The following is a 912,924-nucleotide window of genomic DNA, read 5'->3' as shown; positions in this document are numbered from 1 at the left end:
GGCGCTGGCCGATCTCGGAGGCGTAGCGGGCGTACGTCACGGCGGCGAGGTCGCTGTGGCGTGCAGTGACCTGGTAGCTGTAGCCGATCATGTCCGCGACGATCGGCGCTGGTGCTCGTTGGACCAGGGTGCGCAGGGAACTGGTGCGGCCCGCAAGCAGCGTGAGTCCCATACTCCGCAAGCTCTTCGTCACTGTCTGGGAATGCAGGTGTCGCCCTGCTCCGGTGCCGGGGAACAGGTAGTCATTGCCGCCGCCCGTACCGCTGGTCTGCAGGTTGGGGCGTTTCTCGAGGAGTACATAGATCCAGGTTGCAAACAATGCGGGCACAGGTACTGGGGTGGGACCGAACCGCAGGCGGAGCTCAGTCGGAGTCAGCTCGACGTCGCTGACGGTGAGAGCGACGATGCGGGTGAGCGGCTGCGCGTACAGCAGCATGAGCAGGCCAATGACGACGGCGGCGGATCATGCATCCGCTGCAATAATAACGCTTCGTAATGTCATAATGTAGATTATCGGTGAATCGAGGTGCGCGCGGGAAGGCCGTGGACGACGGCGTGTGCATGCTCGTCGTCTTCTGTGTCCGGAGTGTCGGTGCGCGCCTGTCGCTCGCCGGCAACGACGGCCGCGCTCGACGTCTCGCGTCAATCCTGTATCTGATGGCCGGCCTCCGTATTCTCGTGCTGCGGGCCCCGTTCCTTCTGTCTCTTGCGCCCTGTTCCTCGTATCCGACGGCGCTCGCAGCCCGTGTTCTGGCATCGGGATCCGTCCCCGATGGTTCCGGGCCGCGGCCACCGGCCGTCGTGGCATCCAGTGAGACCTGATCAATACGTCACAGTGACGTATTAATCAGGTCTCCGTGGCCCCTTGTTGCTCGGCGTGCGGACTCGTTGATGGATTGGGTGAATGCTCACGAGAGAGGCTATTGCAATAGCAATAGCCTCTCTCTTACTCTTGTGGCGCATGGTGAACCGCGGACGAATGAGGAATTCGTTCGTGTGCGCAAGGAGGAATTATGGGTAGGCATAGTCGTGAAGAAGTCGCGGCCGTTCCGATCGTCGACGGCTCGCTCGACGATACGGTGCAATTCAGTCTTCCCGGCCTCGATCTCGCGCGACCCACTTCCGCGCTGGCCAGTTCCGATACGCGCCAAATGGCCATAGATTCGATTTCACGCATGATCGATTTGATAGATATGATCGATAGTGCGCCGGATCCACGCGCCGCCCGTCGGGTGGCGCATCGTGGCGCGTTGGTCAACTTCCGTCAGATCGCCACGGCCGGAAATCGATTCGCCCACGCCGCTGCCACCCGGATGCGTCATCCCGTCGCCGGCCGGCATCGATTCACAGCGGAATCCGGCGGCGACGCGCGACCTCCTACGGGGAACATTAACCATCGGTGGTCGGATAACGCTATTGTTAACACCATGACCAATGAAGACCTCTCCGTCCTCAAGCGCGCGCAAGAACTCGTTCGCAAGCACGATGAGGAAGTCCGTGCCCAGCGAGTCGAGCGTGAAGGCCGGGTGCGCCAGACGGGATCGCTGATCGCCACCTACAGCGCCGACTGTGCGCTCCGCCTCGCGGAGCTGCTGGACTTCTCCACGAAGGACGGCCCCGTCGACAAGATCAAGTGGCAGCTGTCCGCCTCCGGCGAGAAGCTGATCTCGTTCAACCCCGAGGACAACGACCTCATGGTCGACATGCACCGCATGCCGATGCTGGTCACCAACGTCGAGGGCTACACCGTGGGCGTGCAGCACCTGCTGGGCACCGACGTGTACGCCTTCGGCCTCACCGACGGAGAGGACAACTGGAGCGGCTTCGAGGACCTCGAGGGCTTCGGTCGCGCCACCCTCACCCCGGGTAATCGGTACAAGTGGGGCGAGGTCTCGCTCTCCCAGTACAACGAGTGACAACTCCCCCGTCCACGTAGCCGGGCGCGCCCACGGGCGTGCCCGGCTTCTTTCATTTCGGTGCACGCCGGCGCCGGTACTCTGGTGCGGTTGCCGCACGAGGTCACCAGGAGCGTCCATGCCGCAGTCCGTCCCGCACGCCGCCGACAGTCACGAGAGGATCCGCGTCCACGGGGCGCGTGAGAACAACCTCAAGAACGTCAGCATCGAACTGCCCAAGCGCCGCCTGACGGTGTTCACGGGCGTCTCCGGGTCCGGGAAGAGCTCGCTCGTCTTCGGGACCATCGCCGCGGAGTCCCAGCGGCTGATCAACGAGACCTACAGCGCCTTCGTGCAGGGCTTCATGCCCACCCTCGCCCGCCCCGACGTCGACGTCCTCGACGGCCTCACGACCGCGATCATCGTCGGCCAGGAGCGCATGGGCTCCGACCCGCGGTCCACGGTCGGCACCGCCACCGATGCCAACGCCATGCTGCGCATCCTGTTCAGCCGGCTCGGCGACCCCCACATCGGCTCCCCGCAGGCGTACTCCTTCAACGTCGCCTCCGTGAGCGGCGCGGGCGCCGTCAAGCACGACAAGGGCGGCCGTGAGGTCAAGGAGAAGGTCAGCTTCAGCATCACGGGCGGCATGTGCCCGCGGTGCGAGGGCCGGGGCAGCGTCAACGACATCGATCTCACCGCCCTCTACGACGACAGCAAGTCGCTCGACGACGGCCCGTTCACCATCCCCGGCTACAGCATGGAAGGGTGGCAGGGCCGCATCTACCGTGGCAGCGGCTTCTTCGACACCGCCAAGCCCATCGCGAAGTACACCAAGCGCGAACTGAACGACCTGCTCTACAAGGAACCGACCAAGATCAAGGTCGAGGGGATCAACCTCACCTACGAGGGCATCATCCCCAAGATCCAGAAGTCGTTCCTGTCCAAGGACGTCGACGCGATGCAGCCGCACATCCGTGCCTTCGTCGAGCGCGCGGTCGCCTTCAGTGTCTGCCCGGAGTGCGACGGCACCCGCCTGTCGGAACTCGCCCGGTCCTCGACGATCAACGGCACGTCCATCGCCGACTGCTGCGCCATGCAGATCAACGAGCTCGCGGAGTGGATCCACACCGTCGACGATCCGTCGGTGGCGCCGCTCGTCGAGAACCTCCAGCAGACCCTGGACTCCTTCGTCGAGATCGGCCTCGGCTACCTCTCGCTGGATCGCCCCGCCGGGACGCTCTCGGGCGGCGAGGCGCAGCGCACCAAGATGATCCGGCACCTCAACAGCTCCCTCACCGACATCACGTACGTCTTCGACGAGCCGACCATCGGCCTGCATCCGCACGACATCGCCCGCATGAACGACCTGCTCCTGCGTCTGCGCGACAAGGGCAACACCGTCCTCGTCGTCGAGCACAAGCCCGAGGCCATCGCGATCGCCGATCACGTCGTCGACCTCGGTCCCAGGGCCGGCACCGCCGGCGGCGAGATCGTCTTCGAGGGCACCGTCGACGGCCTTCGCGGCGCCGACACGCTGACCGGGCGGCACCTCGACGACCGGGCCCGCCTCAAGGACGCGGTGCGGGCCCCGTCGGGCGTGCTCGAGGTGCGCGGCGCGACCGAGCACAACCTGCAGGAGGTCGACGTCGACGTGCCGCTCGGCGTGCTCGTCGTGGTCACCGGCGTGGCCGGCTCGGGTAAGAGCTCGCTCATCCACGGTTCGATCAGCCCCCGTGAGGGCGTGGTCACCGTCGATCAGACGCCGATCAAGGGCAGCCGGCGCAGCAACCCCGCCACCTACACGGGCCTGCTGGACCACATCCGGAAGGCCTTCGCGAAGGCGAACGGCGTCAAGCCCGCCCTGTTCAGCGCCAACTCCGAGGGCGCCTGCCCCGCCTGCAACGGCGCGGGCGTGATCTACACCGACCTCGGCATCATGGCCGGCGTCTCCACCACCTGCGAGGAGTGCGAGGGCCGGCGGTTCCAAGCGGCGGTGCTCGAGTACCGCTTCGGCGGGAAGAACATCAGCGAGGTCCTGACGATGCCCGTGGCGGAGGCCGTGGAGTTCTTCGGCGCGGGCGAGGCGAAGATCCCCGCCGCGCACAAGATCCTCGGTCACCTCAACGACGTCGGCCTGGGCTACGTCGGGCTGGGCCAGCCGCTGACCACCCTGTCCGGCGGCGAGCGTCAGCGGCTCAAGCTCGCCACCCACATGGGCGACAAGGGTGGAGTCCTCGTCCTCGACGAGCCCACGACCGGCCTGCACCTGGCAGACGTCGAGCAGCTCCTCGCGCTGCTCGACCGCCTCGTCGACGGGGGCAAGTCGGTCATCGTCATCGAGCACCACCAGGCGGTGATGGCGCACGGCGACTGGATCATCGACATCGGTCCCGGTGCCGGGCACGACGGTGGCCGGGTCGTCTTCGAGGGGACGCCGGCGGATCTGGTGGCGGGACGATCGTCCCTGACCGGCGAGCATCTCGCCGCGTACGTCGGGGCCTGACGTCCCGGTCGAGGGTCCGCTGACAGCGAGTCCACAGCACGTTCGCATACGATCGCTGCGTGTCCACCATCGAGACTGCCGCACCGGCCACCGAGAACCGTCGTACCACCGGAATCCTGCTCCTCGTCACCGGTGTGCTGGGGCTGCTGGCCTCGGCGATGCTGACGATCGACAAGATCAAACTGCTCGAGGACCCGAACTTCGTGCCCGGGTGCAGCCTCGACCCGACGATCTCCTGCGGCTCCGTCATGCAGTCCTGGCAGGGCTCGGTCTTCGGCTTCCCCAACCCGCTGATCGGCATCGCGTCGTTCTCGGTGGTGATCGTCGCCGGCGTGCTCGCGCTCGGCGGCGTCGACCTCCCCCGCTGGTTCTGGACCGGGCTCGCGATCGGCGCCGCCGCCGGGATCGCGCTCGTCATCTTCCTGATCTACTCGAGCCTGTTCGTGATCCATGCGCTGTGCCTGTGGTGCATGCTCGTCTGGACGATCATGCCGATCGTGCTCGCGACCGCCGTCGCCGCCGCGCTCGGCCCGAAGGCGACGCAGCCCGTCAAGCAGGGGCTCGCCGCCGTCGTGCTGCTCTGGTACATCGTCGTGCTCGCCCTGATCGGCGTGCAGTTCTGGGACTACTGGAGCAGCAAATTCTAGGTCAGTGCCAGGTGTCCTCCAGCATGCGCGGCTTGCACGCCTGGTAGGCGCCGAGGCCGAGGATCACGAGGCAGCCGAACAGCATCATGAACGGCGCCGTCCAGCCGTGCGTCGCCTCGTGCAGCAGGCCGAATCCCAGCGGACCCGCGCACGCCGCGAGGTAGCCCACGCCCTGCATGAAGCCCGACAGCGATGCCGAGCCGGCGCCCGTGCGGGTGCGCAGATTCACCAGGGTCAGCGCCATGGGGAAGGTCGTCGGGCCGAGGCCCAGCGCGATCACCCACACCCAGGTCAGTGTCATCGGCGCGAACAGCAGGCCCAGGAAACCCACGACGAAGCAGCCGAGGAACACGGTCACCAGCGGGAACGGGTTCACCATCCGGGTGCAGAGGCTCGGGACGATCAGCGTCGCCACGAAGCCGACGCCCGAGAACAGCGCGACCATGTTGCCGCCGAGAGCGGCGCTGCCGCCGGAGTCCGACAGGATCGTCGGGATCCAGGTGAACATCGCGTACGTGTTGAGCGAGGTCATGCCGAACATCGCGGCCGCGCCCCAGGCCAGTGGGGAGCGCCAGATCCGGCCCGTCGGCTCCGACGGTGCCTCCCCCGTCACGTCCTCCACGTCGTGACCGCGCCGGGCCAGGACGATGCCGAGCCACGGCAGGAATGCGGCGATCGGGATGATCGCCCAGATCGCGAGCGAGACGCGCCAGCCGTAGGCGTCCGCGACCGGGACCGCCGCGAGCGCGGGCACCATGGTGCCCAGCTGGACGCAGGTCAGGTAGGCGGTGCTGAGCACAGCGACGTTATCCGAGAAGTAGCGTTTGACCAGCGGCGGCAGCACGACGTTGCCGACGCCCATGCCGATCAGAGCGAGGCACGAGAAGGCCAGCAGGCCGAGCGTGCCGCCCATCAGGGAGCGCACGCCGATGCCGATCGCCGTCGCGGCGACGGCCACGAGGGTGGTGCGCTCGAGGCCGATCCGGCTCGTCAGGAACGGCGTCACGATGCCGGCCGCGGCGAACATCGCGGTCGGCAGCATGCCGAAGACGCCGATGATCGTCGCGCCGAAGCGCAGGTCCTCGCTGATCTGCGTGAGCAACGGCGTCAGCGACGTCACGGCGGTACGCAGGGTGAGCGCGAACAGCACGATCGCGAGCAGTACGAGCAGCCGGCCCTGCTTCACGGATCGCACCATGGTCTGATCGGCCTCCTGCGGCTCGGTCGCGATGCTGGTCATTCGCCCTCCTTACGGTCGACACAAATCATAGGATGAATGGATGTATGACGGCAAGACGGTTTCCGTCCGGATAGGATGACTGTGATGCAACCGGTACGTAGGCAGACCTTGATAGCGCAGGTCACAGAACAGCTCCGCGGCGAGATCGCCAGCGGACGATGGCCCGTGGGCGGCCGCATCCCCACCGAGACCGAGCTCCGTGAGCTCACCGGCACCGCGCGTAACACCGTCCGCGAGGCGGTGCAGGCGCTCGTGCACGCCGGAATGCTGGAGCGTCGCCAGGGCTCGGGCACGTACGTGCTCTCCGCGTGCGCCACCTCCACACTGGGCGACTACTTCTCCGCCGCGCGCGACACCGACCTGCTCGAGCTGCGCGAGGCGCTCGAGGTGACCGCGGCCGGCCTCGCCGCCGAACGGCGCGATGACGACGACGTCGCCGAACTGCGCCGCCTGCTCGAGGAGCGGAACCGGCTCTGGGCGCCCGAGCAGGTCGAGTCCGGTGCCGAGCGGGAGGCCATCGCGGCGGATCTCGCGATGCACCGCGGCGTGGTCGCCGCCAGTCACAACACCATCTACCTCGAGTTCTACGACTCGCTGGTGCCGGTCCTGCAGGAGCACCTCCAGGAGTTCCCGGTCGGCTTCGCCACGTCATACGAATGCGCGCATATCGCCGTCATCGACGCCGTGGCCGCCGGCGATGCGCCCGCCGCCCGTGCCGCCGCACGCGAGCTCCTCGCCGAGGTCCGGCTCCGCGAACGCTGAGCAATACCCCTCTGGGGTATGATTCGGCCGTGCGGACGATGCGGAGCGGATGGACGGCGGCCACCACGGCCGTCCTCCTCGCGCTCGCCGTCCTCCTCATGCACCTGGGTATGCCGCCCATGGCGATGCCCTCCGCGGCGGCTGCGCACCACGGCGCGCCCCGGGACGTGAAGGGCGCCGACCGTACCGCGATGGACGCCGCCGACCACGGCACGGCGGTGCAGAAGCAGACCGTCGACGCCGTCCATGACCACGAGTCGCACGACTGCGCCGGCACGGTCGTCGTGCACAAGACCGTCGGTGCGCCCCCACTCGTCGCGGTCCTCCCCCTCGCCGACGGTGCGCCCGATGTCACCCCGGCGTCGCGGGCCGCCCTCGCCCGCGGGCCGCCGCCCTGGGCGGTGTTCGACCTCGCGCAACTCTGCGTCCTCCGAGTCTGATCGACGCCCGCGCGCGGCCCTGACGGCCGCGGCGCGCTGAGCCGACCCATCAGACCGATACACGATCCCGCAGAGGAACAACCATGTCCGTTTCACGTATCCGCATCGCCACCACGCTGTCCGCCGTCGCCGCCGGCGCCGTCCTGCTCGGCGCCTGCACCTCCGGCACGTCGTCGGAGACCGCGACCTCGAGCGTCGCCGCCACGAGTGCCGCAGACCACGCCGGCCACGGCATGGGCGCGTCGTCGGGCGCACCGTCGAGCACGGGAGTCGGCGCGCAGTTCAACGACGCCGACGTCGACTTCGCCACGATGATGTACCCGCACCACGCCCAGGCCGTGGAGATGGCCAAGCTCGTGGACGGCAAGGGCGCCCGGCCCGAGGTCGTCGAGCTCGCGAGTGAGATCCAGGGTGCCCAGCAGCCCGAGATGGACGCCTTCACGCGCCTGCTCGCGCAGTGGGGCAAGCCCGCCCCGAGCGCGACCATGGAGCACGCCATGGACGGCATGATGACGCCCGCGCAGATGGAGAAGCTCCGCACGCTGCGGGGCCCCGACTTCGACCGCGAGTGGCTCACGATGATGATCGCCCATCACAAGGGCGCCATCACCATGGCCGACACCGAGCTGGCGAAGGGCGTCAACCCGGAGAACCGGAAGATCGCCGAGCAGATCAAGAGCGGCCAGCAGGCCGAGATCACCCGCATGGAGAAGCTCCTGTAGTCCGTTCGGAGGAATCGCCCGGCCGGTCAGGACGAATCGGCCCTGTGTCGCGCTTGCGCAGGGCATGATCATCGGACCGACGCGTACCGCGTCGGTCGCTCAACGGTGCCTGACCGGCCGGCCCACCAGCCGGCGTCGGCAGTCGAATCCGCTGTGCCCCATCACTTCATTGCTTCAAGAAAGAGAGCAACGATGACAGCGAGGCATGCGCTCCGCAAGCCCCGGCCGATCGCACTCGCGGCCGCCGGAACAGGACTCGCGGGCGTGGTCGCCCTCACCGGTGGTGGCGCGGAATTCCTGGCCCAGGTGGCGGCGAAGACGATCATCGTCGTCGGCGGGGCCAGCGACCCGACCGGCAAGGATCAGTGGGCAAGGATCGGCGGTGATCACACCGGACCCGCGCCGGTCTTCGTGCAGTACCCCGCTGTTTTCGGTGTCGGCTTCCCCGGCCTCGCGCTCAGCAGCGACTTCAAGCACACGTACGCCCAGTCCAACGACATCGGCGCCGCGGCCACCGTCGACGCGATCGAGGCGGCGAAGCAGAACCCGGACGAGGAGGTCGTGGTCTACACGATCTCCCAGGGTGCCGATGTCGTCGGCCTCGCGGTACTGCGGTACGGCAAGGACCATCCGCGGCCGTCCGACGGGTCGGCGAAACTCACCTTCATCGAACAGGGCAGTCCGAGCTTCGTGCGTTCCGGCGCGTGGAACGTCATTCCCGCGGGCATCCCCGGCCTGCATTCGGGGCCCGTGCGCAACGACGGTGCGTCCGGGGCGAAGGTGGTCAGCATCTGTTTCAAGGGCGACATCGCGTGCGGGATGGGATTCAACCCGGTGTCGGTCGCGGTCTACATGATCCCCGGTTTCCTGATGCACGGCACCGTCTACACCGCGGAGAACATCGGCCGCTACTCCCCGCTCAGCGGCGAACCCTTCACTCCGGGATCCACACCCGAGAGCCCGGTCGACACCCGCTCCGAGACCCGCAACGGCTCCACCGTGACGGTCGAGACCTACGCGGACGGCACCGTCAAGCGGACGTGGACGGAGGACAATACGACCTGGGTCTCGATCGACAAGGGGGAGAATCCCTGGGGCTGGATGCTGCGCCGCAACGGATTCGCCGTGCCGAAGGAGTTCGACCAGATCCTCTCCACGCTGGTGCCCGTGCCGGAACCCGGCGACGGTGGACTGCTCCCGGACGTGCCGGCCCCGGCTCCGTCGCCGTCGACGGCCCGTCATCGTGACGACCGGCCGGACGCCATTCCCGTGGCGGATCTGTTCACCCAGGAAGACGACGCCGATCAGGATCAGCCCCAGGCGGATCCGCCCACCCAGGATCAGCCCGCCGACTCCCCCACTGACGCTCAGACCGACGCGCCCGCCGATCCCCCGGCCGGCGAGACCGAGGTCGCGCCGGAGCCGACGACCGCCGAGGAGCCCGCCGTCGAGGCAGCCGCTCAGGAGCTCGCCGCGGACGACTCGGAGGCCGGCCCGGTGGAGGCGGACGAGCCCGCGGCGGACGCGGCCTAGCCGTAGACCTCGTCGTACAGGGCGACGATCTCGGCGGCGTCGGGCACGCGCGGGTTGTTGCCGGGCGAGCCGGACGCCAGCGCCTGCTCCGCCATCAGCGGCGCGAGCTCGTCCCAGCGCGCCTTGTCGATGCCGTACGCCCGCGGCGTGGGTACAGCGAGGTCGGCGCACAGCTGCTCGATCGCGCCCACGAGGGCCTGGGCGAGTGCCTCGTCCGAGTCCCCGGACAGCCCGTACGCGCGGGCGCAGTCCGCGTAGCGCGACGGTGCCGCGCCGACCGAGAAGCGCATGACCGCGGGCAGGAGCATCGCGTTCGAGAGGCCGTGCGCGACGTGGAAGTGCGCGCCGATCGGGCGGCTCATGCCGTGCACCAGGGCGACCGAGCTGTTGGAGAAGGCGACGCCGGCCTGCGTGGCGGCGAGCATCATCGCCTCCCGGGCGGGCCGGTCGGCACCGTCGGCGTACACGGCCCGGATGTTCTCGGCGATCGTGGAGATGGCGGTGAGCGCGAAGCCGTCGGCGAACGGGTTCGCCCGGCGGCTGACGTACGCCTCGATCGCGTGGGTGAGGGCGTCCACGCCGGTGTCGGCGGTGAGGCGCGCCGGCATCGACAGTGTGAGTTCGTAGTCGACGACGGCCGCCACGGGCAGGAACGCGGGTCCCGGACAGAGCATCTTCTCGTCGGTCGCGCTGTCGGTGATGATGCTGAACTGCGTCGCCTCGCTGCCGCTGCCCGCCGTCGTCGGGATCGCGATCACCGGGAGCGCGGGGCCGACGGTGACGGTGGGCGCCTTGTAGTCCCGCATGCTGCCGCCGCCCGCGGCGAGCACCGCGAGGGCCTTCGCCGTGTCCAGGGGGCTGCCGCCGCCGAGGCCGATCACGCAGTCGGCGCCGTGCGCGCGGACCACGGCGAGGCCGGGGCCGAGCGAGTCCGTCGTCGGGTCGGGCACGGTGCCGTCGAAGACCGACACCTCGCAGCCGGCGCCGGTCAGCGCCGCCACCAGCCGCGCGACGGTGCCCTGCGCGGAGAGGAAGGCGTCGGTCACGACCACCGGCCGGGAGAACCCGAGGTCCGTGACCAGGCGACCGGAGTCGGCGAGTGCGCCGCCTCCGACCGCGAGCCGGCGGGGAAGTCCGATCTGGGCTGCAGTCATGCCTCGAACGTACCTAGACTCCTTCCCATGGCTGAGCAGATCGGTGAAGGCACACACGAATTCGAGCCGCACCACGCCGCGATCGGGGACCGTCTCAACTGGCTGCGGGCGGGGGTGCTCGGCGCGAACGACGGGCTGATCTCGACCGCGGGCATCGTCATCGGCGTCGCCGCGGCGACGGGCGAGTCGTCGGCGATCCTCACCGCCGGGATCGCGGGCCTCACCGCGGGTGCCGTGTCGATGGCGCTCGGCGAGTACGTCTCCGTGAGCACGCAGCGCGACACCGAGGTCGCGCTCATCGCCAAGGAGAAGGCCGAACTGAAGGAGATGCCCGACGACGAGTTCGCCGAGCTGGAGCAGATCTACCGCCAGAAGGGCCTCTCCCCCACGACGGCGCGCCTCGTCGCCGAGGAACTCACCGCGAAGGATCCGCTGCAGGCGCACCTCGACGCCGAACTCGGGATCGACGAGGAGAACCTGACGAGCCCGGTCGCGGCGGCGCTGTCGTCGGCGGTGTCCTTCAGCGTCGGCGCGTCGATCCCCATCCTCGCCTCGCTCATCGAGGCGCAGCGGATCCTCGCGATCGTCGTCGCCGTCCTCCTCGGCCTCGCGCTCACCGGGTACGTCTCAGCGCGGCTCGGCGACGCGGACGTCCGGCGCGCGACGGCCCGCGTCGTGATCGGCGGCCTCATCGCGATGGCCGTGACCTACGCCGTGGGTAAGCTCCTCGGCACCACCGGAATCGCCTGAGGAGGCCGCGAGTGATCGCACGGTTCGCAGACAAGACGCCCCGCATCGCCGAGACGGCGTGGGTGGCGGAGACCGCCACCGTCGTGGGCGACGTGGAGCTCGGGCCGGGCGTCGGGGTGTTCTACAGCGCCGTGGTGCGCGGCGACACGACGCCGATCGTCATCGGTGAGAACAGCAACGTCCAGGACGGGGTGGCGATGCACGCGGACCCCGGCTTCCCGCTGACGGTCGGCGAGCGGGTGTCCATCGGCCACAACGCGGTCGTGCACGGGTGCACCGTCGGCGACGACGTGCTGATCGGCATGGGCGCGGTCGTCCTCAACGGCGCGGTGATCGGCGCCGGCAGCCTGATCGCGGCGAACGCGCTCGTTCCTCAGGGCATGGAGGTCCCGCCCGGGTCGATGGTCGCGGGCGTGCCCGCCAAGGTGCGGCGCGAGCTGTCCGACGAGGAGCGCGCCGGGATCACGGCGAACGCCGCGGGCTATCAGTTCCTCACGCAGGCCCACGCGACGCAGACCGGCCCGGCGTAGGCCTCCGAGCCCGGGGCACATGGCCCAGGCTCCGGAGCCCATGCACTCAGAGCCCGGACCACACCATCGTCGCGCCGGAATGCCCGGCGGCGATCACGCCCCAGATGCACGCGGCCGCGGCCACCGTCGACACCACGCCCAGCACGACAGTCCCCGCACGGCCGGACAGCACCGCCGCCCCGGACGCGCGGGAGGCGACCGCCGGGCTCGATCCGGCCCACACCAGGACCGCCACGACGAGCAGCCCCAGCGACCACAGGAAGGTCGCGGTCCCCTGGGTGGAGTGGCCCGCGATCTGCTCGCGCATGCCCTCCATCGACGGACGCTGTTCGAGCTTCTCCCCCGACTCCTTCGCGAGGTAGCACGCCGCCGCGGCGACCAGCGCGAACACCGGTAGCCCGGCGCCCACTCGGGTGCGGGCCGCGGGCCACCACGCGGCGAGCACGAGCGCCAGCGCTGCCAGCGGCAACAGCACCACGGCGGCGTGGACCAACAGCGGATGACTCGGAATTCCCGCGATCTCGGTGAGCACGCATCAATGCTGGCAGAGTGGACCCTGTGATGCAGACAACTCAGCCAAGCTTCTGCCCCACGCGGCGCGCGGTGCTCGCGGCCCTTCCCGGTATCGCGATCCTGCCCGTCGCGGTGGCCTGTGGAACGACCTCGAAGACCGACGACTCCTCGTCGGGCTCCACTCCTACGAACGACAGCTCCGCCGGAGGCGCGGCGCCGGGCGGCGGCGCCCGGATCCCCGTCGCGCAGGTACCCGTCGGCAGCGCGGTGGTGATCGCGGGCGCGAAGCCCTACGTCGTCGCCCAGCCCACCGACGGGAAGTTCGTCGCCTTCGACGCGGCGTGCACCCATCAGGGCACGGTCGTGGCGGCGCAGGACGGCCTCTCCCTGCAGTGCCCGGCGCACGGGAGCAGGTTCAACGGGGGCACCGGCGCCGTCGAACAGGGCCCCGCGAAGACAGCGCTCGCCTCGGCTCCGGTGCGGCGCGACGGGGAGGAACTCATCGTCGGCTGACGACGGGTGATAGTCGTGGACCCGGAAGCTACCGCGTTGTAGCATGGCAGCAACGTTATTGAACTGGTCTCAGTAGGCAGCCACCGCCGGGACCGTCACCACTTCGACGAGGAGGCTCCCGTGGCCAATCCCGAGGCTATCTACAAGGACGTGCTCATCGTGGGCGCCGGGCTCGCCGGTATCGACACCGCCTACCGCGTCTCGAACGAGGTGCCGCACTTCAGCTACGCCGTGCTCGAGCAGCGCGCGGAGATGGGCGGCACCTGGGATCTGTTCAAGTACCCGGGCATCCGGTCCGACTCCGACATCTTCAGCCTGAGCTACCCGTTCCTGCCCTGGACGGGTACGAACCGCCTCGCCAGCGGGCCCGAGATCAAGGCCTACATCGAGCAGGCCGCCGCGAAGTTCGGCATCGACAAGAACATCAGCTTCAACACCAAGGTCGGCACCGTCGACTTCGATTCGCGCACCGACCTGTGGACGGTCACGGCCGAGCGCGACGGTGAGCAGGTCGTCTACCAGGCGCGGTTCCTGGTGGCCTGCACCGGCTACTACAACTACGAGGCCGGCTACGAGCCGCCCTTCCCCGGCGTCGACCAGTTCCAGGGCCAGATCGTGCATCCGCAGCACTGGCCCGAGGACCTGGACTACCAGGGCAAGAAGGTCGTGGTCATCGGCTCCGGCGCGACCGCCATCACCCTGATCCCGTCGATGGCCGACGACGTCGAGCACATCACCATGCTGCAGCGCTCCCCCACGTACGTGCTGCCCGTGCCGAACGCCGACCCGCTCACCAAGTTCGGTGCGAAGGTGCTGCCCGCGACGGTCTCGCACAACATCACGCGCAACGTCAACGCCGTCATCAACGTCGGCCAGTACGTGCTCGCGCGTTCCTTCCCGAAGACCTCGCGGAAGTTCCTGCGCAAGCTGAACCAGGCGATGCTGCCCGAGGGCTACGACGTGGACGTCCACTTCAAGCCCAAGTACGAGCCCTGGGACCAGCGCCTGTGCGTCGTCCCCAACGGCGACCTGTTCAAGACCATCAAGGACGGCAAGGCCGAGGTGGTCACCGACACCATCGACACCTTCACCGAGAAGGGGATCCGCCTGAGCTCGGGCCGCGAGCTCGAGGCCGACATCATCATCACCGCGACGGGTCTGCAGCTGCTCGCCTTCGGCGGCGTCGAGGTCAACGTCGACGGTGCCCCGATCAAGCCCAACGACAAGTTCGCCTACAACGGGTACATGCTTGAGGGCGTCCCGAACTTCGCGTTCATCATCGGTTACACCAACAACTCGTGGACGCTGCGCGCCGACATCTCGGCCCGCGGCATCGCCCGCCTGCTCAACCACATGGTGGTCAAGGGCTACACCCACGTGGAGCCGCAGGTCGGCGGCAAGGTGCTCACCGAGCACCCCGCGCTCGACCTGAGCTCCGGCTACGTGCAGCGCTCCCCCGACGCGATGCCCAAGGCGGCCACCGAGCAGCCGTGGATGATCCGGCACAACTTCGTGCTCGACTCGCTGGACTACCAGCGCTCGCGCGTCGACGCGCCCGAGCTGAAGTTCGGCACCGTCGCGGCGCCGTCGAAGGCCGGCGTCTGATCGCCTGATCCGGGAACGGAAGAACCCGCCCCCTCGAAGGAGGGGGCGGGTTCTTCTTTCGTCGTGCGCCGGGCTCAGGAACCCTGGACGTAGGTCCCGCCGACGGTGTTGCGCACCACGATCGGCGAGCCGATCGGGAAGTTGTCGTAGAAGTACTTGCCGTTGGCGGTGCTCACGTTGAGGCAGCCGTGGCTCACGTTGGAGACGCCCTGCTGGTTCACCGACCACGGGGCGGCGTGCACGAAGATGCCGCTCCAGGACATGCGCGTGGCGTACTCGACGTACGTGCGGTAGCCCTCCGGGGAGTCGACCGGGACGCCGTACGTGGACGAATCCATGTACATGTCGCGCTTCTTCTCCATGGTGTAGTACGTGCCGTTCGGCGTCGGGTGCTTGTTGGTGCCGAAGGACGTCGGCATCGTCTTGACGACCTCGCCGTTGTGCCAGACGGTGATCTGCTTGGTGTTGTCGTCCGCGAGCGCGACCCAGCCGGTCTTGGTGGCGACGGGAGGCTCGGGCGAGGAGACGACGGTCTCGCTCGTCTCGGTGGCGCCGCCCGGCGTCGACGGACCCGTCGGGCGGGGCGTGGTCGGACGCGACGGGGTCGTGGGCGCTGCGCCCGCGACGGCCGCGGAGGCCGTGGCCGCGACGATCGCCGCTGCCGCGCCCGCGCCGAGGCGCGCGAAGCCGCGGCGGTTGACGCCGGTGGGACCGAGGTTCCGGTCAGTCATCGTTGTTCCTCCTGCGGTATCAAGCTTTGCGCACGATTCTACGGGTCAAGGGCGTCAGGTGAAGAAATCCCTGAACCTGAGCTGAGGATCACACCGGTCCCGTTAAGCATCCAGTGGACCAGGAAACAGGGCCACCACCTGCCGGTTCGCCGCGCTAGGGCGTCCATCAGCGCGCCGAACCCGGCGGTGACGCCGATTGTCGGAAATACGGGGTCGTGAGCGCTCCGGGCGGCACCGACGTGCCACAGTCCGAACGCCAGCGGGCCCGCCACCGCACCGACCCGCCGCCCGTACGCCGCCTCCAGCGACGGGGTGAGAGCGCCGCGGAAGAGCAGTTCCTCCGGCAGCGCGGTGCCGAGCGGGATGTCCACGAGTACCCACTTCGCCCGGTTCGACGGTGCCTCCCGCCGCACCGGGCGCACGAGGGCCAGGCCGGCCGCCGTGAGCGCTCCCCCGGCGGCGACGCCGGCCGCGGTCGGCACGCGGGTGCGGGCGAGCGCGGCGTCGGCGGCGCAGAAGGCCAGCGTCGCCGCTGAGCGGGCGTCCCGGTGCCAGCCGAACCGATCCGCGAGCCGCGGCAGCACCGCGTTGGACCACGCCACCGCGGCCCCGGCCGCGAGCGCGGGGGCGCCGCGTCCGGCCCGGCGCCGGCGCGTCACTGCATCGCCACCCAGGAGCCCAGCGAGCGGTACAGCGTGGCGGAGAAGGGCAGGTCGCTCCCGTAGCGCGCCGGGTCGCGCGACGTGTCCTCCTGCAGCGCGTGGCTCACGCCCCGCAGCCGCACGTAGTTGGCGTGGGTGCCGGTCATGACGTCGGCCAGGTCCTGCGTGACGGAGCAGTCGACGGCGACGTCGGCGTCCGAGCAGGTGACGATGTTGTGCTTCTGCGGCGGGAGGGTCATCGCGGTGCGCAGCACGTCGGGCGTCCCGTCGGGCAGGCCCTGCAGCACGGGCTCGACGAGCGCCATCGGCAGAGCGGCGCGGCCGGTGCCGCCGGTGCCGAGCGCGAGCGCCTGGGCGGCCGCCGTGCCGTGGCCGACGGCGAGCAGCCGATCGTCGCCCAGGCCCGCGCGCTCGGCGAGCGCCGTCAGGCCCTTCCCTGCCCGGTCGAGCAGGGCCGCGTACCCCGGGCTGCCCGACGGTGCGCCGTCGAACCGGAGCGAGGCCACGCCGTGCTGCGCGAGCATCACCGACAGCTCGCGCGCGGCGACCTGTCCCGCGCGGTCCGGCCCGGCGAGGATCAGCGCGGCGCGCAGCCGCTGCGGGTTGCTCGGCGAGACGTACGTCGCCGCGCCGGCGTCGACGGGCACCTGCACCGTCGACTCGTTCCAGTTCGCCGGCAGAGCGGCCGGCGCGGGCGGCGCTGGCTCCTGCGAGATCACGGGGGTGGGCTTGTCCGATGCGCAGGACGCGACGGCGAGCAGCATCGCGAGGAGCACCGCGGCGATCCGCGTCCGGGCGTGGGTCATCGACTCCCTCTCGTGGTTCGGCGCGTGGTCTCAGCGCAGGCGTTCGGCGGCGCGCGCGGTCTCGACGAGCCGGTCCGCGAGCTCGGCGAGTTCGTCGTGGCCGGCGCCCTCGGCGATCGCGGTGCGCACGTCCTCCGCCGCGCAGCGCACCTCGAACATACGCTCCCCCACCGACTCGGCCTCGTCCGCGGTGAGCACGACCGAATCCGGCGGAAGGGAGGTCCCGGCGAGCGCGTTGCGGGCCTCGTACGCGCGCTGTCGGCACGACCGGCGGCAGTACTTGCGCGTGCGGCCGGGGCCCTCGGAGACCACCTCGCGTCCGCACCACGCACATGCGGCGGACCTGCGACGGCGAGCGGTGGTCATGGGCCGCAGTCTAGTGAACCGGGTAGACTGGGAATGTTCGGCGTAGGCGAGAGGTTGGGAGAAGCATGGCAGATCGAGTTCTACGGGGCAGCCGCCTGGGCGCGGTGAGCTATGAGACGGATCGGGACCACGACCTCGCTCCGCGCCGGGTGGCGCGGTACCGCACGGACAACGGTGAGGAGTTCGACGTCCCGTTCGCGGACGACGCCGAGATCCCCGGCACCTGGCTGTGCAAGAACGGGCTCGAGGGCACCCTGATCGACGGGGTCGCACCCGAGGAGAAGAAGGCGAAGCCGCCGCGCACGCACTGGGACATGCTCCTGGAGCGGCGGTCCGAGGGCGAGCTCGAAGAGCTCCTCAAGGAGCGGCTGGACCTGCTCAAGGCGCGGCGCGGTAAGTAGGCGCGAGGTTCGTCCGACGAACACGAAGGGCCCCGGAGTGATCCGGGGCCCTTCGGCGTTCCTGCGGTCCTACTTGCCGCGCAGCTTCTGCAGCTTGCGCTTGCGGGCCTGGAAGCCCCACTTCGGCACGAGGGTGGCCGCCTCCTTGAAGATGGAGCCGCTCATCTTGGAATCGCCGATCACGCGCTCGGTGAAGGTGATGGGCACCTCGACCACCGTGAACCCCGCTTGGACGGCGCGCCAGGTCAGGTCGATCTGGAAGCTGTAGCCGAGCGACTCCACCTCGTCGAGGCCGAGGCCCTCGAGGGTCTCGCGCCGGAAGGCCTTGTAACCGCCCGTGATGTCACGGATGCGGGTGCCGAGCATGATCTGGCTGTAGACGTTGCCGCCGCGCGAGATGAGCTGGCGCGACAGCGGCCAGTTCACCGTCTTGCCGCCGAAGACGTAGCGCGAACCGATCACCAGGTCGGCGCCCGCGTCGATCGCTGCGAGGTGGCGCTCCAGCTGCTCCGGGGCGTGCGAGCCGTCGGCGTCCATCTCCACGACCACGCGGTAGTCGCGCTCGAGGGCCCACTTGAAGCCCGCGATGTAGGCGCCGCCGAGGCCGTTCTTCTCGGCCCGGTGGAGCACGTGGATCCGCGGATCCTCGGCGGCCATCGTGTCGGCGAGGTCGCCGGTGCCGTCGGGGCTGTTGTCGTCGACCACGAGCACGTCGACATCGGGCTGCGCGGTGTGCAGCCGGCCCACGATGAGCGGCAGGTTCTCCAGCTCGTTGTACGTGGGGATGATCACCAGCGTCTTCGACGACGGCGCTGACGTCTCACTCATGCAGGTTCCTCGGTCCGTGGGCGGGGCTGAAACAGACCTCCATCGTGCCTTATCGCGATCGCGATTCCGCAGAGGGTGGCCACGAGCAGTGCGACCTCGCCCCAATCCCCCAGGCGCGCCGCCGGGGTGAGGCCGTCGCGGAGCCGGATCGTCTCGACGAGGTGGTCGTTGGTCCAGATGCTCGTCTGCCGCGTCACCTCGCCGTCGGGGCGCACCAGGGCGCTCACACCGGTGGTGGCCGCGACGACGACGTCGCGGTCGAGCTCGACGGCCCGCACGCGGGACATGCCGAGCTGCTGGTAGGTCATCCCGGTCCGGCCGAAGGTCGCGTTGTTCGTGGGGACGGTGAGCACCTGGGCCCCGTTCTCGACGGACCCGCGGAGCGCCCGGTCGAAGGCGACCTCGTAGCAGGTCGCCACGCCCAGCGGAACGCCGTTCGGGTGCACGACGCCGGGCCCGGTCCCGGGCGTGAAGTCGTTCGCCAGGTCGACGTAGTCGCTGAACAGGCGGAAGAAGTCGCGCATCGGCATGGTCTCGCCGAAGGGCTGCAGGATGGCCTTGTCGTGCCGCTCCAGGGGCCCGTTCGCGTCGATGAGGATCATGCTGTTGTAGTAGCGGCCCGTGCCGTCGTAGTGCACCGTGCCGACCAGGATCGGCGCGCCCACGTCGGCGGCCGCGGCCCGGATCCGCGCCGCGACGTCCGGGTCGCGCTCGGGCGAGACGTCCGAGGAGTTCTCCGGCCAGATCACGACGTCGGGCTGCTTCTGTCGGCCCTCCCGCACCTCCGTCGCGAGCCGGTGCGTCTCGCTCAGGTGGTTGCTGAGCACGGCCTCCCGCTGCGTCGCGACGTCCCAGCGCTGCTCCGGCACGTTCCCCTGGATCGCGGCAATGGTCACCTCGCGCCCCGACGACGGTGCCCCCACGGCCGGCCAGGCCGCGGCCGCTCCGATCGCCGCGAGGGCCGCCGCGGCCGCGGGCAGCAGGTACGCACGACGGTCCGCCCGACGGTACGCCGAGACTCCCGCGGCGGCGAGACTCGCGCCGAGCAGGGCGACGACGAAGGACAGGCCGGGCGCCCCGACGTACCGGGCCAGGGCCAGCAGCGGACCGTCGGCCTGGCTGAAGGCGAGCCTCCCCCACGGGAAGCCGCCGAACGGGAAGGAGGCGCGCGCCCATTCCGTGACGGCGAACGCCGCCGCGACCCACACGGGGCCGCCGGGGGCACGGGCGACGCGCGTCGCGATCAGGCCGAACGCGCCGTAGTAGAGGGCGCAGGTGATGCCCAGGCCGATCCACGGGAGGGCGCCGACCATGGAGTCGATCCACTTGAGCAGGGGGATGAACAGGCCGAGCCCGGCGAGGAGGCCGTATCCGAAGCCGCCGCGCAGCGTCGGGCGTTCGCGGGTGGCGAGGACGGCGACCAGCGCCGCGACCCCGATCGGCGCGAGCCACCACAGGCCCGCCGGCGGGAAGGCGAAGAACAGCGCGACGCCGGCGAGCAGCGCGGCTCCCCCGCGGACCAGGAGCGTCACGCCGCGAACACCGTCCGGCCGTCGACCACGGTGCGCAGGCACCGCGGCAGGCGCGCGCCGGGCGCGAGGTCGGGCAGGGGCGCGACGCCCGCGCGGGGGTCGGTCGACCAGCGCTGCACGGCGTCCGACGGGGCCCGGACCACCAGCTCGTCGGCGTCCCAGACCGCGAAGGTCGCGGGCGCGCCGGGGACCAGTGTCCCGGCGACGCCGTCGCGGACTCCCCCGGCCCGCCACGCGCCACGGGTCGCGGCGGCGAAGGCGGCGCGCGGCGAGATCGCGCTGCCGGGCGTGTGGTGCTGGACCGCGGCGCGCAGTGTGGCCCACGGGTCGAGCGGGGTGACGGGCGAGTCCGACGAGAAGGCCAGCGGCACGGCGTTCTTCGCGAGCAGGGCGAAGTCGTTGAGGGCCGCGGCGCGCTCCGGGCCGAGGCGGCGGGCGTACATGCCGTCCGGTCCGCCCCACAGCGCGTCGAACTGCGGCTGCATCGAGGCGTTCACGCCCCAGTCGCCGAGCTTCGCGGCCTCGTCCGGCGTGACCATTTCCGCGTGTTCGACGCGGTGCCCGCAGGAGGCGACCCGGGGACCGCCGAAGGCGTCGACGGCCGCCGCGAAGGCCGCGACCACTCGCGCGACCGCGGCATCGCCGATGGCGTGGAAGCCGGCCTGGATCCGGGCCCGGGTGCACGCCAGGACGTGCGCGGTCACGGTCTCCTGGTCGAGGTACGCGACTCCGTTCGACGGTGCGTCCGCGTACGGCGCGCGCAGCAGCGCGGTGCGGCTGCCGAGCGAGCCGTCCACGAAGAGGTCGCCGGCCAGGCCGTCGGCCCCGGTGCGGTAGATGAGCGCGCGGGCGTGGTCGGCGTCGCGGGCCGCCTCGCCCCAGTAGCGGCGCACGCGCACCCCGTGGTCGAGGGCACCGAGCAGGGTGAAGTCGCGCTCGCCCGCGATGTCGGGCCCGCCACACTCGTGGACGGCGGCGATGCCCGCGGCCGCTGCCGCGTCGAGGGCGGCGGTCTGCGCGGTGGTGATCTGCGCGTTGCTGAGCGCCGCGAGGGCGGCGGCGCGGACGGCGTGGTGGGCGGCTGCGGTGAGCGGACCGTCGGGCGAGAAGCCGGCGAGCCCCTCCAGACCGGGGACGAGGGCGCGCAGTGCGGTGCTGGCCTGCGCGGAGTGCTCGTCGACCCGGGCCGCGTAGACGACGCGGTTCTCGTCGAGATCGGTGCGCCGGAGCGGGCCCTCCCACGTGGTGTCGTCCCAGCCGCGGGCGATCACGGTCTCGCCGGGGGTGGCGGCGAGCGCGGCCCGCACCGCCTCCGGACCGCCGGACAGGTCCGGCCCGGTCAGCGCGAGCCCCGTGGCGGTCAGGTGGACGTGGGTGTCGACGAAGGCGGGGGCGACGAACGCCCCGTCGAGGTCGGTGACCCGCGCGTCCGGGTGCAGTGCCCGCGCGGCGCGGTCCTCCCCGATCCAGCTGATCACCCCGTTCTCGACGGCGATCGCGGTGGCGGTGGTGGACGTGGGCGTGTAGATCCGCCCGCCGAGGAGCAGTTCGGTGGTCACGGAGGTCCAGTCTGCCAAACAGGACTTTCGGTTCGACGGTGCGCACATCTTTCGAAGCGTTCTGCGTCGGTTCGCGCCGACTGAGTCGCAGAACGCCTCGAGAGATGTAGCGCCGGTGACCGACGACCAGCCTGCCGACTACTGCGCGGGCGGCAACTCGCGGTATCCCGGGCGCGGGCCCGGGCCGCCGAAGTCGACCACGGGCTCAGCGGGGGTGCGCTGGTCGGCGACGACGTCACCGTCGACGACCGTGCCGAAGCCGCGCGGCTGCCCGGCGAGGACGGTGACCAGGCCGGACTCCTCCACGAAGGACGCCACGCGCTTGGCGCCGACGTAGGCGACCGCGGGACGGACCACGGCGCGGACCGGCTTGACCAGCAGGAGCAGGCCGAGCGCGGTACTCACCACGCCGGGCACGGCGAGCAGGAAGACGGCCGCCGCGAGGATCGCGGTGTCCATCAGCGCGGGGCCCGCGGACCGCTGCCCGTCGAGCGCCTGCCCGAGGTCGCGCAGCACGCCCGCGGCGGTGCGCCGCAGCATGAGCACGCCGAGGACGGTGGCGCCGATCATGGCGAGCACCGCCCAGCCGAAGCCGAGCCAGGACACCAGCCCGGCGAACGCCGCGATCTCCACGACGATGTAGGTCAGGAACGCGAAGAGCTTCATACCGGTACAACGGGCGAACCGGGCGAAAGGTTCCCGGCCCCCTCGCAATTGAACACCGTTTCTGTCAGAGAAAGCCCAGGTCGGGCTGAACAGAAACGGTGTTCAATTCGATCAGCGGTCCTCGAGGTCGCCTTCGGTGTCGAGGTAGGCCTGCTGGAGGGCGGCGAGGAGCTCGGGATCGGGCTCCTTCCACAGCTCGCGCTGCGAGGCCTCGAGGAGCCGCTCGGCGATGCCGTGGAGCGCCCACGGGTTCGACTCCTCCATGAACTTGCGGTTCTCGGGATCGAGGACGTAGTTCTCGGTGAGCTTCTCGTACATCCAGTCGGCCATCACGCCGGCGGTGGCGTCGAAGCCGAAGAGGTAGTCCACCGTCGCGGCCATCTCGAAGGCGCCCTTGTAGCCGTGCCGGCGCATGGCCGCCATCCACCGCGGGTTCACCACGCGGGCGCGGAAGACCCGGTTGGTCTCCTCGCTCAGCGTGCGGGTGCGCACGGAGTCCGGCCGCGTGGAGTCGCCGACGTAGGCCTCGGGGTCGGCGCCCGTGAGGTGGCGCACCGTCGCGACCATGCCGCCGTGGTACTGGAAGTAGTCGTCCGAGTCGGCGATGTCGTGCTCGCGGGTGTCGATGTTCTTCGCGGCGACGTTGATCCGCCGGTACGCCGCGCGCATGTCGTCGGCGGCGGGCGCACCGTCGAGCCCGCGGCCGTAGGCGTAGCCGCCCCAGGCCGTGTAGACCTCGGCGAGATCGGCGTCGCTGCGCCAGTTCTTCGAATCGATGAGCTGCAGCAGGCCGGCGCCGTAGGTGCCGGGCTTGGAGCCGAAGACGCGGGTCGTCGCGCGACGATCGTCGCCGTGCTCGGCCAGGGCCGCGCGGGTGTGCGCCGCGACGTAGTTGGACGCGTCGTCCTCGTCGAGACGGGCGACCAGCTGGACCGCGTCGTCGAGCATCGCCACGACGTGCGGGAAGGCGTCGCGGAAGAAGCCGGAGATGCGGACGGTGACGTCGATGCGCGGGCGGCCCAGCTCCTCGAGTCCGATGACCTCCAGACCGGAGACGCGGCGGGACTGCTCGTCCCACACCGGCGTGACGCCGAGCAGCGCCAGGACCTCGGCGATGTCGTCGCCGGCGGTGCGCATGGCCGAGGTGCCCCACACCGACAGGCCGACCGACTTCGGATACTCGCCGTGCTCCTCCCGGTACCGCGCGACCAGCGAGGCGGCCAGCTCCTGGCCCGTCGCCCAGGCGAGCCGCGAGGGCACGGCCTTGGGGTCCACGGAGTAGAAGTTGCGGCCCGTGGGGAGCACGTTGACCAGGCCGCGCAGCGGCGAGCCCGACGGCCCTGCGGGAACGAAGCCGCCCGCCAGCGCGCGCAGGACGTGGTCGATCTCGTCGCCGGTGCGGCGCAGGCGGGGCACGATCTCGGTGGCCGCGAAGTCCAGGATCTTCGCGACGGCCGGGTCGTCCGTGAGGCCGGCCATCGCCGACGGTGCCCAGTCGGCGGCCGCCGCGGCGACGACGAGCTCGCGGGCGCGGGCCTCGAACTCGTCCGTCTTCGCCTTCGATGCGGTGCCGTCCTCCTCCAGGCCCAGCGCCTCGCGCAGGCCCGGCGTGTGCACGGAGCCCGCCCACATCTGCTTGGCGCGCAGCATCGCGAGCACGAGGTCGGTCTCCGCGTCGCCCGACGGTGCCGCCCCCAGGATGTGCAGGCCGTCACGGATCTGCACGTCCTTGATCTCGCAGAGCCAGCCGTCGACGTGCAGGATCATGTCGTCGAAGGCGTCCTCGTCGGGCTGGTCGGTCAGCCCCAGGTCGTGGTCGAGTTTCGCGGCCTGCAGGAGCGTCCAGATCTGCTGGCGGATCATCGGCAGCTTCGCGGGGTCGAGGCTCTGCACGTTGGCGTACTCGTCGAGGTGCTGCTCGAGGCGGGCGATGTCGCCGTAGCTCTCGGCGCGCGCCATCGGCGGGATGAGATGGTCGACGAGCACCGCGTGCGCGCGCCGCTTCGCCTGGGTGCCCTCGCCCGGGTCGTTGACCAGGAACGGGTAGATCAGCGGCAGGTCGCCCAGCGCGGCGTCGGTGCCGCACGACGCGGACATGCCGAGCGTCTTGCCGGGCAGCCATTCCAGGTTGCCGTGCTTGCCGAGATGGATCACCGCGTCCGCGCCGAAGCCGTGCTCGCGGTCGGCGAGCCAGCGGTAGCTGGCCAGGTAGTGATGGCTCGGCGGCAGGTCCGGGTCGTGGTAGATCGCGACGGGATTCTCGCCGAAGCCGCGGGGCGGCTGCACCATCACCGTGAGGTTCCCGAACCGCAGCGCGGCGATCGCGATGTCGCCGGCCCCGGTGGTGAACAGCGAACCGGGCGCCTCGCCCCAGTGCTCCGTCACGGCGTCGCGCAGGTCCTGCGGGAGCGTCGCGAACCAGGCGCGGTAGGTCGCGGGGTCGACGGTGACCTCACTCCCGTCGAGTCGCTCGTCCGAGAGCCAGTCGGGGTCCTGGCCGCCGCGGGCGATGACGGCGTGGATGAAGGCGTCGGAGTCGTCCGCGTCCAGTCCGGGGATGTCCGACGGTGCGCCGACGTCGTAGCCCGCGTCCGCGAGCCGGCGGATCAGCTCCAGCGCCGACTGCGGGGTGTCCAGGCCGACGGCGTTGCCGATGCGGGCGTGCTTGGTGGGGTACGCCGACAGCATCAGCGCGATCTTCTTGTCCGCGTTCGGGATCGCCCGCAACCGCGCGTGCCGCAGCGCGAGGCCCGCGACCCGAGTGGCGCGCTCGGCGTCCGGGACGTACGAGGGCAGGCCGTCGTCGCCGATCTCCTTGAAGGAGAAGGGCACGGTGATGATCCGGCCGTCGAACTCCGGGATCGCGACCTGGGTGGCGACGTCGAGCGGGCTGAGGCCGTCGTCGCTCTCCTCCCACTGCTCGCGGGAGGTGGTGAGCGCGAGCGCCTGCAGGATCGGGATGTCGAGCGCCGCGAGGCGCCCGACGTCCCAGGACTCGTCGTCGCCCCCGGCGGCGGCACCGGCGGCGTTGACGCCGCCCGCGGCGAGCACTGTTACGACGAGGGCATCGAGGGTGCCGAGCTCGGCGAAGAGCGCGTCGTCGGCGGTGCGCAGCGAGGCGCAGAAGATCGGTACGGCCACCGCACCACGGTCCTCGATCGCCGTCGCGAGGGCGTCGATGTAGGCCGTGTTGCCCGCGAGGTGCTGGGCCCGGTAGTAGAGAACGCCGATCCGTGGGCCCTCGCCCGACGGGCGGTCGATGACGCCCCACTGCGGAGCGGCGACGGGCGCTGCGAAGCCGTCCCCGGTGAGCAGGATCGTGTCGGACAAGAAGTGGTACAGCTGCGCCAGATTGTCCGGTCCGCCCTCGGCGAGGTAGGCGTGCGCCTGCGTGGCGACGCCGGCGGCCACCGTCGAGGCCTCCATGAGGTCGGCGTCGGGCGCCTGCTCCCCCGAGACGACGACGACCGGTTTGCCGCTGGCCGCAAGCGCGTCGAGGCCGCTCTCCCAGTACCGGCGGCCGCCGAGGATGCGGACCACCACGACGTCGGCACCGTCGAGCAGGCCGGGCAGGTCGAGGTCGACGCTGATCCGGGCGGGATTGGCCCAGCGGTAGTCGGCGCCGCTGGCCTTCGCGCTGAGGAGGTCGGTGTCCGAGGTGGAGAGGAGAAGGATCACCTCACCAACCCTAGTGGGCGCCGATTCAGACGATCGTGCCCGAGTGCAGTCCGGGCAGGCGGCGGTAGGCGCCTCGGATGTGCGTCTCGGTCAGCTCTGCCGCGCGCTCGGCGTCGCCCGACTCGATCGCCGCGAAGATCGCCCGGTGCTCCTGCTGCAGGACCGCGGTCAGTGCCGGCCAGTCCTCGATCTCCTCGAAGGCGGCGAGGATCCCCGCGCGGAGGGCGCCCCGGATCGCGACCGTCACCGTGGTCACGAGGCGATTGCCGCACGCCTCGGCGATCGCGGTGTGGAAGTCGGTGTCGGCGTCGTTGAAGGCGGCGCGGTCCTCGCCGGCGGTGTCCATCGCCGCGAGCGCGGCACGGACGGGAGCCAGTGCCGCTGCGTCGGCATCCCGGGCCGCGAGCGAGACCGAGGACCGCTCCAGGAGGACGCGCGCCTCGACGATCTCGGGGAACTCGAAGTTGGTGAGCGCCATGTGCAGGCGCAGGAAGTGCGCGAGGGAGTCGGCGGGCATGGCGCTGACGAACGTGCCGGCGCGCGGCCCGCTTCCAGTGCCCGAGGTCACCACGCCCTGCGCCTCGAGCACGCGCAGCGCCTCCCGGACCGCGGGGCGGCTGACCTCCAGTCGTGCCGCGAGGTCGCGCTCGGGGGGCAGCGCGTCGCCCACGCGGAGCGAGCCGCTCAGGATCTGTTCCTCGATCGCGCTGATCACCAGCTGGTACGTGCGCGTGCGGGCGACGGGCCGCCACTCCGGTGGGTCGAGCGTCATGTCCCTCAGCCTCCCACGGGGTGAGCGCGGCGGTTGACATGTGGTCCCCATCACCCTACCTTCATTCGTGTGGTCAGACCACAGCCCTCCTGTTCCGACTCAGTCCTCGGAGACTCCCCATGCCCCCCACCGCGTCCCCTGTGCGCCCGGACGGCGCCGTCGTGAAGGTCGCCCTGTTCGCCACGTGCTTCAACGACACGATGTGGCCCGAGACACCGAAGGCCGTCGTCCGGCTGCTGGAGCGCCTCGGCGTCGACGTCGAGTTCCCGCAGGCGCAGACCTGCTGCGGGCAGATGTTCACCAACACCGGCTACGCCGATGAGGCGATCCCCGGCGTCCGCCGGTTCGTCGACGTCTTCGCCGGGTACGACGCCGTCGTCGCGCCGTCGGGCTCCTGCGTCGGTTCCGTGCGGCACCAGCACGCCGACCTCGCCGACCGCGCGGGCGATCGCGGCCTCCGGGCCGCCGTCGACGAGCTGACGCCCCGGGTCCACGAGCTCAGCGAGTTCCTCGTCGACGTGCTCGGCGTGACCGACGTCGGCGCCTTCTTCCCGCACCGCGTCACCTACCACCCGACCTGTCACTCGCTGCGGATGCTCCGGGTCGGCGACCGCCCGCTGCAGCTGCTCCGCGCGGTGCGCGGCATCGACCTCGTCGAGCTCCCGGATGCGGACCAGTGCTGCGGGTTCGGCGGCACCTTCGCCATGAAGAACGCCGACGTCTCCGTGGCGATGGGTCTCGACAAGACGGCGCACGTGCGCAGCACCGGCGCCGGGTACCTCGTCGCCGGCGACAACTCCTGCCTCGCGCACATCGGCGGCCTGCTCTCGCGCCACCGCGACGGCGTCCGCACCGTCCACCTCGCGGAGATCCTGGCATCCACCGAAGGAGACCTGCCATGACCACCGGGCATCCCCACGTCGGCGTGACCGCCACGTACGTCGGCATGCCGACGTTCCCCGCCGCCGCGCGCGATGCGCTCGGCGACACCACGCTGCGCCGCAACCTCGCCCACGCGACCTCCGTGATCCGCGGCAAGCGCGCCTCCGTCGTCGGCGAGCTCGACGACTGGGAACGGCTGCGCGACGCCGCGGAGGCGATCAAGAACCGCACCCTGCGGCACCTCGACCACTACCTCGAGCAGTTCGAGGCCAACGCGACCGCCGCGGGCGCCGTCGTGCACTGGGCCCGCGATGCTGAGGAGGCGAACCGGATCGTCATCGATCTGGTCCGGGCGGCCGGCGCCGAGGAGGTGGTCAAGGTGAAGTCGATGGCGACGCAGGAGATCGAACTCAACGAGGCGCTCGCCGACGCCGGCATCGACGCCTGGGAGACCGACCTCGCGGAGCTGATCGTGCAGCTCGGCGAGGACTGGCCGAGCCACATCCTGGTACCGGCGATCCACCGCAACCGCACCGAGGTGCGCGACATCTTCCTGCGGCGCATGAAGGAGGTCGGCCGCCCCGCCCCCGACGACCTCACCGACGAGCCCGCCCGGCTCGCCGAGGCCGCGCGCCTGCACCTGCGGGAGAAGTTCCTCCGCGCCGAAGTCGGCGTGAGCGGCGCCAACTTCGCGATCGCCGAGACCGGCGGCCTCGTGGTCGTCGAGTCCGAGGGCAACGGCCGCATGTGCCTGACCCTGCCGAAGACCCTCATCTCCGTGGTCGGCATCGAGAAGATCCTGCCCACGTTCGAGGATCTCGAGGTGTTCCTGCAGGTGCTCCCCCGCTCCAGCACGGGCGAGCGGGAGAACCCGTACACCTCGATCTGGACCGGCCCCTCCGGCGGCGGCGACGGCCCGGAGGCGGTGCACATCGTCCTCGTCGACAACCACCGCACCGACGTGCTCGCCGACGAGGTCGGCCGCTCCGCGCTGCGCTGCATCCGCTGCTCGGCGTGCCTCAACGTGTGCCCGGTGTACGAGCGGGTGGGCGGCCACAGCTACGGCTCCGTCTACCCCGGCCCGATCGGCGCGATCCTGACCCCGCAGCTGCGGGGCACCGCCTCCGACGTCGACGCCTCCCTGCCGTACGCCTCCACGCTGTGCGGGGCGTGCTTCGACGCCTGCCCGGTGAAGATCCCGATCCCGGACCTGCTGGTGCACCTGCGGACGCGGGTCGTCGACGAGGCGCGGGGCGGCGTCCCGAAGCCTGAGGCCGCGGCCATGAAGGGCGCGGCATGGATGTTCGGCAGCGCCTCCCGCCTTTCGGCCGCGCAGCGCGCCGCCACCCTCGGCGGCCGGATCTTCCGCAACCGGGAGACCTTCGGCAGGCTCCCGGGCCCGATGCGCGGCTGGAGCGCCGAACGCGACACCCCGGTGCCGCCGACGGAGACCTTCCGCCAGTGGTGGGCCCGCGAGCACGACGGACGGGGCGAACGATGACCGCGCGCGCCGAGATCCTCGGCCGGGTCCGAGCCGCACTCGCTGACGTCGGCGACCCCGACACCGCCGAGACGCCGATCCCGTGGACCTACGGCCGGCCCGTCGGGACCGGCGACCTGGGCGTCGTCGACCGGTTCGAGGAGCGCGTGGCCGACTACCGCGCCGAGGTCCGACGGTGCGCCGCCGCCGACCTCGGCGCGACGGTCCGCGCTGCCCTGGGGGCGATCGACGAGACCGGCGGCGTACTCGGCGACGACGTCGTACGCCGCCTCGTTCCCGGCCCGCTCCCCTGGCTCGACGACGACGGCCTGTCGCCGTACCAGCTCGAGGCCGCCGCCGCGGTGGTGACCACGGCCACCGTCGGGATCGCGAACACCGGGACGATCGTGCTCGACCACGGCCCCGGCCAAGGGCGGCGGGCGGTCACCCTGGTCCCCGACGTGCACGTCTGCGTGGTGCACGCCGACCGGATCGTCGACGACGTGCCCGCCGCGGTGGCGCGGCTGCGGGAGACGGGAGCCCACGTGCGGCCGCTCACCTGGATCAGCGGCCCCAGTGCGACCAGCGACATCGAGCTGGACCGCGTGGAGGGCGTGCACGGCCCCCGGAGCCTGCGGGTGATCGTCGTGGAGTGACCGGACTCAGAGCACGGCGCCGTGCATGACGATGCCGGGTGCGGCCGCGTCGACGAGGTCGGTGTTCGCGTCGTCGCCGCCCGCGTACGCGACGACGCTCGACGTCTCGATCCGGGTCTCGTCGTCCACGCGCACGACGCAGTCCACGGTGAACAGGTCGATCCCGGCGCGGGTGACCCGGTCGGAGATCCGGGCGCCCAGCGACGCGACGTCGCCGATGCGGATCGGCTCGACCTGCCGGACGGTCTGCGAGACGTGCAGGAGCCGGCCGACGTTGAAATCCTCGATCTGCTCGGCCAGCAGGCGCGCGGCGACCTTGAAGACGGGATCGGCGACGATGAGCGGCGGCACGGGCGTGTCCCGCGGGATGACGCGGCTGCTCGCGTACGGGACGTGCGGCGAGCGCGTGGCCCGGCCGTACGACCGCAGTCCCTCCGCATCGACGGAGTAGCAGTCGTCCAGCCAGTGGGTGTAGTCGCCGTCGGTCATTCGGCGACTGTAGCGCCCCGCACCACGTCGGGAGCCGCCATCGTCAGGTCGAGCAGGGCCATCATCGAGTGGTAGACGTCGGTGAGCGGGTAGATGTCGCGGGCGGCGCGCGCCCGCGCGACCGCGCCCTCGATCGAGCTCATGAAGACGGAGGCGAAGACGAGCGCGCCGCGCTCCTCCACCCCGTAATCGACCAGCGCCGAGGCGAACCGGCGCTCGCACTCGGTGTACGCGGCGGTGGCCGCGTCCTGCACGCGGGGCGCGCCGTCGGCCAGCGCCGCCGCGAGGAGCGGGCACCCGACCTGGAACTCGGACCGGACCAGCACCCGCTTCCACAGCTCGATGAACCGGCCGATCCACTCGTGGGGCTCGCCCTTGCTGGTGGCCGCGTCGATGTAGCGGAGGAGGCGGCGGCCCGCGAGCGAGGTGGACGCCTCCACGAGCTCGGCCTTGCCGCCGGGGAAGTACTGGTACAGCGAGTTCTTGGAGGCCTGCGACTGCGCGGTCAGCTCGGCCAGGCCGGCGTCGGCGAAGCCGTGGCGGCCGACGAGATTGAGCGCTGTGTTGACCAGCCGGACCCGGGGACGGGGACGCGGCTTGGGGGCGGCGGGCATCGGGGCCGAACCCTCCTCGATTCGTGAAGAACGACGAACCACCCTTCGGTGGAATTCGCCACGCGGCGTGGCGGCGCTTGTTTGAACCGCTCGGTTCATGTTACCAATGACGGGTCGATGAACCGAATGGTTCATCCCGCGCCCCTTCGAACGGAGTACTCCACGCATGACCGCCCCCGCCCGGATCGCCCCTCCCGCCCCCGCTGAGCAGTCCAACGTCAGCTACCTCGGGATCGGCGCCTACCGACCGCGGCGCGTGGTGCCCAACTCCGAGATCGTCGACAAGATCGACTCGAGCGACGAGTGGATCAAGACCCGCTCGGGCATCGAGTCGCGGCACTTCGCCGAGGACGACGAGACCATCCTCTCGATGTCGGTCAAGGCGGCCGAGCGCGCGATCACGGCCGCGGGCATCGATCCCCAGCTGGTCGACTGCGTCATCTCCGCGACCAACACGCGCCTGGAGCTCGGCCCGTCGCTGGCCCCGCAGATCGCCAAGGAGCTCGGCCGCGTCGGCATCCCCGCGTTCGACATCACCGCCGGCTGCTCCGGCTTCACCACCGCCGCCGCCGTCGGCACGGACCTGATCCGGGCCGGCACCGCGAAGTACGTCGTGGTCGTGGGCGTCGAGCGACTCTCCGACCTCATCTCCCCCGAGGACCGCACCTGCGCGTTCATCTTCGCCGACGGTGCCGGCGCCGCCGTGCTCGGACCGTCCGAGGAGGTGGGCGTCTCGCAGGTGTCGTGGGGCGCCGACGGCGACTTCACCACCGCGATCTTCCAGGACAAGGACTTCGGCACCTACTTCGACGAGGTCCACGCCTTCCGGGACGACACCACGACCGAGGCGCCCGTCCGTCCGTTCCTGCGCATGGAGGGCCGCAAGGTCTTCCGCTGGGCCGCGACCGCGCTGCTCCCCGCGTGCCAGGAGGCCCTCAAGCTCGCCGGCCTCACCTCGAAGGACATCGACGTCTTCGTGCCGCACCAGGCCAACCTGCGGATCACCCAGGTGCTCATCAAGGCGCTCGAGCTGCGCGACGACTGCGTGGTCGCCGAGGACATCGTGACCACCGGCAACACCTCCGCCGCGTCGATCCCGCTCGCCGTCGAGGAGCTGCTGCGCACCGGCAAGGCCAAGCCCGGCCAGACCGCGCTCGTCATGGCGTTCGGCTCGGGCCTCGCCTACGCCGGCCACGTCATCACCCTGCCGCCGGTCAACTTCGAGGACTGATCGCACTGCCGCCGAAGCAGCCCGACTCCTGCCCGGGTGTCCTGCGACCGCATCAGGCGGCCGACGGTGCCCTGGCCCGGGTCCGGCTGCCCGGTGGCGCCGTCCTGCCCGCGCAGCTGGAGGTCCTCGCGGAGCTCGCCGGTGACGAGCCGATCGAGCTGACCTCGCGCGGCAACGTGCAGCTGCGCGGCGTCGGCGACCTCGACGCCGCCCGCGAGCGCCTCGCCGCCGCGGGGCTGCTCCCGTCGGCGACGCACGAGCGGGTGCGCAACATCGTCGCCTCCCCGCAGTCCGGCGAGCTCCGCGCGACCGCGGCGGCGCTCGACCGGGCTCTCGTGGCACGCGCCGCCCTGGCCGCGCTCCCCGGGCGGTTCCTGTTCGCGCTCGACGACGGTGCCGGCGACGTCGCCGCGCTCGCCGCGGACGCCGAGATCCGCGCCGGTGTGCTCCACCTCGACGGGAGTCCGACCGATCTGCCCTGCACGGTCGACGTGCTGCTCGACGCCGCGCAGGCGTTCCTCGACCTGCGGCGCGACGAATGGCGGATCCGGGACCTGCACGACGGTGCCGAGCGCATCGCCGTCGCCCTCGGCGGGGCGCTGACCGGGCCCCGCGCGGTCCCGGCGCCGCCCAGTCCGCCCCCCGTCGGGTGGTTCGACCGGCCCGACGGCTCGGTCACCCTCGCCATGGGCGTCCCCCTCGGCCGGCTCGACCCCCGCACCGCGCAGTTCGTCGCCGCGGTCGACCAAGCGATCACGGTCACCCCGTGGCGCACGCTGCACCTGCACGGGCTCGACGAGGGCGCGGCGGAGGCCGTGGTGCGGGTGCTCGCGCCGATGGGCCTGATCTTCGACGCGACCGCGCCGCTGCTCCGGGTGAGCGCCTGCGTGGGCGACCACGGATGCGCCCGCGCGCAGGGCGATTCGCTCGCGCACGCGGCGGACCTCGCCGGCACGATCGCGGACGACGAGCGCGTGCACGTGGTCGCCTGCGGGCGCGGCTGCGGGGCGCCGCCCGGCGAACACCGACGGGTGGTCGTGACCGAGAAGCCCGGCGAATAGACTTCCCGGGTGCACGACTACCTCACCGACGGCGCCGAGATCTACCGGCGGTCGTTCGCCACCATCCGCGCGGAGGCCGACCTCAGCGCGCTGGCTGCGGACGCGGAGACGGTGGCGGTCCGCATGATCCACGCGGCGGGCCAGACCGACCTGGATCGCGACATCCGGATCTCGGCCGGCGCCGTCGCCGCCGGACGGTCCGCCCTCGCCGCCGGCGCCCCGATCCTCACCGACGCGAACATGGTGGCGCACGGCGTGACCCGTACACGCCTGCCCGCCGACAACGAGGTGCTGTGCCTGCTGCGCGACCCGCGCGTCCCGTCGTTGGCCGCCGAGCTCGGCACCACGCGCAGCGCCGCCGCCCTGCAGCTGTGGGGCGAGCGGCTGGACGGCGCGGTCGTCGCGATCGGTAACGCGCCGACGGCCCTGTTCCACCTGCTCGACCTTCTGGCGTCGGGCGCGCCGAAACCCGCGGTGATCGTCGGGATCCCGGTGGGCTTCATCGGCGCCGCGGAGTCGAAGGACGCGCTCGTCGCCGAGGCCGCCGGGCTGGGCGTCGAGTACATCACCGTGCTGGGCCGCCGCGGCGGCAGCGCGATCACGGCGGCGGCGCTCAACGCGCTGGCGCGGGAGGAGGAGCTGTGACGGGGATCCTGTACGGCGTGGGCGTCGGTCCGGGTGACCCGGAGCTGGTCACGGTCAAGGCGGCGCGGCTCATCGCCGAGGCCGACGTGGTGGCCTATCACAGTGCGCGCCACGGCCGTTCCAACGCGCGCGCCTGTGCGGCGCCGTACCTGCGCGAGGAGCAGACCGAGATCCGGCTGATGTATCCGGTGACCACCGAGACCACCGATCATCCCGGCGGCTACCGCGGCGCGCTCGAGGACTTCTACGCCGGCGCCGCCGAGGAGCTGGCAGAGCACCTGACGGCCGGGCGGAACGTCGCACTGCTCGCCGAGGGCGACCCGATGTTCTACAGCTCGTACATGCACATGCACAAGCGGCTCCGCGACCGCTTCGAGTGCGTCGTCGTCCCGGGCGTCACCTCGGTCAGCGCCGCGGCGGCCGCGACCGGCGTCCCGCTCGTGGAGGCCGACGAGGTGCTCACGGTGCTGCCCGGCACCCTCCCCGAGTCCGAGCTGCGGCGGCGCCTCGCCGACACCGATGCCGCCGCGATCATGAAGCTGGGCAGGACGTTCCCGACCGTGCGCGGTGCACTGGAGCGTGCGGACCGCGACGGCGCGGCCTGGTACGTCGAGCGCGCCAGCCGCGCGGACGAGCGGGTGCTGTCGGTGGGCGACGTGAGCGCCGAGGACGTGCCGTACTTCGCGACGGTGCTGGTGCCCGGCCGGATCAACGCGCCCACGCCGGCGGCGGCGGAGCGGGGCGAGGTCGTGGTCGTCGGCCTCGGTCCCGGCGACGAGGCGTGGACGACGCCGGAGGTCCGGCACGAGCTGTCCGAGGCCACGGACATCGTCGGCTACCAGACCTACACCGACCGCGTGCGTCCCCGCCCGGGGCAGCGCGTGCACGCCTCGGACAACCGCGTCGAGGCCGAGCGCGCCCGGCACGCACTGGAACTCGCGGCCGGCGGCGCCCGGGTCGCCGTGGTCAGCTCGGGCGACCCCGGCGTGTTCGCCATGGCCTCCGCCGTCGCGGAGGTCGCGGCCGACCCCGCCTTCCACGACGTCCCCGTGCGCGTCCTGCCGGGCATGACGGCGGCGAACGCCGTCGCGAGCCGGGTCGGCGCGCCGCTCGGCCACGACTACGCGGTGCTCTCGCTCTCGGACTACCTGAAGCCCTGGGAGGTCATCGAGGAGCGGCTGCGCGCCGTCGCCGCCGCCGATCTCGCGCTGGCCGTCTACAACCCGGCGTCGAAGACGCGCCGCGAGCAGCTCGTCCGGATGCGCGACGTGCTGCTCGAGGTGCGCTCCCCTGAGACCGTCGTCATCGTCGGGCGCGCCGTGGGGTCGCCCGAGGAGTCGCTGACGGTGACCACGCTCGGGGCGTTCGACCCGGAACAGGTGGACATGCGCTGCCTGCTCATCGTCGGGTCCTCGCGCACCGAGGTCACCGCGCGCGCCGGCGGCCGGATCGTGCACACTCCCCGTAGGTACTGACAGAAGGAGACGGATGATGGCGAAGGCGTACTGGATCGCGTTCTACCAGGAGATCAAGGACCCCGAGAAGATGGCGGCGTACGCGGCCATCGGCGGGCCGGCGATCACCGAGGGCGGCGGACGCTTCATCGTCCGCGGGCAGGCCGCCGTCGCCTACGAGGCGGGGAAGATCGAGCGCACCACGGTCATCGAGTTCGACAGCCTCGAGCAGGCCGTCGCCGTCCACGACTCCCCCGCGTACCAGGAGGCCCTCGCCGCCCTCGGCGACGGCGCGGTCCGCGAGATCCGCATCTGCGAAGGCTCCTGACCTGCGCTGACCCACCGCCGCGGAGCCTGCCCCTCGCAGGGGCAGGCAACCGCGCTCGCGGTGGACCAGACTCGGGGACATGATCGACGAGACCGCCCCGACCCTGGGCTCCTTCCTCCGCTCCCGCCGGGCGGCGGTGGACGCCGACGACCTCGGCCTCCCCAGCTACGGCCGCCGCCGCGTCCCGGGACTGCGCCGCGAGGAGCTCGCCGAGCTCGCCGGAGTGTCGGTCAACTACCTCACCCGCCTCGAACAGGGCGCCGCCGGCAATCCCTCCGACGAGGTCCTCAGCGCCCTCGCCCGCGCCCTGCGGCTGAGCGAGGTCGAGCGCCTGCACCTGTTGGAGCTGGCCCATCCGTCGGGCGAGGGCGCGGCGCCGATCGACCGGCACGGCGCCGGCTTCACCGGAGTGCGCCAGCTCGTCGACGCGATGGACACGCCCGCCGTGGTGCTCTCGCGCAACCAGGACATCCTGGCGTGGAACCGCCTCGGCAACGCGGTTCTGGCGCCCCACGTCCCGTATGAGGACCTGCACGCCGATCCGCCGCCGAACAAGGTGCGGCAGACCTTCCTCGATCCGGAGGTGCGGTCCCTCTTCGTCGACTGGGAGCTCGAGGCGGAGCTGGCCGTCGCCTCCCTCCGCTGGGTGGCGGCCCAGTTCCCGGACGACGCCGCGCTGCGCCGCCTCCTCGGTGAGCTGGTGCTCGACCGCGACTTCGCGCGGCTGTGGGCACTGCAGGCCGTCGAGCTGTGCACCAGTGGCGTCAAGCGGTTCCACCATCCGTGGGTGGGCCGGATCGACCTCTGCTACCAGATGCTCCACCTTCCCGAGTCCGACGGTGCGCGGATGATCGCGTTCAGCGCCGCGCCCGGCAGCCCGGACGACGACGCCCTGACGCTGCTGCGCCACCGCGTCGCCGACTGAGGTCCAGCGCCCCACCCCTTCCCTCCCACCAGGGTCGCCGAACCGGCGCGACCGCTGGCGATACCCGCTACCCGGAGAACGGATCCCGTCATGCCCCTGCACCCCCAGTCCGCCGCCCACCTCGCCGCGGCGGCGAGCGCCGCCCCGCTGCACACACTGGGCGTCCCCGACGTCCGTCGCGCCCTGCGGGGGTACCTCGATCTGCAGCGCCCCGCCGTGGAGATCGCCCACGTACGGCACACCTACGTCGTAGGACCGGGATCGTCACTGCCCGTGCGGATCTACCGAGACGGACCGCCCGGCGGGGCGGTCGTCCTGATGCTCCACGGCAGCGGCTTCGTGGCCGCCGACATCGAACTCAGCGACGAGCCCGCCAGGCTGCTCGCCCGCGCGACCGGCGCGACGGTGGTCACCGTCGACTACCGGAAGTCTCCGGAACACCCCTACCCCGCCGCCCTCGACGACGCCGCGGCGACGCTCGACTGGATCGCCTCCGGCGCGATCGATGTCGACGCCGACCGGATCGCCGTTGTCGGCGACAGCGCGGGAGGGACACTCACCGCGGCTCTCGTGCACCGTGTTCGGGACCGCGGCGGACCGCGGATCGCAGCGCACGCCGTCCTCTACCCGCCCCTGCGCCCCGGCGACTACGACGATCTCGCGCCCGGCGAGGTCAGTCTGTCGCCCGCCGACATGGACTGGTTCTGGCGCCAGTACCTGCCCGACGGCGCCGCGCCGGCGGGCGCCGCGCCCCTGGACGCGACCGACTTCGCCGGGCTTCCGCCGGCCTTCGTCGCGACGGCGGAGTACGACGTGCTGCGAGGCCACGGCCGGCAGTACGCGGATGCACTCCGGGTAGCGGGCGGCGCGGTCGAGTACCGGGACTACCCCGGAACGCTCCACGGCTTCTACTGGATGGACGCCGTGCTCGACGCCGCCACCGACCTCCAACGAGATCTGGCCGCCTGGCTGCGCGCGACCCTGAACGGAAACCGATGACCACCACCACGCACCGTCGTCTCCACCCCGGTCTGCTCGCGCTCGCCATGGGCGGCTTCGGGATCGGGCTCACGGAGTTCTCCATCACCGGCCTGCTCTCCGACGTCGCGGGCGACCTTCGGGTGAGCATCCCGCTCGCGGGCGGACTGGTCACCGGCTACGCGCTCGGCGTCGTGTTCGGCGCCTTCACCGTGACGCTCGCCCTCGTGTCGCGGCCGCCGAAGACCGCGCTCCTGATCCTCCTGGCCCTCTTCGTCGCGGGGAACGCGCTCTCCGCGGCCGGCCCCACCTACGAGCTGGTGATGGCGGGCCGGATCGTCGCGGCCCTGTGCCACGGCGGCTTCTTCGGGATCGGGGCCGTGCTCGCGGCGCGGCTGGTCACGCCCGACCGCCAGGCGTCGGCCATCGCACTCATGTTCGCCGGGCTCACGGTCGCCAACGTGCTCGGCGTTCCCGCCGGCACCGCCCTCGGCCATCGGTTCGGTTGGCGGGCCACGTTCGTGGCTGTCGCGGTGATCGGGCTCGTGGCCATGGCGGCCATCGCAGCCCTGGTGCCGAGCGTGCCCGCCGAAACGACCTCGGTGCGGGCTCAGCTGACGGTGCTGCTGCGCCCCTCCGTCTGGATCGCCTGCGCCGTCACGGCTCTGGTCTTCGGCGGCCTCTTCGGTGCCTTCACCTACATCGAGCCGCTACTGCGCTCCGTGACCGGCTTCGGCGCCGGGGCGATCCCCTGGCTGCTCGTGCTGTTCGGCCTGGGCCTCTTCGCCGGCAACCTCGTGGGCGGCCGCGCAGCCGACCGGGACGCGGACCGGGCGCTGCTCGCCTTCGCCGTGCTGCTGCCCCTTGCCGTCGCGACGGTCGCCCTGGTGGCGGGCTCGAAGCCCTTGGTCGCCGTCGCGCTCGCCGTCATGGGGCTCATCGGCTTCGCGACGGTGCCCGCCCTGCAGCTCCGGGTCCTGCGGAACGCCGGCACCGCGACGCTCATCGCCTCGTCCGCCAACATCGCGGCGTTCAACCTCGGCAACGCCGTGGGCGCACAGCTCGGCGGCACGGGGATCAGTCTCGGAGGCGGCCCCACGTCGCCCGTGTGGATCGGCGTCGCCCTCAGCGGCGCGGGCGCCCTGCTCGCCGCCGCGAGCATCGCCGTGGAGCGTCGACATCGTGCTCCGCGTCCCGGTGCGCCGGCCGACGGCGTACCGGTCTGACCTCGTTGCGCCGGCCCCGGAACAGCCGGGGCCGGCGACGCGTTGGACCGGGCATGGCATCGACCGAGTTCGACCCCCGCAGCCTGATCGCCTCCAGCCGTATCGGCGTCCTCGCGACGCTCCGGGCGAGCGGCATGCCGCAGCTCTCGCCGGTCACCACGGTGTACGACGCGGACGCCGACCGGATCCTGGTCTCCATGACGGCCGGCCGTGCGAAGGAGGCGAACCTGCGGCGCGATCCGCGCGCCGCGATCGAGTTCACCAGCGCCGACGGCTACACCTGGGCCACCGCCGAGGGCACGGCCACGCTCATCGGTCCGTCGACGGATCCGGACGGACCGGAGGTGGACGCCCTCGTCGACTACTACCGCAGCGGCGCCGGGGAGCATCCCGACTGGCGCGAGTACCGCGAGGTCATGGTCGCCGACCGCCGGGTCCTCCTCGTCCTGCAGATCACCCACGCCTACGGCGCCAAGCTGCGCTGAGGGTCAGGCGCCGAAGCGCGTGAGGGCTTCGACCGCGGTGACCCGGCCCGCGGTCGCGAGGCCCAGGTTCGCCGGCGAGGCGGCGTCACCGCCGGATCGGCCGCCGCCACGCAGTCCTCGACCGCGCGCACGACGAGGCCGAGGTCGGTACCGCGCCGTGCGGTCTGTTCGACCGTGAGTTGGTGAACCGGGTGAGGAGCCCCGGATCTCCCGGGCCGGAACGCCCTCCCGCTCGATCACGTTCACCTGCCGGTGCAGGGCGAGAACAGCTGCTGTCCTGCCTCGATCATGCCCGGCTGAGCAGGCGCGCCCCCACGAGGGCCACGACGGCACCGGGCAGGACGTTGACCAGCAGGATCGGGAGCTCCTCGGCCACGGTGTAGCCGTGCGAGACGCCGACGGCGAGGTTGGCGATCATCGCCAGCGTCCAGAGCACGACGAAGGCGATCGCCGCCCGCTGCGGGCCCACGGACCCGACCTTGCGCCCGACGGCGAGGAAGATCAGGGCCAGCACGACCCCGAGGGTGACGATGATGATCGTCCGCACGGTCGTCAGCCCTCGCGGATCGTCATGGACTTCAGACGATCCCCCGCGACGGCGAAGGTGAACTCGCTGAGTCCGTTGGCGTGGGTGCTGCGCCAATCGCCCACGACCGTCACGGTGTCGCCGTCGACGGTGACCTTCTCCGGCGTCAGCACGCCCTTCGCGCCGATGAACTCCTTCGCGCTCCAGCCCTGCATCGCTGCGCGGTCGCCGAAGACGCGGCCCCAGTCGTCGATGAAGCCGTCGGCGGTGAAGGCGTCGAGGAAGGCCGCCTCGTCGCCGGCGTTCACGGAATCGATGAACTCCGCGACCGGGCTGGGGATGTCGATGTTCGTCATGCGCGTCTCCTCGTCGTAGCGTCCGGGGCTTGCAGCCCCACAACCGCCATCGTAGGGGCGCTGCCGCGGCCCCGCCGCTCGAAAACTGAGCTGATCCACAACTTCTGGTTGTGGATCAGTGTCGGCTCAGGCCCGCGCGGCGAGCTCGGCGTACGCCGCCGCGGCGGTCGCGACCGCAGGGACGCCCGCCGGACGCGCCGGGCGATCGACCATCACGACCTCGACGCTGAGCTCCCGTGCCGCTGCGAGCTTCGCGGACACCAGGTCGCCGCCGCTGTTCTTCGTCACCAGGACGCCGATGGCGTTCCCGCGCAGCAGCTCCCGCTCGGAGCCGAGCGTGTACGGGCCGCGGTCGTGGAGCAGCTCGTGCCGCCGCGGCAGCGGGCCCGACGGCGCGTCGACCACCCGGATCAGGAACCACCAGTCGTCGAGCGCCGCGAACGCGTGCGCGTCCTGCCGCCCCGTCGTGAGCATCGCCCGCGCCCCGGGACGCCGCGCGAGCAGGGTCGCGGCGGCGGGCACCGTCGGCACCCGGGTCCAGCGGTCGCCCGCCGTCGGCGACCACTCCGGCCGGACCAGCGCCACGAGCGGTACCCCGGTCGCCTCCGCCGCGAGCGCGGCGTTGCGGGAGATCGTCGCCGCGAAGGGGTGCGTCGCGTCCACGAGCACGTCGACGCCGCCGTCCGCCACGAAGGTGGCCAGGCCCGACGGTCCGCCGAACCCGCCGATCCGCGTCTCCCCCACCGGCAGGCGAGGATTCGCGACCCGGCCGGCGAGCGAGCTGAGCACCGTGAACCTCGGATCGTCGTGCAGCATCCGCGCCAGCTCGCGGGCCTCGGCGGTGCCGCCCAGGACGAGCACGCGACGCATCAGTGGCTCGCCCCCGGAGGCCGCAGTCGCCGCGCCGAGTACAGGTAGCTCTCCTCGAAGGCCTCCGCGTCCAGCACCTTCCCGACGAAGATCACCGCGGTCCGGGTGATCCCCTCCGCGGCGAGCCGCTGCGGCAGGTCCGCGAGCCGGCAGCGCACGATCCGCTCGTCCTCGCGGCTGGCGAAGGCCACGACCGCCACGGGGCAGTCGGCGCCGTAGTGCGGCACGAGGTCGTCGGTGAGGGCCTGCGCGCGATGCGCGGCGAGGTGCAACGCCAGCGTCACCCCGGCCCGGGCGAGCGACGCGAGGTCCTCCCCCGCGGGCATGTCCGTCGACATCGTGGAGACGCGCGTGATGAGCAGCGACTGGCCGACACCGGGCACCGTCAGCTCCCGGCCGAGCGCTGCGGAGGCGGCGGCGAAGGCGGGCACGCCCGGGACGATCTCGTACGGCACCCCGGCGGCGTCGAGCCGCCGCGCCTGTTCCGTGAACGCGGAGTAGAGCGAGATGTCGCCGGAGTGCAGGCGCGCCACGTCGAGCCCCGCCTCGTGCGCGGCGATCAGCTCGTCGACGATGTCGGGCAGCGGCATCCGCGCCGTGTCCACGAGCCTCGCGCCCGGCGGGCACCGGTCCAGCATCTGCTGCGGCACCAACGATCCGGCGTACAGGCACACCGTGCAGCGGCCGAGGATCTCCGCCCCGCGCAGCGTCAGCAGATCCGGGGCGCCGGGACCGGCACCGATGAAATAGACGGTCACGCCTCACCTTTCACGAACACCCATTGCACGATCGGCCGGCGCGGCTGCCATGCGGTCCCGCCTCCCAGCGGCGCGAGATCGGCGACGGTGCAGCTGCGGAGCTCGCCGCCGTACCGGGCCCGCAGGGCCGCGGCCAGGCACTGCCCCTCGACGGTGACGGTGTTCGCCACGAGCCGGCCGCCCGACGGCAGCACGCCGACGCAGGCCGCGGCGAGTGCCTCGGTGAGGCCGCCGCCGATGAAGATCGCGTCGGGCACCGGCAGGTCGGCGGTGAGATCGGCGGTGTCGCCGACGACCACCTCCACCGGCACGCCGGCGCGGGCGGCGTTGCGCGCCACCCGCTCGGCCCGATCGGCGCGCCGCTCCACGGCGGCCACCGATCCGCCGCCCTGCAGCGCCCAGGTGATCCCGACCGACCCCGAGCCGGCGCCGAAGTCCCAGATCCACCCCGGCGTCGGCCGCAGCGCGGCCACCGTCATCGCCCGCACGTCGGCCTTCGTGATCTGGCCGTCGTGCTCGAAGTCGAACTCCCCGGCGGGCGCAGCCGATTCGAGCGCGACCACGTTCAGATCGTCGACCCGCAGGTTCCGCCGGAACGGGCGTACCTTCTCGCGGGCCCCGCCCAGCTGCTCGAGCACGGTGATCGTCGCGTGCAGGCCCGCCTCGCGCAGCATGTCGGCGAGGTGTGCGGGAGTGGCGCCGGACTCGCTGAGCACGATCGTGCGCCGGCCCGCCCGGACCGCCCGGACGACGGGCGACGGGTCGCGGGCCACCGCGGACACGACCGTGACCTCCTCCGCGGGCCAGCGCAGGCGCGCGCAGGCCAGCGCAAACGACGACAGGTGCGGGATCACGTGCAGGTCGAGGTCGGGCCGCCGCCGCGCGATCGTCGCGCCGACGCCGTAGAACATCGGGTCGCCGCTGGCGAGCACGTGCACCCCGTCGGCCAGCTCGTCGATCGCGGGCAGCAGGGGCGAGGGCCAGGGGCGCGCGGCTTCCTCGGCGAGTCCCGCCGGGAGGAACGCGAGATGGCGGGGCGCGCCGTGGATGACGGTCGCGTCGAGCAGGGTGCGGCGCGCACCGTCGGTGAGGCCGGCCCAGCCGTCGGCGCCGATGCCGACCACCGTCACCGTCATCGCGGCATCCGGCGCCAGACCGCCTGCGGGACGAAGCGCAGCCCGGCGTAGAGCGGGCGCAGGAGAGCCGGGATCCACACGACGCGGCGGCCGCGGCGCAGCGCGTGCACCGTCGCCTCCGCGACCTGCGGCGCGGTGCGGCTGAAGGGCGCCGGCGTCACTCCGGACGCCATGAGCTCACGCGTCATCGCGCCGACGATGAAGCCGGGCCGCGCGAGGAGGACCTGGATCCCGCTGCCGTGCAGCGAATCCGTGAAGCCCTGAACGAAACCGTCGAGGCCCGCCTTGGTGCTGCCGTAGACGTAGTTGGCCTTGCGCACGCGGACCCCGGCGACCGACGAGAACGCGACGATCGCGCCGCGGCCTCCGTCCCGCGGGTCCTGGGCGCGCAGCAGCTTCGCCAGCCCCAGCAGGATCGACACCTGCGCGACGTAGTCGGTCTGCGCGATCTGCACCGCGTGCGACGGATCCGCTTCGGCCCGGGCCTGATCGCCGAGGATGCCGAAGGCGACCACCGCGACGCCGATCCGGCCGAACCGGTCGGCCACCTCCCCGAGGAAGGCGGCGTGCAGGTCGGTGCGGTCGGCGTCGAACTCGATCGGGAAGACGCCGGTGGCGCCCACCTCCCGGAGCACCGCGATCTGCTCGTCCAGGAGCTCCGAACGGCGGGCGGCGAGGATCACGTCCCGGCCCGGCGCGATCCGCTTCGCCACTTCCAGACCGACCTCGCTCCGGCCGCCCAGGAGGAGCACCGCGCCGTCGGGAATCCTGTCCGCACTCACCGGACCAGACTAGACGCGCGTCGCCCGGCTACGGTGACGGTGTGCCCCACGACGACCGCCCCGTTCTCAATCCCGACGCCCTCGCCTTCGTGACCGACCGCCACCTCGCGACACTGAGCACCGTGCGCGCCGACGGCACGCCGCACACCGTCGCGATCGCGTTCACCTACGACCCTGCGACGGGACTCGCCCGCGTGATCACCTCCGGCGACAGCCAGAAGGCCCGCAACGCGGGTCGCGGCGGGTACGCCGCGCTGACCCAGGTCGACGGTGCGCGGTGGCTCACCCTGGAGGGGCCGGCGCGGGTCCTGGCCGACACGGACTCGGTGCGCGATGCCGAGGCCCGCTACGCCGTGCGGTACCGGCAACCGCGCGAGAACCCGAAGCGCGTGGTGATCGAGATCGACGTGACCCGGGTACTGGGATCGAGCACGCTCCGCGCGTAGCGAGCAGGAGCGTCTACCGGGCGGGGATGTTCCCGTCCATGTCCTCCAGGGTCTTGCCCTTGGTCTCCGGCACGAACCGGTAGACGAAGAAGAGCGAGAGCAGCGCGAAGGTCGCGTACAGCCCGTAGGCCAGCGTGAGGTTGCCCTCCATCTTGGGGAAGGTCACGGTGATGGCCCAGTTGGCCGCCCACTGCGCGGCCGCGGCCAGGGAGAGTGCCGCGCCGCGGATGCGATTGGGGAACATCTCGCCCAGCAGCACCCACACGACGGGCCCCCAGCTGACGCCGAAGAAGATCACGAAGAGGTTCGCGGCCACCAGCGCGAGGACCCCGACCACGCCCGTCAGGCTGGGCTTGCCGTCGATGATCTCGGCGGTGCTGAAGCAGACCGCCATCGTGGTGAGTGAGATCGCCATGCCGATCGAGCCGATGAGCAGCAGCGGGCGCCGCCCGATCCGGTCGACCAGCATGATCGCGACGATGGTGACGATGACGTTGACGATCGACGTGAACACGCTGATCAGGTTCGACTGCGACTCCTCGAATCCGACGGCCTGCCAGAGCATGTTCGAGTAGTAGAAGATCACGTTGATGCCCACGGCCTGCTGGAAGATCGACAGCAGCAGGCCCACCCAGACGATCGGGTAGATGCCGCCGCCGGGCTTGACCAGGTCGCGCCAGGAGTGCTTCTCCTCGCCCGCGAGGCTCTCCTCGATGCGGGTCACCGTGATGTCCATGTTCTTCTCGCCCAGCAGCATCGTGAGGACCCTGCGGGCCTCGGGGATGCGGTGCCGGGACACCAGGTACCGCGGCGACTCCGGGATCATCGTCGACGCCACGCCGTAGACGACGGCGGGGATGGCCATGACCAGGAACATCCAGCGCCAGGCCTCCATGCCCAGCCACAGATCGTTGGAGGCGCCGCCCGCGAGGGAGGCGAGGAGCCAGTCGACCAGCAGCGAGAGGAAGATGCCGAGCACGATGGCCATCTGCTGCAGCGAGCCGAGCCGGCCCCGGATCCGGGCGGGCGAGACCTCGGCGATGTAGGCGGGAGCGATGACCGACGCGACGCCGACGCCGATCCCGCCGACGACGCGGAAGACGATCAGCATCCACGTGTGCGTCGCGAAGGCGCACCCCAGCGCGCTGAGGAGGAACAGCACCGCGGCGATCTGCATGACGCGCAGGCGGCCGATCCGGTCGGCGATGCGGCCCGCCGTCATGGCGCCAGCGGCGGCACCGAGGAGCGCCGAGGCGACGGCGAAGCCCAGGGTGTAGCCGTGGATGTCGAAGCGGCCCTCGATGGCCTTGGTGGCGCCGTTGATGACGGCGCTGTCGTAGCCGAAGAGGAGGCCGCCCATCGCGGCGACGATCGCGATCTGGACGACGCGGCTGCTGTTCCCGTCGCCCTCCTCGAAGATCGAGGGGCCCTCGGCCGTGGTGCCGCCGCCGTGCGTCATGATGCCTCCGGTGTGTAGCTCCTAGAGGATCGTCAAACTGTGGGGCCTGGTGTTCACGGGCTCGCAGCCGTCCTCGGTGACGATGACGATATCCTCGATCCGCGCTCCCCATCGGCCACTGAAGTAGATTCCCGGCTCGATCGAGAAGGCCATGCCCGGTTCGACCGGAATGTCGTTGCCCGCAACGATGTAGGGCTCCTCGTGCACCGACAGCCCGATGCCGTGCCCGGTCCGGTGCAGGAAGAACTCCCCCAGTCCGGCGTCGGCGAGCAGGTCGCGGCCCGCGGCGTCGATCGCCTCGGCGCTCACGCCCGGCCGCACGGCGTCGACGGAGGCCCGCTGGGCCCGCTCGAGCAGCGCGTACTGCTCCAGGATCTCCTCCGACGGCTCGCCCATGGCGTAGGTGCGGGTGCAGTCCGAGTTGTACCCCGACGCCAGCGGGCCCCCGATGTCGACGACCACCACGTCGCCCGCCTCGACCACGCGGTCCGAGACCTCGTGGTGCGGGTCGGCGCCGTGCGGCCCCGATCCCACGATGATGAACGCGGCCTCGGTGTGGCCCTCCTCGACGATGGCGGCGGCGATGTCGTCGGCCACCTCGCGCTCCGTGCGCCCGACCTTGAGGAAGTCGCCGACGCGGGCGTGCACCCGGTCGATCGCGGCGCCCGCGGCCCGCAGCTCGTCGAGCTCGGCGGCGTCCTTGATCATCCGCAGGCGGCGCAGCACGTCGGTCGCCAGGCGCGCGCTCAGACCGCGGTCCAGGAGCGGCACGAGGTGCAGCGCGGGCACGGCGTCCGCGACGGCCACCGTCGTGGCACCGGCCAGCAGGCCGAGGACCAGGGCGTACGGGTCGTCACCGTCGACCCAGTCCAGTACCGAGAGTTCGACGCCCGCCTCGCCCAGGCCGGGGACCGACGAGTCCTTGAGGATGGCGAGCTCGAGCCGCGGGACCACCAGGCCGAAGCCTGCGTCGGTGATCACGAGCGCCGTCAGCCGCTCGAACGACTCGCTCACGATGCCGGTCAGGTACGCGAGGTCGGGCCCGGGGGTGATGACCAGCGGGGTCCCCGCCGAAGTCGCGAGCTGCTGGGCCCGGGTGAGACGGGTCGCGTACACCGAGGCGGGAAAGGACTGGGGGTTACTCATGATCCGATTGTGACACGATGATTCCCGTGACGAACGACGCGCGCCCACTGATGCTGCTCGACTCCGCCGGGCTCTGGTTCCGGGCCTACTACGCGATCCCCGACAAGGTCACGTCGGCCGACGGTCGCTCCGTCAACGCGCTGCGCGGCTTCCTCGACATGACGTCGCAGCTGATCGCAACGCACCGGCCCGGGCGGCTCGTGGCGTGCCTCGACCTGGACTGGCGCCCCGCGTTCCGGGTGGAGCTGCTGCCGACGTACAAGACCCACCGGGTCGCCGAGGACGGCGACGGCAGCGCGGAGGAGGTCCCGGACACGCTCTCGCCGCAGGTCGACATGATCCTCGAGGTGCTCGAGGCCGTCGGCATCGCGACCGGCGGCGCCGTCGGGCTGGAGGCGGACGACGTGCTCGGCACCCTGGCGGCGCGCGAGACGAGCGATCCCGTGATCGTGGTCTCGGGCGACCGCGACCTGCTGCAGGTCGCCGACGACACCCCGCCCGGCGTGCGGTGCCTGTACATCGGCCGCGGCATCGCCAAGGCCGAGATGTTCGGGCCGGCCGAAGTGGCGGAGAAGTACGGCCTGCCGCTGGACCGGGCCGGCGAGGCCTACGCCGAACTCGCCCTGCTGCGCGGCGACCCGTCCGACGGGCTGCCCGGCGTGCCCGGCATCGGCGAGAAGACCGCGTCGAAGCTGCTGCTGGAATACGGCTCGCTCGCGGAGATCCGCGCGGCCGCGGATCGGACCCCGTCGCCGTTGCCGGCGCGCGCCGCCACGTCGATCGCGGCCTCGGCGGCCTACCTGGACGCCGCGTGGGACGTGGTCTGGGTGCAGCGGAACGCGGACGTCGCCCTCTCGGGCTCGGATGAACTGCCCCGGAAAGCACGCGATCCGCAGCGCCTGGCCGAGCTGGCCGAGGAACTGCGGATCGGGGCGCAGGTGGAGCGCCTGCTCGCCGCCCTCGCGGGCTGACCGGCCGGCCCGCGAGGGGACTCGCGGGCCACCGGGATCAGGAGGGAGCGCCCACCTGGTACTTGCCGTTGTCGTCGAGCACCTTGACCTGGACCGTCTTCTCCTTGCCGCCGATGGTGGCGCTGCAGGTGAAGGTCTCGCCGGTCTTGACCTTGACGCCGTCGGTCTTGCAGTCGACGTCCTTGGTGTCGGTCTCGTTGTAGCTCTCGTTGAGGACCTTGGTGACGCCCTCGTTGACCTTGGCGTTGTCGAACTTCTTGCCGAAGAAGGCGCCGGTCAGCCAGCCCACCAGCACGACGATCGCCACGATCGCGATGATCGCCGCGGCGGCGATGCCGACGATGAGGCCGGTCTTCGACTTCTTGGGGCCGCCCAGGCCGGGCTGCCCCGGCTGGCCGAACTGCTGCCCGAACTGCTGGCCGGCGAACTGCGCGGGCTGGCCCGGCTGCTGGCCGAACTGGTCCTGCCCGAACTGCGGGGGCTGCTGCTGGTAGCCGCCGAACTGCTGGCCCTGCGGCTGCGGCTGCTGGCCCCACTGGCCCTGGTACTGCGGGGAGATCTGGGTCTGATCACCCGTCGGCGCGCCGAAGCCCTGCTGCCCGTACTGCGGTGCGATCTGGGTCTGATCCTGCGGGGGCTGCTGGCCCGGCTGCTGCCAGCCCTGCTGCGCCCACTGGTTCGGATCCTGCGGGTTGCTCATGTGTCCACTCCTCCCCTGTCGCCGGCCGACGGCCCGCGACGTACGCCTCTTCGGTCAAGATACCCGATCATCAGCCCGATTCCGCGACGACGCCGCGCCGCACGGCGGCGATCGCCGCGGTGGCGACGGTCGCCAGACCCGGGCGGGTCTCGAACGAGGTCTGCTTGATCTGATCGAGCAGATCGATCACCTGTCGGCACCAGCGGACGAAGTCGCCCGCCGGGAGCGGGCGGCCCCGCTCACCTGCTGCCATCAGTACGGCGGCGAGCGTCCCGCCGGCGGCCCACTGGTGCATCGGCGCGACGAAACCGATGTCCGGCTCGCGGCTCGGCTCCAGCCGGTGCGCGGCTTCCGCGGCGACGATGTCGGTCCACCGGTCCGCGACGTCCCGCACGGCCGAGCGCACTGCGCCGGGAACCTTCTCGCCGGTCAGGAGCATCCCGCCGCGTTCGCCGCGGGACTCGAAGACCAGCGCGCTCACCACCGCCGCGAGGCCGGCCGGGTCGAGGCCGTCGAAGACGCCGTCCTCGATGCACTCGCAGACGAGCAGGTCGGATTCGCTGTAGACGCGGGCCAGACGGTGCCCGGCCTCGGTGAGTTCGGACTCGCCGTCGACCGTCTCGATGTACCCGCGGTCGCCGAGCAGCGCCACGATCCGCTCGAACGTGACGGCCAGCGACGACGTGGTGGCGCGGACCGTCGCCGCCGACGCGGTGACCTCGCGCTCCAGCCGGGCGTAGCGTTCGGCGAGCCGGTCCAGCTCGGGGGCGCGCTGCCCGGTGTGCGCGGGGTGGGCCCGCATCCGGGCCCGGAGGTCGGCGAGCTGGGTGTCGGACGCGGCGGGCCGCTGCGCCTTCGCCTGCTGCCGCGGCGCGGAGATGGCGCTGTTGCGCAGCGTGGACGCGAGATCGCGCTTGCCGCGGCCGGAGCGGTAGTCGGCGTTCTTCGGTACCCGGAGCGTCCCGAGCACGGCGATGTCGCCCACGAAGTCGGCGGCGCCGACGCGGCCCGACCAGCTGCTCTCGGTGACCACGACGGGCTTGGGATCGCGGCGGTCGCCCGAGGGCTCCACCACCAGTGCCAAGCCCCGGCGGCGGCCGCCCGTCACGGCGATGACGTCGCCGCGGCGCAGCTCGGCGAGCGCGGTGGCGGCACCGTCGCGGCGGTCCGCGAGATGCTCGCGGCGCAGGGACCGCTCCCGGGCCCGGACCGCCTCGCGCAGCCGTACGTACTCGAGGTAGTCGGCGCCGCCCGCGGCCTCGGTGATCTGGGCGCTGAGCGTCGCGAGCTCCTTCTCGCCGCGCTCGACGCGCTTGGCCAGCCCGACGACGGACCGGTCGGCCTGGAACTGCGCGAAGCTGGCCTCGAGCAGTCGCTCGGCACCATGGCGGCCGAGACGGTCGAGCAGGTTGATCGACATGTTGTAGCCGGGCGAGAACGAGCTGATCAGCGGGAACGTGCGGGCGCCGGCGAGACCGGCGACCTCCTGCGGGCGCACGCCGGTCTGCCACAGCACCACGGCGTGGCCCTCGATGTCGATACCACGGCGGCCGGCCCGGCCGGTGAGCTGGGTGTACTCGCCCGGGGTCAGCTCGACGTGCGACTCGCCGTTGTACTTGACCAGGCGTTCCAGCACGACGGTGCGCGCGGGCATGTTGATGCCCAGCGCGAGGGTCTCCGTGGCGAAGACGGCCCGCACCAGGCCCTTCACGAACAGCTCCTCGACGGCGTGCCGGAACGCGGGCAGCATGCCGGCGTGGTGCGCGGCGAAGCCGCGGAGCAGCGCCGCGCGCCACTCCTCGTAGCCCAGCAGGTCGAGGTCGGCGGGCGAGAACTCCGCGACGTGCTTGTCGACGATGCGGCCGATCTCCTCGGCCTGCGCCTGATCCGTGAGCACCACCGGCGACCGCAGGCACTGGGTCAGCGCCTGTTCGCAACCGGACCGTGAGAAGACGAACGTGATCGCCGGCAGCAGGCCCTCGGCGTCGAGCAGCGCGATGACGTCGGGCCGCGGGATCGGGCGACGGGTCGCCTGGGGGCGGCCCCGGCCGCCGGTGCGGCGCCCCGTGCGGCTGTTGATACCGGGTTCGAAGCTGCGGTCCAGCGATTCGCGCTGCTTGACGTAGCGCACCAGGTCGGCGTCGAGGACGAGGTTCTTCTGGCCCGACTCCTGCGCCGTGCGCAGCGCCTTCGTGTCGAAGAGGTCGAACAGCCTGCGGCCGACGAGCATGTGCTGCCACAGCGGCACCGGGCGGTGCTCGTCGACGATCACCTCGGTGCTGCCGCGGACCTCCGTGATCCACGCGCCGAACTCCTCGGCGTTGGACACCGTCGCCGACAGGCTGACGAGGCGCACGTCCTGCGGGAGGTGCAGGATCACCTCCTCCCACACCGCGCCGCGGAACCGGTCCGCGAGGTAGTGCACCTCGTCCATCACGACGTGGCTCAGGCCGTCGAGGGTGGTCGAATTCGCGTAGAGCATGTTCCGCAGCACCTCGGTGGTCATCACGACCACGGGTGCGGAGGAGTTGATCGCGGTGTCCCCGGTCAGCAGCCCGACGTTCTGCGCGCCGTAGCGCGCCGTCAGTTCGGCGTGCTTCTGGTTGGAGAGCGCCTTGATCGGCGTGGTGTAGAAGCACTTGGTGCCGCCCGCGAGGGCCAGGTGCACGGCGAACTCGCCGACCACGGTCTTGCCGGCGCCGGTCGGGGCGCAGACGAGAACGCCGCGTCCCTGCTCCAGCGCGCGGCAGCCCTGGACCTGGAACGGGTCGAGGGTGAACTCGAGGGCGGCGGTGAAGCTGTCGAACTCAGAGGACGTCATCGAACCCCGAACGCGGGATCGAGGCGCGCGTGATCTTCTCGGGCTCGTCGAGCGGGGCGGGGGCGGCGAGGGTGCTTCCCGACGGGCCCGCCGAGGCGCCGATCGGCTGCGGGGACGACGGTGCCGGCGACGCCGTCTCGTCGTCGAGCTCGCCCGTCCAGGCGTCCGCGCCGACGCTGCGCTTGGCCTTGCGGCGGTCGTTCCACCGCGCGAACTGGATGGAGAGTTCGAGGAGCACCGCCAGCGCTGCTCCCAAGGTCAGCATCGTGAACGGGTCGCCGGTCGGGGTCAGGAAGGCCGCGAAGACGAACATCGAGAGCAGGAGTCCCCGCCGCCACTGCTTGAGCTTGGCGTACTTGAGGACACCGACCAAGTTGAGCGCGATGATGAACAGCGGCAGCTCGAAGCTGATGCCGAAGATCGCCATCACGTTCAGCACGAAGCTGAAATAGTCGGGACCCTGCAGGGCCGTCACCTGGGTCTCGTTGCCCACAGACAGGAAGAAGTTGAAGGCGCTCGTGATCATCAGGTAGCCGAGCACCGCGCCGCTGACGAACAGGGTGCCGCCGAGCGCGACGAAGGCCGCGGTGTACCGCTTCTCGTTGCGGTGCAGCGCGGGCACGATGAACGCCCAGATCTGGTACAGCCACACGGGGCAGGCCAGCAGCACACCGGTGGCGACGGCGACCTTCAGGCGCAGATTGAACTGGTCGAAGACGCCGGTCGCGAGCAGCCGGCACTCACCGTCGCGGGTGATCGATGCGCGCGAGGTGGGCGGGAGGTCGCAGTACGGGCCTGTGAGCAGGTGGCCCGTCGAGGGCAGCCCGAACGGGCCGTGGCTGTACCACCAGAAGCCGACGATCGAGGTCAGGACGATCGCCAGCAGCGACCACAGCAGCCGGGTCCGGAGCTCGTAAAGGTGCTCCACGATCGACATCGTGCCGTCGGGGTTGACGACGGCACGACGACGACGGGGATCGAACGGAATCTTCAAAGGGACAGGCGGCGACTACGCCGACTTGTGGTCGGCCTCGGACGGCTGCACCGTCTGGACGTCGATCGGCTGCTCGGTGACCTGCGCCTGCGGCTGCTCAGTAGCGGGCTTCTTCTCGCCCTCGGTCTTCATCTCGTCCATCTCGCTCTTGAAGATGCGCATCGAACGCCCCAGGCCGCGCGCCGCGTCGGGCAGCTTCTTGCCGCCGAACAGAATCAGCAGAACCACCGCGGCGATGATCCAGAACGTCGGGGTATGCCAGCCCATGATGATGCCTCACTCACTTCGCGAATATCTCTACTGAGACTACCGGACCGCGTCCACCCCGACCGACCGCTGACGGACCGCCGGACATGTCCACTTCATGAATAGTTGGCGAGACCGGCGGCCGCGCGGTCGGCGACGGCGTCGGCCAGCGACTGCGGGCCGCGTACCGTCAGCTCCCCGCCGAAGCTGAGCACGAACCGCACCATCCAGGCCTCCGTCGCGTACTGCATCGTCGCGGTGACCGGGCCGCCCGGCTCGTCGGTGAGCACCGTGAACGGGTGGTACTCGAGCGCCCACGCGGCCCCCGGCCCCACCTCGACCGTCGCGGTGGTCAGCTCGTCCGCGGCGGCACCGTCGAACAGGCCCGACGCGGGCTCGACGTGCTGCGGCACCGACGCGGCCTCGTCGAGCACGACGACCTCGTCGATCCGGTCGAGCCGGAACATCCGCAGGCCCTCGCTGGCGCGGCACCAGGCCTGCAGGTAGCTGTGGCCGTCGAAGGTGTCGAGGGCGATGGGGTCCACGTCGCGCTCGGTCGCGGCGTCCCGGGTCGCGGAGTAGTAGCGCAGGTGCAGGGCCCGGCCGTCGCGCAGCGCGCCGCGGACGGTGCCGGCGATCGCGGCCACGGGCCCCGTGTCCTGCGCGCCGTCGATCGACGCGACCGTGTCGCGGCCCGCTCCGGCGACGGCGGCCTCCAGCTTGGCGATGGCCCGCAGCACGGCCGCCGGGTCGGCGACGCCGGGCGAATCCGCCAGGGCCCGCAGCGCGAGCAGCAGCGACGCGGCTTCGGGGCCGGTCAGCTTGAGCGGTCGGTCCAGTTTGGCGCTGAACTCGATGTCGACGCCGTCCTCGTCGTAATCGATCTCGATGAGGTCGCCGGGGAACATGCCCGGCAGCCCGCACATCGTCAGGCCCGTGATGTCCTTGCGCAGCTGGGCGACGGTGACGCCGAGATCGGTGGCGGCCCGCTCCAGGTCGGCGTCCGGGTGGGTGCGGAAGTACGGGATCACGTTGAGCCAGCGCGCGAGGCGCTGCATCTGCCGGCTCGGCTGCTTCGACTGTGTGCTCATCGCTCCCCCGCCAGTGCCGTGAGTCGGTCGACGACGGCGTCGCGCAATTGCTGCGGCTCGAAGACCACCGCGTCGGGTCCGAGGCCGCTGACCTCGCGGGCCACGGCGTCGACCGAGCGCATCTCCACCGTCAACTCCGTGCCGGGCCGGCCCCGGAAGGCACCGTCGGCCTGAGCCGAGGCGAGCCGACGGAGACCGTCGCCCTTGCCCTGCGCGACCCACAGCCGGGCGATGCCGACGGGCTCGCGCTCGGCGACGGTGGCCACGACGTGCGCGTGCAGGTCGAATCCCTCCGGCGGCCGGACAGTGGCCGGGCTGCCGGTGACCGCGCCGCCGCGGACGCGACTGAGCTTGAACGTGCGGACCGCGTCGCGCGCGACGTCGTGACCGACGGCGTAGGCGCTGCCGCGGAAGGTGACCACGCCCCAGGGGTGCAGCGTGCGGTCGACGTAGGGCTGCGCCGGGTTCGCGCGGTGCTCGAAGGTGACCTGGCGACGACGGTCGACGCCCTCGAGCATGGCGAGCAGTGCCCCCTCCGCGCCGCGGTCCGGGGCGATGCCGGGGCTGACGCCCGCACCGGGGCCATCGACGTCCATGCCGCCGGCGCGCAGCTTCTGCACCGCGGACTGCGCCGCGGCGGACAGCTCGGGCGACTGCCACAGGGCCGAGGCGACGGCGACCGCAGTCGCCTCCTCGGGATCGAGGTCGATGTCGCCGAGGGCGTACTCGTCGAGCGCGATGCGGTAGCCGACGGCCGAGTTGATCCGGGAGACCGGGGCGACCTCGATGGGCACCCCGAGTTCCCGCAGGTCGGCCTTGTCGCGCTCGAACATGCGCTCGAACGCCTCGTCGTCGGACTCCGGGTCGTACCCGAAGACGTTCGCCCGGATGTAGTCCCGATCGAGCGGGCGTTGCGTGTACAGCAGGCATATCACCAGGTTGGTGAGACGCTCGATCCGCGAAGTTGCCACGTGTCGATCTTACGTTCTATGCGCGCGCTCGGCCCGCATCGACGCGATGTCGCGTCACATCGACGCGATGAGTCGCTCGACGCGCTCGTCGACGTTGCGGAACGGGTCCTTGCACAGCACGGTGCGCTGGGCCTGGTCGTTGAGCTTGAGGTGCACCCAGTCGACGGTGAAGTCGCGGCCCGCGGCCTGCGCGGCGGTGATGAAGTCGCCGCGGAGCTTCGCGCGGGTGGTCTCCGGCGGGTTCTTCACCGCGGCGTCGACGGCCTCGTCCGTGGTCACCCGCGTGGCCAGCCCGCGGCGCTGCAGGAGGTCGAACACGCCGCGGCCGCGCTTGATGTCGTGGTACGCGAGATCGAGCTGCGCGATCTTCGGGTCCGACAGGTCCATCGAGTACTTGTCCAGGTAGCGCTGGAAGAGCTTGCGCTTGATCACCCAGTCGATCTCGGTGTCGATGCCGGAGAAGTCCTGTGTCTCGACGGCGTCGAGGGTGCGGCCCCACAGGTCGACGACGCGACTGAGCTGCTCGTCGGGCTCGCGCGTGGCGAGGTAGTCGACGGCCTTGGCGTAGTACTCGCGCTGGATGTCCAGGGCGCCCGCCTGCCGGCCGCCGGCGAGGCGCACCTCGTGCCGCCCGGTGGTGTCGTGGCTGACCTCCCGGATCGCCCGGATCGGGTTGTCGAGCGAGAAGTCGCGGAACTGGACGCCGGCCTCGATCATCTCGAGCACCAGGTGGGCGGTGCCAACCTTGAGCATGGTGGTGGTCTCGGACATGTTCGAGTCGCCCACGATCACGTGCAGGCGGCGGTACTTCTCGGCGTCGGCGTGCGGCTCGTCGCGGGTGTTGATGATGGGCCGGCTGCGGGTGGTGGCGCTGGAGACGCCCTCCCAGATGTGCTCGGCGCGCTGGCTCAGGCAGTACGTCGCGTTCTTCGGCGTGAGCAGCACCTTCCCGGCGCCGCAGATCAGCTGCCGCGTGACCAGGAAGGGCAGCAGCACGTCGGCGATGCGCGAGAACTCCCCCACGCGGCCCACGAGGTAGTTCTCGTGGCAGCCGTACGAGTTGCCCGCCGAATCGGTGTTGTTCTTGAACAGGTAGATGTCGCCGCCGATGCCCTCGTCCTGCAGCCGCTGCTCGGCGTCGAGCAGCAGGTCCTCCAGGACCCGCTCGCCGGCCTTGTCGTGCGTGACCAGTTGGAGCACCGAATCGCACTCGGCGGTGGCGTATTCGGGATGGCTGCCCACGTCGAGGTACAGGCGCGAGCCGTTCTGCAGGAAGACGTTCGAGCTGCGGCCCCAGGAGACCACGCGCCGGAAGAGGTACCGGGCGATCTCGTCGGGGCTCAGTCGACGGTGCCCGTGAAAAGTACACGTGACACCGAACTCGGTCTCGATTCCCATGATTCGCCGCTGCACGTGACGAACACTACCTCTCGACGAGTCCGCCGTGGTCATGCCTCTGTTCGGTGCGGCGTGCGCCTGATCCCGTCGAGGACGAATCCGAGGTGCCGCCGCCAGGCCTCGTCGTCGTCGGGGTGCAGCGCGATGATGTTCGCGACCGCGACCATCAGGGTCCCCAGCTCGTCGAACCCGAAGTCGTCGCGGAGCACGCCGGCGACGTGGGCGCGTTCCAGGACCGCGAGCACCGCACTCCCCGCCCGGCCGCACTCGGCGACCAGGTCCACGGTGCCGATGGATCCGCGCGCGACGGCCTCGTTGACCGCGCGGTCGCGCGCCTGCGCGGAGATCAGCGCGTCGAGGAAGGTCGCGAAGGCGGTCCACGCGTCGGGTTCGGCCGCGGAGTCCGCGGCGATCGCGTCGATCCGTGCCATGCGGTCGGGCAGCACCGCGTCGACCAGTTCGCCACGGTCGGCGAAGTGGTTGTACAGGGTTCCGATACTCACGCCGGCCCGCTTGGCGATCCGTTCCAGCGGCACGTCGACGCCCTCTTCGGCGAACGACAGCCTCGCGGCGTCCACCAGTTTCTGCCGATTGCGCACCGCGTCCGCCCGAGGAGACATGACGCCAGCTTAGCAATCTTGAGGAACACCTCAACTTCTGATACTAAGTTGAGTATGACCTCAACTACTGCGCAACCCGTCCTTTTCGTCGTCGGCGCCGGTCCCGGTCTCGGCATGGCCGTCGCGCGTGCCTTCGGCCGGCGCGGACACCGCGTCGCGATCGCTTCCCGCTCGGCGGACCGTCACCCCGCGTACCTCGCCGAACTCCGCGCACTCGGCATCGACGCCGAGGCCTTCGTGGTCGACGCCGCACGCCCCGGATCCCTCGTCGACGCCGCTGCCGCCGTGGTGGAGCGGTTCGGCCGGATCGACGTGGCCTACTACGGCGCGGGCGCGCCCGTGGATCTCGCGCCGATCACCGAGCTGACGCCGGAGGCGGCGACCGGCGCGCTCGGCACCGTCGCCCCCGTGGTCGAGTTCGCGACCGCCGTCCTGCCCGAGCTGCGTGCGCACGACGGGGCCCTCGTCCTCGTCGGAGGCCTCAGCAGCGTGGTGCCGATGCCGCACCTCGGGGCGCTCACCCTGGTCGCCGCGGCGTACCGCGCGTACGCCCTCAACCTGCACGCGGCCCTCGCGCCGGAGGGCGTGTACGCCGGCACCCTCACCGTCGGCGGGATGATCGCGGGCGGCGATATCGCCGCCTCGGTCGCGGCGAGCTCCCCGGCGCAGGACTATTCCGCGATCACCCTGCAGCCCGGCGATCTCGCCGAGACCGTCGTCGCCCTCGTCAGCGAGCGGTCCGCTCCGGAGGCCGTCATCGACGTGATCAGCTGACCGCCGCGGCGACCGGCACGCTTGCGGGTAGCGTCCTGGTGCGTCGGCGGTGATCGACGCGGTAGGCCAGGAGCGCGAGCGGGACGAGCGCCGCGCTGGGCACGAGGAAGGCCGCGACGAGGGCCTCGGGCGGCAGGAACTCCCCCATCGTCATGGAGAAGACCAGGTTGAACCCGGCGTGCGCGACGGACGTCGGCCAAATACTGCCGGAGCCGTACCACAGTGTGCTCCACACGATCTCGAGCAACATCGACATCACGATCCACAGTGGGATGAGCAGCAAGACGTCGCGCAGGGGCGGCTGGAAGCCGAAGTAGCCGACCGAGGCGAGCGGCCAGTGCCACGCACCCCACACCGCGCCCGTCGCCCCGGAGGCCGCCGTCGGCCTCCCGCGCAGGATCGGCAGGTCCGCCAGCGCCCCGCGCAGGTAGGCGGTCCACCCGAACTCCTCGCCGAAGAACACCGGCGCCAGCACGATCATGATCAGCGGGCCGAAGGCCACAGCCTGCAGGTGCGCGGGGATCCCGTCCGCGGGCATGGTCATCACGCCGGTCGCAAAGCCCAGCGGCAGGGCGATCACGAGAAGCGCCGGTGGGATCGCGAGGGCGGCGAGGTACCACCGCCACTGCGCGCGGAGCTGCGGCCGCAGCCCCGCGCCCGCCAGGCCCTGCCGGGTGATCCACAGGCGCACCACGAGGGCGGCGATGGCCGGGAGGAACGCCGCGGTGATCAGCTGGATCGCCGGATCGTCGAGCGGGTGGCCCAGCCCGTACGCGGCGAACCACAGTCCCCAGGACGGCAGGAACGTGAGCGCGAGGAACCAGGTGATGCCACGCCGGTGCACGGAGGTGTCGTTCATGCCTCCAGCACACCGGATCGACGGTCCGCGGTCACGGGCGCGCACGCCCGATCCCGCGGTGGTGCCAGCGCTACCCCGCGCCGGCGCGACCCGACTCAGCTCAGCAGTTCCGCGACCCGCTCGTCGGAGAGCCGCTTGAAGGCGCGGCGCGGGCGGGTGTGGTCGAGGATCGCGACTTCGAGCTCGCCCGCACCGAACGTCTTGGCCTCCGCGGTCGCCGACGACGAGCCGTTCGACGGTGCCGGCGCTCCCAGCGCCTTCACCGCGAGCGACACGGCGGCCGCGAGATCGAGATCCTCGGCGTAGCCCTCGGTGAGCACGGGCGTGATCGTCTCGGTCTGCCCACCCATGACCACGAACTGCTTCTCGTCGCCGACGGAACCGTCGTAGCCCACGCGGTAGAGCCGCGAGCCGGTGTTCTCGGGGGTGCCCACCTCGGCCACGCACAGTTCGACCTCGTAGGGCTTGGCCTGCTCGGTGAAGACGGTGCCCAGTGTGGAGGCGTACGCGTTGGTCAGCGACCAGCCGGTCACGTCGCGCCGCGAGTACTGGTAGCCACGGGTGTCGGCGAACTGGATGCCCGCGCGGCGCAGCGACTCGAACTCGTTGTACTTGCCCACGGCGGCGAAGCCGATGCGATCGTAGATCTCGCTGATCTTGTTGAGCGAGCTCGGATTGTCGGCGACGAAGACGACGCCGTCGGCGTACTTGAGCACCACGACGCTGCGGCCGCGGGCGATACCCTTGCGCGCCAGCTCCGAGCGATCGCGCATGATCTGCTCGGCGGAGGCGTAGTACGGGAACGTCACTGCTCGCCTCCCCTCGCCGCGATCACCCGGTCCGTCGCGGCGGCAACGTCCTCCTCGGCGATCTCCACGGCACCGTCGGCGGTGATGACGATCGCCGTCGGGTAGAGCTTGCGGAGTACGTCGGGGCCGCCCGTGGCGGTGTCGTCGTCGGCGGCGTCGAACAGGGCCTCGGCCGCCACGTCGAGCGCACCGTCGGCGTCGAGGCCGGGCCGGAAGCGCTTCTTGATCGACGACTTCGCCCACGCCGAGCCCGAGCCGATCGAGTGGTAGCCCACCTCGTCGTGCCAGTCGCCGGTGACGTCGTAGGAGACGATCCGGCCGCGGGACTCGGCCTCGTCGAAGCCGACCAGCAGCGGCACCGCGGCCAGGCCCTGCAGGGCGGCGCCGAAGTTGCCGCGAACCATGCCGGCCAGACGATTCGCCTTGCCGTCGAAGGTGAGCGGCACGCCCTCGATCTTCTCGTAGTGCTCGAGCTCGACGGTGAACAGCTTCACGATCTGCTTCGCGATCCCGGCGGTGCCGGCGATGCCCACCGCGGTGAGCTCGTCGGTGACGAAGGTCTTGACGATGTCGCGCTGCGCGATGAGATTGCCCATGGTGGCGCGGCGATCACCCGCGAGCAGCACGCCGCCGTCGAAGGCCACGGCGACGATCGTCGTGCCGTGCGGGACGTCCGGCGCACCGTCGGACCCGGAACCCCGGCCGGGCAGCGCCTCGGGCGCCACAGCGGCGAGATGCTCCACGAACGACGATCCGCCGTGCAGCGGGGTCACTGGCCGCCCTTCTGCACGTACGCGCGCACGAAGTCCTCGGCGTTCTCCTCGAGCACGTCGTCGATCTCGTCGAGCAGATCGTCCGTCTCGTCGGTCAGCTTCTCGATGCGCTCGTGGCCGGCACCCGACGGGCCGCCCGCAGCATCCTCATCGTCCCCGCCGCCGCCACGCTTGACCTGCTCCTGCGCCATCTCGCTGCCTCCTTAGCGACCGAATCCGGGCCGCTCGACCCGATGTACCAACACTACCGGCCTACACTGCAGCCGTGGATCCGTACACGCCGCCGAGCATGCCCGATCCGGTGCTGGTGAGCATCGGCGACATCCACTGCACGCGCACCGAGATCATCACGCCGGTCGGGTCGTTCCCCGTCATGGGCTCCCAGTGGACCGTGACGAACCACAGCGTCACGACCCGCGCGATCCCCACCTGGGCCATCGTGATGGCGATCGTCGGAGCTTTCGCGGTCTGCGTGTTCTCGCTGTTCTTCCTGCTCGCCAAGGAGGACCGCACACAGGGATTCGTGCAGGTCACCGTGGTCGGTCCGGAGGGTCGATCGTTCACCACCAGCGTCCCGGTGTACTCGCCCTCGGCGGTGCAGGACGTCTACCAGCGCGTCGACTACGCCCGGAACCTCGCCATCGGCATGTAGCCCGACGGTCCGCCGTTCCTCCCGCGGGGGTTCTTCGCCGAGTAGTGGGTTGCAACCCGATGATCAGCGAGAAACACCCGCGTGAGCGAGCCGTGATCGCGGAACGTGGCGCGCCGCCTCAGGCGGGGCGGAGGCGGACCACCGGGATCGGGCGCGACGTCTTGCGCTGGTACGCGGCGTAGCGGCCGCCGTTGTTCGCGTCGGCCAGGTCCCAGAGCCGCTGGTAGTCGGCGTCGCCGGGCTTGAGCGCCTCCACCGTGGCCGGGAAGCGGTCGGTGCCGACCTGCACGTCGACGGTGCCGGCCGTGACCATGTTGTGGTACCAGGCCGGGTTCCGCGGAGCGCCGCCCTTCGAGGCGACCACGATGTAGTCGTCGCCGTCGCGCACGTAGGTCAGCACCGTGGTGCGGGGCTCGCCCGACTTCGCCCCGACGGTGCGCACGATCAGGCTGGGCACGCCGAAGAGCAGCTTGTGCCCCACACGGCCCCCGGATCGCACGTACAACTCGCCGTGCGCCTTGAGCACCTCGGGGAAGGCCTTCGCGTAGAGCTTCCCCACCTCACGACCGATGTCCATGGCCCTAGCCTCGCAGAGAATCCACGAGATCGCGCGCGGAGGCGGCGTCGTCGAGCAGCCGGCCGACGTGCTCCTTGGTGCCCCGCAGCGGCTCCAGCGTGGGGATCCGGACCAGCGACTCGGCGCCCACGTCGAAGATCACCGAATCCCAGCTGGCCGCGGCGATCTCGGTGCCGAAGCGGCGCATGCACTCGCCGCGGAAGTAGGCGCGGGTCGACTCGGGCGGCGTGCTGACGGCCTCCATCACCTGCTGCTCGGTGACCAGGCGCTTCATGGAGCCGCGGGCGACGAGCCGGTTGTACAGGCCCTTGTCGAGGCGCACGTCGGAGTACTGCAGGTCCACGAGCTGCAGCTTCGACGCCGCCCAGCCCAGGCCCTCGCGCTGCCGGATGCCCTCGAGCAGGCGCAGCTTGGCCGGCCAGTCGAGCTCGTCCGCGAGCCGCAGCGGGTCGTCGGCGAGGGTGTCGAGGACCCGCACCCAGGTGGCGTGGACGTCCAGCGCGCGGGCATCGTCGGAGCCGTCGAGGAAGGCGCCCACGCGGTCCGCGTAGGCGCGCTGGATGTCGAGCGCCGTCATCGTCCGGCCGTCGGCGAGTTCCAGCTGCGCGGTGAGCGAGAGGTCGCGCGAGACCTGGTGCACGGCGGTCACCGGTGTGGCGAGCTGCAGGTCGGAGAGGTCGATTCCCGCTTCGATCAGGTCGAGGACCAGCGCCGACGTGCCCACCTTGAGGTAGGTGGAGGTCTCCGCGAGGTTGGCGTCGCCGATGATCACGTGCAGCCGGCGGTACTTGTCCGGGTCGGCGTGCGGCTCGTCGCGGGTGTTGATGATGCCGCGCTTGAGGGTGGTCTCCAGCCCCACCTCGACCTCGATGTAGTCGGCGCGCTGCGAGAGCTGGAAGCCCGGCTCGTCGCCGTTGGCGCCGATACCCACGCGGCCGCTGCCGGTGAAGACCTGCCGGGTCACGAAGAAGGGCGTCAGACCGGTGACGATCGCCGCGAACGGCGTCTCGCGCCGGCACAGGTAGTTCTCGTGCGTGCCGTACGAGGCGCCCTTGCCGTCGATGTTGTTCTTGTACAGCTGCAGCGCCGGCGACCCGGGCACCGTCGACGCGTAGCGGGCCGCGGCGTCCATCACCCGCTCTCCCGCCTTGTCCCAGATCACCGCGTCGAGCGGATCGGTGACCTCGGGCGCCGAGTACTCCGGGTGCGCGTGGTCGACGTAGAGCCGGGCGCCGTTGGTGAGGATCATGTTCGCCGCGCCGATCTCGTCCGCGTCGATGATCGGCGCCGGGCCGCCGCGCCCGAGGTCGAAGCCGCGGGCGTCGCGCAGCGGCGACTCCAGGTCGTAGTCCCAGCGGGTGCGCTTGGCGCGCGGCACCGCGGCGGCGGCCGCGTAGGCGAGCACGGCCTGGGTGGACGTGAGGATCGGATTGGCGGTGGGATCCTTCGGCGCGGAGATCCCGTATTCCACCTCGGTCCCGATGATGCGCTGCATACCGCCCAGCCTATCGGTGCTGATCGCGCGCGCTCGCCCCGCTCCCGGCGGCGGCGGACCGCCGCCCGACCATCAGGCCGACTGCCGCCCGATCCGCCACCGCGTCGCGCCCCACAGGACGATCGCCATCACGGCCAGCACGCCGATCGCGATGCCCCACTGCGTGGGCGTCGAATCCCACAGCGGATCCACGCTCGACGGGGTCGGGCGCCCCGAGACCGGATCGGTCACCGCGGTCACCTTCTGCAGGTCGATGGTGGACGCGGACGCGGCGAAGCCCCAGCGGGACGGGAACAGCCACGACAGCTGTTCCAGGCCGGGCCGCCCGTGCAGCCCGAACAGGCCGCCGCTCATCACGAGCTGCGAGATCACCACCACCACGAGCAGCGGCATGACCTGCTCGGCCGACCGGGCGATCGCCGAGATCAGCAGGCCCACCAACGTCGAGACGCAGGCCAGTACGGCGATGTCGATGATCAGCTCCAGCGGCACGTTGGCCAGGATGGCGCCCTGCTCGGGCACCTCCGTGCCGATCAGCGTGATGCCGACCATGATCGCGGCCTGGACCGTGGCGGCGGCGAAGAAGACGATCGTCTTCGCAGACAGGTAGGCCCCCGGTCGCAGGCCGACGGCGCGCTCGCGCTGGAAGATCGCCCGCTCCCCGACCAGGTCGCGCGCCGTGAGCGCCGCGCCCATGAAGCACGCGCCGATCACCAGCAGCACCAGGATCATCTTGGGCGCCGCGACCTCGGCGTCGACGACGTCGGCGAGGCCCTTCTCCGCCGGCACCAGCAGGGTGACCGCGCCGAGGACGATGGGCATGAGGATCAGGAAGATGAGGTAGCCGCGGTCGGCGAGGATCAGCCGGAGCTGGCGCCGCGCGATCACCGAGAGCTGTTTGCGCACCGACGTCTTGGGCGCCTTCGTCGGCGAGGGCGGCGCACCCGTGGGAGCGGGCGGCGGCGGCGCCGGATGGGCGGACCGGTACCGCTGCCAGGCCACGTCGGGCTGCTTGGCGGCGAAGTCGAAGATCTCCGCCCAGTCGCTCGTCCCCATCGCGGCCTTGACGCCCTTCGGCGAGCCGCAGTACGCGGTCTTACCGCCGGGCGCGAGCAGGAGCACCTGGTCGCACATGTCGATGTGGGTCAGGGAGTGGGTGACGACGATGACGACGCGGCCCGCGTCGGCCAGGCGGCGCAGCGTCTGCATGACCTGCCGGTCCAGCGCGGGGTCCAGGCCGGACGTCGGCTCGTCGAGGATGAGCAGCGACGGGCCGGTGAGCAGCTCCATCGCGACCGACGCCCGCTTGCGCTGGCCGCCCGAGAGCTTGTCCACGCGGGTCTGCTTGTGCTCGGTGAGCTGCAGCTCCGCGAGAACACCGTCGATCACCTGGTCGCGGTCCGCCTTCGACATGTCGGGCGGGAGGCGCAGCTCGGCCGCGAACCGCAGCGCCTGCTGCAGCGTGAGCTGACGGTGCAGCACGTCGTCCTGCGGGACCATGCCGATGCGGGAGCGGAGCGCGTCGAAGTCGCGGTGCACGTCGCGGCCCTCGAACTCGACCCGGCCGGCCGTCGGGGTGACGGCGCCGGAGACGACGCGCGACACCGTCGACTTGCCGGCGCCCGAGGGACCAATCACGGCGGTCAGCGTGCCCGGGGCGGCACGGAAGTCCACGCCGTGCAGCAGCGTCTTGTTGCCGTCGACGGTGAGCGTGATGCCCTGCACCGCGAGCCCGGCGCCCGCGAACTCCTGGGCCTTCGGTCGCTCGAGGCGGCCCTGCTCGACGATGAGGTCGGAGTTGCCGACGGTGACCAGGTCACCGTCGCGCAGGGACGTGGGGCCGGCGATGCGGCGGCCGTTGACCTGTGTGCCGTTCGCCGAGCCCAGGTCCTCGATGACGAGGCCCTGCGGGCCGGTGAGCAGCCGGGCATGGCGCCGCGAGACCAGCATGTCGCCGATCGCGATGTCGTTGTCCGGGGTGCGGCCGATGGTCATCTGCCCGGTGCCGAGGGGCCGCGCCGGCATCTTCGCCACCTGGTACAGGCCCGTGTTGCCGGCCATGGCGCGCAGGTGCGGCGCCACATCGCCCGAGGGCCGCTGCGGCGGGACCGGGGCCTGCTGGGCCGGGATGGGCGCCGACGGGGCCTGCTGCCGCGGTGGCAGCGGCATCGGCCGCGACGGGGGCGCGGCGGCATGCGGCGCCGACCCGGCCACCTGGCCGGGGTTCGAGCCGGGGCCCGGGTTCGCCGCGGGTCCCGCGGACGGCGGAGGCCCCGGATTCGGCCGGGGTACGGGGTTCGACGGTGCGCGACGCGCCGCCGGGAGCTGCTGGACCGGCTGCTGTGCGGCCGCGGGCGGTGGCGTGCGCGCGGGCGGCGGGGGCGGCGTGTTCGACCGGGCGGCGGCCGCGAACGTGACCGCCGCACCGGTCCGCGGGTCGCCGAACATCAGCTGCTGCGTGCCGTTCAGCGCGATCGTGGGCCGGCGGACACCGCCCACGAAGACGCCGTTGGTGCTGCGGTCGGTGAGGATCCACCCCGTCGGGCCCGCGGACGCCACGGCGTGCGTCCGCGAGACCAGTGGGTGGTTGATCGTCACGTCCGATTCGAGCGTGCGCCCGAAGGTCACCGTCTTGCCGGGGGCGAAGGTCAGCGTCTGCCCGTCCACAGTGACGGTGAGAACCGCGGTATCCGTACTCATCACGGATCACTATATTCAGACGCCGCTTGCCCTGGGCTTATGCCGCGCTTGTTGTGCGTGCGGCACGAGCCCCGATGCCCCTAGAGGTACTGGCCGGTGTTGTTCTCCGTGTCGATCGCCCGGGAGGCGCTCGAGTTCTTGCCCGTCACCAGAGTCCGGATGTAGACGATGCGCTCGCCCTTCTTTCCGGAGATCCGTGCCCAGTCGTCCGGGTTCGTGGTGTTGGGCAGGTCCTCGTTCTCGGCGAACTCGTCGACGATGGACTCCAGCAGGTGCGTGATCCGCAGGCCGGGCTGCCCCGTGTCGAGGAAGCCCTTGATGGCGTGCTTCTTCGCGCGGTCCACGACGTTCTGGATCATCGCGCCGGAGTTGAAGTCCTTGAAGTACATGACCTCCTTGTCGCCGTTGGCGTAGGTCACCTCCAGGAACCGGTTGTCGTCGGTCTCGGCGTACATCCGCTCGACGACCCGCTCGATCATCGCCTTCACGCACGCCTCGCGATCGCCGCCGAACTCGGCGAGATCGTCCTCGTGGATCGGCAGCGCCGGGGTCAGGTACTTGGAGAAGATGTCGATCGCGCCCTCGGCGTCGGGCCGCTCGATCTTGATCTTCACGTCGAGGCGGCCGGGCCGCAGGATCGCGGGGTCGATCATGTCCTCGCGGTTGGACGCGCCGATCACGATGACGTTCTCGAGGCCCTCGACACCGTCGATCTCCGACAGCAGCTGCGGCACGACGGTGGTCTCCACGTCCGAGCTGACGCCCGAGCCGCGGGTGCGGAAGATCGAGTCCATCTCGTCGAAGAAGACGATGACGGGCGTGCCCTCGGAGGCCTTCTCGCGCGCCCGCTGGAAGATCAGGCGGATGTGCCGCTCGGTCTCGCCGACGAACTTGTTGAGCAGCTCGGGGCCCTTGATGTTGAGGAAGTAGGACTTGACCTCGCGCGAATCGTCGCCGCGGACCTCCGCGATCTTCTTGGCGAGGGAGTTCGCCACGGCCTTCGCGATGAGGGTCTTGCCGTTGCCGGGCGGACCGTACAGCAGCACGCCCTTGGGCGGGCGCAGCGAGTAGTCCTTGAACAGGTCCTTGTGCAGGAAGGGCAGCTCGACGGCGTCGCGGATGAGCTCGATCTGCCGGCCCAGGCCGCCGATGTCGGAGTAGTCGACGTCCGGCACCTCTTCGAGCACCAGGTCCTCGACCTCGGCCTTGGGGATGCGCTCGAAGGCGTAGCCGGCCTTGGTGTCGACCAGGAGCGAATCACCCACGCGCAGCTTGCGCACGGGCAGCCCGAACTCGTCGAGGCCGGGGTCGTCGGAGGCCTGCAGCGCCAGCGGGGCGGCCAGCCGCACCACGCGCTCCTCGTCGGCGTGGCCGACGACCAGGGCACGGGCCCCGTCGTCGAGGATCTCGCGCAGCGTGGAGATCTCGCCGACCGTCTCGTACTCGGTGGCCTCGACCACGGTGAGCGCCTCGTTGAGGCGCACCGTCTGGCCCGTGCGGAAGGTCGCGACGTCGAGATTCGGGGAGCACGTGAGCCGCATCTTGCGCCCGGAGGTGAAGACGTCCACGGTGTCGTCCTCGAAGGTGCCCAGGAGCACGCCGTAGCCCGACGGGGGCTGCCCCAGCCGCTCGACCTCCTCGCGGAGCGTGAGCAGCTGGTTACGGGCGTCGCGCAGCGTCTCGAGCAGCTTCGCGTTGCGGGTGGTGAGCGCGTCGACGCGCTCGCGCAGCACGGCCGCGGACGTGGCCTGCGGGGCGGACGAGTCCGCCGGCGCGGCCGAGGGACGGGTCGGATCCGGTTCCGTCACGAGTGAACTCCCTTTCCGTGGGGACTTCTCACGCTACCCCTTGTTGGACCGCCGCTGCGGACGCGGCGCGACCGTGCCGTCGGCCAGTCGCCGGCAGGTGATGAGGAAGGCGGTGTGGCCCTGCATGCGGTGCGAGGGGCGCACGGCGAGGCCGACGACGTGCCATTCGCGCACCAGCGCCTCCCAGGACCGCGGCTCCGTCCACATCCCCTGCTCGCGGATCGCCTCGACCACCTTCGACAGCTGGGTGGTGGTGGCGACGTAGACGGTGAGCACGCCGCCGGGCACGAGCGCCTTACCGACCGCGTCGAGCACGTCCCAGGGGGCGAGCATGTCCAGCACCACCCGGTCCACCTGGGGGCCGTCGTACTCCGCGAGGTCGCCGAGCTGCAGGTGCCAGTTGTCGGGGCGGCCGCCGAAGAACTCCTCGACGTTCTTCGCCGCGTACTCGGCGTGGTCCTCGCGGACCTCCCACGAGGTGACGGACCCCTCGTGGCCGACGGCACGCAGCAACGAGCAGGTGAGCGCGCCCGAGCCGGCCCCGGCCTCCAGCACCCGTGCGCCGGGGAAGATATCGCCCTCGGCCACGATCTGCGCGGCGTCCTTGGGGTAGATCACCTGCGCACCGCGCGGCATGGACAGCACGTAGTCCGTGAGCAGGGGGCGCAGCGCGAGGTACGGGGTGCCGTTGACGGCCTTGACGACGCTGCCCTCGGGGGCGCCGATCAGCTCGTCGTGCCGGATGCCGCCCTTGTGCGTGTGGAACTCCTTGCCCGCCTCGAGGTGGACGGTGAACTTCCGGCCCTTCGCGTCCGTCAGTTGTACTCGGTCGCCCACCACGAAGGGTCCACTGTTCGCCATAGCTGTACATCCTCCCAGGGAGCTCCGCCGATCCGGCCGCCGCGGTCGAGTCCGGGAGCGCCCAGCATCTTCCCAGCACCCCGCTCGCGGTGCGAATCCGACCTATCGGTAGGACTGGTACATGGCTGATAGCGCGTTCTTCCACCCCGCGGGCACCCTCGCCGCCGACGGGTTCGAGTACGAGGTCTTCGACCCGACGCCGTCCACCGCCAGCGTGTGGGCCGACACCATGCAGCACGGCGCCCCGCCTGCGGCGATCATGGTGCGCGCCATGGAGAAGCTGGTCGGCGAGGGCGCCCGGATCTCCCGCGTGACGATCGACCTGCTCGGCGTCGTGCCGATCACCCGGACCCGGGTGCGGGCGTGGGTCGCGCGGCCCGGACGCACCATCTCGCTCCTCACCGCGGAGATGGACTGCGTCGACGGGGCCGGGGAGTACCGCACCGTCGCCCGGGCGCAGGCCTGGGCGCTCGCCGCGTCGGACACCTCCGCGATCGCCCGCGACCTCTCCCCTGTGCTGCCGCCGGCGGGCGCCTCGCAGGGCGTCATGCCGGGCTTCTTCCAGCACCTCAAGGACCAGGGCTTCCTGGCGGCGTGCGACTGGAGGTTCGTGGACGGACCCGACGGTCCCGACGGCGTCAAACAGTGCTGGATCCGCGCGAAGATGCCGCTCGTCGCGGGCGAGGAGCCGTCGCCGCTGGTGCAGGTCTTCTCGGTGGTCGACGCCGCGAACGGCATCTCCGCCTACCTCGACCCCACTGCCGTGACCTGGATGAACATGGACATGACCGTGCACTTCCACCGGTCGCCGCAGCCCGTGGACGGTTGGGTCGGCCTGCTGGGTGACCAGCTCGTCGGGGACGAGGGCATCGGCACGACCGTCTCCCGACTCTACGACGGTGCCGGCGCGTTCGCCGTCGGCGCGCAGACGCTGCTCGTCGCCGCCCGCTGACGGTCGCGGCGCCCCGCAGTGGGGCGCGCCGGGCGACGTCAGAAGCGGCAGCTGCGGATGTCGGTCATGAGGATCGCCTTCGCGCCGAGCTCGGCGAGGTCGTCCATCACGTCGTTGGCCTCCTTGCGGAGCACCATGGCGCGCACGGCGACCCAGTCGTCATCGGCCATCGGCGCCACCGTCGGCGACTCCAGGCCGGGCGTGACGGCGATGGCCCCGTCGAGCAGCGTGCGCGGGCAGTCGTAGTCGAGCATCACGTACTGCCGGCCGAAGACGACGCCCTTGAGGCGCGCCGTGAGCTGGTCGCGGGCACGGTCGGACTCGACTCCGACACGCTCGATGAGCACGCCCTCCGAGTCGCACAGCGATTCGCCGAAGGCGATCAGGTTGTTCTGGCGCAGCGAGCGGCCGGACTCGACCACGTCGGCGATGAGGTCGGCGACGCCCAGCTGGATGGAGATCTCGACGGCCCCGTCGAGACGGATCACCTCGGCGTCGAGGCCGCGGCTCGCGAGGTCCCGCCGTACGAGATTCGGGTACGACGTGGCGACCCGCTTGCCGCCCAGGTCCGCGACGGTCCACTCCTGACCGGCCGGGCCGGCGTACCGGAAGGTCGAGCGGCCGAAGCCCAGAGCGAGGCGCTCGGTGAACTCGGCGCCCGAGTCCAGCGCGAGGTCGCGACCGGTGATGCCCATGTCGAGCTCGCCCGAGCCGACGTAGAGGGCGATGTCCTTGGGGCGGAGGAAGAAGAACTCCACCTCGTTGGCGTTGTCGAGGACCGTGAGGTCCTTCGCATCGGAGCGGCGGCGGTAGCCCGCCTCGCTGAGGATGGCGGCGGCGGCCTCGGAGAGCGCGCCCTTGTTCGGTACGGCGACCCGCAACATGTGAGTGGTTCCTTCGGGAGAAGTCAGAGGTAGGAGTAGACGTCGTCGAGCGTCAGGCCGCGCTTGACCAGCAGCACCTGCAGCCAGTACAGCAGCTGCGAGGCCTCCTCGGCGAGGTCCTCATCGCTCTGATGCTCGGCGGCGATCCACACCTCGCCCGCCTCCTCGAGCACCTTCTTGCCCAGGAAATGGATACCGCGGTCCAGCGCCTCGACGGTCCCGCTCCCGGCGGGCCGCTCCTCGGCCTTGGTGGCCAACTCCGCGAACAGCGTCTCCATGGTCTTCACGGAGGTCATTGTCCCACGCGAACTAGAGTGGTCCGTGTGGAGGGCAGTGCGACCGAGGCGACGGCACCGTCGGCCCCGGATACGGACGGGCCCGGCACCCCGCCCGCGAAGGGCGCCACCCAGTACCGGTACGCCCGCGCGCTGATCCGGGCGCGGCTGCGCGTGGTGCGCGCCGCGCGGGATCCGGACCGCTTCCTGCGCGAGAACTACGAGGACTTCGCGGCCCGGCATCCGGCGTGGGCGTGGGCGTGGAGCCTGCTGCATTTGGACTTCGCGGGCCTGTTCGTGGGCGGCCTGTTCCTGATGAGCAGCCTGACGGTGTCGCTGCTCCCGCGGTCGTGGTTCTTCCAGGGCATCGTCTCGGGGATCAACGCCGTGATCGGCTACGCGATCGGCGTCCTCCTCAAGTGGGTGATCGTCGACCTGCTGGTGCGCGCGCATCCGATCCGCGACGACCCGCGGCGCGCCCGGTTCGTGCCCGTGTGGCGGGCGTTGATCGTGCTGGGGGTCCTGCTCGGCGGCCTGGGAATGATGGTGGCCGCGAAGCGGTGGCAGGACGACGTCCGTGCGCTCATGGGCATGCCGCCCGGCTCGAACCTCTGGTACCTGCTCACGCCGATCGTGGCCTTCCTCGTGTCCGCCGCGCTCATCTCCGGCTTCCGCGTGCTCCGCGACCTGGGGCTGTTCCTCGCGCGGCGCGCCAACACGTACCTGCGGGTGCCGCAGCCCGCGGCGAAGGTGCTGGGCTTCGGCCTGGTCGTGATCCTCGTGGTCTTCACGGTCAACGACGTCGGCTTCCGGGCGTTCACCGCGACCGCGAACACCCTGGCCTCGTCGACCAACGATCAGGAGCTGCCCGAGTTCCCGCAACCCGCCGAGAGCTGGAGGTCGGGGTCGGAGGCCTCGGCCGCGCGGTGGTCGGGACTGGGGAACGAGGGCCGCAAGTTCGTCTCCGGCGGCTTGCGGGCGGCCGAGATCGCCCGGTTCACCACCCGCCCGGTGGCCGAGCCGGTGCGGGTCTACGTGGGCCTGGAGAACGCCGACACGCCCGAGGACCGGGTGGCGCTCCTGCACCGCGAGCTGGCGCGTACCGGCGCGCTGGATCGCCGGCACGTCGTGGTCGTGCCGACCACCGGCTCCGGCTGGGTGAATCCGACCGCCGCCCGCGCCGTGGAGCTCATGTACGACGGCGACGTCGCGCTCGTCGCGATGCAGTACTCGTACCTGCCCAGCTGGATCTCCTTCGTCACCGACGGCGAGGCCTCCCTCGCCTCCGGGAAGCGGCTCATCGACGCCGTCGTCACCGATGTCCGCGCCCGGCCCGCCGCGACGCGGCCGAAGCTCCTCCTCATGGGCGAGAGCCTCGGCACCCGTGCGGGCGAGGGCGCGTTCGCCGGGCTGCCCGACATCCGGGACAAGGTCGACGGTGTCGTCTGGCTCGGCCCGCCGCGCGCGAATCCGATCCATTCCGCGATCACCGACCGCCGCGACCTGGGCACGCCCGAAGTGTTGCCCACGTACACCGATGGGCTGATCGTCCGCTTCACCGACGGGCGGCGGCCGCTGACCGGCGAGGACGGCAGTGGCGGGGCCGAATGGCTGGCGCCGCACATCGTGTACGTCCAGCACCCGTCGGACCCGGTCGTCTGGTGGTCGACCGAGCTCATGCTGCGGCAGCCGGACTGGCTCCGCGAGGCACCGGGACGCGACCGCAGCCCGGCGATGGCCTGGTACCCGTTCGTCACCTTCTGGCAGGTCACCGCCGATCTCGCCAACGCCGCCGGGGTGCCGGACGGCCACGGCCACAACTACGGCACCGCGGTGGTCGACGCCTTCGCCGCCGTCCTCCCGCCCGCCGGCTGGACCCCCGCGGACACCGAACGGGTGCGGATGGCCGTCATGGCGAGCGCCGCGATCGACGGCGCCGAGAAGTAGCCGCTCGACACCGACGGGCCGCCGCAGCGTGGCGTCGCCCACCAGGGCGCGATGACCGTGATGCCCAACACCTTCAGGGCGTCTGAGCGAGCGCGACGGCGCGGTCGCCGCTAGTTTCCAGCAAATGAACCGACGTTGGTCAGCGATGTGCGCGCTGCTCCTGCTCCCCATCGCGGGATGCGCGGCGGCGAACGACGATCCGGCGGCGAGCGAGGTGAGCTTCTCCGCGATCGCGGGCACGTCCACACCGGCGTCGGCCACGCCGACCGAGGCCGTCGAGCTCGCCGGCCCGGGCACGATCTGCGGTTCCGTCGACACCGCACAGAGCGAGGCGCCCGTGGTGATCCGCGGCGGGTCCGCGAACTGCGTCCGGGTGCTCCGCGCGGCGCGCGCCTACACCGCCGCCGCGGCACACGCCGACGGTCAGGCGGTCACCCTCGAGACGGGCGGCTGGCGGTGCAGCGCGGCCGAACGCGGGCCGGCCACGTGCCGGGCCGGCGACGCCTCGTTCAGCGTCGGCTGAGCGGCGCGAAATCCACGAGCGCGGCCCCGGACAGCGTGCCGAGGTGGCGGGCACCGTCGAGCACCGGCTCGGGGCCGACCGTGAGGACGGTGCAGCCCGCCGCGAGGGCGGATCGCGAGCCCGTCGGCGAGTCCTCGACCGCGACGCAGTCACCCGCCGCGAAGCCCGCGAGTTCGGCGCCGCGCAGGTACGGGTCCGGCGCGGGCTTGGGGCTGGGCACCTCGTCGCCGCAGACGGTGGCGACGAACCGGTCGCGGCCGAGGGTGCCGAGGGCGTGCTCGGTGACCTCGCGGATCGTGTTGGTGACCAGGACCAGCGGGACATCGGCCGCGGCCAGGAGGTCCAGGGTCTCGCTTGCGCCGGGCTGCCACGGGATACCGCCGTCGAACAGTTCCACGACCCGGTTCGAGACCCACCGCTCCGCCCCGGCGTAGTCGCGGTCCGCCTCCGGGACCTGCGCGAAGTCGAAGAGCTTGCGCAGCGCGTCCGCGGTGGCGTTGCCCAGCGTCGACTCGCGCGCCTCCGGGGTGATCTCCATGCCCAGGTCACGCGTGAACTCGGCGACGGCGATGTCCCAGAGCTTCTCGGAGTCGAGGAGGGTGCCGTCCATGTCGAACAGGACCGCGGACGCAAGGTTCATGCCTTCCAGGCTAGGGCGCGTCGAACTCGACGGTAGCGCCGGGCCCACGGCTACGATTCGAGATGTGGATCAGGGGGAATCGCCGGAGATCGGCGGATATCGCATCATTCGGCAGCTGGGTTCGGGCGGTATGGGGGCCGTTTACCTGGTGCAGCACCCGACGCTGCCCAGACAGGAGGCCCTCAAGCTGCTCGACAATGCCATCAGTCGGGACGAGGACTTCAGGGCACGCTTCACGCGCGAGGCGGATCTCCTTGCCGGCCTGAGCCATCCCAATATCGTCACGCTGCACAATCGCGGTGAATCCGAGGATGGTCGTCTGTGGCTCACGATGGAGTACGTCGACGGGATCGACGCGGCTGCCCTGGTACGAACCGAAGGACCCATGCCACTCGATGTGGCCCTGCCCGTGTTGATCGGTGCCGCGTCCGCCCTGGACTACACATACCAGCGGAAAGCGATCACGCACCGCGACGTGAAGCCCGCTAACATCCTGGTGACTTTCCACGCGGGTCGGGTAGAACAGGTGAAGTTGGCCGACTTCGGGATCGCCAAAGCAATGGGCGAATCTACGAGCCTGACTTCAACGGGCATCACTGTTGGAACGATGGCGTTCATCAGTCCGGAGGCAATAACGGACTCAACGAATATCACCGGGGCTGCGGACCAGTACAGCCTTGCAGCAACCGCGTACGCGTTGCTCACGGGTGCTGGGCCGTTCGAGTCCGTTGGTGCACCCGCGCTGATGTACGACCACCTCAATACCCCCGTTCCATCCATTCTTGCGAGGCGACCAGATTTGCCAGCGGGAGTGGACCTCGTCTTCGAGCGAGCGCTGGCGAAGAATCCGAAGGATCGCTACGCTTCGTGCCGCGAGTTCACCTTGGCGCTGAAAAAGTCTTCTGTTGGTCAAATGCGGACGTCAGTGACCCCTATTCAATCGACAATACATCATGTTCAAGCGCTGCCCAAAGCTCTCGCTCAGCAACCGAAGGGAATTGACGAGGCAGAGACGGAAGTTGCGCGTCAGCCGAAGCGAAATGGGAGATCGCATACTCGGGCGGCGCTCGCCGGTGTTGTCATTATCGGCGCCGTAGCGTTATCCGCCACAGCATTGGCTGTGATGCGAGCCACTGGGAATTCTGAATCACCGCAGGAACTCGCCTTGGTGAAAACAATTACTGTCGATATGAACAGTAGCTCGTTGATGCGGACCAAGGGTGCTACGGGCGACGTGTACCTCTTAGGCGACGAAGACGGCAGTGTCTGGTCGCTGTCGCCTACCACTTACCGATCGACTGTCTTGCTTAAGGCGAACTGCGCGCGGGGGGCCGGACTAGCGGCGTCCGTGGACACTCAAACTGCGATGAGATTCTGCCCCGACAATAACTCGGTCGACGTTTTCGATCCCGGCTCGGGGGTGAATCGTGCTTCAGTTGCGGTGGCCGGACGTCCGACGAACGCAGTTGTGGCCTCTAGCGGAAATCTAGCATACGTTACCAGCTACGACGCGAAGACGTTTTCAAATGCAGTGACACGTGTGAATTTGACTGATGAGTCGACTGCGGTGTTGCCAAAACTTCGCACCCTAGTGCCGAAGCTCGCCACCAATAGTGACGGATCAGTTCTCTATGCGAACGCGGTTTCTGACAACTACTCGTACTCGAAACTTTCATCCGTCCTTCGCTCAGCGGGAGAAGTTTCCCTTTCTTTGGAAGGAACCGCGTCCTCGATTGCTACCGCAACGGACGGCGGTGCAGTGTTCGTGGCGATCGGCTACAATAGCCTCCAGTCAACAGGTTCGGACCAACGTCGGCGCGTCTCGGTCTTTGATTCGTCCAGGTCGAACGCTCTGGAGTATATCGATATTCAGGATGCGGAAGGCCTGGTGCTTAGCCCTGATGGAGGCCTTCTTGCGGTTGTCACGGAGTCGCGGGATCGCTCCTCGGTTGTCTACCTAGTAGATGTGAAGTCGCGTTCCATTGCGGGGCAGCGGTCCATCGCACGAGAGTCCAGCTCGAGAGCTACATTAGTCTTTGATGGTAGCGGTAGGAACATTGTCGTTGCATATGGCTCGCGTCCCGGAGAGAAAGTCCAGACCAAAATCAATGTGCTTGACGCTACTCGCCGGTGACGGCCCTGTTCACTTGTTCGTCACCCGAACGACGGGTCATTGTGCTTGAGTTCGAACCATGCGTACTCGCAGGCTGCACACCGCCCTGGCCCTCACCGCGACCGCCGCTCTCCTCGCGAGCTGTGGCACCTCCGGGAACGACGCCGCACCGTCGTCCTCCGCCGCCGGATCGTCGACCGCGAAGGCGAGCTTCTCCGTGCCCGGCGTCGACGACCTCCCGGCCGCGAACCCGGACCAGGTGCACCTGTTGGCGTTCAACGACTTCCACGGCAACCTGCAACCGCCCACCGGTTCGACGGGGAAGATCGGCGGCACGGAGGCCGGTGGCGCCGCGTACTTCGCCACCGCCCTGCAGCGGCTGAAGAAGCAGTACCCGAACAACCTCACCGTCGCGGCGGGCGACCTGGTGAGCGCCAGCCCGCTCGTGTCGGCCCTGTTCCGCGACGAGCCGACGATCAAGTTCCTCAACTCCGTCGGCCTGCAGGCCAGTTCGGTGGGCAACCACGAGTTCGACCACGGCACCATCGAGCTGGAGCGGCTGCAGAAGGGCGGCTGCGCACCGCAGGGCTGCGAGCCGGGCGAGCCCTTCACCGGTGCCGCCTACCAGTACCTCGCCGCCAACGTCACCAACGCGGACGGCCAGCTGCCGCCCGGCACCGTGCCGTGGAAGATGTTCGAGGCCGGCGGGAAGAAGATCGCCGTGATCGGCACCGTCACCCCGGAGACCGCGACCATCGTCGCGCCGGAGGGGGTGCGCGGGTACAGCTTCGGCGACGAGGCCGACGCCATCAACAAGTACGTTCCGGAGATCAAGGCCGCCGGCGCGCAGGCCATCGTCGCGACCATGCACGACGGCGGCTCCCAGAAGGGCTCGGGTGAGGCCGAGCCGAACGCGTGCCAGGACGTCTCGGCGCCGGTCCCCGACCTCGCGAAGCGGATCGACCCGGCCGTCACCTCCATCGTCACGGCGCATTCGCACCAGGCCTACAACTGCACCATCGACGGCCGCACCGTGACGCAGGCCGCGTCCTACGGCCGCCTCATCACCGACATCACGCTCGACTTCAGCGGGCCCGCGGCGAAGGCCACGGCGGTCAACCGCGTCGTGCGGCGCGACATCCCCGCCGACGCCGCGACGCAGCGGCTCGTCGAGTTCTACGAGAAGGAGGCCAAGCCCCGCGCCGACCGGGTGATCGGGAAGATCCCGACGGACCTGAAGCGAGAGGCCTTCCCCGGCGGTGACTCCCCCCTCGGCGACGTCATCGCCGACGCGATGCTCTTCACCACCCGCCCGCCGAACGAGGCCGCCGGGCAGATCGCGCTCATGAACCCGGGCGGCGTCCGCGCCGACCTCAAGGGCGGCGATGTGACCTACGGCGCCGCGTACACGGTGCAGCCCTTCGGCAACCAGGTCGTCACCGTCTCGCTCACCGGCCAGGAGATCATCGACCTGCTGGAGCAGCAGTGGCAGAACCCCGCCAAGACGACGATCCTGGCGCCGTCGGGCATCTCGTACACCTACGACCCGAACGGCGCGCCCAACCGAAAGGTGGTGCGCGAGAGCGTCAAGGTCGGCGACCAGCCGCTCAACCCCGTCGCGAAGTACCGGGTGACCACGAACAACTTCCTCGCCGCGGGCGGCGACGGCTTCAGCGTCTTCACCCGGTCCACCGATCTCACCGTCGGCGGCATCGACCTCGACGCCCTGGAGAAGTACCTGCAGGCCACCCCGGAACTGCAGGTACCCACCAGCCGGATCACGAAGCTGTAGCGATGATCTCGCGGGCGTCGGCGTGCACGGCCTCGCTCGCGGAGAGTCCCGTCGCTGCCAGGTAGGCGTCGACGAGGCGGTTGCCGACGGCGTAGCCGGCGCCCGTCGGGATCCCGATCGGGGGCGCGCCGAACCGCCCCGCGAGGGCGTCGCCGAGGACCCACGACGCGAAGTTCTGCATGCCGGTGATGCCGAGGTTCGCGGTGACCCGCGCGTACAGCGCATCGTCGTGACGGTGCGGCACCCCGATCCGCGCGCGGCCGAGCGCGTCGCCGTACAGCTCGCGCGCGAGGGCGTCCGCCAGGCCCTCGGAAACGATCTGCTCCCCGACGGTGACCGTCGCCGGGTCCCAGACGACGCCGCCGGGCGCGTACCGCACGTTGTGGTCGAACTCGTGGACCGCCATCGCCTCCACGCGGTCCAGGTTCTCGGGCGACGGCCAGACGTTCAGGTACAGGTAGCCGGTGACACTGCCGTTCGCGGTGAGGCCGAGCGCCTCGTCGAGGTAGATCCGATCACCGGGATCACCGACGACCAGCAGGACCGTCACCTCGGGGAGGTCGACGCGGCGCAGTGACTCCGCCAGCCGGTCCGCGGCGGTCCGCAGCGCCCGCTCGATCCGGCCCCAGGCGTCCGCGGCGCGGAGCAGCTCGATCGCGTCGAGGCAGGCCTCGGTGTCCCGGTCGAGCGGGAAGCCGGAGGACGCGGCGTGCATCGCCACCAGGTCGACGGGGCCCGGGAAGTACCGGTACATCCCCGCGACGGGCCGCCACATCTCCTCCAGCAGCGCGACGCGCTCCCCCGCCGGGGCGTGCAGGATCGTGTGCATCGCGGCGTACGTGTCCAGGACGGTGATCTTCATGTCCGCGACGGTAGGGCCTCCCCCGACGGGAGGGTCAAGCCGTTTCCCGCGTCGGATGTTCGCAGTAGCATCGGGCCATGACCGCCGCATCCGATCCCGCGTTGCTCACGCTGGAGGACTGGTTCGCCTTGGGGGAGGACGAATCGCTGCGGCGCGCCGAACTGTGCCGGGGGGTACTGGAGGTGTCACCGAGTCCACGTCGCGCGCACGCGCGGGCGATCCGCCGCCTCGCCAATGCGATCGAGGTGCACTTGCCTGCGGGCTTCGACGTCTACGACGAGGTCGACGTGGTCCTGCAACGCACGCCCGCGACGGTGCGCCAGCCCGACGTGATCGTTCTCGCGTCCAGTGTGCCGGATCCGCTCACCGCGGCCGACGTACTCCTTGCCGTCGAGATCCTGTCGCCCGGGTCCCGGCGCACCGACCGCGTGATCAAGCGCGCCGAGTACGCCGCCACCGGGATTCTGCACTACTGGATCGTCGACCTCGACGGCCCGTCCGCCGAGGTCCTCACACTGGTGGACGGCGCGTACGAGGGCCCGACCGTGGCCGACCGCATCGCTGTCGACGGACGCCTCCCCCTCGTCGTCGATCTGTCCGCGCTGCGCTGACCCAGACCCCTGGCCGTCAGGCGTCGTCCAGGCCGAGGTCTGTGGACACCCGCTTCACGGCGTCGAGGGCGTCCGCGAGCGATGCCGCCCAGGACGCCGCGATCTGCAGGCCGGCGGCGTCGTCGAGACGCCAGAACCAGGCGTCTTCGTCGCCCGGCTCGCCGGCCTGCAGGTGCAGGCGGTAGTCGTCCATCGCGGCCTAGGTGTTGAAGTACTTCGCCTCGGGGTGGGTGAGGACGAAGGCGTCGGTGGACTGCTCCGGGTGCAACTGCAGCTCCTCGGACAGCTCCACGCCGATCCGCTCGGGCTGCAGCAGGTCGACCATCTTCGCGCGGTCCTCGAGGTCCGGGCAGGCGCCGTAGCCGAAGCTGTAGCGCGCGCCGAGGTACTTGAGGTCGAAGAAGTCGGTGACCGCCGTCGGGTCCGTGTCGGCGACCTTACGACCGCCGGGCAGGATCAACTCCTGCCGCACCCGCTGGTGCCAGCGCTCCGCGAGCGCCTCCGTGAGCTGAACGCCGATGCCGTGCAGCTCCAGGTAGTCGCGGTAGCTGTTGGCCGCGAACAGCTCGTTCGCGGCGTCGGCGATCGGTTGCCCCATGGTGACCAGCTGGAAGGGCAGCACGTCGACCTCGCCGCGCGCGATAGCGGTCTCGCGGTCGCGGATGAAGTCCGAGATCGCGAGGAACCGGCCCCGCTGCTGCCGCGGGAACTCGAACGAGTACCGCACGGGCGCATCGGGTTCCGGTGACTCCAGCACGTCGATGACGTTGCCGTGGCTCACCGCCGGGAAGTAGCCGTAGACGACGGCGGCGTGGTCGAGGATCTTCTCCGCCTTGAGCTTGTCGAGCCAGTACCGCAGCCGGGGCCGGCCCTCGGTCTCCACGAGTTCCTCGTACGACGGGCCCTCGCCCTTCCGGGCGCCGCGCAGGCCCCACTGGCCGAAGAACAGTGCGCGCTCATCGAGCAGGGACGCGTACTCGCTGATCGCGATGCCCTTGACGACGCGGGTGCCCCAGAACGGCGGGGTGGCAACCTCGAAGTCCAGCGCCACGTCGGAGCGGTCCGGCACCACGACCGGCGCCGCCTCGGCCTTGCGCTTCTCGGCGATACGGCGGCTGCGGGCGTGCCGCTCCTTGCGCTCGCGGGCCTTCTCCGCAGCCGCCAGGGCCTCGGGGCTGTCGGGGTCTGGCCCGTCGCCGCGCTTGAGCGCCATGATGTCGTCCATCAGACGCAGGCCCTCGAAGGCGTCGCGGGCGTAGCTGACCTCGCCCGCGTACACCTCCGCCAGGTCGTTCTCGACGTAGGCGCGGGTCAGGGCAGCGCCGCCCAGCAGCACGGGGTACTTCTCCCCCAGGCCGCGGGTGTTGAGCTCCTCGAGGTTCTCCTTCATCACCACGGTCGACTTCACGAGCAGGCCGGACATGCCGATCACGTCGGCGTGCTTGTCCTCCGCGGCCTCGACGATGGCGGCAATCGGCTGCTTGATGCCGATGTTGACCACCTCGTAGCCGTTGTTGGACAGGATGATGTCGACGAGGTTCTTGCCGATGTCGTGCACATCGCCCTTGACAGTGGCGAGCACGATCCGGCCCTTACCCGCGTCGTCCTCCGACTTCTCCATGTGCGGCTCGAGGTAGGCGACGGCCGCCTTCATCACCTCGGCGGACTGCAGCACGAAGGGCAACTGCATCTGGCCGGAGCCGAACAGCTCACCGACGGTCTTCATGCCGGACAGCAGCGTCTCGTTGATGATCGCCAGCGCAGGCTTCTCCTGCAGCGCCGCGTCCAGATCGGCGTCCAGGCCCTCCCGCTCGCCGTCGACGATGCGCCGCTCCAGCCGCTCGAACAGCGGCAGCTTCGCGAGCTCCTGCGCGCGGGACTCACGCGCACCGGCCGCCGAGACGCCCTCGAACAGCTCCATCAGCTTCGACAGCGGGTTGTAGTCCGGGTCGCCCTGCGACTGCAGCCCGTCGAGGCCGCGGCGGTCGTAGACCAGGTCCAGCGCGGTCTCGCGCTGCACGTCCTCGATCCTGCTCATCGGCAGGATCTTCGACGCGTGCAGGATCGCGGAGTCGAGCCCGGCCTCCGTGAGCTCGTGCAGGAACACCGAGTTCAGCACCTGCCGCGCGGCGGGGTTCAACCCGAACGAGACGTTCGACAGGCCGACGGTGAAGTGCAGGCTCGGGTACTTCGCGTGCAGGATCTTCACGGCCTCGATGGTCTCGAGTGCGTCGCGCCGGACCTCCTCCTGGCCGGTGGAGATCGGGAAGACCAGTGGATCGATGATGACGTCGTCGAGCGACAGGCCCCAGTTGCCGGTGAGGTCGGCGATGAGCCGCTCGGCGATCCGCACCTTCCACTCGGCGGTGCGGGCCTGGCCCTCCTCGTCGATCGTGAGAGCCACGACCGCGGCGCCGTGCGCCACGACCTGCTCCATGATCTTGGTGAACCGCGACTCCGGGCCGTCGCCGTCCTCGTAGTTCACCGAGTTCACGGCGCACCGTCCGCCCAGGTGCTCCAGGCCGGCCCGGATCACCGCCGGCTCGGTCGAGTCGATCATCACCGGCAGTGTCGACGCGGTCGCGAACCGGGACGCCAGCGCCGCCATGTCCGCGGCGCCGTCGCGGCCGACGTAGTCGACGTTGAGGTCGAGCATGTGGGCGCCGTCGCGCACCTGGTCCTTGGCGATGTCGACGCACTTGTCGTGATCGCCGGCCAGCATCGCCTCGCGGAAGGCCTTGGAGCCGTTGGAGTTCGTGCGCTCGGCGATCATCAGGATCGAGCTGTCCTGCGCGAACGGCACCGAGGTGTACAGCGAGCTGACCGCGCTCTCGGTCTCGGGAACCCGCTGCAGGCGCTCGGTTCCGCGCACCGCCTCGGCGACCTGCCGGATGTGCTCCGGGGTGGTACCGCAGCAGCCGCCGACGAAGCTCAGCCCGAACTCGGCGACGAACCCGGACAGGGCCTCCGCCAGCTCCTCCGGAGTGAGCGGGTACTCGGCGCCGTTCTTGCCCAGCACGGGCAGGCCCGCGTTCGGCATGACCGAGACGGGGATCGTCGAATGCCGCGACAGGTGCCGCAGGTGCTCGCTCATCTCCGCCGGGCCGGTGGCGCAGTTGAGCCCGATCATGTCGATGCCCAGCGGCTCCAGCGCCGTGAGCGCGGCACCGATCTCCGAACCGAGCAGCATCGTGCCGGTGGTCTCCACCGTGACGTGCACGATGATCGGGATCCGCCGACCCAACTCCTCCATCGCGGCATGGCAGCCCAGCACCGCGGCCTTCGACTGCAGGATGTCCTGGCAGGTCTCGATGAGGAAGGCGTCGGCGCCACCGTCGAGCATGCCGCGCGCGGCCTCCGCGTACGCGTCGCGGATCACCGCGAACGACGTGTGGCCCAGCGTCGGCAGCTTGGTCCCGGGCCCGATCGAGCCCAGGACGAACCGGGGCGTGCCGTCCGCAGCGAACTCGTCGGCGACCTTCCGGGCGATCGCGACGCCCTTCTCCGACAGTTCCCGGATGCGATCGGCGATGTCGTAATCGCCGAGATTGCTCAGGTTGCAGCCGAAGGTGTTGGTCTCCACCGCGTCGGCGCCGGCGGCGAAGTACGCACGGTGGATCCCCTCCAGCACGTCCGGCCGGGTGTCGTTGAGGATCTCGTTGCAGCCCTCCAGCCCCAGGAAATCGTCCAGGGTCAGGTCCGCTGCCTGCAACATCGTGCCCATCGCACCGTCGCCTATGAGAACACGGCTCGAGGCCGCCTCCAGGAAACTCGACTGCAGCGGCTGCTGATGCGTACGGGTCATAGTCCCAGGGTAGTGGGTGCGGGCAAATCGAATCCGCACGACCGGCGCGTACTCTGATCGAAGTGACGTCCTTCCCGAAGCTCGACCGCCCGGTCCTCATCGCGGCGTTCGAGGGCTGGAACGACGCGGGTGACGCCGCGTCGGGCGCCGTCGAGCACCTCGAACTGACCTGGGACGCCCAGCTCATCACCGAGGTCGACTCCGACGACTTCTACGACTTCCAGGTCAACCGGCCCATCATCAAGCAGGTCGACGGGGTGACCCGGGCCGTCGAGTGGCCGTCGACCACGCTCTCCGTGTGCCGGCCGCCCAAGGCGGACCGCGACGTGGTGCTGCTCCGTGGCACCGAGCCGAACTTCCGTTGGCGCGCCTTCTGCGATCAGCTGCTGTCGATCTTCACCGAGCTGCACATCGACAGCGTGGTGATCCTGGGCTCGCTCCTCGCGGACACCCCGCACACCCGCCCCGTCCCGGTGACCGGCGCCGGCTACGACGCGGAGTCCGCGAAGCGCTTCGGCCTGGAGCAGAACCGGTACGAGGGTCCCACCGGGATCACCGGCGTGCTGCAGGACGCGTGCGTGCGGGCGGGATTCCCCGCCGTCTCGTTCTGGGCCGCGGTGCCGCACTACGTCTCCCAGCCCCCGAACCCGAAGGCCACCGTCGCGTTGCTCCAGCGGGTGGAGCAGGTTCTCGACCTCGCGGTGCCGCTCAACGATCTGCCGACCCGTGCCGAGGCGTGGGAGGCCTCGGTGACGGAGATGACGGAGGACGATGAGGATGTCGCCGACTACGTGCGGGGGCTCGAGGAGCGCGGCGACGCGGAGGCGAAGGACGTCGAGCAGCACATCGACGCCGACGCGATCGCGGAGGAGTTCGAGAAGTACCTGCGCCGGCGGGACCCGGGCACGGGCCCCTAGGCGGGACGGGCGGTTCTAGCCGATCCGCTCGATCGAGACGACCGGCGTGGTGATCCGCCACGTGCGCACGTCCGGATCGTCGGCGGCGCGGACCCAGAACTGGGCCGATTCACCCACCCGGCAGCTCTTGATACCCAGCAGCGGGATGTCCTCCGAGTCGCGGCGCAGCGAGCTGATGCTCCACTGCTCGTCCTCGGAATCACCGCCGATACCGGGAGCGCGCATCAGGGTCATCTCCCCCAGGTCGACCACGTAGGTGGACGTGCGGGTCTGAACGGTCCACACGCCCTCGGTCAGATCCGGGGCCAGCTCGCTGACGGTCCTCACAGGCGCAATATATCGTGTCGCGCTGTCAGGCCGCGGCAGGTACGCCGAGCAGCGCGTCGATCGCCGTCGCCACGGCGGCCGGCGCGCCGGTGTCGGGACCGCCGACGGTGACGGCCTTCTCGGCCCAGGCGTCGATCGCGGCGAGGGCGTGCGGGGTATCCAGATCGTCCGCCAGGTACCGGCGGACGCGGGCGATGACCTCGTCGCCGTCCGGTCCCGAGGACGCCCGGAAAGCGCGGCGCCACAGGTCGAGTCGCGCCAGAGCTCGCTGCAGCACCTCGTCGGACCACGGGCGGTCCTGGCGGTAGTGTCCCTCGAACAGCCCGAGCCGGATCGCGGCGGGGTCGACGCCGGAGCGGCGCAGCTTCGAGACGAAGACGAGGTTGCCGCGGCTCTTGGACATCTTCTCGCCGTCGAGGCCGATCATGGCCGCGTGCACGTAGTGCCGGGCGAACCGCCGCTCGCCGGTCGCGGCCTCGACGTGCGCCGCGGAGTACTCGTGGTGCGGGAAGATCAGGTCGCTGCCGCCGCCCTGGATGTCGAACGTCGCGCCCAGGCGGTTCGCGGCGATCGCGGCGCACTCGATGTGCCAGCCGGGGCGGCCCGGACCCTGCGGCGACGGCCACGACGGTTCGCCGGGCCGCTCGGCGCGCCACAGGATCGGGTCGATGCTGTCGCGCTTGCCGGGCCGCTCCGGGTCGCCGCCGCGCTCGGCGAAGAACGTCTCCATGGTCGCGCGGTCGTAGCCCGACTCGTAGCCGAACTGCTCCGTGGCGTCGGAACGGTAGTAGACGTCCGGGAACTCGGCATCGTCGACGACGTACGCCGATCCGTTGTCCAGCAGCTTGCCGACGTAGTCCACGACCTCGCCGACCGATTCGACGGCGCCGATGTAGTCGCGGGGAGGAATGACCCGGAGCGCCTCCATGTCCTCGCGGAACAGGTCCGTCTCCCGGGCGCCGAGGTCGCGCCAATCGATGCCGTCGCGCTCGGCCCGCTCGAAGAGGGGATCGTCGACGTCGGTCACGTTCTGCACGTAGTGCACCTCGTGGCCGTTATCCCGCAGCACTCGGTTGACCAGGTCGAACGCGAGGTACGTGGCGGCGTGACCGAGGTGTGTGGCGTCGTACGGGGTGATACCGCAGACGTACATGCCGGCCACCGCGCCGGGGTTGACGGGGCGGACCGCCGCGTCGGACGTGTCGTACAGGCGCAGCGGGACCGACGGTCCGGGCACGGTGGGGACGGTGGGGGTCGGCCAGGAACGCATACCCCCACCCTATGCGCACTCATCCGGGCGTGGATTCCGGCCCGGGCCCGGCCGGCGGAGGCCTTCGCGTCGGGCCGCGACGCGGACCGGCGGGGACGGAAGGTGAACGAACGGCCGTCCTACGAGGGACGATCCTGTGCCACACGAACTCTCAGCAAATTCTTGCCCTCGGTTACTAGCGGGTAGCCCGATCTGCCGCCATGCTTTACCCACCATTGAAGGTCCGCTCGTCTCAGGAGGTGAATGTCATGTCCCGCAATGATTTCGAGAACGTCCTCGACAATCTGTTCCCCACCGAGTCCCGCTGGTTCCTGTACTGCCTGCTCGGCGGCATCGCCTTCGCTCTGACCTGGCGTTTCCTGACCGCGGTCCGGCGCCCGGTCGTCGAGCACCCACCGCTCACCGTGGCGGAGATCGCCTGCCTGCGTTCCTGGCAGGCGCCGCTCGTCGCGGCGATGGGCCTGCTCAGGGCGGGTGGGCACCTCGACGCCGACGGTCGCGCCGACCCCGCCCGACCGCTGCCGCCCACCGCGGACGACTTCACCCGGCGCATGCTGCACCGGCTCGACGGCTCGCAGTTCTCCGTGACCCTGCTGCTCCACGACCAGCTGCAGCCCCTGCGAGACCTGGAGGACGGTCTCGCACGGCGGGGCTACCTGCGCACCAGCAGTGAGCGCTGGCGCACCCGGTTCGGTGCGATGCCGCTCGCCGCCGTCGTGGTCGCGGGGGTCCTGTGCACGCCCGTACTGGCCATCACCGGGCGTTATCCGGTAGAGGCGGCGGTCATGTCCTTCCTCGTCCCGTCCGTGCTCACGGCGGTCTTCCTCCTCCCCCCCGCTGGCATCGGCGCCGCGCACCACCCGCGCGGGAAAGCGGCTCCTCGCGGCCGAGCAGGCTCGCGCGAGCTACCTGCGGCCGTCGCTGCGGCCGGCTTTCGGCACCTACGGCGCCGCGGCGGTGGGCCTGTCCGTCGCCCTCTTCGGCACCGCCGCCCTGTGGCAGATCGACCCCCGGTACGCGGCGGCGATGGCCGTTGCGGGCGGGACCGGCAGCGGCGGCTCCGGATCGTCCTGCGGCAGCTCCTTCACCTGCGGCGGATCCTCCTGCAGCGGCGGCGGATCGTCGTGCGGCGGAGGAGGCGGCTGCGGCGGCGGGGGCGGCTGCGGAGGCTGAGCCGCCCCTCTCGGCTCCGACCTGTTCCACGCACCGGCCCTTCAGCAGCGAGGGCGCCGCGGTCTCGCCGATCCACTCACCAGGAGGTGAACGTCATGTCCCGCACCACGCTCGAGCGCGTCCTCGAAACACTCCTGCCCACCGACACCCGGTGGTTCCTGCTCCTGCTCCTCGGCGGCATCGCGTTCGCTCTGGCCTGGCGATTCGTGACCGCGCCCCGTCGGCGCCGCGTCGGCGAACCGCCGCTGACACCCGTCGAGTTGGCGTGCGTGCGGAGCCGGCAGGCCCCCGTCGTCGTGGCGCTGGCCGAGCTGCGCACGGGCGGACACGTGAGCTCGGTACGGCAGATGTCCGGGCCGCCGCTGCCGCGGGACGCCGACCCGTTCGTCCGTGCCGTTCACGCGTACTGCGACGACGTGTCGTCGTACACGGTCAACGAGGTCACCCTCGCGCTGTCGGACGAGCTCGACGCGCTCGAGGAGCGCGTCGCCGCCCGGGGCTACCTGCGCTCCGAGGCGGACCGCTGGCGGATGCGACTCGGCGCCGCCCCGGTGACCGCCGCCGCCGTGGGCGGCGTGATCACGGCCTTCGTGCGCCTCGTCGTGCTGGGGCACCACGAGGTTCCGCTCGTGACCGGGTTCCTGGTGCCGGGACTGATCACGACGATCGTCGTGGCTCCGCACCTGTGGTCCGTCGGACGTGACACCCGCGCCGGGAAGCGACTGCTCCGTGCCGAGAAGGACCGCCTGGAGTACCTCGCGCCCTCCCGGAAGCCCGCCTGGGCGACGTACGGCTCCGCCGCCGTCGGACCGTCCGTGGCCGTCTTCGGCACGGCCGCCCTGTGGCAGTTCGACGGGGCGTTCGCCGAGAACGTCGAGCTGGCCGGCAGCGCCGAGGCCTCCGGTGAGGGCGGCGGGTCGTGCGGGGGCGCCTCCTGCGGCGGCGACGGGGGCGGAGGCTGCGGGGGCTGCGGGGGTTGTGGCGGCTGCGGCGGGTGCGGAGGATGAGCGCCATGACCGGCACCGTCCCCGCCCTCGGACCGCTCGGCCTGGGCTGGCGGCGCGAGATCGCGGGCGTGATCGCCGACCTGCGACCGGGGTTCTGCGAGGTCATCGCCGAATCCGTCCGGATCCGACGGGGCCGCGCCGAGCCCGACCCGCTGCTCGTCGAGCTGCGCGACCGCGGGGTCCCCCTGGTGCCGCACGGCGTCGCGCTCTCGCTGGGCGGGGCCGACGAGCTCGAGCCGGAACGGATGCACCGTCTGACGGCCTGCGCCGAGGCCCTCGACGCTCCCCTGGTCAGCGAGCACATCGCCTTCGTCCGTGCGGGCGGCATCGAGGCCGGGCACCTCCTGCCCGTGCCGCGCACGCGAGAAGCACTCGACGTTCTGGTCCGCAACATCACGCGGATGCAGGACGCCCTGCCGGTACCGCTCGCGGTGGAGAACATCGCCGCGTTCCTGCGCTGGCCCGAGGAGGAGTACACCGAGGCGGAGTTCCTCGCCGCACTGCTGGAGCGCACCGGAGCCCTGCTCGTGCTCGACGTGGCCAACGTCTACGCCAATGCCCTCAACCGGGGCCGCGACCCGCAGGACGAGCTGTCCCGGTTGCCCGTCGACCGGATCGCCTACAGCCACGTCGCCGGCGGGTCCGAGGGCGGCGGCCGCTACCACGACACGCACACCGACCCGGTGAACGCGGGCGTGCTGGCGCTGGTCACGGCGCTGCGGGAACGCGTGGACGTGCCGTTCATGCTGGAGCGTGACGGGCGCTACCCGCCCGCCGCCGAGCTCTTCGACGAACTCGACGCGATCGCCGCGGCAGCGGGTTGCGCGCCGATCACGCAGCACGCGCGGAAAAAGTGAGCATGAGCCTGCGGGAGCGCCAGGAGGCGCTGGTCCGGGCCCTCGTCGCGGACGGTCCCGTGCCCGAGGGCTTCGACCCGGACGAGGTCGCGGCCGCCGGAGCGGTGTGCCGCCACAAGCGCGACGCGCACGCCGCTCATGCGGTGCCGGCGCACCGTCGGCGCTGGTGGCGCGCGCGGCGGGGCTGACCCGGCTCCGTCGTCATGTCCGGGGCGGGACGGCCGAGATCAGAACGGCGGCCACGGGATCGGCCGGCTCGGTGTCGGCAGCGGCATCGCGCCGAGCTCGAGCAGGACCGCCGCCCGCGCGACGAGGGCGTCCTGCTCCTCGTCGGTGATCAGTCCGGTCAGGTCCGGAGGGGCTGCCCGGAAGGACTCGACGTCGGCGAGCAGCTCGTCGCCGACGGGCCGCCCGGACCAGCCCCACAGCACCGTGCGGAGCTTCGGCGCGGCGTGCAGGCAGATGCCGTGGTCGACGCCCTGGACGCGGCCGTCCGGGCCGGTGAGCACGTGGCCGCCCTTGCGGTCGGCGTTGTTGATGAGCACGTCGAGCACGGCCAGGCGGCGCAGCCGCGGGTCGTCGGCGTGCGCGAGTGCGACCTCGGCGATCCCGTCCGGCGCGTCCGCATCCTCGACGTAGCCGGTGAAGACCTTGAGATAGCCGTCGGGCACCCCGTCGAGCGGGAACAGGTCGATGAGCTCCGGGCTGTCGTCCGGTTCGACGACCCACCGTTGCACCATCCCCGGGCCGAGCGGGCCGTCGCGCAGCACGGTCTCGGGGATGAGGCCCCAGCCGAGCGCCTCGGACACCCGGTACGAGGCGACCTCGCGGCCGGCGAGCGTCCCGTCGGGGAAGTCCCACAGCGGCACCTCGCCGCGGATCGGCTTGTAGACCGCGCGCTCCCCCGTGTCGCCGAGATCGCACAGGAGGGTGGCGTTGGAGGCGCTGGTGATCCGGCCGAGGATCGTCAGGTCTGCGCTCTCGAGGTCCACCGTGAGATCCACCTATTCGTCCTCGGCGCCGAAGGCGGAGCCACGGCGATAGCCGTTGAGGCGCACACACATGTGCCCGTCGGCATCGAGCGGTTCGCCGCACAGCGGGCACGCCGGACGACCGGCGCCGAGCACCTTCTCGGAGCGGTTCGCGAACTCGCGCGCCGCGACGGGCGTGAGGAAGACGCGGACCGCGTCGGGTCCCTCCTCGGCGTCGTCGGCCAGCACCACGGACTCGTCGAGCTCCTGCTCGGTGATCGCGAGCAGCTCGATGACCACCGCCTTCTCCTCGGAGTCCCAGCCGAGGCCCATGGTGCCGACACGGAACTCCGCGTCGACGGGCATCACGAGCGGCTGCAGGTCGGTGACCGGCGTGTCGGCGCCGGGCATCGCGGTGCCGAAGCGGCGGGCCACCTCGTCGAGCAGCGCGGCGATCCGCTCGGCGAGCACCTCGACCTGTTGCTTCTCCAGGAGCACCGAGACGATGCGGGATTCGTGCACGGCCTGCAGGTAGAAGGCACGATCGCCGGGCTGCCCGACGGTGCCCACGACGAACCTGTCGGGGGTGCGGAAAACATGGACGGAGCGGCTCATGCCTCGCCTCCCACCGTGGCCTCCTTGGCTGGACGTTTGGGCAGCGTGACGCTACCGGACGAGTTGACGCACTGCACGAGCGGGCGCGCCGGCCCGTAGGTCACGACGGACACCGACGCCGGCGCGACGAACAACCGCTGGAACTGGTCGAGGTGCGTGCCGAGCGCGTCGGCGACGACGGCCTTGATGACGTCGCCGTGGCTGCACGCGACCCACACGGCGCCGGGGCCGTGCTCCTCGGTGAACCGGCGGTCGGCCTCACGGATGGCCGCGACGGCGCGGGCCTGGACGTCGGCGAGGCCCTCCCCGTCCGGGAAGACCGCCGCGGACGGCTGCTGTTGCACGACCTTCCACAGCGGCTCCTGCAGGAGGTCCTTGATCGCCCTGCCGGTCCACGCGCCGTAGTCGACCTCGACGAGCCGGTCGTCGACCTCGGGCGTGAGGCCGTGCGCGGCGGCGAGCGGTGCGAGGGTCTGCTCGCAGCGCAGGAGCGGGGAGCGGACGGCCGCCACCAGGTCGACGTCGGCGAGGCGGCCGACGAGGTCGGCGGCTTGGGCGCGGCCGGCGTCGTCGAGCGCGACGCCCTCGGCCCGGCCCGCGAGCACCCCGGAGGTGTTCGCGGTCGAGCGGCCGTGGCGCAGCAGGATCACGGTCATGTTCCCGAGTCTATGCGTGCGCGCCACGTACACTATTTCAAAGTCTTGGCGCACCGTCGTGGATGGGACCCGGGGTGCGCATCGTCGAAGGAGGAGCGATGACACTTCCCCCGCCGTCGCACGGGCCGACCGGATCCTGGTCGCCCGCGCGGAACCCCGTCGACGGGCCGGTCCAGGCCCCGATTCCACCGTTGCGGCCGGGTGAGCCTGTCCGCGTGTACGGCCCGCCGTTGCCGCCCGAATCGGGCACCGACGTCCTCTTCGGCGCGTTCTGGCCCGACCGCGACGTGCCAGTGCGGCCGGCTCTGCTGGCGGGGGCGATCGTGGTCGGCGTGCTCGCGGCGGTGCTGCTCCCCGATCACGGCGTCACGTCCGTGGCCGGCCTCCTGGTGGCCGCGGCGCTGCTGCTCGCGCCGCTCACGTTCGCCAGGAACCGGCGCTCGCCCTTCACGTGGGCGGTGGGCGCGATCGCGGCCGGCCTGACGTCGCTTCTGGTCCTGCGGGCCGCGGGATGGCTGGCCGCCCTGGTGGTGCTGGCCCTAGTGCCGCTGGTGTTCTCGGCGCTCTCGGGGGCGCGGACGGTGCGCGACATCGCCGTCAGCGCCGCGCTCTGGCCGCTGTCGCTGCTCCGGGCCGCGCCCTGGGCAAAGCGCACCGTCGGCACGGTCCGCCGGCTGCCGATCGGCTGGCCGGTGCTGCGGACCCTCGCGCTGTGCGTCGCCGCGCTCGTGGTCTTCGGCGCGCTGTTCGCGACGGGCGACGCGGTCTTCGGGTCATGGGTGCAGGCGCTGCTCCCCCGGTTCGACGGCGACGAACTCTTCGGGCGGGCGGCGCTCGCGGCGGTCGTCACCGTGCTCGCCGTCGGCATCGGGTACACCGCGATCAACCCGCCCGGCCGCGTTCTCGGTCCCACACCGTTCGCGGACCGGCGCGCGCTCAAGCGGTTCGAGTGGCTCGCACCCCTCGTGGTCGTCATCGCCATGTTCGCCGGTTTCGTCGCGGCGCAGGCCACCACCTTGTGGGCCGGCCACGACTACGTCCAGCGCACCGCGGGCGTCACCTACGCCGAGTCGGTGCACAAGGGATTCGGCCAGCTCACCGTCGCGACGCTCCTCGCGCTCGTCGTCGTGGGGCTGACCTGGTGGGCGGCACCGCGGGAGACGCGCTCCGATCGGCTCGCGCTGTCCGTCGCGCTCGGGACGCTGTGCGCCCTCGCGCTCGTCGTGGTCGCCTCCGCGCTGTACCGGATGCACGTCTACCAGCAGGCCTACGGCTTCACGGTGCTGCGGCTCGTGGTCGACGCCTTCGAACTGTGGATGGGACTCCTGCTGATCCTCACCGCGCTCGCGGTCGCACTGCGCGCCGTGGCGCAGCTGCCCCGGGCCGCGGTGTGCTCAGCGGCGCTCGTCCTGTTCGGTCTCGGCGTGATGAATCCGGAGGCGTGGGTCGCCGAGCACAACGTCGAGCGGTTCCGGGAGTCCGGCAAGGTCGACGTCGACTACCTCGCCACCCTCGGCCCCGACGCCCGACCCGCGATCGCCCAGCTCCCGCCCGACCTCGCGCAGTGTGCCGTCCGGCCGCGGTTCTCCGACGACCGGTCCTGGCTCGACTGGAACCTCGGCCGCAGCCGCGCCGACGCCGTGACGATCGAATCCAAGCGCGACACGGACGCGTGCGGGGACGGGCGTTCGACGACGCGGTGACCCGTCAGGCCGCCACGGTGACGCGCACCAGCTCGACGGCGGCGGCGACGGCACCGTCGGAGGCGGGGAGCAGCGGGAGGCGCACGGCGGGCGTGGCGATCCGGCCCTGCGCGGCGAGGACGCCCTTGATCACCGTCGGGTTGGGCTCGGCGAACAGGGCGGCGGACAGGCCGGCGAGCGCGCCGCCGATGACGCGGGCCTCCTCGAGCCGGTGCTCGCGCCACGCCGCGAGCAGTGCCGCGAACTCCCCTGCCGCGACGTTCGCGCTGGCCGAGATGGCACCGTGCCCGCCGAGCGCGAGCACCGCGGCGGCGAACGGATCGTCGCCCGCCAGGACCGAGACGGCGCCCGGAGTCGACGTGTTGATCGCGGCCAGCAGCCGCACCGTCGTCTCCGTGACGGCGCCCGCGGCGTGCTTGAACCCGCCCACTCCATCGATGGCGGCGAGGTCGAGGAGCGTGTCGAGCGAGAGCGTGCGACCGGTGCGCTGCGGGATGTCGTAGACGATCAGGGGCACCGGGCTCGCGGCGGCGATCCGGCGGTAGTGCTCGACGACGCCCGCCTCGGACGGCCGCGTGTAGTACGGGACAACGACGAGCGCGAAGTCGGCCCGCGGGTCGATCCCGCCGAGGGCGTCGGCGGTGTCGGCGGTGGCGTTGCTGCCCGCGCCGACGGTGAAGACGGCGCGGTGCTCGGTGCAGACGCCGCCGATCCGGTCGATCACCGCGACCCGCTCCGCGGGGGTCAGGGTCGCGGGCTCGCCGGTGGTGCCGAGCGCGACCAGGCCGTCGGCACCGTCGGCGAGGGTGTCGTGGGCCAGGCGCTCGAGCGAGGCGAGGTCGACGGTGCCGTCGGCGGCGAAGGGAGTGACGAGCGGGACGTGGAGGCCGGTGAGCTGCATGGTCTCAGGTTCCGGCACGATGAGCGGAAGGTCCAGCGCGAGATCGCGATGTCGAGCGTAAGCTGAGCTGATGCTCGATGTGCACCGCCTGCGGCTCCTCCGCGAACTCTCCCTGCGCGGCACCATCGCGGCCGTCGCGCAGGCGCTCGACTACACGCCGTCGGCCGTCTCGCAGCAGCTCGCGACGCTGGAGAAGGAGGCCGGGCGGCCGTTGCTGGAGCGCACCGGGCGCAGCGTCCGGCTCACCGAGGCGGGCCGCATCCTTGTCGGCCACGCGGACGCGGTGCTCGAACGACTGGAGCGCGCCCAGGCGGAGCTCGACGCGCTCGGCACCGAGGTGGCCGGCGAGCTGCGGATCGGCGCGTTCAGCTCCGCGATGCGGACCGTCGTCACCCCGGCGCTCCTGCGGCTCTCGCGCGACCATCCGCTGCTCCGGGTGCGGGTCACGGAGATCGACCCCGCCACGGCACCCGAGGAACTGCGCTCACGGCGGCTGGACGTCGCGCTGATCCAGAGCTACGACTGCCTCCCCGCTCGTGACGAGCCCGCGCTCGATACCGAGCCGCTGTTCGACGAGGCCGTGCACCTCGCGACCCGCCGCGACCGGCCCCGCGCGCTCGCGGACTGCGCCGAGGAGCGGTGGATCTCCGGAACCGTCGGCACGCTGTGCGACGACGCCACCGTCCGGACCTGCGAGAACGCGGGCTTCACCCCGCGGGTGCGGCACCGCACCGACGACTTCGCCGCCGTGCTGGCGCTCGTCGAAGCCGGGCAGGGCGTGGCCGTGATCCCCGAGCTCGCGGCCGTCGACGTGCCCGAGAACGTGCTGCTCACCCCGCTCGACGTCGCGCGGCACACCGCGCTGGCCTATCGGCGCGGCGCGGCGCGCGACCCCCTCATCGGGGCGGCGCGGACGGCGCTCACGTCGCGCTGATGACCCCGCCCCAGAGCAGGCCGAGCACGAGGAAGCCGACCGCGATCCGGTAGCCCACGAACCAGTTCAGCGAGTGCTTCGCCACGAAGTTGAGCAGCCAGGCGATCGCCGCGTAGCCCACGATGAACGCGATCACCGTCGCGACCAGCAACTGCGGCCCCGAGGCGTGCAGCCCCTCCCCGGCGGGCTTGAAGGCGTCCGGGAGGCTGAACAGGCCCGACGCCGTGACCGCGGGGATCGCCAGCAGGAAGGACAGGCGCACCGCCGCCTCGCGCTGCAGACCGAGGAACAGGCCCGCGCTGGACGTCGCGCCCGAGCGGGAGACGCCGGGGATCAGCGCCAGGCACTGTGCCAGGCCCATGAGGATGCCGTCGCGGGCCGTGACCTGCTCCAGCGAGCGCTGCCGGTTCGCGTACACCTTCGAGCTCACGTACTCCGCGGCGAAGATCACGATCGAGAAGACGATGAGCATCGTCGCGACCAGGTACAGGTTCCGGGCGGCCGTGCGGATCTCGTCCTTGAACAGGTAGCCGAGCACCCCGATCGGGATCGTGCCGATGATCACGTACCAGCCGATCCGGTAGTCCACACCCCGCTCGCCCGCGTCGAACAACCCACGGAACCACGCCACCACGATGCGATAGATGTCGCGGGCGAAGTAGATCAGGACCGCCGCCTCGGTGCCCAGCTGCGTGACCGCGGTGAACGAGGCGCCGGCATCATCGCCGAACCAGAGCTCCGACACGATCCGCAGGTGCCCCGAGGACGAGACGGGGAGGAACTCCGTCAATCCCTGCACCAAGCCGAGCACGATCGCCTGCAACCACGTCATGTCCACCCGGGCAGGCTACCGGCCTGAGCCGGGACGGGCCCGGGGCGGTAGTTTCGAGGGATCATGACCCGCACCTTCGCCTCCCGGATCGCCGCCCTCACCGTCGTCGCAGCGGTCGCCCTCACCGGCTGTTCCACGACGCCCGCCCGCGAGGACCGGCCCACGATCGTCCCGGCGCAACCCGCTGTCGCGCCCGAGCCCACGGTGCCTCCCGCCGGCGTGGTGGCACCCGCCGCTGCGGGCGAGGGCCTCGCCTTCGACCCGGTCGGCCGGCGGCTCGCCGCGATCGAGGGGAACGAGGTGGTGCAGTACCGGGTCGACGGCGGCCTCGCGGTAGCAGCTCGGGCGACGCTGTCGGCGCGTCCGAGCCAGGTCGTCGCCAACCACGACGGCGGATTCCTCGTCGCGGCCGGGAAGCAGGTGGTCGTACTACCGCGCGACGGCGGAGCCGACGGCGCCGTCACGGTCGGACGCAAGACCTTCGACGTCGACGGTGAGGTCCTCACGGTGGCGCCGTACGGCGCGGACGGTGCCTCCGTGCTCGCAGGCACCTCCGACGGACGGATCGTCGCGCTCGGGGATTCGCCGAACCCGAAGACCATCACCGGGCCCGTCGAGGCGAGCAGGATCCTCGTGCACGGCTCCGACGTGGTGGTCGTGGACCGGCTGCAGTCGTCGATCACCGAGGTCGATGTGGCGGGCGGCAAGATCGGCAAGGGCCTGCGGGTGGGTCGCGGCATCACGAACGCGTCCATCGCGCCGGACGGCCGGGTCTTCGCCGTCGACACCGGCAAGAACCAGGTCATCGGCTACACCGCCGCGCCGCTGATGGAGCGCTTCCTGTACCCGGAGGCGGGTTCCCCGTGGGCGGTCGACTACGACGCGACCGACAAGCTGATGTGGGTCACGCGCACCGCGACGAACGAGGTGGTCGGCTACGCACTGAGCTCCGGCATCCCCGAACAGCGCAAGGTGTACCCCACCGTCCGGCAGCCCAACTCGATCGCGGTGGACGCGAAGACCGGCACGCTGTACGTGCAGTCGGCGACGGGCGCCGGCATCCAGGCGATCCCGACGCGTTAGGGAACGGACATTGACCAGCGGCACCCGGAGCGCCCCCGACGAGGACGAGTACGATTTCCTGCCGTTGCGATTGCCGCGGGAGGTCTCCCGGGTGACCGCGGCGATGCGGCTGACCATCGAGGCCGAGTTCGGCGGGTGGGAGCTGTCCCGCGTGCGGCTGTACACCGACGGTTCGCGGCGGGTCCTGCTGCGCCGCAAACGCACGAAAACGTCCGGCATGTTGCCGCCGGACGCCACGAAGGGGTTGTGAGCACCATGTCGGCGATGTCCCAGGCGATCTACCGTTCGCTCCTGAACGTGATGTTCCTCGTCTCGCCCGAGCGGATCCACCACTGGGTCTTCGGCCTGATCCGGGGCACCACCGCGGTCCCGCCCGTCCGTGCCGGGATCCGACGGGGCCTCGCGTACCGGGATCCGATCCTCGAGCAGACCGTCTTCGGCGTCCGCTTCCCCGCGCCCGTGGGCCTGGCCGCCGGCTTCGACAAGAACGCGCGCGCCGTGAACGGCTGGGGCGCGCTGGGCTTCGGCTTCGCCGAGATCGGCACCGTCACCGCCCACGCGCAGCCCGGCAACCCGACGCCCCGCCTGTTCCGGCTCCCCGCCGATCACGCCCTGATCAACCGGATGGGCTTCAACAACTACGGCGCGGGCGCCGCCGCGAACGAGCTGCGCAAGCGCGACGCCGGTCCGACCGCGGTGCCGATCGGCGCGAACATCGGCAAGACGAAGGTCACGCCGCTCGAGGGCGCCGCCGACGACTACCGCGTCAGCGCCATGCTGCTCGGCCCGCTGGCCGACTTCATGGTCGTCAACGTCTCCTCCCCCAACACCCCCGGCCTGCGCGACCTGCAGGCCACCGAGTCACTGCGCCCGCTCCTGCAGGCGGTGCTCGACACCGTGACCGTCCCCGTGCTCGTGAAGATCGCCCCGGACCTCGCCGACGAGGACGTCGACGCCGTCGCCGACCTGGCCCTGGAGCTGGGGCTCGCCGGCATCGTCGCCACCAACACCACGATCAGCCGCGCGGGCCTGGCCACGCCGGACGCCGAGGTCGAGGCCATCGGCGCGGGCGGCCTCTCCGGCCGCCCCGTCAAGGCGCGCTCGCTGGAGGTGCTGCGGCGCCTCGCCGCCCGCGTCGGCGACGATCTGGTGCTGATCTCCGTCGGCGGCATCGAGACCGTCGACGACGTCTACGAGCGCATCCGCGCCGGCGCCTCGCTGGTGCAGGTCTACACCCAGTTCATCTACGGCGGCCCCGCGTGGACCCGGACCGTGCACAAGGAGCTGGCCGCACGGCTGCGCGCCGACGGCTTCGCCTCGATCTCCGAGGCCGTCGGCGTCGACCGCTGACGCCCCATCGCACGACGAAGGCCGCGCCCGGGACTCCCGGACGCGGCCTTCGTCTACTTCGTTACGGCATCAGACCTGCGCGTACGTGGCCGTGATGGAGCCGCGGGCGATCGCGGCGCCGAACAGGTTGAAGCCCAGGTAGGCGGGCGTCGCCGTCGCCGGCAGGTCCAGCTTCTCCACGCCGAGCGCGTGCACGACGAAGATGTACCGGTGCGGGCCGTGGCCGGCGGGCGGCGCCGCGCCGACGTAGCGCGGCAGGCTCGCGTCGTTGTTGAGCGTCAGCGCGCCCTCCGGGAGCGAACCGGGCGCACCGTCGCCCGCGCCGGCGGCGAGCGAGGTGACGGAAGCGGGGATGTTCGCGACGGCCCAGTGCCAGAACCCGGAGGCCGTCGGGGCATCCGGGTCGTAGCACGTGACGGCGTAGGACTTGGTGCCTGCGGGCGCGCCGCTCCAGGACAGCTGGGGCGAGACGTCCTCGCCGCCCGCGCCCATGATCCCGCTGCGGTGCGCGACGGGCAGCTCGGCACCGTCGACGATGCTCTCGGAGGTGACGGTGAGCGCGGGCAGGGCCGGCAGCCCCGCGTACGGATCGAACGGAACGGTCATCTCGAATCCTCTCGTGTTGCGCGGTTCTCGGGGTTCTAGGAGTTCATCAGGAAGTGCTCGAAGACCTGCGTGCCGAATTTCAGCGCGTCGACGGGCACCCGCTCGTCGACGCCGTGGAACAGCGCCGCGAAGTCGAGTTCCTCGGGCAGCTGCAGCGGCGCGAAGCCGAAGCAGCGGATCCCGAGCTTGGCGAAGGCCTTCGCGTCGGTCCCGCCGGACAGCATGTACGGCACGGTGCGGCCGTGGGCGTCGAACGCGAGGATCGCGTCGTTCATCGCGTCCACGAGGTCACCGTCGAACTGGGTCTCGTAGGAGTCGAGCTTGGTGATCCACTCGCGCTCGATGTCGGGGCCCAGGATCTCGTCGAGTTCCTTCTCGAACGCGGCCTGCCGGCCGGGCAGGACGCGGCAGTCGATGACGGCCTCGGCGGTCTGCGGGATCACGTTCGCCTTGTAGCCGGCCTTGAGCATGGTGGGGTTCGCGGTGTCGCGGAGCGTCGCGCCGACGATGCGGGCCAGCCCGCCGATCTTGGCGAGCTGCCCCTCGAGGTCGGGCCCGTCCAGGTCGATGTCGATCGTCGACTCCCGGTCGAGGGCGCGCAGGAAGGCGATCACGCTGTCGGTCAGAACCAGCGGGAACGTGTGCCGGCCGAGACGGGCGACGGCCTCCGACAGGAGGGTGACCGCGTTGTCTTCGTGCACGAACGATCCGTGTCCGGCCCGCGCCTTCGCGGTCAGCCGCATCCAGCACATGCTCTTCTCGGCGGTCTCCACGAGGTACAGGCGCTTCTTGTCGCCCGACGGGGTGTCGACGGTCAGCGAGAAGCCGCCGACCTCGCCCACGGCCTCCGTGACGCCCGTGAACAGCTCCGGCCGGTGCTGCACCAGCCAGTGCGATCCCCACGTGCCTCCGGCCTCCTCATCGGCCAGGAACGCGAACATGATGTCGCGGGGCGGGACGGTGCCGGTCGATTTCAACTGCCGCGCCAGCGCCAGCATGATGCCGCACATGTCCTTCATGTCGACCGCGCCGCGGCCCCACACGTAGCCGTCCTCCACGGCGCCGGAGAACGGGTGCACGCTCCAGTCGGCGGGCTCCGCGGGCACCACGTCGAGGTGGCCGTGCACGAGCAGGGTGCCGCGCCGGGGGTCGGCGCCCTTGAGGGTGGCGAAGACGTTGCCGCGGCCGGGCTGCCCGGACTCGACGTACTCCGTCTCGTAGCCGACCTCCTCCAGCCGGGCCTGGACCCAGCGGGCGCATTCGGCCTCCCCCTTGGTCGTCTCGAGCTCACCGGTGTTGGAGGTGTCGAATCGGATGAGGGCGCTCACGGTCTCGACGACCTCGTCGAGCGCGTTCACTGCAGTAGCCACACCCATATGAGTACCACGGACCGCCGGACGGATCGTCGCGCCCGCGGGTGTCCCGACGTGGCGATTTGGTTTCGCGGGCGCGCGTGGATTACTGTGAACGAGCTTCCCAGCGCGGGTGGCGGAATGGCAGACGCGCTAGCTTGAGGTGCTAGTGTCCTATTAACGGACGTGGGGGTTCAAGTCCCCCTCCGCGCACAGAACGAGAACCCCGGCCCCGGCCGGGGTTCTCGTCTTTCTACTGCACGGGCTGCGGCGCCAGCACGATGCGGTGCGTCGGCTCCCACAGGACGTCGTCGTGCAGCGACAGGAAGCTGTACTCCAGCTTCTCGGTGCCGTCCGATTCGTCCAACCTGAGTCCTGAGAGCCGCCCCGCGGCCAGCAGGCGGCCCTCCGCGTCGAAGATCCGCGCGTCACGATCGGTGATGGCGTCGTAGTCCGCGTGGAAGGCCTCGTACAGTTCGCGTCCGGTGAACGTGTCCATACCCTCATGGTGCGCCCGTTCGCGCCGGGCCGCGACGGATTCCGCGGCGTACCGGACATTCGGAACAGTTCCTCCGAACCTGTCCCCGCGCCACCGGGAGCGGAGCACGACGGCGCACCGTCTGGCAGTCTGACGATGTGCCCCAGTCGATCGAGCCCGCCCGCCTCCGCAAGCTCCGCGACATCACGCCCGTCACCCGGTTCGGTGTCGGCGGTACCGATCTGGGCATCGCGTGCCGGGTCGACGACGAAGTGCTCTACGTCTTCGGCGACACCTTCGAGGGGCTGAGCATCGGCGCCGGCGAATGGCGCTCCCCCGTCGGCCTGTTCGGCGACCGCAACGGGGTCATGAGCCGGCCCGCCGGCCCCGACCCGGACCGCGCCCGGCAGTTGCTCGACTACTCGCACGACACGGGACTGTTCACCACGATCCTGCCGACGACGTGCATCCGGGTCGACGGGGTCCTCTTCCTGCACACGATGACCATGCAGAGCCTCGACACCGTCGTGCAGACCGGCCTGTGGCGCAGCGACGACGGTGCCGCCACCTGGCGCGAGGTGGCCCAGTACAACGCGGGGCACGCGGACGGCGCCTGGTGCATGTGGGCGCTGTGTCCGGCGCCGGACGGCTACACGTACAACGTCTCCACGGGCGGCCTCACGCGCGACAAGGGGCTGCGGCTGCACCGCATGCGCACCGAGACCCTCGGAACTCTCCGCAAGGGCGTCAACGTCGAGTGGGAGTCGTGGGGCTGGCGGCAGGACACGGGGTGGGCGTGGGGCAATCCACCGACGGATCTGGTGCTGGGCCAGGGCTACGGCGAGCTGAGCCTGTCGATCGTCGAGGGCACGTGGGTGCTGACGTACTTCGACGCCGCGGGGTACCGGATCGCCGCGCGCTTCGCCGACCGGATCGACGGCGTCTGGTCCGAGCCGGTGACCCTGCTGCAGGGATCCTCCTGGCAGGACGAGGACCACGCCGCGGGGCGGGTCGCACAGCTGTACGGCGGCTACCTCGTCCCCGGTTCGACGCTGGCATCGGCGCGGCTGGTCGTCTCGCAGTGGAACACCGCGGTCGGGCATCCGTACAAGTCGATGATGTTCACCGGCGCGCTGCGCCGGCCCTGATCCTCAGCCGTCCTCGGCGAGCCGTTCCTCGATGAACCGCACCGTCTGCTCGATCAGTGGGCGCAGCGACTCCTGCACCTCGTCGTCCGAGAGCGGCCGGCCCAGGATGACGGCGCCGAGCTGCGGAATCATGAAGGGAGCGGCCTGCAGGCCGATGGCGACGTAGAGCGCGATCGCCGCGCGGAGGTCGTCGGTCCCGCCGGTCACCGCGCGCAGCCGCTCCACCTTGCGGCGGTAGAACTCCCGCCGGCCGTCACTGAAGGGCGGCACCTCCCCCGCGTCGGCGTCGTAGTGCAGGGACTCCCACATGAGCAGGCGCACCAGCTCGGGGTCGCGGCGGTGGTGATCGTAGGCCGCCATGACGTGCTCGGTGAGGGTCTGGCCCTCGAGGAACGGGCTGTGCTCGACGTGCTCGGTGAGCGCCTTCGCCATGACGATCTCGAACAGCCCCTCCTTGCTCCCGAAGTAGCCGTAGATCCGCTCCTTGTTGACGCCGGCCTCGGCGGCGATCCGGGCGACGCGCGCACCGTCGAAGCCCCGCCGGGTGAACTCAGTGCGGGCGGCGGCGATGAGCGCCTCGCTGGTGGGCGTCGATTCGTATCCGGCGGCGTCGGTCACGGTCGACAGACTACCGCCAACCGTCCGGTTGACCCGCCAACCGTGCGGTTGGTACGTTCCCGGCATGACGACGACCACCCGCTCCGGCACCGCCCGCCCCGTCCTGATCCGCACCGGTGTCATCACCGCCCTCGGCGCGCTGCCGATCGTCGGGCAGCTCTACGTCGTCCTGCCGCTCGCAGCCGAGATCGGGGCGCTACCCGGCGCTTCCGGCTCCACGCCAGCGCTCGCCAGCACCGCCTTCGCCCTGGTCTACGCGGTGGGCATCCTCGCGCTCGGCCCCCTCGCCGACAGCCTCGGAGCCCGGCGCCTCATGGTGGCGAGCGCGGCCGCGACCGCGATCGTCACGGCCCTCACCGCGTTCGCTCCGTCGGCGTCGTGGTTCCTCCTCGGCCGCGCCGCTCAGGGACTCGCCGCCGCGGCGTTCACCCCGGCCACGCTCGCCTACATCGCGCGCACCGCACCCGTGTCGGCGCGCGTCCTGCTCAACACGGCCGCGATCGGCGCCGGCCTCGCGTCCGCCGTCGTCAGCCAGGTCGCGGCGCAATTGATCGCGCCGGCGGCCGGGATCACGGGAGTCCTCCTCACGTTCGCCGGTGCCGCCGCGGCCGCCGCCCTCGCGGTGCGGGCGTTGCTCCCCGGCGATGACGCCCCCGTGGGCGAACGACCGTCGCCCACCGCCGTGCACCGCGCGATCCCCGGCCTGCTCGCCCGGCCCCGGCTGGTCCTCCTCTACTGCACGGGCCTGACCTTCCTCAGCGTCCTCGTGGCGCTCTACGCCGCGCTCGCGGCGGACGGCCGGTGGACCGCCACGACGCTCCTCGCGCTGCGCGCCGGCTCGCTCCCGGCGGTGATCGTCGCGGGCGTCCTCACGCTGCGCCTGGGCGGCATCCCGCCGCGCACGCGGATCCTGTCCGCGGTCACCCTCGCCGTCGCCGGTGCGCTGCTCTGCGCCACGGGCGCGACGGTCGCGGTCGGCGCGGGCCTGTTCCTGCTCGTCGGCGCGATCGCGCTCGCCGCACCCTCCGTCGTCGCGGAGGTGACGCGGCTGGGCGCCCCCGCGATCGGTGCCGCCGCCTCGCTCTACACCGTGGCCATCTTCGGCGGCGCGAGCCTGGGCGCGCCCCTCGACGCCCTTCTCGGCGGCGGGCTCACGACCGTGGCGCTCGGTGGCGCGGCGGTCCTCGCCTTCGGCGGACTGACCGCGGCGATCGCCACCCGCGACTGACCAGAACATGTTCTAATCCGGGGATGGAGGACGCCTTCGCCCCCGCCCGGCTCGGCCCCGTCGACCTGCGCAACCGGATCGTCAAGGCCGCGACCTTCGAGGGCCGCACCCCCGAGGCCCTCGTGACCGACGATCTCATCGACTTCCACACCGAGTTCGCCCGCGGCGGCGTCGGCATGACGACGGTGGCGTACTGCGCCGTAGCACCGGAGGGTCGCACCGAACGCCGCCAACTGTGGATGCGCCCCGAGGCCGTTCCCGGCCTGCGCCGGCTCACCGACGCCGTCCACGCCGAGGGCGCCGCGATCTCCGCGCAGCTGGGACACGCGGGGCCCGTCGCCGACGGGGCCCAGCACCGGCGCCCGGTGACGCCGAGCCGGATGATCAGCCCGCTGGCGCTGCGCCCGACCCTCCGTCCGGACGTCACGCACATCCGCGCGCTGGTCCGGGCGCACGCCGACGCCGCACTGCTCGCCGAGGAGGCCGGGTTCGACGCCGTGGAGCTCCACTTCGGGCACAACTACTTGATCAGTGCCTTCCTCAGCCCGCTGCTCAACCGTCGCCGCGACGCGTACGGAGGCGATCTCGCGGGCCGCGCACGCCTCGCCCGCGAGGTCGCGGAGGCGGTACGCGGCGCGGTCGGCGGGCGCCTGGCCGTGACCGCCAAGCTCAACATGACCGACGGCGTACCCGGTGGGCTGAGCCCCGACGACGCCCTCCGTACCGCCCGCTGGCTCGAGTCCGACGGCACGCTCGACGCGCTCGAGCTCACCGCCGGCAGCTCGCTGCTGAACCCGATGTACCTGTTCCACGGCACGCCGCCGCGGCGCGAGTTCGCCGCCGCGTTCCCCAGCCCCGCGCTCCGGGTCGGGTTGCGCGCCGCCGGCCCCGTCTTCCTGCGGGAGTACCCGTACCGGCCCGCCTACCTGCTCGGTCTCGCGCGGCGCTTCCGGGCCGCACTGACGATGCCGCTGGTCCTGCTCGGCGGGATCGCCGAGCGCGCCGCGGTGGACCGGGCCATGGCCGAGGGCTTCGAGTTCGTGGCGATGGGCCGCGGCCTGCTCCGCACGCCCGATCTGGTGCGACGCATGCGGGAGAACCCCGTCGAGCCGGACCGCTGCACCCACTGCAACCTGTGCATGCCCACCATCTACACCCGCACCCACTGCCCCGTCGCCGAGGCGGGCTGAGCCTCAGGCGATGCCGGGCACCTCGGTCGCGGCGAAGTCGGCGAGGGCCTCGGTGACGATCTGCGGGACGTCGCCGGTGACGTTGACGGTGACGCCGAACTCGTCGTCGTCCAGCGGCTCGAGGATGCTCAGCTGCGACTCCAGCATCCCGGCCTTCATGAAGTGCCCGGCGCGGCTCTCCATGCGCTGCTGCAGCAGCTCCTCGTTGCCGGTGAGGAACACGAAGTAGACGCTGGCCCCCGCCGCGCGGATCCGGTCCCGGTACACCCGCTTGAGGGCCGAACAGGCCACCACCGTGGGCCGGTCCGCGATCATCTCGTCGCGCAGGTAGGCACCGATGGTGCCGAGCCAGGGCCACCGGTCCTCGTCGGTGAGCGGCTGACCGGCGGCCATCTTGGCGCGGTTCGCCTCGCTGTGGAAATCGTCGCCGTCGGCGAAGCCCCGGCCCAGGCGGGCGGCCAGTTCGGCCCCCACCGTCGACTTCCCCGAGCCGGACACGCCCATCACGCAGATCTGGATCGTCGCCATCGGTCGAGTAGATCACGCCCGCCCGGGCGGGCGCGGCGCAAGCGCGCACCCCGCCGCCGACGCGCCCGCCGGCGGGCACCGCATACTTGACCCGCACGAGGGAGGGAGACCGGATGCCGATGTCCGTCGCGGCCGTGATCGCGGTCGTCCTCCTGCTGGCGCTCGCGCTGCTCGCCGCCGAGGCGTGGGCCCGCGCCCGGGTGCGGTCGGAGATCGTCCGCGCCACCACCGACCCGCTCGGCGCCGCACCGACGGTGGCCCTCGGACCGCGCCCCGCCCTCGTCCCGCTCGCGCGGCACCGGCGGATCCCGCGGCTGCACGTCGAGACCCGGCACGCCGCGGCCGACCCGCGGGTCCTGGTTCTCACCGCCGACGCGACGGACGTGGTCCCAGGGAACGCAGCGGTCACCGTCGGGTCCCTAGACGCGACCGCCGAGCTGCGGCTGTCCTGGATGCGGCACCTCGTCGACACGGCCCGTGAGGAGGCCGACGACGCGGCGATCGTGGTGCGGACCCTCAGGCTGCTCCCGCGCCGCCGGTCGGTGGCGGTCACCGTCGGGCTGCCGGTCGCCTTCGGCCTCGGCGTGGACGTGCGGGTCGTGGTGGCCGTGTCGGTCCGGGACGGCCGGGTCGCACTGCGGGCCACGGACCTGTCGATGCCGGTCAGCGTCGTCCCGGTGCCGATCCCGATCGCCTGGGCGATCGACTCGTGGATCACCGCGCTGCGGGCCCGGATCGTGCCGCCGGCCGTCGACGCGCTCACGATCACCGACATCCGATGGTCCGAGGACGCGCTCGTGGTCGACCTCACGGCGCACGAGGCGACGGTGCCCCTCGGCGGATGAGGGACAATCGTCCCCATGCCCGAACCCACCGCCCCGATCTCCGCGGAGGATCTCGCCGCGTTCCACCGCGTGCTCGAGACCGCCGCGCTGCTCGATGACGGCGATCCGCAGTCCGTCGAGGTGCAGCGCGCCGTCGGGCACATGTTCAAGCTGCTCAAGCGTGAGCGCCGCAAGTCTGCCCGCGCGAAGGTCAAGGCCGCCGACCGCGACGTGCTCGAGCGCACCGCCACCGGCAACGCCGAGCGCATCGACGACGAGACCGCCGGCATCCTGCTGACCACGCCGACCGCCGGCGACAGCGCCGGCGAGCTGTCGCGCCCGCAGAGCTGCTACATCTGCAAGCAGCCGTACACGCGGATCGACGCGTTCTACCACCAGCTGTGCCCGGACTGCGCCGCGTTCAGCCACGCCAAGCGCGACGCGACGACCGACCTCACCGGACGCCGCGCGCTGCTCACCGGCGGCCGCGCCAAGATCGGCATGTACATCGCCCTGCGCCTGTTGCGCGACGGTGCCGACCTCACCATCACCACCCGCTTCCCGACCGACGCCGCGCGCCGCTTCGCCGAGCTCGCCGACAGCGCCGAGTGGCTCGATCGCCTGCACATCGTGGGCATCGACCTGCGCGACCCCTCGCAGGTCAGCGCACTGGCGGACGCCGTCGCCGCGCGCGGGCCGCTGGACATCATCATCAACAACGCCGCGCAGACGGTGCGCCGTTCCCCCGGTGCGTACTCCGCCCTCGTCGACGCCGAGGCCGGCGAGGTGCCGCCCGAGCTCGCGAGCCGGATCATCCGGTTCGGGCGCGCCAGCTCCGCGCATCCCGCCGCGCTGACCGAGGCCCTCGACGGGCACACCGGCGGCGTCTCCGGCGACCTCGCGGCCCTGGATCCGGCGGCGCTCACCGCGCTCGCGCTGCGAGGCGGCTCGTCGTCCGCCGCGCGCATCGAGGACGGCACCGCCATCGACGCGGGCGGCCTCCTGCCCGACCTCGTGCACACCAACTCCTGGGTGCAGACCGTCGAGGAGGTGCAGCCGCTGGAGCTGCTCGAGGTCCAGCTGTGCAACTCCGTGGCACCGTTCATCCTCATCTCGAAGCTGCGTCCGGCCCTGGCCGCCTCGCCCGCGCGCCGCAAGTACGTCGTCAACGTCTCCGCCATGGAGGGCCAGTTCGGCCGCGGGTACAAGGGACCCGGCCACCCGCACACCAACATGGCCAAGGCGGCGCTGAACATGCTCACCCGCACCTCGAGCGGGGAGATGCTGGAGCAGGACGGCATCCTCATGACCGCCGTCGACACCGGGTGGATCACCGACGAGCGGCCGCATCACACCAAGATGCGGCTCGCCGACGAGGGCTTCCGCGCCCCGCTCGACCTGGTCGACGGTGCCGCCCGCGTGTACGACCCGATCGTCCAGGGCGAGAACGGCGTCGACCTGTACGGCTGCTTCCTCAAGGACTACAAGCCGTCGCCGTGGTGAGGTGCGGTCCTCCGCCGCGGTGATCGCTGTCGGTGCCGGGCGCTAGGGTCGTCGATGTGGCGGAAACGAAGGTCCTGTTCGACTGCGACACCGGCGTCGACGACTCCCTGGCCCTGCTGTACCTGCTGAGCAAACCCGGTGTGGATCTCCTCGGCATCGTCTCGACGGCCGGCAACGTGCCCGCGCCGCAGGTCGTGGAGAACAACCTCGCCTGGCTGGAACTGCTGGGCCGCACCGACATCGAGGTCCACCCCGGCTCGGACGCGCCGCTGTCGACCCCGCTGATGACCACCGAGGAGACCCACGGACCGTTCGGTGTCGGCTACGCCGAGCTGCCGACGCCGGGCCGCGGACCGTCGGAGATCACGGGGCCGCAGGCCTGGTCCGATCTGACCCGTGCCCACCCCGGCGAGGTCGTCGCGCTGGTGACCGGTCCGTGCACGAACCTCGCGCTGGCCCTGCGCGACGACCCCGGGATCCTCGCCCGGCTGCGCCGCCTCGTGATCATGGGCGGCGTCTTCTGGCACCCCGGCAACACCACGCCCACGTCCGAGTGGAACGTCGCCGTCGACCCCGAGTCGCTGTGGGAGGTGCTGCGCGCGTACGGCGAGCTCGACGGCACCGGCACCCCGCTCCCGATCCTCTGCCCGCTCGACCTCACCGAGACCATCGAGCTGACGCCCGACCACCTGCTGCGGCTCGCGGACGCCGCGGGCAGCAGCCCGGCGGAGTGCCTCGATCCCGAGGACGCCGACGGTACGCGGTCGGCCGCGAGCAATCCCGTCGTCCGGGCCGCCTCCGACGCCGTGCGGTTCTACTTCGAGTTCCACCGCGACCACGACCTCGGCTACATCGCGCACATGCACGACCCGTTCGCCGCGGCCGTCGCCCTGGATCCGACGATCGCCGAGACCCGGGCCTACCCTGTGGACGTGGAGCTCACCGGATCACTCACCCGCGGAACGACGATCGCCGACGTGCACGGCAGCTGGAACCGGCCGGACACGGCGCAGGTCGCCGTCGCCACCGATCAGGCGGCCTTCTTCGACGATCTGATCGACTCGATCGCAGGACTCGCCCGTGCCCGCGGCTGACGGCCAGATCGCGGCCTTCCTCAACGTCGCCGCGGAGACCCTGGACACGATCGACCGCGTGCTCGACGACCTGGACGACACGACCGTCAACGCGGCGCCTCCGGTCCCCGGCGTGAACACCGTGTTCGCGCTCGTCACGCACGTCGGCGGGGCGCTCGGCTACTGGGGCGGCTCGCTGATGGCCGGGGAGGACATCCCCCGCGAGCGGTCCACGGAGTTCCGTGCGACCGGCACCGTCGCCGAGGCCCGGGCGATCGTCGCCCGGCTGCGCACGGACGTCCCGCGCTGGGCCGCGGTCGCGGCCACCGGGATCCGCAACCCCGGCGCCACCGGCACCACGCGGCGCAACGCCGCCACGGCGACGCCGGAATGGGTGCTCACCCACATGCTGCGCGAGCTGGCCCAGCACACCGGGCACATGGAGATCTGTCGCGACGTGGTCGCGCGGCGCGCAGACTGAAGCCATGCTGATTCCGAAGGCCGTGGCCGAGGGCGTCCGCGACGGCCGCATCACCACGCAGTACCGGCGCTGGGACACGCCGCGGGTCAAGGTCGGCGGCACCCAGCTCACCCCGGCCGGGCTGCTGCGCTTCACCCGCGTCACCCGCGTGCCGGACGTCGAGAGGATCAGCGACCGCGCCGCGCGCGCCGCGGGCGTCAAGGACGCGGCGGCGCTGCGCAAACTGCTCACGCCCCGCGACCCCGATGCGCCCCGCCGGGAGCGGTCCGCCCGCGGCGGCGAACACGTCTACCGCGTCCACCTGGAATGGGCCGGCGAGGACCCGCGGCTCGCGCTGCGGGAGGAACTCCCCGACGACGCCGAGCTCGCGGCGATCGCGCGACGCCTGGCGCGGCTCGATGCCCGCGAGACCGGCCCGTGGACCCGCGACATCCTCGCCTGGATCCGCGACCACCCGCACATCGTCTCGAAGGAGCTCGCCGCCGAGCGCGGCGTCGAGCTGCTGCCCATGAAGGCGGACATCCGCAAGCTCAAGGGCATGGGCCTAACGATCAGCCACGAGGTCGGCTACGAGCTCTCCCCCCGCGGCGCCGCGTACCTGGACTGGTTGGCGACCCAGTAGCGAGCGGGCTTCATCGAGCGTAGTTTGGTAGGCACTTACCTACCAGGAGGCGCGCGATGACTGACATGGTGAACAGGTCGATATCCGCCCGCGACTTCAACCGGGACGTCAGCGCGGCGAAGCGGGCCGCCGATGAGGCGCCGGTCCTCATCACCGACCGAGGCGAACCGGCGTACGTTCTCATGTCGATCGCGGCGTATCGCCGGCTCGAGAAGCCCCGGGTGAGCCTCGCCGATGCGCTCGCGATGAAGGAGCCGGTCGATCCCGATCTCGATCTGGAGTTCGATCGAGCGGTCGCTTCGATCGATTGGACCCCACGGGAGATCGATCTGTCGTGAGTTTCCTACTCGACACGAACGTGCTCAGCGAACTGCGCAAGGCATCTCGCGCGGATCCTCGAGTTCTCGCTTGGGCCGGCGATCAGGATTCGGATCGCTATTTCATCAGCGTGATCACGTTGCTGGAAGTAGAACGGGGTGTGCTCCGAATCGAGCGGCGGGATCCCGCGGGCGGCCGCACCTATCGGCGGTGGTTCGACGACGAGGTGCTCGGTGTGTTCGCGGACCGGACGATCCCCGTCGATCGTCCTGTCGCGCGCTTCGCTGCGCAATTGCACGTACCCGATCCGGCGCCTGAGAACGACACACTTCTCGCCGCCACCGCGATCTTTAACGGACTCACCGTCATCACCCGCAATACCAAGGATTTCGAGCGCGCCGGCGTGCCCGTCGTCAATCCCTGGGAGTTCACCGGCTGATCCACGGTGCGTTTCGGCCGGCCCTTCGCCGATCGCACCGAGGATCGGCCCGTCAGGCGGGCTGCCCCTCCGAGGCCTCCTGGGCGGCGTCCTCGGCCGTGGTCTTCGCCCACCGGTAGTCGGCCTTGCCCGCCGGGGTGCGCTTGACCTGGTCGACGAAGACGATGGTGCGCGGCACCTTGTAGCCGGCGAGCTCGCTGCGGGCGAAGGTCTGCACGTCCTCGATCGACGGGCGCTCCTGGCCCGCTGCGACGGAGATGACCGCGGCGACGCGCTGGCCGTAACGGGCGTCCGGCACCGGCACCACGAGCGCGTCGGCGATCGCGGGGTGCCCGTGCAGGGTGGCCTCGACCTCTTCCGCGTAGACCTTCTCGCCGCCGGTGTTGATGCACTGGCTCCCCCGGCCGAGGAAGACGATGCCGCCGTCCTCGGCGGGGTAGCCCATGTCGCCGAGCACCGAGATCCGCCGGCCATCGGGCAGGGTCGGGAAAGTGCGCGCCGACTTCTCCGGATCGTTGTAGTAGCCGAGCGGGACGTTGCCGACGCGGGCGATGTAGCCGACCTGGCCCGTCTCGGTGATCTGCTCGAAGGACTCGTCGACCACCATCATCTTGTCGGTGGGCGGCGCGTGCAGGTTGCCGTTCTCGTCGAGGGTCATGACACCGTCGTTGCCCGACTCGGACGCGCCGAAGTTGTCCCGCAGGATCAGCTCGGGCTTGATCGCGGCCATCCGGTCGCGCACGTGCTTGGACCAGATGGCGCCGCCCGACGTGATCGAGAACAGCGACGAGAAGTCCGCGGTGTCCTTCTGCTTCTCCATCTCCTCGACAAGCGGGATGCCCATGGCGTCGCCGACGATGAGGATCGTCTGCGTCTGGTCGCGCTTGATGTTCCGCACGATCTGCTCGGCCTTGAAGTCCCGCTCGAGGATGATCCGGGAACCGAGCACGAAGAACGTGAACAGCGAGTAGGCGGCGGCGCCGTGCATGAGCGGCGCGGCCACGAGGAAGGCGAGCGGCGGGAACTGCTTCGCGCCCTCCCCCACCTCGTCGAGGCTCTGGCGCGGCTCTCCGCCGTACGGCACGCCGGCGGACAAGGGCTTGCGGAAGAAGTCGTCGTGCTGCCACACCACGCCCTTCGGGTAGCCCGTGGTGCCGCCGGTGTAGATGATGTAGTGCTCCTCGCCGGTGCGCTCCTCGAAGTCGCGCTCGGTGGACTGGGCCGCCGCGTCGGCGAACGGCACCAGGGCGACGCCGTCGGCACCGTCGACCGCGGCCGCGAGGGCCGGATCGGTCTCGCCGATCACGAACACGGTCCGCAGCTCGGGGAGCTTGTCGACGAGCGTCGCGAGCGTGCGCTGATGCTCCGGCATCTCGACGATGATGCCGCGCGCATCGGAGTTGGTGAAGATGTACTCGAGCTCGGGTGCGGTGTACCGGTAGTTGACGTTGACCGGCACCGCGCGGATCTTGATGAGCCCCAGCAGCGACTGCACGTGCTCGACGCTGTTCTTGAGGAACAGTGCGACGTGGTCGAAGGCGCCGATCCCGTTCGCGGCGAACAGGTGCGCCACTTGGTTCGCCTGCCCGTCCATCTCCGCGTACGAGGTCTGATCCCCCTCGAAACTCAGTAGGATCCGTTCCGGCACCGCGTCGACGACCGCCTCGAAGACATCGGCGAGGTTGAACTTCATGCGCACTCCTGTTCCTGACCTGCGAACCCGTTCAGCTCGGCAGAACGTGTTCTAGTTGTAACAGGTTCTACCGCCGCGTGGGGCGGATTCGGGCGCGAAACGCGCGGAGATCGCGCTCAGCCGCGTTCGCCGCGCGCCACCACCGCCACCACGGACCGCGCCTGGGCGACGATCGCCGCCAGATTCGCCCGGTACTGCGCCGAGTCCACGACGCTCCGGTCCGCGGGCAGCCCGTCGAGCACGGGCGTGTGCAGATGACCGCCGGGCACGGGCGCGGCGAGCCGGTCGCGCACCAGCGTGACGCGGTAGCCGATCTCGTTGGAGAGGTAGTCCCCGCCCGCGCCCTGCCGCGCGAGCGCACCGGCCGGCGGCTCCCCCGTGGTCGCGGTGGCCGACATCGGGGGCAGACCGCACGCCGTCGACACCGGCGGGTTCGTCCCGGTGGCGTAGGCGATCTCGGGATTGCGGACCACGGGATAGCGGCCCCGGGCCGCCGCACCGATGGCGCCCATCGGCAGCGTGCTGCGGGTCCACTGCGGCGCGACCCCGGCCACCGGCGCCTCGCCCCGGAAGCAGGCGGCCTCGTTGTCCACCGCGCCGCCGCGCCACACCCCGTTGATCGCCTCCAGGTCGAACTTGTCGGGCCGGCCCTGGCTCACCGTCGTGAAGCCGACCGCGCGCGACGGTCCGGGCCGCAGGAACGGGGTCACCGCCCGCTCGACCATCCCGGCACCGAAGTCCCGCCAGCGCACCGGGAAGGTCATCGCGACCACGGTCACGGGCCCGGTCGGGGTGTCGACCCGGGTGCCGTCGAGGGCCAGCGCGATCGCCCCGGACGGGTTGCCCTGCCGGATGTCCCGGGTCAGGCGGAACGGGTCGAACCCGGTGACGAGCACCGTCCTGCCCGACGGTGCGCGCCGTTGGCCGCGCGAGATCTCGTCGATGGCGGTCACGATCCCGGAACGCCGCGCCTCCGGCACCGCGAACCCCGGCCGCCAGTCGCGCACGGCGCGGATCATGGCGAGCCGGGCCCAGTAGAGCGGTCGGTCGTCGGCCGCGAAACCGTCCGCGCCGCTCTGCACCCGCTGCACGGCCGCGCGCCACACGTCCCGCGACGACTGCTCGGCCGCGCGTTCCGCCTCGTCGACGGTCCTCGACCGCGCCAGCGCCCGGCGCAGCTCGCCGGGATACCGCTCGAGCCCCGCGGAGGCGACCAGGCGGGCGGGAATCTCCCCCGCGTCGTACAGACGCTCCTCGGCGGTGGGGACGGTCGACGGGCCCGCGGCCACGGATGGCGCCGCGACCAGCGTCCCGGCGAGAACGGCACCGGCGGCGGACAGGGAGATCGCGTGCGCGAGACGACGTACCATCCGTCGAACCTAGGCCACCGCGGCGCCCCGGTCCGGCCGGAATACGTTCACGGCGCGGCGAACCCTCGTCAGGTGATCGTTCGCAGACCACAGTTGTCGGCCATGACCACCTCGCTGACGCCATCGAAGTCCGACGCCGAGCTCGACGCGACCCTCGGCCCCGTCTACGCCCGGATCGCCGAGGGCGCCGTCGCCCGCGAGCGCGACCGCGAACTCGTGCACGAGCCGATCGCACAGCTCAAGGAAGCCGGCTTCACCGCGCTCCGCGTGCCCCGCGAGCTCGGCGGCGGCGGCGTGACGCTGCGGCAATTCTTCCGCCAGCTCATCAACCTGGCCGCCGCCGATTCCAACATCCCGCAGGCGCTGCGCGTGCACGTCAACTTCGTCGAGGATCAGCGGCTCGCGAACACCTCCGCGGGCGACGCGTGGCTCCGCGCGGTCGTCGACGGCACCGTCGTCGGCAACGCGATCACCGAGCCCGGCGCCGGCTCCGTGGGCGGCTACGCCACGACGCTGACCAAGCAGGACGACGGTGACTACCGGCTCAGCGGCACCAAGTTCTACTCCACCGGCACCCTGTACGCGGACCAGATCCTGGTCGCCGCCGACCTCGACGGCGAGCGGGTCGGCGTCCTGGTCGACGCGAACGCGGACGGCGTCGAGAAGGTCGACGACTGGAACGGCTTCGGACAGCGCCTCACCGCGAGCGGCACGACCGTCTTCACCGACGTCGCCGTCCCCGCCGACCGCCTTCTCGGCGCCGGCTACGGCGCGCCGGGTGCGACCTACGCCACCTCGTATCTGCAGCTGGTGCAGCTCGCGGGACTCGCCGGCATCGCGCAGCGCGCCACCGACGACGCCGTGGCCTGGGTGCAGGCCCGCACCCGGACGTTCTCGCACGCCGCCGCCGACCTGCAGCGCCACGACCCGCTGGTCCAGCAGGTGATCGGCCGGCTCTCCAGCGCGGCGTGGTCGGCGAAGCAGGCCGTGCTCGCCGTCGCGGACGTGCTCGACGACGCCCTCGCGGACCGTCGGGTCCACGAGGACCTGGTGCCGGAGGCCGAGCTGGCGGCCGCGCACGCGCAGCTCGCCGTCATCGACACGGTCCTGAGGGCCACCACCGACCTGTTCGAGGTCGGCGGCGCGTCCATCGTCGACGCCGACCTGCGGCTCGACCGACACTGGCGCAACGCCCGCACCCTCGCCGTGCACAACCCCGCGATCCAGAAGGCCCGCGCCATCGGCGACCTCCTGCTCAACGGCGCGGACCTGCCGTACGCCTGGAACGCGGGCGCCCGCACCGCGCCCACCGGAACCACCGCGCAGTAACCGATCGATCCGACCACCGAAAGGCACGACCATGACCCAGGCACGCATCGCCATCATCGGCGCCGGAGTGGTGGGAGCCACCGCCGCGCTCGTCCTCGCCCGCGCCGGGCACCCCGTCGACCTCTACAGCGACCGCACCGCGGAGCAACTGCGCGACGAGGTCCCGGCCACCGGCACCGCCGTCCTCTTCGGGCACTCCCGGGACGTCGACCACACCCTCGTCGAGGAGCTCTACCCCGACGCGCCGCTGTCCACCGGCATGAACACCCGCTTGAACACGGGCGAGCCGGGCGCGCTCGAGCAGGTGCTCGCCTTCGATCCCGACTTCACCTACACCGCGGCCGGGATCGACGTGCGGCTGCGCGCCCACGACCGGATCCGGCTGTTCGAGGAGGCGGGCGGCTCGTTCCACGTCGAGACCGTCACGCCCGAGGAGCTCGACGCCGTCGCGGCCGCGCACGACCTCACGCTGGTCTCCACCGGCAAGGGCGGACTGTCGGGCCTGTTCCCCGTCGACGAGGCACGCACGGTCTACCGCTCCCCACAGCGGCACCTGCTGGCCGCCGCCTTCACCGGGCTCGGCCACGGCGACGACGTCTTCACCGCCCGCGGCCACGGCGCCGGGAAGCACAACGTCTTCAACCTGCACACCGACCACGGCGAGATCTGGATCGGCCCGTACTGGCACAAGGATGTCGGCGCCACGTGGAGCGTGCTCGGGTTCGCGAAGCCCGACGGCGACTGGGTGCAGCGGTGGGGCGAGGTGACGGACGCGCAGAGCGCCCTCGAGGTGGTGGTGAGCATCTACCGCGACTACTTCCCCGACGACCTCGCGGACATCGAGAAGCTCCGCGTCATCGAGGAGGACCGGCACTCGTGGCTCCGCGGCGCCGTCACCCCGACGGTCCGCCAGGGTGTCGGCTACACCCGCAGCGGTCGCCCGGTGCTCGCGCTCGGCGACTCCGCGATCGCGTTCGACCCGATCGCCGGGCAGGGCGCGCAGACGGGGCTCATCCAGGTCGCGGCGCTGGTGAAGGCCATCGAGGCGCGGGGCTCGGACTTCACGGCCGAATGGATCACCGACCAGTTCGACCGGCACTGGGAGGAGCGCGGCCACGCCGCGGCGGAGGTCACCCGTCTGTTCCTCGGCGATCCGGACTACGCCTTCGCCGCCGGCCTGCTCTTCGCCGGCGCGGTCTCCGACGATGCGGTGGGTGCCGCGCTGTTCGGCCTGCTCTCCGAGCCCGCGCCGATCCTCGACTTCCACACGGAGGCGGACGTCGAGCGCTTCATCGAGGACGCGAAGACCACTGCGGAGGCGTACGAACGGGTGTAGCGTCCCGCGGAATGGACATCCTGCGGACGAAACCCCTCGCCAGGATCAAGGCCGACGGCGCTGCTGAGGGCGGCCTCCGGCGCGATCTGCGGCTGTTCGACCTCGTCGGCTTCGGCGTCGGCATCGTGATCGGGACCGGCATCTTCACCCTGACCGGCGTGCAGGCCAAGGTGAACGCCGGTCCCGGCATCGCGATCTCGTTCATCGTCGCCGGCGTGGTCAGCCTGTTCGCGGCCCTCTGCTACGCCGAGCTCGCGTCCGCGGTCCCCACGGCCGGCAGCGCCTACACGTACGCCTACGCCACGATCGGCGAGGTCTTCGCGTGGATCATCGGCTGGGACCTGCTCCTCGAATTCGGTTTGGGCGCCGCCGTGGTCTCCCGCAGCTGGTCCGGCTACCTGGCCGACCTGTTCGGACTGCCGCCGCAGTGGTTCACCGAGGAGGCGCCGGTCAACGTCGGCGCCATCCTGGTGATCGTCGTGCTCGGCGTGATCGCCACCGTGGGCATCCGCGAGTCGGCGCGGGTCACCAACCTGCTGGTGCTGGTCAAGGTCGCGATCTCGGTCTTCGTGGTGATCGTCGGCGCTTTCTTCATCACCCGCTCCAACCTCGTGCCGTTCATCCCGGAGTCCGTGCCGGCGGAGTCCGGCGGCGACGCGCTCGACCGGCCGCTGATCGAGACGATCCTGGGCGGTGCCCCCTCGCACTTCGGCGTCGCGGGCATCCTCACCGCGGCGGCGGTCGTCTTCTTCGCGTACACCGGATTCGAGGCGGTGGCGAACCTCGGCGAGGAGGCGCGGCGCCCCGAGCGCGACATGCCGCGGGCCCTGATCGGCACGCTCCTGGCCTGCACGCTGCTCTACGTGCTCGTCTCGGTGGTGCTGACCGGCATGGTCAAGTACACCGACATCGACTCCAGCGCACCGCTGTCGAAGGCCTTCGACGTGGTCGGTGCGTCCTGGGCGGGTGACCTCGTGGCGATCGCGGCCGTCGCCGGCCTGACCTCGGTCATCCTGGTCGAGCTGGTCACCATGGGCCGGATCGGCTACGCCATGGGGCGGGACGGCCTGATCCCGCCCGCGGTCGCCAAGGTCTCTCCGAGGTTCGGCACCCCGACGCGCCTGACCGTGATCATCGTGATCGTCTGCGCCCTCATGGGCGGCTTCATCCCGATCGAGGCGCTCTCGGAGATGGTGAGCATCGGCGCGCTCTTCGCCTTCCTCCTGGTCTCCCTCGCCGTGCCGATCCTGCGACGCACCAAGCCGGATCTCAAGCGACCGTTCAAGGTTCCGTTCTCGCCGGTGATTCCGGTGCTGTCCGGACTGGCCTGCGTCTACCTCATGCTCAACCTCGCCGTGGCGACGTGGCTGCGCTTCCTGGTCTGGTTCGCGCTCGGCGTCGCCATCTATCTCCTCTACGGTCGGCGCCACTCGGTGCTGGGCCGGGAGGCGGCCGTGGCAGACTCTGATGGGTGACAGTGCGCATCGGTCTGGTCGGAGCGGGTCCCTGGGCGCGGGAGACCCACGCACCTGCGCTCACGGCACATCCGGGCGTCGATTTCGTGGGCGGATGGGCCCGCGATCCCGCGGCCGCCGCCGAGCTCTTCCCCCGGTCCTTCGACTCCCCCGCTGAGCTGTTCGACGCCGTCGACGCCGTCGCCTTCGCCGTGCCGCCGAACGTCCAGGCCGAGCTCGCCGTCGAGGCGGCGCGCGCCGGCAAACACCTCGTCCTCGACAAGCCGATCGCGCTCGACGTCGACGGTGCCGTCGCGCTCACGGAGGCCGTCGAAGCGGCCGGTGTCCGCTCGATCGTCGCCTTCACCCGACGGTTCGCGCCCGAGACCCGGGAGTTCCTCGCCCGCGCCGCCGAGCTCGGGCCGGTCGCCGCGGAGGCGCAGTGGCTCTCCGGGGCGGCGCTGGCCGGGAAGTTCGCGGCGTCCGCGTGGCGCCAGGAGCAGGGCGCGCTGTTCGACGTGGGGCCGCACGTGCTGGACCTGCTCGACGCCGTCGCCGGTCCCCTCAGCGGCGTGGACGCCGCCCGGTACGACGCCGCCTCCGACACCTGGACGGCGCAGCTCGCCCACGACGGGGGCGCCACCTCCACACTCTCGCTGTCGCTGCGTACGCCGGTGCTGCCGACCGTGATGCGGGTGTCCGCGCACTCCGCGCAGGGCATGGCGGTCCTCGAGCGCCGGGAGACGCCGTCGACCGAGTGCTTCCGGGTGCTGCTCGACGAATTCCTCGCGGTGATCGCGACGGGCGCGGACCATCCGCTCGACGTGCGCCGCGGACTCGACCTGCAGCGCGCGATCGCCCAGGTCCAGGCAGCCCCGTCGGCGCCGTGATCGCGGAACGGCCGGACGCGACCGGCAGAACGTCGCTGGGCCCGGAGATCGCGCGCGCGTTCATCGATCGGTCGCTGGACGGCTTCTTCGTCCACGACGAGGACGGTCGCATCGTCGCCGTCAACGAGGCCGCGTGCACGAGTACCGGCTACACGCGCGCCGAACTGCTCCGCATGAACGCCCTCGACATCGTGCAGGTCACCGTCGGCGAGGCGCGCCACAACTGGGAGCTCGCGCTCGCCGGCACGATGCTCGTCATCCCCGCGATGCACCGGCGCAAGGACGGGAGCACCTTCCCCGTGGAGGCGCACCTCTTCTTCCACGAGATCGACGGCCGACGGTACATCGCCGGTCTCACCCGCGACATCTCGGAGCGCGTCGCCTCCGTCCGCGCGATGAGCGACGCGCAGCGCCGCCTCGAGGAACGGGCCGTCGAGTCGGCGCACCACTCCGAGCGCGTGGCGGGCCTGCTGCAGGCCGTCATCGACGCCGCACCCGACCTCGTCTACATCAAGGACCGCCAGGGCCGGTACCAGTACATCAACTCGGCGGTGGCCGAACTGGCCGGCATCCCACCCGCTCTCGCGATCGGCTCCGACGACACCGTCGTCTTCCCCGCCATCGCCGAGACGCTCATGGCGACGGACCGGGAGATCATGGAGACCGGCGTCGGCCACGAGGTCGAGGAGTACCCGGAGGTCGACGGCGAGCTGCGGACCTATCTGTCGAACAAGGCGCCGTACTGGGACGCCGACGGCACGGTGGTGGGCCTGATCGGCATCTCGCGCGACATCACGGCCGCCCGCCACGATCAGGACCTGCTCCGGCACGCCGAGGCGCGGTGGCAGTTCGCGATCGACGGCGCCGGCGACGGCATCTGGGACTGGGACGTCGCCTCGAGCACGGTGTTCCGCTCGCAGCAGTGGCTGGCGCTGCTCGGCTACGCGCCCGACGATCTGAGCGGGAGTCTCGATGACTGGGCCGCGCGCGTGCATCCGGACGACTACGAGCGCTCGTGGAAGGTCATCCAGGGCGTGGTCCGGGGCGACACCGCAGAGTTCTCGATCGAACACCGCATGCGGACCAAGGACGGAGGCTGGCGGTGGGTCCACGACCGGGGTCGCGCGATGGAGACCGGCCCCGACGGAGCGCCCACCCGACTGATCGGCACCATCACGGACATCACCGAACGGCGCCGGGCCGAGTCGGAGATCCGCGAGCTCAACCGCCGGCTGCGCTGGCGCGCCGACCACGACGACCTCACCGGTCTGCTCGGCCGGGCGGGCTTCATCGAGCGCGCCACCGACGTCGTCGAACAGCGGCGGGCCGACGGTGACGCCCTCGCGGTGCTCTGGATCGACCTCGACTCCTTCAAACGGATCAACGACTCCCTCGGGCACAAGATCGGCGACCAGGTGCTCCAGGTCGTGGCCAGGAGGCTGCAGTCCGCGAGCCTGCCCACCGACCTCGTGGCACGGCTCGGCGGCGACGAGTTCGTCGTCCTCCGTCCCCGGGTCGACGCGGCGCGCCGCACGTCGGACTGGGCCGAGCGGGTCCGCGGCGCCATGGCGCGGCCCGTGGAGGTCGACGGGCTGCAGCTGACGGTGACCTGTTCGATCGGTCTCGTCGAATCCGGGGCGGCGGACGACGGCATCACGCAGCTGCTGATCGACGGCGACCTGGCGCTGCTGCAGGCGAAGCGCGACGGACGGAACCGGATCGTGCAGCACTCCGCCGGGCTCCGCGCACCGCAGCAGGAACGGGTGGCGCTCGCCACCCACGTGCGCGCCCTCATCGATCGCGGGGAGGTGACGGTCCGCTATCAGCCGATCGTGGACCTCGCGACCGGCGCCATGGTGGGGGCGGAGGCGCTCGCCCGACTCACGCATCCCGACGGCGGCGAGCTGGCACCAGCCGACTTCCTCCCGCACCTGGAGGCTCTCGGGATGCTGCCCGACCTCGCCCGGGTCGTGCTCGACCGGGCCTGCACCGACTTCGCCGCAGCACCGGATCTGGGGTGGGTATCGGTGAACCTCGCCTCGGAGGACCTCGCGGACCCCCGCCTGCCGCACGTCGTGGAGAGTGCACTCGCGCGGACCGGACTGCCCTCCGAGCGGCTGATCCTGGAGATCAACGAGCGCGTGGTACCGGAGCGTCACGTCCTCGCCGCAGCGCAGCGGCTCGTCGAGATCGGCGTCAGGATCGCGTTGGACGACTTCGGCACCGGCTGGTCCAGCCTCGCGCAACTGCGGGACCTCGACCTCGCGCTGGTGAAGATCGACCGGTCCGTCGTGGTCGCCTCGACGGGCCACGACGACCCGCAGCTCGAGGCGATGCTGGACGCCGCCGTCGCCATGGCACGGGCGCTCGACCTCGATGTCATCGCCGAGGGCATCGAGTGCCCCGCGGAGTCGGCCGCACTCTCCGCAGCCGGCGCGCAGTACGCGCAGGGCTTCCTGTGGAGCCGTCCGGTCGACATCGAGCACCTGCCCCGCTGGGCGGATCCAGGGGGCGCCGACGGCTGACCGCGTCGACGGGATCGGACCCGCGCCGACCGGCGCTACCCTGGGATCATGACGAACCCCGGCGACGACGCGCAGCCTCTGGACTCCGATCCGACGACCGCTGCGGCGGAGCCGATCGACGCCGAGATCGTCGACCTCCCGCCGAGCGGCCCCGTCGCACCGTCCTACGAGGAGGTCACCGGGTACACGACTTCCGGCGTCCCCACCTTCGACCACGTGCGGGAGAAGATCGAGCGCCGCACCACCACCGCGCTGGGCGCAGAGGAACTCGCGCACGGCACCACCGCGGGGCAGGACGCCGCACGCGCCTTCGAGGAGCGGGAGAAGGCCGCGAAGGCGAAGCTCGACGAGATCCGACGGTCCCTCGGCTCGCCCGCTACGCCCCCGGACGCGCCGGGGAGGTAGCGGCGGCCCGTCAGGCCAGGTTGCCCGACAGGTACTCCGCGTAGGCCGGCAGGTCGAGCTGGCCGTGGCCGGAGAGGCCGATGACCAGTACCTCGTCGGCGTGCTCCCGTGCGTAGTCGGCGGCGGCCGCGATGGCGTGGGTCGACTCGGGCGCCGGCACGATGCCCTGCGAGCGCGCGAACAGCACGCCCGCCGCGAAGGCGTCGTTCTGCTCGATCGCGACACCCTCGACCAGGCCCAGCTCGACGGTGTGGCTCAGCGCCGGCGACATGCCGTGGTAGCGCAGGCCGCCCGCGTGGATCGGGTCCGGGACGAAGTCCATGCCGAGCGTGTGCATCTTCAGCAGCGGCGTGAGGCCGGCGACGTCGCCGTGGTCGTAGCGGTACTCGCCCTTCGTGATCGACGGGCACGCCACCGGCTCGGCCGCCACGATCCGCGGGTCCTGCCGGCCGTGGATCTTCTCCCGCAGGAACGGGAACGCGAGGCCGGCGAGGTTGGATCCGCCACCCGCGCAGCCGAACACGACGTCGGCGCCCTTCTCGTGCAGATTCAGCTGCTCGACGGCCTCGAGGCCGATCACGGACTGGTGCAGCACCACGTGGTTGAGCACGCTGCCCAGGGCGTAGCGCGCCTCCGGGTCCTGGGCGGCGACCTCGACGGCCTCCGAAACGGCCATGCCGAGGCTGCCCGTGGTGCCGGGGTCCTTCGCCAGCATCGCGCGACCCGCCTCGGTGAGCTCCGACGGGCTGGGGTGCACGGTGCCGCCGTAGGTGCGCATGAGATGGCCGCGGTAGGGCTTCGAGTCGTAGGAGGCCCGCACCTGCCACACCTCGACGTCGATGCCGAACTGGGCGCCTGCGAACGACAGCGCACTGCCCCACTGGCCGGCGCCGGTCTCGGTGGTGAGCTTCTTCACCCCGTCGACGGCGTTGTAGTAGGCCTGCGCGACGGCCGAATTCGTCTTGTGCGAGCCGACGGGGCTCACGCCCTCGTACTTGACGTAGATCCGGCAGGTGGTGCCGAGCGCGTCCTCGAACCTCCGCGCGCGGATGAGCGGCGACGGGCGCCACATCGACAGGATCTCGCGGACCGGCTCGGGGATCTCGTGGTAGGCCTCGGTCGACGCCTCCTGCGCGATGAGCCCGGACGCGAACAGCGGCGCAAGATCCTCCGGCTGCACCGGCTCCTTGGTGCCGGGGTGCAGGTGCGGCGGGATGGGAGTGTCGAGCTCCGCGGCCAGGTTGTACCAGTGGGTGGGGACCTCGACGGTCGTGATGTCCTGGTGCGCGGCGGCGTCCGAGAGTGTCATGGCTCACAGACTAGAACGCCGCGAATCCGGCACCTTCCCACAGGTCCGTCTTACCGAGTGCACCTATCCTGGGCACGTGCGAGGAAGGGAGTGCGGCCGGTGAACCCGCTGCGGAACCTGCAGCTCACGGCGGGTCCCGTGCCACTGCTCTTGCTCCTCGCGGGTGCCGCCGCGCTGGCCGGGTTGATGAGCGCGAGCCGGCGCACCGGATCGGCGCGCACCGTCCTCGCGTGCGCGGGCGCCGCCCTCGCGGTGACCGCGCTCGCCGACTACCTCGTCGAGTTCGTGTGGAAGCCCTTCCCGGACCGGCTCGACCCGCTGGTGCTGCTGTGGTTCGCCCTCGGGGTGCTGGCGCTGTTGCTGGCCGCGGTGGCCGTCGCCCGCACCCGCTCGTGGCGCTCCGCCGGGCTCAGCGGCGCGGCGGTCGCCGTCGTGGTGCTCATGGGCGCCGGCCAGGTGAACTCGCTGTACTCGGCGTACCCGTCGGTGGAGGACCTCCTACCGGTGGACTACCCGGCGACGGTGCCCCGGCCCTCGCCGGGCACGACCGCCGAGCGCGGCGTCGTCGTCCGGGCGACGGTGCCGTCCGTGCGGTCCCGGTTCGCCGCCCGGCAGGCGCTGGTCTACCTGCCGCCGGCCTACCTGTCGGGCGCCCGTGCGCGCCTGCCGGTCCTGATGCTGCTGCACGGGCAGCCGGGATCGCCACGGGACTGGTTCTCGGGCGGGAAGCTGGCCCGGACCATGGACGCGTACGCGCAGCGCCGGGGCGGGCTCGCCCCGGTCGTGGTGGTGCCGGACGCGACCGGTGGGCAGTTCGAGAACCCGCTCTGCGCCGACACCCGGCGCACGCGCGCCGCGACGTACCTCGCCGAGGACGTGCCCGCGTGGGTGCGGCAGAACCTGGCCGTCGAGACGGCGCCGCGCGCGTGGGCCGTCGGCGGCTACTCCTACGGCGGCACCTGCGCGCTCCAGCTGGCCACGCGCTTCCCCGACGTCTTCCGCACCTTCCTCGCCCTCTCCCCCGAGGCTGAACCCGACCTCGGCGGCGGGCGTGAGGCCACGATCCGCGAGGCGTTCGCGGGTGACCGCGCCGCGTACGCGCTCGCGGACCCGATGACGCACCTGTCGCTGCGCCGCTACCCCGACTCGGCCGGGGTACTGGTCGCGGGCACGGGCGACGCCGCCTCGTCCGCGGCGGCACAGAGGGTCTCCGCAGCCGCCGGCCGCGCGGGCATGGAGGTGCGCACCCTGCGCCTGCGGGGCGGACACGACTTCACGGTGTGGTCGGGCGGGCTCACGGCGGAGCTCGACTGGCTCGGCCGCCGACTCGGCCTGCAGGGCTAGGCGGAACCGCTAGGTCCGGATCAGGGCGCCGGCGGCGAAGTCTCCGGCGTGGGCGAAGGCGGCCAGCACCACGTCCTCCCCGGAGCCGATGCGGCCGTCGGCGCGGGCCGTGGCGAAGGTGTGCGGGACGCCGACGGCGAACAGGTTGCCGCACTCGTCGAAGGTGTCCGGGTGCCGCTCGGGCGGGAGCTCGAGGGCGTCGCGCCAGTTCCGGAGGAACGTGCGGTTGGGCTGATTGGTGACGAGGTGCCCGACCTCGGGTCCGCGCAGCCCGCCCGCCGCCGCGGCCGCGAGGGCGACCTCGGGGACGAGCCGGTTCCCTCGGGCCAGCACCTTGGCGATCTTGGCCTCGGTGAAGCCGACGTGCAGCTGCCCCTCGCCCGCCTCCCAGTACTTGCGCGGCGGCTCGACCGCCGCGGTCATGTCGCCGGCGTACTCGCTGTGCTGCGCGCACACCACCTCGCGGACCTCGAGCCCGCCGGCCTGCGGGTCGGCGACCACGAGGGCGGCGGCGGCTCCGTCGCCCGGGATGGCGGCCTGCGGCAGGTTCCGCACCCGGTCCTGCGTGAACACGTTCCCCGCCGCGTTGGTGGCGGTGAGCAGCAGCGCCGAGCGCGCGGTGCCCGCGGTGAACATGGTGCGGGCGAGGTGCAGCATCAGCAGGAACGCGGCGCAGCCGCCGTTGTGGATGTCGAGGACGAGCGACGGCCGGGTGCCGAGCCGGCGCACGACGTCGCCGCCGCAGCCGACGACCGGCAGGTCGGGCAGCTGGGAGTGGCTGAGGACCACGTCGGCCTGCAGTGCCTCGTCCCCGACCTGTTCCCGGAGCCGGTCGACCGCCGCGCACATGAGGTCGACGTTCGACTCCCCCGCCGCCGCGTGGTGCCGGTACGCGGGCGGCGCGAACATCGGGTTCGACGTGAGTGTGCGGCTGTCGGCGTCGGCGAACTGGCGGAAGTACGCGGCGGGAACCCGGTTCTCGGGGAGGTGCGAGGCGAGCCCCACGATCCGCGGTGTCGCGGCCGGGGCGGTCACGACGTCATCCATTCGGGCTTGACCGGCTCACCGTGCGCGTGCCGGTACTCGGCGATGGCCTTGAGGTTCTCGAGCTCCATCTGGTGCCCCGCTCCGAAGGTGTCCCACAGGTCGCCGACCCACACCGGGCGGCCGGGCGGCGCCGTCTCGGGGTACGGGTTTTCGTCGTAGAAGGGGTGGTGGCAGTTGACCCACAGCACCACGGAGCCGGGCCGGTTCAGGACGAGCTGCGCGTCGACCACCCGCATCAGGTAGATCATCCAGAGGTGCTTCCCCTGGTCCCAGGCGCAGTGGTAGTCGACGGTGCGCGCGTCGGGCTGTGCCACGGTCCGCGTGTAGATCTCGGTGTCGGCGCCGAGCATGTCGCGCGCGACCCACAGTCCGGCCTCGTCGGTCTCCCGGAAGCCGCGCAGGCTGTAGGTCCACTCCTCGAGCGAGCGGGTGTCGGAGAGCCAGTCGTAGAGCTCGTCCGGCGGGGCGTCGACGTAGGACTGCACGGGGCAGAAGTCGCCGTAGATCTGCTGGTGCGGGTACACCGAGCGCATGCGGTCGACGAGGATCGGCTGCGCCACGGGGCGGGGGTGGCTCTCGATCCGGATGGTTCCCTCGATATCGATCACGGGGATCATTGCCTCTCCTTCGCGGTGTCGGGCAGCAGCGCTGCGAATGGCGGTATCTCCGCGGGGTCGGTCGCGATCTCCAGGCACGACGGTCCGCGGCCCGCGCCGGCCAGCAGCTCGGCGGCGGCGGACCGCGCACCGTCGGGCGTGGTGGCCGAGCGGACGGGCAGGGACGGGAACATGGCGGCGAGGCCGTCGGCGATGCGGCTGGGCCGGAACCGGTTGATGCTGGGCAGGTCGGGGAAGAACGTGCCCTCGCGCACCACGCACATGCCGTGCGCGTCGTTGTTGAGGACCACCAGGAGGACCGGTGCCTGCGCCTCGATGGCGGTGTGGATCTCCATGCCGTGCATGAAGAAGGCGCCGTCGCCGGCGAGGATCACCGTGGGCCGGCCGGTGGCGATCGCCGCGCCGACGCCCGCCGCGATGCCGTGGCCCATACCGCCCATCCCCAGGGCGACCAGGAAGCGCTCGCCGGTGCCGAGGGGCAGGCGGTGCACCGCGGCGGCCCCGGCGTTGCCGGCGTCCGCGAAGACGAGGGCGTCGGCGGGGATGGCGGCGGCCAGCGCATCGACGGCGTCCGCGCAGGTCATCAGCCCGGAGTCGTTCCTCGGCACGGTGATCGGAACGGGGGCGGCCTCCGTCCAGGGCGCGCGGACGCGGGAGCCGAGGGCGGCCGTCAGGGACCGGGTGTACGCGGAGAGGTCGCGGGCGGGCTCGTGGATCGTGACTTCGCGCAGCGGCTGCTCGGCGGCGACGTGCACCGTGCAGGTGACGTCCATCGCCTCGTCGAGCCCGGTGCGGTCCATGAGATCGAGGTCGGTGCCGACGGCGAGGACGAGGTCGGCCTCGGCGGCGACCCGCGGGACGGACGGGTGTCCCATCACGCCCGCGACGCCCACGACGGCGGTCGGCGGCGCGGCGTCCCGGCCGTTGGGCCCGACGGCGATCACGGCGCCCGTGGCGGCGGCCAGTTCCCCGACCGGCTCGGCGAGCCGGGCGCGGGAAGCGGCCTCGCCGAGCAGGATCAGGGGTCTGCGGGCCGCGCGGACGAGGCGGATCACCTCGTCCGACGGTGCCGCCCGCCCGGGCGGGACGGGTGATCGGCCCACCGGTCCGGCGTGCTCGGCGAGTTGGACGTCCTTGGGCAGCAGGAGCGCCGCGGGCAGGCCCTGTTCCAAGGCGGCGAAGGCACCGTCGAGCGCGGGTTCCAGGTCCTCCGGGCCGGAGACCTTGGCGGCGAAACCGGTGACGCCGCGCAGGACTGCGAGGGCGTCGACGGTGCGCGGCGCGGCGCACATGTCCTGGAAGGCGCCGCGTCCCTCGGCCGCGGTCGACGGGCTGCCGATCAGGGCGAGGACGGGCGAGCGGGACTGGTGCGCCTCGGCGAGCGCGGGGACGCAGTTCATCGCGGCCCCGCCCGAGGTCGCGATGAGGCACCCCGGGCGGCCGGTCATGCGGGCCGAGCCGTCGGCCATGGCGCCGGCACCGAACTCGTGCTTGGCGATGGTCACCGTGAGGCGGCGGTCCGAGGGCGCGCGGAGCAGCGCGGCGAAGAGGTCCTCCGAATTGGCACCATGAATACCGTATGCGTGGCGAAAACCATAGGCATACAAAGCATTTGCAATCCGGTCGGCGACCCTTGAAGTCACAAACATCACAGTAGGCCCGTGTGACCCCCTTCACAACCGGGCAGGCGAACACCGTCCGCTTAGGGCTGTCGCTCCTGCAACCGGCGGGCGAAGTCCTCCGCTGCGGCGAGGTCCGTCGCGGCGGGGCGCCCCTTGTTCATCCCGCCGACCAGCGCGAACGGCCCCATCGTGTCGAGGCCGCGGCAGTGGAAGACCTCCGGCGCGACCCGGAATCCCGCCGTGGTGAGCTGATCGGCGAGCGTGCGGGTGTACCGGCGCAGCGGCGTCTCGGGCAGGCCGCTGGTGGCGTAGACGAAGGCCGTGCCGCGCGGCTTCGCGGCGAGGCCGCGCACGAGCCGGACCAGCTCGGGGTCGAAGGACATCCAGTACACGCCCGAGCCGAAGCCGACCAGGTCGGCGGCGTCGATCTGGTCCGCCGTGACCTCGCTCGGCGCCAGCACCGGCGCGCCCAGCACCCCGCCGATTCGATCGGCCACCTTCCGGGTGTTGCCGTGGTGGGAGGACGCGCAGATCACCAGTGCCGACATGGCCCCATCGTGACACGGATCCGCGGCCGCCGCTCCGGGCCACCGCGGCCCGCGCCGGGTGCGCACGGTATCCGGTCCGGACATCGGTCGGTATCGGGTGTTCGTCCGATACCCCCGCGGCGGGCCCCTGCCTAGCGTTCGAACCGGACCAGAGAGAAGGAGCCACCATGACCACCTCCGATGCCATCGACCTCGCGTGGACCAGCGCCACCGAACTCGCCGCCCGGGTCGCCGACGGCAGCGTCTCCGTCGGTGCGATCGCCGACGCCGCGATCGAGCGGGTCGAGCGGATCAATCCGGCGATCAACGCGATCGTCCATTTCGACGCCGAGCAGGTCCGCGCCGACGCCGCGGAACTCGACCGGCGCCGCGCCGCGGGCGAGGACCTCGGGCCGCTCGGCGGCGTGCCGTACACGATCAAGGACCTCACCGCGCAGAAGGGGCTTCCGCTCACCTTCGGAATGCTGCCGATGAAGGACCAGGTGGCCGAGGCGGACGCGCCGATCGTGGAGCGGCTCACCGCTGCGGGCGGGCTCTTCCTGGGGCGCACCAACACCCCCGAGTCCGGCTACTACGGCGGCACCGACAATCACCTGTTCGGCCCCACCCAGAACCCGTGGCGCACCGGCTACACGCCCGGCGGCTCGTCGGGCGGCGCGGCCGCGGCCGTGGCGGCGGGGCTCGGTCCCCTCGCCGAGGGGAGCGACGGGGCCGGCTCCGTCCGCATACCCGCGGCCCTGTGCGGCGTCGTCGGTCTCAAACCGACCGCTGGACTCATCCCCCAGACGATCCTCGCCGGACGCTACTACGAGTGGGCGTACCACGGCCCCATCACGCGGACCGTCGAGGACGCGGCCCTCATGCTCGATGTGATCTCGGGCGCCGACAGCCGCGATCCTATGTCCTTCCCCCGGACCGGCCCGTCGTTCGTCTCCGCCGTGCGGGAGGCGACGGCGGAGGGCCTTCGGATCGCATACTCCCCCGACCTGGGCTTCGGGCGGGTCGACCCCGAGGTCGCGCGGATCTGCGCCGCCGCCGTCGACCGGCTCGCGGCCGCCGGCGCCACGGTGACCGAGGCCACGCCCGCCTGGGGCGATCCCGAGGAGGCGATGTGGAACGGCGTCTGGGTGCCCGGCTTCGCCGCAGAGCACGACCTCCTCGACTGGGAGGCCGCCCGCGGCACCGTCGACGACGAGCTGATCGAGCTCTTGCGCGAGGGCGAGCGCCTCACCGGCGTCGATGTGGGGCGCGCCGACCTGTACCGCGGCGCGATGTGGGACACGTACGCCGCGTTCATGCAGGACTACGACGTGCTGATCTCGCCGACGCTCTCGACGGCGGCGTTCCCCAACGACCGATTCGCCCCCGAGTGGCTCGACGGCGAATCGCTCCGGCGCCGGCTCCTCGGATGGCTGCTCACCTACCCGTACAACATGCTCACCGCGCCCGCACTGACCGTGCCCGCGGGGTTCACGGCCGACGGGCTGCCGGTGGGACTGCAGATCGCGGGCGGCCACCACGCCGACGCGGTCGTCCTCGGCGTCGGGGCGGTCCTCGAACGGGTGAACCCGTGGGCCGATACCACCCCAGCGCTCGCCGAATGACGCCACAATGACGTGATGACCCTGTCCCCGGCGGCCCTGCAGGACCGCGTCGAGTGGCTCATCGAGCTCACCCGCGCGGCCCTACCCAGCGCCGCCGGGGCCCTGGGGTATCGGCCGTCCGCCCGGGCGGCGATGCTGCCCCTGATCACCTGGGGCTACCGCGCTCCGGTCGAGAGATTCCTCTTCACCGAGTTCGTGGAGACCGACCCCGGATTCGCGGCGGTGGTCGCGGCGCCCGAGCGCACGCTGTTCTGGGCGGACCTCCCCGGCTTCCGGAACGGGGCCACCGCCCGGTCGCTGCTCACGCCCGCCGGATTCCGCGAGGGAACATCGATGGCGCTCACACGAGGCGCCGAACTGATCGGCGCGATGCACCTCAGCTTCGACAGCCCCGACGTCCCGTCGCACGCCCGCGGATTCCTGGCGTGCCTGCGGCCGCAGCTGGTCGAGCTCGCGCGGAGCGCCACGGAACCGTCGAGCGCGGCCTTGACGCGGCGGGAACTCGACGTGCTGCGGCTCCTGGCCGACGGCGCGACCAACCGCCGCATCGCGGGAACGCTGGGGATCGCCCCGTCGACGGTCGGCACACACGTCGAGCACATCTTCGCCAAGCTCGGCGTCTCGAACCGCGCCGCCGCCGTGGCCACCGCGGCCCGCGATCGCCTCCTACCCTGACGCGCTCAGCGGCCGTCGAAGGCGTCGAGGATCCGCTGCGCGGCGAGGGCCGGCGTCAGCGAGCCGTCCTGCACCGACGCCTCGACGCCGAACCGGACGGACCGGACACCGTCGGAATGCTCGACCCGCCCGAGGATCGCGTCCCGGACCATCGTCCAGGTCCAGTCGACCTGCTGCTGCCGGCGGCGGCGGTCGAACTCCCCCGCCTCCTGCAGCGTGCTGCGGTGCCGGAGCACGGCGTCCCAGAACTCGGGGATGCCTGTGCCCTCGACGGCGCTCTGCGTGAGCACGGGCGGGCGCCAGAGGGAGCCGCGCGGGTGGATCAGGCGCAGCGCGCTCGACAGCTCGCGGGCGGCGACGCGCGCCTCGACGACGTGATCCCCGTCGGCCTTGTTGACCGCCACCACGTCGGCGAGCTCGAGCACGCCCTTCTTGATGCCCTGCAGCTGGTCGCCGGTGCGGGCCAGCGTGAGGAAGGTGAACGTGTCCACCATGTTCGCGACGGTGACCTCGGACTGCCCGACGCCGACGGTCTCGACCAGGATCACGTCGAAGCCGGCGGCCTCCATGAGCACCATCGTCTCGCGGGTGGCCTTCGCGACCCCGCCGAGCGTGCCCGAGGTGGGCGACGGCCGGATGTACGCGCGCGGGTTCACGGCGAGGGTGCCCATGCGCGTCTTGTCGCCCAGGATGGATCCGCCGCTCCGCGTGGACGACGGGTCCACGGCGAGCACGGCGACCTTGTGCCCCAACGAGATCAGGTGGTTGCCCAGGGCCTCGATGGTGGTCGACTTCCCCACCCCGGGCACGCCGGTGATCCCCACGCGGGTGGCGATCGGCGCGTCCGGTCCCGGCGTCACCGCGAGCAGCAGCTCCTGGGCGAGGGCCTGATGGTCGGGGCGCCGGGACTCGACGAGGGTGATGGCGCGCGCCAGCACGGCGCGCTTGTCGGCCCGGACCCCGTCCGCGAGTTCGGCGACGGTGATCACGCCAGCTGGTACCCCAGCTTGTTCCCCAGCTCGTGCAGCAGGTTCACCGCCGCGTCGGCGATGACGGTGCCGGGCGGGTAGATCGCCGAGGCGCCGGCCGCGTACAGCTCGTCGAAGTCGCCCGGCGGGATGACGCCGCCCACCACGATCGTGATGTCGGGACGGCCGACCTCCGCGAGCGCGTCGCGCAGCGCGGGCACCAGCGTGAGGTGCCCCGCGGCGAGCGACGAGACACCGACGACGTGCACGTCGTTGTCGGCGGCCTGCTGCGCGACCTCCTCCGGGGTGGAGAACAGCGGGCCCACGTCGACGTCGAAGCCGAGGTCGGCGAACGCGGTGGCGATCACCTTCTGGCCTCGGTCGTGGCCGTCCTGGCCCATCTTGGCGATGAGCACGCGGGGGCGGCGACCGTCGGCCTCCTCGAACTTCTCGACCAGCTCGGTGGCCGTCTGGATGTTGCCGGCCGCGCCGGCCTCGTCGCGGTACACGCCACTGAGCGTACGGATCTCGGCCTGGTGGCGGCCGTAGACCTGCTCGAGTGCGTCCGAGATCTCGCCGACGGTGGCCTTCGCCCGCGCCGCGTCGATCGCCAGCGCCAGGAGGTTGTTCTCCATGCCGCCCTCGGCGGAGCCCGCGGCGCGGGTGAGGTTCGCCAGGGCGGCCTTGACGGCCTCGGGGTCGCGCTCGGCGCGCAGCTGCTCGAGCTTCGCGAGCTGCTCGGTGCGGACCTTCGAGTTGTCGACCTTGAGGAGCTCGATCGCGGTGTCCTCGGCGACCTGGTACTTGTTCACGCCGATCACGGGCTGGCGGCCCGAGTCGATGCGGGCCTGGGTGCGGGCCGCGGCCTCCTCGATGCGCAGCTTCGGGATGCCCTCGCTGATGGCCTTGGCCATGCCACCGTGCTCGGCGACCTCGCGGATGTGGGCGCGGGCGCGCTCGGCGAGCTCGTGGGTGAGCGTCTCGACGTAGTAGGAGCCGCCCCACGGGTCGATCGGCCGGGTGGTGCCCGACTCCTGCTGCAGCACGAGCTGCGTGTTGCGGGCGATGCGGGCGGAGAAGTCCGTCGGCAGCGCGATCGCCTCGTCGAGCGCGTTGGTGTGCAGCGACTGGGTGTGCCCCTGCGTCGCCGCCATCGCCTCGACGCAGGTGCGGGCCACGTTGTTGAAGACGTCCTGCGCGGTGAGCGACCAGCCCGAGGTCTGCGAGTGCGTGCGCAGCGACAGCGACTTGGCGTTCTTCGCGTCGAACTCGGCGACGAGCTCGCTCCACAGCAGGCGCGCGGCGCGGAGCTTGGCGACCTCCATGAAGAAGTTCATGCCGATGCCCCAGAAGAAGGAGAGGCGCGGCGCGAACTTGTCGACGTCGAGGCCCGCGTCGATGCCGGCCTTGATGTACTCGACACCGTCGGCCAGCGTGTACGCGAGCTCCAGATCGGCCGTCGCCCCGGCCTCCTGGATGTGGTAGCCGGAGATGGAGATCGAGTTGAACTTCGGCATCATCTGCGAGGTGTACCCGAAGATGTCCGAGATGATCCGCATCGAGGGCGCGGGCGGATAGATGTAGGTGTTCCGCACCATGAACTCTTTGAGGATGTCGTTCTGGATGGTGCCCGCGAGCTTCTCCGGGCCCACGCCCTGCTCCTCGGCCGCCACCACGTAGAGCGCGAGGATCGGCAGCACCGCGCCGTTCATCGTCATCGAGACGGAGACGCCGCCCAGGTCGATGCCGTCGAACAGCTGCCGCATGTCGAGGATCGAGTCGATCGCCACGCCGGCCATGCCCACGTCGCCGGTGACGCGCGGGTGGTCGGAGTCGTACCCGCGGTGGGTCGCGAGGTCGAAGGCGACCGAGAGGCCCTTCTGGCCGGCGGCGAGGTTGCGCCGGTAGAAGGCGTTGGACTCGGCGGCGGTGGAGAAGCCGGCGTACTGCCGGATCGTCCACGGCTGGTTGACGTACATCGTCGGGTACGGGCCGCGGATGAACGGCACCGCGCCCGGGTACGAATCGACGGGGTAACCGGCCTCGGCGACGGCGTCGCGGTCCGCGCGGGTGTAGACCGGCTTGACGTCGATGCCCTCCGGGGTGGTCCAGGTGAGCTGGTCCGGGGTGTACGCGTAGGCCGCGGCCGAGGCGTCGACGAAGGCGTCCACGTCCGCGCTCGACGGCGCGGCGGCGGGCAGCTCCTCGAAGGGGACGTCGGCGAAACTGCCGATGGTGGTGTCAGTCATCTCATGCCCCCAGCCGGGTCAGCAGATCGTCGAGCGCTGCGGCGGCGTCGATCTTCGCGTGCAGGTAGATGTCGATGAGGCCGTCGTCGACGGTGCCCGGCGCGCCCGCGAGCAGCACGAGCGCACCCTCGTCGCGCAGGGAGCGGGCCAGGGCCTCGCCCTCGGCGGCGTACCCCGCGTCGGAGCCGGCCAGCGCGGCGATCGCCGCACCCGCCGTGCCGTCGAGCGTGGCGGCGCCGGCGGCCTGCTCGGCAGCGTCCAGCACCGTCTCGATGCCGCCGGAGGCGAGCAGGTTGGTCAGGAAGGTCGACCGGCCGTTGTGCTGCGCGACGGTGCCGATGGTCACCATCCGGATCCGCGGGCGGACGCCGTGCTCGCGCAGGAAGGCGTCGGAGCGGGCCCGCAGCGCCTCGAAGGGCGCGGCGTACGACCGCACGACGGGGCCGTTCGTCGCGGCCGACGGTGCCACGGGCGGCTCGGCCAGGTTGGGGAACTCGTTGACGCCGGTGAGCTTCTTGGCGCGCCGGGCGACGGCGGCGTCGCGACGGTCGGCGGACTCGCCGAGCTGCGCCGCGATCGTCTCCTCGGCGGCACCGCGGGCGAAGCCACCCGCGGCCTCGGTGGACTGGAAGACGCCCCACGCCGCGCGCGCGAGGTCGTCGGTGAGCGACTCGACGTGCCACGAGCCCGCGCCGGGATCGACGACGCGGCCGAGGTTCGATTCCTCGAGCAGCAGCAGCTGCGTGTTGCGGGCGATGCGTCGGGCGAAGGCGGGCGAGTAGCCCTCGACGCCACCGGGCAGGGCCTCGTCGTAGTCGAGGGTGGTGACGTAGTCGGCGCCGCCCAGGCCCGCGCCGAAGGCGGCGACGGTGGTGCGGAGCAGGTTCACCCACGGATCGCGCTGCGTCGTCGCGGCCAGCGAGGTGACGGCGTGCACGGGCGCGTTCCCGGCCTCGGGCGCGCCGAGATGCTGCGCGACGCGGGCCCAGACGGTGCGCCAGGCGCGGATCTTCGCGAGGGTGAGGAACTGGTCGTCGGTCGCGGCCAGGCGGATCGTGAGCTGGTTCAGGGCGGCGGCGGTGGTCAGGCCCGCCGCGGTGAGCGCGCGGACCTGGTCGAGCGCGGCGGCCGCCGTCAGGCCCAGCTCCTGCGCGGCCGTGGCGCCGGCGTTGTGGAGGTCGGCGCCGTCGACCAGGAGGGCGCGGACGTCCTCGGTGCGCGCGTCCGCCGCGCGGGCCAGGTCGAGCGCCTCGTCGACGGAGACGTCGGCGCGGCCGACGACCTGCGAGGTCAGCGGCGCGGCGCCGAGGCTGACCCGGACCAGGTCGGCGCGGTAGGCGTCGGACTCGGCGGCCCTGTCGAGCGCGGCGTAGACCTGCGCCGCCGCGTCCGCGGCGCGACCGCCCGCGGTGAGCAGGATCGGCGCCATGTCCGGGTAGACGCCCTCGAGGAGCGGCGCGGGATCGGGCCGGGTGAGCCACAGCGCGCTCGCACCGGACTCCAGCGCCCCCAGCACGTCCGCGGCGTCGGTGGTGCCGTCGAAGCGCTCCGCGACCTTCCAGCCCAGCCGCACGTCCGGGGTGGGGTTGCCGCCGCGCACGAACGGGAAGGCGCCGGGCAGCGGCGCCTCGGGCAGCTCGTCGCGCTGCGAGTACAGCGGCGCGACCTGCACGCCGTCGTCCTCGGTGGGAGTCGTCAGTGCGGCGATCGGATCCTCGGGCGGCGTGCCGCCGCGCGACTTCGCGAGCACGGCGCCGACGGACTCGCGCCATGCGTCGTAGGGACTGTCCACCACGTGGGCCTCCTCACCTGTGGCCGCGCACACGCACGGCCGCGCACCCGCCGTCGCGTCACAACGGCGTCCGAGAACCCACGTTAACCGATTGCTCTTGCTACGCCCCAGTAGGGTCGTCCCGTGGGTGCCAACGAATCTCGGATCCGGCCCGGCGACCGCGGGCTGCTGGTCCGAGCGGTCGTCGGTGGCGCCGTGATCCTCGGGCTCGTCGCGCTCGGCATGCTGCTGCCGCACCCCGGCGCGGCCACGATCCGGGCCTGGGCGGATTCGACGGGGCCCTGGTTCCTCGCCCTCTTCTTCCTCGCGCACGCGGTCGTCACGGTGTTCCCGATCCCGCGGACCGTCTTCACCGTCTCGGCGGGATTCCTGTTCGGGCCCGTCGTGGGGATCGCGGTGTGCATGGCGGCGTCGACGGTCGCGGCGTCGATCGCCTTCCTCGGCGTCCGCGAGATCGACCGGCGCCACCCGTCGCGGGTGATCGCGCGGGCCCGGGAGCACCGCGCCTACGCGCCGATCGCCGCCCGGCTCCGGGCCCGCGGGTGGCTTGCCGTCGGGTCGCTGCGGCTCATCGCGGCGGCGCCGTTCTCGCTCGTCAACTACGCGTCCGCGCTCTCGCCGGTGCGGTTCTGGCCGTACTTCGGTGCGACGGTCGCGGGGCTCGCGCCCGGCACCATCGCCGTCGTGCTGTTGGGCGACGCGCTGACCGGGGAATCCTCACCGTGGCTCGTGGTGATCAGCGGCGCCCTCATGGCGACGGGCATCGCAGGGCTGCTCCTCGACGCCCGCATGCCCGCAAGGCCTGAGACTTGATATCCGCGGAGGCAAGCCCGCGAGCTTGCCGCGAAGTGCACACACCGCTCAAGTCGGGTGCGGCACGCCGGACCGCGGTCCCCAGCCCGTTTCCGCCTCGTCATACCGTCGCAACGGAATGACGAGGTGGAAACGATCGCGGGAGCCGGTCGTGCACTCGCCGGCGATCACGATTCGGCTCCGCTGCTGAGGCCGATCCCTACGCGTCGAGCAGGGCCGGGATGTCGACGACGCCGCCGAGCACGTGGTCGGCGCCGGCGTCCGCGAGCACCTGCGGGTCGGCTTTGCCGGTGAGCACGCCGACGGAGACGGCGCCGGCATTGTTCGCCGCCTGCACGTCGACGGCGGTGTCCCCCGCGGCGAGCACGCGGCGGACGTCGCGGACGCCGGTGCGCTCCATCGCGCGGTGGATCATGTACGGCGCCGGGCGGCCCGCGGCCACGTCGGACGTGGTGACCACGGCGTCGACGACCGCGTCGGCGCCGTCGCCGATCTTCCAGCCGAGCGCGGCGAGGAGCGGGAGGGCGACGGCATCGTCGAACCCGGTGGTCAGGGCGATCTTGATCCCGCGCCCGCGGAGCTCGGCGAGCGCGGCGGGCACGCCCTCGATGGCGGTGGGCGGCGTCGCGGCGTAGGCCTCCTGCAGTCGCTCCCGGAAGCGGGCGAAGCCCGCGTCGACGCGCTCGGGGGTGGGCTCGACGCCGCCGAGGCGGAGCAGGTTGGTGATCGCCTCCACCTTGTCGGTACCCATCCACACCTGCAGGTCGGCCTGCGCGACGGTGGCCCCGCCGTCCTCGACGGCGCCGCGGAGCGCCTCGTAGACGGCGCCACCGTCGTCGATCGTCGTGCCGGCCATGTCCAGCGCGACGAGGTCGATGGTGCGGGCGGGTGCGGTCATGCGTCTCTCCTGACGGGTACGGATCGCAACGCCGGCGGGTTCGCCGTGGGCGCTGCGAAGAGTCGGTTCTCGACGATCACGGTGGTCACGCCGGGGACGTAGCGGTCCTCGCCGTATTCGACGACGTCGCCGGCGGCGTCGGTGGTGGTGCGGCGGACGCGCAGCAGTGGGGCGCCCTCCGTGAGGCCGAGCTGCGCCGCGTCCTCGGCGGTCGCGGCGACGGCATCGATCTGATGGGTGGAGGCGTAGAGGTCGGCGCCGGCGTCCAGGAGGAAGCGGTTCACGGAGCCGGCGTCGGGGTCGAACTCCATGAGCCGCTTGCCCAGCGACCAGACGAAGTACATGGTCTCGCAGAGCGCGGGGGCACCGTCGAGCGTGCGGACACGGCGGAGCTCCAGAACGGGCTCCCCCGGCTTCACCTGCAGGCGCTCGGCGATGTCCGGGGACGCGGGGACGCGGGCCTGGAGGGTGGTGCGCTGTCCGGGCTCGCGGCCCTGTTCGCGGGCCCACGCGGTGAACGAGCCGAGGGCGCTGGCGCTGTGGCTGGGGACGTTGCGGCGGACGATCGGGGAGCGGCCCTGACCGCCGACGATCAGGCCCTCCGCGCGCAGGGTGGCCAGCGCCTGGCGCACCGGCCCGCGCGAGGTGCCGAACTCCTCGCACAACAGCGCCTCGCTGGGCGCCTGCTCGCCCTCCGGCCAGCGGCCGGAGGCGATGCGCGCACGGAACTCCGCGGCGAGGCGTTGATGAAGGGGGTGAGCTGCAACCACGCCATTGAGTATACAAGTGAAAGCGTGCCCCACCTGCACGGTCGATGAACGGCAGATGAACGGCTGCATTACCTGGATGTACATCGAACCAACTTGTATAGACATCGAGCGATCTGTCTTGCCAAGGGCAGCGCCGGGACGCCACGCTGAGAGCCATGAACACCACAACGGACGTCCTCGTCGTCGGCGCCGGCATCGTGGGCCTGGCGCACGCCGTGGAGGCGCTCGACCGGGGCCTCACGGTCACCGTCGTCGAGCGGGACAGCCGCGCCGTGGGCGCCTCCATCCGCAACTTCGGGCACGCGTGCGTGACCGGGCAGTCGGGCGACCTCGCCGAGCTCGCGCACCTGGCGCGGGAGCGCTGGCTCGACCTGGACGGTCGCGCAGGCCTCGGTGCCCGCGCCACGGGCGGCCTCGCCGTCGCCCGCCACGCCACCGAGCTCGCCGTCCTCGAGGAGCTGGCCGCGGCCCGGCCCGGCGAGGTCGCCCTCCGCACCGCCGGCGAGGTCCGGGCCGAACTCCCGGGCGGCGGAGCGGACGACGTCATCGGCGGCGCCGCGCTCCTCGCGGACCTGCGGGTGGACCCGCGGGTCACCGTCGCGCGACTGGCCGCCTGGGTCGACGCGCAGCCCGGCGCCGAGGTCCGCTTCGGCACCGCCTACCTCGGCTTCGATGGCGCCCGTGCCCACACCAGCCGCGGCCCCATCGAGGCGCAGCGCGTGATCGTCTGCGTCGGGCACGACCTCGACCACCTGTACCCCGACCTCGCCGAGGAGCACCGCGTGCAGCGGTGCGCTCTGCAGATGGCCCGCGCCGCGGATCCCGGCGCCGTCGTCACGCCCGCCGTCCTCACCGCGACCTCGCTCCTGCGCTACCCCGCCTTCGCCGAGACCACGGCGGCCGCGGCGCTCCGGACCCGGATGGCGGCCGACCGGCCCGACCTGCTGGACATCGACGCGAACGTCATGTTCACCCAGCGTCCCGACGGCACATTGCTCATCGGCGACTCGCACCACACCGAGCGCACCGTCGCCCCGTTCCTCGACGAGACGGTCACCGAGACCCTCCGCGCAGAGGCCGCCCGCGTCCTGGGCGTCGACGGGCTGCGGATCATCGAGCGCTGGCAGGGCGTCTATGCCACGAGCCCCCTGCGCCCCTACCTCGTCGCCGAGCCGGAGGAGCGCCTCAGCGTGCGCATCGTGACCTCCGGCGTCGGTATGACCATCGCCCACGGCCTCGCCCGGCGGCACTTCCCGAGCTGACCGACCGAACACCTCCGTCACACCCCACTCCCCCCACCTCCGCAGCACTGAGAACGAAGGGCACTCCCCCATGCGCATCACCCGATCCCTCTCCGCGATCACGGCCGTGGCCGCGGTCTTCGCGGTCGCCGCGTGCGGCGGCACCGGCGGCGGCGCCGCCTCGTCGGACACCGTCACCGTCTACAGCGCCGACGGCCTCGGCGATTGGTACAAGGCCGAGTTCGAGGACTTCACCCAGCGCACCGGCGTCAAGGTCGCGCTCGTCGAGGCCGGCTCGGGCGAGGTCGTCTCCCGCGCCCAGAAGGAGAAGGCGAACCCGCAGGTCGACGTCCTCGTCACCCTGCCGCCGTTCATCCAGCAGGCCCAGCAGCAGGGATCCCTCGTGAAGTCCGAGGTCGACACGTCGGCGGTGCCGGCGGAGCTCAAGGCCGCCGACGGGACGTACGTCGCCGTGGTCAACAACTACTTCGCGATGATCCGGAACACCGCGGCCCAGCCGAAGCCCGCCGACTGGGCCGAGTTCACCGGCCCGGCCTTCGCGCAGAAGATCCAGTACTCGACGCCCGGCAAGGCCGGCGACGGCACCGCCCTGCTGCTCCTGTTGCAGCACGTCATGGGCAAGGAGGCCGCGCTGAAGTACCTCGCCGACCTCCAGCCGAACAACGTCGGCCCGTCGACGTCCACCGGCAAGCTCGGCCCGAAGACCTCCAAGGGCGAGCTGACCGTCGCCAACTCCGACGTCCAGATGGCGCTGGCCGCGATCGCCGCCGACAAGGTGGCCTACGAGGTCTTCTACCCGACCTGGGGCGGCAAGCGGACCACGCTGCCGCTGCCGTACTACATGGGCCTCGCCGACAAGGCTCCCCACGCCGCCAACGGCAAGAAGCTCATGGAGCACCTGCTGTCCAAGGACGTCCAGCAGAACGTTCCGGCTCGCGCCTGGGGCGCGCCGGTCCGCTCCGACGTGACCGCCTCCGGCCCCGAGGCCGACGCCTTCCGCAAGGCCCTCGACGGCGTCGAGATCTGGTACCCGAACTGGGACGAGGTCCTCGGCGGGCTGGACGCCGACGTCAAGGCGTACGAGAAGGCCACGGGTCAGTGACCGCGCCCAAGAACGCCCGCTCCACCGCGGTCCCGTCCGTGCCCAAGGGCCTCGACGACGAGGCCGTGGACCGGACGGTCCGCCGGACGGTGGCGGTCGGTGTCCAGAACGTGAGCGTCACCTACGGCGACACGGTCGCCCTGCAGGACTGCAGCTTCGAGGTTGCGCGCGGCGAGACCGTCGCCCTGCTCGGGCCGTCAGGGTCGGGAAAGTCCACCGCCCTCAAGGCGATCGCCGGCTTCGAGCGGGTCTCGTCCGGCACCGTGACCATCGACGGCCGCGACGTCACGCACCTCTCGCCCGCCCGGCGCGGCATCGGCATCGTCGTGCAGAGCTACGCCCTGTTCCCCCATATGACCGTCGCGAAGAACGTGGCCTTCGGCCTGCGCTCGCGCGGCGCCGACCGGTCGGCGATCGCGCCCCGCGTCGCGGAGGTGCTCGGCATGGTCGGCATGGCGGAGTACGCGGATCGCCTGCCGCGGCAGCTGTCCGGCGGCCAGCAGCAGCGCGTCGCGATCGCCCGCGCGCTGGCCACCCGGCCGAACGTCGTGCTGCTCGATGAGCCGCTCTCCGCGCTCGACGCGGGGATGCGCAAGGACATGCTCGGCGAGCTGCAGCGCCTGCGCGCCGAGCTGCCCGACGTCGCGATGGTCTACGTGACGCACGACCAGAGCGAAGCCCTCGCCCTGGCGGACCGGGTCGCGATCATGCGCGACGCCCGGCTCGAGGCGATCGGCACCACCGACGAGCTCTTCCACCGCCCGCCGACGCGATTCACCGCGACCTTCCTCGGCGGCGCGGACGTCCTGCCGGGCGGGGCGCTGCGCACCTCGCGGCCGCTGCCCGACGGCGACCACCTCCTCGCGGTCCGGCCGTGGGCCTGGCGGTTCACGCGGACGGCACCGTCGAACGGCCTGCGGGTGACCGTCGAGCAGGAGCAGTGGCGCGGCGCGGTCCGGCACGTGACGGCGCGCGTCGCCGACGCGGGCGCGACGATCGGCGTCGACGTGCCGGTGCTCACCGAGGCACCGCTCAAGGCGGAGACGCTGTGGGTCGAGGTCGACCCCGCGGACGTGATGGTGGTGCCGCAGTGACCGCGGTGCTCGACGCGCCGCCCGCTCCCCCGGCGCGGGCCGGCGGACCCTCGTTCGCGGTGCCGCGCTGGGTCTGGGTGCTGCCGCCGGTGGCGTTCATCCTCGTCGCGGTCGTGTATCCCCTGGTCGGGATCGTCGCGCGCACGTTCACCGACAAGGCGGAGCGCCCGGCGGGATTCACGACTTGGCGCGAGCCCCTCACCGACGGTGCCGTGCTCAGCGCCCTGGGCACGACGGTGAAGGTCGCGGCCCTGTCGACGGCGGGCTGCCTCGTCGCGGGCACGTTCCTCGCGCTGGTGCTGGCGTTCGTGCCCTTCCCCGGCGCCGCGACGGTCGGACGGCTGATCGAGGTCGTGGTCTCGTTCCCGAGCTTCCTCATCCCGCTGGCGCTGGGCGTCCTGCTGGGCCCGGTGGGCGTCGCGCAGTCGCTGGGCGTGCCGACGGGGTCGTTCACGACGTCGCTGTGGGGTGTCGTGCTCGCCGAGATCGCCTTCTACACGCCATTCGTGGTGCGGCCGATGCTCGCCGCGTTCGGCCAGTTCCCGACGGTGCAGATCGACGTGGCGTCGTCGCTGGGCGCCGGCCCGCTGCGGATCATCGCCCGCGTCATCCTGCCCGCCGTGCTCCCGGCGCTGGCCGCCGCGGGCTCGCTGACCTTCCTGCTCACGCTGAACGAGTTCGGGATCGTGCTGTTCACCGGCGCCAAGGACGTCATCACGGTGCCGATGCTCATCTACACCCGCTCGATCGTGGGCCAGGACTTCGCCTCGGCGGCGGTCCTCGCCACGGTGCAGCTGGTCATCTCCATCGGCGCGTACGTCGCGTACCGCCTGCTCATGAAGAAGGGGGTGCGCTGATGCTGGTGCGCAATCCGGCGGCCCGCGTGGCCGTGTGGGCGGTCTTCGCCGTCGTCCTGCTGACGCTGGTGGTCACGCCGGTCGCCGTCACCGTGATCACGGCGTTCAGCGCGAGCTGGACCTCGGTCCTTCCCGCCGCCCTGACGACGGACCACGTCGCCGACGTCTTCACGCCCGAGAACGCCGCGAGCATCGGGGTCTCGGTCCAGACCGCGCTCCTGGCGTCCGCGCTCGCGGTGGTGGCCGGCACCTGGGCGGCGCTGGCGGTACCGAGCCTGCCCGGCCGGCTCCGCGGCGCGGTCGACGCGTTCTTCCACCTGCCCGTGGCCGTGCCGTCGGTGGTGGTCGGTCTCGGTGTGCTCGTGGCCTTCTCGGCGCCGCCGCTGGTGCTGGGCGGCACCCCGTCGATCGTGATCCTGGTGCAGGCGATCCTCGTCTTCGCGTTCGCCTACTCGATGGTGTCGGCGGCGGTCTCGCAGCTCGATCCGATGCTGGACAAGGTCGGCGGCTCCCTCGGGGCGTCGTCGCTGCGCCTGCTGCTGACGGTGCGCCTGCCGCTGCTGCTGCCGTCGATCGCCGCGGCGGCCGGACTGTCGGTGGCGCTCTGCATGGGCGAGCTCGGCGCGACGATCATGGTCTACCCCGCCTCGTGGCGGACGCTGCCCGTCACGGTGTTCACCCAGTCCGACCGCGGCGACCTGTTCGGCGCGGCCGCGAACACCATGTTCCTCGTGCTGGTCACCGTGGCGATCCTCGGCGTGCTCTCGGCGTTCCGGCGGCGCGCCCGCTAGCGACCGCCAGCAAGGTATCGACCACCTCGCGCGGTGCGGCGTCCTTACGCCGCACCGCGCGCAGGCGTCGGTGCAGGTCGACGCCCTCGGTGGGGATCTCGACGAGCCGGCCGTCGCGCAGCTCCGCGGCGACCGCGAGCTCGCTGAGCACCGCGGCCCGCCCGCCCGCGGCGACCATGATCTTCACGGCGGCGTTCGTGCCGAGCGCGATGGATCGCGGATCCGGCTCGAACCCCGCCCGCCGCAGCGCCGCCTCGAGCGCGTCGCGGGTCCCGGCGCCCGGCTCGCGGGTCACCAACGGCAGCTCCGCGAGTTCCGCCGCGGTGAGCGGCCGGTCGTCACGCCGCCGGGCCAGACGGTCCCCGGGAGCTGCGACCAGCACCATCCGGTCGGTCCGGACGGTGCGTGAGGCGAGGTCGTCGGGCACCGTCGGGCCCTCGATGAAGCCCAGGTCGGCGACGTGGCCGCGCACGTCCGCGACGACGGCCGCAGAGTTTCCGACGGTGAGGTGCACCGGCTCGTCGGTGTGCTCGCGCAGCCGGGCCAACCACGCCGGCATGAGGTACTCGGCGATCGTCTGGCTGCACGCGATGCGCACGGTGTGGTCGAACCGGAGGGCCTCGGCACCGGTCTGCAGCGCGTCCATCGCGGCCGTCACCGAGCGGGCCCACTCGGTGACCGCGGCGCCCTCGGGCGTGAGCTCGGCGCCGCGGGTGCGCCGATCCAGCAGATCGAGCCGGAGCTGCCGTTCCAGGTGGCGCAGGCGCGAGCTGGCGCTCGGCTGGGAGATCGAGCACGCGCGCGCCGCCGCGGAGATCGAGCCGAGATCGGCGACGGCCACCAGGAGGCGGAGCGATTCCACGGACGGCGTTTCCATAGCGTGAGTCTATGGGTAGATAGGCGCCCTGTGGGTTCCGAACGCCGCTCGGCCCGAACAGAGTGGTCGGTATGCACGCGACGACCACCGAACCCCGCGCCGCCCGGGCCGGGCTCCTGCGCGATCTCCGCAGCCCGCGGGAGGCCGTCTCCAACCTGACGCCGAACTGGTTCGCGTCGGTCATGGGCACCGGCATCATCGCCAACGCGGCGGTCGGCCTGCCGGTGCACGTGCCCGGCCTGCGCACGGCGGCCGCCGCCGTGTGGGTGCTGGCCGCGGTGCTGCTCGCGGTGCTCACCGCGGGCACCGTCGCGCATTGGATCCGCTACCCCGCGTTCGCCCGACGCCACCATCGCGACCCGGTGATCGGGAACTTCTACGGCGCGATGGCGATGGCCTTCCTCACCGTCGGCATCGGCGCGGTGCTGGTCGGCCGGGATTGGATCGGCCTGACGGCAGCCCTGGCGCTGGGAACCACGCTCTGGGTGATCGGATCGGCACTGGGCCTGTTCTTCGCACTCGCCATCCCCGCCCTGATGGTCAGCGGCGGCCACTACCGCGAGGACGGCGCGTTCGCGGGCTGGTTGATGCCGGTCGTCTCCCCGATGGTGACGGCCTCCGGCGGCGCGGTGCTCCTGCCCTACGCGGCCGCCGGCACCGTGCGGACGTCGCTGCTGTGGTTCAGCTACGGCTGCTTCGCCTTCACGCTCCTGGCCTCCCTGATCGTGCTGCCCCCGGTCCTGCTGCGGCTCCTGCGTGGCCCGCTGTGGGCGCCCGCGATGATCCCGACGGCCTGGATCGCGCTCGGCCCGCTCGGGCAGTCGATCACCGCGGCGAACGGCCTCGGCGCCACCGCGCACCTGGCGGTCGGCGACGACCTCGCCGCCGGGCTGCACCGGTTCGGCGTCGATTACGGCTGGACCGTCACGGTGGCGGTCCTGATGTGGACCGCGGTGGCGCTGACCCTCACCCTCCGGACCGCCCTGGGCACCCCGGACGGCCTCCCGTATGCGCTGACCTGGTGGTCCTTCACCTTCCCGGTCGGCACCTGCGCCACCGGCTTCAGCGCGATGGCCGCCGCGACGGGCGCCACCGGATACGCGGCGCTCGCCGTCGTCTACTTCCTCGGCCTGGTGGCGGGCTGGATCGTCGCGGCCCGCGGGACCGTTCCCCGCGCCCTCGCGAGTGGGGCGCTGCTGCGGCACCCGGACCTGGCCGCCTGATCCCCGGCACCCGGTCCGCAAGGATCCTCCCTTGCATTAGCTGCCAGCAAGTCCTTAAACTTGCGTCATGATCGTTCTCACCGCCGACCAGAGGGCCAGTCGCTCCGACACCGACCGGGTCGAGTCGGCGCGCGCGCTGCTGTCGCCCCTCGCCTGGCTCCGCCCGCCCGACCGGACCGCGGGCGACGAGTTGCAGGCCGTCACCGACGATCCGGCGGTCGCCGTCGATGCGGCGCTCGCGCTGCTGGCCGACGGGCACTGGAGCGTCGGGCTCGGCGTCGGCTCCGTCGAGACGCCGCTCCCCGCCCAGACCCGCGCCGGCCGGGGCCGCGCCTTCGAGGCGGCGCGCGAGGCGGTCGAGGCCGCGAAGGGCACGGCCGTCCCCCTGCAGGTCCGCGGCGACGACGGGGCCGCCGCGGGCCGCGCCGAGGCGATCCTGTCGGTGCTCGGTCTTATCGTGGGCCGCAGATCACGGGAGGGACAGGAGGTGACGGCCTTGCTGAACACGGGAATGTCGATCACGGCGGCCGCGGCGGAGCTCGGCGTCTCGCGGCAGGCCGCGTCGCAGCGCGCGGCGGCGGCGGGCTGGTCCGTGGAGCCCGCGGGGCGCGCGCTCGCGGTGGAGCTGCTCGCCGAGGCCGACGGCGCGGAGGCCGGCCGATGATCGGCGTCGTCATCGCACTCCTGCTCGCAGCCACCGTGGCCGGCGTCCTCGCGGCGCGGCGGGGTTCGCTCGGCACGGCCGGTCTGGTGTGGGCCGCGGCGCCGGCCGTCCTGCTCGGGGCAGCGGCCGCGGTGGCCCTGGCCGCGCCCGCGGCGACCGGATTCGGCCTGGCCGCGGTGCGCGTGGCCGCGGTGCTGGCCGCGATGGCGGGCGGCAGCGCCCTGGTCACCGCCGCGTTCGCGCTGGCCGGCGCCACGGGCCAGGACGAGCCGGATGGCGAGCCCGACCGAGACGCCGCGCCCGCGGACGACGATCCCGCGAACGGTGCGCCGGCCGGCGGCGATCCGGCGGACGAGCCGGTGCCGGCGTCGCCGCTGCGCGGCGGGCTCGCGATCGGCGTGCTGGAGCGCGCGGCGATCGCGGTGTGCGTACTCGCGAACTTCGGCGGCGGCCTCGCGGTGATCGTCGCCGCGAAGGGCCTCGCCCGCTACCCCGAGCTGCGCCACCCCGGCGCGGCCGAGCAGTTCATCATCGGGACGTTCGTCTCCGTGCTGTGGGCAGTGGCGTGCGCCGGGGTCGCCGTCGCGGTGGGCCGCTGACCGCCCGTCCCCGGGGCCGTCAGCCCTCGTGCTGCGGCGGGGGCGCGTAGCCCGGCTGCTGCACCTCGTAGGGCGAGGGCTGCTGCCACTGCGCGGCGCCGTGCCCCAGCGGCAACTGGGCGGTGGAGTCCGACGGGTCCTGCTCGGGTTCCGATGCGCGCGCGGGCGCTGCGGAGGCACCCGCGGGCGCGACCGGCGCATCGGGCACCTCGTCCTTCGTGACGACGACGGGGGCGACCGGCTCCGGCGTGTCGAACCAGCCGTCGGTGTCGATGTCCGGGGCGGCCGCGGGCGCGTCCTCGGAGGGCTCGAACCGGAAGACACCGTCGGAGCCCGGCGTGCCGAGGTTGCGCATGAATCCCTGGAGCGCAGCGTTGAAGTCGCTGGGCACGACCCACACCTTGTTCGCGTCGCCCTGCGCCATCTCCGGGAGGGTCTGCAGGTACTGGTAGGCCAGCATCTCGGGCGTCGGGCGCCCGGACTTGATCGCGGAGAACGTGGTCTCGATGGCCTTCGCCTCGCCCTGGGCCTCGAGGTACGCGGCGGCACGGCGGCCCTCGGCGCGGAGGATCTCCGCCTGCCGGTCGGCCTCCGCGGAGAGGATCGCGGCCTGCCGCTCGCCCTCGGCCAGCAGGATCCGGCTGGCCTTGTCGCCCTCGGCGGACTTGATCGCGGCCTCGCGGTGACCCTCGGCGGAGAGGATGGTGGCGCGCTTCTCGCGGTCCGCCTTCATCTGCTTCTCCATCGACTCCTGGATCGACGGGGGCGGGAAGATCGACTTGAGCTCGACGCGGGCGACCCGCAGGCCCCAGCGCGACGTTGCCTCGTCGAGCACGCCGCGGAGTTGGCCGTTGATCTTCTCGCGCGAGGTCAGCGTCTCCTCGAGGGTCATGCCACCGACGACGTTGCGCAGCGTGGTGGTGGTGATCTGCTCGACGCCGACCACGTAGTTGCTGATCTCGTAGACCGCGGCCTCGGGCCGGGTGACCTGGAAGTAGACGACGGTGTCGATGTTCACGGTCAGGTTGTCCTGCGTGATCACCGGCTGGGGCGGGAAGGAGACCACCTGTTCCCGCAGGTCCACGCGGGCGCGGACCTTGTCGATGAACGGGATCAGCAGCGCCAGTTGGCCCGACACCGTCTTCGTGTACCGGCCGAGCCGCTCGATCACCGCGGCCTGCGCCTGCGGGACGAGCACCAGCGCCTTCACCAGCACGACCACCGCCGCGAGGATCAGTACGAGGAGTACGACCAGTCCGATTCCTATGCCCTCCATGGATCTTCCTCTCCGTTGACCTTCGGTCAGCTGTCGACCACGACGGCGACCGCGCCGTCGATCTCGACGATGGTCACCTCCACGCCCACGGCGATCGGCACGCCGTCGTACGGCGTCCGCGCGGACCATTCCTCCCCGCCGATCAGGATGCGTCCGGCGTCGCCCGAGACGGACTGCAGCACCGTCGCTTTCATGCCGGGGAGCGATTCCAGGTACGACGGTGCGTCGCCCCGTTTGCTCTCGGCGTACCGGCGCAGCGGCGGGCGCACTAGCACGAGCAGCAGTACCGACGAGACGGCGAACACGACGCCCTGCGCCCACAGCGGGAGGTCGAAGATCCCCGTGGCGCCGGCGGTGACCAGCGCCCCGCCGCCGAGCATGAGCAGGGTGAACTCGCCGGCCGCCGTCTCCGCCACGGCCAGCAGGATCGCGCCGATGAGCCAGAGCGCCGCTGCCATACCTCGATCCTGCCAGAATCGGACAGCACGGGCGAGAACCTGTCGGTGCGCGCCGCTACCCTGGGCCCATGACACACACCCAGGGGCGGAGTCGGTTCCTCACCACGCGGGACGGCCGGCACCTGCACGCCACGGAGCTGGACGGGCCGGGCGGCGCACCGGTCGTGGTCTTCGAGGCCGGCGCCGGGGGAACCCGGTCGTCCTGGGGCGGGGTGCAGCCGCCGGTGTCCGCGTTCGCGCGCGCGGTGGCCTACGACCGGTCGGGGCTCGTCCGCAGCGCGCCCGACGCGGCCGACCGCACCTTCGGGCGCATGGCCGACGACCTGAACGACCTCCTCCACGGCCTCGCCGACGGCGACGACACCCGGTTCGTGCTCGTCGGCCACAGCCTGGGCGGAGTGATCGTGCGCCTGGCCGCGTCGCGCCGCCCGGGCCGGATCGCCGGGCTTGTCCTGGTCGACCCGTCGGATGAGTCGGCGGAGGACATGTTCCGCGGGAACGTCGAACGGCGCGCAGCGATCTCGACGGCGATCATGCGGGTCCTCGCCCGCACCGGGATCCTCCGCGTCCTGGGCGGCATCCTGTTCCGCAGCGCCCCCGCGGACGTCCGCGCCGACCTCGCGCGGGAGGCGGCCACCCCGCGGGCGATCGAGACGATGGTGCAGGAGCTGAAGACGTTCTACCCGGAGCTGCAGTCGTGGCAGGGGTCCGCGCCCGACCTCGGCGACGTCCCCGTCACCGTGATCTCGGGGGCCAAGAGCGGGGGCCTCGGGAAGGCGGTCCGGGCGCGGGTCAACGAGGCGCACGCCGAGCGCGCCGCGGCATCGCCGACCGGACGGCACGTCGTCGCCGCGAACTCGGGACATCAGGTCCCGCTGACCGACCCGGACGTGATCGTCGAGGAGGTCCGTCGCCTCGTTTCCGGGTCGGCCACCGAGAAGGACTGAGTCAGAGCGGATACGGCGGCGCGCCGACGCCCACGAGGCGGTAGGTGCCCCAGACGGTCTTGTCGGTGACCATGGCGGGCGACGCTTCTCCCCCGCCGATGGACACCGTGACGCTGCCGCGGGGCATCTTCTTCAGCGCCGCACCGATCTCCATGTCGTCGACGGTGCCGTACCAGTGGTAGTTGCCGTCGAGCGGCTCGAGGTGCCCGGCGAGCCGCACGGGCGAGACGGCCTCGAACTCGCCGGAGCGGAGCACGGCCTCCCCGGCGTAGACGCCCTCGTCGCGGACGTGGTCGTTGGACAGGTCGATCGCGTCCCGGTCCGGCCGCGACGGCGCCCGCCGCCCCTTGAGGATCCAGCGGGCGGTCACCGGGGGCCGCGCCAGCAGGCGCGTCGCCGCCTCGGTGTACATCCACCGCAGCCAGGCGTCCAGCGTGTCCCGCTGGAGTGTCGAACCGTCCGTGAGGATCAGGTTCGGCACCCCGTCGACGAGCATGCCCAGGTAGGCGCGCTCGGCGTCCGCGGGCCCGACGGTGCCGGGCGGCGCGACGCGCGGATCGAGCACCGGCACCTCGATCGCGGCCGTGGTGCCGGCGAGCACGACGAGGTCGTAGTCCGTCACGCCCGCGGGTGTGGTCAGGGTCCAGGCGTCGCGCTCGGGGCGGAACCGCAGGTCCGCCACGTCCGACGGTGCCACGACGGTCCCGTCGATCCCGGGGACCCGCGCGCCGATGACGACGATGCGCGGCCGGCCGTCCGACGTCACGCGAGGAACCCCGCCTTCTTCCACGACCACCGCGCGAACGCCCGCATGAGGCCGACGGAGTCGAGGAACCGGCCGAGATCCCGGAAGCCGTCCTGCTTGGCCTTGATGTGGTGGGGGTTGGTGATGGCGGCGCGGTAGGCGGCCTTGGGGTCGAGGCCGGCACGGGCGTACATGCGCGGGTTGGCGAACAGCATGCGGAAGCCGAAGGCCGCGCCGGCGTGCAGGTTCCCGACGAGGAGCGTCTGCATGCGGCTGCGGTCGGCGACGCCGCGCCGGGCGCCGTCCCGGGCGTAGCCGATGTGCCGCGCCTCCTCGGTGACGTGGATCTGCATGAGGCGGGCGACGATCGGCTGCAGCTCCGGATCGTCCTTGATCTGCCGCTGCTGGGCGTCGAAGATCTCCTCACCGACGAGGGCGGCGATCCACACGGCCTGGCCGCGGATCACCGGGGCGAGAACGTACTTCACGACGCCCAGCTGCCAGCCGCGCAGGCGGAAGGGTCGCTCGCCGACACGGTCGATGACCTTGCCGAACATCACCATGTGGCGACACTCGTCGCCCATCTCGGTGAGCGAGTAGAAGGCGTCGCGCGAGGTGGGGTCCTTGGCGAGCAGGTCGCGCAGGAGCAGGCGGTTGAGCAGGTTCTCGAACCAGATGCCCATCGAGAGCAGGTTGACCATCTCCAGGCGGGAGAGGGCGATCTGCTCCTCGCGGGTCATGCCGTTCCAGATGTCGGTGCCGTACAGGGTGCACATGTGCGGCGGCAGGAAGTACTTGTCGGGGTCGATCGGGGCGTCCCAGTCGATGTCGACGACGGGCGCGTAGGAGCGCTTGACGGAGCCACCGAGGAGCCGGTCGGCGACCGCATCCCGGGTGCGTTCGGGCAGAGTCGTATCGGTCATGTGGCGAACGTAACACCACTGCCGGACAGTTGGCAATGAACTGTCTATTCGAGCTGTTGGGAGGCGTGTCAGGGAGCGATCGTCGCGCGCACCGGGAGGACGAAGGCCTGGGCGTACCGTCGCCCGGCCTCGACGTTCGCACTACTCGGGCCGCGGTGGTCGGGACCGTCGACGGTGCCCTCGACCGGTGGGAGCGGCGTCAGCAGCAGCGAGTGCAACTGGCGCACGAAGTAGTCGGCGAAGGCGTGGACGTCGGCGCCGTCGCGGTACTCGCCGCGCCGGATCTCCCCCAGGAAGAAGCGCCGACCCTGCTGGATCTGCGGCGAATCACCGGTGATGTACGGCAGCAGCAGCGCGGGGTTCGAGGCCAGCACGTGCTGCAGCGCGCGGTGCTCCCGCAGGTACGCGTAGGCGTAGCCGAAGCCGGACGCCAGCCGCTCGTCGTTGTCGGTGATCCCGTCGGCGAAGTCGTGGATCCGGCGGTAGAACTTGTCCAGTTCACTGGCGACGAGCGCCTCGACCAGCGCGTCCTTGCCGGTGAAGTGCTGGTAGAGCGTGGCCCGCGCGAGGCGGGCCCGCTTGGCGAGCGCGCCCATCGAGATGCGGGTCAGGCCCGCCTCGTCGACCCAGTCGAGTGCCGCGCGCAGGATCTGCTGCCGGGTGTCTGGTTTCGTCGTCGGGGTCGATGCCACCTGCGGATTCTACAACTGCGACCGCAAGCGACGGGGTCAGGAATCGGGATCGGTGACGAAGTCCACGAGGCGCTCGACAGCGCCGATGAGCGACGCGTCGAGGTCGCGGAACGAGGTGACGGCCCCCTGCACGCGGCGCCAGCCGTCCTGGGGCGAGCCCCAGCCGAGGCGCTCGCACGTCCCCGTCTTCCAGTCCTCGCCCCGCGGCACGTGCGGCCACGCCTCGATGCCCACGGACGCGGGCTTCACGGCGGCCCAGATGTCGATGAACGGGTGGCCGGTGACCATCACGTACTTCCCCAGGGACTGCGTCATCCGCGATTCCTTGGAGCCCTCGACGAGGTGGTCGGCGAGCACGCCCACCTTGCGGCCGGGCCCGGGCTGGAACTCGGCGAGCCGGGCGCCGAGGTGGTCGAGGCCCTCGAGCTGCTCGACGACGACGCCCTCGACCCGCAGGTCGTGGCCCCAGACGCGCTCCACGAGCGCGGCGTCGTGGATGCCCTCGACCCAGATGCGGCTGGGCAGCGCGACGCGGGCCTTCACGCCCTCCACGCGGGTCGAGCCCGAGGCGCTGCGCTGCGGTGCCGACGGTGCCTTCGCCCGCGGCTTGACCAGCGTGACGGGCTTCCCGTCGATGAGGAAAGCAGCCTTGCGCATCGCGAAGACGCGGACGGCACCGCGGCCGTCCTCGAGCTTGACGAAGTCCCCGTCGTAGCTCTTGTCGAAGCCGACGACGGCCCCGCAGAAGCCCGTGGCCGCGTCCTCGACGACGAGGTCGCGGTCCGCGGGCACCTCGGGAACCACGCGCGCCTTCCTACTCGCATGCCCGGCGTAGATGTCTCCATAGCTGTTCGCCACGGCGACGAATTCTACGGCGCGGGGTCCACGTACTGCGTGAAGCCGTAGCGCGTGTGTGGGCCGATCGCGCCGAATTCGAAGAGGCCCTCGCCCTCCTCGGTGCGCCCGTCGGGGTGCCGGACGGTGCACGTCGCGAGGTACTCGACCGGCACCAGCATGGTGAGGTTGACGTCGAGGTCAGGCACCCGGAACCGCCGGCCCTCGACCTTCTCCTCGCCCTGCCACATGCCGTGCCGCCAGTCCTGGTCGAGGCCGTAGCCGGTGCCGAAGCCGAAGTGGTTCGCGGTGGTGATGCGCACATCGACGGTGGTGGCGGCACCGTCGGACCCCGTGACAGTGAGCCGGGCCGCCCGAGCCTGGCGGGTGCCCGGGACGAAGTCGATGTCGTGCGCGACGTGGCCCAGCCAGCGCGGCGCGGAGCCGTCGTGCGGGATCCAGGTGGCGTCCTCGACGACGGGGCGGCCGTGGACGTCCTCCTGGAGAACCACGCAGATCGCGGCGTCGGCGAGGTCGAGCACGGAGTAGATCCAGAAGAAGTTGCCGGCCTCGGTGACCCGGCGGCCGGGCGGTTCGGCCTCGCCGACGGGGCGGACGCCCCAGGAGCGGTCGCGGTTGCCGCGCCAGGTGCTCGCGTCGAACCTCTCGCCGTCGACGGTCAGTGCGCCCGCCCAGGTACCGACCTGCACGAACCGCTGGGTGTCGAAGGTGACGCGCTCGATCTGGCGGTGGAAGTGCCGGGGCTCGAGGTGCGCGGGGCCGGTGCCGGTGAAGGTCAGGTCGAACGCGAGGTCGTAGTCCGCCCCCGGCGCGAGGACGACGCGCAGGCGCCGCAGCCCGTCGAGCACCTCGACGCGCATCGGGCCCACCGTCGTGTCGGCGCGGTCCGCGCCGAGCGCCTTGGACGCGCGGAAGACGATCTGGTCGTCGCCGTGACGCGCGACGGCGAAGCAGTCCACGACGCCGAGGTTCGGATAGACGCCGAGCCCCAGCACGAGGAAGGGCTCGTCGGCGGTGCCGTTGTGCGCGTTGAAGTAGTAGCGGTCGTAGAAGTTGCGGTCCGACGTGGCCGGGTGGCGGATCACCTCGGCCACCTGGTGGACGGGGAAGTCGTCGAACGGCGACAGCGTCATACGACGGACTCCCAGTAGGTGCCGGCGAGCATCTTCTCGATGCTCGCCCGGTGCAGGATCATGTCGTCGGGGTTCTCCGGCGCGACGGCGGCGCCGAAATCGATGGCGCGGGTCTGGATCCGGTACATGATGACGCCGTGCACGATCGCCGCGTAGGCGGTGTAGAAGTCCAGGTCGCGCGGCACGTGGCCGGTGCGGTCCGCGTACCGTCGCGCCACGTCCTCGCGGCGCAGGAACCCCGGCAGCCCGGGCAGACCCGCGAGCTCGGCGAGATCCTGGAAGAACCGGTGCAGGTAGACGAACCAGCCGAGATCCAGCTCGCACGGGCCGACGGTCGCCATCTCCCAGTCGAGGACGGCGACGGGCGTGTTACCCGCCGGGCCGCCGTACATGAGGTTGCCGATGCGGGCGTCGCCCCAGAGGAGCACCTGGTCGGCGTGCCCGGGCAGGTGCTGCTCGGCCCAGTCCAGCGCGCGGTCGAGCAGGGGCGCCCCGCCGTGCTTCTCCGCGGCCCAGTCGTAGAACGCGCGGAGCCGGCGCAGGTGCGCGGCCAGCGCCGTCTCCCCCGGTTCGGGCGTCGGGACGAGGCCGTCGGCGGGAGCCGGCACGGCGTGGATGGTGGCGAGGACGTCGACCGAGGCGTCGGCCAGTTCCCGCAGGTCCGCGTCGGTGGAGTCGGGCCGCCAGGCGCCGAAGGTGTAGGGCATGACGTCGGGCGGGACGTCGCCGTCGACCCGGTCCATGACCAGGAACGGCGCGCCGATCACCGCGGGGTCCTCCTCCACCCAGAGGCACGACGGCGCGGCGACCCCGTACGCCTCGACGTGCCGCATCACCGCGAACTGCGCGGGCAGGTCGTACGTCGGGAACACGGGGTCGGACTCCGGCCGGGGCGCGACACGGATGACGAGGCGCCGCTCGTCGTCGCCGAACCGGACGGTGGCGAGCAGCGTCTCGCTCGACATCCCGTTGCCCTCGGGCAGGTGGAGGTCGAGCACCTCGGCTCCCGGTTCGCGCGCGGCGAACCACTGCTGCAACTGGGCGCGCACCTCGTCCGGGGTGCGCTGCGAGGAGGCCGGGCGGGCCTGCTCGGCGAAGGTGTCCGATTCGGTCATGCAGGTCAGGGTAGATCCGCGCGGGCTTTGCTAGAACATGTTTCAGAATTCTCGCGTGGCTCTCGTGCGGGCCGTGTCCGCGCGGCGGGACTAGAGTGGATGCCCATGAGCTCCCCCGTGGCCACCCTCGCCCGTCGCGCCACCGCGGGGCCCGCCCAGGGCTTCGCGGTGTGGTCGGCGGCGTGGCTGGCGGGCTCGGCGGGCACCGACGAGCTGCTGGCGGCGCTCGGCGAGTGGGCGCCGGTGCAATCCGTCGTCGACGGCGATCTCCCGGACCTGCTGGCGGAGATCCGGGCTCTCGACCCGCACACCGTCCGGCTGCTGCTGCCCGCGCCGGGCGATGCGCGGGGCCTCCCCGCGGGCACCGACCTCGAGGAGGCCGCGATGGCTCGCGGCGAGGTCGTGCTCTTCGACGGCGCGGCGTCGACGATCGCGCTGGTGCCGACGCCCGAGGCCGGCGATGTGATGCGCTGGCAGGCTTTCCTGCACGAGCCCGCGCTCGTCGATCCGGATCCGGTGTCGCTGGGCGCGGCGGAGCACGCGCTGCGGGACGCGGTGCGCGAGGCGCCGTCGGCGCTGGCCAGCCTGCCGCCCGCGCCGGACGCCGCGTCGGACCCGCGGGGCGTGGTGATGGAGCTGACCCGCTATCTGGGCGCCCACCGATTGCCGCTGGGGGCCACCGAGCGCGCGCACCGCGTGCTCGACAGCGCGGGCATGGTGGAGGCCATCCTGCTGGTCGCGGGCGCCGAGAATCCCTACGCCGGGCTCACCCTCGCGTCTGCGCAGGGCGGCGACGCCGCCTACCGCGACCTGTGGCGCACCGTCCGCGCCGCCCGGGTGGCCGCGGTCAACGCCGTCTGCCGCGACGAACTGCGCGGAGAGTTCTGAAACCCGCGTTCAGCTGCGACACGATCGAAATACTGCGCCGCGACCCAGCTGAATGCCGGTTTCAGGAGCGGACCGGCCGACGCACCGCGGGGCAGCAGCCCTCGACACAGGCGGCGCCGTCGACGCTGACGCCGAGCCCGCTGGACCGGCCCGCATCGGCGTCCGCGACGAGGTCCGCGACCATCGCCGCGAACCGCGGATCGTGGATCGGGGTGGCGGCGCGGGCGAAGGGCATGCCCAACTCCCCCGCGAGATCGCGCGCCTCGGTGTCGAGGTCCCAGATCACCTCGAGGTGGTCGGAGATGAAGCCGATGGGCACGACGGCGACACCGGGAACCCGCTGGTCCCACAGTGCCTGGACGTGGTCGCAGATGTCGGGCTCGAGCCACGGCACCTGCGGCGGGCCGGAGCGGGACTGCCACACCACGTCGTGATCCACCCCCAGCCGGGCGGCGACGTTCGCGGCCGCGTCCCGGACCTGGCGCGAGTACAGATTCGACACCCCGGGCGGGCCCGCATTGACGTCCGCGGCCTCCGGGATCGAGTGCGCCGTGAACACCAGCCGGGACCCGGACGGCACCGACGCCAGGGCCGCGGCCGCGGAGTCCGCGAAACACTCCAGGAACAGCTCGTGGTCGTGGAACTGGGGAAGTTTGGTCAACCGGGGCGCCCCTGCGCCCACCGCGGCGAGCGCGCGGGCGATGTCCTCGTCGTACTGCCGGCAGCCGGAGAAGCCGCCCCACGCGGACGTGGCGAAGACCAGCGCGTCCCGCACGCCGTCGTCCTTCATGGTCTGCACGGTGTCCTCGACCATCGGGTGCCAGTTCCGGTTCCCGAAGTACACGGGAAGGTCCCGGCCCCGGCGGCCGAACTCCTCCGACACGGCCGCGATGAGCGAGCGGTTCTGCTCGTTGATCGGCGAGACGCCGCCGAACCGCAGGTAGTGCTGTTCGACGGCGTCCAGCCGCTCGGGTGGTACTCCCCGGCCACGCACGACGTTCTCGAGGAACGGCCGAACATGATCGGGGTGCTCGGGCCCTCCGAAGGAGAGCACGAGGAGTGCGTCGTGGGTCACGACTGGGCGTTGATCATGTCCTCGGGGAACCAGGTGTTGTGGCTGGCGCCGCCGTCGACGTAGACGATGGAGCCGGTGGTGCCGGGCAGCCAGTCCGAGAGCAGCGCACAGATGCTCTTGCCCACGACCTCCGGGTCGTCGACGTTCCAGCCGATGGGCGACGCGCCGTCCCAGTACTGGTTGAGCATGTTGAGCTTCTTGGCGTCGTCGGTCGCGGTGCCCGAGATCGCCTTGGCCGCGAGGGTCTTGATGGGGCCGGCGGCGACCAGGTTCGAGCGGATCTTCTTGGCGTAGCCGACCTCGCGGGCGACGTAGCGGTTGACCGACTCGAGGGCGGCCTTCTGCACGCCCATCCAGTTGTAGTCGGGCATCGCGGTGCGGGGATCGAAGTCCATGCCCACGATGGAGCCGCCCTCGTTCATGACGGGCAGCACGGCGCGGGCCAGCGAGGCGTAGCTCCAGGCGGAGATCTCGAAGGACTTCGCCACGTCGGGGCCGGGGCCCTCGAGGAAGGGCAGCGCGTCCGGGCCCATGAGGGTGCGGGGCGCGAAGGCGATCGAGTGCAGCACGCCGTCGATGCCCTCGGGCGCGAGCTCGCGCACCTTGTCGGCCAGGCCGCCGAGGTACTCCTCATCGGTGATGTCGAGCGGGATGGCGGGCGGCACCTCCTGCGGGAGACGCTTGGCGATCCGGTCGATGAGGCGGAGCCGCTCGGGGATGCCGGTGATGATCACCTTGGCACCCTGCTCCTGGGCCACCTTGGCGGCCGAGAAGGCGATGGAGGCATCGGTGATGATGCCGGTGATGAGGATGGTCTTGCCTGCGAGCAGTCCGGTCACGGACGTGCCTCCTTCTGGATTTGGCTGGTTCGACGGTGCGCCGTCGGGCGTGCGTTCGGACGGGCCGAGCGGCCCGATGTTCAGGGCCTAGTGGCCCATGCCCAGGCCACCGTCGACGTTGATGACGTTGCCGGAGACGTACGAGGAGTCGTCCGAGGCGAGGAACGAGACCACGGCCGCGACCTCCTCGGGCTGGCCCATCCGCTTGGCGGGGATGGCCTGCTTGACGGCGGTCTCGGTGTACTCGGCGGGGAGATCGCGGGTCATGTCGGTGTCGATGAGGCCGGGCGCGATCACGTTGGCGGTGACGTTGCGGGCGCCGAGCTCACGGGTGACCGAGCGGGCGAGGCCGATGACGCCGGCCTTCGAGGAGGCGTAGTTGGCCTGGCCGGGCGTGCCCATGAGGCCGACGACCGAGCCGAGGTAGATGAAGCGGCCCCAGCGGTTCTTGAGCATGTCGCGCGTCGCGGCCTTGGTCACGCGGAAGGCGCCGGTCAGGTTCGAGTTGATGACCTTCTCGAAGCTCTCGACGCTCATGCGCATGAGCAGGGTGTCCTCGGTGATGCCGGCGTTGGCGACGACCACCTCGACGGGGCCCTGGTGCTCGGCGACCGTCTTGAAGGCGGCGTCGACGGACTCGGTGTCGGTGACGTCGCACTGCACGCCGAACAGGCCCTCGGGGGCGCCGGAGCCGCGGTGCGTCACAGCGACCTTGTGGCCGTCGGCGGCGAGGCGCTGCGCGATCGCGAGGCCGATACCGCGGTTGCCGCCCGTGACGAGGACGGACCGGGGCGTGAATTCAGAAGTCGTCGACATGGGTGACAACGTATCAATCGCGCTCGCGACCCGGGAAATCTCCGGCCACGCGAGTCGTCATCGGACGCGCCGCGTGGGCACCGTCGTCACCGATCGCGACACTCGTCGCACCGGTCACGGCAGGCGACGGTTGAAGGCGACCGCGCCCGCGGCCCCGAGCACGAGCAGGCCGGTGGCCCATAGGACCCAGATCCGCGAGTTGTCGCCCTTCTGCATCTCCCAACCGATCTCGTCGCGCAGGGTGCCGTACGCCTCGTTGAGGTCGCTCAGCGAGGAGGCGGAGAAGAACTGGCCGCCGGAGAGATCGGCGATCTGCTTGAGGGACGCGTCGTCGACGGGGACGGGGATGTTCTGGCCCTCGATGTCGACGGTGCCGTTCGGCGTGCCGAAGGAGATCGTCGAGATGGGGATGCCCTCCTCCTTCGCCTTGCGGGCGGCGGTGAACCCGCCACGCGGATCGTCGAGATCGGTCGGCACCGTCTGCTTGCCGTCGGACTCGAGGATGATCCGGGCCGGCGGCGCGGCGTCCTTACCGCCCAGCACGTCCCGGATGTTCTTGATCGACTGGATCGCCGCGTAGATGCCCTCGCCCGTCGCGGTGCGCTGCGCCAGGTCGAGGTGATCGATCGCGTTCGTCGCGAGCGAGCGGTCCGGCGTCGGGGACACGAGCAGCTGCGCAGTGCCGGCGTAGGAGACGATGCCGAGGTTCATGCCCTGCGGCAGCTCGCCGACGAACTTCTTCGCGGCCTCCTTGGCGGCGTCGAGCCGGTTCGGGCTCACGTCGGTCGCCTTCATCGACAACGAGACGTCGACGACCAGCACGACGGTGGCCTTGCTCCGCGGCACCTTGCGCATCGCCTGCGGCCCGGACAGCGCGACCATGAGCAGGATCATGCCGATGCTCAGCAGCGCGATGGGGACGTGCCGCCACCGGTTGGGTCCGGGCGGCGCCACGGAGTCGAGCACCGACATGTTCGCGAACTTCAGCGCGCGCTTGCTGCGCCGCCGCTCGTTGTAGACGTACCCCGCCAGGATGGCGAGCACGACGAGGATGCCGAGCAGCCAGATCGGGGTGGCGAGCGAGGTCAGTCCGCCCATGTCAGGAAGCACCAGCCAATCCACGTCGACGCGCGGCGACGAACCGCACGATGTCGGCGAGCCAGTCGCGGTCGGTGCGCAGTTCGAGGACGGGCGCGCCGACGCCGCGCAGCGTGCGGGCCACCTGCTTGCGGTGCTCCTGCGCCGCGGCGGCGAACCGCTGCTGCAGCTCGGGGGTCACGGTCAGTTCGCGCACGGCGCCGGATTCGGCGTCGCGGAGCGCGATCTCGCCGACGGCGGGGAGCTCGACGTCGCGGGGGTCGAGCACCTCGACCGCGAGCACCTCGTGCCGCGCGGCGATGCCGCGGAGTTCGCGGACGTAGTCCACGTCACCGAGGAAGTCGCTGATCACCACGACGAGACCGCGGGGCTGTTCCGGCCGGCGCAAGGCGTCGAGCGCGACACGCAGGTCGCCGCGGGTGCCCTCGACGGCGCGAGGCGCGGTCGCGATGGCCTTGAGCACCTTCTGCCGCTGCGCACGCCCGGACTTGGGCTGCACCCGGACCAGCTGTGCGCCGTTGGTGACGAGGCAGCCGACGCGGTTCGCGGCGCCGCTCACCAGGTGCACCACGGCGGCCGACGCGGCCACGGCGAGGTCGCGCTTGGTGCCGCCCGTCGACCCGAAGTCCATCGAGGCGGACAGGTCGACGACGATCCAGGTCTGGAGTTCCCGGTCGGCGATCATCTGCCGCACGTGGGGGTGCGTCGTGCGGGCGGTCACGGACCAGTCCATGAGGCGCACGTCGTCACCGGGCGTGTACGGGCGCGACTCCCCCGGCTCGGAGCCGGGTCCGGGCAGCAGGCCCTGGTGATCGCCCTTGAGGACGCCGTCGAGCCGCCGCCGGACGAGCAGCTCCAGCATCTTCAGCGACGCCTGCATGCGGGTCTCATCGACCTCGCCGCCGGCGAAGCTCGGGAGCGGGCTCCGGCGCGGCTCGGGGCCGGTCGGGGTGCCGGGAGGCGGGCCGGAAGGGATGGCCGGCACCGTCAGCCCTGGGGCTGGTGCGCGGGCGTGAACTGCGGCGCGGCCGGCGCCTGCTGCGGGACGGGCTGCCCGACGACCTGCGGCAGGGCGACGGTCTGCAGCACGCGCGCTATCGCCTGATCGGCGGTGACCTCGTCGGCGAGCGCGTCGTAGCTCATGACGAGGCGGTGGCGCAGCACGTCCGGGATGATCTCGACGACGTCCTGCGGGACCACGTAGTCGCGGCCGCGGAGCAGCGCCAGGGCGCGGGCGGCGGCGACGATGCCGAGGGTGGCGCGGGGCGAGGCGCCGTAGGTGATCCAGGAGGCCACGTCGTCGAGGCCGAACTCGCGCGGGGTGCGGGTCGCGGCGATGACGCGGACCACGTAGTCGACGAGGGCGTGGTGCACGAAGACCTCGCTCGCGGCGCGCTGCAGGCGCTGCACCGTGGTCGGGTCGAGCACCTGCGAGGCCACGGGCGGGACCGTGCCCATGCGGTAGACGATCTCCCGCTCCTCCTCGATGGAGGGGTAGCCGACGACGACCTTGAACAGGAAGCGGTCGCGCTGCGCCTCGGGCAGCGGGTAGACGCCCTCGTTCTCGATGGGGTTCTGGGTCGCGAGCACGAGGAAGGGGTCTGGCATCGGGTAGGTCTGGCCGCCGATGGAGACCTTGCGCTCGGCCATGACCTCGAGCAGCGCGGACTGCACCTTCGCCGGCGCACGGTTGATCTCGTCGGCGAGCAGGAAGTTCGCGGAGACCGGGCCGATCTCTGTGTCGAACTGCTCCTTGCCCTGCCGGTAGATGCGGGTACCGACGAGGTCGGACGGCACCAGGTCGGGGGTGAACTGGATGCGGGAGAAGGAGCCGCCGACCACGGTGGCGAAGGTCTCGACGGCGAGGGTCTTAGCGACGCCGGGGACGCCCTCGAGGAGGACGTGGCCCTTGGCGAGCATCCCCACCAGGATCCGCTCGACGAGCTGATCCTGGCCCACGATGACGCGCTTGACCTCGTAGACCGCCCGCTCCAGCAGCTTGACCTCATCGCTCGAGGCGATGTCCTGCCCCTGTGAGTGCGTCACGCAATGACCCCTTCGTCGTTCGTTCCCCCGGCCCCGCGGGGCCCGTCCGATCCCGGACCGCGGCGGCCCGTTCCCCCGAGCGTACTGAATGAACCGCGGTCAGCTGTTGATCACGCGGACGCCCTGCGAGAGGAACGTCGAGGCGTCGAACGGGGCGATGCGCACTGCGCCGCCGGACTGCGGCGACTCCAGGATCTGGTTGTTCCCGAGGTACATCGCCACGTGCTGGGTGCCGCCGGGGCCGCGGAAGACCATGTCGCCGCGCTTGAGCTGGCTGATCGGGACCTTGTTGCCGGTCGTGTACTGGTAGCCCGAGTACTTGGGCAGCGCGATGCCGACGGCGGCGTACATGTAGGCCATCAGGCCGGAGCAGTCGAAGCCGACGCGGTTGAAGTCGCCGAAGCTGTCGGCGACGCCGCCGTCGCGGACGCCCTTCGTGGCGCCCCAGGCGTTGCCGCCACCCCAGGCGTATTGCACGCCGATGACCGACATGCCGCGCTGGATGACGGTCTCGATCATCTGCGCGCCGCTCATGCTCCCGACGCCGGGAACGGCCTGCGAGGCGGGGGCGGCCGGCTGCTGCGCGCCGCCGGACTGGCCCGTGATGGCGCCGAACGGATTGCTGAACAGCGAGGACGCCTGGCCGACGATGCCCTGGGCGAACGTCCGGGCCGCCGCCAGCGGATCCGCGGAGTCAACGGTGCCGGCCTGCGCGGCGGGGGCCGCCGGGGCCGCCGCCTGCGCTGCCGGGGCCGCGGGCGCCGCGGGCTGGGCCGCGGGCTGGGCCGCGGGCGCCGCCGGGGCGGCGATCTGCTGGGTCTGCTGCTCGTCCACGACGTACTGCGCGTAGATCTTCTGCTGCGCCGCACGGTCCTCGACGCGCTTGGCCTGGTCGAGGGCGCGCTGGGCCAGCTCGCGCTGCGCGCTCAGCGTGGTCTGCTCCTGCTGCTGCGTGGTCAGCGTCGCGACGGTCTGCGTGATGGAGTCCTCGGCCGTCGTCTTGCGCTCGGCCGCTGCGGCGGTGGCGGCGTCGGCCTGGACCTTGGCGGCGCGGGCGGCGGTGCGGGAGGCCTCGGCGCGCGTCTTGGCGGCCTGGAGGTCGCCGAGGGCGGCCTTCTGCTTATCCGCGACGATCCGCAGCGTCGTCGCGCGGTCCACCGCCTCGCCGGGGTCGTTGCCGCCGAGGGTGTTGACGAGCGCGCCGGCACTGTTGCCCTGCGCGTACGCGGCGCGCACCACCTTGTCGAAGGAGTCCTGCGCGGTCTTGATCTTGGCGTCGGAGTCGGCGACCGCGGTCTCGGAGACCTTGATCGCCCCGGCCGCGGCGGTCGCGGCGTCGCGGGCCGACTGCAGATCGACGACCGCGCGGTTGACGGACTGCCGCTTCGCCGCGACGTCGCCGCGGAGGTCCGCGATGCGCTGGTCGGCCTGGGCGATCCGGTCGACGAGCGCGGCGACGACGTTGGCGGGATTCGCGTCGGGGCCGTTGGGCTCGGCGAAGACCGAACCTGCGCTCGCGACGGAGCCCGCCACCAGCGAACCGGTGGCGACTGCCGCGAGCAACGACCGCGCAGCGAAATTCGTGGCGGGGTGTGCCGTACGCCTCAAGGTGTCTCCCTCATCTCAAGACTCGTTCATACCCGATGAGTACGCATGGGCCACACGCACAACATTGGCTTCAGTCGTACCGTACGGCACATCCACAACAATGGAAAACAGGAATCACAAATTACACAGGTGTGAGTCGACGATCATCCGTGCTGACCAGCACGGATCACCGTTCGATGAATTGCTTGCGAAACGGACAGCAGCCGGGAATTACACAGCTGGAATTTCGAATGAATGTGCGTTATTCGTTCGATCGAACAGCGGAGCCGCCATTCTCTTCGGACGCGACCGTCGCGTCCGAGGACTCCGCGGCGACCGCGGCGGAGACGGAGCCGGCTACGGCGGCCCTGCGGGCCGCATCCACCGCGCGGCTGCGGCGACGGGTCACCACGCGCGCCCACCCCGCGAGGGCCGCGACGACGAGCACCAGCCCGACGGTGAAGCCCGTCCAGGGGAAGGTCGCGTCGTTCGCGACGGTCGCGAAGTCCTCGGCGGCCTTGGGCGGGTTGTTGAGGGCGAGCCGGCCCGTGTAGCCGTCCTGACCCTTCTCGATCTGGAACCGCGACAGCTGGGTCGAGTATCCGGCGACCTGACTGGGCGACATCACCAGCACGGTCAGCGGATGGTCCGCGTCGGCCTTCATCTGCCGGCCGAGCTCGGTCCCGAGGTCGCGCAGCGAGGTGTCGGGGTTGTAGTCGTGCGCGAGGACGACCACCTGGAAGTTCTCGATGCCGTTGGCCCGCGCGTCCTTGACGACCTGCACCAGCTGGGGCACGGAATCGGAATGCGCGGGATTGAGCACCGCGACGCCGTCGGTCGCGAGGTCCGCCTGCAACGCGGACAGATCCACGTCGGTCGGAACTTCGGTGAGAATCGGCAGCGGACCCATGGGCCTCACAGTACGACACGCCCACGGCGCCGCCCGGAACGAGGCACAATGAGCTGCGTCCGGCGAGTTCCAGCCCCGTGAACTCTCACAGGACAAGCGTACTGTATTATGGACTCAGGCACCGACACAGCCCGTCGGTGCACACCACAAAACGTTGAGTGGAGCTGACGTGAGCAAGAGCATCGATTCCTTCTCGTCGCGCGGCACGCTCGAGGTGGGCGATCAGTCGTACGAGATCTTCCGCCTCAGCGCCGTGCCCGGCACCGAGAAGCTGCCCTACGCCTTGAAGGTCCTCGCAGAGAACCTGCTGCGGACCGAGGACGGCGCGAACATCACCACCGATCACATCAACGCCCTGGCGAACTGGGACCCCTCGGCCGAGCCGAGCGTCGAGATCCAGTTCACCCCGGCGCGCGTGATCATGCAGGACTTCACCGGAGTGCCCTGCATCGTGGACCTCGCCACCATGCGCGAGGCCGTCACGGCCCTGGGCGGCGACCCCAACAAGGTCAACCCGCTCTCCCCCGCCGACATGGTCATCGACCACTCGGTCATCCTCGACGTCTTCGGCACGGCCGACGCCCTCGAGCGCAACGTCGACCTGGAGTACCAGCGCAACGGCGAGCGCTACCAGTTCCTCCGCTGGGGCCAGGGCGCGTTCGACGACTTCAAGGTCGTCCCCCCGGGCATGGGCATCGTCCACCAGGTCAACATCGAGTACCTCGCGCCGGTCGTCATGACCCGCAACGGCCAGGCCTACCCGGACACCTGCGTCGGCACGGACTCGCACACCACCATGGAGAACGGCCTGGGCGTCCTGGGCTGGGGCGTCGGCGGCATCGAGGCCGAGGCGGCCATGCTGGGCCAGCCGGTCTCCATGCTCATCCCCCGCGTCGTCGGCTTCAAGCTCACCGGTGAGATCCAGCCGGGCGTCACCGCCACCGACGTGGTGCTCACCGTCACCGACATGCTGCGTCAGCACGGCGTCGTCGGTAAGTTCGTCGAGTTCTACGGCAAGGGCGTCGCCGAGGTGCCCCTGGCCAACCGCGCGACCCTGGGCAACATGAGCCCCGAGTTCGGCTCCACCGCGGCGATCTTCCCGATCGACGGCGAGACCATCAACTACCTGCGCCTGACCGGCCGCACCGACGAGCAGCTCGCGCTCGTCGAGGCGTACGCCAAGGAGCAGGGCATGTGGCACGACGCCGACCACGAGCCCGCGTACTCCGAGTACCTCGAGCTGGACCTCAGCACCGTCGTGCCGTCGATCGCCGGCCCGAAGCGCCCGCAGGACCGCATCCTCCTGTCGGAGTCGAAGGTGGCCTTCCGCAAGGACATCCACAACTACGTGGAGGAGCAGCACCCCGCCGCCCACACGCAGCTCGACGAGGCCGTCGAGGAGTCCTTCCCCGCGTCGGACCCCGCCGCCCTGTCCTTCGCGGACGACGGTGCCGTCAACGTCCAGTCCGCCGCCAACGGCGCCGAGGGCCGCCCTAGCAAGCCGGTGCGCGTCAAGGGTGAGCGCGGCGAGTTCATCCTCGACCACGGCGCCGTCGCGGTCGCGGGCATCACGTCCTGCACCAACACCTCGAACCCGTCGGTCATGCTCGGCGCGGCGCTGCTCGCCCGCAACGCGGTCGAGAAGGGCCTGACCACCAAGCCGTGGGTCAAGACCAACATGGCGCCGGGCTCGCAGGTCGTCAACGACTACTACGAGAAGGCCGGCCTGTGGCCGTACCTCGAGAAGCTCGGCTACTACCTCGGCGGCTACGGCTGCACCACCTGCATCGGCAACACCGGACCGCTGCCGGACGAGATCAGCAAGGCCGTCAACGACGAGGACCTGACCGTCGTGGCGGTGCTCTCGGGTAACCGCAACTTCGAGGGCCGCATCTCCCCCGACGTGAAGATGAACTACCTGGCGTCCCCGCCGCTGGTCATCGCCTACGGCCTCGCGGGCACGATGGACTTCGACTTCGAGACCGACTCGCTGGGCACGGACCACGACGGCAACGACGTCTTCCTCAAGGACATCTGGCCGTCCGCGCAGGAGATCGACGACACGATCAAGAACGCGATCAACCAGGACATGTTCCGCAAGTCCTACTCGACCGTGTTCGAGGGCGACCACCGCTGGCAGAACCTCGCCACTCCCGAGGGCGACACCTTCCAGTGGGACGAGAACTCGACGTACGTCCGCAAGGCCCCGTACTTCGACGGCATGACGATGGAGCCGGCGCCCGTCTCCGACATCTCCGGCGCCCGCGTCATGGCGCTGCTCGGCGACTCGGTCACCACCGACCACATCAGCCCCGCCGGCCCGATCAAGCCCGGCACCCCGGCGGCGCAGTACCTCGACGCGCACGGCGTGGCCCGCAAGGACTACAACTCGCTGGGTTCGCGGCGCGGTAACCACGAGGTGATGATCCGCGGCACGTTCGCGAACATCCGCCTGCAGAACCGTGTGCTCGACACCATCGGGCTCGAGGGCACGCAGGGTGGCTACACCCGTGACTTCACGCAGGAGGGCGGCCCGCAGTCGTTCATCTACGACGCGTGCATGAATTACCAGGCCGCCGGCACCCCGCTGGTCGTCCTGGGCGGCAAGGAGTACGGCTCCGGTTCGTCGCGCGACTGGGCGGCCAAGGGCACCAGCCTCCTGGGCGTCAAGGCCGTCATCGTCGAGTCCTTCGAGCGCATCCACCGGTCGAACCTGATCGGCATGGGCGTTGTCCCGCTGCAGTTCCCGAAGGGCGAGTCGTGGAAGTCCCTGGGCCTCGACGGCACCGAGACCTTCGACATCGCGGGTATCACGGAGCTGAACAACGGCGTGACGCCGAAGACGGTGCACGTGACCGCCACGAAGACGGACGGCACGAAGGTGGAGTTCGACGCGGACGTCCGCATCGACACCCCCGGTGAAGCCGACTACTACCGCAACGGCGGCATCCTGCAGTACGTGCTGCGGAACATGGTCAAGAGCTAGTAGCTGCAGTCTCGACCAGTGACGGCGGGTCCGGCCCCAGCGGCCGGGCCCGCCGTTCGCGTAGCCGACATCGAGTAACCGTCCCCGTTCGATCAGGAGCATCGACATGCCCAAGGTGAGCGACGATCACCTCGCCGCGCGGCGCCGCCAGATCCTCGACGGTGCCCGGACCTGTTTCGCCGAGTACGGCTACGACGGGGCCACCGTCCGGCGACTCGAGGCCGCGACCGACCTGTCCCGCGGGGCGATCTTCCACCACTTCCGCGACAAGGACGCGCTGTTCCTCGCGCTGGCCCGCGAGGACGCGGAGCGGATGGCCGACATCGCCGCCGAGCAGGGCCTCGTCCAGGTCATGCGCGACATGCTCAGCCACCCCGAGCGCTTCGACTGGCTCGGGACCCGCTTGGAGATCGCGCGGCGGCTCAAGAACGACGGCGACTTCCGCGCCGAATGGACCGAGCGCAGCGCCGAACTCACCGACGCCACGCTGCGCCGCCTCGAGCGGCAGAAGCAGCGCGGCCGGCTGCGCGACGACCTGCCGACCGACGTGATCCTCGGCTACCTCGACCTCGTGCTCGACGGCCTGGTCACGCACCTCGCCTCGGGTCGCCCGACCGCGGGCCTCGAAGCCGTCCTCGACCTCGTCGAGGAGAGCGTGCGCCGCCGCTAGCGCTTCGTCAGCGCGGAGACGAGCGCTGCGATCCCGAGGCCCAGCACCGCGATGCCGGCGAGCAGGGTCAGGTAGAGCCCGATCCCGGCGGAGACGTCGACCATCGACGAGTACGTCGACGTCAGCTTCACGACGTTGGCGAGGTCGTAGCCGGCGAGGCCGGTGATCACGAGGCCCGCGACGGTGGCCGTGATCCCGGAGATCAACCGCAGCGGCACGCCCGAGGCGGGGACGACCGCGGCGGCCACCGCGACGCCGGCGGCGATCAGCGCCACGACCAGCGTGATCCATCCGTCGCTGCCGTCGATGCCCGACGCCGAGTTGGTGATCGACGAACCGCCGATCGTCGCGGACGCCGTGGCCCACGGCAGGAACGCGCCGAGGATCACGAGGACACCGGCGCCGGCGATGAGGAACTGCAGGATCGCGCCGATCCCACCGCGCGGGCCCGACGGGGCCGAGCCGCCCGGCCCCGTCGGACCGGGCTGACCGTAGGGACCCTGCTGCCCGGCGTAGGGCCCCGGCCCGCCGAACTGCTGCTGACCGAACTGGGGGCGTCCCGGCTGGGCGTACTGCGGCACCGGCTGCCCGTAGCCGGGCTGCGGCGTGCCCCAGGGCCCGCCCTGGTGGGACGGTGCGGGGTGCTGCTGGGGCGCACCGCCGTACGGCGCGTTCTGCGGGGGCTGCCCCGGGTACGGCGAAGGCCGGCCGCCGCCCTGCGGGTAGGGGCCGCCCGGCTGGTATCCGCCCTGGTTGTACGTCATGCGGCGAGCGTAGCCCCGTCGACCTTGCGATCCGGTTGCGTTCGCCTGAACGTGCCCCGTGTGCGGACTACCGCCCCTCGGGCGGGGTGGCGTAGAGGAACACCGCGCCGCCGGGATCCTTCGCCGAGCCCATCGTGGCCCAGGGCGTCACCTCCGCGGCGCGCAGGATCTCCCCGCCCGCGGCGACGATGCGCTGCTCCGCCGCCGCCGTGTCTTCGACGGTGAGGTAGACCTGCCAGAACGAGGGGGTTCCCTCGCCGAACACCCCGGAGTCGAACAGCGGCGCGGCGTCCATGATCCCGGCGACGGCATCGCGCTGCGCGTCCGTGCCGGCGAGCACCTGGCTGTACCGGTCGGGGCCGAAGGAGCCGTCCTGTCCCCCGCTGCCGATCTCGTCGAGCTGCCAGTCGAAGACGGTGCGGTAGAAGGCCTTGGTCGCGTCGTAGCTGCGGCTCATGCAGTCGAACCAGTACGGGGTGCCGGGTACGCCGCGCTCGACGAAGCCCTCGTGCTTCCCCGGCTCCCAGAGTCCGATCGCGGCGCCGACCGGATCGATGACGAACGCGAAACGCCCCAGATCGCCGACCGGGACGACGGGAACCACGACCGAGGCGCCGGCGTCGGTGGCCGCGCGGAGCGACTCCTTCGCGTCGGCGACCCGCAGATAGGTCGACCAGACGTCGCCGGGGCCCCCGCCGCCGTCCGGCGGCGACATCACTCCGGCCACGAGATTCCCGTTCGCCCGGAAGTTCCGGTACCCGCCGAAGTCCTCGTTGGGCGGGTCGGCCTCCCACCCGAAGACGGCGCCGTAGAACGCCACCGCCGCATCGACATCGGCGGTCATCAGGTCGATCCACACGGGTGCGCCCAGCGGGGCGTCGTACGCGGTCATGGGAGATACGGTGGCACATCCGGCCGACAAGTTTCCAGGGTTCGCGCGACATCGGATTGCGACCGCATTCGTCCGGCCACGATCCGATTACCGTGGGCGGGTGACGAACCCGCCCACAGCACCGTCGACCTAGATCTTGGCGACGCCCCGCGCGTCCCGGTAGACGCCGGCCACGCCGCTGGCGGACATGGGTCCGGACTGGATCTTGGCGTCGGAGGCGACGACGGCCTGCAGGGTGATGCCGGCGACGAGGAAGTCGGCGACCGAGCGGCGGGTGTGGTCGGCGGAGGTGACGAGCACCGCGCCGTTGCCGAAGCCGTTCTGCTGCATGAGGACCGCGGTGTTGATGGCGTTGCCCTGGGTGGAGCCCGCCTTCTCCTCGGTGTAGATCCGCGTGCCGGAGACGCCCTGCGCCAGCAGCCACTCCTTCATCGCCGCGGCCTCGGTCTTGCCGGCCTTCGGTGCGCCACCGGTGACGACGATCGGGAATGCCGGGTACGCCTGCGCGACCGCGAGGCCCTTGGTCAGCCGCTCGACGAGGATCGGCCGCATGGCGCCGTTGTCCTCCAGTCCGAAGCCGAGGATGACGATCGCGGTGCCGGGCGCGACGCCGCCGGGCACCTGGTCGGTGAGCGGGAAGGTCAGCGCCTTGTTGACGTTCGTCATCAGCGCCACGACCTTCTGCGCCTGGTCGATCGGCATCTGATTGATGGCGGCCTGCGCGCCCGCGGTGTCGCCCGCGGCCTGGCGGTCGATCGCCTGGTTGGTCAGGGACGTCGTCGACGTCGTGGTCGACGGTGCCGCCCCCGCCGGCCCCGTCGCCAGGGTGGCGGCGACCGCGACAGCGGCCGTCAGCGAAACGATCGAGCGGAAGAAACCAGAGACACGCATGTTGCCCTCCGTGACAAATGAGTCTATCGGTGGAAAACTACACTACTGAGTCGTGTGTTGCACACGTGAATGTTGATTCATGCCGGAAGCCACCCGCGCCGGACCGGGCGGCCGCGCACGGCAGCCTCGGTGGAATCCTGCGGTCCATGAGCGGCGTGTCGTCGCCGACACGCACCGAAAGTGCTGGTCAGCCCTACGACGAGGCGGGCTGCGCGATCCCCAGCTCCCCGAACACCGCCCGCGCACGATCCGGGTAATCGGTGATGAGCCCGTCCACGCCGTCGCGCAGCAGCGCGCGCATCGTCGCGGGATCGTTGACGGTCCACGGGACGACCTTCAGTCGGAGGTCGTGCGCGTGCCGGATCAGCGCAGCCGTCGTGAACCGCACGAAGTCCACATCCCCGACACCGCCGTCCTGCGGGTCGCCCTGCACCGGCGAGATCGCGGTGAGTCCGGGGATGGTCGCCTTCGCCGCCCGCACCCAGTCGCCGCCGTAGGTGTCCACGTCGAGCCCGAGCCACGGCGAGGCGCCGGGTTTCCCGGTCTGCAGGAATTGCTCGCCGTTGGTGAGCGCGATCAGCCCGACGCCGGGGAGCAGCGGCCCGATCTCCCGGAGGGCCGTCCAGTCGAAGCTCTGGATCGTGACCTGCCGGGCGAGACCGGAGCGCGTGATCTCCCCCGCGACCGCGCGCACGAACTCGCCGCGCGGCGCCGTCTCCGACGGTGCCCCCGCCTCCACCTTGGTCTCGATGTTCATCCGCACGGGCGAGCGCCGCGCGCGGACGAGGTCGAAGAGCTCCCGCAGCTCGGGGATGCGGGCGCCGGCCACCACGCGCTGCGACGCGGTGACCTTCTCGTACCCGCAGTTCATGGTGCAGATCTGCGCGTAGGTGAGGTCGCGGACGTACTTGCCGACGTACGGGTACTGCGGGTCGCCGGGCGTCACGGGCGCGGTGTCCGCGCACTTCTTCGCGTCCACCTTCCGGTCGTGCGTGATCACGACCTTCCGGTCCTTCGTCACCTGCGTGTCCAGCTCCAGCGTGGTCACGCCGAGCCGCATGGCGGCGGAGAAGCCCTCCAGCGTGGACTCCGTCTGCAGGCCGAGCCCGCCCCGGTGCGCCTGCAGGTCGACGGTCCGCGGCGCCGCTCCGGCGGGAGCCGCCGGGAGGGCCCCGACCAGCAGCGCGAGACACACGGAGACGACGGCGACGCGGCGCGGAATCATGGACCGTACGCTAGGCCGCCACGGTGAACCCGACCTGTCCGCGACGTGAAGGACTCCCCGATACACTGGACCGTCGCATACGCAAGGGGAGGTACACGATGGCGCAGTCGGCCGCGCAGCTGTACGCCGCGTTCACGGACAACGCCGACAACGACGTCGCGCTCCGCCTGCTCCGCTCCCCCCACGCCGTCGCCTACCTGGCGCTGATGGCGGCGCGGCTGGGCACGGGCCCCGTCGACGCGGAGGAGCTGGGCGACGCGCTCACCGTCGACCTGCAGTCCCTGCAGAGCCACTTCACCGAGCGCGCGCGTCCGGTCCCCGCCGGCCCGGACGTCCTGGACAGCTGGGTGAAGGCCGGATACGTCTCGCGCACGCTCGACGACACGGACCGCGAAGTCATCCAGCTCACCCGCGGCGCCACGACGGCCCTCGGCCAGGTGCAGGCCGTCTCGCTGGACCGCAACGTCGCGACCGAGACCGCGCTGGAGCTGGTCACGGCGCGGCTGTCGGCGGTCGCGGTCACCGTGAGCGCCGATCCCGACGACCACCTCCGCGCCCTGGACCAGCAGATCGCCGAGCTCACCCAACGTCGCGAGGCCCTGCGCCAGGGCCTCATCCCCGAGTACGACCGCGACAAGGTGGTCGACGACCTCAAGATCGTCAGCTCCCTCGCCGAGCGCATGCCCGCCGACATCCTCGGCTACGGCGAGAAGCTCCGCGAACACACCCGCGCCCTCCTCACCCACGGCCTCGACGCCTCCGACTCCAGCGAGGCCGAGGCCTACGCCAAGACCCTGCAGCGCCTCTTCGACGGACACGACGAGCTCGCGAACACGCCCGAGGGCAAGGCCTTCGACGCCTTCTACACGCTGCTCTCGGACCACCGACTGCGCCGGCAGCTCGAGACCTCCGTCGCCTCCGTCGTGCACGAGGTCGAGCTCCCCGACGACCTGCGCGACTCCCTCACCGGCTTCCTCGACCGCATGTGGATGCAGGTCCAGCGCGTCGACGAGATCCGCGGCCAGGTCTATCGCCGCATCAACACGTTCGTCAAGGACGGCGACTTCCTGCAGTACCAGTCGCTGCGCGCCCGCATCACCGAGGCGCAGCGCGCCGCGGTCGACGCCTTCGACGCCGCCTCCGCGGGCCGCGACACCGGCCTCGCCGTCCCCATGTCGGCCGTCGACACCAGCTCCGTCGGCGCGCTGCGGTTCCACGACGGCGTCGTCACCCTGCCGCCCGAGGTGCGCGAGACCTCCGGCGAGTTCACCATCGACCCCGCCCGCCTCGTCGGCCGGGAGGCGATCGACTGGGACGCGCTCGCCGCCGCCGTCAACGAGGCCGTCGGCACATCCGACGGTGCGACCCTCACCGACGTTCTCGCCGCCATCGACGCGCCCCGCGCAGGCGACGTGGTCGGCGTCTGGTCGCTCGGCGCGCGGTACGGCACCGTCGATGAGGACCGCCTGGTCACCGTCGTCGCGCACACCCAGCGCGGGCCCCGCGAGATGACGGTGCCGCACGTCGCGTTCGCCGCCGCGCTCCCGCCCCTGACCCCCGCCTCGGCCGCGCCCGAGCCCACCACGCTCTTCGAGCAGGAGGCCTGACATGACCGACGAGACGCAGCTCGACGACACGCTGGACGTACCCGCCGACGAGGGCCTGCCAGAGATCGACCTCGCCGACTTCAGCATCGCCGACGACGAGGCCGTGAAGTCGCTCCGCGGCGCCGACACCGCGCCGCGGTTCGACGGCGACACCTCCGCCCTGCCGAACTCGGTCTGCTACGCGCTACAGGAACTGATCGCGGCGCCGCACGTCTCGTCGCGGTCGAAGAACTGGGCGGTGATCGAGGCCGAGGAGACGCTGCTGCGCAGCCGGCTCTCCGAACTGAACCTCCTGCTGGAGATCAACCGCGAGACCAAGCACGCCTTCACCCGCCAGGTCAGCGAGAACGACCCGCGGCAGCGGAATCTGCTGCGCGCGCAGAGCCTCTCGCTCGCCGGGTCGGTGCTGGCGCTGTTCCTGCGCCTCAAGCACCTGTCCAGCCCGGACGAGACCGCGGTCGTGGAGCGGCAGGAGATGATCGACCACCTGCTGACCTTCCGACCCGCGCGCGACACCGACGAGGCGGGCTTCGTGAAGAAGGCCGACGCGGCGATCAACCAGCTGGAGACCCGCCGCCTGATCCGCCGAGTCGGCACCAGCGACCGGTACGCCGTGCACTCGGTGATCGCCTCCCTGCTCACCCCCGAGCAGGTGGACCTGTACACCGCCGCGTACCGCGACCTGGCCAGCACCGATCAGGACCTGGGCGAGGCGGCGGCCCCCGTCGACGGAGCAGAAGAGCAGGACGGCGAGGACAGCACCGTCGAACCCGAGAACGAGACGCAGGAGCAGCAGTGACCCGCAAGCATCTCGGCCAGTACCGCCTGACCCGCCTGCAGGTGGTCAACTGGGGCACGTTCGACGGCTACAAGGACTTCCCCATCGACGAGCGGGGCGTGATCCTCACCGGCCCGTCGGGCTCGGGCAAGAGCTCGCTGATGGACGCGCATTCGGTGGTGCTGCTGCCCACGTACGACCAGTCCTTCAACGCCTCCGCCGACATGACTGCCAAGGGCGCCAAGCGCGCCGCCCGCTCCATGGCGGACTACGTCCGCGGCGCGTGGTCGGTCAACGACGACGAGCACCAGCAGTCCAAGGTGCAGTACCTGCGCGGCGATTCGGCCACGTGGTCGGCGGTCGCGGCGACCTACGACAACGGCGCGGGCAACGTCACGACGGCCGTCGCCGTGAAGTGGTTTCCGGGCAGCGGCACCGACGGCGCCTCGCTCAAGTCCTGGTACCAGATCCACTCCGGCGCTTTCGATCTCCTGGACCTGCAGGAGTGGGCGACCGCCGGCTTCGACACCCGGGGCTGGCGCGCGCGGCACAGTGGCGTCGAGTCCTTCGACACCCAGGCCGCCTACCAGGACGCGCTGCGCCGCCGGGTCGGCATCGGCACCTCCAGCGCCGCGCTGGCGCTGCTCGGCAAGGCCAAGGCGATGAAGAACGTCGGCGACCTCGACGCCTTCATCCGCACCTACATGCTGGACCGGCCGCAGACCTACGCCCGCGCCGAGCGCCTCGTGGAGAACTTCACCCAGCTCGACGAGGCCTACCGGGCCGCGGCCCGCGCCGAGGCGCAGGAGAAGGTGCTGCGGCCGATGCCGGAGGCCTACGAGACGTACCGCTCCGCCACCGTCGGCACGACCCGCGCCGCCGACCTGCTCGGCGCGCCCGTGCGGTCCTACCTGCGCGGGCACAAGCTGCGGCTGCTGCAGGAGCAGATGGACCGGATCGAGGGCGAGCGCGCCGGCATGGACGCGCAGATCGCCCGCTGGGAGGACAGGGCCGAGGAGCGCAAGATGCGCTACAACGACCTGCTGCACCGGCTCCGGCAGGAACAGGGCGAGGTCGGGGTGCTCGAGGCCGAGCTGCAGTCGCGCGAGCTGCAGACCCAAGCCCGCCAACGCGCGTACGAGCGGTTCGCCGCCGCCGTGGAGAAGCTGGGCGAGCGCGCGCCGGAGTCGGCGGAGGAGTTCGCCGCGCTGCGCGAGCAGGTCCCCGGCATCCGCGACCGCGCCACCGAGGCCGCCGAGGCCCTCGCCGGGCGCGTGCATTCCGCCTACACGGACGAGTCGGACGCGCGGCGCGCCGTCGAATCCGTCGACGACGAGCTGTCCGTGCTCGACCGCCGCGCCTCGCTGCTGCCGCCCGCCCTGCTCGACCAGCGCGACGTGATCGCCCGCGCCACCGGCGTTCCCGCCGAGGACCTGCCGTACGCGGCGGAGCTGATCGACGTCGAGCCCGACGAGCAGGCGACGTGGGCCGGCGCCGCCGAGCGCGTGCTGCGGCCGCTGGCCACGACGCTGCTCGTGCCCGCCGAGCACCAGCGCGCGGTCGCCGACTACGTCAACGCGAACCGGGTGCACGGCGTGCTCACCTACCAGGTGGTCGACGGTGCCGACCCCACGCGCCCGGAACCCGGCTCCCTGGCCACCAAGCTGACCGTGGACACCGCGAGCGCGGCCGGACGGTGGCTGGCCGGCGCGGTCGCGCGCGCCGCACGGCACACGTGCGTGGACTCCCCCGACGAGCTGGAGAAGCACGAGCAGGCCGTCACCGCCGAGGGCCTCGTCAAGAACGCGGGCGGCCGGTTCCGCAAGGACGACCGCCGCGCCGTCGCCGACCGCTCGCAGTGGGTGCTCGGCACCAACACCGGCAGCAAGCGCGAGGCGCTGCAGCGCCGCCGTGACGAGCTGGCCGCCGTCCACGCCAAGGCCGCCGAGGCGTCGGCGACCCTGCGCGACGACCTCGCCGAGCACAAGGCCGTCGCCGACAGCGCGGCCGGTGTGCTCGGGTACACGTCGTGGGCCGAGCTCGACCACTGGGCGGCGAAGGCCGAGGCCGAGGAGCTGGCCGACCGGATCTCCGACGCCCGCTCCGGCAACGCCGACCTCGGGGAGCTGGAGCTGCAGGCCGACAACGCCTACGGCGAGCTGGCCGAGGCGCAGACCCGCATCGGCGCGCTGACCGAGACCATGAACCGCGCCGGCACGGAGTTCGACGACCTGCTGGCCGAGTTCGAGAAGATCGACGCCGAGAGCGCGCCGAAGCTCGCGGAGCCCGACGAGGACTTCCTCGCCACCGCGCTGTGGCACCTGCTCACGGCCGACGAGGCGAAGCCGCGCCGGCTCACCCTCGACACCTTCGGCGAGGTCCGCGCCGACCTCCGCGCCGAGTTGGAGCGCCAGCAGGCGGCGGCCACCGCCGAACGGGACGCCGCCGAGGCCCGGATCGTCCGCACCGCGGAGCAGTTCCTGCGCGAGTGGCCGGACGCCTCGACCGAGCTGTCCGCCGATGTGGCGTCCGCCCCGGACTTCGTGGCCGTGCACGAGAACCTCGTCGCGCACGGGCTCGCGGCGGCCACGGAGAAGTTCCGGCGGCTCATCACGACCGACGTCAGCCACTCGGTGTCGAACCTGTTCAAGGAGGTCGACGACACGCACCGGGCCATCACCCGCGGCATCGCCGACGTCAACGCGGGCCTGCGCCGGGTGGAGTTCAACGAGGGCACCTACCTGCAGATCGCCTACGCCGCCCGCCCGACGCCGGAGGCCACGGAGTTCGCGAAACTCGTCGACGACATGGTCCGCGACGCCCCCGCCGCGAAGCGGGCGGAGCCGGCGGCGATGGCCGCGCAATTCAAGCGGATCCGAGGCCTGGTGCTGCGCCTGACCGGCGACGACCCCGAGTCGCGCCGGTGGACGGAGAACGTCCTCGACGTCCGCACGGGCTACTCCTTCTACGGCAAGGAGAACGCCGCCGGCGCTGAGCCGGACGCCCCCGCGGTGGTCACCTACCGCAACACCGCCACCAACTCCGGCGGCGAGCAGGAGAAGCTGGTCGCCTTCTGCCTCGCGGCGGCGCTGAGCTTCGCGCTCGGCTCACACGGGATCGACGGATCGAACGAGCCCGCCTTCGCGCCGCTCATGCTCGACGAGGCCTTCAGCAAGTCGGATGAGCGCTTCTCGGCGCAGTCGCTGCGGGCCTTCGAGCAGTTCGGCTTCCAGCTGCTCATCGCCGCCCCGATCCGCATGGTCGGCATCGTCGAGCCGTTCATCGGGCAGGTCATCCTCGTCGACAAGCAGGTCACGCCCGACGGTGCCCGCTCGGACGCCCGGTACGCGACGTTCGGCGAGCTCACCCCGTCGCGCTGATCCGGCCCCGGCCGTGCGTCAGTCGGCTGCGCCGGCGCGGTGTGCGCGCGGCGTGCGGCCGAACCGCCGGCTGAACGCCGTGCTGAAGGCGCTCGCGGAGCCGTAGCCGACGGAGTCGGCGATGAAGGAGATCCCGCGTGCGGCCCAGCGCGGATCGGTGAGCCGGTCCCGGGCGAGGTCGAGGCGCTCGCCGCGCACGGCGTCGGAGAAGGTCTCGCCCGTGCGGGAGAGCACCGCCTGGATGTGCCGGGCCGACCAGCCGACGGCCGCCGCGACCCCGGCCAGGCTGAGATCCGGCTCGGTGGCGTGCGCGCGCACGTGGCGGAGCACCGCGGCCCGGACGTCGTCGTCGGCGGTGCCGGCACCGTCGGCCTCACCGCTCGCCGCGAGGCAGAACAGGTCCACGGCCCGGTCGCAGGCGGCGTCGAACTCGGCGGCGGTGAGCTGCTCCCGCTCATCGATCAGCGCCGCCGCCAGGTCGCGCGTGACGCGGCCCAAGCCGCGGCCGCCGCGCAGCCGTACCCCCTCCTTGGCGACCGAACCGAGCGTCCGGGAGACCCGGTGCTCGGGGATGAGCAGGGCGAGCGCCGAGGCGTCGTCGTCGTGCGCGAGCACGAAGGGCGAGTCGATGGAGACGAGCACCATCTCCCCCGGCAGCAGGGCGCCCTCCGTGACGTCGCCGCCGACGTGCAGCGCACCCTTCAGGGGCATGAACAGCTCGTAGTGGCCGCGCGGGTCGTTGCGGATGCCGCGGGCGTCGCGCCGCACGTGCTCGCGCTGGCTGGTCCAGGAGACGAGCTGGTACTCCTCGGTGCGTTGGCGCAGCACGTCGCCGCGGTAGCCGTCGCCGTCGAAGGAGATGTCGAACTCGCCGTGGACGCCGCTGCACCAGTCGCGCCACGCGCCGTGCGCGCGGGAGCCGGTCAGGCGCCGCTCGGCCCCGGTGACCAGGCCGTCGATGGTGTACGGCACGCCCTGCTCCTCCCCTCCCGCGGCGCGTGCGCCTGCGCGAAAGAACCGTGCGCGCGGGCGAACCTCCCGCCGTCGCGCGCTTCCTACCTTCGATTGTGACACGCGTCACCGCCGGGTGGGCCCGGCGGACCATCCGTAGGAGGACCGATGACCGAACAGACCGTGACCGCGCCCGACCTCGGCGACCTGCTCGCCCAGGCACCGTCCAACTGGGGCAAGTGGGGCCCCGACGACGAGGTGGGCTCGCTCAACTACCTCGGCCCGGAGCAGGCGATCGCCGCCGCGGCGCTGGTCCGCAGCGGCAAGGTCTTCACCCTGCAGCGGCTCATCGGCGACCCGAAGGGCGACCCCGTCTGGCCCGGCCGCAGCCCCGCGGTCCGCACGCAGATCATGGACGAGGCCAGCTGGGACGGCGCGGAGGCGCCGCAGTTCCCCGGCGGCCTGCACTACGCCGACGACAAGATCGACGCCTTCCTGCAGGGCTCCACACAGTACGACGCCCTGGGCCACGTCTGGTACGACGGCAAACTGTGGAACGGCTACGACGCCCGCACCACCGTCGGCGGCATGGACGTCGCCAGTGTCGAGCCGATCGCGCAACGCGGCGTCGTGGGCCGCGGCGTGCTGCTCGACATGGCGCGCTTCCGCGGCAAGGAGCACCTCGACACCGCGGAGACCTTCGACCACACCGACCTCGAGGCGTGCGCCGCCGCGCAGGGTGTGGAGCTGCGCCCGCGCGACGTGCTGCTCATCCGCACCAACTACCTGCAGCTCTTCTTCGAGCTCGGCGACGCGTTCTACGAGGGCTTCTGCGAGCCCGGTCTCCAGTACAGCCCGGAGCTGGTGCAGTGGTTCGCCGACCGGGAGATCCCGAACCTGGTGACCGACACCATCGCCAACGAGGTCACCACCGACCAGAACAACGGCGTCGCGCTCACCCTGCACTGCGCGTTGATGCGCAACCTGGGCGTCGTCTTCACCGAGATCACCGACCTCGAGGCCCTGGCCGCGGACTGCGCCGCCGACGGCGTCTACGAGTTCATGTACACCGCCGCCCCGCTGAAGATCGCCCAGGGCAGCGGCGCGCCCGTCAACCCGGTCGTGGTGAAGTGACCGCGGTTCCGGGAGCCGCGCAGCGGCCGTGGGCCGGCCGGTACGAGACGCTGCCCGCCGAGGTGGACATCGCCTTCGACAGCGCCCTCGCCATGTTCCGCGCGGGCGTGGCGAGCCACCCCGACCAGGCGGCGATCCGCTACTTCGACGGGGCGATCACCCGCCGCGAGCTGGACGAGCTCACGGACGCTTTGGCCGCCGGCCTGCTCGCCGAGGGCTTCGCACCCGGGGACCGCCTGGCGCTCTACCTGCAGAACGTCCCGCAGTTCGTGATCGGCATGATCGCCGCCTGGAAGGCCGGCGGCTGCACCGTCTCGATCAACCCGATGAGCCGCGCCCGGGAGCTCGAGAACCTGCTCCTCGACTCGGGCGCGACCGCGCTGATCGCGCTCGACGACCTGTACGAGGAGATCGCGCGCGAGGTGGTCCCGGCCACCGCTGTCCGCACGGTCTTCACCACGAGCGGGCTCGACCTGCAGAGCCGCGCCGACCCGCGGCTGTTCCCCGCTCCCCGTCGCGCGACGCCCGACGGCGCGACGGACCTGCTGGAGTTCATCGCGGCGCACCGCGGCGAGGTCCCACCGCCGGTCGCTCCCGCGCCGGGCGACACCGCCTTCCTCACCTACACCTCGGGCACCACGGGCAAGCCGAAGGGCGCGATCAACACCCACCGCAACGTGGTCTTCACCGCGACGGTCTACCGGGACGCGGCGAAGTTCGCGCCCGGCCCCGACGCGGCGGTGCTCGCGATCGCGCCCCTGTTCCACATCACCGGCCTCATCGGGCACATCGCGCTGAGCATGCTCGCCCCGATGCCGATGATCCTGGCCTACCGCTTCGATCCCGCGGTGATGCTGGAGACGATGCGTGAGCACCGCCCCACCTGCACGATCGGCGCGGTGACCGCGTTCAACGCGCTCCTCAACCACGCGGACTACGACCGGGACGCGCTCGCCTCCCTGACGTCCGTGTACTCGGGCGGCGCGCCGATCTCCCCGACGGCCGCGCGACGCTTCGCCGAGGCGACCGGCCGGCCCCTGCACAACGCCTACGGGCTCACCGAGACCACGAGCCCCATGACGGTCTCGCCGTACGGCGTGGAGATCCCCGTCGATCCGGACTCCGGGGCGCTGTCGGTGGGGCTGCCGGCACCGTCGACGGTGGTGCGGATCGTCGGGGACGACGGTGCGGACCTCCCGCTCGGGGAGATCGGCGAGATCGTCGCCGAGGGGCCCCAGGTGGTCGCCGGCTACTGGAACAAGCCCGAGGAGACCGCGGCCGGGATCCCCGGGGGCGCGCTGCACAGCGGCGACGTGGGCTTCATGGACGATCGCGGCTGGGTGTTCATCGTCGACCGCAAGAAGGACATGATCAACGCCTCGGGCTACAAGGTGTGGCCGCGCGAGGTCGAGGACGTGCTCGCCGAGCACCCCGCGGTCCGGGAGGCGGCCGTCGTCGGCGTGCCGGACGAGGTGCGGGGCGAGACGGTGCGCGCCTTCGTCAGCCTGATGCCGGGCGCCGACGCCTCCCCGGAGGACCTGATCGCGCACTGCCGCGAGCGCATGGCCGCCTACAAGTACCCCCGCGACGTCCGGATCGTGGAGGAGCTTCCGAAGACGGTGACCGGGAAGATCCTGCGCCGCGAGCTGCGCGACGCCTGATCCCGCGCGGTCCGCCGCCCGGCGGCGGACCGGCGGCGGGCCCGGGGGCCGCGGAACTGCTATACAGAGCGCATGGCCTCGGTCGTCGCGCTCAACGCCCACCCGGACGACGAGACGCTGCTCGCGGGCGGCACGCTCGCGCGGTTCGCGACGGAGGGGCACCGCGTCGTGATCGTCGTCGCCACCGACGGGATGATGCGCGGCGACGACGAACCCGAGCCGCGCCTGCGGCTCGACGAATTGTCCGCGGCCGCGGCGGAACTGGGCGTCCACGAGGTGCGCTGGCTGGGTTACGCCGACAGCGGGCACGGTGGGGAGCTGTACCCGGACCCGCCGGGCCGGGTACGGCTCGTGCGTGCCGGGATCGAGGAGCCCGCCGAGCGGCTCGCGGCGATCCTGCACGAGGTCTCCGCCGACCTCCTGCTCGGCTCCGACGAGGCCGGCGGCTACCGGCACCGCGACCACCTCGCCGTGCACGACATCGCTCGCCGCGCCGCCGAGCTGACAGGCGTCCGGCTCGCGGAGGCCACGGCGCCGCGCGAAGCGATCCTGCGGATCCTCGCGATCGCCGTCCACCTGCGGTTCCTGCGGCCCGGGCACCTCGAGCAGGCACGCACCTGGTTCACGCCCGCGGCCGAGATCACGCACCGTGTCGACGTGCGCAGGCACGTCGCGGCCAAGCAGCGCGCGCTCGCGGCCCACCGCTCCGAGATCGCGAAAGCCGGGACCGTCGCGCGAATCCTCCGCCTGGTGCTCCGCGTCCCCGCGTGGTTGCTCGCGCCGCTGGTCGGCACCGAGTACTACCTGGAACCGGCGGGCGCCACGTCGCCGGCGGACCGCCTCCTGTGACCGTGTAGATCAAGTGATCTATAGTTAGATCATGCGATCTACGGAGACGTTCACCGAGCAGGCCCGCCGCGCCCAGATCACGGCGTGCGCCATCGACGCCATCGCGGAGCTCGGCTACGCGCAGGCCTCCGTCCGGAAGATCGCCGACCGCGCCGGCGTCGCGATGAGCGTGGTGCTCTACCACTTCGGCGACAAGGACAGCCTCATCGTCTCGGTCGTCTCCGAGTGCTACCGCACCCTGTTCGAGGCCATGGTCCCCGCCGTCGACGCGGCCCCGACGGCCGCCGGCAAGCTCGAGGCCCACATCCGCGCGCACCTCGGCTACCTGCGGACCCACCCCGCCCATCAGGTCGCGATCACCGAGATCGGCGACGGCTTCCGCGGCAAGGGCGGCGTGCGATTGTGGGATCTGCCGGTCGACCGCGAGCACGACGAGGCCCGGACACGCGTCGAGCTCGAGGCGATCCTCCGCGGCGGCGTGGAGAGCGGCGAATTCCGCCCGCTCACCCCCGCGTCGATCGCCTCCGCCGTCCGGGGCGCGATCGGCACCGCGATGTTCAACCTCCTCGTCGACCCCGCCTTCGACCTGGACGGCTACGCCGACGACCTCGTCGACGCCTTCCTCCGCGCCTGCGCACCCTGACCCACGAATCGAGGCACCCATGGCCCACGTCCTGATCGCCACCTACGGCTCCCGCGGCGATACCATGCCGCTGGCCGGGCTCGGCCTGCGCCTGCAGCGCGCCGGCCACGGGGTCACCATCACCACCAACACCGAGCTCGCCGCCGAGACCGCGGCCCTCGGCCTCGACGCGCGCGCCGTCGACATCGACCTCGGCGAACCGTCCGGGGAGCCCTCCCTCAAGGACGCGATGGCGCTGGTCAAGCCCGCCGGGATCCGGCAGCTGAGCCGCACCCTGCTCGGCGCCGTCGAGGACGTCCCCGCGGACGTCGTGCTCATGACGCCCTTCGCCGAACCCGCGGGCCAGGCACTCGCCGAGGCCCGTGGGGTCCCGGGGATCCCGCTGCGCCTGCAGCCGGTCTCCGCCACCCGCGCGTTCCCGCCGAGCCTCCTCGCCGCGCGGTCGGCGGGTGGCGCGCTCAACCTCACGGCGGGCCGGGCCGCCGAACGCGCCGTCGACACTCTGTACAACGGCGTCGTCGCCGACCTGCGCCGCGACCTCGGGCTCCCGCGACGCTCGGCCCGCCGACTCCGGCGCGACCGTGCGGCGGCGCGGCAGCCCGTCCTGGGTGGCTGGTCGCCCGCCGTGCTGCCCCGCCCCGCCGATTGGCGGCCCGGGATCGACGTCACCGGCTACTGGTGGTCCCCCGAACCGGAGGGCTGGGCACCGCCGGGCGAGCTCGAGTCCTTCCTCGCCGGCGGACCGCCGCCCGTGCTCATCGGCCTCGGATCGCTCATGGTCCCGGCCGCGGAGCGGGACCGCCTCTCCGCGGTGCTCGACGATGCGCTCCGCCGTGCCGGAGTCCGCGGCATCGTCCAGTCCGGCGGCGCGGGGCTGCGCGTCCCGGACCGCGCCGACGTCCTGAACATCGGAGCCGTCCCGTACTCGTGGCTGTTCCCGCGCGTCGCCGCCGTCGTGCACTCGTGCGGCGCGGGCACGACCGGGTCCGCCCTCCGCGCGGGCGTCCCGACGGTGCCGCTCCCCTCGCCCGGCGCGGACCAGTTCTTCTGGGCGAACCGGATCCACGCGCTGGGCGCGGCCACCGCCCCGATCCCGCGGACGAAGGTCACGGTTTCCGCCCTCGCCGACGCGATACGTGCCGCCGTGGACGACGCCGGCTACCGCGCCGCCGCCGGGGCCCTGAGCAGCGCGATCACCGCCGAGGACGGCGCATCGGCCGTGCTCGAGGCGGTGGAGCGGGCCATAACGATCTCGTAACACGGCTAACGGAATCCGCGTCGCGTCGCGATTCCCTCATGTCGGCGGACATCGCCGCAGGGGGAATCACAACGAGGAGGACGCGATGCGGAACCCGAACCGGAGGAACCGGATCCGAAGCGCGCTGGTGCTGCCGGCGGCGCTCATCCCGATGCTGGGCCTGGTGCCCGCGGTCGCGGGGGCCGAGCCGACCACACCGGCCCCGGCACCGGTCACGACGCAGGCTCCGGCCACTACGACGACCACGCCACCGGCGCCCACGCCGACGCAGAAGCCGACGACCACCACCCCGGCCCCCACGCCGAGCACCCCGGCGACCGTCACCCCGTCGCCGACGATCACGCTCCCGACCACGCCGCTGCCGACCACCACGACGCCGCCGCAGGGCCCGCCCGGCCGGCTCACCGTCGCCGCGGTGCAGATCATCGACGCGAAGACGCAGGGCGTCGGCGTGCCCGGCGCGACCGTCCGGGTCCAGGGCTGCTCCGGCGGCCCGGCGGCGACGCTCTCGCACGGCGGCGCCACGACGGTGACCGGCCCGTGCGTCCGCGCCACCGTGGTGAACGTGCCGACCAACTGGCACCTCGCCTCTCCGTCGGTGCAGACGAGGACGTCGACCTCGGGGCGTGTCGACTTCCTCTTCAGCCTGGAGCGCGGCGGGATCGTCCCGCCGACGTCGACGACGACGCCGCCGAACCGGCACGTCCGCTTCACCCTCGCCGCGCGCGATCAGGACGGCCGGGGCGTCGCCTCGGAGTACGCGGTCGCGGAGTGCGACACCTGGCGGCCGCTGGGCGGGGCGCGCACCGACAGCGCGGGCGACGGCGGGGGCGCCTTCCCCCGCGACTGCGTCAGCGTGGTGCCCACCGCGTGGCCGTCCTCGTGCGTGCTGCTGGGCCCGAACGCCTACTCCCGCGTCGAGGGCAACGGCGTGAACCGGCTCGCCTTCCGCTTCCGCTGCGGCGTCACGATCCCACCCGGCGAGGTCGAGACCAACGGCACGCTGGTCAAGACCGACCGCGTCACCGGGGCCCCGCTCGCGGGCGCGTCCTTCGTGATCGCGCGCTGCGGCTCCGACGAGGCCGTCCGCGCCGTGACCACCGGCGAGAACGGCGTCGCCGCCTTCTCGCTGCCGTCGGGCTGCTACCGGGCCATCGAGACGGCCGCCCCGGCGGGTTACGTCCGCGACGCCGCGGCCGTCGCCTTCGAGGTACGCCTGACACCACAGTTCCAGGTCCGGGTGACCAACTCGAAGATCGGCGCCGGCCCGGTGGTCCGCAACCCCGGAGTCCGCGTGCCGATCGCGTCCATCCCGTCCGGACGGACCGTCTGATGCTGCGCGGCGCACGGTCCCTCGTCGTCGCGGCCGCGGCGGTGCTCGCCCTCGCGGGGTGCGGGAGCACCGTCGAGGGGACGGCGGCGGCACCGTCGTCCAACCCGAGCGCGCAGAGCGATCTGCGGCCCCCGGTGAGCGCGACCGCGACGGAGCCGACGACGCCGGTCGCGGTCACCGTCGACGGGGCGCAGGCCCCGATCGACGCCGTCGCCACCGACTCCCAGGGCGCCCTGTACCCGCCCACCGACGTGAACCGGCTCGGCTGGTGGGTCGACTCCGCGCTCCCGGGGTCCGGCGCCGGGTCGGTCGTCGTCACCGGGCACGTGGACGACGCCCGGCAGGGCGCCGGCTACGCGAAGCGCTTCGCCGGCCTCGCCCGCGGCGACGAGGTCACCCTCACCGGCAAGGACGGGGCGGCGGTCCGGTACCGCGTCACACGCACCGCGTCCGTCGGCAAGGGCGTGCTGCCGACCGACGACCTGAACCGGCTCGACGGCCCGGAGACCCTGATCCTGGTCACCTGCGGCGGGAAGTTCATCGGCCCGCCGATGGGGTACGAGAACAACGATCTCGTCTACGCGGAGCGCGCCTGACCCGTTCGTCGCTAGGGTCGAAAGCATGCGCATCGACCTGAGCGGGCGGACCGCCCTCGTGACCGGATCCACCCAGGGCATCGGCCTGGCCATCGCCGTCGGCCTCGCGCGGGCGGGAGCGCGCGTCGGCATCAACGGGCGCTCGGAGGGCCGGGTCGACGGTGCCATCGCCGCGATCCGCGAGCAGGTCCCGGGCGCCGAGCTCGTGCCCGTGGTCGCCGATGTCACCGTCGAGATCGAGGCGGAGCACGCTGTCTCCGAGCTCGGCGGGGTCGACGTCCTGGTCAACAACCTGGGTGTCTTCGGCGCCGAGGACCCGCTGGAGGTCTCCGACGACGAGTGGCGGCGCTACTTCGACGTCAACGTGCTCGCCGCGGTGCGCCTGACCCGGCTCCTACTGCCCGGGATGATGGACCGCGGCTGGGGCCGCGTGCTCAACATCGCCAGCGACTCCGCGATCGTCATCCCCGCCGAGATGATCCATTACGGGGTCTCCAAGACCGCGTTGCTCGGCGCGTCCCGCGGCTTCGCGAAGGCGGCCGCGGGCACCGGAGTCACCGTGAATTCGGTGATCGCCGGCCCGACGCACACCGGCGGCGTGGAGGACTTCGTCTACCAGCTGGTGAGCCGCGACCTACCGTGGGACGAGGCGCAGCGCGAGTTCATGCGCCTGCATCGGCCGCAGTCCCTGATCCAGCGGCTCATCGAGCCGGAGGAGATCGCCAACATGGTGGTCTACCTCAGCTCGCCGCTCGCCTCCGCCACCACCGGCGGCGCCGTGCGCGTCGACGGCGGCTACGTGGACTCGATCCTGCCCTGACCGGCGGACGGCTCAGGCGAGCTCGATGAGCTCCTGGTACTCCTCGTTCCAGTGGTCCTCGGTACCGTCGGGCAGGAGGATCACGCGCTCCGGGTTCAGCGCCTCGGCGGCGCCCGGGTCGTGCGTCACCAGGACGACGGCGCCGTCGTACGAGCGCAGCGCCTCGAGCACCTGCTCGCGGCTGACGGGGTCCAGGTTGTTGGTCGGCTCGTCGAGCAGCAGCACGTTCGCGGCCGACGACACCAGCCCGGCCAGCGCGAGGCGCGTCTTCTCACCGCCGGAGAGGGTGCCGGCGGGCTGCTCGAGCTGCGGGCCGGTGAACATGAACGCGCCCAGCAGGCCACGCAGGTCCTGCTCCCCCGCGTCGGGCGAGGCGTGCCGGATGTTGTCCCACACGGACGCCTCGTCGTCGAGGGTGTCGTGCTCCTGCGCGAAGTACCCGATCTTCAGGCCGCGGCCCGGCTCGAGGCCGCCCGTGTCCGGCGTCTCGACGCCGGCGAGCAGCTTGAGCAGCGTCGTCTTGCCCGCGCCGTTGAGGCCGAGCACCACGACGCGGGAGCCCTTGTCGATGGCGAAGTCGACGCCGGTGAAGATCTCCAGCGAGCCGTAGGTCTTGGTGAGGTTCTTGACCATGAGCGGGGTCTTGCTGCACGGCGCCGGCGCGGGGAACTTGATCCGCGCCGTCTTGTCCTCGACGCGCACGTCGTCGAGCTCGCTCATCATCCGTTCGGCGCGGCGCAGCATGTTCTGCGCGGCGACGGCCTTGGTCGCCTTGGCGCCCATCTTCGCGGCCTGCACGCGCAGCGCGCCCGCCTTCTTCTCGGCGTTGGCGCGCTCGCGCCGCCGGCGCTGCTCGTCGGTGGCGCGGGCGTCGACGTACTTCTTCCAGCCCATGTTGTAGACGTCGGCCTCGCCGCGGACGGCGTCGAGGAACCACACGCGGTTCACGACGTCGGCGAGCAGGTCCACGTCGTGGCTGATCACGATGAGCCCGCCGTCGTGGTTCTGCAGGAAGGTGCGCAGCCACCCGATGGAGTCGGCGTCGAGGTGGTTGGTGGGCTCGTCGAGCAGCAGCGTGGTGTCCGACTTCCCGCCGGAGCCGTCGGAGGCCGCGAACAGGATGCGCGCCAGCTCGACACGGCGACGCTGGCCGCCGGACAGGGTGCGCAGCGGCTGCTCCAGCACCCGCTCGGGCAACGCCAGGCTGTTGCAGATCCGCGCCGCCTCGGACTCCGCGGCGTAGCCGCCGAGCGAGGAGAAGCGCTCCTCGAGGTTGCCGTACTTGCGGACCGCGGTGTCCAGCTCGTCCCCGACCAGCTCGGCCATGCGGACCTGCTGCTTGGCCATCTGCGCGACGATCTGGTCGAGGCCGCGGGCCGAGAGCACGCGATCTTTGGCGAGCACGTCGAGGTCGCCCTCGCGCGGATCCTGCGGCAGGTAGCCCACGTCGCCCGACGAGATGATGCGGCCCGCGTACGGTTCGCCCTCGCCCGCGAGGATGCGCATCGTGGTGGTCTTGCCGGCGCCGTTGCGGCCGACGAGGCCGATCCGGTCGCCCGCCTGCACGCGCAACTGGTCGCCCGGCGCGGTCAGCAGAGTGCGGACGCCGGCGCGCACTTCGAGGTCGGTCGCGGTGATCACAACGGTCCAGCCTACCGTTTCCGGGGTCCGATCCTCACTTCCCTTTCCCGCGCCGTGACGCTGCTCACCCGCTGCGCCAGGGCCGGGGGCAGCGGACGGCACTCAGGCCACGACCCCGCTCGGGTCGCGCACGACGATCCGCAACGAGCGGTCGGCCTTCGCCTCGTACAGCGCGGCGTCCGCGAGCGCGACCGCCTCCGGCAGCAGGCGCGGGTCGAGCCGGGGCACCAGGACCACTCCCACGCTCCCCGCGATGAGCGGCGCACCGTCGGACGGGGCGACCAAGCCCCGGAGATCGCCGACGATCGCGTCGACCTCGGCCCGGCTGGTGCCGGTGCCGATCACGAGGAACTCGTCGCCGCCCATCCGCGCGAGCACGGCGCTCCGCACCCCCGTGCGCAGCAGCTGCGCCGTCTGCACGAGCCGCCGGTCGCCGGCCTGGTGGCCGTGGGCGTCGTTGAACGCCTTGAAGCCGTCGAGGTCGAGCACGGCGACGGCGGACACCCGGTAGTCGTCTCCCCGGAGGCGGCGTCGCAGCTCGGTGTCCAGGCCGCGCCGGCCGTACAGCCCGGTGAGGGTGTCGTGATCGCGCTCGACGGTGACCTGGCCGAGCCCGCGGCGCCCCGCCTCGACCACGAACTGCACCACCATCGGCAGCGCGATCGCGATGGTCGCCGCGGGCGCGACGACCGGGTACAACTCGCTGAACCCGATCCCGTCGATGCGCATGGTCATGACGGTCGCCGCCACGATCACCGCCGCACTGAACAAGCAGTGCAGCAACAGGATCCGCCACCCCAGGAGAAAGGCGACGAGCATCGCCAGCATCCCGAAGAACATCGTCGCACCGATGCGACCGTAGCCGGACTGCGTGAGACCGCCGACCAGCAGAACGAGGTCCGCGCAGATCACGAAGACGATCGCGTCCCGCCACGACGGTCGGCGCCGGAACAACCACCACAGACCGAGCGTCGTACCGGCTGCAGCCGCGGCGAGGTACCCCGCGGTCGCCAGGGGCGTCGCCGGACGGATCGGCAGGAACAGGGTGACCGCGGCGAGCGGCAGGATCATGAGTGCCAGGCCCGAGACCACGAGGCGCAGGGCGAGGCCACCGCCCTGGCCGATGATGCCCGACGTGGCGAAGGCGTACTCCGCCCGGCCCGCCTCTCGCCATCCGACCCGGTCGGTGAGGGCGCGGACGATCCGACGAAGGCTGGCACCGAGCGATCGCTGGCGAGGGGTCACGATCGCAAAGCCTAGTCGGGGCCGACGACGTCCGGCACGGTGAGATCACGAACGACGATGCGGAGCGAGCGGTCGGCCTTGGCCATGTAGAGCGCCCGATCGGCCTCGCCGATCGCGGCGGGGAGATCGGACGTCTGGATCCGCGGGCGCACGACGAGGCCGACGCTGCCGGCGATCGGGCCGCCCTCGCCCACGAGGCGACGGAGGTCTCCGATCACGACGTCGGCCTCCGTGCGGCCGAGTCGCAGCGCGACGATCACGAACTCGTCGCCGCCCATCCGGCCGATCAGGGCGCTCGACAGGCCGCTCCGGAGCAGGCTCGCGGTGTCCGCGAGGTACTGGTCACCCGCGAGATGCCCGTAGGTGTCGTTGTAGCTCTTGAAGCTGTCGAGGTCGAGGACGGCCACGACCGCGGTGTCGTGCTCACGCCGGTGGACCAGGCCCCGCAGGGTCGCCTGCAGGCCGGCGCGGCTGAACAGCCCGGTGAGGGTGTCGCGGTTGCGCTCGACGGTCACCACGCCGATCCCGCGCCGCCCGAACTCGACGATGAACTGGACGAGCATCGGCAGTGCGAAGTCGATCGTCGCGGCCGGCGCGAGGATCGCGTACAACTCCCCCATCGGGACCCCGTCGACGTGCACCGCCGCAGCGGAGCACGCGGCGATGGCGGCGAGGGAGAAGACGCAGTGCACGACCAGGACTCGCCACCCGAGCAGGAACGCGGTGAGCATCGCCAGCATGCCGAGGTAGGTGGTGCCGGCGACCTTGGCGATCCCGAACTGCGCGAGACATCCGGTGAGCAGGCAGAGGTCGGCGAGCGCGACGAACGCCATCGCGTGCACGGCCCGGGGGTGACGCAGGCGGAGCCACCACACGCCCAGGACCGCACTGCCGCTCGCGGAGAGAGCGAACACGATCATCGCGCCGGTGGTCTGCGGGCGAGCGGCGGAGAACAGGACCCCGATGCACAGCGGCACCATCAGTAGTGCGAGGGATCCGACCACGAACCGCAGCGCGATACCGCCGCCCTGTCCCTTGATCCAGGACGTCGCCTGCTCGTACTCCGCGCGCCCCGCGTAACGCCAGCCGGAACGGCGGGTCAGGGCCCGGTATCCGGCGCGCAGCAGCAGCGGCAGATCGACCGGTCCCCACAGCTCGCCGGACGGTCGCCGCGCGTCAGCGGCCAACGCTGTTCCCGGTCGTCACGGGGGATGAGTCTACCGCGTCAGAACGTCCCCGGTGCCGGTGCCCGCGCGCCGTCGTGCGGCCGAGCCAGGTCCCGCACGACGACCGCCGATGTCGCCGACCGCTTGGCCTCGTAGAGGGCTTTGTCCGCCTCCAGGGCGAGCTCCGCGAGTCGGTCCGCGTCGCGGCCGGGGGCGAGCACGACGCCGAGGCTCGCCGCGATGCCCGCGTCCACCGGATCACCGCGTCCGTGCAGGAGCGCGCGCAGCTCGTCGACGGTCCGAGTCGCGTCGTCCGTGCCCACGCGCACCGCGAAGACGACGAACTCGTCGCCGCCGTTCCGGCCGACGAGAAGTCGCGGGACCGCGTGTAGCCGGGCGGCCACGTCCACGAGCATCTGATCTCCCGCCGCGTGCCCGTGGCCGTCGTTGTACCGCTTGAAGCCGTCGAGGTCGAGCACACCGGCGACCAGCACGTCATCACCCGACGTGCGGTGCACGGCACGCCGCATCGCGAGATCCATTCCGCGGCGGTTGTACACGCCGGTCAGGCTGTCGATGTACCACTCGCGGGAGACCCGGGTCAGTCCGAACCTTCCCGCCTCGACGACCACCTGGATGATCACCGGCAGGCCGACCACGGTGGTGATCGCGGGAGTCGTGTAGACGTACAGATCCATCGGCGTCCGCGCCTCCGCCAGGATCGCGTACCCGGTGAGCCCGCCGATGAGGACGAGCGAGTACACGCAGTGAACCAGCAGGATGCGCCACCCCAGGAAGAAGGCGGCGAACATCCCCAGCATGGCGAGGTGGATGGTCCCGCAGATCCGGGCCGTGGGATCGGACAGGATCGAGACGCCGACGCCGATCAGCACATCGGCCGCGAACAGGAACCGGGTCGCTTCACGTGCCCTGGGCCACGGGCCCATGAGCCAGCGGACGCCGAGAAGGAATCCGGCGACCGCGACGGTGAGGTGGATCGACCGGGCCGGAAGGCCGTGCGGCCCCATCGGGTTGAACTGCATCACGACCGCCAGCGGCAGCATCATCATCGCCAGCGTCGCGACGGTGATCCGCAGCGCGCGCTGACCGCGGATGAAGCGGAGCGATTCGGTGGTGAACGCGTACTCCTCCGCGCCGGCCGATCGCCAGCCCTGCGGATCGAGAAGCTCCCGCCGGGCGCGCCCGATCAGCCGACGCCACGACGTTCGGCGCCGCCCGCGCCCCGGCGGGGTCGACGGGTCAGGCTTCGCGGACACCGGCGGCGAGCTCAGCGGTCAGGGCGCGGACCGCGTCCAGCGACTCCCCCGCCGCACTGACCAGCGCGGAGCCCACGATCACCGCGTCGGCGTACGCGGCGATCTCCGCGGCCTGCGCCCGGGAGCGGACGCCGAGGCCGACGCCGACGGGAATGTCGGAGACCTCGCGAATGCGTGCGACCAACTCGGGCGCGACGTTGTCGACGGCATCGCGGGCGCCGGTGACGCCCATCGTCGAGGCGGCGTAGAGGAACCCGGACGAGGCCTTGGCGGTCATCGCCAGCCGCTCGGGCGTCGACGACGGCGCGGCCAGGAAGACCTTGTCCAGGCCGTGCCGATCGGCGGCCGCGATCCACTCGTCGGCCTCCTCGGGGATGAGGTTCGGCGTGATCATGCCCCGGCCGCCGGCTGCGGCGAGGTCGCGCGCGAAGGCCTCGACGCCGTACTTGAGCACGGGGTTCCAGTAGGCCATCACGACGGGCGCCGCACCCGCGGCGGCGACGGCCTCGGCGTAGGCGAAGATGTCGCGCACCCGGATGCCGCCGCGCAGGGCGTCGTCGGCGGCGCGCTGGATGACGGGGCCGTCCATGACGGGATCGCTGTAGGCCACACCCAGCTCCACGATGTCGGCGCCGGACTCGGCCATGGCGACGACGGTGTCGATGCCGCCTTGCTTGGACGGGTACCCGCAGGGCAGGTACGTGACGAGGGCCGCGCGGTTCTCCGCCCGGCACTGCTCGAAGACCGGTGCCAGTGCGCTCACTTGTTCTCCCCCGATCCGTTCGTCGCCGCGCCGTTCGCCTGCGCATCGCGCAGTGCGGTGTTGAGGTCGGCGCCGACCACCTTCTGCCCCACCACGTCCCCGTTCTCGTCGAGGAGGCCGAACCACTTCCCGGCGGTGTCGACGTCCTTGTCGCCGCGGCCGGAGAGGTTCACCACGATCACCGCGCCCGGGCCGAGCTCGCGCCCGAGCCGCAGCGCGCCGGCGACGGCGTGCGCCGACTCGATCGCGGGGATGATGCCCTCGGTGCGGCACAGCAGCGCGAAGGCGTCCATCGCCTCGGCGTCGGTGACCGGCACGTACTCGGCGCGGCCCGACTCCTTGAGCTGCGCGTGCTCCGGTCCCACGCCGGGGTAGTCCAGGCCGGCGGAGATGGAGTGCGATTCGACGGTCTGGCCGTCCTCGTCCTGCAGCAGGTACGAGTACGCGCCCTGGAAGGCGCCGGGACTGCCGCCGGTGAACGTCGCGGCGTGCCTGCCGGTCTCGACCCCGTCGCCCGCGGCCTCGCACCCGACGAGGCGGACGCCCTCGTCGGCGATGAACGGGTGGAAGATCCCGATGGCGTTGGAGCCGCCGCCCACGCAGGCGACGACGCCGTCGGGGAGACGGCCCTCCGCCGCGAGGACCTGCTCGCGCGCCTCCATGCCGACGATGCGCTGCAGGTCGCGCACCATGAGCGGGAACGGGTGCGGGCCGGCGGCCGTGCCGAAGCAGTAGTAGGTGGTGTCGGCGTTGCTGACCCAGTCGCGCAGTGCCTCGTTGATCGCGTCCTTGAGCGAGGCGGAGCCCGAGGCGACGGCGATGACCTCGGCGCCGAGGAGGCGCATCCGCGCGACGTTGAGCGCCTGCCGGTCGGTATCGACCTTGCCCATGTAGACGACGCACTCGATGCCGAGCAGCGCGCAGGCGGTCGCCGTGGCGACGCCGTGCTGCCCCGCCCCGGTCTCCGCGATCACGCGCGGCTTGCCCATCCGCTTGGCGAGCAGCACCTGCCCGAGCACGTTGTTGATCTTGTGGCTACCGGTGTGGTTGAGGTCCTCGCGCTTGAGGTAGACCTGCGCGCCGCCGGCATGCTCGTTCAGGCGCACGCACGGGTACAGCGGCGAGGGCCGCCCGGTGTACTGGCGCTGCAGGCGGTCCAGCTCGGCGAGGAACTCGCGGTCGGAGCGCACCTTCTCGAATTCTGCCGTGACCTCCTCGATCACCGCCATCAGCGCCTCGGGCACGTGCCGGCCGCCCCACGCACCCCAATGACCGGTCCCGTCGGGCTCGAAGGCCGATCGTTCGGACAGTCCGGTACTGGCTTCTGGGAGGCTCACAGGAACGATTATCCCCACTCCGTCAAAGTGAAATCACGCCGACGCCAAACATTCCGCGAATCCCGTGGCGCGACGAATGTTTCCGGGCATGACCACCACGCTCGGCCACGTGCTCGACGATCCCGTCCGGGCCTCGCTGTACGGCGCCCACGCCCGCTTCCGGCTCGGCGACGGGGCCGTCGTCCGCTACGCGCCCGACGTGGCGCGGTTCGTCGGCCACCCGCCGCGGCCGAGCGCGGAGGACTTCGCGGCCCTGGCGCGCCTCGCCGTGCCCGGCGCGCCGCTGTCCCTGCGGGGCGTGCGCGGCCCGCTCCCCGCGGGCTGGCGGGTCGTCGACGAGATCCGGCTCGTCCAGTACGACGGTGCCGCGCTCGCCACGGCGCCCGACCCGGAGGCCGAGGTCCTCGGGCCGCAGAACGCGGACGAGATCCTGGACCTCGTCGCGCGCACCCGCCCCGGTCCGTTCGAGCGGCGCACCGTCGAGCTCGGCCTCTACCTGGGCCTGCGCGACGATTCGGGGCGCCTCATCGCGCTCGCCGGGGAGCGGCTGCGCCCTCCCGGATGGACCGAGATCAGCGCCGTCTGCACCGACCCCGAGCACCGTGGCCGGGGCCTCGCGGCGCGGCTGGTCCGCGCCGTCGGACACCACATCCGCGCCCGGGGCGACGTCCCGTTCCTGCACACCTCCGCGGACAACACCGGCGCCCGCGGGGTCTACGAGCACCTCGGCTTCCGCCTGCGCTCCGCGCTCCCCCTGCTCCTCGTCCAGCCGCCCATCACCGATCCGACCGGAGCGTCATGACCCTCGCCCTCACTCGGCCGCAACCCGCCGACACCGATCCCGAGCTCGCCCGCCTCGCCGCACTCCCGGTCCGGCGCCGCGTCCAGTGGGGGCGCTGGCTCGCCGTCGCGGTCGCCGTCGTCCTCGTCGCGCAACTCGCGACGTCCCTGGTGACCAACCCCCGCTACGACTGGCCCACCTTCGGTGCCTACCTGTTCAGCCCGACGATCCTCGAGGCGCTGTGGTTCACGGTGCAGCTCACCGTCATCGGCGCCGTCGTCGGTTTCCTGCTGGGCGGCGTGCTCGCCCTGGCTCGGCTCTCCGGCAACCGGGTACTGGCGGCGTTCAGCTTCGGCTTCATCTGGCTGTTCCGGTCGGTGCCACTCATCGTGCAGATCCTGTTCTGGGGCTACCTCGGTGCGCTGTACCCGACGATCGGCCTCGGCATCCCCTTCGGGCCCACCTTCGTCGACGCGCCCACCAAGGACCTGCTGTCGCCCTACACCGCCGCGGTGATCGGCATCGTGCTGCACCAGGCCGCGTACGGCTCGGAGATCGTCCGGGCCGGGATCCTCGGCGTCTCGTCGGGCCAGCACGACGCCGCCCGCGCCCTCGGGATCCCGCCTGCCGCGCACCTGCTGCGGATCACGCTGCCGCAGGCCCTGCGCACCATCGTCCCGCCCGCCGCCAACGAGGTGATCGGACTGCTCAAGGGCACGACGGCGGTCTTCATCCTGGCGCTGCCGGACCTGTTCTACCAGGTCCAGGTGATCTACGGCCGCAATGGCCGGATCATCCCGCTGCTGCTCGTCGCCGTCGCCTGGTACGCCGCACTCACCACCGTCCTGTCGATCGGCCAGCACTACCTCGAGAAGCGCCTCGCGCGCGGCTACGGGGCCACGACGTCCGTACCGTCCACGACGAAGGAGACCGCATGACCGCGACCGATTCGCGCCCGCGCCTGGAGGCCGTGGGCCTGACCAAGCGCTTCGGCCACGACGACGTGCTGCGCGGGGTGGACCTCACCGTCGCGCCGGGCGAGGTGGTCTCGATCATCGGGCCGTCCGGCTCGGGCAAGTCGACGTTGCTGCGCCTGCTCAACCACCTGGAGGAGCCGAGCTCCGGGGTCGTCCGGGTCGACGGCGATCTCATCGGGGTGCGACGCCGCGGCGATCACCTCGTCGCGCTGCGGGAGCGGGAACTGCGCCGCCAGCGCGCGCGGATCGGCTTCGTCTTCCAGCAGTTCAACCTGTTCCCGCACCTCACCGCGGCGGAGAACGTCGCGCGGCCCCAACGCCTGACGCTCGGCCGGGGCCGCTCCGCGGCCGACGTGCGGGCGCGCGAACTCCTGGACCGGGTCGGACTCGGCGCGCACGCCGGGCACTACCCCGGGCAGCTCTCCGGCGGCCAGCAGCAGCGCGTCGCGATCGCCCGCACCCTCGCGCTCGACCCGGAGTTGATCCTGTTCGACGAACCGACGTCCGCGCTCGATCCCGAGCTGGTCGGCGAGGTGAACGCCGTGATCGCCGAACTCGCCGCCGAGGGCCGCACGCTCGTCGTGGTCACCCACGAGCTGGCGTTCGCCCGCCGCATCTCCGACCGGATCGTCTTCCTCGACCGCGGCCGCGTCGTCGCCGTCGGGTCGCCGTCCGCCGTGCTCGACCGCCCCGCCACCGACCGCACCCGCACCTTCCTCGCCCACTGGACAGCCAAGGAGACCGCATGACCATCCGGACGACCGCTCGACATCGCCTGCCCGCCCTCGCCGCGGCCCTCGCCCTCGCGGGTGCCGTCCTGGCGGGCTGCGGCGGGCAGACCACGGAGTCGACCACCGCGAGTGTCACCGGCGCGGCCGGGCAGCACCTCAACCTGACCAGTAAGCAGGACCGCATCGTCCCGGCGAAGAACGAGGCCGCGGCGGCGCTGCTCCCCCCGGCGATCCGCGACCGCGGCACGCTGCGCGTCGCCCACGGCTCGGGGGCGGGCAACGCGCCGTTCTACTTCCCCGCCACGGACGACGAGCGCGTCTTCATCGGCGACGAGTCGGACATCGCCCATCTCATCGCGGGCGCCCTCGGGCTGAAGCTCGAGGAGTCCAACACGTCGTGGGAGGGACTGTTCCTGGGCATCGACAGCGGCCAGTTCGACCTCGGCGTCTCGAACATCACCGTGACCGAGGCGCGCAAGCAGAAGTACGACTTCGCCACCTACCGCAAGGACGACCTCGCCGTCGAGGTGCAGGAGTCCTCGGGGCTGGCCTTCTCCGGCCCCGATTCGTTCTCGGGGAAGACGGTGGCCGTCAGCTCGGGCACCAACCAGGAGCGGATCCTGCAGCGCTACGACGCCGACCTGCGCGCGGCTGGGAAGCCCGGCATCGCCATCAAGAACTACCAGGACAACACCGGGACCTACGCCGCGCTCGCCTCGCGCCAGATCGACGCCTACTTCGGCCCGAACCCCGTTTCGGCCTTCCACGTCGCGCAGACCAAGGGCACCCCCAACGCGACGAAGATCGTCGGACGCGTCTCGGGTGCCGGCTCGACGCTGCAGGGCCTCATCGGCGCGACGACGAAGAAGGACAGCGGCATCATCCGCGCCGTGCAAGCCGCGCTCGAGTCGACGATCCGCAGCGGCGACTACACGAAAGTCCTGCAGCGGTGGGGGCTGGAGGCCGAGGCCGTGCCCACCTCGGAGATCAACCCGCCGGGGCTGCCGATCACCGACAAGTGACGCTCGGCGTCCTCAGAGTTCCGCCGGCCCGGCCGCGACGCCCTCCGTCGCGGCCGGGCTCGTCGCGCGCGCGACGAACTTGAACCGGTCGCCGCGGTAGATGCTGCGGGTCCACTCGAGCGCGAGGCCGTCGGCGTCGCGGCCGAGCCGGTGCACCATGAGCAGGGGGTGGCCCGCGGTGACCCCGAGCAGTTCCGCCTCGGACGGCGACGCCAGCGCCGTCTCGACGGTGTCCTCGACCGCCGTGATCGCCCGCGCGTACTGCTCGCGCAACACGCGGTACAGCGACGCCTGCTCCTCCAGTCGCGTCGCGAGACCCCGCAACGGGCCGCGCAGGTGTGCCTCCTCGATCGCGAGCGGCTCGTCGTCGACGATGCGCAGCCGGGTGACGCGGTAGACCCGCGCGCCGCGCGGCAGTTCGAGCGCGGCCTGCGTCTCCGCGTCCGCGGTGATGTGGTCGCACGAGAGCAGGCGCGAACTCACCTGCTTGCCGTCCACGCCGAAGTCCTCGCTCAGCGATGTCAGCTGCCGGACGCGCACGACCTTGGGCGGCGCCACGTACGTACCGCTGCCGTGCTCGCGGCGGAGCACCCCCTCGGCGGACAACTCCGCCAACGCTTTCCGCAACGTCGTGCGCGAGACGCCGAGCTGCTCGGCGAGGCGCCGCTCGGCGGGCAGGGTGTCCCCGTGCCCGAGGTCGCCGATGCGGCGCTGCAGCTCGAGTTTGGCGCGGAAGTAGCGCGGTGGCTCGGTGTGCGACGAACGAGGGAGCGTCATGTGTTCCACATTACCCCTTGACGCTCAAAGTGGTCTATGCCACTCTTAGCCTACTCCAACTGGTGTAGACCACTTGGAGCTGACCTCAAGGAGATGACATGAGCAGTACGCAGGCTGCGAAATCGAGCGCGGTCCTCGTCGGCGTCGCCGCGGCGAGTCTCGGCGTGATCTACGGGTACGACACGTCGAACATCGCCGCGGCGAAGGACTTCATCCGGGCGGACTTCGGCCTCGGCGACGGGATGACCCAGGCGCTCGCCACGGTCGTCGTCGTGGGCGAGATCCTCGGCGCGATCGCCGGCGGGTGGTTCGCCAACAAGGTCGGCCGCCGCAGGGCGATGATCTCCGTCGGCGCCGGCTACACGCTCTTCGCGCTGTTCGGCGCGCTCGCCCCCACCGTCCCGCTGCTCCTCGTCGCGCGGTTCCTGCTCGGCCTCACCGTCGGCGTCTCGGTCGTGGTGGTCCCGGTCTTCGTCGCGGAGTCCGCCCCGGCGAAACGCCGCGGCGCCATGCTCGTCGCGTACCAGTTCGCGACGATCGTCGGCATCATCCTCGGGTACATCCTGGGCTACCTGCTCGCCGGAATGGGCACCACCTCGTGGAAGTGGATGCTCGGCCTCGCCGCGGTGCCCGCGATCATCGTGACCCTGCTCCTCGTCCGGCTCCCCGACACCGCCCGCTGGTACATGACCCGCGGTCGCGAGCACGAGGCCCGCGCCGCCCTCATCTCCGTGGAACCCGATTCGACCGCCGCCGACATCGAGGCCGAGCTCGACGAGATGCGCGCCCAGCTCTCCGACGAGTCAGGCGGCAAGCTGAGCCAGCTCTTCCGCCAGCCCTACCTGCGGGCCACCTTCTTCGTCGTCGTTCTCGGTTTCTTCATCCAGATCACCGGCATCAACGCGATCATCTACTACAGCCCGGACATCTTCGCCTCGATGGGCTACGACGGGAACTTCGGCAAGTACATGCTGCCCGCCTTCGTGCAGCTCTTCGGCCTGCTCGCCGTGGTCATCTCGATCTTCACCGTCGACAAGTTCGGCCGCCGCCCCATCCTGCTCGGCGGCATCGGCACCATGATCCTCGCCTTCGCCGTGATGATCCTCGCCTACCAGATGGCCGACGGCGACTTCAAGAACCACGAGACCGCGGGCGTCGTCGGCTTCGCCGGCTTGGTGCTCGTCGTGATCGGCTTCTCGTTCGGCTTCGGCTCCCTGGTGTGGGTGTACGCCGGCGAGGCCTTCCCGGCCCGGCTCCGTGCCTACGGCTCGTCGGCGATGCTGACCTCGGACCTGGTGGCCAACGCCATCGTCGCCCAGGTCACGCTGACGATGCTCAACAGCAGCCTGCTGGGCGGGACCGGAACCTTCGCGGTCTTCGGCGCCCTGACGGTCCTCGCCTTCCTGTTCGTGCTCAAGTTCGCGCCGGAGACGAAGGGCCGCAAGCTCGAGGACATCCAGTACTACTGGCAGAACAACGGCACGTGGCCGACCGACGCCGACAAGGCGGGGGCCCCGACCGCATGAGCACCGCGGTGATCGGCCTCGACATCGGGGGCTCCAAGACGCAGGCGGTCCGCGCCGAGAACGGCGTGGTCGTGGCCGAGGCCCTCGCGGGCAGCGCGAACATCTCGTCGGTGGGTCGCGACGAGGCCGGTCGCCAGCTCGACATCGCGCTCGGCCGGCTCGGCGTCCACGACGTGGGGGCGGTGTGCGCGGGCGCGGCCGGGGTGGAGACCCCGGCGGGCGCGGCGACCCTCACCGCGCTCCTCGCGGAGCGCATTCCCGGGGCCCGGATCCGCGTGGTGCACGACAGCCAGTTGATCCTCGCGGCCGCCGGCGTGCGCGACGGGGTGGCGGTCATCTCCGGCACCGGCGCGGTCGCGTGGGGCCGCGCCGGCGACAAGCACGCCCGCGCGGGCGGCTGGGGTTACCTGCTGGGCGACGAGGGCAGCGGCTACTGGGTGGCCAAGGAGGCGGTACGCCGCACCCTGATCCGGCTGGACCGGGAGGAACCGGCCGACCACCTCGGGCAGCAGCTCGCCGCGGACTGCGGCCTGCAGGACCCCGACGAGCTGCTCGACCACTTCTACGCGCAGCAGGAGCGGCGGTACTGGGCCGGCCGGGCACGGGTCGTCTTCGAGCTCGCGCAGTCGGGCGACCCGGTGAGCACCGACATCGTCGACCAGGCCGCGATCGCGCTGACCGACATCGCCGCCTCGGTCGCGGAACGGATCGGCTCGACGGGCCCCGTCGTGCTCGCGGGCGGCCTCGCCGTGCACCAGCCCGCGCTGCAGCGGCGGGTGCGGCATCACCTCGGGATGCGCGGGATCTCCGACCTGCGCGTGCTCACCGTGGACCCGGTGCGCGGTGCGATCCAGATCGCCCTGCGGGAGCTGGAGCGCCGGGGCGCGAAGGACTAGCGCGCGGGGCGCGGGCAGCTGGGGTGCGAGCCGGCGGTCACGAGGTCGGCGACGGCCGTCCGCGGATCGCCGGCCGTGACCAGGCCCTCGCCGACGAGCACCCCGTCGGCGCCCTGGCCGGCGTAGGTCAGCAGGTCGCGGCTGTCGCGGACGCCCGACTCGGCGATCTTGATCACCGACGACGGCAGGCCCGGGGCGATCCGCGCGAAGGAGTCGCGGTCGACCTCGAGGGTCTTGAGGTTGCGGGCGTTCACGCCGATCACGGTGGCACCGGCCTCGAGCGCGCGGTCCGCCTCGTCCTCGGTGTGCACCTCGACCAGTGCGGTCATGCCCAGGGACTCGATGCGATCGAGGAGCGAGACCAGGACCGGCTGCTCCAGCGCCGCCACGATGAGGAGCACGATGTCGGCGCCGTGCGCGCGGGCCTCGTGGATCTGGTACGGCGTGACGATGAAGTCCTTGCGCAGCACGGGGATCCGCACCCGCTCGCGCACCGCGTCGAGATCCGCCAGCGAACCCTTGAAACGGCGCTGCTCGGTGAGCACACTGATCGCGCGGGCGCCGCCGGCCTCGTACTCGGAGGCGAGTTCGGCGGGATCGGCGATGCCGGCCAGGTCCCCCTTCGACGGGCTGGCACGCTTCACCTCGGCGATCACGGCGATGCCGGGCTCGCGGAGGGCGGCGGTCGCGTCGATCGCGGGCGGGGCGGCCTTGGCGGCGGCCTTGATCGTCGCCAGGTCGATGAGGGCCTCACGGGCCGCGAGGTCCGCGCGCACACCCTCGATGATCGAGTCGAGAGCAGTGGGTGAAGTCACGGCTGCGGGCCTTTCGTGGGTCGTGGAGCGTGCTCCAACATTAGCCCTCGGCCCGCGGGCGCTCGGGTCCGGCCCCCTCGCCCGCGCCGGGACGGGCACCGCCTGCTGCGGTGGGGTCGTCGCCGCCGTCGAGGGCGTCCCAGAGGTCGCGCTCGGAGGCGGGCTCCGCGGCGGTGTCGTCGAAGACGCGCTGCTCGAGCGCCGCGCGGCGCGCGGCGGGCGAGACGTACTTCGAGCCCATGCCCCCGCCCCGCAGGCCGCGCATGAGGAGCGCGGCCGCGAGCACCGCGAGGACCGCGCCGAGGATCGCCACGGACGGCCCCGCGGCGGTCGGGTCGACCTGCGAGATGTAGTCCTTGTTGCCCATCACCGCGGTGCCCGCATCGCCGTTCGCGGGGGCGTCGCGCAGGATCTTCTCGAGGTAGCCGATGTCGGGTTCCTGCGTCAGTACCGTGACCGCGGGATAGGCGGCGCCGATGGCGGCGACGGCCACGATCACCGCGACCACGCCGCGCGCCCAGTTCTTCAGGGCCAGCGCCGCCGCGATCGCGGCGAGGAAGACCAGCCACAGCGCCGAGAGGGCGGGCGCCCAGGTGGTGCCGGCGACGTCCATCGTCCGCTCGGGCGAGAGCCCGTCGGCGATGGTGACCCCCATCCACGACATCCGGCCCGAGCCCCAGACGGCGCCCGCCGCGGCGGCGAGCAGGACGGAGGCGATCGCGAGATTCCGCTTGGCGTTCATCGGGCCTCCTCGGCCACCGCGCGCATGGTGTTCGCGGCGGCCACGGCCTTGAGCGCCGCGAGCGCCTTGTTGCGCGATTCGTTGTACTCGTACTCCCCCACCGAATCGGCGACGACGCCGCCGCCGGCCTGGACGTACGCGGTGCCGTCCTTGAGCACCGCGGTGCGGATGGCGATGGCGGTGTCGGCGTCGCCCGCGAAGTCGAGGTAGCCCACGATGCCGCCGTACAGGCCTCGGCGGGTGATCTCGGCCTCGTCGATGAGTTCCATGGCTCGCACCTTCGGGGCGCCGGTGAGGGTGCCCGCGGGGAAGCATGCGGCGACGGCGTCGAGCGCCTGCTTGCCGTCCGCGAGGTCGCCGGAGACCGTCGACACGAGGTGCATGACGTGGCTGTAGCGCTCGATGCGCCGGTAGTCGGTGACGCGGACGGTGCCGGGCGTGCAGACCCGGCCGAGGTCGTTGCGGCCGAGGTCGACGAGCATGAGGTGCTCGCTGTTCTCCTTCTCGTCGGCCCGCAGGTCCTTCTCCAGCAGCAGGTCCTCTTCGGCGGTGGCGCCCCGCCACCGGGTGCCGGCGATCGGGTGCGTCGTGGCGGTGCCGTCGGAGACGGTGACCAGGGCCTCGGGGCTGGAACCGACGATCGAGAAGGCGACCGTTCCGTCGGGCGCGGGCACCTGCACGAGGTACATGTACGGGCTCGGGTTCGAGGCGCGCAGCACCCGGTACACGTCGATGGGGTCGGCGTCCGACGGCACGGAGAACCGCTGCGACGGGACCACCTGGAAGGCCTCGCCGGCCTCGATGTCGCCGACGAGTTTCTCGACGATCGCGCTGTACTCCTCGACCGTGCGCTGCGCCGTCACCTCCGGTTCGGGACGCGTGAACGACGCCACCGACGACGCGAGCGGCGCGGCGAGGGCGGCCTCCATCGCGTCGAGGCGCGCGACCGCGTCGGCGTACGCCTCGTCGACCCGGTCGGCGGAGCCGTCCCAGTTCACCGCGTTGGCGATGAGGGTGATCGTGCCCTCGTGGTGGTCGATCGCGGCGAGGTCCGTCGCGAGCAGCCACACCATCTCGGGCAGGTGCAGATCGTCGACGGTGGTGTCGGGCAGCCGCTCCAGGCGCCGCACCGCGTCGTAGGCGAGGTAGCCGACCATCCCGCCGTTGAGCGGCGGCAGCCCCTCGATCCGCTCCGAGCTCAGGAGGCGCAGCACCTCGCCGAGGGCCTCGATCGGGTCTCCGCCCGACGGTGCGCCGGCGGGCGCCTTCCCGATCCAGGTGGCGGCACCGTCGACGACGGTGAGCGCGGCGGGCGCGGGGGCCCCGACGAAGGACCACCGGCTCCAGGACTGGCCCGCGGCGGCGGACTCGAGGAGGAACGTGCCGGGTCGGCCGCCGGCGAGTTTGCGGTACGCCGACAGCGGGGTCTCGGCGTCGGCGAGCACCGTACGGATCACGGGCACCACGCGGTGCCGGTCCGCGAGCGCGCGGAACTCGTCCAGGCTGGTGGTCGCGCCGTCGGGCTGCAGGTTCGGCTGCTGTGCGGTACTCATCGCCTGCCAGTATCCCAGCGCCGGTAGGTTCGTGGCCATGCGCATAGGCCAGCAGGCCCCTGAGTTCGCACTCCCCGACCGCACCGGCACCGTCCGAACGCTCTCCGAGCTCCGCGGCGACGGCCGCGCGGCGGTCTTCTTCTACCTCACCGCGGGCCTGCCGGTATGCGTCGCCGAGGTCGGGCGGTTCCGGGACGCGGGTGAGGAATTCGACCGGCGCGGCACGGCGCGGATCGGGATCAGCATGGACCCGCTGGTACGGACACAAGCCTTCGCCGATGTGATGGAACCGGGCTTTCCCCTGCTCACCGACGCCGACGGCGCGGTCGCGGCCGAGTACGACGTCAAGCGCGGCAGGTTCGCGATGGCGCCGGTGCGCCGGCAGACCTTCCTCATCGACGCCGACGGGACGGTGCTGCACATCGTGGTCGGCGAGCTGCGGGCGGTCGCGCACGTCGAGGAGACGCTGGCCTTCCTCCGGACCCTCAGCGGCTAGCCACGGACCGGTCGGTCAGCGCGTGGCGACGAGCCCGGATTCGGCTGCTGCGGCCTGCGCCTGGCGATCCGCCGCCTCGAACGGCACCTGCGAGACGAAGTAGGTCTCGGGATTCGTGTCGACGACGGTGATCCGCAGCCGCTCTCCGCGAGTGGGCGCGTTCTGGAGAATGACGTTCGCGGTGGCGCGAGCGGCCCGGATACCGGAAACGCTGGCATCGGTGACCTGCAGGCCCTCGATGCGGGCACTGTGCCCGGTGTAACCGCCCCCATTGGTGATCTCGACCGCGAACGCCCTGGCGAGCCCCTTCACGTCGAGTCCGGACCGGCCGAAGTCGCCGATCCGGATCTGCGACACCCAGGTGCCCGAGTGGCCGAACGGAGCCCGCGCCAGGCCCACACCGCCGGCCTCGGCCGGACTGATGGACCACCCGGGCAGCGCAGAGGTCGGAAACGACAGTGCCGCCGCGCTCAGACGGTCCGGTGCGGCGGTAGCGGGGGCGGCGACGCCGACGGCGGTGACCGCCACGGCAGCGGAAGTGACGGCGAAACGGCGCAGGAGGGTCGCGGTAGTCATGAACAACATGAATACCCGATACACCATCTGAGATCTAGGTAAGGTCGGTCACGCTGCGCTGGGAGCGCTGCACGGTCACTCCCGGCCGAGCAGCAGGTCCCCGTCGAAGCAGGTGTGGGTGCCGGTGTGGCACGCGGGTCCGGTCTGGCGGACGGTGAGCAGGACGGTGTCGCCGTCGCAGTCGAGCCGCACGTCGACGACCTCCTGCACGTGCCCGGAGGTCTCGCCCTTGATCCACAGTTGCTGCCGCGACCGCGAGTAGTAGGTGCCCTTCCGGGTGGCGAGCGTGCGCGCGAGGGCCTCGTCGTTCATCCAGGCCAGCATGAGGACGTCGCCGGTGCCCTCCTCCTGGGCGATGGCGGCGACGAGGCCGTCGGCGTTGCGCTTGAGCCGATCGGCGATCGCCTCGTCGAGTCCGGTCATCGCCGCACCACCAGACCGTGCGTGGCCATCTCGTCCTTGACCTGACCGATGGTCATGTCCCCGAAGTGGAAGACGCTGGCGGCGAGCACGGCGTCGGCACCCGCCTCGACGGCCGGCGCGAAGTGCTCGACCGCGCCGGCGCCGCCCGAGGCGATGACGGGGATGTGCACGGCCGCGCGGGCGGCGGTGATCATCCGCAGGTCGAAGCCGGCCTTGGTGCCGTCGGCGTCCATGGAGTTGAGCAGGATCTCCCCCACGCCCAGTTCCTCACCTCGGCGGGCCCATTCGATCGCGTCGATCCCGGTGCCCTTGCGGCCGCCGTGCGTGGTGACCTCCCAGCCCGACGGTGTCGGCTCCTCACCGTCCGGCACGGAGCGGGCGTCGACGGAGAGCACGATGCACTGGCTGCCGAACCGGTTGGACAGCTCGCGGAGCAACTCCGGGCGGACGATCGCCGCGGTGTTCACGGAGACCTTGTCGGCACCGGCGCGGAGCAGGGTGTCGACGTCCTCGACCGAGCGGACGCCGCCACCGACGGTGAGCGGGATGAACACCTGCTCGGCGGTGCGGCGCACGACGTCGAGCATCGTGCCGCGCCCGGAGCTCGACGCGGTCACGTCGAGGAAGGTCAGCTCGTCGGCGCCCTGCGCGTCGTACGCGGCCGCGAGTTCGACGGGATCGCCCGCGTCGCGCAGGTTCTGGAAGTTGACGCCCTTGACGACGCGCCCGTCGTCGACGTCCAGGCACGGGATCACGCGCACGGCCACCGTCATCGGTCGAGGCCTCCTTCGAAAGTGTCTAGTAGCTCAGGGTTCCGGAATGCCCGGGGTCGCCGCGGTAGTCCGACGGTGCGCCCACCGACCGGACGATCGCGAGCAGCTCGTCGTAGACGCCGGGGGCGCCGGCCAGCACCGAGTCGGAACCGACGTGCCAGTCCTCGCCCGCGAGGTCGGTGACCCGGCCACCGGCGGCGAGGACCAGCGCCGCTCCCGCGGCGTTGTCCCAGGCGTGGTGCCCGAAGACGACGGCACCGCCCAGCGCGCCGGACGCGGTGTACGCGAGGTCGACGCCGGTCGACCCGAACTGCCGCACCCGGGCGACGCGCCGCGAGACCTCGCCGAGGATGGCGTACCGGAAGTCGCCGGGGAAGTGTCCGTTGCTGCCGCGGCTGAAGCTGCCGACGGCGATCATGGCGTCGTCGAGGCCGCCCTGCGCGAGTCGCGGGAGCACCTCGCCGCGGTTGCGGACGGGACCGGCGACGTGGCCGGCGAAGGCGTCTCCGACGAGCGGGAACCAGGCCAGCCCGGCCACGGGCTTGCCGTCGTGCAGCAGGCCGAGGAGCGTGCCGGTGGCCGGGTACCCGGCGGAGTAGTTGAAGGTGCCGTCGATGGGGTCGAGGACCCAGACGGTGCCCTCGTCGACCGCCGGGCCGCCGTACTCCTCGCCGTGTACCGGGACTCCCGTGGCCTCGGCGACGGCGGCCGTGATGCGCCGCTCCAGTTCGAGGTCGAGGTCGGTGGCGAAGTCGGCCGGGCCCTTCGCGACGGACGCGGGCGCGCCGACGCCCTCGATGAAGCGGGGCGCGACGGCGTCGAGCGCCTCGCCGGCGAGGGCGAGGAGCCGGTCGGGGTCGGCCGTGAAGCCGTCGGGCAGGGCGGTCACTAGCGCGACACCGCGTCGAGCGCCTCGGGGAGGGTGAACCGTCCGGCGTAGAGCGCCTTGCCGATGATCGCGGAATCCACGCCCTGGTCGACGAGGGTCGCGATCGCCGTCAGGTCCTCGAGCGCGGAAATGCCGCCGGAGGCGACGACGGGCGCGTCGGTGGCGGCCGCGACGGCGGCGAGCAGGTCGAGATTGGGGCCGGTCAGGGTGCCGTCCTTGGAGACGTCGGTGACCACGTAGCGGCTGCAGCCGTCGTTGTTGAGCCGCTCGAGGACCTCCCACAGGTCGCCGCCGTCGGTGACCCAGCCGCGGCCGCGCAGCCGCCACTGGCCGTCGAGCTGCTTGACGTCGAGGCCGACCGCGATCTTGTCGCCGTGGCGGGCGATGGCGCTGGCGCACCAGTCCGGGTTCTCGATGGCCGCGGTGCCGAGGTTCACGCGGGCGCAGCCGGTCGCGAGGGCCGCGGCCAGGGAGTCGTCGTCGCGGATGCCGCCCGACAGCTCGACCTTGACGTCCAGTTCGCCGATGACACCGGCGAGGAGCTCGCGGTTGCTGCCCTTGCCGAAGGCCGCGTCGAGGTCGACGAGGTGGACCCACTCCGCCCCGTCGTTCTGCCAGGCGAGGGCGGCGTCGCGCGGCGACCCGTAGGCCGTCTCGCTGCCGGCCTCCCCCTGCACGAGGCGCACGGCCCGGCCCTCGGCGACGTCGACTGCGGGAAGAAGTACCAGACTCACGCGACCAGCCTAGTGCGTCGTGTCATCCGACTTTCCGGGCTCCCGGTCCTCGGCGTTCCCGACGGCGCGCCCGACGATCCGGTTGGAGACGATCCCCATCGCCGCGACCGCGCCGACGAGCCCCACGGCGACGATGAGCAGCCCGACGGCCGGGCTCGGGCGCAGCACGTTGAGCAGGAGAACCGCCACGCCGAGCACCGCGACGGCCGCGCCGAGGGAGAACAGGGCGAGGCGGCCCAGGGAGAGCCCGCGCTTGCCGCTCACAGCGTGCCCACCCAGTTCTTCAGGAGCACCGCGCCGGCGTCGCCGCTCTTCTCGGGGTGGAACTGCGTGGCCCACAGCGGTCCGTTCTCGACCGCGGCCACGAACCGGCCGCCGTGATCGGCCCAGGTGACCTTCGGCGCGCGGATGTGGTCGGCGATGTCGAGCTCCCACTTCTGCGCGGCGTAGGAGTGCACGAAGTAGAAGCGGGTGTCGGCATCGGTGCCGGCGAAGAGCTTCGAGCCCTCGGCGGCCTCGACGGTGTTCCAGCCCATGTGCGGAACGACCTCGGCCTGCAGCCGTTCGACGGTGCCGGGCCACTCGCCGCAGCCCTCGGTCTCGACGCCGAACTCGATCCCCTTCTCGAAGAGGATCTGCATGCCCACGCAGATGCCCATCACGGGTCGGCCGCCGGCGAGCCGCTCGCCGATGATGCGGTCGCCCTGCACCGCCTTGAGCCCGGCCATGCACGCCTCGTAGGCGCCGACGCCGGGGACGAGGAGGCCGTCGGCGGCGAGCGCGGTCTTCGCGTCCGAGGTCACCGTGACCTCGGCGCCGGCCCGCTCCATCGCGCGATGCGCGGACCGGATGTTGCCGGAGCCGTAGTCGAGGATCGCCACCGTCTTCATGCCGTCCAGCCTAATCGGCCCGGAGAAGGCACCGCATCGCAGTATTACGCTGGGCTGGTGGGGGTGTTCGACCGGGCGGACGAGGGCAGCGAGGAGGCGAAGGCCTACCGCGCCGAGCTCGCGGCCGAGAACGACCGCCTCGCCGCGAAAGTGCTGCCGGTTCTGCTGATCGTGATCGGCGTCGTCGTCACCTGGCGCGCGATCACCCTTGGCACGGACCTCGTGCGGGAGCCCGGCGGAGCGGTGCGCTGTGAGGGACGCCCCATGGGGCCGGCCGACACCTGCTGGATGATCGTCTCGAAGGGGAACTCGACGTTCGACCTCTACGCGCCGGCCGCCGCGGCGCCCGTCTCGGAATTCGATGCCCACCGTGCCGCACTACAACGCGGGATCTCGGCCGCGCCGTCCCCGTACGACTACGCACGCACCAGGAGCGTTCGCAAGGTGGAGCACAAGAACGACGTCGCCGCCACCGTCCTCTGCTCCATCACCGCGGCCGGAGCCTTCCTCGCCGCCTACTGCGTCCGCCGGGGCACCCGAGCCGAGCCCGAGGACGCGGCGCCGGTCACGGGGCTGGAGCCGACGACATGACGGTCCACCCGGCGCCGTCGCCGGATGCGTTGCGGCACTGCATCGTCCACGAGGTCGAGCCACTCGCCGTGGCGACCGTGGCCACGCTGCAGTCTCTCGGCAGACCGCTCCTCACCGACGACCCCGACGACCCGACGCGGGTACGGGCGCTCTTCACGTGGCGCCCCGCTCCCGGGGACCCCGCCGGGGGCGCATACCTCTGGGTGAACCGCCTCACCGACAAGCGGCACGTGGCCCGCGGAATGATGCGGCGCCGGGCCGCGAGCGACCTGTGGTTCGTCGAGCTCGCCGTACCGCGCGACGTGCTGGCCACCTACCGCATGCTCCCGTTGCACGCCGCGGGCGATGCAGGGACCGAGGAGATCCCGCCCCCGCGCGAACTGCTCCGCCGCGCACGGATCGACCCGCACAACGCTGCCGCGCTGGCGAACTCGCCCTTCGGATCGGTCCTCGCCGGACCCGACGCACCCCGGATCGACGTCTGGACCGCATCGCCGGCCACGACGTCGACGGCGCTCGACCGCACCGTCGATCTGGCACCTGCGCCCCTCCGGTACCGGCTGTCCGTGCCGTCCGGCGCGGGCGCGATGGACCTGGTCATCGCCTTCGACGCCGACGTGTGGCTCGACCGGTTCCGCCTGCCCGACGTCCTCGCCGCCGCGGGCCGACGGTGCGCCGTGCTCGGCATCGACTCGCCCGCCGATCCCAGTGAGCGCCTCCGGTTTCTCGGTGCCCACGATGCCCTGTTCCCGGCGATCACCGAGGATGCGCTCCCTGCCGCTCGGATGGTGACGGGCCCCCTTGGCCGGGTGACCATCGCCGGTCAGAGCCTGGGCGGCCTCGCGGCACTCGCGTTCGCGGCGCGGAACCCCGATCTCGTCGACGAGGTTCTCGCCTACTCCCCCTCCGTGTGGTGGCGGCCCGGCCTCACCGGGCTGCCCTCCGACGTCACGGAACGGCATGGCTGGATCCACGATGTGGTCCGCGGGTGCCCGCCCGGCGGGTTCTCGATCCGCCTTGCCTCCGGGGCTTTCGAGGAGGAACTCACGCCGGGCGTGCGCGATCTGGCCGCCTCGGCGCGCGCCGCGGGTCACGACGTCGAGCACACCGTCTACTCCGGCGGCCACGATGAGGTTCAGTGGGCGACACTTCTCCTCACGGCCTCATTGCCTGAATGGCTCCAACCGAAGAGCAAGTGATGGGTAAGCACACCGTGCCACGATCAGACGGTGCACCAACGAGAAGCAACGCGGGCGTGGCGACTGGGGACCGTGGCAATGCTCCTGATGCTGGTGACCGCGTGCTCCGCAGCAATCCCTGGGAACCCCTCGGCGTCGACCGCAGGCACATCCATCAACCCCGGTTCGTACAACACCGCACCGCGTCCCGTGCTGCCACCGAATGACGCGCAACGCCTCGTACTCGCCGCGAACTATCTAGGTGAGAGGATTCTGTCAGCCCCCGACGTGGATCCGAGCCTCACCCGGTCTGCTGGATACCTCGGGCCGCTCATGTCCGCCGACAACGCGGCCCCCATCTCGAACAGCGCGCCGATCCTCCGCCGGAACGGATACCGGTACGGCTACAAGTCGGTTCGCCAGACCGGCGACTACAGCGAAATGATGTCGACGCAACTCTTCCAGACCGATACACCGGATCATGCGAAGTCTCTCGCCGACGACCTGAGGACCGCCGACAGCGGCGTCCGAGTCGGCGACTCGGCGGACCGCCGGGTTCCGATCACCGATACGACAATCCCGGGAGCGGGGAGTCGGTCGCTGGTGGCGATCTCATCTGTAGGTTCGACCGTCGCGTACATCACCGCCTTTGCGCGCACGACCGGGCGGGCCCAGGAGCTCGTGGGCAAGGCCATCGACCTGCAGGTGGACCGTCTAGGCGGGTACCACGCACCTGAAGGTGAACTCGCGACGATGTTGACCGCGGACCGCGATCAGATCGTGTCGTACACGGTCCAGAATCAGACTCCGAGCGAATACGGCTTCTACGCCGAGTACGGATATCGCAGCGCCCGCATCCAGGCCCTCGACGAACCCGACACCGTCGCCGCGAGCAGCACGTTCGACCGAACCGGCGTCGACCTCGTCGGGATGGGAATCAACACCGTCTACCGAGCGCGAACGACATCCGACGCCGACGCGCTCAGAGACTTCCTCGCCGGCCAGGTTCGACTGAATGGTGCCCTGATCCGGAAGCGATTCTCGGTAGATCAGGTACCCGGGTCGGTCTGTCATGTGTACCGCCTGGGCGAAACCGCATCAGCGATCCTGATGACGACCTGCTTCGTATCTCGCGGCCGCTACGTCTCCGCAGTGGAGGCTCCGCAAACCGACCAGGCTCACCAGATCACTGCAGCGGCGTATCTCATTCTCGGAGAAGCCCGCTGAGCGCTCATTGCCGTCCAAACGTCGGCGATTCCGCGAACAGCTCTAAGGGATCAGGATGAACTTCCCGATCGGATGGGCGGCCTTCAGTTCGGTGTGAGCGCGCGCAGCGTCGGCGAGCGGGAACGTCTTCGCGACCGCATTCACCAGCTTCCCCTCACCCGCGAGATCCAGCAACGGGCCGCGGGCCTCGTCGCGGATGCGGGCGCTGTCAGGGTCGGGCCCACCGATCGCGAGGAATCCGTCCTGGGCGGCGCGACCGAATCCCGCGATCGTCACGATCCTCTGCCGATCCGCCACCAGCTCGAGCGAGACGTCGGCGGCCTCGTCGGTGCCCACGGTGTCGATGGCGGCGGTCACCCCGTCCGGCGCGACGGCGCGGACCCGCTCGGCGAGCCCGTCGTCGTACGCGACGGGGATCGCGCCGATCCCGCGCAGGTACTCGTGGTTCGCGGTCCGTGCAGTGCCGATCACGGTGGCGCCGCGGAGCCGCGCGAGCTGCACCGCCAGCAGCCCGACCCCGCCGGCTGCGCCGTGGATGAGCACGGTGTCGCCGGCGGCGACTCCGATGCGCTCCACGGCGTCCCACGCCGTCGCGCCCGTGAGCAGCAGCCCGGCGGCGTCCTCCCAGCCCAGGCTCTCCGGCTTCGGGAGCACCGCCTGCGCCGACTGGATCGCCGAGGAGGCGTAAACACCGTCACCCCGGTAGACGACGACCTCGTCGCCGACGGCGATCGGGCCCCTCGGTCCGACGGCGTCGGGACCGACCGCGGTCACCACCCCCGCACCCTCGCTGCCGACGGTCTGCGGCAGCGTCGACGGATCGTCGCCGAACGCTCCGCTGTAGAGCTTGTAATCGATGGGGTTGACCCCGATCGCCTTGAATTCGACCACGACCTCACCGGGCCCGGGGGCCGGCAGCTCCCGCTCGACCACCGCGAGGACCTCGGGCCCTCCGAACGCCTGTGCCACTACTGCTTTCGCCATGACCGTTCCAACCGCCACCGGCGGCCGACAATTCCGCCTCGAATCACCCCGACCGAAATCCGGTACCGCACGGTGCGGACACGCATTACCGTGCGTCGACAGTGATCATTCGACGACCATCAGACGGAGGGACTGCACCATGGCTGTGACACAGCAGCTGGCGCGCGTGACAGGCGAACACCTCGCGACGTGCTCCCGCTCGGTCGACGTGCTCGATCGGCTGTGTTCATTCGACGGCCCCGACGAGGACTACCTCGGCCTGGACTGGGCGCCGCGGGCGATCGGACCCGACGATCTTCCCGTCGTCGCGAGGCAGCTCTTGTCGATCGACATCGATCACTCCGTACGCGCGATCTCGGCTGACCCCGCGCAGGCCGAGCGGGATCTCGGGTTCGAGGCACCGAGCGACCCGCGCGGATACATCGCCGATCACTTCCACGCGCTCCGCGACTTCTACGTGGAGGCCGCGCGGCGGCGACTCGCGGTGGTCGTCTGGTCGGACTGAAGCTCAGATCTCGCGGGCGCCGATCAGGGCGTCGGAGATGATGCCGGTGGCGCGCTCGAGGGCGGGGATCGCGCGGTCGACGAAGTCGTCGCTCAGGCGGGAGACGGGGCCGGAGATGCCGACCGCCATCGGGGTCGGGGCGCCCGGTACCGCCATCGCGTAGCAGCGCACGCCCACCTCCTGCTCCTCGTCGTCGATCGAGTAGCCGCGGGCGCGGACCTTCTCCACCTCGGCGAAGACCCCGGACAGGGTGCTCACACTATTGGGCGTGGGTGCCGGGATCCCGGCCTGCCCGACGAGCTTGACGATGCGGGCGTCGTCGAGTTCCGCGAGGACCGCCTTGCCGACGCCGCTGTTGTGCAGGTTCACCCGTCGGCCGGCCTCGTTGTTCGTGCGCATGCTGTGCTGCGAGGGCACCTGGCCGGTGTAGATCACCATGTCGCCGTCGAGGACCGCGAGGCTCGCCGTCTCCTCGAGTTCGTCGACGAGAGCCTGCAGCACGGGCACGGCGACGGCGCCGAGCTGGCGGTTGGCGACCTCCCCGAGCCGGATCAGCCGGGGCCCGAGCGCGTAGCGCCGGTTGGGCAGTTGCCGCACGTAGCCGATGCCCACGAGCGTGCGCAGCAACCGGTGGATCGTCGGCGGGGGCAGCGGCGTGCCCGCCGACAGCTCACTGAGCGAGCACTCGCCGCCGGCGCGCCCCATGAGCTCGAGCAGTTCGAACGCACGCTCCACCGACTGCACACCTGAGGTGGACTTCCCCGCCATGATCGCCTCCCCGGACGTCTGGTCGTTTGCTGTTCCAATCACGACGGTACGCGCACAATTCCATCCTGCGTTCCGTATTGCGGTATCGATGTCGATCCGCCGCCGACCACATGGCGCGACGGACGACTGCTGACCGAAAGTCATCCGCCACGATACGGAACACCGTCTGAAGCACTCGCCTCGACCGGCGACCGGTCAACACATAAGGCCGGACCGGCAAGTGTTGTCGCGCGGCGGAAGTCGCGGAGAACCATGCAGAACATGTGCTTGACAGGCCTGGGAGCGCATGCTTCACTCGACGTGATCGGAATCACATTTCCGATGGGCGGAACGCAAATCTGCGGAGCCCCACGCGATCGCCACCACGCGTCGCCTTCGATCAGCCCCACTTCGCCGTCGCTCCCCGGAGCGCCTGAACGCGACGGGCCCAGCCCGGCGTTCCGGACCGAGAGGACCACCATGACCAGCCAGCAAGAGCAGAACGGGGCCGACGAACACGTCGAACCCCCGGCGCCCACCGAACGCACCGACGGCCCGGCACGCGCCGGCGCGCCGTTCCTGGACCGCTTCTTCGAGATCACCCGCCGCGGCTCGACGATCCCCCGCGAGATCCGGGGCGGGCTCGTCACGTTCGTCGCGATGGCCTACATCGTCGTGCTCAACCCGCTCATCCTGAGCAGCTCCTCCGACGCGGCGCAGGGCACCCTCGGATTCGTGCAGGTCACGGCGGTCACCGGCCTGACGGCGGGCGTCATCACGATCCTGTTCGGCGTGGTCGCGCGACTTCCGTTCGCGCTCGCCGCGGGCCTCGGCATGAACTCCTTCCTCGCGGTCGCGGTGGTCAAGGACGTCACGTGGCCGGAGGCCATGGGCCTGGTCATCATCAACGGCGTGATCATCGTGCTCCTGGGGGCCACCGGCATCCGGACGGCGATCTTCCGCGCGGTCCCGGCCGAGCTGAAGACCGCGATCACGGTCGGCATCGGCCTGTTCATCGCCTTCATCGGCTTCGTGAACTCCGGCTTCGTGACGCGCACCCCGGCCGGCCCGCCGGTCCAGCTCGGCCACGACGGGTCGATCGACGCGATCCCGACCGCCGTCTTCATCTTCGCCCTGCTGCTCATCGCCGTCCTGGTCTCGCGCCGCGTCCCCGGCGCCATCCTCATCGGCATGATCGTCGCGACGATCGCCGCGATCGTCATCCAGCACTTCGCCAAGCTCGGCACCGTCGGCGACCCGAGCCACCCGGACCCCAAGGGCTGGAACCTCAGCGCCCCTGAGCTGCCCGGTCAGATCGTCGCGCTCCCCGACTTCAGCCTGATCGGCCAATTCGACCTGTTCGGAGCCTTCGAGCGGGTCGGCGCACTAGCGGCCACGATGTTGGTGTTCACCCTGGTGTTCACCAACTTCTTCGACGCGATGGGCTCCATGACGGGCCTGGCGCGCCAGGCGGGCGTCGGCCAGCCCGACGGGACGTTCCCGCGCATCCGCTCGGCCTTCGTCATCGAGGGCATGGGCGCGGTCGCCGGCGGCGCGACCTCCGGCTCGTCGAACACCGTCTTCGTCGACTCGGCGTCCGGGATCGCAGAGGGTGCGCGCACGGGTCTCGCAGCCTGCGTGACCGGCGTGCTGTTCCTGGGCTCGATGTTCTTCGCTCCCCTCATCGGCGTGATCCCGATGGAGGTCGGCGCGGCCGCCCTGGTGGTCGTCGGATCGATGATGGTGGCGCAGATCCGCGAGATCGACTTCACCCATTTCTCGGTGGCCCTCCCCGCCTTCCTCACGATCGTCACCATGCCGCTGACCTACTCGATCGCCAACGGCATCGGCGTGGGCTTCATCACCTGGGCGCTCCTGAGCGTCCTCAGCGGTCGCGGACAGAAGGCGCACTGGCTACTGTGGGCGGTCTCGATCGGATTCATCCTCTACTTCGTCCGAGGACCGATCACCGCGTTGATCGGCGGCTGACCTGCAACGACGCAGAGTCGAGCCGGAACGGCTCCCGCATCACACTCCGTGATGCGGAAAGAAGATTCCAAATACCCTTCCCGATGTGATCCCCGTCACCTATCATGAAATGCACTGGATCGTGTTCGCATGGAAAACCAGCGGTCCAGCTCAGCCTCGCAAACCATGCCTGTCCGAACCGCGTGCGGCGGTTCAGTAGGGATGCAGCGGTGACCGAAACGCTGACCGGATGTCATGTGACCGTGAACGGTCGATCCCGACCCTTCACCGGCCCGGCGCACACGAGTGCCCTCGATTGGCTGCGCGACCAGGGCCTCACCGGAGCCAAGGAGGGCTGCGCCGAGGGTGAGTGCGGCGCCTGCTCGATCCTCGTCGCCCGCCCAGGCGACCCCGATGCCCCCGACGACCGGACGCGGTGGACCGCCATCAACGCCTGCCTGACCCCCGCAGCAGCCTTGGCGGACCAGGAGGTGATCACCTCCGAAGGACTCGGCGGGCCCGACGACCTGCACCCGGTGCAGGCCGCGATGGCGCTCCGCGGCGGCTCGCAGTGCGGCTACTGCACGCCGGGCTTCATCTGCAGCATGGCGGCCGAGTTCTACCGACCCGATCGGGCCGCGTCGAACCCGCGGGCCGATGGCGACGCCGCATGCCCCGCTCACGACGAGGAGCACGGGCCCAACGGCTTCGACCTGCACTCCCTGTCCGGGAACCTGTGCCGCTGCACCGGCTACCGACCCATCCGTGACGCCGCCTACGGCCTCCCCGCGGCCCCCGCGCCCGACGACCCGCTCGCCGCCCGCCGTACCGCGCCGGCACCCGCCGCCGCCCACACCGAGGTCGCCGGCCCGCAGGGCCGCTTCGTCCGGCCCGCCGGACTCGACGAGGTCCTCGATCTCCTCGCCGACGGGGAATCCCCGGTCCTCGTCGCCGGGTCCACCGACTTCGGCGTCGACGTGAACCTCAAGGGGCGCCGCGAACCCCTCGTGGTGGCCATCGACCGCCTGCCCGAGCTCCGTGAGTTGCACTGGAACGACGACGAACTCGACATCGGAGCGGCGCTCACGCTGTCCGAGATCGAGCGCCGCCTCGACGGCCGCGTCCCCCTGCTCGCCCAGGTCTTTCCACAGTTCGCCTCGCGCCTGATCCGCAACGCCGCGACACTGGGCGGCAACCTCGGGACGGGCTCGCCGATCGGCGACACCCCGCCCGCGTTGCTCGCCCTGGACGCGCGCCTGGTACTGGCCTCGCGCGACGGCGAGCGCACCGTCCCGCTCGCGGAGTACTTCACCGGCTACCGCGCGACGGTGCGCCGGCCCGACGAACTCATCAAGGCGATACGGATCCCGCTGCCGCTGAGCCCGCTCACCGCGTTCCACAAGATCGCCAAGCGCCGTTTCGACGACATCTCCAGCGTCGCCGTCGCCTTCGCGGTCACCGTCGACGCGGGCACGATCACCCGGGCCGCGATCGGCCTCGGCGGCGTGGCCGCGACCCCGCTCCGCGCGACCGCCACCGAGCAGGCCCTCGTGGGCCGCCCGTGGTCGGAGGAGACCGTTCGTGCCGCGGCCGATGTGCTGCGGGCCGAGGGCACCCCGATGGACGATCACCGTGCGTCCGGCGCCTACCGCGTCGCGATGCTCGGCCGGTCGCTCGAGAAGCTGTTCGCCGAGACCACGGCCCGAGGGGAGCTGTCATGAGCCACCTGTCCGAACGCCCCGCGAATCCCATCGTGGGCCAGGAGATCCCGCACGAGAGCGCGACCCTGCACGTGACCGGCTCCGCCCTCTACACCGACGATCTGGTCGGTCGGACACCCGGCGCGCTGCACGCCCACCCCGTCCAGTCGGACCGCGCCCACGCGCGGATCGTCTCGATCGACACCGCGCCGGCGCTGCAGGTCCCCGGCGTCGTCCGGGTCCTCACGGCGGCCGACGTCCCGGGCGTGAACGACGCCGGCGTCAAGCACGACGAGCCCCTGTTCCCCGAGGACGAGGTCATGTTCTACGGGCACGCCGTGTGCTGGGTGCTCGGCGAGACGCTCGAAGCCGCCCGGCTCGGTGCCGCTGCCGTGCGACTCGAGCTCGAGCCGCTCCCCTCCCTCATCGCGGTCGGCGACGCCATCGCCGCGGAGAGCTTCCACGGCGCCCGCCCGACGGTGCGGCGCGGCGATCCCGACGCCGGATTCGCCGAAGCGACGCACGTCTACTCGGGTGAGTTCGAGTTCGCGGGTCAGGAGCACTTCTACCTCGAGACGCACGCCTCCCTCGCCCAGGTCGACGAGAGCGGCCAGATCTTCATCCAGTCCAGCACCCAGCACCCGTCGGAGACGCAGGACATCGTCGCGCACGTGCTCGGCCTGCCCAGCAACGCCGTCACGGTGCAGTGCCTGCGGATGGGCGGAGCGTTCGGCGGCAAGGAGATGCAGCCGCACGGCTTCGCCGCCATCGCCGCGCTGGGCGCGACGCTCACGGGCCGGCCGGTGCGGCTGCGGCTGGACCGGACGCAGGACATGACGATGTCCGGCAAACGCCACGGTTTCCATGCCACGTGGCGAGTCGGTTTCGACGCCGACGGGCTCATCACCGCTCTCGAGTCGACCCTCACCGCCGACGGCGGCTGGAGCCTCGACCTCTCCGAGCCGGTGCTCGCCCGCGCGCTGTGCCACATCGACAACGCCTACTGGATCCCGAACATCGCGGTCCACGGACGGATCGCAAAGTGCCACAAGACCTCGCAAACCGCGTTCCGCGGCTTCGGGGGCCCGCAGGGCATGCTCGTCATCGAGGACATCCTCGGCACGTGCGCCCCGCGGTTGGGACTGTCGGCGCGCGAACTGCGGCGACGCAACTTCTACGGGGACGGTCAGAGCACGCCGTACGGCCAGCCCGTGCGGCACGCCGACCGCGTCCGCACCGCCTGGGAGCAGGTCGTCGAATCCGGCGAGGTCGCGGCCCGCGAAGCCGAGATCGACGCCTTCAACGCGACGCACCCGAACGTCAAGCGCGCGCTCGCCCTGACCCCGGTGAAGTTCGGGATCTCGTTCAACCTCACCGCCTTCAACCAGGCCGGTGCCCTCGTCCTGGTCTACAAGGACGGATCCGTGCTGATCAACCACGGCGGCACCGAGATGGGCCAGGGCCTGCACACGAAGATGCTGCAGGTCGCCGCCACCACACTGGGCGTGCCCCTGTCCCGGGTGCGCCTCGCGCCGACCCGGACCGACAAGGTGCCCAACACCTCCGCCACTGCTGCGAGCTCCGGCGCCGACCTCAACGGCGGCGCTGTCAAGAACGCGTGCGAGCAGATCCGCGACCGCCTCGCGGCCGTCGCCGCGTCGCTCATCGGCACCAACCCGTCCGACGTGCGGTTCAGCGACGGCACGATCAGCGGGCTCGGGGCCGCGGCCCCGAAACTCTCCTGGGAGGAGGTGGTGCACGCCGCGTACTTCCAGCGGGTGCAGCTCTCCGCCTCCGGGTACTACCGGACCGAGGGCCTGCACTGGGACGCGAAGGCGATGCAGGGCGAGCCCTTCAAGTACTTCGCGTACGGCGTGGCCGCCAGCGAGGTCGAGGTCGACGGATTCACCGGCGCGTACCGCCTCCGGCGCGTGGACATCGTGCACGACGTGGGCGACTCGCTCTCCCCGATGATCGACATCGGCCAGATCGAGGGCGGGTTCGTGCAGGGCGCCGGCTGGCTCACTCTGGAGGACCTCCGCTGGGACGAGAGCGACCGGCCCACCCGCGGGCGACTTCTCACGCAGTCGGCCAGCACGTACAAGCTGCCCAGCTTCTCGGAGATGCCGCCGGACTTCCGCGTCGCGCTGCTGGACAAGGCACACGAGGACGGTGCCGTGTACGGCTCGAAGGCCGTCGGCGAGCCGCCGCTCATGCTGGCCTTCTCGGTGCGCGAGGCCCTACGCCAGGCGGCGGCGGCGTTCGGGCCGCCCGGGACGTCCGTGAACCTCGCGTCGCCCGCGACGCCGGAGGCCGTGTACTGGGCCGTCGAGGCCGCGCGCGCCGCGGCGCCGACGCGCCCCGCGGCTCCGGCCGATCCGCAGGGGAACGGGCACCGTCGGACATCCGTCCCGGCGGCCGGATCCGCCCCGGCGGCACCGGCTCCCGCTCCCCTCGGCTGAGCCCGCCATGACCTGGCTGGGCGACGCCGCCCGCCTCCGTCGGCAGCGCGTCCCCGCGGTCCTGATCACCCAGATCGGCGTCCGCGGGCACGCGCCCCGCGAGGCGGGCGCGAAGATGATCGCCACCGCCGACGGCGAATTCGGCACGATCGGCGGCGGCAACCTGGAGCTGACGGCGATCGACCGGGCCCGCGAACTACTGCGGGACGCGGTCACCACGCCCGAGACGCTCACCCTGCGATTGAACGACAAGGCCCGCAATCAACACGGGCGCCAATGCTGCGGAGGCGAGGTGGTCCTCTTGTTCGAGCCGCTGCCGGTGGTTCCGGCCGTCGCGATCTTCGGGGTCGGCCACGTCGGCCTGGAACTCGCCCGCATCCTCGCGCGCCACGACGTCGAGCTGTACCTCACCGACTCCCGCCCCGAGCAGCTCGAGGCCGCCCGCGGTCTGGAGCCCGGTGAGGCGACCGTGCACCTGCGCCATTCGATGCTGCCCGAGGAGGTCCTGGAGGAACTTCCTCCGGGCTGCCACGTGCTCATCATGACGCACGACCACGCGGAGGACTTCAGCCTCTGCGACCAGGTGCTGCGCACCCCCGGCCTCGGCAGCGTCGGACTGATCGGTTCCGCCGCGAAGTGGACCCGGTTCCGCGCCATGCTCGCCGACGCCGGTCACGACGCCGCGACCATCCGGACCATCCAATCCCCCATCGGGCTGAGCACCCTGGGCGGCAAGCACCCGGCGACCATCGCCGTGAGTGTGGCCGCGGACCTGCTCGCCCGCTTCCCCTCATCCGTGCAAGGAGACCCCTCATGACCATCTACCGCTGCCGCGTCCTGGACACGCCCGACGACCCCTTCAGCGGGGGTGAGCTGCGCTCGCACGACGACGCCGGCATCGCGGTCGAGGCGGGCGTGATCGTCGATCGCGGCGCCTTCCGCACGGTCACGGAACGCCACCCGGACGCCGAGGTCGTCGACCTGCGCGACGGCGTCCTCCTTCCCGGCATGGTCGACACCCACGTGCACTACCCGCAGATCCGGGCCATCGGCGGCCTCGGGATGCCGCTGCTGGACTGGCTCGATCAGTGCGCCCTGCCCGAGGAGTGCAAGCTCGCGGACGCCGAGTACGCGCGCACCGTCGCCCGCGAGTTCCTCACCGGCCTCACCGCCGCCGGCACGACGACCGCGCTCGTCTTCGGGTCGCACTTCACGGACGCGGTCGACGCGCTGTTCACCGAGGCCGACCGGGTGGGGGTGCGCGTCACAGCCGGTCTGGTGACCAGCGACCGCAACCTGCCGGAGCCGCTGCTCAGCACGCCGGCGCGGTCGTACGACGAGGGCCGCAAGCTCGCCGAGCGCTGGCACGGGCATCGTCGCCTCCGGTACGCGGTGACGCCGCGCTTCTCCTACTCGACGTCACCCGGCATGTTGGAGAGCGGGGCGGCGCTCGCGGCCGATGTGCCCGGCCTCTGGTTCACCTCCCACATCAACGAGAACCCCGCCGAGATCGCGGCGGTCATCGAGCAGTTCCCGGGATCGGCGAACTACCTCGACACCTACCACCGGCACGGGCTCATCCACGAGCGCGCGGTGCTCGCGCACAACGCGCACCCGACCGATTCCGAGCTCGCACTCATGGCCTCGACCGGCGCGTCGGTCGCCCACTGCCCCACCTCCAACTCCGCGCTCGCCAGCGGCTCCTTCCCGCTCCGCCGCCACCTCGACCACGGCGTCACCGTGGCCCTCGGCACCGATGTCGGTGCGGGCAGCGGCTTCTCGCTCTTCAAGGAAGGCCTGCAGGCCTACTTCATGCAGCAGTTGCTCCAGGGAGACGGCGTGCCGCTCACCGCGGCGCACCTGTTGCACCTCGCCACCCGCGCCGGCGCGACCGCTCTGGGGCTCGACGAGGTGGGCGACCTGTCCGTCGGGCGGCAGTTCGACGCGATCCTCCTGCGTCCGACGGCCGGCCACCCGCTCGACGTGGGCCTGCGCCACGCCGAATCGGCCGAGAACGCCCTCGCGAAGATCTTCTCGCTGGCCACGCCTGCCGACGTCGCGCGCGTCTGGATCGGCGGCGACGAGGTCGCCGCGTAGCTCTCCGCGGCCGGGACCACGCTGCGAAAATCCTTGTGCGGACCACAGGACCCGCGTAGACTCCACCATACGGAATTTCTTTTCCATTTAGATCAGACGGAGGTCCCATGCCCAGCCGCTCGCTCACCGACGACGCCCTGGCCGCGATCGAGCGTCGGCTGGCCGCCACCGACGAGCTCCTGGCCCGGAACTACCCGGGCGACGACGGCCGCCGCCAACCGGTGCACACCGTCTACCTCCCGGCGGACCGGTTCACCCCGGCGACCGCGCGGGAATGGGGCGAGCAGGCCCTCGCGGCCGCCGATGCCGCAGGCGGGCTCGCGGAGGTCGCGCGCACCGTCGGGCTGGACGATCCCGACCTCCCGGAGCTGGTGCGGCGCAAGCTCACCGAGGAACCCATCGAGGATCTGCGGCTCGACTTCGAGGACGGCTACGGCGACCGCGGCGACGAGGCGGAGGACGCCGACGTGGCGCGTGCCGTCGATGCCGTCACCGTCGCCGTCCGCGAGGGATCGGCGCCGCCGTTCGTCGGCATCCGGTTCAAGTGCTTCGAGGCACCGGTCCGGGCGCGAGGCCTGCGCACCCTCGACCTCTTCGTCAGCGGCCTCGCCGCCGGCGGCCCCTTGCCCGAGGGCCTGACCATCACGCTGCCGAAGGTCACCACGGTCGGCCAAGTCGAGGCCATGGTGGACGCGAGCCGCGCCCTGGAGGGCGCGCTCGGCCTGGACGAGCGGCGCCTGCGCTTCGAGGTGCAGGTCGAGACCCCGCAGGTGATCCTCGGGGCCGACGGCACCGCGCCCGTCGCCACCCTGTTGCACGCCGCGGACGGCCGCGTGACCTCTCTGCACTACGGCACCTACGACTACTCGGCCTCGCTCGGCATCGCCGCGCAGTACCAGTCGATGGAGCACCCGGCCGCCGACCACGCGAAGAACGTCATGCAGCTCGCCGTCGCCGGGACGGGCGTGCACATGTCCGACGGCTCGACCAACATCCTGCCGATCGGCGACCCGGCGCACGTCGCCGACGCGTGGCGGCTGCACGCGCGCCTCGTGCGCCGGCACCTCGAACGCGGCATCTACCAGGGCTGGGACCTGCACCCGGCCCAGCTCGTCACGCGATTCCTGGCGACCTACGCCTTCTACCGCGACGGCTTCCCCGCCGCCGCGACGCGACTGCGGAACTACGTGCACCGCATCGACTCCGCGATCCTCGACGAGCCCGCCACGGCCCGCGCGCTCGCGTCCTTCATCCATCGCGGCGTCACCTGCGGGGCGGTCACCGCCGCCGAGGTCGCGTCCGCCGCCGAGGTCACCGTCGAGACGGTCCGCGACCTCGCCCTGAACCGCCCCACCACCATCCAGCCCGAGGAGACCCGATGAGCTCGTCCGCACCCGTCTACTACTCGCCGCAGGGCGGCCACCCGCCGCAGACGGACCTCCTCACGGACCGTGCCATCGTGACCGAGGCCTACACCGTGATCCCGCGCGGCGTCATGCGCGACATCGTGACCTCCGTCTTCCCCGGCTGGACGAACACCCGCGCGTGGGTGCTCAACCGCCCCGTCGCGGGCGGCTCGACCACGTTCGCGCAGTCCATCGTCGAGGTCTCCCCCGGTGGTGGCTCCGAGGCCCCGGAGCCCCAGCCCGAGGTACAGAGCTTCCTGCTCATCACCCAGGGCGCCCTGCAGGTGACCATCGACGGCGAGGCGCACACGCTCACCGAGGGCGGCTACGCCTACATCCCCGCGGGCACGCCCTGGGCGGTCGCCAACACCGCCGACGGTGCCGCCGTCTTCCAGTGGATCCGCAAGCGCTACGAGCCGCTCGCCGGGCACACCCCACGCGTCGCCGTCGGCAACGAGCGCGACATCGAGCCGTCGCCGATGCCGGGCACCGACAACAAGTGGCGCACCACCCGCATCCTGGACCCGCAGGACCTCGCGTACGACATGCACTGCAACATCGTGACGTTCGAGCCGGGCGCGTCGATCCCCTTCGCGGAGACGCACGTCATGGAGCACGGCCTGTTCGTCCTCGAGGGCAAGGCCGTCTACCGCCTCAACGGCGACTGGGTCGAGGTCCAGGAGGGCGACTACATGTCGCTGCGCGCCTTCTGCCCGCAGGCCTGCTACGCCGGCGGACCGTCGAACTTCCGCTACCTGCTCTACAAGGACGTCAACCGCCAGATCGTCCTGTAGCCATTGCGATACGACGGTGCCCCTCCCGGATCCGGGAGGGGCACCGTCGTTTCCGTCGTGGAAAGACGCGTCAGGACAGCGTCGCGGCGGCGCGCACGAGCGCCTCGCGCAGCCGCAGGGTGTTCGCGTCCAGTTCCTCCTGCACGCGCTCCTGGCTGACGGGCCATGGGGTTTCGGCGATGACGTCGTGGTCGGTCACCAGCGCGACACAGGCGTAGCCCATGCCGAGCTCGCGGGCCAGCGCCGCCTCCGGGTAGGGCGTGGTCGACACGACGTCCCAGCCCTGCGCCGCGTACCAGCGGGATTCGGCCGCGGTCGAGAACCGCGGGCCGCGAATGGCCACGACGACGCCGCCGTCCGCGACCACCCAGCGCTGGTCGCGCAGCGCGGCGATCGCGGCGGCACGGGTCGGGTCGGAGAAGGGCTGCGCGAACGAGACGCGGACGTCCTCGTCGTCGTGGAAGGTGTCGTCGGTGCGCCCGGTGCGGTCGACGAGCTGGTCCGGGACCACGACGGTGCCGACGCCCACCGCGGGATCGAAGGCTCCGGCGGGCGTGGCCGCGAGGATGTGCCGCACCCCGAGGTGGTGCAGCGCCCAGACGTTGGCACGGTGATTGATCCGGTGCGGCGGGATGTTCCGCTCGCGGCCGGACCGGGTCAGGTAGGCGACCCGGCGTCCGTGCGCGGTCCCGATCACGACATCGTCCGACGGTGCGCCGTACGGCGTGTCCACGGGGTAGGAGCGGGCGTCGTCGAGGAGGCCGTAGTAGCCCCAACTCCCGAGGATCGCGACCGTGGCGTCGGCGCCGGACGGCGCGGTGGCGTCAGACATGCTTCGCTCCTTCGGCATCGGTGGCCGTCCCGTCGCCGGCCGCGACCGGCGACACGGCATCGGCGGGGGCGGGAACGCGGCCGCGCCGTGGCCCGGGTGCGCGCGCACGTCGTCGGGATCGTCGACGACGAGCGTGCCCTCCAGGACCGCCTTCATCTTCTCCGTGTCGAGCAGGCCCTCCCACCGGGCGATGACGAAGGTGGCGAGGCAGTTGCCGAGGAGGTTGGTCGCGACGCGCATGGAATCCATGAGCCGGTCCGCGCCGAGCAGCAGCGCGACCGCGGCGACGGGGAAGGCACCCACCGCGGCGGCCGTGGCGGACAGCGCGACGAACGCGGAGCCGGGGACGCCGGCCATGCCCTTGGAACTGAGGATCAGGATGCCCATGATCGTGATCTGCTGACCCACACTGAGGTCCACGCCGACGGCCTGCGCGAGGAACATCATCGAGAGCGACAGGTAGATCGCGGCACCGTCGAGGTTGAACGAGTAGCCGGTCGGGATGACGAGGCCCACGACGGAGCGATCGCACCCGGCGGCGTCGAGCTTCTTGATGACCGAGGGCATCACGGCCTCGGATGAGCCCGTACCCAGTGCGAGCATGAACTCCTCGCGGCAGTACTTGAGGAACTTCCACGTGCTCACGCCCGTGATGAGGCGCACCGCGACCGCGAGGATGAGGATGAACACGACCGCCGCGCCGTAGCACGCGAGCACCAGCATCCCGAAGGACTTGAGCGAGTCGGCACCGTAGTTGCCCACCGTGAACGCCATCGCTCCGAACGCGCCGATCGGCGCCAGATACATGATGTAGCTGACGATCCGGAAGATCACGTGCATCGCCTGGTCGATGACCTCGAGCAGGACGGGCTGGACCTTCTCACTGATCGCCGCGAGTGCGACACCGAAGAGCACGGCGAAGAGCAGCACCTGCAGCAGGTTGTTCTTGGCGAAGGCGTCGACGACCGACGTCGGGATGATGTTCATGACGAAGTCGACACCACCCGGCAGGTGCTCTCCGTGGGTCTTCTCGTCGAGCGCGCTCGCATCGAGGGTCGACGGGTCGATGTTCAAGCCGGCGCCGGGGCGGACGACGTTGCCGACGACGAGGCCGAGCGCGAGCGCGAACGTGGTGCACACCGTGAACCAGAGCAGGGCCTTCGCACCGATCTTGCCCAACGCCGCCATGCTGCCGACCTTGGCGATGCCGGTCACCACCACGAGGAAGATCAAGGGCGACACCAGCATCTTGATGAGCTTGATGAAGCCCTGCCCCAGTGGGGCGAGGTGATCGGAGAATCCCGGGAAGAAGATGCCCGTGGCGATGCCGGCGGCGATGCCGATCAGCACCTGCACGAACAGGGATCTGTACCAGGGCTTCTTCTTCGGCGCCTCAGTGGTGGTCATGGCCCGTCCCTTCGTTGCCCGACTATCGGTGCGGCCGTCTCAGTTCTCGAACGGCCAGCCCGTCACGACCTTGGGTCGCGGCGGGGCGTAAGTACGCACCTTGGAGGTCTTCAGCCCCATCCGGACGAGCCCCTCGGCGATCGTCACGGCGGCCCGGACACCGTCGACGATGGGGACGCCCGTCGCCGCGGAGACCTTCTCCTCCAGCTCCGCCATGCCGCCGCAGCCGAGGCAGATCACCTCGGCGTGGTCGCGCTCGACGGCGTCGCGCGCCTGGGCGACGATGGCCTCGACGGCCCGCTCGGGCGCGGACTCGAGCTCCAGGACGCCGAGGCCGGACGCGCGCACCGAGGCGCAGCGGGCGTCGAGTCCGGCCAGCTTGAGCCGATCCTCGATGAGGGGGACCGTCCGGTCGAGCGTGGTGACCACGGAGTACTTGTGGCCCAGATACATCGCGGTCGAGGCGGCGGCCTCGGTGATGTCCACGACGGGCACCTCGAGCAGCTCCTGCAGGCCCTCCCGCCCGTGCTCGCCGTAGCCGGCCTGGATCACTGCGTCGTAGGGGCCCTCGTACCGCGTGATCGCATCCATGACGGCGATCGCCGCGAGGTAGGACTCGAAGTTGCCCTCGCACGAGTCCGCGCCGAACCGCGGGGTGATTCCGACGATCTCGGTGCCGGGAGAGGCAGCGGAACGCGCCGATTCGGCGATCGCGGCCGTCATGGACTCGGTGGTGTTGACGTTGGCGACGAGAATGCGCATGCCGGACTCCTAGTGCTTGCTGGGGACGGCGATCGGCTCGCCGGAGACGTCGACGAACGGGCCCTTGCGGTCGGCCACCACGAGGTACACCAGAGCACCGAGACCGGCGCCGATGAACCACGAGTAGTTCGACACGACGTGGAAGGCGGGCACGAAGGCCATGAGCAGCGCCGCACCGGCGGTGGGTACGAGCGCGATGACGGCGCGCGGGTTCACACCGCTCTTGTAGAAGTACGGGGCGTCGGGCAGATCGCAGTACAGATCGGGCACGTTGACCCTGGTCTTGCGGATCAGCCAGTAGTCGGCCATGACGATGCCGAACAGCGGGCCGAGCAGCGCACCGAGGCCGCCCAGGAAGTAGGTGATCACGACGGGCGAGTTGTAGAGGTTCCAGGGCAGGATGACGAGCCCGATGACACCGGAGATGAGTCCGGCGCTGCGGAAGTTCAGGTGCTTCGGGAACAGGTTGTTGAGCGCGTAGATCGGCGCCACGAAGTTCGCCATCAGGTTCACGGCGACGGTGAGGACCAGCAGCGCGAGGCAGGCGAGCACGAGCAGAAGCGTGTTCGGCACCGTCTTGACGATGTCGGCGGGCGACTCGATGACCTGGCCGTTGATCCGGAACTGCGCGCCCGCCAGGGTGATCACGATGGCGCCGAAGAGGAGCATGTTGAGCGGGATGCCGAAGAAGTTGCCACGCACGATGGACTTCTTCGACGTCGCGTTGCGGGTGAAATCGCAGAAGTTGAGGACGAAGGTGCCGTAGATGGCCACCCACAGGCTGGCACCGCCGACGATCTGGAGCCACATGTCGAGCCCCGTCTTGGACTCCGGCGTGGTCCAGGCGATCGACCAGTCGGCCTTGCTGAGCATCCAGACCGCCAGGGCCGCCATCGTGACGAGGATGACCGGGCCCGCGAAGGCCTCGTACTTGCGGATCATCTCCATGCCGTAGCTGACGATGACGAGCTGGATCGCCCACAGCACGAGGAAGGAGATCCAGCCGAGGGTGGAGAGCCCGAGGAAGCGGTTCTCGTCGAGCGTCGCCGCGCCGGGCGCCACCGCGATGATGAGGATGCGCAGCACCACCGAGGCCAGGTAGGTCTGGATGCCGAACCAGGCGATCGCGACCACACCGCGGATCAGCGCGGGGATCTGCGCCCCGCGGATGCCGAAGGAGATACGGCTCATCACGGGGAACGGAACGCCCGTCTTCTCCCCCATGAAGCCGGAGAAGTTGAGCAGGACGAAGAGGAACACGCCGCCGAGTCCGAGGGCCAGCAGGATCTGCCAGCCGCCGAGGCCGAGCGCGAACAGGCCGATCGCGAACGCGTAGTTCCCGAGGCTGTGTACGTCGTTGGCCCACAGGGTGAAGATGTTGTAGCCGCCCCAGGTCCGGCCGGCCCGCTTCGTGGGCGCGAGGTCCTGGTTGTAGAGGCCGGCGCTGAGCCGGTTCAGGGCGTCCACGTCGGGGACGTCGGTGACGGCCGCGTCGCCGAGTCGGATCGGATTCGCCTCCGCCGCGACGCGGGGGGTGAGTTCTTCTGTCATGCTGGGCCTTCGTTCCTGCTGGCTGACCGCTCGAATCTTTTCCGTTGTGCGGAAATTCTGTTCCACTTGTAGCGATAAGTAAGACCTATCCCCGCCCACCTGTCAAGGCCCATGTCGCATCTCGGAATATGATCGTCACACGACGGAAACGACGTTCTTGACGGGTGGCGCAGGTCACACCTACTGTGGCCCCAGGATCGAGACGAAATTCCGCCACTCGGAATTTTCAGCCGAAGGAGACACCGCATGAGCACCGACACCGCCGAGTACGACCTGGTGGTCCGCGGCCGCCGCATCGTCACGACCGCCGGGACCGTGGCCCGGGAGGTCGGGATCCGCGACGGCCGGGTGGTCGCCATCGAGCCGCTCGGCAACGGCCTGGCGGGCCGCGAGGTCATCGAGCTGACGGACGACCAGGTGCTGATCCCCGGCCTCGTGGACACCCACGTGCACGTCAACGAGCCCGGGCGCACCGAATGGGAGGGTTTCGAGTCCGCGACCAAGGCCGCCGCCGCCGGCGGCGTCACGACGCTCGTCGACATGCCGCTCAACTCCATCCCGCCCACCGTCGACCGTGAGGCCCTGCGCATCAAGCGCGAGGTGGCGGGCCCCAAGGCCCACATCGACGTGGGCTTCTGGGGCGGCGCCGTCCCCGGCAACAAGGGCGAGCTGCGCGGCCTGCACGACGACGGCGTGTTCGGCTTCAAGTGCTTCCTGCTGCACTCCGGCGTCGACGAGTTCCCGCATCTCACGGCCGACGAGATGGAGGAGGACATGGCCGAGCTGGCCACGTTCGACTCGCTGATGATCGTGCACGCCGAGGACTCGCGCGCGATCGACCACGCCCCGGAGCCCGAGGGCGACAAGTACGCGAAGTTCCTGGCCTCGCGGCCCCGCGGCGCGGAGAACGTCGCCATCGCCGACGTCATCGAGCGCGCGCGCTGGACCGGGGCGCGCGCACACATCCTGCACCTCTCGTCGTCCGACGCGCTGCCGATGATCGCGACGGCCCGCCGCGACGGGGTCAAGCTCACCGTCGAGACCTGCCCGCACTACCTGACTCTGCTCGCCGAGGAGATCCCGAACGGCGGCACCGCCTACAAGTGCTGCCCGCCGATCCGCGAGGCGTCGAACCGCGAGTTGCTGTGGCAAGGGCTGCTGGACGGCACGATCGACTGCATCGTCTCCGACCACTCCCCCTCGACGATCGACCTCAAGGACGTCGAGAACGGCGATTTCGGCGTGGCCTGGGGTGGCGTCGCGTCGCTCCAGCTGGGCCTGCAACTGATCTGGACCGAGGCCAAGAAGCGCGGGATCTCCCTCGAGCAGGTCCTCGAGTGGATGTCGGCGAACCCGGCGAAGCTGGCCGGTATGACCCGCAAGGGCCGGATCGCCCTCGGCTTCGACGCCGACTTCGCCATCTTCGAGCCGGAGGCCGCACAGGTCGTCGACGTGCACCACCTCCACCACAAGAACGCGATCTCGCCGTACGACGGCCGCGCGCTCGCGGGCGTCATCAGCGGCACGTGGCTCCGCGGGGAGAAGGTCGACTTCGAGACCCCGCACGGGCGCCTGCTGCGCCGCGGCGAGGCCTAGGCCGCCCCGGGGCCCCCGGGCCCCTGGCTACGGGCGGCTCGCCAGGATCTGGCTGAGGTAGTCCGGGGTGCCTTCGATGCGCTGCAGGTGCGGGTACCGCAGGCCGCCGTGGTAGTCGATCTCGACGGTCCGCGTCTGGTCGAAGTCCTTCACCTGCAGGCGGATCGGAGCGGGATTCGTCCTGGCGGCTTCGATCGCGGTCTGCATCGTGGCCTGCGAGTAGGCCGCGTCGTTGACCGAGAGCACCGTCATGCCGGTCCCGACCTTCGCCTTGAACGCGGGGCCGTCCCAGCGGACGTCGGTCACCTTGCCCGTCGCGGACACGTTGAGGCCGATGGAGTAGGTGTAGTTGGCGGCGCCCTCCGCCGCCTTCATCTGCTCCGTGAGGAAGGCTCCCGGGTTGTTGTCGTACACCAGCTTCCACCCGGTCTTCTCGACGCTCGAGGCGAACGGCTCCCTGCCGTCGAGGCGATCGCGGAGGTACTTCGCCCAGTCGTCGGCGGCGACGCCGTTCAGGGTCGCGACCACCTTGTCGAAGTCGTACGTGTTCTGCGTCTTCCAGGTTCCCCCGTCGACACCGAAGAAGGCGCGGGCGAAGTCGTCGAGCGACTTGGTGTTGCCCGTCAGCTCCCGGATGCGCGCATCCACGCCCAGCCAGACGAGCTGACCGCCCTGGTAGTAGTCCTCGCTGAGCTGCCAGGAGCGGTACGGCTTGGTGCGGCGCTGCGCGATGATCGGGTCGTTCGTGGTGTCCTGCAGGCTGCGCCAGCTCAGGCCCGGCCTGCCGTCGGTGTAGGTGGCGACCGCGGACGCCAGCGCGTCGCGGGAGACCTCCGCCGGCCGCAGGCCCGCGCGACCGGTGAGCACGTTGCCCCAGTACTGGGTCTGCCCCTCGTAGACCCACATCAGGCTGTCCTGCATCGGGGTGTTGAAGTCCGGCGTCCACAGATCGGCCGGGCGCCGGAACTTGCCGTTCCACGAGTGCGTGTACTCGTGGCCGAGCAGGTCGTCGCTCCCGACCTCGGGATTCCACGCGGTGAAGTAGTCGGTCGGCTGGCCGTTCTCGCTGGATCGCTGGTGTTCCAGCCCGTTCGAGCTCAGCTGATCCGACAGCGAGAGCAGGAAGTCGTAGTGGTCGTAGTGCTGGGACCCGTACAGCTTGATCGCCTGCGCAACGAGGGCCCTGTGCTGCTCGATGTGCTCGGGCTTGGCCTCGAGCTGTTCCGGGGCATCGGCGAACACCTGCAGGCGCACCGGGACCTCGGCGCCGGGGGCGAGGTCGATCTCCTTGTGGAAGCGTCCCGCGTAGACGGGCGAGTCGGCGAGGACGTCGAGCGGAACGGTGCGGTAGTCGACGGTGTCCCCGCGCCGGCCGGAGACGTCCAGCGCGGTGCCGGCCTGGAATCCCGGCGGATAGGTCACACTCGCGGTGAACGGAATCTCGCTCGCGGGCTTCCCCTTCGGGTAGAGGAGCACGGCGTTCCACTGCAGGTTGAGCATGTTCGGCGTCATCACGACGCGCCCCTGCGCGCTGTCCGTCGGCGTGAGGTACGAGAACGCCGCGTCCAGGGTGTCGACGCCGTCGGGCACCGTGACCTTCAGCGCGTAGACGTTGAGCGGATCACGCTTCCACTCCAGCTTCTTCCCGCCGCCCGAGAAGGTGATGCCGGCGATCTTGTCGATCGGGCCGGACGGGGAATGGTTCCCCGGCAGCCACTGCGGGTAGAGCAGGGTCACCTCGCCCGCGCTGACGGGGATCGACTGCTTCACACCGATGATGCGCTGCGGCAGGTTGGTGACGTCCACGGACACCGCGATGGGCTTCTGCTCGCCTGCGCCCTCCCCCGCGCGGTCCGGCGACCCGCAGGCCAGCAGGCCCGCCAGGAGGACGATCACGATGCTGACGGCGCTCACGCCTCGAACCTTGGACATCGGCACTCCCGGCTTCCCGCGAACAATTTTGTTGATCCTACAAAATTGTTTGCGTCCCCGCCCTCCGAAAGGACGGGGTCCCCCGAGCGAGCCGGACGCCTACGCGCCGGCGCTCGGCGCGCGGGACCGTTAGAGCGTGCCCTTGGTCGACGGGACGCCGGTGACCCGGGGGTCCGGCTCGACGGCGGCGCGCAGGGCGCGGGCGACGGCCTTGAACTCCGCCTCCGTGATGTGGTGCGGGTCGCGGCCGTAGAGGACGCGCACGTGCAGCGCGATCCGTGCGTTCATCGCGAGGGACTCGAAGACGTGGCGGTTGATCACCGTCGAGTAGGGGACGCCCGGGTAGCCGCCGATCACGGAGTGCACCAGGTACTCCGGCTCACCGGTGTGCACGGCGTACGGCCGACCCGAGACGTCCACGGAGGCGTGCGCCAGGGTCTCGTCCATGGGGATGAAGCAGTCGCCGAAGCGGCGGATGCCCTTCTTGTCGCCCAGGGCCTCCGCGATGGCCTGGCCGAGCACGATCGCCGTGTCCTCGACGGTGTGGTGCGCGTCGATCTCGATGTCGCCCTTGGCCTGCACCGTCAGATCGAAGCTGCCGTGTTGGCCGAAGGCGGTGAGCATGTGGTCGAAGAAGGGGACGCCGGTGGCGATCTCGGTGGTGCCGGTGCCGTCGAGGTTGATCTCCACCACGATGGAGGACTCCCTCGTGGTGCGCTCGATGCGGGCGATGCGATCGGTCATGGAGTCACTCACTTCTTCTCGGGCGCCAGCTTCTCGCTGATCGCGAGGAAGGCGTCGTTCTCGTGGTCCAACCCCACCGACACGCGCAGGTGCCCCGGGATGTGCATGTCGCGCACCAGGACCCCGCCGTCGAGGTAGGTGCGCCAGGCGGCCGCCTCGTCGGCGAAGCCGCCGTACAGGATGAAGTTGGCGTGCGATTCGATCACGTCGTAGCCGAGCTGCCGCAGGCGCGCGGAGATCCGGTCGCGCTCGGCCGACAGGTGCGCGACCGACGCCAGGGTCTCCGCGCGATGGTCGATCGCGGCGATCGCCGCCGCCTGCGTGAACACCGAGAGGTGGTAGGGCAGGCGGACGAGCTGGATCGCGCCGACGATCGCGGGCGCCGCCACCAGATAGCCGACGCGCCCGCCCGCGAAGGCGAAGGCCTTGCTCATCGTGCGGCTCACGATCAGCTTCTCGCCGAAGCGGTCCAGCAGCCGCACCGCCGACGGCCCGGCGCTGAACTCCCCGTACGCCTCGTCGACGATGACGATGCCCGGCGCAGCCTCGATCAGCCGGATCAGGTCGTCCTCGGCGATGAGGTGCCCGGTCGGGTTGTTCGGGTTGGTGAGGAACAGGACGTCGGGGCGCAGCTCGTCGATCGCCCCGACCGCGTAGTCCACGTCGAGGCCGAAGTCGGCCGTCCGCTTCCCCGGGATCCAGTGCGTATCCGTGCCGTCCGAGATGATCGGGTGCATCGAGTAGCTGGGCACGAAGCCCATCGCGGTACGCCCCGGCCCGCCGAAGACCTGCAGCACCTGCTGCAGGATCTCGTTGGAGCCGTTGGCCGCCCACACGTTCTGCGGCCCGACGACGGTGCCGGTCCGCTCGGTCACATACTCCGCCAGCCGGTTCCGCAGCGCGGCGAGGTCGCGATCCGGGTACCGGTTCATCGCGGCCGCCGCCTCACCGACGGCCTTGGCGATGTCGGCGACGAGCGCCGGGCTCGGCGGGTGCGGGTTCTCGTTGGTGTTCATCGCGGCGGCGACGGGGAGCTGCGGCGCGCCGTAGGGCTGCTTGCCGCGCAAGGTGTCCCGGATGGGCAGCTGGTCGAGGCTCACGGCCTCACCGGGCAGCGGGTTCACGCGCGGCCGCCCTTCAGCGACTCGAACCGCAGCCGCACGGCCTCGCCGTGTGCGGGGAGGTCCTCCGAGTTCGCCAGGGTGATCACCGTGCCCGCGATGTCCTTGAGCGCGGCCTCGTCGTACTCGACCACGTGCACGCCGCGCAGGAAGGTCTGCACCGACAACCCCGAGCTGTGCCGCGCGCAGCCCGCGGTCGGCAGCACGTGATTGCTGCCGGCGGCGTAGTCGCCGAGGCTCACGGGCGAGTGCGGGCCGACGAAGATCGCTCCGGCGGCGCGAACCCGGCCCGCGACCTCCCGGGCGTCGGCGGTCTGGATCTCCAGGTGCTCCGCCGCGTAGGCGTTGACCACCGCGAGCCCCTCGTCGATGCCGTCCACGAGCACGGTGCCGGACTGCGGGCCGCGCAGCGCAGTGTCCACCCGCTCGCGGTGCCGGGTGATCTCGAGCTGGGCCGTGAGCGCCTCGTCGACGCGGTCTGCGAGCTCGGGCGACGTGGTGACCAGGACCGATGCCGCCATGACGTCGTGCTCGGCCTGGCTGATCAGATCTGCGGCGACGTGCACCGGGTCGGCGGTGTGGTCGGCGAGGATCGCGATCTCGGTGGGCCCGGCCTCCGCGTCGATGCCGACGAGGCCGCGGCACAGCCGCTTCGCGGCGGTGACGTAGATGTTGCCGGGACCGGTGATGAGGTCGACGGGAGCCAGCTCGGCACCGTCGAGATCCGTGCCGCCGTGTGCGGCGAGCGCGATGCCCTGCGCGCCTCCGGTGGCCCACACCTCGTCGACCCCGAGCAGCGCGCACGCCGCGAGGATCGTGGGATGGGGCAGCCCGTCGAAGTCCTTCTGCGCGGGCGAGAGGACCACGAGCGAACCGACACCCGCGATCTGCGCGGGAACCACGTTCATCACGACGGACGACGGGTAGACGGCGTTGCCGCCGGGCACGTAGAGGCCGACGCGGTCGACGGGGATCCACCGCTCCGTGACGGTGCCGCCGGGCACGACCTCGGTGACGGTATCCGTGCGCTTCTGGTCGGCGTGCACGGCGCGGACCCTGCCGATCGCGGTCTCCAGCGCCTCGCGGATCGCGGGCTCGAGCTCGGCCAGCGATCGCTCCAGCGCCGCAGCGGGAACCCGGACGGTGGCCGGGCGGACACCGTCGAACCTCTCGCCGAACTCGAGGGCGGCCTCCGCACCGCGCTCGGCGACCGCGTCGACGATGGGCCGCACCTGCGGCACCACCGCGTCCACGTCGACGCCGCCGCGCGGGAGCGCCGCACGCAGCTCGGCGAGCGACGGGCGACGACCGCGCAGGTCGAGACGGCTCAGCTGCAGATCAGACATGCCCCCATTCTATGGGTGCCGCGCCACCGGGTATCCGGCCGGGCACCGGCCGACCGGCGATGCCGTCGACCACCGGTGTGGGTGCCGTCACAGGCGGCCGCGCACCTCGGCTTCGGGCCCCGGGGGCACCTGACGGTCCGGTAAGTTGTCCGCCATGGCTGAGACCAACCACGGGGACCAGGGCCTCCTGTACTGGCTGATCAAGCACGTGTCGGTGGGACCGACGATCCGGCTGGTGAACCGGCCGACCGTCGAGGGCCTGGAGAACATCCCGGTCGACGGCCCGGCCCTCATCGCCGGCAATCATCTGTCGATCGCCGACTGGCTGTTCGTGCCCCTGGTCGTGCCGCGCCGCATCTCCTACCTGGCGAAGAGCGACTACTTCACCGCGCCCGGCGTCTCCGGCAAGCTGCAGAAGTTCTTCTACACGCAGACGGGGCAGGTGCCGATCGACCGCGCCGGCGGCGACGCGGCGACGGCCGCGCTGAACACCGCCAAGAAGCTGCTCGGCGAGGGCCGCCTGGTCGGCATGTATCCGGAGGGCACCCGCTCCCCCGACGGCCGGCTCTACCGCGGCCGCACCGGCCTGGTCCGGATCGCCTTCGAGGCGAATGTGCCGATCATCCCCGTCGGCGTCATCGGCACCGACAAGGTCTCGCCCCCCGGTCCGTTCAGCTGGCACGCCGAGCGGGTGCAGGTGAAGTTCGCCAAGCCCATCGAGCCGATCGAGTACGACATCCCGTCGGATCCCGACGAGCGTCACGCGCTGGAGCGCTCGGTGACCGACCGGCTCATGCAGGAGATCCAGTCGCTCACCGGGCAGGAGTACGTGGATGAGTACGCCAAGAAGTGGCGCCCGGAGTCCTGACCCGGCGCAGCGGGCGCGCGACCTGGCGGTGCTGCGCCGCGTGCGCGACCGCATCGACCGCGAGTTCGCGCAGCCGCTCGACGTCGAGGAACTGGCCCGCGGCGCCCACCTGTCCGCGGGGCACCTGAGCCGCGAGTTCAAGCGCGTCTACGGCGAATCGCCCTACTCGTACCTCATGACCCGCCGGATCGAGCGGGCGATGATGCTGCTGCGCCGCGGCGACGTCTCCGTGACCGACGCGTGCTTCGCGGTGGGAAGCTCGTCGCTGGGCACGTTCAGCACCCGGTTCACCGAACTCGTGGGCGTGCCGCCGAGCGTCTACAAGCGCGACCACAGCGCCGCCGCGGAGGGCATCCCGGCGTGCCTCGCCCGGCAGGTCATGCGACCGGTCAGGAACCGAGAAGCACCGCACGCCCCGCCGCAATAACCTGGGCCGCATGACCATCACGATCTCGCTCGCCTACCTCCCCCACACCGACGCCGAGGCCGCCCTCGGCTTCTACCGCGACCTGCTCGGTTTCGAGGTGCGCAAGGACGTCGGCTACCAGGACATGCGGTGGCTGACCGTCGGTCCCGTCGGCCAGCCGCAGACGTCGATCCTGCTGCACCCGCCGGCCATGGACCCCGGCGTCACCGCGGACGAGCGGCAGACGGTGCTCGACCTCATCGCCAAGGGCGCCTACACCGCGGTCACGCTCTCGACCGACGACCTGGACGGCCTGTTCGAACGCGTCGCCGGTGCGGGTGCCGACGTGGTGCAGGAGCCCATGGACCAGGATTACGGCGTGCGCGACTGCGCGTTCCGCGACCCGGCCGGCAACCTGATCCGGATCAACCAGCTCTGATCGACCGGCCCGGGGCCGCTCGCTCCGGGGCTCAGCCGGCGGCGGGCGCCTCGAGCGTCGCGGTGTCGATCACGAAGCGGTACCGCACGTCCGAGGCGATCACGCGCTCGTAGGCCTCGTTGATCTGATCGGCGGAGATCAGCTCGATCTCGGAGCCGATGCCGTGCTCGGCGCAGAAGTCGAGCATCTCCTGGGTCTGGGCGATGCCGCCGATCATCGAGCCGGCGAAGCTGCGGCGATTGCGGGTCAGGTCGAAGACGTTGACCGGCACCGGATGCTCCGGCAGGCCGACCTCGACGAGCGTGCCGTCGACGGCCAGCATCCCGAAGTACGGGTGCATGTCGAGGTTCGCCGAGACGGTGTTGATGATGACGTCGAAGCGATTGCGCAGCACCTTGAAGGTGTCGGGATCGGAGGTCGCGTAGTAGTGCTGCGCGCCCAGGCGCAGACCGTCCTCCATCTTCTTGAGCGACTGGCTGAGCACGGTCACCTCGGCGCCCATCGCCGCGGCCAGCTTCACGCCCATGTGGCCGAGGCCGCCGAGACCGATGATCGCGACCTTGCTACCGGGGCCGACGTTCCAGTGGCGCAGCGGGCTGAAGAGCGTGATCCCGGCGCACAGCAGCGGCGCGGCGGCCGCGTAGTCGATGCTCTCCGGGACCCGGAGCACGTAGTTCTCGTCGACGACGATGCCCGTCGAGTAGCCGCCCTGCGTGGGCTGCCCGTCGCGGCCCTTCGCGTTGTAGGTGCCGACCATGCCGCGCTCGCAGTACTGCTCCTCGCCGCGCAGGCACGCGGCGCACTCGCGGCAGGAGTCCACGAAGCAGCCGACGCCCACGCGGTCGCCGACCGCGAACCTCGTGACATCCGAGCCGACCGCGGTGACCTCGCCCGCGATCTCGTGGCCGGGCACCACCGGGTACCGGGCGGGCCCCCACTCGCTGCGCACGGTGTGGATGTCGCTGTGGCAGATGCCCGCATACCGAACGGCGATCTGCACGTCGTGCGGACCGGGATCGCGGCGCTCGATCGTCATCGGCTCGAGCGGCTCGGTTGCGGACACGGCTCCATATGCGTTCACGATCATGCTTTCCATTGTGCGCCCCGTCCGCACGCGCCGCCGCGCGACCCCGGGGCGCTCGCCGGATTCTCCGCGCGGGCTACGGAAGTCGCGATCGGGTGCTTAGATCGCCCCATGTCCAACGATGCGACTGCAACCGGTTCGGAGAACAGCCGGCCGGCCGTGGCGAGGCGACGGGCCGCCGTTGCCCGGGTCCGCGCGACCGTCATGGTCCTGGTGGGCGGCGGCGTCGCGGTGGCCGTGGGCCTGCTCGACTCGTGGCGGCACGCGCCCGCCGCCGGGTGGGCGGCCGCGGCGGGCATCTACGTGGTCTGGGTATGGCTCACCATCTCGCCGATGGACGCCGAGACCACCGCGGCGCACTCCACGGAGGAGGATCCGCAGCGCCGCCTCGGTAACTTCCTGACCATGACGTGCGCATTGGCGAGCCTCGTCGCCGTGGCGATCGTCATGGCGGACGCTCATACGGCGACGCCGAACGGACGGCTCGCACTGGGCGGCCTCGCGTTGAGCACGACCATCCTGTCCTGGCTGATGATGCACCTGCTGTTCACGCTGCGCTACGCCCAGACCTACTACGACACCCCGCCGCCCGGCGGCATCGACTTCAACCAGACCCAGCCGCCGCGCTACACCGACTTCGCCTACATCTCACTGTCCTTCGGGACCGCCTACTGCGTCTCCGACACCGCCATCACCTCGAGTGACGTCCGCGCCGAGACGCTGCGGCACACGCTGCTGTCCTTCGTCTTCGCCAACGGCATCCTCGCGACCACGATCAACCTGGTGGTGAGCCTCGCCAGCGGCAGCTGATCAGCGGTCCGCCACCGGCAGCGTCAGGTCCAGCCGGAAGCCCGCGTCGGTGCTGCGCGCGACGACGGTGCCGCCGTGCGCCTCGACGATGCCGCGCACGATCGCGAGGCCCAGGCCCGCGCCCGGCGGTGCACCGTCGGCCTCGGCCGACCGGGCCGTGTCGGCCCGCCACCCCACGTCGAACATCCGGCCCAGGTCCTCGGCGGCGACGCCGGGCCCCTGATCGATGACGCTGAGCACCAGGCGGCCGTCGAGCAGGTCGGCCCGAACGACGACCTCGCTGTTCTCGGGCGCGTGCCGCAGGCTGTTGGTGAGCAGGTTGCCGATCACGCGGGTCAGCTCCCGCGGATCGACGAGCACGAGGTGCCCGTCGATCCCGTCCTGCGCGATGGTGATCCCACGCCGTTCGGCGTCCGCCCGGCAGTCCGCGACGGCGTCGCTGATCAGATCGAGGAGGACCACCGGCTCGGGGTGGATGCGCAACGTACCGGTCTGGAGCTTGGACAGCTCGAAGAGGTCGGCGATCATCGCGTTGAGCGTCTCTACCTTGCCGCGGAGCGCGGCGAGGTAGGCGGCGCGATCGGGCGCAGTGCCCTCGTCGAGCGCCTCGGCGAGAGCGCGCACCCCGGCGAGCGGCGTCCGCAGATCGTGCGAGATCCATGCGAAGAACTGCCGCCGGGCCGCGTCGAGTTCGGCCACGCGCGCCCGTGACTCCTCCAACCGCCGCGAGGTGTCGGCGAGTTCGGCGGAGACCGCGTCGAGTTCGGCGAGGCCGGTGCGGGTGGGTTCGACCACGTCGCCGTCACCGACCCGGCGGGTCGCGGTGCGCAGCGCGGCGATCGACGAGCCGACGGCGCGGCCGACGACGAAGGGGGTCGCGACCACGCTGAACACCGCGGACGTGCCGATCACCCAGAGCAGTACCGTGAGGTCGTGCCGCGACAGGTACATCTGCACCGCGATCGCGAGCGTGGACGCCACGACGGAGATCAGCGCCCCGGCGATCGCGATCGCCGCCCGGATGCCGATGCTCGAGCGCCGGGTCAGCCGGAGGACCCCCAGCGTGAGAAGGGTGACGAGGATGGTCACCACCAGCGCGGTCGCCGCGATCTGCGCGAGTGCCGCGCCGTCGAGCATCATCGGCCCCACCCGAACCGGTACCCGGCGCCCCACTCCGTGCGCAGGTACGCGGGATTGCGCGGGTCGTCCTCGATCTTCTCGCGCAGGCGGCGCACGTGCACCGTCACCGTGGACGGGTCCCCGAAGCCCCAGCGCCACACCTCGCGCAGGATCTCGTCGCGGCTGATCACCCTGTCGGGGTTGCGCACGAGGTAGAGCAGCAGCTCGTACTCCCGCGTGGTCAGCGGCGTCTCACGGCCGGACACCCAGACGCGCCGGTGCGCGGCATCGATGCGGAACGGCCCCGCCTCGAGGACGAGCTCCGCCTCCGACGGTGCGCTGCGCCGCAGCTGGGCGTTGACGCGGAGTTGGAGCTCGCGGAGGGAGAAGGGCTTCGCGAGGTAGTCGTCGGCGCCGCTCTCGAGGCCGTCGATGCGATTGTCCACGCCGTCGAGCGCGGTGAGCATGATGATCGGCACCGCCGAGACCTCGCGGATCCGCCGGCACAGCTCGTCGCCGCTGAGGCCCGGGAGCATGCGGTCGAGCACCAGCAGGTCCGGGCGGTCGGCCTGGAAGGCCTCCCACGCCTGTGCGCCGTCGCGGTGCTGCGCGACGAGACATCCCGCGAGCCGCAGATGGTCGGCGACGACCGTGCGGACCGCTGGATCGTCCTCGACGACCATCACCCGTGACCCCTCGTGCATGGGTCCGAGACTAGGCGGGGCGGCGGCGCACGCGCCGTTCCTTACAGAACTGAAAGGAGCCCTTACGGCGCTGACACTCTCCTTCTCCCGGCCCCCGACCGGCGATTGACTCGATCCCGAGTCGGCGCCCGAGCCGCCGGCCACGTGATCGAGAAGGAGTACCCATCATGCGCGCTTCCCACCTCACCGGCGCTGTCGCCACCGTCGTCCTGGGCTTGGCCCTGACGGCGTGCGGCGGTTCGAAGGACATGGCCGCCGAGCCCATGACGAGCACCGGCGCCGCCTCCATGTCGATGTCCATGCCCATGTCGATGCCCATGTCCGCACCGTCGACCGCCGCCGTCACGGGGATGTTCGCCGGCCTCAACGGCAAGAACGTCGCCGGCACCGCGACGATCACCGGCGACGCGGTGGAACTCACGGGCTTCTCCTCCGACGAGGGCCCCGACCTGCACCTCTACCTGGCCAAGGGAACCACCGAGGCCGACGTGAAGGGCGGCGTCCGTCTGGGCGCGATCGCCTACGACAAGGCCGCGCAGCGGTTCACGATTCCCGCAGGCGTCTCGTCCGCGGAGTACACCCACCTGGTGGTGCACTGCGACAAGGCGCTCGCCGTGTTCGGCGCCGCGCAGCTCGGGCGATGACCCCGGCCGCGGCCCGGGCGGCGACGGTGGCCGTGGTCGCCGCCCGGCTCGGGCTCGGCGCGGCCTGGCTGCACGAGGGGTACGTCAAGTACCACGCGGGCTTCGGCCGGAGCGACATCCTCCTGGTCGTCGGGAGCGCGACCGGCAATCCCCGCGTGCCCGGTGCGTTCGCGTGGTTCGCCACCGAGGTCATGGGCCGCTTCGCCACGGTCTTCGGCGTCGTGGTGCCGCTGACCGAGGTCGCCCTCGGCGTCGCCGCGCTGCTCGGCCTCCTGCCGCGGGCGACGGCGTTCGTCGCGACCGGGCTGCTGGGCTTCTACTGGGCCGCGGACCAACTGGTCGTGCAGTACCCGGTCATGGTCGTGCTCGCGGCGACGGTCCTCGCCGGCGGCGAGCTCGCACGCCGCTGGTCGCCGGCCACGGCGCTGCGCGGTCGGCTCAGAGGTCGAGGCCGAGGTCGAGAGCCCGCACCGAGTGCGTGAGCGCACCGACGGCCAGGTAGTCGACGCCGGTCCGGGCGTAGTCCGCCGCGACGTCGAGCGAGAGCCCGCCCGACGACTCCAACTTGGTGCGCGGCGCGAGCTTCTTACGGCGCTGGACGGCGGACTGCGTCATCCACAGCGGCATGTTGTCGAGCAGAACGAGGTCGACGCCGAGCGCGAAGGCCTCCTCGAGCTGGTCGAGCGAGTCCACCTCCACTTCGAGGGGGACGCCGGGGGCCCGGCGCCGCACGGCCTCGATCGCGGCGGTCACGGAGCCGGCGGCGACGACGTGGTTGTCCTTGATGAGCGCCTCGTCGCCGAGGCCCATCCGGTGGTTCACTCCCCCGCCCGCGCGCACGGCGTACTTCTGCAGCGCGCGCATGCCGGGGAGCGTCTTGCGGCTGTCGCGGACCTTCGCGCCGGTGCCCTCGACCTCGGCGACCCAGGCGGCCGTCGCGGTCGCGATGCCGGAGAGGTGGGTGACGATGTTGAGCAGGGTGCGCTCGGCCGTGAGCAGGGCGAGCGTCGGCCCCTCGATCGCCATGGCAACATCGCCCGGGGCGATGACGGTGCCGTCGGCGATCTTCGCGGGCACGCGGTAGTTGCCGGGGCCGACCACCTCGTCGAGCACCCACTCCGCGACCGGGATGCCGGCCAGCACCCCGTGCTCGCGGCTGATCACCTTGGCGAGCGTGGTGGCACCGGCGGGCACGGTGGCCTCGCTGGTCACGTCCGGGCCGTAGCGGAGATCCTCGTCGAGCGCGGTCCGGATGAGACGGACCACCTCGGCGCGGTCGGGCTCCAGCGTCAGCTCGGTCACGGACGTACCTCCAGTACCTCGGTCACGGATTCCTGCCGGGCGAGGGCCTGCCCGGCCATGCGTCGGGCCACCGCGGTGAGCACGGCGTCCTCCCGGTCCCGGGAAGATACCGCGGGCGCGTCGGCGACGAAGCCGGGATCGGCCAGCAGTTCGGTCAGGCCGGTGAGGCCGTCGACGGTGCGCCGGACGCCGCAGTACCGGGTCATGGCGTCCTGCAGGGGTTCCCGCTGCGCGCGGGCGGGCGGGGGCGCGATCTCCCGGATCGCGCCGGTGGAGAACGTTCGGTCGTCGAGTGCAGGCGCGGATCGCGCGGCGGCCGCTACCCGCAGCCCCATCACGAGCGCCTCGAGCAGGCTGTTGGAGGCGAGCCGGTTCGCGCCGTGCAGGCCGGTGCGTGCCACCTCGCCCGCGGCGTAGAGGCCGGGAACGCCGGTCGCGCCGTGCAGGTCGGTGACCACGCCGCCGCACAGGTAGTGCGCGCCCGGGACCACCGGGATGAGGTCGGTCTGCGGGTCGAGGCCCGCAGCGCGGACCGCCTCGGTCACCGTCGGGAAACGGTGCGCGACATCGGGGATCATCGTCGCGTCGAGGTAGACGCACGGCGCGCCCGTGCGCTCCATCGCCTCGGTCACGGCGCGGGCGACCACGTCGCGCGGCGCGAGGTCGCCCATCGGGTGCACGCCGTCCATGACGGCGTCGCCGTTCGCGTCGACGAGGTGCGCGCCCTCGCCGCGCACCGCCTCGGAGATCAGCGGCCGACGGCCGCGCGCCCCCGGGGTGTAGAGCATCGTCGGGTGGAACTGGACGAACTCGAGCTCACGGACATCGGCGCCCGCCGCCTCCGCCAGGGCCATGCCGTCACCGGTGGCGCCCAGCGGATTGGTCGTGCTGGAGAACAGGTGTCCCGCACCGCCGGTGGCGAGCAGGACGGTGCGGCCGAAGGCATCGCCCTCGGCCGTGCGCACGCCGACGATGCGGTCACCGTCGGCGAGCAGCGCGTAGGCCTGGCCCGGGCGCGCGGTGAGGGTCGGCCGGGTCTTCGCGGCGGCGGTGAGGGCTCGCTGCACCTCGGCGCCGGTGGCGTCGCCGCCGGCGTGGATGATCCGCGAGACGGTGTGCCCGCCCTCGCGGGTGCGCCCCAGGCGGCCGTCGGGCCGCCGGTCGAACTCGGCGCCCCAGCTGATCAGGCGGTCCACGGCGGCGGGCCCGTCGGCCAGGATCGACCGCGTCGCCACGACGTCGACGAGCGGGCCGCCGGCCCCGACGGTGTCCGCGACGTGCCGGTCGATCGAGTCCTCGGGGTCGGACGGGTCGACCACGGCGATTCCGCCCTGCGCGTAGGCCGTGGACGTCGACGGTGCGCCCCCGGTCGAGGGCTTGAACAGCACCGTGACCGTCAGGCCGGCGTCCGCCGCGGCGACGGCGGCGGTCAGGCCGGCGACGCCCGCGCCGACGATCAGCAGGTCGGCGACGGCGGTGGTGGTCATTCCCCGCCGCCGGGCTGCCCGATCCCGATCATCCGCGTCACGGCCTTGCGGCCGGCGTCGGCCATCGCGGCGTCGACGAAGACCTCGTCCTTGCCCTCGACCAGGCAGCGGAGCAGGGCCGCAGGGGTGATCATCTTCATGTATTTGCAGGAGGCGCGGTCGTTGACGGCGCGGAACTCGACGCCGGGCGCGGCCATCCGCAGCTGGTGCAGCATGCCGACCTCGGTGGCCACGAGGACCTCCGTGGCACCGGTCTCGCGGGCCGCGTCGAGCATGCCGCCGGTGGAGAGGATCTTCACGCGGTCGTCCGGGACGGCCCCCTCGCCCGCGAGATACAGGGCGGAGGTGGCGCAGCCGCACTCCGGGTGCACGTACAGGTCGGCGTCCGGGTGGGCCTTGGCCTGCGCGGCGAGCTCGTCGCCGTTGATGCCGGCGTGCACGTGGCACTCGCCCGCCCAGATGTGCATGTTCTGCCGACCCGTGACGCGCTTGACGTGCGCACCGAGGAACTGGTCCGGCAGGAACAGGATCTCGGTGTCCTCGGGGATCGACTGCACCACCTCGACGGCGTTGCTCGAGGTGCAGCAGATGTCGGTGAGGGCCTTCACCTCGGCGGTCGTGTTCACGTAGGAGACGACGACGGCGCCGGGGTGCTCGTCCTTCCACTCCTGCAACTCGACGGCCTTGATGGAGTCGGCCAGGGAGCAGCCGGCCCGCTGGTCCGGGATGAGCACGGTCTTCTCGGGGCTGAGGATCTTCGCGGTCTCGGCCATGAAGTGGACGCCGCAGAAGACGATCGTCGACGTGGAGACGTCGGCCGCGATCCGGGAGAGGGCGAGCGAGTCGCCGACGAAGTCCGCGACGTCCTGGATCGCGGGCAGCTCGTAGTTGTGGGCGAGGATCGTGGCGTCGCGGAGCTTCGCGAGGCGCTTGACCTCGGCCGCCCACTCGCGGTCGCCGTCGACGCCGGTGTACATCCCACCGCCCTCGACGATCCGGTCGTAGAGCGGGGAGCTGAACTCGGTGGTGGCGGACGTGGCTGTGGTCATCTCGCCTCCCTTTCCTCGATCCGATGATTTATCGACCTATGATCGATATATGGCCGATGCTAGCACCGCTCCCGCGCACCACGTCGCACACGAAGTCCTTTCCGTCGTGTTCCGCGTGAGCGAGGGCACCGTCGAGGTGCTGCTGTGGCAGCGCGCCCTGGCCCCCGACCAGGGCGCATGGTCGCTCCCGGGTGGGCTGCTCGACGCCCGGGAGGACCTCCCGACCAGCGCCCGCCGGCTCCTCGCCGAGAAGGTCGACCTGACGGAAGTCGCGCACCTCGAGCAGTTCGCCGAGTTCTCCGACCCCCACCGCGTTCCCGCGAGTGCAGACGCCGACCGCACGCTGGCGTCCGCCTTCCTCGGCCTCGTCCGCTCCGGCACCGATCCGCGCCTGCCCGACGACACGACGTGGCACCCCGTCGAGGCGCTCCCGACGATGGCCTTCGACCACGCCGCGATGGTGCACCGCGCCCGCGCCCGGCTCGCGGCCCGGCTCTCCTACTCGAACATCGGTTTCGCTCTCGCCCCGCGCGCCTTCCCCGTCTCCCAGCTGCGCGACATCTACGTCGCCGTCCTGGGCTACCCGGTGGACTCGACCAACCTGCTGCGCATCCTGTCCCGTCGATCGGTGATCACCGCGACCGGCGAGACCGGGCAGGCGACCCGTGGCCGCCCGCCGGCGCTGTACCGGTTCACCGACTCCTACCTGCGGATCACCGACGAGTTCGCGACGCTGCGCCCGCCCGGCTGACGGGCAGGCGGCGCACCGTCGGACCGGTCGTCGTCAGGCCGACCTGCGCTCCGCCCGCGCCCGCTCGCGCTCGACGGCGCGCGCCCGGCTCTCCTCGAACCGCACGACGTCCGCCTCCAGCTTCTCCAGATAACGCCCGAGCTCATCGCGGTACTGCTCGCCGGCGGCCGATACGTCGTTCCGGTCGAACAGGCCCCAGACCTTGAAGATCGGCCGGAGCACGTCGTCGAGGTGCTGGCGCAGGTCGTAGATGCCGTGCTTGACCATGAGGACGCCGTTGCGCCGGAAGTCGGGCTTGCCCTCGCCCGGCATGACGAAGTTCGTGGTGACCTTGGCGATCGACTTCAGCACCTGGTCGGGCGCGATCTCCAGCGCCGCGGCGGTCAGGTTCCGGTAGAAGATCATGTGCAGGTTCTCGTCGGTGGCGATCCGCTTGAGCAGCGCGTCGGCGACCGGCTCGTCGCAGACCCGCGCCGTCTGCCGGTGACTGATGCGGGTCGCGAGCTCCTGGATGGTCACGTACACGACCTGGTCGAGCACGCCGCCGTACTCGTCCGGCGCCTCCACGCCGAGCTCGAGGTGCGTCATGCGGTCGCGCTCGAGCTTCACCGGATCGACGGAGCGCGTGACCAGCAGGTAGTCGCGCAGGGCGATGCTGTGCCGGTTCTCCTCCGCGGTCCACCGGCCCACCCACGTACCCCAGGCGCCGTCGAGGGAGAAGTTGTCGGCGATGGTGCGGTGGTAGGACGGGAGGTTGTCCTCGGTGAGCAGGTTGGTGATCATCGCGACGCGTGCCACCTCGGACAGCGGCGACTGCGCGAGCTCCCAGTCGGTGCCGCCCAACGCGGCGAAGTTCCTGCCGTCGTCCCACGGCACGTAGTCGTGGGGACTCCAGTCCTTCGCCACGCCCAGGTGGCGGTCGATGTTCTCGCCCACCACGGGTTCGAGTTCGGTCAGCAGTTGCAGGTCGGTGAGTGTCGACATGATCAGCGCCTCGGTCGGGTACGGACGAATCCGATGGTAGGACGCCGATCCCGGTTCCCGCAGGAAGAATTGCGGAACGAAAGCAAGGATCTCGGCGCGACTGGGCGGACCAGGAGCTCGCGATCGCAACCACGGACGGCCGTGCCGTGATTACGATCCGCGTGTGAGCGATGCGGAGACCGACGAAACCGCGCAGGACCGGGCGATCGCGAAGAAGCTGGCGGACGCCACCGACGCGCGGATCGTGCGCACCCTCGGCACCGGGGCGAGCGTGGCCGTGCTGTTCGTGGTGCTGCGGCTCCTCGTCGTCTCGGAGTGGGACTGGCGCGTCGCGTCGCGGATCATGGCCGTGACCGACGTGAACAGCGCCCTCACGATCGTGCTCGGCACCCTCATGAGCGACCCCGAGTTCACGAGCGTCCTCGTGATGATCCTGCTCCCGCTCTCGGCGGTGCGCCTCGTGTGGCGGATGCACACCGACTCGCCGACGAGCGTGTGGTCGGCGCTGCTCGTCGCGGTGCTCGCGACGGCCTGCATCGCCCTCACGGTCACCTACGGCTACGTCTGGGTACCGATCGGCGCCGCCGCGATCGCGCTGGCGATCCTCGCGGTGAAGCGCTGGTCCGCCGAGGGCGTCAGCGGCCGGACCGTCGACTTCGCGGTCCGTGAGGTCGGTTCCAACGCGGCCATCGCCGTGCTGCTGCTCGCCGCGGTCGAGCGCACGCCCTGGTCCCCGGCCGAGCGTCTGCATACCAGGACGGGAGTCGTCACGGCGCACGTGCTCAAGGTCGAGTCCGGCTTCCTCACCGCGCTCACGGAGTCCGACCGCGAGGTGATCATCCTCAATTCCTCCGACGTGCTGCGCCGGGAGCCCCTCTGACCCGGCACGACGCCGCGGACCCGCCCCGCGGAACATAATCGGACCGCAGTCCGTTACAGTTCTCGAAGGGCCCGGCAGGGGCCCGATCGGGAAGGATGGACATGCAGTTCGGAATCTTCAGCGTCGGCGACGTCACCACGGACCCGACCACCGGCACCACCGTCAGCGAGCACGAGCGCATCGAGGCGATGACGAAGATCGCGCTCAAGGCCGAGGAGGTGGGCCTCGACGTCTTCGCCACGGGCGAGCACCACAATCCGCCGTTCGTCCCCAGCTCCCCCACCACGCTGCTCGGCTGGATCGCCGCCAAGACGCAGCACCTCACGCTGAGCACCGCGACCACGCTCATCACCACGAACGACCCGGTGAAGATCGCCGAGGACTACGCGATGCTCCAGCACCTCGCCGAGGGCCGCGTCGACCTCACGCTGGGCCGCGGCAACACCGGTCCGGTGTACCCGTGGTTCGGCAAGGACATCCGCCAGGGCATCCCGCTGGCCATCGAGAACTACCACCTGCTGCGCCGCCTGTGGCGCGAGCCCGTCGTCGACTGGGAGGGCCAGTTCCGCACGCCCCTGCAGAGCTACACGTCGACGCCGGCGCCGCTCGACGGAACGCCGCCCTTCGTCTGGCACGGGTCGATCCGCTCGCCCGAGATCGCCGAGCAGGCGGCCTTCTACGGCGACGGCTTCTTCCACAACAACATCTTCTGGAACAAGGAGCACACCGAGCAGATGGTGCGCCTGTACCGGCAGCGCTACGAGCACTACGGCCACGGCTCCGCCGACCAGGCGATCGTCGGCCTGGGCGGCCAGGTCTTCATGGCCGGGACCGAGGCCGAGGCGAAGCGGCGCTTCCGGCCCTACTTCGACAACGCCCCCGTCTACGGCCACGGCCCGTCGCTGGAGGACTTCGAGCAGATGACCCCACTCACCGTCGGCACGCCCGAGCAGGTGATCGAGAAGACGCTCGGCTTCGCGGACTTCGCCGGCGACTACCAGCGCCAGCTCTTCCTGCTCGACCACGCCGGACTCCCGCTGGACCAGGTCCTCGAGCAGGTCGAGATACTCGGCACCCGAGTGGTCCCGGTGCTCCGCAAGGAGTTCGAGCTGCGCCGCCCGGCGCACGTCCCGTCGGACCCGCCGACCCACGCCTCGCTCGTCGCCGCCGGCCCGGACTCGCCGCACCACCTGGTCCTGCCGGCCCAGGACCTCGCCGCCGCGAAGGAGGCCTGACGATGACCGGAACCTTCCTCTCCATGCCGCTCCCCACTGCACGACAGGAGGTCTGACCGTGCCCCGCTCACTCGTCGTCGTCGCGGCCGGCGTCTCCGAGCCGTCGTCGACCCGCCTGCTGGCGGATCAGCTGGCCGACGCCACGCGCGCCGCGGTGTCGGCCCGCGGTGAGGCCGTGGACGTCACCGTGATCGAGGTGCGCGAGCTCGCCCGCGACCTCGCGACCGTCATGACCACCGGCGTCCCGACGCCCGCCCTCAGCGCGGCGAAGGACGCGATCGCCACCGCGGACGGCCTGATCGCCGTCTCGCCGGTGTTCACCGCCAGCTACAGCGGGCTGTTCAAGATGTTCTTCGACGCCCTCGACCCCGAGGCCCTCACCGGCGTCCCGGTGCTCGTCGCGGCCACCGCCGGCACGGCGCGGCATTCGCTGGTCCTCGACCACGCGCTCCGGCCGCTGTTCAGCTACCTGCGCGCGCAGATCCTCCCGACGGGCGTGTTCGCCGCGACCGAGGACTTCGGTTCCTCCGAGCTCGGAGCCAGGGTCTCACGGGCCGGGGCGGAGCTCGCCGGCGCGCTCGTCCAGTCCGACGGTGCCGTCGCCGGCTTCGGCGGACCGTCGGACCTCGGCGCCCCCCGGCGCTCCGGCAAGGCCCTCGACCTGGGGCCCGTCACCGATTTCGCGGACCTGCTCCGCGGGCACACCGGCGACTGACTCCGCCGGGAGCCGCCCGACCAGGGCGGCCAGCGTGCACCACAGGGCGGCGGACGCCGGCCACACGAGCACCAGCACCCACGACGCGAGATCGCCCAGGACTCCGCCGGAGTGGTCGGCGACGGCGAAGACGTTGGCACCGTCGAGCCGGATCGACGGTGCCGCGGTGAAGTCGAGGCCCGGCTCCCCCGGACCCGCGAACCGGGCATCGACCACGGCCTGACCGAGCACCGTCGCGATGAACACCGCGAAGACCGCGGCACCGAGGGTGATCGCGACGCCCCGCGGCGTACGCCGTCGACGGACGAAGACCGCAGCGCCGGTGAGCAGCCCGCCGACCGCGGCGACAGCGACGAACAGGACCGTGGCCTGGAAGATGTTGTCGAGCTGGCCCTCGCGCCAGACGATGCCGGACCGCGTGAGCACGCCGCGCACGCCGGGCACCGTCAGGCCCCAGAGCAGGCCTCCGGCGGCGCCAAGGACCGCGGCGATCACGGCCGGCACCACGACGTCCGACGCGGACCGGGGCGGGGCTGCAGTAGTCATCGGGACGCAGCCTAGCGAGAGGAGCTGTGAACGCCGATCAGCGTTCGCCGCTCGACGAATCGAACTCGCCGTGCCGGGAGCACCGTGCGGTCCAGCCGTGCGGGCTGACCTGCACGATCATCCGGCGCGCACAGTACGTGCAATAGCGCGGCGGCTCGAGCCCGAGCAGCGCCGCCGCGAAGACGGGCGCGCCCTCGGCGAGCGGCTTGCCGGTGTACACGTCGTACACCGGCTCCTTGTCGGCCACGAGGGTCACAGGGTGTCGTTGAGGGCCTTGATCGGCATCTTGAGCTCGCCGAGCAAGTCCAGGTCGGTCTCGGCCGGGCGGCCCAGAGTGGTGAGGTAGTTGCCCACGATCACGGCGTTGATGCCGCCGAGGATGCCCTTCTCGGCACCCAGGTCACCGAGCGTGATCTCGCGGCCGCCGGCGAACCGCAGGATGGTGCGCGGCAGCGCGAGCCGGAACGCGGCGACGGACTTGAGCGCCTCGTTCGGCTCGAGGACGTCGAGGTCGCCGAACGGTGTGCCCGGGCGCGGATTGAGGAAGTTGAGGGGCACCTCGTCGGGATCCAGCTCCGCGAGGTTCGCGGCGAACTCGGCCCGCTGCTCCAGCGTCTCCCCCATGCCCAGGATGCCGCCGCAGCAGACCTCCATGCCGGCCTCGCGCACCATCTGCAGGGTGCCCCAGCGCTCCTCCCAGGAGTGCGTGGTCACGACGTTCGGGAAGTGCGACTTCGAGGTCTCGAGATTGTGGTTGTAGCGGTGCACGCCCATGGCCTTGAGCTCGTCGACCTGCTCCTGGGTGAGCATGCCCAGGCTGCACGCGATCTGGATGTCGACCTCGTTGCGGATCGCCTCGATGCCGGCGGCGACCTGGCTCATGAGGCGCTTGTCCGGGCCGCGGACGGCGGCGACGATGCAGAACTCGGTGGCACCGGTCTTGGCGGTCTGCTTCGCGGCCTCGACCAGCGACGGGATGTCGATCCACGCCGAGCGCACGGGCGACTCGAACAAGCCGGACTGGCTGCAGAAGTGGCAGTCCTCGGGGCAGCCGCCGGTCTTGAGGCTGATGATGCCCTCGACCTCAACCTCGGGACCGCACCACTTCATGCGCACCTCGTGCGCGAGCTGCAGCACCTCGTCGAGCTTGTCGTCGGGGAGCTGGAGCACGGCGAGCACCTGCTCCTGACTCAGCCCCTCGCCGCGCTCGAGCACCTGCTCGCGCGCGACCTCGATGATGTCGGCCAGGACCCCGGTCATGTGATCTCCCTCGTCGGCTGTGGTCGTTCGGCTGTGGTCTGCGACACCGAGGCGTCGCGGTTACCGAGCACTGTACAGCGTTCAATTCATGAACAGTGTTCAAGGCTCGCCTCGCGACGGCGGGAAACGTTCACCGACTCGACCGAATTCGTTTCCTTCCCTTTTCTATCTATCGCCGCGACAGTGTTCCCATGACGTTGCGCTCGAAGAAGATACTGGTCACAGCGATCGCGATCGCCTCCCTGACCGGACCGCTCGGATCGACGGCGGGTACCGCCGCCGCGGCCCCGGGTGCCTCCTGCACGCTCACCCCGAAGCCGGCGCCGTCGGCGAGCCCGTTCTCCGCGGAGGCGAGCGGCTCGAAGGTCGCGCCCAACTCGTACATCGATCAGTTGGCGGCCTTCTCCGGCCTGCCGAAATCCGTCCTCGACGCGAACCTGGACACGGCGGTGGCCACCAACCGCGCCGCGACCCCCGCGGAGCAGCGCTACGCCGTCAACGACAATTACGGCATCCTCGACGACTCCGTCTTCAACGCCCTCGGCAGCCGCCTCACCCCCGCCTTCCGCGCCGCCGAGAAAGCCGGCGAGCTCCCGAAGACCACCGCCCTCCTGGTGGGCAAGAAGGCGCTGATCAACTCCTATGTCGACACCTCCGCCGCGAAGAAGCACTTCCAGTACCGGCGCCCGTTCGAGATCGCCCCGGATCGGATCACCCGCTACGGCGACGGCCGCGCCGACCTGTACGACTCGGTGCGCGGCTCGGGCTCGTACCCGTCGGGCCACACCGCCTGGGGGTACGCCGAGGCGATCGTCATCGCGACGCTGCTCCCCGAGCTCGGGCCGCAGCTCCTCGCGCGCGGCGCCGACTACGGCCGCCACCGCGTGGTCCTGGGGGTGCACTATCCGCTCGATGTGATCGGCGGGCGGATCCTCGCCCAGGCGGCGGTCTCGGACGCGCTCGCCGACCCGCGGTTCGCCGACCTGGTCGCCGGCGCCCGCACCGAGCTGCGCGCCGTCCTCTCGGCGCGCGCCGGCGCCGGCATCGCCGAGGTCGTCGCGTGCCAGCAGAACTACGTCGAGACGGGAGCCGGGGCCGCGGCGTACCGGCGCGACCTGAGCTGGGGCCTGCCGCGCGTCGGCGGCGACGCCCCCGTCCAGGTGCCCGCGGGCGCCGTCCGGCTGCTCCGTGCCGCGCATCCCGGCCTCACCGACGATCAGCTGCGCGAGCGGATCGCCCGCACCGCCGGTCCGGCCGGCTACCCGCTCGACGTGCCGGGCGGCTGGCAGCGGATCGACCTGCTCAGCGCCTGGATCGCGCGCTGAGCCAGGGCCCGTCGAACCACGAGGGTGCCGCCGCCGCGAACCGCGCGGGCGGGAGCGCGGCGGCACCGTCGGGGATCCGCCCGACGATCGGCACGCCCGTGACCTCGGGCAGGTCGTCGAGGTTGCACCGCTCGGCCAGGCCCGGGGCGTCGGGCCAGCGGGACAGCACGATGCCGGCGCAGGCGACGCCGCCCGCCTCGAGGGCGCGGACCGTCAGTTCGGTGTGATTGAGCGTGCCGAGCGCCGGGTCGGCGACCACGACGACCGGTGCGTCAAGATCGGCCGCCAGATCGACGAGCGTGAACGGTGTGCGATTCCGGTCGACACCGAGGCGTACGAGGACGCCGCCGGCACCCTCGACGAGCACCGCACCACTCGCCTGCCGCACGACGACGACGGCCTCGTCGCGCCCGAGGGGCGGCAGACCCGCCCGGCGGGCGGCGGTCAGCGGCGCGAGGGGTTCGGGGTACCGACGGTGCTCGACGGTGACGGCGCCCGGCGCGAGGCGGGCCACCTCGGCCGCGTCGGCGAGCTGGCCGTCCTCGTCCCGCACCGCACCGTCGGCGAACCCCGTCTGGGCGGGCTTGACGACGGTGACCGGGCCGCTCGGCAGCAGGGCGGCGGCGAGGGCCGCCGTCGCGACGGTCTTGCCGACGCCGGTGGACGTGCCGGTGACGCAGAGGATCACGCGACGGCCGCCCGGATCGCGCCGACGGCCGTGGCGACGTCGGCATCGGTGAGGTCGGCGCGCACGGTGATCCGCAGGCGCGACGTGCCCTCCGGGACCGACGGCGGCCGGAAGCAGCCGACCTGCACGCCCTGTGCCGCGCAGGCATCGCGGGCGGCGACGGCCCGTTCGGGTTCGCCGAGGACGAGCGAGACGACGGCCGACGTCGGCTCGGGCGCGCCGATGCCCGCCGCGACGGCGCGCGCCCGGCTCAGGACCCGGCCGGCGAGCGCGGGATCGGCCCGGAGCTCCCCGAGGGCGGCGTCCGCGGCGGCGACGGCGGCCGGCGCGAGGCCGGTGTCGAAGATGAAGGGACGCGCGGCATCGATGAGGTGCGCGCGCACCCGCTCGGGGCCGAGGACGACGCCTCCCTGCGAGCCGAGCGCCTTCGACATGGTGGCGGTGACGACCAGGTCGGGCGCGCCCGCGAGCCCCAGCTCCTGGACGAGGCCGCGCCCACCGTCGCCACGGACGCCGAGGCCGTGCGCCTCGTCGACCACGAGCGCGGCACCGTGCGCGCGGGCCGCGGCGTACAGGTCGCCGACGGGCGCGAGGACGCCGTCGGCACTGTAGACCGAGTCGGTGAGGACGATCGCCCGCTCCTCGGAGCGCTCCGCGAGGGCTTCTCGAACGGCGTTCACGTCGCCCCGCGGGGTGACCACGATCCGGGCGCGGGACAGGCGGCAGGCGTCGACGAGGGAGGCATGGGAGCCGCCGTCGGAGACGACGAGCGCACCCCGGCCGGCGAGGGCGGTGACCACACCGAGGTTCGCGAGGTACCCGGACGAGAAGCAGAGGGCGGCCTCCGCGCCGACGAAGGCGGCGACGTTGCGCTCGAACCGTTCGTGCAGCTCGGTCGTACCGGTGACCAGGCGCGATCCGGTCGCGCCGGCGCCCCAGACGCGGAGCGCCTCGGCGGCGGCATCGAGCACGCGGGGGTGGCGACTGAGCCCCAGGTAGTCGTTCGAGGCGAGGTCGAGGCCGGATTCCCCGGGCCGGCGCGCCGTCAGCGACCGGCGGAGACCCGCGTCGGCTCGGTCGGCGGCGTAGCCGTCGAGCCACCCGAGCGCGTCCGCCTGCACGTCTCGGCGAGCCGGGAGTTGAACACCGTTCATGCCCTCACTGTAGCGCCGCGCGCACTGCGGCCGACACGCCTCCGCAGATCGCCGCGACGTCGTCGGGGGTGCTGACGAACGGCGGCATCGTGTAGACGAGGTCGCGGAAGGGGCGCAGCCAGACGCCCGCGGCGATGGTCGCGTCGGTCGCGGCGGCCATGTCGACGGGCTTCTCGAGCTGCACGACGCCGATGGCGCCGAGCACCCGGACGTCCACGACACCGGGGAGTTCGCGGAGCGGTGCGAGGCCGTCCCGCAGCCCCTGTTCGATGGCCGCGACCCGGGCGGCCCAGTCCTGAGAGAGCAGCAGCTCCGTGCTGGCGACGGCGATCGCGCAGGCCAGCGGGTTGCCCATGAACGTCGGGCCGTGCATGAGTGCACCCTGGTCCGAGCGCGAGATGGTGAGCGCGACCTCATCGGTGCAAAGCATGGCGGCGAGGGTGAGGTACCCGCCGGTCAGGGCCTTGCCGACGCACAGGATGTCCGGCGTGATGCCGGCGGCTTCGCTGGCGAAGAGGGTGCCGGTGCGGCCGAAGCCGGTGGCGATCTCGTCGCAGATGAGCAGGACGTCGTGCCGCCGCGTGATCTCGCGGAGGGCCGCCACGTAGGCGGGCGGGTGGAAGCGCATGCCGCCCGCACCCTGCACGACCGGCTCGATGATGACGGCGGCCAGCTCGTGCGCGTGCTCGGCCACCAGCCGATCCAGCTCGGCGACGTAGGCCTCGTCGTACTCGGCGGGCGGCGCGGGCGCGAAGACCTGCGTCGTGAGGACGTCGCTCCACAGCGAGTGCATGCCGCCGTCCGGGTCACAGACGCTCATCGGGGTGAACGTGTCGCCGTGATAGCCCCCGCGCCAGGTCAGCAGGCGGTTGCGGCCGGCGACGCCGCGGGCTCGCCAGTACTGGAGGGCGGTCTTCACGGCGACCTCGATGGAGACCGAGCCGCTGTCGGCGAGGAAGACGCGGTCGAGGCCGTCGGGAGTGATGCGCACCAGCAGCTCGCCGAGGCGGGCGGCGCTCTCGTGGGTGAGCCCGCCGAACATGACGTGCGACATGGTGTCGATCTGGGCCTTGGCGGCGGCGTCGAGCACGGGATTGCGGTAGCCGTGGATCGCCGCCCACCAGGAGCTCATCCCGTCGATGACCTCCGTGCCGTCGCCGAGCGTCAGGCGAACTCCCTCGGCGGAGGTGACGACCCGCGCCCCCGCGCCGCCGACGGCGCTGTACGGGTGCCAGAGCGTCCGGGTGTCCAGGTCGAGGATCTCGTCGGGCGTCATGTCGGGCCACGTTAGCGGTGCGCCGCGCCGCGTGGCCATCCGCCGGGTGGGTGTGGCGCCGACCGGCGGCGGCGATCGCGGATGGCATGATCGGGCCCATGTCTTCCGGCGTAGTGCGACCCGTCGGCGCGACCTACCGGCTGCAACTGGGGCCGTCCTTCACCTTCGACGACGCCGCCCGTCGCGTGCCCCACCTGGCCGATCTGGGCGTGACGCACCTCTACCTCTCCCCCGTCCTCGAGGCGGTCCGCGGCTCGACGCACGGCTACGACGTGACCGATCCGACGACGGTCCGCGCCGAGCTCGGCGGGCGTAAGGGATTGGAACGCCTCGCGGATTCGGCGCACGTCGACGGACTCGGCCTGGTGATCGACATCGTCCCGAACCACCTCGGCGTCGGCCGCCCCGAGCAGAACCCGTGGTGGTGGGACGTGCTCGCGCACGGCCGGAAGTCCCCGTTCGCGCACTACTTCGACATCGACTGGGACCCGCGCAACGGCGCGGGCGGCAAACTCGCCCTCCCCGTCCTGGCCTCCGAGGCCGACGCCGCGGCGATCAGCCTCGACCGGACCGGTCCGGAGCCGGTGCTGCGCTACCACGACCGGGTCTTCCCGATCGGCCGCGACGTGGGCGGCGGCGACGCCGAGCGCGTCCACTACGCCCAGCCCTACCGGCTGGTGCCGTGGGACTCCCCGGTCCGCGCGTACCGCCGGTTCTTCACCGTCGACGACCTGGCCGCGGTGCGCGTGGAGGATCCCACCGTCTTCGCCGCGACGCACGCCGAGATCGGGTCCTGGTTCGCGGACGGCATCGCCGACGGGCTGCGCGTCGATCACCCGGACGGACTGGCCGATCCCGCCGGTTACCTGCGCCGGCTGCGCGAGCTGACCGGCCCCGACGCCTGGATCGTGATCGAGAAGATCCTCGAGCCGGACGAGCCGCTGGATCCGGGGCTACCCGTGGACGGGACGACCGGCTACGACGCGCTCCGCGAGCTCGGCCATGCCCTGCTGGATCCCGCCGGCGCGGTGGGCCTCAGCGCGGTGCACGAGCGCTGGGCGGGCGACGACGGCGGCACGGAGGCGCTGCACGCCGCGCGCCTCGGGATCGGCGACGGGCTCGCCCGGGGCGATCTCGGCCCCGAGCTGCGCCGGCTCGCGCGGGCAGTGCTGCGCGAATCGACGCCGAAATCGCTCGCCGGGCCGCCTCCGCAGCCGCTGATCGAGGAGGCGATCGTGCGATGGGCGCAGGTCACGCCGTACTACCGCGACGACTACCCCGTGCTCGCGACAGCCGCGGCCCGGCTGCGCGAGGACGTCCGCACCCGCTCCCAGGAGTGCGATGAGGACGAGCCCGGCAGCACGGACGCCGTCGACCTGCTCGCCGAGGCCCGCGACCGCGGCGCCGAGACCACGGCGCGCTTCCCCCAGTTCACGGGCGCGCTCACCGCGAAGGCCGTCGAGGACACGCTGTTCTACCGCACCGCGCGACTGATCTCCCTGCAGGAGGTCGGCGGCGCACCGTCGGACTTCGGGCCGACTGACCCGCACCCGGCGTTCGCCCGCCGCGCCGCCGAGTGGCCCGCGACGATGACGACCCTCTCGACGCACGACACCAAGCGCGGCGAGGACGTGCGGGCCCGGATCGGCGTGCTGAGCCAGTGCCCGACCGACTGGGCCCCCGTCGTCGACCGGTGGATGCTCCTGCGCCCCTCCCTGCTGGACCCGGTGACGGGCCTGTTCCTCCTGCAGACCGCGTTCGGGGTCTGGCCGGATGACGGCGCGATCACCGACGACCTCCGGGGGCGTCTGCACGCGTACGCCGAGAAGGCGATGCGCGAGGGCCGCATCGGCACCTCCTGGACTTCGCCCGACGGTGCCTTCGAGGCCGCCGGACACGCCTTCCTCGACGCGCTGTTCGACGGTGCCGCGCTCACGGACCTCGTCGCCCGGCTGGCGCCGCACGGCCGCTCGGACGCGCTCGCCCAGAAGCTGCTGCAACTCGCGGGCCCCGGCGTGCCGGACGTCTACCAGGGCACCGAACGCTGGGAGGACTCGCTGGTCGACCCGGACAACCGGCGGCCCGTCGACTGGGACGCGGCGGACGACGCCCATCCCAAGCAGCGCCTCGTCCGTGCCGCGCTCCGGCTGCGCCGCGAGCGTCCGGGCAGCTTCGTCGAGGGCTCGTACGCCCCGATCGCCGCGGACGGACCGGCGGCGGACCACCTGCTCGGCTTCCTCCGCGGCCCGCGCGACGGGGCCCCCGATGTCGCCGCGCTCGCGACGCGCCACTCGCTCCGCCTCGAGCGCACCGGGGGCTGGCGCGACACGCACGTCGACCTCGGTGACGACAGCTGGACCGATCGTCTGACCGGGAACGTCGTCGCAGGTCGGACACCGCTCAACGAGGTCTTCCTCGAACATCCTGTCGCCCTGCTGGTACGCGAGTAGAAAACTTGTCAGTGGGTCCGCGCACACTCGGGGCATGAACAGCGAAACCCCGCGGCCGCTCTCCACGGCACTCGCCCAGTCCGCCACCGCGCGCGTCGGCGTCAGCGGCAACCGCATCCGCGCCTCCACGCTCGCGCGGGTCGCCGAATCGCTGCGCGACCACGGCCTCCCGGCCGACCTGCTGCCCACCGGGCGGCTGGTCGTGGTCTCCGGAACGTCGCGCCTCACCGCGCAGACGCTGCCGGGCGGCGCCATCGAGGTGCGGGCGCTGCGCGAGGGCCGCAACTCCATCCTGGGGCTGTTGGACGACGCGGAGGAGGTCGCGCACCTGCTGATCCGCTGCGCGGGGATGGCCTCGGCCTGGGCGCTCACGGCTGAGATCCACGACCGGCTGATCCTCGCCGGGGATCGCACCGTGCTGAGCGAAGTGCCGATGAGCGACACGCTGTACGTCCGCCTCGGCGAGCGCACCTTTGCGGAGGTCTTCGCCGAGGACGCCAGCGCGTGCCTCGGGGAACCGGCCGTGGTCACGCTGACCACGCACGTCTGCACCCACTCGTTGGACGACGTGTGGCGGTTCCGCGCCCTCGACCAGCACGACTACCGCCCGATCGGGTGCATCACCGGCGGCCGGCACGAGACGGCGGAGTCGGCGCTCGCGGCGATCGAGCTGCACCGCGCCCGCACCGCGGAGTGGGAGAGCCTCCACTGACGCTATCGTTGCGAACCGATGTCCACCCCGCCCGTCGCCGCCGCCGACCACGCCTTCGAGGTGTGGGCTCCGCGGCCCCGGCGGGTGCGGCTCTGGCTCGAGGGTGCGGTCCACGCGATGCGCCGCGGCACCGGCGACTGGTGGCGGGTCACCGCGCCGGCCTCGCCCGGTGCGCGATACGGCTTCCTCCTCGATGACGACGAGACGGTCCTCCCGGATCCGCGCTCGCCCCGCCAGCCCGACGGGGTCCACGGCCCGTCGGCGCTGATCCCGGAGGTGGACGGCCCGCGGTGGGCGGGCCGCGCGCTGCGTGGTGCGGTCGTCTACGAGCTGCACATCGGCGCGTTCACCCCCGAGGGCACGTTCGACGCGGCCATCGAGCGCCTGCCGCACCTACGGGACCTGGGCGTCGGCTTCGTGCAGGTGATGCCGGTCAACGCCTTCAACGGGGAGCACGGCTGGGGCTACGACGGTGTCGGCTGGTTCGCGGTGCACGAGCCCTACGGCGGACCGTCGGGCTTGGAGCGCTTCGTCGCGGCGGCGCACGACCTCGGACTGGGAGTGCTCCTCGACGTGGTGCACAACCACCTCGGACCGTCGGGCAACTACCTCGGGCGCTTCGGCCCGTACGAGACCGACGGCGCGAACTCCTGGGGTCGCACCATCAACCTGTCCGGCGAGGGCAGCGCCGAGGTCCGTCGGTTCCTGCTCGACGACATCGGTTGGTGGCTGCGCCGCTACGGCGTCGACGGGCTGCGGCTCGACGCAGTGCACGCCCTCGTCGACCACTCCGACCGCCATATCCTGCAGGACGCCGCCGCGCTGGCCGCGAGCCTCTCCGCCGACCTCGGCCGTCCGCTGGCCCTCGTCGCGGAATCGGACCTCAACGACCCGCGCCTGGTCACCGCCACCGAGTTGGGCGGCTGCGGGCTCGCCGCCCAGTGGAACGACGACGTGCACCACGCGATCCACACCATCGTCTCGGGCGAGCGACAGGGGTACTACGCCGACTTCGGCAGCCCCGAGTGCCTCGCGACGGTCCTCACCGAGGGCTTCTTCCACGCCGGCACGTACAGCTCGTTCCGCGGCCGCACCCACGGGGAACGGATCGACCCCGCGCGGGTGGCACCGTCACAGCTCCTGGCCTACACGTGCACGCACGACCAGGTGGGCAACCGAGCCCGCGGCGACCGGCCCGCGGCGTACCTGACCGACGGCCAACTGGCGGTGAAGGCCGCGCTGGTCCTGTTCTCCGCGTTCACGCCCATGCTGTTCATGGGCGAGGAGTGGGGCGCGCGGACGCCCTTCCGCTTCTTCACCAGCCATCCCGAGCCGGAGCTGGCGCGCGCCACCGCGGAGGGTCGCAAGGCCGAGTTCGCCGAGCACGGCTGGCCGCCGGGCGACGTGCCCGACCCGCAGGATCCCGAGACCTTCGCGGTCTCGCACCTGGACTGGTCGGAGCCGGCGAGTCCGGAGCACGCGCGGCTGCTGGAGACCCATCGCGCCCTCATCGCGCTCCGTCGCGACCCCGCCCTCGCCGCAGACGACCTGCGGGCCGTCGCCTGCGATCACCCGGGCGAGGCCACCTGGTTCGCCGTGCACCGGGGCGACCTGACACTGGTCGTGAACTTCTCCCCGTCGCCGGTCGCCGCGCCGTTCGACGGGTCCCCCGTGCTGTCGTGGGAGGAGCCGTCGATCGCGGACGGCGCGACGACGGTGCCCGGGCACTCCTTCGTGGTGCTCCGCCGCGGGACCTGACCACAATCCTCGGGCACCCTGTCGCTAAGCGGTTGCTTTGTGAGAACCTAACGCCTATGCGAATCGGATTGGGCATCAACTACACGGACGGGTTCAAGGCCACGGCCGACGAGGTCCTCGACCTGGAGCGGGCGGGGCTGGACATCGTCTTCGTCCCCGAGGCGTACTCGTTCGACGCGGTGAGCGCGCTGGGCTACCTCGCCGCGAAGACGGAGCGCGTGCAGTTGGCGTCCGGCATCCTGCAGATCTACACCCGCACGCCCACGCTGACGGCGATGACCGCCGCGGGCCTGGACAACGTCTCCGACGGCCGGTTCATCCTCGGCCTCGGCGCCTCGGGCCCGCAGGTGATCGAGGGCTTCCACGGCGTGAAGTACGACGCTCCGATCGGCCGGACCCGCGAGATCATCGAGGTCTGCCGCAAGGTGTGGCGCCGCGAGCGGCTCGAGCACCGCGGCAAGTTCTACACGATGCCGCTCACCCAGGAGGACGGCGGCACCGGGCTCGGCAAGCCGCTGAAGCTGATCAACCACCCGGTGCGCGAGCGCATCCCGGTGCTGCTGGCCGCGCTGGGCCAGAAGAACGTGGCGCTGGCGGCGGAGGTCGCCGAGGGCTGGCAGCCCATCTTCTTCCTGCCGGAGAAGGCGAAGGACGTGTGGGGCGACGCCGTCGCCGAGGGCAAGGCCAAGCGCGACCCGTCGCTCGGCGAGCTGGACGTCTACGCGGGCCCCGCGCTCGCGATCGGCGAGAACGTCGACCACCTGCTCGGCTTCGTCAAGCCGCACCTCGCGCTGTACATCGGCGGCATGGGCGCCAAGGGCAAGAACTTCTACCACACCCTGGCCACCAACTACGGCTACGGCGCCGAGGCCGACCGGATCCAGGAGCTCTACCTCGCCGGTGACAAGGCCGCCGCGGTCGAGGCCGTGCCGGACGAGCTGGCCCGCAGCGTCTCCCTCATCGGCCCGAAGGGCTACGTGAAGGAGCGGATCGCCGCGTTCGAGGAGGCCGGCGCCACCGTGCTCAACGTCGTGCCGATCGCGGAGGACGCGGCCGGCCGGGTGAAGCAGATCGAGGCGCTGCGCGAGCTCGTGTAGCCGTCGCCACGACGCCGTCGGGGGCGGTCCGGGATGATTTCCGGGCCGCCCCCGGTTGTCTCTTCTGTGACCGAAGCACCGTTCCCCCGCCCCCGCCTGTCCCTGCTCGAGCTCGCCCCCGTCGTCGACGGTGCGTCCTTCGGCGACGCCCTCCGCGACACCATCGCGACCGCACAGGAGGCCGAACGCCTTGGCTACGAGCGGGTCTGGGTCGCGGAGCACCACTCCATGCCGGGCATCGCGAGCTCCGCGCCCGCGGTGCTCATCGGTCAGATCGCGGCGGCCACCGAGACGATCCGCGTGGGCTCGGGCGGTGTCATGCTGCCGAACCACCAGCCGCTCGTCGTGGCCGAGCAGTTCGGCACTCTCGACGCGCTGTTCCCCGATCGCATCGACCTCGGCATCGGTCGCGCGCCGGGCACCGACCAGCTGACCGCGCACGCGCTCCGCGGTGGCAAAGTGAGCGAGTCCGTCGACGACTTCCCCCAGGCCCTGGCGCACCTGCGGGCGTTCCTGAACGACGACTTCCCCGCCGACCACCCGTACGTGGCGATCACCGCGACGCCGGGCGTCGGCTCGAACCCGCAGATGTGGCTGCTCGGCTCGTCGACGTTCAGCGCGAAGCTCGCGGGCCTGCTGGGCCTGCCGTTCGCCTTCGCCCGCCACTTCGCGCCGCAGGCCACGCTGCCCGCGCTCGCCGAGTACCGGGAGACCTTCCGCCCCGGGGACCTCGACTCCCCCAACGCGATGCTGACGGTCACCGTCGTGGCGGCGGACACCGACGCGGAGGCGCAGCGCATCGCCGGCCCCGCGAAGGCGTCGATGTACCGGGTGCGCACCGGTAACCCGGGCCGGATGATGACCTACGAACAGGCCGCTGCGCAGCCGCTCACGCCCGAGCAGGAGCACGCGATCGCCCCGACCACGTCGGCATGGATCGTCGGGTCCCAGGAGACGGTCCGCGACGAGCTGCACGAGCTGCTCACCCGCACCCAGCCGCAGGAGCTGATGATCTCCGGCATGATCCCCGGCCTCGCGGAGCGCAAGCACAGCCTCGAGCTGATCAAGGGCGCGGTCGACGAGCTCGGCTGATCAGACCGCGATCGCGGCGGCGACGATGACCACCGTCAGGATGATGGCGTTGAACGTCAGATGCGCCGCCGCGGCGGTCACGACCGCACCGCGCTGCGCGTCGGCACCCCTCTCGACCGCCTGGTCCGCCTGCCGCACCCAGTCCTCCCACCGCTCACCGGGGCCCGGCCCGACGAGCACGCGGTCGGGGTTCGCCCTGGCCTCCGCGCGGTATGCGGCCAGGTACACCGCGGCGTAGTAGCCGCCCGCGACGCTGATCGCGAAGCCCGCGGCGAGAGGAACGCCGGCCAGGAGGCAGTGGAGGAAACCGAACACCACCTGCCGTCCGATGCGCACGCCCCAGGACTGGTCCTCCAACCCGGAGCGGAAGATCGACTCCTCGGCGAAGGCCGCGATCGGCAGAATGAGCGCGAGCAGCAGCGGCACCGCGAGAGCGGTCAGCCGCCACCCGATCCCCTCGTTGGACGTCTGCCCCAGGTAGACGTTGCCCACCCCGCCCGCCAGGTTCCACCACCCGGTCCGCAACGCGGGGATCTGCCACAGCGCCTGGGTCACGCCGATCACCACGGCGAGGGTGAGGAGCGCGCCCGGCAGCATCCACCAGCGCAGCGCACGGAGGACGGACCGGTAGTCCCTCCGCCAGCGAGCGTCCTTCGCGCGCGACAGATTCCACGCGATCAGCAATAGCGATACGACGATGATGATCGCCGAGACCCAGGTGGGCATGATGCCGTCCTCCTCCGCCCGGCGTCATTCGCCGGGACTCCCCTGGGATAGAGATGTACCGGAAGGGTCCGACAGATTCCGCGCGCGGAGGGGCCGGCGTCAGGCGGTGACGTCGCCGTTGAACAGGACGCGCGTCGGGCGCACCCGCACGACGATCTCCTCGGGGACGGCGTTGCGCCGACCGAACTCCTCGCCCCGCTCGGCACCCATGTACCGGACACCGCACGCGGTACAGACCTTCAGTAGGTAGTCGGGGTCGTCGACGAGTTCCGCGATGCCCTGCACCTGTGCGAACGCGTAGGGCGGCTCCTGCAGGTCGACGGAAAGCGCCACCCGCGGGTCCTTCGCCAGCAGGCGTCCCTTCGGGGTGTCCCGCCCCGTCGCGAAGACGAGAGCACCGTCGTCGATGACGAACCAGACCGGCGTCGTGAGCGGGCGCCCGTCGCCGGCGAGGTAGGCGAGGTTGCCGGTCCGCGTTCCGGCGGAGAGGAAGTCGACGACGGCGGGCGTCAGGGTCTCGCTGATCTGCATGGGTCGAGGCTACGTCTCCACCCGGATCTCCACCCGTCGGTCGATCCGCCGCGGCCCGGATCGCGGCAGAGTCACCGGCATGAACACAGCGACCACCGCCGTCATCGCCGTCCTCGCCATCGGCTGGATCTTCTACCGCCAGTTGCAGGCCCGTCCGCTCAAGGACAAGACCGCCCGCATCGCCCTCGTCCTCGCCGCCGTCGGCCTGTACCAGACCGTGCAATATGTTTCGGGCGGAGGCGAAGTCGGCGCGGGCCACGTCGTCGCCGCGGTCCTGGGCCTCGTCATCGCCGTCGCCCTCGCCTACCCGCGGGCGCTGACCACGAAGGTCTTCCCAGGCCCCGACGGCCGCTACCTGCGCCAGGGCACCGCCGCCACCATCGGCCTGTGGGTCGTCGCGATCGGCCTGCACGTGGGCGTCGACGTCCTGGTGCCGATGGCGATGGGCGACCACACCGGCCGCGGCTTCGCCGGCGTCACGACGATGCTCTTCATCGGCATCACCCTCTACGCGCAGAACTACTTCCTGCAGCAGCGCGTCGCCGCGCACCGGGCGCAGCAGCCGTCGGTTCCGGTCGCCTGACGATCCCGACCGGCGGCTCCTCAGAGCTGGGCGAGCGCATCCCAGAGCTTGCCCAGGAAGGCGTCCTCGCCGACGCGGTTGATCTTGAAGAACATCGCCTGGCTCCCGCCGGACGTGATCCCGGACAGGTACAGGTTCTCGCCATCCCCGACGAGCGTGAGATTCAGGCTCACCCGGTTGGATCCGGTGTAGCTGTACCGCTCGTACACCCGCACCGCGACGCGAACCCCACCCGCCGTGATGGTGCTGCCGTCCTCGAAGGTGGCCGAGACGCTGCCCCCGATGATGTGCGCGTCGAGCACCTCCAACGCCCTGTCGAAATCACCGGTGAACGCATGCTCCAGTTTCGCCATACCGCGCCTCCTCGGTGCCATTCTGCTCCACCGAGCAGGCGCGAGCGATCACGTCAGGTAGCGGTACGCCGGCGAGCCCGGCTCCAGACGCTCACAGTGCAGGCGCGACGAATCCATCCGCTCCAGCAGCGCCCCGAGGTCGCCCGCGGTACCGAGCTCGATGCCGACGAGCGCCTCGCCGGTGTCGCGGTTGTTGCGCTTGACGTACTCGAACAGGGTGACGTCGTCGTCGGGTCCCAGCACCTCGTCGAGGAAGCGGCGCAGCGCGCCGGGCTCCTGCGGGAAGGCGACGAGGAAGTAGTGCTTGAGGCCCTGGTGCACCAGCGAGCGCTCGATCACCTCGTTGTAGCGCGAGACGTCGTTGTTGCCGCCCGAGAGCAGGCACACGACAGTGGCACCGGGCTCGAACCGCAGCTGCGCGAGCGCGGCCACCGACAGCGCGCCCGCCGGCTCCGCGATGACGCCCTCGTTCTGGTACAGGTCCAACATCGCGGTGCAGATGGCGCCCTCGTCGACCCCGATGATGCCGAGCTCGCCGGCCGCCACGTCGCGGACCTCGTGCGCGGGCCACACCGCGGCGCCCTCGGCGACGGCGACGTCGTAGCCGATGGAGCCGATCCTCTTGACGGCGGCGCCGTCGACGAACGGGTCGATGGTCGGGAGATCGATGGGCCCGCCGGCCTCGAGCGCCCGCGCCAGCGACGGTGCGCCTGCGGGCTCGGCGCCGACGATCGTGGCGGACGGGGACTGCGAGCGCAGGTACCGCGTGACACCCGCGAAGCAGCCGGCACCCCCGACGGGCATGACGGTCACGTCCGGCACGACCCCGCCGAGCTGCTCGACGAGCTCGACGCCGATGGTGCCCTGCCCCGACGTGGTGCGGGAGTCGTCGAAGGCGTGCACCCAGGTGGCGCCCGTGGACGCGACGTCCTCCTGGGCCGCGGCGGCCGCGGCGTCGTAGGTCTCGCCGGTCGCGATCAGCTCGACGTACCGGCCGCCGTGCGCGCGGATGCGGTCCCGCTTCTGCTTCGGCGTGGTGGTCGGCACGTAGATCCGGCCGTGCACCTCCATGGCGCGGCACGCGAAGGCGACGCCCTGCGCGTGGTTGCCGGCCGAGGCGGCGACGACCCCGGCCGCCTTCTCCGCGTCGGTGAGCTGCGCCATCAGGTTGTAGGCGCCGCGGATCTTGTACGAGCGCACCACCTGCAGGTCCTCGCGCTTGAGGTAGACCTTCGCCCCGGTCAGTGCCGAGAGCCGGTCGCAGTGCTGCAGCGGGCTCACCGACACCACCCCGGCGAGCCGCGCACGGGCATCAATAATCGAGTGCACCGTCAGGTCGGCGGCGGCACTGGACATCGATGACGTAGACATGGGGGTCATTTTCCCACTCGACCGGAACGCGGCTCACCCCGCCCGTCGCGCGCGCTCCCGGCGCGCCACCCCGGCAAGCCAGTGGACCGCCGCGAGGAAGCAGATCAGGGCCGGGATCAGGAAGACGATCACTCCGATCACGGCCACCGGCCACATGTGCGCCGCGGGCTCGCCCGCCGCGTCGATCATCATCGGCACGAGCATCGCGGCCGCGGTCACCACGGGGAGGGCGGCGACGCCCCACGCCCGGCCGAGCAGGACCTGCGCGCCGGCCGCCGCCGAGAGGATCGCGATCGTGCACGCGATCGACAGGGCCCCGTCGGGCAGGGCCACCAGGCCGATCGCGAGCACCGTCACGGTCGCGGCGAGTCCGGCGAGAACGAGCGCCGCGCGCAGGCCGGGTCGCACCGTCACCGTCCTGGCCCTGGACCCGACCGGGCCCTGGTCACGGTGCGCCGGCGCCGGAACGCGCGGATCGCCTCGACGACGCCGTACCCCACCGCCAGCCAGGCGGTCAGCCCCATTGTCCCGCCCACCAGCAGCAACAGCAGGCCCACCACCCACAGTCCGGTGTCGTCCTGCGATGCCCACGCCGCCCACGGCACCGCGAAGGCGACGACCGCGACCACGGGGATCACCGCCAGCAGCCAGACGCGCCGCAGATAGCAGAACGCCGCGGTGCAGGCGAGGACGATCACGGCGCCGCACGCGATCACCTGCCACGGCCGGTACGGGCCCTGCGCGACACCGTCGACCTCGTAGTACTCCTGATCCCACCCGAGGAAGGCGAACCACGCACCCGCGGAGACGGCCGCGAGGGCCGCCAGGGTCAGGATCACGCGCATGCACCCGATGTTAGCCATCGCGAATCGCCTGGTCCGCCTAACGACGGGCGGGTCGGAAGCACGGCGCACGATCGCGTGCCATCATGACGAGGTGGTGGACGGCTTGCGGACGAGGATCACGCTCGTCATCGCGGTGGCCGGCGTCGTGGTCGCCGGCGCGACCCTCGACTTCCACCGCGACAGCCCGTGGACCGCCGTCCTGTTCGCGATCGCCGCGGCCGGCGTCGTCGTCCGGTGCCTTCCAGAGGACCGGGTCCCGCTTCCCGCGCGGGTCGCGACCGAGGCGGCGACGGTGGTCGCCGCCGGCATCCTGTTCGCGCTCCAGCCGAACGGCGCGCTCGGTGTCCTGCTCTACGTCTCGACGGTGCACCTGGGAGCCGTGTTCCCGGCACGTATCTCGGTCCCGCTCGCGGTGCTCGCCGGGGCCAGCGTCACCGCGACCGCGGCGCTCTCCGGCCCCATCGATTTCAACGCGATCTGGATCGGCGTCTCGGTCACCGCGACGGTGTGGGCCGGCATCGCGGGTCGCAGCCGCCGCGAGCGCACTCGGGCGCTCGAACAGCTCGTGGAACAGACGAAGTTGACCGCGGAGTCCGAGTCGCGGAGCAGCGCGCTCGCCGAACGCGCCCGCATCGCCCGCGACCTGCACGACGTCCTCGCCCACACCCTTTCCGGCGCGGGGATGCAGCTCGAGCTCGCCGATGCCCTCCTGGAGGCGAACCGCCCCGACGACGCCCGCGCCGCCGTCCAGCGCGCCCGCGGCGCGATCGCGGACGGGGTCACCGAGGCCCGAGGCGCCGTCCATGCGCTGCGGGAGGACACCGTCGACCTGCCGACGACGCTCGCCGCTCTCGCGGACGGGCCCGACGAGACGGTGGAGACCGGGCCGGTCGAGCTGACGGACGCGCAGGCCCGGGCGGTCCTGCGGGTCGCGCAGGAGGCCGTCACGAACGCCCGACGGTACGCCGCGGGCGCGCCCGTCACGGTCCGCCTCTTCCCCGTGCCCGACGGTGCCGAGCTCACCGTCGGGAACGGACCGGGTACGGCGAGCGGCGTTCCCGGCTCCGGCATGGGCCTCATCGGCATGCGCGAGCGCGCGGCCGAGGTCGGCGGCACGCTGTACGCCGGGCCGACCGGCGACGGCGGCTGGGCGGTCCGCCTGGTCCTGCCCCGCCCGTCCGATCCGATCAAGGAGCTGTGAGTGAACGACATCCGAGTGGTGGTCGCAGACGATCAGGCCGCGGTACGCGAGGCGCTCGCCGCGATGCTCGACCTGATGCCCGGGATCGCGGTGGTCGGGGCCGCCGCCGACGGGGTCGAGGCGGTCGCCCTGGTGCGGGAGCACCGCCCCGACGTGCTGCTCACCGACCTGCGGATGCCGAACCTCGACGGTGCCGGCGCCACGGAGCGCGTCCTCGCCGACGCACCGGACACCGCCGTCGTGCTGCTCACCACGTTCGACGACGAGGAGTCGATCCTCCGCGGCCTCCAGGCGGGTGCCCGTGGCTATCTCACCAAGAACGCGGGGCGGACGGAGATCGCCGCAGCGATCATGGCTGCCGCCGCGGGACAGTCGGTGCTCGACCCGCAGGTGCAGCGGCGCCTTCTCGCGTCGGCGACCGGGGGCACCGGAGCCGGGCCGGCACCGTCGGCCCCGCCGGACGTGCCGCCCGCCGACCTGACGCCCCGCGAGACCGAGGTGCTGCGACTCATCGCCGACGGCCTGACCAACCGCGACATCGCCGCGCGGCTGTTCGTCAGCGAGTCGACGGTGAAGACGCACATCAACAATCTGTTCGCGAAGGCGCAGCTCCGGGACCGTGCGCACGCCGTGCGGTACGCCTTCGATTCCGGGATCGCCGCATCCGGTCAGGGCGATTGAAAACCTTCTTCTCTGCGCGCCAACGACTTACGGTCGGACATCATGGCGACAACGATCCTCTCCCCGTCGCGGGCCACGCAGGGCCCGCCAGCGGATACCTCGACGGCACCGGTGCGCCTGGTGCCGCGCCGCCGCCCCGGGCGCTGGCTGGCCGCCGCGGTCGTGGCAATCCTCGGCGCGATGCTCCTGCACACCCTGGTCACCAATGAGCGCTTCGAGTGGCCCACCGTCGCCCACTACTTCACGCAGACCGCGATTCTCAAGGGGCTCTGGCTCACGCTGTGGCTCACGGCGGTCACCTTCGCCGCCGGTTTCGTCCTCGGCATCGGCCTCGCGGCGATGCGGCTGTGGGGCGGTCCCGTCCTCCAGACGGTGTCCTTCGTCTTCGTCTGGCTGGTGCGGTCGGTGCCACCTCTGGTCCTGCTGCTCTTCTGGTTCCAGCTCGCGTCGCTGTACCCGCAACTGTCGCTGGGCATCCCCTTCGGCCCCGAGTTCGTCACGGTCAACACCACGCACCTCATCAGCGGGCTGGTCGCGGCGTTCATCGCGCTGACCATCGACGTGGCCGCGTTCGCCGCGGAGATCGTGCGCGGCGGGCTGGTCTCGGTGGATCCGGGCCAGACGGAGGCCGCCCGGTCGCTGGGCCTGAGCCCGCGCCGCATCTTCCGCCGCATCGTGCTGCCCCAGGCGATGCCGGCCATCATCCCCGCGTCCGGCAATTTGCTGATCGGGCTGCTCAAGTCCACGTCGCTGGTCAGCGTCATCGCCGTGACCGACCTGCTGTACTCGGTGCAGTTGGTCTACAACCAGAACTTCAAGGTGATGCCGCTGCTGCTGGTGGCGACCATCTGGTACATCGTGATCACCTCCGTCCTGGCCGTGGGCCAGTACTTCATCGAGCGCCGGTTCAACCGGGGCCGACGGGACGCCCGCCCCTTCCGCGAGGTCCTCGCCGACGCGGCCCGCCTGCGCCCCCGGCTCCCCCGCAGCGTCCGCACCGCGGGAGACCGCGGATGAGCGCGATCGAGGTGCGCGGGCTCCGGAAGTCCTTCGGCGGCACCGAGGTGCTGCGCGGCGTCGACCTGGACGTCGCGCAGGGCGAGGTCGCCATCGTTCTCGGGCCCTCCGGGTCCGGGAAGTCGACGCTGCTCCGCTGCATCAACCACCTGGAACGCCCCGACGCCGGCTACGTCCGGGTGAACGACGACCTGATCGGCTACCGCGAGGGCGGCCACCGCGGCGACGCGACCGTGCTGCGCGAGCTGCACCCCCGCGACGTGGCGCGCCAGCGCCGCCGCATCGGGATGGTCTTCCAGCAGTTCAACCTTTTCCCACACTTCACCGTCCTGGAGAACCTCACGGAGGGTCAGCTCGCGACCGGCGTCTCCCCCGGCGAGGCGGCCGAGCGCGGGCGCGAGCTCCTCGCGCGCGTCGGCCTCGCGGGCCGCGAGAAGGCGTACCCGTCGCAGCTCTCAGGCGGCCAGCAGCAGCGGGTCGCGATCGCCCGCACGCTGGCCATGCGACCCGACGTGGTGCTCTTCGACGAGCCCACCTCGGCACTGGACCCGGAGCTGGTCGGCGAGGTGCTGGCCGTGATCCGCGACCTCGCCGAGTCGGGTATGACCCTCGTCGTGGTGACGCACGAGATCGGTTTCGCCCGCGACGTCGCCGACACCGTGATCTTCATGGACGACGGCCGCATCGTCGAGACCGGCCGGCCCGAGGCGATCTTCGCCGACGCCGAGCACTCCCGCACCCGCGAATTCCTCGCGGCCGTGCGCTGAACCACCGCTAGTCCATCGCTAGACCCGAGTCCAAGGAGACCCCATGCGCAGCCGCGCTCTGCTCGCCCTGCCCCTGATCGCCGCCGCCACCGTCCTCGCGGCGTGCGGCGGCTCGTCCGATCCGGCGGCCGAGAGCTCCGGCTACCCGATCCCGACGCAGGACGTGGTGTCGTCCGTCGCCGTCGACCCCGCCGCGCAGGCCCTCCTGCCGGCCGGCACGAAGGAGCTGACTCTGGGGCTCACTCGCCAGCCCGGCATCAACAACCTGCCGCACGGCGGCGAGGTCCCCGACGGCAACCCGGTGGGCCTCGACGTGGATCTCCGAAACGCGGTGGCGAAGGCCCTCGGCGTGTCCTGGAAGCAGGAGATCGGGACCTTCTCCACGATCATCCCGGGGGTGCAGAACGGCCGGTACCAGGTGGGCCAGGGCAACTTCGGCGTCACCAAGCCGCGCCTCGAGGTCGTCGACTTCGCGACGTACCTCAACGACGGCCAGTCCTTCGTCGGCTCGTCGAACTCCGGCCTCACGAGCGTGAAGACGCTGGAGGACCTGTGCGGCAAGAAGATCGTCACGGGCTCGGGCACCACCTTCCAGCAGATCCTGGAGAAGGGCGTCGACCAGTGCACGTCGAAGGGCAAGCCCGCGTACACCGTCCAGTACCTGGACGACCAGGGCGCCATCATCCTCAGCCTGCAGAACAACAAGGTGGACGCGTACTTCGGCCCGACGCTCTCCCTGCGGTACCTGGTGGACAAGGTGCCCGGTACGAAGTTCCTCGGCGAGTACTCCACCACCGTGGTCGGTTTCGTGACGGCGAAGGGGTCTCCGATCGCGCCCGCGATCTCGCAGGCGATCAACACCCTCATCGCACGGGGCGAGTACCAGAAGCTGTTCGAGAAGTGGAAGGTCCCGACCTCGGCACTGCCGAAGTCCGAGATCAACCCGACCGCGGGGTTCTGACCGGTGACGATCGAGTCGCTCGCCTTCCTCACGCCGGGCAACTACCTCGACGCGGATCCGGCTGCCGGGCTCGAGGACACGCTGCGCCTCATCGCGTTCGGCGAGGGCCTGGGGTACCGCGGCGCCTGGGTGCGGCAGCGCCACCTGGAGCACGGTATCTCCTCCGCGGCGGTCTTCCTCGGGGCGGCGTCGCAGCGCACGTCCACGATCGAGCTGGGCACCGCGGTCATCCCGATCGGCTACGAGAACCCGTTCCGCTTGGCCGAGGACCTATCGCTCGCGGACGCGCTCTCCCGCGGCAGGCTGCAGCCGGGGTTCTCCACCGGGATGCCGCACGCCGACCTGCTCGCGGACGTGGTCTTCGACGGTGACTGGCGCGCGTACGAACTCGGCCACGCGCGGGTCGCACGCACCGTCGAGCACCTGCGCGGCGCGTTCCTCGGCGGCGAGGACGCGCGGATCGAGTCCCCCGGCAACGTACAGCGGCCCCGGCTGCAGCCGCACACCCCCGGCCTGGCGGACCGCTCCTGGTACGGCGGAACGTCGCTCGGCTCGTCGCGGTGGACCGGCGAGGCCGGCCTGCACCTGCTGACCGGCAACATCGTCTCGGCAGCGGGCATCGACTCCGATGACTTCGGTACGGTCCAGGCCACGCTCGTCGACGCCTACCGCGCCGCGGGCGGGGCCGGCAAACGGGTCGCCGTCGGCCGGGTGATCGTGCCGACGGACAGCGCCGACCGCGCCACCGTCGCGCGGTACCGCGAGTACGTGCGGTCGCGCCACGACCGCACGCTGACGGCGCACGGCGAGAAACGCACCCTGTTCGCCGAGGATCTCGTGGGGCCGATCGCGGAGATCGCCGAACGGCTCGCCGCCGACCCGGCGTTCTCCCCGGAATCCGGGCCGGTCACCGAGTTCCGTCTGGAGCTGCCGTACGAGTTCGACGTCCGGGACTACGAGCAGATCCTCACCGACGCGCGCGGACTGCTGCCCGCCCTGTCGTCGGCGGCCTAGACGGGCTAGGTCCGGGTCTCGCGCAGCGTGCGGACCAGGTTCTTCTGGATCTTGCCGGTGGCGGTCTTGGGGAGCGCGTCGACGAAGACGATCTCCTTGGGCGCCTTGAACCCCGCCAGGTTCTGCCGTGCGTACTCGAGGAGGGCGACACCATCGGCGTCGCCCGACGGTGACGTCACGACGAAGGCGGTGACGGCCTCGCCCCAGTGCTCGTGCGGGGTGCCGACGACGGCGACCTCGGCGACGGCGTCGTGGCCGAGCAGGACGCGCTCGACCTCCACCGAGGAGACGTTCTCGCCGCCCGATTTGATGATGTCCTTGGCGCGGTCGGTGAAGTAGACGACGCCCTCGTCGTCGAGGTAGCCGATATCCCCGCCGTGGAACCAGCCGTGCGCGAACGCCTCCGTGTTCGCCGCGGCGTTGTTCCAGTAGCCCTCCATGAGCTGCGGTGCGCGGTAGACGATCTCGCCGACCTCGCCCGGAGGGAGCAGCGCACCGTCGTCGCCCATGATCGCGACGTCGGTGGAGACGGTGGCCGGGCCCCAGGAGTCGTCCTTGACCCCCTGGTGGCCGGTCCACTGCACCTCCGAGGCCGGCGTGGTCTCGGTCTGCCCGGAACCGAGGATGATCGCGGCGCCGGGGAATCGGGCCCGCAGCGCGGTGAGCAGTTCGGCCGGCATGGGCGCCATCGCGTAGAGACCCGTGCGCAGCGACGCGGTGTTCTCGTCGGTGAGCTCGGGGCGGGTGAGCAGGGCCGCCCACATCATGGGCAGCAGCGTCAGGTGGGTGACCCGGTGGTCGACGAAGGCACCCGCGAGCGCGGCCGGATCGAAGCCGCGCAGGAGGACTGCGGTGCCGCCGGTGACGAGCATCGGCATGAGGAGCGCGTCGAGGGCGGTCACGTGGAACAGCGGGAGCGCGATGGGCTGGACCGCGGGCTGCACGTCGGGCCGCACGCCCAGCGCGACCGCGGACGAGAGCGCCGAGATGTGCACCGCGACATGGCTGGTGACGACGCCCTTGGGCCGTGCCGTGGTCCCCGAGGTGTACAGGCAGTGCAGGATGTCGCGGTCCTCGACGATGGATTCCACGACGGAGTCGTCCGCGTCGGGCAGATCGGTGAAGGCGGTCGACGGGACGCCGCCCACCTCGGCGGGGAGCGCGCCGCCACCGTTGGCCACGATGTAGACGGCCTCGACCCGGTGGTCGGCGGCGTCGAGGGCCGCGGTGAGCGCGGGCGCGAAGACGTCCTCGGTGATGACGGCGCGGACGCCGCTGTCGCCGAGCTGGTAGGCGACGTCGCCGGGGCCGAGCAGGAGGTTGAGCGGCATCGCGACGACGCCGAGCTTCGCGCACGCGAACAGGGAGACCACGAACTCCCAGCGGTTCTGCAGTTGCAGGGCGATCGCGTCGCCGCGCTGGTAGCCGCGCGCCTGCAGGCCCCGTGCGAGGGCGTTCGAGCGGCTCTCCAGCTCGCGATAGGTGACCGTCGCGCCGCCGTCGACGAGCGCGACGCGATCGCCGAAGGAACGGGCGGCGCGCGTGGGCAGATCGCCCAGGCACACGCGGTGGGTGAGGTTGACCACGAGGGGGTCGACACCGGACAAGTCAGGGCGCATCGCACGGCTCATGGCCGCACGGTAACCGGTTCTCACCGGGCGCGCGCCGCGAACGAGTGAAGATGCGCTAACCGGCGCGCTGCACTCCGCTCGCGGTCTCCGGGACGGGCAGGCCGAGGTGATCGCGGAGGGTGGTTCCCGCGTACTCGGTCCGGAACGCACCGCGCTCCTGCAGCAACGGCACGACGCCGTCGATGAACTCGTCGAGGCCCGTGGGCGTGAGGTGCGGCACCAGGATGAAGCCGTCCGCGGCGTCCGCCTGGATGTACGTGTCGATCTCGTCGGCCACCTGCTGGGCCGTGCCCACGAACTGGGGCCGGGTGTTGAGCTCGATCACGAGCTCGCGGATGGAGAGTCCGCCCGCCTCGGCGCGCTCGCGGTACGTCGCGACTATCTCGCGCGGATCCGCGTGCAGCACGCGGCCCTGCACCGCCGGTGCGTCGTACACGGGCTCGACGTCGGGCAGCGGACCGTCGGGATCGAAGGACTGCAGCTCCCTGCCCCACACCTGCTCGAGGAAGTTCAGCGCGGTCTGTGGGCTCACCTGCCGGCGTCGGATGTCGTGGGCCTTCTCCTGCGCCTCGGCGGTCGTGTCGCCGACGACGGCGGCGGCGCCGGGAAAGACCTTGAGGTGATCCGGGTTCCGGCCGCGGTCGGCGGCCCGGCGCTTGACGTCGGCGTAGAACGCACGGCCGCTCTCGAGCGAGCCGTGGCGGGTGAAGATCGCGTCCGCCTGCGCCGCGGCGAAGTCGCGCCCCTCGCCGGAGTCGCCCGCCTGCAGCAGGACCGGATGTCCCTGCGGCGACGGTGGCAACGGTGCCGCGCCCCGCACGTCGAACTGTGTGCCGTGGTGGACGACGTCGCCGCGATCCCAGCCGTCCCAGAACTTCCGCGCGACGGTGACGAATTCGTCGGCCCGGTGGTACCGGTCGGCGTGGGCGAGGTAGCCCCCGCGGCGGAAGTTCTCGCCGGTGAAGGCGTCGGAGCTGGTCACCATGTTCCACGCGGCGCGGCCGCCGCTGAGGTGGTCGAGGGTGGCGAACTGTCGTGCCACGTCGAAGGGCTCGTTGAAGGTCGTGTTGATGGTGCCTGCGAGGCCGATGCGGTCGGTGACGGCGGCGAGCGCGGTGAGCACAGTGAACGTATCGGGTCGGCCGACCACGTCGAGGTCGTGGATGCGCCCGAGGTGCTCCCGCAGCCGCAGCCCCTCGGCGAGGAAGAAGAAGTCGAACTTGGCGCGCTCGGCGGCCCGGGCGAGGTACACGAACGACTCGAACTCCACCTGGCTGCGCGCCGCGGGGTCCGACCACACGGTGTTGTGGTTGACGCCCGGGAAGTGCGCGGCCAGGTGGATCGGCTTGCGGTGCAAGCCCTCCCGGACGGGGACGTCGGTGCGGTCGATCGTCACAGGAGACCCCATTCCTTGGCGAGGAGTTCGTGGCTGCGCAGGCGCGCGGCGTGGTCGTGGGTGACCGAGGTGATCACGAGCTCGTCGGCGCTGGTCCGCTCGACGAGTGCGCGGAGACCGTCGGCGACGCGGCCCGGTTCGCCGACGAACTGCGTGTCGCTCCGGTCCGCGACGGCGGCGCGCTCCTCGTCCGTGAGCGCGGCGCTGTCGCGCGGGTAGGCGATCGCGCCGGTGCCGTACCGGATGGAGTGCACCCAGGCCGGGAAGCCCGCGGCGAGCTCCCGTGCCTGCACGTCGGTGTCGCCCACGACCACGTCGGCGCTCACCACAAGGTGCGGTGCGGCGAGGCGGTCGGAGGGCCGGAACGCGTCCCGGTAGGCCTGGGCCGCCTCGAGGGTGGTCGCGGGGCTCACGTGGTAGTTGGCGACGAAGGGCAGGCCGCGGGCGCCGGCGAGCTGCGCGCTCTCCCCCGCACTGCTGCCGAAGATCCACACGGGGGCATCCGCCGCCGCCTCGGCAACCGGGGAGCGCAAGGCGTGGCCGTCGGCGGTGAAGGTGCCGCCGACCAGATCCAGGACGTCCTCGACCTGCCGCGTGTAGCTCGGCGGCTCCGCCTTCGGGTGGTAGAGGTGCTCGTAACCGGCGACGATCGCGGGGTTCGGCGCGGGGGCACCGGGCGGGGGCGTCCGCAGGCGCTGCCCCGTCCGGCCGAGTCCGATGTCCACGCGCCCGGGGTGCAGCGCGGCCAGCACGCCGAAGGCGTCGGCGACGGCCGGGGCGGTGGTGAAGCCGATGAGCACGGCCGCCGACCCGACGCGGATCCGGTTGGTGCGGGCGAGGATCTCGCCGATGAGGACGGCGGGAGCCGCGCTCGCCACGTGCGCGAAGTGGTGCTCGGCGACCCAGTAGCGGCCGTACCCCCAGTCCTCGGCGCGGCGCGCCAAGTCCAGCGTGTTGCGCAGCGCGTCGGACGGGGTGCCGCCGTCCGGGATGGGCGCGAGGTCGAGAACGTTCAGCCCGGTCATCAGGCCCCCTTCACGGCGACGAAACGGTTGACCGCGGGTGCGAGGCCGAGGATCTCGCGGAGCGTTCCCGCCCGAGGCGCGCCGGGCAGCAGTGGCGCGAAGGCCGCGCGGAGCCTGGGCAGGTCGACGGCGTTGACGCCGGGACGGAGCCGCGCACCGTCGAAGCCGAGGGACTGCCACCCGGAGACGGTGCGCGCCAACGACTCCCCCGTCCCCGCGAAGACGAGCGTGTCGTCGTCCGCGGGCTCGCGGCGATCCAGCTTCTCGATACGGCGCTGCGCAGTCCGCTCGGAGTCGGCGAGGTGGACGGTGACATCGACGAGGAGCAGCGGGACGCCGGCGGCACGGAGCCGTCGCGCAGTGTCGGCGAGGTCCTCGTCGGCCGCGGCCGGAACGATCGCGACGTCCGCATCGGCGGCGACGGCCTCCGCGGCGGCGTCCGTGACGCGGACGATCACCGGCGGCCGACCCTGCGGCGGGCGCGGCGTGATCGACGGCCCCTTGACGGAGAAGTTCTCGCCCTGGAAGTCGATGTAGTGCAGGCGGTCCCGATCGACGAACCGGCCGGTGGCGACGTCCTTGACGATCGCGTCGTCCTCCCAGCTGTCCCAGAGGTCGCGCAGCACTTCGACGTACTCACGGGCCTCTGCGGCGCGAGAAACCGGGTCCTGCGGCTGCTTACGGCCGAACAGGGCCGCATCCGCGGCGGCGCCCGTCGTCGCGGGAAGCACCCCGGCGCGGCCGCCACTGACGTAGTCCAGCGTCGCGATGGCCTTCGAGGCGTGGAAGGGCTCGGTGTGCGTGGCGGTCACGGTGGGGACCAGGCCGATCCGCGGGACCGCGGGCGCGACGCGCGCGGCGAGGAGCGTGGCGTCGAACCGGCCGGTGAGGCGGTCGCGGGCGGTCAGCGAGAATGAGTCCTCGAAGGTCACGAGGTCGGCGGCAGCCGCCTCCGCGGAGCGGGCCAGCCCAACCCAGTGCTCCGCGGAGGTGGCCTCCAGTGGATCCGCGCCGACCTCCGCGAACGCTGCGGGATGCCAGCCGAACGGCTCCAGGGCGATCCCGAGGACAGGGCGTGAGGTCGATTCGGTCACGGATTCGACGGTAGGCGGCGCGGATTCGTCTGTGACCCCTTGCGCTCACCGTGGATCCAAGGGAATCGTCCGTCCGCCGCGGGGACGCTCACGCCAGAGCGGGCTGTCGACGAAGTGGTTGTCGTACTGATCCTGGGCCGCGACCAGGTCCGACGGTGCCGCCGCCCCGGTCGCGACGTCGCGCAGCAGCCGGAAGTAGCCGAAGCGCTCGACGCCGGGCGTCAGGACGATGAGCGCGGTCGCCGGAACCGCGGGTCCGGCGGCGAAGGCGTGCACCGTGTTCGGTGGGATCACCGCGAGGCCACCCGCCTCGACGGCGACGAGCTCCTCGCCGACCAGCATGTCGAGGGCGCCGTCGAGGACGTAGAAGAGCTCGGTGGACCGGGTGTGGAAATGGGGTGAGGCGCCGTCGGCGCCCGCTGGAAGGTGCACGCGTTGCACGCTCGCCGTCTCCCCTGTGGCCGACGCGTCCGCGAACAACGCGACCTGCGGCCCCGACGCCTCGCCGACGAGTTCCGGATTCCGAACGATCATGACGCCTCCAATGTAGTTCGACTTCTAACTATATAGTTCACCCTCGAACTACTGGCGTCAAGGCGTACTCTCGGCCCGTGCATGACGTCGACGCCGCCATGGCCCAGTGGCGCACCGAGTACCCCGACCTCGACACGTTGCCGATGAGCATCGTCGGCCGCCTCGCGCACCTCGAGGCGGCCGGCCGCGCCGCGATCGAAGGACCGCTGGAGGACGAAGGACTCCGTCGCGGTGAGTTCGACGTGCTCGCGACCCTCCGCCGCTCCGGCCCGCCCTATGCCCTCGCCCCTGCGGCCCTCGCCGACCAGCTGCTCATCACCCGCGCCGGCCTCACCTCGCGTCTCGATCGGCTTGAGAGCGCCGGTCTCGTCGCACGGACCCCGAGCCCGACCGACGGCCGAGGGAAGACGGTGACGCTCACCGAAGCGGGCCGAGGGCTCATCGAACGACTCCTCCCCGGGCACATTCGCCGCGAGCGCGATCTGCTCTCCGCGTTGACCGACGCCGAACTCCACACCCTCGACGGCCTTCTGCGCAGGCTCACCACGCCCTGATCACGCGGTCGACGCCGCCACAGCGAGAGTCGCGGCGATCATCGCGGGGCCGTGCGGCACCGTGCGGTCGCGGGCGACGAGCGCCCACGCCAGCGTGAGGAACTGGGCCCCGAGGACGGCGAGGAGCGCCGCCGGCACCCCACCCGCCCCGGCCGCCACGGCGCCGAGCGTCGGCGCCAGCTTCACATCGCCGGCACCCATTCCGCGGGCGAGGAAGGCCGTGCCGTTCACCGCCGTCCAGAGCGTCAACCCGACCAACGGGGCGGGCGCACCGTCGAACACCGCCCAGAGCGAGACGCCGAGGGCGACGCACACCGCGGGCAGGGTCAGGACGTTCGGGAGCCGCCGCTCACGCACGTCGAACCAGCACAGCGCGGCGCACCACGCCAAGAACGCACCCCCGAAGAGCCCCCACTCCACGGGGTCAGTGTGTCAGGCCTGCAGGGCCTCGCGCAGCGCATCGGGGATCGGGATGGCGCCCGAGCCGTCGGCGGCGATCACGGCGTACACGATCCGGCCGGCGACGGCCTCGGTCGGCTCGTCGGCGTCGAGGTCGGTGACGAAGACGAACTCGATCGTGAAGCTCTTCGTGCCGATCCGGCCGGTCCGCATGACCAGCTCGGTGTCGCCCTCGTCGGTCAGGCCCGCCGCGTAGTCGAGCTCGACGTGCACCACCTGCGAGTCGTAGCCGGCCGCGAGCATCGCCTCGTAGGGCGTGCCGCGGTCGGCGTAGAACTCGCCGATCGCCGTGTCGACGTAGCCGAGGTACCACATGTTGAACATGACGCCCTGGCGGTCGATCTCGTAGTACCGCGGCCGGAACCGGTAGCGGAAGTCGGTACTCATCGTGCCTCCCTCGCGGCGGCGAGCGCCGCCGCCATCGCCGCGCGCGGCGCGGGCTCGCCGGTGAACCACTCCGCTTGCCGGAACGCCTGGTGCAGCAGCATCGTCAGGCCGCCCGCGGTGCGAGCGCCCTTCGCCTCCGCGGCCGCCACGAGCAGGGTGGGCCACGGATCGTAGGCCACGTCGGCGACGGCCGGGGCCGCCGAGGACAGCGCGTCCATCAACGGGAAGTCATCCGGCTGGGCGGAACCGGGGAGCGTGGAGACCACCACGTCGGCGTGCGGTACCGCGGCAGCGGCGAGCGGCGCCCAGGCCGCGGCGAGACCGAACGCCTCGGCGCAGGCCAGCGCGCCCTGTGCCCGCTCCTCCGAGCGGGCGAGGACCGTCGTGCGGGTGAAGCCCCGGTCGGCGAGCGCGGCGAACACCGGGCGGGCCGTGCCGCCCGCGCCGACGACGACCGCGGACTCCCCCGTCGCGCCGCACTCGGCCAGGAGGCCGTCGGCACCGTCGACGTCGGTGCAGTCGGCGAGCCAGCCCGATTCCGTGCGGACCAGGGTGTTGGCGGAACCGACGGTGACGGCGCGCTCGGTGCGCTCCTCCGCGAACTCCAGCGCCGCGAACTTCCCGGGCATCGTGACCGAGACGCCGACCCACTCGGGGCCGAAGCCGCCGACGAGGCCGGGCAGCGCCTCCGCGTCGCACTCGATCCGCTCGTAGGTCCAGTCGAGGCCGAGCGCGGCGAACGCCGCACCGTGCAGGACCGGCGAGAGCGAGTGCGCGATCGGCTTTCCGAGGACCGCGGCGCGCCGGATCACGGCCCGCAGCCCACCGTCAGGAACTTGGTGTCGCACGCCTTCTGCCGGTTGCGCTCGTGCTGCGCGAAGTCGTCGGTGAACAGCGTGGTGCCCTTGTTGTCGACGGTGACGAAGTACAGCCACGGACCGGGGGCCGGGTTCTCGGTGGCGACCAACGCATCCGTGCCGACGGCGCCGATGGGCGTCGCGGGCAGGCCCGTCTTGGCGTAGGTGTTCCACTCGGTCTTCTTGAGCAGCTTCTCGCCGGCGACGTCGATGCCGGTGACGGCCTCGCCGTAGTTGACCGTCGAGTCCATCTCCAGCTTCTGGTCCTTGGCGAGCCGGTTGAGGATCACGCGGGCGACCTTCGGGTAGTCGTCGGCCTGGTTGACCTCGCGCTCCACGATCGACGCCGACACCAGCACCTGATACGGCGCGAGCTTCGCCGGCGACGTGCGGCTCGCGGTCAGCAGGCCCTGCGCCTCGTACTGCTTCGCCGACGCCGTGATGAGCTGCTTGAGGATGCCGATGGGCGTGCCCGACGGGTCGATCTGGTCCCAGATGCCCGGCGCGATGAGCCCCTCGATGCGGCGGTGGTCGCCCTTGAGCCGGGTGACGGTGGCGGCGGCCCACTCGGGGATGCCCAGGTCGGCGACGCTCGCGCTGGAGGCGACCCGGACGAAGTCGGCCTTCGGGGTCTGCTTCTTCACACCGTCGACGGTGTGCGCGGTCGCGGCGGAGAGCTGGCTGAAGATGCCCTGGGCGACCTTGTTGTCCTTGCTGCGCTTGTCGTCGAGGACCGCGCCGGCCGAGACGTTGAGCATGCCCACGCGGTGCGAGCGCGCCGGGTCCACCAGCATGGTGACGACCTCCGACGCGGGCAGCGACTTGCGCAGCTCGTAGTAGCCCGCGGAGATCGGCTTGTCACCCGCGGCCTGATTGAACGCGCCCACGGACTTCACCACGCCCGCATCCACGAGGTTCTGCGCGAAGTCGGAATTGTTCTGGCCGACGATGTGGACCACGACCTCGGGGCCCGCCTGGCCGGAGGCGTAGTCCTCGGGCGCGGAGCCGCCGCCGAACAGGGAGCCGCGCACCGTCCACAGCACGCCGCCGATGACGACCAGGAAGACCACGATCAGCGACAGCAGAGCCACCCGGCGCCGGCGCTTGATCCGCTCCCGCTGCGCGGCGCGTCGCCGCTCCGCGCGGGTGGTGCGCTGCCCGCCGATCGCCACCGGATCGGCGCGCTCGTTGTTCCACCCGTCGCTCACTCGTCGACCTCCTCGGGACCGGACACCGGCCTCCGCTCGTCGAGCCATCCCTGCAGGATGGCCACCGCGGCGGCCTGATCGATCACCGCTCGCTGCTCCTTCGCCCGCACCCCGTTCTCGCGCAGCGCCCGCTGCGCCGTGACGGTGGTGAAGCGCTCATCGAAAAAACATACCCGCGGCGGCGTTGCGTTCGCGGCACCGAGAACCTCGGCGAGCCGCCGTGCGAACACCTCCGCCATCTTCGCCGAGGAACCGCGCTCCCCGCGGAGGGTGCGCGGCATCCCGATCACGATCTCCACCGGCTCGTAGTCGGTCACGAGCTGCGCGATCCGGCGCAGGTCCGATCCGTCCTTGGCCGCGCGGACCGTCTCCACCGGCGTCGCGAGGATCCCGTCGGGATCGCAGACGGCCACCCCGATGCGGGCCTTGCCCACATCGAGGGCCAGCCGCCGGCCCCGCTCCCAGGCGGGTTCCGCGGCGCTCACCGTCAGGCGCCCACCGTCCGCGCGACCTCGGCCCGGACCGCGGAGAGCGCACCGTCGACCCCGGAGGCGTCCGATCCGGCGCCCTGCGCCATGTCGGCCTTGCCGCCGCCGCGGCCGCCCACCGAGGGGGCCGCGGCCTTGACCACGTCGCCCGCCTTGACACCCAGGTCCTGCGCTGCGTCGTTGGCGGCCACCACGAACGGCACCTTGTCGCCGTCGACCGCGAACAGGGCGATGACGGCGGGCTCGGCGCCGAGGCGGCCCTTGAGCTGGGTGACCAGGCCGCGGAGCTCGCCCGCGGTGACGCCCTGGGGCGCCTTCGCGGCCACGAGCCGGACGGCGCCGACGCGCTCGGGCGACGAGGCGAGCTCGGCCAGCGCCGACAACGCGGCCTGCGCGCGCAGCTTCTCGAGCTCCTTCTCGGCGTCCTTGAGGCGGCTGACCAGCGACTCGACGCGGGCCGGTACCTCATCGGAGGGCACCTTGAGCGAACTCGACAGCGCGGAGACGAGCGCGTGCTCCTTGGCGAGGTACTTCTGCGAGTCGAGGCCCACGTAGGCCTCGACGCGGCGCACGCCCGAGCCGACGGAGCTCTCGCCGAGCACGGTGACGGGGCCGACGAGGCCCGAGCTGGCGACGTGCGTGCCGCCGCACAGCTCCATCGAGAACGGACCGCCGATCTCGACGACGCGGACCCGGTCGCCGTAGTTCTCGCCGAACAGCGCCATCGCGCCGCGCTGCTTGGCGGTCTCCAGGTCGGTGACCTCCGTGTTCACGGCGTAGTCGGCCTGCACGGCCTCGTTGGTGACGCGCTCGATGTCGGTGCGCTGGTCGTCGGTGAGGCCGCCGGACCAGCGGAAGTCGAAGCGCAGGTAGCCGGGCTTGTTGAGCGAGCCGGCCTGCACGGCGTTGGGGCCGAGGACCTGGCGCAGCGCGGCGTGCACGAGGTGGGTGCCGGAGTGGCCCTGGGTGCTGCCGTGGCGGTGGCCGCCGTCGACCGCGACGGTGACGGTGTCGCCCTCGGAGACCTCGCCGGAGGCGACGGTGCCCTGGTGACGCCACAGGGTCTTGGCGACGCGCTGCACGTCGGTCACGACGATCTGTGCGCCGGCGGCGGTGGTGATGGTGCCGATGTCGGCGAGCTGGCCGCCGGCCTCGGCGTAGAGGGGGCTGCGGTCGAGGACGATCTCGACGTCGTCGCCCTGGTGCGCGACGGGAACCCGGACGCCGTCCTTGACGAGGCCGAGGACCTGGGCGTCGGAGACCAGCTCGTCGAAGCCGGTGAACTCGGTGGGACCGCGGTCGAGGAACTCACGGAAGACCGAGAGGTCGGCGAGCGCCGACTTGCGGGAGTTCGCATCGTCCTTGGCCCGCTGGCGCTGCTCGGCCATGAGGGCGCGGAAGCCGTCCTCGTCGACCTGCAGGCCGGCCTCCGAGGCCATCTCCAGCGTGAGGTCGATCGGGAAGCCGTAGGTGTCGTGCAGCGTGAAGGCGTCGTCGCCCGAGAGCACCGTCTTGCCGGACGACTTGGTGGAGTCGACGGCGTTGCCGAACAGCGTGGTGCCCTGCTCGAGGGTCTTGAGGAAGGCCTGCTCCTCGCCGGTGGCGACGGTGCGGATGCGCTGCGCGTCGTCGGCGAGCTCGGGGTACGACGGCGACATCGTCGACAGGACGGTGTCGACGAAGTCGCCCATGGTCTCGCCCGTGGCGCCGAGGAGGCGGGCCGAGCGGACGACGCGGCGCAGCAGGCGGCGCAGCACGTAGCCGCGGCCGTCGTTGCCGGGGTTCACGCCGTCCTGGATGAGCATGACGGCGGTACGGGTGTGGTCGGCGATCACGCGGAAGAGCCGGTCGTGCTCGGCGTCGCCGGCGTTGTACCGCTGGCCGGTGAGCGCCTGCGCGCGGTCGATGACGGGGCGCAACAGGTCCGTGTCGTAGACGTTGTCGACGCCCTGCAGGAGGAAGGCGACGCGCTCGACGCCCATGCCGGTGTCGATGTTCTTCTTCGGCAGCTCGCCGAGGATCTCGAAGTTCTCCTTGCCGCCGCCCTGGCCGCGCTCGTTCTGCATGAAGACGAGGTTCCAGATCTCGATGTAGCGGTCCTCGTCGGCCTCGGGGCCGCCCTCGACCCCGTACTCGGGGCCGCGGTCGTAGAAGATCTCCGAGCACGGGCCGGCGGGGCCGGGGATGCCCATCGACCAGTAGTTGTCCTTCATGCCGCGGCGCTGGATGCGCTCGGGCACCTGGCCCACCTCGAGCCACAGGTCGCGGGCCTCGTCGTCGTCGAGGTAGACCGTCGACCACAGGCGCTCGGGATCCATCCCGAAGCCGCCCTCATCGACCGGGTTGGTCAGCAGCGACCAGGCGAACCGGATCGCCTCGCGCTTGAAGTAGTCGCCGAAGCTGAAGTTGCCGGCCATCTGGAAGAAGGTGTTGTGCCGGGTGGTGATGCCGACCTCTTCGATGTCCAGGGTGCGGACGCACTTCTGGATCGACGTGGCGCGGTCGTACGGCGGGGTCTGCTGGCCCAGGAAGAACGGCACGAAGGGCACCATGCCCGCGATGACGAACAGCTGATTCGGATCGTTCAGGACCAGCGACGCACTCGGCACCTGGGTGTGTCCGGCCTTGACGAAGTGGTCCGTGAACCGCTTCCGAATCTCATGGGTCTGCACAACGATCCTTCGTGTTCTTGTGTCATCGAGCGTTACAGCGACCCGACCACCTTACCGACGCGCCGCGTGCCCCCGCATCTAGCTTCCTCGCCACCGTCACGCGGTGCCCTCTACCTCCGCCTGAGTATCCCGCGCAGCCGCGTCACCCGCGGGCCGATCTCGCGTTCGAAGCCGTGGTCGGTGGGGGTGTAGTAGTCGACGCCCACCAGGTCGTCGGGCGGGTACTGCTGCGCGGCGACGCCGCCGGGGACGTGGTGCGGGTACACGTAGCCCTGGGCGTTGCCGAGCTTCTCCGCGCCGGCGTAGTGACCGTCGCGCAGGTGCGGCGGCACGGCGCCGGCCTTGCCCGCGGCCACGTCGCCCATGGCGGCGCCGATCGCGGCGACGACCCCGTCGGACTTGGGTGCCGAGGCGAGGTGGATCGTCGCCTGTGCCAGCGCGAGTCTCGCCTCGGGCATGCCGATGAGTTGCACGGCCTGCGCGGCAGCGGTGGCGACGAGCAGCGCCTGCGGGTCGGCCATGCCGATGTCCTCCGAGGCGTGCACCACGAGCCGGCGGGCGATGAACCGCGGGTCCTCGCCCGCCGAGATCATGCGGGCCAGGTAGTGCAGCGCCGCGTCGACGTCGGAGCCGCGGATCGACTTGATGAAGGCACTGATGACGTCGTAGTGCTGGTCACCCGCGCGGTCGTAGCGGACGGCGGCGGTGTCGATGCTGGACTCGACGGCCTCGAGGGTGATCTCGTTGCCGCCCTCCCCCAGGGTGACGTCGGCGGCGGCCTCCAGGGCGGTGAGCGAGCGCCGGGCGTCGCCGCCGGCGAGGCGCACGAGGTGCTCGCGGGCCTCGTCGGCGATGGTCAGCGCACCGTCGTAGCCCCGCGGGTCCGACAAGGCGCGGTCGATGAGCTCCGAGATGTGCGACGGCTCCAGGGGCCGTAGCTGGAGGATGAGCGAGCGCGAGAGCAGCGGCGAGACCACGGAGAAGCTGGGATTCTCGGTGGTGGCCGCGACGAGCAGCACGACCCGGTTCTCGACCGCGGCGAGCAGCGCGTCCTGCTGCGCCTTGGAGAACCGGTGCACCTCGTCGATGAACAGCACCGTCTGCTCGTCGACGAGGAGGCGGCGGCGCGCCAGTTCGATGACGGCGCGCACGTCCTTGACGCCCGCCGAGAGCGCGGAGAGCGCCTCGAACCGGCGCCCCGTCGCGCCCGAGATCAGCGAGGCGATGGTCGTCTTCCCGGTGCCGGGCGGGCCGTAGAGGATCACGCTGGCCGCGCCGGCACCGTCGATGAGGCGGCGCAGCGGCGTCCCGGGGCCGAGCAGGTGCTCCTGACCGAGCACCTCGTCGAGGTCGCGGGGCCGCATGCGGACCGCGAGCGGGGTGCCCGCGTGGGTGGGGACGAACTCGACCGGTCCCCGGGACGGGGGTGCTTCGGGTGGCGCTCCGAGGTCCCCGTCGTCGCCGAACAGGGAACCGGTCACCGGGCGCGGACCTCCGCGGGGCGGGTCATAGCGTGCGGACCTTCGCGGCGGCGGCGACGGCGAAGTCGCGCACGCGCGGGTCGGCGGCGGCCAGCCGGTCCCAGCGGGCGGCGAGGTCGTCGTAGGACCAGGCCGGGAGGCTGTCGAGGTGGCCGGCGTCGATGCGGCTCGCGGAGTCGAGTCCGAGCGCCCAGTAGGTGGCGAGCGTGAGCCACGCCAGCTTCGCGGTGGTCACGTGGCGACGGAGCGCCACGTCGTCGGCCAGCCGGGGCCACAACCGCACGACCTCGGAACGCCATGCCTCCACGATCGCGACGTCCAGGTCGGGATCGTGGCCGTCCTCGGTGCAGTCCGGGTACGTCAGCAGCACGTAGGCGACGTCCAGCGCGCCGTCGCGGAATCCCGCCCACTCGTAATCGAGGAATCGGACGGCGCCGCCCACGACGTGCGTGTTGTCGGGGCCCACGTCGGACGGGCTGAAGGCGCGGAACGGCCCCTCGGTGAACAGGGCCACGGCGGCGTCGAGCACGGCGCGGGCGGTCTCGTCGACCCCGCCCACGGCCGCCGGCACGGCGTCGGCGGCACGAGCGGCCTCGCCGGCGACGGGATCGTTGCGGGAGTCGGTGTGCTCGCGCCGGGCGAGCACGGACAGGTCGCGCTCGCGGCCGTAGGTGCCGGCGTGCATGCGACCGAGGGCCTGGGCCCAGGCGGAGAGCACGGTGGCCGCACCCGACGACGGCGTCCGCCGCAGCAGGTCGCCCATCGTCTCGCCCTCGCCCAAGTCCTGCAGGACGAGGATGCGCTCCTCGGCGTCGGAGGCGAGGAGCTGCGGGCCCGGCCGGGCGTCGACGGGGAGCGCCGTCGCGAACTTGTACGCGGCGCCCTCACGGGCGAAGGCCTCGGAGTAGTCCTTGTCGGTGTGATCGGCGGCGCGCAGCTGCTTGATCACGACGGAACGGGGCAACAGCGGATTGTTGTGCAGCACCCGCACGCGCATCACCAGCGTGCGGCCGGAACCGCCCAGATCCTCGGGTTCGCCCAGGTCGACGGAGGCGCCGACCCGGCGACCCAGCAGGCCCTCCACCGCAGTGAGAGCCGCCCTCGTCGTCTCGTACCCCAGCGCGGTGACCATCAGTTCCAACCTACCTCAGTCGGGCAGGGGCGCGACGTCCACGGAGACATGGATCTTCGATCCCTTCGATTCGGTGTAGATGACGCCGCGCAGGGGTGGAACGTCCTCGTAATCGCGCCCCCAGGCGACGGTCACGTGCCGCTCGTCGACGAACTTGTTGTTGGTGGGGTCGAAGGGCAGCCACGCGTCGCCGGGCAGCCACACGGCCGCCCAGGCGTGGGTGGCACCGGCGCCGACGACCCGGTCCTGACCGGGCGGCGGCTCGGTGGCGAGGTAGCCGGAGACGTACCGCGCGGCCAGGCCCTTGGACCGCAGGCAGGCGATCGCGACGCGCGCGAAGTCCTGGCACACGCCCTCGCGCCGCTCCATGACGGTGCCGACGCGGGTCGAGACGTTCGTCGCCCCCGACTTGTAGGCGAAATCTGTGTAGATCCGCGTGGTCAGCTCCTCGACGGCCTCCACCAGCGGCTTCCCCGGCGTGAAGATCGCGTCGGCGTAGGCGCGCACGGCGTCGTCGATCTCGGCCGGCCGCTGGTCGAGGCGGTACTGCGCGGCGAGCGCCCCCGCCTCGCCGACGGGCCGGGCGAGCTCCCACGGCGCGAGGGCCGGTCCCTCGTCGGTGATCGCGCGGTCCAGCGGGTCGACCTCGACGACGGACTCGCCGCGCACCAGCAGCCGGGTGTGCGGCGTGGTCACGTGGAAGTAGGTGTCGGTGTTGCCGTACGCGTCGACGCCCTCGGAGCGGTCCGACGGTTCGGGACCGACGGTGATGGCGTGCTCGTCGACCCGCTGATCGGACAGCTCCCGCGGTGAGAGGTAGCAGCGGCCGAAGCTGGAGGTGACCTCCGCGTCGTAGCTGTAGGTGGTCTCGTGCACCACGCGGTACCGGCGCGTCCGGGAGTCCTCGGTGCGCCGGGAGAAACTCAGCCCCACGACTGCACCCCCACCCAGATCGGACGGGCCGCCGCGGGCGGCGCGAAGCGGGTCCGCTCCAGCACGTCCGACACGTCTCGCACGCCCTCGTCGACGGCGTCCAGCAGCACCTCGATCTCCGAACGGCGCCCGTCGACGATCGTCTCCGCGTCGTCGAGGTCGAACCGTCCCAGCTGCGCGAGGACCTCACCGACGGTGCGCTCGCAGGTCGCGCTGCGCAGTTCGTCGGGCAGCTGCGCCAGGTCGGCGGAGAGTGCCGTGAGCGCGGAGACGAGCGAGCGCGGATTCGTCGCGTCGAGGAACATCAGGTCGACGGCGGCGCCCGCGCGAAGCACGGCACGGTGCCGACGCCGGTAGGTGACGGCGGACTCGCAGGTCACGAGGTACGCGTCGAGGAGGCCCGCCTCGATCTCGGCGGGATTCTCGGGAACCACCATCGCGCGGGTCACCGCGGTGAGCTGCAGCGCGCGCTCGATCCTGCGGCCGGCGTCCATCATGAGCCACGCCGGGTCCTGCACCAGCGACTCCCGGCCGAGGCCGGCGAACGCCAGCAGCGAGACCAGGACCTCCCCGAGGGTCTGGTCGAGCTGCTCCCCCGCGTCGTCGCGGTCGGCGGCGAGCCGCCCGAGCGAGCGTTCGGCGCCGCTGAGCACCAGCCAGGTATCGGTGGACATCTGGTCGCGGACGGCCCGCAGGCACGCCCGCAGGCGCACGCCGGAGTGCGCGACGCTGCCCGGCACGTCCACATCGAGGGTGAGGCGGCGCAACCGCGCGAGCACGTCGGTCTGCTCGGTGCCCTCCACGACGATCGGCCCCAGCTCCTCGGTCACGGTGGCCGCGACCACCGCGTCGAGCAGCGGCTGCAGCACGTCGGCCCCCGCCTGCCACGGGCGGTGCCGGAACTCGCGGCTCCGGTCGTGCGCCATCGACAGCATCCGCACGGTCGCCTCGGCGCGCTCCGCGTACCGGCCGATCCAGAACTGGTCCGAGAGCACGCGGGGCGTCGCCACGGGGCCGCTGGCGGAGGCGCCGATCCGGCCCGACCGGGGCGCGGTCGCCACCCGGGCGGGGGCGCGCAGGTCCTCCGACGAGGGCACCCACACGTCGCGAGCGGCCGACGAGTGCAGCAGCGCGGCGTCCGCACCGTCGACGAGCACCTGGCCGAGCCCGCCCGGCAGGACCGTGTACCCGGACTCCTGCGCGAGCGCGAAGGCGCGCAGGGCGAAGCCCCGTTCCGTCACGGTGCCGCGCTCGACGGCGGGCCGGCCGGTGAACGGCACGAGCGTCTTGATGCACCAGACCGTCGGGTCGGCGGCGATCCGCTGCCGCAGGTCGTCGGCCCGGTCGGCGGTGAGCGCCCCGCCGGCGAAGCGCTCCCCCGTGGCGAAGTTGAGGACGAGCCGGTCGTCGAGCGGGCCGTCGACGGCGGCGCGTCCGGCCGGGGTCGCGGCGTGCAGGGTCGGCGTGGACGGCAGCAGCAGGTCCTCGTCGAGCAGGTCGCGGCACAGCTGCGGCAGGTAGGCGTGCAGGGCCGGGTTCTCGAGGACGCCCGAGCCGAGCGTGTTGACGACGGTGACGGCCCCGCGGGTCATCATCTCCACCAGGCCGACGACGCCGAGCTGCGAGTCGGTGCGCAGGTCCAGCGGGTCGGAGAACTCGGAGTCGACGCGGCGCAGGATCACGTGGACGCGCTTCATCCGGCCGAGCGAACGCATGAACACGCCTCCGTCGCGCACCGTCAGGTCGGACGCCTCGACGAGCGGGAAGCCGAGGACCGAGGCCAGGTAGGCCTGGTCGAAGGCGGTCTCGGAGAACGAGCCCGGGCTGAGGACGACGACGGTCGGATCGTCCACGCCGGGCGGGGCGGCCTCGACCAGCTGGACGCGCAGCGCCGCCGCGAACGAGGCGACGGGCCGCGGGGTCTCGGACCGGAGCTCGCGCGGCAGAGCGCGGGAGGTCACCCGGCGGTCGGCGAGTGCGTAGCCGACGCCCGAGGGGGCCTGGGTGCGGTCGGCGACCGCGACGTACCCGCTCACCTCGTCGCCGGCGGCCTCGCCGAGGTCGACGCCGTGCAGGAACAGCGAACGCGGCCCGGGCGACGGGACGCCGACGGCCCGCCGGATGAAGCCGGGATGCGCGAACAGCAGCTCGGGCGGGACGGTGCCGGTGCGGAGGGTGCGTTGTTCGCCGTAGAAGTCCTTGAGCACCGCGTCGAGCAGCAGGGAGCGCTGCGCGACGCCGCGCGCGAGGGCGTCCCACTCCTCCGCACCGAGGAGGACGGGCAACGGGTCGAGGCGCCACGGCCCCGGCTCGGTCGCGGCGCCGGGAATCGCCGGATCGTGGACGCCGGGCAGCGCGTCGAGGGCGTTGTAGGTGATGCCCTCGTCGTCGATGAGGCCGCGGACCCGCGCCGACAGCCGGCGCAGGCCGGCCGCGTCGAGGTCGCGGAGCGCGTCGATGCTCACAGGCCCACCTGCTCCCGCATGTCGCGCCACGCCGCGGGCCGCAGCACCAGCACCAGGACCCCCGCGACGACGATGCCGACGAGGTTGATCGCGAGCTGCCCCGTCGATTCGAGCGCGCGCTGCCACTCCCCGACCGTCGCGGCCACGACGGCGTATCCCGCCGCGGGCACCGTCGTGACCGAGATGAAGACGCCCACCAGGGCGGCCGACTTCGCGGTCACCATCGAGATCATGCCCGCGGCGCCCGCGAGGAGCGCGACGATGAGCGAGAACGGCCCGACGCGGTAGATGAAGTCGACCTGGCCCGCGGAGTCGAGGACGTCGACGGTGAACAGGTCGGCGGCGAGCGCCGCCTCGGCGCCCAGCCAGGTGCACAACATCGCCACGGGGAAGCCGACGGACAGCGCGATCACCGGGCGCACCGCGAAGTGCAGACGACGGGTGGCGAGCGCCACCGCGATCGCTGCGAGCGGCCCGAACTCGGGCCCCACGACCATCGCGCCGACCACCGTGACCGGCGAGTTCGTCACCACGCCGACCGCGGCCAGCAGCACCGCCAGCACCAGGAAGGCGAGGAAGGTCGAGTTGAGCGTCGACTCCTCGCGGGTCCGGGCGGTCAGTTCCTCCCAGACCACGGCGTCCGACGGGTCGCCGGGCACGGCCTTCTCCGCCGCATCCGCGGCATCGGAGAGGACCGTGTCCAACGTCGAGACGGTGACGGCGCCGTCGGCGGGGATGCCGAGCTCCTCGAGGCCCTGCAGCACGCGGTGCGCGGCCTCCCGGGTGACCTCCGCGCTGAGCACGTCGCCCGCGGGGACGAGCGACGCACCGAGCGCCAACGTGATGTGGGTGACCCCCGGCCGCGACCGCAGCAGCGCGAGCACCGCGTCGGTGCGGTCCGGCGGGCTGATCACCCGGATGTGGCGCACGCGGCTACTTCTGCTCGGCGCCCTGGTCCGCGGCGGCCTGCTCGGGCTTCTTGGGCTTCGCGTCCATGCCCGACTCGCGGCGCTGCTGCACCGTGATGGCCGCGGGCGCGTCGGTCAGCGGGTCGACGCCGCCGCCCGACTTCGGGAAAGCGATGACCTCGCGGATCGACGGCGCGCCGGCCAGCAGCGAGACCACGCGGTCCCAGCCGAACGCGATGCCGCCGTGCGGCGGGGCGCCGTAGGAGAAGGCGTCGAGGAGGAAGCCGAACTTCTCGCGGGCCTGCTCCTCGTCGATGCCCATGATCGCGAACACGCGCTCCTGAACGTCCTTGCGGTGGATACGGATCGAGCCGCCGCCGATCTCGTTGCCGTTGCAGACGATGTCGTAGGCGTAGGCCAGCGCGCTGCCCGGATCGGTGTCGAAGGTGTCGATCGACTCCGGCTTGGGGCTCGTGAAGGCGTGGTGCACGGCCGTCCAGGCGCCGTCGCCGACGGCCACGTCGCCCGAGGCGGTCGCGTCGTCCGCGGGCTCGAACAGCGGGGCGTCGACGACCCAGGTGAAGGCCCAGTCGCCGTCCTTGATCAGGGCCAGCTTGTCGGCGATCTCGCCGCGGGCCGCGCCGAGCAGGGCGCGCATCGTCTTGGTGGGGCCGGCGGCGAAGAAGACACAGTCGCCCGGCTGGGCACCCACGTGGGCCGCGAGGCCTGCGCGCTCGTCGTCCGAGAGGTTCTTGGCGACGGGGCCGGTGAGCTCGCCGTCCTCGCCGATCAGCACGTACGCGAGGCCGCGGGCGCCGCGCTGCTTGGCCCACTCCTGCCAGGCGTCGAGCTGGCGACGGGGCTGGCTCGCGCCGCCCGGCATGACGACCGCACCGACGTACGGCGCCTGGAAGACGCGGAACGGGGTGTCCTTGAAGTACTCGGTGCACTCGACCAGTTCGAGCCCGAAGCGCAGGTCCGGCTTGTCCGAGCCGAAGCGGCGCATCGCCTCGGCGTAGGTCAGGCGCGGGATCGGGGTGGGGATCTCGTGACCGATGAGCGACCAGAGGGCCTTGACGATCTGCTCGCCGAGGGCGATCACGTCCTCCTGGTCCACGAAGCTCATCTCGATGTCGAGCTGGGTGAACTCGGGCTGGCGGTCGGCGCGGAAGTCCTCGTCGCGGTAGCAGCGCGCGATCTGGTAGTACCGCTCCATGCCCGCGACCATGAGCAGCTGCTTGAACAGCTGCGGGCTCTGCGGCAGCGCGTAGAAGGTGCCGGGACGCAGGCGCGCGGGCACCAGGAAGTCACGGGCGCCCTCCGGGGTGGACCGGGTCAGCGTCGGCGTCTCGATCTCCGTGAAGTCGTTGAGCGCCAGGATGTTGCGCGCCACGGCGTTCGCCTGGCTGCGCAGCTTGATCGCGGCGGCGGGGGCCTCGCGGCGCAGGTCCAGGTAGCGGTACTTCAGGCGCGCCTCCTCGCCCGGCTCCTCGTCGAGCTGGAAGGGCAGCGGCGCCGACTCGTTGAGCACCGTCAGCTCGGTCACGTTGACCTCGATGGCGCCCGACGGCAGGTTCGGGTTCTCGCTGCCTTCGGGCCGCTTCTCGACGGTGCCGGTCACCAGCACGCAGTACTCGGACCGCAGCCGGTGCGCCTGCTCGGCGACGTCCGACTCGCGGAAGACGACCTGCGCGACGCCGGAGCTGTCGCGCAGGTCGATGAAGATCACTCCGCCGTGGTCACGCCGACGCGCCACCCAGCCCGCGAGGGTGACGACGGTGCCGGCATCCTCCGCACGCAACGATCCGGCCAGGTGAGTGCGCAGCACTTTCGGGGTGTCCTTTCGACAGGGAATCTTTCAGCGCCTGTCATGCTACGGGGCGAACCGGTTCACGATCTCACCCCTGTCATGGAATGCTGTGCGCATGACCTTTCAGGGCAACGGGCCGCTCGAGGGCGGCAACGTCAGCGCAGGCGGCGGTGGCGGCATGGGCCGCGGCATGGTGATCGGCGGCGGCAGCATCGGCACAGTCGTGATCGGCCTGCTCATCTATTTCCTCACCGGCAGCACCGGAGGGATGACACAGGCGCCGCAGCAAGCGGGGCCCGGTCTCTCCCAGGCGGAGCAGCAGCTCGACGAGAAGCTCAAGAACTGCACCAAGGAGCAGGCGAACAGCGACACGGCCTGCCGCATCAAGGCCACCACGATCTCCCTGGACAAGGTGTGGCCGACGGTCCTGCGCGGCTACCAGCCCCCGCGCGGCGGGACGAAGATCATGCCGGTGGGCGCGCAGTCCATCAACACCGCGTGCGGCGTCGCGGGCGCCGATACCGGCCCCTTCTACTGCCCGAGCGATCAGGTCGCCGTGTTCCAGCTCGACTTCATGGATCGCGTGATCAAGAAGATGGGCGGCACGAACGCGCCGTTCTCGCAGGAGTACATCGTCGCCCACGAGTTCGGCCACCACGTCCAGACCCTGCTCGGCGACATCAACAAGTCGCAGCAGGGACGCGGCGCTCAGGGCGGCTCGGTCCGTGTCGAGCTGCAGGCCGACTGCTACGCGGGGGTCTGGGCGGCGCACGCCGACAAGGGACCCGACGCCATGCTCAAGCCGCTGACGCAGGAGGAGATCTCGGACGCGATCACCACCGCGCAGGCCATCGGCGACGACACGATCCAGCGCAACGCGGGACGCAACGTCAACCCCGAGTCCTTCTCGCACGGCACGTCGGAGCAGCGCGTGCGGTGGTTCTCGCAGGGCTACCGGACCGGCGCTCCCGCGCAGTGCGACACCTTCAGCGGCACCATCTGATCCGGTGCTCGAAACGCTGATCCGCTGGGCCGCGTACCTGGGCGGATGGCTGCTCGTCGCGGGGCCGATGATCCAAGCGCGACTGGAGCTGGAGGCGGAGGCGACCGAACTGAGCGGCATCGGCGAGGTCGTCCGCAGTACCGCGCCGCCCTCGCATCTGTCGCGCTGGTGGTGGCTCGTGCCGCCGGTCGCGATGTTCCTCACCCGGCGACGCCAGTCCGCGTTCCTGAACACGCTCGGCGAGCGCCTCGACACCGCGCAGTTGGCGAAGCTCGCGCGGTTCTTCGCCGTCGCCCGGGCGTGGATGATCGTGGCCTGCGGCGCGGCGCTCATCGCGATCAAGGAGACCTACGAGCTCGCCCATCACCACCACTGGGGCGCGACCGGATTCTGGCTCCTCGTCCTAATCGCCGCGGTCGGCGTGGCCGCGACCAACGCGGCCACCTGGAAGAAGCCGGGCCGGGCCGCGCGCGGTCTGTAGGCCCGGCATAACCTGGTCGCATGTCGGACGCTGCAGCTGCGAACACGCCCATCGACCAGCTCGCCAACCTGCTCGCCCTGCGGGTCGCGGCCACGGACCCGATCCTGGCGACACACGCGGGCATCACCGAGCTCAACGACAAACTCACCGACTTCTCCCCCGCCGGGCTGGACGCGAAGGCCGCCGTCGGGCGGGAGACGCTGGCGCAGCTCGACGGGCTGACCGAGGAGAACGACGCCGACCGGGTCACCGCGGCCACGCTCCGCGAGCGGCTCGGCGTACACGGCGCGATCCACGACGCGGGCCGCACCGTCGGCGAGCTGAACGTCATCGCCTCGCCGATGCAGGACATCCGCGATGTCTTCGACCTGACCCCGTCGGGCACGCCGGACGAGATCGCCACGCTGACCGCGCGGCTGGAGGCGGTGCCGTCCGCCGTCGACTCCGCCGTGGAGGGCCTGCGGGTCCGCCTCGCCGACGGTGCCTGGCCCTTCGCAGAGCTGCAGGTGCGGGAGGTGCTGGAGCAGGCCCGCAAGGCCGGCGACCAGGTCGCGGCGAACGTCGACCGGCTGGGCGAGCAGGCACCGTCGGACCTGAAGGACCGGGTGCGGGCCGCGTTCGCCGGGTACGCGGACGTCCTCGAGACCGAAGTCCTGCCCGCCGCGAAGGCGCTCGACGAGCCCGGCGGGCTCGGCGTGGGCCGCGACGTCTATCCGCTGTACTCGCGGCTGTACCTGGGCGCGGACGTCGATCTCGAGGAGACCTACGCCTGGGGGCAGGAGCTGCTCGCCGGCATCGTCGCCGAGCAGCAGCAGGTCGCACACCGCCTCTACCCCGGCGCGACGGTGTCCGAGGCCCTCGCACGGCTCGATACCGAGCCGCGGTACACGATCCACGGCACCGCCGCGCTGCAGGAGTGGATGCAGCGGACCTCCGACGAGGCCGTCGCCGCCCTCGCCGGGACCCACTTCGACATCCCCGCCGAGCTGCACCGGCTCGACTGCAAGATCGCGCCGAGCAATTCGGGCGGGATCTACTACACCGGCCCGTCCGCCGATCTGTCGCGCGCGGGCGCCATGTGGTGGTCGGTACCGGACGGCGTGACCGAGTTCCACACCTGGCAGGAGAAGACCACCGTCTACCACGAGGGCGTCCCCGGGCATCACCTGCAGATCGGGCAGTCGGTGATCGCGCCGCTCAACGTCTTCCGCAAGCTCGCGTCGTTCGTCTCGGGGCACGGCGAGGGGTGGGCCCTGTACGCGGAGCGGCTCATGCGCGACCTGGGTTTCCTCGACGACGACGGCGACCTCATGGGCATGCTCGACTCGCAGCGGCTCCGCGCCTCGCGGGTGGTGCTCGACATCGGCGTGCACTGCGGCTTCGAGGCGCCCGCGGAGGTCGGCGGCGGGGCCTGGACGTACGAGAAGGGCTGGCGGTTCCTGCGCTCGCACGTCGCGATGTCCGACGAGCAGTTGCGCTTCGAGTACCACCGCTACCTCGGCTGGCCGGGGCAGGCGCCGTCGTACTCGGTGGGCCAGCGGGTGTGGGAGCAGACGCGCGACGCCTACCTCGCCGCCCACCCCGGATCCACGCTCAAGGACTTCCACCGCGACGCGTTGGCGCTCGGCGGCATGGGCCTGGACACCCTCCGAGCCGCGATCGTTGAGTAGGTCCTTCGGCTATCGGTCCGAACCACCGGAAGTCAAGCCCAAGATCATGGTCGGCCCAACCCTGAGGTTTGCGGTCAACATTACTTAGTCTCCGAAATATGCATCCGAGACCTGCGACCAGCAGTGGCGTCAACCTGCGCGAACGCGGCTGCGCATGGACGTTCGCGTGAGCGCGCCGGCCGCGATCGCCGTCCGGCCGCGCATCGCAGGGGCGTACCTACTGCTCTTCCTCATCGGTGCGGAGACCTTCCTGATCTCGCCACTGTTGCCGACGATCACGGCTGCGCTGCAGACCGACGTCACGACGGCGGCGAACGCCACGACCGCGTACGTGCTGGTCTATGCGATCGCGTCGCCGTTCCTCGGGTCCGTCTCCGATCGCGTGGGCCGGCGGGCGCCGTTGCTCATCGGCGCGGGATTGTTCCTAGTATCGAACCTCGCTTGCGCCCTGGCGCCGCAGGTCGCCGTCCTGATCGCCGCTCGCGCGGTGGGCGGGCTCGGAGCGGCGCTCGCAGGACCGAGCATCTGGGCGTACCTGGCGGACAGTTCCCCCGACCCCGAGTCCATCGGCATGCTGATGGGCCGCGGCATGGCGTTCTTCTCGTCCGGCCAGGTGATCGGTATCCCGGTCGGTGCCGGCATCGCCGCCGCGGCCGGGTGGCAGTGGAGCTTCGTCGCCCTCGCGGCCGGCACCGCGGTCGCGACCGGGGCGCTCGCCTCGGCCGTTCCACGCGGCCGACCAGCTGGAACTCCGCCGACCCTCGGGGAGGGCTTGCGGGTCGCCCTCGATGCTCGCGTCGGACCGATCCTGGCGGCAACCCTCGTGGTCCAGTCGTTCAGTCTCGGCGCCTACGCGTATGCGGGTCAGATTCTTCATGAGCGTCTCGGCTGGAGCACCGCGAGCCTCGGACTCGTGGGTGTCCTCGTCGGGCTGGGCAGCGTGACCGGGTCATTACTAGGTGGGAGGCTCACCCGATCCGGCCTGCCCGGGCCCACGCGGACGGCCCTGTGGATCGCGGTAATCGGCGCAGGGCTCGGCGCGTTCGCCCTGTCACACAGCGCGGTCCCCGCGCTCGTGGCGCTCTTCGTGTGGTTCGTCGGCAGCGGCGGCTTCGTCACTGCGCAGCAGACGGCGCTGGCACTGGCCGCCGGCGATCGACGCGCCTCGGCGAGCGCGTGGAACACCAGCGCCATGCACGCGGGTACTGCGATCGGCGTCTTCGTGCTCGGCACGGTCATCGCGGGAGCCAACGGATGACCGCCGGCATCCAGCACGGCGGGCGGATGTCCTGGTACACCCATTCCCTTGTTGCGGCGATCTCCGTCCCCTTGTCGCGGCGATCTCCGTCGCGGCCCTGCTCCTCGTACGGCCGCCCGAGTACGCCACGGATCAGCGGGGCACGAGGACCGGGAGGACGGCCTTGCGGATCCCGACGGTGACGGGAAGCTCCTGCAGGTAGTCGCCGTCGGCGTGGACGGGGATCGGGCGGTCGGCACTCACGAGCACCTCCTGGCCGCTGAACGTCAGCACCTCCGCCCGCGCGACGTGCGCGCCCGTCTTCGCCTCCCCCATCGCACTGATGAGCTTGAGCTTGTTCCCGGCGCCGTCGACGGCGAGCACGTCGATCCGGCCGTTGTCGGACGCGGCGGCGGGGACCATGTGGAGGCCGCTGCCGTACCAGCCGGAGTTGGCGACCACGACCATGTGCACCGGGCCCTCGTAGGCGGCACCGTCGACCTCGATGCGGAAACCGGCCGGCTTCCAGCGGAGCGCCGCGATCGCCGGGGCGACGCGGTACGCGAGCGGCCCCATCCAGCGCAGCTTGTTGATGAGCTCGGTGGCGACGGAGTCCAGGCCGACGTAGACGTTGCCGACGGCGATCTCGTCGCCGACGGTGAGCACGTCGAGGTCCTTGCGCCGGCCGTCGGTGAGCACGTCGGCGATGGCGGACGGATCGTCGGGGATCCGCAGGTGGCGAGCCATGTCGTTGCCGCGGCCGGCGGTGACGATGCCCATCGGCGCGCCGGGAACGCGGAGCACGCCGGTGGCGACCTCACGGATCTGGCCGTCGCCGCCGACCGCGACGGTCAGCGCGCCCGAGGCAGCGGCCTCCTCGGCGCGCCCGCGGGCGTCGGTGCCGGAGGTGGACTCGACGACCTCCGTGGAGACGTCCCGGCGGGCGAGCTCCTCGGCGACGGCGGCCCACCGCGTGCGCGCGACCCCGCCGCCGGAGATCGGGTTGAGGACGGCGATGACGTCGGTGGCGGTCACGGGAGCAGGATCCCGGGGTTGAGCACGCCCTGCGGGTCGAGGGCGTCCTTGATCGCGCGCAGGGCGGTGACCTGTACGTCGCCGATCTCCTCCAGGTAGGTGGCGCGGTGGTCGGTGCCGACGGCGTGGTGATGCGTGATGGACGCACCGGCGGCGCGGATCGCGGCGTTGGCGGCGGTCTTCGCGGCGCCCCACTGGGCGAGCGGATCGGGCAGGGCCTTCGCGATCACCGTGAAGTACAGCGACGCGCCCGTCGGGTAGACGTGCGAGATGTGGCACATGACCACGGCGGGGGTGCCCTGCTCGCCGAGCGCGCCGGTGAGCGCGGCGGTCACGTCGGCCTTGAGCCGCTCGACGTTCGACCAGAAGGTGACGGTCTCCAGCGTCTCGACCAGCGCGCCCGCGTCGAGGAGCGGATCCCGGAGGTAGGGGCCGCGGAACCGGCCGGCGCGCCAGGCCTCCCCCGGCTCCTCGCCGAGGAACTCGCCGCCCAGCTCGATCAGGCGCGCCGAGACGTAGCCGTCGCGGCAGTCGACGTCGGGCTCGTCGCCCTCGAAGCCTACGACCATGAGGCAGCCGCCGACCGCAGCCTTGCCCGCCGCGCCGGGGTTCGCGAGGTTGAGGCCGGTCTCGGCCTCGTCGGACAGGCGCAGCACCGTCGGGCGGACGGAGCTCTGCGCGAGCACCCGCATGGCGTTGGCACCGGCCGCGAAGTCGGGGAACCGCCAGCCGTAGAAGCGGCGGACCGTCGGGACGGGGTGCACCCGCACGCGGACGGCGGTGACGACGCCGAAGACGCCCTCGGACCCGAGGAACAGCTGCCGCAGGTCCGGGCCGGCGGCGGACTTGGGCGCGGTGCCGATCTCGGCGACGCCCTGCGGCGTCGCGACGGTGAGCCCGACGACCATCTCGTCGAACCGGCCGTAGCCGATGGAGGACTGGCCGGCGGAGCGGGTCACGGCGCACCCGCCGACGGTGGCGCCCTCGTAGGACTGCGGGAAGTGGCCGAGCTCGTAGCCGTGTTCGGCGAGGAGCCGCTCGGCCTCGGGCAGGCGGGTGCCGGCGGCGAGCGTGGCGATCTGGGAGACGGCGTCGAGATCGATCAGCCCGGTGAGGCCGCGCAGGTCCAGCGCGACGACGGGGCGCGTCCGCTCGGGTGCGAGGCCGCCCGTGACGGAGGTGCCGCCGGAGAACGGGCTCAGCGTGAGGTCCTTCGCCGCACAGACGGCCAGCACCGCGGCGACCTGCTCGGCCGACGTCGGGGTCACGACCGCGTCCGGCGCGTCCGAGGTGTCGCCGGCGCGGTACTTGAGCAGGTCCGGCGTGGAGAAGCCGCGCAGGTGGCCGAGCCGGGTAGCGTCGTCGGTGGCGACCGTCACACCGGTCTTCTGCAGGGCGGAGAGGGCGCGGCCGGAGACGCGGGAGGGCATGAGGAAGGGCTGCTCCGGTTCCCCCGGGCCGCCGTCGATGCCGAGCATGGTGAGCGCGCCGAGCACCGAGTCGGACAGGTGCATGGGGTTCGCGGGGTCACCCCAGCGGCCGGGCTCGAAGGCGACGACGGGCAGATCCACCTCGGACGAAGTCATGATACATTTGTACACATGATGTCGCAGGATCTCAATCCCCGGGGGTCGGCCCCCCGCGGCCCCGCCAACGCCGTCGACGACGAGCTGATCCTCGATGCCGCGCGCGACCTGATGGCCACCATCGGGATCCGCCGCACCACGATGGCCGACGTCGCCCGCACCGCGCAGGTCTCCCGCGCCACCCTCTACCGCCGCTACCCGAACGTGCAGGCCCTGGCCGCCGCGGTCACCACCCGCGAGTTCGTGGCCGCCCTCTCCTCGATGGGCCTGTTCGACGGTGCCACCGGCCGCGAGACCATCGCGCGGACCGTCGTGCACGTGACCGCCGCGGCGCGCTCGCACCCGCTGCTGCGCCGCATCGTCGAGCTCGACCCCGAGTTCCTCATGCCCTACCTGCTGCACCGCACCGGCCGCACCTCGCGCGCCCAGCTCGAGGCGATCACCGGCGGGATCGCCACCGGGCAGGCCGACGGCAGCATCCGCGCCGGAGAGCCCGCCGAGCTCGCCGCCGTCGTGCTGCAGCTCGCCTGGTCGTCGGCGCTCACCGGGCCGGTCTTCACCGAGTCCGCCGATCTTCTCGACGCCCAGCTCTTCGACCTCCTCGACCGGTACCTCGCGCCGTGACGGCGACCGTCGGAACCATCGATCCGGCCACACGGCTCTCGGCCGCCCGCCGCGCCGCCGACCTCGCCGCGCTGGCGGCCGACCCGTCGGTCGACGTGCTGGTCATCGGCGGCGGCGTCACCGGGACCGGCGTCGCGCTCGACGCCGCGAGCCGCGGGCTGCGCGTCGCGCTGGTGGAGAAGCACGACCTCGCTTTCGGCACCAGCCGCTGGTCGTCGAAACTGGTGCACGGAGGCCTGCGGTACCTGGCCTCGGGCGCCGTGGGCATCGCCTACGAGAGCGCCGTGGAGCGCGACGCACTGATCCGCGTGATCGCGCCGCACCTGACCCGCCCCCTGCCGCAGGTCGTGCCGCTGCTCGGCGACGTCCGGCGCCGGGACGCCGCGCTCACCCGCGTCGGCTTCCTCGCGGGCGATGCGCTGCGCCTCGCCGCCCGCACGCCGTCGTCCGAACTCGCCCGCTCCCGCCGGATCTCCGCAGGAGAGGTCATCGCCATGGCCCCGACGGTGCGCCGCACGGGCCTGCGCGGCGGGCTCCTCAACTGGGACGGACAGCTCACCGACGACGCCCGGCTCACGGTCGGCATCGCCCGGACCGCCGCCGGCCACGGCGCGACGATCCTCACGCATTGCACCGCCTCGCAGGTCACCGGCACCGCGGCGACCGTCACCGACGGGCTGACGGGCCACTCGGTCACCGTCCGGGCGAAGGTCGTGATCAACGCGACCGGCGTGTGGTCGGGCACCGTCGACCCGGCGATCTCGCTGCGCCCGAGCCGCGGCACGCACCTCGTCCTCCGGCAGGAGAGTTTCGGCGGGCTCACTGCGGGCCTGACGGTGCCCGTTCCCGGCGCGTTCGGGCGGTACGTCTTCGCGCTGCCGCAGCCGGACGGGCGGGTCTACGTGGGCCTCACGGACGAGGAGGCCGACGGCCCGCTCCCCGACGTGCCGACGCCCTCGGACGACGAGATCGACTTCCTCCTCGCGACGGTGAACCTCGCCCTCGGCACGCCGCTGACCCGCGAGGACGTGGTGGGCACCTTCGCCGGCCTGCGCCCGCTCCTCGATTCGGGCGCCGGACGGACCGCGGACGTCTCCCGCAAGCACGCGGTGCTCACCCGCGGCGACGGCCTGGTGACGGTCGTCGGTGGCAAGCTCACGACGTACCGGCGGATGGCGGAGGACGCGGTGGACGCCGCGCTGGCGACGTCGGGCCTACCTGCCGGCCCGTGCGTCACCACGACGCTCCCCCTGGTGGGCGCCGCGACGCGGGACGCGCTGCGGCGCATCGACGCCCCCGAGCGGCTGGTCCGCGCCTACGGCACCGAGGCCTCCGCCGTGGTGGCGCTCGGCGCGACCGATCCGGCTCTCGCCGCGCCGGTCGCCGCGGGTACTGAGGTCACCGGCGCGGAGCTGGTCTTCGGTGCCGTCGTCGAGGGCGCGATCACCGAGGCGGACCTGCTCGAGCGCCGCACGCGGCTCTCCCTGATTCCGGAGGTCGCCGCGGCGGCCACGGGGGCCGCGCGGGCCGCGCTCGCCGGTCAATGACGGTGCGCCGGCACGTTCCACGCCGGTAGCCGGTCCGGGTACTCGACCCAGGCGGCGGGCCCCTCGGCGACCTCGTCGTCGGTGAGCAGGGCGCGGTCCAGCAGGGCCCGCATCCGCTCGGCGTCGAGCCGCACGCCGATGAAGACCAGCTCCTGCTGCGGCGCACCGTCGACCTGCGACCAGTAGGCGGCGGGCTCGATGGTGAGGTTGGGCCCGGCCTGGGACCAGACGCCGACCAGGTCCGGACGGCTCGCGATCCAGCAGAAACCCTTGCTCCGGAGCACGGCACGGACGTCCGCGAGCGCTTCGAGCAGCCGCTGCGGATGGAACGGCCGGTCGGCCCGGTAGGCCATCGAGGAGATCCCGTACTCCTCCGTCTCGGGCGTGTGGCCGCCGATCACCTCGTCGTCCCAGCCCGCGACCGAGGACGCGGCGTCGTGGTCGAACAGGCCGGTGCCGATCACCTCGGTCACCGCGATCTCGCCGCGCCGGAGCGGCCGCACCTGCGCGCGCGGGTTGAGCCGGCGGACGGTGGCCTCGACGGCGCCGCCGGCGGCCGCGGAGACCAGGTCCAGCTTGCTGATGAGCACGACGTCGGCGAACTCGACCTGGTCGATGAGCAGGTCGGCGATGGACCGCTCGTCGCCCGCGGCGGCGCCGAGGCCGCGCTGCGCGAGGCTCGTGCCCCGGGCGATCTCGCCGAGGAACGTGCTGGCGTCGACCACGGTGACCATCGTGTCGAGGGCGGCGAGGTCGCCGAGGCGGCTGCCGTCGTCGAAGGTCCAGTCGAAGGTCGCGGCCACGGGCATCGGCTCGGAGATGCCCGTGGACTCGATGACGAGATGGTCGAAGCGCGGTCCGCCCTCGGGGGTGCGTTGCCGCGCGATCGCGCCGACGGCGTCGACGAGGTCCTCGCGCAGGGTGCAGCAGATGCACCCGTTACTGAGCTCGACGAGCTTCTCCTCGGTGCGGTCGAAGCCGCCGAGGTCGACGAGCGCGGCATCGACGTTGACTTCGCTCATGTCGTTGACGATCACCGCGATCCGCAGGCCGTCGCGGTTGGTCAGGAGGTGGTTGAGCAGCGTGGTCTTGCCGGCGCCGAGGAAGCCGGAGAGGACGGTGACGGGCAGTGGGGCTGAGGCGGTCATGCCACTAATAGTAATCATTTCCATTAGTGATGCACGGCCACCCCCGCTACCGGCCGCCGTAGTGCGTGGACATCGCCGGGAAGTAGTCCGCGAAATCCGGTGCCGCGCTACCATTCTCGGCGGCGACGAGCGCGTCGAGGTAGTACTCCCAGCCCGGCCCCACCTCCGCGGCGTTCGCCGCGGCATCGAGGTGGTGAACGAAGGTCAGCCGCGTGCGGTCACCGTCGCGCTCGACGAGCGCTTCGAGGTTCCACTCGCCGTACTCGTCCTTCGCGTGCACGCCGAGCCGCCGCGGGGGCTCGCACGCCGTGATGGTCATGGGCATCACCGGCGAGCCCTCCTCGAAGCCCATCGTCACCTGCACGACCGATCCGACGCCGGGTTCGCCGGTCCAGCCGCCGAACCACCGCGCGGTGCGCTCGGGCTCGGTGATCGACGCCCAGACGTCGTCGACGCCGGCGTCGAAGTAGCGCTCGAGTATCAGGTCGCGCCCGTCGCCGGTGGATTCCACGCGCCCCGTCGCCTGCTTGGTCATGCCGTTCCCCGTTCGTGCGGTCGGTCGATCTCGGTCGATACCCCCGCGGCACCCGCCGCGCGAGCGTTGTCGCGCCGCGCTCGGCGCACCTCGGTGTCGAGCGCGGGCGAAGCGAGTAGGCCGCCGAGCCGGGCGGGTCCGCGGACCCGGGCCAGCCAGTCGTCGACCTCATCGAGGGCGGCGAGCCGCAGCGCGTACGAGCGCTCCCGGCCGTCGTCGCCCGACGGCCCGCCCTCGACGACGCCGGCGTCGCGGAGCACGCGCAGATGGCGACTGACGGCCGGCCGGCTGATGTCGAACTCGGCGGCGATCTGCCCGGCGGTCATGGGAGCACCGCTGAGCAGGACCACGATCCGGCGGCGGACCGGGTCGGCGATGGCCGCGAAGACGCTCACCCCGAAAGCGTAACGCATCGGTTACGCACCTGTCTAGAAGAGCGACTCCTGCAGGTCCGGGGCGGCGGAACCGTCGACGCGCGGGGCGCGCGGCACGCGCTGCGGCGGGCTCGCGTACGGATCCTCCAGGCGCAGCAGGCCGAACTCCTCGAGCATCGGGGTGACGCGGGCGCGCAGGTGCGTGCGGTAGTCGGCCGAGACCCGCCCGGTGGAGCCGTACAGCTGGCGGTAGCGCCGCACCAGCATCGGATGGTTCTCGGAGAGCCAGCCGAGGAACCAGTCCCGGTACCGCCCCGTCAGGTTCAGCGCCATGACCGACGCACTGGCGGCACCCGCGTCGGCGAGCGCCGCGATGAGCGCACGCAGCGAGGCGGCGTCGTCGGTGAGGTAGGGCACGACCGGGGCGACCATGACGTGACAGTCGAAACCCGCCTCCGCGATGGCGCGGATGAGCTCCAGCCGGGCCTCGGGCTTCGGCGTTCCGGGTTCGAGCGAGCGCTGCAGCTCCGGGTCGAGCAGCGCCAGCGACACCGACAGCTGCACCGGCACGCGCGTGGCGGCGGTCGTGAGCAGCGGGAGGTCGCGCCGCAGGAGCGTCCCCTTGGTGAGGATGGAGATCGGCGAACCCGCGCCGGCCAACGCACCGATCACGCCCGGCATCAGCCGGTACCGACCCTCGGCGCGCTGATAGGGATCGGTGTTGGTGCCGAGCGCGACGGGCTCCCCCCGCCAGGAGGCGCGCCGGAGCTCCTTCTTGAGCACCGGGACGAGGTTCGTCTTGACCACGATCTGCGAGTCGAAGTCCCCGCCCGCATCGAACTCGAGATACTCGTGACTCGACCGCGCGAAGCAGTACGTGCACGCGTGCGTGCACCCGCGGTACGGGTTGACGGTCCACGAGAAGGGCATCGCCGAGGACTCGGGCAGCTTGTTCAGCGCGCTCTTACAGAGGACCTCGTGAAAGGTGATGCCCTCGAATTCCGGCGTGGTGACCGTGCGCCCCACGCCCTCGAGCCCCGGCAGCGCACGCACGCCCGAACCGGCATCACTCAGCAGCTGACCGTCCCATCGCACACCGCTATTCGAACATCTCGTTCGATCGGAGTCAAGTGTTCGAACAGCGCGCGTCTACCATGGCGGCCGGGCGATCTCGTCCACCTCGTCGGCCGTGAACACCAGCTCCTCGGCGCCGCCGACCTCGCGCGCGATCCCCGCCGCACGGAACAGCGGTCGGTCGCGCATCGGCGTCGACGAGGCCTGCGACCGGGACTGTTCCGCGAGCACGCGCCCGATGTCGCGCACCTCCGCGCGACGGTTGCGGTCGAGCGCCTCCGCGAGTCTGCGGGTGCCCAGCATCGGCAGCTCCCGGCCCCGCACCCGGCCGCGGCCGGGCCCCTCGTACAGGGCGACCGGCAGGCGCACCGTCGTCCTGCCGTGCCGGATGCGCAGCGAGACCTGGGCGAGCCGGGCCACCTCGGCGACGAGGTCGACCTCGTCGGCGTCCATGAGGTTCACGCGCTGCGTGCGCAGCGTCCTCCGGGTGAGCACGCGGTGGTCGAGCACGACGCGGCGCCGGGCGACGCCGAGATAGCCGCCGAGCCCCGGCGCGGCGCCCGCGACGAGGACGGCGGTGCCCCACACCGGCCCGGCGAGGACCGCGACGACCACCGCGATCACCACGGTCACCAGGAGCCCCACGGCCACCGCGCGCCGCACCTTCGGCAGCACCACGCGGGGCGGGATCAGGTCCACATCGACGGCGTCCTCCGCGCTCAGCTCCCGCGGATCGCGGGCGCCGGGCTCGGCGGGACTGGACGACACGCGGGCTACCCTGCGCTCTCGGAGCTCTCGGTCACGATCACGTCCACGACGGTATCGATCGGGAGGGCCCGCTGCTCGCCCTTCGCCAGATCCTTGACCATGACGACGCCCTGCTCCAGCTCCGCATCCCCCAGGATCAGGGCGAATCGGGCGCCCGAGCGGTCCGCGGCCTTCATCGCGCCCTTCATGGCGCGGTTGCCGTAGGCCATGTCGGACGCGACGCCCGCCGACCGCAGGCGGCCGAGCAACGGCACCATCGCATCGCGCGCGGCGTCGCCGAGCGGCACGCCGAAGGCCACGACGCGCGGCGCCGCCGGGGCGCGCTTGCCCTCCGCGGCGAGGGCGAGGAGCGTGCGGTCGACGCCGAGCCCGAAGCCGACGCCGGTGACGCCCTCGCGGCCGCCGAGCTGCTCGACGAGGCCGTCGTACCGCCCGCCGCCGCCGATGCCCGACTGCGCGCCGAGGCCGTCGTGGACGAACTCGAAGCAGGTCTTCGTGTAGTAGTCGAGGCCGCGCACCAGGCGCGGATTCACGACGTACGGCACGCCCATCGCGTCGAGGTAGCCCAGCACCTTCTCGAAGTGCTCCTTCGGCTCCGGCGTGAGGTTGTCGATCATGAGCGGCGCGTCGGCCGTCATCGCCTTGACCTCCGGCCGCTTGTCGTCGAGCACGCGCAGCGGGTTGATCTCGGCGCGCCGGCGGGTCTCCTCGTCGAGGTCCAGCGCGAACAGGAACTCCTGCAGCTTCGCGCGGTACTGCGGGCGGCACGTCGCGTCGCCGAGGCTCGAGACCTCCAGCCGGAAGCCGTCGAGGCCGACGCTGCGGTAGGCGCGGTCCGCCACCGCGATCACCTCGGCGTCCAGCGCCGGGTCGTCCACACCGATGGCCTCCATGCCGACCTGCTGCAGCTGCCGGTAGCGGCCCTCCTGGGGACGCTCGTACCGGAAGAAGGGCCCCGCGTACGCGGCCTTCACGGGCAGCTGGCCGCGGTCGAGGCCGTGCTGGAGCACCGCGCGGACCACGCCGGCGGTGCCCTCGGGGCGCAGCGTCACCGAGCGGTCGCCGCGGTCGGCGAAGGTGTACATCTCCTTCGCGACCACATCCGTAGATTCGCCGACGCCGCGCGCGAAGAGCGTGGTGTCCTCGAAGATCGGCAGCTCGATGTAGCCGTACCCCGCCTCGGCGGTCGCCCGCAGCAGCGCGGTGCGCACGGCGAGGAAGTCGGCGGAGCTGTTCTTCTCCCCCGACGGCACCGGGATGTAGTCGGGAATGCCCTTGGGAGCCTGGAAGCTACCGGCGCTCACAGTCCGTATCGTCCTTTCCGCTCACCCGGCGTCTCGGTGCCGGTGAGGCCCTGCAGGAACGGGTTCGACGCCCGCTCCCGTCCGATGGTGGTGGCCGGGCCGTGCCCGGGCAGGACGACGGTGTCGTCCCGCAGCGGCAGCAGCTTCGCCGCGATCGAGCCCAGCAGCTGCTCGTGACTGCCGCCCGGGAGGTCGGTCCGGCCGATGGAGCCCTGGAACAGCACGTCGCCGTCGAAGGCGACGGTGACCGTCTCGCCCTCGACCGGGGCACCGGCACCGTCGACCGCGGGGGCCTCGACGGTGAAGACGATCGAGCCCGCGGAGTGGCCGGGCGCGTGGTCGACCCCGAAGGTGATCCCGGCCAGGGTGACGGGCTCGCCGTCGACGAGGTCGATGACCTTCTGCGGCTCGACGAAGACCTGGTCGCCGATCATCGCGCCGAGCGCCGCGCCGATCCCGACGGCGGGATCCGCGAGCATCGGGCGGTCGCCCTCGTGGATGTGCACGGGGATGCCGTACTCGTCGGCGAAGGGCTGCGCGGTCCACGTGTGGTCGAGGTGACCGTGCGTGAGCAGGACCGCGACGGGGTTCAGGCGGTGCTCGGCCAGCAGCTGCTTGAGGGGCTCGACGGCGTCCTGACCGGGGTCGATGACGACGGCGTCGGAGTCCGGACCGGCCGCGACGACGTAGCAATTGGTCTGGAACACCCCCGCGGGGAATCCGGTGATCAGCATCCGACCATTGTGGCACCAGACCCGGTGACGGCGTCTATCAGGTTTAGCTGGCAGACTTGGCGATCAGTTGTGCCCGCCGGATGTCGGTAATGAGGAGGTCGTCACACCGTGCCGAGCAATGAAGAGCGCCGCCAGGCAGCCCGCGAGAAGCTGGCGAAGCAGAATGAGCGGCGTGAGGCCGACGCGCGCAAGCGCAAGGTGAAGGCCATCGGGGCGGGTGTCGCCGTGGTGGCGGTGGCCGCCGTCGTCGCCGCCTACATCTGGGTCCCGGCGGGCCCGCGGGCGCCGTTGCGCGTCGCCGCGGAGAACAAGTTCAAGTCGCTCCACGTGACCTGCGACTTCGGCGACCGCGATCCCGCGGCCGATGCCCGCAAGAGCATCGATTCGCAGAAGAAGCAGATCGCGACGATGCGCACCCAGATCGCGGACGCGCAGAAGCGCCTGCCCACGATGCCGGCGGACCAGAAGGCGTCCTTCCAGCAGCAGATCGACGCCGCGATCGAGCAGACCGACAGCTCGGAGAAGTCGATCGCCGAGGCCGAGAAGCAGCTGCCGACGCTCGACAAGCTCACCGAGCGCAACAAGTCGCTCACCAAGCCCGAGGGCAAGGACGTCCCGAACACCGGCACGATGACGGGCACGATCACCACCAACAGCGGCCCGATCGGCTTCGAGCTTGACCGGTCGAAGGCGCCGTGCAACGTGGAGACCTTCGTCGCGCTGATGCAGGCGAAGTACTTCGACGCCACCACCTGCCACCGCGAGACCGCCAGCGAGGCCGCCGACAAGAAGAGCGGCCTGTTCGTGCTGCAGTGCGGCGATCCGTCGGCCACCGGCCTCGGCGGCCCGAGCTGGACCTCGCCCGACGAGGCGCCGAAGTTCCTCAAGGCGGCGTCCGCCGAGAGCAACCCGATGCAGGCCGCGCAGAACGTGATCTACCCGGCCGGGACGATCGCCGTCGCGAACGCGAACCAGCAGTCGAACCCGCAGACGGGCCAGGAGGGCACGTACAACACGGGCTCGAGCCAGTTCTTCCTCGTCTACAAGGACACCACGCTGCCCGCGAACTACTCCGTGATCGGCAAGACCGACGACGCCGGCCTGACCGTGCTGCAGCAGATCGCCAAGAAGGGCATCGTGCCCAAGCCGGGCGATCCCGCCCCGAAGCCGGGCACCCCCGTCACCGACGGCAAGCCCAAGGACCCGGTGGACATCACCACCATGGCGCTCGCCGCCCAGTAGTCGAAGCACGACGAAGGCCCCCGCTCCGGCGGGGGCCTTCGTCGTTCGGTGCGCCGCGCGCGTGCGTCCGTGGCGGGCGGCGCCGCTGCGGAGCGCCTACTGCGCCGACGTCACGCGGTAGACGTCGTAGACGCCCTCGACGTTGCGCACCACGTTGAGCACGTGGCCGAGGTGCTTCGGATCCCCCATCTCGAAGGTGAAGCGCGACACCGCCACCCGGTCGCGCGACGTGGTCACCGACGCCGAGAGGATGTTGACCTTCTCGTCGGCGAGCACCTTCGTCACGTCGGAGAGCAGGCGGTGCCGGTCGAGCGCCTCCACCTGGATCGCGACGAGGAAGACCGACGACGCGGACGGCGCCCACTTCACGTCGAGGAAGCGCTCCGGCTCCTTGCGGAGCTCCGCCACGTTGGTGCAGTCCGTGCGGTGCACGCTGACGCCGCCGCCGCGGGTGACGAAGCCGACGATCTCGTCGCCCGGCACCGGCGTGCAGCACTTGGCGAGCTTCGCCAGCACGCCCGGCTGCCCGGTGACGAGCACGCCCACGTCGGTCGTCGCCGTGGGCCCGGAGAAGGTCGACGGGGTGCTGCGCTCGGCGAGCTCCTCGGTGGCCTCCTCGATCCCGCCCAGCTGCTCGACCATGCGCTGAACGACGGTGTGCGCCGACACCTGGTGCTCGCCGACGGCCGTGTACAGCGCGGAGACGTCCGCGTAGCGCAGTTCCTTGGCGATGCCCGCCATCGACTCCGCGTTCGTCAGACGTTGCAGCGGGAGGCCCGAACGGCGCACCTCCTTGGCGATGGCGTCGCGGCCGTTCTCCAGAGCCTCCTCACGGCGCTCCTTCGCGAACCACTGCCGGATCTTGGCCTTGGCCCGCGGGGAGACCACGAAGGACTGCCAGTCGCGCGACGGGCCGGCGTTCTCGGCCTTGCTGGTGAAGACCTCGACGACCTCGCCGTTCTCGAGCTTGCGCTCCAGGGCGACGAGCCGGCCGTTCACGCGGGCGCCGATGCAGCGGTGCCCCACCTCGGTGTGCACCGCGTAGGCGAAGTCCACCGGGGTGCTGCCCGCGGGCAGCGTGATCACGTCGCCCTTGGGCGTGAAGACGAAGATCTCCTTGACCGCGAGGTCGTAGCGGAGCGACTCGAGGAACTCCCCCGGGTCCGCCGCTTCCCGCTGCCAGTCGAGGAGCTGGCGCATCCACGCCATGTCGTCGACCTCGGTCAGGTCCGAGTTCTTGGCGCCCCCGCCCGCGCGGCCCTTGGTCTCCTTGTACCGCCAGTGCGCGGCGATGCCGAACTCCGCGGTCCGGTGCATCTCGCGGGTACGGATCTGCACCTCGAGGGGCTTGCCCTCCGGGCCGATGACGGTGGTGTGCAGCGACTGGTAGACGCCGTACCGCGGCTGCGCGATGTAGTCCTTGAACCGCCCGGCCATGGGCTGCCACAGCGAGTGGACGGTGCCGACGGCGGCGTAGCAGTCGCGCACCTCGTCGCACAGGATCCGCACGCCGACCAGGTCGTGGATGTCGTCGAAGTCGCGCCCCTTGACGATCATCTTCTGGTAGATCGACCAGTAGTGCTTGGGCCGGCCCTGCACGTCGGCGACGATCCGCTGCGCCGCGAGCGCGCCGTTGATCTCGGCGCGCACGGATGCCAGGTAGGTGTCGCGCGACGGTGCCCGGTCGGCCACCAGCCGCACGATCTCGTCGTACTTCTTCGGGTGGAGGATGGCGAAGGCCAGGTCCTCCAGCTCCCACTTCACGGTCGCCATGCCCAGGCGGTGCGCGAGCGGCGCGATCACCTCGAGGGTCTCGCGCGCCTTGCGGGCCTGCTTCTCGGGCGGCAGGAAGCGCATGGTCCGCATGTTGTGCAGCCGGTCCGCGACCTTGATCACCAGCACCCGCGGGTCGCGGGCCATGGCGATGATCATCTTGCGGATCGTCTCGGCCTCGGCGGCGCTGCCGAGCGCCACCTTGTCCAGCTTGGTGACGCCGTCCACCAGGTGCGCCACTTCGGGGCCGAACTCGGCGGTGAGCTGCTCGAGGCTGTAGCCGGTGTCCTCGACGGTGTCGTGCAACAGCGCCGCGACCAGGGTCGTGGTGTCCATGCCGAGCTCGGCGAGGATCGTCGCCACGGCGAGGGGGTGCGTGATGTACGGGTCGCCCGACTTGCGCATCTGGCTGGCGTGCCGCTGCTCCGCCACGTCGTACGCCCGCTCGATGAGCGCGACGTCGGCCTTGGGGTACACCTCCCGGTGCAGCGCCACCAGGGGCTCGAGCACGGGTCGCACATGGTTGCGCGTACCCGTCATCCGGCGGGCCAGGCGCGCCCGCACTCGGCGCGTGGTGGACCCCGTGGTCTCCAGGTTGGGCGGGCCCTGCTGCCCCGCCCCGGCGGGTGTGCGCGCGGCGTCGGAACCTTGAGACTGCAGCGACATGGTGCCTCCCCGCCCGGACGACGTGACTGGACTAGGGATTCAGCCTACCGAGATCGCCGAGACCGCGATGCCCCCGGCGGGCAATTCCTGCAGTCGCGCCCGTCCGCCGAGCGCTTCGAGCTCCAGGACGACGGACACGCGCTCGACGATCGCCCCCGCGCGACGCAGCAGCGCGACGGCCGCGGAGACGGTGCCGCCGGTGGCGAGGACGTCGTCGACGATGAGGATCCGCCTGCCCTCCAGCGCGATGCCCTCGGCGGGGATCTCCAGTGCCGCGGAACCGTATTCGAGCTGGTACTCCTCGCGCAGTACGGGCGGCGGCAGCTTGCCGGCCTTCCGCACCGCGAGGGTGCCCACGCCCAGCCGCAGCGCCACACCGGAGCCCAGGAGGAAGCCCCGGGCGTCCAACCCGGCCACCAGGTCGACGGTGGCGGCGCCGTCCGGCCCGCGGCCCGCCGCGGCGAGCCCGTCGATGACCGCCGCGAGGGCGGCACCGTCGGCGAAGACGGGCGTGAGGTCGGCGAAGACCACCCCGGGCTCCGGGAACCCGGCGACGTGCCGCGTGTGCGCGGCGACGGCCGCGCGGGCCGCGTCAGTCACGACGACGGCTGCGCTTGGTCTGCGGCCGGGCGGGAGCCTTGTCGAGCTGCACCGCGCCCGCGTCCGTCGCGGCCACCGCGTCGGCGGTCTCCCCCGCCTCGGCGCGCGCCCGGCGAGCCAGCACCTTCTGGTTGTGCGCCTTGTACTGCGGGCGGCGCTCCTTGAGCGTGACCAGCAGCGGCGCGGCGAAGAAGACGGACGAGTACGTGCCGACCACGACGCCGACCAGCTGGATCAGGCCCAGGTCCATGAGCGTGCCGACGCCCAGCATGCCGGCGGCGACGACCATGAGCGCGATGATCGGCAGCGCCGAGATCACGGTCGTGTTGATCGAGCGCATCAGTGTCTGGTTGATCGCGAGGTTCGCCTGTTCGGCGTAGGTGCGCCTACTGGTGTTGAGCACGCCGCGCACGTTCTCCTCGACCTTGTCGAAGACGACGACCGTGTCGTACAGGGAGAAGCCGAGGATCGTGAGCAGGCCGATCACGGTCGCCGGGCTGACCTCGAAGCCGGACCACGCGTACACGCCCGCGGTGACCACCACGTCGAAGAACAGCGACGCGAGCGCGGCGAGCGCCATGTCCCACTCGCGGAAGCGGACCGCGATGTACACGGTGACCAGCACGAGGAACACCGCGAGCGCGAGCAGGCCGCGCTGGGTGATCTGATCGCCCCAGGTCGAGCTCACGCCCGAGAAGCTGATCGTGTTCTCGGCGGGCTTGCCGTCCTGTGCGGGCGGGTGGAACGTCTCGAACAGGGCGTCCCGCGCCTGCGTGATCTGGTTGTTGCTCAGCTCGGACAGCGCCACCTGGTAGGTCTGCGCCGCGCCGGTGCCGGCGGTCTGGACGGCCGAGGGCTCGACGCCCGTCGCCTCGCGCACCGTCTCGCGCACCTTGGCGGTGTCGACCTGGGCGTTCCCGACGGGGAACGAGATCTGGGTACCGCCCTCGAAGTCGATGCTGAACTTGAAGCCGGGGATCAGGATGCCCAGGATGGCGATCACGATGATGACGCCGGTCGCGATGTAGTAGCGGTTGCGCTTGCCGACGATGTCGAAGGCGCCGGTACCGGTGTAGAGCTTGGTGAAGAAGGAGGCCTTCTTCTCGCTCTCGATGCTGGTGTCGGTCATGCGGACGCCTCCCCGGTGGTAGCTGCGGCGCGCTTGCGCTCACGGCCGATGGCGGCCACGGCGCCGAGGCCGTTCATCGACGGCTTGGCGAAGAAGTCGGTCTTCGACGCGAAGTACACCAGCGGGTGCGTCACGAGGAAGACGATGACGACGTCGAGGATCGTCGACAGGCCGAGCGTGAAGGCGAAGCCCTGGACGTCGCCGACGGCCAGGACGTACAGCACGACCGCTGAGAGCAGCGACACCGCGTTGCCCGTCCAGATGGTGCGGCGGGCGCTCGCCCAGCCGCGTGGCACCGCGGACCGGAAACTTCGGCCCTCTCTGATCTCGTCCTTGATGCGCTCGAAGTACACGACGAAGGAGTCGGCGGTCATGCCGATGCCGATGATGATGCCGGCGATGCCCGCGAGGTCGAGCGAGTAGCCGATCCACCGGCCCAGCAGCACGAGCAGCCCGTAGAGCAGCGCGATCGACAGCGCCAGCGACAGCGCGACCAGCACGCCGAGCGCGCGGTAGTAGGCCAGCGCGTAGATCAGCACGAGCACCAGGCCGATCGCGCCGGCGATGAGGCCGGCCTTGAGGGACTCGAAGCCGAGCGTCGCGCTGACGGTCTGCGCGGTACCGGGCTTGAAGGACAGCGGCAGCGAGCCGTACTTGAGCACGCCCGCGAGGTCGCCGGCGGTCTGCTGGTTGAAGTCGCCCGTGATCTGGGTCTGGCCGCCGGTGATGGGGCCGTTGATGTTGGGCGCGGTGATGACCTGCGAGTCGAGCACGAACGCCGCCTGCTTGCCGACGTTCTTCGACGTGAAGTCGGCCCACACCCGCGAGGCCTCGCCGGTGAACTCGAGGGTCACGACGTACTGGACCTGGTTCTGCGGGATGCCCGACGAGGCGTTCTTGATGGACTGGCCGTCGATGATCGCCGGTCCCAGCGTGTAGACGGAGCTCGGCTGCCCCTCCTTGCGCTCGTCGGGACGATCGCAGGTGATGAGGGGCTTGGACGGGTCGTCGTTGCCGGCCAGCGGGTCCGACGGGGCGTTGCAGTTGAGCGACTCGATGGCCTTCTTCTGCACAGCGGGGTCGGTCGACTGACGCGTCGCGCGCGCCTCGTCGATCGCCTTCTTCGCCGCAGCCGGGTCGGTCAGGTCGGGAGCGGGGGTGTTGACCGCGGGGGCGGCCTGGGTGGCGAGCACCGGGCGCACCTTGAGCTGGGCCGTCTGGCCGAGGGTGCGGGCCTGGTCACCGTCGGAGCCGGGCACCGTGATGATCAGGTTCCGCCCGCTGATCTTGACCTCCGAGCCGGAGACGCCGAGACCGTTGACGCGCTTGTTGATGATGTCGCGCGCCTGCTCCATCTTGTCCGCCTCGGGCGCCTTACCGTCGGGCGTGACGGCCTGCAGCACGACGGAGGTGCCGCCCTGCAGGTCGATGCCGAGTTTGGGCTTCGGCTCCCGGTCTCCGGTGAAGAAGACCAGCCCGAACACCACGAGCAAGATCAGCCCGAAGGCGATGAGGAGCCGCGACTCGGTGCGGTCGCTGCTCGATGTTTTCCTGGCCACGGGCGGTTACGACTCCTCGGCGTGGAGAACGTCTCCGGCGGGCTCCGCCGAAGACGTTCGCTGAAGTGGTGACGGTGATGCGGGTCAGCGGTCCTCGGAGCGCTTGTCGAGGTCGATCTGGCCCTCGTCCTCGGTGATGGTCTCGATCGACGGGGCGCCGAGCTCCTCCGGGGTCAGCACCTTCGCGACGGCGCGGCGCACCCAGGTGGTGGTGATGCCGGGGGCGATCTCCAGGTCGATCGTGTCCTCGCCGAGGCCCACGACGGTGCCGTACAGGCCCGTGCTGGTCATGACCTTGGTGCCCACGGTGAGGGCGGCCTGCATCTCCATGGTCTCGTTCATCTGCTTCTTCTGCTTCCGGAACTGGAAGAACATGAAGACGAGCATCAGGACGAGCAGCAGGGGCAGGATCAGGTTCGGCATGGTTCTCCTCGGTGGTGTGGCCGCGGACGATCCGCGGCCTCGCCGCCCGGGTGTTAGGCAGCACTCGGTGTTCCAGTGTTCCACATCTCGCGCGGGTCAGGCGGGACGGTGCACCACCAGCGGCAACACCACGGCCGCGCCGGCCTCCCGCAGCCGGGCCGCCGCGACGGTCACAGCCCAGCCCGTGCCGGATTCATCGACGACGAGCAGCACGGACCGGCCCCGGACGGCCGCGGCGGCCGGACCGGCGTCGATCGCGTCGAGCCAGTGCGCGGCCTCCTGCGCCCCGGAGGCGTCCCTGCCGGGCGCGGGACCGCGGGGCACCGGCAGGCTCACCCGCTCCAGCCTGCCCACCTCGGCGATCCGGTCCGCGACGGGCTGGACGGGCGCGGAGCGGTCGGTCAGCTGCAGGGAGGCGACGATCTCGGGCCGGGCGCGCCACTGGTCGCGCCAGCGCGACAGCGCGGCGACGGCGGCGTCCCCGAGGTCGGCGATCGCCTGCGGATCGGCGGCTCGCGCGGCCCCGACGGTGCCCGTCCACTCCGGGGCGTCGGCGAAGACCAGCACCCGTCCCGGCTCGGCAGCGAGATCCGGCTGGATCCGGCCCTTACGGCCCGCTGCGCCGCCGGGCCACATCTTCCGCGGCTCGAGCACCTGGCTCTGGGATCGCAGCGCTCCCGCGACGGCCCGTGCCGTGTCCGGCGGGACCGGCTCACCGAGGCCGTCGGGCACGTGGCCCAGACACACCGAACAGCGGCCGCACGGCGCGGCCTCGGGATCGTCGAGCGACTCGGTGAGCAGCTGCATCAGGCAGCGCTCCCCGCGGGTGTAGGCGCGCATGATGTCGGCCTCGCGGCGGCGGGTGGCGACGATCCCGTCGTAGTGGGGGCCGTCGTAGTGCCAGGGCGCGCCGGTGGCGCGGTACCCGCCCTCCACGCGCTCCACGGCCCCGTCGACCGCGAGCTGCTTGAGCATGAGGTCGATCCGGGTGCGGCGGATGCCGGTCGCGGCCTCGAGGGCGATCGCCGACTGCCCTCCCCCGGTCTCGTCGTCCGCGAGGGCCGCGAGGACGCGGTCCATCTGCTGCGGATCCGGGATGGTGGCGGTGGCGAAGTAGTCCCACACACCCGCGTCGGACTCCGACGGCAGCAGCGCGACGACGGCGTGGTCGATGGCGCGGCCGGCACGACCGACCTGCTGGTAGTAGGAGACGGGCGAGGGCGGCGAGCCGACGTGCACGACGAAACCCAGGTCGGGCTTGTCGAAGCCCATGCCGAGCGCCGACGTGGCCACCAGGGCCTTGATCTCGTTGGCGCGCAGGGCGTCCTCGAGGCGGGCGCGGGTGTCCGGGTCGAGCTTGCCGGTGTACGCCGCGACCGGGTACCCGGGTCCGTGCACCGCACGGATCCCGTCGACGAGGCGCTCGGCGTCGGCCACCGTCAGCGCGTAGACGATGCCGGAGCCGGGCAGGTCCGGCAGGTGTCGCGCGACCCACGCGTACCGGGTTATCGGGGCGAGCGCCGGCAGCACGTTGAGCTGCAGGGACCGGCGCGCCAGCGGCCCCCGCAGCACCAGCGTGGCGTCGCCGAGCTGCGCGGCCACGTCGTCGGTGACGCGGGCGTTCGCGGTCGCGGTGGTGGCAAGCACCGGGGTCTGCGGGTGCAGCCGGGTGAGCACGTCGGAGACGCGGCGGTAGTCGGGCCGGAAGTCGTGGCCCCAGTCCGAAACCGCGTGCGCCTCGTCGATCACCAGCAGGCCGAGGGAGCCCTCGAGCGCGTCGAGGACGCGCCGCCCGAAGGACGGGTTGGCGAGGCGCTCCGGCGAGACCAGCAGCACGTCGATCTCGCCGGCGGCCAGGGCCGCCTCGATCGCGTTCCACTCCTCGAAGTTCGACGAGTTCAGGGTCGAGGCGCGCAGCCCCGCGCGCTCGGCGGCCGCGACCTGGTCGCGCATGAGCGAGAGCAGCGGCGACACGATGAGCGCCGGGCCAGCCCCCTCCGCACGCCGCAGCGCGGTGGCGACCCAGTACACCGCGGACTTGCCCCACCCCGTGGCCTGCACCACGAGCACGCGCGCCGCCGGCTCGAGCAGTGCCGCGACCGCCGTCTCCTGGTCGTCCCGCAGCGCCGCGCCGGGCCCCGCGAGGGCCTCGATCACCCGCCGGGCGCGCTCCGCCCGCTCTCCCGTGAGCTGTCGTTCCGTCATCGCCGAGACTCCCCTGATCGGTTGCACCCCGAGGCTAGACGGCCCCACCGACACGCGCCGCCGCGGCGGTCCCGCGGCGGCGCGCTCGGCCTACGCCCCGTCCCGGGCCCCTCCCCGGTCGCCGGACGCGCGCTCCCGCGCCTGCAGCTCCTCCATCAGGATCGGCGCACCGACGTTGATCGAGTGCACCCCGACCGTCGTCGCGAGCTTGAGCACCTCGAGGATCTCCCGCGGCTCGACGCCCAGATCGAGCGCAGCCCGCATGTGCCGGCGGACGCCCGGCGCGTACAGGTGGGTGCACGCGGCGTCGACCGCGATGCACAGCAGTTCCACCACCTGCGGGGTGAGCACGCCGCCCCGGTAGGTGCTCATGGTGGTCCGCATGAACGACTCCGTCCATTCCGGATCGAGCTCGGCGACGCCGTCCCACAGCGGATTCCAGTGACCGGCGTCCCGCATCGCGCCGACCACGGACTCGGTCACGACCGGCTCCGCGCGGTGGCGAGCTCCGCGACCAGCTCGTCGACGAGCGGCCACTCGCCGTACCCCGCCGCCGGGTTCAGGTGCCCGGCGTCGCCGAGGTCGACGAGCCTGCTCCCCCACGCCTCGGCGAGCCCCGCGGTCACGCGGTACCGGGCCAGCGGGTCGGTCCGGCTGGCGGCGACGACCGACGGGAAGGGCAAGCGACGCCGCGGGATCGGCTCCCACCCGGCCGCGGACAGCATCGCCGGACGCGGGTGCGGTTCGGGCCAGTCGACCCCGAAGTCGGGCGGGGTGGCGAGCACCGCCCCGCCGACCCGGCCGAGCACCGGGTCGCCGTCGGGCAGCGACCGGACCCACCGCACCGCGGCGAGCACCCCGGCGCTGTGCGCCACCAGGATCACCGGGCCGTCGACGGTCGCGACCGTCTCCCCCAGCAGCCGGGTCCGCTCGTCGATCGAGTGCCGGTCCGCCTCGGCCGGGAAGGGCACCGTGACGGCACCGTCGGTCCGGGCGGCGTAGAGCTCCTGCCAGTGCGACGGTGCGCTCCCCCGCAGGCCCGGCACGATCACGGGCACGGGCCCGGTCACCGCGCCGGCTCCGCGTTGAGGGCCTGCAGCTTCGCCAGGCCACGGGGATGCAGCCGCTTGCCGAAGACCATGAACAGCACCGCCGGGACGTAGACGAGCGGCGCGAGCTGCAGCGCACCCAGCAGGCCCAGCCGGTCCGCCAGAGCGCCGACGAGGATCGGCGCGAGGGCGAGGCCGAGGAGGTTGTTCGCCAGCGTGAGCGTGCCCATCGCCGAGGCCTGCACCGAGCTGTGCGTGAGCGAGGCGACCATGGCGGCCGCCGTGCCCGAGCTGCCCGCGGCGAAGAAGGCGCCGATGCCGAGCAGCACGAGCTGCGCGGTGCCCGTGGGCATCCGGAAGGCGACCATCAGGGCGACGAAGGCGATCGTGCAGTACGCGATCCCCGCCGTCCACTTCCGCGTTCCGTCGCTCAGGCTGTATCGGTCCGCGAGGAAGCCGCAGACGATCATCCCGGAGCCCACGAGCAGCACGAACATCGCCGCCGCACCTCCGGCCCTGTCCACCGAGAGGTGGTACGCCTCCTTGAAATACGTCGGCAGCCAGGTGAGCATGACCGCGGCCATGAACATCTGCAGGCCACTGCCGATGTAGGCGCACACGACGGGCGAATTCGTGAACAGGCTCGACAGGGGCGCGCGGGCCACGCGGATCGGCTCCGCGTTCTCCCACGACGGTGCCGCGCCGGCCCCGTAGACCCGGTTCCGCTTGACGCGGGCCTCGGTGACCACGAGCTTGAACACGGCGACGAGCAGCAGACCGAGCACGGCCATCGCACCGAGCGACCAGCGCCAACCGAAGTGGACGGCGATGAGGCCGCCGAGGCCGGTGCCGACCATGGTCCCGAAGGAGCCGCCGGCCATGAAGGACGCGGAGAGCGCGGCGTGCACCCGGGGCGCGAACAGGCTGAGCACCAACGCGATGCCGACGCTGCCGTACGCCGCCTCGCCGACACCGACCACGAACCGGGCGGCGAGGAGCTGCTCGTAGTTCTGCGCGAACGCGCAGGCCAGCGTGGCGACGGACCAGAGCACGGCCATGAGGACGAGGCTGCGCACGCGGCCCCAGCGGTCCGCCAGGATCGAGACCGGCAGGGTCAGCAGCCCCACCATGAGGGCGACCACGGAGATGAGCGAGCCCTGCTGGGCCTTGTCGAGGTGCAATTCCTGTCCGAGGGGGACGAAGACCGCGGCGAGCACCTGGCGGGACATGTAGTCGGACAGGAGCAGTGCGAACGCGAGCGCGAAGACGACCCACGGGTAGATCCGCCGACGGGACCGCGCGGGTCCCGTCGGCGTACCGTCGGCGTCCTCGATGTCACCCGTGCGGGTGGTCATGAGGGCCATTGTCATTCACCCGCTCAGGCGTGCTGGGTGAAACCGAGCTGGCCGGCCTGGCGGTTCGGCGCGTAGCCCAGCTTGGCCAGGGTCTCGTCGACGGAGCCGTACTGCTCGCCGATCCGGTAGATGTCCCGCGCCTCTTTGCCGGTGGCGACGTCGCGGCCGAGCTCGTGGCTGATCCGCACGAGCTGCTTGACCTGGTCGACGGACGTGATCTTCTCGCCGGGGCGGCCCCAGATGGTGTCCTCGTTGCCGCACCGGGTGTGCAGGCCCATCGCGATGGCCATGGTGTTGACCGGCAGCACGGACCGCATGAGGGTCTCCAGGGTGAGGATCGCACCGTCGGGAACGCGGCTGATGAAGTTCATGATGTTGTACGGGTTGGGGCCGTCGAAGCCGCCGCCGATGCCGACCCAGGTGAGGTTGAGGGGGCCCATGTACTTGCCGCGTCGGATGAGGCGCTCGACGGTCTCCAGCTGCGGGATCGAGCTGAGCTGGAAATGCGGCTGGATGCCGTTGGCGGTCAGGCGGCGCAGGTGCTCCTCGACCCACTCGGGGCCGGCGGGCACGGTCATCTCGCGGTAGGTGTCGTAGAGCTCGGGACGCTGCATGGACGTGCCCTCGATGTCGCCCTCGGTCATCAGCTCCATGATGTTCATCTGGCTGGTGTTGATGGCGATGGTGACCTGGTCGGGCTTCGGGTCGAGCTCGGCCAGCATGTGTCGGGTGTCGTCGGAGAGCCACTTGGCGTCGGCGCCGTCGCCCTCGGGGGCGAAGGAGATCGAGCCGCCGACCTGCAGGATCATGTCCGGAACGGCCTCGCGCAAGCCGGAGAGCAGCTCGTTGAACTTGGACAGTCGCTTGGAGCCGTGGCCGTCCTCCTCGCGGACGTGGATGTGCAGGACGGTGGCGCCGGCCTCGTAGCAGTCGACGGCCTGCTGGACGTGCTGTTCCATGGTGAGCGGGAGGTCCTCGCGGAAGTCGTCGAGCTCCCACTCGGGGCCGTACGGCGCGACCGTGATGACCTGCTTCTCCTGGACCTCGGGGAACAGGGCGTCGTCGTGGAAATGCATGGTGGATTCTCCTCGTGAGTGGTTGCGGGGCTGGGTGTCTCGGGGGCGGGGCGGTGATGCGGGTCAGTACGGGCGGTCGCCGACGATGCCGGCGCGCTCCATCCGGCGCACGGCCGGCCAGTAGTCCTGCACGGCGTAGTGCTGGGTGCAGCGGTTGTCCCAGATGGCGAAGCTGTCCGGCGTCCAGCGCCAGCGCACCTGGAACTCGGGCACGGCGGCCTGGCGCTGCAGGTACTGCAGGAGCTCGCCGGCGCCGGGCGCGTAGTCGAAGCCGAAGCGGATGTTCGCGTCGTTGTGGAAGTTCGTGAGGTGGGTCGCGAAGGCGTTGACGAACAGCACCTTCTCTCCGGTCTCCGGGTGCGTGCGGACGACGGGGTGCTCGGCGTCGGGGAACGTCGCGTGCAGCGCGTGGCGCTGCTCGATCGGCAGGCGCGCACCGAAACTGGCCTCGAGGGAGTGCCGGGCGCGCAGGCCGGCGATCCGCTCCTTCACGTCCTCGGGGAGCGCGTTGTAGGCGGCCACCATGTCGACCCAGATGGTGTCGCCGCCCACCGCGGGCCCCTCGACGCAGCGGAGGACCGAGCCGAAAGGCGGGCACTCGCGCCAGGTCGCGTCGCAGTGGAAGGCGTTCTCGTAGGCCTCGCGGTCGCTGTCGAGGTCCTTGTAGATGCGCACCAGCCCAGGGTGTTCCGGGTCGCTGCCGAGCACCGGGTGGTCCTCCAGCTCGCCGAAGCGGCGAGCGAGGGCGACGTGGTCGGCACGGCTGATGGGCTGGTCACGGACGAACAGCACCTTGTGCTTGAGGAGCAGGGCGCGGAGTTCGGCGAAGAGGGCGTCGTCGCGGACGGCCTCGGCGAGGTCGATGCCGGTGAGCTCCGCGCCGATGTGCGCGGTGAGACGGTCGGCGCGGATGCGCCGTGCGGTGATGGTCATGGCGGTGCCTTCGGATCTACGGGATCAGGATGTTGGAGCCGACGAGGGCTCCGGATTCGAGGTCGGTGTGGGCGCGGGCGGCCTCGGCGAGCGGGTAGGTGCGGTTCACGTCGACCCGGATGCGGCCGGCCGCGATGTGCCCGAACAACTCCCCCGCGAGGTCGGCGCGCTCGAGCGGGTCGGCGATGTAGTCGGCGAGCGCTGGTCGGGTCACGAACAGCGAGCCCTTGATGGCGAGCTGCATCGGGTCGATCGGCGGGATCGGGCCGGACGACGTCCCGAAGCAGACGAGCAGGCCCCGTCGGGCGAGGGAGTCGAGGGACGCCTGGACGGTGGCCGCGCCGATGCTGTCGAGCACGACGGGAACGCCGGCGCCGCCGGTGATCTCCCGCACCCGGGCGGCGACGTCCTCGCGGCGGTAGTAGACGACGTGATCGACGCCGTGCGCGCGGGCGACCGCGGCCTTCTCCTCGGTGGAGACGGTGCCGATCACCGTCAGCCCCAGCAGCTTGGCCCACTGGGCGACGATCAGTCCCACGCCGCCGGCGGCGGCGTGCAGCAGGATCGTGTCGCCCGGCCGGTAGTCGTGGATCCGGCGCAGGAGGTACGCGGCGGTGAGTCCGCGCATGGTGCACGCGGCGGCGGTCTCGAAGTCGACGGAGTCCGGGAGGTGGATGAGATGCCGGGCCGGGAGCACGAACTCGGTGCTGTACGCGCCGAGTGGGCTGCCGGTGTAGGTGTAGGTGACGCGGTCACCGGGGACGAAGCCGTCGACGCCGGGGCCGACCTGCTGCACGACGCCCGCCGCCTCGACGCCCATGCCGTTCGGCAGGGGCACCGGGTACAGGCCCGTGCGGTAGTAGTTGTCCGCGAAGTTCAGGCCGACGGCGTGATGCCGCACGAGCACCTCGCCGGCGCCGGGCTCCTCGACCTCGACGGTCTCCCACCGCAGGACCTCCGGGCCACCGGTCTCGTGGAAGCGGATCGCGTTCGCCATGGTCGTGGGTTCCTCTCGTCGAGCCTCTCGGGGTGTGATGCAGATGACAGTACGAGCGCCGCGCGGCGTAAACTGTTCCCTGCGGGACGGATGACTATTCACATCGGGACATAGGGGTGATGGTGGTCACAACCAAACGGCCCTTGGCGCGCTACGCCTCGCTGGCCAACTTCTCCGAGCTCACGCGCACCCTGGGCGCCGATCCGCGCCTGCTGCTGCGGGCGAGCGGTCTCGACCCGAGCGGCGTCACGATCCAGGACCGCTGGGTGCCCGCGGACGCCGTCAACGACCTGCTCGAACGCGCCGCAGCGGTCACCGGCCGCGACGACCTGGGCCTCCGTCTCGCCGAACTCCGGCGACTGTCGCACCTCGGCCCGCTGAGCCTGGTCCTGCGTGAGGAGCCCGACGTGCGCAGCGCCCTTCGGGTACTGATCCGGCACGAGCGGATGTACAACGAGGCGCTGCACACCAGGTTGTCGGTCGCGGATGGGATCGCCACGGTGCGCGTCGAACTCGACCTCGAGCGCCCCGCCCCGGACCGCCAGGCCGTGGACCTCGCGGTCGGCGTGGTGTACGGCGTGCTACGCGAATTGCTCGGCCGGGAGTGGACGCCCCTGTCCGTGTCCTTCGGCCATCCCCCACCGCACCGGATCGAGACGGCGCGACGGATGTTCGGCGGCGCTCTGCACTTCGACGCCGACCACAACGGGATCCGCATGCCCGCCGCCGACCTCGACCGCGCGACCGCCAGCTCGGACCCCCAGTTGCGGGAGTACACGCGGCGGCTGCTCGACGGCGACACCGGCCACGGGCGGGACGCGACCGCCCGGATCCGGGAACTCGTCGACCTGCTGCTCCCCACCGGGCGGTGCTCGGCCGATCAGGTGGCCCGCAGCCTCGGGGTGGACCGGCGCACCGTGCACCGGCGGCTCGCGGCCGAGGGCACCACCTTCACCGAGGTGGTCGACGACGCGCGCGCCGGACTGGCCCGGCATCTCGTGGCGGGCCGCGCCTACTCGTTCGCGGAGATCGCCGGCATCCTGGCGTTCTCGAGCCCGTCGAACTTCTCGCGCTGGTTCCGCGGGCGGTTCGGCAGCACGCCGCGGGCCTGGCGGACCGCCGCGGGCGGCACCGTCGGCGACGGGTAACGGGCCGCGGGGCACGGTTCCCAGCCACCCCACAGTCGCACCGCAGGGACGGGGCAGCGCGGCGAACCAGGGTCATTGGCATGACAACCGAGATCGCCCCCGACCCGAAGGTCACGGCAGCGCAGGACCGGCACGAGCGGGCGGAGACCGCCCCCGTCCTCGACATCGTGATCCCCGTCTACAACGAGGCCCACACGATCGCGCACTGCGTCGAGACGCTGCGGGAGTACCTCGACGACTCCCTCGCCATTCCGGCGCGGATCACCATCGCCGACAACGCCAGCACGGACGACACTCTGCGCGTGGCGCATTCGCTGGCCGCCGCGGTCGACGGCGTGCGCGTGGTGCACCTCGACGCGAAGGGCCGCGGCCGGGCCCTGCGCCGGGTCTGGGCGCAGTCCGACGCCCGCGTACTGGTCTACATGGACGTCGACCTCTCGACCGATCTCAAGGCGCTGCATCCCCTCGTCGCGCCGCTGCTCTCGGGCCACAGCGACCTCGCGATCGGCACCCGCCTCGGACGGGGCGCGAACGTGGTGCGCGGGCCGAAGCGCGAGGTCATCTCCCGCGGCTACAACCTGCTGCTGCACACCGCTCTGCGGGTGCGCTTCTCCGACGCCCAGTGCGGTTTCAAGGCGATCCGCACCGACGTCGCGCGCGAACTGCTGCCGCTGGTCGAGGACGGCGAGTGGTTCTTCGACACCGAACTGCTCGTGCTCGCCGAGCGGGCGGGCCTGCGCATCCACGAGGTCCCGGTGGACTGGACGGACGACCCCGACAGCCGCGTCGACATCGTCGACACGGTGAAGAAGGATCTCAAGGGCGTGCTCCGGGTCGGGCGAGCGCTGGGCCGGGGCGCACTCCCCCTGGACGAGGTCCGTCGCGCCCTCGGTCGCGAGGAGCCGCAACTGGCGGGCGTGCCGCGCAACATGGTCGGCCAGCTCGCGCGGTTCGCCGCGGTCGGCGTGGCGAGCACCGTCGCCTACGCGATCCTCTACCTGCTGCTGCACCCGGTCATCGGGGCGCAGGGCGCGAACTTCGCGGCCCTCCTCATCACGGCGGTCGGGAACATCGCGGCGAACCGCTCCTTCACCTTCGGCGTGCGCGGGCGCGAGGGAGCTGCCCGCCACCACCTGCAGGGCCTGGTGGTCTTCCTCCTCACCTGGGCACTGACGTCCGGCAGCCTCACCGCGCTCGCGGCGTTCGCGCCGGACGCCGGGCGCGGGATCCAGCTCGCGGTGCTCGTGGTGGCCAACCTGGTCGCGACGATCACGCGATTCCTGGGACTGCGCCTGATCTTCCGCGCGGCCACCACGGACAAGGACGGGGCCCGGTGACCAAGACCCGCGAGCGCGTCGCGGTCGCCGTCCTCCTCGTGGGGACGGCGATCGCCTACCTCTGGGCCCTCGGGCGGGCGGGCTGGGCCAACGCCTTCTACTCGGCCGCCGTCCAGGCCGGCACCGTCAGCGGGAAGGCGATGTTCTTCGGGAGCTCGGACGGCGCGAACTCCATCACCGTCGACAAGCCGCCCGCCTCCCTGTGGGTGATGGAGGTGTCGACCCGCCTGTTCGGCGTCAACACGTGGGCGATGCTCGTCCCGCAGGCCCTCCTCGGGGTGGCGTCCGTCGCTCTCCTGTACGCGACGGTGCGCCGCCGCTTCGGCGCCGGCGCCGGACTCCTCGCCGGGCTGCTCCTCGCCGTCACGCCGGTGGCGGCCATGATGTTCCGGTTCAACAACCCGGACGCCCTGCTCGTTCTGCTCATGATCGCGGCGACCTGGGCGATGCTGCGGGCCGTCGAGGACGGCCGGTGGCGGTGGCTCGTCGCGTGCGGCGCCTTCGTCGGGTTCGGCTTCCTGACCAAGCAGCTGGCCGTGATGCTCATCGTCCCCGGGCTGGCGCTGACCTACCTGGTCGCGGGGCCGCCGAAGGCCGGCAAGCGCGTCGCGCAGCTGTTCGCCGCGGGCGCCGCGATGGTCGTCGCGGCCGGCTGGTGGCTGCTGACCGTCGAGCTGTGGCCCGCGGCGTCGCGGCCGTGGATCGGCGGCTCGCAGAACAACTCGATCCTCGAGCTCACGCTCGGCTACAACGGCCTCGGCCGCCTCAACGGGAACGAGAAGGGCAGCGTCGGGCCGGGGCGTGGCGGCATGGAGCTGCCCGCGGGCTTCGAGCTGCCCGCCGGGATGGAGATGCCCGGACACCGCGGCGGCTCGATGTTCGGCGACGCCGGCATCCTGCGGATGGTCGAACCGGCGCAGGCCGGCCAGATCGCCTGGCTGCTCCCCGCCGCGTTGCTCGCGATCGTCCTGGTGCCGGTCCTGCGGCGGCGCGCCCCACGGACGGACGGTGATCGCGCCGCCGTGATCGCCTGGGGTGGATGGCTGCTCGTCACCGGGATCACGTTCAGTTTCATGGCGGGCATCTTCCACGCGTACTACACGGTGGCCCTGGCGCCGGCCATCGCGGCGCTGGTCGCGATCGGGGTGGCGGTGGGCCTGCGCGAGCGCGACCGGGCGTGGGTCCGCGCCGTCGGAGCCCTCGCCGTCGCCGCGACGGGCGTCACCGCCTGGTACATCCTGGACCAGACGCCCGACTGGAACCCGTGGCTGCGCTGGGCGATCGCCGCGGCTGCCGCCGTGTCGACGGTGGCGATCCTCGCCACCCTGCTGCCTTCGGCGCCCCGCACGCGACGTCTCGGCGGGGTGATCGCCGCTACCGCTCTGTTCGCCGCGATCGCCGGGCAGGTGGCGTTCACCGCGGAGACGATCATGTCGCCGCGCCAGGGCGCCATCGTCTCGGCGGGCCCGTCGAGCGGTCACGGTTTCGGCCCGGGCGGCGCGATGGGCCGGATGGAGCGGCCCAGCGGCGGTGTCGGCGGTCCGGCCGGTGGCACCCGGCCCGTGGGTGGGCGCACCGGCGCGCCCGGCGGGGACGAGCGCGGCGGCGGACCGTCGTTCCTGATGGGCAGCACGGCCGGGCCCGAGGTGACCGCACTCCTGCTCGCGGACGCGCAGCGCTACACGTGGGTCGCGGCGACGGTCGGCGCGAACGCCGCCGCCGGCTATCAGCTCGCCACGGAGAAGCCCGTGATGCCGATCGGCGGCTTCAACGGCACCGACCCCTCCCCCACGCTCGCGCAGTTCCAGCAGTACGTCCGCGACGGCAGGATCCACTACTTCCTGGCCGAATCGGGCGGCAGCTTCGGAGGATTCGGCGGTTCCGGCACCGCGGCCGAGATCCGGTCGTGGGTGGAGAAGACTTATCCGTCGCGGACCGTCGACGGGGTCACGGTGTACGACCTCACCGCGCCGAAGGGATGATCAGTCGCGGCGCCCGGCCCAGCTGTCGGGCCGGGTGCCGTCGACGTCGGTGACGCCGTACTCCGCCGCGAGTTCCGCGGAGCTGACGGACCGCCGGTTCCAGCGTGCGCGGCCGGGATCCGCCGCGAGGGCGGCGATCCCGCGGCCGACGAAGCGGGGCGACTCGGAGTAGGCGAAACCCGGCGGCGCGGCGGGGTGCCCGGCGCGCTCGGTGAACGCCGCCCGCCAGTCGTTCTCGGTGACGCCGTACGCGTCGAGCATCATCTCCGAGCGCAGCCAGCCGGGGGTGACGGCGACGGCGGTCGCGCCGACCTCGGCGAGCTCGTGGCCCTGGGAGAAGGCGAGCCGGTTGATCGACGTCTTCGCGAGGTCGTAGAAGACCGAGATCCGGTAGGTGTCGGCGTTGAAGTCCGCGGTCCCGTCGGTGATCTCCACGAGCAGCCCGCCCGGACGCTCGATGAGCAACGGCGTGAGGAAGTGCGCGGTGATGAGATGGGTGTCGACGGCGAGACGGAGCAGGCGCAGTCCCGCGTCGAGGTCCTGCCGCCACAACGGAGTGTTCCACGTCGGGGGCGGCCCCTTGAGCAGCTCGCCGCCCCAGATGTCGTTGACCAGCACGTCGATCCGCCCGTACTCCGCGCGAAGTCGGTCCGCGAGGCGCGCGACCTGGTGCGGGTCGAGGTGGTCGACCTGCACGGCGACACCCGCGCCGCCGAGGGCGTCCACCAGCTCGGCCGTCTCCTCGATGGTCTCGGGCCGCGCGTAGTCGGACGCGATGGAGGGATCTCCGGCGCGGCTGCTGCGGCCGGTGCACACGACCGTGGCGCCCTGCTCCGCGAGACCGGCGGCGATACCGCGCCCGGCACCGCGCGTCGCCCCCGCGACGACCGCCACGCGGCCGCGCAGTCCTTCTCCGACCGGGTCCACGCCTCCTGTCTACGCCGCCGGGCGCGGGACCGCAGGACGCGGAGGACTAGAACAGGCGATCGTCGGGGTCGACATCCGCGCGGACCTCGATGCCGGAGGCGAGCGCGCCCGCGGGCGGCTCGAGCCCCAGGTGGTGCCAGGCCGCCATCGTGGCGACGCGGCCGCGCGGCGTGCGGGCGAGCATGCCGGCGCGCACGAGGAACGGCTCGCACACCTCCTCGACGGTGCCGGGTTCCTCGCCGACGGCCACGGCCAGCGTGGAGACGCCCACGGGACCACCGCCGAAGCTGCGGATCAGGGCGCCGAGCACGGCGCGGTCGAGGCGGTCGAGGCCCAGCTCGTCGACGTCGTAGACCTTGAGCGCCCCGCGCGCGACGTCGACGGTGACGGTCCCGTCGGCGCGGACGTCGGCGAAGTCGCGGACGCGCCGCAGCAGGCGGTTGGCGATGCGGGGCGTGCCACGACTGCGGCTGCCGATCTCGGCGGCCGCCTCCCGCTCGATGGTGATGCCGAGGATCTTCGCGCTGCGCTCGATGACCTGCACCAGGTCGGCCGTCTCGTAGAAGTCCATGTGCGCGGTGAAGCCGAACCGGTCGCGCAGCGGGCCGGTGAGCGCGCCGGACCGGGTGGTGGCTCCCACGAGGGTGAACGGCGCCACGTCGAGCGGGATGGACGTCGCGCCGGGGCCCTTGCCCACCACCACGTCGACGCGGAAGTCCTCCATCGCAAGGTAGAGCATCTCCTCGGCGGGGCGGGCCATGCGGTGGATCTCGTCGATGAACAGCACGTCGCCCTCGACGAGGTTCGACAGCATCGCGGCGAGATCGCCGGCGCGCTCGAGGGCGGGGCCGGAGGTGACCCGCAGGGCGGTCCCCAGCTCCGCCGCGATGATCATCGCGAGACTGGTCTTGCCCAGGCCGGGCGGCCCGGACAGCAGGATGTGGTCCGGGGTGCCGCCGCGGAGCTTCGCGCCGTGCAGCACCAGCTGGAGCTGCTCGCGGACCTTGGGCTGGCCGATGAACTCGTCGAGGGACTTCGGCCGCAGGGACTCGGTGTCGTCGCCCGAGAGCGCCGCGGGGCCCATGATGCCCTCGGCCTCGTCGAACTCGCTGCCCACCTCGTCGTCGTAGTGCACGTCAGCCGCGTCCCAGCGACTTCAGGGCGTCGCGCAGCAGTTCGGAGACGGACTTGTCGGGCCCGGCCTCGACGGCGGCCGCGACCGCCGGCTCGGCCTGCTTCGCGGTGAAGCCGAGCCCCTCGAGAGCGTCGAGGAGCTGCTGCGAGACGCCGCCCGCCGACACCGTCGACCCGGCCGGGCCGGAGACGTCCGACGGTGCCGCGCTGACCTTGTCCTTGAGGTCCACGTGGATCCGCTCGGCGACCCGCTTGCCGATACCGGGGATCAGGCAGAGCGTCTTGATGTCGCCCGACGCGATCGCGACCTGCATCTGGGCGGGCTCGAGGACCGCGATGGCGGCCATCGCGAGCCGTGGACCGACGCCCTGCACGGTCTGCAGGAGGTGGAAGAGCTCCTGCTGCGGCCCGTCGGTGAAGCCGTACAGCGTCATCGAGTCCTCGCGCACCACCATCGAGGTGAGCAGCGAGCCCTCGGCGCCGCGGGTGAGCGCACCCGCCGTCGCCGGGGCGACGAGCACCTTGTAGCCCACGCCCGCGCACTCGACCACCACGTGGTCGAGCCCGATGTGCCGTACCTCGCCGCGCAGCGACGCGATCATCGCACTCCTCCTGTGACCGTGCGGCCCGCACTGCCCTTGCCGCGGCGTTGTGCCGCGAGCCGCTGCTCGAAGACCTTCTTCTGTTCCGCCGCACGACGTTCCGCCTCGGCCATCCGGGCGATCATCGGTGCGCGCCAACTGTGGCAGACGGCGAGCGCGAGGGCGTCCGCCGCGTCCGCGGGCTCGGGCGCCTTCTGCAGCCCGAGGATCCGGGTGATCATGGCGGTGACCTGCGCCTTGCCGGCGTTACCGTTGCCGGTGACCGCGGCCTTCACCTCCGACGGGGTGTGGAAGTGCACGTCGATGCCGCGGCGCGCGGCGGCCAGCGCGACGACGCCGCCGGCCTGCGCGGTGCCCATTGCCGTGGACACGTTGTGCTGCGCGAAGACCCGCTCCACGGCGATCACGTCGGGCTCGTGGGTGTCCATCCAGAACTCGGCGGCGGTCCACACGGCCAGGAGCCGCTCCGCCAGCGGCATGGTCGACGGGGTGCGCACCACGTCGACGTCGAGCGCCGTGACCTTGCGGCCCGCGCCCGTCTCGACCACCGACAGGCCGCAACGCGTGAGCCCGGGGTCCACCCCCATCACCCGCATCGCCGTACCTCCGCGCACCGTCGAACAGTCAAACCTTTGTTCGAGAGCATACCCGCACCGTGCGCCACCGGGACGCAGCGACGCGCCTACCTACTCGCAGATGACCGTGGGCACCGGGTCGTACTTCACGGTGCGGGTGTGGCGGGAGAGGACGCTGCCGGTCTTGACGTCGGTGATCGTCCGGGTGTTGCTGGTGGTGAAGCCGGGCTGGCCGGTGCTGGCCACGCAGTGCGGGCCCTTGGCGAGCCGGATGGTCGACGGCTGCGTCGGCAGGCTCCGCGAGCCGGTGCTCGACGACACCTCGCGCGTCTTCGTGCTCCACATCCGCACGGACACCGACGACGAGCCCGCGCTGGACTCGATGACGACGCCGTACGGGGTGTCGTTGCGGAACTGCAGGTCGATCGCGCCCTCGAAGACGGTGGCCTCGCGCGCCTCGGGGTACCGGGAGATGTAGTAGCTGTGCTCGGTGTGGCCCGCGTCCTCGAGGCCGGCGAAGTAGGCGGCGTTGTAGAGCGTCGTGGCGAACTGCGAGATGCCACCGCCGACGGCCTTATCGGGGCGGCCGTTGTTGATGATGCCGGACTCGACATAGCCCTGGGCGGTGCCGCGGGGGCCGGTGTAGCCGTTGAGCGAGAAGGTCTCGCCGGGCAGCACGACGGCGCCGTTCACCTGCTGGGCGACCCTGCGGATGTTCACGCCCGAGGCGTCGCTGAAGCCGCCGGTGGAGAACTCGCTAACCACCTCGCGCACGCCGAGCTCCTTGGCCTTGGCGGTCGACACCTTGGGCTCGACGGCCTTGAACTGCGCGGTCGCGGTGCGGCCCTGGGCGGACTGCTCGGTGACGGCCTTGGTGACGGCGTCGAGCGTCGGATCCCACACGACCTCACGGCCGGGGACCGCCTCGGTCACCGTCGGGGTGCCGCCCGACAGGTCGAAGCTCGCGTCCTTGGGCTTGGCGACGGCGGATTCGAGCCGCGTGCCGAGGACCTTCTTCGCCGCCTCGCGGTCGACCTTGGGCGCGAGGTTGCCGGCACCGTCGGGCTGGAAGGAGAGGAACGTGCCGATGTCGGTCCCGGTGACCCGGCCGACGGTGCCCGCGGCCACCTGCCCCACCGCGTCGCGGCGGAGGACGACGTCGGAGGCGACGGCCCGCACCGCCGCCCCGGAGGCGACGGCCCGGACCACGTCCACGGAGACGGTGGGCCGCACGGCCTCCGTGGGGACGGTGATGTCGGTGGAGTCGGGCCACGCGGCGGCGACGGCCTCCGCGGCCCTGGCCAGGTCGATCTTGTCGCCGGCCTTGGGCTCGACGGCGACGGGCTTGCCGCCCCGGAAGATCACGGCGCCGTCGCCGGCCTCCGACGTCAGGGCGCCGGAGGCCTTCGTGATGGCGGCGTCGAAGACCTGCCGGTTCAGCGTGGAGGCGGGGTGCACGTGCCGGTCTCTGACCAGCCCGATCAGGTCCCGCAGCGGCGAGCGCTCGTCGATCGCGCGCTGGACGGTGCCCGGCACGTCCATGGACAGCCCGAGCTGCGCGGGCTGGAGCCGGACCTCACCCTTCGCGGTGCGCAGCGTGATCGGCTCCGCATCCACGCGCTTCGCCGCATCGTCGAGGCGGTGGGTCGCGTCGTCGCGGCCCAGCGCGCCGAACTCGACCCCCACCGCCGTCGCACCGTGCACGGTCTCGGCGCGCCCCGATTCCCAGACCGCCGCACCGCCGGCTCCGAGCAGCAGGGCCACCACCAACGCCAGGGCCGGGGCACGGCGCAGCGCCGTTCGGGTGGGAGTCACAACCTGAGAATATCCTGACGCATTATTACCGCACAGTAGGGGCGATGCGATACGGCAATCTCAGGGCATCAGTCCTCGTCGAGCTCCGCCAGGACCTCGTCGGAGATGTCGACGTTGGTGTACACGTTCTGCACGTCGTCGCTGTCCTCCAGCGCGTCGACCAGCTTGAACACCTTGCGCGCACCGTCGGCGTCGACGGGGACCTCGACCGACGCGCGGAAGCCGGACTCGGCCGACTCGTAATCGATGCCGGCCTCCTGCAGCGCGCTGCGCACCGCGACGAGATCGGTCGGCTCGGAGATGATCTCGAACTGGTCGCCCAGGTCGCTGATCTCCTCGGCGCCCGCGTCGAGCACGGCCATGAGCACGTCGTCCTCGGCCTGGTCGTTCTTGTCCAGGGTGACGATGCCCTTGCGGGTGAACAGGTACGCGACGGAGCCCGGGTCGGCCATGTTGCCGCCGTTGCGGGTCATCGCGACGCGGACCTCGCCGGCGGCGCGGTTGCGGTTGTCGGTCAGGCACTCGATGAGGACCGCCACGCCGTTGGGGCCGTAACCCTCGTACATGATGGTCTGCCAGTCGGCGCCGCCCGCCTCCTCGCCACCGCCGCGCTTCCGGGCGCGCTCGATGTTGTCGTTCGGGACCGAGGTCTTCTTCGCCTTCTGGATGGCGTCGTACAGCGTCGGGTTGCCGTCGGGATCGCTACCACCCGTGCGGGCCGCGACCTCGATGTTCTTGATCAGCTTGGCGAAGAGCTTGCCGCGCTTGGCGTCGATCGCCGCCTTCTTGTGCTTGGTGGTGGCCCATTTGGAATGGCCGCTCATCGATCCCTCGATTCCGTTCGGGTGCGCTGTCTCAACCCTGCGAGTTTACGTGAAAGCCTTCTCCAGCTCCGACAACGCGTCCTCGAGGTGGTGGATGAGGCGCTGCACGTGCGGGACCGACGTCCGGCACGCCGTGATCCCGAACTCCAGGTTCCGGTTGTTGGTGCAGATGGTGATGTTCACCGCCTGGCCTTCCCACGGGATGGACGCGGGGTAGACGCCGTCGAGGTGCGCACCGTTCCAGTACATCGCCTCGCGCGGCCCCGGGACGTTCGAGATGACCAGGTTGAACGGCGGCCGCGCGACGCCCCGGTACCCGGGCAGCATGCCCGGCGCGAGGCCCGCGATGTTGGCCGCGCTGAGCGCGAGGACCTGCAGCGGCGACAACTCGCCCATCACCTTGCGCGCGGCGCGCACCGAATCCTGGATCGCGGTCACCCGCGCCGCGGGGTCGGTGAGATCGGTCGCCAGCGTCGAGATCACGGCGCCGACCGCATTCGAGGAGGACTCGGAACCCTCCTTGTGCAGCGACACCGGCACCATCGCCGTCAGCGAGCGGTCGGGCAGCTCGTTCAGTTCCAGCAGGTAGGCGCGCAGGGCGGCGCCGCACATGGCGAGCACGATGTCGTTGACCGTCGCGCCGGCCTTCTGCCGGACCGCGTCGATCCGATCCAGCGAGTACGACTGCGCGACGAACCGTCGCGCGCCGCCGATCGGCACGTTGAAGATGGTGTGCGGGGCCTGGAAGGGCGCCTTGTAGTCGTGGTCCCGGATGGACGTGCCCGCGACCTTCATCGAGGCGGGCAGCATGCCCAGCACCTCGCCGGTGAGGCCGCCGATCTGCTTCGCCGCGCTGAGCGGGTTGAAGGGCAGGCCGCCCTTCGACGGTGCCTCCGCCGTCTCCGGCTTCCGGCGGCGCCCGAGACCGGGCTGCCAGACCACGCGGCCCTCGCGGTCGTCCGGATCGGGCGACAGGGCCAGCGTCATGTACCGCAGGGCGGACACCCCGTCGACCAGCGAGTGATGGACCTTCGAGTAGACCGCGAACCGGCCGTCCTCCAGGCCCTCGATGACGTGCACCTCCCACATCGGGCGATGCCGGTCCAGGAGGGTCTCGTGCCACAGGGAGACCTGCTGGAACAGCTCCCGGATGCGGCCCGGCTGGGGCAGCGCGGAGTGCCGGACGTGGTACTCGAGGTCGATCGAATCGACCTCGGACCACCAGGTGTTGCCGAGGATCCCGACGGGGTCCGCGGGACGCCGGCCGAACTTCTCGCTGACCTTCGTATGGTCGCGCATCGTCTCGACCACCGAGCGCACGAAATCGGGCCCCGCGCCCTCGGGCGGCGTGAACAGCTGCAGACCGCCGACGTGCATCGGATGCTCACGGGACTCCGCCATCAGGAACATCGAATCCGTCACCGGCATGTAGCTCACGACGCCACTCCCCTCTTCCGCGGCGGGGTCATCGCCGCCGGACACTGTCCACGAAGCGACGGTGGATCCGCAGATCGCCCGTGACCTCGGGATGGAAGGATGTGGCCATCGTCACACCCTGTCGAACAGCGACCACCGTACCCGCCGTCGGACCGGCCCCCGCGGGCACCCTCGCCAGCACCTCGACGCCCTCGCCGACGCGCTCCACCCACGGCGCGCGGATGAACACCGCACGCACCGGGGCACCGTCGACGCCCTCGACCGCGAGGTCGGTCTCGAAGGAGTCGACCTGCCGGCCGAAGGCGTTCCGTCGCACCGTCATGTCGATGGCTCCGAGGCAGCGCGCGTCCGGGCGGGTGTCGAGCACCTCCGAGGCGAGCAGGATCATGCCGGCGCAGGAACCGTAGGCCGGGAGGCCCGCGGCGAGGGCGTCGCGGAGCGGGTCGAAGAGGTCGAAGACGCCGAGCAGCCGACTCATCGTGGTCGACTCCCCGCCGGGGATGACGATGCCGTCCACCGCAGCGAGGTCTTCGGCGGTCCGCACCGTCGTGGTGACGGCGCCGGCCGCCTCGAGCGCGTGACGGTGCTCGCGCACGTCACCCTGGAGAGCGAGGACTCCGATCCGTACGGTCACGGGGAGCCAGCCTAAACGGCGGCGCGGTCACGCCCGGAAGCGGTGCAGGCCCTCCTGGATGACGACGGCGACGAGCGCCCCGTCGCGCGCGAAGATCCGCCCGGCGGTGAGCGCACGCCCACCCCCGGCGGACGGGGAGGTCTGGTCGTAGAGGAGCCACTCATCGGCGCGGAAGGGCCGCAGGAACCACATGGCGTGGTCGAGCGACGCCACCTGGGTGTCGACTCCCGGGTGCGCCACGCGCGCGGAGCCGAGCAGGGTCATGTCGCTCATGTAGGCGAGCGCGCTGACGTGGGTGTTCTGATCGTCGGGCAGGCGCTTGATGTGCCGGAACCACACCTGCTGGTGCACCGCGCGGCCCACGTACGGGGCCGTCTCGTCCTGCGGGACGATCCGGATGTCCCAGTCGCTCCACTCCTCGAACAGTCCGAGGCTCTCCCGTGTGGCGTTGGGGTCCTCGCGCGGGCTGAGCACGGACTCGGGGTCCTGGGTGGGCGGCATCTCGTCGGCGTGCTCGATGCCGTCCTGGCCGGGCAGCTGGAACGACGCCGACATGGAGAAGATCGCCTCGCCGTCCTGCACGCCGTTGACCCGACGGGTGCAGAAGGACCGGCCGTCGCGGATCCGGTCCACGAGGAAGACGGTGTCGGCGTCCGGATTGCCGGGCCGCAGGAAGTAGCCGTGCAGCGAGTGCACCTGCATGGTGTCCGGCACGGTCTCGATGGCCGACCGCAGGGCCTGGCCGGCCACCTGGCCGCCGAACGTCCGGACCAGCACCGACGGGGCGTGAATGCCGCGGAAGATGTCGCGGTCGATCTGTTCCAGACTCAGCAGCGCTTCGATGTCAGCCACGAGGGATGACTCTACTCAGGTCACCAGTCCGGATCGGTGTCTTCCGTCGTGGCGTCCACCACGATCACCGTCACGTTGTCGCGTCCGCCGGCGTTGAGCGCCCCGGCGACGAGCTGATCCGCGCACTCGTCGATCGGCACGTCGCTCTCGAGGATCTGCCGGATCTCGTCGTCTGTGAGCTCGCCGTTGAGGCCGTCGGAGCACACCAGCAGCTTCTCGCGCGGCTGCGCCGGGACGATCCAGAAGTCGGCGTCGGGCTCCATCCCGGCGCCGAGGGCGCGGGTGATGACGTTGCGGCGCGGGTCGACGCGGGCCTGCTCGGGGCTGAGGAAGCCGCCGTTGATGAGCTCCTGGACCTGCGAGTGGTCGACGGTCAGCTGCTCGAAGTAGCCCTCCGCGAGGCGATAGGTGCGCGAGTCGCCGATATTGACCACCAGCCAGTGCGGCACGCCCTCGTAGGTGGTGAGCAGCACGCCGGTCACCGTGGTGCCCGCCCGCTTGCCGGTCTCGGAGTCGATGGCCTCGATCGCGGCGTGCGCGTCGCGCAGCCGGTCGACGACCTGCTCCATCACCACCTGCGCGTCCGCGGGCTCCGGGCCGAAGACCTCGGCCAGCGCCTCGAGCGCGGCGGCCGAGGCCACCTCGCCGGCGTCGTGGCCTCCCATGCCGTCTGCCAGCAGGAACATGCCGGGACCGGTGAGCGCACCGTCCTCGTTGGTCAGGCGCACCCGACCGGGATTACTGATGGCGACCCACTTCATGGACACGCCGCCCTGCACTCCGTAGACGATCTCGGAGCGCGCCTCCCCCGCTTCTGTCGTCATCCGCCGAACACCTTGAAACTGCGCTGACCCATATGCACGACGCTGCCCTTCTCCACGGCGTACCTGACTCCCTTGGTGAGCTCGGTCCACGAATCGCCCAGCGCGATCGCGGAACCGTTGGTCGAGCCCACGTCCTCCACCCACAGTTCACCGCGGGTGATGCCGAACAGCAAGTGGGTCTTCGACACCGAAGCGGTGTCGTCGACCAGCACGTGCTTGGTGACCTTCGACGGGTCCGCACTCTGCGGCACGACCGGCTCGCGGCCGATGATGCCGTCGCCGCGGACGTCGACCGAGTGCCCGTCGTCGAAGCGCAGCACGATCGGCGCGCCACCCGTCGGTGCGGGGGCCGGCGGGCGCGGCTGCTGAGGCTGTTGCGGCTGGCCCTGGGGCTGAGCGCCCTGGGGCGCGAGCGGCCGACCCGCCGGCGGGCCCGCGGGCGGCTGCCCCTGCACGGGACCGCGAGGCTGGCCGCTGGGGCCGGTGGGCCCGCTGGGGCGCGGCGCGAACTGCTGGGGCGGCTGCTGCGCCGCCTGCGCCGGCGGGGGCGCGAACGCAGCGGCCGGCGGCAGACCGGTCGTGGGCTCGTCGCCCTCGGTGGGCGGCGGACCGAAGCGCGGCGGGATCGGGCGCAGGCCGGGAACATCGTCGGGCAGCGGCGGCAGCGTCGGGGGCTGGAGCCGCTCCCGGGGCTCGCCGGTCTCGACGACCTCGGTGGCCGCTCCGGCGGCGACCGCGTCGACGCGGGTCTCCTCCGGCAGCGGGGTCGGGATGCGCTGCAGGGTGCTGTCGGACTCTCCCGTCACCAGGCCGCCGAGCGGGCCCGACGGTGCGGGCGCCTGCGCGCGGGACGGGGTCGCGACGTCGGCGTCGTCGACCACGGTGGACTTCGAGGCCTTCTCGTGGACGCCGCGGCGGCCACCGTCGGCCAGGATCGACCAGGCCGGGAGGTAGACGAGCGGCGCGAGAACGTTGAAGACGACCGAGCGGATCGCGGACGACGGGAAACCGATCGGGTGGTGGGAGTCCGCGTCGACCACCTTGAGACCCGCGAGCAGCTTGCCGGGGCTCGCGCCGTAAAGGCCGTGCAGCACGATCGACGCGATGATCGCGACAGCGGCACCGATCCCGAGGAACACCCAGCCGAGCTCGAGGCCGGCCACGACGTTGACGATCAGGGCGAGGGCGACCACTGTCGCCGCGAGGCACAGATCAGCGATGTACGCGAGTACGCGCAACACGTTGGGCGCCGCCTCCACCTGCGATCCACCCAGGGACGTCTGGGCCCCGTACTCCTGGGTGGCCCTGGCCGTTGCTTGGTCTGACATCCTCCGCCTCACTGCTTCCACTTCACATCCCGCGTCTGCCCGACACGCGCAGCCTCGACGCTAGCGCGAATCGTCGGACACCGGCGGGCGACATGCCGTTACCAGCCGCGTTCCGCCAGGCGATGCGGCTGCGGGATGTCATCGACGTTGATTCCGACCATCGCTTCGCCGAGCCCGCGCGAGACCTCGGCGAGCTTGCCGGGGTCGTCGTAGAACGTCGTGGCGGCGACGATCGCCTTGGCGCGCTGCTCGGGGTTGCCCGACTTGAAGATGCCGGAGCCCACGAACACGCCTTCGGCGCCGAGCTGCATCATCATCGCCGCGTCGGCCGGGGTGGCGATGCCGCCCGCGGTGAACAGGGTCACGGGCAGCTTGCCGTTCTTGGCGACCTCGACGACCAGGTCGTACGGCGCCTGCAGCTCCTTGGCGGCGACGTACAGCTCGTCCTCGGGCAGCGAGGTCAGGCGGCGGATCTCGTCGCGAATCTTGCGCATGTGCGTGGTCGCGTTGGAGACGTCGCCGGTGCCGGCCTCGCCCTTGCTGCGGATCATCGCGGCACCCTCGGTGATGCGGCGCAGCGCCTCGCCCAGGTTGGTCGCGCCACAGACGAAGGGCACGGTGAAGGCGAACTTGTCGATGTGGTTGCTGTAGTCGGCCGGGGTCAGGACCTCGGACTCGTCGATGTAGTCCACCCCGAGGGCCTGCAGGATCTGCGCCTCGACGAAGTGGCCGATACGAGCCTTCGCCATGACCGGGATGCTGACGGCCTCGATGATGCCGTCGATCATGTCCGGGTCCGACATGCGGCTGACGCCGCCCTGGGCGCGGATGTCGGCGGGCACGCGCTCGAGCGCCATGACCGCGACCGCACCGGCGTCCTCGGCGATCTTCGCCTGCTCGGGGGTCACCACGTCCATGATCACGCCGCCCTTGAGCATCTCGGCCATGCCGCGCTTGACGCGTGCGGTGCCGGTGACGGGTGCGGTCTGGGGATCAGTGGTCACTGATGGGTCTCCTCGTAGCTGGGACGTGTGGGGCTCCAGTATTCCCGATGACGGTGCGCGGTTTCGAGCCCGGGTCACACCGTCGGTTCCGACGGTGCCGCGTGCAGAGGTTCCGACCGCACATACGGCACGACATACACTCACTGCATGGGCATCACCGTTGCCGTGCATCCCTTCGTTCCCTCGGCCGAACTCGCGGTCGGCGCCGGATTCGACGGTCGGTTGGTCGAGCAATTCGTCGCCCGATGGTCCCTTACGCCCGTCCCCGACTCCCCAGGCGAGTACCTCACCGCCGCCGACATCACCGACGGAATGCTGCCCCGCATCACCGCCGACACCGACTGTCTGGCAATCGGTCGCCCCGTCGGCGACGAGGTCGGCATGGCATTCGACTGGATGTTCACCGTCGGAGGCACCTTCTTCGACTACTCCGGCTCTACCCTCATCTCAACGGATCCCCGCTGGTTGGAGGTCGACCTCGACGAGGCGAACTCCTTGATCGTCTTCGTCGTGGACCACATCACGCAGGCACGGAGAGCGTGGGGCTCTTCGCGAACCCCTTCGGGCGTCTGGGATGTCCGCGACGGCTTCGACCGGGTCCCCGTCATCGTCCCTCGGCCGTTGGCCGACTACGCACCCGAGGTCCGGTGGAACGGTTGGCTGGTGATGCTCCACGACGACATCGAGATTCAGGTCGTCCCGGACCACGCGATCTGGGGCAAGCCGCCCCTCGACGTCGAGCCGGGCATCACCTACTGGGCCGAGAACTGGGCCATCCGAGACGCGGGCGGGGTGCTCACTGCAGCACATCGCGACGGCCGGCTCGTGAGCATCGCAGCGGGCGCGAACGGCCCCGTCGTCACCGCACGCTGACGCTCACGTCTTCCCGCGGGGGGTTTTCACTCATCATCAGATTGCAACCCGCGCACGGGTGAAAGCCTCCCGCGGGAGGAGCTGTCGAGCAGCAGGCCGTGGGGACGGAGGGCGTCGCGGAGCTTGGTTCGGAGGCGATCCGGCTCGGCGCAGTCCTTCCACGCCCAGTGCGTGGGCCACAGGCCGCGGTCCATGAGGAGTGTGTCGCGCTTGAGTCGGGCGTCGGAGTCGTAGCCCTGTTTCTGCTTGCCGGCCCCGTCGAACTCGCCGACGACGGTCTCCCCGAATAAGAAGTCCACCCGAGCCTCGAGCGCGCCGGCGCGGTTGAAGAACTCCCGCTGCAGGTCCGGGCGCGGGATCTCCGGCCACGAGAGCATGAGGGCGCGACTCCGCGATTCTCCGACGGACTCGGAGCGTCCGTCCGCCTCTGGCAACGCCGCCCGCAGCGTCGCGATGCCCCGGCGACGGCCGAGCCGGTCCACCGCCGCGTGCAGCTCGTCGAGGGTGATCCCCATCCGTAGCGCCGCGTCCAGGGCGCACACCGCCTGCTCGAACGTGCCGGCCAGCGCCAGATCGAGCGCGGTCCGGGCGACCGTGGTGACGGCGATGCCGTCCACGGCGGCGATGTCCGCGGCGTCGAGCCGGCGAATGTGCACGCGACGTCGCCCGTCCTTGCCTCCTCCCCGCCGGCCGTCGCGGGTGAATTCGACGGTGCGCCAATCGAAGGTGAGCACCTCCATACCGTGCAGCGCAGCCGCAGCAGCATGGCTCAGGACCAGGCCGGCAGCGGATCGTTCCGCCGCGGACCTCGCGGAGAGCGCGAGTTCCACCCAGGGCTCGAGCTTCGTCCCCTGGTGATAACTGCCGCGCCAGACGCGGGTCATCCTTCCGTCGTCGACCCACCGGCGGATCTGGCGGTCGGTCGACCCCGTCGCCAGCATCTCCAGCCTGTGTTTGCGGAGAATCGACTCGCCATCGGACACGGATGCACCCCCACCTCGGCGCCCCCACGCCGACGTCCCCATCGTCCACGACGGGCGACCCGCGCGGGCCGGATCAGCGACGCGGAGATTCCCGCGGGAGTTGTTCACCGCCGCGGCGGTTGCAACCCGATGATTGGTGAGAAGTTCCCGCGGGAACCGCCGTCAGCGGGTCCAGATGGAGCGAGCGGGCTCCGACGAGACGGCGCGGCCGTCGCCGCGGGTGATCACCAGGCCACCGGAACTCACGGTGTAGACGGTGTCGTCCTTGTCCTTGCCCTTGGCGTCGCGGTTGACGGCACGGAAGGCACCGTCGCCCCTGCGCGTCGCGGTGAGGGTGATGCCGCTGTTGTCGCCGGAGATCTGCGCCCCGCGGTAGGTGAAATCGCCGGTGGAACCGCAGATCACTACGCGCGACCCGCCGCCGTTCGCCTTCGACGTGAGCAGCGCCAGCTGCAGCGTCTCGCCGCCGGCGCACCGGGCGGGGCTGCCGACGAAGCCGTACGCGTCGGTGCCGGGGACCGTCGGCGCCGAGGCGGAGTCGGAGGCCCCCGTCGGCACCGTCGAAGCGCCCGATGTCGGGCCCGCGCCCGTCGTCCCCGCGCCCGTCGTCGGGTCCGCGGTGGTCGAGCCCCCGCCCCGCACGAGGGCGAGGTAGCCGACCGACAGGAGCGCGATCACCAGCACGACGACCAGTGCCGCCAGGGCCCACACGCGGCCGCGCGCCGAGCCCCCGCCACCGGGGCCGCCGACGGCGGTCGGCGCGGGGCCGGGTGCGGGAGTACTCGGCAATCCGGCCAACGGCTGGGCCGGCGTCGACGGCCCCGTCGATCCCGACGGCGGCACGGGCGACATCGGCGGCGGCGTCGGCCGGATCACGGTGGGCCCGGACCCCACACCGGGACCGGCACCCGGCCCACCCAGTACCCGCGGACCGCCGAGGCGGGGCGACGGTGCCGGCGCCGTCAGCGCCGCCCGGAAGGCCGCGGCGAACTGCGCGTTGTCCGGGAAACGGTCGCGCGGCTGCTTGGCCAGCGCCCGCTCGAACACCGGCGCCAGAGCGGGCGGGATGCCCGCGACACGCGTCGCGGGGTCGGGAACGGGCGCCTGCAGGTGCGCCATCAGCATGGAGCTCGGCGCGGCGGGGCCGTACGGCGGCGTGCCGGTGAGCAGTTCGAACGCAGCGCAGGCGAGCGAATACTCGTCGGCCCGGTTGTCCAGGGGGTTGCCCTCGATCACCTCGGGCGCGAGGTAGGCCATCGTCCCGACGGCAACGCCGGATTCGGTGAGGGAACTGGCCTCGTCGGTCGCCTTGGCGATACCGAAGTCCACCAGCTTCACGGCGACGGGCCGCCCCGGCCGCACGGGCGCGAGGAGGATGTTGCCGGGTTTGACGTCGCGGTGCGTCAGCCGGCGCTCGCTCCACGCCCAATCCAGCGCGCTGCCGACTTGCTCGATCACGTCGGCCACCATGGCGGGCGGCAGCGGGCCACGTGTGCGCAGGTACTGTGCGGCGTCCTCACCCTCGACGTACTCCATCGCGAGCCAGAGCCGGCCGTCGAACTCGCCGCGGTCGTGGATCGTGACGATGTTGGGGTGCCGCAGGCCGGCCAGGATGTCGGCCTCCCGGAGGAAGCGCGCGGCGAAACTCGGATCGTCGCCGAGGTGTGGGCCGAGGAGCTTCAGCGCGTCCTGTCGCGGCAGCCGCGGGTGCTCGACGAGGAAGACCTCACCCATGCCGCCCGCGCCCAGGCGGCGCACCACCCGGTATCCGGAGATCTCCTTCGGTTGCATCGCGCCTCCTTATTCGATCGCGACCGGCTCGCCCGGTACCTCCCCGGACGCGAACGCGTTCTGCACGTCGGGGATGAGGTCGGCGAGCGCCGCGGGGTAGACGGGGTCCGCGAGCACGCGGATCTCGTCGGGGGTGCACCAGCGCATCTCGTCGAGGGTCCGTCGTTCGAGCTCCGTCCAGCCCGACGGTGCCGGATCGAACCGCTCGCACTCGACGGCGAAGAAGTACTCGACGGAGTCGATCACGTCACCGTCGAAGGAGAAGACCGCCTCGCGGCGGAAGAGCGGGCCGACGAACGCCGAGGGCGCGAGCACGCGGCCCGTCTCCTCGCGCAGCTCGCGGGCGGCCGCGGCGCGCAGATCCTCGCCGCGCTCGACTCCCCCGCCCACGGTGAACCACCAGTGGCCGGCGGGACGCGTCCCCTCCGGGACGGGCTCGTGACCGCGGACGACGAGCACGGCACCGTCGGGGTCCACGACGATGACCCGCGCGGAGACGCGGCGCTCGTCGTTCGCGGCGAGCAGGGCCGCCGGGAGGATCCCGCCGCGGTCGACGATGTCGAAGTACTGGGGCATGGGTGCCGTGCCGCCGAGGTACAGCCAGCGCACGAACCGGCGGCCGCGGAGGGCCCGGGTGTCGCGGACGGCGTCGTTGTGGAAACGGCGGGCCATGGTCACGCGGGTGTCGGCGTCGGCGATCTCGGCGACGAGCGATCGCGGCAGGGTCTCGATGTCGATGGCGCCGATCGCGGCGGAGAGCCGGTTCTCCATCGGCATCCGGTCCTCGGGCGCGGCGTTCTCGGCGCGGTCCGCGGCGGCACGCAGCGCCTGCCCCGGTTCGGGGGGGAGCGTCGCGGCGACGGCCCGGGCGACGGCGGACCGTCGGGCGAGGGCGGCGTCGAGCGCGGCGAGCGACAGGTCGACCCGCACGTGGAGGCGGTCCAGACGGTGCGCGGTCTGGTACGCCAGGGCCGCGACGATCAGCACGGCCATCACGATGAGGCCGATGACGAGCACGGTGGTGGCGGTGAGATTCAGCACGGCGGCCCCCTTCAGTCGTCGATCGACACGACCACGCCGGGCACGGCGACGGTCTCGTAGACGCGGATCACCTGCTCGGCCACGACGGACCAATCGAAGCGCCAGACCACCTCGGAGGCGTGCGTGACCAGCTCGGCGCGGCGGAAGTCGTCGTCGAGCAGCTCGACGATCGCGCGGCCGAGGGAGGCACCGTCGCCGACCGGGAACAGGCGGCCGGCCTCTCCCCCGTCGAGGACGCGCTCGAAGGCGTTGAGGTCGCTCGCGACGACGGCGGTCCCGGCGGCCATGGCCTCGACGAGGACGATGCCGAAGCTCTCGCCGCCGAGGTTGGGCGCGACGTAGATGTCGGCGGAGCGGAGCGCTGCGGCCTTCTCCTCGTCGGTGACCGCGCCCATGAGCCGTAGGTGCTTCGCGTACGGGCCGGCCTCGCGCAGCAGCTTCTCCTCGTCGCCGCGGCCGATGACGAGGACTTCGATGTCGGGCTGGGCCGCGACGATGGCGGGCAGCGCCTCGAGGAACACGGCCATGCCCTTGCGCGGCTCGTCGTACCGGCCGAGGAAGAGCACCGTCTTCCCCGGACGTGGGTAACCCGGCAGGCGGTCGCCGTCGGCGAAGGCGCGCACATCGACGCCGTTGGGGATCTCGATGGCGTCGGAGCCGAGCGACTCCATCTGCCAGCGACGGGCCAGCTCCGAGACCGCGATCTTGCCGCGGATCTTCTCGTGCGACGGGCGCAGCACGCTCTGGAACACCGACAGCACCAACGATTTCTCGGTGGACGTGTGGAAGGTCGCGACGATGGGCCCGTCGGCGATCGCCAGCGCGAGCATGCCGAGACTCGGAGCGTTCGGCTCGTGGACGTGGAGGACGTCGAACTCCCCCTTCCGGATCCACTTCCGCAACCGGCCGAACGCCTTGGGGCCGAAGGAGAGCCGGGAGACGGAGCCGTTGTACGGGATCGCGACGGCCTTGCCGGACGAGACGGCGAAGTCGGGCAGCACCGTCTCCTTCGACGACGGGGTGAGCACCGAGACCTCGTGGCCGCGCTCGATGAGCACCCGGGCCAGGTCCACGACGTGCGCCTGTACCCCGCCCGCCACGTCGAACGAGTACGGGCAGATCATCCCGATCCGCATCAGCGCACCCCTGAGCCCTCACCCGGAGTGCCGTCGGCCGGGTCGCCGAGGATCCGATCGCGGCGCGCCTGCGACCAGTCGGCCTCCCACAGGGGCTGGAGCATGTGCCAGTCGGCGGGGTGCTGGGCGATGTTGCGCTCGAACGCGTGCGCCAGCTTCTGCGTGGCGCTCTCGATGCCGCCCGAGACGTCGATCGGATCCTCTGCCTTGAACCCCCAGGCGTCGCCCTCGAACCAGCAGTGCACCGGCAGCAGCGGCGCGCCGGTATCGATGGCGAGCTTCGCGGGACCGGCGGGCATCCGGGTGCGCTCGCCGAAGAAGGTGACGGGGACCCCGTGCCGCGCGAGGTCGCGCTCGCCGAGCAGGCAGATGGGGCGTCCTTCGCGCAGCCGCTGCCCCAGCGCCTGCATGGGTGGCTGCTCGCCGCCGGACAGCGGGAAGATCTCGAATCCGAGCGATTCGCGGTACTCGACGAACCGGCGGAACAGCGATTCGGGCTTGAGCCGCTCGGCGACGGTGGCGAAGCGCCCGTACTTCTGCACGAGCCACACTCCGGCCATGTCCCAGTTCCCGCTGTGCGGCAGGGCGAGCACCGCGCCGGTCCCCGCGTCCATCGCCTCGTGCAGGCTCGGCACGTCGACGTACTGGTCGAGGCGGGCGCCGAGCTCGACGAGGTCCATCGACGGCAGCCGGAAGGACTCGCGCCAGTACCGCGCGTACGACCGTGACGACTCCTCGATCAGGCTCTGCGGCACCGCATCCGGCGTGGTGCCGAGGACCCGCGCGAGGTTCTTCCGGAGTTGGGTGTTGTCGCCGCGCGCGCCGATCCGCCCGCCCACGTCGTCGATGAGGAATTTCGCTGCGGATTCGGGCATCCGCTTGGTGACGGCCCAGCCGGTCCGGTAGGCGAGGTCGGCGACCTCTTCACGCGGGTCGATCACGCCTGGTCCTCCTCGCGCTGCGCGGCCGCCTGCGGCAGCGGCAGCAGGTCGGTGGCCCCGGGCGAGCGCCGCACGCTGAGGGCCCGCTGGAGCACGGTGACGATGCTGGTGACCGCCAGGAACCACATCGCGACGTGGATCGCCCACCAGAGGCCCAGGCCGGTGAAGCCCGCACCCACCAGCACGATGATGAGGCGCTCCGGGCGCTCGATCCAGCCACCGTCGCCCTTGAGGCCCGAGGCCTCCGCGCGGGCCTTCGCGTAGCTGATCACCTGCGAGGTGACCAGGCAGATCAGGGTGGCGATCAGCAGGTTGTAGCGGTTGTCCTCGGTGAACACGGCCCACCAGGCGAGGCCGGCGAAGATCGCACCGTCCGCGACCCGGTCGCACGTCGCGTCGAGCCACGCCCCGAACCTGGTGCCGCCGCCCCGGACGCGGGCCATGGCGCCGTCGAGCATGTCGAACATGACGAAGAACCAGATGATCAACGTGCCGACGAACAGGTGGTCCGTCGGGAAGAGCCACAGCGCCGCCGTCACCGAGCAGGCCGTGCCGAAGAGCGTCACCGCGTCCGGGGTCAACCCGGTCCTGATCAGCACCTTCGCGATCGGATGGGTGACCTTGGAGACCGCCTCACGGCTGAAGATCGACGACACTCCTAGACCTCCTCCCAGGCCTTGGCCATCAGCGCCCGGGTCTGTCCGAGGAGCTGCGGCATCACCTTAGTGCCCGAGAGCACCGTGATGTAGTTCGCATCGCCGGGCCACCGGGGCACGATGTGCTGATGCAGGTGCTCGGCGATCGAACCGCCGCCCGAGCGCCCCAGGTTGAAGCCCACGTTGAACGCCGCGGGCCGCGAGATCCGCTTGATCACGCGGATCGTCTTCTGGGTGAGCTTGATCAGCTCGAAGGCCTCGTCGTCGGTGAGGTCCTCCAGTTCGGCCACCTGCCGGTACGGCACGACCATGCAATGCCCCGGGTTGTACGGGAAGAGGTTGAGCACCACGTAGCAGTGCTCGCCGCGGGCCACGATCAGGCCGTCCTCGTCCGCCAGCTTGGGGATCTCCAGGAACGCGGTGCTGCCCTCGGGGACGGGAGGGGAATCGACGAGGTACCGCATCCGGTACGGCGTCCAGAGCCGCTCGATGCTCTCGTCACCGTCGCCGACCCCGAAGTCGGTGTGCGCACCCCGCGCGTCGCCGTCCGTGGCGTCCGTCATCGATTCCTCTCCCCGTCTCGTCCGTCGGTTCCGGTCAGGCCGTTCCGACGGTGCTCTCCGCCGGGCCGAGCAGTTCGGCCGTCGGGGACTCGTTGCGGCGCGCGTGCACCCAGTCGACGATCCGCTGCACGGCGTCCTCGACGGGGACCTCGTTGACCTGCGTGCCGTCGCGGAATCGGAAGCTGACCGCGCCCGCCTCCTGGTCGCGCTCGCCGGCCAGCAGCATGAACGGCACCTTCTGCGTCGTGTGGTTGCGGATCTTCTTCTGCATGCGGTCGTCGCTGTGGTCGACCTCGGCGCGGATCCCGTGCTTGCGGAGCGCGCGGATCACCGTCTCCAGGTGATCGCCGAACTGGTCCGCGACGGGGATGCCGACGACCTGCTGCGGGGCGAGCCACGCGGGGAAGGCACCGGCGTAGTGCTCGGTGAGCACGCCGAAGAAGCGCTCGATGGAGCCGAACAGGGCGCGGTGGATCATGACCGGGCGCTGCTTGGTGCCGTCGGGCGCGGTGTACTCGAGCTCGAACCGCTCGGGCAGGTTGAAGTCCAGCTGGATGGTGGACATCTGCCAGGTGCGGCCGAGCGCGTCCTTGGCCTGCACGGAGATCTTCGGGCCGTAGAAGGCGGCACCGCCCGGATCGGGCACGAGGTCGAGGCCCGAGGCCTCCGCGACCTGCTGGAGGGTCTTGGTCGCCTCCTCCCAGACGTCGTCGGAGCCGACGTACTTCTCCGGATCCTTGGTGGAGAGCTCGAGGTAGAAGTCGTCGAGGCCGTAGTCCTTGAGCAGCGAGAGCACGAACTCGAGGGTCGTGGTCAGCTCCTCGTGCATCTGCTCCTTGGTGCAGTAGATGTGGGCGTCGTCCTGCGTCATGCCGCGCACGCGGGTCAGGCCGTGGATCACGCCGGACTTCTCGTACCGGTACACCGAGCCGAACTCGAAGAGCCGCAGCGGCAGCTCGCGGTACGAGCGGCCACGGGCGTCGAAGATCAGGTTGTGCATCGGGCAGTTCATCGGCTTGACGTAGTAGTCCTGGCCGGGCTTGGTGACGTTGCCCTCGTCGTCGTACTCGGCGTCGAGGTGCATGGCCGGGAACATCCCGTCCTTGTACCAGTCCAGGTGGCCCGACACCTCGTACAGCGTGCTCTTGGTGAGGTGCGGGGTGTTGACGAAGTCGTAGCCGGCGTCGATGTGCCGCTGCCGCGAGTACTCCTCCAGCTCCTTGCGGATGATGCCGCCCTTTGGGTGGAAGACGGGCAGGCCGGAGCCCAGTTCGTCCGGGAAGCTGAACAGGTCCAGCTCGGCGCCCAGCTTGCGGTGGTCGCGCTTCTCCGCCTCGGCGAGCAGCTCGAGGTACTCGTCCATCGCCTCGGGCGACTCCCACGCGGTGCCGTAGACGCGCTGCAGGTCGGCGTTGTTCTGATCGCCGCGCCAGTACGCCGCGGAGCTGCGGGTCAGCTTCACCGCGGGAATGTACTTGGTGGTGGGCACGTGCGGGCCGCGGCACAGGTCGCCCCAGATCCGCTCGCCGGTGCGGGGATTGAGGTTATCGTAGGCGGTGAGCTCGGCGCCGCCGACCTCCATGACCTCGCTGTCCTCGGCCGCGCCCTTGTCGTCGATGAGCTCGAGCTTGTACGGCTCGCCCGCCAGCTCGGCGCGCGCCTCGTCCTTGCTGTCGTAGACGCGGCGGCTGAACTTCTGCCCCGCCTTGATGATCTGCTTCATCTTCTTCTCGAGGCTCTTGAGGTCCTCGGGGGTGAAGGGTTCGGCGACGTCGAAGTCGTAGTAGAAGCCGTCCTTGATGGGCGGGCCGATACCCAGCTTGGTGCCGGGGAAACCGTCCTGCACGGCCTGCGCGAGGACGTGCGCCGCCGAGTGGCGGATCACGCTGCGTCCGTCCTCCGTGTTCGCCGCGACGGCCTCGACCTCGGTGTCGGTCTCCGGAATCCAGCTCAGGTCCTTGAGGGTGCCGTCGGCGGTCTTGACGACGACGACGGCCTCGGGGCCCTTGTTGGGAAGTTCCAGCTCGCGCATGGCGGCCCCGGCGGCGATTCCTGCCGGGACGACGAAGGTGGTGCTCACAGTGCTCCTAGTCATGTAGCGGGCGGCATACCTGGCCGCACGCGGTTGTCAGTGGATTCGATCCTATCGGTCGACGGCCGCGCGACGCGCCCGAGGCGACGCTCAGGCGAGCCGGGCGCGCCGCTCCCCGGGCGTCTGCCGCGGGCAGCTGAGGCACTTCGTCATGCCGGGGCACAGGTAGAGCAGGCAGCAGGAGCCCCGTCGGACGACGGTGCCGCGCCCGGGTACCTCCTCGAACCGTGCGGCGGGCGCCTCGGGGCCGCAGGCGTGCAGGAGCTCGTCGGCGACGGTGCGCGGGTCAGCGGTGTCCAGCGCCGCGGACGCGATCGAGTCGGTCGCGATCGCCCAGAGCGCCCGCTCCGCGGCGCCCGATTCGGCCGCGAGGGCCGGGATGAGGCGATGGCAAGCACGGGCGAGGTCGCCCCCCGGGGCGGCCGACGGTGCCGCCTCCCCCACGTCCGGCCAACCACCGGGGCCGGGCCTGATCGCGGCCGACGACGCGTCTCGTCGGGCGACCGCGAGCCGCGCCAGGGCGCCTGAGAGGGCGTACCAGTACAGGACTCCGGCGACGCGGTCGTCGGGGGCGGCGACCGAACGCCGGAGTTCCGCGATCACCCGAACAGCGGGCTGGCGAGCCAAGGCCAGTGAATGCCGAACCAGCCGCCGATCATCGCGGCGGCACCCAGCAGCCAGACGGTGGCCAGAACGATCAGGCAGGTGCCGACGCCGAACGCGCCCTTGACGAGGATGTTCTGACGCGAGAGCCAGGCGGCGAAACGGTCGTAGCGCTCGCGGGCGAACCGCAGAAGGCGATGCGCCCAGTCGAATTCAGTGGCGAGAATGCCGAGCCCCGCGAAGACGATGAGCCAACCCGGGCCCGGGTACGGGATCGCGATGATCCCGGCGATGAGCACGATGCCGCCGATCACGCCGACGCACACCCGCCACGCGAGTGTGCCGTGCCGGGTCGCCTTGATCTTCGCGCGCCACGCGCGCGGCCCGGTCCGCGGCGCCTCCTTCTGCTGGTCGTGCATGGTTCCACGGTACCGGCGTCAGCCGGCGATCTCCTCGAGCAGCGGGAGCGCGACGGCGTCGGCGACCGCGGGCGCAACGGCCTGCAGCTCAGCATCGAGCAGCTGTACGGCGAGACCGAAGGCCTTCGCGACGGTGCCGGCGTCGCGGGATCCGGTCTCCGTGGCGCGGATCCGGTCGCGATCCGCGGGTTCGAGGTATCCGGGCGGAGCGCCGGTGCGTGCGCCTGCGAGCGCGATCAGGGCCTCGCGCAAGTCGCCGAGAGCGCGTGCGGCGGAGGCGCCGTCACCGCGAAGCAGCGCGGCGCGCGTGTGCAGCGCGGCCAGCCACGCCGGTCCGACGAGGTCCGTCGTCCTGTAGCGAGCCGCGGGCTGCGGCACCACCTGTCCGAAGACTTGGTGGAACGGCTCGCCCTGGCGCGGCCCGAACCGCGCTGCGGGCACGATCGCAGTCCTCGCCGTGAGCAGATCCGGCAGGAGGTAGACGACGCCGGCATCGTCACCGGTGTGGTGGATCGCGCCGAACTCGCGGTACATGCGCTCACCCCAGATGTCCCACACCTCGCCGATCGTGAGATCCGGTGCGGCGGCGAACATCAGGTCGATGCCGGTCAGGGCGTCGAGCGCGCCGGCGGCAGCCGCACCGACGACGGCACCCGCGATCAGTTCCTCGGACTCCTCCGCGGCGCCGAGGAGGCGATTGGCCACGTCCTGTCGTTGCTGAGCAGTGAACACGACATTCACGATAGCGGGCGCTGCAGCGTCTCCTCACACGCGCCCCGAACCCCGCTCACATCCACTTGTGCGAACTCGGTATTTAGCGCGGCTAGACGGCCCTTTATCCGTGCCCGCGATCGACAATTCGAGCACTCCGAAACGGTTACGAATACACCGATTGATCAGCGACGTTCGATCGCAAACAGATGGAACGGGTTCTGTTAGAACTCTTAGGATTTCGCTACTGCGCAGTAGCTCGAATCGTCTTGAACGAATAGCTTCGAAAGCTATTGGGAAACCGTGGAAATACTGATAACTTCAGAACTCCCAGGAGATGCACAGGCGCCGCTTCAGGCACTCGTTCCGAGCGCAGACGCCTCGATTTTCTGCTGGGTCCACATCCCCGCTATTCCGGCGCCCTCGACCGAGCCCGCCGAACCTTCATGAACCGGAGGTCCTCCATGTCCCCTACCTCGCCCAAGCATGCCCGGAAGACGGTGCGCCGCAGCGCCGTTGCCGCCACCGCCGTCGCGGCGGCCGCGACGCTGACCGTCGCCACCCCGGCGACCGCGAACGCCGCACCCACCGGTAACCCTCAGGTCGACGCGATCCTGGCCGCGGCCCCGCTCCTCCCCGGCGGGATTCCGCTGGCGACGATCCCGATCATCGCGCCGCAGATCAACCAGGGCGTCGCAGCCTGGAACCAGATCCCGGTCCTCAGTGGCCTCATCCCGGTGAGCAACACGTCGGGCCCGATCATCTCGACCGGCCAGGTGCCGGGCGCACCGGCCGGGTGGCTCGGAGTCGGCCAGCAGGACACCTTCACGGTCGGCGCTCCGCTCGGCCTGGGCGGCCTCTCCAGCACCACCTACGGCCTCGTCGGCCTCGGCCCCGGGCTCGGACTCGGCAGCGTCGGCGGCAACGTCACCACCATCAACGGCCCGCTGGGCAGCGCGCTGGGCCTGAACACCTCGCTCAGCGCCATCACCACGGGTGGCCTCACCACGTGGACGCCGTCCCTCGGGCTCAACGCCACCGCGCCGCTGGGCCTCGGCAGCGCGTCCGCGACCATCGTGCCGGTCAAGGTGACCTACGGCGCCAACACCTTCATCGTGGGTCTCCCCGCCATCAACCTGGGTCTCACCACTCCCCTGGGCGGCGGCAACCTCGTTCTGAACCTCGGCAGCATCGGGTTCCAGAACGGCCAGCTCGTTCTCGTCACCCCGAGCATCTCCGGCGCGATCACCACGCCGCTCGGCGGCGGCAACGTCGGCGTGACGCCCGGGACGATCACCGTCGGAACCGGCGGCCTCACGGTCGACGCTCCGGACCTGACGGCCGGCGTGAACGTCGGCAACGTGGTCACCGCGGGGCTCAACGTCAACGGTGGCGGTGGCAGCGTCACGCCCACGGGCGTCTCCGTCACCGGACCGTCCGGGACCGGTGCGGTCTCCACGCCGGTCGGCGGCGGCACCGTCTCGGCCAGCACGGGCAGCGCCTCCGCGGGCTCGAACGGCGTCTCGGTGACCGGCCCCGCCGCGAGCGGCTCCGTCACCACCCCCGTGGCCAGTGGCGAGGCCGCCGTCTCGACGGGGTCGGCGACCGTCGCGACCAACGGCAACACCACGGTGACCGGCCCGAAGGCCGAGGCAGAGGTCACCACGCCCGCGGGCAGCGCGAGCGGCCACGTGGAGACCGGCAGCGCATCGGTCAGCCCGAGCACCGGCTCGGCGTCGGTGACCGGACCGTCGGGTGGTGTCGAGACGAGCACGGCCGCGGGCAACCACGGCGTCGAGGCCGACACCGGCTCGGCCACGGCCAGCTCCAGCGGCGTCAGCGTCACCGACACCCCCTCGGTGGACGTGCACTGACCCCCGCATGACGACCGCACGGCGGCCGGGGCCTTCGCGCCCCGGCCGCCGTCGGCGTACCTTTCGACCATGAGCACCGACTGGCGAGAGCGCACCGTCGAGACGATCCGCAGCCTGATCCTCGAGGCCGAGCCGGACACCGTCGAAGAAGTGAAGTGGCGCAAGCCCTCCAATCCCGATGGCGTGCCGACGTTCTCCCTCGGGGGCCTGCTGTGCACGGTCGAGACCTACAAGGACAAGGTGAAGGTGACCTTCGCCAAAGGCGCCTCGATCGACGACCCCGCCGGGCTCTTCAACGCGAGCCTCACCGCCGGCACCCGCCGCGCCATCGACATCAAGGAATCCGATGCCGTCGACGAGGCCGCCTTCCGTGAGCTGATCACTCGCGCGGCGGCGCTGAACCGGGCCTGACGGATCCGGGCGCTACCGCTTCTGGATCTCCTCGGCGAGCATCACGATGATGCCGCTCGGGCCGCGGACGTACGTGAGCTTGTAGACGTCCTCGTAGATGCCGACGCCGCGGAGCGGGTGGCAGCCGTGCTTGGCGGCGATGGCCAATGCCTCGTCCAGATCGTCGACCGAGAAGGCCACGCGGTGCATGCCGATCTCATTGGGCAGAGTCGGGTCCGTCTCGATCGCGTCGGGGTGGATGTACTCGAACAGCTCGATGCGCCCCTGCCCGCCCGGCGTTTCGAGCATCGCGATCTTCGCGTGGTTGCCGTCCAGACCGACGGCCGTGTCGGTCCACTCCCCGCTGACGGTCTGCCGGCCGATCACCGAGAGCCCCAAGTCCGTGAAGAACGCGATAGTCGCTTCCAGGTCGCGTACCGCGATCGCGACGTTCTCGAGTTTGATGGCCATGTTCCGAGGCTATCGATCGTGGGCGCCGACCGCAGGCCACATGGCAGGGTCACCGGAATGGATGCCGTGCATCGACTCAACGCGTAGCGGACCGCCCTCGTCGTCGTACCGGCCGCCTGCGTCGCACCGGTCGCCTGCGTCGAATTCGACGCGTAGGAGCTCAACGCAGGGTGCGGATGACGCTCGTGGCACTGGCCGTCGCCACAGTCGTTCCTCTGGCGTCGACGAGATACCCCTCGAGGAAGGCGATCTCGCGTCCCTTCTTCACCACGCGCCCGTACCCGACGAACTCCCCCGGCAACGCCGGCGCCAGGTACTGCACGTTCAACGAGACGGTCGGCGCGAATTGATTCGATTCCAGCGTCGCGACCAGGGCCGGTCCCAAGGTGTCATCGAGCATCGCGGCAACGAAGCCTCCCTGGATCGAGCCCACGGGATTGGTGAACCGCTCGTCGAGTGCGAATCCGACCTCCAGCGTCCCGGCGTCGGGATCGACCGCCCGGAACGTCCAGGCCATGAGCTCCGCCGCCGGCGACGGCGGGGTCCTTCCGTTGATCGCGTCCCAGAGAATGCCCTGCCGGTCGAATGTCATGAGGGCACCGTCTCACGGCGGTACGACACGTCGTCACCGGATCATGACGCCGGCACTGATCCCGACGGCGTGGGACGGGTCGTCGCACGGGACCGTCACCGAAGTCGGCAGGGATCGTCTCGTCAGTCCGGCCTCGCCACCCACCTGAGCGGGATCACCCGGCGACCGGGACCGACCCGTCGTCCGTCGCCCCACTACGGCGCTCCGCGGCCGCCGCGATGAGCAGGCACACGACCGTCGGGCCGTGGCCGATCATGCGATCGAGTTGAACCGCGACCGGCGCCCACCCGTTACGCAGGCCGAGTCGCACCTCGGTGGCGACCGGGCGTCCCGCGGTGACGTCCGCGCGGACACGGTCGACGTCGTCGGGGTGGAGGAAGGGCTCGAGCCCACTCGCCACCGCGCGCGGTACCTCGGGCAGGCGGCTACCGATCCAGGTCATCACGCCACCGTGACGCAGATCCAGCATCGCCGCGTAGCGATCCGACCGGTCCAGACTGAGCCGGAGCGCGTCGTGATCGACGGCGGCATAGGTGGCCTCCCAGGGATCCAGGCGGGCGGTCACGTCCTGGTCGACACCGCGGATCACGATCCGCCCCTCGGTCGCGATGACGCGACGGACCGACCGGATCAGGTGGTCGGCTCCGTCGTCGTGCCGGGCCAGGAACTCGTTGACGAACGAGTCACCGGGCGTCGGATCGTAGACACCGCGCATCGCCTTGGTCACCTCGGCAAGCCCCGGAACGCGCTGGAAGACATCGGCCAATCCGAAGGGCGCGGCGATGCTCCGACGCTGCCGCAGTCCGTACATCCGCTGGAAGTCGTCGGTCCAGAACGACCGCAGCGGCTTCCCCGGTTCACCGACGATCCACTCGTACGCCGCGGCGAACGGCCTCATCGCGAGGTCCGACTCGCCGATACCCAACTGGACGGCGTGCACGCGCTGCGACGGACCGAAGACCGGAGCCGCCCGGACCACGCCGCCGTCGGTGATCGCGACGTCGACCGGTCGCCGGGATCGCTGCACGACGGCGACCGCCTTCAGGGCGGCGACACGCACGCCGGTCCGCAGATAGGTTCCCAACGGGCGGAAGTTCCGTGCGCGATCGTCTTCGGAGACGACGGTCGGCACTTCCGACAGGCTCTCGACCAGCAGCCACATTCCTGGAGACTAACGGCTCGGCGCCGATCGTTCTCGGTACGAAAGACCGGCGGTCGGTGCCCCGGGGCACTGCCGGCGGGCTACTCGAGGAAGTCGCTCACCAGCGACAGCACCTTCTCCGGCTGCTCGACCAGCAGCATGTGCCCACTGTCGACCTCCGCGTACGTGCTGCCGACGATGAGCTGCGCGAGTTCCTGCACCTTTTCCGCCGGAACGATCGCATCCGACGTCCCGGCCACCAACAGAGTCGGCGCCGTGATCCGCGGCGCGAGCGATCGGATGTCGATCGTCGTATTGAGCTCGATCTGACGGGACGTCCCCGCATGAGGAACGGTTCCACGGACGGCCTCGTCGACCCCGTCGCCGAGGGCCGCGACGAACTGCGGGCTGAACAGGGTCAGGACGAGGAATTCGCCGTAAGCCCGATCATCGATGTCGGCGAGCCGCCGCCACAGCCGCATGAACTGCTCGTGCCGCGGATCGGGGCCCGCCCATCCGGCCAGCAGGACCAGGCGACGGACCCGCTCCGGATAGCGGCCCGCGTACGCAGCGGCCAGGACGGCGCCCAGCGAGAAGCCGAGCAGGTCGACGGGCCCCTCATGGGTCCGGTCGTGGAGAGCCGCGATCCGGTCGACGATGACGTCGAGGTCGACACCGTCGAGGTCCGGGTCCTCCCCCGTGCCGGGCAGATTCGGGCGGATGAGGCGCTGGCCGGACAGTGAAGGAAGCAGGTGCCCGAAGTTGAGATCGCCGTCCGCGCCCGTGCCGTGGATCAGGAAGAGCGGAGCGCCGTCACCGTCGTCGAAGTAGTCGAGCTCGGTGGCGGGCGTGGAGTGGAAGGTCATGCTGTGCCTTTCTGTGGTGGGGAGGAACGACGGAACAGTCGTGGTGCCTCGCGAGCGCCGAAGCGACGCATGGCCGGGCGCTCGACGAGGGTGTGCAGTGCCCAGCCGGCACGAACGACCCGACGAGCAGCAGGAGCAGCACGATCAGAACCACCGTCAGGCTGAACAGGAAGGGTGCGCGCAGATCCACGAGGTACGCCACGGCCAGCACGCCGACGGCGATGGAGGGCCGCATCGGCGACATGCAGGACGTCGGGCGGCCCCGGCCGGTCGAACACCACGGCCCTCATGCGCCCGCCCGGATCACGCGAGCGGTGAGGATCGAACGAACCGGGTCGAGCCGGGCGGACCCGGATGGGCCTGACGGCATTGGGGGCACTCCTGAACGAATGGGACGACTCTCGTCGTCGTGCGTTGCTGTGCAACCGCACTCGTCTCCCGCGGCCAACGCAACCACACCCGCCGTCGAGCCACAATCCCACGAATCATGACGCCGCTCACATTGACAGTCGCAACATCCGTGGAGGAGCCTCGTAGCAGCGACGCTCCGTCGCCCCGCCCACGAGTCCCGCCCGACTCTGGACCCCATCAGGACCGTGTCATCGGACGTCAGCCGTCCGGGCGCCCCTTACCCCGCGCGACGTCTCCCACAGCACCGCGCGTTTTTCGTCTCATCACCGTGCTCGAACCCTTCTGCTCGGCCGTCGCACGGCGCCGGCCGGCGAACCGCGATCGTCCCTGCTCATCGTCGAGACGGGACGGCACCGGCGTCACCTCGAGCCGAACTCCGCCACCGATGGGACTTCGCGATGCGAAACGGCACCGGATTCCAGCAAGGGCTCGGGAAATCAACGTGGCAGGAGACTCCGACCGGCTCGCACGAGTCCTCGCCGGGGTGGTCAATCACCTGCCGGTTGTACGCCTCCATCAAGGCGCAGGCCGAAGCTGCTCGTGCGTGACACCTTGACATGCTCGACGCTGTGGAAGCGCGGGACACGAAGAGCGCACGCAAGGCCACGGAGGCGCACCGCGTGGACAGCGCCGACCACGTGATCGCGATGTTCGAGAAGGCCCGGCTCTGGGCGGAAGCAATCCCCGTCTGACCCGGCCTCACAGCTTCCCGGGCTCGTCGCCGTGGTAGCCGTTCGAGTCCGCCAGCACGTCCTGCAGCGCGAGGTTGCAGCCCCAGTTCGCAGATGTGCACGCGCGGCCCGGCGTGGTCGAAGGCGACGCCCCGGCACCATCGCCCCGTGCCGGCGAGGAGGTCCACCCGGACCTCGAGAAGGAGTGCGGAGGCCAACGCTAGTCGGTGGGTCACAAGCGGGTCATCCTCACCCGAAACGAAGAAAACCGCCTGTCACCAGGCGGTTTTTCGGTGGTCCTAGCTGGGATCGAACCAGCGACCTTCCCCGTGTGAAGGGGACGCTCTCCCACTGAGCCATAGGACCGAACTCGTGCGCGCCTCCGTGTTACCAGGGAGGCGAACGAGAGAGAACACTAACACGACCGCTGAGCGAAAGGGTAATCGGGTACCCCACCTGCGACTACTGTCCGAAACAGTAAGTCGACGCTGTTCCGGGGTGCGCCCCACCACGCCGGCTGCGCACGAAACACAGGGTGACCAGGCGATTTGGCAGAGCGCTCGATGTTCACGTAGTGTTCTCTCTCGCACCGGAAAGGCGCTTTCGAGCGCCGGTCCGGACGAATGCGGATGTAGCGCAGTTGGTAGCGCATCACCTTGCCAAGGTGAGGGTCGCGGGTTCGAATCCCGTCATCCGCTCGAAGTGGGCTTACCGTGGCGGTGTGGCCGAGTGGTGAGGCAACGGCCTGCAAAGCCGTGCACACGGGTTCGATTCCCGTCGCCGCCTCCAACACGCTCAGCCACTCCGCAACGGAGCGGCTGAGCGCCACTTCATGTAAGCGCGATTAGCTCAGTGGGAGAGCGCTTCCCTGACACGGAAGAGGTCACTGGTTCAATCCCAGTATCGCGCACCACGAAGAAGCCCCCTGTTCACAGGGGGCTTCTTTGCGTTATCCGGACGCCGATCCAGACCCCGTCGCCGCCTTCATCCGCTGACAGGCAACCCATGGCATGAACACCGCGCGGGCGGCGGCTCGGCGGACGCCTCGCGCGTCTCGTCCCCCTCCCCCTCGATCGCAGCGGGCTCCGGCTCGGCCTGAGGCTCCGGCTCAGCCTCCGCCTCAACGTCCGGCTCAGGCTCGGGCTCCGACTCGGGCTCGGGCTCGGGCTCGGGCTCGGGACGAGCCTGTGCCGAGTCGGGCTCCACGACCGCCGACGCCGCCGGCTCCGCGGTGCCCGTGTCCACAGGGGCCGCATCAGCAACGGACCCCGTGGCCGCCTTCGACGACTGCGGGGAGCGCCAGCCGGCGAGTAGATGAGCGATGTACAGCGGCACGCCGACGAGACCCGCGATCACGCCGAGCGCGCACAACCCGATCGTCACCTCGACCGGGATGGCGTCGATGAACGCGGTGGCGATCGCCGCGACGATCAACGCCACACACGCCCCGTTCCAGCGCAGGGCTCGATCGGGCGTACTCGATGAGGCTCGAGTCGACACGGGCACTCCCACCGGTCACTCAGTGCACGAGGGCCGAGCTGCTTCAGCCCTCGGACGAAAGGTCGATTTTGCTCGACACCGCAGCCACGCAGACGCGATGCACACCGTCATCGTAGCCGGTCACCACGGCTGGTGCTCCGAAGCGATGACAGCGACCGAATGAACACGAAAGCGCGACAACACCATCGGAAGCACGACACGTGCTTCGCCGTCGGTTGCGCTTTTGCGATCGCGCCGCCGATTCCTCGAATCATCCTGCGTTGCAACCTCATACGCTCCCCCGGGTCCACCCTCGCCGACGCCAGGAGCGCTGAGCGTGCAACCCCGAGCAACCCCGGGAAAACGCCCTGCCGGCACACGCGCGAGTGGATATTCAGCAGCGGCGACCCGCCGGAGACCGAAAGCGACTGAGGGAGAATGCACATGCGAAATCCGGACCAAAGCCGTCAATCGCCGCGAAGCGCTCGCAATCCGCGTCGCGCGAGGGTGGGCACCATCGCCTCACCCACGTGGGACGCCTGGGCCCGTCCCGCCGGCTTCCCCAGCATGAACGCGGCACTCATCTGGGCGGCCCGCCAGTCCGCGGGTACCTCGGACCCCATCCGACTCCTCGCCGCCAGGCTCGGCGTGCCCTACCGCGTCCTGCACTCCGCCGACGTGGTCCAACGCTTCCTCCACTCCAGCGCCCTCTCCGACGCCCGACGCCCCCTCGGTCCATCGAGGGATTAACCCGCCGGTCTCGGCTATGACTCCGCGCTACGACAGGATTCCGGCGGCCCGTACCCGGAGGGCATCGACAACGCACCCGACCGTGGCCGAGTCGCGCGAGGTCGCCCGTACTGCGACGGACACGGTTCTCCGAGCACTCGGATCTCGCAGCGGTACCGCAACTGTAGCGCTAGGCAGCGGTCCACGGCCGAGACGAGGGATGGCCGCGACCGCAAGGTTGTGCTCGACGTAACCAATCAAGGACGAGAACTCGGCGGCCTCGTAGATCATCCGCGGCTTCAGCGCCAGAACGTTCTCATGGCTGATGAACCAGTCACGATAGGACCGCTCCCCCTCGGGAGTGAGTGCCCAGGACTGGTCGACGAGATCCACGAGCTCCAGCGAAGGCCGGTTCGCCATCGGATGCGCACGCGGCAGCACGATGTCGATGAGGTCGACACCGAGTGGGAACGTGATCAGCGAGCCGTCCGCCAGTGCCGCGGCGGCCCCCCACTCCTTCACGACCGCAGCACGCACCCGGCCGGCACGCAACCGATCGAGCGCCGCGGCCGGTTCCAATTCGTGTGGCTGCACTCGAAGGTCGGGTTCGTCGCGCACCAAGTCGGCGACCGTCGGGATCAGCAGTCCTCGCATGGCGGTCGGAAACGCTGCGACGTCGAACCGCCCCGACGGCCGCGCCATCGTTTCCACCGCGAGGTCGTCGAGTTCGTCAAGGAGCTTTCGTCCACGTCGAACCAGGCGTGCCGCCTGATCCGTGAGGACGATGCCGCGCCCGACACGTTCGACCATCGGGGTATGAAGCTTCGCCTCAAGGCGACGGAGGTGTTGGGTGACGTTCGACGGGCTGTATCCCAGCTCCGCGGCCGCAGCAGTCACGCTTCCAGTTTCAGCGATCGCCACCAGAACTCGCAGGCCCAGAACGTCAATCATTCATGAATTCTAAACGGTTCATCGGCGGTCCTCGAAATAGTCCTGAATGCTTGCGGCTGACACGATCTTGCTATGCATGATTCACCCGCTCCGACGTGTCCTGGACGAGCCCGCGCCACGGTTCTGTTGGCCTTCGCCATGGCAGGCTGGGGCACGATCGGCCCATTCTCCCTCCGCGCCGACGCAACTCCCATCGCCATCGCGGCTTGGCGCTGCGTCTTCGCTGTAGTTGCGCTTGGCGCACTCTGTTGGGCGACCAAGGCGTTCACCACCAGCACATACAGCCGCGCCTCGGTAGCTCTAACGCTGATCGGCGGGGCGGCACTCGTGGCGAATTGGGTCTTCCTCTTCCATGCGTTCCAGTCGACCACGCTGACTGTCGCCACCGTCGCTTACCACACGGAGCCGTTCTTTCTGGTCGCCCTTGGCGCGGCGGCGAGCCGAAGACTTCCCAGGAGAACCGATCTGGGGTGGCTCGCCGTCGCGCTCGTCGGGCTGCTGTTAGCGACCCAGTTCGTCAGCGCGCACGGTCTCGCACTCAATGGCAGTAATGGGGCCGGCGTTGCCGCTGCGCTCCTCGCCGGTGCGCTGTACGCTCTCGCGACCTTTCTCGCGAGAGAGACCACGGGGCTCCACCCCCAAGTGATGACACTGATCCAATGCGCCCTCGGAGCGGCCGTTCTCCTCCCTATCGCCGGGAACCTGAACTGGTCGAGTTCGAGCTGGACCTGGATCGCGGCGATGGGGGGCATTCACACTGGCCTGCTGTACTGGATCCTGTACGCCACTGTGCGGGCACTGTCCGTCGTGGTGGTTGCGGCGCTGTCGTTCGTGAATCCCGCAGTCGCCGTGCTGACAGACATTGCGATCTACCACCATATCCCTACCGTCGGCCAGTTAGTGGGCATTGCGTTCATTGTCGTTGCAACGCTTGCAACGACCCTGCGTGCCGGACCGTCCCGAGCCGGAGCTGTGCACCACAGGGACTCACCTGCGGCGTCGTGACGACCAGGATCCGCGGGCTTAGGCCGGCGACATCCGCTGGAGCCTCCTCCGGCCTCAAGAGAGACACCTCAGACCACACGCTCGGCAACAGAGCGACCTCGTCGACCGCGAACTACTCGGTCGGGCGGATCCCGGCTCCTGCTGACGGGGAGGACGGTGCCGGCACCGGCGCCGCGCGGCGGAGCCTCTGAGAGAGCCACGAGAGAGTCCGCTCAGCGAGATAGACGCCGTAGACCGCGCCGCCCACCAGTCCAGCCGGTCGCGTCTCCTTGACGATGAGCGCTGCCCCGATCGCCATCTCCGCCGCTCCGTGCACCTGAACGCGATAGACGGTGTCGTCCGGAAACACCGGTCGTGTCACCCGCTGGAACATCCCCGGGAAGATGAAGTGGGCAAGCCCCGAGGCGAGCACGCCGAAGCCTGTCGCAATGGTCATCCATCTGATGCCCACGCGGGCGATTCGTGCCGCGACCTTCGCGTTCCTCGTTGCTTTGCTGACCAATTCAGTGTTCACGTCGTCGTCCTGTCTGCAGGTCTCGAAGGTCGTCCGATCGATTGATCGCACGGAGTGATTGACGTCTCATTCACTCTGTGATTTGATCTTACCGTCGAGTCAGGTACTGCGTTCGCAGTTCGCGAAAGCGCCCCGTACAGAGGCGCTTCGACCAGATTCGCCAGTCCAAGCGCGCCCCGACGAGCGTTCGTCGCCGGGGTGCTCGACGCACTTGCTTCGGGAGGTCCTATGACGTTGTTTCTGTCAGCGATCGGCGCCGTGATCGCGGCGGCGGCGATCGGAGCGCTGATCCTCATGCTGCTCGCTCGAGGCCGGCGGGGGCCCGATCGTTTCGCGGTGTCACGGCCCCAGGAGGTAACGCAGTTCCTCGACCGGGAAGCATCGTGGGCGGCCACCGTCACGGTCAAGGTCTCGCCCCGAATGAAGCCCGACGAGCTGTGGGCGCTGATCAGCACCAAGCAATTGTTCGGATTCGTCCCGCTCGTTTCCGGCCCAGTCGTCGAGGACGACGGAAGCCGAACGGTGCGGGCGCTGTTGTTCGCTTTCCGCGAGCAGGTGCTCGAGTCCGAGACCGGGCGTCTGCTCATCACCGCGGGGCGTGGAGTTTCGGTTCCGCTGACCATCGCGGCCTTCGCACAACGGTTCGTCGTCTCGGACGGGGACGGGACGTCTGTGACCTGGACCGTCGCCATCACGCCGAAATGGGTCGGCTGGTTCCCCCTGCGCTGGACCGCGTTCGCAGTCAGGCCGTTCATGAAGGTCTTTCTGTGGCTGGCGCTTCAACCTGATCCGAGAGGGTGAGCGAGGCGACGGCGGATGATGACGAGCGATCTGCACGACCGCGCGCCGACGGGAGGGCCCGACGAGGGTTCCCCGCAACGCCGGCCCGGGCGGGCCAGCATCTTCCGGGACAACTTCGACCGCAACGCACTCGGTCCCGTCCGTACGCTGGGACGCTCCTCGCTACTCGCGGCGATGACGCTGTACGCGGTCGTGATGGACACGCTGCGACTGCGACTGCCCTTCAAGGAGACCGTCATTCAGGCGTGGTTCCTGGTGTCGGTCACCGCGGTCCCGGCGTTTCTGATGGCCATCCCCTTTGGCGTGATCGTCACCATCCAGGTCGGCGGCATCGTCCGACAGATCGGAGCGGAATCCTTACTCGGCGCCGCCAGCGGCCTGGCGGTGATCCAACAGGCCGCACCGTTGGCGGCCGGACTGCTCCTCGGTGGAGCCGGCGCCTCGGCGATCGCGGCGGATCTCGGAGCGCGAACCATCCGCGAGGAAGTCGATGCGCTGCGCGCGATGGGCATCGACCCGGTCAATCGGCTGGTCGCACCGCGCGCGATCGCAGCGATCATCGTCGCCCCGTTGCTCAACCTGTTCATCGTCGTCGTCGGGGTCGTCGCGGGGTTCTACGTCGCGGTCCTGGGACAGGACGTGACTCCAGGTAGTTACTGGTTGAGCTTCGGCGCGTACGCCAGTCTCCTCGACCTCCTGTTCTCCGTCTTCAAGGCGGCCCTGTTCGGCGCGATCATTGCGATCGTGGGCTGCCACCACGGCCTGGAGGCCAAGGGCGGAGCACGAGGAGTCGCCGACGCCGTGAACGCCACCGTCGTGGTCTCGACGGTGGGAATCATCGTGCTCAATTTCGCTCTGACGCAGGCCTACACCGTGTTCTTCCCGATGCGGGTGGGCTGATGGACATCATGCGCCGCACCTGCCCGCGAGCGGTTACCCCACCCGGACCGAACGAAGACGAGATCCTCTGATGTCAATAGCGACTTACCGCCCGCCCGGCACCCGCACGATCGCCCGGGTGCTGTCTCTCGTGCGCTCACTCCTCTCGCGGACGGGACACGTGATGAGCTTCTCGATCTCGGCTGTCGCGATGACCCCCCACGCCGCACGGCACTACAGCCGTCAGACGATCAGTACGGTCACCGACCTCACCTGGGGGCGGGGTGCGGTCATCGTCGGCGGCGGAACCTCGCTCGTGACGATGGTGCTCGGCCTCGCGATGGGCGGCACCGTGGCTGTGCAGGCGTTCGCGACGCTCAATCTCCTCGGTCTCGGCTCACTCACGGGATCAGTGAGCGCTCTGGCCATCACCCGCGAGTTCGCGCCGTTGCTCGCCGCAGCCGCTTTCGCCGGTCAGGCCGGATGCCGCATGACCGCGGAAATCGGTGCCATGCGGATCAATGAGGAGATCGACGCGATCGAATCTCTGGGCCTGCGATCGATCTCCTTCGTCGTGAGCACACGAGTTCTGGCCGGACTCATCGCCGTCATGCCGACCTTCCTCATCGCCATCGTGGTCAGCTTCTTCGCCTGCAACATGATCGTCACCGTCGTGCAGGGCGAATCGGAAGGCACCTACAACCACTACTTCCGGCAGTTCCTCACCGGGGCAGACGTTCTCGCCGCCATGATCAAGGTGATCATCTTCCTCGTAGTGGTGATCCTGATCCACTGCTATCAGGGCTTCTTCGCCGCCGGCGGCCCGGAAGGAGTCGGCGTGGCGTCCGGCCGCGCGGTCCGTGCCTCCTTGGTGTTCATCGTCGTGCTGGACATGATCCTCACGACCGTGACCTGGGGGTTCAACTCGTCCGTGGTCTTCAGGGGGTAGATGTGGCCGCCTCGACATCGCCCGTGCCGGGCATGACCACCGAACCCGACGTACTCGTGCGCCGTGGCGCCATCGCCGTCGCCGTTCTCCTCGTCCTCGCTCTGCTGTGGTGGGGCCTCTCCGCCCTGCTGCGTCCCGACCCGATGCGGATCACACTCCTCACCTCCAGCGTCGCACCCGGCATCAACAGCGGAACGGTGGTCGAGATGAACGGCGTGCAGATCGGCACGGTGAAACAGATCGGCCAGGATGGATCCGGGCGCCTCGGCATCGCGATCGATCTGACTCCGTACAAGGTCAGCGGCCTCACGGACGCTTTCACCGCCGACTTCGCTCCGAACAACCTGTTCGGTATCACCTCCATCCAAATCACACCGTCGACATCGGGGCGGCCCGTGCGCAACGGCGCCAGAATCCAACCCGCCGCCGCGCCAGCGGACTCGACGATGTCGGGACTGCTCAGAGCACTGGCGGATGTCGAATCCACGGCGTTCCGCCCGTACATGTCCGACCTGCTCCGCCAGGCCGACACCGCATCGAAAGGCCTCCTCCCCCTCGTGCGTGCCCTCGGTGCGCTTGCCCAGGCCAACGCCGAGACCCAGACCGTCCCGACCTCGCGAACCCTCCCAATCCTCGCGAGCGCCCTCCGCGGGATCGGCGCTTCCACGGACGACGTACTCACCTCACTGAAGCTGCTGTGGGACTGGCGCGGCCCGGACACGCCCGGATACGCTCAGAGCCAAACGGCGTCGATCGCAGCCCTGCAGAAGCTCACGGCTCCGGACCTGGCACAGCTCTTCGCGTCCCTGCGCCCGCTCGCACCGACGCTCAGTGTCCTGGTCGACCTCGAACGGCGCGCCACGTCATCGATGCCCGACGCCGCCCGCAACGGACAACAGGTATCCGACCTCATCGAGACCCTGCGTCGTGCGATCAAGGACACGCCCTCCGGCAAGGTCCTCGACCTGGATGTGCAGGCCAAGCCCGTTGCCGTCGCTCCGGGGCAGAGTGGAGGCCGCCGATGAGCCGCTACCGCAGATCACTGGTCAGCGTCGTACTGTTCATTCTCGTCGTGGGTTTGGGCACCGCGTTCACCGTCCGGGCGCTGCAGCGCCCCGCCCCCGGCGACCAGGTCCGGTACACCGCACAGTTCACGAACGCGTCGGGGCTACGATCGGGCGACGACGTCCGTCTTCTCGGCGTCCAGGTCGGCAAGGTGAAGTCGGTCGACCTCCGGCGTGGTCCCACCGGGCGCGGCTCCTTCGCCGAGGTGCAGTTCACGGTCGACCGCAATCAGAGGATCTATCGCAACTCGACCCTGGCGATCCGCTTTCAGAACTTAACCGGACAACGCTACATCGATCTCCAGCGGAGCGGATCGTCGGGAACCGAGGTCGAGGCTGGAGCAACCATCGACACCGGCCGGACGCTGCCCTCGTTCGACATCACCACGGTCTTCAACGGTCTACAGCCCGTCCTGTCGGCCATGCGCCCGGAGGACATCGATCATTTCGCCCAGGCCGTGTCGGTGATCGTCAACGGGGACGGAGGCGGCCTCGGCCCCGTGCTCGACGCCGTCGACAAGCTCGCCACCTTCACAGACAACCGCGCGGCGCTGTTCGAGACCCTGGTCCGCAACTTCTCCGCCCTCTCCGAGGCGATCGGCGGCAGATCGGCATCGGTCTCCACGTTGGTGGGATACCTCCAGCGCCTCGCCCGTGTCGTCGCCGAGGCCGCACCCGCGTACCGGGTTCTCTCCGGTGAGGGGGCACAGGTCATCACAGCGGCCGATGCCCTGTTGGCGAACCTCGGCCTGACCCCGGGCACCAATCCGTGGCTCGACGATCTGCTCTCGCCCGAGGCGAAGAAGCTCGGCCCTCTCGTCGACCTCGCCGCCCTCCTCCCCGGTCTGTTCGCGCTCCTGACCGGCCAGGGCCTGCCCAAGGCGCAGGGTGACAGCCGCTGCAGCAAGGGGATCAAGACACTGCCGGCGGATCTTCAGATGTTCATCCGAGGAACGAGGATCGTGTTGTGCAATCCGTAGCCGACCGCGTGGTTCGCGCGGTTCTGACCAGTGAAAGATTCGTCGCTGCACGCCGGATCTGGGATCGCTTCGTCTCACCGTCGCTCCTGCAGCTCGCATGGGGTGCCGGCACGGTCGGTGCGGTCCTCATCACTGTCGTCGCGGCCGCATACCTGTCCTTCACCCCACCCGCTACCTCGGAGTACGCGGTCGACATGTCGGAAACCGGTCAGCTGCGCCCGGGCGACGACGTGCGCGTCGCGGGCGTGCCGATCGGTACCGTCAGCGACATCGAACTGCGCCGCACCGATGTGCGCATCACCGTGCGCGTCGACAGCAGCGCGTTCATCGGAGACCAGTCCTCCGCGGCCGTGAAGATGCTCACCGCCGTCGGCGGCTACTACCTCGACATCGATTCGATCGGGTCGAAGTCACTGGCGGCCGGGTCGATACCCGCCAGCAGAGTACGGCTGCCCTACGCCCTGACCGAGACCTTCCAGAACGCCGGACCGAAGCTCGCCGCGATCAACGGGCAACCCCTCCGCGAGTCCCTCGTGCAGATTCAGCAGGCGGCGCAGGGCCAACCCGGCCAGATCAGTCACGTACTCACCACCATGTCGGGGATGGTCGAGGCCCTCAGTCGCCAGAAGGATCAGATCGGACAATTCATCACTGTCGTCGCCGAATACACCACCGCGGTCAACGCGAACGGCGACCGCCTCACCACGATCATGCACGACATGAGCACCTTTCTCACCACCGCCTCGGTCAACCTGTCGGGCTACAAGGCCTTCATGCGGAGCCTCGAATTGACGTTGCTCCGAGTCAAACCGATCGCCGAGTTGTATCTGCGCGACGTCGACGGCTTCGAGAAGCAACTGCGCGTCATCTCGGGCCAGATGGAGGAATTACTCGCGAAGTTCGAGCCGATGATCACGGAGGCGAAGAAGGCGATAGCCCGGTTCAACGAGTCCGTGCAACCGGACGGCAGCATCGCGATCAACGGCACGACCGTCCTCACATCCTCGTTCTGCGTTCCGATTCAAGGAGTGAACTGCTGATGTTCCGAGCGGCATTGGGATCGAAATGGTTGATCAGCGCGATGGCCGCGACGTTCGTCATCGCCGTAGGGCTGAGCGGAACGTGGTACCTGCGGGGCGGCACACAGCGCCTCATCTCCTACTGCGCACTCATGCCCGACGCTGTGGGCCTGTTCGAGGGCAATCCGGTCACTCGCCGCGGAGTCACGGTCGGCACCATCACGTCCGTACGGCCCGCAGGCGCTCAGGCGCACGTCGAGCTCGCCGTCGATGCCGACCAACGGATCCCGGCGACCGTCGGTGCGGTCTCGGTCGCCAAGTCCCTGATCTCCTCCCGCCAGCTCGCCCTGATCGGTGACGATCTCGGAGGACCGGAACTACAGCCCGGAAAATGCATATCCGATGCCAAAACTCCTCTGTCCCTGACGAAGTCCATGCAGTCGTTGCAACGACTGATGGCCCAACTCAGCACCGACGGCGGCCCGGAACAGACTCGCCAGACCCAGCAGACACTCAACAGTCTCGCCCGCGAGACCAGCGGCACAGGTCCCCGGGTCAACGGCATCATCACCACGCTGGCGAACGTGCTCGACAATCCCGGCCCGGGGATGGACGACCTCTCGCGCGCCCTCGACGCCCTCATCCCCCTCACCTCGGGCATGACATCGAACTGGGGCGACCTCAAATCCCTGTTCAGTGACATGCCCGGATATCTGGTCAACGTCATGACTCCGCTGGGCTCGACGGTCTACGCGCTCGCCGACACACTGATCCCACTGGGGAAGGTCCTCTTCGGGCTCGTCGGCCAGTACGGCCACATGATCTTCCCCGTGCTCGACGTGGTCGTCCCCGTCACGCGGCTCGTCGCTGCGGGTGTCCGGAACTACGGCGACCTGCTCGGCGTTCTCCCTCCCCTGATCACTGCTTTCGACGTCGACTACGACCAGGCCGCCGCGCGGCTCAAGATCTCGTACCGGCCACTGCCGGATACGGCGTTCCCCGCCGCGAATCCCGAGCTCACGTGCACCAACATCAATCGCCTCGCCCCCGGCCAGTGCAGTGTGGTCGGTGGAGGCAAGATCAGCGTCGACCTGATGTCAGTGATCCTGCGTGCGAGCGGGGCCGCCCGATGAACGCACAGGCCAGGCATGCTCTCGCCGCTCTCGGAGCGATTGTGGTCCTCCTGTGCGGCGGATGGATGCTGCGCGCGGTCGGTCCCGCGATGCTCCCCACCCCCGGAGAAGCATCGTCGGGATGGACGTTGAAGATCGAGTTCGCCGACGTGCTCAACGTTCCCGACCGGGCGAAAGTGCGCCTGCTCGGCCGCGATGTCGGATCCCTTGCGCACGTGCGCCTGCACGACAAGAGCGCGGAGGTCACTCTCCGCATCGAGCCTGAGACGCGGATCCCCCGCGCCTCCATGGCGGAGCTGCGTCAGGACACCCCGCTCGGGGACATCTACATCGCGCTCACTCCGAACCCCGCCCTACCGACGGGCCCCTATTTCGCCGATGGCGATACGGTTCCGCAGGCACAGACCCGCGCCCCGGTCCAGATGGAACAGTTGCTGACGAGTCTGGCCGACTTCCTCGGCAGCGGCAGCCTGCCCCAGCTGGGCAACACGTTCGACCGGATCAACAGCAGCCTGCCGCGGGACCCCGCCCTGACGAAGCAGATCGTGGGCAATCTCAGCACCACCATCAACGCCTGGGCCCAGGACACTGGCAGCCTCGACACCGCCCTGACCTCGCTGGTGGACCTCACCGGCCGCCTCGCCGCGGAACGTGACCGGTTGAGCGAGTACCTCGCCCCCGGTGCCGAAGCGCGGTGGAAGACCGTGATCGAAACCGGCGACATCGTGGCGGTCTTCGCGGCGCTCGCGCCGATGTTCACCAACGCCGCCTTCCTTGTGCCGACACTGCGCGAGACCAACTCGCTCCTCGCAGCGGTCCTGCGCCCGCTGCTGTACTTCGACCGCCCCGCTGGATCGACGAGGCCCGACAACATCGTCAACCTGCGAAACCTCCTCCGTGACAATGTCATCCCGTACCTGCACGACGGAGCGAAGGTCAACGTCGTGCGACTGGGGATCGGAGACCAAATGCCCAGTGGAGAACAAGCGGACCAAGCGATCAGAACGCTGAGAATGCTCGGGGTCGTGCGATGAGACGCGAACTGATCGCCAACCTGGTGACCTTCACCATCGTGCTCGCCGTGGGCATCAGCACCCTCGTCATCGGCTACATGGGTCTGCGACCCGGCACCGAGTTCACCCGCGTGACACTTCAGCTGCCACGATCGTCCCAACTGGTCACGGGATCATCCGTGCTCCTCCGGGGAGTGCGGATCGGCGAGGTCGAGCGAGTGGACCTCGCGCCGGCCGGTGCGGCCGTACGCCTGAAATACCCTCGAGTGAAACGGATTCCCGCTGACGCCCGGGTGTCGATAGAACAACTCAGCGCGCTGGGTGAGCCCTACGTCGAGATCTCCCCCACCGGCTCCGACGGCCCCTATCTCGCCGACGGAGCAGTAGTCGACCCGAAGCACGTCAAGGTGCCGACCTCCATCCCCGACCTGTTCCGTTCGCTGGCGGCGGTCGGCAAGATCGCGGACGCCGGTCCCTTGGCCGAGATCGTCAGCACGATGTGGCAGGCGACGAACGGCGCCGACCGGGTGATGCCGAGACTGACGCAGGCAGGCGAACTGCTCACCGTCACGATCGTGTCCCGGCTCCCTCAGATCCGGCGGATGTTCGCCGATACGCAGACCTACTCCGCCGACCTCGCGTGGGTGGGACCGGCGATCTCCCAGTTCGGTCCGAGCTTTCACAGCACGATCGCCGTCATCCGTCCCGCGATCGACAAAGTGCTCGAGCTGGTCACGACATTGGCCATGCCCACGCCGCTCACCGACGTGCTGCACCCGTTCATGGCCAAGGTGCAGCCGTCTCTCACCGCACTGACACCGAAGGTGTCCGAGGTTCTCAGCCCGGCTCTGGCGATCGTCAAGGCGATCAACACGACCGTGCCGGCGATCGACTTCAGTGCCTTCCTGGGCTCGGCTCTCGCGATGTTCGACAACGACGGCACGGCCCGGCTCCAGATCACCGTCCCCGTGCCCGGCACTCCCATGTCCGCCCCGCCCACGCCCACCGCGAGCCCCACGCACCCCTCCGCACCGACGACATCCCGCATTCCTCCAGTCCGCCCCTCGACACCGACACCGACACCGACCCCGAGGTAGCCATGCCCACCGATACCACCTCCCCCGAGAACGAGCACGAAACCGCGACGGCTCCGGACACCACCGGCGCACCGCGGGATCCCTCAGCCGCCGAAGACCCCAGCAGCCCGGCGAAGAGCCGGCCATCGACTCCCGCCCGACGCGAGGCGCATCGCCGAGGCACGGGGACGGCCGTCCTCACCGTCGCCGCCACGGCCCTCGTCTCCGCCGCCGCGACGTCGACCTACTTCGCCGTCGACTACCACGGCAAAGTCCGGACGATCGAGCAGTCGGCAGCCGATCGATACCGTGCCGAATCGATCGCAGGGACGTACGCGGCGAGCGCCTCGACGGTTGATTTCGACGACATCGCTCCGTGGCTCGCGGCGATCAAGAAGGGCGTCACCGACCAGGTGGCGAAGCGGTTCGACGGCGTCGCCGAAACGATGCGCCAGGTGGTGGTCCCACTCCGGGTGAAAGCCAAGGGCACCCTCGTCGGGGCCAAAGTCACCGAGGAGGTCGACGGCGTCTACCGCGTGATGGCGGTGGTCGACGTCGTCGCCACGAGTCTTCAGGCGCCTCAGGCGACGACCACGACCAGCGCTTTCACGATCGTCGTGGACCGGAACCAGAACTGGCTGATGAGCGACGTCGGAAACTCGCTGGCCGCGACGACCACCGACTCGAGCTCGTCCGCATCGACGCCGAGCGCCGAGCCGACCGGGACCGCCCCCGCATCCGCACCGGACACGCCCGGCGTGCCGACAGCAGCAGGTCCCTAGGGCGTTCCCGGCGCAGGCCACGTCGACCGGACGCGCCCGCGACCGCATCGACAGGTGATCCTGCGTCCACACGAGGCGGTGGATCAGATAGCCTCGCAGGGTGTCGAACAGCCGCGCCGAACCCGTGACGAGCGGGGAACGCCGGGAAAGCAGGCGCGAACAGATCATCCGCGCCGGGTTCGCGGAACTGTGCGACCGCGGATACGAAGCGACGACGATCGCGGACATCGCACGCCGCGCCGGGATCTCGCAGGGCGCGATGTACCGCCATTTCTCGGGAAAGCGCGAACTGCTCGACGAGGTCTTCGACTACGGCGTCGAACGCATGTGGGACAAGATCGAACCGGAGGAATTGCTCAGCGCGGCCGATCCGGCGGATGCCGTGATCGCGGAGCGGATCTCCGAGGCCGGACGCCGCCTCTTCCAACTGCTCGATGAGGAGCCGGACCTGCTGCGACTGCTCATCGTCGAAAGCACCGCGATCGACCCCGAGCTACGAATGCGAGCCGTAGGGGTCGAGAACATCCTGATCAGCTACTTGGCGCCGATGCTCGCAGCGACGCGGCAGGCGAGGAGTCCGGAACTTCCTCCGTCCGTCGACAGCGATGTCGTGGCTCGGATGCTCGTTGCCCTTCTCGCACCGGGACTCGCCGCCTCGATGGCCGATCGATTCTCGGGTGAACGGCGCGAGCGGTTCATCGAGTCCGCGCGGATCTTCATCGAGAACGGCATCTTCACGGAGGGTGACAGCGGTGACGGCGAGAAGTAGCAGGGCGAAGCCGGCCACCCCCGACGAGCGCCGGCGACAGATCTTCGACGCCTCGGTCGCACTGTTCGCCACCCAAGGATATCGTGCCGTCAGCGTCGCCGACATCACCGAGAAGATCGGCGTCAGCCAAGGCACCTTCTATACCTACTTCCGCAACAAGAGGGAGGTGCTCGATGCAATCTTGACCCAGGTGCATGAGCAATGCCTGGCTGCACTCACGACGACCACGACGCCCACGGACCGGTCCGGCTTCCGACAGCAACTCCATGATCAGGCCCTCAACCTCGCGGACTACGCCACGAGTAACGCGGCACTGGTCTCGATAGCCCTGTTCTACTCGGTCGGGGTTGACGACCAGGCGCGGGAGGACGGCCTGCAGATCTTCGTCGATCTGGCTCGTCCCGTCGCGCGTGAGCTCACGCACGGCGTCGACAAAGGCTGGGTGCGACCTGAACTCGACGTCGACTTCCTCGCCCAGGCGATCATCGGAGCCGTCGTCAATGCGTGTTTCCCCACGCTCGTGGGCGACCAGCCAGTCGAGCCCGCCACGGTCGCAGCGAGCCTCCTCGCCTTACTGGACCACAATCGCCACTGATCAATCCAGCTCCGCGAAGCGTTCTCGGTCGCACCGCCACTGGTGCACCAGGTGGCCCATCGGCGTCACCGGCGGCGCCCCGGCGAGCCACTCCATGGCGATCGCCCGCCACGGTGCTGTGGGTTCGAACGTCGCCAGCAGAGCGCACGTGGTCAATTCTGTTCGGCGGGCGAATAAGTAGGCGTCGGGAAGTCGCTGTCGGCGCACAGCCGAGTAGTAGGGAGACGAGGGCAGCATCATCTTCCGAGTCAGTGCACGGGCGACGTCGCGGGTAATGGTGGTCGGCCCCGGAGCGGCCTGCCACGCGACCCCGACCTCGATGAACTCGAGCACCGTTTGCCGGGGCATCGCCTCAGGGTCGGCCAGGAAGCCTGTCTGTAGCACCAGCGCGTAGGCCAAGTCATCGTCTCCGTCGAGGGTGGCCCTGAGGATTCCTCGCTCGAGTCGACTGTGCTGGGGGTCCATCCGGACATACAGTCCGAAGTCGAGGAACCCGACTTTGCCGTCCGGGAGGATGACGACATTCCCGGGATGCGGGTCAGCGCAGAACTCCCCGAACTCGTACAGCCCGCCGCTGTAGAAGCGGTACACCGCTTCCCCGAGGTGATCCCGCATCGTCGCTGGCAGGTCGCCCGCGGCGCCCAACGAAGGCCCATCGAGAAACTCGGTGGTCAGCACCCGCTCGGTGCAGAGTTCCTCGACGAGTTCTGGAATGACGAACACAGGGTGGCCGGCGAAACGCCCGAGCACGGCGCGGTGGTGCGCCAGTTCCGCCGCGTAGTCCAGTTCTCTGCGGACTCTGATACTGACCTCGTCCACAAGGGCGGACAGTTCGAAACTGGGATACTTGCGCGCTCGGAGTTTCGCGAAGAGAGCAAGGTTCTTCAGGTCGGCGCGTACCGCAGTACCGATGTCCGGGTATTGGACCTTGATCGCAACGGTCCGTCCGTCGTGCAGAGTCGCTCGGTAGACCTGACCGATCGAGGCGGCCGCAATGGGTTCGGGCTCCACCTCGGCGATCAAACGCATTGCGGCCCCCAGCTCTCGCTCCATGACGGCGACCATGCGCGACGAGGCGACGTGCGGCGCCGTGTCGTAGAGCACACTGAGCGTGCGAGCGAAGTCCTCGCTCGCTTCCCGTGAGGTGAGCCCGAGGTCCAGCAGCGACAGAACCTGTCCGATCTTCATCGCGCCGCCCTTCATCGCTCCGAGGGTGCGGACGAGATCTTCGGCGAGGATGAGGGCCTGGCGGTCGCGCTCGTCCACGCGTGCTTGCTCGGTCTGGAAGGGTGCCTTGACCCGGCGCATCGCCGCGCGTGACAGGTGCTCGGAGGCAACGACTCCGAGCCGACCGGCGCGGCCGCCCTGAGAATTCGTCATCGCCCGTCCCCCTCGCACGCGGTTCGATCGTAGGAACTCGATTCCGTCCGCGCGGTGACCCGGTCGGGGTCGTGATCGACGATCAGCACCGCTTTGCCGAAGACTCTTCCGTGTTCGATATCGTCGTGAGCGCGCGATGCCTGATCGAGCGGGTAGGTCATCACCGGGCCCCGATCGATACGCCCGTCGGCGATCATGTCCAGGTGACGCTGCAAAACCGCGGCGGGCAGATCGGGCGCAGCCCCGTTGTAGGCCGTCAGACGCACTCCTCGTGGAAGGTAGTCGACCGGGCGGAAGCCCTCGACCGCACGCTGGCCGGACAGCATGCGCGTGATGCAGACCGTGCCCTGCATTCGCGTCGCGTCGAGAGTGTCTCGAAGGGTACCGGTGCCGACCAGTTCCAATGCCGCGTCGACCCCATCCGGCATCATGGAACGAACCTGTTCAGCGACCTTCCCATTGTCGACGAGCGGCACGTGCACGCCTCTACGAGCCAGATCGCCGAGGCGGTCGGCGCGGCGCGTGGTTGCGAGTACCGTCGCACCCCGATCTACAGCCAGAGCGGTCGCGACATAACCCAGCGCGGACGTTCCGCCACGGATCAGCAATGACTGCCCTGCCTGCAGACCAATGCCGACCGACAGTGAGCCGTAGGCGGTCTGCAGGGTCTCCGGGACGGCGCCGAGGACCGACCACGGAAGACCGGATCGGAAAGCGGTGACAGCGGAGTCAGGTACCACCATGTACTGCGCGTAGCCGCCGCCGAACGTCCTTCTCGTGCCCCCGAGCACCACGGCGACCTGTTCTCCGGCGCCGAAACGTTCGCTCGCCGACGTCTCGACGACACCGACGGCCTCGATACCCGGCACGAACGGCACACGTCCACCGTCCGCGCGCTCGCGCAGTGGATACAGATCGGAGCCCTGGACACCCGCAGCACGTACCTGCACACGAACCCAGCCGCGCGGCGGCTCCGGCACCGGCAGCATCCGCGGCCGAAGCGTCGAACTGTCGCCGACATCATCGAGGACGACCGCCCGCATGAAGGGCCTCATCGCAGCCGCCTCCTCACCCGCCGGCAAATTAACTTCCACGGAAACTACTACATGATTCTCTATTTTGTATGCGATATCGCCACGCGAATCTTGCCACGTGTTGCTACCGCACAGCACTGCCACACAATCGACCGCGGACAGACCGGTCGCGACGGTACGGTCGGATGGTGTTTGACTGGTCGCGCTCGCCTCACCCCAGGCAAGGAAGGGAGACCGCGATGGCTCGCCCGGACCGAGGCCTTCGGCGACTCCGTCTCCTGGTCGAGGTGGAGACCAGACTCTGGAAGGGACTGGAAGACCGCCTCGCCGACGCCGGCCTCCCTCGCCTCGGATCCGTCGAAACCATGAACGTGATCGCCTCAGGCCGACAGGTGCGGCCCCTCGATGTCGCAACCGCCCTCGTCATAACCCCGGGCGCGGCGACGAAGATCATCGAGCGCCTCGTCCAGGCACGAATGCTGGAGCGAGTAGCAAGCACCGACGACCGGCGCAGTCACACTCTTCGCCTCACCGATCGCGGCGAGAGCGCTCTCGCGGACTCGTCCGACCTCGCCGACAAGTACTTCGCCGAACACTGGCCGGCAGACGAGCGCTTCGACGCCTTCCTCGCCGCGTACCGGAACCGCCTGCTCGATCGTTGAGTCAGGCCGACGGTCGCCGCCACAGGTCGCGCACAACCCTGCCACTCAGGCGTGATCCCACGGAAGCCGTCCCAAAGCCAGTTCGATCACCTCCTTGAGGGCGCGCGTTTCAATCCCGGATGATGCAGCGGCGGCCAGGCCGTTCGACAGCACGAGCGTGTACGCCGCCACCCCGTCGGCGGACACCGCGCCCGAGAGCTCCCCCTTCGCCTGCGCCTCCCGCGCCCGCTCCGAGATCGAACTCTGAATCCCTGCGCGCTGAAGGCGAATCTCTTTCCTCATCTCATCAGGAATGCCGCTCGAGGAGAGCGAACTGTGCACGAGTAGACATCCTGGCGGAGTCCGCTCATCCGTCGCCGCGCGGATCACGCCCTCCAGTAGAGCGCGCACCACCTCGTTGAACGACTCCTTCTCAAGAGCCGCGGGGATGTACCCAGCGACCGTCTGGCGGTAGTGCTCCACAACGCGGGCGAACAGCCCCGCCTTGGACCCGAACGCGCCGTAGAGGCTGCCAGGGTTCAGCCCCGTCGCCTCGCGCAGATCCGCGAGGGTCGTCCCATCGAACCCCTTCTCCCAGAACACCCTCTCCGCCGCACTCAACACCTCCTCATCGTCGAATCCACGCGGCCGCCCAATCACCATCACAACCTCCACGTATTTTTTGATCGTGCATTCAGTATAGCTTGACGACGGGCAACCACACTGGCACTATCGCCACATCTTGAATATCTGCTCAGAAACTGTTTCGGTGCACGAGACCGGCGACCTGCCCGTGCACCGGTCAACCGACGCAAGGGGAGCACAGCCATGCCTCAACTGTTCGACGATGTCACGGTGGGCGAACTGGCCCTGGACAACAGAGTCGCCCTGGCCCCGATGACCAGAAGTCGCGCCGACTACGACGGCACGCCGACCGAACTGATCGCCGAGTTCTACCGGCAGCGCGCCGGCCTGGGCTTGCTCATCACCGAAGGGACGCAGCCGTCCGACGAGGGGCAGGGCTACCCGTCGACGCCAGGCATCTACCTGCCCGAACATATAGCCGGCTGGCGGCGCGTCGCACAGGAGGTCCATGACGAGGGTGGCCGAATCTTCGTCCAGCTCATGCACGCCGGACGCATCGCCGACCCCGACAACACCCGATTCGGCACCCAGGCGGTGGCCCCCTCGGCGATTCCAGTCACGCACACGACGATGCACACCGCGACCGGCACGCAAGCGATCCCGCGGGCGCGAGAGATGACGCGCAACGACATCGACAGGACCATCTCGGACTTCGCCTCAGCGGCCCGGGCCGCCACTCAAGCCGAAATCGACGGGGTGGAGCTGCACGCCGCCAACGGATACTTGCTCCAACAGTTCCTCTCCCCCAACACCAACATCCGAACCGATGAATTCGGCGGTCCAGTGCGCAACCGGATCCGGTTCCCCTTGCGCGTGGCCCAGGCCACGGCCGGCGCGATCGGCGGATCCCGGGTGGGGATCCGTATAACCCCCGGTGGGACCGTTGGCGAGATCGACGAGGGCGCGGACTACCCCGACTTGTACGAACGATTCGTCGCAGCCCTCGCGCCGCTCGACCTCGCGTACCTGCACGTCGCATTCCTCCGCCCGACGACGGCGAAGGACGAGCACATGCTTGAACGCCTACGTGAGGTGTGGCCGGGCGCCATCATCATCAATCGTGCCGGCCGCACTGTCGACCAGATCGGATCCGATATCGCAGCCGGAGTCGCGGACCTGGAATCGGTCGGCACCCACGCACTCGCGAACCCGGACCTTATCGAGCGCTTGCGCCACGGGTACCCGTTGAACACACCGCGCCCCGAGTACTTCTACGACGGAGGCGAGCGCGGCTACACCGACTATCCTCCGTACGACAGGCAGGACGACGCCCGATGAAAATCTCCGTGACCAGCAAGGTCTCCGCCACCAACGTCGCCGACCAACACACCTTCTCCTACTACGGCGCCGCCGCGTCGGTGAAACTCAGCTCCGAGCAGACCTCCGATCGCTTCTACATGATCTCCTCGACCATTCGCCCAGGGATAGCCCCTCCGCTGCATGTGCATCATTTCGAGGACGAGGTCTACGTGGTGTTACGCGGAACCGTCAGATACTTCCATGGCGCTGACTGGCTCGACGAATGCGAGACAGTGGACGTATCGGCCGGCGGGTCGGTGTGGCTGCCACGAGGCATCCCGCACACCTGGGACACCGTCACGAGCGAAAGTGACATTCTACTGATCACCAACAACGGCAACTTCGAGCGGTTCACAAACAAGATCGTCGACCTCGAGCTCGGCAACGTCCGCCACGACAATGACATCGCGTACCTCTATCGCGAGCACGGAATGGAAGTGCTCGGCCCAGCCCCGGACCTCCATGGCGTCGGGGGCTCGCGGTAGCCGGCGCCACCAATTCCGCGCACGCGGGTACCGTCGTGTCAGTGGCTGGAGCGGAACCGGTGCGTCCGAGCGCATTCACCCCGGAGCGCTCTTCGAGAAGCGCCGCAGCCACACCTCTAGAATGTCGACGTTTTGGTGACGTCGACGATGACGCCGTGCCCTTCCCGGCCGAAGACCGTCATTCGTGAGCTCGCCTCGATGGTCCACCCAAAGGCGGAGTACGTGTTCCCGTAGTGGATCACTGTGGCCGGCCAGGTCACAGCCATGTTTCCGTACGTCCAGTTCACTCGCCCGCCGCGGTAGACGAAACCATTAGCGGGCTCTCCCGATGGCGCGCGATAGTTCTTGCCGAACGCGCCGGACTGGCATTCGACCCGATCCACATAGACGTTGCACGTCGTCTTGCCCGTTTCAGTTGTCACGCGTGTGACGCCGACGGCACTTTCCGAGAGCGCTGTCGGCGTCACACGGGCGGCGGATGACGAGCTCGCCGCCTCTGCCGACCGCATAACGGACGATGCCGATTCCCGCCCTGACGAGCCCCCTTGTTGTCGGGCTCCGATTGTTGACACGGCTACCGTGCCCGCGGGAGCCGAAGCCTCTCCGCGATCGCCGCAGGATGAAGCACCCGCGGCCACGCCGACGAGCAAGACAGCACTCGTGACACGCATCGAAGCGTTCATGTCCCCTCATTCCGGTTTAGCATCCGCGATCTCCAGTTGCACATGAATCGCTGCCCCTTGGGTGAGCGTTAGCACCACGCGGACAAATCGCCCGCGGCCAGCACGGCACACCTCTCGTGTTGACACTGCTTACATTGATATCTACGCTCGATGTAAGCACCGCACACATCACCGAGGCGAGGAGCCTGGACATGACCGCAGCAGCAACCGACACCGTCGAGGTCGACCTGGGCGGTCGCACCGTCCGCATCCCGAGGGACGGCCTCTACGACCGGTACCGGATGGACACACCGCTCGACGAGATCGCCGCCGACCCGCGCGTACGCGACGTCGACTTCTTCCGCGCGCTGCCGAAGGCGCGGGTCGACTCCCCCATCGGCCCCACGCGCACGCCGAACTTCTACTACGCGATGTCCTCCGCGCGACTGACGATGCTCGCCCCGACCCGCGCCATCCGCCGGCGGCTCCCCGAGGAACTGACCCCGCTGGAGGTCGCGCCCGGCCTGGGCCTCGTCTCGGTCATGTTCTTCCGCTACGACGTCTGCGACATCGACTTCTACACCGAGGCCGCCGTCGGGGTCGCGGTACGCCCGGCGCGCCACGGCGGCCCGGGCGTCGCGGATCTCGCCTCCGCACTCGGCGGCGACCACCTGCACTCCTACGTCCTCTCACTCCCGGTCAACACCGAGATCGCGCAGGTCCGCGGGCACGACGGCTACGGCTTCCCGAAATGGGTCACCGACCTCGACGTCGACATCACCGCCGCGAGCACCTCCGCCCGGGTCGCCACCGCCGACGGTGGCGTCGATCTCGCCTTCTCCGCCCGCACCCCACGGCAGAGGGCGCACGCCAGCGGCGCGAAGGTCTCCACGCTCACGTCCTACACGCGGCGCGGGAACGCCTGGTTCGCCACGCTCAACCAGACCAACGTCCTCGCGACCGGGACCTCGCCGTTCCCCCGCGGAATCGACCTCACGCTCGGCGAGGGCCGCATGTCCGACGACGTCCGATCCCTCAGGCCGATCCGCGCCATCGCGCTGGACGTGAACACTGGAGCACAGGCGGCCCTGCACATGCCCGTCCCGATCTCCGTCCGCTGACCGCACCCGACCGAAAGGCACCCACCATGACCTCCGTCCCCACGTCCATGCGCGCGATCGTCGTCGACGACGAGAAGAACCTCGTCATCGATGAGATCCCCACCCCCGTTCCCGCCGCCGGCGAGGTCCTCGTCCGCATCGAGGCGGCAGGGATCAACCGCGCCGACCTCCTGCAGCGCCAGGGCCTCTACCCGCCCCCGCCCGGGATCACCGACGTCATGGGCATGGAGGTCTCGGGCACCGTCGTTCTGCTGGGCCCGGACGTCGATGGCCCCGCCGTCGGCGACGAGGTGTGCGCTCTCATGGCGGGCGGCGGCTACGCCGAGTACGCGGTGGTCCCCGCAGCGCAGTTGCTGCCCGTTCCGGCCGGCGTCCCGCTGATCGACGCAGCGGCACTCCCGGAGGTCGCGAGCACCGTGTGGTCCACGATCGTCATGGACGCCGGACTGAAGGCCGGCGATCTGCTCCTCGTGCACGGCGGTGGCAGCGGCATCGGGACCCATGCGATCCAGGTCGCGAAGGCGCTCGGCGCGCGGGTGGCCGTCACCGTCGGTTCGGAGGGCAAGGCCCAGCGCTGTCGCGAGCTCGGCGCCGACATCGTGATCAATTACCGCGAGCAGGACTTCGCCGCCGAGCTGGCGGGCCAGGTCGATGTGATCCTCGACATCATGGGCGGCAGCTACCTCCCCCGGAACATCGACGCGCTGGGCGTCGGCGGGCGGCTCGTGATCATCGGTATGCAGGGCGGGTTCACGGGTGAGGTGAACGTCGGCGCGCTCATCGGCAAGCGGGCCCGGATCATCGGACTGAACGTGCGGAACCGGCCCCTGACCGGCCCCGGATCGAAGGCGGAGATCGTCGCCGCGGTCGCCGCGAACGAGTGGCCGCTCGTGGAGAAGGGCCTCATCGAGCCAGTGATCTCCGCGCGGCTGCCGCTCGCCGAGGCGGAGCAGGGACAGGCCCTCCTCGAATCGAAGGACTCCGTCGGCAAGGTGCTGCTCCTGCCGCGGGAAGCCTGACGCCACCATCCGATTCGCGTCGGGGCGCAACTTTCGTGTAACTTGTTGCTCGCCCGATGGGCACGCGGATGTAGCGCAGTGGTAGCGCATCACCTTGCCAAGGTGAGGGTCGCGGGTTCGAATCCCGTCATCCGCTCAAGAAGCCCCGGCCGCGTACGCGGCCGGGGCTTCAGCCATTCTCCCGTACTGTGGCAACCATGACCGCCGACCTGCTCCGGAGACTCCCCCGCTGGGGCGACATCTCCGCGCCGTGGATCGCGGTGGTCGCGCTGTTCGTCGCCGGCGTCGCCGTGTCCGACGGTGCCGCCGCCCTCGTCGGTATCGCCCTCGCCATCGCCGTCGCCGCGCTCTGCCGTGCGGCTGCGGACCGGGACGACCGCGCACCGTCGGGCCCTCAGACAGGACGGGAACCGGACCAACGGCTCCGGGGCGCCTACCGCCGCAGTTCCATGCCCAACGGAGCGGGGCGGCCCCGTCGACCTCGAGCACCCGGCTTCGCCGCCTCCGCGGCGTAGCCCTTCCTTCCCGGCACACGCCGCACACGCAGACCCTTTCCGCTGCGCGCGGTCACTCGCGCGCACCCCTGCCTGTGAGGTGCTTCTTTCATGCTCGATGTCGTCTACTACCCGATCTCCGCCGTCCTCTGGGCCTGGCATCGCGTCTTCGGTGCGATCCTCGGCGCCGACAACGGCGTCGCCTGGGCCCTGTCCGTCGTCTTCCTCGTCTTCACCGTCCGCGCCCTGTTGCTGTGGCCCGGCATCGTCTCCGCGCGCACGGGCCGTCGCCTGCAGAAGCTGCGCCCCCAGCTCGACACCCTGCGGCGACAGCACGGAAAGGACACCCGGAAGCTGGCCCTGGAAACGCAGAAACTCCAGCGCGAGCACGGGGTCCGGCCGCTGCTCGGGTGCCTGCCCGCGCTGGTACAGATCCCCGTCTTCTTCGGCCTCTACCACGTGCTGCGCTCGTTCAACCGCACCGGAACCGGCCTCGGTCAGCTCGGGCTCACGCCGGAGCAGAACGCGAACACCGCGAACCACGTCTTCTCCGCGCACGACGTGCAGTCGTTCCTGGGCGCCCGCCTGTTCGGCGCGCCGATCTCCGTATCGATGTCGAGCTCCGACACCGTCCTCGCCTCGTTCGCGCAGTTCGGCGGCGTGCCGAGTGTCGCGTCGATCGCGGCCGTCGCGATCCCGCTGATGCTCATCGCATGCCTCGCGACGCACGTCAACGCGCGCTTCTCCCTGAGCCACCAGATCACCGACACGGGCAGCAACCCGATGCAGGCCGACATCATGCGCAAGCTCATGCTGTGGGTGATGCCCGTGGGCAGCATCGTCGCGGGACCAGTCCTCCCCGTCGCGATCCTGCTGTATTGGGTGGCGAACAACATCTGGACCTACGGCCAGCAGCACGTGACACATCGCGTTCTGGAAAGGGATGAGGCGCGTGCCGCACGCGCAGTAGCGTGAGGACGGACCGCGAAGGACTGGAACCAGCGCAGGAGCGACCGTGGGCACGACCGTGACGGACGAACAGATTCAGGATCTGGTGCGGACCGCGCAGCCGTACAGCCTGGTCCTGCTGCGCTGGGGCCCGCGCCGCGACCAGGACGGTGCCGAGGCGATCGAACGAGAGCATCAGCGGCGCATGGTGTCCCTGCGCGCCGACGGAGTCATCGCGATCCTGTGCCCGATCCTCGACGACGCCATGGCCGGGATGGCGGTGATGACGGTGCCCGCCGAGCGCGCCGCGGAGATCATCGCCGGCGACCCGTGTGTGCGGGCCGAGATGATGCACAGCGAGGTGTACCCGTGCCTGAGCTTCCCCGGCGACGCGCTGCCGGGCTAGACGCGCGGCGTGCGGACCGGCGGGAATGGACGGAACCCGGCCGGCTGTCCACCTCTCGGTGACGGCCTGCTAACTTCCGATCGTGAGCGAACCCACACCGGAACAGGCACTGAACGACCGCGTGCGAGCCGCCTACCGGGCGGTCACCGACGAGGCGCGCGCCGAGAAGGTGGCCAAGCAGCACGCCCGCGGCAAGATGACCGCCCGCGAGCGGGTCGCGCTCCTCGCGAGCGGCGGCTTCCACGAGTTCGGCGCGCTCGCCGGGCCCGGCCCCGCACAGCAGGGCGCCGCTCCGCTGGTCGCTCCGGGCGACGGCGTGGTCACCGGCATCGGCTACATCGACGGTCGGCCCGCGGCGATCGCGGCGTTCGACTTCACCGTGCTCGGCGGCAGCAACGGCGCCACCGGAATGGCGAAGCTGGACCGGTGCGCCGAGCGCGCCCTGCTCGACGGGATCCCCCTCGTCATGCTCATGGACGGCGGCGGCCACCGCATGCAGGAGGCCCTGGACTCCCGGCTCGCGGCCCCGGGGTCGAAGCTGCTGCTGCGCCTGGCCGACCTCTCCGGCCACGTGCCGCTCGTCGCGGCGATGATGGGCCCCGGATTCGGTGCGCCCGCGAATATCTCGGCGTGCTGCGACTTCGTGACGATCGTGCGCGGCATGGGCACCATCGGCATCTCGTCGGCGCCGCTGGTGCAGGCCGCGACGGGTGAGAACCTCACCAACGACGAGATCGGCGGCGCCGACCTGCAGGCCGAGCGCGGCGTCGTCGACGTGGTGACCGACACCGAGCAGGAGGCGGTCGACGCGATCCGCGCCTTCCTGAGTTACCTGCCCGCCTCCGCTGCCGACGAGCCGCTGGTCCCCGCCGGCCCGTACGAGCCCGGCGACACGGCGGACGCCATCGACACGCTGGTCCCGTCGTCGATGCGACAGGCGTACGACGTGGTGGACGTCATCGAGGCGATCGCGGACGTGGACACCGTGTTCGAGCTCAAGCGCCTGCACGCGCCGAACATCGTGACGGCCTTCGCGCGGATCGACGGCCGCGCGGTGGGCGTGGTCGCGAATCAGCCGCGCTTCCACGCGGGCGCGCTCGATGCCAACGCCTGCGAGAAGGCGGCGCACTTCATCGCGGTGTGCGACACCTTCGGGCTCCCGCTGCTGATCCTCATCGACCTGCCCGGCTTCCTCGTCGGCGCGGGCGCCGAGGAGACCAATCTGGTGCGGCGCAGCGCCCGGCTCGGCTACGAGCTGGCCGCCGCGACGGTCCCGCGCTTCGTGATCGTGACCCGCAAGGCCTACGGCGCCGCGTACATCGCGATGGGCGGCGGCCGCAGCATCGAGGCCGACCTCTCGCTGGCCTGGCCCACCGCGGAGATCTGCGCGATCCCCATCGAGAGCGCGGTCGACCTCGCCTTCCGGTCGCAGTACGAGGCGGCGCCCGATCCGGCCAAGGCCCGCGGCGACCTCATCACTCTGTTCCAGGCGAACGTCGACCCGCTGCTCGCGGCCGACGGCTTCGGCATCGACGACGTGGTGCTCCCGTCGGCGACGCGGCCCATGCTCGCGGAGGCGCTGGGCCGGGTCCGGCGCCGCCCGCCGCGGGTGCCGCAGAAGCGGCGGTCGATCTCCCCGATCTAGGGACCGCGTCAGGCCCGGCGGTGCCGGCGCACCGCGTCGGTGTTCGCGCAGCGCGGCGAGCAGTAGGACTGCCGGCCGCCGCGGCTGGTGTCGGCGAAGACCTTCGGGCAGCCCTCACGGGCGCAGGCACCGAGGCGCGCGCCCTCGGCCTCGGTGGTGAAGACGGCCAGCCCGCCGGCAGTGACGGCCTTGACGCGGCCCAGAAGGGACTCGGTCTCCGGGGTGAAGTGCAGGTGGGGCCGCCAGTCGTCGTGCGCGGTGAGGTAGATCCCCGCCGTACCCGCGGCGAGGAGCCGGTTCACCGCGGTGCAGCGGTCGTCGACGGTCTCGGTGAGGAAGGGCGCCCGCAGCAGCTCTGTCCACTCGCCGAGGCCGCGCACCGCCCGCTCGTCCAGCTCGATCCGGCGGATCTCGTGCTGGTGCAGCGCCGCCGCGACCCGGTCCTCGGTCCACGCGCCGTCAGCCCGGAGGTTCACCAGGTCGACGGAGAGGCGTACCCCGGTCATGTTGTCGTGGTCGAACTGCACGGGACGATCATCCCGCCTGCGCGGTGATCTCGGGCTCCGACACGGGCACCTCCGCGTTCCGGCCGACCAGCTTGATCCGCCACGCGCCGCAGGCGCAGCGCTGGTACATCACGACCCCCTCGCTGGTCGGGTGGTGCGACTCGGTCTCCCAGGCGTGGATCTGCAGCTCGTTCTCGTTCATGCGATTCAGCGTGCGACCGGCTCATTCGACGTTTCAACCATTACATGTGCCGCGGCCGCGGTGCCGCCGCCTTCGTACCCTAGGGGGGTATAGTAGGATGCACGGATGCGGAAGGCGGGTACGGCGATGAATCCCCTGGTGACGATAGGCGTGTTCGCGGCCGGACTGGCCGTCGTCTTCGCCGCCTCGTTCGCCGTGGGCGCCGCTGTCGGGCCGTCGTCCGACGGTCCGGGGCCGCACGCCGGCGCACCGTCGACCTCGGAGGGAGGCCACGATGTCCACTGACACCCGCCCGTCCGAGACCGTGCTCGACCTCGCGATCGAGGGCATGACGTGCGCCTCGTGCGCGAACCGGATCGAGCGCAAACTGAACAAGCTCGACGGGGTCACCGCCACCGTCAACTTCGCCACCGAGAAGGCGCACGTCACGGCGCCCGCGGGCACGGACGCCGCGGTCCTCATCGACACCGTGGAGCAGGCGGGCTACGCCGCGCACGTGCCCGCACCTCCGGGCGACGACGAGGAGGACGAGCCGGCCGGCCGCACCCACGAGCCCACGGACGCGCTGCGCCGGCGCCTGCTGGTGAGTGGGGCGCTCACCATCCCGGTGATCGCGATGGCGATGATCCCGGCGCTGCAGTTCGACTACTGGCAGTGGCTCTCGCTGACCCTGGCCTCGCCGGTGGCGGTATGGGGCGCGCTCCCCTTCCACCGTGCGGCGTGGACCAACCTCCGGCACGGCACCGCGACGATGGACACGCTCGTCTCGATCGGCGTGCTCGCCGCGTTCGGTTGGTCCGTCTACGCCCTGTTCTGGGGCGCGGCGGGCGTCACCGGGATGACCCACCCGTTCACGTTCAGCATCGAGCGGATGGACGGCACCGCCAACATCTACCTCGAGGCGGCCGCCGGCGTCACGACGTTCATCCTGGCCGGTCGCTATTTCGAGGCGAAGAGCAAGCGGCGGGCCGGCGCCGCACTGCGCGCCCTGCTCGAGCTCGGCGCCAAGGACGCGACCGTGCTGCGCGACGGTGTCGAGACGCTCGTCCCCATCGGCGACCTCGCGGTGGGCGACGAGTTCGTCGTGCGGCCGGGCGAGAAGATCGCCACCGACGGCGTCGTCGTCGCGGGGCAATCCGCCGTCGACGCCTCGATGCTCACCGGCGAGTCGGTGCCCGTCGAAGTGCGCTCAGGCGATCCCGTCGCCGGCGCGACGGTCAACGCCGGCGGCAGGCTCGTCGTCCGCGCCACCCGCGTCGGCGCGGACACGCAGCTCTCCCAGATGGGCCGCCTCGTCGAGGACGCGCAGGCCGGGAAGGCCACGGCCCAACGCCTCGCCGACCGCATCTCGGGCGTCTTCGTCCCGATCGTCATCGCCGTCGCGGTGGGCTCCCTCGGCTTCTGGCTCGGCACCGGCCAGCCGGCGTCGATGGCCCTGACCGCAGCCGTCTCCGTGCTCATCATCGCCTGCCCCTGCGCGCTCGGCCTCGCCACCCCGACGGCCCTCCTGGTCGGCACCGGTCGCGGCGCGCAGCTCGGGATCCTCATCAAGGGGCCCGAGGCGTTGGAGCACACCCGCACCGTCGACACCGCCCTCCTCGACAAGACCGGCACCGTGACCACCGGCGTGATGACCCTCCAGGCGGTGCACGCGGCGAAGGGCGAGACCGCCGACGAGGTGCTCGCCGTCGCCGCCGCGCTCGAGGCCGCATCGGAGCATCCGATAGCCCGCGCCGTGGTGCGGGCCGCCCCCGAGCCGCTCGCACCGGTGGACGACTTCGCCGCGGTACCCGGCCTCGGGGTCCGGGGCGCGGTGGGCGGCCGGGCCGTCACCGTCGGGCGCCCGAGCCTGCTCGACGAGGCCCGTATGCCCCTGCCCGACGACCTGCGCGCGTCCTTCGACGAGGCCCAGCACCGGGGCCAGACCCCGATCGCGGTCGGCTGGGACGGCGCCGCCCGCGGCGTGGTCGTCGTCTCCGACGAGGTCAAACCCACCTCGCGGGAGGCGATCGCCCGGCTCCGCGGTCTGGGCCTGCGCCCGATCATGCTCACCGGCGACAACGAGCCCGCGGCGCGGTTCGTCGCCGCGCAGGTCGGCGTCGACGAGGTGATCGCAGGGGTGCTGCCCGCGCAGAAGGTGGAGGCGGTGCGCCGCCTCCAGGCCGACGGCCGCGCGGTGGCGATGGTCGGCGACGGGATCAACGACGCGGCCGCGCTGGCGGCCGCCGACCTCGGCATCGCCATGGGCACCGGCACCGACGCCGCGATCGCGGCCGCCGACCTCACCCTCGTCAGCGGCGACCTGAGCACCGTCGTCGACGCGATCCGACTCTCGCGCCGCACCCTGGGCACGATCAAGGCCAACCTGTTCTGGGCCTTCGCCTACAACGTCGCGGCGCTCCCCCTGGCGGCCGCCGGGCTGCTCAACCCCATGCTCGCCGGCGCCGCCATGGCGCTGTCCTCCGTCTTCGTCGTCAGCAACAGCCTGCGACTGCGGAATTTCCGACCCCAGAAGGGATACTGATCCCCATGACCACCGACGCCGGCCACGCCCACCACGGCTACATGTCCGACAAGGACGAGTACCTCAAGCGGCTGCGCCGCATCGAGGGGCAGGCCCGCGGCCTGCAGCGGATGGTCGAGGAGGAGAAGTACTGCATCGACATCCTCACGCAGGTCTCCGCCATGACCAAGGCCCTCCAGGCCGTGGGCCTCGGCCTCCTCGAGGACCACATGAGCCACTGCGTCGTGAACGCCGCCCGCTCGGGCGACGAGGTGGAGACGGCCGCCAAGCTCAAGGAGGCGACCGACGCGATCGCCCGATTCACGCGCTGAACCACTTCCACAGTTGCGGCCACGCATTCCGGACACCGGAATGCGCGAAGCGACTTCCCCGGAGTAACGCGTTCCCGTACAGTGGCAGTTGTCAGCGAAGTGAGACGCGTCTCACACTCCGACACCCTCACCCATGCACCCGCCCGGCCCACACATCACCGGGCGGGTGTTGGTGTGCTCGGAGCTATTTCACCTCGGCGGAGGCGAAGCGCGACAGCGCGAGCAGGCGCGACGTCGCGCGCAAGTACTTCTTGCGGTACCCGCCGGCCAGCATCTCCGGGGTGAAGATCTCGTCCAGCTTGGCGCCGGAGACCAGCACCGGGATCCCGGCGTCGTAGAGCCGGTCCGCGAGCACGACGATGCGCAGCGCGACGGTCTGGTTATCGGCCGGGTGGACGCCCCGGATGCAGACCTTGGAGATCCCGTCGACCAGCTGCTTGTACCGCGAGGGGTGCAGCTTCGACAGGTGCTCGGACAGCGCGTCGAAGTCGTCCAGCGTCGCCGTCGGATCGGACTCGGCGACGGCGACGAGCTCCTCGTCGGTGAGCGGGTCCGGCGCGGGCGGCAGGTCGCGGTGCCGGTAGTCGGGACCGTCGACGCGCACCGACTGGAAGACCGAGCTGAGCTTGTTGATCTCGCGCAGGAAGTCCTGCGCGGCGAACCGGCCCTCGCCCAACTGACCGGGCAGGGTGTTCGACGTGGCGACGATGGACACGCCGCGGGCCGCCAGCTCGGTGAGCAGGCGCGACATCACCATCGTGTCGCCGGGATCGTCGAGCTCGAACTCGTCGATGCAGATCACGCTGTGGTTGGCGAGGTACTCGACGCACTGGTTGAAGCCGAGCGCGCCCACGAGGTGGGTGTACTCGACGAAGGTGCCGAACGACTTCGGCGACGGGACGCTGTGGAAGATCGACGCCAGGAGGTGGGTCTTGCCGACGCCGAAACCGCCGTCGAGGTAGAGGCCCACGCCGTGCGGCGGGGTGCTCTTGCGGCCGAACAGACCCTTCTTGTTCCGCTGCTTGGAGAGCTTGACGACGTCCGCGACGAAGGCGCGGCCCGTCTGGACCGCGGCCGCCTGGGTGGGCTCGTTCGGGTCCGGGATGTAGCTGTCGAAGCTGACCTCGCTGAACATCTCCGGCGGAACGAGCTGCTCCACCATCTGCTCCGGCGTCACCGTCGGGTTGCGATCAACGAGATGCAGCGTCATGGGTCGTGATCATATCCGCTGGTCGTCGCGGTCGAAAAATCCCGCGCTACGGTCGTGACGTGATCGAGCCACTCCCCGCGGACGATGCCGCCCTCGCCCTCGCCTACGCCCACCCGCTGGCGGAGGGCCGACCGTACGTGCGTGCCAACATGATCAGCTCGCTCGATGGATCGTCCACCGCGGCGGGCCGGTCCGGCGGCCTGGGCGGGGACGGGGACCGGCGGGTCTTCGGAGCCCTCCGCGCGGCCGCCGACGTCGTCCTCGTGGGTGCGGCGACGGTGCGCGACGAGGACTACGGCACGCCCGAGCGCCCGGCACTGGCGATCGTCACGCGCGGGACGATCGCTCGCACCGACCGCCTCTATCCGCCGAGCGGCGCCGAGCCGATCGTCTATTCGGGGCACGGCGAGTCGGTGGACCTGCGTGCCGTGCTCGGCGACCTGTACGCGCGGGGCCACCGCCGCGTGCTCGCCGAGGGCGGCCCCGGCGTCCTCGGCGCACTGCTCGCGGCGGGCCTCGTCGACGAGCTCTGCCTCACCGTCGCGCCGGTGCTCGCCGGTGGGGACGGCAGGCGGATAGTCACCGGCCCCGACCTGCCGCTCGACCGCTGGCAGCGACGCCTGGTCCTCGGCGACGACGAGGGCTACCTCTACACGCGCTGGGCGCGCTGACGTGCCGGACTCCGTGATCTGGTTACTGTGAACGGCATGTCCCACGCGCGCACCCGAGCCCTCGCCGCCGCCGGGATCGCCGTCGGCGCCTTCGTCGCCGTGTCCGCCTGCACACCGGTCCCGGCCCCGACCCCCGACTACGTCACGGACTTCGGGAAGGGCGGTCGGGCACCGTCGCCCTCGGGAGACGCCGGGCCGAAGGGGCCGGAGTGGAAGGCCTCGGCGAAGGACCCGCTCGCCTGGCAGGACTGCACGAGCCGGCTGGCGGGCCGGTACGGCACCCCGCCTGCGGCGAACGCCACGCTGCAGTGCGCCACGCTGACCGTCGGCGTCGGCCAAGCCGAGGCGCCCCTGAAGCTGTCGGTGACGCGGGCGCGTGTGCCCGGCACGCCGGACACTGCCGCTCCCCTGGTCCTGGTGGGCGGGACCGAGTTCACCGGCCAGCGCGCCCTGTCCACCCTCGCCGCCGGCGACAGCCCGGTGCTGGCGAACCGGCCCGTGGTGGCCGTCGAGCGGCGCGGCATCGGGACGTCGGGCGCGCTCACGTGCCGCACGGCCGACGATCAGTCCGTGCTCCGCAGCGGCGGGACCGCGGGCCAGAGCCTCGAGACGCGGGTGGCGAAGGTCGGCGAGTCCGCGCAGAAGGCCTCGACCACGTGCGGCGACGCGTACGCCGACGCGATCTCCGACTTCACCGCGCCCGCAGCGGCCGACGACCTCGAGAAGCTCCGCACCACCTGGAACGTGCCCGCCCTGGGCCTGCTGGCCGTCGGCGACGGCTCCACGACCGCCCTCGCGTACGCGGCCGAGCACCCGAAGCAGGTCGCGCGGCTGATCCTCGACTCCCCCGTCCGCTACGGCGGCACCGAGCTGCAGCGCGCCGAGGACGCCGCGCGCGGGACGTCCGCCACCGTCGACGCCTTCGCCGCCCAATGCGGCCCCACATGCGCCCTCGGCGCGGACCCCGCCGGCGCCGTGCGCGCGATCATCGACGACGCGGCCGCGGGCCGGCTGGGCTCGTTCACGGACTCCGATGTCCGACGGGCCGTGGTCGTCACCCTCGGCACCGGCCCGGGCGACCGGGACGCCCGCATCACCCGCCTCGCCACCGCGCTCCAGGGCGCACGGTCCGGCGACGCCGCCCCGCTGCGCGCCCTCCTGCGCACCGCCGACGAGGCACTCGGCACCGACGGCCAGTTCGTCGCGCGCTGCTCCGACGCCGTCACCAAGGCCTCCCCAGACCAGGTCCTCGCGTCCGCGCGGAAATGGGGTCCCGAGTTCCGGCTGGGCGCCGCCACCGCGCTCGACCTCGGCACCTGCGGGGCCTGGCCGACGATGACGACCCCGCCGAAGCTCACCGACCTCGGCGTGACGTCGGTCGTCGCCACCTCCGCCGCCGACCCGCTCACCGCGCGCACCGCGCTCGACACCCTGACCGGCCAGCTCACCGTCGTCGGCGCGCAGCCCTCGGCCGTCACCTGGGCCGGGATCGGCGACGGCGCCGTGATCCGCTCGTCGTGCGTCCAGAAGTCGCTGATCGGGTACCTGGACAAGCTCGACGCACCGTCGACCCGCGCCTGCCCCGCGTGACCGCCCCGGGCCCGTCCGGCCCCACCCGGGCGGGCCTCCCGGTGCTTGTGGCCCCGTTGGGTACGGTTTAGCCGTGTCGTCAGTAGCCCTCGCGCGGATGAAGTCCGATCCCGGCCTCGTGGTCAAGGCCATTCTGTGGCCCCTCGCCCTGCTCACGCTGCTGCAGCGGCTGATCGTCCTGGTCCCGAACGGGAACAAGACCGACGACTTCACCACGGTGTACGCGGCCGCGGTGCGGTTCCTGCGCCACGAGGCCGTGTACACCGAGAACTACGACACGGTCGATCCGCACTACCTGTACCCGCCGTCGGGCACGCTGCTCATGGCACCGTTCGGGTACTTCGATCCGGAGACGGCGCGGTACATCTTCGTCGGGCTGAGCGCCGTCGCGCTGCTGCTCGCCCTCTACATCCTGCTCCGCATGTTCGGCTACGGCCTGAACTCCGTGGTCGCGCCCGTCGTGCTCTTCTTCGCCGTCACCACCGAAGCGGTGACCAGCACGCTCGTCTACACGAACTTCAACTGCTTCGTCCTCCTCGCCGAGGTGGCCGCGATGGCGCTGCTGCTCAAGCGCAAGGACCTGTGGGCCGGCGTCCCGCTCGGGCTGTCCTTCGCGGTCAAGCCCCTCCTCGCCGTGATGCTGCTGCTGATCATCGTGAATCGGCAGTGGAAGACACTGATCACCGCGATCGGCATCCCCGTCGTGTTGATGGGCGCGGGTATGGCGCTCTCCGCAGATCGCACGGAGTTCTTCCACAAGACGCTGCCGTATCTGGGCGGCGCGCGCGATTACTACAACAGCTCGATTGCCGGGAACGCCCAGTACTTCGGCCTGCCGCCCTGGCTGGACTACTTCCTTCGGGCGGCCGTCGTCGTCATGGCCGCGGTCACGCTGTGGCTGCTGTGGAAGTACTACCGCACGAGCAACGAGCTGCTGTGGCTCACGACCTCCACCGGCACCCTGCTGACGGCGTCGTGGCTCGTCGGATCGCTGGGCCAGGGCTATTACTCGATGCTGCTGTTCCCCATGCTGATGACGGTCGTCTACCGCAGCTCCGTGATGGGCAACTGGGTGTCCTGGGTCGCGGTCTACGGCTTCCTCAGTTACGACAACTGGCTCTCGGGCAAGTGGCCGGCGTTCGGCCGCTCGCTCGCGTACCTCAAGTGCACCCTCGGCTGGTCGCTGCTCATCGTCGTGCCGTTCTGCGTGCTCCTCTTCCGGTACCTCGACGCGAAGGCCGAGAACCGGCTCGACGAGGGCATCGACCGGCCGCTCCCGCCCGAGGAGGAGCCCGGAAAGCACGAGCTGGCACCATCCGCCGCGCGCGGTTAGTTTGGAAGCATGAGTGAGGCCAGTACTCCCAAGCCCAAACTGCAGCTGAGCGATTCGGAGTGGCGGCAGCGCCTGACCGCGCCCGAGTTCCGCGTGCTCCGGCAGGCGGGCACCGAGGCGCCGTTCACCGGCGAGTACACCGACACGAAGACGTCCGGCGTCTACCGCTGCCGCGCCTGCGGCGAGGAGTTGTTCCGCTCCGACGCGAAGTTCGAGTCCCACTGCGGCTGGCCGTCGTTCTTCTCGCCGCTCGCGGGCGACAAGATCATCGAGCGGGTGGACACCTCGCTGGGCATGCGCCGCGTCGAGGTGCTCTGCGCCAACTGCGGCAGCCACCTCGGCCACGTCTTCGAGGGCGAGGGCTACGACACCCCCACCGACCTCCGCTACTGCATCAACAGCATTTCCATGCGCCTGGAGCCCGACGACGCTTCCTGACCCGTCCGCGGCGGTGGTGGGGCGACCCTTCCATCAGGGAAGTGCGGTGACGAGCTCGCGCACCCCCACTCGCGGCCCGGAGAAGAACGGCGTCTCCTCGCGGGTGTGCCGGCGCGCGTCGGTGGCGCGCAGGTCGCGCATCAGGTCGACGATGCGGTGCATCTCGGGAGCCTCGAAGGCGAGCAGCCACTCGTAGTCGCCGAGCGCGAAGGCGGGGACGGTGTTGGCGCGGACGTCCGGGTAGCCGCGGGCGGCGCGGCCGTGGTCGGCGAGCATCTTGCGGCGCTCGTCGTCGGGCAGGAGGTACCACTCGAGGCTGCGCACGAACGGGTAGACGCAGATGTACGCGCCCGGGTCCTCGCCCGCGAGGAACGCGGGGATGTGGCTCTTGTTGAACTCCGCGGGGCGGTGCAGCGCGGTGCTCGACCACACCGGGTCGCTGGCGCGGCCCAGCGCGGTGCTGCGCCGGAAGTCGTTGTACGCGGCCTGCAGGTCCTCGAGCTTCTCGGCGTGCCACCAGATCATGAAGTCGGCGTCGGCCCGCATGCCCGCGACGTTGTAGACGCCGCGCACGACGAGGTCGCCCTCCTGGATCTTCGCCAGGAACGCCTCCGCCTCGGAGGCCGCCGCGGCGCGCTGCTCGTCGTCGCCCAGCTCGCCCGGCGTGATCGAGAACACCGAGAACATCAGGTAGCGGACGGTCGAATTGAGCTCTGCGTAATCCAGTTTGGCCATGGCCTCGATGGTAGTCCCGCGCGCGGAACAGGCTCAGGACAGGTCGGCGAGCACGCGCTGGGCCGCGGCCTCCGCGCGGGCGATGCACGCGGGCACCCCGACACCGTCGAAGTACGCGCCCGCGAGCGCGAGTCCCTTCGGGGTGGCCGCGTCGATCGCCGCGAGGGTGTCACGGTGGCCGGGCAGGTAGACGGGGATGCCCTCGTACCAGCGCTGCACGTGCGCGACGGTCGGCTCGGCGGTGACACCCAGCACGTTGGCGAGGTCGTCCCGCGCCGCCGCGACCAGGCCGGCATCGACGTCGTCGACGATCCGGCTCACGCCCAGGCGGCCGAACGACAGGCGCACGGTGCCGCCGGGCAAGTGGTCCCACTTGCGGCCCGACAGTGTGACCGCCTTGGCGCTGACCTGCTCGCGGCTCGCCACGAGCACGCCGGACAGGTCGGGCAGCTCGGTGTCCTCGGGCAGCCGCAGCGTCACCAGCGCCGAGCTGGCGGCCGGGATCGTACCCACGGCCGCGCCGAGTTCGGGCAGGCTCAGCCCGACGAGGCGGCCCACCTGCGGTGCGGGCACCGCGAGCACGACCGCGTCGAACATCGAGCCGCGCAGGCTCCAGCCGGGTCGCACCTCGGGCACGGGCGCGCCGAGCATGATGCGGTCGCCGAGCCGCTCGGCGAGGGCGTCGAGCAGCTGCTGGTAGCCGCCGCGGAAGGCACCGAAGACGGGGCTGTCGTCGGGCTCGCCGAGCACGTCGCGGACGGCCTCGCCGAGGGACGCGGCGCCCGCATCGAGACGGGCGGCCAGCGCGGGCAGCGCAGCGCGCACGGAGACGTCGTCGGCGTGGGCCGCGAAGACCCCCGCGACCATCGGGTCGACGCTGCGCTCGACCACCTCGTCGCCGAGGCGGGAGCGCACCAGCGCGCCGATCGACGCGTCGGCGCCGGGGTTCCAGCGCAGCGGGATCCGCACCTCGTCGGCGTCCCCCGGGATGCCCATGACGGTACGGCCGAAGCCTCCGCGGAGGGCACCGTCGGCGAACAGCGCCGGGCGGCGGCCCGCCGGCTCGACCAGCTGGTCGGCGAGACCGAGCTCGGTCGCGAGGTCGATCACCTCGGGCCGGCGGCGCACGAAGGCCTCGGCGCCCACGTCGAGGCGTTCCCCGCCGATGGTCTCGGAGCGCAGCTTGCCGCCCACGCGGTTGCCCGATTCGAAGACGGTGACGCGCGCGCCCGCCTGCTGCAGCCGCAGCGCGGCGACCAGCCCCGAGATGCCCGCCCCGACGACGGCGACGTTGCTCATAGCGCGTGCACCAGGTCGACGACACGGGTGAGCGCGTCGGGATCGGTCGACGGGAGCACGCCGTGGCCGAGGTTGAAGACGTGCCCGGTGGCGCCCGCGGCGAGCGCCGCATCGCCGTCGGCGACGACGCGCCGGACCTGGGCGTCGACGGTGTCGCGGTCGGCCATCAGCGTGGCGGGGTCGAGGTTGCCCTGCAGCGCCTTCCCCGGGCCGACACGGCCCGCCGCCACGTCGAGCGGGACGCGCCAGTCGACGCCCACGACGTCGGCCCCGGCCTCGCCCATGGCCCCGAGCAGCTCGCCGGTGCCGACCCCGAAGTGGAAGGCGGGCAGCGCGGGTGCGCTCTCGCGCAACGCGGCGAACACGCGCGCCGAATGCGGCTGGACGTACTGCCGGTAGTCGGCGAGCGAGAGCGCGCCGGCCCACGAGTCGAAGAGCTGGAAGGCCTGCGCGCCGGCGTCCGCCTGCACCCGCAGGAAGGTGATCGCGATGTCGGCGAGCGCGTCGAGCAGCGCGTGCCAGGTGTCGGGCTCGGTGTACATCAGCGACTTGGTGCGCTCGTGGTTGCGGCTGGGGCCACCCTCGACGAGGTAGGACGCCAGCGTGAACGGCGCGCCCGAGAAGCCGATGAGCGCGACGCCGGCGGGCAGCTCGCCGCGCAGCAACCGCACGGCCTCGGCGATCGGCTCGACCTGGGCCGCGTCGAGCTTCGGCATGGCCGCGACGGCCGCGGCGTCCCGGACCGGCTGCTCGATGACGGGCCCGATCCCGCTCACGATGTCGAGGTCGATCCCCGCCGCCTTGAGCGGGACCACGATGTCGGAGAACAGGATCGCCGCGTCCGTGCGGTGCCGCCGCACCGGCTGCAGCGTGATCTCGCAGACCAGGTCGGGGCGGAAGCACGACTGGAGCATGCCGATTCCCTCGCGCACCTTGCGGTACTCGGGCAGCGAGCGCCCGGCCTGCCGCATGAACCACACCGGGCGGTGCTCCGGGGTGCGCCCCGCCGCCGCGTCGAGCAGCGGGTACGCCGTCGCCGCGGCCGTCGTCGATCGATCCTCGTTACTCATCGTCAACGATCATGTCATGACCTCCGCGCCCGCAGGCCGAGGCCTGCGGCGCGCCTCCGCCTGTGAGGCCTCCCGAGCGGCTACGGTCACGGTTTGTGAGCCAACCAGGAACGGGTGACGAAGCGGCGGGCGGTGCGGGAGCGCGCGGCGCCGAGCCGGAGTCGTTCCGCGTCGCCGTCGAGTCCCTGCACACGGCGACGGTCCGCCCCGAGATCGAGATCGGCAGTATCCGGCCGCCGCAGCGCCTCGCCCCGTACAGCTACGCGCTCGGCGCCGAGGTCCGCGCGCCGGAGACCGACGTGGTGCCGGAGCACTCCGACGGCGAGACCTTCGGCCGCCTGATCCTGCTCCACGACCCGCACGGCCACGAGGCGTGGAACGGCCTCATGCGGCTCGTCGCGTACGTCCAGTCCGAGGTCGACGAGTCCCTGGCGTCCGATCCCCTGCTCCCCGAGGTGGCCTGGAGCTGGCTGACCGATGCTCTGGCGGAGCGCGGCCAGGAAGTGACCGCGCTGGGCGGCACCGTCACCGCGACCGCGTCGGTGCGCTACGGCGACATCGCCGGTCCTCCGCGGGCACACCAGCTCGAACTGCGCGCCTCGTGGACGCCCCTGGGTGAGGACCTGTCCGGGCACGTCGAGGCCTTCTGCGCGGTGCTCGAGACCGCCGCCGGGTTGCCCCCGGCCGGCATCACCCGGCTCGGCTCGGCGTAGGCGCCGCCGTGGGCAAGGCCTCATCGGAACCGGTCCCCGGCATTCCGCTCACCGAACCCGCCGAGGGCGTCCCGGAGCCCCTCACCACCGTCGAGGAGTTCGCGGACTGCGCCGCGGCCCTGCTGCGCGGCACCGGCCCCATCGCCGTCGACACCGAGCGCGCATCGGGTTTCACCTACTCCTCCCGCGCCTACCTGATCCAGATCAAGCGCACCGGCTCCGGGCTGTTCCTGCTCGATCCGATCCACGAGCCCGAGGGCCTCGCGCCGGTGATCGAGGCGATGCGGGGCGTCGAGTGGGTGCTGCACGCCGCCGACCAGGACCTGCCGTGCCTGCGCGACGACGGCTTCGAGTGCGACGAGCTCTTCGACACCGAGTTGGCGGGCCGCCTGCTGGGTGCGCCGCGGGTCAATCTCGCGGCGATGACCTCCGAGTACACCGGCTACGCGCTGGCGAAGGGACACGGCGCCGCCGATTGGAGCACCCGGCCGCTGCCCCACGACTGGCTCAACTACGCGGCGCTCGACGTCGAGGTGCTGGTCGATCTGCGCGACGAGGCCTACGAACGGCTCTCCGATGCGGGGAAGCTGGAGTGGGCGCTCGAGGAGTTCGAGTACGAACGCACGCGGCCCGACCCGCTCCCGAAACCCGATCCGTGGCGCCGCGTCTCGGGGCTGAGCACGCTGCGCAACCGCCGCCAGCTGGCCCGCGCCCGCGAGCTGTGGCTCGCGCGCGACGAGATGGCCGAGCAGCGCAACGTCGCGCCCGGGCGCACCCTGCCGGACGCGGCGATCGTCAACGCCGCCGCGAAGAATCCCACGACGGAAGCGGAGCTCACCGCGCTGCCGGTGTTCGGGGGGCCGCGGATGCGGCGCTCGGCGAAACGCTGGCTCGGGGCGATCCACCGGGCCAACGCTCTCCCCGACGCCTCGCTGCCGCCGCTGCACGGCCCGCGTAACGGGGTGCCCGCGAACAACCGCTGGGCGAAGTCGAATCCCGAGGCCGCCGAGCGCCTCGCCGCGGTGCGCGCCGCGCTCGCCGCGATCTCCGAGGAGGTCGCGGTGCCGGTGGAGAACCTGCTGCCGACGGACGCCGTCCGGCAACTGTGCTGGGACGGCACGGCCGACGGCGCGGGCGCCGTCGACGAGGCGCTCGCCGCCTCCGGCGCACGGAACTGGCAGCGCGCGCTGACCGTCACGGCCGTCGCCGCCGCCCTCGCGTCCGCCTGACAGGCCGGGCCTGGTCGGGTCGGAGGGTCAGCGCACCTGTTCGGGCGTGGCCTGTGCCTTCTCGACGGGAACGGTCACATGCGCGCACGCGGTGACCCACCCGGTGATCCGGAACGCGATCTCCGACGGGGTGAGCCCCAGATCGGTGAGGATCTCGCCGCGGGAGGCGTGATCGAGGAAGCTCTGCTCGATCCCGAGGACACGGGTCGGCACGTCGAGCTCGGCGCGCTGCAGCGCCGCGGTCACGGACGCCCCGATGCCGCCCGCGACGCCGTTGTCCTCCAGCGTGACGACGAGGTGGTGCGACCGGGCGAGGTCGACGATCGACACCGGCACCGGCAGGACCCAGCGCGGGTCGACCACGGTCGCGGAGATGCCCTGCTGGCGCAGGCGGGCCGCGACGTCGACGGCGACGTGGGCGAAGGCCCCGACCGCGACGATGAGCACGTCCCCGCCGCCGGAGGCCTCCTCGACGAGGACGTCGGCACCGTCGGGCAGGCGGCGCACGGCTTCGAGGTCCGCGGGCACCGCGCCCTTGCCGTACCGGATGAGTGTCGGCGCGTCGTCGACGGCGAGCGCCTCGGCGAACTCCTCGCGCAGGCGCGCGGCGTCGCGGGGCACCGCGGCGCGCAGGCCCGGCACGATCGCGGCGAGGGAGAGGTCCCACATGCCGTGGTGGCTGGCACCGTCGGGGCCGGTGACGCCGGAGCGGTCCAGGACCACTGTGACGCCCTGCCCGAGCAGCGCGACGTCCATGAGCAGCTGGTCGAAGGCGCGGTTGAGGAAGGTGGCGTACAGGGCCACGACGGGGTGCATGCCGCCGAGCGCGAGGCCGGCGGCGGAGGTGAGCGCGTGCTGCTCGGCGATGCCCACGTCGTACATGCGGTCGGGGAACTTGCGGCCGAAGTCCGCCACGCCCGTCGGCTCCGCCATGGCGCCGGTGATCGCAACCACGTCGTCGCGCCGCTCGCCGTGCGCGACGAGCTCCTCCGCGAACACCGAGGTCCAGTCGCGGGCGCCGCCGGCGCCGCCCACCGGCAGGCCCGTGGCGGGGTCGATGACGCCGATGCCGTGCATCTGGTCGGCCTCGTGGTTCTCGGCGTGCTCGTAGCCGTTGCCCTTCCGCGTGAGGGCGTGCACCACGACCGGCCCGCCGAAGTCCTTCGCGCGGCGGAGCGCGGCCTCGAGGGCCAGTTCGTCGTGCCCGTCGATGGGGCCGACGTACTTGAGCCCGAGGTCCGCGAACAGCGCCTGCGGGCTCACCATGTCCTTGATGCCGGCCTTCATGCCGTGCAGCACGGAATAGGCCGGCTCGCCGAGCACGGGCAGGTTCCGCAGCCGCCGGCGCGCCTCCCCGAGGAGCCGCTCGTACTCCGGCTGCGTGCGCAGTCCCGACAGGTGCGTCGCCAGGCCGCCGATCGTGGGCGCGTAGGAGCGGCCGTTGTCGTTGACGACGATGACGACGGGGCGGTCCGAGGCCGCGATGTTGTTGAGCGCCTCCCAGCACATGCCGCCGGTCAGGGCGCCGTCGCCGACGACCGCCACGACGGTGCGCTGCTCCCCCTTGAGCGCGAAGGCCTTCGCGAGGCCATCGGCGTAGCTCAGGGCGGCGGAGGCGTGCGAGGACTCGACCCAGTCGTGCTCGGACTCGGCGCGGCACGGGTAGCCGGACAGGCCGCCCGCCTGGCGCAGGGTGTCGAAGCCGTCGCGGCGACCCGTGAGGATCTTGTGCACGTAGGCCTGGTGTCCCGTGTCGAAGAGCACCGGATCGGTCGGCGAATCGAAGACGCGGTGGATCGCCATGGTCAGCTCGACGACGCCCAGGTTCGGGCCGAGGTGCCCGCCCGTCGCCGAGACCTTCTCCACGAGAAAGTCCCGGATCTCGGCGGCCAGCTCGGTGAGCTGGTCCTGATCCAGTCGACGCAGGTCCCGTGGGGACTCGATGGTGCGCAGCAGGTTCATATCCCTCGTGTCTACTCCCGTGAGAGGTGCCTTTGCCACTTTACCGGCGCCGCCGGTCGGACTCACGTTACCGGCCGCGGCGGTCTTCGAGCCCCGGCACGAGCACCGCGAAGGCCTCGAGGTGGTGCGTCCCGGGGAAGGCGTCGTACGCCGCCAGTTCGGCGAGGCGGTAGCCGTTCTCGCACGCTGCGCCCAGGTCGCGGGCGAAAGCGGCGGGGTCGCAGCCGACGTGCACGATCGCCCGCGGTTCCGACGCGGCGATCGCGGACATCACGCCCGCGCCCGCGCCCGTCCGGGGCGGGTCCAGCACCACGACCGACGGCGACGGCAGCCCCCTGAGCCGGGAGGCGACGTCGCCGCGGTGGAAGGCGACGGGCTCATCGGCGAGGGTCTGCCTGCCTGCGGCGATCGCGCCGCCGGAGGTCTCGACCACGTCGACCGCGAAGCCCTGGTCGACCAGGGTGCCGGCGAGGACGCCCGCGCCGCCGTACAGGTCCCAGGCCCGGCCGGGTTCTCCCCCGTACCGCGCGGTGTACGCAGCGACCCACTGCGCGTACCGGGACGCCGCGTCGCGGTGCGCCTGCCAGAAGCCGCCCACGGGGATCCTCCAGGACCGTTCGCCCACCCGGTACTCGGCGAGCGCGTCGCCCGCCAGGACCCGCGCGGGCCGGCCGCGGCGCGCGGGCACCGCGGCGTGCGCGGCACCGGCGTCGTCGAGGACGAGCGCCACCTCGGTGCCCGGGTCGACGCGCAGGCCGCCCGCGGACTCGGTGAGCGCCGCGGGCAGCTGCGCGCAGGGCGCGACGACCACGGCGTCGCTGCGGTGCGCGTGCTGCCCGAGCCGACCGTCACCGTCGGCGACGAGGCGCGCGCGGTGGCGCCAGCCCGTCACCGGGGCGTCCGACAGCGGCTCGACGGTCGGCTCGAACGCATCGGGCTCGAATCCTCCGAAGCGCACGAGGAGGTCGTGCAGCACGTCGGCCTTGAGCTCGCGCTGGTAGGCGGGGTCGGCGAAAGTCAGGTCGCAGCACCCGGCGCCCGCGGCGGCCGCGGCGCAGGCCTCGGGGACGCGGTGCGGCGAGGCTTCGAGGACGTCGACGGTGCTCGCGCGGGCGTAGGACTTCTTCACCTCGGTGACCCGGGCGCGGACCCTCTCCCCGGGCAGCGCGCCGCGCACGAAGATCGCCCGCCCGTCGTGCCGGGCGATGACGAAGCCGCCGTGTCCCGGCGCGCCGCAGGTCAGCTCGAGCAGGTCATTCGGTGCGAGCATGCGTCGCCCTCCTGGCCACGAGGAAGGTGATCAGCAGGCCGACGGCGAACATGGGCCAGCCCATGATGATCCGGGCGACGCCGAGCCCGCCCACGTCGTCGTTCTGGTACAGCGCGAACTGGACGGCGAACCGCACGGCGAACATGGCGATCCACAGCACGGTCAGCCACGCGAACGTGCGGTACTGCCGCCGGTCGGAGCGCCAGTCGGCGCCGGCTCCCGCCGCCGCGCCGGTCTGTTCCTTCTTCCGCTCGTCGAAGAGGTGCCACAGCACCCCGACGAGGGGCCACCGCACGAGCAGCGACACCGCGAAGGCGACGGCGAAGACGGCCTGCATGACGATGCCGTAGAGGAAGTAGCCCTTGCCGTTCCCGCCGACGATCATCGCGATCACCACGCAGACCGCGACGCCGAAGAAACCGGAGATCGCGGGCTGGATCGAGGTGCGGGTCGCGAGGCGGATCACGGCGACGAGTGCCGCCACGGCGAGCGCGGCGATCGCGCCGCCCTTGAGTCCCCAGACGGCGTTCGCGGGCACGAAGGCCATCACCGGCAGCGCGGAGTACACCAAGCCCTGCCAGCCGCCCATCTGCTCGAGCACCTGATCCTTGATCGAGGCCTCGGGGGCGTCCTGCTCAGCCGTTCCCGGCTCCTGCTCAGCACCATCCGTCACAGGAACACAGTACGTGGCCGGGCGCACCCGCGATCCGGTGCCGCCGCCGCGCCACGGGCGGCCCCTGGCATGCTCGCCCCATGCTGTTCCGCGCGCACACCACCGCCGTCCTGCTGCCGGGCTCGGGCTCGGACGCCGATTTCGTGCTCCGCGCGTTCGCGCCGCTCACCGAGCTGTGCGCGCGCACGGTGGCGGTGGACGCGGCGCCGCCGTCCGTGGTGGCGGGGTATCGCGCCGCGCTGGACGCCGCCGCCTCCGACGGCCCGCTGCTGGCCTGTGGCGTCTCGCTGGGCTCGGCGGTCGCCGCGAGCTGGGCGCTGGAGAACCCGGGCGCCGACGTGACGCTGGTGCTCACGCTGCCGCCCTGGTGCGGTCCGGCGGGCCCCGACGTGCCGGCGGCGATGTCGGCGCGGGTGACCGCGGACACCGTCGACGAGGTGGGCGCGGCGGAAGCGATCGCCCGGATGCGGGCCGGGAGCCCGCCGTGGCTGGCGCGGGAATTGAGCCGGTCGTGGGCGGCGCACGGCGCGTTCCTCGCGCCGGCCCTGCGCGAGGCGGCGGGGTACGCGGCGCCGACCGAGGCGGCGCTCGGCGGGCTCGCCGCGCGCACCGTCGTCGTGGGCGCCGAGGGCGACCTGATCCACCCGGTGGCCACGGCTCGGGCCTGGGCCGCCGCGATCCCGGACGCCGCCGGCATCGTGGTCGAGCTGGCCGACCTCGGCCCCGACCCGGCCGTCCTCGGCCGAGCCGGGCTCGAGGGACTTACTGCTGGTTGTTGAGCCTGGTCAGCGCGGAGCCCCGGGTGAGCCGGTCCTGATTGCTCTGCCGCAGGGCGGCGGGGCCGTCGGCGGCGGCGCGCTGCGCGACCTGCGCGGCGATCGACGCGGCGGCCTGCTCCTGCTGCGCCTGCTGCTCGGCCATGGCCTGCTGCAGCTGCTGCACCAGCTCGGCGGGGAGCTCGATCTCGAGGTGATCGCGCGCCGGCCGCGGATCCGTGCCGCGCCGCACCACGGTCTCCGCGAGCATGGCCCGCGCGAGCTGCGCGGCCTGGTCGGCGTTCTCGAGCGGCGCGGCCACCACGATGCGGACCATCCAGCGGGGGCCGTCGACGCCGATGAACCGCAGCACGCCGTCGGGCTGGGTGCCGACGACCTCACGCCCCCAGTGGCCGTCCTCGATCGCGACCTGGGCCCCGTTCTCGCGGAGGGAATCGGCGAGCTCGGTCACGACCTCGCGCCACTGCCCGCCCGATTTCGGCGCGGCGAAGACGCCCGGCGTGATGCGCCCCACCGGGGTGTCGAGGTGCACGCCGACGGGCACCCCCTCGGGGCTCATCTCGACCTGCAGCTGCGACTCCGCCGGCATGGCCAGGATGATCGAGCCCAGGTCGAGGCGGCCGTCGTCGAGGCCGTCGGTGCTCTCGAGGGAATTGAGGTCGTACGGGCCCGCCCCGGTGCCGAGCTCCTGGACCTCGTCGTCGCCCGCGGGCTCCGGCACCGTGTGGTGCTCGGGTTGGCCGATCGTGGCGTACGGATCGACGCTCGCGGTGCTGCGCTGCTTGGACTTGCGGCGGCCGAGGGCCATGGACGGTGCTCCTTGGTTCTTCGAGGGTGGACGGGAAGTCAGTGCGAGGTCTCGAGGCTGGCGTGCCCGCCCGACGAGCCGTAGCCGCCGGCGCCGCGCACCGTCTCGTCGAGGAAGGTGACCTCGTGGAAGTCCGGCAGCTCGACGCGCTGCACGAGCAGTTGGGCGATGCGATCGCCGCGCTTGATCTCGACGGCCTTCTCGCGATCGGTGTTGAGCAGGCACACCTTGAGCTCGCCGCGGTAGCCGGCATCGATCGTGCCGGGCGTATTGACCACCGTGAGACCGTGTTTCGCAGCCAGCCCGGACCGCGGGTGGATCAGGCCGACGGTGCCGTGCGGCAGCGCGATCGCCACGCCGGTGCCGACGAGCGTGCGGGCGCCGGGTTCGATCCGCACGTCGATCGTCGAGTACAGGTCCACGCCCGCGTCGCCGGGATGTGCGCGCTTGGGGAGTGGGAGGCCCTCGTCGAGCCGCAGTAGGGGTATCTGGCTCACCATGGGATGCAGACTACGCTGAAGCCGTGTCGGACGATCGAACAGTGAAGACCTCGAGGCCGGGGAACGGCTACGTCGAGAGGCTCACGGTGCCGTGGTACTGGTGGCTCGCGGGAGCGGTCGTGGCGGGTCTGCTCTGCTTCGAGGTGACGCTCGCCGCGAACTGGGGTGACTGGATGATCGGCGCGTTCGTGCTGATCGTCGCCGTGATCGCGGTCCTGCTGTGGTCGATGGGCCGCGGGAGTGTCGCGGTGCGCGACGGTGAGTTGTGGGCGGGCAACGCCCACCTGCCGCTGGAGCTGATCTCCCGCGCTGCGGCGGTGCCGTCGGAGGCGAAGAGCGCGGCCCTGGGCCGCCAGCTCGATCCCGCCGCGTTCGTCTACCACAAGGGCTGGATCAAGACGATGATCGTCGTGGTCCTCGACGATCCCGACGATCCGACGCCGTACTGGATGGTCTCCACCCGGCATCCGGAGAAGATGCTCGCACTGATCCCCGCCGCGACCACGCTCGGATAGCGAGCGGGCCGCCGCGGAGAAGGTCGCGTCAGGCGCAGTCGATGCAGATCAGCTCGGTGCCGTCCGGATCGGCGAGCCGGCTGCGGTGGTACACCAGGAAGCAGCTGGTACAGGTGAACTCGTCAGCCTGCTTCGGCACCACGCGGACGCTCAGCTCCTCGCCCGACAGGTCGGCACCGGGGAGCTCGAAGGACTCGGCGGTCTCGCCCTCGTCCACATCCACCGTGCCGGACTGGCCCTCGTTGCGACGGGCCTTGAGCTCCTCGAGCGAATCCTCCGAGATCTCGTCCGCCTCGGAGCGCCGTGGAGCGTCGTAATCAGTTGCCATGCCGTGTCATCCCCATCCTTGCTCGTGCCCCCGGTCTCGGGGTTTCCGAGACCGCCGGGCGCGTTGTGTCCCGCGCGAGCGGCCAGAGTGTAGCGCACTCGAAATCGGTTGTCACGGACTTTCCGTGACGGTTGCCGATTCCACCGCTCGTTGCCCCTCCAACGCATGATGAGCCCAGATGATTCCCGCGACCTCCCGCGAGGATTCCCGCGGCGACTCCCGCGCCGCCTCCCCTGCCGGACGGACGCGCTCCCGTACAGTCGGGGCCGTGGTTTCCCAGCTCACCGGCACGGGCCGGCGATTCGACCGGAACGGTGAACCGTTCCGGCGTCGCAACACGCTGCCGATCCTCATCGTGATCGCCGTCCTCGCCGTGGTCGCCATCGCGACCTGGGCCCGCGCCATGTCCTCACAGGAAGAGACGGCCGCGCCCGTGTCCTGCCCGCCGCCGCCGGCACCGTCGGCCTCGGCGACCGCCACGACGACCGGCGCCGCCGCGCGCGCAGGGGCCACGGCCCCGGCACCCGCACCCGCCTCGGGACAGTTCGACGTCGTCTCCCCCGACGACCTCGTCTCGGTCCGGCCCGCGCCGCTCGCGGCCTCGACGGTGCGCGTGCTCAACGCCTCCGGGCAGGCGGGCCGCGCGGAGACGACGCTGAACAAGCTCGCCGACTACGGCTTCGGCGCACCGACCACCGGCGCCTACGGCAACGACCCGGTCTACCCCGAGATGGCCTGCCAGGCGCAGCTGCGGTTCGGCGACTCGGGCAAGGCCGCGGCCGCGGCGGCGTGGATCATCGCGCCGTGCGCCGAACTCGTCAACGACGGGCGGCGCGACAACTCCGTCGACCTGGTCCTGGGTACCTTCTTCACCGATCTCGAGCCCAGCACCGATGCGCAGGAGATCCTGCGCATCCTGCGTGCGGCGCCCGCCGGGGCGGCCGACGGCGGGGCGAACCCCGCGCTCGTCTCGGCGGTCCACAGTCAGTCCTGCAACCGCTGATCGACGCCGCCGGGGCGCCGGGAGCTACAGGGCCTCGAGCCCGCCGGCCGCCCGGAGCAGGGCGATCAGATCGTCGGCGATCCCGGGCGCGGCGGCCAGGGTCAGCGCGCCGTCGTCGCTGTTGGAGTCGGGCGCCGGCACGATCACCACGGCGCCCGCCTCCTGCGCGATGAGGGCTCCGGCGGCCCAGTCCCACGGGCTGAGTCCGTGCTCGAAGTGGGCATCGGCGCGGCCCGCGGCCACCATGCACAGGTCCAGCGCCGCGGACCCGATGCGCCGCACGTCCCGCACCGCGGGAAGCAGCTGCGCGAGCACCCGTCCCTGCTTCTCCCGGCGCTCGCGGGCGTAGCCGAAGCCGGTCGCGACGAGGGCGAGCGCGGGATCGGTGATCGGGTTGGCCCGCAGGTCGCGGACGGTGCCGTCGGGGGCGATCTCACGGGCACCCGCGCCCAGGGCGGCCGCGTAGACGGTGCCGTGCACGACGTCGGCGACGGCGCCCGCGACGGACACCCCGTCGACCCGCGCACCGACGGAGACCGCGTACGCGGGCACGCCGTAGAGGAAGTTCACGGTGCCGTCGATGGGGTCGACGACCCACTGCACCGCGCCGGGCTCCCCGCGCTCGCCGCCGAACTCCTCACCGAGGACCGTGTCGTCGGGCCGCAGCTCGGCGAGGCGCTCCCGCACGAAGCCCTCGGTCTCCGTGTCGACCACCGTGACCGGATCCGTGGGCGTCGACTTCGTCGTGACCCCCTCGGGACGGGACCCGCCGGCGCCGTCGAATGCATTGGCGCCGAAGACCTCCGCCCGGCGGGCGGCGACGCGCTGCGCGGCTTCCGCGGCGACCGTGACGGCGATCTCGGACAACTCCCACCGGTTCAGTTGCACGCCCTCCACAGAACCACAATCCGCGGTACTTTGTCAGCGCCGGGGGCACCCGGGCGGAGGACGAGACGTCCGGCACTTCGAGGAATGCGGAGCAGGCAATGGCGGAGAATCTGGGGTTCGGTGTCGACATCGGCGGCAGCGGCATCAAGGGCGGCATCGTCGACATGGACACGGGCGAGCTGGTCGGCGAGCGCTTCAAGGTGCCCACCCCGCAGCCGTCCACGCCGGGCGCGTGCGCCGGTGCGGTCCGCGAGGTGATCGGACACTTCGGTTGGGACGGCCCCGTCGGGATCACGGTGCCGGCGGTGGTGACGAACGGCACGGTCCGCAGCGCGGCCAACATCGACGCGGGCTGGGTCGGTACCGACGCGAACGAGCTCTTCACCTCCACGCTGGACCGCCCCGTGACGGTGCTCAACGACGCCGACGCCGCGGGGCTCGCCGAGGACCGGTACGGCGCGGGCCGCGATTTCGACGGCGTGATCCTGCTGCTGACGCTGGGCACGGGCATCGGCTCGGCGCTGATCTACCGCGGGACGCTGGTGCCCAACACGGAGTTCGGCCACATCGAGGTGGAGGGCAAGGAGGCCGAGCACCGCGCGGCGAGCTCCGTGAAGGACCGTCGCGGCTGGAGCTACGAGAAGTGGGCGGGACAGGTCAGCCGCGTCTTCCGCGAGTACGAGAAGCTGCTCTGGCCGGACCTGATCATCGTGGGCGGCGGCGTGAGCCGCAAAGCCGACAAGTGGGTCCCGCTGCTCGAGGTGAAGACGCCGGTGATCCCCGCGAAACTGCTGAACACCGCGGGCATCGTGGGCGCGGCGATGGCATCGCAACGCACCTGATCCGCCCGGTTCGGGCGCTTTGACCGCAGGTGAATGCGGGCGGAGCGACCGAATCGTTACAATGGGGTGCCGGCGTCGAAACGCCGGAACAGACGCCGGGCCCTCTCGCCCCCGGACGCCTCAGCCACCACCGACGCCGCGCACGGCTCGGGACCGGTGCTGTTGTCGCGCCCGGGATGCGGTTCCGGCGCACGCAGGCACAGTAGGAAAGGGCGTACGTGGCAGCGACGCAGACCAGCTCCAGCGCACCGTCGACAGGCGGCGTGGACGGTTCGGCCACCTCGGCGGAGACCCCCGCCAAGAAGACCACCGCCAAGAAGGCTCCCGCGAAGAAGGCTCCGGCCAAGAAGGCACCCGCCAAGAAGGCGGCGGCGAAGAAGGCCGCTCCCGCGAAGAAGGCGCCGGCGAAGAAGGCGGCCGCCGGCCCGGCGAAGCGCACCGCGAAGAAGACCGCGGGCAAGAAGGACGCCTCCGCAGCCGGTGCCGAGAGCGGCGCCGAGGACGAGGTCGATCCCGAGCTCGACGGCGATCCCGATCCCACCGAGCTCTCGGACGAGGACGTCGCGCTCGACGCCGACGACACCGCCGACGACGCCACGGAGACCAAGGGCAAGAGCGCGGTCACGAAGCCCGCTCCGGCGGACGCGGAGGACGAGGAGCCGTCCGAGCAGGACAAGGCCTCCGGCGACTTCGTCTGGGACGAGGAGGAGTCCGAGGCGCTCCGCCAGGCGCGCAAGGACGCCGAGCTGACCGCCTCCGCGGACTCGGTGCGCGCCTACCTCAAGCAGATCGGCAAGGTGGCGCTCCTCAACGCCGAGGAGGAGGTCGAGCTCGCCAAGCGGATCGAGGCCGGCCTGTTCGCCGAGCAGCAGATCAACCGGTGGCTCGAGCGCGGCGAGAAGCCCGCGATCGGCATCCGGCGCGACATGAACTGGATCGCCCGCGACGGCAACCGTGCGAAGAACCACCTGCTCGAGGCCAACCTGCGCCTCGTGGTCTCGCTGGCCAAGCGCTACACCGGCCGCGGCATGGCGTTCCTGGACCTGATCCAGGAGGGCAACCTCGGCCTGATCCGCGCCGTCGAGAAGTTCGACTACACCAAGGGCTACAAGTTCTCCACGTACGCCACCTGGTGGATCCGGCAGGCGATCACCCGCGCCATGGCCGACCAGGCCCGCACCATCCGCATCCCGGTTCACATGGTGGAGGTCATCAACAAGCTCGGCCGCATCCAGCGCGAGCTGCTCCAGGACCTGGGCCGCGAGCCCACGCCGGAGGAGCTGGCGAAGGAGATGGACATCACGCCCGAGAAGGTGCTGGAGATCCAGCAGTACGCGCGTGAGCCGATCTCGCTCGACCAGACCATCGGCGACGAGGGCGACAGCCAGCTCGGCGACTTCATCGAGGACTCGGAGGCCGTCGTCGCGGTCGACGCGGTGTCCTTCACGCTGCTGCAGGACCAGCTCCAGTCGGTCCTCGACACGCTGTCCGAGCGCGAGGCCGGTGTCGTCCGCCTGCGGTTCGGCCTCACCGACGGCCAGCCGCGCACCCTGGACGAGATCGGCCAGGTCTACGGCGTGACGCGCGAGCGCATCCGGCAGATCGAGTCGAAGACGATGAGCAAGCTGCGGCACCCGTCGCGCTCGCAGGTCCTGCGCGACTACCTCGACTAGTCGATCGACGCGGAACGGCCCGGCGGATTCTCCGCCGGGCCGTTCCGCGTTCCGTCCGCGTTCGGCGGATCAGGCCGGCTCATCGAGGAACGCGATCAGGTCGCCCGCGTAGTCCTGCGGAACCTCGAGCGCCGCGAAGTGGCCGCCGCGCGGCATCGCGGTGTAGCGGACGACGTTCGCCGCCCGCTCGCACCAGGCGCGCGGGGACTGCGCCTCTCGCGGGTAGATCGCCATGGCGGTCGGCACGGTGATGCGCGCGAGCTCGCCGCCCCATCCGTCGGCGGCGTAGCTGTCCGCGGCCGTCGCCGCGGTCTGCGTGAACCAGTAGATGCTGATGTTCGTGAGCAGCTCGTCGCGCCCGCCGAAGGCGCCCTCGACGTCGTGGTCCTGGGCTCCGGTGTCGATCAGGCCCAGCATCCAGGCGGCGAGGCCGGCCGGACTGTCGTTGAGGGCCGGGCCCACGATCTGCGGCTTCGTGGACTGCACGGCCGCGTAACCGCCCTGGGTGGCCCACCAGTACTGGATGAACTCGGCGTAGGCCCGCTCCTCGTCGGTGAGGTCGGGCTCGCTCCCGGTCGGGTACTCGGCGTTGGTGAGGTGCAGCGCGGTGACCCGGTCGGCATGCCGTCGCGCGAGCTGCGATCCCACGACGGTCCCGACGTCCCCGCCCGCCACCACGAACGTGTCGTAGCCCAGCGTCTCGGTCATCAGGCGCTGGAACAGGTCGGCCGTCGCCGCACTCGACAGCGCGTGACCGCCGGTGAACGCGAATCCCGGGAGCGAGGGCACGACGCAGTCGAAGCCGCGGGCGGTGAGGTCGTCGAGCACGCGACGGTACCGGAACGGCGTGTCCGGCCAGCCGTGCAGCAGCAGGATCGCGCCCCGCGCATCGGCGGCGACGCGGTGCAGGAAGTGCACCGGGCGGCCGTCGACCTCGGCCACGAACTGCGGGATCGCGTTCAGGCCCGCCTCGGCTTCCCTCCAGTCGAACTCCCCGGCCCAGTACGCGACGAGCTCGCGGAGGTACTCGCCGGACGTCCCCCGGGCGAAGTCCGTGTTGGGGGCGACGTCCGGGAACCGCGTGGCGCGGAGCCGCTCCCGCAGGAGCGCGATCTCGGCGTCCGGGACGGCGATGGTGAAGGGGGACACGGTCATGGCGGCTCCGCTCAGAGGGTGATCCGAATCACCTGGGAGTATTCGCCGCTTTCGTCCCGTTCGCATCCCGAAGTCCGGTCCCCCTTGGCCGGGCGGGCCGGACGGGACGGCGGATCCCGTCCCTGCGCTCAGCGCTCGGCCGCCTCGCCGCGGCCCGTCACCCACAGCGGACCGGTGACCAGCCAGATCACGGTGATCACACCGAGGGTGCCGAAGACGCCCAGGAGCGCCTCGCGCTGCGTGGCGTCGGCCACGGTGTACCCCAGCCCGAGCGAGACGGCCCCGGCGATCGCGACGGCACCGAGCCAGCGGTAGAAGTCCGACCACTCCTTGCGGGTCCGCTCGGGCCCGAGCTTGGGTACCTTCCGCGGCGCGGGTCCGCCGGCGAAGCGGTGGGCGAAGCGCTCGTCGGCCCAGGCGATCATGCGGTGCCCGAACATGACGGTGCACCCCAGGTAGATTCCCGCGAGGCGGTGCGCGAAGCTCACCTCACCGCCCCGGTACAGGTCGATCGCGACGGCCACGATGAGCACGACGTCGAGCAGCGGCACGAGCGCCAGCGAGATCATGCCGGCGCGCCGCCACCGCAGGACGTACCGCATCGCGAGGCCCCCGAGCACGAGGACCCAGAAGCCGACCTCGCACGCGGCAATCGTCCACAGCACCGGATTGTTCAGCTCTCCCATGCCGCCCACTGTGCCGGGACCGGAACGCCGCCGTCGTCCCCCCGGCGGCGCGTGGGCCCTCCCCCTTTCGGTGGACCCGTCGGCACCGTCGATGTGCTGCAATGGGCGCATGAGGTCGGTGATGAGCGGGTGGTCGTCGGAGTACGCCGCCGTCCCGGCCTTCGGCATCTGCCTGGTGGGCGCCGTGCTCTGGGGCGCGGGCGGCTGGTCTGTCAACGCACGGACCGAGGACTTCTACCCGTGGCAGGTGAAGCTGGGACTGCTCGGCGGCGCGCTCGCGATCCAGTTGCTCGCCCGCCACCGCCCGGCGGTGGCGTTCGGCCTGATGCTGGCGCTGGTCGCGTGGGACTTCTCGTTCGGACCGTCGGTGGTGCTGTGGATCGCTCTGTCGGACGTGATCTACCTCGCCGTGGCGACGGGGTCCGAACGACTGCGGGACGTGGTCTCGGTGACGGTGCTGGTCCTCACGATCGTCCTCGGCGTCGGCGCGACCGCCTTCGTCGGCGTCAAGGCCGGGATGTACGCCGTGCTGATCCTCATCGCCGTGATCTGGTCGCCGATCGGCTACGGCAGGGCGGTGCTCGCCTACCGCCGGCTCGCGGAGCTCGAGCGGGAAGAGAGCGAGTCCCGACGCGCGACGGCGCTCGCGGACGAGCGGCGCCGCCTGGCACGGGAACTGCACGACACCGTCGCGGGGCACCTCTCCGCGGTCGCGATCCTCGCCGACGCCGCGCAGCGCACGCCCCAGAATCCGGCGGTCCTGCAGTCGATCCGGTCCGGCAGCCTCGCCGCGCTCGAGGAGATGCGGGCGACGATCAACCTGCTCACCTCCCCCGACGACGCCGCCGTCCGCACCACGCTCGAGTCGCTGGAGCCGCTCATCGAGACCGCGGGGGCCGCGGGTGTGACCGTGCAGCTCGGCCTGCCCGACGGTCCGCTGCCCACCGCCGTCGAGGCCACCCTCACGCGGATCCTCGGCGAGGTCATCACGAACGCGACCAAACACGCCCCCGGCGCCGAGCTGGAGGTCGCCGTCGACGCCGATCAGGAGGCCCTCACCATGACCGCCACCAATCCCCTGCCCAGCACCGGCTGGTCGGAGGGCGCCGGGGACGGCCTGCGCAACATCGCCTTCCGGGCCCAATCGATCGGCGGGACGGCGACCGCCGGCCCGCACGACGGAGCCTGGGTGGTCCGGGCGACGATCCCGATGGAGGTGGCACGATGACGGCCACCGTCGTCCTGGCGGACGATCACGCGGCGATCCGGGCGGGCCTGCGCCTGCTGCTGGAGTCCACCGGGGAGGTGCGGGTGGTCGGCGAGGCGGCCGACGGTGCCGCCGCCCTGCGGCAGGCGCGGGCGCTCAAGCCGGACGTCGTCGTCATGGACGTGCGCATGCCCCGGGTCGACGGGCTCACGGCGACGGCCTCCGTCGTGGCCGAGACCGACAGTGCGGTGCTGGTGCTGACCACCTTCGACCTGGACGAGTACGTGCTGGGCGCGCTCAGCGCCGGGGCCAGCGGCTTCCTGCTCAAATCGGCGGGCGGCGACGAGCTGATCCGCGCCGTCCTGGCGGTCGCCGCGGGCGACGCCGTGCTCGACCCGAAGGTGACCCGCGCGGTGATCGCGGCGATCCCCCGGCCGGGAGCCGAGCCCGTCGCGGTGGACCTCAGCGGCCTGACGGACCGGGAGCGCGACGTCCTCGCGGGGCTGGGCGAGGGCCTGTCCAACCAGCAGATCGCGCGTCGCCTGGACATCGGTGAGGCGACGGTGAAGACGCACGTCTCCCGGGTGCTGATGAAGCTCGGCGTGCAGTCGCGGGTGCAGGCCGCGGTGGTGGCCGCACAATCGGGTTTGAGCTAGGGCTTGACCCTAACAATACTTCAGGTTGTCTGATGGACTCGTTCCAGAAAACGACACGAGGAGAGACCATGACCGCCATCGACACCGCAGCCCCGTCGACCTTCCGCCTGACCCGCACGACCGCCGTCCTCGGCGCCGTCGGCCTGTCCCTGCTCGCCAACCTCGCCCTGTGGCTCGTCGGCCTCGCCGCCGGCGGCGACTTCACCATGACCGACGAGGCCGGGATCCGCGCCTCGGTCGCGCCGGGCGGCGTCGTCCTGATGACGGTGGCGCCGCTCGCCGTGGGCATGACCGCGGCCGTACTCCTCTCGAAGCTGTGGGCGCCGATCCTGCGGGTGGCCGCCGTGATCGGCGCCGCGGCGTCGCTCGGCACCATCGCGGGCACGCTCGCCGCCGACTTCGACGGCCCGTCCACGGTGATGCTCTCGCTGATGCACGTGGTGATCGCCGTGGTGCTGGTGGTGGCCCTGGAGGCGCTGTTCCGGCGGGTGCGCTGACCGCGGTGCGCCCGGCGCCGCCGGGCGCACCGCAGAGGATCCGTACCCTCACCCCCTCACCGGGTGAGGGTACGGATCCAGTTCCGGGTGGCGGCGGGGTCGATCACGTCGTCCAGCTCGAAGGTGGTGGCGGCGTGCAGGGCCCGTCCGCGCTGGTACGCGAGCGCCAGCAGCTGCTCGAACAGCTCGGCCCGCGCCGCCTCGTCGGGCGCCGCGGCGAGTTCCTTGCTGAAACCGAGGCGCACCGCCCCCTCGAGCCCCATGCCGCCGATCTCGCCGGTGGGCCAGGCGACCGTGAACTGCGGGGCGTGGAAGCTGCCGCCGGTCATCGCCATCGCGCCGAGCCCGTAGCCCTTGCGCAGCACGATCACGCCGAGCGGCACGGTGAGCCGCGCGCCGAGCACGAACAGCCGGGAGAACCGGCGGACGGTGGCCTGTTCCTCGGCCTCGGGGCCGACCATGAAGCCCGGGGTGTCGCACAATGAGATCACCGGGAGCCCGTGGGCCTGGGCGAGTTCGAGGAAGTCCGCGAGCTTGTCCGCGGCCTCGGCGTCGATCGCGCCGCCCAGGTGTCGGGTGCTGTTGGCGATGAGCGCATACGGCTTCCCCTCGACCCGCACCAGTGCGGTGATGACGCCGACGCCGTAGTCGCGGCGCAGTTCGAGCGTCGAGTCCTCGTCCACGATCGCGGCGATCGCGGCGCGGACGTCGTACGCGCGCAGCCGGTTCTCCGGCACCACGTGGCGGGCGGCGCGCGGATCGGGTGCGGTCCACTCGTCGACGGCGCCGGCGAAGTAGCCGAGGTACCGGCGCGCCCGGTCGACGGCGTCGGCCTCGTCGTCGGCGACGACGTGCACGACGCCGTTGCGGCGCTGCACGTCGATGGGGCCGATGGCCTCGGGCGGGAACTCCCCGAGCCCGCCGCCGGAGATCATTGCGGGCCCGCCCATCCCGAGGTTGGCGTCCGGGGTGGCGATGACGACGTCGCAGATGCCGGCGAGCGCCGCGTTGCCCGCGAAGCACCGGCCGGAGACGACGGCGAGGAGCGGCACCCGCCCCCGCAGCGCGCCGAGCGACCGGAAGGTGGGCACGTCGAGGCCCGCCACGATGTCGAGGTCGGTGTCGCCGGGGCGGCCGCCGCCGCCCTCCGCGAACAACACGATCGGCACCCCGCGGCGCTCCGCGACGTCGATCAGGCGGTCGGTCTTGGCGTGGTTGCGCCATCCCTGCGTCCCGGCGAGCACGGTGTAGTCGTACGAGATCACCATCGCCTCGGCGCCGTCGATCGTCGCGAGCCCGCCGATGAGTCCGTCCGCGGCGCCCGTCGCGATGAGCTCCTCCTCGGAGCGGCGCGCTCGCTGCGCGGGCAGGAGCAGCGCGCCGTACTCGGTGAAGCTGCCCGCGTCCACGAGGTCGTCGATGTTCTCGCGGGCGGTGCGCCGGCCGATCCTCCGCCGCTTGGCGACGGCGTCGGGCCGGCCCTCATCGAGGGTGACGCGGTGCCGCTCGCGCACCTCGTCGAGATCCGCGCGGGGCCGGTCGAGATCGAGGGCATCAGCCGTATCGCCGGCGGCCGCCGCGCCGTCGGCGGCGGCGTACGTCAGGAGCGGGGTACCCGCGGTCACCGTCTCCCCGGGCCGCACCAGCACGTCGCCGACGGTGACGCTCACCGGCAGCGTCTGCTCGTGCTCCATCTTCATGGCCTCGAGCACCACGAGGGCGGTCCCGGGCTCGGCCGCGGCCCCGGCTCCCGCGACCGCGACGACGGTGCCGGTCAGCGTCGCGGTGAGCACGTCCCCGTCGAGCTCGACGGCGGGCGTCGGTGCGGGGACCGCGGTCTCGGGCACGAGGTCCCCGATCCGGCGCGCGAGGTACCCGGTGTCGACGGGGCCCGACCGGAATTCGGGATCGGTGAGGACGGCGCGGAGCAGGGCGAGGTTGGTGCCGGGGCCGTCGATCACGAACTCCCCCAGCGCCGCATCGGCCTTGGCGTAGGCGCGCGCCGGGGTGGCGGCGCGCACGATCACCTTCGCGAGCAGCGAGTCGTACCGTGCGGAGGTCGTCAGGCCGGGGCGGCCGTAGTCGTCGACGCGGACGCCGGGCCCGGTCGGCGGGGTGTAGCCGAGCAGGGTGCCGGCAGCCGGGAGCACGGTGCCGTCGCGCTGCGGCACTTCGAGGTTGACGCGGGTCTGCACGGCGGTCCCGTGGGCAGCGGCGGGCGTCCCCGTGACGACGCCGTCGCGGCAGCCGATGGCGGGCGGCAGGCCGAGGTCGCCCAGCGGCGCCCCCTCGGCGAGTGAGAGCTGCGCGCCGACGAGGTCGAGGCCGGTCACCTCCTCGGTGACGGTGTGCTCCACCTGGATCCGGGGATTGACCTCGAGGAAGACGGCTCCGCCGTCGCGGACCAGGAACTCGACGGTCGCGAGCCCGCGGTAGCCGGCGGCGGCGCACAGCCGGGCGGCGTGGCCGTGCAGCGCGGCGCGCAGGTCGTCGTCCAGTGCGGGCGCGGGCGCGATCTCGACGAGCTTCTGGTTGCGGCGCTGCACACTGCAGTCGCGGTCGCCCACCGCGACGGTGGCGGCACCGTCGCCGACGATCTGGACCTCGATGTGCCGGGCGCCCGTTTGCAGTTCCTCGGCGAAGACGCGGCCGTCGCCGAAGCCCAGCTCGGCCTCGGAGACGCAGGCGCGGTACGCGGATTCGAGTTCTTCCTCGAACCGGGGGCCGGGCAGCACGGCCCGCATCCCTCGGCCGCCGCCGCCGGCGACGGCCTTGATCATCACGCCGGCCGGTCGCCCGGTGGCGAAGGCGCGCACGGTCGCGAGGTCCGCGCCGCCCGCCGTGGCGGCGGGCACCGGGACGCCGGCGGCGACGGCCGCGGCGCGCGCGGCGGCTTTGTCGCCGAACGTCCGGAGCACGTCGGGAGCGGGCCCGACGAAGACGAGCCCCGTGGCCGCGCACTCGGCGGCGAAATCGGCGTTCTCCGCGAGGAAGCCGTAGCCCGGATGCACCGCGTCGGCGCCGGTGCTCGTCGCGGCCGCGACGACCGCGTCGCGGTCCAGGTACGCCGCGGCGCCGGAGCCCGGGAGCGCGACGGCGTCGTCCGCCGCGGCGACGTGCGGAGTGTCGGCGTCGTCCGCCGCGTACACCGCCACCGTCGGGACGCCGAGTTCCCTTGCGGTGCGGATGATCCGCAGTGCGATCTCGCCGCGGTTGGCGATGAGCAGTTTCACTTCGACTCCCCCTCGTGGAACGCGGCCGCCACGTTCTCCGCGGCCACCGCAGGACTTCCGTCTGATGCCGCGCCTGCGATCTGCGCCGCCCTCTCGAACAGCACGCCCTTGCGCACCTTGCCCGTCGCCGTCATCGGCAGCGCGTCGACGACCACGAAGTCCGGCACCTTGTAACCCGCCATGTTCTCCCGCGCCCACGCCGTCAGCTCGGCGACGTCGATGGGGCCGGCCGAGACGACGAAGGCGAGGGGCACCTGTCCCTTGCGGGCGTCCGGGCGCGGCACGACCGAGACCGATCCGATCGCCGGGTGGTCCTTGAGCAGCGCCTCCACCTCGGACGGGAAGACCGACATGCCGTTGACCTTGATCATCTCCTTCGTTCGCGCGAGGTAGTGCACTGCGCCCCAGTCGTCGATCCTCCCCACGTCGCCGGTGTGCAACCAGCCGTGGCGGATCGCCTCGGCGGTCGCCTCGGGCCGCCGGTGGTAGGCCGTCAGGATCGATTCGCTGCGCACCACGATCTCGCCGGTGCCCCCGACGGGGACGGGCGCGCCGTCTGCGTCGACGACGAGGATGTCGGTGCCGGGCACGGGAAGCCCGCAGAAGACGGGGTCGGCGGTGAGGTCGCGGTCGCCGTCCTGGAAGCCGAGGGTGAAGGTGTCGGCGGTGTGCGTCTCGGTCATGCCGTAGGAGGCCTCGCGCAGGACTCCGCCGGTCAGGGCGCGCCAGCGGGCCCGCAGCTCCGGGGTCAGTTTGAGCACGAAGGAGACGGCCAGCGGGTTCACGACGGTGCGGAAGGCGGCACCGTCGAACCCGGGCAGGTCCATGAGCTCGACGTAGTTGTCGACCGTGGCGACGGTGTCCGTCACGCCGTACCGCGCGATGAGCGCGGCGGCGACCGCCGGCTCCCATCGGGTCATGAGCACGATCGTCTGCCCGTTGAGGAGCGGCTTGAGGATGCCGAAATCCTCACCGGCGATCCAGAAGACGGGCAGGAAATTCAACCCGACCGGCGTGGGCTCCCCCACCGCGGCGCCGCCCGCGAGCGTCGCCGTCGCGGCGGTGTAGGCCATGTGCCGCTGCGTGTGCTCGCACCCCTTGGGCAGGCCGGTGGTGCCTCCGGTGTAGTTGAGCGCGGCGAGCGCGTCCGGGTCCGAATCGCGCGCCGGCGCGGGCGGGGCGGAGCGCACGCGGTGCCAGTCGCTGCGCGGGTCCGGAACGGTGTCGAACGGCGGCGGGGCGTCCACGAGCGGCTCCGTCCCGGCGAGCAGATCCCCCAGGGCCGTGGCGATCACGGTGCGCACGGGGGTGTCGGCGCGCACCGTCTCCACCAGGTCCAGGAGGTCGGTCTGGGCGAGCAGCACCCCGACGCCGGCGTCGTCGAGCTCGTGCTGCAGCTCGCGGCCCTTGAGCAGCGGGTTCACGGGGACGTGGACGGCGCCCAGCTTGAGGATGCCCAGCATCGCGATGGCGAACTGCGGACAGTTCCCGAGGTAGACGCCGACCGCGTCGCCCGGGCGCACGCCCTGCTGCGCGAGCAGCCCGGCGAACCGGTCGGAGAGGTCGTCGTACTCGGCGTAGGTGACCTCGCGGCCGTAGAAGGCGATCGCGACGGCCTCCGGCCGGTGCCGGGCCCAGTGCCGCAGGTGCTCGACCATCGCGGGCGTCCCCGCGGGGTACTCGACGGTGCGGGGCACCTGGGCCGGCCAGTTCCGCAGGCGCAGTGCACGGGTCTCGTCGGCCGCGGCGTCGAGCGCGGCGGCGACGCCGGTGGTCCGGTCGGTCATGGGGCCCCTTCGGTGCGTCGGCTCCGTCAGAAGCCGATCAGTCGTTCGGCGACGCGGATCTGGTCCGCGACGAAGCGCTCGCGCGCGGCGGGACTGTCGCGCGCCACGCGCTTCGCGCCGTGGTGGATGGTGTCGTTGAGGATGGTGACGAGCGCCGCGGGCGGCAGGCACAGGTCGACGGTGCCGGGATCGAGGGACTCGAGGTAGGCGGTGTAGCGGCGGTGCGTGCGCCGGGTGGTGCGGTCCCAGATCGCGGCGACGTCCTCCCGGACCGGCGCCATCGCGTCGAACAGGGCGACGAGGCCGCCGTTCGCGAAGACCGCGTCCGCATACGCGCGCATCGTCGCCGCGATGACCTCTCGCGGCACGTCGGTCTCGATGCCGTCGAGCATCTGCGTCGCCTCGAGTTCCGCGCCGATGCGGTCCACGAGGGCGAGGAGGATCTCGTCCTTGGACCGGAAGTAGGCGTAGAACGTGGGCCGGGATGTCTGCGCGCGGGCGGCGATGAGCTCCACCGTGGTGGCGGCGTAGCCGAGGTCGTCGAAGCATTCGGCGGCCGCCCGGAGGAGTTCCTCCCGGCGGGCGCCGCCGGCGTCCTTGCGGTTGGCGCGGGCCCGCTCCTGTGATTCGCTGATCGTCACGCTCACGAGTCTGCTCGGCTCCGCTCGGACCTTCAAGGACGCCGGCGCCGGATCACGCCGACGCGGGGACGCCGGGTACCGCGTTCGGATCCTGGCGCACCGCCCTGCCGTTCGTCTCCTTGAGGAAGTAGGCACTGGCGAAGGTCACCAGGCCCATGGCGGCGAGGTAGACCGAGACGAACGTGGTGGACTGGGTCTCGGCGATGATCGCGGTCATGATCAGCGGCGCGACGCCCGAGACGGCCACCGCCGCCAGCTGGTAGGCCAGCGAAGCACCCGAGTAGCGGATCCGCGGCTCGAACAGCTCCGCCATGAACGCGGCGAGCGGCCCGTAGGTCAGGGCCTGCCCGAAGCTGGAGACGAACATCGCGACCAGCAGCAGCCCGACGTTGGTGGTCTCGGCCAGCCAGAAGAACGGGAACGCCCAGGCGATGAGCACGGCGCCGCCGATCAGGATGAGAGGTCGTCGACCGACGCGGTCGGAGACTGCGCCCGCGGCCATGATCACGAGCGGCATGACCACCGACGTGGCGAGCACGCACGCGAGGATGGAGTTGCTGTTCATGCCCAAGCCACCGGCGGAGGGCTTCTTGCTGCCGTAGCTCACGAAGCCGGCGATCGAGACGTAGAACGCGGAGTTCGTTCCGGCCAGCAGGCCGGCACCGAGCAGGATCTTCACCCAGTGCTTGCGGATCGCCTCCGACAGGGGTGCCGCGGCAACGGTCTCCTTGCCGGCGTTCTTGGCCGCGACCTCGCGCTGGAGGGCGAGGAACTCCGGAGAGTCCTCGATCTTCTTGTGGATGTACATCACGACGGGCACCAGGATCGCGCTGGCCCAGAACGGCACGCGCCAGCCCCAACTGAGGAACGCCGCGTCGTCGAGGACGGTGTTCATCAGGATCATCATCAGGTTGCCGAGCAGCAGGCCGAGCGGAACGCCCATCTGGCCGAAGGTCCCGGCGAAGCCCCGCTTCTTCGGCCCCGCGGACTCGGTGAGGAGGAGCACGACGCCGCCCCACTGACCGCCGCACGCGAGGCCCTGGACGAAGCGCAGGGACACCAGCAGGATCGGCGCGAGCGAGCCGATCGCGCTCGCGGTGGGCAGGCAGCCGATGAGGAACGTCGCCGCGCCCATCGCGGTCAGGCACCACAGCAGCATCGGCTTGCGGCCGATCTTGTCGCCGAAGTGCCCGGCCAGGATGCCGCCCAGCGGCCGGGCGATGAAGCCGACGGAGAACGTCGCGAAGGCCATCAGCGTCCCCATCAGCGGCGACAGGTCCGGGAAGAAGACCTTGTCGAACACGAGGGCGGCGGCGGTGCCGTAGACGAAGAAGTCGTACCACTCGATCGAGCTGCTCACCAGCCCGGCCGTGAGGAGTTTGCCGTGCGACTTCTTCTTCACCGGCGCGACGGCACCGGGCTCGCTGGTCTGTGTCATGGATGGCCCTTCGTGAAAGTTGTGATCCCCGACACAGAGAATGCTTGACGTTGACGTTCATGTCAACCGATTCGGGGAAATTGCTAAGCGTTTGCTTACGCAGATGGGAGACCGTTTCCACGGCTTCGGACCGTTCGGCACCGGCCTCGGCGCCGATCACGTACAAAGAGCACATGGCACTCCTCGAACCCGATTTCCCGTCCGCCAACGGCCGCGACACCGTCCACGCGTGGATCTACACGCCGGTCCGCGAGCCGCGCGCGATCGTCCAGGTGATCCACGGCCTCGGCGAGCACTCGCGCCGGTACCTGCGCCTGATCACGGCGCTCCTCGACGCGGGTGTCGTGGTGGCGGCGGAGGACCACGCGGGCCACGGCGCGACCGCGATGGACTCGGGCGTGTGGGGCGATGCGGGCGAGGAAGCCGCGCACGTCCTCGTCGCCGACGCCGCCGCGCTCCGTGCGACGGTCACCGAGTTGCACCCGGGCCTGCCGTACATCGCCTTCGGGCACTCGATGGGCTCGATGATCGCCCGCGGCCTCGCCACGGCGGAACCGGACGGGATCGACGGCCTGGTGCTGTGCGGGATCGCAGCGCAGATCGCGGGGATCGACGGCGTCGTCGACCGCGCGGCCCTCGCTGCGGAACCCGACCAGGCCGGCCCCGCGCCCGACCACTACGTCGCCGAACTGTTCGACGGCTTCGTCTCCCGGTTCGGCGACGGCGCCGGCCCCACCGACTGGGTGGCCCGGGACGCCGACGTGGTCCGCGACCACGCGCGCGACCCGTTCAACAACTTCGGCGCCCCGCTCTCGGCCCGGTTCCTGCGCGGCTTCATCGAGTTGTACGACGCCGCGAACGGCGAGGGCTTCTACGCCGCCCTCCGTCCGGAGGCACCCGTGCTGATCCTCGCGGGTGACCAGGACCCGGTCACCAACTACGGCGAGGGCGCCTATCACGTGGCGAACGCCCTCGTCGCGTCCGGACACCCCGACGTGCGGACGCGCGTCTACCCCGGCGTGCGGCACGAGGTGCACAACGAGCCGGAGACCCGCGACGACGTGACCGCCGAGCTCCTCGCCTTCGTCGAGCGCGTGATCGCCTGACGCACAACGGAGGTGGCGCCCGGCGGTGATCGCCGGGCGCCGCGTCCGGGTACTACCGCCCGCGCAGCTCCCGCTTGAGGATCTTGCCGGTGCCGCCCTTAGGCAGCTCGGCGAGCAGGTGGATCTCACGGGGGTACTTGTACGCGGCCAGGCGCTCCCGGCTGAACGCGGTGAGGGCCGCGGCATCGGCGCTCGCGCCGGGGCGCAGTACGACGAAGGCGACGACCTCCTCCCCCAGCCGGTCGTCGGGGCGGCCCACGACGGCCGCCTCGACCACCTCCGGGTGGGCGTAGAGAACCTCCTCGACCTCGCGGGGGTACACGTTGTACCCACCGCGGATCACGAGGTCCTTGAGCCGGTCGACGATGAAGAAGTAGCCGTCCTCGTCGCGGTAACCCAGGTCACCGGTGTGCAGCCAGCCGTTACGGAGCGCCTCCGCGGTCGCCTCGGGTCGCTTGTAGTAGCCCTTCATCACGTTGTGCCCGCGAACCACGATCTCGCCGATGTTGTCCGCCCCGGGCGGGAGCTCTGCACCGTCGAGATCGACGGCCCGCATCTGCACGCCCCAGATGGGCTTGCCGATCGAGAGGACCTTGCGCTGTTCGGCGCTGATGTTGAAGGTCGCGGTCGACGCGGTCTCCGAAAGGCCGTAGCCCTCGAGGATCGCCAGGCCGGGGAACTTCTCCTCGAACGCGCGGATCACGCCGCCGGGGATCGACGCTCCGCCGGAGACGGCGGCGCGCAGGCTCGACACGTCGCGCCCGGCCGTGTCGACACCCAGGAGCGCCACGTACATCGTCGGCACGCCGGAGAGCACCGTGACGCGCCGCCGCTCGATGACGTCGACCACCGACTCCGCCTCGAACCGCGGCACCAGCGCCACCGAGCCGCCGTACCGCACTGCGGCGTTGAGCACACTCGACAGGCCGAAGACGTGGAACAGCGGGAGGGCGCCGAGCGCGACGTCGTCGTCGCGCATCCCGAACAGCTGGGGCGCGACGGTGCAGTTCATGTAGAGCTCGAAATGCGTGAGCTCCGCCCCCTTCGGCCGCCCGGTGGTGCCCGAGGTGTAGAGCAGCACGGCGGTGTCGTCGGACCCCGTCGGGTGGATCTCCCCGGTGTCCTCCTCCGCCAGCAGGTCGGCGAACGGGACCGCGCCCGACGGGGTCGGTGCGCCGAGCGAGACGATCACCACGTCGCTCACGCCCGCCTCGCCCGCCCCGGCGAGCGCGGCCTCGGCGGAGAAGTCCGAGGCCACGAGCAGCTTCGCATCGCTGTCGCCGAGGTGATACGCGATCTCCGGCGCGGTGAACAGGGGGTTGAGCGGCACCATGGTCAGGCCCGCCTTGAGAATGCCGAAGTAGGCGAGCACGAACTCCGGCAGGTTCGGCAGCTGAACGGCGACCTTGTCACCGGGGACGAGCCCGCGCGCCAGCAGCGAGGCCGCGAGCCGACCGGACTGCTCGTCGATCTCCCGGTAGGCGATTTCGCGGTCGCCGAAGAACAGGACGGGCGCGTCGGGCGCGGTCGACGCCGATTCGCGCAGCATCGTCGCCAGGTTGAAGGACATCTACGCCTCTCCCGTCAGCACGCGACGCGGCACGTCCACGAGCATGGTGTCGATCTGCGCCTGGGTGACGCCGCGTTCGAGCACGTACGGGAAGACGTCGTCGAAGACGTGCGTGTAGTGCCACTGGAGCATGCCCGCCTTGACGTTCGGGTCGATCCAGTCGATGTAGCAGGAGGCGTCCTGCGAGAGCACGATCTTCTCGGTGTAGCCGCGGCGCACCATCTCGATGAGCGTCTCGTTGCGCGCCTCGAAGGTGGTCTCCAGATTGATGCCGAACCGGTCGAAGCCCAGCGTGAAGCCGGCGTCGGCGAGGACCGACAGGTGCTCGACGTCGGTGGAGTCTCCACTGTGTCCCAGCACGATCCGGCTCGGGTCCACCCCCTCCTCGTCGCACATCACCTTCTTCACCAGCAGGCCGGTCTCCGAGCCCGGGTGCGTGTGCACGGTGATCGGCACGCCGGTGGCGTTGTGCGCCTTCGCGACTGCCCGCATCACCCGCTCCACGCCGTCGGTGAGGCCGTGGTGGTCGATCGCGCACTTGAGCATGCCGGCCTTGACCCCGGTGTCTCCGATGCCCTCGGTGATGTCGCGGACGAACATGTCCACCATGGGATCCGGGAAATCGATCCCCGTCATCGCCGTCAGCGCGGGGCCGCGGTACATGAAGTAGCGCGGCACGTCGCGGTAGGTGTAGACGCCCGTCGCCGCGACGATCCGCACCGGCGTGCGCTCGGCGATCCGCTGGATCCGCGGGATGTAGCGACCGAGCCCGACGACCGTCGGGTCGACGATGGTGCGCACGCCGGCGTCGTACGCCTTCTGCAGCTGGGCAACGGCGTCGTCCACCCGGGCGTCCTCGTCACCGAAGTCCTCCGGATAGTTCTGCTGGATGTCCGGGGTGAGCACGAAGACGTGTTCGTGCATGAGGGTGACGCCGAGGTCGGCGGCGTCGACGTCTCCGGTGACGGTGTGGACGACTCCCATGATTCCTACTTTCCGACGGTGTCTACTTCTCGGGCGGGCGGATTCGCTCAGGCGGGGAGGTCGATCAGGCCCGCGAGCGCGGCGCGGTGCCGCCCCGGGGTTCCGAGTCCGATCTGGTCCGCCTTGGCGCGCTTGAGGTACAGGTGCACCGGCGCCTCCCAGGTCATGCCGATGCCGCCGTGCAGCTGCACGGCCTCCTCAGCCGCGCGCACCGCCAGGTCGGAGCAGTACGCGGCGGCCACGGCCACGGCGATCACCGTCTCCGGGTCCTCCGGCCCCAGCTCGGCCAGCGTGACGGTCGCCGACCGCGCCGCCGCGGCAGCCGATTCCGCGTCCGCGTACAGCTCGGCCAGGCGGTGCTTGATGGCCTGGAATCCGCCGACGACGCGCCCGAACTGCTTGCGCTGCTTCAGGTACTCGACCGTGGTGGTAACGCACCAGCGCGCCGTCCCGGCCTGCTCGGCGGCGAGCAGCGCGGCGCCCGTGAGCAGGCCCGCGCGGACGGCGGCGGCGCCGTCGGACGCGAGGACCGTTCCCCGGGCCCCGTCGAAGGTCACGTCCGCCACCTGCCGCGTCATGTCCAGCGACGACACGGGCTCGATTCGGGCGTCGGACGCCGGAACGGCCCGTAGGGCGCCGTCGGAGCCGAGGACGAGCAGCACCTCCGCGCCGAGCACACCCGCCACGGACCGGACGGTGCCGGAGAGTGCGCCGTCCGCGACGGCGACGACGGGCGCGGGCCCGTGCGGATCCACCGAGAACGGCACGACCACGGCCGCGGTCCGCTCCCCGGACGCGAGGTCGGACGCCAACGCCGTCGCGTCCGCGGCGAGCGCGGTGGCGGTCGCGATCCCGGCGGAGGTGAGGAAATTCCCGGCCGCACAGGCGGCGCCGAGTTCCTCGGCGACGACGCCCGCGACCGCGGCGCCCGCGCCGGCGCCTCCGAGATCCTCGGGTACGAGCAGGCCCGCGACGCCCATCTCCGCGAGGTCCGCGTCGATACCGGGAGCGGTGACGCCGTCGTAGGCGCCGATCAGGTCCGGCGGTGCCACCCGCTTCGCGAGCAGATCGCGTACGGCGGCGCGGAGGTCGTCCTCGATGTCGCTGCTGAGCAGCTGCGGCGTGAAGCTCACTTGGGCACGTCCTTCCACGGCAGGTCCTTGTCGACCCGGCGTTCCGGCGGGAGGCCAAGCACGCGCTCCGCCACGATGTTCTTGAGGATCTCCGAGGTGCCGCCCTCGATGGAGTTGCCCTTGGCGCGCAGGTAGCGGTAGCCGGCGTCACGGCCGTAGAAGTCGACCCGGTCGGGTCGCACCATCGTCCAATCGCCGTACCGCAGGCCGTCCTCGCCGAGCAACTCGAGTTCGAGGCCGGACAGCTTCTGGTTGAGGCGGGCGAAGGACAGCTTCATCGCCGCGCCCTCGGGGCCGGGCTGACCCGAGGCGAGCTTCTGGCTGAGGCGCAGCGCGGTCACCCGGGCGACCTCGCTGTCCACCCACAGGCGCACCAGGTCGTCGTGCAGGTCCGGTGTGCGCAGCTCGGGCCGGTCGCGCCAGGTCGTCGCGACGACGCCGATCATGCCGTCCTCGCGCTGCGCGGCACGGCCGCCGATCGCGACCCGCTCGTTGTTGAGCGTGGCGTTCGCGACCTGCCACCCCTGCCCCACCGCACCCAGGCGATGCGCGTCGGGGATGCGGACGTTCTCGAGGAAGACCTCGTTGAACTCCGCCTCGCCCGTGATCTGCCGCAGCGGCCGCACGTCGATGCCGGGATCGGACATGTCGCACAGGAAATAGGTGAGGCCCTTGTGCTTCGGCTGATCGGGGTCGGTGCGGGCGACGAGGATCGCCCACTGCGCGTTGTGCGCACCGGACGTCCACACCTTCTGTCCGGTGACGATCCAGTCGTCTCCGTCGCGGACCGCGCGGGTCGCGAGGCCGGCCAGGTCGGAGCCGGCGCCGGGCTCACTGAAGAGCTGGCACCAGATCTCCTCGCCGGTCCACAGCGGCCGGAGGAAGCGGTCGAGCTGCGCCTGCGTGCCGAAGGAGAGGATCGTCGGCGCGGCCATCCCGAGGCCGATCCCGTTGACGTGGCTGCGGTTGTCGGGGGCACCGGCGGCCGCGAAGCGGGCGTCGACCGCCCGCTGCAGCGACCGGGAGAGCCCCAGTCCGCCCCGCCCCTCGGGATAGGCGACCCACGCGAGCCCCGCGTCGTACCGGGCGCGGAGGAACTCAAGGGGGTCCGATCCGCCGGACGGATGTGCCGCGAGGAAGTCGTCGACCCGCCGATCGAGTTCCTCCGGGCCCGGCGCCGTCACTGCGCCTTCTTGGCGGCGACGCGCTTGAGCTCCGCCCGCGCCAGCGAGTTCTTGTGCACCTCGTCGGGGCCGTCGGCGAACCGCAGCGTGCGGATGCCGGCGTAGTACTCGGCGAGCGGGAAGTCCTGGGACAGTCCGCCGGCGCCGTGCGACTGGATGGCCTTGTCGAGGATCCACTGCACCGTCTGCGGGGTGGCGATCTTGATCGCCTGGATCTCGGTGTGGGCGCCGCGGTTGCCGACGGTGTCCATGAGCCACGCGGTCTTGAGCACGAGCAGGCGCAGCTGCTCGATCCGGACCCGAGACTCGGCGATCCAGTCGCGGATCACGCCCTGCTCCGACAGCGGCTTTCCGAAAGCGGTGCGGCCCGAAACCCGCTCGCACATCAGCTCGACGGCCCGCTCCGCCACGCCGATCGAGCGCATGCAGTGGTGGATACGGCCGGGCCCGAGGCGGGCCTGCGCGATGGCGAAGCCGTCGCCCTCCTCGCCGATCAGGTTGGCGGCGGGGACGCGCACGTCGGTGAACCGCATCTCGGCGTGACCGCCGTGGCTGTGATCGTCGTAGCCGAAGACCTCCATGCCGCGCAGCACCTCCAGGCCCGGGGTGTCCCGGGGCACGAGGATCTGCGACTGCTGGCGGTGGCGCTCGGCGTCGGGCGCGGTCTTGCCCATGACGATGAAGATCTTGCAGTTCGGGTTCATGGCGCCGGTGATCCACCACTTGCGGCCGTTGATCACGTAGTCGTCGCCGTCGCGGACGATCGACAGGCCGATGTTGGTGGCGTCGGAGCTGGCGACGTCGGGCTCGGTCATCGCGAAGGCCGAACGGATCTCGCCGTTCAGGAGCGGCGTGAGCCACTGATCCTTCTGTGCGGCGGTGCCGAACTCGTTGAGCACCTCCATGTTCCCCGTATCCGGCGCGGCGCAGTTGAACACCGCGGGCGCGAGGTGCAGGCTGCGGCCGGAGATCTCGGCGAGCGGCGCGTACTGCAGGTTGGTCAGTCCCGCGCCGTTCTCGCCGGGGAGGAAGAAGTTCCAGAACCCGCGGCCGCGGGCCTCGGCACGAAGCTCGTGCAGGACCGGGGCGCTGTCCCAGGCCCAGCGGTTCTCCAACTCCGCGAGCTGGCGGTGGAAGGTCTCCTCCGCCGGGTAGACGTGGCTGTCCATGAAGTCGTTGACCTGTCCGATCAACTCCGTGGTCCTGGCGTCGTACGCGAATTCCATGTCAGTTCTCCTTCAGTGCGTCGAGGCCGGCGTCGAGCAGCGGGTTCACTGCCTCCCCGGCCTCCGCGAAGCCCTCGCCGACGGTCTGGCCGTTGACGTAGCGGTAGTGGATGCCCTCGACGATGCCTGCGAGCTTGAAGCAGGAGAGGGCGATGTAGAAGCCGAAATCGCCGAGGTCCCGGTCGGATCCGGCGGCGTAGCGGTCGATGATCTGCTGCTCGTCGAGGTAGCCGGGCGCCTCGCTCACGTCGCTGACGGTGCCGGCGGAGACCTTCGCCAGGCGGCCGTAGACGACCATGAGCGCGAGGTCGGTCAGCGAGTCGCCGATGGTCGCGAGCTCCCAGTCGACGACGGCGGCCGGCTCGTCCTGCGGCGAGACCAGCACGTTGTCGAGGCGGTAGTCGCCGTGCACGATACCGGGCACCGCGTCCGCCGGCACCCGTGCCTCCAGGGCGCTGAACAGCTCGTCCACCTTGGGCAGGTCGCGGGTGTGCGCGGCGGCGAACTGCTTGCGCCAGCGCTGCACCTGCCGGCCGAGGAAGCCCTCGGGGCGACCGAAGTCGGCGAGGCCGACGCTCGCCGGGTCCACGTGGTGCAGGTCGACGAGGGTGTCGACGAGCCGCTCGGAGATGGCCCGTGTGCGGTCCGCGCCGAGTGCCTCCAGCTCCGTCGCACGGCGGTACGGTACGCCGTCGATCTCGCTCATCACGTAGAACGGCGCCCCGAGCACCTCGGCATCGTCGCAGTAGGCGTACATCACCGGGACCGGCACCGCGGTGCCACCGAGCGCCGACATCATCCGGTACTCGCGGCCCATGTCGTGCGCGGACGGCAGGAGCTTGCCGACCGGCGGGCGGCGCAGGATCCAGGACGAGGCACCGTCGGAGATGCGGTAGGTGAGGTTCGACTTGCCGCCCGCGATGAGGACGGCCTCGAGCCGCGAGCCCGCGCCCTGCACGTGCTGCGGGAGCCACGTGCCGAGGACGTCGAGGTCGAGGCCCGGGTGCTGCTCCGCCATCAGAAGACCACCACGGAGACGGTCTCGGCGACGCACGCGGGGCGGTCGCCGCCCTCCCGCTCGATGGTCACGCGGGCGACGACCTGCTGGCCGCCGCCGCCCGGGGTGACCGAGACCAGCTCGACGCCGGCCCGGACGCGGGAACCGACGGGCACCGGAGCCGGGAAGCGGACCTTGTTGCTGCCGTAGTTGACGCCCATCTTCGTGCCCTCGACGGTGTAGATCTGCCACACGAGCATCGGGATGAGGGACAGGGTCAAATAGCCGTGGGCGATGGTCGAGCCGAACGGACCGGCCTTCGCCTTCTCGGGATCGACGTGGATCCACTGGTGATCGCCGGTGGCCTCGGCGAACAGGTCGATCCGCCGCTGATCGATCTCGACCCAGTCGCTGTAGCCGAGGTGCTCCCCCACGGCCGCCTGCAGTTCCTCGAGTCCGTTGAGTACCCGCATGTTCTCGTCTCCTCGTCCTGTCCGGTCCTAGTCCTTGGGCCCGCCGGCCACGTACAGCACCTGGCCCGAGACGAAGCCCGCGCCCTCGCTGGCGAAGAAACTGGCGGCGTGCGCGATGTCCGCGGGCTCGCCGACGCGCTGCACGGGGATCTCCTTGGCGGAGAAGGCCTTGAAGTCCTCGAAGGGCACACCGATGCGCTCGGCGGTGGCGGCGGTCATGTCGGTGGCGATGAAGCCGGGGGCGATCGCGTTCGCGGTCACGCCGAACTTGCCGAGTTCGATGGCGAGGGTCTTGGTGAAGCCCTGCATGCCGGCCTTCGCGGCGGAGTAGTTCGCCTGGCCGCGGTTGCCCAGCGCCGAGGTCGAGGACAGGTTGACGATGCGGCCCCAGCCCTCCTTGGTCTGGTACTTCTGCACCTCGCGGGACATGAGGAAGGCGCCGCGCAGGTGCACCGCCATGACCTGGTCCCAGTCGGAGACGGACATCTTGAACAGCAGGTTGTCCCGGAGGATGCCGGCGTTGTTGATCAGGATCGTGGGGGCGCCGAGCTCGTCGGCCACGCGGGTGACCGCGGCCGCGACCTTCTCCTCGTCGGCGACGTCCACGCCCACGCCGATCGCGCGGCCGCCGGCGGCGGTGATCTGCTCGGCGACCGCCGCGCAGGCGGCCTCGTCGAGGTCGAGGACGGCGACGGCGTGCCCGTCGGAGGCGAGGCGGCGGGCCACCTCGGCGCCGATGCCACGGGCGGCTCCGGTCACGATGGCGATGCGCTGGGTCATGGTGTTCTCCTTCAGGGGTGGATGGGTGCGTCGGCGAGCGCGGGAACGAGGTCGCGCAGCGCCGTGCGGGTGGTGCCGGGGTCGGTGTGGTGGATCGCGTGGATGCCCAGGGCCGCGGCGCCGTCGACGTTGGGGGTCGCGTCGTCGATGAAGGCGGCGCGCTCGGGCGGCACACCGAGCCGCTCGAGGGCGAGCCGGAAGATGGCGGGGTCGGGCTTGCGCAGCCCCACCTCCTCCGAGATGATCACCGGCGCGAAGAGGGCCGCGAGACGCTCACGGGGATAGAGGTTCCCGCCGCCCCAGCTGTTGGAGACGATCGCCACCGGCACGCCCGCGGCGCGCAGGTCCTCGGCGAGGTCCCACATCGCGGGGTCCTCCTGGATCCGGGCGAACATGCGGCGCAGCACCCCGTCGGGGTGCACGGGCTCGCCCGTGCGGGTGCGCAGCGCCGCGGCGAAGGCGGCGTCGAACTCCGGCTCGGGCAGCTCGCCCGTCTCCAGGCGGTGGATCGGGCTGCCCGCGTCGGCGTCCCGGCCGAGCCAGGCCTTGAGCGTGGCGGTGAAGCTCGCGGGCTCGATGCCCTCGTCGGCGATCCACGCCTCGATGCTGTGCCGCATCGGCTCGGTGAGGACGCCGCCGTAGTCGAACAGGACGGCGTCCACCGCACGGCTCGCCGCGGTGTCGACCGCGGCGGTCACGGGGCCGCCTGGTAGACCACGCGGCCCACCGTCGTGCCGTCGCCGAGGCGCTGCAAGCCGTCCGGCACCGCGTCGAACGGCAGGCGCTCGCTGACCAGCGGGTTCACCAGGCCCTGGTCGGCCAGCGCCGTGAGCTCCGCGTGGCACTGCTGCACCGCGGCCGGGTCGTGGGCGTTGTACAGACCCCAGTGCAGCCCGACGATCGAGTAGTTCTTGATCAGCGCGTGGTTGAGGGCGGCCTCCTGGATGGTGCCGCCGGCGAAGCCGACGACGAGGATCCGGCCCTCGAACGCGATGCACTTGGTGGACCGCTGGTAGGTGTCGCCACCGACGGGGTCGTAGATCACGTCGGCGCCGCGGCCGCCGGTCTCGGCCTTGACCACCTGGACGAAGTCCTCGGTGCGGCGGTCGACCACGACGTCGGCGCCCAGCGCGCGGGCGACCTCCGCCTTCTCGGGCCCGCCGACGACACCGATGACCGTGGCGCCCGCGGCCTTCCCGAGCTGGATCGCGGCGCTGCCCACTCCGCCCGCGGCGGCGTGCACCAGCAGCGTCTCGCCCGCCTGCAGGTGCGCGCGACGGTGCAGCCCGAACCAGCCGGTCTGGTAGCCGATGAACAGCGACGAGGCTTGCGCGTCGTCGAGCGACGCCGGCGCCGGGAAGGCCTGCGCCGCATTGAGGACCGCGTACTCGGCGAAGCCGCCGTGCGGGAGCGCGGAGCCGCCGAGGACGCGCTGCCCCACCGTGAAGCCCTCGACGCCCTCGCCGAGGGCGACGACCTCGCCGCACAGCTCGACGCCGGGCGTGAACGGCAGATCGGGCTTGACCTGGTAGAGGCCGCGGCACATGAGCACGTCGGGGAAGTTCGCCGCGGTCGCGAGCGTGCGGACGGTGAGCTGCCCGGGCCCCGGCTCGGGCGTCGGGGCGTCGACCTCGCGGAGCACCGCGAGCGGCTCCCCCAGTTCCTGTACCTGCCAGGCCCTCATCGGTCGCCCTCCTTCGTCTCGAGCCGCTGCTGCAGCTTGTTCATGCCGTGCAGCCACTTGTCGGTCGCGGTCGCGCGGACGGCGTAGTAGCCCGCCACCTCGGGGTGCGGGAGGATCAGGAACTCGTCGCCGGCCAGCGCGTCGACGGCGAGCGTCGCCACCTGCTCGGGCGTGAGTGCGGAGTCGCGGCTGAGCAGCTCCTCCAGCTCGCCCGAGCGCTCGAGCATGCCGGTCTTCACGCCCTGCGGGCAGATCGCCTGAACGACGACGCCACGGTGGCGGTAGGTCGCCGACAGCCACTCGGCGAACGCGACGGCGGCGTGCTTGGTCACCGAGTACGCGGGCGCGCCGAGCATGGTGAGCAGGCCCGCCGCGGAGGCGGTGACCACGAACCGGCCGCCGCCCGCCGCGACCCACTCGGGGACGAGCAGCCGGGCGGCGCGCACGTGCGCCATCACGTTGACGTCCAGCGACAGCGCCCATTCGGACTCGGGCGTGTCGAGGCCGCGGCCGCGGTCGACGCCCGCGTTGGCGTACCAGGCGTCGATCGCGCCGAGCTCGCGCCGCGCGGTCGCGACGAGGGCGGCGACCCCGTCCTCCGACGCCGCGTCGCCGGGCGCGGCGTACGCGGTGCCGCCTGCGGCGGCGATCTCGGCGACGGTGCGCGCGGCACCGTCGGCGTCGAGGTCGGCGACGACGACGCGGGCGCCGCGGGCGGCGAGCTCGCGGGCGAGCGCCGCGCCGATGCCGTTGCCGGCGCCGGTGACGACGACGCCCTTGCCCTTCGGGTCGAAGGCGGCCATGGCCTACACCCCGCCCGTGAGCAGGACGCCACCGTCGACGGTGAGCGTCTGGCCGGTCATCCAGGCGGCGTCGTCCGAGAGGAGGAAGGCGACGACCGAGCCGATGTCGTCGGGCACGCCGAGGCGCTTGAGCGGGTACGCGGCCGAGACCTGCTCCTCGCGCCCCTCGTACAGGGCGGTGGCGAAGCGGGTCTTGACGACGGCCGGCGCGACGGCGTTGACCCGGATGTCCGGGCCGAGCTCGACGGCGAGCTCCTCGGTCAGGTGGATGACGGCGGCCTTGGAGACGCCGTAGAAGGCGATGCCGGGAGCCGGGCGCAGGCCGGCGACGGAGCCGACGTTGACGATGGCGCCGCCGTGCTCCTTCTGCCAGGCCGCGTAGACCTTCTGGGTCCAGGACAGGGTGGAGAGCACGTTGACCTCGAAGATCTTGCGCGCGGCCGCGGTGTCGATCTCCATGAGGGGGCCGTAGACCGGGTTGATGCCGGTGTTGTTGACGAAGAAGTCGGCGCTGCCGAAGGTCTCGATCGCGGTGGCGATCACCTGGTCCTGATGCGCCTCGTCGTCCCCCGAACCGGCCACGGCCACGGCGACCTCGGGGCCACCCAGCTCGGCGACGGCGGCGTCGAGCGCCTCCTGCTTGCGGGCCGTGATGACGACCTTCGCGCCGTCGGCCACCAGCCGCTGCGCGATGGCGAGGCCGATGCCGCGGCTCGCTCCCGTGACGATCGCGGTCTTCCCGGCGAATCGGGTCATGCTTCACACCTTCCGTTCAAACTGACTAAGCGCTCGCTTAGTTTGTAGCCTACGACACACGCCGCCGTGTGACGACCCGTTGGGCGTGCGAACCCCTGTGACGCTCCTCACAGTACGGACGGTTGCGTCCCCACACGCCGGAAACGACGAGCGGCCCGCACGCCGAGGCGTGCGGGCCGCTCCATGGGCGATCAGTCGCGGATCAGCTGAGCCGCTCGATGATCATCGCCATGCCCTGGCCGCCGCCGACGCACATGGTCTCGAGGCCGAACTGCTTGTCGTGCCACTGCAGCGAGTTGATCAGCGTGCTGGTGATGCGCGCGCCGGTCATGCCGAAGGGGTGGCCGACGGCGATGGCGCCGCCGTTGACGTTGACCTTGTCGGCATCGATGCCGAGGTCGCGCACCGACGGGATCACCTGCGCCGCGAAGGCCTCGTTGACCTCCATGAGGTCGATGTCGCCGATCGACAGGCCGGCGCGCTGCAGCGCCTGCTTCGAGGCCTCGACGGGGCCGAGACCCATGATCTCGGGCGAGAGGCCGGTGACGCCGGTGGAGACGATGCGTGCGAGCGGCGTCAGGCCGAGTGCCTTGGCCTTCTCGTCGGACATGATCACCACGGCGGCCGCGCCGTCGTTGAGCGGGCAGCAGTTACCGGCCGTGACGGTGCCGTCCGGGCGGAAGACCGGCTTGAGGCCCGCAATGCCCTCGTAGGTGACACCGGCGCGCGGACCGTCGTCCGTGGAGACGACGGTGCCGTCGGCGAGCGTGACCGGGGTGATGTCCTTTGCCCAGAAGCCCGAGGCGATGGCGGCCTCGGCGCGGTTCTGGCTGCGCACGCCCCACTCGTCCTGGTCCTGACGGCTGACGTTCTTGAACTGCGCGACGTTCTCCGCGGTCTGCCCCATGGCGATGTAGACGTCCGGCAGCACGCCCGCCTCGCGCGGGTCGACCCAGGTCTGGCCGCCGCCGGCGAAAGTCGCGGTGCGCGCCTCGGCGTCGGCGAAGAGTGCGTTCTTGGTATCGGGCAGGCCGTCGGCGTTGCCCTTGATGTAGCGGCTCACGGTCTCGACGCCGCCGGAGATGAAGACGTCGCCCTCCCCCGCCTTGATCGCGTGGAAGGCCATCCGGGTGGTCTGCAGGCTCGAGCTGCAGTAACGGTTGACGGTGACGCCGGGCAGGTGATCGAGGCCCGCCTCGACGGCGACCACGCGGGCGATGTTGAAGCCCGACTCGCCCGCGGGCTGGCCGCAGCCGAACATGAGGTCGTCGATCTCGCGGGGATCGAGGCCGGGCACCTTGGCCAGCGCGGCCTGCACCATCTGGACGGAGAGGTCGTCCGGGCGGACGTCCTTGAGCGAGCCCTTCGCTGCGCGCCCGATGGGCGACCGGGCGGTGGAGACGATGACGGCTTCGGGCATGGAATGACCTCCGAGTTGAACCATTACTAACTAAGCGCTCGCTTAGCGGTGTACCATCTACTCTGCACCACTGAGAGCCGGTCGTCAATGAACCGTCTCCTGTGGTCCCGTTCACAGTAGAGACACCGCGCCGATGCGCCGCATCGCGGTGGCGCCGGAGGGGAAACGATGACCGAAGCCGATGCACCGTCCCGCGCGGACGCCACGCGCGCGCGACTGCTGTCCGCCGCCGCGGAGGCCTTCGCCGAACGCGGCTTCCACGGCACCACCACCCGCGACATCGCCGCCGCCGCCGGCATGAGCCCCGCGGCCGTGTACGTGCACTACAAGTCCAAGGAACAACTGCTGCACCAGCTCTCGCGCGTCGGGCACCAGCGGATCATCGACGCCATCGATGCGGTCGACGACGCCGCGGACTCCCCCGCCGTCCGCCTGGCCGCCGCCATGCGCGCCTTCGCGACGCACCACGCGTCCTCGCACACGAGCGTCCGGGTGGTGAACTACGAACTCGACGCGCTCACCGAGGAGCACCGCGCCGAGATCGGCGGCCTGCGCCGCGAGATCACCCGCCGGCTGCGCGCGATCGTGGACGCCGGCGTCGCGGACGGCTCCTTCGACACCCCGGACCCGCGGATGGCGACGATCGCCGTGCTCTCCAGCGGCATCGACATCGGCCGCTGGTACCACGACGGCGGCGAGATCACCCCCGATCGCATCGGCGACTTCTACGCCGACCTGGCCCTGCGCACCGTCGGGGCGAACACCACAGACACCCCGAAGTAGAGAACCGAGGAGAACACCATGCGTCGCACCGTCTACACCGCCGATCACGAGGCCTTCCGCGAGACCCTCCGCGCCTTCATCGAGGCGGAGGTCGTCCCGCACTACGACGAGTGGTACGCCAACGGCATCGTGCCGAAGGACTTCTACCCCAAGCTCGGCGAGCTGGGCGTCTTCGGCATCGAGGTGCCCGAGGAGTACGGCGGCGCCGGCATCGAGTCGTTCAAGTACCAGGCCGTCATCAGCGAGGAGCTGGGCCGCGCCGGCGTCTCCTTCGGCGGCTCCAGCGTGCACATCGCGCTGTGCCTGCCGTACCTGACCGGACTCGCCACCGACGAGCAGAAGCAGCGCTGGCTGCCCGGGATGGCCGCCGGTGAACTGATGTTCGCCATCGCCATGACCGAGCCCGGCACCGGCTCCGACCTCGCCGGCATGAAGACCACCGCGAAGTTGTCCGAGGACGGCACCCACTACGTGCTCAACGGCGCCAAGACCTTCATCACGGGCGGCGTCAACGCCGACCGCGTGATCGTCTGCGCGCGCACCGCCCCGTCGACCCCCGAGGACCGTCGCCACGGCATCTCGCTGTTCGTCGTGGACACCTCGCTCGACGGCTACTCCGTCGGCCGCAAGCTCGACAAGATCGGCCTGCGCACCTCCGACACCGCCGAGCTCTCCTTCACCGACGTCAAGGTGCCCGCCGAGGACCTGCTCGGCGAGGAGAACAAGGGCTTCTCCTACCTCGGCCAGAACCTCCCGCAGGAGCGCCTGTCGATCGCCGTCGGCGCGTACTCCCAGGCCGCCGCCGCGGTGCGGTTCGCACAGGCCTACACGCAGGACCGCACCATCTTCGGCAAGACCGTCGCCTCGTTCCAGAACAGCAAGTTCGAGCTGGCCGCCTGCAAGGCGAAGGTCGACGCGATGGAGTCGAGCGTCGACCGCGGCCTCGAACTGCACGACGCGGGCCAGCTCACCGCGGCCGACGCCGCCTCGCTCAAGCTCTTCTGCACCGAGGCCGCCTCCGAGGTGATCGACCGCTGCCTGCAGCTGCACGGCGGCTACGGCTACATCAACGAGTACCCGATCGCCCGCCTGTACGCGGACAACCGCGTCAACCGGATCTACGGCGGCACGTCCGAGGTGATGAAGACCATCATCGCCAAGGACATGGGCCTGTAGCACCCCTCCGCACGACGGTGCTGTACTGAGCGCATGGACCTGCTGATCGGCCTGATCGGGGTCGCGCTCCTCTGGGCCGCCGTCGGAAACGTCCGCCGTTCCGGGCCGGGATCGGAGTGGATGCTCCGGTGGGCCCGGTACGCGCGGGCGTGGGTGGTCGCGAGCCCGGTGGCCGCGGTGCTGTGGCTGGTGGTGACGATCAACGCGGTGATGCTGCTGGGCCTGCCGGACCGCCTGGCCGACGAGGTCCTGCAGGTGCACAGCACCAACCTCGACCGGTTCGCCACGCACCCGCTGCAGGCGCTCATCACGTCGGCGCTGTGGATCGAGCCCGTCGACATCGTCTTCGCGACGCTGATGACGGTGCTCGTCCTCGGCCCGGCGGAGCGCTGGTTGGGGCACGTCGGGATGCCGCTGATCTACTTCGCCGGCAGCGCGACGGCGTCGCTGATCTCGGTGCTCTCGGCGAATCGGCTGCTGGCGCACGGGATCATCACCGACGACCTCGACCTGCGCGGGATGATCGACGTCGGCGTGAGCTACGGCAGCCTGTGCGTGCTCGGGCTGCTCGTCTACCGCATCCCGCGATGGCGCTGGCGGCTCGCCGCGATGCTGGCGCTGCCCGTCCTGGTGCGGCTCACGCTGCCGTTCTTCGGCATGTACTCGACGCTCGGGCACCTGCGCGCGGTGCTCCTCGGCTACCTGCTGTGGCCCGTCACCCGGATCCCCGCCGTCCGCCGCCGCGCCGCGGACTGGACGTGGCGGTTCCACCCCGCCGGGCCCGACGAGCCCGGCGGAAGGACCGTCACCAGACCTTGACGCGGTCCTGCGGTTCCAGCCACTCCTTGTCCCCGGGCTTGACGCCGAACGTGGCGGCGAACGCGCTGACGTTCTTGACCACCTGGTTCGCGCGGAACTCGTTCGGCGCGTGCGGGTCCGTGGCGAGCGACTGGATCGCGGAGGCCTCGCGCGCCTTGTTCCGCCAGATCCGGCCCCAGCTCAGGAACAACGGCGTCAGGTCCGGGTCCGCGGCCACCCCGGCGCTCGGCGCGGCGCTCGCGCTCGCCTCCGCCGACGGTGCGGCGCTCGCCTGCGCGGCGTCCTCGGTGCCGGCGTCGCGGTTCGCGACGGCGATCCGGTAGGCGGCGATGGCGATCGAGAGGCCGCCGAGGTCGGCGAGGTTCTCCCCCACCGTGAGCCCGCCGTTGACCTTATTGGTGGGCGGCAAGCCGGCGGGAACCAGGGCGTCGTACTGCGCGATGAGCGCCTTGGTGCGCTTGTCGAACTCGGCCCGGTCGGCCGGCTCCCACCAGTCCTTGAGGTTGCCGTCACCGTCGTACTTGGCGCCCTGATCGTCGAAGGCGTGGCCGATCTCGTGGCCGATCACGGCGCCGATGCCGCCGTAGTTGACCGCGGCCTGCGCGTCCGGCGAGAAGAACGGCGGCTGCAGGATCGCGGCGGGGAAGACGATCTCGTTCATACCGGGGTTGTAGTAGGCGTTCACCGTCTGCGGCGTCATGAGCCACTCGCCCTTGTCCACGGGCTTGGCGAGTTTCGCCAATTGATACGCGTTCTCGAACTCCCCCGAGGCACGGACGTTGGCGACGATCGATTTCCCGTCGGTCTTCAGATCGCCGTAGTCGCGCCACTGCTCGGGGTAGCCGATCTTGGTGCGGATCTTCTCCAGCTTGGCGGCGGCGGCCCGCCGGGTGGCCGGCGTCATCCAGTCGAGGTCCTCGAAGCTGGCGCGGTAGGCGCTGCGGAGGTTGTTCACCAACTGCTCCGCCTGGTGCTTGGCGTCCGACGGGAAGTGCTTCGTGACGTACAGCTTGCCGAGCGCCTCGCCGAGGGCGCCCTCGACCACCGCCACACCGCGCTTCCAGCGATCGCGCTGCTGCTCGACCCCGCTGAGCGTCTTCGAGTAGAAGTCGAAGGTGGCCGTGGCGAACGGCTCCGCGAGGTAGGCCGCGTAGGCCCGCACGACCTGGATCCGCGCGTGATCCTTGAGAGTGTTCAGGTCGGTGTCCGCCCACAGCTTCGCGGCCGCGGTGAGGAAGCTGGGCTGGGAGACCACGACGTTCTTCGCGTCGTCGGCCTTGATGCCCACGGCCTTCTGCCAGCGGTCCCAGTCGTAGCCGGGGGCGAGCTTCGCCAGCTCCGACCACGGGTACGGGTTGTAGGTGGCGGTCGCGTCGCGCGAGCGGACCCGGTCCCAATGCCCCTTCGCCACCGACGTCTCGAAGGCGAGTACGCGGGCTGCGACGCCGGGCGCATCGGACAGGCCCGCCAGGGCGGCCACCTTCTCCAGGAAGGCGCGGTACTTGTCGCGCACCTCGGCGTACTTCGGATCGCGGTAGTAGGCCTCGTCGGGCAGACCGATGCCCGACTGCACCAGGCTGAGCACGTACTTCGACGAGTCCTTCTGATCGGTGTCGACGTAGAAGCCGACGAGCCCACTCACGCCCTGCTTCTCGTGCGCGCCGATGACGTCGAGCAGCGCCGCCTTGTCGGCCGCCTTGTCGATCGCCTCCAGGTCGGGCTTGATCGGGTCCGCACCCTCCCGATCGATCCGGGCGGTGTCCATGAAGGAGTCGTAGACGTCGCGGATCTTCGCCTCATCACTGCGGGTGCGCGGATCCTTGATGCCCTCGATGATGGCCTTGAGCTGGTCCAGCGCGCGATCCGACAGCTCGGTGAAGGTGTTGAACGAGGCCTTGTCCGCGGGAATCCGGTAGCCGTCGGCCCACGCGCCGTTGACGTGCCGGAACAGATCGTCCTGCACGCGGACGCCCGGCGCCGCGCCGCTCAGGTCGGGCCCCGTCAGCGGCCGCGCGGGCCGCGCGGAGGAGGACGGCGATCCGCCGCCGGGCGACGAGACCCCGCACGCCGCGAGGACCGCGGTGCCCGCGAGCACGCCGAAGCCGGCGAGGAAGCGCCGACGGTCGAACCCGCCCGACGGTGCGCCGAACGGGTCGCGATCCGGGCGGGGCGGGTGGGCGGACGAATGGGGATCACCGGTCTGCATGCACCGAATCTAACCCGATCGACCGCCGAGATGGTGCGACACGCTAACCACCCGAGTCGGGTGTCGACGTCCGCCGCGAGGTGAGCGCGATGGCGATCACGACGAGCGCGATGCCGACGGCCTCGAGCCACCCGGGCTGCTGGCCCAGCATCACCGCGCCGACGCCGGTGGCGGTCACCGGGAGCAGCGCCAGCAGCAGCGCGAACCGCTCGCGGCCGACACGGGTGAGCACCACCTGGTCCAGGGCGTACGGCACCACCGAGCTGAGCAGGCCGAGGCCCAGGCCGAGGACCCACACCTCCCAGCTGAGGAAGGCCTCGGGACGCGACACGAGGTCGGGCCCCAGGCCCGGCAGCGCGAGGACGAGCGCTCCCGCGGCCAGGCCGACGCCCAGCCCCTCGATGCCGCCGCCCGCGTCGGCGACCCGCTTGCCGAGCACGATGTACCCCGCCCAGAGGGCGGCGGCGAGCAGCGCGCAGGCGATGCCGATCGCCCCGTCGGAGCCGAGACCGCCGCCCGACGCACCGTCGAGGTTGACGCCCGCGACGCACACCACGCCGACCAGCGCCGCGGCGGCGGCGACCAGATCGACGGCGCGCCGTGAACCGGCGACCGCCACCGCGATGGGCCCGAGGAACTCGATCGCGACGGCGGTGCCGAGGTCGATGTGGTCGATCGCCTCGTAGAAGGCCATGTTCATGGCGACGGTGACGGTGCCGAAGAGCGCGGCGGCGCGCAGCCGTGCCGGGGTCCAGTCGGCGCGGCGCGGGCGCAACGCGATCAGCAGGATGAGGCCGGCGCCGGCGCCGCGCAACCACGCCACCGCGACGGGCGAGAGCTGCTCGAACAGGCCGACGCCCAGGGAGGCACCGACGTACTGGCTGATCGCCCCGATCACGAACATCGCGGGGATCATCAGCTGTGTCACGCGCCTCACCCTAGGGGACCCTCCGGGCGCCCCGCACCCGCGTTTCCGGCGGGGCGTCCCGCGGCTTCTCCTGTGCCGGAACTTGTTCACCCTGGGAGAACATGCCGCCCGCCTCCCCGGTGTGGTGGAACAAATGGGTACCCTCGGACGTATATAGAGATGTAAGAACGGTTCGTGAGGAACGGAGGAGTCATGACCAACACAGTCACTTCAGAGGCCCCCGCGGGCGATGCCTTCGCTCCCCTGACGGCGTCCGACCGCTGCGATCGCTGCTCGGCGGCCGCCCAGGTCCGTGCGGTACTCCCGTCGGGTTTCGAGCTGCTCTTCTGCGGGCATCACTTCACCGAGCACCGCGCGAAGCTGGAGTCGCAGGGCGCCACCGTCGCGGGAGAGCCCGTCTCGGTCTAGGTTCCATCGACGCGACGGCGCCGGGCACCCGCCCTACTTCCGGGTGCCCGGCGCCGTCGTTCGTCCGCGCCCTACCGCCCCGCTCGCGTCGACGTGCGCCGGGTCACTTCCAGGTGCGCAGCGCAGCGATCCGCTCACGCAGCTGATCCGCGCTCGCCATCGCCGTCACGGGGCCGCCGAGCTTGCTCCGCAGCTCGTTGTGGACGACGCCGTGCGGCTTGCCGGTGCGGTGATGATGCATCGCGACCAGCGAATTCAGCTCGCGGCGCAGGGCGGAGAGCTGCGCGCCGGCGGTCGCCCGCTCCTCGACCTCCGCGGGCGGCGCGGGGCGCTCGGCCACGGCCGTCCGCGTGTCCACCTGGTCCTTCTGCCGCTGCTTGAGCAGCGCCCGCATCTGCTCGGCGTCCAGCAGTCCCGGCAGCCCCAGGTAGTCGGCCTCCTCCTCGCTGCCCGCGAACGTCGCGGTGCCGTACGAGGAGCCGTCGTAGATCAGCTGGTCCAGCTCGGCGTCGGCGTGCAGGGAGACGAACGCCTTCTCCTCCTCGCCGGGCTCGTCCTTCTGCTTGTTCGCGTCGATGAGCAACGCGTCCTCGAGCCCATCGGACTCACGGTGCGGCTTGCCCAGCACGTGGTCGCGCTGCTCCTCGAGCTTCGCGGCCAGATCCAGCAGGACGGGCACCGAGGGCAGGAAGACGCTCGCGGTCTCCCCCGGCACGCGCAGTCGCACGAAACGCCCGATGGCCTGCGCGAAGAACAGCGGCGTCGAGGCGCTCGTGGCGTAGACCCCCACGGCGAGGCGCGGGACGTCGACGCCCTCGGACACCATGCGGACGGCGACCATCCACTTGTCCGTGCCCTCGGAGAACGCGGAGATCCGCTTCGAGGCGGTCGGGTCGTCGGACAGCACGACGGTGACCTTCTCGCCGCTGATCTCCTCGAGCAGCTCGGCGTAGTCGCGGGCCGTGGACTGATCGGTGGCGATCACGAGGCCGCCCGCGTCGGGCATCGCGCGACGCAGCTGCTCCAGCCGCGTGTTCGCGGCGTGCAGCACCGCGGGGATCCAGTCGCCGTGCGGGTCGAGCGCGGTGCGCCACGCCCGGGCGGTCTGCTCCTTGCTCAGCGGCTCCCCCAGGCGGGCGGTGAACTCCTCGCCCGCGCTGGTACGCCAGCTCGCCTGCCCCGAGTACGCCAGGAAGACGACGGGGCGCACGACGCCGTCCGCGAGCGCGTCCGAGTAGCCGTAGACGTGGTCGGCCTTGGACCGCTGGCCGCCGCCGAACTCCGGCTCGTACGTGACGAACGGGATCGGGTTGTCGTCACTGCGGAACGGCGTACCGGTGAGCGCGAGCCGGCGCGTCGCCGGCGCGAAGGCCTCCCGCACGCCCTCGCCCCAGCTCTTGGCGTCGCCGGCGTGATGGATCTCATCCAGAATGACGAGCGTCTTGTAGGCCGACGTGCGCGCGTGGTGCTTGTACGGATGCATGCCCACCTGGGCGTACGTGATGACGACACCGTCGAAGTCCGACGAGGTGCTGCCGCCCGAGTTGGTGAAGTTCGGGTCGAGGTTGATGCCGTTCCGGGCAGCGGCCTCGGCCCACTGGTACTTCAGGTGCTCCGTGGGCGCCACCACCGTGACCCGCTCGACGGTGCGGTCGGCGAGCAGCTCGGCGGCCACGCGCAGCGCGAAGGTGGTCTTACCGGCGCCCGGGGTGGCGACGGCCAGGAAGTCCTGAGGCTTCGAGGTCAGGTACTTCGTGAGCGCACGGCGCTGCCAGACACGAAGTGAAACCGCCATCGAAAAACGCACCCCTAAACCGCGAGAGAAGCCCGTCCGGCGCGATTCCGCGGCGCGGGCGGGTCGATCGTGAACCCTGAAGCAGTCTACTCGCAACACGCGGCGATCCCGGTTCCGGCGTGATCGGCGCCGGTGCGCAAGACTGAACATGATGGACGACGCACACGGCACGCCGGGAAGCCGGCAACCGGGCCCGGCGCAGGACGCCGAGCCGCGCGATCCGGGCCCGCACACCCAGGACCTGGATCGGCCCCGTCGTGCCTCCTTCCCCACCCGCGCGTGGGGCGTCGTCAAGGGCATGCCGCAGGTCCTGTGGCGCACCGTCGTGAAGTCCTGGGACGACTCGATCGTGGGCCACAGCGCCCAGGCGGCGTTCTGGACCACCCTGTCGCTGGCGCCGCTGCTGCTCGCCCTGATGGGTCTCATCGGCTACGTGGCGAACTGGTTCGGCCCCGACACCATCGGGGTGATCCACGACCGGCTCATCTCGTTCGGCCTGCGCGTGTTCACGCCCAACGTGGTGGACGAGATCATCCGGCCCATGGTCGACGGGGTGCTCCAGCAGGGCCGCGGCGACGTGGTCTCGGTGGGATTCATCCTCGCGCTGTGGGCCGGCTCGTCCGCGCTGTCGTCGTACGTGGACTCGATCAGCATGGCGCACGACCAGCACACGGTCCGCAACCCGGTGTACCAGCGGCTGTTCGCGCTGGTGCTCTACCTGGAGTTCCTCGTGATCGCGGTGTTCACGCTGCCCCTCGTTGCGCTGGGCCCCAGCTTCATCATCAAGTACATCCCCGCGTCGTGGCATCCCGCCGTCGCGCAGTTGATCGACTTCGGCTATCTGCCCTTCGTCGTGCTCATGCTGGTCGGCGGCCTGGCCCTGCTCTACCGGCAGGCGCTGCCGCGGCCGCTGCCGTGGTACCGGCACGTGCCGGGTGCGGCGCTCGCGGCGCTGATCTTCCTCGTCGCGTCGACGGGGCTGCGCGTGTACCTGTCGTTCATCGCGTCGGGAAGCGGCATCTCCTACGGCGCGCTCGCGACGCCGATCGCCTTCCTGCTCTTCACGTTCTTCCTCGGCTTCGCCGTCATGGTCGGCGCGGAGTTCAACGCCGCACTGCAGGACCGCTGGCCCGCGCGCGAGATCCGCACGGATCAGCTGCGGGACTGGGTCGTCGAGCAGATCAAGGAGGCCGGGATCCCCGATCCCGGCAAGGCCGCCGCCGAGGGCCTGCGCCGCGCGACGGACCCGATCCGCCGGCGCCAGCGGGCCGAGGCCGACGAACCCGCGTCCGCCGAGGCCGAGGCCGGGGTCGAGGACCCGAGGGCGGACGCCGTGGCGCCGCGGAGCGAGCCCACGAGGGCACCGGCGCCGCGGAGCACCGTCGACCCCGAGGTCCCGTGCGTGGCGCCGGCCGGGCCCCCGCGTGGGGTCGAGCCGCGGTGAGCGGCTACTTCTTCATGCGGTCGTAGATCTTCTTGCACTCGGGGCACACCGGCGAGCCGGGCTTCGCCGACTTCGTGACCGGGAAGGTCTCGCCGCACAGCGCGACGACGTAGTTGCCCATCACGGCCGATTCGGCGATCTTGTTCTTCCGCACGTAGTGGAAGAACTTGGGAGTGTCGTCGTCGGTGCCGGTATCGGCGTCGACGTCGACGTCCGGCTTCTCCAGGGTCTTCGTACTCATGACTTTCATTCTGCCAGCCGCAGTGGGACGATCGAAGTGTGGGAAACCAAGGTGAAGCCACCTACGTCATCACCGATGCGGAGGACTCGTACGACGAGCAGCACCGGCGGCGCGTTCGCCGGTACCTGATGATCATGGCCATCCGAATCCCCGCGCTCGTCATCTCCGCCTGGATCTACTCGGCCACGGGCAACTGGATGATCGCGCTGGCCGTGCTCGGCGGCTCCATCCCGATCCCGTGGATCGCCGTGATCCGCGCGAACGACCGGCCGAAGAAGCGCAAGGGCGAGCCCGACCGCTTCACCCGGCGCAAGCTCGATCGCCTCGCCCTGCAGGGCCACCCGATCACCACCGTCTCGGCGCGCGGCGACTAGGTGCTGCTCTCCCCCGGCCTGGCACCGCTGTGCCGTCGGCTCGGTCCCGCGCTGGCCGCCGCCGACTTCTCCGAGTCCGCCGTCGCCGACCGCCTCGGCGACGCCTACGGCTGCCTCTCCCGCGGGGAGCCCGGCCCCGTGGAGGCCGCTGCCCCCGGCGACGCACCGCTCGACGTGCTCATCCGTCTCTTCCTCGCCGCCGCGCCGGTCCCGCGTGCGCAGGTCGACGGTGCCCTGGCTCCCGTCACCGTCGCCGAGGCCCTCGACGCCGGATTGCTCGAGCCCGACCCGGAGGACCCGGCGCGGGTCCGGGCCGCCCTGAGCCTGCGGCCGCTGGACCTGCCCGATGGCCCGCAGTGGTTCCTCTCGGACCTCGACGGGCTGATGCGGCCGCACCCCCAGCACCGCGAGCACGTCCTCGGCGTCGGGCACGCCTCGCAGTCCCTGCTGCGCGCGACGCCCCGGGAGCCGGTGGGCACCGTCCTCGACCTCGGCACCGGCTGCGGCGTGCACGCGTGCGCCGCGACCCGATTCGCGGACTCCGTGACCGCGACCGACGTGAGCCCGCGGGCGGCCGGCTTCGCCGCGGCCTCGGCCGCGCTCAACGGCGCGGACGTCGAGGTGCTGACCGGCGATTGGTTCGCGCCGGTCGCGGGCCGCCGGTTCGACCTGCTGCTGGCGAACCCGCCGTTCGTCGTGGGCGAGGGCCGGGTGGACCACACCTACCGGGACTCCGGCCTGGACCTCGACGGCGCCTCCGAGCTCGTGGTGCGGGGCGCCCCCGATTACCTGGCGCCCGGCGGCACCGCCGCACTGCTGGCCTCGTGGGTGCACCGTGCGGACGAGTCGTGGCAGGCGCGGGTCGCGTCCTGGCTGCCCGCCGAGGGCGCCGCGGCGTGGGTGCTGCAGCGCGACGTCGCCGATCCGGCGCTGTACGTGGGCACCTGGCTGCGCGACGAGGGGCTGGACCCCCGCGTCGGTGAGGGCCGCGCGAAGTCGGACCGCTGGCTGGCGCACCTCGCGGACGCCGGCGTCACGGGCATCGGCTTCGGTTTCGTGCTCCTGCGCGCGATAGACGGCCCGTCGGAGGTGGTCTGCGAGGAGCTGAGCCATCCGTTCGACGATCCCCTGGGCGATGAGGTGCCTGCGCACTTCGCCCGCATGGCGTGGCTGCGCGACGCCGACCTGGACGCCGCCCGTCCGCTCCTCGGCGACGACGTCGCGCTGGAGCGGGTGTCCGTGACCGGCGACGAGGGGTGGGACGAGGTCGCGGTGCGCGTGACCCGCATGTCGGGCCCGCGCTGGGTGCACGAGCTCGACGACGCGGGCGCCCGCCTGCTCGCGGGCTGCCGCGGCGGCCTCACGACCGAGGACCTCGTGCTGCTGCTCGAGGCCGCCACGGGCGAGGACGACCTGGCCGATCCGGCCCGCCGGCTGCTCGCCGACCTCCACCGGCACGGATTCGTAACCTTCCTCTAAGCAACTTCTCAGAACGCCTCGCTGTTTGCGCAGGTCAGGGGATCCGGGCTCGGGAACTCTGTGCGCCCGTCGTCCGTTGAACCAGATGTACCGGCGAACAGGAGGCAGCCACATGGCACACCGCGTCAACACCGCTAGCACCGCAGCCCGCCCCGCTGATCGGGTGCGGCCCCCGCTGACCGAGGCCGATCTCGACGCACAGAGTCCCGCCGCGGATCTGGTGCGCGTGTACCTGAACGGCATCGGCCGCACCGCTCTGCTGACCGCGGAGGACGAGGTCGATCTGGCCAAGCGCATCGAGGCGGGGCTGTACGCACAGCACCTGCTGGCCACCAAGAAGCGGATGGCCGCCTCGAAGAAGCGCGATCTGGCGTTCATCGTCCGCGACGGGCAGGCCGCCCGCCAGCACCTGCTGGAGGCCAACCTGCGCCTCGTGGTCTCGCTGGCCAAGCGCTACACCGGGCGCGGCATGCCCCTGCTGGACCTGATCCAGGAGGGCAACCTCGGCCTGATCCGCGCGATGGAGAAGTTCGACTACGCCAAGGGCTTCAAGTTCTCGACGTACGCCACCTGGTGGATCCGCCAGGCCATCACGCGCGGCATGGCGGACCAGTCCCGCACCATCCGGCTCCCCGTCCACCTCGTGGAGCAGGTGAACAAGCTGGCCCGCATCCGGCGCGAGCTGCACCAGCAGCTGGGCCGCGAGGCCACGGACGCGGAGCTCGCGGAGGAGTCGGGCATCCCGGCGGAGAAGATCGCCGACCTGATGGATCACTCGCGCGACCCGGTCAGCCTGGACATGCCCGTCGGGTCCGACGAGGAGGCGCCGCTCGGCGACTTCATCGAGGACGCCGAGGCCGCCTCGGCGGAGTCGGCCGTCATCTCGCGGCTCATGCACAGCGACGTGCGCTCGGTGCTCGCGACGCTCGACGAGCGGGAGCAGCAGGTGATCCGCCTGCGCTACGGCCTCGACGACGGCCAGCCGCGCACCCTCGACCAGATCGGCAAGCTCTTCGGGCTCTCCCGCGAGCGTGTGCGCCAGATCGAGCGCGAGGTCATGAGCAAGCTCCGCAACGGCGAGCGGGCCGATCGCCTGCGCGCGTACGCGAGCTAGCCCCGAACCACCCTCGAAGGAACCGCGTCGGCTGTCACAGCCGGCGCGGTTCCGCTTGTTGTGCCAGCACCTCGCTCGCGTGGCCGATGCGGATGACCGCGGACAGCACCGACGCGCCGTCGGTGGTCGCGAGGATCGGCTGGCAGTCGATCGAGACGATCTCCGGCACCTCGTAGGCGAGGGCCGCGATTCGCGTGACCACATCGGTGAGGGCAGCGCGGTCCACGCCGGACTCGCCCGCGAAGCCGTCGAGCAGCGGCGCGGAGCGGGTGGCGGTCACCAGGTCGGCGGCCGCGGCGTTGGTCAGCGGCAGCAGCCGGTAGGCACGGTCGCCCAGGAGCTCGGGCACCGCGCCGCTGAGGCCGAAGGAGAGCAGCGGACCGATCCGCGGGTCGTTCTCGTAACCCACGGCGCAGCCGATCCCCTTGTGCGCCATCCGCTGCACGTGCAGCGTCGACTCCCCCGTCGCCTGCGTCAGCTCGGCGAACGCGTCGGCCACGGCCTGCGGCCCGGTGAGATCGAGGCGCACCGCCGCGAGGTCGGCGCGCAGGCGCCAGCGCTCCCCCATGGCCTTGACCGCGACCGGGTATCCCAGGCGGTCCGCGGCCGCCACCGCCTCGTCGGGGGTGGACGCCAGGTCGAAGGCCACCACGCCGACCCCGTACAGCCCCAACAGCTCCGCGCTCTCCGCGAAGCTGAGGGTCACGGGCCCCGTGTCGGCATCGCCGGTGGGCAGCCACTCCCGGACGCGGGTGCGCGCGGTCTCCACGTCGGTGCGGTCGGGTCGCGCGGTGTCGGAGACGGGGCGGGCGCGCCACTGCGCGTAGCGCCAGCCGTGCGCGAGTACGCGGGCGGCGCGCTCGGGTTCGGGGTACGACGGGACCGATCCCCGCACGCGGACGCCGTCCTCGTCGGTGGCGGCGAGCAGCTCGGTGACGCCGTCGAACGCGAGGAACGTCGAGACGATCGGCTTGATCTGCTTGCGGGAGGCTTCGAGCAGGACCGCGGCGTGGGCCTCCGGGGGCGCCTCCACCGGCGGGACGAAGACCGCGATGATCGCGTCGACGGCGTCGTCCGCGAGCGCCGCGTCGATCGCTGCGCCGAACTCCGCGGGGGTCGCCGCCGCTCCCAGATCGACGGGCTGCGCGACGTCGAGTCCCGCGCGGATCCCGGTGTGCGTGGCGAGAATGCCGAGGGCCGTCGAGTTGCCGATGACGGCGACCCGCGGGCCGGCGGGGAGCGGCTGGTAGCTGAAGAAGGTCGCGCAGTCGAACAGCTCGGGGATCGAATCGACCTGCACGACACCGGAGTTCTCGAACAGCGCCTCCGAGCCGCGGCGCCGCCGGTCGGCGTCGATGCCGCCGCGGTGCACGGCGACGATCGGCTTCTGTCGGGCCAGGCGCTGCGCGATGCGGCCGAACTTGCGGGGGTTACCGAAGCTCTCGAGGTAGAGCAGCACCACCTCGGTCTGATCGTCGGTGTCCCAGTACTGCAGGACGTCGTTGCCGGAGACGTCGGCACGGTTGCCCGCGGAGACGAAGGTCGTCAGTCCGACACCGCGTTTCGCCGCGGTGTCGAGGATGGCGATGCCGAGGGCGCCGGACTGGCAGAAGAAGCCGACGTTGCCGCGGCCGGGGACGACGGGGGCCAGCGTCGCGTTGATCCGCACCTCGCGGTCGGTGTTGATCACGCCGAGCGCGTTGGGGCCGATCAGCCGCATCCCGTGCGAGCGGACGGCTTTGAGGAGCCGGCGCTCCGACTCCTTGCCGCGGCCGCCGGCGTCGGAGAAGCCGGACGAGACGACGAGCAGCGTCCGGACCTCTTTGGCGAGGCAGTCGTCGAGCACCTGGTCCATGTTGTCGGCGGGGACCGCGACCACGGCGAGATCCACCTGGTCGGGGATGTCGCGCACGGACTCGTAGGCGCGGATGCCCGCCACGGACCGGCGATCCGGGTGGACGGGGTAGACGGGCCCCGCGAAGTCGCCCGCGATGATGTTGCGCAGCACCGCGTGTCCGACCTTGCCGGGGGTGGTCGAGGCGCCGATCACGGCGATCGAGGTGGGGCGGAGCGCGTTGCTCACGCTGCGCGCCTCCGACGCGAGTTCGCGGGCGTTGCGTACGGCGACGAGCGCCTCGGTGGGGTCGATGCCGAATTCGACGTGCACGACGCTGCCGTCGAAGCTGCGCCGCAGCTCGTACCCGGCGGCCTTGAACACGTTGACCATGTAGCGGTTCTCGGCGAGGACCTCGGCCTCGAAGCGGTGGAAGCCGTTCTCGGCGGCGGCGCCGGCGAGGTGCTCGAGGAGGATCGGCCCGAGTCCGCGGCCCTGGTGCTCGTCGGCGACGACGAAGGCGACCTCCGCCGACGTCGGCTTGCCGGAGTCGGCGAGTCCCTCGTAGAGGCCGACCGCGATGATCTTGCCGCCGAGGATCGCGAGCAGGCAGACGCGCTGCTCGTGGTCGACGGTGGTCATCCGCGCGACGTCGCGCGGCGGCATCACCGGGTACGGGCCGAAGTAGCGCAGGTAGCGGGTGCGCTCGGAGAGCCCGCCGTGGAAGGCGACCATCGCGTCGGCGTCGTCGGGCACGACGGGCCGCAGGTGGACGACGCCGCCGTCGGAGGCGAGGACGTCCGCGACCCAGTGCGCGGGGAACTCGTACGGTCCCGACGGCGCCTGCTGGCTCGGCGCCGGGAACGGGTCGGTGGCGGGACCGTCGGGATGCGAGGGGGTGGCGTCAGTCACGGGGATCCTCCGGGTCGAGTCCGTGAAGAGGAAAAACCGCGGAGCGGGCGCGGGCGATGAAGCGGTCGGCGGCGGCCTCCATCGGAGCGGAGCTGGGGTCGTACGAGGACGGCTCCCACGGGGTGAAGGCGGTCGCGCCGCCCTCGCCCATGGTCTCCGGCAGCGCGCCGACGGCGCCGACCTGGTCGGTGGGCAGGCTCGCGGCGAGGTCCTTCCACTCCGCGGGAATCGGTGTGGCGGGGTCGATGTCGGCGCCGATCACGGCCGCGATCAGGTGGGTCCACGCGCGGGGCACCACGTGCACGAGCTGGTAGCCGCCGCCGCCGACCGCCAACCACCGGCCGTCGCACACCTCGTCGGCGAGGTCGCGCATCGCGAGGATCGCCGCGCGCTGTCCGTCGACGGTGAGCGAGAGGTCGGTGAGCGGGTCGCTCGCGTGGGAGTCGCAGCCGCACTGGCTGACGATGAGCTGGGGCCGGAACTCGCGCACGACCGAGGGCACCACGGCGTGGAAGGCGCGCAGCCACAGCCCGTCGGGGCAGAACGCGGGCACCGGGATGTTGACGGCGGTGCCGCGGGCCTCGGGGCCACCGAGTTCGGTCGGGTAGCCGGTGTTGGGCCACAGGTGCTGGGGGTCCTCGTGCAGGGAGACGGTGAGCACGCGCGGGTCGTTCCAGAACTGTGCCTGCACGCCGTCGCCGTGGTGGGCGTCGACGTCGATGTAGGCGATCCGGTCGAAGCCGTTGTCGAGCAGCCAGGAGATGGCGATGGCCGCGTCGTTGTAGACGCAGAATCCCGAGGCGTGCGAGCGCATCGCGTGGTGCATCCCGCCGGCGATGTTGACGGCGCGGGTGGTGTGGCCCGCGGCGATCGCCTTGGCGCCGGTGAGGGTCGATCCGACCAGGCTCGCGGCGGCCTCGTGCATGCGGAGGAAGATCGGGTTGTCGTCGTTGCCGAGGCCGTAACCGGTGAGATCGATCCGGGACCGCCCCGAGCCCGCGACCCGCACCGCCGCGAGGTAGTCGTCGGTGTGCGCGCGTCCGAGCTCCAGCGGATCGAAGTCCGAGGGGGTCACCACCTCGACGCCGTCGAGCACCCCGAGCATCCGCGACAGCTCCATCGTCAAGCGCAGCCGCACCGGGTCCATCGGGTGGGAGTGGGAGAACCGGTAGTCGAGTACCGAGGGGTCCCAGACCACCTGGGAGTCGGGGAACCGTGCCATGTGTCACGACCCTAGTCGTTGCGTCCCTGCGACGCCGCGAAGTTAGGTAACCTTTAGTACGGGGGACGGAAGCCCGTCTCGGTTAAGCTCGACGGTGACGAGAAGGAGCTGGACACGTGAACGATCTGGTGGACACCACCGAGATGTACCTGCGGACCATCTACGAGCTCGAGGAGGAGGGCGTCGTGCCCCTCCGGGCGCGGATCGCGGAGCGTCTCGAGCAGAGTGGTCCCACCGTCTCGCAGACGGTGCAGCGCATGGAGCGCGACGGCCTGGTCCGGGTGGCCGGGGACCGTCATCTGGAACTCAGCGAGAAGGGCCGCCAGTTGGCGATCGCGGTGATGCGCAAGCACCGGCTCGCGGAGCGGCTCCTCGTGGACGTCATCGGTCTGCAGTGGGAGAACGTGCACGCGGAGGCCTGCCGCTGGGAGCACGTGATGAGCGAGGACGTCGAGCGGCGGCTGCTCGAGGTGCTGGGCAACCCGACCACGTCCCCGTACGGCAACCCGATCCCGGGGCTCGGCGAGCTCGGCGTCGCCATCGGCAACGAGCCCGCGCGTCCCGCCCGGCTCACGGACCTCCCGCAGGGCGGCCCCACGGCCGTGGTCATCAAGCGGCTGGCCGAGCACGTGCAGGCGGACACCGACCTGATCGGCCGGTTCCGCGAGGCCGGCGTGGTGCCGGACGCTCGCGTGTCGGTGACGGTCCAGCGCGGCGCGGTGATCATCTCGGTCGCCGGGCACGAGGACTTCGAACTTCCCGACGAGATGGCGCACGCCGTCTTCGTCGAGGCGGTGTAGCCGATGCGCCTGGTGGTGACCGGCGGCGCCGGCTACGTCGGCAGCGTGTGCACGCAGGTGCTGCTCGAGCGCGGCCACGAGGTGACGGTGATCGACGACCTGAGCACCGGCAACCGCGAAGCGGTGCCCGCGGGCGCCACCTTCGTGGAGGGCGACGTGGCGACGGTGGCCCGCCCCCTGCTGGCCGACGGCGACTTCGACGGCGTACTCCACTTCGCGGCGAAATCACTCGTGGGCGAGTCGGTGTCGCACCCGCACAACTACTGGCAGGGCAACGTCGTCACGACGCTGACACTGCTCGACGCGATGCTCGCCGCCGGCGTCCCGCGCCTGGTGTTCTCGTCGACCGCGGCCACGTACGGCGAGCCGGAGTCGGTCCCGATCCCGGAGGACGCGCGGACCGCGCCGACGAACACGTACGGCGCCACCAAGCTCGCGATCGACGCCGCGATCTCCTCGTACGCCACCGCCTACGGGCTGGCCGCGGTCTCGCTCCGGTACTTCAACGTCGCCGGTAGTTACGGCGGCTTCGGCGAGAACCGCGAGGTCGAGACGCACCTGATCCCCCTGGTGCTGCAGACCGCCCTCGGGCAGCGCGGCGACATCGCGGTCTTCGGGGCCGACTACCCCACCGCGGACGGCACCGCGGTCCGGGATTACGTGCACGTCAAGGACCTGGCCGAGGCGCACCTGCTGGCACTGGACCATGCGCGGGCCGGCACGCACGAGATCTTCAATCTCGGCTCCGGCGAGGGCTTCTCGGTGCGCCAGGTGATCGACACCTGCCGCGAGGTGACCGGGCGCGAGATCCCCGAGACCGCCGCGGACCGCCGCGCCGGCGATCCGGCCGTCCTGGTCGCCTCCTCGCGCCGCGCGATCGACGAGCTCGGCTGGCGACCGGAGAAGACGGACCTACGCGAGATCGTCGCCGACGCGTGGGAGTACACGCAGGCCCTGGGCGACCGGGCGCACGCCGCCCGCCGCGCCTGACGCGTACCCGATCCGGAGCCCGCGCCGGTCGTCACCCGGCGAGGGGGAACCCGAGGTCCCGGGGCGGGAGATCCACGCCGAGGCGGCGGGCCACGTCCAGCCCGATCTCGGCGGTGATGCACAGCTCCCGCGGATGCATCCCCGCCGCCAGGGCGTGCGCCAGCAGATGCGCGCCCCGGTAGTGCCGGTCGGCGGTGAGTGCCGCGTCCAGGGCGATGCCCGTGAGCGGCCCGTCCCCGCGCAAGTAGCTCCCGGCGGCCACCAGCGTCGCCGCCGCGGCCCGCGGCGTGCCGCGCAGTCGCCGCGCCAGCTCGGCGAACAGCAACCGGGCCTCGTCGGCCATCACGGTGAGGGCCAACGCCATCGCCGCGTCGCGCACCGTCACCTCGAGCAGCGCTCCCCCGAGCAGGGCGACGTCGGCGTCCGACAGCGCGGCCGAGCGCTGCGCGGTGACGGCCCCGACGACGGCGGCCAGCAGCTCGCAGGGATCGCCGTCCGCCTCGTAGTCCGCGGCGTCGCGGCAGCGGTCCGCACCGATCCCCTGCCCCTCCTCCGCGAGCTGGTCGGTCAGGTCCGCGCGGGACCGGTGGATGGTGCGCCCCTCCACGACCGCCGCCACCATCAGCGGTGACGACGCCGGATCGGGGAGGGCGCCGCTCTCGCCGTGTCGGCACACCCATCGCTCGCCGGCCTCCATCCGGTCGAGGAGCACCAGGTCGATGATCTCGAGGTCCGGGACGACCGCGTCCCGTGAGCGCGCGGCGTCCTCCAGCAGCCGCAGGAGCGCCGGGGCGAGCCGCTCGCGCGGGCGGTCGTCGACGGCGACGCAGAACAACCGGTCCGCCCCCTGGCGCCGCAGCAGCCCCACCGCCTCGGCGATGTGGGTCCGGCAGTCCTTCCGGAGACCGCCGGACCGGGTCACCTCGAGATCGGTCCGGGCGGTGGCCCCGATCCGGCCTGTCACCTCGTCGTGCGCGAGGAGGACCACCGAGCGCGTCGGATAGAAGCCCAGGAGCGCTGGGACGGCGGCGAGCAGGTCGCCGAGGGAGTCGATCTTCATGGCCGGGTCCGCGTGATGTTTCGTCATGATCGAATGCTCGCGGAGGCCGCCGACGGGGATCGCCGGCCGAGCTCACCCATCCCCACTTTGATTACGAAACGTTCTCCACGCTGGGCGTTGTGCACAGGATCGGTCGTTACCGGACACCGGTGGGCGGGCGACCGACGCACGGGAGCGGTGAGCGCTACTGTGAACCGCGTGATCGGCTTACCGCGGTTCTCGGACCGCACGCGCGACTGGTTCCTCAGCGGCATGTCTGAGCGGGCCGGCACCCACGTCGGACCCCACGCGAAGGATGCGGAACACCCGCAGCCGTGGTGGAAGGTCATGTGCCTGACCGGCGTCGACTACTTCTCGACCCTCGGCTACCAGCCGGCCATCGCGTTCATCGCGGCGGGCGTCATCTCCCCCATCGCCACCCTGGTTCTCATCGCGCTCACGCTGTTCGGCGCACTCCCGGTCTACAAGCGGGTGTCCCGGGAGAGCTTCAACGGCTCCGGCTCGCTGGCGATGTTCGAGCGCCTCCTCCCGTGGTGGGGCGGCAAGTTGTTCGTCCTCGTGCTGCTCGGCTTCGCGGCCACCGACTTCATCATCACGATCACGTTGTCGTCCTCCGACGCCGCCGAGCACATCGTCGAGAACCCCCTGGTCCCGTCGTTCTTCCACGGCGCCAACATCCCCATCACCCTGGGCCTGGTCCTGGCACTGGGCGTCATCTTCCTCAAGGGCTTCCGCGAGGCCATCGGCACCGCCGTCGTCCTGGTGACCCTGTACCTCTCGCTCAACGTGGTCGTCATCGGGATCTCGCTGTGGCACGTCGCGGAGCGGCCGCAGAAGGTGCTGGACTGGCAGGACCTGCTGTGGGCGGAGCATTCGAATCCGCTCATGGTGATCGCGGTCGCGCTGATCGTCTTCCCGAAGCTGGCGCTGGGTCTCTCCGGGTTCGAGACCGGCGTCGCGGTGATGCCCCAGATCAAGGGCGATCCCAACGACCCGCCCGAGTACCCGGCCAAGCGCATCCGGGACACCGGCCGCCTCCTGACCACCGCCGCCGTGATCATGAGCGTCCTGCTCGCCACGTCCAGCTTCGCGACCACGGTGCTCATCCCCGCGGAGGAGTTCGGGCCGAACGGCGACGCCAACGGCCGCGCCCTGGCGTGGCTCGCCCACGAGTACCTCGGGAACGGTTTCGGCACCGTCTACGACGTCTCGACAGTGGCGATACTCTGGTTCGCCGGCGCGTCCGCGATGGCCGGCATGCTCAACCTGGTCCCGCGGTACCTGCCGCGGTACGGCATGGCTCCCCGCTGGGCCTCCGCCGTGCGGCCGCTGGTCGTGGTGCTGACCGTCATCGCCCTCGTGATCGTGCTCATCTTCGAGGCCGACGTGAACGCGCAGGGCGGCGCCTACGCCACCGGCGTCCTCGTCCTCATGACCTCCGCCGCGATCGCGGTGACCATCTCCGCCCGCCGCAAGCGGCAGACCGCGGCCACCTGGGGCTTCGGCCTGATCTCGGCGGTCTTCGTCTACACCACGATCGACAACATCATCGAGCGGCCCGACGGCGTCCGGATCGCCGCGCTGTTCATCCTGGCCATCGCCGTCGTGTCGATCGGCTCCCGCGTGCGGCGCTCCTTCGAGCTGCGCGCCTCGTCGATCACCTTCGACGAGAAGGCCCTCGAATTCATCCGCGACGACGCCGCCGCCCAGCACGCCATCCGCATCGTCTCGCACGAGCCCGACGTGGACACCAAGAAGGAGTACCGCGACAAGGTCCGCGCCGAGCGCAAGTTCGGCCACATCCCCGGCCGCTCGCGGGTGATCCTGCTCGAGGTGTGGCCGCGCGACTCCTCGGACTTCGAGGAGGACCTGGAGGTCCGGGGCATCGAGAAGTTCGGCTACCGCCTGCTCAAGGTGCGCTCGGGCAGCATCGCCAACACCATCGCCGCCGTCCTGCTGTACATCCGCGACGAGACCGGCGTCGTGCCCGAGGTCTACTTCCAGTGGTCCGAGATGAACCCCGTGCTCAACATGGGCAAGTACCTCGTCGAGGGCTCCGGCGAGGTCGCGGCCGTCTGCCACGAGGTGCTGCGCCAGGCCGAGCACGACGCCAAGCGTCGCCCGACCGTCCACGTCTCCTGACGCACGCCACTCACGGCCGGTACGCGAACGGGAGTTCGTGATGCGACACGGGCAGGGTCTCGACCCGCATCCACGGGTAGCGCCGTTCGACGGTGCGCGCCACGGCCGCGCCGTCGTGGTACCGACTGCGCAGCGCGACGACGACGGTGACGCCTCCCGGTAGTTCCCGGAGCGCGTCCAGGTCGTCGGGCCGCGGCTGCGGAGGGACGGCGTACCGGGGCCGGGGCCCATCGGCGGCCGCGCTCGCCAAGCGGCCGAACTCGGGAGTCGGCGGCCAGTGACCGGCCGTCTCCCAGGTCGCGTACGCGCGAGCCCGCCGGCTCGACGGGGCCGCCATCACCGGCACCGCGCGCAGCGCCGTCGTGATCCGCATCGAGGCGAAGACTCGCGTGGGATCGAGCACGGTCAGCGCCCGGACGCGGTCCGGGCGGGCGAGCGCGTAGGCCACCGCGATCTGCGCCCCCAGGGAGTACCCGAGCAGGTCCGCCGTGGTCGCACCGAGTCCGTCGAGCACCTCGTCGATCCACGCCGGTAGGTCGTCCCGGGATCTCAGCCCACGCCGCTCGCTACCGCCCGCGTCCCCGGGGAGGTCCGGCGCCAGCACGCGATGGGAGGCCGCGAGAGTCGCGGCCTGCCCGAACCAGGAGGCGCCCGTGTCGCGGCCGCCGGGCAGGCACAGCAGCGGCGGCGCGTCGTCGTCGCCACCGATGAGGACCCGCGTCCGGGCGAGCGGACCGTCGACATCGGTGCGCCGGACCGGCACGCCCCACTGCGCGACCACGGCGTCGTAGGCGTCGGAGAACTCGGATCTCATGACATTCCTCTCGATCATCGAGATATTTGATCATCAAGATACCTGCTACCGTCGGCGCATGAGCGACAACGACCACCTCGTGCACGCCCTGCGCGCCGCGGCACAGCGCTGGGAGCGCGAGATCGCCGCCTTCGGCGCCCGGCACGCGCTCGGCGGGACGGACGTGCGCGCACTGGTCGCGCTGCTCGACCTGGAGCGGGCCGGCACGCCCTCGACCCCCGGAGCCCTGGCGACGCAGCTGCACTTGAGCTCGGCGGCGTGCACCGCCCTCGTCGACCGCCTCGCGGCCGCGGGCCTGGTGGAGCGCGCCCCCGATCCCGGGGATCGCCGCCGCGTCCAGGTCCTCGTCACCGCCCATGCGCGCCGACTCGGCGAGGAGTTCTTCGCCGATCTCATCGGCCCGATCCGCGCGTCGGCAGCCGCACTCAGCCCCGCGGAGGCCGAGGTCGTCGGCCGTTTCCTCGCGTCCGCCGTTACGCCGTGAGCGGAAACACGCGGCGCGCGGGAATCGACACGATGCACGCGAGGTTGTCCCACGTGGAAAACTGGTAGTTCCCCGCCGGCGCGGGGAGCACGGCGGTTGGAGGTAGCGCATGGACGAGCAGTCCCACATGTACGAGCTGGAGTTCCCGGGTCCGTCAGTCTCGGACACCGACGGCAACGGCCCCGTGCTGGTGCACGCGCTCGACGGCTACGCCGACGCCGGGCACGCGTTGAGGCTGCTGCGCCAGCACCTCAAGGACAACCTCACCACGGAGCTGGTCGCGTCGTTCGACGTCGACGAGCTGATCGACTACCGCTCCCGCCGGCCCTCGATGACCTTCGAGGACGGCTTCACCGGCGTCGACGAGCCCGAGCTGAACCTCTACGCCGTGCGCGACTCCGCAGGCAAGCCCTTCCTGCTGCTCGCGGGCGCGGAGCCGGACCTGCGGTGGAACGGCTTCGTCAGCGCCGTTGCGGGCCTCGCGGAGCGCTTCGGCGTGCGCTCGGTCGTCGGCCTGCACGCCATCCCGATGGCGGTCCCGCACACCCGTCCGGTGCCGGTCACCGCGCACGGCAACAATCCGGACCTGCGCAGCGAGCTGCGCTCGTGGGACGGCGGCACCATGCGCCTGCCCGGGAGCGCCGCAGGACTGCTGGAACTGCGGATGGCCGACAAGGGCTACGACACGCTGGGGCTGTCGGTGCACGTGCCGCACTACCTCGCGCAGAACGACTACCCCGAGGCGGTTCTCGGCATGCTCGGCGCGCTGCGCACCTCCGTCGGGCTCCAGCTGCCCGACGGCGATCTCGCGGTGGAGGCGGCGGAGCTGCGCGAGCAGATCGACGCCCAGGTCTCGTCCAGCTCGGAGATCTCCTCGGTCGTCGAGACGCTGGAGCAGCAGTACGACGAGGCCGCGCAGCAGCCCCGCGAGCTGCTCATCGCCGATGGCGAGGCCATCCCGACCGGTGACGACCTGGCGAGCGAGTTCGAGGCCTTCCTCGCGGAGCAGGCCGGCGACGAGGGCGAGAACGGCTCCGGCGCGTGACGCAGGTGCGTCAGCGCGTCGCGCTGATCCACGGCCACCGCCGGGCCTACCGGATCGGCGGCAGCGGCCCCGCCCTGCTGCTCATCCACGGGATGGCCGACAACTCGGCGACGTTCGAACCGATCCTCGAGCGGCTCGCCGAGCGGTACACGGTGATCGTGCCGGACCTGCTCGGGCACGGCCTCTCCGGTCGCCCGCGCGCCGACTACTCGCTCCCGGCGTTCACCAACGCCATGCGTGATCTCCTGCTCTACCTCGGCATCGAGCGCGCGACGCTGGTCGGGCATTCGCTGGGCGGCGGCATCGCGGGGCAGTTCACCTACCAGTACCCGGAGATGGTCGAGCGGCTCGTCTTCGTCAACACCGGCGGCGTCACCCGCTCGGTCTCCCCCGTGCTCAAGGCCGTCTCGCTGCCGATGTCGGAGATCGCGATCCGCTCGCTCGCGCTCCCCGGCGTGCTGCCCGTGGCGAGCGCCGCGCTGGACCTGTTGGGCCGCGTCCCGCTCAAGCTCTTCGTCGACAACGCCGAGTGCGCCCGGGTGCTCGCGGGCCTGCCCCACGCCGGCACGCCGCGCGCGTTCGCCCGCACCCTCCGCGCCGTCGTCGACCCGTTCGGCCAGGTGGTGACGATGCTCGACCGCACCTACGTCGCCGAGACCGTGCCCGTGCTGGTGGTGTGGGGCTCCGACGACCCGATCATTCCGGTCGAGCACGCGCACCTGCTGCACGCCTCGCTGCCGTCGTCGCGCCTGGAGGTCTTCGACGGTGCCGGGCACTTCCCGTTCCGGAGCGACCCGGACCGGTTCCTCGCCGTGCTGACCGACTTCGTCGACGGCACCGATCCCGCGCGACTCACCGTGGCGGACCTGCAGGACGCCCTGCGCCGCGACGCGGATCTCGACGCCGAGGCCGAAACGCCGGCGTAACCGGCGAATGCCGCGCCCGTAATCCGGCGCTCCCACACTGACGGGAGTCAGTCGTGAGGAGGCCGCGATGAGTTCCGAGGTCCTGCCCTTCCGGGCCCGCCCGTACGTGCCCGACCTGTGCTTCGCGACGATCCACGGGCACCGTCGCGCCTACCGCATCGGCGGTACCGGGCCCGCCGTGCTCCTGCTGCACGGCATCGGCGACAACTCGCTCGTGTGGGACTCCGTGCTCGCGCCGTTGACCGACAGATTCACGGTGATCGCGCCGGACCTGCTCGGCCACGGCCTCTCGGATCGCCCGCGCGCCGACTACTCGGTGGCCGCGTTCGCCAACGGCATGCGAGATCTCCTGTGCTACCTGGGCATCGAGCGAGTATCGGTCGTCGGCCACTCGCTGGGCGGCGGCGTCGCCGGGCAGTTCGCCTACCAGTTCCCGGAGATGGTCGAGCGGATCGCGTTCGTGGCGCCCGGCGGCGTCGATCACGACGTCTCGCCGCTGCTGCGCCTGCTCTCCCTACCCTTCGCCGAGCAGCTCGTCGCGCTCACGGCGCTGCCGGGCGCGAAGCAGGTCCTGGCGACCGCGTTGCTCGCGGCGGCGGCCGTGCCCAGCCCCGTGCGCCCCGACGCGGTGCAGCTGCGCCGGGCGCTCGACCGCATGCCGAACACCGCGTCCCCGCACGCCTTCGCGCGGACGCTGCGATCCGTGGTGGACCTGCGCGGGCAGGTCGTCACCATGCTCGATCGGTGCTATCTGACCGCCGAGGTCCCGACGCTCGTGGCCTGGGGGGCCGACGACTCGATCATCCCCGCGACGCACGCCGAGGTCCTCCGCGCGGCCCTGCCCGCGGCGCGCGTGGAGGTCTTCGACGGTGTCGGCCACTTCCCCATGACCGAGGCACCGGACCGATTCCTCGCCCTCCTCACCGACTTCCTCACCTCGACGGTGCCCGCGCGGCTGGCGCGGACCCACCTGCGCGACGGGCTGCGTTCGGCGGCCGGCGTCACCGTCGCCGCGCCCGCCCAGGAGCTGGGCTGACCGGTCACGATCGCGGCCCGTAGAGTGAGATGAGTGAACCTCATCGACCTGCTCCCGGCCGACCCGACGGCCGACGCGGTCTTCGAGGCCTTCCTCGAGTGGACCGATGACCGCGGCATCACGCTGTACCCGGCCCAGGAAGAGGCGCTGATCGCGGCCTGCTCGGGCGCCAACGTGATCGTGGCGACCCCCACCGGTTCGGGCAAGTCCCTCGTGGCGATGGGCGCCCAGTTCGCAGCACTGGCGCAGGGCCGGCGCACCTACTACACCGCACCGATCAAGGCGCTGGTCAGCGAGAAGTTCTTCGCGCTCTGCGAGGTCTTCGGCACCGTGAACGTCGGGATGGTCACGGGCGACGCGGCCGTCAACGCCGACGCGCCGATCGTGTGCGCCACCGCCGAGATCGTCGCCAACTTCGCGCTGCGCGAGGGCGCCGACTCCGATATCGCGCAGGTGGTCATGGACGAGTTCCATTACTACTCGGAGCCGGACCGCGGCTGGGCGTGGCAGGTGCCGCTCATCGAGCTGCCCCGCGCACAATTCGTGCTCATGTCCGCGACGCTCGGCGACACCTCCTTCTTCGAGGAGGACCTCACGCGGCGGACGGGGCGCGAGACCGTCCTCGTGGCCGGCGCGGAACGTCCGGTACCGCTGCACTTCTCGTACTCGACCATGGCGATCCAGGATCAGATCGTCGAACTGGTCACCACGCACCAGGCACCCGTCTACGTCGTCCATTTCACGCAACAGGCCGCCGCCGAACGCGCGCAGGCGCTGATGTCGCTCCCGCTCGCGAGCAAGGAGCAGAAGGCCGCGATCGCGGCGGCGCTCGGCGACTTCCAGTTCACCACGGGCTTCGGCAAGACCCTCTCGCGGCTCATCCGCTCGGGTATCGGCGTGCACCACGCCGGCATGCTCCCCCGGTACCGGCGCCTGGTGGAGAAGCTGGCCCAGGAGGGCCTCCTCAAGGTCATCTGCGGCACCGACACGCTCGGCGTCGGCATCAACGTGCCGATCCGCACCGTCTACCTGACGGGCCTGACCAAGTTCGACGGGACGCGCACGCGGCATCTGCGCGCCCGCGAGTTCCACCAGATCGCCGGCCGGGCCGGGCGCGCGGGGTTCGACACGATGGGCACCGTCGTCGTGGCCGCGCCCGAGCACGAGATCGAGAACGCCCGGCGGGAGGCGAAAGCCGGAGGAGACCCGGCCAAGCTCAAGCGGGTCCAGCGGAAGAAGCCGCCCGAGGGATTCGTCTCCTGGGGGAAGGCGACGTTCGAAAAGCTCGTCGCGGCCGCCCCGGAGCCACTGACCTCCCGTTTCTCGGTCACGAACTCGATGCTGCTCAACGTGATCGCGCGGCCGCAGAACTGCTTCGACGCGATGCGTCACCTCCTGGAGGACAACCACGAATCGCGCCGGAACCAGCTGCGGCACATCCGCACCGCGATCACCCTGTTCCGCGGCCTGGAGTCGGGCGGCGTCGTCGAGCGGCTGGCGGAGCCCGATGAGGACGGCCGGCACGTGCGGCTCACCGTCGACCTGCAGCCCGATTTCGCGCTGAACCAGCCCCTCGCACCCTTCGCGCTCGCGGCGCTGGAGCTGCTCGACGCCGAGTCCCCGGACTACGCGCTCGACGTGATCTCGGTGATCGAGTCCGTGCTCGACGACCCGCGACCCGTGCTGCGCGCGCAACAGAACGCTGCGCGCGGCGTCGCGGTGGCGGAGATGAAGGCCGACGGCATCGACTACGACGAGCGGATGGCTCTGCTCGAGGACGTCACGTACCCGAAGCCCCTCGAGGACCTGCTCGTCCCCGCGTACGCGACCTACGCCGCCGGGCACGCCTGGGTGACCCAGTTCGAGCTCTCCCCGAAGTCGGTGGTGCGGGAGATGATCGAGCGGGCGATGACCTTCAACGACCTGGTCTCGAAGTACCAGCTCGGCCGCTCGGAGGGCGCGGTGCTCCGGTACCTGTCGGATGCCTTCCGCACGCTGCGTCACACGGTCCCCGAGGCCGTGCGCACGCCCGAGCTCGACGACTACATCGCCTGGTTGGGCGCGCTGGTGCGGTACGTGGACAGCTCGCTCGTCGACGAGTGGGAGGAGATGACCTCCCCGGACCCGGTGAAGGCGCACGCCTCCGCGCCGGAGATCGGCCGCTCGACGTCGCTGACGTCGGACGAGCGGGCGTTCGGCGTCATGGTGCGCAACGCGATGTTCCGCCGGGTCCAGCTCGTCGCCGAGGAGGAGTACGACCTGCTCGACGCGATGGATCCCGGCGTCGACTGGTACGCCGCGTTCGACGACTACTACGAGGAGTACGACGACATCTCGACCGGCGCGGACGCCCGTGGCCCGCAGCTCTTCTCGCTCGACACGTCGATGCCGCGGGCCTGGCGGGTCCGGCAGACCATCGCCGACCCCGACGGCGACCACGGCTGGGCGATCACGGCCGTCGTCGACCTCCCGGCGTCCGACGAACGCGGCGACGTCGTGCTCGTGGACGTGGAGGTCGTCTCGGGCTGAATCAGCCGCGGACGGCCGCGTCCAGCCCCGCGAGGGACTGGTCGAGGTACTCCGGCGGGAACGGCGGCATAGAGCCGACGAAGTCCCGGAACGACTGCGGGGTGTCGGTCCAGTCGTAGGTCAGCGTCACCTGCGTGCCGTTCTCCGACGGTGCGAGGTCGTACCGCCACCACCAGCCGCCCGCCTGCCACTCGCCTTCCCGGCGCGTCCCGGGCAGCCAGCCGATGACCCGATCGCGTTCGAAAGCGGTGACCTTGTTCTCCATCACGTAGTCGCCGCCCGCCTGATCGAGGTACATGTTCACGGAGAACATCTGCCCGACGTGATCGAGCGGAGCGTCGTCCACCGCGTCCCGCACCCAGTCGGTGGGCTCGATGTCCTCGTGGCGCACGGGATCGGCGAGAACGGCGAAGACCCGCTCGGGGCTCGCGGCGATGACTCGGGTGCTGGACATCCGCTCGGACATGGTTTCTCACTCTCTTCGGTGCCAATACGGCGCGCCGACGCGGAACGCCATGTTCACAGCGTACACATAACGGCGGAGGGGCGTGGCAGTTCCGGAGATCGTCGATACCGGTGTGCCCGCGGGCCTACTTGCGGCTGGGTCGATTGCGCGCCGCGCGCGCCTGGGCGACCCGCTGCTCGTCCGCCCGCACGGCGTCGAGGCTCGCACGCTCGTCGATCAGCCACTGCGGCGGATCCGCGAGCAGACCGGTGATCTGCTCGGTGGTCAGCGACTCACCGACACCCGCGCGCTGCAGGCCGGAGATGGAGATGCCGAGCCGGGCGGCGACGAGGTTCTTCGGGTGCGGGCCGTTCTTCCGCAGGTCCTGCAGCCACTGCGGCGGCTCGGCCTGCAGCGCCGCCAGCTCGTCGCGGGTGATCGGGTTCTCCTGGAACGCGGCCGGCGTGGCGGGCAGGTACACGTCCAGCTTCTTCGCAGCGGTCGCCGGTTTCATGGACTGGGTGTTCTGCCTGCTCATGGGTGCCAGCCTATCGGTAATCTCCAGGAGTGACCTCCTCGCTCCCGCCGTCGCTGCGGCTCGGCTACGTCCCGGGCGCCACGCCCGCCAAGTGGGCCCGCGTCTGGGGCGAGCGACATCCGGACGTGCGGCTCGAGCTCGTCCCGGTCGCGGCGGCCGACGCGGCGGACGCGGTGCGCGCGGGCACCGTCGACCTCGCGCTCCTGCGCCTGCCCACCGAGACGAGTGGGCTCGCGACGATCGCGCTGTACGAGGAGCAGGTCGTCGCGGTGGTCCCCAAGGAGCATCACGCTGCCGCGGCGGACGAGCTGACGACCGCGGACCTCGACGGCGAGCCGACCCTGCTGCCGCTCGACGACGCGCTGCACTGGGCCGGAGCCCCCGGTACGCCGGTCGAGCACCGGCCGGAGACGACGGAGGCCGCGATCGAGCTGGTCGCCGCAGGGATGGGCCTGCTCATCGCTCCGCAGTCGCTGGCGCGGCTGCACCACCGCAAGGACCTCACCTACCGGCCCCTCACCGACGCGCCGCCCTCCCCCGTGGTGCTCGCGGTGCCCGCCGGCGAGCAGTCCGAGGCGGTCGCCGAGTTCATCGGCGTCGTCCGCGGCCGGAAAGCCGGATCGTCCCGGGGGCGGACCGAACCGGCACCGAAGCGGACGGCGCGGGAGAAGACCCTCGCGAAGCAGGCCGCGCGCGCCGCCGCCGGGAAGTCGCCGGGACCGTCGAAGGGCAAGCCCGCGAAGCGGCCCCGCCGCTGAGCTCAGCCCAGCGACTCGATCCACTCGTCGGCCGCCAGCACCTCGGCCTGACGCGGGAAGACCTTGCTCACCAGCACCCGATGGACCTCGGAGTCGTGGTCGGCGCACGCGTCGGCCAGGACCGTGAGGCGGTAGTCCAGATCGCCCGCGTAGCGGACCGTCGAGAGCACGACGCCGCTCGTCGAGATGCCCGCGAGCACGAGGTGATCGGCCTGCAGGCCGCGCAGCACCACATCGAGATCGCTGCCGCTGAACGCCCCGAACCGGCGCTTGACCACGACGGGCTCGCCCGGCAGGGGCGCCACCTCGGGGACGATCGCCGTCAGTGGCGAGACCTCGGTCATCGAGTCGCCGCCCTCGCGCAGCATGGCGAAAGCCCGGTTGGTCGGCGGGATCTCGGGATAGTCGGGCCGGAAGGCGACGCGCACGTGCACGACCGGCACGCCGTGGTCGCGCGCCGACGACAGGGCCCGCGCCGCGGAGGCGAGCGCGGCGACGCCGGGCCGCTCGGCACCGTCGACGATGCCGCGCTGGTAGTCCATGAGAAGCAGAACGGAGCGATCGGAAGCCATGCGCCCAGGCTAGCGCTCAGCGCAGCGCGTCGAGATCCACCCGCACGGCCTCCCACTCCTCCAGCGAAAGGAGGTGCGGGCGGGTCGCTGCGGTCATGGCGCCATGACACGCCCGTTCGGCCAGGTCACACGGCAGATCCCGCGGCCGCGCGGGCGATCTCGGCGAGGCGGGCGAAGCCCTCGGTCTTCGCGCTGGACGCGCGGTAGGCGAGGCCGATCCGGCGCCCCGGCGCGGGCGCGGCGAACCGCGCAGTCGCCAGGTCCGTGCCGCGCAGCTCGACGGCGACCGCGGGCTCGGGCAGCAGGGTGACCCCCAACCCGCCGGAGACGCACTGCACGATCGTCGCGAGCGAGGCCGCCCGGGTGTCGCCCATGACGCCGACACCCTCCTCCGCCTGCCGGCACAGATCGAGCGCCTGATCCCGCAGGCAGTGCCCCTCGTCGAGGAGCAGGAGCGGGAGGCCGGAGAGGTCGTCCGCGGTGAGGTCGTCACGCCCGGCGAGCGGGTGCCCGGGCGGCACGACGAGCACGAACTCCTCGTCGTAGAGCGGGATCTCGGCGACGGACGAGCTGTGCACGGGCAGCGCGAGGACGGCCACGTCGATCCTGCCGGAGCGCAGCGCCTCGAGCAGTCGGGCCGTCTGATCCTCGACGACGGTGACCGCCAGGTCGTCGACCTCGGCCCGCAGCTGCGGCAGCAGACGGGGCAGTCGGTAGGGCGCGACCGTCGGGATCATGCCGAGCCGCAGCGTGCCGCGGAGTTCGCCGGTGAGGCCGGCCGCCGAGCTCACGAGCTCCGCCGCCGATGCCACGATGACGGAAGCCTGCTCCAGCAGCGCCATCCCCGCCTCGGTGATGAGCACCTTGCGCGTGCTGCGCTCCACCAGCTGCACGCCGAGTCCCGCCTCGAGCGAGGCCAGCGCCTGCGACAGCGACGGCTGGCTCACGCCGAGCGACGTCGCCGCGGTCCCGAAGTGGCGCGAGCGTGCCACTGCGACGAAAGCGCGCAGCTGCGCGAGGGTCGGCTGATAAGGCTGATCGGACATACCTATCAGTCTAGTGCCATCCATCACCTTTGCTTTACAACGTTGTGATTCGAACGGAAGAATCGATCACGAAACGAAGCCCGCACCCATCGGGCGCCTGCACACAGTGATGAAGGAGTTACCGTGCCCCTCTTGACGATCGGCGATCAGTTCCCCGCGTTCAACCTCACCGCCGTGATCGGCGGCGACCTCTCGAAGGTCGACGCGCAGCAGCCGGACGACTACTTCACCACCGTCACCAGCGACGACTACGCCGGCAAGTGGAAGATCGTCTTCTTCTGGCCGAAGGACTTCACCTTCGTCTGCCCCACCGAGATCGCCGCCTTCGGCAAGCTCAACGACGAGTTCGCCGATCGTGACGCCCAGGTGCTCGGCGCCTCGGTCGACAACGAGTTCGTGCACTTCCAGTGGCGCGCGCAGCACGAGGATCTCAAGACCCTCCCCTTCCCGATGCTCTCGGACCTCAAGCGGGAGCTGGCCGAGGCCACCGGCGTCCTCAACGCCGACGGCGTCGCGGACCGTGCCACCTTCATCGTGGACCCCAACAACGAGATCCAGTTCGTCTCCGTGACCGCCGGTTCCGTGGGCCGCAACGTCGACGAGGTGCTCCGCGTGCTGGACGCCCTGCAGTCCGACGAGCTGTGCGCCTGCAACTGGAAGAAGGGCGACCCGACCCTCGACGCCGGCGAGCTGCTGAAGGAGAGCGTCTAAACACATGTCGATCGACAACCTGAAGAACGCGGTCCCCGAGTACGCCAAGGACCTCAAACTCAACCTCAGCTCTCTCGCGCGCTCCACCGAGCTCACCGAGCAGCAGCTGTGGGGCACCTTCCTCGCCTCGGCCGCGGCCACCAAGAACGCGACCGTCCTGCGCGAGATCGCCGAAGAGGCCGCCGACACGCTGTCGGCGGAGGCCTACCAGGCCGCCCTCGGTGCCGCCTCGGTCATGGGCATGAACAACGTCGCGTACCGCGCCAAGGGCTTCCTCGGCGCCGACTACGCCCAGGTGCGCATGGGCCTGCGGATGAACATCATCGGCAACCCCGGCGTCGACAAGACCGACTTCGAGCTGTGGAGCCTCGCCGTCTCGGCGATCAACGGCTGCGAGCACTGCGTCGCCGCGCACGACGACGTGGTCCGCAAGGCGGGCCTCACCAAGGAGCAGGCCTTCGAGGCCGTCAAGGTCGCGGCCACCGTGCAGGGCGTCGCGCAGGCGATCTTCGCCGCCGAGACCCTCGCGACCGCCTCGGTCTAGCTCCACCGCTTCACCCGACGACGGTGCCCGTCCCTCCTCGCGAGGGGCGGGCACCGTCGTTCTCGTACGCGTAACGAACAGCGTGCCACCCCCGACCTACCAGGCATGCGGCAGAACCTCCTGGTGGCGCTCCGCGCCGCCGCCCTGGTCGTCCTCGTCATCGCGGCGGTCGCTGCCGCGGCGGCCGCGCACCCCCGCGAGGCGAGCTACGAGGACTTCCGCCGCGATGTGGAGCAGGGCTCCGTCACCCGGGTCATCATCCCGAAGAACCAATGGACCCAGGACTCCGTCCGGACCGGGACCTGGTCCACGGGCCCGTTCCGGTGGAAGCAGGGCACGGTCGTCGACACGCCTCCGTGGGAGATGCCCGAGTGGACCACGCGGTCCACGTCGGACGCCGCGGGCCCGTCGCCGTGGTCGACGTTCGCGAACGACATGCGTGCGCGAGGCGTCGACCTCGATCGTGAGTCCGACGACGGTCCGACCTTCATCGCCTGGCCGTTGCGGACTCCGGAATGGTTCAGCCTGCTCGTCTCGCTCACCTGGCTCGCGACCTTCGCCGTGATGCTCGCGTCGACCCCGCGCTGGGGCAATCGCTGGGCCTGGTTCTGGATGTTCGTCATCGGCCAGATCGGGGTGATCCTCTACCTGATCCTCGAACCGCGGCCGCTCGTGCGATTCCCCCGCCGTCGCCGCCCGGACGGCCCGCCGGGAGCACCCGAGCCGTACGACGAACCCGCACCACCGAGACCGCGGCGCGACGGCGCGCACGGCTGTCTGCTCTCACTCCTGGCCGCGATCGTCGCAGCCGCGGCATCGGCGGGGGTCGGGTGGCTCGTCGGCTTCGTCCTGCCGTGATCGTCACGGCCGCCAGGAACCCGCCTCCTGCCGGGTCGCGTGGTTCACGCGGTTCCACAGGTTGATCTGACCGACGGCGAGCACCAGCGCGGCGAGCTGGCTCGCGTCGAACTCGTCCGCGGCGGCGTCCCACAGCTCGTCCGGCACGGCGTCGGGATGCCCCGCGAGCGCGGTCAGCTCCTCCGTGAGCTCCAGCGCGATCCGCTCGGCATCGGAGAAGTAGGGCGTGTGACGCCACGCCCCGACGGCGAAGAGCTTCTCGTCGGACGCGCCGTGCTTGCGCGCCATCCGCCAGTGCCCGTCGAGGCAGGTGCTGCAGCTGTTGAGCTGGCTCGCCCGCATGTTCACCAGCTCCAGCAACTCCGGCGACAGCCCCGACGCCGCCACCGCCTCACCGAGCTTCGTCAGCGCGTCCAGCGCCCCGGGCAGGACGAAGGCGGGGTTCGTCATCCGTGCGGTCATGGTGTTCTCCTTCGATCGGTCACACTCGGGGCGGGCGCCCCGTCATCTCCCTGACGGATCGACGACGGAGGATGTGACACATGGACCTGGACGACTTCGAGAACGCGCGGCCCCGGCTGCTCGCGGTGGCCGCGCGGATGCTCGGCTCCCCCGCCGACGCCGAGGACGCGGTGCAGGAGGCGTGGCTGCGGGCGGACCGGGCGGACGGAGCCGGAACCGTCGACAATCCGACCGCGTGGCTGACGACCGTGGTCTCGCGGATCTGCCTGGACCGCCTGCGGGCCCGGCGCGAGACGACGCCGCTCGACGAGGTGGACCCCGCCGACCCCGCGCCCGCACCGGACGACGAGGCGCAGCTCGCCGAGTCCGTGGGCGCAGCGATGGGCGCGGTGCTCGACGACCTCGCGCCGGCCGAACGGGTCGCCTTCGTCCTGCACGACGTCTTCGCCGTGCCCTTCGACGACGTCGCGGCGATCCTCGGCAGGAGCCCCGCCGCGACCCGCCAGCTCGCCAGTCGCGCGCGCCGCCGAGTAGCGGGTGCGCCCCGGCCGGATGCCGTGCGCACCGACGCCGTGCGCGCCTTCCTCGCCGCGTCGCGCGACGGTGACTTCACGGCGCTCGTCGACCTGCTCGATCCCGACGCGGTCTTCCGCACGCACACGGACGGTGCGGCCACGTCCGTGCTGACCGGCGCGCCCGCGATCGCGGAGGCCTTCCTGTTCAAGGCGAAGACGGCACTCGTCGCGCTGGTCGACGGCGTCCTCGGCTACACCGTGCGGCTGCCCGGCGCGTCCGACTACCTGCTGCTCGGCGACGTGACCTTCACCGAGGACGGCCGCATCGCCGCCCTCGACGTCACCCTGCGCGCCGACGAGGTCGCGGGCAGCGAGATCGTCCCGCTCTGACCCGGGAAACGACGGTGCCCGCCCCCGGAAGCCGGGGACGGGCACCGTCGGTGTGCGGGACCTAGTGATCGATGGCCTTCTCGACCCCGACGCCGGTGAGCGAGCGGACCTCCATCTCGACCGCCTTGTCGGCGAGCTCGGTGTCGGGCTTGCCGAAGATCGTGCCGAGGATCGCGAGTCCGAAGCCGATCGGGATCGACACCAGGCCGGGGTTCTCCAGCGGGAACCAGTGGAAGTCGAGCGACTTGAACATCGACGTCGACTTCCCCGAGACGGCCGGCGAGAAGATGATCAGCACGATGGCCGACATGAGGCCGCCGTACATCGACAGCACCGCGCCGGTGGTGTTGAACTTCCGCCAGAACAGGGAGAACAGGATCGTCGGCAGGTTGGCCGACGCGGCGACGGCGAACGCCAGCGCCACCAGGAAGGCGATGTTCTGGCCCATCGCCCCGATGCCGAGGATGATCGACGCGATGCCGATCACCACCACGGTGATCCTCGAGACGCGGACCTGCGATTCCTCCGACGCCTGGCCGCGCTTGATGACGCCGTTGTAGATGTCGTGCGCGAGGCTGGCGGACGCCGTGATGGCGAGGCCCGCGACGACCGCGAGGATCGTGGCGAACGCGACGGCGGAGATGACGGCCATGAGGATCGTGCCGCCGAGCGAGAAGGCGAGGAGCGGCGCCGCGGAGTTCACACCGCCCGGGGCCTTGGCGATGACGTCGGCGCCCACGTAGGCGGCGGCACCGAAGCCCAGGACCAGGGTGAAGATGTAGAAGGCGCCGATCAGGCCGATCGCCCAGGTCACCGAGCGGCGGGCCTCCTTGGCGGTGGGCACGGTGTAGAAGCGCATGAGCACGTGCGGCAGGCCCGCGGTGCCGAGCACGAGGGCCAGCGCCAGCGAGATGAAGTCGAGCTTGGTGGTCTCGGTCTTGCCGTACTTGAGGCCGGGCTCGATGATCTTCTGCCCCGAAGCGCTGCCGTCGATGGCCTTCTGCAGCAGGTCGGAGAAGTTGCCCTTGACCGCGGCGAGCACCATGAGCGTCATGAGCAGCGCGCCGCCGACCAGCAGGACGGCCTTGACCATCTGCACGTAGGTCGTGCCCTTCATGCCGCCGACCAGCACGTAGACGATCATGAGCACGCCGACCACCGCGACCACGACGGCCTGCCCGGTGGTGCCCTTGATGTTGAGCAGCAGCGAGACGAGGCCGCCCGCGCCGGCCATCTGGGCGATCAGGTAGAAGAGCGAGACGGTGAGCGTCGCGAGCGCGGCGGCCATGCGGACGGGGCGCTGCTTGAGCCGGAAGCTCAGCACGTCGGCCATGGTGAACTTGCCGACGTTGCGCAGCCGCTCGGCGACGAGCAGGAGCGCGACGAGCCACGCGACGAGGAAGCCGATGGAGTACAGGAAGCCGTCGTAGCCCTGGACGGCGATGGCGCCGCAGATGCCGAGGAAGCTGGCGGCGGAGAGGTAGTCGCCCGCGATGGCGAAGCCGTTCTGCGGGCCGGTGAACGTGGCGCCGCCGGTGTAGAAGTCGGTGGCCTTCTTGGTCGTTCGACTGGCCTTGATGACCAGTCCCATCGTGACGCCGATGAACAGCAGGAAGATCACGATGTTGAGCGTGGTGGAGCCGACCTGCTGGCCGACCTCGATCGTGCGCGGTTCCCAGGCGAGGAGATCGGTCACTTGCCCGCCTCCCCGGCCTTGAGCTCGCCCTCGATGTGCTCGCGCAGCTCGGTGGCCATCGGGTCGATCGTGTTGTTCGCGAATCGCACGTACGCCCAGGTGATGGCGAACGTGGTCACGAACTGCCCGAGCCCCATCACCAGCGCGACGTTGATGTTGCCGAACAGCTTCTGGCTCATGAAGTCGTGCGCGTAGGTGGCCAGCAGCACGTACAGGACGTACCAGAGCAGGAAGGCCACGGAGATCGGGATCACGAAGGACGCCAGCCTGCGGCGGAGTTCGTGGAATTCCTTGCTGTCGTAGGCGCGCTGGTAGACCGCCGCCGTATCCTCTTCGTTCACGTCCGAAAGTGTGGCACGGACCACATTGACCACGGGTTTGAATCGGCCACAAACGCCGTGCAACCCCTTGCAACGGTCATTGCCCGGGGCTTACTCGGCTCAGGCGTCGAGGGCCCGTCGCGTGGCCGCGGCGATCTCGGCGACCTGCTCGTCCGTCGTGATCAGTGCCGGCGAGTACTGGAGCGTGCCGAGGCCCGCGGCGCGGCCCGAGACGCCCTGCGCCCGCAGCTTCTTCACCATCGCCATCGCCTCCGCCGGCTCGTGCAACTGCACGCCCGCGACCGCGCCGACGCCGCCCCGCACGTCCTTGACCTTCGGGTGATCGGCGAGCGCGGACAGCTCGCGCAGCAGCGTGTCCTGCAGCCGCAGCGCCTCCGCGACGAGGTTCTCGCGCTCCATGATGTCGAGCACGGCCATCGACGCCGCGGCCGCCGCCGCGTGCCCGCCGTAGGTGTAGCCGTGCCGCCACCACACGCCGCCCGCGAAGAAGGGCTCGGCGACGCGCGGCGCCACGAACAGCGCCCCCATCGGGACGTAGCCGCTGGTCAGCCCCTTCGCGGTGGTCATCAGGTCGGGCTCCAGATCGAACCGGCTCGACGCGAACCAGGCGCCGCCGATCCGGCCGAAGCCGGTGATCACCTCGTCGGCGATGAACAACACGTCGTGCTCGCGGCAGATGTCGCGGACCTCGCGCAGGTAGCCCTCCGGCGGCGGCAGCAGACCGCCGGCGCCGATCACGGGCTCGGCCACGAAGGCCGCGATCGCCTCGGCGCCGACCCGCTCGATGAGGCCGAGCAGCTCCTTGGCGTCGTCCCACGCGACGGTGGCGGTGTCGTCGAAGAGCACGCCCCCGTAGCCCTCGGCGTTGACCGGGATGCCGCCCAGGCTGGTACCGCCCACGTGCATGCCGTGGTAGGCGTTGGAACGGCCGACGATGAGCTTCTTCTCGGGCCGGCCCTTCTCCTGCCAGTAGCGGCGGGCCAGCTTGATCGCGGAATCCACCGAATCGGAGCCGCCGGAGGTGAAGAAGATCTTGCTGTCCGGCACCGGCGCGATGCCCTGCAGGCGCTCGGCGAGGGCGACCGTCGTGTCGGTGGCGGCGTCGCCGAAGCCGGTCACGTGCGCGACCTTGAGCAGCTGGTCGCGCACCGCGTCCGCGACCTCGGCGCGGCCGTGCCCGACGTTCGCGAACCACAGGCCGGCGGTCGCGTCCAGGTAGCGGTTGCCCTCGGTGTCGAAGACGTAGGCGCCCTCGCCGCGCGCGAAGACGAAGGCACCGTCGCGCTGCACGGCGCCCATGTCCGCGAAGCCGTGCCAGAGTGCCGATGAGGTCGTGGGTCCCTGTCCGCTCATGGTGGATAAACTAGTCGCAAATGACGAAGCAGGAGACGCGCACCGCACGAGACGACGGCGACGGCGGACCGTCGAAGCGCGATCTGTACGCCGCGCTCGGCACCGATGCCGACCCCGCGCTCACCCTGCGGGACGAAGCCAGGCTGCGCGGGAGACTCAAGCGCGCCAAGCCCTCCGATCTGCCGAAGCTGGCCCGCGAGATCGAGACGGCGCGGGGACGCTACGCCGAGCGCAAGGCAGCGGTGCCGGCCATCGTCTACCCCGAGAACCTGCCCGTCAGCGCCCGGCGCGAGGAGATCGCGAAGGCCATCGCCGAGAACCAGGTGATCATCCTGGCCGGCGAGACCGGCTCGGGGAAGACGACACAGCTGCCGAAGATCTGCCTCGAGCTGGGGCGCGGCGTCCGCGGCATGATCGGCCACACGCAGCCCCGGCGGCTCGCCGCCCGCAGCGTCGCCGAACGCATCGCCGAGGAGACGAAGTCCGAGCTGGGCGATGCCGTCGGCTACGCGGTGCGGTTCACCGACCGGGTGTCGCCGAAGACGTCGGTCAAGCTCATGACCGACGGCATCCTGCTGCGCGAGCTCACCCGCGACCGGCTGCTGCGCGACTACGACACGATCATCATCGACGAGGCCCACGAGCGCAGCCTCAACATCGACTTCCTTCTGGGCTACCTGCGCCAGATCCTGCCCCGCAGGCCCGATCTCAAGGTGATCGTCACCTCCGCGACCATCGAACCGGAGCGGTTCGCCACCCACTTCGCCCGGCCCGACGGTGCCCCCGCCCCCGTCATCGAGGTCAGCGGTCGCACGTACCCGGTGGAGATCCGGTACCGCCCGCTCGACGAGATGACCGACGATTCCGAGCCGCTCGACCAGGTCACCGGGATCGTGCACGCCGTCGACGAGCTCTCCCGCGAGGCGCCCGGCGACGTCCTCGTCTTCCTCTCCGGCGAGCGTGAGATCCGCGACGCCGCCGAGGCGCTGCAGGCGCACGTGCGGCCCGGGACCGAGATCCTCCCCCTCTACGCGCGGCTCTCCTCCGCCGAGCAGCACCGCGTCTTCGCCCCGCACACGGGACGGCGGATCGTCCTGTCCACCAACGTCGCCGAGACCTCGCTGACCGTGCCCGGCATCAAGTACGTCGTGGACACGGGTACCGCGCGCATCTCGCGGTACTCGGTGCGCACCAAGGTGCAGCGACTGCCGATCGAGCCGGTCTCGCAGGCCTCCGCGCAGCAGCGCTCCGGCCGCTGCGGCCGCACCTCCGACGGCATCGCGATCCGGCTGTACTCGGAGGAGGATTTCGACGCCCGGCCCGTGTACACCGATCCCGAGATCCTGCGGACCAACCTCGCCTCGGTCATCCTGTCGATGACCGCGCTGGAACTGGGCGAGGTCTCCGCCTTCCCGTTCGTGCAGCCGCCCGACGAGCGGGCCGTCCGCGACGGCACGGCGCTGCTCGAGGAGCTGGGAGCACTCGAGGATGCGCACGAGGGGCGCAAGCGCCTGTCCGCCGTCGGCCGCCAGCTCGCCGACCTGCCCGTCGACCCGCGCATGGCGCGCATGCTGGTCGCGGCCCGCGAGTTCGGAGTGCTCCCCGAGGTGCTCGTCATCGTCGCTGGGCTGTCCATCCAGGACGTCCGCGAGCGGCCGGCCGAGCACCGTCAGGCCGCGGACGCGCAGCACGCCCGCTTCGCGGACCCGACCTCCGACTTCCTCTCCTACCTCAACCTCTGGCGCCACCTGGGCGACCGGCGGGCCGAGCTGAGCTCCAGCGCCTTCCGGCGGGAGTGCCAGCGGGAGTTCCTGCATTACGTGCGGATCCGCGAGTGGCAGGACCTGCAGGGCCAGCTCCGGCAGATCTGCCGGGACCTCGGCTGGAAGTTGGACTCGCTGGGACGGGAACCGGCACCGTCGCCCGACCTGATCCACCAGGCGATGCTGGCCGGGCTGCTCTCCCAGATCGGGCTGCGCGAGCCCGACGGCAGGGAGTTCCTGGGCGCGCGCAACACGAAGTTCCTCGTCTTCCCCGGTTCAGCGCTGTCCAAGAAGCCCCCGCGGTTCGTCATGGCGGGCGAGCTCGTGGAGACCTCGCGGCTGTTCGCGCGGACGGTCGCGAAGATCGAGCCGGAGTGGGCCGAGAAGCTCGCGGGGCCGCTCGCGAAGCACCACTACTCCGAGCCGCACTGGTCCACCAAGCGGGAGGCCGTGCTGGCCAAGGAGCGCGTCACGCTGTTCGGCGTGCCGCTGGTCGCCGACCGCACCGTGAACTTCGGCCGGATCGACCCCGTCGCCGCGCGGGAGCTGTTCCTGCGACACGCGCTCGTCCAGGGCGAGTGGCGCACGCGGCACCCGTTCTTCGCGCGCAACCGGGCGCTGCTCGACGATGCGGAGTACCTGGAGGACAAGGCGCGTCGCCGCGACATCGTCGTGGACGAGGACGGGCTCTTCGACTTCTACGACCGGCGCGTGCCCGAGGGCATCGTCTCAGCGCGGCACTTCGACTCCTGGTGGAAGAAGGCCTCGCGGACCGATCCCGGCCGGCTCGACTTCACCGCCGACGACCTCCTCGCCGACGGTGCCGCCGACGTCACCGCGGAGGCGTACCCGACGTCGTGGCTGCAGGGACGCATCGAGGTACCGCTCAAGTACCGGTTCGAGCCCGGCGCCGCCGACGACGGCGTCACGGCCCGCATACCCGTCAAGGACCTGGCGACGGTCCGCGCCGACGGATTCGAATGGCTCGTTCCCGCGATGCGCGAGGACCTCGCCGTGGCGCTGATCAAGTCGTTGCCGAAGCAGTTGCGCCGCGAAGTCGTGCCCGCGCCCGACTTCGCCGCGGCGGCGCTGGCGCGCCTCACGCCCCGCGCGGAGCCCCTGACCGAGGGCCTCGCCCGTGAGCTGACGCAGTTGTCCGGCACGGTGATCCGCGCCGGCGACTTCTCCGCCGGCGCGATCCCCGATCACCTGCGGGTGACGTTCACGGTGATCGGCGACGACGGCCGCGTGCTCGGCTCGGGCAAGGACCTCGACGCCCTCAAGCGGGAACTCGGCGCTGCGGTGCAACAGGACCTGTCGAGCCGCGCCGGGGCGTACGAGCGGGCGCCGGCGAAGCAGTGGACCGCCGACACGCTCGGCGACGTGCCGCGGACCATCGACACCGAGGTGCGCGGCAGCCGCGTGGTCGGTTTCGGCACGCTGTATCCCGTCGGTGACGCCGCGGGCGTGAAGGTGGTCGCCGCGGAGCCGGAGCAGGCCGCGCTGATGGGTGCCGGACTCGATGTGCTCCTCGCGAACGCCCTGCCCGCGGCGCACAAGTCGGTGCTGCAGTCCGTCGGGCAGCGGGAGCGCCTCGCGCTGTCGCAGAGCCCGTACGCCACGCCCATGGATCTCGTGGCCGACTGTCGCCGACGCGCCATCACGGACCTTCGTGCCCGCGCGGGCCTCGCGTGGACGCCGGACGAGTTCGCGGCCCTGACGGCCACGGTGCGAGCGGGCCTGGGCGAGGCGGTCCAGCAGAACTTCGCGGACGTCGCGGCGGCCGTGGCGACGGCCACCGAGGTCCGGGGTGCGATCGCCTCCGCTCCGCCGGCACTGCGTGACGCGGCGGAGGACATCGCCGAACAGCTCGATGCGCTCCTGTTCCCCGGGTTCGTCGCGGCGACCCCGGACACGCACCTGCAGCACCTCCCGCGGTACACCGCAGGCGCCGCCGCACGCTGGGCCGCGCTGCCCGCGTCGATCGACCGTGACGACCGCGGCATGGCGACGCTCGACCGCGTGTACGGCGCGCTCACGGCGAAGTTGGACGCCCTGCCGGAACACCGCCGGGACGCCGCGCTGGACCAGGTGCACTGGCTCATCGAGGAGCTCCGGGTGAGCCTGTTCGCCCAGTCGCTCGGCACCGCAGGATCGGTGTCCGAGAAGAAAGTGCTCGCCGCCATCGCGGCCCTGAGCTGAGCCCCGCGCGCGAACGGACGGCTACGCCGCGTCGGTCGGATCCGCTGCGGCGGCGCGGGTGCGGAGGTCGCGGATCGCGGCCTCGAAATCCTCGATGGACGAGAACCCCTGGTAGACGGAGGCGAACCGCAGGTAGGCCACTTCGTCGAGGTCGCGGAGCGGTCCCAGGATGGCGAGGCCGACCTCGTTCGCCGGCACCTCGGCGACGCCCATGGCGCGGATCGTCTCCTCGACCTGCTGGGCGAGCTTGTGCAGGTCGTCCTCGGCCACGTCGCGCCCCTGGCACGCACGACGCACGCCCTTGACGACCTTCTCGCGGCTGAAGGGCTCGGTGACGCCGTTGCGCTTGACGACGGCCATGACCGCGCTCTCCACGGTGGTGAAGCGGCGGCCGCACTCGTTGCAGGAGCGACGCCGGCGGATGCCCTGCCCGTCGTCGAAGACACGCGAATCGACCACACGGGTGTCCTCGTTCTTGCAGAACGGGCAATACATCGGTCCACCTCCCACGCGGCTGCGCTCGGACGTCCGGCGGGGCAACTGCAGCACGGTGGCCCCTGCCACCGTCGTGCTCCGCGATCTCGTCTTCGAGAATACTCGGCGCGGGAACGGCACCACGTTGTCGAGGTGGGCCGAGCGCCCGCCCTGCCGGGAATCCACTATCGCCATACGGGTGGTCATCTGCGTCTCCTTCGCTCGTGGGTGGCGGTCAGTACCGCGGCGTGATGAGGGTCTGGCCGGCGCGCACGCGACCGTCCTGCAAGCCGTTGATCTCCGCGATCTCCGCGACGACGGCGGCCTGAGCGCGATCGGGCGCGATCTCGCGGGCGATCTGTTCCAGGCTCTGCCCGCTGCGCACCGTGACGATCGACGTCAGGGCCGGCTGCGCCGCGGTCGGCGCCGGCTCGGCGGGCGCGGCGCCGCCGAAGAGCACCAGCAGGCCGGCGAAGACGCCGACCGCGAACAGCACGCACGCCGCGAGCGAGGGGCCGGGGGTGCGGCGGGCGCAACCGTCGGTGCGCGAGTAGCCGCGGGGTGCGCGCCGCGCCGCGGAACGCACGCCCGGGCGTTCGACGGTGCGCCGGGCGGACCCGCGCGCGCCGGTCACCCGGACCTCCGTGGGCTCCGTTCGAATCAGGCCCTCGTCGAGGCCGTTCGACGGGGTGATCGATTCCGGAGCCGACTCCCGGGAGCGGCTGCGGGCGAGACGCGGCGAGACCCCGCGCGCCCGGGTGGCACCGCGCCGGTCGGCCGCGGCGGAGCCGTGGCGCACCAGCGCCTGCTCCTCGGCGCCGGCCTCCTGCGCTGCGGTGATGACGTCTCGATCGATGATCGCGGTCATGGTCTCTCCTGATGTCGTAGCGGGTCCTTCTCGCTCACCTACAGGTCTATCGGAGGGGACTGACAAGTTTTTCCATCCAGCCCCACCAGTCACACCGAAGTGCGTGCAAGTGTTCGAGAGAACTTCTGTTCGATTTCTACCACACCCCTCGGTCGAGCGGAAGACACGCGGGGAAATTTCTCGAACAGATGTTTGTCAGGGCGTTCGAGCTGCATTACAGTGGAGTCGGAACCGAACGGGCGTGAGGAGCGACACATGACAGATGAACGACAGGTCCAGCACCGGGACAAGCGCTTCCGCGACGCACAGGGCAACGTCTCCGAGGATCACCTGACCCGGCGTCAGAAGCAGGTCCTGGAGGTCATCCGCCGGTCGGTCCGCGACCGCGGATATCCGCCGAGCATCCGCGAGATCGGTGACGAGGTGGGCCTGACCTCCACATCGTCGGTCGCACATCAGCTGCGCACGCTGGAGCGCCTGGGCTTCCTCCACCGCGACCCGAACCGCCCCCGTGCGGTGAACGTCCAGGGCGCCGAGGAGCGCACCGCTCAGGTGATCCAGAAGGTCATGGAGGACGAGGATCGGATGCCCGAGCCCGCCTTCGTGCCGGTCCTCGGGCGCATCGCCGCGGGCGGCCCCATCCTCGCGGAGGAGGCGGTGGAGGAGATCTTCCCGCTCCCCCGCGAGCTCGTGGGCGAGGGCTCGTTGTTCCTGCTCAAGGTGGTGGGCGAGTCGATGACCGACGCCGCCATCTGCGACGGGGACTGGGTCGTCGTGCGGCAGCAGTCCGTCGCCGAGAACGGCGACATCGTGGCGGCGATGCTCGACGGCGAGGCCACGGTGAAGACCTTCCGCCGGACCGGCCGTGACGTCTGGCTGATGCCGCACAACCCGGCCTTCGATCCCATCCACGGCAACGACGCGGTGATCCTCGGCAAGGTGGTCACCGTCATGCGTCGGATCTGACCGCACCCGCCTCACGCCGCGCCGGCTCGTCGACCGCAGGGTCGGGGGCCGGCGCTCGTCGTCCGCCACGGGAGGCGATCGCGCACGCCGCGCCGCCGAGGGCCAGGCCGGCGATCACTCCCGGGTGCACCGGTTCGCCCAGCATGAGGAAGGCGAACAGGGCGGACACCGAGGGGATCACCGCGAACAGCATCGCGGCCCCGCTCGCCCCCGCGATCCCGATCACCCGCAGGTACAGCGTGGTCGCCGTCATCGAGCTGAGCAGCACCATGAGCACGAGCACGATGGCGCCGCGCACGGGATCGGAGACCGTCGCTCCGAACAGCGCGACCAGGACGCCCGCCGGCACCGCCGCGACGGTCATCCCCACCGCGTTCCCCGCAAGGGGGTCCACCTCGCGGCAGAACCGCTGTTGGTACACCCCACCCAGGGCGATGCCCGTGAGCCCCAGGAGCGTGAAGCCGATGCCCGCACCGGCGTGGGCCAGCGCCGGCACCGTCGACCAGCACGCGGTCACCACCGCCGCCAGCCCCAGCACGGCGGCGAGCGCCCGCCGCGGTGTGAGGGCCTCACGGAGTGCGATCCGCGCGACCACCGTGGTCACCGCCGGATTCACGCCGATGATGAGCGCGGCGACGCCCGCCGGCACGCCGGCCTGCAGGCCCAGGTAGCACCCGAGGAACTGCGTCGCCTGCGTCAGGATCCCGACCACGATCGCGTGGCCCAGATCCGCCCCGCGGGGCAGTCGCCGGCCGGTCGCCCGGACGACGCCGAGCATGAGCACGCCGGAGACGGCGAACCGCAGGAACAGCAGCAGGAACGGGCTCATCGCCGCGATCCCGAGGGCGCCGAGCGGATACCCGAAGGCGTACAGCACCACGACGGAGAGCGCGAGCATCGGCGGAATTCTCATGACTCGATCGTCGAACGCACAGGTACGTCACGTCCAACAATGATTGACGATCACGATCGATCGTGCGTATCGTTCATTCATGGCCGAGCCGATCCTGGACATCGTCCCGCTCCGTAGCGTGGTCGCGATCGCGCGCTGCGGCGGCGTCCACCGCGCCGCCGAAGCGCTCCACCTCACCCAGTCGACCGTCAGCGCGCACCTGCGCCGGCTCGAGAAGTCCACGGGCGGCACGATCGTCGAGAAGGCGGGCCGCGGAATCCGGTTCACCGACCACGGCAACCGCCTCCTCGGGCACGCGCAGACCATCCTCGACGCCCACGACACCGCGGTGCACGCCCTCGCCTCCCCCACCACCCGCACGCTCTCCGTGGCCGCCACCGAGCACGGCGCCGACCGCCTCATCCCCGAGCTCAGCCGGGGCTTCGGGACGCTCCCGGGCGGCTGGTCGGCCCAGTTCCGGTTCGACCGCAGCGCGCAGATCGCCGGGGCCGTGGAGCGCGGGCTCGCCGACGTCGCAGTCTTCCTCGCCCCGCTCGACCACCCGGACGCGGTCGGCCCCATTGCGTTGCACTGGTATGCAACTCGGGAGTGGCGGCGCCCGGACGACGCCGTTCCGGTCCTCCTCTTCGACGACCCCTGCGTCCTGCGCGCTCCCGCCGCGGACGCGCTCGCGCGCAACGGGATCGACTACGTGGTCGCGGCCGAGGCGGCGAACCTCGCGGGCCTGTACTCCGCGGCCCGCAGCGGGCTCGGCGTCACGCTGCTCCCCGCGATCGACGCGACCGACGGCCTCGTCGCCGTGGACACGATGCCCGCCATGCCACCCATCGCACTCGCGGTCAGCGTCGGAGCGCGCGTCCCCGAGCCCGTCCGCGCGGCCGTCCGCCGTGCCGCCGCGTCACTGACCCGCGACGACCAGGCGGAACGCGCCTAGTCCGCGGTCACCTCCGCGTACCGGTGCAGGTGATCGGTGGCGGAACCGAACTCGGTCTCGATCGCAGTGAGCCGCTTGAAGCAGTGGCCGATCGCCAACTCCTCCGTCATGCCCATGCCACCGTGCAGCTGGACCGCGTTCTGCCCGACGAACCGGGCCGCCCGCGCGATGGTGATCTTCGCGGCCGAGACCGCACGACGCCGGACGTACGGTTCCGCGTCGAGATTGAGCACCGCGAGGTAGCTCGCCGCCACTGACTGTTCGAGCTCGAGCGACATGTCCACCATGCGGTGCTGCAGCGCCTGGAAGGAGCCGATCGGTACGCCGAACTGCTTGCGCTGCTTCGCGTACTCGACGGTCTCGGCGACGACGCGGCGCATGATCCCGACCGCCTCGCAGCAGACGGCGGCGGCACCGTCGTCGAGGGCGCGGTCGATCACCTCCCAGGCCCGCCCCTCCGTCCCGAGCAATGCGCGCGCGGGCACGCGGACGTCGGCGAGCTCCAAATCGCCCGTGTGATGGTCGTCGATCGTCCGGAAGTACCGCGCGTCGATGCCGGCGGGCGGAGCCTGTGGGTCGAACTCCAGGAGGAAGAGCGAGAGCCCGTCGCGGTCGAGGCGGTCGCCGGCCGTGCGGGCGGCGACGATCAGGTGGGTCGCGAGCGGCAGGTCGGCGACGACGATCTTCGCGCCGGACAGCACGTAGTCGTCACCGTCGCGCGCGGCCGTCGCGCCGACGTCCCACGGCTCGCGGCCGGACCCGGGCTCGGTGAGCGCGAAGGCGATCCGGGCCCCGCCCGCGGCGATCGCCGACAGCACCGCGTCGGCGGCCGGGCCGCCCGCGCCGCGCAGGAGGGCCGTGCCCACGACGGCGGTGCCGACATAGGGCTCGACGACGAGCGCGCCGCCGAGCTCCTCGGCGATCACCATCATCTCCTCCGGGCCGCCGCCCAGCCCGCCGACGGACTCGGGCAGGGTCGCGGCGAGGATGCCCAGCTCGGAGGCGAAGGCCTCCCACACGGCGGGTTGCCAGCCGGCTTCCGAGCGGGCCGCGCTGCGCGACTCCACCAGCGGGTACCGGCCCGCGAGGTAGGACCGCACGGCGTCGCGCAGCATCGTCTGTTCGTCGGTGAGTGTGAAGTCCATCTACAGCCCCAATGCCGCTTTCGCCAGGATGTTCCGTTGGATCTCGTTGGAGCCCGCGTAGATCGAGCCCGCACGATCGTTGAAGTAGCGCAGCGGCGCGACGGCCTGCCACAGGTCGCCGCTGTGCGCGCCGTCGGCGGGCGGGAGGTACTCCACCACCGGGCCGCCGGGCCGTGTGACGTGCGGCTGATAGACGCGGCCGCGCGGGCCGGCGCTCTTGTGGATGAACTCGGTCACCGCCTGACTCAGTTCCGTGCCCAGGATCTTGAGCATCGACGCCGCGGTGCCCGGGTTCCCGCCCGCCGAGAGCACGGCGAGCGAGCGGTGCTCGAGGATCTCCAGCACGTCGACGCGGGCGCGCAGTTCGGCGAGGCCGAGTCGGAAGTCGTCGTCCTCGGACAGCGGCCGTCCGCCGCGGCCCGGCACCGTCGTGGCCTGCTCGGCGAGGAGGTCGAGCGAGACCTGCAACCACGGCGCGGAGGCGCCGCCGCCGCGCTCGAACTCGAGCAAGTACTTGGCGACGGTCCAGCCCTCGTCGATCTTCCCGAGCACGTTGGCCTTCGGCACCCGCACCTTGTCGAAGAAGACGACGTTCTGCACCTCCTCGCCGGAAGCCATGACGAGCGGCTGGATCTCGATGCCGGGCACCGTCATGTCGAGGAGGAGGAACGTGATGCCCTGCTGCTTGCGCTCCTGCTTGGAGGTGCGCACCAGGGCGAACATCCAGTTCGCCTCGCGGGCGTGGGTGGTCCAGATCTTCGATCCGGTGAGCACGAGGTCGTCGCCGTCGGACTCGGCGCGCATCGCCAGCGACGCGAGGTCGGATCCGGATTCGGGTTCGGAGTAGCCCTGGCAGAAGAAGACCGAGGCGTCGAGGATGCCCGGGAGGAAGAACTTCTTCTGCTCCTCGGTCCCGAACCGCACGATGGCGTGCGCCACCATCCGGATCCCCATGGGCGAGAGGAAGGGCGCACCGGCCAGCACCGATTCCCGGGCGAAGATGTAGTGCTGCGCGACCGTCCAGTCGCAGCCGCCCCACTCCACCGGCCACGCCGGCGCCGCCCATCCGCGCTCGTGCAGGATCGCCTGCCAGGCCATGCTCGCCTCGTGGTCCGAGTAGACGCTGGTCGCCAGGCGCCCGGCGGCGCGCAGGTCGTCGGTGAGGTGCGTGTCCAGGAACTCCCGCACCTCGTCGCGGAAGGCCTCTTCCTCCGCCGTGAACGTCACATCCATCCGGGTCGTCCCCTCGTTGACACCCTCGCCCTAGCGAGACAAAATAGAAGTATGTCTCATCCCGAGCGTCCTGACAACCAGGTGGCGGTGATCCACCGCGCCGCACAGTGGTTCCGCGAGGGGCGCCGCGTGGATCTCGGGCAGATCGCGAAGGCCAGCGGGATCGGCCGGGCCACGCTCTACCGCTGGTTCGAGGGCCGGGAACAGGTCGTCGGCGAAGCGATCTGGCTCGGCATCGCCCAGGCGATCGCGCGCGTCGAGGCCGCCGAACCCGTCCGCGACCGCGCGGCCTTCCTGCGGTCCTTCGGCCGCCTCGCGCACGAGGTGCGCGACTATCCCCCGCTCGCCGGATTCGCCGCGGACGAGCCGGAGTTCGCGATGCGGGTGCTGCAGTCGCGCGACAGCGTGGTGCAGGCCCGGCTCATCGCCTGGGTGGGGGGCTGGCTGACCGACCTCGCGATCCCGCCGTCCGACGGTGCCCGCGGCGTCGCGCGGGCCGACCTCGCCTACGCGATCGTCCGGCTCGCGGAGTCATTCCTGTGGTCCGACATGATCATCGGCACGCCGCCGCAGCCGGACACGGCCGCGGCCCTGGTCGAGCTGCTCCTGGACGGCGCCGCGGGGCGGGGCTAACCGGAGACGATGCCCACGACGAGGTTGATCGCCGTCGCGAGGATGACGGTGCCGAAGACGTACGAGAGCAGGCAGTGCCGCAGCACCACGCTGCGGAGCTCCCGGGTGGACACCGAGTTGTCCGAGACCTGGTATGTCATGCCGAGGTTGTAGCTGAAGTAGAAGAAGTCGCGGTAGGCGGGCGGGACGTCGGTGCCCCAGTCGATGCCGCCCGGCTCGTCGCCCTCGTCCCCGTAGTAGAGCGCGGCGTACTGCGTGGCGTACGTCAGGTGCAGCGACGCCCAGACCGCGAACGCGGCGAGCAGCGCGCCCGCCGCGGCGACGTTGCGCGCATCCGTCCGGCCGGCGAGCAGCAGGATCACGATCGCGGCGAGGCCGCTCACGGCGATGACGCCGACCACGAGCTCCGCGACCCGGGGCCGGAAGTTCTCCCGGCGCACCGTCGCCCGGGTGGCGCCGTCGTCCAGCGGCCAGAGCACGAACCAGCCGACGGCCGCGAAGACGGCGGCCGCGGCGCCGATGCCGAGCAGGGCACCCAGCGAGAAGCCCAGCGGGACGCCGACCGCCACCGTCGCGACGGCGCCGATGGCGACCGCCAGGGCCGCACGAGCCGTCGCCGACGGCGGCAGTCCGCGGGCGTCGCTCACGGCGCCGGGTACTGCGCCAGGGCTCCGGCGAGGGGCCCGGGGACCCGGGCGACGATCCGCGTACCGTCGGCCTCGTGCTCGGCCGTGACGACCGTGCCCTCGGCGTGGATCCGCGCGACGAGGTCGCCCCGGTCGTAGGGCAGGAGGGCGCTGACCTCGACGTCACCCGCCGTGATGAGCTGCGTCATCCGCTCGAGCAGCTCGTCGATGCCCGCGCGCGAGTGCGCCGAGACGAAGACCGCCTCGGGCAGCGCGACGCGGAGCTGGGCCAGCACGACGGGGTCGGCGGCGTCGACCTTGTTGACCACGAGCAGCTCCCGTGGCAGCGACGCCTCCCGCTCCCCCGCGACCTCGCGCAACACCTGGCGCACCGCGTCGATCTGCCGCTGCGGCATCACGTCGCTGCCGTCGACGACGTGCAGCAGGAGGTCGGCGTCGACGACCTCCTCGAGCGTCGACCGGAAGGCTTCGACGAGCTGGGTCGGCAGGTGCCGCACGAAGCCGACGGTGTCGGTGAGGACCACGTCGCGGCCGTCGGTGAGTACGCCGTGCCGGGTGGTCGGATCGAGCGTGGCGAACAGGGCGTTCTGCACCAGCACGCCGGCGTCGGTGAGCGCGTTGAGCAGGCTCGACTTGCCCGCGTTGGTGTACCCGGCGATCGCCACGGCCGGCACGCCCGAACGGCGGCGCGCGCCGCGCTTGGTGTCGCGGGCCTGCTTCATGCCCTTGATCTCGCGGCGCAGCTTCGCCATCCGCTCGCGGATCCGGCGCCGATCGGTCTCGATCTTCGTCTCACCGGGACCGCGAAGGCCCACGCCGCCGTTGCTGCCCGCGCGGCCACCGGCCTGCCGGGACAGCGCCTCGCCCCAGCCACGCAGCCGGGGCAGCATGTACTCCATCTGCGCGAGGCTCACCTGCGCCTTGCCCTCGCGGGAGGTGGCGTGCTGGGCGAAGATGTCGAGGATCAGGGCGGTCCGGTCGATGACCTTGACCTTCACCACCTTCTCCAGCGCGTTGAGCTGCGCGGGCGTGAGCTCGCCGTCGCAGATCACCGTGTCGGCACCGGTCGCGAGCACGACCTCGCGGAGCTCGTGCGCCTTGCCCGAGCCGATGTACGTGGCGGGGTCGGGCCGGTCGCGCCGCTGGATCACGCCCTCGAGGACCGCGGAGCCCGCGGTCTCGGCCAGGGCCTTGAGCTCGGCGAGCGAGGCATCGGCCTGCGCCGCCGAGCCGGACGTCCACACGCCCACGAGCACGACCTGCTCGAGGCGCAACTGGCGGTATTCGACCTCGGTGACGTCGTCGAGCTCGGTCGAGAGGCCGACGACGCGACGGAGCGACGAGCGCTCCTCCAACTGGAGTTCGCCGACGGTCGGAGCCGGCTCCCAGGTATCCATGTCTGTCATATGCCTCCAGTGTGGCACGCCGGGACGCGGGAGGTCACGCGGGTTTTCCCGGAGCTGACAGCGGCGGGAGTCAGAGGCGCGCGGTCCCGGACGCGACGAGGCGGCTGGGGCCGCGGAGCACGGCACCGTCGGCCTCGACGGTGACGGTGACGACCCCGCCCGGCACGTGCACGTCGACGACGCCGGTGTCGCGGCCCGCGGCGCGCAGGGCCGCGACGGCGGCGGCGACCGTGCCGGTGCCACAGGACCGCGTCTCCCCCGAGCCGCGCTCGTGCACGCGCATGTGCACGGCACCGTCGGCGAGCGGGGTGAGGATCTCCACGTTGGTGCCGTGCGGGAAGAGGCCGTGATCGAAGGTGGGGACGCTCGCGACGTCGAGCGCCAGCAGGTCCTGCTCGGTGAGTCCCGGGACGACGCAGGCGAGGTGGGGGTTGCCGACGTCGACGGCGATCCCGGCGAGGTCGCGCCCGTCGACCCCGGCGGACGAGCTGCCGAACACCCTGGGCGCACCCATCGACACGGAGACCTCGGCGGTCTCGGGGTCGGCGTGGTGCACGCGGACCGGCTTGCCGCCGGCGCGGGAACCGACCGTGAACTCGTCGCCCGCGACCAGCGCGTTCGCGGCGAGGAAGTGAGCGAAGACGCGGACGCCGTTGCCGCACATCTCCGCGATCGAGCCGTCGGAGTTGCGGTAGTCCATGAACCAGTCCTCGCGCGCGACGCCCGCGGGCAGCGCGTCGAGGACGCCCGCGTCGAGCAGGTCGCCCGCGCGGGCGACGCGGAGCACCCCATCGCCGCCGATCCCCGCGCGACGGTCGCAGAGGGCGGCCACGAGCTCGGGCGTGAGGTCGATGTCGACGCCCGGGTCCGGCAGGATCACGAAATCGTTCTCCGTGCCGTGGCCCTTGAGGAAGTCCACTGCGGTCATGCGGACCAGTCTACGGACGCGTCACGCCCGCCACGGCGGGGCCGCGTGCGCGGCGAGGGCAGCGCCGAACAGGTCGGGGTCGGCACCGTCGAGCCAGACGACGCGGGGGTCGCGCCGGAACCACGACCGCTGCCGCCGGACGTAGCGGCGCGTGCCGATGAAGGTCAGCTCGCGGGCCTGGTCGAGGTCGTACTCGCCGTCGAAGGCCGCCAGGACCTGGGCGTAGCCGATGGCGCGGGCCGCGGTGACGCCGTCGCGCAGGCCGCGGGCCTCGAGGGCGCGGACCTCGTCGACGAGGCCGCCGTCGAACATGCGCCGGGTGCGCAGGTCGATCCGGGCGTCGAGTTCCTCGGTGTCGCGGTCGAGCGCGACGATCGCTGTGTCCCAGCGGGCCGGGCCGATCGCCGGCGCGGACGCGGCGAAAGGCTCACCGGTGAGGGTGACGACCTCGAGGGCCCGGACGATCCGCCGGCCGTCGGTGGTGAGGATCTTCGCTCCGGCGGCGGGGTCGAGCGCGTCGAGTTCGCGGTGCAGGGCGAGCGGACCGATCTCGGCGAGGCGCTCCTCGAACCGCCGCCGGACGTCGGGGTCGGTCGCGGGGAAGCTCCACTCGTCGAGGAGGGCCTGGAAGTACATCATCGAGCCACCGACGATCACCGGGGTGCGGCCCGCCTCGAGCAGCGCCTCGACGTCGGCGCGGGCCCGCTCCTGGTACGCGGCGACGGTGGCGGTCTCGGTCACCTCCAGCACGTCGAGCTGGTGGTGCGGGATGCCGCGCCGCTCGGCGACCGGCAGCTTCGCCGTGCCGATGTCCATGCCGCGGTACATCTGCATGGCGTCGATGTTGACGATCTCGCCGTCCAGCCGTTCGGCGAGGTCGAGCGCCAGGTCGGACTTGCCCGTGGCGGTGGGGCCCACGACGGCGATCGGCCGGATCGACGTCACGCCACGCCCCCGGTGGCGACGAGGTAGCCGACGCCGAACGGGGCGTCCCGGTAGAGCACGTCGACCGGCCGGCCCGCGCAGGCCGCGGCCGCTGCGCGCCAGGCGTCGTCGAGCCCGTCGGCCGGGCCCTCGGCGCAGACGGCGTCCACCTGCGCCGCGAAGACCGCCTCGTCCTCCGGGCGGTGGCCGCCGGGCGCGCGGGCGGTGAGCGTGTTCGGGCCGTCGAGGACGAAGAGGACACCCTCCGCCTCGTCATCGCCGTCGACGATCCGGGCCGACGGTGCCGTGCTCCCCCGCAGCCACGCGGCGAGGAGCAGCGGGACCGGCCAGGTGGGGCTGGGCGGGAGGTCGTTCGACGGTGCGCCGGGCCCCGTCGTCACGACGACGTCGGCGCCGAATCCCGCGAAGGTCCCCGCGGAGGCCTCGTCCGCCCTGGTCAGCGGGGACGACGCCACGACACGCCACGTGCGCGCGCGCTCGCCGAGCCACGCTCCCGCTGCGAGCGCGGCGCTGCGCAACCGGTCGGCGTCCGGGTCGCCAGGGGCGCCCACCAGCTCGGGAACGAGCAGCGGGGCGCCGGGGATCACGGCGACGGGCCGGTGGTCGCGCTGGGACGGGTGCACGAGAAGAACGCTAATCGATCGCGCCGGAGGGCCCGCGGAGTGCTTCAATGGATCCGGGCCCGCGCGCAGTGCGGGTCCGTGACGACGGCAGCCGTGACGCGCGGCGCAGACGAAGGGGAACCCCGTGGCCGAGAACGACCCGATCGCCGAGACCACTCCGATCGAGAACGCCGCTCCCAAGCCGACCCCGGGCGCCCGGCCCGGCCCCAAACCGCATCCCGGCCCCCGGCCCGGCGGACCACGCCCGCACGCGCCCGCTGCGCAGGCCGCGCCGCGCACGCGCCCGGCGTCCGATCCGAGCAAGCACGGCCGGGTCGATGAGGACGGGACCGTCTACGTCGTGACCTCCGGCGGCGAGCGCGCCGTCGGTTCCTGGCAGGCCGGCGAGTCCGCCGAGGGCCTCGCGCACTACGGGCGCAAGTACGACGAGCTGGCCACCGAGGTCGAGGTGCTCGAGGAGCGGCTCGCGAGCGGCACCAGCGACCCGAAGAAGATCCGCGCCGCCGCCCAGCAGGTCGCGGACACGCTGCCCACTGCCGCGGTCGTGGGCGACCTCGACGGGCTCGCCGCACGCGTGGGCGCGCTGTTGACGGGTGCCGACACCGCGATCGTGACCGCGCAGGCCGATCGGGAGAAGAGCCGCTCCGAGGGCATCGCCCGCAAGGAGGAGCTCGCCGCGGAGGCCGAGCAGATCGCAGCGGAGGCCACCCAGTGGAAGGCCGCCGGCGACCGGATGCGGGCGCTGCTCGACGAGTGGAAGACGATCAAGGGCGTCGACCGCAAGACCGACGACGCGCTGTGGAAGCGCTACTCCAAGGCGCGCGACGCGTTCAACAAGCGGCGCGGCGCCCACTTCGCCGAACTCGACCGCGAGCGCGCCGGCGCGAAGGCGCGCAAGGAGGAGCTGATCGAGGAGGCGGAGAAGCTCAAGAACGACACCTCGTGGGGCGAGACCTCGGCGAAGTTCCGGGACCTGCTCGCGAAGTGGAAGGCGGCCGGCCGCGCGCCCCGCGACACCGACGACGCCCTGTGGGCCCGGTTCAAGGGCATCCAGGACGAGTTCTTCTCGGCGCGCAACGCCGCGGCCAGCGAGCGGGACGCCGAGTTCGCCGAGAACGGCAAGGCCAAGCAGGCCCTGCTCGACGAGTACACCCCGCGGATCGAGTCCGCGCAGAGCCTCGCCGCACAGAAGTCCGCGCTGCGGGAGCTGCAGGACAAGTGGGAGGCCGTCGGCAAGGTGCCCCGCGAGCAGATGGGTTCGCTGGAGGCCGGGATCCGCGCGCTCGAGAAGAAGATCAAGGCCGCGGACGACACGCAGTGGCGGCGCACCGACCCCGAGGCCGCGGCCCGTGCCGCGCAGTTCCGGGACCGCGTCGCGCAGTTCGAGGAGCAGGCCGAGAAGGCGGAGAAGGCCGGCAAGTCCAAGGACGCCGTGCGGCTGCGCGAGCAGGCGCAGCAGTGGCGCGAGTGGGCCGACGCCGCGGAGGGCGCGGTCGAGAACCGCTGACTCGCAACGACGACCGCCCGGCGAGGATCCTCGCCGGGCGGTCGTCGTTCCGTCGGGCCCCGACTCCGGCGCCGGTGTGCGCGCCTACGTCTGATCGGTCGGGCGCTGCGGGCGGGGCGGCTGGTGGCCGATGCGGTTGGACCGGGCGAAGTCGTCCCACTCCTGCGCGGCGTCGCGCCGCTCCTGCTCCGCGGCGAGCTGGTACGGGGTGCGCGCCCAGATGGTCTTGATCCACACGACGGCGAGCACGATCATGGCGAACCAGCCGAGGAACAGGCCGACGCCGGCGCCGGTCGGCGGCTCGCCGTGGAGGCCGGGGGTCTGGCGCGACCACACCGACAGCAGGCCGAAGACCACCGACACGCCGCAGCCCGCGCCGGCGATCACCGACAGCGCCCAGCGGCGGGTCAGCAGCGCGGCGCCGGAGGCGAGGACGCCGAACAGCACCTCGAGCCAGACGAAGATCTTCGAGACGATGACGAGCGAGCTGCCCTCGATGTGCGGGTCGCCGGTGATGATCTCGATGCCCGTCACCGACCCGGTGTGCGGCAGCGCCAGCGACACGATCACCACGACGACCGCGATCGCGGCCACCAGGATGCGCGGGCTGACCTGGAACTCACCGGCGAGCTTGCGCTCGACGGACTCGACCTGCGAGCGCAGGCTCTCCAGCTCTTCGGCGCTCCGGGGGTTCTCGCTGTCGGCGTTCATGGCCTCCATTGTCCACCCTGCGCCGCGCGTTGTCTCCTACAGGTCGTCGTAGAAGCGATCAGCAGGTCGAGCACCCCGTCGACGCGGGTGCGGTGGCCGGAGCCGGGCGGCCGACGGGCGGCAGTCCGAGACCGACGCCGACGGGCGCGGTGACGGGCGTGATGGCGGCCTCGACGTTGTCGCCGGCACGGGTGCGACGGTGGCTGAGCACGCCGCCGTCGGCGACAAGATGATGCGGGGCCGCGGCGGTGATCTCGACCTCGACGACGTCGCCCGGGCGGATGCCCTCGCCACCGGCGAAGTGCACGAGCCGGCCGTCGCGGGCGCGGCCGGACATGCGCTTGGTCTCGGCGTCCTTGCGGCCCTCGCCGAGCGCCACCAGCAGCTCGACGCGCCGACCGACCTGCTTCTGGTTCTCCTCGAGCGTGATCCGCTCCTGCAGCGCGATGAGCCGGTCGTAGCGCTCCTGCACCACCTTCTTCGGCAGCTGGTCGGGCAGGTCGGCGGCCGGGGTGCCGGGGCGGATCGAGTACTGGAAGGTGAAGGCCGAGCTGAACCGGGCCTTCTCGACCACGTCGAGGGTGCCCTGGAAGTCCTCCTCGGTCTCCCCCGGGAACCCGACGATGATGTCGGTGGTGATCGCGGCGTGCGGGATCTTCTCGCGGACACGATCGAGGATGCCCAGGAACTTGGTGCTGCGGTAACTCCGGCGCATCTCCTTGAGCACGCGGTCGGAGCCGGACTGCAACGGCATGTGCAGTTGCGGGCAGATGTTCGGGGTCTCCGCCATGGCGTCGATCACGTCGTCGGTGAACTCGGCGGGGTGCGGGCTGGTGAACCGGACCCGCTCGAGGCCCTCGATGCGGCCGCACGCGCGCAGTAGGTCGGCGAAGGCGCCCCGGTCGCGCGGCAGCTCGGGGTCGGCGAAGTTCACGCCGTAGGCGTTGACGTTCTGGCCGAGCAGGGTGACCTCGGAGACGCCCTGGTCGACGAGGGCCTGCACCTCGGCGAGGATGTCGCCCGGGCGGCGGTCGACCTCCTTACCGCGCAGGCTCGGCACGATGCAGAAGGTGCAGGTGTTGTTGCAGCCGACCGAGATGGACACCCAGCCCGCGTACGCGCTCTCGCGGCGCGCGGGCAGGGTCGACGGGAAGGCGTCGAGCGCCTCCTTGATCTCGACCTCCGCCTTCTCGTTGTGTCGCGCGCGCTCGAGCAACGTCGGCAGAGATCCGATGTTGTGGGTACCGAAGACCACGTCGACCCACGGGGCCTTCTTCACGACGGTGCCCCGGTCCTTCTGTGCCAGACAGCCGCCAACGGCGATCTGCATGCCCGGCCGCTCCCGCTTGATCGGCGCCAGGTGGCTGAGGTTGCCGTACAACTTGTTGTCGGCGTTCTCCCGGACCGCGCAGGTGTTGAAGACCACGAGGTCTGCCTGTTCGCCGCCGTCCGCGCGCACGTAGCCGGCGTCCTCGAGCAGGCCGGAGAGGCGCTCGGAATCGTGCACGTTCATCTGGCACCCGTAGGTGCGGACCTCGTACGTTCGGCTGGCGGGGGCTGCTTCGATCACCTCACCAGGATAATCGGCGGGGGCAAATCGCTCCGTTCACAGATTTCCGGCACCAATCCGCCCGAGTTAACGCGAGCGAAACGTCCCAACTCATAGGCTCAGACAATGACCACTCCCGCGACTGAGCCCACAGGCTCCGCTCCGATGATCGAGATCGAATCAGTCGACAAGCACTTCGGCGACCTCCACGTGCTCAAGAACATCAACCTGACGGTCCCCAAGGGCCAGGTCGTCGTCATGCTCGGCCCCTCGGGCTCGGGCAAGTCGACGCTGTGCCGCACCATCAACCGGCTCGAGCCGATCGATTCGGGCACGATCAAGATCGACGGCGCGCTGCTGCCCGAGGAGGGTCGCGGCCTCGCGGGTCTGCGCGCCGAGGTCGGCATGGTCTTCCAGTCCTTCAACCTGTTCGCACACAAGACGATCCTCGACAACGTCACCCTCGGCCCGATGAAGGTGCGCAAGCAGAACAAGGCCGACGCCGAGAAGCGCGCGCTCGAGCTCCTCGACCGCGTCGGCATCGTCGCGCAGAAGGACAAGTATCCCGCCCAGCTGTCCGGCGGCCAGCAGCAGCGCGTCGCCATCGCTCGTGCCCTCGCGATGGGCCCCAAGGTCATGCTCTTCGACGAGCCCACCTCCGCGCTCGACCCGGAGATGGTCAACGAGGTGCTCGACGTCATGGTCGGTCTCGCCAAGGAGGGCATGACGATGGTCTGCGTGACCCACGAGATGGGCTTCGCACGCAAGGCCGCCGACCGCATCCTGTTCCTCGCCGACGGCGAGATCGTCGAGGACACCGAACCCGAGTCCTTCTTCACCGCACCGAAATCGGACCGCGCCAAGGACTTCCTCGGCAAGATCCTGGGGCACTGATGACATCACCACAGACCACTCGAACCCGACGGTGGCGGGGCGCGGTCGCGGCCGTCGCCGCCGCCCTCGTGACCGTCCCCCTCCTCTCCGCATGCGGCACGGACACCCCGCGCAGCCTGCTGGCCTCGATCAAGAACGGCGACGTGGTGCTGGGCACCAAGTACGACCAGCCCGGCCTCGCCAACCGCAATCCGGACAAGTCCCACAGCGGATCGGATGTGGACGTCTCGGAGTTCGTCGTCAAGCAGATCGCGAAGAACAACGGCTGGGCCGAGCCGAAGATCACGTGGAAGGAGACCCCGTCTCCGTTGCGTGAGCGGATGATCGAGAACGGCGAGGTCGACATGATCGCCGCCACGTACTCGATCAGCGCGGCGCGCACGAAGAAGGTCACGTTCGCCGGCCCGTACCTCACCACCTACCAGGCGCTGCTGGTGAGTAAGAAGACCGCCAACCCGATCAAGAGCCTCGAGGACCTCAACTCGGGGCGCAAGCTGTGCTCGGTGTCGGGCTCGACCTCGGCGATCAACGTCAAGGCCGCCCTGCCGAACGTCCAGCTGCAGCAGTACGACGGCTACGCCTCGTGCGTGGAGGGGGTGCGACGCGGGGTGCTGGACGCGCTCACCACCGACGCCACGATTCTCGCCGGCTTCCAGGCCAAGTACCCGGACGAGTTCGACATCGTCCCGATGACCTACCCGAAGGACGTGACCCTGACGAGCAGCACGGGGACCAAGACCGAGAAGAAGAAGGGCGACCAGTTCTCCACCGAGCGCTACGGCATCGGCCTGCGCAAGGGAGACGGAGAGGCGCTCAGCGAGGTGAACAAGGCACTGCGGCAGATGACGCTCGGAGAGCAGGGCACCACCACCTACGACGCGGAGGCCGTCCCCGCGGTCCCGTCGTGCATGGTGCCGGCGGCGGTCGTCTCCACCTACACCGGTCTCGCCTACGCCAACCCCGACAACGAGCTGTTCAAGGCGCTGCGGGAGAACCTGGGCGAGTACGCGAACACCATGATCGAGCAGGGGCGCCCCGTCGAGGGCGGCAAGCCGAAGTCGGTGCTCGTCGCCGTCCCCGGTGATCAGAGCTGGCTGCTGCCCGACAAGGACGGCAACGTGAAGGTCACCGTCAACGGCGCGACGATGACGCTACCGAAGGCCGATCCGCAGGCGCAGTGCACGAAGGCAGGTGTCTGACATGTGGGAAGACCTCGGGCCACAGCTGTGGCCGGCGTTCTGGGTGACGATCAAACTCACCTTCTTCTCGGCGATCGGCGCCACCATCTGGGGCACGATCCTCGCAGGCATGCGGGTCTCGCCGGTCCCGGCGATGCGAGTGTTCGGCACCTGGTACGTCAACATCGTCCGGAACACGCCGCTGACGCTGATCATCCTGTTCCTCTCGCTCGGCCTGTACCAGAACATGGGACTCGCGCTGGCGCCGAACAACGCCAACTTCACCGAGAACAACAACTTCTGGCTGGCCGTCATCGGCTTCATCGTCTACACGGCCACCTTCGTCTGCGAGACCCTGCGATCCGGCTTCAACACCGTGCCGCTCGGCCAGGCCGAGGCGGCGCGCTCGCTGGGCCTGTCGTTCATGCAGGTCTTCCAGCTCATCGTGCTGCCGCAGGCCGGCCGCGCGGTGATCGCGCCGATGGGCAGCGTGCTCATCGCGCTCACGAAGAACACCACGATCGCGTCGATCATCGGCGTCGGTGAGGCGGCCCTGCTGATGAAGGAGCAGCTCGAGTTGCACAGTGACCAGCTGATCCTGATCTTCGTGATCTTCGCGGCCTGCTTCATGGTGATCACTCTGTTCGAGGGAGCCGTCTTCGGCTACTTCGCCAAGCGACTGGCGGTGAAGCGATGAGCACGAAGTCCACCTCGACCGTCCTCTACGACGCGCCGGGCCCCAAGGCCCGGGTGCGCAACAACATCATCGCGGTGGTGTTCATCGTGGTGCTGGTCGCCCTGTTCGCCTGGGTGATCACGGCGTTCGCCGCGAACGGCCAGTTCGATCAGGAGAAGCTCGAGCCCTTCGCCGACGCGAACTACTGGGGCACGTACATCCTTCCGGGCCTCTGGGGCACCTTCAAGGCCGCCCTCGCGTCGATCATCCTCGCGATGATCATGGGCGCCTTCCTCGGCATCGGGCGGCTCTCCGACCACCGGTCGGTGCGCTGGGCGACGGGTGCGATCGTGGAGTTCTTCCGCGCCATCCCGGTGCTGATCCTGATCTACTTCCTGTACATCGTCTTCGGTGTGTACAAGGTGTTCACCTCGGACTACATCGCCTTCTTCGCGGTCGTCTTCGGCCTCACCCTGTACAACGGCTCGGTGATCGCGGAGATCCTGCGCTCGGGTATCAACTCGCTGCCCAACGGTCAGTTCGAGGCGGCCAAGGCCCTCGGCCTGCGGAAGTCGCAGACGATGCGGCTGATCCTGCTCCCGCAGGCGGTCGCCGCCATGCTGCCCGCGCTGATCTCGCAGATGGTCATCGCGCTCAAGGACAGCGCGCTCGGCTACCAGATCGGCTACATCGAGGTCGTGAAGTCCGGCATCCAGGCGGGCAACGAGTGGGGCAACGTCATCCCCTCGCTGATCGTGGTCGCCATCATCATGATCCTCATCAACTTCGGCCTCTCGGCGCTGGCGTCGAACATCGAGAAGAACCTGCGCGAGGGCCGCAAGAAGAAGCTGATCGTCGATCCGCCGCACGCGCTTCCCGAACCCGGGCTCATGTCCAAGGAGGTCATGGAGACTACCCACCCGGATCCGAAGCACAGGGACCTCCGGCAGGACTACGGCGACTGACCGCCGTGTCCTCTCGAACCCGCGCGAGCGCGGCCCTGGCACTGGTCACAGTGCTCATGGCCGCGCTCTGCGCGTGTTCGGGGCCGTCGCCGCGGAGCCTGCTGCGATCCATCGACGACGGTGCGGTCCTGATCGGCGTGAAGGCCGACCAGCCGGGCCTCGGACTGCGCGGCGGGGACGGGGAGTACTCCGGGTTCGACATCGACGTCGCCCGGTACGTGGTCCGGACGGTGGCCGCCGCCCGCGGGAAGGGCGAGCCGAAGATCACCTGGCGCGAGAGCCCCACCCCGCAGCGCGAGCGGCTGATCGACAACGGCGAGGTGGATGCGATCGTCGCCTCGTACTCGATCGACTCCGCTCGTGCGACCGAGGTGGCCTTCGCGGGACCGTACCTGACGACGCGCCAGGGCCTGCTCGTGCGCCGCGACGAGGCGGCGGTCGGCACGGTCTCCGATCTGGGACGTGACCGGACGCTCTGTTCGGTGGCGGGCTCCACGTCGGCGCGGTCGGTGGCGGCGCTGCTGCCCGGCGTGCGGTCGATCGAGTACGACAGCTACTCCGCGTGCGCGGATGCGCTCGCGCGCCGTGCCGTGGACGCGGTGACCACCGACGAGGTCATCCTCGCCGGCTTCGCCGCCCAGCGCCCGGACGCGTTCCGTCTCGTCGACATGGTGCTGCCGAAGGACACGTGCGTCGACGGCCGGCTCCGTTCCGCGGGTGCGCCCTTCTCCGTCGAGCGGTACGGGATCGGCCTCGCCCACGGCGACGACGCCGCGCGCGACGCCGTCAACGCCGCGCTCCGGCAGATGCTCGAGTCCGGCGAGTGGGAGCGGTCCCTGCGACGAGCCGTCGGCGACGAGGAGGCCGCGCGGACCATCGAGCGTGACGGCGGTACCGATCGGCTGGTGCCCGGGATCGGGGACCTGGGGTTCCTCACCGCGACGAGCGCGCCGTGCGCGGCCCGCTGACCGTCACAGATACGGCCGGGTGAGCAGCTCGATGCCGTGCCCCGCCGGATCGCGGACGTAGACGCCCCGGCCGCCGTGCTCGTGATTGATGCGGCCCGGCTCCTTCCAGAACGGGTCGGCGGCGTGGTCGACCCCGCGATCGACGAGGAGCGCGTAGGCGCGGTCGAAATGCCCGTCGTCGACGAGGAAGGCGTAGTGCTGCGCCTGGACGTCGATCGGCGGCGCCGCGATCTGCAGCAGGACGCCGTCCTCGATCTCGAGGTTGGTGAACGGGCCCCAGGACTGCGCGGGGCGCGCCTCGAGGTAGTCGCGGTAGAACGCCGCGGACTCCTCGCTGTTCACGGCGAAGATGATGGTGTGGTTGAAACGTGCGGGCATGGAATCTCCTTCGGGTTCGGAATCGTGATGTGCGTCGCCTGATTCCGAGCGGCGGAGACCGCGCCGTCAACCGTTCGCCGGATCACCCGTCTGTGCGTGGCCCGAGGCCGTTCCGGCAGTCATGCCGGGTACCCTACCGCCTCGCCCACGCGCGTGGAAAGGGCCGAGTGCCAGGGTGCCGACGCAGCGAAGCCCCCGGAGTGTTCTCCGGGGGCTCCACTTGGCACGGGGATCCACTCCCCTCGTCTTCGTCGCTCGCCGGTCCGTCCTCGGGCGGGCGATCGTTCGCGCTAGTCCTGTGCGGCGTCGGCCTTCGCGCGGATCGCATCGAGGACGACGGACAGCGCCAGAGACGGGTGGTACCCGCGGCGGCCGAGCATCCCGACGAGCCGCTGCGTCAACTTGTCCCGCTCGACGCGGTCCTCGGGGACCTCGACGCGGGCGAGCTTGCGGTCCACCAGCTCTGCGGCGCGCTCCCGCTCGTCCTCGCGGCTGACGGTATCGAGCGCGGCCGACGCCTCTTCCTCGCCGACGCCCTTCGTGCGCAGCTCCTGTGCCAGGGCGCGACGGCCCCGGCCCGAGAACTGGTGCCTCGACTGGACCCAGCGCTGCGCGAACGCGGCGTCGTCGATGAGGCCGGCGGCGACGAACTTGTCGAGCATCCGCTCGGTCAGCTCCTCGTCGAATCCGCGGCGGGCGAGCTTGTTCCGCAGCTCGGCCCGCGAGTGGTCGCGCATCCCGAGGGCGCGGTAGACCAGGTCCCGGGCCAGTGCCTCACGCTTAGCCGGGTCCTGCTCCACCTGCTGCTGAGGTTCGCCGTCCGCCGGACCGCCGCCGTCGCGGGAGCGGCGCCCGCGGCGCCGGCCCCGGGAGACGACCTCGTCGTCGGCGTAGTCCACCATCGCGGCCTAGAAGTCGACGGGCGCGGGAGCGATCTCGTCGGCGTCGGCGGTGACGTCGGCGCCCACGCCGAGCTTCTCCTTGATCCGCTTCTCGATCTCGTCGCGGACGTCCGGGTTCTCGACCAGGAACTTGCGGGCGTTCTCCTTGCCCTGGCCCAGCTGGTCACCGTCGTACGTGTACCAGGAGCCGGACTTGCGGATGAAGCCCTCGTTGACGCCCATGTCGATGATGGAGCCCTCACGGCTGATGCCCTGGCCGTAGATGATGTCGAACTCGGCCTGCTTGAACGGCGGGGAGACCTTGTTCTTGACGACCTTGACGCGGGTGCGGTTGCCCACCGCGTCGGTGCCGTCCTTGAGAGTCTCGATGCGGCGCACGTCCAGGCGCACGGAGGCGTAGAACTTCAGCGCCTTACCGCCCGTGGTGGTCTCGGGCGAGCCGAACATGACGCCGATCTTCTCGCGCAGCTGGTTGATGAAGATGGCGGTGGTGCCCGAGTTGTTCAGCGCGCCCGTCATCTTGCGGAGCGCCTGGCTCATGAGGCGGGCCTGCAGACCGACGTGACTGTCGCCCATCTCGCCCTCGATCTCGGCCTTGGGCACCAGGGCCGCCACCGAGTCGATCACGATGATGTCGAGCGCGCCGGAGCGGATCAGCATGTCCGCGATCTCCAGCGCCTGCTCACCCGTATCGGGCTGCGAGACGAGGAGGGCGTCGGTATCGACACCCAGCTTCGCGGCGTAGTCGGGGTCGAGCGCGTGCTCCGCGTCGATGAAGGCCGCGATGCCGCCGTTGGCCTGCGCCTCCGCGACCGCGTGCAGGGCGACGGTGGTCTTACCCGAGGACTCCGGGCCGTAGACCTCGATGACGCGGCCGCGCGGGAGGCCGCCGATGCCGAGCGCCACGTCCAGCGCGATGGAGCCGGTGGGGATCACCGCGATGGGCTGACGCACCTCGTCTCCGAGGCGCATGACGGAGCCCTTGCCGTAGCTCTTGTCGATCTGGGCGAGCGCCAGCTCGAGGGCCTTATCGCGATCCGCGGGTGCAGGTGCCATGGGACTCTCCGTCCTTCGGGCCGGGGTGGGAAGTACCGCCGGCGCTGGGTTCTACTGTTGCTACGGACGCTAGAGGGACCCTCTGACAAGTTTTCGCATCCGCATCGGGCGCGCTCTCGCCGGCTCACTTTCACGTCGAACACCGTCGACTATAGGCGAACCTGCGTTCGAAGCAAGCATCGAACGCGCGACACGCCGCCCCTTCCCCCGACCACGCCGGAGCACCAGGCGGAGATCACCTCCGAGCTGCGGTTCCGCCGCTCCGCGCGAAGCGGCCGGGCGTGGTCCCGACCATCGACTTGAAGTGACGGTTGAGGTGCGACTGGTCGTGGAACCCCGCCTCCACCGAGACGTCCGCCGCGGCGCCGCCGGCCAGCAGTAACCTGCGCGCGAGCTCGACCCGGCGGCCGATCAGGTACCTGTGCGGCGGGAGCCCGAACTCACGGGAGAACTCCCTGACCAGGTGCGACGGGTCCACGTGGAGCGCACGTCCCGCCTCCTCGAGCGTCATGCCCTCGCGGATGCTGCCGTCGAGGAGATCCCGGAGAGCGTGCGCGACCGGCCGGTTCCGCGGCGCCCGCGCCGGCTCCGGATTGCCGTCCAGGTGCCACTGCAGCCGTTCGACGATCAGGGCGAGCCGGCTCGCCGCTTCGAACTCCTCCCCCGGCGCGACGAGCGCCCGGTTGAGCCGGTCGACACGCTGCCGGAGCGGGCCGTCGAGCAGCGTCGGCCTGCCGACGGCGCGCCCGATCCCGTCGAGCATCCGCGACTCCAGGTAGATCACGCGCTTGTCGAACCCGCCCGCCGTGAGGCTGTGCCCGTCGTGCGCGACGTGCGGCGGCAGCAGCGTCACCGACCGCGGCGACGAATCGCACCGCTCGCCGCCCAGCTCGTACCCGATGCGCCCGCGATCGACCGTGAGCAGCGTCCACACCTCGTGCGTGTGCATCGGGTAGGCGTGCTCCTCGAAGTGCGCCCGGAACACCTCGGCGATCCCCTCGACGCGGGGTCGCCACGCGACGCTCGACTCCGCGGACATCCATCAAGTATGTACAAGACCCGGGCACGTGCCGGCGACGACGCTGGAGGCATGACCGAGACGATCCGATTCGACACCAAGATCGCGGTGCTGCTCCGCGACGATCTCGCCGGCTGGCAGCGCCTCAACACCACGGCCTTCCTCGTCAGCGGTATCGCCGCCACGGTCCCCGAGGTCGTCGGCGAGCCCTACGCCGACGCCGACGGCACCGCGTACCTGCCCATGTTCCGCCAGCCAGTCCTCGTCTTCGAGGGCACCGCGGAGACGCTCCGTGCCGCGCACCAACGAGCGCTGGGACGGGGCCTGACCGTCTCCGTCTTCACCCGGGAACTGTTCTCGACCGGCAACGACCGGGACAACCGCGCCGCGGTCCAGGCGGTCGGCACTGCCGCGCTGGACCTCGTCGGCATCGGCGTCCACGGCCCCAAGAACGCCGTCGACCGGATCATGAAGGGCGCCCGGATGCACCCGTGAGTCGTCGGAAGACGACGGTGACCGCCCCTCCGGGCGGAGGGACGGTCACCGTCGAACACGAGAGAACGGGAGCTACCAGCCCAGAGTCTCCAGCTGCGCCTGCACCGCGGCGCGGTACTTCTCGACGTTGCCGGTCTTGATCGACTCGTAGCCGCGGACCATGTCGGGCAGCTCGGCGAGGGCCACGACCTGAACGCGCTGCTCGTCCGCGACGCGACCGCCCTCGGCGGCGGCGATCATGAGGCCCACCAGTGCGCGGTACTCCGCGATGAGGGTGCGCTCCATGCGGCGCATCTCGGTCATGCCGAAGACGTCGAGCTTGGTGCCGCGCAGGCGCTTCATCTTCGCCAGCGTCTTCATGCCCGGGTTCACCCACTCGCCCAGGGCGAGCTTGTTCTTCAGGCCCATCTCCCGCAGCGTCGGCGGGTGCAGGCGGATCGCCTTCTTGGCGTCGGCACCGAACTCGTCGGCGACCTGCGCCGCGAAGCCGGCGTCCTGCGAGAGCCGGGCCACCTCGTACTCGTCCTTGTAGGCCATCAGCTTGTGCAGGTTGTGCGCAACGGCCGCGGTGAGATCCTCGGATTCCCAGCTCTTCTCGGCGCGGAAGACGCGGGCCACGTCGGCGACGTAGCGCTCGGCGTAGGCCTTGTCCTGGTACGCGACCAGCTCGTCGACGCGCAGGCCGACCTGGCGCAGCAGTTCCTCGGAGCCGCCGTCGAGGACGGCGACGAGGCTCTTGGCGAACGCGCTGACCGGGGCCGGCGCGGGCACGGGGTGCAGCGCGTCGATCGCGGCCTTGACGCCGGCCGGGTCCGAGACCGACTGGCGGCCGCGGCGGAACGCCTGCAGGTTCTTCTCCACGGCGACGCCGTTGAGCTCGATGGCCCGCTCGATCGACGCGGAGCTGATGGGCAGGGCGCCCGTCTGGAACGCGGCGCCGACCATGAACAGGTTCGCGTACTGCTCGTCGCCGAACAGCTGCAGGGTCAGGTCGCCCGGATCGAGGTAGACGGTCCGCAGCGACGCCCGGTCGATGGCCTCGTGGATGCTCCGCGAGTCCGGGTAGCCGACCGACGTGTCGATCACCATCTGGCCGGTGGGGACCTCGGTCGTCGAGACGATCGAGGTGGTGCGCTCGGGCGAGGCGACCTTGAGGTTCGCCGGGTCGACGCCGACGAGGCTGTCGCAGGACAGGTACACGTCGCAGTCGCCCGAGGCGACCTTCGCGGCCTGGTCGACGTACGTGGCCGAGACCTTGATGTCCGAGACCACGGCGCCGCCCTTCTGGGCCATGCCGGTCATGTCGACGGTGCGCGCCGAGTGGCCGTCGAGCACCGTGGCGGTGGCCAGGATCTGCGAGACGGTGACCACGCCCGTGCCGCCGATGCCGGTGATGCGGATGGCCATGCCGTCCGCCTCGCGCCGGGCCTTCTTCGGCTGCGGGATCGACTCCGCCGTGATGTCGGGCACCGACTTGCGGACCTTGCCGACCTCGCCCGGCGTAACCGTCACGAACGACGGGCAGTCGCCCTTGAGGCACGAGAAGTCGAGGTTGCAGGAGCTCTGGTCGATGCGGGTCTTGCGACCGAACTCCGTCTCGACCGGGTGCACCGAGAGGCAGTTGCTCTTCTGGCCGCAGTCGCCGCAGCCCTCGCAGATGCGCTCGTTGATCACCACGCGCTGGTTGGGCGTGGGGTACTTGCCGCGCTTGCGCTTACGGCGCTTCTCCGCGGCGCAGTGCTGATCGTGCACGAGCACTGTCACGCCGGCGACCTCGGCCAGCTCGCGCTGCACGTCGAGCGTGTCGGCGCGGTCGCGGACCTCGACGCCCTTCGGCAGGCCGAGGGCCTTGGTGCGCTTGGGATCGTCGGAGGTGACGACGACCTTGCTCACGCGCTCCGCGAGCAGCAGGGTGCAGATCTGCGGCAGCGTCATCTCGCCGACCGGATCCTGGCCGCCCGTCATGGCGACGGTGCCGTTGAACAGCAGCTTGTACGTGATCCGCTCGCCCGAGGCCACGGACTGGCGCAGCGCCAGCGAGCCCGAGTGCATGAACGTGCCGTCGCCGATGTTCTGCACGAAGTGCTTCTCGGTGACGAACGGCGCCATGCCCACCCACTGCGCGCCCTCGCCGCCCATCTGGCTGACACCGGTGACGTCGCCGACCTGCTGCGGATCCATGAGCAGCACCATCGCGTGACAGCCGATGCCGGCGCCCACCAGCGTGTCGTCGGCGACCTTGGTGGAGGTGTTGTGCGGGCAGCCCGAGCAGAAGTAGGGACTGCGCGCGGCGAGCGGCAGCTCGATCCGCGTGCGGACCTGGGCCTTGCGGTCCAGCCAGTCCTTCGCGGCGGGCACCTGGTGCACGCGGGCGAGGCGCTGGGCGAGGCCGCGGGAGACCGAGTCGACATCCAGCTCGCCGAAGCGGGAGAACAGGGTGGAGCCGTCCTCGTTGGCCTTGCCGACGATGTTCGGGGCGCCGGGGTGCCGGAACAGGATGTCGCGCATCATCGTCTCGAGGAAGTCGCGCTTCTCCTCGACCACGATGACCTCGTCGAGGCCGTCGATGAACTCGTGCAGGATCTGCCGCTCGAACGGGTAGACCATGCCCATCTTCAGGATCCGGATGCCGAGGCGGTTGAGCTGGTCGTCCTCGATGCCGATGAGCCGGAGGGACTCGCGCACGTCGAGGTAGGTCTTGCCGGCGCAGACGATGCCGATCCGGTCGTCGCTCGAGCGCACCGTGATCCGATTGAGGCGGTTGATCCGGGCGTACTCGGTGGCGCGCGGCATGCGGACGGTGAGCTGGTTCTGCTCGAGCTCCATCAGCTTCGCGCCGAGCAGCTGGCCCGACGGGACGTGCGGGCTGGTGCCCAGGTCGCCGTAGACGGGCAGGATGCGGTCCGGGTGCACGTCCGCGGTCGACGATCCGTCGGCGACGTGCGCGGAGATCTTCAGCGAGGTCCACAAGCCGGACACGCGCGACATGATCGCGGCGTGCACACCGAGGTCGAGGATGTCCTGCGAGTCTGCCGGGTAGAGGATCGGCATGTAGAGGTCGGCGAGCGACATCTCGGAGGCGCACGGCACCGTCGAGCTCTTGGCGCCCGGGTCGTCGCCGACGAGGGCGACGGCGCCGCCCGTGGGGTGGGTACCGATCATGTTGGCGTGCCGCAGCGCGTCGGTGGCGCGGTCGAGGCCGGGAGCCTTGCCGTACCAGTAGCCGGTGACGCCGTCGAGGCCGCGGTCGAGGTGCCCGACCTGCGCGGCGATCTGCGAGCCCATGACCGACGTGGCGGCCAGCTCCTCGTTGAGGCCGGGGCGGTGGACGATGTCGAAGTCCTTGAGGTACTTCGTGCGCTTGGCGATCTCCAGGTCGTAACCCGCGAGCGGCGAGCCCTCGTACCCGGAGATGAACGAGCCCGTCTTGAGGTTCTGGCGGCGATCGAGCCGCGCCCGGTCGCGCACCATGCGCACCAGGGCCTGAATGCCCGTGAGGTAGATCGTGCCCTCTTCGCGCGTGTACCGATCGTCCAGCGAGAAGGACTCGACCGAGGCGGACTGCCCGCCCCGGGGGTCGGCGTCGTGCCGGCCCGCCCGCGTGGCGTCGGTACCGCCGGGGAGCTTCTCGATCGGCGAATTGGCGTCAAGGGTCACTGAAACCACCGTGCTTTCTCTCAATACGCCCTGTTCCAGGGGTGGCGGAACCGGGCGTGGGCTGTGTCGGTGGTCACAGCATAGCCGCTGAGACGGCGTAATTCACAGCCGTCTCGGGCGACTCGCCGCGCGCCGACCGGGCCCGTCGCGCCGGGCCGATACCCTGACTGATCGTGAACCTCCGAATCGCCCGGATCGCCGCCGTCGTCGCCGGCCTGATCGGCCTGGTGCTCGCGATCGCGACGCCCCTGCTGCCGATCAAGCAGACCGCCGTGACGATCGACTGGCCGCAGTCGGGATCACTCGCCCCGGTCACCGCGCCGCTCACGATGTACAAGCCGCTGGAGGTCGACGCGACCATCCCGTGCGCGGTCGCGGCGGCGGCACCGTCGGACAGGCAGACGGTGCTCGCGGCGACGACGCCCCCGCCCGCCGGGGACCGGGCGCGCACGGCCGGGCTGTTCGTCACCGTCGACGGCGAGGCCCTGACGGTCCGCTCCCGGGGCGCTCTGGTGCACCACGTGCCCCGCGCCGACCTGACGCGGTGCGGCGAGCTGCGGATCGCGATCGACGCCGACCACGCATTCGCCGCGGCCAGCGGCATCTCGGCCCAGGGCGACGTCCGCGGCGACCTCCGGCCCCAGGTGGTGGGCGTCTTCTCCGACCTCCCCGCGGACCTGCAGGGCCCGACGCCGAAGGTCACGATCGACGTCGACTCCCGCTACACCTCGTCGCCGTCGGTGCTCAAGGGCGCCGCGATCCTCGTCGGCGTGGCCTGCGTCCTCGTCTCGCTGCTCGCGCTGGCGCTGCTCGATCGCGCCGACGGCCGGCGCCGGGGCAGGCTGCTCCCCCGCAGCTGGCTGCACGTGCGCCTCGCCGACGTCGCCGTGATCGGCAGCCTCCTCGCCTGGCACATCGTCGGGGCGCCCACCTCGGACGACGGCTACATCCTGGGGATGATCAAGGCGGCGCCGCACTCCGGCTACATGCCCGAGGTCTTCCGCTACTACGACGCCCCGTACGCACCGTTCGGCATGCCGTTCTACGTGGTCTCGTGGATGGCCGACCTCAGTGTGTCGAGCCCGTGGCTGCGCCTGCCCGCGCTGCTCTCCGGGATCCTGGCCTGGTTCCTGCTCTCCCGCGAGGTGCTGCCCCGGCTGGGCCTGAGCAAGCGCCGGGCGCCGCGCGACTACTCGCGGGCGCTGTGGGCGATGGCCGCGGTCTTCACGCTCTTCTGGCTCACCTACAACCCCGGCCTGCGCCCGGAGCCGATCGTCGCGGTCGGCACCGTCGTCACCTGGTGCCTGGTCGAGCGGTCCATCGCGACCCGTCGACTCGCGCCCGCGGGCGTCGGCCTGGTCGTCGCCGGACTCACCCTCTCCGCAGCCCCGACGGGCAGCTTCGCCTTCGTCGTCTTCCTCGTGGCGGCGGCACCCCTGTGGCGGGCGGTGGTGGCGCACGTGCGGGCGAACGGCTACGCGGCGACGCTGCTCACCCTCGGTGCCGCGGGCGCGTCGGTGCTGTTCCTCGTGTTCGCCGATCACGGCCTCGTCGAGATGCTCCAGTCCACGAAGCTGCTCGGCGACGTCGGGCCCAGCGAGCCCTGGCACCGCGAGATCATCCGGTACGAGGCCCTGTTCCAGCAGAACCCCAACGGCTCCGTCGCCCGACGGTTCGCGATGCTCGCCCTGTTCCTCGGCTCCGCGATCGTCGCGACGCTGCTCCTGTGGCGCCGCCGGATTCCCGGCCTCGCGACCGGGCCGGCGCGCCGCGTGGTGGCCGCGATCGGCGTCTCGCTGCTGGTCATGGCGTTCAACCCCACCAAGTGGACCCATCATTTCGGCGCCTTCGCCACGCTGGGCGCGATGGTCGCGGCGATCGCCGTCGTGGCAGTCGGGCCGCGGACCATCCGCCGGCCGCAGTTCCGGCTCCTCGCTCTCGCGGCGGTCGCCGGCTGCGCGACGCTCGCGTTCGAGACCACAAACGGCTGGTTCTACCCGGGCAACTTCGGCATCCCGTGGGGCGGCGCCGCGCCGACCGTCGCGGGTGTCAAGATCGCGACCGTCTTCGGCGCTCTCACCGTCGTCCTTCTGCTCGCCTCGCTCGTGGTGCACGTGACGGGCCGAGTGCCCCGGCTCCCCGAGTTCGGCGGGCGGCTGCCCGGGTTCGCGACACCGATCACCCTGGTGGCGACGCTCATCATCGCGATGATCGGGGCCACCAACGTCGCGTCGATCATGATCCAGCGGCCCGCCTACTCGTACGGCCAGCAGAACCTGCGCTCGCTCGCGGGCGATCCGTGCGGCATGGCCGACGAGGTGCTCGTCGAGCGCGACGCCACCGCGGGCGTGCTCGCACCGATCGGCACGGCCCCCGACCCGCTCGTCGGCGAGCTCAACGCGAACTTCACGCCGAACGGCATCGCGGGCAGCCTCTCCTCGTCGTCGCGCGGCGCCGCCGACCTGGTGCGCACCGGCGACGCGGACAACACCCCGTCGAACACGGGCGGCACGGGCGGCGGCACCCTCGACGCCCCCGGCGTCAACGGCTCGACCGCGGCGCTGCCGTTCGGGCTCGACCCGGCGCGCGTGCCGGTGGTCGGCTCCCGGCAGACCGGGCCGCAGCACTCCGCGCGCGCGATCTCCAGCTGGTACGCCCTGCCCGCGGGCGGGATCGACCGGCTGCTGACCATCAGCGTCGCCGGCCGCTTCGGCCCCGGCGACCTGCAGCTCGAGTTCGGCACCGGCGAGGGCACGATCACCCCGAACGGGGCGGTCACGCCGATCGACATCGGTCCGGCGCCCGCGTGGCGTAACCTGCGCGTTCCTGCGGAGACGGTGCCCGCGGGCGCGACCGCCGTCCGGGTGCGCGCGACGATCACGGCACCGTCGGAGAACACGTGGGTGGCGTACACGCCCCCGCGCGCACCGAAGCTGGAGCCCCTGCAGGAACTGCTGGGCGACGATCCGACGCTCGTCGACTGGGGCGCCGGCATCGGCTTCCCCTGCCAGCGGCAGTGGCGCGAGAACGGCGGCGTCGCGGAGCAGCCGAAGTGGCGGATCCTGCCCGAGCGCGATCTCGCGGCCGCGGCGACCACCACGTGGCAGGGCGGCGACGCCGGCGGACCGCTGGGCTGGGCGCTACTGCTCGCCAAGGCGCAGACGGTGCCGACGTACCTGAACCACGACTGGGGCCGGGAGTGGGGCGCGCTGGAGCGCTACGTGCCCTACGTCGACGCGCCCGCGGCGCAGCTGGGCCGGACCGAGGTCACGCGGACCGGGCTGTGGACTCCGGGGCCGACGCCCCAGGAGTGACTACCAGCGGGACCTCGGAACATCGAACTCCATGCAGAGGGCCCGCCACACGTCCCGCGGATCGACGCCGGACTCGATGGCCTGATCACCGGTGACGCCGAAGTCGCCGAGCCGGTGATCGCGCATCAGGGTGTCGCCACGAAGGGTGCCGAACTCGGCGTAGAGCAGTTCGCGGAAGTCGGTGAGGCGCACCGCACCAGGTTACCGATAGGCCTCGCACACCAGCACGGGGTCCGCGACGCGGTGCGCGCCGTCCGCTGCGGACCGCGCGGCGCGGGCGTACGACGGATCGTCGAGCACGCGGCGCACGCCGTCGCGGATCGCGGCGGCGGTCGCGGGACGCACGAGCACGCCGCTCCCCTGCCGCGCGACCCGGTTGGCGAGTTCCCACTGGTCGCCGCCGCCGGGCACGACGACGACCGGCTTGCCGGCGGTGAGGGCCTTGGTGAGCATGCCGTGCCCGCCGCCGCAGACGACGGCGTCGGCGCGGGCGACGAGCTCGTCCTGGCGGCCGAAGCCGCTGGCGACCCACGGTTCGCCGAACGCGGGCGGATTCAGCCCGCTCACCGCGAGCCGAACGCCGGCGCCGCGCAGCCCGTCGACCGCGACCTCGGCGAGGTTCTGCTCCCCCGTCGCCGCGGTCGACGGGGCCACCATGACGAGCGGGCCGGTGCCGTCGGGAACCGGGCACGGATCGTCGGTCGGCTCCAGGGTGAGCGGCCCGACGAGGTGCGTCCGCGCCGGCCAGTCGGCGCGCGGCAGCTCGAGGGCGGGGATGGTGGCGACGAGCCGCCCGGCCGGGCCGCCGTCGCGGGCTGGGAGCCCGATGCCGGCGCGGGCCTCGGCGCGCTGGCGGAGGCCGTTGCGGATGTCACGGGCGGTGAAGGCGCGGAGCACGGCGTCGCGGAGCAGCTCGCGCGGCGTCTGCGCGGGGGCGAGGCCGGATCCGATGGGCGGCAGCCCCTTCGAGGGCAGGTAGAGGGGGTGCGGGCTGAGTTCCAACCAGGGCACGCCCAGGAGTTCCGCGGCCATCCCGCCGCCGGGGGTGAGGATGTCGGCGACGACGAGGTCGGCGCGGACCTCCTCGATCCCGGGCAGCACCTTGGTGGCGATGTACGCGGCGCGGCCGTGGATCTTGGCTCCGGCGTCGCCGTCGTCGTCGCCGGGCCGGGCGGCCAGGCCCGGGAGTTCGCGGGTGTCGACGCCGTAGCGTGCGCCCACCTCGCGCCACTGCCGGCCGGTGAAGACGACGGGCTCGTGGCCGGCGCCGATCAGGCGGAGTGCAAGGGCGAGGCCGGGCAGTGCATGCCCGGCCTCGGAACCCGCGACGATCGCAACGCGCACCCGCACTCCTTCGTGAGCCGTCGGCACGCCCGCGGGGGCGTGCGCGGGGTCGGCCCGCTAGAACGTGCTCGGGGTCTTCTTGCCCGAGCTCAGCCACTTGACCACCGTGACGATACCGATCACGACGAGCGCGATGACGGCGAGCGGGAACAGGGACTTGATGATCGCCGAAGCCACCATCAGGGCGAGCCAGATGACGACGATGGCGCCGAGGATCTTCCAGAACATTGCGGTGCACCTTTCGGGGAGTGACGTGAAGGTCTTTCGTCTTCCATACTGCCCCCGCGTGAGCGCGAAAGTCACGCTCTGAACTGCGGTTTCAGGGAGAATTGGGGGTTAACCCCGAGGGCGGGTCACCAGGTGTGGGGATCGGGAACCGGCGGCAGGGCGGCGATGCCGTACGCCCAGGAGCGCAGCCGCTCGGCGGTCTCCTGCAGGCGGGGTGTCGCGGTGCTGAGCGCGTCGAACCGCGCGGGCGAGCCCAGGGAGCCGCGGGCCGCCGCCACCGTCGTCGCGGCGGACCGGACCATGTCCCGGTAGGCCTCGACGCCCTCGTCGAGGCTGTCCAGGCCGTCCTCGAAGGTCTCGCGCAGGTACGCGGCGGACCCGCCCCCGCCGGCGACGACCCGTTCGAGGTCGGCGAGCTGCTCGGCGTAGGAGACGATCGCGTCGGCCGAGGTCTCGGCGTCGTCGTCGAGCTCACTGAGGGCGTCGGCCGGAAGGCCTCCCGAGCGGGTGAGCACCGACATGAGCGCGAGGAACTCCTGCTCGGCGTCGGCGAGGGCCCGTACGGGGTCGTGCAGCGCGGAGGATCGCGCCGGGACGGTGCGGCGCGCGTAGGTGCGGGGCGGAGCCGGGGTGCGGCGCAGGCGGCGGAGCTTGCGCACGGCGTAGCCCGCGGGCACCGCGACGAGCGCGGTGACGGCGGTGGCGGTACCGCCCACGACGGGCGCTGCCGCGGCGAAGCCGCCCACGGCCACGACCGCCGAGGTGGAGGTGGTGGCAGCCCAGCTGTTCACGGTGTACCGGGCATGCTTGAGGGAGCGCTGGTGAGCGGCCTTCGGGTCCCGCCGCCGCGCGGCCTTGTCGCGCGCCTCGTCGGCGGCGCGGGCGGCCGTCTCCATCGCGGTCGACGCGGCGGTGATCGCCGATGCGGCCATACGACCAGCGGAGGCCGCCACCGCCGAGAAGTCGGTGCGGTAGCGGCCTCGCTGGTCGGTCATCGTTCCTCGGTTCTCAGGGCTTCTGCAGGTTCGGGTTCGGGGCCTGCTGCGGGGTCTGCGGCGCGGGCGCGGCCTGCGGGGCCGCAGGGGCGCCCTGAATCTGACCGCTGGCCTGCATCGACGCGCGGATCTGCTCGAGCCGCGAGTGGCCGGCCATCTGCACGGTGGCGTTCTGGACCTCCATCATGCGGCCCTGGACGGAGTTCTGCGCCAGCTCGGTGGAGCCGAGAGCGTTGGCGTAGCGGCGCTCGATCTTCTCGCGGACCTCGTCGAGGTTCGGGGTGTTGCCGGGTGCGGAGAGCTGACCCATCTGGTTGAGCGATGCGGAGACCTGCTCCTGCATCTTCGCCTGCTCCAGTTGGCTGAGCAGCTTGGTGCGCTCGGCGAGCTTCTGCTGCAGCTGCATGGCGTTCTGCTCGACCGCGCGCTTGGCCTGGCCGGCGGCCTGCAGCGACTGGTCGTGCAGCCCCTTGAGGTCCTCGACGCCCTGCTCCGCGGTCACCAGCTGTGCGGCGAAGGCCTCGGCGGCGTTGGTGTACTCGGTGGCCTTGGCCGCATCACCGGCGGCGGTGGCCTGGTCGGCCAGCTGCACGGCCTGGCGCGTGTTCGCGGACAGCTTCTCGACCTCGGCGAGCTGGCGGTTCAGCTTCATCTCGAGCTGGCGCTGGTTGCCGATGACGGCGGCGGCCTGCTGCGAGAGGGCCTGGTGCTGGCGCTGGGCGTCCTCGATCGCCTGCTGGATCTGCACCTTCGGATCGGCGTTCTCGTCGATCTTCGAGTTGAACAGCGCCATCAAGTAGTTCCACCCCTTGACGAACGGGTTAGCCATCGTCAGTTCTCCTCCGCCTCGATACGTCCATGTCCGGATCCACGTCCGGCCGCCCGGCGACCGCCGGACTCGTGCTTACCAATCTATCGGGAAGGACCCCGCCGCGCCGCCCTGGTACGCGGGTTCGGGGGAAATCCCCGAACCCGCGGAGCGGTCGTCTCAGGGTCAGGCGGCGGCGAGCGCCGGCGCGGGGATCACCATCGTGGGGATCGGGCGCATCGACACGCTGGCCTGGGCCACCACCTCGGCCACCTCGATGGCCAATGCGCCGCAGATGGCGGCCAGCAGCTCGCTGGACGCCTCCTTCTGGCCGCGCTCGACCTCGGACAGGTAGCCGAGGCTGACCTGTGCCGCCGAGGAAACGTCTCGCAGCGTGCGACTCTGGCGCACCCGGGTCTTACGCAGGTTCTCGCCGATCGCCTCGCGAAGCAGTAGAGCCATGCTCACCTCCGTTGTGGTATCTGTCCAGTCAACGCGGGGCGGGCCCGGATGGTTCCCGATTCGCCGAAACCCGCACGCGGAGCTCCCGGAGGGCGGCGTCGACGGCGCCCCGGCGGACCGCGGCACGGTCACCGTCGAGGTGGAGCGTGGTCACCGTGGCACCCGACGGACCCGATATCCCCAGGTGGACGGTGCCGACCGGCACGCCGTCCTGCTCGGTGGGGCCGGCGACGCCGGTGAGGCCGATCCCCCAGTCGGCTCCGCAGCGCGTTCGCGCCCCGTCGGCGAGGGCGCGCGCGGTGTCGGGGTGGACGGGGCCGTTGCGGTCCAGCTCGCCCGACGGGACGCCGGCCAGGCTCGCCTTGAGGTCGGTCGCGTAGACGATGAGGCCACCGCGCAGCACGGCGCTGGCGCCGGGGACGTCGGCGACGGTCGCGGCGAACAGCCCGGCGGTCAGCGATTCGGCCGACGCGACCGTCTGGCCGCACTCGGCGAGTGCGGCTACCAGGCGGGCGGCGTCACCGGCGGCCACGCCACCAGCTGAGCAGGTAGTCAACGCCGGTCGCGACCGTGACGACGACGGCCGCGCCCATCATGATCTGACTGGGCAGGTCCATCCAGGCCGGCAACGGCATGAGGTAGAGACCGATCGCGAGGGTCTGCAGGAGGGTCTTGAGCTTGCCGCCCCGGCTCGCGGGGATCACCCCGTCGCGGATCACGGCGAACCGGAAGGCGGTGATGCCGAACTCGCGGGCGAGGATCACCAGGGTCACCCACCACGGCAGGTCGCCGAGCACGGACAGGCCGACGAAGGCCGCGCCCGTGAGCGCCTTGTCGGCGATGGGGTCCATGAGCTTGCCGAAATCGGTGATCAGGCCGTAGCGGCGCGCGATCTGGCCGTCGACGCGGTCGGTGATCATCGCCACGGCGAAGATCGCGAAGGCGATCCACCGCCACGTGGTGGAGTGCCCGCCGTCGACGAACAGCGCCGCGAGGAAGACGGGAACGAGTACGATCCGGAGCACCGTCAACCCGTTCGCGACGTTGACGTTCGAGACAGGTGTGCTCGCGGGCTGCACGCCGTCCGTTGCACTCACGTGGATCAGCCTATCGGTACGCGGATTCGGCGGTTCTGCGCGCTACAGTTTCTCCCCGTGACCGCCGACCACGAGGATGTGCTGCGCCGCGCCCGGACGTCCGACGTCCCCGCGATCAAGCGCCTCATCGACGTCTACGCGGGACGGATCCTGCTGGAGAAGAACCTGGTCACCCTGTACGAGTCGGTGCAGGAGTTCTGCGTGTACGAGGTGGGCGGCGCCGTCGTGGGCTGCGGGGCGCTGCACGTGCTGTGGTCCGACCTGGGCGAGATCCGCACCCTGGCGGTCGACCCGACGGTGAAGGGCCACGGCATCGGGCACAGGATCGTCGCGCGACTGCTCGACGAGGCGCGTGCGCTGGAACTGCACCGGGTGTTCGTACTGACCTTCGAGACCGCCTTCTTCGGCCGCCACGGATTCGCGGAGATCGACGGGACGCCGGTCAGCGCCGAGGTCTACAACGAGTTGTGCCGAAGCTACGACGAGGGCGTCGCGGAGTTCCTCGACCTCTCGTCCGTGAAGCCCAACACGCTGGGCAATACCCGCATGCTTGTCACGCTCTGACGGCTATCCGGACTTCACCTGATCGGACGGCGATTCGCGCACTGTGAACCAGCCCGGACCGGGGTGTCGTGAGTGTGGTGAATCACGGCCAACCGTGATTGACTCCTCCGGTGAATGTGATCGGTGAGCTGCGGGCGGCCGGATGCGCCTTCGCCGAGCGCGAGGCCGAACTGCTGGAGGAAGCGGCGTCCGGGCCCGACCTGGAGGACCTCGTCCGGCGACGATGCGCGGGCGAGCCCCTGGAGCACCTCCTCGGCTGGGTGGAGTTCCGCGGACGCCGGCTGCTCGTCGGCCCCGGTGTCTTCGTCCCCCGGCGGCGCACCGAGTTGCTGTCCGAGCTGGCCGATGGTTCGGGCGTCCTCGTGGAGCTGTGCTGCGGCGCGGGGCCCGTCGCCGCCACCGCGGCGTCCGCGAAGGCCTACGCCGCCGACATCGACCGGACCGCGGCGGAGTACGCCGCGCGCAACGCCCCGGCGGCGACGGTCCTCGTCGGCGACCTGTTCGGGCCGCTCCCCGCGGCGCTGCGCGGGACCGTCGACGTGATCGCGGCGAACGCCCCCTACGTGCCCACCGCGGCGATCCGGACGATGCCCGCGGAGGCCCGCGACAACGAGCCGCACCGCGCCCTCGACGGCGGGCCCGACGGCCTGACGCTGCACCGACGGATCGCGCTGGACGCGCCGCGCTGGCTGCGACCCGACGGGCGGGTGCTCATCGAGACGGGCCGTCAGCAGGCCACGTACACGGTGGCCGCGCTGCGCGCCGTCGGCCTCGACACCCACATCGAGGTCGACGACGAGCGGCAGGCCACCGTGGCGGTCGGCGTCAAGCCGTCCTGACGCGGCTACTCCGACTTCGGGGTGCTGTCCTCGTCGACCAGGGCCTTCTGCCCGTCGCGCTTCGACTTGACCAGCGAGGCGATCGTGGTGATCGCCAGGACGCCGAGGATGACCGACAGCGACAGGCCGGTGGAGATCTCCGGGACCGCGACGTGCTCGCCGCCGTTGATGAAGGGCAGCGTGTTCTCGTGCAGCGCGTGCAGCACGAGCTTCACGCCGATGAAGCCCAGCACGATCGACAGGCCGTAGGACAGGTACACCAGGCGGTCGAGCAGGCCGCCGATGAGGAAGTACAGCTGACGCAGGCCCATGAGCGCGAAGGCGTTCGCCATGAACACCAGGTAGGGCTCCTGGGTGAGGCCGTAGATCGCGGGGATCGAGTCGAGCGCGAACAGCACGTCGGTGAAGCCGATGACGACGAGCGCGAGCAGCAGCGGGGTCGCGACCTTCTTGCCGTCGACCTTGGTGATCAGCTTGTCGCCGTCGTAGGTCTCCGTGGTGGGGACGATCTTCTTGAACAGCGCGGCGACGCGACCCTCGCGCTCCTTCTCGTCCTCGACCGGCCCCTCGGGCGACGACGCCTCCTTGACCAGCTTGATAGCGGTGTAGAGCAGGAACGCGCCGAAGATGTAGAACACCCAGGAGTACGCGGAGATCGCGGCGGCGCCGACGGCGATGAAGCCGGCACGCATCACCAGTGCCATGACGATGCCGATCAGCAGCACCTTCTGCTGGTAGATCCGGGGCACCGCGAACTTCGCCATGATGATGACGAAGACGAAGAGGTTGTCGACGGACAGCGCCTTCTCGGTCACGAAGCCTGCGAAGAACTCGCCGCCGTACTGCGGCCCGGAGACCGCCCAGACGCCGATGCCGAACAGGATCGCGATGCCGATGTAGACCGCCGACCAGAAGCCGGATTCCTTGAGCGAGGGCTCGTGCGGCGTGCGCACGTGGCTGAAGAAGTCGAAGACGAAGAGTCCGAGAACGACGAGGATCGAGACGATCCAGACGACAGCAGAAACTTGCATTGCATACACCTCCGGTACAGATCCGGAGGTCTCTCCCGACCCGACCTGCGGGTCCAGCGTGCCCGGGTGGATATCGATCCACCGTGTTGACGTTCACGCCGCGAGCGGGATACTCCCCTCACACATGCAAGCAGGACTGTATCAGAAGTCCGGTTCGTCCGCTTCCTGAGCGACCTCGCCGCCGCCGCGCAGCATCACCATCAGGCCGGGCAGTTCGTCGGGCGTGACCAGCACGTCGCGTGCCTTGGAGCCCTCGGACGGACCGACGATGTCGCGCGACTCCATGAGGTCCATGAGCCGGCCGGCCTTGGCGAACCCCACGCGCAGCTTGCGCTGCAGCATCGACGTCGAGCCGAACTGCGAGGACACCACCAGCTCGACGGCCTGCAGGAAGACGTCCAGGTCGTCGCCGATGTCCGGGTCGACGTCCTTCTTCTCGACCTTCGTCTCGGTGACGCCGTTGGCGTACTCCGGCTCGGCCTGGTTGCGCACGAAGTCGACGACGGAGGTGATCTCCTCGTCGGTGATGAACGCGCCCTGCATACGGGTCGACTTGCCGCCCATCGGCAGGAACAGCGCGTCGCCCATGCCGATCAGCTTCTCGGCGCCGGGCTGGTCGAGGATGACCCGCGAGTCCGTGAGCGAGCTCGTGGCGAACGCGAGGCGCGACGGGACGTTGGTCTTGATCAGGCCGGTGACGACGTCGACCGACGGGCGCTGCGTCGCGAGCACCAGGTGGATGCCGGCGGCGCGGGCCTTCTGCGTGATCCGGACGATCGCCTCCTCGACGTCGCGCGGCGCGGTCATCATGAGGTCGGCGAGCTCGTCGACGATGGCGACGATGTACGGGTACGGCCGGTACACGCGCTCGCTGCCGAGCGGCGTGGTGATCTCGCCGGAGCGCACCTTCCGGTTGAAGTCGTCGATGTGCCGCACGCGCGAGGCCTGCATGTCCTTGTACCGCTGCTCCATCTCCTCGACCAGCCAGGCCAGCGCGGCGGCGGCCTTCTTCGGGTCGGTGATGATGGGCGTGATGAGGTGCGGGATGCCCTCGTAGGGCGTGAGCTCGACCATCTTCGGGTCGATGAGGATCATCCGCACCTCGTCGGGGGTGGCGCGCGCGAGGAGCGAGACGAGCATCGAGTTCACGAAGCTCGACTTGCCGGAGCCCGTCGAACCGGCGACCAGCAGGTGGGGCATCTTCGCGAGGTTGGCGTTGACCATCTCGCCCTCGATGTCCTTGCCGAGGCCGATGACCAGCGGGTGCGTGTCCTTGCGCGTGTTGTCGGCGGCGAGCACGTCGGCCAGGCGCACCATCTCGCGGTCGGTGTTGGGCACCTCGATGCCCACCGCCGACTTGCCGGGGATCGGGGCCAGCAGGCGGACGTTGTCCGTCGCCACCGCGTAGGAGATGTTGCGGTGCAGCTGGGTGACCTTCTCGACCTTGACGCCGGGGCCGAGCTCGAGCTCGTACCGGGTGACCGTCGGGCCGCGGGTGTAGCCGGTGACGGCCGCATCGATCTTGAACTGCTCCATGACCCCGCTGATCGCGTCGATCATGGCGTCGTTCGCGCTGGTCCCCGCCTTGGCCGGCTCGCCCTCGATGAGCAGGTCGGCGGGCGGGAGGATGTAGTCCTCGCTGTCGATGGTCCGCGCGACGGTGAACTCGGTCGCCTTCGGCGCGGGGGGCGGCGTGTGGTCCTTGACCACCGCGGCGCGGCGCGGCTTGGGCGCCGGCGGCACCTCGACGGTCGGCTCCTCCGACGGTGCCGGCTCGGGCGTGATCGGTGCCGTCACCTCGTCCGACGGGGCCGGCTCGTCCTCGGCGGCGGCCTTGCGGCGGCGACTGCGCTTCGGCGGCTCGGGATCGGCCGGGTAGTTGTCGTACGGGTCGCCGTACGGGGTCAGCGCGCGGGTCGCGGTGTCGCCGCGCCCCGCGTCGAAGGCGGCGAACGGCGAGTCGAGGTCCTCGTCGTCGAGCGGCTCCTCGTCGCCGTACTGCTCCCGCATGTCGACGCCGAAGTAGAACTTGAGCCGGTCGATGATCTCGCGCACCGTCATTCCGCTCACCAGGAGCAGGCCGAAGAGTGCCACGAGGACGAGCAGGGGCACCGAGATCCAGGCGGTGAAACCGTCGGTGAGCGGGCCGCCGACGACGTACCCGAGGTAGCCACCGGCCGCGGCGCGGTCGTCGAAGGTCGACGGTCCGCCGGACGCGATGTGCAGCAGGCCCAGGAACGGCAGGACGATGAGGGCGGCGCCGACGCGGTGCCGCACATGCGCGGACGGGTTGTCGGGGCGGCGCATCATGACCACGCCGAGGGCGATGGCGAGCGGCGGCACGAGCACGGCGAACCAGCCGACCACCGCGCGGACGCCCGTCGAGAAGAACGAGCCCACGGGCCCGCCGGCGTCGAAGTAGACGGCCGCTCCGAGGATGATCGCGACGGCGAACAGGACCAGCGCGAGTCCGTCGCGCGAGTGCGTCGGCTTGGGGGTGGCGACCTCTCCTGTGGCGCCGGGCGCGGGCTCGTCGGCGTCGGGCCGGCCACCGGTGCGCACGACACCCCCGACCCCCTTGGCCAGCAGCTTCCATCCGGCGCCGAGGCCGCGCGCCACTCCCCCACCGGCGCCCGAGGCGGCCTTCGGGGCCGCGGCGCCCTGCTTACCGCGCGAGCGCGGGGCGGCCTGGCGGCTGCGCGTCGGGCTCGCGGCGCGGCTGGTGCGCGCGCCCCCGGAGCGGGAGTTCGCGGACCCGCGCGCGCGGGTGGTGGTCTTCGATGCCATGGGGGCAGTCTATCGACACTAACCCCATCCGTATCAAGTGCCACACATGTAACAGCAGGACCGGCGGCGGGTCGTCAGAGCGATCGGACCACCGAGCCGAGCAGATCGATGTCGCCGTCAGCGCCTTCGAAGGTGACCAGAGCCTCGTCGCGACCGAACGCCCACATCGTGACCTCGCTGATCGCGCCGATCACGGCGACCTGGGGTCCGCGCCCCGCCACGGCGACCGTGCCCTCCTCCGTGGTGAGACTGATCCGCAGCGGAGCACCGCGCATCGTGAGCCGCGCGATGCGCGCGACCACGTCGTGCAGGCCGCGCTCGACCCGCTTGTCGAGCACGCGCGGAGTCCACCCCGCCGCGGCCCGCCGGATGTCCTCGGTGTGCACGAAGTACTCGCCCAGGTTCGCCTGCCCATCGACCAGGCGCAGGGGCGACAGGCGCGGCGGGCCGCCCGCCACCGTCGCGAGCAGATCGTCGAACGACCGGGCCGCGATACCCGCCTGGACCCGTTCGGTGTACCCGGCGAGGGGGCGGACGAGGATGCCCGCCATGGCGTCGGGGCGCCCCTCGCGGAGAATCAGGTGCGCGAGCAGCTCACGAACCGTCCACTCACCGCACAGCGTCGGGGCGTCGGGTCCGGCGGCGCGCGCCGCGTCGACGAGGGCGGCGCGTTCACTCCGAGCAGGCTTCACACCGGTCACCCTAGTCGCGTTCGGCGAGGTGCCGCAGGGCACACTCGCGCTCCCTTACTTCGTACTGAAATCAAAACGAAGTGTTCTATACTTCACCGCATGATTGCGAACTCAACGTCGACGTCCCGCCGCGCGCGCTTCGCCTCGGCCACCGCCCTCCTCGCCGCCCTCGCGGCCGGGGGCACGGCCCTCGCCCCGGCGGCGTCCGCCGCGCCGGTGAGCCCGAACCTCGTGCTCACCAAGGCCGAGTTCCCCGCCGGGTCGAACGACTACCGCACCGGCCGGCTGAACGGCGAGGCGGTCACCATCAAGAACACCGCGCCGCAGCAGTGCAAGGACGCCGCGAACCGACTGAACGGAGCGAATGCGAACGCGCAGTCCGTGGCCGCCTCGGCCCGCAACGGATACTCGTTCATGACGGCCGGCGTCATCTCGCCCGCCCAGGGGACGCTCTGGCGCGGAGTGGCCCAGGCGTGCTCCGGGCGGAACGCGGAGCTCCCGGTGCCGGGCGATCTCACGCGGTTCAACCCCACCGTCATCACCTACGGCGAGGACGAGGGCGCCGGCGCGATCGAGGGCGCGGCCGACGTCAACGGATACACGGTCAACGTCTACGTCCGCGGCCTCAGCGAGACCCCCGCGAACACCGCCCGCTTCTGGCAGGTCTTCCGCGCGCAGATCCAGAAGGTCGAAAGGGCGCGCTGATGCGCCTGCGCACCCTGGTCGCCGGGTCGACGGTGGCGGTCCTCGCCGCCGTCGGCCTGCCTGCGGCCGCGCACGCGGCCCCGGTCGTCCCCGCGCGAGCGCTTCTGACCGCAGCGGAGTTCCCCGCCGGGTCCACGCACTACACGCCGGGCCGGCGCACGCCGTCGACAGGACTCGGAGGTCTCGAGTCCGCGGACTGCATCGCCCTGCGGGCCGGGCTGGACGGCGATTTCCGCCGGTCCGCGGTCGCGGACGCGGTAGCCCTCCGCGGTCGGAGTGCGATCATGGTGTCGATCGTCGATCGGCCGCTGACGTCCCGGATCGCCGACGTCGTGACCCGATGCGCCGAGCCGGATGTGCCGCGCGCAGTGGCAGTCACCGCCCCCGCGGACCTCGAGCTCGTCCGTCCGCGTGTACTGACCACCGGCGCTGACGACATCCGCGGATGGGCCGACGTCCGCGGCACGACGGTCGGCGTCATCGTCGAGGGCGAGAACGGCGCCGCCGCGGACCGCGACGCCTTCTGGCAGCTCTTGCGGGCGCAAGTCGCCAAGGTCGAGCGTCAACCGTGATCGCGCGACGTTTCGCCGCCGCGCTGGTTCCCGTCGCCGCGGTGTCGTTGTTCGTCCCCGCATTCGCGCACGCCGCGCCGGTGAACACCGCCCAGGCCGTCCTCGCGGCGCACGAGTTCCCCCTCGGCTCGTCGGGGTACGAGGTGGAGACCGAGACCCTCGGGCAGTTCGACCGGCCGCAGGCGGGCTCGCGCCCCGCCACCGCGTGCGGCCGATTCATCGACGCGATGTTCCAGCGCCTCAGCGGCGCGCGGGTGAGCGATGCCGGCGCCCTCCGCGGAGGCACCAAGATCAACGCGACCATCGTCAGCCGGCCGATGGCGCGGTTCATGGCCGAGGGATTCCCGACCTGTGAGGCGAGCCTCGCACCGAGGAGTCGCTCGACGGTCCTCGCCGCCCCCGCAGACTTGGCGCGGCTGAACCCGTTCCTCTTCCGCGACAAGGATGAGATCCAGGGCTGGGTCGACGTCCGCGGCATCTCCGTCAACGTCATCACGTCGGCAACCGTAGGCTCCGCCGTCGACACCGACGCCTTCTGGCAGACCCTCCGCGCGCAGGTCGCCAAGGTGGAGCGGCAACCGTGACAGCGCGGCGGTCCGCGGCAACGGCCATCATCGCAGCGCTCCTCGCCGCGTTTCCCGCCGCGGCCCAGGCCTCGCCGGGGTCCACGTCGCGGGCGGTCCTCACCGAGCACGAGATGCCTGCGGGAAGTTCCGGTTACACCGTGCGCACGGCGACCGCTCGAGTTCCCTCCGCTACCGTCCCGGATACGGCGTGCGATCGTGCGGGACGGCGAGCCGATGTCGCGCTCGCCGGGTCCACGGGTACCGAGGCGACGGCGAGGCGGGCCGGCGATACGCTGCGCGTCGAGGTATCGGATCGCCCCGGCGTGGCGGTCGCGCGCGATGTGATCACGTCCTGCAACGCCGATCCCGGCGTCGTTCCCGCGTCGGAGGTGGCCCCGCCACCGGACCTCGCGCGGATGGCGCCGTACGTCACGCGCACCCGGGATGGGCGACTCCTCCAGTCCGTCGTGGATGTGCGAGGCATGTCCATCGCCGTCTCCGTCACGGGCTCTCAGAAGCCGGCTGACTCCGCGACCTTCTGGCAGCTCCTCCGGACGCAGATCACCAAGGTCGAGAAGGCTCGCTGACTCCGCCACCTCGAACCGGACACTCCGCTAGGCTCCGGCCCACGAGAAGATCCTTCTTCGGAGGAGCGAACATGAACGTTCGACGCCGGGTCGCAGGTGCGGCAGCCGCCGCGGCCACCATCATCTCCCTACCCGCCCTCGCCCACGCCGCCCCGGTCGTCCCGCACCAGGCGGTGCTCGCCGCGCACGAGTTCCCCACCGGCAGTACCGGTTACAAAGTCGAGCGGGAGACGCTGACCTCCCCCGACGGGCTCCCCGAGGATTCGCCCACCGATTCGGTGTGCGGCACCAAGCTCAACGCACTCGCGCGCGTCTTGGAGGGCACGGAGATCGTGGAAGCCGAGGCCGTCCACGGCACGACGGAGCTCGAGGCCTCCGTCCTCAATAAGACGATCACCGCGGCCCGCGCCGCGGCGACCGAGGCCTGTCGCGCCGATGTCGCCGCGGCGGACCGCCCGGCGATCCTCGCCGCGCCCGACGATCTGGCCCGCCTGAAGCCGTTCATCATGGCCGTCGGCCGGAACACGTTGCAGGCGTGGGTCGACGTGCGCGGCACGACGGTGATCGTCGAGGCCGAGGGGAAGAAGGACGCCGCGGCGGACTCCGAGGTCTTCTGGCAGACGCTGCGCGCCCAGGTCGCGAAGGTCGAACGGCAACCCTGACACCATCATTCGAAGCGTTCTGCGACGCCCGTCCACGGAAACGTCGCAGAACGCTTCAGAAGATGTGTGCTACTCCCCCACCACGATCACGGTGGGGACGATCATCGGCCGGCGGCGGTAGGCCTTGTCGACCCAGCGGCCCACGGCCCGTCGGACACCCTGCGCGATGCGGTGCGCCTCCTTGACGCCCTCGGCGGCCAGGTCGGCGATCACGTCCTCGACGAGCTGCTCCGCCTCCTTGAGCGCGGTCGGGTCGTCGGAGAAGCCGCGGCCGGAGACCTCGGGCTTGCTGACGGCGTTGCCCTCCTCGTCGATCGCGACGGTGATGGCGATGAAGCCGCCCTCGCCCAGGACGAGGCGGTCGGACAGCGTCGACTCGCCGACGTCGCCGACGGAGCTGCCGTCCACGTAGACGTGACCGACGGGCACCTGCCCGACGATCTTCGCGACGCCGCCGACCAGGTCGACCACGACGCCGTCCTCGGCGAGCATGATGCGGTCCTTCGGTACACCGGTGGCCTCGGCCAGGGCGGCGTTGGCGCGCAGGTGCCGCCACTCGCCGTGCACGGGCATGGCGTTGCGCGGGCGCACCGCGTTGTACAGGTACAGCAGTTCGCCGGCGCTGGCGTGGCCGGAGACGTGGACCTTCGCGCTCTGCTGCGTGATCACCTTGGCGCCGAGCTTCGACAGCCCGTTGACCACCGCGAACACGGAGTTCTCGTTGCCCGGGATGAGCGAGCTGGCCAGCACGACGAGGTCGTTCGGCGAGATGGTGATGTTGCGGTGCTCGCCGCGGGCCATGCGCGAGAGCGCGGCCAGGGGCTCACCCTGCGAGCCGGTGGAGATGAGCACGACGCGGTCGTCGGGCAGCGACGCCGCGGTGTCGAGGTCGACCTCGACACCCTCGGGCAGGTGCATGTAACCGAGCTCCTGCGCGAGCGCCATGTTCCGCACCATCGACCGGCCGACGAAGGTGATCCGCCGGTTGTGGGCCATCGCGACTTCGGCGATCTGCTGGATGCGGTGCACGTGCGAGGCGAACGACGCCACGATCACGCGGCCCTTGGCCCGCCCGATCACGTTGTCGAGCACCGGGCCGATCTCCCGCTCCGGGGTCACGAAGCCGGGGACCTCGGCGTTGGTCGAGTCGACGAGGAACAGGTCCACGCCCGCGTCGCCGAGGCGCGAGAAGCCGGCGAGGTCGGTGAGGCGGCCGTCGAGCGGCAGCTGGTCGAGCTTGATGTCGCCGGTGTGCAGCGCCACCTGGCCGCCCGCGTGGATCGCCACGGCGATCGCGTCGGGGATGGAGTGGTTCACGGCGAAGTACTCGCACTCGAACGGGCCGTGGCTCGTCGACTCGCCCTCGCGCACCTCGATCAGCTTGGGCCGCAGTCGGTGCTCGTCGCACTTGGCCTTGACCAGCGCGAGCGTGAACTTGGCGCCCACGACGGGGATGTCGGGCCGCAGGCGCAGCAGGAAGGGCACCGCGCCGATGTGGTCCTCGTGGCCGTGCGTGAGCACGATGGCCTCGACGTCCTTGATGCGGTCCTCGATGTACCGGAAGTCCGGGAGGATCAGGTCGACGCCGGGCTGCTGGTCCTCGGGGAAGAGCACGCCGCAGTCGACGACGAGCAGTTTGCCGTCGTACTCGAAGACGGTCATGTTGCGACCGATCTCCTTGATGCCGCCGAGCGCGACGACGCGCATGCCGCCCTTGGGCAGCTTGGGCGGGGCGCCCAGCCGCTCCACCGCGGCCGACGGTGCCTTCTGCCCACCACCGCGCCGCCCGCCGCCGCGACGGTTCCCGCCACCCTTCGACGCGGACTTCTGCGGCTGCTTCGCCTCGGCCTTCGCCGGCGCCTGCTTCGCGGCCGGGGCCTGCGCCGGGGGCGCCTGGGCCGCCGGGGCCTTGTCCTCGACGACGACCCGCGCCGCCGAGGTGGAGATCACCGGCTTGGGCTCGGCAGGCGGTCCCGCCTGTCGGGTGGCCTTGCGGCTCCGTCGGGCTCCGCCTGCTGCACCGTCGGTCATTGTTTAGAGCACCCCCGCTTGGGTCAGTAGCGCTGCGAGCCGGTCGCGCTGTTCACCGGTGGGCGGCACCTGCGGAAGCCGCGGTACGCCCATATCCAGGCCCTGCAGGGCCAGTGCCGCCTTCGAGAAGGTCACGCCGCCGAGGCCGGCCATGGCCTCGTAGACGGGCCCGAGGGAGGCGTTGATGTCCTTGGCGCGGGCGTTGTCGCCCGCGAAGTAGGCGTCGCGCATCGCGCGCAGCTGCGGCGCGACGACGTGCCCGATGACGGAGACGAAACCGAGCGCGCCCACGGAGAGCCAGGGCAGGTTCAGCGGGTCGTCGCCGGAGAGGAACTGCAGGTCGGTCTCGGCGATGAGCCGGGCGCCGGCGCCGAGGTCGCCCTTCGCGTCCTTCACGCCGATGATGTTCTTGTGCTCGGCGAGCCTGCGCAGCGTGTCCGTCTCGATCGCGACCACGGACCGCGGCGGGATGTCGTAGAGCAGCACGGGCAGGTCGGTGGCGTCGGCCACCGTCGTGAAGTGGGCGAGCAGTCCCGCCTGCGGGGGGCGGGAGTAGTACGGGGTGACCACGAGCAGTCCGTGCGCGCCCGCCTCGGCGGCGTCGCGCGCGAAGACGGCGGACTCGTCGGTGTCGTAGGTGCCGACGCCCGCGGTGATCTTCACGCGGTCACCGACGGCCTCGATGATGGCCTTGAGGAACTGAATCTTCTCCCACGGCTGGGTGGTGGGCGACTCTCCCGTGGTGCCCGCGACGATGAGCCCGTCGCAGCCCTGGTCGGCGAGGTGCGACGCCAACTTCTGTCCGGCTTCGAGGTCCAGCGTGCCGTCCGCCTTGAACGGGGTCACCATCGCCACGGAGATCGCGCCGAACGGGGTGGTGGGCGTTGTGGTCGCCGGGGTCGCACTCATAAGCGCTAAGGCTACCCACCCGATCCGGAATCGTTCCTATCGGATCGCGGAACGACTACCGCTCGCGCCGGTAGGTCAGGTGCCGGTAGCGCAGGCCCGACGACGACTCCCGCCAGCCCGCGTCCTCCTCCAGCGCGAACTCCGCGGGGATCGACGGTGCGCGGGTGTCGCCCACGATGTCGGCGTCTACCTCGGTGACGGCGAGGACATCAGCGAGCGGCAGTGTCGCGGCGTAGATCTCGCCGCCTCCGATGACCCAGACATCGCCGTCCGGGACGGTGGGCTCGTGCTGGACGACGGCACCGTCGGCCTGCCACGACCGGTCCCGCGTGACCACGATGTTCGTGCGGCCCGGGAGTGGGCGGAATCGCGGGGGCAGCGAGTCCCAGGTGCGCCGGCCCATGAGAACGGTGCTGCCGGCGGTGCTCTCGCGGAAGAACGTCATGTCCTCCGGGATGTGCCAGGGGATGCCGCCTTCGGCGCCGATCACTCCCCCGCGCGCCTGCGCCCAGATGAGGCCGATCACTAGACGGCCACCGGGGCCTTGATCGCGGGATGGTGCTGGTAGTCGTGGACCGTGATGTCCTCGTACGCGTAGTCGAAGATGCTGGCCCGCTCGGCGAGTTCGAGCCGGGGGTACGGGTACGGGTCGCGGCTGAGCTGCTCGGTGACCTGCTCCACGTGGTTGTCGTAGATGTGGCAGTCGCCGCCGGTCCACACGAAGTCGCCGGGCTCGAGGCCCACCTGCGCGGCGACCATGTGGGTGAGGAGCGCGTAGCTCGCGATGTTGAACGGCACGCCGAGGAAGAGGTCGGCGCTGCGCTGGTAGAGCTGGCAGCTCAGCTTGCCGTCCGCGGCGTAGAACTGGAAGAACGCATGACAGGGCGGCAGCGCCATGTTCTCGATCTCGGCGACGTTCCACGCGGAGACGATGTTGCGCCGGCTGGACGGGTTGGTCCGCAGCGTCTCGATCGCCGCGCTGATCTGGTCGATGTGCTCACCGTTCGGGGTGGGCCAGCTGCGCCACTGCACCCCGTAGACGGGGCCGAGCTCGCCGTCCGGCGCCGCCCACTCGTCCCAGATGGTGACGCCGTTGTCCTGCAGCCACCTGACGTTCGAATCGCCACGCAGGAACCACAGCAGCTCGTACGCGATGGACTTCATGTGCACCCGCTTGGTGGTGATGAGCGGGAAGCCCTGGGACAGGTCGTACCGGAGCTGGCGCCCGAAGACGCTCCGCGTCCCGGTACCCGTGCGGTCCGGCCGGTGCGTGCCGTTCTCCAGCACGTCGCGGAGCAGGTCTTCGTAGGGCGTCGCGATCACACCCTCAGTCTAGAGCCGACCCCTGACACGCGGCGGTCGCGGCGCGTGCCCGCGTCTCCGGCGCCGGTCAGCCGGCGTTCAGCGCCGCGCGGGCGACGCGCTGCTGGCCGATCTCGGCGAGGTTCTTCATCAGCTCGGCATTGACCCACGCGACCTGGTTCCCCACGGTCAGATCTGCGTCCGGCGGCCAGGGGAACCCCGACGGCTCGTCCAGGCGCTCCTCGGTAAGCGTGTCGAGGACGGTCAGCCACTCGTCGCGGATCCCCGTCAGCCAGGCCACCGCACCGTCGGGCCCGGGCCACCGCACGGACTCGCGCTCCCGGACCGGGCGGCCGAGCAGGTGGTCGGCGGTGGTGCTCCACCACCAGCCGATGTGCCAGCTGAGCCACGCCATCGTCGGGACGGGAATCGGGTCGGGCTCGGTCTCGGCCCAATCGGCGATCCACACCCCGTCGTCGCCACGGCGCATCGTCCAACACAGGGCCGCCGGTTCCCACCGGAAGTCGTCGGGCGTCAGCTCGGCGAGATGCACCTCGCCGAGCGCCCAGGTCAGATCGAACTGCCACCGCAGGAGGTCGAGCCGCGATTCAGCCACCACTCGACTCTATCGGCGTCGGGCTCGTCGCCGCCCACTGTGAGCCCGAGCGCGCTGTGAATCCACGGCTCGGATCGACACGAAGCAGGATTCGGCCTTGTGCGCAGCTGAGCCGTGGATTCCCGGTGGGCGATCCGCCTCACTGCCCCATGAGCTGTGCGGCGACCGTCGCACCGAGATTCCAGCACGCCTCGACGTCCGCCTTCGACGGCTTGCCCGACACCACGACGTGCGGCGTCACCTTCTGCCACCCCAGCCCGGCGGTGATCGAGTCGACGGCCCGCTCGGCTCCCTCGCCGCCCTCGTTCGCGTGCAGGTACAGCCCGAACGGCCGGTCGCGGGTCGAATCGAGGCAGGGATAGTAGATCGTGTCGAAGGCGTGCTTGAGCGCACCGGACATGTAACCGAGATTCGCGGGCGAGCCGAGGACGTAGCCGTCCGCGGCCAGTACGTCCGACGCGGTCACGGCGAGCGCCGCGCGCCGCACCACCTCGACGCCCTCGATGTCCGGATCGGTGGCCCCCGCGATCACCGCCTCGAACATCTCCTGGCAGTGCGGAGACGGCGTGTGGTGGATCACCAGGAGCACGGCCATCAGCGGGCCTTCTTCTCCATCGAGACGGCGCGGGTCATCCACTCCCGCGCGCGGGAGCGGTCCCCCGCGTAGTCGTAGGCGCGGGCCAGCCGGTACGCGTTCACCCACGATTCCGGATCGGCCTCGTACTCCGCCTTGACGTCGGAGAACAGTGCGTCCGCGGCATCGCGCTGCACGCGGCCCGACGGCATCGTCGGCAGGTCGGAGACGTCGAGGTCGCGGCCGAGGGCCTTCGCCGAGGCGGCGAGCTTCTGGTGCGCATAACCGTTGCTGAGCACGGACCACAGGATCCAGAGGCCCACGAGGCCGACGAGGACCATGCCGGCGGCGAGGCCCAGGTTCGCTCCCCCGCCGCGACGGGCGATCATCCACGCCCACGCGCCGATGAGGCCGATGTACATGAGCATCGCGACCGACAGGAACCCGATGACCAGCAGCTGGCCCAGGTTCCCCCGATCGCGGCGCTCCACGACGCTCACAGATCCATGAACGGCTCGATGCCCACCGTGAGGCCGGGCCGCGAGGAGATGCCGCGCACACCGAGCAGGACGCCGGGGACGAACGAGCTGCGGTCGAGGGAATCGTGCCGAATGGTCAGGGTCTCGCCCTGCGTGCCCAGCAGCACCTCCTGGTGCGCGACGAGACCCGCGACGCGCACGGAATGCACGCGGACGCCGTCGACCCGGGCGCCGCGCGCGCGATCGAATTCGGCCGAGGTGGCGTCGGGCATCTTCCCGCGGCCGGCCTCTTCGCGGGCCTCGGCGATGAGCTCGGCGGTGCGGGTGGCGGTGCCGGAGGGGGCGTCCGCCTTGTGCGGGTGGTGCAGCTCGATGATCTCGACGGAGTCGAAGTACTTCGCAGCCTGCGCGGCGAAGCGCATGGTGAGCACGGCGCCGATGGCGAAGTTGGGCGCGACGAGCACCCCCACCTCGGGCTTCTCGGCGAGCCACTCGCGCACGGTGTCGAGCCGGTCGTCGGTGAACCCGGTGGTACCGATGACGGCGTGAATCCCGTTGTCGATGAGGAACTTCAGGTTGTCCATCACCACGTCGGGGTGGGTGAAGTCGATGACCACCTGCGTGTTCGAGTCGAGGAGGCCGGTGAGCATGTCACCCGCGTCCACCGCCGCGCTCAGCGACAGGTCGTCGGCCGCCTCCACGGCATCGACCATGGCGCGGCCCACCTTGCCGCCGGATCCCAGGACACCCACGTTCAGCATGCGCCCGACGATACCCTTGCTCCGTGACCGCCCGACCAGACGTTCCCGACGAATGGATCGACCGCCTCGCCGGGATCCTCGAGGCCTTCCCCGAGTGCGTCGCCGACCGCGCCTGGGTGGGCACGCGCTGGCGCGTCCGCGGGGCGACGGTGGCCCACGTCTTCGGCGGGGAGGACCAGCAGTTCCGGCTCATCTTCCGCGCCGAGCCCGGCGAGGTCCCGGCGTTCGAGAACCTCGGCGACCCGTACTTCCGGGTCAACTGGGGCGAGAGCACCGTCGGCATCATCGTCGACGAGCGCACCGACTGGGCCGAGGTCGCCGAGCTGCTCACCGACTCCTACTGCGTGCAGGCACCGGCGTCCCTCGCCGAGCTCGTGGAGCGACCCGAGGCCGCCGGGCCCTAGGGTTGCCCCATGGACGTGACCATCCGGACCTTCGTCGGTGACACCGACGCGTGTTTCGACGTCGTCCACCACGCCGCGACGGAGGACGCCACGCGGGCGCTGGCGGCACCGTCGGGACTGATCTGGGTGGACGTGCTCGACCCGACCGAGGCGGAGTTCGCGCCCTTCGTCGAGGCGATGCGGCTGGACAAGCTCGCCGTGGAGGACGCGCTCACGGTCCACGAACGCCCGAAGTCCCTGCGCTACGGCGAGATCATGTTCGTCACCGCGTACACGATCGCCGAGGACGGCGCCACGAGCCGGCTCTCGCTGTTCCTCTTCGAGCACGGAGTGCTGACGGTGCGCCTCGGCCACGGCTTCCCGGTCGACGACGTCGCCGAGAACATCTCGGACAACGCGGATCTGCTGCAGTACGGCCCGAAGTCGCTGGAGCTGATGCTGCTGGACGCGGTCGTCGACGGCTACACGGCCCGGATCACGGCGGTCGATGAGCGGCTCGACGACGTGGAATCGATTCTGTTCGACGGCCGCTCGAGCGACCGCGTCTCCCAGACCACCTTCGACCTGCACAAGCAGGTGGGCGACCTGCGCCGCATCGTGCTGCCGATGCGCGACGTGGTGGGCTCGGTGCTGCGCCGGGTGTCCGCAGCGCCCGACCTGCACGAGTTGCTGCCCTACGCCGAGGACGTCTACGACCACACCATGCGCGCCGCGGACTGGACCGAGGGCCTGCGTGACAACGTCGAATCTGTCCGCTCGACCAACCTGGCGCTGGTGGACAACCAGCTCAACACCGTGATGAAGAAGCTCACCAGCTGGGCCGCGATCATCGCGGTCCCCACCGCCATCACCGGCTACTTCGGCCAGAACGTGCCCTACCCGGGCTTCGGGAAGGAATGGGGCTTCTGGCTGAGCCTCCTGACGATGATCGCCCTCGCCGGTGGGCTCTACGCGGCGTTCAAGCGCCGCGGCTGGCTCTGAGTCCCGGCCACCAGTTCGCGGTGCCCGCGATCCGCATGAACGCGGGCAGCAGCACCAGCCGCACCAGCGTCGCGTCCAGCAGCACGGCGATCGCCAGCCCGACGCCGAGCATCCGCATGAACGACACCTCGGAGAAGCCGATCGCCGCGAAGACCACCGCCATGAGCAGCGCGGCGGCCGTGACCACCCGCGCCGTGCTCGCGATGCCGCGGGCGACGGCCTCGTCGTTCGCGGCGCGGTCCCGGCCGGGCAGGTCCTGCCACTCCTCGCGGATCCGGGACAGCAGGAAGACCTCGTAGTCCATCGACAGGCCGAAGGCGATGCAGAACATCAGAACGGGCATGTCCGCGATGAGGTGGCCGGTCACCGTCGTCCCGAGCCCGCCGAGGTGGCCCTCCTGGAAGACCCACACCATCGCCCCGAAGGTCGCCGAGAGCGAGAGCACGTTGAGCACCAGCGCCTTCAGCGGCAGCAGCACGCTCCCGGTGAGCAGGAACAGCAGCAGGAAGGTGGTCACGGCGATCGCCGCGAGCACCCGCGGCACCGCCCCGAGGATGGAGTCCACCGCGTCCCGGTCCGCCTGCGCCGCACCGGCGAAGAGCGTCGGGGCGGGCGCCGGGACTGCGCGCAGCGCATCCAGCTGGGCGCGCCCCTCCTCCGATCGCGGGTCGTGCTCGCTCGCCACCGTCACCAGGCGCGCGAAACCGGCTCGGGCCGTCGGGTCGCCGTCGGCGACGCGGGCGCCGCGCAGCCACGTCCCGTCGGGCCCGACGACCGGCCCCGTGCCGGTGGTCCGGGACAGGTCCCGGGCGTAGTCCTCGGTCCCCGACGGTGCCCCCTCCGGCAACAGGATCAGGACGTCGGCGGCGGGGTTCGGGCGGAAGCCGGTCCGCAGTTCGTCGCCGACGGCGTGCGACGAGGCCGTGGTCGGCAGCGCGCGGTCGTCGGGATAGCCGAGTTTCGCGCCGAGGAAGGGTGCGCCGAGCGCGAGCAGGAGTACCACCACGGCGATGCCGAGCGGGACCGCCCGGCGCTGCACGGCTTTCACCGCCCGGTACCAGCGCGACTCGTCCGCGGGGCGCGGCCCGCGGCCCACGCGGAGCTTGTCGATCCGGTCGCCCAGGAGTGCCAGGATCGCCGGCGTCACGATCAGCGTGGCGAGTGCCGTGAACGCGACCACGACCAGGCCGGCGTACGCGAAGGAGCGCAGGAAGTACATGGGGAAGAGCACCATCGCGGCCAGGCTGAGCCCCACCGTGATCGCGGAGAACAGCACCGTCCTCCCGGCGGTCGCCATCGCGACGACGAGCGCCTCGTCACGGCCCCGGCCCGGTACCTCCTCGCGGTACCGGCTCACGACCAGCAGGGTGTAGTCGATGGCCAGCGCCAGGCTCATCGCGGTGATGAGGTTGAGCGCGAACACCGAGACGTCGGTCGCCTCGGCCACGAGCCGCAACAGCCCGGACGTAGCGATGATGGCGGCGATCCCGACGACGACGGGCACGGCGGCGGCGACGAGCCCACCGAAGGCCCACACCAGGACCAGGAAGGTGAGCGGCAGGGCGATCAGCTCCGCGCGCACCAGGTCCTCGCCCGACTGCTCGTTGATCTGCAGGTAGGTCATCGCCTCGCCCCCGGCCTCGATCCGCACCCCGTCGGGCGGGCGCGGCAGGCCGTCGACGATGGCGCGGGCATGGTCGGGCGCGTCCCCGGTACCACCGGCGAGACTCGCGACGACGAGACCGATGCGACCGTCCGTCGAGGTCAGGCGGGCCGCGGCGGCGGGATCGGACCACGCGGAGACGGCTGACTGGACCGCCGGAGTCCGCCGGAGTGCGTCGGTGACGGCGCGACCGTACTCGGCGGCTGCGGGCGCCGCGTCGGGCTTCTCCGAGCGCACCGTGAGGACGAGCGAGGAGCCGCCGCGACGGAAGTCGTCCTCCAGACTCCGCTGCGCGCGGGCGGATTCGGCGGCGGGGTCGGTGCTCCCGCCGCTGCGGAGCGCGCCGCCGACGCCGGCACCGAGCCACCCCAGCACCACGAGCAGGAGCAGCGACGCCGCGAGCACCGTGCGGGGGCGCGCAGCGACGGCGCGGGTGAGGCGGGCGATCACAGCGCCGCGAGGAAGGAGCGGACCTCGTCGAGGCATCCGGCTGCGCGCATCCGCTCGTCCTCGAACAGCACCAGGAAGTCGGCCATCTCGAAATCGGGGTCGTACGAGGGCATGCCGCAGACGATGCCGCCGTACCGGACCGCGATGCGAATCGTCGGCGGCACCAGGTCCGCGTCGGCGCCCTCGGGCCGCGGGAGCTCGGCGATCGGGACCCCGTCGACGGCGACGGGCCGGAGGGGGTCGGCGCGCACCGCCCCGTCGGCGAGGGCGTCGTTGTCGGCGAGGAAGCCGAGCGCGGCACGGACCAGGGCGGCGCGCGGATGCACGCCGTCCTCCATCCGGACCGACATGCAACCCATCGCGTACCTGAAGCCCGATCGCTCGTAGAAGGCGAGAAGCGCGATCCGCAGGAGCACCGACACCACGCCGCCGCGATAGCCTGCGGCGATCGTCGCACGCCCCCACTCCGCGACGTCGTCCGCCATCGCCGCGAATGCCGGGCTGAGGCGGAACATACTGGTGGTGAACACCTCCCGCTGCCCGCTGGGCGCGGGCAGGATGATCCGGTAGCAGCCCACGATCTCGTCGGTCGGGTCGTGCCGCACGAGCAGGTGCGCGCTGTAGTCGTCGAACCGGTCGACGTCGATCGGCCTGCCGAGTCGCTCGCTGAACACCGCACCGGGCAGCGGCGCTCCCATTTCCGTGGAGAAGGCGTCGTACCGCAGGGCCTGCGCCCGTTCGACGTCGTGCGGGTCCTCGGCGACGAAGACCGTGAACGGGGTGCGCTCGGTCGCCGCGAAGAGCACGGTGCCCGCCGGTGTCCGCGTGGTCATGACGACTCCTCCTGGTACAGCGCGCGGGCGATCTCGCCCGCACGGACGGCGACGTTGGACAGCAGCGTGGTCCCGAGCCCGTGGCCCGGGAGGTCGGCGCCCTGCACGTAGAGGCCGGGCACCGCGGTGCCGTCGATCACGGCGAGGTGGGAACGGGCGACGCGGATCGTCGCGTCGGGCGGTGCCACGCCGTCCAGCCCGGTGAGGCCGCCCGGCTCGAAGCCCGTCGCACACACCACGGCGTCGACCGTCACGGCCGTGCGCTCGCCGGTGGTACGGCGGCGCAGCACCGTCTCGACCCCGCCGTCGCGCGCCTTTCCGGCGGTGACGACCTCGCTGGTGCGGTGCACGCCCAGCCGGCGTGGGCCGCTCACGTTCTGGCGGTACCACCGGTCGTACAGCTCCCGCGTCAACGCGTGCTCGACCGCCGCGTAGTTGGTGTTGCCGTGCCGGTGCAGCAGAGTCTCCCGCACCTCCGGTGCCGCGGAGGCGAACTCGTCGACCACGTCCGGATCGAAGACCTGATTGACGAACGGACTCTCGTCGACGTCCGCGAGGCCGAAGCCGTGGAACGCCATGTCCACGCGGGCGCCGCAGTCGTGCAGGTGCAGCGCCACCTCGGCGGCCGACTGCCCGCCGCCCACCACGAGGAATCGCGCGCCCGCGACGCCGTCGGGCAGATCTCGCTCCAACTCGCCGAGCCGAGGAACGAGGTCGATGTTGTGGAAGACGCGACGCGGATCGAGCCCGTCCGTCCACACCGGCAGTACCGGCCGCAGGCCGCGCGCGACGACCACGGACCGGGCGCGGGTCACCCGCTCATCGCCGTCCGGGCCCCGATGGCGAACCGCGAACCGCGGACCGTCGGGGCAGCGGGACAGTCCCGTCACCGTGCGGCCGTACCGCACCCGATCGGCGAACGACGCAGCCGCCCAGGCCAGGTAGTCCGCGAACTCGGCGCGCTCGGGGGTCAGGACGGCGCGATTGACGAAGTCCACGAGCCGGCCGCGGCTGCCGAGATAGGCAACGAAGGAGTACGGGCTGGCCTGGTTGCGCAGCGTGACCAGATCCTTGAGGAAGCTGATCTGCATGGACGTACCGGGAAGCAGCATGCCGGGATGCCATGCGAAGCGTTCGCGGCGCTCCAGGAACCGCACGGTGCCGATCCGGTCGGGCGACTCCGCGAGCGCAATCGCCAGCGCCAGGTTGGCGGGTCCGAATCCGACCCCGAGTACGTCGACGACGTCGCCGTCGTCCACCGGATCCTTCGCGCGCATCACACCCTTTCCCACCGGGTCGGGGCGGGTGCTGATCATCCGCCTGGACGGATCGTACTCCCGGAAAAAACCTGTACACCGTACTTGATTCCAGAGGTTTTGCGCTTTGCAGTCCGAAAACGGACAGGGGTTCTTCAGGACCCCGGCGCGGGCGGGGGTTCCATCGGCAGACGGGGGTTGTGCAGGTGCGCGACGAGCCCCGTCCACCCGGTCTGATGCGTGGCGCCGAGCCCCTCACCGGTGTCCCCGTCGAAGTACTCGTAGAAGGTGGGATGCTGCGCCCAGAGCGGGTTGTCGCTCCCCTCGATCCGGCCGGCGTCGGCGGGGCGGCGCGCGCCGCCACCGTCGGCGCGCGCGACGGGCCGGAACAACCCGACGAGGCCCTCGTCTATGACGTCCGCAGCCTCCTCCAGCGTGCACAGGTTGTCGGAACCGGTGGGGATGGCGATGGTGAAGGAGTCGCCGAAGTGCCGGCCGTAGGTGCGGAGCTTGTCGGCGAGCAGCACGTTCACCGGGAACCACACGGGCCCACGCCAGTTGGAGTTGCCGCCGAACATCCCGGTGGTCGACTCACCGGGTTCGTACTGGATGGAAACGGTGTTCCCGTCCACATCCTCGGTCACCTGCTGCTCGGCCTTGGAGAGGGAGCGGATGCCGTAGGGCGCCAGGAACTCCGCCGGGTCGAACATGCGCTCCAGGACCCGCCGCAGCCGATCGGGGCTGACCAGCGAGAGCAGCATCCGGCCGTCGCCGGCGCCGTCGGCCGCGGCGCCCGAGAGCACCGGTTCGACGAGCTCCGGTCGGCGCGAGCGCAACCAGTTCAGCCGCGCCGTCACGTCCGGGCACTCCTGAGCCGCCCACACCGGGACGTCGGTGGCGCCGAGCAGCGGGAGCAGGCCGACCATGGAGCGCACGCGCATCGGCAGGGCGCTGCCGTCGGGCCGGACGAGGACGTCGTAGAAGAAGCCGTCCTCCTCGTCCCAGAGCGACAGGCTGTGCGAGCCGAAGTTGTAAGTGGCCTTGGAGATCTGGAGGAAGTGCTCGAGGAACTTGGTGGCGCAGTCCTGCCACACCGGGTCGTGACGGGAGAGCTCGATGGCGATCTTGAACATCTGCTGGCAGTAGAACGCCATCCAGCTGGTGGCATCGGACTGTTCGAGCCGGTACCCGGGCGGCAGGGGCGCGGAGCGGTTGAAGAAGCCGATGTTGTCCATGCCGAGGAAGCCGCCCTCGAAGACGCCGGCGTCGTCGGAGCCCTTGCGGTTGACCCACCAGGAGAAGTTGAGCAGCAGCTTGGTGAAGACGCGCACGAGGAAGTCCTGATCGCGCCAGCCGTCGATGCGGTAGACGTGCCAGGCCGCCCACGCGTGCACCGGTGGATTGACGTCGCCGAACTCCCACTCGTACGCGGGCAGTTGACCGTTCGGGTGCATCGCCCATTCGCGGCACATCAGGACGAGCTGCTCCTTGGCGAACTCGGGGTCGACGTGCGCCAGCGGGATGCAGTGGAAGGCCAGGTCCCACGCGGCGAACCAGGGGTACTCCCACTCGTCGGGCATCGAGATCACGTCGGCCAGCGAGAAGTGCTTCCACGTGGTGTTCCGGCGGCCCGGATCGGCGCGCTCGCGCGGCGACGGGTCGACCGCCGGGTCGCCCTCGAGCCAGGACTCCACGTCGTAGCGGTAGAGCTGCTTGTTCCACAGCATGCCCGCGTAGGCGCGGCGCGCGACGGCGCGGTCCTCGCCCTGCACGTCCTCGTGGATCACGGTGCCGTAGAACTCGTCCGCCTCGTCGCGCCGGTCGGCGAAGACGGCGTCGAAACCGGGGCCGAACGTGTCCAGCGTCGGCTCGGTGCGCGCGAGCCGCAGCCGTACGCGCACGCTCTCCCCCGGCGGCACGGACGCGAAGCGGTACCAGAGCGCCACCTTCGTGCCGTGCTCCTCCGGGTTGACCGCCGCCTCGTCGCCCTGCACGACGCGCTTGGTGATCCCGTCCTTCGGGTAGGGCGAGGCGTTCGCCGCGGCACCGAAGAGGTCCACGGCGTCGGTCTCGTTGTCGCAGAACAGGAGCTGCGGGGCGCCCTCGGCCGCGAGGTGGTACTCGCCGAGCCACTGGTGCGTCACGCGCACCGCCTCGAGCCCGCCGGCCTGCGGCGACCGCACGCGGGTGATCTCACCGCGGCGCTCGTCGTGGCCCCAGGCCCAGGTGTTGCGCAGCCACAGCTGGGGCAGCAGGTCCAGCGGGGCGGGCGACGGACCGTGGTTGACGGCCTCGATCTCGACGCAGATGTCGTCGGGCGCGGCCTTCGCGTACCGCACGTGCACGTCGAAGAACCGGTTGTCCGCGAGCACGCCGGTGTCGGCGAGCTCGTACTCGCGCTGCGTCCGGTCGCGGGCGGCGTTGCCGTCCCGCAGCTGCTGGTACGGGTACTCGGCCTGCGGGTACCGGTACATCCAGTGCATCCAGCTGTGGGTGGGGGTCCCGTCGACGGGCCACCAGTACTCCTTGACGTCCTCGCCGTGGTTGCCCTGCGCATTGGTCAGGCCGAACAGGCGCTCCTTGAGGATCGGATCGTTGTGGTTCCACAGGCCGACGGCCAGATTGAGGAAGCCGTAGCGGTCGCAGATGCCGCCGAGTCCGTCCTCACCCCACCGGTACGCGCGGCGGTGCGCCTGCTCGAAGCCGAAGCTCGCCCAGGCGTCGCCGCTGCCGCTGTAGTCCTCCCGCACGGTGCCCCATTGGCGCCCCGCGAGGTACGGGCCCCACAGGCGCCACGGTCCGTCGGGCCCCGGGCTCTCCGCGAGGCGGCGGTGTTCGGCGGTGGATTCGGTGGTCTGCACCGGAGAATCCTCCTACACCGCGGGCCGCGCCGCAGGAGGTGGACCGAGCCGAAGGCGAACGGGCTCGAACGGGCATTCCCGGGACTCGGGCGTCCTCCTCACGAATTCGAGTTCTGCGCGGGCGCACGTGCTCCTGAGCACATGCGCGCCGCCAGAAGCCGACATCGTGAGCGATCAGCGCGCGGAGACCGCCTGCGCGTGCATCTCCCAGAACAGGATCTCGGCGGGCTCGGTGGCGGTCGCCGTGAGCGCGCCGGTGTGGACGGTGCGCAGCGCGTCGCCCTCCCCGAGCCGGTCGTCGCCGACGGCGACGGCACCGGAGACGACGAACAGGTGCCCGTACGGCGCCGCCGGCAGGACGACCGACTCCCCCACCGCGAGCCGGGCGGCGTGCAGTGCCGCGGCGTCGTTGTTGATCGCGACGGCCGGGTCGCGGCCCGCCATCCCCGAGGCGACGAGGACCAGGCCCCGCCCGTCGAGCGGGACGTCGGCGGTGCGGTACTCGGGCTCGCCGCCGGGCTCGTTCGGCGGCAGCCACATCTGGATGACCCGGGCGACGACGCCGGTGGCGCGCGGATTCTGCTCCCGGTGGTTCACCCCGCTGCCCGCGCTCATCGCCTGCACCTGGCCGGCGCGGACCAGTCCCGTCTCGCCGGACGAATCGTCGTGGTGCACCTCGCCCGCGATCACCCAGGTGACGATCTCCGCGTCACGGTGGAAGTGCCGGTCGACGCCCGAGCCGGGGTCGATGAGGTCGTCGTTGTGCACGAGCAGCTGCCCGTGCGCGTTCTCACCCAGATCGAAGTTGCCGGTGAAGGGCATCGACTGCCGCGTGTAGATCCCCTCGCCGCGCCAATGCGTGCGGTCGGCGGCCGGGACGATCCTGCTCTCGCTCACCCCGACAGCGTAGGCCGGTACCGCCGTCAGACTCCGGCGGGCAGCCCCGCCCCCGACGGGGAGACGAGGATCTTCACCGCGGTCTCGTTGTGGTGCAGCAGAGTGTCGTAGCCGACGGTGACGAGCTCGTCGAGGCCGATCCGCCCCGTGATGAACGGCGCGAGGTCGACGGTGCCGTTCTCGACCAACGCGATCGTCTCGGCGTGGTTGTTGACGTAGGCGATGGTGCCGCGCATGTCGATCTCCTTGAGCACCAGCTTCTGCATGTCGACGCTGCCCGGGTGGCCCCAGATGGACACGACCACGAGCACCGCCTGCGGGCGCAGAGCGTCGAAGAGCGTGTCCAGCGCGGGCTGCACGGACGTGCACTCGAAGCCGACGTCCGCGCCGCGGCCGCCCGTGAGGCCGCGGACGGCCTCGACGACGTCGACCTGCGTCGGGTCGAAGACGTGGTCGGCGACGCCGGTCTCGGCCGCGCGGCTGCGACGCAGGGAACTCGGCTCGCTGATCGCGACGGTCAGCCCCTTCGCCTTGCACACCGCGGCCGTGAGCAGCCCGATCGGCCCCGCGCCGGTGATGAGCGCGAAGGCTCCCGCCCCGGCGCCGGAGCGCTGCAGCGCGTGGTACCCGACCGCGAGCGGCTCGATGAGCGCGGCCTGGTCGAGCGGCACGTCCTTCGAGACCCGATGCACCCAGCGGCGCTGCACCACGATCCGCTCCGACAGGCCGCCGCCGCGGCCGCCGAGGCCGATGAAGTTCATGTTCGGCGAGAGGTGGTAGTCGGTGCTCGCGGGGCCGGTGTCCACGTCGTCGGCGATGATGTACGGCTCGACCACGACGTGATCGCCCACCTGCAGATCGTCGACGCCCGCGCCGACCGCGGCGACGACGCCGGACATCTCGTGCCCGATCGTCAGAGGCGCCGCTTCGCCGCTGACGGGGTTCGGGTGGCCGCACGGGGGCACGAAGATCGGCCCGTCGACGTATTCGTGCAGGTCGGTGCCGCAGATGCCGCACCACGCGACGTCGATGGCGACCGAGCCGTCCGTCACCTCGGGTGCGGGGACGTCCTCGATCCGGACGTCGTTGCGGTCGTAGTAGCGCGCTGCTCGCATGGGATTCCTCCGGTCGGGACGTGTGATCCGTCCCACAGTCGCCGCGGTCCGCGTGCCCCGTCGATCGTTGCAGCGGGTTGCAACCTACAGCGGCGCGGAGCCGCGGACGTGCTCGAAGACGAGCGACGTGTTGGTGCCCGCGACCTCCTCGCGTGCGCTGAGGTACTCGACGAGGTGCCGCAGGTCGTCGGTGTCGACGGCCGCGATGTGCAGAAGGTAGTCGTCGCCGCCGGCGAGGAAGTAGGCGTCGATGACGGGCGGCAGGTCGATGACCGACTCCACGAACTGCCGGATCCGGTGCCGGGCGGTCGAGCGCAGGGTCACCGCGATCATCGCGCGCAGCGGCCGGCCCACGGCCGCGGGATCGACGTCGGCGTAGAAGCCGCGGATCACGCCCGCGTCGGTCAGTCGCCGGACCCGGGTGTGCACCGTCGACGGGGCGAGGCCGACCTCCTCGGCGAGGGCGGCGTTGGAGACCCGTCCGTCGCGCTGGAGCACGAGCAGGATGCGCCGGTCGGCATCGTCGAGCAGCGGGCGACGATCGTTCGACGAAGGTGGGCGATACGCCGTTCTCACAGAATGTACGTCAGCCATCTCCCACTCCTTCAGAATCTTCTTCCGTGCCCTTGATCGGTTCTCGATGTTTCTTCAGACTATGTGACACAAGCCACCCTCGCCTGACAGGAGCACACGATGCGCGTCGGAATCCCCACCGAGATCAAGAACAACGAGTACCGCGTGGCGATCACGCCCGGCGGTGTCGCCGAGCTCACCCGCCGAGGCCACGACGTCCTGATCGAGGACGGCGCGGGCGTCGGCTCGGCGATCGCCAACGACGACTTCACCGCGGCGGGGGCCCGCATCGTCCCGACGGCGGACGACGTCTGGGGCGAGGCCGAATTGCTGCTCAAGGTCAAGGAGCCCATCGAGCCCGAGTACGCGCGGATGCGGCCGGACCAGACGATCTTCACCTACCTGCACCTGGCGGCCTCGCGCCCCTGCACCGACGCGCTCCTGTCCTCGAAGACCACGTCGATCGCGTACGAGACGGTCCAGCTCCCCGACGGCTCGCTGCCGCTGCTCGCCCCGATGTCCGAGGTCGCCGGCCGGCTCGCGCCGCAGGTCGGCAGCTATCACCTGATGCGCTCCAAGGGCGGCCGCGGCGTGCTCATGGGCGGCGTCCCCGGCACCGCGCCCGCGAAGGTCACCGTGATCGGCGGCGGCGTCTCCGGCATCAACGCCGCGCAGATCGCCGCGGGCATGGGCGCCGACGTCACCGTCTTCGACCTGGACGTGCGCAAGATGCGCGCCGTCAACGCCCAGTTCGGCGGGCGCGTGCACACCAGCTACTCCACCTCGCTCGCGCTCGAAGAGGCCGTCGTCGAGTCGGACCTGGTCATCGGCGCCGTGCTGATCCCGGGCGCCGCGGCACCCAAGCTCGTCTCCACCGACCTGGTGCACCGGATGCGCCCCGGCGCAGTGCTCGTCGACATCGCGATCGATCAGGGCGGCTGCTTCGCGGACTCGCACCCCACCACACACGACGATCCGACGTTCACCGTCGGTGAGACCGTCTTCTACTGCGTCGCCAACATGCCGGGCGCCGTGCCGCGCACCTCCACGTTCGCGCTCACCGGCGCGACCCTGCCCTACGTGCTGCGCATCGCGGACCAGGGTTGGAAGGCCGCGTGCTCCCAGGACGCCGCGCTGGCCGCGGGCTTGTCGACGCACGACGGCGTGCTCCTCAACGCCGGCGTCGGCGAGGCCTTGGGCATCGAGTCGAAGGCACCCGAAGCCGTCCTGGCCTGAGGCACGACGTCACCTGCGCCGGTTCACCATTCGCCGGCGTCCAGGTACTGCGCGAGGTTGGCCATGCGCCGCTGCACCGCGGCCACCTCGCGCACGCACTGCTCGAGGAGCCCGCGGTCCAGGGAGGACATCCGCCGGATGGACAGCACATCGCCCGGCACCCGCCCGGCTCCCATCTGCTCCACCTGGTGCTCCATCCGGAGCCGTTCGAGGATCGAGAAGGCCTCGCGCAGCACCTCCGCGGAATCATCGGGCAGCACGGGCGAATCCGCGCCCGCCGCCAGCCGGTTGCGGGTCTGCAGCTTGGTCGAGCCGCGGCTCAGCGCCGCCCAGCGGGCGATGTTCACCACCGGCACCAGCGCGTGCGCCTTGATGTCGAAGGTGCCGCCCCGCAGCGAGATCACGTCGCGCACGGAGCGCAGGCGCGCCTTCGCGGTCAGCGCCTCGCGCAACATCAGGATGAATGCACGGGGATGTTCCGAAAGATGTTGATACACACCGGCCACGGGCTGCAGGGTCAGGTCGCCCCACACGGGGCGGCCGTCCACCAACAGCGAGGCCATCATCATCGCGTTGTTCGACAGCGGCGCGTCGATCCACTCACCGGCCGCGTACAGCCACTCCGATTCGGTGCGGCAGAAGCGGGTCTGCGCGGCGACCGCCCCGTTGGTGTCCGAAGGGATGCCGCACTCCTCCAGCCGCTCGTGGACGGCGGCGGCCAGGGCGAGGGCGGCGGACCGTCGGACCTCGATCTGCTCCGCCGTGTCGCCGGGCACGTCCTTGAGGATGATGGCGCTGTCGACGTCCGAGCTGGGCACCACCTCGCGGCGCGAGACGCTGCCGAGCGAGAGCCAGGTGAAGTCACCCTCCCGCAGCTCGGGATGCACCGGCAGCTCGAGCTCGATGCAGCGGCGCACCATGGCCTCGATCGCGACCGCGGCGACGCCGGAGATGTGCCGGACCGGCGCCTGCTGGCCCCACAGCACCGGGAAGATCTCACGGATCGTGGCGCCGATCTCCGGCAGCTCCGCGGCCTCGGCCCGCTCGATCCGGCGCTGCAGCGCGAAGGTCGACGTGGTGGGCACCGTGAGGAAGTCGACGTCCTGCACCACGCCCCGCACGGCGGCGTGCTCATCGAGGACCGCCATGTAGTGGAGCTTGCGGTCCAGCATCTCGATGAGTACGTCGGACGAGAGCGCCGACTCCGGCACGGCGGCGAGCGGCGCCGTCATCACCGCGGTCACGGGATCGGTGACGGGACGCCCCACGGAGATCACGCGGGCGCGCAGGTCGTGGTCGGTCACGATGCCCAGCGGCTCGCGCGACGCGCTCTCGACCAGGATGTAGCCCGATTTGGCCGCCGTCATCGCGGTGGCCGCCTCCTGCACCGTGACGGTGGGCGGGCAGATGACGGGCGGGCGCCGCACGATCTCCCCCGCAGTCCGTTCGCGCACCTCCTCGGCGGACACGGCCGTGGTGGGCTTCGCGAGCTCGGTGGCCAGGAAGGCCGCGCCGGCGGGAGTGGAGAACATGTCGCCCACCGCCCAGGCGGGCAGGCGCAGCAGCGTGACGTCGGACAGCGCGACCGCGCGCGGCCCGCCCTTCGCGCCCACCAGGATGACCACGTACCCGAACACGCCGCCGGGGCCGACGACCTCGTCGACGTCGCCCACCTCGGTCGGCGAGGCCGCCGGGAAGTTCCACACCCCGACCCGGCCCGCGAGCACGACGAAGGCGTGGTCGGGCGAAGCGGACAAACCGTCGAGGATCGTCGCGCCCTCGGGAAACTCGCTGACCGACGATTCGGCCGCGAGACGTGCGCGAACGTCGTCGGGCAGCCCGTCGAACGGCGCATGACCGGAGAGGAAGGCGAACAGCTCCCCGAGGTCCGAGAAGTCGGTCATGGACCTATGTTTACACGCTCGTGCCGATCGACATCCCGAAGTCATCTCTCGGTAACGCGTCCGCGGAAGCGTTGCGAGGTCTACATTCCCATCCAGCGCACAACCCCATGCGCACCGATACGTCGAGGAGAAAGACTCATCCATGACGCATTCCGTCGATAAGTTCGCGGCCGAGCAGGAGGGCTACAAGCAGACCCTCGGTCGGCGACACGTGCAGATGATCGCCATCGGCGGCGCCATCGGCACGGGCCTGTTCCTGGGCTCCGCAAGCCGCCTCAACAGCACGGGCCCGGCCCTGTTGTTCAGTTACGCCTTCGTCGGCGTGATCGCCTTCTTCTTGATGCGCGCCCTCGGCGAGCTCGTGCTGTACCGCCAGAGCTCGGGCGCCTTCGTCTCCTACGCCCGCGAGTTCTTCGGCGAGGCCGCCGCCTACGCCGCGGGATGGCTGTACTGGATCTTCTGGGCGCTCACCGGCGTCGCCGAGCTCTCGGCGGTGGCGGTGTATGTCAGGAAGTGGTGGGAGCTGCCCAACTGGATCTCGGTGATCATCGCGCTCGCGGTGGTCCTGGTGATCAACCTGCTCTCGGCGCGCGCCTTCGGCGAGTTCGAGTTCTGGGCGTCTGTGCTCAAGGTCGCGGCGATCGTCGTCTTCCTCGTCGTCGGCCTCGTCATCGTGGTCGGGCAGATCACCGTGGGTGAGGGCGAGCAGGCGCACAAGGCCGGGATCTCCAACCTCTGGTCGAATCCGGGCGGCTTCTGGCCGCACAGCGACACCTTCGGCTGGATCGCACCGATCGTCGTGATGTCGGGCGTCGTCTTCGCGTACGCCGCGATCGAGATGGTCGGCATCGCCGCGGGCGAGATGCAGAACCCGCAGCGCGAGGTGCCCAAGGCCGTCAACTCGGTGATCCTGCGTATCGCGGTCTTCTACTGCGGCTCGATCTTCCTGCTCGTCTGCATCCTGCCGACCAGCCAGTACGGCACCCGGAACGCCGAGGGCGACCTCGAGTCCCCCTTCGTCACCGTCTTCGAGCGCATGGGCATCAGCTGGATGGCGACGCTCATCAACGGCGTGCTCATCGTCGCGGCCATGAGCTCGCTCAACGCCGGCCTGTACACCACGGGCCGCATGCTGCGCAGCCTCGCCGCCAGCCGCGAGGCCCCGAACATGTTCATGAAGATGAGCAAGTCGGGCGTCCCCGCCACCGGCATCATCGTGACGTCGATCTTCTACGTGCTCGGCGCCGTGCTCAACGCGCTCGTCCCCGGCCACGCCTTCGACATCGCCCTGGAGGCCTCCGCCATCGCGGTCGTCGGCGTGTGGAGCCTGATCTTCTTGTGCCACATCCGGTACCGGAAGCTCTCCGACGCGGGCATCGTCACCAAGAGCCCGTTCCGCGCCCCGCTCGCACCGTTCATGAGCTACGTCGGCCTGGTCTTCCTGTTCCTCGTCCTCGTCGGCATGGCCTACTCGGGCTACAAGTCCGACGGCGGCTTCTGGGACAAGACGAACCTCATCGTCGTCATCCTCGGCATCCCCGCCTTCGTCGCCATCCTGGCGATCGGCTGGATCGCCGTGAAGCCGAAGGTGCTCGAGCACACCGGCGGCGACCTCTCGCCCTCCTGGTCGCTCAAGGACGCCCCGAAGAAGTAGCGCACGTCCCTCGGACGCCCGCCGGTTCGCCGGCGGGCGTCCGTCGTCTCTCGGGACCGGGACGGGACGCGCCTGCGACCGGACGCCGACGGGGCGGTGACGCGGCGCTCCTAGCGTCGGCACCGGCCGTCCGCACCGGGCGAGGCGGCTCGTCACCAGGGAGAGAACCATGTCGATCCTCATCGCCGCCGGTCGCCGGCTGCTCCTCGCCACCGTCGCCGCGGCCGCGCTGGGCGTCCCCCTCGCCGCCGCGGCCCACGCCGCGCCGGCCGCGCCCGTGGCACCGACCGTGCACGTCGCGCCCGGCACACCCGCGCCCGCCACGGGCACCGGTGCCGGCGCCCCGGGGAAGCCCGCCCCGCCCGTCCTCGGCGCACCCGGTAAGCCCTCGCCCTCGCCCTCGCCGGGCACCGCGCCCGGAGCGCCCGCGGGACCGCCACACGCCTGACCGCCGGCGGCGCCGTTCACCCGCGATTCATCGTGTGCGATTACGTTGCCGCCATGACCACCCGCTCCCGCATCCTGTCCCGCGCCGCCGCGCTCGCGGCCGCCGTCACCGTCGCACTCGGCAGCGGGGCGGTCGCCGCCCCCGTCTGGGCGGCACCGTCGGGCTCCTTCGACCTGCAGTCGCATCGCGGCGGCCGGGGGGAGCACACCGAGGAATCGCTGTACGGCTTCGCGCGGTCGCTCGAGCTCGGGGTGACGACGCTCGAGCTCGACGTCGTGCTCACCAAGGACGACGTCCCGCTCATCTGGCACGACCCGACGGTGCAGGCCGACAAGTGCACCGACACGGCGCCCGCGACGCCCGGGGACAAGCAGTTCCCGTACGTGGGCAAGACGATTCACGACCTCACGTACGCCCAGGTGCAGACCCTGGTCTGCGCGAAGAAGCTGGCGAAGTTCCCCGCGGCGAAGGTGGTCGAGGGCAACCGGATCGCGACGCTGCCGCAGCTCTTCGACCTGGTCGCGCAATACCAGGGCAACACCGCGCGGTTCAACATCGAGACCAAGATCGAGGCCGAGGAGCGCGCGAAGTCGGCGGAGCCCGCCGCCTTCGTCACACAGATCCTGGGTGCCGCGCGACGCGCGGGGGTGCTCGACCGGATCACGGTCCAGAGCTTCGACTGGCGTTCGCTGCCGCTGGTGCGGGCGCAGGCACCGTCGGTGCCGCTGGTCGCGCTGTACGACGCCACGACGTGGAAGAAGGGCTCCGCCTGGCTCGGCCCCGTCAGCTACGAGAAGTCCGGCGGCGACGTCGTCCGGGCCGCGACGGAGGCCGGCTTCGACGTGCTCTCCCCCGATTACGAGCTGTCCGACGCGAAGACGGTGGCCGCCGCGCACGCCGCCGGGCTGAAAGTCATCCCCTGGACCGTCAACGACGAGAAGGACATGCGCGCGCAGCTCGGGCTCGGCGTCGACGGCATCATCACCGACTACCCCACGCGCCTGCGCGGCGTGCTCGCCGCGGCGGGGAAGCCGCTCCCCCGGGCGTTCGCGAAGTAGTCCCTGGCGGGACGAGGCACGTCAATCCCGCCGCGCCGGGGCCGATTCCGCGAGGAAGGCGGACAACTCGTCGGCGACGGTCCGCGGGCTGTCGATCATCGCCAGCACGTAGCAGTCCGCCAGTTCCACGAGCCGACCGCGCGGCAGCAGGTCGGCGAGCCGCCGCCCGTGGTCGCGCGGCATGACGGTGCCGTCGGCGATCCAGAGCACGAGGGCGTCGCCGGTGAAGGCGCGCAGAGCCTCGGTCCCGCGCACGAGGTCGGCGCGGTCGAACGGAGCGCGGGCGTGTTTGAGCAGGTCGCGGCGGATGAGGGGATCCTCGATCGCGGGACGGGTCCAGGCCCGCATCGTCGCGTCCGGAACGTCGCGCGCCATGCGCCCGAAGAGGATCGGCAGGCGCCGGACGGCGCCGATGCGCAGAGCACGTAGGCCGAGCGTCAGGCCGGGCAGGCGTGCGGCGACCGTGGCCGCCTTCCCGGGGAGGCCCGGAGGGAAGTTGTCGAACGCGGTGCTCGGCAGGATCACGAGCCGGCCGATCCGCTCGTCGCGCCCGAGCGCCGTCAGAAGCAGGCCCCCGCCCCAATCGCTGTGCACGAGGACGACGTCGCGCAGGTCGAGAGCTTCGAGGAAGTCCGCGATGAGGTGGGCGATCCCCTCGTTCGACAGGTCCGCGTCCGCGTTCAGCGGGATCGGGTGGGCGCCGAGCGGCAGGTCCGGCAGCAGGTAGCGGTGCCCCTGGGGCAGCAGCGGCAGCACGGCGTTCCACACGGTGTGGTCCATGAGCAGGCCGTGCAGGAGGACGACCGGCGGACCGTCGCCGAACTCCTCGTAGTGGACCCGGCCCGCAGAGACGGACACCTCCGGCATTCCCATCACCTCCATTGGAGCGTTCACTCTAGAGCGGATACTCTAGAATCTAGGGCGTGATGGTCGACCGGTCAATGCCCACCCGCGAGCGCCTCGTCGTGGCGATGGGCGAACTCCTGCGCCGCCAGGGCTACGGCGCCACCACTGTCAAGCAGCTCACGGAGGCCGCGGGCGCCACGATGGGCTCGCTCTACCACCACTTCCCCGGCGGGAAACCCGAGGTCGCCGCAGCGGCGCTGCGGTCCTCCGGAGCCGCGTACCTGGCGCTGCTCCCCACCCTGCTCGACGGTGCGCCCGACCTCGACGACGCGATCCCGGGTGCCTTCGCGCTGGCCGCCGAGCACATCGCCGAGGCGGGCTGGATCACGATGTGCCCCGTCGGAACCGTCGCGGGCGAGGTCGCCGACTCCGAGCCCGAGGTGGCCGCCGCGGCGGCGGAGGTCTTCGCGGACTGGATCGCCGGCGGCACCGCGTACTTCGCCGCGCGCGGCCTCGAGGACGCGGCAGCGCGGGAACTGACACTGGCGGTGCTGAGCTCGCTCGAGGGCGCGTTCATCCTCGCGCGATCGCTGCGCAGCCCGGATCCCCTGCTGGCAGCGGGATCCGCGCTGCGCGAGCATGTACGACGGGTCGCCACCGGTACCCCCGGCCGGGCCGAACACGGCGCAGCGGGAACGGCCTAGCCCGGCCGGTCCGCCGCGTTCAGCCCAGCCAGTTCCGGACGGGAGACGGCACGCCGCGCTTCCCGCGGTGCGGGCCGAGGACGGCGCCGCCGAAGGGCTGCGAGAGCAGGTCCCGCGCGACGCGGTTCACGTCCGCCGCCGAGACCTTCTCGATCGCGGTGAGGGTCCGGGCCACGGTGCGCTGGTTCTGGTAGTTGACCTCGCTGCGGCCGATGCGGTGCATCCGGGACTGCGCGTCCTCCAGCCCCAGGACGAGGCCACCACGGAGCGAGCCCTTGGCGCGCGCCAGCTCCTCGGCCGTGAGGCCGTCGTCGCGGACGTCCTCGAGGACCTTCCGCGCCACCGTCGCCACTTCCCCCAGCCGCTCCGGGGAGCACCCGGCGTACACCGAGAACAGCCCGGTGTCGGCGTACGTGTCCACGGCCGAGTACACCGTGTACGCGAGGCCGCGCTGCTCCCGGATCTCCTGGAACAGGCGCGAACTCAGACCGCCGCCGATCGCGGTGTTGAGCACCGACAGCGCCCACCGGTCCGGGTGGAACCGGCCGTAGGCGCGGGTGCCCGCGACGAGGTGCGACTGCTCCCCGTCGCGATTCACGACCTCGAGGGTCGGCGCGCCCGGCCGGCGCCGGACGCCCGTGCGTACCGGGACGGAGTCGGCGGCACCGTCGAGGCGGCCCGCGAAGGCCTTGCGCGCCAGCTTGACCACCTGCGCGTGCGTGACGTTCCCGGCGACCGAGAGCACCATCCGCTCGGGCGTGTACCGCCGGCGGTGGAAACCGCGCAGCCGCGCGGCCGTCATCGCCGAGACCGACTCCTCGGTGCCGAGCACGGGCCGGGCGAGCGGGTGATCGCCGAACAGGGCCGCGGTCGCCGCCTCGTTGACCAGGTCCTCAGGGTCGTCGTCGCGCATGGCGAGCTCCTCGAGCACCACCTCGCGCTCCACCTCGACGTCCGCGGGGCGGCACAGGCCGCCCAGGACCACGTCGGTCACCACGTCGACCGCGAGCTCGAGGTCGGTGTCGAGCACGTGGGCGTAGTAGCAGGTGTGCTCCTTCGACGTGAAGGCGTTGATCTCGCCGCCCACGGCGTCGACCTCGGCGGCCAGCGACGCCGCGTCGCGATGCGGCGTCGCCTTGAACAGCAGGTGCTCCAGGAAGTGCGCGGACCCGGCGGAGGCCGGGTGCTCGTCGCGCGAGCCGACCGCGACCCACAGGCCCACGGCGGCGGACCGGGACCCCGGCACCGTCTCCGTGACCACGCGCAGGCCGCCGGGCAGGACGCTACGACGAACGGGGGCACCCGATCCGGATGCCCCCGCCCGCGCAGCCCGTGATGTAAGGCTGCTCAGTTCCTACTCCTCGCCCGCGGGAGCCGCCTCGGCGGCGGTCTCCTCGACGACGGGGATCAGGCTGATCTTGCCGCGCTCGTCGATGTCGGCGATCTCGACCTGCAGCTTGCTGCCGACGTTGACCACGTCCTCGACCTTGTTCACGCGCTTGCCGTTGCCCAGCTTGCTGATGTGCACCAGACCGTCGCGGCCGGGGACCAGCGAGACGAAGGCGCCGAACGCCGTGGTCTTGACCACGGTGCCCAGGAAGCGCTCGCCCACCTTCGGCAGCTGCGGGTTGGCGATGGCGTTGATCCGGTCGATCGCTGCCTGGGCCGACGGGCCGTCGGCCGCACCGACGAACACGGTGCCGTCATCCTCGATCGAGATGTTGGCGCCGGTCTCCTCGGTGATGGAGTTGATCGTCTTGCCCTTGGGTCCGATCACCTCACCGATCTTGTCGATCGGCACCTTGATGGTGGTGATCCGCGGGGCGTACGGGCTCATCTCGTCGGGGGCGTCGATCGCCTCGGCCATGACCTCGAGGATCGTGGTGCGGGCGTCCTTCGCCTGGCCCAGAGCGCCGGCCAGGACCTGCGACGGGATGCCGTCGAGCTTGGTGTCCAGCTGCAGGGCGGTGACGAAGTCGGAGGTACCGGCGACCTTGAAGTCCATGTCGCCGAAGGCGTCCTCGGCGCCGAGGATGTCGGTCAGGGCCACGTAGCGGGCCTGGCCGTCGACCTCGTCGGAGACGAGACCCATCGCGATGCCCGCGACGGGCGCCTTGAGCGGCACGCCGGCGTTGAGCAGCGACATCGTCGAGGCGCAGACCGAACCCATCGAGGTGGAGCCGTTGGAGCTCAGCGCCTCCGAGACCTGACGGATGGCGTAGGGGAACTCCTCCACCGACGGCAGCACCGGCACGAGGGCGCGCTCGGCGAGCGCGCCGTGGCCGATCTCGCGGCGCTTCGGCGAGCCGACGCGGCCGGTCTCACCGGTCGAGTACGGCGGGAAGTTGTAGTGGTGCATGTAGCGCTTGCTGGTCTCGGGGCCCAGCGAGTCGATCTGCTGCGCCATCTTCACCATGTCCAGCGTGGTGACGCCCAGGATCTGGGTCTCGCCGCGCTCGAACAGCGCGCTGCCGTGGGCGCGCGGGATCACGGCGATCTCGGCGCTGAGCGAGCGGATGTCGGTGATGCCACGGCCGTCGATGCGGAAGTGGTCGGTGAGGATGCGCTGGCGCACGAGCTTCTTGGTCAGCGAGCGGAACGCCGCGCCGATCTCGCCCTCGCGGCCCTCGAACTGCGGGCCCACGGCCTCGAGCACCTCGGCCTTGACGACGTCGGTGGCGTTGTCGCGCTCCTGCTTGCCGGCGATCGACAGCGCGTCGTTGAGCTTCGCGGCGCCCGCGGCCTCGACGGCGGCGAAGACGTCGTCCTGGTACGCCGGGAACAGCGGGAACTCGCCGGTCGGCTTGGCGGCACCGGCGGCCAGCTGCTTCTGCGCCTCGCACAGCACGGCGATGAAGGGCTTGGCGGCCTCGAGGCCCTCGGCCACGACGGCCTCAGTGGGCGCGGTGGCGCCGCCCGCGATGAGCTCGATGACGTTCTCGGTGGCCTCGGCCTCGACCATCATGATCGCGACGTCGGCATCCTTGCCGGAGCCCGAGACGATGCGGCCGGCGACGACCATGTCGAAGACGGCGCGCTCGAGCTGCTCGACGGTCGGGAAGGCGACCCACTGGCCGTCGATGAGGGCGACGCGCACGCCGCCGACGGGGCCCGAGAAGGGCAGGCCGGCGATCTGGGTCGACGCCGAGGCGGCGTTGATCGCGACCACGTCGTACAGATCCTTGGGATCGAGCGACATGACGGTCACGACGACCTGGATCTCGTTGCGGAGGCCGTCGACGAACGACGGGCGCAGCGGCCGGTCGATCAGGCGGCAGGTGAGGATCGCGTCGGTCGACGGGCGACCCTCGCGACGGAAGAACGAGCCGGGGATGCGACCCGCGGCGTACATGCGCTCCTCGACGTCGACGGTCAGCGGGAAGAAGTCGAAGTGCTCCTTCGGGTGCTTGCTGTGCGACGTGGCCGAGAGCAGCATCGTCTCGTCGTCGAGGTACGCGGCCACCGAGCCGGCGGCCTGCTGCGCGAACCGGCCGGTCTCGAACCGGATGGTGCGCGTGCCGAAGGAACCGTTGTCGATGACGGCGACCGCTTCGGTGATGTCGTCGTCGAATTCGACCTGAGTGTTGTCCGACATGAAGTGTGGGGAAGCCTTTCTTCGCGCGGTCCGTCCCCACCTGGCGGCGCGCATGCTGCGCGCGGCCGGAGTCGTTCGACATGGCGGCGGGGCGACGTGGGCGCGGTCATCGATCGAAGCCGCCGGACCCGCGCGTCGAGGACGACGGCGCTTCCGGCAACCACTACCGAGGACCACCCCGCGGGGAGTGACACCGTGACGGCGCACCGCAGAAGTCGGGAACCGGATCTACCGGCACCGACGTCGGACGGACCTGCGTCAAGGCTATCATCGGGAGTCTTTTCCACGTGAGCCGCACACGCCGTGCGCGCACCCCCGAGGAGGAATCGAGCCGTGTCGCAGACCAGCCGGGAACGGGTGCAGGAGGCGACGGCGACGTGGCTGGCGCACATGATCACGGCCGCGGGGATCGTCTCCCTGCTGAGCGTGATCATCCGGAGCGACCGGGTCCTGCCCCTGGTGGCGGACCTCCTCGGCATCGTCGGCATCCCCTCGCACCCGAGCCTGCTGCTCGTCGCGGCGCTCACCGTCCTCCTCGGCGCGCTGCGCCGGCGCCTGCGGGCCGCGCACACCGTCGCGGTGATCATGATGTCGCTGCAGGTGCTGGTGAACATCGCGACGCTCGTGATCGTCGCGACCGACCAGCTCGATCCGGACGAGATGCGGCACCTGCCGGCGTTCATCGAGGCGTACGTGTCCGTGCGCTTCTCCCTACCGGGCGCCGCGCTCACCGCCGCGATCAGCGCCGTGTGCCTCGCCTTCGTCATCGCCGCCCGTCCGCAATACCCGGCGAAGCTCGCGCGGGGCTCGCGGCGCGCGGCGATCGGGGTGCTGGTCGGCGGCTTCGTGGGCGTCTACCTGGTGGTGGTCGCGTTGGCCTTCACGTTCCCCGGCCGGGGCCCGAACCGGCTGAGCGGCACCGTCGAGATCCTCGTGTGGTCACTGCGGTCCACGTTCGGCGTCGCCGTCCCGCGGCGGATCGACGTGGCGCTCAACGGGCACTCGGGGCCGATGTGGCTGTACTCCCTCGCCGGCGTGCTGTCCGCGTCGGTGCTGATCCTCGCGCTCATGGCCTTCTGGCGGGCCGGCCGCGGGGACGAGCTGATGACCGAGCCCGAGGAGCTCGAGGTCCGGCGGCTGCTCCTCGAGTACGGCGAGGACGACTCCCTGGGCTACTTCGCCACCCGGCGCGACAAGGCGGTGATCGCCTCCCCGGACCGGCGGGCCGTCGTGACCTGCCGCGCCGTCGGACCCGTGTCGATGGCGAGCGCCGACCCCATCGGCCATCGCGACTCCTGGCCGGCGGCGGTCGCGGCGTGGATCGAGGACTGCCGGTCGCACAGCCTCTACCCCGCGGTGCTCGCGGCGAGCGCCGACGGCGCGACCGTGTACGAGGACGCCGGTCTGCGCACGCTGACCATCGGCGACGAGGCGATCATCCACGTCGACGCGTTCACCCTCAAGGGCCGCGACATGCGCGCCGTGCGGCAGGCGGTCACCCGCGTCGCCGGCGCCGGCTACACGCTCAAGGTCCGGCGGCACGGCGACCTCACCGCCACCGAGCTCGCCGAGGTGGCCGAGCTCGCCGAGCAGTGGCGCGGCGAGGAGACCGAGCGCGGGTTCTCCATGGCCCTCAACCGGATCGGCGACCCGGTGGACGGCCGCTGCGTGCTCGTCTCCGCGCACAGCGCCGACGGCGTGGTGCGGGGCCTGCTCAGTTTCGTCCCGTGGGGCACGCGCGGCCTCTCGCTGGACCTGATGCGCCGCGACCGCGACGCCGAGAACGGCCTCAACGAGTTCATGGTCGCCAAGCTCATCGAGCACTGCGGGGAGATCGGGATCCGGCGGATCTCGCTGAACTTCGCGGTCTTCCGGTCGGTCTTCTCCGAAGCGGACCGCGTGGGCGCGGGGCCGATCACCCGGATGGTCGACTCGGTGCTCAGCTTCGCGTCGAAGTTCTACCAGTTGGAGAGCCTCTACCGATCGAACGACAAGTACCGCCCCGACTGGGTTCCCCGCGTCCTCTGCTACGACCAGTCGCTGAGCGCGGTCCGCGCCGGCATCGCCGTCGGCACCGCCGAGGGCTTCCTGCCGCAGATCGGACCGAAGTTCCTGGCCGGACCGTCGATCCCGGACGAGTTCCCGCGGGACTCGGAGTTCGTCGACCGGCTGCTCGCCGAGGAGGAGCGCCTGCTCCGCCGCGAGGCGCCACCCGTGCGGCTCTCCGAGCAGCAGCGCGTGCGCCGGCGCAAACTCCAGGCCCTCGAGGACGCCGGAATGCCCGGCTACCCCCCGTCGGTCCCGCGCACCGCGTCCCTCGAAACGGTCCGGGCGCAGGCGTCCGGCCTCACGCCCGACGGCGCCTCGGGCACTGTCGTCTCCGTGACCGGACGGGTGCGGGCGGTGCGCGACTACGGCGGCGTGACCTTCGTCGACCTCCACGAGGACGGTGCCCACCTGCAGGTGATCGCGGAGCAAGACCGCACCCCGGACGATGTCCGGGCGCTGTGGCGCACCTCGATCGACATGGGCGACCTGGTGTCGGTGACCGGCGAGGTGATCCGCTCGCGCACGGGCGAGCCGTCGGTACTCCTCGCGTCGTGGGCCATGGCCGGCAAGTGCCTCTCCCCCGTCCCCAAGACGCGCGCGCGGCTCGGCGACGAGACGCGGGCGCGCAACCGGCCGCTGGAGCTCATCACCGACGACGGTGCCGTGGACCTGCTGTACCGGCGTTCCCGCGCCGTCGCCGCGATGCGGGCCGTCTTCGTGGGCCGCGACTTCACCGAGGTCGAGACGCCGATGCTGCAGTCGGTGCACGGCGGCGCCGCGGCCCGCCCGTTCACCACGCACATCAACGCCTACGACATGGGGCTGTACCTGCGCATCGCGCCGGAGCTGTACCTCAAGCGGCTGGCGGTCGGCGGGATGGGCCGGATCTTCGAGCTGAACCGCAACTTCCGCAACGAGGGCGCGGACGCGACGCACAACCCGGAGTTCACCGCGCTCGAGGCGTACGAGGCCTACGGCGACTACACGACGATGCGGACGCTCACGCGCGAGGTGATCCTCGCCGCGGCGGTCGCGGTCAACGGGAAGCCGGTCGCGGTGCGGCCCGACGGTGCCGGCGGCACGCGCGAGGTGGACCTGACGGCCGAGTGGCCCGTCGTGACGGTGCATTCCGCGGTCTCGAAGGCGGCGGGCGTCGAGTTGACGTCGGCGTCGACGCTCGAGGAGGTGTCCGAGGTCTGCGCGCGGCACCACGTGGCCGTGCCGCGCGGCGCGACCGCGGGCAAGCTCGTGATGGAGCTGTACGAGGCCCTGGTGGAGAAGCAGACCGAGTTCCCCACGTTCTACTGCGATTTCCCGATCGAGGTCTCGCCGCTGGCGCGCAGGCATCGCGACGATCCGCGGCTCACCGAGCAGTGGGACCTCGTGGGATTCGGCGCCGAGCTCGGCACCGCGTACACCGAGCTGACCGACCCGATCGACCAGCGGGAGCGGCTCACGAAGCAGTCCATGGCCGCGGCCGCGGGCGATCCGGAGGCGATGGAACTGGACGAGTCCTTCCTGGACGCGCTCTCCTACGCCATGCCGCCGACGGGTGGCCTGGGCATCGGCGTGGACCGCATCGTCATGCTGCTCGCGGGCGTGAACATCCGCGCCACCCTCGCCTTCCCCTTCGTCAAGCCGCAGGATCGCTGACGCCGCCGCGAGTCCTGCGGGCGCGCCCAGATCGTGAGACATTCGAACGATGACGAGGCGCGCAGTGGTGACGGGCGGCGGGACGGGCATCGGGCGGGCGATCGCGCACCGTCTGGCCTCCGACGGGAACGACGTCGTGATCGTGGGAAGGCGGGCGGACGTACTGGAGGAGACCGCGTCCGCGATCAACGCCGGGCTCGACGCGCGGCGCGTATCGGCCGAGGTCGCGGACCTGGCCGATCCCTCGGCCGTCGGAGCGCTCGCCGCCCGGATCGGGGCCGGCGGCGCCGTCGACGTCCTGGTGAACAACGTGGGCGGCAACCCGGCCCGCGACGGCGCGCCCGACGACCTCGCGGCGGTCGCCGATTCCTACGCGACCACGTTCCGGCTCAACGTGGTCACCGCCGTGCTGGCGACCGAGGCGCTGCGGCCGCACCTCGCCCGTCCCGGCGGCCGGATCGTCTCGATCAGCTCGATCGCGGGGCTGCGCGGGCCCGGGCCGTACGGCGCGGCGAAGGGGGCACTGCACGCCTGGTCGGCGGGGCTCGCCCTGGAACTGGCGTCCGAGGGCGTCACCGTCAACGTGGTCGCGCCCGGTTTCGTGCCGGCGACGGAGTTCTGGACGGATCGCCTCACCGCCGAGCTGCACGACAGCCGCGTCGCGCAGATCCCCGCGGGCCGCCCCGGGACCCCCGAGGAGGTCGCGGCGGCGGTCTCCTATCTCGCCGCTCCCGACGCCGGCTGGACCACCGGTCAGATCCTGCAGGTCAACGGCGGCACGCTCCTCGGCCGGGGCTGAGCCCGCTCACGATATCGAGTTCTGCGCCGTCGGAGGTGCGTCAGAACACACGCACCGCCTCAGAGGTCGACATCGTGAGGCTCCCGCCGCCGGCGGACCCCGGAAACGCCGAACGGCCCGCCCCGGAGATCCGGGAGCGGGCCGTTGACATGAAGGCTCTTAGCGACGCAGGCCGAGGCGCTCGATGAGCGCGCGGTAGCGGTTGATGTCGACCGAGGCGACGTACTTCAGCAGGCGGCGACGACGGCCGACCAGCAGCAGCAGGCCGCGGCGGCTGTGGTGATCGTGCTTGTGCTGCTTGAGGTGCTCGGTGAGGTCGGTGATGCGCTTGGTCAGCATCGCGACCTGCGCCTCGGGCGAGCCCGTGTCGGTCTCGTGCAGGCCGTACTCGGCCAGGATGCTCTTCTTCTGCTCGGTGGTCAGCGCCATGCGAGGCTCCTTGTTCCAGTATCGCGTCGTCAGAATTCCGTGCCGCCACCGCGAACCGCAGCAGGCACAAGAGGCCACATTACCAGGGGTCAGGAGATTCCCAGAATCGCGCGGGTCTTGTCGACGTCGCCACCCATGGCGTCGAGCAGCGACTCGACGGAGTCGAACCGCTCCATGCCGCGCACCCGGTCCACGAAGTCGACGGCCACGTGCTGGCCGTAGAGGTCGGCGGAGGTGTCCAGCACGAACGCCTCGACGGTGCGCGTGCGCCCCGAGAACGTCGGATTGCTGCCGACGGAGACCGCGGCCGGGTACCGCTCCCCGGGCGTCACCTGCCCCACGACGGGGCCCGCGCCGAGCACCGTGAACCACGCGGCGTAGACGCCGTCGGCGGGGATCGCCGCGAACATCGGCGGCGCGACGTTCGCGGTCGGGAAGCCCAGCTCGCGTCCGCGGCCGTCGCCGCGCACGACGACGCCCTCCACGCGGTGCGGGCGCCCGAGCGCCTCGGCGGCGGCCTTGACGTCGCCCGCGTCGACGCAGGAACGGATGTAGGTCGAGGAGTACGTCACCGAGTGTTCGGTGAGGAGCGGCACCGCGTCGACGGAGAAGCCGAACTTGTGGCCGAGCTGCGCGAGCATCTCGACGTTGCCGAGGGCGCGGTAACCGAACGTGAAGTTGTCGCCCACCACCACTGCGGCGGCGTGCAGCCGCTCGACCAACACGGAGTGCACGAAGTCCTCGGCCGGTTGCGCCATGACGGTGGCGGTGAAGGGCATCACGCAGAAGACGTCTATGCCGAGCTCCTCGGCGAGCTCGGCGCGCCGGGTCAGCGTGGTCAGTTGCGGCGGATGCGATCCGGGCCGCACCACCTCGGCGGGATGCGGATCGAACGTCATGAGGACCGCGGGGAGGCCACGTTCGTGGGCCTCCGCGGTCGCTCGTGCGATCAGTTGGGCGTGTCCGCGGTGTACACCGTCGAACACGCCGATCGTTACGACACAGCGTCCCCAGTCCGCGGGAACGTCATCGAGCCCTCGCCAGCGAAGCACGCACTCACCCTATCGGACGGCCTATGGTGGGTGCGTGCCCAAGCCTCCCCTGCCCGATTCGCCGCGCCCCGTCGGCGAGCTGTCCGCGGTCACGCAGGACTACCTCAAGCAGATCTGGACCGCCCAGGAGTGGTCCGATGTGAAGGTCACGACCAAGTCGCTCGCCGACGCGCTCGGCGTCTCCGCCTCCACCGCGTCCGAGGCCATTCGCAAGCTCGCCGACCAGGGGCTGGTCGACCACGAGAAGTACGGCGCTGTCACCCTCACCGACGACGGCCGCGCCGCGGCGACGGCGATGGTGCGCCGGCACCGGCTCCTCGAGACCTTCCTGGTCTCGGAGCTCGGCTACGGCTGGGACGAGGTGCACGACGAGGCGGAGGTCCTCGAGCACGCCGTCTCCGAGCGCTTCCTCGCGCGACTCGACGAGCGCCTCGGCTACCCCGATCGCGATCCGCACGGCGACCCGATCCCCCAGCCGGACGGCACCGTCCCCACCCCCGACGCGTGCCTGCTCTCCGAACTCGCAGCGGGGCAGTCGGGCACCGTCGCCCGAATCTCCGATTCCGACCCCGAGATGCTGCGCTACTTCCAGGAGGTCGGCATCGCGCCCGACGCGCGGATCGAGGTCGTGGAACTGCGCAAGTTCCTCGGGACCGTCGCCGTCACCGTCGACGACGGTGCGCCGCTGGACCTGGGTGACGTGGCCGCGCAGGCCATCTGGGTCAGGAGCTGACGGGCCAGGCGCCCGCGGCGATCGCGGCCACCGACTCCAGCTCCTCCACCGGGACCCCCTCGCGGGCCGCCTCGGCGAGGCCGTTGAGGGTCGCGAAGACGAACCGCGCCAACGCGAGCGCGTCGACGGCGGCGGGTAACTCGCCGGCTTCGGCGTCCCGGGCGATGCGGTCGGCCAGGCGATCGACGTTGGCGGAGCGCATCGCGACCATGTAGCCCGCGACCTCCGCGTCGGCCGTGCCGGCGTCGCCGCTCACCACGAGGCAGCCGCGCGGCAGCCCGGCGCGCGTGTACCGCCGCGGCCCCTCCGCGAGGAGGCGCAGGACCACGTCGCGCGCGGTGGACTCCTCCGCGAAGGCGAGGTCGATGAAGCCGCCGTACGTGCGGTCGTACTCGGCGACGGCCTCCTCGAAGAGGCGCCGCTTGTCCCCGAACGCGCGATAGAGGCTCGGCGCCTCGACGCCGAGCCGGTCGGTGAGATCGCGGACGGATGTGGCTTCGAAGCCCTTCTCCCAGAACAGCAACGCGGCGGCACCGAGTGCCGCGTCCCGATCGAAGGAGCGCGGTCTGCCGCGGTTCGTCGTCGCCATGACCTCATTCTATAGCGATCGCTACGCTTTGCTGCTACCTTCTTTCCGTAGCACTCACTACGGAATGGAGCGGAGCACGTGAGCGACGATCTGACAGGCAAGTACGCACTGGTCACGGGGGCGAGCCGCGGGATCGGCCGCGCGATCGCGGACGACCTCGCCGACCGCGGTGCGACGGTGGCGGTCCACTACGGAGCGGACGACGAGGCGGCGGCGCGGACTGTGCGCGCGATCGAGGACCGGGGCGGACGGGCGTTCGCGATCCGGACCGACCTCGCCGCCGTCGACGCGCCGGCGCACCTGTGGGAGCAGTACGACCGGGAGGCCCCGCGCGCCGACATCGTGGTCAACAACGCGGGGATCCTCGGCGGGCGGACGCCGTTCGCCGACGTCGAGCCGGATGCCTTCGACCAGGTCATGGCGATCAACGCCCGCGCGCCGTTCTTCGTCCTCCAGCACGCGCTCCCGCGAATCGCGGACGGCGGCCGGGTGGTGAACATCTCGACGCGGTTCACCCACGGCTCGTACAACCCCGCCCTGCTTCCCTACGCGATGTCGAAGGCGGCGATCGACGCGCTGACCTTCGCGCTCGCCAAGGAGCTGGCGCCCCGGTCGATCACGGTCAACGCCGTCGGACCCGGCGGCACGGCGACCGACATGAACGCGGCCCGGCTCGCGACGGAGGAGGGGCGTGCGGCCATGGCGGCGGATTCCCCGCTCGGACGGATCGGGCGGCCCGCCGACGTGGCCGGGATCGTCGGCTTCCTGGTCTCCGACGCGGCGGGCTGGGTCACCGGGCAGTGGATCGACGCGAGCGGCGGGTCGCTGCTGTGACGCCTCCCGCCGTCCTGGTCCTCGGCTTCGGGATCTTCGCCCAGGGGACGTCCGAGCTCATGCTCGCCGGGATCCTGCCCGACCTCGCCGCGGACCTACAGGTCTCGATCCCCCGGGCGGGCCTGTTGATCTCGGGTTTCGCGCTGGGGATGATGCTCGGCGCCCCGATCCTCGCCCTCGCGACGCTGCGCTGGCCGAAGCGGCGGGCGCTGCTCGTCTTCACCGCGATCTTCGCCGCCACCCACGTCGTCGCGGCGACGACCGACTCGTTCGCCGTCCTCCTCGCGACCAGGTTCGTGGGCGCCTTCGTCTACGCCGGCTTCTGGGCCGTGGCCGCGACGACGGCGATCGCGCTCGTACCCCAGGACCGTCGCGGGCGGGCGATGAGCATCGTCGCCGGCGGGCTCACGCTCGCGACGGTGATCGGGCTCCCCGCCGGGACCGTCCTCGGTCAACACCTCGGATGGAGGGCGACCTTCCTCGCGGTCGCGGTCGCCACCGTCGTCGCGGGAGTGGCGATCGCGACGACGGTCCCCGCGCACCTCAGCGCGACCGGCCCCGCACGCCCTCGGGACGAGGTACGAGCGCTGCGGCCCGGCCGCCTGTGGACGTCGTACGCGATCACCGCGTCATCGATCGCCGCGCTGCTCATCAGCTTCGCCTACCTCGGGGCGATGCTCCTGGAGGGCTCGCACGCCGCCCCGGGCACGGTGCCCCTCGTGCTCGCGCTCTACGGCGTGGGCGCGGTGGCGGGGATCGCCGCAGGCGGGCGCCTCGCGGACCGTCGACCCGGCTCTGTCCTGGTGGGCGGCACCACGGCCCTGACACTGGCCTCGGTGGCACTCGCCGTCGCACTTCCGCATCCGGCGGCGGCGGCCGTCGCCGCGGCGCTGCTCGGGGCGGCGGGATTCGTGACCAACCCCGCCCTGAACTCGCGGGTCTTCGCGCTCGCTCCGGGCGCGCCGACGCTGGCCCCGGCGTTCACGGTCGCGGCCTTCAACGTCGGGATCGCCGTCGGGCCGTGGCTCGGGGGAACACTTCTCGATCTCGGGGCGTCGTACCGCGCCCTCCCGCTCGCCGGCGCAGCACTGGCGGTCGTCGCCGCGGTGCTCGCGGCGCTCGACGCGGCGGCGGCCCGCGTCGCGCGACCGGACGCTTCACGCCCGGCGGAGTGCCTCACAGGTTCTTGAGCGCCTCGCGGCGGGACAGCCCGCTGAGCTCGGCCTCGTGCGCCGCGACGTAGGCGCGGACCCACTCCGGATCGGTCTTGCCGTGCTCGCGCAGCGCCCAGCCGATCGCCTTGCGCAGGAAGAACTCCGATTCGGGCAGAGCCGGCTCGATCACGTCCTGGAGGAGGACGGTGTCGAGTCGGTCCCTGCGGCCGAGCTGAGAGAGGATCGCGAGACGCCGCAGCCACAGGTCGCCGCCGCGGCTCCACGCGCGGACGACGGCCGCGGTGTCCTCGGGGTGGGCGTCGTGGAGCGCGGCGATGTGGCGAGCGGTCTCGTCGACGTGGTCCCACCAGGCCCCGGTGACGGCGATGTGCTCGTGCAGCGGGAGCAGCGCGGGGTCGCCTGTGCCGAGCCGGTAGCGCAGCAGGTTCTGGGCGGCGTACCGCTCCTCGCGGTACTCGGCGTCGTCCCACAGTGCGAGTACGGCGGCCCGGAGGTCGTCAAGGTCGGCGGGCGGGTGCTCGCGCCGGACCGCGGCGGTGATCGTGCGCACCTGCGGCGAGGGCACGCCGAGGAAGGGCATCGCGGACTTCATGTACGCCTGCATCTTCGGCGCCCGCTCGGGATCGGCGGCGGCCCGCAACTCCGCCCGGATCCCGTCGACCAGCTTCACCTCGTCATCACGCGCGCGATGCTACTCGCGAGCGCGTCGACGGCGGTGGGGATGCTGAGCACCGTCCCCCAGGTCCACGCGGCCGAGACGAGCGGGTCGTCGATGAACACCGATCGCCCCGCCCGTACGGCGGGCACGGTGCGGTAGATGGGCAGCCCCTCGATCTCGGTGCGCACCGCGGGGGTACTGCCGATGTTCCACACCAGCACGTCCTGGTCCAGTTCCGCCATGCGCTCGTCCGGGAGGTTCGTGCCGTCGTTCCCGCCGGAGCCACTGCCGGCGACCTCCGGGACCGTGAACCCGAGCTCGGTGAGCAGGCGGGACCGCGGGTCCCCCGGGGAGCGCACGAAGGTCGAACCCGGCTGGAACCGTTCGACGACGACCGCCGTCCGCCCCGCGAACTCGGGATGCGCGCCGCGCGCCTGCGCGACCTTCTCGTTCACCCCGGCGATCGCGCGGTCCGCGTCGCCGCGACGGCCGAGCGCGTCGCCCACGAGTCTCGTCGCGACGTCCCACGGAGCGGTGAACTCCTTGTGCCCCACAGGCGGGCCGACCGTGGGAGCGATGCGCGAGAGCCGCTCGTACTGTTCGGAGTTCATCTCGGTGTACAGGCCGAGGATCAGATTGGGGCGAAGCGCCGCGATCTCCTCGTACCGGTACTCGGGGGTGCCGGTGAACTTTCCCTTGTTCAGGACGGCGGGGCGCTGCTCCCCCAGCTTCGGCTGCGCCCACGGCCACGTGGCGAACTCGTAGTCGCCGTACCAGTCGGTCACACCGACGAGTGTTCCGCCGAGCGCGAGAACCGGATCCTGATCGCTGAAGCCGACCGTGACAATCCGCTGCGGGTCGTCGGGCACCGCCGTCGTGCCGCGCAGGTGGTCGACGGTGCGCGTTCCGGGCTCGGCCGCACCCCCCTCGATGCCGCACGCGGCCGCGAAGGCGGCCGCACCGATCAGGCCCGCACCGCGCAAGAGCTGACGACGGCTGGGTGGCGTAGCGACGAACATCCGAGACTCTCCTAAGGCTTGGCTAACCTAGTGAACCACAGCCGTCAGCGCACGCCACCCGTGTTCGTGCCGCGCCAGCGCAGCGGCGCCTCCTCGTACTCCTCCGCGATGTGGGCCGCCATTCCGACCGTGCGGCCGTACTGGAAGAGCACCTCCGTGGCGCGGGCCGGCAACCCCAGCGTGTGCGCGACCGCGGCGCCGGCGAGGTCGATGTTCGCCGCCCTGCCTGTCCGCGCGGCGAGTTCGGCGACGGCCCGCAGCGCCGGCGCGTCCGGGTCGTCCGCACGCATCAGGCCCAGGACGACGGTGGCGCGCGGATCCTCCCCCGTGTAGACGATGTGCCCGAATCCCGCGAGGTGCCCTCCCCACGCGGCATCGGCGATCGCCGCGTCGACGTCGCCGCCGCCGAGGACCTGCCCCAGCATCGCGTACGCAGCGGCGGGCGCGCCGCCGTGCAGCACGCCGGCCATCGCGCCGTACCCGGCCAGCAGCGCGTCGTAGAAGCCTGCCCGCGCCGAGGCGGCGACCCGCGCGGCCGTGGTCGACGCGGCCAGCCCGTTGTCGATGAGGCACGTGGCGAGCGCATCGACCCAGGGGTGGTCGAGCCGCGCCTCGGGGACGAGCCCCCCGAGGACTGGCAGGAGACCGAGCGCGCGCTCGGCGACGTGGGACCGGTCCGCCCGCACCGGGTCCCGAGCCGCGAGCAGCGCCACGGCCAGCGGAATCCGGCGCTCGAGAGCCACCGACCGCGCGAGGTCGAGGTCGACGTCGGGCGGCGCCGCGGCCGCACCGGTCTCCAGCGCGAACCGGGCGGCGGCCGCGAAGTCCATGCTCGCGCAGACCTCGGCGATCGGTCGCCCGCGCAGGTACAACGCGTCGCCGCGGAGCGCGGAGACGCGGGTCGTCACGGCGCGGAAGCGGAGCAGCCGGTCCGCCTCCCGCCGACCGTCGTGTTTGACCGCAGCGAGCGAGTCGACCTCAGTGCGGTCGAACAGCGATTCCGCCTGCCCCGGCATGCGCCGCGAATGCAGCACGCCGCGGCTGACGTAGGAGTACAGCGTGCCGCGTTTGACCCCCAGCCGCTCGGCCGCCTCCGAGGTCGTGATCCACCGGTCCACGGGTTGATTGAATCAACATTGCAAGTATTGATCAACATCGCCCACACTCGTGCCATGACCACACCGCTCATCGCCCCGGCGGGGCTCAAGAACGTCATCGTCACCGACACCGCGATCGGCGATGTCCGCGGCGAGGAGGGCTACTTCCACTACCGCGGCCACGACGCCACGCGCCTCGCGGCGGAGGTTTCGTTCGAGGACGCGTGGCACCTCGTCCTGTACGGCGCGCTGCCCGGGCCGTCCGACGGTGCCGCGTTCACGCACCGCGTCGGCGAGCTCCGCCCGCTCCCGGGCGGCGTACTCGACCTGCTGCGGGCCGTCGTCGGTCCCGATACCGAGCCGATGCACGCGCTGCGCGTGGCGCTCGCCGCACTCGGCCTGGGCGACCGTCCCCTCATGGACCTGCCGGAGGACGAGCGGACCGAGGCCGCGCTGCGGTACGCCGCGGTGACGCCGACGATCCTGGCGGCGGCGCACCGTCTGGCGCGGGGCGAGGCGCCCCTCGAGGCGGACCCGGGCGCCGGACACGCCGCCGACTACCTGAGGATGGCGACCGGCAACACCGATGCGGACGCCGCGGCCGCGCTGCAGACCTACCTCGTCGCGACCATCGACCACGGCTTCAACGCCTCGACCTTCGCCGGCCGGGTGATCGCCTCGACCGGGTCGGACATGGCCTCGTGCCTGCTCGGCGCCCTGGGCGCCTTCCTCGGGCCACTGCACGGCGGGGCGCCCAGCCGTGCCCTGGCCGCGCTCGACGAGATCGGCGACCCGGCGAACACCCGGGACTGGGTGCGCGGGAAGATCGCCCGCGACGAGAAGATCATGGGCTTCGGCCACGCGGTGTACCGCACGCACGATCCCCGGTCGGAGCTGCTCAAGCAGGTCGTGACCAGGTTCGACTCCCCACTGGTGCGGCAGGCGCGCGCGGTCGAGGCCGAGATCGAGGCGGGCATCAACGAGCTGAAGCCGGGTCGGCGGCTGTACGCCAACGTCGAATTCTACGCCGGCGTGCTCATGAGCGAGGTCGGGCTGCCGCCGTCGATGTTCACGCCGACCTTCGGCGTCGCGCGCGTGGTCGGCTGGACCGTGAACGTGCTGGAACAGGTCCGGCAGGGCAAGATCATCCGCCCCTCCGCGCGTTACACCGGTACTTTGCAGTAGCATAATTCCTGTGAACACACAGTCACACGCAGGCCGCGTTCGGATCGCTGAACACGTCGTCGAACTCCGCTCCCTCAGGCTGTCCGACGGCGCGTCATGGCGCAAGACGAATCTCGATTACGAACAGCGGCTGCAGGACGCCTTCCATGAGCCAGGCGTCTCCTGGGATGAAAAGCACTCCACAGCCGCTTGGGCGGAACAGTGGTGGACGGCTCGCAACGCGGAGAACCCCTTGATCTCACGCGTACTCACCGTCGATGACGAGAGCGGGCCGAGGGTCGTCGGACAACAGTCGGTCACCGGGCCCGATCCGCGCTCCGGCCACGCCGAGACGCTCACGTGGGTCGCGGGGCTCCCCCAGTCGAAGGCGGTCACCTACTGGATGTCCGCAGTGGATGTCCTGGACACGTTCGAGCAGTTCCCCCGAGTCTCGGCGATGCTCGCCGTGCAGCCCGTGGAGAATCGCGGCTCGCTGGCGCTCGCCACATCGCTGGGCTTCACCTACTTGCAGACCGCGCGATCGCTCCGCGACTATGCGGGCACACCCACCGACCACACCATTTACGTTCTGCATAACACCGCCGAATCCCGACGTGAGCTGCAGAAGGCGATCGACTCGGTCGCCCCGCAAGAGCTACCACGGAGTCGGGCGGCACTGCCTCCGGCGCACGCCGCGGTCGACCTGGCGCGGATCACGGTGCGACGCATCCGCGCGAAACGCGCTGCTCGAGCGGTACCCGCGACCAGGTCGCTCCCTGCACGGGCCCTGTCCGACGACGGGCTGGACATCGTATTCGGGGATCCGCATGACGGGCGCTACCCCGTGACCGTGGACGGCGTGCCGATGGGCGCACTGCAAGTGACCGGCGACGCGGGGAGCTCGACGACTACGATCATCGACTGGATGCGCAGGGACACCCCGCCCGCGATTGCGACTGACGTCCTGGTCGCGGCCTGCCGAGCTGCGGCGGAACGTCAGGACACCCGGCGCCTCACGGTGGCGCTCGCCGAGCGCCACACCGGCGCCCACGACCCTCTCATCGCCATCGGATTCTTCTCCGAGGGAGCGACACTGCCCACCCTCGGGGACGAGGGCTCGCCGCGAGAGTCCTGGACGCGCCTTCGCAACGACACCTAGCCGGGCGTCCAAGTGCTCCGAAGATCGATCTCGGCTACGTCGCGATCCGGCATGCCCACTGGTGAGATATTGCAGTAGCATACCCTGGTGAACACGCGGTCGCCCGCCATTCGTCGGCGAATCGGAGGGCACGCGGTCGAACTCCGGGCGCCTCGGCTCTCGGACGCCGACTCGTGGCGCAGCACGAGCCTTGAGCACGAGCTTCGCCTGCGGCCCGCTCTGGGAAGGCCGGGAACGGACTGGAGTACCCAGCACTCGAGCGTCGCATGGGCGGAGACCTGGTGGCGTGCGCACACCGCCCCGTCCATCGTCGACTCACGGATCGTGATCGTCGACGACGCGTCGGGCGAGCGCGTGGCCGGCCAGGCGGAACACCACGGCCCCGATCGGCGTACCGGACACCTGGAAACGTCCATCTGGCTGGCAGGGGTGCACGAATCCAGGCCGATCGCCATCTGGGTCGTGGCGACGACCATGCTCGACGTGTTCCGCGCGTACCCCGAGGTGCCACGGATCGTCGCCCCGGTCGCGGTGAGGAACGGGCGCGCCATCGCACTACTCGAATCCCTCGGGTCCCGCCGAACGCAGACCCTCCGGCTGCTCCGCGAGTACGACGAAGAACCCGCCGATCACTTTCTCTATGCGATGGAGAACACCGAGGCGGACCAGGCGGTCCTGGAGCAGAACGTGGACGCCGTCGGCGCACTCCCCCTACCGCCGCACCGCACTGCGGCGGTACCGTCGCTCGGCGCGGCGCTCGGAGCGGCCCGGCTCGGCGTGCGGCACGCCCGCGCACTACCCGCGAGGTCGACAAGAACTCGGCCGCTGCCTGCGGTCGTCCGCACGACCGACGGTCTCTCCGTCGGGTTCGAGGCGGTCGACGCAGACCGGTTCAGGGCGCGCGTCGACGGTGCCGTCGTCGGCGCGGTGCAGCTGACGGTCGACCTGGGCTCCTCGACCACTGAGGTCATCGACCGGCTCTCGCACGAGACCGCCGCGGTGGCGGGCGGCGCCGTCGTCGTCGCGGCGTGCCGCGCAGCATCCGAGCGCCAGGGCACGCGACGACTCACCGTCGCGCTCGCCGACCGCCACGCGTTCGCCGCCGACGCACTGGCGGCACTCGGGTTCGTCTCAGAAGGTGCGACGATGCCCACCCTGGGCGACGAGTCCACGCCACGCGAGTCGTGGACCCGCCTGCGCCGGTAGCCGATCCACCGAATCAAGCCGAGGGGCGCACCACGAAGACCGAACTCGCACGCTTGCCCGACTCCTGGAGCAGTGCGAAGGCGCGGCCGTCCGCGGTCACCGCGGCGTAGACGCCGGGAAGGCCGATCGGATCGAGCCACCGGCCCAGGGAGAGGTCGGAGGCCTGCTCGGCCGTGATCTCCCGGGTGGCGAAGCCCGCGGCGATCGCCTCGTCGATGCCGTACGAGAGGCGCGGCGTCTCGAAGAGGTCGTCGAGGGTGATCGCGTGGTCGAGCCCGTAGGGGCCGACGCGGGTGCGGCGCAGCGCGGTCAGGTGCCCGCCCACGCCGAGGGCGGCGCCCAGGTCGCGGGCCAGCGCGCGCACGTACGTCCCGGAGGAACACTCGACGGTCACGTCGACGTCGAGGAACGCGCCCTCGCGGCGGAAGGCGTGCGCCGCGAACTCGTCGACGGTGACCGGCCGCGCCGTGAGCTGCACGTCCGCGCCCTCGCGGACGAGCTGATGGGCCCGCTTACCGTCGACCTTGATGGCGCTCACGCTGCTCGGGACCTGCTCGATGTCGCCCGTCAGCGGCACCATCGCGGCGCGGACCGCGTCCTCGTCCAGGCCCCCGGCGGGGGCGCCGCCGGTGGTCTCCCCCTCGGCGTCGTCCGTCGACGTCGAGGCGCCCAACCGGACGGTGGCCGAATAGGCCTTGGTGGTGAGGGCGAGGTGACCCAGCAGCTTCGTGGCGCGCTCGATGCCGATCACGAGCACGCCCGTCGCCATCGGGTCGAGCGTGCCGGCGTGGCCGACCTTGCGGGTGCCCATCGCGCGCCGACAGCGCGCGACGACGTCGTGGCTGGTCAGGCCGGCGGGCTTGTCGACGATGACGAGCCCGGCACCGTCGGGTTCGAGGAAGCCTCTCTCCGTGGTCATCTCACACCACCGCGATCGAGGTGACGATGAGGCCGTCGGTGATCCGCCACCGGCCGTCGAAGGCGACGACCGGCGGTCCGCCGTCGGTGGTCCGCCCGTCGATGAGGATGCGGGAGCGGAAGGTGCCCTCCGCGGCGTCGTCGGTGCGCTCGGCGAGGTCGAAGGTGATCTCCGCGTCCTCGAAGCCGAGCCACCGCCCGGTGATCGGGTTCCACGCCTTGTACGTGGCCTCCTTCGCGCAGAACAGGAGGCGATCCCAGTGCAGACCGTCGTCGGGGCGCGCAGCGAGCACGTCCCGTTCGGACTCCACGGACACCGTCGGCAGCACCTTGTCCGGCAGGGCGAGGTGCGGCTCGGCGTCGATACCTATGGTGCGCACGCCCATCCGGTAGCCGACCACCGCGCCGCGGTAGCCCTCGCAGTGGGTGAGGGCGCCGACGACGTTGCGCGGCCAGTCCACGCCGCCGCCCTCGCCCTTGACGAGCACCGCGTCACCGATACCCAACTCGCCCAGCGCCTCCCGGGCGAGGTGACGCACCGTCGCGTACTCGGCCTGCCGCTTGGGCACGGCCTTCGCGATCTGTGCCGCCTCCCGCGGGTGCAGGGGCGCGTCGACGTCGGCCTGCGCCTCCCGCGCGACCACGCCCCGCGGCAGCATCGACTGCAGGATCATTTCTCCCCCTCTTCTTCGCGCTCCGCCCGGCCGGACTCCCGCGCCGCCCGACGCTCGGCGATCCGCTCCCGCGCGGCGACGCGGCGGTCGCTCAGGCGCTCCTGGGCCGCTGCGCGCTCGGCGGCGAACTTCTCCGGGTCGTCCCGGTACTTCGGGTCCACCTCGAAATGCACGCCGTAATGCCCCAGCGACTCCTCCGTGTAGTCCGGCGCGGGCAGGATCCGCCGCAGAAGCGGCTCGGGCAGGCCGCGCTGCTGCCACTCCCGCGGATACCCGACCGAGACCTCCTCGAACCGCACCCCGTCGTACCAGGTCGTGCGCGGGATGTGCAGATGCCCGTACACGACCGCCTCGGCGTTGTAACGCACGTGCCAATCGCGGGTTTCGACGGTGCCGCACCACAACGCGAAATCGGGGTAGAACAGCACCTCGGTGGGCTCGCGGCGCAGCGGCCAGTGGTTCACGAGCACGGTCCGCGTGCCGGCGGGCAGCGCGGCGAGCCGGCGGCGGGTGTAGTCCAGTCGGGCCCGGCACCAGGCGTCGCGGGTGGCGTACGGCTCGGGCGAGAGCAGGAACTCGTCGGTGGCGACGACGCTCTTCTCCTTCGCGCGGGCCAGGGCCTGGAGCGTGGTCAGGCCCTCGTCGCGGAAGGTGTAGTCGTAGAGCAGGAACATCGGGACGATCGTCACCGGCCCCGATTCCGGGTCCTCGAAGACCGGGAACGGGTCCTCCGGGGTGAGCACCCCGTGGTGCCGGCAGATCTCCACCAGGTGGTCGTACCGGGCCTCGCCGAAGACCTGCATCGGGTCCTTCGACGTCGTGTAGAGCTCGTGGTTGCCGGGTACCCAGATCACCGTCGCGAACCTGGGCGCGAGGGCCGTGAGCACCTCGTCGAGCTGGTCGGTGCGCTCACAGAGGTCGCCGGCCAGGATCAGCCAATCGTCGGGCGACTCGGGCCACACCGTGTCGACGACGCCCTCGTTGCCTCGGTGCCCGACGTGCAGGTCACTGATCGCCCAGAGCTTCGCCACCCCTCCACGCTACCGGGTGCCGAGCGGCCCACGACGCTCACAGGGCAATAACAAAGGCAAGCCTAACCGAATGCTATGTTTCCCGCATGACGATCGCACCCCGCCCGAACCGCCGCCGATTCCTCGCCGCAGTCATCGCCACGGCGAGCGCCGCCGTGCTGGTGGCGTGCGGGTCGACCACCACCGACGCCGCCGCCCCGGACACGCGGGTCGTGCAGCACGCCATGGGCGAGTCGACGGTCCCCGTCGCGCCGAAGCGGGTCGTGGTCATCGATTCGCCGCACCTGGACGCCCTCGTGGCGCTCGGCATCACCCCCGTCGGGGCGACCGTCTCCGCCGCGAACGACGGCTTCCCCGGGTACCTCCGCGATCAGCTCGGCGGCACGACCTCGGTGGGATCGACGACCTCCCCGAACGTCGAGGCGATCGCCGCGCTGCGCCCCGACCTCATCATCGGGTCCAAGGTGCGCCACGAGAAGCTGTACGCCCAGTTGTCCGGGATCGCGCCCACGGTCTTCTCCGAGGATTCCGGCACCAATTGGAAGGAACAGGCGACCGTCACCGCGGCCGCCGTGAACCGGACCGACGAGATGGCCGCCAAGCTCGCGGCTCTCGACGCCCGCGCCGTGGCCGTGGGCAAGCAGGTCGGCGCGCCCGGCACCACGCTGTCCATCGTGCGGTTCCGCGCCACGGCCTTCCGTCTCTACGGGCCCGAGACCTTCTCGGGCAGCGTGATCACCGCGATGGGCTTCACCATCCCGCAGAAGGCCTGGAACGAGCACTCCATGGTCGAACTCTCGCCCGAGCGCTTCGACGAGATCAACGGCGACACCGTCTTCCACACCCGCGGAGCCGGCGCCGATCCGACCGCCGCGACCGTGACCACCCGCTGGGGCGCACTTCCCGCCGTCGCCGCCGGCCGGGCGTTCGCCGTCGAGGACGAGACGTGGATGGTCGGCATCGGCGTCCTCGGCGCCGGCCGCATCATCGACGACGTGCAGCGGCTCGTGAAGCCCGTAGCACGACCCTGACCCCCGGCGGCCCTCCGCCCGACGGAGGGCGGTCCGCGCGGACCGGCCTCCCCCACGCCCACCGCTCAGTAGTCTCGGACGCGATGAACGCCACGACCGACGCCCGCCTCGCGCCCTACCCGCGGAAACCACCCGTCCTCTGGACCGACTGGGCCATGGTCGCCCTGGCCTTCGTCTCGGTCGGGCTCATCGTGTGGATCACGTTCTTCGACGTCTCGCCCACGACCCTGCGCACCGTGCTGATCGTCGACGCGGTGATCTGTGCGATCTTCGCCGCCGAGTTCCTGTGGCGCTGGCGCCAGGTGGGCTGGCACCGGCGCTTCCTCCTGGTGAACTGGTACGAGATCCTCGGCATGATCCCGGCCGTCGTCGTGACCTCGCCCATCCCCCGCGCGTTCCGGATCATCCGCATTGCAGTGGCCCTGGCCCGTCTGGCCCGCGCCATCGACCGGGTCTACGGCGACCGGATCACCGCGGCCGTCGTCAACCGCGCCACCGACACCGTCGTCGACGCGGTCAAGCGCCCGATCACCGTGGCCGTCCTCGACGAGGTCGCCGAGGTGCTCAAGTCGGGCCACTACACGAAGAACATCGCCGCGGCGCTCGAGGAGAACAAGCCGGAGATGAGCGGCATGATCCTCGAGACCATCAAGAACGACCCGCAGACCAAGCGGGTCAAGTACATCCCCTTCCACGACGACATCATCCAGCTCATCGTCGACACCACCTTCCGGATGGTGCTGCAGGTGCTGGCCGACGAGCGGACCGACGAGCTGGTCGCGGACATGCTGCGCGAGAACATCGACCAGATCCGCGACTCGGTCAAGCGCAAGGAGGACGCGGAGTCGAGGGCGACGCCGGGCAACACGGCCGTCACACGCCGCCCGTCCCCGTAACCGACCCGTTACGGCGCAGTCACCCCCGCCGAACCCCGCGGCAGCACGATTTCCCCAACCCCGCACCGGGCGGTGCGGGCCGGAAGGGACAACCGTGACCGCACTGCAACCCGCGGAGGCCGACGGCGCACCGTCGACCGCGCTCCGCGACGCCGCCGCGCGCGAGACGCTCGAGGACTACACGCTGCGGTTCGCGCCGCGCAGCTACCGCAAGTGGGGCCCCGCCGTGGTCGCCACGTCGGCCCTCGGCGGTTTCGCCTACCTGGCCGACTTCGCGATCGGCGCGAACATCGGCATCGCGAACGGCACCGGCAACGCGCTGTGGGGCATCGGCTTCTTCGCGCTGGTCATCGTGCTCACCGGATACCCGCTGGCGTACTACGCCGCGCGGTACAACATCGATCTCGATCTCATCACGCGCGGCAGCGGCTTCGGCTACTACGGTTCGGTGCTCACGAACGTGATCTTCGCGTCGTTCACGTTCATCTTCTTCGCCCTCGAGGGCTCGATCATGGCGCAGGGCCTCGAACTCGGCCTGGGCATCCCGCTCTGGCTGGGGTACCTGCTCTCCTCGGTGCTCATCATCCCGCTGGTGATCTACGGCATGAACACCCTCGCGAAGCTGCAGGTGTGGACCACCCCGCTGTGGCTCGTGATGATGGTGCTGCCGTTCGGCTACCTGCTGTTCAAGCATCCCGAGGCCATCGGCGACTTCTTCGCCTTCGGCGGCATCGACACCGCCACCGGCGAGCCCCTCCACAAGGGAGTCAGCTTCGCCGGCACCATGCTCGCCGCCGGCGTGTGCCTCTCGCTTATCGCGCAGATCGCCGAGCAGATCGACTACCTGCGCTTCATGCCGCCCAAGACGCCCGAGAACTCGCGCCGCTGGTGGACCGCCGTCATCACCGCGGGTCCCGGCTGGGTCTTCTTCGGTGCCATCAAGCAGATCGTCGGCCTCTTCCTGGCCGTCTACCTGATCGGGATCACCATCGACAACGCCGGCATCGCCAACCAGCCGGTGCACCAGTTCGTGGAGATCTACCAGGACTTCCTGCCGCACTGGCTCGCGCTCACCCTCGCGGTGATCCTCGTGGTGATCAGCCAGATCAAGATCAACGTGACCAACGCCTACTCGGGCTCGCTCGCGTGGACCAACAGCTTCACCCGGGTCACGAAGACCTACCCCGGCCGACTCGTGTTCCTGGTGTTCAACGTGGTGATCGCGATCGTGCTCATGGAGGCCGACATGTTCAGCTTCCTCAACAACCTGCTGAACTTCTACGCGAACTGCGGCATCGCGTGGATCGTGGCCGTCGCCAGCGACATCGCGATCAACAAGTACCTGCTGAAGATCTCGCCGAAGGTCCCGGAGTTCCGCCGCGGCATGCTCTACGACGTCAACCCCGTCGGTTTCGTCTCGGTGATCGTGGCGGCCGGTCTCTCCATAGCCGCGTTCTTCGGGCTCCTCGGCTCGGGCCTGCAGCCCTACTCGCCGCTCGTCGCCCTGGTCCTCGCCCTCGTGCTGCCGCCGGTCCTCGCCGTCGCCACGCGGGGCAAGTACTACCTGCGGCGCGGCGACGACGGGATCGACCTGCCGATGTTCGACGAGTACGGCAACCCGTCGGGCGAGAAGCTCCTGTGCTGCGTGACCGGAGTGGAGTTCGAGCGGCCCGACATGGTGGCCTCCGCGGTGCCCGGCCCCGACGGCGAGAAGCAGTACATCAGCTCGCTGGCCCTCTCGACGGACAAGACGGGCGCGCACGTACTCCCCGCCGACCCGCCGGTGACGTAAGTCAGACCCCCGCGTCAGCTCCGTCCGACGGTGCGCCGGCCTCCCCGGTCGGCGCACCGTCGTCGGCGTTGCGCACACGCAGGTGCATCAGGATCTCGGCGTGGCCCTGCAGGAAGGCCTTCTCATCGAGCTTCTTGCGCCGCATCCACCCCGTGACCTCGGAGTTGCACTTGCTCGCATTGCACGAGCGGCACGCGGGCACGACGTTCTGCTGGGTGTACCGGCCGCCGCGCGAGATCGGCAGGACGCAGTCCTTCTGGAACGGCCCCTCGCCGCCGCAGTAGGCGCACACGCCCCACAGGCCGAGCAGTTCCTCCCACTGGGCGCCGGTCAGGTCGTTGTCCGCGGCCGCCACGCGCTTCGCGCGACGTCGCGCGATCCTGGCCTTGCGGGTCCGCGCACGCGGAGGAGTCGACTTCGGGGGCACGGACATACGGTACTCACGAAAGACGATACCGATTCGGTAGTTTCCCCTCGGGAACCGGATGAAAGGAATACCGTCCACTCATGCCTACCTATGAATTCCGGTGCAGCAGTTGCGGACCCTTCGACGCCGTCTTCAGCATGCGCGAGGTCCCCGCGGCGACGCCGTGCCGGTGCGGCGCCCCGGCGCGTCGCGGCATCACGGCGCCGCGGCTGGGCAGCGGCGCGTCGGGCGCGATGCGCCTGCTCGACGCCACCAAGGCCACCGCGGAGCGACCGGCCGTCGTGTCCGCGCCGCCCGGCCGGACCGGGGGCGGCGCACCGTCCGACCCGCGGCACGCGCGCCTCCCCCGCCCCTGAATCCCCCCCGATCTCCACCGAACAACCGAAGAAGAAAGGCCCGCTCCATGCCCGAAGTCGTCTTTCCGCTCGATTCCAGTAAGAAGTTCACCGACCAGGAGAAGATCGGCCACAACCGGTGGCACTACGCCATCCCGCCGGCGGTCACCGTCAAGCCCGGAGACACCTTCCGGGTGCACTGCCGGGAGTGGTTCGACGGTGCCATTCACAACGACGACTCGGCCGAGGACATCCTCAATGCGCCGCTGACGACGGTGCACACGCTGTCGGGCCCGATCGCGGTGGAGGGCGCGAAGCCCGGCGACCTGCTCATCGTGGACATCGTGGACGTGGGCCCGATCCCGCAGGAGGACAGCGGCCCCCTCGCCGGCCAGGGCTGGGGCTACACGGGCATCTTCGCCAAGGAGAACGGCGGCGGCTTCCTCACCGACCAGTTCCCCGACGCCTACAAGGCGATCTGGGACTTCACCGGCCACACCGCCACGTCCCGGCACGTGCCGCACGTGAGCTTCACCGGCATCATCCACCCGGGCCTCATGGGCACGTCGCCGTCGAAGGACCTGCTCGCCCGGTGGAACGCCCGCGAGGCGGCGCTCATCGCGACCGATCCCGACCGCGTTCCGCCGCTGGCGCTGCCGCCCGAGCCGAACGACGCCGTCCTCGGCACCCTCACGGGCGACGCCTTCACCGCGGCCGCCGCCGAGGCCGCGCGCACCGCCCCGCCGCGCGAGAACGGCGGCAACCAGGACATCAAGAACCTCACGCGCGGCACCCGCGTCTTCTATCCGGTGTTCGTGGACGGCGCGAACCTCTCGGTCGGCGACCTGCACTTCAGCCAGGGCGACGGCGAGATCACCTTCTGCGGCGCCATCGAGATGGGCGGGTTCATCGACCTGCACGTCGACATCATCTCGGGCGGCATGGAGACCTACGGCGTCAGCGAGAACGCGATCTTCCTGCCCGGCGGCGACGTGGGTCCGCGGTACGAGCAGTTCCTCGCGTTCTCGGGCACGTCGGTGACCCTCGACGACGAACAGCGGTACCTGGACAGCCATCTCGCGTACCAGCGAGCGTGCCTGCACGCGATCGACTACCTCACCAAGTTCGGCTACAGCCCGGAGCAGGCGTACCTGCTGCTCGGCGCCGCGCCGATCGAGGGCCGCCTGTCCGGCGTCGTCGACATCCCGAACTCCTGTGCCACGGTGTACATCCCGACGTCGATCTTCGACTTCGACGTCACGCCCGGCAAGGACGGCCCGGTGCGGATCGACCCGGGTCAGGGGGCGCCGCGCGCGTCCCGCTGATCCTCGTCGTGCCCGGCCCCGGGAAGCGGCCTCGGCGAACCCGCCGTCCGCCCCGGGGCCGCGGCGTGCGCGGGGTCAGCGCGGGAAGGGCAGGCCCGGCGGGATCGTGATGGTGCGGGGCGCGCCCGGCGGCAGGTCGATGCCGGGCGGGATCACCACGGTCGTGGGGTAGGGCTGCGTGGTCGTCGGTGCGGCGGTGGTGGTCTCCGCCGTCGGGTAGGTCGTGGTGGGCGCCGTGTACTGCCCGCCGCCACCGGCGGGCTGGTCCTCGGTGACCGCCGGGGCCGGCGCCGTGGTGGTGGCCGCCGCGGACGACGACGCGGACGCGGACGCCGACGACGGGCTCGCGGGCGCGCTCTGCGCCGCCGAGGGATTCACGGTGAACGAGGGCACCGACTCGGGATCGGACGGGGCGCAGGCCACCGCGGCGCCGCACGCCGCGACGACCGCCGCACCGGCGAGGGTCCTGCGGAACGCGGCCGTGCTCGTGATCACAGTGAATGCCATATGCAACATACGATCGTATTCAGGGCCGCATTGCAAGCCTGTCAGCTCGGCGCGGTGCCCACCCGTTCCCATCGGTGCCCCAGGAAGCGCAGCACCACCGCCGCGCACCGCAGCACCATGAACGCGGCGAGGCCGGACCAGATCCCCGCCAGCCCCCACCCGAAGGCGTAGGACAGCCAGATCAACGGCAGGAAGCCGACGAGGGCCGCCGCCATCGTCGCGGTCCTCAGGTACGCGGCGTCCGCGGCGCCGAGCAGCACCCCGTCGAGGGCGAACACCACGCCCGCGATCGGGATCATCCCGACGAGGAACCACCACGGCACCGTCAGGGCGTCGAGCACCGCGGCATCGGTGGTGAACAGGCGCGGCAGGGTGCCCTGCAGCGCGGCGAGCGCCGCCGCGATCCCCACCGCGAACGCGGTGGACCACACCGTGACCCGGCGGCCCAGGGACCGTGCCGCACCCGTGTCCCCCGCCCCGAGGGCCGCCCCCACGAGCGTCTGCGCGGCGATGGCGAGCGAGTCCAGCACGAGTGCCACGAAGTTCCAGAGCTGCATCGCGATCTGGTGCGCGCCCACGTACTGCGCGCCCGCCCGCGCGGCCACCGCGCCGGCCGAGACGAAGCACACCTGGAACGAGAGACTGCGCACGATCAGGTCGCGCCCCAGCACCAGCTGCGCGCGCACCAGGTCCGGCCGCGGGCGCAGCGCCGTGATCACGCCGCCGCCGGCCGCCCCGGCCGCGCGCACGACGGCTCCGAGGAACAGCACCCCGCTCACGACCTGTCCGGCCAGGTTCGCCCACGCGGAGCCGACCAGGCCCAACTCGGGGACGCCGCCCCAGCCAAAGACCAGGGCGGGACACAGCACCGTCGACAGGCCGAGCCCGACCAGCACGAAGACCAGGGGCGCGCGGGGCCGCTGGACACCCCGGAGCCAGCCGTTCCCGGCCATGGTGATGAGGATCAGGGGGATCCCGAAGGACGCCACCCGCAGCCAGGATTCGGCGGCCGTGGCGATCTCCTCGCGGCCCGCGACCGCCCGGGTGACGGGCCCGGCGAAGCCCTGCACGAGGGCCAGCAGGACGCCGCCGACCGCCAGCGCGATCCACGTCGCCTGCACGCCCTCGACGACCGCGCCGCCGGGGTCGCCGGCGCCGAACCGGCGGGCCGACCGCGACGTGGTGCCGTACGAGAGGAAGGTCAGCTGCGTCGAGACGGTCGCCAGGATCAGGCCGCCGACCGCGAGGCCGGCCAGCGGCAGCGCCCCCAGGCGGCCGATGACGGCGGTGTCCCAGAGCAGGTACAGGGGCTCGGCGGCGAGCACTCCGAGCGCGGGCAGGGCCTGGCCGACGATGCGCCTGCCCAGTCCGGCGGGCACGGAGGCGGTCTCGGTCACGCGGTTCCCGTCACGTTCGGGCGATCAGACGCGCGCGAGGAAGGCCGCGACCACGTCGTCGCCCGAGCCGGCGGCGGAGTACCCCGCGGCGAGCCGATGCCCGCCGCCGCCGAAACCACGCGCGACCTCGGAGACATCGAGGTCCGTGCGCGCGCGGAGCGAGGCGGACCATTCGCCGCTGTCGCTCTCCTTGAACAGCGCGGCGACCTCGCAGTCCTCGGCGGTGCGCAGGAGATCGATCAGCGACTCCGCGGCGTCCCATCCGAGCGGCCCGCGATCCTGCGCACGGCACACGGCGTACACGGCGCCGCGGCCCCCGAAGGCCTCGGGCACCGCCGTCGCCGAGCCCAGCACCGCGGCGACCATGGTGAACCAGGCGCGGGGATGACTGTCGAGCAGGTCGCGCGAGAGATCCCGCCCGCGCGCGCCCGCGGCGAGCAGCCGGCTCGCCATGACGTGACCGGCGGGCGAGGCCCACCGGAACGAGCCGGTGTCGGTGATCAACCCGGCGTAGAGGCAATCGGCGGTACCGGCGTCGAGCTCCGCGCCCAGCGCGTCGATCACGGCGAGCACGAGCTCGGTCGTGCAGTTCGCGGCGGGGTCGATCAGGTCGACGGTGCCGAACCCGGTGTTCGTCGCGTGGTGGTCGATGACCACCCGCACCGGATGTCCCTGGAAGGACTCCTCGAGTCCCGCGAGCCGCTCCGAGCTGGCGCAGTCGACGGCCACGGCGACCTCCGCATCGGCCATCGGCGCGGTGAAGCCGTCGACGCCGGGCAGCAGGCCGATCCCGGACGGCAGATCCGGTCCCGGGTGGCTGACGGTGACGCGCGCGCCCCGGGCGCGCAGTACGCGCGCGAGTCCCAGGCCGGAGCCGAGAGTGTCGGCGTCGGGGCGCACGTGGCAGTACACCGCCACGCTGCGCGCACCGTCCAGCGCCGCCGCAGCGGCCACTGCGGCGTCTGTCACCGCTCGGCCCCGTCCGGTTCGTCGTCCGAGTCCTCGTCGTCGTGCTTGTACGGGTCCGCTTCGCCCGCGGGCTTCGCGGTGGCGGCCACGGCCGCGACCCGCTCGTCCTGCTCGCGAGCCTTGGCGAGCAGCGCCTCCATGTTCGCGACGGCGGCGGGGACCCCGTCGAGCTCGAAGCGCAGGGTCGGCGTGAATCGCACGCCGGTACCGGCCCCGACCTTGCTGCGGAGCTGGCCGCGGGCCTTCTCCAGGCCGGCGGCGGCCGCCTCGTAGTCGGGCTCGACGTCGAGGGTCGGGCCCATGACGGTGTAGAAGACCGTCGCATCGTGCAGGTCGTTGGTCACGCGGGTGTCGGTGACGGTGACGTAGTCGAGCCGCGGATCCTTGATGTCGTGCTCGATCGCGGTCGCGACGATGGTCCCGATCCGCTTGGCGAGCCGAGCGGCCCGTGCCGGGTCAGCCATGGCCAGTCCCTCCCTTAACACGTCGAACGATCAATCGGCGGAACGGTGTGATCAACCGATGGAACAGCGAGCATATCCCGGTGCGGCACTGCGGTCTCGGCACCTGCGTCGACCGCACTCAATCCCGTGTCGCGCGGGTGCGTCAGTCCTCCGGACCCCAGAGGCGCCGCCGCACCGACAACAATTCCACCTCGGGGTGCCCCGCGACAGTGCGTTCGCAACGATCGAGCACGTCGCCGACGTGACCGGCGTCCGGACCGACGAGGCCGACGCCGACGACGGCGCGGCGATGCAGGTCCTGATACCCCACCTCGGCCGCGCTGACGGAGAATCGGCGCAGCTCGGCGAGGATGGGCCGGAGCACGGAGCGCTTGTGCTTGAGCGAATGCACGTCGCCCAGGAGCAGGTCGATCTCAATGACACCTGTGAACATCAGTCGGGCCACCCGGCCCTGGGGATAGTCGGCGGGTGCGGCCGGCGCAGATCGCGCCGGCCGCACCCGGCCGGAGGAACATCAGTCGCGCGGCTTCTCGACCAACTCGTAGGTCTCGATCACGTCGCCGATCTTGATGTCGGAGTACGAGAGCGTCAGACCGCATTCGTAGCCCTCGCGGACCTCGGTCGCGTCGTCCTTCTCGCGCTTGAGCGACGTGACCGTGAGGTTCTCGGCCACGACCGTCGAGTCGCGGAGCAGGCGCGCCTTCGCGTTGCGGCGCATGATGCCGGACTGGACCATGCAACCCGCGATGTTGCCCACCTTGGACGACTTGAAGATCGCGCGGATCTCCGCCTGGCCGAGCTCCTTCTCCTCGTAGACCGGCTTGAGCATGCCCTTGAGCGCGGCCTCGACCTCGTCGATCGCCTGGTAGATCACCGAGTAGTAGCGGATCTCGACGCCCTCGCGGTTGGCGAGCTCCGTGGCCTTGCCCTCGGCGCGCACGTTGAAGGCGATGATGATCGCGTTCGACGCCGACGCCAGGTTGACGTTGGTCTCGGTCACGCCACCGACGCCGCGGTCGATGACGCGCAGCTGCACCTCGTCGTCGACCTCGATCCCCAGCAGGGCCTCCTCGAGCGCCTCCACGGTGCCCGAGTTGTCGCCCTTGAGGATGAGGTTGAGCTGGCTGGTCTCCTTCAGCGCGGCATCCAGGTCCTCGAGCGAGACCCGCTTGCGCGAGCGCGCGGCCAGGGCGTTGCGCTTGCGCGCCGCGCGCCGGTCGGCGATCTGCCGAGCGATCCGGTCCTCGTCGACCACCAGCAGGTTGTCGCCCGCCCCGGGCACCGAGGTGAAGCCGATGACCTGCGCCGGGCGCGACGGGGTCGCCTCCGTGATGTCATCGCCGTTCTCGTCGACCATGCGCCGCACGCGACCGTAGGCGTCGCCCGCGACGATCGAGTCGCCGACCCGCAGGGTGCCGCGCTGGATGAGCACGGTGGCCACCGGGCCGCGGCCGCGGTCGAGGTGCGCCTCGATCGCGACGCCCTGCGCGTCCATGTCGGGGTTGGCCCGCAGGTCCAGCGAGGCGTCGGCGGTCAGCAGCACCGCTTCGAGCAGCGCCTCGACGTTCGTGCCCTGCTTCGCGGAGATGTCGACGAACATGGTGTCGCCGCCGTACTCCTCGGGAACCAGGCCGTACTCGGTGAGCTGGCCGCGGATCTTCTCCGGCTGCGCGCCCTCCTTGTCGATCTTGTTCACCGCGACGACGATCGGCACGTCGGCCGCCTGCGCGTGGTTGATGGCCTCCACCGTCTGCGGCATGACGCCGTCGTCGGCCGCGACCACGAGGATCGCGAGGTCGGTGGCCTTCGCACCACGGGCACGCATGGCGGTGAACGCCTCGTGACCCGGGGTGTCGATGAACGTGATGAGGCGCTCGTTGCCGTCGAGCTCCGTGAGCACCTGGTAGGCACCGATGTGCTGCGTGATGCCGCCGGCCTCGCCCTCGCGGACGTTGGCCTTGCGGATCGTGTCGAGCAGTCGGGTCTTACCGTGATCGACGTGGCCCATGACGGTGACCACCGGCGGGCGCTGCTCGAGGTCGTCCTCGCCGCCCTCGTCCTCGCCGTAGGTGAGGTCGAAGCTGTCGAGCAGCTCGCGGTCCTCGTCCTCCGGGCTGACGACCTGGACGACGTAGTTCATCTCCTCGCCCAGCAGCACGAGGGTCTCCTCGTTCACCGACTGGGTGGCGGTGACCATCTCGCCCAGGTTGAACAGCGCCTGGACCAGCGATGCCGGGTTCGCGTCGATCTTCTCCGCGAAGTCGCTCAGCGACGCGCCGCGAGCGAGACGGATCGTCTCGCCCTGGCCGCGGGGCAACCGGACGCCACCGGCGATCGGCGCCTGCATGTTCTCGTACTCGGCGCGTTTCGCCCGCTTCGACTTACGGCCACGACGCGGAGCGCCACCGGGACGACCGAATGCACCCGCGGTGCCGCCGGGACGACCACGACCGCCGCCGCCACCGGGACGACCCCGGAAACCGCCCGCGGGCGCACCGGTACCGGTGCCGCCGCCGGGCCCACCGCGGTAGCCGCCGCCACCGCCGCCGGGACGACCGCCGGGCCCGCCACGACCACCGGGGCCGGGACGGCCCTGCGCGGCCGGACGTGCGGCGCGCGCGGGCATCGCACCCGGGGTCGGGCGCGGAGGCATGCTGCCGGGGGTCGGACGCGGGCCGCCGGGACCGGCCGCGGGGCGACCGCCCTGGGGACGGGGACCGCCCTGGCCGGGAGCCGGACGCGCGCCGCCCTGGGGACGGGGACCGCCCTGGCCGGGAGCCGGACGCGCGCCGCCCTGCGGACGCGGGCCGCCGGGGCCCGGCTGCGGACGCGGCGCACGCTCGACGGGAGCCTGCGAGGAGAACGGGTTGTTGCCCACCTTCGGGGTGCGCGGGCCGGGCTTGGGGCCGGCCGGGCGCGGGCCCGGGCGTGCGCCGGGAGCCGCGGGACGGGCCTCGGGCTCCGACGGTGCGGCGCTCGCGGCGGGGGCCGCCGGTGCGGCGGGCTCGGGGGTCGGCTCGGGCGCGGCCGGCGCCGCGGGGCGCGGGCCGGGACGGGCCGACGTGGGACGGGGTGCATCCGCGGCGGGCGCCGGGGCTGCGGGGGTGCTCGCGGCCGCGGGGCCGGGCTTCTTGGCCGGGGCGGGGCCCGGCTTCGCGCCTGCGTCGGACTTGGATCCGTACGACTCGCGCAGGCGTCGCGCGACGGGGGCTTCCACCGTCGACGACGCGGACTTCACGAACTCGCCCTGCTCACTGAGCCGTGCGAGAACTTCCTTGCTGGTGACACCGAGCTCTTTAGCCAACTCGTGCACGCGGGCCTTGCCTGCCACTCTTCTCCTCAAATGTGAGGTCGAGGGCATCACTGGTCCCGCCGACCTCGGTTAGTTACTCCGATTGCCGTTCATCGCTGGTGCTTCACGGTGTGCTCATGTCTTCAGCTCGATTCCTTCATCTCCGAGTAGGTGGGCCTTGGGAAAGACCAACCGTCTTCAGACCGCTCATAAGCATAGCGCGTCCGTGCAAGTCGATTCACCGCAGGGAGTCGTCCAACGGCCCCGAAACCCGGAGCGCCCGGCGGAACGCGTTTCTCTTCCGGGCCTGCTCCCGGCACGACGGATCGTCGTGCAGCCACGCGCCGCGGCCCGGGAGGCGGCGCCGCTCGTCCACGACCACGGTGCGCGCACCGTCGACCTCGTCGGAGGCGACGACCCGGATCAGCTCGGTCGCGGGCGCCCGGCGCCGGCACCCGATGCAGGTGCGGACCGGCCCCGGGACGTCGCCGGCCGCGCGGGGGCCGGCCCCGGAGCCGGGGTTCCCGCCCGGCCTCCTACTCACCTCGCGGCGCACTCTCCGCGTCCGAGCGGATGTCGATCCGCCAGCCGGTGAGCCGGGCGGCGAGGCGGGCGTTCTGCCCCTCCTTGCCGATCGCGAGCGACAGCTTGAAGTCGGGGACCACCACGCGGGCGGCCTTCTCCTTGGCGTCGACGATGGTCACCGACACCACCGACGACGGCGACAGGGCGTTACCGACGAAGACCGCGGGGTCGTCGTCGTAGGAGATGATGTCGATCTTCTCGCCCTCGAGGTCGCTCATCACGTTCCGCACGCGCTGGCCCATCGGGCCGATGCAGGCACCCTTGGCGTTGAGGCCGGCGACGGAGGTGCGCACCGCGATCTTCGAGCGGTGGCCCGCCTCGCGCGCCACCGAGGTGATCTCGACGCTGCCGTCGGCGATCTCGGGGACCTCGAGCGCGAAGAGCTTCTTCACCAGGTTCGGGTGGGTGCGCGACAGGGTGATCTGCGTGCCGCGCTGGCCGCGGCTGACGCCGACGACGTAGAACTTCATCCGGTCGCCGTGGTTGTAGCTCTCCCCCGGCACCTGCTCGGCGGGCGGCAGCAGGCCCTCGTGGCCCTCGCGCTCGCCGCCGATCCGGACCACGACGAAACCGCGGGCCGCGGCGCGGGCGTCGGCCTGCACCACACCGGAGACGACCTCGCCCTCGTAGACCGCGAACTCGCCGAACGTGCGGTCGTTCTCGGCGTCGCGGAGGCGCTGCGTGATGAGCTGCCGCGCCGAGTCCGCGGCGATGCGGCCGAAGCCCTCGGGGGTGTCGTCCCACTCGGTGATGATGTTGCCGTCGGTGTCGAGCTCCTGCGCGAGCACCTTCACCTCGCCGGTGCGGCGGTTGACGTCGATCCGCGCGTGCGGCTCGTGCCCGTCGGTGTGCTTGTAGGCGGTGAGGAGGGCCACCTGGATCGCCTCGATGACGGTCTCCACGGAGATGTCCTTCTCCGCCTCGATCGCCCGCAGGGTCGCCATGTCGATGTTCATCTAGTCCTCGTTCCTCTGCGCCGCACCGGCGCCCTCGCCCGTCAGGTCCTCCGGTTCGGTACCCGACTCCACGCGCCCGGGCGTGATGCCCGAGAGCTCCATCTCCTTGGGGTTCGGCCTGCGGAACTCGACCCGGACGGCGGCCGCGGCCACCTCCGCGAGGTCGAGGTCGCGGGTCGTCGGGGCGGCCCCCTTCGCCCCGGGCAGGACGACGGTGACCGTGGTCCCGCCGTCCGGCCCGTCGTCCGTGAGCGGCCCGATCCGGGCCAGCAGGTTCGTTCCGTCCGCGAGCTCGATCGCCGCCTGGCGGCCGCGGGCGCGGCGCCAGTGGCGGGGCTCGGTGAGCGGGCGCTCCGCGCCGGGCGTGGTGACCTCGAGGGTGAACGCCTGGGCGCCGAAGACCTCGTCGGCGTCGTCGACCGCGGCGGAGAGCGTCCGCGCGACGTCGGCGAGCTCGTCGAGCGTGGGGCCGGCGTCGCTGTCCACGACGACCGCGATGGACGACTTCGTGCCCGCGTTGTTGATCTTCACCTGCTCGAGATCGAGCCCGGCCGCGTCCAGGTGAGGCGCGATCACGGCCTTCACCGCCGTTTCGTCGTAAGCCATACGCGCCTCCCTGTGAAATTGTCACCGGACGTGCCCGGTGTCGAACGCTGCGGCCAGTGTACCCGGACGCGCCGCTAGACTCGCCCCCGTGATCGCCCCATCCCCCCGCCGCGACGACGACGCGCCGTCGCGTCCCGGCATCGACCGACGCACCGCCCTCACGTCCGTCCTCCTTGCCGGGGGCGCACTCGCGGGCGGGGCCGCGCTGGCCGGGTGCACCACCCCCGAGGACCGCGCCGACGATCCGCAGGCCGTGCGGCTGCAGGCCGCCGCCGCGCAGGCCCAGGCCGATGCGGACGCCGCGCGCGGCCTGGCCGTGCTCGACGGGGCCGCGGGCCCGCAGCTGCGGCTCATCGCCGATCAGCGCGGCCAGCACGCGTCGGCGCTGGCCGACGAGCTGTCCCGGTACATCGAGCGCCCCACCTCCGTGACCGCCGCACCGTCGTCGATCCCGGCGGCGGCGTCGCCGCTGAACCGACAGTCGTTGCACGCCCAACTGACCCGGTCCGCGAAGGACGCCGGCGATGCCGCCGTCGCCGCCTCCGGCTACCAGGCCGCGCTGCTGGGCTCCGTGGCCGCGGCGGCCCGGGTGCACGCGGAGGTGGTGCTCGCATGACCCCCGCCCAGGACGCCGTGGCCGCGGCGCTGACGTCCGAGCACGCCGCCGTGTACCTGTACGGCCTCGTCGAGGCCTATGCCGCGCCCACCCGCAAGGCCGAGATCGCCACCTACGCCGCCGAACACCGGTCGCAGCGCGACGCCCTCGCGCGCGTGCTCAGCGCCGCCGGCGTCGAGGTTCCCGTCGCGGCGCCCGCGTACACCCCGCCCGAGCCGGTCACCGACCCCGTCAGCGCGGCGAAGGTGGCCGCGGCGGTCGAGGACGACGCCGCGGCCGCGCACCGCAACGTGCTCTCGCAGGCCGACGGGGACGGGATCCGGCACCTCGGGGTGACGGGCCTCGGCGGCGCCGCCGTCCGCGGCGCACGGTGGCGCGTCGCGCTCGGCGTGTCCCCCGTGACCACGCCGTTCCCCGGTATCCGCACCTGACGTTCCCTTTGCCTGCCTTTACACTCGGGGGATGACGTCCAGCGATCCCCAGCAGCCCGGCGACGGGACCTACGACCCGACGGTGATCCGGCCGGCCGAGCCGAACCCCTCCGCGCCCGACCTGACCAAGCGCGACGGTGACACGCCCGCCGGACAGGACGTCGGCGGCGATCCCGACGCGGCGACGACGGTGCACCAGACCGCGCAGCCGGATCCGTATGCGGCGCCCTCGGCGTACACCCCGCCGGCGGATCCGTACGCCGCGCCGGCCGATCCCTACGCGGCGCAGCAGAACCCGTACGGCGCCCCCGCGGATCCCTACGCCGCGCAACAGAACCCGTACGGCGCCCCCGCGGATCCCTACGCGGTGCAGAACCCGTACGCCGCGCCGCCTCAGTACCCGGGCCAGGACCAGTTCGGGCAGCAGCAGTACCCCGGCCAGGCGTTCCCCGGCTACCCGGCGCAGCCCGGGTACCCCGCGCAGAACTACGGCCAGCAGGCCGGCACCAACGGCCTCGCGATCGCCGCGCTGGTGTGCGGCCTCGTCTCGTACCCGCTGGGGTGCGCGTACGGCATCGGCATCGCCACGGCGATCGCCGCCGTCGTGATGGGCATCATCGGGATGAAGCAGGTCAAGCAGTCGGGCCAGGGCGGGCACGGGATGGCCCTCGCGGGCGTGATCCTCGGCGGCGTCTACATCGTATTGTTCATCATCGCGATCATCCTCATCTTGGTGGTCGGCGTCAGCGGAGGCTTCGACAGCACCTCGAACCTGTTGTCCGTCATTTCCTGACGCGAAGAGCACGGAAGCCCGCACCAGTCGGTGCGGGCTTCTGCGTCTACTGAGTCAGCGCGCGGCGGTGACGATCTCCGCGGCGGCGTCGGCGACAGGGATCTCGCGGGACTCGCCGGTGAGGCGGTCGCGGAGCTCGACGACACCGTCGGCCCAGCCCCGGCCGACCACGACCACGGTCGGGACGCCGACGAGCTCGGAGTCCTTGAACTTGATGCCCGGCGACGCCTTGCGGTCGTCGAGCAGCACCTGCAGGCCGGCCGCGTCCAGTTCGGCGGCCAGCGACTCGGCGCCCGTCCAGGCGCCCTCGTCCTTGTTCGCGATCACGACGTGCACGTCGAACGGGGCGATGCCCTTGGGCCAGCGCAGGCCCTTGTCGTCGTGCTGCTGCTCGGCGATCACGGCGACGAGCCGGGAGACGCCGACGCCGTACGAGCCCTGGGTGAGGCGCACGGGCTTGCCGTTCTCGCCCAGCACGTCCACCTCGAAGGCGTCGGTGTACTTGCGGCCCAGCTGGAAGATGTGGCCGATCTCGATGCCGCGCGCGGACTGCAGGACGCCCTTGCCGTCGGGCGAGGCGTCGCCGTCGCGGACCTCGGCGGCCTCGATGGTGCCGTCGGGGGTGAAGTCGCGGCCCGCGGTGAGGTTCACCACGTGCTGCCCGGGCGCGTCGGCGCCGGTGATCCAGGCGGTGCCGTCGACCACGCGCGGGTCGACGAGGTAGCGCACTTCGTTCTCCAGCAGTGCCTTCGGCCCGATGTAGCCCTTGACGAGGAACGGGTACTTCTCGAAGTCCTCCGCCTCGATCAGCGCCACCTCGGTCGGCTCCAGGGAGGCCTCGAGGCGCTTGAAGTCGACCTCGCGGTCGCCGGGCACGCCGATGCCGAGCAGCTCCCAGTCCCCGCCGGGGGCGCGGGTCTTGACCATGACGTTCTTGAGGGTGTCCCCCGCGACGACCTCGCGCCCGAGGACGGAGGCGCCGTCGGCGGCCTCGTTGGCCCAGGCGACGAGCGTCTCGATGGTGGGCGTGCCGGGGGTGTCGAAGACCTGCGCGGCGGGCAGACCGTCGAGCGGGATCGCGGGCGGCGCGGGCGTGATGACGGCCTCGACGTTCGCGGCGTAGTCCGACTCGGTCGAGTGCACGTAGGTGTCCTCGCCGACGGGGCTCACCGCGAGGAACTCCTCGGAGGCGCTGCCGCCCATGGCGCCGGACGTGGCGGACACGATGACGTGCTCGACGTTAAGGCGCGCGAAGATCCGCTGATAGGCGGCACGGTGCTTGGCGTACGCCTCGGACAGCCCCTCGTCGGAGGTGTCGAAGCTGTAGCTGTCCTTCATGACGAACTCGCGGCCGCGGAGGATGCCCGCGCGGGGCCGCTCCTCGTCGCGGTACTTCGTCTGGATCTGGTACAGGATGACCGGCAGGTCCTTGTACGAGTTGTACTCGCCCTTCACGGTGAGGGCGAAGATCTCCTCGTGGGTGGGGCCGAGCATCATGTCGGCGCCCTTGCGGTCCTTGAGGCGGAACAGGCTGTCGCCGTACTCCGTCCACCGGTTCGTGGTCTCGTAGGGCTCGCGCGGGAGCAGCGCGGGCAGCAGGATCTCCTGGCCGCCGATCGCGTTCATCTCCTCGCGGACGACCTGCTCGACGTTCCGTAGCACCCGCAGGCCCAGCGGCAGCCAGGAGTAGACGCCGGGCGCGATGCGCCGCACGTAGCCGGCGCGGACGAGCAGCTTGTGGCTGGGGACCTCCGCGTCCGCGGGGTCGTCGCGGAGCGTGCGCAGGAACAGCTGGGAGAATCGGGTGATCACGACGCCACAGCTTAGTGTGTCCGGTGTGCTGATCCTGCTTCCCCCATCGGAAACCAAGGCCGGCGGCGGCGAGGGCGCGCCCCTCGACCTCGGGCTGCTCACCTTTCCCACGCTGAGGCCCACCCGCGAACGACTCCTCGACGCCCTCGTCGCCGTCTCGCAGGACGACGGTGCCGCCCGCGCCGCGCTGAGCCTGTCGGCGGGGCAGACGGACGAGCTGGAGCGCAACCGGGCGCTGCGCACCGCGCCCACCCGACCCGCGATCGAGCAGTACACGGGCGTGCTCTACGACGCCCTCGACGTGCGCGGGCTGACGAAGGCGCAGCGCGCGAAGGCCGACGCCCGCCTGGCCGTCGGATCGGCGCTGTTCGGGGTCGTCGGCGCCGTCGACCCGATCCCCGCGTACCGGCTCTCGTCGGGGTCGAAACTGCCGGGCCTGGGCACGCTGGCCGCGGAGTGGAAGCCCGCACTGGCCGACGCGCTCGCCGCGGCCGACCGCGGCCTCGTCGTGGACCTGCGGTCCGGCGGCTACGCGGCGCTCGGCAAGGTGCCCGGGGCGGTCACCGCCACCGTCGTGACCGAGAAGCCCGACGGCTCGCGCGCCGTCGTCTCGCACTTCAACAAGCACCACAAGGGCCTGCTGGCCCGGGCGCTCGTGGTCACCCGCGCAGAGCCCGGCGACGCGAAGGCCGTGGTGAAGGTCGCCGAGAAGGCAGGCCTGCGCGCAGAGCTGTCGTCGCCCACCGAGGTGACGATCGTGACCGCGGGGTGACGCGCCGGTCGCCCGGCCGGTTCCTAGTCCTCGTCGAGGCGGTGCCGCCGGGCGCGGCTCACGCGTTCGGCCTGAGGCGAGGCCTCGGGGTGGTGCATCGCGTCGGGCTCGGGCAGCGAGTGCCGCCCGCCGGTCGAGGGTGCCCCGGTGGACGGAGCTCCAGTGGATGAGGCTCCGGCCGACGGGGCCTGCGGCTGCGGGGGCACCGCGGGCGGGCGCTGGATCGGGGCGCTCGGCCGCTGCACGGGCCCGCTCGGACGCGGCGCCTGCTGGCCGGGCCGCGGCATCGCGCCGCTGGGGCGCTGCATGGGCCGGCTCGGTCCGCCCTGCTGACCCGGCTGGCCCTGCTGACCCGGCCCGCCCTGCGGCGCCGGGCCGGGCTGACCCGGCCGGCCGGGGCGCTGGACGGGGCCGCTGGGGCGCGGCTGCTGCCCGCTCGGGCGCCGGATCGGCGCGCTCGGCCGCGGCACCTGCCCGCTCGGACGCTGGATCGGCGCGCTCGGGCGCTGCTGCGACTGCGGGGGCGCCGCTGGAGCCCGGTACTGCGGGTCCGCCGCCGGACGGGGAGGCTGCGGGGCCTGCGACGGACGCGGCAGGTCGGTGCTCTCCCGCTGGATCGGGCCCGAGGGGCGGGCGACGCCCGCGAGCCCCTCGCCGGGCCGGCCGGTGCGGGGCAGCGGGTCGCTGGGGTGCGAGTACGCCTGCTGCGGCGCGGCCGGGGGCGCCTGGGGCGGTTGCGTCGCGGGCCGGTGCTGCACCGGCTGCTCCTGCTGCGGGGCCTGCGGTCGCTTGATGGCACGGAAGCGGTCGGTGAAGTAGACCGGCTCGGGGTCGCCGGGCTTCTCGTTGTAGGCGCGGTCGTAGTCCTCGCGGCGCACCGCCGGGAAGGACCCGGAGGTGACGTCGCCCTCGATGGGCTCCCAATCGTCGTCGACGTCGTCGTCGTGATCGAAGGCCTGCGCCGGGAACGACGTGGACGGGATCGATCCGCCGGACTTGCTCGACTCCTGCGCCGCCTGCCCCTCGGCGACCTCCTCCGGGGTGAACCGCATGAAGGGCACCACGACCAGGCCGGCGAGGATCAGGATCGCGGCGCAGGCGATGAAGGCGAGGCCGAAGCCCGACGCGAGCGCGCTGCGTTGCGCATCGGTGAGCATCTCGTGGGTGATGTCGCCCTTGGTCGGGCCGCCCTCCTTCATGATCCGGGAGGTCACCAACACCTGCACCGAGGCCAGCCCGACGATGCCGCCGATGTTCTGGCACACCTCGACCAGCGCCGACATCGGACCGGTCTCGGACGGGCGCACCCCCGCCAGGGCGCAGATCGGCAGCGGGATCATCGCGAAACCGACGCCCAGGCCGATGACGAAGACCGGAAGCCCGATGTACGGGAAGTAGCTGACCGTCGACGGGTCCTTGGTCATCAGTGTCGGGACGTAGATGCACGGCAGGAAGACGATGACGCCGCCGATGGCGACGAGCCAGCGGGCCTGGACTTTGAGGGCGAGCTTGGACGAGATGGGCGCCGCGATGCCCATGCCGACCGCGAACGGGATGAGGGCCAGGCCGGATTCCAGCGGGGTGTACCCGAGCACCTGCTGGAAGGTGAGCGCGACGTAGAAGCCGAGCGTCGGGATCAGCGCACCGCAGACCAGGATCGCGACCATGGCCGCGACGCGGTTGCGGTTGTGGAACAGCGAGAACGGCAGGATCGGGTTCTTCGCGGTGCGCTCCACCACGAGGAACGCGACGAGGCAGACCACGCTGACGGCGGCGGCGACGTAGACGCTGACGCCCTGCCAGTGGACCTCGGGGCCCATGGTCAAGGTGTAGACCCCGGCCACGCAGCCCGCGACGGCCAGGAACGCGCCCTTGATGTCGAGGGCGTGGCGGCGCTCCGAGGTCGACTCCTCCAGGGCGATGACCGCGCCGATGATGCACACGATCCCGACCGGGACGTTGATCCAGAAGACGAATCGCCAGTCCCATGTGGCGAGGAGGCCGCCCGCGACGAGACCCGACACCGAGCCCAGGCCGGCCATAGCGCCGAAGATCGCGAAGGCCTGGTTACGCGCCTTGCCCGGCGCGAAGGTGGTGGCGATGAGCGCGAGCGCCGTGGGGCAGGCGATCGCGGCGAAGAGTCCCTGCGCGGCGCGCGCGACGAGCAGCCACGCCTCGTTGGTGGCGAAGCCGGTGAGGAGAGAGGCGAACGTGAATCCCGCGACGCCGAGGATGAACATCCGCTTGCGGCCGAAGGTGTCCCCCAGCCTGCCGCCGAGCAGCATGAACCCGCCGAAGGTCACCGCGTAGGCGCCGAAGACCCAGATCTTCGCCGCGTCCGAGAGGTGCATCGCGTCCTGGATGCGCGGGAGGGCGACGAAGACCACCGTGCCGTCGAGGACCGCGAGGAACATCATCCCGGAGAGGACGACGATGGCGATGCCGAGAGCGCTGCCCTTGACGCGGTACGTCTGCGCCGGGGCACCGGGTGCCATCGTTGAGGTCATGAAGACCGAGGCTACCGGCTGAGCGAAGGCACGAAGAAATCGCTCGTGCCGGTTTCCCGGTTCGACGAAGGACGTCGCACCCCCGGTGCGTGCACTCAGCACGCATCGTGCGGGGCCGTTTGCGCAGCCCACGGACGGTGCCGCCGGATCCGGCCCGGCGAGGTCGCCCGGACGGTCACATCTCGGGCGACACGCCGGGCACGGAGCCCGTCAGTCCTCCAGCCGGTGCCGGCGGGCGCGGCTGACGCGGTCCGCCTGCGACGTCGGCGCGGGGTGGTGCATGCCGTCGGGCTCCGGGGCCGCGTGCCGACCGGCGCGCGCGGGCACCGGGACGGGCTGCTGCTGCGGCTCCGGCTGGTCGGCGGCGCGGCGCGGCACGGGACCGCTGGGGCGCGGCGCCGGCTGCTCGACCCGGTACTGCTGCGGAGCCGGGCGCGGCGGGCGGTAGTCCGGGACCGAGGCCCGCGGCGTGGGCGGCACCGGCGGGCGCGGCAGGTCGACGCTCTCGCGCTGGATCGGGCCCGACGGGCGGGCGATGCCGGCGAGGCCCTCCCCCGGGCGCGAGGCCGGGCGGGGCAGCGGGTCACTCGGGTGGGAGTAGGCCTGCTGCGGGACCGTCGGCGCCGGGCGGGTCAGGGGGTCGCTCGGCTGCGAGTAGGCCTGCTGCGGGGCCGTCGGCTGCGGGCGCTGCTGCGGCCGGGCGACGGGGACCTGCTGCGTCGGCGGCTGCGGGGCCGCGGGCTGCGGGACCGGCGCGGACTGCGGCGGGCCAGGCTGGACCCCGAGGCCGGCGAGCGGCGACGCCGACGTCTCGACGTCGGTGCGCTTGATGGCGCGGAACCGGTCGGTGAAGTAGACGGGCTCGGGGTCGCCGGGCTGCTCGTTGTAGGCGCGGTCGAAGTCCTCGCGCCGGATGGCGGCGAAGGAGCCCGAGGTGACGTCGCCCTCGAGCGGCTCCCAGTCGTCGTCGACGTCGTCGTCATCGTCCTCGAAGGCCTGCGCCGGGAACGACGTGGACGGGATCGCGCCGCCGGACTCGCTGGACTCCTTGGCGGCCTGGCCCTCGGCGATCTCCTGCGGGGTGAAGCGCATGAACGGGACCACGACGAAGCCGGCGAGGATGAGGATCGCGGCGCAGGCGATGAACGCGAGGCCGTAGCCGGAGGCCAGGGCGTGGATCTGGTCCCCGGTCAAACCGTCGTGCCGCAGATGGCCGGAGGTCGGGCCGCCCTCGGCCATGATCCGGGAGGTCACCACGACCTGGACCGAGGCGAGGCCGATGATGCCGCCGAGGTTCTGCGCGACCTCGATGAGTGCGGTCAGCGGGCCGATCTCGGACGGACGCACGCCGGCGACGGCGCCGAGCGGCAGCGGGACGACGGCCATGCCCACGCCGATGCCGATGAGGAACACCGGGATCGCGATCTGCGGGAAGTAGTCGATGGTGGCCGGGGCCTTGCTCATCAGGGTCGGGACGTAGACGCAGGGCAGGAAGACGATGGCCCCACCGAAGGCGACCAGCCAGCGGGCCTGGAACCGGCGCACCAGCGTCGCGCTGATCGCGACGGAGATGCCGAAGCCGACGGCGAAGGGCAGCAGCGCGAGCCCGGACTGGAAGGGCGTGTAGCCGAGGACCAGTTGGAACGTCAGCGCGACGTAGAAGCCGAGCGTGGGGATCAGCGCGCCGCACACCAGGATCGCGAGCATGGCCGCGACGCGGTTGCGGTTGTTGAACAGCGAGAACGGCAGGATCGGGTTCTTGGCGGTCCGCTCGACCCACAGGAACAGGGCCAGGCAGATCGCGCTGACCACGGCGGCGACGTAGACCGAGGTGCTCTGCCAGTGCGCCTCGGGGCCCGCCGTGAGGGCGTAGACGCCGGTCACGCAGCCCGCGACGGCGAGCGCGGCGCCCTTGACGTCGAGAGCGTGCCGGCGCTCGGCCACGGCCTCGTCGAGGGTGAACCAGCCGCCGATCGCGCAGGCGATGCCGACGGGCACGTTGATCCAGAAGATGAGGCGCCAGTCGATGGTGGCAAGCAGGCCGCCGGCCACGAGCCCGGCGATGGAGCCGAGGCCCGCCATCGCGCCGAAGACGGCGAACGCCTGGTTGCGGGCCTTGCCCGGCGCGAAGGTGGTGGCGATGAGCGCGAGCGCCGTGGGGCCGGCGATCGCGGCGAAGAAGCCCTGGCCGACCCGCGCGGCCAGCAGCCACGCCTCATTGGTCGCGAATCCCGCCAGCGCGGACGCGACGGTGAAGCCGACGACCCCGAGCAGGAACATCTTCTTCCGGCCGAAGGTGTCGCCGAGCCTGCCGCCGAGCAGCAGGAACCCGCCGAAGGTGAGCGCGTAGGCGCCGAAGACCCAGACCTTGGTCGCGTCGGAGAGCCCCAGGGCGTCCTGGATCTCCGGCATGGCCACGAAGACGACGGTGCCGTCGAGCACGGAGAGGAAGATCATCCCGCACAGCACGAGGATCGGGATGCCGACGGCGCTGCCCTTGACGCGGTAGGACTGCGCCGGGCTGCTGGGCGCCATCGTTGAGGTCATGATGCCCGAGGCTACCGACTCCCCCGCCCGATCCGGAAGTCGAGAACGGTAACAATTGTGACGAGAGTTACTGAAGTGGCGGTCCGGGTTCGGACGGAAAGCCCCGGAATCGGGCGATTCGTGCAGCGCAGGGCCCTGATCGTCAGGTCACTCGATGATCGCCGCTGCGGGGCCGTCACATTTCGCCGACACGCGCGAAACCCACACCCCGGGTGCGGGTCAGCCGCCGAGGGCGGCCGTGAATCCGGCCGTCGCGCCCACGACGAGCACGGCGGGCGGCACGACGTCGGCGGCGGCCGCGTCCGCCGCGATGGTGGCGAGCGTGCCGCGGACGGTGCGCTGCCCGCCCGTCGTCGCGTTCTCGACGACCGCGGCGGGCGTCTCGGCGGGCCGGCCGCCGGCGATCAGCGCGTCGGCGATGGCGGCGAGCCGCTCCACGGCCATCAGGACCACGACGGTGCCGCGCAGCCGGCCGAGCGCGTCCCAGTCGACGAGGCTGTCGGGGTGGCCCGGGGCGACGTGCCCGGAGACGACGACGAACTCGTGCGTCACGCCGCGGTGGGTGACGGGGATGCCGGCCGCCGAGGGCGCGGCGATCGAGCTGGTGATGCCCGGGACGACAGTGACGGAGATGCCCTCGGCGGCCAGCGCCTCGAGCTCCTCGAATCCGCGGCCGAAGACGTAGGGGTCGCCGCCCTTGAGGCGGACGACGAACTTGCCCTCGCGGGCGCGGTCGATGAGCACCTGGTTGATGGCCTGTTGGGCCATCGCCCGCCCGTAGGGCACCTTCGCGGCGTCGATCACCTCGACGTGGGGGGCGAGCTCGGCGAGCAGCCGGGGCGGGGCGAGCCGGTCCGCGACGACCACGTCGGCCAGACCGAGCAGGGCCCGCCCGCGCACGGTGATGAGGTCCGGGTCGCCCGGTCCCCCGCCGACGAGGGCCACCCCCTCGGGCTTGTGGGTGGGCCGGGCGGCCTCGTCGCCCGTCAGGACGGCACGGAGGCTGTCGCGGACGGCGGCGGACCGTCGGTGATCCCCGGAGGCGAGGACGCCCACCTGCAGGCCGCCGGTGGCGACGGTGGCGGGCGTGACGGCCGTGCCCTCACGGGCGAGGTCGGCGCGGACGCAGAAGGTGCGCTGCACCTCGGCCTCGGCGACGACGGCGGCGTTCACCGCGGGATCGTTCGTGGCGGCCAGGACGTACCAGGCGCCGAGGAGGTCGCCGGAGGCGTACTCGCGGCGGTGCCAGACGACGCCGGGCGTGGACTCGACGGCGGGCGTGGCCTCGGGCGCGATGACGTGGACGTCCGCTCCGGCGGCGAGGAGGACCGGCAACCGACGCTGCACGACGGTGCCGGCCCCCACGACGACGACACGGCGCCCTCGCAGATCCAGACCGACGAGGTAGGGATCGTGCGGGGCGCCGTGGCTGTTCATTCCGCTCAGCTTAGTGAGCGGCGTCCGTCACTACGCGCGCGGCTCGGCGTGCTTGGTGGCGGTGTGCACGATGTCGTAGTACACGGCCTTGTTGGAGGCCTCGGGGTACACGCGGTACGTGAACTCCTTCTCGGTGAGGGTCACGATCTCGACGGTGCGCTTGTACTGCACGCTGCCGTCGGCGTTCTTGGCGACGATGGTGCGGGTCTTGCCGTCGGCCGAGACGGTCCAGTCGCCCTTGCCCTTGGCGGTGTCGTCGAGGTTGTAAAGGGTGAAGGTGCCGTCCTTCTTGAAGTACGCCCAGCCGACGTAGTTCTTGACGTTCTTGTCGGTCAGCGCGACCTTGGCGCCCTTCGCGTCCTTGGCGGAGGTGGTCTCCCACGCGGTGGAGGCGAGGACGGCGCTCGGGGTGCCGGCCTTGACGGGGGTGGGCTTCGAGGCGGACGGCTTGGCCGACGCGCTCGCCGAGGCGCCGGTCGAGGGCTTCGCGGACGGCTTGGCCGAGGCGCTGGGCTTGGCCGAGGAGGAGGGCGATCCGGGAGCGGCGTACGAACCGGCGGCGCAGGCGGAGGTGGCGACCACGGCGGCGGCGGCGAAGGTGACGGAGACGAGCTTGATCGACTTGTGCATGAGGCTTTTGTACAGGAAGCTCTCAGCCCGCGCGAGGCCCCCGCTCAGGGTGAGACGAACTCCTCACGCGACCGCTCTGACCAGGCGTTCCGCCACCTCGGGGTATCCGGCAGGATGCACGTGGAGATACGAGGAGTGCACTGTGGGCGAAAGGAACCCGTCGGTCGTGGCGCGACCGTCGGCGTCGCGCCAACCCCAGGCCGCCGCGGGACCCGGCGCGAGCGCGGTGCGGTGGAACTCGTGCCCCGTCACTCGCTCGCCGGGCTCGAACAGGGGGCTGGGGCCGAGGGCGACCGCGTCGCGATAGCCGAGCGTGAGCCGACGGGTGAACGTCGCGGCGCCGGGCACGATCCCGCACATGGGGACCCCGTCGAGCGACTCCGCGAGGTACAGCTGACCCGCGCACTCCGCGTGCACCGCGCCGCCGGCGTCGACCAGGGTGCGCAGCTGCCCGCGCAGCGCCGCGTTCCCCGACAGCTTCTCGGCGTACACCTCGGGGAAGCCGCCGGGCAGCACGACCGCCGCGGTCCCGTCGGGCAGCTCGTCGGTGAGCGGGTCGAAGCGGCGGACGTGCGCGCCCGCGGCGCGCAGCAACTCCTCGTGCTCGGCGTAGCCGAAGCTGAACGCCGGGCCGCCGGCCAGGGCGACGGTCGGCCCGCCCGCGCGGGCCACCTCGGCCGACGGTGACCACCCGGGCCCGTCGGCGACGGGCCTCGCCAGGTCGCGGATCCGCTCGACGTCGACGTGCCGTTCCACCAGCTCCGTCATCGCGGCGACCGCGGCGACGGCGTCGTCGCCGCGCTCGGCGGCGGGGATCAGGCCGAGGTGCCGCGCCGGCACCTCCAGGGCGGCGGCGCCGGGCACCGCGCCGACGGCCTCGAGGCCCGCGTGCGCACACGCGTCGCGCAGCACCCGCTCGTGCCGCGGGCTGGAGACGCGGTTGAGGATGACGCCCGCGATCGCGACGCCGGGCCGGTAGGTGGCGAAGCCGGTGAGCAGCGCGGCGAGCGACTGCGAGTGGCCGCGCACATCGACGACCAGCACCACCGGGGCGCCGAGTGATTGTGCGACGTCGGCGGTGGAGCCGATGCCCTCGGTGACCGCGCCGCCGGGACCGTCGACGATGCGCCCGTCGAACAGCCCCATCACGCCCTCCACGACGGCGATGTCCGCGTCCCGCGCGCCGTGCCGGTACAACGGGGCGATGCGGTGCTCGCCGCACAGCACGGCATCGAGGTTGCGGCCGGGCCGGCCGGTGGCGAGGGCGTGATAGCCCGGGTCGATGTAGTCGGGGCCCACCTTGAACGGCGCGACGGTGCCGGTCCGCGCGAGAGCGCCCATGAGCCCGGTCGCGATGGTCGTCTTGCCGCTGCCCGACGACGGCGCGGCGATGACGACCGCGGGGGCTACCACTCGATGACCTGCGTTCGCGGACGCCGCGCCCCGCGGGATCGGGTGCGGCCCCTCACCACTCGATCCCCCTCTGGCCCTTCCGGCCGGCATCCATCGGGTGCTTGATCTTGGTCATCTCGGTGACCAGGTCGGCGGCGTCCATCAGCGCCTGCGGCGCGTCGCGGCCGGTGATGATCACGTGCTGGTTGCCGGGCCGGTTCACCAGGGTCTCGACCACCTCGTCGACGTCGATCCAGCCCCACTTGAGGGGGTAGGTGAACTCGTCGAGTACGTAGAAGCGGTGTTGCTCCACGCTGAGTCGGCGCGCGATCTCCCGCCAGCCGTCGCGGGCGGCCTCGGCGTGGTCCTGCTCGGCGTCGTCGGTGCGCCGCAGCCACGACCAGCCCTGGCCCATCTTGTGCCACTCGACGGGACCGCCCGCGCCGGTGCGCTCGTGCAGCTCGTTCAGCGCGAGCATCGTCTGCTCCTCGCCGACCTTCCACTTCGCGCTCTTGACGAACTGGAAGACGCCGATGTCGAAGCCCTGGTTCCACGCGCGCATGGCCATGCCGAAGGCGGCGGTCGACTTCCCCTTGCCCGGGCCGGTGTGCACGGCGAGCAGCGCCTGGTTGCGGCGCTGCCGGGTGGTCAGGCCGTCCTGCGGCACCGATTCGACCTTGCCCTGCGGCATGACGTGACTCCTTCGGGTCGGGGCGCTACGAAACTTCACTCCAGCGAGGCGTGGCGACGAATATTGTCGCGCTGCCCGCCACGAGTCGACTTTCGGAACATACGTCAGGCGACGCGGGCCAGATCCTGCGGGCTCAGGCCGCCGAGCGGGATCATCGGCGCGCCGAGCGCGGCCGCGACCTTCGCCGCGAGGCCCAGCCGCACCATCGAGGTCTCGCAGTCCACGACCACCGTCGCGCGACCGTCGGCGTGCAGACCCGCCGCCGCGGCCAGCGCGCGGGGCAGCGGATCGCGGCCGGACGTCGCGCGACCGTCGGTGAGCACCACGACGAGCGGGCGGCGGGCGTCGGGCCGCAGGTCCTCGCGGCGCAGCAGCTTGCGCGCCTCGATGAGCCCCTCCGCCAGTGGCGTCCGGCCGCCGGTGCGGGCCCGGGCGAGCCGCGCGACGGCCACGTCGACGGACCGCGTCGGCGGCACCAGCAGGGTGGCCTCGGCGCCGCGGAAGCCGATCACGGCCACCTTGTCGCGCCGCTGGTAGGCGTCGCGCAGCAGGGAGACCGCGGCCTCCCCGACCAGCGCGATGCGTTCCCGCGCGGCCATCGAGCCGGACAGGTCCACGACGAAGACGACCAGGTTGCCCTCGGTGGCCTCGCGGATCGGGGACCGCAGGTCCGAGGGCGCGAGGTGCAGCGGGCCGTCGACCCGGCCGCGGGCGGCCTGCGCCGGTGCGGCGGCGCGGAGCGTCGCGGCCAGGTGCAGGCCGGCTCCGGTGCCCGCGGGCGCGGCGCGGACGACGCTGCCGCGGTCGGAGCGGGACTTCGACCGGCGGCCCGTCGCCCCGCCGGTCCCCGTGCCGGGAACCGTCAGCCGGCTGACCGTGCGGTGCCGCGTGGTCGGCAGCGGTGCGCCCTGCGGCTCCGGCTCGGATGCGGCGGAATCGTCCTGCGCCGGCGGCGGATCCGCCTGCTGCCCGCCGTCGGGGCCGCCGTCGTCGGGCCCGCCGTCGTCGGGGCCGTCGGGTTCCGGGTCGTCGGCGGCCTCGCGGGCGTCGTCGAGCGCGCGGTCGAGCTCAGCGTCGTCGAGCCCGGGCTCGTCGAACGGGTCGCGGCGCTTGCGGTGCGGCAGCGCGAGGGCCGCGGCGACGCGGACGTCGTCCTCGGTGACCTCGGCGACGCCGCGCCACGCGGCGTGGGCGCGGGCGGCGCGGGCTATCACGAGGTCGGCGCGCATGCCGTCGACGTCGAAGGCGGCGCACACGGCGGCGATGCGGCGCAGCTCGGCGTCGGGCAGCGCGACGGCGGGCAGCCGGTCGCGGGCCTCGGCGATGCGGCGGGCCTGCTCGGCGTCGGCGGCGGCGTACTCGGCGGCGAAGCCGGCGGGGTCGGCCTCGAAGGCGAGGCGCCGGCGCATCACCTCGACGCGGGCGTCCACGTCGCGGCTGGCGCACACGTCGACGGCCAGACCGAAACGGTCCAACAGCTGCGGCCGCAGCTCCCCCTCCTCGGGGTTCATGGTGCCGACCAGCACGAATCGCGCCGGGTAGGAGCGCGAGACGGCGTCCCGCTCGACGGTGACCCGCCCCATCGCGGCCGCGTCGAGGAGGACGTCCACGAGGTGGTCGGACAGCAGGTTGACCTCGTCGACGTAGAGGATGCCGCCGTCCGCGTCGGCCAGCAGGCCGGGCGTGAAGTCGACCCGGCCCTCGCCGAGGGCGCGGTGCAGGTCCAGCGATCCGACGACGCGGTCCTCGGTGGCGCCGATGGGCAGCTCGACGAGACGGGCGGGCGCACCGTCGGGCCGGGGCGGCAGCAGCGGGGCGAGGGCGCGGGCGGCGGTGGACTTCGCGGTGCCCTTCTCGCCGCGCACGAGCACGCCGCCGACGGCGGGCGCGATGGCGCACAGCGTGAGGGCGAGCCGCAGCTCGTCGTGGCCGACGACGGCGCTGAACGGATAGCGGTCAGACACCGGCGGGCCTCCTCATGGGGACGTGCGGGATGCCGTCCTCGATGAATTCGTCGCCCTCGCGGGCGAATCCGTACTTGGCGTACATGCTCTCGAGGTGCGACTGCGCCTCGAGCAGGCAGGCCCGGCCGTCGAGCTCGGCGAGCGCCGCGGTCATCAGTTCGCCGATCAGACCGCGCCCGCGGTGCGACGATGCCGCGCACACCCGGCCGATCGCGGCCAGCCCCGGGCCCTCATCGGTGATGCGCACCGTCGCGACCGCGCCGCCGGGGGCGGCACCGTCGGACAGCCAGAGGTGCACCGTCGACGGATCGAGGTCGCGCCCGTCCACGTCGAGCCACGGGCTCTGCTGCTCGGCGATGAAGACCTCGGCGCGCAGCTTCAGCAGCGCGTACAGGGTCGTCGCGTCGAGTTCGTCTCCGGAGGCGCGGCGCACGGCGCTAGGCCTGCGCGTCGGCCCCGACGCCCGGGGACAGCTGCAGCGTGCGGTTGGTCCAGTCCCAGACCTGGCCGAAGAGCTGCTTGTTGTCGTTGAGGGTGGTGCCGTAGGACGGGATCATCTCCTGCAGCAACGGCTTCCACGCCTGCATGTGCTTGGGGAAGCACTTGCCGAGCACGTCGAGCATCGCGGGCACGGCCGTGGAGGCGCCGGGCGAGGCGCCGAGCAGGCCGGCGATCGACTCGTCGTCGGCGGCGATGACCGCGGTGCCGAATTCGAGGTTGCCGCCGCCGGGGCCCTTGCGGATCACCTGGACGCGCTGGCCGGCGGTGATGAGCTCCCAGTCGCCGCCGGTGGCGCGGGGCACGAACTCGGAGAGCGTCTTCACGCGGTCGGCGGGCGACTGCAGGAGCTCGCCGATGAGGTACTTGGTCAGGCCCATCTCCTTGAGGCCGACGGCCATCATCGGGAGCAGGTTGTTCGGCTTCACCGACAGCGGCAGGTCGGTGTACTGGCCGGCCTTGAGGAACTTCGGCGAGAAGCCGGCGTAGGGGCCGAACAGCAGGCCCTTGTTGCCCTCGATGACGCGGGTGTCGAGGTGCGGCACCGACATCGGCGGGGCACCGACGGCGGCCTTGCCGTAGACCTTCGCGGCGTGGTGGTCGATGAGCTCGGGGTTGGTGCAGCGGAAGAACTGGCCCGAGACGGGGAAGCCGCCGAAGCCCTTGGCCTCCTTGATGCCCGACTTCTGCAGCAGCGGCAGGGCGCCGCCGCCGGCGCCGACGAAGACGAACCGCGCGTCCACGTGGGTGACCTCGTGGGTGCGCAGGTTGCGGACGGTCAGGCGCCAGCCGTCCTTGGTGCGCTTGAGGTTCGTGACCTTGGTGCCGAAGTGGACGGCGCCGCCCTTGCCGACGAAGTTGATGAGCTTCTTGGTCAGCGAGCCGAAGTCGACGTCGGTGCCGCCCTCGTACCAGTTCACGGCGACGGGGTCGCCGAAGTTGCGGCCCGCGGCCATGACCGGCAGGCGCTCGGAGAACGTGGCCGGATCGGTGAAGAACTCCATGCCCTCGAACAGCGTCTGGCCGGACAGCGCGTCGTAGCGCTTGCGCAGGTACTCGACGTTGTCGGCGCCGTGCACGAAGCTGGCGTGCGGAATGGGGTTGATGAAGTCGGACGGCTCGTCGAGCACGCCCGCGTCCACGGCGTACGCCCAGAACTGGCGCGAGACCTGGAACTGCTCGTTGATCGTGATCGCCTTGGAGATGTCGACGGAGCCGTCGGCGGCCTGCGGCGTGTAGTTCAGCTCGCACAGCGCCGAGTGGCCTGTGCCCGCGTTGTTCCACGGGTCGGAGGACTCGGCGGCCGCGGCGTCGAGGGACTCGAAGACGTTGATCGACCAGCTGGGCTCCAGCTTGCGGAGCAGGGTGCCGAGCGTGGCGCTCATGATTCCCGCGCCGACGAGCGCGACGTCCGTGCTGATCACGTTACGGGCCATCTGGTAGTTCACTCCTCGACGTGGGGCGGGGCCACGCATCGGCCCCCTTCTGCGCCAGAACCTTACTCCGGGGCCCTCCGGTGGCGCGCGGCACACCTTGCAGTACGACCGGACCGCGCACCGTCATTACAGTGAAGCCGTGGCGACCACTGAGCTGACCTACTCCCCCGACGTCCTGGGCGACGACTTCGTCGCGCACACCTTCGAGCTGGGCCCCGACCCGGACGGCGAGCCGGGCGGCGACGTCGTCGCGACGCTCGTCAAGCACGTGGCCGGCCCGCAGGACCCGCACCACGCGGTGCTGTGGGTGCACGGCTTCTCGGACTACTTCTTCCAGACCGCGGTGGCGGAGTTCTTCGCCGACCGCGGCTACGCCTTCTACGCGCTGGACCTGCGCAAGTGCGGGCGCTCGCTGCGGGAGGGGCAGTCGGCGCACTACGCGACGGACTTCACCGTCTACGACGCCGAGCTGGACCTCGCGGTCGCGGCGATCGAGCAGGAGCACCCGGGCCTCGGCGTCGTCGTCGCGGCGCACTCGACCGGCGGCCTGATCACGCCGCTCTGGCTCGACCGCCGCCGCAAGGCGGGCCGCACAGCACCGATCGCCGGTCTCGTGCTCGACAGCCCGTGGTTCGACCTGCAGGGCTCCGCGGTGCTGCGCGAGGTCGCGACGCCCGTCGTCAAGCTCATCGGCAAGGCCGTGGGCACCCGCATCGTCCCCGTCGAGGCGGTCGGCGTGTACGGCCAGACCATCCACACCGACGAGCACGGCGAGTTCGACTTCGACGTCCGGATCAAGCCGATCGAGGGCTTCCCGGTGCGCTTCGGCTGGCTGCGCGCCGTCCGCGTCGCGCACAGCCTGCTGCACCGCGGCCTGGACGTGGGCGTCCCGTCGCTCGTGCTGCGCTCGACGAAGAGCTTCGCTCCCAAGGAGTGGAGCGAGGAGGCCGGCCGCGCGGACGTGGTCCTCGACACCCGGCAGATCGCGAAGTGGTCCGGAGCCCTCGGCGGCCGGCTGACCGTGGTCCCCGTCGAGAACGCCAAGCACGACGTCTTCCTCTCCGAGAAGGACGCCCGTGAGACCGCGTACGCCGAGCTGGGCGCCTGGCTGGCCCGCGAGATCGAGGCCTGACATGGCCGAGCACGTCGTCGATCTCGTCATCATCGGCTCCGGGGCCGGCAACACCATCCCCGACGAGCGGTTCGACGACCGCACCGTCGCCATCATCGACAAGGGCCAGTTCGACGGGGCCTTCGGCGGCACCTGCCTCAACGTCGGCTGCATCCCGACCAAGATGTTCGTCTACCCCGCCGACGTCGCGGACGAGGCCCGCGAGGGCGGCGCCGTCGGCGTCGACGCGGAGATCGTCGGCACCCGCTGGGCCGACATCCGCGACCGCGTCTTCGGCCGGATCGACCGCTACTCCGCCGGCGGCCTGCGGTACCGGGTGGACAAGTGCCCCAACGTCACCGTCTTCCAGCAGGAGGCGTGGTTCCTGCCGTCCTCCGGCGACGGGCTGCACCGCCTCGAGCTCGCCGACGGCACCGTCGTCTCCGGGCGCGACGTGGTGATCTCCGCGGGCTCGCGCCCGGTGATCCCGCCGGTGTTCACCGCCGACGGTGCGGCGCCGTTCCACACCAACGACACGATCATGCGGCTCGACGCGCTGCCCGGGCGCGTGATCATCGTGGGCGGCGGCTACATCGCGGCCGAGTTCGCGCACGTCTTCGCGGGCCTCGGCGCCGAGGTCACCGTCGTGGCGCGGGGCGAGCGACTGCTGCGCTCACAGGACCAGACCATCTCCGAGGCGTTCACCGAGGCCGTCTCGCAGCGCTGGGACGTGCGGCTCGGCACCGAGGTCACCGCGACGCGGCCGGCCGGCGACGGCGTCGAGGTGGACCTCACCGACGGATCGACGGTGGCCGGCGACGTGCTGCTCGTCGCGACCGGGCGCACGCCCAACGGCGACACGCTCGCGCTCTCGGCCATCGGCATCGAGCTCGACGGTGCCGGGCGCGTCCCCGTCGACGAGCATCAGCGCACGCCGGTCCGCGGCGTGTGGGCGCTGGGCGATGTGAGCACGCGGTTCCCGCTGCGGCACGTCGCGAACCACGAGGCCCGCGTGGTCGCGGAGAACCTCCTCTCCGGCTGGGACTCCCCCGCCGCGACCTCCGATCACCGGTTCGTGCCGGGCGCGGTGTTCTCCCGCCCGCAGGTGGCGTCGGTGGGGCTGACGGAGACCGAGGCACGCTCGCGCGGCATCGACGTGGCGGTCGCTGAACAGCGCTACGCCGACATCGCCTACGGCTGGGCGATGGCCGACGCCGAGGGCGTGTGCAAGCTCATCGCGGACCGGTCGACGGGGCTGCTGGTGGGCGCGCACATCGTCGGGCACCAGGCGTCGGCGTTGATCCAGTCCGCGATCACCGCGATGTCCTTCTCCATTCCCGCGCAGGAGTTCGCGCGCGGGCAGTACTGGATCCACCCGGCGCTGCCGGAGCTGGTCGAGAACGCGCTGCTGGGGCTCGCGAAGGACGCGTGATCGCGAGCGGATCGCGGGGTACAGTCACATGCATGATTCAGCATGATTCTTTCGCCCCCGGCTGCTCCAACCCGAACTGCACCTGCGAGAACTGCTCGTGCGGCGACAGCTGCACCTGCGGCAGCGACAAGTAACGCGAACCGCTCCGGACCGGCCGCGCGGGAGCGCGGTCAGTTCCGGAGCGTCCGCAGCGCGATCTCCGAGGCCAGGGCCGCGGGAGCGCGCAGCGGGAGCCAGTGGTCACCGTCGGGCACCTCGCTGAGCCGGTAATCGGCCCGGAGGTAGTGGGCGGTGCCCTTGGCCTGCGCGGCGCCGGCGATGGCGTCGCGGGTGCCCCAGACCAGCGTCGTGGGCACCTCGATCACGGGGCAGTCGAGGCCCTCGCCGCCGGGCGCGAGATTCGCGCGGTACCAGTTCAGGGCGGCCGTGAGCGTCGGCTCGTCCGTCAACGCCTCGATGCCGCCGCCCGGCGCGGTCGCCAGGAGCGTCCGCGCATCGTTGGCGAGCAGAGCCTTCTCCGCCTCTCCGGATCGCAGGAACAGCTCCAGGTAGCGCGAGCGCTGCCGCTGGTCCTGATCGTTCGCCATGGCGTCGCCGAACGCCGACGGGTGGCCGAACGACACCGCGGTAAGACTCATCGCGCGCAGCGGGTAGGCGGCGGCGAAGTGCCACGCCACCGTCGCGCCGAGGCCGTGCCCCACGACGTGCGCGTAGGGCACCTCGAGCGCGTCGAGGATGCGCGCGGCGTCCTCCGCGAGGTGCTTCATCGTGTATTGATCGGCGCCCTTCGGCCGGGCGCCCGGGCTGTATCCGCGCTGGCGGGGCGCGATAGTGCGCAGTCCCGCCTCGTGGAGTCGTTCGCGGACCTGGTCGAAGCACTCCTCGGTCTGCGGGAATCCGTGCAGCAGCAGTACGGGTACGCCGTGCTCAGACCCCCCGACCGACACGTCGAAGGTCCACGAGCCCGCGGGCACCTGCACCGTGTCAGCTGAATCGATCGGCATGGTGGTCAACGGTAGTCACTCATGATCCGGATGGTCGGCAGGATCGCCGAAAACGCGGCAGGTGAATGCAAAGGGCGCAGGATCGCATCGATGTCGCAGTGCTCCTCGAGCGCGTCGGCGACGGCGTCGAGCTGCCCGAGGCGGGCACCGTCGTAGCTGATCGCCGCCCCGAGGTCCCGGCCGGGGAAGGTGCGGGCGAGGTACGCGCGGCGGAAGGCGTCCGACCCGAACAGCCCGTGCCAGTGAGTACCGAGCACGCTCGGTGTGAGCGCGCCCTCCGGCCCGTCGGGGCCGTGCAGCGCAGGGCCTTCCGCATTCCGGACGACGGTGCCGTGGTGGATCTCGTAGCCCGTCGCGTCCACGCCGAGCCCGGCGCCGGACACGTTCCGGACGCACTTGGTGGGCGCGAACTCGACGTCGAGATCGAGGATCCCGAGGCCGTCGACGCGCGTGCCGGGGGCCGCTTCGACACCGGCGGCGTCGGTGATGGTGCGGCCGAGCATCTGGTAGCCGCCGCAGATGCCGACGATCGGTCCGCCGGCGGCGGCGCGGCGGACGAGGGCGTCGGCGAGGCCTCGCTCGCGCAGCCAGGCGAGATCACCGACGGTGCTCTTGCTGCCGGGGAGCACGACGAGGTCGGCGTCGGCGACGTCGGCGGCCCGGGCGGTCCAGCGGACCGTCAGGCCGGGCTCGCACGCGAGGGCTTCGACGTCGGTGGTGTTGGAGACGCGCGGCAGGGCGATCGCGGCGACGCGGATCGCGTCGGGCCGGGTGGCACCGCGGCCCACGAGGTCGGTCCCGAGCGCGGCGAGCGAGTCCTCGGCGTCGAGCCAGAGGTCGGTGAGGTACGGGAGCACGCCGAGCGTGGGGCGTTTCGTCAGGTCCGCGAGCTGCTCGAGGCCGGGTTCGAGGATCGACCGGTCACCGCGGAAGCGGTTGACGAGGAAGCCGTACACGAGGCGCTGGTCCTCGGGCGGCATCACGGCGACGGTGCCGGCAAGGTGCGCGAGCACTCCCCCGCGGTCGATGTCGCCGACGATCAGCGTCGGCAGGCCCGCGGCCCGGGCCAGCCCCATGTTGGCGATGTCGGTGGCGCGCAGGTTGATCTCGGCGGGGCTGCCGGCGCCCTCGCAGAGCACGACGTCGAACTCGTCGCGCAGGCCCTGCAGGGTCGTGGTGACCTCGTCGAGCAGCCACTGGCGGCGGGTGACGTAGTCGCGGGCGCCCACGTCGCCGACGGGCCTGCCGTGCAGGATCAGCTGGCTGCGCCGGTCGCTGCCGGGCTTGAGGAGGACGGGGTTGAACCGGGTCGACGGTGCCAGCCCGCACGCGAGTGCCTGGGTCGCCTGCGCGCGCCCGATCTCCCCGCTGGTGCCGTCGGGCTCCACGGTCGCGACCGAGTTGTTGGACATGTTCTGCGCCTTGAACGGCGCGACGCGCACGCCCCGTCGGGCCAGGAGACGACACAGTCCCGCCGTGACCGTGGACTTCCCGGCGTCCGAGGTGGCGCCGGCGAGGAGGAGTGCGCCGCGCACTAGTCGGCGGGGGCGCTCGGCGTGCTCGGCAGGGTGAGGATCTCGGCACCGTCGTCCGTGACGACGAGCGTGTGCTCGAACTGCGCCGTCCACTTCTTGTCGGTGGTGGCGACGGTCCAACCGTCGGGCCAGATCTCGTAGTCCAGGCCGCCGAGGTTGATCATCGGCTCGATGGTGAAGACCATGCCGGGCTCCAGCACTGTTTCCACGTTCGGCTCGTCGTAATGCAGCACGACGAGGCCGTTGTGGAAGGTCTCGCCGATGCCGTGGCCGGTGAAGTCGCGGACCACGGTGTAGCCGAAGCGATTCGCGTACGACTCGATGACGCGGCCGACCACGTTGAGCTCGCGGCCGGGCTTGACCGCCTTGATGGCGCGCTCGGTGGCGATGCGGGTGCGCTCGACGAGGAGGCGGTGCTCCTCGGACACGTCGCCGGCGAGGAAGGTGGCGTTGGTGTCGCCGTGCACCCCGTCGATGTAGGCGGTCACGTCGATGTTGACGATGTCGCCGTCCTCGATCACCGTCGAGTCCGGGATGCCGTGGCAGATCACCTCGTTGAGGCTCGTGCAGCAGCTCTTGGGGAAGCCGCGGTAGCCCAGCGTCGACGGGTAGGCGCCGTGGTCGAGCATGTACTCGTGCGCCACCCGGTCGAGGTGGTCGGTGGTGACGCCGGGCGCCACCTCGGCGCCCGCGGCCTGGAGGGCGTCGGCGGCGATCCGCGAGGCGACGCGCATCTTCTCGATGGTCTCGGGCGTCTGCACCCACGGCTCGTTGCCCTCGTTCGCCGACTTCTTGTCGACGTACTCGGGTCGCACGATCTTCGCCGGAACGGCCAGACGGGGCGAGACGGTGCCGGGGACGAGTGCAGCGCGGGTCATCCGTTCAGCGTAATCGGCGGCCACGGCGGCCCCCGCGCCCCGCCCGGACTCCGCCACCGCCGCCGGCCGGCCTCCACGACCGCCCCGGCCCGACTTAACAGCGTTAGCCCAGGCGGCATCCTGGGGAAACGCCTGCCGCTAACGCTGTTAAGTCACGAGGATGGGCGGATTCGGGGCGGTGGAAATCCAGTAGTGGCAGGTGGGTTCGAGGAAGTCGTGGCCGATGCCGAAGTCGTCGACGGGGCGGATCCGCGTGAGCACGCCGCCGGCCGATGCCGCGGTGCGGCGCGAGGCGAGGTTGCTCTCGTCGCAGGTGACGAGGACCTCGGTCAGCCCGATTCCGGCCGCACGCCGGACCACCTCGCGGAGCGCCGCCGAGGCGACGCCCTGCCGTCGCGCCGAGGGCCGCACGTGATAGCCGATGTGGCCGCCGAGCTCGGCGAGCATCGGGCTCAGCTCGTGCCGCAGCTGGATCGCCCCGAGGTACCGGTCACCGTCGACCATCCACCAGCTCGTGGCGGGCACGCGGTCGCCGCTGCGGTCGACCATCGCCTGATCGTTCAGGCGGTCCACCCAGGCCGCGAAGTCCGACGGTGCCGTCAGGTCCAGGTCGCGGGCCAGCGCGCTGCCGGAGCCCGGGTGGTGCGTCACGGCGCCCCACTCCGCGACGTCGCGCAGCCACTCGTCGTGCCAGTCGGCGGCCGGTGCCATCAACTCGATGTCCATGCGAACGAGCGTCCCGCGCTCCCTTCGGCTGCGCAAACAGTTCGTGGGTGTTGACCGTGTTCGCGCGGGGACTTCTGACGGATCATCGGGTTGCAACCCGATGATGAGTGAAAACCTCCCGCGGGAAGGCGGTCGCCGCCGCTCGGGAGCCGCCCTCGTACTCGGGCCGGCTCAGTTCGGGACGGCGGAGACGGGGGCGTCGAAGCGGTCGAAGAACTCCTTGGTGACCGCGACGGCGTTGTCGGAGCTGCCGCCGAGCACGACGAGGGTCGCGAAGGCCAGGTCGCCGCGGTAGCCGACGAACCAGGCGTGCGAGCCGCCGTCGACCTCCGCCTCACCGGTCTTGCCGAGAATGTCGCCGGAGCCCCGGATCAGCTCGGCGGTACCGGACGCGACGACCTCGCGCATCATGGCGCGCACACCGTCGGCGGCCTTGGCGTCGAGCGGAGGCCGCTCACCGTCGACCTTGGTGGGCTTGCCGAGCAGCAACTGCGGGGTGACCGCGCCGCCGTGCGCGACGGACGCGACGGCCAGCGCCATCGCGAACGGGCTGACCAGCACCTCGCCCTGGCCGAAGCTGTCCTCGACCTGGTTGACCATGGCCTTGGGCAGCGGGTACTGCCCGGACGAGACGGGCAGCCCGGCGATGGCGTAGTCGGGGCCGATGCCGAGCTCGGCGGCCGCGGTGTTGAGCGCCTCGGGCTTGAGCTTGGCGCCGAGGAAGGCGAAGCTCGTGTTGCACGAGCGGGCGAAGGCGCGCTGCATCGAGACGTCGCCGAGGGCGAAGCGGTTGTAGTTCGGCACCTCGCGCTCGCCGATGGTGAGCGTGCCCGGGCACGGCACGATGGTCTCGGGGGTGGCGATGCCGGCGGAGATGGCGGCGGTCGCGGTCACGATCTTGCCGGTGGAGCCCGGCGGGTACAGGCCCGATGTGGCGAGCGAGCCGAGCTTGTCGGCCTCGGGGTTCTGCGCGACGGCGAGCACGTTGCCGGTGGACGGCTGGATCACGACCATCATCGACTGCCGGTCGCGCCGGGTGTTCACGGCGGCCTGCGCCGCGGCCTGCGCGATCGGCGAGATGCTCACCGAGACCGCGGGGGCCGGCTGCGGCGCCGTGGACGACAGCGTGGAGACCCGCGCACCGGTATCGGCCTGCGCGATCACCTCCCAGCCGTCCTTGCCGGCCAGGTCGCCCGTGACGTTCTGCTTGATCGACGACATGAGCGCCGGCGCGAAGGTGCGGTCGGTGGGCACGAGGTCGGCCTGCTCGACGAGCGTGACCCCCGGCAGGGACGTGACGTCGCCCGCGAGCTTGCGCAGGTCGTCCTGGTTCACCGAGGCGACGGTGTACGGCGCGTTCAGCGAGGTCGCCTGCTCCGTGATCTGCACCGGGTCGAGGGTGGGCAGGATCGGCTGCAGCGCGCGGGTCAGCTGGCCCGCGACGTCGAGCACCGTCGTGGGCGCGGCGATCTTGGAGGCCTCGATCCGGATCCGGGTGATGACGCCCGGCACGAGCACCGAGCCGCCCGACGCCGAATTCACCGGCGCCTTGTCCGCGGGCATCGCGCGCAGCACCATCGTCTGGTTCGCGCCGAGCCGCGGGTGCAGCACCGACGGCGCCCAGCGCACGCGCCATGTCCCGTTCTCCTGAACACCGGTGAGCGTGCCGCGGTAGTCCCACGAACGGCTGGAGCGCCCCTGCTCCGCCGGCAGGTCCCAGACGTACTCGTACTCGACCTCACTGATCGCGCCGGCGGTCCGCACCTGCCCGACCTTGAGTTGGACGCCGCGGGCCTGCAGCCCGTCGAAGGCGGACTGCAACGCCTTCTTCGCCGTCTCCGGCGCCGTGGTGAGCGCGGCGGCACCGTCGAGATCCTTGTCGGCGAGGGCGGCGCCGAACCGCACGGCGAGCGGCCCCGGGCCGTTGGTGTTCGCCGGCGAACACCCGCCGGTCGCGACCAGCGCCACGAGGGCGACGATCACGACGGCGCGGCGCATCGGCTTCTTCACCGGCCCAGCGTATGACGGTGCGCCGCCCGGGCCGGGTTGCCGCGCTGGGGTGTGACCGGTGAGGCGGAGGTGACGTTCGGACGCCGTGACCGCGGTCACGCACCCGAACTGACTCGTGAGTAAGATCGCGGCATGACCACTCCGCAGAGCCGTCGCGCCGTCATCGTCTCCGGCGCGCGCACCCCGTTCGTCCGCGCCTTCGGCGACTACACCCACCTCGACAGCATCGCGCTCGGCGACCAGGCCGTCCGCGGCCTCCTCGACCGCGTTCCCGCCGTCGCCGACCGCATCGAGGCCATCGTCTGGGGCGGGGTCATCCTGCCCGCGGGCGCCCCCAACATCGCCCGCGAGATCGCGCTCGACCTGGGCCTGGGGCACGGCGTCGAGGGACACACCGTGACCCGCGCCTGCGCCTCGGGCCTGCAGGCGGTCACCACGGCCGCCGCGGCGATCGAGCGTGGCGAGTACGACGTGATGATCGCCGGCGGCTCCGACTCCGTCTCCAACGCCGCAGTCAACCTGCCGCAGAAGCTGGTCCAGGCGGCCGCTCCCCTCGCCCTCGGCAAGCCCTCGCCCCGCGCCTACCTGGACGCCGCGATCGGCCTCGCGCCGTTCACCGGTCTCCTGCCCAGCCGCCCCCGGATCGAGGAGCGGACCACCGGTGAGGTGATGGGCGAGTCCGCGGAGAAGATGGCGCGGATCCACGGCGTCACGCGAGAGGCGCAGGACGCGTTCGCCGCCCGCTCGCACGCCCGCGCCGCGGCGGCCATCGCGTCGGGCCGGTTCGACCGCGAGGTGGTGCCGGTGACCACGCCCGACGGGAAGACGGTGACCCGCGACGGCCTCGTCCGCGAGAACACCGACGTCGAGAAGCTCGCCGGCCTCAAGCCCGCCTTCGAGCGGGACGGCACCGTCACCGCCGGCAACGCCAGCCCCCTCACCGACGGCGCGGCCGCGGTCCTGATCATGAGCGAGGAGAAGGCGCGCGAGCTGGGCCTGACACCCCTGGCCGCGATCCGGTCGTGGAGCTACGTCAGCGTCGACCCCGCCGACGAGGTGCTCATCGGCCCGGCGATCTCCATGCCGCGCGCGCTGGACAAGGCGGGTCTCAAGCTCGAGGACGTCGACCTCATCGACATCCACGAGGCCTTCGCCGCACAGACCCTCTCCGTCCTGGACGCCCTCGCCAGCCCCGAGTGGGCCGCCGACCGGCTGGGCCGCGACACCCCCGTCGGCGAGGTCGACATCGAGAAGCTCAACGTGCACGGCGGCTCCGTATCGATCGGCCACCCGTTCGGCGCCACCGGCGCCCGCATGGTCACGACGATGGCGAACGAGCTGGCGCTCACCGGCAAGGACACCGCGCTGCTCGGCATCTGCGCCGCGGGCGGTCACGGCGCGAGTGTGGTCCTCGAGCGCGTGTAGTCGCGAATCCGGCCGATTTCCGGTTCACGAGGGCCCTATCGGCCTCCTGACGGAGAAATCGGCCGCGTTCACGACCGACCCGCCTCACGTCACGGACAGGCCGCCGTCGACGCACAGGTTCTGCCCGGTGACGAAGGCCGATCCGGGCCCGGCGAGGAAGACGGCCGCGGCCGCGAAGTCCGACGGCGCGCCGAGCGTCCCCGTGTGCGCGCGGCGCCGGAAGTAGTCGGCGCGTTCGGGATCCGCGAGGACGGCGGTGGTCATCGGCGTCGCGACCAGGCCCGGCGTCAGCGAGTTCGCGGTGACTCCCGACGGCGCCCACGCCTCCGACTGGGAGCGGGTGAGCCCGGCGATGCCCGCCTTCGCGACGCCGTAAGCACCGCTGTTGCCGAACGCGCGGTGCGCCTGCGTCGAAGCGACGTTGATGATCCGGCCCCAGCCGCGCGCGGCCATCCGCGGCCCGTAGTGCTGGCCGAGCTGGAACGGAGCGTCGAGGTTGACCGCGAGGATCGCGCGGTAGAGCGCCTCGTCGATGTCGCCGAGCGGGGGCCGCGGGTTGCTGCCGGCGCAGTTGACGAGGATGTCGACGGCGTCGGCCCGGGCGTCGGCCTGCTCGATGAGTTCGCCGGCGCCGTCGGTGAGGTCGGCGCTGATCCCGTCGGGCCCGAGCCGGTCGCGGTCGCGCCCCGCCCGGAGCACGCGCGCGCCGGCACCATCGAGCGCCTCCGCGATCGCCGCCCCGATCCCCGAGCTCGCGCCGGTGACCAGCGCCGTTCGCCCGGTGAGGTCGAACAGTGCTGACACCGCGGATCGCATGGCGGCAACCCTACGCGGCGGCGCCGATAGGCTGGGGCGGTGTTGGGGCTGACGCTGATGTTCAAGAGACTCGCGGGCGCGATCCGCACCAGCTGGCGGGAACCGGCGATGCGCGCCGCGATGCTGAGCCTCGTCGTCATCGTCACCGCGGCGACGGTCTTCTACACCCTGACCGAGAAGTGGTCGGTGATCGATTCGCTGTTCTACGCGGTCTCGGTGGGCCTGCCCATGGGCGGCGGGGCGCTGAGCCCGACCCTGACGATCTCGAAGATCTTCACCCTGGTCTACGCGATCCTCGTGGTCGGCCTGTTCGTCACCGTCGGCGGCTCGCTCGCGCGGTCGATCGTGCAGAACAACACGGACCGGGTGACGCGGCTGACCGAGAAGCGCGCCCGGGACGAGGACCGCTAGGTCAGGACCGCCGCGAGCCAGATGGCGATCGCGCCGAGCGCGCCGGCCAGTTCGATGAGGATGAGCAGGCCTGCGGCCTTGGTGGCGGCGAGCGCGGCCTGCCAGCCGGCCTTGGCGTCCCCCAGCCTGATCGCCTCTGCGGCGAAGGTGCCGCCGATGAAGCCGATCACCAGGCCCACGACGGGGATCACGAAGAAACCGATGATCCCGGCGACGCCGCCCGCCACCAGGGACCACTTCCCCACCCCGGCCCTGGCCATCGTGCGGCCGCCGACGAGGTACTTCACGCCCCACGCGAGCACCATCACCGCCAGCGCGGCGGCGAACACCCACCAGGCGCTACCGCCCGTGAAGATCGCCCAGATCAGGATGCCGAGCGCCACCAGGGACGAGCCCGGCAGGACCGGAACGACGATCCCCAGCAGGCCGATCACCATCAGCGCGACGACCGCCGCGTACCCCCATGCGTTCACGCACGAAGAGTAACCGCGGATCGGGACGCGCGGGTCACCGAGCGGGTCACCGCGCCGGCGGCAGCTCCGCCGCCACGGCACCGATCACCAGCGCGCGGGCCCGGTCCAGTTCCAGCGAGCCGCTGTGCCACCGCTCGCTCAGCCCCTCGACCAGCGCGGTGAGCCGCGTCGCGATGGCCTCGGCATCCCTACCGGCGGCTTCCGGAACGTCCCCGATGAGCGACGCGACATCGCGGTCCCAGGCGTCGGTGGCCGCCCGTAGATCCTCCCGCAGCACCGGCTCGAAGACGGCGCTCGCACGGAGCTCGCCCCAGGCGATGCTGGTGGTCCGCACCTCGTCGCCGTCCTGGAGCTCGTCGAGCAACATCGACTCGAGCCGCTCGCGGGGGCCCGCGGCGTCCGATCGCGGTTCCGTGTAGGCCTCCGCGGTGCGGTTGATCTGCTCGAGCGCCGCGTGCACGATCCCGTCGCGATCGTGGAAGTGGTAGTAGATCAGCGCGGTGGAGACGCCGGCCTCCGCGGCGAGCTTCTCCACCCGCAGACCGCGGACGCCGTCGCGCGCGATGACCCGGACCGCGGCCTGCATGATCTGGGTGCGGCGGTCGGTCATGGTGCCTCACAGTATCGGAGGGCCGCCGCGCCTCCCGTCGGGCACGACGGTGCCGGGCACGACCCCGGCCGGCACGACGCGGCCCGGCACGACAGAGGACGCAGCGTCACGCGGGCTCCTGCTGCGTCGTGCAATGGATACCGCCACCGCCCGCCGCGATCCCGTCGATGTTGATCTGGACGATCCGCCGGTCGGGGAACAGGCGCTGCATCGTCGCGCGGGCCGCGGCGTCGGTGTCGGCGGCGCCGAACTCAGGACCGATGACGGCGCCGTTGCACACGTAGAAGTTGATGTACCCGCCCGCGAAGTCGTCGCTCGCGAACTCCTCGCGCACCGACGACGGGCTCTCCATCACCTCGACGCGCAGCCGATTGCCGTGCACGTCCGTCGCCGCGCGCAGGATCTCGAGATGCTTGCGGGTCACGTCGTAGTCGAACGACTCCCGGTCGGTCTCGAGGCCGGCGACCACGACGCCGGGGCGCGCGAACCGCGCGTAGAAGTCGGTGTGCCCGTCGGTGATGTCCTCTCCCGCGATCCCGGGCAGCCAGATGACCTTCCGGATTCCGAGCAGCTCACGCAGCTCGTCCTCCACCTCGGCCTTCGTCCAGCCGCGATTGCGGTTGTCGTTGAGCACGCAGCTCTCGGTGATGATCGCGGTACCCTCGCCGTCGACCTCGAGTGCGCCGCCCTCGAGCACCAGATCGGTGCGCAGCGCGGGCGCACCGGCCCGGCCGGCCACGAACCGCGCGACCTCCCGGTCGCGCCGGTGGCGCTGCTTGGAGCCCCAGCCGTTGAAGTTGAAGTCGACCCCCGCCTTCGTCGGTCCGTTCTTCACGAACGTCGGCCCGGTGTCGCGGATCCACAGGTCGTCCAGCTCGCAGGCCACGAGCTCGACGCGGGACCCGCTCACCAGCCGCTGCGCGAGCGCCATCTGGGCCGGCGGCACGAGCATCGAGACCGGTTCGAACCGCGCGATCGTGGTCGCGATCAGCGCCAGGTCACGCTGCACCGTCGGCACCAGGTCGGCGCCCCAGATGCGATCGCTCGCACCGAAGGCCAACCAGGTGCGGGCGTGCGGAGTCCCCTCCTCCGGCATCAGCCAGGGGCCGCCGTCGCGGGACGGCGCCTCTCCCGCGGCGTCGTCGGCGCATCCGGCCAGGAGCAGGCCGCCGAGCGCGGCGATGGAGGTCTGAAGGAAAGTGCGGCGTCGCATGGTGGGTGTTCCTCTTCTCGGTGCGCGGCGGTCAGCCCGGTTCGGACCCCTGCCGCGGTTCGAACAGTAGTCCTGACTGAATTTTCAGTCAAACCGCGGCCGCTAGTGTTACCGCCAGACGAAGGAGCGTGAAGCATGAGCGATCAGATCCGCGAGGCGCGCCAACCGATGGTGACGTCCCTCGGCATCATCCTGGGTTTCCTGTTGAACTTCCTCGCCCAGTGGGCGATTCGCGACGACGGCAAGGCTCCCGTCGAGAGCGCGACCGACTGGGTGATCGTGGTGACGCTGTTCGGTTCCGCGGCCCTGATGCTGACGGTGCTGGTCGGCGTGCTCAGCAACTCGTACGCCGAGGAGGACGCGCCGCGCCGGTATCGCCGGCTGCTCATCGTCTACGTCGTCGCGATCGCGCTGGCCTTCGGCGGCATGGGGATCGCGCTGTTCATCTGACGCGCGCGTCGCGAGCGATCAGGCGAGGAGGACGGTGGCGAAGGTCGCCACCTGGCGGAAGCCGACGCGCTCGTACGCGCGCCGGGCCGCGACGTTGAAGCTGTTGACGTACAGGCTGGGCAGCCGGCCCGAGCGGAGAACCGCATCGGCGACCGCGGCGGTACCCGCGCCGCCGAGCCCCTGCCCGCGCAGGTCCGGCCGCACCCACACGCCCTGGATCTGCCCGACGGTCCGCGAGACCGCTCCGACCTCGGCCTTGAAGGCGACCTCGGCACCGTCGAACAGGACGTACGCGCGCCCCGCGAGGATGGTGTTGGCCACCCGGCGCCGGTACGCGCGCCCCCCGTCGGCGCCCCGCGGGTCGACGCCGACCTCGGCCGTGAACATCGCGATCGCGGCGTCGAGGTAGCGGTCGAGTTCGGCGAGGCGGGCGGGCCGGACGCCGGCGTGCGCGAAGCGGGACGGCTCGGGCATCGTCATCAACGGCTGCTCGGGGCGGACCTCGCGCGCCGGGCCCCACGCGCTCTCGAGGCCCTCCCACAGGGGCAGCACCATCTCGGCGCGCCCCACGACCGACGCGGCTGCGCGGTGCCCGCGGCCCGCCCGGCCCGCGAAGTAGCGCATGTCCTCCAGGTCGCCGCGCAGCGGCATGAGGTTCGCTCCGGCGAAGCACAGCGAGCTCCCCACGTCGCGGTGGGTCCACAGTTCGCCGCCGAGGCGGCCGGGCTCGGTGCCGCACTCCTGCACACGGCCGGCGACCATGCACGCGGCCACGGGATCGCCGTCGAGGACGGACAGCACCCTCGGCAGGTCCCGCGACGGGACCGGCCGTTCGTGCAGCATCCTCAGCACCGGCGGCTCCTCACCACTGACACGGCCCGCACGCAGCGGCGGGCCGCGACCTACGACACCGTGACGACCGGTGTTCCGCTCTCACTATCCCCCGACTCCTCCGCGATGCGCAGGGCTTCCTCGATCAGCGTCTCGACGATCTTGGACTCGGGCACCGTCTTGATGACCTCACCCTTGACGAAGATCTGCCCCTTGCCGTTGCCGGAGGCCACGCCGAGGTCGGCCTCGCGCGCCTCGCCGGGGCCGTTGACGACGCACCCCATGACGGCGACGCGCAGCGGCACCTCCATGCCCTCGAGGCCGGCGGTGACCTCGTTCGCCAGCTTGTAGACGTCGACCTGTGCGCGGCCGCACGACGGGCAGGAGACGATCTCCAGCTTGCGGGGCCGCAGGTTCAGCGACTGCAGGATCGCGTCGCCCACCTTGATCTCCTCCGCCGGCGGGGCCGAGAGGGAGACGCGGATCGTGTCGCCGATGCCGTCGGAGAGCAGGGAGCCGAAGGCCACGGCGCTCTTGATGGTGCCCTGGAACGACGGGCCCGCCTCGGTCACGCCGAGGTGCAGCGGGTAGTCGCACTGCGCGGCGAGCTGCCGGTAGGCCTCCACCATGATCACGGGGTCGTTGTGCTTGACCGAGATCTTGATGTCGCCGAAGCCGTGCTCCTCGAACAGGCTCGCCTCCCACAGCGCGGACTCGACCAGCGCCTCGGGGGTGGCCTTGCCGTACTTCTCCATGAGCCGCTTGTCGAGGCTGCCGGCGTTGACGCCGATGCGGATCGGGATCCCCGCGGCGCCGGCCGCCTTCGCGACCTCGCCCACGCGGCCGTCGAACTCCTTGATGTTGCCGGGGTTCACGCGCACCGCGGCGCAGCCCGCGTCGATCGCGGCGAAGATGTACTTGGGCTGGAAGTGGATGTCGGCGATGACCGGGATGTTCGCCTTCTTGGCGATGATCGGCAGCGCGTCGGCGTCCTCCTGCCGGGGGCAGGCGACCCGCACCATGTCGCAGCCGGACGCCGTGAGCTCGGCGATCTGCTGCAGCGTGGCGTTCACGTCGTGCGTCTTGGTGGTGCACATGGACTGCACCGAGATGGGGCTGTCGCTGCCGACGCCGACGCCGCCCACGTTGAGCTGACGGGTCTTGCGACGGGGTGCGAGCGTCGGGGCCGGGGCTGCCGGCATTCCCAAACCTACGGACATTTCCTGCTACTCCAGTTCAGTTGAAGAGCTTGATCGGATTGACGATGTCGGCTGTGAGGACGAGCAGCATGTACCCGCCCGCGAGCGCCAGGACGACGTACGTCAACGGCGCGAGCTTCATGTAGTCGACGGGGCCACCCTTGCGGCCGGTGACCAGGTCGCGGAGCTTCTCGAAGATCACCACCGCCATGTGACCGCCGTCGAACGGCGGCACCGGCAGCAGGTTGATCAGGCCCAGCATGAGGTTGAGGCCGGCGAGGAGCAGGAAGAAGACGCTCCACATGTCGCGCTCGGCGACCTCGCCGCCGATCATCGACGCGCCGACGAGGGACTGCGGGGTGTCGAGGCCGCGCTCCTCCCCCTTGATCGCGTCGACGAGGGCGGGGATCTTCTGCGGCAGCTGACCGATCGCGACGATGGTCTTGTGACCCAGGTCCAGCGTGAACGCCGCGGTGCCGCCGATCGCGGTGATCGGGTTGTAGTGCTCGGTCACGCCGAGCGTCCCGACGCTGATGCCGATGGTCGGGCCGGAGACCTCGACGAGCTCCTTCCCGTCGGCCGACGGACGCCACTTCTTGCTGGTCACCGGGTCGATGACGACGGTGCGCGTCTGGCCGTCGCGCTCGATGCCGAGGGAGATCGCGCCCGTCGAGTTCTGCAGCGCGTCGAAGACGGTGTCGGCATCGACGGCGGTGCCGTTGACCGAGGCGATGACGTCGCCCCGCACCAGGCCCGCCTGGGCCGCGGGGCTCGGGCGGCACTCGCCCACCGGGCGGCTGGGCTGCTCCTTGGTGGGCTTGGTGGTGGCGTCGGCGACGCAGCCGGTGGCGGCGACCGCCGCGCGCGGCGTCGCGGTGGTCGACGGCAGGCCCGCGGTGACGGCGACGCCGTAGATCAGCAGGGCGCCGAGGATGAAGTTCATGCCCGGGCCGGCGAACAGCACGAACAGCCGCTTCCACGCGGCCTGCTTGTACATCGCCTTCTCCTGCTCGACCGGCGTCTTCAGCTCGTCCAGCAGGGTCATCCCGGCGATGTCGCAGAAGCCGCCGAGAGGCAGCGCCTTCAGCCCGTACTCGATCCCGTCCGGCCCCTTCGGGCGGCGGGTCGACCAGACGGTGGGCCCGAAGCCGATGAAGTAGCGCCGGACCTTCATGCCGGTGGCCTGCGCCGCCCACATGTGCCCGCACTCGTGCCAGGCGATCGACGCCAGGATGCACAGCGCGAACGCCGCGATCCCCAGTGCGTAGCTCATAGCGACCAGGATACCGGGACTGTCGGCCGCGCCGGATCGTCAGAGCCGTCCCCCAGTCATGGGTCCTAATACCGGTCGGATCAGACCAGCCCGACCAGCTCGGACGCCCGGCGGCGGGCCCACTCCTCCGCGGCCAGCACGTCCGCGACGTCGCGCGGCTCGGCCTGCCACTGCGCACCGTCGGCGACGACCCGCGCGACCGTGTCGACGATGGCGAGGAAGGACGTGCGGCCGTCGAGGAAGGCCTGCGCGACCACTTCGTTCGCGGCGTTGAACACCGCGGTCAACGAGCCGCCGCGCGTGCCCGCGTCGCGGGCGACGGCGATCGCCGGGAAGGCGTCGTCGTCGACGGGCGCGAACGTCCAGGTGTGCGCCTGCGTGAAGTCGCAGGCCGCGGAGGCGCCCAGGACCCGGTCCGGCCAGCCGAGGGCCAGCGCGATGGGCAGCTTCATGGACGGCGGCGAGGCCTTGGCGATGGTGGCGCCGTCGACGAAGGTGACCATCGAGTGCACGACGGACTGCCGGTGGACCGTGACGTCGATGCGGTCGTAGGGCACGCCGAACAGCAGGTGCGCCTCGATCACCTCGAGGGCCTTGTTCACCAGCGTCGCGGAGTTGAGCGTGATCATCGGCCCCATCGACCAGGTCGGGTGCTTGCCGGCCTGCTCGGGGGTGACGTCGGCGAGCTCGGCGCGGGTGCGGCCGAAGAAGGGGCCGCCGGAGGCGGTGAGGATCAGCCGGTCGACTTCGGCCGCGGTGCCGCCGCGGAGGCACTGTGCGATGGCGGAGTGCTCGGAGTCGACGGGCACGATCTGCCCCTCCGCGGCCCGCTTCAGGACGAGCGATCCGCCCGCGACCAGGGACTCCTTGTTGGCGAGGGCGAGCCGGGCGCCGCTGTCGAGCGCGGCGAGGGTCGGGCCGAGGCCGAGGCTGCCGACGACGCCGTTGAGCACGACGTCGGCCTCGACGGTCTCGACGAGGCGGGTCATGGCGTCCGGGCCGGTCAGCGCACCGTCGAAGCCGACGGCGCGGGTCGGGTCCGCGATGCCGATCCGCGCACCGTCGAGGCCCGCCGCGCGGGCCTGCTGCGCGAGAAGCTCGGGGTTGCCGCCGCCGGCGCCGAGGCCGACCACCTCGAACCGGTCGGGGTTCTCGGCGATCACCTCCAGCGCCTGGGTGCCGATGGAGCCGGTGCTGCCGAGGATGAGGACGCGGGTGGTCACCGGGTCAGCCTATCGGCGGCCCACCCCGCCCGACGGTCCGCCGTCGCCGCCGGTCCGGCAGGGCAGGCTAGCCTTGCAAGGAAAGCGACGAAAGGGATCTCCACGATGGCCAGCACACTCCGCGACGGCGCGGTGTTCCCGATCTGCCTCCGCGAGTTCGACGTGCTGCGGGTGTCGGACGTGACGCCCGGGATGCGCCGGATCGTGGTCGGCGGCGACGCGATCGGGCCGCACGTGCGCGACGGCGTGGACCTCCCGGCCGTGCACAGCACCGGATTCGACGACGACGTCAAGGTGCTGTTGCCCGACCTCCGCACCGGCGAGTTCCCCTTCGAGGTGCCGAAGAACACCGACCAGGGCCGGGTCGACTGGACCGACGGCTCCTTCGAGCACGCCCGCACCTACACGGTGCGCGAGTTCGACGCCGAGGCCGGCGAGATGACGCTCGACTTCGTGCTGCACGGCACGGGCCTCGCGGCCACCTGGGCGCGACGGGTCGAGGCCGGCTCGAAGGTGCTCATCGCCGGGCCGAAGCACTCGGCGGCGCTCCCCCGCGACGTCGACTGGCTCCTGCTCGCGGGCGACGAGACCGCGCTGCCCGCGATCGGCCGGTGCATCGAGATGCTGCCCGCGGGCTTCAAGGCCACCGCGGTGATCGAGGTCGCCGAGCCGGGGCACCACCAGGAGCTCACCACCGACGGCGACGTCGAGTACGTCTGGCTGTACCGGTCGGAGGCCGGCGGCGGCTCCCGCCTCGTCGCGTCCGTGCAGGACGTCGCCTGGCGCGGCGAACGCCCCTTCCTCTGGGTGGCCGGCGAGACCCTCGCGATCAAACCGCTGCGCCGCTGGGCGAAGACCGAGAAGGGCCTCGAGAAGAACCGCGTGGAGATCACGGGCTACTGGCGCCACCGCGCCGTCGCCACCGTCGACGGGGATGCCGAACTGGTGGACACCAGCCAGGACCAGAACGTCGCCTCCGAGATCCATGAGATGACGGAGCTGTTGCCGCCCTTCGCCGTCCGCGCCGCGGTGACGCTCGGCCTGTTCGCCGCGATCGACGACGGCGCCGCGACGCCCGCGGCCATCGCGGCCGCCTGCCGGACCGACGCCCGCGCGACGGAGAAGTTGCTCCGGCACCTCGCGCTCCTGGGCTTCGTCGCGCGCGCCGACGCCGGCTACGCGCTGACCGCGCGGGGCGAACTGCTCACCGATCCGGACGAGCTCCTCGCCGGCAGCCTGCACCACGACCAGGTGCGCACCCGCCTGGACATGTCCTTCGTGCACCTGGTCGACGCCGTGCGCACCGGCGCCGCGGTGCCGTTCGAGGGCGGAGACCTCCGCAGCGCCCGCGCCGCGGACGCGAACCTCGCCGAGCAACTGCACGCCGCCGCGAGCCGCTGGGCCACCTACCGCGCGCCGGCCCTGCCCGAGGCCGTCGACTTCGCCACCGTGCGCACGGTGGCGGTGTTCGGCGACGGCTCCGGCGTCTACGCCGACAACCTGGCGCGCCTGCTGCCCGACGTGACCGTCGCGATCGTGGGCATGCCCAGCACCGTCGAGCGGGAGATCGCGGTGGTCGCGCCCGAGCGCCGCGACCGCGTGACCGCGGCGGCCGGCACCGTCTTCGCTCCCCTGCCGCACCGCTACGACCTCGTCGTGGGCATCGACCTCCTGCAGACCCTGCCGGACGCCGACGCCGAGCTCCTCGTCACCACCCTGCGCGGCAGCGCCGACCGGGTGGTCTTCGTCGGGAACGTGCTCGACCCCGCCACCACCGACGATCACGAGACCGAAGACGACCTGCGCAACCTCTGCCTGTACGGCGGCGGCCTGCGGACCGCGGAGGAGCTCGGCGCCCTCGCGGGCGGCGGCGCGCACCGCATCGCGCCGCTCGGCTGGGGGACGTACGTCGTGGAGTACGCCGGCGCCTGAGGGCTGCGGCCCGTCAGTCCACGAGGTCGGCCGGAACCAGCTCGACCGGGAACGGGAGGTCGACCCACCGGGTCTCACCGGGCCGGACGGTGACCGCTTCGGTGTACTCGTCGTCGACGGGGGCGGTGTGGATCGTGACCGCGCCGTCGGCGTCGACGCGCCCATAGGACGGAATGCGGGCATCCGCGTACTTCGCCGCCTTGAGCGTCCGGTCCGTGACCCGCGTGGACTTCGACGCGATCTCGACCACGAGGGCGACGTCCTCGGACTCGCTCCACTCCACGTTCTGAGCGGCGCCGGGTCTCAGAACCACGATGTCGGGGATGAAATTCCCACCCGGCACCCTGACGCCGATCTCGTCGAGCACCCGCCAGCCGTCCGGCACGGCGAGGCGGAGAGCCATGAACAGATTCCCGCCGATGCGTTGATGGCCTTGTGACGGTGGTGGCGTCACGAGCAGGCTCCCGTCCACGATCTCGTAGCGGTGCCCGTCGTCCGGCAGATCCTCCAGATCGGCCTCGCCCCACGAGTCGGGGAACGAGTAGGTCGGCTGAGTCATATCGGCACGCCCTCTCGTTGTGGTGACGGTAAGACCTCGGTACGACGTGTTTCCGGTCGCGGCCTGAGTCTATGCCTCATTCACTCCGGCAGGGCCTCGACACCGACCACCGCGGACACCGGGATCGGGCCGTAGACGTGCGGAAACAGCTCGTCGACGCCCGGCGCGGGTGGCTCGTACCGCACGTCGAGCCCCGTCGGGTCGACGGACAGCAGGACCAGGTCCGCGGCGGGGACGTCGGCGTAGAACCGCTCGCGCACGCCCCGCCACTGCTCCGCGGTGGAGCAGTGGACGAAGCCGACGTCCGCCAGCGAGGCGCCGCGGGTCGACACCGCGTACTCACCCGCCGCGCGGGCCGCGTCCCAGTCGGTCACCAGTGCCAGATGGAAGATCACCCGCGCCACGCTACCGAGGAATTCCCGCCCCTCGTACGACGCACGGTCGTAGCGGGATAGGATTCATCCGTATCCCGGGTCCGCCCGGTGCTCAGCTGAGGAAGCGACGAAGGAGAAGCGAGTGGCAACCACCGACCTGGAGCGTCAGACCACCTCGAAGGTCGACGAGGCCGACGTGCCGTCGCGCGATTGGGGCTGGAGCGGCAACGCCCCCAACGCCGCCCGCATCGCCGGTGTGCTGTTCGCCGTGCTCCTGCTGCTCATGAACATCGGCAACCACCAGGGCAAGACCGAGGACATCTTCCTCATCGGTTTCGCCGTGGCGATCCTCGGCACGATCCTGATCAACTGGATCTCCACCCGCCGCAAGAAGTGGAAGTACTGAGCTACTTCTCCTCGGCGGCCAGCTGACCGCAGGCCGCCGCGATCTCCTGGCCCCGCGTGTCGCGCACGGTGCACGAGACGCCCTGCGCGATGACGCGGCGCACGAACTCGTCCTGCCGGTCCTTCGGCGAGGCGTCCCACTCGCTGCCCGGCGTCGGGTTCAGCGGGATCAGGTTCACGTGCGCGAACTGGCCCAGCTTCTTGCGCAGCTTCTCGCCCAGCATGTCGGCCCGCCACGGCTGGTCGTTGACGTCGCGGATCAGCGCGTACTCGATCGAGACGCGACGGCCGGTCTGGTCGGCGTAGTAGCGCGCGGCCTCGAGGACCTCCTGCACGCTCCACCGGTTGTTCACGGGCACCAGCGTGTCGCGGAGCTCGTCGTCGGGCGTGTGCAGCGAGACGGCCAGCGTCACGGACAGGCCCTCGTCGGCCAGCTTCCGGATCGCGGGCGCGAGTCCCACGGTGCTGACGGTGACGTGGCGCTGCGAGATCCCCAGGCCCTCGGGGGCCGGCGCGGTGATCCGGCGCACGGCCTGCACCACCCGCTTGTAGTTCGCGAGCGGCTCCCCCATGCCCATGAAGACGACGTTCGAGAGCCGTCCGGGACCACCCGCGACGTCGCCGTCCTGCATGGCCTTGGCGGCGCTGCGGACCTGGTCGACGATCTCGGCGGTGGACAGGTTGCGGTCGAGGCCACCCTGGCCGGTGGCGCAGAACGGGCACGCCATGCCGCAGCCGGCTTGGCTGGAGATGCACAGCGTCGCGCGGTCGGTGTACCGCATGAGCACGGACTCGAGCAGTGTGCCGTCGTGCAGGCGCCACAGCGTCTTTCGGGTCGTGCCGCTGTCCGTCGCGATGTGCCGCACGGGCGACATCAGCTCGGGCAGGAGGGCCTCGCCGACGGTGCCGCGCGCTGCGGCCGGCAGGTCCGTCATGGTGGCGGCGTCGGCCTCGAGCCGGCCGTAGTAGTGGCGGGCGAGCTGATTCGCCCGGAACTTCGGCAGGCCGAGGTCGACGACGGCCTGCTGCAGCTCGTCGTCGGTGAGGTCGGCAAGGTGGCGCGGGGGCTTGCCGCGCTTGGGCGCGTCGAATACCAGAGGCAGGGGGGTGCTCATAACTCCCCCATTCTCCCACGTCGGCGGCGCGGCGCCGACCAGCGTGATCCGGGCCACCGCGCGTCCCCCGTCACGACCCGCCCCGAGGTGGCAGGATGACGCCATGGCCAAGGACGAAGACCGCGTTCGAGACAGCGAAGAGGCGACCGGGATCCCCGTTCCCGACGTCGACGCGACCGACGCGCAGAACCTCCCCGCGGAGCGGGACGTCGTGGATTCGACTGCCGATCGGGCTGCCGGTGCACCGGCGACGAAGCAGCGGGGCGACACCCGCGACGCGTACGAGCAGGTCAAGCACACCCGCTCGGCGTCGCTGTGGTCCGGGCTCGTCGGCGGCGCCGTGATCCTGCTCGTGCTCCTCGCCTTCATCGTGCAGAACCAGCAGAACACCCAGATCACACTGCTGTTCTGGGAGGCGAACCTCCCGCTCGGCGTGTCCCTGCTGATCGCCGCCATCCTCGGCGCGCTCCTCGTCGGCTCGGCGGGCGGCCTCCGCATCCTCCAGCTGCGCCGCGCCGCGAAGAAGCTCCGCGACTGATCGGCCCGCCCGCCGTCCACGGGCCGGCAGGCGTCCGTCCGGCGGGCCGCGGTGCGAGCGCGGCGACCCCGATGAAACGATGGGCCCATGCGCGCATGGGTCGTCTGGTCGGTGGCGACTCTCGCGTACGCGGTCGCGATCCTGCAACGCACGTCGTTCGGCGTCTCCAGTACCGAGGCGAGTGAGCGGTTCGGGGCGGCCCCGGCGACGCTCGCCGCGTTCGTGGTGCTCCAGCTCGTGGTGTACGCGGGCATGCAGATCCCCGCGGGCCTCCTGCTGGACCGGTTCGGCTCGCGCCGGCTGATCGTGAGCGGCGCGCTCCTGATGGCCCTGGGGCAGCTGACGTTGGCGCTCACGGAGTCGCTCCCGCTCGCCATCGCGGGGCGCGTGGCGGTCGGCAGCGGCGACGCCCTGACCTTCGTCTCGGTGCTGCGCCTGGTACCGGCGTGGTTCCCGGTGCGCCGGATACCGCTGGTCACCCAGCTGACGGGCATGACGGGGCAGCTGGGCCAGGTGCTGTCCGCGGTGCCCTTCCTCGCGCTGCTGCACGGCAGCGGGTGGAGCTCCGCCTACGGGTCCGCGGCCGCGCTCGGCCTGTTCGCGGCCCTGGCCGTGCTCGCAACGGTCCGTGACGCCCCGCCCGGCCGCACGGCGCCGCACGTCACGGTGAGGGTCGCCGAGATCCCCTCGATCCTCCGCTCGACGTGGATGCACCCCGGCACGCGGCTGGGCTTCTTCACGCACATGGGCACGATGTTCTCGGTGACCGCGTTCATGCTGATGTGGGGCGTGCCCTACCTGACGAACGCGCAGGGGCTCTCGTCGGGCGCGGCGGGCGGCGTGATCAGCTTCGGCGTGCTGGCGACGCTGGCGTCCGGCCCCGTCATCGGCTTCCTCACGGGCCGCTTCCCGGTACGTCGCTCGTGGATGGTGATCACGATCATCCTCGCCAGCGCGGCGCTCTGGACGATCGTCCTCGTGCGCGACGAGCCGTCGCCGGTGTGGCTGCTCACGCTGCTGGTGCTGGTGATCGCGGTCGGCGGTCCCAGTTCCGCGATCGGCTTCGACTACGCCCGCTCGTTCAACACGACGCGGGTGCTCGGCACCGCGCAGGGCATGGTGAACATCGGCGGGTTCCTCGCGAGCCTCGTCCTGATCCAGGCGATGGGCTCGATCATGGGATCGGGCGCCGGACTGACCTTCGACGGCTTCCGGGCGGCGTGGATGGCGCAGTACCCGCTGTGGGCGATCGCGCTGATCGGCGTGGTCGTCACTCGGCGCAAGGCACGACGCCGCGAGGGGATCACGCCCCGGCCACTGCGTGAGGCGCTGCGCCGTCGCGCCTGACGGGCGTCGGGCGGTGGGCCGGACGGGGCCGTCGGGCGCCGTACGTGAGAGACGTCAGGAGCCCATGAGGGCGGTGAGCGCCGCCCACACCACCACCGCGCTCGGCAGCAGCGAGTCCAGGCGGTCCATGATGCCGCCGTGACCGGGCAGCAGGGTGCCCATGTCCTTGATGCCGAGGTCGCGCTTGACCTGCGACTCGAGCAGGTCGCCGAGCGTCGCGGTGATCACGACGACGGGCCCCAGGAGCAGGCCCCACACGGGGTTCACGTCGAGCAGGAACTTGAGCACGAGCACGGCGCCGACCGCGCCGGCCACCATCGACCCGGCGAAGCCCTCCCAGGACTTCTTCGGGCTGATCGCGGGCACCATCGGGTGCTTGCCGAAGACGACACCCGAGGCGTACCCGCCCACGTCCGAGCAGACCACCAGGATGATGAGCGCCGCCACCCGCTGCGGCCCGCGGTCCTCGGGGAGCACGAGCATCGCGCCGAAGGACGCGAACAGCGGCACCCAGGCGAGCACGAACACCGTCGTCGAGATGTCGCGGGTGAAGGAGTTCGGCTCCGCGGTGCTCTGGTGCCCCAGCAACCGCCAGACGATGGCGACCAGGACGGTCGCCACGAACGCGGCGAGCACGCCCTCGGTCCCGAGCGGCCAGCTCAACCAGATGATGGCCTGGCCGCCGATGAGCATCGGCCACAACTCGAGGTTGGTGCCGGCGGCGCGGAACCGCTTGACCACCTCCCACGTCGCGACCGCCATCGCGGCGGCCACCAGCGGCACCCACAGGTGCGGCGCGAAGTACAGGATCGCGACGATGAGCGCGCCCAGGCTGACGCCCACGCCGATCGCGGCCGGAAGGTTGCGTCCGGCGCTGATCTTGCGCTTCGCGGCCTCCTGGCCCGCCTCGGGCGTGCCGGGGGTCGGAGCGTCGGAGCCGACCGAGTCGGGGGTGTCCGGCACGGCTAGACCTCCATCAGATCGGCTTCCTTGCGCGCCACGAGGTCCTCGATCTGGGCGACGTACTTGGCCGTCGTCTTGTCGAGTTCCTTCTCGGCGCGGGCCACGTCGTCCTCGCCGGCGTCGCCGTCCTTGACGATCTTGGCGAGCTGGTCGTTCGCCTTGCGGCGCACGTTGCGGATGGAGACCTTGGCGTCCTCGCCCTTGCCCTTGACCTGCTTGACGAGCTCCTTGCGGCGCTCCTCCGTGAGCTGCGGGATGCCCACGCGGATCAGCTGGCCGTCGTTGGTGGGGTTGACGCCCAGGTCGGAGTTGCGGATCGCCGTCTCGATGTTGCCGAGCTGGTTCGCCTCGTAGGGCTTGATCACCACGAGCCGCGCCTCCGGCGTGGTGATCGAGCTGATCTGGGTGATCGGGGTCGGCGAGCCGTAGTAGTCCACGACCACCTTGGAGAACATCGCCGGATTCGCGCGACCGGTGCGGATCGACTGGAAGTCCTCCCGGGCCACCGAGACGGCCTTCTCCATCTTCTCCTCGGCGTCGAAGAGCGTTTCGTCGATCACTTGGGTCACACGTCCTTTGCTACGAAATGAGTGGTCGGGTCCGGCGTCACGGCCGGACGAGGGTGCCGATCTTCTCCCCCGCGACGGCGCGGGCGATGTTCCCCTCCTCCAGAAGATTGAACACCAGCATCGGCATCCTGTTGTCCATGCAGAGGCTGAACGCGGTCGCGTCGGCCACCTTGAGGCCCTTCTCGAGGGCCGCGCGATGCGTGATCTCGTCGAAGAGCTTCGCCTCGGGGTTGGTGCGCGGGTCGCTGTCGTACACCCCGTCGACGGCCTTCGCCATGAGCACGACCTCGGCGCCGATCTCCAGTGCACGCTGCGCGGCGGTGGTGTCGGTGGAGAAGTAGGGCATGCCCATGCCTGCGCCGAAGATCACGACGCGACCCTTCTCGAGGTGGCGCTTGGCGCGCAGCGGCAGGTACGGCTCGGCGACCTGCCCCATGGTGATGGCCGTCTGCACGCGGGTGTCGACGCCCTCCTTCTGCAGGAAGTCCTGCAGCGCGAGGCAGTTCATCACCGTGCCGAGCATGCCCATGTAGTCCGAGCGGGCGCGGTCCATGCCGCGGTTCTGCAGTTCGGCACCGCGGAAGAAGTTGCCTCCACCGATGACCACCGCGACCTCGTGGCCGCTGCGCGCGACCTCCGCGATCTGCTGCGCCACCGTCGTCACCACGTCGGGGTCGAGCCCCACTTCGCCGCCGCCGAACATCTCGCCGCCCAGCTTGAGCAGCACCCGCTTGTAGCCGTGCCGCACCTGTTGCTCCGTGTCCTGATCCGTCTGCTGTCCCTGGGCCGTGTCCGTCACGACGACCATCCTATGCGGGCGGCGCAGTTCCTCGGAGCCGGTCCTCGATCAGGTTGCCCAACGCACGCTGTCCGGCCACCGTCGGGTGCAATCCGTTGGCCTCGGGCTCCTGCGCCTTGAGCTTGATCCCGCCCAGCCGCACGTACGGATCGGGGTCGCACGCGGTGCGGTTCATCGGGGGCTGGACGTACATGACCCGACGGTCCGCCGCCACCTCCCGGATGAGCCGGTCGAGGCTGCGGTACCAGGTGCGCCAGTGGTCGACGTTCTCCGGCGGGATCCCCGCCCGGTCGAGGCAGGCGAGGTCGGGCGGACCGTCGAGCGGGAACAGCGGGAGGTAGCCGACGAGGACGATCCGCACGTCGGGCGCTGCGGCCTTCTTGATGGCGTCGACGGTGGCGGCGTACTGCGCGCGCACGAAGTTCCAGCCCTGCGAGCCGGGCAGGTCCTGGGTGGCCGAGGCCGCGCAGCGGTCGTCGGGGTTGCCGAGGCAGTGCACGACGATGTTGCCGAAGCCCAGGGAGTTCGCGCCGACGATGACGGTGACGAGCCGGGTGTACGGCCCGACGCCGTACAGCTGCGGGGAGGTGTTGGGCTTCGGCGAGGGCTGGGTGAGGTCGTCGAGCGTGGCGCCCGAGCAGGCGCGGTCCGTGAAGGAGTAGGGCTGCAGCCGCTGCGCGAGGACGTGCCCGAGGTCGTCGCCGTTGCGGGCGCAGAGGTCCATCGGGCGCACCTTGGCGTGGGAGCCGGACGCGGCGTAGCTGTCGCCCATGGAGACGTACTGGGCCCCGCCGGGGAGGTCGGGGATGTAGCTCACGCCGTTGGTCTGATGGTGCTCGTAGCCGCTGCCCCCACCGATGGCCGTCGACGCCCCGACGGCGAGCACGAGGCACGCCACGAGGACGAATGCGATCGCACGCCGGATCCAGGACACCCCGGCGACACTACACAGGCGTGAATTCGCTCCTGCGACGCGCGAGGTACGCCGACGGCGAGTACCCGAGGAAGGCGCGCATGTCGCGGCTCAGGTGCGCCTGGTCGGCGTAGCCGGCGCGTGCGGCCACGTCGGCGGCACCCTCCCCCGCCTCGAGCGCACGGCGGGCGGCGTCGAAGCGCATGAGGCGGGCGGCCTGCTTGATCCCCATCCCGAACTCGGCGGTGAACTTCATCGCCAGGTACCGCGCCGACCACCCGGAGCGCTCGACCAGCTCGGCGACCGTGACCCGGCCCTGCCGGGCGGCGAGGTGGGCCCACGCCGCCGCGGCGTCGGGCTGCACCTCGCGGCCCGACGTCGCGTGGCGGGCCAGGACGGCGGCCGCCACGGCCTCGCGATCGCCGGCCGGCGCCGCCGCCACACGGCCGGACAGCTCGGCCGCGAGCCCCGGGTGCAGGGCGTCGAGTTCGACGGCCTCTCCCCCGAGCTCGGCCGCGGGGGCACCGGTGAGGGCCCGGACGAGGCTGGGCCGCACGTCCACCTGGACGCCGCGCTGCAGCCCGTCGTGGTGGACGAGGTACGGCTCGGGATGCATACCGGAGAGGCAGAGCCGGAAGGTGGTGCGGTCGGGCAGGCCCGGCCCCGTCAGGTCCAGGCCGTGGCCGAGGTCGATGATCATCGTGAGCGTCGGCGAGGGGACGGCGAGGTGGGTGCCCGGGACGACGCCACTGATGTCGTACGCGGCGGCCCGGGCGATTCCCGGCCCGGTCACCCCGCGTAGGTACCGAAACTCCACGTGTTGCCCTCCGGATCGGCGACGGAGAATCCCTTGGACCCATAGTCCTCCTCGCGCATCTCCCGCACCAGGCGGGCGCCGAGCTCCTGTGCGCGGGCGTAGACGGCGTCGGGATCGGTGACGACCACGTAGACGCTGCCGCTACCCCGCGGAGTCGAGAACGTGGCGTCCTGTTTGCAGGTGGAGTGGACCATGACGCGGCCGCCGTCGGGCCACAGCATCTCGGAGTGGACGACCTCGCCGTCGGCGTCGCCCTCGACGAGGATCCCCTCCTCGAAGCCGATCCGCCGCAGCCATTCCCGGGCGGCGAGGGCGTCTTCGTAGGTGAGTCCGGGCCAGATGTTCGTGTCGGTGCGTGTGCTGTTCATGCCTTCCAGACTGGCAGCGGACGGCACCGTCGGGCTTGAAGAAATCCGCACGCCCACCCCGCCCCGCAATTGAACACTGTTTCGGACAGCGAATCCGCAGGTCGCGGTGGACGGAAACGGTGTTCAATTCCGGGGCGGAGAGACGACGAGGCCCGCACCGACGGATCGGTGCGGGCCTCGTGCGTGAGGACGGAGGAGTTACTCCTGGCCGACCTCGAAGCGGGTGAAGGCGTTGACCTTCACGCCGGCCTCGTCCAGCACCTGCTGGACCGACTTCTTGTTGTCGGTCACGGACGGCTGGTCGGGGAGGACGGTGTCCTTGTAGTAGGCCACGGTCTTGCCCTCGACGATCTTCGACAGCGCCTGCTCCGGCTTGCCCTCGGCACGCGCGGTCTCCTCGGCGATGCGACGCTCGTTCTCGATGACGTCGGCCGGAACCTCGTCCCGGCTGGCGTACTTCGCCTTGAGCGCGGCGACCTGCATGCCGGCGCCGCGAGCGGCCTCGGCAGCGGCGTCGCCCTCACCCGAGAACGAGACCAGCACGCCCACGGCGGGCGGCAGGTCCGAGCTGCGCTTGTGCAGGTAGACGGCGACGGGGCCGTCGTAGCGCGCGATGCGACGCAGCACCAGCTTCTCGCCCAGCTTGGCCGACGCGGCCTCGATGCGCGACGCGACGGTCTCGCCCTCGAGCGGCAGCTCGAGCACGGCCTCGACGGTGGCGGCGTCCGACGCGGCAGCGGCAGCGACGATCGCGTCGGCGAGCTGCTGGAACTCCTCGTTCTTCGCGACGAAGTCCGTCTCGGAGTTGAGCTCGATGAGCACGCCGTCCTTGGCGGCCACGAGGCCCTCGGCGGTGGAACGACCGGCACGCTTGCCGACGTCCTTCGCGCCCTTGATGCGCAGCACCTCGACGGCCTTGTCGAAATCGCCGTCGGTCTCGGTGAGCGCGTTCTTGCAGTCCATCATCCCCGACCCGGTGAGGTCGCGGAGACGCTTGACGTCAGCGGCGGTGTAGTTCGCCATGTATGCGGCTCCTATCTAAGAAGGGAAGGTCGTGCGACCGGAAACGATCAGGCTTCCGGGGTCTCGGTGGCCGGAGCCTCGGTCGCGGGCGCCTCGGCGGCGGGGGTCGCGACGGTGGCGGACTCCAGCAGCTCCTGCTCCCACTCGGCGAGGGGCTCGCCGGCGCCGGCCTCGGGCTTGGCATCGCCGGTGGCGACGCCCGCGCGGGCCTGCACGCCCTCGGCCACGGCGGAGGCCACGACCTTGGTCAGCAGAGCGGCGGAGCGGATCGCGTCGTCGTTGCCCGGGATCGGGTAGTCGACGAGGTCGGGATCGCAGTTGGTGTCGAGGATCGCGATGACCGGGATACCCAGCTTGCGGGCCTCGCCCACGGCGATGTGCTCCTTGTTGGTGTCCACGACCCAGATGGCCGAGGGGACCTTGGCCATGTCGCGGATACCGCCGAGGGTCCGCTCGAGCTTGTTCTTCTCACGCGTGAGCATGAGGATTTCCTTCTTGGTGCGACCCTCGAAGCCACCGGTCTGCTCCATGGTCTCCAGCTCCTTCATGCGCTGAAGACGCTTGTGGACCGTCTGGAAGTTGGTGAGCATGCCGCCCAGCCAGCGCTGGTTCACGTAGGGCATGCCGACGCGGGTGGCCTCTTCGGCGATCGACTCCTGGGCCTGCTTCTTCGTGCCGACGAAGAGGACGGTGCCACCGTGGGCGACGGTCTCCTTGACGAACTCGTAGGCCTTGTCGATGTAGGTCAGCGTCTGCTGCAGATCGATGATGTAGATGCCGTTGCGGTCGGTGAAGATGAAACGCTTCATCTTCGGGTTCCACCGACGGGTCTGATGACCGAAGTGCGCGCCGCTGTCCAGCAGCTGCTTCATGGTGACGACAGCCATGATGCCTCTTTCGTAGTTGCAGTTGTACACGCCGCGACGACCCTCGTTCCCGCTGGTCAGCGGGCGAGAGCGGTGCGCGGTGTCCTGGTGTTCCGCCGCACTGCACTCCTTCGAGAAGGAGACCGCGCTGCACGGCACGCCCACTGGGCGCCTGGGGAACACGCGTAGTCACTCCGCCATAGGGACGGAGCGCAAGGGCAAGTGTACGCCCGCGGCGCCGACCTGCGAAATCGCCGGGACTCCGCAGGTCGACGGTGCCGCTCGCCGGCTAGGCGTCGACGGGGTCGGCGCGGCGCGAGGCCGCGCGCTCCTCCCAGAAGGTCGCATTGACGATGCCCAGCGGAGTCGGGTCGAACTGCGGGTCGATCCCCATCTTCTGCTGCCGCTCGAAGTCGCGCAGAGCCGTGAAGGCCGCGTTCTGCAGGACCAGGATGCCGATGATGTTGAGCCACGCCATGAGCCCGACGCCGAGGTCGCCCATCGCCCAGGCGTCCTTCGCGGTGGACACGGCGCCGATCGCCACGGAGGCCAGGATGAGGACCTGCAGCAGCATCGTGAGCACCCGTCCGAGCGCGGAGTTGAGCACCGGGATCACGACGACGGCGAAGCGCCCCATCAGGAACCGCAGGTTCGTCTCCGCCATGTAGTAGTAGGCGACGATCGTCGTGAAGCAGAAGAAGGCGAGCGAGATCGCGATGAAGCTGGCGCCGGAGCCGTTGAAGACGGTGTCGAAGCCCTGCTGCGCGTACGCCGGCCCGACCTCCGGGTCGCCGACGAGGGCGCCACCGTCAGCCAGCACGCGGCCGGACGCGGAGTCGCCCTCGAACACGCGGTAGGCGCCGGTGCTCAGGATGATGAATGCGGTGGCGGAGCAGACGAACAGCGTGTCGACGTACACCGCGAAGGCCTGCGCGAGCCCCTGCTTGGCCGGGTGACTGACCTCCGCGGCCGCCGCGGCGTGCGGGCCGGTGCCCTGCCCGGCCTCGTTGGAGTAGACGCCGCGCTTGACGCCCCACATGACGGCGGTCCCGACGAGCGCTCCGAAGCCGGCAGACAGATCGAAGGCCTCGCGGACGATTAGCTGGAAGACGCCGGGGATGGCGTCGGCGTTGAAGGCCATGATGATCAGGGCGGCCGCGATGTACAGGATCGCCATGAACGGTACGACCACCGAGGCGAAAGTGGCGATTCGCTTGACGCCACCGATGATGACGAATGCCAGCACGATGACAGTGCCGAGGGCGGCGACCCAGGGCTCGATCCCCCATGCGCCCTTCATGGCGACCGCCATCGAGTTCGCCTGCACCATCGGCATGAGCAGCCCGCAGGCGAGGACTGTGACTGCGGCGAAGAGCAGGCCGTAAACATTGCCGACGACGGCGTACTTCCCCTTTGCGAGGGCGCGACGGAAGTAGTAGGCGGGGCCGCCCCGGTATTCGCCGGTGAGGCGATCGCGCTCCTTGTAGATCTGGCCGAGGGTGCATTCGACATACGAGGTCGACGCGCCGAGGAATGCCATCACCCACATCCACAGCACCGCGCCCGGTCCGCCGAACGCGATCGCGGTGGCGACCCCGGCGATGTTGCCGGTGCCGACCCGCCCCGCCAGCGACATGGCGAGGGCCTGGAAGGAGCTCACGCCCGACGCGGATTTCTCGCCATGTATGAGTTGACCCACCATGGCGGGGATCTGGCGGACCTGCACGAACCGGGAGCGGATCGAGAAGTACACACCAACGCCGAGGCAGAGGTAGATGAGGGCGGGGCTCCAGATGTACTTGTCGTTCAGGGTCGCCAGCAGGTCAGACATGGGAGCAACCTTAAAGGCCGCCCCATCACGGCGGGGCGCATCGGCAATCACCGGTTACGAAGACGTAATCCGATCGCAAAACACGAGGAGCCCTTCACGGTGTGAAGAGGTCGTCCAGGTGTCGGTCGATCGCCGCGATCGCGTCCTCCGGAGTGATCACCCCGAGGTCGAGCAGCGGCGTCAGCCCGGTGATGGCGAGCAGGCGATCGGTCTCGGTCGACGGTGCACGGTCGGCGGCGATGCGCCCGTCCGCGATCGCGCGCGCGATGAGCTCCTCGACCTGCGCCCGCGCCTGCACCATGCCGTCCCGCGCGCGGACGCGCAGCTCGTCGTCGTGCAGGGCCTCGAGGACGTACGCCGCACTCATCCGGCTCGTCGCGCGGGCGTCGGGGTGCAGTGGGAGCATCTCCGTCAAGGTGATCCGCAGGAGGTCACGCGGATCCGGTTCCGGCCCGAGATCGGCCAGGCCGGCGGCGATGCGCTCCGCGGTCCGTTCGGCGGCGAAGTCCGTCGCGAACAGCAGCAGCTCCCGCCGGGAGGTGAAGTAGTGCTGCACCTGGCCGTGCGACATCCCGGCCTCCTTCGCCACCTCACGCAGGCTCAGCCGGAGGGCGCCCGAGGTGTCCACCACGCGCCACAGCGCGCGCGCGATCTCCTCCCGGCGTTGCCGGTGATCGACCTGTCTCGGCACGGCGATTCCTTCCGATCGTTCCCATACACTTGAAATAATACGCCTGGCTGATAACGTCGAAGGCGAGGACACGCCGAGACCGAAGGAGACCGACATGCACGAGCGCCCCAGGGTCACGACCGCGGAGGGCGTCGTCGAGGGCGAGTACCGCGGCGGCACCGCGACGTTCCGCGGCATCCCCTACGCACAGCCGCCCGTCGGGACGCTGCGGTTCGCCGCCCCGGCGCCGGTCCCCCGCTGGGACGGTGTCCGCCCCGCGATCGAATTCGGCCCCCCGCCTCCGCAATCCGGGCCCGGCCCGAAGGCCGAGGTGTCGGACGACGCGAACTGGCTCACCGTCGCGGTGTGCACCCCGGCCCCAGGACGGTCCGGACTGCCGGTCCTGGTGTGGATCTCCTGCGGCGGCTACATGGCCGGCACCGCGGCGGATCCCATGTTCGACCCCACCGCGCTCGCGACAGAAGGCCTCGTGGTCGTGACCGTCCAGTGCCGGATGGGCGCCGAGGGCTTCGCATTCCTGGAGGGCGCACCGTCGAACCGGGGCCTGCTCGACCAGATCGCCGCCCTCGAGTGGATCCAGCGCAACATCGCCGCGTTCGGCGGCGACCCGGACGCGGTCACCATCTCCGGCACGTCGGGCGGCGCGGGATCGGTCGCCGCGCTGCTCACGATCCCGGCGGCACGGCCGCTGTTCCGGCGGGCCATCACCCACTCCGTCCCCGGCCTGAACATCACCCCCGCCCTGGCGGCGGAGGTCACGGCCGCGCTCGCGGAGCGCCTCGGCATCGCGCCGACCGCGGCGGCGTTCGCGCAGGTCCCGCCGCAGCGCCTCGCCGAGGAAGTCACCGCGCTCTGCGCCGATTCCCCCGCGCACACGGAGCGGTGGGGGCGCCTCGCCCACCTCGGGATCGTCGTCTGCCCGATCATCGACGGGGATCTGCTGCCGCAGACCCCGTGGGAGGCGCTGGCCGACGGCAATGCCGCGGGCATCGACCTGCTCGCCGGGCACATGCGCGACGAGTTCCGGCTGTTCAGCATCATGATGGGCGTGCGCGGCGCCTTCACCGAGGACGACGCCGCCACGGCGCTCGAGGTGTTCGCGCCCGGCGATCCCGCCGAGTACCGCGCCGCGTACCCGGACGCGACGGCCGACGAGACGGTCGAGATCGTCTACTCCGACGCCACCTTCCGCATGCCGTCCGTGCTGCTCGCCGAGGCGAACGCCGCGGCCGGCGGGACCTCGTACCTGTTCGAGATGTGCTGGGAGTCCGAGGTCTACGGCGCCTGCCACAGCATCGACGTTCCGCTCGCCTTCGGCACCCTGGACTGCCCCACGGGCGTGATGTTCTTCGGCGAGGACGCGCCGGACGGTGCGCGTGCCGTGTCGGACGAGTTGCTCCGCACCTGGGTGCGGTTCTGCGCCACCGGAGATCCGGGCTGGCCCTGCTACGACGCCGAGCGTCGGAGCACCCGACTCCTCGACGCCCCGTCGACGACGTCGCCGTATCCCGAGGAGCGTTCGCGCCGCATCTGGCAGGGCCGCCCGCCGGCGCCGTTCGCCCCCGCCTGACCGGCCCGGGAGAGCAACCGATGCCCGGCCCCGTCCACGTCACCACCTGGCGACCCGCCGCCCCGGAGCGCCGGGCCGCGGTGCCCGCGATCTTCGCGCACGGCGTCTTCACCTGGGGCGATGATGCCGCCTATGGTTTCGCCGCGCAGCGGCCGCTCGCCGACGAGCGGCGCCTCCTCCTGGTGGACCGGCGCGGCTACGGCCGGTCGCCCGACACGGACCGGAGCGACTTCGACACGGACGCCGACGATCTCGTCGTCCTCCTCGACGCCTGCCCGGACGGCGCGCACCTCGTCGGGCACTCCAACGGCGGGCTCGCCGCGATGCTCGCCGCGGCGCGACGCCCAGGGGCCGTGCGGTCCCTGGCTCTGATCCAACCGTCCGCTCTGCGGGCCGCGGCGAACCACCCGGCGGTGCGCGACCTGCTCGCCCGCGTCGACGCCGCGCCCGGCGCGGGCCCGCCCGACTTGGATCCGGCCGAATTCCTGCGGCTGTCCACCGAGGGCGTGGGGATGGCGATGCCGGAACCGACTCCGGAACGGCTGCGCGCCGTCCGGACCTCGATGCGGGAGCGCCCGGTCTGGGAGGCGGACCCGCCGCTGGAGCCGCTGGCCGCCGCACCGTGGCCCGCGCTCGTGATCACGGGCACGTGGGCCGGGGCACCCGAGGCGTATCGCCGGTACGCCGGCGAGCCGCTGCTGGCCTGCGCGGACGCGGTGGCCGATCGGATCGGCGCCCGGCGCCTGCGAGTGCCCGGCTACTACCCGCACACGCAGCACCCCGCGGAGGTCAACGCGGCGCTGCGTGCGCTGTGGGGCGGTCAGGCCGCGACGGGCGCGGGCTCCGCGGACTCGTCGGCGTAGACGTCCTTGCGCGGCGCGTTGTAGGCGTCCTCGTCGAGGATGCCCTCCTGCTTGGCGACGATGGTCGGAACCAGCGCCTGGCCGGTCACGTTGAGCGCGGTGCGCCCCATGTCGACGATGGGCTCGACGGCCAGCAGCAGGCCGACGCCGGCCAGCGGCAACCCGAGGGTCGAGAGGGTCAGGGTCAGCATGACCGTCGCGCCGGTGGTGCCCGCGGTGGCGGCCGAGCCGATCACCGAGACGACCACGATGAGCAGATAGTCCGTGATGCCGAGCGGGACGTGGAAGAACTGCGCGACGAAGATCGCCGCGATCGCCGGGTAGATCGCCGCGCAGCCGTCCATCTTGGTGGTGGCGCCGAGCGGCACCGCGAACGAGGCGTACTCGCGCGGCACGCCGAGATTGCGCTCGGTGACCCGCTCGGTGACGGGCAGCGTGCCGATCGAGCTGCGGGAGACGAAGCCGAGCTGCGCGGCCGGCCAGACGCCGCTGAAGAACTGCTTCACCGAGAGGCCGTGCGCGCGGATGATCAGCGGGTACACGACGAGGCCGACGATCAGCAGGCCCAGGTAGATCGCGCCGGTGAACACGCCCAGGGAACCGATGGCGTCCCAGCCGTAGGTCGCGACGGCGGTGCCGATGAGCGCGGCGGTGCCGATCGGCGCGAGGCGGATGATCCACCACAGCACCTTCTGGATGATCGCGAGCAGAGACGCGTTGAGGGTGATGAAGGGCTCGGCCTTCTCCCCCACCTTGAGCGCGGCGATGCCGATCGCGGCGGCGACCACGAGCACTTGCAGCACGTTGAAGCTGAGCGAGACGGAACCGTCGGAGGCCTTGGCCTGCAGGCCGAGGAAGTTCGACGGGACCAGGCCCGTGATGAAGGCCCACCAGGAGCCGGTGCTCGACGGCGCCTTGCCCTCACCCGTGACCGTGGTGTGCGCCCCGGGCTGCAGCACCAGGCCGAGGACGATGCCGATGATCACCGAGATGAAGGCGGTGATCGCGAACCACAGCAGGGTCTTGCCCGCGAGGCGGGCGGCGTTGGTCACGTTGCGCAGGTTGGCGATCGACGCGATGACCGCGGTGAACACCAGCGGGACGACCGCCACCGTCAGCAGCTTGACGTAGCTCGACCCGATCGTCTTGAGCGTGCCGACCAGCCAGTTCACGTTGCCGTCGGCGGCGGGCGCCATGTTCCGGGCGATCAGCCCCAGCACCACACCGGCGACGAGGCCGACGATGATCTGGAAGCCGAAGTTCTTCAGCAGCGCGGGCACGCGCGACGGGGATTCCACAGAGGACATAACGGGCTGCAACGACGGCCGCCCGTCCGGTGTTCCCTTTCGTTCACGCTGAGCGAAAGGCTCGCACCACCACCCGGGCGGGCCGTACATTGCGCGCCGGCACGCTGAGCCCGGGCGCGAGGACCTCCGCGACGGTGCGGTCCTCGTCCTCGTTCGCCGTCGCGGTGACGTCGGAGGCCTCCATGACGGCCGGGTCGAAGGGCTCCCCCGCGCCGGGGGTCACGACGGTGCCGCCGCGCCCGACCAGCAGGCGCTCGACGCGCGCGGCGACGGCGGCGAAGGCCGCGCGCTCCCGCTCGGACTCCGCAGTGTCGGCACACGCGGTCACCTCGCCGAGGAGGGCGAACAACTCGACCACGAGCGGCAGGTCCGCACCGGCCCGGTCCCGCGCCTCGCGGGCCCGCTCCGCGTCCGCCAGCCGTTCGACGGTGCCGGCCTGGCGCGCCAGGATCCGGGCCAGGTCCTCGACCCGCTCCGCGAGCCGATCGTCGGCGGTTCCGGGCTCCGCCGGGGCGTCCTCTGGGCTCATGCTCGCCAACCCTAGCGCGCCCTCTGCGCTGCTAATATCCCCGCCATGGGGGTCTACGGAATCGACCTGGGCACGACCAATTCTGCGATCGCGCGCATCGGCGCGGACGGTCGCCCCGAGATCGTCCGCGGGCTCGGCGGGGAGGCGACGGTGCCCTCGGTGGTGCTGTTCGCGTCGGCGTACGACCACCTCGTGGGCGAGGGCGCGCGCCGGCAGGCCCGGCTCGATCCGGAGCACGTCTGCAGTCTGGTCAAGCGCCGGATGGGCGACTCGCAGTGGCGCTTCCGCGCGCACGGCGAGACCTGGTCGGCCCCCGCGGTCTCTGCGCTGATCCTCAAGAGCCTCGCGGGCGACGTCGAGTTCAGCGGCGGCGAGCCGGTGCGGCGCGCGGTCATCACCGTGCCCGCCTACTTCGGCGACGAGGAACGCCGCGCCACCATGCAGGCCGGCGCGTACGCGGGCTTCGACGTGGCCGGCGTGCTCTCCGAGCCCATCGCGGCTGCGCTGTCCTACGGTTTCGGCCGGCTCGACGGCGGCCTCGACCTCGGCAAGGGCGCGCCGCGCGAGACGGTGCTGGTCTACGACCTGGGCGGCGGCACCTTCGACGCCACCGTCATCGAGCTCGCCGACCGGCGGATCTCAGTACTCGGGGTGGAGGGCGACCACCAGCTCGGCGGCGCCGACTGGGACGAGCGGATCGCATTGCACCTGTCGCAGAGGTTCTGCGAGGCGAATCCGGACGCGGAGGACCCGCTCGACGATTCCGCGGGCTCGCAGTCGCTGGTCCTCGCGGCCGAGCAGGCCAAGCACGAGCTGACCGTCGCCGACCGCACCGACGTGGTGATCGCGCACGACGGTGCCCGCGCCGTCGTCACCCTGACCCGCGCGGAGCTGGAGGAGATGACGGCTCCGCTGCTGCGGCGCACCGTCGACCTGGCCCGGGACTGCCTGAAGACGGCCGAGAAGCGGGGCGTGCACCGGGTCGACCGGCTGCTGCTCGTCGGCGGGTCCTCGCGGATGCCGGCCGTGGCGCGGGCGCTGCGTGAGCAACTCGGACTCGAGGGCGAGCTGCACGACCCGGACCTCGCGGTGGCCCGCGGCGCCGCGCTGTACGGCGAGAAGCTGGAGATGGAGCGGCTCGTCGCGGCCGACCTCGTGACCCGCGGCCTGTTGCCCGACGGCGCTCCCCCGCTGCACGCGCAGGCGGCGGAACTGGAGAACTCGATCGCCCGGGTCGCGGCGTCCTTCCAGCAGCCCGTCTCGCTGGTGCGCCGGATGCTCGAGATCCAGGTCGACACCGTGATCTCCCGCGGCTTCGGCGTGCTCGCGGTGCACGACCACGGCGACCTCGGCGTCACCTGGCTCGTCGAACGCAACCAGACGCTGCCGGTCCGCGTGCGCCGCTCCTTCGGCACGATGCGCGAGGACCAGCAGCAGATCGAGGTCACCGTCGTCGAGCAGCAGGGCCAGGTCGCCTCGCAGCGCCTCGGCGACGCGAAGCTGTTGGTGGAGGGCACGATCCGCGACATCCCGCCCGGCTATCCCGCGGGGAGCGAGGTCCGGATCACCTTCGAGATGGGCTTCGACGGGGTCCTCCACGTGACGGCGCACCACGTCGACGCGGACCTGCCGCTCACCCTCTCCGCGCAGACCGGGGCGATGCTCTCGCAGGCCGATGTCGAGCGCGAGCTCGGCCAGGTGCAGCGCTCGCGGCGCCGCGACTGACCGGGACCGCCGATCATGACGCCGATGCCGCCCTTCGACCCCAACGACTACCGCAAACGGGTCCTCGCCGCGATCGCGAAGCGTGGCGGCCCCGACCTGGCCGACGCCTTCGAGCTGTACGACCTGCCCCTCGACGCCACCGGCCTCACCGACGCCGAGGTGGCGGCCCGGCTCGACGAGGTCTGGGGCTTCTGGCAGCGGCAGCGCGACCACCCGAAGTACCGCACGCTGGTCGCCCGCCTCGTCGACGAGCACGAGCAGCGCAGCGCGCCGCTGCGGTCGGCCACGAGCCGCGCGGCGGAGGCGGCCCGGGTCCGCGCCGAGCGCGACGAACGGGGCGCCGCCCGGTACGAGATCCTCGACACCGCCATCACGCGGCTCGTCGAGCGCTACGGCGGCGTGCCCGCCGAGAAGGTCGCCGGGCTCGAGGAGATCGGCGCGCTGGGCGGCCTCACCGCCGCCGAGGTCGCCGTCCGGCTACGGCGCCACCGGGTGCTCCCCGATGCCACCCCCGCGCCGGACGCCGTTCCCGGCGGCCTCACCGCACAGCGCCGGGCGCAGATCCGCGCGCTGCTCACCGAGTGGGGCGAGCTGTGCGGGGAGCGCGTGCCGACCCTGTTCGCCCTGCTCGGCCTGACGATCACCGACGCGCACGACGGGATGGAGATCCGGGGGCGGGCCGACGTCCTGCACCGTCGCGCCCGCGAGATGCGCCCCGGCCGCGGCCGCGCGGTGCTCGACGAGCTCGGCGTGCACGTGCGCGAGGTGCTCACCGTCGGCGGCCCGCTCGCCGACGCGTACGCCCGCGCCGTGGTCGCGGACGCGACGGAGGCGCTGCGCCCCAAGGTCCGCGCGGCGATCCTCATCGAGGACCGGCTCATCGGGCCAGACTACGAGTACCTCGCCGGCGAGGGCGAGCAACTGGGGCTCGACCGAGCCACCGCCGAGCGAGTGCTCGCCGAGCTGGCCGCCGAGTACGGCGGTGGGGTCGGCCACGCGCCACCCGCATCGACGCCCGCCCGGACCACCCCGCCGACGGCCACTCCGGCTCCGGCCGGCGGTCCGCGGGCGTGGGAGGCGCCGCTCAAGGGCGCCCGCGCGGCGCTGCGCCGCGGCCGCCCGGCCGAGGCGGCCCGCCTCGCCGCCGAGGCCCACGCGCTGGACGACGGAACGGCCGGCACTCAGCTCCGCACCGTCGCCGACGAGGCGCAGCGCGTGCTCGACGAGGCCGCAGCGCTCTGGCGGGAGGTCGCAGCGGCCCGCGCCGCAGGACGGTACGCCGATGCCTCCCGCGCGCTGGCCCAGCTGCAGCGCCGCGCGCTCGACGCTCCGCCGCCGCCCGGCCAGCCGACGCTGCAGGAGGCCATCGACGAGGCTCGCCGCGCGCAGGCGGGCCCCGGCACCGCGCCGCACGGCCCGACCTCGGCACCGCCCACGCCGGCCCCACCGCCGACCGCGGCGCCGGCGACGGCGCCCGCGCCGCCCACCGCCGTCACGGCCCAGCAGGCCGACGGTGCCGTGGTGATCACCTGGTCCTCGCCGCACCCGGCGGCCGACTACAAGGTCAGCCGGCAGCGGCCCGACGGTGGCTGGAGCGTCGTCGGGCGCACGCGCGACACACGACTCGAGGACGGCGGCGCACCCCGCCGCGCGGTGCCGGTCTACGCGGTCGTCGCCGTGGTCGGCGGCGTCCCGTCGGCCGAGGCCCGTTCCGACGCGCGGCCCGCCCCCGCTCCGACCCCGGCCCCGGCCCCGGCCCCGGCCGCCACGCCGCCACCGGCTCCGTCCACCCCGACGCCCGTCGCGCCGCGGCCGGCACCGTCGGCCCCCGGGCTCCCCGTGGACTTCCCTGCCATCACGAACGTGGCGTTCACCGACGGACGGGTCACCTTCGACTGGCCGCCCGAGGTGACGGAGGTGTACGTGACCTCCCGCGTCGGCGGCGCGCCGCGCTCGCCCGTGGACCCGACCGCCCGGTCGTGGAAGGTGACCAACACGCGGTACCAGATCGACGGCGGCGCAATCCTTCCCGCGGATCTTCCGCGCCCGGCGCATGTCGCCGTCGCGGCCTGCCGGCGGGGGCCCGACGGCACGCTGCTCCTCGCACCCGATTTCGCCCCGACGGCGCACCTGCTGTTGGATTGACGGGTGTCACGACCCCGCGCAGACTCCCGAGGAAACCTGCGGCTGGCCCTCATCCTGGGCTCGCTGTCGGCGTTCGGTCCCATCACGACCGACCTCTACCTCCCCGCCCTCCCCGCCGCCGCCGCGGACCTCGACGCCTCGCAGCCGGCGATCCAGGCGACGCTCACCGCCTGCCTGATCGGACTCGCCGTCGGGCAGATCTTCGTGGGGCCGCTGTCGGATTCGATCGGCCGGCGCCGCCCGATGGTCGTCGGGATGGCGCTGTTCATCGTCAGCTCGCTGCTGTGCGCCGTCGCCCCGTCGGTGTACCTGCTCGACGTCGCGCGGCTCCTCCAGGGGGCTGCGGGCGCGGCCGGGATCGTGCTGAGCCTCGCCATCGTCCGGGACCTGTTCGACGGCGTCGCCGCCGCCCGGATGATCGCCGCGCTCATGGCCGTCGGCGGCGTGGCCCCGATCGTCGCGCCGCTCGCGGGCGCGCAGCTGCTGCGGTTCATGGACTGGCGCGGCCTCTTCGTCGTGCTCGCCGTGCTCGGCGTGGCGCTGCTCGCGATCGCCGCCGCGAAGGTGCCGGAGACGCTCCCGCCGGCGGACCGTCGACCGGTGGGTTGGGGATCGGTGGCGAGCGGCTTCCTCTCGCTCGCCCGGGACCGGCGGTTCGTCGCGCTGACCCTGACGGGCGGCCTGGCCTTCGCGGCGATGTTCGCCTACATCTCCACCTCGGCGTTCGTCTTCCAGAGCCACTACGGCTACTCGGAGTCGCAGTTCAGCATCGTCTTCGCCGTCAACGCAGTGGGTCTGCTCGCCACCAATCTGATCGGCGGTCGGCTGGTGGGCCGCGTGCCTGTGGCATCGTTGGTCCGCATCGGCCTGGCCGGCATGGTGATCGGCTCGGTCGCGTCCCTGGCGTCCCTCGCGGCCGCGCAGCCGCCGCTGGTGATCGCCTCGCTGTTCGTCACGGTCTCGAGCCTCGGCCTCGTGATGCCGACGGTGGCGGCCCTCGCCCTCGACGATCACGGCGACCTCGCCGGGACCGCCTCCGCGGCACTGGGCGCGGCGCGCATGGTGCTCGGCGGCGTCGCGGCGCTGTTCGCCGGCATCGGCGGAAATCCGGTGGTCCTCGGCTCGGTGATGGTGCTGTGCGCGGTGGGCGCGGCGGCGTCCTTCGTGATCGCCAAGCGAACGCCAACCGCGAGCCGGTAACGTGGCCGTATGACCGATTCAGTCTCTCGAACCTACCGTTCACTGCCCGGAATCAGCACCCGCGCGTGGGAGCACCCCGCGGATCGGGCCGCGCTCGTCGCCCTGCGCAGTCTCAAGGGCTTCGACACCGTCCTCAAGGCGATCTCCGCGCTGCTGCGCGAGCGCCAGCATCGGCTCCTGTTCCTCGCGTCGGGAGTGCGCGCGGACGACCGTCAGTTCCGCGACCTGCACGAGATGCTCGTGGACTGCGCGCGCGTGCTGGACACGGATACCGTCCCCGAGCTGTACGTGGTGCAGAGCCCCACGGTGAACGCCCTGACCATCGGCATGGACAAGCCGTTCATCGTGATCAACACCGGCCTGCTCGAGCTGCTCGACGATGAGGAGAAGCGGTTCGTGATCGGCCACGAGCTCGGTCATGCCCTCTCCGGCCACGCCGTCTACCGCACGATGCTCATGCACCTCATGCGGCTCGCGGGCACGTTCGGCCTGATCCCCATCGGCGGCTGGGCGCTGCGCGCGCTCGTCGCGGCCCTCATGGAGTGGCAGCGCAAGTCCGAGCTGTCGGGCGACCGCGCCGGCCTGCTGTGCGTGCAGGACCCCGACGTCGCGATGCGTGTGCACATGAAGACCGCGGGCGGCACCCGCCTCGGCGAGATGGACACGCAGCGCTTCCTCGCCCAGGCCGCCGAGTACGAGCGCACGGGCGACCTGCGCGACGGTGTGCTCAAGTTGCTCAACCTCGAACTGCAGTCGCACCCGTTCTCCGTGTTGCGCGCCGCCGACCTGAACCGCTGGGTGGAGCGCGGCGATTACGGCCGCATCATCGGCGGCGAGTATCCGCAGCGCGCCGACGACGACAAGGCCAGCACGGCGGACGAGTTCAAGACCGCCGCGCGCACGTACAAGGACGGCTTCGACGCCTCCGCCGATCCGCTGATCACCACGCTGCGGGACTTCGGGGCCTCGGCCGTGAACACCGTGGGGCAGGGCGTGACCGACGTCGCGACCGGCGTCGGCCGCAAGATCGACGAGTGGCGCCGCAACTCGGCACGGAAGTACGACGAGGGCGAGTGAGCACTCCCCCGTCGCCGGGGCCGGACGACGCTCGCGAGCCGGCACCGCCGGACGATCGGGACCCGGGCGCCGATCCGGCTGCCACTCCTGCCCCGGAGGCGGTGCCGCTGAGCCGGCGGCCCGCCGTCCTGACGATGCTGGCGCTCATCGTGGTGTGCGTGGTCGGCAGCCTCGTGATGCGGTCGATGAACGGCTGGCTGAACCAGACCTCGGTGTTCTACGTCGGGCTGCCCGCGCTGCTCGCCGCCCTCCTGGTGCTCTCGCGGCCGTCGACGAGCGCCTACGGCATCGTGCTCAAGGGCACCACGCTGTTCTTGCTCATCGCCACGATCTTCGCCGGGGAGGGCGTCGTGTGCGTGCTGTTCGCCGCTCCCCTGGTTTACGCGGTGGCGCTTCTGGTCGCCGCCCTGGTCAACACCGTCCGCAAGGGCGGTCGCGGCGCGCGGGTGGTTGCCGCGGCCGCCCTACTGCTCGCCGTCGCGTCGACGGAGGGCGCGGTCCCGGCCCTCACGCTGCCCGCGGAGAACACCGTCACCGCCGAGCGGGTCGTGGCGGCCACCCCCGACCAGGTGCGGGCCGCCCTCGCGGCGCCGCTGCGCTTCGGCGAGCCGACGGGGGCGCTCGCCCTGGGCTTCCCGCGTCCGCTCGTCGACCACCCGGAGGGTCTCGCCCCGGGCGACGCGCGACACATCCTCTTCAGCGGCGCGCCGGAACGCGCCGCGCCCCTGCACGGGCACCACTGGGGCACGGCACCGTCGACCCTGACGCTGCGCGTGGCCGCGGCGGGCGACCGGTCGGTGGACTACGTCGCGGTGAAGGACGCCACCCCGATCGCGACGTGGCTCGCCTGGCGCGGTTCGACGGTGCGCTGGGAGCCGGTCGCGGGCGGCACCCGCGTCGTCTGGTCGCTCACCTTCGACCGGCGCCTCTCCCCCGCGGCGTACTGGACCCCGCTGGAGAGAGCGGTCGCCCAGCGCGCGGCGGACTACCTCATCGGCTCGCTCGCCCTCCCCGCCTGACGTGCCCGCCGACGTCCCGCTCGAGGTGCTGCGGCCCGCGGTCGCCCTCGTCCCGTGGCTCCTCGCCGGGGCGGCGGCCGTCACCACGGATCGGCCGCGCCGGTCCGGCGCCGCGCTCGCGGCGCTGTGGAACGCGGTGGCCCTCGTTGCGGTGAACGCGGTCGCGGTGCGCGCCGGCTGGTGGTCGTTCGGCACGGCCGACGCGCCGGTCGTGGGGTCGGTGTGGGCGGGCGTGCCGGTCGACGTCGTCCTCGGCTGGGCGGTGCTGTGGGGCGCGGTCCCCGTCCTGCTGGGCGCGTTGGTGCGTCCCGCGCTGACGGTGACGGTGCTCGTCGCCGCCGACCTGATCGCGATGGCCGCACTGGAGCCGCTCGTCGTGCTCGGGCCGGCATGGCTGTGGGGCGAGGCGGCGGCCGTCGCGGTCGCCCTGGTTCCGGGCCTCGTCCTGGGCGAGCTGACCGCGCGGCGACGTGCGATCCGGGTGCGGTCATGGCTGCAGACGCTCCTGTTCACGGCGATCCTGACGTGGTGCCTGCCGACCGTCGCGCTCGCCTTCGCCGGCCGCTCGTGGGGCGAGGCGCTCGCCGCCTGGTCGCGCCCGGTGCTGTCGCTGTGGATCCAGGGCGGCCTGCTCCTGGCGATCGTCGCGCAGCGGGCGGTGGCCGAGTTCGCCGAGAACGGCGGCACGCCCTTTCCCTGGGATCCGCCGCCGCGCCTGGTGCGGACGGGGCCGTACGCCTACCTCGCGAACCCGATGCAGGCGTGCGCCGCCGCGATCCTGCTCATCGAGGCGGCGGCGCTGCGCGAATGGCGGCTCGCCGCCGCAGCGCTGGTCGCGGTGGCCTTCGCCGCCGCCCTCGCCGCGCGGCACGAGGACGGCGAACTCGCCGGCCGGTTCGGTCCCGATTGGCGGGACTATCGGCGCACGGTGCCCACGTGGCGACCGCGACCCCGGCCCGTCGACGGCGGTGGGCCCGCCGAGTTGTGGGTCTCCGCGACCTGCGCTGTCTGCGCTCCGGTCGGAGCATGGTTCGCCGCCCGCGCGCCGGAGCAGTTGACGATCCGCGCCGCGGAGGAGCACCCTGCGGGCCTGCGCCGCGTCCGCTACGCGCGACCCGACGGCTCGGGCACGGCGTCGGGCCTCGCCGCGATCGGGCGCGCGCTCGAACACCTCGGGCTGGGCTGGGCGATCGTGGGGTGGATCCTCCGCGCCCCGGTCCTCGCGCCGGTACTCCAGGTGGCGGCCGACGCCCTCGGCGGCGGCCCCCGCCGCCTCCCCGGCTGAGTCGAGCGGCCGGTGTCAACCCCCTGTGGAAACGCCGAATCCCTCCACAGGCGGCCCCGTCCGGACCGATGCCCGACGGTGCCGTGCGGCATCGTCGGGATATGCGCACGGTCACCCGCTCGGCACTCGCCCTGGTCCTCGCCGTCCTCGCGGGCGCCGCGCCCGCCCGGGCGGCCGGGGACTACGACTGGCCGCTGGACCCCCGACCGGCCGTCGTGCGGCCCTTCGCGAACCCGGAGAAGCGGTGGCAGCCGGGGCACCGCGGCGCCGACCTCGCAGCCGCCCCGGGGCAGACGGTGTACGCCGCCGGCGCAGGCCGGGTGCACCACGTGGGCCGGGTGGACGACCGCGTCGTGGTGTCGGTGCAGCACCCGAACGGCCTGCTCACCACCTACGAGCCGCTCGACGAACCGGCCGTCCGCGAGGGCGACGAGGTCGGGACCGGCACGCCGCTGGGCCGCGTGGCGGCGGGACACGAGGGCTGCCCGGCGGTGGCGTGCCTGCACTGGGGCCTGCGGCGCGGCGCGGGGCATGCCGCCGAGTACTTCAATCCCCTGCTGCTCGTGGGCGCCGCGCCGGTCCGACTGCTGCCGGACGCCGGCCCGTCGGGGTGAATCCGCCGTGCCGTCGCGCGCCGACCGCCCGGGAATGCGACGATTCCCTCCGTGACGGACGCGAGCACGCCAGAATCGACCACGGACGACGCGAAGGCGGAACGGCTTCAGGAGGCACAGACGATCGCCTATCCCAGCGGCTCCACGCGGCGCTCCCGCACGGCCCCGCAGGACGATCCCACACTGGTGGTGCTGTTCGGCGCCACCGGCGACCTCTCGCGGCGCAAGCTCCTCTGCGGCCTCGGCTACCTGGCCGTCTCCGGCCTGGCCCCCGAACTGCGCGTCATCGGCACCAGCCTCGCCGACATGACCGACGACGAGTTCCGCGCCTTCGCCAAGAAGGCGATCGACGAGCTCGGCGCCCGCAAGCTGACCGCTGAGCAGTGGGAGCAGTTCGCGCCCAAGCTGTCCTACGTCAACACCTCGGCCGGTCCCGCGGCTCTCGCCGAGGCGGTCGCGACGAAGGAGCAGGAGCTCGCCGACGCCGACGCAGGAGGCGACCGCGAGCGCGTGCGCCGCCTGTACTACCTGAGCGTGCCGCCCAAGGCCGCGACCAAGGTGATCGCGACGTTGAACGAGGCGGGTCTGGTCGAGCGCTCGCGGGTGATCATGGAGAAGCCCTTCGGCGAGGATCTGGAGTCGGCGCTGGCCCTCAACGACGAGGTGCACAAGACCTTCAAGGAGAAGCAGATCTTCCGGATCGACCACTTCCTCGGCAAGGAGGCCGCGCAGAACATCCTGGCGTTCCGCTTCGCCAACGGTCTGTTCGAGCCGATCTGGAACCGCAACTTCATCGACCACGTGCAGATCGACATCCCCGAGTCACTGGGGCTCGACGCCCGCGCGGCGTTCTACGAGCCCACCGGCGCGTACAAGGACATGGTGGTCACGCACCTGTTCCAGGTCATGGCGTTCGTCGCGATGGAGCCGCCGACGGCGCTGGAGCCGCGCGCGATCTCGGAGGAGAAGAACAAGGTCTTCCGCTCGTTGGAGCCGATCCGGCCGGACGACGTGATCCGCGGCCAGTACGCGGGCTACCGGCAGGAGGACGGCGTCGACCCGGAGTCCGACACCGAGACCTTCATCGCGCTCAAGGCGCGGATCGACAACTGGCGCTGGGCCAGCGTGCCCTTCTACCTGCGCACCGGCAAGAAGCTGGCGCAGGGCATGCGGATCATCTCGATCGCCTTCAAGGAGGCGCCGAAGTCGATGTTCCCGGCCGGCTCGGGCATCGGCCAGCAGGGCCCGGACCACCTGACGTTCGACCTCGCCGACGAGTCCAAGGTGTCGCTGTCGTTCTACGGCAAGCGCCCCGGACCGGGCATGCGACTGTCGAAGCTGTCGATGCAGTTCTCCACGGAGGACACCGAGCAGGCCGACGACGTGCTGGAGGCGTACGAGCGCCTCATCCTCGACGCGATCAACGGCGACCACACGCTGTTCACCACGGCCGAGGGCATCGAATCGCTGTGGGAACGCTCGATCCCGTTGCTCGACGATCCGCCGCCGGTGCGCTCGTACGAGCCGGGCTCGTGGGGCCCGAACTCGATCCACCAGCTGATCGCCCCGAACGCCTGGCGCCTGCCCTTCGAGCGCAGCTGGCGCGACTGAGGGCTACGCGCGCGGGTGCGCCTGCTCGTGGGCGGCCCGCAGCCGCGCGACGGAGACGTGCGTGTACAGCTGCGTCGTCGCCAGCGACGAGTGGCCGAGAAGCTCCTGCACGACGCGCAGGTCCGCGCCACCGTCGAGCAGGTGGGTGGCGGCGGTGTGCCGGAGTCCGTGCGGCGCGACCTCACGCCCGCCCGGCACCGAGCCGGTGACCTGGTGCACGACGGTGCGCGCCTGCCGCGGGTCGAGCCGTCCTCCGCGCGCCCCGAGGAACAGGGCATCGCCGGAGCGGTCGCCGGCCAGCGCGGGCCGTGCCTCGTCGAGCCACCGCCGCAGGGCCGCGGCGGCAGGGGCGCCGAAGGGCACCGTCCGCTCCTTGTTCCCCTTACCGATCACGGTGAGGACGCGCCGGCCGTGGTCGACGGATCCGAGGTCGAGGCCGCACAGCTCGCTCACGCGGATCCCCGTGGCGTAGAGCAGCTCGGCGATCGCGAGGTCGCGGACCGCGATCGGATCGCCCTCCGCCGCACCGGAGGCGGCGTTGCGCAGCGCCTGCCCGGCATCGTCGGACGAGAGGACCGTGGGCAGCGTGCGGTGCGCGCGCGGCGCCTTGAGCCGGACGCCGGGGTCGGCGTCGAGGTGGCCCCGTCGGGCGGCCCACGCCGTGTACGTGCGGGCCGACGATGCCTGTCGCGCGAGGGTGGTCCGGGCGGCGCCGGACGCGGCCCGCTCCCCCAACCACGCGCGCAGCGTCGCCAGGTCCAGACGGTCCGCCGCGACCCCGCGGTCCGCGGCGAACGCGAGGAGCGCGGTGAGGTCGGCGAGGTACGCGCGCACGGTGTGCTCGCTGCGGCCGCGCTCGAGCCGCAGGTACGTCTCGTACTCCGCCAGCGCCTCGCTCATACCCCTACCCTAGCCCCGAATTGAACACCGTTTCGGACCGGAAAGCCGCAGGTCGCGATGAACAGGAACGGTGTTCAATCGGGAAGCGGGGTGTGCGCGGTCTCGCGGCAGCGGAAAACCACGGGCAGCGCGACGAGGTGCAGCACCACGAGGTAGATCGGGAAGGCCAGGTCGAGGCCGCGCTCGTGCAGCGCCGTGCCGATGGCGGGGACGGTGCCGCCGAAGATCGCGGTCGCGAGCGAGAACGCGGTGCCGGTGGCCAGCACGCGGATCCGAGCCGGGAACATCTCGGCGAGGGCCGTGCCGAGGCTCGCCATCATGAGCGCGGTGATCCCCATGCCCGCGCACTGCACGGCCAGCACCGTGAGGAAAACGTCGGAGAGGGCGAGGAACAGCGGGATCGTCGCCACGGCGCCGGCGATCAAGAACGCGGACATCATCGGCTTGCGGCCGATCCGGTCCGAGAGCAGGCCGAGCGGGATCTGAACGAGCCCGTAGACGACGAAGGCGATCGCCGAGATGGTCACGGCGCTCTGCTTGTTCAATCCCTCGGTGAGGATCGCCCAGGTGGGCACGAACGTGCTCCACGCGTAGAACACGGCGGCGGTGGTCGAGGTGAGGACGAAGGCCCGCGCGAAATCGGTGCGGTGGGCGGAGAGGATCTCGCGGTACGGGTTCGCGCGGGCGGGCGCACCGGCATCGACCAGGGTCTCCGCGGCGCTGCGCCGGATCCACCAGGCGACCACCGCGAGGACGGCGCCGAGGAGGAACGGGACCCGCCACGCCCAGTCCGCCATCGCGTCCGCGCCGACGGTCCCGACCAGGAGCGTGATGGCCAGCAGGCACAGCACCTTTCCGAGGCTGGACCCCACGTTGACGATGCTCCCGTAGGCGCCGCGGCGGCCCGCGGGGGCGGATTCGACGAGGAAGGCGGTGGCGGTGGAGAGCTCGCCGCCGGTCGAGAGCCCCTGGATCAGCCGCGCCACCACGAGGATGACGGGCGCGAGGATACCCACCTGCGCGTAGGTGGGCGCGACGCCGATGAGGAGGCTGCCCAGCCCCATCATCGCGACGCCGACGGCCAGCGTGGGCTTGCGCCCGTACCGGTCGGCCATCCTGCCCATGAGGATGCCGCCGACCGGCCGCGCGAGGAAGCCGACCGCGAACACCGTGAAGGTCGCGAGCAGGGGCACCACCGATTCGGCGTCGCCCGGGAAGAACTGGCGCGAGAAGTAGATCGCGAGGAACGAGTACGCGCTCCAGTCGAAGTACTCGACGAGGTGCCCCACCGACCCGGTGAGGACCTGCGTGCGCCGGTTCGGTCCCGTCGCGGGCGACGTGACCGCACCCGTCTCAGTCACGGTGCTGCAGCCGGCGGCTGAGCCAGTTGCCGAAGAACTGCGCGATCTGCACCACCACGATGAGCACCACGATCACCACCAGCGTGAGCTGCCAGTTGTTCTGCTGGTAGCCGTACTGGCGCGCGAAGTCGCCAAGGCCGCCGCCGCCGACGTAGCCGGCCATGGCCGACATGTCGACCACCGCGACGAACATGAACGTGTAGCCCAGGGTGAGCGGCGCGAGGCCCTCCGGGATCACGACGGTCGCGAGCGTGCGGACCTTGCTCGCCCCCATCGACCGTGCGGCCTCGACCACGCCCGGATCGACGGTCACGAGGTTCTGCTCGACGACGCGGCCGATCACGAAGGTCGCCATCACCGTCATCGCGAAGGCCGCGGCCTCCACGCCGATCCGGGTGCCGATCACCTCCTTGGTGATCGGCGCGATCGCCGTGATGAAGATGATGAACGGGATGGGCCGGATGATGTTGACCAGCACGTTGAGCACGGAGAACACGGCCCGGTTCGCGAGCAGGTTGCCCGGCCGGGTGGCGTAGAGCAGGGTGCCGTAGACGAGTCCCAGCAGGCCGCCGACGATCATCGTGATGCCGACGAGACGGACGGTCTCGCCGATGGCGTCGAGGAAGACGTCCTGCGTGCCGGGCGGGAAGACGTCGTCCAGGAAGGTCGGGTAGGTCATCGGGCGATCTCCTGACCGGTCTGCGGGTCCTTGACGTGCGCGAGGGATCCGAGTTGGGCGACAGCCGCCGCGACCGCGGCCTCGTCGCCGGTCACCGAGTAGGTCAGCGAGCCGAACGGGCGGCCGCCGACCTCGGCGACGCCGCCGTAGAGGACGCGGGCGCCGGTGCCGTGCGCGGCGAAGACCTCCGCCGCGTCGAGGGCGTCGGGCTCGTCCCGCACATCGACGGTGACGACGGTGCCGGGCCGGGCCGCGTGCAGGCGCCGCAGGGTCTCCGGGGTCACGTCGTCGCCGACGGCCGCGTGGATGAGCGACGTGGTGGCGGGCGAGGTGGGCGCGGCGAAGACGTCGTACACCGGCCCGTAGTCGACGAGCTTGCCGTGATCGAGCACCGCGACGGTGTCGCAGATCCGCCGGATCACGTCCATCTCGTGGGTGATCACCACGATGGTGGTGCCGAACTCGCGGTTGACCCGCAGCAGCAGGTCGAGGACCTCGCTGGTGGTGCCGGGGTCGAGCGCGCTGGTGGCCTCGTCCGCGAGCAGGATCTTCGGGTTGCGGGCCAACGCGCGGGCGATGCCGACGCGCTGGCTCTGTCCGCCCGAGAGCTTGTTCGGGTACTGCTTCGCCTTGTCGCCGATGCCGACGAAGTCGAGCAGTTCGGCGACGCGCGTACGCCGCTCGGCCTTCGACAGGTCCCCGAGGGTCAGCGGGTACTCGACGTTCCCGGCGACCGTGCGCGAGTTCATGAGGTTGAACCGCTGGAAGATCATGCCCACCTGGGCGCGCAGCTTCTGCAGGTCCCGCTCGCCGAGCGTGCCCACCACGGTGTCGAGCACGCGCACCTCGCCGGACGTGGTCGACTCGAGGCCGTTGATGGTGCGGATCAGCGTGGACTTGCCGGCGCCGGACTGGCCGATCACGCCGGTGATCGATCCCTCGGGGATCGCGAAGCTGACCCCGTCGAGCGCCGTGGTCGTGCCGAAATCCCGGGTGGCGTCGCGGAACTCGATCGCCACCCGGGTGTCGGTCGCGCTACTCACTTGCCGCGGGCCTTGACCTGCTCCTGCAGCTTGACCGTGATCTGCTGCAGCTCGTTCGCGGGCTTCTGGATGAGGATGAACGTGTCGCCCTTGTCCTTGCGCAGCGCCTCGACGACCTTCTGATCCTGGTACAGCTTGGCCAGCTGCAGGTACTTCGGGTTGTCCTTGTCGGCCTCGCGGACGACGAAGGCGTTTATGTACGGCTCCGACGCCGGGTTCGCCGGGTCGTCCTTCGCGATGATGAGGTCCTTGCCGAGCTTGGCGTTCTCGGCCGGATCGTTGTTGACCACGGCGCCGTCGACGCTGTCGAGGCTCAGGGCGGTCTGGTTGGCGTCGACCGTCTTGACGGTGACCTTCGACGCGGCGGTGTCGATGTCGGCCGGCGTGACGAACGGGTTCTGCTCGACCTTGAACTTCACCAGGCCCGCCGAGTACAGCACCAGCAGGGCGCGGGAGAGGTTGGTCGGGTCGTCGGGCACGACGATGGTGCCGCCCTGCGGGATGTCGGCCACCGACTTGTGCTTCTTCGAGTACAGCGGCAGTGGGTAGATCGCGGTCGCGCCGATCGGCACCAGCTTGGTGTTGTTCTTGGCGTTGTAATCGGCCAGGAACAGCAGGTGCTGGTACTCGTTGATGTTCAGGTCGCCGTCGTTGAGCGCGGCGTTGGGCTGCTTGTAGTCGCTGAAGTTCTTCAGCTCCACGTCGATGCCCTGGTCCTTCGCGAGCCCCTTGTACACCTGCCAGAACGCCTGGGCACCGTCGGTCACGCCGATGGTGACGGCGTCACTGCTCGAGCTCGAGCCGCACGCGGCGACACCCGAGGCGAGGGCGATGGGCACGACCAGGGCGAGCGCGAAACGCTTCATCTTCACGGCTATTGTTCTCCAACTCGACGGCACCGGGGATCTCCCAGCTGCGTGAACGATACCTACTGGTTAGTACATCGGTGGGACAAGAGTGGGGTTCGGCCCGGCGCCCGGTTCCGTGACCAGGTTCGACGGTCCGCCGCCGGTTTCGCTCATGAGTGCACCGAATCATCCGGCGGCCGCGGAGCCGGTCGGCGGGGCCGATCGATCACGAATCGAGAAGCCCGCGCGGTCCGCCGCTCGTAATCTCGGTGGGGAACCCGAGGACCACCGCGAGGAGAGCATCATGACCGCCCGCAGCGCCACCGCCGCCCGCTTCACCGCCACCGCCGAACGGCTCGGCGAGCGGACCCTCGTCCGGCTGCCGGCCGACGCGAGCGCCGCGCTCCCGTCGCGCGGCCAGGTCGCCGTCACCGGCACCCTCGACGGCGCGGACTTCCGCACCGTCGTCGAGCCCGACGGCCGCAAGGGGCACTGGATCGCCCTCGACGACACCCCGGTCGAAGCCGGCGACCAGGTCGCCGTGGACATCGCGCCGACGAAGGAGTGGCCGGAGCCGACGGTTCCCGACGACCTGCGGTCCGCCCTCGACGCCGCGCCCGACACCGCCGACGTCTGGACGGACATCACGCCGATGGCGCGGTGGGAGTGGGTGCGGTGGATCGGCGCGACGAAGAACCCGGCGACCCGGGCGAAGCGCGTGGACGTGACCATCTCGAAGATGCGCTCCGGCAAGCGCCGCCCGTGCTGCTTCGACCTCGCCTCGTGCACCGATCCGGAGCTGATGAAGAACGGCGAGCTGATCGCCCCTGAGGACGCGCCCCTGCGGCCCGCCTAGCCCCGCCGAACACCGCGCCGGCCGGTCCGCGTCGTACGCGGGCCGGCCGGCGGGTTCGAGATCGATTCAGTTCTGCGGCGGCTGCTGCCCGCCCGGGCGACCCGGGTCCTGCGGGTCCGAGCCGGGCCAGCGCTCGGGGTCGGGCCCGGGCTGCCATCCCTGCTGCCATCCCTGCGGCTCAGCGCCGGGGTGCCCCGCGTGCTGCCCCGTCTGCGGGGTCTCCCCCGGCTGCCACGTCGGAGCCTCGGGGGCCTGCCGGTTCCAGGCGTCGGGCCCGGGCTGCCAGCCCTGCTGCTGGCTCGGCGCGCTGTGCTGCGGCGCCCGCCCTCCGTACTGATGCTGCCCGGGCTGGTGCTGGCCTGCGGGCTGCGCCGGCAGCCCGACGGTCGGCGGCTGCCCGCCCTGGGCGAACTGTTGTCCGGTGCTCGGCGCCTGTTGCGGAACGGCCTGGGTGTGCTGCGTCGAGAGCGGCGCCTGCGGCGGGAGCGGCGGCTGGTAGCCCGGCGCCTGCGCGGGAGCCTGCGCCGCCCCCTGGATGGTGGCCTGCGCCAACGGGTGGTCCCCCGCGGCCGGATCGGGGCGCTGCGCCTGGCCGTGCCGCGCGGTCTCCTTCGCGGCGGCCTCGCGCTCCGCCTTGCGGGCGGGGATCTCGGCCTCGATCTTGCCGAGCCAGCCGTCCCAGCGCTGCTGCATGGGCTTGACCAGCCCGCCGCCGACGCCCACGACGATGACGCCGCCGAGGGTGGCGAGCACCGCGACGAGGACCGGTGTGGTCACGGTGGTCGCGACGCCGATCTGGTTGAGGGCCGCGATGATCCCGGCACCCCAGATGAACAGCGAGGCGATGGTGGCGAGCAGCGGGCCGTACGAGGCGCTGCCGAGCGCGCCCCCGACGATGTCCTTCACGGCCTTCGCGATCGCGGCGACGATCACGATGATGAGGATCGCCACGAACAGCTTCGGCAGCCACGCGACGAACCTGGACAGCAGGTCACCGATCGGATTGGGGCCGAAGACGCCGATCGCGAGCTGCAGGGTGATGAGCAGGACCGCGTAGTAGACGACCTTGGCGAGCAGGGTCGAGGCGTCGTAGTCGCTCTTGGCGAGCACGCCCTGCAGGCCGCTGCGCTCCGCGAGCCGGTCGAAGCCCACCTTGGCGAGGATCTTCGCGATGATCTTGGAGAGGATCTTCGCGATGATCCAACCGATGATCAGGATGACCAGGAAGGCGGCCAGTTTGGGGACGAAGGTCGCGACGGAGCTCCACGCGTCGGAGAGCCCCGCCCCGTAGTCGATGGCGAGTTGGGAGGTCATGGGTTCACCTCTCGATCAGCGATACCCGGGCACGCCGAACGCGCGGAGGGCATCCACGGGAAGGACTTGGGGACCACGCCGGTTACTGGACACCGCCACCCTGCGGCCAACCCTAGGCACTCCGCGGTCCGTTCTCTCGTCAACACCCCCAATCTCGGCGACAACCGATCGCATTTCCGGCATTTCGTCTGACCGGCCCGTGATCGCTTGAGGCGGTTGCAAACTCCAACGTGCCCGCGTTCACCGGATCTACATCGCGCCGCGTCGCGCCGGTCAGCCGTCCAGGCGCCATAGGGCGCCGTCGCGCCGGACGAGCCCCTTCGTCTCCAGCAGCGCGAGCTGTCCCATCACGGCCCGCGCCGGCAGCCCGGCGATCACGGCGATCTCCGACACCGGCAACGCGGATTTCGCCGGGAGCGCGCCGTGCACCCGGAGCGCCACACCGTCGAGACCGTCGGTCGGGCGCGCCGGGACGTCGAGTTCGAGCGCGAGTTCGCCGATCCTGCCCACCTCCTCGATCACCTCCGCGGACCGGGTGACCAGGACCGCGCCCTCGCGGATCAACTGATGACAGGACACCGAGGTCGCCGCCGTGACGGGGCCGGGCACGGCGCACACCGGTACCCCGCGGCGCCGCGCCCAGGTAGCGGTGTTCTTGGTGCCCGACCGGAATCCCGCCTCCACCACCACGACGCCGCCGGTGGCGGTTCCCACGATCCGGTTGCGGTTCAGGAAGCGGTGCCGCGCGGGCACGCCGCCCGGCGGATATTCGGAGGCCACCAGTCCCGTCTCGGCGATGCGCCGGAACAGGCCCGCGTGCCCGGCGGGGTACGGCCGGTCGAGACCGCCCGCGACGAAGGCCACCGTATGGCCCTCCGCGGCGAGCGCCGCGCGGTGCGCGGCACCGTCGATCCCGTACGCGCCGCCGGAGACGATCGTGAACCCCTCGGCCGCGAGGTCGCCCGCGAAGTCGTCGGTCACCCGCTCGCCGTAGCTCGACGGTGCGCGGGTCCCCACCATCGCGACGGACCGCTCCAGCAGCTCGTCGAGCCGCCCCCGGCCGACCACCCACAGCGCCACCGGCCGCAGCTCGCGGACTTCGTCCTCGTGCTCGGTGTCCTCCGATGGCAGACGCTCCGCGAGCCGCCGCAGGGCCTGCTCGGGCCACCCCTCATCGTCCGGCGTCACGAGCCGGCCGCCGAGGTGCGCGATGTGAGCGAGGTCGGCCTCGGCCCGATCCTCCTGCGCCCGCCCGACGGTGCCGTCGGCCACCGCCTCGAAGCCGTCGGCGAACTCCTGCCGACGCACCATGTCGGCTGCGGCCACGGGCCCCACCTCCTCGACGAGGGCGACCAGCGTCCCGCAGGGCGGCTCCGCGACTCGGCTCAGGTACGCCCACGCCCGCCGCACGTCGTCGGTCATCGTCACTCCTTGTCCCGGAACTGCAGGGCCTGCACCACTTCCGGCTCGCCCGGCTTGTCGAGGCCGAGCAGGTCCGCGAGGGTCCACGACAGCCGCAGGCAGCGGTCGGCGCCGCGCGCCGTGATCTTCCCGCCCCGCAGGTAGAGCTCCAGCGGACGAAGAGCCTTGGCCGAGAGCCGGAACCGCCGGCGCAAGACGACGCCCGGAACCTCCGAGTTGGTCAGCCAGCCCTCGGCGCCCCAGCGGTCCGCCGCGGCCTCCCGCGCCCGGTGTACCCGATCGCGCACCGACACACTGGATTCCTCCGCGACGCCGTCCTCGTGCAACGCGCCCGTCCCCGGCGGCTCCATGCGCACCCACAGGTCCACGCGATCCAGCAGCGGACCCGAGAGCCGGCCCAGGTACCGGCGGCGCACCGTCGCCGTGCACGTGCAGTCCTCGTTCCGGGCGGGCGCACACGGGCATGGATTCGCCGCCATCACGAGCAGGAACCGCGACGGGTACTTCACGACGCCGTCGCGCCGGGCCAGCCGGATCTGCCCCTCCTCCAACGGCGTCCGCAGGGCTTCCAGCGAACGCGGCCCCATCTCGGCGCACTCGTCGAGGAACAGCACGCCGCGGTGGGCGAGCGAGACCGCGCCGGGCCGGGCCAATCCGCTGCCGCCTCCGACGAGCGCGCTCACCGAGGACGTCTGATGCGGCGCGACGAAGGGCGGCACGGTGATGAGCGGGCGGTCCGGGCGGAGGTTCCCGGCGATCGAGTGGATCGCACTCACCTCGAGCGCCTCGCGCCTGCCCAGCGCCGGCATGATCCCCGGCAGGCGCGACGCCAGCATGGTCTTCCCGATCCCCGGCGGTCCCGTCATCATGATGTGGTGTGCTCCGGCGGCGGCCACCTCGAGCGCGTACTTCGCCTCCGGCTGCCCCACCACGTCGGCCAGGTCCGCCACCGTCGGATCGCAGTCCTCGGCGACGAGCGGCCCCGGCTCGGCGAGACGCCCCTCCCCAGCGAGCCACGCCACCACCTCGGACAGATGCGCGGCGCCGAGCACCTCGATGCCGTCCACCAGGCCCGCCTCGTCGAGGTTGGCGAGCGGCACCACCGCGCGCGTGAAGCCCGACTCCTTCGCGGCGAGCACGGCCGGAAGCACCCCGCGCACCGCCCGGACACGGCCGTCGAGAGCGAGCTCCCCGAGCAGGACGGCACCGTCGATCCGCCCGACGGACACCCGCTCCGCCGCAAGGAGGATCGCGATCGCCAGGGGCAGGTCGTAGACCGAGCCGACCTTCGGCAGCGTCGCCGGCGACAGCGCGACGGTGACCCGGGTGTCGGGGAATCTGATCCCGATGTTGACGATGGCGGCGCGGATCCGGTCGCGGGACTCCTTGAGCACCGTGTCCGGCAGGCCCACGAGGTGCACCGCCGGCAGGCCCGGACCGATGCAGCCCTCGATCTCGACCACCGCACCGTCGACCCCGGTGATGGCGACCGAGTGCACCTTGCTCAGCGCGGACATCACGCCACCCCGGCGCGGTACTCGAGCGTCACGGGTCCGCCGGGCGGCGTGAAGACGGACGCGACGTCGATGCGGACCTGCTCGAAGGCGCCCTCGGTCTCGGCCAGCCACCGCGAGGTGAGGGCGCGTAGCTGGGCGACCTTGCGCGGCGTCACCGCGTCGAAGCCCGTGCCGAAGGCGGTGCCCGAGCGCGTCTTCACCTCGACGATCGCGAGCATCCCGTCCGGCGCGCGGGCGATCACGTCCAGCTCGCCGCGCAGGCCCCCGCCCGAGTACCGCCAGTTGCGCGCCAGCACCGTCCACCCACGGTCCGCCAGGAAGTCGCAGACCACGTCCTCGCCGGCTCGTCCCGTCTCGTTGTTCCCCATGCGCCGATCCTGCCGCCGGCGCACCATAGGCACCGCCGGCGAGAGCGGTGCCTGTGGAGAAAAAACGTTATGTACGCAAAGCTGTGGACAGCCGCCTCCCGCGGACCCGCTGACTACTCGGGAAGCCGCAGCTCCGGCTTGTCGAGCTCCTCGATGTTGACGTCCTTGAACGTGACCACGCGCGCCTGCTTGAGGAAGCGCGCCGGCCGGTACATGTCCCACACCCAGGCGTCGGTCATCCGCACCTCGAAGTAGACCTCGCCGTCCGCATTGCGCGGGATCAGGTCGACCCCGTTGGCGAGGTAGAACCGGCGCTCCGTCTCCACCACGTAGGTGAACTGGCTCAGCACGTCCTTGTACTCGCGGTACATGGAGAGCTCCATCGCGGTCTCGTACTTCTCGAGATCCTCTGCGCTCACGTCGTCCTCCTCACCTGATGTCATCTGTCGTAACCGCTCCAGATTACCGCGCCGCCGCCGCGTTCTCCGACGACGCGGCCAGCGCGGCCCGCACGTTCTGGTACCGCATGCGGTGCTGGGAGCTCGGCCCCAGCTCCCCCAGCGCCGTCATGTGCACCGCCGTCGAGTAGCCCTTGTGCACCGCGAAGCCGTACCCGGGAAAATCGTCCTCCAGCTCCGTCATCACGCGATCGCGCGTCACCTTCGCCAGCACGCTGGCCGCGGCGATGCACGACGCGGAGGCGTCGCCGCCGATCACCGGCAGCGACGGGATGCCGAGGCCGGGCACGGTGAAGCCGTCGATGAGCACGTATCCGGGCCGTACCTGCAGGCCCGCGACCGCGCGCCGCATGCCCATGATGTTGGCGACGTGCACGCCGATCCTGTCGATCTCGGGGGCCGGGATCGACACCACCGACCAGCTCACGGCCAGTTCGAGGATCTTCGGGTACAGCTGCTCGCGGGCGTTCTCGGTGAGCTTCTTCGAATCGTCGAGGCGGGCGAGCGATGCCGGGATCCGGTTCGGGAGGATGCACGCCGCGACCGTCATCGGACCGGCACACGCGCCGCGCCCGGCCTCGTCGATGCCCGCGACGGGCCCGAGTCCCGCCCGGCCGAGCACGGTCTCGAGCGTGCTCAGGCCCGACGATGCCCGCACCACCGGCCGCGGGGGCCATCGGTCGCGCATGCGCCCCTAGCCCTGCTGCGGGTTGATCGAATCCACCGTCTGCCAGCGGCTGAACGGGTAGATGACCGCGACGACCTTGCCGCGGATGTCCGCCTTCGGGATCGTGCCCTGCAGCTCGTCCTCGATGTGGAAGCGCGAGTCGCGCGACATGGTGCGGTTGTCGCCCATCGCGAAGACGTTGCCGTCGGGCACGGTGATCGGCCCGAAGGGCACGCCCCAGCAGCCGTCCTGCTCGGCCATCTGCTTGGCGGCGTCGGCGAGGTAGGGCTCGACGAGCTTCTTGCCGTTCACGGTGACACCCGTCTCGGGTCGGCACTGAATGGTCTGCCCGCCGACCGCGATCACGCGCTTGACGAGGTCGTTCTCGTTCGGCGGCTGCAGGCCCACGTAGGACAGCGCCTCCTGGAACCCGCGGATCACGGTGTTGCTCGATCGCACCGGCGTCACGGGGGCGAGGCCCCACGACTCGGTCGGCGCGCGGAAGACGACGACGTCTCCGGGCTTCGGGTCGCCGGTGAAGTAGCTGATCTTCTGCGTCACGATCCGGTCGCCGGTGCAGCCCTCGCACCCGATCAGGGTGGGTTCCATCGACTCGGACGGCACGTACCACTGACGGCCGACGAAGGTCTGTAGGCAGAAGCTGAGCACCAGCGCGACCAGCACGATCGCGCCGACCTCGAGCGGCCAGTTGGTCTTCTTTTCCTTCTTCGCCTTCGCGCGCTTGCCGGAGCGGCCGCCCGTGGGCGCATCGGCGTCGTCCGCGCCGCTCGCCCTGCCCGACGGTGCCGGGTCCGGTGCGGCGTGACGGCCCGCCTTCCGCGCGGGCTCGGACGCGCCGGCGGGCTCGGGGAGGTCCGGGGAGTTCGTCTGGTCGGGCACGGGTACACACTACCGAGCCGTACCCCGAGCAACGCGTACCAGCGCGCGTACGGAACGCCGACCCGTTCTGCCCGGCGGGGTCCGCTGGGCGAACGTCACCCGCGACAGCCGTCGAGCAGGGTCTCGACCAGTCGTGCGGCCCAGCGATCCCGCTCCTGACGCGGCTGGACATCGCGCCCGAACTGCGGCAACACCAGTTCATAGCACGCACCGATCAGGAGGCTCGCCGCCGACGCGGTGTCGACACCCGCGCGGATGCGGCCCAGATCCCGCTCGGCACGGAGGTGGGATTCGACGTGCTGATGCAGGTCACCCCCCTTGTCCGACGCGGGCATCGCCTGGAACCGGGCGATCGCCTCAGGGTGGGCGAGCAGTCCGGCGAATGCGGGAAGGATCGCATCGTGCAGCGCGAGCAGGTACTCGACGTAGGTGGTGAGGTTGCCCTCGAGCGTGTCCTCGCCGGGGCGCGGCGGCCGCGGCAGCGTTCGCTCGACGGTGTCGAGGTGCGCGAGGAGGCCCTGCGCCAGCAGGTCCTCCTTGTCGTCGAAGTAGTTGTAGATCACCCCGGACGCCACGTCCGCCTCACGCGCGATGGCCCGCACCGTCAGGCCTGCGGCGCGGCGTTCGGCGATGAGCCGCCGGGTGACCTCGACCAGGTGGTCGCGGATGCCTGGGCTGCCTGGCCCGCGGAGTGAGGCCGGGGTTCGCGGCATGTCGGAGACCTTTCGACCGGCTCGGATCAGGACATGACTCGGGTGTTCTGGAACGTGCGGAACAACCACTCGCCGCCGACCCGGACGGCGACCTTCGTCTGAATGGACAGATCCTCGGCGCGGCACCGGGTCTCGTCGTTACGGAGGATGCAGTTGCCGCTCGTGACGACCACCGCGGTATCCGCGGAGATGAAGTCCACCGTGCGTTCCGTGGGCGCCGACATGCGGGTCCCCGCCATGAAGCCGGCGAAGCCCTCCGTCATCGTCGCCTCGATGGACGCCCTACCGCGGTAGTGGCCGCCCATCACGTCAACGAGGTCCGCGTCCTCGGTGAACGTCGCGGCGAACGCCGCGCCGTCGCGCCCCCACGATGCGATCTGTCGACGTTCGAGCTCCTCCAGCTGTTCACGGTCCTCAGCGCTCGGCATCGTCGTCCCTCCTCGTAGTGACCATTCGTTCATGAACGTGTGATCACTACGGTACGTGTTCGCGCTCGCGAGGGTCAAGGGAGCGATCTCGGCCACGCCCGATCGCCAGAAGTACGACGACAGGCGCGCAAAAAAGGGCCCCGGCCGCCGCTGATGCAGCGGGCCAAGGCCCCCGTTGAGCGCTGGTGTCAGCGCTTCTCCTTGATCTTGGCGGCCTTACCGCGCAGGTCGCGCAGGTAGTACAGCTTCGCGCGACGGACGTCACCACGGGTGAGGACGTCGATCTTGGCGATGTTCGGGGAGTGCACGGGGAAGGTGCGCTCCACACCGACGCCGAAGGACACCTTGCGCACGGTGAAGGTCTCGCGCACGCCGCCACCCTGGCGGCGGATCACGACGCCCTTGAACACCTGGACGCGCTCCTTGCTGCCCTCGATGACCTTGACGTGCACGTCAAGGGTGTCGCCGGGGCGGAAGTCGGGCACATCGCTGCGCAGGGACTGCTGGTCAATGAAGTCGAGCGTGTTCATCGCTGGATCATCCGTTTCTTACATGTCTTCGCGAGCAGAGGACCCTGGCGGCCCGTCGCGGCTACTGCCGCGGGGGTTCGACCGGTTCGTACTCCTGTCCTGCCGGCCGCTCCGCAGCCGGATACACCCGGGTGGCACGCAGCCCGGGCAACCTGTTGATTGTGCCAGATCGACGCCGGTTTTTCGAAATCGTGAGCCGCCGGGCCATCGACCGGGGCCGACGGGGCGGTGCCGGCGCGGGTACGACGGTGCGGTCCAGCTCCTTCTCCGCGTCCTCGCGCAGGTGCGGCAGCAGGTCCGGACGGCCGGCCATCAGGTCCTGCACCGCGATCTTCGCCCGGATCAGGGGGCGGCGCAGCCGGCGTTCGCGACGCAGCGCGCGGAGCATCCGCCGCGAGTCCTGCTCGTACCGCCACCGGGCCCACGGTGCGCCCGGCCGGGAGAGCCGGATCGCGCCGATCAACAGCAGGGGGAAGAAGAACAGCCCGATCAGGCCGGTCCAGATCTTCCCCTTGAGCAGCACGATCGCCGCGGTACCGAGGCTGATCACGCCGAAGCCGATCTGCGCCGCCCGCTCGGGTGAGTCCCGGAAACCCGCGAAGTCCACCAGGTCGAGCGGGCGCAACCCGAGGAGCAGCAGCCCACTCATGGCGATCGCCACGAACACCGCGTCGACCGAGGCCCGTCCCTCCTCCTGCCAGTACACGTCCCGCAGGTAGAGGATCAGCGCGAACTCGTCGAGGATCAGCGCCGCCCCGAGCCCGAAGACCCCGGCGAGCACCGCGGCCGTCGTCTGGGTGGCCTTGTCGAAGTTCGCGATGAGCCCGATCGCCGAGCCCAGGCAGAGCACCACGCCGAACACCATGTGGTGCAGATGCAGACCGCCGGGCTTGACGTTGCCGAACCACCAACGCACGTTCGCCCGGATCAGCCGCACGCTGATGCGGATCCCCATGAAGCCCACGATCAACCCCACGCAGAAGGAGAACAGCGGGAGCCGTCCCCCTCCGACGATGTCGTTCGCGAACCAGGTGGACATGCCTCCAACCTAGCCTCGCGCCCCGTCGTCCCAGGTCGGAACGCCGCCGCCGATGCAGCACCCGCGCACGCGCCGCGTGCGCGGGCATGCGCGGGGCTACTTCCCGAAGCCCGCCTTGCGCAGCGCGTCGGCCATCGAGCCCGACGGTGCCGCCTGCCCGCCTCCGCGCGCCGAGCGGTTCTGGCCGCCGCGCTGGCCCTGGCCGCGGTTCTGTCCCTGCCCGCGCTGGCCGCCGGGCTGCGCGCCGCGGGCATCGCCCCGCGGGCCGCCGCCGCGCTGGCCGTGACCGCGCTGCGCTCCCCCGCCGCGCGGGCCGCGCTCCTTGGGGGCGGCGTCGTCGTTGAGGCGCAGAGAGAGGCCGATGCGCTGGCGCTCGACGTCCACGTCGACGACCTTGACCTTGACGACCTGGCCGGACTTGACCACCTCGTGCGGATCGGAGACGTACCGGTCGGACATGGCGGAGACGTGGACGAGCCCGTCCTGGTGCACGCCCACGTCGACGAAGGCACCGAAGGCCGCGACGTTGGTGACCACGCCCTCCAGCACCATGCCGGGCTTGAGGTCGGAGACCTTCTCGACGCCGGCGGCGAAGGTCGCCGTCGCGAAGGCGGGGCGCGGGTCACGGCCGGGCTTCTCGAGTTCGGCGAGGATGTCGGTCACCGTCGGGACGCCGAAGCGCTCGTCGGCGAGCTCGGCGGCGATGTCGGCGGGACGCAGCTTCGCGAGCGCGGGACCGTTGCCGATGAGCTCCGCGAGGGCCAGCCCGGAGCGGTCGAGGATCTTCCGCACCACGGGGTAGGCCTCGGGATGCACGCCCGAGGCGTCGAGCGGATCGTCGCCGCCGCGGATGCGGAGGAAGCCCGCGCACTGCTCGAACGCCTTCGGGCCGAGGCGCGGCACGTCCAGCAGGCTCTTGCGGCTGCGGAAGGCGCCGGCGCCGTCCCGGTGCGCGACGATCGCGGCCGCCAGGTTCTCGGTCACGCCGGATACCCGCGCGAGCAGCGGCGCCGACGCGGTGTTCAGGTCGACGCCCACGGCGTTCACCGCGTCCTCCACGACCGCGTCGAGCGACTTCGCGAGGCTGGCCTGCGAGACGTCGTGCTGGTACTGGCCCACGCCGATCGACTTGGGGTCGATCTTCACCAGCTCGGCCAGCGGGTCCTGCAGGCGGCGGGCGATGGAGACGGCGCCGCGCAGCGAGACGTCCATGTCCGGCAGCTCCTGCGAGGCGTACTCCGAGGCGGAGTAGATCGACGCTCCGGCCTCACTCACGACCGCCTTCGCCGGCACCTTCGCACCGGCCTTCTTGATCTCGCCGAGCAGCTCGGTCGTCAGGGCGTCGGTCTCGCGCGACGCGGTGCCGTTGCCGATGGCGACGAGCTCCACGTCGTGCCGGGCGATCAGCGCCGCGAGCAGCGCCTTGGACTTGTCCCACTGGTTCTGGGGCTGGTGCGGGTAGATGATCAGTGTGTCGAGCACCTTGCCGGTGCCGTCGACGACGGCGGTCTTGACGCCGTTGCGGAAGCCGGGGTCCAGGCCCAGTGTCGGGCGGGTGCCCGCGGGCGCGGCCAGCAACAGGTCCTTGAGGTTGGTGGCGAAGACGTGCACGGCGTCGTCCTCGGCGCGCTGCCGTAGGCGGGTCCGCGCGTCGACGGTGGCCGAGACCATCAGCTTGGTGCGCCACGCCCACCGCGCGACGGTGCCGAGCCACTTGTCGGCCGGGCGGCCCTGATTCGAGATGCCGAGCGTGGACGCGACCATCGCCTCGTAGTCGGCGTCCTCGCCACCGTCGAACTGCAGCGAGAGCACCTCCTCCTTCTCGCCGCGCAGCACGGCGAGCACGCGGTGCGAGGGCATCGACTCGAGCGGCTCGGAGAACTCGAAGTAGTCGCGGAACTTCTGCGCCTTCTGCGGATCCGCGCCCTCGCGCACGCCGGTGCGCAGCGTGGAGTCGGCCCAGAACTTCTCACGGACGGTGCCGACCAGCTCGGCGTCCTCCGACGCCCGCTCCACGAGGATGTGCCGCGCGCCCTCGAGCGCGGCCGCCGCGTCGGCGACGTTCTCGCCCAGGAACTCCCCGGCCAGCTCTTCGGGGACCAGCGTCGGATCGTCGAGCAGCCGCTCCGCGAGGGGCTGCAGCCCGTTCTCGCGGGCGATCTGCGCCTTGGTGCGCCGCTTGACCTTGTACGGCAGGTAGATGTCCTCGACGCGGGCCTTGGTCTCGGCCGCGAGCAGCGCCGCGCGCAGTTCCGGCGTCAGCTTGCCCTGCTCCTCGATCGAGGCGAGCACCGCGGCGCGCCGGTCGTCGAGTTCGCGCAGGTAGCCGAGCCGCTCCTCGAGCGTGCGGAGTTGCGCGTCGTCCAGGCTGCCCGTGACCTCCTTGCGGTACCGGGCGATGAACGGCACCGTCGACCCCTCGTCCAGCAGCTGGACCGCGGCGGCCACCTGGTTCTCCCCCACCGAGAGCTCCTCGGCGATGCGGGCGGATACGGACTTCACGGGCGCGCTCGAATTCACGCGGCCACCCTACCGGCGGGCCCCGACGAGTTCGGCGATCACCGGCTCCGTGGCGCCGCACACCATGACCGCCTCGTAGGCGACGTCGGCCAGTCCCCCGCCGCCGTCGCGCACCAGGAAGTGCAGCGCCGCCATCACCCGAGCGGACTGGAAGCTCAGGATGTAGCCGGTGTGGTCGCCGTCCCGGCGGCGTGCGTGCGCCTCCTGGTCGAGCCGGTCGACGGCGGCGGCGAGCCGGTCCGCCTCGCCCCGCCGGGAGCCCGGCGCACGACGCTCGTCGAGCAACACCTCGCCCGCGGCGTCGAGGGCGGGGTCGGCGGCGCGGTCGAGGGCCCCGGAGACGAGGGCGAGCCCCGCGGCGTGGCGCCGGTCGGCGGTCACGGCGGCGACGGCCTCGGCGAGGTCGGGCAGGCTAGTCGAGCGGTGCATCGGCGTCCTCCCAGCCGGCGGTCCACGCATCGGGCGACCACGTCGGTGTGAATCCGGCGGCGCGCAGGTACTCGCACACGTCAGGCGGCGGCTCGACGGCACCGACCACCGGTCCGGGCGCGAAACCGTGTGCGGCGCAGAAGGTCGCGATGGAAAGTTCGGGCCAGTTCTCGTTGCCGGCGGCGAGCTCGCCGTCGCGCAGGATCACCCCGGGTCGTAGGTAGCCGTCGAGCTCCGTGGTGCCGATGAGCCGCCAGGGGCGCCCGGCCTCGTCGGCCACTTCGGCGACGGCCATCCGCACCCAACCCCGCGCGGGTCCGGTCACCGCGCCGCACACCTCGCGCAGCCTCAGGTCGAGGTCGGCGGGCGTGGAGACGGGCACCGCGTAGTGGGCGGCGCGGTGGGCGCCGTCGGCCCTGAGGGCCCTGCCGAGCATGCCCATCCCGGCCACGGGCGCGAAGGAGCCGAGCGCGGCGCCGTGCCCGGCGGCGAGCTCGGCGGAGCGTCGGCTCGCCTCCTCCGCGGCATCCTCGGTCTCGGCACGGCCGCGGTCGTCGGCGAGGTCGGCGGCCTGCTCGGCACCGGGGTCGCCGGGCGGGTTCTGCCCCCGGACCTCCAGCCGGGCGAGGGCGGTGCGGGCGGCCACGTCGGTCATGCGGGCGCGGGTGTCGTCCACGAGGTGCGCGTACTCCCCATGGAACTCCTCCCGAGCCGCGTCCAGCGCGGCCGCCGCGGTCAGCGCGCCCGACGGCCCGTCGACGCCGAGGCCGGCGGCGAGGCCTCGGGCCGCCTCGTGCGCGGCGAGGTACGCCTCCCCGATCGAGGTGTACGGGCCCGGTTCCTGCGGCCAGAACGCGGCGTCCGTCATCGGACCGACTCGATCGCCGCGGCACCGGTGCGGTCCGCGTCGGCCGCGCGGCGGGCCCGCCGGCGGATGCTCGCGGCGAGCCCCCGCAGCTCGGCGGCGGCCGCGGCGTGCAGGTCCCGCGCGGCGGCGTCGGAGGCGGCCGGGACGTCGCCGAGGGCGTGCGCGTAGCGGTCGTCGGGCAGCGGCAGGGGTTCCGGAGCGGGCAGGGCGTCGGCGAGGGCGTCGACGATCCGCGCCTCCCGCTCCCAGGCGTCCGGCTCGAGTTCGAAGATCATCGCGGCACCCGGGTCAGCTCGGCGCGCCGCTCGTAGTGCTCGCGCAGGGTGCCCGCCGCGCGGGCGGCGAGCTCGGCGATCAAGGGCCCCAGGCGTTCCGGCGGGTGGGCGCGCGGCGTGCCCGGCGCCAGTTCCACCTCCACGACGTGGCCGCGCACGTCCACGGTCACGGCGACGGTCCGGTCCTGCGACCGCGCCGTGACGCGGGCCGTCCGGAACTCCTCGTCGAGCCGCGCGAGCTCCGCCTCGCGCCGTTCGACGTCCGCGAGCAGCGCCGCGGCGCCGCTGATCCCAGCCATGATTCCCCCGAATCCGCGGGCGCCCCCACGCCCGCTGCGACCATCATGCCGCGCGAGTGCACTCCCGGTGCGGGTTCGACGGCATTCGCCGCCGCGGCACTCAGGCCTCCCAGTCCGGGAGCGAGTCGGCCAGCACCGCGGGAAGTTCCACGCGCAGGCGCGATCCCCCGCGCGGCGAGGCCTCGATGCGGACCGAGCCGCCGTGCGCACGAGCGATCTCCCCGATGATGAGCAGCGCCAGCCCCGTGCCGTCGGGGCGGAGGCGATCGGGGGCGTCGAACGGCGCGAAGGCGCGCTCGCGGTCGGCGGCGGGGATCGGCGGTCCGTCGTCGTCCACGCGGAGCACCACGGCGTCGTCGAACGTCGCTATCCGCAGCACGACCGCGGTTTCCGCGTGCCGTGCGGCCTCGTCGAGGAGGTACTGCATCAGCACGACGAGGTGGGTGCGGGCGCCGAGCACCAGCGTCGCGAGATCGCCCTCGACGGAGAACGACGCCGCGGCCGGGGCGCGAACGTCGGTCATCACCTCGAACCACGGGAGGATCTCGCGCCGCGGCCGCTCGCCCGCGCGCAGGCGGGCGAGCAGCAGCACGTCGGCGGTGGCGGTCTGGAGCCGGTCGGCGTCGGCGAGCGCGCGCTGTACGGCGTGGACGGGATCGGGGCCACCGGGTCGGGTCGCGGCGTACAGGTCCGCGCGCACGGTGGCGAGCGGGCCGCGCAGGGTATCGGCGGCGTCGCCGACGAAGTCGAGGCGGCGTTCGGCGCCGCGCTGGCGCCGGTCGAGGGCGTCGTTGAGGGTGCGGGCGAGTCGGGCGAGTTCGTCGTCGCCGCCGGGCTCGGCCACCCGCAACCGCGGGTTGCCGTCCGCCAGCTCGCGGTACCGTCGCTCGATCGCACCGACACGCCGCAGGACCCGGTCGGCGGAGATCCAGGCGACAACGCCGGCCACGATGCCCGCGACGGGCACCGCCACGATCGCCGCCCCGGGCAGGCCGCCGGTGGACAGCGCGAGGACGGCGGCGAGGGCCGCGGCACCGAGGAGCACGACCGCTCCGGCGAGCAGCGACATCCGTGCTCGCACAGAACCAGGGCCCGTCGTGTGCGGCGCCGGTGTCCCTGCCACTCGTCCTCCTCCCGGACTCCGATCGCGACTGCCACAGCAGTGCGATCGCGATCGCGAAGTATCGAGGGTTGACCTTACCGAGCCGGGTGCCGTTCCCGGCGCTCTTCGCGCCCGTGGCGCGGGCCTAGGCGGGCGGCAGCAGGTCCGGTCGACGGTCCGCGGTCCGCGCGAGCGACTGCTCGCGACGCCAGGCGGCGACCTTGGCGTGGTCGCCCGAGAGCAGGACGGGCGGCACGGCGAGGTCGCGCCAGGTCTCGGGGCGCGTGTAGGACGGCCCCTCGAGGAGGCCGTCGGCACCGTCGGAGAAGGAGTCGTCGTGGTGGCTGAGCTTGTTGCCCAGCACCCCGGGAATGAGGCGACCGAAGGCCTCGACCATGACGAGGACGGCGGCCTCGCCGCCGATGAGGACGTAGTCGCCGATGGAGACTTCGACGACCCGCACGCGGCGGGCGGCGTCGTCGAAGACGCGCTGGTCGATGCCCTCGTAGCGGCCGCAGGCGAACACGATGTGCTCCTCGCGGGCCCACTCGTGCGCCATGGCCTGGGTGAACGGGACGCCTGCGGGCGTGGGGACGACGAGGAGGGCGTCGTCGGGGCAGACGTCGTCGAGGGCGGGACCCCAGACGGTGGGCTTCATGACCATGCCGGGACCGCCGCCGTAGGGCGAGTCGTCGACGGCCTTGTGCACGTCGTGGGTCCAGTCGCGCAGGTCGTGCACGCCGAACTCGAGCAGGCCCTTGTCGACGGCCTTGCCGAGGAGCGCCTGCCGCAGCGGCGCGAGGTACTCGGGGAAGATCGTCACCACGTCGATGCGCACGGGCCTACTCCGGATCGAGGAGGCCGTCGGGCGGGTCGACGGTGACGACGCCGCCGGCGACGTCGATGTCGGGGACGATCGCGGTGACGAACGGGATGAGGATCTCGCGGCCGTCGGGCGCCTTCACCGACAGCAGTTCGCCGCCGGGCGCGTGCAGAACCTCGGCGATGGTGCCGACGTCCTCGCCCCCGACGGTGCGGACGGCCAGACCCTCGAGCTCGTGGTCGTAGAACTCGTCGGGGTCGTCGCTCGGTTCGACGTCCGCCGAGTCGATGAGGAAGAGCGTGCCGCGCAGCTCGTCGGCGGCGGTGCGGTCGTTCACGCCCTGCAGACGCACCAGCAGCCTCCCGGAATGGTTCCGGGAGGCCGCCACGGTGTACGTCTGGGTGTTCTTCTCGCGGGGGCGCCGACCGGTGAGGACGGCGCCGTCCGCGAAGCGGAGCTCGGGCGAATCGGTGCGCACCTCCACGACGATCTCGCCGCGGATGCCGTGCGACTTGGCGACGCGGCCGATCACGAGCTCCATCGGGTCAGCGGACCCGATCGGTGTCGACGACGTCGATCCGGATGCCCTTGCCACCGATACCGGTGACGAGGGTGCGCAGGGCGGTGGCGGTGCGGCCGCTGCGGCCGATGACCTTGCCCAGGTCGTCCGGGTTCACGTGGACCTCGATCACGCGGCCGCGACGGCCCGTGATGAGGTCGACGCGGACATCGTCCGGGTTCGACACGATGCCGCGCACGAGGTGCTCGACGGCATCGGCGACGACGGCGCTCATTACTCGCCCTCGGCCGGAGCCTCGGCGGGAGCCTCAGCAGCCTCTGCAGGCGCCTCGTCGGCCTTCTTCTCCGCCTTCTTCTTGGGCGTGGTGGCGGCCGCGGCGGGCTCCTTGTCGGCCGCAGCGAGAGCGGCGTTGAAGAGGTCCAGCTTGGACGGCTTCTCGGCGGCGGTCTTCAGGGTGCCCTCGGCCCCGGGGAGGCCCTTGAACTTCTGCCAGTCACCCGTGATCTTCAGGAGGGCGAGAACCGGCTCGGTCGGCTGTGCGCCGACGCCCAGCCAGTACTGCACGCGCTCCGAGTCGATCTGGATGAGCGAGGGCTCCTCCTTGGGGTGGTACTTGCCGATCGACTCGATCGCGCGGCCGTTGCGGCGGGTGCGCGAGTCGGCGATGACGACGCGGTACTGCGGGTTGCGGATCTTGCCGAGCCGCGTGAGCTTGATCTTGACAGCCATGTGCTGTGGTTCCTTCGTTCGTAGTCACGTGTGCAATTCAGCGATGCGTCAGGATGAACGCACCCGGTTTTGCCGTCTGGTTGCGTGACCGCCGGGCGGTATCTCAGCCGCTGCCGGTCAGCAGCGATCCATTCTGCCACGCCGTGCGACCGGCGCGAAATCGCCGCGGGAGCGGGTTCTCCGTAGACTGGACGAACCAGACCGTGCAGAGACGTGACTCGCGCCACTTCGGCCCCGATGTTGCGAAAGCAATGGTTACCGGCGGGTAAACTCCACCCTGTCGTTGCCTGCGCGATGCACCGTCAGCCCGGTGTAGACCCCTGCCAGGCCGCGTTCAGCACCCTCGCAGGAACGGACCGCAGACTCAGCCCATGGCCACGCATTTGGAACGACCCACGGCGTCCCCGGTAGCCACCGGGCGCACCGAGGCCGCCCTGTCGCGCGGCGGCTACCTCTACCAGTTGGACTTCGTCCGCACGATCACCTTCCTGCTCGTGGTCTTCATCCACACGCTGACGAACACCAACGACGAGGTCAACGGCACCGTCACCAACGCGATCGCGATGAACCTGCACTTCACCCGCAACGCCTTCTTCGCGCTCACGGGCCTGGTCCTCGCGTACGGCATCGTCGAGCGCGGCGCCCGGCTGAGCCCCGTGCGGTTCTGGCGCAAGCGGCTCACCCTGGTGATCACCCCGTTCGTGCTGTGGGCGTTCGCCTACTGGGTCTACGACATGGTCGTCGGCGGTAACGGCGGGCAGATCCCCCACCAGCTGGGCGACTTCTGGAACAGCCTCAAGTGGGGCGGCACCAACGGGTACCAGCTCTACTTCATCTTCGTCACCCTGCAGATCTACCTGCTGTTCCCCCTGATCTTCGCGTTCGCCGAGCGCACCCGCCGGTTCCACGCGCCGATCCTGGCCGTGAGTGCCGTTCTGCAGGTGGGCATCTACGTCGCGGCCACCTACTGGAACCCGACGACCGGCTGGTGGGGCGAGAACTTCTGGCACCTGTACGCCACGTTCGTGCCGTACCAGTTCTTCATCCTGCTGGGCGTCTTCTCGGCCTTCCACCGCGAGCGGATCGAGGCGGTCCTGCTGCGGCACGCTCCGCTGATCTTCGCGGCCGCGGCGCTCGTCGCGCTGGGCGCGCAGGTGCTCTACCGGGTGCGCCTGAGCGACGAGACGGCTCCGATCGTGGCCTCGGCGGTCTTCCAGCCGGCGAACTTCGTGCTGTACGTCGTCCTCGTGGCGGCGGTGTACACGGTCGGCCTGTTGCTCGCGCGCAATCGGCATCGTCTGCCGCGCCTGACCCGCTTCGCCTCGTACGGCGCCAAGCGCTCGTTCGGCGTCTTCCTCGTGCACGTGATGGTGCTGTCCACGCTGCTGCTCCCCCGGACCGTCGACGGTGAACCCTGGCTCACGACGGTGCTCCCGTCGCCCTTCGGTACCGCGGTGGCCTACGCGCTGACGATCGCGATCACCCTCGGGATCGTCGAACTCCTCAGCCGGGCGCCGAAGGCGCAGTGGTGGGTCGGCCGCCCCCGCCCGGCGAAGCGGAAGCGCCCCGCGCCGCAGGCCGAGGAGAGCCTCGCCGGCATCGCCCGCACGGCGACCTCTTGACTCTCCCCTCACAGGAGACCGCAGGCTGATCCCGTGACCGACGACAGCGCACTGTTCACCATCGGCGACGTCGCGGCCCGGACCGGCGCCTCGGTGAAGACGATCCGGTTCTGGTCCGACGAGGGCCTCGTCCCCACCGTCCGCAGTACGGCCGGCTACCGGCTGTACGACGCGGAATCGGTGGCGCGGCTCGAGCTGGTGCGGACCCTGCGCGCGCTGGGCCTCGACGTGAAGACGGTGCGTGCCGTGCTCGCGGAGCGGGTCGGCCTCGCCGCGGTGGCCGACGCGCACGCGAAGGCCCTCGACGCCGAGATCCGCACGCTGCGGATCCGGCGGGCGGTGCTGCGGTCGGTCGCCACCAGGAACAGTACGACCGAGGAGTTGAGAATCATGCACGAGATGGCGACGTTGTCCGCGGCCGAGCGCCAGCGGATCATCGACGGGTTCGTCGACGAGGCCTTCGCCGGCATCGCCCCGGACGCGCCGGGCGCCCACATCGCGAACGGGATGCGGTCCATGCCCGCCGAACTGCCGGACGATCCGACGCCCGCCCAGGTGGACGCGTGGATCGAGTTGGCGACGCTCGTCGCCGACGAGGACTTCCGGGCGCGCGCCCGGGAGATGGCGGTGACCGGCGCCGCGGCGACCGCGCCGCCGGTGATGGTGGATCTGGACGCCGCCCGCGCGGCCGTCGAGGCCGGGACGCCGCCCGAGTCCGCGGAGGCCGCGGCGCTGCTGGCGACGCTGCTCCCCGAGGGCACGGACCGGGCGGCCATGGCCGAGCAGATGGTGACCTTCACCGATGCGCGGGTGGAGCGCTACTGGTCGCTGCTGGGCGTGCTCAACGGCTGGCCGCAGCGGCCCGCGATGGTGCCGGTGGCGGAGTGGGTCATCGCCGCGCTCCGCGCGCACGCGTAGCGCCGCGGCGTCACCGGGGCAGGTCGGCGGGCTCGCCCCGGACGACCACCGCCGACGGTGCCGGCAGGGCGCCGTGGGCGAGGGCCACGCGGGGGTCCTCGCCGTAGATCACCAGGTCGGCGGGGGCGCCGTCGTCGATACCGGCGAAGCCGAGCCACTGCCGCGCCCGCCAGGACGCGGCGGCGATGGCCTCCTCCGGCGGCATGACGGCGGACAGGGCCTCGATCTCGCGAGGCAGCGCGCCGTGCACGTTGAAGCCGCCGGCGTCGGTACCCGCGTACATGGCGACCCCGGCCTCCCAGGCGGCGCGGAACGTGGCCTTGCGGCGGTCGTGCAGCGCCGTCATGTGGCGGTGGTACGTGGGGAACTTCTCCTGCGCGGGTGCGGCGATGGAGGGGAAGTTCTCGATCTGGATCATGGTGGGCACCAGGCCGATCCCCTTCTCCACCATGGTCTCGATGGTGTCCGCGGTGAGGCCGGAGCCGTGCTCGATCGCGTCGACGCCGGCGGCCAGCAGGCCGGGCAGCGCGTCCTCACCGAAGACGTGCGCGGTGATCCGGGCGCCGGCGTCGTGCGCCACGGCGACGGCCTCGGCGAGCACGTCGTCGGGCCACAGCGGCGCGAGGTCACCGACGGACCGGTCGATCCAGTCCCCCACGAGCTTGATCCACGGGTGCCCTTCGGCGGCCCGCCGCCGGACCGCGTCCACGAGCTGCGACGGGTCCTCGAGCTGCTCGCCGAGCCCGCGCGTGTACCGCTTGACCAGCGCGATGTGCCTGCCCATCCGGACGAACCGCGGGAGGCCGGGCTGTCCGTCCAGCGGCGACGTGTCGAGGTCGGAACCGGGTTCGCGGATCACGGTGACGCCGACGGCGACGTCCTCCAGCGCCAGCGCGCGGCCGCGCACGAGGTCGGGCTCGCCGTCCTCGACGATGCCGACGTGGCAATGCGCGTCGACGTAGCCGGGCACCGCGAACCCCGTCAGCTCGGTGACCGGACCGCCGGGCGGATCGAATCGCACGGCACCGTCGGACACCCAGAACTCGCCGTCGCCGCCGGGCAGGACGACGCCGGTGAAGTGCAGATCGCTCACCCGGGCAACCCTACGTCGTGAAACCGGGCGATTTCGACGGTACGAGGCCATTTGCGGCCTCGTACCGCAGGATTCCGCCGGTTTCGCGACGCACTACCGCTTCTTACGGAGCTGCTCCTCGAGGGCGGCCATGTCGATGCCCTCCAGGCCGGGGGGCAGCTGGTCGAGGCCCTTGGGCATGCTCGACAGGTCCATCCCGGCGGGCATGCCGGGCATCCCCGGGAAACCGCCGCCCATCTTGGGCCCCGCGGGGCCGGTCTGCCGGGCGCGGTTGTTCTTCTTGCCCTGCTTGCCCTTCTGCTTGCGCTTGGACAGCCGCTTCGGGGCGCCGCCGCCGAAGCCCGCCATCTGCGACATCATCTTCCGGGCCTCGAAGAAGCGGTCCACCAGCTGGTTCACGTCGGTGACGGTGACGCCGGAGCCCTTGGCGATGCGCAGGCGGCGGGAGGCGTTGATGATCTTCGGATCGCTGCGCTCGGCCGGGGTCATGCCGCGGATGATCGCCTGGATCCGGTCGAGCTGGCTGTCGTCGACCGCGGCGAGGGCGTCCTTCATCTGGCCCGCGCCGGGCAGCATGCCCAGCAGGTTCCCGATGGGGCCCATCTTGCGGATCATCAGCATCTGGTCGAGGAAGTCCTCGAGGGTCAGCTCGCCGGAGGTGATCTTGGCGGCCGCCTCCTCCGCCTTCTGCTGGTCCATGTGCTGCTCGGCCTGCTCGATGAGCGAGAGCACGTCGCCCATGCCGAGGATCCGGGAGCTCATCCGATCGGGGTGGAAGACGTCGAAGTCGTCGAGCTTCTCGCCGGTGGACGCGAACAGGATCGGCTTGCCGGTGATCTCGCGGACCGAGAGCGCGGCGCCGCCGCGGGCGTCGCCGTCGAGCTTGGTGAGCACCACGCCGGTGAAGTCGACGCCGTCGGCGAAGGCCTGCGCGGTGGTGACCGCGTCCTGGCCGATCATGGCGTCGAGGACGAACAGCACCTCGTCGGGGTCCACGGCGTCGCGGATCGCCTTGGCCTGGCCCATGAGTTCCTCGTCGATGCCGAGGCGACCGGCGGTGTCGACGATGACGACGTCGTGCTGCTTGGCCCGGGCCTCGGCGATGCCGCCGCGGGCGACCTCGACCGGGTCGGCGGCGCTCACGCCGAGGGTGCCCTCGCCGCCGACGGAGGTGCCGGGGTGCGGCGCGTAGGTGGGCACGCCGGCGCGCTCGCCGACGATCTTCAGCTGGTCGACGGCGCCGGGCCGCTGCAGGTCGCAGGCCACGAGCATCGGCGTGTGGCCCTGCTTCTTGAGGAAGGCCGCGAGCTTGCCGGCGAGCGTGGTCTTACCGGCGCCCTGCAGGCCGGCCAGCATGATCACGGTCGGCGGGGTCTTCGCGAGGTTCAGCCGCCGGGTCTCGCCGCCGAGGATCCCGACGAGCTCCTCGTTGACGATCTTGACGATCTGCTGCGCGGGGTTGAGCGCGGCCGAGACCTCGTGGCCCTTGGCCCGCTCCTTGACCCGGGCGACGAAGGCGCGCACCACGGGCAGCGCGACGTCGGCCTCGAGCAGCGCGAGCCTGATCTCGCGGGCCGTCGAGTCGATGTCGGCGTCGGTGAGCCGGCCCTTGCCGCGCAGGTCCTTGAGCGCGCCTGTGAGCCGATCGGAGAGGGATTCGAACATTGCTCCAGACTATCGGGTCTGCTCATCCTCCGGTGGCGCAGGCGGCGCGGCCTCCGGCAGAACCGCGATGACCGCCTCCTCCGCGCGGGCCCGCACGGCCGCCTCGTCGCCCGGCACCGCCAGGCAGAAGACGTCGACGGCGGTGGCGCCGAGCGTGGCCAGCTTGGCCCACCGGACGTCGAGGCCGGCGTCGTCGAGGGCACCGGCGACCCGCGCGAGCAGCCCGGGTGTGTCGCCGGACCGGACCTCGAGGACGACGGTGCCGGGCGCCCCGTCGAACCAGCGCAGCCGGGGCGGCGCGGGCACGCGCAAGGGGGGCGCGGCGGCGCTGCCGTCGACGGGAGCGGCCGCGGCGCGCTCGCGGCGCCGGAGCTCGGCGAGGACGTCGGCGCCGTCCAGGGCGGCGAGCAGCCGCTGCCGGACGACGGCGGGGTCGGGCGGGTCGCCGAAGGTCGGGACCACGACGAAGGTGTTGACCGCGGACTCCCCCACGGCGCCGACGGTGGCGCTCTGGACCCGCAGGCCGGCGAGTGCGAGCACGGCGGCCATCCGCGCGAGGACGCCGCGACGGTCGGGGCCGACGACGGCGACGGTGAAGGTGTGCGGCCCCAGCGCGGGCGCCGGGGTGATCCGCACGTGCGTCCCACCCGCGGCCGCGAGCGCCGCCACCTCCTCGGGTACGGGCCCGGGCTGCGGCGCGGGCTCACCGTCGAGCACGCGATGCGTGCGGCGGACGAGCTCCCCGATGAGCCGCGACTTCCAGTCGCCCCAGACGCCCGGGCCGGTGGCGAGCGAATCGGCCTCGGCGAGGGCGTGGAGCAGTTCCAGCAGGGTCCGGTCGTGGTCGATCTTCTCCGCGACCATCTCGATGGTCGCGGGGTCGTCGAGGTCGCGGCGCGTGGCGACGGCGGGCAGCAGCAGGTGGTGCCGCACCATCGCGGCGAGCAGGGCGGTGTCGGGCTCGGACATGCCGAGCCGGGCGGCGATGGCCTCCGCGAGCTCGGCGCCGATCACGCTGTGGTCGCCGCCGCGGCCCTTGCCCAGGTCGTGCAGCAGCGCGCCGAGCACCAGCAGGTCGGGGCGGGCGACGTCGGTGGCGCGGTTGGCGGCGTGCGCAGCCGTCTCGACGAGGTGCCGGTCGACGGTCCAGGTGTGCACGGCGTCGCGGGGCGGCAGGTCGCGGACGGCACCCCACTCGGGCAGCAGGCGTCCCCAGAGGCCGGTGCGGTCGAGGGCCTCGATGACGGGCACGGCGCTCCGCCCGGCGCCGAGGAGCGCGAGCAGGTCGGCGACGGTCTCCGCCGGCCAGGGACTGCGCGGGGCCGGGGCGACCTCGGCGAGGCGGGCCAGGGTCGACGCGGACATGGGCAGCCCGGAGGCGGCCGCGGCGGCGGCGACGCGGATCGTCAGGGCCGGGTCACGGTCGGGACGGGCGTCGCGGGCGAGGGTGACCTCCCCGGCGTGTTCGACGACCCCCTCCGCGAGGGGGCGCCGGACGGGCGGGCGACGCAGCCGGGAGAAGCCGCGCCGCGGCAGCGCGTTCTGGGCGGTGCGGATGCCCACGTCGACGGCGTAGGCCACGGTGCGGCCGCTGTCGCTGATGGTGCGGGCGAGGTCGAAGCGGTCGCCGAGGCGGAGCGCCGCCCCGATCTCGTCGGCCTCCTGGGCGCGGACCTGGTCCCGGGCGCGGCCGGAGATGCGGTGCAGCTCGGTGCGCACGTCCAGCAGGCGGGCGTAGGCGGCGGCCAGGTCGTTGCCGGTGGTGCCGTTCGGCGTGGCCGACGGTGTCGGGATCCCGTCGGTCAGCTGGGCCAGTGAGAGCGCCTGCAGCAGCTGCACATCGCGCATGCCGCCCCGGCCGTTCTTGAGGTCCGGCTCGGCGCGGTGGGCGATCTCGCCCGAGCGGCGCCACCGGTCGCGGGCCTGGTCGACGAGGTCGTCGACGCGGGAGCGGATGTCGGCGCGCCACTGCCGCCGCACGCCGCTGATGAGCAGGTTGGTGATCTCCTCGTCGCCCACGATGTGCCGGGCGTCGAGCAGCCCGAGGGCGGCCGTGAGGTCCGACTGCGCGACGCGCACCGCCTCGGGCACCGTGCGGACGCTGTGGTCGAGCTTGATGTGCGCGTCCCACAGCGGGTACCAGATCTTCTCGGCGACGGCGCCCACGTGCGCGGGGTCGAGCCCGTCGTCGTGCACGAGGAGCAGATCGAAGTCGCTGTAGGGCAGCAGCTCCCGACGACCGAGGCCGCCGACGGCCACGAGGGCGAGTCCGCTGTCCGGGCCGATGCCGGCGGCGGCGCCGTGCGTGGTGAGCCACACCTCCGCGAGGTCGGCGAGGGCGCCGCGCAGGGCCGCGGGATCGAGGCGGTGGGGTCCCGCCGCCCGGTCGAGGAGGCGGGCGCGGGCGGCGACCAGTTCCTTCGCGCCGCCCTGCCCGCCGCTCCCGCTCGGCCCGCCGTTCCCGGCCGGGCCGCTCTCCGGGGTCCGCACGATCGCCCTGTCCGGCACCGTCATCGGCGTGTCCTACAGGGCCTCGTTGCCGCGCTCGCCGGTGCGCACCCGCACGACGGACTCGACAGGGGTGACCCAGACCTTGCCGTCACCGATCTTGCCGGTACGCGCACCCTCGACGATCACGTCGACCACGCTGTCCACGACGGCATCGTCGACGACGACCTCGATGCGCACCTTCGGCACGAAGTCCACGGAGTACTCGGCGCCGCGGTACACCTCGGTGTGCCCCTTCTGCCGACCGTAGCCCTGCACCTCGCTGACGGTCATACCGAGGATCCCGGCCTGCTCGAGGCCCGCCTTCACGTCCTCGAGTGTGAAGGGCTTGACGATCGCGGTGACCAGCTTCATAAGAGTTTCCTTCGCTTAAGTCGGATGTGGATTCAGCTTAGATCCGGTCACCTCAGACCAGGTCGTAAGCCGTCTCGGCGTGCTCGGAGTTGTCGATGCCGTCGGCCTCTTCCTCCTTGTCGACGCGCCAGCCGAGCGGCTTGAGCGCGAAGGCGATGACCCCGGTGAGGATCGCCGTGAAGGCCAGGGCGACCGCCGCGATGACGATCTGCACGACCAGCTGCTTGTAGTCGCCGCCGTAGAACAGCCCGGTGTCCTTGGCCAGGAAGCCGAGCGCGACGGTGCCGATCACGCCGGCCACCAGGTGCACGCCCACCACGTCGAGCGAGTCGTCGAAGCCGAACTTGGACTTGAGGCCCACACCGAAGGCGGCGGCGACACCGGCGACGACGCCCAGGATGAGGGCGCCCACGGGGGTCACGTTCGCGCAGGCCGGGGTGATGGCGACGAGGCCGGCGACGACGCCCGACGCGGCACCCACCGTGGTGGCGTGGCCGTCGCGGAACTTCTCCACCGCGAGCCAGCCGAGCATCGCGGCGGCGGTGGCGGCGGTCGTGTTGACCCAGGCCAGGCCGGCCGTGGCGTTGGCGCCGAGCGCGGAACCGGCGTTGAAGCCGAACCAGCCGAACCACAGGAGGGCGGCGCCGAGCATCACGAACGGGATGTTGTGCGGACGGTAGGAGTGCTTGCCGAAGCCGAGGCGCTTGCCGACGATGATCGCCAGCACGAGGCCCGCGATACCCGCATTGATGTGCACCACGGTGCCGCCGGCGAAGTCGATGGGCGCCACGGTGGCGTGACCGTCGGTGGTGCCGAACATCTTCGCGGCGATGCCGCCCTCGGCGCCCGACAGCAGTCCGCCGCCCCACACCATGTGCGCCAGGGGCAGGTAGACGATGGTGGTCCAGATACCGGTGAACAGCAGCCAGGTCCCGAACTTCACGCGCTCGGCGAGCGCGCCCGAGATCAGGGCGACGGTGATCACGGCGAAGGTCAGCTGGAAGCCGGCGAAGACGATCGCCGGGAGGCCGCTGCCCGCGGCGTTGAGCACCACCAGGGTGTCCTCGCCCGACGTCTTGGTCTCCATGAGCTGGTCGAGGCCGAAGTACGTGAAGGGGTTGTCGAACATCCCGAGGTAGTTGCCCTCGCCGGAGAACGACATCGAGTAGCCCCACAGCACGTAGATCACGGAGACCAGGCCCAGCGAGCCGATCGACATCATCATCATGTTGAGCACGCTCTTCTGGCGGGAGAGACCGCCGTAGAAGAACGCGAGGGCGGGCGTCATGAGCAGCACCAATGCCGCGGACATCAGCATCCACGCGGTGGTGCCGGAGTCGACCTTGCCGAACAGTTCGTCGGGCACAGAAGCCAAGAGCACGGGAAACCTCCTCGGGCGCGCCGCCGTTGCGGCGCGAGTGAGAACAGCTTCTGCGGCTGCGGTTTCCCGGTGGAGGCGCCCGTGTTGCCCGTGTGTAACCGGTCCGCCCGGGTTCGGCCCGTTCGGTTACGCCCGTGTTTCCGACGGTGCGGTCCGGCCCGCGCCGTCCGGGTCGGCGTAGCGCGGGATCGGTTGGCCGGTTCCGGTGGTGACCAGCTGCGGGATGCTCGTGCGGACGTAGAAGCTCCAGCCGCGCGAGCAGGCGTCGAAGCACTGCGACGCGGCGGTCAGCCCGACGTGGGTGAGCCGCAGGTCGGTGCCGGTTCCCGCCGGCGTGATGTCGATGACCACGTCGGTGTCGCGCCACTCGTGGCGGTCCTCGATGAAGGTCATCTCGCAATCCACGGCGTGCCAGGCGACCCGCGTGGGGCTCACCTCGGTGACCCGGAACCGGCAGAACCGGATGCCCTCCTTGCTGCGGGAGGTCTCTCCGGGGTACGCGGCGTCGTCGGTGAAGACGAACTCGTCGCCGACGGCGGCGGAGTGTCCGATGAGGTTCTCGGTCCACCACCGGCGGACGTCGAGCACGGCGGCGAGCACGTGCTGTGGGGCGTGGTCGATGTGCACCTCGGCGGTCAGGTACTGGGTGTCCTGCTTGGTCGACATGATCCGGCTCCTTCGGTAGGGGGTCGTCCACCCCACCTACGGACGAGACCGCCCGGAATCGACACTCCTCGGAAAGAAATCTGCCCGGGTTCGTCCCGGCCCGGGTCAGCCGCGCAGTTCCCGCACCCGCCGGGCGAGGTAGGCGCGCTCCGGCTCGGTCGGCACGAGCCGCAGCGCATCCTCGTAGGCCGCCAGCGCCTCGGCCGGGCGCCCGGCCCGCCGCAGCAGGTCGGCGCGGGTCGCGGCGAGCAGGTGGTACCCGTCGAGGGCCCCGGTCGCGGCGAGCCCGTCGACGATGGCGAGTCCCGCGGGCGGACCGTCGGCCATGGCGACGGCGACGGCCCGGTTGAGCTCGACCACCGGCGACGGCGCGGTCCGCGCGAGCTCGGCGTACAGCGCGGCGATCTGCCGCCAGTCGGTGCTCCGGGCGTCCGGGGCCGTCGCATGGCACGCGGCGATCGCCGCCTGGATCTGGTACGGACCGGGTCGACCGATCGCCAGGGCGGAGTCCAGGAGGCCCGTCCCCTCGCTGATCAGCGCGCGGTCCCAGCGACTGCGGTCCTGCTCCTCGAGCGGCACGAGCACCCCGGCGCGCACGCGGTGGGAGCGACGGGACTCGGTGAGCAGCAGCAGCGCGAGGAGGCCCCGCACCTCCGGCTCGTCGGGCATCAAGCGGTCGAGCACCCGGGCGAGGTGCAGCGCCTCCCCCGTGAGGTCGCGGGCGCCGTCGACCTCGTCGTACCCCTCGTTGAAGATCAGGTACACGACGGCCAGCACCGCGGGGAGACGGTGCGGCAGCAGCTCCGGCGGCGGCACGCGGTACGGGATCCCCGCCTCGGCGATCTTCCGCTTGGCCCGGACGATGCGCTGCGCCGTGGCGGCCTCGGTGGCGAGGAGGGCGTCGGCGATCTCGCCGGTGGTGAGCCCGGCGAGGGTGCGCAGGGTGAGGGCGACGCGAGCGGGGAGCGGCAGCGCGGGGTGGCAGCAGGTGAAGATCAGCCGCAGCCGCTCGTCGGGGATGTGCTCCGGAGGCGCGCCCTCCCCCGCGCCCGCGAGCGCGCCGAGCTGGTGCGTACGGTCGCGGCCCGTGGCGTCGTGCCGCAGGCGGTCCCGCGCCTTGTTCCGCGCTGTGGTCGTGAGCCACGCGCCCGGGCGGGGTGGGATCCCGTCCCGCGACCAGGTGGCGAGCGCAGCGGCGAAGGCGTCCTGCGCACAGTCCTCCGCGAGATCCCAGTCGCCGGTGAGGCCGATGACCGTGGCCACGACCTGGCCCCACTCGTCCCGGTACGCGTCGGCGACCGCGCGCTGCACCGCGTCGGGGGCGGTCATTCCCAGACGGGCCGGACCTCGACGCACCCGCGGGCCGCGTACGGGTGGTTCGCGGCGATGGCGAGGGCCTCGTCGAGGTCGGCGCACTCGATGATGTCGATCCCGCCGACGACGTCCTTGGTCTCGGCGAACGGCCCGTCGGAGACGAGGGTCTCGCCGCCGCGCACCCGGACGGTGGTGGCGTCGGCGACGGGACGCAGCCGCGCCCCGCCGAGCATCGCCCCGCGCCGCCGGAGATCCTCGTCGTAGGCGCGATAGGCGGGGTCGGCGGCGATCTCCTCGTTGGTCGGCGAGCCGTTCTCGTCGTCGCAGATCAGCAGCACGTACTTCATGCTCCGATTATGCGCCCGTGGTGCCGATCCCCCGAGCCCCGAGCCAGCGCTCGATCTCGTCACCGGCGAGCGCCGCGGCCGTCCGCTCGCCCGCGGTGAGGGCCGCGCCGAAGTGCTTCCCGCGCACCCGCACGTGCTCGACGTCGTCGGTCCCGAACGCAGCGACCATCGCGCGGGCGTCGTCGGGGAAGCACGCCTGATCGCCGGTGATCTCGACGAACAGGGTCGGCACGGTGACGGCGGGGGCGCAGCGCAGAAAGCCGGCGTTGCTACTGATCGCCGACCACGTGGACAGCCACGCGTCCGGGGTGGTCAGGCGCCCGAAGCCCACGACGCCGTAGTCGGTGAGGTCGGGCCGCGATCCGAACAGCGAGCCGTAGGGCCGGTCGTTCGGGTCGAGCGACGGATCCATGCACCGCAGGTCCGCGTCGGTGCGGTGCACCGTGATGAACTCGGTGGCCAGCGCATCGCGCCGGTCGGCGGGGTCGCCGGACTCCGCGAACCGCTGCTGGGCGGCGCGGGCCCTAGCCACCCGCTCGCGGGCGAGGGCGTCGATCCGCTCCACCCGCTCGCGCTGCGCCGCGCGGTAGCGCTGCACGAACTCGGGCGCGTAGCTGCTCGGGGCGGGCGCGGGCGCGTAGCCGTTGTCCGGGTCGAAGGGGTCGAGCTCGGGCAGGATCGAGCGCGGGTCGCCCTCGTCGGCGACCGACGGGTCGATCATGCGGAGCAGCAGCTCGCCCTGGCCGGGGTGCGGCGCCATGAACACCGCGAGGTCGGGGACGGGCATCCGCGCGTCGCGCAGCTTCACGGGCTTGCCGCTCGGGGTCCGTGCGAGCCGGTCCTGTGCGGGCAGGCCGGCCTGTTCCATGTAGAAGGCGGCCAGTGCGCCGCCGCCGGAGTGGCCGACGGCGATCACGGTGGCGAAGCCCTCGTCGCGCAGGAGGGCGTGGCCGGCGGCCATGTCGAGCAGGGCCTGTTCGTGCAGCAGCGTCAGGTCGTTGCCCTGGGTGCGGCTGCCCTGGGTCCAGACGGCGACGCCGCGGCGCAGGAACTCGGGCACCAGGACGTGGTGCGCGAAGTCCTGCCGGGGGTGCATGAGGAAGGCGACGGCAGTGGCGCCGGGCACGGTGCGGAGCAGGCCGGCGACCTTGGCCCCGTCGACGGTGCTCAGCTCGACGGGGGTGGTGACGGTGCCGTCGGGCACAGCCTCTGCGTCGAGGTAGCGGCCCGCGCCGAGGCCGGTGGCGGCGCCCGCACGCTCGGCGGTGGTCACCGGTCCACCACCCGGAGCGCGTCCTTGTCGTGCTGCGCGACGCGCGAGTCCTCCAGGCCCGCGAGGGCGCTGTACCAGACGGCGTGTCGACAGCCAGTGGCGCGGCGATCGATCGCGATCTCCTCCGGCCGGGTGATCCGGAAGTACGGACCGACCCGCACGATCTCGTTGCGCGGCTCGGCGCCGGCGACGTTGAGGACGCCCTCGTTCTCGGGGACGTCGAGGACGTAGATGCGGCTCATCGGACCTCGGCCTCCTCGTCGACGTTCCACGCGGCGTCGCCGATCGCATCGCCGGTCGCGGCGAGCCCGGCCTGCTCCCGCTGCTGCTCTTCCCACCTCTCGGCCTTCTCCACGATCAGCTCGGCCTTGCGCATCAGGAGCGCGTCCATCGACGGTGCGCCGCCCGAGACCACGTCGCACAGCGCCTCCAGGGTGAGGGCGGCGTCCAGGTCCTCCTGGGGCGTCACGGGGCGCAGGGCGCGGGTGATCTCGATCATGTAGCCGTTGGGATCGTGGGTGTAGATCGACTCGATGGTCTCGTGCATCACCTGCATCTCGCACGGCCAGTCCGAGGCGTCGAGGCGGCGGCGGTACTCCAGCAGGTCCTCCTCCCCGTCCACGTGGATGGCGAGGTGGCGGGAGTTCTTGAAGAACTCGGGCGTGCCCTGGGGAAGGCGCGCCCAGGAGTCGCCGGGGGCGGTCTGGTCGCCGAAGGGCTCGAGCCCGAAGTAGTAGAAGAACGCCATCCGGTCGCCGTTGCCGATGTCGAAGAAGAAGTGGATGAAGTCGGGGTGGTTCTCGGGGCCCCAGCCTGCGGCGCAGATCGAGTGGACGATGGGGAACTTGAGCACGCCGTTGTAGAAGTTCACGGTGCCGACGGGGTCGAAGGTCGGAAAGGCGGCGTGGTCGACGCCCCGGACGCGGTGCTCGGAAGTGCTGGCGGACATGTCTTCTCCTTATCCGGTGGCGAGTGTGGTCAGGCGCCGGCGGCGGCCGGGGCGGCGGCATCGGCGCGCAGCAGCGAGCCGGCGCCGGGGATGTCGACGGTCGCGCCGACGGAGCGCAGGATGCGGTAGGCGCCGGCGGTGGCGGCGGTGATCACGGGGATGCCGAACTCGTCCTCGGCGGCCTGGACCAGGTCGAGCGAGGGCATCTGGACGCACGCGGAGAGCACGAGCACGTCGACGCCGGTGAGGTCGAGGCTGCGCGCGGCCTCCATGACGCGGTCACCGAGGATGCAGCCGACCTCGGCGTTGTCGGCCACCTCGAGGGCGCGCCAATCGGTCACCGTCAGCCCCTCGTGCTCGAGGTACGCCATCACCTGCCCGGCGAGCGGGCGCAGGTACGGGGTGACGACGGCGATCCGCGTGGCGCCCATGTCGCTGAGGGCGTCCACGAGGGCGCCGGCGCTGGAGAGCACGCGGGCGTCGCTGCCGCCCTCCGAGAGCTGCTCGGCGATCTTCGCCTCCACGCTGTGGTGCTCGCCGAGGCCTGTGGACATGATCGCGACGAGGCAGGCGTACAGCATCGCGTCGACGCCCGCATCGCCGAGCTCGATGACGCAACGCTCGCGCTGGGCGTTCATGGCGCGCAACTGCTCCGGGGAGACGGTCTGCATCCGCATGCGGCTGGAGTGGAAGGTGAACGTCTCCTCCGGGTGCCGGCCGAGGATCCGCGGCATCTCGGTCTCGACGGTGACGTTCGAACTGGGGACGACCAGTCCGATCCGGATGGGCTTGGCGCTCATGGTGCTCCTCTGCGTGTGGCTCGTCGTTCCCCTCCAGTATTCGACGCGCTTGTAAAATTGTCAACACTGATGTTCATCCGACGACGCCGCCGTCACAAACCGCGCCGAGAAACGCCGCTCGCCCGGCCGATGCGGCCGGGCGAGTACGTGTTCGGTTGTGTGGGAGCGGACGTCAGATCAGCGGCTCCAGGCGGTCCAGGCGGTCCCGGATCTCCGAGAGCAGCCCGGCGGGCCCCGAGGCACCGTCGCCGGACTCCGGAACGCACAGCATGCGTCGGGCCAGCGCGGCGACGGTGTCCACGATGGACTTGACCTCGACCGCGTCGGCGGGCCGCGCCCACCAGGCCACCCAGTTGCACATGCCGAGCAGGCTCAGCGCCGCGGTGCGGGCGTCGACGGGGACGAACTCCCCCTTCTTGACACCCTCCTCGACGATCGCGATCGTCTCGCGCAGCACCTGCCGCTTGGCGCGCGCGTGCACCGCGCCCGCCTCCTCCGGCAGCATCATCTCGGACCGGTCCAGGATCCGGAACTGACTCGGGTGCTCGGCGCGCTGCTGGACCAGTTGCTCGGTGAGCAGCGTGATCTTCTCCGTCGGAGCCAGGTCCGACCGGTTGCGCAGCTCCTCGATCACGTCGGCGAGATCCTTGGAGACCCGCTCGACGAGCATGACCAGCAGGTCCTCCTTGCTGCTGAGGTAGTGGTACAGCGCCGGCCGCGAGACCCCCACCGCGTCGGCGACGTCCTGCAGGCTGGTCGCGTCGTACCCCTTGACCGCGAACAGGTCCGTCGCCGCGTCCAGCACGTCCCCGACGATCAGGTCCCGCCGCCGCGATCCGCGGCCCGGTTTCTCCACTGTCGACATGTCGACGACCCTATCCCGGTCCCCGCGCACCCACCGGGACGCTCACGCCGTGAACACGACCGCGTCGGCCCGGCCCACGGCCACGGCCGCGGCCGCCTCCGCGCGCAGCGAGTCCGGGACCTCCACCACGACGGTCTTGCCCGCCCAGCGGATCCGCTCGGCCAGGTCGATCCGCGCCCCCACCGCCGCGGGGTCCGACGGTCCGCCCACCACGACCACCGGGCCCGGGGCGGTGGCCGCGTCCGCGACGAAGGCGTCGTGCCCGGCCTCCCAGGCCGCGCCGCCGTTCCACGCGACCCGGGTCGCCTCCTGGAGCGCTTCGACGCCGATCACCTTCGACGGTGCGCGCAGCGCCTCGGTCTCCAGAGGCAGGTCCAGAACCCAGTCGTCGACGCTGCTCCAGTCGGCCGACGGCTCGGCGCCGAGGCCGCGCAGCGCGACGGTCGCCGCCTCCGGGAACTCGGCCGCGTAGTGCTCGATCCCGAGGTTCCCCGCCCGGGTCATGTACGACAGTGCGGTGGCCTCCGGCGCCGCGCCCGCGCGGTCGCGGAAGCTGGTCCACCAGTTCTGCGAACGCGCGGCGAGGTGCTTGAACCGCTGCACCGAGGGGCGGCGGGCGGCCTCGTAGGCGGCGAAGGCCGCGTCCGTGTCGGCGTGCGCGGCGAGCGCGGCGGCGAGGGCGATGGAGTCCTCGATCGCCAGCTTGGTGCCGGAGCCGATCGTGTAATGCGCGGTGTGCGCCGCGTCGCCGATCAGCACCACGTTGCCGGTGGACCAGCGGTCCAGGGTCACCGTCGGGAACTGCGCCCAGCGCGTGCGATTGGCGAGCAGCTCACCGCCGTTCAGCTCACGGGCGAACACCCGCTCGAGGTGCTTCAGGCTCGCGGTGTCCGACTCCCCCGCGGGCGTTGCCGCGGCGTTGGCCGCGAGCCCCGCGGCCTCCCAGGTGATGTCGTCGGCCTCGATCAGGAAGGTGCTGCGGTCGTCGGCGTAGGGGTACGCATGGACCACGAACAGCTCGTCGCCCTCGCCGCGCCAGGTGAAGTTGGCGTTGTCCACGGCGAAATCGGTTCCGCACCACATGAAGTGCAGGCGGCCGTATTCGACGTGCACGCCCAGCCCGTCCGCCACGGCGTCGCGGACGGCACTGCGCGCGCCGTCGGCGGCGACGATCACGTCGGCCGAGACGTCGTCGAGGCCGGCCTTCACGCCGCTACGGATCTCGACGCCGACCTCGAGGGCCGCCTTGGTGAGCACCTCGAGGAGGGCGGCCCGGCCGATCGCGAGGTTCCGCGCGCCGTGCAGGCCGACGTCGCCGGCATCGGTGCGCAGCACCAGCGAGTGACCGCCGTGACTGACCTCGCGCATCCGGTCCGCGGTCTGCGGATCGACCTTGGCGAGGTTGCTCATCGTCGCCTCGGTGAGGCCGACGCCGAAGCCGAAGGTCTCGCTGCTGCTGTCGGTCCGCTCGTACACGGTGACCAGTGCGTTCGGGTCGGCGAGCTTGATCAGGCGTCCGGCCGCGAGCCCGGCGGGGCCGCCGCCGATGATCGCGACGGTGCGGCCGGGGGTGGTGCGGGTCGTCATGGCGGTCTCCTATCGGGCGGTGGCTGACTGGTCGGCGGCGAGCTGCTCCGCTATGCGCTCACGGAGGTCCTTCTTGGACACCTTGCCCACGTTGGAGAGAGGGAACTCGGTGACGACCTCGATCCGCTCGGGCAGCTTGTACTTGGCGAGGCCCTGGCCGAGCAGGAATTCGCCGAGGGTGGCGACGGTCGGCGCCTCGGCACCGTCGTCGACGATGAGGTAGGCGCAGGCGCGTTCACCGAGCACCGGGTCGGGCATCGCGACGAGCGCGGCGCTGACGACGTCGGGGTGGCGCAGGATGACCTCCTCGATCTCCTCGGCATGGATCTTCTCGACGCCGCGGTTGATCACGTCCTTGATCCGGCCCTCGATGGAGTAGACGGTGACGCCGCCGATCACGTGCGCGCGGGCGAGATCACCGGTCCGGTAGAAGCCGTCCGCGCTGAAGGAGTCGCGGTTGTGCCGGTCGGCGCGGTAGTAGCCGCGGATCGTGTAGGGGCCGCGGGCGCAGAACTCGCCGATCTCACCGGGCGCGACCGGATCGTCGCCGCCCACCTCCGCGATCCGCACCTCGTCGGCGGGCGAAACGGGTGCACCCACGCTGTGGTGCCGCACGTCCTCGCCGGCGCCGGCGGGCGTCACCAGGAACATGCCCTCGGCCATGCCGAACATCTGCCGGACCGCGATGCCGAGCTCGTCGCGCAGCCGCTCCGAGACCTCTTCGGGCAGTGCCTGTCCGCCGACCACGAAGTCCACGATCGACGTCAGGTCGGTGGTGCGACTGCGCGGATCCTCCAGCAGCCGCACGGCGACGGCGGGCGGGACCAGCGGCAGCGACGTCGGGCGCTCGGCGGCGATGAGGTCGAGCAGGTCGGAGGTGCGTGCGGACGGGGCGAGCACCAGCTGGGCTCCGGCGAGGATCGCGGGCTGCACTGCCAGGCCGATGCCGGCGTTGTGCATCACGGGCAGCGGGTACAGCAGCTTGGTGTCGCCGTCGTAGCCGAGCGCCGCCGCCCAGGCGAGCGAGTTGTGGACGTACTCCTCGTGCTGCCGGGCCGCCACTTTGGGCAGGCCCGTCGTGCCGCCGGAGAGCTGGAAGACGGCGATCTGCGCGGGATCCACCGCCGGCGGCGCGGGGGCGGTGGCGCCGAGCGCGGACAGGCGCTCCATGGTGGGGGTGTCGCCGATCGCGTCGCCGCGGGCCACGACGACCACGGGCAGGGCGCCGGCGTCGTGCAGCGCGCGGGCGACGGCCAGGGGCTCGCCCGTGCCGTGGTCCGCCTGCACGATCGTCGCGCGGGCGCCGACGTGTTGCGCGAGCAGGCCGATCTCGCGCTCGCCGTGCTGCGGGAGGGTGCACACCGGGCGCAGTCCCGCGATCAGGGCGCCCAGGTAGGCCACGACGGTCTCGGCCACGTTCCCCATCTGGAACATGACCGGCTCCCCCGGCTCCAGGCCGGTGCGTGCGAGCAGGCCCGCGCCGAACGCCCGCGCCCGATCGAGCAGCTCGCCGTGCGTCCACCTGACCTCCGGGGTGACGAGGCCGGGACGGTCGGCGAACCGCGCGAGCGCGTCGGTCAGCTCGTCGGGCAGCGACCTGCCGCGCCACAGACCGTCCGCCCGGTACCGGGCGACGTACTCGTCGGGATAGGAGACCAAACCGGCTTCGTGCGCCGAGCGGGATGGGGACTGCACACCGTTCTCTGACATACTCGTCAATTTATCAACGTGACTGTTGACACACAAGGGGTCGGCGGAGTTTTCTTGACACTGCCGACGAAACTTCACCATCGGCGTAACCTCACTCGCGAACGCCGACCGCCCACCGTCCGCGTCGACCATCCAAGGAGCACCGCATCATGACGACCACCTCCGCAGTTTCCTCCACGACCATCGACGCCGCAGGCGTTCCGCTCGCGGCACGCGTGGCGGAGGCGCCGGGCGATCCGCGCGCCCTGATCGTCGCGATCCACGGCGGCACTTACGATTCCGAGTACTTCCACGTCGGCGCGGACTCGCTGCTCGCCCTGGCCCCCGGCCACGGTTGCACGGTCGTCGCCATCGACCGACCGGGCTACGGCGGCAGCGCGACTGTCCCCGCGGAACGGCTCGGCTTCGACGAACAGTCCACCCTCCTGGCGGCCGCGGTCGACGCCCTCCGCGCGCGGTACGACCTGCCGACGGTGCTCATCGGCCACTCGATCGGCGGGATGCTCGCGCTGCTCACCGCCGCGAAGACCGCCGCCGCGCCCGCGGGCGTGGAGATCAGTGGTCTCGGCGAGCTGTGGCAGCCGGGCATCCGGGAGATGTGGGGCGGCCTGCGCGGCGACGCCCCCGCGATCGCGCTGCCCGCCGAGGCCCACGCCAGCGTCATGCTCGGCCCCGACGGATCCTTCACCCCCGCGCACGTCGCCCGCGACGCCGAGCTACTGCGCCCGATGCCGATGCCCGAGCTCTACGACGTGGTCGACTGGGCCGACCGCCTGCCCGCCGTGGGCGCGTCCGTCACGGCACCCGTCCAGGTGACCTTCGCCGAGCACGACAAGATCTGGCGCTCCGACGACGAGGCGCGCGCAGCCCTGGCCCGGCACTTCACCGCCGGCCCGATCGACGTGCGCGTGATGGGCGGCGTCGGTCACTCCATCGAGCTGCACGCCTGCGCCCGCGAGTACACGCTCGCCCAGCTCGATTTCGTGGAACGATCGATCGCCTGACTACCCCAACAGGGCGTCGACGAACGCGGCGGGCTCGAACGGGGCCAGGTCGTCGGCGCCCTCGCCGAGGCCGACGAGCTTCACCGGCACGCCCAGTTCGTGCTGCACCGCGTAGACGATGCCGCCCTTGGCGGTCCCGTCGAGCTTGGTGAGGACGACGCCCGTGATCTCCACGACCTCGGCGAACACCTTCGCCTGCGCGAGACCGTTCTGCCCGATTGTCGCGTCGAGGACCAGCAGCACCTCGTCGACCTTCGCCTTCTTCTCCACGACGCGCTTGACCTTGTCGAGCTCGTCCATGAGGCCGGTCTTGGTGTGGAGGCGGCCGGCGGTGTCGATGAGCACCACGTCGACGCCCTCGTCGGTGCCCTTCGCGACGGCGTCGAAGGCGACGGCGGCGGGATCGGCCCCCTCCTTGCCGCGCACGACCTCCGCGCCCACCCGCTCGCCCCAGGTCTGCAGCTGGTCGGCCGCGGCCGCGCGGAAGGTGTCGGCGGCGCCGAGCAGCACGCGGCGGCCGTCGGCGACGAGCACGCGGGCCAGCTTGCCCGTGGTGGTGGTCTTGCCGGTGCCGTTCACGCCCACCACCAGCAGCACCGACGGTGCGCCCGCGTGCGGCAGGGCCTTGATGCTGCGGTCGTACTCGGGGTGCAGCTCCTCGATCAGGACCTGACGCAGCAGTGCGCGCACCTCGGCCGCGCTGGAGACGCCCTGCGTGGCGATCCGATCGCGCAGTTTCTCGACGACGGCCATCGTCGTCGGGGTGCCGAGGTCGGCGAGCAGCAGCGTGTCCTCGATCTCCTCCCACGACTCCTCGTCGAGGTCGCCCGCGCCGAGCAGGCCGAGCAGCGACGCGCCGACCGTCGACTGCGAGCGCGCGAGGCGGCCCTTGAGTCGGTCCAGGCGCCCCGCCGTCGGGGCGATCTCGTCCAGCTGCGGGGCCGACGGTGTCTCGACGGGCGACTCGGCCTCGACCGGCGCCGCCGGCGCAGCGGGCTCCACCGGCGCGGCGGGCTCCACCGGTGCCGTGGGCGCAGTCGCCTCGGGCGACGCGGTCGTCTCGGCCGGGGCCGCAGGTGCCGCGGGAGCTGCCGGAGCCTCGGTCTCGGCGGGCGCCTCGGGCGCGGCCTCCGGCGCCTCGTCCTCGATGTGCTCGATCTCGGTGGGCGCCTCCGGGGCGACGTTCGCGATCCCCGGGTCGATCTCCTCGGCCTCGGCGAGACGCGCATCGGCCTGCGCCTGCGCCGCCTCTGCGGCCGCCTGCTCGCGCGACTCCTGCAGGTCCTTGAGCGAGACCTTCGGCTCCGGCTCCGGCACCGTCTTCGGCGCGGGCGGCGCCGTCGGCACCAGCGGGACGGGCTCGGCCTCGCGGGTCCCCTCGCTGAAGGTGAAACCACCGCCGGCCTTGTACCCGCCCGACTTGTCCAGGCTCTTGGGCTCCGGTGTCTCGTCCTTGAGCGAGACGCGCCGCCGCTTGTTGAGGTAGAAGCCGGTCGCCAGCGCCGCCAGAACGACGAGGACGGCGACGACGGCGATCAGGATCGCGATGGTGGAAGTGCTCACTCCTCGACTGTAGTCAACGGCCGCTCAGCGTCCGGTGCCGCTGCGCGCCGCGGGGCGGCGCGCCCAGTCCGGCGCGTGCTCGGGGAGGGGCCCGATCGCGACCATGCGGGCGGTCATTCCCTGGAGCGCGGGGAATCGCCGCAGCAGGCGGAGCGGCACGGGGAGGCGTCCGGCGCCGGACGCCGGGGCCGTGACGAGGGCAGGCGCGAGGATCGCGCGGTGGATCCCGCGCTGCACGCCCTGGATCAGAGCGGTCGGCAGCCACCGCCGCCGCTGAACCCCGCGCAGCAGACGGAGGGGCACGGCACCGTCGGACCGCAGGGTCGGGCCGACGATGCGGGCGGCGGCCACCGCGTCGGCGACGGCGAGGTTGATCCCCACGCCGCCGACGGGCGACATGGCGTGCGCGGCGTCGCCGATGAGCAGCAGGCCGTCGGCGTACCAGCGGCGCAACCGGTTGAGCTCCACGTCGAGGAGCTTGACGTCATCCCAGGACCTGATCGGGTCGAGGCGGTCGGCCGTCCACGGCAGCAGCGCTGCGACCTCTTGGCGGAAGCCGTCGATGCCCGCCGCACGGAGCGCCGCGTCGGCGCCCTTGGGGATGACGTAGGCGCATTGCCAGTAGTCGCCGCGGTCGATGGTGATCGCGAAACGGCCCGCGCTCAGGCGCCCGAAGACCCCGTCGGGGTCGGTGCGCTCGCGCGGCAGCCGGAACCACAGCACGTCCATGGGGACGCCGAAGCGGCGCGGCGCGAGTCCGGCGGCGGCGCGGACCGCGGACGAGCGCCCGTCGCAGGCGACGGTCAGCGCCGCACGGAGGTCGTGCTCGCCGCCGGTCGCACGGTCGCGGTACCGCACTCCGACGACGGTGCCGCCGTCCCGGAGCACGTCGATGACCTCCGCGTCGCGGACGAGGGTGAAGGTCGGCTCCTCCTCGGCCGCGGCGGCCAGGAGGTCGAGCAGGTCCCACTGCGGGGCGAACGCGATGTGCCGGTGTGCACCCGGGAGCCGGCGGAAGTCGGCGACCGCCGCCTCGCCCGCGTCGAGCCGGACCGTCATCTGCTCGACGTCCCGATGCGGCATCGCCGCGAAGCGCTCGCCCAGCCCGAGTTCGTCGAGCAGCGTCAGGGTCGAGGCGTGCACCGTGTCCCCGCGGAAGTCGCGCAGGAAGTCGGAGTGCTTCTCCAACAACGTCACTCGCACGCCGCCGCGCGCCAGCAGGAGACCGAGGACCATGCCCGCGGGACCCCCGCCCACCACGACACACCCGTTATTCATCATGTGTTGAAATCTACGCCGTGCAGCCCGACGAGGCAAGGCTTCCGAGTGTCGATCCCCGATGCGGTCGAGATCACGCACCCCGGATCGCGGTGATCGCAACTCTTCGCGGACCGTACGACCGCAACTAGCGTTCAGCTTCCATCGGGCTCCTTCACCTCCTTACGAAAGCGAGAACGCCCCATGCGCCACACCCTTTCCCGTCGGGCCGTCATCGCCGCCGCGGCCGCGACCGCAGCGGCGGCGGCCACCGTCGTCGCCACCCCCGCCGCGAACGCCGAGACCCTCGCGGGCACGTTCTCGATCGACTCGGGCTCCTACTTCCGGATGATCCTGCCGAGCGGCAGCACGTCCGGGCCGTTCCTCGCGAACGGCAATTCGACCAACTCGGACAAGACGATCACCCCGCTGTCCGGTTCCCTGACCTCCGGCTCGTACCAGGGCCAGGTCACCGCGGCGCGCACCTTCTTCGGCTCCGACTTCGTGACCTCGACGAAGGCGACCGACCCGCAGACCGGGTCGGCCACGTCCGTCCCGACCATCACCCGCAACGGCTCGTCGCTCTCCGGCGACCTGTCGGCGTTCGGCGTCGCCTGGAACGGCCAGGTCTTCAACCAGGGCGCCCCGAAGCCCGGCGGCGGCCTCCCCGGCAAGACCAGCCGCGTGACCGGCACGATCAACGGCTCCAGCTACTCGATCACGTGGACCAGCCAGATCGTGGGCGGGCCGTTCAACAACTTCACCGGCCTGTGGCATCTCACCGGTACGTACAGCAAGTAGCGGCGTCCGGCGCGACGGCACTGCTCGGGGGCGTCCCCCGGCTGCGCGCCGTCGCGCTCCCGCGCACCGCGGCGGCTCCGGCCGCCCGACGGTGGCCGGCCTGGTTCCTCCTCGTCGCGGGCATCGCGCTCGCCCTCGGCTCCGTCGCGGGCGGCCTCCCCACCACGACGGCGGGCGCCACGAAGATGCTCGACGCCTTCGCGCCGCACCTCACCGCGGAATCCCTGGACCGCCTCGACGGTGACGTCGATGCGATCGCCCGGTTCGGCGCCGCCACTCGCGCGGAGGCCGCGTCCGGGCGGCTCGCGGCGGCGCCGCGCACCGTCGACTACACGAACCGGTCTGCGGAGATCGAGTCGAACGCGCGGGAGTTGCTCGCGTCGGCGCGGGCCGCAAAGCCCGACGTCGACGCGCTCGCCCGGATCCACGGTCTGGGCACACTCCCCCAGCTGCTCCTGCTGATCGGGATCGTGCTGGCCGTCGCGGGAGCCGTCCTGCTCCGCGCGCGGTCCGCTCCGCCGCGCCGGTGGGCTATCGCCGCCGCGTCCCTGTGCGCCGTCGCGCTCGTCGTCCACCCGTTCGCCTCCGGGCTGGTCGACGGTGCGCCGTCCGCCGGCCGGGTGGTCGACCGGTTCGCGCCGATCATGACCGAGCAGCAGGTGGTGCGCCTGCAGCACGACTTCCTCGCCCTGGTCGGGGCGGTCGGCGAGATCGACCGCGGCGCGACGGTCCGCCGCACCCCCGAGATCCGCGCGTTCACCGGCTCCTGGCAGACGGTGTCGTCCGATCTCGCGTCGCTCACCGGAGCGATCAACGACAACCTCCCCGAGTACCGGCGACTGGCATCCGCGAACGCCGCGCTGCCCGTCCCCGGCGGCACGTTCGCGGCCCTGCCGTGGGCGGAGCTCGCCCTCGGCGCCGCCGTCGCGGGCGCGCTACTCGGGGCCCGACGAAAGGTCCTGCCGTGACGCCCCGCACCACCATCCGACCCGCCGCGCGGCGGCCCTTCGCCCTCGCGCTGGTGGCCCTGACCGCGGCGACGTCCGCCGCCTGCAGCACGGCGGCACCGTCGGAGCCGGAAACCACTGAGCAGCTCGTCGGGCTCTTCCGTTTCACCGCAGGCGGTTTCGCCGACGGGAAGCCGACGGGCACCTACTTCAAGATGGCGATCGTCGGCGGCACCGCCGACGGGCCCTTCGTCAACAACGCCAACTCGCCGATCGACGAGGGTCGGGTCACCGCCCTGAAACCCGGTACCGCGGGCGGGCTGCGCACCGGCGCCTACCAGTCCGAGGCGAAACCCGGTTTCCGTAACGGCGATTCGCTGTCCGGATCGGTGATCACGCCGACGAAGTTCTTCGACGTGCTCTTCGGCATCTCCACGAACGCCGTCGACCCGCAGACCCGCGCCCCGCTGCCCGCGCCGTCGATCACGCGCACCGGGACGACGCTCACCGCGGACGTCTCCGCCTGGGCGGCCTCGTGGAACAACCAGGAGTTCAACCAGGGCGCGCCGAAACCGGTGCCCCGCACCGACGCCGCCGCGGCCGGCCAGGAGCAGGTCGGGAAGGCCTGGGACGTGGTCTCGCAGCGCTGGCTCGCGCAGCCCGCGGCTGCGAAGGCCACCGGCCCCACTGCGAACGGCACCTTCGACCCCGCGACACGGCGCTTCACCCTCGACTGGACGAGCCACATCCAGGGCGGGCCGTTCAACGACTTCACCGGCGTCTGGCACCTGGAAGGCGTCTTCGAGCCCGGACCGCCGCCCACGGCGGCCGGCGCGACCGCACCAGCCCACTCCTCCGCACCGAAGAAGGCACCATGACTCGGATTCCGCCTGCGCTCATCCGCACCGCCGTCGCCGCCGCCCTCGCGGTGACCGTCCCCGTCGCGGGCTCCGCGGCAGCGGCCCCGACGCCGAAGCCGGCGCCGTCGCCGAGCAGCTCCTCCGCCGCGCCGCCCGCGGCGAAGCCAACCGGGGCGACGTCGGCGGCGGCCAAGCCGACCGGTGCGGCGTCGTCCTCGGCCAAGCCCGGCGGGGCGTCGTCCACCGTCGTGCCCGGGGTGAACCCGGCCGATATCCAGTGCCCGCTCGGCTGGCCGAAGCCGCGGGAGAAGGGCGGCCTCGCGTCGCTGATCCTGCTGGCGCCCGCGGCCGGCGCGTTCACCGACGAGGCCTTCGCTGCGGGCCAGGCCTACGACCCGATCCTGAGTCTCTTCGGCCCCTTCCTCGCCGCGATCAAGCCGGTGATCGAGCAGTCGCAGCCCGCCCTCGCCGGCCCGGTCGGCGCGCTCAACGCGGCCGAGCAGGCGGTCTACGACGCGATCAAGCCGCTCTACGCGCAGTACCGCCCCAAGGTGATCGAGGCGCTCACCAAGGCCGGTGACGACCTCGCACCCGCACTCCAGGAACTCGCCGCCACACCCGCGGCCGCGTGCCTCGTCGCGTGGGAGGACCAGGTGCTCATCGGGCTGCAGACCGGGAAGTGGTCACCCATCGCGACCGGCGGCCTCGCCGCACTCGGCGAGCTCGCGGCGAGCGGCAAGGGCGGCGGCCCTGCCACGGCGAAGCCGTCCGCGAAGCCCGCCGCCAAGCCCGCCCTGGCGAAGCCCGCCGGGACGACCATCGCCGCGAAGCCGCGGTGATCGAACTCTCCGGGGTCACCGTCCGCTACGGCACGACGGTGGCCGTCGAGGACGTGACGTTCACGGCACCGTCGGGCGAGGTCACCGGACTGATCGGCCCGAACGGCGCCGGGAAGTCGACCACCCTGCGCCTCATCGCCGGCCTCGAGCGGCCCTCGTCCGGCACGGTCTCGATCGACGGCCTGCGGTACGGCGACCTCGCCAATCCCGGCGCGACCATCGGGGTGCTGCTCGACGCCGAGTGGGCGGCTCCGTCGCGGACGGCGCGCGAACACCTGCACTGGATGGCGGCCGCGATCGGCCTGCCGGACGGGCGCGTCGACGCGGCGCTCGACCTCGTCGGCCTGCAGCGGGTCGCCGACCGCCCCGTCGGTGGCTTCTCTCTCGGGATGCGGCAGCGGCTCGCGATCGCCGGCGCCGTCCTCGGCGACCCGCCGGTGATCGTGCTCGACGAGCCCGTGAACGGCCTGGATCCCGAGGCCATCGCATGGATCCGCGGCACGCTCCGGGCGCTCGCCGACGACGGTCGGACGGTACTGCTGTCCTCCCACCTGCTCAGCGAGCTGGAGCAGACGGCCGACCGCATCATCGCGCTGCACGAGGGACGAGTCGTCGCGGACGCACCCCTGGCAGACCTCGTCGAGCCCGCGCCGCCGGGCCGGTCCGGCCTCGAGGCGCTGTACTTCCGCCTCACGGGCGACGACGCAGCCGCGGCTCCCGCATCCGCGCCGGAGGCCGCCGCGCCGCGGGGCGTCGCGCGACGATCCGTGGCAGCCGAGGCCCGGAAGGCACTGACCTCCCGCGGTTTCCGGGCCGCACTCGGCGGCGCGACGGCAGTCGCCCTCGCAGCGGCCGTGGTGGCCGGCGTCTTCGCGCCGGTCTTCCGCGGCGCGACGGTGACCACCGCGGCGTACGGCTTCGGGCTCGTGGGCGGGGCACTCGTCGCGGTGGCCGGGGCGCTGCTCATCGGTCTCGACCGCGAGCACGGGACGCTCGCGCTCACGCGGATCCTGATCCCGCGCCCGGCGCTCGGATACGGCGCGAAGGCACTGGTCGCCGCGGTGAGCGGCACCGCCGCGGGCCTGGCGGGCGCGGGAGCGGCGATCGTCGTCGCCGCGGTCACAGGCCTCTCCTCGCCCGCCGCCGAGATCCTCCGCCTGGGTACCACGGCGCCCGTCGCGGGGGCACTGCTCGCGGTCCTGGGGCTCGCCGTCGGCTACCTGGCGTCGTCGACGACCGCGGCCGTCGGTGTGGTGCTGGGCTGGTGGTTCCTCGTAGAGGCGATCGCCGTGCCCGCCCTGCCCTTCGGTCGGTCGCTGGCGGCGTGGCTGCCGGCGACGAGTGCGCAGCTCGCGACGATCGGCGTGCCCTCGAACACGGCGACCTGGTCGCCGTGGGTCTCGCTGGCGATCCTCGCGGCGTGGACCGCTGCCGCGACCGGGGTCGCACTCATCCACCATCGCCGACAGTAGGCGCACGGTCTGGGCTCGCGATGTCATGCACAACGCGCTGATCCGCCTTGCTACCTACTACCCGACCTCCTATGCGTGGCTTCACAAGCACAGGAGCGACATGGCGGCACCTCGACGGACCCGACCCCCAAGCCGATCCACTATGCCTGAAACTCAGGCATAGCCGAGATTCTCGCAGCACGCAGGGTGTCCCTCGGGCTGACACAGCAGACGCTCGCAGACCTGGCCGGAGCCTCCAGGTCGAGTGTCCAGTCGTTGGAATACGGCCGCACGTCGGTCTCCCACGCAGCGTTCCTTCGCGTGCTCGACGCGCTGGGACTCGACGTGACCATCAGCCCGAAGGGCGACGGATGATCCCCGCCGCGGACCTCCGCGCGATCGACGCCGCCGCCGTCTACGCCTCTCACGCAACCGGACCGGCCTGATAGCGTCACGCTCGAGTCGGACATGGGGAACCCGGTGGGAATCCGGGACTGGCGCGCAACGGTGTGAGGCGACTTCGTCGCCTCGAGTCCGATACCGGCCGGCTCGCAGGTGTCCACCGCCGCCCCCGCGCACGGGGTGGCCGACGAATCGAGTCCGACCCATGCGGCCCATCGCCCTCGCTCCTCCCCTCGCCTTGTCCGTCGCGGCTACTCTCCTCACCGGCTGCGGCACCGCCCCGGCGACGCCTGCGGCGCGCCCCTCCGAGCGGTTCCCCGTCAGCGTCACCACCTGCGACTTCACGACGGAGGTGACGTCGGAACCTCGGCGGATCGTCACGATGAACCAGGGCGCGACCGAGGTCGCGATCGCCCTCGGCGTCGCCGATCGGATGGTCGGCACCGCCTACCTCGACGACGCCGTCGCCCCGCCCTTCCGGGCCGACTACGAGCGGATCCCCGTGCTGGCGGCGAAGTACCCGACGCAGGAGAAGATGCTCTCGGTCCGCCCGGACCTGGTCTACGGCTCGTACAACTCGGCGTTCAGCGAGAAGAACGCCGGCGATCGCGCACGACTGCAGGGCCAGGGCATCGCGACGCTCCTGGCCCCGGCGGGCTGCGCGACGAAGCCGGAGCGCGCGTCGTGGGATCTGATCTGGGACGAGCTGACCGCCGCGGGTCGAGCCTTCGGCACCGAGGACGCCGCGGCGAAGCTCATCGCGGCGCAGAAGTCCGAGCTCGGCGGTGCCGCGCTCCGGGGCGCTGCGCGGGGCCAGCGGATCTTCTGGTGGGACTACGGCGCGCCGTCCGGGCTCAACGTGGGCGCCGGCAAGGGCACGCCGCAGCTGCTCATCGAGTCGGTCGGCGGCGTGAACGTCTTCGCCCATCTGCCCGGCAATTGGGCCGAGGTCTCGCTGGAGAACGTGGTCGGCACGAACCCCGACGTGATCGTCGTGGCCGATACGGCGGGACACCCGGCGCAGGACCGGATCGATCAGGCGCGCAAGGATCCCGCCCTGAGCCAGCTCCGTGCCGTCCGCGAGAACCGGTTCGTCGTGATCCCGTTCTCGGAGACCACCTCCGGCGTCCGCCTGCTCGACGGCGCCCGGCGCGTCGCCGAGGGAATCCGGGCGCTGCCGTGACCGCGATCCTCGTCGGGATGTCCGCCGGCGTCGATCCCGACGATCTCACCGCCCTCGCCCGCAGCGCCTCTGCGGAGCCCGCCTTCCTCCAGGTCCACGACCCGGCGCTGGTCGACGTGCTCACCGCGGTCGCCGACCGCGGCGCCTCCGACGTCCTGCTCATCGGCGCGGGATGGGCGCAGCCCGGCCCGAAGCGGTCGTGGTTGCGCCGGGTCGCCGCGCACTGGCTCCGGGGGTACGACGGTGCGCCGACGCTCCGCCTCGCGCCGCAGCTGCTCGCCGAACCGGACCTCGACCTCCTCGCGGCCGCGATCGCCGCGGGCGGGGCGCCGATGACCGCGGACGCCGCGCCCCTGCACTCGCCGGCGTGGGAGGAGGTGCCGCAGCACCGGCACCAGGTGCTCGTGTGTCGCGGCCCCCGCTGCTCGGCCCTCGGGGCTTCGGCGCTGACCTCGGCGTTCGGCGACGAGCTGCGTCGCGCGGGCCTGGGCGACGACGACGCACTGGTCACGGTCACCGGGTGCCAGTTCCCGTGCAATCACGCGCCCGTCGTCACGGTGCAGCCGGACGACGCGTGGTACGGGCGAGTCACCGTCGACGACGTCCCCGACCTCGTCGATGCGCACCTGCTCCGCGAGCAGCGCGCCGCGCACCTCCTGCTCCCCCGGGAACGCTCGGCGGCCCGACGGTCAGCGGAATATTCGGACCGCAGTCCGGGGTTGTAGCGGCCATGAAGAAGATCGGCTTCCTGTCCTTCGGTCACTGGACCGATTCGCCCGGCTCGCGGACCCGCACCGCGGCCGACGTCCTGCACCAGTCGATCGATCTCGCGGTGGCGGCCGAGAAAGTGGGCGCCGACGGTGCCTACTTCCGCGTGCACCACTTCGCCCGACAGCTCGGCTCGCCGTTCCCGCTGCTCGCCGCGATCGGCGCGCGCACGTCGCGGATCGAGATCGGCACCGGCGTGATCGACATGCGCTACGAGAACCCGCTGTACTTCGCGGAGGACGCGGGCGCCGCCGACCTCATCGCGGGCGAGCGGCTGCAACTCGGCGTGAGCCGGGGGTCGCCCGAGCAGGTGATCGAGGGCTACAAGTACTTCGGCTACCAGCCCGACGAGGGCAAGACCGACGCCGACATGGGCCGCGAGCACACCGAGTTCATGCTCAAGGTGCTCGAGGGCGGCGGCTTCGCGCAGCCGAACCCGCGCCCGATGTTCCCGAACCCGCCGGGGCTGCTGCGCGTCGAGCCGCACTCCCCCACCCTGCGAGACCGGATCTGGTGGGGCGCCGCGTCCGACGCCACCGCCGAGTGGGCGGCGAAGCTCGGCATGAACCTCATGAGCTCCACGCTGAAGACCGACGAGTCGGGCGAGCCCTTCCACGTGCAGCAGGCGAACCAGATCCGGAAGTTCCGCAACGCCTGGGCCGAGGCCGGCCACGACCACGAGCCGCGGGTCTCGGTGAGCCGCAGCATCATGCCGATCATCGACGACGAGAGCCGCGCCTACTTCGGCCACGAGCGCTCCAGCGACGACCAGTTCGGCGTGATCGACGACTTCCGCGCCGTCTTCGGCCGCACCTACGCCGGCGAGCCGGAGGAGCTCGTCGAGCAACTGCGAGACGACGAGGGCATCGCCGAGGCCGACACCGTGCTGGTGACGGTCCCGAACCAGCTGGGCGTGGAGTACAACACCCGCCTGCTGGAGTCCCTGGTCAAGGACGTGGGCCCGGCACTCGGCTGGAAGTAGCGGTCCGGCCACGACTGTCGCTTTCCCGCGGGAGTCTTTCACCGCTCAGCGGGTCGCAACCCCCGCCCGAGCGAAAGACTCCCGCGGGAGCATCGGAACTGCTGCGCGAGCGACGGCGCCTACAGCGCGTACCGCATCAGGACGCGCGTGAAGCCGTTCAGCACCGACGTGGTGTCCATGACGTATTCGAACCCTGCGCGCTCGAACAGGGCACGGGTGCCGACGTAGGCCATGGTCAGATCGACCTTCGCGCCCTGGTTGTCGACGGGGTACGCCTCGACCACGGAGGCGCCGTTCGCACGCGCGAAGTCGATGGCACCGGCGACCAGCTCGTGGCTGATCCCCTGCTTCCGGTGCCCCGGCCGCACCCGCACGCACCACAGCGACCACGGGTCCTCGTGCCCGTCGACCTCCGGAATGCGTCGATTCGTCGCGAAGCTGGTGTCCGACCGCGGGTGGATCGCGGCCCAGCCGACGGGTTCGGCACCGTCGTACGCGAGGACGCCCGGCGGCGGGTCCTCCGCGCACAGCCCGCGGACGCGCTCGAAGCGCTCGGGCCCGCGCAGTGCCTGATTCTCCTTCGAGCCGATCCGGTACGAGAGGCAGAAGCAATTGCTGGAGGTCTGCTTCTTGGGGCCGAGCACGGCCGCCACATCCTCGAAGACGCTCGCCGGCCGCACCTCGATACCGCTCATGCGGTCACGCTAACTCAGCGCACCGACCAGCGGTCCTCGATCCGCCCGTACCGCCAGATCAGCAGCGCCACGGCCCATACCGCCACGAACAGGCCGACGATGACGAAACCCGCGTAGTCCAGGTCGATCGAGGCGACCCAGCCCAGCGGACCGGACTCGACGTGCGCCCTCTCGGCCAGCACGCCCAGCAGTTCGACGGTGCCGATCGCCAGCGCCACGGCCACCGAGAGCGACGTGATCGTGATGTTGTAGTAGACCTTCCGCACCGGCTTGGCGAAGGCCCAGCCGTAGGCGGCGTTCATGAAGACGCCGTCGATGGTGTCCAGCAGCGACATTCCCGCCGCGAAGAGCACCGGCAGCACCAGGATGCAGTAGAAGGGCAGGGTGAACGCGGCCATGCCGCCGGCGAGGACGAGCAGCCCGACCTCGGTCGCGGTGTCGAAGCCGAGGCCGAAGAGCACGCCGATCGGGTAGATGTGCCAGGGCTTGCGCACCGACCCGGACACCCCGCGCAGCAGCCGGCTCATGAGCCCGCGGTTGTTCAGGCGGTCCTCGAGCTCCGCCTCGTCGTAGCGTCCGGAGCGCATGTCCCGGAACACCTTCACGATGCCGACGAGCACCACCAGGTTGATGATGCCGAGGATCCACAGGAACATCCCGGACACCGAGGTGCCGATGAGGCCGAGCACCGTCTGCATCGTCGAGTTCTCGTCCTCCACGGGCCCGGCGAGGGCCCGCACGCCGAGCGCGAGCAGCGCCGCGAGACCGAAGACGACGGTGGAATGGCCGAGCGAGAACCAGAAGCCGACCGAGAGCGGCCGGCGCGGGTTGCGTTCCCCCGCGGCGATCCTCCCCTCGCGATCGGCCAGCAGCTTGCGCGTGGTGTTGTCGATGGCGGCGATGTGGTCGGCGTCGAAGGCGTGGCGCAGGCCGAACGTGTAGGCCAGCAGGCCGATGCCGATCGTGAACTCGCCGCCGTCGCCGATCCGGTAGTGGCCGGGCGCGATGAGCAGGATCAGCGCGCCGAACCCGACGACATGCAGCGCGATCACCATCGCCGTCATCCCGAACAGCGACCGCCGGTCGCCGGGGCCCAGCGCGGCCCACGCCGTCCGGAGTCGGTCGGTGGTGCTCGATGTGGTCATGCCGGTGTCCTCCACCCTCAGTACTTTCGCAGGTTCATGGGCGCCTGTCCGGTCCATCGGGATCGGAGCAGGGCGATGACGGCGTCGAACAGGCCGGTCAGCTCGGCGGTGTCGTCACCGAGGCAGCGGAGTACGAAGCCGGGGCCGGCCAGCGCGGTGAGCCCGCTCCGGACGGTGCCGACCGTCCCGGTCAGCGCGTGCACCTCGTCGAGCAGGTCCTCGTCGATGCGGGGGTCGACCGCCGTGAGCGAGCCGACGTGCGTGCGCCCGTCGAGGAAGCCGATGCCGGACGGGTCGGCCCGGCCGGGCTCGATGAGCAGGTTGTCCACGGCGAGCAGCTCGCCGCCGCGGCGGATCTCGGTGCGCATGCGCAGCTCGTCGTAGCGGAACCGCGCACCGTCGGGCGACCATCCGGGCGTGACGACCTCCGCGAGGACGAGCGAGGCCGACGGATCGAGCTCGACGGTGCAGGTCTGCCGGTAGGTGGCCTCGCGGTAGAGGATCAGCGCGTCGGGCACGTACTCGAGGACGGCGCCGGCGCCGAGCCGGATCCGCATGTGCTGCGCGGCACCGCCTCCGGGCGTGCGGTAGACCTTCGTCGCCGACTGCGTCGTCACGACGGCTCTCGCGTCCGCTTGGAGGTCGATGTCGATCGCGTAGGTGTCGCCGCGCAGGCATCCGCCTCCCGGGTTCACCACGTGGTAGGTGACCTGTCCGGAATCGTCGAGGTACATGGGCCGCAGGGTCTGCAGGGTGCCGGCGTGCCGCTGTGCCACGGCGACGGTGCGCCGCCCTCGCGGTGCGAGGGTCAGCGCGAGTTCGCCGGTGAGCGCGGGCACGGCAGCACCGGTCACGCGAGGTCGAGCATGAGGACGTCGCGGCGGATCCACTCCAGCACGCCGTCCAAGCCCTCGTCGGTCTTGAGGTTGGTCATGCAGAACGGGCGGTCGCCGCGGAAGACTTTGGAGTCGGCGGCCATGACGGACAGGTCCGCGCCGACGTACGGCGCGAGGTCGGTCTTGTTGATCACGAACAGGTCCGACTTGATCATGCCCTGCCCGGCCTTGCGCGGGATCTCCTCGCCCTGCGCGACGTCGATGAGGTAGATCGAGAAGTCCACGAGCTCGGGACTGAAGGTCGCGGAGAGGTTGTCGCCGCCGCTCTCGATGAACACGATCTGCAGGTCCGGATGCGCGGCGACGAGCCGCGTCACGGCGGCCTCGTTCATCGACGTGTCCTCGCGGATCGCGGTGTGCGGGCAGCCGCCGGTCTCGATGCCGACGATGCGGTCGCCGGGCAGCACGCTGTTGCGCGCCAGGATCTTCGCGTCCTCGGTGGTGTAGATGTCGTTGGTGATGGCCGCCATCGACACCTCGTCGGCGAGGTGCCGGGTGATGCGCTCCACGAGCTGGGTCTTGCCCGCGCCCACGGGGCCGCCCACACCGATCCGGATCGTCGTCATGGAATCTCCTCCTAGCTCATGAACATCCGCGCCCGCTGGCGCCGATGCCGCATCTGTGCGATCTCGAGCCCGGGCGATGCGGCGCCCAGGTCCTCGTCGGTCAGGGTCATCGCGGTGGCGACGGCGTCGGCCACCACGTCGTGCAGGGAGCGCTGCACCCGCTGCCCCGCCGTCTGCCCGATGGGGATGGCGCGCACGGCGTTCTGGGTCAGCGAGGTGACGGCGGCGAAGAGGTGCGCCTCGATCGCCGCAGCGGGCGGCGCGTCCACCGCGTGCGCGAGCAGCGCGAAGGCGACGGCGGGATGCCCGTGGCAGCGGCCGGCGTCGAGCTCGGCGAGGTAGTCGCCGAGGAACGACTCGGGCGCGACGACGGTGCCGACCTCGGCGGTCCGGCGCCCGATGGTGGCGGCCGCGGTGCGCACCTGCTCCGGCAGGGTGAGGGCGGCGATCAGGCGGTCGAGGGTCCAGACCGCGTCGAGGTCACCGAGGTGCAGTGCGTCGAAGACCATCCGGATCGCGAGGCCGTCCGTGTAGGCGAGCTGCCGGGAGACGTACGCCCGCAACCAGGCCGCAAAGGTGGCCTCGTCGGTGATCGTGCCGTCGGCGAGGTAGGACTCCATCCCGAACGAGTGGCTGAACGCCCCGGTCGGGAGGGCGGAGTCGCTGAGCTGCAGGAGCGGCAACAGGTACCCCGGCGACGCCCCGGCCCCGATTGAACACCGTTCCTGTACGTCGCGACCTGCGCTTTCGCCGACCGAAACGGTGTTCAATGCGTGTGCTCCGCGTGGCGGAAGGGCGTGGGCAGCACGCGGTCCTGCCGCGTGAAGGGCACGCCGTGGTGGGTCAGGTAGTCCTCCACGGTGTGGTCGTACTGCACCACCATCACCTCGGCGCCGTACACGGAATCGGCGTCGAAGAACTGCGCCTGCAGGTGGCGGTTGCCGAGTCCGTGTGCGGTGCGGCCCATCTCGGTGATCGTGCGCGGGGCGATCACGAGCACGTCGGTCGCCAGCACCTGCACGGCGATGATGTTGCGGTCGTCGCGGTGCAGGATGTCGCCGTCGCGGAGGTCGCCGTCGGGCCCGATGGGCGCGGCCAGGCGCAGCCCGATCTCCCGGTCGTGGTCGGTGCGCACCCGCTGGATCCGCTTCACGAGGTCGGCGCCGGCGAGCGGCACCCGCTCGACGTGCACCGCGTCCAGTTCGGCGGGGTCGAGGTCGGCGAGGTTGCCGGCGACGGTTTCGATGATCACTTCTCGCCTCTCAGAACAGGAAGTAGCGCTGGGCCATGGGCAGGGACGACGCGGGCTCGGAGCGGACGGGCGTCCCGTCGACGGCGACGACGTACGTCTCGGGGTTGACGGTGATGTCGGGCGTCGCGCCGTTGTGCGGCAGGTCCTGCTTGCGCAGGGTGCGGATGCCCCGGACGGGCAGGGTGCGCTTGCGCAGCCCGAGCTCGCCGGCGACGCCGGATTCCGCTGCCGCGGTGGAGAGGAAGGTGATCGCGGCGTCGTGCACCGCCTGCCCCATCGAACCGAACTGCGGGCGCATGGTGCGCGGCTGCGGCGTCGGGATCGAGGCGTTGGCGTCGCCCATGAGGGCGGTCGCGATCTGGCCGCCCTTGATCACCAGGTCGGGCTTGACCCCGAAGAAGGCGGGATTCCACAGCACGAGGTCGGCGAACTTGCCCTCCTCGACGCTGCCGACGTACTCCGCGATGCCCTGCGCGAGCGCCGGATTGATCGTGTACTTGGCGACGTACCGCTTGATCCGGGCGTTGTCGCCGCCGTCGGGGTCGCCGTCGAGCGGCCCGCGCTGGCGCTTCATGGAATCGGCGAGCTGCCACGTCCGGGTGATCACCTCGCCGACGCGGCCCATGGCCTGGGAGTCGGACGAGGTGATGGAGATGATGCCCATGTCGTGCAGGACGCCCTCGGCCGCAATGGTCTCCGGGCGGATCCGCGAGTCGGCGAACGCCACGTCCTCGGGGATGTCGGCGTTGAGGTGGTGGCACACCATGAGCATGTCGAGGTGCTCGACGATGGTGTTCTCGGTGAACGGCAGCGTCGGGTTCGTCGATGCGGGAAGCACGTTCGGGTGTCCCGCGATGGCGATGATGTCCGGCGCGTGACCGCCGCCCGCGCCCTCGGTGTGGAAGGTGTGGATCACGCGGCCGTCGATCGCGGCGACGGTGTCCTCGAGGAAGCCGCACTCGTTGAGCGTGTCGGTGTGGACTGCGACCTGCACGTCGTACTCGTCGGCGACCCGCAGCGAGTTGTCGATGGAGGCGGTGGTCGAGCCCCAGTCCTCGTGCACTTTGAGGCCGATGGCGCCGGCGCGGATCTGTTCCGCGAGCGGCTCCGTCGCGCCGGCGTGCCCCTTGCCGAGGAGCCCGATGTTCATGGGGACCCCGTCGAGCGCCTGCAGCATGCGGGCGATGTGCCAGGGGCCGGGCGTCACGGTGGTGGCGTTGGTGCCCGCCGCGGGGCCGGTTCCACCGCCGATCATGGTGGTGACGCCGGAGTTGAGCGCGGTGTCGATCTGCTGGGCGCTGATGAAGTGGATGTGCGTGTCGATGCCGCCCGCGGTGAGGATGCGTCCCTCGCCCGCGATGATCTCGGTGGCAGCGCCGATGGTGATCGTGATGCCGTCGCTGATCTGCGGGTTGCCGGCCTTACCGATCCGGAGGATGTGGCCGTCGCGCAGCGCGACGTCGGCCTTGACGATGCCGGTGTGGTCGATGATCAGGGCATTGGTGATCACGGTGTCGGGGATGTCGTGCTCGCGCGTGAGCACCCCGTTCTCGCCCATGCCGTCGCGGATCACCTTGCCGCCGCCGAAGACGACCTCCTCGCCGTACACGGTGAGGTCCTTCTCGACGACGGCGAACAGCTCGGTGTCGGCGAGACGCACGGCGTCGCCGACCGTCGGACCGTAGAGGTCGGAGTACTCGCGCCGGCTCAGTTCGAAGCTCACTGCGCTCCCCCGATCCCGGCACCGTCGGCACCGTCGAGCGGGCCGTTGACGCGGTTGGCGAGCCCGTGGACCTCGCGGGTTCCGGCGAGGGCGACGAGCCGCACCGTCTTCCCGTCACCGGGCTCGAACCGGACGGCGGTCCCGGACGGGATGTCCAGACGGTGCCCGTACGCCTCGGTCCGGTCGAAGTCGAGGGCGCGGTTGACCTCGGCGAAGTGGAAGTGCGAGCCGACCTGGATGGGGCGGTCGCCGGTGTTGACGACGCGGACGGTGCGCGTCGAGCGGCCGTCGTTGCACAGGATCGGGGCGGACGCGAGGCGGAACTCTCCGGGGATCATGTCGCGCCTACCGGATCGGGTGGTGGACGGTGACGAGCTTGGTGCCGTCGGGGAAGGTGGCCTCCACCTGCACGTCGTGGATCATCTCGGGCACGCCCTCCATGACGTCGTCGCGGGTGAGGATCGTGGCCCCGTAGGCCATGAGGTCGGCGACGCTGCGCCCGTCTCGCGCGCCCTCGACCAGCTCGTACGTGATGATCGCGACGGCCTCGGGGTGGTTCAGCTTGAGCCCGCGGGCCTGGCGACGACGCGCCAGGTCCGCGGCGACGACGATGAGCAGTTTGTCCTGCTCGCGGGGCAAGAGGTGCATGAGAATTCACTCAAATCCCTTGCCCCGGCGGCCGTCAAGCCAGATCGTCAGGCGCAACAGGCTGGAAACACGAAGTTAACGTCCCTCATCCGCGCCGCCCTCGCGCAGCGCGGCGGTCCGCGCTCCCGACGAGTGCCCGGCGGATTCGGCGAGCCGGTACCGGATCAGCCTCGAGCTGTTGAGCACGACCGCGACTGAGGAGGCGTTGTGCAGGATCGCGGCCAGGACGGGCGAGAGCGCGCCGCCCGCGCCGACGAGCAGGCCGACCGAGTTGACCGCGATCGACATGCCGTAGTTCTGCCGGATCACGTCGACGGCCCGTCGGCCGAGATCCACGACGTCGAGGACGTTGCGCAAGTCGTCGCCGGCGAGCGCCACGTCGGCGGTCTCGACCGCCACGTCGGTCCCCGCGAGGCCCATCGCGATCCCCACGTCCGCCGCCGCGAGCGCGGGCGCGTCGTTGACGCCGTCGCCGACCATCGCGACCACGTGGCCCTCGTCCTGCAGCGCCCGGACTTCGGCCAGCTTGTCCTCGGGCATCACTTCAGCGCGCCATCGGGTGATGCCGAGTTCGGCGGCGATGGCGGCCGCCGTCGCCGGATGGTCGCCCGTGAGCATGACGACGGTGCCGATGCCCGCCGCCGCGACGGCGGCGAGGGTCTCGGCGGCCTCGGTGCGCACCTCGTCGCGCAGGCTGACGAGGCCGGTCAGGGCGCCGTCCACCGCGAGGAGCAGCGGCGTCTCGCACTCGGCGCGGAGCCGCTCGACCCACCGCGCGGCGTCGACGCCCACGGCCACGCCGTGCTGTTCCAGGAGCGCCGGACTCCCCAGCAGGAGCACGCGACCGTCCTCGGCCTGGGTCCGCATGCCGAGTCCGACGATGACCTCGCACTCCGCGTGGCTGGGGATCTCGATGTGCCGCTCCTCGGTGGAGCGGATCACGGCCTCCGCCAGCGGGTGCCGGGAGTGGATCTCGGAGCTGGCAGCGTGGGCGAGCACCTGCTCCGGCGTCCAGTCGTCGCGGAACGAGACGACATTGGTCACCACGGGCCGCCCGGTAGTCAGCGTGCCGGTCTTGTCGAAGACCACCGCCGTGACCGAGCCCGCCGCCTCGAGGTGCGAACCGCCCTTGATGAGGATGCCGCGCCGCGCACCGTTGCCGATGGCGCCGCTGATCGCGGTCGGCGTCGACAGGCCCACCGCGCAAGGACACGCGATGAGCAGCATCGTCATCGCACGACGCAGATCCCGGGTCAGGAGCAGGGTGAGCCCGGACAGGAGGAACGACCCGGGGACGAAGCGGCGGGAGAAGTTGTCCCCGACGGTCTGGATCGGCGCCCGGTCCCGCTCGGCCTCCTCGACCCGCTCGATGATGCGGCCGATGGCGGTGTCGGCTCCCACGGCCGTGGCGCGCACGACGAGCCGTCCCGAGACGACCACCGCTCCCGCGTGCACCGTCGCGCCCGGTTCGATGGTGACGGGAAGCGTCTCCCCGGTGAGCGCGGCCTGGTCGACAACGGCGAGCCCGTCGACTACGACGCCGTCCACGGGCACCGCCACGTGGTCGTGCACGATGACGACGTCGCCGACGTCGAGTGCGTCGATCGGGACTTGCACCTCGGCACCGTCGGCGAGCCGCAGCCAGGCCGAATCGGTGTTGCCGCGCAGCAGGTCCGAGATCGCGCGCCGAGTGCGGCGCAGCGTGAGGTCCTGGAGGAACTCGCCGATGTTGAGGAGCCACAGCACCGTCAGCGCGACGACGTTCTCGCGCAGGAGGAGGCTCGCGATGGTGGCCGCCGAGACGAGGGCGTCCGTGCCGGCGCGTCCACCGCGCAACGATCGCAGGGCGCCACGCAGGAACGGGTAGCCGGTGAAGACGGTGATCGCGGTCGCCGCGGTCCGCGTGCCGGGACCGAGCAGCGGCGGTCGGCGGAAGGCGTAGCGGCGGAGGCCGAGGAGCACCAGGGCCGCGGCGCCGAGCCCCATCCGGAGCAGATCCGCATTGGTCACGTCGGCCGAGTGCGGCGCGTGCCGGGCGACGAGGGAGGAGTCGGCGGCGAGCCCCTCCGCGGCGGCCTCGGCGATGCGCGCGGGATCGACGTCGCTGCGATGCCAGACCACGAGGGAACCCGTGTGGCTGTAGGCGTGCGCCGCGCGCACCCCGGGGATCGCCAGCACCGCGTCCTCGACCGCGATGCGGCGCTGCGGTGTCGCTCCGACGAGATCATCGAGCACCCAGCGCAGCCGGCCGGCGGCCTGTGAGACGACACGGCCCGCCGGCTCGGACAGCGCGGTCATCAGTGGTCGTGGTCGTGCGCGGCGCCGGTCGCCGGTGGGGTCGACTCCTCGCCGACCCGCTCCTTGGCCTCGGCCAGGATGTCCGCGGCGTTCAGTCGCACGTTCTCGGCGACCTCCTCGGCCTTGCGGCTGCCCTTGAGTCCCAGCGCCGTCGCGGCGACCGCGCTCTCGCGCAGCGGCGCCTTGGCGAGCGCCTTCTTGGTCGCCTCGTACGCCGCGGCGCCGACGAGGCCGGTCACGAGCGCGGAGCCCGCTTTGAGGAGTACCGCCTGAACCGCCATCGGATCGTCCCTTCGTCAGGCGGCGTCACGCCACCTATCGAACATCATTTCCAACAGCGTACCGCGCGAGGCGGGACGGACGGAACGTAACGCACAACACGGTGGGCCGCGCTGCGCGCGTTCCCGGGACGAGGCGGCAGGGCGCCGAGGCTCAGCCCTGCGCGACCTTCACCGCGAGCACGGGGCAGGTGGCGTCGAGTAGGATCCGCTGCGCCGACGAGCCGAACAGGAGCTTGCCGGTCGCGGTGCGGTGCTTGATCCCGATCACGAGGACGGATGCGTCCAGCGCCGTCGCGGCGTCGACGACGCCCCCCACCGGGTCCTTCTCGAACTCCTTCGGACGCTCGATGGTGACGGAGAGGCCGCGCGCGGCGGCCTCCGAGACGTCGGGGGCGTCACCGTCGAGCAGGAAGACGACGATGGGCTCCCCCGGCCTGCGCTCGGCCTCGCGATAGGCGGCCTCGAGCGCGGCGGCGCTCTCGGGAGTGGTCGAGTGGGCGACGAGAATCGTCATGTCAGACGTCCTTTCCGGTGCGGGCGGTCACGACCTGGCGCGCCTTGATCAGGAGCACGGCGAGGAGCAGGGCGTAGAGGGTGATCGAGATCGGCGAGGAGACGAAGACGGAGTAGTCGCCGTCCGAGGAGAGCAGGGCGTCCCGCAGGCTGGTCTCGGCGAGCGGTCCGAGCACCATGCCGATGAGCAGGGGGGCGATCGGGATGTCGTAGCGCTTGAAGACGAAGGCCAGCAGGCCGATCGCGAGGAAGAGCAGCAGGTCGAACATCGTCGGCGACGTGGCGTAGATGCCGAGGCCGCAGAAGACCACGATGCTGCCGTAGAGGTACGGCGCGGGGATCAGCAGCAGCTTCGCCCACAACTGCGCGAAGGGCAGGTTGATGATCAGCAGCACGACCATCGCGATGAAGAAGCTGGCGAGCAGCGCCCACACCAGGTCCGGCGAGTTGTCGAACAGCAACGGTCCCGGCTGCAGGCCGTACTGCCGGAACGCGGCGAGCATGATCGCGGCGGTCGCCGAGACCGGGAGGCCCAGCGAGAGCAGCGCTCCCATCGCCATGCCGGTGGTGGAGTTGCCGGCGGCCTCCGGTGCCGCGAGGCCGCGGGGCGCGCCCTTGCCGAACATGGGGAACTTCCGGCGACGGTCGAGGCGGCGTTCCACGTCGTAGGCGAGGAAGGTGGGGACCTCCGAACCGCCGACGGGAATCACACCGAAGGGCAGGCCGATCGCGGTGCCGCGGCCCCACGCGGGCAGCGCCTCCTTGAACTCGGCCTTCGAGAGCCAGGCGCGGCCCGCCTTGGCGCCGAGCGCCTTCGGGGCCGGATCGCGGCGGATCCGCGAGGCGACGATGATGATCTCGCCGAGCGCCAGCATGCCGACCGCGACGATCACCAGCGAGATCCCGTCGAACAGGTTCGCGGAGCCGAAGGTGAAGCGCTCGGTACCGGAGATCTGGTCGATGCCCACGGTCGCGAACATGAGGCCCATCACCAGCGAGGCCAGGCCCTTGATCACTGATTCCGAGACGACGGACGAGATCGCGCCGAAGGCGAGCAGCGAGAGCGCGAAGTACTCGGCCGGACCGAACTTCGTGGAGAGATCCGCCATGAACGGCGCGAGGAAGACCACGAGGATCGACGCGATCATGCCGCCGATGAACGCCCCGATCGCGGCGATGGCCAGCGCCTGGGGCGCCTTGCCGTTCTTCGCCATCTGGTGCCCCTCGAAGGTCGACGCGATCGACGAGGCCTGACCCGGTGTGTTCATGAGGATGGCCATCGTCGAGTCGCCGAAGAGGCCGCCGAAGTAGACGCCGGAGAAGAGGATGAAGGCCGCGGTCGGGTTGAGCGCGAAGGTCATCGGGAGCAGCAGCGCCACGGCCATCGAGGATCCGAGGCCGGGCAGCACGCCCACCGCGGTGCCGATGAGGCAGCCGATGACGACCCACATGAGGTTCGACGGCGAGAGGGCGCCGGCGAACCCGTCGAGCAGGAGTCCGAACTGGTCCATGGTCACAGTCCTCCCAGGATTCCGGACGGGAGCGGGACGTCCAGCAGGACGCCGAAGATCAGGAAGACGAAGCTGGAGAGCAGCAGCCCGACCGAGACGTCGAAGAGCGGCCGCTTGCTGTTGAAGGCCCGTGTCACGCACCAGAACAGGAGCGCGGCGGCCAGGATCCAGCCGAGCACGTCGAGGAGCACCGCGAAGGCGATGAGTCCGCCGATGAGCCAGCCGGCGGCCGCCCAGTCGGTGTAGGTACGGAACTTCGTCTCCGAGCGCGCCAGCTCGTCCGGGTTGCGGACGAAGTGCACCGCGAGAGCGGCGGCGAGCGCGTAGCCGACGATCGCCAGCAGCCACGGGAAGAACGTCGGTCCGGGGCTGTCATCGGACTGCACGTCCATGGTGAGGTTGCCGATCACCACGAGGGTGCTGGCGATGGCCAGGATCGCGGGGACGACGAGCGCGCCGAGCCCGTTGCCCGCGCCCTTGGCCGCGGCGTCCGCTTCGTCTGCCTGCGCGGTCATTTGCCCAGCTCCTTGTACAGGCCGGCGATGACGCGATCCTCGTCGGCGATGAAGGTGGTCAGGTCCGGGCCCTCGAGCCAGGCCCTGGTCCACTTGTTGTTGCGTTCGGCGTCGGCCCAATCCTGCGTGCGCATGACCTCGTCGAAGACGTCGCGGATGTTCTTCACGTCCGCCGGGGAGATGCCGGGCGGACCGAACAGGGCGCGCCAGTTGGCGAGGGTCACGTCGTAACCGAGCTGGCGCAGCGTCGGGAAATCCACACCGTCGAGGGGCTCCTTGGCCGCCATGGCGAGGCCGCGGAGGCGGCCGGACTGGATCTGGTCGATGAGGTCGGCGTAGCCCGAGAAGGCGGCCTTCGCGGTACCGGTGACCAGGGCCTGGGCGACCTCGCCGCCGCCGGCCTTGGGGATGTAGGTGGTGTTCTTCGGGTCGATCCCGGCGGCCTTGGCGAACTGGGCCATGACGAGCTGGTCGAAGCTGCCGCCGCCGGTGAACGGGATCGAGTGCGGGTTGCTCTTCCAGGTCGCGACCAGGTCGTCGACGGACTTGTACGGGGAGTTCGCGGGGACGACGAGCACGTCGTACTCCTCGAAGATCCGCGCGATCGGGGTCACGTCGGTCATCGTCACGGCGGACTTGGTCTGCTGGACGCCGGCGACGAGGCCGGTGCCGCCGACCATGACGACGTCGGCGCGGCCCGGCATCGAGTGCAGGCGGGACAGGCCGATGGTGCCGGCGGCGCCGGGCACGTTGACGACCTGGATGTTGGTGGCGATCTTCTGCTCCCGCATGATCGCCTGCGCCTCGCGCATGACGAGGTCCCAGCCGCCGCCCGCGCCGGCGGGCGCGATCAGCGTGGCCTTGTTACGGATGTCGGCGGAGAGGCCGCCGCGCTGGAAGGAGTAGAAGACCGCCATGGAGACCACCACGACGACGATGATCGCGTAGATGGCGAGCGCGACCATGTTGCGCTGTCCCGGTGGACTTTTCGTCCGTCCCGCTTCGTCCGAGCTGTCCGTCACGACCGTGGCCTCCTCGTCGAGCTGATGAGGACGCCAGATTATCGACGCACCAACGGCGTATGACGAGAACGGAAAATCTCAGTAAAGAGCAGAATGCGCGAAACGCGCAGAACTCCCTCCGCTCAGTGGGGCCGTTGCCCCGCAGCCGATTCCGATCAGCGATCGAGCCAGTGGTCCACGTCGAGCTCGCGGGCGTCGCTCAACGCAGAGGCCTGGCAGCCGAAGCCCACCACGGCGCGGCCGTCGTCGAGCATCACCGAGCCCAGCGTCATCGGGGCGGGCAGCCGGGTGAGGAAGGTCCCCAGCGCGGCGGGCGCGAGTCGCCACAGCTCGCCGCGAATGACGCGGCCGTGGTCGGCGTCGTGGACGAGGCCCGGCTTGGGCGGCGTCGTCGCCAGTTCGACCAGCCGGTACTCGCCGACGGTCCGGATCTCCCCCGCCCAGTGCGCCCCGAGCGAGGTCAGTTGGTGTTCGAGCGGCTGGCCGCGCAGGTGCGCGCCGAAGACCGCCAGGTCGACGGCGCCGGCGAGGCCGAGGTTCCACGGCGCCACAGGCTGCGCGCCGGTGATCCGAGCGGCGAGGTCGAGCGCGACCCCGTCGTGCCCCGCGGGCGCGAGCACCGTGATGCCGAACTGCGCGCCGTCGGCGGTCTCCCCGGCCGGGACGGCGACGCCGCACAGGTCGAGGAGGTTGCAGAAGTTGGTGTACGTCCCCATCTCGGAGTTCACCCAGACCGGGTCGGCAGCCACCTCGGCGAGGGTCGGGTGGCGCGGGGCGGTGGGCACCATGAGCCCGGCGAAGCCGTCGAAGAGCGCCGCTGCCCGCGCGGCGATGGCGCGCAGCTCGGCCTGGTCGGAGGCCAGACGGTGCGCGGGAACCTCGCCCGCCGCGCGCACGATGCCGGCCACCGTCGGATCCAGCCCCGCGTCGTCACCTGCCACGGTGACGAACTCCCCCACCGCGCTGTACCGCTCGGCGACCAGGGCACCGTCGTAGAGGAGCTTCGCGGCGGCGAGCAGCTCGGAGACGTCGACGGGCTTGACCCGCAGCCCGGCCGCCTCGGCGCGGGCGACGGCACCGTCGAAGGCCTCCCGCCAGGAGGCCGGCAGGGCGGGGAGCTCGGCGGGGATCGCGAGCGCCGCGTCGGGCGCGGCGGCGAAGGGGGTGTCGGCGGCCCAGCGGCGGGTGCCGGTGGCGCCCATGACCGCCATGGCGCGGCCCGCCGTGGCGACGTCGCGGGCGAAGACCGTGACGCAGTCGTACGAGGCGCACGCGGGCACGACCCCGTCGGTGCTGACGGCGCCGATCGTCGGCTTGATGCCGACGATGCCCTGCAGCCCGGCGGGCACGCGGCCCGAACCCGCGGTATCGGTGCCGATCGCGATGTCAGCGTAGTCGAGGGCCACGGCGACGGCGGAGCCCGAGCTCGATCCGCCGGAGATGCGGTCGGGTCGCCGGGAGTCGCGCACCGCGCCGAAGGGGCTCCGGGTGCCGACGAGGCCGGTGGCGAACTGGTCGAGGTTCGTCTTGCCGATCACCACCGCTCCGGCGGCGCGCAGGGCGGCGACGGCTGCCGCGTCCGCCGCGGGGCGATACGCGTAGCCGGGGCAGGCGGCGGTGGTCGGGAGGCCCGCCACGTCGACGTTGTCCTTGACGGCGAGGACGACGCCCGCGAGCGGGCCGCCCGCCGCGAGCGACGCGGTGTACTCGGCGGCGACCTCCGCCTCCGGCCGCAGCGCGAGGAACACCTCGGGGCGATCGTCCGCCTCGATGCGCCGGTAGATGTCGGCGATGCGGGTCATGCTGCGCTCCTCGTGAATTCACCGGCGGCCGCCCAGCGGCCGCGCTCCTCGTCGCGGGCGATCTCCATCGCGGACCGCACCCGGGCGATGTCGTCGGCCTCGCGGGCGAGGAACGCACGGTGCGCGGAGAGCGAGAAGGATCCGGGCGTGATGTCCACCGAACCGCGGCCGGCGGCCGTATCGGCGCGCAGGTCCGCGAGTTCCTCGGTGCTCACGGGGTACCAGCTGATCCGGTCGAAGTGCCGCAGCAGCCAGGGGTGTTCGGGCTCGAAGCCGCCCGCGGTGAGCGGGTGCCGGTGGTTCCAGACCTGGGTGGTGCGGCCCACGAACTGGTAGCCGCCGGGGCCCTCCATGCCGTAGATGCACAGGTACGCGCCGCCGATGCCGACGGCGTTCTCCGGTGTCCAGGTGCGGGCGGGGTTGTACTTGGTGGTCACCAGGCGGTGGCGCGGGTCGAGCGGGACGGCCACGGGCGCACCGAGGTACACGTCGCCGAGGCCCAGCACGAGGTACGAGGCGTCGAAGACGATCCGCTGCACGTCCTCGACCGATCCGAGGCCGTTCATGCGGCGGATGAACTCGATGTTCCAGGGGCACCACGGGGCGTCGCCGCGCACGCCGAGGACGTACCGCTCGATGGCCTCGCGGGTGCTCGGGTCGTCCCAGGACAGCGGCAGGGAGACGGTGCGGCTGGGCACGATCATGTCGTCGGCGGCGGGGAGCTGCGACTCCGCCTCGCGGATCCAGTCGAGGGCCGCGGGCTGGTTCAGCGCGGTCGGGTCGAACTTCACCTGCAGGCTGCGCACGCCGGCGGTGAGATCGATCAGTCCCCGCGGAGATTCGGCGCGTAGCCGCTGCTCGAGCGCGTGGACGCGGGCCCGCGACTCCAGGTCCAGCGTCATGGCGCCGTACTCGACGAGGATGTTGTCATCGCCCGAGCGGCGGTAGGTGATCGTGGTCTCGGCGTCGGCCGTCATGGAGCGGGCGAGGACGCCGTCGTCGGCGTCGCCGCCGGCCGACAGCACGACGGGCAGGTTCGCACGCCGTGCACTGCCGACGGCCCCGGGCGAGGCGGCCGCGGCGGCGCGGACGGGGACGAAACGCACGGCGTCGCCGGGACGGAGCTGCCCCAGCTTCCAGCGGTCGGCCGTGGTCACGGTGACCGGGCAGACGAAGCCGCCCAGGCTGGGGCCGTCGGGGCCGAGCAGGATCGGGGTGTCACCGGTGAAGTCGAGGGCGCCCACGGAATACGCGTTGTCGTGGATGTTCGACGGGTGCAGACCGGCCTCGCCGCCGTCGGGGCGGGCCCACTCGGGCTTGGGGCCGATGAGCCGGACGCCGGTGCGGTCGGAGTTGAAGTGCACCTCGTAGGCGGTGTCGTACAGAGTCGCGATGTCGGCGTCGGTGAAGTACTCGGGGGCGGAGTGCGGTCCGACGGTGACCGCGAGCTGCCACCGGGTGGTGAACGCGGGGACCTCGTCATCGAGGATGCGGCGCGGGGCGGAGGCGGCGGTGTCGCCGAGGGGCAGTTCGTCGCCGGCGGCGAGGGTCCGGCCGTCGTGGCCGCCGAACTTCCCCAGCGTGAACGTCGAGGCGCTGCCGAGGTAGTCGGGCACCGTCACGCCGCCGCGGACGGCGAGGTACACGCGCATGCCGAGCGATCCGGTGGCACCGACGGCGAGCTGCTGCCCGGGGAGGAGCTCGACGGGCGCCCAGGTGGGGACGGGCGCCCCGTCGACGGTGACCGTGACGGGCGCGCCCGTGACCGCGACGGTGGTGGCCTCGTCGACGGTGACGGCGAGGCCGCCGAGGGTGCACTCGAATCCCGGTGCGCCCTCGTCGTTGCCGACGGCGAGGTTGGCGAGGCGGAAGGAGAGGTCGTCCATCGGGCCGGACGGCGGAACCCCGATCGACCAGTAGCCGGCGCGGCCTGGCCAGTCCTGCACGGTGGTCATAGGGCCGGGGCGGACGACGGTGAGGGTGGTCATGCGGCGGCCTCCGAGATCTCGAGTTCGACGGCGGTGGGGTCGAAGCCGTTGCAGGGGTTGTTGATCTGCGGGCAGTTGGAGATCAACACGAGTGTGTCGATCTCGGCGCGGAGCACCACCTTCTTCCCCGGGGCGGAGAGGCCGTCGACGATGCCGAGCGTGCCGTCGGGGTCGACGGGGACGTACATGTAGAAGTTGACGTTGCCCACCAGGTCGCGCTTGCCGAGGCCGTGCCGGCTGCCCTCGATGAGGAAGTTCTCGACGCAGGCGTGCTGGTGCTTGGTGTGGTGGCCGTAGCGCAGCGTGTTGGACTCCTGCGAGCAGGCGCCGCCGAGGGTGTCGTGGTGGCCGACCTCGTCGTCGACGATCGTCATCATCGGGCGCGACTCCTGGTCGCGGATCACGGTTCCGGCGCCCAGGAAGATGCTGCCCTGGCCGAGGATCGTCTGCTGGGCGCTGTAGCGGACGGCGTGGTCGTGCGCGCCGTAGAAGAGGGTGTCGACGGCCTGATTGCCGTCCAGGTCGGTCATGGTGAGGGTGTGGCCGGCGGGGACGATGCCCGACCAGGGCGCCCGCGGGGTGACGGTGGCGATCATGGTTGGTCCTTCGGTCGGTGGTCGGCGGTCAGCGCGCGGCGCGGTGGGCGTCCTCGGAGTTCGCCACTGCGCGCTGGTATTCGGGGTCGGTATCGGTGGCGGCGACGAGCGCGGCCAGGTCGTCGTCGGCGCGCCAGGCCAGCACCTCGAGCAGGCCGGTGTCGAAGGTCGGCGACGGGTCGAGCGGATGGGCGGTGTTCGCGACGGCGACGACGCACGGCAGGTGCAGCACGAGCTCCACCGCCGTCCCCGCCCCCGCGCTGCCGGTGGAGGCGAGGGCACCGTCGGCCTCCACGGTGACGCCGTGGAAGAAGGAGACGGACGGGGTGACGTCGGTGGGCGTGAGGCCGTGCTTGGCGGCGGCGAGCACGAGCAGTTCGCGGCCGGCGGGGCTGTCCGAATGCGCCTCCCCCGCGCCGTACTTGGCGGTGTTGGTGGCGAGCGTGGTGGTGCCGCAGAGGGCGTCGTGGTGGCCGGAGCCGTCGGCGACGACGGTGGCGAGTACCCGCCCCTGGTCGGAGAGCAGCGGGTGGCCCGCGCCGATGTAGGCCTGCCACGGCACCTTGACGGTGTCGGCCACGTTGAGCCGCTCCCAGGGGGCGTCGGCGCGCCAGAGCAGGACGTTCGCGCAGGCGCTGCCGACGGTGTCGGTCAGGCGGATTCGGGTGCCGCGCGCCAGCACCTTCGACGTGTAGCGGCCGCCCGGGACGGTCTCCGCCCAGGTGAGGGCGTCCGCGGGCACGCCGGCGGGCGGGTCGGGCCAGGCGGTGGCGGGCACCGTCGGCATGCCCTCGACGCGGGTGTCGGCCTGGGCGCGGGCGTGGTCGCGGGCGCCCTGGGTGGTAGCGGTGGTCTCAGCGATGGCGGTCACGTCAGATGCCTTTCGTGGCGGGGAGGTTCGGGAGGACGGCGGTGACGGGGCGCGGGTGCGCGCGGCGCGGGAAGCACGCGATGCCGGCGATGACGACGACCGCGATGGTGATCGGCCCGGCCCACTGCAGCAGCGGGGATTGGCCTGTGGGGTCGTAGATCTCGGCGCGCGGCCAGGCGAGGTTGATCACCATCGCCCCGCCGTAGAGGACGGCCGCGGCGTTGATCGGCACTCCCCAGCGGCCCAGGGTGAAGACGGGCTTCCCCTCGGAGTCGCGGACAGTAGCGCCGTGCGGCCAGCCGCGGAGCCGCTGGTAGAGCATCGGCACCGTCACCGACAGGTAGGCGAGGTAGATGAGCACGATGCACACGCTGGCGAGGGTCGCGAAGATCGCGGGGTTGCCCACGTTCACCAGCAGGACGGCGACGCAGAGGACGCCGATGAGCACGGCCGGGGCGACGGGCGCCTGCGTGCGCGGGTTCACACGGGAGAGCTGGTCCGAGAACGGGAGCCGGTGATCGCGGGCCATGGAGAAGATGAGGCGGCTGCACGCGGTCTGGATGGCGAGCGTGCAGATGAAGACGGCCACGGCCACGTCGACCAGGAGGACCTTGCCCCAGAACGAGCCGAGGACGGACTGGAGCACGTAGGGCAGGCCGCCGGCGGCGAGCTCCTCCCCCAGCGTCGGCGCGGCCATGAGGGCGGTGATCAGCATGAGGCCGCCGCCGACCGCCGAGGCGGTGAGGGCGAACCGGATGGTGCGCGGCGCGACCCGGCGGGGGTTGACGGTCTCCTCGGCGAGCTCGCCCGCCGAGCCGAAGCCGACCATGACGTAGGCGGCCATGAGGCCGGAGACGATGAACGCGCCGAGGTAGCCGCCCGAGCCGGTCGTGGTCGCGTGGGAGGTGTCGAAGACGACCTGGGGGCCGCGCTGGGCGTGCATCGCGAGGGCGCCGATGACGGCGACCACGCCGACGAGCTCGCAGGTGACGCCGATGGCGTTGATGCGGCTCATCCAGTGCACGCCGATGCAGTTGATCGTGGTGGTGACGATCAGGAGGACCGTGCCGAGCAGAACGGCATTGGCGGCGCCGCTGGAGCTGGTGAGGGACGGGTTGTCGCCGATGATCTGGAAGCCCGACCACACGGTCGGCAGCACCACCTGCAGCGCGATCGCGGCCGCCGCGGCGGTGACGATCTGCGCGAGGATCATGAACCAGCCGCCGAACCAGCCGACCACCTCACCCCCGAGGCGCCGCGACCACTGGTAGATCGCGCCGGAGATCGGGTAGCGGGCGGCCATCTCGGCGAAGCACAGCGCCACGAGGAACTGGCCGACGTAGACGAGGGGCCAGGTCCAGAAGAAGGCGGCCCCGCCGAGCGAATAGCCCAGGCCGAACAGCTGGAAGATGGTGGTGAGGATGGACACGAAGGAGAACCCGGCGGCGAACGACGCGAACGTCCCGAGCGAGCGGCGCAGCTGCGGCTGGTAGCCCAGCTGTGCCAGATCATCCGAATCATGGTGTCGGGGTTGGGTGGTTGTCATGGGCGGCTTCCCGGTCGGAGCTCTATCTGTCAGTTGATAGAAAACCGTTCTCCGGGGTCACCCGGATTGCCCCGCTGTAAGGACTGGGAAAACCGGCGCTACGAACATGTTTCGTGGCAGGTAGCCTGGCCGCTGTGACGGAGGCGAACAGCGGGGCCGGCGGTGGGGCCGGCGGTGGGGCGGAAACCGCAGGTAAACGGGGGCGGCCGCGGGCGAACGACCCGCGCCGGCCCGGCGCCACCGCCGTCGACGAGATCCTCGACGCGGCGGCTGAGCTGTTCACGCAGCGCGGGTACGCGGCCACCTCGACGCGGCAGATCGCCGAGGCCGTGGGCATCCGGCAGGCCTCGCTGTACCACTACTTCCCCACCAAGGGTGAGATCCTGACCGCGCTGTTGGAGGCGACGGTGCAGGCGCCGCTCGCGCTCGCACGCACTGTTGTTACCGCCGACGGTGCGCCTTTGGACCGGTTGTTGTCGTTGGCCCGGTCCGACGCCGGGCAGCTGCTGGCGGCGCGCTACAACCTGGGCGCGCTCTACCACCTGCCCGAGTTGGCCGCCGACGAGTTCGCCGAGTTCCGCGCCGATCGGGCAGAGCTGGCCTCGCACTACCGTTCCCTGGCCACCGCTGTTCTGGACGACGACGGCGACCCGCGCGTACTCCTGCCGTTCCGGCTCGTGGAGTCCGTCATCGGCCTGCGGTCCGACGGTGCCGTCGGCCCTGGTGCGGGCGATGGCTCCGGGGCGGGGTTCGACGACGGTGACGTGGTGGACGCGATCTGTCGGGCGATTCAGCGGGTGCTGGCGTAGCCGCTGGTCACGGTGCCTTCGAGATCGCCAGCGTCGCCCACTCGATCGCCATGTTGCACTCGTCAACGAGCCCAGGTGACGGCTTCGCCCCCGTGCCATCGACTGCGTAGGCAGAGTGAATGATCGCCTTCTCCGACATGAACGACGCAAAGCATCCGTTGTCGCCCTCGGTCGTCACGATAACGGTCCGCCCACTGATCCTGCGATCGGGCTGCCAGGGGCGACGACTCTGCTTCGCCTTGTAGTTCTCTAGGGACAGCTCGTTGCCAAGCGTCTGGCTGAAGTACGCGACCCCGCTCAGTGAGTCCCAGCGACATCCCCGGTAGTTGGGGGAAACCGAGATCATCACGTCCGTCAACGTTCGCGGGTCTGCCCCAAGACTCTTCATTTCCTCGTCGGAGTACGCGGTACAGGGCTCGAAGCTGGTCCCATCGTTGCGCTCGTTGGTACGCCCCTCGAATTCAGGCACGAACGGCAAGGGGCGAGCTGAGGCCGTTGCTCCGTTCGAGGCCGTAGTCCCGGCCGACACCGCCTCGCCCTCGACCGATACAGCGCATCCGCTGACCATCGCGGCAACGGCAAGCACCGCAGCGCCTCGCATTACCACCGCACGAGGCCGATCCCCTCGGCGTTCTCCAGCTCAGTGTCGCCGAGGTCCTTTGCGATCTGCCGCAGGGCCGCCGCGATCATCTCAGCCTCCGCAATCTCCCGGTTGAAGTTCTGCACCACCGACTGCTCATGATCGTGCACCGCGACGCCTATGTTGAATGTCGCTGCTCGACCTTCGACCGTGTCTCCCAGGTAATTGGTGCGACCGACCTCCGAAAGCGAGCGAACGATGACTTTCAACCTGGCAGCGTGCCGATCGTGCGACTTGGCCAGTTCCTCGATCGGATCGCCCTCGAGCACCATGTTCGGACGGTCGGCGATGCGCTGCTCCGCCTCCTGGCGGATCTTGTCCGCATCGGGATTCCCCATGTTCCTCCGATCGTCACCGGTGGGCGAGTACGCGCCCTCATCTATTGGACGCACCAGCTCGGCGATCGGTTCCCAACACTTTCACCGAACACGGAAAGGGGCGCAGCCGTGCGGCCGCGCCCCCTTCTCACGTCGAACTCAGTCCGTCTTGACCTCGCTGCGGTCGCCGGACCACAGGGTGTGGAAGGTGCCCGGCTTGTCGACGCGCTTGTAGGTGTGCGCGCCAAAGAAGTCGCGCTGCCCCTGGACGAGCGCGGCGGGCAGGCGGTCGACGTTGAGCGAGTCGAAGTAGCTCAAGGCGGTCGCGAACCCCGGGACCGGGACGGCCGCCTGGGTGGCGGTGATGACGACGCGGCGCCACGCGTCCTCACCGTCGCGGATGGCCTGCGCGAAGTACGGGGCCTCGAGCAGGGTGTTGAGGTTGGGGTTCTCGGCGTAGGCGTCGGCGAGGACGTTGAGGAACTGGGCACGGATGATGCAGCCGCCGCGCCAGATCTTGGCGACGGCGCCCTTGTCGATGTTCCAGCCGTACTTCTCCGCGCCGGCGATGATCGCGTCGAAGCCCTGGGCGTAGGCGACGATCTTGGAGGCGTAGAGGGCCTTCGCGACGTCGTCGACGAAGGAATCGTCGACCCGCGGGGCCGTGGGGCGCTCGATGCCGAGCGCGCGGACCGCGTCGCGCTGGGCACGCTTGGACGAGACGGCGCGGCCGAAGACGGCCTCGGCGACGCCGCCGACCGGCACGCCCAGATCGAGTGCGGTCTGGACGGTCCAGACGCCGGTGCCCTTGCTGCCGGCCTGGTCGGTGACGATGTCGACGAAGGGCTTGCCCGTCTCCGCGTCGACGTGCTTGAGGATGTCGATGGTGATCTCGATGAGGTAGCTGTTGAGCGGCCCCTCGTTCCACGTGGCGAAGAGGCCAGAGATCTGGGCGGGGGTGTAGCCGGCGACGTTGCGGAGCAGGTCGTACGCCTCGCCGATGAGCTCCATGTCGGCGTACTCGATGCCGTTGTGGATCATCTTGACGAAGTGTCCGGCGCCGTCGGTGCCGACGTGGGTCACGCAGGCCTCCCCCTCCGCGACCGCGGCGATCGACGCGAGGATCGGGCCGAGGGTCTTGTAGGACTCGGCAGTGCCGCCGGGCATGATCGACGGGCCCTTGAGCGCGCCCTCCTCGCCGCCGGAGATGCCGGCGCCGACGAAGTGGATGCCCGTCGGCGCGATCTTCGCCTCGCGGGCGATGGTGTCGTGGAAGTTCGCGTTGCCGCCGTCGACGATGATGTCGCCCGGCTCGAACCGCTCCTTGAGCTGCTCGATCACCGCGTCCGTGCCCGCGCCGGCCTGCACCATGATGATCGCGGTGCGCGGCTTCGCGAGGCTGGCGACGAACTCGTCGATGGTGTCGCTGGCAACGAAGTTCGCCTCCGGGTGGTTCTTCGCGACCTCGTGCGTCTTCTCCGGCGAGCGGTTGTAGATCGCGACGGTGTTGCCCTCACGGGACGCCAGGTTGCGGGCCAGGTTGGAGCCCATCACCGCCATCCCCACCACTCCGATGTTCGCCTTGGCGTCGTTGCTGCTCATCGCTTGTTCGTCCCTCTTCCTCGTGGTGGTTCACACTCGGCCCCTACGTTACGTCCCCACGCCCGACGGTGCCCCCACCTCACCTGTTCTTCGGGCGGTCCTTCTTCGCCTTCTCGACGACCTTCTTGATCCCCGCTGCCGCGACCGCCGGATCCTCGTGTTCCCAGACGCGAATCACGGTCCACCCGGCTTCCTCGAGACGCCTGTTCGTGTCGGCATCGCGCGCTCGATTCTTCTTGACCTTGGTCGCCCAGAAATCCGCGTTCGTCTTGCTCACGGTGTAGTGTTCAGGGCACCCGTGCCAGAAGCACCCATCGAGGTAGACCGCTACCTTGAGGCGCGAGAAGACCAGGTCCGCTCGACGCCGAGCGAGCTCGGGGAGCGGCGCCTTATCCACGAAGTAGCGCAGCCCCAGACGGTGCGCTTCCCGCCGCAGCGCCAGTTCAGGCCCGGTGTCCCTGCGGCGGTTCGACCTCATCGACCGCCGCACGCCGTCCGACGACGCCCAGGACGCCACTTCCGAAATCACCGACCGGCAAGATGCGTGGCTAGATTGAGTCGACACTTCTCGTCGACGATCCAATCCTGGTAGCCGATCCCGAAAACGGTGCGGCCAGCGATCTTCGACTTGACAGCGCCCGCCGCGGCCGCAGGATTTCTGAACTTCTTGTCCACGAATTCGGGAGCCCCTTGAGCCAGTGCTATTCGCAGTTCTGAGGTGACGGGGTCGAAGAATCCGATGATGTGATTGTCCTCGATATCAATGCTCACACGAAGTTCACCCCGATCCGACCACACGAGTTCTGGGACCGCCTCCTCCGCAGGCGGAAGCACGACCTCGGGAGTCGGCTCCGGCTGGGGTCCACCTTCGTGTTCGACGGCGGTCGCCTCACCGATGCCGAGGAGGTCCCAACGGTCCAGTCGGTCGTTGACGACGAATCGCTCGACACCGACCCAACCTGCGCCACCGGGTCGGTTTCCGGCCCTCAGCCACGCCTTCCTGACCGACTTCAATCGTTTCGCGAAGGTTGCACTCGGCACGACGTAGAACACGGGCGCGCCGTCCTGACGGTCCACGAAGACGATGACTTCATGCCTCCCGACGCTGTCCGTCAGCTCATGGTCATCCCAATCGATCCTCCATGCGCCTGCCGTCGCGTCGAGCACGCGAGCCGTGTAACTCGAGCCGGTCGTCCCGGTGACGGCCAATCGTCGATCCGCGAGCTGTTCCGCTCGCCCTCCGTGCTGACGGATGCGGTCAATAACAAGGGCGGCCGCCTGATCGGAGTTCGAACTTCGGCCTGGCTCCTCAGTCTCACTCGTCGGCACGCCGAAGTCGACAACCCGAGTCGGGGGCTCACCAGCAGGCCTTCCCGGCGCCGGTTCGCGTCGGATACGTCCTCCGAGCGCCTGCCACAGCGTCTCCGCGCGCCGTACCGCCAACCCGCCGAGCCGCTTGGCGGCACCGCGCCACTCGGATCGGAGTTCGCCGGCCGTGCGGTCGGCGTCGATGTCCGCCTCATGCGCATCGGCGAGAGTCTCCAGTTCGACGATCCGTTCCGCGATGTCACCTTCTTCGGCCTGATAGGAGCCGACCAGGTGGTCACCGACTCTCATCCACGTCACCCCGTCCAGCCCGTGCATAAGGACGTTCTCGACTTCGATGTCGGGAAGCACCTCCCGGAGCTCGTCCCACGTAAGGACGCCCGAGTATTCGTCGAAGATGTCCCGAATCGCATCGCGCGGGTCCCACGACTCCCTCTCGACGTCCTCAGGCGCCTGAGCCGCGGATTCGACAGGAGAAATCACGTCCGCCACGTCCCCTGAGCACCAGCCGCTCAGGAACTGCCCGGCCTCAACAGGGGTCAAGTCCTTCTGCAGTTCCGCGATTCCGAACAGCGGGCCGCAATGCACGTCCTCCGGCATCCCTACATCAGGATCCTCAGGAGTCCCGTTGACGTAGACGACCACCATCGCGCCCCGCCGACCGTCCTGCACGATCCGCCCCATCCTCTGGAGCATCTGGCCACGACTGCGAGCTGGAGCAGTAACGATCCCCACCTGTGCAGTCGGCACCGCCACCCCCTCGTCCAGGAGGCGCGAAGTAGCGAGCACCGTGGCCTTCCCTCGTTCGAACAACCCGATCGCCGACGTCGCGTCGGATCGATCGGGAATGTCGACCGCGGCCCGGCCCGTCCCCCGAACCGCCTTGGCGACGGCTACGGACATGTCGCTATCAGTGGTGAATACGACGCAGCCGAGCCCCTCCAGTCCAACCGAGATCTTTGCAACGGCGGCAGCTTTGGCGGAACACCGCCCGAGTACGGATCGACGCGCCTCATGTGCGTCCAGGAGCTCCTTGGCCAGAAACCCGACCTCTCCGACGAGCGAGCCCGCCTCGATCTCACGGGCGGTCTCCAATACTCCTGCACCGAGATCGATGCCGATTTCTCGTAGGTTCTTCTCCGCGCGCTGGATCCGGTTCGCACAGGTCTCGTATTCGCGTCGTTCGTCCATGGAGAAGCTGACCCCTACGGTGACGACCGCGGGGCGTGGCAGGATCCCTTCGTCCGCGGCGCGCCGGTAGTCGCACCCCTCGATTCGGGCGCCGAAATAGGGGGTGAGGACCCGCTCGACGCCTGGTGCCGCCCACTCGAACGACGCCGTGAGCGCCAGCCGCTCGGTGAGTTCCCGTCGGGGGAACACGGTGTCCGTGAGATCGGTCACGAGGAATCGCTGGACCTCATCGACTATCACCAGGCCCCTACTGTGGAAAGCGGTCAGGGGGCGCTTCCCGACTCCGGCTGCAGTCGCGATCACGATCTGCTGATTGAGAGCCAGTGCTCTACTTCGATCGGGGACTCCTACGACGACGTCCGGGAACTCGACCGCCACCGCGTTGCGCCAGTGCTCGACAGCCGCCGAATCGGGGACCAGCACGAGAGTCGGGACGCCACGTTTGCGCGCGTCCGCGATCGCCGCCAGACCCAGATCGGTCTTGCCAGTGCCCGTCACGGCCTCCACGACCCCGTTGCGGCCCTGAGTGAACCATGTTTGCAAGGCCGTCACCTGCCACGGTCGCAACCTTCCGCGCAACCCCAACCGTCGCTCGACGTCGGTGGCCGGCGTGACCGACCACAGATCGTCCCCACCGGTCGGTTCGACGAACACCTCGGTGTACTCGAACAACACCTCCTGCACATCGGTGACGGTCTGTGACAGCCGCGAGGAGAGGTCGATGGCGGACGACGGACCGCCCCGGTTCAATTCGTTCAGTACCGCTGTCCCGAGACCCCGCATACCTTCGAACCCCCTGTCACTGCCATCCGCTAGATTGAGTCACAACGTATTAGATCAGGACCTACTGACGGAGAACCAAGCCGTGCGGGCTGAGAGCAAACTCATTCGAGACCTGTTCGAAGGCGAACAGTGCCTGATCGTTCCGGTGTTCCAAAGACCATACGTCTGGGACCGCGTGCGCAACTGGGAACCGTTGTGGAACGACATCATGACGGTATCTGAGATGTTCCACCGGGAGGAGAAGCCGGAGCCGCACTTCCTCGGTGCCGTCGTCCTCGATTCCTCCGACAAGGACGCCGCAGACATCAGCGTCCTGCAGGTGATCGACGGACAGCAGCGACTCACCACTCTGCAGGTTGTGCTCTGCGCGGTTCGCGACGCGTTCGGGACCGCCGGAGTGGATGGCAGATTCAGCAAGGTACTGAACAAGCTGGTGACCAACGAGGATCAACTCTCTACAGAAGACTTCGCACCGTACAAGATCTGGCCGACCCTGCGCGACCGTGCAGTGTTTGCGAAGATCGTCGGACGTGAGCAGGCCGACTCCGGCACCGACTCTCGGCTTCTCGACGCCCACCAGTACTTCTTCGAAGAGACCTTGACGTGGCTGACTGAGAACGGACTCGATCAATCCAGAATCCGCGGACTCGTCGATGCGCTTCGAACGGGCCTGCAACTCGTGGTGATCGAATTGAGTGAGGCCGATAACGCGCAGGTCATCTTCGAGAGTCTGAACGACAGAGGTACTCCACTCCTTCCCAGCGACCTGGTCAAGAATGCGCTGTTCCAGCAGCTCGAGCGAGCAGGCGCGGACGTGTCCCAGATCTTCGAGGAGTACTGGCAGCGCCTGGAGACCGACTTCTGGCACGAGGATGTTCGGCAGGGGCGCCTCATCCGAACGCGGGTGGATGCGTTCTTCGCACACTTCTTGACCATGCACACCGGCGAAGAGGTCCTGTCCTCGAACCTTTTCACCAGGTTCAAGGAACTCACGTCAGCGCTGGACGTCACCGGACTGGAGCAGTTCGTGACGGAGATAGCCGAGTGCAGCGATCTTTACCGTCGCCTGGTTCAACGTGACGACAGCGAACATCGCAGTCTTCTCGACACTGCGGAGACACTCGACAGCTCCGTACTCTTTCCAGTGGTCTTGTATCTGAGCCGAGTAGCGGCACCTGAGGATCGAGCGGAGGCGTTCTCGCACATCGAATCCTGGCTGGTACGCCGAGCTGTGTTGAAAGCAACAAGCAAGAATTACAACCGCATGCTGCTGGAGTTGCTCAAGGTTCTCCGCGCCGCGGACTCCGATCACGGATCCGTGGTGCGACACTACCTGATCGGCAATTCTTCCGAATCGGGACGTTGGCCGACGGACACCGAGATTCACGAAGCGTTCGTCACGGCTCCACTGTTCAAACTACTTACTCGCCCCCGGCTACGAATGGTGCTCAGGGGTTGCGAATCGGGTCTCGCGAACGAGGACGCGGCGCCGCGCGACCTCAGTGGTGTCGATTACGCCGTGCTCGCCGAGCGACGGGACGCGGTCTCCGACGATGTACGTCCGACCCTCGGGAACATCACGCTCACCGCGAAGTCGACCGCACTCGGTAGAACGCGTGCGTGGACCGAGCGCAAAGAGATCCTTGCCGGTTCCGGACTGCATCTCAACGAAGGTCTGCCGGACGCGATCTCCGATGTCGAGATCGCCATGCGCAGTTCACGGCTGGCAGACGGATTCTGCAAACGGTGGCCGCACCCCGATTCTCGCGCGTTCGACACGAGCATCGGCGACCAGTCCGACGAAGCCGAGCACGACGTTCGCGTACCGGACTCCGGCGACGCGGTCCTGCAGACCATGTGGGCGGGGATCCGTGACTATTTCCTCCCCCTTCCAGTCGGTACCGTCGCGAGGCTTGGCTATGTCAAGTTGATCTGGCCCCGGTAGGGCGGTTTCATTCGGCCCCACCTGAGTGGGGCCCTGAGCCGCTAGAGTCCGGGGTGTGGATGGGCGGCCGCGGGTGCGCAGTGTGGTTGCGCCGACTGGTTGGGATCGCGAGTCGGTGCGTGCGTATGCCGAGTTCGTGATCGCGCGTGATGATCAGCTCGGTGATCAGGTATCGGTCCGGGTGAAGATTAAAGACGGGGAGCCACTGCCGAACCTGACGACCCGGTGGACCGTGGTTTATGTCACTCACCAGAACCGGGCCTTGCGCCGGCATCTGTCGGTAGTCAAGGACGAACGCCGCGCTTAGCCCGCGGTAGCTGCTGCTTCGGTGTGAGCCAGGCGGTAGCTGTGAGTGCCGGTTTCGATGATGGTGCCGCGGTAGGTGAGCCGGTCGACGATCGCGGCGCAGAGTCGTGGGTCGGTGAAGGTGTCTGTCCAGCCGGAGAAGGACTGGTTGGAAGCGATCGCGACGCTGTTCTTCTCTTCGCGTTCGGTGAGGACTTGGAAGAGCAGTTCGGCGCCGCGGCGATCGAGTTCCATGTAGCCGAGCTCGTCGATGATGAGCAGGTCAACGCGGCCGTAGCGGTTGATGGTCTTCGCGAGCTGCTTCTCGTCAGCGGCCTCGACCAGCTCGTTCACTAGTTTGGTGGCGAGGGTGTAGCGGACTCTAAAGCCTTGCTCGGCGGCAGCGGTTCCCAATCCGATCAGCAGATGGGATTTGCCGGTTCCGGAGTCGCCGATGAGGCAGAGCGGCAGTCCGTGGCGGATCCAGTCGCCGGTGGCGAGCTGGTGGATGGTGGCGGGTTCGATGTCGGGGTTGGCGTCGAAGTCGAAGTCCGCCAGCCACTTCTCCCGCGGGAACCCCGCGGCTTTGACGCGGCGAACAGTGGAGCGGCGGTCCCGGTCGTCGACTTCGGCGAGCAGGAGTTCGGCGAGGAACCCCTGGTAGGACAATTGCTGCTTGGCGGCGGCGGTGAGGTGCTGGTCGATCATCGACCGCACTGTCGGCAGGCGTAGGCGCCGGCAGGCCTGGTCAACGGCGGCGAGGGCGGCTTCTTCGGTGAGGCCGCCCCGGCGGCGCAACGACGGGGCCAGCGCATTCGTCTGGTTCTTATTGGCGGTTGCGGTCATAGCCGGGTGGGCCTTTCAATCGGTGGTGGGTCCAGCGACTCAATCGGTGGTGGGTCCAGCGACGCAGGTAGCGCGTCGGAGGCAGTGCGTCGCCGGTGCTGCGGGAGCAGGCGGTCGTAGGCCGTAACGCTGGGCAGCGGTCGCCGGTCGGGTGGCAGGCCGGCGATCACCGCCGCGGGGTCTGCGAGCCGTCGTTGGGTGAGGCTGACAACTCGTTGCTCGCGTCGTTCGGCATGGCGATCGAGATGACGGCCAGCGTTGGCCCCACCTGTCTGGTCGGCAGCGACCGAGGCGTGCGCGAGCAGGCGGGCTTCGGCGCGGCGAGCCTCAACGGCGACGACCTCGGCGCTCACCGCCCCGACCCGCAATGCAGCATCGATGCCGGCGATCACCGCCGCGGCGGGCAGGCTGCGGTGCAGCAGCAGGACGTCGATCAGCTCGCTGGTGCCGTCGGTGTCGCCGTTGACTCGTCGGGCGGCGGCCCAGAACGCATCATGGCTGGCGGTGAACACCCCGGCAGCGCGGGCCTGCGCCAACGCCGTTGATCCCGGCAGGGCACCGGGTTTGAACTTGAGCACCTCGAGGTAGTGGTCGAGGTCGATCTTCGCGGTGCCGCGGCCGGCGACCCGTGGATGCCGCGCGACCAGGGTCCGGCCGTCGTAGACCAGCAGCTGGGAGGCTTGTAGTGAGACGCGGACTCGGCGGCCGATCAGGTGCGCCGGCACCGAATACTTCACCATCCGAACGGTGATCATCGCCGACCGATCGACCCGTGGTGTGAGGATCAGGCCCGGGTCGAAATCCTCCACCGGCAGCGGCGCGAGCGCTGCTCGGTCGTGCTCGTAGTCCTGGCCGATGGTGCGCAGTCGTCCGTCGATCCGGCGGCCCTCGTCGCGGTCCTCCCAGGCTTTGATCTGCTCGTTGAGCTCATCGAGGGACTCGACCTGCGGCATTGGGGTCAGCCGGTTGCGGCGGAACCATCCGACCTCGCCTTCAACGCCGCCCTTCTCGTGCGCCCCGGCGATGCCGGGCTGGCAGTAGAACGGATCGAATCCGTAGTGCGAGTGAAACAACGTCCACCGCGGGTTCTCCTGTCGCCGCCGGTCTCCGCCCTGCAGGACCGCGACCACCGCCGAGGTGAGATTGTCGTAGCGGATATGCCGGGTCGGGACCCCGCCGAGCTCGCGGAACGCCTCGACGTGCCCTTCGAGGAACGCTTCCTGCCCGCCGGTCGGATAGACCCGGTGAATGGCCTTGCCCGAGTGCGAGAGCCGGTAGACGAACATGTGGCACTTGGTCTTCACCCCGCCCAGGATCACCCAGACCTCGCCGAAGTCGACCTCCGCCTCCGCGCCCGGGGCGTGGTCCTGGGCGATGAACACCTCCGTCCGGCGGCCGGCCTCCACCTCGATCTGCGCCCGCCGGACCCGCACGTAGTCCCGCACCGTCGAATACGACAACTCGACCGCATCGTGCTCGATCGCCAGGCGTTCCCGGATCCGCGTCGCGGTGTGCCGCTGCTTACGCGGAGCATCCAGATCCGACCGCAACATCTCATCAATCGCCGCCTTGAACCGGTCCAACCGCGGCGACGACCGCTCCGGCGTCTTCCGCGGCGGCGGCTCCGCCGATGACAACGCCTGCCGCACCGTCCTCCGGTGCACGCCATGCTTGCGAGCCAACGCCCGGATACTCATGCCCTCGACCCGGGCGTCCCGCCGGATCTGCGCGAACAGCTCCACCTTCGATCCCATCATTGGCCACCACCTGCTTCGGCTCGGAAACGATGTTCACGAGCAACCATCAGGTGGGGCCAGATCAAACCGTCGCAACACCACCGGCGAGTCGCAAACGGGGCCAGGTCTAGCCGTCGAGCCGGGGCCTCTTCAAGCTGTCATAGCCAGAGGCTCGACGATCGGCTGATCGACCGTGAGATGACCGATCACACGTTGTACGCGATCACGTCTGCGCCCCCGACGGGATTCGCGACCCACGACATCGACGGACGGGTGTACATCGAGAAGACCGCCGCTGATCGTTCAACGGCACACGGCTGACTGCCTGGTCACCCCTGCGCAGGGGTGACCAGTCCGAACACTCTCGGGACCAACCACAGTCCCGAATCCCCGAGCCCCGCCTGGGCCGTCGATCGAGGATCCGTCGCGACGGTGTCGATCGAGACCAGCGTGAGATCTTCCAACGTAGCACCGTCCCATCCGTCACGGAACCTGTACCCGAAGTTGTACGAGAGGTGGCGCCCGAGTCTCCGGTCCGTCACGCCGAGCAGCTCACCACTACCGGTACTCAACACGAAAACCGGCTCCTGGGCGCTCATCGTCGATGTCGGATCGAAGAACCCTGTGACCGCCTCACCGGGGGATACCGCCGCCAGATTCCGTTGCATCTCGACCAGCCTGTGCGGTTCCATAGGCGGGGGTGAATCGTCTCTGACGTCACGGGCAGTCAATTCCATTGCGCGGACGTAGTTGTTGTTCTTACCGCGCCGCATCTCACACATGCGTCCGCGCACATTCTTGAACCAGGTTCGATCGTCCGGGATGTCGATCACCGCAACATCGTCGCGTGCGCGGCTGAGCGCCACGTACATTCGACGGATCGCAGGCCACTCGCTCTCTTCCTCGAAGGTGTAGTTCGGGTGCACGAGGAACGCACGCTCGAACTCCAACCCTTTTGCACGGTGAATCGTGGAAACGATCACTCTCGACGTGTCTCGTTCCACCAGCGTCAGAGGAACCGTACCGGCCGCGATGAGGGATCGAAGCCGCTGAAGGCTGAGCTGGTTGGGCGAACGTGACTTCCCTTCGGCTCCCTTCAACAGGTACCACGCCTCGTCTCGCAGATCCGCCGGCAACCGCTTCTCGATCGCCGCCTCGACCGTCGACCGCGCGACGTCCGGTCCTGCCAATCCTTCGAAGACCTCGCCCACCCAGCGTGCGGCTCCGAAGTCCTGTGCCGGGCGACGCACGACGTGACTGATGTCCTGCGTCGTGAGCGACCGGGATACGAGGAGCACTTCTGCATTCGAGTTGCAGAGGATCGCCGTGACCCCTGTCGTGTACTGCTCGAGGAATCGCCATTCCGTGATGGTTCCCGAATGGGGAAGCGTCCGTTCGAACGTCGATATGATCTCGTCGGCAGGACCCTCTACCTCATCTCTGATTCGAAGCCCCAGGTCGATCACCCCGAGGGGAAAGGCTCCCCGGGCGCGATAGTTCTTCTCCAGCTCGACCCTGCGCGCCCCGAATCGGATCGCCAGCTGCTCCATGAATTCGGCAGAGGACGTCTTCGAGTGCGAGTCTGCGAGGGTGAAATCGTAGATGCCCTGCAGTGGGTCGCCGAGAGCCGTGAATCCCACGTCGGCGCCCAACCGACCGAGCAGGCCCAACACCATGTCCGCCCGATCCCCCACGAGATCCTGCACCTCGTCGAGGATCACATGAGCGATGTCTTCCAGCCCCTCGACGTCCGTCGAATCGTCGTCCAGCAGACGGATCGCCTGACGGATCCTATGGTCGAAGTCCCCCGTCGGTTCGATGTCGTTCTGTGCCAGCAGATGCGACGCGAGCGAATCGAACGTGCGCACGTCGGTCTTCGCGATGTCACGCGCCTCCAACCGGCTCCGCACGGCGTGCACGGCCGCTCTGGAGAAGCTCAGCACCATGATCTCGGTGGAAGCGGACAGTGCTTCCTCCTCGACGAGGTGCGCGACCCTGCCGGCGACGACCTCGGTCTTCCCCTGCCCGGCGCCGGCGGTCACCAGTAGGCGGGCATCGGCGTCCGCCTCGACGACGGCGAGTTGAGACGGATCCAGCTCCATCGATGCACGGGTCTCAGTCATCCGAGCAGCTCCGTCATCCGGCCGGTGTGCGCGACGAGCATCTGCTCGCGCGCGCGAGACCCGGCCACGTACAACAGGCTCCGGAGTTTCGACAGCTCCCTGGCGTGCGCTTCTCCACGCTTCTTTGCCAGATAGGACGGCGGGAAGTCGTTCTCACCCATCCGTGCGAGCACCACTCCTCTGAACTCCAACCCCTTGGCCCGGTGCATCGTCATCACGCGGACATTCCCGCCCATCCGCTCCACCGCGGTGTCAGACCCTACGACCACCGACGGGATGCCCATCCCCGCCAGCGCCTCCGCGATCTCCGCCACGTGTCGGGACTCGTGGGCGAACACCGCGATCTCGGAGGGCGCGAGCCCCTCCGACTGCCAGGACTTCACAGTGTCTCCGATGCCCTCGTCCTCCTTCGCGTGCGTGGCGAAGCGACGCGTCGACGGTTCGGGACCCCCGAACACCGATCGGGCCCCCTCTAACGTGTCGGCCTCGAGGTCGAGGTCGTCGACGTCGGGGTCGGCCACATGGAGAGTCCAGCGAAGAATTTCGCGGCTCGTCCGGTAGTTGATCGTCAGTCGCCGCGAACGGCCCCGTGTCTCGATCCCGTATCTGGACAACGGAGTGGGCCGCCCGTACAGACGCTGATGCGCATCGCCGACGATGAACAGGTCGTCCTTACCGGGCGGCACCAGCGACCTCAACATCTTCCAGTGAGCGGGGTGCAGATCCTGGGCCTCGTCCACCACGGCATGACGGTAGCCGAACCCGCCCACGAGTGCGCGGTCGGCGTTCAGCGCCGCTGCAGCTCGCGCAGCGAGCTCGGTGAACGTGATGAGTCCCTCGGCCCGCATGAGCCGCTGGAAGTGCTCCACGACACGCCACACGTCCACGCGCTGGGGTCGGGAGAGGCGTTGTGAACGACCGCTCCTCGGAACCCTCAGATACTCCGTCTCCGTCTCGATCGAGTTTCCCAACACCACGAGCGACCACTCGTCGGCGAGGAAGCCCGGTTCCCACTCGCCCTTGCCATCGGAAGCGGCCGCGGACCAGAGTGCCGCGACGCGACGGTCGTCGTCCTGTACGAGCGTCGAAGACGAAAGTAGCGTTCGCCCCTCGTCCGTCGACGCGACGACCCTACGCGCCAGCGCGTCCACGTTCACCACGTCGACGTCTCGCGTGATCTCCTTCCCCGCCAATTCGATCAATTGCGATTCGATCGCTCGGACGAGGTTTCTGGTGTAGGTGGTGAGCAGCACCTTGCCGCGGCTGTCCTCCGCCGGTCGGCGCGCGAGATGCCGCGCCCGATGCAGCGCCGTCACGGTCTTGCCGGTTCCCGCGCCACCCGTGACACGGAACGGTCCATTCCATCCGTCGTGCTCGGCGAGGTCTCGCTGCAACGGATGCAGCCACACTCGCCACTTCGCGAAGTCCCCCTCGAGCACGGCGCGAAGCTCGTCTTCGTTATCGCCGGCTGCTGCGGTGAACGCGAGCCTCGAGATCGGCCGCTCCAGGGCGGCAGCGAGATCGTCCTGGTCCACCATTGCCAGGTCTTCGATCGCGTAGTCGTTCCAGACCTCGTCGGGACTCTTCCCGAAGGCCAGGTCGAGTACGGCGCCGCCCTGGGTTGACGGCAGCGCATCCGCGATCCGCAGGAACGCGTCCTCTCCCTCGACCCGCAGCAACTGCTCGGCCACCGCCGTCTCGATGCCGAAACGCTCCAGATCGGTGATTCGTACACCGGCGGGCATGAACGGCGTGGCCCGGCGGCCCGTATCGTCCCCATTCGCCGAGTCCACAGCAAGCCCCAGCGCGTCTCGATCGAACAGCTCCGCCGCCCCGGTTCGAGGATTGACCTGAATCGTCAACTTGCCCGCGAACTCATAGGCGTCATCGTGCTTCATCACGGCGACGAGGTACAGCGAACCCGATCCGCCCGGATCGATGAGCACAGCACGGTAGTTGTCGTTCACTCGGGCCGTTCGGACGTACTTGTTGGCGGCCCCTTTGGGCTGCTTGAAATCCAACCCCGTGTTGTCGGGGTCCTGCTGGAGCTTCACCATGAAGTTGAGCACCCGAGATTTAATGCTGCCGTCGAGCTTGTCGTAGGAGCCTTGAAACATCTCGTGCATCTGTACGTATCGCATCAGTTCACCCCGTTCGTCAGTGCACCGACCACCTCATCGAGCGGTGAATCGGTCTCGTCGCTCACGACGAAGTAATTCCAATCGTGTTCCGTGAGCCAGAGATCACGCTCTGGATCTGTATCGGTAAGAACCGCCACACGGCGGTCGGGCCATGCCAGTTCCACTTGCCAGATCTCCCTGTCCGTCCCGAGTTCGAACCCCACCTCGGGCACTGGAGCGTCGACCGACGCCAGCCGGTGGACCAGCGCGCCTACGCACGGGTCCATGTACTCGGTTACGACGCTCCACTCACCCGACGGTGCGGGCACGAAATCGATTGCCGTCGTACGGTACGCCAAGGGCACCGGCAGCTTCAGGAACTCGCCGATGGATCCAGCGGTCCACACCGCCGCCATTCGTCTGACCATCGGATCGTCCCATTGAGGTGCAGACAGGAATTGCACGACGTTCGACCATCGGAGCCAGCCACGCCACCGGGCGTCGTGAGTCGCTCCGCCGACCACCTCAGCGGAGTCGTCGAGATACAGCAGCACTCCCAGCGTCGGATCGACGTCTTGCGGGTCCGCACAGATCACGATGGGGATGCCGCTGAGACCATTGCGCGGCACGACCATCACGTCGCTCGGATCGCTCGGGATGTCGCCGCTTCCGCGCGCGACCGCGACCATCGTTTCGCCGAGGGATTCAACGCCGGCGAATACGGGCGATGCAGATCCGTGGTGCGGGGTGGGGGGCTGCACGAGTGCCAAGATGATCGCTTCAGCACCGTCGCCCCATACATCGGCATCGGGATCGGAGAGATACTCGAGAAGAAGTTCGACGGGGTTCGCCCAGAGGTGACGAAGGCGCGGATCCGAGACGTTCTCTGCAGCGGTGTTCTTGACGTGTTGATGCAGCATGTCGGCGGTCCGGTTCTTCCCCGCCCCCGACTCGTAAGCGGCAACGTCTTCCCAGGTGATCGAGAAGACGCGCAACCCGTCGCGGCGAAGCGCATCACGTTTGAGGGCGTCGTCGGCGGTCCGGTTCTTCTCGACGCTGGCGTGGAACTGTTTGCCGTCGAGATAGATCGCCACGTCTGCAGTCTGTGCGTCCACACGTGTGAGGAGGAAGTCCGGCTCAGTCGCCACTCCGCTGCGGACCATCCGAACCAGAGGTCGCATTCGCCAGCGTCTGGTTTCTTGGTCGGGCGCCGGCACACGGAGATCGAGTTCCTCGCCCTTGCCTCCGAGCACGACCTCGTACGATGCGCCCGGCCTCGCGGCCACTTTCGATTTGATCAGTTCACGGAACCGTCGTTCGAGCTCACTGAGCTGAACATCGCCGATGTCGATTCCGGTAACGGTGCCGATGGGTTCGACCTCCCAATCAGCGAGGAAGTCGTCCAACAGTCGCAGCGCGGATTCGCGGGACGCGTTCTCCATGTCCCGGCCCGGTAAGACACCGTAGAGGCACCTGTGGCATGCACGGCGCTCCTCGGTTCTACAGGGGCAGTCGGCCAGGATCTGCCGTGCCGCACTGAGGATTCGGTGCATCCGGTCCGGTTCGCCGAACCGGTCGAGATATCCCGTTCCGCCGGGAACGGTGTCGTGCAGTACCAGGAAGCGTCGGGTGACACCGAGTGAGTCGCTCATACTGGACTCGACGACCGCGAGGTGTTGGGGATCGCCACCGAAGTCCTTCCGAAGCCCGAGAAGCAACGCTCCCTTGAACGAGGCGAGGGTCGACTCGAAGTCGAGGAGTGAGACCGGAAGTAACAGACGTACCGCCTGGGTGCGCAATTCGTGCGAGAGCAGCAGCCTCGTCCACAGCTCGGTTCCCCCGCGCCTAGTCACGCAGTAGCCACGATGTCGGGTTCGATCAGTCGTGTTGGCGTTGCGCGCCACCACGCCGCAGTGCCCGCAGGTGAGGAATCCGGGCGCATTGTGCACGTGCCCCGCAATCGCGAGCTGTTCTCCCGGTGCGTCCCCAAGACCGGTGTTGATGGTTCGAATAGTCGCGGATCGCGCGAACTCCGCGCCGAAAGCCGTGTTCGTGAGGCGCCACGCCTGCCCGATATCCGTCGGTTCGATGTCGACACCTGTGACCGTCCCGAAGAAGGTTCGTGTGCGGTCTTCGGCTTCCTCGTCGATGAGGACGTCATCCAGTCGGTGCACGGCCGATACTTTGCGCAGTTCCAACACGTTCTGCACCGCGCCCGAGTCGGCGACGGCGCCGCATCGGCAACGCGGACAGGATGAGACGGGGGTCGCGTCAGTGCTGCCCCATCCGCAATCGGGGCACAGCCGCGTTCGCCGCCAGTGGGGGCGGGCGGCCGGGCCGATGTCCACGGCGTCGATCTCGACGCGATTGCCATCCGCGTAGAAGTAGGAGCCGGGCGCAAGCTCGGTCAACGCGGTGGAGCTGCCCCGCTCGTAGGTGAGGTCCAGTGCTTCGGTCTGCGGTTTCGAATTCGGTCCGTTGCCGGCGCGGCCGACTGTCCACCAGAGGTGAACGTCCAGGACGGTGGAGTCGTCGAGCAGGTTGTAGTTCGGGAGCAGTCCCACCCCGGACATGCCGGTGAGCGTCTCGCCCGTCGCACGGTCGTAGAGTTGATCGGAGAGTGCTTTGAACTCGCCGGCGCAGCGCTTCCGGTCCTCCTGCTGGGCGTCGTCGAGGTGGCCGTGCCCGTCGAGCACGGCGATGGTCTCAGCGAGACCGTTCATCCGCGACCTGATCTCCTTGGTCTCCTCGTCCCACCGCGCCGCGGCGGCTGCGGCATCGATTCGAATGCCCTCGGCGGCGAATTCTCGCAGCTGTTGCCGCGCGAGCTCGGTGAGCCGGTCTCCGAACAGCGCGAGGAACTCCGTTGCCAATTGCTCGGATCGTTCGACGCAGGTGTCGACGACCATGCGCAGCCAGTTGCCCGTGTCCATTCCGTTGCCGAGGCAATCGGAGAGCCGGGTGGGCATCGTGACACCGGGGCGCAGGGCACCGGAGGCGATCCGATCGAGGCAGTACGCGAGGTACTGGCGCTGCAGGAGTTCGGTGGCCTCCAGGTAGGCGCCGGGTGGCATCACCTCGCCGGCCAGAAGGTGTTCCGGCTGGGCGAAGTAGTACAGATCCCGAGGGGATGTGGGTACTGCCGCGAGGGCGAAGGCGTTGCCGGTGGAGCGCCCTGCGCGGCCGACGCGTTGGAGGTACCCGGCGGTGGAGCGGGGTAGTGATGCCAGTGCGACGGTGCTCAGGTCACCGATGTCGATACCCAGCTCCAACGTGGGCGTGCAGGCCAGGATGTTCGGGTCGGAGGCCGAGCCCCCCACCTTGAATCGGGTCTCGATCTCCTCGCGGTCGTCGCGCGCCAGCAGCCCGGTGTGTTCGGCACTCACGATGCGTCGGATTCGTCCGCCCCGGTATAGATTCCGGTAGAAGTCGGTGTCGGGAACGGCGATCTCCGACAGGATCCCGGTGCACCGCATCCGCGGGCATGGTGCGCCTTCCCAGTCGGCGGCACGCGCGCGCACCGTGGGCTGGGTGTGATGGCACGTGGGGCACGCCATCCGGGTGACGCCGTCCGTGTGCAACGTGATCGATTCCGGTCTGAGGCCGTAGATTCGGGCACCGTGCTCACCGGATCGCTCGGCGAGCGGCCCGGTGCCGTCGGCGAGAACGTTCATCACGCCGACCAGTAGTGCGCGTGCTTCACCCGGGGCGACTCCGAGGCACCGGCGGGTCCAGTCCGTGGACCAGGACTCGCCTCGCGGGGTGAGCGAGTGGAAGTCGGTGTCGCCCGCGTTTCCGGTGGTGTAGAAGGCCGGTGCGGGGCGGCCGCGGGGGAACTTCGGCATGCCCTCGGCGCTGCCTCCCCAGATTGACCAGCGTTTGCCCTCCTCATTGATGTAGGTGGCGAGCCAGGGGTGATACACGCCTCCGGTGATGCGGAGGCGGTCGAGGAGCCCCGTGATCCACGTGCGGTACGCGCCCTCGTCCGGAGTTTCCCGAAGGCTCAGCTGCGGCAGGTTCCGGTGCAGTTCACGAGCGGTGCGGGTGTAGCCTTGCAGATCCGCCTCGATGTCGACGCCGAGCGAGGAGGTGAGCTCCAGGGTGCGGCCGGTGCGACTGTTCAACCCGAGTTCGAGGTGTGACTGGAAGGCGAGCCGGGTCGCCAGGATGCGTCGCAGGGTACCGTCGTCGTGGTCGAGCCAGTCGGCGTCGGTGGTGAGTCTGCGTACGAAGTCGGGCGGGGTGATGGAGTACAGCTCGTCGGTGGACGGCTGTGTGGCGAGATCTTCGCCGAGCTGGGTCAGGGTGCGACTCCCCTGTTGAACACTGCGGAACACTGCGGAACGGAAGTTGAAGGTGAACGCCCGACCTTCGATGAACGCCGCGCGGTGCGCCGCGTCCTGTACGGAGTCGGTGAAGACGAGAGTCTTCTTCTCCGCGTCGGGTAGTAGGCGGGAGCCGAACTCGGTGGTAAGACCCACGCTGAGCAGGGTGGCGACGCTGGATCCCATGTAGCGGATGGAGTTGCGGGCGCCGCAGGACGGGCACACCTCGTTCGCGGCGTCCTCGTCGTCGGCCGATACGTGGACGGCCAGTGTCTCCTGCCCGGGCGTGGTGTGAAGTTCCAGCGTCTCAGGGGCGAGGTGGAGGACGCCGGTCTCCGTCGCGTCGGCGGTGAGGAGCACCCGGTTCTTCGCTCGGCTGCCGGGCCGGGCGCTGTTCCGCCAAATGGTCCGAGATTCTCCGGAGAGGCTGTCGCCGAGTTCGGTCGTGGCAGCTGTCCATCCGGAGCGGCCGCACACGCGGCAGTATGCGGCCGGCAGATGGCGGCGTCCTTCGTCGGGTCCGGAGTGCCACCAACGGAATTCGGGCTCGACGGCGACTGCGCGGAGCATCCTGCTCAGCTCGCGCACCCAGATCTGCACCTGCACGTTGACGAGGGGGCGGACCGCGCCGGATTCGTCCCGGATCCGGGCGATGGAAAGGAGAGCGAGGAACTTCAAGAGAGCGGCCTGCGCCTCGACGGGGCGAGCGGAGTTGTGCACTCCCCAGGGGAGGACACCGGCCTGTGCCATGTCGATCACGGCGTCAGCCGCGGTGCGCGGGTTCGCGCCGAGCACGTCGATCACGACGCGAGTGAGGAAGTGTCTTTGCAGGGCTTCGCCGATCGCCACGGGATCGGCGAGGTCGTTCGTGTCCGCTCGCCCTCCGGCGAGGACAACGCGGGCCAGCGGCTCCCACGTGGACGGGTCATCGGCGACCGGGTCGGGCGCGGCCAGAACGTCTTCGACGGCGGGGATGTCGAGTGTGAAGTCGACGTCGCGGACCACGTCCGCGGAGGTCAGGGAGGTCTCACCGACGACGGATTCTGGTTCGAACCCGCTGCCGAACACCGTAGCGGCGAATTCCCGCAGTTCGACCGATCGAGATCCGCTTCCCAGAGTCGCCGAGGTGGCGACGGGCGTGACCCGTCCGAGGGGGCCGTCTTCGCTGGCGAGCCCCAGTCGTGCTCCGAGTCTGCGGATCAGCATCGCAACATCGGTGCCCTGGGCGCCGTCGTATGTGTGGAACTCGTCGAGGACGAGGTACTGCAGCGCGGTGGAGGCCCCCTCCCAGAGCTTCGCATCGGCCTGGCGCAGCAGCAGGAGGTCCAGCATGCGGTAATTGGTGAGCAGGATGTCGGGCGGGTTGTCGCGCAGTGTGTCGCGGTGGTCGACCAGCGCCTGGGGGGTGGGGTACCGGCGTTTGCCGGTGCCGCCGATGTAGACGCCCGCGGTGACACCGGTGAGCCGCTTGTCGCCGTGCAGATACTGAGCGAGGCGGCGCGCCTGGTCGGTGACGAGGGCGTTCATCGGGTAAAGGATGATCGCCTTTATCCCGCGCTCACCTCGTGCGGATGCCCTTCGACAGTGATCCAGAAGCGGCACCAGGAAGGACTCGGTCTTACCGGATCCGGTGCCGGTGGTGACGATGGTGGGTCGGGCGGCCATGCCGTTGGTGGACAGCCGCGCGAACGCCTCGGCCTGGTGCCGGAAGGGCTTGAATTCGTGGGGCATCCATTCCAACGGCGAGACCCACCCGTCGCCGACGGGCTGGTACGGGGTACGGATCTTGAGGTAGGGGCCGCGGAAGATTCCCGTTTCGGGGTCGCTGAGGAACCCCCGGAGAGCCGCCTGCGCGGCCGGGTCGGAGAGCGCGAACGTGGTGGTGAGGTATTCGACGATCGACGTCTGGACCTCCGCTGCCAGCAGCGAAGGCAGACTCGGCAGGCCCGGGTTCATCGCTGCGCTAGACGTTGTTCGAATTCGGCGTGCGCGGCGCGCATCTCGGCCTCCCGGTCGGGTTTGTAGAACCAGGGTCCGTCGTGATCGGCGTCCGGTGCGAACGGTGTGTAGCGGTCGAGCAGGTCACCATGGTCCTCGCCGTTCATCCACGCCTGCAGGAGCTTGTAATCGTCCTTCTGCTGCCGGACTCCGTGCGCGTGGTGATCCTTGGCGATCTTGCGGCCCTTCGCGTCGAAATACATCTCGTACTCGTACTTGCGGAGAACCGGGAACTGCGCACGGAACATGAGTGCCAGGTACTCCGCCGTCAGGCCGAGCATGATCGCCGCGAGAGCATCGATCTCCACCAGCGCAGCTCTCCGCTCGAAGTCCGTGCGCAGCGGCGTGCCCATCCCCCACTCCCGCTCCGCCACGCCTAGTTCCCCGACCCGTCCGGCGAACGGACTGGTCCATGAGTCGTCGGCGGACCCATCCTCGTACAACGCATCCCAAAGCGGCTGGTAGTCACGGGTCAGGCAGGTCAGACGCATGATGCGGAAAAGTAGTGCTCGGTGTCCCACATGTTCGACTGGAGCCGGGAAGCGATCGGCCATCTCCTTATTGAGTTTGCTCGCGCCGCTCACCTTGACCAGGTAATCGAACGGAATACTCGACCAGAGTCCCGCCACCAGCACGGTGCGCCTCAGATCTCCAGATGCGCGACCATCCACGATTTGCCGAATTGTGTCCGATCCAGAGATCGCCAGCGAGTGCACAGCGTCCACATGCGCTAGCCCGGGTGGAATTAGCGCCGCGTGGAGTGATCGCTCCAGGCCGGGCTGGGTCATGCGCCGCCACGCCACTCGCCAATAGTCGGTCGCGGGCCTATCCCCCCACTTCGGGATTCCGGCGTCGTAGGTGTCACGATCGCACGCCCGCTGATAGTTGGTCCGCGGAATCACCGTCTCGGGAAGATCTTCGAGGTCGAACAACGACCAATCCTTGTTCGATTTGCAAGGGTTATTCGGTTGACGCACCAGCGGCGTCCCGACCGTGAAGTGCGGTCCCTGTAGAACTACTTCCCTCCATGACGATGGGATCGCGGAACTCCACTCTATGTTCCCATCTTCTTTGGCAATCTTCTCATTCCATAGACTCGCCCACCGATACCCAACGTCTGACATCCTCACCTCCTGCCTCGAAAGGTGAGCCAGCACTTCGACGTGCTCAGATGTGACTGGGCGCAACAGACGTGCTTGACGCGGCGGCGTGCCCAGTGTATCGAACAAGGCTCCCCACTGTTCCAAGACACCGATATCTACGGTCGACACCCGACTGGGATGAGGACGCAAATCCCATCCCCCTGAAGGGAATTGAGTACCGGGAACCTCACTTCCCCCACCCACACCTTCGAGCGAGCCATTCACTGTCGCAGGATCCTGCACCGTACAGATGTTCACGAAACTCGGAGAACGGTCGCGGCTATAAATCGACACCCCGAAAGTGATGTTGTTGTCAATCTCTTCGAATATCAGCAGGTTATTCCCGAACTGGAAATGCCGTCGCAACCTGCCGTAGGCCTCACTCCGCAAGCGACCCGCTTTTGGATCGGAGAAGTGGCTCTCGGGATGGAGCAGTCCGGATACGCCCTCGGTCCCCGAGTTCCGCCACACCCGCTCAATGAAGTTCGTGTAGAGATTCGTTCTGACACCCGACAACACAGGGTGTTCGACGGCTGATCCCAAAGATGTCGCAGTGCCGGCCCAGTCGGTGAGTGCCGTCAGGTACCCGGTCTCGACGCCCGGGCGTTCCAGCACGGCGGCACGTCGCTGCTTGAACACCCGGTCGGGAATCTTCTCCTCCAGGAGGAAGTACGGGTCGTACTCGGCGAGCGCCACGTCGTCCTTCCAATCCGGCCGCATCCACGGCGGGTTTCCCACCTGCAGGTCGAATCCGCCTCGCTGGAAGACCTGCGCGTAGTCCAGTTCCCAGTGGAAGAAGCCCTGTTCCTGCGCGATCTCGCGGGCAGTGCCGAGCCACTGGTGCCTCAGCAGCAGATCGGGGATCGAGCGCATGCCGGAGAACTGCCGATCCCGGTCGTCGATCTCCGCCAGCTCGTCGAACCCTTCGGCGAGGTCCTGGAGAGACGTCTGGCCCCGGCCCACCTTCACGATGCCGGCTGCGCCAAGGAGCCCTTCGAGGGTGGTCAGCCACTCGTCGAGGCCGGGCGGTCCGGGGTGACCGGGTTCATGGTCCTGCGCAGAGCCTGTGATGGGCCAGTACCCGAGGGCACACCAGGCGTCCATCGCGAGGCGCAGACGCTCGTACGGTCCTTCGGGATCGTGGAGTTCGCGCTCCACACGTTCGCGATCCACTGCTCCCTGTACCGCGGGGAGTTCGGCGCCCCACACCGCGATCCGCCTGGAGATCTGTTGCTCACTGATCTCCAGGCGCCGAACCACCAAAGCCCATAGGCGCTCGACACGGGTCGCGAGCGCTCGGAGGCGATCGGCCTGCTTCTGATTGGGCTTTCTGCTGACGGTCTTCCGCCAATCACGCAGGTTTGTAGCGGCTTCGGAGGCGATCTCCTTGGCCTGTTTGGCATCGGCGACTGCTGCCCAGCCATGGGCGGGGAGCAGGAAGTGGTGGATCTCGCCGTCGCCGATCGCGCCTTCGGCCAACGGGCGCTCGGTGGGAGGGGTGGTCAGCCAGCTTTTCTTCGCGCGTCCCAGCGCGGTGAGGTCGTAAGTGGCGCGGCGAGCGCCGATCAGGGAGTTGCCGCGGCGCAGATGCAGTCCGAACCACGGGGCTTGCAATCCGCTGTGCATCACGTTGAGCCACAACGATACTTCGGCGAGTTCGACGGCGGTGGAGTTGAGGTCGACCCCATACGAGCGGTGCAGGGCGAGATACGCCTTCACCTTTTGCAGTTCGGTGGTGTAGTCCTCCGGGTTGATCGGTGTTCCCAGCTCGTCCTGGCGCCGGCGCAGGTATTCCGCTGCCAGTTGGTTGACAGCCTCGTTGAGGAAGGCGCCGCTGCCCAGCGCGGGCTCGCAGATCCTGTACTCCAGGATATCCTCAGCCGCAGTGGCTTCGGTGACGAGTTCAGCAAGCGCATGCTTGACCACGAACTTAGTGAGTACCTCCGGCGTGTAGTACGAAGCGCTGCGTTGCCGGTCCCGCCCCGAGAGACGGAACACGAATCCACCTCGGGGATGCCGCACGATGTCCTTGCGTCCGGTCAGCCGGTCCTCCCGCCGGACGATGTCCTCGTCGTCGTAGTCGCCGGAGATAGTCGAAGGGATCAACCACGATCCCTTGTCGGCGTCGCCGTCCTTAGCCACCTCCACCATGTCGTCGTCAGCGATGATGCCGCTGTACGACATCAGCCCCTCGTACACTGCCCCCAGCTGGTTGATCCCCAGCTGCGCGTACGAGATGTAGCCGCGCTGGGCGCCCTTGCGCTTGGACGGCTTCGACAACAGCAGCAGGTTGAGCACCTCCTGCAGTACGCGGTTGCTGATCCGCATGTCCGCACCGTCGATGTACGGCGTCTTCGCGGGGTCGAACAGGTCGGACCGCAACGGCTCGAACACCATGCCGTCGCCGTCCAGTCCACCGGCGTTGTGCCCTGTGTTGACCAGGCGGAACAGCAGATCCAGGGAGTCGTGCAGGTGGTGGCGCTCGCCGGACTTCCCCGTGAGCGGCACCTGGACCAGCTCGCGCAGGCGATCGAGCCCGTAGCCGGATTCGTACTCGGGTGTGCCCACCGGGAGTACGCCGAGTTCCGGGCGCGCTTCGGCGAACAGCAGGAACAGGATCCGGTACAGGAACCGCAGTGATTGCGTGGTGAGGTCGCGCGGCAGTTCCGGGATGCCCTCGACCGGCAGCCCGGCCGCGCGGCGGCGGTCGAGCACCTCGTTGGCGATCAGTTCGATGGACGTGCGGAGGCCTTCACGGAGGTCTTCGCTCACGCCCACCGCGTGCTTCTCCGAACTCTCGGTGTAGCGGTCGAGCGCCGCCTTGCCCTCGTCGTCGGGCAGCAGCGCATCCGACGACCAGAGCCCGGCGTGCCAGGCCAATTCGCCCGAGGCCTTCAGATCGCGGCGATCGAGCGCAGTGGCGATGTCGAACGCCAGATAACGTCCCTCCGACCACCGCGCGATGTCGGTCAGCAGCACCACTGCGCCGGCGATCACCAGCAGGTACCGGGGTGCGTCGTCGGTCACGAAGATCTGGGTGATGGCCTCGGTGACGCCGGTGACCGGCTCGATCCGCTCGGCCGTCATGTACAGGCGCAGCGGTTCGATCAGCTCAGCGTCGCCGCCGAACAGCGCGTCGGCACCGTCCACCGGGTGGGCCTGCAGGATGTGGAGGGAGTCGGTGTCGCCGGCGCCGGCGTAGCGCGCCAGGACGGGTACCTCGATGATGGTGTCGGCCTGCGAGGTCTCCACGACCACGGGCGCTGTGGTAAAACCCGCTGCACCGAGCAGGCGCGTATGCAGATCGGTGACGCGTGCGGCGTCCCCTTCGATGGATGCCGCGCCCGGCTCCCCGAGGCCTCCGAGGTACGCGCCGGCGATCGCGGCGAGGCCCTGCACCGGTGTGGCCTTGTCGTGGTCGGCCGCGTCCTTCCACTGCCTGGCCAGGTTCTTGAGGTTGTTCGGGAACACCTCGGCCAACCAGTGTTCCGAGAGGAAGTCGTTGGCATTGTGGATCGAATCGAACATGTTCACCCTTGCGGCTTCGGAATGATGACGCCCACGACGCGGACGAACGGATCGCCGGAGGCCGAGAGCGAGTCGATGATCGACGTCCAACTCCCCGCCGTCGCTTCGATGACGAGGCGTGTACCGGAGCGCCCGCCCGGTTCGGAGGCGACGGTCAGCGCGGCCTGCTCCCACGATCGGAGATCCGCGCGGTAGCGCTCGATCCGATCGAGCAGATCACGCTCGAATTCGTCTCGACGCCGCCGGATGTGGTCGGTCGCCGCATCGATCGCGATCGGCACCAGCGGCCGGAGTGGCTCGATCAGGTCATCGGGGATTCCGGGATTGCCCGCGGCCTCCGTCAGCCCGGCGTCCCGCACCACGGTCTCGAACTCCGTCATCACCGGCTTGCCCGGGAGCCCCGTCACCGCACCCCAGTACGAGATGGCCGGACGTCCGGCTTCGTTGGACCACACGGCCTGGGTGAGGAGGTGGGGCTGTTCGACCGAACCGCACACCACCGGCACCTCGTTGCGGCCGAAACGGCCGATGGCACGGTCACCGGCCCAGTCGAGCACGGGGTGGATCGGAGCGAGGAAGTGCACATCGGGCCAGAATGAGTCCTGCGATCGTTGGGCTCGGGTCAGTCGTTCCCGTGCGGTGTCCTTGCTCCCGGTCAGGCGAAGCCTCTCCTCGATGCGCTGCTCGCTCAGGTAGTCGGGCGGCAGGTCGCGGAATCGGGTGATCAGATCAGCGGGAGGTGCGAAGGCGACGAGATCGCGCTCGTCGTCGCGATGCAGATCGAGCGCGGCGCCACTGTCCGCGGCGATGTCCGAGAGCTCGTCGGTGAGGTAGTTGTCGTCGTCGTCGAACAGCGACAGCCGTGCGGCGGTCTCCGGCGCGGGGTCGGTCTCGTGCGCCCCGCCCTGAACGATCAATCGGGCGAACGGATCCAGCTTCTCCGGTTTCGGTTCCGGGATCACCTCATCGAGGTCCTCACCCACCCTGATCGCCTCCATCACGGTCTCCTCCTCGATCTTCGCATCGTGAAGATCGAGGAGCACCTGGGCATCGCCCAGCGCACGGTTCGCCTCATGCTCCTTCTGCAGCAGCTTCGTGACCACGTTGAGGTCGTCCGTCACGTCTTCGTCGGCGGCCAGGGCGAGCGCCGCGATGCGCGGTGAGTGCATCTGCCCGTACCGGTCCACCCGGCCGTTGCGCTGCTGGATCCGGATGAACGACCACGGCAGGTCGTAGTGCACCAGCTGGTGGCACTCCTTATGCAGATTGAGTCCCTCGGAGGCCATATCCGAGGCGATCAGGATCCGGATCGGCGAGGCCTTCTGTCCGAAGCCCTCCACGACCGCCTGGATCTTCTCGTCGGAGAGCCCGGCGTGCAGCACCTCGACTGCGAGCACCCCGCCGGATGCCTTCGCCGGGAACTTCAGGCGCCGTCGCAGCTCCGCCTGCAGCCATTCGAGTGTGTCGATGCGCTCGGAGAAGATGACCACCCGCTCCTCGGAGTTCTTCGCGACTCCGATTCCGACCAGGTAGTCGACGAGCCGTGCCAGTTTGGCGGGCGTCGCGACGTCCGCGGCCGCGGCGAGTTCATCAAGGCGCTGTAAGGCCATCGATTCGCGCTCGAACTCGTCCCCGATGGCACGGATGCGGCGGTCGATACTGGCCCGCAGTGCCCGGGGAGAGGAGAGGAACGCCTTGTACAGCGTCCACGGGAAGAGGCGCCGCCCCTTGCCCTCAACCACCGGCTGCCCGGTGGGGTGCAACCAGACGTCCTCCAGCTCGCGCAGCACGGCCCGCTCCGCGGGAGTGGGCGTGACACCGACGATGTCGGGAGTGCGACGCTCCCGCCATTTATGGGCAACGTCGAGCTTCACATCGGGCGAGTTGCGGTGCCGGCGCACATAGAGGTGCTCGATATCCTCGGCCTGGTACTTCTGCGGATCCACGATCGCCGTGGGGTCGAGCATGTTGATCAGCTCGGCGAAGGATTCCTGTTTTCCGTTGTGCGGCGTGGCGCTGGCGAGGATGAAGGCGTCGGATTGCGCGGACAGCAGCCGTGCCAGCTCGTTGTTCTGCGTTCCACGGTTGATCAGGTTGTGGCACTCGTCGATCACTACGGCGTCCCAGTGCTGGTTCTTCAAGTGGTGCTTGTAGCGGGCCGGGTTCTTGAGGGTGTCGATGGAGACGATCGCACGCTTGTAATAGCTGAACGGGTTCCGCGAGCTGGGCAGTGTCTGCTTGACGCGCTGGATTCCGGCGGAGTCCAGCCGAACGAGTGGGATCGCGAATCTGGTCCAGAGTTCCTGCTGGAACTGTTCGAGCACGGCGCGGGGCGTGACCACCAGGATGCGTTCGCCGCGGCCCCGCCGGATCAACTCGGACAGCAGGATGCCGATCTCGAGGGTCTTGCCCAAACCCACCGCGTCGCCGATGAGGATGCGGGGCCGCAGGTTCCGCAATGCCTGCGCAGCTGGCCGCAGCTGGTAGTCCATGCGGTCGAGCAGGGCTTCATGACCGACGGTGATCCTGGTATCGGACACCGGGATCGGGCTCGCCCGGCGTGCGGACTCCAGCCACAGGCGGGTGCGCCGGAATCCCGGCGACGCATCCGCGACGAGATTCCCGTCGCGCGGATCGAGCCGGTGGACGACGTCCAGTTCCGGGTGGTCGAAGAACACGGCGTCCTGATCGCGGACGAGCTCGCTCAGACCGGTGACCTCGACCCGGGTTCCGTCTCGCTCGGTGGTGCGCACCGCACGCACCAGCCACTCCTCATCGCGAACGACGACGCGTTCCCCTGCGGCGATATCCGCCATGTACCGGTGCCTCCTCTAGCGCTCAGGTGCTGAGCTTAGGCGTGCGCGAGATGCGCACTGAACAGACCCGCGGTCTCCTCGCCCGGCTCGTGCGTGCCGAACAGCAGCGCACGATCGAGGAGCGTGTTGTTCTCCTCGCACGAGGTCTCCGGCGCGAGCACGCACGCATGGCAGGCCGCCATGTTGAGCGCGTCGGTGCCCGACGCCGGTGACTCGATGCATACCGGGTCCGATGTGCACCAGGACAATCGCGTCAGCCCCTCACGGACGGCTTCCACGAACCGATGCGGATCCGCCTGGGATGCCACACCGCCCAGGCTTCCCGCGGAATCGGAGCTCGCCGTGTAGATCAGCATGCCCGCCATCTCCGCATCCACGAACAGGCGTTCCCGCAGGGCGGAAGCGGGATAGCCGGCGTCCAGCGAGAGCTGATCGATGAGGACGTGCGCGAAGGTGTGCAGGGCGACCTTCGCGATGTCCACCGTTATGGGAGCGCGCTTGAAAGCCGCGCCCTGCTTGTCCGCCGCGCGCTGCAAGAGCTTCCGACGACGCTGTGCGAACTCGGATTCGGCCCACTCGGTCACCTTCGTTCGGTCGAATCCGACGAATATGCCCTCGCCGATCACCTCGATCGCGGGCAGCCAGTTCGTCCGGTCGGGCGACAACGCACATAGTGAAACTTCATCCGCTTCGCCGCTCAGCCGCGAAAACCCGCGCAAAGCGCGAACCTCACGAAGGCGGGTGACCTTGCGGAGTTCGGTGAGGGAAGCCGGAACCACAGCCGGGAAGTTCCCGCCGACAACGGTTTTCAGGCAGACGAAATCGGGATCCTCGTCGTTGTCGTCGCGGCCGTCCATCAGCGCCTTGAACTCCTGACGGCGCAACTGAGCCTCGTCCAACGCTTCGCCGCTCTCCTCGCCGTGCCGCCTGAGCACCTCCGCCACGATCTGTTCCGCGGTGAACTTCCCCCGCGACTGGTTCGCGGCCGCCTGCGCTGCGGCGTCGTCGGGCGCGAGCACCTTCTCCACGAAAGGCCAGTTCTTGGCGACGAACTTCGACAGCGCCTCAGAATAGGGCGGGATGGAGATGGCCGAACGGACCGCGGGAAACCACACGTTCGACGCACCGCGCTGCAGAACCCTCGGCACCTCATCGCACTCCTGGTCGAACTCGGGCCCGAGCCACGGCCGGTGGCCTTTGCAGCTGAAAACGCCCTTCATCGCCGTCGCATGCGATGCGCCGTCGAGGCTCTTCTGCTCCACCCCGCACGTGCATTCGAGGACCAGATCATCCAACGACGATGTGCGGCCCAGGGAGACCATTCTCATCTCATGGGACGCACCCTCACCGCCCCTGGGGCCGCGGTGGAGCCATTGGAAGAACGGGAAATCGTCGATGTGCCCGCGCTTGCAGGCGATGATCAAACGGAACGGGGATAGTGCCGCACCGTCGCGCCCGTCCTTGCAGCGGCAGTGTGTGGCGTTCCAGTCACCCCCGAGCTGCGTTGTGGTTCCCAGCCGGCGGCATGCGGGGCAGATCTGGGTCTCGGGGAACCGCACCACCGGAACGTCCCTTCGACCGCCCGCCGCGGGCATTCTCAGCTCCTGCACGCCCAGCGATCGTGCGAGCCGGGGTTCGACGACCTCGGGGCACTTGTCGTGCTTCCAGTGGTGCAGTCCCACGATCATGTAGCTCGACGTCTCCGACGGGAAGAGGCCACCGATCCCGTAGGTGCTCACCAATTGACTACGACGCGCCTTGGCTGCGGATTCGCTCACTTCTTCCTCCTCAGTGACATGTGGTGGAGGCTGCTCTCGGCGTCGACGTCCCGCATGCTCTGCAGGGTCGGCCACGGGGGCTCGTGAACCGAATAGTCGATGTCCTCGTTCACGAGCGCGTCCTCGGGGCGGACCATCAGGGCGGCGTCGAAGTTCTTGTTCTTGTACTTCAGGTTCGGCTGGTCGTCGCCCGCGTCTGCCCAGATTTCCCGTAGGCGCCCGATCTCGCTTTCCGTTGCCTCTGCCTCATCCGGTGCCACCCGGGCTACCCGGGCGGTCACCAACTCGTCGATCACGACCAAGTCGTCCCAACGTTCGGAGGCGAAGTGCGCCGCGTCGTCCGCCGCCATCCCCTTCACGAGCATCCGTGTGGCGGCGATGAGAACGCCGTGCAGCCCTCGATCGCGCGCGCGGGCGGCGAACGGCGTCGCGCTGGTGGCCTCGACGGCGCGGTAGAGCGACTGATGGAACGGCCGGAAGCTCTCGTAGTGCGATCGATCGCGGGATCGCGCCGAGTTGAAGATGGTGACCACCAGGCCCGGGTGCTTGCGTCCGACTCGAGATGTCGCCTGGATGTACTCGGCGCTCGCCTGCGGTTGCCCCATTACCGCCATGAGGCCCAAGCGGTCGATGTCGACTCCCACCGAGATCATGTTCGTCGCGAGCACGACGTCGTTCGGTGACTGCGTTCCTCCGACCGCGGTCTCCAGCGCTTTGAGGCGCTCAGGGATCTCCGAAGAGGGCACGCGACTGGTCAATTCGTTGATCGTCTTGAGCTCGCGTTTCGTGGAGCCAGATCGCCGCGCGACCACTCCCAGCCGTTCGCGGACATCGCCTTCGACCTGGAGGTACGCACTGCCCAGCACGCGCAGGCTGTTGAAGTACCCCAGAAGCGTCCAGTACGGGTCACGCACTGCATCTTCACCGTCGATGTCTGCGGCGGCCTGCAGCAGCGCGGCGTATACGCGCACGAGGAGTGTCGCGTGGCTCGTGCCGGACGCCATCACCCCCACGTACTGCCGGGTGCCGAGCTCGTTGCGGTCCGACGGCTCCGCGAAGAAGGACCTGTCCGGGTCGATCCCCGGTGGCGGAAAGAGATTCGCCGTCCGGTCGAACACCGCCTTGACCTGTTCTTCCGCCCGCCGAATGGTCGCCGTCGACGCGATCACCTTGGGCCGTGCCCGACCGCGCTCATCGCTGAGCGAGGGTACCGAGCACGCCGCGTCCACCGCGGTCTCGTACAGGCCGACCATCGAACCCAATGGCCCGGAGATGAGGTGCAACTCGTCCTGAATGATCAGCTCGGGCGCCGAGCCGATACCATCTCGGGCGAAGAGTTTGCCGACGTTCTCGTTCCACGCCATCATCGCGAACTTGTCCACGGTACCCAGGATCAGCTCCGGCCGGGCACGATAGACGTCCTCATCGATCACATGGACCGGTAGCCCGTTACGAAAGTCGCATGAGGGCGTGCCGCAGGCGATGCGCAGATGCTCGTGCGGTCTGCGTTCCACCGAGTACTGCCCGTCGTTCATCGCAGTGCCGCACCAGGGGCACTGCGTGAGTTGGACGGGATTCTTCTCCTGAAGATCCTGCCCGTTCGCGAGCTTGGTGAGCGAGGTTCGCGCCTCTCTCAGACTGTTGGGAGTCGCACCCGAGCCGACCCACAGACCGATCGAGAACGGCCGCGAGCCCAGTTTCGGATCGGCCTCCCGCACCGTCTCCAGCGAGCACATCAACATCGCGGCCCGCTCGAACTGCTGAATCGTCAACAGCCTCAGTGTGTACCGCATGATCACGGCAACGCCCAGCGCCGACGAATCACGGATGCGGCGCAGCAGGATGACGAACGCCACCAGTCCCAGGTACGCCTCGGTCTTACCTCCGCCGGTGGGAAACCACAGTAGGTCCGCGACGTCCCTGTCGGCGTGCTTCGGATCGTTGATTCCGGGCAGATTGAGCAGCACGTAGGCGATCTGGAACGGACGCCATTGCGCGTCGTGTCCGTCACCGACCGTTCCCTCGGCTCCACCGCGGACCCAGTCCTGCCTCGCTCGCTGCAACTGCATCGCGCGATTCGCTAGACGGAAAGCACGTAGGGCGTCGGCATCGCTATCCAGCAATCGGATTCCGACGTCGACCCTGTCGGCCGCCCTCCGCATGTCGCGGAAGTGGCGGGCCGCGACGTCGCGCAGACCACCATCCACGTGGGCCGCCCCGGAATGGACATCACCCTCGAGTGCGTCGATCCAGTCGCGGTAACGAGAGGTGAGTGCTGTGAGGTTCGCCGTGATCTCGCCGACGGCACCGTTCGCGAGGGTCTTCATCCGCAGATCGACACCTTCGACTGCTCCGGGCTTGGCCCGGTGGACTTCATGCGTGGGAATGAATTCCGTCCGGACCTCCGAGACGTCCCGGGCACCCGGCACACGGTCCCAGTCAGCGGCGCAGCCGTGACCGATGGCGAAGCTGTGGCTATCCCGGTACATCAGCGCGGCGGTGTCGAGATCGGCATCCGCTCCGATGTTCTTGGCGACGGACCGATCCACGATGTCGTCCGATTCGGCGCGAACCGTGAGGCCCACTTGAAACCAGGAGGACGAGTCGCGCAACTCGCCTTTGATCGATTCCCGGGTGTTCTTCAGGGCAACCGTCACGGTGACCACGCCGTCGCGCTCGGGCCGCACGAACGTGTAGAGCTGAAGTCCGTCCGCAACCTCGGGGCGCTTCACGCCGGCTTCGCGCAGATCTACGACCATGGGGACCTCCGGTAGCGGATGGCGCTGCCACCGTGTCTCGTCGGAGCCGGGGTCACTCGTGTCCTCGTACCGTGCACCCCGAGGGATCACCGAGACGAGTCCGGCCGAGGCGCGCACCGAGAACGTCATTCCGACCGACGACGGGAACCGCATGCGGGACTCGGCGACCGGACTGCCCTCATCGGCCTCCGCATCGGCCTCCGCGCCTGTGGGATCGGCCTTCTCTCCCTGTTCACTGATCGTGTCGTCGTCGTCCTGTACCGGCCACAAGGCACCGACTATGTAGCGGGACAGAGGCGCCTCGTCTATCATCTCGTCCATTCCCCCGCTCGGACCGACCAGATCCTTACGAAGTGCATCTACCATTTTCTCGCGGAATGCGTACATCTCCGTCAGATCGCCAGCCACCGCTACCCCACCCTTTCCATGACCTCGGGACCCGGCCGTGCCAGCCCCACGATTCGTGGCACCAGCCATAAACCGCTCGGGCCGATCCCTGCATCTTCTGTGACTTCGGCAGTCCCGGCAGAAGTTTCGACCGAAGTGAGAACCATGTCACCGAGCTCCCCGGGCCAAACGCCCGGCAGCAGCGAGAGTCCCGACGCCAGAGCTTCGCCGAACGCCGCCGTCGTGCGCCCGACCGTCGAACCGCCCACAGTCAGGTCGTACACCGGTCGATCCGCCGTCGACGCCACGACGTCGAGAACGCCGGTGACGGCTGCTCCGGCTCTGATCGAGGACAACGTGCGCTGAACCTCGGAAGCCGGTGTCATCGCGCCGACATACGGAACGCCTGCCTCCACGTCCGATCGGGTGAGCTCCAATGCGGACATCCGTAGTCGCCCGCGCGGGCCGCTGAGCCGCTGAAGGCGACCCGGTAACCAGTCGCGCTCGACGATGAGTCCCCGCGAACCACGTCCATCGACGATCACCATCGTGTCGCGGGCCCTACTGAGTGCGACGTATTCGAGGTGCAAGCGGGAGGCGTCGGACTCCTCGCCGAACGCGTCGCCGTCGCCGTCGCCGACGAGGACGACGTGATCGAACTCCAGTCCCTTCGCCCGATGAACAGTGGACACGATCACAGGGGCGTCGTCGGGTTCGACCAGCTGCAGCGGTACCGCGGCGGTTCTGATCGCAGCACGGAGCGCGGCGAGGTTGAGCTGATCGCCCGATCGCGTTCGGCCCGTGGACCGCGTCAGCGCGAACCAACATTCGGAGACCTCGTCCTGCGGCAACACCGCAGCAAGTGCTCGTTCGACGTCCGAGCGCGCAACCAGTGGGCCTGTCAGTCCGGACAGAGCATTCGCGATCCATCTGGCGCCGCCACGAGCGCGGGCCGGGCGCCTCACGACGTGTTCGATCCCACTACTGCTGAGCTCCGCGGAGACCGCTAGCACTTCCGCATTGCTGCGGCAGAGCACCCCTGTTCGCCCGGTCGGCCCCACCACCTCCTGCCAGTCGTCGACGACCTTCACGTGCGGCAGGGACTCTCGATAGGTGCGTATCAGCTCGATCGCGTCGGGCAGGCCCATCCGCCGGACCTGCTTGGAGACCTCCACGAACCGAACGCAGTCGGAACCTCGGGCGCGATAGTCGCGCTCCAACGTCACCCTCTGCGCCCCTGGAAGAGCCTCGAGCCCCACGAGAAGTTCGTCGAAGGTCGTTCCACTCTCGGACTCCGACAGAACGAAGTCGTAGATCCCCTGCAGCGGGTCACCGAGCACCGTTATGCCCGCTTCATCGTCGATACCGCCGACGATCGCGAGGACGAAGTCCGCGCGGTCGCCGACGAGGTCCTGGACTTCGTCGATGACGACGTGGCGAAGGTCGGACATCAGGTCGTTCACATCCGGATCCTCTGCGAGGAGCCGCGTCGCCATCCGAATCCGCTCGTCGAACGTTCCAACCGGTTCTAGTCCGGCGACGAGAATCAGTTCCGATGCGAATGAGTCGAAGGTACGAACGTTGACGCGGGCGAGCTCCGCCGCCCGCAAGCGATCCTCGATTGCGCGCACGGCCGCGCGGGAGAAACTGAGTACCAGTATCTCCCGCGAAGCCGATAGTCCCTCGTCGATCAGGTGCTCCAGACGAGCGGCGACGACCTCCGTCTTCCCCTGGCCTGCTCCCGCTGTCACGAGCAACCGCTCGTGAGGGGCCGCGTCGGCAACCGCCGCTTGCGACGGGTCCAACTCCGTGATCATGATCTCACCGCCGGCTTGCGGCCGGAAGAGATGTTCGATCCGCAGACCGGGACGGGGTCAGGACTCGATATGTTCGGGTCCACGGCCATCGTCCCTCATCACCTTCACGTCCAATCCCTCGGCGTTCCTGCTCAGTTCCGCGAAGAGGCGTTCAGAGGCGTCTCGACGGAGGTTCGTCGCGACCCAGACCGCACCGCCGCCGTCTAGAGTCACCTGCTTTGCGCGTGCGCTCGTTGGAAGGTCGTCACGCCCACTGATCGCACCCTCGACTTCTGCCGCGGCCACCCCACGGCGGTTCGCGACGATTCGAGCGAATTCTCGTACGGTGCGGGCCGCGGGCAGCGGCTGCATGGAGACGTCATCGGGAACGTCCAGTCCGACGAGGAAGTAATGACTGTGACCGACCTTCCCGCGAAGGAGGTCGAACCGAGACCGCAGCTGCATCGCACGCGACTTGCCGTTTCCAGAGTCGCCGGTGCTGTCGATGTAGTCCTCACCGAACCTGGCGAGCAGCGAATCGTCGAGCCGTCTGACCTGCGTCACCGGCGTGTTCATGTCCATCAGCGCCTTGATTCGATCGTCGTCCTGACCGTCGAGCTCCGCCTGGAGTGCTTCGATCGTCTGAAGTCCCGACTTCCGTACCAGCTCGACTGCAAAGGCCAGACCGGCATCTGACGCCCTGCCGTCGTTCGGATAGCGCTCGGTCAAGAACTCCGTCAATGTCGTGGCGTCTACGGGGGTGACCTCGTTCTGTTCGACATCAACAGGGTCCGTTGCGGCGGCCTCGGATACAACCGGGTCCGATTGCGCCGGGTTGGCCAGAATCCGATCGATGGCGACGAAGGTCTCGTCGAGGCTGCGCCGTGCATCGGACGCAGCCCCGAAGAGTTGATCAATGGTTTCCCGGTCGGATTCGCCGATGGCTCGGTACGATGCGCCCTTGTAGCGGCGGGCGTGCTCGAATTCCGCCCAAGCGTGTGCCGCAACTGTGCGGATCTGAATCTCGAGTCCACCGAACCGCTCGAAGTACCGAGCCAAGCTACCGCCGGAAATGATCCAGCCCGACTCAGTCGTCGCAGCCTCTCCTGCGACGACGAGGTGCCGGCAGTCGTACCCTCGGCGCCTCGGTTCCACCGCAGCCTTCTCATCACCTGGGTTTCGATCCTCACCCGGTTTCACAGCGAGGCGCGCCCGAATAAGGTCGGCCGAACGTTCGAGGTCGGTCTTCGAATACGTGATGATCCGGACCGCGACCGTGTCGGTCACATCCCGAAGAGGGTCGCGGTAGTCTTTCTCTCGCCACTTCCGCTGAAACGATTCGATCGACTTGGCTCGAGCAGTGACGTCGTGCGGTCGAATCCCCGACTCAGTCAGCAGCCGCTTCAGGTAATCACTGATCTCATTGGCGGCTGTTGGCAACCAATCCCAGTTCCGATAGTCAATGTCGGCCATGCATCCTCCCCCGAGCATCCTCGCCCCTCACTCACGATCGAATCGTAACCAGAGACTGCACCAACCGCAGCACACCGCCGAACAATCGAAGAAAATACAGATCAACCAACTGCCGCAACCATTACAACGAAGCTGTTTCAACATCACGAATCATAACTTTCGCAGGCAAGTCACGCCGACCGAACCACGGCCGTCGCGACACCTCGACTGCTTCCTTCAACTCAACGCCGGACAGGCCGAGCGCAGAAACGAGAACATGGAGCGCGAGCAAGGGCGGGATAGCGTTTCCAATCTGCTGCGCAACATTGCGCCCGCTCCACGGATAGTCCAAAGGAAACGTTTGCAGCACCCCTGACTGAGCGGAACTGAGACGCCCTTCGGTGCCATTACGGCTGCGTAACCGATTGCGAGAAATCTTCCCAGTGACGGTAAATGCAGGCTGATCGGCAGTCCGGCGGCCACGCGCACGCGGATCTCCACCGGTTCCGTAATTTGAAACGATCTCGAAATCTCCAAGATTCGGGAGCGCATCCCCCATCGTCACACAATCCAGCAGACCCGCCGTGTCATCCACCCCGCGGAACCTCTTGTGAGTCGGCTTCGGCAGTGACACTTCACGGTCGCCAGCACCGAGGCGAGCGATCAGCACAGCTCGCCGGCGCGTCTGAGGAACCCCGAACTGCTCCGCGTTCAGTACCCCAGTCGCTACACCGTAGCCTTGATCGCGCAACACATCAGCCATCGCCTCCCAAACCGGAAGTACGGCCGGAACCTGCTCCAAAACGATCGCGGAATACGGCCACCTCGCAGTCATCGCCCAGATCAATGGCTGCAACACCAAACCCGTCCGCTGGTCATCCAACGCCTCTGTTGCAGAAGCCGCTTGGTCGATTCTTCGTTCTCCCACCAACCCCACGAGATCGAGTACCAGGTCCAATGAAAGCCGCCCGGAACCGCGCCCGGCGACAGTGAAGGTCTGACACGGAGGACCAGCGGCTAGGACGGTGCAACCTGGAAAGTCATCCGGTACGACATCGCGCACGTCACCCGGCCGAGTTCGGAGCCCGGCCGCACGTCGCGTAGCTATCGCGTCAGGATCAAGCTCCACGCCAACGGAATCGAGTCCAAGCCACGTTGCAGCCACATCCAACCCGCCGGGTCCTGCGAATAGATCTACGATCCTTGCGCCGGTCCTCGAAAGCCCGTCCTGGCGCGGTTCGATCCCCATGGACGGAATCCTATCCTTTCGCAGCTCGTGTGACGGCACGCTCCCCACCGAGCCACATCAGGAATATCCCCGTCACCAGAAGGCACCTTCATCGGGTGCTCCGTCCACACCGCTGGTAGAACCAGCAATACAACTGGTGGTCGACAATCCGTATGCCACTACACCGGCAGAGCCCCCAACTCCTGCCCACGGATGCGCTGACTGATGACCTGGGTGATGCCATCGCCGCGCATCGACACGCCATAGAGTGCGTCGGCGACCTCCATCGTCGGCTTCTGGTGGGTGATGACGATGAGCTGGGACTTGTCACGGAGCTGCTCGAACAGCGAGATCAGGCGGCGCAGGTTGGTGTCGTCCAGCGCGGCTTCGACCTCGTCCATCACGTAGAACGGGGACGGGCGGGCGCGGAAGATGGCGACCAGCATGGCGACGGCGGTCAGGGACTTCTCGCCGCCGGAGAGCAGCGACAACCGCTTGACCTTCTTGCCCGGCGGGCGGGCCTCGACGTCGATGCCGGTGGTCAGCATGTCCCCCGGCTCGGTGAGGATCAGCTTGCCCTCGCCACCCGGGAACAGGGTCTTGAACACCTCGACGAACTCGCGCTCCACGTCCACCCACGCCTCGGTGAACACCTGCAGGATCTTGGCGTCCACCTCCTCGACCACGCTCAGCAGGTCCTCTCGAGCCGACTTCACGTCTTCGAGCTGCGTGGAGAGGAAGTTGTAGCGCTCCTCCAGCGCCGCGAACTCCTCCAGCGCCAGCGGGTTCACCCGCCCCAGCGTCGCCAGGTCCTTCTCCGCGAGCTTCAAACGCCGCTCCTGCACCGCTCGGTCGAACGGGAGCCCCTGTGGCTTCACCACAGTCTCGCCGCGCTCCCGCGCCGCCTCGTACTCCTCCAGCTCCAGCGCGGACGGCGGCAGCGGAACGTCCGGCCCGTACTCGGCCACCAGGTCGTCGGGCGACATCGCGAACGACGCCACCACCTGCTCCTCGAGTTGCTCGATCCGCAGCGCCGCCTGGGCCCGCGCCACCTCGTCGCGGTGCACCGCATCCGTCAGCTGGGCCAGTCGAGCCGTCAGGGCCACGCTCTCCTGCCGCGCGACATCCAGCGCGCCGGCGCGCTGGGCGCGTGATGCCTCCAGCGCATCACGATGCGCAGCAGCCCTCGTCACCGCGCGCCCCAGTCGCGAGGACACCAGCGCGGCGCCTTCCGCGACCGACGAAGCCACGGCAGCAGCCGACAGGCGCGCAGCAGCCGCCGCCTCCGCCCGCTCCCGCGCAGCCCGCTCGGCAGCTGCGGCCCGTCGAAGCCCCTCGGCCTTGCCCCGCACGCCGGCCGCACGCTCCTCGGCAGTGCGGCGCGCCAGGCGCGCCTCCATCTCCACCGACCGCGCCGCGGCCAGGGCGGCAGCAGCCGCGTCCCGCTCGTCCGTGCCCACGGACACCGAATCCTCGGGCAGCTCTTCCGCGAGCCGCAGGCGCTCCTCGTGCTCGACCAGCGCGGCCCGCGTCTCGTCCCGCGAGCCCTCGATCCGGGTTCGCTGCGCCACCAGACGCTCGGCCTCGTCGCGCGCGCTCCGCGCCGCCTGCCCCAGCCGGGCCAGCTGCTCGTAGATCGCGCCGAGCTGCGCATCCGACTCGTGCAGCGCCGCCAGCGCCGACTCCGTGACCTCGCGCCGCGACGCCAACTCCTCTGCAGCGCCGGCCAGAGCAGCGGAGATCGATTCCACCGAACGCCGGGTCTCCCCCAGCGTCGCCTCCGCGGCGTCGATCGACTTCTGCACCTCCAGCGTCGACTGCCGCGCCGCGGAGCCGCCGGTCAGCACCCCGTGAGAGATGACGTCACCGTCAGACGTGACGGCCCGCAGCTCGGGCCGCTCGGCGACCACGGCCACCGCGTCCGCCACTGAGCCGACGAGCACGTACCCGGCCAGCGCCGCCGTCACGGCCCCCTCCAACGAGGACGGGGCGGTCACACACGACGCGGCCCAGACGGCACCGTCGGGCAGGGGGCCCGTGGGCACCGTGCCGGGCGCGACGCCCTCGACGACGACGGACGCCCGTCCGCCGTCCGCGTCGCGGAGCTTGTCGATGGCCGAAACGGCCAGATTCCGAGAGCCCGCCGCAACGGCCTCCGCCACCGGTCCCAGTGCGACGGCAACGGCCTTCTCGTAACCCGCACGGATGGAGAGCCGCGACGACACGGCGGCCGTCACGCCGTCGACGTGCTCGGCGATCCACGCGGCACCGTCGCCCCGGTCCAGGTTCATCGACAGCGCCTCGATGCGCGCGACGAGCGAGGCCACCTTCTGCTCGGCCTCCCGCTCCGACGCGCGCAGTTCCTCGACCCGCGCGCTGGCGGCGTTGTAGGCCGCGACGCTGCGTTCGTGGTGCTCGTCGAGCGAGGCCTCGGAGGCGTCGAGCTCTGCGATCTGCCCCTGGACCTGCTCGAACTCGGCTTCGGCGGCCTCGGCGCGCTCCACAGCCTCCGCGATGGCGGCGGTGAGCCGCCCGGACTCCGCCTCCACGGACTCGGCGCGGGTGCGCAGGGTCTCGACCTGGCCGGCCAGGCGCGCGAGCCCTTCCCGACGGTCCGCGATCGCCGCGACCGCGGCCATGTGCGCCTTCTCCGCGTCGCGGGCGGACTCCTCGCGCGACGCGAGCTCCTCGGTGGCCTCCTCGAGGATCATGGCGGCCTCCTCGAGGGCCTCGATGAGCTCGGCCTCCTCCTCGGCGACGCGCTCGGCCTCGGCCTCCAGCTCGTCGGGGTCGCGGCCGGGGGCGTGCTGGACGGGCTCGGACAGCAGGCGGGCGCGCTCGGAGGCGATGCGTTCGGTCGACGAGACGCGCTCGGCGAGCGCGGAGAGCGAGAACCAGCCCTCGCCCGCGGCCTTCACCGCCGGGTCCAGCGCGGCGACGGCCTCGGAGTGCTCCGCGACCAGCGCGTTCGCCTCGTCGAGCTGCTCGGCAACCTCATTCTGCTCGAGACGCACCGCCGCCTCGTTACCGCTCTGATCCGCCAGCTCGGCACGCCGCCGCACCAGGTCGTCGGCCGCAAGACGCAGGCGGGCGTCGCGCAGATCGGCCTGGATGGTCTGCGCCCGACGGGCGACCTCGGCCTGCCGCCCCAGCGGCTTGAGCTGGCGGCGCAGCTCCGTCGTGAGGTCGGTGAGGCGGGCGAGATTGGCCTGCATGGAGTCGAGCTTGCGGACCGCCTTCTCCTTGCGGCGGCGGTGCTTGAGCACGCCGGCCGCCTCCTCGATGAAGGCGCGACGTTCCTCGGGCTTCGACTCGAGGATCGCCGCGAGCTGGCCCTGGCCGACGATGACGTGCATCTCACGGCCGATGCCGCTGTCGGAGAGCAGCTCCTGCACGTCCATGAGGCGGCACTTGGTGCCGTTGATCTCGTACTCGCCAGCGCCGTCGCGGAACATGCGCCGCGTGATGGAGACCTCGGAGTAGTCGATGGGCAGCGCACCGTCGGAGTTGTCGATGGTGAGCGTGACCTCGGCGCGGCCCAGAGGCGCGCGGCCGGAGGTGCCGGCGAAGATGACGTCCTCCATCTTGCCGCCGCGCAGGCCCTTCGCGCCCTGCTCGCCCATCACCCAGCGCAGGGCGTCGAGGATGTTCGACTTACCCGAGCCGTTGGGCCCGACGACGCAGGTGATGCCCGGTTCGAGGCGCAGAGTCGTCGCCGAAGCGAAGGACTTGAAGCCCTTCAGTGTCAGCGACTTGAGATACACGAAACGCCAGTTTAGGCGGTGACCGTCAGAGGACGGCCATCGCCACGATCAGACCGAGCGCGACGTGCGACGCAGCGATCACGCGGGCCTGCGGCAGGAAGACCTCGGAGTACATGAGCTCGTCCATGTCGACACCCGTGACCAGGTCGAGGACGCGCACGGAGACGATCTGCGCGATGATCCCGACCACGCCGTAGACCAGCGAGTAGATGACGCCGTCCAGCAGGTTGCCGCCGCCGGTGTAGTTGGCGTAGATCGCGACGACGATGATGAACGCCATCGAGAGCATGCCCGCGCCCGTGATGTAGGTGGCGTTGGGCTTGCCAGCCTTCACCAGGTCGCGCAGCTTGCCGGGCGTGGAGAGGTCGACGGCGTAGAAGCCGACCACCATGAGCAGCAGGCCGACGAGGGCGTACAAGCAGATCGCGCCGATGCCCTTGCCCAGGGTGCCCAGGTCTGCGGCGGCGAGGAGGGTCGTGTTCATGATGCGGTCGTGCCTTTCGGAGTGATGCGGTGCGGGATGAAGGCGGCACCGTCGTCGGTGATGAGTCCGGAGGTCTCGCGGATGCCGATGCCGGCGGACTCGTCGCCGACGACCCAGGCGCCGATCACGGGGCGGTAGCCGTCGAACTCGGGCAGCGGGTCGAACATCTGGTAGACGTAGCCCTCGGCGCCGTAGACGCCGCCGGTGGCCGTCTCGCGGCCCCCGTCGACGATCGTGAGGTTCGCGCCCTCGCGGCCGAGCTTGGGCTTCTTGACGTACTCGGTGAGGAAGCCGGGGCTGTCGATGAAGGCGGGCAACAGGTTCGGGTGGTCGGGGTACATCTCCCAGAGCACCGCGAGGATCGCCTTGTTGGAGAGGATCGCCTTCCACAGCGGCTCGATCCACGTGGTGGCGGGGATCGATTCGACGACCCGCTTGCCGAAGTCGTCCTCGAGGATCCACTCCCACGGGTACAGCTTGAACACCGAATGGATCGGGGCGTCTTCGAGATCGACGAAGGTCGTGAGGTCGTGGTCCCAGCCGATGTCCTCGATGGGCAGGCCGACGGTGTCGAAGCCGGCCTCGGCGGCCGTCTCCTGCAGGTAGCCGGTGGTCACGTGGTCCTCGCCGGTCGCGTCCGCGCCGGACCAGGTGAAGTGCAGCTCCGACGGCGGGATGACGTTGCGGATCTCGCCCCAGCGCGCGACCAGCGCCTCGTGCAGCGAGTTCCACTGGTCGTAGCCGCCCTCGTCCCAGGAACGCTTGTCGGGCGCGGTGTCCTGGAACCAGTACCACTGCACCACAGCGGCTTCCAGCAACGAGGTGGGCGTATCCGCGTTGTACTCCAGAAGTTTCGCGGGCCGCCGGCCGTCGTAGCGCAGGTCGAAGCGGCCGTAGACGTGCGGATCCTGCCGCTTCCACGACTCCTCGATCGCGCCCCACGCCCACTCCGGGATGCCGAAGTCGGCGTACCGCTCGGTGAGGATGACGTTCTCGACGGCCTTGAGGCACATCGAATGCAGCACCTCGACCTGGGCCTCGATCGAGAGCACCTCGTCCATGTCGAACTCGTAGAACACGGACTCGTCCCAGTAGTTCCTGCTGTCGCCGGCACCGTCGCGCGCGGGGGTGCCGAACACCAGGCCCTGCGATTCGACGGTCCGCTGCCAGCCCTCGCGGGGCGTTCCCCGCATGCGCCGCACTAGGAGCCGCTCGATCCGGAGCCGCCCTTGGAGCTCCCGCCCTTGCTGGTGGTGCCCAGGCCGCCGCGATCGATGTTCTTGCCGCTGGATCCGCTGTTGCTGCCGGCGTTGGTGTTCCCGCTGCCCGAGCCGCTCCCCGACCCCGTCCGCGAGCCGGCGGCGGGCGGCGCGGGCTTGCTCGCCGCGTTCGTCTGGCCGTTGGTGCCGAACGAGGTGGTCTTGGCCGGGTCCACCGCCGCGCCCGAAGAGGTGCGGAAGGCGGTGTTGGCGGGCCGGTCGTAGCTGCCGCCGGTGATGCGGCCGTTGTTGTAGGAGCCGCCGTAGTTGTACCGGTAGCTCATGCCGTTGAGGAAGATGAAGCCGGTCACCGGGTTGTACGTGCCCCGCGAGCAGTAGTCGTCGGAGACCACCTGATCGCCGTCGACGGTGCAGTACGCCGTCTGCGTGTTCACGTTCTGGGTGTTGTCGTTGTCCGGGATCGCGACGTAGAGGAGCGCGATCGCGCCCACCACGCCGACGCCGACCCCGGCGCCGATCATCTGCTTCCGGCGGCGGCTCTTCTTCGCGGCCGCGGCGGCGGCTTCGGCGGCCTCGCGCTGCTCGTCCTCGGCGCGCTGCCGCTGTGCGCGCTGCCGGGCGCGGGCCTCGGCCACCGTCTCCGGGCGGGCCTGCGTGTTCTCGTCCTGCTGCCGCATCCGCCCGGGGCGCCGCGGCGTCTCCCCCGTGTCCGGGAGGTGCAGCTCCGGGGGCATCCCGGGGACGGGCATGTAGTTCGACTCCGGCCCGGGGATGTCGCCCACCGGGCGGTTCTCAGGGATGGGCGGCTGCATGCCTCACCTCTCCTCGAACGACGGGAGCCCGCCTCGTGCGGGCCCGAACAGTTCCACGACCAGATCGACCCGGCCCGGAGTGTCCCCCGACCACAGGCGTTGCAGCAGAGTGTCGCATGTGGAGCGGTCGCCCTCGACCACGACGCGCACACGTCCGTCCGGCTGGTTCGCAGCGTAACCGAGCAGGCCCAGCTCCAGGGCCTGAGTCTTCGTCCAGTACCGGAACCCGACGCCCTGCACGTGGCCGTGCACCCACGCCGTCATCCGCGCCTGTTCGTCGGGCACTCGCTACTCCGCGACGATGTCGAGGTTGACCGTCGTGCCGGCCTTGAGCGTGCGACCGACGGTGCACACCTGGTCGACGGCGCGGCGGGCCACGGTGATCAGGCGCTCCTGGGCGGCCTCGTCGAGCTCGGACAGGTCGAGCTCGAGGACCTCGTTGAGTTCGGGGTAGACCTCGTTCTCCCGATCCGCGTCGCCGGAGACGCGGACGGTGGCGTCGTAGTCCTCGCCCAAGCGGCGGGCCAGGACGTGGTCGGTGGACATGCCGCTGCACGCCGCGAGGGCGATCTTGAGCAACTCACCGGGGGTGAACACGCCCTCCACGTCCGCCGAGCCCACCAGCACCTCGGCGCCCCGCGAGCTGCGCCCCGTATAGCGGCGCACGCCCGTGCGCTCGACCCAGAGTTCGGTGGACGGTGCCTGCGCGTTCGTGTCGTCGGCCATATGCACCAATCTACGGCAGCACCGTCCGCGACCAGCGTTCGGAGGGCCGGGCTCGGCCGCCCCGCGCGGCGGGAGACCGGTAGCGTTGTGAACATGCGCGTGCGGTGGTGGTCGTTCCTCGGAACCGTCCTCGCGTACGCCGCTGCGGCGTCGTGGGCGGCCGTCTCCGGGCCCGACCCGTTCCCCACCCATTTCGGCCTGTCCGGGCAGCCGGACTCGTGGACCCCGCGCGCCGAGGCCGTGTCGCTGCACGCGGGCATCGCCGCCGGTATCGCGGTCCTGTTCGCCGCCCTGGCGCTGGCGGCGCCGCGCCTCCCCGCTGCCGTCGTCAACACTCCGCGGCGCGACTACTGGCTCGCGCCGGAGCACCGGTCCGCGTTCGACGAGATCCTCTCCGGCTTCTTCCTGTGGACCGGCGGCCTGATCCTGGTGCTGCAGGCGGCGACGTTCGTCGTGACCGTCATCGATCCCACCGAGACCGCGGCCAAGTCGACGATCCTGATCCTCTTCCTCGTCGCGCTCGTGGGCTCCATCGGCTACCTGGTGTGGTTGCTCCTGCACCCACCGAAGCGCTCCACGACGACGCGGGGCGCCAGCCCAGGACGGACCGGGACTCGTTCGTCGAGGTAACGTTTCCGCATGCGACCTCGATGGTGGATCTTCCTCGCCGCGGTCCTGCTCTGCGGCGCCTCGCTCGCCTGGGCCGCGACGTCCGGCCCCGATCCCTTCCCCACCCACTGGGGCGCCGGCGGGACGGCTGACTCCTGGAGTCCCCGTGGTTCGGCAGTCGGCATCTTGGCCGTCTCTGCAGCGGCCCTCGGGGCGCTGTTCGGCGTCCTCGCCGCCTGCACGTCCGCGATCCCGGACGCCCTCATCAACCTCCCGCCCACGGCCCGCGCGTACTGGCTCGACCCCACGCATCGCCCCGGCTTCGACGCCCTCCTGCAGCGGTACCTGCTCACGGTCGGGACTGCGGTGCTCCTCCTTCTGGCCGTGTCGGTAACCGGCGCCATCGTCAGTCCCGAGGGGAGTCCGATTCTCGGCGTCGGTATCTGGGCCGTCCTCGCGGTCATCGCCGTGAGCAGCGGTCACCTGTTGTGGCGGCTGGTCCGGCCGCCGGCGGATAACCTGGCCGCATGAGCGCCTCCACGGAAACCGGCCCCTTCTTCCACGGGACCACCGCCGATCTCCAGCCCGGCGACCTGCTCAGCGCGGGCTTCGTCTCGAACTACCGCCCCGACGTGGTGATGAACCACATCTACTTCACGGCCCTGCGCGACGGTGCCGGGCTCGCCGCGGAGCTCGCCTCCGAGCTCAAGTCCGACGGTGCCGCCCCGCACGTCTACGAGGTCGAGCCCACCGGCGCCTTCGAGGACGATCCCAACGTCACCGACAAGAAGTTCCCCGGCAACCCCACCCGCTCGTACCGCAGCACCGAGCCGCTCCGCGTCGTGGCCGAGGTGACCGACTGGACCCGGCTGACTCCCGAGGCCCTGCAGATGTGGCGCGACACGATCGTCTCCAAAGCGCCCGCCGATCGCGGCGAGATCATCAACTGACCGACGCACCACGCGCCGGATCGGTTCCGTGCGCATGGCGATTGTGAACAATCCCGCACTACGCGTGGAGGACTCACGGACTCCGCGGGCAGTTCGTAGCGTGACCGCATGCAGAAACAGTGGGGGCTGTTCATCGGCGCGGTGGGGTTCTACGTAGCGACGCTCGGGTTGACCTACGTTGCCGGGCCTGATCCGTATCCGCGGACGTACTCGGGAGGCCGCGTCTCGACGTGGATGTCGCGCAGCGCGTTCGTCGAGAATCAACTCGTGTCGGCCGCGATCGCACTCGGGTTCGGCATGATCCTCGTTCTCTTGTCCCTGTGGCGACCTTCGTTCCGAAGGCGGGAGTACCGCGATTACTGGTCGGCCCACCTGCCGGAATACCGACGCATCATGACGAGGATGTGGCTGCGTGTCGCCTCCATCTGCGCGATCGGATTCGGGCTCGCGTATCTCGCAGCCGTCGTATTTCCCCCTTCGACGGTCGGACGCACCGTTCTCACGTGGGTGATCGTCGTGGCGCTGTTCGTGGAGATCTTCCGCGGAGTGTGGCCGCTGCGGCTCACACGAGAACAACGAGCGAACGCGGCTCCCCCACCTAGCGGTGCGTCGGAGCCTACGAACGGCGTGTGGCCCACCAGCCCCTGAGTCGCGCGGGCGGGTGGCTCCACCGGTCAGCGGCGCGGCACCGTCTGGCAGCTCGGACAGAAGTGCGAGCCGCGGTTCATGAAGGACTCGCGCCGCATGATGGTGCCGCACCGGCGGCACGGCTCGCCGTCGCGGCCGTAGGCGTCGAGGCTGCGGGAGAAGTAGCCGGACTGGCCGTTGACGTTGACGTACAGCGAGTCGAAGCTGGTGCCGCCCAGGTCCAGGGCCTGCCGCATCACATCGGTGGCGTCGTCGATGAGCCGGCCGAGAGCGGGCTTGGTGAGGGCGGAGGCGCGACGACGGCCGTGGACGCCGGAGCGCCACAGGGCCTCGTCGGCGTAGATGTTGCCCACGCCGGAGATCACGGTCTGATCCAGCAACACCCGCTTAACCTCGGTGTCCTTGCGCTTCATCCGCGCGACCACGGCGTCGCGGTCGAACAGCGGATCCAGCGGATCCCTGGCGATGTGCGCGACGGACGCGGGCACGAGCGTGCCGGCGACCTCCTCCAGCGGGTCCACGGCCCAGCCGCCGAAGGTGCGTTGGTCGACGAACCGGAGCACGGCACCGTCGGACAGCCCGGCCCGGATGCGCAGGTGCCGGTCGTCGCCCGGCCCGACGAGCATCTGCCCGCTCATGCCGAGGTGCACGACGATCGCGGCGTCGGCGGAGGCGCCGCCACGCGCGAGAGGTAGCCACAGGAATTTGCCGCGCCGCTCCGCGGATTCGACGTCGGCGCCGGTGATCTGGCCGATCATGTCCGCCTCGCCGGCGGCGTGGCGCCGGGCGGCGCGGGGGTGCAGGACCTCCACGGAGGTGACGCCGCGACCCACCAGGTGATCGAAGAGGCCCCGCCGGACGACCTCGACCTCGGGCAGCTCGGGCATCAGGCCGACTCGGGCGCCTGCTCGGCGTCGCTCGCCGCCGCGTCGACCGCCGCTGCGTCATCGTCTGAAGTCTCGGAGTCGTTCACGTCCAACGACTTCCACGCGGCAGCGGCGGCCTTCTGCTCGGCCTCCTTCTTGGTGCGGCCCACGCCCTCGCCGAGATCGTTCTCGTCGACCACCGCCACGGCGGTGAACTCCTTGTCGTGGTCCGGCCCCGTCGACGTGATGCGGTACGCCGGCGCGCCGAGGTCCCGCTCGGCGGCGAGCTCCTGCAACGACGTCTTCCAATCGAGCCCGGCGCCCATCGACGACGAGGCCGTCAGCAGGGGCAGGAACAGCCGCAGGACCACCTCGCGGGCGGTGTCGATGCCGTGCTCGATGTGCACCGCCCCGAGCAGGGCCTCCATGCCGTCGGCGAGGATCGAGTCCTTGTCGCGGCCGCCGGTGAGCTCCTCGCCGCGCCCCAGGTAGAGGTGCGCGCCGAGACCGCCCTCTCCCAACCCGCGCGCGACGCGCGCGAGAGCGTGCATGTTGACGACGCTGGCGCGGATCTTCGCGAGCTCGCCCTCGGGCTTGTCCGGGTGCGTCGTGTAGAGCCACTCGGTCACCGAGATGCCGAGCACGCTGTCGCCGAGGAACTCGAGCCGCTCGTTGGTGGGCAGCCCGCCGGCCTCGTAGGCGTAGGAGCGGTGCGTCAGCGCCAGGGTGAGCAGCTCGTCGTCGAGACCGACGCCCAGGGCTTCCAGCAGCGGGGCGCGGTCCGTGGCGGGCGGCGCGGGAAGGCGCTTGCTCACTTGCCGTCGGCCTCGCCCTCGGTGGCAAACTTCGCGAGTCCGGCCCAGCGGGGGTCGATCTGCTCGTGGTGGTGGTCGGCCGGCAGGTCGGCCAGCTTCTCGCCGCAGCCCTGGCACAGGCCCGGGCAGTCGTCGGAGCACGTCGGGTCGAGGGCCAGCTCCATGCCGACGGCGTCAATGATCGCCTGCTCGAGGTCGATCATGTCGTCCTCGATGCGGTACATCTCGTCGTCGTCGGTGGTGGCCGCGGTCTCGCTGTCCGGGTACGCGTACAGCTCCGTCAGGAAGACGTTGAGGGCGCCCGACAGGGGGTCGAGGCACCGGGCGCACTGGCCGGCGGTGTTGGCGCTCACGGTGCCGGTGACGAGGACGCCCTCGGACACCGCCTGCACCTGGAGGTCGAGGTCGACCTCCTCGCCGTTCTCGATTCCGATCAGGTCGACGCCGATGCGCTCGGGCGCGGCCACCGTGCGGTGCACCTGCGCTGAGGTGCCCGGCCGTCGCCCGAAGGCACGGACGTCGAGTACGTACGGCTTACCGGCCGGCTGGCGCACGGCGGCATTGGGTTCGTTCACAACAATCCTCGGGAACTCGTCAGGTCAAGCCAAACACCCGATTGTACGTCAAGCCGCCTACCGCGCGTCGACCCGCGACTCGGCGAACTCCTCGAGGTAGCCGTCGGTGGCGCCGTGATCGCTGTAGTCGTGCACGCCGGCGGCGGTGCGCAGCTGCTGGCGACCCCGGTTCACCGACCGCATGGTGGCACCGAGCACCTCCTCGAACTGCGAGAGCTTGGTGTCGACGTAGACGTCGCACTCCCCGCGCAGGCGGTCCGACTCGGCGTGGGCCGCGTCGATGATCCGGTCCGACTCGCCCTTCGCGGCGGCCACGACCTCGGTCTCGGCGACGAGGCGCTCCTGCTCCGCGATGCCCTCGGCGACGGACCGCTGGTACGCGGAGTTGCCGTCGGCGACCAGGCGCTCGGCCTCGGCGCGGGCACGGCCGGTGACGGCCTCGTACTCGCGCTGGGCGCCGCGGCGGATCCGCTCGTCCTCGGCGCGAGCCTCGGCGACCAGGCCGGTGGCGTGCTGATGGGCCTCGGCGACCATGCGGTCGGCCTGGGCCTTCGCGTCCGCGAGGAGGCGGTCGGCTTCGGCGCGGGAGCGGGACAGGGTGGCGTCGGCCTCGGAGTTCGCCTGCGTCACCGTGGTGTCGTAGTGCGTGCGCGCCTCGCTGATCAGGCGATCCTTCTGATCGAGCACGTCCTGCGCGTCGTCGAGGTCGGCCGGGAAGGCGTCGCGGATGTCGTCGAGGAGCTCGAGCACATCACCGCGGGGCACGAGGCACCCGGCGGTCATGGGGACGCTGCGCGCCTCCTCCAGGATGGCGCCCAGCTCGTCCAGTGCTTCGAATACGCGGTACATACACCCATTGTGACGGGTGGGACCGGTGTTTCGCCGTAACGGCGTCGCCGCGTGTCGAGTCGATCGTGAAATCAGCCGATTCCTGACCTACGAAGCCCGATCTGGCCTCGTACCCCTGAATTCGGCCGATGTCACGACAGCTTGGCGCTCAGCGCGGTCTGCACGTTCGGCGGGATCAGCGCCGAGACGTCGCCGCCCAGCTTCGCGACCTCCTTGACCAGCGAGCTCGACACGTACGAGTACTGCGGCGCGGTGGTGAGGAACGCGGTCTCGACGTCGGTGAGGTGCATGTTCATCCCGGCCATCGGCAGCTCGTAGTCGAAGTCCGTCGAGTTGCGCAGGCCCTTGAGGATGCAGGCGACGCCCTCCTGGCGGGCGTAGTCCACGAGCAGGCCGGTCCACCTGTCGACGGTGACGCCGGGCAGGTCCGCGACGTTCTCCTCGATCAGCGCGATCCGCTCGTCGATGGAGAACATGCCCTGCTTGTTGGGGTTCACGACGACGGTGATCACCAGCTCGTCGAAGATCCGCGCGGCGCGGCGGAAGATGTCCAGGTGGCCGTTGGTCATGGGATCGAACGACCCGGGGCAGCACGCCTTGCTCATGCCCGGTCATCCTGCCAGACGGCGATCTCCACCCGCGTCTCCCCGTAGTCGCGCGTCAGGTCGAGCTCGAAGCCCTCGGGCCAAGTGGCCGCAGGCGTCCGCGCGGAGCGCTCCACGACGACGTGGGCGCCCGGCGCGAGCCATCCGGCGGCCAGCGCGGCGAGGTCACCGTCGACGGTCTCGGCCGGCAGGTCGTAGGGCGGGTCCAGGAAGACGAGGTCGTACGGCTCGGCCGGGAGGTCGAGGAACGCCCGCGCCGCCCGACGGTGCGCGGTCGCCCCCGGCAGCCCGACGGCGCGCGCGTTCTGGTTGATCACCGCGACCGCCTTGGCGTCGGCGTCGACGAGAACCGCCCGCGCCGCGCCGCGGGAGAGCGCCTCGAAGCCGAGCGCCCCCGACCCCGCGTAGAGGTCGAGGACCGCCAGATCATCGAAGTCGAGGCGCGACTGCAGCGCGCTGAACAGCGCCTCGCGGACGCGATCCGACGTGGGCCGAGTGCCGCGGGGCGGCACCGCGAGCCTGCGCCCGCGTGCCGCCCCGGCGATGATCCTGGTCACCGCACCACTGTAGTCACCGCTCGGACTCAGCTCGCCTTGGCGAGCCGGGCCTCCTCGATCTGCGCGAGGCGCGTGGCGTCGGTGTCCGGGCCGGGGACCTCCGTGCCGCGGATCGAGCAGCCCTTGGTCTCCTGCAGGAACGGCAGCGCGATGAGGCCGATCACGCAGGCGCCCATCATGTAGAACGCCGGGAACTGGAGCCAGCCGGTGTTCTCGACCACCGCGTCGTTCACGAGCGGCGCGGTACCGCCGAAGGCGGCGGTCGCCACGTTGTACGAGATCGCGAAGCCCGCATAGCGCACCTGCGTCGGGAACATCGCGGGGAAGGTCGCGGTGATGGTGGACAACTGCGGGATGTACAGCAGGCCGAGCACCACGAATCCGAGGATGGCCCAGCCGAATCCCTGTCCCATCAGCCAGAACATGGGCCACGCCATCACCAGCAGCCCGATCAGCGAGAACCACCACATCGGCTTGCGCCCCGTGCGGTCGGAGAGCGCGCCGAAGAACGGGATGCACAGCGCCATCAACACCTGGCCGATCAGCATCAGGATCGACGAGTCGGACTCGGTCATCCCGATCGAGCCCTGCAGGTAGGTGGGCATGTAGGCGATGAGGGTGTAGTTGGCGATGTTCAGCGCGATGACCAGGCCGAACATGATGAGGATCGGGCGCTTGTAGTCGCGGATCAGCGAGGTGAAGCGATCCCACGCGGAGCCTTGCTTCTCCTGCTCGTCGGCCATCTCGTTGAAGACGGGCGTGTCGTCGAGCTGGTGCCGCAGGTACCAGCCCACGAAGCCCAGCGGGATGGCGACGAAGAACGGGAGGCGCCAGCCCCAGTCGTACATCTCGTCGCGCGTGAGCAGCTGCTGCAGGAGCAGCACGAACGCGGTGCCGCCGGCGAAGCCGCACATGGTGCCGAACTCCAGGAAGCTGCCGTAGCGGCCGCGCTTGTTGTCCGGGGAGTACTCGGCCATGAAGGTCGCGGCGCCGCCGTACTCACCGCCGGTCGAGAAGCCCTGCACGACACGCAGGCCGATGAGCAGCACCGGCGCAAGGACGCCCACCTGGGCGTGCGTGGGCAGGACGCCGATCAGCGCCGTGGATCCGGCCATCAGCAGGATGGTGGTGGCCAGCACCACTTTCCGGCCCAGCCGGTCGCCGAGCGGACCCCAGACGAAGCCGCCCAGCGGGCGCAGCGCGAAGGACACCGCGAAACCGAGCAGCGTGCCCAGGGTGCCGAGAGTCCCCGGGAAGAACGCCTGCGTCAGGTAGGCGGTGGTCGCGGCGTAGACGCCGTAGTCGAACCATTCGGTGAAGTTACCCATCGCCGATGCCGCGATGGCCTTGTGCAGCTTGCTCTTGCGCTGCTGTTCGGTCTCCTGCAGTCCCGCCACGGAGAGCGGGGACGATACGGAGGGCATTTTTGAGTTATCAGGCATGCAGATCAGCCCCTGGCGTTGGTCACCGTGCGGACCGGGCTTGCCTGTGGCTAGACACTGCTGGGCCCACCGGACGTGTGATTACCGCGCGTTCGACGTTAACAGAGTCAACGACCTCTTCTCGGGTGGACGGTTCACCTGGTGGACACTGTCCGGCATCCTCGCTGGTAACCCCGTGTTCGCCGCCCGGGAACCGGACTGCGGCATCGTTTCCGCAATGCCCCTCAGTGATTCGCAGTTCTCGCGTCGTTCGCTCCTCAAGGCCGGCACTGCCGGCGCCCTGCTCATCCCCGCCGGTTCGCTGCTCTCCGCCTGCGGTTCCTCGTCGGACGGCGCGGCGGCGTCCTCGTCGCCCGGCGTCGTCCGCGGCCGCCCGTCGCTCACGCACGGCATCGCGTCCGGCGACCCCCGCACCGACGGCGCGCTGGTCTGGGCCCGGTCCGACGCGCCCGCGCGGATGATCGTCGAGACCGCCTCGTCGGAGTCCTTCAGCAACCCGCGCCGCTTCGAGGGGCCGCAGCTCGACCCGTCGTCCGACGGTGCCGGCCGATTCCGCATCACGGGTCTCGACCCCGGCCAGACGGTGCACTATCGCGTCACCCTCGAGGGCGAGAACGGCGCGACGTCCGAGCCCGTGGCCGGCACGTTCCGGACGGCACCGTCGGCGAACGGGAACGTGAGCTTCGCCTGGTCCGGCGACGTGGTGGGCCAGGGCTGGGGCATCAACCGCGACGGCGGCATGGCGATCATGGGAGCCATCGCCGACGCGCGGCCCGACTTCTTCCTGCACTCGGGCGACGCGATCTACGCCGACAACCCGGTGCCGGAGACGCAGAAGCAGAACGACGGCAACACCTACCGGAACGTCACGGCCGAGGCCAAGAACCAGGTCGCGCAGACGCTCGACCAGTTCCGCGGCAACTACGCCTACAACCTCACGGACGAGCACTACCGGCGGTTCGCGGCGAACGTGCCCCAGCTGATCCAGTGGGACGACCACGAGGTGGTCAACAACTGGTTCCCCGGCGAGAGCCTGGCGGGGCAGAACCGCAAGGGCTACACCGAGACCGACGTGAACAAGCTGGCGGACTTCGCCTACCAGGCGTGGCGCGAGTGGCAGCCGGTGCAGCCCACGGAGGCCGCCGACGGGCGCCTGTACCGCAAGATCTCCTACGGCCCGCTCCTCGACGTCTTCGTGCTCGACATGCGCAGCTACAAGGACCCGAACCCCAACGCGTGGGCCACGTCCAACGACGCCGGCATCCTCGGCGACAAGCAGACCCAGTGGCTCATCGACGGCCTCACCGCGTCGAAGGCGGTGTGGAAGGTGGTCGCGAACGACCTGCCTCTGAGCATCGTCGTCCCCGACGCCGCCACGAACCCCAAGGACGGCGGCCCGAAGTCGATGGAGGCGGTCGCGCAGGGCGACAACGGTGCGCCGCTGGGCCGCGAGATCGCCTTCTCGCGCATCCTCTCCCGCACCAAGGACGTGAGGAACGTCGTCTACCTGACCGCCGACGTGCACTACACCGCGGCGATCTCGTACCACCCGGACAAGGCGGCGTTCCAGGACTTCTCGCCGTTCTGGGAGTTCGTCTCCGGACCGCTCAACGCCGGAGCCTTCCCGCAGAGCCCGCTCGACGGGACCTTCGGCGCGCAGTACGAGTTCGTGCACGCCCCCGACAAGGCGAACGTCTCCCCCGCCGAGGGATTCCAGCACTTCGGGCACGTCACCATCGACGGCGGCACCCGCGCGCTGACGGTGCACCTGCGCGACGCCAAGGGCGCCTCGCTCTACGCCAAGGAGCTGGCGCCGGCGTAGTCCTGCGCGCCCGCGTAGCGGAAGCGCTGGGCGGGGTGATCGGCGGCGAGCCGGTCGCCCTGCCCGAACAGCTTGTGCCGCAGCGTGCCGGGCACGTAGGCGTCCGGGTAGACGCCTCGCCGGCGCAGCTCCGGGACGATGAACTCGACGATGTCCTCGAAGGTGCCGGGCGTGATCGCGTAGGCCAGGTTGAAGCCGTCGACGTCGGTCTCCTCCACCCACTCCTGCAGCTCGTCGGCCACCCGCTCCGCGGAGCCGACGAGCACGGGGCCCATGCCGCCGATCCGGCCCCACTTGCCGATGTCCTCGACCGTCCAGTCCTTGCCCGACGGGTCGGCCTGCTGGAAGTTGGAGACGGCGGAGATGATCGCGTTGGACTGCACGTCGCCGACCGGGTCGCTCGGGTCGTAGGCGCCGAGGTCGACGCCCATCCACCCGGACATGAAGACCAGCGAGCCCTCGATGCTGGCGTAACGGTGGTACTCCTCGAGCTTGGCCTGCGCCTTCGCCTCCGTCTCGTCGGTGACGATGGTGAGCAGCGTGTAGACCTTGGCCGAGTACGGATCGCGGCCGTTCGCGACGAGGCCCTCGCGGATCGTGCGCACGACCTTCTTCAGGATGGCCTTGGTGGGCGCGGCCACGAAGATCGCTTCCGCGTTCCCGGTCGCGAACGCCAGCCCGCGCGGCGACGCCCCGGCCTGGTAGATCACGGGCGAGCGCTGCGGCGAGGGCTCGCCCACGTGGATGCCGGGCACGTCGAAGTACTTGCCGTGGTGGTTGATCGGGTGCACCTTCGACGGGTCCGTGAACACACCCGTCTCCCGGTCGCGGATCACGGCGTCGTCCTCCCACGAGCCTTCCCACAGCTTGTAGAGCACCTCCAGGTACTCGTCGGCGTGGTCGTAGCGCTCGTCGTGCTGCAGCTGGTCGAGCTGCCCCATGTTCTTCGCCGCCGAGGGCAGGTACCCCGTCACCACGTTCCACCCGATCCGGCCGTTCGTGAGGTGGTCGAGCGTGGTCAGCCGCCGGGCGAAGGGGAAGGGGTGCTCGAAGCCGGTGCCGGCGGTGATGCCGATGCCGAGGTGCTCCGTCGCGCCCGCGATGGCGGAGGCCAGCAGGATCGGGTCGGAGACGGGGACCTGCGCCGCGTGCTTGATCGCGGCGTCGCCGTTGCCGTTGTAGGCGTCGTAGATGCCGAGGACGTCGGCGATGAAGATGCCGTCGAAGGTGCCGCGCTCCAACAGCTTCGCCAGGTCAGTCCAGTAGCTCAGCTCCTTGTAGCGGTGCGACTGGTCCTTCGGATGCCGCCACAGCCCCGGGGACTGGTGGGCGACGCAGTTCATGTCGAAGGCGTTGAAACGGATCTGACGGCTCATGGGGGCCGACGCTAGGCGGGCCGCCAGCGCCCGCCCAGGCTTGCGCTCACCGTGACGCGAGGACCGCCCCGCCGGCCCGCGCGAGCGTACGGCGGACCGTCAGGCGAGGTTGAGCTGCCAGGACACGCCGAACCGGTCCCCCACCCAGGCGAACGCGGTGGAGAAGCCGTACTCGCCCAACGGCATGTAGGTCTTCCCGCCCGCGCCGAGCGCCTCGGTGAGGCGTTCCAGTTCCTCGCGGTCGTCGCAGTCCACGAAGAGCGACGTCGACGGGGTGAAGTCGAAGGCGTGATCGACCGAGCTGTCGCTGATCAGCACGCTCTGCCCCTTGATCACCAGTTCGGCGAGCTGGATCCCGTGCTTCGGATCCGCATGCGGCACCGAGCTGAGCACGGCACCGTCGAACGTCGTGACGTACAGGTCGATCGCCTTCGCGGCGACGGCGCCCTGGAACATGAGGAACGGACGAATCATGGTCATGGGCCGAGCCTACGTCCGGCGCACGCCGTAGGGTGCGGGCATGACGTCGGTGGTCGTGGTGGGCAGCGTGAACCTGGACGCGGTCACGGTGTGCGAACGGTTCCCCCAGCCGGGCGAGACCGTGACGGGTGTGTCCGTCGCCTTCGGGCAGGGCGGCAAGGGCGCGAACCAGGCCCGCTCCGCGGCCAGGTCGGGCGCCGCGACGGTCTTCGTGGGCGCGGTCGGCGACGACGGCGCGGCGCGCACGGTCCTGGACTCTCTCGCGGGCGCGGGGGTGGACGTCTCCCGGGTCGCGCGCACGCCCGGCAGCACCGGCTTCGCGAACGTCACCGTCGACGGGGCCGGGGAGAACCACATCGTCGTGGTGCCCGGCGCGAATGCGTCGGTGCGCGTGGACGACGCGGCGCGGTCGGCGATCGCCGACGCGGACGTCCTCCTCCTGCAGCTCGAGATCCCGCTCCCCGCGGTCGTCGACGCCGCCCGCGCCGCCCGCGAGGCCGGCACCGTCGTCCTGCTCAATCCCTCTCCGGTGCAGCCCCTCCCCGGCGTGCTCGTCGAGCTCCTCGACGGCGTGATCGTCAACCGCGACGAGGAGAAGGCGCTCGCGGAGGTCGTGGGGCGCGTGCCGCACGTCGTCACCACCCTCGGGGGCGACGGTGCCCGCGCGACCGGACCCGACGGCACCGTCGACACCCCGGGATTCGCGGTCGACGTCGTGGACACCACGGGGGCCGGGGACGCGTTCGCCGGCGCGCTCGCGGCGCACTGGGGCCTGCCACCCGCCGAACGGCTCCTCCGCGCCAACGCGGCCGGCGCTCTCACCGCCACCGCCGCCGGCGCCGCGGCCGCCCCGACGGTGGCCGAGGTCGACGCCTTCCTCGCCGCCCGGGAGACCGCCCGATGACGATCACCGTCCACGACGTGCCCGGCGACGGCCCGTACGCCCTCACCACCGGCCCGGACGGCGGCCTGTGGTTCACGCTCGTCGGGAGCGGCGAGATCGGCCGGTACGACGTCAGCACCGGGGAGACGGTGCGGTATCCCGTCGGCCCGGACACCGGCCCCACGATCATCACGAACGGGCCCGACGGCGCGCTGTGGTTCACCGAGTACCGCGCCCACCGCCTCGGCCGGATCACCGTCGACGGCGAGGTCTCGCACATCGACCTCCCGCCCGGATGCGGCCCCTTCGGTCTCGCGACGGGGACCGACGGTGCACTGTGGTTCACCGCGACCGCCACCAACCGGATCGGCAGGGTCACCGTCGCGGGCGAGGTCACGGATTTCGAGCTGCCGATCCCGGGCGCCTTCCCCTCCGCGATCGCCGCGGGCCCCGACGGCGCGTTGTGGTTCCCGCTCAACCAGGCGGACGCGATCGGCCGCATCGACACCGCCGGAACCGTCTCGGTGTTCGGCCTCGACTCCCCCGGCTGCGCGCCCGTCGGCATCGCCGCCGGGCCGGACGGTGCCCTGTGGTTCGTCGAGATCGGGGCGGGACGGATCGGCCGGATCACGCCCGACGGTGCCGTCACGCACCACTCGCTGCCCGACGCCGCATCCCGCCCGCACGGCGTCTGTGCCGGCCCCGACGGCCGGGTGTGGTTCACCGAGTGGGCCGGCAACGCCCTCGGATCGATCGACGCGGAGGGACGAATCCGCAGGTACGAGCTGCCCGTCCCCGGCTCGGAGCCGCACGGCATCGCCCTCGGCCCGGACGGTGCGCTGTGGGCTGCACTGGAGGTCGGATCGCTCGCGCGGCTGGCCCCGCCGCAGCCCTGATGTGACCCATCTCACATTGACCCGACTCGCTGGGGATACCCCGGCGTTCCGGTGACCGATTCCGAAGCGCGGGTGACTTCCGCATTGCCGGTTGTTAGCGTCGAAAGCGATGAGCCCGTCTCACAAGAGCGATCCCACTGCCCCCGCAAAAACGGGGGTCACCACCCGACGCCCGTCGATCGACGACGGAATACGCCTGTGGGAGATCGCCCGGGACACCGAGGTTCTCGATCTCAATTCGACGTACGCGTACACCTTGTTGTGCCGTGACTTCGCCGATTCGTCGATCGTCGCCGAGCACGACGGCGCCGTCGCCGGTTTCGTCACGGGGTACCGCCGTCCCGACCGCCCGGACACCCTGTTCGTGTGGCAGGTGGCGGTGGACGCCGCCCATCGGGGCCACGGCATCGCATCGCGTATGCTCATCGATCTGTTGGATCATCTTGCGGTGAGGGGCGTTTCACGCCTGGAGACCACGATCACCGCATCCAACACGGCGTCCCAGGAGCTCTTCGGCTCCGTGGCGAAGAAGCGCCGTTCCACCCTCACGGTGCGCGATCTGTTCGCCTCGCACCACATCTCCCCCACTGAATCCGACCCCCACGAGCCCGAGCAGCTGTACATCATCGACCCCGCCTGACCGGCGGGGCCGCTGCCGGCCCACTAGGAGGATCACCATGTCCACCCTGACCGACGAGAACACCAGCACTGCCGATTTCGAGCAGCCCTCGATCTTCAGCACCCGCGAGTCGCAGGTGCGCAGCTACTCGCGCGGTTGGCCTGCCGTCTTCGATCGCGCCGAGGGTTCATGGCTCATCGATCGCGACGGCCGCCGCTACCTCGACTTCTTCGCGGGCGCCGGTGCCCTCAACTACGGGCACAACCACCCCAAGCTGAAGCAGGCCCTGGTGGAGTACATCTCCGAGGGCCACATCACGCACTCGCTCGACATGTCGACCGTGGCGAAGGGCGAGTTCCTGCAGACCTTCGAGGACAAGATCCTCAAGCCGCGCGGCCTGGACTACAAGGTCCAGTTCCCCGGCCCCACCGGCACCAACACCGTGGAGGCGGCGCTGAAGCTCGCCCGCAAGGTCAAGGGCCGCGAGTCGATCATCAACTTCACCAACGCCTTCCACGGCATGACGCTGGGCGCCCTCTCGGTGACCGGTAACTCGATGAAGCGCGGCGGCGCCGGCATCCCGCTGGTGCACGCCACGCCGATGCCCTTCGACAACTACTTCGACGGCGTGGCGCCGGACTTCCAGTGGTTCGAGGCCGTGCTCGCCGACTCCGGCTCGGGCCTGAACAAGCCGGCCGGCGTCATCGTCGAGACGGTCCAGGGTGAGGGAGGCGTCAACGTCGCGCGCCCCGAGTGGCTGCGCGCGCTGGCCGACCTGTGCGAGCGGCACGACATGCTGCTCATCGTCGACGACGTCCAGATGGGTTGCGGTCGTACGGGTCCGTTCTTCTCCTTCGAGGAGGCCGGGATCACCCCGGACATCGTGACGCTGTCGAAGTCGATCGGCGGCTACGGCCTGCCGATGGCGCTGACCCTGATGAAGCCCGAGCTCGACGTGTGGGGCCCCGGCGAGCACAACGGCACCTTCCGCGGGAACAACCCCGCGTTCGTGACCGCCAAGCACGCGATCGACGAGTTCTGGTCGGACGACGCGCTCGAGAAGGAGACGCTCCGCAAGGGCGCCCACATCGAGAAGCGCTTCGAGGAGCTGTGCACCGAGTTCCCCGAGCAGCTGAGCCACCGCGGCCGCGGCATGGTGCAGGGCCTGGTCTTCGCCGACGCCGACAAGGCGGGTGAGGTGTGCGCCGCCGCGTACGAGCAGGGCCTCCTCGCGGAGACCTCCGGCCCGTCGGACGAGGTGGTCAAGCTGCTGCCGCCGCTGACGATCACCGACTCCGAGCTCGACCTCGGCCTCGACATCCTCGCCACCGCGACCCGAAAGGTGCTGTCCGCATGATCGTCCGTACCACCGATGAGATCACCGGCACTGAGCGCGACGTCGCCGCGGGCAACTGGCGCAGCAAGCGCATCGTGCTCGGCGGCGACCGCGTCGGCTTCTCGTTCCACGAGACCGTGATCGAGCCCGGCACCGTCAACGAGTTCCACTACGCCAACCACGTGGAGGCCGTGTGGCTCGTGGAGGGCGAGGGCACGCTGCTCGACCGGGAGACCGGCGTCGAGTACCCGCTCGCCCCCGGCACGATGTACCTGCTGGACGGCAACGAGCGGCACACGGTGACCACGAAGACCCGCATGCGCATGCTGTGCGTCTTCAACCCGCCCGTCGTCGGCACCGAGGTGCACGACGAGAACGGCGTCTACCCCCTGGTCGCCGTCGACTGATCATCGCCTCGAATTGAACACCGTTTCGGACAGAAGACCCCCAGGTCGGAATGTCAGAAACGGTGTTCAATTGCGTTAGAGGGCGAGTGCGAGGGCGCACACGGCGAGGACAACCAGGCCGGCGAGAGCGTCGATGCGGCCGGGGCCCGCGGCGCGCACGACGAGGCGGCCGGTGCCGCCGCGGGCGGCGATCGCCTCCCCCATCTCCGTCGCACGGCGCAGGGAGACCACCATCGCGGCGACGCAGAGGTCGACCAGATCCGCGCGGCGGGAACGCTTCACCGCGGGCGGCGGTTGCAGCCGCCGCGCCGCCGACAGGGTGCGGAACTCGTCGGTCATCAGCGGGAACGTGCGCAGCGCCAGGGCGAGCGTGACGGCCCACTCGTCGACCGGCACCCGCACGGCGCGCAGCGGCCGGGTCAGTCGCGCGACCGCGGGCGCCACGTCGGCGGGGTCGGTGGTCCACGCGATGAGCGCGCCCGCGCCGAGCAGGACCAGCCCCAGCAGGACGATCCGCAGCAGGTTGAGCAGCCCTCCCAGCCCGACGGTGACGGCGCCGAGCTGTACGTGGGGCGGGCCGCCGCTCGCGGCCATCAGACAACCACCGATCAGGACCACCACCAGCACCCACCGAGGCACGGACGGAACCACCGAGAGCGGGATCCGCGCCGCCGCGGCGGCGATGACGAGCAACGCGGCGAACAGCCCGACCACGGGCCAGCTCGGATCGATCGTGAGCACGACCGAGATCGCCGCCACCGCGAGCAGTTTCGTGCCGGCCCAGAGGTCGTGCAGGTAGGAACGCCGCGGCAGCGGCCGCAGTACCAGCGTCGTGGCCCGGCTCACCCGATCTCCTCCGCGTCGACGACACCCCGCGTGAGGTGGACGGTGCGGTCGCACAGCCGGTCGAGGTGATCGACGTCGTGCGAGATGATCACCATCGCCTGGCCGCCGTCGCGGATCTCGACGAGCAGCTCGATCAGCTCACGCTGCGAGGGCAGGTCCAGCCCCGCGAGCGGCTCGTCGAGGATGAGCAGCCGGGGTGCCCGCGCGAGGAGGCCCGCCAACGCCACCCGACGGAGCTGGCCGCCGCTGAGGCGGTCCACCAGCAGCCCGGAGGTCGCCGCGGGCAGGCCGACCGACGCGAGCGCCCGGGCGATCGACGCCGCATCGTCGCCGCGATACCCGGCGAGCGCCGCGAGCGCGTCTCCGGCGGTCCCGCGCACCAGTTGCAGCCGGGCCGCCTGCAACGCGAGCGCCACCGCCCCCACGTGCTCCGCGACGGGAGCACCGTCGAGCTCGCAGGTCCCCGCGGTCGGCGCGAGAAGCCCCGCCATCACCCACGCGAGCGTCGACTTGCCCGACCCGTTGCCGCCGCAGAGCAGCACCGCCTCGCCCTCCCGCACCGTCAGGTCGACGCCCCGCAGCGCGGTCCGCCGCCAGGGCGTCCCGGCGCCGTACTCGTAGTGGACGCCGCGCAGCACGAGCAGCGGCGCACCGGGCTCGGGCCGGGGGGCCCGGTCCGCGGCGGGCGCCGGCGGATCCGCGCGTTGCGCGCTGCCGAGGTCGACGGTGCGGTCCGCCCCGGCCGCCTCCTCCGGGTAGTGGGTGATGTTCACCAGGCCGAGGTCGTGCCCGCGGGTCAGCCCACCGAGCAGGGCCATCAGATCGTCGCGGCCGTCCCGGTCCACCATCGTGGTGACCTCGTCGGCCACGACCAGCGCCGGCCGCCGGGCCAGGGCCGCCGCCACGGCGAGGCGCTGCGCCTCCCCGCCCGACAGACCGGACGTGTCCCGCTCCCCCATACCGCCGAGCCCCACCTCCGCGAGCAGGCCGTCGACGTCCACGTCGACCCCGTCCGGCAGGCCCCAGACCACGTCGTCCGCGACCCGGATCCCGAGCACCTGGCTGTCGGCGTGCTGCAGGACCAGGGCCGTGCCGCCGACCCGCCCGAGTCCCACCGGGCCGGGCCGTTCGACGGTGCCGCCCGTCGGCGGAAGCCCGGCCAGCACGCGCATGAGCGTCGACTTGCCGGTGCCGTTGGCGCCCGTCACCGCGACGTGATCGCCGGGAGCCACGGCGAAGGAGACGCCGGAGAGCGTGTCCCGATCGGCCTCCGGATAGCGGAAGTCGACGTTCTGCAGCCGCATCGGCAGCGGCGCAGGCGGGGCGTCGCCGGACTCGCGCGGGAAGAGGTCGCGCGGCGCGGCACTGGTGGCCCGGACCCGGCGCAGCACGGGTGTGAGGATGCGCCACGCGAAGGAACAACCGAACACCACGATGAGCCAGACCGACACCCACACGAAGACCTGCCAGTGCAGCAGGCCGAAGTCCGCGAGACGCTGCAACGCCGAACCCGGGCCCGCGCCACCCGGGAGCGGCAGCAGGAGCGCGCCGAGGCCGCGGACGTTCGCCGCGAACGCCTCGAGCACCACCGTGCGCATCGCCGCGAACACCGCGAGGAAGGCGAACACCGCGGTCGCGACCACGACGCCCCACAGCGCGGCGACCGTGAGCATGGTGCCGCGCCCGCGGCCCCGTCGGCGCACCTGCCCGCAGATCACGCCCATGTAGACGCAGGTCCACGCGGACACCAGGCCGCCGAAGCCCGCGAGCAGGAAGGCGACCGTGCCGCAGGCCATCGTGGTGGCGACCGCGACCCGGGCGCGGTGGTGGAACGCCAGCACGCCCATGGGGACGGCCCCCGCCCAGGCGAAGACCACGGCGCCGGGGACGACCATGGACAGCACCGCGATCGCGGACATCAGCGCGGCCGTGACCGCGGCGTGGGCGAACTCGACGGGCCGCAGCGGCCCCGGCTCGGTTTCCGACATCGAATCACCCTATCCGCGACCGCACATGTCGGTGGGCCGACCGGCCCGTCCGATTCCGAGCGCCGGGCTGGCCGATGGACCAGACTGGGGGCATGACCTCGCTCGCCGATCTGGCCGTCACCCTCACGTCCCTGCACCGCAAGGGAGATCCCGTCGTCCTGCCCACCACCTGGGACGCCTGGTCCGCGAATACCGCGGTCACCGCCGGGTTCGCCGCGCTCACCGTCGGCTCGCACCCGATGGCCGACTCGATCGGCAGGCCCGACGGCGAGGGCATGAGCTTCGACGAGGCGATGACCCGCGTCGCGCAGATCACCTCGGCCGTCGACGTGCCGGTATCGGTCGATATCGAGTCGGGCTACGGGCAGAGCGCCGAGCGGATCATCGAGGGCCTGCTGGGCGCCGGTGCGGTGGGCCTGAACATCGAGGACACCGTCCACTCCGAGGGCGGCCGGTTCCGCGACGCGCAGGAGCACGCCGATCTGGTCGCCGCGCTGCGCGCGGCCGCCGATGCCGCGGGCGTGCACGTGGTGATCAACGCCCGCACCGACATCTTCAAGAACCAGGTGGGCGAGGCGGAGGACCGTGTCGAGCGCGCCATCGCGCGGATGCAGCTGTGCGCCGACGCGGGCGCCGATTCGCTCTACCCGGTCGCGTTCCACGACGCGGCCACGCTCCGTCATCTCGCGGACGCTCTACCGCTCCCGGTGAACGCGATCGCGAATCCCGCGACCGACGACCTGGCCGCTCTGGCCGCTGCGGGTGCGGGCCGGATCAGCTTCGGCCCGATCTGGCAGATGGCGCTCACCGAGCGATCGAACGAGCTGCTCGCCCGCTGGCGCTGATCCTCATGCCTCGCGCAATGCCCTGGACGCGAGCAGCGACAGGGCGTCGTCGACGCACCGAGTGACGAACGCGTCGTCCGGCGGCTCCCCGCCGACCAGGACGCGGAAGTAGATCGGCGCGGCCACGGACTCGATCACGTCGCGCGCGAGTACCTGGCGGGGAAGCTCGCCGCGGTCGACCGCCCGCTCGATCACCGGTGCAGTGCTCGCGAATCGCGCGTCCCAGAAGCTGATCCGTGCGGCGTCGACCTCGGGGTCCTGCGACATCGCCAGGGTGGTCCCGAGGAGCCGCGCCAGTCCTGGCCGTTCGAGGAGCGCGGTGATCTGCCGCGCGACCTGGAGAAGGTCCTCGCGCAGATCGCCGGTGTCCGGGGCGGGATTGCCCTGCGCCGCCAGTTCGGTGACGGCGTCGGCGACGAGGGCGGTCGGCGTCGGCCACCGCCGGTAGACCGTGGTCTCCGCGACGCCGGCCCGAGCCGCGACCTCGGAGATGCGCAGGCCCTCGAAGCCGTGCTCGGCCACCTGCGCGAGCGCCGCCGCCAGCACCGCCTCGCGAACACGCGCCGAGCGACCGCCCGTCCGCCGGCGGGGCCCTGCCTCCTGGTCCATACCTCAGTTCTACGCGACCGACGCTGTCACACCGAGGCGAGGTAGCCGTCGATCCAGTTGCCGAACTCAGCTGCGAGATGCCATTGGTGCTCGGTGATGTACGGGCCCGGCACCGCCGCAGGGAAGGCGACACGGAGCCGGCTCCGGAACCCGCCGCCCGGGAGGTCGCGGAACTGGTGGCGCACGCCGCCGATCATCTCGCCCGTCGCGAGCGACGCCGTGCCGGCGATCTCGAGAGGATACGAGGGGTCGCGCGGGATCGGGACGCCACGAACGTCCGTGTAGTCGACGAAGAAGCGCAGGGGCAGCACCGCACCGCCGGTCACCTCGATCACCTCCTGCCTCCCGTCGCGGCCGGTGACGATGACGTAATGGTCGGGACACGCACCGGTCCAGGTCGGTCGATCGTCCGTGGCCCGCTCGCGTGCGAACCACTCCATCATCCCCTCAGCGGTGCCCCGCTGCGACGTGATCTCGGTGTCCGCGATCGCCCACCGCCCGCCGGATGCGGCCTTGGCCGCCAGCGTCGCGGCAGCCGCGATCGCCGTCTCCGTCTCGAGCATCTCGCGAATCCGATCCGCCCCCAAACTCGCGCGCGTGCGGGCGAGGGCGGCGCGCGCGGCGGGGAGATCGGACGGACCGACGGTGCCGCGGTCCACCAGCGCGTACAGCTCCCCGACGGCGACCTCCGGGTAGTCGCGCATCAGGCGCGCCGCAGCGATCGGCACCCGCCGGCGTTCCCACGCACGGACGCTCGCTCGCGACACGGGTGCGCCCGCGAGTCGGGTCCGGAGCTCCGGCCGACGGGCGGGTTCGGCGAGCGCCCCGCCCTGCGTCGCGATCGCTGAGATACCCACTACCGCCGCCCCGGTGAGGAACACTCGCCTGCTCGGACTGAATCCCGCCATCGTGACCTCCGTCTCTTAACGCTTCTATTTGTAGCGTTAAGAGATACGATGAAGTGACAACGATCACGTGTCAAGACTCGAGGACAGGCGGGCAACCATGACCGACCGCGGCGGCATCACAACGTTCATCGAAGACCGTCGGGTCGCGTCGGATCGGGTGCTAGCTTGGGAGGAGCGCCGCCTCGGCATCGTATTCCGCAGGCTCGCAACCGGCCTCGGGGCTCGCGCGATGGCGGAGTTGCTGCCGCGTGCGTCGCTCGAGGACGTGCTGCGCGCCCCGATCGCCGAGCAGCGGGAGACGCTCGCGACGGTCAAGGCACGACTCGGGCACGCCGGCACGTACGCACTTCTCCGACGCGAGCTCGCGGTCTCGGAGCTCACGTCGCGTGCCGCCGTCGTGGCCAGCCGGGGCCGGACCGCGACCTCGGTGACCCGCCTGGTAGCGCCCGGCGTCGCCGCCGAACGATTCGCCGCGTGGTTCAACGACCTGACCGCGTCGAACCGCGAGGCCGCGATGCTCGCCGCGTGCCCGGACCACTACCTGCTCCGCGGCCTGCCCGACGGTCGGCAGGAGGTCGTGGAGACCACCGGCGGTGCCCCCACCGCATCCCGCTTCCTCGTCGACTACACCCGCACCGATCGCCTGAGCACCGCGGCGGACCCCGAGTACCCGATCCAGATCGCCGGCCTCGCCCTGCTGGACGACGGAACCTGCATCGGTGGCGTCCGGCACCAGCTGCGCGACCGCGGCGGCGCACTCGAAGCACTGCTCACCGTCGAGTTCCCCGCCGTCGTGCCGGCCCGGCTCCTCCGGCAGCACGAGTGGCACCTCGCCGCCGAGTTCGGGAACTGGATCGCCGCGGCGGCAACAACCGAGTGACCGTGGAAGACTCCGCGACATGGGCATCTTCTCCGGCGGCGGCCGCGACACCGCCGGCCTGATCCAGGGCCGCGTCACAGTGGTCGGCATCCCCCTGGACAGCGAGGACAGCCGGGCGTACCTCGGCCGGACGGTGCAGGTCTCCGTCTCCGGACCCGGCATCGCTCCGGCGTACCGAGCGGTGCGGGTGTCCATGCTCCGGTCCGACCGCTACCCCGAGGTCGGGATGACGGTGCCCGCGTGGCTCGCCCCGCGCACTCACGAACCCGTCCGGATCGAGTGGGACATCGTTCCCACGCGGGAGGAGCGCGCCAGGGCCGCGTTCCTGCACTGCACGGGATCGCCGGAGGCGGCGCCCCCTGGGACGCTCCCCGACGGGTCGCCGTCGCCGCTGACTCCGAGCATCATCGCCGCGTTCGCGGCGACCCCGCACCCCGTCGACAGGCTGGCGGCGCTCGCCGGGCTCCTGGATCGCGGCCTGATCGACCGCGATCGGTTCGACGCGCTCCGCGATCGGGTCCTGCGGGAATCCGGGCTGTAGCCCTACCGCGCACCGTCGGCCACGAACGCGCTGCCGCGCTCGCGGTCGAGGAAGGTCTCGGACTTGTTGTGCAGGAAGAAGATGTACACGAACAGCGAGATCGCGATCGTGATCGTGACGTAGGCGATGAACCACGGCACGTGACCGGACTTCTTGGCGGCCTCGTAGATCAGCGGCGCGGTGCCGCCGAAGATCGAGTTGGCCAGGGCGTAGCCGATGCCCACACCGAGCGCGCGCACGTGCGAGGGGAACAGCTCCGCCTTGACCAGCGCGTTGATCGACGTGTAGCCGGTGATGATCACGTAGCCGAAGCAGACCATCGCGAGCGACGCGATCGCGACGTGGATGGTCGGCAGGTAGGTGATGAGGAAGTAGGTGTAGCAGACGCCGCCCACGCCGAAGAAGACGAGCATGGGCTTGCGGCCGATCCGGTCGCTGATCATGCCGCCGATCGGCTGGATGAGCATGAGGAAGATCAGGCCGATCAGATTCACCCACGTCGCCGTGAGCGCGTGATAGGTGTACGCCGTCTTGACGATCGCCGGCGCGTTGACGCTGTAGACGTAGAACGCCAGCGTGCCACCCATCGTGATGAGGAAGCACAGCACCAACTGCCGCCAGTAGCCGGTGAGGAGCTCGCGCATGGTGCCCGAGCTGGTGTCCTCGCCGTCGCGGATCGCGGCGAGCTGCTCCTCCGACAGCGACTCGTCCATCGTGCGGCGCAACCAGAAGACGACGATCGCCGCGATGCCGCCGACGAAGAAGGCGATGCGCCAACCGAAGTCGGACACCTGGGCCTTGGAGAAGATCCCCAGCAGCACGAGCAGCATGAACTGGGCCAGCACGTGGCCGCCGACGAGCGTGACGTACTGGAACGAGGAGAAGAAGCCGCGCCGCTCGCGCGTCGCCGCTTCCGACATGTACGTGGCACTCGTCCCGTACTCGCCGCCCGTCGCGAAGCCCTGCACCAGGCGGCACAGGACGAGGATCACCGCGGCCGCCATGCCGATCGTCTCGCGGCCGGGGACGATCGCGATGATGAACGAGCACGCCGCCATCAGCGAGACGCTCATGGTCAACGCGGCACGCCTGCCCTTCCGGTCGGCGTACCGGCCGAAGAACCACGAGCCGACGGGCCGCATGACGAAGGTGACGGCGAAGATCGCGTAGACGTAGACGGTGGAGTTCTTGTCGGCCTTGTCGAAGAACTGGCTCTCGAAGTACGTCGCGAAGACGGTGTAGACGTAGACGTCGTACCACTCGACCAGGTTCCCGGAGCTGCCCCGCAGGGTGTTCCAGATCGCTCGCCGGGTCTCCGCCCGCGACGAGACGGGTTTCGTCGCACTCGATTCCGTCATGATGCCTTCCGTCCTAGACCTCGTCGGCGGAGCGGCCCGTGCTCCGGTGGCCGAGGGCGGCCACCGTGATCATCAGGGCGACCATCGCCGCCGCCACCACCGCGAACACCCACACGCTGCCACGCTCGTCGAGAATCGGAAGCAGAACGAACGGAAGAAACGCGGTCACCAACTTCGACAGGGAGTACGCGGCGCCGGCCGCGGTGCCCCGGATCGCCGTGGGATAGGAGTCCGCCAGATACACGTGGTAGGCGTTGGAGAACAGATTCGACGCGAGCGTGTAGAGGAAGCCGGCCAGCACGATCTGCACGGGACTCGCAGCGAAGCCGAACCACAGCCCGAACGCGGCCATCAGGCCCGCCGAGCCGATCACGAGGTAGCGCCGCTCGATCCGCTCGACGATCGGGACCGCGAGCGCGGCGCCCAGCGGGTAGCCGATGTAGGACAGCGCCACGAACAACAGCGAGGTCTGGATCGAATACCCCTTGGCCAGGAGGACGAGCGGCGCGATCGTCCCGAAGCCGTAGTAGCCGAAGACCTCCAGCGCGGAGACGATCCACAGCATGACGGTGCGCCGGCGGTACGGCGGGCGGAACAGTGCGCGGATCGTGATCGACCGGGACTTCACGGGTCGGAGCGCCGCATCCGGCTCCGCCAGGACCTTCCCCTCCGCGACCGCCTGCGCCTCCAGCCTGCGGACGATCGCGTCGGCCTCGTCGTACCGCCCCTGCGCCTCGAGCCAGCGCGGCGACTCCGGCAGGCCCCGTCGGACCAGCCAGACCAGCAACGAGCCGAGCGCGCCGAAGACGAACAAGAGCCGCCACCCCTGCACCTCCACCCCACCCAGATCGAACACCTGCGGTGTGAGCCACCGCGCGGCGAAGCCGACCACGGGCACACCGAGGAACGACACGACGTACGCGAGCGAGATGTACTTGCCGCGCACGTTCTTCGGCAGGATGTCCGAGAGGTAGGAGTCGGCGAGCGCGAACTCGCCGCCGATGCCGATGCCTGCGATGAATCGCGTGACCACGAGGAACGCGGCGTTCGGGCTGAACGCGCCTGCGAGCGACATCGCCGAGTACAGCGCCAGATTGATCATGAACGCGGTGCGTCGGCCGTAGCGGTCCGCGAGGCGGCCCATGAACAGGGCGCCGATGAACTGGCCGATGAAGGCGGACGCCAACAGCAGCTTGAGCTCGTCGGGCCCGAGCGCGAAGTCCTTCTTCAGCACCGTCGCGATGGTCGCGGCGAGGAAGTTCTCGTACTGGTCGAAGAACAGGCCCAGCCCGATCACGCCCACAGCGGCGAAGTGCAGCCGAGTCATGGGCAGCCGGTCCAGGCGCGCCGCGATCGACGGTGCCTGCGAGGTCTCGGTGGTCATCGTCGAAATATACTTCGGTAAACGAATACAGCGGTTTCGGGCCGGTGACCAGCGGGCGAATGAGCGGTGCGATACCCCACGCGGACGCCGGACCTGGAGTTGAATAGCGGGAGTGATCGTCGATTGCGCCCACTACCTGGGCGGGACCCGGCAGGCGGAGGAGACCCTCGCGCCCCTGGACGCCGCGCGCCTGTGCACCGAGAACGGCTTCGTCTGGCTCGGCCTGTTCGAGCCGACACCCGAGGAGATGGAATCCGTCCGGGAGGCGTTCGACCTGCACGAACTCGCCGTCGAGGACGCGCAGGACTACCACCTGCGGCCCAAGGTCGAGGATTTCGAGGCCTCGGTCAAGCTCGTCATCCTGCGGACCGCGCGCTACGACGACGCCCGCGAGGAGGTCGACTTCGGCGAGATCAGCGTGTTCGTCGCGAAGAACTTCGTCATCACCGTGCGTCAGGGCGTCGCGAGTGAGCTGCACCAGGCCCGCGCCCGGCTCGAGCAGAAGCCCGAGCTCCTCGCGCTCGGCACCGACGCCGTGCTCTGGGCCATCCTCGACCAGGTCGTCGACGGGTACGAGCCCGTGGTCGCCGGCCTGGAGCACGACATCGAGCAGATCGAGGCGACCGTCTTCTCCGGCGCGGTCGCGCCCACCGAGCGGATCTACCTGCTGCGCCGCGAGGTGACCAACTTCTACCGGGCGGCGCACCCGCTGCTCGCGGTGGTCAACTCCGTGGGCAAGAGCCTCGGCGAGGAACGCCTCTCCCCCTACCTGCGCGACGTCTACGACCGCCTGCAGCTCGTCAACGAGGAGGTCTCCGCGCAGCGCGACCTGCTCGGCACCATCCTGCAGGCGAACATCGCGGTGGTCTCGGTGCAGCAGGCGCACTCGGCTGCGCGGCAGAGCTCCACGATCGAGCGGCTCACGGTCCTGTCCACGATCTTCCTGCCGCTGACCTTCGTGACCGGCTTCTTCGGCCAGAACTTCGGCTGGCTCGTCGACCACATCGGCGGCCCGTGGCAGTTCCTGGTCTTCGGCGTGTGCGGCCTGTTCGTGCCGCTCATCGCGCTGCGCCTGTGGCTGCGCAGCAAGAAGTCGATGCCCGAGAATCCACTGGGCGCCGCCGACTGACCCGCGCGACGTAGCCTGGAGCCGTGCGCACTGCGATGCCCGCCTGGGAGCCCGCGGCGGCCACCACGCCGGACCCGGACTACGCCGACCGTCTCGATCGCGCCCGCGTCCTCCTCCGCGGTCGCCGCATCGTCGCGCTGACCGGCGCGGGGGTCTCCACCGCGTCCGGTATCCCCGACTACCGCAGCCCGGGGGCGCCCCGTCGGACTCCGATGACGCTCCAGCAGTTCCTCGGCTCGGCCGAGTTCCGGCGACGGTACTGGGCCCGTAATCACCTCGGCTGGCGGCACATGGACGCCGCGCGCCCCAACGCCGCGCACCGCGCGCTCGCGGCCCTCCCGGGTGTCACCGGGGTCATCACGCAGAACGTCGATCTGTTGCACCTCAAGGCCGGCTCGCGCGGCGTGATCGACCTGCACGGCAACTACGCGCAGGTGCGCTGCCTGACCTGCGAGAACCGCATCAGCCGGCACCGGCTCCACACGCAGCTCGAGCCGCTCAACGCCGGCTTCGTCGCGCGGATCGCCGGCCGCGGCGCCCTCGAGGTGGCCCCGGACGCCGACGTCGTGGTCGAGGACACCACCGACTTCACCATGGTCGACTGCGGCGCCTGTGGGGGCATCCTCAAGCCCGACATCGTCTACTTCGGGGAGTCCGTGCCCAAGCCCCGCGTGGAGCGCGCGTTCGCCCTGGTCGACGGTGCCGACGCGCTCCTCGTGCTCGGCAGCTCGCTCACCGTGATGTCCGGCCTGCGGTTCGTCCGGCACGCGCACAAGCAGGACATCCCCGTCGTCATCGTCAACCGCGGCCGCACGCGGGGCGACGACCTCGCCGACGTCACCGTCGACGTCGACGTGGCGACGGCGCTGCACCGCCTCGCCGCCCCCTGACCGATCGCACCACCGCTGCACTGCTGCACCGACCGAGAGGAACCCCGTGAGCACCGCCGCCGACCTGCCGCTCGAGGACCGCGCCCGCCTGCTGACGGGCGCCGACTTCTGGACCACCGCCGCGGCGCCGGGCGTGCCGTCGATCGTGCTGACCGACGGGCCGCACGGCGTGCGCCGTCAGGTGGGCGACTCGGACCATCTGGGCCTCAACGCCGCCGCGCCCGCGACCTGCTTCCCGCCGGCCGTCGCCGTGGGGTCGAGCTGGAACCCCGACCTCGCGCGGCGCATCGGCGGGGCCGTCGCCGCGGAGGCGCGGGCGCTGGGCGTGGCCGTCGTGCTCGGCCCGGGCGTGAACATCAAGCGGCACCCGCTGTGCGGCCGCAACTTCGAGTACTACTCGGAGGATCCGCTCCTCGCGGGCGCACTCGGTTCCGCTCAGGTGCAGGGCCTGCAGGACGGCGGCGCGGGTGCCTCGGTCAAGCACTTCGCCCTGAACAACCAGGAGACGGAGCGCATGCGGGTCAGCGTCGACGCCGACCCGCGCACCGTTCGCGAGATCTACCTGCCCGCCTTCGAGCGCATCGTCACGGACGCGTCGCCCGCGACCGTCATGTGCTCGTACAACCGCATCGACGGCGTCCACGCCTCCGAGAACTCCTGGCTGCTCACGACGGTGCTGCGCGACGAGTGGGGCTACGACGGGCTCGTCGTCTCCGACTGGGGCGCGGTGCGCGACCCCGTCGCCGCGGTCCGCGCCGGGCTCGACCTCGAGATGCCGCACGGCCCGCACAGCACGGCGCGGATCGTCGCGGCGGTGCGGTCCGGCGAGCTCGACGAAGCCGTCGTGACCCGCGCGGCGCAGCGCGTGATCGACCTGACACGGTGGGCACCGTCGGACGACGAGCCCGCACCGGACCTCGACGCGCACCACGCCCTCGCACGGGAGGCCGCGGCGGAGTGCGCCGTCCTGCTGCGCAACGAGAACGCCGCGCTCCCCCTCGATGCCGCGGCGGGGACCGTGGCCGTGATCGGCGAACTGGCCCGCACCCCGCGCTACCAGGGCGGGGGATCGAGCCACATCAACGCGACGCGCGTCGACGTGCCGCTGGACGAGATCGCCGCGCGCGGGTCCGATCTGGGCGTCGCGGTGGAGTTCGCGGCGGGTTACGGGATCGGCGACGACGCCGACGACACCGCGCTCCGCGACGAGGCCGTCGCCGCCGCAGCACGATCCGGGGTGGCCGTCGTCTTCGCCGGGCTCACCGAGGCCGAGGAGTCCGAGGGCTTCGACCGTCCGGACCTCGCGATCGACCCGCAGCAGGTGGAGCTGCTGCGAGCGGTCGCCGCCGCGGCACCGCGCACCGTCGTCGTGCTGGTCGGCGGCGGCGTGATCGAGCTGGAACCCTGGCACGACGAGGTGGACGCGATCCTGGAGGCGTTCCTTCTCGGCCAGGGCGGCGGCGCCGCGATCGCCGACCTGCTCTTCGGGCTCGCGGAACCGTCGGGCCGGCTCGCGGAGACGATCCCGCACCGCCTCGAGCAGACGCCGGCCTTCGGGAACTTCCCCGGCGAGCTGGGCACCGTGCGCTACGGCGAGGGTCTCCTCGTCGGCTACCGCTGGTACACCACCCGGAAGATCGCGCCGCGGTACCCGTTCGGGCACGGACTCGGCTACACCTCGTTCACGATCGAGGACCTCGTCGTCGAGGTCACCGGCGCCGACACCGCGACCGCCTCGGTGCTGGTCACCAACACCGGCGACCGCGCCGGCAGCCACGTGGTCCAGCTGTACGTCGGCGGCGGGCCCGGCTCCGTGTTCCGCCCGCGACGGTCGCTGGCGGCCTTCCGCAAGGTCGAGCTCGACCCCGGCGCCTCGACCACCGTCGCGCTCGACCTGCCGCGCCGGGCCTTCGCCCACTGGGACACGCCGCGCGGCGACTGGGTCGTCTCGCCCGGCGACTACCCCATCGAGGTGGGCGGCAGCAGCGCGGACATCGACGGTGCCGCCACGGTCACGCTGGACGGCGACGTGATCGTCGAACCTCTGGGCATGGAGTCCACCATCGCCGAGTGGGCCGCGCACCCCGTGGCGGGCGAGGGCTTCCGCACCGCGCTGGCGGGATCGGCGGGCGGCATGCCCGTCGACCAGCTGCTGGAGCTCGCCGGATCGATGCCACTCGGCAAGGCCCTCGACATGCTGCCGGGCCCGGCCGGCGACGAGGCCCGCGCGCAGTTGGAGGCCGTCATCGCCGGGCAGTGACCGCGCTGCTCAGAGCGGATCCGACGGTGCCGACCGCCCCGGAGTCGTAGCGTTGCCGGTATGACGATCCACGGCGAGGCACTGTTCCGGCACGAACTGGGCGCCCACCTGCGTCGACTGCGCCACGAGCGGGGCGAGCGCCTCGCGGACACCGCCGAGCGGGCGGGGATCTCACCGCAGTACCTCTCCGAGATCGAGCGCGGCCTCAAGGACCCGTCGAGCGAGATGCTTGCGGCGATCGCCGGGGCGCTCGGCACCGGCGTGGGCGCCGTCGCCGTCGAGGTGGGCCGCCGCCTGGGCGCCGCCCGCCCGGTCCTGCGGCTCGACCTCACCGCCCGGCCGGCGGCGGGACCGGTCACCCCCGCCCCGGCCTCCCCCGGACCGCGCCTGCTGGCGCTGGCCGCGTGACCCGTCAGGCCTCCTCGATCACCTCGTCGATCAGCCCGTAGTCGACGGCCGCCTCGGCCGTGAAGACGCGGTCGTGATCGGTGTCGGCCCGCAGGTCCTCCGGCGTCCGCCCCGTGTGCCGCGCGAGCACCCGCTCCATCTGCGCCCGGACGCGGATCACCTCGTCGGCTTGGAGGATCAGGTCCGGGATGGTGCCGCGGCCCTGCGCCGACGGCTGGTGCAGCACCACTCGCGAGTGCGGCAGGCCCATCCGCCGGCCGGGGGTGCCGCCCGCGAGGAGCAGCGCGCCCACCGCGACGGCCTGCCCGACGCACGTGGTCGCGATGGCGGGCCGGATGTAACGCATGGTGTCGTAGATCGCGAGCGCCGCGCTGGGATCGCCGCCCTCGCAGTTGATGTAGAGCTGGATCTCGCCGTCGCCGTCGGAGGCGAGGAACAGCAGCTGCGCGACGATCGCGTTCGCGACGCCCGCGTCGATCGCCGTGCCCAGGTAGACCACGCGCTCGGAGAGCAGGTGCGAGTAGACGTCGGTGATCCGCTCCCCGTTCGGGCGGCGGTCGATGACGTTGGGGATCGTGTAAGTGCTCATCGCGCTGCTCCCGTCAGGTCGAAGCCGGCGCGCCGCCGGCCCGGCACGACGGTGTCGAAGCAGTCCACGATCGCGTCGATGAAGCCGTACTCGCGGGCCTGCTCCGCGGTGTACCAGCGGTCGTGCAGCGAATCCTCGAAGATCTGGTCCAGGGGCCGGCCGGTGTCCTCGGCGATGAGGCCGAGCACCGTGTCGCGGGTGTGCCGCAGGTCGCCGGCCTGCAGCTCGATGTCGACGGCGGTGCCGCCGATGCCCGCGGAACCCTGATGCATGAGCACCCGTGCGTGCGGCAGGGCGCGACGCTTGCCCGGGGTGCCCGCGGAGAGCAGGAACTGCCCGGCGCTGTACGCGATGCCCAGGACCAGCGTGGAGACGTCGCACGGCACGAGTCGCATCACGTCGCGGATCGCGAGCATCGACGGGACGGAGCCGCCCGGCGAGTGGATCCACAGCGCGATGTCGGACGAGCCGCTGGACGCGAGCGAGAGGATCTGGGTGGCGAGCAGGGAGCCGTTGTCGTCGTCGAGCGGACCGTCGAGGACGACGACCCGGCGGTCGTAGAGCTCGCGGCGCACCCGTTCGGTGAAGTGCGGGATCTTCGGGTTATCACTCATGCGCCCATCGTGGCGCGCTCACCCGCCCCGGAACAGACGAATCCGCCTGGGGCGGAGCCGCTCACGGCAGCTCCGCTCCAGGCGGATCGGTCGGACCGGGGTCAGCCCGCGGCGTACGCGGGCTCGCTGCGGAAGCGCGAGACGCGGCCGTCGATACCGAGCGCGCGCCACAGGACACGGGAGACCGGGTTCATCAGCTTCGTCTTGTCGGCCAGGAGCCGCACGTCGCCGAAGACCTCGCGCTTCATCGCCTGCGACTCGGGCGAGCGCCAGTACATCTCCTTCCACACCTCGCGGGGGATGTCGAAGCGCTTGCGGAATGCGCGCGGCGGCACCGCGATCGCGGTGAGCAGCGAGCGCATCACGATCGGCAGCGCCAGCGAGAGCAGGAACCGCGGGAAGGCGCCGCGCGTGGGGATGCGGTGCTCCAACAGCTGATGCGCGAAGGAGATGTGCCGCGCCTCCTCCGCCACGTGGAGCTGCATGACGGCGGTCATCGTCGGGTGCTGCTCGATGCCGGACCGCAGGAACTGCTTCTGCACGTGGTCGATCGGCTCCTCGCCGCCGAGGACGCCCATGTAGAAGATCATCGGGAAAGTGGTGGCCGCCAGCGGGATGATCGGCGACAGGCGACGGAACCACAGCGGGCCGCCGGGGACGTCCATCCCGATCCGATTGACGAACTCCTGGAACATCAGCGTGTGCTGACACTCCTCCTTCGCCTCGTGGGTGGCGTAGCGGAACTCCGGCGAGTTGTTCGGCTGCAGGGCCGTGTACTGCATGATCCCGCGGATCAGCACCGACTCGAACTGCAGGCCGACCTTGGCCACGTTGGCCTGGCGCCACATGCCCATCTCGATCTGCTTGGAGCGCGGCTGCGACTGGTACCACTCGGTGCGACCGATCGGATCGAAGCGGGAGTCGAGGATCCACCGGGGATCGTCCGGGACCACGGCCAGCTCCGGCGAGTCCCAGTCGATGTCGACGTAGGGATCGAAGTTGCGCTGGACGGAGGCCTCGGACAGGTCCTGCAGGGTCTGCTCGTACTCCGCCTGCCCCGGGAACGGGCGGCCTCGTGTGCGTCCCATGTGGGTGATGTGCAGTGCCACGACGGACTCCTCCTGCTGGCTGACACAGTTCTGACAAAAATGTACCACGATCATGGACATTTCCTACCTGTCTGTATGAACGCGCAGGTCGGACCTGTAGGGTCGCCGGGGATCACCCGGGACACCGGGTCCCACGTGTCCGATCGTGTCAGCCCAGACCGGAGGCCTCCATGACCACCATCCACCACACCGCGTCCGCGTCCGTCCCCCTGAGCACGGCGTTCGCGCACGTCGCGGACTACCGGACCGTGCCGCAGTGGTTCTTCGGGATCAGTAAGTTCGTCCCGCAGGGCGAGAAGGACTACGGCCTCGGCGCCACGTACGACTCCGCCGTCAAGATCGGGCCCAAGGAGATCGGCTCGGTCGTGCGGGTCACCGAGTTCGAGGAGGACCGCCTCATCACGCTGACCTCGATCGCGGGCTTCAAGACCACCTCGCGCTGGACGTTCAGCGCCGCCGGCGACAACGGCACCGAGCTGGCCGTCGAGTTCACCTACGAGCTGCCCGGCGGGCTCGCCGGCAAGGCGCTCGGCATGATCATCGAGCCCTTCGCCGTGCAGGCCGTCAAGGCCTCGGAAGCCGCGCTCCGCCGCGATCTCGAGGGCGCGCAGGTCTGACCGCCGCGCGGGTGCCCGCCCCGGGCTAGCGGACCGGCACCAGGTCGTCCGCGTGGACGACGGGGCGCCGCAGGCCCTCCGGCAGGTCGGTGGTGTCGCGGCCGAGCATCATCTCGAGCTCGGTGTGGTCGTAGGCCGCCACGCCCCGGGCCCGGACGGTGCCGCGCAGGTCGCGCAAGTTCACCACGTCGCCGCCCGAGAACGTGCCACTGACCGCGGTGACGCCGGCGGGGAGGAGCGAGCGCCGGCGGTCCACGACCGCGGCGACGGCACCGTCGTCCAGAGTCAGGTCGCCGTGCACGTCGGCCGCGTGCCGCACCCAGAACCGCCGGGCGGACAGGCGAACGGCCCGCGGCCGGAAGACGGTGCCCACGTCGGCACCGTCGAGCGCCCTGTCGGCGAGCGCCGCCGCGGTGAGCAGGACCGGCACGCCGGCGTCGGCCGCGAGGCGCGCGGCGGAGAGCTTCGACGCCATGCCGCCCGTGCCGAGCGCGCCGCCCGAGCCCGCGACGACCCCGTCGAGGTCCTCGGGCCCGTCGACCGCGGCGATGAGCGAGGCGTCGCCCTTGCGGGGGTCGCCGTCGTAGAGGCCGTCGACGTCGGAGAGCAGGACCAGCGCGTCGGCGCCGGTCAGGTGCGCGACGAGGGCAGCGAGCCGGTCGTTGTCGCCGAAGCGGACCTCGTTCGAGGCGACCACGTCGTTCTCGTTGATGATCGGGACGGCGCCCAGCGTGCGGAGCCGGTCCAGGGTGCGCTGCGCGTTCGCGGCGTGCACCCGCAGGCCGACGTCGTGCGCGGTCAGCAGGACCAGCGAGACGATGCGCTCGTACCGCCGGAACGAGGCGCCCCACGCGTTGGCGAGCTGCAGCTGCCCCACCGAGGCCACTGCCTGCTTGGTGGCGAGGTCGGTCGGTCGACGCTTGAGGCCCAGGGGCGCCATGCCGGCGCCGATCGCGCCCGACGAGACCACGATGACCTCGGTCCCCCGGTCCAGCCGGGCGACGATGGCGTCGGTCAGCGCGTCGAGCCGGTCGGAGGCCAGCCCGTGCTCGAGATCGGTCAGCGCGGAGCTGCCGATCTTCACGACCAGCTTGCGGGCGCCCGCGACCATGGCGCGCATGTCGCCGGCGAGGAGATCACCGGTCGCGGGCGCCGCCGTCATTCGTCGTCCTCGTCGTCGCTCGCGAGGCCGCGCCGCACGTCGTGCTGGTGACGCCGCTCGGCCGCGCCCACGCGCTCGTTGCGCTCCAGGCGGATGTCGGTGCCGCGGCCGGTGACGGGCACGTCGTCGATGGTGCCGAGGGAGGGCTCCCACTCGAAGCAGACGTCGCCGATGGTGACCGGTGCGCCGGGTACCGCGCCGAGCTTGACCAGCTCGGCCTCGACGCCCAGCCGGTTGAGGCGATCGGCGAGGTAGCCCACGGCCTCGTCGTTGTCGAACGGGGTCTGCTTGATCCACCGCTCCGGCCGCGGGCCGCGCACGATGAAGCCGCCCGGCTGGTCGGGATCGGAGATGACCTCGAAGCCGGACTCGTCGATCGCGATCGGCCGGATGACGGGGCGCCGCGCCACGGGGGTGCCGCGCTCGGCGCGGTACTTCTGCACCAGGTCGGCGAGGGCGAACGTGAGCTCGCGCAGGCCGGTGTGGGCGACCGCCGAGATCACGAAGACGGGCCAGCCGCGCGCCTCGAACTCGGGACGCACCATCTCGGCCAGCTCCTCGGCATCGGGCACGTCGGCCTTGTTGAGCACGACGATGCGGGGGCGCTCGGAGAGCTCGCCCAGGCCGGTGTCGGCGGCCAGCGCGGGCTGGTAGGCGGCCAGCTCGGCCTCGAGCGCATCGACGTCGCTCACGGGATCGCGGCCGGGCTCGAGCGTCGCGCAGTCCACGACGTGCGCGAGCACCGCGCAGCGCTCCAGGTGGCGCAGGAAGTCCAGGCCCAGGCCGCGGCCCGTCGAGGCGCCGGGGATGAGGCCGGGCACGTCGGCGACGGTGAAGGTGGTCTCCCCCGCCGAGACGACGCCGAGGTTCGGCGCCAGCGTCGTGAACGGGTAGTCGGCGATCTTGGGCTTGGCGGCCGAGAGCACGGAGACCAGCGAGGACTTGCCCGCGGAGGGGAAGCCGACGAGGCCCACGTCGGCGACGGACTTGAGCTCGAGCACCAGGTCGCGGGCCTGGCCGTCCTCGCCCAGCAGGGCGAAGCCGGGGGCCTTGCGGGCCTTGGAGACCAGTGCGGCGTTGCCGCGGCCGCCGCGGCCGCCGAGGGCCGCGTCGAAGCGGGTGCCGGCACCCACGAGGTCGGCCAGCATCTTGCCGTCCGTGTCGAGCACGACGGTGCCGTCCGGGACCTTGAGCACCATGTCCTGGCCGGACTTGCCCTCGCGGTTGCCGCCCTCGCCGGGCTTGCCGTTGGTGGCCTTGAGGTGCGGGCGGAAGTGGAAGTCGAGCAGGGTGTGCACCTGCGGATCGACCTCGAGGATCACGGAGCCGCCGCGGCCGCCGTTGCCGCCGTCGGGGCCGCCGAGCGGCTTGAACTTCTCGCGGTGGATCGAGGCGCAGCCGTGGCCACCGTTACCGGCCGTGACGTGCACCGTCACCCGGTCGACGAACCTGGACATCTGTACCTCTTTCTACCTGTGTGCCCGGCGCCGGTGGGCGGGGGCGGAAAAGCCGAAGGCGGGCGGGTCTCACGTTCAGGAGACCACGCCCGCCTTCGAAAAACTCGTGTGTGCTGCTGCGGAACTAGGCCTCCACAGCGACCGGCACGATGTTGACCGTCTTGCGGCCACGCTTCGTACCGAACTCCACCGCACCCGCCGCGAGGGCGAACAGGGTGTCGTCGCCGCCACGACCGACGCCGACGCCGGGGTGGAAGTGGGTGCCGCGCTGGCGGACCAGGATCTCGCCGGCGCTGACCTTCTGGCCACCGAACCGCTTCACGCCCAGTCGCTGGGCGTTGGAATCACGACCGTTGCGCGAGCTGGACGCGCCCTTCTTGTGTGCCATCTGGCTACTCCTGTACTAAAAGGTGTTCGTTGTCTGGGTTCGCCGGTCAGGCGATCGCGGTCACCTTGACGACCGTCAGCTTCTGCCGGTGGCCCTGACGCTTGTGGTAGCCGGTCTTGTTCTTGAACTTGTGGATCCGGATCTTCGGGCCCTTGACCTGATCCACGACCTCGCCGGTCACGGAGATCTTCTCCAGCGCCGCGGCGTCGGTGGTGAGGTTGGCGCCGTCGACGACCAGAGCGACGGGCAGCGAAACGCTGCTGCCGACCTCACCGTCGATCTTCTCGACCTTCACCAGGTCGCCGACGGCGACCTTGTACTGCTTGCCGCCGGTCTTGACGATCGCATACGTGGCCATCTTCGGACTTACCTCTTCTTACACATCTCGTAGTTCAGCGCGCGCCAGGTGCGCGGCTCGTATCACGCGGGTACTCCGGAACACGCACGCACGAGCGCGCCGCCGGAAAAGCGACCTTCCCAGGTTACGGGACGGCCGGCGACAGGGTCAAACCGGCTGGTCCGCCTTGTCGGCACCGTCACTCTCGGGCCCACCCGCCGCGGGACCCGCGGGGCGGGCGGCGGCCCGTCGACGGGCCCGCTTGCGCGCGGGCTCCGCCACCGAAGCACCGGCACCGTCGGCCGCCGGCGTGGAGACCGCCGGGGCGTCGGGCGCGGGGGCCGCGATGTCGACGACGATCGTCTGCGGTGCGGCCGATGTGGTGGTCGGCGCCTTGCGGGCCACCCGCCGACGCCGGGGCGCCGACGGTGCCGCCGCCTCGGCCGGCTTCTCGGCCTCGACACGCGCGGCCTCCGCCGGGACCTCCGCGGCCTTCGCCGGGGCCTCCGCCGCCGGAGCCGTGGGCGCCTCTGCCGCAGCCTTGGGGGCCTCCGCCGCGGGAGTCTCCGCGACGGCCTCGACGACCTGCTCGACGGCGGACCGCTCGGCGGTCGCGCCCTCGGCCGGTGCCTCGGAGACCTGTGCCTCGGGAGCACCGGCGCCCTCGGGCGCGTCCTCGTCGTGGTGCGCGGCCATCGCGCGGAACATCGGGTGCTCCCCCTTGTGCACCGCGGGCTCCTTGGCGGGCGCGGCGGGCGGGGCCGACGGGGCCTGGGCGGCACCGTCGGACTTGGTGCGCTTGCGCTTCTTGCGGCCCGAGCCCTCCGACTTGTCGCCGGAGCGGCCGCCGTCCTCGCTGCCGCCCGACGACTCGACGGGCGCGTCGTGGACGATGATGCCCCGGCCCGAGCAAGCCTGGCACGGCGTGGAGAAGGCCTCGACGAGGCCGGTGCCGATCCGCTTGCGGGTCATCTGGACCAGACCGAGCGAGGTGACCTCGGAGACCTGATGGCGCGTGCGATCGCGGCCGAGCGCCTCGGTGAGGCGGCGCAGCACGAGGTCGCGGTTGGACTCGAGGACCATGTCGATGAAGTCGACGACGATCATGCCGCCGATGTCGCGCAGGCGCATCTGCCGCACGATCTCCTCCGCCGCCTCGAGGTTGTTCCGGGTGACGGTCTCCTCGAGGTTGCCGCCGGCACCGGTGAACTTGCCGGTGTTGACGTCGACGACCGTCATGGCCTCGGTGCGGTCGATGACCAGCGTGCCGCCCGACGGCAGCCAGACCTTGCGGTCCATCGCCTTGGCGAGCTGCTCGTCGATGCGGTAGGTCGCGAAGACGTCCGGCGCGTCGGCGTGGGCCTTCTCGAACTTCTCGACGCGGGGCAGCAGGTCGGGCGCGACGGTGGAGACGTACTTCTCCACGGTGTCCCAGGCGCGGCCGCCCTCGATGACGAGCTTGCTGAAGTCCTCGTTGAACAGATCGCGCACGACCTTGACCAGGAGATCGGGCTCCTCGTAGAGCGCCTTGACGCCCTTCTGCGAGGAGGCCTCCTCGATCTCGGCCCACTGGGCCTGCAGCCGCGCGACGTCGCCCGCGAGCTCCTCGGCGCTGACGCCCTCGGAGGCGGTGCGGATGATCACGCCGGCATCGGCCGGGACGATCTCCTTGAGGATCTCCTTGAGGCGCTTGCGCTCGGTGTCGGGCAGCTTGCGCGAGATGCCCGCGGAGCCGCCGCCGGGCACGTAGACGAGGAAGCGGCCCGCGAGCGAGATCTGCGTGGTGAGACGGGCGCCCTTGTGACCCACCGGGTCCTTGGACACCTGCACCAGTACCTGATCGCCGGGCTTGAGGGCCTGCTCGATCTTGCGGGCGTTGCCGTCCAGGCCGGCGGCGTCCCAGTTGACCTCGCCGGCGTACAGCACGCCGTTGCGGCCGCGGCCGATGTCGACGAAGGCCGCCTCCATCGAGGGCAGCACGTTCTGCACGCGCCCCAGGTAGATGTTGCCGACCATCGACGCCGAGCTCGACGAGGTGACGAAGTGCTCCACCAGCACGCCGTCCTCGAGGACGGCGACCTGGGTGTAGTCCTGCGGATGCGGGACGGTGTGGCCGTCCTGGCCCTCCGACGGGCCGACGCCGGTGCGCTCGCGCACGACCATCACGCGGTCGACGGATTCGCGGCGGGCGAGGAACTCCGACTCGGTGAGGATCGGCGGGCGGCGGCGCACGGTGTCGCGGCCGTCGCGGCGGCGCTGGCGCTTGGCCTCGAGGCGGGTCGAGCCGCTGATGCCGCGCACCTCGTCGCGGCGCGTGCGCTGCCGCGGCTCGCGCTCGTGCACGACGGTGTTCGGCGGGTCGTCGGTCGAGGCGGCCTCGGCGCCGTCCTCCCCCGTGCCGCGACGGCGACGGCGGCGACGACGGCGGCGCGAGCCACCGTCGGTGACGTCCTCGACGTCGTCCCCGTCCGCATCGTCCGAGGAGGCCTCGTCTGCTTTGTCGCCGTCGGCCTTCTCGCCGCCGCCCTGCGGGGTCTCGTCCTGCGCGGGCGCTTCGGCCTCGGCGGCCTTGTCGCCCTCGCTCTGCTCCTGCCCGTCCTGCTCGTCGGCGTTCTCGCCGCGGCCCCGGCCGCGTCCGCGACGCCCGCGGCGGCGGCGCCGGTTGCCGCCCGCCTCATCGTCGCCGTTCTGGTCGGTCGACGGTGCCGCATCGGCCGTCGCGGACTCGGGCTCGGCCTCGGCCTCGGCCTCGGCCGGAGCATCGGTCGCGGGAGCCGCGACGGCCTCGGTCTCGGTCTCCGGTGCCGGCTCGGCGGTCTTCTTCGCGGCGCGCGCCTTGCGCGGCGCCTGCTCGGCCTCGGGCTGCAGGAACAGCGGCACGTTCGCGTCGAAGTTCGACGGTGCCTGCTCGATGACGGGCTCGGCGACAGCGGCCGCCGAGAACAGCGACGGCGTGCTCTCGGGAGCGGGCTTCTCCGCCGGAGCCGGCTGCTCGGCCGGAGCGGGCTGCTCGGCGGGAGCCTCGACGGCCGCGTCGGCCTCCTCGGCCGCCGGCGTCGCGGTCTCCGCAGTCGTGGAGTCCGCCGACTCGGCGATGCGATCACGCACGCGCTCGGCGGCGCTGCGGTCGATGCTCGAGTGCGCACTGCGCGCGACGAAGCCCAGCTCGCCGAGGTGCGCGAGCACCTCTTTGCTGGTGAGGCCCAGCAGACGCGCCAGCGCGTGGACGCGCAGCTTCTGCGGGAACTCCTCCCGAGCTTCGTTGTTCTGTTCTTCCGGCGACGTGTTGTCGGCCACTCAATATCTCCTACCGACCCCCGGGCGCGATCACTGCTGGTCGCGGCCACGCGGGGGCGTGTCGTGTGGTGCGGGCGAAGGAATTCTCCTACCGCCCCACGTTTGTCAAGGTCTGCACGTGTCTCGTGCGTGGCGCACGCTGGTTCGACGATCTGTGAGCCAGCCGGGCCGGTCGGCGCTGCGCGGTTGCGCGCGCCGACGTGCGTCCGACGTCAGTATCCCACACGCCACAGGCAGTGCGGAAAAGTATCGGGCCCGCGCCGCGCGATGTCGCGCGGGGCGGGCCCGGGGAACAGGGGTGTGAAACAGGTACTGGCAGGTCAGGCGAGACCGGGGAACCAGAGGGCGATCTCGCGCGCGGCGGACTCGGGCGAGTCGGAGCCGTGCACCAGGTTCTCCTGAGTCTCGAGGCCGAAGTCGCCGCGGATAGTGCCGGGCACGGCCTTCTCCACCGGGTCGGTGCCGCCGGCGAGCTGGCGGAACGCGGCGATCGCGCGCGGGCCCTCCAGCACCGCGGCCACGACCGGCCCGGAGGTGATGAACTCGAGCAGGGAGCCGAAGAAGGGCTTCTCCTTGTGCTCGGCGTAGTGGCCCTCGGCCACCTCGGTCGAGACGTGCTTGAGCTCGAGGGCCGCGATGGTGAAGCCCTTCCGCTCGATGCGCGCCAGGATCTCCCCGGAGAGGCCGCGCCGCACGCCGTCGGGCTTGATGAGAATCAGAGTCCGCTCAGTCACGGCAACAGCGTAACGGGCCTCACTCGGTGATCGGCTCCTGCCCCGGTAGGCGGCCCTCGGCCATGCGCTGTTTCACGTCGCGCTCGATGTAGGCGATGTACGCCCAGACGATGCCGAAGACGACTCCCACGGCGCCGATCCCCCAGTGCACGACGAAGCCGGCGATGACGGCGACCTGCAGCGCGAGGAAGGCGGGGATGGCCCAGGGCTTCTTGACGACCATGCAGCCGGCGAACATCAAGGCCGCGAGGATGAGGACGTACGCGATCTTGAGCCAGGACAGGCCGGGCGAGAGCCGGACCACGACGGGCAGCGCCAGCAGGATGACGATCATCTCGAGGATCAGGGTGCCGGAGAGGATGCCGCGGAAGCTCTTCCACGGATCCTTGGGCGGCGGGGTGAACCGCTGGGGCTCGGTCACTGGGGTTCCTTTCCGAACAGCGAGCGCGCGGCGCCCGCGGTGACCACGGAACCGGTGATGAGGACTCCGACGCCCGAGGCGGGGCCGTCCTCGTCGTCCGACTCCTGGTCGGCGAGCGCGACGGCGGTCTCCACCGCGTCGACCATGGTGGGCGAGGTGACCACGCGGTCCTCACCGAAGATCTCCTCGGCGATGGCCGCGAGCCGCTCCACCTCGAGCGCGCGGGGTGAGCCGTTGTGGGTGACGACGACGGTGTCGAGCACCGGCTCGAGCGCCGTCAGCACGCCGACGGCGTCCTTGTCGGCGAGCACGGAGACGACGCCGATCAGGGTGCGGAAGCCGAACTCCGTCTCGATGGTCCGGGCCAACGCCTGCGCGCCGTGCGGGTTGTGCGCGGCGTCGATGAGCACCGTCGGGGCACTGCGGACCCGCTCCAGCCGGCCCGGCGACGCGGACTTCGCGAAACCCTCGCGCACCGTGTCGATGTCGAGCTGCTGGTCGGCACCGGCGCCGAAGAAGGCCTCGACCGCGGCCAGGGCGACCGCGGCGTTGTTGGCCTGGTGCTCGCCGTGCAGCGGGAGGAAGACGTCGTCGTAGACGCCTCCGAGTCCCTGCAGGGTGAGCTGCTGTCCCCCGACGGCGACGCGGCGCTCGACGACGGCGAACTCGGAGCCCTCGCGCGCGACGGCCGCGTCGGCCTCGACGGCCTTGCGCAGCAGCACGTCCATGGCCGCGGGCTCCTGCTTGCCCACGATCATCACGGTGTCCTTGGGGATGAGCCGCTCGGGCGCGCGCTTGACGATGCCGGCCTTCTCCCCCGCGATCGACGCCAGGTCGGGTCCGAGGATCTCCACGTGGTCGAGACCGATCGGGGTGATGACGGCGACCTCGGCGGTCACCACGTTGGTGGCGTCCCAGGTGCCGCCGAGCCCGACCTCGACGACGGCGACGTCGACGGGGGCCTCGGCGAAGGCGGCGAAGGCCATGGCGGTGAGTACCTCGAACTTGCTCATCCGCGGGCCGTCGGCGGCCTCGGACTGGGCGTCGACGAGCTCGACGAAGGGCTCGAGCTCGCGGTAGGTCTCGACGTACTGCTTGGCGGTGAGCGGCGCCCCGTCGATCGCGATGCGCTCCGTGGCGAGCTGCAGGTGCGGGCTGGTGATCCGGCCCGTGCGGCGCGAGAAGGCGAGCAGCAGCGAGTCGATCATCCGCGCCGTCGACGACTTGCCGTTGGTGCCCGCGACCTGGATCGACGGGTACGCGTCCTGCGGCGACCCGAGCAGCTGCATGAGCGCGGCGATGCGCGTCAGCGAGGGCTCGATCTTCGTCTCGGGCCAGCGCTGGTCGAGTTCGGCCTCGACCTGCGCCAGCTCGGCGAGGTCGTCGGGGTCGGCGGCGAAGGCGGGCACCGTCACGCGGCGCCCCCGCCCAGCTGCGCGATCCGGGCGGTGAGGCGCTCGACCTCCTCCTGCGCGACGGTCTGCCGCGTGCGGATCTTGTCGACGACCGCATCGGGCGCCTTCGCGAGGAAGGCCTCGTTGCCCAGCTTGACCGACGTGCCGTCGAGCTCCTTCTGCGCCGCCTTGAGGTCCTTCTCCAAGCGCGCCCGCTCGGCCCCCAGGTCGACGGTGCCGGACGTGTCCAGCTCGACGGTCACTGTGCCGCCGACGAGGCGGACCTCCAGCGACGCCGTCGCGGCGAAGCCGTCCTCGGGCGGGGTGAGCCGGCACAGGTTCGCGGCGGCGGCCGCGAGGGAGGTCAGGCCGGCCTCGTCGAGGCCGGTGAGCCGAGCGGCGACCCGCTGGCCGGGCTTGAGCAGCTGATCGCTGCGGAAGCGCCGGATCTCGGTGACCAGGCGTTGCAGGTCGGCGAAGCGACGGGCGGATTCGACGCCGTCGGCGGGGATCTCCGCAGGGGCCCAGTCGCGCGAGGGCCACTCGGCGATCACCAGCGAGGTGCCGCCGGTGAGTGCCTTCCACAGCACCTCGGTGACGAAGGGCATCGTCGGGTGCAGCATGCGCAGCACGACGTCGAGGGCCTTCCCGAGCACGAGGCGGGTGTTCTCCGCGACCTCGTCGTCGTCGCCCTGCAGCTGCAGCTTGGAGACCTCGAGGTACCAGTCGCACAGCTCGTCCCAGGCGAAGTGGTAGAGCGCCTCGCAGGCCTTGCCGAGCTCGTTGTCGTCGAAGGCCGCGTCGGCCTCGGCCTGGACGGCGGCGAGGCGGTCGAGGATCCAACGATCGGCGTCGGTGAGCGCCGCGCGGTCGGGCAGCTCGCCGACCCGGGCGTCGTTCATCAGCGCCAGCTTGGTGGCGTTGAACAGCTTGGTGGCGAACTTCCGGCTGCTGGCCGCGGCGTCGGCGCCCACGTTGAGGTCGGCGCCGGGGATGGTGCCGCGGGCCAGGGTGAAGCGCAGCGCGTCGGCGCCGTACTCGTCGACCCAGTCGAGCGGGTCGATGCCGTTGCCCTTCGACTTCGACATCTTGCGGCCGAACTCGTCGCGCACGAGGCCGTGCAGCAGGATCTCGTGGAAGGGGACCTTGCCGGGCGCGTGCGGCTCCTCCCCGAGGAAGGTGCCGAACATCATCATCCGGGCGACCCAGAAGAAGATGATGTCGTAGCCCGTGACCAGCGTGGACGTGGGGTAGAACTTGTCCAGGTCGGCGGTCTGCTCGGGCCAGCCCATCGTCGAGAAGGGGAACAGCCCGGAGCTGAACCAAGTGTCGAGGACGTCGGGATCCTGCTCGTAGCCGGCGGGCGGCGCGTCGTCGGGGCCGCAGCACACCACGTCGCGGTTGCCCTCGGCGTCGGCGGGGCCGTACCAGACGGGGATGCGGTGGCCCCACCACAGCTGGCGGGAGATGTTCCAGTCGTGCATCTCGTCGACCCAGTCGAAGAACCGCGGGGCCAGCGACTCGGGGACGATCGTGGTGTCGCCGCTGCGGACCGCGTCGCCCGCGGCCTTCGACAGCCGGTCGACCTTGACCCACCACTGCATCGACAGGCGCGGCTCGATCGGCTCGCCGGAGCGCTCGCTGTGGCCGACGCTGTGCCGGTACGGGCGCACCTCCTTGACGATGCGGCCCTGCTCGGCGAGGGCCTCGCGGATCGCCTTGCGCGCGGCGAAGCGGTCGAGGCCGTCGAACTGCGTTCCGGTGCCGACGATGTGGGCGGTCTCGTCCATCACCGTGGGCATCGGCAGGTCGTGGCGCTGGCCGAGCGCGAAGTCGTTCGGGTCGTGGGCGGGGGTGATCTTCACCGCGCCGGAGCCGAACTCGGGGTCGACGTAGTCGTCGGCCACGACCGGGATGCGGCGGTCGAGGAAGGGGTGCTCCAGTGTGGTGCCGACGAGGGCGCGGTAGCGCTCGTCGTCGGGGTGGACGGCGATCGCGGTGTCGCCGAGCATCGTCTCCAGTCGCGTCGTGGCGCAGACGATGTGCGGCTCGTCGTCGTTCAGGGAGCCGTAGCGGAAGGAGACCAGCTCGCCGTCGACCTCCTTGTGGTCGACCTCGAGGTCGGAGATGCCGGTCTGCAGCACGGGCGACCAGTTGACCAGGCGCTCGGCGCGGTAGATCAGGCCGGCATCGAAGAGCTGCTTGAAGATGGTCTGCACCGCGCGGGACAGGCCCTCGTCCATGGTGAACCGTTCGCGGGACCAGTCGACGCCCACGCCGATGCGGCGCATCTGGCCGGTGATGTTGCCGTGGCTGGCCTCCTTGAACGCCCACGCGCGCTCGAGGAACTTCTCGCGGCCGATCTCGCGGCGGCTGGTGCCCTCGGCGGCGAGCTGCTTCTCGACGAGCGACTGGGTGGCGATGCCGGCGTGGTCGGTGCCCGGCAGCCACAGGACCTCGTAGCCCTGCATCCGCTTGCGGCGGCACAGGGCGTCGGTGATGGTCTGGTCGAGCGCGTGGCCGAGGTGCAGGCTGCCGGTCACGTTCGGGGGCGGCAGGACCACGGAGAACGCCGGCTTGGGCGAGGTGTTGTCGGCGGTGAAGTACCCCGCGTCGACCCAGCCGCGGTAGATGTCCGCCTCTACCGCACCGGGCTCCCAGGCGGCGGGAAGTCGGTCTGCGGCGGTGCCCGGATCGGCCGGGGCGGCGTTCTGCGGCTCAGTAGTCACCCCACGATTCTAGTCAGCGCACGCGAGCGAGTTCCTCGGGGCTTTTGACGGTGCCGCGGGACTCGGAAAACGGGTGGCGCACCCCTTCCTCAACCCCCAGGATGGGACGAATGGGACATCTCGAGGCGACGCACGTGGAGTACTACCTGCCCGACGGGCGGGCGCTGCTCGGCGACGTCTCGTTCCGGATCGGCGACGGTGCCGTGGCCGCGCTCGTCGGCCGCAACGGCGCCGGCAAGACCACGCTCCTTCGGCTGCTGGCGGGCGAGCTGGACCCGCACGGCGGCGCGGTGACCTCCAGCGGCGGTGTGGGAGTGATGCCGCAGTTCATCGGCTCGGTGCGCGACGACCGCACCGTGCGCGACCTGCTGCTGTCGGTGTCGCCCCCGCGCCTGCAGGCGGCCGCGCGGGAGCTGGACGCGGTCGAGCTGGCACTCATGGACGACGACGGCGACGCGAATCAGATGCGGTACGCGAACGCGCTCACCGACTGGGGCGACGCCGGCGGCTACGCCGCCGAGACCCTGTGGGACGCGTGCACCGTCGCCGCACTGGGCGTCCCCTACGACCGGGCGCAGTGGCGCGGCCTGACCTCGCTCTCCGGCGGCGAGCAGAAGCGCCTGGCGCTGGAGGCGTTGCTGCGCGGCGACGCCGAGGTCCTGCTCCTCGACGAGCCGGACAACTACCTCGACGTGCCCGGCAAGGAGTGGCTCGAGGAGCAGCTGCGGCAGACGCCGAAGACGGTGCTGTTCGTCAGCCACGACCGGGAACTGCTGTCCCGCGCGGCCACCCGGATCGTGGCCGTCGAACCCGCGCCCGGCGGCTCCGACACCTGGGTCCACGGCGGCGGCTTCGCGACCTTCCACGCCGCGCGCGACGAGCGCTTCGCCCGGTTCGACGAGCTCCGCCGCCGCTGGGACGAGCGGCACCAGCAGCTGAAGAAACTGGTGTTGACGCTGCGCGAGCAGGCGAAGTTCAACGACGGCATGGCGTCGCGGTACCAGGCCGCGCAGACGCGGCTGCGGCGGTTCGAGGAGGCCGGTCCCCCGCCCGAACCGCCCCGGCGCCAGGAGATCACGATGCGGTTGCGCGGCGGCCGCACCGGGGTCCGGGCCGTCACGGCGAAGAACCTGGAGCTCACGGGCCTCATGCAGCCCTTCGACCTCGAGGTCTTCTACGGCGAGCGGGTCGCGGTGCTGGGCTCGAACGGCTCCGGGAAGTCGCACTTCCTGCGGCTACTCGCGGGCGAGGACGTCGCGCACACCGGCGACGCGACGCTCGGCGCCCGCGTCGTGCCGGGGCACTTCGCACAGACGCACGCGCATCCGGAGCTGCAGGGCCGCACGCTGGTGGAGATCCTCCGGCAGGAGCACGCGGCCGACCTCGGCCGGTCCATGCCGGCGCTGCGCCGGTACGAGCTGCAGGGCCAGGCGGACCAGCGCTTCGAAAGCCTCTCCGGTGGGCAGCAGGCCCGGTTCCAGGTGCTGCTCCTGGAGTTCGCAGGGAGCACGGCGCTGCTCCTCGACGAGCCGACGGACAACCTCGACCTGGAGAGCGCCGAGGCGCTGCAGGACGCGCTGGAGGCGTACGACGGCACGGTGCTCGCGGTGACCCACGACCGGTGGTTCGCGCGGTCCTTCGACCGGTTCCTGGTGTTCGGGTCCGACGGTGCCGTCCGCGAGGCGCCGGAGCCCGTCTGGCACGAGGCGCGGGTGCAGCGCACCCGCTGACCGCGCGAGTCCCGCGTCGGTGACCGGGAACGACTGCGCCCCCGGCCGATTCGGCCGGGGGCGCAGTCGATGCCTGGTTAGGCGCTCTTCTCGCGACGCTCGTCGCGGGAGCGCTTGCGGGGCACGATGGTCGGCAGCACGTTGTCGCGCACCGTCTCCCCCGTGACGACGACCTTCGCCACGTCGTCGCGCGACGGGATGTCGAACATGACGGGGTTGAGGACCTCTTCCATGATGGCGCGGAGGCCGCGGGCACCGGTGCCGCGGTGGATGGCCTGGTCGGCGATGGCGCCGAGGGCGTCCTCGTCGAACTCGAGCTCCACGCCGTCCATCTCGAAGAGGCGCTGGTACTGCTTGACGAGCGCGTTCTTCGGCTCCGAGAGGATCGAGACCAGCGACTCCTTGTCGAGGTTCGAGACGGAGGCGATGACGGGCAGGCGGCCGATGAACTCGGGGATGAGGCCGAACTTGATGAGGTCCTCGGGCAGCACGTCCGCGAAGTGATCGACGGTGTCGACCTCAGCCTTGGTGCGCACCTCGTTGCCGAAGCCAAGGCCGCGCTTGCCGATGCGGTCGCCCACGACCTTCTCCAGCCCGGCGAAGGCGCCGGCCACGATGAACAGGACGTTCGTCGTGTCGATCTGGATGAACTCCTGGTGCGGGTGCTTGCGGCCGCCCTGCGGCGGGACGCTGGCCTGCGTGCCCTCGAGGATCTTCAGCAGCGCCTGCTGCACGCCCTCGCCGGAGACGTCGCGGGTGATCGACGGGTTCTCGCTCTTGCGGGCGATCTTGTCGACCTCGTCGATGTAGATGATGCCGGTCTCGGCGCGCTTGACGTCGTAGTCCGCGGCCTGGATCAGCTTGAGGAGGATGTTCTCCACGTCCTCGCCCACGTAGCCGGCCTCGGTGAGGGCGGTCGCGTCGGCGATGGCGAAGGGCACGTTGAGCATCTTCGCGAGGGTCTGCGCCAGGTACGTCTTGCCGCAGCCGGTGGGGCCGAGCATGAGGATGTTGGACTTCGCCAGCTCCACGCTCTCGCCGCGGGCGTCCTTGCGCTCACCGGCCTGGATGCGCTTGTAGTGGTTGTAGACGGCCACCGCGAGGTTCCGCTTGGCGGAGTCCTGCCCGATGACGTAGTTGTCGAGGAAGTCGCGGATCTCGACGGGCTTGGGCAGCTCGTCCAGCTTCACGTCACTGGTCTCGGCCAGTTCCTCTTCGATGATCTCGTTGCACAGGTCGATGCACTCATCGCAGATGTACACGCCGGGGCCCGCGATCAGCTTCTTGACCTGCTTCTGACTCTTTCCGCAGAAAGAGCATTTCAACAGGTCTGCGCCGTCCCCGATCCGTGCCATGCCCTGTGCCCACTTCCCTTGCCGATGACTCGCCTGCCGCGTTGCTCAGCAGGTGGCGTCTGATGTCGACGGTACCCGCGAACTTCCGTCCCGGCGACCGATATGAATAGCTTGCTAGAGGTGACACCGGGGGCCGCGGAACCCGCTCACGCGGCGTGTCGCGACCCCCGGTGTCCTGCTTCGATTACTTCGCGGACGCCTTGCGGTACGGGAACACCGTGTCGACGATGCCGTACTCCTTGGCCTGGTCGGCCGTGAGGATGTTGTCGCGGTCCGTGTCCTTGCGGATCTGCTCCACGGTCTGGCCGGTGTGGCTCGCCAGGATCTCGTCGAGGCGGTTGCGGGCGCGCTCCATCTCGGCGGCCTGGATCTCCAGGTCGGAGACCTGGCCGCGCATCGAGCCGCCCGTGCGGGGCTGGTGGATGAGCACCGTCGAATTGGGGAGCGCGGCGCGCTTGCCCGGGGTGCCGCCCGCGAGCAGGATCGCCGCGGCCGAGGCCGCGGTGCCGAGCACGACCGTCGCCACGTCGCAGTGCACGTACTGCATCGTGTCGTAGATGCCGAGCGCGTCGTAGAGGCTGCCGCCGGGCGAGTTGATGTAGATCGTGATGTCACGGTCCGGGTCCTGCGACTCGAGCACCAGGATCTGGGCCATCACGTCGTTCGCCGAGACCTCGTCGATCTGGTTCTTGAGGAAGATGATGCGCTCGTCGAAGAGCTTCGAGTACGGGTTCGTCACGCGCTCGTTGCCGTTCGCCGCGCGCTCGATGAACGACGGGACGTCGTAGCGGTTGGTGGCGGGGACGTGCAGGCCCTGGGCCGACATCGTCGTGGGGTAGTAACCCTCGGTCATTTCAGATGTCCTCTCGCTACTTGACGGAGCTCGCGCGGCTGACGACGTGATCGACGAAACCGTAGTCCCGGGCCTCCTCGGCCGTGAACCACTTGTCGCGGTCGGCGTCGGACTCGATCCGCTCGATCGACTGGCCGGTGAACTGGGCGTTGAGCCGGTTCATCTCCACCTTCGTCTTACGGAACAGCTCGGCCTGGATGGCGATGTCGGCCGCGGTACCACCGATGCCGGCGGACGGCTGGTGCATCATGATGCGCGCGTGCGGCAGGGCGTAGCGCTTGCCCTTGGTGCCGGCGGCGAGCAGGAACTCCCCCATCGAGGCGGCCATACCCATCGCGTACGTCGCGACGTCGCACTCGACGAACTCCATGGTGTCGAAGATCGCCATGCCGGCGGAGATGCTGCCGCCGGGCGAGTTGATGTAGAGGTTGATGTCCTTCGTCGGATCCTCCGCCGACAGCAGGAGCATCTGCGCGCAGAGCTGGTTCGCGATGTCGTCGTTCACCTCGCTGCCGAGGAAGATGATCCGCGACTCCAGGAGGCGGCTGTACACCGAATCGTTGAGGTTCAGGCCGGCCATTCCGGCCCGCATGCTGGGGTTGGAGGTCATCCGCTGCTCCCTGCCTTTCTTTGCTGTCATCGACACTAACGAACGCGCAGCGCCGGTACGTCCCCCGGCACGCCCGGCTCCGCTGAGGGCAGAAACGCCCCGCAGCCGGTCCGGCTGCGGGGCGCTCCGCGGGGTTCTACTTCTCGTCGGCCTCGGAGGTGATCTCCTCCGCCTCGGCGACCACGTCCTCCTCGGCAGCGGCCTCCTCGGCGAGCTCCTCGCCGGCGTCCTCACGATCGAACAGCGCCTTGGTGTCGACGGCGTTGCCGTCGGCGTCCTTGACCGTCACCTCGAGCACGACGTCCGCGAGGCCCTTGCCACGACGGACCTCCTGGAAGAGGGCGGGCAGCTGGCCGGCCTGCTGGATCTGCTGGATGAACTCGGCGGGCTGCATGCCGTAGCGCTGCGACTGGAACAGGATGTGCTCCTGCAGCTCCTGCTGGTCGACCTGCACGTCCTGCGCGTCGGCGATCGCGTCGAGGAGCAGCTGCACCTTGACCTGCTTCTCGGCGGACTCGCGGGCCTGGGTCTCGAACTCCTCGCGGGTCGTACCCTGCGCCTTGAGCGCGGTCTCGAGGAGCTCCTCGTTGTGGCCCACCTGGTGCAGCACGTCGTGCACGTTGGCGTCGGCCTGCTCCTTGACGACGGCCTCGGGCAGCGGCACCTCGACGGCCTCGAGCAGCTTGTCGAGCACGGCGTCGCGGATGTCCGCGGCCTGGCCCAGCTTCTTGTTCTGCTCGACGCGCTCGCGCAGGTCGCCGCGCAGCTCCTCGACGGTGTCGAACTCGCTCGCGAGCTGGGCGAACTCGTCGTCCAGCTCGGGCAGCTCGCGCTCCTTGACGGAGTCGACGACGACGGTGACGTCCGCCTCCTGGCCCGCGAACTCGCCGGCCACGAGGGTGGTCTTGAACTCCTTGGACTCGCCGGACTTCAGGCCGACGATGGCCTCGTCCAGGCCGTCGATGAGGTTGCCGGAGCCGACCTCGTGCGAGAGGCCGGTGGTCTTCGCGTCCTCGACGTCCTTGCCGTCGACGGTGGCCGACAGGTCGATGGTGACGAAGTCGCCGGTCTCGACGGCGCGGTCGACGCCCTTGAGGGTGCCGAAGCGGGCGCGCAGACCCTCGATCTGCTCGTCGATGTCGGCGTCGGTGACCTCGAGCGACGGGACCTCGACCTCGATGCCCGAGTACTCGGGCAGCGTGATCTCCGGGCGGACGTCGACCTCGGCGGTGAACGAGAAGGTCTCGCCGTACTCGAGCTTGTCGATGTCGATCTCGGGCTGGCCGAGGGCCTTGACGTCGGCGTCGAGGACGGCCTGGCTGTACTTGCCGGGCAGAGCGTCGTTGATCACCTGCGAGAGCACGGCGTCGCGGCCGACGCGCGCCTCGATCAGCTTCGCGGGGGCCTTGCCCTTGCGGAAGCCGGGGATGTTGACCTGCTGCGCGAGCGTCTCGTAGGCGCGATCGAAATCGGGCGCGAGCTCGTCGAAGGGAACCTCGACGCTCAGGCGGACGCGAGTCGGGCTCAGCTGCTCGACGGTGCTCTTCACTCGTTCTCCTCGGGTTGGTATCAGCAGGAGGGCCGCCTGATGTGCGGTTTCCTGCGGGCAGCACGGGACCCCGTCGGGCCCACGGCACTCGGACAAGCGTACGCGACGGTGCCCGGCCGCTGACAGCCCGGGGAGGGCGTCGAACACCCGGGGCGACGCGGCGGGCGACCCGTCGGTCGACCATGATGAGCGCATGATCGTGGTCGGACTCGCCTTCGCCGTCGTCGCGGCGCTCGTGCACTGCTTCATCTTCTACCTGGAATCGCTCGCGTGGACCTCACCACGCTCACGCGCGACGTTCGGCACCACCGCGGAGACCGCGGAGATCACCCGGCCGCTCGCGTTCAACCAGGGCTTCTACAACCTCTTCCTCGCCATCGCGGTGTTCGTGGGACTGGCGCTCTTCGGCCCGCAGTGCGCTGTCGGCGCGACTCTGGTGCTCGTGGGCGTCGGATCCATGCTCGCCGCGGCCCTCGTACTGGCGCTCTCGGACCGGACCAAACTCCGCGCCGCCACGATCCAGGGCTTCGCGCCGTTGCTCGCGGTGGTGTTCCTCGGCATCGGGCTGGCTGTCTAGCGCCGAGGCACTGCGGCCGCCGTTCGTCCCCGCGCCGCGGCGATCCGCACAGCCGGCGGCCGATCGGGGCGAAACGGGCGCGCGGAAGTCCTACCCTGAAAACGTGGAACTCACGCTGCGCGCGATGGAACGCACGGACCTGCGGTTCGTGCACGGCCTGTTCAACGACAGGGCGGTCATGTCGTACTGGTTCGAGGAGCCCTTCGACGCGCTCGCCGAGCTCGAGGACATCTACGAGCGGCACATCCACGACGAGCGCGAGCGGCGATTCATCATCGAGTACGACGGGCTGCCCGTCGGCCTGGTCGAGCTCGTCGAAATCAATGTGATCCACCGGAACTGCGAGTTCCAGATCATCGTCGCCCCGTCGGCGCAGGGAAAGGGCTACGCGGGGCCGGCCACCCGCAAGGCGCTCGACTACGCGTTCCGCATCCTCAACCTGCACAAGGTGTACCTCTACGTCGACGTCGCCAACGAGAAGGCCGCGCACGTCTACGAGAAGATCGGCTTCGCCGAGGAGGGACTACTCCGCGAGCAGTACTTCTCGAACGGCCGCTACCGCGATGCCCGGCTCATGGGCATGTTCCAGCGCGACTTCCTGACCACGGACCCGCCACCCGCCTGACAGCCTTCGCGCGTCGCGCATCGGCGCACACTGTGATGTGCCTCCCACCGGAACGCGAATGTGAATCGATGCGGCCGCACAGCGAAGGGTGCTTCCCGTCGGTAACCATGGGGAATGACCACCCCGACGGAGCAACAGCCCACGAAGCAACAGCCCCGCCCGGTCGTCTCCCGGGACGCAGCGATCGGACCCGACGCACGCCTGTCCTGGCTCCTCGCCGGCATGGCGGGCATGGTCGGCGCGGTCGCCTTCCTGCACTCGGCGGGATACTTCGTCACCTTCATGACGGGCAACACCGAACGCGCGGTCCTCACCTGGTTCAAGGCATCGGACGCGCAACAGGTCCCCGGCGCGGGTGCGCTCGCCGCGACGGCGCTGATCGTCGCCTTCGTGACCGGCGTCGTCGTCGCATCGATCTGCCGCCGGTACTTCTGGCAGAACCACGCGCACGGGCCCACCGTGCTCACCACCGCGGGCCTCCTGCTCGCGTCGGCGACCGACTTCGCCCTCGACGGCTTCGACGAGCCCGAGGTGCGGTTCGTCCCCATCCTCATCATCACCTTCTCACTCGGCGCCCTGAACACCTCGTTCACGAAGAACGGCGAGGTCTCGGTGCCGCTGTCGTACGTGACGGGAACGCTCGTGAAGCTCGGCCAGGGCATCGAGCGCCACGCGACGGGCAACGGCACCGTCTTCGACTGGCTCGGCTACGCCCTCGTCTACGTGGGATTCATCCTCGGCGCCGCCGTGGGTGGCGTCATCGGTTCCTTCGTCACCGGACCGCAGGTGATCCTCGTGGCCGGCCTCCTGTGCGGTGCGATCACATTGGTCACGTTCCTGCACTCGGACCGTCGGAAGCTGCTCGGCTGACGGCGTCGCGCGCACCCCAGCGATCCCGGTTCAGCCGGATCTCTATCCCACTCGCGGGCACCTCGACCCCGCCGACGGCCGGCCTGGTGCGGACCGGCTCGCCCGTCGCCGCGTCCACGAAGACGAGCGGTGCGCCCTCGGGCTGCAGGTGGGCATCCCCGAACTGGATCAGCGCGAGGAAGACCGGGAGCAGGTCCTGTCCCGCCGGCGTGAGTCGGTACTCCGAGCGAGCGCGGGCCCCCGGCTCGCGGTACTCCGTCGCCGCGATGAGGTTCGCGGACGCGAGCTGCTTGAGCGCGCGCGAGACCGCGGGCGCGGAGGTCTCCGTCCTGGCCACGAGGTCGTCGAAGCGCGATGTCCCGTAGAGGAGCTCGCGGACTACGAGGAAGACCGTCTTCGTGGTGAGCAGGTCCAGCGTGCGGGCGGCGGAACAGCCGTCGCCGATCGCCCACCCGCTCCTGTCGCGCAGTCGCTCCTCGAACTCCATGCCCTCATCATAACTAACGGTTGCGTTACTCAGGTGCGAGTGCTTGAATCGAGCTGACTAACGTAGTCATTACTCAGAAGGAGGCGCCATGGTCGCCGTCAAGGACGCCGTCGTCGTGGTCACCGGAGGCCGACGCGGCCTCGGGGCCGCATTGGTCGACGAGGTGCTCGCCCGCGGGGCGCGGAAGGTCTACGCGACCGGCCGTGCGTCGTTCACCGATTCCCGCCCGGAGGTCGTACCGGTCGAGCTCGAGGTCCGATCGGCCGAATCCGCCGCTGCACTGGCGCGACTCGCCTCCGACGCCGAGATCGTCTTCAACAACGCGGGCATCATGACGCCCACACCGCTCGTCACCGGCGACCTTCGGGAGATCGAGACGATGTTCGACGTGAACGCGTTCGGGCTGCTCCGCGTGGCACGGGCGTTCGCGCCGGTCCTGGCCGCGAACGGCGGCGGCGCCCTCGTCGACATGCACTCGGTGTTGTCATGGCTCGCGGGCGCCGGCGGGTACGGCGCCTCCAAGGCCGCTGCGTGGTCGATCACCAATTCCTTGCGGACCGAGCTCGCGGCACAGAACACCCGGGTCGTCGGCGTGCACGCGGGCTTCATCGACACCGACATGGTGTCCGCGATCCCCCTGCCCAAGGCGACGCCGGCCGAGATCGCCGCGGCCATCCTCGACGGTCTCGAGGCCGGCGACGTCGAGATCCTCGCCGACGACATCACGACCGCGACGAAGGCGGCCCTGTCGGGCCCCGTCGAGGCCCTGGCGTTCCCCGGCGGCGCGTAATCATCCCGCCCACGATACGAAGGAATCATCATGCCGCTCTGGAACATCCACCACACCCCCGACGTCTTCACGCCCGCCGAGAAGGAGTCCCTCGCCGCGGCGATCACCGACCAGTACGCGGCGATCGGCCTGCCGCGCTTCTACGTCGTCGTCCTCTTCCACGAGGTCGCGCCGCAGGACTTCTTCATCGGCGGCGTGCAGGCGCCGACGGCGGTGCGCATCGCCATCGACCACATCGCCCGGCACGCCTCCGATTCGGAGAGCCGGACCCGGATCGCGCACTGGGTCCGCGCCATGGTCGCGCCCGCGCTGGCGCGGCACCCCGACCTGCAGTGGGAGTTCCACGTCGACGACACCAGCGAGGAGATGTGGATGATCAACGGCATCGTGCCGCCGCCCGCGCAGTCGGAGGCCGAGCGGAGCTGGGCAGCGGCGAACCGGACCGCCGCGTACTGAGCCGATTGCGGTCACCGCGAGCACAACCGGTGACAGGTACCGCCGACCGCCGATAGCTTCCGGTCGGTGAGTACCGCCACCGTCGACGACGCCCCCGCCCCGTCCGCTCCCGACCGCTCCCAGCTGCGGCGCGTGATCGCGGCGTCGCTGCTGGGCACCACGGTGGAGTGGTACGACTTCTTCCTCTACTCGACCGCGGCGTCGATGGTGTTCAACAAGCTCTTCTTCCCGGACACGAGTTCCTTCGTGGGCACGATGCTCAGCTTCGTGACCTTCGCGGTCGGCTTCGTGATGCGGCCCGTCGGCGGGCTCGTCTTCGGACACATCGGCGACCGGATCGGGCGGCGGCAGACCCTCGCGCTGACGATGCTGCTGATGGGCGTGGCGACGGCACTCATGGGCGCCCTGCCCACCGCCGGGCAGGTCGGCATCCTCGCGCCGATCCTGTTGCTGCTCCTGCGGATCGTGCAGGGTTTCGCGCTGGGCGGCGAGTGGGCGGGCGCGGTGCTGCTCGCCGTCGAGCACGCCCCCGAGGGCCGCAAGGGCCGCTTCGGCGCCGTCCCGCAGGTGGGCCTGGCCCTCGGCCTCGGGCTCGGCACCGCCGTCTTCGCCCTGCTGCAAACGGTGTTCGACGACGACCAGTTCCTCCGCTTCGGGTGGCGGATCGCCTTCGCGGTGTCGATCGTGCTGGTGGTGATCGGCATCGTCGTGCGCCTCGCGGTCGACGAGACACCGGCGTTCGTGGCCGCGCGGGCCACGCTGGACACCACCCGCACTCCCCTGCGCCAGTTGCTCGGCGATCCGGTCCTGCGCCGCAACACGATCGCGGGTTGCCTCGCGCGGTGGGCCGAGGGGAGCGCGTTCAACACGTGGGGCGTCTTCGCCATCACCTACGCCACGGCGACCCTTGCCATGAACAAGGTGGACGTCCTCCTCGCGGTCACGGTCGCAGCCTTGGTGATGGCCGTGGTGATCCCGTTCGCCGGTGTGCTCGCCGACCGATTCGGCCCGGCGCGCGTGTACGGGACGGGCGTGCTGCTCTACGGAATCGCGGTGTTCCCGGTGTTCGCGCTGTTCGGCACCGCGTCGATCGCGTGGTTCACCGTCGGCCTCGTCATCGTCTTCGGCCTGATCCACGGCGTCTTCTACGCGGCGCAGGGCACCTTCTTCGCGAGCCTGTTCCCCACCGAGGTCCGGTACACGGGGCTGTCCGTCGTCTACCAGTTCTCGGGGATCTACGCCTCCGGCCTCACGCCCCTCGTCCTCACCGCCCTGATCCACAGCGCCGACGGTGCGCCGTGGACCGCGGCGGGCTATCTGGTTGCGACCGCACTCATCTCGCTCGCGGCGACCGTGTGGATCAGGCGCGTCGCACTGCCCACGGGATCGACGCTCGACGCGTGACCATTCCGGCACGTGCTGATGCGGGGCGGGTGCGGGCGCAAAACCGGCGGGCATCCGACTGTGATGCATGCCACACTGCGTCCATGACGGCCCACATCCGCGAGTTCCACGACGACGACCTGGACACCATCGTCCGGCTCTGGGAAGCCGCCTACCACCGCGGGACCCCGCCGGTGTACTCCATGGCGGAGGTCATCGCCTCGTGCCAGCAGGACCACGCGATGGTCGCGACCGAGGGCGACCGGGTCGTGGCGGTCGCCGTGGGCCGCGCCGCGCACGCGCAGGGCTGGATCGTCTTCTTCGACGTCGCGCCCGACACCGACCCGACGGTCGCGGGCCTCGTGCTCGACGCGCTGGAGCGGCGGATGGCGCCGCTCGGGCTCGGCAAGCTGTCGGTGCTCACCGCCGGCGACGACGACGCCTCCGCGGCGCTGTCGAAGAACGGCTTCGTCGTGCGCGATCCGGTCCGTTACCTGGAGCGGCCGATGCCCGTGCAGCGGCGCGAGTTGGATCTGCTCAAGGAGGTCGGAGGCCGTCTGCTCCCGCGACAGTTGTGGGACCGCGTGAGCGGCATGCGGCGGGAGAAGGAGATGCTCGAGCAGCGTCTCGTGACACCGCTCGCGCGGCCCGAGATGGCGGAGCGCTTCGGCGTGATGCCGCCGCACGCGGTGATGCTCTTCGGCCCGCCGGGGACCGGGAAGACCACCTTCGCGAAGGCGGTGGCCTCGCGCCTGGACTGGCCCTTCGTGGAGCTGTTCCCGTCGCGGCTCGCCGATTCGCCCGGTGGTCTCGCCGGCGCGCTGCGGTCGGCGTTCGAGGCGATCGCCTCGCTGGAGCACGCGGTGGTCTTCATCGATGAGGTCGAGGAGATCGCTTCGCACCGACGCGGAGATCCGCCCTCGCCCACGCAGGGGGTGACGAACGAGTTGCTCAAGCAGGTCGCCGAGTTCCGCGACCAGGAGGGGCGACTCCTGGTATGCGCCACGAACTTCGTGCGCGCGCTCGACGACGCCTTCCTACGGCACGGCCGCTTCGACTACGTCATGCCGATCGGGCTGCCGGACGCCGACGCCCGTTCGGCCATCTGGGGCCGGTACATCCCGGATCACGTGGTCGGCGCGGTCGACGTCGCGGCACTCACTGCCGCGAGCGAGGGAATGACGCCCGCCGACATCGAGTACGCGGCCCGCAGGGCGTCCCAGGACGCCCTGGCGAGGGCCCTCGACGCCCCGGAGGGCACGCCCACACACGAACTCAGCGCCGACGACTACCTGGCCGCACTCGCCGCGACCCGCGCCACCGTCTCCCCCGCCGTCGCAGCGGAGTTCTCCGAGGACATCGAGACGTACGCACGCCTCTGACCGCCCGGATCCCGTGATACTGATTGGAACAGAAGAGCGTCGTCTGATACAGTTTCGAACAAGTTCGTGAGCGTGACTGTAAACCGCTCAGTGAAACAGAGGCCGGGGCGCGTTACAGGTGCCACCGGCCTCGCCCATATCCGGAGCATTCGCGCCTCAGGTCGGTCACACGCCGCACACAATCTCGCGTCTCACCCGTCCCGCCTTCCCATCGTCGAAGTGATCCAGAAGGACTGCGCCGCAGTATACTTCGCCGACCTAGTTAGCTTCCCCGCTCTATCTGCCGGCTACTGATTCGTCTAGCGTCACTACAACGGGGCGCGATGCGGGGGCCCGCTGATCGTCGTATCCGGTTTGGGAGGTACAACGCATGGATTCAACGGGAAGTCAGCAGCCATCCGGGGGCGGTCGATCGCGCGTCGCCCAACTCGTCGGGTGGATTCTCATCGCGATCGGCGGGCTACTTGCCCTCGGGTCGCTGATTGGTGGGACTGGGCTGGGCGGACACATCGGAGGGGTTTTGATGGGAGCCGCCATCGCGCTCTGCGGCGCGATGCTGGTCCGTCCATTCACCTCATGGAAGAAGGCTGCGCCGGGCGCGATCATCGCACTCGTCCTAGGGGCCGTGATGCTACCGAGCGCACCGAAAGAGCCTGCTCCGGCAAGCGGTCTGATCGGCCCAACCGCCACTGCAACGGTCACTGAATCAGCGACGGCGACAGTGACCGTCACTACCACCACGACCGTTGTGCCTCCGACGAGCACAGAGCCGACCACGACTGCCGTGGCCTCGACGAGCACCCGGATCCCACCGAATCCCGGGCTCACGGAGACGAACACCCGGACACCGGTCCCCACGGTCGATCGGGTGCCTCCACCCCGGACGACCACGGCCGATGCTCCATCCGCGTATTACAGCAATTGCGACGAAGCGAAAGCCGCGGGCGCAGCCCCGATGTACCGAGGGAGTCCCGGCTACCGCCGGGCATTGGATCGCGACGGAGATGGCATCGCCTGCGACAAGTGATCCAAGTGGGCGGGCAGACCGGGTGGACGGCTGCGCCTAGGCTCGGACCATGTCCAGGCGAGCCCGCACGACCGCGCCGGAGGCGGCACCGTCGGCCGCGAGGACGGCGCGGACCGTTCCGGAACTGGACACCCTGATCTGCTCGTGCCGGGCGTGCCCGCGCCTGGTGGCGTGGCGCGAGGAGGTGGCGCGCGTCAAGCGCGCGGCGTTCGCCGACGAGACCTACTGGGCCCGTCCGGTCCCCGGCTTCGGGCCGGAGGACGCGCGGATCCTGATCGTCGGGCTCGCGCCCGCGGCGCACGGGGCCAACCGCACGGGGCGCATGTTCACCGGCGACCGCAGCGGCGATGTCCTCTTCGCGGCCCTCCACGCGGTCGGTCTGGCGAATCAGCCGCGGGCCGTGGCGATCGACGACGGCATGGAGCTCCGCGACACCCGGATGAGCTCGCCGGTGCGCTGCGCGCCGCCGGAGAACAAGCCGACCCCCGCGGAGCGCCGGACGTGCGCACCGTTCCTCGCCCGCGAGCTCGCGCTGCTCCCCCGGCTCCGCGTGGCGGTCGTGCTCGGCGCGTTCGGCTGGCAGTCGCTGTTCGCCGTCCTGGTCGAGGGCGGCTGGCCGGTCCCCAGGCCGCGCCCCGCGTTCGGGCACGGCGCCCGGGTGGACCTCGTCCATCCCGACGGCCGGGAGCTCACCGTGCTCGGCTGTTTCCACGTGAGCCAGCACAACACCTTCACCGGGCGGCTGACACCCGCCATGCTGGAGGATGTTCTCCGGCGCGCGCGGACGATCGCGCGCGACAGTGCGTGGGAAGGGGCGACGGTGACGGTCCGGGTCAAACGCGTGTACGAGGCGGAGGCGGCGGGAGACGGCGAGCGGATCCTCGTCGACAGGTTATGGCCGCGCGGCATCAGCAAGGACCGCGCCGACCTTGCCCTGTGGTGCAAGGAGATCTCGCCGTCGACGGAACTGCGGAAGTGGTACGAGCACGATCCGGCCAAGTACCCGGAGTTCGTGGAGCGGTACCGGGCCGAACTCGCCGCGCCCGAGGCGGCCGCGGCGTTCGAGGCCCTGCAGGCTCGCGTCGATGCGGGGCCGGTCACCCTCCTGACGGCCTCCAAGGCGGAGGACATCAGCCACGCCCACGTCCTCGCCGCGCTCCTGACCGGGCGCGACCCACTCGTACGTTGAGCGATCTAAGTTCCCCGACCGGCACCGTCGGGCCGGTCCCGACTGCTAGCGTCGCGCCGTGGCCGCGCTGTCCTTCCTCGACCGAGAACACTCCGTCGCACCGCTGAACTACAACCGGTGGTTGATTCCCCCTGCGGCGCTGGCGATCCACCTGTGCATCGGCCAGGTGTACGCGACGAGTGTCTACAAGGACGCGCTGGTCAAGCACTTCGACACCAACAAGACGATGATCGGCATCGTCTTCTCCATCGCCATCGTCATGCTCGGGCTCTCGGCGGCCGTCTTCGGCACGTGGGTGGACCGAGTCGGGCCGCGGCGCACCATGTTCACCGCGGCGAGCTGCTGGGGCGCGGGCTTCCTCATCGCCGCCGCCGGCATCGCGACCGGTCAACTCTGGCTCGTCTACCTCGGCTACGGCGTGGTCGGCGGCATCGGCCTGGGACTCGGCTACATCTCGCCGGTCTCCACCCTGATGAAGTGGTTCCCCGACCGGCCCGGGCTCGCGACCGGCATGGCGATCATGGGCTTCGGCGGCGGGGCCATGGTCGCCTCGCCGATGTCCAAGGAGCTCATGAAGTTCTACGGCGGCGCCGAGGCCGGCGGCAGCGCGGTGACGAAGCTCTTCATCACCCTCGGCATCGCCTACTTCGTCGTCATGATGATGGGCGTCTTCACCATTCGCGTGCCGGCGCCCGGGTACGCCCCCGCGGGCTTCGACCCCGCCGTCGTCGCCTCCAAGGCGATGGTGAGCACCGGGAACGTCTCCGCGGCCAACGCGATCAAGACCCCGCAGTTCTGGCTGCTGTGGATCGTGCTGCTGTGCAACGTGACCGCAGGCATCGGCATCCTCGAGCAGGCCGCCGACATGATCCAGGACTTCTTCCGCGACGGCACCGGCGTCTCCACCGTCACCGCGACCGTCGCGGCCGGCTTCGTCGGGCTGCTGTCCGTGGCGAACATGGCGGGCAGGCTCGGGTGGTCGACCACGTCGGACTACATCGGCCGCAAGCCGACGTACATGATCTACCTCGGCGTGGGGATCCTGCTCTACCTCGGCCTGGCGACCGTCGGCGCCACGTCGACCACGCTGTTCGTGCTGTTCTGCGCCGTGATCATCTCGTTCTACGGCGGCGGGTTCGCGACGGTACCCGCGTACCTCAAGGACCTGTTCGGCACCTACCAGGTGGGCGCGATCCACGGCCGTCTGCTGACGGCGTGGTCGACGGCGGGCGTGCTCGGCCCGCTCATCGTCAATCGGGTGCTGGACTCCAAGAAGGACCGGGTCGACGAGGCGGGCAGGGCGATCCCGCTCGAGGCGGCCGACTACCACCTCGCGCTCTACATCATGGTCGGCGTCCTGGTCGTCGGCTTCCTCGCCAATCTCGCCATCCGCCCCGTCGCCGACCGCTGGCACGAGACCGGCACCGTCGTCGACGCGGTCGACGCCGCGCACGCACCGAAGGAGTCCCGATGACCGACACCGGATCCGACGGGCGGCACCCCGTCCAACTCGTCGTGACGTGGACACTGGTCGCGATCCCGCTGCTCTACGGGCTGTACAACGCCGTCGACGCGGCGCTGCAACTGTTCCAGGGCTGAGCCCGCCTCGACGGGTGCGGTCAGCGGGCGCGACGGAAGAAGCCCCGCCGCGCCCGGCGCGGCTCCGGCGGGATGAGGGCAGCGCGGAAACGGTCCGCGAAGTCCGCGATGGCGCGCTGCTCGTCGTCGAGGAGGCGACGGTCACCACTGGTCACCTCGACGGCGATCGGCGTGCCCGGGCCGACGCCGAGGTCGGCCCAGCAGAGCGAGAGGTTCTGCGCGAGCAGGCGCCGCTCCCCCACGATGAGATAGATCCTGGAGACGTGCCGCGAACTCTCCCAGCTCAGGCGCGCGGCGCGATCGGCGTCGAGATAGCCGTGCGCGACGAAACGCTCCAGGTACACGGGTCCGACGGTACGCCGCTCACTCGCGTTCCGCCGCGTTCCCGGCCGGGGCGGGGACCGGCGGGGTGAGCGACCAGATGGTCAGGTACGCGAGGCCGAAGAACGCGGCTACCGCAACCGCGACCCCCGTGGACTGGACGTAGGAGAACGGCGAGGTCACCCAGTCGAGTGTCGCGATGATGACGGCGTCGGGCCGCGTCACGAGGTCCCATGAGTTCCATCGCTGGAACCGGCCGATCACCACCCCGATCGCGCAGAGTCCCACCGACAGCACGACGGCGAGCCACCCCCAGCGCGCGCCGAACTCCCGCTGCAGACGGCGATGCACCAGCAGCATCGATACGACCCCGAGCAGGATCCCGGTCCAGGCCGCGAAACCGTACTGCAGCACGTGCCGCCACATGTTCTCGTCGTCGCCGAGGTGGACGAGGTCGGTCACCAGGTACGGCGAGTTGGGCAGGAAGGCGAGCCAGCCGAGGCCGAGCGGCACGAGCGCCCACCGGCGGCGGACCGTCGCGAAGCCCACGGCGAACAGCATGGGGATCCACGCCAGGAAGAGGTTCCAGATGAGGAACCGGCTCGGGTAGGTGAGCGGGGCGGCCGGGTCGGTGGTGCCGAGGACCACGGTGAGCGCCGTCGTGGCGAGCAGGGAGGCCAGCAGCAGCACGCCGCGCGTTCTCGTCATCAGATCAGTTTGCCAAAGCACCCGGAGTCGTTAACAAAGGTCAGGTCTGACCATCCGCGACTCGTGACACGACCACTCCTCGTCGAGCTGCACGGCACCGTCGAGCTCGAACCGGTGCTTGCGGTAGAAGGCGAGCGCCCTCGTGTTGCCCGTCGCCAGCCACAGGTACGCCCCGCGCTCCCCGATCACCGCGTCCATGAGGTCCGTAGCCACCCCCGTGCCGTGGTGGCCCGGTACGACGTTCAAGGACCAGAGCTGCGTGGTCGACGGTGCGCCGACGTCGCGCGCGGGGCCGCCCGTCGCGAACCCGATGATCCTCCCCGTCGCCGTGTGCACAGCGCAGCGAGTCCGGACGCCCTCCGACTCCTGGCGATCCAGGCCGCCGATGATCCGTTGCCACCGTTCCTCCCCGGCCGCCACGGTGAGGGCGTCGAGCTTCGCACGGTCCACCAGCCCGGGATAGGTCGCCTTCCAAACGCGGACGTGCACGTCGGCGAGCGCTCGGGCGTCGCGGTCCTCGGGCTGCCGGATGAGGTAGCCGGTACCCACGTCGCTGCTCAGGACCATGAGATGAACAGTAGATCCGACTCACTCGCGCTGCCCACCCCGCGGAAAAGCGATTGCCCGCTCCGCGGCAGCGCCCGTAGCGTCGGTGCCGACTCCGCCCACGTCGCGTCTACCCGGTAAGGACGCGACCTACCCGCGATGGTGAGGGTGGCCGCCCGTTCGAGCCGGGCCGGAGCCGGAGGGCTCACATCGACGCGGGCGTAGTCGGGGTCCTCACCACGGGTACTCTCTTACCTGGTCGCGCGAGTGATCACGGGATGTGGCGCAGCTTGGTAGCGCATTCGCTTTGGGAGCGAAGGGTCGCAGGTTCAAATCCTGTCATCCCGACAGAGAATGAGGATGCAGCAGTCGTCCGCGCCGACGGCGTTCGGTAACGATTCGACCGCCCGCGGCGATATGCCCGACGACCAGCCGTACCCCGATCCGTCGTGCGCGGTGCCGTGCCGATGATGCGCCCGCCGTCCATCGGCGCCCCGAGCCCGTGCACCAGCGACGATCCCGACGCAGGAGGGACCAGCCATGCGCAGCGGAACCGCACTCGCCGGCCGCTACCGACTCCTCCGGCTCATCGCCACCGGTGGCATGGGCCAGGTGTGGGAGGCGATGGACACGCGGCTCGACCGCCGCGTCGCCGTCAAGGTACTCAAAGCGGAATTCTCCGAGGACCAGGAATTCCTCGCCCGCTTCCGCAACGAGGCCCGCACCACCGCCGCCCTCAACCACCCCGGCATCGCCGGCGTCTACGACTACGGCGAGACCGCCGACCAAGCCGGCGATGCACCCCTGGCCTACCTCGTCATGGAACTGGTCAACGGCGAACCCCTCAACGCCGTCCTGAGCCGCCTCGGCCACCTCAGCCAAGCCCAAGCCCTCGACCTCCTCGAACAGACCGGCCGCGCCCTCCAAGTCGCGCACACCGCCGGCCTGGTGCACCGCGACGTCAAACCCGGCAACATCCTCATCACCCCCACCGGGCAGGTCAAGATCACCGACTTCGGCATCGCCAAAGCCGTCGACGCCGCACCCGTCACCAAGACCGGCATGGTCATGGGCACCGCCCAGTACATCTCCCCCGAACAGGCCTCCGGCGAGGACGCCACCGCCGCCTCCGACGTCTACTCCCTCGGCGTCGTCGGCTACGAATGCCTCACCGGCCACCCGCCGTTCGCCGCGGAGACCGCGGTCGCGCTCTGCGTCCAGCACATCCGCCAGGAGCCGCCGGCGCTTCCGGAGTGGGTCCCCGGCTCCGTCGACGACGTCATCATGCGGGCGCTCGCGAAGGAGCCGCGGCGGCGCTTCGCCGATGGCGGCGAGCTCGCGGACGCGATCACGCAGGCCCGGCTGTCCCCGGCGCGCCGGCCCCGGACCGGCGGCTCCGCCGCGTACGCCCCGACGGTCCGCCGCACCGTCGAGCCGCGCACGATCACGCGACCCGCGACGCCGGCACCCATCGGATCCACCGCGCCCACCCAGCCCCACACCCAGGGCGCCCCCGCCGGCCAGCGCCGCAAGCGGTCGGTCGCCGTCGCAGGAGCGCTCGCGGTCGCCGCGATCGCGCTCGGCGGTGCGATCGCCGTGAACGGCACGGGCGGGGACGACGGTGCCGGCCCCACGGCGGGTCCGACGGCCGACAATCCCGGCGCGATGACCACGGCGCGGGCGTTGGCCGAGCGCCCGTCCGACCGGGTCGGCCCCGCGCCGCTGACGCGGCCGACGGAGGTCCCGCGGACCACGACCTCGACCGTGCCGCGCCCCACCAGCACGCCGACCTCGCCGACCAGCACCTCGACGACGCCGACGTCGAGCACCACCACGACGACCACGACGACGAGCACGACCACGACGACGCCGACGACCACGTCCTCGACCACGACGACGACCGCGTCGTCGTCGAAGCCGAACGCCGAATCACGCGTCTAGGGACCGGCGGACTCCCAGGATCACGTACACGAGGATCCCGACGACCAGAGCCCAGAAGGCGGAGCCGACGCCCGCCACCGTCGTGCCCGATGCGGCGACGATGAACGTGACAACGGCAGGCACGCGAGGATTTACGCGTCACCTACACGCACATTCGCTGCGAAAACGAAGGGTCGCAGGTTCTAAAGCCGTCGCAATCTCAACCAACTTGTTTGCCTTACGCTGCCGCGTGGCCGAACTTTGATTCACACTGTTTGGCAACTCGCGCATGGTTGGCGGAGTACCTTGAAGTACCAAATGCGCCAAGTCACCCTTGGTTAGATCTCGCAGCCGCCAAACATGATTTAAGAAAGCACAGAATCAGATGGATGGACTCCTAAGACTGTACGCGATCGCCATCACCTACCTCCGACGCGACGCGATCCCTTTGATAGTTCTACTAACAGTCGCGGTCCTCGCACTTACAGACACACTCGGCACGCAGGCGAAGTCGAACAGCGCCGACCGATCCGCCGTGGACACAGGCTCTCGATTCGATACCTGGGGACCGAACCGACTATTGTTCAACGATGAAACACTGCCGGGTCGCGCAGTACTCAACTCGCGTGTGACAGAAGAATACGACGAGACCAGGTTCGTTCAGATTCGTCGAATCGACAACGCACAATCCAGGGACTATGACACGTCTCGGATTCTACGATCAGGATCGGAGTATCAAATCTCCGTCAATTTCAACAACGACAACGTCGACACATCCGATACTCAAACCGTCCCCACGGACACAGTACTAAGAGTGAACCTCCCCGAATCGGTCGACAGCGCCGAATCCATCTCCGCACACCTTAGCTCGCCTACGGTTCTACCGGGCTACGTCTTCTCGCAGATCGGCGTCGCGTCCTATACCCGACTTAGCATTAAGCCCGTCGAGGGTTCAGCCTTCGCAGCGTTCAAAGATTCATCACTTCCAACCATTCCGGTCGATCTCGAGAAGCTCATTGGAGACGGAGTACTGATCGGATGTCGCGACAACTTCGGGTCCGGGTTGCTACGTAGCGGACCAGGATGCACAGGTGTCATAAGATTCCGATTTCGAGCGGTCGCCGCGACCGTACCCGTGCAAGTATTTGCACGGACGGGAGACGATCCAATGGTCGGCTATCTATCCATCCCGAAAGATGCATCCTCGTTCGAAGTTTGGACTTCCATCTGGAATAGGACCGACACTACGGAACACGACGTGCGAATTTCTGCGACACTTCCACCCGGATTCGATCCGGAGGACGCCGTCAACGAGATTCAAGCAACAGCTGGCAAGAACACAGAACTCCGCCGCCTTTCTGGCACTCCGAGCAACACCCGATTCGGCGACATCCCAAGTGGAGAGGTTCATACAATATCTCTCCGTGGCACCGTAGACTCGGGGCGCGCATGCGCAGCTTCGCCAAGAGAAAGGCGTGGCAAAATAGTAGTTAGCTCGGCCGACACTCTCAAGCGTAGCGAGATATTGATCGCTGTAGACGACTCGCATTGCCAGGGGGGCGAAAAGTAGCTGTGAGCAGATACCACAACCACATCCGCGACCAAAAGGATCGTCATGAGCGCGGAAGATTCTGAGGACACCGCAGGTTCGCCCAAAGACTGGACGCTGGCAAGCATATGCTGGAGTGTCGCAGTCGGAATACTGGGGCTCTACGTAGCGGTGTATATTGCAGGGGCTCAGAACGAATCGAAAGATCGAGAGACGTGCACAACATCGATCTCCGAGGTACGGGTCAAGTCGACCCAGATCGAAGGCCAATTGGCAGTCGGATCGGCACCAGCTAGCACCGTCAGCACGTGGAGTGAAGCTCAGGGTGCCATCGACCGGCTTGCGGCAGACTGCGCCACATACCTCAACTCCCAACCAGACCACAAAGCCCGCTTCGTGCGACTGTCCGGCCTCTTTCGGGTTGCTCTCGGCGAAGTACGGGCCGGTCGACAACCCGGCTGGGTAGCGGGGGAGCTACGCGACTGGACCGGCCAGCTCGCCGCCGACGTGGCGACGTCTCGGGCCGGCCATCCAGGCTCCGGCATTGGCTACGCCGTCAGCTCTGTGTGGCGCCACGCGTTCCGCTGAGCCCATCCTGACGCAACAGTAGGCTCACGACGATCCCGACGACCAGAGCCCAGAAGGCGGAGCCGACGCCCGCCACCGTCGTGCCCGATGCGGCGACGATGAACGTGACGGCCGCGGGCACGCGCGCGGACTCGTCGGCCATGGCACCGGCGCACGCGGCGGCGAAGGCGCCCACGAGCGCGACGCCGGCCACCGCCTGAATCACTCCCTCCGGCGCGGCCAGCACCACGGCGGTCAAGCCCGTACTCAGCACGCCGAGAACGAGATTCGCGGCACCCGAGGAGACTCCGGCGATCCACCGCCGCGAGCGGTCCTCACCCGCATCGGGTCCCGCGGCGAGCGCGGCGCTGATCGCGGCGAGGTTGATCGCATGCCCGCCGAACGGGGCACCGAGGACGCTGCCGACGCCGGTCACCGCGAGCGAGGGCCGCCACGGCACTGAGTACCCGTAGCTCGCGAGGACAGCGGCACCCGGGATGTTCTGCGAGGCCATCGTCACGATGTAGAGCGGCAGCACCACGCCGGTGAGGGCCTGCAGCGTGATCGACGGGGTGGTCCACTCGACGTGCGGCACCAACTCCGCAACGGCGGGGACGGCATCGTCGCGCACGAGGGCAACGGCGATCACGACGAGCGCGGCCACGAAGGCCAGCGGCACCGCCCACCGCGGGCGGAGCTTGAGCAGCACCAGCCACACCACCAGCACCGGTGCGACCGCCCACGGATGCTTCGCGAGCGAGGTGACCGGCGCGATGCAGAGCGGCAGCAGCACGCCCGCAAGCATGGCCTGGGCGATCGGCGTGGGGATCCGTTGCACCCAGCGCGCGAGCGCCGGCCACAGCCCGGTGAGCACGAACAACACGCCGCACACCACGAAGGCCCCCACGGCCGCCGGCCAGCCGCCCGCGACGGCGCCGGTCGTGGCGAGCAGCGCCGCGCCCGGCGTCGACCAGGCGCTGATGATGGGCATCCGGTAGCGCCACGAGAGCAGCGCGGACGCCGCGCCCATGGTCACCGTCACGGCCAGGAGGCCCGACGCCGCTTGGCCCGGGCTCGCGCCCATCGCCCGCAACCCGGCGAGCACGACCGCGAAGGCGGAGGTGTATCCGACCAGGGCGGTCACGATGCCGGCGCCGACCGGCACCATCGTTCCGTTCTCAGAACGTTCCATGAACAGAACGTAGCATGGGGCCATGCCCTCCCCCGACGTCGGCCGACGCCTCCGCGAGCTGCGCACCGAGCGCGGGCTCAGCCTGTCCGAGCTCGCGCGCCGCGCCGGCGTGGGCAAGGGCTCGCTCTCGGAGATCGAGGCGGGTGGCCGCAACCCGACGGTCGAGACGCTCTACGCGCTCTGCGGTCCGCTCGACGTGCCACTGACGGCCCTGGTCGGCGAGTCCCCCGGCGCGCACAGCGTCGCCGATGGCGGCATGCGCACCGTCCTGCTCTCGGTCCGCCACCTGCCGCACGTCACGGTCGAGGTCTTCCGCCTCGAGTTCCCCGCCGGCGCCGATCACGTCTCACCCGGGCACGGCCCGGCCGTCCGGGAGCACCTCACCGTGGCCGACGGCGCCCTCACCGTCGGCCCAGTGGGCACCGAACAGACTCTGCAGCAGGGCGATTCGCACTCGTGGACCAGCGACGGGCCGCACCGTTTCGCCACCGCGAACGGCGCCGAGGCCGTCGTGGTGATCACGACGCCGCGCTAGAAGGTCTCCGCGCCGCGCGTGCTCACCACCATCCCGTGACCGGTGGTGCGGTTGGTGAACGCCGTGCCGTACTCGTTGGCGACGATGAACCATCCGCGCGCGGTGTAGGTCTTGTAGTCGAGCGTCACCGGGTCGATGGCGCCGAGGTTGCCGAGCACGTAGGACAGCTCGCCGTCGCTGGTCACGTTGACGCCGTTGGCCTCGTCGCCCGATTCGGTCCGCGGCCGCGGCTGGTCGAAGACGAGCTGGCAGCCCGCGCTGCTCTCACTGATCTGACAGCGGGTGCGCCCGCTGCGGGTCTGAATGAAGGTGAAGCCGTTCCCGTTGTCGGGCAGAGCGATCGCCGTGGCGGCGGCACCCGACGCGGGCGCGCTGCTGGTCGACGGTGCCGTGGTCGTCGTGGTGGTGACCGGCGCGGGCGTGGCAGGTGCGGGGGTGGCGATGCCCGGGCCGACGCCGCCGCGGATCACCGTGACGCCGGCGCCGTTCCCGGACACCGTCGCGGAGCAACCCGCGAGGAGCGCGCAGCAGCCCGCCACCACCGCGGGCACGAATCGTGCGCGCATCCGGACCTCCGCATCATCGTCACTGCTACCACTGCTGCCACAAGGGTAGACTTCTCCCTCTTCTGTTGCACGGGGAGTAGCCGGCCGCGGACCGCGACCGGCTCACACTCCGGGTGACCGGGGCCGCGGGCAGCGCCGTCCCCGTAGCGTCGCGTTCGTGAATCTGCTGCTGCTGTCCCTCAACGCGGGCGCCCTCCCCGACTTCCTGCGCCGGCACACCGGGCGGGAACCGAGCGGCCTGCGGATCGGTTTCATCGACGACGCGGGCGCGCCGTACGCCGACCAGCCGTTCGGCTCGTTCGAGTGGACCCAGCTCACCGATCTCGGGTTCCGGCTGACTCGGATGACCCTCGCGAAGTACACGGACGCGGCCGATTTCGACTCCGACCTGAACACCGTCGACGCCGTGTACCTCTCCGGCGGCCACACCTTCGTCCTCCTCGGTGCGCTGCAGGGCAACGGCACGGGCGAGGTGCTCAAGGCCCGGGTCCGCGCGGGCCTCCCCTACGTCGGGCTCAGCGCGGGCTCCGTCGTGGCCGGACCGAACGTCGAGCCCGTGGCGCCGCTCGACGACCCCGCCGACGCGCCCGGCGTCACCGACTACACCGGACTGGGCCTGGTCGACACCGTCGTCATCCCGCACGCCGACGGTGCGCTCCCGCCGTATCCCCCGGCGATGATCGACGAGGTGGTGCGAACCTACGGCGACCGCTTCCCGCTGACCCGCGTCAACGACGATCAGGCCCTGCTCGTGGAGAACGGCGTCGCCGCGCTCATCCCGTCCGCGATCACCTAGGGCGGCCGCGCCGGAGAGCGCGTCACACGCCGCCGTTCCCGCCTCGGCGCGCCTTTGCGAGCGTTACGATCGACGGATGACCGGCATGCTCTCCGACGTATTGCCCTCGGTCTGTAGCGCTTTCGGCATCGCCGGGGAGAATCCGCTGGGCCTGACGGTCGAACGGGACGTGGTCCTACTGCTCATCGACGGGCTCGGCGCGGAGCTCCTGCGCCGCCACGCCGAGGACGCGCCGACGCTCGCGGCCCACGTGCGCTCGACGCTCAACGCGGGCTTCCCGGCGACCACGGCCAGCAGCCTGTCGAGCCTCGCCCTGGGCGCGCCGTGCGCGGCGCACGGCATCGTCGGCTACAGCTTCGGCGTGCCCGACGAGCACGGCCGGCGCCTGTTCAACTCACTGCGCTGGACCATCGACGGGGCGAGCGGGCCCGACGCCCGGGAATCGCACCCGCCGCGCGAGCTGCAACGCCGCCGCAGCCGCCTCGAGGACCTCGCGGACGCGGGCGCCGAGATCCACTACGTGGTGCCCGCCTACCAGGAGACCTCCGGCCTGACCCGGGCCTCGTTCCGCGCCGCCGGAGTCCTGCATCCGGCGTCGCACCTCGACGAGGTCCGCGCGGGCGTGCTCGAGGTGGCCCGGCACGACTCCGCGACCCGACGGTTCGCGTACGCCTACACGGGCCTGCTGGACGCGGCCGGGCACGTCCACGGACCGGGATCCCCCGAATGGCTCGGCGTGCTGCGCGCCGTCGACGCGATGTTCGCGGACCTCCTGGCAGACCTGCCCGCGACGTGCACCGTCCTCGCGACCGGCGACCACGGGATGATCCAGGCCGAATCGCTGGTGAACCTCGACGTGCTGCCGGCCCTGCACCGCGGCGTCCGGATCATCGCCGGCGAGGCGCGGGTGCGACACGTCTACCTCGCGCGGGGGCACCACGTCGACGACGTCCTGGCGCGCTGGTCCGAGACGCTCGGACCCCACGCGCACGTGGTGACCCGCGAGCAGGCGCTCGACGAGCACTGGTTCGGCCCCACGCCCCCGAACCCGGTGGTCGCGCACCGCATCGGTCACGTCCTCGCCGTGGCGCAGGGCGGATCGGTGCTGGTCACGCCCAGTCAGGAGCCGATGGAGTCGCGGATGCTGGGCCATCACGGGGCGTGGACCGTGGACGAACAGGCCATCCCGCTCATCACCGCCCGGTGACTTCCACGGCGTCGTGATCGGACACGGGCGGATGCGCCCCTTGTCCGATTCTTGCAGGAGTGTCACGTAGGATACCGAAACAAACACGACGACAGCCCGGGGTGAAGACGCTCAGCCCTTGCACGACACCAGGGTGGTGCCCACCATCGAAACGACGAAGACGCCGCAGGTCGCCGCGCCCCAGAAGGCGCCGGCGAAGCCGAAACGCGAGCAGACCGCCGACCTCACTCGCGTCCTGCTGTTCCTCGGCGTCGTGATCGCGCACTGCGTCACCACGATCAACTACACCCCCGACGTGATCCGGCAGACCGGGCTCATCTCCGCGGCGCTGCACCTCACCCGGTACGGCTTCGTCGCCGTGACGCTGTTCGTCCTGGTCCTGAGCATGCGCGGCAGGACCATGACGGCCCGCGAGTTCTGGCGCAAGCGCTTCGGGCTCATCGTCGGCCCGTACCTGGTGTGGACCCTCGTCTACTCGATCACCGATCACCTGCTCATCGCCGGCGATCCGTTCCCGTCGCCCGGGCGCTGGCTGGGCGACCTCGCCCGCACCACGTTCACCGGCGACGCGAAGTACCAGCTGTACTTCCTGCTGATCTCGATGCAGATCTACCTGTTCTTCCCCGCGCTGCAGAAGCTCGCGCACAAGCTCGAGCGCCATCCGTGGACGGTGCTGCTCAGCGCCGGCGCGATCCAGCTCGGGTTCTTCGCGTTCTATCAGTACACGCCCCGCCCGCCGGGGCAGCCGTGGGAGACGCTCTTCAACCACCTGTGGAAGCTGCTTCCCATGTACGTGCTGTTCGTCGCGATGGGCATGCTCGCCGCGCAGCACTACGAGAAGGTCGGCCCGTGGCTCCGATCGCACGCGCTGCGGCTGATCGCCGTGTGCCTGGCGGCCGGCGCCTTCAGTCTCGTCATCTACCTGCGCGACACCGAGCCCGGCGTCGTGCCCGAGACGGCCACCGCGGCGTGGAATCCGCTCTACCTGCCGTGGTACGTCGCCGCGACGATCCTGATCTGGCTGGCCGCGATGATGTGGGACGACCTGCGCGCCTCCGGGCGGGCCGTCGGCGAGCGCGTCGTCTCCTACGCCACGATCCGCGCGTTCGGCGTGTTCGCGGTGCACCCGCTCATGCTCGACATCCTCAGTAAGGCCGGCTTCTTCGAGCTGCTGGGCACCTGGTTCCCCGCGTCGGCGCTGCTGCGCACCGCGACCCTGTCGGTCGTCGTGCTCGCGATGTCGCTGCTCTTCGTGGACCTGGTGCTGCGGACCCCGGTGAGCCGGTGGATCGTGGCGCGCGAACGCGCCTGAGGCCGTTCCGGGGCAGTACCAGGTCGGTCAGTACCAGGTCGACGGTGCGGCCCGCGGCTTCTGCAGCCACAGCGCGTCCGTCGGGATGCCCGGCACGCCGGTCTGCCAGCGGCGGATCGCCTCGTCGCGGAGCACCTGGTCGAACTGCTCGTTGCGCGTCCGCTGATCGACGTACAGCAGCGTCTGCACGCCAGCGAGGAAGGGCGCCGTGAGGACCTGCGCGATCGCTGCACCAACGCCCGCAAGGGCGAGCCCCGTCACCGTCGTGCCCGCGAGGTTCTCGAGCCCGGCACCGTCGTCGACGATCACGCTGACGACGCCGAACGGGAGCGAGATGACGATCGTGATGATGCCGGCGATGAGGTAGGTGAGCAGCAGAATGCCGAGGACCCGCCAGAAGCCCGGCCGCTGCAGCTCGTAGCCGCGCTTCAGTGCCGTGATCGGGTCGGCCCGCTCGAGGACGACGGCCGGGTACGCGAGCGAGACCGTCGGCAGGAGCGCCAGGAATCCGACGATCAGCACGAGGAACAGCAGGAACGCGACGAGGATCGCCACGACGGGACCCGCATCGCCCGCCGCCACCGCGATGACGACGACGAGACCGACCACCAGCGCGGTGGGCACGAGGAAGATGAGGAACTGCAGCAGGCTGAGCCCGATCAGCGACAGCAGGCGGGGACCGATCGCCCGCACCGCCTCGCCGGAGCTGGTCCGCTCCCCCATCACCGCGCGCGCGACCGCGACTGTCAGGACGCCCGTGAGGAAGAGCGTGGCGATGCCCGCGATGAGCCCGACACCGATGCTGAGACCGGAGGCCGCGGCGAGGTCACCGAGGAACTCGTCTGCCTCGGCGTCCGGATCGACTGGGATGCGCGTCAACGGGATCTGCGCCAGAAAGGTGATCACCTGCGTGACCAGAACGAGCACCGCCGTCAGCCCGACCATGACGCCCGGGTTGGTTCGGATCGCGGCCATCGCGCCGCCGTAGATGTCGCCCAGGTCGAGCGGGCGCAGCGCGACGATCCCGACCTTCACCTCGGGCGCGGGCGCGCCCCAGCCGGGGCCGGGCTGCCCGTATCCCTGCTGGGGGTAGCCCTGCGGGTATCCCTGCTGGGCATACCCGGGCTGCGGCTGGCCGTACGGCTGCGCCCACGGGTCGCCGGAGGGGTACTGCGGCGGGCCCGGCTGCTGGTACCCGTACTGCGGGTCGCCCTGCTGCGGATCAGCGGGCCGCGCCCACTGACCATCGGGGCCGTAGCTGGGCTGATTGCCGGTTCCGTCGGGATTCACGGCACTCATCCTGCATTGCGGATGCACTCTTTTCAACTTCACCCCGGCTCGCCTTCCGTAGGGTGGGAAACGACGTTTCGCCCGACCGATGGGAGCCACATGATCCTGGTGACCGGCGCGACCGGCGTGATCGGGCGGCGCGTGGTGGAGCAGCTCGTCGCGGGCGGTGCCGCAGTCCGCGCGACGAGTCGGACGCCGGACACGGCGGGCCTGCCCGACGCGGTGGAGGTGGTGCGCCCGACCGATCCGGCCGCAGCTCTACTCCACGGCTGCTCGGCGCTGCTGATCGTCGCGTCCGCGCTGGGCACCGACCAGGAGGAGCGCCTCACCGAGCTCGTCGATGCCGCGAACGCCACCGGGACCGGTCGCCTGGTGCACCTGTCCACCGCCTCGGTGACCGACTCGCAGAGCCCGACCGGCGCGCACCATCGCGCGCTGGAGGAGGTCAGCAGTCGCTTCGACGGCACGCGCCACGTGCTGCGCCCTGTCCCGTTCGCACTGAACACGCTGCACTGGTGGGGCCCGACGGTGCGCGCCGCCCGGTTCGCGGAGGCGCCGTACCTCGACGTCCCGATGACACCGGTCGACGAGCGGGACGTCGCCGACGTGGCCGCAGCGCTCCTGCTCGGCACGCCCGAGCCCGACGGTCCGCTGCACCTGACGGGTCCGAACGCGCTGAGCTCCCGCGAGCAGCTGGCGGTGGTCGCGGAGGCACTGGGCACGCCCCTCGACGTGCGGCCCATCGAGCCGGACGAGGTGCGCCGGCGGCTCGCGGCGGTCGGCGTGCCCGCGCCCGCGGTCGATGCGATGCTGCGGTCCTTCGAGGTCGCCGCCGAGCATCCGTCCCGACCCACCGACGCGGTGTCCCGGATCCTGGGCCGCCCGGCCCGGAGCTACGCGAGCTGGGCGTGCGACCACATCGAGGGCTTCCGCTGATCCTCGCGGCGACCCGTCGGGCGGGGAGAATTCCGTCCCGCGGGTCGCATGCCGTAACATGTCTCGCGCGCCGGAAGCGGCGCACGCGGGCGTAGCTCAATGGTAGAGCCCTAGTCTTCCAAACTAGCTACGCGGGTTCGATTCCCGTCGCCCGCTCCAGCACGAAAGCCCCGGCCCCGGCCGGGGCTTTCGTCGTCTCCGGAGGGAATCGTCCGGCGGAACAGTTCGGCGGGGGCCGAACCGTTTCGGCACCAGGCTGGGGACATGCATCCCGCCCGGCGGCGCACCGTCGCCCTCCTCGCCCTGTCGGTCGCGTTCGGGCTGATCCAGTTCGACGCCACCGTCGTCAACGTCGTCCTGGGGTCCATGTCCCGCGACCTGGGCGGCGGGCTCGGGCTCGCGCAGTGGGCGGTCGACGGGTACGCGATCCCGTTCGCCGCCCTGATGCTCATCGCCGGATCGGCTGCCGACCGGTTCGGGCGGCGGCGGGTCTGCACCCTCGGCTTCGCGCTGTTCGCGCTGGCGACCGCGGCGTGCGCGCTCGCACCGGGCTGGGCCGTCCTGATCGGGGCGCGCATCGTCCAGGGGGTCGCGGCGGCGATGATCCTGCCCAGCTCGCTGGCGATGATCGGCGAGCTCTACCCCGGCCCGGCGGAGCGGGCCCGCGCGCTGGGGGTGTGGGGCGGGATCGCGAGCGCGGGCTTCGCCGCCGGGCCGCCCATCGGCGGTCTCCTCGCGACCAGCTCGGGGTGGCGGGCCGCCTTCTGGGTCGGCGCTCCCATCGCGATCCTCGCGGGGATCGCGGCCGCGCGCACCGTGCCGGCCTCGTCGCGCCACGCCCGCCGACTCGACGTCCGCGGCGCGGCGCTCGGCGCCGCGACGCTCGCGCTGGGTACCGCCGCGCTCATCGAACTCGGCCAGGGCCGCGTCGCACCCACCACCATCCTCGCCGCGGCCGCCACCGCGACGGGCTGGGCTTTCGTGGCCGCACAACGGTCGGTCGGCGATCCGATGATCCCGCGAGACATGCTCGCCCGCGTCCAGTTCCGCGGGGCGGTCCTGACCGGCTTCGTGTTCAACTCCGCGCTGTACGGCGCCCTCCTCGTCGTCGGCCTCGCCCTCCAGGACGTGCACGGCCTCACCGTCCTGCAGACCGGGGCGGCGATCCTGCCGATGACGATCGTCGTGGCGCTCGGCTCCACCACCAGTGGTTTCATCACCGCGCGCACCGGCCCGCGTCCGCCGATGGTCGCCGGGTTCACGTGCGCGGCGGTGGGCGCGCTCGTCGTCTCGGCCGGAGCGTCGCACCCCGGTGCGATCGTCACCGGCATGGGCCTCGTCGGCCTCGCCTCGCTCGCGATGCCCGCCATGACCTCGGTCGCGCTGGCCGCCGCGCCACCCGAGCACGCGGGCCTCGCCGGCGCGGTCCTCAACTGCGCCCGCCAGGCGGGCGGCGCGCTCGGTGTAGCCGGGTTCGGCGCCCTCGACAACGCCACGGGCCGCTCCTCGACGGCGCTATCGCTGACCTTCGCCGTAGCCGCGGCCATACTCGTGGTCGGGGTGGCCACCAGCATCGGCGCCACGACGAGCCGGCGAGAGGACCTCTGCGATGTCGGGTGACGCGGACCTGGCGGGTGTCGGCGAGCTCTTCGCCGACCGCACGCGCAGCCGGATCCTGCTGTCCCTGTTGGGCGGCCGCGAGCTCGCGGCCGGCGTCCTCGCCGACGAGGCGGGCGTCTCCCGCCCCACCGCGAGCGGCCACCTGCGCAAGCTGGTCGACGGTGGGCTGCTGGCCGTGCGCGCGGAGGGCCGGAACCGCTGGTACCGGATCGCCGGACCCGAGGTCGCCGACCTCGTCGAACGCCTCGCCGCGCTCGCGCCGCCGCAGCCGGTCGCCACGCTCAAGGCGTCCACCCGCGCCGAGCGGCTCCGCACCGCCCGCACCTGTTACGACCACTTCGCCGGGCGGCTCGGCGTGGCGATCATGGGCTCGCTCCTCGACCACGGCCGGATCACGGGTGGCGACGGCCTGTTCCACGACGACGGTGCCGACCACCCCGCGTCCGCCGGCCGGGAGCTCGACTACCGGCTCACCGCCGACGGGCGCGCCTTCCTCGCCGACCTCGGGGTCGCGCTGCCCGACGGTGCCTCCCGTCCCCTCGTGCGGTACTGCATCGACTGGACGGAGACGCGGCACCATCTCGCGGGCGGCGCCGGCCGCGCGCTGTGCGACCGCTTCTTCGCCGCCGGCTGGGCGGAGCGGCTCCCTACGTACCGCGCCGTCCGCGTGACCCCGGCCGGCGAACGCGTCCTCGCGCGACGGTTCGCCGTCGACTGGCCCGCCTGACCCGTCAGCGGAACAGCGCCGCGGTCATCGCCACGGCGACCATTACGAGCAGCCCGACGTACCAGCGGGCGTGCGCGCGATCGGACAGCCGCGGGCCGCGGCGGCGCAGGAACACGATCACCGGCAGCGACCCGGCGAGCAGCGCCGCGGCGGCGAGGACGTCCACGGCGCCCACGAATCCGGCCCCGGCGCCGACGGGCCGTCCGCCGGAGAGCAGGAGGAAGACCGCCGTCGCGGGGAGCGCCACCGCGAGCGTCAGCGGGTTCGCCAGCGCCGTCGCCACCGCCATGCGGTGACCGTTGCGGCGCATCAGCGGCACCGTCACGACGCTGCCTCCCACCCCGAGGAAGGCCGCGACCGCGCCGATCGGGAGGCCTGCACCGGCCGGAAGCGGCCGCGCACCGTCGGCCCCCGCCTGGAGGACCCCGGGCCGGGCGGTGACCGCCGCGATGGTCAGCAGGAGGTAGGCGACGAAGCCGACGGCGATGACGTCGCCGGGGACGTGCCGTGCCGCCACCGCGCCGAGCGCGCCGCCGAGCGCCAGCAGGCCGAGCAGGCGCCCGCTCCCCCGCAGCTCGGCGAGCACGGTGCGCGACGTGGAGGCCGTCGCCACGGCGGCGGCGACCACCATGAGCACCGACGACGTGGCCACCGCGACGCGTGGGGCGTCGTCGCCGAGGGCGGCGTCCGCCCACACCAGGACGGGCACCGCGACGAAGCCGCCGCCGAAGCCGAACAGCGCCGTCGTGACGCCCGAGGCGATGCCGACCAGAACCAGGATCAGTGCACTCACTGCTCCGAGTCCACCGGATCGCGTACTTACCGGCAATCGATGGTCGGCATCAGATCATTGAGTATCGGTAGTCTGGCGCGCATGCGGAACGTTCCCGTCGCCGCGCTGGAGGACCTTCCGCGCGACGTTCTCGCCGTCGGCACGGACTATCCCGACGGCTACGCGCAGGCCCGGCACCACCACCGGCGCGCCCAGTTCCTGTACGCCGCGACGGGCGTCATGGAGGTCGACACCGACGACGGGGCGTGGTCCGTTCCGACCGACCGCGCCGTGCTCATCCCGCCGGGCGTGCCGCACGGCGTCCGCTATTCCGGCGTGAGCACGCGCAGCCTGTACGTCGAGCCGGCGGCGGCGCCGTGGTGGCCGTCCCGCTGCACCGTGGTCGACGTGACGCCCCTGCTCCGCGAGCTCCTCCTCGCGGCCGTCGACGCAGACGCCGAGTACGACGAGGCGGGCCGCGACGGGGCCGTCGCGGCGCTCCTCCTGCACGAGATCGCCGCGCTCGCACCGCTCCCGCTCCACGTTCCGCTCCCCGCCGACGAGGAGTTGCGCGCGCTGTGCCGCGACTATCTCACCGCACCGGATGTCGCCGTCGGCAACGCCGAGTGGGCTGCGCGGTGCGGGCGGAGCGAGCGCTCGTTCACGGCCCGGTTCCGGGCCGCGACCGGGTCGAGCCCCGCCGCGTGGCGCCGTCGGGCGCGGCTGCTCGCCGCGCTGCCGATGTTGCGCACCGCGACGGTCACGGAGACCGCCGGCCGCCTCGGCTACGCGACGCCCGCGGCGTTCACCGCCGCGTTCACGGCGGAGTTCGGCGCGCCTCCCTCGCGCGTCCGGAGCGCATAGGGTCTCCCCATGACCGAACCACTCCTGATCGAGCGCGACGGCCCCGTCGTCACCTGGACCCTGAACGACCCCGCCGCGCGGAACCCCGTCTCGGACGAGGCGATGATCGAGGCGATCGAGCGCGCGGTGGACGCGGTGAACCGCGACGACGAGGTGCGGGTCGCGATCCTCACCGGCGCCGGCTCGGCGTTCAGCTCGGGCGGCAACGTCAAGCACATGCGCGACAAGGAGGGCATGTTCGGCGGCACCGCGGCGCAGCAGCGGCAGGGTTACCGGCACGGCATCCAGCGCATCCCGCGGGCGCTCTACCACTGCGAAGTCCCGACGGTGGCGGCCGTGAACGGCCCGGCGATCGGCGCGGGCTGCGACCTCGCCATGATGTGCGACCTGCGCGTGGCGTCCACGAAGGCCGTCTTCGCCGAGAGCTTCGTCAAGGTGGGCCTTATCCCCGGCGACGGCGGCGCGTGGCTGCTCCCGCGGATCGTCGGCATGGCCCGGGCGACGGAGATGGCACTCACGGGCGAGGCCGTCGACGCGGCGACCGCCCTCGAGTGGGGCATGGTGTCCAGCGTCGTCGAGCCCGACGAGCTCCACGCCGCGGCCCGCGCCCTCGCGGACCGGGTGGCCGCGAATCCGCCGCAGGCGCTGCGGATGACCAAGCGGTTGCTCCGGGAGGGACAGCACCAGAGCCTCGACGCGCTGCTCGAGCTCTCCGCCGCGATGCAGACCATCGCGCATTCCACGGCCGATCATCACGAGGCCGTCGCCGCGATGCTCGACAAGCGGCCGCCTCGGTTCACCGGGAACTGACCTTCGTCGGGAACCGACCCGGGAGGATGTAGAACACGTTATAGTCCGGCCATGGCGCAGGATTGGGACGCGACGGCGGACGTGGTGGTGGTGGGATACGGCGGCGCCGGAGCCGCCGCAGCACTGGCTGCCCGCGAATCCGGGGCCGACGTGCTCGCACTCGACCGCTACCTCGGCGGCGGCGCGACGAACCTCTCCGGCGGCATCGTCTACGCGGGCGGCGGCACGCGGATCCAGCGGGCCGCCGGCGTCGAGGACGACACGGAGAACATGTTCTCGTACCTGCGTCGCGAGGTGGGCGACGTGGTGTCCGAGGAGACGCTCCGGCGCTTCTGCGAGCAGTCCCCCGCGATGATCGATTGGCTGATGGATCACGGCGTGCCCTTCGACCCGTCGCTGTGCCCGTTCAAAACCTCGTACCCCACCGACGACTACTACCTGTACTTCTCGGGCAGCGAGAACTCCGGCGGTTTCCGCGACGCGGCGACGCCCCGCCAGCGGGGCCATCGCGCCCACGGGCCCGGCGTCTCGGGCAAGAAGCTCTACGGCCCGCTCGCCGCGTCGGCCGCCGCCCACGGCGTCCGTGTGCGCACCGGCACGCGGGTGACCGGCCTCGTCGTGGAGGACGGCCGGGTCGTGGGCGTCGAGGCGGTCACGATCGAGGACGCGCCGTCCGCGGTCCGCCGACGGTTCGCCGTCCTCACCCGGATCTCGGCGAAGCCGGGCGTCTACCACCAGGGCCTGCGCGCGGCGATGCAGCGACTGCTGGACCGGATCGAGCACCGCCACGGCCGGCCGATCCGGATCCGGGCCCGATCCGGCGTCGTCCTGAGCACCGGCGGCTTCATCGCCAACGGCGCGATGGTGCGCGAGCACGCGCCGGGTTACCCCTGGGCACAGGGCCTCCCACTCGGCACCGCGGGCGACGACGGGAGCGGCATCGAACTGGGCCGCTCGGTCGGCGGCGCGACGGACCGGATGGACTCGCTGTCGAACTGGCGGTTCATCGCCCCGCCCAGCGCCTACCTCGGCGCGCTCGCCGTCGACGTGGACGGACGGCGGATGGTCGACGAGTCCCGCTACGGCGCCGCGCTGGGCGCCGCCATCGCCGAGGCGCCCGGACACCGCGCGTGGCTGCTCGTCGACGCCGACCTGGCGGCGCGGGCGCGCGAGCAGCTGGGCGACCAGACGGTCTGGTTCCAGCGGCTCCAGCTCGAGCGGCTGCTCCGCATCGGGAGCGTCTCCGCGCCCACCGTCGAGGAGGCCGCGCGCCGCGCCGGCGTCGACCCCGCCGGGCTGCGGCGCACCGTCGACGCGCACAACGACGCGATCGCGCAGGGCCGGCCCGACCCGCTGGGGAAACCGGACGACCTCCGCCGCCCCGCCGTCGCGGCGCCGTTCACGTTGCTCGACATCTCGTTCACGGACCGGATGACCTATCCCATGCCGATGCTCACCCTGGGCGGCCTGGTCGTCGACGAGGACTCGGGTGCCGTCCGCACCGCGGCGGGCGCGACGGTCGACGGGCTGTTCGCCGCGGGCCGCACCGCCGTCGGGATCTGTTCGAACTCGTACGTCAGCGGACTCTCCCTGGCCGACTGCATCTTCTCCGGCCGGCGCGCCGGATCGCACGCCGCCGCGGCGCCCTCCGGCGCGCACGACGGGGCCTAGCGGCGCTCCCCGGCGGGCAGGGCCGGGGCCATCACCCAGAGGACCCGGGCACCGTCCGGACCGGCCGCGAAGACGTGGGGCCGAGCCGGATCGAAGGTCATGGCGTCGCCGACCCCCAGCTCGACGCCCGGCTCGGGCGGGAAGGCGAGCCGCAGGGCGCCCTGCTGCACCAGCACGAACGACACCTCCGCCGGAAGGGCGTAGGCCTCGTCGCCGCTCCCCCCGCCGGGCGCGATGTCGCTGAGCAGCACCTGAACCCGCCGCTCGCCCGACGGCGTGAGCAGGAACTCGGACAGTCCGTCGCCGCCGAACCGCACCGGCGGGTAGGCGTCCGCGCGCACGATCGAGCCCGCGGCGCCACCGTCGAACAGCGACCCGACGGGCACGTCGAGCACCTCGCACCACCGCACCAGGACGGCCATCGACGGCGCCGCGAGGCCCCGCTCGACCTTCGACAGGTAGCCCTTCGTGACCCCGACCCGCTCCGCGATGTCCGCGAGCGTGAGGCGGCGGGCGCGGCGCGCGGCCTTCAGCGACGCACCCACCTGATCCGGCACGGCGGGAACGGCATCCGCCCCCGGAGCAGCTGCATCCAACAGATGTTTCCTTTCAGGAAACTCGAGTTGACAAGTCGGTCGATGTCCCACACTATGTGATCCGGCCCACAAAAGCAGCCCCTGCGAGAGGATCCATCCGTGTCCGACGAAACCCAGCGCCCGTCTCAGCCCCGCGGACCGGTGGATGCGAGCCTCGTCCCCCGCTACTGCGGGCCGGAGACCTTCGCCCGCCTGCCCCGCCTCGATCAGGTCGACGGTGCCGCCGTCGCCGTCCTCGGCATCCCCTTCGACTCGGGCGTGAGCTACCGCCCGGGCGCGCGGTTCGGCCCCGGGCACATCCGGGCGTCGTCGAAGCTCCTGCGGCCCTACAACCCGGCGCTGGACGTCTCCCCCTTCGCGGTGCACCAGGTCGCCGACGCCGGCGACCTCGCGGTGAACCCGTTCGACATCGTCGAGGCCCTCGGCACCGTCGAGGCCGAGATCACGCGCCTGCGCGGCGCCGGGTCCAAGGTGCTCACCCTCGGCGGCGATCACACGCTCGCGCTGCCGATCCTGCGCGCCGTCGCCGCCGACCGCGGCCCCGTCGCGGTGCTGCACTTCGATGCGCACCTCGACACCTGGGACACCTACTTCGGCGCGCCGTTCACGCACGGCACCCCGTTCCGGCGGGCCAGCGAGGAGGGGCTGATCGACCTCGAGCGCTCCATGCACATCGGCATCCGCGGCCCGCTCTACGGCGAGCAGGACCTCACCGCGGACGGCGTCCTCGGCTTCCAGGTGGTGCGCTCCGACGACTACGAGAACGACGGCCTGGCCAGCGTGATCGAGCGCATGCGCCGGCGCCTCGCCGGGCCCGACGGTGCCGGCGGCCCCGTCTACGTCTCCGTCGACATCGACGTGCTGGACCCCGCGCACGCGCCCGGCACCGGCACCCCCGAGGCCGGCGGCATGACGAGCCGCGAGCTGCTCAACACGCTGCGCGCGCTCGTCGGCACCGACGTCGTCGGCGCCGACGTCGTCGAGGTCGCGCCGCCCTACGACCACGCCGAGCTGACGGGCGTCGCGGCGGCCCACGTGGCCTACGAGCTGCTGTCCGTGCTCGCGGTGAACGCCCGATGAGCACCTTCACCGAGAGTCTGTTCGCCCGGAAGTCCGTCGATCGCATCCTCGCCGACAGCGCCGCCGCGCACGACGGGCCGCAGCTCAAGCGCTCGATGGGACTCGGGCACCTCACCGCCCTGTCGATCGGCGCCTCGCTCGGCACCGGCATCTTCGTGATCCTCGGCGAGGCGACCCCCAAGGCCGGGCCGGCGGTCATCGTCGCGTTCATCCTGGCGGCGGTCACGGCGCTGTTCTCCGCGCTCTCCTACGCCGAGATGGCGGGCACCATCCCGGTGTCCGGCAGCTCGTACTCCTACGCCTACGCCACCATCGGCGAGTTCTTCGCCTGGATCTGCGGCTGGTGCCTGCTCCTCGAGTACGGCGTTTCCGTGGCGGCCGTCGCCGTCGGCTGGGGCCAGTACATCAACGAACTCCTCCGCACCCTCTTCGACGTGGAACTCCCCACCGCGATCGCCGCCCCGCCGGGCGACGGCGGCATCGTGAACATCCCGAGCATGGTCATCGTGGCCCTCGCCTGCATCGTCCTCGTCGGCGGCGCGACCGAGAGCGCCCGCCTGAACACCGCGATGGTCGTCCTCAAGGTGTGCGTCCTCGTCTTCTTCTGCGCCATCGCCTTCACCGCCTTCGAGTCGGGCAACCTCAGCCCGTTCATGCCCTTCGGCACCCACGGGATGACCGCCGCCGCGGCGATGGTCTTCTTCTCCTACATCGGCTTCGACGCGGCGTCGACCGCGGGCAACGAGGCGAAGAATCCCACCCGCGACCTCCCGCGCGCGATCATCCTGTCGCTCGGCATCATCACCGTGCTCTACTGCCTGGTCGCGCTCGCGGCGGTCGGAGCGATGCCCTGGCAGGAGTTCGGCGGGTCCGAAGCCTCCCTCGCGAAGATCCTCACGGACGTCACCGGCCAGACCTGGCCCTCCGTGATCCTCTCCATCGGCGCGGTGATCGCGATCGCCAGCGTGGTGCTCGCGGTCATGTACGGCCAGAGCCGCATCCTCTACACGATGGGCAGCGACGGCCTGGTCCCCCGCGTCTTCGCCAAGGTCAACCCCCGCACCTTCGTGCCGGTCCGCAACATCGTGATCGTCAGCGTGGTCATCGCCGTGCTCGCGGGTCTCGTCCCCCTCGGTGAGCTCGCGAACGCCACGTCGATCGGCTCCCTCTTCGCGTTCGCGCTGGTCAACGTCGGCGTGATCCTGCTGCGGATCAACCGACCCGATCTGCCCCGCGCCTTCAAGACGCCCCTGTTCCCGCTGATCCCCGTGCTGGGCATCGGCTTCTGCGGATACCTCATGCTGCAACTCGAGGCCCGCACGTGGATCGCCTTCGCCGTCTGGTCCGCGGTGGGACTCGTCGTGTACTTCGTCTACGGCTACCAGCACTCGCGGCTGCGGCAGGACGTCGACCTCGCGAAGGACGCGCGATGACGGTCACCGTCGCGATGTACCAGGGGCCGGAGGGCCTCGGGCCCGAGCCGGACGTCGCGCGGAACCTGGCGGCGATCGACGGTGCCGCGGCCCGTGCCGCGGAGAGCGGCGCGCGTCTGCTCGTCACCCCCGAGATGTCGGTGACGGGCTACGACATCGGGGCCGAGGTGGCGCGGCTGGCGCGCCCCCGCGGCGGCGAGTACCACGACGCGCTCACCGCGATCGCGTCCCGCCACGACCTCACGGTCGTCGGCGGCTACGCGGAGCGGGACGGCGACCGGGTGTTCAACGCCGCCACCGTGGTCGCGCCCGACGGCACCGAACTCGCGCACTACCGCAAGACGCACCTCTTCGGCGACCTCGACCGCAACGCCTTCGCGCCCGGCGACGAACTGCCCGTGACGTTCCCGCTCGGCGGGCTCACCTGCGGACTGCTCATCTGCTACGACGTCGAGTTCCCCGAGGCCGTGCGCGCCCACGCCGAGGCGGGCACCGACCTGCTCCTGATCCCGACGGGCCTCATGGAGCCGTTCGGCCGCATCGCGGAACAGGTCGTGCCGGTGCGGGCCTTCGAGAGCCAGCTCTACATCGCCTACACCAACCACTGCGGCCGCGAGACCTCGCTCGAGTACTGCGGCCTGAGCACCGCCGCGGGGCCCGACGGCGACGTCGTGGCCCAGGCCGGGCGCGACGAGCGCCTCCTGACCTTCACCGCCGACCCCGAGGCGCTGCGCGAGGCGCGCCTCGTCAACACCTACCTGCGCGACCGGCGCACCGACCTGTACTGAGCCCCTCCACCCCAGGAGCCCACATGACCCAGCCCGCCATGCCCGCCCACGGACCGTCCGCCTCGGACGCGCCCCTGACGATGTTCGGCCCCGACTTCCCCTTCGCGTACGACGACTGGGTCGCGCACGCCGACGGCCTCGGCGCGGTGCCGGACGCCGTCCGAGGCACCGAGGTCGCCGTCATCGGCGCCGGCCTCGCCGGCCTCACCGCCGCCTACGAGCTGGCCCGCATCGGCCTGAAACCGGTGGTCTACGAGGCCGACCGGATCGGCGGGCGGATGCGCAGCGAGCGCTTCGACGGCTACGCCGACGATCTCGTCGCGGAGATGGGGGCGATGCGCTTCCCGCCGTCGTCGACCACGCTGCAGCACTACCTCGACCTCGCGGGCCTGCGCACGGAGCCCTTCCCCAATCCCCTCGCCGAGACGACGCCCAGCACCGTCATCGACCTCAAGGGCCACAGCTACTACGCCCGCACCACCGCCGATCTCCCGCCCGAGTTCGCCGAGGTCGCCCGCGCCTGGGACGCGACGCTCGCCGACTACGCCGACGCCGCCGAGCTGCAGGACGCGATCCGCGCGCGCGACGTCCCCCGCATCCGGGCGGTGTGGTCGCGCCTGGTGGAGGAGCTCGATGACCAGACCTTCTACGGCTTCCTCACCGCCTCCGAGCACTTCCGGTCGTTCGCGCACCGGGAACTGTTCGGCCAGGTCGGATTCGGCACGGGCGGCTGGGACACCGACTACCCCAACTCGATGCTCGAGATCCTCCGCGTCACCTGCACCGCCGCCGACGACGAGCACCGCGGCATCGTCGGGGGCGCGGACCTGCTGCCGAAGCACCTGTGGGAGAGCCCGTTCGACGGTGCGCGGTCGGTGCGGGACCTCAACGGCGGCGAGCACCGGCCGGCGGTCACCGCGATCCGCCGCACCGCCGGCCCCGGCGGCGCCCCCGCGTACACGCTGACCGACGCGGCCGGCGAGACCCGGACGTACCCGGCGGCGGTCTTCACCGGCCAGGCGTGGATGCTCCTCAACACCATCGACTGCGACGACGACCTGCTGCCGATCGACCACTGGACCGCCGTCGAGCGGACCCACTACATGGGCAGCTCCAAGGTCTTCGCACTGGTCGATCGCCCCTTCTGGCGCGACGTCGACCCCGCGACGGGGCGCGACACCATGTCCATGACGCTCACCGACCGGATGAGCCGCGGCACCTACCTGCTCGACCACGGTCCCGACCGGCCCGGCGTCATCTGCCTGTCCTACACCTGGTCCGACGACTCGCTCAAGGTGCTGCCGCTGGACGTGAACGCGCGGCTCGATCTCATGCTCAAGTCGCTGGGCGAGGTCTACCCCGGCGTCGACATCCGCAGCCACATCATCGCCACGCCGAAGACGGTCTCGTGGGAGACGGAGCGGTACTTCATGGGCGCGTTCAAGGCGAACCTCCCCGGGCACTACCGCTACCAGGAGCGGCTGTACACGCACTTCATGCAGGAGTCGCTCGACCCGCGGCACCGCGGCTTCTTCCTCGCCGGCGACGACATCTCGTGGACCGCGGGGTGGGCCGAGGGTGCGCTGCAGACCGCCCTCAACGCCGTGTGGGGCGTCGTGCACCACCTGGGCGGGAGCGCACCGTCGACCAACCCCGGGCCGGGCGACGTCTTCGCCGACATCGCCCCGGTCCGGCTCGGCGACGAGCGGGGCACGCGCGCCTAGCGTTTGGCGAGCGCCGTCACCACCCCGCCGTTCCCGGGGATCATGGTGACGTTGCGGTGCCGCGGCTGCTCGGCGGGCGCGTCGGTCATCGCGAGGTCGACCCGCAGCAGGATCTGCGTGACCACGGCGCGCAGCTCCGCCATCGCCAGCCCCGCGCCCAGGCAGCGGCGGGTGCCGCCGCCGAACGGCATCAGCTTCTGCGGCGAGGGCTTGACGCCGAGGAAGCGCTCGGGGTCGAACGCGAAGGGCCGCGGGTACAGGTCCTCGCGGTGGTGCAGCAGCAGGATCGAGACGAGGGCGATCACGCCGCGCTCCACGACGTAGGGCCCGAACCGCCAGTCCGACAGCAGCTCCCGCGCGACGACCGGGACCACCGGCCGGCTGCGCATCGACTCGTTGATGAGCGCCTCGATGTACGCCTCGTCGCCGGCGCGGGCGGCCTCCACGGAGCGGCGGTACGCCTCGGGGTTGCGGGTGAGCCGCTCGAAGGTCCACGCGACCGAGTTCGACGTCGTCTCGTGGCCGGCGAGGACGAGGGTCAGCAGCTCGTCGCGGATCTCGCTGTCGGCCAGGGGCGCACCGTCGTCGCCGCGGGCGGCCATGAGGACGGTGAGGATGTCCGAGCGGCCGGCGCCGTCGGCACCGTCGGCGCCCTCCCGGCGGCGCTCGGCGATCACCGCGTAGATGGCACGGTCGAGGGGGCGCAGGATCATCTTGAGCACACCGCGCGGCTCGGGACTGCGGGCGTTGACCAGCTGCACGGCCGTCGCGAGCGGGTGCGTCGAGAGCTGCAGCAACCGGATCATCGAGGTGCGGACCGCGCTCTCGGCGGCGGTGGCGCCGGCCTCGTCCTCGATGCCGAAGACCGCCGACATGATGACGTCGAGGGTGATCTGCTGGCCGATGTCGGCGAGCGCCACCGGCTCCCCCGTGCGCCAGTCGTCGATGCGGTGCGTCGTCGCCGCGTCGATCCGGCGCTGGTACTCGGTGACCGCGCGGCCGTGGAACTGCGGCAGCAGCAGGCCGCGCTGCTGCTTGTGGCGGGGACCGACCGCGGTGAGCACCGAGTCCGGGCCGACGATGGGCCGCAGCGGCGAGAACCGCGTGGCCGAGGGCGCGTCGTCGGGTCGCGACATCAGCGAGGCGATGTGGGCCGGATTGGAGACGAGCACCACCTGTCCCGGACCGCCCGCGAACTCGGAGCGGAAGACGTCGCCGTAGCGCTCCGCGGCGCGGAAGGTCACGTCGCCCTCGCGGAGCGTGTAGCTCAGGGACGCCCGCAGCGGCCCCATCGGGAGGGACGGGGCCGCGCGCAGGGCGGCGGCGCCGGCGGGGTCGACGGGGCCCGCCTCGTCGCCGTTGCCGCCGTCCACGCCCGGTCGCGCGGATTCGCGCAGGTGCCACGCGGGTTCGGGGATGGACAGGGTGCGCGCGACGGTGCCGCCCAGCCCGGAACCGATCCCGGTTCGGAAGGCTCGTGTGATCGTGGTCATATCGTCCTCCTGCATCGATTGTGCACGCCGAACGCGGCGCGCGGGCGGGCCGTCGCGATCGTCAGGGCACGACGGTGCCCAGCGGCCCGCTCCGGCGGTCCCGGGCGGCCATCGCGCGGTGGATGTCCCGCGCGCCGAAGTCGAGGCCGTCGCGGTCGTGGGTGAGCCACAGGACGGCGACGACGAATGCTGCGATGACGAGAACGGTGATCATGGCCTTCTCCTTCTCCGGTGCCCGGGCTGTGTTCCGGGTCGCCTTCGACGCTACGAAGTCGATCGCCGCAGGTCAGCGTGCCCAGGAAGGAAATCCGGTTCCGCCCCGAGGCGGGCGCGCGGATCCGCCCCAGGGTGGACGACCGGGCGCACGCGCGCGACTACGATGCACACCATGCGCTGGTTGCGGTGGTTGGAAGCGCGGTACCGGCGGGACTTCGAACTGCTCGGCTACGAGTACCCGCCGTACTACATGACGATCACCGAGGTCGCCATGCTCGCGCTGGTCATCGAGGCCGCGGTGCCCCGGCTCCTGGAGGGCCCCGAGGGCCGGCAATGGATCTGGCTGACGGGGGCGATCGTCCTCTCGCTGTGCCACACGGCCGCCAGCCTGATGCGGAAGGGCGGCGTCTCGCTCACCGCGCACTCGATCGTCATCCTCACCACCGCGTCCCTCTTCTGGTGCGTCCCCACGACGTTCGACGTCGTCCCCCTGATCGTCATCCTCGGCATCACCCAGGTCGCGGCGGTGACCCCGCCGCGGGTCACCGTCGCGCACCTGGTGGCGTACCTGGCCGTGGTGATCGCCGCGGGCCTGCTCGGCGCGATCCACCAGGCGTGGCTGATCGCCCTCACCGTCTGCTTCGGCGCCGCCGTCGGCCAGTTGCTGCAGAACCAGCTGCTACTGCTCCGGGCCGAACGCGACGCCCAGGCCTCGCGGATCGCCCTCGACCGCGCCACGATCGCCGGGGAGGTGCACGACGTGGTGGCGCACTCGCTGGCCGTGGTGCTGCTCAACGTCACGGCGGCACGTCGGGCACTCGAATCCGACGACGCCCGGGACGAGGCCGTGGACGCACTCCGCGACGCCGAGACCCAGGGGCGGGCCGCGATGAAGGACATCCGCACCACCATCGAGCTCCTCCGCTCCGACGGTGCCGGGTCGGCGCAGCCCGGCCTCGCCGACATCCCCGAGCTGGTCGCCTCGTTCGAGCGCGCCGGGCTCGCCGTGGACCTGGAGCACCGGGCACCGTCGACCGACCTCACCGCGAGCGCCGGGCTCGCGGCCTTCCGCGTCGTGCAGGAATCGCTGGCCAACGCCGTCAAACACGCGCCGGGCGCCCGGGTCGCCGTCCGCGTGGCGCCCGGCGCAGGGGGCCGGCTCGGCATCCGGGTCTCGTGCCCGGTGCCCGACGGTGTGCGGCGCGCCCCCGGCGGCTCCGGGCTGACGGGGATGCGGGCCCGCGTCGAGAGCGCGGGCGGCACGCTCACCACCGGCCCCGTCGACGGGACGTGGCTCGTGGACGCGACCTTTCCGTCCGGCGCCGTGACGGGCGCACGCTGTTCGACCGGAGGAGACCGCCCGTGACCGACCGACCGATCCGCCTGCTCCTCGTGGACGACCAGGACCTGGTGCGCCTCGGGCTGCGCCGGATCCTGCGCCGCCGTGATGGTTTCGAGGTCGTGGGCGAATGCTCGGACGGCGACGAGGTGACCGCGGCCGTCGCCGAGACCATGCCCGACGTGGTGCTGATGGACCTGCGCATGAAGCGGGTCAGCGGGATGGAGGCCACCCGGCGCGTCACCGCCCCCGCGGGCGCGCCGCCGGTGCTCGTGCTCACCACCTTCCGCGACGACGACCTGCTCTCCGAGGCACTACGGGCGGGAGCGTCCGGCTTCGTCCTCAAGGACTCGCCCGCGGAGGAGCTCATCCGCGCCGTGCGCCTGGTGGCCGCCGGGGAGGCGGTGCTCGACCCCGCCGTCACCGGCCGCGTACTCGAGACCTACCGCGCCGCCGCACCCGCGGCAGCGACACCGTCGGGCGAACAGGCGCGACTGACCTCCCGAGAAGTGGACGTCCTCGCGCTCGTGGGCCGCGGACTGTCCAACGACGACATCGCCGCCGAGCTGGTGATCTCGATCGTCACCGTGAAGAGCCACATCGGCTCGATCTTCACCAAGCTCGGCGTCCGCAACCGCGCGGAGGCGATAGTTTTCGCGTTCGATCACGGCATCGTCCGGCCGGGCGGCTGACGGTCCGCCGAGGCGGGGCCCGGTCTTCGCCCCCGACCACGACATCGTCCGGCCGGGCGGCTGACGGTCCGCCGGGGCCGGGCCCGGTCTTCGCCCCCGACCACGGCATCGTCCGGCCCGGCGGCTGACGCGTTTGAACGGGTTATTGGCGCTCGATGAAGGCCGGCTTCTCCTTGTTCGCGGCCGCGGTGCGGGCGATCACGTGGTTCTTGCCGCGGATGAGGCCCAGCTGCAGGGCCTGCTCGACCGGGAAGGACAGGCGCGAGCCGCTGTACCAGGTGTTCTCGAACAGCGCCTTCGACGCGGCCACCGCGTCGGGTGAGCGCTCCTTGAGCTTGTCCACCAGCTCCAGCGCGTCCTTCATCGGGTCGGCGGAGACGCCGGTGACGATGCCCCAATCCAGCGCCTGCTTCGCGGAGAACATCTCGCCGGTCATGGTGAGGCGCTTGGCGACGTCGATGGTGGTGAGCTGGGCGATGGACGCCGAGATCGACATGTCGGGGATGAGGCCCCACTTGGCCTCGAGGATGGAGAAGTCCGCCTCGCTCGAGGCGTAGCGGAAGTCGGCGCCCAGCGCGATCTGCAGTCCGCCGCCGTAGCAGTGGCCGTGCACCACGGCGATGACCGGCGCGGGCACGCTGCGCCACGCCCAGCCCGCGGCCTGGAAGTTGTTGGCCGCCGAGATGCGCTTCGGCACGAAGTTCATGAGCAGCCGGCGCTGCTCCTTACCCGCGGAGGCGAAGTCGAGGCCCGAGCTGAACGAGCTGCCCTCGCCGGAGAGGATCACGGCGCGCAGCGAGCGGTCGTTCTTCGCGCGGTCGGCGGCCTTGGCGAGGTCGTCGATCATGTCCAGGGTGAGACCGTTGTGCTTCTCAGGACGATTGATCCGCACGTGGGCGACTTCGTCGCGCACCTCGTAGTCGATGTTCGACATCCGCTTCTCCTCGTTTCGGTCGCCGTTGGCCGTCATCTGCAACCCTAGCCGCCGCGTCGGTCCCCGTATGGGAAGGCACGGCTGAAGTAAAGTGGCGCTCATGGCGGTCACGTTGCACATCACGGGGGAACCCGAGTCGGACGCGGTGCTCTCGGAGCACCCGTTCGCGCTGCTCGCGGGCATGCTTCTCGACCAGCAGTTCCCGATGGAACGCGCGTTCGCGGGTCCGTGGAAGGTCCTCGACAGGTTCGGCAGTATCGACCCGCGCGACATCGCGGTCGCCGACCCGGTCCGGTTCGAGGAACTGTGCACCACGCCCCCCGCGATCCACCGGTACGGCCGTGCCATGGCGGCACGCCTGCAGGCCCTCGCCCAGATCGTCGTCGACGAGTACGACGGGCAGGCCGAGCGGATCTGGACCGAGGCCTCCTCCGGCGCCGACCTGGTGAAGCGGATCGAGGCCCTGCCCGGCTTCGGCGCGCAGAAGGCGAAGATCTTCGCGGCGCTCGTCGGCAAGCAGCTCGGCGTGAAGCCGCGCGGTTGGGCGACGGCGGTCGGCGACTACAGCAAGGCCGGCTACCGCTCGGTCGCGGACGTCGTCGACGGCGAGTCCCTGCAGAAGGTGCGCGCCTACAAGAAGGAGATGAAGGCGGCCGGGAAGAAGGCGGGCGCATGACCGGACCGGGTCCGTACGGCGGCCAGAACCCGAATCAGCCGGGGCAGGCCTACTCACAGGCGATCCCGCTGCCCCCGCCACCCCGCGGCCCGGCGGCGCCGAACCCCGTCCCCGGCGGCGCTCCCCCGCCGCCGCAGAAGCCCAGCTCGGGCCGCAACGTGATCGTGGCCCTCGTCGCCGTCGCCTCCGTCGTCGCGCTCATCGCCGCGATCGTGGTGGCCGCGCTCCTCAGCGACTCGAACGGCGCCGACCCCGGCAAGGACACCGCGTCGGCGACGACCGGCGCGGGCGCCGTCTTCCGCATCAACGACTGCCTGTACGACGTGCCCGAGGCCCCTAAGGTCGGCAACTGCGACGACGGCGGGTCGCCGTACAAGGTCACCCAGGTGATGCAGCCGGGCGAGAAGTGCCGCGCCGAGCAGACGTCGATCGCCCGGGGCCGCTGGTACTGCCTCACACCCAATCTCAACGTGAACTACTGCTACACCGCCCCGGTCCCCGGGACGTGGATCAAGGCCGCCGGGCAGTGCGGCGCGCCGGGCACGATCACCGTGGTCTCCGTCGTGGGCGGCCTCAAGGACTCCGGCCGGTGCTCCGGCGAGTGGGACCGCAGTTACTTCTTCGACGACCCCGTCTACACGATCTGCGCCAAGTCCTACACCTAGCAGCGGTGCCCGCCGACGCCCCGGGCGGAGTCGGGCGGCACCGTCGTTGAACTAGGCTGGTCCCGTGCCCGTCACCATGCCCCACGACCTTCCCGCCCGGGCCGTCCTGGCCGCGGAGCAGGTCTTCGTCATGTCCGACGACCGCGCGGGGCATCAGGACATCCGGCCCATGCGGATCGCCATCCTGAACCTGATGCCGATGAAGGTCACCACCGAGACCCAGCTGCTGCGCCTGCTCAGCAACAGCCCGCTGCAGATCGAGCTGACGCTGCTGCGGATGGCCAGCCACGTCTCGCGGACCACCGCGTCGGAGCACCTCGACTCGTTCTACTCCACCTTCGACGACGTGGCAGAGCAGCATTTCGACGGCCTCATCATCACCGGCGCCCCGGTCGAGCGCCTCGACTTCGAGGCCGTCGACTACTGGCCGGAGATGACCCGGATCCTCGACTGGACGCGGACCAACGTGCAGTCCACCCTGCACGTCTGCTGGGGCGCGCAGGCCGCCCTGTACCACCACTACGGCGTCGGCAAACACGAACTGCCGCAGAAGCTCTCCGGTATCTACCCGCACCGGCTCACGGCAGCGCGATCACCGGTCGTCACCGGCTTCGACGACGAGTTCCTCGCCCCGCACTCGCGGCACACCGACGTCGACGCGGCCGACGTCGACGCGACCGGTGACGTCGCGGTGCTGGCGGTCAGCGACGAGGCCGGCGTCTATCTCGCGGCCAGCCGGGACGGGCGGCAGGTCTACGTCACCGGCCACCCGGAGTACGACGCGGACACGCTCGCCCGCGAGTACGCCCGGGACAGCGAGCAGGGCCTCCCCGTCGCGCCGCCCGCCCACTACTTCCCGGGCGACGATCCCGCCCGGCTCCCGCGCAACCGCTGGCGCGGCCACGGGAACCTGCTGTACAGCAACTGGCTGAACTACTGCGTCTACCAGGAGACGCCGTTCGACCCCGACGGCGCGTAGGCGATCAGCTCTGCGCGGGGGCCGCGCCGTCGTCCCCCCGGGGCTCCGGGGCGGCCGGCTCGGCCCGCCCGTCGGTCGCGTCCGCCTCCGTCGTCTCGGCGTCGATGACCGGGACGACGACCACCGCCGGCGGCGCCACCGCGGGCGCGACGACCGCGGGCGGCACCGCGACCGACGGCGCCGCCGTCACCCGGGCCGGGCGCGGCTGCCGCGGCTGCGCCGCCTTCGCGACCTCGCTCGCGGTGCGCAGCGCGAACTTCGGCAGGCTCGACAGCAGGTCCGTGACCGGCTCGGCGACGGTGTTCGCGGCACCGACCACGTTCTCGATGTCGCCCAGGCGCTGACCCATCGCGGCGATCGTCGGCGTGAGCTTGTTCATCGCCTCGGTCACCTCCGCCAGCTTCTGCACCACGCCGTCCTCCGCGGTGAAGGCGTCGACGATGCCGCCCTCGCGGGTCGCGCGGTCGAGCGGCCCGTCGGGCCGGATCACGCGGTCGACCGGGCCACCCTCGTCGAACAGGTCGGCCACCCGGTCCGCCGCGCCGCCGGGACCGACCACGCGGTGGATGGCGCCGTCGTCGCTGAGCAGGTCGGACACGCGGTGCACGATGTGCGGCACGCGCTGCGCCGCGGTGATCAGGTTCTCGTGGCGGGTGCCGCCGCCGGAGCCGGGATCGATCTTGTCCGCGGCCATCGACACGGCGTCGCGCGCGAGCCCGACCGAGGTCTCGGCGGCGGCGAGACCCAGGCCCGCCGCGGCCAGCCCGACGCGGGCGGGGGCGAGCAGTGCTTTCGGAAACTCCATGTATCCAGCGTAGCGCCGATCCGCGATGCCGGAATCGGGAGAATCCCTGAGGTCAGGCCCCGGGCGTGGGGCTGACGACGTAGGTCACGTCGCCGTCGTTCGCCGAGATCCCGACGGTGTAGCCGTGGCCGCGGTAGACGGCGCCGATCCGGCCCGCGTCCAGGGGGACGCCCGGCGCGACGGGGACGAGCCCGGCCGCGAGCAGGGCACGGGCGGCGGCCACGGTGTCGCGGCCCTCCACGGTGACCCGCCACATCGCGTGCCCGACCTCGATCGTCTCGGCCTTGCGGATCTCGCCGATCACCGGCACCTGCTGCACCGGAAAGGTCGCGGGCAGTGCGACGGGCGCGGCCGCGGGGCCGCCGCATCCGGCGGCGAGCAGGGCGGAGACGACGAGGGCGGCGCCGGTACCGGCGCCGCCCCTGTTCGTTCGTTCCATGCGGGTCAGAGCGAGATCTTGCCCTCGGCGATCGCGCGGATGAGCTGCTTCTCGCGGCGGGCGCGCTTGAAGCGCGACCCGATGACGAGCGCGGCCAGCACCGCGACACCGGCCGCGGCGGCCAGCACCGGCGGCTTGGTGACGGTGGCGATCACGGACTGCTGCGCCTGCTCGGCGAGCTTGCGCGGGTCCGCCCGCTCGCCCAGCTGATCCAGCGTCGCCGCCAGCTGCTCCCGGGCGCGCTCGATGTCGCGCTCGATGCTCTCGGTGTCACGTGCCACTTCGCTGTACCTCCGGTCAGCCGGCCTGCAAATACTTCCCCGACTCTAGACCAGCGGCCGCCGGCGCACCGCTCTGCGGGGCCCCGGCGCCGCGATCCGGCTCCGCCGGGAGGGCGAAGGTGGCCTGGACCTGCAGCCATTGCGCCAGCATCTGGCAGCCGGTGAGCTCGTAGTCCTCGTGCCGCAGCCGGGCGAGCGGCTCCGTCGCGTACGCGGTGTGGCGGTTGCCGCGCAGGTTGTAGTCGCGGCCGCGGTACTGCACCCGCGGCAGGTAGCCGAGGATCTCCCGACCGGCCGTGCGCAGCCGGTTCACATCGCGCCGCCACTGCCGGGAGCCGAAGGCGGTGCGGGTGGCGTTCTGGAAGCGGTGCCCGAGGTACTCCCCCGCGGCGCGCGGCGCCCACGTCGCCAGGTCGCGCAGCGTCAGGTACGCGGTGGCGTCGGCGATGTCGCGGACGAAGGAGTCGACGCTGGCGTTGCAGATCACGTCCTGCGGGTGCGAGATCCAGTGCAGCGGCAGACCGTCGGGCACCGACGGGCCGTCGCCCGCGACGCCGGAGCCGCACAACGACGGATCGCTGCCGTGCGGGCGTTCGGGATCGGAGATCAGGCCGACGGCGAGCACGTGCGGCGCGAACACCGGGCCGTCGGCCATGGCGCCCAGCACCCGGCGCACCACGGTGCAGCCCTGCGAGTACCCGATGAGGGCGACGGGGCCGTCGGCATCGGCGATCGCGGCCAGGAGTCGCTCCACGCCGATCGACACGGACTCGGCGAAGGAGACGCCGTCGCGGGCGGGGACCGGCCCGTACGAGGCCGGGTAGCCGACCCAGCGGGACCCGAAGCGGTCGTCGAGCTCGGCCACGACGTGGCTGAGCATGCCGGTCACCTCGGTGCGGGGATCGTCGATCCAGGACTCGCCCGTGCCCCCGACGGCGAGCACGGTGATCCGGGCCCGGCCGGCGTCCGCCGGTCGCCGGGCCGCCCTGCTGTGGACGGTCAGCGTGTTCATGCGACAACCCTTGCGCCCGTGGATGAGAACGAGCTGAAATCCATGTTAAGAAACCGGTGATGTGTCTGAGCTAACAGCGGCGTCAGCTCTGACAGGTGGGGCACCAGTACAGGTTCCGCGCCTCCATGACCTCGGTGCGGACGGGTGTTCCGCACACCCGGCAGGGGTCGCCGGTGCGCCGGTAGACGTAGGTCCGGGGGCGGTCCTCGGCGTACGACGGTGCGCCGTGATCGTGCTCCGGCCGCACGACGTGCATGCGCCCGCGCTCGACGCCGATCGGCATGAGCGCGACGAGGTCGGCCCAGATCCCGTCGAACTCGGCGCGCGAGACGTCGCGCCCCTCGCGGTGCGGGTCGATCCCGGCGCGGAAGAGCACCTCGGCGCGGTAGACGTTGCCGACGCCGGCCATCACCTTCTGGTCCATGAGCAGCGCCCCGACGGGCCGCCGGGACCGCTCGATGCGCCGCCACGCGTCCTCCGGGTCGGAATCGGGCCGCAGCGGGTCGGGCCCGAGGCGGGCGAGGACCCCGTCGACCTGCTCCTCGGTGACGAGCTCGCACGCGGTGGGGCCGCGCAGGTCGGTGCCGCCGCGCGGCCCGACGATGCGGTACCGCACCTGTCCGACGGGAGCGGGGGCACCGTCGGACACCCCGAAGTCGGTGAAGGCGCCGTACAGGCCGAGGTGCACGTGCACGATCAGCCCGCCGTCGTAGCGGTGCCACAGGTGCTTGCCCCACGAGTCGGCGCGCTCGAAGACACGGCCGTCGAGACGCTTCGCCTCCGGCGCGAACCGACCCTGGGGGCTGGAGACGCGGACGCCCTCGCCCGCGAACAGTGCGTCGTGGGCGAGGGCGAGCCGGTGGAGAGTGTGTCCCTCGGGCATCGAGGGCGCGCTTCGCTAGGCCTCGGGTGCGCCGGGCACGGCCGGGGCGACGCCCGTGCGCTCGTACTCGGCGAGGATGTCGATGCGGCGCTGGTGGCGCTCCTCGTCCGACCACGGGGTCGCGAGGAAGGCGTCGACGATGGCGAGGGCCTCGTCGGCGGTGTGCATACGGCCACCGATGCCGATGAGCTGCGCGTTGTTGTGCTGGCGCGCGAGCTGGGCCGTCTCGACGCTCCAGGCGAGGGCGCAGCGGGCGCCGGGCACCTTGTTCGCGGCGATCTGCTCGCCGTTGCCGCTGCCGCCGAGCACGATGCCGAGGCTGCCCGGGTCGGCGACGACCCGCTTCGCGGCGTCGATGCAGAACGCGGGGTAGTCGTCGAGGGCGTCGTAGGTGTGGGCGCCGCAATCGACGACCTCGTGGCCGGCGGCCGTCAGGTGCCGAGCGATCTGGGACTTCAGTTCGAATCCGGCGTGGTCGCCGCCGAGGTAAACGCGCATGGGAACAAGTCTGACACGCGTCGCGCGAGCATCCGAAGGCGGCACAGCCTACATTCGATGGCATGGATGACAGCACCGAGCAGACACCGGGCCGGGAGCCGCAGGGCGACTCCTCCCCCACCGAGTCCGCCCGCAGCGGGGCCTTCAGCTCCGAACCGGACGAATCGACGATGCCGAGCACGGGCTTCTTCCCGGTCGTGCAGCCCGAGGAGCCGACCGCGACCCCGGCGCCGTCCGACGCGGCGACCTCCGCCATCCCCGCCGCGGACTTCCCGACCGAGCGTCACCGTTCCGGTGCGCACCACGCCCTGCCGGAGCTCGGCGCCCACGACCCGTCGGTGACCGCGGGCCTGGGCGCGACCGCCCCGCAGGCGGGCGGTCCGCCGTTCGGCTCGGGCCACCTGCCGGGCGGCCACTTCCCGGGCGGGCACTTCCCGGGCGGCCCCGTTCCGCCGATGCCGCAGCCTCCGTCGTACGCCGGGGCGCCGCGGCGCCACCCGTGGGAGATCCCGCTGCTGGTGATCGTGATCCTCGTGACCGTCCTGATCTACGGCGGCGCGCTGCTCCTGGCCGCGTTCGGTGTGGTCAACGAGTACCTGCTGCTGGCGCTCGTGGTGCCGATCCTGCTGTGGCTCGGCCGAGGCCTGACCTGGGCGTCGCCCCGCGTCCAGGGCGTGCAGATGACGCCGACGCAGTTCCCCGAGGGCTACCGGATGGTGCGCGAGGCCGCGGCCCGGTACGGCATGCGCGAGGTCCCCGACGCGTTCGTGGTGATCGGCAACGGCCAGATCAACGCCTTCGCCTCGGGCCACGGCTTCCGTCGCTTCGTCGTGGTCTACAGCGACCTGTTCGAGATCGGCGGCGAGGCCCGCGACCCCGACGCGCTGGCGTACATCATCGGCCACGAGGTCGGTCACATCGCCGCGGGCCACGTCTCCTACTGGCGGCAGGTCGGCTCCTTCGCGATGGGATACCTGCCCGTGATCGGCGCGGCACTGTCCCGCTCGCAGGAGTACACGGCCGACAACTACGGCTACTTCAACCAGCCCGCCGGCACCCCGGGCGGCATGGGCGTCCTCGGCGCGGGCAAGTACCTCGGCAAGGAGGTCGACTTCGACCAACTCGCCGACCGCGCGTCGACCGACAAGGGCTTCTTCACCTGGCTGGTGAACCTCACCGCGTCGCACCCCGTCCTCACCTGGCGCGCTGCCGCGCTGCGCAACCGCACCAAGGCCGGCTCGCTGTGGTTCGCGCCCAGCGGCCCGATGCGCGGCGTCGGCGGAGGCGCGGTCGTGCCCGCCGGCCCGCTGCCCACGTACACGCAGCAGGAGGTACTGGCCCCGGCTCCCGGGCAGGTGGCGTCGGCGCCCGTCGTGCCGGGGCACGTGCACCAGGTCCCGACGGGGCCGTACGGCGCCACGCAGGTTCCCACGGACCAGCCGGCGCCCACTCAGCAGCCGTACCCGGAGGGCGGCTACTTCGCGCAGTGGCAGGGTTCGCAGGGCGACCCGGGCACGCAGGACGACCAGGGCTCGGACGGCCGGTCCGGGCAGCCCGGTACCCCGCCGAGCGGCCCGTCCGGCTCCTAGGCCCACGACGACGGAACCCCCGCCGCACCGATCCGGTACGGCGGGGGTTCTGTGGTTCCGGGTCAGTCGGTTCCGGGCTCAGTCGAACGCGGGCTCCTCGTGGCGGCTGCGCTTCAGCTCGAAGAAGTGCGGGTAACTCGCCAGCAGGACGGCGCCGTCCCACACCCGGCCCGCGTCGTCGCCGCGCGGGATGCGCGAGAGCACGGGGCCGAAGAAGGCGGTGCCGTTGACGTGGATCGTCGGGGTGCCCACGTCGTCGCCCACCTTGTCCATGCCGGCGTGATGGCTCGCGCGCAGGGCCTCGTCGAAGTCCGTGCTGTTCGCAGCCGCGGCGAGGTCGGATTCGAGGCCGGTCTCGGCGAGCGACTCGGCGATCACCACGGCCAGGTCCTTGTTCTGCTCGTTGTGGATCCGGGTGCCCATCGCCGTGTACAGCTTCGGCAGCACCTCGTCGCCGTGGCGCTGGGCGGCGGCGATGAGGACGCGCACCGGGCCCCACGCCGTCTTCATCAGCTCCTGGTAGATCTCGGGCAGGTCGTCGCGGCCCTCGTTGAGGACGGCCAGGCTCATGACGTGGAACTGCACGTCGATGTCGCGCACCTTCTCGACCTCGAGGATCCAGCGCGAGGTGATCCAGCACCAGGGACACAGCGGGTCGAACCAGAACTCGACGCGATCCTTGGCGGTGGACGGGGCGGTATCGGTCACTTCGGCTCCTGCTCGTGGGACGGTCAGATCTCGATTAGATCCTGCTCCCCGGTGCAACATCGCGCACGCCGATCTGCTTCCCGCGCGGACACGCGGGGACGGCGGGTGGCATTGTGGGACGGGTCGAGCCGGTGCGTCCGGCTCCGTGTCCGCCGAGTCCAGAAGGAGCGTCCCTTTGTCCGCGCCGAATCTCACCCGGGTCCAGGCCGCCGAGCGCGCCGCCACCGTGGCCGTCTCGCGCTACGCGATCGACCTCGACCTCACCGACGGGGCGGATGCGCCCGGCGAGAAGACCTTCGGGTCGACCACGACGATCACCTTCACGGCGACGCCCGGCGCGGAGACCTTCATCGATCTCATCGCCGGCGGCATCACGGCCACCCTCAACGGGCGGCCCGTCGACACCTCCGGCTACACCGAGGAGGGCGGGCTCGCCCTGCACGGCCTCGCGGCCGAGAACGAGCTCGTGATCTCGGGCCGGTTCTTCTACTCCAACACCGGCGAGGGCCTGCACCGCTTCGTCGACCCGACCGACGGCGCCGTGTACCTGTACTCGCAGTTCGAGACGGCCGACGCCAAGCGGATGTTCGCGTGCTTCGACCAGCCCGACCTCAAGGCCGTGTTCGACGTGGCCGTCACGGCACCGTCGGCCTGGACCGTGGTGACGGGCGGCGCGGAGGCGACCCGCGAGCCGCTCCCGACCGGCGCGCACCGCTGGACCTTCGTCACGACCGAGCCCATGTCGACCTACCTGGTCGCGCTCATCGCGGGCCCGTACGCGGTGTGGAGCGACGCCTACACGGACGAGCACGGAACGATCGACCTGCGCCTGTTCTGCCGCGCGAGCCTCGCCGAGTACATGGACGCCGACCGGCTGTTCACCGAGACCAAGCAGGGATTCGGCTTCTACCACAAGAACTTCGGCATTCCCTACGCCTTCGGTAAGTACGACCAGCTGTTCGTACCCGAGTTCAACGCGGGCGCGATGGAGAACGCCGGCGCGGTCACCTTCCTCGAGGACTACGTCTTCCGGTCGAAGGTCACCCGGTACCTCTACGAGCGGCGCTGCGAGACGGTGCTGCACGAGATGGCGCACATGTGGTTCGGCGACCTGGTGACCATGCGCTGGTGGGACGACCTGTGGCTGAACGAGTCCTTCGCGACCTTCGCCTCGGTGCTCAGCCAGGCCGAGGCCACCGAGTACACCTCCGCGTGGACGACGTTCGCGAACGTCGAGAAGTCGTGGGCGTACCGGCAGGACCAGCTCCCGTCGACGCACCCGGTGGCGGCCGACATCCCGGACCTGCAGGCCGTGGAGGTCAACTTCGACGGCATCACCTACGCCAAGGGCGCCTCGGTGCTCAAGCAGCTCGTCGCCTACGTGGGCCTCGAGCCGTTCCTGGCGGGCCTGCGCACGTACTTCGTGGAGCACAAGTTCGGCAACGCCACCTTCGACGACCTGCTGCGCGCGCTGGAGGCCTCGTCGGGCCGCGACCTCTCGGACTGGGGCGCCCAGTGGCTCAAGACCACCGGCATCAACATCCTGCGCCCCGATTTCGAGGTCGACGGTGACGGGAACTTCACCCGGTTCGCCATCGTCCAGGAGGGCGCGGAGCCCGGCGCGGGCGAGTTGCGCACGCACCGCCTGGCCGTGGGCGTGTACGCCGATCAGGACGGGAAGCTCGTGCGCACGCAGCGCGTCGAACTCGACGTCGCCGGCGAGCGCACCGACGTGCCCGAGCTCGTCGGCGTGCACCGCGGCGAGCTGGTGCTCGTCAACGACGACGACCTGACCTACTGCTCGGTGCGGCTGGATCCGGTCTCCCTGGCAACGGTGACGAGCCGCATCGCGGACATCGCCGATTCCCTCCCCCGCACGCTCGGCTGGTCCGCGGCGTGGGAGATGACGCGGCAGGCGGAGATGAAGGCGCGCGACTTCGTGGATCTGGTCCTCGGCGGCATCGGCGCCGAGACCGAGGTGGGCGTGGTGCAGCGCGTCGTGCTGCAGGCGCAGACAGCCGTCGAGTCCTACGCGGATCCCGCGTGGGCCGCCGCGGAGGGCCGCGAGCGGCTCGCCTCGGGCCTGCTGCGGCTGGCCCGCGCGGCCGAGGCCGGCTCGGACTTCCAGCTCGCCTTCGTCAACGCGCTGGCCGCGTCCGCCCTGGGGCGCGCCGAGGTCGAGGCGCTGCGGGCGCTGTACGACGGTGCCGAGCCCGCCTCGGTCGGCCTGGACGGGCTCACCGTCGACACCGACCTGCGCTGGCGCCTCCTGACCGCGCTCGCGCGGGCGGGGGCCGTGGGCACCGACGAGATCGACGCGGAGGTGCTGCGCGATCCGACGGCCGCCGGCGAGCGGTCCGCCGCGGCCGCGCTGGCCGCCCGCCCGGACATCCGGGTCAAGGAGGAGGCCTGGGAGAAGGTCTTCGGCGACGACTCGCTGTCGAACACGCTGACCCGCGCCATCGCCGCCGGGATCGTCGCGCCCGGCCAGGGCGAGCTGCTGGCGCCGTTCACCGCCCGCTACTTCGGCGCGATCGACGAGGTGTGGGCACGCCGCTCCTCCGAGGTCGCGCAGACGGTCGTCGTGGGCCTGTACCCGTCGTGGGACATCTCCGACGGGGCCGTGGCCGCGGCGGACGCGTGGCTCGCGGGCGACAAGCCCCCGGCCCTGCGCCGCCTGGTCCTCGAGGGACGCGCCGGCATCGTCCGCTCGCTGGCGGCGCGGGCCTTCGACCGCGCCTGACGCACCGACGACCGCGGCCCCGGGATCCTTCGATCCCGGGGCCGCGGTGTGTGGTGGCTCAGCTGATGAAGGGGTGGCCGCTCACGGTCTTGCCGGGGTCGTCCTGGATGACGTCCCAGTGCTCGACGATCTTGCCGTTGGCGACGCGGAAGATGTCGGCGACCGCCTGGGCCTTGCCGTCGTAGACGGACTTCGCGTAGACCACGACGATGTCGCCGTCCGCGACGATGCGCACGATCGAGGTGCTGTACTTCGGGTCCTTCACGACGGGGCCGAGGACCTTGACGAAGGCGTCGCGGCCGTCGGCGACCTCGGGGTTGTGCTGGATGTAGTGGTCGCCGATGTAGCGCTGCGCCGCGCCGGCGATATCGCGCTGTACGAAGCCCTCGGTGTAGAAGGCCGTGACGACCTCCCGCGGGGTCGACGGGGCCGCGCTCGCCTGGGCGGCGACGCCCAGGACGAGGGCTCCGACCGTGAACACCGCGGCGACGGCGTTGCGGATCGTCCGGTTGAGGTTCATACCGTGTCCAATCATTGAAACTTCAATACTTTAATTCGATCAGAACACGATCGGGCGCCGCGCACAACGTGATGACCATCGCCGTACGCTGCACGGATGGACGCGCACCACACCCCCGAGACCGCCGAGGCGCTGATGCGCTCCCGGTTCGCCGCCTTCCGCGACGGCGACGTCGACTGGCTGCTCGCCTCGTGGCACCCGAGCACCCGCCCGGCGGACCTCGAGCTCGACGGGGACGTACGCTGGCGCGGCCTGCAGATCGTCGACACCGTCGACGGAGCCGAGGGCGACGAGACCGGCGTCGTCGAGTTCCGGGCGACCTACGTCGCGGACGGCGCGCACGGGGTCCTCCACGAACGCTCCCGGTTCGTCCGCGAGGACGGGCGGTGGTTCTACGTCGACGGGGACTTCCCCGCGTAGGCCCGGCGCCACCACGAGAAACGCGACGAGCCCACCGGAACGGATCCGGTGGGCTCGTCGCGTCGAGGCGGATTACGCCGTGGGCGGCTTCACGGCCGAGGCCATGACGCGCAGGGCGGCGATGACGCCGTCGATGAGGTCGCCGGCCTGGAAGGGCGGGATCGCGGCGGTGACGCCGAGCTGCGCGACCTTGTCGCCCAGGCGGTCGGCGACGCCGCTGCCGGTCAGCACCACGATGTCGCGGGTGTTCGGCGAGACGGCGATGAGCGCGGCGTACTCGGGCTCGGGGGCCTGGCGGAGCACGGCCTCGGCACCGGCGTGCGCGTCGTCACCCAGGTCGCCGATGTACACCGAGAACCGGGCGTTCGCGTCGCGGGTCGCGCGGATCAGCGCCTCGTCGAGGCCGATCAGCTCCTCGCGCGTGAACGGCGGGTTGGCCGGGCTGTCGCTCGCCTGGCGCGCGGCGGAGATCCGACCGCTCGAGGTGATCGCGGTACCGATGGGCAGCTCGCCCTGCGGCACGGCGACGGTCTGCGTGTGATCACCACTTGCCACGAGCGGCACCCCCGATCAGGTTCTCGTTGTCATGGTCGCCGTGGTGCGCACCGTGCGGGCCCACGGGGGCCTCGTCGACCGCGCTGAACAGCATGGGCTCGCGGGTCCACGGCTCGCCGAGCTTGTACTCGCCCGGCTGCTGGTACTTCTCGTTGCGGCCGGTGGCCATCGAGATGACACACAGGACGACGATCACGATCGTCGCGACGACGGTGATCCCGCCGACGATGTTGAGCAAGCTCACTGTGGGCCCCTTTCCTTCTCTGTCGGACGCCCGACGACGCTGGTCGGTCTGTGGAACAACTTAGCCTATGCCGCATCGAGGTCGAGATACCGACTCCACATCGGGTCGACCTCCTTGAGCGTGGAGAGCAGCCGCCAGTGCCGACCCTGCGGCGGCCGTGGCTCGGTGCGCAGCGTCCAGCCGATTTCGGACAGCAGCCGGTCGGCCTTGCGGTGGTTGCAGGAGGCGCAGCACGCGACGCAGTTGTCCCAGCCGTGGCCGCCGCCGCGCGACCGCGGCAGGACGTGGTCGATGGTGTCGGCCTTGCCGCCGCAGTAGCCGCAGCGGAACCGGTCGCGGTGCATCAGCGCGGCCCGCGTCATGGGCACCTGCGCCCGGTACGGGACGCGGACGTAGGTGCGCAGCCGGATCACCGACGGCACAGACAGCGAACGGTCCGCTGAATGAACCAGCGGACCGTTCGGATCGTCGTGGACCACATCGGCCCTATCCCTGAGCATGAGGACTATCGCCCTCCGCATCGAGATCGCCGTCAATGGCTCGTACGTGGCGTTGAGCAGCAGCACCCGGCGCTTGCCCCACACGGCACCACCGGACCGGGAGTCGTCGGCGAGCGCCGTGGTCGCGGGGCCACCCGCGGCGTGCGTTCGCTTCATCGACACTCCTCACCGTCGCACGGACCCCGCCGGGGCGGCCGAGGTCCCTTCGCCTCTAGTAGTGCACCACGGACGACGGTGATCCGCACGGTGATTTCCGCGCATTTCCCGAGGCGAATCGGCGGATAGCGGGTGAACGTGAGGTGACCTAACCCGCCACGACCCGGTTCCTGCCGCCGGCCTTCGCCCGGTACAGCCGACGGTCCGCCCCGTGCAGCAACAGGCCGGCCGCAGTGGTCGCGGCCGTCGCCGACACCCCGCCGATGCTCACCGTGACCGGGAAACCGTCGCGCACGAGGCCCAGCTCGAGAACGACGCCGCGTACCGCCTCGAGCACCGCGACGAGGTCGCGGTCCCCCACCAGCAGCAGGGCCAGTTCGTCTCCGCCGTAGCGCGCGGCGACCTCGCCGGGACGCTCCGGGACGGCCGCGATCGCCGCAGCGACGGCGCGCAGGACGTCGTCGCCCGCCGTGTGTCCGTGCGTGTCGTTGTAGCGCTTGAAGCCGTCCACATCGATCAGGGCGAGATGCACGAGGCCGCCCTCCTCGGCGGCGGCGCGCAGCGCGAGATCCAGGGCGCGACCGAACCCCCTCCGGTTCGCGATCCCCGTCAAGTCGTCGATCTCGGCGAGCCGGCCGGCCTCGACCGCCTGGCGCTCGGCGCGGCGACGGTCCGCCACCTGCCGCGTGATGTCGGTCTGCATGCCGACGAGCCGGAGCGGCGCACCGTCGGCAGCGCGCTCGATGACCCGACCACGCGCCAGCACCGAGATCCACGTGCCCGCGCGGGTACGCATCCGGTGCTCGAACGAGAACTCGTCCGAGAGGCCTCGCAGGTGTCGGTTCACCCGGCTGAGGGCGTCATTCAGGTCGGCCGGATGCACCCGCCGCTCCCACTCGGCGGTACGGTCGCCGACCTCCGACTCGCGGCCCGCGTAGCCGAGCATCGCCTTCCACTGCGGTGAGTAGAACACCGACCCGGTCGCCAGGTCCCAGTCCCAGATGCCGTCCCCGGCACTGGTGATCGCGAATTGCCACCGGGCCTCGGCGCGCGCGAGCTCGGCTGCGGCGCGACGCGCCTCGGTGATGTCGCGGGAGATCCCGATCATCCCGATCACCGTGCCCGCCGCGTCCCGGTAGGGCGCCTTGAGGGAGAGGAAGGTGCGCAGTTCCCCCTCGACGACGGGCTTCTCCTCGACCTCGCGCGCCACGCCCGAGGTCATGATCTCCCGATCCGTCGCCATGAGGCGGGCGGCGAACTCGGGGTCGAAGAAGTTCGTGTCGTCGCGGCCCAGGACGTCGGGGACCGGGGCGCCCTTCACGCGCGCCGCGGCGGCGTTGAGGAAGACGTACCGGCCCTGGAGATCCTTCACGAAGACCAGGTCGGGCGCCGCATCAGCCACGGCCTGCAGCATCCGCAGCGGCTCTCCGGCGCCGTCCGCGACGGCGGAGTTCAGCGCGTTCGCCATCGCGCGCAGCCTGTGCACCTCGTCGGCGGACTCCCGCGTCCGCTCGGCGGGGTCGCCGGTCCCGGGGGCCGGCGTCGCGTCGCTCGTCACGATCCGTGAGCGTACGCGGCCCCGCTCCGTCCCAGGTCGGACGCTATCCGGCGACGACCCGGTTCCGGCCGTCGGCCTTCGCCCGGTACAGCCGACGGTCCGCCTCGTGCAGCAACAGGCCGGGCGCCGTGGTCGCCGCCGTCGCGGAGACGCCGCCGATGCTCACGGACACCGGGAGGCCGTTCGGCGCGAGGCCGAGCGCGAGGATGTCGCGGCGCGCCGATTCGAGCACCGCGGCCAGGTCGACGTCGCCGACGAGGAGTAGCGCGAGCTCGTCGCCGCCGTACCGCGCCGCCACCTCGCCGCGGCGCGAAGGGATGCGCGCGATCACCGCGGCCAGCTCGCGGAGCACGTGGTCGCCGACGACGTGCCCGTGGGTGTCGTTGTACGTCTTGAAGCCGTCGACGTCGATGAGGGCGAGGTGCACGACGTCGCCCGACTCGGACGCGTCGCGCAGTGCGGCCTCGAGCGCCCGCGTAAAGCCGCGCCGGTTCGCGATGCCGGTGAGCTCGTCGATCTCGGCGAGGCGCCCCAGCTCCTCCGCCGCGTCCTGGAGGGCGCGGCGCTCGATGACCTCGGCGGTGACGTCGGTCTGGCTGCCGATGATCCGTACGATCGTGCCGTCCTCGCCGCGCTCGATGACGCGGCCGCGTCCCCGCACCCACAGGTAGTAGCCCGACCTGGTCCGGATCCGGTGCTCGCAGTTGTACTCCGCCGTCTCCCCGCGCATGTGCCGGTTCATCGCGCGGAGCGCGGATTCGAGGTCCTCGGGGTGTACGCGCCGCTCCCACTCGAGAGTCGTGTCGCCGATCTCGTCGTCCGCGTAGCCGAGCATGCTCTTCCAGCGGGGTGAGTAGTAGACCTCCCGCGAGGGGAGGTCCCAGTCCCAGATGCCCTCGCCGACGGTGTCGAGCGCGAACTGCCAGCGCGCCTCGGCGCGGAGCAGCCGGGCCTCCAGCTGCCGGCTCGCCGTCACGTCGCGCGAGACCCCGACGAGGCCGATCACCCGCCCCGATTCGTCACGGTAGGGCGCCTTGAGCGAGCGGACCGTCCGCGGACGGCCGTCGACCACGGCCGACTCGTCGACCTCTTGGGCGATGCCCGTGGCCATGACCTCCTGGTCGGCGCCCATGATCCGGGCGGCCGCCGGGGCGTCGAGGAAGGCGTCGTCGGTGCTCCCGAGCACCTCCCCGATCGGGAGCTCGGTGGCCTGCAGTACGCGCAGGGCCGCCCGGTTGAGGAAGACGAACCGTCCCTCGCGATCCTTGACGTAGACGGAGTCGGGCGCCGCGTCCGCGATGGCCTGGAAGGTCCGGAACGTGGCCAGGTCGGCCGCGCGGTCCGGGTCCCCCGTCGCGGCCGCCGTCGCGGCGGCCTGCAGGGCGCGCAGCCGGGCCACCTCCTCGGCCGTGCTCCGGGCGTCGGTGATGTCGCGGGACACGCCGATCAAGCCGATGACCTCGCCGGCGGCGTCGCGGTACGGCGACTTCGTGGACAGGAAGGTGCGGGCCAGCCCGTCGACGGTGGTCGACTCCTCGAGCTCCTGCGCGACGCCGCTCCGCATGATCTCGCGGTCGGTCTCCCGCAGCTGCGACGCCGCCGCGGCGTCGAACATCTGCCGGTCGTCGTTGCCGACGAAGTCGGCGACCCGGACCCCGTACAGGCGCGCGACGGCGTCGTTGACGAACAGGTAGCGACCGGCGAGGTCCTTGACGTAGATGAGGTCGGTCGCCGCCGCCGCGATCGCCCGGAACATCGGGAGGGAGCGCCGCGCCTCGTCGACCTCCGCGGTGAGCGCCGCGACGCGCTCGCGCAGGTACCGGACCTCGGCCCCGTCGTCGCGCTCGTGCGCATTCCCGCTCACCGGCTCGACAGTAATGCGCACCCGGCCCGGGGACGACCGGACGGCGAACCACGGGGACGGCCGCCGCGGCGGCCCGTGCAAGACTGGTGGGTGTGAGCACGCCGGACCAGCAGACCTTCTACGACGCCGTCGGCGGCGCGGATACCTTCGCGGAATTGATCCACCGCTTCTACCAGGAGGTCGCGCGCGACGAGCTGCTGCGGCCCCTGTACCCGGAGGAGGACCTCGGCCCCGCGGAGGTGCGGCTGCGGATGTTCTTCGAGCAGTACTGGGGCGGCCCGCGCACCTATTCGGAGCAGCGCGGCCACCCCCGACTGCGGATGCGGCACGTCCCCTTCCGCATCACCGAGATCGAGCGCGACGCGTGGCTGCGGTGCATGGACGTCGCCATCGCCTCGATCGACGACGCGCGGATGAGCCCGGATCACAAGCAGCAGCTCAGGGCCTACTGTGAGATGGCCGCACAGATGCTCGTGAACACCCCCATGGGCGCTTGAACAGGAGTGAGATGACGCCACCCGTCCGCACGCCCCACTACACCGAGCCGCCGTGGTGGAAGGACGCGATCTTCTACCAGGTCTACCCCCGGTCGTTCTCGGACGCGAACGGCGACGGTGTCGGTGATCTGCGCGGCGTGATCGACCGGTTGGGCTACCTGGAGCTGCTCGGGGTCGACGCGCTGTGGCTCTCGCCCGTGATGCGCTCCCCCATGGCCGATCACGGCTACGACGTCTCGGATCCCCGGGACATCGACCCGCTGTTCGGCACCCTGTCGGACATGGACGAGCTGATCGCGGCGGCGCACGCCCACCGGATCCGCGTGACGATGGATCTGGTGCCGAACCACACGTCCGATCAGCACCCGTGGTTCCAGGCCGCGCTGGCCGCCGGGCCGGGCAGCCCGGAGCGCGACCGCTACATCTTCCGCGAGGGCCGCGGCCCCCACGGTGACGAGCCGCCGAACAACTGGCCCAGCATCTTCGGCGGGCCGGCGTGGCACCGCGTCACCGAGGCCGACGGCACGCCCGGCCAGTGGTACCTGCACATCTTCGCGCCCGAGCAGCCCGACCTGAACTGGGAGAACGAGGACGTCTTCCAGGATCTGGCGGCCACGCTGCGATTCTGGCTGAACCGCGGCGTCGACGGTTTCCGCATCGACGTCGCGCACGGGATGGCCAAGCCCGCGGGGCTGCCGGACATGGACCTGGTCAACAACCAGATCATGGACAACGACGAGAACGACCTGCGGTTCAACGATCCGGGCGTGCACGCGATCCACCGGCGCATCCGGCAGGTGATGGACGAGTTCCCCGGCCGCGTGACGGTCGGCGAGGTCTGGGTCAAGGACAACGACCGGTTCGCGGAGTACATCCGGCCGGACGAGCTGCACCTGGGCTTCAACTTCCGCCTCGCCGAGGCGGAGTGGGACTCCCGCGAGATCCGCGAGGCCATCGACAACTCGCTGATCGCGGTCGAGTCGGTGAACGGCATCCCGACGTGGACGCTCTCCAACCACGACGTGCCCCGCGAGGTCACGCGGTTCGGCGGCGGCGAGCTGGGCACGGCCCGCGCGCGGGCGATGATCCTGGTGGAGCTGGCGCTGCCGGGCACCGTCTTCCTCTACAACGGTTCCGAGCTGGGCCTGCCGAACGTCGACCTCCCCGACGCGGTGCTGCAGGACCCGACCTGGGAGAGGTCCGGGCACACCGAGCGCGGCCGCGACGGCTGCCGGGTGCCCCTGCCCTGGCAGGGCGCGCAGCCCCCGTACGGCTTCTCGACGAGCCCGGACACCTGGCTGCCGATGCCGGACGACTGGAAGGGCCTCACGGCCGAGGCCGAACTCGAGGACCTCGATTCGACGCTGACGCTGTATCGCACCGCCATCGAGCTGCGCCGGATGCGGCCGGAGTTCCGCGGCGACGCGATCGAGTGGTACGGCGCGCCGCGTCCCGGCGCGCTGGCCTTCCGGCGCACCGGCGGCCGCCTCACCTGTGTGCTCAACGCCTCGGACGGCCCCGTGGACCTGCCGGGCGGCGAGGTCATCCTCGCCAGCGCGCCCCTGGTAGACGGCCTGCTGCCGCCGAACGCGGCCTGCTGGCTGGCCTGATCCCGACGGTGCGCCGCCGGGCGTGGTCGACGCCTCAGGCCCCGATGCGCTCCCGCGACGTCCGGCCCCGTCGGGCCAGGGGCTGGGCGCCGACCGCGGCGGCGAGCCCCACCGGGGCCGACAGGTCCGCGTAGATCGACTCGTGGGCGCCGGCCGGGACCCGGTAGGTCTCGTGCCAGATGCCGACCGTCGACCGCCCTTCGGCGTGGGCCATCTTGTAGAACTGCAGCCACGCCGGCCGATGCGCGAAATCGGTGGAGTGCGAGTAGCTCTCCAACTCCTCGAAGCTCCGCCAGTACTGCACGAGGAGCGGGCCGCCGGGCGCGATCGCCTTGAAGCCGCCGAGGTAGCCCAGGGCGCCACCGCGCTTCCGGTCGCGCTCGATCTCGGCCTGCATCCGGCGCAGCGAACGCCCGACGAACGCCGCCTGCCCCAGGCGCCAGGTGCGCCGCGGGCGCATGCCCAGCAGGAACACCACCAGGTCACCGTCGTGGGTGTCGGTCTGTAGATCGTGGTTCATCTGTCTCTCCCAGCTGGGTACACCTTGGATAGTGTCACTACCCATATTGGAGAGTGAAGCTATCCCGTGTCAAGATCGAGGGATGAAATTGTCGGAACTCTCCACGGAGACCGGCGTGAGCACCGCCTCGCTCAAGTACTACCTGCGGGAGTCGCTGCTCGCGCCCGGCGAGCCGGTGACCAGGACGCAGTCCGAGTACGGGCCCGCGCACGTCGAGCGCGTGCGGCTGATCCGCGCCCTGGTCGACTCCGGCGGGCTCTCCCTCGCGCAGGTCCGGCGCGTCATCGACGCCCTCGACAGCCCGACGGTGCCGCGCCACGAGCTCCTCGGGGTCGCGCAGGAGGCGCTCATGGAGGCCGAGAAGTTCGACGAGGACGCCGAATGGACCGCGCTGGCAACCGCGTTCGTGGAGCAGCGCGGCTGGCGGATCGAGGACGGCGACGTGCTGCTGCCGCAGCTCGGCGCGCAGCTCAAGGCACTCGCCGACACCTGCGACGTGGGCGGCCGGGAGACCCTGGACCGCTGGGCCGACGCCGCGGAGATCGTGGCGGCCTCCGACCTCGACACCCTCACCGGGGACGACGCCCAGGCACTGCGGACCGCGATCGTGGGCACCGTCCTCTCGGACAAGGTGCTGCAGACGCTGCGCCGGCTGGCGCAGCAGAACCGGACCGCCCAGCTCTACGAGGCGGCCAGGGGCTCGGACGGGGACTCAGACCAGTAGGCCCGGGCCCGCCTCGCGCCGCTGGTACAGCGAGCCGAAACGCGCGTCGACGCGCACCCACGTCGCCGACGCCGAGATGCGGACCGGCTCGTCGGCGCCATCAGCGGCGAATCCCATGGCCTCCAACGCGAACGCGGTCCGCAGGCTGATCGGGACGGTGGTCCCGTCGGTGCTCACGCTGACCACCTCGGAGTCGAGCAGGGAGGCGGGCGGCCCCGCGGGGCCGCCGGTCTCGCGGCCCACCTCGACGCCCCGCGCCGCGACGGCGCGCAGCGCCTGGGCGGGCACGTCGTCGACGTGCGCGAAGCCCGTCGCGGGCGGCAGGGCGCCGCGCCACGCGGAGTCGAGGGCGAATCCGACGTCCACGTAGCCGCCCTCGTCCGACGGTGCGAGCCGCAGGGAGTCGAGCACGGTCGCGGCGCTGCACACCAGCGACTCGGGCGCGACCGTGCCGGTGAGCACCCGGACCGCGAGCACCCCGAAGCCCGTCCTCCCCCACACCTCGACGCGCTCGTCGTCGCGGCGGCGCACGCGGATCACGGCGGAGTCGTCCGTGCGGAGCAGGCGGGTGACGAAGGCCGCGAGGTTCGAGCGCGGACCCGCGCCGGCCACCGTCAGGCGTCGATCGCTCACCGCGCGAACGACTTCAGGTAGTCGCGCTGCTCCCCCGACAGCCGCCGCACGCGTTGCTCCGCCACGTCGAACGCGGCGAGCCGCACCTGCGCGACCACCGCCGGTGCGGTGTCGAGGCCGGAGCCCGCGGGCCGGACCGCGTGATGCACCACGAAGTCCGCCGCCCGCACCGCGGAGGTCCACAGCGTGATCTCCAGCGGCGAATCCTGGTGCCGCAGCTGCCCGCGGTACTCGACCTCGAGCTTGGCGAGCAGCAGCCCGTCGAGCAGGTCGCGGGTGGGCGCGTCCGGCGCGAACAGCAGCGGGATCCGCGCCTCCTCCAGCAACGTCACCATGCGCGCGTTGTTGATGTGCTGGTAGACGTCCATATCGGACCAGCGCACGTCCACGGGCACCGTCAGGGCGGCACCGTCGTCGGTCACGGTGCGCACGCCGGTGACGCCCGCCGCGGTGAAGCTGTAGTCGGTCACGGCTCCACGCTAGCCGACCGCCCCGGGCCTACCCCACGTGGCGCAGCAGCGACCGCAGCGCGCGGGTCGCGACGGACAGCCGCGACTCGTCGTTCGCGATCGGGCTGGTCCCGTCGGCCGGATCGAGGATCTCGCCGAGCAGCGCGCCGACGCGCTCGAGCCGACGCGCGTTGTGCGAGGCCCAGTCGCCGATCTTCTGCGTCGCGGGCTCGGCGGGGTCGGTGAAGTTGAGCACCTCGATCGTCAGGCCCCGCAGCGCGCCGTACAGGTCGTCGCGCAGCGCGAGCCGCGCCATCTCGCTCCACCGGTCGCCGCGCGGCAGTTCGGCGACGGCCGCGAGCATCTCGTCCACCCGCAGGCGCTGCATGAGGGCGAAGTACAGCTGCCCCACCTCGTCGTCCTCGCGCTCGGCGATGTCCGCGATGTCCACCACGTCCAGCAGGCTGAACCGGTACAGCGCGCGCCCGACGGTGTACGCCAGCTCCTCCGGCACCCCCGCGGCGATCGCGCGCTCGGACGACGCGCAGGCGTGCCGGTCGTACCGGAGGTCCCAGGAGCCCATGGCGGCCGACAGCGCGGCGATGCGGTCCGCGTAGCGGTTGACCTCGGCGCCGATAGCGATCGGCTGCGGCCGGTTGGTGAGCATCCACCGGGCGCCGCGGTCGAGCACGCGGCGGCTCTCCGCGAGCAGCGCCGCGGTCTCGCCCGCCGAGACCGGCACCTCCTTGAGCTCCGCCCAGGTGCGCGGCAGGTCGAAGACGCGGCTCACCGCGACGAAGGCGCGGACGGCGTCGGACGCGCCGGCGCCGGTCTCCTCGGCGAGACGGTAGACGAAGCTGACGCCCGCGTTGTCGACCATCTCGTTCACCGTCTGCGTGGCCACGATCTCGCGGCGCAGCGGGTGCGCGAAGACGGCGTCTCCCGCGCGCTCCCGGAGGTGGTCCGGGAAGTACTCGGGCAGCTTCGCGACGAGCACGTCGTTGTCGGGCAGGTCTCCGGACAGCACGTCGTCCTTGACCGCGAGCTTGACGTGGGCCATGAGGTTCGACAGCTCCGGCGAGCTGAGGCCCAGGCCCGCCGCCTGCAGCTTGTCGGTCTCCTTGCGGGTCGGCAGCGCCTCCAGCCGCAGGTCGACGCCGCGGTTGCGGGACAGGTCCGCCAGGATCCGCGCGTGCACGTCGACCATCTTCGGGGCGAGTGAGCGCTCCACCGAGAGTGCCGTGTTCTGGGAGACGTTGTCCGCGAGCACCAGCCGCGAGACGTCGTCGGTCATCGACACCAGCAGGTCGTGCCGCTCGTCCGCGGCGATCGCTCCCGCGGCGATCTGCCGGTCCAGCAGGATCTTGATGTTGACCTCGTGGTCCGAGCAGTCCACGCCCGCCGAGTTGTCCATGGCGTCGGTGTTGATCCGCCCGCCGGCACGGTCGAACTCGATGCGGCCGAGCGGGGTGACGCCGAGGTTGCCGCCCTCGCCGATCACCTTGGCGCGCACCTGCTGCCCGTCGACACGGATCGCGTCGTTGGCACGGTCGCCCACGTCGAGGTTCGTCTCCGTGGAGGCCTTGATGTACGTGCCGATGCCGCCGTTCCACAGCAGGTCGACGGGGGCCAGGAGGACGGCCTGCATGAGCTCCGGCGGGGTCATCTCGGTGACGTCGTCCGCCAGGCCGAGTGCCGCGCGGACCTGCGGGCTGATCGGCACCGACTTCTGGTCGCGGCTGAAGACGCCGCCGCCCTCACTGATCTTCGTCGTGTCGTAGTCCTTCCACGACGAGCGTGGCAGGTCGAAGAGGCGCTGCCGCTCGGCGAAGCCGGTGGCCGCGTCGGGGTTCGGGTCGAGGAAGATGTCGCGGTGGTCGAACGCCGCGACCAGCCGGATGTGCTCGGAGAGCAGCATGCCGTTGCCGAAGACGTCGCCGCTCATGTCGCCGACGCCGACCGCGGTGAAGTCCTCGGTCTGGGTGTCGACGCCCATCTCCTGGAAGTGCTTCTTCACCGACTCCCACGCGCCGCGGGCGGTGATGCCCATGCCCTTGTGGTCGTAGCCCTCGGAGCCGCCGGAGGCGAAGGCGTCGCCCAGCCAGAAGCCGTAGCCGGCGGCGACGTCGTTGGCGATGTCGGAGAACGAGGCGGTGCCCTTGTCGGCGGCGACCACCAGGTAGGTGTCGTCGGCGTCGCGGCGCACCACGCGCTCGGGCGGGAGCACGTCCCCGTCGGGGCCGAGGTTGTCAGTCACGTCGAGCAGGCCCGAGATGAACATGCGGTAGCAGGCGACGCCCTCGGCGCGCTGCGCGTCGCGGTCGGCCGCACCGTCGCCCGTGAGCTCCGGCGGCTGCTTGACGACGAAGCCGCCCTTCGCGCCGACGGGCACGATGACGGCGTTCTTGACCGCCTGCGCCTTGACCAGGCCGAGGATCTCCGTGCGGAAGTCCTCCCGGCGGTCCGACCAGCGCAGGCCGCCGCGCGCGACCATGCCGAAGCGCAGGTGCACGCCCTCCACGCGGGGCGAGTAGACGAAGATCTCGAACCGCGGGCGCGGCTTGGGCGCCTCCGGGATACGGCCGGGCTCCAGCTTGATGGAGATCACCGGCTTGTCGGCGTAGAAGTTCGTGCGCACCGTCGCTTGCACGACGTGCAGGTAGGCCCGCAGGATCCGGTCGGCGTCGAGGCTGGTCACCGCGGCGAAGGCGGCCTTGAGGTCGGCTTCAGCGGCGGCGGCCGCATCGGAGTCGGCCGCGATCGGATCGAAGGTGGCGGTCCACAGCCGCACCAGCGCGAGCACGGCGTCGCGGTGCTCGAGCAGTACCTGCGCCATGTGGCCCGGGCTGTACGGGAATCCGCACTGCCGCAGGTACTGGCCGATGGCGCGGAGCAGCGCCACCCGGCGCCAGTCGAGGCCGAAGGCGAAGATCAACTCGTTGAACCTGTCGACCTCGGCCTCGCCGCGCCACACGGCGGCCGCGCCCTCGCTGGCCAGCCGGCGCAGCCGCGCCAGGTGGGCGGGGAGGTCCGCCTCCGCGACGCCCTCCGCGGCGGTCGCCCGCAGCACCGGCGAGACCCGCAGCCCGAAGTCGTAGACCGAGCACAGCGCACCGTCGGGACGGCGCACCGTGTACGGGCGCTCGTCGAGCACGTCCACGCCGAGGGACTGCAGCACCGGCAGCACCTGGGACAGCGTCACCTGGCCGCCGGTCATGTACATGGTGAACCCGAGGTTGGCGCCGCGGCCCTCCGGCGGGTCGTAGAAGACCAGGTCGCTGCCCTGTGCGGGGAGCGCGGCGATCCGGTTGATGTCGAGCAGCGCGACCTCGGGGGTCTGGTCCTCCTTGTAGTTGGGCGAGATGCCCGGGAGGTATGCGGAGACGGTGGCCGCGTCCGCGCCGGCGGCCGCGGCGGCCGAGAGCACGTCCTCGTCCCAGGTCCGGCTCACGTCGCCGAGCCGGGCGCGGATCCGCGCCTCGTCGGCCGCCTGGAAGACGGGGACGGTGTCCTCGCCGCGCGGCAGGAGCACGAACTGGATCCGCGCGATCGCCGACTCGGTGACGCGGGCGGTGAACCGGTCGACGTGCATGCCGGTCTCGTCCTCGAGCACGTCGATGAGAACGCCGCGCGCCCGCGAGGTGTACCGATCCCGGGGCAGGTAGACGAGAGCGCGCGCGAACCGGGCCAGCTTGTCGGTGCGCAGGAACAGGGCGAGGTCGTCGTCGCCGAGGTCGCGCAGGGCACCGAAGACGCGGGCCAGCTCGTCCTCGTCGGCGACGACGAGCCGCAGGCGGGGGTACGTCTGGATGTACTCCATGAGGCGCTGGTTCGCCGGGTCCGTCCGGTCCACGCCGATGCGGGCCAGCACGCGCTCGATCTTCGCGCCCACCATCGGGATGCCGAAGACGTTGTGGTGCAGGCCGAGCACGGTGAGCGCCATCGCGAAGAGCTCCACCGGGCCGCCGTCCGAGGGCGCCGCGGCCAGGAGGAAGGGCGAGCCCGCCGCGTCGCCGAGCGGCTGGGCGAGCTCCACCACGGCGATGGAGCCGGGCTCGGGCGCGGGCATCGCGTCGATGACGGCCAACAGCTTCGCGTCGGGGTCGGCGAGGACGCCGGTGCCGACACCGTCGACCCGGGATCCGAGGATTCGGGCGTTGTCCTCGGACAGCCAGGCCACGAAGTCCGACGGTGACCTTCCGGGCGGCTGCGCGGCCACGACGGACGCGACGCGAGTGAAGACGGACGGATCGATCGCGGACTGCGCCACGGGCGTGCTCCTCCTGCGGGGTCGAGGCAGCGCACGCCAAATGCCGGGTCAGCACGTGGCGCCGTTGCCAAGGTGTGACGGAGCCAGTGAGCTCCGGGCACCACATTACGGCGGGGGTGGGGGCTACGGGCCAGTAATGAACGACGACGCCCCCGGCACGGGGCCGGGGGCGTCGTCGTTCGCGGACCGAGGTCAGTCGCGCGTGAGCTTGCGGTGCGTCACCGAATGCGGGCGGGCCGCCTCGGCACCGAGGCGCTCGATCTTGTTCGCCTCGTAGGCCTCGAAGTTGCCCTCGAACCAGAACCACTGTCCCTCGGAGACGTTGCCCTCCCACGCCAGGATGTGCGTGCAGGTCCGGTCGAGGAACCAGCGGTCGTGGGAGATGACCACGGCGCAGCCGGGGAACTGCTGCAGGGCGTTCTCCAGGCTGGAGAGGGTCTCCACGTCCAGGTCGTTGGTCGGCTCGTCGAGGAGGATCAGATTGCCGCCCTCCTTGAGGGTGAGCGCCAGGTTGAGCCGGTTGCGCTCACCACCGGAGAGGACCTCCGAGGGCTTCTGCTGGTCCGGGCCCTTGAAGCCGAAGGCGCTGACGTAGGCGCGCGAGGGCATCTCGTTCTGCCCGACGGTGATGTAGTCGAGGCCGTCGGAGACCACCTCGAAGACGGTCTTCTTCGGGTCGATGTTGGCGCGGTTCTGGTCGACGTAGCTGAGCTTGACCGTCTCGCCCACCTTCACCTCGCCCGAATCGGGCTCCTCGAGGCCGACGATGGTCTTGAACAGCGTGGTCTTGCCGACGCCGTTGGGGCCGATCACGCCGACGATGCCGTTGCGCGGCAGCGTGAAGCTCAGGTCCTTGATGAGGACGCGGCCGTCGAAGCCCTTGTCGAGGTTCGAGACCTCGACCACCACGTTGCCCAGGCGGGGCGGCGTGGGGATCTGGATCTCCTCGAAGTCGAGCTTGCGGTGCTTCTCGGCCTCCGCCGCCATCTCGTCGTAGCGCTCGAGGCGGGCCTTGTTCTTGGTCTGCCGGGCCTTGGCGCCGGAGCGGACCCACGCGAGCTCCTCCTTGAGGCGCTTCTGCAGCTTCTGGTCCTTCTTGCCCTGCACCTCGAGGCGCTCGGCCTTCTTCTCCAGGTAGGTGGAGTAGTTGCCCTCGTACGGGTGCAGCTTGCCGCGGTCGACCTCGCAGATCCACTGCGCGACGTGGTCCAGGAAGTACCGGTCGTGGGTCACGGCCAGCACGGCGCCCGGGTAGCTCGCGAGATGCTGCTCGAGCCACAGCACCGACTCGGCGTCGAGGTGGTTGGTGGGCTCGTCGAGCAGCAGCAGGTCGGGCTTGCTGAGCAGCAGCTTGCACAGCGCGACGCGCCGCTTCTCGCCACCGGAGAGGTTCTCCACCGCCGAGTCGCCCGGCGGGCAGCGCAGCGCGTCCATCGCCTGCTCGATCTGCGAGTCGACCTCCCAGGCGTCGACGGCGTCGAGCTGCTCCTGCAGCTTGCCCATCTCCTCCATGAGCTCGTCGGTGTAGTCGGTGGCCATGAGCTCGGCGACCTCGTTGTACCGGCGCAGGTTGACCATCGTCTGGCCGAGGCCGTCCTCGACGTTCTCCTTGACCGTCTTGGTCTCGTCGAGCTTCGGCTCCTGCATCAGGATGCCGACTGTGGCCTCCGGGTCCAGGAAGGCCTCGCCGTTCGACGGCTGGTCCAGGCCGGCCATGATCTTGAGGATCGACGACTTACCCGCGCCGTTCGGACCGACCACGCCGATCTTCGCGCCCGGGTAGAACGACATCGTCACGTCATCGAGGATGACCTTGTCGCCGTGCGCCTTACGCACCTTCTTCATCGTGTAGATAAACTCTGCCACAGTCTAACCCTTCTGACCTGCGAACTTCACGTTGGTAACGCCCTCTAGCCCCACTCCAGCCCCACACGGGCTCGCCAACACTGCCGCCTTTGCCAAGGCAGCGTGGGGCGATGAGAGGTGAGCTTGCATGACTCCAGCCTAGGCGGTCGACGGAGTATCGCGGCATCCAGCCATGCCGCGTGCGAGTTGCATCTCGGAGTTGAAATTCCAGTACATGCATCTTCGACTTATCTATCGACAATCTCGGACAGAGCGCCTAACGTCTGCGATGCAGCCGAGTCCGGCCCCTCTCCCCACTCCCCCAACCGATTGGAGTCTGTCCATGCACCTGCCCGAGATCGCGACCGAAGGCGTCATCTTTAGCGAGAGCCCCTGCGGCGGCACGTTGGAGGTTGCCCGAGTCCACGATGACGACGGCGAGCGGATCGCGCTGTTCATGTCCGAGGGGCGGGGCGATGACGCCAACCACTCGACCATCGAGCTGACCCGCGACCAAGCGGTGCAGTTGATCGAGATGGTGCTCGCGGCGGTGTAGCCGCACCACAACGACGAAAGCCGCCCGTCTTCTCCCCGAGAAGATTGGGCGGCTTTCGTTTGTCCTTATCAAGACTGCCACGAATTGAGTGCGCAGGCGGTCTTGTGAATGCGCCGAGTAATTGCTCGACCATTTGAGAATTGACGACTCCGGGCAGGTGGGGAATTGCTTTGATTCGTGCTGATCTCGGCACCCCTATAACCCGTATACGCACTGGCAGACACCGGATGAGCGTCACGGGAACCGTAGGGGACCAGGGGATACTCCCCCAGGGTGACCAGCTTTGACGCCTGACATGAACCGTGGTTTGATTGCGGCTCACGGCACAGGAATTCTGTGCACACACCTCACGAAAGGACGAACAAACATGAGCAATGAAGAGATCTCTCGCGAGCAAGCAGAGGCCATGTTTCATGAACTCGGCGAACTCGCCAAGCGAGCAAGCGAGGCGCAAGAGCGCGAGTCGGAGTTGAGTGCAAGCGTGGAGAACGTTCTCGCCGAAGCTGATGTCGCTATTGCCGAGGACAGCATCGCCATTCCGCGCGAGCTGTACGAGCAGGTATACGAGGTGTCGGTGCGACAACTCGGCGAGGAATACCGAGGTACCGCACTCGCCCACGACCGGACTGTCGAGTTCATCAAGGACGCGACGCGTGAGAAGTTCGCGCAGATCGAGCGAGAGCATGAGGCAGAGTAGGCAGTGATGCAACTCCGCGAATGGCAGCGTGAGGCCGTCGAGCAGTTCCGTATTTCCCGTCGCTCGAGTTTTCTTGCTGTCGCTTGTCCTGGTGCGGGCAAGACGACGTTCGCCCTCACTGCGGCTCGCGAGTACCTCGACAGCGGCAAGGCCCGCCGGGTGATCGTGGTAGCTCCAACGCTCGCTGTGGCGTCTCAGTGGGCGGCTCACGGCCTGTTGAAGCTCGCGGCAGCTCTGCCAGCCGAGGGCATCGACACGGACGGTTGCGAGGGTCTGGTCCTGACGTACGCCAGCCTGTTGGGCGCGACGGGCGCGCGGATCGGCGAGGCGATCGACCGAGACACCCGGCGCTCGGGCACGTTGGTGATCCTTGACGAAGTGCATCACGCCGCCGAGGACTCCAAGTACGGCCTGGCGCTCACGCGGGCCTTCTCGGGCGCTCGCAAGCGGCTACTGCTCTCGGGCACGCCCTGGCGCACCGATGCCCGCGAGGCGATCCCGTTCGCGCGGTGGACTGCCGACGGGGAAATGATCGCGGATGTGTCCTACAGCTACGCCGATGCCTTGCGCGACAAGGTGTGTCGGCCTGTCGAGTTCGTGGCGGTGTCGACCACTGCGAACTGGCAGGACGCGAAGGGTCCGCAGTCGGTCAAGGTGAGCATCGAGCGGCCTATCCCCCGGTCGGCTCGCGGGTCCGTTCTGCGGTCGACGTTGGACGATGGCGAGTGGTTGCGCGGAGTGCTGGCAGAGGCACACGCGCACCTGATGATGCAGCGGCGCGAGATCCCCGATGCGGGCGGCTTGATCGTTGCGCGCGATGTCGAGCACGCCTACATGGTCCGCCGAGTCCTCGCGGAGACCACGGGAATCGAGGCACCTGTGGCAGTCGGCAGCGACGACGGGGCCGCAGTGATCGACAGGTTTCGCCGGTCGTCCGATCCATGGTTGATTTCCGTGATGCTGGTCAGTGAGGGCACGGATATCCCCCGGCTCACGACGCTTGTCTATTCCACAAATAAGGCGACTCCGCTGCTCATGACGCAAATCATGGGTCGCGTCATCCGCACTCGGCGCGGCGAGGACGTGACGGCCCGCATGTTCATGCCCTCGATGCACCACCTCTGGGAGATCGCTCTCGATATCGACCAGCAGGCACTACAGGTATTGCAGCCGCGCGTGAGGCGTACACGCAAAGCCGTCACGGCACCGAAGCAGCACGCTAAGAGCGCGCACGGTGCGAGCATCGGGTGCGAGATCGAGGACATTGCCACAGTTGGGCAGGGCACCCGCATCGAGCGTGAGCAGATGTCGAAGTCGCAACAGGACTTTGCCCGCATCTTTGCGACCGTCAAGGGCTAACACCAGGTCATCCCGATCATTTCGCTAAGCAATAGTGCAGGATTGCAATATCTCAGTAAAGGCACATCGCCACGCCCGGACGGCGGTACCCTCGCAACCACAACAAACGAAGGGAATTCCGCACACTATGAGCACTGAAATCAAGCGCACACTTTCTGTTGCGGTGGGCGTACTCTTAGCGGCGCTCGTTATCCTCATTATCTGGTCAATCAACAGCGACAACAAGAAGTTCGAAGAGTCGAACGAGAAGGCGCGCGAGATCTGCCAGAAATATGGATATGACTCCGCAGGTTGCACGCTTGGGACCAACCGATAGCGCAAAGGAACAGCCCCACCATGGTCTTGCTATGGTGGGGCTGCTCTATTGGCGGCATGCGACGGTTAGGAGGACCGCCCGCATTGAGCCCGAGCTATCCAGGAACTGACTCGATGCGGCGCAATGCTGCCATCTAGCAGGCCAGGAAATACCGGATGCCTACGGTTTGGGAGCCTGCTAGGAGTATTCAGCTAGGGCGTGACATTGAACTTGACCGCTGCCAGCTTCTCCGGTCGTGGGAATACCCAGCCGATGCGCCCGAATGATCGGATAGCGGTTCGCACGGACGTAAAGAAGGTGGATGCATCGGCCTCGACCTCGACATCCTCGCGAACGCTCATGAACACATAGTCGGGGTCGATCAAATGCGCAGTCTCGGCAGCGACATCCGCACACGTAAGCACCGGGATTCCCGCGATGGTGTTTCGCCACGCGGAACCGGGATCTGACTGGAGAATGTACTGATTCGATCCCGCGCTGACCTTGAGCTTGCGCAGCTTGGTCGCCAGCTCCGGACCCATGACGATGAACCGAGGGTTTGCACGCTCTGCCTCGACCGCGCCGAGGGCGTCAAGGAACGGATCGAGCGAGTACTCGTCGGCCTCGACGATGGTTCGACCGCTTACGCTCTCGATGCCCTTTGGCCCCTTTGGCGTGGTGGTGCCAAAGAAGGTCTTATCGACCAGTTCGGCGTAGGCATCGATAAGCGAATTGCTAAGCAGCGTCGGAAGATCGTACGCCGAATCATTAAGCAGCTGTCGGGTCGCGGTCAACAGCTTGCCCGCGTTCATGTGTGGCACGCGGATTTCGTTGAAAGGGACATTCTCGACTGTCAGCTCTTCGCCTTCATCGAGCCACTCGGCGGAAGTCTTACCCATCATCGGCAGCGCAGCGTGGCCCGCATTTGCGTGCTCGACGTGCGAAACCTGCATGGCGATCGACTTCTTTTCGAGCGGTGCGAGGAAGTTTTCCTTCATGTCATCGGGTGAAAGGATCGCACCGGAATTGAGCGTAGTATTGCTCATGTTGTAAACCTTGCTTCTAGGGAAATATCAATGAGCGAGGTTCACAGAACGGCATCGCTACGGGGAGTCACTCAACCCGACATTCTTAGTCTTGCACATTTGACGCAGTGTGCAAGTGATTGCAGCCTACGCCAGTCCGAGCTGCCTCCGTCGGGTCATTTCGTTAAGCGCGACACCGACGACGTTGGGAGCCGTTGGGCCGCGATCGACCACCAGCGTTTGGCCTACTCCGGTGTTCGGGTACACGGGCGGTCGCTTAACCCGGCGCAGTCCGGGACGGCTGTTCGCCAGCTCACGGGCAGTCCCGCGTACACGTTCGGCGTCGACACTGCCTGTTCCGTCGAGCATGTCCGCCACTTGCGAGCCGCCGACATCGAATAGATCTTCGCCACGGCCCAGGACCGAGGCCGCGATCGCAGTGATGTGGGCTCGATGGATCGCGTCGCGCCGTCCCTCAATGTGCTCCAGCTCGGAAGTACTCGCCTTCACTCTCAACCTCTGGGCGATCTCTCGCTTTGGCGCGGCGTCGGCCTGCTCGCGCAAGAGCTGCCATGCGGGTGCCTCATTTGAAGCGTCGGCGTCGATCTCCCCCGACCCGGCCTCTGCGGCCTCACGGGCGGTATCGAGCACTGTCTGCATCCAATGCGCGCGCGGAGCATCGGCGGCGTCGGCAGCATCGCCAGGCGTGACCGGCGACGGCACGGCGCGCTTACCGGCGAGGCCCGGACGTTCACCGAGCAGAGATCGCAGCGCGTCGTGCATGGCGGCGAAATCGACGGTGCCGTCCTCCCGTAGAAGGTCCTCCGCCACATACCCACCGACGCCGAACAGGTCGTCCGGGATCGCCAGGTACGGCGCTGCGAAAGCGGCCACGACGGACCTAGCCGCATCTGCCGCAATGCTCCGGGCGGCCTCGATGCTCGCGTCCACCTCGCGCAGGCGCACCCGCAATTGCGCTTCGCGGTTCGACTCCAGCTCGTCGGCCTCGTCGTCGGCCTCCTCGACATCCTGCCGGGTGCCGATCACGTCGTCCTCGTCGGCTTCGTCTGCCTCGATGATGTAGTCAGTCGTCATTGCTAGTGGCCTCCTCGGGCGCTGTATGGAAGGGGAACCGCTGTTCCCGAATATTGCCTAGATACCGGTTCTCGACGCGCGACGTTTGGCCGGGTTCCAGTGTGTAGCCGTGCAATTCGAGTAGCGCGTCCTCGAGCGAGGTAGTTCGGCGGGACATCACGCGGTGGCGCGTGTCGCTGAATCTGGTTGCATCCCACTCATTTTGGAATCGCCCGTAGCTTCGGTGGGCCGCGGGACCGCGCCTGTCCTCGGGTCTCATGTGATCACCGAGCTGGTCAGCTAGGTTCCTGTAGTCGTCTGTCATCTTGTTCTCCTAATGTGATGGTCCGCTTACTTAACGGAGTTGCATAGCTTCTGAGCTGCAATGAGTTGTTCGCCGGCACTTTCAGCGGTCCGTTTTTGCGAGGCCTGTTCGCTCTAGCTGTCAGAGCGGTGTTCGCGTGAACACGTCCGCAGCGCCTCGGCGTGACACCTTGGCGAACCTCAAGGTCAGAGGCTTTTCGGCGGCTTGAATGAGGCTCGACTAGGGCTCGAATGCGGCTCGGTTGAGCGGCGGGCGCGGCCTTGGCGGACTAGAACGGGCACTCGATCCGCAAGCCCTTGGGCGTGAACTGCTCCGCACCGCCAAAGAGGTAGTCCTCCAGATGGTCGGCCCAAACGATCGGTCCCGTCAGCTCGCGACTGGCGTAGCGCTCAACCACACCATCGAGGTAGCCGAGGAACCCGCCAAACTTCTTGTCCCAGTCGGCGCTGGTGAGCTTGCGCTCAATAGCAAGCTCGCGGAACTTCTCGCCCACTTCACCGACGGACAGGCCGCGCGGGCACTTCGCAGCGTGGGCCTTGTTCGGCGTCCATCCCTCGGAGATCCCCTCACGCTGGTCTGCGCCAGCGAAGCGCGCGGACGAGTGTTCTTCAGATTGGGAGTTTCTATTGGGAGATTGCATTGGGAGATGGTCCGTCAATATTGACGGGCACTCCTCCGCAGAATTGACGGGTACGTTCCCCTCAGTTCTGACGGGTACGTCTACGTTCCCCGCAATATTGACGGGTACACCGTTGGCGTTCCCCTCAGTTTTGACGGGTACGTCGTCATCGCCCGTCGCGGGCGCGATCGACGGGAAGGTCAAGAGGAAGTCCGAGGCGTTGCCGCTCTTGGATCCGCCCCGCTTTGTCTGGACGATGTAGCCATGCCCGCGCAGGCTCTCGAGGCCGCGCTCTACCGTGCTGACCGACACGCCCAGTTCGCCAGCCGCCCACTCCGCGCCGCAGTACGGGTCCACCGTGTATTGGTCAGCGATGCAATGCAGGAACCCGCCCACCCTGTACCCGGCAGCACTAACCGACGGATCACATAGGAGCGTGCGCAACCATGCGAACGTGCGAGGCTTCCCGTCTGCGGCCGGGTATGCTGCCACCCTTCGGTGGGGGTATCGCTCCACGTTCACATCGGTCACATAGCGCAGGCGCTGAGAATCGCTTATACTCAAGTCAGTTCTTCTCCGATCCCGCCCTAGCCTGGACAGCAATGGGGCGGGATCTTTTCATTTCAGGCGAATAGATACTCTATTCATCGTTTCGCGCCAGGCCACACAGCGCCATCGGTTCTGTTTTAGAAGCACGAAGAGTGTCGAGACCAACAGTTAGACGACACGCCGATAGGCCTGCGGAAATGCGCGCACGTTAGGCAGTCCGGTCCGGGATGCGCAGTTCATACCAAGCCGGATTGTCCGCACTCCCACTGTGCGCATACCGAATCCAACCGGCTGCCCGCATCGCCGCGATGCGTCGGGTGACGGTTGCGGACGACAGGCCGGTCTCCTCCACTATGAGGTCTCGACCCGGTGCGGAGTACAGCGCCCCGCGATCGACCTTCGCGAACGAATGCTGAAACAGGGACCAGATGACGGAATCGAACTGCGGCGGGAAGAAACGCGCCGCAGCCCGCTGCCAGTCGCATCCAATGATCGGGCAGCCGCTAGGTTCGTGGCTATGCATCGACGTTCTCCAGGTCGTCCACAGCGATCCTCAGGAGCGTTGCCAGCTCGGCGCGAGTCGCAAGTGGGAGACGCGAGAGCCGCCGCTTAGTGAGCTTCGTGAGGGCGTATTCGAGGATCGCGTCATGCGCCGCCTTCTCACGCGAGGCCGCAGCCGGATCGAGGGAAGTGTGCCAACTAACGGCGCTCACTCCTGCCAGCCCTCCCAGTTGACGGCCTCGAGCAGACGCCCACGAATAACATCTTTGTCTAGGTAGCCGTCCACACGGTCGCGAAATGATCGCAGCGCGGAGGGGGACGTCAGCTCGAAAAGCTTGGATAGCTCCCCCGATACGCGGTGATGTTCGCGTTCTGCGAGTTCCTGCTCGTCGCGCTTACAGGTGCATGAATCAGTCATTGGTGCTCCGGTTCTCGCGGACCCACCGACGGAATGCCGCAGGGTCAGCGTAATAGAGGGAATTGACCGAGCGGCCAGGAATGAGGCCGGTCTCGATCGCTGAAACGGCAGCGGAATAGTCCACGCCGGAATTATGGGTGAGAGCGCGAAGGCTCTTGTATTCGTCCATTGAATCTCAGCGTAAATCACCTGGGATCAATTGCAATGGGTTTAGAAATGGGTTATGGCGAGCGACTTGACCAGTTCCCGCCATGAGGTGAAAGTCTCCAACACGTCGGAGACTTGGGCTTCGGTCGGGCTACTGGAGCCGTCTATTCAGCTCGCTCGACCAGTCGGCCACGCGCCCGGCCACTCGGTGAACGTCGGCCTTGTCGTGGACGGTCTCGACCACGGCGCGCACTCCGACCTTGACGCCGATCGCCACCAGGTCGTCAAGGGTGAACTTGCCGATCTTCCCCGCGAAGAGATCCGACACCCGCGATTCCGACACTCCAAGCTGCCGGGCGGCTTCGACCTGGGACCAGCCGCGCCGGGTGACCTGCTCCCCAATGCCGATCATGAAGTCAGACCGGACCCGAAGGTTCTCGGCCACGCTGGGATCGGCCTCGATGTCGTCCCAGACGCTCGCGTACGCCGCGAGGAACTTGCGCCCGTGGTCCGGGTCGTCCTCGCGACGGAAGACGGTGCCGGGGGCGTACTTGGCGAACAGCTCGCGGCCAGCCCTGCGAGCATCCTCGCCCCAAAGGCCGCGCTCGGGGTGCATCTCGGCGTCGGGGTGATCGGACATGCGGACCTCCTGGTGATCGACGGCGTAACCGTTCATCGTAGGCCGGGACCGCAGGGGCCGCGAGCGAGTTACAGCTCGCTCCGCAGTGGCGGCACCACAGGCGCGTCCGTCGCCATGCGCAGTAGGGCGTCCGCAGACACCACGTACTCGCTCTCGCCGCGTCCCTTGATCCGCGCCAACAACTCGCCACCAGAGAAGGTGTGTTCCCAGACGACACCCTCGCCCCACCGCTGCGCGAACCACTCGGCGGTTGTCCTCTTGGTGGTCCAGGCCATGCCGTCGCAGGTCGAGCCACCACGGTAGAGGTTAATCGTCTCGGGCGGGGCCGCGAGCTTGCCGTCCGACGTGTATCCGGCTGCGCGGAACATCTCGTCCCACTCCCACCGAGACGTAGAGGCATCGTCGTCTAGCGCACCCTCGGGGAACTCCGAGGCTGACCAGACCTCGCCGATATGGCGCGTCAACTCGCCCTCGTCCAGGCCTCCCCGCAACCACTCGTAATGCAGGATGCCGGGGCCGCTGTTCCGGTCCGCGTGTAGAAGCTCGCGTGCGATGTCGCTCATCGCGCGAGCCCCTTCTCGTAGAGGGCAAGGTCGGTATCCCAGACTCGCCAGCTACCGCCCCAGCGGAAACCGGGCATCAGTTCGTCAGCCATCATCTGGCGGACCTTGCGGGCACTTCCGCCGAGGCGGGTTGCCACGTCTTCCGGCGTGAGCGCCGTTCGCTCAATAAGGTTGATACTCAATCGTTTTCTCCAAACGTCGATGCTGGTCATGTGTGCCGGAATCGCCGGACTTGATCCCTGAACACTAGCGTCGTTTTGGAGGTTGAGCGGAAACGATTCTGAGCTGTTCGCGTGGCGAACGGCTGCCTATCTCAGCCCCTCGGCCACTGTCGCCGCAGCACCGCGACCAGACCCGTATCCGTTGGTCGCCACCATTGCTGTGACCAATGTCACATACGCGCCTTAGAGGTCGGCCAGGGCAGCGCGGGTGGCGTCGTCCTCGCCGGGGATGATGTGGAGGTAGGTCTCCATCGTGACCGCGAGCGAGGCGTGCCCGAGCAGCTTAGACACGGCGACAGCAGTTCTCCCCTGGTCAAACAAGGTCGACGCGTAGAAGTGACGCAAGCTGTGCCACTTGGTGATCGGTGCGCCGAGCGACCGCAGGCGGTTGCCCGCGTTCGTCGGAGAGAACTGCCGTCCGGTCTGGGTCAGGAACAGCGGCGCGTCGAGATCGCGGTCGAGCTTGTCGATATGGTCCTTCAAGGCGAGCGCGAGCGCGTCAGTGAGCGGCACCGTGCGGATCGCGTTCGGAGTCTTCAAGCTTGACCACGCCCACTCGGCACCTCCCAGGCGGCTCTGCGCTTCGACGTGCAAGCGCCTGCCGTCGACATCGACCGAGCGGACGCGAAGGCCGGTCAGCTCCGCGATGCGGATACCTGTTGTCGCCGCCACGCGAAACATCAGCGCTAGCTGTGGGTCCGTCGTGGACTCGATCAACTCGCGCACCTGAATCTTGGTCGGGATCTCCGACGGCGAGATCGCACGCGCCACCGTCCGCCCCTTCTTGTCGCGGCGCAGGCGGCACGGATTGCGCTCAAGGTGCCCATCCTCGATGGCCGCGTTGAACAGACTGGCGAGAATGCGGCGCAGGGTCCGCACCGTAGACACCGCAAGCGGCTTATCACCCTTCCACGGACGCCCCGTCGTCAGCTCCTCGATCCATTCCTCGACGTGCTCACGCGTAACGCGATCCATCCTCAGGTACTCGAGAGCCCCGAGATTGTCCAAGAGCTGCTTACGACCGGCGCGGGTGCTGCTGCCTTCCTCCGCGGCCTCCATGTGCTCTTCGACGGCACGCCGCACTGTCCACGTGTCGACGCGCGGGCCGACGGTGGCCTGACGCTTGCCCTTGCGGTTGTTTTCGTACTCGCGGGCTTCGGCCTCGGTCGGGAACTCCTTCTCCTTCCCATGCCACCTCGCCCGCCACACCACAGCACCGGACGGTTTGGTTCGCTGACTCGCCATTTCATTTACCTCCTGGGGCCAGTCTAGCAGTAAATAGCCCCCGCAGCCCCACGATAGCCCCATACGAGGTAGCAAACCCTGCCGATCTTGCCGTTATGATGCCGGATTTCAGACATTCGGCACGCCGGTAAACACGCTGTCTGAGCTGGGAATACCGGATTGTCTATTGACTTTTCGAACGAGAGATGGAGCGGCTTCTACACTTTCATCGTGTAAATGAATTCAGCCACAGTCCCTGCCTGCTCTCACGCGAAAACGACCCACCGGTGTGCCGGGGGCAAACGACACCAGCCTACCGACCGGCGCCCGTGGGCGGGCACCGGACCGGGCGCGACGGCGCGGCCCCCGCTCCCCTCCCGGGTAGTACTCGGTGCCGGAATCGAGTAGTCGGCCACTCTCGCGGCGCTCGCCCGGGCCGCGATCTACTCGTGCGACGACGCTCGATCCGAGGGGTGCGGCGCGGCCCGCCCACCCGGGCTCCCGGCCCGCGCCGGCGCCGCCTCGGACCGACTGGCGCGTAACAAGCGGGGCTTAAGGACCGAACGACACAGTGGAAGCACGGTGACTGGGGAGTGACCGTCGGACCGTATTCGGCCAGGGGACAGGGGAGATCGCCGTGAGAGAACAGGCCATGCAGAATCGCGCGGATCGAGCAGAGGCCCAGCGCGAACCGATCGCCGTCGTCGGGATCGGATGCCGCCTCCCGGGCGGCGTGCGCTCCGCGGACGACTTCTGGGCGCTGCTCGACGAGGGCCGCGACGCGATCGTCGACATCCCGGCGGACCGCTGGAGCACCGACCGCTACTACGAGTCCGAGCGCACGCCGGGCAAGAGCCGGGTGCGCCGCGGCGGCTTCCTGACCGACCCGGTCGACGAGTTCGATCCGGCCTTCTTCGGGATCTCCCCCGTGGAGGCGAGCTCGATGGACCCGCAGCAGCGGCTGCTGCTGGAGGTCGCGTGGGAGTCCTTCGAGGACGCCGGGCTGCGCGCCGAGGACCTCGAACGCTCCCAGACCGCCGTCTTCACCGGCGGCTTCACGCTCGACTACAGCCAGATGCAGTTCTCGACGTCCGCCGCCGAGCCGCCGACCGTCGCCGCGCACACGGCGACCGGCGTCGTCATGACGATGCTGTCCAACCGCATCTCGCACGTCTTCGACCTGCTCGGACCGAGCATGTCCGTCGACACGGCGTGCTCGTCGTCGCTGGTGGCGATCCACCTCGCGTGCCAGTCGATCTGGAACGGTGAGAGCGACCTGGCCGTCGCCGGCGGCGTGAACCTGATGCTCAGCCCGAACTTCACCGTCGCCGCGTCGACGGGCGGATTCCTCTCCCCCACCAGCACGTCGCGGGCCTTCGATGCGGCGGCCAACGGGTACGTCCGCGGCGAGGGCGCTGCGCTCGTCGTGCTCAAGCCGCTCGCGCAGGCGCGCGCCGACGGCGATCGGATCTACGCGACGGTGCTCGGCACCGCCGTCAGCCAGGACGGGCGCACCAACGGCATCACCGTCCCGAACGGCGCGAGTCAGAAGCGCGCGATCGAGGCGGCGCTCGCGAACGCCGGCATCGCCGCGGACACCGTCGACTACGTGGAGGCGCACGGCACGGGCACCCCGGTCGGCGATCCGATCGAGGCCAACGCGCTCGGTGAGGTCTACCGCGGCGACCGCCCCGCGGACCGCCCGCTCGTGATCGGCTCCGTCAAGACGAACCTGGGGCACCTCGAGGCCGCCGCGGGCGTCGTCGGTTTCATCAAATCCGCGCTCGCGCTGGGCCACCGGCGCGTACCGCGCCACCTGCACCTCGACGCGCTCAACCCGGCCATCGACCTCGACGAGCTGCGGCTCCGGATCGCCACCGAGCCCGCCGCGCTCCGCCCCGACGGCCGCCTCCGGGCCGGCGTCAACTCGTTCGGTTTCGGCGGCACCAACGCCCACGCGATCCTCGAGTCCGTCCCCGTGGACGCGCCCGCCCCGCCGCCCGCGGACGCCGCGCGCGACGGCATCGCGACCGTGTTACCACTCGCGGCCCGCAGCGAGCCCGCCCTCGCGCAGCTCGCGGACGCCTACGCCGGGCTCGTCGAGTCCGACGGTGCCTCCCCGGTCGCCTCGGCGCTCGCGCACCGGCGCAGCGCGCACCGCACCGCGCGGCTCGCGGTGGTCGCCGCGAACGACGCCGAGGCCGCGGAAGCGCTGCGCGCCGCCGCCGAGGGGACCCCGCACCAGGCCGTGCGGTCGGGCTCCGCGCTCGACGACGCCCGCCCCCTGGCTTTCGTCTACACCGGCATGGGCCCGCAGTGGTGGGGCATGGCCCGCGGCCTGCTGCGGCACAACGCCGTCTTCCGAGCGGCGGTCGACCGCTGCGACGCGGCGATCGCGCCGCTCACGGGCTGGTCGCTCACCGCCGAACTGCTGGCCCCCGAGACGGATTCCCGGATGGCCGAATCCGTGGTGGCGCAGATCGCGAACTTCGGCGTGCAGTACGCGCTGACCCGGCTGTGGGAGTCCTTCGGCGTACGGCCGGACCTCATCGTCGGGCACAGCGCCGGGGAGGTCGCCGCCGCCCTCGAGGCGGGCGCCCTGACCTTCGACGACGCGATCACCGTGATCGTGCACCGCGCCCGCATCCAGCACACCGCGAGCGGGGGCGGCCGCCTGCTGGCCGTCGCGCTCGGCGAGACCGCCGCCGCCGAACTGCCCGAGGTGGTGCGCGGCGACGTCGAGTTCGCCGCGATCAACAGCCCCGATTCTGTCGCGCTCGTGGGCGCGCTCCCCGTCCTGGAACCGCTCGCGGAGCGGCTCGGCGGCGAGGGCGTCTTCGCACGCCTCGTCCCCGGCGACGTCCCGTACCACAGCCGGGCCATGGACCCGCTCGAAGCGGAGGTCCGCACGTCCCTCGCCGGCCTCGCGCCCGGAGCACCGTCGACCCCGCTCTACTCGACGGTGACCGGCGCCCCGGTCCCGCAGGACGGCTCCGAGCCGCACGACGCCGAGTACTGGTGGCGCAACATCCGCCGCCCGGTGCTGTTCGGCGCCGCGGCCGACGCGCTCCTCGCCGACGGTGCGGCGACCTTCCTGGAGATCGGCCCCACGGCGGTGCTCGGCCGGGCGATCGCGGAGGCCGCGTCCGCGCGCGGGCGGACGGTGACGACGACCGCGTCGCTGCGCCGCGACGGTGACGACGCCGAGTCCTTCGCCACGGCGCTGGCCGACCTGTGGGTGCGCGGCGTCGACGTCGACTTCTCCCCGCTCGCGCCCCGTGCACCCATGCGCACGCTGCCCACCTACCCGTGGCAGACGGACCGGTACTGGTCCGAGGGGGACGCCGGCCGCCGGGAGCGTCTCGCGGTCACCGCCGAGCCCTACCTGGGCGACCGATCCGACGGCGCGCTGCCCGGGTGGCGGCGGCTGCTGGACGGCACCGCGCCGCGATCGCTCTCCGACCACGTGGTGCACGGCGCCACGCTGTTCCCCGGCGCCGGCTACGTCGAGATCGCGGCGGAGGTCGCGCGCGACGAGTACGGGGCCTCCGCGTGCACGCTGCTCGACGTCGCGTTCGAGACCGCGCTCGTGCACGGCGGCAGCGGGACCTACCTGATCGACACGAGCCTCGACGCCGACTCGGGCCGGATCGCGATCCACGGGAAGGTGCCCGGCGGCGGCCGGTGGGCGCGCCACGCGACGGCCACCCTGCGGCCCGCGCCGTCCGTCGCGCCCCGCATCGACGTCGGCCCCGTCGCGGGCGCGCCGGTCGCCGAGGACGCGCTGTACGACGGGTTCCGCGACGCGGGCTTCGCGTACGGTCCCGCGTACCGCCTCCTGCACGACGTGACCGTCGGCGACGGCGCCGCATCGGCCCGGATCCGCGCCGTCGCCGCGGAGCCCGTCGCCGAACGCGCCCCGATCCTCGAGCCGAGCGTCCTCGACGCGGCCTTCCAGCTGTTGCTGCCGTTGGCCTTCCAGCGGTCGGAGGGCACGAGGCTCATCCCCGTCGGGGTCGATCGCGTCGTGATCCACGGGCGACCCGACGGCCCCGTCGTCGCGCGGGCCACCGCCCGGGCATCGTCCGACCCCGCCACGATCCGCGGCGACGTGGTCCTCGCCCACGAGGACGGCCGAGTGCTCGCCGAGGTGGAGGGCTTCTCCGTCCGGATCCTCGACGACGCGGCCGCGGCGCCGCAGCGGGTGGGTACCGACTGGGTGTACGAACAGGCCTGGGAGCCGCAGCCCGCCGACGACGCCGAGCGCACCCCCGCCGAGGGCGTCTGGCTGCTCCTCGCGGACGGCACCGGCCTCGCGGATCACCTCGCCGGGCGGCTCGCGGCCGCGGGAGGCACGCCGGTGCTGCTCCGCGCGGGCGACGCCGCCGATGCCGTCGCGCCGGCCGACCGGGCCGCCCTGGCCTCCGCGCTCGACCGGCTCGTTCCCGACGCGGGGCTCCGCGGCATCGTCCACCTGTGGTCGCTCGACGCCTCCCCCGACGCTGCGGACCCGCTGCGCTGGGCGGCGAACGACGCCGTGCTCTCGGTGATGCACCTCGCGGCCGAGCTGGAGCAGCGCGGGCTCGCGGCGCCCACCTTCCTCGTCACGGACGGTGCACAGCCCGTCGCGGGCGTCTCCGAGACGGGCCTCCTGCAGTCCTCACTGCTCGGCGTCGGCCGGGTCCTGCACCACGAGCTGAGCGGGCTGCAGGCCCGGCTCGTGGACCTCGATCCGCGGGATCGGGACGCGAGCGCGGCGATGCTGCTCGACGAGCTCACCGTCGCCGGCACGGACGAGGATCAGGTGGCCTACCGGGACGGCGCACGACTCGTCGCGCGCCTGTACCCGTCGGCCCGGTCCGGCGGGCGGATCCCCGCCCGGATGCGTCCCGACGGTGCCTATCTCGTCACGGGCGGTCTCGGCGCGCTCGGCAGGCTCGTGCTCGTCGCACTCGCCGACCGCGGCGCCGGCCACCTGATCGTGACCAGCCGTTCGGGGCTCCCGCCGCGGGCGGAGTGGGACGCCCTCACCGACGCCGCGCAGCGCGACGGTGTCGCCGCGGTGCGCGCCGCGGAGGCGTCGGGCGCGACGGTGCACGTCGTGCCCGTCGACGTGACGGACGCGCGGGCACTCTCCGACACTCTCGTTCGCTTGCACGCGGCGGGCGTCCCGGCCCTGCGCGGCGTGATCCATTCCGCCGGCGCCGTGGACGACCAGATCCTCGTGCGGATGACGCAGGAGCAGGTCGAGCGGGTGGTCCGGCCGAAGGTGCTCGGCGGCTGGGCCCTGCACGAGGCGACCGCCGGGGAGCCGCTCGACTTCTTCACGCTGTTCTCCTCGATCTCCGCCGTGATCCCGTCGCCCGGGCAGGGCAATTACGCCGCTGGGAACGCCTTCCTCGACGCGCTCGCCCACTACCGCCGGGCGCAGGGCCTGCCGGCCCTGTCGATCAACTGGGGCCCGTGGGACGCCGGCATGATCGCGAGCCTCGGATTGCGCGAGCTCTACGGGCAGCGCGGGATCGACCTCATCGACCCCGAGACCGGCATGACGCTCCTCGCCGAGTTGCTGGGCTCCGGCGAGGTGCAGCAGGGGGTGGTCTCCGCGCATTGGCCCACGGTGATCGAGAGTTACGCGCTCACCCCGATCCTCGTCGCCCACCTGGGCCGCGGGGAGGAGGACGGCGACCACGACGGCGAGTCGATCCTCGAACGGCTCGGCGCCGTCGCGGCGGCGGACCGTACGCCCATCGCGACCGACGGGGTGCGCCTCACCGTCTCGAGGGTGCTGCGGATGGCCGAGGAGAACATCCCCGACGACGAGCCGCTCGGCCGGCTCGGCGTGGACTCGATGCTCGCCACCGAGCTCCGGATCCGGGTGGAGCAGCAGTTCCGCGCCGCGCCGTCGATCGCCTTCCTCCTCGACGGAGCGACGGTGGCGACGATCGCCGCCGAGCTGCTCGCCACCCTCGACATGCCGTCGGACGACGCGGTACCCGACGCCGAGGTCGACGACCTCGCCGCGTTGCTGGCCGACCTGGACGACGACGCGGTCGCCGCCCTGCTCGCCGAGTCCGAGACCACCGAACCGAACGCCGGAGGCCCCCGATGACCGAGATCGAAGACCGCCTCGCGGCACTGAGCCCCACCCAGCGGCGTGCGCTGCTGGCCCGGCTGGGCAAGGCCCCGTCGACCGCGCCGCCGATCACGCCCCGCGTGCGCGAGGGCGACGCCGTCCGGCTCTCGGCCACCCAGGAGAACATGTGGTTCCTGGAGCAGTTCCATCCCGGCACGACGATGCACGTCATGTCCGGCGTCGCCCGACTGCCGATCGACGTTCCGCACGACGTGTTCACCGACTGCCTCGCCGAGGTGATCGAGCGGCACCCCGTGCTGCGCACCCGGTTCGGCATGGAGGACGGGGAGCCGGTCGCGCGGATCGCACCCGCCGAGCGGCCCGAGGTCGCGGTCCTCGACGGGATCGACGAGGCGCCGATGTGGGCCCGGTTCGACGAGGACGCGCGGACGCCCTTCGACATCGCGCGGGAGCCGCTGCTGCGGGCGACGCTCGCGCGCAGCACCTCCGGCGGCACGTGGGTGCAGATCACGCTGCACCACATGGTGGCGGACGGCTACTCCACCGGCATCCTCTTCGCCGAGCTCGGCCGGCTCGCGACCGGCCGCCTGGTCGGCCGGCTGCAACAGCTGCCCGACGTCCCGTTCCAGTACGCCGACGTGGCCCTGTGGGAGCGCGAGCACGCGGAGGCGGACGCCGACGCCACGGACATCGCGTACTGGACGGAACGGCTCGCCGACGCGCCCGCCGCGCTGACCCTGCCGACGGACCGTCCCCGGCCGGCCCGCCAGGGCTACCGGGGCCGCCGCACGGAGTTCGCGCTGAGCGCCGAGCGAGCCACGGCCGTCCGGACGTTCAGCGCCGAGCACGGTGTCACCCCGTTCGTGACCGTGCTCTGCGCCTACGCGACGGTCCTGTCCCGGTGGGCGGCGCAGGACCGGGTCGTCGTCGGGGTCCCCGTCGCCCAGCGTTCCCGGCCGGGGACCGAGCGGGTGATCGGCCCGTTCCTCAACACACTCGCGCTGCCGGTGACGCTCGGCGAGGACCGGACCGTCAAGGAACTGCTCACCCAGGTGAACGCCGAGGTCCGCGAGGGCTTCGCCCACCAGGACGCGCGTTTCGACCGCGTGCTCTCGGCGCTCGACCTCGGCCGCGACCCCGCGCGCCCGCCGCTGTTCCAGGCGATCCTCAACATGCAGGAGGACCGCAGCGCGCCCGAGATGCACCTGCGCGACCTGTACAACGGCTGCGCCAAGTTCGACGTGCTGCTCAACGTGACCACCACGCCCACGACGATGTCGGGCACCCTGGACGTCGCGGCCGACCTGTTCGACCAGGAGACCGCCGACGCACTGATCGACGGCTTCGTCGCGGTGCTCGACGCGCTCACCGCGCCCGGTTCCCCCGGGGGACGGTCGATCTCGACGCTGCCCTTGTCGACCGCGCCGCTCGCGGTCGAGCCACCGATCGCACAGCCCGCGACCGCCGCGCTGGACGAGTACGTCCTCGCCGCGGCTCGCGGCGCCGCGGACCGCACGGCGATCGTCGCCGGACCTGAGCGGATCACCTACGCCGCGCTGGACGCCCGCGTCGGACGCCTCGCCGCCCGGATCGCGGAGCACCTCGACGCCCCGCCGCAGACGCCCGTGGGGCTGCTGCTGCCGCGGTCGGCGGACGTCATCGTCGCCATGCTCGCGACGCTCCGGGCCGGCTACGCCTTCGTGCCGCTCGACCCCGCCTACCCCGCCGAGCGCCTCGCGTTCATCTGCGCCGACGCCGGCATCCCTGCGCTCATCACCACCGCCGAGAACCTGGCCGAGGTGCCGGGCCTCGACCTCCCCTGGCTCGACGTCGCGGACGCCCCGGCGGGGCCTGCCCCGGCACCGTCCGACGAGGATCCCGCGACCCGAACGGCCTACATGCTCTACACGTCCGGGTCCACCGGGCGCCCGAAGGGCGTGCGGGTCTCCCACCGCAACGTCGTCACGTTCCTCGAGGCGATGCGCGCCGAGCCCGGCATGGCGCCCTCGGACACGCTCCTGGCCGTCACGAGCCCATCGTTCGACATCGCGATCCTCGAGCTCCTGCTCCCGCTCGCCGCCGGGGCGCGCGTCGTCATCGCCGACGGTGACGACGCCCGCGACGGCGACCGGCTCGCGGCGCTGCTCGACGAGTACGCGGTGACCGTCATGCAGGCCACCCCCACCACGTGGCACCTGCTGCTCGACGCCGGCTGGACCGGCACCCGCGGACTGCGCGCGCTGTGCGGCGGCGAGGCGATGCCCGCGGTGCTCGCGGGCCGCCTCCTGGCCGGCACGGACGAGGTGTGGAACATGTACGGCCCCACCGAGACCACCATATGGTCGACGGTGCACCGGGTCACCGGCGCCGACGTCGCCGCGGGCGCGATCCCGATCGGACACCCGATCCGCGGCACGGGCATCGTGGTCGCCGACGCCACCGCCGCGCCCGTCCCCGACGGCGTCTTCGGCGAGCTGTGCATCGTCGGCGACGGGGTGACGCTCGGTTACCACGACCGGCCCGAGCTCACCGCCGACCGCTTCGTGCAGCTGGCCGGAGAGACTCCGGCACGGGCGTACCGGACGGGCGACCTGGTGCGCCGGTTCCGCGACGGGCGGATCGAGTTCGGCGGCCGGATCGACACCCAGGTGAAGGTCCGCGGCTTCCGCGTCGAACTGGGCGAGATCGAGAGCGCGCTCGAGACCGCCCTGCCGGGCGTCCGCGCGATCGCCGCGGTCGACGCCGGCGGGACCGCGGTCACCGCATTCCTCGAGTGCTCTGCGGAACAGCTGGGCGACACCGGTGCCCTGCTCGCGGGCCTGCGGGAGACCCTGCCGCCGTACATGGTGCCGAGCGCCTTCGCGGTCGTCGACGCCTTCCCACTGACCCCGAACCGCAAGATCGACCGCAAGGCGCTCGCCGCCCGCGGCGGTGCGCCCGTGGCCCTGGCCGCCGCGAGCGGCACGGAGTACGTCGCCGCCCGCACCGACCTGGAGCGCGATCTCACCGCGATCTGGACCGACCTGCTGTCGCTGCGCACCGCTCCCGGCGTCCGCGACGACTTCTTCCTCCTCGGCGGGCACTCACTGCTCGCGACGAAGCTGGTCTTCCGGGTGCGGGAGAAGCTCGGCCGCGTGGTGCCGCTGCCGGCGCTGTTCGCCGGAGAGCTCACCATCGAGCGGCTGGCGGCGATCCTCGAGCAGGGCGGCGCCGGCTTCGAGAGCAGCCTGGTCCTCGCCGACGAGGTCGTCCTCCCCGACGACATCCGGCCCGCGCCGGGCGCGCCCGTGCGGAGCGCCACCGACCCGCGGCACCTCTTCGTCACGGGCGCGACGGGTTTCGTCGGCGCCTTCCTCCTCGCCGAGCTGCTGACCACGACGTCGGCCACCATGCACTGCCTGGTCCGCGCGGGCTCGCCCGAGGACGGCTTCGACCGGATCCGGACGACGATGCGCGACTACGGGATCTGGGACGACGCCCACGCCGCCCGGATCGTCGCGGTGCCCGGCGACCTGACCCGACCGCGGCTCGGCGTGACCGACGCGGCCTGGGCGGACCTGGCGGCCACCGCCGACGGCATCGTGCACTGCGGCGCCGACGTGAACTTCCTGCGGCCCTACCCCACCCTGAAGTCCGCGAACGTCGACGGGACGGTGCAGGTCCTCGCACTCGCGTGCGACGGCCCGGTCAAGCCCGTGCACTTCGTCTCGACCACGTACGTCTTCTCGCGGTTCTCCTACCCGCAGGACACCGTCTTCGCCGAGGACGACCGGAGCCCCGTCCAGGACCCGCGGTTCACCTTCGGGTACACCCAGTCCAAGTGGGTGGGCGAGCAGCTCGTCTTCGAGGCGCGCTCGCGGGGAGTGCCGACGTACGTCTACCGCACCGGCCGTGTCGCGGGGCACAGCCGCACCGGCGCCTGCCAGCGGTCGGACTTCCTGTGGCAGACGATCCGGCTCGGGGTCGCCCTCGGCGCGGCTCCAACGATGGACATGTCGACCGACATCACCCCCGTCGACTACGTGGTCGGCGCGATCGCGCACCTGGCGGGGCAGCAGGAGCTCGCGGGGCGCACGTTCCACGTCGTCTCGCCGGAGACGGTGGCGGTGCCGGACCTGGTGCGCTGGATGTCCGACTTCGGCTACGCCGGCGAGGAACTGCCCTTCGGGCAGTGGTGTGAGCGAGCGGCGGAGCTGGCCGAGCGCGAGGGCGACGAGACGGCCGCCGCGCTGGCGCCGTTCCTGTCGGCGACGCCGCTGGACAACATGCCCGACGCGACGTTCGACGACGCGAACGTGCGGGAGGGCCTGGCGGGGAGCGGCATCTCCTGTCCCCCGATCGACGGTGCGCTGCTGCGCCGCTACTTCGAGTGGTTCATCGACTGCGGCTACCTGCCGGCGCCGTCGTCCCTGGACCTCCCGGAGAGCGCGGCCTCATGAGCGCGACGTCACCGCGCGGCCCGGTGGAGCGGACGACGACCACGCTCCGCGAGCGGCGCCGCCGAACCCCCGCGCCGCCCGGCACTCCCGCCACGTTCCCCGTACGCACGCGCGCGTCGCGCCCGTCGGTCACCGCATCGCGGCCCCTGCCCGTCGCGCGTCCGGCGCTGCCCGCGGCACGGGCGGCCCTCCCCGCGGCTCCCCCGAAGCCGGTGCCGCAGGCGACCGCGGCGCCGGCGGCGCCGGCAGGGCGCCCCTCCGCTTCCTCGGCCCCGGCCGCACACCCCGTGTCGCCGCCCGCCGCACGCCCCGCTCCGGCGGCTCCGGCCGACCGCCCACCGGCCGCGCAGGCGGCGCGCCGACCGTCGGGTCCGCACGGCGGTCCCCCGGCCGCCGTCCCGCCACCCCTGCCGGCCCGGCCCGCGCCCGCCGGTCCCCCGATGCCCGCCGCAGGGCCCGGCGCCCCGCCGGTCATCAGCGTGCGGAACCTGGTCAAGACCTACGGCGACGTGCGCGCCGTGGACGGCGTCTCCTTCGACGTCGCGGGCGGCAGCACCTTCGCCTTCCTCGGCACCAACGGCGCGGGCAAATCGACGACGATCAGCTGCATCACCACGCTGAAGTCCGTGTCCTCCGGCACGATCCACGTCGCGGGACTGGAGGTGGGCCGACAGGACCTCGACATCCGCCGCGCGATCGGCGTCGTCTTCCAGGAGTCCCTGCTGGATCCGGTGCTCTCGGTGCAGGAGAACCTCGCCCTGCGCGCGACGTTCTACGGCATCGACGCGAAGACGGCGAAGGAGCGGATCGCCGGACTGTCCTCGCTGCTCGGGCTCGAGGAGTTCCTCGCCCGCCGGTACAAGGCGCTGTCGGGCGGGCAGAAGCGGCGCGCGGACATCGCCCGCGCGCTGATCCACCAACCCCGCATCCTGTTCCTCGACGAGCCGACGACGGGGCTCGACCCCGACTCGCGGGACCGCGTCTGGTCGACCATCCTCGACCTGCAGAAGCGCCTGCGGCTCACCGTCTTCCTCACCACGCACTACATGGAGGAGGCCGAGCGCGCCGACCGCATCGCGATCATCGACCACGGCCGGATCGTCACGGCGGGAACGCCGACGGAGCTACGGAGCGCACACGCGAAGGACGAGCTGCGGGTCACGCTCAGGGACCCGCGGCGCTTCGACCAGCGGTTCGGACCCCGAGCGCGACGCAACGGCACCGAGCGGAGGATCACCGTCGAGTCCAGCGGCGAGGCCAGGGCGGTCCTGCGCGACTTCGACACCGACATCACCGATTTCGAGTTCCGCCACGGCACGATGGACGACGTCTTCCTCGCCATCACGCGAGGAGGTGCGCGATGACGCTCGCGAATCTCACCCGGCGCAACGTCGTCGTCTTCTTCCGCGATCCGGCGGCCGTGTTCTTCTCGCTGCTCTCGCCGATCATCCTGTTCGTGCTGTTCTCCGCCTTCCTCGGCGGCGTGCAGACGGACGCCCTGCAGAAGTCCCTGCCCACCGCGAGCGCCGACGACGTCGACGCCTTCGTGTACTCCTGGGTGATCGCGAACCTGGTCATGATCACCACCGCGACGACCAGCCTGTCCGCGCTGGTGGTCTTCGTGAACGACCGGGTGGGCAACGTCTTCCGCGACTTCCTGGTCTCCCCGATCAGCCGGCTCCAGATGATCCTGAGCTACCTGCTCGGGGCGTTCGTGGTGTCGGTCGCGCTGAGCACGACGGTGTTCGTCCTCGCGGACGTCTATCTCGGCGTCGTCCACTCGGCGGCGCTGTCGGCGGGCGCCTTCGCGCAGGCACTGGCGCAGCTGGTCGGCTTCTGCCTGCTGTTCTCCGCGATCTGGAGCCTCGTGGTCACGTTCATCGGTTCCGCCGGCGTCTTCACCTCGGTCGCGACGATCGTGGGGACGGCGGGCGGCTTCCTGGCGGGCGCCTACATCACCGTCGGGGCGCTACCGAGCGGCGTCGTGACGTTCATGAACGTGCTCCCGCTGAACCAGGCCGCGACGCTGATGCGCGGCCCGTTCACTCGCGGTCCGCTCGACGCCCTCGCCGGCACGTCCGACCAGGCCCGCGGGACGATCGAAGAGGAGTACGGGCTCCTCCCCCACATCGCGTCCGCGCAGGTCCCGGAATGGGCGATCTGGGTGTTGTTCGCCGTTCTGTTCGTGGTCTTCGTCCTCCTCGGCGCCTGGCGCATCGGCCGCAGGATCGGCTGAGCCGTCGTAGCGTGGCGGCATGACCGCCGCGAGTTTCTCCGTCTCGATCCCACAGATCCTCGACGGGGACTTCGACGCCGCCGGCGTCCGGGA

At 71.1% G+C, this 912,924-nt stretch carries 866 protein-coding genes, 8 tRNA genes, 3 pseudogenes and 1 riboswitch (2 of these 878 cut by a window edge); of the genes and pseudogenes, 357 read left to right on the top strand and 520 right to left on the bottom strand.

From position 1 onward, the window contains the following. Positions 1-436: the 5' portion of a site-specific integrase gene (locus tag BLW32_RS13235; RefSeq protein WP_068741882.1), read on the bottom strand. Its footprint begins 8 nt before the window's first position; the window shows 436 of its 444 coding nt (coding positions 1-436); it begins with the start codon at positions 434-436; its stop codon lies beyond the left edge, outside the window. Positions 437-1,169: 733 nt separating this feature from the next. Continuing rightward, entirely contained in the window at positions 1,170-1,340 is a 171-nt protein-coding gene (locus tag BLW32_RS27535; RefSeq protein WP_156486416.1) for a hypothetical protein, read from the bottom strand. A gap of 87 nt (positions 1,341-1,427) precedes the next feature. Between BLW32_RS27535 and BLW32_RS13230 the strand changes: the two genes are divergently transcribed. The 3 genes from BLW32_RS13230 (at position 1,428) to BLW32_RS13220 (ending at position 5,048) form a co-directional block, all read left to right on the top strand. After that, the gene (locus BLW32_RS13230) at positions 1,428-1,916 is read left to right on the top strand and encodes a hypothetical protein (protein ID WP_139286145.1); all 489 of its coding nucleotides are present in this window, start codon (positions 1,428-1,430) and stop codon (positions 1,914-1,916) included. Between the two features lie 118 nt (positions 1,917-2,034). Next, on the top strand, positions 2,035-4,401 hold the full coding sequence (locus BLW32_RS13225; RefSeq protein WP_068741883.1) for an ATP-binding cassette domain-containing protein: 2,367 nt from the start codon (positions 2,035-2,037) through the stop codon (positions 4,399-4,401). A 59-nt stretch (positions 4,402-4,460) separates the two neighbouring features. Next, the gene (locus BLW32_RS13220) at positions 4,461-5,048 is read left to right on the top strand and encodes a vitamin K epoxide reductase family protein (RefSeq protein WP_068741884.1); all 588 of its coding nucleotides are present in this window, start codon (positions 4,461-4,463) and stop codon (positions 5,046-5,048) included. Position 5,049: 1 nt separating this feature from the next. Here the strand turns inward: BLW32_RS13220 and BLW32_RS13215 are convergent, their stop codons facing one another. Then, positions 5,050-6,288: a CynX/NimT family MFS transporter gene (locus BLW32_RS13215; protein ID WP_068741885.1), complete on the bottom strand. Its 1,239-nt coding sequence runs from the start codon at positions 6,286-6,288 to the stop codon at positions 5,050-5,052. A gap of 84 nt (positions 6,289-6,372) precedes the next feature. On the opposite strand from BLW32_RS13215, the gene BLW32_RS13210 reads away from it, so the two are divergent. The 4 genes from BLW32_RS13210 to BLW32_RS13195 all read left to right on the top strand — a co-directional run bounded on the left by BLW32_RS13210 (position 6,373) and on the right by BLW32_RS13195 (position 9,745). Continuing rightward, complete coding sequence (locus BLW32_RS13210) at positions 6,373-7,050, top strand: FadR/GntR family transcriptional regulator (protein ID WP_068525917.1); 678 nt, start codon at positions 6,373-6,375, stop codon at positions 7,048-7,050. A gap of 29 nt (positions 7,051-7,079) precedes the next feature. Then, positions 7,080-7,490 (top strand): DUF6153 family protein, encoded by a 411-nt coding sequence (locus BLW32_RS13205; protein WP_068741886.1) that lies wholly within the window; start codon positions 7,080-7,082, stop codon positions 7,488-7,490. 83 nt (positions 7,491-7,573) lie between these two features. Beyond that, positions 7,574-8,212 (top strand): DUF305 domain-containing protein, encoded by a 639-nt coding sequence (locus BLW32_RS13200; protein WP_074850562.1) that lies wholly within the window; start codon positions 7,574-7,576, stop codon positions 8,210-8,212. 192 nt (positions 8,213-8,404) lie between these two features. Continuing rightward, positions 8,405-9,745 carry a PE-PPE domain-containing protein gene (locus tag BLW32_RS13195; protein WP_082791425.1) on the top strand — a complete coding sequence of 447 codons (1,341 nt, stop codon included), beginning with the start codon at positions 8,405-8,407 and terminating at the stop codon, positions 9,743-9,745. Here BLW32_RS13195 and BLW32_RS13190 read toward each other — a convergent pair. Next, on the bottom strand, positions 9,742-10,899 hold the full coding sequence (locus tag BLW32_RS13190; protein ID WP_068525682.1) for an iron-containing alcohol dehydrogenase: 1,158 nt from the start codon (positions 10,897-10,899) through the stop codon (positions 9,742-9,744). The two genes, BLW32_RS13195 and BLW32_RS13190, sit on opposite strands and share 4 nt — an antisense overlap. A 27-nt stretch (positions 10,900-10,926) precedes the next feature. On the opposite strand from BLW32_RS13190, the gene BLW32_RS13185 reads away from it, so the two are divergent. Continuing rightward, positions 10,927-11,649 carry a VIT1/CCC1 transporter family protein gene (locus tag BLW32_RS13185; protein WP_068525681.1) on the top strand — a complete coding sequence of 241 codons (723 nt, stop codon included), beginning with the start codon at positions 10,927-10,929 and terminating at the stop codon, positions 11,647-11,649. A gap of 11 nt (positions 11,650-11,660) precedes the next feature. Next, positions 11,661-12,179 carry a gamma carbonic anhydrase family protein gene (locus tag BLW32_RS13180; protein ID WP_082791426.1) on the top strand — a complete coding sequence of 173 codons (519 nt, stop codon included), beginning with the start codon at positions 11,661-11,663 and terminating at the stop codon, positions 12,177-12,179. 46 nt (positions 12,180-12,225) lie between these two features. Here BLW32_RS13180 and BLW32_RS13175 read toward each other — a convergent pair whose 3' ends face one another. Further along, on the bottom strand, positions 12,226-12,711 hold the full coding sequence (locus tag BLW32_RS13175) for a DUF2231 domain-containing protein (RefSeq protein WP_068525679.1): 486 nt from the start codon (positions 12,709-12,711) through the stop codon (positions 12,226-12,228). Between the two features lie 29 nt (positions 12,712-12,740). Between BLW32_RS13175 and BLW32_RS13170 the strand changes: the two genes are divergently transcribed. Together BLW32_RS13170 and BLW32_RS13165 are read left to right on the top strand one after the other, a co-directional pair. Continuing rightward, positions 12,741-13,205: a Rieske (2Fe-2S) protein gene (locus tag BLW32_RS13170; protein ID WP_074850560.1), complete on the top strand. Its 465-nt coding sequence runs from the start codon at positions 12,741-12,743 to the stop codon at positions 13,203-13,205. 120 nt (positions 13,206-13,325) lie between these two features. Then, positions 13,326-14,810 (top strand): flavin-containing monooxygenase, encoded by a 1,485-nt coding sequence (locus BLW32_RS13165; protein WP_068525677.1) that lies wholly within the window; start codon positions 13,326-13,328, stop codon positions 14,808-14,810. Positions 14,811-14,884: 74 nt separating this feature from the next. On the opposite strand, the gene BLW32_RS13160 is transcribed toward BLW32_RS13165, so the two are convergent. From BLW32_RS13160 to BLW32_RS13145, 4 genes are read right to left on the bottom strand one after another with little or no spacing between them, the layout of a single operon-like run. After that, positions 14,885-15,541 (bottom strand): L,D-transpeptidase, encoded by a 657-nt coding sequence (locus tag BLW32_RS13160; protein WP_068525676.1) that lies wholly within the window; start codon positions 15,539-15,541, stop codon positions 14,885-14,887. Positions 15,542-15,579: 38 nt separating this feature from the next. Further along, positions 15,580-16,200: a CPBP family intramembrane glutamic endopeptidase gene (locus BLW32_RS27530; RefSeq protein ID WP_068741889.1), complete on the bottom strand. Its 621-nt coding sequence runs from the start codon at positions 16,198-16,200 to the stop codon at positions 15,580-15,582. Further along, on the bottom strand, positions 16,197-17,009 hold the full coding sequence (locus tag BLW32_RS27525; RefSeq protein WP_068626719.1) for an alpha/beta hydrolase: 813 nt from the start codon (positions 17,007-17,009) through the stop codon (positions 16,197-16,199). The genes BLW32_RS27530 and BLW32_RS27525 overlap by 4 nt, the downstream gene beginning before the upstream one ends. A gap of 30 nt (positions 17,010-17,039) precedes the next feature. Continuing rightward, positions 17,040-17,375, bottom strand: a complete 336-nt coding sequence (locus tag BLW32_RS13145; protein WP_068741890.1) for a hypothetical protein — start codon at positions 17,373-17,375, stop codon at positions 17,040-17,042. A gap of 65 nt (positions 17,376-17,440) precedes the next feature. On the opposite strand from BLW32_RS13145, the gene BLW32_RS13140 reads away from it, so the two are divergent. Beyond that, entirely contained in the window at positions 17,441-17,776 is a 336-nt protein-coding gene (locus tag BLW32_RS13140) for an RNA polymerase-binding protein RbpA (protein WP_068525672.1), read from the top strand. Positions 17,777-17,845: 69 nt separating this feature from the next. On the opposite strand, the gene BLW32_RS13135 is transcribed toward BLW32_RS13140, so the two are convergent. The 6 genes from BLW32_RS13135 to BLW32_RS13110 form a co-directional block, all read right to left on the bottom strand. Next, a complete protein-coding gene (locus BLW32_RS13135; protein WP_068525671.1) occupies positions 17,846-18,604 on the bottom strand; it encodes a polyprenol monophosphomannose synthase in 759 nt (252 codons plus the stop codon). Further along, positions 18,601-20,136 (bottom strand): apolipoprotein N-acyltransferase, encoded by a 1,536-nt coding sequence (gene lnt / locus BLW32_RS13130; RefSeq protein ID WP_068741891.1) that lies wholly within the window; start codon positions 20,134-20,136, stop codon positions 18,601-18,603. The genes BLW32_RS13135 and lnt overlap by 4 nt, the downstream gene beginning before the upstream one ends. Next, a complete protein-coding gene (locus tag BLW32_RS13125) occupies positions 20,133-21,743 on the bottom strand; it encodes an amidohydrolase (RefSeq protein WP_068741892.1) in 1,611 nt (536 codons plus the stop codon). The genes lnt and BLW32_RS13125 overlap by 4 nt, the downstream gene beginning before the upstream one ends. A gap of 90 nt (positions 21,744-21,833) precedes the next feature. Further along, positions 21,834-22,361 carry an FxsA family protein gene (locus tag BLW32_RS13120; RefSeq protein WP_068741893.1) on the bottom strand — a complete coding sequence of 176 codons (528 nt, stop codon included), beginning with the start codon at positions 22,359-22,361 and terminating at the stop codon, positions 21,834-21,836. Between the two features lie 111 nt (positions 22,362-22,472). After that, positions 22,473-26,039 (bottom strand): cobaltochelatase subunit CobN, encoded by a 3,567-nt coding sequence (cobN, locus tag BLW32_RS13115; RefSeq protein ID WP_068741894.1) that lies wholly within the window; start codon positions 26,037-26,039, stop codon positions 22,473-22,475. A gap of 25 nt (positions 26,040-26,064) precedes the next feature. Then, positions 26,065-26,811 carry a FadR/GntR family transcriptional regulator gene (locus BLW32_RS13110; RefSeq protein WP_068741895.1) on the bottom strand — a complete coding sequence of 249 codons (747 nt, stop codon included), beginning with the start codon at positions 26,809-26,811 and terminating at the stop codon, positions 26,065-26,067. A 161-nt stretch (positions 26,812-26,972) separates the two neighbouring features. Here BLW32_RS13110 and BLW32_RS13105 point away from each other — a divergent pair, with 161 nt between their 5' ends. The 3 genes from BLW32_RS13105 to BLW32_RS13095 are packed head-to-tail and all read left to right on the top strand — an operon-like array spanning position 26,973 to position 29,829. Next, entirely contained in the window at positions 26,973-27,713 is a 741-nt protein-coding gene (locus BLW32_RS13105; RefSeq protein WP_068525665.1) for a (Fe-S)-binding protein, read from the top strand. Beyond that, the gene (locus BLW32_RS13100; RefSeq protein WP_068741897.1) at positions 27,710-29,194 is read left to right on the top strand and encodes a LutB/LldF family L-lactate oxidation iron-sulfur protein; all 1,485 of its coding nucleotides are present in this window, start codon (positions 27,710-27,712) and stop codon (positions 29,192-29,194) included. The genes BLW32_RS13105 and BLW32_RS13100 overlap by 4 nt, the downstream gene beginning before the upstream one ends. Then, positions 29,191-29,829: a LutC/YkgG family protein gene (locus tag BLW32_RS13095; protein WP_068741898.1), complete on the top strand. Its 639-nt coding sequence runs from the start codon at positions 29,191-29,193 to the stop codon at positions 29,827-29,829. The genes BLW32_RS13100 and BLW32_RS13095 overlap by 4 nt, the downstream gene beginning before the upstream one ends. Before the next feature lie 6 nt (positions 29,830-29,835). Here BLW32_RS13095 and BLW32_RS13090 read toward each other — a convergent pair whose 3' ends face one another. Together BLW32_RS13090 and BLW32_RS13085 are read right to left on the bottom strand one after the other, a co-directional pair. Next, positions 29,836-30,318 carry an FAS1-like dehydratase domain-containing protein gene (locus BLW32_RS13090; protein WP_068525662.1) on the bottom strand — a complete coding sequence of 161 codons (483 nt, stop codon included), beginning with the start codon at positions 30,316-30,318 and terminating at the stop codon, positions 29,836-29,838. Continuing rightward, on the bottom strand, positions 30,315-30,932 hold the full coding sequence (locus BLW32_RS13085) for a TetR/AcrR family transcriptional regulator (RefSeq protein WP_068525661.1): 618 nt from the start codon (positions 30,930-30,932) through the stop codon (positions 30,315-30,317). Before BLW32_RS13085 ends, BLW32_RS13090 begins: the two co-directional genes overlap by 4 nt. Before the next feature lie 166 nt (positions 30,933-31,098). On the opposite strand from BLW32_RS13085, the gene BLW32_RS13080 reads away from it, so the two are divergent. The 9 genes from BLW32_RS13080 (at position 31,099) to BLW32_RS13040 (ending at position 39,265) form a co-directional block, all read left to right on the top strand. Then, positions 31,099-32,163 carry a beta-ketoacyl-ACP synthase 3 gene (locus BLW32_RS13080; protein ID WP_068525660.1) on the top strand — a complete coding sequence of 355 codons (1,065 nt, stop codon included), beginning with the start codon at positions 31,099-31,101 and terminating at the stop codon, positions 32,161-32,163. Next, entirely contained in the window at positions 32,160-33,224 is a 1,065-nt protein-coding gene (locus tag BLW32_RS13075) for a ferredoxin-like domain-containing protein (protein ID WP_331923369.1), read from the top strand. The genes BLW32_RS13080 and BLW32_RS13075 overlap by 4 nt, the downstream gene beginning before the upstream one ends. Before the next feature lie 9 nt (positions 33,225-33,233). Beyond that, positions 33,234-33,869 (top strand): precorrin-8X methylmutase, encoded by a 636-nt coding sequence (locus tag BLW32_RS13070; protein WP_068741899.1) that lies wholly within the window; start codon positions 33,234-33,236, stop codon positions 33,867-33,869. Continuing rightward, entirely contained in the window at positions 33,866-35,344 is a 1,479-nt protein-coding gene (locus tag BLW32_RS13065) for a precorrin-2 C(20)-methyltransferase (RefSeq protein ID WP_068741900.1), read from the top strand. The genes BLW32_RS13070 and BLW32_RS13065 overlap by 4 nt, the downstream gene beginning before the upstream one ends. Positions 35,345-35,360: 16 nt before the next feature. Continuing rightward, a complete protein-coding gene (locus tag BLW32_RS13060) occupies positions 35,361-35,651 on the top strand; it encodes a DUF1330 domain-containing protein (protein ID WP_068525915.1) in 291 nt (96 codons plus the stop codon). Positions 35,652-35,730: 79 nt separating this feature from the next. Beyond that, positions 35,731-36,576 carry a helix-turn-helix domain-containing protein gene (locus tag BLW32_RS13055; protein WP_068741901.1) on the top strand — a complete coding sequence of 282 codons (846 nt, stop codon included), beginning with the start codon at positions 35,731-35,733 and terminating at the stop codon, positions 36,574-36,576. Between the two features lie 90 nt (positions 36,577-36,666). After that, positions 36,667-37,575 (top strand): alpha/beta hydrolase, encoded by a 909-nt coding sequence (locus BLW32_RS13050; RefSeq protein ID WP_068741902.1) that lies wholly within the window; start codon positions 36,667-36,669, stop codon positions 37,573-37,575. Continuing rightward, positions 37,572-38,780 (top strand): MFS transporter, encoded by a 1,209-nt coding sequence (locus BLW32_RS13045; protein WP_068525655.1) that lies wholly within the window; start codon positions 37,572-37,574, stop codon positions 38,778-38,780. Before BLW32_RS13050 ends, BLW32_RS13045 begins: the two co-directional genes overlap by 4 nt. Positions 38,781-38,833: 53 nt before the next feature. Then, positions 38,834-39,265, top strand: coding sequence for a PPOX class F420-dependent oxidoreductase (locus tag BLW32_RS13040; protein ID WP_068741903.1), 432 nt, complete (start codon positions 38,834-38,836; stop codon positions 39,263-39,265). A 286-nt stretch (positions 39,266-39,551) separates the two neighbouring features. On the opposite strand, the gene BLW32_RS13030 is transcribed toward BLW32_RS13040, so the two are convergent. The 6 genes from BLW32_RS13030 to BLW32_RS13005 form a co-directional block, all read right to left on the bottom strand. Beyond that, positions 39,552-39,812, bottom strand: coding sequence for a hypothetical protein (locus BLW32_RS13030; RefSeq protein WP_068525653.1), 261 nt, complete (start codon positions 39,810-39,812; stop codon positions 39,552-39,554). A gap of 5 nt (positions 39,813-39,817) precedes the next feature. Next, a complete protein-coding gene (locus tag BLW32_RS13025) occupies positions 39,818-40,147 on the bottom strand; it encodes a nuclear transport factor 2 family protein (RefSeq protein WP_068741904.1) in 330 nt (109 codons plus the stop codon). 126 nt (positions 40,148-40,273) lie between these two features. Beyond that, a complete protein-coding gene (locus tag BLW32_RS13020) occupies positions 40,274-41,017 on the bottom strand; it encodes a cobalt-precorrin-6A reductase (RefSeq protein WP_068741905.1) in 744 nt (247 codons plus the stop codon). Beyond that, entirely contained in the window at positions 41,017-41,775 is a 759-nt protein-coding gene (gene cobM / locus BLW32_RS13015; RefSeq protein WP_068741906.1) for a precorrin-4 C(11)-methyltransferase, read from the bottom strand. The genes BLW32_RS13020 and cobM overlap by 1 nt, the downstream gene beginning before the upstream one ends. Then, the gene (gene cbiE, locus BLW32_RS13010) at positions 41,772-42,911 is read right to left on the bottom strand and encodes a precorrin-6y C5,15-methyltransferase (decarboxylating) subunit CbiE (protein WP_068741907.1); all 1,140 of its coding nucleotides are present in this window, start codon (positions 42,909-42,911) and stop codon (positions 41,772-41,774) included. Before cbiE ends, cobM begins: the two co-directional genes overlap by 4 nt. Continuing rightward, positions 42,908-43,693: an SDR family NAD(P)-dependent oxidoreductase gene (locus BLW32_RS13005; protein WP_068525648.1), complete on the bottom strand. Its 786-nt coding sequence runs from the start codon at positions 43,691-43,693 to the stop codon at positions 42,908-42,910. Before BLW32_RS13005 ends, cbiE begins: the two co-directional genes overlap by 4 nt. A 41-nt stretch (positions 43,694-43,734) precedes the next feature. On the opposite strand from BLW32_RS13005, the gene BLW32_RS13000 reads away from it, so the two are divergent. Beyond that, the gene (locus BLW32_RS13000) at positions 43,735-44,139 is read left to right on the top strand and encodes a PPOX class F420-dependent oxidoreductase (RefSeq protein WP_074850557.1); all 405 of its coding nucleotides are present in this window, start codon (positions 43,735-43,737) and stop codon (positions 44,137-44,139) included. Positions 44,140-44,152: 13 nt separating this feature from the next. Here BLW32_RS13000 and BLW32_RS12995 read toward each other — a convergent pair whose 3' ends face one another. Continuing rightward, positions 44,153-45,598, bottom strand: coding sequence for a sugar porter family MFS transporter (locus BLW32_RS12995; RefSeq protein WP_068525647.1), 1,446 nt, complete (start codon positions 45,596-45,598; stop codon positions 44,153-44,155). Between the two features lie 21 nt (positions 45,599-45,619). Beyond that, positions 45,620-46,744 (bottom strand): M24 family metallopeptidase, encoded by a 1,125-nt coding sequence (locus BLW32_RS12990; protein ID WP_068741908.1) that lies wholly within the window; start codon positions 46,742-46,744, stop codon positions 45,620-45,622. A 17-nt stretch (positions 46,745-46,761) separates the two neighbouring features. On the opposite strand from BLW32_RS12990, the gene BLW32_RS12985 reads away from it, so the two are divergent. After that, positions 46,762-47,715 (top strand): 5'-3' exonuclease, encoded by a 954-nt coding sequence (locus BLW32_RS12985; RefSeq protein WP_068741909.1) that lies wholly within the window; start codon positions 46,762-46,764, stop codon positions 47,713-47,715. Positions 47,716-47,752: 37 nt separating this feature from the next. On the opposite strand, the gene BLW32_RS12980 is transcribed toward BLW32_RS12985, so the two are convergent. From BLW32_RS12980 to BLW32_RS12945, 8 genes are all read right to left on the bottom strand, one after another. Continuing rightward, entirely contained in the window at positions 47,753-48,415 is a 663-nt protein-coding gene (locus BLW32_RS12980) for a DUF4333 domain-containing protein (protein ID WP_068525644.1), read from the bottom strand. Between the two features lie 70 nt (positions 48,416-48,485). Next, positions 48,486-51,236 (bottom strand): DEAD/DEAH box helicase, encoded by a 2,751-nt coding sequence (locus BLW32_RS12975; RefSeq protein WP_068741910.1) that lies wholly within the window; start codon positions 51,234-51,236, stop codon positions 48,486-48,488. Next, positions 51,223-52,230: a twin-arginine translocase subunit TatC gene (tatC, locus tag BLW32_RS12970; protein WP_068741911.1), complete on the bottom strand. Its 1,008-nt coding sequence runs from the start codon at positions 52,228-52,230 to the stop codon at positions 51,223-51,225. The genes BLW32_RS12975 and tatC overlap by 14 nt, the downstream gene beginning before the upstream one ends. Before the next feature lie 15 nt (positions 52,231-52,245). Beyond that, positions 52,246-52,497: a Sec-independent protein translocase subunit TatA gene (gene tatA / locus BLW32_RS12965; RefSeq protein ID WP_068741912.1), complete on the bottom strand. Its 252-nt coding sequence runs from the start codon at positions 52,495-52,497 to the stop codon at positions 52,246-52,248. A gap of 95 nt (positions 52,498-52,592) precedes the next feature. After that, a complete protein-coding gene (locus tag BLW32_RS12960) occupies positions 52,593-53,567 on the bottom strand; it encodes a helix-turn-helix transcriptional regulator (RefSeq protein WP_068741913.1) in 975 nt (324 codons plus the stop codon). Then, a complete protein-coding gene (locus BLW32_RS12955; RefSeq protein WP_068741914.1) occupies positions 53,564-54,538 on the bottom strand; it encodes a helix-turn-helix transcriptional regulator in 975 nt (324 codons plus the stop codon). Before BLW32_RS12955 ends, BLW32_RS12960 begins: the two co-directional genes overlap by 4 nt. Positions 54,539-54,592: 54 nt before the next feature. Then, complete coding sequence (gene pafA / locus BLW32_RS12950; protein WP_102101917.1) at positions 54,593-55,951, bottom strand: Pup--protein ligase; 1,359 nt, start codon at positions 55,949-55,951, stop codon at positions 54,593-54,595. 35 nt (positions 55,952-55,986) lie between these two features. Continuing rightward, positions 55,987-56,556 (bottom strand): TetR/AcrR family transcriptional regulator, encoded by a 570-nt coding sequence (locus tag BLW32_RS12945; RefSeq protein WP_074850555.1) that lies wholly within the window; start codon positions 56,554-56,556, stop codon positions 55,987-55,989. Positions 56,557-56,610: 54 nt separating this feature from the next. Between BLW32_RS12945 and BLW32_RS12940 the strand changes: the two genes are divergently transcribed. Further along, positions 56,611-57,330 carry an SDR family oxidoreductase gene (locus BLW32_RS12940; protein ID WP_074850553.1) on the top strand — a complete coding sequence of 240 codons (720 nt, stop codon included), beginning with the start codon at positions 56,611-56,613 and terminating at the stop codon, positions 57,328-57,330. Here the strand turns inward: BLW32_RS12940 and BLW32_RS12935 are convergent. The 4 genes from BLW32_RS12935 to BLW32_RS12920 all read right to left on the bottom strand — a co-directional run bounded on the left by BLW32_RS12935 (position 57,323) and on the right by BLW32_RS12920 (position 59,962). Next, a complete protein-coding gene (locus BLW32_RS12935) occupies positions 57,323-58,189 on the bottom strand; it encodes a CPBP family intramembrane glutamic endopeptidase (RefSeq protein ID WP_068741918.1) in 867 nt (288 codons plus the stop codon). The two genes, BLW32_RS12940 and BLW32_RS12935, sit on opposite strands and share 8 nt — an antisense overlap. A gap of 95 nt (positions 58,190-58,284) precedes the next feature. Next, complete coding sequence (prcA, locus tag BLW32_RS12930) at positions 58,285-58,998, bottom strand: proteasome subunit alpha (RefSeq protein WP_068741919.1); 714 nt, start codon at positions 58,996-58,998, stop codon at positions 58,285-58,287. Beyond that, on the bottom strand, positions 58,995-59,771 hold the full coding sequence (gene prcB / locus BLW32_RS12925) for a proteasome subunit beta (protein WP_068741920.1): 777 nt from the start codon (positions 59,769-59,771) through the stop codon (positions 58,995-58,997). The genes prcA and prcB overlap by 4 nt, the downstream gene beginning before the upstream one ends. Next, the gene (locus BLW32_RS12920) at positions 59,768-59,962 is read right to left on the bottom strand and encodes a ubiquitin-like protein Pup (protein WP_068741921.1); all 195 of its coding nucleotides are present in this window, start codon (positions 59,960-59,962) and stop codon (positions 59,768-59,770) included. The genes prcB and BLW32_RS12920 overlap by 4 nt, the downstream gene beginning before the upstream one ends. Positions 59,963-60,036: 74 nt before the next feature. Between BLW32_RS12920 and BLW32_RS12915 the strand changes: the two genes are divergently transcribed. Then, positions 60,037-60,423 carry a hypothetical protein gene (locus BLW32_RS12915; protein WP_102101912.1) on the top strand — a complete coding sequence of 129 codons (387 nt, stop codon included), beginning with the start codon at positions 60,037-60,039 and terminating at the stop codon, positions 60,421-60,423. Between the two features lie 118 nt (positions 60,424-60,541). Here the strand turns inward: BLW32_RS12915 and BLW32_RS12910 are convergent, their stop codons facing one another. The 5 genes from BLW32_RS12910 to BLW32_RS12890 form a co-directional block, all read right to left on the bottom strand. Next, positions 60,542-61,000, bottom strand: coding sequence for a nitroreductase family deazaflavin-dependent oxidoreductase (locus BLW32_RS12910; RefSeq protein WP_068525631.1), 459 nt, complete (start codon positions 60,998-61,000; stop codon positions 60,542-60,544). 4 nt (positions 61,001-61,004) lie between these two features. After that, entirely contained in the window at positions 61,005-62,495 is a 1,491-nt protein-coding gene (gene dop, locus BLW32_RS12905) for a depupylase/deamidase Dop (protein WP_068741922.1), read from the bottom strand. Positions 62,496-62,567: 72 nt separating this feature from the next. Continuing rightward, on the bottom strand, positions 62,568-65,195 hold the full coding sequence (locus BLW32_RS12900; RefSeq protein WP_082791428.1) for an ATP-binding cassette domain-containing protein: 2,628 nt from the start codon (positions 65,193-65,195) through the stop codon (positions 62,568-62,570). 80 nt (positions 65,196-65,275) lie between these two features. Next, positions 65,276-67,003 (bottom strand): proteasome ATPase, encoded by a 1,728-nt coding sequence (gene arc, locus BLW32_RS12895; protein WP_068525628.1) that lies wholly within the window; start codon positions 67,001-67,003, stop codon positions 65,276-65,278. 33 nt (positions 67,004-67,036) lie between these two features. After that, positions 67,037-67,864 (bottom strand): tRNA (adenine-N1)-methyltransferase, encoded by an 828-nt coding sequence (locus BLW32_RS12890; protein ID WP_068525627.1) that lies wholly within the window; start codon positions 67,862-67,864, stop codon positions 67,037-67,039. Positions 67,865-67,985: 121 nt separating this feature from the next. Here BLW32_RS12890 and BLW32_RS12885 point away from each other — a divergent pair, with 121 nt between their 5' ends. Then, positions 67,986-68,816 (top strand): thioesterase family protein, encoded by an 831-nt coding sequence (locus BLW32_RS12885; protein ID WP_068525626.1) that lies wholly within the window; start codon positions 67,986-67,988, stop codon positions 68,814-68,816. Positions 68,817-68,854: 38 nt separating this feature from the next. Here BLW32_RS12885 and hisG read toward each other — a convergent pair whose 3' ends face one another. Then, positions 68,855-69,700 carry an ATP phosphoribosyltransferase gene (hisG, locus tag BLW32_RS12880; RefSeq protein ID WP_068525625.1) on the bottom strand — a complete coding sequence of 282 codons (846 nt, stop codon included), beginning with the start codon at positions 69,698-69,700 and terminating at the stop codon, positions 68,855-68,857. Between the two features lie 23 nt (positions 69,701-69,723). Continuing rightward, positions 69,724-69,987 (bottom strand): phosphoribosyl-ATP diphosphatase, encoded by a 264-nt coding sequence (locus BLW32_RS12875; RefSeq protein WP_068525912.1) that lies wholly within the window; start codon positions 69,985-69,987, stop codon positions 69,724-69,726. Positions 69,988-70,149: 162 nt separating this feature from the next. Here BLW32_RS12875 and BLW32_RS12870 point away from each other — a divergent pair, with 162 nt between their 5' ends. Both BLW32_RS12870 and BLW32_RS12865 read left to right on the top strand, forming a co-directional pair. Then, positions 70,150-71,922, top strand: a complete 1,773-nt coding sequence (locus BLW32_RS12870) for an alpha/beta hydrolase (RefSeq protein ID WP_414929961.1) — start codon at positions 70,150-70,152, stop codon at positions 71,920-71,922. A 124-nt stretch (positions 71,923-72,046) separates the two neighbouring features. Continuing rightward, on the top strand, positions 72,047-72,445 hold the full coding sequence (locus BLW32_RS12865) for a hypothetical protein (protein ID WP_139286143.1): 399 nt from the start codon (positions 72,047-72,049) through the stop codon (positions 72,443-72,445). On the opposite strand, the gene BLW32_RS12860 is transcribed toward BLW32_RS12865, so the two are convergent. Then, positions 72,432-73,085: an HAD family hydrolase gene (locus BLW32_RS12860; RefSeq protein ID WP_068741926.1), complete on the bottom strand. Its 654-nt coding sequence runs from the start codon at positions 73,083-73,085 to the stop codon at positions 72,432-72,434. The two genes, BLW32_RS12865 and BLW32_RS12860, sit on opposite strands and share 14 nt — an antisense overlap. Before the next feature lie 64 nt (positions 73,086-73,149). Between BLW32_RS12860 and BLW32_RS12855 the strand changes: the two genes are divergently transcribed. Next, complete coding sequence (locus BLW32_RS12855; RefSeq protein ID WP_074850551.1) at positions 73,150-75,219, top strand: serine/threonine-protein kinase; 2,070 nt, start codon at positions 73,150-73,152, stop codon at positions 75,217-75,219. Between the two features lie 58 nt (positions 75,220-75,277). After that, a complete protein-coding gene (locus BLW32_RS12850; protein ID WP_068741928.1) occupies positions 75,278-76,990 on the top strand; it encodes a bifunctional metallophosphatase/5'-nucleotidase in 1,713 nt (570 codons plus the stop codon). Here the strand turns inward: BLW32_RS12850 and BLW32_RS12845 are convergent. Beyond that, positions 76,977-77,852, bottom strand: coding sequence for a DUF2268 domain-containing putative Zn-dependent protease (locus BLW32_RS12845; protein ID WP_068741929.1), 876 nt, complete (start codon positions 77,850-77,852; stop codon positions 76,977-76,979). The genes BLW32_RS12850 and BLW32_RS12845 overlap by 14 nt on opposite strands. Positions 77,853-77,929: 77 nt before the next feature. On the opposite strand from BLW32_RS12845, the gene BLW32_RS12840 reads away from it, so the two are divergent. Then, positions 77,930-78,463, top strand: coding sequence for a Uma2 family endonuclease (locus BLW32_RS12840; RefSeq protein ID WP_068741930.1), 534 nt, complete (start codon positions 77,930-77,932; stop codon positions 78,461-78,463). A gap of 16 nt (positions 78,464-78,479) precedes the next feature. On the opposite strand, the gene BLW32_RS27520 is transcribed toward BLW32_RS12840, so the two are convergent. Both BLW32_RS27520 and metH read right to left on the bottom strand, forming a co-directional pair. Then, positions 78,480-78,656, bottom strand: a complete 177-nt coding sequence (locus BLW32_RS27520; protein ID WP_156486417.1) for a hypothetical protein — start codon at positions 78,654-78,656, stop codon at positions 78,480-78,482. A 6-nt stretch (positions 78,657-78,662) separates the two neighbouring features. Continuing rightward, on the bottom strand, positions 78,663-82,268 hold the full coding sequence (gene metH / locus BLW32_RS12835) for a methionine synthase (protein ID WP_068525619.1): 3,606 nt from the start codon (positions 82,266-82,268) through the stop codon (positions 78,663-78,665). Positions 82,269-82,294: 26 nt separating this feature from the next. Between metH and BLW32_RS12830 the strand changes: the two genes are divergently transcribed. Then, positions 82,295-83,185, top strand: coding sequence for a PAC2 family protein (locus BLW32_RS12830; protein ID WP_068741931.1), 891 nt, complete (start codon positions 82,295-82,297; stop codon positions 83,183-83,185). Positions 83,186-83,200: 15 nt separating this feature from the next. Here the strand turns inward: BLW32_RS12830 and BLW32_RS12825 are convergent, their stop codons facing one another. Further along, positions 83,201-83,512: a hypothetical protein gene (locus tag BLW32_RS12825; protein ID WP_068525617.1), complete on the bottom strand. Its 312-nt coding sequence runs from the start codon at positions 83,510-83,512 to the stop codon at positions 83,201-83,203. Between the two features lie 25 nt (positions 83,513-83,537). After that, a complete protein-coding gene (gene mshC / locus BLW32_RS12820; protein WP_068741932.1) occupies positions 83,538-84,782 on the bottom strand; it encodes a cysteine--1-D-myo-inosityl 2-amino-2-deoxy-alpha-D-glucopyranoside ligase in 1,245 nt (414 codons plus the stop codon). Between the two features lie 248 nt (positions 84,783-85,030). Between mshC and BLW32_RS28345 the strand changes: the two genes are divergently transcribed. Genes BLW32_RS28345 through BLW32_RS12805 form a run of 3 tightly spaced genes read left to right on the top strand, consistent with a single transcriptional unit; the run spans position 85,031 to position 88,007 of the window. Further along, positions 85,031-86,962 (top strand): TIGR04222 domain-containing membrane protein, encoded by a 1,932-nt coding sequence (locus tag BLW32_RS28345; protein WP_068741933.1) that lies wholly within the window; start codon positions 85,031-85,033, stop codon positions 86,960-86,962. Positions 86,963-86,967: 5 nt separating this feature from the next. Beyond that, positions 86,968-87,819 carry an MbnB/TglH/ChrH family RiPP precursor modification enzyme gene (locus BLW32_RS12810; RefSeq protein WP_068741934.1) on the top strand — a complete coding sequence of 284 codons (852 nt, stop codon included), beginning with the start codon at positions 86,968-86,970 and terminating at the stop codon, positions 87,817-87,819. 2 nt (positions 87,820-87,821) lie between these two features. Beyond that, positions 87,822-88,007, top strand: a complete 186-nt coding sequence (locus BLW32_RS12805) for an SCO6045 C-terminal-like domain-containing protein (RefSeq protein WP_068741935.1) — start codon at positions 87,822-87,824, stop codon at positions 88,005-88,007. 39 nt (positions 88,008-88,046) lie between these two features. Here the strand turns inward: BLW32_RS12805 and BLW32_RS12800 are convergent, their stop codons facing one another. From BLW32_RS12800 to BLW32_RS12790, 3 genes are read right to left on the bottom strand one after another with little or no spacing between them, the layout of a single operon-like run. Beyond that, positions 88,047-88,823, bottom strand: coding sequence for an SCO1664 family protein (locus BLW32_RS12800; protein ID WP_068525611.1), 777 nt, complete (start codon positions 88,821-88,823; stop codon positions 88,047-88,049). Then, positions 88,824-89,405, bottom strand: coding sequence for a DUF3090 domain-containing protein (locus tag BLW32_RS12795; RefSeq protein WP_068525610.1), 582 nt, complete (start codon positions 89,403-89,405; stop codon positions 88,824-88,826). Next, entirely contained in the window at positions 89,402-90,061 is a 660-nt protein-coding gene (locus BLW32_RS12790) for a histidine phosphatase family protein (protein ID WP_068741936.1), read from the bottom strand. The genes BLW32_RS12795 and BLW32_RS12790 overlap by 4 nt, the downstream gene beginning before the upstream one ends. Positions 90,062-90,159: 98 nt before the next feature. Here BLW32_RS12790 and BLW32_RS12785 point away from each other — a divergent pair, with 98 nt between their 5' ends. Next, a complete protein-coding gene (locus BLW32_RS12785) occupies positions 90,160-91,764 on the top strand; it encodes a DUF4153 domain-containing protein (protein ID WP_139286142.1) in 1,605 nt (534 codons plus the stop codon). Between the two features lie 4 nt (positions 91,765-91,768). Here the strand turns inward: BLW32_RS12785 and dapA (BLW32_RS12780) are convergent, their stop codons facing one another. Further along, positions 91,769-92,665: a 4-hydroxy-tetrahydrodipicolinate synthase gene (gene dapA, locus BLW32_RS12780; RefSeq protein ID WP_068741938.1), complete on the bottom strand. Its 897-nt coding sequence runs from the start codon at positions 92,663-92,665 to the stop codon at positions 91,769-91,771. A gap of 70 nt (positions 92,666-92,735) precedes the next feature. On the opposite strand from dapA (BLW32_RS12780), the gene BLW32_RS12775 reads away from it, so the two are divergent. Further along, entirely contained in the window at positions 92,736-93,599 is an 864-nt protein-coding gene (locus BLW32_RS12775; RefSeq protein WP_068741939.1) for a LysR family transcriptional regulator, read from the top strand. On the opposite strand, the gene BLW32_RS12770 is transcribed toward BLW32_RS12775, so the two are convergent. Further along, on the bottom strand, positions 93,586-94,431 hold the full coding sequence (locus tag BLW32_RS12770) for an undecaprenyl-diphosphate phosphatase (protein ID WP_068525600.1): 846 nt from the start codon (positions 94,429-94,431) through the stop codon (positions 93,586-93,588). The two genes, BLW32_RS12775 and BLW32_RS12770, sit on opposite strands and share 14 nt — an antisense overlap. Positions 94,432-94,494: 63 nt before the next feature. Here BLW32_RS12770 and BLW32_RS12765 point away from each other — a divergent pair, with 63 nt between their 5' ends. From BLW32_RS12765 to BLW32_RS12755, 3 genes are read left to right on the top strand one after another with little or no spacing between them, the layout of a single operon-like run. Then, the gene (locus BLW32_RS12765) at positions 94,495-95,514 is read left to right on the top strand and encodes a YncE family protein (RefSeq protein ID WP_068741940.1); all 1,020 of its coding nucleotides are present in this window, start codon (positions 94,495-94,497) and stop codon (positions 95,512-95,514) included. A gap of 10 nt (positions 95,515-95,524) precedes the next feature. Continuing rightward, complete coding sequence (locus tag BLW32_RS12760) at positions 95,525-95,764, top strand: DUF5703 family protein (RefSeq protein ID WP_068525595.1); 240 nt, start codon at positions 95,525-95,527, stop codon at positions 95,762-95,764. A gap of 26 nt (positions 95,765-95,790) precedes the next feature. Beyond that, positions 95,791-96,864: a quinone-dependent dihydroorotate dehydrogenase gene (locus BLW32_RS12755; protein ID WP_068742314.1), complete on the top strand. Its 1,074-nt coding sequence runs from the start codon at positions 95,791-95,793 to the stop codon at positions 96,862-96,864. A 69-nt stretch (positions 96,865-96,933) separates the two neighbouring features. On the opposite strand, the gene BLW32_RS12750 is transcribed toward BLW32_RS12755, so the two are convergent. Then, a complete protein-coding gene (locus tag BLW32_RS12750) occupies positions 96,934-97,470 on the bottom strand; it encodes a YbhB/YbcL family Raf kinase inhibitor-like protein (protein ID WP_068525594.1) in 537 nt (178 codons plus the stop codon). A gap of 35 nt (positions 97,471-97,505) precedes the next feature. Continuing rightward, on the bottom strand, positions 97,506-98,846 hold the full coding sequence (locus BLW32_RS12745; protein ID WP_068525592.1) for a M20/M25/M40 family metallo-hydrolase: 1,341 nt from the start codon (positions 98,844-98,846) through the stop codon (positions 97,506-97,508). 103 nt (positions 98,847-98,949) lie between these two features. On the opposite strand from BLW32_RS12745, the gene BLW32_RS12740 reads away from it, so the two are divergent. Next, positions 98,950-99,035: transfer RNA gene (locus tag BLW32_RS12740), tRNA-Leu, on the top strand. A 40-nt stretch (positions 99,036-99,075) separates the two neighbouring features. Here BLW32_RS12740 and BLW32_RS12735 read toward each other — a convergent pair. Next, on the bottom strand, positions 99,076-99,321 hold the full coding sequence (locus tag BLW32_RS12735) for a hypothetical protein (protein ID WP_068525590.1): 246 nt from the start codon (positions 99,319-99,321) through the stop codon (positions 99,076-99,078). Between the two features lie 137 nt (positions 99,322-99,458). On the opposite strand from BLW32_RS12735, the gene BLW32_RS12730 reads away from it, so the two are divergent. Further along, positions 99,459-100,448 carry a DUF4185 domain-containing protein gene (locus tag BLW32_RS12730; RefSeq protein ID WP_102101892.1) on the top strand — a complete coding sequence of 330 codons (990 nt, stop codon included), beginning with the start codon at positions 99,459-99,461 and terminating at the stop codon, positions 100,446-100,448. Between the two features lie 3 nt (positions 100,449-100,451). On the opposite strand, the gene BLW32_RS12725 is transcribed toward BLW32_RS12730, so the two are convergent. Further along, complete coding sequence (locus BLW32_RS12725; RefSeq protein WP_068525588.1) at positions 100,452-101,066, bottom strand: TetR/AcrR family transcriptional regulator; 615 nt, start codon at positions 101,064-101,066, stop codon at positions 100,452-100,454. 64 nt (positions 101,067-101,130) lie between these two features. On the opposite strand from BLW32_RS12725, the gene BLW32_RS12720 reads away from it, so the two are divergent. Both BLW32_RS12720 and BLW32_RS12715 read left to right on the top strand, forming a co-directional pair. Further along, the gene (locus BLW32_RS12720) at positions 101,131-102,294 is read left to right on the top strand and encodes an MFS transporter (RefSeq protein WP_068741941.1); all 1,164 of its coding nucleotides are present in this window, start codon (positions 101,131-101,133) and stop codon (positions 102,292-102,294) included. A gap of 23 nt (positions 102,295-102,317) precedes the next feature. Continuing rightward, positions 102,318-103,484 carry an NADH:flavin oxidoreductase gene (locus BLW32_RS12715; protein ID WP_068741942.1) on the top strand — a complete coding sequence of 389 codons (1,167 nt, stop codon included), beginning with the start codon at positions 102,318-102,320 and terminating at the stop codon, positions 103,482-103,484. A 3-nt stretch (positions 103,485-103,487) separates the two neighbouring features. Here BLW32_RS12715 and BLW32_RS12710 read toward each other — a convergent pair whose 3' ends face one another. Next, the gene (locus BLW32_RS12710) at positions 103,488-104,012 is read right to left on the bottom strand and encodes a gluconokinase (RefSeq protein ID WP_068741943.1); all 525 of its coding nucleotides are present in this window, start codon (positions 104,010-104,012) and stop codon (positions 103,488-103,490) included. Between the two features lie 113 nt (positions 104,013-104,125). Here BLW32_RS12710 and BLW32_RS12705 point away from each other — a divergent pair, with 113 nt between their 5' ends. Genes BLW32_RS12705 through BLW32_RS12675 form a run of 7 tightly spaced genes read left to right on the top strand, consistent with a single transcriptional unit; the run spans position 104,126 to position 109,272 of the window. Next, entirely contained in the window at positions 104,126-104,857 is a 732-nt protein-coding gene (locus BLW32_RS12705; protein ID WP_068741944.1) for a hypothetical protein, read from the top strand. 15 nt (positions 104,858-104,872) lie between these two features. After that, positions 104,873-106,339, top strand: coding sequence for an SDR family NAD(P)-dependent oxidoreductase (locus BLW32_RS12700; protein WP_068741945.1), 1,467 nt, complete (start codon positions 104,873-104,875; stop codon positions 106,337-106,339). 56 nt (positions 106,340-106,395) lie between these two features. Next, positions 106,396-107,433 carry a nucleoside hydrolase gene (locus tag BLW32_RS12695; protein ID WP_068525576.1) on the top strand — a complete coding sequence of 346 codons (1,038 nt, stop codon included), beginning with the start codon at positions 106,396-106,398 and terminating at the stop codon, positions 107,431-107,433. Continuing rightward, complete coding sequence (locus BLW32_RS12690; protein WP_068741946.1) at positions 107,420-107,893, top strand: mycothiol transferase; 474 nt, start codon at positions 107,420-107,422, stop codon at positions 107,891-107,893. The genes BLW32_RS12695 and BLW32_RS12690 overlap by 14 nt, the downstream gene beginning before the upstream one ends. A 4-nt stretch (positions 107,894-107,897) precedes the next feature. Continuing rightward, positions 107,898-108,515, top strand: a complete 618-nt coding sequence (locus BLW32_RS12685) for a hypothetical protein (RefSeq protein WP_068741947.1) — start codon at positions 107,898-107,900, stop codon at positions 108,513-108,515. A gap of 56 nt (positions 108,516-108,571) precedes the next feature. Further along, positions 108,572-108,853 carry a type II toxin-antitoxin system Phd/YefM family antitoxin gene (locus BLW32_RS12680; protein WP_225535486.1) on the top strand — a complete coding sequence of 94 codons (282 nt, stop codon included), beginning with the start codon at positions 108,572-108,574 and terminating at the stop codon, positions 108,851-108,853. Beyond that, positions 108,850-109,272, top strand: coding sequence for a type II toxin-antitoxin system VapC family toxin (locus tag BLW32_RS12675; protein ID WP_068741948.1), 423 nt, complete (start codon positions 108,850-108,852; stop codon positions 109,270-109,272). Before BLW32_RS12680 ends, BLW32_RS12675 begins: the two co-directional genes overlap by 4 nt. A 52-nt stretch (positions 109,273-109,324) precedes the next feature. Here the strand turns inward: BLW32_RS12675 and BLW32_RS12670 are convergent, their stop codons facing one another. Together BLW32_RS12670 and BLW32_RS12665 are read right to left on the bottom strand one after the other, a co-directional pair. Then, positions 109,325-110,965: an AMP-binding protein gene (locus BLW32_RS12670; protein ID WP_068741949.1), complete on the bottom strand. Its 1,641-nt coding sequence runs from the start codon at positions 110,963-110,965 to the stop codon at positions 109,325-109,327. Positions 110,966-111,081: 116 nt separating this feature from the next. Next, positions 111,082-112,335: a PA0049 C-terminal domain-containing protein gene (locus BLW32_RS12665; protein WP_068741950.1), complete on the bottom strand. Its 1,254-nt coding sequence runs from the start codon at positions 112,333-112,335 to the stop codon at positions 111,082-111,084. A gap of 102 nt (positions 112,336-112,437) precedes the next feature. Here BLW32_RS12665 and BLW32_RS12660 point away from each other — a divergent pair, with 102 nt between their 5' ends. Genes BLW32_RS12660 through BLW32_RS12635 form a run of 6 tightly spaced genes read left to right on the top strand, consistent with a single transcriptional unit; the run spans position 112,438 to position 120,274 of the window. After that, positions 112,438-113,664, top strand: a complete 1,227-nt coding sequence (locus BLW32_RS12660; RefSeq protein ID WP_068741951.1) for an acyl-CoA dehydrogenase family protein — start codon at positions 112,438-112,440, stop codon at positions 113,662-113,664. A gap of 31 nt (positions 113,665-113,695) precedes the next feature. Next, on the top strand, positions 113,696-115,000 hold the full coding sequence (locus BLW32_RS12655; RefSeq protein ID WP_068525559.1) for a styrene monooxygenase/indole monooxygenase family protein: 1,305 nt from the start codon (positions 113,696-113,698) through the stop codon (positions 114,998-115,000). A gap of 11 nt (positions 115,001-115,011) precedes the next feature. Continuing rightward, a complete protein-coding gene (locus BLW32_RS12650) occupies positions 115,012-116,475 on the top strand; it encodes an amino acid permease (protein ID WP_068741952.1) in 1,464 nt (487 codons plus the stop codon). Further along, on the top strand, positions 116,472-117,344 hold the full coding sequence (locus BLW32_RS12645) for a Gfo/Idh/MocA family protein (RefSeq protein WP_068741953.1): 873 nt from the start codon (positions 116,472-116,474) through the stop codon (positions 117,342-117,344). The genes BLW32_RS12650 and BLW32_RS12645 overlap by 4 nt, the downstream gene beginning before the upstream one ends. Then, entirely contained in the window at positions 117,341-119,869 is a 2,529-nt protein-coding gene (locus BLW32_RS12640) for a sensor domain-containing protein (protein WP_068741954.1), read from the top strand. Before BLW32_RS12645 ends, BLW32_RS12640 begins: the two co-directional genes overlap by 4 nt. A gap of 48 nt (positions 119,870-119,917) precedes the next feature. Further along, positions 119,918-120,274 (top strand): hypothetical protein, encoded by a 357-nt coding sequence (locus BLW32_RS12635; protein WP_068525550.1) that lies wholly within the window; start codon positions 119,918-119,920, stop codon positions 120,272-120,274. A 10-nt stretch (positions 120,275-120,284) separates the two neighbouring features. Here BLW32_RS12635 and BLW32_RS12630 read toward each other — a convergent pair whose 3' ends face one another. Next, a complete protein-coding gene (locus BLW32_RS12630; RefSeq protein WP_068525549.1) occupies positions 120,285-121,583 on the bottom strand; it encodes a TrpB-like pyridoxal phosphate-dependent enzyme in 1,299 nt (432 codons plus the stop codon). A gap of 99 nt (positions 121,584-121,682) precedes the next feature. Between BLW32_RS12630 and BLW32_RS12625 the strand changes: the two genes are divergently transcribed. Further along, positions 121,683-122,927 (top strand): alpha/beta hydrolase, encoded by a 1,245-nt coding sequence (locus BLW32_RS12625; protein ID WP_068741955.1) that lies wholly within the window; start codon positions 121,683-121,685, stop codon positions 122,925-122,927. Between the two features lie 9 nt (positions 122,928-122,936). Here BLW32_RS12625 and BLW32_RS12620 read toward each other — a convergent pair whose 3' ends face one another. The 4 genes from BLW32_RS12620 to BLW32_RS12605 are packed head-to-tail and all read right to left on the bottom strand — an operon-like array spanning position 122,937 to position 126,761. Beyond that, the gene (locus BLW32_RS12620; protein WP_068741956.1) at positions 122,937-123,974 is read right to left on the bottom strand and encodes a 3-oxoacyl-[acyl-carrier-protein] synthase III C-terminal domain-containing protein; all 1,038 of its coding nucleotides are present in this window, start codon (positions 123,972-123,974) and stop codon (positions 122,937-122,939) included. Then, the gene (locus BLW32_RS12615) at positions 123,959-124,591 is read right to left on the bottom strand and encodes a hypothetical protein (RefSeq protein ID WP_068525543.1); all 633 of its coding nucleotides are present in this window, start codon (positions 124,589-124,591) and stop codon (positions 123,959-123,961) included. The genes BLW32_RS12620 and BLW32_RS12615 overlap by 16 nt, the downstream gene beginning before the upstream one ends. Next, positions 124,588-126,240 carry a thiamine pyrophosphate-binding protein gene (locus BLW32_RS12610; protein WP_074850548.1) on the bottom strand — a complete coding sequence of 551 codons (1,653 nt, stop codon included), beginning with the start codon at positions 126,238-126,240 and terminating at the stop codon, positions 124,588-124,590. The genes BLW32_RS12615 and BLW32_RS12610 overlap by 4 nt, the downstream gene beginning before the upstream one ends. A gap of 53 nt (positions 126,241-126,293) precedes the next feature. After that, complete coding sequence (locus BLW32_RS12605) at positions 126,294-126,761, bottom strand: flavodoxin domain-containing protein (RefSeq protein WP_068741958.1); 468 nt, start codon at positions 126,759-126,761, stop codon at positions 126,294-126,296. A gap of 167 nt (positions 126,762-126,928) precedes the next feature. Here BLW32_RS12605 and BLW32_RS12600 point away from each other — a divergent pair, with 167 nt between their 5' ends. Together BLW32_RS12600 and BLW32_RS12595 are read left to right on the top strand one after the other, a co-directional pair. Next, positions 126,929-128,365 carry an amidase gene (locus BLW32_RS12600; RefSeq protein ID WP_068741959.1) on the top strand — a complete coding sequence of 479 codons (1,437 nt, stop codon included), beginning with the start codon at positions 126,929-126,931 and terminating at the stop codon, positions 128,363-128,365. A gap of 15 nt (positions 128,366-128,380) precedes the next feature. After that, positions 128,381-129,040, top strand: a complete 660-nt coding sequence (locus BLW32_RS12595) for a helix-turn-helix transcriptional regulator (RefSeq protein WP_068741960.1) — start codon at positions 128,381-128,383, stop codon at positions 129,038-129,040. Positions 129,041-129,045: 5 nt separating this feature from the next. On the opposite strand, the gene meaB is transcribed toward BLW32_RS12595, so the two are convergent. From meaB to BLW32_RS12580, 3 genes are read right to left on the bottom strand one after another with little or no spacing between them, the layout of a single operon-like run. Further along, the gene (meaB, locus tag BLW32_RS12590) at positions 129,046-130,026 is read right to left on the bottom strand and encodes a methylmalonyl Co-A mutase-associated GTPase MeaB (RefSeq protein WP_082791485.1); all 981 of its coding nucleotides are present in this window, start codon (positions 130,024-130,026) and stop codon (positions 129,046-129,048) included. Then, entirely contained in the window at positions 130,026-132,257 is a 2,232-nt protein-coding gene (gene scpA / locus BLW32_RS12585; protein ID WP_068741962.1) for a methylmalonyl-CoA mutase, read from the bottom strand. Before scpA ends, meaB begins: the two co-directional genes overlap by 1 nt. Position 132,258: 1 nt before the next feature. Next, positions 132,259-134,052: a methylmalonyl-CoA mutase family protein gene (locus BLW32_RS12580; RefSeq protein ID WP_068741963.1), complete on the bottom strand. Its 1,794-nt coding sequence runs from the start codon at positions 134,050-134,052 to the stop codon at positions 132,259-132,261. Between the two features lie 120 nt (positions 134,053-134,172). On the opposite strand from BLW32_RS12580, the gene BLW32_RS12575 reads away from it, so the two are divergent. After that, complete coding sequence (locus tag BLW32_RS12575; RefSeq protein WP_225535487.1) at positions 134,173-134,862, top strand: TVP38/TMEM64 family protein; 690 nt, start codon at positions 134,173-134,175, stop codon at positions 134,860-134,862. 199 nt (positions 134,863-135,061) lie between these two features. On the opposite strand, the gene BLW32_RS12570 is transcribed toward BLW32_RS12575, so the two are convergent. Together BLW32_RS12570 and BLW32_RS12565 are read right to left on the bottom strand one after the other, a co-directional pair. Continuing rightward, positions 135,062-135,760, bottom strand: coding sequence for a phosphonatase-like hydrolase (locus tag BLW32_RS12570; protein ID WP_068741964.1), 699 nt, complete (start codon positions 135,758-135,760; stop codon positions 135,062-135,064). Beyond that, positions 135,757-136,530 (bottom strand): GntR family transcriptional regulator, encoded by a 774-nt coding sequence (locus tag BLW32_RS12565; RefSeq protein ID WP_068741965.1) that lies wholly within the window; start codon positions 136,528-136,530, stop codon positions 135,757-135,759. The genes BLW32_RS12570 and BLW32_RS12565 overlap by 4 nt, the downstream gene beginning before the upstream one ends. Positions 136,531-136,685: 155 nt before the next feature. On the opposite strand from BLW32_RS12565, the gene BLW32_RS12560 reads away from it, so the two are divergent. The 5 genes from BLW32_RS12560 to BLW32_RS12540 all read left to right on the top strand — a co-directional run bounded on the left by BLW32_RS12560 (position 136,686) and on the right by BLW32_RS12540 (position 141,636). Next, positions 136,686-137,792 carry a TIGR03364 family FAD-dependent oxidoreductase gene (locus BLW32_RS12560; RefSeq protein WP_068741966.1) on the top strand — a complete coding sequence of 369 codons (1,107 nt, stop codon included), beginning with the start codon at positions 136,686-136,688 and terminating at the stop codon, positions 137,790-137,792. Positions 137,793-137,862: 70 nt separating this feature from the next. Continuing rightward, entirely contained in the window at positions 137,863-138,894 is a 1,032-nt protein-coding gene (locus tag BLW32_RS12555; protein ID WP_068741967.1) for a 2-aminoethylphosphonate ABC transporter substrate-binding protein, read from the top strand. Beyond that, positions 138,891-139,988: an ABC transporter ATP-binding protein gene (locus BLW32_RS12550; protein WP_225535488.1), complete on the top strand. Its 1,098-nt coding sequence runs from the start codon at positions 138,891-138,893 to the stop codon at positions 139,986-139,988. The genes BLW32_RS12555 and BLW32_RS12550 overlap by 4 nt, the downstream gene beginning before the upstream one ends. Continuing rightward, positions 139,985-140,845, top strand: a complete 861-nt coding sequence (locus BLW32_RS12545) for a 2-aminoethylphosphonate ABC transporter permease subunit (protein ID WP_068741968.1) — start codon at positions 139,985-139,987, stop codon at positions 140,843-140,845. The genes BLW32_RS12550 and BLW32_RS12545 overlap by 4 nt, the downstream gene beginning before the upstream one ends. Further along, complete coding sequence (locus tag BLW32_RS12540) at positions 140,845-141,636, top strand: ABC transporter permease (protein WP_068741969.1); 792 nt, start codon at positions 140,845-140,847, stop codon at positions 141,634-141,636. Before BLW32_RS12545 ends, BLW32_RS12540 begins: the two co-directional genes overlap by 1 nt. Here BLW32_RS12540 and BLW32_RS12535 read toward each other — a convergent pair. Further along, positions 141,584-142,513, bottom strand: coding sequence for a LysR family transcriptional regulator (locus BLW32_RS12535; protein WP_068741970.1), 930 nt, complete (start codon positions 142,511-142,513; stop codon positions 141,584-141,586). The genes BLW32_RS12540 and BLW32_RS12535 overlap by 53 nt on opposite strands. A 71-nt stretch (positions 142,514-142,584) precedes the next feature. On the opposite strand from BLW32_RS12535, the gene BLW32_RS12530 reads away from it, so the two are divergent. From BLW32_RS12530 to BLW32_RS12520, 3 genes are all read left to right on the top strand, one after another. After that, on the top strand, positions 142,585-143,736 hold the full coding sequence (locus BLW32_RS12530) for a TDT family transporter (protein WP_068741971.1): 1,152 nt from the start codon (positions 142,585-142,587) through the stop codon (positions 143,734-143,736). 67 nt (positions 143,737-143,803) lie between these two features. Next, positions 143,804-144,400 carry a hypothetical protein gene (locus BLW32_RS12525; RefSeq protein WP_068741972.1) on the top strand — a complete coding sequence of 199 codons (597 nt, stop codon included), beginning with the start codon at positions 143,804-143,806 and terminating at the stop codon, positions 144,398-144,400. Then, a complete protein-coding gene (locus BLW32_RS12520) occupies positions 144,397-144,999 on the top strand; it encodes a hypothetical protein (protein ID WP_068741973.1) in 603 nt (200 codons plus the stop codon). Before BLW32_RS12525 ends, BLW32_RS12520 begins: the two co-directional genes overlap by 4 nt. A 19-nt stretch (positions 145,000-145,018) precedes the next feature. On the opposite strand, the gene BLW32_RS12515 is transcribed toward BLW32_RS12520, so the two are convergent. Next, positions 145,019-146,275: an SPFH domain-containing protein gene (locus BLW32_RS12515; RefSeq protein ID WP_068525510.1), complete on the bottom strand. Its 1,257-nt coding sequence runs from the start codon at positions 146,273-146,275 to the stop codon at positions 145,019-145,021. A gap of 26 nt (positions 146,276-146,301) precedes the next feature. Continuing rightward, positions 146,302-146,733, bottom strand: a complete 432-nt coding sequence (locus BLW32_RS12510) for an NfeD family protein (RefSeq protein ID WP_068525508.1) — start codon at positions 146,731-146,733, stop codon at positions 146,302-146,304. A 68-nt stretch (positions 146,734-146,801) separates the two neighbouring features. On the opposite strand from BLW32_RS12510, the gene BLW32_RS12505 reads away from it, so the two are divergent. Continuing rightward, positions 146,802-147,680 carry an alpha/beta fold hydrolase gene (locus BLW32_RS12505; RefSeq protein ID WP_068741974.1) on the top strand — a complete coding sequence of 293 codons (879 nt, stop codon included), beginning with the start codon at positions 146,802-146,804 and terminating at the stop codon, positions 147,678-147,680. 1 nt (position 147,681) lies between these two features. Here the strand turns inward: BLW32_RS12505 and BLW32_RS12500 are convergent, their stop codons facing one another. The 6 genes from BLW32_RS12500 to BLW32_RS12475 form a co-directional block, all read right to left on the bottom strand. After that, entirely contained in the window at positions 147,682-148,446 is a 765-nt protein-coding gene (locus tag BLW32_RS12500) for a DUF4873 domain-containing protein (protein WP_068741975.1), read from the bottom strand. Further along, positions 148,443-149,348, bottom strand: coding sequence for an AurF N-oxygenase family protein (locus BLW32_RS12495; RefSeq protein WP_068741976.1), 906 nt, complete (start codon positions 149,346-149,348; stop codon positions 148,443-148,445). Before BLW32_RS12495 ends, BLW32_RS12500 begins: the two co-directional genes overlap by 4 nt. Positions 149,349-149,416: 68 nt before the next feature. Next, entirely contained in the window at positions 149,417-150,040 is a 624-nt protein-coding gene (locus tag BLW32_RS12490; protein WP_068525503.1) for a TetR/AcrR family transcriptional regulator, read from the bottom strand. A gap of 36 nt (positions 150,041-150,076) precedes the next feature. Further along, positions 150,077-150,898, bottom strand: a complete 822-nt coding sequence (locus tag BLW32_RS12485; RefSeq protein ID WP_068525501.1) for a DUF3097 domain-containing protein — start codon at positions 150,896-150,898, stop codon at positions 150,077-150,079. 11 nt (positions 150,899-150,909) lie between these two features. Beyond that, positions 150,910-152,028 carry an Rv3169 family protein gene (locus tag BLW32_RS12480; RefSeq protein WP_068741977.1) on the bottom strand — a complete coding sequence of 373 codons (1,119 nt, stop codon included), beginning with the start codon at positions 152,026-152,028 and terminating at the stop codon, positions 150,910-150,912. Beyond that, positions 152,025-153,143 (bottom strand): phosphotransferase family protein, encoded by a 1,119-nt coding sequence (locus BLW32_RS12475; RefSeq protein ID WP_068741978.1) that lies wholly within the window; start codon positions 153,141-153,143, stop codon positions 152,025-152,027. The genes BLW32_RS12480 and BLW32_RS12475 overlap by 4 nt, the downstream gene beginning before the upstream one ends. A gap of 105 nt (positions 153,144-153,248) precedes the next feature. On the opposite strand from BLW32_RS12475, the gene BLW32_RS12470 reads away from it, so the two are divergent. Further along, a complete protein-coding gene (locus BLW32_RS12470) occupies positions 153,249-154,031 on the top strand; it encodes an Rv1486c family protein (protein ID WP_068741979.1) in 783 nt (260 codons plus the stop codon). A 61-nt stretch (positions 154,032-154,092) separates the two neighbouring features. On the opposite strand, the gene BLW32_RS12465 is transcribed toward BLW32_RS12470, so the two are convergent. The 8 genes from BLW32_RS12465 to BLW32_RS12430 all read right to left on the bottom strand — a co-directional run bounded on the left by BLW32_RS12465 (position 154,093) and on the right by BLW32_RS12430 (position 162,402). Continuing rightward, positions 154,093-155,106: a ferrochelatase gene (locus BLW32_RS12465; protein WP_068741980.1), complete on the bottom strand. Its 1,014-nt coding sequence runs from the start codon at positions 155,104-155,106 to the stop codon at positions 154,093-154,095. Further along, positions 155,103-155,945, bottom strand: coding sequence for an NADH-dependent enoyl-ACP reductase InhA (inhA, locus tag BLW32_RS12460; RefSeq protein ID WP_068525493.1), 843 nt, complete (start codon positions 155,943-155,945; stop codon positions 155,103-155,105). Before inhA ends, BLW32_RS12465 begins: the two co-directional genes overlap by 4 nt. A gap of 87 nt (positions 155,946-156,032) precedes the next feature. Continuing rightward, complete coding sequence (gene fabG1 / locus BLW32_RS12455; RefSeq protein WP_068525491.1) at positions 156,033-156,761, bottom strand: 3-oxoacyl-ACP reductase FabG1; 729 nt, start codon at positions 156,759-156,761, stop codon at positions 156,033-156,035. A 114-nt stretch (positions 156,762-156,875) separates the two neighbouring features. After that, entirely contained in the window at positions 156,876-157,859 is a 984-nt protein-coding gene (locus BLW32_RS12450) for a VWA domain-containing protein (RefSeq protein WP_068525490.1), read from the bottom strand. 1 nt (position 157,860) lies between these two features. Further along, positions 157,861-158,739: a DUF58 domain-containing protein gene (locus BLW32_RS12445; RefSeq protein ID WP_082791487.1), complete on the bottom strand. Its 879-nt coding sequence runs from the start codon at positions 158,737-158,739 to the stop codon at positions 157,861-157,863. 107 nt (positions 158,740-158,846) lie between these two features. Then, positions 158,847-159,905, bottom strand: a complete 1,059-nt coding sequence (locus BLW32_RS12440; RefSeq protein WP_068741981.1) for an AAA family ATPase — start codon at positions 159,903-159,905, stop codon at positions 158,847-158,849. Positions 159,906-160,004: 99 nt separating this feature from the next. Beyond that, on the bottom strand, positions 160,005-161,513 hold the full coding sequence (locus BLW32_RS27515; RefSeq protein ID WP_074850546.1) for a C40 family peptidase: 1,509 nt from the start codon (positions 161,511-161,513) through the stop codon (positions 160,005-160,007). Between the two features lie 241 nt (positions 161,514-161,754). Next, positions 161,755-162,402, bottom strand: a complete 648-nt coding sequence (locus tag BLW32_RS12430) for an Rv1476 family membrane protein (RefSeq protein ID WP_068741983.1) — start codon at positions 162,400-162,402, stop codon at positions 161,755-161,757. Between the two features lie 169 nt (positions 162,403-162,571). Here BLW32_RS12430 and acnA point away from each other — a divergent pair, with 169 nt between their 5' ends. Together acnA and BLW32_RS12420 are read left to right on the top strand one after the other, a co-directional pair. Beyond that, entirely contained in the window at positions 162,572-165,388 is a 2,817-nt protein-coding gene (gene acnA / locus BLW32_RS12425; protein ID WP_068525483.1) for an aconitate hydratase AcnA, read from the top strand. Between the two features lie 106 nt (positions 165,389-165,494). After that, positions 165,495-166,058: a TetR/AcrR family transcriptional regulator gene (locus tag BLW32_RS12420; protein WP_068525481.1), complete on the top strand. Its 564-nt coding sequence runs from the start codon at positions 165,495-165,497 to the stop codon at positions 166,056-166,058. Here the strand turns inward: BLW32_RS12420 and BLW32_RS27510 are convergent. From BLW32_RS27510 to BLW32_RS12400, 4 genes are all read right to left on the bottom strand, one after another. Then, a complete protein-coding gene (locus BLW32_RS27510; protein ID WP_068741984.1) occupies positions 166,055-166,822 on the bottom strand; it encodes a proline-rich domain-containing protein in 768 nt (255 codons plus the stop codon). The two genes, BLW32_RS12420 and BLW32_RS27510, sit on opposite strands and share 4 nt — an antisense overlap. A gap of 67 nt (positions 166,823-166,889) precedes the next feature. After that, entirely contained in the window at positions 166,890-167,714 is an 825-nt protein-coding gene (locus BLW32_RS12410; protein WP_068741985.1) for a VOC family protein, read from the bottom strand. A 129-nt stretch (positions 167,715-167,843) separates the two neighbouring features. Next, positions 167,844-168,605: a YdcF family protein gene (locus tag BLW32_RS12405; protein ID WP_068741986.1), complete on the bottom strand. Its 762-nt coding sequence runs from the start codon at positions 168,603-168,605 to the stop codon at positions 167,844-167,846. Positions 168,606-168,798: 193 nt separating this feature from the next. Next, positions 168,799-169,830, bottom strand: coding sequence for a glycerophosphodiester phosphodiesterase family protein (locus BLW32_RS12400; protein ID WP_068741987.1), 1,032 nt, complete (start codon positions 169,828-169,830; stop codon positions 168,799-168,801). Positions 169,831-169,928: 98 nt separating this feature from the next. On the opposite strand from BLW32_RS12400, the gene BLW32_RS12395 reads away from it, so the two are divergent. Genes BLW32_RS12395 through BLW32_RS12385 form a run of 3 tightly spaced genes read left to right on the top strand, consistent with a single transcriptional unit; the run spans position 169,929 to position 175,595 of the window. Next, on the top strand, positions 169,929-171,437 hold the full coding sequence (locus BLW32_RS12395; RefSeq protein ID WP_068525473.1) for a DUF3375 domain-containing protein: 1,509 nt from the start codon (positions 169,929-169,931) through the stop codon (positions 171,435-171,437). Between the two features lies 1 nt (position 171,438). Then, positions 171,439-172,236: a DUF4194 domain-containing protein gene (locus BLW32_RS12390; protein ID WP_068741988.1), complete on the top strand. Its 798-nt coding sequence runs from the start codon at positions 171,439-171,441 to the stop codon at positions 172,234-172,236. Further along, positions 172,233-175,595 carry an ATP-binding protein gene (locus BLW32_RS12385; protein WP_068741989.1) on the top strand — a complete coding sequence of 1,121 codons (3,363 nt, stop codon included), beginning with the start codon at positions 172,233-172,235 and terminating at the stop codon, positions 175,593-175,595. Before BLW32_RS12390 ends, BLW32_RS12385 begins: the two co-directional genes overlap by 4 nt. A gap of 18 nt (positions 175,596-175,613) precedes the next feature. Here BLW32_RS12385 and BLW32_RS12380 read toward each other — a convergent pair whose 3' ends face one another. After that, positions 175,614-176,567, bottom strand: coding sequence for an AraC family transcriptional regulator (locus tag BLW32_RS12380; protein ID WP_068741990.1), 954 nt, complete (start codon positions 176,565-176,567; stop codon positions 175,614-175,616). Positions 176,568-176,714: 147 nt separating this feature from the next. On the opposite strand from BLW32_RS12380, the gene BLW32_RS12375 reads away from it, so the two are divergent. The 8 genes from BLW32_RS12375 (at position 176,715) to BLW32_RS12335 (ending at position 184,840) form a co-directional block, all read left to right on the top strand. Further along, the gene (locus tag BLW32_RS12375) at positions 176,715-177,680 is read left to right on the top strand and encodes a cyclase family protein (protein ID WP_068525468.1); all 966 of its coding nucleotides are present in this window, start codon (positions 176,715-176,717) and stop codon (positions 177,678-177,680) included. Further along, on the top strand, positions 177,677-179,341 hold the full coding sequence (locus BLW32_RS12370; protein ID WP_068741991.1) for an AMP-binding protein: 1,665 nt from the start codon (positions 177,677-177,679) through the stop codon (positions 179,339-179,341). Before BLW32_RS12375 ends, BLW32_RS12370 begins: the two co-directional genes overlap by 4 nt. Before the next feature lie 72 nt (positions 179,342-179,413). Further along, on the top strand, positions 179,414-180,190 hold the full coding sequence (locus BLW32_RS12365) for a PIG-L deacetylase family protein (protein ID WP_068741992.1): 777 nt from the start codon (positions 179,414-179,416) through the stop codon (positions 180,188-180,190). Positions 180,191-180,221: 31 nt separating this feature from the next. Next, entirely contained in the window at positions 180,222-180,833 is a 612-nt protein-coding gene (locus BLW32_RS12360; RefSeq protein WP_068741993.1) for a TetR/AcrR family transcriptional regulator, read from the top strand. 19 nt (positions 180,834-180,852) lie between these two features. Further along, on the top strand, positions 180,853-182,091 hold the full coding sequence (locus BLW32_RS12355; RefSeq protein WP_068741994.1) for a glycosyltransferase: 1,239 nt from the start codon (positions 180,853-180,855) through the stop codon (positions 182,089-182,091). Positions 182,092-182,176: 85 nt separating this feature from the next. Beyond that, entirely contained in the window at positions 182,177-183,424 is a 1,248-nt protein-coding gene (locus BLW32_RS12345) for a prealbumin-like fold domain-containing protein (protein ID WP_068741995.1), read from the top strand. Beyond that, on the top strand, positions 183,424-184,020 hold the full coding sequence (locus BLW32_RS12340) for a class F sortase (RefSeq protein ID WP_068741996.1): 597 nt from the start codon (positions 183,424-183,426) through the stop codon (positions 184,018-184,020). Before BLW32_RS12345 ends, BLW32_RS12340 begins: the two co-directional genes overlap by 1 nt. Positions 184,021-184,045: 25 nt before the next feature. Next, positions 184,046-184,840 carry an SDR family NAD(P)-dependent oxidoreductase gene (locus tag BLW32_RS12335; RefSeq protein ID WP_068525456.1) on the top strand — a complete coding sequence of 265 codons (795 nt, stop codon included), beginning with the start codon at positions 184,046-184,048 and terminating at the stop codon, positions 184,838-184,840. A 12-nt stretch (positions 184,841-184,852) separates the two neighbouring features. Here the strand turns inward: BLW32_RS12335 and BLW32_RS12330 are convergent, their stop codons facing one another. The 6 genes from BLW32_RS12330 to trpB all read right to left on the bottom strand — a co-directional run bounded on the left by BLW32_RS12330 (position 184,853) and on the right by trpB (position 192,269). Next, on the bottom strand, positions 184,853-186,481 hold the full coding sequence (locus tag BLW32_RS12330) for an ABC-F family ATP-binding cassette domain-containing protein (RefSeq protein WP_068741997.1): 1,629 nt from the start codon (positions 186,479-186,481) through the stop codon (positions 184,853-184,855). Positions 186,482-186,583: 102 nt separating this feature from the next. Next, on the bottom strand, positions 186,584-187,726 hold the full coding sequence (locus BLW32_RS12325; RefSeq protein WP_068525453.1) for a GGDEF domain-containing protein: 1,143 nt from the start codon (positions 187,724-187,726) through the stop codon (positions 186,584-186,586). Between the two features lie 11 nt (positions 187,727-187,737). Further along, positions 187,738-188,913 carry a GGDEF domain-containing protein gene (locus BLW32_RS12320; protein ID WP_068741998.1) on the bottom strand — a complete coding sequence of 392 codons (1,176 nt, stop codon included), beginning with the start codon at positions 188,911-188,913 and terminating at the stop codon, positions 187,738-187,740. Positions 188,914-188,951: 38 nt separating this feature from the next. After that, positions 188,952-190,169 (bottom strand): GGDEF domain-containing protein, encoded by a 1,218-nt coding sequence (locus BLW32_RS12315; protein WP_068741999.1) that lies wholly within the window; start codon positions 190,167-190,169, stop codon positions 188,952-188,954. Then, positions 190,153-190,947 (bottom strand): tryptophan synthase subunit alpha, encoded by a 795-nt coding sequence (trpA, locus tag BLW32_RS12310; protein ID WP_068742315.1) that lies wholly within the window; start codon positions 190,945-190,947, stop codon positions 190,153-190,155. Before trpA ends, BLW32_RS12315 begins: the two co-directional genes overlap by 17 nt. Continuing rightward, positions 190,929-192,269, bottom strand: coding sequence for a tryptophan synthase subunit beta (gene trpB / locus BLW32_RS12305; protein ID WP_231857379.1), 1,341 nt, complete (start codon positions 192,267-192,269; stop codon positions 190,929-190,931). Before trpB ends, trpA begins: the two co-directional genes overlap by 19 nt. A gap of 88 nt (positions 192,270-192,357) precedes the next feature. On the opposite strand from trpB, the gene BLW32_RS12300 reads away from it, so the two are divergent. The 4 genes from BLW32_RS12300 to BLW32_RS12285 are packed head-to-tail and all read left to right on the top strand — an operon-like array spanning position 192,358 to position 195,780. After that, positions 192,358-193,071, top strand: a complete 714-nt coding sequence (locus BLW32_RS12300) for a GNAT family N-acetyltransferase (RefSeq protein WP_068742001.1) — start codon at positions 192,358-192,360, stop codon at positions 193,069-193,071. Further along, positions 193,068-193,988: an amino acid ABC transporter permease gene (locus tag BLW32_RS12295; RefSeq protein WP_068742002.1), complete on the top strand. Its 921-nt coding sequence runs from the start codon at positions 193,068-193,070 to the stop codon at positions 193,986-193,988. Before BLW32_RS12300 ends, BLW32_RS12295 begins: the two co-directional genes overlap by 4 nt. Then, entirely contained in the window at positions 193,985-194,776 is a 792-nt protein-coding gene (locus BLW32_RS12290; RefSeq protein ID WP_068525439.1) for an amino acid ABC transporter ATP-binding protein, read from the top strand. The genes BLW32_RS12295 and BLW32_RS12290 overlap by 4 nt, the downstream gene beginning before the upstream one ends. Further along, positions 194,773-195,780: an ABC transporter substrate-binding protein gene (locus BLW32_RS12285; RefSeq protein ID WP_068742003.1), complete on the top strand. Its 1,008-nt coding sequence runs from the start codon at positions 194,773-194,775 to the stop codon at positions 195,778-195,780. The genes BLW32_RS12290 and BLW32_RS12285 overlap by 4 nt, the downstream gene beginning before the upstream one ends. A 12-nt stretch (positions 195,781-195,792) precedes the next feature. On the opposite strand, the gene BLW32_RS12280 is transcribed toward BLW32_RS12285, so the two are convergent. Further along, entirely contained in the window at positions 195,793-196,557 is a 765-nt protein-coding gene (locus BLW32_RS12280; RefSeq protein ID WP_068525435.1) for a GntR family transcriptional regulator, read from the bottom strand. Between the two features lie 98 nt (positions 196,558-196,655). Between BLW32_RS12280 and BLW32_RS12275 the strand changes: the two genes are divergently transcribed. Continuing rightward, on the top strand, positions 196,656-198,083 hold the full coding sequence (locus BLW32_RS12275; RefSeq protein ID WP_068742004.1) for a sugar porter family MFS transporter: 1,428 nt from the start codon (positions 196,656-196,658) through the stop codon (positions 198,081-198,083). Continuing rightward, on the top strand, positions 198,080-198,979 hold the full coding sequence (locus BLW32_RS12270) for an N-acetylglucosamine kinase (RefSeq protein ID WP_068742005.1): 900 nt from the start codon (positions 198,080-198,082) through the stop codon (positions 198,977-198,979). The genes BLW32_RS12275 and BLW32_RS12270 overlap by 4 nt, the downstream gene beginning before the upstream one ends. Here BLW32_RS12270 and trpC read toward each other — a convergent pair. From trpC to BLW32_RS12255, 3 genes are read right to left on the bottom strand one after another with little or no spacing between them, the layout of a single operon-like run. After that, a complete protein-coding gene (gene trpC / locus BLW32_RS12265; RefSeq protein WP_068742006.1) occupies positions 198,976-199,794 on the bottom strand; it encodes an indole-3-glycerol phosphate synthase TrpC in 819 nt (272 codons plus the stop codon). The genes BLW32_RS12270 and trpC overlap by 4 nt on opposite strands. 40 nt (positions 199,795-199,834) lie before the next feature. Next, on the bottom strand, positions 199,835-200,536 hold the full coding sequence (locus BLW32_RS12260; protein ID WP_068742007.1) for a TIGR02234 family membrane protein: 702 nt from the start codon (positions 200,534-200,536) through the stop codon (positions 199,835-199,837). Then, on the bottom strand, positions 200,533-202,089 hold the full coding sequence (locus tag BLW32_RS12255) for an anthranilate synthase component I (protein WP_068742316.1): 1,557 nt from the start codon (positions 202,087-202,089) through the stop codon (positions 200,533-200,535). Before BLW32_RS12255 ends, BLW32_RS12260 begins: the two co-directional genes overlap by 4 nt. 37 nt (positions 202,090-202,126) lie before the next feature. Here BLW32_RS12255 and BLW32_RS12250 point away from each other — a divergent pair, with 37 nt between their 5' ends. Continuing rightward, positions 202,127-202,585, top strand: a complete 459-nt coding sequence (locus tag BLW32_RS12250) for a peroxiredoxin (protein ID WP_068525902.1) — start codon at positions 202,127-202,129, stop codon at positions 202,583-202,585. A 15-nt stretch (positions 202,586-202,600) separates the two neighbouring features. Here the strand turns inward: BLW32_RS12250 and BLW32_RS12245 are convergent, their stop codons facing one another. The 7 genes from BLW32_RS12245 to hisH all read right to left on the bottom strand — a co-directional run bounded on the left by BLW32_RS12245 (position 202,601) and on the right by hisH (position 206,870). Beyond that, entirely contained in the window at positions 202,601-203,161 is a 561-nt protein-coding gene (locus BLW32_RS12245; RefSeq protein ID WP_139286140.1) for a hypothetical protein, read from the bottom strand. A 75-nt stretch (positions 203,162-203,236) separates the two neighbouring features. After that, positions 203,237-203,584 (bottom strand): phosphoribosyl-AMP cyclohydrolase, encoded by a 348-nt coding sequence (hisI, locus tag BLW32_RS12240; protein WP_068742009.1) that lies wholly within the window; start codon positions 203,582-203,584, stop codon positions 203,237-203,239. Continuing rightward, a complete protein-coding gene (gene hisF, locus BLW32_RS12235) occupies positions 203,581-204,357 on the bottom strand; it encodes an imidazole glycerol phosphate synthase subunit HisF (RefSeq protein WP_068742010.1) in 777 nt (258 codons plus the stop codon). Before hisF ends, hisI begins: the two co-directional genes overlap by 4 nt. Before the next feature lie 25 nt (positions 204,358-204,382). Further along, complete coding sequence (locus tag BLW32_RS12230; RefSeq protein WP_082791437.1) at positions 204,383-205,246, bottom strand: inositol monophosphatase family protein; 864 nt, start codon at positions 205,244-205,246, stop codon at positions 204,383-204,385. Next, positions 205,246-205,980: a bifunctional 1-(5-phosphoribosyl)-5-((5-phosphoribosylamino)methylideneamino)imidazole-4-carboxamide isomerase/phosphoribosylanthranilate isomerase PriA gene (priA, locus tag BLW32_RS12225; protein ID WP_068742011.1), complete on the bottom strand. Its 735-nt coding sequence runs from the start codon at positions 205,978-205,980 to the stop codon at positions 205,246-205,248. Before priA ends, BLW32_RS12230 begins: the two co-directional genes overlap by 1 nt. 9 nt (positions 205,981-205,989) lie before the next feature. Next, complete coding sequence (locus BLW32_RS12220) at positions 205,990-206,244, bottom strand: hypothetical protein (RefSeq protein WP_068742012.1); 255 nt, start codon at positions 206,242-206,244, stop codon at positions 205,990-205,992. Then, on the bottom strand, positions 206,241-206,870 hold the full coding sequence (gene hisH, locus BLW32_RS12215) for an imidazole glycerol phosphate synthase subunit HisH (RefSeq protein ID WP_068525419.1): 630 nt from the start codon (positions 206,868-206,870) through the stop codon (positions 206,241-206,243). Before hisH ends, BLW32_RS12220 begins: the two co-directional genes overlap by 4 nt. Before the next feature lie 57 nt (positions 206,871-206,927). Here hisH and BLW32_RS12210 point away from each other — a divergent pair, with 57 nt between their 5' ends. From BLW32_RS12210 to BLW32_RS12200, 3 genes are all read left to right on the top strand, one after another. Continuing rightward, a complete protein-coding gene (locus BLW32_RS12210; protein WP_068742013.1) occupies positions 206,928-207,461 on the top strand; it encodes a hypothetical protein in 534 nt (177 codons plus the stop codon). Further along, positions 207,458-208,660: an enterochelin esterase domain-containing protein gene (locus BLW32_RS12205; RefSeq protein ID WP_068742014.1), complete on the top strand. Its 1,203-nt coding sequence runs from the start codon at positions 207,458-207,460 to the stop codon at positions 208,658-208,660. The genes BLW32_RS12210 and BLW32_RS12205 overlap by 4 nt, the downstream gene beginning before the upstream one ends. A gap of 78 nt (positions 208,661-208,738) precedes the next feature. Continuing rightward, on the top strand, positions 208,739-209,866 hold the full coding sequence (locus BLW32_RS12200) for a DUF7373 family lipoprotein (protein ID WP_435594796.1): 1,128 nt from the start codon (positions 208,739-208,741) through the stop codon (positions 209,864-209,866). A gap of 42 nt (positions 209,867-209,908) precedes the next feature. Here BLW32_RS12200 and BLW32_RS12195 read toward each other — a convergent pair whose 3' ends face one another. After that, complete coding sequence (locus BLW32_RS12195; RefSeq protein WP_068742016.1) at positions 209,909-210,850, bottom strand: NADP-dependent oxidoreductase; 942 nt, start codon at positions 210,848-210,850, stop codon at positions 209,909-209,911. A 139-nt stretch (positions 210,851-210,989) separates the two neighbouring features. Between BLW32_RS12195 and BLW32_RS12190 the strand changes: the two genes are divergently transcribed. Beyond that, positions 210,990-211,355: a hypothetical protein gene (locus tag BLW32_RS12190; RefSeq protein WP_139286138.1), complete on the top strand. Its 366-nt coding sequence runs from the start codon at positions 210,990-210,992 to the stop codon at positions 211,353-211,355. A gap of 3 nt (positions 211,356-211,358) precedes the next feature. Here BLW32_RS12190 and BLW32_RS12185 read toward each other — a convergent pair whose 3' ends face one another. Continuing rightward, positions 211,359-212,123: an IclR family transcriptional regulator gene (locus BLW32_RS12185; RefSeq protein ID WP_068525409.1), complete on the bottom strand. Its 765-nt coding sequence runs from the start codon at positions 212,121-212,123 to the stop codon at positions 211,359-211,361. A gap of 459 nt (positions 212,124-212,582) precedes the next feature. Here BLW32_RS12185 and BLW32_RS12180 point away from each other — a divergent pair, with 459 nt between their 5' ends. The 7 genes from BLW32_RS12180 to BLW32_RS12150 all read left to right on the top strand — a co-directional run bounded on the left by BLW32_RS12180 (position 212,583) and on the right by BLW32_RS12150 (position 222,529). Beyond that, positions 212,583-214,091 carry an NCS2 family permease gene (locus tag BLW32_RS12180; protein WP_068525407.1) on the top strand — a complete coding sequence of 503 codons (1,509 nt, stop codon included), beginning with the start codon at positions 212,583-212,585 and terminating at the stop codon, positions 214,089-214,091. Positions 214,092-214,300: 209 nt separating this feature from the next. Then, positions 214,301-215,791 (top strand): xanthine dehydrogenase small subunit, encoded by a 1,491-nt coding sequence (locus BLW32_RS12175; RefSeq protein WP_231857380.1) that lies wholly within the window; start codon positions 214,301-214,303, stop codon positions 215,789-215,791. Then, positions 215,788-218,232 (top strand): xanthine dehydrogenase molybdopterin binding subunit, encoded by a 2,445-nt coding sequence (xdhB, locus tag BLW32_RS12170; RefSeq protein WP_068742018.1) that lies wholly within the window; start codon positions 215,788-215,790, stop codon positions 218,230-218,232. Before BLW32_RS12175 ends, xdhB begins: the two co-directional genes overlap by 4 nt. Positions 218,233-218,239: 7 nt before the next feature. Beyond that, positions 218,240-219,049 carry a xanthine dehydrogenase accessory protein XdhC gene (gene xdhC / locus BLW32_RS12165; protein ID WP_068742019.1) on the top strand — a complete coding sequence of 270 codons (810 nt, stop codon included), beginning with the start codon at positions 218,240-218,242 and terminating at the stop codon, positions 219,047-219,049. Then, a complete protein-coding gene (gene guaD, locus BLW32_RS12160; RefSeq protein WP_068742020.1) occupies positions 219,046-220,329 on the top strand; it encodes a guanine deaminase in 1,284 nt (427 codons plus the stop codon). The genes xdhC and guaD overlap by 4 nt, the downstream gene beginning before the upstream one ends. Before the next feature lie 107 nt (positions 220,330-220,436). Further along, on the top strand, positions 220,437-221,711 hold the full coding sequence (locus BLW32_RS12155; RefSeq protein ID WP_068525398.1) for a DUF6986 family protein: 1,275 nt from the start codon (positions 220,437-220,439) through the stop codon (positions 221,709-221,711). After that, positions 221,708-222,529 carry a bifunctional allantoicase/(S)-ureidoglycine aminohydrolase gene (locus BLW32_RS12150; protein WP_068742021.1) on the top strand — a complete coding sequence of 274 codons (822 nt, stop codon included), beginning with the start codon at positions 221,708-221,710 and terminating at the stop codon, positions 222,527-222,529. Before BLW32_RS12155 ends, BLW32_RS12150 begins: the two co-directional genes overlap by 4 nt. Positions 222,530-222,599: 70 nt before the next feature. On the opposite strand, the gene BLW32_RS27505 is transcribed toward BLW32_RS12150, so the two are convergent. The 4 genes and pseudogenes from BLW32_RS27505 to BLW32_RS12130 form a co-directional block, all read right to left on the bottom strand. Further along, the gene (locus BLW32_RS27505; protein WP_170181080.1) at positions 222,600-223,361 is read right to left on the bottom strand and encodes an MTAP family purine nucleoside phosphorylase; all 762 of its coding nucleotides are present in this window, start codon (positions 223,359-223,361) and stop codon (positions 222,600-222,602) included. A gap of 83 nt (positions 223,362-223,444) precedes the next feature. Beyond that, positions 223,445-224,768, bottom strand: a pseudogene (gene dctA / locus BLW32_RS27040) (C4-dicarboxylate transporter DctA); the annotation flags it as partial. A 39-nt stretch (positions 224,769-224,807) separates the two neighbouring features. Beyond that, positions 224,808-225,530, bottom strand: a complete 723-nt coding sequence (locus BLW32_RS12135; protein ID WP_068742022.1) for an aspartate/glutamate racemase family protein — start codon at positions 225,528-225,530, stop codon at positions 224,808-224,810. Positions 225,531-225,539: 9 nt separating this feature from the next. Next, positions 225,540-227,081: an NCS1 family nucleobase:cation symporter-1 gene (locus BLW32_RS12130; protein WP_082791440.1), complete on the bottom strand. Its 1,542-nt coding sequence runs from the start codon at positions 227,079-227,081 to the stop codon at positions 225,540-225,542. Positions 227,082-227,327: 246 nt separating this feature from the next. Between BLW32_RS12130 and allB the strand changes: the two genes are divergently transcribed. Beyond that, the gene (gene allB, locus BLW32_RS12125; RefSeq protein ID WP_068525387.1) at positions 227,328-228,677 is read left to right on the top strand and encodes an allantoinase AllB; all 1,350 of its coding nucleotides are present in this window, start codon (positions 227,328-227,330) and stop codon (positions 228,675-228,677) included. Positions 228,678-228,704: 27 nt separating this feature from the next. Here allB and BLW32_RS12120 read toward each other — a convergent pair whose 3' ends face one another. The 4 genes from BLW32_RS12120 to hisD all read right to left on the bottom strand — a co-directional run bounded on the left by BLW32_RS12120 (position 228,705) and on the right by hisD (position 233,820). Then, positions 228,705-230,591 carry a M61 family metallopeptidase gene (locus tag BLW32_RS12120; RefSeq protein ID WP_231857381.1) on the bottom strand — a complete coding sequence of 629 codons (1,887 nt, stop codon included), beginning with the start codon at positions 230,589-230,591 and terminating at the stop codon, positions 228,705-228,707. 147 nt (positions 230,592-230,738) lie between these two features. Then, positions 230,739-231,353 (bottom strand): imidazoleglycerol-phosphate dehydratase HisB, encoded by a 615-nt coding sequence (gene hisB / locus BLW32_RS12115; RefSeq protein ID WP_068525383.1) that lies wholly within the window; start codon positions 231,351-231,353, stop codon positions 230,739-230,741. Positions 231,354-231,361: 8 nt separating this feature from the next. Further along, positions 231,362-232,477 carry a histidinol-phosphate transaminase gene (locus BLW32_RS12110; protein ID WP_068742025.1) on the bottom strand — a complete coding sequence of 372 codons (1,116 nt, stop codon included), beginning with the start codon at positions 232,475-232,477 and terminating at the stop codon, positions 231,362-231,364. Then, positions 232,474-233,820 (bottom strand): histidinol dehydrogenase, encoded by a 1,347-nt coding sequence (hisD, locus tag BLW32_RS12105; RefSeq protein WP_068742026.1) that lies wholly within the window; start codon positions 233,818-233,820, stop codon positions 232,474-232,476. The genes BLW32_RS12110 and hisD overlap by 4 nt, the downstream gene beginning before the upstream one ends. 154 nt (positions 233,821-233,974) lie before the next feature. Here hisD and BLW32_RS12100 point away from each other — a divergent pair, with 154 nt between their 5' ends. The 3 genes from BLW32_RS12100 to BLW32_RS12090 are packed head-to-tail and all read left to right on the top strand — an operon-like array spanning position 233,975 to position 235,533. After that, positions 233,975-234,688 carry a lysophospholipid acyltransferase family protein gene (locus BLW32_RS12100; protein ID WP_068525376.1) on the top strand — a complete coding sequence of 238 codons (714 nt, stop codon included), beginning with the start codon at positions 233,975-233,977 and terminating at the stop codon, positions 234,686-234,688. Beyond that, a complete protein-coding gene (locus BLW32_RS12095) occupies positions 234,654-235,115 on the top strand; it encodes a helix-turn-helix transcriptional regulator (RefSeq protein ID WP_068742027.1) in 462 nt (153 codons plus the stop codon). The genes BLW32_RS12100 and BLW32_RS12095 overlap by 35 nt, the downstream gene beginning before the upstream one ends. Before the next feature lie 10 nt (positions 235,116-235,125). After that, positions 235,126-235,533 (top strand): VOC family protein, encoded by a 408-nt coding sequence (locus tag BLW32_RS12090; protein ID WP_068742028.1) that lies wholly within the window; start codon positions 235,126-235,128, stop codon positions 235,531-235,533. Between the two features lie 31 nt (positions 235,534-235,564). On the opposite strand, the gene BLW32_RS12085 is transcribed toward BLW32_RS12090, so the two are convergent. Beyond that, entirely contained in the window at positions 235,565-236,629 is a 1,065-nt protein-coding gene (locus BLW32_RS12085) for an NAD(P)-dependent alcohol dehydrogenase (protein WP_082791441.1), read from the bottom strand. Positions 236,630-236,728: 99 nt separating this feature from the next. On the opposite strand from BLW32_RS12085, the gene BLW32_RS12080 reads away from it, so the two are divergent. After that, entirely contained in the window at positions 236,729-237,427 is a 699-nt protein-coding gene (locus BLW32_RS12080; protein WP_197467608.1) for a DUF1345 domain-containing protein, read from the top strand. Here the strand turns inward: BLW32_RS12080 and BLW32_RS12075 are convergent, their stop codons facing one another. Both BLW32_RS12075 and BLW32_RS12070 read right to left on the bottom strand, forming a co-directional pair. Then, complete coding sequence (locus BLW32_RS12075; protein ID WP_139286137.1) at positions 237,428-238,567, bottom strand: sensor histidine kinase; 1,140 nt, start codon at positions 238,565-238,567, stop codon at positions 237,428-237,430. Next, positions 238,564-239,250: a response regulator transcription factor gene (locus tag BLW32_RS12070; protein ID WP_068525369.1), complete on the bottom strand. Its 687-nt coding sequence runs from the start codon at positions 239,248-239,250 to the stop codon at positions 238,564-238,566. Before BLW32_RS12070 ends, BLW32_RS12075 begins: the two co-directional genes overlap by 4 nt. Before the next feature lie 167 nt (positions 239,251-239,417). Between BLW32_RS12070 and BLW32_RS12065 the strand changes: the two genes are divergently transcribed. Then, positions 239,418-239,894, top strand: a complete 477-nt coding sequence (locus BLW32_RS12065; RefSeq protein WP_068525367.1) for a DM13 domain-containing protein — start codon at positions 239,418-239,420, stop codon at positions 239,892-239,894. Beyond that, entirely contained in the window at positions 239,891-240,376 is a 486-nt protein-coding gene (locus BLW32_RS12060; RefSeq protein WP_068626698.1) for a hypothetical protein, read from the top strand. The genes BLW32_RS12065 and BLW32_RS12060 overlap by 4 nt, the downstream gene beginning before the upstream one ends. On the opposite strand, the gene nadC is transcribed toward BLW32_RS12060, so the two are convergent. Genes nadC through nadA form a run of 3 tightly spaced genes read right to left on the bottom strand, consistent with a single transcriptional unit; the run spans position 240,333 to position 243,732 of the window. Then, the gene (gene nadC, locus BLW32_RS12055; protein ID WP_068525363.1) at positions 240,333-241,196 is read right to left on the bottom strand and encodes a carboxylating nicotinate-nucleotide diphosphorylase; all 864 of its coding nucleotides are present in this window, start codon (positions 241,194-241,196) and stop codon (positions 240,333-240,335) included. The genes BLW32_RS12060 and nadC overlap by 44 nt on opposite strands. Next, complete coding sequence (gene nadB / locus BLW32_RS12050; protein ID WP_068742030.1) at positions 241,193-242,683, bottom strand: L-aspartate oxidase; 1,491 nt, start codon at positions 242,681-242,683, stop codon at positions 241,193-241,195. Before nadB ends, nadC begins: the two co-directional genes overlap by 4 nt. Beyond that, entirely contained in the window at positions 242,680-243,732 is a 1,053-nt protein-coding gene (gene nadA, locus BLW32_RS12045; RefSeq protein ID WP_068525359.1) for a quinolinate synthase NadA, read from the bottom strand. Before nadA ends, nadB begins: the two co-directional genes overlap by 4 nt. Positions 243,733-243,781: 49 nt before the next feature. Here nadA and BLW32_RS12040 point away from each other — a divergent pair, with 49 nt between their 5' ends. Further along, positions 243,782-244,483 carry an NUDIX hydrolase gene (locus BLW32_RS12040; protein ID WP_068525357.1) on the top strand — a complete coding sequence of 234 codons (702 nt, stop codon included), beginning with the start codon at positions 243,782-243,784 and terminating at the stop codon, positions 244,481-244,483. A 33-nt stretch (positions 244,484-244,516) separates the two neighbouring features. Here the strand turns inward: BLW32_RS12040 and BLW32_RS12035 are convergent, their stop codons facing one another. Continuing rightward, the gene (locus BLW32_RS12035) at positions 244,517-245,470 is read right to left on the bottom strand and encodes an acyl-ACP desaturase (protein ID WP_114515318.1); all 954 of its coding nucleotides are present in this window, start codon (positions 245,468-245,470) and stop codon (positions 244,517-244,519) included. Between the two features lie 160 nt (positions 245,471-245,630). Here BLW32_RS12035 and BLW32_RS12030 point away from each other — a divergent pair, with 160 nt between their 5' ends. From BLW32_RS12030 to BLW32_RS12020, 3 genes are all read left to right on the top strand, one after another. Beyond that, positions 245,631-246,347, top strand: a complete 717-nt coding sequence (locus tag BLW32_RS12030; RefSeq protein ID WP_068742031.1) for a hypothetical protein — start codon at positions 245,631-245,633, stop codon at positions 246,345-246,347. 101 nt (positions 246,348-246,448) lie between these two features. Beyond that, positions 246,449-247,582, top strand: a complete 1,134-nt coding sequence (locus BLW32_RS12025) for an LLM class flavin-dependent oxidoreductase (protein WP_068742319.1) — start codon at positions 246,449-246,451, stop codon at positions 247,580-247,582. A 58-nt stretch (positions 247,583-247,640) separates the two neighbouring features. Further along, complete coding sequence (locus BLW32_RS12020; RefSeq protein WP_068525352.1) at positions 247,641-248,297, top strand: FMN reductase; 657 nt, start codon at positions 247,641-247,643, stop codon at positions 248,295-248,297. 583 nt (positions 248,298-248,880) lie between these two features. Here the strand turns inward: BLW32_RS12020 and bsaP are convergent. Together bsaP and bioB are read right to left on the bottom strand one after the other, a co-directional pair. Beyond that, the gene (bsaP, locus tag BLW32_RS12010) at positions 248,881-249,099 is read right to left on the bottom strand and encodes a biotin synthase auxiliary protein BsaP (RefSeq protein ID WP_231857382.1); all 219 of its coding nucleotides are present in this window, start codon (positions 249,097-249,099) and stop codon (positions 248,881-248,883) included. Beyond that, positions 249,096-250,103 carry a biotin synthase BioB gene (gene bioB / locus BLW32_RS12005; RefSeq protein ID WP_068525350.1) on the bottom strand — a complete coding sequence of 336 codons (1,008 nt, stop codon included), beginning with the start codon at positions 250,101-250,103 and terminating at the stop codon, positions 249,096-249,098. The genes bsaP and bioB overlap by 4 nt, the downstream gene beginning before the upstream one ends. A gap of 191 nt (positions 250,104-250,294) precedes the next feature. On the opposite strand from bioB, the gene BLW32_RS12000 reads away from it, so the two are divergent. Next, positions 250,295-251,428 carry an acid phosphatase gene (locus BLW32_RS12000; protein ID WP_068742033.1) on the top strand — a complete coding sequence of 378 codons (1,134 nt, stop codon included), beginning with the start codon at positions 250,295-250,297 and terminating at the stop codon, positions 251,426-251,428. On the opposite strand, the gene bioD is transcribed toward BLW32_RS12000, so the two are convergent. The 3 genes from bioD to BLW32_RS11985 are packed head-to-tail and all read right to left on the bottom strand — an operon-like array spanning position 251,406 to position 254,546. Further along, positions 251,406-252,116 (bottom strand): dethiobiotin synthase, encoded by a 711-nt coding sequence (gene bioD / locus BLW32_RS11995; RefSeq protein ID WP_068742034.1) that lies wholly within the window; start codon positions 252,114-252,116, stop codon positions 251,406-251,408. The two genes, BLW32_RS12000 and bioD, sit on opposite strands and share 23 nt — an antisense overlap. Next, positions 252,113-253,270, bottom strand: coding sequence for an 8-amino-7-oxononanoate synthase (locus BLW32_RS11990; protein ID WP_068742035.1), 1,158 nt, complete (start codon positions 253,268-253,270; stop codon positions 252,113-252,115). Before BLW32_RS11990 ends, bioD begins: the two co-directional genes overlap by 4 nt. 4 nt (positions 253,271-253,274) lie before the next feature. Further along, on the bottom strand, positions 253,275-254,546 hold the full coding sequence (locus tag BLW32_RS11985; protein WP_068742036.1) for an adenosylmethionine--8-amino-7-oxononanoate transaminase: 1,272 nt from the start codon (positions 254,544-254,546) through the stop codon (positions 253,275-253,277). A gap of 98 nt (positions 254,547-254,644) precedes the next feature. On the opposite strand from BLW32_RS11985, the gene treY reads away from it, so the two are divergent. From treY to BLW32_RS11960, 5 genes are all read left to right on the top strand, one after another. Then, a complete protein-coding gene (treY, locus tag BLW32_RS11980; protein ID WP_068742320.1) occupies positions 254,645-256,996 on the top strand; it encodes a malto-oligosyltrehalose synthase in 2,352 nt (783 codons plus the stop codon). Positions 256,997-257,030: 34 nt separating this feature from the next. Further along, on the top strand, positions 257,031-257,708 hold the full coding sequence (locus BLW32_RS11975) for a hypothetical protein (RefSeq protein WP_068742037.1): 678 nt from the start codon (positions 257,031-257,033) through the stop codon (positions 257,706-257,708). 18 nt (positions 257,709-257,726) lie between these two features. Continuing rightward, positions 257,727-259,466 carry a malto-oligosyltrehalose trehalohydrolase gene (gene treZ, locus BLW32_RS11970; RefSeq protein ID WP_068742038.1) on the top strand — a complete coding sequence of 580 codons (1,740 nt, stop codon included), beginning with the start codon at positions 257,727-257,729 and terminating at the stop codon, positions 259,464-259,466. Between the two features lie 56 nt (positions 259,467-259,522). Beyond that, the gene (locus BLW32_RS11965) at positions 259,523-260,563 is read left to right on the top strand and encodes an LLM class F420-dependent oxidoreductase (RefSeq protein ID WP_068742039.1); all 1,041 of its coding nucleotides are present in this window, start codon (positions 259,523-259,525) and stop codon (positions 260,561-260,563) included. 66 nt (positions 260,564-260,629) lie between these two features. Continuing rightward, a complete protein-coding gene (locus tag BLW32_RS11960) occupies positions 260,630-261,655 on the top strand; it encodes an LLM class flavin-dependent oxidoreductase (protein ID WP_225535495.1) in 1,026 nt (341 codons plus the stop codon). Here BLW32_RS11960 and BLW32_RS11955 read toward each other — a convergent pair whose 3' ends face one another. Both BLW32_RS11955 and BLW32_RS11950 read right to left on the bottom strand, forming a co-directional pair. Further along, on the bottom strand, positions 261,656-262,381 hold the full coding sequence (locus tag BLW32_RS11955; RefSeq protein WP_068525332.1) for a hypothetical protein: 726 nt from the start codon (positions 262,379-262,381) through the stop codon (positions 261,656-261,658). It abuts the gene before it with no gap. A 99-nt stretch (positions 262,382-262,480) separates the two neighbouring features. Then, complete coding sequence (locus BLW32_RS11950; RefSeq protein ID WP_068742040.1) at positions 262,481-262,912, bottom strand: PPOX class F420-dependent oxidoreductase; 432 nt, start codon at positions 262,910-262,912, stop codon at positions 262,481-262,483. A gap of 79 nt (positions 262,913-262,991) precedes the next feature. Between BLW32_RS11950 and BLW32_RS11945 the strand changes: the two genes are divergently transcribed. After that, positions 262,992-263,495: a hypothetical protein gene (locus BLW32_RS11945; protein ID WP_068742041.1), complete on the top strand. Its 504-nt coding sequence runs from the start codon at positions 262,992-262,994 to the stop codon at positions 263,493-263,495. A 20-nt stretch (positions 263,496-263,515) separates the two neighbouring features. Here the strand turns inward: BLW32_RS11945 and BLW32_RS11940 are convergent, their stop codons facing one another. Genes BLW32_RS11940 through BLW32_RS11925 form a run of 4 tightly spaced genes read right to left on the bottom strand, consistent with a single transcriptional unit; the run spans position 263,516 to position 266,064 of the window. Beyond that, a complete protein-coding gene (locus BLW32_RS11940; RefSeq protein ID WP_068742042.1) occupies positions 263,516-263,848 on the bottom strand; it encodes a DUF6054 family protein in 333 nt (110 codons plus the stop codon). A gap of 48 nt (positions 263,849-263,896) precedes the next feature. Further along, positions 263,897-265,219 (bottom strand): threonine ammonia-lyase IlvA, encoded by a 1,323-nt coding sequence (gene ilvA, locus BLW32_RS11935; RefSeq protein WP_082791442.1) that lies wholly within the window; start codon positions 265,217-265,219, stop codon positions 263,897-263,899. A gap of 33 nt (positions 265,220-265,252) precedes the next feature. After that, the gene (locus BLW32_RS11930) at positions 265,253-265,633 is read right to left on the bottom strand and encodes a hypothetical protein (protein ID WP_068742044.1); all 381 of its coding nucleotides are present in this window, start codon (positions 265,631-265,633) and stop codon (positions 265,253-265,255) included. Next, complete coding sequence (locus BLW32_RS11925; protein WP_068742045.1) at positions 265,630-266,064, bottom strand: hypothetical protein; 435 nt, start codon at positions 266,062-266,064, stop codon at positions 265,630-265,632. Before BLW32_RS11925 ends, BLW32_RS11930 begins: the two co-directional genes overlap by 4 nt. Positions 266,065-266,155: 91 nt before the next feature. On the opposite strand from BLW32_RS11925, the gene BLW32_RS11920 reads away from it, so the two are divergent. The 6 genes from BLW32_RS11920 to BLW32_RS11895 are packed head-to-tail and all read left to right on the top strand — an operon-like array spanning position 266,156 to position 271,705. Then, positions 266,156-267,265, top strand: a complete 1,110-nt coding sequence (locus tag BLW32_RS11920) for a sensor histidine kinase (RefSeq protein WP_068742046.1) — start codon at positions 266,156-266,158, stop codon at positions 267,263-267,265. Continuing rightward, positions 267,266-267,946 (top strand): response regulator transcription factor, encoded by a 681-nt coding sequence (locus BLW32_RS11915; protein WP_068525306.1) that lies wholly within the window; start codon positions 267,266-267,268, stop codon positions 267,944-267,946. A 42-nt stretch (positions 267,947-267,988) separates the two neighbouring features. Next, on the top strand, positions 267,989-268,963 hold the full coding sequence (locus BLW32_RS11910; RefSeq protein WP_068742047.1) for an amino acid ABC transporter permease: 975 nt from the start codon (positions 267,989-267,991) through the stop codon (positions 268,961-268,963). After that, positions 268,960-269,730, top strand: a complete 771-nt coding sequence (locus BLW32_RS11905; RefSeq protein ID WP_068525302.1) for an amino acid ABC transporter ATP-binding protein — start codon at positions 268,960-268,962, stop codon at positions 269,728-269,730. Before BLW32_RS11910 ends, BLW32_RS11905 begins: the two co-directional genes overlap by 4 nt. Positions 269,731-269,773: 43 nt before the next feature. Then, on the top strand, positions 269,774-270,691 hold the full coding sequence (locus tag BLW32_RS11900; protein ID WP_068742048.1) for an ABC transporter substrate-binding protein: 918 nt from the start codon (positions 269,774-269,776) through the stop codon (positions 270,689-270,691). 3 nt (positions 270,692-270,694) lie between these two features. Then, on the top strand, positions 270,695-271,705 hold the full coding sequence (locus BLW32_RS11895) for an LLM class flavin-dependent oxidoreductase (RefSeq protein ID WP_068742049.1): 1,011 nt from the start codon (positions 270,695-270,697) through the stop codon (positions 271,703-271,705). A 5-nt stretch (positions 271,706-271,710) separates the two neighbouring features. Here the strand turns inward: BLW32_RS11895 and BLW32_RS11890 are convergent, their stop codons facing one another. The 5 genes from BLW32_RS11890 to BLW32_RS11870 are packed head-to-tail and all read right to left on the bottom strand — an operon-like array spanning position 271,711 to position 277,385. Continuing rightward, entirely contained in the window at positions 271,711-273,336 is a 1,626-nt protein-coding gene (locus tag BLW32_RS11890; RefSeq protein WP_068742050.1) for a class I adenylate-forming enzyme family protein, read from the bottom strand. A gap of 55 nt (positions 273,337-273,391) precedes the next feature. Next, positions 273,392-274,744 carry an NtaA/DmoA family FMN-dependent monooxygenase gene (locus BLW32_RS11885; protein ID WP_068742051.1) on the bottom strand — a complete coding sequence of 451 codons (1,353 nt, stop codon included), beginning with the start codon at positions 274,742-274,744 and terminating at the stop codon, positions 273,392-273,394. Then, positions 274,729-275,760 (bottom strand): MsnO8 family LLM class oxidoreductase, encoded by a 1,032-nt coding sequence (locus BLW32_RS11880; protein ID WP_175546318.1) that lies wholly within the window; start codon positions 275,758-275,760, stop codon positions 274,729-274,731. The genes BLW32_RS11885 and BLW32_RS11880 overlap by 16 nt, the downstream gene beginning before the upstream one ends. Continuing rightward, complete coding sequence (locus BLW32_RS11875) at positions 275,757-276,851, bottom strand: LLM class flavin-dependent oxidoreductase (protein ID WP_068742053.1); 1,095 nt, start codon at positions 276,849-276,851, stop codon at positions 275,757-275,759. The genes BLW32_RS11880 and BLW32_RS11875 overlap by 4 nt, the downstream gene beginning before the upstream one ends. Positions 276,852-276,896: 45 nt before the next feature. After that, positions 276,897-277,385 carry a cupin domain-containing protein gene (locus BLW32_RS11870; RefSeq protein ID WP_068742054.1) on the bottom strand — a complete coding sequence of 163 codons (489 nt, stop codon included), beginning with the start codon at positions 277,383-277,385 and terminating at the stop codon, positions 276,897-276,899. 77 nt (positions 277,386-277,462) lie between these two features. Here BLW32_RS11870 and BLW32_RS11865 point away from each other — a divergent pair, with 77 nt between their 5' ends. Then, on the top strand, positions 277,463-277,939 hold the full coding sequence (locus tag BLW32_RS11865; protein ID WP_225535499.1) for a MarR family winged helix-turn-helix transcriptional regulator: 477 nt from the start codon (positions 277,463-277,465) through the stop codon (positions 277,937-277,939). On the opposite strand, the gene BLW32_RS11860 is transcribed toward BLW32_RS11865, so the two are convergent. The 12 genes from BLW32_RS11860 to aspS all read right to left on the bottom strand — a co-directional run bounded on the left by BLW32_RS11860 (position 277,940) and on the right by aspS (position 292,757). Beyond that, a complete protein-coding gene (locus BLW32_RS11860; protein WP_068742055.1) occupies positions 277,940-278,359 on the bottom strand; it encodes a prepilin peptidase in 420 nt (139 codons plus the stop codon). Between the two features lie 12 nt (positions 278,360-278,371). Continuing rightward, entirely contained in the window at positions 278,372-278,785 is a 414-nt protein-coding gene (locus BLW32_RS11855) for an acyl-CoA thioesterase (RefSeq protein ID WP_068626778.1), read from the bottom strand. Continuing rightward, positions 278,782-279,606, bottom strand: coding sequence for a shikimate dehydrogenase (locus BLW32_RS11850; RefSeq protein WP_175546317.1), 825 nt, complete (start codon positions 279,604-279,606; stop codon positions 278,782-278,784). The genes BLW32_RS11855 and BLW32_RS11850 overlap by 4 nt, the downstream gene beginning before the upstream one ends. Continuing rightward, a complete protein-coding gene (locus BLW32_RS11845; RefSeq protein WP_068525277.1) occupies positions 279,594-280,850 on the bottom strand; it encodes an endolytic transglycosylase MltG in 1,257 nt (418 codons plus the stop codon). Before BLW32_RS11845 ends, BLW32_RS11850 begins: the two co-directional genes overlap by 13 nt. Continuing rightward, entirely contained in the window at positions 280,847-281,335 is a 489-nt protein-coding gene (ruvX, locus tag BLW32_RS11840; protein WP_225535501.1) for a Holliday junction resolvase RuvX, read from the bottom strand. The genes BLW32_RS11845 and ruvX overlap by 4 nt, the downstream gene beginning before the upstream one ends. A 2-nt stretch (positions 281,336-281,337) precedes the next feature. After that, positions 281,338-284,010 (bottom strand): alanine--tRNA ligase, encoded by a 2,673-nt coding sequence (alaS, locus tag BLW32_RS11835; protein WP_068742056.1) that lies wholly within the window; start codon positions 284,008-284,010, stop codon positions 281,338-281,340. Positions 284,011-284,120: 110 nt separating this feature from the next. After that, a complete protein-coding gene (locus tag BLW32_RS11830) occupies positions 284,121-285,491 on the bottom strand; it encodes a replication-associated recombination protein A (protein WP_139286136.1) in 1,371 nt (456 codons plus the stop codon). A gap of 25 nt (positions 285,492-285,516) precedes the next feature. Further along, the gene (locus BLW32_RS11825) at positions 285,517-286,623 is read right to left on the bottom strand and encodes a hypothetical protein (protein ID WP_068742057.1); all 1,107 of its coding nucleotides are present in this window, start codon (positions 286,621-286,623) and stop codon (positions 285,517-285,519) included. 15 nt (positions 286,624-286,638) lie between these two features. Then, positions 286,639-287,556, bottom strand: a complete 918-nt coding sequence (locus tag BLW32_RS11820) for a transglutaminase family protein (protein ID WP_068742058.1) — start codon at positions 287,554-287,556, stop codon at positions 286,639-286,641. Further along, positions 287,547-290,021, bottom strand: a complete 2,475-nt coding sequence (locus BLW32_RS11815) for a circularly permuted type 2 ATP-grasp protein (RefSeq protein ID WP_068742059.1) — start codon at positions 290,019-290,021, stop codon at positions 287,547-287,549. The genes BLW32_RS11820 and BLW32_RS11815 overlap by 10 nt, the downstream gene beginning before the upstream one ends. Beyond that, positions 290,018-290,950: a DUF389 domain-containing protein gene (locus BLW32_RS11810; protein WP_068525267.1), complete on the bottom strand. Its 933-nt coding sequence runs from the start codon at positions 290,948-290,950 to the stop codon at positions 290,018-290,020. Before BLW32_RS11810 ends, BLW32_RS11815 begins: the two co-directional genes overlap by 4 nt. A 4-nt stretch (positions 290,951-290,954) precedes the next feature. Continuing rightward, a complete protein-coding gene (gene aspS / locus BLW32_RS11805; RefSeq protein WP_068742060.1) occupies positions 290,955-292,757 on the bottom strand; it encodes an aspartate--tRNA ligase in 1,803 nt (600 codons plus the stop codon). A 97-nt stretch (positions 292,758-292,854) separates the two neighbouring features. Here aspS and ypfJ point away from each other — a divergent pair, with 97 nt between their 5' ends. The 4 genes from ypfJ (at position 292,855) to BLW32_RS11785 (ending at position 297,151) form a co-directional block, all read left to right on the top strand. Beyond that, positions 292,855-293,742 carry a KPN_02809 family neutral zinc metallopeptidase gene (ypfJ, locus tag BLW32_RS11800; RefSeq protein ID WP_068525263.1) on the top strand — a complete coding sequence of 296 codons (888 nt, stop codon included), beginning with the start codon at positions 292,855-292,857 and terminating at the stop codon, positions 293,740-293,742. A gap of 4 nt (positions 293,743-293,746) precedes the next feature. After that, positions 293,747-294,223 carry a hypothetical protein gene (locus BLW32_RS11795; protein WP_068525261.1) on the top strand — a complete coding sequence of 159 codons (477 nt, stop codon included), beginning with the start codon at positions 293,747-293,749 and terminating at the stop codon, positions 294,221-294,223. A 20-nt stretch (positions 294,224-294,243) separates the two neighbouring features. Further along, entirely contained in the window at positions 294,244-295,893 is a 1,650-nt protein-coding gene (locus BLW32_RS11790; RefSeq protein WP_068742061.1) for a DUF885 domain-containing protein, read from the top strand. 154 nt (positions 295,894-296,047) lie between these two features. After that, entirely contained in the window at positions 296,048-297,151 is a 1,104-nt protein-coding gene (locus tag BLW32_RS11785) for an MFS transporter (protein WP_068742062.1), read from the top strand. Between the two features lie 132 nt (positions 297,152-297,283). On the opposite strand, the gene BLW32_RS11780 is transcribed toward BLW32_RS11785, so the two are convergent. Then, a complete protein-coding gene (locus tag BLW32_RS11780) occupies positions 297,284-298,165 on the bottom strand; it encodes a diacylglycerol/lipid kinase family protein (protein ID WP_068742063.1) in 882 nt (293 codons plus the stop codon). Continuing rightward, positions 298,162-299,751 (bottom strand): FAD-binding oxidoreductase, encoded by a 1,590-nt coding sequence (locus BLW32_RS11775; RefSeq protein WP_068742064.1) that lies wholly within the window; start codon positions 299,749-299,751, stop codon positions 298,162-298,164. Before BLW32_RS11775 ends, BLW32_RS11780 begins: the two co-directional genes overlap by 4 nt. Positions 299,752-299,766: 15 nt before the next feature. Between BLW32_RS11775 and BLW32_RS11770 the strand changes: the two genes are divergently transcribed. After that, a complete protein-coding gene (locus BLW32_RS11770) occupies positions 299,767-300,375 on the top strand; it encodes a TetR/AcrR family transcriptional regulator (protein WP_068525252.1) in 609 nt (202 codons plus the stop codon). After that, positions 300,372-301,922 carry a glycerol-3-phosphate dehydrogenase/oxidase gene (locus BLW32_RS11765; RefSeq protein ID WP_231857383.1) on the top strand — a complete coding sequence of 517 codons (1,551 nt, stop codon included), beginning with the start codon at positions 300,372-300,374 and terminating at the stop codon, positions 301,920-301,922. Before BLW32_RS11770 ends, BLW32_RS11765 begins: the two co-directional genes overlap by 4 nt. Here the strand turns inward: BLW32_RS11765 and BLW32_RS11760 are convergent. Genes BLW32_RS11760 through BLW32_RS11730 form a run of 7 tightly spaced genes read right to left on the bottom strand, consistent with a single transcriptional unit; the run spans position 301,916 to position 307,859 of the window. Then, entirely contained in the window at positions 301,916-303,070 is a 1,155-nt protein-coding gene (locus tag BLW32_RS11760; protein ID WP_068742065.1) for a GTP-binding protein, read from the bottom strand. The two genes, BLW32_RS11765 and BLW32_RS11760, sit on opposite strands and share 7 nt — an antisense overlap. 46 nt (positions 303,071-303,116) lie before the next feature. After that, entirely contained in the window at positions 303,117-303,605 is a 489-nt protein-coding gene (locus BLW32_RS11755) for an SRPBCC family protein (RefSeq protein WP_068742066.1), read from the bottom strand. Further along, complete coding sequence (locus BLW32_RS11750; protein WP_231857384.1) at positions 303,602-304,000, bottom strand: ArsR/SmtB family transcription factor; 399 nt, start codon at positions 303,998-304,000, stop codon at positions 303,602-303,604. The genes BLW32_RS11755 and BLW32_RS11750 overlap by 4 nt, the downstream gene beginning before the upstream one ends. A 33-nt stretch (positions 304,001-304,033) precedes the next feature. Next, positions 304,034-305,074, bottom strand: a complete 1,041-nt coding sequence (locus BLW32_RS11745; protein WP_068742068.1) for an Rv2578c family radical SAM protein — start codon at positions 305,072-305,074, stop codon at positions 304,034-304,036. A 54-nt stretch (positions 305,075-305,128) separates the two neighbouring features. Beyond that, positions 305,129-305,821 carry a hypothetical protein gene (locus BLW32_RS11740; RefSeq protein WP_068525241.1) on the bottom strand — a complete coding sequence of 231 codons (693 nt, stop codon included), beginning with the start codon at positions 305,819-305,821 and terminating at the stop codon, positions 305,129-305,131. 5 nt (positions 305,822-305,826) lie between these two features. Then, complete coding sequence (gene hisS, locus BLW32_RS11735) at positions 305,827-307,125, bottom strand: histidine--tRNA ligase (RefSeq protein WP_068525239.1); 1,299 nt, start codon at positions 307,123-307,125, stop codon at positions 305,827-305,829. Further along, the gene (locus BLW32_RS11730; protein ID WP_068742069.1) at positions 307,122-307,859 is read right to left on the bottom strand and encodes an MBL fold metallo-hydrolase; all 738 of its coding nucleotides are present in this window, start codon (positions 307,857-307,859) and stop codon (positions 307,122-307,124) included. Before BLW32_RS11730 ends, hisS begins: the two co-directional genes overlap by 4 nt. A 108-nt stretch (positions 307,860-307,967) precedes the next feature. Here BLW32_RS11730 and BLW32_RS11725 point away from each other — a divergent pair, with 108 nt between their 5' ends. Beyond that, entirely contained in the window at positions 307,968-309,101 is a 1,134-nt protein-coding gene (locus BLW32_RS11725; protein ID WP_068742070.1) for a peptidylprolyl isomerase, read from the top strand. A 96-nt stretch (positions 309,102-309,197) separates the two neighbouring features. Here BLW32_RS11725 and BLW32_RS11720 read toward each other — a convergent pair whose 3' ends face one another. From BLW32_RS11720 to BLW32_RS11665, 12 genes are all read right to left on the bottom strand, one after another. Then, on the bottom strand, positions 309,198-311,540 hold the full coding sequence (locus BLW32_RS11720; RefSeq protein ID WP_068525233.1) for a RelA/SpoT family protein: 2,343 nt from the start codon (positions 311,538-311,540) through the stop codon (positions 309,198-309,200). Positions 311,541-311,579: 39 nt separating this feature from the next. Beyond that, a complete protein-coding gene (locus BLW32_RS11715) occupies positions 311,580-312,140 on the bottom strand; it encodes an adenine phosphoribosyltransferase (protein WP_068742071.1) in 561 nt (186 codons plus the stop codon). Beyond that, a complete protein-coding gene (gene secF, locus BLW32_RS11710; protein ID WP_068742072.1) occupies positions 312,133-313,269 on the bottom strand; it encodes a protein translocase subunit SecF in 1,137 nt (378 codons plus the stop codon). The genes BLW32_RS11715 and secF overlap by 8 nt, the downstream gene beginning before the upstream one ends. After that, entirely contained in the window at positions 313,266-314,828 is a 1,563-nt protein-coding gene (gene secD, locus BLW32_RS11705) for a protein translocase subunit SecD (protein ID WP_082791445.1), read from the bottom strand. Before secD ends, secF begins: the two co-directional genes overlap by 4 nt. A gap of 84 nt (positions 314,829-314,912) precedes the next feature. After that, a complete protein-coding gene (gene yajC / locus BLW32_RS11700) occupies positions 314,913-315,251 on the bottom strand; it encodes a preprotein translocase subunit YajC (RefSeq protein WP_068525227.1) in 339 nt (112 codons plus the stop codon). Positions 315,252-315,347: 96 nt separating this feature from the next. Then, complete coding sequence (locus BLW32_RS11695) at positions 315,348-317,456, bottom strand: RecQ family ATP-dependent DNA helicase (protein ID WP_068742073.1); 2,109 nt, start codon at positions 317,454-317,456, stop codon at positions 315,348-315,350. Positions 317,457-317,546: 90 nt separating this feature from the next. Continuing rightward, positions 317,547-317,915 carry a carboxymuconolactone decarboxylase family protein gene (locus BLW32_RS11690; RefSeq protein ID WP_068742323.1) on the bottom strand — a complete coding sequence of 123 codons (369 nt, stop codon included), beginning with the start codon at positions 317,913-317,915 and terminating at the stop codon, positions 317,547-317,549. Positions 317,916-317,935: 20 nt separating this feature from the next. Beyond that, positions 317,936-318,526, bottom strand: a complete 591-nt coding sequence (locus BLW32_RS11685) for an RBBP9/YdeN family alpha/beta hydrolase (protein ID WP_068525211.1) — start codon at positions 318,524-318,526, stop codon at positions 317,936-317,938. Then, positions 318,523-319,860 (bottom strand): MFS transporter, encoded by a 1,338-nt coding sequence (locus tag BLW32_RS11680; RefSeq protein ID WP_068742324.1) that lies wholly within the window; start codon positions 319,858-319,860, stop codon positions 318,523-318,525. The genes BLW32_RS11685 and BLW32_RS11680 overlap by 4 nt, the downstream gene beginning before the upstream one ends. 23 nt (positions 319,861-319,883) lie before the next feature. Next, positions 319,884-320,936, bottom strand: coding sequence for a beta-keto acid cleavage family enzyme (locus BLW32_RS11675; protein WP_068525209.1), 1,053 nt, complete (start codon positions 320,934-320,936; stop codon positions 319,884-319,886). Positions 320,937-320,999: 63 nt separating this feature from the next. Next, positions 321,000-321,869 (bottom strand): TauD/TfdA dioxygenase family protein, encoded by an 870-nt coding sequence (locus tag BLW32_RS11670; RefSeq protein WP_068742074.1) that lies wholly within the window; start codon positions 321,867-321,869, stop codon positions 321,000-321,002. A 16-nt stretch (positions 321,870-321,885) separates the two neighbouring features. Then, positions 321,886-322,866: a quinone oxidoreductase family protein gene (locus BLW32_RS11665; RefSeq protein WP_068525205.1), complete on the bottom strand. Its 981-nt coding sequence runs from the start codon at positions 322,864-322,866 to the stop codon at positions 321,886-321,888. A gap of 119 nt (positions 322,867-322,985) precedes the next feature. On the opposite strand from BLW32_RS11665, the gene BLW32_RS11660 reads away from it, so the two are divergent. The 3 genes from BLW32_RS11660 (at position 322,986) to BLW32_RS11650 (ending at position 327,333) form a co-directional block, all read left to right on the top strand. Next, positions 322,986-324,014, top strand: coding sequence for an AraC family transcriptional regulator (locus tag BLW32_RS11660; RefSeq protein WP_068742075.1), 1,029 nt, complete (start codon positions 322,986-322,988; stop codon positions 324,012-324,014). 80 nt (positions 324,015-324,094) lie between these two features. After that, positions 324,095-325,351 (top strand): bifunctional glycosyltransferase family 2/GtrA family protein, encoded by a 1,257-nt coding sequence (locus BLW32_RS11655; protein WP_068525201.1) that lies wholly within the window; start codon positions 324,095-324,097, stop codon positions 325,349-325,351. Beyond that, complete coding sequence (locus BLW32_RS11650; protein WP_068742076.1) at positions 325,348-327,333, top strand: glycosyltransferase family 39 protein; 1,986 nt, start codon at positions 325,348-325,350, stop codon at positions 327,331-327,333. The genes BLW32_RS11655 and BLW32_RS11650 overlap by 4 nt, the downstream gene beginning before the upstream one ends. On the opposite strand, the gene BLW32_RS11645 is transcribed toward BLW32_RS11650, so the two are convergent. From BLW32_RS11645 to pdxS, 12 genes are all read right to left on the bottom strand, one after another. Beyond that, positions 327,334-328,260 (bottom strand): SDR family oxidoreductase, encoded by a 927-nt coding sequence (locus BLW32_RS11645; RefSeq protein WP_068742077.1) that lies wholly within the window; start codon positions 328,258-328,260, stop codon positions 327,334-327,336. Positions 328,261-328,306: 46 nt separating this feature from the next. After that, on the bottom strand, positions 328,307-329,344 hold the full coding sequence (gene ruvB, locus BLW32_RS11640) for a Holliday junction branch migration DNA helicase RuvB (protein ID WP_068626777.1): 1,038 nt from the start codon (positions 329,342-329,344) through the stop codon (positions 328,307-328,309). Between the two features lie 52 nt (positions 329,345-329,396). Continuing rightward, entirely contained in the window at positions 329,397-329,996 is a 600-nt protein-coding gene (ruvA, locus tag BLW32_RS11635) for a Holliday junction branch migration protein RuvA (protein ID WP_068742078.1), read from the bottom strand. Continuing rightward, positions 329,993-330,592, bottom strand: a complete 600-nt coding sequence (gene ruvC, locus BLW32_RS11630; RefSeq protein WP_068742079.1) for a crossover junction endodeoxyribonuclease RuvC — start codon at positions 330,590-330,592, stop codon at positions 329,993-329,995. Before ruvC ends, ruvA begins: the two co-directional genes overlap by 4 nt. A 90-nt stretch (positions 330,593-330,682) precedes the next feature. Next, positions 330,683-332,386: a VanW family protein gene (locus BLW32_RS11625; RefSeq protein ID WP_068742080.1), complete on the bottom strand. Its 1,704-nt coding sequence runs from the start codon at positions 332,384-332,386 to the stop codon at positions 330,683-330,685. Between the two features lie 68 nt (positions 332,387-332,454). Next, positions 332,455-333,210: a YebC/PmpR family DNA-binding transcriptional regulator gene (locus BLW32_RS11620; RefSeq protein ID WP_068525189.1), complete on the bottom strand. Its 756-nt coding sequence runs from the start codon at positions 333,208-333,210 to the stop codon at positions 332,455-332,457. A gap of 45 nt (positions 333,211-333,255) precedes the next feature. Continuing rightward, positions 333,256-334,638 carry a WS/DGAT/MGAT family O-acyltransferase gene (locus BLW32_RS11615; protein WP_068525885.1) on the bottom strand — a complete coding sequence of 461 codons (1,383 nt, stop codon included), beginning with the start codon at positions 334,636-334,638 and terminating at the stop codon, positions 333,256-333,258. 37 nt (positions 334,639-334,675) lie between these two features. After that, a complete protein-coding gene (gene pdxT, locus BLW32_RS11610; RefSeq protein WP_068525187.1) occupies positions 334,676-335,281 on the bottom strand; it encodes a pyridoxal 5'-phosphate synthase glutaminase subunit PdxT in 606 nt (201 codons plus the stop codon). Between the two features lie 27 nt (positions 335,282-335,308). After that, a complete protein-coding gene (locus BLW32_RS11605; protein WP_068525186.1) occupies positions 335,309-336,133 on the bottom strand; it encodes an acyl-CoA thioesterase in 825 nt (274 codons plus the stop codon). A 20-nt stretch (positions 336,134-336,153) separates the two neighbouring features. After that, positions 336,154-336,957 (bottom strand): PP2C family protein-serine/threonine phosphatase, encoded by an 804-nt coding sequence (locus BLW32_RS11600; RefSeq protein ID WP_068525184.1) that lies wholly within the window; start codon positions 336,955-336,957, stop codon positions 336,154-336,156. Continuing rightward, a complete protein-coding gene (locus BLW32_RS11595) occupies positions 336,954-338,285 on the bottom strand; it encodes an RDD family protein (RefSeq protein WP_082791446.1) in 1,332 nt (443 codons plus the stop codon). The genes BLW32_RS11600 and BLW32_RS11595 overlap by 4 nt, the downstream gene beginning before the upstream one ends. Before the next feature lie 98 nt (positions 338,286-338,383). Next, the gene (gene pdxS / locus BLW32_RS11590; protein ID WP_231857406.1) at positions 338,384-339,232 is read right to left on the bottom strand and encodes a pyridoxal 5'-phosphate synthase lyase subunit PdxS; all 849 of its coding nucleotides are present in this window, start codon (positions 339,230-339,232) and stop codon (positions 338,384-338,386) included. A 204-nt stretch (positions 339,233-339,436) separates the two neighbouring features. On the opposite strand from pdxS, the gene BLW32_RS11585 reads away from it, so the two are divergent. Then, positions 339,437-340,162, top strand: a complete 726-nt coding sequence (locus BLW32_RS11585) for a hypothetical protein (protein WP_068742082.1) — start codon at positions 339,437-339,439, stop codon at positions 340,160-340,162. Between the two features lie 26 nt (positions 340,163-340,188). Here BLW32_RS11585 and BLW32_RS11580 read toward each other — a convergent pair whose 3' ends face one another. The 11 genes from BLW32_RS11580 to BLW32_RS11530 all read right to left on the bottom strand — a co-directional run bounded on the left by BLW32_RS11580 (position 340,189) and on the right by BLW32_RS11530 (position 351,119). Further along, positions 340,189-341,145 carry a hypothetical protein gene (locus BLW32_RS11580; RefSeq protein ID WP_068742083.1) on the bottom strand — a complete coding sequence of 319 codons (957 nt, stop codon included), beginning with the start codon at positions 341,143-341,145 and terminating at the stop codon, positions 340,189-340,191. A gap of 162 nt (positions 341,146-341,307) precedes the next feature. Then, the gene (locus tag BLW32_RS11575) at positions 341,308-342,936 is read right to left on the bottom strand and encodes a serine/threonine-protein kinase (protein WP_068742084.1); all 1,629 of its coding nucleotides are present in this window, start codon (positions 342,934-342,936) and stop codon (positions 341,308-341,310) included. A gap of 9 nt (positions 342,937-342,945) precedes the next feature. Continuing rightward, on the bottom strand, positions 342,946-343,974 hold the full coding sequence (locus BLW32_RS11570; RefSeq protein WP_102103290.1) for an NUDIX hydrolase: 1,029 nt from the start codon (positions 343,972-343,974) through the stop codon (positions 342,946-342,948). A 14-nt stretch (positions 343,975-343,988) separates the two neighbouring features. After that, complete coding sequence (locus tag BLW32_RS11565; RefSeq protein WP_068742085.1) at positions 343,989-345,113, bottom strand: glycosyltransferase family 4 protein; 1,125 nt, start codon at positions 345,111-345,113, stop codon at positions 343,989-343,991. Beyond that, positions 345,113-346,051, bottom strand: coding sequence for a phosphatidylinositol mannoside acyltransferase (locus BLW32_RS11560; RefSeq protein WP_068742326.1), 939 nt, complete (start codon positions 346,049-346,051; stop codon positions 345,113-345,115). The genes BLW32_RS11565 and BLW32_RS11560 overlap by 1 nt, the downstream gene beginning before the upstream one ends. Continuing rightward, positions 346,051-346,710: a phosphatidylinositol phosphate synthase gene (gene pgsA, locus BLW32_RS11555; protein ID WP_068525170.1), complete on the bottom strand. Its 660-nt coding sequence runs from the start codon at positions 346,708-346,710 to the stop codon at positions 346,051-346,053. Before pgsA (BLW32_RS11555) ends, BLW32_RS11560 begins: the two co-directional genes overlap by 1 nt. A gap of 2 nt (positions 346,711-346,712) precedes the next feature. After that, positions 346,713-347,273 (bottom strand): HIT family protein, encoded by a 561-nt coding sequence (locus BLW32_RS11550; protein WP_068525168.1) that lies wholly within the window; start codon positions 347,271-347,273, stop codon positions 346,713-346,715. A 34-nt stretch (positions 347,274-347,307) separates the two neighbouring features. Further along, entirely contained in the window at positions 347,308-349,305 is a 1,998-nt protein-coding gene (thrS, locus tag BLW32_RS11545; protein ID WP_372456755.1) for a threonine--tRNA ligase, read from the bottom strand. Between the two features lie 150 nt (positions 349,306-349,455). Then, the gene (locus BLW32_RS11540; RefSeq protein ID WP_068742086.1) at positions 349,456-349,968 is read right to left on the bottom strand and encodes a (2Fe-2S)-binding protein; all 513 of its coding nucleotides are present in this window, start codon (positions 349,966-349,968) and stop codon (positions 349,456-349,458) included. Continuing rightward, positions 349,965-350,387 carry a TIGR02611 family protein gene (locus BLW32_RS11535; RefSeq protein ID WP_068525162.1) on the bottom strand — a complete coding sequence of 141 codons (423 nt, stop codon included), beginning with the start codon at positions 350,385-350,387 and terminating at the stop codon, positions 349,965-349,967. The genes BLW32_RS11540 and BLW32_RS11535 overlap by 4 nt, the downstream gene beginning before the upstream one ends. Before the next feature lie 18 nt (positions 350,388-350,405). Then, positions 350,406-351,119: a hypothetical protein gene (locus tag BLW32_RS11530; RefSeq protein WP_139286133.1), complete on the bottom strand. Its 714-nt coding sequence runs from the start codon at positions 351,117-351,119 to the stop codon at positions 350,406-350,408. Between the two features lie 443 nt (positions 351,120-351,562). Between BLW32_RS11530 and BLW32_RS11525 the strand changes: the two genes are divergently transcribed. Next, positions 351,563-352,972, top strand: a complete 1,410-nt coding sequence (locus tag BLW32_RS11525) for a hypothetical protein (RefSeq protein WP_139286132.1) — start codon at positions 351,563-351,565, stop codon at positions 352,970-352,972. Positions 352,973-353,041: 69 nt separating this feature from the next. Then, on the top strand, positions 353,042-353,383 hold the full coding sequence (locus tag BLW32_RS11520) for a DUF1801 domain-containing protein (protein WP_068525156.1): 342 nt from the start codon (positions 353,042-353,044) through the stop codon (positions 353,381-353,383). 12 nt (positions 353,384-353,395) lie between these two features. Here BLW32_RS11520 and BLW32_RS11515 read toward each other — a convergent pair whose 3' ends face one another. The 4 genes from BLW32_RS11515 to BLW32_RS11500 all read right to left on the bottom strand — a co-directional run bounded on the left by BLW32_RS11515 (position 353,396) and on the right by BLW32_RS11500 (position 356,432). Next, positions 353,396-353,833, bottom strand: coding sequence for a VOC family protein (locus tag BLW32_RS11515; RefSeq protein ID WP_068525154.1), 438 nt, complete (start codon positions 353,831-353,833; stop codon positions 353,396-353,398). Between the two features lie 160 nt (positions 353,834-353,993). Continuing rightward, the gene (locus tag BLW32_RS11510) at positions 353,994-354,425 is read right to left on the bottom strand and encodes a PaaI family thioesterase (protein ID WP_068525152.1); all 432 of its coding nucleotides are present in this window, start codon (positions 354,423-354,425) and stop codon (positions 353,994-353,996) included. A gap of 154 nt (positions 354,426-354,579) precedes the next feature. Next, positions 354,580-355,587, bottom strand: coding sequence for a GAF domain-containing protein (locus BLW32_RS11505; RefSeq protein ID WP_068742088.1), 1,008 nt, complete (start codon positions 355,585-355,587; stop codon positions 354,580-354,582). A gap of 80 nt (positions 355,588-355,667) precedes the next feature. Then, positions 355,668-356,432 carry an alpha/beta fold hydrolase gene (locus BLW32_RS11500; RefSeq protein WP_068742089.1) on the bottom strand — a complete coding sequence of 255 codons (765 nt, stop codon included), beginning with the start codon at positions 356,430-356,432 and terminating at the stop codon, positions 355,668-355,670. Positions 356,433-357,412: 980 nt separating this feature from the next. Between BLW32_RS11500 and BLW32_RS28340 the strand changes: the two genes are divergently transcribed. Continuing rightward, the gene (locus BLW32_RS28340) at positions 357,413-357,535 is read left to right on the top strand and encodes a hypothetical protein (RefSeq protein WP_269451239.1); all 123 of its coding nucleotides are present in this window, start codon (positions 357,413-357,415) and stop codon (positions 357,533-357,535) included. A 273-nt stretch (positions 357,536-357,808) separates the two neighbouring features. On the opposite strand, the gene BLW32_RS11495 is transcribed toward BLW32_RS28340, so the two are convergent. Further along, a tRNA-Val gene (locus tag BLW32_RS11495) sits at positions 357,809-357,880 on the bottom strand. Positions 357,881-358,139: 259 nt separating this feature from the next. On the opposite strand from BLW32_RS11495, the gene BLW32_RS11490 reads away from it, so the two are divergent. The 3 genes from BLW32_RS11490 to BLW32_RS11480 all read left to right on the top strand — a co-directional run bounded on the left by BLW32_RS11490 (position 358,140) and on the right by BLW32_RS11480 (position 358,427). Then, positions 358,140-358,212 (top strand) — tRNA-Gly (locus BLW32_RS11490). Between the two features lie 17 nt (positions 358,213-358,229). Continuing rightward, positions 358,230-358,303: transfer RNA gene (locus BLW32_RS11485), tRNA-Cys, on the top strand. 49 nt (positions 358,304-358,352) lie between these two features. Then, positions 358,353-358,427: transfer RNA gene (locus BLW32_RS11480), tRNA-Val, on the top strand. Between the two features lie 71 nt (positions 358,428-358,498). Here BLW32_RS11480 and BLW32_RS27500 read toward each other — a convergent pair. After that, positions 358,499-358,954: a hypothetical protein gene (locus tag BLW32_RS27500; RefSeq protein ID WP_068742090.1), complete on the bottom strand. Its 456-nt coding sequence runs from the start codon at positions 358,952-358,954 to the stop codon at positions 358,499-358,501. Between the two features lie 606 nt (positions 358,955-359,560). On the opposite strand from BLW32_RS27500, the gene BLW32_RS11470 reads away from it, so the two are divergent. Beyond that, the gene (locus BLW32_RS11470; RefSeq protein WP_139286131.1) at positions 359,561-359,743 is read left to right on the top strand and encodes a hypothetical protein; all 183 of its coding nucleotides are present in this window, start codon (positions 359,561-359,563) and stop codon (positions 359,741-359,743) included. A gap of 27 nt (positions 359,744-359,770) precedes the next feature. Here BLW32_RS11470 and BLW32_RS11465 read toward each other — a convergent pair whose 3' ends face one another. Next, entirely contained in the window at positions 359,771-360,673 is a 903-nt protein-coding gene (locus BLW32_RS11465) for a LysR family transcriptional regulator (protein ID WP_068742092.1), read from the bottom strand. Between the two features lie 72 nt (positions 360,674-360,745). On the opposite strand from BLW32_RS11465, the gene BLW32_RS11460 reads away from it, so the two are divergent. Next, positions 360,746-361,678 (top strand): DMT family transporter, encoded by a 933-nt coding sequence (locus BLW32_RS11460; protein ID WP_082791448.1) that lies wholly within the window; start codon positions 360,746-360,748, stop codon positions 361,676-361,678. Positions 361,679-361,790: 112 nt separating this feature from the next. On the opposite strand, the gene BLW32_RS27495 is transcribed toward BLW32_RS11460, so the two are convergent. Beyond that, positions 361,791-362,192 (bottom strand): hypothetical protein, encoded by a 402-nt coding sequence (locus BLW32_RS27495; protein ID WP_175546293.1) that lies wholly within the window; start codon positions 362,190-362,192, stop codon positions 361,791-361,793. Positions 362,193-362,420: 228 nt separating this feature from the next. Here BLW32_RS27495 and BLW32_RS11450 point away from each other — a divergent pair, with 228 nt between their 5' ends. The 12 genes from BLW32_RS11450 to BLW32_RS11395 all read left to right on the top strand — a co-directional run bounded on the left by BLW32_RS11450 (position 362,421) and on the right by BLW32_RS11395 (position 373,252). Beyond that, the gene (locus tag BLW32_RS11450) at positions 362,421-362,993 is read left to right on the top strand and encodes an SRPBCC family protein (RefSeq protein ID WP_068742094.1); all 573 of its coding nucleotides are present in this window, start codon (positions 362,421-362,423) and stop codon (positions 362,991-362,993) included. Positions 362,994-363,011: 18 nt separating this feature from the next. After that, complete coding sequence (locus BLW32_RS11445; RefSeq protein ID WP_082791489.1) at positions 363,012-363,893, top strand: MlaE family ABC transporter permease; 882 nt, start codon at positions 363,012-363,014, stop codon at positions 363,891-363,893. A gap of 70 nt (positions 363,894-363,963) precedes the next feature. Beyond that, entirely contained in the window at positions 363,964-364,821 is an 858-nt protein-coding gene (locus BLW32_RS11440) for an ABC transporter permease (protein WP_068742095.1), read from the top strand. A gap of 32 nt (positions 364,822-364,853) precedes the next feature. Continuing rightward, entirely contained in the window at positions 364,854-365,846 is a 993-nt protein-coding gene (locus BLW32_RS11435; protein WP_068742096.1) for an MlaD family protein, read from the top strand. After that, on the top strand, positions 365,843-366,865 hold the full coding sequence (locus BLW32_RS11430) for an MlaD family protein (protein ID WP_068742097.1): 1,023 nt from the start codon (positions 365,843-365,845) through the stop codon (positions 366,863-366,865). Before BLW32_RS11435 ends, BLW32_RS11430 begins: the two co-directional genes overlap by 4 nt. After that, the gene (locus BLW32_RS11425) at positions 366,853-367,905 is read left to right on the top strand and encodes an MlaD family protein (protein WP_139286130.1); all 1,053 of its coding nucleotides are present in this window, start codon (positions 366,853-366,855) and stop codon (positions 367,903-367,905) included. Before BLW32_RS11430 ends, BLW32_RS11425 begins: the two co-directional genes overlap by 13 nt. A gap of 41 nt (positions 367,906-367,946) precedes the next feature. Continuing rightward, a complete protein-coding gene (locus tag BLW32_RS11420; RefSeq protein WP_068742099.1) occupies positions 367,947-369,017 on the top strand; it encodes an MlaD family protein in 1,071 nt (356 codons plus the stop codon). After that, on the top strand, positions 369,014-370,051 hold the full coding sequence (locus tag BLW32_RS11415) for an MlaD family protein (RefSeq protein ID WP_082791449.1): 1,038 nt from the start codon (positions 369,014-369,016) through the stop codon (positions 370,049-370,051). Before BLW32_RS11420 ends, BLW32_RS11415 begins: the two co-directional genes overlap by 4 nt. Next, positions 370,048-371,127, top strand: coding sequence for an MlaD family protein (locus BLW32_RS11410; protein WP_068742101.1), 1,080 nt, complete (start codon positions 370,048-370,050; stop codon positions 371,125-371,127). Before BLW32_RS11415 ends, BLW32_RS11410 begins: the two co-directional genes overlap by 4 nt. Before the next feature lie 2 nt (positions 371,128-371,129). After that, a complete protein-coding gene (locus tag BLW32_RS11405; protein ID WP_068742102.1) occupies positions 371,130-371,888 on the top strand; it encodes a hypothetical protein in 759 nt (252 codons plus the stop codon). Between the two features lie 100 nt (positions 371,889-371,988). Further along, positions 371,989-372,657, top strand: a complete 669-nt coding sequence (locus tag BLW32_RS11400) for a TetR/AcrR family transcriptional regulator (protein WP_068742103.1) — start codon at positions 371,989-371,991, stop codon at positions 372,655-372,657. After that, positions 372,632-373,252, top strand: a complete 621-nt coding sequence (locus BLW32_RS11395; RefSeq protein ID WP_175546292.1) for a TetR/AcrR family transcriptional regulator — start codon at positions 372,632-372,634, stop codon at positions 373,250-373,252. The genes BLW32_RS11400 and BLW32_RS11395 overlap by 26 nt, the downstream gene beginning before the upstream one ends. Here the strand turns inward: BLW32_RS11395 and BLW32_RS11390 are convergent, their stop codons facing one another. Continuing rightward, positions 373,253-374,632, bottom strand: coding sequence for an ABC1 kinase family protein (locus BLW32_RS11390; RefSeq protein WP_068742105.1), 1,380 nt, complete (start codon positions 374,630-374,632; stop codon positions 373,253-373,255). Beyond that, the gene (locus tag BLW32_RS11385) at positions 374,629-375,675 is read right to left on the bottom strand and encodes a zinc-binding dehydrogenase (RefSeq protein WP_082791490.1); all 1,047 of its coding nucleotides are present in this window, start codon (positions 375,673-375,675) and stop codon (positions 374,629-374,631) included. Before BLW32_RS11385 ends, BLW32_RS11390 begins: the two co-directional genes overlap by 4 nt. Before the next feature lie 278 nt (positions 375,676-375,953). On the opposite strand from BLW32_RS11385, the gene BLW32_RS26710 reads away from it, so the two are divergent. Beyond that, positions 375,954-376,328, top strand: coding sequence for a MarR family winged helix-turn-helix transcriptional regulator (locus tag BLW32_RS26710; protein WP_170181058.1), 375 nt, complete (start codon positions 375,954-375,956; stop codon positions 376,326-376,328). Positions 376,329-376,373: 45 nt separating this feature from the next. On the opposite strand, the gene BLW32_RS11375 is transcribed toward BLW32_RS26710, so the two are convergent. Beyond that, positions 376,374-376,982: a TetR/AcrR family transcriptional regulator gene (locus BLW32_RS11375; protein WP_068742107.1), complete on the bottom strand. Its 609-nt coding sequence runs from the start codon at positions 376,980-376,982 to the stop codon at positions 376,374-376,376. Between the two features lie 153 nt (positions 376,983-377,135). Between BLW32_RS11375 and BLW32_RS11370 the strand changes: the two genes are divergently transcribed. Further along, positions 377,136-378,230 (top strand): alkene reductase, encoded by a 1,095-nt coding sequence (locus BLW32_RS11370; protein WP_068742108.1) that lies wholly within the window; start codon positions 377,136-377,138, stop codon positions 378,228-378,230. An 8-nt stretch (positions 378,231-378,238) separates the two neighbouring features. Beyond that, positions 378,239-378,736 carry a cupin domain-containing protein gene (locus BLW32_RS11365; RefSeq protein ID WP_170181059.1) on the top strand — a complete coding sequence of 166 codons (498 nt, stop codon included), beginning with the start codon at positions 378,239-378,241 and terminating at the stop codon, positions 378,734-378,736. Positions 378,737-378,852: 116 nt separating this feature from the next. Here BLW32_RS11365 and BLW32_RS27025 read toward each other — a convergent pair whose 3' ends face one another. Further along, positions 378,853-379,158, bottom strand: a complete 306-nt coding sequence (locus BLW32_RS27025) for a hypothetical protein (protein WP_139286129.1) — start codon at positions 379,156-379,158, stop codon at positions 378,853-378,855. A gap of 452 nt (positions 379,159-379,610) precedes the next feature. Here BLW32_RS27025 and BLW32_RS11360 point away from each other — a divergent pair, with 452 nt between their 5' ends. The 7 genes from BLW32_RS11360 (at position 379,611) to BLW32_RS11330 (ending at position 385,031) form a co-directional block, all read left to right on the top strand. Next, positions 379,611-380,519, top strand: a complete 909-nt coding sequence (locus tag BLW32_RS11360; protein WP_068742110.1) for an acetoacetate decarboxylase family protein — start codon at positions 379,611-379,613, stop codon at positions 380,517-380,519. A 47-nt stretch (positions 380,520-380,566) separates the two neighbouring features. After that, a complete protein-coding gene (locus BLW32_RS11355) occupies positions 380,567-381,538 on the top strand; it encodes an NAD(P)H-quinone oxidoreductase (RefSeq protein WP_068525123.1) in 972 nt (323 codons plus the stop codon). A gap of 64 nt (positions 381,539-381,602) precedes the next feature. After that, positions 381,603-381,674 (top strand) — tRNA-Gly (locus BLW32_RS11350). A gap of 61 nt (positions 381,675-381,735) precedes the next feature. Next, positions 381,736-382,053, top strand: coding sequence for a DUF6412 domain-containing protein (locus BLW32_RS11345; RefSeq protein ID WP_068742111.1), 318 nt, complete (start codon positions 381,736-381,738; stop codon positions 382,051-382,053). 90 nt (positions 382,054-382,143) lie between these two features. Next, a complete protein-coding gene (gene yidC / locus BLW32_RS11340) occupies positions 382,144-383,007 on the top strand; it encodes a membrane protein insertase YidC (RefSeq protein ID WP_068742112.1) in 864 nt (287 codons plus the stop codon). A 40-nt stretch (positions 383,008-383,047) separates the two neighbouring features. Continuing rightward, positions 383,048-383,386, top strand: coding sequence for a hypothetical protein (locus tag BLW32_RS11335; RefSeq protein ID WP_068742113.1), 339 nt, complete (start codon positions 383,048-383,050; stop codon positions 383,384-383,386). 82 nt (positions 383,387-383,468) lie between these two features. Next, positions 383,469-385,031, top strand: a complete 1,563-nt coding sequence (locus tag BLW32_RS11330) for an acyl-CoA carboxylase subunit beta (protein WP_068525120.1) — start codon at positions 383,469-383,471, stop codon at positions 385,029-385,031. Positions 385,032-385,039: 8 nt separating this feature from the next. Here BLW32_RS11330 and BLW32_RS11325 read toward each other — a convergent pair whose 3' ends face one another. Together BLW32_RS11325 and BLW32_RS27490 are read right to left on the bottom strand one after the other, a co-directional pair. Next, a complete protein-coding gene (locus BLW32_RS11325) occupies positions 385,040-385,558 on the bottom strand; it encodes a CGNR zinc finger domain-containing protein (protein ID WP_068742114.1) in 519 nt (172 codons plus the stop codon). Between the two features lie 7 nt (positions 385,559-385,565). Further along, positions 385,566-385,739, bottom strand: a complete 174-nt coding sequence (locus tag BLW32_RS27490; protein ID WP_170181060.1) for a hypothetical protein — start codon at positions 385,737-385,739, stop codon at positions 385,566-385,568. Between the two features lie 105 nt (positions 385,740-385,844). On the opposite strand from BLW32_RS27490, the gene BLW32_RS11320 reads away from it, so the two are divergent. From BLW32_RS11320 to BLW32_RS11310, 3 genes are read left to right on the top strand one after another with little or no spacing between them, the layout of a single operon-like run. Beyond that, complete coding sequence (locus tag BLW32_RS11320) at positions 385,845-386,024, top strand: hypothetical protein (protein WP_068742115.1); 180 nt, start codon at positions 385,845-385,847, stop codon at positions 386,022-386,024. After that, positions 386,014-388,263, top strand: coding sequence for a heavy metal translocating P-type ATPase (locus tag BLW32_RS11315; protein WP_068742116.1), 2,250 nt, complete (start codon positions 386,014-386,016; stop codon positions 388,261-388,263). The genes BLW32_RS11320 and BLW32_RS11315 overlap by 11 nt, the downstream gene beginning before the upstream one ends. A gap of 5 nt (positions 388,264-388,268) precedes the next feature. Then, positions 388,269-388,574, top strand: a complete 306-nt coding sequence (locus BLW32_RS11310; RefSeq protein ID WP_068525116.1) for a metal-sensitive transcriptional regulator — start codon at positions 388,269-388,271, stop codon at positions 388,572-388,574. A gap of 184 nt (positions 388,575-388,758) precedes the next feature. Here BLW32_RS11310 and zapE read toward each other — a convergent pair whose 3' ends face one another. Beyond that, entirely contained in the window at positions 388,759-389,784 is a 1,026-nt protein-coding gene (zapE, locus tag BLW32_RS11305; protein WP_068525115.1) for a cell division protein ZapE, read from the bottom strand. A 59-nt stretch (positions 389,785-389,843) separates the two neighbouring features. Here zapE and BLW32_RS11300 point away from each other — a divergent pair, with 59 nt between their 5' ends. The 4 genes from BLW32_RS11300 to msrB all read left to right on the top strand — a co-directional run bounded on the left by BLW32_RS11300 (position 389,844) and on the right by msrB (position 393,816). Further along, entirely contained in the window at positions 389,844-390,455 is a 612-nt protein-coding gene (locus BLW32_RS11300) for a dihydrofolate reductase family protein (RefSeq protein ID WP_225535506.1), read from the top strand. 36 nt (positions 390,456-390,491) lie between these two features. Further along, the gene (locus BLW32_RS11295) at positions 390,492-392,045 is read left to right on the top strand and encodes an alpha/beta hydrolase (protein ID WP_068742117.1); all 1,554 of its coding nucleotides are present in this window, start codon (positions 390,492-390,494) and stop codon (positions 392,043-392,045) included. 97 nt (positions 392,046-392,142) lie between these two features. Then, the gene (locus BLW32_RS11290) at positions 392,143-393,378 is read left to right on the top strand and encodes a glycosyltransferase family 87 protein (RefSeq protein ID WP_068742118.1); all 1,236 of its coding nucleotides are present in this window, start codon (positions 392,143-392,145) and stop codon (positions 393,376-393,378) included. A 9-nt stretch (positions 393,379-393,387) separates the two neighbouring features. Next, the gene (gene msrB, locus BLW32_RS11285) at positions 393,388-393,816 is read left to right on the top strand and encodes a peptide-methionine (R)-S-oxide reductase MsrB (RefSeq protein WP_068525112.1); all 429 of its coding nucleotides are present in this window, start codon (positions 393,388-393,390) and stop codon (positions 393,814-393,816) included. A gap of 33 nt (positions 393,817-393,849) precedes the next feature. Here the strand turns inward: msrB and hemQ are convergent, their stop codons facing one another. From hemQ to hemE, 3 genes are read right to left on the bottom strand one after another with little or no spacing between them, the layout of a single operon-like run. Further along, the gene (gene hemQ, locus BLW32_RS11280) at positions 393,850-394,551 is read right to left on the bottom strand and encodes a hydrogen peroxide-dependent heme synthase (protein ID WP_068525111.1); all 702 of its coding nucleotides are present in this window, start codon (positions 394,549-394,551) and stop codon (positions 393,850-393,852) included. 33 nt (positions 394,552-394,584) lie between these two features. Continuing rightward, on the bottom strand, positions 394,585-395,850 hold the full coding sequence (locus BLW32_RS11275; RefSeq protein ID WP_068525110.1) for an FAD-dependent oxidoreductase: 1,266 nt from the start codon (positions 395,848-395,850) through the stop codon (positions 394,585-394,587). Beyond that, on the bottom strand, positions 395,847-396,920 hold the full coding sequence (gene hemE, locus BLW32_RS11270; protein ID WP_068525109.1) for a uroporphyrinogen decarboxylase: 1,074 nt from the start codon (positions 396,918-396,920) through the stop codon (positions 395,847-395,849). The genes BLW32_RS11275 and hemE overlap by 4 nt, the downstream gene beginning before the upstream one ends. A 95-nt stretch (positions 396,921-397,015) precedes the next feature. On the opposite strand from hemE, the gene BLW32_RS11265 reads away from it, so the two are divergent. Continuing rightward, on the top strand, positions 397,016-397,633 hold the full coding sequence (locus BLW32_RS11265) for a DUF3000 domain-containing protein (protein WP_068742119.1): 618 nt from the start codon (positions 397,016-397,018) through the stop codon (positions 397,631-397,633). A gap of 8 nt (positions 397,634-397,641) precedes the next feature. Further along, entirely contained in the window at positions 397,642-398,862 is a 1,221-nt protein-coding gene (locus BLW32_RS11260) for an HRDC domain-containing protein (protein ID WP_068742120.1), read from the top strand. A gap of 27 nt (positions 398,863-398,889) precedes the next feature. Here the strand turns inward: BLW32_RS11260 and dxs are convergent, their stop codons facing one another. From dxs to BLW32_RS11245, 3 genes are all read right to left on the bottom strand, one after another. Beyond that, on the bottom strand, positions 398,890-400,824 hold the full coding sequence (gene dxs, locus BLW32_RS11255) for a 1-deoxy-D-xylulose-5-phosphate synthase (RefSeq protein WP_068742121.1): 1,935 nt from the start codon (positions 400,822-400,824) through the stop codon (positions 398,890-398,892). Between the two features lie 67 nt (positions 400,825-400,891). Beyond that, positions 400,892-402,094 (bottom strand): class I SAM-dependent RNA methyltransferase, encoded by a 1,203-nt coding sequence (locus tag BLW32_RS11250; RefSeq protein ID WP_068742122.1) that lies wholly within the window; start codon positions 402,092-402,094, stop codon positions 400,892-400,894. Then, positions 402,078-402,767: a DUF3159 domain-containing protein gene (locus tag BLW32_RS11245; RefSeq protein WP_068742123.1), complete on the bottom strand. Its 690-nt coding sequence runs from the start codon at positions 402,765-402,767 to the stop codon at positions 402,078-402,080. The genes BLW32_RS11250 and BLW32_RS11245 overlap by 17 nt, the downstream gene beginning before the upstream one ends. 80 nt (positions 402,768-402,847) lie before the next feature. Here BLW32_RS11245 and BLW32_RS11240 point away from each other — a divergent pair, with 80 nt between their 5' ends. Further along, entirely contained in the window at positions 402,848-403,546 is a 699-nt protein-coding gene (locus BLW32_RS11240; RefSeq protein ID WP_068742124.1) for a hypothetical protein, read from the top strand. Here BLW32_RS11240 and BLW32_RS11235 read toward each other — a convergent pair. Both BLW32_RS11235 and dut read right to left on the bottom strand, forming a co-directional pair. Further along, positions 403,530-404,351: a DUF3710 domain-containing protein gene (locus BLW32_RS11235; RefSeq protein ID WP_082791452.1), complete on the bottom strand. Its 822-nt coding sequence runs from the start codon at positions 404,349-404,351 to the stop codon at positions 403,530-403,532. The two genes, BLW32_RS11240 and BLW32_RS11235, sit on opposite strands and share 17 nt — an antisense overlap. A 38-nt stretch (positions 404,352-404,389) precedes the next feature. After that, the gene (gene dut / locus BLW32_RS11230; protein ID WP_068525102.1) at positions 404,390-404,851 is read right to left on the bottom strand and encodes a dUTP diphosphatase; all 462 of its coding nucleotides are present in this window, start codon (positions 404,849-404,851) and stop codon (positions 404,390-404,392) included. 41 nt (positions 404,852-404,892) lie between these two features. Here dut and BLW32_RS11225 point away from each other — a divergent pair, with 41 nt between their 5' ends. Further along, entirely contained in the window at positions 404,893-405,366 is a 474-nt protein-coding gene (locus BLW32_RS11225; protein ID WP_082791453.1) for a DUF3093 domain-containing protein, read from the top strand. 28 nt (positions 405,367-405,394) lie between these two features. Here BLW32_RS11225 and BLW32_RS11220 read toward each other — a convergent pair whose 3' ends face one another. Then, a complete protein-coding gene (locus BLW32_RS11220) occupies positions 405,395-405,694 on the bottom strand; it encodes a DUF4193 domain-containing protein (RefSeq protein WP_068525100.1) in 300 nt (99 codons plus the stop codon). A gap of 268 nt (positions 405,695-405,962) precedes the next feature. Here BLW32_RS11220 and cei point away from each other — a divergent pair, with 268 nt between their 5' ends. Then, positions 405,963-406,697, top strand: a complete 735-nt coding sequence (gene cei, locus BLW32_RS11215; RefSeq protein WP_068525099.1) for an envelope integrity protein Cei — start codon at positions 405,963-405,965, stop codon at positions 406,695-406,697. A gap of 24 nt (positions 406,698-406,721) precedes the next feature. Here cei and BLW32_RS11210 read toward each other — a convergent pair whose 3' ends face one another. Continuing rightward, positions 406,722-407,585, bottom strand: a complete 864-nt coding sequence (locus tag BLW32_RS11210; RefSeq protein ID WP_414929959.1) for an inositol monophosphatase family protein — start codon at positions 407,583-407,585, stop codon at positions 406,722-406,724. Between the two features lie 98 nt (positions 407,586-407,683). Between BLW32_RS11210 and ppgK the strand changes: the two genes are divergently transcribed. Together ppgK and BLW32_RS11200 are read left to right on the top strand one after the other, a co-directional pair. Then, on the top strand, positions 407,684-408,427 hold the full coding sequence (ppgK, locus tag BLW32_RS11205; RefSeq protein ID WP_068525098.1) for a polyphosphate--glucose phosphotransferase: 744 nt from the start codon (positions 407,684-407,686) through the stop codon (positions 408,425-408,427). 218 nt (positions 408,428-408,645) lie between these two features. Further along, the gene (locus BLW32_RS11200; RefSeq protein WP_068742125.1) at positions 408,646-410,100 is read left to right on the top strand and encodes an RNA polymerase sigma factor; all 1,455 of its coding nucleotides are present in this window, start codon (positions 408,646-408,648) and stop codon (positions 410,098-410,100) included. 69 nt (positions 410,101-410,169) lie between these two features. Here the strand turns inward: BLW32_RS11200 and BLW32_RS11195 are convergent, their stop codons facing one another. Both BLW32_RS11195 and BLW32_RS11190 read right to left on the bottom strand, forming a co-directional pair. After that, on the bottom strand, positions 410,170-411,255 hold the full coding sequence (locus BLW32_RS11195) for an epoxide hydrolase family protein (protein ID WP_068525096.1): 1,086 nt from the start codon (positions 411,253-411,255) through the stop codon (positions 410,170-410,172). Positions 411,256-411,383: 128 nt separating this feature from the next. After that, positions 411,384-411,941 (bottom strand): hypothetical protein, encoded by a 558-nt coding sequence (locus tag BLW32_RS11190; protein ID WP_068525095.1) that lies wholly within the window; start codon positions 411,939-411,941, stop codon positions 411,384-411,386. Positions 411,942-412,062: 121 nt separating this feature from the next. Here BLW32_RS11190 and BLW32_RS11185 point away from each other — a divergent pair, with 121 nt between their 5' ends. The 3 genes from BLW32_RS11185 to BLW32_RS11175 all read left to right on the top strand — a co-directional run bounded on the left by BLW32_RS11185 (position 412,063) and on the right by BLW32_RS11175 (position 414,301). Continuing rightward, a complete protein-coding gene (locus tag BLW32_RS11185) occupies positions 412,063-413,169 on the top strand; it encodes a sensor histidine kinase (RefSeq protein ID WP_068742126.1) in 1,107 nt (368 codons plus the stop codon). Further along, positions 413,166-413,804 carry a response regulator gene (locus BLW32_RS11180; RefSeq protein WP_068742127.1) on the top strand — a complete coding sequence of 213 codons (639 nt, stop codon included), beginning with the start codon at positions 413,166-413,168 and terminating at the stop codon, positions 413,802-413,804. Before BLW32_RS11185 ends, BLW32_RS11180 begins: the two co-directional genes overlap by 4 nt. Positions 413,805-413,872: 68 nt before the next feature. Beyond that, positions 413,873-414,301 carry a DUF6069 family protein gene (locus tag BLW32_RS11175; protein ID WP_068742128.1) on the top strand — a complete coding sequence of 143 codons (429 nt, stop codon included), beginning with the start codon at positions 413,873-413,875 and terminating at the stop codon, positions 414,299-414,301. Between the two features lie 56 nt (positions 414,302-414,357). Here BLW32_RS11175 and BLW32_RS11170 read toward each other — a convergent pair whose 3' ends face one another. The 4 genes from BLW32_RS11170 to BLW32_RS11155 are packed head-to-tail and all read right to left on the bottom strand — an operon-like array spanning position 414,358 to position 421,400. Continuing rightward, the gene (locus BLW32_RS11170) at positions 414,358-417,534 is read right to left on the bottom strand and encodes an acetyl-CoA carboxylase family protein (protein ID WP_068742129.1); all 3,177 of its coding nucleotides are present in this window, start codon (positions 417,532-417,534) and stop codon (positions 414,358-414,360) included. After that, entirely contained in the window at positions 417,531-419,321 is a 1,791-nt protein-coding gene (locus BLW32_RS11165) for an AMP-binding protein (RefSeq protein ID WP_074850519.1), read from the bottom strand. The genes BLW32_RS11170 and BLW32_RS11165 overlap by 4 nt, the downstream gene beginning before the upstream one ends. Positions 419,322-419,347: 26 nt before the next feature. Continuing rightward, on the bottom strand, positions 419,348-419,962 hold the full coding sequence (locus tag BLW32_RS11160) for a TetR/AcrR family transcriptional regulator (RefSeq protein WP_225535508.1): 615 nt from the start codon (positions 419,960-419,962) through the stop codon (positions 419,348-419,350). A gap of 52 nt (positions 419,963-420,014) precedes the next feature. After that, a complete protein-coding gene (locus tag BLW32_RS11155) occupies positions 420,015-421,400 on the bottom strand; it encodes an MFS transporter (RefSeq protein WP_068742130.1) in 1,386 nt (461 codons plus the stop codon). 173 nt (positions 421,401-421,573) lie between these two features. On the opposite strand from BLW32_RS11155, the gene BLW32_RS11150 reads away from it, so the two are divergent. Further along, positions 421,574-422,506: an alpha/beta fold hydrolase gene (locus BLW32_RS11150; protein WP_068742131.1), complete on the top strand. Its 933-nt coding sequence runs from the start codon at positions 421,574-421,576 to the stop codon at positions 422,504-422,506. Between the two features lie 52 nt (positions 422,507-422,558). Here the strand turns inward: BLW32_RS11150 and BLW32_RS11145 are convergent, their stop codons facing one another. The 13 genes from BLW32_RS11145 to BLW32_RS11085 all read right to left on the bottom strand — a co-directional run bounded on the left by BLW32_RS11145 (position 422,559) and on the right by BLW32_RS11085 (position 435,516). After that, positions 422,559-424,076, bottom strand: a complete 1,518-nt coding sequence (locus tag BLW32_RS11145; protein WP_068742132.1) for a long-chain-fatty-acid--CoA ligase — start codon at positions 424,074-424,076, stop codon at positions 422,559-422,561. Further along, the gene (locus BLW32_RS11140; protein WP_068525086.1) at positions 424,077-425,060 is read right to left on the bottom strand and encodes a phosphotriesterase family protein; all 984 of its coding nucleotides are present in this window, start codon (positions 425,058-425,060) and stop codon (positions 424,077-424,079) included. A 47-nt stretch (positions 425,061-425,107) separates the two neighbouring features. Further along, a complete protein-coding gene (locus BLW32_RS11135; protein WP_068742133.1) occupies positions 425,108-426,193 on the bottom strand; it encodes an acyl-CoA dehydrogenase family protein in 1,086 nt (361 codons plus the stop codon). Continuing rightward, positions 426,190-427,377, bottom strand: coding sequence for an acyl-CoA dehydrogenase family protein (locus BLW32_RS11130; protein WP_068742134.1), 1,188 nt, complete (start codon positions 427,375-427,377; stop codon positions 426,190-426,192). Before BLW32_RS11130 ends, BLW32_RS11135 begins: the two co-directional genes overlap by 4 nt. Continuing rightward, positions 427,374-428,603, bottom strand: coding sequence for an acyl-CoA dehydrogenase family protein (locus BLW32_RS11125; protein WP_068525083.1), 1,230 nt, complete (start codon positions 428,601-428,603; stop codon positions 427,374-427,376). The genes BLW32_RS11130 and BLW32_RS11125 overlap by 4 nt, the downstream gene beginning before the upstream one ends. A gap of 1 nt (position 428,604) precedes the next feature. Beyond that, on the bottom strand, positions 428,605-429,621 hold the full coding sequence (locus BLW32_RS11120) for a phosphotransferase family protein (RefSeq protein ID WP_068742135.1): 1,017 nt from the start codon (positions 429,619-429,621) through the stop codon (positions 428,605-428,607). Next, a complete protein-coding gene (locus BLW32_RS11115) occupies positions 429,621-430,073 on the bottom strand; it encodes a MaoC family dehydratase (RefSeq protein WP_068525081.1) in 453 nt (150 codons plus the stop codon). The genes BLW32_RS11120 and BLW32_RS11115 overlap by 1 nt, the downstream gene beginning before the upstream one ends. Positions 430,074-430,100: 27 nt before the next feature. Further along, positions 430,101-430,853, bottom strand: coding sequence for a 3-oxoacyl-ACP reductase FabG (gene fabG / locus BLW32_RS11110; RefSeq protein ID WP_068525080.1), 753 nt, complete (start codon positions 430,851-430,853; stop codon positions 430,101-430,103). Positions 430,854-430,864: 11 nt separating this feature from the next. Then, the gene (locus BLW32_RS11105; protein WP_225535509.1) at positions 430,865-431,551 is read right to left on the bottom strand and encodes an HAD family hydrolase; all 687 of its coding nucleotides are present in this window, start codon (positions 431,549-431,551) and stop codon (positions 430,865-430,867) included. After that, complete coding sequence (locus BLW32_RS11100) at positions 431,548-432,537, bottom strand: NADPH:quinone oxidoreductase family protein (RefSeq protein ID WP_068626670.1); 990 nt, start codon at positions 432,535-432,537, stop codon at positions 431,548-431,550. Before BLW32_RS11100 ends, BLW32_RS11105 begins: the two co-directional genes overlap by 4 nt. Beyond that, positions 432,534-433,340, bottom strand: coding sequence for an SDR family NAD(P)-dependent oxidoreductase (locus BLW32_RS11095; RefSeq protein WP_068626668.1), 807 nt, complete (start codon positions 433,338-433,340; stop codon positions 432,534-432,536). Before BLW32_RS11095 ends, BLW32_RS11100 begins: the two co-directional genes overlap by 4 nt. A 3-nt stretch (positions 433,341-433,343) precedes the next feature. After that, positions 433,344-434,096, bottom strand: coding sequence for an SDR family oxidoreductase (locus BLW32_RS11090; protein WP_068525077.1), 753 nt, complete (start codon positions 434,094-434,096; stop codon positions 433,344-433,346). Positions 434,097-434,298: 202 nt separating this feature from the next. Continuing rightward, positions 434,299-435,516 carry an acetyl-CoA C-acetyltransferase gene (locus BLW32_RS11085; protein WP_068525076.1) on the bottom strand — a complete coding sequence of 406 codons (1,218 nt, stop codon included), beginning with the start codon at positions 435,514-435,516 and terminating at the stop codon, positions 434,299-434,301. 168 nt (positions 435,517-435,684) lie between these two features. Between BLW32_RS11085 and BLW32_RS11080 the strand changes: the two genes are divergently transcribed. From BLW32_RS11080 to BLW32_RS11070, 3 genes are read left to right on the top strand one after another with little or no spacing between them, the layout of a single operon-like run. Further along, positions 435,685-436,299 (top strand): TetR/AcrR family transcriptional regulator, encoded by a 615-nt coding sequence (locus BLW32_RS11080; protein WP_068742136.1) that lies wholly within the window; start codon positions 435,685-435,687, stop codon positions 436,297-436,299. An 18-nt stretch (positions 436,300-436,317) separates the two neighbouring features. Beyond that, positions 436,318-437,475: an acyl-CoA dehydrogenase family protein gene (locus BLW32_RS11075; protein WP_068525074.1), complete on the top strand. Its 1,158-nt coding sequence runs from the start codon at positions 436,318-436,320 to the stop codon at positions 437,473-437,475. A gap of 33 nt (positions 437,476-437,508) precedes the next feature. Then, complete coding sequence (locus BLW32_RS11070; RefSeq protein ID WP_068742137.1) at positions 437,509-438,294, top strand: rhomboid-like protein; 786 nt, start codon at positions 437,509-437,511, stop codon at positions 438,292-438,294. Here BLW32_RS11070 and BLW32_RS11065 read toward each other — a convergent pair. Then, positions 438,281-440,500 carry a M13 family metallopeptidase gene (locus BLW32_RS11065; protein WP_082791456.1) on the bottom strand — a complete coding sequence of 740 codons (2,220 nt, stop codon included), beginning with the start codon at positions 440,498-440,500 and terminating at the stop codon, positions 438,281-438,283. The genes BLW32_RS11070 and BLW32_RS11065 overlap by 14 nt on opposite strands. Positions 440,501-440,543: 43 nt before the next feature. Beyond that, positions 440,544-441,428: an EamA family transporter gene (locus BLW32_RS11060; RefSeq protein ID WP_225535510.1), complete on the bottom strand. Its 885-nt coding sequence runs from the start codon at positions 441,426-441,428 to the stop codon at positions 440,544-440,546. A 192-nt stretch (positions 441,429-441,620) separates the two neighbouring features. On the opposite strand from BLW32_RS11060, the gene BLW32_RS11055 reads away from it, so the two are divergent. Then, positions 441,621-441,836: a DUF7455 domain-containing protein gene (locus BLW32_RS11055; RefSeq protein WP_068525071.1), complete on the top strand. Its 216-nt coding sequence runs from the start codon at positions 441,621-441,623 to the stop codon at positions 441,834-441,836. 103 nt (positions 441,837-441,939) lie between these two features. On the opposite strand, the gene BLW32_RS11050 is transcribed toward BLW32_RS11055, so the two are convergent. Continuing rightward, on the bottom strand, positions 441,940-443,631 hold the full coding sequence (locus tag BLW32_RS11050; protein ID WP_068742138.1) for a DEAD/DEAH box helicase: 1,692 nt from the start codon (positions 443,629-443,631) through the stop codon (positions 441,940-441,942). A 151-nt stretch (positions 443,632-443,782) separates the two neighbouring features. Between BLW32_RS11050 and BLW32_RS11045 the strand changes: the two genes are divergently transcribed. Then, entirely contained in the window at positions 443,783-445,075 is a 1,293-nt protein-coding gene (locus BLW32_RS11045) for a YihY/virulence factor BrkB family protein (RefSeq protein WP_175546291.1), read from the top strand. Between the two features lie 4 nt (positions 445,076-445,079). On the opposite strand, the gene BLW32_RS11040 is transcribed toward BLW32_RS11045, so the two are convergent. Further along, positions 445,080-445,316 (bottom strand): DUF3039 domain-containing protein, encoded by a 237-nt coding sequence (locus BLW32_RS11040; RefSeq protein WP_068525069.1) that lies wholly within the window; start codon positions 445,314-445,316, stop codon positions 445,080-445,082. Positions 445,317-445,354: 38 nt separating this feature from the next. On the opposite strand from BLW32_RS11040, the gene BLW32_RS11035 reads away from it, so the two are divergent. From BLW32_RS11035 to BLW32_RS11025, 3 genes are all read left to right on the top strand, one after another. Then, complete coding sequence (locus BLW32_RS11035) at positions 445,355-445,690, top strand: DUF3099 domain-containing protein (RefSeq protein ID WP_068525068.1); 336 nt, start codon at positions 445,355-445,357, stop codon at positions 445,688-445,690. Next, positions 445,691-447,169 carry a DUF7782 domain-containing protein gene (locus tag BLW32_RS11030; protein WP_068742139.1) on the top strand — a complete coding sequence of 493 codons (1,479 nt, stop codon included), beginning with the start codon at positions 445,691-445,693 and terminating at the stop codon, positions 447,167-447,169. A gap of 112 nt (positions 447,170-447,281) precedes the next feature. Continuing rightward, positions 447,282-448,283, top strand: a complete 1,002-nt coding sequence (locus BLW32_RS11025) for a sigma-70 family RNA polymerase sigma factor (protein WP_068525066.1) — start codon at positions 447,282-447,284, stop codon at positions 448,281-448,283. A gap of 34 nt (positions 448,284-448,317) precedes the next feature. Here BLW32_RS11025 and BLW32_RS11020 read toward each other — a convergent pair whose 3' ends face one another. Next, positions 448,318-451,029 (bottom strand): bifunctional acetate--CoA ligase family protein/GNAT family N-acetyltransferase, encoded by a 2,712-nt coding sequence (locus BLW32_RS11020; protein WP_068742140.1) that lies wholly within the window; start codon positions 451,027-451,029, stop codon positions 448,318-448,320. Continuing rightward, on the bottom strand, positions 451,022-452,251 hold the full coding sequence (locus tag BLW32_RS11015; RefSeq protein WP_068742141.1) for an acetoin utilization protein AcuC: 1,230 nt from the start codon (positions 452,249-452,251) through the stop codon (positions 451,022-451,024). Before BLW32_RS11015 ends, BLW32_RS11020 begins: the two co-directional genes overlap by 8 nt. A gap of 116 nt (positions 452,252-452,367) precedes the next feature. On the opposite strand from BLW32_RS11015, the gene BLW32_RS11010 reads away from it, so the two are divergent. Both BLW32_RS11010 and galE read left to right on the top strand, forming a co-directional pair. Then, complete coding sequence (locus BLW32_RS11010) at positions 452,368-453,051, top strand: iron-dependent transcriptional repressor DtxR (protein ID WP_068525063.1); 684 nt, start codon at positions 452,368-452,370, stop codon at positions 453,049-453,051. A 3-nt stretch (positions 453,052-453,054) separates the two neighbouring features. Continuing rightward, positions 453,055-454,041 carry a UDP-glucose 4-epimerase GalE gene (galE, locus tag BLW32_RS11005; RefSeq protein ID WP_068525062.1) on the top strand — a complete coding sequence of 329 codons (987 nt, stop codon included), beginning with the start codon at positions 453,055-453,057 and terminating at the stop codon, positions 454,039-454,041. Between the two features lie 31 nt (positions 454,042-454,072). Here galE and BLW32_RS11000 read toward each other — a convergent pair whose 3' ends face one another. Then, positions 454,073-455,128 (bottom strand): DUF4192 domain-containing protein, encoded by a 1,056-nt coding sequence (locus BLW32_RS11000; RefSeq protein ID WP_082791458.1) that lies wholly within the window; start codon positions 455,126-455,128, stop codon positions 454,073-454,075. Positions 455,129-455,353: 225 nt separating this feature from the next. Here BLW32_RS11000 and BLW32_RS10995 point away from each other — a divergent pair, with 225 nt between their 5' ends. Then, the gene (locus BLW32_RS10995; RefSeq protein WP_231857408.1) at positions 455,354-457,243 is read left to right on the top strand and encodes an APC family permease; all 1,890 of its coding nucleotides are present in this window, start codon (positions 455,354-455,356) and stop codon (positions 457,241-457,243) included. A gap of 10 nt (positions 457,244-457,253) precedes the next feature. Here the strand turns inward: BLW32_RS10995 and BLW32_RS10990 are convergent, their stop codons facing one another. Further along, entirely contained in the window at positions 457,254-458,057 is an 804-nt protein-coding gene (locus tag BLW32_RS10990; RefSeq protein ID WP_139286128.1) for an alpha/beta fold hydrolase, read from the bottom strand. 58 nt (positions 458,058-458,115) lie between these two features. Here BLW32_RS10990 and BLW32_RS10985 point away from each other — a divergent pair, with 58 nt between their 5' ends. The 5 genes from BLW32_RS10985 (at position 458,116) to BLW32_RS10965 (ending at position 464,077) form a co-directional block, all read left to right on the top strand. Then, positions 458,116-458,541, top strand: coding sequence for a MarR family winged helix-turn-helix transcriptional regulator (locus tag BLW32_RS10985; protein ID WP_068525058.1), 426 nt, complete (start codon positions 458,116-458,118; stop codon positions 458,539-458,541). Between the two features lie 109 nt (positions 458,542-458,650). Then, positions 458,651-459,586: a proteasome assembly chaperone family protein gene (locus tag BLW32_RS10980; RefSeq protein ID WP_068525057.1), complete on the top strand. Its 936-nt coding sequence runs from the start codon at positions 458,651-458,653 to the stop codon at positions 459,584-459,586. Further along, on the top strand, positions 459,583-460,512 hold the full coding sequence (locus tag BLW32_RS10975; protein ID WP_068525056.1) for an alpha/beta fold hydrolase: 930 nt from the start codon (positions 459,583-459,585) through the stop codon (positions 460,510-460,512). The genes BLW32_RS10980 and BLW32_RS10975 overlap by 4 nt, the downstream gene beginning before the upstream one ends. A gap of 67 nt (positions 460,513-460,579) precedes the next feature. Further along, complete coding sequence (locus BLW32_RS10970; RefSeq protein ID WP_068525055.1) at positions 460,580-461,548, top strand: alpha/beta fold hydrolase; 969 nt, start codon at positions 460,580-460,582, stop codon at positions 461,546-461,548. 33 nt (positions 461,549-461,581) lie between these two features. Further along, positions 461,582-464,077 (top strand): DEAD/DEAH box helicase, encoded by a 2,496-nt coding sequence (locus tag BLW32_RS10965; protein WP_068742144.1) that lies wholly within the window; start codon positions 461,582-461,584, stop codon positions 464,075-464,077. A gap of 1 nt (position 464,078) precedes the next feature. Here the strand turns inward: BLW32_RS10965 and BLW32_RS10960 are convergent, their stop codons facing one another. Beyond that, the gene (locus tag BLW32_RS10960) at positions 464,079-464,531 is read right to left on the bottom strand and encodes an SRPBCC family protein (RefSeq protein WP_232066493.1); all 453 of its coding nucleotides are present in this window, start codon (positions 464,529-464,531) and stop codon (positions 464,079-464,081) included. Positions 464,532-464,667: 136 nt separating this feature from the next. Then, on the bottom strand, positions 464,668-465,060 hold the full coding sequence (locus tag BLW32_RS10955) for a DUF5997 family protein (protein WP_068525052.1): 393 nt from the start codon (positions 465,058-465,060) through the stop codon (positions 464,668-464,670). 29 nt (positions 465,061-465,089) lie between these two features. Between BLW32_RS10955 and BLW32_RS10950 the strand changes: the two genes are divergently transcribed. After that, positions 465,090-465,818, top strand: a complete 729-nt coding sequence (locus tag BLW32_RS10950; protein WP_068742146.1) for a LysR family transcriptional regulator substrate-binding protein — start codon at positions 465,090-465,092, stop codon at positions 465,816-465,818. A gap of 2 nt (positions 465,819-465,820) precedes the next feature. Here the strand turns inward: BLW32_RS10950 and BLW32_RS10945 are convergent, their stop codons facing one another. Both BLW32_RS10945 and BLW32_RS10940 read right to left on the bottom strand, forming a co-directional pair. Then, positions 465,821-466,390: a cysteine hydrolase family protein gene (locus BLW32_RS10945; RefSeq protein ID WP_068742147.1), complete on the bottom strand. Its 570-nt coding sequence runs from the start codon at positions 466,388-466,390 to the stop codon at positions 465,821-465,823. 125 nt (positions 466,391-466,515) lie between these two features. Continuing rightward, entirely contained in the window at positions 466,516-467,436 is a 921-nt protein-coding gene (locus tag BLW32_RS10940; protein ID WP_068525049.1) for a hydrogen peroxide-inducible genes activator, read from the bottom strand. A gap of 123 nt (positions 467,437-467,559) precedes the next feature. Here BLW32_RS10940 and BLW32_RS10935 point away from each other — a divergent pair, with 123 nt between their 5' ends. From BLW32_RS10935 to BLW32_RS10925, 3 genes are all read left to right on the top strand, one after another. Next, positions 467,560-468,147: a peroxiredoxin gene (locus tag BLW32_RS10935; protein WP_068525048.1), complete on the top strand. Its 588-nt coding sequence runs from the start codon at positions 467,560-467,562 to the stop codon at positions 468,145-468,147. Positions 468,148-468,151: 4 nt separating this feature from the next. Further along, positions 468,152-468,691, top strand: a complete 540-nt coding sequence (gene ahpD / locus BLW32_RS10930) for an alkylhydroperoxidase, AhpD family (RefSeq protein ID WP_068742148.1) — start codon at positions 468,152-468,154, stop codon at positions 468,689-468,691. A 105-nt stretch (positions 468,692-468,796) separates the two neighbouring features. Beyond that, the gene (locus BLW32_RS10925; RefSeq protein WP_068742149.1) at positions 468,797-469,549 is read left to right on the top strand and encodes a hypothetical protein; all 753 of its coding nucleotides are present in this window, start codon (positions 468,797-468,799) and stop codon (positions 469,547-469,549) included. Positions 469,550-469,552: 3 nt separating this feature from the next. Here BLW32_RS10925 and BLW32_RS10920 read toward each other — a convergent pair whose 3' ends face one another. Then, a complete protein-coding gene (locus tag BLW32_RS10920) occupies positions 469,553-470,011 on the bottom strand; it encodes a carboxymuconolactone decarboxylase family protein (RefSeq protein ID WP_068742150.1) in 459 nt (152 codons plus the stop codon). A gap of 80 nt (positions 470,012-470,091) precedes the next feature. On the opposite strand from BLW32_RS10920, the gene BLW32_RS10915 reads away from it, so the two are divergent. After that, complete coding sequence (locus BLW32_RS10915) at positions 470,092-470,916, top strand: sigma-70 family RNA polymerase sigma factor (RefSeq protein ID WP_068525044.1); 825 nt, start codon at positions 470,092-470,094, stop codon at positions 470,914-470,916. 61 nt (positions 470,917-470,977) lie between these two features. On the opposite strand, the gene BLW32_RS10910 is transcribed toward BLW32_RS10915, so the two are convergent. The 3 genes from BLW32_RS10910 to BLW32_RS10900 all read right to left on the bottom strand — a co-directional run bounded on the left by BLW32_RS10910 (position 470,978) and on the right by BLW32_RS10900 (position 474,306). Beyond that, complete coding sequence (locus BLW32_RS10910; protein WP_068742151.1) at positions 470,978-472,612, bottom strand: monocarboxylic acid transporter; 1,635 nt, start codon at positions 472,610-472,612, stop codon at positions 470,978-470,980. Next, entirely contained in the window at positions 472,609-472,953 is a 345-nt protein-coding gene (locus BLW32_RS10905; protein WP_068525042.1) for a DUF485 domain-containing protein, read from the bottom strand. The genes BLW32_RS10910 and BLW32_RS10905 overlap by 4 nt, the downstream gene beginning before the upstream one ends. 99 nt (positions 472,954-473,052) lie before the next feature. Then, entirely contained in the window at positions 473,053-474,306 is a 1,254-nt protein-coding gene (locus BLW32_RS10900) for an aminotransferase family protein (protein ID WP_068742152.1), read from the bottom strand. A 20-nt stretch (positions 474,307-474,326) separates the two neighbouring features. On the opposite strand from BLW32_RS10900, the gene hrpA reads away from it, so the two are divergent. Continuing rightward, the gene (hrpA, locus tag BLW32_RS10895; protein WP_068742153.1) at positions 474,327-478,271 is read left to right on the top strand and encodes an ATP-dependent RNA helicase HrpA; all 3,945 of its coding nucleotides are present in this window, start codon (positions 474,327-474,329) and stop codon (positions 478,269-478,271) included. Positions 478,272-478,292: 21 nt separating this feature from the next. Here the strand turns inward: hrpA and nrdR are convergent, their stop codons facing one another. Further along, complete coding sequence (gene nrdR, locus BLW32_RS10890) at positions 478,293-478,766, bottom strand: transcriptional regulator NrdR (RefSeq protein WP_068525039.1); 474 nt, start codon at positions 478,764-478,766, stop codon at positions 478,293-478,295. Between the two features lie 214 nt (positions 478,767-478,980). After that, positions 478,981-479,613, bottom strand: coding sequence for a LysM peptidoglycan-binding domain-containing protein (locus BLW32_RS26705; RefSeq protein ID WP_068742154.1), 633 nt, complete (start codon positions 479,611-479,613; stop codon positions 478,981-478,983). 255 nt (positions 479,614-479,868) lie between these two features. Between BLW32_RS26705 and lexA the strand changes: the two genes are divergently transcribed. Beyond that, entirely contained in the window at positions 479,869-480,579 is a 711-nt protein-coding gene (gene lexA, locus BLW32_RS10880; RefSeq protein WP_146487104.1) for a transcriptional repressor LexA, read from the top strand. On the opposite strand, the gene BLW32_RS10875 is transcribed toward lexA, so the two are convergent. Further along, on the bottom strand, positions 480,563-481,492 hold the full coding sequence (locus BLW32_RS10875) for a DMT family transporter (protein ID WP_082791459.1): 930 nt from the start codon (positions 481,490-481,492) through the stop codon (positions 480,563-480,565). The genes lexA and BLW32_RS10875 overlap by 17 nt on opposite strands. 79 nt (positions 481,493-481,571) lie before the next feature. Between BLW32_RS10875 and BLW32_RS10870 the strand changes: the two genes are divergently transcribed. Next, positions 481,572-482,426, top strand: coding sequence for a LysR family transcriptional regulator (locus tag BLW32_RS10870; RefSeq protein ID WP_068742156.1), 855 nt, complete (start codon positions 481,572-481,574; stop codon positions 482,424-482,426). On the opposite strand, the gene BLW32_RS10865 is transcribed toward BLW32_RS10870, so the two are convergent. Together BLW32_RS10865 and BLW32_RS10860 are read right to left on the bottom strand one after the other, a co-directional pair. Beyond that, a complete protein-coding gene (locus tag BLW32_RS10865) occupies positions 482,423-483,571 on the bottom strand; it encodes an acyl-CoA dehydrogenase family protein (RefSeq protein ID WP_068742157.1) in 1,149 nt (382 codons plus the stop codon). The genes BLW32_RS10870 and BLW32_RS10865 overlap by 4 nt on opposite strands. After that, complete coding sequence (locus tag BLW32_RS10860; protein WP_068525034.1) at positions 483,572-484,804, bottom strand: acyl-CoA dehydrogenase family protein; 1,233 nt, start codon at positions 484,802-484,804, stop codon at positions 483,572-483,574. 51 nt (positions 484,805-484,855) lie between these two features. Between BLW32_RS10860 and BLW32_RS10855 the strand changes: the two genes are divergently transcribed. Then, on the top strand, positions 484,856-485,437 hold the full coding sequence (locus BLW32_RS10855) for a TetR/AcrR family transcriptional regulator (RefSeq protein ID WP_139286127.1): 582 nt from the start codon (positions 484,856-484,858) through the stop codon (positions 485,435-485,437). Here BLW32_RS10855 and BLW32_RS10850 read toward each other — a convergent pair. The 5 genes from BLW32_RS10850 to BLW32_RS10830 all read right to left on the bottom strand — a co-directional run bounded on the left by BLW32_RS10850 (position 485,434) and on the right by BLW32_RS10830 (position 489,986). Further along, positions 485,434-486,084: a DUF1345 domain-containing protein gene (locus BLW32_RS10850; protein ID WP_068525032.1), complete on the bottom strand. Its 651-nt coding sequence runs from the start codon at positions 486,082-486,084 to the stop codon at positions 485,434-485,436. The genes BLW32_RS10855 and BLW32_RS10850 overlap by 4 nt on opposite strands. Further along, the gene (hflX, locus tag BLW32_RS10845; RefSeq protein ID WP_068742159.1) at positions 486,081-487,490 is read right to left on the bottom strand and encodes a GTPase HflX; all 1,410 of its coding nucleotides are present in this window, start codon (positions 487,488-487,490) and stop codon (positions 486,081-486,083) included. The genes BLW32_RS10850 and hflX overlap by 4 nt, the downstream gene beginning before the upstream one ends. Before the next feature lie 70 nt (positions 487,491-487,560). After that, entirely contained in the window at positions 487,561-488,409 is an 849-nt protein-coding gene (gene dapF, locus BLW32_RS10840) for a diaminopimelate epimerase (RefSeq protein ID WP_068742332.1), read from the bottom strand. 30 nt (positions 488,410-488,439) lie between these two features. Further along, positions 488,440-489,354 carry a tRNA (adenosine(37)-N6)-dimethylallyltransferase MiaA gene (gene miaA, locus BLW32_RS10835; protein WP_139286343.1) on the bottom strand — a complete coding sequence of 305 codons (915 nt, stop codon included), beginning with the start codon at positions 489,352-489,354 and terminating at the stop codon, positions 488,440-488,442. Positions 489,355-489,359: 5 nt separating this feature from the next. Beyond that, positions 489,360-489,986 carry a hypothetical protein gene (locus tag BLW32_RS10830; RefSeq protein ID WP_068525030.1) on the bottom strand — a complete coding sequence of 209 codons (627 nt, stop codon included), beginning with the start codon at positions 489,984-489,986 and terminating at the stop codon, positions 489,360-489,362. Positions 489,987-490,110: 124 nt separating this feature from the next. Here BLW32_RS10830 and BLW32_RS10825 point away from each other — a divergent pair, with 124 nt between their 5' ends. Further along, positions 490,111-491,493: a DUF349 domain-containing protein gene (locus BLW32_RS10825; RefSeq protein ID WP_082791460.1), complete on the top strand. Its 1,383-nt coding sequence runs from the start codon at positions 490,111-490,113 to the stop codon at positions 491,491-491,493. An 84-nt stretch (positions 491,494-491,577) separates the two neighbouring features. Here BLW32_RS10825 and BLW32_RS10820 read toward each other — a convergent pair whose 3' ends face one another. After that, complete coding sequence (locus tag BLW32_RS10820; RefSeq protein ID WP_231857388.1) at positions 491,578-492,204, bottom strand: Rv2732c family membrane protein; 627 nt, start codon at positions 492,202-492,204, stop codon at positions 491,578-491,580. A 58-nt stretch (positions 492,205-492,262) separates the two neighbouring features. Next, positions 492,263-493,774: a tRNA (N6-isopentenyl adenosine(37)-C2)-methylthiotransferase MiaB gene (gene miaB / locus BLW32_RS10815; protein ID WP_068525028.1), complete on the bottom strand. Its 1,512-nt coding sequence runs from the start codon at positions 493,772-493,774 to the stop codon at positions 492,263-492,265. Between the two features lie 144 nt (positions 493,775-493,918). Between miaB and BLW32_RS10810 the strand changes: the two genes are divergently transcribed. From BLW32_RS10810 to BLW32_RS10790, 5 genes are read left to right on the top strand one after another with little or no spacing between them, the layout of a single operon-like run. Next, entirely contained in the window at positions 493,919-494,647 is a 729-nt protein-coding gene (locus BLW32_RS10810) for an amino acid ABC transporter ATP-binding protein (protein ID WP_068525027.1), read from the top strand. Next, positions 494,647-495,846 (top strand): transporter substrate-binding domain-containing protein, encoded by a 1,200-nt coding sequence (locus BLW32_RS10805; protein WP_074850517.1) that lies wholly within the window; start codon positions 494,647-494,649, stop codon positions 495,844-495,846. The genes BLW32_RS10810 and BLW32_RS10805 overlap by 1 nt, the downstream gene beginning before the upstream one ends. After that, on the top strand, positions 495,839-496,522 hold the full coding sequence (locus tag BLW32_RS10800; protein ID WP_068525025.1) for an amino acid ABC transporter permease: 684 nt from the start codon (positions 495,839-495,841) through the stop codon (positions 496,520-496,522). Before BLW32_RS10805 ends, BLW32_RS10800 begins: the two co-directional genes overlap by 8 nt. Beyond that, a complete protein-coding gene (locus BLW32_RS10795) occupies positions 496,519-497,466 on the top strand; it encodes an amino acid ABC transporter permease (protein WP_068525024.1) in 948 nt (315 codons plus the stop codon). Before BLW32_RS10800 ends, BLW32_RS10795 begins: the two co-directional genes overlap by 4 nt. A 56-nt stretch (positions 497,467-497,522) precedes the next feature. After that, a complete protein-coding gene (locus tag BLW32_RS10790) occupies positions 497,523-498,434 on the top strand; it encodes a glutamate ABC transporter substrate-binding protein (RefSeq protein ID WP_068742333.1) in 912 nt (303 codons plus the stop codon). Between the two features lie 3 nt (positions 498,435-498,437). On the opposite strand, the gene BLW32_RS10785 is transcribed toward BLW32_RS10790, so the two are convergent. From BLW32_RS10785 to BLW32_RS10770, 4 genes are all read right to left on the bottom strand, one after another. Continuing rightward, positions 498,438-498,812 (bottom strand): VOC family protein, encoded by a 375-nt coding sequence (locus tag BLW32_RS10785; RefSeq protein WP_068742163.1) that lies wholly within the window; start codon positions 498,810-498,812, stop codon positions 498,438-498,440. A 290-nt stretch (positions 498,813-499,102) separates the two neighbouring features. Next, positions 499,103-499,714, bottom strand: a complete 612-nt coding sequence (locus BLW32_RS10780; protein WP_074850515.1) for a regulatory protein RecX — start codon at positions 499,712-499,714, stop codon at positions 499,103-499,105. Positions 499,715-499,720: 6 nt separating this feature from the next. Beyond that, on the bottom strand, positions 499,721-500,770 hold the full coding sequence (recA, locus tag BLW32_RS10775; protein ID WP_068525022.1) for a recombinase RecA: 1,050 nt from the start codon (positions 500,768-500,770) through the stop codon (positions 499,721-499,723). A gap of 235 nt (positions 500,771-501,005) precedes the next feature. Next, positions 501,006-501,809: a helix-turn-helix transcriptional regulator gene (locus BLW32_RS10770; RefSeq protein WP_068742164.1), complete on the bottom strand. Its 804-nt coding sequence runs from the start codon at positions 501,807-501,809 to the stop codon at positions 501,006-501,008. A gap of 51 nt (positions 501,810-501,860) precedes the next feature. Here BLW32_RS10770 and BLW32_RS10765 point away from each other — a divergent pair, with 51 nt between their 5' ends. Next, positions 501,861-502,283 (top strand): DUF2000 domain-containing protein, encoded by a 423-nt coding sequence (locus BLW32_RS10765; RefSeq protein WP_231857390.1) that lies wholly within the window; start codon positions 501,861-501,863, stop codon positions 502,281-502,283. A 72-nt stretch (positions 502,284-502,355) separates the two neighbouring features. On the opposite strand, the gene BLW32_RS10760 is transcribed toward BLW32_RS10765, so the two are convergent. Continuing rightward, a complete protein-coding gene (locus BLW32_RS10760) occupies positions 502,356-505,940 on the bottom strand; it encodes an indolepyruvate ferredoxin oxidoreductase family protein (RefSeq protein WP_068742166.1) in 3,585 nt (1,194 codons plus the stop codon). A gap of 173 nt (positions 505,941-506,113) precedes the next feature. On the opposite strand from BLW32_RS10760, the gene BLW32_RS10755 reads away from it, so the two are divergent. After that, complete coding sequence (locus BLW32_RS10755) at positions 506,114-509,254, top strand: arabinosyltransferase domain-containing protein (RefSeq protein WP_068742167.1); 3,141 nt, start codon at positions 506,114-506,116, stop codon at positions 509,252-509,254. Here the strand turns inward: BLW32_RS10755 and BLW32_RS10750 are convergent, their stop codons facing one another. From BLW32_RS10750 to pgsA (BLW32_RS10720), 8 genes are all read right to left on the bottom strand, one after another. Then, positions 509,255-509,446, bottom strand: a complete 192-nt coding sequence (locus tag BLW32_RS10750) for a DUF3046 domain-containing protein (protein WP_068742168.1) — start codon at positions 509,444-509,446, stop codon at positions 509,255-509,257. 9 nt (positions 509,447-509,455) lie between these two features. Further along, positions 509,456-510,598: a glycosyltransferase gene (locus BLW32_RS10745; RefSeq protein WP_068742334.1), complete on the bottom strand. Its 1,143-nt coding sequence runs from the start codon at positions 510,596-510,598 to the stop codon at positions 509,456-509,458. A 57-nt stretch (positions 510,599-510,655) separates the two neighbouring features. Continuing rightward, entirely contained in the window at positions 510,656-510,826 is a 171-nt protein-coding gene (locus BLW32_RS27485) for a hypothetical protein (RefSeq protein WP_164711677.1), read from the bottom strand. 125 nt (positions 510,827-510,951) lie between these two features. After that, complete coding sequence (gene pspM, locus BLW32_RS10740) at positions 510,952-511,821, bottom strand: phage shock envelope stress response protein PspM (RefSeq protein WP_068742169.1); 870 nt, start codon at positions 511,819-511,821, stop codon at positions 510,952-510,954. A gap of 13 nt (positions 511,822-511,834) precedes the next feature. After that, positions 511,835-512,650 carry a PspA/IM30 family protein gene (locus BLW32_RS10735; protein WP_068525016.1) on the bottom strand — a complete coding sequence of 272 codons (816 nt, stop codon included), beginning with the start codon at positions 512,648-512,650 and terminating at the stop codon, positions 511,835-511,837. Between the two features lie 165 nt (positions 512,651-512,815). Next, the gene (locus tag BLW32_RS10730; RefSeq protein WP_068525870.1) at positions 512,816-513,091 is read right to left on the bottom strand and encodes a helix-turn-helix domain-containing protein; all 276 of its coding nucleotides are present in this window, start codon (positions 513,089-513,091) and stop codon (positions 512,816-512,818) included. A gap of 28 nt (positions 513,092-513,119) precedes the next feature. Further along, complete coding sequence (locus BLW32_RS10725; protein WP_414929960.1) at positions 513,120-513,647, bottom strand: CinA family protein; 528 nt, start codon at positions 513,645-513,647, stop codon at positions 513,120-513,122. Then, positions 513,610-514,188, bottom strand: coding sequence for a CDP-diacylglycerol--glycerol-3-phosphate 3-phosphatidyltransferase (gene pgsA, locus BLW32_RS10720; protein ID WP_068525014.1), 579 nt, complete (start codon positions 514,186-514,188; stop codon positions 513,610-513,612). The genes BLW32_RS10725 and pgsA (BLW32_RS10720) overlap by 38 nt, the downstream gene beginning before the upstream one ends. A 57-nt stretch (positions 514,189-514,245) precedes the next feature. On the opposite strand from pgsA (BLW32_RS10720), the gene BLW32_RS10715 reads away from it, so the two are divergent. Together BLW32_RS10715 and BLW32_RS10710 are read left to right on the top strand one after the other, a co-directional pair. Further along, complete coding sequence (locus BLW32_RS10715) at positions 514,246-514,752, top strand: amino-acid N-acetyltransferase (protein ID WP_231857391.1); 507 nt, start codon at positions 514,246-514,248, stop codon at positions 514,750-514,752. Positions 514,753-514,862: 110 nt separating this feature from the next. Next, positions 514,863-515,591: a putative protein N(5)-glutamine methyltransferase gene (locus tag BLW32_RS10710; protein ID WP_139286126.1), complete on the top strand. Its 729-nt coding sequence runs from the start codon at positions 514,863-514,865 to the stop codon at positions 515,589-515,591. Between the two features lie 5 nt (positions 515,592-515,596). Here BLW32_RS10710 and BLW32_RS10705 read toward each other — a convergent pair whose 3' ends face one another. The 3 genes from BLW32_RS10705 to BLW32_RS10695 form a co-directional block, all read right to left on the bottom strand. Continuing rightward, positions 515,597-516,622, bottom strand: coding sequence for a TerC family protein (locus BLW32_RS10705; RefSeq protein ID WP_068742172.1), 1,026 nt, complete (start codon positions 516,620-516,622; stop codon positions 515,597-515,599). A 141-nt stretch (positions 516,623-516,763) separates the two neighbouring features. Next, positions 516,764-519,409, bottom strand: coding sequence for an FtsK/SpoIIIE family DNA translocase (locus BLW32_RS10700; RefSeq protein ID WP_082791463.1), 2,646 nt, complete (start codon positions 519,407-519,409; stop codon positions 516,764-516,766). A 74-nt stretch (positions 519,410-519,483) separates the two neighbouring features. Continuing rightward, a complete protein-coding gene (locus BLW32_RS10695; RefSeq protein WP_068742337.1) occupies positions 519,484-520,101 on the bottom strand; it encodes a TIGR03085 family metal-binding protein in 618 nt (205 codons plus the stop codon). 99 nt (positions 520,102-520,200) lie between these two features. On the opposite strand from BLW32_RS10695, the gene BLW32_RS10690 reads away from it, so the two are divergent. From BLW32_RS10690 to BLW32_RS10670, 5 genes are all read left to right on the top strand, one after another. Further along, entirely contained in the window at positions 520,201-520,806 is a 606-nt protein-coding gene (locus BLW32_RS10690; protein WP_068742173.1) for a hypothetical protein, read from the top strand. Next, positions 520,806-521,378, top strand: a complete 573-nt coding sequence (locus BLW32_RS10685) for a hypothetical protein (protein ID WP_068742174.1) — start codon at positions 520,806-520,808, stop codon at positions 521,376-521,378. The genes BLW32_RS10690 and BLW32_RS10685 overlap by 1 nt, the downstream gene beginning before the upstream one ends. Continuing rightward, entirely contained in the window at positions 521,375-521,962 is a 588-nt protein-coding gene (locus BLW32_RS10680) for a hypothetical protein (protein ID WP_068742175.1), read from the top strand. The genes BLW32_RS10685 and BLW32_RS10680 overlap by 4 nt, the downstream gene beginning before the upstream one ends. Before the next feature lie 305 nt (positions 521,963-522,267). Then, on the top strand, positions 522,268-522,531 hold the full coding sequence (locus tag BLW32_RS10675) for a hypothetical protein (protein WP_068742176.1): 264 nt from the start codon (positions 522,268-522,270) through the stop codon (positions 522,529-522,531). Between the two features lie 71 nt (positions 522,532-522,602). Beyond that, positions 522,603-523,193: a hypothetical protein gene (locus tag BLW32_RS10670; protein ID WP_068742177.1), complete on the top strand. Its 591-nt coding sequence runs from the start codon at positions 522,603-522,605 to the stop codon at positions 523,191-523,193. A 69-nt stretch (positions 523,194-523,262) separates the two neighbouring features. Here BLW32_RS10670 and BLW32_RS10665 read toward each other — a convergent pair whose 3' ends face one another. The 8 genes from BLW32_RS10665 to dapB form a co-directional block, all read right to left on the bottom strand. Then, complete coding sequence (locus BLW32_RS10665) at positions 523,263-525,224, bottom strand: ribonuclease J (protein WP_068742178.1); 1,962 nt, start codon at positions 525,222-525,224, stop codon at positions 523,263-523,265. A gap of 3 nt (positions 525,225-525,227) precedes the next feature. After that, complete coding sequence (gene dapA, locus BLW32_RS10660; RefSeq protein WP_068742179.1) at positions 525,228-526,133, bottom strand: 4-hydroxy-tetrahydrodipicolinate synthase; 906 nt, start codon at positions 526,131-526,133, stop codon at positions 525,228-525,230. A 55-nt stretch (positions 526,134-526,188) separates the two neighbouring features. Continuing rightward, complete coding sequence (locus tag BLW32_RS10655) at positions 526,189-526,659, bottom strand: dihydrofolate reductase (RefSeq protein WP_068742180.1); 471 nt, start codon at positions 526,657-526,659, stop codon at positions 526,189-526,191. Then, positions 526,659-527,456: a thymidylate synthase gene (locus BLW32_RS10650; protein ID WP_068742181.1), complete on the bottom strand. Its 798-nt coding sequence runs from the start codon at positions 527,454-527,456 to the stop codon at positions 526,659-526,661. The genes BLW32_RS10655 and BLW32_RS10650 overlap by 1 nt, the downstream gene beginning before the upstream one ends. A 67-nt stretch (positions 527,457-527,523) precedes the next feature. Continuing rightward, complete coding sequence (locus BLW32_RS10645) at positions 527,524-528,051, bottom strand: DinB family protein (RefSeq protein ID WP_068742338.1); 528 nt, start codon at positions 528,049-528,051, stop codon at positions 527,524-527,526. Positions 528,052-528,190: 139 nt separating this feature from the next. After that, positions 528,191-528,646 carry a flavodoxin family protein gene (locus tag BLW32_RS10640; protein ID WP_068742182.1) on the bottom strand — a complete coding sequence of 152 codons (456 nt, stop codon included), beginning with the start codon at positions 528,644-528,646 and terminating at the stop codon, positions 528,191-528,193. After that, positions 528,646-529,125, bottom strand: a complete 480-nt coding sequence (locus BLW32_RS10635; RefSeq protein ID WP_331710757.1) for a hypothetical protein — start codon at positions 529,123-529,125, stop codon at positions 528,646-528,648. Before BLW32_RS10635 ends, BLW32_RS10640 begins: the two co-directional genes overlap by 1 nt. Beyond that, positions 529,122-529,865 carry a 4-hydroxy-tetrahydrodipicolinate reductase gene (dapB, locus tag BLW32_RS10630; protein WP_068525003.1) on the bottom strand — a complete coding sequence of 248 codons (744 nt, stop codon included), beginning with the start codon at positions 529,863-529,865 and terminating at the stop codon, positions 529,122-529,124. The genes BLW32_RS10635 and dapB overlap by 4 nt, the downstream gene beginning before the upstream one ends. Positions 529,866-529,888: 23 nt before the next feature. On the opposite strand from dapB, the gene BLW32_RS10625 reads away from it, so the two are divergent. Together BLW32_RS10625 and BLW32_RS10620 are read left to right on the top strand one after the other, a co-directional pair. After that, positions 529,889-530,269 carry an MmcQ/YjbR family DNA-binding protein gene (locus BLW32_RS10625; RefSeq protein WP_068525002.1) on the top strand — a complete coding sequence of 127 codons (381 nt, stop codon included), beginning with the start codon at positions 529,889-529,891 and terminating at the stop codon, positions 530,267-530,269. Between the two features lie 9 nt (positions 530,270-530,278). Then, on the top strand, positions 530,279-531,250 hold the full coding sequence (locus BLW32_RS10620) for a magnesium transporter CorA family protein (protein WP_068525001.1): 972 nt from the start codon (positions 530,279-530,281) through the stop codon (positions 531,248-531,250). Here the strand turns inward: BLW32_RS10620 and BLW32_RS10615 are convergent. The 7 genes from BLW32_RS10615 to BLW32_RS10585 all read right to left on the bottom strand — a co-directional run bounded on the left by BLW32_RS10615 (position 531,228) and on the right by BLW32_RS10585 (position 540,919). Next, positions 531,228-533,363, bottom strand: a complete 2,136-nt coding sequence (locus BLW32_RS10615) for an MMPL family transporter (protein ID WP_068742183.1) — start codon at positions 533,361-533,363, stop codon at positions 531,228-531,230. The genes BLW32_RS10620 and BLW32_RS10615 overlap by 23 nt on opposite strands. Continuing rightward, complete coding sequence (locus tag BLW32_RS10610) at positions 533,360-534,196, bottom strand: GNAT family N-acetyltransferase (protein ID WP_068524999.1); 837 nt, start codon at positions 534,194-534,196, stop codon at positions 533,360-533,362. Before BLW32_RS10610 ends, BLW32_RS10615 begins: the two co-directional genes overlap by 4 nt. Further along, positions 534,193-535,512, bottom strand: coding sequence for a SidA/IucD/PvdA family monooxygenase (locus BLW32_RS10605; protein WP_197467609.1), 1,320 nt, complete (start codon positions 535,510-535,512; stop codon positions 534,193-534,195). The genes BLW32_RS10610 and BLW32_RS10605 overlap by 4 nt, the downstream gene beginning before the upstream one ends. A 95-nt stretch (positions 535,513-535,607) precedes the next feature. Further along, positions 535,608-538,313 carry an MGH1-like glycoside hydrolase domain-containing protein gene (locus BLW32_RS10600; protein WP_068524998.1) on the bottom strand — a complete coding sequence of 902 codons (2,706 nt, stop codon included), beginning with the start codon at positions 538,311-538,313 and terminating at the stop codon, positions 535,608-535,610. Positions 538,314-538,487: 174 nt separating this feature from the next. Continuing rightward, the gene (locus BLW32_RS10595) at positions 538,488-539,210 is read right to left on the bottom strand and encodes a pirin family protein (RefSeq protein ID WP_068742184.1); all 723 of its coding nucleotides are present in this window, start codon (positions 539,208-539,210) and stop codon (positions 538,488-538,490) included. 26 nt (positions 539,211-539,236) lie between these two features. Continuing rightward, positions 539,237-540,325, bottom strand: coding sequence for a 2,3-butanediol dehydrogenase (locus BLW32_RS10590; protein WP_068524996.1), 1,089 nt, complete (start codon positions 540,323-540,325; stop codon positions 539,237-539,239). Positions 540,326-540,409: 84 nt separating this feature from the next. After that, entirely contained in the window at positions 540,410-540,919 is a 510-nt protein-coding gene (locus tag BLW32_RS10585; RefSeq protein ID WP_068742185.1) for an Lrp/AsnC family transcriptional regulator, read from the bottom strand. 99 nt (positions 540,920-541,018) lie between these two features. On the opposite strand from BLW32_RS10585, the gene ald reads away from it, so the two are divergent. Further along, positions 541,019-542,134: an alanine dehydrogenase gene (ald, locus tag BLW32_RS10580; protein WP_068742186.1), complete on the top strand. Its 1,116-nt coding sequence runs from the start codon at positions 541,019-541,021 to the stop codon at positions 542,132-542,134. A 23-nt stretch (positions 542,135-542,157) separates the two neighbouring features. On the opposite strand, the gene BLW32_RS10575 is transcribed toward ald, so the two are convergent. After that, the gene (locus BLW32_RS10575) at positions 542,158-544,038 is read right to left on the bottom strand and encodes a putative nucleotidyltransferase substrate binding domain-containing protein (RefSeq protein ID WP_068626660.1); all 1,881 of its coding nucleotides are present in this window, start codon (positions 544,036-544,038) and stop codon (positions 542,158-542,160) included. A 142-nt stretch (positions 544,039-544,180) separates the two neighbouring features. Between BLW32_RS10575 and BLW32_RS10570 the strand changes: the two genes are divergently transcribed. The 3 genes from BLW32_RS10570 (at position 544,181) to BLW32_RS10560 (ending at position 547,198) form a co-directional block, all read left to right on the top strand. Then, a complete protein-coding gene (locus BLW32_RS10570) occupies positions 544,181-545,692 on the top strand; it encodes an amino acid permease (protein ID WP_068524992.1) in 1,512 nt (503 codons plus the stop codon). Positions 545,693-545,861: 169 nt separating this feature from the next. After that, complete coding sequence (locus BLW32_RS10565) at positions 545,862-546,140, top strand: hypothetical protein (protein ID WP_068742187.1); 279 nt, start codon at positions 545,862-545,864, stop codon at positions 546,138-546,140. Positions 546,141-546,193: 53 nt separating this feature from the next. Then, positions 546,194-547,198 carry a glycerophosphodiester phosphodiesterase family protein gene (locus BLW32_RS10560; RefSeq protein ID WP_068742188.1) on the top strand — a complete coding sequence of 335 codons (1,005 nt, stop codon included), beginning with the start codon at positions 546,194-546,196 and terminating at the stop codon, positions 547,196-547,198. Between the two features lie 21 nt (positions 547,199-547,219). Here BLW32_RS10560 and BLW32_RS10555 read toward each other — a convergent pair whose 3' ends face one another. Beyond that, positions 547,220-548,065: an alpha/beta fold hydrolase gene (locus tag BLW32_RS10555; RefSeq protein ID WP_068742340.1), complete on the bottom strand. Its 846-nt coding sequence runs from the start codon at positions 548,063-548,065 to the stop codon at positions 547,220-547,222. Between the two features lie 59 nt (positions 548,066-548,124). Between BLW32_RS10555 and BLW32_RS10550 the strand changes: the two genes are divergently transcribed. Next, positions 548,125-548,748: a TetR/AcrR family transcriptional regulator gene (locus BLW32_RS10550; protein ID WP_225535557.1), complete on the top strand. Its 624-nt coding sequence runs from the start codon at positions 548,125-548,127 to the stop codon at positions 548,746-548,748. A gap of 19 nt (positions 548,749-548,767) precedes the next feature. On the opposite strand, the gene BLW32_RS10545 is transcribed toward BLW32_RS10550, so the two are convergent. Further along, complete coding sequence (locus tag BLW32_RS10545) at positions 548,768-550,099, bottom strand: M16 family metallopeptidase (protein ID WP_068742189.1); 1,332 nt, start codon at positions 550,097-550,099, stop codon at positions 548,768-548,770. Positions 550,100-550,102: 3 nt separating this feature from the next. Then, positions 550,103-552,343 (bottom strand): polyribonucleotide nucleotidyltransferase, encoded by a 2,241-nt coding sequence (locus BLW32_RS10540; RefSeq protein WP_068742190.1) that lies wholly within the window; start codon positions 552,341-552,343, stop codon positions 550,103-550,105. 333 nt (positions 552,344-552,676) lie between these two features. Between BLW32_RS10540 and lysX the strand changes: the two genes are divergently transcribed. After that, positions 552,677-556,045 (top strand): bifunctional lysylphosphatidylglycerol synthetase/lysine--tRNA ligase LysX, encoded by a 3,369-nt coding sequence (lysX, locus tag BLW32_RS10535; protein ID WP_068742191.1) that lies wholly within the window; start codon positions 552,677-552,679, stop codon positions 556,043-556,045. A gap of 49 nt (positions 556,046-556,094) precedes the next feature. Next, positions 556,095-556,844: an SDR family NAD(P)-dependent oxidoreductase gene (locus BLW32_RS10530; RefSeq protein ID WP_068742192.1), complete on the top strand. Its 750-nt coding sequence runs from the start codon at positions 556,095-556,097 to the stop codon at positions 556,842-556,844. Between the two features lie 159 nt (positions 556,845-557,003). On the opposite strand, the gene rpsO is transcribed toward BLW32_RS10530, so the two are convergent. Both rpsO and BLW32_RS10520 read right to left on the bottom strand, forming a co-directional pair. Continuing rightward, positions 557,004-557,273, bottom strand: a complete 270-nt coding sequence (gene rpsO, locus BLW32_RS10525; protein ID WP_068524984.1) for a 30S ribosomal protein S15 — start codon at positions 557,271-557,273, stop codon at positions 557,004-557,006. Positions 557,274-557,362: 89 nt separating this feature from the next. Next, entirely contained in the window at positions 557,363-558,325 is a 963-nt protein-coding gene (locus BLW32_RS10520) for a bifunctional riboflavin kinase/FAD synthetase (RefSeq protein ID WP_068524983.1), read from the bottom strand. 34 nt (positions 558,326-558,359) lie between these two features. On the opposite strand from BLW32_RS10520, the gene BLW32_RS10515 reads away from it, so the two are divergent. Next, on the top strand, positions 558,360-559,058 hold the full coding sequence (locus BLW32_RS10515; RefSeq protein ID WP_082791466.1) for a metal-dependent transcriptional regulator: 699 nt from the start codon (positions 558,360-558,362) through the stop codon (positions 559,056-559,058). On the opposite strand, the gene BLW32_RS10510 is transcribed toward BLW32_RS10515, so the two are convergent. Next, on the bottom strand, positions 559,048-559,647 hold the full coding sequence (locus BLW32_RS10510) for a TetR/AcrR family transcriptional regulator (protein WP_068742193.1): 600 nt from the start codon (positions 559,645-559,647) through the stop codon (positions 559,048-559,050). The genes BLW32_RS10515 and BLW32_RS10510 overlap by 11 nt on opposite strands. Before the next feature lie 78 nt (positions 559,648-559,725). Here BLW32_RS10510 and BLW32_RS10505 point away from each other — a divergent pair, with 78 nt between their 5' ends. Further along, a complete protein-coding gene (locus BLW32_RS10505) occupies positions 559,726-560,481 on the top strand; it encodes an SDR family NAD(P)-dependent oxidoreductase (RefSeq protein ID WP_068742194.1) in 756 nt (251 codons plus the stop codon). Then, a complete protein-coding gene (locus BLW32_RS10500; RefSeq protein ID WP_082791467.1) occupies positions 560,478-561,671 on the top strand; it encodes a Cmx/CmrA family chloramphenicol efflux MFS transporter in 1,194 nt (397 codons plus the stop codon). Before BLW32_RS10505 ends, BLW32_RS10500 begins: the two co-directional genes overlap by 4 nt. Here the strand turns inward: BLW32_RS10500 and BLW32_RS10495 are convergent. The 3 genes from BLW32_RS10495 to BLW32_RS10485 are packed head-to-tail and all read right to left on the bottom strand — an operon-like array spanning position 561,658 to position 564,451. Continuing rightward, positions 561,658-562,326 (bottom strand): DNA alkylation repair protein, encoded by a 669-nt coding sequence (locus BLW32_RS10495; RefSeq protein WP_068742195.1) that lies wholly within the window; start codon positions 562,324-562,326, stop codon positions 561,658-561,660. The two genes, BLW32_RS10500 and BLW32_RS10495, sit on opposite strands and share 14 nt — an antisense overlap. Further along, entirely contained in the window at positions 562,323-563,333 is a 1,011-nt protein-coding gene (locus BLW32_RS10490) for an iron-siderophore ABC transporter substrate-binding protein (RefSeq protein WP_068742196.1), read from the bottom strand. The genes BLW32_RS10495 and BLW32_RS10490 overlap by 4 nt, the downstream gene beginning before the upstream one ends. Before the next feature lie 44 nt (positions 563,334-563,377). After that, entirely contained in the window at positions 563,378-564,451 is a 1,074-nt protein-coding gene (locus BLW32_RS10485; RefSeq protein ID WP_068742197.1) for a citrate synthase, read from the bottom strand. Between the two features lie 54 nt (positions 564,452-564,505). Between BLW32_RS10485 and BLW32_RS10480 the strand changes: the two genes are divergently transcribed. From BLW32_RS10480 to BLW32_RS10470, 3 genes are all read left to right on the top strand, one after another. After that, entirely contained in the window at positions 564,506-565,615 is a 1,110-nt protein-coding gene (locus BLW32_RS10480; protein ID WP_068742198.1) for a citrate/2-methylcitrate synthase, read from the top strand. 10 nt (positions 565,616-565,625) lie between these two features. Beyond that, positions 565,626-566,753: a GNAT family N-acetyltransferase gene (locus BLW32_RS10475; protein WP_068742199.1), complete on the top strand. Its 1,128-nt coding sequence runs from the start codon at positions 565,626-565,628 to the stop codon at positions 566,751-566,753. Between the two features lie 87 nt (positions 566,754-566,840). Beyond that, a complete protein-coding gene (locus BLW32_RS10470) occupies positions 566,841-567,959 on the top strand; it encodes a GNAT family N-acetyltransferase (RefSeq protein ID WP_074850511.1) in 1,119 nt (372 codons plus the stop codon). Positions 567,960-567,972: 13 nt separating this feature from the next. Here BLW32_RS10470 and truB read toward each other — a convergent pair whose 3' ends face one another. Genes truB through BLW32_RS10455 form a run of 3 tightly spaced genes read right to left on the bottom strand, consistent with a single transcriptional unit; the run spans position 567,973 to position 570,582 of the window. Next, positions 567,973-568,878 (bottom strand): tRNA pseudouridine(55) synthase TruB, encoded by a 906-nt coding sequence (truB, locus tag BLW32_RS10465; protein ID WP_068742201.1) that lies wholly within the window; start codon positions 568,876-568,878, stop codon positions 567,973-567,975. A gap of 1 nt (position 568,879) precedes the next feature. Further along, the gene (locus tag BLW32_RS10460) at positions 568,880-569,548 is read right to left on the bottom strand and encodes a 4'-phosphopantetheinyl transferase family protein (RefSeq protein ID WP_068742342.1); all 669 of its coding nucleotides are present in this window, start codon (positions 569,546-569,548) and stop codon (positions 568,880-568,882) included. Further along, positions 569,548-570,582: a metallophosphoesterase family protein gene (locus BLW32_RS10455; RefSeq protein ID WP_068742202.1), complete on the bottom strand. Its 1,035-nt coding sequence runs from the start codon at positions 570,580-570,582 to the stop codon at positions 569,548-569,550. Before BLW32_RS10455 ends, BLW32_RS10460 begins: the two co-directional genes overlap by 1 nt. 86 nt (positions 570,583-570,668) lie before the next feature. Here BLW32_RS10455 and BLW32_RS10450 point away from each other — a divergent pair, with 86 nt between their 5' ends. The 3 genes from BLW32_RS10450 (at position 570,669) to BLW32_RS10440 (ending at position 574,301) form a co-directional block, all read left to right on the top strand. Further along, entirely contained in the window at positions 570,669-571,613 is a 945-nt protein-coding gene (locus tag BLW32_RS10450; RefSeq protein ID WP_068742203.1) for an ABC transporter substrate-binding protein, read from the top strand. An 83-nt stretch (positions 571,614-571,696) separates the two neighbouring features. Further along, entirely contained in the window at positions 571,697-572,509 is an 813-nt protein-coding gene (locus BLW32_RS10445) for a hypothetical protein (protein ID WP_068742204.1), read from the top strand. A 94-nt stretch (positions 572,510-572,603) separates the two neighbouring features. Next, the gene (locus tag BLW32_RS10440; RefSeq protein WP_068742205.1) at positions 572,604-574,301 is read left to right on the top strand and encodes a purine-cytosine permease family protein; all 1,698 of its coding nucleotides are present in this window, start codon (positions 572,604-572,606) and stop codon (positions 574,299-574,301) included. A 1-nt stretch (position 574,302) separates the two neighbouring features. On the opposite strand, the gene BLW32_RS10435 is transcribed toward BLW32_RS10440, so the two are convergent. Continuing rightward, positions 574,303-574,734 (bottom strand): HNH endonuclease, encoded by a 432-nt coding sequence (locus BLW32_RS10435; RefSeq protein WP_068524969.1) that lies wholly within the window; start codon positions 574,732-574,734, stop codon positions 574,303-574,305. 74 nt (positions 574,735-574,808) lie between these two features. Here BLW32_RS10435 and BLW32_RS10430 point away from each other — a divergent pair, with 74 nt between their 5' ends. Both BLW32_RS10430 and fmdA read left to right on the top strand, forming a co-directional pair. Further along, entirely contained in the window at positions 574,809-575,084 is a 276-nt protein-coding gene (locus tag BLW32_RS10430; RefSeq protein WP_068742206.1) for an FmdB family zinc ribbon protein, read from the top strand. 47 nt (positions 575,085-575,131) lie between these two features. After that, entirely contained in the window at positions 575,132-576,388 is a 1,257-nt protein-coding gene (fmdA, locus tag BLW32_RS10425) for a formamidase (protein ID WP_068742207.1), read from the top strand. A 75-nt stretch (positions 576,389-576,463) separates the two neighbouring features. On the opposite strand, the gene BLW32_RS27480 is transcribed toward fmdA, so the two are convergent. The 9 genes from BLW32_RS27480 to rimP all read right to left on the bottom strand — a co-directional run bounded on the left by BLW32_RS27480 (position 576,464) and on the right by rimP (position 585,164). Continuing rightward, a complete protein-coding gene (locus BLW32_RS27480) occupies positions 576,464-576,895 on the bottom strand; it encodes a hypothetical protein (protein WP_068742208.1) in 432 nt (143 codons plus the stop codon). 41 nt (positions 576,896-576,936) lie between these two features. Next, positions 576,937-578,292, bottom strand: a complete 1,356-nt coding sequence (locus BLW32_RS10415) for an MATE family efflux transporter (RefSeq protein WP_068742209.1) — start codon at positions 578,290-578,292, stop codon at positions 576,937-576,939. 24 nt (positions 578,293-578,316) lie between these two features. Next, complete coding sequence (locus BLW32_RS10410) at positions 578,317-579,261, bottom strand: DHH family phosphoesterase (protein WP_068524964.1); 945 nt, start codon at positions 579,259-579,261, stop codon at positions 578,317-578,319. Continuing rightward, positions 579,258-579,725 carry a 30S ribosome-binding factor RbfA gene (gene rbfA, locus BLW32_RS10405; protein ID WP_068524963.1) on the bottom strand — a complete coding sequence of 156 codons (468 nt, stop codon included), beginning with the start codon at positions 579,723-579,725 and terminating at the stop codon, positions 579,258-579,260. Before rbfA ends, BLW32_RS10410 begins: the two co-directional genes overlap by 4 nt. Positions 579,726-579,867: 142 nt before the next feature. Continuing rightward, positions 579,868-580,158: a DUF503 domain-containing protein gene (locus BLW32_RS10400; RefSeq protein ID WP_068524962.1), complete on the bottom strand. Its 291-nt coding sequence runs from the start codon at positions 580,156-580,158 to the stop codon at positions 579,868-579,870. 81 nt (positions 580,159-580,239) lie between these two features. Beyond that, entirely contained in the window at positions 580,240-583,056 is a 2,817-nt protein-coding gene (infB, locus tag BLW32_RS10395; protein ID WP_139286125.1) for a translation initiation factor IF-2, read from the bottom strand. A 199-nt stretch (positions 583,057-583,255) separates the two neighbouring features. Then, the gene (locus BLW32_RS10390) at positions 583,256-583,561 is read right to left on the bottom strand and encodes a YlxR family protein (RefSeq protein WP_082791494.1); all 306 of its coding nucleotides are present in this window, start codon (positions 583,559-583,561) and stop codon (positions 583,256-583,258) included. After that, positions 583,554-584,558: a transcription termination factor NusA gene (gene nusA / locus BLW32_RS10385; RefSeq protein ID WP_068742211.1), complete on the bottom strand. Its 1,005-nt coding sequence runs from the start codon at positions 584,556-584,558 to the stop codon at positions 583,554-583,556. The genes BLW32_RS10390 and nusA overlap by 8 nt, the downstream gene beginning before the upstream one ends. Further along, entirely contained in the window at positions 584,559-585,164 is a 606-nt protein-coding gene (gene rimP, locus BLW32_RS10380; protein WP_068626655.1) for a ribosome maturation factor RimP, read from the bottom strand. It lies immediately after the preceding gene. 88 nt (positions 585,165-585,252) lie between these two features. On the opposite strand from rimP, the gene BLW32_RS10375 reads away from it, so the two are divergent. From BLW32_RS10375 to BLW32_RS10365, 3 genes are read left to right on the top strand one after another with little or no spacing between them, the layout of a single operon-like run. Beyond that, positions 585,253-585,780, top strand: coding sequence for a hypothetical protein (locus tag BLW32_RS10375; RefSeq protein WP_068524958.1), 528 nt, complete (start codon positions 585,253-585,255; stop codon positions 585,778-585,780). After that, a complete protein-coding gene (locus BLW32_RS10370) occupies positions 585,777-586,211 on the top strand; it encodes a ferritin-like domain-containing protein (protein ID WP_068524957.1) in 435 nt (144 codons plus the stop codon). Before BLW32_RS10375 ends, BLW32_RS10370 begins: the two co-directional genes overlap by 4 nt. A 31-nt stretch (positions 586,212-586,242) precedes the next feature. Further along, entirely contained in the window at positions 586,243-587,004 is a 762-nt protein-coding gene (locus tag BLW32_RS10365) for a DUF4190 domain-containing protein (protein WP_068742212.1), read from the top strand. Between the two features lie 54 nt (positions 587,005-587,058). Here BLW32_RS10365 and BLW32_RS10360 read toward each other — a convergent pair whose 3' ends face one another. After that, on the bottom strand, positions 587,059-588,816 hold the full coding sequence (locus BLW32_RS10360; RefSeq protein WP_068742213.1) for a proline--tRNA ligase: 1,758 nt from the start codon (positions 588,814-588,816) through the stop codon (positions 587,059-587,061). Between the two features lie 25 nt (positions 588,817-588,841). Between BLW32_RS10360 and yaaA the strand changes: the two genes are divergently transcribed. Further along, on the top strand, positions 588,842-589,588 hold the full coding sequence (yaaA, locus tag BLW32_RS10355; RefSeq protein ID WP_068742214.1) for a peroxide stress protein YaaA: 747 nt from the start codon (positions 588,842-588,844) through the stop codon (positions 589,586-589,588). A gap of 23 nt (positions 589,589-589,611) precedes the next feature. Here yaaA and BLW32_RS28150 read toward each other — a convergent pair whose 3' ends face one another. The 9 genes from BLW32_RS28150 to mqo form a co-directional block, all read right to left on the bottom strand. Continuing rightward, the gene (locus BLW32_RS28150; RefSeq protein WP_231857392.1) at positions 589,612-592,095 is read right to left on the bottom strand and encodes an MFS transporter; all 2,484 of its coding nucleotides are present in this window, start codon (positions 592,093-592,095) and stop codon (positions 589,612-589,614) included. A gap of 210 nt (positions 592,096-592,305) precedes the next feature. After that, positions 592,306-594,642, bottom strand: coding sequence for an MFS transporter (locus tag BLW32_RS10345; RefSeq protein ID WP_225535520.1), 2,337 nt, complete (start codon positions 594,640-594,642; stop codon positions 592,306-592,308). 219 nt (positions 594,643-594,861) lie between these two features. Beyond that, the gene (gene cobA / locus BLW32_RS10340; protein ID WP_068524954.1) at positions 594,862-596,079 is read right to left on the bottom strand and encodes a uroporphyrinogen-III C-methyltransferase; all 1,218 of its coding nucleotides are present in this window, start codon (positions 596,077-596,079) and stop codon (positions 594,862-594,864) included. Positions 596,080-596,109: 30 nt separating this feature from the next. Continuing rightward, positions 596,110-596,709, bottom strand: a complete 600-nt coding sequence (locus BLW32_RS10335; RefSeq protein WP_082791470.1) for a DUF4822 domain-containing protein — start codon at positions 596,707-596,709, stop codon at positions 596,110-596,112. Positions 596,710-596,772: 63 nt separating this feature from the next. Then, on the bottom strand, positions 596,773-598,122 hold the full coding sequence (locus BLW32_RS10330) for a cobyrinic acid a,c-diamide synthase CobB (RefSeq protein ID WP_068742215.1): 1,350 nt from the start codon (positions 598,120-598,122) through the stop codon (positions 596,773-596,775). Positions 598,123-598,174: 52 nt separating this feature from the next. Continuing rightward, complete coding sequence (gene cobO, locus BLW32_RS10325; protein ID WP_068524952.1) at positions 598,175-598,792, bottom strand: cob(I)yrinic acid a,c-diamide adenosyltransferase; 618 nt, start codon at positions 598,790-598,792, stop codon at positions 598,175-598,177. A 104-nt stretch (positions 598,793-598,896) separates the two neighbouring features. Then, a complete protein-coding gene (locus BLW32_RS10320; RefSeq protein ID WP_068742216.1) occupies positions 598,897-600,756 on the bottom strand; it encodes a VWA domain-containing protein in 1,860 nt (619 codons plus the stop codon). After that, a complete protein-coding gene (locus BLW32_RS10315) occupies positions 600,749-601,189 on the bottom strand; it encodes a GNAT family N-acetyltransferase (protein WP_068742217.1) in 441 nt (146 codons plus the stop codon). Before BLW32_RS10315 ends, BLW32_RS10320 begins: the two co-directional genes overlap by 8 nt. Positions 601,190-601,193: 4 nt before the next feature. Then, the gene (gene mqo, locus BLW32_RS10310; protein WP_068525858.1) at positions 601,194-602,690 is read right to left on the bottom strand and encodes a malate dehydrogenase (quinone); all 1,497 of its coding nucleotides are present in this window, start codon (positions 602,688-602,690) and stop codon (positions 601,194-601,196) included. Positions 602,691-602,829: 139 nt separating this feature from the next. Here mqo and BLW32_RS10305 point away from each other — a divergent pair, with 139 nt between their 5' ends. Together BLW32_RS10305 and BLW32_RS10300 are read left to right on the top strand one after the other, a co-directional pair. After that, the gene (locus BLW32_RS10305) at positions 602,830-603,822 is read left to right on the top strand and encodes an alpha/beta hydrolase (protein WP_068742218.1); all 993 of its coding nucleotides are present in this window, start codon (positions 602,830-602,832) and stop codon (positions 603,820-603,822) included. A gap of 1 nt (position 603,823) precedes the next feature. Then, on the top strand, positions 603,824-605,233 hold the full coding sequence (locus BLW32_RS10300) for a mycothione reductase (protein WP_068742219.1): 1,410 nt from the start codon (positions 603,824-603,826) through the stop codon (positions 605,231-605,233). Between the two features lie 170 nt (positions 605,234-605,403). On the opposite strand, the gene BLW32_RS10295 is transcribed toward BLW32_RS10300, so the two are convergent. From BLW32_RS10295 to BLW32_RS10275, 5 genes are all read right to left on the bottom strand, one after another. Next, positions 605,404-606,237 carry an alpha/beta fold hydrolase gene (locus tag BLW32_RS10295; protein ID WP_068524947.1) on the bottom strand — a complete coding sequence of 278 codons (834 nt, stop codon included), beginning with the start codon at positions 606,235-606,237 and terminating at the stop codon, positions 605,404-605,406. Positions 606,238-606,242: 5 nt separating this feature from the next. Next, complete coding sequence (locus tag BLW32_RS10290) at positions 606,243-607,772, bottom strand: cobyric acid synthase (RefSeq protein ID WP_068742220.1); 1,530 nt, start codon at positions 607,770-607,772, stop codon at positions 606,243-606,245. Beyond that, positions 607,772-608,650, bottom strand: coding sequence for a type I methionyl aminopeptidase (gene map / locus BLW32_RS10285; RefSeq protein WP_068524945.1), 879 nt, complete (start codon positions 608,648-608,650; stop codon positions 607,772-607,774). Before map ends, BLW32_RS10290 begins: the two co-directional genes overlap by 1 nt. Positions 608,651-608,797: 147 nt before the next feature. After that, positions 608,798-609,376 (bottom strand): GNAT family N-acetyltransferase, encoded by a 579-nt coding sequence (locus BLW32_RS10280; protein ID WP_068742221.1) that lies wholly within the window; start codon positions 609,374-609,376, stop codon positions 608,798-608,800. Positions 609,377-609,547: 171 nt separating this feature from the next. Further along, positions 609,548-611,374 (bottom strand): penicillin-binding transpeptidase domain-containing protein, encoded by a 1,827-nt coding sequence (locus tag BLW32_RS10275; RefSeq protein WP_068742343.1) that lies wholly within the window; start codon positions 611,372-611,374, stop codon positions 609,548-609,550. Between the two features lie 144 nt (positions 611,375-611,518). Between BLW32_RS10275 and BLW32_RS10270 the strand changes: the two genes are divergently transcribed. After that, positions 611,519-612,811, top strand: a complete 1,293-nt coding sequence (locus BLW32_RS10270; protein WP_068742222.1) for an acetyl-CoA C-acyltransferase — start codon at positions 611,519-611,521, stop codon at positions 612,809-612,811. A gap of 84 nt (positions 612,812-612,895) precedes the next feature. Here the strand turns inward: BLW32_RS10270 and BLW32_RS10265 are convergent, their stop codons facing one another. Further along, positions 612,896-613,627, bottom strand: a complete 732-nt coding sequence (locus BLW32_RS10265; protein WP_068742223.1) for an SDR family NAD(P)-dependent oxidoreductase — start codon at positions 613,625-613,627, stop codon at positions 612,896-612,898. Positions 613,628-613,666: 39 nt separating this feature from the next. Between BLW32_RS10265 and BLW32_RS10260 the strand changes: the two genes are divergently transcribed. Then, positions 613,667-614,038, top strand: a complete 372-nt coding sequence (locus BLW32_RS10260; protein WP_102101634.1) for an ion channel — start codon at positions 613,667-613,669, stop codon at positions 614,036-614,038. Here BLW32_RS10260 and BLW32_RS10255 read toward each other — a convergent pair. The 3 genes from BLW32_RS10255 to BLW32_RS10245 all read right to left on the bottom strand — a co-directional run bounded on the left by BLW32_RS10255 (position 614,035) and on the right by BLW32_RS10245 (position 616,334). Further along, positions 614,035-614,511 carry a DUF456 domain-containing protein gene (locus tag BLW32_RS10255; protein WP_231857394.1) on the bottom strand — a complete coding sequence of 159 codons (477 nt, stop codon included), beginning with the start codon at positions 614,509-614,511 and terminating at the stop codon, positions 614,035-614,037. The two genes, BLW32_RS10260 and BLW32_RS10255, sit on opposite strands and share 4 nt — an antisense overlap. A 46-nt stretch (positions 614,512-614,557) precedes the next feature. Continuing rightward, positions 614,558-615,121 (bottom strand): TetR/AcrR family transcriptional regulator, encoded by a 564-nt coding sequence (locus tag BLW32_RS10250; RefSeq protein WP_068742225.1) that lies wholly within the window; start codon positions 615,119-615,121, stop codon positions 614,558-614,560. Positions 615,122-615,227: 106 nt separating this feature from the next. Next, the gene (locus BLW32_RS10245) at positions 615,228-616,334 is read right to left on the bottom strand and encodes an agmatine deiminase family protein (RefSeq protein ID WP_068742226.1); all 1,107 of its coding nucleotides are present in this window, start codon (positions 616,332-616,334) and stop codon (positions 615,228-615,230) included. A gap of 135 nt (positions 616,335-616,469) precedes the next feature. Between BLW32_RS10245 and BLW32_RS10240 the strand changes: the two genes are divergently transcribed. Continuing rightward, positions 616,470-616,784, top strand: coding sequence for a hypothetical protein (locus tag BLW32_RS10240; protein ID WP_068524938.1), 315 nt, complete (start codon positions 616,470-616,472; stop codon positions 616,782-616,784). An 18-nt stretch (positions 616,785-616,802) separates the two neighbouring features. Here BLW32_RS10240 and BLW32_RS10235 read toward each other — a convergent pair whose 3' ends face one another. The 4 genes from BLW32_RS10235 to dxr form a co-directional block, all read right to left on the bottom strand. Next, the gene (locus tag BLW32_RS10235; RefSeq protein ID WP_068524937.1) at positions 616,803-617,636 is read right to left on the bottom strand and encodes a GNAT family N-acetyltransferase; all 834 of its coding nucleotides are present in this window, start codon (positions 617,634-617,636) and stop codon (positions 616,803-616,805) included. Between the two features lie 50 nt (positions 617,637-617,686). Beyond that, positions 617,687-618,835 (bottom strand): flavodoxin-dependent (E)-4-hydroxy-3-methylbut-2-enyl-diphosphate synthase, encoded by a 1,149-nt coding sequence (ispG, locus tag BLW32_RS10230; protein ID WP_068524936.1) that lies wholly within the window; start codon positions 618,833-618,835, stop codon positions 617,687-617,689. Positions 618,836-618,851: 16 nt separating this feature from the next. Further along, entirely contained in the window at positions 618,852-620,087 is a 1,236-nt protein-coding gene (locus tag BLW32_RS10225) for a M50 family metallopeptidase (protein WP_068742227.1), read from the bottom strand. 80 nt (positions 620,088-620,167) lie between these two features. Then, positions 620,168-621,310 (bottom strand): 1-deoxy-D-xylulose-5-phosphate reductoisomerase, encoded by a 1,143-nt coding sequence (gene dxr, locus BLW32_RS10220; RefSeq protein WP_068742228.1) that lies wholly within the window; start codon positions 621,308-621,310, stop codon positions 620,168-620,170. A gap of 105 nt (positions 621,311-621,415) precedes the next feature. On the opposite strand from dxr, the gene BLW32_RS10215 reads away from it, so the two are divergent. Then, positions 621,416-623,242: a siderophore-interacting protein gene (locus tag BLW32_RS10215; RefSeq protein ID WP_068742229.1), complete on the top strand. Its 1,827-nt coding sequence runs from the start codon at positions 621,416-621,418 to the stop codon at positions 623,240-623,242. 13 nt (positions 623,243-623,255) lie between these two features. Here BLW32_RS10215 and BLW32_RS10210 read toward each other — a convergent pair whose 3' ends face one another. Both BLW32_RS10210 and BLW32_RS10205 read right to left on the bottom strand, forming a co-directional pair. Beyond that, positions 623,256-623,801 carry a Uma2 family endonuclease gene (locus tag BLW32_RS10210; protein ID WP_068524932.1) on the bottom strand — a complete coding sequence of 182 codons (546 nt, stop codon included), beginning with the start codon at positions 623,799-623,801 and terminating at the stop codon, positions 623,256-623,258. A gap of 80 nt (positions 623,802-623,881) precedes the next feature. Next, positions 623,882-624,196, bottom strand: a complete 315-nt coding sequence (locus tag BLW32_RS10205; protein WP_068524931.1) for a DUF952 domain-containing protein — start codon at positions 624,194-624,196, stop codon at positions 623,882-623,884. Between the two features lie 121 nt (positions 624,197-624,317). On the opposite strand from BLW32_RS10205, the gene BLW32_RS10200 reads away from it, so the two are divergent. Then, positions 624,318-624,581, top strand: a complete 264-nt coding sequence (locus tag BLW32_RS10200; RefSeq protein WP_068742230.1) for a DUF2631 domain-containing protein — start codon at positions 624,318-624,320, stop codon at positions 624,579-624,581. Between the two features lies 1 nt (position 624,582). Here BLW32_RS10200 and rlmN read toward each other — a convergent pair whose 3' ends face one another. Next, entirely contained in the window at positions 624,583-625,695 is a 1,113-nt protein-coding gene (rlmN, locus tag BLW32_RS10195; RefSeq protein WP_068742231.1) for a dual-specificity RNA methyltransferase RlmN, read from the bottom strand. Between the two features lie 103 nt (positions 625,696-625,798). Between rlmN and BLW32_RS10190 the strand changes: the two genes are divergently transcribed. Then, positions 625,799-626,233 carry a LapA family protein gene (locus tag BLW32_RS10190; protein ID WP_068742232.1) on the top strand — a complete coding sequence of 145 codons (435 nt, stop codon included), beginning with the start codon at positions 625,799-625,801 and terminating at the stop codon, positions 626,231-626,233. Positions 626,234-626,320: 87 nt separating this feature from the next. Beyond that, positions 626,321-627,580 carry an MFS transporter gene (locus BLW32_RS10185; protein ID WP_068742233.1) on the top strand — a complete coding sequence of 420 codons (1,260 nt, stop codon included), beginning with the start codon at positions 626,321-626,323 and terminating at the stop codon, positions 627,578-627,580. Positions 627,581-627,634: 54 nt separating this feature from the next. On the opposite strand, the gene BLW32_RS10180 is transcribed toward BLW32_RS10185, so the two are convergent. From BLW32_RS10180 to BLW32_RS10135, 10 genes are all read right to left on the bottom strand, one after another. Further along, entirely contained in the window at positions 627,635-628,543 is a 909-nt protein-coding gene (locus BLW32_RS10180; RefSeq protein WP_068524926.1) for a phosphatidate cytidylyltransferase, read from the bottom strand. Positions 628,544-628,545: 2 nt separating this feature from the next. Then, entirely contained in the window at positions 628,546-629,103 is a 558-nt protein-coding gene (frr, locus tag BLW32_RS10175) for a ribosome recycling factor (protein WP_068524925.1), read from the bottom strand. Positions 629,104-629,149: 46 nt separating this feature from the next. Then, positions 629,150-629,920, bottom strand: coding sequence for a UMP kinase (gene pyrH, locus BLW32_RS10170; protein ID WP_068524924.1), 771 nt, complete (start codon positions 629,918-629,920; stop codon positions 629,150-629,152). 1 nt (position 629,921) lies between these two features. Next, positions 629,922-630,845: an SGNH/GDSL hydrolase family protein gene (locus BLW32_RS10165; RefSeq protein ID WP_068742234.1), complete on the bottom strand. Its 924-nt coding sequence runs from the start codon at positions 630,843-630,845 to the stop codon at positions 629,922-629,924. Positions 630,846-630,855: 10 nt separating this feature from the next. Beyond that, positions 630,856-631,617 carry a helix-turn-helix domain-containing protein gene (locus BLW32_RS10160; protein WP_231857395.1) on the bottom strand — a complete coding sequence of 254 codons (762 nt, stop codon included), beginning with the start codon at positions 631,615-631,617 and terminating at the stop codon, positions 630,856-630,858. Further along, positions 631,614-632,009: a VOC family protein gene (locus tag BLW32_RS10155; RefSeq protein ID WP_068742236.1), complete on the bottom strand. Its 396-nt coding sequence runs from the start codon at positions 632,007-632,009 to the stop codon at positions 631,614-631,616. The genes BLW32_RS10160 and BLW32_RS10155 overlap by 4 nt, the downstream gene beginning before the upstream one ends. 198 nt (positions 632,010-632,207) lie before the next feature. Then, complete coding sequence (gene tsf / locus BLW32_RS10150; RefSeq protein ID WP_068524920.1) at positions 632,208-633,032, bottom strand: translation elongation factor Ts; 825 nt, start codon at positions 633,030-633,032, stop codon at positions 632,208-632,210. A gap of 47 nt (positions 633,033-633,079) precedes the next feature. Continuing rightward, positions 633,080-633,919: a 30S ribosomal protein S2 gene (gene rpsB, locus BLW32_RS10145; protein ID WP_068524919.1), complete on the bottom strand. Its 840-nt coding sequence runs from the start codon at positions 633,917-633,919 to the stop codon at positions 633,080-633,082. Between the two features lie 268 nt (positions 633,920-634,187). Next, on the bottom strand, positions 634,188-635,729 hold the full coding sequence (locus BLW32_RS10140; RefSeq protein ID WP_068742237.1) for an alanine/glycine:cation symporter family protein: 1,542 nt from the start codon (positions 635,727-635,729) through the stop codon (positions 634,188-634,190). 94 nt (positions 635,730-635,823) lie between these two features. Next, positions 635,824-636,420: a TetR/AcrR family transcriptional regulator gene (locus BLW32_RS10135; RefSeq protein ID WP_068742238.1), complete on the bottom strand. Its 597-nt coding sequence runs from the start codon at positions 636,418-636,420 to the stop codon at positions 635,824-635,826. A gap of 94 nt (positions 636,421-636,514) precedes the next feature. Here BLW32_RS10135 and BLW32_RS10130 point away from each other — a divergent pair, with 94 nt between their 5' ends. Together BLW32_RS10130 and BLW32_RS10125 are read left to right on the top strand one after the other, a co-directional pair. Then, the gene (locus BLW32_RS10130) at positions 636,515-637,990 is read left to right on the top strand and encodes a carboxylesterase/lipase family protein (protein WP_068742239.1); all 1,476 of its coding nucleotides are present in this window, start codon (positions 636,515-636,517) and stop codon (positions 637,988-637,990) included. A 20-nt stretch (positions 637,991-638,010) separates the two neighbouring features. Further along, positions 638,011-638,853, top strand: coding sequence for an alpha/beta fold hydrolase (locus BLW32_RS10125; RefSeq protein ID WP_068742240.1), 843 nt, complete (start codon positions 638,011-638,013; stop codon positions 638,851-638,853). Here BLW32_RS10125 and BLW32_RS10120 read toward each other — a convergent pair. Next, positions 638,811-640,160 (bottom strand): dicarboxylate/amino acid:cation symporter, encoded by a 1,350-nt coding sequence (locus tag BLW32_RS10120; protein ID WP_068742241.1) that lies wholly within the window; start codon positions 640,158-640,160, stop codon positions 638,811-638,813. The genes BLW32_RS10125 and BLW32_RS10120 overlap by 43 nt on opposite strands. Before the next feature lie 43 nt (positions 640,161-640,203). Then, on the bottom strand, positions 640,204-640,689 hold the full coding sequence (gene grpE / locus BLW32_RS10115) for a nucleotide exchange factor GrpE (protein ID WP_068742242.1): 486 nt from the start codon (positions 640,687-640,689) through the stop codon (positions 640,204-640,206). Positions 640,690-640,734: 45 nt separating this feature from the next. Between grpE and BLW32_RS10110 the strand changes: the two genes are divergently transcribed. The 8 genes from BLW32_RS10110 to zwf all read left to right on the top strand — a co-directional run bounded on the left by BLW32_RS10110 (position 640,735) and on the right by zwf (position 651,365). Beyond that, on the top strand, positions 640,735-642,414 hold the full coding sequence (locus tag BLW32_RS10110) for an Hsp70 family protein (protein ID WP_068742243.1): 1,680 nt from the start codon (positions 640,735-640,737) through the stop codon (positions 642,412-642,414). A gap of 24 nt (positions 642,415-642,438) precedes the next feature. After that, a complete protein-coding gene (locus tag BLW32_RS10105; RefSeq protein ID WP_068742244.1) occupies positions 642,439-644,559 on the top strand; it encodes a SaeA-related protein in 2,121 nt (706 codons plus the stop codon). Between the two features lie 3 nt (positions 644,560-644,562). Further along, on the top strand, positions 644,563-645,759 hold the full coding sequence (locus tag BLW32_RS10100; RefSeq protein ID WP_068742245.1) for a multidrug effflux MFS transporter: 1,197 nt from the start codon (positions 644,563-644,565) through the stop codon (positions 645,757-645,759). Positions 645,760-645,768: 9 nt separating this feature from the next. Then, complete coding sequence (locus tag BLW32_RS10095) at positions 645,769-646,836, top strand: M48 family metallopeptidase (RefSeq protein WP_068742246.1); 1,068 nt, start codon at positions 645,769-645,771, stop codon at positions 646,834-646,836. Next, on the top strand, positions 646,833-647,855 hold the full coding sequence (locus BLW32_RS10090; protein WP_139286124.1) for a hypothetical protein: 1,023 nt from the start codon (positions 646,833-646,835) through the stop codon (positions 647,853-647,855). Before BLW32_RS10095 ends, BLW32_RS10090 begins: the two co-directional genes overlap by 4 nt. Before the next feature lies 1 nt (position 647,856). Beyond that, positions 647,857-649,140, top strand: a complete 1,284-nt coding sequence (locus BLW32_RS10085) for a methyltransferase (RefSeq protein WP_068742248.1) — start codon at positions 647,857-647,859, stop codon at positions 649,138-649,140. Positions 649,141-649,241: 101 nt separating this feature from the next. Continuing rightward, positions 649,242-649,754, top strand: a complete 513-nt coding sequence (locus BLW32_RS10080; protein WP_068742249.1) for a M23 family metallopeptidase — start codon at positions 649,242-649,244, stop codon at positions 649,752-649,754. Between the two features lie 51 nt (positions 649,755-649,805). Continuing rightward, the gene (gene zwf, locus BLW32_RS10075; RefSeq protein ID WP_082791472.1) at positions 649,806-651,365 is read left to right on the top strand and encodes a glucose-6-phosphate dehydrogenase; all 1,560 of its coding nucleotides are present in this window, start codon (positions 649,806-649,808) and stop codon (positions 651,363-651,365) included. Between the two features lie 3 nt (positions 651,366-651,368). Here the strand turns inward: zwf and BLW32_RS10070 are convergent, their stop codons facing one another. The 5 genes from BLW32_RS10070 to BLW32_RS10050 form a co-directional block, all read right to left on the bottom strand. Further along, positions 651,369-652,265 carry a tyrosine recombinase XerC gene (locus BLW32_RS10070; protein WP_068742250.1) on the bottom strand — a complete coding sequence of 299 codons (897 nt, stop codon included), beginning with the start codon at positions 652,263-652,265 and terminating at the stop codon, positions 651,369-651,371. Positions 652,266-652,339: 74 nt separating this feature from the next. Continuing rightward, complete coding sequence (locus BLW32_RS10065; protein WP_074850492.1) at positions 652,340-653,626, bottom strand: MFS transporter; 1,287 nt, start codon at positions 653,624-653,626, stop codon at positions 652,340-652,342. Beyond that, positions 653,619-654,305, bottom strand: a complete 687-nt coding sequence (locus BLW32_RS10060) for a methionine ABC transporter permease (protein ID WP_068524905.1) — start codon at positions 654,303-654,305, stop codon at positions 653,619-653,621. Before BLW32_RS10060 ends, BLW32_RS10065 begins: the two co-directional genes overlap by 8 nt. Further along, on the bottom strand, positions 654,302-655,348 hold the full coding sequence (locus BLW32_RS10055) for a methionine ABC transporter ATP-binding protein (RefSeq protein WP_068742252.1): 1,047 nt from the start codon (positions 655,346-655,348) through the stop codon (positions 654,302-654,304). The genes BLW32_RS10060 and BLW32_RS10055 overlap by 4 nt, the downstream gene beginning before the upstream one ends. Continuing rightward, positions 655,345-656,214 carry a MetQ/NlpA family ABC transporter substrate-binding protein gene (locus BLW32_RS10050; RefSeq protein ID WP_068525852.1) on the bottom strand — a complete coding sequence of 290 codons (870 nt, stop codon included), beginning with the start codon at positions 656,212-656,214 and terminating at the stop codon, positions 655,345-655,347. The genes BLW32_RS10055 and BLW32_RS10050 overlap by 4 nt, the downstream gene beginning before the upstream one ends. Positions 656,215-656,500: 286 nt before the next feature. On the opposite strand from BLW32_RS10050, the gene BLW32_RS10045 reads away from it, so the two are divergent. After that, a complete protein-coding gene (locus BLW32_RS10045; RefSeq protein ID WP_068742346.1) occupies positions 656,501-657,052 on the top strand; it encodes a YdeI/OmpD-associated family protein in 552 nt (183 codons plus the stop codon). A gap of 66 nt (positions 657,053-657,118) precedes the next feature. On the opposite strand, the gene BLW32_RS28430 is transcribed toward BLW32_RS10045, so the two are convergent. The 21 genes from BLW32_RS28430 to rpsP all read right to left on the bottom strand — a co-directional run bounded on the left by BLW32_RS28430 (position 657,119) and on the right by rpsP (position 673,973). Continuing rightward, positions 657,119-658,366 carry a mechanosensitive ion channel family protein gene (locus BLW32_RS28430; protein WP_082791474.1) on the bottom strand — a complete coding sequence of 416 codons (1,248 nt, stop codon included), beginning with the start codon at positions 658,364-658,366 and terminating at the stop codon, positions 657,119-657,121. A gap of 273 nt (positions 658,367-658,639) precedes the next feature. Then, positions 658,640-659,788 (bottom strand): DNA-processing protein DprA, encoded by a 1,149-nt coding sequence (dprA, locus tag BLW32_RS10035; RefSeq protein WP_068742253.1) that lies wholly within the window; start codon positions 659,786-659,788, stop codon positions 658,640-658,642. A gap of 2 nt (positions 659,789-659,790) precedes the next feature. Beyond that, complete coding sequence (locus BLW32_RS10030) at positions 659,791-661,305, bottom strand: YifB family Mg chelatase-like AAA ATPase (protein WP_068742254.1); 1,515 nt, start codon at positions 661,303-661,305, stop codon at positions 659,791-659,793. Then, entirely contained in the window at positions 661,305-661,673 is a 369-nt protein-coding gene (locus tag BLW32_RS10025; protein ID WP_068742255.1) for a YraN family protein, read from the bottom strand. The genes BLW32_RS10030 and BLW32_RS10025 overlap by 1 nt, the downstream gene beginning before the upstream one ends. A 113-nt stretch (positions 661,674-661,786) precedes the next feature. Continuing rightward, complete coding sequence (locus tag BLW32_RS10020) at positions 661,787-662,092, bottom strand: DUF2469 domain-containing protein (protein WP_040768524.1); 306 nt, start codon at positions 662,090-662,092, stop codon at positions 661,787-661,789. 43 nt (positions 662,093-662,135) lie between these two features. Then, positions 662,136-662,819 carry a ribonuclease HII gene (locus BLW32_RS10015; protein WP_068742256.1) on the bottom strand — a complete coding sequence of 228 codons (684 nt, stop codon included), beginning with the start codon at positions 662,817-662,819 and terminating at the stop codon, positions 662,136-662,138. A gap of 6 nt (positions 662,820-662,825) precedes the next feature. Next, positions 662,826-663,698: a signal peptidase I gene (gene lepB, locus BLW32_RS10010; RefSeq protein WP_068524897.1), complete on the bottom strand. Its 873-nt coding sequence runs from the start codon at positions 663,696-663,698 to the stop codon at positions 662,826-662,828. Positions 663,699-663,793: 95 nt separating this feature from the next. Continuing rightward, a complete protein-coding gene (locus BLW32_RS10005) occupies positions 663,794-664,411 on the bottom strand; it encodes a TetR/AcrR family transcriptional regulator (protein ID WP_068742257.1) in 618 nt (205 codons plus the stop codon). A 26-nt stretch (positions 664,412-664,437) separates the two neighbouring features. After that, entirely contained in the window at positions 664,438-664,839 is a 402-nt protein-coding gene (locus tag BLW32_RS10000; protein WP_068524895.1) for an SgcJ/EcaC family oxidoreductase, read from the bottom strand. A 188-nt stretch (positions 664,840-665,027) separates the two neighbouring features. Continuing rightward, the gene (rplS, locus tag BLW32_RS09995; RefSeq protein WP_019203499.1) at positions 665,028-665,369 is read right to left on the bottom strand and encodes a 50S ribosomal protein L19; all 342 of its coding nucleotides are present in this window, start codon (positions 665,367-665,369) and stop codon (positions 665,028-665,030) included. Between the two features lie 61 nt (positions 665,370-665,430). Further along, positions 665,431-666,408, bottom strand: a complete 978-nt coding sequence (locus tag BLW32_RS09990; RefSeq protein WP_068524894.1) for a hypothetical protein — start codon at positions 666,406-666,408, stop codon at positions 665,431-665,433. 96 nt (positions 666,409-666,504) lie between these two features. Continuing rightward, positions 666,505-668,928: a Tex family protein gene (locus tag BLW32_RS09985; protein WP_068742258.1), complete on the bottom strand. Its 2,424-nt coding sequence runs from the start codon at positions 668,926-668,928 to the stop codon at positions 666,505-666,507. Positions 668,929-668,937: 9 nt separating this feature from the next. After that, on the bottom strand, positions 668,938-669,357 hold the full coding sequence (locus BLW32_RS09980) for a hypothetical protein (RefSeq protein WP_068742259.1): 420 nt from the start codon (positions 669,355-669,357) through the stop codon (positions 668,938-668,940). Further along, on the bottom strand, positions 669,341-670,225 hold the full coding sequence (locus tag BLW32_RS09975) for a hypothetical protein (protein WP_068742260.1): 885 nt from the start codon (positions 670,223-670,225) through the stop codon (positions 669,341-669,343). Before BLW32_RS09975 ends, BLW32_RS09980 begins: the two co-directional genes overlap by 17 nt. Next, the gene (locus tag BLW32_RS09970) at positions 670,222-670,500 is read right to left on the bottom strand and encodes a hypothetical protein (protein ID WP_068742261.1); all 279 of its coding nucleotides are present in this window, start codon (positions 670,498-670,500) and stop codon (positions 670,222-670,224) included. Before BLW32_RS09970 ends, BLW32_RS09975 begins: the two co-directional genes overlap by 4 nt. Then, positions 670,497-670,799, bottom strand: coding sequence for a YbaB/EbfC family nucleoid-associated protein (locus BLW32_RS09965; protein WP_068524889.1), 303 nt, complete (start codon positions 670,797-670,799; stop codon positions 670,497-670,499). The genes BLW32_RS09970 and BLW32_RS09965 overlap by 4 nt, the downstream gene beginning before the upstream one ends. A gap of 100 nt (positions 670,800-670,899) precedes the next feature. Further along, positions 670,900-671,868: a HAMP domain-containing sensor histidine kinase gene (locus BLW32_RS09960; protein WP_068742262.1), complete on the bottom strand. Its 969-nt coding sequence runs from the start codon at positions 671,866-671,868 to the stop codon at positions 670,900-670,902. 178 nt (positions 671,869-672,046) lie between these two features. Continuing rightward, complete coding sequence (gene trmD, locus BLW32_RS09950) at positions 672,047-672,739, bottom strand: tRNA (guanosine(37)-N1)-methyltransferase TrmD (protein WP_068524886.1); 693 nt, start codon at positions 672,737-672,739, stop codon at positions 672,047-672,049. 4 nt (positions 672,740-672,743) lie between these two features. After that, positions 672,744-673,265: a ribosome maturation factor RimM gene (gene rimM, locus BLW32_RS09945; protein ID WP_068742264.1), complete on the bottom strand. Its 522-nt coding sequence runs from the start codon at positions 673,263-673,265 to the stop codon at positions 672,744-672,746. A 4-nt stretch (positions 673,266-673,269) separates the two neighbouring features. Continuing rightward, positions 673,270-673,518: an RNA-binding protein gene (locus BLW32_RS09940; RefSeq protein ID WP_013126270.1), complete on the bottom strand. Its 249-nt coding sequence runs from the start codon at positions 673,516-673,518 to the stop codon at positions 673,270-673,272. Further along, positions 673,518-673,973 carry a 30S ribosomal protein S16 gene (gene rpsP, locus BLW32_RS09935; protein WP_068742265.1) on the bottom strand — a complete coding sequence of 152 codons (456 nt, stop codon included), beginning with the start codon at positions 673,971-673,973 and terminating at the stop codon, positions 673,518-673,520. The genes BLW32_RS09940 and rpsP overlap by 1 nt, the downstream gene beginning before the upstream one ends. A 371-nt stretch (positions 673,974-674,344) precedes the next feature. Between rpsP and BLW32_RS09930 the strand changes: the two genes are divergently transcribed. Next, complete coding sequence (locus BLW32_RS09930) at positions 674,345-675,595, top strand: acyltransferase (protein WP_068742266.1); 1,251 nt, start codon at positions 674,345-674,347, stop codon at positions 675,593-675,595. A 33-nt stretch (positions 675,596-675,628) separates the two neighbouring features. Further along, positions 675,629-676,513, top strand: a complete 885-nt coding sequence (locus BLW32_RS09925; protein WP_068626640.1) for a MerR family transcriptional regulator — start codon at positions 675,629-675,631, stop codon at positions 676,511-676,513. Positions 676,514-676,523: 10 nt separating this feature from the next. On the opposite strand, the gene BLW32_RS09920 is transcribed toward BLW32_RS09925, so the two are convergent. The 15 genes from BLW32_RS09920 to BLW32_RS09850 form a co-directional block, all read right to left on the bottom strand. Continuing rightward, positions 676,524-677,606 (bottom strand): amidohydrolase family protein, encoded by a 1,083-nt coding sequence (locus BLW32_RS09920; protein WP_068742267.1) that lies wholly within the window; start codon positions 677,604-677,606, stop codon positions 676,524-676,526. 93 nt (positions 677,607-677,699) lie between these two features. Next, complete coding sequence (gene ffh / locus BLW32_RS09915) at positions 677,700-679,271, bottom strand: signal recognition particle protein (protein WP_068524881.1); 1,572 nt, start codon at positions 679,269-679,271, stop codon at positions 677,700-677,702. A gap of 9 nt (positions 679,272-679,280) precedes the next feature. Further along, positions 679,281-681,785 (bottom strand): [protein-PII] uridylyltransferase, encoded by a 2,505-nt coding sequence (locus tag BLW32_RS09910; RefSeq protein ID WP_082791475.1) that lies wholly within the window; start codon positions 681,783-681,785, stop codon positions 679,281-679,283. Positions 681,786-681,794: 9 nt separating this feature from the next. Beyond that, on the bottom strand, positions 681,795-682,133 hold the full coding sequence (locus BLW32_RS09905) for a P-II family nitrogen regulator (protein WP_068524879.1): 339 nt from the start codon (positions 682,131-682,133) through the stop codon (positions 681,795-681,797). Positions 682,134-682,185: 52 nt separating this feature from the next. Beyond that, positions 682,186-683,514: an ammonium transporter gene (locus BLW32_RS09900; RefSeq protein ID WP_231857396.1), complete on the bottom strand. Its 1,329-nt coding sequence runs from the start codon at positions 683,512-683,514 to the stop codon at positions 682,186-682,188. Between the two features lie 126 nt (positions 683,515-683,640). Next, positions 683,641-684,180 carry an SRPBCC family protein gene (locus tag BLW32_RS09895; protein WP_068742268.1) on the bottom strand — a complete coding sequence of 180 codons (540 nt, stop codon included), beginning with the start codon at positions 684,178-684,180 and terminating at the stop codon, positions 683,641-683,643. Between the two features lie 105 nt (positions 684,181-684,285). Continuing rightward, positions 684,286-685,509, bottom strand: a complete 1,224-nt coding sequence (locus BLW32_RS09890) for an RNA polymerase sigma factor (protein ID WP_068742269.1) — start codon at positions 685,507-685,509, stop codon at positions 684,286-684,288. Next, positions 685,506-685,841 carry a YciI family protein gene (locus BLW32_RS09885; protein WP_068742270.1) on the bottom strand — a complete coding sequence of 112 codons (336 nt, stop codon included), beginning with the start codon at positions 685,839-685,841 and terminating at the stop codon, positions 685,506-685,508. Before BLW32_RS09885 ends, BLW32_RS09890 begins: the two co-directional genes overlap by 4 nt. Before the next feature lie 7 nt (positions 685,842-685,848). Continuing rightward, positions 685,849-687,114 carry an alpha/beta fold hydrolase gene (locus BLW32_RS09880; protein WP_068742271.1) on the bottom strand — a complete coding sequence of 422 codons (1,266 nt, stop codon included), beginning with the start codon at positions 687,112-687,114 and terminating at the stop codon, positions 685,849-685,851. Beyond that, positions 687,111-687,356, bottom strand: a complete 246-nt coding sequence (locus tag BLW32_RS09875; protein WP_068524875.1) for a hypothetical protein — start codon at positions 687,354-687,356, stop codon at positions 687,111-687,113. Before BLW32_RS09875 ends, BLW32_RS09880 begins: the two co-directional genes overlap by 4 nt. Further along, positions 687,353-688,063, bottom strand: a complete 711-nt coding sequence (locus BLW32_RS09870; RefSeq protein WP_082791476.1) for a VOC family protein — start codon at positions 688,061-688,063, stop codon at positions 687,353-687,355. The genes BLW32_RS09875 and BLW32_RS09870 overlap by 4 nt, the downstream gene beginning before the upstream one ends. Positions 688,064-688,092: 29 nt before the next feature. Continuing rightward, positions 688,093-688,863, bottom strand: a complete 771-nt coding sequence (locus BLW32_RS09865; RefSeq protein WP_068524874.1) for a maleate cis-trans isomerase family protein — start codon at positions 688,861-688,863, stop codon at positions 688,093-688,095. A 172-nt stretch (positions 688,864-689,035) separates the two neighbouring features. Next, on the bottom strand, positions 689,036-689,728 hold the full coding sequence (locus tag BLW32_RS09860) for a TetR/AcrR family transcriptional regulator (protein WP_068524873.1): 693 nt from the start codon (positions 689,726-689,728) through the stop codon (positions 689,036-689,038). A 42-nt stretch (positions 689,729-689,770) separates the two neighbouring features. Beyond that, on the bottom strand, positions 689,771-691,315 hold the full coding sequence (locus tag BLW32_RS09855) for an FAD-dependent monooxygenase (RefSeq protein ID WP_068742272.1): 1,545 nt from the start codon (positions 691,313-691,315) through the stop codon (positions 689,771-689,773). Positions 691,316-691,324: 9 nt separating this feature from the next. Continuing rightward, on the bottom strand, positions 691,325-693,025 hold the full coding sequence (locus BLW32_RS09850) for an AMP-binding protein (RefSeq protein WP_074850487.1): 1,701 nt from the start codon (positions 693,023-693,025) through the stop codon (positions 691,325-691,327). Between the two features lie 149 nt (positions 693,026-693,174). Here BLW32_RS09850 and BLW32_RS09845 point away from each other — a divergent pair, with 149 nt between their 5' ends. Continuing rightward, positions 693,175-694,029, top strand: coding sequence for an alpha/beta hydrolase (locus BLW32_RS09845; RefSeq protein WP_068742273.1), 855 nt, complete (start codon positions 693,175-693,177; stop codon positions 694,027-694,029). On the opposite strand, the gene ftsY is transcribed toward BLW32_RS09845, so the two are convergent. Together ftsY and BLW32_RS09835 are read right to left on the bottom strand one after the other, a co-directional pair. Then, on the bottom strand, positions 694,030-695,592 hold the full coding sequence (ftsY, locus tag BLW32_RS09840) for a signal recognition particle-docking protein FtsY (protein ID WP_175546290.1): 1,563 nt from the start codon (positions 695,590-695,592) through the stop codon (positions 694,030-694,032). It lies immediately after the preceding gene. Positions 695,593-695,616: 24 nt separating this feature from the next. Next, a complete protein-coding gene (locus tag BLW32_RS09835; RefSeq protein ID WP_068742274.1) occupies positions 695,617-696,873 on the bottom strand; it encodes an FAD-dependent oxidoreductase in 1,257 nt (418 codons plus the stop codon). 180 nt (positions 696,874-697,053) lie between these two features. Here BLW32_RS09835 and BLW32_RS09830 point away from each other — a divergent pair, with 180 nt between their 5' ends. From BLW32_RS09830 to BLW32_RS09790, 9 genes are all read left to right on the top strand, one after another. Next, positions 697,054-697,650: a hypothetical protein gene (locus tag BLW32_RS09830; protein WP_068524869.1), complete on the top strand. Its 597-nt coding sequence runs from the start codon at positions 697,054-697,056 to the stop codon at positions 697,648-697,650. After that, entirely contained in the window at positions 697,620-698,618 is a 999-nt protein-coding gene (locus tag BLW32_RS09825; protein ID WP_068742275.1) for a hypothetical protein, read from the top strand. Before BLW32_RS09830 ends, BLW32_RS09825 begins: the two co-directional genes overlap by 31 nt. Further along, positions 698,615-699,475, top strand: coding sequence for a hypothetical protein (locus tag BLW32_RS09820; RefSeq protein ID WP_231857397.1), 861 nt, complete (start codon positions 698,615-698,617; stop codon positions 699,473-699,475). Before BLW32_RS09825 ends, BLW32_RS09820 begins: the two co-directional genes overlap by 4 nt. After that, complete coding sequence (locus tag BLW32_RS09815) at positions 699,472-700,296, top strand: hypothetical protein (protein ID WP_068742276.1); 825 nt, start codon at positions 699,472-699,474, stop codon at positions 700,294-700,296. The genes BLW32_RS09820 and BLW32_RS09815 overlap by 4 nt, the downstream gene beginning before the upstream one ends. After that, on the top strand, positions 700,293-701,768 hold the full coding sequence (locus BLW32_RS27475) for an ABC transporter ATP-binding protein (RefSeq protein WP_068742277.1): 1,476 nt from the start codon (positions 700,293-700,295) through the stop codon (positions 701,766-701,768). The genes BLW32_RS09815 and BLW32_RS27475 overlap by 4 nt, the downstream gene beginning before the upstream one ends. A gap of 186 nt (positions 701,769-701,954) precedes the next feature. Further along, positions 701,955-702,122 carry a helix-turn-helix domain-containing protein gene (locus BLW32_RS09805; protein ID WP_231857398.1) on the top strand — a complete coding sequence of 56 codons (168 nt, stop codon included), beginning with the start codon at positions 701,955-701,957 and terminating at the stop codon, positions 702,120-702,122. Between the two features lie 46 nt (positions 702,123-702,168). Continuing rightward, positions 702,169-702,310, top strand: a riboswitch (cobalamin riboswitch). Positions 702,311-702,354: 44 nt separating this feature from the next. Then, positions 702,355-703,332 (top strand): ABC transporter substrate-binding protein, encoded by a 978-nt coding sequence (locus BLW32_RS09800; protein WP_068742278.1) that lies wholly within the window; start codon positions 702,355-702,357, stop codon positions 703,330-703,332. Continuing rightward, on the top strand, positions 703,329-704,057 hold the full coding sequence (locus BLW32_RS09795) for a (2Fe-2S) ferredoxin domain-containing protein (protein ID WP_068742279.1): 729 nt from the start codon (positions 703,329-703,331) through the stop codon (positions 704,055-704,057). Before BLW32_RS09800 ends, BLW32_RS09795 begins: the two co-directional genes overlap by 4 nt. A 5-nt stretch (positions 704,058-704,062) precedes the next feature. After that, on the top strand, positions 704,063-705,082 hold the full coding sequence (locus BLW32_RS09790) for an LLM class flavin-dependent oxidoreductase (RefSeq protein WP_068742280.1): 1,020 nt from the start codon (positions 704,063-704,065) through the stop codon (positions 705,080-705,082). Between the two features lie 119 nt (positions 705,083-705,201). Here the strand turns inward: BLW32_RS09790 and BLW32_RS09785 are convergent, their stop codons facing one another. The 20 genes from BLW32_RS09785 to BLW32_RS09690 form a co-directional block, all read right to left on the bottom strand. Next, the gene (locus BLW32_RS09785; RefSeq protein WP_068742281.1) at positions 705,202-705,777 is read right to left on the bottom strand and encodes a GNAT family N-acetyltransferase; all 576 of its coding nucleotides are present in this window, start codon (positions 705,775-705,777) and stop codon (positions 705,202-705,204) included. 14 nt (positions 705,778-705,791) lie between these two features. Next, positions 705,792-706,922 (bottom strand): Nickel transporter NicT, encoded by a 1,131-nt coding sequence (gene nicT, locus BLW32_RS09780; RefSeq protein WP_068742352.1) that lies wholly within the window; start codon positions 706,920-706,922, stop codon positions 705,792-705,794. Positions 706,923-706,939: 17 nt separating this feature from the next. Continuing rightward, positions 706,940-707,776 (bottom strand): urease accessory protein UreD, encoded by an 837-nt coding sequence (locus tag BLW32_RS09775; RefSeq protein WP_231857399.1) that lies wholly within the window; start codon positions 707,774-707,776, stop codon positions 706,940-706,942. After that, entirely contained in the window at positions 707,773-708,384 is a 612-nt protein-coding gene (ureG, locus tag BLW32_RS09770) for an urease accessory protein UreG (RefSeq protein ID WP_068524861.1), read from the bottom strand. The genes BLW32_RS09775 and ureG overlap by 4 nt, the downstream gene beginning before the upstream one ends. Before the next feature lie 11 nt (positions 708,385-708,395). Further along, the gene (locus BLW32_RS09765; RefSeq protein ID WP_231857400.1) at positions 708,396-709,067 is read right to left on the bottom strand and encodes an urease accessory protein UreF; all 672 of its coding nucleotides are present in this window, start codon (positions 709,065-709,067) and stop codon (positions 708,396-708,398) included. An 83-nt stretch (positions 709,068-709,150) separates the two neighbouring features. Continuing rightward, positions 709,151-709,636 carry an urease accessory protein UreE gene (ureE, locus tag BLW32_RS09760; RefSeq protein WP_068742282.1) on the bottom strand — a complete coding sequence of 162 codons (486 nt, stop codon included), beginning with the start codon at positions 709,634-709,636 and terminating at the stop codon, positions 709,151-709,153. 10 nt (positions 709,637-709,646) lie between these two features. After that, a complete protein-coding gene (gene ureC / locus BLW32_RS09755) occupies positions 709,647-711,359 on the bottom strand; it encodes an urease subunit alpha (RefSeq protein WP_068742283.1) in 1,713 nt (570 codons plus the stop codon). Continuing rightward, the gene (locus tag BLW32_RS09750) at positions 711,356-711,697 is read right to left on the bottom strand and encodes an urease subunit beta (protein WP_068742284.1); all 342 of its coding nucleotides are present in this window, start codon (positions 711,695-711,697) and stop codon (positions 711,356-711,358) included. The genes ureC and BLW32_RS09750 overlap by 4 nt, the downstream gene beginning before the upstream one ends. A gap of 7 nt (positions 711,698-711,704) precedes the next feature. Further along, the gene (locus tag BLW32_RS09745) at positions 711,705-712,007 is read right to left on the bottom strand and encodes an urease subunit gamma (RefSeq protein WP_068524857.1); all 303 of its coding nucleotides are present in this window, start codon (positions 712,005-712,007) and stop codon (positions 711,705-711,707) included. Positions 712,008-712,082: 75 nt separating this feature from the next. Next, complete coding sequence (locus BLW32_RS09740) at positions 712,083-714,305, bottom strand: heavy metal translocating P-type ATPase (RefSeq protein ID WP_068742285.1); 2,223 nt, start codon at positions 714,303-714,305, stop codon at positions 712,083-712,085. Continuing rightward, entirely contained in the window at positions 714,305-714,586 is a 282-nt protein-coding gene (locus BLW32_RS09735) for a DUF1490 family protein (RefSeq protein ID WP_068524855.1), read from the bottom strand. Before BLW32_RS09735 ends, BLW32_RS09740 begins: the two co-directional genes overlap by 1 nt. A 151-nt stretch (positions 714,587-714,737) precedes the next feature. Continuing rightward, entirely contained in the window at positions 714,738-715,100 is a 363-nt protein-coding gene (locus tag BLW32_RS09730; protein ID WP_068742286.1) for a universal stress protein, read from the bottom strand. A gap of 1 nt (position 715,101) precedes the next feature. Continuing rightward, positions 715,102-716,610 (bottom strand): tripartite tricarboxylate transporter permease, encoded by a 1,509-nt coding sequence (locus BLW32_RS09725; RefSeq protein WP_068742287.1) that lies wholly within the window; start codon positions 716,608-716,610, stop codon positions 715,102-715,104. A gap of 2 nt (positions 716,611-716,612) precedes the next feature. Beyond that, positions 716,613-717,125, bottom strand: a complete 513-nt coding sequence (locus BLW32_RS09720; protein ID WP_068742288.1) for a tripartite tricarboxylate transporter TctB family protein — start codon at positions 717,123-717,125, stop codon at positions 716,613-716,615. Next, positions 717,122-718,147, bottom strand: a complete 1,026-nt coding sequence (locus BLW32_RS09715; RefSeq protein WP_231857401.1) for a Bug family tripartite tricarboxylate transporter substrate binding protein — start codon at positions 718,145-718,147, stop codon at positions 717,122-717,124. Before BLW32_RS09715 ends, BLW32_RS09720 begins: the two co-directional genes overlap by 4 nt. A gap of 155 nt (positions 718,148-718,302) precedes the next feature. Then, on the bottom strand, positions 718,303-719,949 hold the full coding sequence (atzF, locus tag BLW32_RS09710) for an allophanate hydrolase (protein WP_068742290.1): 1,647 nt from the start codon (positions 719,947-719,949) through the stop codon (positions 718,303-718,305). Continuing rightward, positions 719,946-721,937: a 5-oxoprolinase/urea amidolyase family protein gene (locus BLW32_RS09705; protein ID WP_068742291.1), complete on the bottom strand. Its 1,992-nt coding sequence runs from the start codon at positions 721,935-721,937 to the stop codon at positions 719,946-719,948. Before BLW32_RS09705 ends, atzF begins: the two co-directional genes overlap by 4 nt. Beyond that, positions 721,934-722,533: an urea amidolyase associated protein UAAP2 gene (locus BLW32_RS09700; RefSeq protein WP_068742292.1), complete on the bottom strand. Its 600-nt coding sequence runs from the start codon at positions 722,531-722,533 to the stop codon at positions 721,934-721,936. Before BLW32_RS09700 ends, BLW32_RS09705 begins: the two co-directional genes overlap by 4 nt. A 28-nt stretch (positions 722,534-722,561) precedes the next feature. Further along, complete coding sequence (locus tag BLW32_RS09695) at positions 722,562-723,404, bottom strand: urea amidolyase associated protein UAAP1 (RefSeq protein WP_068742293.1); 843 nt, start codon at positions 723,402-723,404, stop codon at positions 722,562-722,564. Between the two features lies 1 nt (position 723,405). Next, on the bottom strand, positions 723,406-724,950 hold the full coding sequence (locus BLW32_RS09690; RefSeq protein WP_068742294.1) for an amino acid permease: 1,545 nt from the start codon (positions 724,948-724,950) through the stop codon (positions 723,406-723,408). A 134-nt stretch (positions 724,951-725,084) separates the two neighbouring features. Here BLW32_RS09690 and BLW32_RS09685 point away from each other — a divergent pair, with 134 nt between their 5' ends. Beyond that, complete coding sequence (locus BLW32_RS09685; protein ID WP_068742295.1) at positions 725,085-725,759, top strand: TetR/AcrR family transcriptional regulator; 675 nt, start codon at positions 725,085-725,087, stop codon at positions 725,757-725,759. Positions 725,760-725,766: 7 nt separating this feature from the next. Here BLW32_RS09685 and BLW32_RS09680 read toward each other — a convergent pair whose 3' ends face one another. From BLW32_RS09680 to BLW32_RS09660, 5 genes are all read right to left on the bottom strand, one after another. Continuing rightward, positions 725,767-726,327, bottom strand: coding sequence for a DUF3558 domain-containing protein (locus BLW32_RS09680; RefSeq protein WP_244967750.1), 561 nt, complete (start codon positions 726,325-726,327; stop codon positions 725,767-725,769). 32 nt (positions 726,328-726,359) lie between these two features. Next, positions 726,360-726,737 carry a hypothetical protein gene (locus BLW32_RS09675; RefSeq protein WP_068742297.1) on the bottom strand — a complete coding sequence of 126 codons (378 nt, stop codon included), beginning with the start codon at positions 726,735-726,737 and terminating at the stop codon, positions 726,360-726,362. A gap of 138 nt (positions 726,738-726,875) precedes the next feature. Next, positions 726,876-728,318: an NADP-dependent phosphogluconate dehydrogenase gene (gene gnd / locus BLW32_RS09670; protein ID WP_068742298.1), complete on the bottom strand. Its 1,443-nt coding sequence runs from the start codon at positions 728,316-728,318 to the stop codon at positions 726,876-726,878. 79 nt (positions 728,319-728,397) lie between these two features. Then, positions 728,398-728,808: a very short patch repair endonuclease gene (locus BLW32_RS09665; RefSeq protein WP_269451240.1), complete on the bottom strand. Its 411-nt coding sequence runs from the start codon at positions 728,806-728,808 to the stop codon at positions 728,398-728,400. Positions 728,809-728,843: 35 nt separating this feature from the next. Further along, on the bottom strand, positions 728,844-731,618 hold the full coding sequence (locus BLW32_RS09660; RefSeq protein WP_068742299.1) for a DEAD/DEAH box helicase: 2,775 nt from the start codon (positions 731,616-731,618) through the stop codon (positions 728,844-728,846). A gap of 82 nt (positions 731,619-731,700) precedes the next feature. Between BLW32_RS09660 and BLW32_RS09655 the strand changes: the two genes are divergently transcribed. Together BLW32_RS09655 and BLW32_RS27015 are read left to right on the top strand one after the other, a co-directional pair. Continuing rightward, complete coding sequence (locus BLW32_RS09655) at positions 731,701-733,563, top strand: DUF262 domain-containing protein (RefSeq protein WP_068742300.1); 1,863 nt, start codon at positions 731,701-731,703, stop codon at positions 733,561-733,563. Positions 733,564-733,618: 55 nt separating this feature from the next. Continuing rightward, entirely contained in the window at positions 733,619-733,870 is a 252-nt protein-coding gene (locus tag BLW32_RS27015; protein WP_133298647.1) for a hypothetical protein, read from the top strand. Here the strand turns inward: BLW32_RS27015 and istB are convergent. The 18 genes from istB to BLW32_RS09565 form a co-directional block, all read right to left on the bottom strand. Further along, positions 733,867-734,694: an IS21-like element helper ATPase IstB gene (istB, locus tag BLW32_RS09650; RefSeq protein WP_068526535.1), complete on the bottom strand. Its 828-nt coding sequence runs from the start codon at positions 734,692-734,694 to the stop codon at positions 733,867-733,869. The two genes, BLW32_RS27015 and istB, sit on opposite strands and share 4 nt — an antisense overlap. Further along, positions 734,691-736,448: an IS21 family transposase gene (istA, locus tag BLW32_RS09645; protein WP_231703188.1), complete on the bottom strand. Its 1,758-nt coding sequence runs from the start codon at positions 736,446-736,448 to the stop codon at positions 734,691-734,693. Before istA ends, istB begins: the two co-directional genes overlap by 4 nt. A gap of 311 nt (positions 736,449-736,759) precedes the next feature. Continuing rightward, entirely contained in the window at positions 736,760-738,553 is a 1,794-nt protein-coding gene (locus BLW32_RS09640; protein ID WP_068742508.1) for a UvrD-helicase domain-containing protein, read from the bottom strand. Continuing rightward, the gene (locus tag BLW32_RS09635) at positions 738,550-740,679 is read right to left on the bottom strand and encodes a UvrD-helicase domain-containing protein (protein WP_231857423.1); all 2,130 of its coding nucleotides are present in this window, start codon (positions 740,677-740,679) and stop codon (positions 738,550-738,552) included. The genes BLW32_RS09640 and BLW32_RS09635 overlap by 4 nt, the downstream gene beginning before the upstream one ends. Before the next feature lie 14 nt (positions 740,680-740,693). Continuing rightward, positions 740,694-746,954: a DEAD/DEAH box helicase gene (locus BLW32_RS09630; protein WP_068742509.1), complete on the bottom strand. Its 6,261-nt coding sequence runs from the start codon at positions 746,952-746,954 to the stop codon at positions 740,694-740,696. Beyond that, positions 746,951-751,666, bottom strand: coding sequence for an Eco57I restriction-modification methylase domain-containing protein (locus BLW32_RS09625; RefSeq protein ID WP_068742510.1), 4,716 nt, complete (start codon positions 751,664-751,666; stop codon positions 746,951-746,953). Before BLW32_RS09625 ends, BLW32_RS09630 begins: the two co-directional genes overlap by 4 nt. Before the next feature lie 2 nt (positions 751,667-751,668). Continuing rightward, complete coding sequence (locus BLW32_RS09620; RefSeq protein ID WP_068742511.1) at positions 751,669-754,482, bottom strand: DEAD/DEAH box helicase; 2,814 nt, start codon at positions 754,480-754,482, stop codon at positions 751,669-751,671. Between the two features lie 35 nt (positions 754,483-754,517). Then, positions 754,518-756,260: a DUF1998 domain-containing protein gene (gene drmB / locus BLW32_RS09615; protein WP_068742512.1), complete on the bottom strand. Its 1,743-nt coding sequence runs from the start codon at positions 756,258-756,260 to the stop codon at positions 754,518-754,520. Next, positions 756,257-759,427: a helicase-related protein gene (locus BLW32_RS09610; protein WP_231857424.1), complete on the bottom strand. Its 3,171-nt coding sequence runs from the start codon at positions 759,425-759,427 to the stop codon at positions 756,257-756,259. The genes drmB and BLW32_RS09610 overlap by 4 nt, the downstream gene beginning before the upstream one ends. Before the next feature lie 2 nt (positions 759,428-759,429). Beyond that, positions 759,430-761,223 (bottom strand): UvrD-helicase domain-containing protein, encoded by a 1,794-nt coding sequence (locus tag BLW32_RS09605; RefSeq protein WP_068742513.1) that lies wholly within the window; start codon positions 761,221-761,223, stop codon positions 759,430-759,432. Positions 761,224-761,280: 57 nt separating this feature from the next. After that, positions 761,281-762,675, bottom strand: a complete 1,395-nt coding sequence (locus tag BLW32_RS09600) for a GTP pyrophosphokinase (protein ID WP_068742514.1) — start codon at positions 762,673-762,675, stop codon at positions 761,281-761,283. Positions 762,676-762,796: 121 nt separating this feature from the next. Further along, a complete protein-coding gene (locus tag BLW32_RS09595; RefSeq protein ID WP_074850476.1) occupies positions 762,797-763,903 on the bottom strand; it encodes a DNA cytosine methyltransferase in 1,107 nt (368 codons plus the stop codon). A 158-nt stretch (positions 763,904-764,061) separates the two neighbouring features. Beyond that, entirely contained in the window at positions 764,062-767,646 is a 3,585-nt protein-coding gene (smc, locus tag BLW32_RS09590) for a chromosome segregation protein SMC (protein WP_068742515.1), read from the bottom strand. Between the two features lie 25 nt (positions 767,647-767,671). After that, positions 767,672-768,130: a DUF350 domain-containing protein gene (locus BLW32_RS09585; RefSeq protein WP_068524835.1), complete on the bottom strand. Its 459-nt coding sequence runs from the start codon at positions 768,128-768,130 to the stop codon at positions 767,672-767,674. Then, positions 768,127-769,332, bottom strand: a complete 1,206-nt coding sequence (locus tag BLW32_RS09580; RefSeq protein WP_068742516.1) for a glutathionylspermidine synthase family protein — start codon at positions 769,330-769,332, stop codon at positions 768,127-768,129. The genes BLW32_RS09585 and BLW32_RS09580 overlap by 4 nt, the downstream gene beginning before the upstream one ends. Then, positions 769,332-770,162, bottom strand: a complete 831-nt coding sequence (locus BLW32_RS27010) for a hypothetical protein (protein WP_068742517.1) — start codon at positions 770,160-770,162, stop codon at positions 769,332-769,334. Before BLW32_RS27010 ends, BLW32_RS09580 begins: the two co-directional genes overlap by 1 nt. Positions 770,163-770,165: 3 nt before the next feature. Beyond that, positions 770,166-770,447 carry an acylphosphatase gene (locus tag BLW32_RS09570; RefSeq protein ID WP_255304270.1) on the bottom strand — a complete coding sequence of 94 codons (282 nt, stop codon included), beginning with the start codon at positions 770,445-770,447 and terminating at the stop codon, positions 770,166-770,168. A 3-nt stretch (positions 770,448-770,450) separates the two neighbouring features. After that, complete coding sequence (locus BLW32_RS09565; protein ID WP_068524831.1) at positions 770,451-770,888, bottom strand: OsmC family protein; 438 nt, start codon at positions 770,886-770,888, stop codon at positions 770,451-770,453. A gap of 93 nt (positions 770,889-770,981) precedes the next feature. Here BLW32_RS09565 and BLW32_RS09560 point away from each other — a divergent pair, with 93 nt between their 5' ends. The 4 genes from BLW32_RS09560 to BLW32_RS09545 all read left to right on the top strand — a co-directional run bounded on the left by BLW32_RS09560 (position 770,982) and on the right by BLW32_RS09545 (position 773,095). Continuing rightward, entirely contained in the window at positions 770,982-771,518 is a 537-nt protein-coding gene (locus BLW32_RS09560; RefSeq protein ID WP_170181040.1) for a DUF1648 domain-containing protein, read from the top strand. A 9-nt stretch (positions 771,519-771,527) separates the two neighbouring features. Beyond that, positions 771,528-772,028, top strand: coding sequence for a DUF1648 domain-containing protein (locus BLW32_RS09555; RefSeq protein WP_068742519.1), 501 nt, complete (start codon positions 771,528-771,530; stop codon positions 772,026-772,028). Then, the gene (arr, locus tag BLW32_RS09550) at positions 772,025-772,447 is read left to right on the top strand and encodes an NAD(+)--rifampin ADP-ribosyltransferase (protein WP_068742520.1); all 423 of its coding nucleotides are present in this window, start codon (positions 772,025-772,027) and stop codon (positions 772,445-772,447) included. Before BLW32_RS09555 ends, arr begins: the two co-directional genes overlap by 4 nt. Positions 772,448-772,555: 108 nt before the next feature. Continuing rightward, the gene (locus BLW32_RS09545; RefSeq protein ID WP_068742521.1) at positions 772,556-773,095 is read left to right on the top strand and encodes a hypothetical protein; all 540 of its coding nucleotides are present in this window, start codon (positions 772,556-772,558) and stop codon (positions 773,093-773,095) included. Between the two features lie 26 nt (positions 773,096-773,121). Here the strand turns inward: BLW32_RS09545 and mutM are convergent, their stop codons facing one another. The 7 genes from mutM to BLW32_RS09510 all read right to left on the bottom strand — a co-directional run bounded on the left by mutM (position 773,122) and on the right by BLW32_RS09510 (position 778,690). Further along, a complete protein-coding gene (gene mutM, locus BLW32_RS09540) occupies positions 773,122-773,982 on the bottom strand; it encodes a bifunctional DNA-formamidopyrimidine glycosylase/DNA-(apurinic or apyrimidinic site) lyase (protein WP_068742522.1) in 861 nt (286 codons plus the stop codon). After that, the gene (gene rnc, locus BLW32_RS09535; protein WP_068742523.1) at positions 773,982-774,776 is read right to left on the bottom strand and encodes a ribonuclease III; all 795 of its coding nucleotides are present in this window, start codon (positions 774,774-774,776) and stop codon (positions 773,982-773,984) included. The genes mutM and rnc overlap by 1 nt, the downstream gene beginning before the upstream one ends. Next, positions 774,773-775,351: a YceD family protein gene (locus tag BLW32_RS09530; protein WP_068524824.1), complete on the bottom strand. Its 579-nt coding sequence runs from the start codon at positions 775,349-775,351 to the stop codon at positions 774,773-774,775. The genes rnc and BLW32_RS09530 overlap by 4 nt, the downstream gene beginning before the upstream one ends. 57 nt (positions 775,352-775,408) lie before the next feature. Beyond that, a complete protein-coding gene (locus BLW32_RS09525) occupies positions 775,409-776,200 on the bottom strand; it encodes a DivIVA domain-containing protein (protein WP_068524823.1) in 792 nt (263 codons plus the stop codon). A 131-nt stretch (positions 776,201-776,331) separates the two neighbouring features. After that, positions 776,332-776,805: a pantetheine-phosphate adenylyltransferase gene (coaD, locus tag BLW32_RS09520; protein ID WP_068742524.1), complete on the bottom strand. Its 474-nt coding sequence runs from the start codon at positions 776,803-776,805 to the stop codon at positions 776,332-776,334. Next, a complete protein-coding gene (gene rsmD / locus BLW32_RS09515; RefSeq protein WP_068742525.1) occupies positions 776,802-777,362 on the bottom strand; it encodes a 16S rRNA (guanine(966)-N(2))-methyltransferase RsmD in 561 nt (186 codons plus the stop codon). The genes coaD and rsmD overlap by 4 nt, the downstream gene beginning before the upstream one ends. 26 nt (positions 777,363-777,388) lie before the next feature. Next, positions 777,389-778,690, bottom strand: a complete 1,302-nt coding sequence (locus BLW32_RS09510) for an MFS transporter (protein WP_414929965.1) — start codon at positions 778,688-778,690, stop codon at positions 777,389-777,391. 331 nt (positions 778,691-779,021) lie between these two features. Here BLW32_RS09510 and BLW32_RS09505 point away from each other — a divergent pair, with 331 nt between their 5' ends. Beyond that, positions 779,022-780,626 (top strand): alkaline phosphatase D family protein, encoded by a 1,605-nt coding sequence (locus BLW32_RS09505; RefSeq protein ID WP_068742526.1) that lies wholly within the window; start codon positions 779,022-779,024, stop codon positions 780,624-780,626. Here the strand turns inward: BLW32_RS09505 and BLW32_RS09500 are convergent. Continuing rightward, positions 780,599-782,002 (bottom strand): LLM class flavin-dependent oxidoreductase, encoded by a 1,404-nt coding sequence (locus BLW32_RS09500; RefSeq protein ID WP_068524818.1) that lies wholly within the window; start codon positions 782,000-782,002, stop codon positions 780,599-780,601. The two genes, BLW32_RS09505 and BLW32_RS09500, sit on opposite strands and share 28 nt — an antisense overlap. Positions 782,003-782,101: 99 nt before the next feature. Beyond that, positions 782,102-782,482 carry a VOC family protein gene (locus BLW32_RS09495; protein ID WP_068742527.1) on the bottom strand — a complete coding sequence of 127 codons (381 nt, stop codon included), beginning with the start codon at positions 782,480-782,482 and terminating at the stop codon, positions 782,102-782,104. Positions 782,483-782,522: 40 nt separating this feature from the next. On the opposite strand from BLW32_RS09495, the gene BLW32_RS09490 reads away from it, so the two are divergent. The 5 genes from BLW32_RS09490 to BLW32_RS09470 all read left to right on the top strand — a co-directional run bounded on the left by BLW32_RS09490 (position 782,523) and on the right by BLW32_RS09470 (position 786,623). After that, positions 782,523-783,386 (top strand): ribokinase, encoded by an 864-nt coding sequence (locus tag BLW32_RS09490; RefSeq protein WP_068742528.1) that lies wholly within the window; start codon positions 782,523-782,525, stop codon positions 783,384-783,386. Beyond that, on the top strand, positions 783,383-784,261 hold the full coding sequence (locus BLW32_RS09485; protein ID WP_068742529.1) for a Vgb family protein: 879 nt from the start codon (positions 783,383-783,385) through the stop codon (positions 784,259-784,261). The genes BLW32_RS09490 and BLW32_RS09485 overlap by 4 nt, the downstream gene beginning before the upstream one ends. Before the next feature lie 109 nt (positions 784,262-784,370). After that, positions 784,371-784,901 (top strand): diaminobutyrate acetyltransferase, encoded by a 531-nt coding sequence (ectA, locus tag BLW32_RS09480; protein WP_068524814.1) that lies wholly within the window; start codon positions 784,371-784,373, stop codon positions 784,899-784,901. Positions 784,902-784,938: 37 nt separating this feature from the next. Then, the gene (gene ectB / locus BLW32_RS09475) at positions 784,939-786,237 is read left to right on the top strand and encodes a diaminobutyrate--2-oxoglutarate transaminase (protein WP_068524813.1); all 1,299 of its coding nucleotides are present in this window, start codon (positions 784,939-784,941) and stop codon (positions 786,235-786,237) included. Continuing rightward, positions 786,234-786,623, top strand: a complete 390-nt coding sequence (locus BLW32_RS09470; protein ID WP_068524812.1) for an ectoine synthase — start codon at positions 786,234-786,236, stop codon at positions 786,621-786,623. Before ectB ends, BLW32_RS09470 begins: the two co-directional genes overlap by 4 nt. A gap of 75 nt (positions 786,624-786,698) precedes the next feature. On the opposite strand, the gene BLW32_RS09465 is transcribed toward BLW32_RS09470, so the two are convergent. Both BLW32_RS09465 and BLW32_RS09460 read right to left on the bottom strand, forming a co-directional pair. Next, positions 786,699-787,469, bottom strand: a complete 771-nt coding sequence (locus tag BLW32_RS09465) for a CbiQ family ECF transporter T component (RefSeq protein WP_231857425.1) — start codon at positions 787,467-787,469, stop codon at positions 786,699-786,701. Then, entirely contained in the window at positions 787,466-789,457 is a 1,992-nt protein-coding gene (locus BLW32_RS09460; protein WP_231857426.1) for an ATP-binding cassette domain-containing protein, read from the bottom strand. The genes BLW32_RS09465 and BLW32_RS09460 overlap by 4 nt, the downstream gene beginning before the upstream one ends. Positions 789,458-789,549: 92 nt before the next feature. Here BLW32_RS09460 and BLW32_RS09455 point away from each other — a divergent pair, with 92 nt between their 5' ends. Next, positions 789,550-790,302: an isocitrate lyase/PEP mutase family protein gene (locus BLW32_RS09455; protein WP_068742530.1), complete on the top strand. Its 753-nt coding sequence runs from the start codon at positions 789,550-789,552 to the stop codon at positions 790,300-790,302. A gap of 3 nt (positions 790,303-790,305) precedes the next feature. Here BLW32_RS09455 and BLW32_RS09450 read toward each other — a convergent pair whose 3' ends face one another. Together BLW32_RS09450 and BLW32_RS09445 are read right to left on the bottom strand one after the other, a co-directional pair. Next, a complete protein-coding gene (locus BLW32_RS09450) occupies positions 790,306-790,911 on the bottom strand; it encodes a TetR/AcrR family transcriptional regulator (protein ID WP_068742531.1) in 606 nt (201 codons plus the stop codon). A gap of 26 nt (positions 790,912-790,937) precedes the next feature. Continuing rightward, positions 790,938-791,819, bottom strand: coding sequence for a hypothetical protein (locus BLW32_RS09445; protein ID WP_139286121.1), 882 nt, complete (start codon positions 791,817-791,819; stop codon positions 790,938-790,940). A 97-nt stretch (positions 791,820-791,916) separates the two neighbouring features. Here BLW32_RS09445 and BLW32_RS09440 point away from each other — a divergent pair, with 97 nt between their 5' ends. Beyond that, positions 791,917-792,699 carry a hypothetical protein gene (locus BLW32_RS09440; protein WP_068742533.1) on the top strand — a complete coding sequence of 261 codons (783 nt, stop codon included), beginning with the start codon at positions 791,917-791,919 and terminating at the stop codon, positions 792,697-792,699. Positions 792,700-792,718: 19 nt separating this feature from the next. Further along, positions 792,719-793,240 (top strand): hypothetical protein, encoded by a 522-nt coding sequence (locus BLW32_RS09435; RefSeq protein ID WP_068742534.1) that lies wholly within the window; start codon positions 792,719-792,721, stop codon positions 793,238-793,240. Between the two features lie 2 nt (positions 793,241-793,242). On the opposite strand, the gene BLW32_RS09430 is transcribed toward BLW32_RS09435, so the two are convergent. After that, complete coding sequence (locus BLW32_RS09430) at positions 793,243-794,598, bottom strand: MFS transporter (protein WP_068742535.1); 1,356 nt, start codon at positions 794,596-794,598, stop codon at positions 793,243-793,245. Positions 794,599-794,611: 13 nt separating this feature from the next. Continuing rightward, complete coding sequence (locus BLW32_RS09425; protein ID WP_068742536.1) at positions 794,612-795,982, bottom strand: MFS transporter; 1,371 nt, start codon at positions 795,980-795,982, stop codon at positions 794,612-794,614. A gap of 112 nt (positions 795,983-796,094) precedes the next feature. On the opposite strand from BLW32_RS09425, the gene BLW32_RS09420 reads away from it, so the two are divergent. The 4 genes from BLW32_RS09420 to BLW32_RS09405 are packed head-to-tail and all read left to right on the top strand — an operon-like array spanning position 796,095 to position 800,669. After that, a complete protein-coding gene (locus BLW32_RS09420; RefSeq protein WP_068742537.1) occupies positions 796,095-797,111 on the top strand; it encodes a magnesium and cobalt transport protein CorA in 1,017 nt (338 codons plus the stop codon). 35 nt (positions 797,112-797,146) lie between these two features. After that, the gene (locus BLW32_RS09415; RefSeq protein ID WP_068742538.1) at positions 797,147-798,001 is read left to right on the top strand and encodes a Sir2 family NAD-dependent protein deacetylase; all 855 of its coding nucleotides are present in this window, start codon (positions 797,147-797,149) and stop codon (positions 797,999-798,001) included. Between the two features lie 46 nt (positions 798,002-798,047). Next, positions 798,048-800,261 carry a glycoside hydrolase family 3 C-terminal domain-containing protein gene (locus tag BLW32_RS09410; protein WP_068742539.1) on the top strand — a complete coding sequence of 738 codons (2,214 nt, stop codon included), beginning with the start codon at positions 798,048-798,050 and terminating at the stop codon, positions 800,259-800,261. Positions 800,262-800,321: 60 nt separating this feature from the next. Then, complete coding sequence (locus BLW32_RS09405; protein ID WP_068742540.1) at positions 800,322-800,669, top strand: helix-turn-helix domain-containing protein; 348 nt, start codon at positions 800,322-800,324, stop codon at positions 800,667-800,669. 4 nt (positions 800,670-800,673) lie between these two features. Here BLW32_RS09405 and BLW32_RS09400 read toward each other — a convergent pair whose 3' ends face one another. The 3 genes from BLW32_RS09400 to BLW32_RS09390 form a co-directional block, all read right to left on the bottom strand. After that, positions 800,674-801,258: a ClpP family protease gene (locus BLW32_RS09400; RefSeq protein ID WP_068524804.1), complete on the bottom strand. Its 585-nt coding sequence runs from the start codon at positions 801,256-801,258 to the stop codon at positions 800,674-800,676. Next, positions 801,255-801,872 (bottom strand): ClpP family protease, encoded by a 618-nt coding sequence (locus tag BLW32_RS09395; protein ID WP_068742541.1) that lies wholly within the window; start codon positions 801,870-801,872, stop codon positions 801,255-801,257. Before BLW32_RS09395 ends, BLW32_RS09400 begins: the two co-directional genes overlap by 4 nt. Positions 801,873-801,973: 101 nt before the next feature. Next, positions 801,974-802,960 carry an AurF N-oxygenase family protein gene (locus BLW32_RS09390; RefSeq protein WP_231857433.1) on the bottom strand — a complete coding sequence of 329 codons (987 nt, stop codon included), beginning with the start codon at positions 802,958-802,960 and terminating at the stop codon, positions 801,974-801,976. A 191-nt stretch (positions 802,961-803,151) separates the two neighbouring features. Here BLW32_RS09390 and BLW32_RS09385 point away from each other — a divergent pair, with 191 nt between their 5' ends. Beyond that, positions 803,152-803,598: an SRPBCC family protein gene (locus tag BLW32_RS09385; protein WP_068524801.1), complete on the top strand. Its 447-nt coding sequence runs from the start codon at positions 803,152-803,154 to the stop codon at positions 803,596-803,598. 25 nt (positions 803,599-803,623) lie between these two features. On the opposite strand, the gene proB is transcribed toward BLW32_RS09385, so the two are convergent. The 9 genes from proB to BLW32_RS09340 form a co-directional block, all read right to left on the bottom strand. Continuing rightward, positions 803,624-804,760: a glutamate 5-kinase gene (gene proB / locus BLW32_RS09380; protein WP_068524800.1), complete on the bottom strand. Its 1,137-nt coding sequence runs from the start codon at positions 804,758-804,760 to the stop codon at positions 803,624-803,626. After that, positions 804,757-806,217 carry a GTPase ObgE gene (gene obgE, locus BLW32_RS09375; protein ID WP_068524799.1) on the bottom strand — a complete coding sequence of 487 codons (1,461 nt, stop codon included), beginning with the start codon at positions 806,215-806,217 and terminating at the stop codon, positions 804,757-804,759. The genes proB and obgE overlap by 4 nt, the downstream gene beginning before the upstream one ends. Before the next feature lie 124 nt (positions 806,218-806,341). Then, positions 806,342-806,605, bottom strand: coding sequence for a 50S ribosomal protein L27 (gene rpmA / locus BLW32_RS09370; protein ID WP_013126135.1), 264 nt, complete (start codon positions 806,603-806,605; stop codon positions 806,342-806,344). 46 nt (positions 806,606-806,651) lie between these two features. Next, complete coding sequence (rplU, locus tag BLW32_RS09365) at positions 806,652-806,963, bottom strand: 50S ribosomal protein L21 (protein WP_068524798.1); 312 nt, start codon at positions 806,961-806,963, stop codon at positions 806,652-806,654. Positions 806,964-807,110: 147 nt separating this feature from the next. Then, a complete protein-coding gene (locus BLW32_RS09360; protein WP_068742543.1) occupies positions 807,111-810,239 on the bottom strand; it encodes a translation initiation factor IF-2 N-terminal domain-containing protein in 3,129 nt (1,042 codons plus the stop codon). A 320-nt stretch (positions 810,240-810,559) separates the two neighbouring features. Beyond that, the gene (gene ndk / locus BLW32_RS09355; RefSeq protein WP_068742544.1) at positions 810,560-810,973 is read right to left on the bottom strand and encodes a nucleoside-diphosphate kinase; all 414 of its coding nucleotides are present in this window, start codon (positions 810,971-810,973) and stop codon (positions 810,560-810,562) included. 19 nt (positions 810,974-810,992) lie between these two features. After that, on the bottom strand, positions 810,993-811,394 hold the full coding sequence (locus tag BLW32_RS09350) for a DUF4233 domain-containing protein (protein WP_068524795.1): 402 nt from the start codon (positions 811,392-811,394) through the stop codon (positions 810,993-810,995). Further along, entirely contained in the window at positions 811,391-812,809 is a 1,419-nt protein-coding gene (gene folC, locus BLW32_RS09345; protein WP_068524794.1) for a bifunctional tetrahydrofolate synthase/dihydrofolate synthase, read from the bottom strand. Before folC ends, BLW32_RS09350 begins: the two co-directional genes overlap by 4 nt. Then, positions 812,806-815,517 carry a valine--tRNA ligase gene (locus BLW32_RS09340; RefSeq protein WP_068742545.1) on the bottom strand — a complete coding sequence of 904 codons (2,712 nt, stop codon included), beginning with the start codon at positions 815,515-815,517 and terminating at the stop codon, positions 812,806-812,808. Before BLW32_RS09340 ends, folC begins: the two co-directional genes overlap by 4 nt. A gap of 110 nt (positions 815,518-815,627) precedes the next feature. Between BLW32_RS09340 and BLW32_RS09335 the strand changes: the two genes are divergently transcribed. Continuing rightward, on the top strand, positions 815,628-817,247 hold the full coding sequence (locus BLW32_RS09335; protein WP_068524792.1) for an ABC-F family ATP-binding cassette domain-containing protein: 1,620 nt from the start codon (positions 815,628-815,630) through the stop codon (positions 817,245-817,247). Between the two features lie 77 nt (positions 817,248-817,324). Here the strand turns inward: BLW32_RS09335 and clpX are convergent, their stop codons facing one another. From clpX to tig, 4 genes are all read right to left on the bottom strand, one after another. Further along, positions 817,325-818,602, bottom strand: a complete 1,278-nt coding sequence (gene clpX / locus BLW32_RS09330; protein ID WP_068524791.1) for an ATP-dependent Clp protease ATP-binding subunit ClpX — start codon at positions 818,600-818,602, stop codon at positions 817,325-817,327. Between the two features lie 184 nt (positions 818,603-818,786). Then, a complete protein-coding gene (locus BLW32_RS09325) occupies positions 818,787-819,428 on the bottom strand; it encodes an ATP-dependent Clp protease proteolytic subunit (RefSeq protein ID WP_068525836.1) in 642 nt (213 codons plus the stop codon). 43 nt (positions 819,429-819,471) lie between these two features. Beyond that, positions 819,472-820,065: an ATP-dependent Clp protease proteolytic subunit gene (locus tag BLW32_RS09320; protein WP_068524790.1), complete on the bottom strand. Its 594-nt coding sequence runs from the start codon at positions 820,063-820,065 to the stop codon at positions 819,472-819,474. A gap of 136 nt (positions 820,066-820,201) precedes the next feature. Next, positions 820,202-821,614 (bottom strand): trigger factor, encoded by a 1,413-nt coding sequence (gene tig, locus BLW32_RS09315; RefSeq protein ID WP_068626621.1) that lies wholly within the window; start codon positions 821,612-821,614, stop codon positions 820,202-820,204. A 193-nt stretch (positions 821,615-821,807) separates the two neighbouring features. Here tig and BLW32_RS09310 point away from each other — a divergent pair, with 193 nt between their 5' ends. The 3 genes from BLW32_RS09310 (at position 821,808) to BLW32_RS09300 (ending at position 823,686) form a co-directional block, all read left to right on the top strand. Then, complete coding sequence (locus tag BLW32_RS09310) at positions 821,808-822,191, top strand: DUF1304 domain-containing protein (protein WP_068742546.1); 384 nt, start codon at positions 821,808-821,810, stop codon at positions 822,189-822,191. Positions 822,192-822,294: 103 nt separating this feature from the next. After that, on the top strand, positions 822,295-822,816 hold the full coding sequence (gene speG / locus BLW32_RS09305; RefSeq protein ID WP_074850474.1) for a spermidine N1-acetyltransferase: 522 nt from the start codon (positions 822,295-822,297) through the stop codon (positions 822,814-822,816). 114 nt (positions 822,817-822,930) lie between these two features. After that, complete coding sequence (locus BLW32_RS09300; RefSeq protein ID WP_074850472.1) at positions 822,931-823,686, top strand: YoaK family protein; 756 nt, start codon at positions 822,931-822,933, stop codon at positions 823,684-823,686. On the opposite strand, the gene BLW32_RS09295 is transcribed toward BLW32_RS09300, so the two are convergent. Further along, the gene (locus tag BLW32_RS09295) at positions 823,646-824,173 is read right to left on the bottom strand and encodes a winged helix-turn-helix transcriptional regulator (RefSeq protein WP_068742547.1); all 528 of its coding nucleotides are present in this window, start codon (positions 824,171-824,173) and stop codon (positions 823,646-823,648) included. The two genes, BLW32_RS09300 and BLW32_RS09295, sit on opposite strands and share 41 nt — an antisense overlap. Positions 824,174-824,261: 88 nt before the next feature. Between BLW32_RS09295 and BLW32_RS09290 the strand changes: the two genes are divergently transcribed. The 9 genes and pseudogenes from BLW32_RS09290 to BLW32_RS28330 all read left to right on the top strand — a co-directional run bounded on the left by BLW32_RS09290 (position 824,262) and on the right by BLW32_RS28330 (position 831,999). After that, the gene (locus tag BLW32_RS09290) at positions 824,262-824,963 is read left to right on the top strand and encodes an SDR family oxidoreductase (protein WP_068524786.1); all 702 of its coding nucleotides are present in this window, start codon (positions 824,262-824,264) and stop codon (positions 824,961-824,963) included. Positions 824,964-824,993: 30 nt separating this feature from the next. Continuing rightward, positions 824,994-825,419, top strand: a complete 426-nt coding sequence (locus BLW32_RS09285) for a tautomerase family protein (protein ID WP_068524785.1) — start codon at positions 824,994-824,996, stop codon at positions 825,417-825,419. Between the two features lie 66 nt (positions 825,420-825,485). After that, complete coding sequence (locus tag BLW32_RS09280) at positions 825,486-826,823, top strand: MFS transporter (protein WP_068742548.1); 1,338 nt, start codon at positions 825,486-825,488, stop codon at positions 826,821-826,823. 83 nt (positions 826,824-826,906) lie between these two features. After that, positions 826,907-828,184, top strand: coding sequence for an ATP-binding protein (locus tag BLW32_RS09275; RefSeq protein ID WP_068742549.1), 1,278 nt, complete (start codon positions 826,907-826,909; stop codon positions 828,182-828,184). A 370-nt stretch (positions 828,185-828,554) separates the two neighbouring features. Continuing rightward, positions 828,555-829,211 carry an excalibur calcium-binding domain-containing protein gene (locus tag BLW32_RS28425; RefSeq protein WP_082791520.1) on the top strand — a complete coding sequence of 219 codons (657 nt, stop codon included), beginning with the start codon at positions 828,555-828,557 and terminating at the stop codon, positions 829,209-829,211. 49 nt (positions 829,212-829,260) lie between these two features. After that, positions 829,261-830,004, top strand: a pseudogene (locus BLW32_RS27885) (uracil-DNA glycosylase); the annotation flags it as partial. Positions 830,005-830,031: 27 nt separating this feature from the next. Further along, positions 830,032-830,400: a DUF488 domain-containing protein gene (locus BLW32_RS28130; protein ID WP_238600483.1), complete on the top strand. Its 369-nt coding sequence runs from the start codon at positions 830,032-830,034 to the stop codon at positions 830,398-830,400. Between the two features lie 58 nt (positions 830,401-830,458). Next, a complete protein-coding gene (locus BLW32_RS09255; protein WP_068742550.1) occupies positions 830,459-831,874 on the top strand; it encodes an L-lactate MFS transporter in 1,416 nt (471 codons plus the stop codon). Further along, a complete protein-coding gene (locus BLW32_RS28330) occupies positions 831,871-831,999 on the top strand; it encodes an MFS transporter small subunit (protein WP_255304269.1) in 129 nt (42 codons plus the stop codon). The genes BLW32_RS09255 and BLW32_RS28330 overlap by 4 nt, the downstream gene beginning before the upstream one ends. Before the next feature lie 20 nt (positions 832,000-832,019). Here the strand turns inward: BLW32_RS28330 and BLW32_RS09250 are convergent, their stop codons facing one another. Genes BLW32_RS09250 through BLW32_RS09240 form a run of 3 tightly spaced genes read right to left on the bottom strand, consistent with a single transcriptional unit; the run spans position 832,020 to position 833,595 of the window. Further along, positions 832,020-832,343, bottom strand: coding sequence for a hypothetical protein (locus BLW32_RS09250; RefSeq protein WP_068524781.1), 324 nt, complete (start codon positions 832,341-832,343; stop codon positions 832,020-832,022). A gap of 19 nt (positions 832,344-832,362) precedes the next feature. Beyond that, a complete protein-coding gene (locus tag BLW32_RS09245; protein WP_068524780.1) occupies positions 832,363-833,028 on the bottom strand; it encodes a DUF1361 domain-containing protein in 666 nt (221 codons plus the stop codon). A 30-nt stretch (positions 833,029-833,058) separates the two neighbouring features. Beyond that, complete coding sequence (locus BLW32_RS09240) at positions 833,059-833,595, bottom strand: GNAT family N-acetyltransferase (protein WP_068742551.1); 537 nt, start codon at positions 833,593-833,595, stop codon at positions 833,059-833,061. Positions 833,596-833,848: 253 nt separating this feature from the next. Here BLW32_RS09240 and BLW32_RS09235 point away from each other — a divergent pair. Both BLW32_RS09235 and BLW32_RS09230 read left to right on the top strand, forming a co-directional pair. Next, positions 833,849-833,922 (top strand) — tRNA-Pro (locus BLW32_RS09235). A 192-nt stretch (positions 833,923-834,114) separates the two neighbouring features. Next, positions 834,115-835,515, top strand: coding sequence for a protein kinase domain-containing protein (locus BLW32_RS09230; RefSeq protein ID WP_068742552.1), 1,401 nt, complete (start codon positions 834,115-834,117; stop codon positions 835,513-835,515). Here the strand turns inward: BLW32_RS09230 and BLW32_RS27005 are convergent. Continuing rightward, positions 835,504-835,638 carry a hypothetical protein gene (locus BLW32_RS27005; RefSeq protein ID WP_331923182.1) on the bottom strand — a complete coding sequence of 45 codons (135 nt, stop codon included), beginning with the start codon at positions 835,636-835,638 and terminating at the stop codon, positions 835,504-835,506. The genes BLW32_RS09230 and BLW32_RS27005 overlap by 12 nt on opposite strands. A gap of 241 nt (positions 835,639-835,879) precedes the next feature. Between BLW32_RS27005 and BLW32_RS27000 the strand changes: the two genes are divergently transcribed. Beyond that, positions 835,880-837,064 carry a hypothetical protein gene (locus tag BLW32_RS27000; protein WP_139286120.1) on the top strand — a complete coding sequence of 395 codons (1,185 nt, stop codon included), beginning with the start codon at positions 835,880-835,882 and terminating at the stop codon, positions 837,062-837,064. A gap of 535 nt (positions 837,065-837,599) precedes the next feature. On the opposite strand, the gene BLW32_RS09220 is transcribed toward BLW32_RS27000, so the two are convergent. Then, positions 837,600-838,802, bottom strand: a complete 1,203-nt coding sequence (locus tag BLW32_RS09220; protein ID WP_068742553.1) for a benzoate/H(+) symporter BenE family transporter — start codon at positions 838,800-838,802, stop codon at positions 837,600-837,602. A gap of 22 nt (positions 838,803-838,824) precedes the next feature. Here BLW32_RS09220 and BLW32_RS09215 point away from each other — a divergent pair, with 22 nt between their 5' ends. Continuing rightward, on the top strand, positions 838,825-839,337 hold the full coding sequence (locus BLW32_RS09215; RefSeq protein ID WP_068526482.1) for a helix-turn-helix domain-containing protein: 513 nt from the start codon (positions 838,825-838,827) through the stop codon (positions 839,335-839,337). On the opposite strand, the gene BLW32_RS09210 is transcribed toward BLW32_RS09215, so the two are convergent. Then, positions 839,334-839,903 carry a hypothetical protein gene (locus BLW32_RS09210; protein WP_068742554.1) on the bottom strand — a complete coding sequence of 190 codons (570 nt, stop codon included), beginning with the start codon at positions 839,901-839,903 and terminating at the stop codon, positions 839,334-839,336. The two genes, BLW32_RS09215 and BLW32_RS09210, sit on opposite strands and share 4 nt — an antisense overlap. A 157-nt stretch (positions 839,904-840,060) precedes the next feature. On the opposite strand from BLW32_RS09210, the gene BLW32_RS09205 reads away from it, so the two are divergent. The 3 genes from BLW32_RS09205 to BLW32_RS09195 all read left to right on the top strand — a co-directional run bounded on the left by BLW32_RS09205 (position 840,061) and on the right by BLW32_RS09195 (position 843,218). After that, complete coding sequence (locus BLW32_RS09205) at positions 840,061-840,699, top strand: Type 1 glutamine amidotransferase-like domain-containing protein (RefSeq protein WP_068526480.1); 639 nt, start codon at positions 840,061-840,063, stop codon at positions 840,697-840,699. A 76-nt stretch (positions 840,700-840,775) separates the two neighbouring features. Further along, complete coding sequence (locus tag BLW32_RS09200; protein ID WP_068742555.1) at positions 840,776-841,906, top strand: alkaline phosphatase family protein; 1,131 nt, start codon at positions 840,776-840,778, stop codon at positions 841,904-841,906. 118 nt (positions 841,907-842,024) lie between these two features. Continuing rightward, on the top strand, positions 842,025-843,218 hold the full coding sequence (locus tag BLW32_RS09195; RefSeq protein ID WP_225535535.1) for an acyltransferase: 1,194 nt from the start codon (positions 842,025-842,027) through the stop codon (positions 843,216-843,218). A 27-nt stretch (positions 843,219-843,245) separates the two neighbouring features. On the opposite strand, the gene BLW32_RS09190 is transcribed toward BLW32_RS09195, so the two are convergent. Further along, a complete protein-coding gene (locus BLW32_RS09190; RefSeq protein ID WP_139286118.1) occupies positions 843,246-844,508 on the bottom strand; it encodes a DUF7847 domain-containing protein in 1,263 nt (420 codons plus the stop codon). Positions 844,509-844,607: 99 nt separating this feature from the next. Here BLW32_RS09190 and BLW32_RS09185 point away from each other — a divergent pair, with 99 nt between their 5' ends. From BLW32_RS09185 to BLW32_RS09170, 4 genes are all read left to right on the top strand, one after another. Continuing rightward, positions 844,608-845,444 carry an NAD(P)H-binding protein gene (locus BLW32_RS09185; RefSeq protein ID WP_068742557.1) on the top strand — a complete coding sequence of 279 codons (837 nt, stop codon included), beginning with the start codon at positions 844,608-844,610 and terminating at the stop codon, positions 845,442-845,444. Positions 845,445-845,529: 85 nt separating this feature from the next. After that, a tRNA-Gly gene (locus tag BLW32_RS09180) sits at positions 845,530-845,603 on the top strand. Positions 845,604-845,651: 48 nt separating this feature from the next. Then, positions 845,652-847,064, top strand: coding sequence for an MFS transporter (locus BLW32_RS09175; protein ID WP_269451243.1), 1,413 nt, complete (start codon positions 845,652-845,654; stop codon positions 847,062-847,064). Continuing rightward, positions 847,054-847,791 (top strand): ArsR/SmtB family transcription factor, encoded by a 738-nt coding sequence (locus tag BLW32_RS09170; protein WP_068742559.1) that lies wholly within the window; start codon positions 847,054-847,056, stop codon positions 847,789-847,791. Before BLW32_RS09175 ends, BLW32_RS09170 begins: the two co-directional genes overlap by 11 nt. Before the next feature lie 4 nt (positions 847,792-847,795). On the opposite strand, the gene BLW32_RS09165 is transcribed toward BLW32_RS09170, so the two are convergent. Continuing rightward, entirely contained in the window at positions 847,796-848,584 is a 789-nt protein-coding gene (locus tag BLW32_RS09165) for a sulfite exporter TauE/SafE family protein (RefSeq protein WP_197467618.1), read from the bottom strand. Positions 848,585-848,665: 81 nt separating this feature from the next. Between BLW32_RS09165 and BLW32_RS09160 the strand changes: the two genes are divergently transcribed. The 3 genes from BLW32_RS09160 to BLW32_RS09150 are packed head-to-tail and all read left to right on the top strand — an operon-like array spanning position 848,666 to position 851,908. Next, on the top strand, positions 848,666-849,427 hold the full coding sequence (locus BLW32_RS09160) for a helix-turn-helix domain-containing protein (RefSeq protein ID WP_068742560.1): 762 nt from the start codon (positions 848,666-848,668) through the stop codon (positions 849,425-849,427). A gap of 9 nt (positions 849,428-849,436) precedes the next feature. Further along, positions 849,437-850,237, top strand: a complete 801-nt coding sequence (locus BLW32_RS09155; RefSeq protein ID WP_068526474.1) for a crotonase/enoyl-CoA hydratase family protein — start codon at positions 849,437-849,439, stop codon at positions 850,235-850,237. 51 nt (positions 850,238-850,288) lie between these two features. Next, positions 850,289-851,908: an FAD-binding protein gene (locus BLW32_RS09150; protein WP_068742561.1), complete on the top strand. Its 1,620-nt coding sequence runs from the start codon at positions 850,289-850,291 to the stop codon at positions 851,906-851,908. Here BLW32_RS09150 and BLW32_RS09145 read toward each other — a convergent pair. Continuing rightward, on the bottom strand, positions 851,905-852,507 hold the full coding sequence (locus BLW32_RS09145; RefSeq protein ID WP_068742685.1) for a helix-turn-helix domain-containing protein: 603 nt from the start codon (positions 852,505-852,507) through the stop codon (positions 851,905-851,907). The genes BLW32_RS09150 and BLW32_RS09145 overlap by 4 nt on opposite strands. A gap of 96 nt (positions 852,508-852,603) precedes the next feature. Between BLW32_RS09145 and speB the strand changes: the two genes are divergently transcribed. Genes speB through BLW32_RS09125 form a run of 4 tightly spaced genes read left to right on the top strand, consistent with a single transcriptional unit; the run spans position 852,604 to position 857,529 of the window. Next, positions 852,604-853,584 (top strand): agmatinase, encoded by a 981-nt coding sequence (speB, locus tag BLW32_RS09140; RefSeq protein ID WP_068526472.1) that lies wholly within the window; start codon positions 852,604-852,606, stop codon positions 853,582-853,584. Beyond that, positions 853,581-855,017, top strand: a complete 1,437-nt coding sequence (locus tag BLW32_RS09135) for an amino acid permease (RefSeq protein ID WP_068742562.1) — start codon at positions 853,581-853,583, stop codon at positions 855,015-855,017. The genes speB and BLW32_RS09135 overlap by 4 nt, the downstream gene beginning before the upstream one ends. Next, a complete protein-coding gene (locus BLW32_RS09130) occupies positions 855,014-855,805 on the top strand; it encodes a carbon-nitrogen hydrolase family protein (protein WP_068742563.1) in 792 nt (263 codons plus the stop codon). The genes BLW32_RS09135 and BLW32_RS09130 overlap by 4 nt, the downstream gene beginning before the upstream one ends. Before the next feature lie 23 nt (positions 855,806-855,828). Further along, entirely contained in the window at positions 855,829-857,529 is a 1,701-nt protein-coding gene (locus tag BLW32_RS09125) for a flavin monoamine oxidase family protein (RefSeq protein WP_068526469.1), read from the top strand. On the opposite strand, the gene BLW32_RS09120 is transcribed toward BLW32_RS09125, so the two are convergent. Continuing rightward, entirely contained in the window at positions 857,526-859,022 is a 1,497-nt protein-coding gene (locus tag BLW32_RS09120; RefSeq protein WP_074850469.1) for a cytochrome P450, read from the bottom strand. The two genes, BLW32_RS09125 and BLW32_RS09120, sit on opposite strands and share 4 nt — an antisense overlap. Positions 859,023-859,083: 61 nt before the next feature. Continuing rightward, on the bottom strand, positions 859,084-859,236 hold the full coding sequence (locus tag BLW32_RS27465) for a hypothetical protein (protein ID WP_156486422.1): 153 nt from the start codon (positions 859,234-859,236) through the stop codon (positions 859,084-859,086). A gap of 174 nt (positions 859,237-859,410) precedes the next feature. Here BLW32_RS27465 and BLW32_RS09115 point away from each other — a divergent pair, with 174 nt between their 5' ends. Both BLW32_RS09115 and BLW32_RS09110 read left to right on the top strand, forming a co-directional pair. Continuing rightward, on the top strand, positions 859,411-860,604 hold the full coding sequence (locus tag BLW32_RS09115) for a sensor histidine kinase (RefSeq protein ID WP_139286117.1): 1,194 nt from the start codon (positions 859,411-859,413) through the stop codon (positions 860,602-860,604). Then, positions 860,601-861,269, top strand: a complete 669-nt coding sequence (locus tag BLW32_RS09110) for a response regulator (protein ID WP_068742565.1) — start codon at positions 860,601-860,603, stop codon at positions 861,267-861,269. The genes BLW32_RS09115 and BLW32_RS09110 overlap by 4 nt, the downstream gene beginning before the upstream one ends. A 142-nt stretch (positions 861,270-861,411) precedes the next feature. Here BLW32_RS09110 and BLW32_RS09105 read toward each other — a convergent pair whose 3' ends face one another. Next, positions 861,412-862,203 carry a crotonase/enoyl-CoA hydratase family protein gene (locus tag BLW32_RS09105; RefSeq protein WP_068526510.1) on the bottom strand — a complete coding sequence of 264 codons (792 nt, stop codon included), beginning with the start codon at positions 862,201-862,203 and terminating at the stop codon, positions 861,412-861,414. 100 nt (positions 862,204-862,303) lie between these two features. Between BLW32_RS09105 and BLW32_RS09100 the strand changes: the two genes are divergently transcribed. The 3 genes from BLW32_RS09100 to metA all read left to right on the top strand — a co-directional run bounded on the left by BLW32_RS09100 (position 862,304) and on the right by metA (position 864,523). Then, entirely contained in the window at positions 862,304-862,879 is a 576-nt protein-coding gene (locus tag BLW32_RS09100; RefSeq protein WP_068526509.1) for an HhH-GPD-type base excision DNA repair protein, read from the top strand. Beyond that, positions 862,876-863,544 (top strand): hypothetical protein, encoded by a 669-nt coding sequence (locus BLW32_RS09095; protein WP_068526466.1) that lies wholly within the window; start codon positions 862,876-862,878, stop codon positions 863,542-863,544. The genes BLW32_RS09100 and BLW32_RS09095 overlap by 4 nt, the downstream gene beginning before the upstream one ends. A gap of 64 nt (positions 863,545-863,608) precedes the next feature. Beyond that, a complete protein-coding gene (gene metA, locus BLW32_RS09090) occupies positions 863,609-864,523 on the top strand; it encodes a homoserine O-acetyltransferase MetA (protein WP_068526465.1) in 915 nt (304 codons plus the stop codon). Between the two features lie 4 nt (positions 864,524-864,527). On the opposite strand, the gene BLW32_RS09085 is transcribed toward metA, so the two are convergent. The 6 genes from BLW32_RS09085 to BLW32_RS09060 form a co-directional block, all read right to left on the bottom strand. Beyond that, positions 864,528-865,328 (bottom strand): hypothetical protein, encoded by an 801-nt coding sequence (locus BLW32_RS09085; protein WP_068742566.1) that lies wholly within the window; start codon positions 865,326-865,328, stop codon positions 864,528-864,530. A 52-nt stretch (positions 865,329-865,380) separates the two neighbouring features. Then, complete coding sequence (locus BLW32_RS09080; protein ID WP_068742567.1) at positions 865,381-865,767, bottom strand: hypothetical protein; 387 nt, start codon at positions 865,765-865,767, stop codon at positions 865,381-865,383. Positions 865,768-865,772: 5 nt separating this feature from the next. Continuing rightward, a complete protein-coding gene (locus tag BLW32_RS09075) occupies positions 865,773-866,048 on the bottom strand; it encodes a DUF3618 domain-containing protein (RefSeq protein ID WP_068526462.1) in 276 nt (91 codons plus the stop codon). 16 nt (positions 866,049-866,064) lie between these two features. Beyond that, the gene (locus BLW32_RS09070; protein ID WP_068742568.1) at positions 866,065-867,060 is read right to left on the bottom strand and encodes a PE-PPE domain-containing protein; all 996 of its coding nucleotides are present in this window, start codon (positions 867,058-867,060) and stop codon (positions 866,065-866,067) included. 82 nt (positions 867,061-867,142) lie between these two features. Then, positions 867,143-867,943, bottom strand: a complete 801-nt coding sequence (locus BLW32_RS09065; RefSeq protein WP_068742569.1) for an Fpg/Nei family DNA glycosylase — start codon at positions 867,941-867,943, stop codon at positions 867,143-867,145. A 15-nt stretch (positions 867,944-867,958) separates the two neighbouring features. Beyond that, a complete protein-coding gene (locus tag BLW32_RS09060) occupies positions 867,959-868,441 on the bottom strand; it encodes a ribose-5-phosphate isomerase (RefSeq protein ID WP_068526459.1) in 483 nt (160 codons plus the stop codon). A gap of 455 nt (positions 868,442-868,896) precedes the next feature. Between BLW32_RS09060 and BLW32_RS09055 the strand changes: the two are divergent. Beyond that, positions 868,897-869,850 (top strand): annotated as a pseudogene (locus BLW32_RS09055) (M48 family metallopeptidase); the annotation flags it as partial. 258 nt (positions 869,851-870,108) lie between these two features. Here the strand turns inward: BLW32_RS09055 and BLW32_RS09050 are convergent. After that, positions 870,109-870,738: a mycothiol-dependent nitroreductase Rv2466c family protein gene (locus tag BLW32_RS09050; RefSeq protein WP_068526457.1), complete on the bottom strand. Its 630-nt coding sequence runs from the start codon at positions 870,736-870,738 to the stop codon at positions 870,109-870,111. Between the two features lie 175 nt (positions 870,739-870,913). Between BLW32_RS09050 and pepN the strand changes: the two genes are divergently transcribed. Further along, a complete protein-coding gene (gene pepN, locus BLW32_RS09045) occupies positions 870,914-873,481 on the top strand; it encodes an aminopeptidase N (RefSeq protein ID WP_068742571.1) in 2,568 nt (855 codons plus the stop codon). A 58-nt stretch (positions 873,482-873,539) separates the two neighbouring features. Here pepN and BLW32_RS09040 read toward each other — a convergent pair whose 3' ends face one another. After that, positions 873,540-874,001, bottom strand: a complete 462-nt coding sequence (locus tag BLW32_RS09040; RefSeq protein ID WP_068526455.1) for a nuclear transport factor 2 family protein — start codon at positions 873,999-874,001, stop codon at positions 873,540-873,542. Positions 874,002-874,097: 96 nt separating this feature from the next. Here BLW32_RS09040 and BLW32_RS09035 point away from each other — a divergent pair, with 96 nt between their 5' ends. After that, positions 874,098-874,421 carry a YchJ family protein gene (locus tag BLW32_RS09035; RefSeq protein ID WP_231857428.1) on the top strand — a complete coding sequence of 108 codons (324 nt, stop codon included), beginning with the start codon at positions 874,098-874,100 and terminating at the stop codon, positions 874,419-874,421. Positions 874,422-874,493: 72 nt separating this feature from the next. Here the strand turns inward: BLW32_RS09035 and BLW32_RS09030 are convergent, their stop codons facing one another. From BLW32_RS09030 to BLW32_RS09010, 5 genes are all read right to left on the bottom strand, one after another. Next, positions 874,494-874,976: a DUF5130 domain-containing protein gene (locus tag BLW32_RS09030; protein WP_068526507.1), complete on the bottom strand. Its 483-nt coding sequence runs from the start codon at positions 874,974-874,976 to the stop codon at positions 874,494-874,496. Beyond that, on the bottom strand, positions 874,963-875,220 hold the full coding sequence (gene ctaJ, locus BLW32_RS09025; protein ID WP_068526454.1) for an aa3-type cytochrome oxidase subunit CtaJ: 258 nt from the start codon (positions 875,218-875,220) through the stop codon (positions 874,963-874,965). The genes BLW32_RS09030 and ctaJ overlap by 14 nt, the downstream gene beginning before the upstream one ends. Before the next feature lie 65 nt (positions 875,221-875,285). Further along, positions 875,286-875,876, bottom strand: a complete 591-nt coding sequence (locus BLW32_RS09020) for an HNH endonuclease (RefSeq protein WP_102101504.1) — start codon at positions 875,874-875,876, stop codon at positions 875,286-875,288. A gap of 148 nt (positions 875,877-876,024) precedes the next feature. Further along, entirely contained in the window at positions 876,025-877,434 is a 1,410-nt protein-coding gene (locus BLW32_RS09015; protein WP_068742572.1) for a sensor domain-containing diguanylate cyclase, read from the bottom strand. 43 nt (positions 877,435-877,477) lie between these two features. Beyond that, positions 877,478-879,298, bottom strand: a complete 1,821-nt coding sequence (locus BLW32_RS09010) for a PAS domain-containing protein (protein ID WP_068742573.1) — start codon at positions 879,296-879,298, stop codon at positions 877,478-877,480. Positions 879,299-879,390: 92 nt separating this feature from the next. On the opposite strand from BLW32_RS09010, the gene BLW32_RS09005 reads away from it, so the two are divergent. Next, the gene (locus BLW32_RS09005) at positions 879,391-879,795 is read left to right on the top strand and encodes a globin (RefSeq protein WP_068742688.1); all 405 of its coding nucleotides are present in this window, start codon (positions 879,391-879,393) and stop codon (positions 879,793-879,795) included. Positions 879,796-879,806: 11 nt separating this feature from the next. Then, positions 879,807-881,405, top strand: a complete 1,599-nt coding sequence (locus BLW32_RS09000) for a glycoside hydrolase family 13 protein (RefSeq protein ID WP_068742574.1) — start codon at positions 879,807-879,809, stop codon at positions 881,403-881,405. Between the two features lie 34 nt (positions 881,406-881,439). On the opposite strand, the gene BLW32_RS08995 is transcribed toward BLW32_RS09000, so the two are convergent. Beyond that, positions 881,440-881,925: a DUF4188 domain-containing protein gene (locus BLW32_RS08995; RefSeq protein WP_068526449.1), complete on the bottom strand. Its 486-nt coding sequence runs from the start codon at positions 881,923-881,925 to the stop codon at positions 881,440-881,442. An 82-nt stretch (positions 881,926-882,007) separates the two neighbouring features. On the opposite strand from BLW32_RS08995, the gene BLW32_RS08990 reads away from it, so the two are divergent. After that, a complete protein-coding gene (locus BLW32_RS08990) occupies positions 882,008-882,649 on the top strand; it encodes a MerR family transcriptional regulator (protein WP_068742575.1) in 642 nt (213 codons plus the stop codon). On the opposite strand, the gene BLW32_RS08985 is transcribed toward BLW32_RS08990, so the two are convergent. From BLW32_RS08985 to ettA, 4 genes are all read right to left on the bottom strand, one after another. Continuing rightward, the gene (locus BLW32_RS08985) at positions 882,638-883,282 is read right to left on the bottom strand and encodes a DUF8185 domain-containing protein (RefSeq protein ID WP_068742576.1); all 645 of its coding nucleotides are present in this window, start codon (positions 883,280-883,282) and stop codon (positions 882,638-882,640) included. The two genes, BLW32_RS08990 and BLW32_RS08985, sit on opposite strands and share 12 nt — an antisense overlap. Continuing rightward, on the bottom strand, positions 883,279-883,713 hold the full coding sequence (locus tag BLW32_RS08980) for an acyl-CoA thioesterase (protein ID WP_107504247.1): 435 nt from the start codon (positions 883,711-883,713) through the stop codon (positions 883,279-883,281). Before BLW32_RS08980 ends, BLW32_RS08985 begins: the two co-directional genes overlap by 4 nt. 67 nt (positions 883,714-883,780) lie before the next feature. Next, the gene (locus BLW32_RS08975) at positions 883,781-888,001 is read right to left on the bottom strand and encodes an NAD-glutamate dehydrogenase (protein WP_068742577.1); all 4,221 of its coding nucleotides are present in this window, start codon (positions 887,999-888,001) and stop codon (positions 883,781-883,783) included. A gap of 192 nt (positions 888,002-888,193) precedes the next feature. Continuing rightward, a complete protein-coding gene (gene ettA / locus BLW32_RS08970) occupies positions 888,194-889,867 on the bottom strand; it encodes an energy-dependent translational throttle protein EttA (protein WP_068742578.1) in 1,674 nt (557 codons plus the stop codon). Between the two features lie 322 nt (positions 889,868-890,189). Between ettA and BLW32_RS08965 the strand changes: the two genes are divergently transcribed. The 4 genes from BLW32_RS08965 to BLW32_RS26995 all read left to right on the top strand — a co-directional run bounded on the left by BLW32_RS08965 (position 890,190) and on the right by BLW32_RS26995 (position 892,774). Beyond that, positions 890,190-890,402 carry a hypothetical protein gene (locus BLW32_RS08965; protein ID WP_068742579.1) on the top strand — a complete coding sequence of 71 codons (213 nt, stop codon included), beginning with the start codon at positions 890,190-890,192 and terminating at the stop codon, positions 890,400-890,402. A 367-nt stretch (positions 890,403-890,769) separates the two neighbouring features. Next, the gene (locus BLW32_RS08960) at positions 890,770-891,099 is read left to right on the top strand and encodes a hypothetical protein (RefSeq protein WP_068742580.1); all 330 of its coding nucleotides are present in this window, start codon (positions 890,770-890,772) and stop codon (positions 891,097-891,099) included. A gap of 6 nt (positions 891,100-891,105) precedes the next feature. Then, positions 891,106-892,458 (top strand): DEAD/DEAH box helicase, encoded by a 1,353-nt coding sequence (locus tag BLW32_RS08955; RefSeq protein ID WP_068742581.1) that lies wholly within the window; start codon positions 891,106-891,108, stop codon positions 892,456-892,458. Positions 892,459-892,585: 127 nt separating this feature from the next. Continuing rightward, the gene (locus BLW32_RS26995) at positions 892,586-892,774 is read left to right on the top strand and encodes a hypothetical protein (RefSeq protein ID WP_139286115.1); all 189 of its coding nucleotides are present in this window, start codon (positions 892,586-892,588) and stop codon (positions 892,772-892,774) included. 191 nt (positions 892,775-892,965) lie between these two features. On the opposite strand, the gene BLW32_RS08950 is transcribed toward BLW32_RS26995, so the two are convergent. From BLW32_RS08950 to BLW32_RS08920, 8 genes are all read right to left on the bottom strand, one after another. Next, positions 892,966-893,799, bottom strand: coding sequence for a phage major capsid protein (locus tag BLW32_RS08950; RefSeq protein WP_074850465.1), 834 nt, complete (start codon positions 893,797-893,799; stop codon positions 892,966-892,968). A gap of 126 nt (positions 893,800-893,925) precedes the next feature. Beyond that, positions 893,926-894,873, bottom strand: coding sequence for a hypothetical protein (locus BLW32_RS08945; RefSeq protein ID WP_068742583.1), 948 nt, complete (start codon positions 894,871-894,873; stop codon positions 893,926-893,928). A 572-nt stretch (positions 894,874-895,445) separates the two neighbouring features. Beyond that, a complete protein-coding gene (locus BLW32_RS26990; RefSeq protein WP_139286114.1) occupies positions 895,446-896,192 on the bottom strand; it encodes a hypothetical protein in 747 nt (248 codons plus the stop codon). Positions 896,193-897,256: 1,064 nt separating this feature from the next. Beyond that, entirely contained in the window at positions 897,257-897,433 is a 177-nt protein-coding gene (locus BLW32_RS27460; RefSeq protein WP_156486423.1) for a hypothetical protein, read from the bottom strand. Between the two features lie 129 nt (positions 897,434-897,562). Next, the gene (locus BLW32_RS08930; protein WP_231857429.1) at positions 897,563-898,051 is read right to left on the bottom strand and encodes a helix-turn-helix domain-containing protein; all 489 of its coding nucleotides are present in this window, start codon (positions 898,049-898,051) and stop codon (positions 897,563-897,565) included. A gap of 68 nt (positions 898,052-898,119) precedes the next feature. Next, the gene (locus BLW32_RS08925) at positions 898,120-898,614 is read right to left on the bottom strand and encodes a hypothetical protein (protein WP_068742586.1); all 495 of its coding nucleotides are present in this window, start codon (positions 898,612-898,614) and stop codon (positions 898,120-898,122) included. After that, complete coding sequence (locus tag BLW32_RS26985; RefSeq protein WP_139286113.1) at positions 898,611-898,826, bottom strand: helix-turn-helix domain-containing protein; 216 nt, start codon at positions 898,824-898,826, stop codon at positions 898,611-898,613. The genes BLW32_RS08925 and BLW32_RS26985 overlap by 4 nt, the downstream gene beginning before the upstream one ends. Before the next feature lie 192 nt (positions 898,827-899,018). Further along, a complete protein-coding gene (locus tag BLW32_RS08920; RefSeq protein ID WP_170181041.1) occupies positions 899,019-900,080 on the bottom strand; it encodes a tyrosine-type recombinase/integrase in 1,062 nt (353 codons plus the stop codon). Between the two features lie 631 nt (positions 900,081-900,711). Here BLW32_RS08920 and BLW32_RS08915 point away from each other — a divergent pair. The 5 genes in view from BLW32_RS08915 to BLW32_RS08895 are tightly spaced (at most 19 nt apart) and all read left to right on the top strand, a layout consistent with a single transcriptional unit that may run on beyond the window. Beyond that, positions 900,712-906,171, top strand: coding sequence for a type I polyketide synthase (locus BLW32_RS08915; RefSeq protein ID WP_068742588.1), 5,460 nt, complete (start codon positions 900,712-900,714; stop codon positions 906,169-906,171). Then, positions 906,168-910,595, top strand: coding sequence for a non-ribosomal peptide synthetase (locus tag BLW32_RS08910; protein WP_068742589.1), 4,428 nt, complete (start codon positions 906,168-906,170; stop codon positions 910,593-910,595). The genes BLW32_RS08915 and BLW32_RS08910 overlap by 4 nt, the downstream gene beginning before the upstream one ends. Then, positions 910,592-911,959, top strand: coding sequence for an ABC transporter ATP-binding protein (locus BLW32_RS08905; protein ID WP_225535541.1), 1,368 nt, complete (start codon positions 910,592-910,594; stop codon positions 911,957-911,959). Before BLW32_RS08910 ends, BLW32_RS08905 begins: the two co-directional genes overlap by 4 nt. Further along, positions 911,956-912,831: an ABC transporter permease gene (locus tag BLW32_RS08900; protein ID WP_068526441.1), complete on the top strand. Its 876-nt coding sequence runs from the start codon at positions 911,956-911,958 to the stop codon at positions 912,829-912,831. The genes BLW32_RS08905 and BLW32_RS08900 overlap by 4 nt, the downstream gene beginning before the upstream one ends. 19 nt (positions 912,832-912,850) lie before the next feature. Then, a protein-coding gene (locus BLW32_RS08895) for an LLM class flavin-dependent oxidoreductase (RefSeq protein ID WP_068742590.1) crosses the window boundary here: on the top strand, positions 912,851-912,924 show its start. Its footprint extends 865 nt past the window's final position; only the first 74 of its 939 coding nucleotides appear in the window; the start codon lies at positions 912,851-912,853; the stop codon falls past the right edge of the window.

The organism is Tsukamurella tyrosinosolvens (assembly GCF_900104775.1).
In the GTDB taxonomy this organism is placed as follows: Bacteria; Actinomycetota; Actinomycetes; order Mycobacteriales; family Mycobacteriaceae; genus Tsukamurella; species Tsukamurella tyrosinosolvens.
This window is presented reverse-complemented; position numbering and strand designations above follow the sequence as displayed.

Coding starts and splice junctions, on each gene's coding strand:
- BLW32_RS12365 (WP_068741992.1), top strand. CDS start 179,414: ATGGCCTCGGTCGTCGCGCTCAACGCCCACCCGGACGACGAGACGCTG.
- BLW32_RS13100 (WP_068741897.1), top strand. CDS start 27,710: ATGACCACCGGGCATCCCCACGTCGGCGTGACCGCCACGTACGTCGGC.
- cbiE (WP_068741907.1), bottom strand. CDS start 42,911: ATGACGGTGACGGTGGTCGGCATCGGCGCCGACGGCTGGGCCGGCCTC.
- BLW32_RS11955 (WP_068525332.1), bottom strand. CDS start 262,381: ATGCCCACCTGGGTCTCGGCGATCATCATCGTCGTATCGCTATTGCTG.
- BLW32_RS11065 (WP_082791456.1), bottom strand. CDS start 440,500: ATGCAGACCGGTGATCCCCATTCGTCCGCCCACCCGCCCCGCCCGGAT.
- BLW32_RS11615 (WP_068525885.1), bottom strand. CDS start 334,638: ATGCCGGTGACGGATTCGATGTTCCTGATGGCGGAGTCCCGTGAGCAT.
- BLW32_RS09485 (WP_068742529.1), top strand. CDS start 783,383: ATGACGATCACCGTCCACGACGTGCCCGGCGACGGCCCGTACGCCCTC.
- BLW32_RS10585 (WP_068742185.1), bottom strand. CDS start 540,919: ATGGCTGACGTACATTCTGTGAGAACGGCGTATCGCCCACCTTCGTCG.
- lexA (WP_146487104.1), top strand. CDS start 479,869: ATGACAGATGAACGACAGGTCCAGCACCGGGACAAGCGCTTCCGCGAC.
- BLW32_RS11460 (WP_082791448.1), top strand. CDS start 360,746: ATGCATGATTCACCCGCTCCGACGTGTCCTGGACGAGCCCGCGCCACG.
- ectA (WP_068524814.1), top strand. CDS start 784,371: ATGAGCCCGTCTCACAAGAGCGATCCCACTGCCCCCGCAAAAACGGGG.
- BLW32_RS08925 (WP_068742586.1), bottom strand. CDS start 898,614: ATGAGCGACATCGCACGCGAGCTTCTACACGCGGACCGGAACAGCGGC.
- BLW32_RS11410 (WP_068742101.1), top strand. CDS start 370,048: ATGAGACGCGAACTGATCGCCAACCTGGTGACCTTCACCATCGTGCTC.
- BLW32_RS12890 (WP_068525627.1), bottom strand. CDS start 67,864: ATGGCGAACAGTGGACCCTTCGTGGTGGGCGACCGAGTACAACTGACG.
- rplU (WP_068524798.1), bottom strand. CDS start 806,963: ATGGCCACGTATGCGATCGTCAAGACCGGCGGCAAGCAGTACAAGGTC.
- BLW32_RS13210 (WP_068525917.1), top strand. CDS start 6,373: ATGCAACCGGTACGTAGGCAGACCTTGATAGCGCAGGTCACAGAACAG.
- BLW32_RS28425 (WP_082791520.1), top strand. CDS start 828,555: ATGGATTCAACGGGAAGTCAGCAGCCATCCGGGGGCGGTCGATCGCGC.
- BLW32_RS26705 (WP_068742154.1), bottom strand. CDS start 479,613: ATGACCGCGATCATCGATCGAGACGTCATCACCGCAGCGCAGGAGGCC.
- cobO (WP_068524952.1), bottom strand. CDS start 598,792: ATGCCGCAGGGCAAGGTCGAATCGGTGCCGCAGGACGGCCTGACCACC.
- treY (WP_068742320.1), top strand. CDS start 254,645: ATGTCTTCCGGCGTAGTGCGACCCGTCGGCGCGACCTACCGGCTGCAA.
- BLW32_RS13120 (WP_068741893.1), bottom strand. CDS start 22,361: ATGAAGCTCTTCGCGTTCCTGACCTACATCGTCGTGGAGATCGCGGCG.
- BLW32_RS12910 (WP_068525631.1), bottom strand. CDS start 61,000: ATGGACATCGGTCGTGAGGTGGGGAAGCTCTACGCGAAGGCCTTCCCC.
- hemE (WP_068525109.1), bottom strand. CDS start 396,920: ATGAGTAACGAGGATCGATCGACGACGGCCGCGGCGACGGCGTACCCG.
- BLW32_RS11900 (WP_068742048.1), top strand. CDS start 269,774: ATGCGCAGCCGCGCTCTGCTCGCCCTGCCCCTGATCGCCGCCGCCACC.
- BLW32_RS08945 (WP_068742583.1), bottom strand. CDS start 894,873: ATGACGACTGACTACATCATCGAGGCAGACGAAGCCGACGAGGACGAC.
- BLW32_RS09720 (WP_068742288.1), bottom strand. CDS start 717,125: ATGACCGCGCAGGCAGACGAAGCGGACGCCGCGGCCAAGGGCGCGGGC.
- BLW32_RS12195 (WP_068742016.1), bottom strand. CDS start 210,850: ATGGCGAAAGCAGTAGTGGCACAGGCGTTCGGAGGGCCCGAGGTCCTC.
- BLW32_RS12300 (WP_068742001.1), top strand. CDS start 192,358: ATGACCACCACGCTCGGCCACGTGCTCGACGATCCCGTCCGGGCCTCG.
- proB (WP_068524800.1), bottom strand. CDS start 804,760: ATGACGGCGGCGCCCGCGACCGGTGATCTCCTCGCCGGCGACATGCGC.
- BLW32_RS09750 (WP_068742284.1), bottom strand. CDS start 711,697: ATGATCCCCGGAGAGTTCCGCCTCGCGTCCGCCCCGATCCTGTGCAAC.
- hisD (WP_068742026.1), bottom strand. CDS start 233,820: ATGTCTGATCTGCAGCTGAGCCGTCTCGACCTGCGCGGTCGTCGCCCG.
- BLW32_RS11295 (WP_068742117.1), top strand. CDS start 390,492: ATGTCCCACGCGCGCACCCGAGCCCTCGCCGCCGCCGGGATCGCCGTC.
- BLW32_RS11095 (WP_068626668.1), bottom strand. CDS start 433,340: ATGGCCGCCTTCGACCCGAAGGGCAAGGGCGTCGTCGTCACCGGCGCC.
- rpsO (WP_068524984.1), bottom strand. CDS start 557,273: ATGGCGCTGACCACCGAGCAGAAGAAGAGCATCCTGGCCGAGTACGGC.
- BLW32_RS10480 (WP_068742198.1), top strand. CDS start 564,506: ATGACCACACCGCTCATCGCCCCGGCGGGGCTCAAGAACGTCATCGTC.
- BLW32_RS12285 (WP_068742003.1), top strand. CDS start 194,773: ATGACCATCCGGACGACCGCTCGACATCGCCTGCCCGCCCTCGCCGCG.
- BLW32_RS11655 (WP_068525201.1), top strand. CDS start 324,095: ATGACAACCGAGATCGCCCCCGACCCGAAGGTCACGGCAGCGCAGGAC.
- BLW32_RS13135 (WP_068525671.1), bottom strand. CDS start 18,604: ATGAGTGAGACGTCAGCGCCGTCGTCGAAGACGCTGGTGATCATCCCC.
- BLW32_RS11140 (WP_068525086.1), bottom strand. CDS start 425,060: ATGGGAGTCGTCCACACCGTCACCGGAGACGTCGACGCCGCCGACCTC.
- BLW32_RS12445 (WP_082791487.1), bottom strand. CDS start 158,739: ATGCAGGCGTCGCTGAAGATGCTGGAGCTGCTCGTCCGGCGGCGGCTC.
- BLW32_RS12480 (WP_068741977.1), bottom strand. CDS start 152,028: ATGACGCTGTCGCCGTTCGACGACTTCCCCGTCCACCAGGTGGCCGAG.
- BLW32_RS09460 (WP_231857426.1), bottom strand. CDS start 789,457: ATGTCGGAAACCGAGCCGGGGCCGCTGCGGCCCGTCGAGTTCGCCCAC.
- BLW32_RS10765 (WP_231857390.1), top strand. CDS start 501,861: ATGACCGAGACGATCCGATTCGACACCAAGATCGCGGTGCTGCTCCGC.
- BLW32_RS28430 (WP_082791474.1), bottom strand. CDS start 658,366: ATGACCTCCCAACTCGCCATCGACTACGGGGCGGGGCTCTCCGACGCG.
- BLW32_RS09070 (WP_068742568.1), bottom strand. CDS start 867,060: ATGAACACGCTGACCGTCCACAGCAGGGCGGCCCGGCGACCGGCGGAC.
- truB (WP_068742201.1), bottom strand. CDS start 568,878: ATGACCACGGAGAGAGGCTTCCTCGAACCCGACGGTGCCGGGCTCGTC.
- BLW32_RS12655 (WP_068525559.1), top strand. CDS start 113,696: ATGACCCAGGCACGCATCGCCATCATCGGCGCCGGAGTGGTGGGAGCC.
- BLW32_RS09705 (WP_068742291.1), bottom strand. CDS start 721,937: ATGACCACCCTCACCGTCGTCCGCCCCGGCCCTATGACCACCGTGCAG.
- BLW32_RS12450 (WP_068525490.1), bottom strand. CDS start 157,859: ATGGGCGGACTGACCTCGCTCGCCACCCCGATCTGGCTGCTCGGCATC.
- BLW32_RS08915 (WP_068742588.1), top strand. CDS start 900,712: ATGCAGAATCGCGCGGATCGAGCAGAGGCCCAGCGCGAACCGATCGCC.
- BLW32_RS09455 (WP_068742530.1), top strand. CDS start 789,550: ATGACCTCGCTCGCCGATCTGGCCGTCACCCTCACGTCCCTGCACCGC.
- BLW32_RS13095 (WP_068741898.1), top strand. CDS start 29,191: ATGACCGCGCGCGCCGAGATCCTCGGCCGGGTCCGAGCCGCACTCGCT.
- BLW32_RS11870 (WP_068742054.1), bottom strand. CDS start 277,385: ATGATCGTTCGGAATCCGGAACTCGTCGGCGAGGCGTCGGGGCCGCAG.
- BLW32_RS12375 (WP_068525468.1), top strand. CDS start 176,715: ATGACCGAACAGACCGTGACCGCGCCCGACCTCGGCGACCTGCTCGCC.
- BLW32_RS09185 (WP_068742557.1), top strand. CDS start 844,608: ATGATCCTGGTGACCGGCGCGACCGGCGTGATCGGGCGGCGCGTGGTG.
- BLW32_RS09730 (WP_068742286.1), bottom strand. CDS start 715,100: ATGACGATTCTCGTCGCCCACTCGACCACTCCCGAGAGCGCCGCCGCG.
- BLW32_RS12180 (WP_068525407.1), top strand. CDS start 212,583: ATGACCAGCCAGCAAGAGCAGAACGGGGCCGACGAACACGTCGAACCC.
- BLW32_RS10450 (WP_068742203.1), top strand. CDS start 570,669: ATGACGATCGCACCCCGCCCGAACCGCCGCCGATTCCTCGCCGCAGTC.
- BLW32_RS09745 (WP_068524857.1), bottom strand. CDS start 712,007: ATGCACCTCTTGCCCCGCGAGCAGGACAAACTGCTCATCGTCGTCGCC.
- BLW32_RS10855 (WP_139286127.1), top strand. CDS start 484,856: ATGTCTCATCCCGAGCGTCCTGACAACCAGGTGGCGGTGATCCACCGC.
- BLW32_RS12980 (WP_068525644.1), bottom strand. CDS start 48,415: ATGAGCAACCCGCAGGATCCGAACCAGTGGGCGCAGCAGGGCTGGCAG.
- BLW32_RS10970 (WP_068525055.1), top strand. CDS start 460,580: ATGAGTTCCGAGGTCCTGCCCTTCCGGGCCCGCCCGTACGTGCCCGAC.
- BLW32_RS11945 (WP_068742041.1), top strand. CDS start 262,992: ATGAACACAGCGACCACCGCCGTCATCGCCGTCCTCGCCATCGGCTGG.
- mshC (WP_068741932.1), bottom strand. CDS start 84,782: ATGCGTTCCTGGCCGACCCCCACCGTCCCCACCGTGCCCGGACCGTCG.
- BLW32_RS10605 (WP_197467609.1), bottom strand. CDS start 535,512: ATGATCAGCACCCGCCCCGACCCGGTGGGAAAGGGTGTGATGCGCGCG.
- nicT (WP_068742352.1), bottom strand. CDS start 706,922: ATGACCACATCGAGCACCACCGACCGACTCCGGACGGCGTGGGCCGCG.
- hisF (WP_068742010.1), bottom strand. CDS start 204,357: ATGACGGTGGCCGTGCGCGTGATCCCGTGCCTGGACGTCGACGACGGG.
- BLW32_RS09300 (WP_074850472.1), top strand. CDS start 822,931: ATGACCACCCCGACGGAGCAACAGCCCACGAAGCAACAGCCCCGCCCG.
- BLW32_RS09860 (WP_068524873.1), bottom strand. CDS start 689,728: ATGTCGACAGTGGAGAAACCGGGCCGCGGATCGCGGCGGCGGGACCTG.
- BLW32_RS11220 (WP_068525100.1), bottom strand. CDS start 405,694: ATGGCAACTGATTACGACGCTCCACGGCGCTCCGAGGCGGACGAGATC.
- BLW32_RS27510 (WP_068741984.1), bottom strand. CDS start 166,822: ATGACGTACAACCAGGGCGGATACCAGCCGGGCGGCCCCTACCCGCAG.
- map (WP_068524945.1), bottom strand. CDS start 608,650: ATGACCCGCGCTGCACTCGTCCCCGGCACCGTCTCGCCCCGTCTGGCC.
- BLW32_RS11855 (WP_068626778.1), bottom strand. CDS start 278,785: ATGAGTACCGACTTCCGCTACCGGTTCCGGCCGCGGTACTACGAGATC.
- BLW32_RS11595 (WP_082791446.1), bottom strand. CDS start 338,285: ATGTCAGACCAAGCAACGGCCAGGGCCACCCAGGAGTACGGGGCCCAG.
- BLW32_RS10365 (WP_068742212.1), top strand. CDS start 586,243: ATGACGTCCAGCGATCCCCAGCAGCCCGGCGACGGGACCTACGACCCG.
- BLW32_RS11115 (WP_068525081.1), bottom strand. CDS start 430,073: ATGCGGGTACTCAACGGACTCGAGGAACTGCAGGCGGCCGTGGGGGAG.
- BLW32_RS13190 (WP_068525682.1), bottom strand. CDS start 10,899: ATGACTGCAGCCCAGATCGGACTTCCCCGCCGGCTCGCGGTCGGAGGC.
- msrB (WP_068525112.1), top strand. CDS start 393,388: ATGAGTGAGGCCAGTACTCCCAAGCCCAAACTGCAGCTGAGCGATTCG.
- BLW32_RS12670 (WP_068741949.1), bottom strand. CDS start 110,965: ATGAAGTTCAACCTCGCCGATGTCTTCGAGGCGGTCGTCGACGCGGTG.
- BLW32_RS10250 (WP_068742225.1), bottom strand. CDS start 615,121: ATGACCGACCGCCGCACCCAGATCATGCAGGCCGCGGTCCGGGTCATC.
- BLW32_RS09885 (WP_068742270.1), bottom strand. CDS start 685,841: ATGAAGTACGTGCTGCTGATCTGCGACGACGAGAACGGCTCGCCGACC.
- BLW32_RS13055 (WP_068741901.1), top strand. CDS start 35,731: ATGATCGACGAGACCGCCCCGACCCTGGGCTCCTTCCTCCGCTCCCGC.
- BLW32_RS12960 (WP_068741913.1), bottom strand. CDS start 53,567: ATGAGCACACAGTCGAAGCAGCCGAGCCGGCAGATGCAGCGCCTCGCG.
- rpsB (WP_068524919.1), bottom strand. CDS start 633,919: ATGGCTGTCGTCACCATGAAGCAGCTGCTGGACAGCGGCGCGCACTTC.
- BLW32_RS10690 (WP_068742173.1), top strand. CDS start 520,201: ATGATTGCGAACTCAACGTCGACGTCCCGCCGCGCGCGCTTCGCCTCG.
- BLW32_RS08995 (WP_068526449.1), bottom strand. CDS start 881,925: ATGAACCACGATCTACAGACCGACACCCACGACGGTGACCTGGTGGTG.
- BLW32_RS11515 (WP_068525154.1), bottom strand. CDS start 353,833: ATGGCCATCAAACTCGAGAACGTCGCGATCGCGGTACGCGACCTGGAA.
- BLW32_RS11430 (WP_068742097.1), top strand. CDS start 365,843: ATGAGCCGCTACCGCAGATCACTGGTCAGCGTCGTACTGTTCATTCTC.
- BLW32_RS09625 (WP_068742510.1), bottom strand. CDS start 751,666: ATGTTCGATTCGATCCACAATGCCAACGACTTCCTCTCGGAACACTGG.
- BLW32_RS28150 (WP_231857392.1), bottom strand. CDS start 592,095: ATGACCTCAACGATGGCACCCGGTGCCCCGGCGCAGACGTACCGCGTC.
- dapA (WP_068742179.1), bottom strand. CDS start 526,133: ATGAGTGCGACCCCGGCGACCACAACGCCCACCACCCCGTTCGGCGCG.
- BLW32_RS11940 (WP_068742042.1), bottom strand. CDS start 263,848: ATGGCGAAACTGGAGCATGCGTTCACCGGTGATTTCGACAGGGCGTTG.
- BLW32_RS10985 (WP_068525058.1), top strand. CDS start 458,116: ATGAGCGACAACGACCACCTCGTGCACGCCCTGCGCGCCGCGGCACAG.
- BLW32_RS09440 (WP_068742533.1), top strand. CDS start 791,917: ATGACCGACCGCGGCGGCATCACAACGTTCATCGAAGACCGTCGGGTC.
- BLW32_RS13145 (WP_068741890.1), bottom strand. CDS start 17,375: ATGACCACCGCTCGCCGTCGCAGGTCCGCCGCATGTGCGTGGTGCGGA.
- BLW32_RS09640 (WP_068742508.1), bottom strand. CDS start 738,553: ATGACTGAGACCCGTGCATCGATGGAGCTGGATCCGTCTCAACTCGCC.
- BLW32_RS12700 (WP_068741945.1), top strand. CDS start 104,873: ATGCCCGAACCCACCGCCCCGATCTCCGCGGAGGATCTCGCCGCGTTC.
- BLW32_RS11500 (WP_068742089.1), bottom strand. CDS start 356,432: ATGACCTTCCACTCCACGCCCGCCACCGAGCTCGACTACTTCGACGAC.
- BLW32_RS09785 (WP_068742281.1), bottom strand. CDS start 705,777: ATGAGCGGTATCGAGGTGCGGCCGGCGAGCGTCTTCGAGGATGTGGCG.
- BLW32_RS11040 (WP_068525069.1), bottom strand. CDS start 445,316: ATGAGTACGAAGACCCTGGAGAAGCCGGACGTCGACGTCGACGCCGAT.
- BLW32_RS09125 (WP_068526469.1), top strand. CDS start 855,829: ATGACCCAGCCCGCCATGCCCGCCCACGGACCGTCCGCCTCGGACGCG.
- BLW32_RS11250 (WP_068742122.1), bottom strand. CDS start 402,094: ATGCTCGCACCGAATGACCTGCTCGAGCTGACCTGCGGCGCGCCGGGA.
- BLW32_RS13170 (WP_074850560.1), top strand. CDS start 12,741: ATGCAGACAACTCAGCCAAGCTTCTGCCCCACGCGGCGCGCGGTGCTC.
- BLW32_RS09415 (WP_068742538.1), top strand. CDS start 797,147: ATGCCCGCCTGGGAGCCCGCGGCGGCCACCACGCCGGACCCGGACTAC.
- BLW32_RS08920 (WP_170181041.1), bottom strand. CDS start 900,080: ATGGCGAGTCAGCGAACCAAACCGTCCGGTGCTGTGGTGTGGCGGGCG.
- BLW32_RS12945 (WP_074850555.1), bottom strand. CDS start 56,556: ATGTCTCCTCGGGCGGACGCGGTGCGCAATCGGCAGAAACTGGTGGAC.
- BLW32_RS09020 (WP_102101504.1), bottom strand. CDS start 875,876: ATGAAGCGAACGCACGCCGCGGGTGGCCCCGCGACCACGGCGCTCGCC.
- dprA (WP_068742253.1), bottom strand. CDS start 659,788: ATGACCGACGACGTGCGGCGGGCGTGGGCGTACCTGAGCCGAGTCGCG.
- tatA (WP_068741912.1), bottom strand. CDS start 52,497: ATGGGCTGGCATACCCCGACGTTCTGGATCATCGCCGCGGTGGTTCTG.
- BLW32_RS11925 (WP_068742045.1), bottom strand. CDS start 266,064: ATGCGCGTGATCCTGACCCTGGCGGCCCTCGCGGCCGTCTCCGCGGGT.
- grpE (WP_068742242.1), bottom strand. CDS start 640,689: ATGAGCCCAGAGGACGCCCCGGCGGAGCCCGGAACCGCCGACGATCGG.
- secF (WP_068742072.1), bottom strand. CDS start 313,269: ATGACCGACACCAGCATCGAGAGCGAGAAGAAGGCCTCCTTCTTCACC.
- BLW32_RS11420 (WP_068742099.1), top strand. CDS start 367,947: ATGGCCGCGACGTTCGTCATCGCCGTAGGGCTGAGCGGAACGTGGTAC.
- BLW32_RS12990 (WP_068741908.1), bottom strand. CDS start 46,744: ATGAGTAACCCCCAGTCCTTTCCCGCCTCGGTGTACGCGACCCGTCTC.
- BLW32_RS10105 (WP_068742244.1), top strand. CDS start 642,439: ATGCCGCCCTTCGACCCCAACGACTACCGCAAACGGGTCCTCGCCGCG.
- BLW32_RS11240 (WP_068742124.1), top strand. CDS start 402,848: ATGCTGTTCCGCGCGCACACCACCGCCGTCCTGCTGCCGGGCTCGGGC.
- BLW32_RS10030 (WP_068742254.1), bottom strand. CDS start 661,305: ATGTCCGCGCTGAGCAAGGTGCACTCGGTCGCCATCACCGGGGTCGAC.
- BLW32_RS09405 (WP_068742540.1), top strand. CDS start 800,322: ATGACGATCCACGGCGAGGCACTGTTCCGGCACGAACTGGGCGCCCAC.
- BLW32_RS11080 (WP_068742136.1), top strand. CDS start 435,685: ATGACCGAAGCCGATGCACCGTCCCGCGCGGACGCCACGCGCGCGCGA.
- BLW32_RS09115 (WP_139286117.1), top strand. CDS start 859,411: ATGCGCTGGTTGCGGTGGTTGGAAGCGCGGTACCGGCGGGACTTCGAA.
- BLW32_RS10705 (WP_068742172.1), bottom strand. CDS start 516,622: ATGCAAGTTTCTGCTGTCGTCTGGATCGTCTCGATCCTCGTCGTTCTC.
- BLW32_RS09845 (WP_068742273.1), top strand. CDS start 693,175: ATGACGACCACCTCCGCAGTTTCCTCCACGACCATCGACGCCGCAGGC.
- xdhB (WP_068742018.1), top strand. CDS start 215,788: ATGAGCCACCTGTCCGAACGCCCCGCGAATCCCATCGTGGGCCAGGAG.
- BLW32_RS12920 (WP_068741921.1), bottom strand. CDS start 59,962: ATGGCGCAGGAGCAGGTCAAGCGTGGCGGCGGCGGGGACGATGAGGAT.
- BLW32_RS11675 (WP_068525209.1), bottom strand. CDS start 320,936: ATGCATTTCCACGACGACGCCCTGTTCCCCGAGGTCCAGGAGAAGCAG.
- BLW32_RS09290 (WP_068524786.1), top strand. CDS start 824,262: ATGGTCGCCGTCAAGGACGCCGTCGTCGTGGTCACCGGAGGCCGACGC.
- BLW32_RS12745 (WP_068525592.1), bottom strand. CDS start 98,846: ATGGGTGTGGCTACTGCAGTGAACGCGCTCGACGAGGTCGTCGAGACC.
- BLW32_RS10245 (WP_068742226.1), bottom strand. CDS start 616,334: ATGCGACGCCGCACTTTCCTTCAGACCTCCATCGCCGCGCTCGGCGGC.
- BLW32_RS10190 (WP_068742232.1), top strand. CDS start 625,799: ATGGCCAAGGACGAAGACCGCGTTCGAGACAGCGAAGAGGCGACCGGG.
- BLW32_RS09495 (WP_068742527.1), bottom strand. CDS start 782,482: ATGACCATGATTCGTCCGTTCCTCATGTTCCAGGGCGCCGTCGCCGCG.
- BLW32_RS11470 (WP_139286131.1), top strand. CDS start 359,561: ATGAACGCGGCACTCATCTGGGCGGCCCGCCAGTCCGCGGGTACCTCG.
- ppgK (WP_068525098.1), top strand. CDS start 407,684: ATGGCGGAGAATCTGGGGTTCGGTGTCGACATCGGCGGCAGCGGCATC.
- BLW32_RS10925 (WP_068742149.1), top strand. CDS start 468,797: ATGCGGCAGAACCTCCTGGTGGCGCTCCGCGCCGCCGCCCTGGTCGTC.
- mqo (WP_068525858.1), bottom strand. CDS start 602,690: ATGGCCCGTAACGTGATCAGCACGGACGTCGCGCTCGTCGGCGCGGGA.
- nusA (WP_068742211.1), bottom strand. CDS start 584,558: ATGAACATCGACATGGCGACCCTGCGGGCGATCGAGGCGGAGAAGGAC.
- BLW32_RS11195 (WP_068525096.1), bottom strand. CDS start 411,255: ATGACCGTGTCCCCCTTCACCATCGCCGTCCCGGACGCCGAGATCGCG.
- BLW32_RS11125 (WP_068525083.1), bottom strand. CDS start 428,603: ATGGAATTCGCGTACGACGCCAGGACCACGGAGTTGATCGGACAGGTC.
- BLW32_RS13185 (WP_068525681.1), top strand. CDS start 10,927: ATGGCTGAGCAGATCGGTGAAGGCACACACGAATTCGAGCCGCACCAC.
- BLW32_RS12200 (WP_435594796.1), top strand. CDS start 208,739: ATGCTCCTGATGCTGGTGACCGCGTGCTCCGCAGCAATCCCTGGGAAC.
- BLW32_RS12065 (WP_068525367.1), top strand. CDS start 239,418: ATGCGCGCTTCCCACCTCACCGGCGCTGTCGCCACCGTCGTCCTGGGC.
- BLW32_RS10940 (WP_068525049.1), bottom strand. CDS start 467,436: ATGTCCGATCAGCCTTATCAGCCGACCCTCGCGCAGCTGCGCGCTTTC.
- BLW32_RS09965 (WP_068524889.1), bottom strand. CDS start 670,799: ATGGCTGGGATCAGCGGCGCCGCGGCGCTGCTCGCGGACGTCGAACGG.
- BLW32_RS10990 (WP_139286128.1), bottom strand. CDS start 458,057: ATGAGATCCGAGTTCTCCGACGCCTACGACGCCGTGGTCGCGCAGTGG.
- BLW32_RS10435 (WP_068524969.1), bottom strand. CDS start 574,734: ATGTCCGTGCCCCCGAAGTCGACTCCTCCGCGTGCGCGGACCCGCAAG.
- BLW32_RS09800 (WP_068742278.1), top strand. CDS start 702,355: ATGCGGCCCATCGCCCTCGCTCCTCCCCTCGCCTTGTCCGTCGCGGCT.
- BLW32_RS11790 (WP_068742061.1), top strand. CDS start 294,244: ATGTCGGACGCTGCAGCTGCGAACACGCCCATCGACCAGCTCGCCAAC.
- BLW32_RS13125 (WP_068741892.1), bottom strand. CDS start 21,743: ATGTGCGCACCGTCGAACCGAAAGTCCTGTTTGGCAGACTGGACCTCC.
- BLW32_RS10270 (WP_068742222.1), top strand. CDS start 611,519: ATGACCACTCCGCAGAGCCGTCGCGCCGTCATCGTCTCCGGCGCGCGC.
- BLW32_RS09325 (WP_068525836.1), bottom strand. CDS start 819,428: ATGTCGGCCCAGGGCCTGCACGTCCCCGCCACCAACCGCTACGACGTC.
- BLW32_RS10280 (WP_068742221.1), bottom strand. CDS start 609,376: ATGGACATCGAGTTGATGGCACCGGCCGCCGACTGGCACGACGAGTGG.
- BLW32_RS09130 (WP_068742563.1), top strand. CDS start 855,014: ATGACGGTCACCGTCGCGATGTACCAGGGGCCGGAGGGCCTCGGGCCC.
- BLW32_RS10860 (WP_068525034.1), bottom strand. CDS start 484,804: ATGGATGTGACGTTCACGGCGGAGGAAGAGGCCTTCCGCGACGAGGTG.
- BLW32_RS11695 (WP_068742073.1), bottom strand. CDS start 317,456: ATGACGGAACGACAGCTCACGGGAGAGCGGGCGGAGCGCGCCCGGCGG.
- BLW32_RS10000 (WP_068524895.1), bottom strand. CDS start 664,839: ATGCCGAGCGCTGAGGACCGTGAACAGCTGGAGGAGCTCGAACGTCGA.
- BLW32_RS10945 (WP_068742147.1), bottom strand. CDS start 466,390: ATGGCTTCCGATCGCTCCGTTCTGCTTCTCATGGACTACCAGCGCGGC.
- BLW32_RS08910 (WP_068742589.1), top strand. CDS start 906,168: ATGACCGAGATCGAAGACCGCCTCGCGGCACTGAGCCCCACCCAGCGG.
- BLW32_RS10490 (WP_068742196.1), bottom strand. CDS start 563,333: ATGTTCGTCGCTACGCCACCCAGCCGTCGTCAGCTCTTGCGCGGTGCG.
- BLW32_RS09425 (WP_068742536.1), bottom strand. CDS start 795,982: ATGACCACCGAGACCTCGCAGGCACCGTCGATCGCGGCGCGCCTGGAC.
- BLW32_RS11185 (WP_068742126.1), top strand. CDS start 412,063: ATGAGCGGGTGGTCGTCGGAGTACGCCGCCGTCCCGGCCTTCGGCATC.
- BLW32_RS11345 (WP_068742111.1), top strand. CDS start 381,736: ATGACCGCCGACCTGCTCCGGAGACTCCCCCGCTGGGGCGACATCTCC.
- BLW32_RS10050 (WP_068525852.1), bottom strand. CDS start 656,214: ATGAAGCGTTTCGCGCTCGCCCTGGTCGTGCCCATCGCCCTCGCCTCG.
- BLW32_RS12290 (WP_068525439.1), top strand. CDS start 193,985: ATGACCGCGACCGATTCGCGCCCGCGCCTGGAGGCCGTGGGCCTGACC.
- BLW32_RS12405 (WP_068741986.1), bottom strand. CDS start 168,605: ATGCGTGTCTCTGGTTTCTTCCGCTCGATCGTTTCGCTGACGGCCGCT.
- BLW32_RS10920 (WP_068742150.1), bottom strand. CDS start 470,011: ATGACCGCACGGATGACGAACCCCGCCTTCGTCCTGCCCGGGGCGCTG.
- BLW32_RS11885 (WP_068742051.1), bottom strand. CDS start 274,744: ATGGGGTCTCCTGTGACGATCGACCGCACCGACGTCCCCGTCCGGGAG.
- BLW32_RS12520 (WP_068741973.1), top strand. CDS start 144,397: ATGATCGGCGTCGTCATCGCACTCCTGCTCGCAGCCACCGTGGCCGGC.
- BLW32_RS12610 (WP_074850548.1), bottom strand. CDS start 126,240: ATGTTTGTGACTTCAAGGGTCGCCGACCGGATTGCAAATGCTTTGTAT.
- BLW32_RS12080 (WP_197467608.1), top strand. CDS start 236,729: ATGTCCAACGATGCGACTGCAACCGGTTCGGAGAACAGCCGGCCGGCC.
- BLW32_RS27460 (WP_156486423.1), bottom strand. CDS start 897,433: ATGGACGAATACAAGAGCCTTCGCGCTCTCACCCATAATTCCGGCGTG.
- BLW32_RS08990 (WP_068742575.1), top strand. CDS start 882,008: ATGAAATTGTCGGAACTCTCCACGGAGACCGGCGTGAGCACCGCCTCG.
- BLW32_RS11525 (WP_139286132.1), top strand. CDS start 351,563: ATGTCCCCTACCTCGCCCAAGCATGCCCGGAAGACGGTGCGCCGCAGC.
- BLW32_RS09040 (WP_068526455.1), bottom strand. CDS start 874,001: ATGAACCTCAACCGGACGATCCGCAACGCCGTCGCCGCGGTGTTCACG.
- BLW32_RS10805 (WP_074850517.1), top strand. CDS start 494,647: ATGACATCACCACAGACCACTCGAACCCGACGGTGGCGGGGCGCGGTC.
- BLW32_RS12860 (WP_068741926.1), bottom strand. CDS start 73,085: ATGAACCTTGCGTCCGCGGTCCTGTTCGACATGGACGGCACCCTCCTC.
- BLW32_RS09960 (WP_068742262.1), bottom strand. CDS start 671,868: ATGTCGCTGCTCGCCGGAGCGGTCGTGCTCCTCGGTGCCGCGGCCCTC.
- BLW32_RS10790 (WP_068742333.1), top strand. CDS start 497,523: ATGGCCGCGCTCTGCGCGTGTTCGGGGCCGTCGCCGCGGAGCCTGCTG.
- BLW32_RS11510 (WP_068525152.1), bottom strand. CDS start 354,425: ATGACATTCGACCGGCAGGGCATTCTCTGGGACGCGATCAACGGAAGG.
- ilvA (WP_082791442.1), bottom strand. CDS start 265,219: ATGTCTACGTCATCGATGTCCAGTGCCGCCGCCGACCTGACGGTGCAC.
- BLW32_RS27465 (WP_156486422.1), bottom strand. CDS start 859,236: ATGATCACCGTTCTCGTCATCGCAGCATTCGTCGTCGCCGTCCTGTGG.
- BLW32_RS10300 (WP_068742219.1), top strand. CDS start 603,824: ATGGCCGAGCACGTCGTCGATCTCGTCATCATCGGCTCCGGGGCCGGC.
- BLW32_RS10820 (WP_231857388.1), bottom strand. CDS start 492,204: ATGAACGCCGACAGCGAGAACCCCCGGAGCGCCGAAGAGCTGGAGAGC.
- BLW32_RS10540 (WP_068742190.1), bottom strand. CDS start 552,343: ATGTCGGACAACACTCAGGTCGAATTCGACGACGACATCACCGAAGCG.
- BLW32_RS11175 (WP_068742128.1), top strand. CDS start 413,873: ATGACCGCCATCGACACCGCAGCCCCGTCGACCTTCCGCCTGACCCGC.
- BLW32_RS12900 (WP_082791428.1), bottom strand. CDS start 65,195: ATGAGTACGGATACCGCGGTTCTCACCGTCACTGTGGACGGGCAGACG.
- BLW32_RS10980 (WP_068525057.1), top strand. CDS start 458,651: ATGGACGAGCAGTCCCACATGTACGAGCTGGAGTTCCCGGGTCCGTCA.
- BLW32_RS10370 (WP_068524957.1), top strand. CDS start 585,777: ATGACCCCCGCCCAGGACGCCGTGGCCGCGGCGCTGACGTCCGAGCAC.
- BLW32_RS11690 (WP_068742323.1), bottom strand. CDS start 317,915: ATGCGGGACGCCGGTCACTGGAATCCGCTGTGGGACGGCGTCGCCGAG.
- BLW32_RS12205 (WP_068742014.1), top strand. CDS start 207,458: ATGACGGTCCACCCGGCGCCGTCGCCGGATGCGTTGCGGCACTGCATC.
- BLW32_RS12395 (WP_068525473.1), top strand. CDS start 169,929: ATGGCGCAGTCGGCCGCGCAGCTGTACGCCGCGTTCACGGACAACGCC.
- BLW32_RS12295 (WP_068742002.1), top strand. CDS start 193,068: ATGACCCTCGCCCTCACTCGGCCGCAACCCGCCGACACCGATCCCGAG.
- BLW32_RS12360 (WP_068741993.1), top strand. CDS start 180,222: ATGCGATCTACGGAGACGTTCACCGAGCAGGCCCGCCGCGCCCAGATC.
- BLW32_RS12040 (WP_068525357.1), top strand. CDS start 243,782: ATGGCCGATGCTAGCACCGCTCCCGCGCACCACGTCGCACACGAAGTC.
- hisG (WP_068525625.1), bottom strand. CDS start 69,700: ATGTTGCGGGTCGCCGTACCGAACAAGGGCGCGCTCTCCGAGGCCGCC.
- rbfA (WP_068524963.1), bottom strand. CDS start 579,725: ATGGCTGACCCGGCACGGGCCGCTCGGCTCGCCAAGCGGATCGGGACC.
- BLW32_RS10345 (WP_225535520.1), bottom strand. CDS start 594,642: ATGACCTCAACGATGGCGCCCAGCAGCCCGGCGCAGTCCTACCGCGTC.
- BLW32_RS11055 (WP_068525071.1), top strand. CDS start 441,621: ATGACCAACACAGTCACTTCAGAGGCCCCCGCGGGCGATGCCTTCGCT.
- BLW32_RS09700 (WP_068742292.1), bottom strand. CDS start 722,533: ATGATCGCCACCGTCACCCCGCGGGCGCCCTGGTCGGGCATCGTCCCC.
- BLW32_RS10430 (WP_068742206.1), top strand. CDS start 574,809: ATGCCTACCTATGAATTCCGGTGCAGCAGTTGCGGACCCTTCGACGCC.
- BLW32_RS13160 (WP_068525676.1), bottom strand. CDS start 15,541: ATGACTGACCGGAACCTCGGTCCCACCGGCGTCAACCGCCGCGGCTTC.
- BLW32_RS09835 (WP_068742274.1), bottom strand. CDS start 696,873: ATGATGAATAACGGGTGTGTCGTGGTGGGCGGGGGTCCCGCGGGCATG.
- BLW32_RS11585 (WP_068742082.1), top strand. CDS start 339,437: ATGGGCATCACCGTTGCCGTGCATCCCTTCGTTCCCTCGGCCGAACTC.
- BLW32_RS11355 (WP_068525123.1), top strand. CDS start 380,567: ATGCGCGCGATCGTCGTCGACGACGAGAAGAACCTCGTCATCGATGAG.
- ruvC (WP_068742079.1), bottom strand. CDS start 330,592: ATGCGGGTGATGGGGGTGGACCCCGGGCTCACGCGTTGCGGCCTGTCG.
- BLW32_RS11180 (WP_068742127.1), top strand. CDS start 413,166: ATGACGGCCACCGTCGTCCTGGCGGACGATCACGCGGCGATCCGGGCG.
- BLW32_RS12705 (WP_068741944.1), top strand. CDS start 104,126: ATGCCGATGTCCGTCGCGGCCGTGATCGCGGTCGTCCTCCTGCTGGCG.
- BLW32_RS13085 (WP_068525661.1), bottom strand. CDS start 30,932: ATGCCCGCCGCCCCCAAGCCGCGTCCCCGTCCCCGGGTCCGGCTGGTC.
- BLW32_RS27480 (WP_068742208.1), bottom strand. CDS start 576,895: ATGGCATTCACTGTGATCACGAGCACGGCCGCGTTCCGCAGGACCCTC.
- BLW32_RS09850 (WP_074850487.1), bottom strand. CDS start 693,025: ATGTCAGAGAACGGTGTGCAGTCCCCATCCCGCTCGGCGCACGAAGCC.
- BLW32_RS27490 (WP_170181060.1), bottom strand. CDS start 385,739: ATGAACGAGAACGAGCTGCAGATCCACGCCTGGGAGACCGAGTCGCAC.
- BLW32_RS12270 (WP_068742005.1), top strand. CDS start 198,080: ATGAGCACCGCGGTGATCGGCCTCGACATCGGGGGCTCCAAGACGCAG.
- BLW32_RS10335 (WP_082791470.1), bottom strand. CDS start 596,709: ATGCACAAGTCGATCAAGCTCGTCTCCGTCACCTTCGCCGCCGCCGCC.
- BLW32_RS10005 (WP_068742257.1), bottom strand. CDS start 664,411: ATGCCGCGAACCCCGGCCTCACTCCGCGGGCCAGGCAGCCCAGGCATC.
- BLW32_RS09335 (WP_068524792.1), top strand. CDS start 815,628: ATGGGACATCTCGAGGCGACGCACGTGGAGTACTACCTGCCCGACGGG.
- BLW32_RS09275 (WP_068742549.1), top strand. CDS start 826,907: ATGACGGCCCACATCCGCGAGTTCCACGACGACGACCTGGACACCATC.
- BLW32_RS12995 (WP_068525647.1), bottom strand. CDS start 45,598: ATGACGCACGGCGGCGGCACCACGGCCGAGGGCCCCTCGATCTTCGAG.
- BLW32_RS12190 (WP_139286138.1), top strand. CDS start 210,990: ATGGCTGTGACACAGCAGCTGGCGCGCGTGACAGGCGAACACCTCGCG.
- BLW32_RS08950 (WP_074850465.1), bottom strand. CDS start 893,799: ATGAGCAATACTACGCTCAATTCCGGTGCGATCCTTTCACCCGATGAC.
- BLW32_RS10240 (WP_068524938.1), top strand. CDS start 616,470: ATGAGCGATCAGATCCGCGAGGCGCGCCAACCGATGGTGACGTCCCTC.
- BLW32_RS11775 (WP_068742064.1), bottom strand. CDS start 299,751: ATGACTTCGTCCGAGGTGGATCTGCCCGTCGTCGCCTTCGAGCCCGGC.
- dut (WP_068525102.1), bottom strand. CDS start 404,851: ATGGTGAGCCAGATACCCCTACTGCGGCTCGACGAGGGCCTCCCACTC.
- BLW32_RS12275 (WP_068742004.1), top strand. CDS start 196,656: ATGAGCAGTACGCAGGCTGCGAAATCGAGCGCGGTCCTCGTCGGCGTC.
- BLW32_RS10060 (WP_068524905.1), bottom strand. CDS start 654,305: ATGACCTACCCGACCTTCCTGGACGACGTCTTCCCGCCCGGCACGCAG.
- hisH (WP_068525419.1), bottom strand. CDS start 206,870: ATGAAGACGGTGGCGATCCTCGACTACGGCTCCGGCAACATCCGGTCC.
- BLW32_RS09390 (WP_231857433.1), bottom strand. CDS start 802,960: ATGGGACGCACACGAGGCCGCCCGTTCCCGGGGCAGGCGGAGTACGAG.
- xdhC (WP_068742019.1), top strand. CDS start 218,240: ATGACCTGGCTGGGCGACGCCGCCCGCCTCCGTCGGCAGCGCGTCCCC.
- BLW32_RS09385 (WP_068524801.1), top strand. CDS start 803,152: ATGACCACCATCCACCACACCGCGTCCGCGTCCGTCCCCCTGAGCACG.
- BLW32_RS10610 (WP_068524999.1), bottom strand. CDS start 534,196: ATGACCACGCGGACACCGGCGGGCACCGTGCTCTTCGCGGCGACCGAG.
- BLW32_RS09680 (WP_244967750.1), bottom strand. CDS start 726,327: ATGGTCAGCGGATGCGCTGTATCGGTCGAGGGCGAGGCGGTGTCGGCC.
- BLW32_RS12665 (WP_068741950.1), bottom strand. CDS start 112,335: ATGGTACGTCGTCTCGCGCACGCGATCTCCCTGTCCGCCGCCGGTGCC.
- BLW32_RS12940 (WP_074850553.1), top strand. CDS start 56,611: ATGACCTCAACTACTGCGCAACCCGTCCTTTTCGTCGTCGGCGCCGGT.
- BLW32_RS09510 (WP_414929965.1), bottom strand. CDS start 778,690: ATGGGTAACTTCACCGAATGGTTCGACTACGGCGTCTACGCCGCGACC.
- ruvB (WP_068626777.1), bottom strand. CDS start 329,344: ATGGGCCCCGCGGCGCTCTCGGGCGACGACACCGAGTCCCTGCGGCCG.
- BLW32_RS09080 (WP_068742567.1), bottom strand. CDS start 865,767: ATGGAACGAACGAACAGGGGCGGCGCCGGTACCGGCGCCGCCCTCGTC.
- BLW32_RS09450 (WP_068742531.1), bottom strand. CDS start 790,911: ATGGACCAGGAGGCAGGGCCCCGCCGGCGGACGGGCGGTCGCTCGGCG.
- BLW32_RS09095 (WP_068526466.1), top strand. CDS start 862,876: ATGACCGGACCGGGTCCGTACGGCGGCCAGAACCCGAATCAGCCGGGG.
- yajC (WP_068525227.1), bottom strand. CDS start 315,251: ATGCCGAACCTGATCCTGCCCCTGCTGCTCGTCCTGATGCTCGTCTTC.
- BLW32_RS10870 (WP_068742156.1), top strand. CDS start 481,572: ATGGCCGAGCCGATCCTGGACATCGTCCCGCTCCGTAGCGTGGTCGCG.
- BLW32_RS13020 (WP_068741905.1), bottom strand. CDS start 41,017: ATGCGTCGCGTGCTCGTCCTGGGCGGCACCGCCGAGGCCCGCGAGCTG.
- BLW32_RS10620 (WP_068525001.1), top strand. CDS start 530,279: ATGGACGTGACCATCCGGACCTTCGTCGGTGACACCGACGCGTGTTTC.
- BLW32_RS09990 (WP_068524894.1), bottom strand. CDS start 666,408: ATGTCCACCTGGTTCGCGAACGACATCGTCGGAGGGGGACGGCTCCCG.
- BLW32_RS13195 (WP_082791425.1), top strand. CDS start 8,405: ATGACAGCGAGGCATGCGCTCCGCAAGCCCCGGCCGATCGCACTCGCG.
- coaD (WP_068742524.1), bottom strand. CDS start 776,805: ATGAGCAAGGCGTGCTGCCCCGGGTCGTTCGATCCCATGACCAACGGC.
- BLW32_RS10155 (WP_068742236.1), bottom strand. CDS start 632,009: ATGAACAGCACACGCACCGACACGAACATCTGGCCCGGACTCACCTAC.
- BLW32_RS28330 (WP_255304269.1), top strand. CDS start 831,871: ATGACCGACACCGGATCCGACGGGCGGCACCCCGTCCAACTCGTCGTG.
- istB (WP_068526535.1), bottom strand. CDS start 734,694: ATGACCGCAACCGCCAATAAGAACCAGACGAATGCGCTGGCCCCGTCG.
- BLW32_RS11950 (WP_068742040.1), bottom strand. CDS start 262,912: ATGCAGATCAGCGAGACCCTGACGCCCGCCGTCGTCGACTTCCTCTCC.
- BLW32_RS11910 (WP_068742047.1), top strand. CDS start 267,989: ATGGCGACAACGATCCTCTCCCCGTCGCGGGCCACGCAGGGCCCGCCA.
- BLW32_RS13025 (WP_068741904.1), bottom strand. CDS start 40,147: ATGACGAACATCGACATCCCCAGCCCGGTCGCGGAGTTCATCGATTCC.
- BLW32_RS11760 (WP_068742065.1), bottom strand. CDS start 303,070: ATGACCGCCTCAGCCCCACTGCCCGTCACCGTCCTCTCCGGCTTCCTC.
- BLW32_RS13050 (WP_068741902.1), top strand. CDS start 36,667: ATGCCCCTGCACCCCCAGTCCGCCGCCCACCTCGCCGCGGCGGCGAGC.
- BLW32_RS12540 (WP_068741969.1), top strand. CDS start 140,845: ATGCTGGTGCGCAATCCGGCGGCCCGCGTGGCCGTGTGGGCGGTCTTC.
- BLW32_RS11440 (WP_068742095.1), top strand. CDS start 363,964: ATGTCAATAGCGACTTACCGCCCGCCCGGCACCCGCACGATCGCCCGG.
- BLW32_RS11660 (WP_068742075.1), top strand. CDS start 322,986: ATGGTGGTCACAACCAAACGGCCCTTGGCGCGCTACGCCTCGCTGGCC.
- BLW32_RS09560 (WP_170181040.1), top strand. CDS start 770,982: ATGCGCGTGCGGTGGTGGTCGTTCCTCGGAACCGTCCTCGCGTACGCC.
- ahpD (WP_068742148.1), top strand. CDS start 468,152: ATGTCGATCGACAACCTGAAGAACGCGGTCCCCGAGTACGCCAAGGAC.
- BLW32_RS11190 (WP_068525095.1), bottom strand. CDS start 411,941: ATGGGAGAGCTGAACAATCCGGTGCTGTGGACGATTGCCGCGTGCGAG.
- BLW32_RS10810 (WP_068525027.1), top strand. CDS start 493,919: ATGATCGAGATCGAATCAGTCGACAAGCACTTCGGCGACCTCCACGTG.
- BLW32_RS11000 (WP_082791458.1), bottom strand. CDS start 455,128: ATGACGAAACATCACGCGGACCCGGCCATGAAGATCGACTCCCTCGGC.
- BLW32_RS10665 (WP_068742178.1), bottom strand. CDS start 525,224: ATGACCGACGGTGCAGCAGGCGGAGCCCGACGGAGCCGCAAGGCCACC.
- BLW32_RS12245 (WP_139286140.1), bottom strand. CDS start 203,161: ATGACTACCGCGACCCTCCTGCGCCGTTTCGCCGTCACTTCCGCTGCC.
- bioB (WP_068525350.1), bottom strand. CDS start 250,103: ATGACCGGGGTCCTGGCCGACATCATCGAGGTCGCGCGCGAGCAGGTG.
- BLW32_RS12100 (WP_068525376.1), top strand. CDS start 233,975: ATGGCTGAGACCAACCACGGGGACCAGGGCCTCCTGTACTGGCTGATC.
- obgE (WP_068524799.1), bottom strand. CDS start 806,217: ATGTCCAGGTTCGTCGACCGGGTGACGGTGCACGTCACGGCCGGTAAC.
- BLW32_RS11720 (WP_068525233.1), bottom strand. CDS start 311,540: ATGTCGCTGCAGTCTCAAGGTTCCGACGCCGCGCGCACACCCGCCGGG.
- BLW32_RS11680 (WP_068742324.1), bottom strand. CDS start 319,860: ATGACCACCCGCACGGGTGACATCGAGGACGCCGACGGTACGCCGACG.
- BLW32_RS12345 (WP_068741995.1), top strand. CDS start 182,177: ATGCGGAACCCGAACCGGAGGAACCGGATCCGAAGCGCGCTGGTGCTG.
- tsf (WP_068524920.1), bottom strand. CDS start 633,032: ATGGCGAACTACACCGCCGCTGACGTCAAGCGTCTCCGCGACCTCACC.
- BLW32_RS11310 (WP_068525116.1), top strand. CDS start 388,269: ATGACCACCGACGCCGGCCACGCCCACCACGGCTACATGTCCGACAAG.
- BLW32_RS09790 (WP_068742280.1), top strand. CDS start 704,063: ATGAAGAAGATCGGCTTCCTGTCCTTCGGTCACTGGACCGATTCGCCC.
- guaD (WP_068742020.1), top strand. CDS start 219,046: ATGACCATCTACCGCTGCCGCGTCCTGGACACGCCCGACGACCCCTTC.
- BLW32_RS10875 (WP_082791459.1), bottom strand. CDS start 481,492: ATGAGAATTCCGCCGATGCTCGCGCTCTCCGTCGTGGTGCTGTACGCC.
- BLW32_RS10265 (WP_068742223.1), bottom strand. CDS start 613,627: ATGCGATCCGCGGTGTCAGCACTGTTCGACCTCACCGGGCGAACGGCG.
- rlmN (WP_068742231.1), bottom strand. CDS start 625,695: ATGAGCACCCCCCTGCCTCTGGTATTCGACGCGCCCAAGCGCGGCAAG.
- BLW32_RS11360 (WP_068742110.1), top strand. CDS start 379,611: ATGACCGCAGCAGCAACCGACACCGTCGAGGTCGACCTGGGCGGTCGC.
- hrpA (WP_068742153.1), top strand. CDS start 474,327: ATGACGAAGCAGGAGACGCGCACCGCACGAGACGACGGCGACGGCGGA.
- treZ (WP_068742038.1), top strand. CDS start 257,727: ATGTCCACCCCGCCCGTCGCCGCCGCCGACCACGCCTTCGAGGTGTGG.
- BLW32_RS12845 (WP_068741929.1), bottom strand. CDS start 77,852: ATGAAGATCACCGTCCTGGACACGTACGCCGCGATGCACACGATCCTG.
- BLW32_RS10785 (WP_068742163.1), bottom strand. CDS start 498,812: ATGCCCGCACGTTTCAACCACACCATCATCTTCGCCGTGAACAGCGAG.
- BLW32_RS09215 (WP_068526482.1), top strand. CDS start 838,825: ATGCCCTCCCCCGACGTCGGCCGACGCCTCCGCGAGCTGCGCACCGAG.
- galE (WP_068525062.1), top strand. CDS start 453,055: ATGCGCCTGGTGGTGACCGGCGGCGCCGGCTACGTCGGCAGCGTGTGC.
- BLW32_RS10685 (WP_068742174.1), top strand. CDS start 520,806: ATGCGCCTGCGCACCCTGGTCGCCGGGTCGACGGTGGCGGTCCTCGCC.
- BLW32_RS09630 (WP_068742509.1), bottom strand. CDS start 746,954: ATGAACCCGGGCCTGCCGAGTCTGCCTTCGCTGCTGGCAGCGGAGGTC.
- BLW32_RS11785 (WP_068742062.1), top strand. CDS start 296,048: ATGGACGTTCGCGTGAGCGCGCCGGCCGCGATCGCCGTCCGGCCGCGC.
- BLW32_RS08930 (WP_231857429.1), bottom strand. CDS start 898,051: ATGTCCGATCACCCCGACGCCGAGATGCACCCCGAGCGCGGCCTTTGG.
- BLW32_RS11670 (WP_068742074.1), bottom strand. CDS start 321,869: ATGACCATCACCGCACGGCGCATCCGCGCCGACCGTCTCACCGCGCAC.
- BLW32_RS09100 (WP_068526509.1), top strand. CDS start 862,304: ATGGCGGTCACGTTGCACATCACGGGGGAACCCGAGTCGGACGCGGTG.
- BLW32_RS12765 (WP_068741940.1), top strand. CDS start 94,495: ATGACCCGCACCTTCGCCTCCCGGATCGCCGCCCTCACCGTCGTCGCA.
- BLW32_RS09150 (WP_068742561.1), top strand. CDS start 850,289: ATGGCGCAGGATTGGGACGCGACGGCGGACGTGGTGGTGGTGGGATAC.
- BLW32_RS09120 (WP_074850469.1), bottom strand. CDS start 859,022: ATGACCACGATCACACGAGCCTTCCGAACCGGGATCGGTTCCGGGCTG.
- BLW32_RS12985 (WP_068741909.1), top strand. CDS start 46,762: ATGATTCCCGTGACGAACGACGCGCGCCCACTGATGCTGCTCGACTCC.
- BLW32_RS12785 (WP_139286142.1), top strand. CDS start 90,160: ATGACACTTCCCCCGCCGTCGCACGGGCCGACCGGATCCTGGTCGCCC.
- BLW32_RS09975 (WP_068742260.1), bottom strand. CDS start 670,225: ATGACGGACGCCGCGTTCTGGCCGCAGGAACCGGGCCCGTACACCTCG.
- BLW32_RS11890 (WP_068742050.1), bottom strand. CDS start 273,336: ATGAGCCGTGCGATGCGCCCTGACTTGTCCGGTGTCGACCCCCTCGTG.
- ruvA (WP_068742078.1), bottom strand. CDS start 329,996: ATGATCGCGTCGCTGCGCGGCGAGGTACGGCACATCGGGCTCGACCAC.
- BLW32_RS11575 (WP_068742084.1), bottom strand. CDS start 342,936: ATGCAACCGAAGGAGATCTCCGGATACCGGGTGGTGCGCCGCCTGGGC.
- BLW32_RS12885 (WP_068525626.1), top strand. CDS start 67,986: ATGGCTGATAGCGCGTTCTTCCACCCCGCGGGCACCCTCGCCGCCGAC.
- BLW32_RS09725 (WP_068742287.1), bottom strand. CDS start 716,610: ATGGACCAGTTCGGACTCCTGCTCGACGGGTTCGCCGGCGCCCTCTCG.
- BLW32_RS10445 (WP_068742204.1), top strand. CDS start 571,697: ATGAACGCCACGACCGACGCCCGCCTCGCGCCCTACCCGCGGAAACCA.
- zapE (WP_068525115.1), bottom strand. CDS start 389,784: ATGACGCTGCATCTCGTTGATCGCAACCCGACGGTGACGCCGGAGCAG.
- cobA (WP_068524954.1), bottom strand. CDS start 596,079: ATGAACAGCCACGGCGCCCCGCACGATCCCTACCTCGTCGGTCTGGAT.
- BLW32_RS09980 (WP_068742259.1), bottom strand. CDS start 669,357: ATGCACCGCTCGACTAGCCTGCCCGACCTCGCCGAGGCCGTCGCCGCC.
- nrdR (WP_068525039.1), bottom strand. CDS start 478,766: ATGTATTGCCCGTTCTGCAAGAACGAGGACACCCGTGTGGTCGATTCG.
- BLW32_RS09170 (WP_068742559.1), top strand. CDS start 847,054: ATGTCGGGTGACGCGGACCTGGCGGGTGTCGGCGAGCTCTTCGCCGAC.
- BLW32_RS12850 (WP_068741928.1), top strand. CDS start 75,278: ATGCGTACTCGCAGGCTGCACACCGCCCTGGCCCTCACCGCGACCGCC.
- arr (WP_068742520.1), top strand. CDS start 772,025: ATGAGCGCCTCCACGGAAACCGGCCCCTTCTTCCACGGGACCACCGCC.
- BLW32_RS09565 (WP_068524831.1), bottom strand. CDS start 770,888: ATGGCCGACGACACGAACGCGCAGGCACCGTCCACCGAACTCTGGGTC.
- BLW32_RS09200 (WP_068742555.1), top strand. CDS start 840,776: ATGACCGGCATGCTCTCCGACGTATTGCCCTCGGTCTGTAGCGCTTTC.
- BLW32_RS09310 (WP_068742546.1), top strand. CDS start 821,808: ATGATCGTGGTCGGACTCGCCTTCGCCGTCGTCGCGGCGCTCGTGCAC.
- BLW32_RS10210 (WP_068524932.1), bottom strand. CDS start 623,801: ATGACTCAGCCGACCTACTCGTTCCCCGACTCGTGGGGCGAGGCCGAT.
- BLW32_RS11985 (WP_068742036.1), bottom strand. CDS start 254,546: ATGACGCCCGACGAGATCCTCGACCTGGACACCCGGACGCTCTGGCAC.
- BLW32_RS10565 (WP_068742187.1), top strand. CDS start 545,862: ATGTCGATCCTCATCGCCGCCGGTCGCCGGCTGCTCCTCGCCACCGTC.
- BLW32_RS26985 (WP_139286113.1), bottom strand. CDS start 898,826: ATGACCAGCATCGACGTTTGGAGAAAACGATTGAGTATCAACCTTATT.
- BLW32_RS09105 (WP_068526510.1), bottom strand. CDS start 862,203: ATGTCGAACATCGACTACGAGGTGCGCGACGAAGTCGCCCACGTGCGG.
- BLW32_RS12185 (WP_068525409.1), bottom strand. CDS start 212,123: ATGGCGGGGAAGTCCACCTCAGGTGTGCAGTCGGTGGAGCGTGCGTTC.
- BLW32_RS13045 (WP_068525655.1), top strand. CDS start 37,572: ATGACCACCACCACGCACCGTCGTCTCCACCCCGGTCTGCTCGCGCTC.
- BLW32_RS11315 (WP_068742116.1), top strand. CDS start 386,014: ATGTCCACTGACACCCGCCCGTCCGAGACCGTGCTCGACCTCGCGATC.
- BLW32_RS10510 (WP_068742193.1), bottom strand. CDS start 559,647: ATGGCGACGACGAACCGCGGCAGACCGCGCTCCTTCGATCGGGACGCG.
- BLW32_RS09895 (WP_068742268.1), bottom strand. CDS start 684,180: ATGTCGACCAAGCAGGACACCCAGTACCTGACCGCCGAGGTGCACATC.
- BLW32_RS08900 (WP_068526441.1), top strand. CDS start 911,956: ATGACGCTCGCGAATCTCACCCGGCGCAACGTCGTCGTCTTCTTCCGC.
- BLW32_RS13225 (WP_068741883.1), top strand. CDS start 2,035: ATGCCGCAGTCCGTCCCGCACGCCGCCGACAGTCACGAGAGGATCCGC.
- BLW32_RS12935 (WP_068741918.1), bottom strand. CDS start 58,189: ATGAACGACACCTCCGTGCACCGGCGTGGCATCACCTGGTTCCTCGCG.
- nadA (WP_068525359.1), bottom strand. CDS start 243,732: ATGACCACAGCCACGTCCGCCACCACCGAGTTCAGCTCCCCGCTCTAC.
- BLW32_RS12535 (WP_068741970.1), bottom strand. CDS start 142,513: ATGGAAACGCCGTCCGTGGAATCGCTCCGCCTCCTGGTGGCCGTCGCC.
- BLW32_RS10730 (WP_068525870.1), bottom strand. CDS start 513,091: ATGGCTCTACTGCTTCGCGAGGCGATCGGCGAGAACCTGCGTAAGACC.
- BLW32_RS10130 (WP_068742239.1), top strand. CDS start 636,515: ATGCACGAGCGCCCCAGGGTCACGACCGCGGAGGGCGTCGTCGAGGGC.
- BLW32_RS10995 (WP_231857408.1), top strand. CDS start 455,354: ATGTCTGAGCGGGCCGGCACCCACGTCGGACCCCACGCGAAGGATGCG.
- BLW32_RS11165 (WP_074850519.1), bottom strand. CDS start 419,321: ATGACCGACCGGACCACCGGCGTCGCCGCCGCGCTCGACGCCGCGGCC.
- BLW32_RS10110 (WP_068742243.1), top strand. CDS start 640,735: ATGGGGGTCTACGGAATCGACCTGGGCACGACCAATTCTGCGATCGCG.
- BLW32_RS09555 (WP_068742519.1), top strand. CDS start 771,528: ATGCGACCTCGATGGTGGATCTTCCTCGCCGCGGTCCTGCTCTGCGGC.
- BLW32_RS10120 (WP_068742241.1), bottom strand. CDS start 640,160: ATGTCCTCTGTGGAATCCCCGTCGCGCGTGCCCGCGCTGCTGAAGAAC.
- dop (WP_068741922.1), bottom strand. CDS start 62,495: ATGCAGCGCATCATCGGGACCGAGGTGGAATACGGGATCTCCGCGCCG.
- ffh (WP_068524881.1), bottom strand. CDS start 679,271: ATGTTCGAATCCCTCTCCGATCGGCTCACAGGCGCGCTCAAGGACCTG.
- clpX (WP_068524791.1), bottom strand. CDS start 818,602: ATGGCACGGATCGGGGACGGCGCAGACCTGTTGAAATGCTCTTTCTGC.
- BLW32_RS11565 (WP_068742085.1), bottom strand. CDS start 345,113: ATGCGGATCGGGATGATCTGCCCGTACTCGTTCGACGTGGCGGGCGGG.
- BLW32_RS27505 (WP_170181080.1), bottom strand. CDS start 223,361: ATGTCTGACGCCACCGCGCCGTCCGGCGCCGACGCCACGGTCGCGATC.
- BLW32_RS28345 (WP_068741933.1), top strand. CDS start 85,031: ATGTCCCGCAATGATTTCGAGAACGTCCTCGACAATCTGTTCCCCACC.
- BLW32_RS10670 (WP_068742177.1), top strand. CDS start 522,603: ATGAACGTTCGACGCCGGGTCGCAGGTGCGGCAGCCGCCGCGGCCACC.
- BLW32_RS09690 (WP_068742294.1), bottom strand. CDS start 724,950: ATGACAACCACCCAACCCCGACACCATGATTCGGATGATCTGGCACAG.
- BLW32_RS09435 (WP_068742534.1), top strand. CDS start 792,719: ATGGGCATCTTCTCCGGCGGCGGCCGCGACACCGCCGGCCTGATCCAG.
- BLW32_RS11370 (WP_068742108.1), top strand. CDS start 377,136: ATGCCTCAACTGTTCGACGATGTCACGGTGGGCGAACTGGCCCTGGAC.
- BLW32_RS12710 (WP_068741943.1), bottom strand. CDS start 104,012: ATGGCGACGATCCAGATCTGCGTGATGGGCGTGTCCGGCTCGGGGAAG.
- BLW32_RS10045 (WP_068742346.1), top strand. CDS start 656,501: ATGACCGCCCGCAGCGCCACCGCCGCCCGCTTCACCGCCACCGCCGAA.
- BLW32_RS12525 (WP_068741972.1), top strand. CDS start 143,804: ATGATCGTTCTCACCGCCGACCAGAGGGCCAGTCGCTCCGACACCGAC.
- BLW32_RS12795 (WP_068525610.1), bottom strand. CDS start 89,405: ATGAGCCGCTCCGTCCATGTTTTCCGCACCCCCGACAGGTTCGTCGTG.
- BLW32_RS12090 (WP_068742028.1), top strand. CDS start 235,126: ATGACCATCACGATCTCGCTCGCCTACCTCCCCCACACCGACGCCGAG.
- BLW32_RS12400 (WP_068741987.1), bottom strand. CDS start 169,830: ATGATTCCGCGCCGCGTCGCCGTCGTCTCCGTGTGTCTCGCGCTGCTG.
- BLW32_RS09735 (WP_068524855.1), bottom strand. CDS start 714,586: ATGGCGGTTCAGGCGGTACTCCTCAAAGCGGGCTCCGCGCTCGTGACC.
- hisB (WP_068525383.1), bottom strand. CDS start 231,353: ATGACCGATCGCATCGCCCGCATCGAGCGCACCACGAGGGAGTCCTCC.
- BLW32_RS08960 (WP_068742580.1), top strand. CDS start 890,770: ATGAGCAATGAAGAGATCTCTCGCGAGCAAGCAGAGGCCATGTTTCAT.
- BLW32_RS09240 (WP_068742551.1), bottom strand. CDS start 833,595: ATGGTCCTGAGCAGCGACGTGGGTACCGGCTACCTCATCCGGCAGCCC.
- BLW32_RS12620 (WP_068741956.1), bottom strand. CDS start 123,974: ATGGATGACGTCGTGACCGCCCCGGCCGCGACACCGCGGATCGTGGGG.
- BLW32_RS12680 (WP_225535486.1), top strand. CDS start 108,572: ATGACTGACATGGTGAACAGGTCGATATCCGCCCGCGACTTCAACCGG.
- rplS (WP_019203499.1), bottom strand. CDS start 665,369: ATGAACACGCTCGACTTCATTGACCAGCAGTCCCTGCGCAGCGATGTG.
- BLW32_RS11385 (WP_082791490.1), bottom strand. CDS start 375,675: ATGCGGGCGGTCGTCCTCGATGATGTCGGCGACAGTTCGACGCTTCGG.
- BLW32_RS10015 (WP_068742256.1), bottom strand. CDS start 662,819: ATGCGCGACCGATGGCCCCCGCGGCCGGTGGTGCGGGCATCGTCGGGC.
- BLW32_RS09585 (WP_068524835.1), bottom strand. CDS start 768,130: ATGAACACGACCCTCCTCGCCGCCGCAGACCTGGGCACCCTGGGCAAG.
- yidC (WP_068742112.1), top strand. CDS start 382,144: ATGCTCGATGTCGTCTACTACCCGATCTCCGCCGTCCTCTGGGCCTGG.
- rpmA (WP_013126135.1), bottom strand. CDS start 806,605: ATGGCACACAAGAAGGGCGCGTCCAGCTCGCGCAACGGTCGTGATTCC.
- BLW32_RS11090 (WP_068525077.1), bottom strand. CDS start 434,096: ATGACCCGATTCGCCGGGAAGACCGCGATCGTCACGGGAGCGAGCCGC.
- BLW32_RS10550 (WP_225535557.1), top strand. CDS start 548,125: ATGGTCGACCGGTCAATGCCCACCCGCGAGCGCCTCGTCGTGGCGATG.
- BLW32_RS10570 (WP_068524992.1), top strand. CDS start 544,181: ATGACGCATTCCGTCGATAAGTTCGCGGCCGAGCAGGAGGGCTACAAG.
- BLW32_RS09595 (WP_074850476.1), bottom strand. CDS start 763,903: ATGGGGATCGAACCGCGCCAGGACGGGCTTTCGAGGACCGGCGCAAGG.
- metH (WP_068525619.1), bottom strand. CDS start 82,268: ATGACCCGTACGCATCAGCAGCCGCTGCAGTCGAGTTTCCTGGAGGCG.
- BLW32_RS13230 (WP_139286145.1), top strand. CDS start 1,428: ATGACCAATGAAGACCTCTCCGTCCTCAAGCGCGCGCAAGAACTCGTT.
- BLW32_RS11290 (WP_068742118.1), top strand. CDS start 392,143: ATGAAGTCCGATCCCGGCCTCGTGGTCAAGGCCATTCTGTGGCCCCTC.
- BLW32_RS11520 (WP_068525156.1), top strand. CDS start 353,042: ATGAGCACCGACTGGCGAGAGCGCACCGTCGAGACGATCCGCAGCCTG.
- BLW32_RS13215 (WP_068741885.1), bottom strand. CDS start 6,288: ATGACCAGCATCGCGACCGAGCCGCAGGAGGCCGATCAGACCATGGTG.
- BLW32_RS10295 (WP_068524947.1), bottom strand. CDS start 606,237: ATGCCGATCGATTCAGCTGACACGGTGCAGGTGCCCGCGGGCTCGTGG.
- BLW32_RS12865 (WP_139286143.1), top strand. CDS start 72,047: ATGAACCGACGTTGGTCAGCGATGTGCGCGCTGCTCCTGCTCCCCATC.
- BLW32_RS12495 (WP_068741976.1), bottom strand. CDS start 149,348: ATGACCGATACGACTCTGCCCGAACGCACCCGGGATGCGGTCGCCGAC.
- BLW32_RS09660 (WP_068742299.1), bottom strand. CDS start 731,618: ATGCGGGGTCTCGGGACAGCGGTACTGAACGAATTGAACCGGGGCGGT.
- BLW32_RS10025 (WP_068742255.1), bottom strand. CDS start 661,673: ATGGGGAACAACGAGACGGGACGAGCCGGCGAGGACGTGGTCTGCGAC.
- BLW32_RS12750 (WP_068525594.1), bottom strand. CDS start 97,470: ATGACCGTTCCGTTCGATCCGTACGCGGGGCTGCCGGCCCTGCCCGCG.
- BLW32_RS09430 (WP_068742535.1), bottom strand. CDS start 794,598: ATGACGGAATCGAGTGCGACGAAACCCGTCTCGTCGCGGGCGGAGACC.
- pdxS (WP_231857406.1), bottom strand. CDS start 339,232: ATGGCCGAGATGCTCAAGGGCGGCGTGATCATGGACGTGGTGACCCCC.
- BLW32_RS11015 (WP_068742141.1), bottom strand. CDS start 452,251: ATGGCACGGTTCCCCGACTCCCAGGTGGTCTGGGACCCCTCGGTACTC.
- BLW32_RS10530 (WP_068742192.1), top strand. CDS start 556,095: ATGACGAGGCGCGCAGTGGTGACGGGCGGCGGGACGGGCATCGGGCGG.
- nadB (WP_068742030.1), bottom strand. CDS start 242,683: ATGACCACCACCGCCGTCGCCGACCTGCTGATCGTCGGCGCGGGCGTC.
- BLW32_RS09865 (WP_068524874.1), bottom strand. CDS start 688,863: ATGAGCGCCAAGCCCATCCGGATCGGACTGGTCGTCCCCAGTTCGAAC.
- BLW32_RS09905 (WP_068524879.1), bottom strand. CDS start 682,133: ATGAAGCTGGTCACCGCGATCGTCAAGCCCTTCACACTCGAGGACGTG.
- hflX (WP_068742159.1), bottom strand. CDS start 487,490: ATGACAGACATGGATACCTGGGAGCCGGCTCCGACCGTCGGCGAACTC.
- BLW32_RS09605 (WP_068742513.1), bottom strand. CDS start 761,223: ATGATCACGGAGTTGGACCCGTCGCAAGCGGCGGTTGCCGACGCGGCC.
- BLW32_RS12530 (WP_068741971.1), top strand. CDS start 142,585: ATGCACGCGACGACCACCGAACCCCGCGCCGCCCGGGCCGGGCTCCTG.
- BLW32_RS12975 (WP_068741910.1), bottom strand. CDS start 51,236: ATGACGTCCTCTGAGTTCGACAGCTTCACCGCCGCCCTCGAGTTCACC.
- BLW32_RS09505 (WP_068742526.1), top strand. CDS start 779,022: ATGCCCCTCAGTGATTCGCAGTTCTCGCGTCGTTCGCTCCTCAAGGCC.
- mutM (WP_068742522.1), bottom strand. CDS start 773,982: ATGCCCGAGCTGCCCGAGGTCGAGGTCGTCCGGCGGGGCCTCTTCGAT.
- BLW32_RS12430 (WP_068741983.1), bottom strand. CDS start 162,402: ATGGGTCCGCTGCCGATTCTCACCGAAGTTCCGACCGACGTGGATCTG.
- BLW32_RS09400 (WP_068524804.1), bottom strand. CDS start 801,258: ATGAGCACTTACACGATCCCCAACGTCATCGACCGCCGCCCGAACGGG.
- BLW32_RS09500 (WP_068524818.1), bottom strand. CDS start 782,002: ATGAGCCGTCAGATCCGTTTCAACGCCTTCGACATGAACTGCGTCGCC.
- BLW32_RS11100 (WP_068626670.1), bottom strand. CDS start 432,537: ATGAGGGCCTGGCAGGTACAGGAACTGGGGGAGCCGCTCGCGGTGCTC.
- BLW32_RS13090 (WP_068525662.1), bottom strand. CDS start 30,318: ATGACCGACGGCGACTACACCCACTGGCTGGACGACTGCTACTCCGTC.
- BLW32_RS12260 (WP_068742007.1), bottom strand. CDS start 200,536: ATGAACGCCAAGCGGAATCTCGCGATCGCCTCCGTCCTGCTCGCCGCC.
- BLW32_RS09245 (WP_068524780.1), bottom strand. CDS start 833,028: ATGACGAGAACGCGCGGCGTGCTGCTGCTGGCCTCCCTGCTCGCCACG.
- BLW32_RS12570 (WP_068741964.1), bottom strand. CDS start 135,760: ATGACCGCACCCGCCCGCACCATCGACCTCGTCGCGCTGGACATGGCC.
- BLW32_RS09930 (WP_068742266.1), top strand. CDS start 674,345: ATGGCCACGCATTTGGAACGACCCACGGCGTCCCCGGTAGCCACCGGG.
- BLW32_RS10915 (WP_068525044.1), top strand. CDS start 470,092: ATGGACCTGGACGACTTCGAGAACGCGCGGCCCCGGCTGCTCGCGGTG.
- fabG (WP_068525080.1), bottom strand. CDS start 430,853: ATGACCCAGCGCATCGCCATCGTGACCGGAGCCGCCCGTGGCATCGGC.
- BLW32_RS11535 (WP_068525162.1), bottom strand. CDS start 350,387: ATGCACGACCAGCAGAAGGAGGCGCCGCGGACCGGGCCGCGCGCGTGG.
- BLW32_RS12025 (WP_068742319.1), top strand. CDS start 246,449: ATGCAGTTCGGAATCTTCAGCGTCGGCGACGTCACCACGGACCCGACC.
- BLW32_RS12650 (WP_068741952.1), top strand. CDS start 115,012: ATGGACATCCTGCGGACGAAACCCCTCGCCAGGATCAAGGCCGACGGC.
- BLW32_RS09085 (WP_068742566.1), bottom strand. CDS start 865,328: ATGGAGTTTCCGAAAGCACTGCTCGCCCCCGCCCGCGTCGGGCTGGCC.
- BLW32_RS11465 (WP_068742092.1), bottom strand. CDS start 360,673: ATGATTGACGTTCTGGGCCTGCGAGTTCTGGTGGCGATCGCTGAAACT.
- BLW32_RS09815 (WP_068742276.1), top strand. CDS start 699,472: ATGACTCGGATTCCGCCTGCGCTCATCCGCACCGCCGTCGCCGCCGCC.
- BLW32_RS09295 (WP_068742547.1), bottom strand. CDS start 824,173: ATGGAGTTCGAGGAGCGACTGCGCGACAGGAGCGGGTGGGCGATCGGC.
- BLW32_RS10225 (WP_068742227.1), bottom strand. CDS start 620,087: ATGAGCTACGCACTGGGGATCGCGGCGTTCGCGCTGTGCATCCTGGCG.
- rpsP (WP_068742265.1), bottom strand. CDS start 673,973: ATGGCTGTCAAGATCAAGCTCACGCGGCTCGGCAAGATCCGCAACCCG.
- BLW32_RS11045 (WP_175546291.1), top strand. CDS start 443,783: ATGGACGACGCACACGGCACGCCGGGAAGCCGGCAACCGGGCCCGGCG.
- BLW32_RS12070 (WP_068525369.1), bottom strand. CDS start 239,250: ATGCACGAGGGGTCACGGGTGATGGTCGTCGAGGACGATCCAGCGGTC.
- BLW32_RS09525 (WP_068524823.1), bottom strand. CDS start 776,200: ATGTACCGCGTATTCGAAGCACTGGACGAGCTGGGCGCCATCCTGGAG.
- BLW32_RS08965 (WP_068742579.1), top strand. CDS start 890,190: ATGCACCTGCCCGAGATCGCGACCGAAGGCGTCATCTTTAGCGAGAGC.
- BLW32_RS12060 (WP_068626698.1), top strand. CDS start 239,891: ATGACCCCGGCCGCGGCCCGGGCGGCGACGGTGGCCGTGGTCGCCGCC.
- BLW32_RS12255 (WP_068742316.1), bottom strand. CDS start 202,089: ATGAGTACCGCACAGCAGCCGAACCTGCAGCCCGACGGCGCGACCACC.
- BLW32_RS11155 (WP_068742130.1), bottom strand. CDS start 421,400: ATGACACAGACCAGCGAGCCCGGTGCCGTCGCGCCGGTGAAGAAGAAG.
- BLW32_RS12840 (WP_068741930.1), top strand. CDS start 77,930: ATGACCGCCGCATCCGATCCCGCGTTGCTCACGCTGGAGGACTGGTTC.
- BLW32_RS13080 (WP_068525660.1), top strand. CDS start 31,099: ATGACCGCCCCCGCCCGGATCGCCCCTCCCGCCCCCGCTGAGCAGTCC.
- ectB (WP_068524813.1), top strand. CDS start 784,939: ATGTCCACCCTGACCGACGAGAACACCAGCACTGCCGATTTCGAGCAG.
- fmdA (WP_068742207.1), top strand. CDS start 575,132: ATGCCCGAAGTCGTCTTTCCGCTCGATTCCAGTAAGAAGTTCACCGAC.
- BLW32_RS09160 (WP_068742560.1), top strand. CDS start 848,666: ATGCGGAACGTTCCCGTCGCCGCGCTGGAGGACCTTCCGCGCGACGTT.
- BLW32_RS12630 (WP_068525549.1), bottom strand. CDS start 121,583: ATGACACTCTCGGACGCCGCCGCGCACCAGGACATCACGACCGTCGAG.
- BLW32_RS10575 (WP_068626660.1), bottom strand. CDS start 544,038: ATGACCGACTTCTCGGACCTCGGGGAGCTGTTCGCCTTCCTCTCCGGT.
- BLW32_RS11275 (WP_068525110.1), bottom strand. CDS start 395,850: ATGAGCAACGTCGCCGTCGTCGGGGCGGGCATCTCGGGGCTGGTCGCC.
- BLW32_RS10555 (WP_068742340.1), bottom strand. CDS start 548,065: ATGCCGGAGGTGTCCGTCTCTGCGGGCCGGGTCCACTACGAGGAGTTC.
- BLW32_RS09620 (WP_068742511.1), bottom strand. CDS start 754,482: ATGGCGGATATCGCCGCAGGGGAACGCGTCGTCGTTCGCGATGAGGAG.
- BLW32_RS10795 (WP_068525024.1), top strand. CDS start 496,519: ATGAGCACGAAGTCCACCTCGACCGTCCTCTACGACGCGCCGGGCCCC.
- BLW32_RS10560 (WP_068742188.1), top strand. CDS start 546,194: ATGACCACCCGCTCCCGCATCCTGTCCCGCGCCGCCGCGCTCGCGGCC.
- hisI (WP_068742009.1), bottom strand. CDS start 203,584: ATGACCGGACTCGACGAGGCGATCGCCGATCGGCTCAAGCGCAACGCC.
- BLW32_RS11990 (WP_068742035.1), bottom strand. CDS start 253,270: ATGAACGGTGTTCAACTCCCGGCTCGCCGAGACGTGCAGGCGGACGCG.
- BLW32_RS11965 (WP_068742039.1), top strand. CDS start 259,523: ATGCGAATCGGATTGGGCATCAACTACACGGACGGGTTCAAGGCCACG.
- BLW32_RS09490 (WP_068742528.1), top strand. CDS start 782,523: ATGACGTCGGTGGTCGTGGTGGGCAGCGTGAACCTGGACGCGGTCACG.
- BLW32_RS11085 (WP_068525076.1), bottom strand. CDS start 435,516: ATGCCCGAAGCCGTCATCGTCTCCACCGCCCGGTCGCCCATCGGGCGC.
- BLW32_RS10095 (WP_068742246.1), top strand. CDS start 645,769: ATGACCGATTCAGTCTCTCGAACCTACCGTTCACTGCCCGGAATCAGC.
- BLW32_RS11405 (WP_068742102.1), top strand. CDS start 371,130: ATGCCCACCGATACCACCTCCCCCGAGAACGAGCACGAAACCGCGACG.
- BLW32_RS12515 (WP_068525510.1), bottom strand. CDS start 146,275: ATGGAGGGCATAGGAATCGGACTGGTCGTACTCCTCGTACTGATCCTC.
- BLW32_RS11120 (WP_068742135.1), bottom strand. CDS start 429,621: ATGGCGGAGCAGCACCCGGGCCTCGACCTCGACGTCCTCGGCACGTGG.
- thrS (WP_372456755.1), bottom strand. CDS start 349,305: ATGCGCGAGCTGGAACTTCCCAACAAGGGCCCCGAGGCCGTCGTCGTC.
- istA (WP_231703188.1), bottom strand. CDS start 736,448: ATGGGATCGAAGGTGGAGCTGTTCGCGCAGATCCGGCGGGACGCCCGG.
- BLW32_RS09135 (WP_068742562.1), top strand. CDS start 853,581: ATGAGCACCTTCACCGAGAGTCTGTTCGCCCGGAAGTCCGTCGATCGC.
- BLW32_RS12075 (WP_139286137.1), bottom strand. CDS start 238,567: ATGATGCTCGACGGCGCGGCACTCGCGCAGATCGCGGCGACCGCGCTG.
- BLW32_RS12355 (WP_068741994.1), top strand. CDS start 180,853: ATGGCCCACGTCCTGATCGCCACCTACGGCTCCCGCGGCGATACCATG.
- BLW32_RS09060 (WP_068526459.1), bottom strand. CDS start 868,441: ATGCGCGTTTACCTCGGCGGCGACCACGCCGGATTCGAACTGAAGTCC.
- BLW32_RS10400 (WP_068524962.1), bottom strand. CDS start 580,158: ATGTTCACAGGTGTCATTGAGATCGACCTGCTCCTGGGCGACGTGCAT.
- BLW32_RS10865 (WP_068742157.1), bottom strand. CDS start 483,571: ATGGACTTCACACTCACCGACGAACAGACGATGCTGCGCGACGCCGTG.
- BLW32_RS09220 (WP_068742553.1), bottom strand. CDS start 838,802: ATGGAACGTTCTGAGAACGGAACGATGGTGCCGGTCGGCGCCGGCATC.
- BLW32_RS10735 (WP_068525016.1), bottom strand. CDS start 512,650: ATGGCTAACCCGTTCGTCAAGGGGTGGAACTACTTGATGGCGCTGTTC.
- BLW32_RS09155 (WP_068526474.1), top strand. CDS start 849,437: ATGACCGAACCACTCCTGATCGAGCGCGACGGCCCCGTCGTCACCTGG.
- BLW32_RS12720 (WP_068741941.1), top strand. CDS start 101,131: ATGACGACGACCACCCGCTCCGGCACCGCCCGCCCCGTCCTGATCCGC.
- BLW32_RS12790 (WP_068741936.1), bottom strand. CDS start 90,061: ATGACCGTGATCCTGCTGCGCCACGGCCGCTCGACCGCGAACACCTCC.
- BLW32_RS12000 (WP_068742033.1), top strand. CDS start 250,295: ATGACGTTGCGCTCGAAGAAGATACTGGTCACAGCGATCGCGATCGCC.
- BLW32_RS09470 (WP_068524812.1), top strand. CDS start 786,234: ATGATCGTCCGTACCACCGATGAGATCACCGGCACTGAGCGCGACGTC.
- BLW32_RS09210 (WP_068742554.1), bottom strand. CDS start 839,903: ATGCGCGCACGATTCGTGCCCGCGGTGGTGGCGGGCTGCTGCGCGCTC.
- BLW32_RS11665 (WP_068525205.1), bottom strand. CDS start 322,866: ATGGCGAACGCGATCCGCTTCCACGAGACCGGTGGCCCGGAGGTCCTG.
- BLW32_RS11755 (WP_068742066.1), bottom strand. CDS start 303,605: ATGACCAAGCAGGCGACGGGGCGCGTGGAATCCACCGGCGACGGGCGC.
- BLW32_RS10275 (WP_068742343.1), bottom strand. CDS start 611,374: ATGCGCCGCGCCGTCGTGATCGTCGCCCTCGTGGCGCTGGTCGCGACC.
- BLW32_RS11390 (WP_068742105.1), bottom strand. CDS start 374,632: ATGACGAATTCTCAGGGCGGCCGCGCCGGTCGGCTCGGAGTCGTTGCC.
- BLW32_RS12660 (WP_068741951.1), top strand. CDS start 112,438: ATGACCACCTCGCTGACGCCATCGAAGTCCGACGCCGAGCTCGACGCG.
- ispG (WP_068524936.1), bottom strand. CDS start 618,835: ATGTCCGTAGGTTTGGGAATGCCGGCAGCCCCGGCCCCGACGCTCGCA.
- BLW32_RS11825 (WP_068742057.1), bottom strand. CDS start 286,623: ATGGTCACCGCGCTGGGGTACGAGACGACGAGGGCGGCTCTCACTGCG.
- BLW32_RS09320 (WP_068524790.1), bottom strand. CDS start 820,065: ATGACCTCCAACCCCAGCATGCGGGCCGGAATGGCCGGCCTGAACCTC.
- ureG (WP_068524861.1), bottom strand. CDS start 708,384: ATGACGACGATCCGGATCGGTGTGGGCGGCCCCGTGGGCGCGGGCAAG.
- BLW32_RS09910 (WP_082791475.1), bottom strand. CDS start 681,785: ATGACGGTGCCGGACAGGGCGATCGTGCGGACCCCGGAGAGCGGCCCG.
- BLW32_RS08905 (WP_225535541.1), top strand. CDS start 910,592: ATGAGCGCGACGTCACCGCGCGGCCCGGTGGAGCGGACGACGACCACG.
- BLW32_RS10070 (WP_068742250.1), bottom strand. CDS start 652,265: ATGAGCGAGGCGCTGGCGGAGTACGAGACGTACCTGCGGCTCGAGCGC.
- BLW32_RS11025 (WP_068525066.1), top strand. CDS start 447,282: ATGGCACACCGCGTCAACACCGCTAGCACCGCAGCCCGCCCCGCTGAT.
- BLW32_RS12510 (WP_068525508.1), bottom strand. CDS start 146,733: ATGGCAGCGGCGCTCTGGCTCATCGGCGCGATCCTGCTGGCCGTGGCG.
- BLW32_RS10700 (WP_082791463.1), bottom strand. CDS start 519,409: ATGGCATCGAAGACCACCACCCGCGCGCGCGGGTCCGCGAACTCCCGC.
- BLW32_RS12135 (WP_068742022.1), bottom strand. CDS start 225,530: ATGCGCATTCTCGTCGCCAACGTCAACACCACCGAGTCCATGACGGCC.
- BLW32_RS09875 (WP_068524875.1), bottom strand. CDS start 687,356: ATGAGCCGCATCTACGTCCTCGACGTCCCCGAGAACGAGGGCGTCCTC.
- BLW32_RS12605 (WP_068741958.1), bottom strand. CDS start 126,761: ATGTCGGCACTGGTGATCTGCGCGTCCTCCCACCACGGCAACACCCGG.
- BLW32_RS12685 (WP_068741947.1), top strand. CDS start 107,898: ATGCTGATTCCGAAGGCCGTGGCCGAGGGCGTCCGCGACGGCCGCATC.
- BLW32_RS11415 (WP_082791449.1), top strand. CDS start 369,014: ATGAACGCACAGGCCAGGCATGCTCTCGCCGCTCTCGGAGCGATTGTG.
- BLW32_RS12810 (WP_068741934.1), top strand. CDS start 86,968: ATGACCGGCACCGTCCCCGCCCTCGGACCGCTCGGCCTGGGCTGGCGG.
- gnd (WP_068742298.1), bottom strand. CDS start 728,318: ATGAGCAGCAACGACGCCAAGGCGAACATCGGAGTGGTGGGGATGGCG.
- BLW32_RS10590 (WP_068524996.1), bottom strand. CDS start 540,325: ATGCGAGCAGCGCGCTACTACGACCGCAACGACGTCCGGATCGAGGAC.
- BLW32_RS12600 (WP_068741959.1), top strand. CDS start 126,929: ATGACCACCTCCGATGCCATCGACCTCGCGTGGACCAGCGCCACCGAA.
- BLW32_RS10960 (WP_232066493.1), bottom strand. CDS start 464,531: ATGTCCAGCACCCGAGTCATCGCCGCGAGCCCCGAGCGGGTCTTCGCC.
- atzF (WP_068742290.1), bottom strand. CDS start 719,949: ATGACCCGCATCGCCGACATCTACCGGCGCATCGAGGCGGACGATCGC.
- BLW32_RS11730 (WP_068742069.1), bottom strand. CDS start 307,859: ATGCTGATCACCGGATTCCCCGCGGGGGTGTTCCAGACCAATTGCTAC.
- BLW32_RS08955 (WP_068742581.1), top strand. CDS start 891,106: ATGCAACTCCGCGAATGGCAGCGTGAGGCCGTCGAGCAGTTCCGTATT.
- BLW32_RS13200 (WP_074850562.1), top strand. CDS start 7,574: ATGTCCGTTTCACGTATCCGCATCGCCACCACGCTGTCCGCCGTCGCC.
- BLW32_RS11770 (WP_068525252.1), top strand. CDS start 299,767: ATGATGTCGCAGGATCTCAATCCCCGGGGGTCGGCCCCCCGCGGCCCC.
- BLW32_RS12280 (WP_068525435.1), bottom strand. CDS start 196,557: ATGACGCTCCCTCGTTCGTCGCACACCGAGCCACCGCGCTACTTCCGC.
- BLW32_RS27535 (WP_156486416.1), bottom strand. CDS start 1,340: ATGCCGGCCGGCGACGGGATGACGCATCCGGGTGGCAGCGGCGTGGGC.
- BLW32_RS09230 (WP_068742552.1), top strand. CDS start 834,115: ATGCGCAGCGGAACCGCACTCGCCGGCCGCTACCGACTCCTCCGGCTC.
- BLW32_RS10780 (WP_074850515.1), bottom strand. CDS start 499,714: ATGGTGGACTACGCCGACGACGAGGTCGTCTCCCGGGGCCGGCGCCGC.
- BLW32_RS11905 (WP_068525302.1), top strand. CDS start 268,960: ATGAGCGCGATCGAGGTGCGCGGGCTCCGGAAGTCCTTCGGCGGCACC.
- BLW32_RS27000 (WP_139286120.1), top strand. CDS start 835,880: ATGGATGGACTCCTAAGACTGTACGCGATCGCCATCACCTACCTCCGA.
- BLW32_RS09000 (WP_068742574.1), top strand. CDS start 879,807: ATGACGCCACCCGTCCGCACGCCCCACTACACCGAGCCGCCGTGGTGG.
- BLW32_RS27485 (WP_164711677.1), bottom strand. CDS start 510,826: ATGTTCTGGAAGATCCTCGGCGCCATCGTCGTCATCTGGCTCGCCCTG.
- BLW32_RS13060 (WP_068525915.1), top strand. CDS start 35,361: ATGGCGAAGGCGTACTGGATCGCGTTCTACCAGGAGATCAAGGACCCC.
- BLW32_RS09635 (WP_231857423.1), bottom strand. CDS start 740,679: ATGCACGAGATGTTTCAAGGCTCCTACGACAAGCTCGACGGCAGCATT.
- hemQ (WP_068525111.1), bottom strand. CDS start 394,551: ATGGCCAAACTGGATTACGCAGAGCTCAATTCGACCGTCCGCTACCTG.
- scpA (WP_068741962.1), bottom strand. CDS start 132,257: ATGACTGACACCACCATCGGCAGTTTCGCCGACGTCCCCTTCGAGGAG.
- BLW32_RS09600 (WP_068742514.1), bottom strand. CDS start 762,675: ATGGCCGACATTGACTATCGGAACTGGGATTGGTTGCCAACAGCCGCC.
- BLW32_RS09065 (WP_068742569.1), bottom strand. CDS start 867,943: ATGCCCGAGGGACACACTCTCCACCGGCTCGCCCTCGCCCACGACGCA.
- dapA (WP_068741938.1), bottom strand. CDS start 92,665: ATGCAGCTCACCGGCCTCCACGTCCCGCTCGTCACTCCCTTCGCCGCC.
- BLW32_RS11620 (WP_068525189.1), bottom strand. CDS start 333,210: ATGAGCGGCCATTCCAAATGGGCCACCACCAAGCACAAGAAGGCGGCG.
- BLW32_RS12095 (WP_068742027.1), top strand. CDS start 234,654: ATGAGTACGCCAAGAAGTGGCGCCCGGAGTCCTGACCCGGCGCAGCGG.
- BLW32_RS11320 (WP_068742115.1), top strand. CDS start 385,845: ATGCGGAAGGCGGGTACGGCGATGAATCCCCTGGTGACGATAGGCGTG.
- BLW32_RS12390 (WP_068741988.1), top strand. CDS start 171,439: ATGACCGACGAGACGCAGCTCGACGACACGCTGGACGTACCCGCCGAC.
- BLW32_RS12735 (WP_068525590.1), bottom strand. CDS start 99,321: ATGGACACGTTCACCGGACGCGAACTGTACGAGGCCTTCCACGCGGAC.
- BLW32_RS12130 (WP_082791440.1), bottom strand. CDS start 227,081: ATGACAGAAGAACTCACCCCCCGCGTCGCGGCGGAGGCGAATCCGATC.
- BLW32_RS27520 (WP_156486417.1), bottom strand. CDS start 78,656: ATGGACGACTACCGCCTGCACCTGCAGGCCGGCGAGCCGGGCGACGAA.
- BLW32_RS27010 (WP_068742517.1), bottom strand. CDS start 770,162: ATGCAGCCGCCCATCCCTGAGAACCGCCCGGTGGGCGACATCCCCGGG.
- BLW32_RS11050 (WP_068742138.1), bottom strand. CDS start 443,631: ATGGCGGTTTCACTTCGTGTCTGGCAGCGCCGTGCGCTCACGAAGTAC.
- BLW32_RS09890 (WP_068742269.1), bottom strand. CDS start 685,509: ATGACCGCCCCCGACGCGGTGCAGCGCGCGGTCGCCGACGCGTACCGG.
- pspM (WP_068742169.1), bottom strand. CDS start 511,821: ATGACCGACCAGCGAGGCCGCTACCGCACCGACTTCTCGGCGGTGGCG.
- allB (WP_068525387.1), top strand. CDS start 227,328: ATGAGCACCGACACCGCCGAGTACGACCTGGTGGTCCGCGGCCGCCGC.
- BLW32_RS10140 (WP_068742237.1), bottom strand. CDS start 635,729: ATGTCTGACCTGCTGGCGACCCTGAACGACAAGTACATCTGGAGCCCC.
- BLW32_RS12085 (WP_082791441.1), bottom strand. CDS start 236,629: ATGGAAAGCATGATCGTGAACGCATATGGAGCCGTGTCCGCAACCGAG.
- BLW32_RS12555 (WP_068741967.1), top strand. CDS start 137,863: ATGCGCATCACCCGATCCCTCTCCGCGATCACGGCCGTGGCCGCGGTC.
- rimM (WP_068742264.1), bottom strand. CDS start 673,265: ATGGAGCTCGTGATCGGCCGCGTCGCCAAGTCGCACGGCATCCGCGGC.
- recA (WP_068525022.1), bottom strand. CDS start 500,770: ATGGCACCTGCACCCGCGGATCGCGATAAGGCCCTCGAGCTGGCGCTC.
- BLW32_RS12250 (WP_068525902.1), top strand. CDS start 202,127: ATGCGCATAGGCCAGCAGGCCCCTGAGTTCGCACTCCCCGACCGCACC.
- BLW32_RS09970 (WP_068742261.1), bottom strand. CDS start 670,500: ATGATCTTCGAACTCGAGCCGGACGCCTGGGAGCGGGAGGCGCGGATC.
- BLW32_RS11550 (WP_068525168.1), bottom strand. CDS start 347,273: ATGACGGACGCCACGGACGGCGACGCGCGGGGTGCGCACACCGACTTC.
- BLW32_RS12420 (WP_068525481.1), top strand. CDS start 165,495: ATGCCCAAGGTGAGCGACGATCACCTCGCCGCGCGGCGCCGCCAGATC.
- BLW32_RS12635 (WP_068525550.1), top strand. CDS start 119,918: ATGACGAACCCCGGCGACGACGCGCAGCCTCTGGACTCCGATCCGACG.
- BLW32_RS09545 (WP_068742521.1), top strand. CDS start 772,556: ATGCAGAAACAGTGGGGGCTGTTCATCGGCGCGGTGGGGTTCTACGTA.
- ypfJ (WP_068525263.1), top strand. CDS start 292,855: ATGACCTTTCAGGGCAACGGGCCGCTCGAGGGCGGCAACGTCAGCGCA.
- BLW32_RS11075 (WP_068525074.1), top strand. CDS start 436,318: ATGCGTCGCACCGTCTACACCGCCGATCACGAGGCCTTCCGCGAGACC.
- BLW32_RS11235 (WP_082791452.1), bottom strand. CDS start 404,351: ATGGCCCTCGGCCGCCGCAAGTCCAAGCAGCGCAGCACCGCGAGCGTC.
- BLW32_RS26995 (WP_139286115.1), top strand. CDS start 892,586: ATGAGCACTGAAATCAAGCGCACACTTTCTGTTGCGGTGGGCGTACTC.
- BLW32_RS13040 (WP_068741903.1), top strand. CDS start 38,834: ATGGCATCGACCGAGTTCGACCCCCGCAGCCTGATCGCCTCCAGCCGT.
- BLW32_RS12410 (WP_068741985.1), bottom strand. CDS start 167,714: ATGACCGCGTACGACGCCCCGCTGGGCGCACCCGTGTGGATCGACCTG.
- BLW32_RS12615 (WP_068525543.1), bottom strand. CDS start 124,591: ATGATCCCCGTGATCGATATCGAGGGAACCATCCGGATCGAGAGCCAC.
- BLW32_RS12470 (WP_068741979.1), top strand. CDS start 153,249: ATGAGCTCCCCCGTGGCCACCCTCGCCCGTCGCGCCACCGCGGGGCCC.
- BLW32_RS11150 (WP_068742131.1), top strand. CDS start 421,574: ATGGCACTCCTCGAACCCGATTTCCCGTCCGCCAACGGCCGCGACACC.
- BLW32_RS11445 (WP_082791489.1), top strand. CDS start 363,012: ATGACGAGCGATCTGCACGACCGCGCGCCGACGGGAGGGCCCGACGAG.
- BLW32_RS11145 (WP_068742132.1), bottom strand. CDS start 424,076: ATGTCCTTCAACCTGGCGACGATGCTGCGCGAATCGGCGTCGACCGCG.
- BLW32_RS09855 (WP_068742272.1), bottom strand. CDS start 691,315: ATGACGACCCGCACCACCCCCGGCCGCACCGTCGCGATCATCGGCGGC.
- rimP (WP_068626655.1), bottom strand. CDS start 585,164: ATGGCTTACGACGAAACGGCGGTGAAGGCCGTGATCGCGCCTCACCTG.
- BLW32_RS10215 (WP_068742229.1), top strand. CDS start 621,416: ATGGCCAGCACACTCCGCGACGGCGCGGTGTTCCCGATCTGCCTCCGC.
- BLW32_RS12335 (WP_068525456.1), top strand. CDS start 184,046: ATGCGCATCGACCTGAGCGGGCGGACCGCCCTCGTGACCGGATCCACC.
- BLW32_RS09035 (WP_231857428.1), top strand. CDS start 874,098: ATGGACGCGCACCACACCCCCGAGACCGCCGAGGCGCTGATGCGCTCC.
- BLW32_RS09285 (WP_068524785.1), top strand. CDS start 824,994: ATGCCGCTCTGGAACATCCACCACACCCCCGACGTCTTCACGCCCGCC.
- pyrH (WP_068524924.1), bottom strand. CDS start 629,920: ATGGTCGTCGTGACGGACACGGCCCAGGGACAGCAGACGGATCAGGAC.
- BLW32_RS10080 (WP_068742249.1), top strand. CDS start 649,242: ATGCGCACGGTCACCCGCTCGGCACTCGCCCTGGTCCTCGCCGTCCTC.
- BLW32_RS13110 (WP_068741895.1), bottom strand. CDS start 26,811: ATGACGCTCGACCCACCGGAGTGGCGGCCCGTCGCCCGCACGCGCACG.
- BLW32_RS09740 (WP_068742285.1), bottom strand. CDS start 714,305: ATGACCGCGCTGTCCGAGCCGGCGGGCCGTGTCGTCTCACAGGCCGCC.
- BLW32_RS12770 (WP_068525600.1), bottom strand. CDS start 94,431: ATGACGTGGTTGCAGGCGATCGTGCTCGGCTTGGTGCAGGGATTGACG.
- BLW32_RS13140 (WP_068525672.1), top strand. CDS start 17,441: ATGGCAGATCGAGTTCTACGGGGCAGCCGCCTGGGCGCGGTGAGCTAT.
- BLW32_RS27525 (WP_068626719.1), bottom strand. CDS start 17,009: ATGACCCACGCCCGGACGCGGATCGCCGCGGTGCTCCTCGCGATGCTG.
- dapB (WP_068525003.1), bottom strand. CDS start 529,865: ATGCTGAACGTGGGTGTCCTGGGATCCGGCGGCAAGGTGGGCCGCGCC.
- BLW32_RS11975 (WP_068742037.1), top strand. CDS start 257,031: ATGAACAGCGAAACCCCGCGGCCGCTCTCCACGGCACTCGCCCAGTCC.
- BLW32_RS09870 (WP_082791476.1), bottom strand. CDS start 688,063: ATGTCCGCCAGCACTTCCGAGCACCGCGTCCGGGGCGTCGACCACGCC.
- BLW32_RS11070 (WP_068742137.1), top strand. CDS start 437,509: ATGGACCTGCTGATCGGCCTGATCGGGGTCGCGCTCCTCTGGGCCGCC.
- BLW32_RS12560 (WP_068741966.1), top strand. CDS start 136,686: ATGAACACCACAACGGACGTCCTCGTCGTCGGCGCCGGCATCGTGGGC.
- BLW32_RS10770 (WP_068742164.1), bottom strand. CDS start 501,809: ATGTCCGCGGAGTCGAGCGTCGCGTGGCGACCCCGCGTCGAGGGGATC.
- BLW32_RS12475 (WP_068741978.1), bottom strand. CDS start 153,143: ATGACCGAATCGGACACCTTCGCCGAGCAGGCCCGCCCGGCCTCCTCG.
- dxs (WP_068742121.1), bottom strand. CDS start 400,824: ATGAACCTGCTGCGCACCATCGAGTCCCCACGGGACCTGCGTCGACTG.
- BLW32_RS10640 (WP_068742182.1), bottom strand. CDS start 528,646: ATGGCCGTGCTCCTGGTGATCCACCACACGCCGTCTCCGCACTGCCAG.
- ald (WP_068742186.1), top strand. CDS start 541,019: ATGCGCGTCGGAATCCCCACCGAGATCAAGAACAACGAGTACCGCGTG.
- BLW32_RS12340 (WP_068741996.1), top strand. CDS start 183,424: ATGCTGCGCGGCGCACGGTCCCTCGTCGTCGCGGCCGCGGCGGTGCTC.
- BLW32_RS09675 (WP_068742297.1), bottom strand. CDS start 726,737: ATGGGGAATCCCGATGCGGACAAGATCCGCCAGGAGGCGGAGCAGCGC.
- BLW32_RS10955 (WP_068525052.1), bottom strand. CDS start 465,060: ATGAGCAGGCAGAACACCCAGTCCATGAAACCGGCGACCGCTGCGAAG.
- BLW32_RS09445 (WP_139286121.1), bottom strand. CDS start 791,819: ATGGCGGGATTCAGTCCGAGCAGGCGAGTGTTCCTCACCGGGGCGGCG.
- BLW32_RS09940 (WP_013126270.1), bottom strand. CDS start 673,518: ATGAGCGCCGTCGTCGCCGATGCCGTCGAGCACCTCGTGCGCGGCATC.
- BLW32_RS11600 (WP_068525184.1), bottom strand. CDS start 336,957: ATGACGACAGAAGCGGGGGAGGCGCGCTCCGAGATCGTCTACGGAGTG.
- BLW32_RS11435 (WP_068742096.1), top strand. CDS start 364,854: ATGACCACCGAACCCGACGTACTCGTGCGCCGTGGCGCCATCGCCGTC.
- BLW32_RS11505 (WP_068742088.1), bottom strand. CDS start 355,587: ATGTGGCTGCTGGTCGAGAGCCTGTCGGAAGTGCCGACCGTCGTCTCC.
- BLW32_RS09830 (WP_068524869.1), top strand. CDS start 697,054: ATGCGCCACACCCTTTCCCGTCGGGCCGTCATCGCCGCCGCGGCCGCG.
- BLW32_RS12505 (WP_068741974.1), top strand. CDS start 146,802: ATGACACACACCCAGGGGCGGAGTCGGTTCCTCACCACGCGGGACGGC.
- BLW32_RS10900 (WP_068742152.1), bottom strand. CDS start 474,306: ATGAGCGGACAGGGACCCACGACCTCATCGGCACTCTGGCACGGCTTC.
- BLW32_RS09395 (WP_068742541.1), bottom strand. CDS start 801,872: ATGAGTGATAACCCGAAGATCCCGCACTTCACCGAACGGGTGCGCCGC.
- BLW32_RS12715 (WP_068741942.1), top strand. CDS start 102,318: ATGGAGGACGCCTTCGCCCCCGCCCGGCTCGGCCCCGTCGACCTGCGC.
- BLW32_RS10185 (WP_068742233.1), top strand. CDS start 626,321: ATGCGCGCATGGGTCGTCTGGTCGGTGGCGACTCTCGCGTACGCGGTC.
- BLW32_RS12775 (WP_068741939.1), top strand. CDS start 92,736: ATGCTCGATGTGCACCGCCTGCGGCTCCTCCGCGAACTCTCCCTGCGC.
- BLW32_RS12155 (WP_068525398.1), top strand. CDS start 220,437: ATGCCCAGCCGCTCGCTCACCGACGACGCCCTGGCCGCGATCGAGCGT.
- fabG1 (WP_068525491.1), bottom strand. CDS start 156,761: ATGTCGACGACTTCTGAATTCACGCCCCGGTCCGTCCTCGTCACGGGC.
- BLW32_RS12805 (WP_068741935.1), top strand. CDS start 87,822: ATGAGCCTGCGGGAGCGCCAGGAGGCGCTGGTCCGGGCCCTCGTCGCG.
- BLW32_RS12150 (WP_068742021.1), top strand. CDS start 221,708: ATGAGCTCGTCCGCACCCGTCTACTACTCGCCGCAGGGCGGCCACCCG.
- BLW32_RS11450 (WP_068742094.1), top strand. CDS start 362,421: ATGACGTTGTTTCTGTCAGCGATCGGCGCCGTGATCGCGGCGGCGGCG.
- BLW32_RS12595 (WP_068741960.1), top strand. CDS start 128,381: ATGACCCTGTCCCCGGCGGCCCTGCAGGACCGCGTCGAGTGGCTCATC.
- BLW32_RS10125 (WP_068742240.1), top strand. CDS start 638,011: ATGCCCGGCCCCGTCCACGTCACCACCTGGCGACCCGCCGCCCCGGAG.